The sequence below is a fragment of the Psychrobacter alimentarius genome (assembly GCF_001606025.1).
In the GTDB taxonomy this organism is placed as follows: Bacteria; Pseudomonadota; Gammaproteobacteria; order Pseudomonadales; family Moraxellaceae; genus Psychrobacter; species Psychrobacter alimentarius.
In genome coordinates this window covers 2,133,841-3,056,586 of sequence record NZ_CP014945.1, presented here as the reverse complement: position 1 = coordinate 3,056,586, position 922,746 = coordinate 2,133,841, and the positions used below count along the sequence as shown (strand labels likewise).

The 922,746-nt window shown below is 42.7% G+C and carries 773 protein-coding genes, 11 tRNA genes, 3 rRNA genes, 1 other RNA gene, 8 pseudogenes, 3 riboswitches and 2 other annotated features (2 of these 801 cut by a window edge); of the genes and pseudogenes, 469 read left to right on the top strand and 327 right to left on the bottom strand.

What is annotated here, in order from left to right; genetic code table 11:
- The 3 genes in view from tyrS to A3K91_RS12630 are tightly spaced (at most 59 nt apart) and all read left to right on the top strand, a layout consistent with a single transcriptional unit that may run on beyond the window.
- Positions 1 to 394, top strand: the final stretch of a protein-coding gene (gene tyrS / locus A3K91_RS12640) for a tyrosine--tRNA ligase (RefSeq protein ID WP_062845586.1). It extends 821 nt beyond the left edge of the window; only the last 394 of its 1,215 coding nucleotides appear in the window; its start codon lies off the left edge, out of view; it ends in the stop codon at positions 392 to 394.
- 59 nt (positions 395 to 453) lie between these two features.
- The gene (locus tag A3K91_RS12635; protein WP_062845585.1) at positions 454 to 1,032 is read left to right on the top strand and encodes a GNAT family N-acetyltransferase; all 579 of its coding nucleotides are present in this window, start codon (positions 454 to 456) and stop codon (positions 1,030 to 1,032) included.
- Between the two features lie 29 nt (positions 1,033 to 1,061).
- Positions 1,062 to 1,298: a DUF1653 domain-containing protein gene (locus A3K91_RS12630; RefSeq protein WP_062845584.1), complete on the top strand. Its 237-nt coding sequence runs from the start codon at positions 1,062 to 1,064 to the stop codon at positions 1,296 to 1,298.
- Between the two features lie 237 nt (positions 1,299 to 1,535).
- On the opposite strand, the gene A3K91_RS12625 is transcribed toward A3K91_RS12630, so the two are convergent.
- Positions 1,536 to 2,372 (bottom strand): alpha/beta fold hydrolase, encoded by an 837-nt coding sequence (locus tag A3K91_RS12625; RefSeq protein WP_062845583.1) that lies wholly within the window; start codon positions 2,370 to 2,372, stop codon positions 1,536 to 1,538.
- Positions 2,373 to 2,605: 233 nt separating this feature from the next.
- On the bottom strand, positions 2,606 to 3,559 hold the full coding sequence (locus tag A3K91_RS12620) for an alpha/beta fold hydrolase (RefSeq protein ID WP_062845582.1): 954 nt from the start codon (positions 3,557 to 3,559) through the stop codon (positions 2,606 to 2,608).
- Positions 3,560 to 3,895: 336 nt separating this feature from the next.
- Here A3K91_RS12620 and A3K91_RS12615 point away from each other — a divergent pair, with 336 nt between their 5' ends.
- Positions 3,896 to 4,564, top strand: a complete 669-nt coding sequence (locus A3K91_RS12615; protein WP_062845581.1) for a hypothetical protein — start codon at positions 3,896 to 3,898, stop codon at positions 4,562 to 4,564.
- Between the two features lie 24 nt (positions 4,565 to 4,588).
- On the opposite strand, the gene A3K91_RS12610 is transcribed toward A3K91_RS12615, so the two are convergent.
- Together A3K91_RS12610 and upp are read right to left on the bottom strand one after the other, a co-directional pair.
- Entirely contained in the window at positions 4,589 to 5,341 is a 753-nt protein-coding gene (locus A3K91_RS12610) for an SDR family NAD(P)-dependent oxidoreductase (protein ID WP_062845580.1), read from the bottom strand.
- A gap of 70 nt (positions 5,342 to 5,411) precedes the next feature.
- Entirely contained in the window at positions 5,412 to 6,071 is a 660-nt protein-coding gene (gene upp / locus A3K91_RS12605) for a uracil phosphoribosyltransferase (protein ID WP_062845579.1), read from the bottom strand.
- Between the two features lie 419 nt (positions 6,072 to 6,490).
- Here upp and A3K91_RS12600 point away from each other — a divergent pair, with 419 nt between their 5' ends.
- The 11 genes from A3K91_RS12600 to A3K91_RS12550 all read left to right on the top strand — a co-directional run bounded on the left by A3K91_RS12600 (position 6,491) and on the right by A3K91_RS12550 (position 18,489).
- Positions 6,491 to 7,054 carry a DNA glycosylase gene (locus A3K91_RS12600; protein ID WP_416231982.1) on the top strand — a complete coding sequence of 188 codons (564 nt, stop codon included), beginning with the start codon at positions 6,491 to 6,493 and terminating at the stop codon, positions 7,052 to 7,054.
- A gap of 694 nt (positions 7,055 to 7,748) precedes the next feature.
- Positions 7,749 to 9,287 (top strand): 16S ribosomal RNA (locus tag A3K91_RS12595).
- Positions 9,288 to 9,359: 72 nt separating this feature from the next.
- Positions 9,360 to 9,436: transfer RNA gene (locus A3K91_RS12590), tRNA-Ile, on the top strand.
- A 7-nt stretch (positions 9,437 to 9,443) separates the two neighbouring features.
- Positions 9,444 to 9,519 (top strand) — tRNA-Ala (locus tag A3K91_RS12585).
- A gap of 342 nt (positions 9,520 to 9,861) precedes the next feature.
- Positions 9,862 to 12,716 (top strand): 23S ribosomal RNA (locus tag A3K91_RS12580).
- A 160-nt stretch (positions 12,717 to 12,876) separates the two neighbouring features.
- Positions 12,877 to 12,990 (top strand): 5S ribosomal RNA (rrf, locus tag A3K91_RS12575).
- The 16S, 23S and 5S rRNA genes sit together here with 2 tRNA genes alongside, the layout of an rRNA operon.
- A gap of 567 nt (positions 12,991 to 13,557) precedes the next feature.
- On the top strand, positions 13,558 to 14,616 hold the full coding sequence (locus A3K91_RS12570) for a TRAP transporter substrate-binding protein (protein ID WP_062845577.1): 1,059 nt from the start codon (positions 13,558 to 13,560) through the stop codon (positions 14,614 to 14,616).
- 17 nt (positions 14,617 to 14,633) lie between these two features.
- On the top strand, positions 14,634 to 15,161 hold the full coding sequence (locus A3K91_RS12565; RefSeq protein ID WP_062845576.1) for a TRAP transporter small permease: 528 nt from the start codon (positions 14,634 to 14,636) through the stop codon (positions 15,159 to 15,161).
- The gene (locus A3K91_RS12560; protein ID WP_062845575.1) at positions 15,158 to 16,447 is read left to right on the top strand and encodes a TRAP transporter large permease; all 1,290 of its coding nucleotides are present in this window, start codon (positions 15,158 to 15,160) and stop codon (positions 16,445 to 16,447) included. Before A3K91_RS12565 ends, A3K91_RS12560 begins: the two co-directional genes overlap by 4 nt.
- 347 nt (positions 16,448 to 16,794) lie before the next feature.
- On the top strand, positions 16,795 to 17,847 hold the full coding sequence (locus tag A3K91_RS12555; RefSeq protein WP_062845574.1) for a 5'-nucleotidase: 1,053 nt from the start codon (positions 16,795 to 16,797) through the stop codon (positions 17,845 to 17,847).
- Positions 17,848 to 17,883: 36 nt separating this feature from the next.
- Positions 17,884 to 18,489, top strand: coding sequence for a rhomboid family intramembrane serine protease (locus A3K91_RS12550; RefSeq protein ID WP_062845573.1), 606 nt, complete (start codon positions 17,884 to 17,886; stop codon positions 18,487 to 18,489).
- A gap of 104 nt (positions 18,490 to 18,593) precedes the next feature.
- Here A3K91_RS12550 and A3K91_RS12545 read toward each other — a convergent pair whose 3' ends face one another.
- The 3 genes from A3K91_RS12545 to A3K91_RS12535 all read right to left on the bottom strand — a co-directional run bounded on the left by A3K91_RS12545 (position 18,594) and on the right by A3K91_RS12535 (position 21,426).
- Positions 18,594 to 19,133 carry a hypothetical protein gene (locus tag A3K91_RS12545; protein ID WP_062845572.1) on the bottom strand — a complete coding sequence of 180 codons (540 nt, stop codon included), beginning with the start codon at positions 19,131 to 19,133 and terminating at the stop codon, positions 18,594 to 18,596.
- Positions 19,134 to 19,292: 159 nt separating this feature from the next.
- Positions 19,293 to 21,161 (bottom strand): sodium:solute symporter family protein, encoded by a 1,869-nt coding sequence (locus A3K91_RS12540; protein WP_062845571.1) that lies wholly within the window; start codon positions 21,159 to 21,161, stop codon positions 19,293 to 19,295.
- A 4-nt stretch (positions 21,162 to 21,165) separates the two neighbouring features.
- Complete coding sequence (locus A3K91_RS12535; RefSeq protein WP_062845570.1) at positions 21,166 to 21,426, bottom strand: DUF4212 domain-containing protein; 261 nt, start codon at positions 21,424 to 21,426, stop codon at positions 21,166 to 21,168.
- Positions 21,427 to 22,306: 880 nt separating this feature from the next.
- On the opposite strand from A3K91_RS12535, the gene A3K91_RS12530 reads away from it, so the two are divergent.
- A complete protein-coding gene (locus A3K91_RS12530; RefSeq protein WP_062845569.1) occupies positions 22,307 to 23,803 on the top strand; it encodes an alanine/glycine:cation symporter family protein in 1,497 nt (498 codons plus the stop codon).
- A 180-nt stretch (positions 23,804 to 23,983) separates the two neighbouring features.
- On the opposite strand, the gene A3K91_RS12525 is transcribed toward A3K91_RS12530, so the two are convergent.
- Positions 23,984 to 25,834, bottom strand: coding sequence for an electron transfer flavoprotein-ubiquinone oxidoreductase (locus A3K91_RS12525; RefSeq protein ID WP_416231968.1), 1,851 nt, complete (start codon positions 25,832 to 25,834; stop codon positions 23,984 to 23,986).
- 405 nt (positions 25,835 to 26,239) lie between these two features.
- Here A3K91_RS12525 and A3K91_RS12520 point away from each other — a divergent pair, with 405 nt between their 5' ends.
- The 4 genes from A3K91_RS12520 (at position 26,240) to A3K91_RS12505 (ending at position 29,846) form a co-directional block, all read left to right on the top strand.
- Positions 26,240 to 26,953 carry a DUF1285 domain-containing protein gene (locus A3K91_RS12520; protein ID WP_062845568.1) on the top strand — a complete coding sequence of 238 codons (714 nt, stop codon included), beginning with the start codon at positions 26,240 to 26,242 and terminating at the stop codon, positions 26,951 to 26,953.
- Between the two features lie 326 nt (positions 26,954 to 27,279).
- Positions 27,280 to 28,149, top strand: coding sequence for a glutamate racemase (murI, locus tag A3K91_RS12515; RefSeq protein WP_416231983.1), 870 nt, complete (start codon positions 27,280 to 27,282; stop codon positions 28,147 to 28,149).
- Positions 28,150 to 28,314: 165 nt separating this feature from the next.
- On the top strand, positions 28,315 to 29,301 hold the full coding sequence (locus A3K91_RS12510) for a DUF4062 domain-containing protein (RefSeq protein WP_062845566.1): 987 nt from the start codon (positions 28,315 to 28,317) through the stop codon (positions 29,299 to 29,301).
- Between the two features lie 245 nt (positions 29,302 to 29,546).
- Complete coding sequence (locus A3K91_RS12505; protein ID WP_062845565.1) at positions 29,547 to 29,846, top strand: hypothetical protein; 300 nt, start codon at positions 29,547 to 29,549, stop codon at positions 29,844 to 29,846.
- A gap of 127 nt (positions 29,847 to 29,973) precedes the next feature.
- Here A3K91_RS12505 and A3K91_RS12500 read toward each other — a convergent pair whose 3' ends face one another.
- The 3 genes from A3K91_RS12500 to msrA form a co-directional block, all read right to left on the bottom strand.
- The gene (locus A3K91_RS12500) at positions 29,974 to 31,446 is read right to left on the bottom strand and encodes a lytic murein transglycosylase (RefSeq protein WP_062845564.1); all 1,473 of its coding nucleotides are present in this window, start codon (positions 31,444 to 31,446) and stop codon (positions 29,974 to 29,976) included.
- Between the two features lie 215 nt (positions 31,447 to 31,661).
- Positions 31,662 to 32,318 (bottom strand): thiopurine S-methyltransferase, encoded by a 657-nt coding sequence (gene tmpT / locus A3K91_RS12495; protein WP_062845563.1) that lies wholly within the window; start codon positions 32,316 to 32,318, stop codon positions 31,662 to 31,664.
- 137 nt (positions 32,319 to 32,455) lie between these two features.
- Complete coding sequence (gene msrA / locus A3K91_RS12490) at positions 32,456 to 32,977, bottom strand: peptide-methionine (S)-S-oxide reductase MsrA (RefSeq protein WP_062845562.1); 522 nt, start codon at positions 32,975 to 32,977, stop codon at positions 32,456 to 32,458.
- 224 nt (positions 32,978 to 33,201) lie between these two features.
- Here msrA and cmoA point away from each other — a divergent pair, with 224 nt between their 5' ends.
- The 4 genes from cmoA to A3K91_RS12470 all read left to right on the top strand — a co-directional run bounded on the left by cmoA (position 33,202) and on the right by A3K91_RS12470 (position 38,875).
- On the top strand, positions 33,202 to 33,972 hold the full coding sequence (gene cmoA / locus A3K91_RS12485; protein ID WP_062845561.1) for a carboxy-S-adenosyl-L-methionine synthase CmoA: 771 nt from the start codon (positions 33,202 to 33,204) through the stop codon (positions 33,970 to 33,972).
- Between the two features lie 117 nt (positions 33,973 to 34,089).
- The gene (locus tag A3K91_RS12480; RefSeq protein ID WP_062845560.1) at positions 34,090 to 36,477 is read left to right on the top strand and encodes a hypothetical protein; all 2,388 of its coding nucleotides are present in this window, start codon (positions 34,090 to 34,092) and stop codon (positions 36,475 to 36,477) included.
- A gap of 194 nt (positions 36,478 to 36,671) precedes the next feature.
- A complete protein-coding gene (cmoB, locus tag A3K91_RS12475; protein WP_062845559.1) occupies positions 36,672 to 37,706 on the top strand; it encodes a tRNA 5-methoxyuridine(34)/uridine 5-oxyacetic acid(34) synthase CmoB in 1,035 nt (344 codons plus the stop codon).
- Between the two features lie 32 nt (positions 37,707 to 37,738).
- Positions 37,739 to 38,875, top strand: a complete 1,137-nt coding sequence (locus tag A3K91_RS12470) for a DUF1176 domain-containing protein (RefSeq protein WP_062845558.1) — start codon at positions 37,739 to 37,741, stop codon at positions 38,873 to 38,875.
- Between the two features lie 57 nt (positions 38,876 to 38,932).
- On the opposite strand, the gene A3K91_RS12465 is transcribed toward A3K91_RS12470, so the two are convergent.
- Complete coding sequence (locus A3K91_RS12465; protein WP_062845557.1) at positions 38,933 to 39,151, bottom strand: DUF2788 domain-containing protein; 219 nt, start codon at positions 39,149 to 39,151, stop codon at positions 38,933 to 38,935.
- A 462-nt stretch (positions 39,152 to 39,613) separates the two neighbouring features.
- On the opposite strand from A3K91_RS12465, the gene argS reads away from it, so the two are divergent.
- The 3 genes from argS to A3K91_RS12450 all read left to right on the top strand — a co-directional run bounded on the left by argS (position 39,614) and on the right by A3K91_RS12450 (position 43,620).
- Positions 39,614 to 41,443, top strand: coding sequence for an arginine--tRNA ligase (gene argS / locus A3K91_RS12460; protein ID WP_062845556.1), 1,830 nt, complete (start codon positions 39,614 to 39,616; stop codon positions 41,441 to 41,443).
- 120 nt (positions 41,444 to 41,563) lie between these two features.
- Positions 41,564 to 42,367 carry an SPOR domain-containing protein gene (locus A3K91_RS12455; RefSeq protein WP_062845555.1) on the top strand — a complete coding sequence of 268 codons (804 nt, stop codon included), beginning with the start codon at positions 41,564 to 41,566 and terminating at the stop codon, positions 42,365 to 42,367.
- Positions 42,368 to 42,525: 158 nt separating this feature from the next.
- Positions 42,526 to 43,620 (top strand): PTS sugar transporter subunit IIC, encoded by a 1,095-nt coding sequence (locus A3K91_RS12450; protein ID WP_062845554.1) that lies wholly within the window; start codon positions 42,526 to 42,528, stop codon positions 43,618 to 43,620.
- A gap of 264 nt (positions 43,621 to 43,884) precedes the next feature.
- Here the strand turns inward: A3K91_RS12450 and A3K91_RS12445 are convergent, their stop codons facing one another.
- The 5 genes from A3K91_RS12445 to rdgB all read right to left on the bottom strand — a co-directional run bounded on the left by A3K91_RS12445 (position 43,885) and on the right by rdgB (position 50,255).
- Entirely contained in the window at positions 43,885 to 44,913 is a 1,029-nt protein-coding gene (locus A3K91_RS12445) for an SDR family NAD(P)-dependent oxidoreductase (RefSeq protein ID WP_084387355.1), read from the bottom strand.
- A gap of 353 nt (positions 44,914 to 45,266) precedes the next feature.
- Positions 45,267 to 46,541: an ATP-dependent protease ATP-binding subunit ClpX gene (gene clpX / locus A3K91_RS12440; RefSeq protein ID WP_062845553.1), complete on the bottom strand. Its 1,275-nt coding sequence runs from the start codon at positions 46,539 to 46,541 to the stop codon at positions 45,267 to 45,269.
- A 107-nt stretch (positions 46,542 to 46,648) separates the two neighbouring features.
- A complete protein-coding gene (clpP, locus tag A3K91_RS12435; RefSeq protein ID WP_062845552.1) occupies positions 46,649 to 47,323 on the bottom strand; it encodes an ATP-dependent Clp endopeptidase proteolytic subunit ClpP in 675 nt (224 codons plus the stop codon).
- Positions 47,324 to 47,739: 416 nt separating this feature from the next.
- Entirely contained in the window at positions 47,740 to 49,083 is a 1,344-nt protein-coding gene (gene tig, locus A3K91_RS12430; protein ID WP_062845551.1) for a trigger factor, read from the bottom strand.
- A gap of 515 nt (positions 49,084 to 49,598) precedes the next feature.
- Entirely contained in the window at positions 49,599 to 50,255 is a 657-nt protein-coding gene (gene rdgB, locus A3K91_RS12425; protein WP_084387354.1) for an RdgB/HAM1 family non-canonical purine NTP pyrophosphatase, read from the bottom strand.
- Between the two features lie 382 nt (positions 50,256 to 50,637).
- Here rdgB and A3K91_RS12420 point away from each other — a divergent pair, with 382 nt between their 5' ends.
- From A3K91_RS12420 to A3K91_RS14250, 4 genes and pseudogenes are all read left to right on the top strand, one after another.
- A complete protein-coding gene (locus tag A3K91_RS12420; RefSeq protein WP_062845550.1) occupies positions 50,638 to 51,267 on the top strand; it encodes a superoxide dismutase in 630 nt (209 codons plus the stop codon).
- 178 nt (positions 51,268 to 51,445) lie between these two features.
- Complete coding sequence (locus A3K91_RS12415) at positions 51,446 to 51,994, top strand: GNAT family N-acetyltransferase (protein ID WP_062845549.1); 549 nt, start codon at positions 51,446 to 51,448, stop codon at positions 51,992 to 51,994.
- Positions 51,995 to 52,070: 76 nt separating this feature from the next.
- Entirely contained in the window at positions 52,071 to 52,475 is a 405-nt protein-coding gene (locus A3K91_RS12410; protein ID WP_062845548.1) for a DUF8051 family protein, read from the top strand.
- A gap of 53 nt (positions 52,476 to 52,528) precedes the next feature.
- Positions 52,529 to 52,621: pseudogene (locus tag A3K91_RS14250) on the top strand (superoxide dismutase [Fe]); the annotation flags it as partial.
- 73 nt (positions 52,622 to 52,694) lie between these two features.
- Here A3K91_RS14250 and A3K91_RS12405 read toward each other — a convergent pair.
- The 3 genes from A3K91_RS12405 to A3K91_RS12395 form a co-directional block, all read right to left on the bottom strand.
- A complete protein-coding gene (locus tag A3K91_RS12405) occupies positions 52,695 to 53,336 on the bottom strand; it encodes a hypothetical protein (protein WP_136139150.1) in 642 nt (213 codons plus the stop codon).
- Positions 53,337 to 53,470: 134 nt separating this feature from the next.
- The gene (locus A3K91_RS12400; protein ID WP_062845546.1) at positions 53,471 to 54,289 is read right to left on the bottom strand and encodes a DUF72 domain-containing protein; all 819 of its coding nucleotides are present in this window, start codon (positions 54,287 to 54,289) and stop codon (positions 53,471 to 53,473) included.
- Positions 54,290 to 54,339: 50 nt separating this feature from the next.
- Positions 54,340 to 55,476, bottom strand: coding sequence for a polyprenyl synthetase family protein (locus A3K91_RS12395; RefSeq protein WP_062845545.1), 1,137 nt, complete (start codon positions 55,474 to 55,476; stop codon positions 54,340 to 54,342).
- A 777-nt stretch (positions 55,477 to 56,253) separates the two neighbouring features.
- Here A3K91_RS12395 and fadB point away from each other — a divergent pair.
- From fadB to A3K91_RS12370, 5 genes are all read left to right on the top strand, one after another.
- Positions 56,254 to 58,413, top strand: a complete 2,160-nt coding sequence (gene fadB / locus A3K91_RS12390; protein ID WP_062845544.1) for a fatty acid oxidation complex subunit alpha FadB — start codon at positions 56,254 to 56,256, stop codon at positions 58,411 to 58,413.
- Between the two features lie 230 nt (positions 58,414 to 58,643).
- Entirely contained in the window at positions 58,644 to 59,816 is a 1,173-nt protein-coding gene (gene fadA, locus A3K91_RS12385; RefSeq protein WP_062845543.1) for an acetyl-CoA C-acyltransferase FadA, read from the top strand.
- A gap of 276 nt (positions 59,817 to 60,092) precedes the next feature.
- Positions 60,093 to 60,668, top strand: a complete 576-nt coding sequence (locus A3K91_RS12380) for an isochorismatase family protein (RefSeq protein ID WP_062845542.1) — start codon at positions 60,093 to 60,095, stop codon at positions 60,666 to 60,668.
- A gap of 108 nt (positions 60,669 to 60,776) precedes the next feature.
- Positions 60,777 to 61,406, top strand: coding sequence for an HD domain-containing protein (locus A3K91_RS12375; protein WP_062845541.1), 630 nt, complete (start codon positions 60,777 to 60,779; stop codon positions 61,404 to 61,406).
- A 149-nt stretch (positions 61,407 to 61,555) separates the two neighbouring features.
- Complete coding sequence (locus A3K91_RS12370) at positions 61,556 to 62,107, top strand: DUF1287 domain-containing protein (RefSeq protein ID WP_062845540.1); 552 nt, start codon at positions 61,556 to 61,558, stop codon at positions 62,105 to 62,107.
- Between the two features lie 97 nt (positions 62,108 to 62,204).
- Here the strand turns inward: A3K91_RS12370 and asd are convergent, their stop codons facing one another.
- A complete protein-coding gene (asd, locus tag A3K91_RS12365) occupies positions 62,205 to 63,038 on the bottom strand; it encodes an archaetidylserine decarboxylase (RefSeq protein WP_062846014.1) in 834 nt (277 codons plus the stop codon).
- A gap of 112 nt (positions 63,039 to 63,150) precedes the next feature.
- Here asd and dtd point away from each other — a divergent pair, with 112 nt between their 5' ends.
- The 3 genes from dtd (at position 63,151) to phoR (ending at position 65,600) form a co-directional block, all read left to right on the top strand.
- Positions 63,151 to 63,606, top strand: coding sequence for a D-aminoacyl-tRNA deacylase (dtd, locus tag A3K91_RS12360; RefSeq protein WP_062845539.1), 456 nt, complete (start codon positions 63,151 to 63,153; stop codon positions 63,604 to 63,606).
- Positions 63,607 to 63,731: 125 nt separating this feature from the next.
- Positions 63,732 to 64,436 carry a phosphate regulon transcriptional regulator PhoB gene (gene phoB, locus A3K91_RS12355; protein WP_062845538.1) on the top strand — a complete coding sequence of 235 codons (705 nt, stop codon included), beginning with the start codon at positions 63,732 to 63,734 and terminating at the stop codon, positions 64,434 to 64,436.
- Positions 64,437 to 64,520: 84 nt separating this feature from the next.
- Entirely contained in the window at positions 64,521 to 65,600 is a 1,080-nt protein-coding gene (gene phoR, locus A3K91_RS12350; protein ID WP_062845537.1) for a phosphate regulon sensor histidine kinase PhoR, read from the top strand.
- Positions 65,601 to 65,649: 49 nt separating this feature from the next.
- Here the strand turns inward: phoR and A3K91_RS12345 are convergent, their stop codons facing one another.
- Positions 65,650 to 66,240 (bottom strand): M23 family metallopeptidase, encoded by a 591-nt coding sequence (locus A3K91_RS12345; protein ID WP_062845536.1) that lies wholly within the window; start codon positions 66,238 to 66,240, stop codon positions 65,650 to 65,652.
- Between the two features lie 203 nt (positions 66,241 to 66,443).
- On the opposite strand from A3K91_RS12345, the gene A3K91_RS12340 reads away from it, so the two are divergent.
- Positions 66,444 to 67,142: a putative quorum-sensing-regulated virulence factor gene (locus A3K91_RS12340; RefSeq protein ID WP_062845535.1), complete on the top strand. Its 699-nt coding sequence runs from the start codon at positions 66,444 to 66,446 to the stop codon at positions 67,140 to 67,142.
- Positions 67,143 to 67,155: 13 nt separating this feature from the next.
- On the opposite strand, the gene A3K91_RS12335 is transcribed toward A3K91_RS12340, so the two are convergent.
- Positions 67,156 to 68,118, bottom strand: coding sequence for an alpha/beta hydrolase family protein (locus A3K91_RS12335; RefSeq protein ID WP_084387352.1), 963 nt, complete (start codon positions 68,116 to 68,118; stop codon positions 67,156 to 67,158).
- A gap of 336 nt (positions 68,119 to 68,454) precedes the next feature.
- On the opposite strand from A3K91_RS12335, the gene A3K91_RS12330 reads away from it, so the two are divergent.
- Positions 68,455 to 69,138, top strand: coding sequence for an LOG family protein (locus A3K91_RS12330; protein ID WP_062845534.1), 684 nt, complete (start codon positions 68,455 to 68,457; stop codon positions 69,136 to 69,138).
- 128 nt (positions 69,139 to 69,266) lie between these two features.
- Here A3K91_RS12330 and A3K91_RS12325 read toward each other — a convergent pair whose 3' ends face one another.
- Positions 69,267 to 70,868, bottom strand: coding sequence for an FAD-dependent oxidoreductase (locus tag A3K91_RS12325; RefSeq protein ID WP_062845533.1), 1,602 nt, complete (start codon positions 70,866 to 70,868; stop codon positions 69,267 to 69,269).
- A gap of 572 nt (positions 70,869 to 71,440) precedes the next feature.
- Between A3K91_RS12325 and A3K91_RS12320 the strand changes: the two genes are divergently transcribed.
- A complete protein-coding gene (locus A3K91_RS12320; protein WP_062845532.1) occupies positions 71,441 to 71,875 on the top strand; it encodes a COG4315 family predicted lipoprotein in 435 nt (144 codons plus the stop codon).
- 93 nt (positions 71,876 to 71,968) lie between these two features.
- Here the strand turns inward: A3K91_RS12320 and A3K91_RS12315 are convergent, their stop codons facing one another.
- Positions 71,969 to 72,574 (bottom strand): YceI family protein, encoded by a 606-nt coding sequence (locus tag A3K91_RS12315; RefSeq protein WP_062845531.1) that lies wholly within the window; start codon positions 72,572 to 72,574, stop codon positions 71,969 to 71,971.
- Between the two features lie 523 nt (positions 72,575 to 73,097).
- Here A3K91_RS12315 and A3K91_RS12310 point away from each other — a divergent pair.
- Positions 73,098 to 73,367, top strand: a complete 270-nt coding sequence (locus tag A3K91_RS12310; RefSeq protein ID WP_062845530.1) for a type B 50S ribosomal protein L31 — start codon at positions 73,098 to 73,100, stop codon at positions 73,365 to 73,367.
- A gap of 119 nt (positions 73,368 to 73,486) precedes the next feature.
- Here the strand turns inward: A3K91_RS12310 and A3K91_RS12305 are convergent, their stop codons facing one another.
- From A3K91_RS12305 to A3K91_RS12290, 4 genes are all read right to left on the bottom strand, one after another.
- On the bottom strand, positions 73,487 to 74,317 hold the full coding sequence (locus tag A3K91_RS12305) for an SGNH/GDSL hydrolase family protein (protein ID WP_062845529.1): 831 nt from the start codon (positions 74,315 to 74,317) through the stop codon (positions 73,487 to 73,489).
- Positions 74,311 to 75,708 carry a nicotinate phosphoribosyltransferase gene (locus A3K91_RS12300; protein WP_062845528.1) on the bottom strand — a complete coding sequence of 466 codons (1,398 nt, stop codon included), beginning with the start codon at positions 75,706 to 75,708 and terminating at the stop codon, positions 74,311 to 74,313. Before A3K91_RS12300 ends, A3K91_RS12305 begins: the two co-directional genes overlap by 7 nt.
- Positions 75,709 to 75,877: 169 nt before the next feature.
- Positions 75,878 to 76,945, bottom strand: a complete 1,068-nt coding sequence (locus tag A3K91_RS12295; RefSeq protein ID WP_062845527.1) for a bifunctional nicotinamide-nucleotide adenylyltransferase/Nudix hydroxylase — start codon at positions 76,943 to 76,945, stop codon at positions 75,878 to 75,880.
- A gap of 216 nt (positions 76,946 to 77,161) precedes the next feature.
- Complete coding sequence (locus A3K91_RS12290; protein ID WP_062845526.1) at positions 77,162 to 77,791, bottom strand: glutathione S-transferase family protein; 630 nt, start codon at positions 77,789 to 77,791, stop codon at positions 77,162 to 77,164.
- A gap of 501 nt (positions 77,792 to 78,292) precedes the next feature.
- Here A3K91_RS12290 and nfuA point away from each other — a divergent pair.
- Both nfuA and A3K91_RS12280 read left to right on the top strand, forming a co-directional pair.
- The gene (nfuA, locus tag A3K91_RS12285) at positions 78,293 to 78,976 is read left to right on the top strand and encodes a Fe-S biogenesis protein NfuA (protein WP_062845525.1); all 684 of its coding nucleotides are present in this window, start codon (positions 78,293 to 78,295) and stop codon (positions 78,974 to 78,976) included.
- Between the two features lie 200 nt (positions 78,977 to 79,176).
- Positions 79,177 to 80,499 (top strand): O-acetylhomoserine aminocarboxypropyltransferase/cysteine synthase family protein, encoded by a 1,323-nt coding sequence (locus A3K91_RS12280; RefSeq protein ID WP_062845524.1) that lies wholly within the window; start codon positions 79,177 to 79,179, stop codon positions 80,497 to 80,499.
- A gap of 115 nt (positions 80,500 to 80,614) precedes the next feature.
- On the opposite strand, the gene A3K91_RS12275 is transcribed toward A3K91_RS12280, so the two are convergent.
- Entirely contained in the window at positions 80,615 to 81,634 is a 1,020-nt protein-coding gene (locus A3K91_RS12275; protein ID WP_062845523.1) for an adenosine kinase, read from the bottom strand.
- Positions 81,635 to 81,709: 75 nt separating this feature from the next.
- Positions 81,710 to 82,645: a 16S rRNA (cytidine(1402)-2'-O)-methyltransferase gene (gene rsmI, locus A3K91_RS12270; protein ID WP_062845522.1), complete on the bottom strand. Its 936-nt coding sequence runs from the start codon at positions 82,643 to 82,645 to the stop codon at positions 81,710 to 81,712.
- 160 nt (positions 82,646 to 82,805) lie between these two features.
- On the opposite strand from rsmI, the gene A3K91_RS12265 reads away from it, so the two are divergent.
- The 8 genes from A3K91_RS12265 (at position 82,806) to hisC (ending at position 90,971) form a co-directional block, all read left to right on the top strand.
- On the top strand, positions 82,806 to 83,303 hold the full coding sequence (locus tag A3K91_RS12265; protein ID WP_062845521.1) for a YraN family protein: 498 nt from the start codon (positions 82,806 to 82,808) through the stop codon (positions 83,301 to 83,303).
- Positions 83,304 to 83,485: 182 nt separating this feature from the next.
- Complete coding sequence (locus A3K91_RS12260) at positions 83,486 to 84,325, top strand: BON domain-containing protein (protein WP_062845520.1); 840 nt, start codon at positions 83,486 to 83,488, stop codon at positions 84,323 to 84,325.
- 344 nt (positions 84,326 to 84,669) lie between these two features.
- Positions 84,670 to 85,611 (top strand): alpha/beta hydrolase, encoded by a 942-nt coding sequence (locus tag A3K91_RS12255; RefSeq protein WP_062845519.1) that lies wholly within the window; start codon positions 84,670 to 84,672, stop codon positions 85,609 to 85,611.
- Between the two features lie 185 nt (positions 85,612 to 85,796).
- Entirely contained in the window at positions 85,797 to 86,042 is a 246-nt protein-coding gene (locus A3K91_RS12250; RefSeq protein WP_208855394.1) for a BolA family protein, read from the top strand.
- A gap of 105 nt (positions 86,043 to 86,147) precedes the next feature.
- Complete coding sequence (gene murA / locus A3K91_RS12245) at positions 86,148 to 87,416, top strand: UDP-N-acetylglucosamine 1-carboxyvinyltransferase (RefSeq protein WP_062845517.1); 1,269 nt, start codon at positions 86,148 to 86,150, stop codon at positions 87,414 to 87,416.
- A 115-nt stretch (positions 87,417 to 87,531) separates the two neighbouring features.
- Positions 87,532 to 88,227 carry an ATP phosphoribosyltransferase gene (gene hisG, locus A3K91_RS12240; RefSeq protein WP_062845516.1) on the top strand — a complete coding sequence of 232 codons (696 nt, stop codon included), beginning with the start codon at positions 87,532 to 87,534 and terminating at the stop codon, positions 88,225 to 88,227.
- A gap of 245 nt (positions 88,228 to 88,472) precedes the next feature.
- Positions 88,473 to 89,765, top strand: coding sequence for a histidinol dehydrogenase (hisD, locus tag A3K91_RS12235; protein ID WP_062845515.1), 1,293 nt, complete (start codon positions 88,473 to 88,475; stop codon positions 89,763 to 89,765).
- A 72-nt stretch (positions 89,766 to 89,837) separates the two neighbouring features.
- Entirely contained in the window at positions 89,838 to 90,971 is a 1,134-nt protein-coding gene (gene hisC / locus A3K91_RS12230) for a histidinol-phosphate transaminase (protein ID WP_062845514.1), read from the top strand.
- Between the two features lie 86 nt (positions 90,972 to 91,057).
- On the opposite strand, the gene A3K91_RS12225 is transcribed toward hisC, so the two are convergent.
- Both A3K91_RS12225 and A3K91_RS12220 read right to left on the bottom strand, forming a co-directional pair.
- Entirely contained in the window at positions 91,058 to 92,791 is a 1,734-nt protein-coding gene (locus A3K91_RS12225) for an anthranilate synthase component I family protein (protein ID WP_062845513.1), read from the bottom strand.
- A 3-nt stretch (positions 92,792 to 92,794) separates the two neighbouring features.
- Entirely contained in the window at positions 92,795 to 94,030 is a 1,236-nt protein-coding gene (locus A3K91_RS12220; RefSeq protein WP_062845512.1) for a beta-ketoacyl-ACP synthase II, read from the bottom strand.
- A gap of 610 nt (positions 94,031 to 94,640) precedes the next feature.
- Between A3K91_RS12220 and A3K91_RS12215 the strand changes: the two genes are divergently transcribed.
- From A3K91_RS12215 to A3K91_RS12145, 15 genes are all read left to right on the top strand, one after another.
- Positions 94,641 to 95,822: a DNA-directed RNA polymerase I subunit RPA34 gene (locus tag A3K91_RS12215; RefSeq protein WP_062845511.1), complete on the top strand. Its 1,182-nt coding sequence runs from the start codon at positions 94,641 to 94,643 to the stop codon at positions 95,820 to 95,822.
- Between the two features lie 428 nt (positions 95,823 to 96,250).
- On the top strand, positions 96,251 to 96,625 hold the full coding sequence (gene rpsL, locus A3K91_RS12210; protein WP_011281154.1) for a 30S ribosomal protein S12: 375 nt from the start codon (positions 96,251 to 96,253) through the stop codon (positions 96,623 to 96,625).
- A gap of 221 nt (positions 96,626 to 96,846) precedes the next feature.
- Positions 96,847 to 97,320 (top strand): 30S ribosomal protein S7, encoded by a 474-nt coding sequence (rpsG, locus tag A3K91_RS12205; protein ID WP_062845510.1) that lies wholly within the window; start codon positions 96,847 to 96,849, stop codon positions 97,318 to 97,320.
- 356 nt (positions 97,321 to 97,676) lie between these two features.
- Positions 97,677 to 99,803, top strand: a complete 2,127-nt coding sequence (fusA, locus tag A3K91_RS12200) for an elongation factor G (RefSeq protein ID WP_062845509.1) — start codon at positions 97,677 to 97,679, stop codon at positions 99,801 to 99,803.
- Positions 99,804 to 100,027: 224 nt separating this feature from the next.
- A complete protein-coding gene (gene tuf, locus A3K91_RS12195; protein WP_062843867.1) occupies positions 100,028 to 101,218 on the top strand; it encodes an elongation factor Tu in 1,191 nt (396 codons plus the stop codon).
- 373 nt (positions 101,219 to 101,591) lie between these two features.
- A tRNA-Trp gene (locus tag A3K91_RS12190) sits at positions 101,592 to 101,667 on the top strand.
- A gap of 51 nt (positions 101,668 to 101,718) precedes the next feature.
- On the top strand, positions 101,719 to 102,204 hold the full coding sequence (gene secE, locus A3K91_RS12185) for a preprotein translocase subunit SecE (RefSeq protein WP_062845508.1): 486 nt from the start codon (positions 101,719 to 101,721) through the stop codon (positions 102,202 to 102,204).
- Between the two features lie 70 nt (positions 102,205 to 102,274).
- Positions 102,275 to 102,805: a transcription termination/antitermination protein NusG gene (gene nusG, locus A3K91_RS12180; RefSeq protein ID WP_010201718.1), complete on the top strand. Its 531-nt coding sequence runs from the start codon at positions 102,275 to 102,277 to the stop codon at positions 102,803 to 102,805.
- Positions 102,806 to 102,895: 90 nt separating this feature from the next.
- Positions 102,896 to 103,327, top strand: a complete 432-nt coding sequence (rplK, locus tag A3K91_RS12175) for a 50S ribosomal protein L11 (RefSeq protein WP_058025423.1) — start codon at positions 102,896 to 102,898, stop codon at positions 103,325 to 103,327.
- On the top strand, positions 103,327 to 104,028 hold the full coding sequence (gene rplA, locus A3K91_RS12170; RefSeq protein ID WP_062845507.1) for a 50S ribosomal protein L1: 702 nt from the start codon (positions 103,327 to 103,329) through the stop codon (positions 104,026 to 104,028). Before rplK ends, rplA begins: the two co-directional genes overlap by 1 nt.
- A 474-nt stretch (positions 104,029 to 104,502) precedes the next feature.
- Positions 104,503 to 105,030 (top strand): 50S ribosomal protein L10, encoded by a 528-nt coding sequence (gene rplJ, locus A3K91_RS12165; RefSeq protein ID WP_025652244.1) that lies wholly within the window; start codon positions 104,503 to 104,505, stop codon positions 105,028 to 105,030.
- A 132-nt stretch (positions 105,031 to 105,162) separates the two neighbouring features.
- Positions 105,163 to 105,534, top strand: coding sequence for a 50S ribosomal protein L7/L12 (gene rplL / locus A3K91_RS12160; protein WP_062845506.1), 372 nt, complete (start codon positions 105,163 to 105,165; stop codon positions 105,532 to 105,534).
- Between the two features lie 737 nt (positions 105,535 to 106,271).
- On the top strand, positions 106,272 to 110,390 hold the full coding sequence (rpoB, locus tag A3K91_RS12155; protein WP_062845505.1) for a DNA-directed RNA polymerase subunit beta: 4,119 nt from the start codon (positions 106,272 to 106,274) through the stop codon (positions 110,388 to 110,390).
- Between the two features lie 152 nt (positions 110,391 to 110,542).
- Positions 110,543 to 114,760 carry a DNA-directed RNA polymerase subunit beta' gene (gene rpoC, locus A3K91_RS12150; RefSeq protein WP_062845504.1) on the top strand — a complete coding sequence of 1,406 codons (4,218 nt, stop codon included), beginning with the start codon at positions 110,543 to 110,545 and terminating at the stop codon, positions 114,758 to 114,760.
- A gap of 168 nt (positions 114,761 to 114,928) precedes the next feature.
- A complete protein-coding gene (locus A3K91_RS12145) occupies positions 114,929 to 115,456 on the top strand; it encodes a DUF6586 family protein (protein ID WP_062845503.1) in 528 nt (175 codons plus the stop codon).
- A gap of 86 nt (positions 115,457 to 115,542) precedes the next feature.
- Here the strand turns inward: A3K91_RS12145 and A3K91_RS12140 are convergent, their stop codons facing one another.
- Complete coding sequence (locus A3K91_RS12140; RefSeq protein ID WP_062845502.1) at positions 115,543 to 118,179, bottom strand: penicillin-binding protein 1A; 2,637 nt, start codon at positions 118,177 to 118,179, stop codon at positions 115,543 to 115,545.
- A 193-nt stretch (positions 118,180 to 118,372) separates the two neighbouring features.
- Between A3K91_RS12140 and pilM the strand changes: the two genes are divergently transcribed.
- From pilM to A3K91_RS12085, 11 genes are all read left to right on the top strand, one after another.
- Entirely contained in the window at positions 118,373 to 119,428 is a 1,056-nt protein-coding gene (pilM, locus tag A3K91_RS12135; RefSeq protein WP_062845501.1) for a type IV pilus assembly protein PilM, read from the top strand.
- Entirely contained in the window at positions 119,428 to 120,099 is a 672-nt protein-coding gene (locus A3K91_RS12130; RefSeq protein ID WP_062845500.1) for a PilN domain-containing protein, read from the top strand. Before pilM ends, A3K91_RS12130 begins: the two co-directional genes overlap by 1 nt.
- Positions 120,096 to 120,833 carry a type IV pilus inner membrane component PilO gene (locus A3K91_RS12125; protein WP_062845499.1) on the top strand — a complete coding sequence of 246 codons (738 nt, stop codon included), beginning with the start codon at positions 120,096 to 120,098 and terminating at the stop codon, positions 120,831 to 120,833. Before A3K91_RS12130 ends, A3K91_RS12125 begins: the two co-directional genes overlap by 4 nt.
- Complete coding sequence (locus tag A3K91_RS12120) at positions 120,833 to 121,366, top strand: pilus assembly protein PilP (RefSeq protein ID WP_062845498.1); 534 nt, start codon at positions 120,833 to 120,835, stop codon at positions 121,364 to 121,366. Before A3K91_RS12125 ends, A3K91_RS12120 begins: the two co-directional genes overlap by 1 nt.
- 28 nt (positions 121,367 to 121,394) lie before the next feature.
- The gene (gene pilQ, locus A3K91_RS12115; RefSeq protein WP_062845497.1) at positions 121,395 to 123,755 is read left to right on the top strand and encodes a type IV pilus secretin PilQ; all 2,361 of its coding nucleotides are present in this window, start codon (positions 121,395 to 121,397) and stop codon (positions 123,753 to 123,755) included.
- A gap of 154 nt (positions 123,756 to 123,909) precedes the next feature.
- On the top strand, positions 123,910 to 124,470 hold the full coding sequence (aroK, locus tag A3K91_RS12110) for a shikimate kinase AroK (protein ID WP_062845496.1): 561 nt from the start codon (positions 123,910 to 123,912) through the stop codon (positions 124,468 to 124,470).
- Positions 124,471 to 124,535: 65 nt separating this feature from the next.
- On the top strand, positions 124,536 to 125,639 hold the full coding sequence (gene aroB, locus A3K91_RS12105; protein ID WP_062845495.1) for a 3-dehydroquinate synthase: 1,104 nt from the start codon (positions 124,536 to 124,538) through the stop codon (positions 125,637 to 125,639).
- A 130-nt stretch (positions 125,640 to 125,769) separates the two neighbouring features.
- Positions 125,770 to 126,861, top strand: coding sequence for a hypothetical protein (locus A3K91_RS12100; RefSeq protein WP_062845494.1), 1,092 nt, complete (start codon positions 125,770 to 125,772; stop codon positions 126,859 to 126,861).
- A gap of 884 nt (positions 126,862 to 127,745) precedes the next feature.
- Complete coding sequence (gltB, locus tag A3K91_RS12095) at positions 127,746 to 132,209, top strand: glutamate synthase large subunit (protein WP_062845493.1); 4,464 nt, start codon at positions 127,746 to 127,748, stop codon at positions 132,207 to 132,209.
- A 164-nt stretch (positions 132,210 to 132,373) separates the two neighbouring features.
- Positions 132,374 to 133,795, top strand: coding sequence for an FAD-dependent oxidoreductase (locus A3K91_RS12090; RefSeq protein ID WP_062845492.1), 1,422 nt, complete (start codon positions 132,374 to 132,376; stop codon positions 133,793 to 133,795).
- A gap of 185 nt (positions 133,796 to 133,980) precedes the next feature.
- On the top strand, positions 133,981 to 135,192 hold the full coding sequence (locus tag A3K91_RS12085; protein WP_084387351.1) for an FUSC family protein: 1,212 nt from the start codon (positions 133,981 to 133,983) through the stop codon (positions 135,190 to 135,192).
- 68 nt (positions 135,193 to 135,260) lie between these two features.
- Here the strand turns inward: A3K91_RS12085 and A3K91_RS12080 are convergent, their stop codons facing one another.
- On the bottom strand, positions 135,261 to 136,397 hold the full coding sequence (locus tag A3K91_RS12080) for an ABC transporter substrate-binding protein (RefSeq protein ID WP_062845490.1): 1,137 nt from the start codon (positions 136,395 to 136,397) through the stop codon (positions 135,261 to 135,263).
- 576 nt (positions 136,398 to 136,973) lie between these two features.
- Here A3K91_RS12080 and A3K91_RS12075 point away from each other — a divergent pair.
- Entirely contained in the window at positions 136,974 to 137,237 is a 264-nt protein-coding gene (locus tag A3K91_RS12075) for a hypothetical protein (protein ID WP_062845489.1), read from the top strand.
- Between the two features lie 23 nt (positions 137,238 to 137,260).
- On the opposite strand, the gene A3K91_RS12070 is transcribed toward A3K91_RS12075, so the two are convergent.
- Positions 137,261 to 138,085: a Cof-type HAD-IIB family hydrolase gene (locus A3K91_RS12070; RefSeq protein WP_228139867.1), complete on the bottom strand. Its 825-nt coding sequence runs from the start codon at positions 138,083 to 138,085 to the stop codon at positions 137,261 to 137,263.
- 373 nt (positions 138,086 to 138,458) lie between these two features.
- Here A3K91_RS12070 and A3K91_RS12065 point away from each other — a divergent pair, with 373 nt between their 5' ends.
- The 3 genes from A3K91_RS12065 (at position 138,459) to A3K91_RS12055 (ending at position 140,537) form a co-directional block, all read left to right on the top strand.
- The gene (locus tag A3K91_RS12065) at positions 138,459 to 139,031 is read left to right on the top strand and encodes a hemerythrin domain-containing protein (protein WP_062845488.1); all 573 of its coding nucleotides are present in this window, start codon (positions 138,459 to 138,461) and stop codon (positions 139,029 to 139,031) included.
- Between the two features lie 196 nt (positions 139,032 to 139,227).
- Complete coding sequence (locus tag A3K91_RS12060; RefSeq protein WP_062845487.1) at positions 139,228 to 139,701, top strand: BLUF domain-containing protein; 474 nt, start codon at positions 139,228 to 139,230, stop codon at positions 139,699 to 139,701.
- Positions 139,702 to 140,054: 353 nt separating this feature from the next.
- Positions 140,055 to 140,537: a BLUF domain-containing protein gene (locus A3K91_RS12055; RefSeq protein ID WP_062845486.1), complete on the top strand. Its 483-nt coding sequence runs from the start codon at positions 140,055 to 140,057 to the stop codon at positions 140,535 to 140,537.
- 194 nt (positions 140,538 to 140,731) lie between these two features.
- On the opposite strand, the gene parC is transcribed toward A3K91_RS12055, so the two are convergent.
- Positions 140,732 to 143,047 (bottom strand): DNA topoisomerase IV subunit A, encoded by a 2,316-nt coding sequence (parC, locus tag A3K91_RS12050; RefSeq protein ID WP_062845485.1) that lies wholly within the window; start codon positions 143,045 to 143,047, stop codon positions 140,732 to 140,734.
- Positions 143,048 to 143,388: 341 nt separating this feature from the next.
- On the opposite strand from parC, the gene A3K91_RS12045 reads away from it, so the two are divergent.
- The 6 genes from A3K91_RS12045 to A3K91_RS12020 all read left to right on the top strand — a co-directional run bounded on the left by A3K91_RS12045 (position 143,389) and on the right by A3K91_RS12020 (position 151,666).
- Positions 143,389 to 144,594, top strand: coding sequence for a YfbK domain-containing protein (locus tag A3K91_RS12045; RefSeq protein ID WP_084387349.1), 1,206 nt, complete (start codon positions 143,389 to 143,391; stop codon positions 144,592 to 144,594).
- Positions 144,595 to 144,955: 361 nt separating this feature from the next.
- Positions 144,956 to 146,689 carry an AMP-binding protein gene (locus A3K91_RS12040; RefSeq protein ID WP_062845483.1) on the top strand — a complete coding sequence of 578 codons (1,734 nt, stop codon included), beginning with the start codon at positions 144,956 to 144,958 and terminating at the stop codon, positions 146,687 to 146,689.
- Between the two features lie 604 nt (positions 146,690 to 147,293).
- The gene (locus A3K91_RS12035) at positions 147,294 to 148,991 is read left to right on the top strand and encodes an AMP-binding protein (RefSeq protein ID WP_416231984.1); all 1,698 of its coding nucleotides are present in this window, start codon (positions 147,294 to 147,296) and stop codon (positions 148,989 to 148,991) included.
- 305 nt (positions 148,992 to 149,296) lie between these two features.
- Positions 149,297 to 150,013: a ribonuclease PH gene (rph, locus tag A3K91_RS12030; protein WP_062845481.1), complete on the top strand. Its 717-nt coding sequence runs from the start codon at positions 149,297 to 149,299 to the stop codon at positions 150,011 to 150,013.
- Positions 150,014 to 150,119: 106 nt separating this feature from the next.
- Entirely contained in the window at positions 150,120 to 150,626 is a 507-nt protein-coding gene (locus A3K91_RS12025) for a hypothetical protein (protein WP_062845480.1), read from the top strand.
- Positions 150,627 to 150,859: 233 nt separating this feature from the next.
- Positions 150,860 to 151,666, top strand: a complete 807-nt coding sequence (locus A3K91_RS12020) for a hypothetical protein (RefSeq protein WP_062845479.1) — start codon at positions 150,860 to 150,862, stop codon at positions 151,664 to 151,666.
- A 187-nt stretch (positions 151,667 to 151,853) separates the two neighbouring features.
- Here A3K91_RS12020 and hemJ read toward each other — a convergent pair whose 3' ends face one another.
- The 6 genes from hemJ to serB all read right to left on the bottom strand — a co-directional run bounded on the left by hemJ (position 151,854) and on the right by serB (position 157,634).
- Positions 151,854 to 152,288: a protoporphyrinogen oxidase HemJ gene (hemJ, locus tag A3K91_RS12015; protein WP_062845478.1), complete on the bottom strand. Its 435-nt coding sequence runs from the start codon at positions 152,286 to 152,288 to the stop codon at positions 151,854 to 151,856.
- Positions 152,289 to 152,383: 95 nt separating this feature from the next.
- Entirely contained in the window at positions 152,384 to 153,544 is a 1,161-nt protein-coding gene (gene bioB / locus A3K91_RS12010) for a biotin synthase BioB (RefSeq protein WP_062845477.1), read from the bottom strand.
- A 352-nt stretch (positions 153,545 to 153,896) separates the two neighbouring features.
- Entirely contained in the window at positions 153,897 to 154,403 is a 507-nt protein-coding gene (locus A3K91_RS12005; RefSeq protein WP_062845476.1) for an SCP2 sterol-binding domain-containing protein, read from the bottom strand.
- A gap of 170 nt (positions 154,404 to 154,573) precedes the next feature.
- Complete coding sequence (aciT, locus tag A3K91_RS12000) at positions 154,574 to 154,975, bottom strand: AciT family ciprofloxacin tolerance protein (protein WP_228139866.1); 402 nt, start codon at positions 154,973 to 154,975, stop codon at positions 154,574 to 154,576.
- 269 nt (positions 154,976 to 155,244) lie between these two features.
- The gene (locus tag A3K91_RS11995; protein ID WP_062845475.1) at positions 155,245 to 156,237 is read right to left on the bottom strand and encodes a DUF368 domain-containing protein; all 993 of its coding nucleotides are present in this window, start codon (positions 156,235 to 156,237) and stop codon (positions 155,245 to 155,247) included.
- A gap of 206 nt (positions 156,238 to 156,443) precedes the next feature.
- Positions 156,444 to 157,634: a phosphoserine phosphatase SerB gene (gene serB, locus A3K91_RS11990; protein ID WP_062845474.1), complete on the bottom strand. Its 1,191-nt coding sequence runs from the start codon at positions 157,632 to 157,634 to the stop codon at positions 156,444 to 156,446.
- A gap of 452 nt (positions 157,635 to 158,086) precedes the next feature.
- On the opposite strand from serB, the gene A3K91_RS11985 reads away from it, so the two are divergent.
- From A3K91_RS11985 to A3K91_RS11960, 6 genes are all read left to right on the top strand, one after another.
- Entirely contained in the window at positions 158,087 to 159,547 is a 1,461-nt protein-coding gene (locus A3K91_RS11985; RefSeq protein ID WP_062845473.1) for a hypothetical protein, read from the top strand.
- A gap of 167 nt (positions 159,548 to 159,714) precedes the next feature.
- Positions 159,715 to 159,948 (top strand): PA3496 family putative envelope integrity protein, encoded by a 234-nt coding sequence (locus A3K91_RS11980; RefSeq protein ID WP_062845472.1) that lies wholly within the window; start codon positions 159,715 to 159,717, stop codon positions 159,946 to 159,948.
- A 280-nt stretch (positions 159,949 to 160,228) separates the two neighbouring features.
- A complete protein-coding gene (locus A3K91_RS11975; RefSeq protein ID WP_062845471.1) occupies positions 160,229 to 160,786 on the top strand; it encodes a UPF0149 family protein in 558 nt (185 codons plus the stop codon).
- A gap of 107 nt (positions 160,787 to 160,893) precedes the next feature.
- Positions 160,894 to 161,328: a YbjQ family protein gene (locus tag A3K91_RS11970; RefSeq protein ID WP_062845470.1), complete on the top strand. Its 435-nt coding sequence runs from the start codon at positions 160,894 to 160,896 to the stop codon at positions 161,326 to 161,328.
- A 61-nt stretch (positions 161,329 to 161,389) separates the two neighbouring features.
- Positions 161,390 to 161,887 carry a YbjQ family protein gene (locus A3K91_RS11965; protein WP_062845469.1) on the top strand — a complete coding sequence of 166 codons (498 nt, stop codon included), beginning with the start codon at positions 161,390 to 161,392 and terminating at the stop codon, positions 161,885 to 161,887.
- Positions 161,888 to 162,357: 470 nt separating this feature from the next.
- A complete protein-coding gene (locus A3K91_RS11960) occupies positions 162,358 to 163,281 on the top strand; it encodes a bile acid:sodium symporter family protein (RefSeq protein ID WP_062845468.1) in 924 nt (307 codons plus the stop codon).
- A 154-nt stretch (positions 163,282 to 163,435) separates the two neighbouring features.
- Here the strand turns inward: A3K91_RS11960 and A3K91_RS11955 are convergent, their stop codons facing one another.
- On the bottom strand, positions 163,436 to 164,521 hold the full coding sequence (locus A3K91_RS11955) for a formate/nitrite transporter family protein (protein WP_062845467.1): 1,086 nt from the start codon (positions 164,519 to 164,521) through the stop codon (positions 163,436 to 163,438).
- Between the two features lie 292 nt (positions 164,522 to 164,813).
- Between A3K91_RS11955 and A3K91_RS11950 the strand changes: the two genes are divergently transcribed.
- The 4 genes from A3K91_RS11950 (at position 164,814) to A3K91_RS11935 (ending at position 173,093) form a co-directional block, all read left to right on the top strand.
- On the top strand, positions 164,814 to 167,783 hold the full coding sequence (locus A3K91_RS11950; protein WP_062845466.1) for a valine--tRNA ligase: 2,970 nt from the start codon (positions 164,814 to 164,816) through the stop codon (positions 167,781 to 167,783).
- 158 nt (positions 167,784 to 167,941) lie between these two features.
- Positions 167,942 to 169,405 carry a Na+/H+ antiporter NhaC family protein gene (locus A3K91_RS11945; RefSeq protein ID WP_084387348.1) on the top strand — a complete coding sequence of 488 codons (1,464 nt, stop codon included), beginning with the start codon at positions 167,942 to 167,944 and terminating at the stop codon, positions 169,403 to 169,405.
- A 299-nt stretch (positions 169,406 to 169,704) separates the two neighbouring features.
- Positions 169,705 to 171,660, top strand: a complete 1,956-nt coding sequence (locus A3K91_RS11940) for an AAA family ATPase (protein ID WP_062845465.1) — start codon at positions 169,705 to 169,707, stop codon at positions 171,658 to 171,660.
- 128 nt (positions 171,661 to 171,788) lie between these two features.
- Positions 171,789 to 173,093, top strand: coding sequence for a VWA domain-containing protein (locus A3K91_RS11935; RefSeq protein WP_062845464.1), 1,305 nt, complete (start codon positions 171,789 to 171,791; stop codon positions 173,091 to 173,093).
- Between the two features lie 91 nt (positions 173,094 to 173,184).
- Here the strand turns inward: A3K91_RS11935 and A3K91_RS11930 are convergent, their stop codons facing one another.
- Both A3K91_RS11930 and A3K91_RS11925 read right to left on the bottom strand, forming a co-directional pair.
- The gene (locus A3K91_RS11930; RefSeq protein ID WP_062845463.1) at positions 173,185 to 174,081 is read right to left on the bottom strand and encodes an ABC transporter substrate-binding protein; all 897 of its coding nucleotides are present in this window, start codon (positions 174,079 to 174,081) and stop codon (positions 173,185 to 173,187) included.
- A gap of 118 nt (positions 174,082 to 174,199) precedes the next feature.
- Positions 174,200 to 174,316: riboswitch (TPP riboswitch) on the bottom strand.
- 208 nt (positions 174,317 to 174,524) lie between these two features.
- Positions 174,525 to 175,364, bottom strand: coding sequence for a hypothetical protein (locus tag A3K91_RS11925; protein WP_062845462.1), 840 nt, complete (start codon positions 175,362 to 175,364; stop codon positions 174,525 to 174,527).
- A 407-nt stretch (positions 175,365 to 175,771) separates the two neighbouring features.
- On the opposite strand from A3K91_RS11925, the gene A3K91_RS11920 reads away from it, so the two are divergent.
- Positions 175,772 to 176,194, top strand: a complete 423-nt coding sequence (locus A3K91_RS11920; protein WP_062845461.1) for a YbaN family protein — start codon at positions 175,772 to 175,774, stop codon at positions 176,192 to 176,194.
- A gap of 244 nt (positions 176,195 to 176,438) precedes the next feature.
- Complete coding sequence (locus tag A3K91_RS11915) at positions 176,439 to 176,648, top strand: cold-shock protein (protein WP_010201661.1); 210 nt, start codon at positions 176,439 to 176,441, stop codon at positions 176,646 to 176,648.
- 300 nt (positions 176,649 to 176,948) lie between these two features.
- Here the strand turns inward: A3K91_RS11915 and A3K91_RS11910 are convergent, their stop codons facing one another.
- A complete protein-coding gene (locus A3K91_RS11910) occupies positions 176,949 to 178,052 on the bottom strand; it encodes a YeiH family protein (RefSeq protein ID WP_062845460.1) in 1,104 nt (367 codons plus the stop codon).
- Positions 178,053 to 178,308: 256 nt separating this feature from the next.
- Between A3K91_RS11910 and A3K91_RS11905 the strand changes: the two genes are divergently transcribed.
- Entirely contained in the window at positions 178,309 to 179,265 is a 957-nt protein-coding gene (locus A3K91_RS11905) for a LysR substrate-binding domain-containing protein (protein ID WP_062845459.1), read from the top strand.
- 61 nt (positions 179,266 to 179,326) lie between these two features.
- Here the strand turns inward: A3K91_RS11905 and A3K91_RS11900 are convergent, their stop codons facing one another.
- Both A3K91_RS11900 and A3K91_RS11895 read right to left on the bottom strand, forming a co-directional pair.
- Positions 179,327 to 179,788: a universal stress protein gene (locus A3K91_RS11900; RefSeq protein WP_062845458.1), complete on the bottom strand. Its 462-nt coding sequence runs from the start codon at positions 179,786 to 179,788 to the stop codon at positions 179,327 to 179,329.
- 137 nt (positions 179,789 to 179,925) lie between these two features.
- Entirely contained in the window at positions 179,926 to 180,387 is a 462-nt protein-coding gene (locus A3K91_RS11895) for a universal stress protein (protein ID WP_062845457.1), read from the bottom strand.
- A 440-nt stretch (positions 180,388 to 180,827) separates the two neighbouring features.
- Between A3K91_RS11895 and A3K91_RS11890 the strand changes: the two genes are divergently transcribed.
- Positions 180,828 to 183,869, top strand: coding sequence for an insulinase family protein (locus A3K91_RS11890; protein ID WP_062845456.1), 3,042 nt, complete (start codon positions 180,828 to 180,830; stop codon positions 183,867 to 183,869).
- A 117-nt stretch (positions 183,870 to 183,986) separates the two neighbouring features.
- Here A3K91_RS11890 and A3K91_RS11885 read toward each other — a convergent pair whose 3' ends face one another.
- From A3K91_RS11885 to A3K91_RS11875, 3 genes are all read right to left on the bottom strand, one after another.
- Positions 183,987 to 185,327: a serine hydrolase domain-containing protein gene (locus A3K91_RS11885; protein ID WP_062845455.1), complete on the bottom strand. Its 1,341-nt coding sequence runs from the start codon at positions 185,325 to 185,327 to the stop codon at positions 183,987 to 183,989.
- Positions 185,328 to 185,471: 144 nt separating this feature from the next.
- Positions 185,472 to 186,035 (bottom strand): NUDIX hydrolase, encoded by a 564-nt coding sequence (locus tag A3K91_RS11880; RefSeq protein ID WP_062845454.1) that lies wholly within the window; start codon positions 186,033 to 186,035, stop codon positions 185,472 to 185,474.
- Positions 186,036 to 186,456: 421 nt separating this feature from the next.
- The gene (locus A3K91_RS11875; RefSeq protein ID WP_062845453.1) at positions 186,457 to 187,272 is read right to left on the bottom strand and encodes an SDR family oxidoreductase; all 816 of its coding nucleotides are present in this window, start codon (positions 187,270 to 187,272) and stop codon (positions 186,457 to 186,459) included.
- Between the two features lie 621 nt (positions 187,273 to 187,893).
- Here A3K91_RS11875 and A3K91_RS11870 point away from each other — a divergent pair.
- Positions 187,894 to 188,631 (top strand): NUDIX hydrolase, encoded by a 738-nt coding sequence (locus tag A3K91_RS11870; protein ID WP_062845452.1) that lies wholly within the window; start codon positions 187,894 to 187,896, stop codon positions 188,629 to 188,631.
- A gap of 96 nt (positions 188,632 to 188,727) precedes the next feature.
- Here A3K91_RS11870 and A3K91_RS11865 read toward each other — a convergent pair whose 3' ends face one another.
- On the bottom strand, positions 188,728 to 190,080 hold the full coding sequence (locus A3K91_RS11865; RefSeq protein WP_062845451.1) for an oxygenase MpaB family protein: 1,353 nt from the start codon (positions 190,078 to 190,080) through the stop codon (positions 188,728 to 188,730).
- A 156-nt stretch (positions 190,081 to 190,236) separates the two neighbouring features.
- Positions 190,237 to 191,439 (bottom strand): Na+/H+ antiporter NhaA, encoded by a 1,203-nt coding sequence (gene nhaA, locus A3K91_RS11860; protein ID WP_062845450.1) that lies wholly within the window; start codon positions 191,437 to 191,439, stop codon positions 190,237 to 190,239.
- Positions 191,440 to 191,897: 458 nt separating this feature from the next.
- Here nhaA and A3K91_RS11855 point away from each other — a divergent pair, with 458 nt between their 5' ends.
- Entirely contained in the window at positions 191,898 to 192,653 is a 756-nt protein-coding gene (locus A3K91_RS11855) for a TSUP family transporter (protein WP_062845449.1), read from the top strand.
- Between the two features lie 133 nt (positions 192,654 to 192,786).
- On the opposite strand, the gene A3K91_RS11850 is transcribed toward A3K91_RS11855, so the two are convergent.
- The 3 genes from A3K91_RS11850 to radC form a co-directional block, all read right to left on the bottom strand.
- Positions 192,787 to 194,163 (bottom strand): dicarboxylate/amino acid:cation symporter, encoded by a 1,377-nt coding sequence (locus A3K91_RS11850; protein ID WP_062845448.1) that lies wholly within the window; start codon positions 194,161 to 194,163, stop codon positions 192,787 to 192,789.
- 392 nt (positions 194,164 to 194,555) lie between these two features.
- A complete protein-coding gene (locus A3K91_RS11845) occupies positions 194,556 to 197,540 on the bottom strand; it encodes an acyl-CoA dehydrogenase (protein ID WP_084387347.1) in 2,985 nt (994 codons plus the stop codon).
- A gap of 247 nt (positions 197,541 to 197,787) precedes the next feature.
- Positions 197,788 to 198,471, bottom strand: a complete 684-nt coding sequence (radC, locus tag A3K91_RS11840) for a RadC family protein (RefSeq protein ID WP_062845447.1) — start codon at positions 198,469 to 198,471, stop codon at positions 197,788 to 197,790.
- 139 nt (positions 198,472 to 198,610) lie between these two features.
- Between radC and coaBC the strand changes: the two genes are divergently transcribed.
- Together coaBC and A3K91_RS11830 are read left to right on the top strand one after the other, a co-directional pair.
- Complete coding sequence (gene coaBC, locus A3K91_RS11835) at positions 198,611 to 199,999, top strand: bifunctional phosphopantothenoylcysteine decarboxylase/phosphopantothenate--cysteine ligase CoaBC (protein ID WP_062845446.1); 1,389 nt, start codon at positions 198,611 to 198,613, stop codon at positions 199,997 to 199,999.
- 48 nt (positions 200,000 to 200,047) lie between these two features.
- Positions 200,048 to 200,830, top strand: a complete 783-nt coding sequence (locus A3K91_RS11830; protein WP_062845445.1) for a sulfite exporter TauE/SafE family protein — start codon at positions 200,048 to 200,050, stop codon at positions 200,828 to 200,830.
- A gap of 79 nt (positions 200,831 to 200,909) precedes the next feature.
- Here A3K91_RS11830 and A3K91_RS11825 read toward each other — a convergent pair whose 3' ends face one another.
- From A3K91_RS11825 to A3K91_RS11810, 4 genes are all read right to left on the bottom strand, one after another.
- A complete protein-coding gene (locus tag A3K91_RS11825) occupies positions 200,910 to 201,116 on the bottom strand; it encodes a DUF2905 domain-containing protein (protein WP_062845444.1) in 207 nt (68 codons plus the stop codon).
- 54 nt (positions 201,117 to 201,170) lie between these two features.
- The gene (locus tag A3K91_RS11820; protein ID WP_062845443.1) at positions 201,171 to 202,088 is read right to left on the bottom strand and encodes a histone deacetylase family protein; all 918 of its coding nucleotides are present in this window, start codon (positions 202,086 to 202,088) and stop codon (positions 201,171 to 201,173) included.
- A gap of 112 nt (positions 202,089 to 202,200) precedes the next feature.
- Positions 202,201 to 203,013, bottom strand: coding sequence for a YbjN domain-containing protein (locus tag A3K91_RS11815; protein WP_062846009.1), 813 nt, complete (start codon positions 203,011 to 203,013; stop codon positions 202,201 to 202,203).
- A gap of 58 nt (positions 203,014 to 203,071) precedes the next feature.
- Entirely contained in the window at positions 203,072 to 204,190 is a 1,119-nt protein-coding gene (locus A3K91_RS11810) for a hypothetical protein (RefSeq protein ID WP_084387400.1), read from the bottom strand.
- Positions 204,191 to 204,323: 133 nt separating this feature from the next.
- Here A3K91_RS11810 and ccmA point away from each other — a divergent pair, with 133 nt between their 5' ends.
- The 5 genes from ccmA to ccmE all read left to right on the top strand — a co-directional run bounded on the left by ccmA (position 204,324) and on the right by ccmE (position 207,761).
- Positions 204,324 to 204,953: a heme ABC exporter ATP-binding protein CcmA gene (gene ccmA, locus A3K91_RS11805; protein ID WP_062845442.1), complete on the top strand. Its 630-nt coding sequence runs from the start codon at positions 204,324 to 204,326 to the stop codon at positions 204,951 to 204,953.
- Between the two features lie 179 nt (positions 204,954 to 205,132).
- Positions 205,133 to 205,789, top strand: coding sequence for a heme exporter protein CcmB (locus tag A3K91_RS11800; RefSeq protein ID WP_167541811.1), 657 nt, complete (start codon positions 205,133 to 205,135; stop codon positions 205,787 to 205,789).
- 225 nt (positions 205,790 to 206,014) lie between these two features.
- Complete coding sequence (gene ccmC / locus A3K91_RS11795) at positions 206,015 to 206,803, top strand: heme ABC transporter permease CcmC (RefSeq protein WP_062845440.1); 789 nt, start codon at positions 206,015 to 206,017, stop codon at positions 206,801 to 206,803.
- Positions 206,804 to 206,819: 16 nt separating this feature from the next.
- Complete coding sequence (gene ccmD / locus A3K91_RS11790; RefSeq protein WP_062845439.1) at positions 206,820 to 207,053, top strand: heme exporter protein CcmD; 234 nt, start codon at positions 206,820 to 206,822, stop codon at positions 207,051 to 207,053.
- 207 nt (positions 207,054 to 207,260) lie between these two features.
- Positions 207,261 to 207,761, top strand: coding sequence for a cytochrome c maturation protein CcmE (ccmE, locus tag A3K91_RS11785; RefSeq protein ID WP_062845438.1), 501 nt, complete (start codon positions 207,261 to 207,263; stop codon positions 207,759 to 207,761).
- An 88-nt stretch (positions 207,762 to 207,849) separates the two neighbouring features.
- Here ccmE and A3K91_RS11780 read toward each other — a convergent pair whose 3' ends face one another.
- The 7 genes from A3K91_RS11780 to A3K91_RS11750 all read right to left on the bottom strand — a co-directional run bounded on the left by A3K91_RS11780 (position 207,850) and on the right by A3K91_RS11750 (position 216,418).
- Positions 207,850 to 208,698, bottom strand: a complete 849-nt coding sequence (locus A3K91_RS11780; RefSeq protein WP_062845437.1) for an aldo/keto reductase — start codon at positions 208,696 to 208,698, stop codon at positions 207,850 to 207,852.
- A 386-nt stretch (positions 208,699 to 209,084) separates the two neighbouring features.
- Positions 209,085 to 210,044 (bottom strand): MetQ/NlpA family ABC transporter substrate-binding protein, encoded by a 960-nt coding sequence (locus A3K91_RS11775; RefSeq protein WP_062845436.1) that lies wholly within the window; start codon positions 210,042 to 210,044, stop codon positions 209,085 to 209,087.
- Positions 210,045 to 210,264: 220 nt separating this feature from the next.
- Positions 210,265 to 210,951, bottom strand: coding sequence for a methionine ABC transporter permease (locus A3K91_RS11770; protein WP_062845435.1), 687 nt, complete (start codon positions 210,949 to 210,951; stop codon positions 210,265 to 210,267).
- Positions 210,952 to 210,970: 19 nt separating this feature from the next.
- The gene (locus A3K91_RS11765; protein WP_062845434.1) at positions 210,971 to 211,741 is read right to left on the bottom strand and encodes a methionine ABC transporter ATP-binding protein; all 771 of its coding nucleotides are present in this window, start codon (positions 211,739 to 211,741) and stop codon (positions 210,971 to 210,973) included.
- Between the two features lie 257 nt (positions 211,742 to 211,998).
- Entirely contained in the window at positions 211,999 to 214,122 is a 2,124-nt protein-coding gene (locus A3K91_RS11760; protein WP_062845433.1) for a sensor histidine kinase, read from the bottom strand.
- A gap of 24 nt (positions 214,123 to 214,146) precedes the next feature.
- The gene (locus A3K91_RS11755) at positions 214,147 to 214,869 is read right to left on the bottom strand and encodes a response regulator transcription factor (protein ID WP_062845432.1); all 723 of its coding nucleotides are present in this window, start codon (positions 214,867 to 214,869) and stop codon (positions 214,147 to 214,149) included.
- 298 nt (positions 214,870 to 215,167) lie between these two features.
- Positions 215,168 to 216,418, bottom strand: coding sequence for an efflux RND transporter periplasmic adaptor subunit (locus tag A3K91_RS11750; protein WP_062846007.1), 1,251 nt, complete (start codon positions 216,416 to 216,418; stop codon positions 215,168 to 215,170).
- A gap of 701 nt (positions 216,419 to 217,119) precedes the next feature.
- On the opposite strand from A3K91_RS11750, the gene pilG reads away from it, so the two are divergent.
- The 9 genes and pseudogenes from pilG (at position 217,120) to A3K91_RS11700 (ending at position 230,447) form a co-directional block, all read left to right on the top strand.
- Positions 217,120 to 217,497, top strand: coding sequence for a twitching motility response regulator PilG (gene pilG / locus A3K91_RS11740; RefSeq protein ID WP_021813722.1), 378 nt, complete (start codon positions 217,120 to 217,122; stop codon positions 217,495 to 217,497).
- Positions 217,498 to 217,748: 251 nt separating this feature from the next.
- Positions 217,749 to 218,111 carry a response regulator gene (locus A3K91_RS11735; protein ID WP_062845430.1) on the top strand — a complete coding sequence of 121 codons (363 nt, stop codon included), beginning with the start codon at positions 217,749 to 217,751 and terminating at the stop codon, positions 218,109 to 218,111.
- 3 nt (positions 218,112 to 218,114) lie between these two features.
- Positions 218,115 to 218,645 (top strand): chemotaxis protein CheW, encoded by a 531-nt coding sequence (locus A3K91_RS11730; RefSeq protein ID WP_062845429.1) that lies wholly within the window; start codon positions 218,115 to 218,117, stop codon positions 218,643 to 218,645.
- Positions 218,646 to 219,161: 516 nt separating this feature from the next.
- Positions 219,162 to 220,232, top strand: a pseudogene (locus tag A3K91_RS11725) (methyl-accepting chemotaxis protein); the annotation flags it as partial.
- Between the two features lie 113 nt (positions 220,233 to 220,345).
- Positions 220,346 to 221,299, top strand: coding sequence for a CheR family methyltransferase (locus tag A3K91_RS11720; RefSeq protein WP_228139865.1), 954 nt, complete (start codon positions 220,346 to 220,348; stop codon positions 221,297 to 221,299).
- A gap of 30 nt (positions 221,300 to 221,329) precedes the next feature.
- Positions 221,330 to 228,253: an Hpt domain-containing protein gene (locus A3K91_RS11715; protein WP_062845426.1), complete on the top strand. Its 6,924-nt coding sequence runs from the start codon at positions 221,330 to 221,332 to the stop codon at positions 228,251 to 228,253.
- Positions 228,243 to 229,247 carry a chemotaxis protein CheB gene (locus tag A3K91_RS11710; protein WP_062845425.1) on the top strand — a complete coding sequence of 335 codons (1,005 nt, stop codon included), beginning with the start codon at positions 228,243 to 228,245 and terminating at the stop codon, positions 229,245 to 229,247. The genes A3K91_RS11715 and A3K91_RS11710 overlap by 11 nt, the downstream gene beginning before the upstream one ends.
- 17 nt (positions 229,248 to 229,264) lie before the next feature.
- Positions 229,265 to 229,771, top strand: coding sequence for a hypothetical protein (locus A3K91_RS11705; protein WP_062845424.1), 507 nt, complete (start codon positions 229,265 to 229,267; stop codon positions 229,769 to 229,771).
- Positions 229,772 to 229,919: 148 nt separating this feature from the next.
- Entirely contained in the window at positions 229,920 to 230,447 is a 528-nt protein-coding gene (locus A3K91_RS11700; protein ID WP_062845423.1) for a cytochrome b, read from the top strand.
- Between the two features lie 123 nt (positions 230,448 to 230,570).
- On the opposite strand, the gene minE is transcribed toward A3K91_RS11700, so the two are convergent.
- The 5 genes from minE to A3K91_RS11675 form a co-directional block, all read right to left on the bottom strand.
- Entirely contained in the window at positions 230,571 to 230,861 is a 291-nt protein-coding gene (gene minE, locus A3K91_RS11695) for a cell division topological specificity factor MinE (RefSeq protein ID WP_062846006.1), read from the bottom strand.
- A 2-nt stretch (positions 230,862 to 230,863) separates the two neighbouring features.
- On the bottom strand, positions 230,864 to 231,676 hold the full coding sequence (gene minD, locus A3K91_RS11690; protein WP_062845422.1) for a septum site-determining protein MinD: 813 nt from the start codon (positions 231,674 to 231,676) through the stop codon (positions 230,864 to 230,866).
- Positions 231,677 to 232,091: 415 nt separating this feature from the next.
- Positions 232,092 to 232,919, bottom strand: a complete 828-nt coding sequence (gene minC, locus A3K91_RS11685; RefSeq protein WP_062845421.1) for a septum site-determining protein MinC — start codon at positions 232,917 to 232,919, stop codon at positions 232,092 to 232,094.
- A 104-nt stretch (positions 232,920 to 233,023) separates the two neighbouring features.
- Positions 233,024 to 234,115, bottom strand: a complete 1,092-nt coding sequence (locus A3K91_RS11680) for a hypothetical protein (protein ID WP_062845420.1) — start codon at positions 234,113 to 234,115, stop codon at positions 233,024 to 233,026.
- Between the two features lie 238 nt (positions 234,116 to 234,353).
- Positions 234,354 to 235,307, bottom strand: coding sequence for an acyltransferase (locus A3K91_RS11675; protein WP_062845419.1), 954 nt, complete (start codon positions 235,305 to 235,307; stop codon positions 234,354 to 234,356).
- A 426-nt stretch (positions 235,308 to 235,733) separates the two neighbouring features.
- Between A3K91_RS11675 and A3K91_RS11670 the strand changes: the two genes are divergently transcribed.
- The 7 genes from A3K91_RS11670 to A3K91_RS11640 all read left to right on the top strand — a co-directional run bounded on the left by A3K91_RS11670 (position 235,734) and on the right by A3K91_RS11640 (position 244,483).
- On the top strand, positions 235,734 to 236,390 hold the full coding sequence (locus A3K91_RS11670) for a YiaD family glycine zipper/OmpA-like lipoprotein (protein WP_062845418.1): 657 nt from the start codon (positions 235,734 to 235,736) through the stop codon (positions 236,388 to 236,390).
- Positions 236,391 to 236,845: 455 nt separating this feature from the next.
- On the top strand, positions 236,846 to 238,306 hold the full coding sequence (locus tag A3K91_RS11665; protein WP_062845417.1) for an imelysin family protein: 1,461 nt from the start codon (positions 236,846 to 236,848) through the stop codon (positions 238,304 to 238,306).
- Between the two features lie 189 nt (positions 238,307 to 238,495).
- Positions 238,496 to 240,166, top strand: a complete 1,671-nt coding sequence (locus A3K91_RS11660; RefSeq protein ID WP_062845416.1) for a di-heme oxidoreductase family protein — start codon at positions 238,496 to 238,498, stop codon at positions 240,164 to 240,166.
- 33 nt (positions 240,167 to 240,199) lie between these two features.
- Positions 240,200 to 241,351, top strand: coding sequence for an imelysin family protein (locus A3K91_RS11655; RefSeq protein ID WP_062845415.1), 1,152 nt, complete (start codon positions 240,200 to 240,202; stop codon positions 241,349 to 241,351).
- 3 nt (positions 241,352 to 241,354) lie between these two features.
- Complete coding sequence (locus tag A3K91_RS11650; protein WP_062845414.1) at positions 241,355 to 242,977, top strand: DUF1513 domain-containing protein; 1,623 nt, start codon at positions 241,355 to 241,357, stop codon at positions 242,975 to 242,977.
- A 210-nt stretch (positions 242,978 to 243,187) separates the two neighbouring features.
- Positions 243,188 to 243,859, top strand: coding sequence for a M48 family metallopeptidase (locus A3K91_RS11645; protein WP_084387346.1), 672 nt, complete (start codon positions 243,188 to 243,190; stop codon positions 243,857 to 243,859).
- 18 nt (positions 243,860 to 243,877) lie between these two features.
- Complete coding sequence (locus A3K91_RS11640) at positions 243,878 to 244,483, top strand: methyltransferase domain-containing protein (protein WP_062845412.1); 606 nt, start codon at positions 243,878 to 243,880, stop codon at positions 244,481 to 244,483.
- Here A3K91_RS11640 and A3K91_RS11635 read toward each other — a convergent pair.
- The gene (locus A3K91_RS11635; RefSeq protein WP_062845411.1) at positions 244,461 to 245,129 is read right to left on the bottom strand and encodes an HD domain-containing protein; all 669 of its coding nucleotides are present in this window, start codon (positions 245,127 to 245,129) and stop codon (positions 244,461 to 244,463) included. The genes A3K91_RS11640 and A3K91_RS11635 overlap by 23 nt on opposite strands.
- Before the next feature lie 164 nt (positions 245,130 to 245,293).
- On the bottom strand, positions 245,294 to 246,226 hold the full coding sequence (locus A3K91_RS11630; protein WP_062845410.1) for a hydrogen peroxide-inducible genes activator: 933 nt from the start codon (positions 246,224 to 246,226) through the stop codon (positions 245,294 to 245,296).
- A gap of 316 nt (positions 246,227 to 246,542) precedes the next feature.
- Between A3K91_RS11630 and ahpC the strand changes: the two genes are divergently transcribed.
- The gene (ahpC, locus tag A3K91_RS11625) at positions 246,543 to 247,109 is read left to right on the top strand and encodes an alkyl hydroperoxide reductase subunit C (RefSeq protein ID WP_062845409.1); all 567 of its coding nucleotides are present in this window, start codon (positions 246,543 to 246,545) and stop codon (positions 247,107 to 247,109) included.
- A gap of 167 nt (positions 247,110 to 247,276) precedes the next feature.
- On the opposite strand, the gene A3K91_RS11620 is transcribed toward ahpC, so the two are convergent.
- On the bottom strand, positions 247,277 to 247,528 hold the full coding sequence (locus A3K91_RS11620) for an HP1242/YdcH family protein (RefSeq protein WP_062845408.1): 252 nt from the start codon (positions 247,526 to 247,528) through the stop codon (positions 247,277 to 247,279).
- A 465-nt stretch (positions 247,529 to 247,993) separates the two neighbouring features.
- Between A3K91_RS11620 and ahpF the strand changes: the two genes are divergently transcribed.
- A complete protein-coding gene (gene ahpF / locus A3K91_RS11615) occupies positions 247,994 to 249,571 on the top strand; it encodes an alkyl hydroperoxide reductase subunit F (RefSeq protein ID WP_062845407.1) in 1,578 nt (525 codons plus the stop codon).
- A 56-nt stretch (positions 249,572 to 249,627) separates the two neighbouring features.
- Here the strand turns inward: ahpF and A3K91_RS11610 are convergent, their stop codons facing one another.
- Together A3K91_RS11610 and A3K91_RS11605 are read right to left on the bottom strand one after the other, a co-directional pair.
- Positions 249,628 to 250,491, bottom strand: a complete 864-nt coding sequence (locus tag A3K91_RS11610; RefSeq protein WP_062845406.1) for a bile acid:sodium symporter family protein — start codon at positions 250,489 to 250,491, stop codon at positions 249,628 to 249,630.
- A gap of 344 nt (positions 250,492 to 250,835) precedes the next feature.
- Positions 250,836 to 251,579 carry a glutathione S-transferase family protein gene (locus A3K91_RS11605; RefSeq protein ID WP_062845405.1) on the bottom strand — a complete coding sequence of 248 codons (744 nt, stop codon included), beginning with the start codon at positions 251,577 to 251,579 and terminating at the stop codon, positions 250,836 to 250,838.
- 222 nt (positions 251,580 to 251,801) lie between these two features.
- On the opposite strand from A3K91_RS11605, the gene A3K91_RS11600 reads away from it, so the two are divergent.
- Genes A3K91_RS11600 through A3K91_RS11590 form a run of 3 tightly spaced genes read left to right on the top strand, consistent with a single transcriptional unit; the run spans position 251,802 to position 254,420 of the window.
- Positions 251,802 to 252,671 carry a hypothetical protein gene (locus tag A3K91_RS11600; RefSeq protein ID WP_062845404.1) on the top strand — a complete coding sequence of 290 codons (870 nt, stop codon included), beginning with the start codon at positions 251,802 to 251,804 and terminating at the stop codon, positions 252,669 to 252,671.
- Between the two features lie 54 nt (positions 252,672 to 252,725).
- On the top strand, positions 252,726 to 253,571 hold the full coding sequence (locus A3K91_RS11595) for a hypothetical protein (protein ID WP_062845403.1): 846 nt from the start codon (positions 252,726 to 252,728) through the stop codon (positions 253,569 to 253,571).
- 21 nt (positions 253,572 to 253,592) lie between these two features.
- Positions 253,593 to 254,420, top strand: a complete 828-nt coding sequence (locus A3K91_RS11590; RefSeq protein WP_062845402.1) for a hypothetical protein — start codon at positions 253,593 to 253,595, stop codon at positions 254,418 to 254,420.
- A 93-nt stretch (positions 254,421 to 254,513) separates the two neighbouring features.
- Here the strand turns inward: A3K91_RS11590 and A3K91_RS11585 are convergent, their stop codons facing one another.
- The 4 genes from A3K91_RS11585 to A3K91_RS11570 all read right to left on the bottom strand — a co-directional run bounded on the left by A3K91_RS11585 (position 254,514) and on the right by A3K91_RS11570 (position 257,753).
- Positions 254,514 to 254,846 carry a protein tyrosine phosphatase family protein gene (locus A3K91_RS11585; protein WP_062845401.1) on the bottom strand — a complete coding sequence of 111 codons (333 nt, stop codon included), beginning with the start codon at positions 254,844 to 254,846 and terminating at the stop codon, positions 254,514 to 254,516.
- A gap of 300 nt (positions 254,847 to 255,146) precedes the next feature.
- Positions 255,147 to 255,473, bottom strand: a complete 327-nt coding sequence (locus A3K91_RS11580) for a protein tyrosine phosphatase family protein (protein ID WP_062845400.1) — start codon at positions 255,471 to 255,473, stop codon at positions 255,147 to 255,149.
- A 224-nt stretch (positions 255,474 to 255,697) separates the two neighbouring features.
- Complete coding sequence (locus A3K91_RS11575; RefSeq protein ID WP_062845399.1) at positions 255,698 to 257,407, bottom strand: SulP family inorganic anion transporter; 1,710 nt, start codon at positions 257,405 to 257,407, stop codon at positions 255,698 to 255,700.
- Positions 257,408 to 257,462: 55 nt separating this feature from the next.
- Positions 257,463 to 257,753 carry an ArsR/SmtB family transcription factor gene (locus A3K91_RS11570; RefSeq protein ID WP_062846005.1) on the bottom strand — a complete coding sequence of 97 codons (291 nt, stop codon included), beginning with the start codon at positions 257,751 to 257,753 and terminating at the stop codon, positions 257,463 to 257,465.
- Positions 257,754 to 258,150: 397 nt separating this feature from the next.
- Here A3K91_RS11570 and A3K91_RS11565 point away from each other — a divergent pair, with 397 nt between their 5' ends.
- Both A3K91_RS11565 and trxC read left to right on the top strand, forming a co-directional pair.
- Complete coding sequence (locus A3K91_RS11565; RefSeq protein WP_062845398.1) at positions 258,151 to 259,017, top strand: MBL fold metallo-hydrolase; 867 nt, start codon at positions 258,151 to 258,153, stop codon at positions 259,015 to 259,017.
- Positions 259,018 to 259,065: 48 nt separating this feature from the next.
- Positions 259,066 to 259,503 carry a thioredoxin TrxC gene (gene trxC, locus A3K91_RS11560; protein ID WP_062845397.1) on the top strand — a complete coding sequence of 146 codons (438 nt, stop codon included), beginning with the start codon at positions 259,066 to 259,068 and terminating at the stop codon, positions 259,501 to 259,503.
- A 183-nt stretch (positions 259,504 to 259,686) separates the two neighbouring features.
- On the opposite strand, the gene A3K91_RS11555 is transcribed toward trxC, so the two are convergent.
- From A3K91_RS11555 to A3K91_RS11540, 4 genes are all read right to left on the bottom strand, one after another.
- Positions 259,687 to 260,088: a hypothetical protein gene (locus A3K91_RS11555; RefSeq protein WP_062845396.1), complete on the bottom strand. Its 402-nt coding sequence runs from the start codon at positions 260,086 to 260,088 to the stop codon at positions 259,687 to 259,689.
- Positions 260,089 to 260,252: 164 nt separating this feature from the next.
- A complete protein-coding gene (locus tag A3K91_RS11550) occupies positions 260,253 to 260,612 on the bottom strand; it encodes a SirB2 family protein (protein WP_062845395.1) in 360 nt (119 codons plus the stop codon).
- A gap of 89 nt (positions 260,613 to 260,701) precedes the next feature.
- Positions 260,702 to 261,025 (bottom strand): BolA family protein, encoded by a 324-nt coding sequence (locus tag A3K91_RS11545; protein WP_062845394.1) that lies wholly within the window; start codon positions 261,023 to 261,025, stop codon positions 260,702 to 260,704.
- Positions 261,026 to 261,229: 204 nt separating this feature from the next.
- Complete coding sequence (locus A3K91_RS11540; RefSeq protein ID WP_062845393.1) at positions 261,230 to 262,042, bottom strand: M48 family metallopeptidase; 813 nt, start codon at positions 262,040 to 262,042, stop codon at positions 261,230 to 261,232.
- Positions 262,043 to 262,600: 558 nt separating this feature from the next.
- On the opposite strand from A3K91_RS11540, the gene A3K91_RS11535 reads away from it, so the two are divergent.
- The 5 genes from A3K91_RS11535 (at position 262,601) to A3K91_RS11515 (ending at position 265,751) form a co-directional block, all read left to right on the top strand.
- Positions 262,601 to 262,675: transfer RNA gene (locus A3K91_RS11535), tRNA-Gly, on the top strand.
- Between the two features lie 856 nt (positions 262,676 to 263,531).
- Positions 263,532 to 263,891 carry a hypothetical protein gene (locus tag A3K91_RS11530; RefSeq protein WP_062845392.1) on the top strand — a complete coding sequence of 120 codons (360 nt, stop codon included), beginning with the start codon at positions 263,532 to 263,534 and terminating at the stop codon, positions 263,889 to 263,891.
- Between the two features lie 180 nt (positions 263,892 to 264,071).
- On the top strand, positions 264,072 to 264,800 hold the full coding sequence (locus A3K91_RS11525; protein ID WP_062845391.1) for a BLUF domain-containing protein: 729 nt from the start codon (positions 264,072 to 264,074) through the stop codon (positions 264,798 to 264,800).
- Positions 264,801 to 264,804: 4 nt separating this feature from the next.
- On the top strand, positions 264,805 to 265,338 hold the full coding sequence (locus tag A3K91_RS11520; protein WP_062845390.1) for a GTP-binding protein: 534 nt from the start codon (positions 264,805 to 264,807) through the stop codon (positions 265,336 to 265,338).
- An 8-nt stretch (positions 265,339 to 265,346) separates the two neighbouring features.
- Entirely contained in the window at positions 265,347 to 265,751 is a 405-nt protein-coding gene (locus tag A3K91_RS11515; RefSeq protein WP_136139151.1) for a roadblock/LC7 domain-containing protein, read from the top strand.
- 40 nt (positions 265,752 to 265,791) lie between these two features.
- Here A3K91_RS11515 and A3K91_RS11510 read toward each other — a convergent pair whose 3' ends face one another.
- Positions 265,792 to 266,697, bottom strand: coding sequence for a LysR family transcriptional regulator (locus tag A3K91_RS11510; RefSeq protein WP_062845388.1), 906 nt, complete (start codon positions 266,695 to 266,697; stop codon positions 265,792 to 265,794).
- A 136-nt stretch (positions 266,698 to 266,833) separates the two neighbouring features.
- Here A3K91_RS11510 and A3K91_RS11505 point away from each other — a divergent pair, with 136 nt between their 5' ends.
- The 3 genes from A3K91_RS11505 (at position 266,834) to A3K91_RS11495 (ending at position 268,721) form a co-directional block, all read left to right on the top strand.
- Positions 266,834 to 267,232, top strand: coding sequence for a DoxX family protein (locus A3K91_RS11505; protein ID WP_062845387.1), 399 nt, complete (start codon positions 266,834 to 266,836; stop codon positions 267,230 to 267,232).
- 192 nt (positions 267,233 to 267,424) lie between these two features.
- Positions 267,425 to 267,979, top strand: coding sequence for an NADPH-dependent FMN reductase (locus tag A3K91_RS11500; RefSeq protein ID WP_062845386.1), 555 nt, complete (start codon positions 267,425 to 267,427; stop codon positions 267,977 to 267,979).
- Entirely contained in the window at positions 267,969 to 268,721 is a 753-nt protein-coding gene (locus tag A3K91_RS11495) for a YoaK family protein (protein ID WP_228139864.1), read from the top strand. The genes A3K91_RS11500 and A3K91_RS11495 overlap by 11 nt, the downstream gene beginning before the upstream one ends.
- Before the next feature lie 113 nt (positions 268,722 to 268,834).
- On the opposite strand, the gene A3K91_RS11490 is transcribed toward A3K91_RS11495, so the two are convergent.
- Positions 268,835 to 269,155: a GNAT family N-acetyltransferase gene (locus A3K91_RS11490; RefSeq protein ID WP_228139863.1), complete on the bottom strand. Its 321-nt coding sequence runs from the start codon at positions 269,153 to 269,155 to the stop codon at positions 268,835 to 268,837.
- A gap of 275 nt (positions 269,156 to 269,430) precedes the next feature.
- Here A3K91_RS11490 and A3K91_RS11485 point away from each other — a divergent pair, with 275 nt between their 5' ends.
- From A3K91_RS11485 to A3K91_RS11475, 3 genes are all read left to right on the top strand, one after another.
- Complete coding sequence (locus A3K91_RS11485; protein ID WP_062845384.1) at positions 269,431 to 270,144, top strand: pirin family protein; 714 nt, start codon at positions 269,431 to 269,433, stop codon at positions 270,142 to 270,144.
- Positions 270,145 to 270,249: 105 nt separating this feature from the next.
- Complete coding sequence (locus A3K91_RS11480) at positions 270,250 to 271,188, top strand: pirin family protein (protein ID WP_062845383.1); 939 nt, start codon at positions 270,250 to 270,252, stop codon at positions 271,186 to 271,188.
- A gap of 235 nt (positions 271,189 to 271,423) precedes the next feature.
- A complete protein-coding gene (locus A3K91_RS11475; protein ID WP_062845382.1) occupies positions 271,424 to 272,035 on the top strand; it encodes a nitroreductase family protein in 612 nt (203 codons plus the stop codon).
- Between the two features lie 75 nt (positions 272,036 to 272,110).
- Here the strand turns inward: A3K91_RS11475 and A3K91_RS11470 are convergent, their stop codons facing one another.
- The 3 genes from A3K91_RS11470 to nadR form a co-directional block, all read right to left on the bottom strand.
- Positions 272,111 to 272,554, bottom strand: a complete 444-nt coding sequence (locus tag A3K91_RS11470; protein WP_062845381.1) for an Mpo1 family 2-hydroxy fatty acid dioxygenase — start codon at positions 272,552 to 272,554, stop codon at positions 272,111 to 272,113.
- Positions 272,555 to 272,748: 194 nt separating this feature from the next.
- On the bottom strand, positions 272,749 to 273,480 hold the full coding sequence (gene pnuC, locus A3K91_RS11465) for a nicotinamide riboside transporter PnuC (protein ID WP_062845380.1): 732 nt from the start codon (positions 273,478 to 273,480) through the stop codon (positions 272,749 to 272,751).
- 133 nt (positions 273,481 to 273,613) lie between these two features.
- Complete coding sequence (nadR, locus tag A3K91_RS11460; RefSeq protein WP_062845379.1) at positions 273,614 to 274,666, bottom strand: multifunctional transcriptional regulator/nicotinamide-nucleotide adenylyltransferase/ribosylnicotinamide kinase NadR; 1,053 nt, start codon at positions 274,664 to 274,666, stop codon at positions 273,614 to 273,616.
- Positions 274,667 to 275,212: 546 nt separating this feature from the next.
- Between nadR and A3K91_RS11455 the strand changes: the two genes are divergently transcribed.
- The 4 genes from A3K91_RS11455 to A3K91_RS11440 all read left to right on the top strand — a co-directional run bounded on the left by A3K91_RS11455 (position 275,213) and on the right by A3K91_RS11440 (position 279,544).
- A complete protein-coding gene (locus A3K91_RS11455) occupies positions 275,213 to 275,425 on the top strand; it encodes a PspC domain-containing protein (protein WP_062845378.1) in 213 nt (70 codons plus the stop codon).
- Positions 275,426 to 275,906: 481 nt separating this feature from the next.
- Positions 275,907 to 276,881, top strand: a complete 975-nt coding sequence (gene glyQ, locus A3K91_RS11450) for a glycine--tRNA ligase subunit alpha (RefSeq protein WP_099046740.1) — start codon at positions 275,907 to 275,909, stop codon at positions 276,879 to 276,881.
- Between the two features lie 9 nt (positions 276,882 to 276,890).
- Positions 276,891 to 278,987, top strand: a complete 2,097-nt coding sequence (gene glyS / locus A3K91_RS11445; RefSeq protein ID WP_062845377.1) for a glycine--tRNA ligase subunit beta — start codon at positions 276,891 to 276,893, stop codon at positions 278,985 to 278,987.
- Positions 278,988 to 279,241: 254 nt separating this feature from the next.
- Positions 279,242 to 279,544, top strand: a complete 303-nt coding sequence (locus tag A3K91_RS11440; protein WP_228139862.1) for a hypothetical protein — start codon at positions 279,242 to 279,244, stop codon at positions 279,542 to 279,544.
- A 114-nt stretch (positions 279,545 to 279,658) separates the two neighbouring features.
- Here A3K91_RS11440 and A3K91_RS11435 read toward each other — a convergent pair whose 3' ends face one another.
- Positions 279,659 to 280,105, bottom strand: a complete 447-nt coding sequence (locus A3K91_RS11435) for a cell division protein ZapA (protein WP_062845376.1) — start codon at positions 280,103 to 280,105, stop codon at positions 279,659 to 279,661.
- 67 nt (positions 280,106 to 280,172) lie between these two features.
- The gene (locus tag A3K91_RS11430; RefSeq protein WP_062845375.1) at positions 280,173 to 280,613 is read right to left on the bottom strand and encodes a hypothetical protein; all 441 of its coding nucleotides are present in this window, start codon (positions 280,611 to 280,613) and stop codon (positions 280,173 to 280,175) included.
- Between the two features lie 213 nt (positions 280,614 to 280,826).
- On the opposite strand from A3K91_RS11430, the gene A3K91_RS11425 reads away from it, so the two are divergent.
- The 7 genes from A3K91_RS11425 (at position 280,827) to A3K91_RS11395 (ending at position 287,731) form a co-directional block, all read left to right on the top strand.
- Complete coding sequence (locus A3K91_RS11425) at positions 280,827 to 281,480, top strand: UPF0149 family protein (RefSeq protein ID WP_062845374.1); 654 nt, start codon at positions 280,827 to 280,829, stop codon at positions 281,478 to 281,480.
- Positions 281,481 to 281,670: 190 nt separating this feature from the next.
- The gene (locus A3K91_RS11420) at positions 281,671 to 282,153 is read left to right on the top strand and encodes a deaminase (RefSeq protein ID WP_062845373.1); all 483 of its coding nucleotides are present in this window, start codon (positions 281,671 to 281,673) and stop codon (positions 282,151 to 282,153) included.
- A gap of 33 nt (positions 282,154 to 282,186) precedes the next feature.
- Positions 282,187 to 283,419 (top strand): acetylornithine deacetylase, encoded by a 1,233-nt coding sequence (argE, locus tag A3K91_RS11415; protein ID WP_062845372.1) that lies wholly within the window; start codon positions 282,187 to 282,189, stop codon positions 283,417 to 283,419.
- Between the two features lie 136 nt (positions 283,420 to 283,555).
- Positions 283,556 to 284,284 carry a LysE family translocator gene (locus A3K91_RS11410; RefSeq protein WP_062845371.1) on the top strand — a complete coding sequence of 243 codons (729 nt, stop codon included), beginning with the start codon at positions 283,556 to 283,558 and terminating at the stop codon, positions 284,282 to 284,284.
- Positions 284,285 to 285,043: 759 nt separating this feature from the next.
- Entirely contained in the window at positions 285,044 to 286,258 is a 1,215-nt protein-coding gene (locus tag A3K91_RS11405; protein ID WP_062845370.1) for an RtcB family protein, read from the top strand.
- 133 nt (positions 286,259 to 286,391) lie between these two features.
- Positions 286,392 to 286,628, top strand: coding sequence for a hypothetical protein (locus tag A3K91_RS11400; protein ID WP_062845369.1), 237 nt, complete (start codon positions 286,392 to 286,394; stop codon positions 286,626 to 286,628).
- A gap of 263 nt (positions 286,629 to 286,891) precedes the next feature.
- Entirely contained in the window at positions 286,892 to 287,731 is an 840-nt protein-coding gene (locus tag A3K91_RS11395; RefSeq protein WP_062845368.1) for an SDR family oxidoreductase, read from the top strand.
- 68 nt (positions 287,732 to 287,799) lie between these two features.
- Here the strand turns inward: A3K91_RS11395 and miaB are convergent, their stop codons facing one another.
- Entirely contained in the window at positions 287,800 to 289,293 is a 1,494-nt protein-coding gene (miaB, locus tag A3K91_RS11390; RefSeq protein ID WP_062845367.1) for a tRNA (N6-isopentenyl adenosine(37)-C2)-methylthiotransferase MiaB, read from the bottom strand.
- A gap of 344 nt (positions 289,294 to 289,637) precedes the next feature.
- Here miaB and A3K91_RS11385 point away from each other — a divergent pair, with 344 nt between their 5' ends.
- The 4 genes from A3K91_RS11385 (at position 289,638) to A3K91_RS11370 (ending at position 294,812) form a co-directional block, all read left to right on the top strand.
- A complete protein-coding gene (locus tag A3K91_RS11385) occupies positions 289,638 to 291,791 on the top strand; it encodes a lytic transglycosylase domain-containing protein (protein ID WP_062845366.1) in 2,154 nt (717 codons plus the stop codon).
- A 488-nt stretch (positions 291,792 to 292,279) separates the two neighbouring features.
- The gene (locus A3K91_RS11380; protein ID WP_228139861.1) at positions 292,280 to 292,984 is read left to right on the top strand and encodes a T2 family ribonuclease; all 705 of its coding nucleotides are present in this window, start codon (positions 292,280 to 292,282) and stop codon (positions 292,982 to 292,984) included.
- Positions 292,985 to 293,351: 367 nt separating this feature from the next.
- Positions 293,352 to 294,341: a malate dehydrogenase gene (locus tag A3K91_RS11375; protein ID WP_208855349.1), complete on the top strand. Its 990-nt coding sequence runs from the start codon at positions 293,352 to 293,354 to the stop codon at positions 294,339 to 294,341.
- Between the two features lie 231 nt (positions 294,342 to 294,572).
- On the top strand, positions 294,573 to 294,812 hold the full coding sequence (locus A3K91_RS11370) for a DUF2789 domain-containing protein (RefSeq protein WP_062845365.1): 240 nt from the start codon (positions 294,573 to 294,575) through the stop codon (positions 294,810 to 294,812).
- Between the two features lie 117 nt (positions 294,813 to 294,929).
- On the opposite strand, the gene ribF is transcribed toward A3K91_RS11370, so the two are convergent.
- On the bottom strand, positions 294,930 to 295,964 hold the full coding sequence (gene ribF / locus A3K91_RS11365; protein WP_062845364.1) for a riboflavin biosynthesis protein RibF: 1,035 nt from the start codon (positions 295,962 to 295,964) through the stop codon (positions 294,930 to 294,932).
- A gap of 264 nt (positions 295,965 to 296,228) precedes the next feature.
- On the opposite strand from ribF, the gene A3K91_RS11360 reads away from it, so the two are divergent.
- Positions 296,229 to 296,951 (top strand): GNAT family N-acetyltransferase, encoded by a 723-nt coding sequence (locus tag A3K91_RS11360; protein WP_084387344.1) that lies wholly within the window; start codon positions 296,229 to 296,231, stop codon positions 296,949 to 296,951.
- On the opposite strand, the gene A3K91_RS11355 is transcribed toward A3K91_RS11360, so the two are convergent.
- The 3 genes from A3K91_RS11355 to ampD all read right to left on the bottom strand — a co-directional run bounded on the left by A3K91_RS11355 (position 296,948) and on the right by ampD (position 299,972).
- Positions 296,948 to 297,562, bottom strand: a complete 615-nt coding sequence (locus tag A3K91_RS11355) for a hypothetical protein (RefSeq protein WP_062845363.1) — start codon at positions 297,560 to 297,562, stop codon at positions 296,948 to 296,950. The two genes, A3K91_RS11360 and A3K91_RS11355, sit on opposite strands and share 4 nt — an antisense overlap.
- A 132-nt stretch (positions 297,563 to 297,694) precedes the next feature.
- Complete coding sequence (gene murJ, locus A3K91_RS11350) at positions 297,695 to 299,245, bottom strand: murein biosynthesis integral membrane protein MurJ (RefSeq protein ID WP_062845362.1); 1,551 nt, start codon at positions 299,243 to 299,245, stop codon at positions 297,695 to 297,697.
- Between the two features lie 136 nt (positions 299,246 to 299,381).
- Positions 299,382 to 299,972, bottom strand: a complete 591-nt coding sequence (gene ampD / locus A3K91_RS11345) for a 1,6-anhydro-N-acetylmuramyl-L-alanine amidase AmpD (protein ID WP_062845361.1) — start codon at positions 299,970 to 299,972, stop codon at positions 299,382 to 299,384.
- Between the two features lie 228 nt (positions 299,973 to 300,200).
- Between ampD and A3K91_RS11340 the strand changes: the two genes are divergently transcribed.
- From A3K91_RS11340 to lpxC, 12 genes are all read left to right on the top strand, one after another.
- Positions 300,201 to 302,354, top strand: a complete 2,154-nt coding sequence (locus A3K91_RS11340; RefSeq protein ID WP_062845360.1) for an Lnb N-terminal periplasmic domain-containing protein — start codon at positions 300,201 to 300,203, stop codon at positions 302,352 to 302,354.
- A 181-nt stretch (positions 302,355 to 302,535) separates the two neighbouring features.
- A complete protein-coding gene (locus A3K91_RS11335) occupies positions 302,536 to 303,375 on the top strand; it encodes an SDR family oxidoreductase (RefSeq protein ID WP_062845359.1) in 840 nt (279 codons plus the stop codon).
- Between the two features lie 84 nt (positions 303,376 to 303,459).
- On the top strand, positions 303,460 to 304,452 hold the full coding sequence (locus tag A3K91_RS11330; protein WP_062845358.1) for a hypothetical protein: 993 nt from the start codon (positions 303,460 to 303,462) through the stop codon (positions 304,450 to 304,452).
- Between the two features lie 61 nt (positions 304,453 to 304,513).
- On the top strand, positions 304,514 to 305,215 hold the full coding sequence (gene pyrE / locus A3K91_RS11325) for an orotate phosphoribosyltransferase (protein WP_062845357.1): 702 nt from the start codon (positions 304,514 to 304,516) through the stop codon (positions 305,213 to 305,215).
- Between the two features lie 109 nt (positions 305,216 to 305,324).
- Positions 305,325 to 306,296 (top strand): glutathione synthase, encoded by a 972-nt coding sequence (gene gshB, locus A3K91_RS11320; protein ID WP_062845356.1) that lies wholly within the window; start codon positions 305,325 to 305,327, stop codon positions 306,294 to 306,296.
- A gap of 354 nt (positions 306,297 to 306,650) precedes the next feature.
- Positions 306,651 to 307,736 carry an undecaprenyldiphospho-muramoylpentapeptide beta-N-acetylglucosaminyltransferase gene (gene murG / locus A3K91_RS11315; protein ID WP_062845355.1) on the top strand — a complete coding sequence of 362 codons (1,086 nt, stop codon included), beginning with the start codon at positions 306,651 to 306,653 and terminating at the stop codon, positions 307,734 to 307,736.
- A 99-nt stretch (positions 307,737 to 307,835) separates the two neighbouring features.
- Positions 307,836 to 309,275, top strand: a complete 1,440-nt coding sequence (gene murC, locus A3K91_RS14160) for a UDP-N-acetylmuramate--L-alanine ligase (RefSeq protein WP_062845354.1) — start codon at positions 307,836 to 307,838, stop codon at positions 309,273 to 309,275.
- A gap of 27 nt (positions 309,276 to 309,302) precedes the next feature.
- Entirely contained in the window at positions 309,303 to 310,325 is a 1,023-nt protein-coding gene (locus tag A3K91_RS14155; RefSeq protein WP_084387343.1) for a D-alanine--D-alanine ligase, read from the top strand.
- A 500-nt stretch (positions 310,326 to 310,825) separates the two neighbouring features.
- Positions 310,826 to 311,620, top strand: a complete 795-nt coding sequence (locus A3K91_RS11300) for a cell division protein FtsQ/DivIB (RefSeq protein ID WP_062845353.1) — start codon at positions 310,826 to 310,828, stop codon at positions 311,618 to 311,620.
- A gap of 171 nt (positions 311,621 to 311,791) precedes the next feature.
- Entirely contained in the window at positions 311,792 to 313,084 is a 1,293-nt protein-coding gene (ftsA, locus tag A3K91_RS11295; protein WP_201509084.1) for a cell division protein FtsA, read from the top strand.
- A 257-nt stretch (positions 313,085 to 313,341) separates the two neighbouring features.
- Positions 313,342 to 314,541, top strand: coding sequence for a cell division protein FtsZ (ftsZ, locus tag A3K91_RS11290; protein ID WP_062845998.1), 1,200 nt, complete (start codon positions 313,342 to 313,344; stop codon positions 314,539 to 314,541).
- A gap of 321 nt (positions 314,542 to 314,862) precedes the next feature.
- Entirely contained in the window at positions 314,863 to 315,780 is a 918-nt protein-coding gene (lpxC, locus tag A3K91_RS11285; protein ID WP_062845351.1) for a UDP-3-O-acyl-N-acetylglucosamine deacetylase, read from the top strand.
- A gap of 298 nt (positions 315,781 to 316,078) precedes the next feature.
- On the opposite strand, the gene A3K91_RS11280 is transcribed toward lpxC, so the two are convergent.
- Positions 316,079 to 316,594 carry a hypothetical protein gene (locus A3K91_RS11280; protein WP_062845350.1) on the bottom strand — a complete coding sequence of 172 codons (516 nt, stop codon included), beginning with the start codon at positions 316,592 to 316,594 and terminating at the stop codon, positions 316,079 to 316,081.
- Between the two features lie 238 nt (positions 316,595 to 316,832).
- On the opposite strand from A3K91_RS11280, the gene A3K91_RS11275 reads away from it, so the two are divergent.
- Positions 316,833 to 317,561 (top strand): CHAP domain-containing protein, encoded by a 729-nt coding sequence (locus A3K91_RS11275; protein ID WP_062845349.1) that lies wholly within the window; start codon positions 316,833 to 316,835, stop codon positions 317,559 to 317,561.
- A gap of 163 nt (positions 317,562 to 317,724) precedes the next feature.
- Here A3K91_RS11275 and A3K91_RS11270 read toward each other — a convergent pair whose 3' ends face one another.
- Both A3K91_RS11270 and A3K91_RS11265 read right to left on the bottom strand, forming a co-directional pair.
- Positions 317,725 to 318,450 (bottom strand): DOMON domain-containing protein, encoded by a 726-nt coding sequence (locus A3K91_RS11270; protein ID WP_062845348.1) that lies wholly within the window; start codon positions 318,448 to 318,450, stop codon positions 317,725 to 317,727.
- A gap of 204 nt (positions 318,451 to 318,654) precedes the next feature.
- Positions 318,655 to 318,966, bottom strand: coding sequence for a YhbY family RNA-binding protein (locus A3K91_RS11265; protein ID WP_062845347.1), 312 nt, complete (start codon positions 318,964 to 318,966; stop codon positions 318,655 to 318,657).
- 377 nt (positions 318,967 to 319,343) lie between these two features.
- Between A3K91_RS11265 and A3K91_RS11260 the strand changes: the two genes are divergently transcribed.
- The 7 genes from A3K91_RS11260 (at position 319,344) to A3K91_RS11230 (ending at position 327,042) form a co-directional block, all read left to right on the top strand.
- Positions 319,344 to 319,976 (top strand): RlmE family RNA methyltransferase, encoded by a 633-nt coding sequence (locus A3K91_RS11260; protein WP_062845346.1) that lies wholly within the window; start codon positions 319,344 to 319,346, stop codon positions 319,974 to 319,976.
- Between the two features lie 330 nt (positions 319,977 to 320,306).
- Positions 320,307 to 322,199 (top strand): ATP-dependent zinc metalloprotease FtsH, encoded by a 1,893-nt coding sequence (gene ftsH, locus A3K91_RS11255; RefSeq protein ID WP_062845345.1) that lies wholly within the window; start codon positions 320,307 to 320,309, stop codon positions 322,197 to 322,199.
- Between the two features lie 152 nt (positions 322,200 to 322,351).
- Positions 322,352 to 323,248 carry a dihydropteroate synthase gene (gene folP, locus A3K91_RS11250; RefSeq protein WP_062845344.1) on the top strand — a complete coding sequence of 299 codons (897 nt, stop codon included), beginning with the start codon at positions 322,352 to 322,354 and terminating at the stop codon, positions 323,246 to 323,248.
- Positions 323,249 to 323,412: 164 nt separating this feature from the next.
- Complete coding sequence (locus A3K91_RS11245; protein WP_062845343.1) at positions 323,413 to 323,694, top strand: FAD assembly factor SdhE; 282 nt, start codon at positions 323,413 to 323,415, stop codon at positions 323,692 to 323,694.
- A gap of 168 nt (positions 323,695 to 323,862) precedes the next feature.
- On the top strand, positions 323,863 to 324,318 hold the full coding sequence (locus A3K91_RS11240; protein WP_062845342.1) for a hypothetical protein: 456 nt from the start codon (positions 323,863 to 323,865) through the stop codon (positions 324,316 to 324,318).
- 244 nt (positions 324,319 to 324,562) lie between these two features.
- Positions 324,563 to 325,276, top strand: coding sequence for a YidB family protein (locus tag A3K91_RS11235; RefSeq protein WP_062845341.1), 714 nt, complete (start codon positions 324,563 to 324,565; stop codon positions 325,274 to 325,276).
- Between the two features lie 308 nt (positions 325,277 to 325,584).
- A complete protein-coding gene (locus A3K91_RS11230; protein WP_062845340.1) occupies positions 325,585 to 327,042 on the top strand; it encodes an anion permease in 1,458 nt (485 codons plus the stop codon).
- A gap of 16 nt (positions 327,043 to 327,058) precedes the next feature.
- Here A3K91_RS11230 and A3K91_RS11225 read toward each other — a convergent pair whose 3' ends face one another.
- From A3K91_RS11225 to trmB, 3 genes are all read right to left on the bottom strand, one after another.
- Positions 327,059 to 328,153: a regulatory protein RecX gene (locus A3K91_RS11225; RefSeq protein WP_062845339.1), complete on the bottom strand. Its 1,095-nt coding sequence runs from the start codon at positions 328,151 to 328,153 to the stop codon at positions 327,059 to 327,061.
- A gap of 40 nt (positions 328,154 to 328,193) precedes the next feature.
- Positions 328,194 to 329,252: a recombinase RecA gene (recA, locus tag A3K91_RS11220; RefSeq protein WP_062845338.1), complete on the bottom strand. Its 1,059-nt coding sequence runs from the start codon at positions 329,250 to 329,252 to the stop codon at positions 328,194 to 328,196.
- Between the two features lie 995 nt (positions 329,253 to 330,247).
- Positions 330,248 to 331,084 (bottom strand): tRNA (guanosine(46)-N7)-methyltransferase TrmB, encoded by an 837-nt coding sequence (gene trmB / locus A3K91_RS11215; RefSeq protein WP_062845337.1) that lies wholly within the window; start codon positions 331,082 to 331,084, stop codon positions 330,248 to 330,250.
- A gap of 197 nt (positions 331,085 to 331,281) precedes the next feature.
- On the opposite strand from trmB, the gene A3K91_RS11210 reads away from it, so the two are divergent.
- Positions 331,282 to 332,211, top strand: coding sequence for a DUF2628 domain-containing protein (locus A3K91_RS11210; protein ID WP_062845336.1), 930 nt, complete (start codon positions 331,282 to 331,284; stop codon positions 332,209 to 332,211).
- Positions 332,212 to 332,224: 13 nt separating this feature from the next.
- Here the strand turns inward: A3K91_RS11210 and A3K91_RS11205 are convergent, their stop codons facing one another.
- From A3K91_RS11205 to gmk, 8 genes are all read right to left on the bottom strand, one after another.
- Complete coding sequence (locus A3K91_RS11205) at positions 332,225 to 334,111, bottom strand: monovalent cation:proton antiporter-2 (CPA2) family protein (protein ID WP_062845335.1); 1,887 nt, start codon at positions 334,109 to 334,111, stop codon at positions 332,225 to 332,227.
- An 84-nt stretch (positions 334,112 to 334,195) separates the two neighbouring features.
- On the bottom strand, positions 334,196 to 334,900 hold the full coding sequence (locus A3K91_RS11200) for a hypothetical protein (protein WP_062845334.1): 705 nt from the start codon (positions 334,898 to 334,900) through the stop codon (positions 334,196 to 334,198).
- 181 nt (positions 334,901 to 335,081) lie between these two features.
- Positions 335,082 to 336,239 (bottom strand): cation diffusion facilitator family transporter, encoded by a 1,158-nt coding sequence (locus tag A3K91_RS11195; protein WP_062845333.1) that lies wholly within the window; start codon positions 336,237 to 336,239, stop codon positions 335,082 to 335,084.
- A 150-nt stretch (positions 336,240 to 336,389) separates the two neighbouring features.
- Entirely contained in the window at positions 336,390 to 338,666 is a 2,277-nt protein-coding gene (locus tag A3K91_RS11190) for a primosomal protein N' (RefSeq protein ID WP_062845332.1), read from the bottom strand.
- Positions 338,667 to 338,826: 160 nt separating this feature from the next.
- Positions 338,827 to 339,207: a RidA family protein gene (locus tag A3K91_RS11185; protein WP_062845331.1), complete on the bottom strand. Its 381-nt coding sequence runs from the start codon at positions 339,205 to 339,207 to the stop codon at positions 338,827 to 338,829.
- A gap of 231 nt (positions 339,208 to 339,438) precedes the next feature.
- Positions 339,439 to 341,637, bottom strand: coding sequence for a RelA/SpoT family protein (locus A3K91_RS11180; protein ID WP_062845330.1), 2,199 nt, complete (start codon positions 341,635 to 341,637; stop codon positions 339,439 to 339,441).
- A gap of 382 nt (positions 341,638 to 342,019) precedes the next feature.
- Positions 342,020 to 342,280, bottom strand: a complete 261-nt coding sequence (gene rpoZ, locus A3K91_RS11175; RefSeq protein WP_062845329.1) for a DNA-directed RNA polymerase subunit omega — start codon at positions 342,278 to 342,280, stop codon at positions 342,020 to 342,022.
- 175 nt (positions 342,281 to 342,455) lie between these two features.
- The gene (gmk, locus tag A3K91_RS11170) at positions 342,456 to 343,082 is read right to left on the bottom strand and encodes a guanylate kinase (RefSeq protein WP_062845328.1); all 627 of its coding nucleotides are present in this window, start codon (positions 343,080 to 343,082) and stop codon (positions 342,456 to 342,458) included.
- Between the two features lie 319 nt (positions 343,083 to 343,401).
- Here gmk and ispH point away from each other — a divergent pair, with 319 nt between their 5' ends.
- From ispH to A3K91_RS11115, 11 genes are all read left to right on the top strand, one after another.
- Positions 343,402 to 344,358: a 4-hydroxy-3-methylbut-2-enyl diphosphate reductase gene (gene ispH, locus A3K91_RS11165; RefSeq protein ID WP_062845327.1), complete on the top strand. Its 957-nt coding sequence runs from the start codon at positions 343,402 to 343,404 to the stop codon at positions 344,356 to 344,358.
- Positions 344,359 to 344,456: 98 nt separating this feature from the next.
- Positions 344,457 to 344,708: a hypothetical protein gene (locus A3K91_RS11160; RefSeq protein ID WP_062845326.1), complete on the top strand. Its 252-nt coding sequence runs from the start codon at positions 344,457 to 344,459 to the stop codon at positions 344,706 to 344,708.
- Positions 344,709 to 344,865: 157 nt separating this feature from the next.
- Positions 344,866 to 345,681, top strand: a complete 816-nt coding sequence (locus A3K91_RS11155) for a thioesterase family protein (RefSeq protein ID WP_062845325.1) — start codon at positions 344,866 to 344,868, stop codon at positions 345,679 to 345,681.
- Between the two features lie 485 nt (positions 345,682 to 346,166).
- Positions 346,167 to 348,128 (top strand): molecular chaperone HtpG, encoded by a 1,962-nt coding sequence (gene htpG / locus A3K91_RS11150; RefSeq protein ID WP_062845324.1) that lies wholly within the window; start codon positions 346,167 to 346,169, stop codon positions 348,126 to 348,128.
- A 317-nt stretch (positions 348,129 to 348,445) separates the two neighbouring features.
- Positions 348,446 to 349,924 carry a C13 family peptidase gene (locus A3K91_RS11145; RefSeq protein WP_062845323.1) on the top strand — a complete coding sequence of 493 codons (1,479 nt, stop codon included), beginning with the start codon at positions 348,446 to 348,448 and terminating at the stop codon, positions 349,922 to 349,924.
- A 101-nt stretch (positions 349,925 to 350,025) separates the two neighbouring features.
- Positions 350,026 to 350,934, top strand: a complete 909-nt coding sequence (fghA, locus tag A3K91_RS11140) for an S-formylglutathione hydrolase (protein ID WP_062845322.1) — start codon at positions 350,026 to 350,028, stop codon at positions 350,932 to 350,934.
- A gap of 250 nt (positions 350,935 to 351,184) precedes the next feature.
- Entirely contained in the window at positions 351,185 to 351,469 is a 285-nt protein-coding gene (locus A3K91_RS14245) for a TIGR03643 family protein (protein WP_228139957.1), read from the top strand.
- 123 nt (positions 351,470 to 351,592) lie between these two features.
- A complete protein-coding gene (rpe, locus tag A3K91_RS11130) occupies positions 351,593 to 352,285 on the top strand; it encodes a ribulose-phosphate 3-epimerase (RefSeq protein WP_062845320.1) in 693 nt (230 codons plus the stop codon).
- 68 nt (positions 352,286 to 352,353) lie between these two features.
- Positions 352,354 to 352,710 carry a hypothetical protein gene (locus A3K91_RS11125; protein WP_062845319.1) on the top strand — a complete coding sequence of 119 codons (357 nt, stop codon included), beginning with the start codon at positions 352,354 to 352,356 and terminating at the stop codon, positions 352,708 to 352,710.
- A 122-nt stretch (positions 352,711 to 352,832) separates the two neighbouring features.
- Complete coding sequence (locus A3K91_RS11120) at positions 352,833 to 353,144, top strand: hypothetical protein (RefSeq protein WP_062845318.1); 312 nt, start codon at positions 352,833 to 352,835, stop codon at positions 353,142 to 353,144.
- 226 nt (positions 353,145 to 353,370) lie between these two features.
- A complete protein-coding gene (locus tag A3K91_RS11115; protein WP_062845317.1) occupies positions 353,371 to 353,682 on the top strand; it encodes a hypothetical protein in 312 nt (103 codons plus the stop codon).
- A gap of 114 nt (positions 353,683 to 353,796) precedes the next feature.
- Here the strand turns inward: A3K91_RS11115 and rpmG are convergent, their stop codons facing one another.
- Positions 353,797 to 353,952 (bottom strand): 50S ribosomal protein L33, encoded by a 156-nt coding sequence (gene rpmG / locus A3K91_RS11110; protein WP_010201403.1) that lies wholly within the window; start codon positions 353,950 to 353,952, stop codon positions 353,797 to 353,799.
- Between the two features lie 134 nt (positions 353,953 to 354,086).
- Positions 354,087 to 354,323: a 50S ribosomal protein L28 gene (gene rpmB, locus A3K91_RS11105; protein ID WP_057761372.1), complete on the bottom strand. Its 237-nt coding sequence runs from the start codon at positions 354,321 to 354,323 to the stop codon at positions 354,087 to 354,089.
- A gap of 484 nt (positions 354,324 to 354,807) precedes the next feature.
- Here rpmB and A3K91_RS11100 point away from each other — a divergent pair, with 484 nt between their 5' ends.
- Together A3K91_RS11100 and purU are read left to right on the top strand one after the other, a co-directional pair.
- Positions 354,808 to 356,916 carry a hypothetical protein gene (locus A3K91_RS11100; protein ID WP_062845316.1) on the top strand — a complete coding sequence of 703 codons (2,109 nt, stop codon included), beginning with the start codon at positions 354,808 to 354,810 and terminating at the stop codon, positions 356,914 to 356,916.
- A 206-nt stretch (positions 356,917 to 357,122) separates the two neighbouring features.
- Complete coding sequence (purU, locus tag A3K91_RS11095) at positions 357,123 to 358,055, top strand: formyltetrahydrofolate deformylase (protein ID WP_084387341.1); 933 nt, start codon at positions 357,123 to 357,125, stop codon at positions 358,053 to 358,055.
- A gap of 106 nt (positions 358,056 to 358,161) precedes the next feature.
- On the opposite strand, the gene A3K91_RS11090 is transcribed toward purU, so the two are convergent.
- On the bottom strand, positions 358,162 to 358,965 hold the full coding sequence (locus tag A3K91_RS11090; RefSeq protein WP_062845315.1) for a cytochrome C assembly family protein: 804 nt from the start codon (positions 358,963 to 358,965) through the stop codon (positions 358,162 to 358,164).
- 400 nt (positions 358,966 to 359,365) lie between these two features.
- On the opposite strand from A3K91_RS11090, the gene ffh reads away from it, so the two are divergent.
- From ffh to A3K91_RS11055, 7 genes are all read left to right on the top strand, one after another.
- Positions 359,366 to 360,910, top strand: coding sequence for a signal recognition particle protein (gene ffh / locus A3K91_RS11085; protein WP_062845314.1), 1,545 nt, complete (start codon positions 359,366 to 359,368; stop codon positions 360,908 to 360,910).
- Positions 360,911 to 361,166: 256 nt separating this feature from the next.
- A complete protein-coding gene (gene tsaB, locus A3K91_RS11080) occupies positions 361,167 to 361,871 on the top strand; it encodes a tRNA (adenosine(37)-N6)-threonylcarbamoyltransferase complex dimerization subunit type 1 TsaB (protein WP_062845313.1) in 705 nt (234 codons plus the stop codon).
- A gap of 90 nt (positions 361,872 to 361,961) precedes the next feature.
- Positions 361,962 to 362,804, top strand: a complete 843-nt coding sequence (locus tag A3K91_RS11075; protein WP_062845312.1) for an undecaprenyl-diphosphate phosphatase — start codon at positions 361,962 to 361,964, stop codon at positions 362,802 to 362,804.
- A gap of 209 nt (positions 362,805 to 363,013) precedes the next feature.
- Positions 363,014 to 363,904: a class I SAM-dependent methyltransferase gene (locus A3K91_RS11070; protein ID WP_062845311.1), complete on the top strand. Its 891-nt coding sequence runs from the start codon at positions 363,014 to 363,016 to the stop codon at positions 363,902 to 363,904.
- 25 nt (positions 363,905 to 363,929) lie between these two features.
- Positions 363,930 to 364,169, top strand: a complete 240-nt coding sequence (locus tag A3K91_RS11065) for a hypothetical protein (protein ID WP_062845310.1) — start codon at positions 363,930 to 363,932, stop codon at positions 364,167 to 364,169.
- Positions 364,170 to 364,203: 34 nt separating this feature from the next.
- Entirely contained in the window at positions 364,204 to 365,121 is a 918-nt protein-coding gene (ubiA, locus tag A3K91_RS11060; protein WP_062845996.1) for a 4-hydroxybenzoate octaprenyltransferase, read from the top strand.
- Positions 365,122 to 365,199: 78 nt separating this feature from the next.
- The gene (locus A3K91_RS11055) at positions 365,200 to 365,811 is read left to right on the top strand and encodes a DUF4112 domain-containing protein (protein ID WP_228139860.1); all 612 of its coding nucleotides are present in this window, start codon (positions 365,200 to 365,202) and stop codon (positions 365,809 to 365,811) included.
- A 130-nt stretch (positions 365,812 to 365,941) separates the two neighbouring features.
- Here the strand turns inward: A3K91_RS11055 and A3K91_RS11050 are convergent, their stop codons facing one another.
- The 6 genes from A3K91_RS11050 to A3K91_RS11025 all read right to left on the bottom strand — a co-directional run bounded on the left by A3K91_RS11050 (position 365,942) and on the right by A3K91_RS11025 (position 370,803).
- Positions 365,942 to 366,568 (bottom strand): hypothetical protein, encoded by a 627-nt coding sequence (locus A3K91_RS11050; RefSeq protein WP_062845995.1) that lies wholly within the window; start codon positions 366,566 to 366,568, stop codon positions 365,942 to 365,944.
- 83 nt (positions 366,569 to 366,651) lie between these two features.
- Complete coding sequence (locus A3K91_RS11045; RefSeq protein WP_062845308.1) at positions 366,652 to 367,077, bottom strand: secondary thiamine-phosphate synthase enzyme YjbQ; 426 nt, start codon at positions 367,075 to 367,077, stop codon at positions 366,652 to 366,654.
- Positions 367,078 to 367,161: 84 nt separating this feature from the next.
- Entirely contained in the window at positions 367,162 to 369,225 is a 2,064-nt protein-coding gene (gene mnmC2, locus A3K91_RS11040; protein WP_062845307.1) for a tRNA (5-methylaminomethyl-2-thiouridine)(34)-methyltransferase MnmC2, read from the bottom strand.
- Positions 369,226 to 369,341: 116 nt separating this feature from the next.
- Positions 369,342 to 369,788 carry an SH3 domain-containing protein gene (locus A3K91_RS11035; RefSeq protein ID WP_062845306.1) on the bottom strand — a complete coding sequence of 149 codons (447 nt, stop codon included), beginning with the start codon at positions 369,786 to 369,788 and terminating at the stop codon, positions 369,342 to 369,344.
- Positions 369,785 to 370,126, bottom strand: a complete 342-nt coding sequence (locus A3K91_RS11030) for a YciI family protein (RefSeq protein ID WP_062845305.1) — start codon at positions 370,124 to 370,126, stop codon at positions 369,785 to 369,787. Before A3K91_RS11030 ends, A3K91_RS11035 begins: the two co-directional genes overlap by 4 nt.
- Before the next feature lie 125 nt (positions 370,127 to 370,251).
- Positions 370,252 to 370,803: an inner membrane-spanning protein YciB gene (locus tag A3K91_RS11025; protein WP_062845304.1), complete on the bottom strand. Its 552-nt coding sequence runs from the start codon at positions 370,801 to 370,803 to the stop codon at positions 370,252 to 370,254.
- Positions 370,804 to 370,992: 189 nt separating this feature from the next.
- On the opposite strand from A3K91_RS11025, the gene A3K91_RS11020 reads away from it, so the two are divergent.
- On the top strand, positions 370,993 to 371,874 hold the full coding sequence (locus tag A3K91_RS11020) for a PHP domain-containing protein (protein WP_062845303.1): 882 nt from the start codon (positions 370,993 to 370,995) through the stop codon (positions 371,872 to 371,874).
- A 200-nt stretch (positions 371,875 to 372,074) separates the two neighbouring features.
- Positions 372,075 to 373,550 carry a GGDEF domain-containing protein gene (locus A3K91_RS11015; RefSeq protein ID WP_084387340.1) on the top strand — a complete coding sequence of 492 codons (1,476 nt, stop codon included), beginning with the start codon at positions 372,075 to 372,077 and terminating at the stop codon, positions 373,548 to 373,550.
- Positions 373,551 to 373,572: 22 nt separating this feature from the next.
- On the opposite strand, the gene truD is transcribed toward A3K91_RS11015, so the two are convergent.
- Positions 373,573 to 374,772: a tRNA pseudouridine(13) synthase TruD gene (gene truD, locus A3K91_RS11010; protein WP_062845993.1), complete on the bottom strand. Its 1,200-nt coding sequence runs from the start codon at positions 374,770 to 374,772 to the stop codon at positions 373,573 to 373,575.
- Between the two features lie 258 nt (positions 374,773 to 375,030).
- Here truD and A3K91_RS11005 point away from each other — a divergent pair, with 258 nt between their 5' ends.
- Together A3K91_RS11005 and A3K91_RS11000 are read left to right on the top strand one after the other, a co-directional pair.
- Positions 375,031 to 376,638, top strand: a complete 1,608-nt coding sequence (locus tag A3K91_RS11005; RefSeq protein ID WP_062845302.1) for an FAD-dependent oxidoreductase — start codon at positions 375,031 to 375,033, stop codon at positions 376,636 to 376,638.
- An 88-nt stretch (positions 376,639 to 376,726) separates the two neighbouring features.
- Positions 376,727 to 377,323, top strand: a complete 597-nt coding sequence (locus tag A3K91_RS11000; RefSeq protein WP_062845301.1) for a GNAT family N-acetyltransferase — start codon at positions 376,727 to 376,729, stop codon at positions 377,321 to 377,323.
- Positions 377,324 to 377,467: 144 nt separating this feature from the next.
- Here the strand turns inward: A3K91_RS11000 and A3K91_RS10995 are convergent, their stop codons facing one another.
- Positions 377,468 to 377,677: a hypothetical protein gene (locus A3K91_RS10995; RefSeq protein ID WP_228139858.1), complete on the bottom strand. Its 210-nt coding sequence runs from the start codon at positions 377,675 to 377,677 to the stop codon at positions 377,468 to 377,470.
- Positions 377,678 to 377,980: 303 nt separating this feature from the next.
- Between A3K91_RS10995 and A3K91_RS10990 the strand changes: the two genes are divergently transcribed.
- Positions 377,981 to 378,349, top strand: a complete 369-nt coding sequence (locus tag A3K91_RS10990) for a hypothetical protein (protein ID WP_228139857.1) — start codon at positions 377,981 to 377,983, stop codon at positions 378,347 to 378,349.
- A gap of 56 nt (positions 378,350 to 378,405) precedes the next feature.
- Complete coding sequence (locus A3K91_RS10985) at positions 378,406 to 379,473, top strand: XAC2610-related protein (RefSeq protein WP_062845299.1); 1,068 nt, start codon at positions 378,406 to 378,408, stop codon at positions 379,471 to 379,473.
- 33 nt (positions 379,474 to 379,506) lie between these two features.
- Here A3K91_RS10985 and A3K91_RS10980 read toward each other — a convergent pair whose 3' ends face one another.
- Both A3K91_RS10980 and A3K91_RS10975 read right to left on the bottom strand, forming a co-directional pair.
- Positions 379,507 to 379,959, bottom strand: coding sequence for a threonine/serine exporter family protein (locus A3K91_RS10980; protein ID WP_062845298.1), 453 nt, complete (start codon positions 379,957 to 379,959; stop codon positions 379,507 to 379,509).
- 1 nt (position 379,960) lies between these two features.
- Positions 379,961 to 380,749 carry a threonine/serine exporter family protein gene (locus tag A3K91_RS10975; RefSeq protein ID WP_062845297.1) on the bottom strand — a complete coding sequence of 263 codons (789 nt, stop codon included), beginning with the start codon at positions 380,747 to 380,749 and terminating at the stop codon, positions 379,961 to 379,963.
- Between the two features lie 137 nt (positions 380,750 to 380,886).
- Between A3K91_RS10975 and A3K91_RS10970 the strand changes: the two genes are divergently transcribed.
- Complete coding sequence (locus A3K91_RS10970; RefSeq protein WP_062845296.1) at positions 380,887 to 381,168, top strand: DUF503 domain-containing protein; 282 nt, start codon at positions 380,887 to 380,889, stop codon at positions 381,166 to 381,168.
- Positions 381,169 to 381,251: 83 nt separating this feature from the next.
- On the opposite strand, the gene A3K91_RS10965 is transcribed toward A3K91_RS10970, so the two are convergent.
- Positions 381,252 to 382,946 (bottom strand): DUF262 domain-containing protein, encoded by a 1,695-nt coding sequence (locus tag A3K91_RS10965; protein ID WP_062845295.1) that lies wholly within the window; start codon positions 382,944 to 382,946, stop codon positions 381,252 to 381,254.
- Between the two features lie 255 nt (positions 382,947 to 383,201).
- A pseudogene (locus A3K91_RS14370) lies at positions 383,202 to 383,306 on the bottom strand (hypothetical protein); the annotation flags it as partial.
- 148 nt (positions 383,307 to 383,454) lie between these two features.
- Between A3K91_RS14370 and A3K91_RS10960 the strand changes: the two are divergent.
- On the top strand, positions 383,455 to 384,084 hold the full coding sequence (locus A3K91_RS10960; RefSeq protein WP_062845294.1) for a LysE family translocator: 630 nt from the start codon (positions 383,455 to 383,457) through the stop codon (positions 384,082 to 384,084).
- A 118-nt stretch (positions 384,085 to 384,202) separates the two neighbouring features.
- On the opposite strand, the gene uvrA is transcribed toward A3K91_RS10960, so the two are convergent.
- The gene (uvrA, locus tag A3K91_RS10955; RefSeq protein WP_062845293.1) at positions 384,203 to 387,109 is read right to left on the bottom strand and encodes an excinuclease ABC subunit UvrA; all 2,907 of its coding nucleotides are present in this window, start codon (positions 387,107 to 387,109) and stop codon (positions 384,203 to 384,205) included.
- 534 nt (positions 387,110 to 387,643) lie between these two features.
- Here uvrA and A3K91_RS10950 point away from each other — a divergent pair.
- The 12 genes from A3K91_RS10950 to A3K91_RS10900 all read left to right on the top strand — a co-directional run bounded on the left by A3K91_RS10950 (position 387,644) and on the right by A3K91_RS10900 (position 401,395).
- Positions 387,644 to 389,008, top strand: a complete 1,365-nt coding sequence (locus A3K91_RS10950; RefSeq protein WP_062845292.1) for an MFS transporter — start codon at positions 387,644 to 387,646, stop codon at positions 389,006 to 389,008.
- Positions 389,009 to 389,149: 141 nt separating this feature from the next.
- Positions 389,150 to 389,791 carry a DUF3833 domain-containing protein gene (locus A3K91_RS10945; protein WP_084387339.1) on the top strand — a complete coding sequence of 214 codons (642 nt, stop codon included), beginning with the start codon at positions 389,150 to 389,152 and terminating at the stop codon, positions 389,789 to 389,791.
- Between the two features lie 265 nt (positions 389,792 to 390,056).
- Positions 390,057 to 390,677: a single-stranded DNA-binding protein gene (gene ssb / locus A3K91_RS10940; RefSeq protein ID WP_062845291.1), complete on the top strand. Its 621-nt coding sequence runs from the start codon at positions 390,057 to 390,059 to the stop codon at positions 390,675 to 390,677.
- A 661-nt stretch (positions 390,678 to 391,338) separates the two neighbouring features.
- Positions 391,339 to 391,926: a hypothetical protein gene (locus tag A3K91_RS10935; protein ID WP_062845290.1), complete on the top strand. Its 588-nt coding sequence runs from the start codon at positions 391,339 to 391,341 to the stop codon at positions 391,924 to 391,926.
- 460 nt (positions 391,927 to 392,386) lie between these two features.
- Positions 392,387 to 392,710 (top strand): H-NS histone family protein, encoded by a 324-nt coding sequence (locus A3K91_RS10930; protein ID WP_062845289.1) that lies wholly within the window; start codon positions 392,387 to 392,389, stop codon positions 392,708 to 392,710.
- Between the two features lie 242 nt (positions 392,711 to 392,952).
- A complete protein-coding gene (gene gspN / locus A3K91_RS10925; RefSeq protein WP_062845288.1) occupies positions 392,953 to 393,777 on the top strand; it encodes a type II secretion system protein N in 825 nt (274 codons plus the stop codon).
- Positions 393,778 to 394,674 (top strand): type II secretion system protein N, encoded by an 897-nt coding sequence (locus A3K91_RS10920; RefSeq protein ID WP_062845287.1) that lies wholly within the window; start codon positions 393,778 to 393,780, stop codon positions 394,672 to 394,674.
- Positions 394,675 to 394,817: 143 nt separating this feature from the next.
- On the top strand, positions 394,818 to 397,067 hold the full coding sequence (gene gspD, locus A3K91_RS10915) for a type II secretion system secretin GspD (protein WP_062845990.1): 2,250 nt from the start codon (positions 394,818 to 394,820) through the stop codon (positions 397,065 to 397,067).
- 251 nt (positions 397,068 to 397,318) lie between these two features.
- Positions 397,319 to 397,474, top strand: a complete 156-nt coding sequence (locus A3K91_RS14085) for a hypothetical protein (RefSeq protein WP_157769656.1) — start codon at positions 397,319 to 397,321, stop codon at positions 397,472 to 397,474.
- A gap of 191 nt (positions 397,475 to 397,665) precedes the next feature.
- On the top strand, positions 397,666 to 398,658 hold the full coding sequence (locus A3K91_RS10910; protein ID WP_416231969.1) for a TatD family hydrolase: 993 nt from the start codon (positions 397,666 to 397,668) through the stop codon (positions 398,656 to 398,658).
- An 85-nt stretch (positions 398,659 to 398,743) separates the two neighbouring features.
- Positions 398,744 to 399,625, top strand: a complete 882-nt coding sequence (locus tag A3K91_RS10905; RefSeq protein WP_062845285.1) for a tRNA threonylcarbamoyladenosine dehydratase — start codon at positions 398,744 to 398,746, stop codon at positions 399,623 to 399,625.
- A 21-nt stretch (positions 399,626 to 399,646) separates the two neighbouring features.
- Entirely contained in the window at positions 399,647 to 401,395 is a 1,749-nt protein-coding gene (locus A3K91_RS10900) for a GAF domain-containing hybrid sensor histidine kinase/response regulator (protein WP_228139856.1), read from the top strand.
- Between the two features lie 291 nt (positions 401,396 to 401,686).
- Here A3K91_RS10900 and efp read toward each other — a convergent pair whose 3' ends face one another.
- A complete protein-coding gene (gene efp / locus A3K91_RS10895; RefSeq protein WP_062845283.1) occupies positions 401,687 to 402,259 on the bottom strand; it encodes an elongation factor P in 573 nt (190 codons plus the stop codon).
- A gap of 157 nt (positions 402,260 to 402,416) precedes the next feature.
- Here efp and epmB point away from each other — a divergent pair, with 157 nt between their 5' ends.
- The 8 genes from epmB to A3K91_RS10855 all read left to right on the top strand — a co-directional run bounded on the left by epmB (position 402,417) and on the right by A3K91_RS10855 (position 413,373).
- Positions 402,417 to 403,424 (top strand): EF-P beta-lysylation protein EpmB, encoded by a 1,008-nt coding sequence (epmB, locus tag A3K91_RS10890; RefSeq protein WP_062845282.1) that lies wholly within the window; start codon positions 402,417 to 402,419, stop codon positions 403,422 to 403,424.
- A 347-nt stretch (positions 403,425 to 403,771) separates the two neighbouring features.
- Entirely contained in the window at positions 403,772 to 405,610 is a 1,839-nt protein-coding gene (locus A3K91_RS10885; RefSeq protein WP_062845281.1) for a hypothetical protein, read from the top strand.
- Between the two features lie 332 nt (positions 405,611 to 405,942).
- Positions 405,943 to 408,030 carry an EAL domain-containing protein gene (locus A3K91_RS10880; RefSeq protein WP_062845280.1) on the top strand — a complete coding sequence of 696 codons (2,088 nt, stop codon included), beginning with the start codon at positions 405,943 to 405,945 and terminating at the stop codon, positions 408,028 to 408,030.
- A 191-nt stretch (positions 408,031 to 408,221) separates the two neighbouring features.
- Positions 408,222 to 408,686: a c-type cytochrome gene (locus tag A3K91_RS10875; RefSeq protein ID WP_062845279.1), complete on the top strand. Its 465-nt coding sequence runs from the start codon at positions 408,222 to 408,224 to the stop codon at positions 408,684 to 408,686.
- A 41-nt stretch (positions 408,687 to 408,727) separates the two neighbouring features.
- Entirely contained in the window at positions 408,728 to 409,690 is a 963-nt protein-coding gene (locus tag A3K91_RS10870; protein WP_228139855.1) for an AAA family ATPase, read from the top strand.
- Positions 409,691 to 409,774: 84 nt separating this feature from the next.
- Complete coding sequence (locus A3K91_RS10865; RefSeq protein ID WP_062845277.1) at positions 409,775 to 410,812, top strand: DUF58 domain-containing protein; 1,038 nt, start codon at positions 409,775 to 409,777, stop codon at positions 410,810 to 410,812.
- Positions 410,809 to 413,073 carry a transglutaminase TgpA family protein gene (locus A3K91_RS10860; protein WP_062845276.1) on the top strand — a complete coding sequence of 755 codons (2,265 nt, stop codon included), beginning with the start codon at positions 410,809 to 410,811 and terminating at the stop codon, positions 413,071 to 413,073. Before A3K91_RS10865 ends, A3K91_RS10860 begins: the two co-directional genes overlap by 4 nt.
- Before the next feature lie 27 nt (positions 413,074 to 413,100).
- Positions 413,101 to 413,373, top strand: a complete 273-nt coding sequence (locus A3K91_RS10855; RefSeq protein WP_062845275.1) for a DUF4031 domain-containing protein — start codon at positions 413,101 to 413,103, stop codon at positions 413,371 to 413,373.
- Positions 413,374 to 413,380: 7 nt separating this feature from the next.
- Here the strand turns inward: A3K91_RS10855 and A3K91_RS10850 are convergent, their stop codons facing one another.
- A complete protein-coding gene (locus A3K91_RS10850; RefSeq protein WP_062845274.1) occupies positions 413,381 to 414,247 on the bottom strand; it encodes a LysR family transcriptional regulator in 867 nt (288 codons plus the stop codon).
- Between the two features lie 80 nt (positions 414,248 to 414,327).
- Between A3K91_RS10850 and A3K91_RS14120 the strand changes: the two genes are divergently transcribed.
- Both A3K91_RS14120 and A3K91_RS10845 read left to right on the top strand, forming a co-directional pair.
- The gene (locus A3K91_RS14120) at positions 414,328 to 414,465 is read left to right on the top strand and encodes a hypothetical protein (protein ID WP_167541802.1); all 138 of its coding nucleotides are present in this window, start codon (positions 414,328 to 414,330) and stop codon (positions 414,463 to 414,465) included.
- 112 nt (positions 414,466 to 414,577) lie between these two features.
- Positions 414,578 to 415,708, top strand: a complete 1,131-nt coding sequence (locus tag A3K91_RS10845; RefSeq protein WP_062845273.1) for an S-(hydroxymethyl)glutathione dehydrogenase/class III alcohol dehydrogenase — start codon at positions 414,578 to 414,580, stop codon at positions 415,706 to 415,708.
- 303 nt (positions 415,709 to 416,011) lie between these two features.
- Here A3K91_RS10845 and A3K91_RS10840 read toward each other — a convergent pair whose 3' ends face one another.
- Complete coding sequence (locus tag A3K91_RS10840; protein ID WP_062845272.1) at positions 416,012 to 416,707, bottom strand: haloacid dehalogenase type II; 696 nt, start codon at positions 416,705 to 416,707, stop codon at positions 416,012 to 416,014.
- Between the two features lie 29 nt (positions 416,708 to 416,736).
- Positions 416,737 to 417,390 (bottom strand): DsbA family oxidoreductase, encoded by a 654-nt coding sequence (locus A3K91_RS10835; protein WP_062845271.1) that lies wholly within the window; start codon positions 417,388 to 417,390, stop codon positions 416,737 to 416,739.
- Between the two features lie 431 nt (positions 417,391 to 417,821).
- On the opposite strand from A3K91_RS10835, the gene A3K91_RS10830 reads away from it, so the two are divergent.
- The 6 genes from A3K91_RS10830 to A3K91_RS10805 all read left to right on the top strand — a co-directional run bounded on the left by A3K91_RS10830 (position 417,822) and on the right by A3K91_RS10805 (position 424,559).
- Positions 417,822 to 418,481 (top strand): 2Fe-2S iron-sulfur cluster-binding protein, encoded by a 660-nt coding sequence (locus A3K91_RS10830; RefSeq protein WP_062845989.1) that lies wholly within the window; start codon positions 417,822 to 417,824, stop codon positions 418,479 to 418,481.
- Positions 418,478 to 419,470: an FAD binding domain-containing protein gene (locus A3K91_RS10825; RefSeq protein WP_062845270.1), complete on the top strand. Its 993-nt coding sequence runs from the start codon at positions 418,478 to 418,480 to the stop codon at positions 419,468 to 419,470. The genes A3K91_RS10830 and A3K91_RS10825 overlap by 4 nt, the downstream gene beginning before the upstream one ends.
- 2 nt (positions 419,471 to 419,472) lie before the next feature.
- Positions 419,473 to 421,893, top strand: coding sequence for a xanthine dehydrogenase family protein molybdopterin-binding subunit (locus A3K91_RS10820; protein WP_062845269.1), 2,421 nt, complete (start codon positions 419,473 to 419,475; stop codon positions 421,891 to 421,893).
- A gap of 75 nt (positions 421,894 to 421,968) precedes the next feature.
- A complete protein-coding gene (locus A3K91_RS10815) occupies positions 421,969 to 423,270 on the top strand; it encodes an XdhC family protein (protein ID WP_062845268.1) in 1,302 nt (433 codons plus the stop codon).
- A complete protein-coding gene (locus A3K91_RS10810; protein ID WP_062845267.1) occupies positions 423,263 to 423,955 on the top strand; it encodes a nucleotidyltransferase family protein in 693 nt (230 codons plus the stop codon). The genes A3K91_RS10815 and A3K91_RS10810 overlap by 8 nt, the downstream gene beginning before the upstream one ends.
- 31 nt (positions 423,956 to 423,986) lie before the next feature.
- Entirely contained in the window at positions 423,987 to 424,559 is a 573-nt protein-coding gene (locus A3K91_RS10805; protein ID WP_062845266.1) for a GNAT family N-acetyltransferase, read from the top strand.
- A 28-nt stretch (positions 424,560 to 424,587) separates the two neighbouring features.
- On the opposite strand, the gene A3K91_RS10800 is transcribed toward A3K91_RS10805, so the two are convergent.
- From A3K91_RS10800 to hutU, 11 genes are all read right to left on the bottom strand, one after another.
- On the bottom strand, positions 424,588 to 425,259 hold the full coding sequence (locus A3K91_RS10800) for a class I SAM-dependent methyltransferase (protein WP_062845265.1): 672 nt from the start codon (positions 425,257 to 425,259) through the stop codon (positions 424,588 to 424,590).
- Positions 425,260 to 425,628: 369 nt separating this feature from the next.
- Positions 425,629 to 426,243 (bottom strand): hypothetical protein, encoded by a 615-nt coding sequence (locus A3K91_RS10795; protein ID WP_062845264.1) that lies wholly within the window; start codon positions 426,241 to 426,243, stop codon positions 425,629 to 425,631.
- Between the two features lie 41 nt (positions 426,244 to 426,284).
- On the bottom strand, positions 426,285 to 426,902 hold the full coding sequence (locus tag A3K91_RS10790) for a hypothetical protein (RefSeq protein WP_062845263.1): 618 nt from the start codon (positions 426,900 to 426,902) through the stop codon (positions 426,285 to 426,287).
- A 100-nt stretch (positions 426,903 to 427,002) separates the two neighbouring features.
- Positions 427,003 to 427,752, bottom strand: coding sequence for a PhnD/SsuA/transferrin family substrate-binding protein (locus A3K91_RS10785; protein ID WP_062845262.1), 750 nt, complete (start codon positions 427,750 to 427,752; stop codon positions 427,003 to 427,005).
- A 3-nt stretch (positions 427,753 to 427,755) separates the two neighbouring features.
- Positions 427,756 to 428,250, bottom strand: a complete 495-nt coding sequence (locus tag A3K91_RS10780) for a PAS domain-containing protein (protein WP_062845261.1) — start codon at positions 428,248 to 428,250, stop codon at positions 427,756 to 427,758.
- A gap of 87 nt (positions 428,251 to 428,337) precedes the next feature.
- Positions 428,338 to 428,700 (bottom strand): roadblock/LC7 domain-containing protein, encoded by a 363-nt coding sequence (locus tag A3K91_RS10775; RefSeq protein ID WP_062845260.1) that lies wholly within the window; start codon positions 428,698 to 428,700, stop codon positions 428,338 to 428,340.
- A gap of 604 nt (positions 428,701 to 429,304) precedes the next feature.
- Positions 429,305 to 430,609, bottom strand: a complete 1,305-nt coding sequence (gene hutI, locus A3K91_RS10770; protein ID WP_062845988.1) for an imidazolonepropionase — start codon at positions 430,607 to 430,609, stop codon at positions 429,305 to 429,307.
- Positions 430,610 to 430,771: 162 nt separating this feature from the next.
- On the bottom strand, positions 430,772 to 431,806 hold the full coding sequence (gene hutG / locus A3K91_RS10765) for a formimidoylglutamase (RefSeq protein WP_062845259.1): 1,035 nt from the start codon (positions 431,804 to 431,806) through the stop codon (positions 430,772 to 430,774).
- A gap of 38 nt (positions 431,807 to 431,844) precedes the next feature.
- Complete coding sequence (gene hutH / locus A3K91_RS10760; protein ID WP_062845258.1) at positions 431,845 to 433,407, bottom strand: histidine ammonia-lyase; 1,563 nt, start codon at positions 433,405 to 433,407, stop codon at positions 431,845 to 431,847.
- Between the two features lie 126 nt (positions 433,408 to 433,533).
- Entirely contained in the window at positions 433,534 to 434,895 is a 1,362-nt protein-coding gene (locus tag A3K91_RS10755; protein ID WP_062845257.1) for a YjiH family protein, read from the bottom strand.
- Positions 434,896 to 434,938: 43 nt separating this feature from the next.
- Positions 434,939 to 436,672 carry a urocanate hydratase gene (hutU, locus tag A3K91_RS10750; protein ID WP_062845256.1) on the bottom strand — a complete coding sequence of 578 codons (1,734 nt, stop codon included), beginning with the start codon at positions 436,670 to 436,672 and terminating at the stop codon, positions 434,939 to 434,941.
- 246 nt (positions 436,673 to 436,918) lie between these two features.
- On the opposite strand from hutU, the gene A3K91_RS10745 reads away from it, so the two are divergent.
- The 4 genes from A3K91_RS10745 to A3K91_RS10730 all read left to right on the top strand — a co-directional run bounded on the left by A3K91_RS10745 (position 436,919) and on the right by A3K91_RS10730 (position 440,398).
- Entirely contained in the window at positions 436,919 to 437,683 is a 765-nt protein-coding gene (locus A3K91_RS10745) for a UTRA domain-containing protein (protein ID WP_062845255.1), read from the top strand.
- Between the two features lie 309 nt (positions 437,684 to 437,992).
- Positions 437,993 to 438,829 carry an amino acid ABC transporter substrate-binding protein gene (locus tag A3K91_RS10740; protein ID WP_062845254.1) on the top strand — a complete coding sequence of 279 codons (837 nt, stop codon included), beginning with the start codon at positions 437,993 to 437,995 and terminating at the stop codon, positions 438,827 to 438,829.
- A gap of 14 nt (positions 438,830 to 438,843) precedes the next feature.
- Complete coding sequence (locus A3K91_RS10735; RefSeq protein WP_443505070.1) at positions 438,844 to 439,572, top strand: amino acid ABC transporter permease; 729 nt, start codon at positions 438,844 to 438,846, stop codon at positions 439,570 to 439,572.
- Positions 439,573 to 439,654: 82 nt separating this feature from the next.
- Positions 439,655 to 440,398 carry an amino acid ABC transporter ATP-binding protein gene (locus A3K91_RS10730; protein ID WP_062845252.1) on the top strand — a complete coding sequence of 248 codons (744 nt, stop codon included), beginning with the start codon at positions 439,655 to 439,657 and terminating at the stop codon, positions 440,396 to 440,398.
- A 284-nt stretch (positions 440,399 to 440,682) separates the two neighbouring features.
- On the opposite strand, the gene A3K91_RS10725 is transcribed toward A3K91_RS10730, so the two are convergent.
- Together A3K91_RS10725 and A3K91_RS10720 are read right to left on the bottom strand one after the other, a co-directional pair.
- Positions 440,683 to 442,011, bottom strand: coding sequence for an ATP-binding protein (locus A3K91_RS10725; protein ID WP_062845251.1), 1,329 nt, complete (start codon positions 442,009 to 442,011; stop codon positions 440,683 to 440,685).
- Between the two features lie 111 nt (positions 442,012 to 442,122).
- Positions 442,123 to 442,503, bottom strand: coding sequence for a hypothetical protein (locus A3K91_RS10720; protein ID WP_062845250.1), 381 nt, complete (start codon positions 442,501 to 442,503; stop codon positions 442,123 to 442,125).
- 298 nt (positions 442,504 to 442,801) lie between these two features.
- On the opposite strand from A3K91_RS10720, the gene A3K91_RS10715 reads away from it, so the two are divergent.
- From A3K91_RS10715 to A3K91_RS10705, 3 genes are all read left to right on the top strand, one after another.
- On the top strand, positions 442,802 to 443,305 hold the full coding sequence (locus A3K91_RS10715; RefSeq protein ID WP_208855348.1) for a GNAT family N-acetyltransferase: 504 nt from the start codon (positions 442,802 to 442,804) through the stop codon (positions 443,303 to 443,305).
- 105 nt (positions 443,306 to 443,410) lie between these two features.
- Positions 443,411 to 443,908, top strand: coding sequence for a GNAT family N-acetyltransferase (locus tag A3K91_RS10710; protein WP_062845249.1), 498 nt, complete (start codon positions 443,411 to 443,413; stop codon positions 443,906 to 443,908).
- 92 nt (positions 443,909 to 444,000) lie between these two features.
- Positions 444,001 to 444,558, top strand: a complete 558-nt coding sequence (locus A3K91_RS10705) for a MepB family protein (RefSeq protein ID WP_062845248.1) — start codon at positions 444,001 to 444,003, stop codon at positions 444,556 to 444,558.
- 231 nt (positions 444,559 to 444,789) lie between these two features.
- Here A3K91_RS10705 and A3K91_RS10700 read toward each other — a convergent pair whose 3' ends face one another.
- The 8 genes from A3K91_RS10700 to A3K91_RS10665 all read right to left on the bottom strand — a co-directional run bounded on the left by A3K91_RS10700 (position 444,790) and on the right by A3K91_RS10665 (position 452,499).
- Positions 444,790 to 445,536, bottom strand: coding sequence for a lysozyme inhibitor LprI family protein (locus A3K91_RS10700; protein WP_084387337.1), 747 nt, complete (start codon positions 445,534 to 445,536; stop codon positions 444,790 to 444,792).
- 4 nt (positions 445,537 to 445,540) lie between these two features.
- The gene (locus A3K91_RS10695) at positions 445,541 to 446,188 is read right to left on the bottom strand and encodes an anthranilate synthase component II (protein ID WP_062845246.1); all 648 of its coding nucleotides are present in this window, start codon (positions 446,186 to 446,188) and stop codon (positions 445,541 to 445,543) included.
- A gap of 32 nt (positions 446,189 to 446,220) precedes the next feature.
- On the bottom strand, positions 446,221 to 447,639 hold the full coding sequence (locus A3K91_RS10690; RefSeq protein WP_062845245.1) for an anthranilate synthase component I family protein: 1,419 nt from the start codon (positions 447,637 to 447,639) through the stop codon (positions 446,221 to 446,223).
- A gap of 71 nt (positions 447,640 to 447,710) precedes the next feature.
- On the bottom strand, positions 447,711 to 447,986 hold the full coding sequence (locus A3K91_RS10685; RefSeq protein WP_062845244.1) for a Trp family transcriptional regulator: 276 nt from the start codon (positions 447,984 to 447,986) through the stop codon (positions 447,711 to 447,713).
- A gap of 193 nt (positions 447,987 to 448,179) precedes the next feature.
- Positions 448,180 to 448,938, bottom strand: coding sequence for an iron ABC transporter ATP-binding protein (locus A3K91_RS10680; protein WP_062845243.1), 759 nt, complete (start codon positions 448,936 to 448,938; stop codon positions 448,180 to 448,182).
- A gap of 103 nt (positions 448,939 to 449,041) precedes the next feature.
- Positions 449,042 to 450,091 carry an iron chelate uptake ABC transporter family permease subunit gene (locus tag A3K91_RS10675; RefSeq protein WP_084387336.1) on the bottom strand — a complete coding sequence of 350 codons (1,050 nt, stop codon included), beginning with the start codon at positions 450,089 to 450,091 and terminating at the stop codon, positions 449,042 to 449,044.
- Between the two features lie 183 nt (positions 450,092 to 450,274).
- Positions 450,275 to 451,375 (bottom strand): ABC transporter permease, encoded by a 1,101-nt coding sequence (locus A3K91_RS10670; protein ID WP_099046708.1) that lies wholly within the window; start codon positions 451,373 to 451,375, stop codon positions 450,275 to 450,277.
- A 71-nt stretch (positions 451,376 to 451,446) separates the two neighbouring features.
- Positions 451,447 to 452,499, bottom strand: a complete 1,053-nt coding sequence (locus A3K91_RS10665) for a siderophore ABC transporter substrate-binding protein (protein ID WP_062845242.1) — start codon at positions 452,497 to 452,499, stop codon at positions 451,447 to 451,449.
- Positions 452,500 to 452,975: 476 nt separating this feature from the next.
- Here A3K91_RS10665 and A3K91_RS10660 point away from each other — a divergent pair, with 476 nt between their 5' ends.
- The 3 genes from A3K91_RS10660 (at position 452,976) to A3K91_RS10650 (ending at position 455,243) form a co-directional block, all read left to right on the top strand.
- Entirely contained in the window at positions 452,976 to 453,944 is a 969-nt protein-coding gene (locus tag A3K91_RS10660; protein ID WP_062845241.1) for an energy transducer TonB, read from the top strand.
- A 111-nt stretch (positions 453,945 to 454,055) separates the two neighbouring features.
- Positions 454,056 to 454,745, top strand: a complete 690-nt coding sequence (locus A3K91_RS10655; protein ID WP_062845240.1) for a MotA/TolQ/ExbB proton channel family protein — start codon at positions 454,056 to 454,058, stop codon at positions 454,743 to 454,745.
- Positions 454,746 to 454,841: 96 nt separating this feature from the next.
- Positions 454,842 to 455,243, top strand: coding sequence for an ExbD/TolR family protein (locus tag A3K91_RS10650; protein WP_062845239.1), 402 nt, complete (start codon positions 454,842 to 454,844; stop codon positions 455,241 to 455,243).
- 321 nt (positions 455,244 to 455,564) lie between these two features.
- Here the strand turns inward: A3K91_RS10650 and A3K91_RS10645 are convergent, their stop codons facing one another.
- Complete coding sequence (locus A3K91_RS10645) at positions 455,565 to 456,104, bottom strand: DUF2799 domain-containing protein (RefSeq protein ID WP_062845238.1); 540 nt, start codon at positions 456,102 to 456,104, stop codon at positions 455,565 to 455,567.
- Between the two features lie 322 nt (positions 456,105 to 456,426).
- On the opposite strand from A3K91_RS10645, the gene A3K91_RS10640 reads away from it, so the two are divergent.
- Together A3K91_RS10640 and topA are read left to right on the top strand one after the other, a co-directional pair.
- Positions 456,427 to 457,029, top strand: a complete 603-nt coding sequence (locus A3K91_RS10640; protein WP_062845237.1) for a hypothetical protein — start codon at positions 456,427 to 456,429, stop codon at positions 457,027 to 457,029.
- Between the two features lie 256 nt (positions 457,030 to 457,285).
- Positions 457,286 to 459,940, top strand: a complete 2,655-nt coding sequence (gene topA, locus A3K91_RS10635) for a type I DNA topoisomerase (RefSeq protein ID WP_062845236.1) — start codon at positions 457,286 to 457,288, stop codon at positions 459,938 to 459,940.
- Between the two features lie 71 nt (positions 459,941 to 460,011).
- Here topA and A3K91_RS10630 read toward each other — a convergent pair whose 3' ends face one another.
- Positions 460,012 to 460,569, bottom strand: a complete 558-nt coding sequence (locus tag A3K91_RS10630) for a superoxide dismutase family protein (RefSeq protein ID WP_062845235.1) — start codon at positions 460,567 to 460,569, stop codon at positions 460,012 to 460,014.
- A gap of 329 nt (positions 460,570 to 460,898) precedes the next feature.
- Entirely contained in the window at positions 460,899 to 463,481 is a 2,583-nt protein-coding gene (gene lon, locus A3K91_RS10625; RefSeq protein ID WP_062845234.1) for an endopeptidase La, read from the bottom strand.
- Positions 463,482 to 464,028: 547 nt separating this feature from the next.
- Here lon and A3K91_RS10620 point away from each other — a divergent pair.
- Positions 464,029 to 465,390 carry a Na+/H+ antiporter family protein gene (locus A3K91_RS10620; RefSeq protein WP_062845233.1) on the top strand — a complete coding sequence of 454 codons (1,362 nt, stop codon included), beginning with the start codon at positions 464,029 to 464,031 and terminating at the stop codon, positions 465,388 to 465,390.
- A gap of 126 nt (positions 465,391 to 465,516) precedes the next feature.
- Positions 465,517 to 465,732 carry a hypothetical protein gene (locus tag A3K91_RS10615; protein ID WP_062845232.1) on the top strand — a complete coding sequence of 72 codons (216 nt, stop codon included), beginning with the start codon at positions 465,517 to 465,519 and terminating at the stop codon, positions 465,730 to 465,732.
- Positions 465,733 to 465,767: 35 nt separating this feature from the next.
- Here A3K91_RS10615 and A3K91_RS10610 read toward each other — a convergent pair whose 3' ends face one another.
- Together A3K91_RS10610 and A3K91_RS10605 are read right to left on the bottom strand one after the other, a co-directional pair.
- A complete protein-coding gene (locus tag A3K91_RS10610; RefSeq protein WP_062845231.1) occupies positions 465,768 to 466,001 on the bottom strand; it encodes a hypothetical protein in 234 nt (77 codons plus the stop codon).
- On the bottom strand, positions 465,998 to 466,600 hold the full coding sequence (locus tag A3K91_RS10605; RefSeq protein WP_084387335.1) for a 5-formyltetrahydrofolate cyclo-ligase: 603 nt from the start codon (positions 466,598 to 466,600) through the stop codon (positions 465,998 to 466,000). Before A3K91_RS10605 ends, A3K91_RS10610 begins: the two co-directional genes overlap by 4 nt.
- Before the next feature lie 113 nt (positions 466,601 to 466,713).
- Between A3K91_RS10605 and A3K91_RS10600 the strand changes: the two genes are divergently transcribed.
- The 3 genes from A3K91_RS10600 to A3K91_RS10590 all read left to right on the top strand — a co-directional run bounded on the left by A3K91_RS10600 (position 466,714) and on the right by A3K91_RS10590 (position 469,775).
- A complete protein-coding gene (locus A3K91_RS10600) occupies positions 466,714 to 467,127 on the top strand; it encodes a hypothetical protein (protein ID WP_062845230.1) in 414 nt (137 codons plus the stop codon).
- Positions 467,128 to 467,299: 172 nt separating this feature from the next.
- Positions 467,300 to 468,703 carry a class II fumarate hydratase gene (fumC, locus tag A3K91_RS10595; RefSeq protein ID WP_062845229.1) on the top strand — a complete coding sequence of 468 codons (1,404 nt, stop codon included), beginning with the start codon at positions 467,300 to 467,302 and terminating at the stop codon, positions 468,701 to 468,703.
- 193 nt (positions 468,704 to 468,896) lie between these two features.
- Positions 468,897 to 469,775 (top strand): hypothetical protein, encoded by an 879-nt coding sequence (locus tag A3K91_RS10590; protein ID WP_062845228.1) that lies wholly within the window; start codon positions 468,897 to 468,899, stop codon positions 469,773 to 469,775.
- An 81-nt stretch (positions 469,776 to 469,856) separates the two neighbouring features.
- Here the strand turns inward: A3K91_RS10590 and A3K91_RS10585 are convergent, their stop codons facing one another.
- From A3K91_RS10585 to A3K91_RS10570, 4 genes are all read right to left on the bottom strand, one after another.
- The gene (locus tag A3K91_RS10585) at positions 469,857 to 470,672 is read right to left on the bottom strand and encodes a MipA/OmpV family protein (protein ID WP_062845227.1); all 816 of its coding nucleotides are present in this window, start codon (positions 470,670 to 470,672) and stop codon (positions 469,857 to 469,859) included.
- Positions 470,673 to 470,798: 126 nt separating this feature from the next.
- Complete coding sequence (locus A3K91_RS10580; protein WP_062845226.1) at positions 470,799 to 471,773, bottom strand: rhomboid family intramembrane serine protease; 975 nt, start codon at positions 471,771 to 471,773, stop codon at positions 470,799 to 470,801.
- A gap of 245 nt (positions 471,774 to 472,018) precedes the next feature.
- Positions 472,019 to 473,206: an alpha-hydroxy acid oxidase gene (locus tag A3K91_RS10575; RefSeq protein ID WP_062845225.1), complete on the bottom strand. Its 1,188-nt coding sequence runs from the start codon at positions 473,204 to 473,206 to the stop codon at positions 472,019 to 472,021.
- Positions 473,207 to 473,246: 40 nt separating this feature from the next.
- Entirely contained in the window at positions 473,247 to 473,573 is a 327-nt protein-coding gene (locus tag A3K91_RS10570) for a glutaredoxin family protein (RefSeq protein WP_062845224.1), read from the bottom strand.
- 310 nt (positions 473,574 to 473,883) lie between these two features.
- On the opposite strand from A3K91_RS10570, the gene mtgA reads away from it, so the two are divergent.
- From mtgA to A3K91_RS10545, 6 genes are all read left to right on the top strand, one after another.
- Entirely contained in the window at positions 473,884 to 474,570 is a 687-nt protein-coding gene (gene mtgA, locus A3K91_RS10565; RefSeq protein WP_062845223.1) for a monofunctional biosynthetic peptidoglycan transglycosylase, read from the top strand.
- Positions 474,571 to 474,807: 237 nt separating this feature from the next.
- Positions 474,808 to 477,000 (top strand): polyphosphate kinase 1, encoded by a 2,193-nt coding sequence (ppk1, locus tag A3K91_RS10560; protein WP_084387334.1) that lies wholly within the window; start codon positions 474,808 to 474,810, stop codon positions 476,998 to 477,000.
- Positions 477,001 to 477,377: 377 nt separating this feature from the next.
- Positions 477,378 to 477,548, top strand: coding sequence for a hypothetical protein (locus A3K91_RS14115; protein ID WP_167541801.1), 171 nt, complete (start codon positions 477,378 to 477,380; stop codon positions 477,546 to 477,548).
- Between the two features lie 92 nt (positions 477,549 to 477,640).
- Positions 477,641 to 477,895 (top strand): hypothetical protein, encoded by a 255-nt coding sequence (locus A3K91_RS10555; RefSeq protein ID WP_099046706.1) that lies wholly within the window; start codon positions 477,641 to 477,643, stop codon positions 477,893 to 477,895.
- Between the two features lie 102 nt (positions 477,896 to 477,997).
- Positions 477,998 to 478,378 carry a hypothetical protein gene (locus tag A3K91_RS10550; protein ID WP_062845221.1) on the top strand — a complete coding sequence of 127 codons (381 nt, stop codon included), beginning with the start codon at positions 477,998 to 478,000 and terminating at the stop codon, positions 478,376 to 478,378.
- 60 nt (positions 478,379 to 478,438) lie between these two features.
- Positions 478,439 to 478,645: a hypothetical protein gene (locus A3K91_RS10545; protein ID WP_062845220.1), complete on the top strand. Its 207-nt coding sequence runs from the start codon at positions 478,439 to 478,441 to the stop codon at positions 478,643 to 478,645.
- 153 nt (positions 478,646 to 478,798) lie between these two features.
- Here A3K91_RS10545 and A3K91_RS10540 read toward each other — a convergent pair whose 3' ends face one another.
- Positions 478,799 to 479,536 carry a MiaE family protein gene (locus A3K91_RS10540; protein WP_416231970.1) on the bottom strand — a complete coding sequence of 246 codons (738 nt, stop codon included), beginning with the start codon at positions 479,534 to 479,536 and terminating at the stop codon, positions 478,799 to 478,801.
- Between the two features lie 525 nt (positions 479,537 to 480,061).
- Here A3K91_RS10540 and A3K91_RS10535 point away from each other — a divergent pair.
- The 11 genes from A3K91_RS10535 to A3K91_RS10485 all read left to right on the top strand — a co-directional run bounded on the left by A3K91_RS10535 (position 480,062) and on the right by A3K91_RS10485 (position 494,016).
- The gene (locus A3K91_RS10535) at positions 480,062 to 482,260 is read left to right on the top strand and encodes a malate synthase G (RefSeq protein ID WP_062845219.1); all 2,199 of its coding nucleotides are present in this window, start codon (positions 480,062 to 480,064) and stop codon (positions 482,258 to 482,260) included.
- 543 nt (positions 482,261 to 482,803) lie between these two features.
- The gene (locus tag A3K91_RS10530; RefSeq protein WP_062845218.1) at positions 482,804 to 483,895 is read left to right on the top strand and encodes a porin; all 1,092 of its coding nucleotides are present in this window, start codon (positions 482,804 to 482,806) and stop codon (positions 483,893 to 483,895) included.
- A 192-nt stretch (positions 483,896 to 484,087) separates the two neighbouring features.
- Positions 484,088 to 485,722: a CTP synthase gene (locus tag A3K91_RS10525; RefSeq protein ID WP_062845217.1), complete on the top strand. Its 1,635-nt coding sequence runs from the start codon at positions 484,088 to 484,090 to the stop codon at positions 485,720 to 485,722.
- A gap of 240 nt (positions 485,723 to 485,962) precedes the next feature.
- A complete protein-coding gene (kdsA, locus tag A3K91_RS10520; protein ID WP_062845216.1) occupies positions 485,963 to 486,838 on the top strand; it encodes a 3-deoxy-8-phosphooctulonate synthase in 876 nt (291 codons plus the stop codon).
- Positions 486,839 to 486,857: 19 nt separating this feature from the next.
- A complete protein-coding gene (locus tag A3K91_RS10515; protein WP_062845215.1) occupies positions 486,858 to 487,112 on the top strand; it encodes a heavy-metal-associated domain-containing protein in 255 nt (84 codons plus the stop codon).
- Positions 487,113 to 487,210: 98 nt separating this feature from the next.
- Positions 487,211 to 487,435: a heavy-metal-associated domain-containing protein gene (locus A3K91_RS10510; RefSeq protein ID WP_062845214.1), complete on the top strand. Its 225-nt coding sequence runs from the start codon at positions 487,211 to 487,213 to the stop codon at positions 487,433 to 487,435.
- A 214-nt stretch (positions 487,436 to 487,649) separates the two neighbouring features.
- Positions 487,650 to 490,007, top strand: a complete 2,358-nt coding sequence (locus A3K91_RS10505) for a heavy metal translocating P-type ATPase (protein WP_062845213.1) — start codon at positions 487,650 to 487,652, stop codon at positions 490,005 to 490,007.
- Positions 490,008 to 490,341: 334 nt separating this feature from the next.
- The gene (gene eno, locus A3K91_RS10500; protein ID WP_062845212.1) at positions 490,342 to 491,658 is read left to right on the top strand and encodes a phosphopyruvate hydratase; all 1,317 of its coding nucleotides are present in this window, start codon (positions 490,342 to 490,344) and stop codon (positions 491,656 to 491,658) included.
- A gap of 130 nt (positions 491,659 to 491,788) precedes the next feature.
- On the top strand, positions 491,789 to 492,097 hold the full coding sequence (locus A3K91_RS10495) for an FtsB family cell division protein (RefSeq protein ID WP_062845982.1): 309 nt from the start codon (positions 491,789 to 491,791) through the stop codon (positions 492,095 to 492,097).
- A 138-nt stretch (positions 492,098 to 492,235) separates the two neighbouring features.
- Positions 492,236 to 492,985 (top strand): 2-C-methyl-D-erythritol 4-phosphate cytidylyltransferase, encoded by a 750-nt coding sequence (ispD, locus tag A3K91_RS10490; RefSeq protein ID WP_416231971.1) that lies wholly within the window; start codon positions 492,236 to 492,238, stop codon positions 492,983 to 492,985.
- Between the two features lie 422 nt (positions 492,986 to 493,407).
- Positions 493,408 to 494,016, top strand: a complete 609-nt coding sequence (locus tag A3K91_RS10485) for a BLUF domain-containing protein (RefSeq protein ID WP_062845210.1) — start codon at positions 493,408 to 493,410, stop codon at positions 494,014 to 494,016.
- Positions 494,017 to 494,340: 324 nt separating this feature from the next.
- On the opposite strand, the gene A3K91_RS10480 is transcribed toward A3K91_RS10485, so the two are convergent.
- The 3 genes from A3K91_RS10480 to pyrC all read right to left on the bottom strand — a co-directional run bounded on the left by A3K91_RS10480 (position 494,341) and on the right by pyrC (position 496,794).
- Positions 494,341 to 494,416 (bottom strand) — tRNA-Glu (locus tag A3K91_RS10480).
- 388 nt (positions 494,417 to 494,804) lie between these two features.
- A complete protein-coding gene (gene rnt / locus A3K91_RS10475; protein ID WP_084387333.1) occupies positions 494,805 to 495,584 on the bottom strand; it encodes a ribonuclease T in 780 nt (259 codons plus the stop codon).
- Positions 495,585 to 495,723: 139 nt separating this feature from the next.
- Positions 495,724 to 496,794, bottom strand: coding sequence for a dihydroorotase (pyrC, locus tag A3K91_RS10470; RefSeq protein ID WP_062845209.1), 1,071 nt, complete (start codon positions 496,792 to 496,794; stop codon positions 495,724 to 495,726).
- A gap of 326 nt (positions 496,795 to 497,120) precedes the next feature.
- Between pyrC and A3K91_RS10465 the strand changes: the two genes are divergently transcribed.
- A complete protein-coding gene (locus A3K91_RS10465; RefSeq protein WP_062845208.1) occupies positions 497,121 to 498,359 on the top strand; it encodes an argininosuccinate synthase in 1,239 nt (412 codons plus the stop codon).
- Positions 498,360 to 498,498: 139 nt separating this feature from the next.
- Here A3K91_RS10465 and A3K91_RS10460 read toward each other — a convergent pair whose 3' ends face one another.
- Positions 498,499 to 499,764: a hypothetical protein gene (locus tag A3K91_RS10460; protein ID WP_062845207.1), complete on the bottom strand. Its 1,266-nt coding sequence runs from the start codon at positions 499,762 to 499,764 to the stop codon at positions 498,499 to 498,501.
- Between the two features lie 137 nt (positions 499,765 to 499,901).
- Between A3K91_RS10460 and A3K91_RS10455 the strand changes: the two genes are divergently transcribed.
- Positions 499,902 to 500,417, top strand: coding sequence for a L,D-transpeptidase (locus tag A3K91_RS10455; protein ID WP_062845206.1), 516 nt, complete (start codon positions 499,902 to 499,904; stop codon positions 500,415 to 500,417).
- Between the two features lie 127 nt (positions 500,418 to 500,544).
- On the opposite strand, the gene A3K91_RS10450 is transcribed toward A3K91_RS10455, so the two are convergent.
- Both A3K91_RS10450 and A3K91_RS10445 read right to left on the bottom strand, forming a co-directional pair.
- Entirely contained in the window at positions 500,545 to 502,170 is a 1,626-nt protein-coding gene (locus A3K91_RS10450; protein WP_062845205.1) for a CYTH and CHAD domain-containing protein, read from the bottom strand.
- Positions 502,171 to 502,301: 131 nt separating this feature from the next.
- Positions 502,302 to 503,888, bottom strand: a complete 1,587-nt coding sequence (locus tag A3K91_RS10445; protein ID WP_062845204.1) for an isocitrate lyase — start codon at positions 503,886 to 503,888, stop codon at positions 502,302 to 502,304.
- A 771-nt stretch (positions 503,889 to 504,659) separates the two neighbouring features.
- Between A3K91_RS10445 and A3K91_RS10440 the strand changes: the two genes are divergently transcribed.
- The gene (locus tag A3K91_RS10440; RefSeq protein WP_062845203.1) at positions 504,660 to 505,649 is read left to right on the top strand and encodes a LysR family transcriptional regulator; all 990 of its coding nucleotides are present in this window, start codon (positions 504,660 to 504,662) and stop codon (positions 505,647 to 505,649) included.
- 376 nt (positions 505,650 to 506,025) lie between these two features.
- A complete protein-coding gene (locus tag A3K91_RS10435) occupies positions 506,026 to 507,408 on the top strand; it encodes an NAD-dependent succinate-semialdehyde dehydrogenase (RefSeq protein ID WP_062845202.1) in 1,383 nt (460 codons plus the stop codon).
- 132 nt (positions 507,409 to 507,540) lie between these two features.
- Here the strand turns inward: A3K91_RS10435 and purN are convergent, their stop codons facing one another.
- Complete coding sequence (gene purN / locus A3K91_RS10430; protein ID WP_062845980.1) at positions 507,541 to 508,248, bottom strand: phosphoribosylglycinamide formyltransferase; 708 nt, start codon at positions 508,246 to 508,248, stop codon at positions 507,541 to 507,543.
- Between the two features lie 29 nt (positions 508,249 to 508,277).
- The gene (gene purM, locus A3K91_RS10425) at positions 508,278 to 509,327 is read right to left on the bottom strand and encodes a phosphoribosylformylglycinamidine cyclo-ligase (protein WP_062845201.1); all 1,050 of its coding nucleotides are present in this window, start codon (positions 509,325 to 509,327) and stop codon (positions 508,278 to 508,280) included.
- Between the two features lie 340 nt (positions 509,328 to 509,667).
- On the opposite strand from purM, the gene A3K91_RS10420 reads away from it, so the two are divergent.
- From A3K91_RS10420 to A3K91_RS10410, 3 genes are all read left to right on the top strand, one after another.
- Positions 509,668 to 510,774 (top strand): AI-2E family transporter, encoded by a 1,107-nt coding sequence (locus A3K91_RS10420; protein WP_062845200.1) that lies wholly within the window; start codon positions 509,668 to 509,670, stop codon positions 510,772 to 510,774.
- Positions 510,775 to 511,138: 364 nt separating this feature from the next.
- Positions 511,139 to 511,942, top strand: coding sequence for a DnaA regulatory inactivator Hda (hda, locus tag A3K91_RS10415; protein ID WP_062845199.1), 804 nt, complete (start codon positions 511,139 to 511,141; stop codon positions 511,940 to 511,942).
- A gap of 56 nt (positions 511,943 to 511,998) precedes the next feature.
- Entirely contained in the window at positions 511,999 to 512,706 is a 708-nt protein-coding gene (locus A3K91_RS10410; protein WP_062845198.1) for a DUF2057 family protein, read from the top strand.
- Between the two features lie 128 nt (positions 512,707 to 512,834).
- Here the strand turns inward: A3K91_RS10410 and A3K91_RS10405 are convergent, their stop codons facing one another.
- Together A3K91_RS10405 and A3K91_RS10400 are read right to left on the bottom strand one after the other, a co-directional pair.
- Positions 512,835 to 513,320 carry a Dps family protein gene (locus A3K91_RS10405; RefSeq protein ID WP_062845197.1) on the bottom strand — a complete coding sequence of 162 codons (486 nt, stop codon included), beginning with the start codon at positions 513,318 to 513,320 and terminating at the stop codon, positions 512,835 to 512,837.
- Positions 513,321 to 513,694: 374 nt separating this feature from the next.
- Positions 513,695 to 514,354: a YcxB family protein gene (locus A3K91_RS10400; protein ID WP_062845196.1), complete on the bottom strand. Its 660-nt coding sequence runs from the start codon at positions 514,352 to 514,354 to the stop codon at positions 513,695 to 513,697.
- A gap of 487 nt (positions 514,355 to 514,841) precedes the next feature.
- Between A3K91_RS10400 and serS the strand changes: the two genes are divergently transcribed.
- From serS to A3K91_RS10375, 5 genes are all read left to right on the top strand, one after another.
- On the top strand, positions 514,842 to 516,128 hold the full coding sequence (gene serS / locus A3K91_RS10395) for a serine--tRNA ligase (protein ID WP_062845195.1): 1,287 nt from the start codon (positions 514,842 to 514,844) through the stop codon (positions 516,126 to 516,128).
- 13 nt (positions 516,129 to 516,141) lie between these two features.
- Positions 516,142 to 516,522 carry a hypothetical protein gene (locus A3K91_RS10390; RefSeq protein WP_062845194.1) on the top strand — a complete coding sequence of 127 codons (381 nt, stop codon included), beginning with the start codon at positions 516,142 to 516,144 and terminating at the stop codon, positions 516,520 to 516,522.
- A gap of 93 nt (positions 516,523 to 516,615) precedes the next feature.
- Positions 516,616 to 518,613: a transketolase gene (gene tkt / locus A3K91_RS10385; protein ID WP_062845193.1), complete on the top strand. Its 1,998-nt coding sequence runs from the start codon at positions 516,616 to 516,618 to the stop codon at positions 518,611 to 518,613.
- A 278-nt stretch (positions 518,614 to 518,891) separates the two neighbouring features.
- On the top strand, positions 518,892 to 519,434 hold the full coding sequence (locus A3K91_RS10380) for a hypothetical protein (RefSeq protein ID WP_062845192.1): 543 nt from the start codon (positions 518,892 to 518,894) through the stop codon (positions 519,432 to 519,434).
- 60 nt (positions 519,435 to 519,494) lie between these two features.
- On the top strand, positions 519,495 to 520,481 hold the full coding sequence (locus A3K91_RS10375) for a nuclease-related domain-containing protein (RefSeq protein WP_062845191.1): 987 nt from the start codon (positions 519,495 to 519,497) through the stop codon (positions 520,479 to 520,481).
- Positions 520,482 to 520,525: 44 nt separating this feature from the next.
- On the opposite strand, the gene A3K91_RS10370 is transcribed toward A3K91_RS10375, so the two are convergent.
- Positions 520,526 to 521,482 (bottom strand): LysR family transcriptional regulator, encoded by a 957-nt coding sequence (locus A3K91_RS10370; protein ID WP_062845190.1) that lies wholly within the window; start codon positions 521,480 to 521,482, stop codon positions 520,526 to 520,528.
- 319 nt (positions 521,483 to 521,801) lie between these two features.
- On the opposite strand from A3K91_RS10370, the gene A3K91_RS10365 reads away from it, so the two are divergent.
- Positions 521,802 to 522,221: a nuclear transport factor 2 family protein gene (locus A3K91_RS10365; protein ID WP_062845189.1), complete on the top strand. Its 420-nt coding sequence runs from the start codon at positions 521,802 to 521,804 to the stop codon at positions 522,219 to 522,221.
- A gap of 117 nt (positions 522,222 to 522,338) precedes the next feature.
- Here the strand turns inward: A3K91_RS10365 and A3K91_RS10360 are convergent, their stop codons facing one another.
- From A3K91_RS10360 to exaC, 7 genes are all read right to left on the bottom strand, one after another.
- On the bottom strand, positions 522,339 to 523,310 hold the full coding sequence (locus A3K91_RS10360; RefSeq protein ID WP_062845188.1) for a peptide ABC transporter ATP-binding protein: 972 nt from the start codon (positions 523,308 to 523,310) through the stop codon (positions 522,339 to 522,341).
- A complete protein-coding gene (locus A3K91_RS10355) occupies positions 523,307 to 524,380 on the bottom strand; it encodes an ABC transporter ATP-binding protein (RefSeq protein ID WP_084387332.1) in 1,074 nt (357 codons plus the stop codon). The genes A3K91_RS10360 and A3K91_RS10355 overlap by 4 nt, the downstream gene beginning before the upstream one ends.
- Position 524,381: 1 nt before the next feature.
- Positions 524,382 to 525,296, bottom strand: coding sequence for an ABC transporter permease (locus A3K91_RS10350; protein ID WP_062845187.1), 915 nt, complete (start codon positions 525,294 to 525,296; stop codon positions 524,382 to 524,384).
- A 141-nt stretch (positions 525,297 to 525,437) separates the two neighbouring features.
- A complete protein-coding gene (locus A3K91_RS10345; RefSeq protein ID WP_062845186.1) occupies positions 525,438 to 526,454 on the bottom strand; it encodes an ABC transporter permease in 1,017 nt (338 codons plus the stop codon).
- A gap of 161 nt (positions 526,455 to 526,615) precedes the next feature.
- Positions 526,616 to 528,256, bottom strand: coding sequence for an ABC transporter substrate-binding protein (locus A3K91_RS10340; protein ID WP_062845185.1), 1,641 nt, complete (start codon positions 528,254 to 528,256; stop codon positions 526,616 to 526,618).
- 535 nt (positions 528,257 to 528,791) lie between these two features.
- Positions 528,792 to 529,118, bottom strand: a complete 327-nt coding sequence (locus A3K91_RS10335; RefSeq protein ID WP_062845184.1) for a DUF779 domain-containing protein — start codon at positions 529,116 to 529,118, stop codon at positions 528,792 to 528,794.
- A gap of 276 nt (positions 529,119 to 529,394) precedes the next feature.
- Positions 529,395 to 530,921: an acetaldehyde dehydrogenase ExaC gene (gene exaC / locus A3K91_RS10330; RefSeq protein ID WP_062845183.1), complete on the bottom strand. Its 1,527-nt coding sequence runs from the start codon at positions 530,919 to 530,921 to the stop codon at positions 529,395 to 529,397.
- A gap of 418 nt (positions 530,922 to 531,339) precedes the next feature.
- Here exaC and A3K91_RS10320 point away from each other — a divergent pair, with 418 nt between their 5' ends.
- From A3K91_RS10320 to A3K91_RS10310, 3 genes are all read left to right on the top strand, one after another.
- Positions 531,340 to 533,307, top strand: coding sequence for an AAA family ATPase (locus tag A3K91_RS10320; protein ID WP_062845181.1), 1,968 nt, complete (start codon positions 531,340 to 531,342; stop codon positions 533,305 to 533,307).
- Positions 533,308 to 533,449: 142 nt separating this feature from the next.
- Positions 533,450 to 534,595 (top strand): type I glyceraldehyde-3-phosphate dehydrogenase, encoded by a 1,146-nt coding sequence (locus A3K91_RS10315; RefSeq protein WP_062845180.1) that lies wholly within the window; start codon positions 533,450 to 533,452, stop codon positions 534,593 to 534,595.
- A gap of 95 nt (positions 534,596 to 534,690) precedes the next feature.
- A tRNA-Ser gene (locus A3K91_RS10310) sits at positions 534,691 to 534,781 on the top strand.
- Positions 534,782 to 534,890: 109 nt separating this feature from the next.
- On the opposite strand, the gene A3K91_RS10305 is transcribed toward A3K91_RS10310, so the two are convergent.
- The 3 genes from A3K91_RS10305 to A3K91_RS10295 all read right to left on the bottom strand — a co-directional run bounded on the left by A3K91_RS10305 (position 534,891) and on the right by A3K91_RS10295 (position 536,441).
- Positions 534,891 to 535,619, bottom strand: coding sequence for a hypothetical protein (locus A3K91_RS10305; protein ID WP_062845179.1), 729 nt, complete (start codon positions 535,617 to 535,619; stop codon positions 534,891 to 534,893).
- Positions 535,620 to 535,846: 227 nt separating this feature from the next.
- Positions 535,847 to 536,176: a hypothetical protein gene (locus A3K91_RS10300; RefSeq protein ID WP_062845178.1), complete on the bottom strand. Its 330-nt coding sequence runs from the start codon at positions 536,174 to 536,176 to the stop codon at positions 535,847 to 535,849.
- A gap of 189 nt (positions 536,177 to 536,365) precedes the next feature.
- A tRNA-Asn gene (locus A3K91_RS10295) sits at positions 536,366 to 536,441 on the bottom strand.
- Between the two features lie 483 nt (positions 536,442 to 536,924).
- Here A3K91_RS10295 and A3K91_RS10290 point away from each other — a divergent pair.
- The 15 genes from A3K91_RS10290 to A3K91_RS10220 all read left to right on the top strand — a co-directional run bounded on the left by A3K91_RS10290 (position 536,925) and on the right by A3K91_RS10220 (position 561,651).
- Positions 536,925 to 537,269, top strand: a complete 345-nt coding sequence (locus tag A3K91_RS10290; RefSeq protein ID WP_062845978.1) for a DMT family transporter — start codon at positions 536,925 to 536,927, stop codon at positions 537,267 to 537,269.
- A gap of 1 nt (position 537,270) precedes the next feature.
- Positions 537,271 to 537,852: a TetR/AcrR family transcriptional regulator gene (locus A3K91_RS10285; RefSeq protein WP_228139854.1), complete on the top strand. Its 582-nt coding sequence runs from the start codon at positions 537,271 to 537,273 to the stop codon at positions 537,850 to 537,852.
- Positions 537,853 to 537,999: 147 nt separating this feature from the next.
- A complete protein-coding gene (gene betB, locus A3K91_RS10280) occupies positions 538,000 to 539,502 on the top strand; it encodes a betaine-aldehyde dehydrogenase (RefSeq protein ID WP_062845177.1) in 1,503 nt (500 codons plus the stop codon).
- A gap of 129 nt (positions 539,503 to 539,631) precedes the next feature.
- Positions 539,632 to 541,332 (top strand): choline dehydrogenase, encoded by a 1,701-nt coding sequence (betA, locus tag A3K91_RS10275; RefSeq protein ID WP_062845176.1) that lies wholly within the window; start codon positions 539,632 to 539,634, stop codon positions 541,330 to 541,332.
- A gap of 269 nt (positions 541,333 to 541,601) precedes the next feature.
- Complete coding sequence (gene betT, locus A3K91_RS10270) at positions 541,602 to 543,647, top strand: choline BCCT transporter BetT (protein WP_062845175.1); 2,046 nt, start codon at positions 541,602 to 541,604, stop codon at positions 543,645 to 543,647.
- 198 nt (positions 543,648 to 543,845) lie between these two features.
- Entirely contained in the window at positions 543,846 to 544,334 is a 489-nt protein-coding gene (locus A3K91_RS10265; RefSeq protein WP_062845174.1) for a M48 family metallopeptidase, read from the top strand.
- A 1,034-nt stretch (positions 544,335 to 545,368) separates the two neighbouring features.
- Entirely contained in the window at positions 545,369 to 554,545 is a 9,177-nt protein-coding gene (locus A3K91_RS10260) for a YadA-like family protein (RefSeq protein WP_062845173.1), read from the top strand.
- An 85-nt stretch (positions 554,546 to 554,630) separates the two neighbouring features.
- The gene (locus A3K91_RS10255) at positions 554,631 to 555,092 is read left to right on the top strand and encodes an outer membrane protein assembly factor BamE (protein WP_062845172.1); all 462 of its coding nucleotides are present in this window, start codon (positions 554,631 to 554,633) and stop codon (positions 555,090 to 555,092) included.
- A gap of 329 nt (positions 555,093 to 555,421) precedes the next feature.
- Positions 555,422 to 555,844 carry a hypothetical protein gene (locus tag A3K91_RS10250; protein ID WP_062845171.1) on the top strand — a complete coding sequence of 141 codons (423 nt, stop codon included), beginning with the start codon at positions 555,422 to 555,424 and terminating at the stop codon, positions 555,842 to 555,844.
- A 154-nt stretch (positions 555,845 to 555,998) separates the two neighbouring features.
- Positions 555,999 to 556,940: a DMT family transporter gene (locus A3K91_RS10245; protein ID WP_062845170.1), complete on the top strand. Its 942-nt coding sequence runs from the start codon at positions 555,999 to 556,001 to the stop codon at positions 556,938 to 556,940.
- Positions 556,941 to 557,121: 181 nt separating this feature from the next.
- Positions 557,122 to 558,882, top strand: a complete 1,761-nt coding sequence (locus A3K91_RS10240; RefSeq protein WP_062845169.1) for a TrkH family potassium uptake protein — start codon at positions 557,122 to 557,124, stop codon at positions 558,880 to 558,882.
- 123 nt (positions 558,883 to 559,005) lie between these two features.
- Positions 559,006 to 559,707: a potassium channel family protein gene (locus tag A3K91_RS10235; protein ID WP_062845168.1), complete on the top strand. Its 702-nt coding sequence runs from the start codon at positions 559,006 to 559,008 to the stop codon at positions 559,705 to 559,707.
- Between the two features lie 44 nt (positions 559,708 to 559,751).
- Complete coding sequence (locus A3K91_RS10230; protein WP_062845167.1) at positions 559,752 to 560,294, top strand: DUF3124 domain-containing protein; 543 nt, start codon at positions 559,752 to 559,754, stop codon at positions 560,292 to 560,294.
- A gap of 47 nt (positions 560,295 to 560,341) precedes the next feature.
- Positions 560,342 to 560,755 carry a PaaI family thioesterase gene (locus A3K91_RS10225; protein WP_062845166.1) on the top strand — a complete coding sequence of 138 codons (414 nt, stop codon included), beginning with the start codon at positions 560,342 to 560,344 and terminating at the stop codon, positions 560,753 to 560,755.
- Positions 560,756 to 560,832: 77 nt separating this feature from the next.
- The gene (locus A3K91_RS10220) at positions 560,833 to 561,651 is read left to right on the top strand and encodes a hypothetical protein (protein WP_062845165.1); all 819 of its coding nucleotides are present in this window, start codon (positions 560,833 to 560,835) and stop codon (positions 561,649 to 561,651) included.
- 52 nt (positions 561,652 to 561,703) lie between these two features.
- Here A3K91_RS10220 and A3K91_RS10215 read toward each other — a convergent pair whose 3' ends face one another.
- The 4 genes from A3K91_RS10215 to A3K91_RS10200 all read right to left on the bottom strand — a co-directional run bounded on the left by A3K91_RS10215 (position 561,704) and on the right by A3K91_RS10200 (position 567,122).
- A complete protein-coding gene (locus tag A3K91_RS10215; protein WP_062845164.1) occupies positions 561,704 to 562,732 on the bottom strand; it encodes a glycosyltransferase family 2 protein in 1,029 nt (342 codons plus the stop codon).
- A gap of 89 nt (positions 562,733 to 562,821) precedes the next feature.
- On the bottom strand, positions 562,822 to 564,030 hold the full coding sequence (locus A3K91_RS10210) for a hypothetical protein (protein ID WP_062845163.1): 1,209 nt from the start codon (positions 564,028 to 564,030) through the stop codon (positions 562,822 to 562,824).
- The gene (locus tag A3K91_RS10205) at positions 564,030 to 565,418 is read right to left on the bottom strand and encodes a glycosyltransferase (protein WP_167541800.1); all 1,389 of its coding nucleotides are present in this window, start codon (positions 565,416 to 565,418) and stop codon (positions 564,030 to 564,032) included. Before A3K91_RS10205 ends, A3K91_RS10210 begins: the two co-directional genes overlap by 1 nt.
- A gap of 120 nt (positions 565,419 to 565,538) precedes the next feature.
- Positions 565,539 to 567,122 (bottom strand): glycosyltransferase family 2 protein, encoded by a 1,584-nt coding sequence (locus A3K91_RS10200; RefSeq protein ID WP_062845161.1) that lies wholly within the window; start codon positions 567,120 to 567,122, stop codon positions 565,539 to 565,541.
- 671 nt (positions 567,123 to 567,793) lie between these two features.
- On the opposite strand from A3K91_RS10200, the gene A3K91_RS10195 reads away from it, so the two are divergent.
- Together A3K91_RS10195 and A3K91_RS10190 are read left to right on the top strand one after the other, a co-directional pair.
- On the top strand, positions 567,794 to 570,151 hold the full coding sequence (locus A3K91_RS10195) for an ATP-binding protein (RefSeq protein WP_062845160.1): 2,358 nt from the start codon (positions 567,794 to 567,796) through the stop codon (positions 570,149 to 570,151).
- A gap of 47 nt (positions 570,152 to 570,198) precedes the next feature.
- Positions 570,199 to 571,140 (top strand): response regulator, encoded by a 942-nt coding sequence (locus tag A3K91_RS10190; protein ID WP_062845159.1) that lies wholly within the window; start codon positions 570,199 to 570,201, stop codon positions 571,138 to 571,140.
- A gap of 322 nt (positions 571,141 to 571,462) precedes the next feature.
- On the opposite strand, the gene A3K91_RS10185 is transcribed toward A3K91_RS10190, so the two are convergent.
- A complete protein-coding gene (locus A3K91_RS10185) occupies positions 571,463 to 571,765 on the bottom strand; it encodes a hypothetical protein (RefSeq protein ID WP_157769655.1) in 303 nt (100 codons plus the stop codon).
- A 399-nt stretch (positions 571,766 to 572,164) separates the two neighbouring features.
- Between A3K91_RS10185 and A3K91_RS10180 the strand changes: the two genes are divergently transcribed.
- From A3K91_RS10180 to A3K91_RS10165, 4 genes are all read left to right on the top strand, one after another.
- Positions 572,165 to 573,028, top strand: a complete 864-nt coding sequence (locus A3K91_RS10180) for a LysR substrate-binding domain-containing protein (RefSeq protein WP_062845157.1) — start codon at positions 572,165 to 572,167, stop codon at positions 573,026 to 573,028.
- Between the two features lie 268 nt (positions 573,029 to 573,296).
- The gene (locus A3K91_RS10175) at positions 573,297 to 574,721 is read left to right on the top strand and encodes an aspartate ammonia-lyase (protein ID WP_062845156.1); all 1,425 of its coding nucleotides are present in this window, start codon (positions 573,297 to 573,299) and stop codon (positions 574,719 to 574,721) included.
- Between the two features lie 163 nt (positions 574,722 to 574,884).
- Positions 574,885 to 575,277 (top strand): (2Fe-2S)-binding protein, encoded by a 393-nt coding sequence (locus tag A3K91_RS10170; RefSeq protein WP_062845155.1) that lies wholly within the window; start codon positions 574,885 to 574,887, stop codon positions 575,275 to 575,277.
- Between the two features lie 161 nt (positions 575,278 to 575,438).
- The gene (locus A3K91_RS10165) at positions 575,439 to 576,200 is read left to right on the top strand and encodes a class I SAM-dependent methyltransferase (protein WP_062845154.1); all 762 of its coding nucleotides are present in this window, start codon (positions 575,439 to 575,441) and stop codon (positions 576,198 to 576,200) included.
- Between the two features lie 101 nt (positions 576,201 to 576,301).
- On the opposite strand, the gene A3K91_RS10160 is transcribed toward A3K91_RS10165, so the two are convergent.
- The 3 genes and pseudogenes from A3K91_RS10160 to A3K91_RS10150 all read right to left on the bottom strand — a co-directional run.
- Positions 576,302 to 577,156 (bottom strand): patatin-like phospholipase family protein, encoded by an 855-nt coding sequence (locus tag A3K91_RS10160; RefSeq protein ID WP_062845153.1) that lies wholly within the window; start codon positions 577,154 to 577,156, stop codon positions 576,302 to 576,304.
- A 45-nt stretch (positions 577,157 to 577,201) separates the two neighbouring features.
- Positions 577,202 to 577,594: a Cu(I)-responsive transcriptional regulator gene (gene cueR, locus A3K91_RS10155; protein WP_062845152.1), complete on the bottom strand. Its 393-nt coding sequence runs from the start codon at positions 577,592 to 577,594 to the stop codon at positions 577,202 to 577,204.
- 110 nt (positions 577,595 to 577,704) lie between these two features.
- Positions 577,705 to 579,936 (bottom strand): annotated as a pseudogene (locus A3K91_RS10150) (heavy metal translocating P-type ATPase); the annotation flags it as partial.
- Positions 579,937 to 580,358: 422 nt separating this feature from the next.
- On the opposite strand from A3K91_RS10150, the gene A3K91_RS10145 reads away from it, so the two are divergent.
- Positions 580,359 to 581,264 (top strand): LysR family transcriptional regulator, encoded by a 906-nt coding sequence (locus A3K91_RS10145; protein ID WP_062845150.1) that lies wholly within the window; start codon positions 580,359 to 580,361, stop codon positions 581,262 to 581,264.
- 225 nt (positions 581,265 to 581,489) lie between these two features.
- Here A3K91_RS10145 and A3K91_RS10140 read toward each other — a convergent pair whose 3' ends face one another.
- The 5 genes from A3K91_RS10140 to A3K91_RS10120 all read right to left on the bottom strand — a co-directional run bounded on the left by A3K91_RS10140 (position 581,490) and on the right by A3K91_RS10120 (position 587,339).
- The gene (locus A3K91_RS10140; protein ID WP_062845149.1) at positions 581,490 to 582,806 is read right to left on the bottom strand and encodes a DUF3100 domain-containing protein; all 1,317 of its coding nucleotides are present in this window, start codon (positions 582,804 to 582,806) and stop codon (positions 581,490 to 581,492) included.
- A 63-nt stretch (positions 582,807 to 582,869) separates the two neighbouring features.
- Complete coding sequence (locus A3K91_RS10135) at positions 582,870 to 584,033, bottom strand: M20 aminoacylase family protein (protein ID WP_062845148.1); 1,164 nt, start codon at positions 584,031 to 584,033, stop codon at positions 582,870 to 582,872.
- A gap of 18 nt (positions 584,034 to 584,051) precedes the next feature.
- Complete coding sequence (locus tag A3K91_RS10130) at positions 584,052 to 585,593, bottom strand: aldehyde dehydrogenase family protein (RefSeq protein ID WP_228139853.1); 1,542 nt, start codon at positions 585,591 to 585,593, stop codon at positions 584,052 to 584,054.
- Positions 585,594 to 586,523, bottom strand: coding sequence for an NAD(P)-dependent oxidoreductase (locus A3K91_RS10125; RefSeq protein WP_257722189.1), 930 nt, complete (start codon positions 586,521 to 586,523; stop codon positions 585,594 to 585,596).
- A gap of 384 nt (positions 586,524 to 586,907) precedes the next feature.
- Positions 586,908 to 587,339 (bottom strand): Lrp/AsnC family transcriptional regulator, encoded by a 432-nt coding sequence (locus A3K91_RS10120; RefSeq protein WP_062845146.1) that lies wholly within the window; start codon positions 587,337 to 587,339, stop codon positions 586,908 to 586,910.
- Between the two features lie 168 nt (positions 587,340 to 587,507).
- On the opposite strand from A3K91_RS10120, the gene A3K91_RS10115 reads away from it, so the two are divergent.
- From A3K91_RS10115 to A3K91_RS10095, 6 genes and pseudogenes are all read left to right on the top strand, one after another.
- A complete protein-coding gene (locus tag A3K91_RS10115) occupies positions 587,508 to 588,602 on the top strand; it encodes an ornithine cyclodeaminase (protein WP_062845145.1) in 1,095 nt (364 codons plus the stop codon).
- A gap of 241 nt (positions 588,603 to 588,843) precedes the next feature.
- Positions 588,844 to 589,803, top strand: coding sequence for an arginase (locus A3K91_RS10110; protein ID WP_062845144.1), 960 nt, complete (start codon positions 588,844 to 588,846; stop codon positions 589,801 to 589,803).
- A 95-nt stretch (positions 589,804 to 589,898) separates the two neighbouring features.
- Positions 589,899 to 591,308 (top strand): YjiH family protein, encoded by a 1,410-nt coding sequence (locus A3K91_RS10105; RefSeq protein WP_062845143.1) that lies wholly within the window; start codon positions 589,899 to 589,901, stop codon positions 591,306 to 591,308.
- Positions 591,309 to 591,822: 514 nt separating this feature from the next.
- Positions 591,823 to 592,422, top strand: coding sequence for a BLUF domain-containing protein (locus A3K91_RS10100; protein ID WP_157769654.1), 600 nt, complete (start codon positions 591,823 to 591,825; stop codon positions 592,420 to 592,422).
- Positions 592,423 to 593,327: 905 nt separating this feature from the next.
- A pseudogene (locus tag A3K91_RS14300) lies at positions 593,328 to 593,462 on the top strand (DUF4172 domain-containing protein); the annotation flags it as partial.
- A 66-nt stretch (positions 593,463 to 593,528) separates the two neighbouring features.
- Positions 593,529 to 594,335, top strand: coding sequence for a Fic family protein (locus tag A3K91_RS10095; protein WP_257722200.1), 807 nt, complete (start codon positions 593,529 to 593,531; stop codon positions 594,333 to 594,335).
- A gap of 193 nt (positions 594,336 to 594,528) precedes the next feature.
- Here the strand turns inward: A3K91_RS10095 and A3K91_RS10090 are convergent, their stop codons facing one another.
- The gene (locus A3K91_RS10090) at positions 594,529 to 596,166 is read right to left on the bottom strand and encodes a BCCT family transporter (RefSeq protein WP_084387330.1); all 1,638 of its coding nucleotides are present in this window, start codon (positions 596,164 to 596,166) and stop codon (positions 594,529 to 594,531) included.
- Positions 596,167 to 596,495: 329 nt separating this feature from the next.
- Here A3K91_RS10090 and A3K91_RS10085 point away from each other — a divergent pair, with 329 nt between their 5' ends.
- From A3K91_RS10085 to A3K91_RS10060, 6 genes are all read left to right on the top strand, one after another.
- On the top strand, positions 596,496 to 597,689 hold the full coding sequence (locus A3K91_RS10085; protein ID WP_062845141.1) for an aromatic ring-hydroxylating oxygenase subunit alpha: 1,194 nt from the start codon (positions 596,496 to 596,498) through the stop codon (positions 597,687 to 597,689).
- Positions 597,689 to 599,119 carry an aldehyde dehydrogenase family protein gene (locus A3K91_RS10080; RefSeq protein WP_062845140.1) on the top strand — a complete coding sequence of 477 codons (1,431 nt, stop codon included), beginning with the start codon at positions 597,689 to 597,691 and terminating at the stop codon, positions 599,117 to 599,119. The genes A3K91_RS10085 and A3K91_RS10080 overlap by 1 nt, the downstream gene beginning before the upstream one ends.
- 26 nt (positions 599,120 to 599,145) lie before the next feature.
- On the top strand, positions 599,146 to 600,501 hold the full coding sequence (locus tag A3K91_RS10075) for an FAD-dependent oxidoreductase (protein ID WP_062845139.1): 1,356 nt from the start codon (positions 599,146 to 599,148) through the stop codon (positions 600,499 to 600,501).
- 10 nt (positions 600,502 to 600,511) lie between these two features.
- The gene (locus tag A3K91_RS10070; protein WP_062845138.1) at positions 600,512 to 601,828 is read left to right on the top strand and encodes an NAD(P)/FAD-dependent oxidoreductase; all 1,317 of its coding nucleotides are present in this window, start codon (positions 600,512 to 600,514) and stop codon (positions 601,826 to 601,828) included.
- Positions 601,829 to 601,847: 19 nt separating this feature from the next.
- Entirely contained in the window at positions 601,848 to 602,198 is a 351-nt protein-coding gene (locus A3K91_RS10065) for a cupin domain-containing protein (protein WP_062845137.1), read from the top strand.
- Between the two features lie 200 nt (positions 602,199 to 602,398).
- Positions 602,399 to 603,322 carry a LysR substrate-binding domain-containing protein gene (locus tag A3K91_RS10060; protein ID WP_062845136.1) on the top strand — a complete coding sequence of 308 codons (924 nt, stop codon included), beginning with the start codon at positions 602,399 to 602,401 and terminating at the stop codon, positions 603,320 to 603,322.
- 76 nt (positions 603,323 to 603,398) lie between these two features.
- Here A3K91_RS10060 and A3K91_RS10055 read toward each other — a convergent pair whose 3' ends face one another.
- Together A3K91_RS10055 and A3K91_RS10050 are read right to left on the bottom strand one after the other, a co-directional pair.
- Positions 603,399 to 604,166, bottom strand: coding sequence for an IclR family transcriptional regulator (locus A3K91_RS10055; RefSeq protein WP_062845135.1), 768 nt, complete (start codon positions 604,164 to 604,166; stop codon positions 603,399 to 603,401).
- Between the two features lie 48 nt (positions 604,167 to 604,214).
- Positions 604,215 to 605,434, bottom strand: a protein-coding gene (locus A3K91_RS10050; RefSeq protein WP_416231972.1) for an IS3 family transposase whose coding sequence is annotated in 2 segments (ribosomal slippage) — positions 604,215 to 605,158 and positions 605,158 to 605,434 — 1,221 coding nt in all. Because the reading frame shifts where the segments join, the coding sequence is not laid out codon by codon here.
- Positions 605,043 to 605,159 (bottom strand) — a sequence feature (AL1L pseudoknot). Its footprint overlaps the gene before it by 117 nt.
- 494 nt (positions 605,435 to 605,928) lie before the next feature.
- Between A3K91_RS10050 and A3K91_RS10040 the strand changes: the two genes are divergently transcribed.
- The 6 genes from A3K91_RS10040 to A3K91_RS10015 all read left to right on the top strand — a co-directional run bounded on the left by A3K91_RS10040 (position 605,929) and on the right by A3K91_RS10015 (position 614,002).
- On the top strand, positions 605,929 to 607,248 hold the full coding sequence (locus A3K91_RS10040; protein WP_062845134.1) for an MFS transporter: 1,320 nt from the start codon (positions 605,929 to 605,931) through the stop codon (positions 607,246 to 607,248).
- A 56-nt stretch (positions 607,249 to 607,304) separates the two neighbouring features.
- Positions 607,305 to 608,291 (top strand): D-erythronate dehydrogenase, encoded by a 987-nt coding sequence (gene denD / locus A3K91_RS10035; RefSeq protein ID WP_062845133.1) that lies wholly within the window; start codon positions 607,305 to 607,307, stop codon positions 608,289 to 608,291.
- Positions 608,292 to 608,338: 47 nt separating this feature from the next.
- A complete protein-coding gene (locus tag A3K91_RS10030; protein ID WP_062845132.1) occupies positions 608,339 to 609,211 on the top strand; it encodes an NAD(P)-dependent oxidoreductase in 873 nt (290 codons plus the stop codon).
- Positions 609,212 to 609,246: 35 nt separating this feature from the next.
- On the top strand, positions 609,247 to 610,410 hold the full coding sequence (locus A3K91_RS10025; protein WP_062845131.1) for a fumarylacetoacetate hydrolase family protein: 1,164 nt from the start codon (positions 609,247 to 609,249) through the stop codon (positions 610,408 to 610,410).
- A gap of 45 nt (positions 610,411 to 610,455) precedes the next feature.
- Positions 610,456 to 612,243 carry an IlvD/Edd family dehydratase gene (locus A3K91_RS10020; protein WP_062845130.1) on the top strand — a complete coding sequence of 596 codons (1,788 nt, stop codon included), beginning with the start codon at positions 610,456 to 610,458 and terminating at the stop codon, positions 612,241 to 612,243.
- A 178-nt stretch (positions 612,244 to 612,421) separates the two neighbouring features.
- Positions 612,422 to 614,002: an aldehyde dehydrogenase (NADP(+)) gene (locus A3K91_RS10015; protein WP_062845129.1), complete on the top strand. Its 1,581-nt coding sequence runs from the start codon at positions 612,422 to 612,424 to the stop codon at positions 614,000 to 614,002.
- Between the two features lie 151 nt (positions 614,003 to 614,153).
- Here the strand turns inward: A3K91_RS10015 and A3K91_RS10010 are convergent, their stop codons facing one another.
- Positions 614,154 to 614,987, bottom strand: a complete 834-nt coding sequence (locus tag A3K91_RS10010; protein WP_237182772.1) for an IS3 family transposase — start codon at positions 614,985 to 614,987, stop codon at positions 614,154 to 614,156.
- 44 nt (positions 614,988 to 615,031) lie between these two features.
- Entirely contained in the window at positions 615,032 to 615,343 is a 312-nt protein-coding gene (locus A3K91_RS10005) for a transposase (protein ID WP_062845127.1), read from the bottom strand.
- Between the two features lie 233 nt (positions 615,344 to 615,576).
- Between A3K91_RS10005 and A3K91_RS09995 the strand changes: the two genes are divergently transcribed.
- The 3 genes from A3K91_RS09995 to A3K91_RS09980 all read left to right on the top strand — a co-directional run bounded on the left by A3K91_RS09995 (position 615,577) and on the right by A3K91_RS09980 (position 618,646).
- A complete protein-coding gene (locus A3K91_RS09995) occupies positions 615,577 to 616,476 on the top strand; it encodes an IS3 family transposase (protein ID WP_136139157.1) in 900 nt (299 codons plus the stop codon).
- Between the two features lie 71 nt (positions 616,477 to 616,547).
- Positions 616,548 to 617,767 (top strand): IS3 family transposase gene (locus tag A3K91_RS09985; protein ID WP_416231972.1). Its coding sequence is split into 2 segments (ribosomal slippage): positions 616,548 to 616,824 and positions 616,824 to 617,767, totalling 1,221 coding nucleotides; the frame shifts between segments, so codons are not numbered across the junction.
- Positions 616,823 to 616,939: a sequence feature (AL1L pseudoknot), on the top strand. It overlaps the preceding gene by 117 nt.
- Before the next feature lie 159 nt (positions 617,768 to 617,926).
- Positions 617,927 to 618,646, top strand: coding sequence for a FadR/GntR family transcriptional regulator (locus tag A3K91_RS09980; RefSeq protein WP_062845123.1), 720 nt, complete (start codon positions 617,927 to 617,929; stop codon positions 618,644 to 618,646).
- Positions 618,647 to 619,066: 420 nt separating this feature from the next.
- On the opposite strand, the gene A3K91_RS09975 is transcribed toward A3K91_RS09980, so the two are convergent.
- Positions 619,067 to 620,641 (bottom strand): aldehyde dehydrogenase (NADP(+)), encoded by a 1,575-nt coding sequence (locus A3K91_RS09975; protein WP_062845122.1) that lies wholly within the window; start codon positions 620,639 to 620,641, stop codon positions 619,067 to 619,069.
- A gap of 10 nt (positions 620,642 to 620,651) precedes the next feature.
- Positions 620,652 to 621,650 carry an AraD1 family protein gene (araD1, locus tag A3K91_RS09970; RefSeq protein WP_062845121.1) on the bottom strand — a complete coding sequence of 333 codons (999 nt, stop codon included), beginning with the start codon at positions 621,648 to 621,650 and terminating at the stop codon, positions 620,652 to 620,654.
- Positions 621,651 to 621,971: 321 nt separating this feature from the next.
- Here araD1 and A3K91_RS09965 point away from each other — a divergent pair, with 321 nt between their 5' ends.
- Positions 621,972 to 623,705, top strand: coding sequence for an IlvD/Edd family dehydratase (locus A3K91_RS09965; protein ID WP_062845120.1), 1,734 nt, complete (start codon positions 621,972 to 621,974; stop codon positions 623,703 to 623,705).
- Between the two features lie 24 nt (positions 623,706 to 623,729).
- On the opposite strand, the gene A3K91_RS09960 is transcribed toward A3K91_RS09965, so the two are convergent.
- Together A3K91_RS09960 and A3K91_RS14240 are read right to left on the bottom strand one after the other, a co-directional pair.
- Positions 623,730 to 624,242: an IS630 family transposase gene (locus tag A3K91_RS09960; protein WP_237182771.1), complete on the bottom strand. Its 513-nt coding sequence runs from the start codon at positions 624,240 to 624,242 to the stop codon at positions 623,730 to 623,732.
- Positions 624,229 to 624,363: pseudogene (locus A3K91_RS14240) on the bottom strand (IS630 transposase-related protein); the annotation flags it as partial. The pseudogene A3K91_RS14240 and the gene A3K91_RS09960, both read right to left, overlap by 14 nt.
- Positions 624,364 to 624,577: 214 nt before the next feature.
- On the opposite strand from A3K91_RS14240, the gene dld reads away from it, so the two are divergent.
- Positions 624,578 to 626,272 carry a D-lactate dehydrogenase gene (gene dld / locus A3K91_RS09955; RefSeq protein WP_062845119.1) on the top strand — a complete coding sequence of 565 codons (1,695 nt, stop codon included), beginning with the start codon at positions 624,578 to 624,580 and terminating at the stop codon, positions 626,270 to 626,272.
- A gap of 151 nt (positions 626,273 to 626,423) precedes the next feature.
- Here dld and A3K91_RS14000 read toward each other — a convergent pair.
- The 7 genes and pseudogenes from A3K91_RS14000 to A3K91_RS09925 form a co-directional block, all read right to left on the bottom strand.
- Positions 626,424 to 627,066 (bottom strand): annotated as a pseudogene (locus A3K91_RS14000) (IS3 family transposase); the annotation flags it as partial.
- Between the two features lie 28 nt (positions 627,067 to 627,094).
- Positions 627,095 to 629,122, bottom strand: a complete 2,028-nt coding sequence (locus A3K91_RS09950) for a tyrosine-type recombinase/integrase (RefSeq protein WP_157769652.1) — start codon at positions 629,120 to 629,122, stop codon at positions 627,095 to 627,097.
- 101 nt (positions 629,123 to 629,223) lie between these two features.
- On the bottom strand, positions 629,224 to 630,429 hold the full coding sequence (locus tag A3K91_RS09945) for a hypothetical protein (RefSeq protein WP_062845117.1): 1,206 nt from the start codon (positions 630,427 to 630,429) through the stop codon (positions 629,224 to 629,226).
- Positions 630,416 to 632,854 carry a site-specific integrase gene (locus A3K91_RS09940; protein ID WP_062845116.1) on the bottom strand — a complete coding sequence of 813 codons (2,439 nt, stop codon included), beginning with the start codon at positions 632,852 to 632,854 and terminating at the stop codon, positions 630,416 to 630,418. The genes A3K91_RS09945 and A3K91_RS09940 overlap by 14 nt, the downstream gene beginning before the upstream one ends.
- Entirely contained in the window at positions 632,851 to 633,360 is a 510-nt protein-coding gene (locus A3K91_RS09935; RefSeq protein WP_062845115.1) for a hypothetical protein, read from the bottom strand. The genes A3K91_RS09940 and A3K91_RS09935 overlap by 4 nt, the downstream gene beginning before the upstream one ends.
- A gap of 601 nt (positions 633,361 to 633,961) precedes the next feature.
- Positions 633,962 to 634,585 carry a hypothetical protein gene (locus A3K91_RS09930; protein WP_062845114.1) on the bottom strand — a complete coding sequence of 208 codons (624 nt, stop codon included), beginning with the start codon at positions 634,583 to 634,585 and terminating at the stop codon, positions 633,962 to 633,964.
- 14 nt (positions 634,586 to 634,599) lie between these two features.
- Complete coding sequence (locus A3K91_RS09925; RefSeq protein ID WP_167541799.1) at positions 634,600 to 635,697, bottom strand: tetratricopeptide repeat protein; 1,098 nt, start codon at positions 635,695 to 635,697, stop codon at positions 634,600 to 634,602.
- A gap of 159 nt (positions 635,698 to 635,856) precedes the next feature.
- Here A3K91_RS09925 and A3K91_RS09920 point away from each other — a divergent pair, with 159 nt between their 5' ends.
- The 5 genes from A3K91_RS09920 (at position 635,857) to A3K91_RS09900 (ending at position 642,434) form a co-directional block, all read left to right on the top strand.
- A complete protein-coding gene (locus A3K91_RS09920) occupies positions 635,857 to 637,389 on the top strand; it encodes a type I restriction-modification system subunit M (RefSeq protein WP_062845112.1) in 1,533 nt (510 codons plus the stop codon).
- Positions 637,379 to 638,578, top strand: a complete 1,200-nt coding sequence (locus A3K91_RS09915) for a restriction endonuclease subunit S (protein WP_062845111.1) — start codon at positions 637,379 to 637,381, stop codon at positions 638,576 to 638,578. The genes A3K91_RS09920 and A3K91_RS09915 overlap by 11 nt, the downstream gene beginning before the upstream one ends.
- A gap of 139 nt (positions 638,579 to 638,717) precedes the next feature.
- Entirely contained in the window at positions 638,718 to 639,869 is a 1,152-nt protein-coding gene (locus tag A3K91_RS09910) for a PD-(D/E)XK nuclease family protein (RefSeq protein ID WP_062845110.1), read from the top strand.
- A 275-nt stretch (positions 639,870 to 640,144) separates the two neighbouring features.
- On the top strand, positions 640,145 to 641,593 hold the full coding sequence (locus A3K91_RS09905) for an anti-phage deoxyguanosine triphosphatase (protein WP_084387327.1): 1,449 nt from the start codon (positions 640,145 to 640,147) through the stop codon (positions 641,591 to 641,593).
- Positions 641,594 to 641,771: 178 nt separating this feature from the next.
- Positions 641,772 to 642,434 (top strand): hypothetical protein, encoded by a 663-nt coding sequence (locus tag A3K91_RS09900; RefSeq protein ID WP_062845108.1) that lies wholly within the window; start codon positions 641,772 to 641,774, stop codon positions 642,432 to 642,434.
- A gap of 154 nt (positions 642,435 to 642,588) precedes the next feature.
- On the opposite strand, the gene A3K91_RS09895 is transcribed toward A3K91_RS09900, so the two are convergent.
- A complete protein-coding gene (locus A3K91_RS09895; RefSeq protein ID WP_062845107.1) occupies positions 642,589 to 643,182 on the bottom strand; it encodes a BLUF domain-containing protein in 594 nt (197 codons plus the stop codon).
- Positions 643,183 to 643,701: 519 nt separating this feature from the next.
- On the opposite strand from A3K91_RS09895, the gene A3K91_RS09890 reads away from it, so the two are divergent.
- The 6 genes from A3K91_RS09890 (at position 643,702) to A3K91_RS09865 (ending at position 651,418) form a co-directional block, all read left to right on the top strand.
- On the top strand, positions 643,702 to 644,136 hold the full coding sequence (locus A3K91_RS09890; RefSeq protein ID WP_062845106.1) for a hypothetical protein: 435 nt from the start codon (positions 643,702 to 643,704) through the stop codon (positions 644,134 to 644,136).
- 54 nt (positions 644,137 to 644,190) lie between these two features.
- Positions 644,191 to 644,928, top strand: a complete 738-nt coding sequence (locus tag A3K91_RS09885; RefSeq protein WP_062845105.1) for a hypothetical protein — start codon at positions 644,191 to 644,193, stop codon at positions 644,926 to 644,928.
- A 32-nt stretch (positions 644,929 to 644,960) separates the two neighbouring features.
- On the top strand, positions 644,961 to 648,302 hold the full coding sequence (locus A3K91_RS09880; protein WP_062845104.1) for a type I restriction endonuclease subunit R: 3,342 nt from the start codon (positions 644,961 to 644,963) through the stop codon (positions 648,300 to 648,302).
- A 10-nt stretch (positions 648,303 to 648,312) separates the two neighbouring features.
- Positions 648,313 to 649,137, top strand: a complete 825-nt coding sequence (locus tag A3K91_RS09875) for a M48 family metallopeptidase (RefSeq protein ID WP_062845103.1) — start codon at positions 648,313 to 648,315, stop codon at positions 649,135 to 649,137.
- 305 nt (positions 649,138 to 649,442) lie between these two features.
- Entirely contained in the window at positions 649,443 to 650,144 is a 702-nt protein-coding gene (locus tag A3K91_RS09870) for a M15 family metallopeptidase (protein WP_062845102.1), read from the top strand.
- Positions 650,145 to 650,194: 50 nt separating this feature from the next.
- On the top strand, positions 650,195 to 651,418 hold the full coding sequence (locus tag A3K91_RS09865) for a DUF819 family protein (protein ID WP_208855347.1): 1,224 nt from the start codon (positions 650,195 to 650,197) through the stop codon (positions 651,416 to 651,418).
- Positions 651,419 to 651,597: 179 nt separating this feature from the next.
- Here the strand turns inward: A3K91_RS09865 and A3K91_RS09860 are convergent, their stop codons facing one another.
- Both A3K91_RS09860 and A3K91_RS09855 read right to left on the bottom strand, forming a co-directional pair.
- Positions 651,598 to 652,497 carry an SMP-30/gluconolactonase/LRE family protein gene (locus A3K91_RS09860; protein ID WP_062845100.1) on the bottom strand — a complete coding sequence of 300 codons (900 nt, stop codon included), beginning with the start codon at positions 652,495 to 652,497 and terminating at the stop codon, positions 651,598 to 651,600.
- Positions 652,498 to 652,546: 49 nt separating this feature from the next.
- On the bottom strand, positions 652,547 to 653,710 hold the full coding sequence (locus tag A3K91_RS09855) for an iron-containing alcohol dehydrogenase (protein WP_062845099.1): 1,164 nt from the start codon (positions 653,708 to 653,710) through the stop codon (positions 652,547 to 652,549).
- A 427-nt stretch (positions 653,711 to 654,137) separates the two neighbouring features.
- On the opposite strand from A3K91_RS09855, the gene A3K91_RS09850 reads away from it, so the two are divergent.
- On the top strand, positions 654,138 to 655,184 hold the full coding sequence (locus A3K91_RS09850) for a TRAP transporter substrate-binding protein (RefSeq protein WP_062845098.1): 1,047 nt from the start codon (positions 654,138 to 654,140) through the stop codon (positions 655,182 to 655,184).
- A 105-nt stretch (positions 655,185 to 655,289) separates the two neighbouring features.
- Here the strand turns inward: A3K91_RS09850 and A3K91_RS09845 are convergent, their stop codons facing one another.
- The 4 genes from A3K91_RS09845 to A3K91_RS09830 are packed head-to-tail and all read right to left on the bottom strand — an operon-like array spanning position 655,290 to position 657,336.
- On the bottom strand, positions 655,290 to 655,610 hold the full coding sequence (locus tag A3K91_RS09845) for a hypothetical protein (protein ID WP_062845097.1): 321 nt from the start codon (positions 655,608 to 655,610) through the stop codon (positions 655,290 to 655,292).
- A 10-nt stretch (positions 655,611 to 655,620) separates the two neighbouring features.
- On the bottom strand, positions 655,621 to 655,911 hold the full coding sequence (locus tag A3K91_RS09840; protein WP_062845096.1) for a hypothetical protein: 291 nt from the start codon (positions 655,909 to 655,911) through the stop codon (positions 655,621 to 655,623).
- Complete coding sequence (locus A3K91_RS09835; protein WP_062845095.1) at positions 655,898 to 657,109, bottom strand: site-specific integrase; 1,212 nt, start codon at positions 657,107 to 657,109, stop codon at positions 655,898 to 655,900. The genes A3K91_RS09840 and A3K91_RS09835 overlap by 14 nt, the downstream gene beginning before the upstream one ends.
- Positions 657,110 to 657,120: 11 nt before the next feature.
- Positions 657,121 to 657,336 carry a hypothetical protein gene (locus tag A3K91_RS09830; RefSeq protein WP_045447035.1) on the bottom strand — a complete coding sequence of 72 codons (216 nt, stop codon included), beginning with the start codon at positions 657,334 to 657,336 and terminating at the stop codon, positions 657,121 to 657,123.
- Between the two features lie 150 nt (positions 657,337 to 657,486).
- Between A3K91_RS09830 and A3K91_RS09825 the strand changes: the two genes are divergently transcribed.
- Positions 657,487 to 657,711 carry a helix-turn-helix domain-containing protein gene (locus A3K91_RS09825; RefSeq protein WP_062845094.1) on the top strand — a complete coding sequence of 75 codons (225 nt, stop codon included), beginning with the start codon at positions 657,487 to 657,489 and terminating at the stop codon, positions 657,709 to 657,711.
- 241 nt (positions 657,712 to 657,952) lie between these two features.
- Here A3K91_RS09825 and A3K91_RS09820 read toward each other — a convergent pair.
- Positions 657,953 to 658,029 (bottom strand) — tRNA-Val (locus A3K91_RS09820).
- 264 nt (positions 658,030 to 658,293) lie between these two features.
- Here A3K91_RS09820 and A3K91_RS09815 point away from each other — a divergent pair.
- The gene (locus A3K91_RS09815; protein ID WP_062845093.1) at positions 658,294 to 659,271 is read left to right on the top strand and encodes a glutathione S-transferase family protein; all 978 of its coding nucleotides are present in this window, start codon (positions 658,294 to 658,296) and stop codon (positions 659,269 to 659,271) included.
- Positions 659,272 to 659,569: 298 nt separating this feature from the next.
- On the opposite strand, the gene hemB is transcribed toward A3K91_RS09815, so the two are convergent.
- The 5 genes from hemB to A3K91_RS09790 form a co-directional block, all read right to left on the bottom strand.
- A complete protein-coding gene (gene hemB / locus A3K91_RS09810) occupies positions 659,570 to 660,577 on the bottom strand; it encodes a porphobilinogen synthase (protein WP_062845092.1) in 1,008 nt (335 codons plus the stop codon).
- A gap of 249 nt (positions 660,578 to 660,826) precedes the next feature.
- Positions 660,827 to 662,629, bottom strand: a complete 1,803-nt coding sequence (locus A3K91_RS09805; protein ID WP_062845091.1) for an efflux transporter outer membrane subunit — start codon at positions 662,627 to 662,629, stop codon at positions 660,827 to 660,829.
- Entirely contained in the window at positions 662,626 to 665,856 is a 3,231-nt protein-coding gene (locus A3K91_RS09800) for an efflux RND transporter permease subunit (protein WP_062845090.1), read from the bottom strand. The genes A3K91_RS09805 and A3K91_RS09800 overlap by 4 nt, the downstream gene beginning before the upstream one ends.
- A gap of 35 nt (positions 665,857 to 665,891) precedes the next feature.
- The gene (locus A3K91_RS09795) at positions 665,892 to 667,292 is read right to left on the bottom strand and encodes an efflux RND transporter periplasmic adaptor subunit (RefSeq protein WP_062845089.1); all 1,401 of its coding nucleotides are present in this window, start codon (positions 667,290 to 667,292) and stop codon (positions 665,892 to 665,894) included.
- Positions 667,293 to 667,903: 611 nt separating this feature from the next.
- Positions 667,904 to 668,833: a polyprenyl synthetase family protein gene (locus A3K91_RS09790; protein WP_208855387.1), complete on the bottom strand. Its 930-nt coding sequence runs from the start codon at positions 668,831 to 668,833 to the stop codon at positions 667,904 to 667,906.
- Between the two features lie 676 nt (positions 668,834 to 669,509).
- Between A3K91_RS09790 and rplU the strand changes: the two genes are divergently transcribed.
- The 3 genes from rplU to lolA all read left to right on the top strand — a co-directional run bounded on the left by rplU (position 669,510) and on the right by lolA (position 671,239).
- The gene (gene rplU, locus A3K91_RS09785) at positions 669,510 to 669,821 is read left to right on the top strand and encodes a 50S ribosomal protein L21 (protein ID WP_062845087.1); all 312 of its coding nucleotides are present in this window, start codon (positions 669,510 to 669,512) and stop codon (positions 669,819 to 669,821) included.
- A 91-nt stretch (positions 669,822 to 669,912) separates the two neighbouring features.
- Complete coding sequence (gene rpmA, locus A3K91_RS09780) at positions 669,913 to 670,170, top strand: 50S ribosomal protein L27 (RefSeq protein ID WP_062845086.1); 258 nt, start codon at positions 669,913 to 669,915, stop codon at positions 670,168 to 670,170.
- A 370-nt stretch (positions 670,171 to 670,540) separates the two neighbouring features.
- Entirely contained in the window at positions 670,541 to 671,239 is a 699-nt protein-coding gene (gene lolA, locus A3K91_RS09775; protein WP_062845085.1) for an outer membrane lipoprotein periplasmic chaperone LolA, read from the top strand.
- Positions 671,240 to 671,406: 167 nt separating this feature from the next.
- On the opposite strand, the gene scpB is transcribed toward lolA, so the two are convergent.
- The 9 genes from scpB to mrdA all read right to left on the bottom strand — a co-directional run bounded on the left by scpB (position 671,407) and on the right by mrdA (position 679,960).
- Positions 671,407 to 671,970: an SMC-Scp complex subunit ScpB gene (scpB, locus tag A3K91_RS09770; RefSeq protein WP_062845973.1), complete on the bottom strand. Its 564-nt coding sequence runs from the start codon at positions 671,968 to 671,970 to the stop codon at positions 671,407 to 671,409.
- 132 nt (positions 671,971 to 672,102) lie between these two features.
- Positions 672,103 to 672,939 (bottom strand): segregation and condensation protein A, encoded by an 837-nt coding sequence (locus A3K91_RS09765; protein WP_062845084.1) that lies wholly within the window; start codon positions 672,937 to 672,939, stop codon positions 672,103 to 672,105.
- 5 nt (positions 672,940 to 672,944) lie between these two features.
- On the bottom strand, positions 672,945 to 673,556 hold the full coding sequence (locus A3K91_RS09760) for an O-methyltransferase (RefSeq protein ID WP_062845083.1): 612 nt from the start codon (positions 673,554 to 673,556) through the stop codon (positions 672,945 to 672,947).
- Between the two features lie 27 nt (positions 673,557 to 673,583).
- Positions 673,584 to 674,669 carry a tryptophan--tRNA ligase gene (locus A3K91_RS09755; RefSeq protein WP_062845082.1) on the bottom strand — a complete coding sequence of 362 codons (1,086 nt, stop codon included), beginning with the start codon at positions 674,667 to 674,669 and terminating at the stop codon, positions 673,584 to 673,586.
- A 126-nt stretch (positions 674,670 to 674,795) separates the two neighbouring features.
- Complete coding sequence (locus A3K91_RS09750; RefSeq protein WP_062845081.1) at positions 674,796 to 675,884, bottom strand: LpxL/LpxP family acyltransferase; 1,089 nt, start codon at positions 675,882 to 675,884, stop codon at positions 674,796 to 674,798.
- 363 nt (positions 675,885 to 676,247) lie between these two features.
- Positions 676,248 to 676,634, bottom strand: coding sequence for a 30S ribosomal protein S9 (gene rpsI / locus A3K91_RS09745; RefSeq protein ID WP_062845080.1), 387 nt, complete (start codon positions 676,632 to 676,634; stop codon positions 676,248 to 676,250).
- 10 nt (positions 676,635 to 676,644) lie between these two features.
- Positions 676,645 to 677,073, bottom strand: a complete 429-nt coding sequence (gene rplM, locus A3K91_RS09740) for a 50S ribosomal protein L13 (protein ID WP_062845079.1) — start codon at positions 677,071 to 677,073, stop codon at positions 676,645 to 676,647.
- 195 nt (positions 677,074 to 677,268) lie between these two features.
- Positions 677,269 to 677,958, bottom strand: a complete 690-nt coding sequence (rsmD, locus tag A3K91_RS09735) for a 16S rRNA (guanine(966)-N(2))-methyltransferase RsmD (protein ID WP_062845078.1) — start codon at positions 677,956 to 677,958, stop codon at positions 677,269 to 677,271.
- A gap of 22 nt (positions 677,959 to 677,980) precedes the next feature.
- Positions 677,981 to 679,960 carry a penicillin-binding protein 2 gene (gene mrdA, locus A3K91_RS09730; RefSeq protein ID WP_062845077.1) on the bottom strand — a complete coding sequence of 660 codons (1,980 nt, stop codon included), beginning with the start codon at positions 679,958 to 679,960 and terminating at the stop codon, positions 677,981 to 677,983.
- Between the two features lie 502 nt (positions 679,961 to 680,462).
- Here mrdA and A3K91_RS09725 point away from each other — a divergent pair.
- From A3K91_RS09725 to adk, 6 genes are all read left to right on the top strand, one after another.
- Positions 680,463 to 681,797: a DUF445 domain-containing protein gene (locus tag A3K91_RS09725; protein WP_062845076.1), complete on the top strand. Its 1,335-nt coding sequence runs from the start codon at positions 680,463 to 680,465 to the stop codon at positions 681,795 to 681,797.
- 208 nt (positions 681,798 to 682,005) lie between these two features.
- On the top strand, positions 682,006 to 684,036 hold the full coding sequence (locus A3K91_RS09720; protein WP_062845075.1) for a heme lyase CcmF/NrfE family subunit: 2,031 nt from the start codon (positions 682,006 to 682,008) through the stop codon (positions 684,034 to 684,036).
- 1 nt (position 684,037) lies between these two features.
- Positions 684,038 to 684,697, top strand: a complete 660-nt coding sequence (locus A3K91_RS09715) for a DsbE family thiol:disulfide interchange protein (protein WP_062845074.1) — start codon at positions 684,038 to 684,040, stop codon at positions 684,695 to 684,697.
- Positions 684,694 to 685,254, top strand: a complete 561-nt coding sequence (locus tag A3K91_RS09710) for a cytochrome c-type biogenesis protein (RefSeq protein WP_084387324.1) — start codon at positions 684,694 to 684,696, stop codon at positions 685,252 to 685,254. The genes A3K91_RS09715 and A3K91_RS09710 overlap by 4 nt, the downstream gene beginning before the upstream one ends.
- The gene (gene ccmI / locus A3K91_RS09705) at positions 685,251 to 686,531 is read left to right on the top strand and encodes a c-type cytochrome biogenesis protein CcmI (protein WP_062845073.1); all 1,281 of its coding nucleotides are present in this window, start codon (positions 685,251 to 685,253) and stop codon (positions 686,529 to 686,531) included. The genes A3K91_RS09710 and ccmI (A3K91_RS09705) overlap by 4 nt, the downstream gene beginning before the upstream one ends.
- A gap of 212 nt (positions 686,532 to 686,743) precedes the next feature.
- On the top strand, positions 686,744 to 687,400 hold the full coding sequence (adk, locus tag A3K91_RS09700) for an adenylate kinase (protein WP_062845072.1): 657 nt from the start codon (positions 686,744 to 686,746) through the stop codon (positions 687,398 to 687,400).
- 199 nt (positions 687,401 to 687,599) lie between these two features.
- On the opposite strand, the gene secB is transcribed toward adk, so the two are convergent.
- The 4 genes from secB to rsgA all read right to left on the bottom strand — a co-directional run bounded on the left by secB (position 687,600) and on the right by rsgA (position 690,503).
- Positions 687,600 to 688,046, bottom strand: coding sequence for a protein-export chaperone SecB (gene secB / locus A3K91_RS09695; RefSeq protein WP_062845071.1), 447 nt, complete (start codon positions 688,044 to 688,046; stop codon positions 687,600 to 687,602).
- Positions 688,047 to 688,213: 167 nt separating this feature from the next.
- On the bottom strand, positions 688,214 to 688,477 hold the full coding sequence (grxC, locus tag A3K91_RS09690; protein WP_062845070.1) for a glutaredoxin 3: 264 nt from the start codon (positions 688,475 to 688,477) through the stop codon (positions 688,214 to 688,216).
- A gap of 324 nt (positions 688,478 to 688,801) precedes the next feature.
- Positions 688,802 to 689,257, bottom strand: a complete 456-nt coding sequence (locus tag A3K91_RS09685) for a rhodanese-like domain-containing protein (RefSeq protein ID WP_062845069.1) — start codon at positions 689,255 to 689,257, stop codon at positions 688,802 to 688,804.
- A gap of 142 nt (positions 689,258 to 689,399) precedes the next feature.
- Positions 689,400 to 690,503 (bottom strand): ribosome small subunit-dependent GTPase A, encoded by a 1,104-nt coding sequence (gene rsgA / locus A3K91_RS09680; protein WP_062845068.1) that lies wholly within the window; start codon positions 690,501 to 690,503, stop codon positions 689,400 to 689,402.
- Between the two features lie 165 nt (positions 690,504 to 690,668).
- Between rsgA and orn the strand changes: the two genes are divergently transcribed.
- Positions 690,669 to 691,256, top strand: coding sequence for an oligoribonuclease (gene orn / locus A3K91_RS09675; RefSeq protein ID WP_062845067.1), 588 nt, complete (start codon positions 690,669 to 690,671; stop codon positions 691,254 to 691,256).
- 131 nt (positions 691,257 to 691,387) lie between these two features.
- Here the strand turns inward: orn and A3K91_RS09670 are convergent, their stop codons facing one another.
- Together A3K91_RS09670 and A3K91_RS09665 are read right to left on the bottom strand one after the other, a co-directional pair.
- Complete coding sequence (locus tag A3K91_RS09670) at positions 691,388 to 692,245, bottom strand: UDP-2,3-diacylglucosamine diphosphatase (RefSeq protein ID WP_062845066.1); 858 nt, start codon at positions 692,243 to 692,245, stop codon at positions 691,388 to 691,390.
- Positions 692,246 to 692,351: 106 nt separating this feature from the next.
- Positions 692,352 to 692,867: a peptidylprolyl isomerase gene (locus A3K91_RS09665; RefSeq protein WP_062845065.1), complete on the bottom strand. Its 516-nt coding sequence runs from the start codon at positions 692,865 to 692,867 to the stop codon at positions 692,352 to 692,354.
- A gap of 333 nt (positions 692,868 to 693,200) precedes the next feature.
- Between A3K91_RS09665 and A3K91_RS09660 the strand changes: the two genes are divergently transcribed.
- The 5 genes from A3K91_RS09660 to A3K91_RS09640 all read left to right on the top strand — a co-directional run bounded on the left by A3K91_RS09660 (position 693,201) and on the right by A3K91_RS09640 (position 698,881).
- Complete coding sequence (locus tag A3K91_RS09660; protein ID WP_062845064.1) at positions 693,201 to 694,940, top strand: glutamine--tRNA ligase/YqeY domain fusion protein; 1,740 nt, start codon at positions 693,201 to 693,203, stop codon at positions 694,938 to 694,940.
- A 141-nt stretch (positions 694,941 to 695,081) separates the two neighbouring features.
- Positions 695,082 to 695,834 (top strand): phospholipase D family protein, encoded by a 753-nt coding sequence (locus tag A3K91_RS09655; RefSeq protein ID WP_062845063.1) that lies wholly within the window; start codon positions 695,082 to 695,084, stop codon positions 695,832 to 695,834.
- A 228-nt stretch (positions 695,835 to 696,062) separates the two neighbouring features.
- On the top strand, positions 696,063 to 696,701 hold the full coding sequence (locus A3K91_RS09650) for a peroxiredoxin (protein WP_062845062.1): 639 nt from the start codon (positions 696,063 to 696,065) through the stop codon (positions 696,699 to 696,701).
- A gap of 294 nt (positions 696,702 to 696,995) precedes the next feature.
- A complete protein-coding gene (locus tag A3K91_RS09645; RefSeq protein WP_062845061.1) occupies positions 696,996 to 697,658 on the top strand; it encodes a glutathione S-transferase family protein in 663 nt (220 codons plus the stop codon).
- 278 nt (positions 697,659 to 697,936) lie between these two features.
- On the top strand, positions 697,937 to 698,881 hold the full coding sequence (locus tag A3K91_RS09640; RefSeq protein ID WP_062845060.1) for an META domain-containing protein: 945 nt from the start codon (positions 697,937 to 697,939) through the stop codon (positions 698,879 to 698,881).
- A gap of 92 nt (positions 698,882 to 698,973) precedes the next feature.
- Here the strand turns inward: A3K91_RS09640 and ruvC are convergent, their stop codons facing one another.
- On the bottom strand, positions 698,974 to 699,558 hold the full coding sequence (ruvC, locus tag A3K91_RS09635; protein WP_062845059.1) for a crossover junction endodeoxyribonuclease RuvC: 585 nt from the start codon (positions 699,556 to 699,558) through the stop codon (positions 698,974 to 698,976).
- Positions 699,559 to 699,711: 153 nt separating this feature from the next.
- Here ruvC and A3K91_RS09630 point away from each other — a divergent pair, with 153 nt between their 5' ends.
- Positions 699,712 to 700,320, top strand: coding sequence for an FxsA family protein (locus A3K91_RS09630; protein ID WP_062845058.1), 609 nt, complete (start codon positions 699,712 to 699,714; stop codon positions 700,318 to 700,320).
- Positions 700,321 to 700,460: 140 nt separating this feature from the next.
- On the opposite strand, the gene ssrS is transcribed toward A3K91_RS09630, so the two are convergent.
- Positions 700,461 to 700,656, bottom strand: a non-coding RNA gene (gene ssrS, locus A3K91_RS09625) — 6S RNA.
- A gap of 272 nt (positions 700,657 to 700,928) precedes the next feature.
- Here ssrS and gpmI point away from each other — a divergent pair.
- Together gpmI and A3K91_RS09615 are read left to right on the top strand one after the other, a co-directional pair.
- Positions 700,929 to 702,587, top strand: coding sequence for a 2,3-bisphosphoglycerate-independent phosphoglycerate mutase (gene gpmI, locus A3K91_RS09620; RefSeq protein WP_062845057.1), 1,659 nt, complete (start codon positions 700,929 to 700,931; stop codon positions 702,585 to 702,587).
- A gap of 322 nt (positions 702,588 to 702,909) precedes the next feature.
- Positions 702,910 to 704,409 carry a S41 family peptidase gene (locus tag A3K91_RS09615; protein WP_084387323.1) on the top strand — a complete coding sequence of 500 codons (1,500 nt, stop codon included), beginning with the start codon at positions 702,910 to 702,912 and terminating at the stop codon, positions 704,407 to 704,409.
- Positions 704,410 to 704,461: 52 nt separating this feature from the next.
- Here A3K91_RS09615 and A3K91_RS09610 read toward each other — a convergent pair whose 3' ends face one another.
- The 3 genes from A3K91_RS09610 to A3K91_RS09600 all read right to left on the bottom strand — a co-directional run bounded on the left by A3K91_RS09610 (position 704,462) and on the right by A3K91_RS09600 (position 708,723).
- The gene (locus A3K91_RS09610) at positions 704,462 to 706,168 is read right to left on the bottom strand and encodes a sigma-54-dependent transcriptional regulator (protein ID WP_062845056.1); all 1,707 of its coding nucleotides are present in this window, start codon (positions 706,166 to 706,168) and stop codon (positions 704,462 to 704,464) included.
- Positions 706,169 to 706,293: 125 nt separating this feature from the next.
- Entirely contained in the window at positions 706,294 to 708,042 is a 1,749-nt protein-coding gene (locus A3K91_RS09605; protein ID WP_062845055.1) for a sensor histidine kinase, read from the bottom strand.
- A 45-nt stretch (positions 708,043 to 708,087) separates the two neighbouring features.
- Entirely contained in the window at positions 708,088 to 708,723 is a 636-nt protein-coding gene (locus A3K91_RS09600; RefSeq protein WP_062845054.1) for a response regulator, read from the bottom strand.
- 416 nt (positions 708,724 to 709,139) lie between these two features.
- On the opposite strand from A3K91_RS09600, the gene A3K91_RS09595 reads away from it, so the two are divergent.
- Together A3K91_RS09595 and A3K91_RS09590 are read left to right on the top strand one after the other, a co-directional pair.
- Entirely contained in the window at positions 709,140 to 710,216 is a 1,077-nt protein-coding gene (locus A3K91_RS09595; RefSeq protein ID WP_062845053.1) for a serine hydrolase, read from the top strand.
- Positions 710,217 to 710,298: 82 nt separating this feature from the next.
- Positions 710,299 to 710,967 (top strand): thiamine phosphate synthase, encoded by a 669-nt coding sequence (locus A3K91_RS09590; RefSeq protein ID WP_062845052.1) that lies wholly within the window; start codon positions 710,299 to 710,301, stop codon positions 710,965 to 710,967.
- Positions 710,968 to 710,977: 10 nt separating this feature from the next.
- Here A3K91_RS09590 and A3K91_RS09585 read toward each other — a convergent pair whose 3' ends face one another.
- A complete protein-coding gene (locus A3K91_RS09585) occupies positions 710,978 to 711,307 on the bottom strand; it encodes a TraR/DksA family transcriptional regulator (protein ID WP_062845051.1) in 330 nt (109 codons plus the stop codon).
- A gap of 462 nt (positions 711,308 to 711,769) precedes the next feature.
- On the opposite strand from A3K91_RS09585, the gene A3K91_RS09580 reads away from it, so the two are divergent.
- The 5 genes from A3K91_RS09580 to ruvB all read left to right on the top strand — a co-directional run bounded on the left by A3K91_RS09580 (position 711,770) and on the right by ruvB (position 716,963).
- On the top strand, positions 711,770 to 712,984 hold the full coding sequence (locus tag A3K91_RS09580) for a phosphoglycerate kinase (RefSeq protein WP_062845050.1): 1,215 nt from the start codon (positions 711,770 to 711,772) through the stop codon (positions 712,982 to 712,984).
- Between the two features lie 259 nt (positions 712,985 to 713,243).
- Positions 713,244 to 713,630 (top strand): hypothetical protein, encoded by a 387-nt coding sequence (locus A3K91_RS09575; RefSeq protein WP_062845049.1) that lies wholly within the window; start codon positions 713,244 to 713,246, stop codon positions 713,628 to 713,630.
- Positions 713,631 to 714,072: 442 nt separating this feature from the next.
- On the top strand, positions 714,073 to 715,110 hold the full coding sequence (gene fba, locus A3K91_RS09570) for a class II fructose-bisphosphate aldolase (RefSeq protein WP_062845048.1): 1,038 nt from the start codon (positions 714,073 to 714,075) through the stop codon (positions 715,108 to 715,110).
- A 73-nt stretch (positions 715,111 to 715,183) separates the two neighbouring features.
- On the top strand, positions 715,184 to 715,804 hold the full coding sequence (gene ruvA / locus A3K91_RS09565; RefSeq protein WP_062845047.1) for a Holliday junction branch migration protein RuvA: 621 nt from the start codon (positions 715,184 to 715,186) through the stop codon (positions 715,802 to 715,804).
- 178 nt (positions 715,805 to 715,982) lie between these two features.
- Entirely contained in the window at positions 715,983 to 716,963 is a 981-nt protein-coding gene (gene ruvB, locus A3K91_RS09560) for a Holliday junction branch migration DNA helicase RuvB (RefSeq protein WP_062845046.1), read from the top strand.
- A gap of 127 nt (positions 716,964 to 717,090) precedes the next feature.
- Here the strand turns inward: ruvB and A3K91_RS09555 are convergent, their stop codons facing one another.
- The 5 genes from A3K91_RS09555 to A3K91_RS09535 all read right to left on the bottom strand — a co-directional run bounded on the left by A3K91_RS09555 (position 717,091) and on the right by A3K91_RS09535 (position 723,266).
- Positions 717,091 to 718,521, bottom strand: coding sequence for an FAD-binding oxidoreductase (locus tag A3K91_RS09555; RefSeq protein WP_084387322.1), 1,431 nt, complete (start codon positions 718,519 to 718,521; stop codon positions 717,091 to 717,093).
- A gap of 232 nt (positions 718,522 to 718,753) precedes the next feature.
- Positions 718,754 to 720,412 (bottom strand): ABC1 kinase family protein, encoded by a 1,659-nt coding sequence (locus A3K91_RS09550; protein WP_062845045.1) that lies wholly within the window; start codon positions 720,410 to 720,412, stop codon positions 718,754 to 718,756.
- 81 nt (positions 720,413 to 720,493) lie between these two features.
- Positions 720,494 to 721,189 carry a ubiquinone biosynthesis accessory factor UbiJ gene (locus tag A3K91_RS09545; RefSeq protein ID WP_062845044.1) on the bottom strand — a complete coding sequence of 232 codons (696 nt, stop codon included), beginning with the start codon at positions 721,187 to 721,189 and terminating at the stop codon, positions 720,494 to 720,496.
- 110 nt (positions 721,190 to 721,299) lie between these two features.
- Positions 721,300 to 722,187, bottom strand: coding sequence for a bifunctional demethylmenaquinone methyltransferase/2-methoxy-6-polyprenyl-1,4-benzoquinol methylase UbiE (ubiE, locus tag A3K91_RS09540; protein ID WP_084387396.1), 888 nt, complete (start codon positions 722,185 to 722,187; stop codon positions 721,300 to 721,302).
- 365 nt (positions 722,188 to 722,552) lie between these two features.
- On the bottom strand, positions 722,553 to 723,266 hold the full coding sequence (locus A3K91_RS09535; RefSeq protein WP_062845042.1) for an FFLEELY motif protein: 714 nt from the start codon (positions 723,264 to 723,266) through the stop codon (positions 722,553 to 722,555).
- 229 nt (positions 723,267 to 723,495) lie between these two features.
- On the opposite strand from A3K91_RS09535, the gene A3K91_RS09530 reads away from it, so the two are divergent.
- The 3 genes from A3K91_RS09530 to A3K91_RS09525 all read left to right on the top strand — a co-directional run bounded on the left by A3K91_RS09530 (position 723,496) and on the right by A3K91_RS09525 (position 727,337).
- On the top strand, positions 723,496 to 725,166 hold the full coding sequence (locus tag A3K91_RS09530; protein ID WP_062845041.1) for an ATPase: 1,671 nt from the start codon (positions 723,496 to 723,498) through the stop codon (positions 725,164 to 725,166).
- Positions 725,167 to 725,368: 202 nt separating this feature from the next.
- Entirely contained in the window at positions 725,369 to 725,497 is a 129-nt protein-coding gene (locus A3K91_RS14295; protein WP_257722186.1) for a hypothetical protein, read from the top strand.
- A 232-nt stretch (positions 725,498 to 725,729) separates the two neighbouring features.
- Positions 725,730 to 727,337 carry an inorganic phosphate transporter gene (locus tag A3K91_RS09525; RefSeq protein WP_062845040.1) on the top strand — a complete coding sequence of 536 codons (1,608 nt, stop codon included), beginning with the start codon at positions 725,730 to 725,732 and terminating at the stop codon, positions 727,335 to 727,337.
- 115 nt (positions 727,338 to 727,452) lie between these two features.
- Here A3K91_RS09525 and A3K91_RS09520 read toward each other — a convergent pair whose 3' ends face one another.
- Positions 727,453 to 729,102 (bottom strand): aminotransferase class I/II-fold pyridoxal phosphate-dependent enzyme, encoded by a 1,650-nt coding sequence (locus tag A3K91_RS09520; protein WP_062845039.1) that lies wholly within the window; start codon positions 729,100 to 729,102, stop codon positions 727,453 to 727,455.
- 453 nt (positions 729,103 to 729,555) lie between these two features.
- On the opposite strand from A3K91_RS09520, the gene msrB reads away from it, so the two are divergent.
- From msrB to copM, 7 genes are all read left to right on the top strand, one after another.
- Positions 729,556 to 729,981, top strand: a complete 426-nt coding sequence (gene msrB / locus A3K91_RS09515) for a peptide-methionine (R)-S-oxide reductase MsrB (protein ID WP_062845038.1) — start codon at positions 729,556 to 729,558, stop codon at positions 729,979 to 729,981.
- Positions 729,982 to 730,152: 171 nt separating this feature from the next.
- Positions 730,153 to 730,638, top strand: a complete 486-nt coding sequence (locus tag A3K91_RS09510) for a glutathione peroxidase (RefSeq protein ID WP_062845037.1) — start codon at positions 730,153 to 730,155, stop codon at positions 730,636 to 730,638.
- Positions 730,639 to 730,933: 295 nt separating this feature from the next.
- Positions 730,934 to 731,009, top strand: a tRNA-Val gene (locus A3K91_RS09505).
- 38 nt (positions 731,010 to 731,047) lie between these two features.
- Positions 731,048 to 731,124 (top strand) — tRNA-Asp (locus A3K91_RS09500).
- A gap of 349 nt (positions 731,125 to 731,473) precedes the next feature.
- On the top strand, positions 731,474 to 731,755 hold the full coding sequence (locus tag A3K91_RS09495) for a YrhK family protein (protein ID WP_062845036.1): 282 nt from the start codon (positions 731,474 to 731,476) through the stop codon (positions 731,753 to 731,755).
- 104 nt (positions 731,756 to 731,859) lie between these two features.
- On the top strand, positions 731,860 to 732,336 hold the full coding sequence (locus A3K91_RS09490; RefSeq protein WP_228139852.1) for a DUF305 domain-containing protein: 477 nt from the start codon (positions 731,860 to 731,862) through the stop codon (positions 732,334 to 732,336).
- Between the two features lie 126 nt (positions 732,337 to 732,462).
- The gene (gene copM / locus A3K91_RS09485; protein WP_228139851.1) at positions 732,463 to 733,197 is read left to right on the top strand and encodes a CopM family metallochaperone; all 735 of its coding nucleotides are present in this window, start codon (positions 732,463 to 732,465) and stop codon (positions 733,195 to 733,197) included.
- Positions 733,198 to 733,421: 224 nt separating this feature from the next.
- On the opposite strand, the gene A3K91_RS09480 is transcribed toward copM, so the two are convergent.
- Positions 733,422 to 733,497: transfer RNA gene (locus A3K91_RS09480), tRNA-Asn, on the bottom strand.
- 258 nt (positions 733,498 to 733,755) lie between these two features.
- Entirely contained in the window at positions 733,756 to 734,958 is a 1,203-nt protein-coding gene (locus tag A3K91_RS09475; protein ID WP_062845034.1) for a pyridoxal phosphate-dependent aminotransferase, read from the bottom strand.
- A 464-nt stretch (positions 734,959 to 735,422) separates the two neighbouring features.
- Here A3K91_RS09475 and A3K91_RS09470 point away from each other — a divergent pair, with 464 nt between their 5' ends.
- The 7 genes from A3K91_RS09470 to A3K91_RS09440 all read left to right on the top strand — a co-directional run bounded on the left by A3K91_RS09470 (position 735,423) and on the right by A3K91_RS09440 (position 742,995).
- A complete protein-coding gene (locus tag A3K91_RS09470; protein WP_062845033.1) occupies positions 735,423 to 736,160 on the top strand; it encodes an SDR family NAD(P)-dependent oxidoreductase in 738 nt (245 codons plus the stop codon).
- Between the two features lie 70 nt (positions 736,161 to 736,230).
- Positions 736,231 to 737,952, top strand: coding sequence for an NAD(P)/FAD-dependent oxidoreductase (locus A3K91_RS09465; protein WP_062845032.1), 1,722 nt, complete (start codon positions 736,231 to 736,233; stop codon positions 737,950 to 737,952).
- 60 nt (positions 737,953 to 738,012) lie between these two features.
- The gene (locus tag A3K91_RS09460) at positions 738,013 to 739,053 is read left to right on the top strand and encodes a DUF1365 domain-containing protein (RefSeq protein ID WP_062845031.1); all 1,041 of its coding nucleotides are present in this window, start codon (positions 738,013 to 738,015) and stop codon (positions 739,051 to 739,053) included.
- A 99-nt stretch (positions 739,054 to 739,152) separates the two neighbouring features.
- Positions 739,153 to 740,547 carry an SAM-dependent methyltransferase gene (locus A3K91_RS09455; protein ID WP_062845030.1) on the top strand — a complete coding sequence of 465 codons (1,395 nt, stop codon included), beginning with the start codon at positions 739,153 to 739,155 and terminating at the stop codon, positions 740,545 to 740,547.
- A 108-nt stretch (positions 740,548 to 740,655) separates the two neighbouring features.
- The gene (locus A3K91_RS09450) at positions 740,656 to 741,066 is read left to right on the top strand and encodes a DUF2177 family protein (RefSeq protein ID WP_062845029.1); all 411 of its coding nucleotides are present in this window, start codon (positions 740,656 to 740,658) and stop codon (positions 741,064 to 741,066) included.
- Between the two features lie 135 nt (positions 741,067 to 741,201).
- Positions 741,202 to 741,756, top strand: a complete 555-nt coding sequence (locus A3K91_RS09445) for an acyl-CoA thioesterase (protein WP_062845028.1) — start codon at positions 741,202 to 741,204, stop codon at positions 741,754 to 741,756.
- A gap of 174 nt (positions 741,757 to 741,930) precedes the next feature.
- Positions 741,931 to 742,995 carry a cation diffusion facilitator family transporter gene (locus tag A3K91_RS09440; protein WP_062845027.1) on the top strand — a complete coding sequence of 355 codons (1,065 nt, stop codon included), beginning with the start codon at positions 741,931 to 741,933 and terminating at the stop codon, positions 742,993 to 742,995.
- Between the two features lie 164 nt (positions 742,996 to 743,159).
- Here A3K91_RS09440 and dps read toward each other — a convergent pair whose 3' ends face one another.
- Complete coding sequence (dps, locus tag A3K91_RS09435) at positions 743,160 to 743,642, bottom strand: DNA starvation/stationary phase protection protein Dps (protein ID WP_062845026.1); 483 nt, start codon at positions 743,640 to 743,642, stop codon at positions 743,160 to 743,162.
- Between the two features lie 392 nt (positions 743,643 to 744,034).
- Between dps and uvrB the strand changes: the two genes are divergently transcribed.
- Together uvrB and A3K91_RS09425 are read left to right on the top strand one after the other, a co-directional pair.
- Positions 744,035 to 746,146 (top strand): excinuclease ABC subunit UvrB, encoded by a 2,112-nt coding sequence (gene uvrB, locus A3K91_RS09430; protein ID WP_062845025.1) that lies wholly within the window; start codon positions 744,035 to 744,037, stop codon positions 746,144 to 746,146.
- A 337-nt stretch (positions 746,147 to 746,483) separates the two neighbouring features.
- Positions 746,484 to 746,852, top strand: coding sequence for a hypothetical protein (locus tag A3K91_RS09425; RefSeq protein WP_062845024.1), 369 nt, complete (start codon positions 746,484 to 746,486; stop codon positions 746,850 to 746,852).
- A gap of 122 nt (positions 746,853 to 746,974) precedes the next feature.
- Here the strand turns inward: A3K91_RS09425 and A3K91_RS09420 are convergent, their stop codons facing one another.
- The gene (locus tag A3K91_RS09420; RefSeq protein ID WP_062845023.1) at positions 746,975 to 747,364 is read right to left on the bottom strand and encodes a YajG family lipoprotein; all 390 of its coding nucleotides are present in this window, start codon (positions 747,362 to 747,364) and stop codon (positions 746,975 to 746,977) included.
- A 246-nt stretch (positions 747,365 to 747,610) separates the two neighbouring features.
- On the bottom strand, positions 747,611 to 748,126 hold the full coding sequence (locus tag A3K91_RS09415; RefSeq protein WP_062845022.1) for a DUF697 domain-containing protein: 516 nt from the start codon (positions 748,124 to 748,126) through the stop codon (positions 747,611 to 747,613).
- Positions 748,127 to 748,430: 304 nt separating this feature from the next.
- On the opposite strand from A3K91_RS09415, the gene recJ reads away from it, so the two are divergent.
- Positions 748,431 to 750,254, top strand: coding sequence for a single-stranded-DNA-specific exonuclease RecJ (gene recJ, locus A3K91_RS09410; protein WP_062845021.1), 1,824 nt, complete (start codon positions 748,431 to 748,433; stop codon positions 750,252 to 750,254).
- A gap of 29 nt (positions 750,255 to 750,283) precedes the next feature.
- On the opposite strand, the gene A3K91_RS09405 is transcribed toward recJ, so the two are convergent.
- The 6 genes from A3K91_RS09405 to A3K91_RS09380 all read right to left on the bottom strand — a co-directional run bounded on the left by A3K91_RS09405 (position 750,284) and on the right by A3K91_RS09380 (position 756,008).
- Positions 750,284 to 750,949, bottom strand: coding sequence for a trimeric intracellular cation channel family protein (locus tag A3K91_RS09405; RefSeq protein WP_062845020.1), 666 nt, complete (start codon positions 750,947 to 750,949; stop codon positions 750,284 to 750,286).
- A gap of 129 nt (positions 750,950 to 751,078) precedes the next feature.
- The gene (locus A3K91_RS09400) at positions 751,079 to 751,714 is read right to left on the bottom strand and encodes a trimeric intracellular cation channel family protein (protein ID WP_062845019.1); all 636 of its coding nucleotides are present in this window, start codon (positions 751,712 to 751,714) and stop codon (positions 751,079 to 751,081) included.
- 100 nt (positions 751,715 to 751,814) lie between these two features.
- Positions 751,815 to 752,963: a multidrug resistance efflux transporter family protein gene (locus A3K91_RS09395; RefSeq protein ID WP_062845018.1), complete on the bottom strand. Its 1,149-nt coding sequence runs from the start codon at positions 752,961 to 752,963 to the stop codon at positions 751,815 to 751,817.
- A 54-nt stretch (positions 752,964 to 753,017) separates the two neighbouring features.
- Entirely contained in the window at positions 753,018 to 753,743 is a 726-nt protein-coding gene (queE, locus tag A3K91_RS09390; protein WP_062845017.1) for a 7-carboxy-7-deazaguanine synthase QueE, read from the bottom strand.
- Between the two features lie 325 nt (positions 753,744 to 754,068).
- Entirely contained in the window at positions 754,069 to 754,890 is an 822-nt protein-coding gene (gene dapD, locus A3K91_RS09385) for a 2,3,4,5-tetrahydropyridine-2,6-dicarboxylate N-succinyltransferase (RefSeq protein WP_062845016.1), read from the bottom strand.
- A 161-nt stretch (positions 754,891 to 755,051) separates the two neighbouring features.
- Complete coding sequence (locus A3K91_RS09380; protein WP_062845015.1) at positions 755,052 to 756,008, bottom strand: alpha/beta fold hydrolase; 957 nt, start codon at positions 756,006 to 756,008, stop codon at positions 755,052 to 755,054.
- A 658-nt stretch (positions 756,009 to 756,666) separates the two neighbouring features.
- Between A3K91_RS09380 and A3K91_RS09375 the strand changes: the two genes are divergently transcribed.
- From A3K91_RS09375 to A3K91_RS09365, 3 genes are read left to right on the top strand one after another with little or no spacing between them, the layout of a single operon-like run.
- A complete protein-coding gene (locus tag A3K91_RS09375) occupies positions 756,667 to 757,680 on the top strand; it encodes a TAXI family TRAP transporter solute-binding subunit (protein WP_062845014.1) in 1,014 nt (337 codons plus the stop codon).
- The gene (locus tag A3K91_RS09370; RefSeq protein ID WP_062845013.1) at positions 757,658 to 758,203 is read left to right on the top strand and encodes a DUF1850 domain-containing protein; all 546 of its coding nucleotides are present in this window, start codon (positions 757,658 to 757,660) and stop codon (positions 758,201 to 758,203) included. Before A3K91_RS09375 ends, A3K91_RS09370 begins: the two co-directional genes overlap by 23 nt.
- Positions 758,175 to 760,232 (top strand): TRAP transporter permease, encoded by a 2,058-nt coding sequence (locus tag A3K91_RS09365; protein WP_208855345.1) that lies wholly within the window; start codon positions 758,175 to 758,177, stop codon positions 760,230 to 760,232. The genes A3K91_RS09370 and A3K91_RS09365 overlap by 29 nt, the downstream gene beginning before the upstream one ends.
- 260 nt (positions 760,233 to 760,492) lie before the next feature.
- Here the strand turns inward: A3K91_RS09365 and lipA are convergent, their stop codons facing one another.
- Both lipA and A3K91_RS09355 read right to left on the bottom strand, forming a co-directional pair.
- Positions 760,493 to 761,536 carry a lipoyl synthase gene (lipA, locus tag A3K91_RS09360; protein WP_057760861.1) on the bottom strand — a complete coding sequence of 348 codons (1,044 nt, stop codon included), beginning with the start codon at positions 761,534 to 761,536 and terminating at the stop codon, positions 760,493 to 760,495.
- Positions 761,537 to 761,784: 248 nt separating this feature from the next.
- Positions 761,785 to 762,216: a carboxymuconolactone decarboxylase family protein gene (locus A3K91_RS09355; protein WP_062845012.1), complete on the bottom strand. Its 432-nt coding sequence runs from the start codon at positions 762,214 to 762,216 to the stop codon at positions 761,785 to 761,787.
- 393 nt (positions 762,217 to 762,609) lie between these two features.
- On the opposite strand from A3K91_RS09355, the gene acnB reads away from it, so the two are divergent.
- Complete coding sequence (gene acnB / locus A3K91_RS09350) at positions 762,610 to 765,213, top strand: bifunctional aconitate hydratase 2/2-methylisocitrate dehydratase (protein WP_062845011.1); 2,604 nt, start codon at positions 762,610 to 762,612, stop codon at positions 765,211 to 765,213.
- Positions 765,214 to 765,460: 247 nt separating this feature from the next.
- Positions 765,461 to 765,904, top strand: coding sequence for a PACE efflux transporter (locus tag A3K91_RS09345; RefSeq protein ID WP_062845010.1), 444 nt, complete (start codon positions 765,461 to 765,463; stop codon positions 765,902 to 765,904).
- Positions 765,905 to 766,001: 97 nt separating this feature from the next.
- On the opposite strand, the gene A3K91_RS09340 is transcribed toward A3K91_RS09345, so the two are convergent.
- The 6 genes from A3K91_RS09340 to A3K91_RS09315 form a co-directional block, all read right to left on the bottom strand.
- Positions 766,002 to 766,799 (bottom strand): enoyl-CoA hydratase/isomerase family protein, encoded by a 798-nt coding sequence (locus tag A3K91_RS09340; RefSeq protein WP_062845009.1) that lies wholly within the window; start codon positions 766,797 to 766,799, stop codon positions 766,002 to 766,004.
- A gap of 394 nt (positions 766,800 to 767,193) precedes the next feature.
- Positions 767,194 to 768,270: an HpcH/HpaI aldolase/citrate lyase family protein gene (locus A3K91_RS09335; protein WP_084387321.1), complete on the bottom strand. Its 1,077-nt coding sequence runs from the start codon at positions 768,268 to 768,270 to the stop codon at positions 767,194 to 767,196.
- Positions 768,271 to 768,369: 99 nt separating this feature from the next.
- The gene (locus tag A3K91_RS09330) at positions 768,370 to 769,551 is read right to left on the bottom strand and encodes a cysteine protease StiP domain-containing protein (RefSeq protein ID WP_062845008.1); all 1,182 of its coding nucleotides are present in this window, start codon (positions 769,549 to 769,551) and stop codon (positions 768,370 to 768,372) included.
- 61 nt (positions 769,552 to 769,612) lie between these two features.
- Positions 769,613 to 770,443: an HAD hydrolase family protein gene (locus tag A3K91_RS09325; protein WP_062845007.1), complete on the bottom strand. Its 831-nt coding sequence runs from the start codon at positions 770,441 to 770,443 to the stop codon at positions 769,613 to 769,615.
- Positions 770,444 to 770,531: 88 nt separating this feature from the next.
- Positions 770,532 to 771,848: a phosphoribosyltransferase domain-containing protein gene (locus A3K91_RS09320; protein WP_062845006.1), complete on the bottom strand. Its 1,317-nt coding sequence runs from the start codon at positions 771,846 to 771,848 to the stop codon at positions 770,532 to 770,534.
- Positions 771,849 to 771,931: 83 nt separating this feature from the next.
- Positions 771,932 to 773,074 carry an ATP-grasp domain-containing protein gene (locus A3K91_RS09315; protein WP_062845005.1) on the bottom strand — a complete coding sequence of 381 codons (1,143 nt, stop codon included), beginning with the start codon at positions 773,072 to 773,074 and terminating at the stop codon, positions 771,932 to 771,934.
- A 364-nt stretch (positions 773,075 to 773,438) separates the two neighbouring features.
- Here A3K91_RS09315 and A3K91_RS09310 point away from each other — a divergent pair, with 364 nt between their 5' ends.
- Positions 773,439 to 774,737: a TerD family protein gene (locus A3K91_RS09310; protein ID WP_062845004.1), complete on the top strand. Its 1,299-nt coding sequence runs from the start codon at positions 773,439 to 773,441 to the stop codon at positions 774,735 to 774,737.
- A gap of 93 nt (positions 774,738 to 774,830) precedes the next feature.
- Here A3K91_RS09310 and A3K91_RS09305 read toward each other — a convergent pair whose 3' ends face one another.
- The 12 genes from A3K91_RS09305 to queC form a co-directional block, all read right to left on the bottom strand.
- Positions 774,831 to 775,439, bottom strand: coding sequence for a TerD family protein (locus A3K91_RS09305; protein WP_062845003.1), 609 nt, complete (start codon positions 775,437 to 775,439; stop codon positions 774,831 to 774,833).
- Positions 775,440 to 775,537: 98 nt separating this feature from the next.
- Positions 775,538 to 776,290: a TIGR00266 family protein gene (locus A3K91_RS09300; RefSeq protein ID WP_062845002.1), complete on the bottom strand. Its 753-nt coding sequence runs from the start codon at positions 776,288 to 776,290 to the stop codon at positions 775,538 to 775,540.
- Between the two features lie 179 nt (positions 776,291 to 776,469).
- Positions 776,470 to 777,045: a TerD family protein gene (locus tag A3K91_RS09295; protein WP_062845001.1), complete on the bottom strand. Its 576-nt coding sequence runs from the start codon at positions 777,043 to 777,045 to the stop codon at positions 776,470 to 776,472.
- A gap of 309 nt (positions 777,046 to 777,354) precedes the next feature.
- A complete protein-coding gene (locus A3K91_RS09290; protein WP_062845000.1) occupies positions 777,355 to 778,275 on the bottom strand; it encodes a glutaminase in 921 nt (306 codons plus the stop codon).
- Between the two features lie 247 nt (positions 778,276 to 778,522).
- Positions 778,523 to 779,596 carry a DUF475 domain-containing protein gene (locus A3K91_RS09285; protein ID WP_062844999.1) on the bottom strand — a complete coding sequence of 358 codons (1,074 nt, stop codon included), beginning with the start codon at positions 779,594 to 779,596 and terminating at the stop codon, positions 778,523 to 778,525.
- Between the two features lie 191 nt (positions 779,597 to 779,787).
- On the bottom strand, positions 779,788 to 780,363 hold the full coding sequence (locus A3K91_RS09280; RefSeq protein ID WP_062844998.1) for a TerD family protein: 576 nt from the start codon (positions 780,361 to 780,363) through the stop codon (positions 779,788 to 779,790).
- A 275-nt stretch (positions 780,364 to 780,638) separates the two neighbouring features.
- Entirely contained in the window at positions 780,639 to 782,945 is a 2,307-nt protein-coding gene (rlmKL, locus tag A3K91_RS09275; RefSeq protein WP_062844997.1) for a bifunctional 23S rRNA (guanine(2069)-N(7))-methyltransferase RlmK/23S rRNA (guanine(2445)-N(2))-methyltransferase RlmL, read from the bottom strand.
- 168 nt (positions 782,946 to 783,113) lie between these two features.
- Positions 783,114 to 784,301, bottom strand: a complete 1,188-nt coding sequence (locus tag A3K91_RS09270) for a mechanosensitive ion channel family protein (RefSeq protein WP_062844996.1) — start codon at positions 784,299 to 784,301, stop codon at positions 783,114 to 783,116.
- 119 nt (positions 784,302 to 784,420) lie between these two features.
- Positions 784,421 to 785,914 carry a dihydrolipoyl dehydrogenase gene (locus A3K91_RS09265; protein ID WP_062844995.1) on the bottom strand — a complete coding sequence of 498 codons (1,494 nt, stop codon included), beginning with the start codon at positions 785,912 to 785,914 and terminating at the stop codon, positions 784,421 to 784,423.
- A gap of 112 nt (positions 785,915 to 786,026) precedes the next feature.
- Positions 786,027 to 786,536 carry a peroxiredoxin gene (locus tag A3K91_RS09260; RefSeq protein WP_062844994.1) on the bottom strand — a complete coding sequence of 170 codons (510 nt, stop codon included), beginning with the start codon at positions 786,534 to 786,536 and terminating at the stop codon, positions 786,027 to 786,029.
- A gap of 165 nt (positions 786,537 to 786,701) precedes the next feature.
- Positions 786,702 to 787,031 carry a hypothetical protein gene (locus A3K91_RS09255; protein WP_062844993.1) on the bottom strand — a complete coding sequence of 110 codons (330 nt, stop codon included), beginning with the start codon at positions 787,029 to 787,031 and terminating at the stop codon, positions 786,702 to 786,704.
- A gap of 234 nt (positions 787,032 to 787,265) precedes the next feature.
- Positions 787,266 to 788,045 (bottom strand): 7-cyano-7-deazaguanine synthase QueC, encoded by a 780-nt coding sequence (gene queC, locus A3K91_RS09250; RefSeq protein ID WP_062844992.1) that lies wholly within the window; start codon positions 788,043 to 788,045, stop codon positions 787,266 to 787,268.
- A gap of 384 nt (positions 788,046 to 788,429) precedes the next feature.
- On the opposite strand from queC, the gene ttcA reads away from it, so the two are divergent.
- On the top strand, positions 788,430 to 789,584 hold the full coding sequence (gene ttcA / locus A3K91_RS09245; protein ID WP_062844991.1) for a tRNA 2-thiocytidine(32) synthetase TtcA: 1,155 nt from the start codon (positions 788,430 to 788,432) through the stop codon (positions 789,582 to 789,584).
- Positions 789,585 to 789,684: 100 nt separating this feature from the next.
- Here ttcA and A3K91_RS09240 read toward each other — a convergent pair whose 3' ends face one another.
- From A3K91_RS09240 to ccoN, 6 genes are all read right to left on the bottom strand, one after another.
- On the bottom strand, positions 789,685 to 790,266 hold the full coding sequence (locus A3K91_RS09240) for a FixH family protein (RefSeq protein ID WP_062844990.1): 582 nt from the start codon (positions 790,264 to 790,266) through the stop codon (positions 789,685 to 789,687).
- 129 nt (positions 790,267 to 790,395) lie between these two features.
- Entirely contained in the window at positions 790,396 to 791,805 is a 1,410-nt protein-coding gene (ccoG, locus tag A3K91_RS09235) for a cytochrome c oxidase accessory protein CcoG (RefSeq protein ID WP_062844989.1), read from the bottom strand.
- Positions 791,806 to 792,239: 434 nt separating this feature from the next.
- Complete coding sequence (gene ccoP, locus A3K91_RS09230) at positions 792,240 to 793,409, bottom strand: cytochrome-c oxidase, cbb3-type subunit III (RefSeq protein ID WP_062844988.1); 1,170 nt, start codon at positions 793,407 to 793,409, stop codon at positions 792,240 to 792,242.
- The gene (locus A3K91_RS09225) at positions 793,406 to 793,588 is read right to left on the bottom strand and encodes a CcoQ/FixQ family Cbb3-type cytochrome c oxidase assembly chaperone (RefSeq protein ID WP_062844987.1); all 183 of its coding nucleotides are present in this window, start codon (positions 793,586 to 793,588) and stop codon (positions 793,406 to 793,408) included. Before A3K91_RS09225 ends, ccoP begins: the two co-directional genes overlap by 4 nt.
- Positions 793,588 to 794,226: a cytochrome-c oxidase, cbb3-type subunit II gene (gene ccoO / locus A3K91_RS09220; protein WP_062844986.1), complete on the bottom strand. Its 639-nt coding sequence runs from the start codon at positions 794,224 to 794,226 to the stop codon at positions 793,588 to 793,590. Before ccoO ends, A3K91_RS09225 begins: the two co-directional genes overlap by 1 nt.
- A 9-nt stretch (positions 794,227 to 794,235) precedes the next feature.
- Positions 794,236 to 795,720: a cytochrome-c oxidase, cbb3-type subunit I gene (gene ccoN, locus A3K91_RS09215; RefSeq protein ID WP_062844985.1), complete on the bottom strand. Its 1,485-nt coding sequence runs from the start codon at positions 795,718 to 795,720 to the stop codon at positions 794,236 to 794,238.
- 841 nt (positions 795,721 to 796,561) lie between these two features.
- Here ccoN and A3K91_RS09210 point away from each other — a divergent pair.
- Positions 796,562 to 796,951: an SCP2 sterol-binding domain-containing protein gene (locus A3K91_RS09210; RefSeq protein WP_062844984.1), complete on the top strand. Its 390-nt coding sequence runs from the start codon at positions 796,562 to 796,564 to the stop codon at positions 796,949 to 796,951.
- 102 nt (positions 796,952 to 797,053) lie between these two features.
- On the opposite strand, the gene A3K91_RS09205 is transcribed toward A3K91_RS09210, so the two are convergent.
- Positions 797,054 to 798,028 (bottom strand): hypothetical protein, encoded by a 975-nt coding sequence (locus A3K91_RS09205; protein ID WP_062844983.1) that lies wholly within the window; start codon positions 798,026 to 798,028, stop codon positions 797,054 to 797,056.
- 452 nt (positions 798,029 to 798,480) lie between these two features.
- Here A3K91_RS09205 and A3K91_RS09200 point away from each other — a divergent pair, with 452 nt between their 5' ends.
- From A3K91_RS09200 to A3K91_RS09190, 3 genes are all read left to right on the top strand, one after another.
- Positions 798,481 to 799,716, top strand: coding sequence for a lipoprotein-releasing ABC transporter permease subunit (locus A3K91_RS09200; protein WP_062844982.1), 1,236 nt, complete (start codon positions 798,481 to 798,483; stop codon positions 799,714 to 799,716).
- A gap of 137 nt (positions 799,717 to 799,853) precedes the next feature.
- The gene (gene lolD / locus A3K91_RS09195; RefSeq protein WP_062844981.1) at positions 799,854 to 800,534 is read left to right on the top strand and encodes a lipoprotein-releasing ABC transporter ATP-binding protein LolD; all 681 of its coding nucleotides are present in this window, start codon (positions 799,854 to 799,856) and stop codon (positions 800,532 to 800,534) included.
- Between the two features lie 102 nt (positions 800,535 to 800,636).
- Positions 800,637 to 800,945, top strand: coding sequence for a hypothetical protein (locus A3K91_RS09190; RefSeq protein WP_062844980.1), 309 nt, complete (start codon positions 800,637 to 800,639; stop codon positions 800,943 to 800,945).
- Between the two features lie 132 nt (positions 800,946 to 801,077).
- On the opposite strand, the gene A3K91_RS09185 is transcribed toward A3K91_RS09190, so the two are convergent.
- Positions 801,078 to 801,653: a DUF2062 domain-containing protein gene (locus A3K91_RS09185; RefSeq protein ID WP_228139850.1), complete on the bottom strand. Its 576-nt coding sequence runs from the start codon at positions 801,651 to 801,653 to the stop codon at positions 801,078 to 801,080.
- Positions 801,654 to 801,938: 285 nt separating this feature from the next.
- On the opposite strand from A3K91_RS09185, the gene A3K91_RS09180 reads away from it, so the two are divergent.
- The 5 genes from A3K91_RS09180 (at position 801,939) to A3K91_RS09155 (ending at position 810,334) form a co-directional block, all read left to right on the top strand.
- Entirely contained in the window at positions 801,939 to 803,603 is a 1,665-nt protein-coding gene (locus A3K91_RS09180; protein ID WP_062844978.1) for a ComEC/Rec2 family competence protein, read from the top strand.
- A 626-nt stretch (positions 803,604 to 804,229) separates the two neighbouring features.
- Positions 804,230 to 805,495, top strand: a complete 1,266-nt coding sequence (locus A3K91_RS09175) for a site-specific integrase (protein ID WP_062844977.1) — start codon at positions 804,230 to 804,232, stop codon at positions 805,493 to 805,495.
- Complete coding sequence (locus tag A3K91_RS09170; RefSeq protein WP_062844976.1) at positions 805,488 to 807,215, top strand: hypothetical protein; 1,728 nt, start codon at positions 805,488 to 805,490, stop codon at positions 807,213 to 807,215. Before A3K91_RS09175 ends, A3K91_RS09170 begins: the two co-directional genes overlap by 8 nt.
- Positions 807,212 to 809,116 carry a hypothetical protein gene (locus A3K91_RS09165; RefSeq protein WP_062844975.1) on the top strand — a complete coding sequence of 635 codons (1,905 nt, stop codon included), beginning with the start codon at positions 807,212 to 807,214 and terminating at the stop codon, positions 809,114 to 809,116. The genes A3K91_RS09170 and A3K91_RS09165 overlap by 4 nt, the downstream gene beginning before the upstream one ends.
- A gap of 52 nt (positions 809,117 to 809,168) precedes the next feature.
- Positions 809,169 to 810,334, top strand: a protein-coding gene (locus A3K91_RS09155) for an IS3 family transposase (RefSeq protein WP_099046703.1) whose coding sequence is annotated in 2 segments (ribosomal slippage) — positions 809,169 to 809,427 and positions 809,427 to 810,334 — 1,167 coding nt in all. Because the reading frame shifts where the segments join, the coding sequence is not laid out codon by codon here.
- Positions 810,335 to 810,544: 210 nt separating this feature from the next.
- Here the strand turns inward: A3K91_RS09155 and A3K91_RS09150 are convergent.
- On the bottom strand, positions 810,545 to 812,023 hold the full coding sequence (locus tag A3K91_RS09150) for an ATP-binding protein (protein ID WP_062844973.1): 1,479 nt from the start codon (positions 812,021 to 812,023) through the stop codon (positions 810,545 to 810,547).
- Complete coding sequence (locus A3K91_RS09145; RefSeq protein WP_045448100.1) at positions 812,013 to 812,759, bottom strand: heavy metal response regulator transcription factor; 747 nt, start codon at positions 812,757 to 812,759, stop codon at positions 812,013 to 812,015. Before A3K91_RS09145 ends, A3K91_RS09150 begins: the two co-directional genes overlap by 11 nt.
- A gap of 325 nt (positions 812,760 to 813,084) precedes the next feature.
- On the opposite strand from A3K91_RS09145, the gene A3K91_RS09140 reads away from it, so the two are divergent.
- The 18 genes and pseudogenes from A3K91_RS09140 to A3K91_RS09060 all read left to right on the top strand — a co-directional run.
- Positions 813,085 to 813,369 carry a hypothetical protein gene (locus tag A3K91_RS09140; protein ID WP_062844972.1) on the top strand — a complete coding sequence of 95 codons (285 nt, stop codon included), beginning with the start codon at positions 813,085 to 813,087 and terminating at the stop codon, positions 813,367 to 813,369.
- 159 nt (positions 813,370 to 813,528) lie between these two features.
- Complete coding sequence (locus A3K91_RS09135) at positions 813,529 to 813,801, top strand: hypothetical protein (RefSeq protein WP_011959985.1); 273 nt, start codon at positions 813,529 to 813,531, stop codon at positions 813,799 to 813,801.
- 61 nt (positions 813,802 to 813,862) lie between these two features.
- Positions 813,863 to 814,486 carry a c-type cytochrome gene (locus tag A3K91_RS09130; protein WP_045448094.1) on the top strand — a complete coding sequence of 208 codons (624 nt, stop codon included), beginning with the start codon at positions 813,863 to 813,865 and terminating at the stop codon, positions 814,484 to 814,486.
- A 165-nt stretch (positions 814,487 to 814,651) separates the two neighbouring features.
- Positions 814,652 to 815,290, top strand: a complete 639-nt coding sequence (locus tag A3K91_RS09125; protein ID WP_062844971.1) for a DUF411 domain-containing protein — start codon at positions 814,652 to 814,654, stop codon at positions 815,288 to 815,290.
- Positions 815,291 to 815,384: 94 nt separating this feature from the next.
- Positions 815,385 to 817,091 (top strand): copper resistance system multicopper oxidase, encoded by a 1,707-nt coding sequence (locus A3K91_RS09120; protein WP_062844970.1) that lies wholly within the window; start codon positions 815,385 to 815,387, stop codon positions 817,089 to 817,091.
- A gap of 25 nt (positions 817,092 to 817,116) precedes the next feature.
- Complete coding sequence (locus A3K91_RS09115) at positions 817,117 to 818,259, top strand: copper resistance protein B (protein ID WP_062844969.1); 1,143 nt, start codon at positions 817,117 to 817,119, stop codon at positions 818,257 to 818,259.
- 95 nt (positions 818,260 to 818,354) lie between these two features.
- Entirely contained in the window at positions 818,355 to 818,831 is a 477-nt protein-coding gene (locus A3K91_RS09110) for a DUF305 domain-containing protein (RefSeq protein WP_037059145.1), read from the top strand.
- A gap of 129 nt (positions 818,832 to 818,960) precedes the next feature.
- Entirely contained in the window at positions 818,961 to 819,137 is a 177-nt protein-coding gene (locus tag A3K91_RS14080; protein ID WP_157769651.1) for a hypothetical protein, read from the top strand.
- Between the two features lie 115 nt (positions 819,138 to 819,252).
- Positions 819,253 to 821,871 (top strand): copper-transporting P-type ATPase, encoded by a 2,619-nt coding sequence (locus A3K91_RS09105; RefSeq protein ID WP_062844968.1) that lies wholly within the window; start codon positions 819,253 to 819,255, stop codon positions 821,869 to 821,871.
- A gap of 80 nt (positions 821,872 to 821,951) precedes the next feature.
- Positions 821,952 to 822,236, top strand: coding sequence for a Sec-independent protein translocase subunit TatA (gene tatA, locus A3K91_RS09100; RefSeq protein WP_011959992.1), 285 nt, complete (start codon positions 821,952 to 821,954; stop codon positions 822,234 to 822,236).
- Between the two features lie 55 nt (positions 822,237 to 822,291).
- Positions 822,292 to 822,678, top strand: a complete 387-nt coding sequence (gene tatB, locus A3K91_RS09095) for a Sec-independent protein translocase protein TatB (protein WP_036599454.1) — start codon at positions 822,292 to 822,294, stop codon at positions 822,676 to 822,678.
- Entirely contained in the window at positions 822,675 to 823,544 is an 870-nt protein-coding gene (gene tatC / locus A3K91_RS09090) for a twin-arginine translocase subunit TatC (protein WP_062844967.1), read from the top strand. Before tatB ends, tatC begins: the two co-directional genes overlap by 4 nt.
- Before the next feature lie 97 nt (positions 823,545 to 823,641).
- Positions 823,642 to 824,931 (top strand): ATP-grasp domain-containing protein, encoded by a 1,290-nt coding sequence (locus A3K91_RS09085; RefSeq protein ID WP_036599449.1) that lies wholly within the window; start codon positions 823,642 to 823,644, stop codon positions 824,929 to 824,931.
- A 244-nt stretch (positions 824,932 to 825,175) separates the two neighbouring features.
- Positions 825,176 to 827,230 (top strand): heme lyase CcmF/NrfE family subunit, encoded by a 2,055-nt coding sequence (locus A3K91_RS09080; RefSeq protein ID WP_058025868.1) that lies wholly within the window; start codon positions 825,176 to 825,178, stop codon positions 827,228 to 827,230.
- The gene (locus A3K91_RS09075; protein ID WP_062844966.1) at positions 827,223 to 827,873 is read left to right on the top strand and encodes a DsbE family thiol:disulfide interchange protein; all 651 of its coding nucleotides are present in this window, start codon (positions 827,223 to 827,225) and stop codon (positions 827,871 to 827,873) included. Before A3K91_RS09080 ends, A3K91_RS09075 begins: the two co-directional genes overlap by 8 nt.
- Positions 827,870 to 828,433 (top strand): cytochrome c-type biogenesis protein, encoded by a 564-nt coding sequence (locus A3K91_RS09070; protein WP_062844965.1) that lies wholly within the window; start codon positions 827,870 to 827,872, stop codon positions 828,431 to 828,433. The genes A3K91_RS09075 and A3K91_RS09070 overlap by 4 nt, the downstream gene beginning before the upstream one ends.
- A complete protein-coding gene (gene ccmI / locus A3K91_RS09065) occupies positions 828,430 to 829,710 on the top strand; it encodes a c-type cytochrome biogenesis protein CcmI (protein WP_062844964.1) in 1,281 nt (426 codons plus the stop codon). Before A3K91_RS09070 ends, ccmI (A3K91_RS09065) begins: the two co-directional genes overlap by 4 nt.
- A 13-nt stretch (positions 829,711 to 829,723) precedes the next feature.
- Positions 829,724 to 830,744: pseudogene (locus A3K91_RS09060) on the top strand (IS3 family transposase); the annotation flags it as partial.
- A gap of 140 nt (positions 830,745 to 830,884) precedes the next feature.
- Here A3K91_RS09060 and lnt read toward each other — a convergent pair.
- Entirely contained in the window at positions 830,885 to 832,453 is a 1,569-nt protein-coding gene (lnt, locus tag A3K91_RS09055; RefSeq protein ID WP_062844963.1) for an apolipoprotein N-acyltransferase, read from the bottom strand.
- 239 nt (positions 832,454 to 832,692) lie between these two features.
- On the opposite strand from lnt, the gene A3K91_RS09050 reads away from it, so the two are divergent.
- Positions 832,693 to 833,343 carry a DUF411 domain-containing protein gene (locus A3K91_RS09050; protein WP_062844962.1) on the top strand — a complete coding sequence of 217 codons (651 nt, stop codon included), beginning with the start codon at positions 832,693 to 832,695 and terminating at the stop codon, positions 833,341 to 833,343.
- Between the two features lie 797 nt (positions 833,344 to 834,140).
- Positions 834,141 to 834,863 (top strand): CHAP domain-containing protein, encoded by a 723-nt coding sequence (locus A3K91_RS09045; protein WP_011513678.1) that lies wholly within the window; start codon positions 834,141 to 834,143, stop codon positions 834,861 to 834,863.
- A gap of 148 nt (positions 834,864 to 835,011) precedes the next feature.
- On the opposite strand, the gene cadR is transcribed toward A3K91_RS09045, so the two are convergent.
- Positions 835,012 to 835,422 carry a Cd(II)/Pb(II)-responsive transcriptional regulator gene (gene cadR / locus A3K91_RS09040; RefSeq protein ID WP_062844961.1) on the bottom strand — a complete coding sequence of 137 codons (411 nt, stop codon included), beginning with the start codon at positions 835,420 to 835,422 and terminating at the stop codon, positions 835,012 to 835,014.
- A 142-nt stretch (positions 835,423 to 835,564) separates the two neighbouring features.
- On the opposite strand from cadR, the gene A3K91_RS09035 reads away from it, so the two are divergent.
- The 5 genes from A3K91_RS09035 (at position 835,565) to ccmI (A3K91_RS09015) (ending at position 842,457) form a co-directional block, all read left to right on the top strand.
- Positions 835,565 to 837,781 (top strand): heavy metal translocating P-type ATPase, encoded by a 2,217-nt coding sequence (locus A3K91_RS09035; protein WP_062844960.1) that lies wholly within the window; start codon positions 835,565 to 835,567, stop codon positions 837,779 to 837,781.
- Between the two features lie 121 nt (positions 837,782 to 837,902).
- The gene (locus A3K91_RS09030; RefSeq protein WP_062844959.1) at positions 837,903 to 839,951 is read left to right on the top strand and encodes a heme lyase CcmF/NrfE family subunit; all 2,049 of its coding nucleotides are present in this window, start codon (positions 837,903 to 837,905) and stop codon (positions 839,949 to 839,951) included.
- On the top strand, positions 839,952 to 840,614 hold the full coding sequence (locus tag A3K91_RS09025) for a DsbE family thiol:disulfide interchange protein (protein WP_084387320.1): 663 nt from the start codon (positions 839,952 to 839,954) through the stop codon (positions 840,612 to 840,614).
- Positions 840,615 to 840,697: 83 nt separating this feature from the next.
- Positions 840,698 to 841,180 carry a cytochrome c-type biogenesis protein gene (locus tag A3K91_RS09020; protein WP_416231973.1) on the top strand — a complete coding sequence of 161 codons (483 nt, stop codon included), beginning with the start codon at positions 840,698 to 840,700 and terminating at the stop codon, positions 841,178 to 841,180.
- Positions 841,177 to 842,457 (top strand): c-type cytochrome biogenesis protein CcmI, encoded by a 1,281-nt coding sequence (gene ccmI, locus A3K91_RS09015; protein WP_062844957.1) that lies wholly within the window; start codon positions 841,177 to 841,179, stop codon positions 842,455 to 842,457. The genes A3K91_RS09020 and ccmI (A3K91_RS09015) overlap by 4 nt, the downstream gene beginning before the upstream one ends.
- A gap of 27 nt (positions 842,458 to 842,484) precedes the next feature.
- Here the strand turns inward: ccmI (A3K91_RS09015) and A3K91_RS09010 are convergent, their stop codons facing one another.
- Positions 842,485 to 843,135: an IS1595-like element ISPssp3 family transposase gene (locus tag A3K91_RS09010; RefSeq protein ID WP_007394843.1), complete on the bottom strand. Its 651-nt coding sequence runs from the start codon at positions 843,133 to 843,135 to the stop codon at positions 842,485 to 842,487.
- Between the two features lie 179 nt (positions 843,136 to 843,314).
- Here A3K91_RS09010 and lspA point away from each other — a divergent pair, with 179 nt between their 5' ends.
- From lspA to A3K91_RS14395, 3 genes are all read left to right on the top strand, one after another.
- A complete protein-coding gene (lspA, locus tag A3K91_RS09005) occupies positions 843,315 to 844,022 on the top strand; it encodes a signal peptidase II (protein ID WP_007394842.1) in 708 nt (235 codons plus the stop codon).
- A 245-nt stretch (positions 844,023 to 844,267) separates the two neighbouring features.
- Entirely contained in the window at positions 844,268 to 844,612 is a 345-nt protein-coding gene (locus A3K91_RS09000; RefSeq protein WP_084387319.1) for a DUF3817 domain-containing protein, read from the top strand.
- 564 nt (positions 844,613 to 845,176) lie between these two features.
- Positions 845,177 to 845,425, top strand: coding sequence for a recombinase family protein (locus A3K91_RS14395; RefSeq protein WP_228139849.1), 249 nt, complete (start codon positions 845,177 to 845,179; stop codon positions 845,423 to 845,425).
- Between the two features lie 486 nt (positions 845,426 to 845,911).
- Here A3K91_RS14395 and A3K91_RS08990 read toward each other — a convergent pair whose 3' ends face one another.
- The 5 genes from A3K91_RS08990 to A3K91_RS08960 form a co-directional block, all read right to left on the bottom strand.
- Positions 845,912 to 847,495 (bottom strand): Fic family protein, encoded by a 1,584-nt coding sequence (locus A3K91_RS08990; RefSeq protein WP_167541798.1) that lies wholly within the window; start codon positions 847,493 to 847,495, stop codon positions 845,912 to 845,914.
- A 309-nt stretch (positions 847,496 to 847,804) separates the two neighbouring features.
- Complete coding sequence (locus tag A3K91_RS08985; RefSeq protein ID WP_062844955.1) at positions 847,805 to 848,395, bottom strand: recombinase family protein; 591 nt, start codon at positions 848,393 to 848,395, stop codon at positions 847,805 to 847,807.
- 251 nt (positions 848,396 to 848,646) lie between these two features.
- On the bottom strand, positions 848,647 to 850,665 hold the full coding sequence (locus tag A3K91_RS08980; RefSeq protein WP_062844954.1) for an AAA family ATPase: 2,019 nt from the start codon (positions 850,663 to 850,665) through the stop codon (positions 848,647 to 848,649).
- Positions 850,666 to 851,718: 1,053 nt separating this feature from the next.
- Complete coding sequence (locus A3K91_RS08965; RefSeq protein WP_062844951.1) at positions 851,719 to 851,967, bottom strand: antitoxin VbhA family protein; 249 nt, start codon at positions 851,965 to 851,967, stop codon at positions 851,719 to 851,721.
- Between the two features lie 128 nt (positions 851,968 to 852,095).
- Positions 852,096 to 853,388, bottom strand: a complete 1,293-nt coding sequence (locus A3K91_RS08960; RefSeq protein ID WP_062844950.1) for a hypothetical protein — start codon at positions 853,386 to 853,388, stop codon at positions 852,096 to 852,098.
- Positions 853,389 to 853,472: 84 nt separating this feature from the next.
- Between A3K91_RS08960 and A3K91_RS08955 the strand changes: the two genes are divergently transcribed.
- From A3K91_RS08955 to A3K91_RS08935, 5 genes are all read left to right on the top strand, one after another.
- Complete coding sequence (locus A3K91_RS08955; RefSeq protein WP_062844949.1) at positions 853,473 to 853,682, top strand: helix-turn-helix domain-containing protein; 210 nt, start codon at positions 853,473 to 853,475, stop codon at positions 853,680 to 853,682.
- 584 nt (positions 853,683 to 854,266) lie between these two features.
- Positions 854,267 to 855,589 carry a hypothetical protein gene (locus tag A3K91_RS08950; RefSeq protein WP_062844948.1) on the top strand — a complete coding sequence of 441 codons (1,323 nt, stop codon included), beginning with the start codon at positions 854,267 to 854,269 and terminating at the stop codon, positions 855,587 to 855,589.
- Positions 855,590 to 855,795: 206 nt separating this feature from the next.
- A complete protein-coding gene (gene sppA / locus A3K91_RS08945) occupies positions 855,796 to 856,851 on the top strand; it encodes a signal peptide peptidase SppA (RefSeq protein ID WP_062844947.1) in 1,056 nt (351 codons plus the stop codon).
- Between the two features lie 187 nt (positions 856,852 to 857,038).
- Entirely contained in the window at positions 857,039 to 857,929 is an 891-nt protein-coding gene (locus A3K91_RS08940; RefSeq protein ID WP_062844946.1) for an alpha/beta hydrolase, read from the top strand.
- A gap of 73 nt (positions 857,930 to 858,002) precedes the next feature.
- A complete protein-coding gene (locus A3K91_RS08935) occupies positions 858,003 to 858,788 on the top strand; it encodes a CPBP family intramembrane glutamic endopeptidase (RefSeq protein ID WP_062844945.1) in 786 nt (261 codons plus the stop codon).
- 53 nt (positions 858,789 to 858,841) lie between these two features.
- Here A3K91_RS08935 and dusA read toward each other — a convergent pair whose 3' ends face one another.
- The 3 genes from dusA to A3K91_RS08920 form a co-directional block, all read right to left on the bottom strand.
- A complete protein-coding gene (dusA, locus tag A3K91_RS08930) occupies positions 858,842 to 859,813 on the bottom strand; it encodes a tRNA dihydrouridine(20/20a) synthase DusA (protein WP_062844944.1) in 972 nt (323 codons plus the stop codon).
- A gap of 159 nt (positions 859,814 to 859,972) precedes the next feature.
- Positions 859,973 to 861,274: an MFS transporter gene (locus tag A3K91_RS08925; RefSeq protein ID WP_062844943.1), complete on the bottom strand. Its 1,302-nt coding sequence runs from the start codon at positions 861,272 to 861,274 to the stop codon at positions 859,973 to 859,975.
- 249 nt (positions 861,275 to 861,523) lie between these two features.
- The gene (locus A3K91_RS08920) at positions 861,524 to 863,158 is read right to left on the bottom strand and encodes a phospholipase D family protein (protein ID WP_062844942.1); all 1,635 of its coding nucleotides are present in this window, start codon (positions 863,156 to 863,158) and stop codon (positions 861,524 to 861,526) included.
- 338 nt (positions 863,159 to 863,496) lie between these two features.
- On the opposite strand from A3K91_RS08920, the gene A3K91_RS08915 reads away from it, so the two are divergent.
- The 4 genes from A3K91_RS08915 (at position 863,497) to A3K91_RS08900 (ending at position 867,462) form a co-directional block, all read left to right on the top strand.
- Entirely contained in the window at positions 863,497 to 864,771 is a 1,275-nt protein-coding gene (locus A3K91_RS08915) for an O-succinylhomoserine sulfhydrylase (protein WP_062844941.1), read from the top strand.
- A 233-nt stretch (positions 864,772 to 865,004) separates the two neighbouring features.
- Positions 865,005 to 865,334: a YbaB/EbfC family nucleoid-associated protein gene (locus tag A3K91_RS08910; RefSeq protein WP_025651278.1), complete on the top strand. Its 330-nt coding sequence runs from the start codon at positions 865,005 to 865,007 to the stop codon at positions 865,332 to 865,334.
- Positions 865,335 to 865,430: 96 nt separating this feature from the next.
- A complete protein-coding gene (gene recR / locus A3K91_RS08905) occupies positions 865,431 to 866,024 on the top strand; it encodes a recombination mediator RecR (RefSeq protein ID WP_062844940.1) in 594 nt (197 codons plus the stop codon).
- A gap of 139 nt (positions 866,025 to 866,163) precedes the next feature.
- Complete coding sequence (locus tag A3K91_RS08900) at positions 866,164 to 867,462, top strand: ribonuclease D (RefSeq protein ID WP_084387318.1); 1,299 nt, start codon at positions 866,164 to 866,166, stop codon at positions 867,460 to 867,462.
- A 15-nt stretch (positions 867,463 to 867,477) separates the two neighbouring features.
- Here A3K91_RS08900 and A3K91_RS08895 read toward each other — a convergent pair whose 3' ends face one another.
- The 5 genes from A3K91_RS08895 to gcvT form a co-directional block, all read right to left on the bottom strand.
- Complete coding sequence (locus A3K91_RS08895; protein ID WP_062844939.1) at positions 867,478 to 868,167, bottom strand: lipase family alpha/beta hydrolase; 690 nt, start codon at positions 868,165 to 868,167, stop codon at positions 867,478 to 867,480.
- A 179-nt stretch (positions 868,168 to 868,346) separates the two neighbouring features.
- Entirely contained in the window at positions 868,347 to 871,244 is a 2,898-nt protein-coding gene (gcvP, locus tag A3K91_RS08890) for an aminomethyl-transferring glycine dehydrogenase (RefSeq protein WP_062844938.1), read from the bottom strand.
- Between the two features lie 58 nt (positions 871,245 to 871,302).
- Entirely contained in the window at positions 871,303 to 872,061 is a 759-nt protein-coding gene (locus A3K91_RS08885; protein ID WP_208855344.1) for a nitroreductase family protein, read from the bottom strand.
- Positions 872,062 to 872,349: 288 nt separating this feature from the next.
- On the bottom strand, positions 872,350 to 872,730 hold the full coding sequence (gene gcvH / locus A3K91_RS08880) for a glycine cleavage system protein GcvH (RefSeq protein ID WP_062844936.1): 381 nt from the start codon (positions 872,728 to 872,730) through the stop codon (positions 872,350 to 872,352).
- An 83-nt stretch (positions 872,731 to 872,813) separates the two neighbouring features.
- The gene (gene gcvT / locus A3K91_RS08875) at positions 872,814 to 874,001 is read right to left on the bottom strand and encodes a glycine cleavage system aminomethyltransferase GcvT (protein ID WP_062844935.1); all 1,188 of its coding nucleotides are present in this window, start codon (positions 873,999 to 874,001) and stop codon (positions 872,814 to 872,816) included.
- 172 nt (positions 874,002 to 874,173) lie between these two features.
- Positions 874,174 to 874,331, bottom strand: a riboswitch (glycine riboswitch).
- A 56-nt stretch (positions 874,332 to 874,387) separates the two neighbouring features.
- Positions 874,388 to 874,525: riboswitch (glycine riboswitch) on the bottom strand.
- Positions 874,526 to 874,775: 250 nt separating this feature from the next.
- Here gcvT and A3K91_RS08870 point away from each other — a divergent pair.
- The 4 genes from A3K91_RS08870 to A3K91_RS08855 all read left to right on the top strand — a co-directional run bounded on the left by A3K91_RS08870 (position 874,776) and on the right by A3K91_RS08855 (position 878,407).
- Positions 874,776 to 875,096: a YcgL domain-containing protein gene (locus A3K91_RS08870; protein ID WP_062844934.1), complete on the top strand. Its 321-nt coding sequence runs from the start codon at positions 874,776 to 874,778 to the stop codon at positions 875,094 to 875,096.
- A 259-nt stretch (positions 875,097 to 875,355) separates the two neighbouring features.
- A complete protein-coding gene (locus A3K91_RS08865) occupies positions 875,356 to 875,988 on the top strand; it encodes a hypothetical protein (RefSeq protein ID WP_228139848.1) in 633 nt (210 codons plus the stop codon).
- 289 nt (positions 875,989 to 876,277) lie between these two features.
- Complete coding sequence (locus A3K91_RS08860) at positions 876,278 to 877,126, top strand: AAA family ATPase (protein WP_084387317.1); 849 nt, start codon at positions 876,278 to 876,280, stop codon at positions 877,124 to 877,126.
- 57 nt (positions 877,127 to 877,183) lie between these two features.
- Positions 877,184 to 878,407, top strand: coding sequence for a vWA domain-containing protein (locus A3K91_RS08855; protein WP_062844932.1), 1,224 nt, complete (start codon positions 877,184 to 877,186; stop codon positions 878,405 to 878,407).
- 83 nt (positions 878,408 to 878,490) lie between these two features.
- On the opposite strand, the gene A3K91_RS08850 is transcribed toward A3K91_RS08855, so the two are convergent.
- The 6 genes from A3K91_RS08850 to A3K91_RS08825 form a co-directional block, all read right to left on the bottom strand.
- Positions 878,491 to 879,321: a phosphodiester glycosidase family protein gene (locus A3K91_RS08850; RefSeq protein ID WP_062844931.1), complete on the bottom strand. Its 831-nt coding sequence runs from the start codon at positions 879,319 to 879,321 to the stop codon at positions 878,491 to 878,493.
- A gap of 103 nt (positions 879,322 to 879,424) precedes the next feature.
- Complete coding sequence (locus A3K91_RS08845; RefSeq protein WP_062845962.1) at positions 879,425 to 881,233, bottom strand: FMN-binding glutamate synthase family protein; 1,809 nt, start codon at positions 881,231 to 881,233, stop codon at positions 879,425 to 879,427.
- Positions 881,234 to 881,442: 209 nt separating this feature from the next.
- On the bottom strand, positions 881,443 to 882,543 hold the full coding sequence (rtcA, locus tag A3K91_RS08840) for an RNA 3'-terminal phosphate cyclase (protein WP_099046702.1): 1,101 nt from the start codon (positions 882,541 to 882,543) through the stop codon (positions 881,443 to 881,445).
- A 343-nt stretch (positions 882,544 to 882,886) separates the two neighbouring features.
- Complete coding sequence (locus tag A3K91_RS08835) at positions 882,887 to 883,345, bottom strand: DIP1984 family protein (protein WP_062844929.1); 459 nt, start codon at positions 883,343 to 883,345, stop codon at positions 882,887 to 882,889.
- Between the two features lie 57 nt (positions 883,346 to 883,402).
- Positions 883,403 to 884,110, bottom strand: coding sequence for a DUF4145 domain-containing protein (locus A3K91_RS08830; protein WP_062844928.1), 708 nt, complete (start codon positions 884,108 to 884,110; stop codon positions 883,403 to 883,405).
- A gap of 208 nt (positions 884,111 to 884,318) precedes the next feature.
- A complete protein-coding gene (locus tag A3K91_RS08825; RefSeq protein WP_062844927.1) occupies positions 884,319 to 885,551 on the bottom strand; it encodes an RtcB family protein in 1,233 nt (410 codons plus the stop codon).
- Positions 885,552 to 885,795: 244 nt separating this feature from the next.
- Between A3K91_RS08825 and A3K91_RS08820 the strand changes: the two genes are divergently transcribed.
- The 4 genes from A3K91_RS08820 to A3K91_RS08805 all read left to right on the top strand — a co-directional run bounded on the left by A3K91_RS08820 (position 885,796) and on the right by A3K91_RS08805 (position 890,576).
- Entirely contained in the window at positions 885,796 to 886,797 is a 1,002-nt protein-coding gene (locus A3K91_RS08820) for a DUF4062 domain-containing protein (RefSeq protein WP_062844926.1), read from the top strand.
- A complete protein-coding gene (gene rtcR, locus A3K91_RS08815) occupies positions 886,787 to 888,451 on the top strand; it encodes an RNA repair transcriptional activator RtcR (RefSeq protein ID WP_062845961.1) in 1,665 nt (554 codons plus the stop codon). Before A3K91_RS08820 ends, rtcR begins: the two co-directional genes overlap by 11 nt.
- A 351-nt stretch (positions 888,452 to 888,802) precedes the next feature.
- Positions 888,803 to 889,567: a hypothetical protein gene (locus A3K91_RS08810; protein ID WP_062844925.1), complete on the top strand. Its 765-nt coding sequence runs from the start codon at positions 888,803 to 888,805 to the stop codon at positions 889,565 to 889,567.
- 139 nt (positions 889,568 to 889,706) lie between these two features.
- Positions 889,707 to 890,576, top strand: a complete 870-nt coding sequence (locus A3K91_RS08805; RefSeq protein WP_062844924.1) for a hypothetical protein — start codon at positions 889,707 to 889,709, stop codon at positions 890,574 to 890,576.
- A gap of 182 nt (positions 890,577 to 890,758) precedes the next feature.
- Here the strand turns inward: A3K91_RS08805 and A3K91_RS08800 are convergent, their stop codons facing one another.
- On the bottom strand, positions 890,759 to 891,586 hold the full coding sequence (locus A3K91_RS08800) for an IclR family transcriptional regulator (RefSeq protein ID WP_062844923.1): 828 nt from the start codon (positions 891,584 to 891,586) through the stop codon (positions 890,759 to 890,761).
- 176 nt (positions 891,587 to 891,762) lie between these two features.
- On the opposite strand from A3K91_RS08800, the gene A3K91_RS08795 reads away from it, so the two are divergent.
- Complete coding sequence (locus tag A3K91_RS08795) at positions 891,763 to 892,947, top strand: acyl-CoA dehydrogenase (RefSeq protein ID WP_062844922.1); 1,185 nt, start codon at positions 891,763 to 891,765, stop codon at positions 892,945 to 892,947.
- A 163-nt stretch (positions 892,948 to 893,110) separates the two neighbouring features.
- A complete protein-coding gene (locus A3K91_RS08790) occupies positions 893,111 to 894,412 on the top strand; it encodes a CaiB/BaiF CoA transferase family protein (protein WP_416231974.1) in 1,302 nt (433 codons plus the stop codon).
- Between the two features lie 79 nt (positions 894,413 to 894,491).
- Here A3K91_RS08790 and A3K91_RS08785 read toward each other — a convergent pair whose 3' ends face one another.
- Positions 894,492 to 895,262, bottom strand: coding sequence for an IclR family transcriptional regulator (locus A3K91_RS08785; protein WP_062844921.1), 771 nt, complete (start codon positions 895,260 to 895,262; stop codon positions 894,492 to 894,494).
- Between the two features lie 248 nt (positions 895,263 to 895,510).
- Between A3K91_RS08785 and A3K91_RS08780 the strand changes: the two genes are divergently transcribed.
- The 4 genes from A3K91_RS08780 to A3K91_RS08765 all read left to right on the top strand — a co-directional run bounded on the left by A3K91_RS08780 (position 895,511) and on the right by A3K91_RS08765 (position 900,691).
- Complete coding sequence (locus A3K91_RS08780) at positions 895,511 to 896,977, top strand: NAD-dependent succinate-semialdehyde dehydrogenase (protein ID WP_062844920.1); 1,467 nt, start codon at positions 895,511 to 895,513, stop codon at positions 896,975 to 896,977.
- A 111-nt stretch (positions 896,978 to 897,088) separates the two neighbouring features.
- On the top strand, positions 897,089 to 898,351 hold the full coding sequence (gene gabT, locus A3K91_RS08775; RefSeq protein WP_062844919.1) for a 4-aminobutyrate--2-oxoglutarate transaminase: 1,263 nt from the start codon (positions 897,089 to 897,091) through the stop codon (positions 898,349 to 898,351).
- Between the two features lie 327 nt (positions 898,352 to 898,678).
- Positions 898,679 to 900,121 carry an APC family permease gene (locus tag A3K91_RS08770; protein WP_062844918.1) on the top strand — a complete coding sequence of 481 codons (1,443 nt, stop codon included), beginning with the start codon at positions 898,679 to 898,681 and terminating at the stop codon, positions 900,119 to 900,121.
- 348 nt (positions 900,122 to 900,469) lie between these two features.
- A complete protein-coding gene (locus tag A3K91_RS08765; protein WP_062844917.1) occupies positions 900,470 to 900,691 on the top strand; it encodes a hypothetical protein in 222 nt (73 codons plus the stop codon).
- Between the two features lie 236 nt (positions 900,692 to 900,927).
- Here A3K91_RS08765 and A3K91_RS08760 read toward each other — a convergent pair whose 3' ends face one another.
- The 7 genes from A3K91_RS08760 to carA form a co-directional block, all read right to left on the bottom strand.
- Positions 900,928 to 902,289, bottom strand: coding sequence for a glycosyltransferase (locus A3K91_RS08760; RefSeq protein WP_062844916.1), 1,362 nt, complete (start codon positions 902,287 to 902,289; stop codon positions 900,928 to 900,930).
- Between the two features lie 144 nt (positions 902,290 to 902,433).
- Positions 902,434 to 903,306 carry a TIGR03915 family putative DNA repair protein gene (locus tag A3K91_RS08755; protein WP_062844915.1) on the bottom strand — a complete coding sequence of 291 codons (873 nt, stop codon included), beginning with the start codon at positions 903,304 to 903,306 and terminating at the stop codon, positions 902,434 to 902,436.
- Positions 903,307 to 903,508: 202 nt separating this feature from the next.
- Positions 903,509 to 904,777, bottom strand: coding sequence for a putative DNA modification/repair radical SAM protein (locus tag A3K91_RS08750; RefSeq protein ID WP_062844914.1), 1,269 nt, complete (start codon positions 904,775 to 904,777; stop codon positions 903,509 to 903,511).
- Between the two features lie 306 nt (positions 904,778 to 905,083).
- A complete protein-coding gene (locus A3K91_RS08745) occupies positions 905,084 to 905,941 on the bottom strand; it encodes a hypothetical protein (protein WP_062844913.1) in 858 nt (285 codons plus the stop codon).
- Positions 905,942 to 906,314: 373 nt separating this feature from the next.
- Positions 906,315 to 906,791, bottom strand: a complete 477-nt coding sequence (gene greA, locus A3K91_RS08740) for a transcription elongation factor GreA (RefSeq protein ID WP_057760725.1) — start codon at positions 906,789 to 906,791, stop codon at positions 906,315 to 906,317.
- A gap of 344 nt (positions 906,792 to 907,135) precedes the next feature.
- Complete coding sequence (carB, locus tag A3K91_RS08735) at positions 907,136 to 910,399, bottom strand: carbamoyl-phosphate synthase large subunit (RefSeq protein WP_062844912.1); 3,264 nt, start codon at positions 910,397 to 910,399, stop codon at positions 907,136 to 907,138.
- A gap of 152 nt (positions 910,400 to 910,551) precedes the next feature.
- Complete coding sequence (gene carA / locus A3K91_RS08730; protein WP_062844911.1) at positions 910,552 to 911,793, bottom strand: glutamine-hydrolyzing carbamoyl-phosphate synthase small subunit; 1,242 nt, start codon at positions 911,791 to 911,793, stop codon at positions 910,552 to 910,554.
- 697 nt (positions 911,794 to 912,490) lie between these two features.
- Between carA and A3K91_RS08725 the strand changes: the two genes are divergently transcribed.
- Positions 912,491 to 913,027 carry a gamma carbonic anhydrase family protein gene (locus A3K91_RS08725; protein ID WP_062844910.1) on the top strand — a complete coding sequence of 179 codons (537 nt, stop codon included), beginning with the start codon at positions 912,491 to 912,493 and terminating at the stop codon, positions 913,025 to 913,027.
- A gap of 27 nt (positions 913,028 to 913,054) precedes the next feature.
- Here the strand turns inward: A3K91_RS08725 and A3K91_RS08720 are convergent, their stop codons facing one another.
- Complete coding sequence (locus A3K91_RS08720) at positions 913,055 to 913,504, bottom strand: hypothetical protein (protein WP_062844909.1); 450 nt, start codon at positions 913,502 to 913,504, stop codon at positions 913,055 to 913,057.
- A gap of 179 nt (positions 913,505 to 913,683) precedes the next feature.
- Here A3K91_RS08720 and A3K91_RS08715 point away from each other — a divergent pair, with 179 nt between their 5' ends.
- The 3 genes from A3K91_RS08715 (at position 913,684) to ppnP (ending at position 915,983) form a co-directional block, all read left to right on the top strand.
- A complete protein-coding gene (locus A3K91_RS08715) occupies positions 913,684 to 914,430 on the top strand; it encodes an HAD family hydrolase (RefSeq protein WP_062844908.1) in 747 nt (248 codons plus the stop codon).
- 108 nt (positions 914,431 to 914,538) lie between these two features.
- Positions 914,539 to 915,634, top strand: a protein-coding gene (prfB, locus tag A3K91_RS08710) for a peptide chain release factor 2 (protein WP_099046701.1) whose coding sequence is annotated in 2 segments (ribosomal slippage) — positions 914,539 to 914,610 and positions 914,612 to 915,634 — 1,095 coding nt in all. Because the reading frame shifts where the segments join, the coding sequence is not laid out codon by codon here.
- Positions 915,635 to 915,698: 64 nt separating this feature from the next.
- Positions 915,699 to 915,983 carry a pyrimidine/purine nucleoside phosphorylase gene (gene ppnP, locus A3K91_RS08705; RefSeq protein WP_062844906.1) on the top strand — a complete coding sequence of 95 codons (285 nt, stop codon included), beginning with the start codon at positions 915,699 to 915,701 and terminating at the stop codon, positions 915,981 to 915,983.
- 91 nt (positions 915,984 to 916,074) lie between these two features.
- Here ppnP and A3K91_RS08700 read toward each other — a convergent pair whose 3' ends face one another.
- Positions 916,075 to 916,527 (bottom strand): GNAT family N-acetyltransferase, encoded by a 453-nt coding sequence (locus A3K91_RS08700; RefSeq protein ID WP_062844905.1) that lies wholly within the window; start codon positions 916,525 to 916,527, stop codon positions 916,075 to 916,077.
- Positions 916,528 to 916,706: 179 nt separating this feature from the next.
- Here A3K91_RS08700 and A3K91_RS08695 point away from each other — a divergent pair, with 179 nt between their 5' ends.
- From A3K91_RS08695 to clpB, 5 genes are all read left to right on the top strand, one after another.
- Positions 916,707 to 917,825 carry a DNA topoisomerase IB gene (locus A3K91_RS08695; protein ID WP_062844904.1) on the top strand — a complete coding sequence of 373 codons (1,119 nt, stop codon included), beginning with the start codon at positions 916,707 to 916,709 and terminating at the stop codon, positions 917,823 to 917,825.
- A 251-nt stretch (positions 917,826 to 918,076) separates the two neighbouring features.
- Positions 918,077 to 919,855, top strand: a complete 1,779-nt coding sequence (locus A3K91_RS08690; protein ID WP_084387316.1) for an AMP-binding protein — start codon at positions 918,077 to 918,079, stop codon at positions 919,853 to 919,855.
- 251 nt (positions 919,856 to 920,106) lie between these two features.
- Positions 920,107 to 920,907: an SDR family NAD(P)-dependent oxidoreductase gene (locus tag A3K91_RS08685; protein WP_062844903.1), complete on the top strand. Its 801-nt coding sequence runs from the start codon at positions 920,107 to 920,109 to the stop codon at positions 920,905 to 920,907.
- A gap of 134 nt (positions 920,908 to 921,041) precedes the next feature.
- Complete coding sequence (locus A3K91_RS08680) at positions 921,042 to 921,611, top strand: L,D-transpeptidase family protein (RefSeq protein ID WP_062844902.1); 570 nt, start codon at positions 921,042 to 921,044, stop codon at positions 921,609 to 921,611.
- 428 nt (positions 921,612 to 922,039) lie between these two features.
- Positions 922,040 to 922,746, top strand: the beginning of a protein-coding gene (gene clpB / locus A3K91_RS08675; protein WP_062844901.1) for an ATP-dependent chaperone ClpB. 1,891 nt of this gene lie beyond the right edge of the window; only the first 707 of its 2,598 coding nucleotides appear in the window; the start codon lies at positions 922,040 to 922,042; the stop codon falls past the right edge of the window.

Here is a 922,746-nt window from a genome sequence, read left to right as displayed (position 1 = left end):
TATCGAAGCACTGATGAGTGAGATGGAAGGTGGTCGTAATCCACAAGAAATCAAACGCATTTTGGCGGAAGAATTGATCGAGCGTTTCCATGATGCCGATGCTGCTGCCAACGCGCATAAATCAGCGGGTAACGTATTAGCAGATGGTGAGTTGCCAGTTGATTTGCCAGAAGTGACTTTAACGCTTGAGGATGGTCAAGATGCTTTGTTTATCACGCAGATACTAAACCAAGCAGGATTGACCAAGAACAGCGCGGCGGCAAAAGACATGCTAAAACGCAATGCAGTAAAAGTAGATGGCGAAGAGGTCAATGCTGGCTTTAGCTTAACCTCAGGTCAGACAGTCGTCATCCAAGCAGGCAAAAAAGCCTATGCCAAAGTGACGGTAGATTAATTTAGATAGCTAATTAGGCCAATTTTTTTTCGAAATAGCGATGGTTTAAGGAGAGAGATATGTTAGACCTTCCTACTTTATCAAGTAACGGGATTATCCTTAAGCCATTAACATTAACTCATGCAAGTGATTTGGTTGAAGCCTGCCAAGATGGTGAGCTATGGAAAATAAATGTGACGTCTGTACCTGAGCCAAATAAGGTCATCGACTATATCAATACCGCTGATTCAATGCCTGACAGACAAGCTTTTGTCGTCATTGATGAGCGTACTGGTAAAGCAATTGGTTCAACCAGTTTTCACGATATTTTACCGCTCACAAAGCGCTTAGAGATTGGCTACACATGGTACGCCAAGTCGTATTGGCAGACGCACGTCAATACGACCTGTAAGCTCATGCTACTTACCTATATATTTGAAAATTTAAAATATCAAACGGTAGGCTGGCGCACAGACATCGAAAACCATCGTTCACAAAAAGCGATTGAACGTCTAGGCGCAAAAAAAGATGGAATCATTCGAGGCAATCGAGTCCGCCGTGATGGCGTTATTTCAGATACCGTCATGTATAGTGTATTAAAATCTGAATGGCCACAAGTAAAGGTTGAGCTGACAAACAAGCTTAATAAAAGCTACTAACATTCGTAACCAAACTAAATAAGAATCTTATGCCACACCAAAACCAAACTGTCCCCCAAGGCATCTACCGCCATTACAAAGGCAGCCTCTATCAAGTGCTACATACGGCAACCCATTCAGAAACAGAAGAATCGTTAATCGTGTATCGCTGTTTATACGGCGAATATGGTGTTTGGGTACGTCCTTTGAGTATGTTTACCGAAACGGTTACTATCGAGGGCAAAGAAGTACCACGTTTTGAGCTGATTAAAGAGCTAGCGGATTAGTATTAGCTCAAAATAACAGCGACACGTGAATGGCTATGCGTGACTAGGATGAATTTTTCGTAGCCTCTGTGACAACAGCAAGCAAGGAAAACTTTATACCATTCGCAGAGCATCGATTTAAAATAAATTTACGATAGTTCTAAGTTATGCATAAATCATTAAGCAAATAAAAAAGCGACTTTTGGAGTCGCTTTTTTTGTGTCATCTTAAAAAACCATTAGCCAATTTAAAAAGCCATTAGCTATTCAAAAATGCAATCAACACATCGTTGAACTCGTCTTTATGCGTGACATTGATACCGTGCGGGCCACCTTGAACAATATGAAGCTGGCTGTCTGCAATCATATCATGTGAGCGTTCACCACTCGCTTCAAACGGTACGACTTGATCCGAATCACCATGTATCACTAAAGTTGGCACGTCAAACGCTTTTAGATCGTCACGTAAATCAGTGTAGCTAAAAGATTTTACACAATCGTAAGTGGCTTTGGGCGAGGCAAATGCTGCGATATCACGGTTATATAAACGCATGGGTTTGCTCACCAACAATGAGCCATCTTTTGGTGTGAAAAAATTCTTAGTAAAGTCGTTTAAGAAAGCGATTCGATCCTCGCGCACGCCGTCCAAAAATGCTTGTACGTCAGCATCTTCAAGACCACCATCGGGATTGTCATCGGCTTTGTACAAATACGGGGGAACGGCAGAGGCAAGCACCGCTTTGGCAACACGATCTGAGCCGTATCTACCAAGGTAGCGTGCGACTTCACCGCCGCCCATCGAAAATCCAACAAGGGTGGCATCATTTAGATCCAGCGTGTCCATCAGCGCTTTTAAATCCTGTGCCAATGTGTCGTAATCGTAGCCTTCCCAAGGTTTAGATGACTGACCAAAGCCGCGTCTGTCGTAGGTAATGACTTGGTAACCAGCTTCTACCAGTGCAGGAAGTTGTGCTTCCCAAGCACGTCCACTTAGCGGCCAGCCATGAATCAGCACAACAGGTTTACCGCTTCCTTGAATCTCATAGTAGATATCGACAGGTTCATTGTCTTGTGTTGCAACTGTAACGTAGGGCATGATTTTATCCTTTTGAAGTTATTTTATTTTTATTGCTTATGAGTGATACTTGCTGGTGTCTGTTAACTAGCCTAGTACTTGTTTGGTAAGTACTTATTTAACCAGTACTTGTTTAACCTATGACTGTTCAGCTCAGTACCGATTTTTAGTATAAAACCAGCCTAAGTTCATTGCTATGACAAGTCGTAAAGTTATAGTGGTAATTATGAAGTGATTGTGTAAAATCTTAGTTACTATTGTAGAAATTCTTTTAGTATTTTAAAAAACCGAATAGGTTCATCTATAGGCACGGCATGGCCTGAATGCGGTAGAATGATGTCAGTGGCATTGGGTAACATCTTTGTGATTTTTTGCTGCCATTTAGGATCGTATAATTCTGACTTGGCCCCGATAAGACTAACAACTGGAATAGTCACATCGGCTGTGACAGAGCGAAAGTCATAAGGTATCGCCAAATAGGCTTGTAGGCAGCGCATTTTATGTTGCCACGTACTATGGTCATAAAACGCCAGTTTATGATCGTTTTGATGAGTCAGTATCTTTACCAGGGCTTTTGAGCGCGGGCGACTTACCGATAGTAAAGAAAACAGGCGTTCAACGTCGGTCACGCAGCGTTTGAGAGAAAACGGCAAGTGCGTGAAGCGCTCAACATGCGCATAGGGCAGCGTCTTATCGATAATCTCTTGAAAAGTCTCAAACAGTGCTTGTTGTCGATCACCAAACAATCCTCCATCCCAATCTGATTGGTTGTGAATTACAGGGCTTTGATCGATGTTTAAATAACGACTGACGCGAGATACACCAAAATAGGTAAAGTAAGACCACATGACGAGTGCACCCATAGAAATCGCTGCGATGGGCAAGGACTCTACCTTGCGAGTCAGGCAAATGTGCTCAATCACAAGGTTGATATCGTCAGCATACTCACGTACGAAATCAAACTGAGTGAGTTTGATATCCTTTGCCGCGCCAAACCCTCTAAAGTGCGGAAGGTAAAATTGATATTGCCCTGTTAACGGTAAAATAAATGGCAAAAATTCACGCGCATCCATCCCATAAGCATGTAGCATCATGATAGGTTGACCGTTGCCAATAACAGAAACTGGTAATTGCGTGCCATCAGCCACCGCGATATATATGGTTTTGAATGGATAATGAGTCGGTAGAGAAAGTCGGTTTATTTTCATATCAAGTCACAGCAAGTCTAAAGTAAATGTAGCCGATTTTATGTCCACTTATTTAGCCAGCCATTTTAGGTAACCTGCACCAAGAAAAGACTGCTATAGTTAATTCTAAATAAAAAAGGTACGACAATGATAATCCACTGCCAACGGTATATTTTCGTCGCCTCTATCTGCTAAGGCACAGCAAGCAAATATGACGTTGGCATTGCTGTATTTATTTTAAATTGAATTGACTACATATTAGGATCATCAAAAGAACCATAGCATAAAAACCAGTGGTGGAAATTGCGACGATGGTTAGTAAGTCATCTGTTTGCCAATAAACAAGGAGGTTAGTGCATGAGTAAGTTGACCTTACCACTATTGGATAATAGTCTTTATCCGCAAGTTTGGCAGCAGCAAACCTTTATCAGTCCGCAAGATTTTTTGCTAGCGATGCTGATAGGACGTATCACATCAGATGCGCAGACATTCACCAAGCAGTTGCTTACAAACGATGTCTATATAGAGTGGGTCAACACCACTGTGTTTGGACGTTACTTGCATAGACAGTTTACAGCGTACTCTCAGCAAACAGAAGACAGTTTCAATACCGATATGCCGGCATTATTTCGTCAAGAGTTGACGCGTCACGCGCAGTATTTGCCACTAGATCAGATATTATTTTTTGCAGGGGATTTGCCAAAAAGCGTTCGACAAACCAAGCTATTTACCACCACAGTCAATCCAGCCACCGTCATAGCCAATGCAAAAAAAATGATGGAAAAAAAGACTACAAACGGCTCAGAGATGATTGTTAATGAAATAAAAATCACAGGTAAGCAAGTATTGGGATTCCCTATACGTCACAACAAACGCACCAGTGAGCGCCTGCGAAACGAAGTCCTGATTTTAGATTTTCAGGATTTACGCTTGGTCAATGAGAGAACCATCGAGGATATAAAAAAAAGCAACATAGAGTCTATGTTGATAGAGACTATGTTGCTTCGGTCTTACGAATTACGTTGATAGGCTTTATCGTAAGATAAAAGTCTATTTGTCTTGCTTGGCAATTGTCAAACCATTATAAGTTTGTGCCACTGGCATTACTTCCAAGCGATTGACGTTGATATGAGCAGGCGATTCAATCAGCCATAATAAAATATCGCCAATATCTTCACCCGTCATGGTTTTAAAGCCATCATATACTTTTGCAGCCTTATCGTCATCGCCATGATAGCGCACATTTGAAAACTCAGTACCTGCCACGACGCCCGGTTCAATATTGGTCACACGCACTTGCGTACCGACCAGATCAGCGCGCAAGTTTAAGCTGAATTGTTTGACAAACGCTTTGGTTGCGCCGTAGACATTGCCGCCAAAGTATGGCCAGTTGCCCGCAATCGAGCCGACATTGATGATGTAACCGCTGTCACGATCCACCATCGCTGGCAAGACAGCATGAGTCAGTGCGATTAAACCTTTAACATTGGTATCGGTCATGCGCATCCAGTCGTCAAGACTGGCTTTGTGTGCAGGCTCTGTACCGAGTGCGAGACCAGCATTGTTGACCAAGACATCGATTTGATTAAAGCCGTCAGGCAGATTGGCAATGATGTGCGGGATGGAGTCAGTGTCGCTCACATCCATAACCACAGGTAAAAAGTTTTCGCCCAAAGTCTCTGCCAAGGCATTAAGTTTCTCTAAACGCCTGGCACAACCAATGACACGGTGACCTTTTGCGACCAAACCCTCAGCCAGTGCTTTACCAAAACCCGCACTTGCTCCTGTAATCAATACGTTCATTACTGCTCCTTATCATTGATGCTGTGTGCTTTTTTATAATCTTGATGACGGTTTTTTATCTCAACATTACTTATCGATTTGATAATTGCTTACCAAAGATTTTATCACCCGCATCACCCAGACCAGGAATGATATAACCGTGCTCATCCAAATGGCTGTCAAGCGCAGCGGTATAAATGGTCACGTCAGGATGCGCTTCATTGACTAAGCGTACGCCTTCAGGAGCGGCAACCAAAACCAACGCTTTGATATTGGTACAGCCATTTTTCTTTAGCATCTCAATGGTCGCAACCATTGAGCCACCCGTTGCGAGCATCGGGTCAATGATAAGTGCAGGGCGTTTGTCCATGTGGCTCACAAACTTTTCAAAGAAAGGCACTGGCTGTAAGGTTTCTTCATCACGTTGTAGACCCACAACAGAAATCTTAGCAGTAGGAATCAAATCGAGCACCCCATCAAGCATGCCAATACCCGCACGCAAAATCGGTACAATCGTCGCTGTCTTACCGATGATTTGCTCACCAGTGATTTCGCCACACCAGCCTTGCATTGGGAAGGTTTCAATCTCAAAATCACGGCTTGCTTCATAAGCCATCAAGCGCGCAAGCTCTTTGGTCAATGTGCGAAATTTATAAGTACTACAATCTTTTTCGCGCATTAGGCTGAGCTTATGACGGACTAGTGGATGATCAATTACCGTAATGTTTAAATCGCTGTTTAAGTCACTCATAAGAACTCTCTTGGTTTTGGTCTGATGCTTGCGCAGTCACTGCGGTTGCTATTAGTATAAAAGATACAAACACTTACCGCACTTTAACGCTATAAATTATGGCCACATAGTAAGATCAAAGCCATAACAGCCAGATTGGCTCAGCGTTATTTTTTCAGCGCCTATAACCACTATAAAAGCCGGCCGTATTTCACTCATTATACTTGGCTATATAAAGCCACTCTAAGTGAGGCAGTGTTTAGGCCTGCTATGATACCAAAAAAACCACTTTTCTGATGAAGAATATCATGACTACACAACCTGCTAATGTTCAAAACCATAATAACTCAGATGCTGAGCAGACAATATTATCCGATACAAGAGCCGCTGCAATAGAAACGCATCCATTTCCTCCTGTGCTGCCAGCGCATGCCACTGTTATGATGATGGGAACGTTCCCGCCCACGGTTGACAAATGGGCAATGAGCTTTCATTATCCTAACTTTTATAATGATATGTGGCGGATTTATGGTCGTGTGTTCTTCGATGATGCTGACTATTTTCGGGTAGACGACGAAAAACGTTTCGATCCTGAACGTATTCGTGCCTTTATGTTTGAGCGCGGCATCGCTTCTTGTCCCACGGTCAAACAAGCCATTCGAGAGACGGGCAATGCTTCTGATAAAAACCTAACAGTCGTTACTCGCGTTGATTTGGACAATATTTTGCCGCAAGTGCCCCAAGTAAAGACTTTATTTACCACAGGCGGTAAGGCGACAGAAGTTTTGATGAGTTTGCTTGAGATCCCACCAGCCAAATCAAAATATCCTAAGACCAATCAAAGTATGGACTATCCTTACCAGTGGCAAACCGATGAGCAAACCAGTTCTGTTAATGACTTAACTTTATATAGGTTGCCATCTACCTCACGCGCTTATCCGCTAGCATTAGACAAAAAAGTCGCTGCTTATAGAGAATTTTTTGAAAAAATGGGGAAGTTATAAAGTAAAAGTATAGGGAGGATAGCTCCAATAGAAAAGAAGGTCTAAAAATAGTAAAAGCCATCTATCTACTGAAACCGACTATTTTTGCTAGGGCAAACTATAATAAAAAACATACCTAGAGCTGATCTTTCGATCTATCAAAAGTAGTCAAAACCTAAGCTATTGAAAAAATTAGCATTTCCATATTTTGGTAAAATAAATGAAGAAACTTGTATAAAATTGGTTGACACTTCGTTCAAACTCTCTATAATACGCCCTCATCAAGACGGACTGGCAGCAACTGATGTGTAGATTACACATTACTAACGCGGTTAACCTGATGAAACAAATTATAAAAAAGCTTGACAATTCAAATCATTATGATAAGATAGTCGGCTCGCTAGTTAGCTTAACCGGTAACGGTATGAGCGAATAGCGAAAGTAATACCCTATATATCGATGACTGGACGACAGTGATTGAGACTATTTAAAAGCATAACTAAAGAACAACTTGTGTGGATTTTTGCTGATTCAGGATGCTAAAAAATAAAGTTGACTATCTTTTCTTTTCGGGAAGATTATTAACTATAAAAATTATCATTTAAGACAGCAGAAAAACTCAAAGTTAATTCATTACGAACATAATTTTTAGCGATTTTGCCAGATTAGATGAGCCAAGTTTAGAAGCTTCTTTAAAGAGCTTCATAGCAAGATTAAACTGAAGAGTTTGATCATGGCTCAGATTGAACGCTGGCGGCAGGCTTAACACATGCAAGTCGAGCGGTAACATTTCTAGCTTGCTAGAAGATGACGAGCGGCGGACGGGTGAGTAATACTTAGGAATCTACCTAGTAGTGGGGGATAGCTCGGGGAAACTCGAATTAATACCGCATACGACCTACGGGAGAAAGGGGGCAACTTGTTGCTCTCGCTATTAGATGAGCCTAAGTCGGATTAGCTAGATGGTGGGGTAAAGGCCTACCATGGCGACGATCTGTAGCTGGTCTGAGAGGATGATCAGCCACACCGGGACTGAGACACGGCCCGGACTCCTACGGGAGGCAGCAGTGGGGAATATTGGACAATGGGGGAAACCCTGATCCAGCCATGCCGCGTGTGTGAAGAAGGCCTTTTGGTTGTAAAGCACTTTAAGCAGTGAAGAAGACTCTTCGGTTAATACCCGGAGACGATGACATTAGCTGCAGAATAAGCACCGGCTAACTCTGTGCCAGCAGCCGCGGTAATACAGAGGGTGCAAGCGTTAATCGGAATTACTGGGCGTAAAGCGAGCGTAGGTGGCTTGATAAGTCAGATGTGAAATCCCCGGGCTTAACCTGGGAACTGCATCTGATACTGTCAGGCTAGAGTAGGTGAGAGGAAGGTAGAATTCCAGGTGTAGCGGTGAAATGCGTAGAGATCTGGAGGAATACCGATGGCGAAGGCAGCCTTCTGGCATCATACTGACACTGAGGCTCGAAAGCGTGGGTAGCAAACAGGATTAGATACCCTGGTAGTCCACGCCGTAAACGATGTCTACTAGTCGTTGGGTCCCTTGAGGACTTAGTGACGCAGCTAACGCAATAAGTAGACCGCCTGGGGAGTACGGCCGCAAGGTTAAAACTCAAATGAATTGACGGGGGCCCGCACAAGCGGTGGAGCATGTGGTTTAATTCGATGCAACGCGAAGAACCTTACCTGGTCTTGACATATCTAGAATCCTGCAGAGATGCGGGAGTGCCTTCGGGAATTAGAATACAGGTGCTGCATGGCTGTCGTCAGCTCGTGTCGTGAGATGTTGGGTTAAGTCCCGCAACGAGCGCAACCCTTGTCCTTAGTTACCAGCGGGTTAAGCCGGGAACTCTAAGGATACTGCCAGTGACAAACTGGAGGAAGGCGGGGACGACGTCAAGTCATCATGGCCCTTACGACCAGGGCTACACACGTGCTACAATGGTAGGTACAGAGGGCAGCTACACAGCGATGTGATGCGAATCTCAAAAAGCCTATCGTAGTCCAGATTGGAGTCTGCAACTCGACTCCATGAAGTAGGAATCGCTAGTAATCGCGGATCAGAATGCCGCGGTGAATACGTTCCCGGGCCTTGTACACACCGCCCGTCACACCATGGGAGTTGATTGCACCAGAAGTGGTTAGCCTAACCGTAAGGAAGGCGATCACCACGGTGTGGTTGATGACTGGGGTGAAGTCGTAACAAGGTAGCCGTAGGGGAACCTGCGGCTGGATCACCTCCTTATAGACAGCATTCGGTCAGCAAGAATTCACAACAAGTTGTTCTTTAGTTTAAGCTTACGTTTTAGGACGTATTGGGTCTGTAGCTCAGCTGGTTAGAGCACCGTGTTGATAACGCGGGGGTCAGTGGTTCAAGTCCACTTAGACCCACCATTTATATGGGGCCATAGCTCAGTTGGTAGAGCGCCTGCCTTGCACGCAGGAGGTCAACGGTTCGACTCCGTTTGGCTCCACCACTACTTTAGTTAAGCTTAGGATGCGAATAAATAAAATAGGTATCAAATAGAAACAAGTGATTTTAATAAGATTACTTCTTTCTGTTTTATACGGAAATCTATGACTCGACGAGAGCATAGAGACTATTTAAAAACATAGATATGAGTCTGGGTTAGGATGAGCGTGTTCACGCGCACATCTTAACCTTAGTAATCAGCTCTTTAACGACATCAGTTGTTATCCCAGGGGTTGATTGCTAAAAAGAAATAAGAGAACTGAATCAAGCGTAAACATAGGTGATATCGTTATCATTAATTAGAGTGTATGACACTACTTAGTCGAAAGACTACTTGGGGTTGTATGGTCAAGTAATGAAGCGCACATGGTGGATGCCTTGGCAGTCAGAGGCGATGAAAGACGTGACAGCCTGCGATAAGCTTCGGGGAGGCGGCAATATCCTGTGATCCGGAGATTTCTGAATGGGGAAACCCACCTAGCATAAGCTAGGTATCCTAATTTATTAGGAAGCGAACGAGGGGAAGTGAAACATCTCAGTACCCTTAGGAATAGACATCAATTGAGATTCCCCTAGTAGCGGCGAGCGAACGGGGAGAAGCCGATTAGTACTAATGTAGAAGAACAGCGTGGGAAAGCTGACCGTAGTAGGTGATAGTCCTGTATTCGAAACATTAGCATTAACATATTAAGTAGAGCGGGGCACGAGAAATCCTGTTTGAAGATGGGGGGACCATCCTCCAAGGCTAAATACTCCTGACTGACCGATAGTGAACCAGTACCGTGAGGGAAAGGCGAAAAGAACCCCTGTGAGGGGAGTGAAATAGAACCTGAAACCGTGTGCGTACAAGCAGTGGGAGCCCACTTGTTGGGTGACCGCGTACCTTTTGTATAATGGGTCAGCGACTTATATTCTGTAGCAAGGTTAACCGTTTAGGGGAGCCGTAGGGAAACCGAGTCTTAATAGGGCGTCTAGTTGCAGGGTATAGACCCGAAACCGAGTGATCTATCCATGAGCAGGTTGAAAGTGCCGTAACAGGCACCGGAGGACCGAACCCACTGTCGTTGAAAAGCCAGGGGATGACTTGTGGATAGGGGTGAAAGGCTAATCAAACTCGGTGATAGCTGGTTCTCCCCGAAAGCTATTTAGGTAGCGCCTCGGACGAACACCATTGGGGGTAGAGCACTGTTTCGGCTAGGGGGTCATACCGACTTACCAAACCGATGCAAACTCCGAATACCGATGAGTGATATCCGGGAGACACACAGTGGGTGCTAACGTCCATTGTGGAGAGGGAAACAACCCAGACCGCCAGCTAAGGCCCCAAATTCCTAGTTAAGTGGGAAACGAGGTGGGAAGGCATAGACAGCTAGGAGGTTGGCTTAGAAGCAGCCATCCTTTAAAGAAAGCGTAATAGCTCACTAGTCGAGTCGGCCCGCGCGGAAGATGTAACGGGGCTCAAACTAGGAGCCGAAGCTGCGGATTTGAATTTGTTTTCAAGTGGTAGGGGAGCGTTGTGTAAGCCTGTGAAGGTGTGTTGTAAAGCATGCTGGAGGTATCACAAGAGCGAATGCTGACGTGAGTAACGATAATGCGAGTGAAAAGCTCGCACGCCGGAAGATCAAGGGTTCCAGTCCAACGTTAATCGGGGCTGGGTGAGTCGACCCCTAAGGCGAGGCCGAAAGGCGTAGTCGATGGGAAATCGGTTAATATTCCGATACTTGTTTATGATGCGATGGAGGGACGGAGAAGGTTATGCCAGCCTGGCGATGGTTGTCCAGGTGGAAGGATGTAGGTTTATAGCTTAGGTAAATCCGGGCTATTTTATACCGAGATCTGATAGCAAGCTGTACTTGTACAGCGAAGTGGCAAATACCATGCTTCCAGGAAAAGCTTCTAAGCGATAGTCATAAACGAATCGTACCCTAAACCGACACAGGTGATCAGGTAGAGAATACCAAGGCGCTTGAGAGAACTCTGCTGAAGGAACTAGGCAAAATGGTACCGTAACTTCGGGAGAAGGTACGCTGCTGATGGTGAAGGACTTGCTCCGTAAGCTATTGGCAGTCGCAGATACCAGGCTGCTGCAACTGTTTATTAAAAACACAGCACTCTGCAAACACGAAAGTGGACGTATAGGGTGTGATGTCTGCCCGGTGCTGGAAGGTTAATTGATGGGGTTAGCGTAAGCGAAGCTCTTGATCGAAGCCCCAGTAAACGGCGGCCGTAACTATAACGGTCCTAAGGTAGCGAAATTCCTTGTCGGGTAAGTTCCGACCTGCACGAATGACATAATGATGGCAGCGCTGTCTCCAGCAGAGACTCAGTGAAATCGAAATCGCAGTGAAGATGCTGTGTACCCGCGGCTAGACGGAAAGACCCCGTGAACCTTTACTACAGCTTTACATTGAACTTTGACCTGACTTGTGCAGGATAGGTGGGAGGCTTTGAAGCCGAGACGCTAGTCTTGGTGGAGCCAATCTTGAAATACCACCCTGGTCATGTTGGGGTTCTAACTCAGGTATAACAATACCGAGGACAATGTATGGTGGGTAGTTTGACTGGGGCGGTCTCCTCCTAAAGAGTAACGGAGGAGTACGAAGGTGCGCTCAGACCGGTCGGAAATCGGTCGTAGAGTATAAAGGCAAAAGCGCGCTTAACTGCGAGACCCACAAGTCGAGCAGGTACGAAAGTAGGTCTTAGTGATCCGGTGGTTCTGTATGGAAGGGCCATCGCTCAACGGATAAAAGGTACTCTGGGGATAACAGGCTGATACCGCCCAAGAGTTCATATCGACGGCGGTGTTTGGCACCTCGATGTCGGCTCATCTCATCCTAGGGCTGAAGCAGGTCCTAAGGGTATGGCTGTTCGCCATTTAAAGAGGTACGCGAGCTGGGTTTAGAACGTCGTGAGACAGTTCGGTCCCTATCTACCGTGGGCGTTGGAAATTTGAGAGGATCTGCTCCTAGTACGAGAGGACCAGAGTGGACGAACCTCTGGTGTTCGGGTTGTCACGCCAGTGGCATTGCCCGGTAGCTACGTTCGGATGGGATAACCGCTGAAAGCATCTAAGCGGGAAGCCCACCTCAAGATTAGATTTCCCTAAAGAGCCGTTCAAGACTAGGACGTTGATAGGCAGGGTGTGGAAGCGCAGCGATGCGTGTAGCTAACCTGTACTAATTGCTCGTTTGGCTTGACCATACAACACCCAAGTGGTTTGTATCAAGTCTAATTAATCTATCTTGCAAAGCGAAAGCTTTAGAATAAGAAAGTATATTTCGATATCACCGTTAACCTTGATTCAGTTAGGTTATGTGGTACTTATCAAAGTCACACAACAGACTCATATCTAACCCCCTTTGCTGACGACAATAGCACGATGGAACCACCTGATCCCTTCTCGAACTCAGAAGTGAAACATCGTAGCGCCAATGGTAGTGTGGTTCGCCCATGTGAGAGTAGGTCATCGTCAGCTCTCTATTCTGAAATATCCCCCGACTAGTTATCTAGGCGGGGGATTTTCTTTGTGTCTATCTTTTATTCCTAACGACCTACGTAGCAAATCCTATTTAAAGGATTTGCTCTTGCTCTTGCGCTGCCTAGCAAAGCAGTGCTTTGCCTTAACGGCGCTCAGGTCATCGTCAGCTCTCTATTCTGACTAGCCCCTTGATACTAACGTATCAAGGGGCTTTTCTTTGCCTGCTGTTTAATACAGGCTTGCCCTAACTCTTACCAGCTCATAATCTCAATTCGGCCATATCTTCTTTTCATTCAAATCATAAATATTTTAAAACCATCATTGTATCTGAAATAGTAGATATTGGGTTTTGTGACCATTATCTTTTCGCTAAGAAATATAGTGTTATATAGCCGTATTAAAATGATTTGACTTATATCGTTTTAACTGATAATTTTAAACAGTCTTTTTATTTAAGTTAATAACACGGAGGTGTTAACTGATTAAATAAAGTAATTTCTATCGAATCAAAGTATTAAATTCACGTGTTGTTCCTACCCCTACAATTATCAAAAGGAATTGATAATGAAGTTAGCTCCTCTTTTTTCGATTGGTGCTTTAGCCGCTATCAGCCTTTTTGGCTGTTCTAACCAGTCAGCTGACACAACTGATGGATCATCTGCAACCTCTCAAGATACGACCGTCTTACGCTTCTCTCATTTTTGGCCAGCAACTTCTTCCATTAGTACAGAAGTTTTTGAACCTTGGGCTAAGCAAATAGAAACAGATTCTAATGGTCGCTTAAAAGTAGAGTTATACCCATCAGCAGGTCTTGCGAAAGCTGACGTCACTTATGAGTCGGCTGCTAAAGGTACCATTGATATCGGTTCACAAGCCCATGGTTATACTAGTGGTCGCTTTCCGCTGACTCAGATTACTGAGCTTCCAGGTTTATCAAATTCAGCCACTCAGATGGGTTGTATGCTACAGACGCTTTATGAAGACGGAACGCTTGCCAGTGAATACAAAGACACGCATATGCTATTTATGTATGGCGCTGGACCAGGCTCTCTGCATACTACTGACAAACTGATTCGTACACCTGCGGATATGAAAGGTATGCGCATTCGTCGTCCTTCGGCAGTCGCTGGTGACATTATCGAAAGTGCGGGCGCATCACCTGTTGGTCTACCTGCAAATGACATGTACACCTCTTTACAGCGCGGTGTTGTTGATGGTCTCAGTTTCCCATGGGAAGCCGTAACGGCTTTTAAAATTGACGAAATTACTAAGTACCATACCAATATTCCTTTTTATAGCTCGGCACTCATGGTGACGATGAATAAAGACAAGTACGACAGTCTGCCTGATGATTTGAAACAAGTTTTGGATAAAAATTCAGGTATGGCCCTTGCTAATAAAGTGGGTGAGGTATTTGATAAGCATGATCAGATGGCCATACAAGCAGCTAAAGATAAAGGTGACGAAATTATCGAGATTCCTGACCCACTCAATGATCCAAATTGGAAAGGTCCGCTTGAAAAGGGTACTAAAAAATATTTGAGTGATGTCAAAGCATTAGGTCTGGATGCTGATAGTGTCTATGAAAAAGCCAAAGCTGCTAGCGCAGCCTGTAAGGTATAGCCTACTGGAGGTATTACATGATCTTTTTAATTAAAATCAGTACCTTCATCTCTAGGCTATGCCAGTTTTTTGGCGGTATCAGTCTTATCATCATCGTGTTAGCGACCATGCTAGATGTGACGGCTCGTTATATTTTTAAGCTCACGGGTGGCGAGTTTGGGTTTACGGTAAAGGGCAGTGTAGAGATTGTCTCTTACTTTATGTTATTTGCTTTACTTGCCGCTTTTGCCGCCTTTGTAGAGCGATCACAAATTATCGTCGATGTATTCACCCAAAAGATGCCTCAGACTATTAAAGGTTACATGATGGGCGTCTTTATGTTGGGCTTTTTCGTTATTGGGATCGTTTTCTCGTGGGGGCTCTATGAAAGTGCAATTGATGCTATAGAGTATGGCAAGGTCACTCAAGATCTTAGAGTTTCAATGATGCCCATTTATATGTTTAGTGCCTTTCTGAGCCTTTTGCTTGCCATTCGCTCGCTGATCGAATCCATCAATATCTTTAAAACGGGCGAGTTCTTTGACGCCGAGGAGACAGGCGCATGAGTCCAGAAATTATTGGTGCCATTGGCCTGCTGGTCATGATTGTATTGGTGGTGCTGCGAGTGCCAGTGGCATTGGCCATGTTGGGCGTGGGACTGGTCGGTTTTGGTGCTGTGACTGCGCCAAGTGGGGCACTGCAAATGCTCAAAGACATTCCAGTAGATGTTTTGGCAAAGTATGATTTTAGTGCCATTCCTTTATTTATTCTAATGGGTGTATTTGCGACTCATTCAGGTATGGCTGGCAAATTGTTTGACGCTACTAGAACTATATTTGGCGGGGTAAGAGGTAGCCTTGGTATTGCAGGTATTGGCTCATCTGGTATTTTTGCTTCTATTTCAGGCTCTTCTTTGGCGACTGCATCTACAATGACAAAGGTCGCGCTACCTCAAATGGAAAAGTATGGCTATCAGCCAGGTTTTGCCTGTGGCGTTTTGGCGGCTGGCGGTACGTTAGGGATTATGATTCCTCCCAGTATTGCATTACTGGTCTATGCTATTTTAACTCAGCAATCTGTCGGTGATATGTTTATCGCAGGTTTTTTGCCTGGCATCTTAGGTATGGTGATGTACTCTATCACTGTTATGATTATGGTACGCTGGAAACCGCATCTCGCACGTCGCGGTGAACCAACGTCTTGGAAAGCAAAGCTACTATCATTGACTGGTTTAATACCGTTCAGCTTTATTTTTATCATTATTATCGCTGGTATTTTCTTTGGGCTATTCACTCCAACAGAGGGCGCAGCAGTTGGCGCTTTTGTATCATGGGCCTATGCTTTTGCCAAAGGTATGCGCTTAAAAGGCCTGAAACAGTCACTCATTGAAACGCTTGCACTATCAGCAGTGGTCTTTTTTATGCTACTTGGTGCAGAGGCATTGGGTTACTTTATTTCGGTATCACGTCTGTCTTATACAATGGCCACTTGGATTGGGACTCTATCGGTCAGCCCGATGATTGTACTGATTTGTATTCTAGTCATGTACTTTTTACTGGGGCTATTTATGGACGCTTTAGCCATGTTGGTTATTACGATTCCAGTGGTTTATCCCATCATTGTGGCACTAGGGTTTGATCCTGTTTGGTTTGGTATTATTGCTGTATTGACGGTAGAACTGGGTTTGATTACACCGCCTATGGGGATGAATATTTTTGTCATTAAAGCGATGGCACCGCACATTAAGCTTAGTGACATGTTTCGAGGAGTTGCACCTTTTATTGTCTCAGATGTGATTCGATTGGGCATTTTGGTCGCTTTTCCAGCCATCTCTTTGGTGTTATTGACGTAAGTCTTATTCGTAGTAATAAACATATAAGCTAAAAATCCACAGTTTAATAAGTCGTTCTATTTTTTAAGCCATATTGTTGTCATAACGATGTGGCTTTTTTATGGCAAATCAAAAAGTTGGTAAACTGAGTTGATATAGCGATGAGCAATTAAAAGATGCCCTACACGACATCTAAAATAACTATAAATAGCAAAAATTGTTTGAGACAGTGTTTGGTTACCAAGGTGGTTTTTGATTACAGTGTATGGCAGGACGATAACTTTTCTTATCATTCTAAAATCTGATGGATGTAGTAAACTGATTGGTATTTTCGTATCCACCCTTTTATATGATAAGTAGAGACAGTCATGGCAGTCGATTTTAGTAACACGCTAATAGTCGCAATTTCTGCAACCGCACTTTTTGATTTAACAGAATCTGAAAACCATTTAGTACAATTATTGGAGCAAAAACCAGCAAGCGCTATCAAAGAATTTCGCGATTATATGACTGAACGTGAGAATGAGCCTTTAAATATTGGCGCCGGTTACCCATTGATCAAAGCTTTATTAAATTTGAACGAATATTGTGCAGATAAGAATGGACAGGATTCAGAAATAGAAGCGCCGTTAGTCGAAGTCGTTATCGTCTCAAAAAGTAGTCCAGACACAGGCATCCAAGTACTCAATGCCATTTTGGCGCATGGACTGAATATTTCACGATCTGCTTTTATTTCGGGTAGTCCAATTGCTCCCTATATCAAAGATTTCAATGTCGACTTGTTTTTGACCACAAACCGTGATGATGCACAGCAAGTTGCAGATGCCAATATCTGTGCTTGCGCAATCTTGGATGCGACCCCTGTCAATACTTATGAGTTGGACACCAATCAGCTACGCATTGCATTTGATGGCGACGCAGTGCTTTTTGATGATTCGGGGGAGCTGCTATATAAACAAAAAGGTCTGCGAGCTTTTCATGATCGCGAAACACAAATGCGTGATTTGCCAATTGAAAAAGGACCTTATGCTGAATTGCTGATTAAATTATCAAACTTACAAGAGCGTCTACCAGCTGGGCTTCAATATTCTCCAATCAAAATTGCTTTGGTCACCGCTCGTAATGCGCCTGCTGACTTGCGAGCGATTAAAACGCTGCGAGAGTGGGGCGTCAATGTGGACATGGCATTTTTCTTGGGCGGTTTAGAAAAAACAGCCGTGCTTAGAACGTTTGCGCCGCATATCTTTTTTGATGATTCGATCCAGCACATCGATGCGGCACGTGACTTCATTCCAACGGCGCTCGTTCCTTATCATTCGACCTCATTGCTACATGGGGACAGTTATTTAACCTCTAAGCAAGATGCGGCATTGTTGGCTTTTAAACCGGTAGAGCGTCCACTTTTTGCTGTGCGTCATTAATTATCTAAAAACTCAATCAAAAGGATAAAGTCGTCTATGAAGTGGCAGCAATTGCTCAACTTGATCATGGTACGTATCAAGCAGGTCATTGGCTTATATGCGTTTGTACTCATACCAATGTGGGGCATGTTTTTTTTAAATGATGTATTGCTATTTGGTATGTGGAACATCTTTGGGATTGTGCCGCGCGCCTTTGATGTAGGAAGTATGATAGGAGTGTTTGCATCATGGACGATGCATGGAAACTTCTCACATTTACTGGGTAATACGTTAACGTTATTACAAATTTTGTTTTTGTTCGGATTGTTTGAAAAAAATGCCTACCGTACTGTACTCAAGCTGATTGTTGCATCGGGACTGGTTACTTGGGTTATTGGCTCACCCTTGTCCATTCACATTGGAGCGTCAGGATTGTGTTTTGCAATGCTCGGTTATATGATCGGTGGGGCAGTATTTGCCCGACGCTGGGGTTACTTACTTGCTTGTATTATCATGGGAACAGGATACTGGTTAACGATCAAACAAGGGCTGATGCCGCAACAAGGCATCTCATTTGCGGCACATTTTGGTGGTTTGTGTGCAGGTCTGCTATTAGGTGCTAACTCAAAACATACGTATTCGGCGACCTCTCAGCGCTATTAAATGCTTAGCATTATGAAACCTGTATCGTATGAATGTCACTGAATCAGGTCATAAATATGCGGGTCACGATAACGTTGCTTCTAAGCAGTAGCGCAACGTTGGTTTTAACTCATGCAAACACTAGTAAATAAAGGATCATCTTTCGCCAACGCTCGCCATGCTGTGGTCTGCTTAACATGCTCATCGATAGTCAGCGTGCTGTCTTTTGCAGGCAATACATAATCTGCCCGAGCGGGGACGCTACAATCTATCACTTGCGAGACTTTTTGCACACCTCTACGTCTCTCGAACAGATACAAATTGACCAAATATACATCTGGGTTATCGACTTGCACAGTAGCATTGCCAATGTCAGCAGCGATAAAACGTAGTATTTGCGGCTTAACGTAAGTCCATGGGCGAAACCATGTACTCTCTTCAATTTTTTTAACGACAGTGACACCTTCAGGAAGTTGCGTAACCTGTTGATCAAACCAGCTATACTCTTGTTGAATTTGGAAGCCAAATATACCGATGGCAGCAAATAATGGGATAAGCCATTTTGGTGCTCTTTTACCTGCCAGTTTGCTGAGGTGAGTTATGATAAGTGCTATCCCAGCCAAACCAAATCCAGCAGCTATGGTAGCGATAAACTCGTAAAGCATAAAATCTTCCTTAATGCGATAAGCGCTTTTAATTAAGCGTCTGTAGTAGAGCAGAATTTAAGAGTTTTTGTAAAAAATAGAGGATAAAAAAATCACTCACAAGCAGCAACTGCCTGTGAGTGATATATATTAACGCAAAATATATCCTCAGTCGTGCGCTTAGTGGTCGACTGCACCGCCAGCGCCGCGTGGAGAGCGAACACTTTCAACCAGTTCTTGAATGTGTAATGGTGGTGCTGGTGTAGCATATGAGACGACAAATGCTACGATGAAGTTAAGCATAGCACCAACCGCACCAAATGATAACGGCGAGATACCAAACAGCCAATACTCTTCTGTATCAGGGAAACTTGCAGTACCACTGATGAAGAACCAACCTTTGAATAAAAAGATATACACTAGGATACTAATCAAACCCGTTAACATACCAGCGATAGCGCCAAGGCTGTTAATACGTTTAGAGAAAATACCCATCATCAGTACTGGGAATAGTGAAGCTCCCGCAATACCGAAGGCGAGTGCCACGACTTGTGCGGCAAATCCTGGTGGATTGATACCTAACCATGTTGCTACTACAATCGCAATACCCATAGTGATACGCGCTACTTTTAACTCGCCTTTATCACTAATATTTGGGTTGAGGTTTCTTTTGATCAAGTCATGACTGATCGCTGATGAGATAGCCAATAGTAGACCTGCGGCAGTTGATAGTGCTGCTGCTAGGCCACCTGCTGCAATAAGACCAATAACCCATGGTGGAAGATTTGCAATTTCTGGGTTAGCTAGTACTAGAATGTCATTGTTTACGTCAAGCTCGTTACCTGCCCAACCTGCGTTTGCAAAGCGACCATCGACTTCTAAATCGTGTGCAGTACGAGCCTGTTCGACAGCAGCAGTAGCAGCGGCAACATCGCCACCATCAGTTTCAGCAGTATTTAGCGCCAACTGAGCGGCACCAAGTCCACTGTCGTTGTACATCTGAATACGGCCATCATTATTGAGATCATTATACTTAATGAGGCCAGTCTCTTCCCATGTTTTCATCCAATCTGGACGTTGATCATAGGTGATAGACTCTGCTTCAACACCTTGTGGATAGATAGTATCAATCAGGTTCAAACGAGCCATCGCACCTACTGCAGGAGCAGTGAAGTAAAGTAACGCAATGAATACTAGTGCCCAACCTGCTGACCAACGCGCATCAGATACTTTAGGTACAGTGAAAAAACGAATAATAACGTGTGGTAGACCTGCTGTACCAATCATTAGCGACAAGGTAAATAGCACCATGTTTAACTTATTTGGTACATCAGCGGTATAAGCAGTAAATCCTAAGTCAGTCACTACCTGATCAAGCTTAGTCAATAAAGGTATACCTGATTCGGTATGGTTTGAGAACAAACCGAGACCTGGAATTGGGTTACCGGTCAGCTCAAGTGAGATAAAGACAGCAGGGATAGTATAAGCAATGATTAGAACGACATACTGTGCAACCTGCGTGTAGGTAATACCTTTCATACCACCTAGTACGGCATAAAAGAAAACAACCACAGCAGCAATAAGAAGGCCAGTCGTATTGTCGACTTCTAAGAAACGTGAGAATGCGACGCCAGCCCCTGTCATCTGACCAATAACGTAAGTAGTCGACGCAATAATCAAACACACGACTGCAATCATAGCGGCAGTCTTAGAGTAAAAACGGTCCCCAATAAAATCAGGAACCGTAAATTTACCAAATTTGCGCAAGTATGGTGCTAGCAGCATCGCTAGAAGTACATAACCCCCAGTCCAGCCCATTAGATACGTTGAGGCACCATAGCCACCAGCGGCAAGAATACCTGCCATTGAAATAAATGATGCAGCACTCATCCAGTCAGCGGCGGTTGCCATACCGTTGACGACGGGATGGACACCACCACCTGCGACATAAAATTCACTGGTTGAACCAGCTCGCGCCCAGATTGCAATACCGAAGTATAGAGCGAAGGATAGACCCACAAAAATAATATTAATTACAAATTGACTCATAGCATTATTCCTCGTCTACGCCATATTGTTTATCTAACTTATTCATACGCCAGGCGTAAAAGAAGATTAAGACCATAAATACTATAATCGCGCCTTGCTGAGCAAACCAAAAGCCCAGATCAGTACCACCGATTCTAATACCTGCTAAGAGAGGACGTAATAAGATCCCAAAACCATAAGAGCATAGTGCCCAAATGACTAGGCAACCTAAAATGAGACGGACATTGGCACGCCAATAACCGGATGAATCGTTGTGGTTTTCCATAGAGCAACTCCTTTTGTCTTACCTAAAATATTATTGTTGGTCTCATCCTAATAATTATGATGGTCTTGCATCTGTAGACGACAACGGCAGTATCTATAGGGTAGTGTTACTTAATAGACAGTCTGTGTTGAATTTTTCAAAACAAATAATGCGAAGAGCAACATAAGAGAGGCGGTGACTATTCCTTATCACTTAACCTGTCATAAAAAACAGAAACATGCGACTTTATAAAATGAGCATTATAAACAATGAGATTAACAGTACGTAATGGCACTACGATGACTAAAAATCATTTACTTTAAAATAATAGCTAAGTTATTAAATGTTGTTTTGGTCACTTTGATCAAAAATAACGTTTGAGATGCACAAAGTGTATCGAGGAAGAAAGAAGGGGCAGGACAATCCGCTGTCTTTTTCACAACTTGTCTTCCTGACAAGCGTTTGAAGTTCTAAATGTTCTAATCACTTATGGTAACATCTAGTCTGGATAAATGTTCAAAAATAAGTTTATCAATATCTGATAAAAGCAACTATAAATAATTATTTATAGATATCATCCACTATTATAAAAAATAGTATAAATTCTCTTAGACTAAATATTAATGTTACTAGAATATTGCTAAATTTGTCTAACTTATAATGTTAAATTGTTACTCAATAGATTCTATAGGATATCAAGTACATATAACATTTATTTTATAAATAGCGATTATAGACTGATAAGTAAATGTGATACCGCAGACGGCTGAATATCTATAAAATGCTTATGATATTTTTATGCCAAATTTTTTAAGTAGTCACACTTGTGGTTTAGATATTCTGAAAGTAATGTCTGCAAGACAAACACATAAGCTGTATCAAGTATAAATGAGGAGTCCGTATGACCGAAGGGATAGCTGGTTGGTTTAATAGCATCGTAAATTATGGTGTCAGTATTATTTGGGGAAACAATGAATGGTTGGTTGCTAGCAACCCTTGGTATGGATTATTAATGTTCGTATTGATTGGCGCTGGTCTTTACTTCACTATCGCCACACGCTTTATTCAGTTTCGCCATTTTGGCCATATGTGGAAATTATTACGTGTTTCGAACCAAGGTCGCAAAGATGGTGGTATCAGCTCATTTGAAGCTTTAATGACATCATTAGCCGCGCGCGTCGGTACAGGTAACTTAGCAGGGGTCGCAATCGCGATCTATCTTGGTGGTCCAGGTGCAGTGTTTTGGATGTGGATGACGGCTCTCGTCGGTATGTCGACCAGTTTCATAGAGTCAACGCTAGCACAGGCTTATAAAGTGCCTCATACAGACAATGTGTACCGCGGTGGACCAGCTTATTACATTGAGAAAGGCCTAGGAATGCGCTGGCTAGCGATATTTTTCTCGCTATGTTTGTTGGTTGCTTTTGGTCTGGCATTCAACGGTGTACAGTCAAATACGATTGCTCAAGCGACTAATGAGGCTTTTGGCGTTCCAACATGGATGACCGGATTGATATTGGTCGTATTGGTTGCGCCAGTGGTATTTGGTGGTCTGCGTTCAGTTGCTCGTATTGCTGGTAAGATTGTACCTGTGATGGCGATTTTATATATTTTATTGGCGCTATTCATCATTGTTACTAACTTTAGCCAGTTTCCAGCGGCGGTTGCCTTGATTGTCAAATCAGCCTTTGGCTTTGAGCAAGCAGCAGGTGGTGTGATTGGTTACGGCATCGCTCAGGCCATGATCAATGGTATCAAACGTGGTTTGTTTTCGAACGAAGCGGGTATGGGTTCAGCACCGAACGCGGCGGCAACGGCAAAGAGCCATCCTGATCATCCAGCGGTGCAGGGGTTTATGCAAATGCTGGGTGTTTTTCTAGATACTCTTGTTATCTGTACAGCAACGGCTTCAATCATCATATTGTCTGGTGTGGTCGATCCAAACGTTGAACAAGAAGGTATTCAATTAACTCAGTTAGCCTTATCGCAATATGTTGGTGATTTGGGTGTGACGTTCGTCGCCATTGCGATTTTCTTTTTCTCATTTACCTCTATCATTGCCAACTATAGTTATGGCGAGTCGAATCTTGAGTTCATCTCTGGTGCCAAAAATGCCAAAGTCATGATCATGATATTCCGCTTTATGGTACTCGGTATGGTATTTGTGGGTGCTGTCGCTAGCTTACCAGCAATATGGAACTTTGCTGATTTATCGATGGGTCTCATGGCATTGGTCAACTTGTTTGCTATTTTGATGCTGTCTCCAGTGGCACTAAGAGTCTTACGTGATTATGAACGTCAAGTTAAAGAAGGCAAAACGGGAGATCAAATAAAATTCGATCCCAATAATTTTGTGAAGCTAAGAGATGAAGCCAATCGCGATGCTTGGACGGATTGATAAAAGCTATTCATATTGTCATTTCAAGATAAGAGTACTGCCTAGAATAAGCATTATTCTTAGATTGAATTGACTATATATTGTTGTAAAAAGATAGATATAAAAAAACCGCCCTTTCGAGAGCGGTTTTTTATTGGCGTATGATTGAGTGATCAAAACTAAAATCAATGCAACTCTGGTCTACATGTTGGGATAATTAGGACCGCCGCCGCCTTCTGGTGTTACCCAAGTGATATTCTGTGATGGGTCTTTAATATCACAGGTTTTGCAATGCACACAGTTTTGGGCATTAATGACAAACTTAGCACCTTCGGCATCTTTTACCACTTCATACACACCCGCTGGGCAATACAAACGCGCAGGTTCGGCATACAAAGGCAAATTGATCGAGATAGGAACTGTAGGGTCTGTCAATTTCAAATGCGTCGGCTGATCTTCAGCATGGTTGGTATTGGAGATGAAAACGGACGATAATTTATCAAACACCAATTTACCATCAGGCTTCAAATAAGTCGGTTTATAGGCGTGATTGGCACGCTCTAGCTGGTCATAATCCGGGAGGTTGTCATGTATAGTGAATGGCATCTTACCTTTCAAGATGTTGTGCTCAAGGAAGATAAACGCGCCGCCCATGAATTGACCCATACGGTGCATCGCAGGCGAAAAGTTGCGTGATTCGTAGTTGTCTTGATAGAGCCATGACTCTTTATACATGGTGCTATAAGCAACCACTTCATCATGTTGACGCCCAGCCTGTGTGGCTTCAAAGATTGCTTCGGCAGCGAGCATACCTGACTTCATAGAGGTATGTGTGCCTTTAATTTTGGCAGGGTTTAGGAATCCAGCGTCATCACCTACCAATACACCACCTGGGAAGGTGAATTTTGGTAGGGAGTTCAGCCCACCTTTGGTCAAGGCACGGGCGCCATAAGAAATACGTTTACCACCTTCTAAGACATTTTTGATGACAGGGTGGGTTTTTAAACGCTGTAGCTCATCAAACGGTGACATGTATGGGTTATGGTAAGACAAATCAGCGACCAGTCCAAAGCTGACTTGATTGTTTTCATCAAAGTATAACCACCAGCCACCGGTAGAACCTGTTTCGGTCAACGGCCAACCAAGACCGTGCATGACGACGCCTTGCTCGTGTTTTTCTGGTGCAACTTCCCATAGCTCTTTCAAACCGATACCGTAATGCTGAGGATCTGAGTCTTTATCAAGACCAAAGCGGCTAATCAGGCGCTTGCCTAGATGACCACGGCTGCCTTCAGCAAAGACTGTGTATTTGGCGAGAAGTTCATAACCTGGCTCAAAACTTGGCTTGGCTTCGCCATTGGCGGCCACACCCAAATCACCCGTTAGAATACCTCGAACGGAACCGTCATCGTTGTATAAAATGTCGTCAGCGGCGAAACCTGGGAACATCATGACTTCAAGCTCTTCTGCTTGTACTGCCAGCCAGCGAACCACATTACCAAGTGAGACTATATAGTTGCCATTATTATGCATTGGCGCTGGAATCAAAGCATCTGGAACTTTGGTAGAGCGCGTGGCTGAGTTTAGGTAGTAAAAGCGATCTTCGGTTGCGGGCACGTTTAGCGGTGCGCCTTTTTCTTTCCAATCTGGTATCAATTCGTTCAAAGCACGTGGCTCAATAACTGCGCCCGATAGAGTATGGGCACCAAACTCAGAGCCTTTTTCAACCACACAAACCATAAACTCATCATTACCCGCTTCAATAGCAAGCTGACGCAGACGGATAGCAGTAGAAAGACCGGCTGGTCCACCGCCAACGATAATAACGTCAAACTCCATAGATTCACGTTCGACTTCAGGCTCAGCTACGACAGGTGCTACGTCGTCTATAGCGGCAGGTTGGGTCGTTTGTTCTTCTACAGCGACCTCAGCAACCGTCGCTTCTTCGGTCTGCTCTACTTTGTCTAGATTTGCCGTCTCTGTCGCTACTGTTGTGTCAGTATTCACAGTGTCACCATCAATGACTGGCTTTTGATTGTCTTGCTCTTGCATACCTACTCCTAAACTTTTAGTGGCTCATCTCAGGGCATCATTAGCTTAACACTTGAATAATCGACTTGCGGCGCTAACTTTACTCAGACATATGGCTGCCCAATAAAAACCGTGTTGACAAGATTAACCGACTTATTTCTGTCAAAAACAGTTCATCTAAGGATATCAATATATAACGTAAAATGTGCCATTGATACGACACTTACTTTATCAGGGCAATAAAAAACCGTTACTCATTATAAAAGAAAAATCCCACAAACACGACACGCATTTATGAGTAACGGTGTTAAGGTAAACGTGAAATAATACGGGTACTAAAATGATAAAAGCCAATCATACCCTAAACTAAAATTTATAGTAATAATAGATTTGCCAAACTTTGACTACTTAGTAAAGGAATACGTGATGAATGACAATATAAATAACACTATGGCAAATAGTAAAAAGACCACTGAGACCATAAACAATCAGCCCTCCCATTTAAATGATATCGACGCACTCAGTCAATATATAAAGGATACGGCAGGGGTACGTGAGGGGCGCGCCATACCACCTTTAGAAAATTGGCATCCTCAAAATGTAGCAGACATGGACTTAGTGATAAAATCAAATGGGGAGTGGTGGCATGAAGGTGAAAAAGTGACCAGAGAGTCATTGGTTAGCTTATTTGCTTCTATCTTATGGAAAGAAGACCATGACGGTATTGCTGAGTATTTCTTAAAGACGCCAGTACAAAAACTACGTATCCAAGTAGAAGATGCACCGTTATTCATTAATGATGTGGGTATTGTCAAGGAAGACGATGAAAGTTGGCTAGAATTTACGACCACGACAGGGGATGTGGTACGTTTAGATAATGAGCATCCCATCACATTACAAGCGTATAATCCTACTCTGACTCATAACGCAAATGTCAGAGCTGACAACAAGCAAGAGCAAACAAGCGAAGTATCCGTAAGACCTTATATGACCGTTAGGAATGGCTTGACTGCGCTTATTGCTCGTCATACTTTTTATCATTTGACTGAGATTGGTGAGTTAACAGAATGCAATGGCGAAACGGTACTTACTTTACAGAGTGGCGCTGAGTCTTATCAGATTTCGATGCCAGCCGATTAAATGTCATTGATATGAGTTTGGCAAAAGTAACCTTCTCACAGCAATTTACTCATTGCAATCCACTTATTAGCTATTATAATTTTACGAATTAAACACTGTATTTGGTAGCGCTCCTAATTGGACAAACATTATTTAGATACATACTACGAATTGGATAAATAGCATGAAGATGACATGTGTATAAAAATGATACGAAAGCGATAATGGATATTACGGCAAATCATTCTATAAATATCGTGAAAGTACGAACAGATACTTTCACAGGCAGTGCGTTTGTAAAAATGAACGAAGTAGATATAAAGGAAGTGGCCACCCAGACAGGGACAATGCCTAACGCCTGTAACTCTCCCATTGGAGTGTTTGACTCGGGTATTGGAGGCTTATCCGTTTATCTACATTTAGCGCGGCAATTACCTGCCGAGCGTTACGTATACTATGCTGATACGTTGAATGTCCCTTATGGCAATCGCGATAGCGAAGATATTGAAGCGTTGACCCTGACCGCAGTGGAGTGGTTATATCAACAAGGCTGTAAGCTCATTGTTATGGCATGCAACAGTGCCTCAGCTTATGCACTTGAAAAAGCCCGACGCTGTTATCCGCAATTATTGATCGTCGGCTTAGTACCAGCCTTAAAACCTGCCGTATTGGCAAGTAAAAGTGGTCTTGTGGCTGTATTGGCGACTAAAGCCACCTTAAATGGGTCACTGCTCAATGATGTCATTGATAATGTTGCAAAACCCAATCATACAGAAGTTGTAAAGTATTTTGATCCGCAACTGGTGCCGTGGGTAGAAGCAGGGATGCCAGAACAGGATGCGACCGCTGAACGCTTGCGTCAGCAATTACAAGCTTTTGCTAACGATGGCATTGATCAATTGGTGTTAGGCTGTACTCATTACCCATTTTTTAAACCATTTTTGTTGGATGAGATCGCAAGGCAACAGCTGTCTATGCAAGTCGTAGATTCTGGGCAGGCCATTGCTGAGCGAGTTAAGCAGCTGTTGGTTATGAACCAACTGTCTGCATGTACTAATAATGAAGCAGAAGATAACCATTCAGACATTAACGAAAAAACAAATGTCGACATTAAGTATCCATTAACTTTTTATGCCACAAGATATGATGATAAACTAAGTGTTTTGATACAGCGCCTGCTTGGTGAAGAGACAATATTGCAATACTATGTTAAATAGTTGCTATTATTCATGTTTAAATAGGTGCCTCACTTTTGGTATAGATTTAATCGAAATAAGTTGAGCTCACTTTTACTAGAATGTGCTAGCCTGTAAAAAACAAGATATTTGTGCTTTGTCTTACATCATATTCTATTGTGTCACGACCTAAGTCTAGAGGTAATTGTGCCAAACCGCCGCTACCATATCCATGTTATATGCGCTGACAACGATCAATTACTGGCCTTAGACAGACTAGCCATATTTTTTCAGACCCGCGCATTTTTGACTTATGATGTGTCCAGTAAACTGGCAAAAGCATCATTGTATGGGCGACAATGTATCGATTCTTGTGATTATGCATTGATGCTAATCGGGGACAACTACGGCACAGTACAAAAAACTGGTGTGAGCCAAATGCATTTGAGCTATTTGAATGCCAAAGCCAAAACCAAGCCTTTAATCATACTGATCAAAAACCATCGTCAGGATGCAAGTATCAGTCGTCAGTTGCAAGAGTTTATCAAGTTAGTTGTTAGACAAGACAATCAGCTTTATTATTACGATACAGAAGAAGACATCGACCAACTTATAGTGCAGGCTTACTACAGTACATTGAGCCATCACAAAGTGGTAGGAGGCTGGGCAAGAGGCAGTGAAGAACTCATTGAATTTAGCAAACAGACGGTATCTGAAAGGTTCTCCGATCTTCTGTCTAATAGTAAAGCCATCAAAAAAGATGAGTCTTTTGATAATGATGTCATGACCGACAGTGTTAGCAAACCAATAGCGTTGCAAGAATCTTTCAATATTTATTACAGTGCTCAGGCCTATGAGGGCGGTAATTTGACAGATGTTACTAGAAGCATGATATTAACTTGGCAGGAAGTCCTGACCGTGTTGATAAAAATACCGACGACTTTTTCCAGCTATGGACTGCAAAATTTCATTAATCGTTTGATAGCAACCAAAGCTGAACAAGATATCAAACAAGATATGCCAAACGTCCACGCGGTCTCGCGCTGTCAAATTTCTCAAGATGACTTTAATAAACTGCAGCGGCAATTGGTCAGTGCAAATTGGATACAACTCACCACTTATGGCAATCGAGTCTCACAAGAGCTTTGGAAATTGACATTTTATGCAAAAAGTTTGTTAAATACTGAAGAGTGAGATTATTATCGTCCCGTACTGACTGTTGACGGCATTAATATACTTTTATAAGAAGGATGTCTAGCATAGTATCAATGTATGTATAGCCAAGACTACGTTTTGTAATACAAAGCATACGCGCTAACGGTTGTGAAATAGGATGAGACTAACGATAATAAAGTTTATAAGGTAGGAGTTTTATTTTATTACTTGTACTAAAATTATAAATGCATCAAACAATACGGACTAGTTAAGGAGAGTGCACCATGAGTAACTCTAAAAATGATGAATTATTAAAAGAATTGGATGGTTTAGAAAAGTCCATGCATGATGCTGAGAAGTTTCATACTTTAGAAGAGCAAATAGCAGATATGAAGCGTCGCGGTATTGATCCAAGCCAAGTGTATAAAGAGCTAGATAGAAAAGAAGAAGATGCGGATTGGGGCGATGCCACTTGGAAAGAAAACGGCAAATGGGAGCCAAAAACGCCAGCCGATTTGGATGAGAAGGCGCGTGAGAATTGGAACGGTGACAATGGCAAACCGAATCCACCACCGATTGTCTAGGCTCTTTTCGGGCTAACTGCCATTCATTACTGATATTTAGAGCTCTGCATCATTAATGTTATAAACCATATAAAAGGCCACGCTTCTATCAGCGTGGCCTTTTTTGTACCCATTAGATCATTTAATACTACGACCCTTCATCCACACGAACCAACTTCACAGCACCACTAGCATCAGTGACACGGCGATAACGCACATTACCAGATTTTGCTGGTTGAGCCGATGGCTGTGTTGAGTAAGTGTTAGAAGGAGTCGTTTGCTGTTGGATCAGCTGTCCCATACGGTCAGCAGAAGCAGGTTGTAATGGCTGACTATTTGATGGTTGAGCATATTGATTGGTAGATTGAGCGCCACTAGGTGCAGTATTGCCAACAATGGCACGATAGAACTTTTGACCAGCGCGGCCATCGGCTGGGAATATGCCGCGACTAGACTGGTATTGTTGAATCGCTGTGCGCGTACCGTCTCCGATGATACCATCAACACCGCCAATATCGTAACCTGCATTGATTAATGCCTGCTGAATATCTTTGGCTTGCTGGCGGCTGATACCTGGATCGTCTGTCGGCCATGCAGTCACAAAGTCGGTTTTGCTGCTGTCTTCGCGCGTGATCAAATCTGATAAGTGAGCGATGGCCAATGCGTAGTTTTCTGATGCATTGTACGAGTAAAACGTATCAAAGTTTTTACCGACTAAAAACGCAGGACCTTCCATACCAGCTGGTAACAATAAGCCTGCGCTACTCAAGTCAGAAGGTAATGGGCTACCATTGGCAAGCGTGATGCCTTGGTTGCGCCAGTGGCTGATAGATTTTTTGTCTTTGCGATTAGAGGCTGCCCAAAATCCACTAGGTAACTTGACTTCATAACCCCAAGGCTCGCCCGTACGATAGCCACGTTTGTCTAAGAAGTTGGCGGTAGAAGCCAAGGCATCAGGCACGTTATTGACCAAATCACGACGACCATCGCCATCAAAATCGACTGCTAATTCTAAAAAAGTGCTCGGCATAAATTGCGTTTGACCAAAGGCACCTGCCCAAGAGCCTGTCATGTCATTCGGTGCAATATCACCGTTTTGTACGATTTTTAGGGCGTTGGCATACTCTCCTTGAAAATAGCTTTGACGACGATCAAAGCATGATAGGGTCGCTAAAGACTCAAATAAGGGTTTTTTGCCCAAAGTCTGACCAAAGTTAGATTCGACACCCCATACCCCTAAGACGTGCTCAGCTTTTACCCCATAACGCGATTCGATTTGACGGAGTGTATCGCGCCATTGACGCTTAGCTCGGATACCATCTTCGACACGCTCTTTATCTACAAGCACTGATAAATAATCCCAAACGTCTTTTTGAAATTCAGGTTGGTAGTTGAGCGATTGAATCACACTAGGATCGGGCTGGGTAGGGCGATAGTTATTAAAAGTAGAGCTGTTGACGCCGCTAAATTTACTAGAGCTTTGCAGTCTATCCAGACATTGTTGAAACTCACTGTTGGATAAGTCTGGTGCTGGTGGCCGCGCAGCTTGTGCTGTGCTGGCAAGACTGAGGCCAACTGCCATACTAAGCAGCGATAAAGTAGAGAAAGGAGTCAAACGCATGAAAATATCCTATAAGCATCGAAATCGTGAATGGAGATAAAAGCGACTAATGGCAGTATGGACTTAGAGTAACCAATCTCAATAATAAAGAAAAGGTATCGCAGCACTCAGTTACTATAAGCTGACGTTACCGTGATATTGTGAGAGGTTTTTGGAAATAGAAAATCTAATAACCACTGGTTTTTTACATTTTTTTTTGATGAATCACCTGTTTATTATTCACTCAATAGCCAAACCTGCTCGCTGACTGTTAGCTCAGGCATTGAGCCTATAGAAGCGGGTTCTGATGCCAGCTCAGCAATTTGATAATGGCTGCCATAATATTGCTGCACTTGCTCATGATTGATAGAGAAGGGCGGCCCATCCTTTTTACTTTGATCGTAATTGAGCGTTATTAGCAACTGTGGCGCATTGCCGCTAATTTTACGTAATTGTTCGCTATAGTTGGAACGCATATCAGCTGGAAGAGCAATCAGTGCCGCTTTATCATAAACTGCGTCAACAATTCCGATATTTTCAGCCGTTAATGCAAAGATATCAGCGACCCATAGTTCTACTTTTTGACCCAAAAGCTGGCCTTGATAGCAGGTAATAGCTGGGTTTTCTGCATGCTGAAATACGGTAGGCTTAATGTTTTGCTCATTGAAAAACGCTTGTACAGCGGATTCCACCAATTCAACACCGATCACGTCATAACCTTGTGATGCTAGCCAAACCATATCGATTGATTTGCCACACAAAGGCACAAAAATACGGCTACCAGCTGGCAGGTTTAGCTCTGACCAATGTTTTATTAACAACGGACTTGCTTCAGACTGATTAAAGCCGATACGCTTTTCTTGCCAACGATTTTGCCAAAATTCGGGATTCATAATTTACGCCTACCTATAGTTATCTGTTGATATCTTTATAATAACGTCTTATTTGAGAGTGCTGAACCCAATAAAAAGCCAAACACCTATTGTCTAAGCGTTTGGCTAGTATCGAACATGATTTTTTAATCACTCATTTAACTTGTCATATACTGACTAAACTCTTTACGCAGTTTGGCAAGCTTTGGCGGTATCGCAAAGTTGCAATACGCTTGGCCTGGATTCCTGTTAAAAAAGTCTTGATGTTCGTCTTCTGCTTCAAAAAACTCAATCGCAGGATGGACTTCTGTGACGATATTAAGACCCATATCGCGCAGTTTATTGATAGTACGGTCAACCGTTGGTTTCTGATCTTCGTCTGTGTAAAACACCACGCTACGATATTGGCTACCGACATCATTGCCTTGACGATCCATTGTGGTGGGATCATGGGTCGCAAAGAAAACATCAAGGATTACTTCTAATGGCACAACAGACTCATCAAATTCGACTTTGATGACTTCGACGTGTCCAGTATTGCCACTACAGACATCTTTATAGTTGGCAGAAACCGCATCGCCGCCCATATAGCCAGATATGACAGACTGTACGCCTTTTATAGATAAAAATACCGACTCGGTGCACCAAAAGCAGCCGCCGCCTAATACGATGGTTTGCATAATTTTTTCCTTATTTTTATAAGTATGAGCCAAGTGCCAGTCACTCATTAACTAATCACTCAGCAATACGCATTTAGCTTAGCAGGGCATCTAGTCGCGATAAGTAACAAACAGTAATGTTATAATGGGCTTTTGCTACGTTCGCCTACTCTTGATTGACGGATTTGGCAAAACACACAACTATATTCTAATGTAAGCTTTATTATCAAAAAACGAGTCGCCTCATGAGCCAACCTGATCCTACTAAACACGACATCCTATTCACCACGCCATTAGATAAAGCGGCGCGCTTTTCCTTCGATGAGCAAGTGGTGGCATGTTTTCCTGATATGATTCGCCGTAGTGTTCCTGGTTACGGTCAGGTATTGGCCATGCTGCCCATATTTGCCCGCCGTCACTGCAAGTATCGCCAACAAAGCGACAGTGGTCAGCGTGTCAGCCGTGTTTATGATTTGGGTTGTTCATTAGGCGCTGCCAGTATGACGCTATCTGGTGAGTTTGATCCGCAAGATTTGCAAATCAAAGCGATTGATATTTCGCCCGCAATGACGACCGAAGCCACGACGTTATTGAGTGACAATTATCCTGAGCATGATATCGAAGTCATCACCGCGGATATTCGTGACGTTGAGCTTGAGCCGTGCGACATGGTGATTTTAAATTTAACGCTACAGTTTTTGCCAGCAGCCGATAGAGTCGCGGTGTTAGAGAAGATACATACGGCGCTGAGCGAAGGCGGTATATTGGTGTTGACCGAAAAAACGCATGCCTTTGATGAGCAGTATGATGCATGGTTGGTTGAGCGTTATTATGATTTTAAACGCGCCAATGGCTATACCGAGATGGAAATCAGCGGTAAACGCAATGCGTTAGAAAATGTGCTGATTACGGATACGCTAGATGAGCATCATGCACGGTTAGATCAAGTTGGCTTTAAACGTCACCTAACGTGGTTTCAGTTTTTAAACTTTGTCTCAATTGTGGCGTTTAAGTAAGGTTGTTTGAATAAACAATAGAAGCTGATCTTACTTTTATTGTATTAATCTGAATAGATACTTATTTTATCGGTGCGCTTGGCTTGGCGCACTCTACTTGGTTACTGAGTTGAAATTATGGATGAGATTCGATTAGATATTAAACTTAGACCTATAAGATTCTTATTTCTTGTAAAACCTAACGATAAGAAAAATCTAGAAAAAGTGTTTCAGATAAATACGCTGTTATGGGGTGGAAAATATAATCCTATAGTTCCATATTTCAAAAGAGTACCTAAGTGGTGGGGAAGCGACCATAAGACATACAACGCAACGAAAATATTGAATGATTATCTTGACTTTTTTGAACCTGATTTTATTGTCGAAACAGAAGAAAGTATGACAAAAGACTTTGTTTTTGATAAAGAGAGGGTTTTACAAGTTGATGATTTGCTTAGTGTTGATGAACACGGATTAGATGATAAGTATGGGCTTACAGTATATGACTTATACGTAGATCTTTACGAAAAGAAGTATCAGTTCGAAAGACGTCATAAAGTAAATATTGTAAATGTCATTTCAGAGAATAAGAAGAATCAATTATTTACATCTTGTATTTTCGGTTCATTTAGTAAGTCACCTGAATTATGTTTTTTCGAAGAAGGTTTTATAGATGTTTTTGATCCGAAAAAAGTAGAGCTGAATGATATTTCATTAATAGAACTATATCAGGGCAGTAACCTTTCACCACTTGATGCCACTCATGCAGATATAGATATTCAATATCATCAATCATCGCCTGATGCAAGATTATTCATATTTGACTTAGAAGCTCCTAGAGATCTAATCGATTATTGGAACTTACGTATTATCTATAAGAATATTGTTGCTATACCTATGCAGTGGATAGCAAAGCTAGCAGACTTCTGTAATGAGTTCATATCTGATAACTATCGTGCGCGTCCGCATCAAGAAGAATACTTTTTCAGAACAACTATCATGTTCTCTCGTTCCATTTCCGAAGATAAAGGTAGTGAAATTTATAACAAATATCTCTCTGGTAACGAGAATAAGACCATACTACAGTTTTGGTATCCAGATATTAGAGTTGATAAATCTGACAATCCTATGGAGTTACAAAGGTCGATATTAATTTTCGAGCAAGTTAATAGAGATATTGCTTTAACATATGAGTATGAGAAGCCACAAATTCAATTTGATACGATAGCTCCTGATTTCATAAAGAAAAAATATCATCATAAGCCGCTTTGGGCAAACGTGATAAATATTAAAGACTGGGGAAATCAAAGTCGGACACTGACATGCTTTCCTACTAATTACAGAAACCCTGTTTTTCCAAAATTCAATTATCATAGAGATTTCTTACTTCCTACAACTGAAGGCTTAACTATATTTCCTGAAAGTATTAATCGACAATACTGGAATTTACATAATGGTACAGAAGCTATTAACCAATGGTTAAGTAAATATGAGATTAAAGCAACTGTATCCGATGCTGGAAAATCCGTTCAACAAATCATTGAAACAATTGGTGGTGTTCCTCAGTTATCTAGTTTGGCAAATAAAAATATTGTTGAACGACTCAATGATATGACCAATAAACCGTTAACGAGGAGCATGCATGCGGAAGAATTTAAAAATAGGATTAATACGAAAAATAATAAAAAGCCAGCAAGTCGACTGGTTTCGCAAAAAATTGTACAGCTTGGTTTAGAGTTAAAATGTTCTAAATGTGATAGTTGGAATTGGTACGAGATCAATAACTTAAATTATGAACTATCATGTAACAGATGCTTGAAGTTTTTCAATTTTCCTATTTTGGATCCTTCTAATTCAAGCTTATCAAGATGGTCATATAGAGTGGTTGGTGCTTTTGCTTTACCTGATTACGCCAGAGGTGGATATGCTGCTTCATTAGCGATTCATTTTTTCGTTAGAAAGGTTAGCTATTCTCATATGCTTAATATTACATGGTCTAGTGGACAGGAACTAACGCTTCAGTCTGGAGAAAAAGCAGAAGCCGATTTTATCTTGTGGGCACAAAGAGAAAAAATTGTAGGTTTAAATAAACCTACTAATATTGTTTTTGGAGAAGCAAAGAGCTTTGCAAAAGACGCCTTTAAAGATTCTGATATTCAAAAAATGAAACTTCTAGCAGAAACATTTCCTAAGTCAATTTTGGTTTTTGCAACGATGAAAAGTTTTGACGAGTTTTCGGTGGATGAAGTTCAGCGATTAAGGAAGTTAGCTGACTGGGGACGTGGTTATGATAATAAAAATAAAGAAGTTAGAGCCTACGTTATGATTTTAACTGGTTTAGAGTTATTTATGGGTGGTCTTGAGAGACTTACAAACGTATGGGAGGACGAAGGTGGAAAGTATGCAGAACTTGCCAAAAAAAGAAGAATACATTCCGATAATTTAGAAACTTTAGCATATGCTACTCAGGAGCTGTATTTAAATATGCCCTCTTACTATGAAGGGCTTTATAATATTAAGCTATAAATTAAGATCAGTTGCGCCATAGTTTATCTAACTAAGCAGGGGAAAAGGCGCCAATAAGGTTTTAAATAACATCGAGCAGCGCCACGCATATTTTCTCACCTTTAAAGCACTCCCACTTTGAGGCTCATCCTCTTTTGTTCTAACTCTTTTAATTTTATTCATTTAAATAACAATCAATACGGTAATCTGCTTTTATGCTCAACGACACGATCACGCACGCCGAACGCGAACTGTATTTAACCCTATTAGAACTGGCCCAGCAGCAGCCGAGCGCTTATGAATGGCTGACGCGATTACCCACATGGTTAAATGCTATCAAAGACAAAGCCAACTACGCGCATGCCCCTGCTTATCAAGCGTCAGTGGCACGTTTACCAAAGTTGACCGTCAATCACGTCGATCTCAATAGTGATACATTGACGATTGACGCAAGTCTTAATCAATCTCAGCATAAACAAACGATAGCGTTATTAAAGCAGCTGATGCCGTGGCGCAAAGGCCCTTTTCAGATTGGTAATGATGAATCGGCGATAAAGATTGATACCGAGTGGCATAGTGATTGGAAATGGCAACGAGTTGCGCCGCATTTTGGTAGGCTTGACGGTCGTCGTGTATTAGACGTGGGCGGCGGCTCTGGTTATCACGGCTGGCGCATGGCTGGTGCTGGGGCGGACATGGTCATCATTATCGATCCGTCTTGCTTGTTTTATCATCAGTTCATGGCGATTAGGCATTTTGTCGGTAGTGCTGATGCTCATGAGACTGGCCGCTACCGTACCCATTATATTCCTGTACCACTAGAAGCATTACCAGAGCACAGCCAGTTATTTGATACTGTATTTAGTATGGGTGTGCTCTATCATCGTCAGTCGCCCTTTGAGCATTTACAGCAGCTAAGAGGACAACTTGTCAAAGGGGGTGAGTTGGTACTTGAGACGTTGGTCATCGAAGGCGATGCCAATACCGTACTGGTGCCACATGATCGTTATGCTCAGATGAACAACGTGTATTTTTTACCCTCAGTCGCAGCGTTAATCGGTTGGTTAGAAAAGGTAGGGTTCTCAGACGTGCGCTGTGTTGATGTGGCGGTAACGTCTGTGGAAGAGCAGCGTCAAACCGAATGGATGACCTATCATTCGTTAGCAGATTTTTTAGATCCCAATGACTTCACAAAGACAATCGAAGGCTATCCTGCTCCGATGCGCGCAACCTTAATTGCCAAAAAATAGCACGTACTGACCTATCATAAGGAGAATGGACAGTGAAAAAATTAACGATTTTACTCAGCACTATGATGGGTGTTCTGCCATTAACGTCCATATCAGCTCATGCTGCCTATGGGACACCGTCTGAAGGCTGGGGCTTTGTACAGGACGATTGGCAAGTGGTTTGTGATAATACATTGACTTGCCGCGCAGCAGGGTATGCAGATGAGAGTCAATTAGATACGCCAGCCTCGATATTGCTTACAGTATTGCCAAAAGTAGCCCTGCCAACAGTGCAGGTTCAATTTATATTAGAATCTTCAGAGGATAGCTTTGATCATGCTGAGCTTTGGTTAAATGGTAAAAATTATGGGACTTTACAGCCAGCTGCAAAAGACTCTCCAATATATGATTTATCCACCAAGCAAACGCAGGCACTGATCAACCATGCTCGTGTCGCAACCAAGATAGAGATCAGAGCGGATGACAAGCAATGGTATATCAGTGACAAAGGGATGTCGGCAGTATTGCTTAAGCTCGATGACGTGCAGGGTCGAGTAGGAACACCAATAGCACTGGTCAGTAAAAATAATCGCAATCGACAAACCCCTAAAGCGGCTAAACCAAAACCCAACATCAAAAAAGCATTTGCGTATTCAGCAAAGGATAGCAATGCACTAGCCCCATCAAAACTTAAATACTTTCAGCAAAATATAAACAAGTGGGTCGATATTGATTCTGAGCAGCTCACAGGCGCTGGAAATGCGATGGGTGCTTGTGAGCTGGTTAATCCAAAAACCGAAGCGTATCAACGGATGTCAGAGTATGGCACTGATAGACTAGACTGGGAATTTACACCCGTAGACGCCACCCATACGTTAGCCAGCCATCTCTGTTGGTCCGGTCCTTATAACTCGAGCACTGGTTATTGGCTTATTAATAACGAAAAACCTAGCAATCCTATGCTTATCACGACAGCAGGCAATGAGTATGAGGCAGGTGAAATCTGGGCAGCTAATAAAGACCGCGGCATCGGTGATTGCTGGAATCATGCGACATGGATTTGGGATGGTAAAACATTTACCAAAAGCGAAGAGACGAGTACAGGAATGTGTCGCGGCTTTGCTGGTGGCGCGTGGGATTTGCCAACCTACGTAAGCGAGATTACAAACAAAGTGGATGACACTCAATAAAGTCGACTTTAATATAAACAGATACGACGCTGACAGAGTAAAATAAAAAAAGACAAGTTATATTAGCCATCTTTTGAAAGCCACTTCCATTATTATCTTAAGTATAAAACCGACAGAGCCTGCGCCCAATGCGACAAATATCCAAAAAGTACCAGCACGACCAGCTTCAGATGTTTTGGAGATGTCCCACATGATAAAGAATAAAAAAGCGATGAATATCGGCAATAAAACGTACAAGCCCCAACTGGTAATAGTACTGGCAGCAATAGCAAACATAGCGTAATCCTATAAAAAAGTAGTAACGCGTCTTCTAGGATTTATCTGGTTTAGAAGCGCAGTACAAACCACTATTATAACGCGGAAGCAGGTAGGTATAAACGACTGCTCAGTATCGAAAAACAGGAACGTTACAATTGGCCTAGCCAGTTATTTAGTATTTACTTGCAATACGAAGCGATAGATAGAATATAACTGAATTTAACATAGTCAAAAGTATAAACCCTCCTTGTTATTTGATAGGTTATTAAGGCTATTTGTCATAAGCGTAAGATTTTAGTGCTAATTTTGGTGCAAATGATGCAATGACGCGCAAAGATTGCTATATTTACAGGTTATTTATTTTTATATTTTTTGTCCCCTGCAATATCGGTCGCTATTATAATAAGCAGTTATCGATTGCTCGCATTCACCACATTTTTGCCCTGTTTTTGTTGTTTATTTAACTGAGTTCAAAACCCTATGTCACAAACCCAAATTGATACACTTGCATCCCTATTCAATGATGCCATTCAAACGTTACAAGCCGATGGTACGCTACCTAATGATTGGCAAAATAACAGCCAAATCACGCGTACCAAAGATCTGAGCCATGGTGATTTTGCCAGCAATATTGCGCTGACTGCGGCCAAAGCTGCCAAAGCCAATCCGCGTCAGCTTGCCGAAAAAATCGTCAACGCGCTACCAGAAAACCAAGACATTCGCCAAGTAGAAATCGCAGGTCCTGGTTTTATTAATGTATTTTTAAACTCGGAAGCCAAGTTTTCGGTATTAGATGATATCTTTACTTTACAGGAACGTTTTGGTCTGAGTAATCAGTTTGACGGTCAAAAGGTACAAGTTGAGTTTGTCTCTGCCAATCCAACGTCAAGTCTGCACGTCGGTCACGGTCGCGGTGCTGCGTTTGGTATGAGTGTCTCAAACCTCCTAGAAGCAATCGGCTACGATGTCACGCGCGAGTATTATGTCAATGACGCGGGTCGTCAAATGGATATCTTAGCGACCAGTACCTATTTGCGTTATTTAGAGTTAAATGGTCAGCAAATCACGTTCCCAGTCAATGGCTACCAAGGTGACTATGTCAGTGATATCGCCCAAACACTAAAAATGCAACATGGCGACAGCTACGTCCATAGTTTTGCAGACGTTGCCAAGGATGCGCCAGAAGATGCTCAGTTTGAGATCAGTGCTGATGGTGAAAAAACGGTCGTCTCAGGCGATAAAGAAGCACACATCGACGGTTTGATTGCGGGTAGCAAAGTCCTGCTTGGCGATGGCTACGAGCTATTTTTAAATGCGGCATTAAGCAGTATCTTGGCCGATATCAAAGATGATTTAAATGACTTTGGTGTGAGTTATGAGTGTTGGTTCAGCGAACGATCTATCGATAGCGAGATTGAGCCAGTACTACAAGTTCTAGATGAAAAAGGTTACCTATACGAAAAAGACGGCAATATCTGGTTTAAATCGACCGATTTTGGCGATGAAAAAGACCGTGTGGTACGCCGTGCCAATGGTCAGTCAACGTATTTTGCCTCTGATATCGCTTATCACAAAAACAAGTTCGATCGCGGTTTTGATAAGGTTATCAACGTTTGGGGCGCTGATCACCATGGTTATGTCCCACGTGTAAAAGCTGCTCTATTGGCTTTGGGGATCGATGCAGAGCGTTTAGACGTAGTACTGGTACAGTTTGTGGCGTTATGGCGTGGTAGTGAAAAAGTGCAAATGTCGTCGCGCTCGGGTCAATTTGTTACCCTACGCGATCTGCGTGCTGAAGTGGGCAACGATGCGGCACGTTTTTATTATGTCGCTCGTAAGCCTGAAGTACATATTGATTTTGATTTGGAACTTGCCAAATCACAAAGCAAAGACAACCAAGTCTATTATATCCAGTATGCACATGCGCGCGTCTGCCGAGTGTTAGAAAAACTACAAAGTCATGGTCTTGCGGTAGATGATACGCTTGGTTTGTCACATCAGGACTTGCTGACCGCGCCCAATGAAGACGAGCTGATTAAGTTGTTGGCAGGATATCCGGCGACGTTATTACGTGCCGCGACAGGCTACGAGCCACACGTTTTGACCAACTATCTAAAAGAGCTTGCTGCCTTATTCCACGGCTGGTACGACACCAATCGTATCTTGCCAGTGAGCGTCACCTCAGGTGAAACGCCAAGTGCTGATGAGCTAGACTTAATGCAGGCACGTTTGCGTTTGTCCAAGGCAGTCAGACAAGTATTGGCCAATGGCTTGGGGCTGTTAGGATTGTCTGCACCGTCTAGTATGTAGTAACTTTCTAACATGTGGTAGCTGTCTGATATATGATAGTTTTCTAGCATGTAGAATGAGTATAGACAGCTGATAGCAATAAATTGATGATAGATAGATTCTGTAGGGAGAACCAGATCCATGCTAGCCAAAAAACCTAAAGGCGCAACAGAAAAGCGCAAATCAAGTAGCGTATCAGGCTTATTATGGATGTTTGTCGGTGCGATTTTGACGTTAATGATCGGGGTATTTATCTACCTTTCACCGTTATTCGATTTTAGCCCTGCTAATAGTAGCGCTGAGAATGATCCTGACAGGCAGGTACAGCCACGCGTTGATACAGATACTGATAACAGCGATTATGAGTTCTATGATATCTTACCCAATCAAGAAATGGCTACCATTCCTGATGAAGAGATCACCGATACGAACACTGATCAATCAGATAATATGGGTGCCTTCGAGCCGGATGTTGTTGTGACTCAGCCTGATGATATGGGTAATTTTGGTATCGCTGAAAGTACGACAATTGAGCCAAATGGTGGTAATAACGCAACAACCAGCAATGGTAGCAACGATATTGTTATCGTTGAAGAAGATGCGACTTATGATGAGGCGCCAGCGACCAATAGCAACAGTAATAATAATACGAGCAATCGGGCAAACAATGCAGGTGCTGGTACGGCAAGTGTGCAACCAGCTAAGCCTGCTACCTACATTTTGCAAATTAACAGCTTCGGTGATGCAGATGAAGCAGATCGTCGCCGTGCGCAAGTACTGATGGCGGGTGTCGACGCAAGAGTGGTAAAAAACACCACAGGCAATGGCTTACCAATTTATCAGGTCATTTCACGTCCAATGAATAATCGTCAGGCAGTGACCACTGCTCAGCAGCGTCTACAAAACAATGGTATTGATTCTATTATTGTCGAACAGCGCCGTTAGAGTGAAGGATGTTTAGTAGCATTAAAAGTCTGTTTATCAAAAAAAGCGTCGCAATGACGCTTTTTTTGATTCTAATTCTCTATAAAAAACTCTGTCTTTAAAATCTTCTATCTTTTGGTTTATCCAATTTTATTTTACCCTTTATAAAGAGTAAGGCCATGACTGTATCTGACTCAGCAACACCGCCATCCAGCTCGATCAAAGCTTTTTTTCAAAAGTATTTTATCGATGCATTCACAGGTATGGCATTGGGACTATTTGTCACGTTGATTGCAGGTCTAATCATCTCGCAGATTGGTGGATGGTTGGGTTTGCCAGCATTGGTGGCAGTTGGCAAGCTGGCCTCAGTGTTGATGGGCGCTGGCATTGGCGTCGGAGTTGCTTATTATCTAAAAGCGCCAACGTTAGTGATGCTTAGCTGCTTGGTAGCTGGTATGCTGGGTGCGCATTCTGAAGCATTAATGGCAGGAGAGCTTTTTACCTCGCAAGTTGGTGGCCCTGCGACATTTGTAGCGGTGCCGGGTAATCCAATAGGGTCGTATTTGACGTCTGTATTTGCCTATCGCGCTGGTACTTGGATCGCTGGCAAGACAAAGCTTGATATTTTATTGGTGCCGTTGCTGGTTTGCGCAGTGGCTTTATTGGTCTGCGCACTGCTCAATCCGCCCATCGTGGCAGGGGTTTCTGCTATTGGGCAAGGTATTCAGGCGGCCACTGAATTACAGCCATTACTGATGGGCATTGTCATTGCCGTTGTGGTTGGTATTTTATTGACACTGCCGACCTCAAGCGCCGCTATTTGTATTGCGATTGGACTTGGTGGTTTGGCGGGCGGTGCCGCAGTTGTTGGTTGTGCAGCGCATATGATTGGCTTTGCGGTTGCCAGTTTTAAGGACAACGGTATTAGTGGCGTCGTCTCTCAAGGTCTTGGCACCAGTATGCTTCAAATCCCCAATGTATTTAGAAAACCTTTAATCCTGTTACCAGCGGTTATCGCCAGTGCGATTGTTGGGCCGATTGCCACCGTTGGTTTTGGCTTGGCGTGTACGGCGACAGGCGCGGGTATGGGTACGGCTGGCCTAGTTGGGGTCTTTGGTGTCATTGAAGCATCACAAGGTATTATGAGTACGACGCAGCTATGGGTTGCCATTGTCTTACTGATGTTTGTATTGCCTGGGATAATCGCAGGTTTGGTTGCTTATATCATGCGACGTGTGGGCTGGCTAGTTGATGGCGATATGAAACTGCCTTAATAGCTGTATGCTATGGTCAGTCCCAAATAAAATGATGACAAATGTGGCAACGCGCTACTAAGATAAATGTTCCTTGTTAGCTGTGTCTGCGCGGATAAAGGCGACATAGCAATTATCTTCGCAGCAAGATATGTGTTTTATAGTGGCTTGGCTATATTTGGTCTGATTTGAATGATCATTATCACTCACGTACTGAGTAAAAAACCCAGCTGTCTAGTTAGCTGAGCTTTTTGATTTTGAGTGACTACGATAGAACGTCTTTACTTATGACGTAACATCCGTTTTATGATTGTGCTTAGAAGTACGTCGCGGTTTTAGCTTTCGAGAAAATTTGGTGATGTCGTTTAGCACTTGACTATAATGTGACGGAAAGACCCGCTGAATCGCATCAACCATCTTGGCATCATTGCCAATCAAGCAGCGCTGCTGATTGGTCGCGGCGGCATGTAAAATAACCCAAGCAGCTTCGCTGGCATCAAATTTTAACAACTTGTTAAAACTCTTAATGGCTTTCTCACCCGTATGCATGCCTACGTCACTGACGCTATCATTACCACGCGCGCTATTGGCAATATTTGTCTTAATACCGCCAGGATGCACGCAAGTTGCTGACACACCACAGTGTTGAATGTTGAGCTCTTGACGCAGGCTTTCTGTAAAGCCGCGCACCGCAAATTTACTGGCATTGTAAGCAGAGTAAGAAGGCTGAGCGGTCAAACCAAATAAGCTTGAGATATTAATAACATGACCGTGTTCTTTAAACTGGCGGGGTTGATTGTCTTGATGATCACTCGTCAATTCGCTTTGTTTGACACTGTTTTTGATGAGTGGTAAAAATGCCTTGGTGCCATAAACCACGCCCCAAAAATTGATATCCATTACCCACTCAAGCTCCTCAATACTAGCGCCTTCTATCGTCGAGGAGAACGCCACGCCTGCATTGTTGAAGATAAAGTGCACTTTGCCATGATTACTCATTACACTATCCGCCCATGCTTGCATGGCCTGATTGTCTGAGACATCAAGCACAGTCGTTGTGACGAGGATATCGTAACCGGCCAGCATGTCTTTGGTTTGTGCTAGCTGCTCCGCATTGATATCTGACAAGGCAACATGGCAGCCCATTTTTGCTAGATGAAGCGCAAGCTCGCGCCCCATGCCAGAACCTGCACCAGTGATAGCAGCAACATGATTACGATAATAAGATGCAATATCATCGTTCTCATGGTTGGAGGGGAGAAAGGGTAGGTGTTGACGTAATGATGTTGCCAGAGTGGTTATATTATTCAGCATGATAAACAATCCTTTGTTTAATGAGCGATAAGTGAGCAATAGACCAGTAATAATATTAAAAGTTAAATAGGACTATTTAAATAGACTATATACCTTAGCATGATTTATGAGTAGCACGGTTTACGTTTCATAGACGTGGCTGTCATTTCAGTCGCTCAATAAATAACTGCTAAAACAGACATAAAAAAAGCGTCTTAGCATAGGATGCCAGACGCTTTTTTATATAAGCCAGTCGATACTAAGTAAGATCGATCCGTTACTAGTTACGTGCAATTGATCTAAATTTTCCTTGCTTACTGCTAAACAGAGGCTACGAAAAATTCATTCCAATCGCACTATGTCGGTAAACGACATTAAGCAATCTTAGGGATCTTACCTTCGTTAATGACATCAGCATCAACCATCACAGTTTTGGCATCTTTCATCGATGGCAGCTCATACATGGTTTCAAGTAGCGCGTTTTCTACGATAGAGCGCAAACCACGTGCACCTGTTTTACGCTCCATGGCTTTTTTGGCGATGGCATCAAGTGCTTCTTGTGTGAAAGTGATTTCAGCGCCTTCCATGTCGAACAAATATTTGTACTGTTTCACCAAAGCATTTTTTGGCTCAGTGAGAATTTGCACCAAGGCTTCTTCATCAAGCTCTTGTAGCGCAGCAAGCACAGGCAAACGACCAATCAGCTCAGGAATGAGACCAAATTTGATCAGATCTTCTGGCTCAACCTGTTGCAGCAAATCTGAGCTGCGACGGCTGTCATCTTTTGAGCTAACATCCGCGTTAAAGCCAATGCCGCCTTTTTCAGTACGCTGCTGAATCACTTTATCAAGACCAGCAAATGCACCACCAACGATGATAAGAATGTTGCTTGTATCAACTTGGATCAGCTCTTGCTGTGGATGCTTACGACCACCGTGTGGCGGAATAGCAGCAACCGTGCCTTCGATGAGCTTTAGCAAGGCTTGCTGTACGCCTTCGCCTGATACGTCGCGTGTGATAGAAGGGTTATCCCCTTTTTTACTGATTTTATCGATCTCATCAATATAGATGATGCCTTGCTCAGCCTTACTTACATCATAATCAGAGGCTTGCAATAGTTTTTGCACGATGTTTTCGACATCTTCACCGACATAGCCTGCTTCGGTTAAGGTCGTCGCGTCAGCCATAGCAAACGGTACATCAAGCAGGCGTGCTAGAGTTTGCGCCAGTAATGTCTTACCAGAACCTGTTGGGCCAATCAGCAATATGTTGCTTTTGGCAAGCTCTACCATCGCATCATCCGCGCCGATTTTGGCTTTTCTGCTGTCACGAGCCAGCGTCTGGCTGACTTTTAGACGTTTATAATGGTTATAAACGGCAACAGATAACGCTTTTTTGGCAGCGTCTTGGCCAATGACATATTCATCAAGCTTGGCGCGCAGCTCTTTTGGCGTTGGTAGCTTTTTATTGACCCAAGAGGTATCAATCTCGCTATCGTCGTCATTGTCTTCGGCACTGTCTGCGATTAGATCGGTACATAGCTCAATACATTCATTACAAATATTGGCATCGTCAGCGGCAATCAGCTGCTGTACATCGCTTTTGGCTTTGCCGCAAAACGAACAATGCGGGGTAGTATCTTCTGCCATAAAAGGCGCTCCTAAAATTTAACGCTTATAAATATTCTAATGATTCACACGAATGACAGCGCTTATACGCTGAGGCATTCGATGATTAACAAGGTTTTGTCTCAATATTATAAAGAGTCAGGGCGACGCTCTAATACTTCATCAACCAAACCGTATTCTTTGGCTTCTTGCGCATCTAACCAGAAATCACGCTCGACGTCTTTTTCGATTTTCTCTACTGGTTGGCCTGTACGCTCGGCCAAGATTTGGTTTAAGCGAGCACGAGTTTTTAGAATTTCACGCGCATTGATTTCGATATCGGTCGCTTGACCTTGTGCGCCGCCTGAAGGCTGGTGAATCATCACACGCGCATTGGCGAGTGAATAACGTTTGCCTTTTTGACCCGCTGCCAATAAGAATGAACCCATGCTATAAGCACCGCCCATACAGATGGTAGATACTTCAGGTTTGATGAAGTTCATGGTATCAAAAATCGCCAAACCTGCACTGACTGAACCACCTGGTGAATTGATATATAAATGGATATCTTTATCAGGGTTTTCTGCTTCTAAGAATAACAACTGGGCGACGATTAGATTGGCCATGTGGTCTTCAACTTGACCGGTCAAAAAGATCACACGCTCACGCAATAGGCGTGAAAAGATATCAAACGAGCGTTCACCGCGTGATGATTGCTCAACAACCATAGGGACTAATGCAGCTTGCGTATTTTGCACCTCATTGTGCGCACTCATCAGCATATCAAAATGTGGGTTGGCAGTAATGCGATCATAATCTGTCATAAAAATGTCCTGTTTATACGTACATAAGATAAGGGTAAGAAAACGAACGACCAAGCTGTTATCGGTGTTTATCATTATAAGTATTGCCGCTGAGGGATAACACTCACTAGATACAGTGGTACGCTCTAGATGCTGTTCAAAATAATTGCACTAATGGTAACTTTTTTATTGGAGCAATGGTAATTTTTTCATGTGCAAAATGTTTTTCTATCAATAATAGGAGTGACTTCCTATTAATAAGGCGTCGATGCGCGTTTATCAAGGGGATTGCCTATAAACTGTTTATAAAAAAGATATATAAGCCCCAATAAAAATGCCCTAACAAGTTTGTTAGGGCATTTTATTAGAGCATGTTTCGATAACACTTAGCACTGAATGCCAGTAACTAGCAAATTGCTAAGTAATATCCTACTAAATTACATGCCTTGCTGCTGTTGTTGCTGAGCCGCTAGCAAGTCTTGATAGCTGACTTCTTTGTCAGTTACTTTACCTTGGCTGATCAAATAATCTACCACTTGGTCTTCTAATACCACAGACTCAATGTTAGCGCGTTGCTGCTTGTCATTGGTGTAGTACTCGATGACTTCTGCTGGATCTTCGTAGTTTTCAGCGGCTTCTTTGATGAAGGTTTCAACACGCTCTTGATCTACTTCTAAGCCTTTGGTATCGATAACGCGGGCAACGATGATGCCAAGACGGGCAGCACGTAGCGCTTGCTCTTCAAATAGCTCATTTGGCAGCATGTCTTTGTCGAAGCTGTCAGCGTTCGCGCCGAACTGCTGAGAGAAACGTTGCATCATCATGTTGCGTTGACGCTCGATTTCTTGCTCTAACATGGCGTTTGGTACGTCAAATTCATTCTTTTCTAGCAACGCATCAAAAGTCGCTTGCTTCACTTGGCTACGCGCAGCGTTTTTGATTTCGCGTTCCATGTTTTTGCGGACGTCTTCTTTTAATTTCTCAACGCCGCCCTCGGTCACACCGAATAGCTCTAGGAACGCATCATCGATTTCAGGTAGCTTAGATTTTTCAACCAATTTCACATTGATTTTGAACTGAGCTTCTTTACCCGCTAGGTTCTCAGCTTGGTAATCTTCTGGGAAAGTCACGTCGATGACTTTTTCTTCGCCAGCTTTCATGCCTTTGATACCCGCTTCAAAGCCTGGGATCATCTGGTTGCTACCGATAACCAATTTGAAGTCTTCAGCAGAGCCGCCTTCAAATTTTTCGCCATCGATTGAGCCTTCAAAATCAAAAGTGACTTGGTTGTCTTTAGCAGCCATGCCTTTTTTCTCAACGAACTCTTCACGTTGCTTTTGTAGGTTTTCGATCATGGTATCAACGTCTTCTTCACTCACTTGTGCAGTGTGACGTTCAACTTCGATTTCATCAATACCTTGTACATCTACTTCTGGGAAGATTTCAACAGTGGCTTGATAGACCAAGAAATCGTCTTCAAGTTTCACGTCGTCGATGTTAGGCATGCCAACCGCGCGGATGTCTTCAGATTTGATCGCTTCAAATACAGTATCGCGGATTACATCGTTGATCACTTCTTGTTGAATGCCAGCACCGTACTGAGAGCGGATGTGTGACATAGGAACGTTACCTTTACGGAAACCGTCGATTTTGGCAGTTTTCGCAACTTGGCGAATACGGCCTTCAACTTTGTTTTGAATCTTTTCGACAGGTACTTTAACCGTTAGCTGAGTCTCTTTATTAGATAGCTTGTTGGTTGTGACTTGTAAATCTGTAGCCATGTTCATTACACCTTTAGGATTAAATAGTACGTTTGATTTAATAGTACTTGGAGTTAAATGGTAATAGACAACCGCGCCTCAAAATATGAGCGTGTACGACGGCTTGCCGTTGGAATAAATAGGGGATAATGATAGCGCACACACTCATTATCGGTGCCAGAAGCAATCACCACTGGTACTAATGGTTGAGAATGTCGAGGTTATAGACGCTATCAAATATCAATCATAAACCGTTAATAAGCCGCATAATAACGTTTTTTGGCGAATTATACAGCCAAATTAGGGCTTTCAACAAAATTTTAAAAGTAGAACAGTATAATCTATCTGCTTATTAAAGTAAAAATTATCTGTTTGCTATGGTCAGTTCAACATGAAAACGATATAGGTATTTTGAGTTCGACTGGTAAGTATTTCTCTTGCTTGCTGTTCGTATAGCGTGACAGAGGCTGCAAAAAATGCTGACCAGTCATTCTATATTGGCGCTAGACAGATTTTATTATTACTTATATAGAAATCTATAACGACAGCTGGGCTAGCAATTGCTGGATCGCTTGACCACGATGACTGATGCGGTTTTTATCCGTAGGGGTTAGGCTTGCTGCTGTCGCTTGTCGCTCTGGCAACCAAAACAATGGATCATAACCGAAGCCACCATCACCGTGCGGCGCTTCTAAAATTTCACCCTGCCATAGACCTTGTGCGATAATTGGTAGCGAATCATCCGCGTGGCGCACCATGGCTAAAACGCAAACGAACATGCCTTTAATAGGCTGCTCACCGCGCATCGCCTGCAAATCATTGACAAGCTTGGCATTGTTTTTGTCATCATTACCGTGTTCGCCTGCATAGCGTGCAGAGTAAATACCAGGCGCGTTGCCCAGTACGGGAACACACAAACCAGAGTCATCGGCAATCGCAGGTAGTCCACTGATACGGCTGGCATGTCGTGCCTTGATAATGGCGTTTTCTACAAAGCTTAGACCATCTTCGACGGCGTCTTCGATGCCCAGCTCACCTTGCGGTACAATCGTTACATTCAGATTTGCTTCAGCAAACAACCTTTGAAACTCAGCCAGTTTACCTTTATTATTACTGGCGAGTACCCATTGGTTATCGGGTGCTGATTGGGTAGAGAAAGTTTTAGAGAGTATCGGGGTGTCAATGGTACTCATGGTATCATTCCGTCATGTGGATAAGGATGGTTTTCTGTGCGCTTGTAAGCATGGTCTATAACATTTGGTAACTGATACTCTCGGTCACGTTTGCTATACTAGCCCGCAAGCTACAGTGAATTATATCTTATGGCTTATGAATATTAAGTTAACAAACATATATAAAGCCAGCCACTTGGCGTTGGGGCAAAAGCAATAGCCCAATCAGTTTTGGCTCCATCATAATACGTGATACTGTGTTAAGCAATAACGTGTATTAAGCGATAAAATTTAATTCAAACAATAAACTCAGCCACTTTAGACCGCTATTTTGTGAAGTAAGAACAGTGTAGAATTTAGCTTTTATAACGTAACGGTCAAAAACAGCAAGGATAAAATAACTATGTCAAATATTACTTTACCAGATCTACCATATGCAAAAGACGCATTAGAGCCACATATCAGTGCAGAGACACTAGAATACCATCATGACAAACATCATGCTGCTTATGTGAACAAGCTAAATGAGCTATTACCAGGTTCTGGTTTAGAAGACAAAACATTGCCAGAAATCATCGAAGCAACTGCTAAAGATGAGAGCAAGCAAGGTATGTTTAATCAAGCAGCCCAAGTATGGAACCACACGTTTTATTGGAACTGCATGACGCCAACCAACGGCGGCGGCGAACCTACTGGCGATCTAAAAGGCAAAATCGAAGAAGATTTCGGTAGCTATGACAAGTTCCGTGAAGAGTTCAAAAACGCAGCATTGACTCAATTTGGTTCAGGTTGGGCATGGCTAGTCGCTGACAAAGTTGGTGGCAAATTGTCTATTGCCAAAACAGCTAACGCTGATACCCCACTTGCACATAATCAAGTAGCCGTATTGACTTGTGATGTATGGGAACATGCGTACTATGTAGATTACCGTAACCGTCGTCCTGACTATGTTGACACGTTCCTAGACAAGCTTGTGAACTGGGACTACGCAAACGCAAAATATAAAGGTCAAGACGCTGGCGTTGAAGAGTAATCTTTAACCAAGCATTTGATACAAAAAAGGACACTGAGAAGTGTCCTTTTTTTTGGTTTGGAGTTTGATCATAAAAACCAATGAGACAGTAAACATATCGAAGTAAGATAGCTGTGCTTGATACTAAAACTACTGACTTTGATAAAGTATGACCCAGACAAATAATGAGATGACAATAATGACAACCATACACACACCGCGCCTCATTTTACGAGACTTTGCAGAACATGACGCTGCTGACTTATTGGCATATCTGTCCAACCCTATACCCAGCTGTTTTGCAGGCGATAAAATCACCTCGATTGATGAAGCACTGACAAAAATTGCCAAAAGACAAAAAGTTGGTGATTATATTGCCGTATGTCTCAAAGACTCTGATAAGCTGATTGGTGAGATTTTCTTTATCAAAGAAGAGCCTGATACCTACTCTGTAGGCTGGAACTTTAATGAGCATTTTCACGGCAAAGGATACGCTAGCGAAAGTGCGCGTGCGTTTATTGATTTTTTATTTACCGAACAGGACGCCAGACGCATTTATACGTATGTCGAGGTTGACAATACCGCCTCACAAAAGCTGTGCGAGCGTTTGGGCTTTCGTCAAGAAGGGCACTTTGTAGAGTTTATCTCGTTTATCAAAAATGCAGACGGCACGCCAAAGTACGAAGATACGTTGCAATATGCCATTTTAAAAAAGGAGTGGATAGCGAATAACGATGCTGCCAGCTAACCTTTATCAATAAAAACGGTATTGATAGCGCTATAATACAGGCGACACGAACCTAAAATGCAGACAGGAGGATAGGGTGAATAAAGCGCGCATTGCAGTACTGGCCACATTGACACTCTCGGTGCTGAACCTGTGCTTTATGATACTCAGTGTATTGACTAAGACGCGAGTATTCCCCGATTATCCACCGATAGTCATCACTCTATTCACAGTGTTTTTGATCACTCTTGTGGTGCTCAGCATCTGGCAACTGTTTGCGGGGCTGGACGGTCAGACGATGCGTGGCAAGATACTGCAACTACTCGCGGTAGAATATTTTGTGGTGTATGTGGCGGACATTGCTAATATCTTTCCGCGCTCGGTAGAACCGATGGGGCAGACGCTGTTTATTATGGAGATGCTTGGCACTGGACTGGCGGTATTGCTATTTATCAGTGCAAGCGGGTATATTAAGTCTGCGCCTACACATAAGTCTATGTAAGAAATTATGCAGTGATTGCGGCGACAAGATGATGGCGTGCTGTTGATTTAGCCCCTGACTATTTAGGTAAGTTCCTAGACAATCTTGTGAATTGGGACTATGCAAACGCAAAATACAAAGGTCAGAATGCTGGCATTGACGTGTAATTTTTGGCTAAGCATTTGATTGATGAAAAAGGACGCCGCGAGGTGTCCTTTTTTTGGCTTATGAATAGCTGAGTCACCAGTACTCAGCACCGTAAATCTTATTATCTTCTAGTGAGTCCATTGAGTTATCGGTTATGTCATTGGCTTTTTTTATCAATGTTTCAATTAATTTTTGTTCTTTAGATTTTAAATGATACTTAGTGATAAGGGTTTCATAGTGGGCAGGATAATGTAATGTTGCTGAATAATGCACATACCATCTATTTTCTATACATGAAAGTATGAGCTCTAAATGACTCTCGCATTCTATTCCACTTAAATACAAATAGTCGCCGAGATTATACTTTTGAAGATCGTCAGCGTCCTGCCATTGAATCCTTGAAGAACCATTACCTTGATCAACCGTAGATAAAGGCGATATTTTAGTTTCAGGAATTTCAGAGAAGTAATTGATTAGTCTTGTATATCTTTCGATTTGAAAGTCAAAAAAATACTCGCGTTTTTCATAATTTGAGACGGCATTAGATAAAATACCTTCTAATACGTAGGATTTGAGAATTTCAGATGGTCGTTTGTCCCACCACCCATTAAGCTCTGAGTGAGGCGGTGACCATAATATGTATGCTTTTCCTTCCTCTGCATATTCTTCATTCTCATCAAGTTTTATAGGGTATGTTTTACCTGCTTTTGGTAGTAAGCTTTCTAGCTCTATCACATCCTCCCAACTTTCATCCCAACACAACTTTGACTATTGCATCGTTTGTAACAGCTGAATAGATTTTTCGTGCTCATTTTCTGGTTCTTTACGAGACCGAAAAAAATCAAATAAGTTCGCTAAGTTTATCGACATTACAACACCTCAAACCCAAACTTACCCAGCGCTTCTCGTAGCATCGCAATATTATAATAGGCATGCGCATTGACGGTGTTTTGAAAGAAAATATAGAGCGTATCAAAGTGCTGACGCTGATTGGCAATCGCTTGTGCCCAGTCCTGCATTTCCGCCTCGCTATAGCGATAATCATGACGGTCACTTGCGCTCATCGCATCCCACCAGTTCAGATTGTTGCCATGCATACGCAGATATCCAGTGCGCTCAGTGAATATCAGCCGTGATGGTGGCAAGCCATTTACTTTTGGATAATCGACGCTGCACCAAATCAACCCTTGCTCGCGAAAACTATCGACCACTTGCGGCGTGTGCCAGCCGTTGTGGCGAAACTCAACGGCGAGCGGATAGTCTCTAAACCAGCTGACAAGATTGGCGAGATACAGACGATGATCGCGAGTACGATCAAAACCATGGGGAAATTGGAGTAACAATGGTGCTAAAGCATTCGCTTCAATAAGCGGGGTGAGCGCCGTTAAAAAGGCCTCGGCATGCTCGCTTGTGCCTTTACGTGCATGAGTAAAGTCTTGATGGAGTTTTACGGCGAATTTTAGCTGACTGTCAGTTTGCACATAGGCTTTATCAACCATACCCGCAAAGGCTTTTTGCCCGATGGGTGCGTAGAATGTGCTATTAATCTCGACGGCGCCGTATTGTTTGGCGTACTCGCGTAAAAAGTCCATTTTTTTGGTGCCAGTGGGATACAGCGTACCGAGCAAGTCAGTATCGCTATAGCCACCAGTGCCAAGATAGATACGCGGGGTAGGGTTCCTGTCCATGTTGACCACTCGTTATTTTTTATAATTTACTTTTTATGATTCAGTTTTGGCTATTTTTTACGTGCCCATAGCCAGTCTATCAACGCCAGGAGCGCATCATTGTCTTTATTGATGCTGTAATCATCACGGCTTACCCCATCACTATTTGGCTCACGACTGCCTAGCTCACGAATGATCGCGGTGCGTCCGTCATCAAACAGTGATTGTGCATAGGTTTTGGCATTCTCCACACCCATCAATTTTACATAGGTGGATTTGTCCAGCTTTTCATCGCTACCAGCAGGTTTGCCAAGCGTGTCGGTGCTGGTGGTCACATCCAAGATATCATCTTGGACCTGAAAGGCAAGACCAATGTGCTGAGCACAATCCTGCAATGCCATACGTTGTAAAGCGGTCGCGCCAGCACAGATACCGCCCATTAGCATGGCCGCTTCAATCAAGGCACCGGTTTTATCGCGGTGAATGGATTCTAACTCACTTTGCGAGACGTCCTCTTTTGCTTCAGCATTGAGATCCAGCATTTGACCAGATACCATGCGCCGCGCCCGTGGTGCAAATACCGCGAGCAGCTGGCTTGCGATATCAGCATCAAAATGCGCAAAGGTCGGCATCTCTGCGGTCAATACCTCAAAGGCCAGCGTCTGTAGCACATCCCCTGCCAATAAAGCAGTCGCTTCATCAAAGGCGATATGGCAGGTTGGCTGCCCACGGCGTAGCTCATCATCGTCCATGCAAGGCAAATCATCATGCACCAGTGAATAGGTGTGCAGTAGCTCCACTGCTAGGGCAGCACGGCGACACATATCATAATCTGAGTCGTTCTCTAACAAGGATGCCAAGTCTTCGCTTTGCATGTCATTGGTTATATTGGTAGGGGTAGAGTCAACAAGACCTGATGCATCATCGGATTTTAAACTTGCTTCAGCCTTGTCCGCATTACCACTTATATTGTTATTTTCAGTGAAGCTCGCAAACACACTTGCGACCAATAGGGGACGTACCGTTTTGCCTTGACCAGTCATCACATAACGACAGGCGTCCATCAGCGGACTTGGGAGCTTGGCATACGTAAATAAAACTTCAATGTCTTGCGCCAATTGTGCGCGTACTGCGCGATGGAACTGCTCGGTATTTTTAAAAGACGGAACGCTTGCTGGCATCAAGCTTAGTATAGAAGAAACAGTCATAACCCAACCATTTATCAGAGAAGAATAAAAATAGCCCTAGTGTAGCATGATAGGCGATATTCCTTGTATGGCACGTAGACGCGCTGAATTATTTTTTGCCATTCAACAGCAAAAGGAAAGAAGATAATCCCATAAGTCCCCGTTACGTATTGGTGATTTAACTTAGTGGTTGAATGTGCTTTGATAATGGAGGAAGCTGAAAGGTTGATAATGACGGTTTACGCACTTTGATAAGTTCATTTGTATGATGTTAACAGGCACTTAAAGGACGCCGGACACGAGGTAAAGGGCTGTTATCAATTTAAGAGTGACTTGTGAGTATGGTATTAGCTTGTGACAGTCAGGGGCATAATCCCCTACACTAATTGGCGTGAAAGTCATCGTCAGACCGACAACTGTAGCAACTAAAGCAGCCGTATTGAAAACAAGAGTATATAAATGAAGCGCCGTATGATGTTGTGCAACACACTTAAAATAAGTACAGAGCAGTAAAGACAAAAACACGCGCGCTGGATAATAAAGATATTTTGACTGATTGACTTGCCAGCTGGCTAATACAATGAATTGTTTGTCTTCATAACGATTTGTTGTCATAAAAGGGCAGGCTGACGGTGCTATTACCCATTTTTCTAACAATAACGAGTTATGTGATTTGTGCCAAAACGTCGCTTTTAAGACGAAAGGTTTGTCGCATGGCTTTTAAGAGCTAGTTTTTATTACATCGTTCTATTACATCGTTTTTATTAAATAGCCTTTATGAATAACAAGGAGTTCCAAATGGTATACCAAGGAAATCGCATCACGGTGACAATGCTAGAGGATGGCATCGCCAACATGCACTACAACGCCGAAAACGAGAGCGTGAATAAGTTTGATGCCGAGACCAACAAGCAGTTTGGCGAAGCCGTTAGCGCGTTAGAAAAAGCTGATGACGTAAAAGGCCTTATCGTCACTTCGGGCAAAGGCGTGTTTATCGCTGGTGCTGACATCACAGAATTTGTGGCTTCTTTCAAAAAATCAGAAAGCGAGATCAAAGATTGGGTGGTTCATGTCAATGACGCTTTCAATCGTTTTGAAGATTTGCCATTCCCAAAAGTGGCTGCTATCAATGGCGCGGCAATGGGCGGCGGTTGTGAGATGACCTTGGTGTGTGAATACCGCGTCATGAGTGATAAAGCAATCATCGGTCTACCAGAGACTCAACTGGGTATCTTCCCAGGGTTTGGTGGTACGGTTCGTAGTACCCGTATCATTGGTATCGACAATGCGCTTGAGCTGATCGCCACTGGCACACCAAAAAAACCGCTTGATGCGCTAAAGCTCGGCTTGGTCGATGCAACGGTACCAGCTGACGACTTGCAAGATGCCGCCATTGATTTGGTCAAAAAATGTATCTCAGGCGAGCTTGATTGGCAAGCAAAACGTGAAGAAAAACTGGTGCCAGTGAAGCTAAACCAGCTTGAGCAAGCCATGGCGTTCAACAGTGCCAAAGGCATGATCTTTGCCAAAGCCAATCCTAAACAGTACCCAGCACCAGCCCTCGCTATCGAAGCCATCGAAAAACACGTCAATCTACCGCGTGACAAAGCAATTGAAGTTGAAGCTGCTGGCTTTGCCAAAGCGGCTAAAACCCCACAAGCTGAAAGCTTGGTTGGTCTGTTCTTAAACGATCAATTGGTTAAAAAACTGGCCAAACAACACAGCAAGCAGGCGCATGACATCAACGAAGCCGCTGTATTAGGCGCTGGTATTATGGGCGGCGGTATCGCGTATCAGGCAGCCAGCAAAGGCTTGCCAATCATTATGAAAGACATCAAGTCTGAGCAATTAGATCTTGGTATGGGCGAAGCCAGCAAATTGCTTGGCAAGATGGTTGAGCGCGGCAAGATGACCCCAGCGAAAATGGGCGAAACCTTAAGCCGTATTCGTCCGACTCTAAACTATGGTGATTTTAGCGAAACAGATATCGTCATCGAAGCCGTGGTAGAAAATCCAAATGTGAAGCGTAGTGTCTTAAAAGAAGTAGAAGGCTTGGTAAAAGACGATTGTATCCTAGCTTCAAACACCTCAACCATTTCTATCACTTATTTGGCCGAAGCACTTGCGCGTCCAGAAAACTTCGTCGGTATGCATTTCTTTAACCCAGTACACCGTATGCCACTCGTCGAAGTGATTCGCGGTGAAAAATCCTCTGAAGAAGCCATCGCGACCACTGTTGCGCTCGCTTCAAAAATGGGTAAAGTCCCTGTTGTGGTCAATGACTGCCCAGGTTTCTTGGTAAACCGTGTGTTGTTCCCATATTTTGGCGCGTTTGATTTATTGCTCAAGCAAGGTGCTGACTTTGCTCATGTCGATAAAGTCATGGAAAAATTCGGCTGGCCGATGGGTCCTGCTTACTTGATCGACGTGGTTGGTTTGGATACGGGTGTCCACGGTGCAGAAGTCATGGCAGAAGGTTTTCCTGATCGCATGAAGCCTGATTATAAAGGGGCGATTCAGCATCTATACGAAAACAAGCGCTTGGGTCAAAAGAACGGCGTTGGTTTTTATAAATACGAAACAGATAGCCGCGGTAAGCCAAAAAAAGTGGCTGATGACGCCACTTATGAGCTGCTACAAGCGACGAGTGACAGTGACAAGCAAACCTTTGATGATCAAGCCATCATTGATCGCACCATGCTGGCTTTCTGTAATGAAACCGTTCGCTGCTTAGAAGACAACATCGTGAGCACGCCTGCCGAGGCCGACATGGCAATGATCATGGGCGTCGGTTTCCCGCCATTCCGCGGTGGCCCTTGCCGTTATATCGACCAGATGGGTCTAGATAACTACTTGGCACTGTGTGAAAAATACGCGCACCTTGGCAAAGCTTATGAAGCCCCGCAAAAGATTCGCGATATGGCAGCCGCAGGCGAGACCTTTTACGCCACCGCGTAATAGGCAGTCATTACTAGGATGAAGTGCAGTACGTTTGCCTTTGAGCAAAACAGCCATTGATAGAACCCTATTTTTCAATCGCAAACGTACAGTTATAGTCAGTTCCATTGAATGTTAATACCAGTGCATCAAACGCAGAAGTACCTATCGTACTTTGGGTAAGATTGGCAAGGTAAAAGCGTCAAAGTGAACGGATGACACTGACAATAAAAATTGAAAAGGAAGATAGTATGACAACTTTAAGTCCAAAAGATGTGGTCATCGTAGATGGCGTACGCTCAGCGATGGGCAAATCTAAAAACGGTATGTTCCGCCATGTTCGCGCGGATAGCATGTCTGCTGAATTGGTACGTGCCTTGGTTGAGCGTAACGACTTTGACCCACGTGATGTCGAAGATATCATCTGGGGCTGTGTGAACCAAACGCTAGAGCAAGGCCTAAACATCGGTCGTAACATTGGCCTATTGGCTGGTATTCCAAAAACGGCAGGCGGTCAGACCGTCAATCGTCTATGCGGCTCATCAATGCAGGCGCTACACACGGCTGCTGCCCAAATCATGACCAATCAAGGCGAGATTTTCATCATTGGTGGCGTTGAGCACATGGGCCACGTGGGTATGATGCATGGCGTGGATCTCAATCCTGAAGCCTCAAAGCACTATGCAAAAGCCTCGAACATGATGGGCTTGACCGCTGAGATGCTAGGTCGCATGAATGGCATTACGCGCGAAGAGCAAGACGCCTTTGGTCTTGAGTCACATCGCCGTGCATGGGCTGCGACTTCTGAAGGTCGTTTTGACAATGAAATCATCGGTATTGAAGGTCATGATGCCGCAGGTCGCTTGCAGCTATGTACCGTCGATGAAGTGATTCGTCCAGATGCCACGATGGAGCAAATGCAAAAACTACGTCCAGCCTTCGATCCAAAAGGTGGTACGGTGACGGCAGCGACGTCATCTGCCTTATCAGATGGTGCCGCAGCAATGCTGGTCATGAGCGCGCAAAAAGCCAAAGACTTGGGTCTCAAGCCACGCGCTCGTATTCGTAGTATGGCTGTTGCTGGTTGTGACGCTGCTATCATGGGTTATGGTCCTGTACCAGCTACCAACAAAGCCCTCAAACGTGCCGGCATGAGCATCGATGACATGCAAACCATCGAGTTAAACGAAGCATTTGCAGCGCAAGGTTTATCAGTTCTAAAAGCACTGAACCTAACGGACAAACAAGACATCGTCAATATCAACGGCGGCGCGATTGCCTTGGGTCACCCACTTGGCTGTTCAGGCGCTCGTATCACAGTGACACTACTCAATGCGATGGAGCAGTCAGATACTGAAATTGGTCTGGCAACGATGTGTATCGGTCTTGGTCAAGGTATCGCGACCGTGATTGAGCGCGTTTAAACACTCGAATCGGTAGTCGATTTGTAATATTTAACCATTGTAAATACTTAGATAATAGCCTCTAGTCTTCATGACTGGAGGTTTTTTTTATTAGAATTTAGACAGTTAAGTAAATCATAGGCAGCAATAAGAGCTACTCGTAAATAACAGAGCAAAATTATGTCCATTGACGCACTTACCAAACTGTGACTAAATAAGCATTAGTGGAGTCATTATGCTATTGGTCACCACGCCATAGTTTTTAATGATAAACGTCAGTCGTACAAGGAGTGTGCTATGTCTACCATGATTACCGATCGTACTTATCGAATTGCTCGTGAAAATACCCAAGCAATGGTCATTGATGTCCAAGAGCGCTTAACGCCGCATATTTATGACCATGAAAACATATTAAAAAAGACAGTCACACTGATAAAGGGTCTACAAGCGCTGAACGTGCCTATTATGCTCAATGAGCAGTACAAAAAGGGTCTAGGCGATACGTTGCCCGAGATCAAGGAAGCACTAGAAGGTAATAATACAAAAAGTTTTGAAAAGGTCACATTTAGTGCCTGTGACAATGATGAAGCATGGCATCATCTGGCCCAGCAGAATCGCAGTGTCGTCATTTTATTCGGTGTAGAAGTACACGTTTGTGTGATGCAGACGGCGCTTGATTTACTTGATAACGGCATGCAACCTGTCATTATTGGCGATGCCGTTGGCTCGCGCTACCCTTATGATAAAAAACAAGCGATTCGTCGTATTCGCCGCGCAGGTGGTGTTATCAGTACGGTTGAGTCTATTTTGTTTGAGCTGTGCCGCAGTAGCCAAGACCCTGCCTTTAAAACCATCAGCAATTTGATTAAATAGTTGATGCAACAAAGGGCTGTAGTAAGCGGCTGCTACCATTTTATTTAACCATCGTAAAAACAGCGCTTGATCAGACAGGCGCTGTTTTTTATCTAATCAGAGAGAAGTATGTCTTTAAGTATGCCTAGACCACTGACCAGCCAAATGCTTGTAGCAAGTATCGATGTCAATGATGTCACCCATTTTTTGTTGGAGTTGGATGCGCTCAAACGTGTCAATCGCCGCAGCTATGTGACCCATACCACACGCCGAGAAAACTCTGCCGAACACTCTTGGCACTTGGCAATGGCTTGCTGGTCAATTGCTGAATTGTTTGAGCTCGACGTCAATCATGAGAAACTACTAAAGATGGCGTTGGTGCATGATTTGGGCGAGATTGATGCAGGAGATACCTTTTTATTTGCCAGCAGTCGTAACGCCGCCCACATCGAAGAGCGTGCTGGTATCGCTCGATTGCAAGCAGAACGCGGCAATGGGATTACCAATCTCGCTGAGATTTGGGAAGAACAAGAGACAGGTAGCAGCAAAGAGACCCAGCTGCTCAGAGTCGTTGATCGTTTGTTACCGTTTTTACTTAATCTAAATACCGAGGGAAAAACGTGGATTGAATCTGACGTCACGCGTTCGCAAGTGGCAGCAGCATTGGCATTTATTGAGCACAGCTTCCCTGTGATTCATGATTGGCTCACAGAAAATATCGAGTATGCAACGCATCAAGGGTGGCTGATTGACTCATAAATAACACCCATTATCCTCTTCATATTATTCAACTTACCTATAATTTACCCTTGCTAACATATTGATCATTAGCGTCACAAAAGAGAAGTCAATAAATGAGTCTATCTGTAACTTATAGAAAACTATGCAAATCACTTGTCCTTGTAAGCATGCTGAGCCTTGCGCATATGGCGCAAGCTGCGACGCCTATTAGTGATGGCGATAAATTGGCCTACGATGCCAAAAAACAAATTGGCGTGACCACAAGCTATGATCCTGCTTATCGTAAGTTGGATTTTCCGCGAGGTGACGTACCCATAGAAACAGGAGTCTGCACCGATGTCATCATTCGCGCGTATCGTTTGCAAAATATCGATCTTCAACAGCTGGTCAACCATGATATGAAGTCCAACTGGTCAGCTTATCCAAAAAGATGGGGACTTAAATCGACCGACAAAAATATCGACCATCGCCGTGTACCCAATCTTGAAGTGTTTTTTGAGAGACAGGGACAAACGTTATCGATTACTGACAAAGACAGTTTTCAAGCAGGCGATATAGTGACGTGGCGGTTGCCGAAGGACAGTTTACCTCATATCGGTATCGTCTCCGACAAAAAGGCCGCTGATGGTACGCCATTGATTATTCATAATATCGGACGTGGTACTCAAGAAGAAAATATTTTGTACTCGTACCCAATTCTCAAGCATTTCCGCTACTAACTGTCATTGATATATACCAGTTATAAGTAAAAAGCCCAATGAAACGTCGTTATTGACGCCTCACTGGGCTTTTATTTTTTATTATGACAGAGATAAATTACGAATTGGTGACACCCAATAACTGTCCCATTTTTACAAAACTATCGGCTTGCATGGTGCTTTCCCAGTCAGCGTTTGCTGCTTTTGGTAGTATGACAATCGCCGTCGACCCTAGGTAAAAACGCCCAAGCTCATCGCCTTTTTCGAAGCGCATGTCATGATTGGCCTCTTGTACATCATCAGTACGGACAATTTTGCCAGTCGCTACGGTTTCGATACCAGCGACAATCATAGCACCTACCATCACCACTGCCGCTTTGCCGTACTGAGTATCAAACATGCAGACTAGACGCTCATTACGCGCAAACAAGTCAGGGACATTGGCCGCAGTGGTATTGTTCACCGAAAATAAGGTACCGGGCACGTAGCGAGTTTTGGTCAATGTACCAGCAAATGGCATATGGACACGGTGATAGTTGCTGGGCGCTAAATACACAGTGGCAAAACTACCATCAGCAAAATAACGACCATCTTCACTATCAGCAAGCAGTTGCCCAACGTCATAATGACGACCTTTTGCTTGCAGCATTTTATGGTCATTAATCTGTCCTAACTGCGAGATAACTCCATCAGCGGGACTGACAATACCGTCAGCTGTGGTGTCGATAGGACGAGCGTCTTCCTTTAGCTCACGCGTAAAAAAATCATTGAAGCTTTCATAGGCATTGAGGCTTTGGCGCTCATACTCATCTAAGCTGACATTATATGCTTTTGCAAAGCTACGAATAAAAGTGCGTTTGACATAAGGATGGCGACTGGCGGCCAAACGTCCAGCAACTTTACTTAGCTTCTGTTGTGGGACAAGCTGTTGTAAGGTGGTGAATAAATTCATAATAGGGCTACCAAAATAAAGTGTGGTGTAATAAATAATAGGCAAGTAAATAGCCATATTTTATCATGGACAGCGTATGATTGTATGGCCATAATCTGTAAGGAGTTAGGGAGTGAAAGCACTTATACAGCGAGTACGCAGCGCGAGTGTCGTGGTTGAGGGGTCTAATATCGGTGCCATCGAGCATGGACTATTGGCTTATATTGGTTTAGGACACGATGATAACCTACAAACCGCGCAGCGCATGATTGATAAAATCCTGACGTATCGTATTTTTGAGAATAACGACGATCCTGCCAAGGCCGGTAAACTGGATAAAAATGTCCAGCAAGTGAATGGCGGATTGTTATTGGTATCGCAGTTTACCTTAATGGCCACAACCGACAAAGGTCGCAGGCCTGATTTTGGTGGGGCGATGGCACCTGAGGCAGCACAAGTGCTGTTTGCTCAGTTGATTGAGTATGCAAAGAGTCAGCATCCTATCATTGCTACTGGGCAGTTTGGTGCTAACATGCAAGTTGAGAGCATCAATGATGGCCCATTAAACTTCATATTAGAAGTCCGGTAGTTTATGTCATACTGAATAATAACTGTCATCAAGCTGTCACAATTAATCCGTTTAATAGATAAAAGCTGGCGAATATGTATCGCCTTTTACGTGCTAAACTTTGTACTTAACACTGAGAATGCTGTATGTATAACGAGCAAATTTTGATTGTTGAAGATGAACCTGCGATTCGTGAAATGGTGGTCATGACGCTAGAGATGGCTGGGTTTGATAGTCTACAAGCCGCCGATGTGTCAGAAGCGCATCAACAAGTCGTGGATCATAGACCAGCGCTGATTCTACTAGACTGGATGTTGCCAGGCGATAAGAGTGGCGTGGATTTTTGTCGTATGTTAAAAAACGATGATCTGCTCTCTGAAATACCCGTCATTATGCTGACGGCAAAGAGCGAAGAAGACAGCAAAGTTCATGGTCTTGATGCTGGTGCTGACGATTATATGACCAAGCCTTTTTCGACGCGCGAACTTATCTCTAGAATCAAGGCGGTGCTGCGGCGTAGTAATGCGCTCAGCAGTGATAAATCTATCGAAGTCGGCAAGCTCAGTTTAGACCCAAGAAGTCAACGTGTGACAGTAGCGGGTAAAGTGGTTGAATTGGGCCCTACTGAATATCGGTTATTGGCATTTTTTATGAGTCATCCAGAGCGTGCTTATACGCGCACACAGCTACTAGATCAAGTATGGGGCGGCAACGTCTATATTGAGGACAGAACCATCGATGTCCATATTAAACGTCTGCGTACCATATTAAGACCTTACGGCTGTGATACGTTGATACAGACCGTTCGCGGTACAGGCTATCGATTTTCTAATATCATTACGCCGACATAATTAGCCATGCTTAGAAACCTCATGGCAGTCGCAACCTAAGATGACATGGCAAAAAAGTAGTAGGGATGATGAATGAGCACAATAATGACAAAAAATAATCAACAGAGTCCATCAGAATCAGTTTCTAATCAACACGCCTCGGATCAATTGACAAAAATCAGAAGCGCCTTACTGGCTTTACGAGATGCTGTGATTTTGCTCAACCAAGATGACAATGTGGAGTGGTGGAATCAGTCGGCACAAGATTTATTGTCACTACAAGTAGGCGATGCAGGCAAAAGCATTTTTGATTTCATTCGAGTACCTGAGTTTCGTCAGTACTATCAAGCGACCACTACGACTCTCAGTGAGGGTGTGCACATAGAATCTTGGCAAGATCCTAAACGCTACTTGAAATGTGAACTCACGCCTTTTGGTGACCAAAAATTACTGATTATCTATGATGTGACACGCTTGCAGCATTTAGAAGAGATGCGTCGCGACTTTGTAGCAAATGTCTCGCACGAATTACGTACTCCGTTGACTGTGATGATGGGCTATTTAGAGAATTTCTCAGATCAGCCAGACATGCCGCCGCATTGGCGACGCGGGTTTGAGCTTATGAGTCAGCAAACGGCGCGTATGAATAGAATTGTGAATGATCTATTGTTGTTGTCTCGAATTGAAATCGAAGAAACTCACGAGCTCAACTATATTGATATGACCAAACTACTGACCCATGTGTATGACGATGCGCAAGCATACAACCAAGCATACGGGCATATCATCCATTTGCAGATAGACACTTATGATGGGCTATATGGTTCTGAGATGTACCTAAACAGTGCCTTATCTAACCTTGTGATAAATGCCATTAAGTACACACCCAAGGGTGGTAATATAACCATTAGCTGGACAAAAACCTCAGAAGGCTGCCGATTTGCCGTGGAAGACAATGGTATTGGTATTGCAGCAGAGCACATCGCACGTCTAACGGAGCGCTTTTATCGCATCGACAAAGGGCGTAGCCGCGCCACCGGTGGTACAGGGTTGGGTCTCGCTATTGTAAAACACGTTTTGTATCAACACGAAGCCAGTTTGCAAATTGAATCCGTAGAAGGGGTGGGGTCGACATTTAGTGTGGTTTTTCCAGCAGCTTATGTCCGAACGGCTTCTACAGGCTGATGCTATCTGTTACTACCCATAATGTTTGTAGGAACGAACGCTACAGGCATCACTCTTTTTGCATGAGTGGATAGGGATTCACAGCACTACCATTAATATAAATTCCATAATGAAGGTGAGGTGGGGTGCCTTTTGCATTACCGCTATCACCAACATAACCGATGATATCTCCAGCATTTACCCAGTCATTGGGAGAGATATCGGCATAGTCTTCTAAATGCGCGTAGTAATGTCCTGCACCACCTGGTCCGACAACGACGACGACGCGACCGCCCAAATTATTATTCCCCACTTTGCTAACAATCCCTTGTGTCGTTGATTGTATTGGCGTGCCCCTCGGAGCAAAGATATCAATACCTTCATGTGTGCGACCTTGACTGCGAGCCGCGCCCCATGTATCAGCCAATCCTTGCTCTGGTAGCGGGTTGGGTAAACTGTTTTCAGTAGGAGGGTCTTGTTGCAAAAGGCTCAATTGCTGCCATTTTGCCATCACAAAAGATTGAGTTTGTTGGCTGATGGTTGGTAATAATCGATCGAATACAAATAATAGCGCCAACAGTACAACTGCTTTAATCAATACGCTGAGCATACGGCTTATCAATGTCGGGCGGGGTGGCTTGCTGTTGTCTGTCGGTTGCATCAATACCTCTTATCTTTCTTATATAGTGTTTATACTAGTATAGGGGCCTTAGCGATTTACGTATGTATTGCATTGTTATATCAGCGTTTTAACCCCATAACGGACGGGCGGGTCTCAAAACATGATGGTTAAATACAGTTATTAAGCATAGTCGTTAAATACAAGCGTTAAGTACAAGGGCAATTATTTATGGTTCATACTTTATGACAGAGGTTTTTAACATCGCGAACACAGCACTGGTGATCGATACTGAAACCGATCAAGGGCGTGATCCAAGACCAATCCAAATTGCGACCATCAATGTAATGACTGGTTTTGAGTGGATGAAGTACTTTAATAGCGGTCGCACTATATCGCCTATCGTCATCAAGGTACATGGCATTACCGATGACGATGTTGCAGGGCTTGAGCGCTTTAATTTGGCTGAGTTTGAATTGCCAGAGTATCTGATTGGTCATAACGTGCGCTTTGATTGGCGAGTAATCGGCAGTCCTTCTGCTAAGCTGATTTGTACGGTTAGGTTGGCACGCGTGGCTTTTCCAGAATGGCGTGCTTATGGGCAATCTAAATGTATTGAGCAACTACTCGGTAAAGAAGAGGCAAGCCGTATGACGATTGCCGCTCACGACGCGCTCGGTGATGCTCGTATGTGTTATCTGCTGTATCAAGCGTGCTGTGAGCGCTTAGAGATTGCACCGACAGATTTTGCCGCCGCTCATGCGATTGCTAACAAAGCCAATCCCGTCAGTAAAATGCCGTTTGGTAAACATAAAGGCACGCCAATTAAAGACGTACCTATTAGCTATGTAAAATGGATGCTCGGTAATATTCATAATATGCAGCCGTCGCTGTATTCTGCGTTGACCAAACGGGTTATGGCAGAAGAAGCAAAGGATAAATAGACGATTCAAAAAGTCATTGTCTGATAGTTGGCGCCTTGTCGTTCAACCAATCCACTGCCATTTGCCATAACTCGGGTGCTTTGGCATAAGTTTTACTACTAAAGTAACGCATGTGCCCGATGCTATCGACACCAAAATCTTTTGGGTCTAAAAAGCGTTTTTCGACAGGCATTGCCGTAAACACTCGTGTCATGTCATCTATGTTTCTGCTATTGGCGATATCGTCATCACTAAAGCCAAGCCACAATGCTGGCATGTCAAGCTCATCATAAAAATGCGTGTGTATGCTGTTACCAAACGCTGTCTTGATATAGCCTGCGCCATTGCACCATTCACGCCATTGTTTTGCCACGCCGCGCGGTAACGGCTCACCCATACCGACTTTGTCCGAAGGTGTATAGCCCAATGTCAGATTGGTCATTGGAATAAAGGCATCCATAAAGCCCATCGCTTTGAGTTTGTAAGGCATGGCCATGTTTTTGATACGACCTGAGGAGCAGGCCACGTTAAAGACGGACGTGATACCTTTATGGTTGGGCATCAATCCAATCAGTTGACCACCTGCGCTATGACCAACCAAATGATAAGTCGCCTCAGCAAACTCATCTTGCAACGCATCGAGTACGGCCGGCATGTCATGACGACCCCAGCTAATGAGTGAGGCGTCACATTTTGCCAAATCTATCGATAGTGACTCACCAATCCCCTCATTGTCAAAGGTCAACACGCCAAAGCCATGACTTGCTAAATACGTCGCAAAATTGTGATAAAACTGCCGTTTGATACCGGTTGCGGGGCCGATCATAACGGCTCTTTTTACCTCTGCATTAGGACGATATACTGTCGCTGCTAATGGCTGATTGCGCTCAGTCATGATAGTTAAAGCATAGGTGTCGATATCAGGATTCGTATTGAGAGCGCCATCGTTGATATGATTTTTTTGCTCGCTAAAAGATGTTGTGTGCTGGCTGTCCATGCTGTACCTCAATGGTTTTTTATCGTTTTTGGGTCTAAAGTAGGTGTGTTTATCAGAAATAATGTATTAACAGTTAATGTTAAGATGTCATAATTATGTCAGGATAAATCGTTGATACCATGTGATCATATTGCTTATGTTAAGATAAATGCTGGTCAGCGAAGCAATCAAATATGACTTCCAAGTTCTATAGGGTTTGTCTTTAAAAATAATCCATAAAACTTTAAATGAACACTTATTTTAGACAATAAAAATATGCTTATGCTCTAATAAATACGTAATAATAAGCACACGCACTCAATAAAAGACAATCGAGATAAACACTAAGGAAGCGGTATGCAAATGAACATTAACAATGATACTTACGAAGTAATCACGAGCCAAGACATTCATAATATTGAGCAAGCGGTGGATAAATCGGCATTGTCCATGCCATTGGTAGCGGTCTACTGTGGGTCACGTTTGGGTAATAGCGAAGTCTATGAGCAGGCCGCACGCGAGCTTGGTTTGGCTTTGGCAGAAAATGGCTTAGGTTTGGTTTATGGCGGCGCTAGCATCGGGCTGATGGGTGCCGTCGCGGATGAAGTTATCCAAAACGGTGCACAAGCGGTTGGGGTCATTCCAACGTTTATGCTTAAGCACGAAATCGCACATGAACAGCTGACCCGTCTGCATTTGACAGATACCATGCACACCCGTAAGACCGTCATGGCAGAGTACGCCGATGCTTTTATTACGTTGCCAGGTGGACTTGGCACGCTAGAAGAGATTATGGAGATTGCCACATGGCGTCAGTTGTACCAACACGAAAAGCCAATGATTATCCTAAATATCAACGGCTTCTATGATCGTATGATTGAGCATTTAAAACATACCACTGAACAAGGCTTTATGAAGCAAGAAGATCTTGACCGTTTGGTGGTTTGTAACACCATTGGTGACGCGATTGATTTACTCAAAACAGTTGTAAAGATACATGACGAAGTGGATACAGAAAAAATGGCAGGTAGCGAAAGCTGATATTTTTTAGCCAATGCCACAGACAATACTAAAAGTCATTGTCTGACTGTGAAATAAAAAATTATGAAATAAAAAAAGGAGTCACTAACCACTGGTTACTGACTCCTTTTTTATGATTCAAGCAAATACTAAGGAGTGCTTGTAGGCATCTCATCAAGAGAAGATGAGTCATCCGACGACAAGTTGTCTAAAGTTGCTTCGCGGATACCATGATTCACATGAGCCATCGCTTGCGGAAAACCACGCTCGCAAGCCAAGGTGCGGGCAACCTTATCAATCGCCAGACTGTCATTGTGTACCAAGTAAGACCATTCATGCGCATAACGCTCTCTGTTTACCTGCGTGTCATTATCAATCAAACCAAGATTTGTCAATTCATCAACGATTTGATCTGCTGCAATCAGGGTTGAGGACGCCTTAACGTTTTCGGCACGCGCATAGCGTATGTTTGAATAGAGGCTAACATCGGCCACTCGCAAAGTATCGTCTTCGCCGGGGATTTGTTGACCGCCATAAAGGGCATTGCCAATGGTGCGCGCGCTATTAAATGTCGGTACAAATTCAGCCACATAATCAATGGCTTGTTGGCTACGCGCTTGGAGTGGTGTTTTGTCCCAGCCATCGTCAATATAATGCACGTATTGCTCAGGTAACTTAGGCTGGGCGCTTTCTTCACTAGATGCGACCAATCCATCATCAAATAAAGTGATAAATTTACTCATACCATGGATTTGAAAGTAGCCATCTGGATAAGGGGTCAATTGAGCCATACCTTCTGGCGTACCGCGATTGCCGTAGATAATAATTTCTGGTATCTGACCGCCCGTTTCTTTCCAACGGGTAATATAAGAAGATTTGAACTCGACCATGCGTGTTACCTTCACACCGACCATGTCATCAATGACGCCAGTACGGAAGCCGCAAGCATTGATCAAATAATCCACTTCGATGGATTCTAATGCTTTTGGGTCGACCGCTTGTTGATCATGTGCTCGTTGATAGTCGATACGCCATTTGGTGACATGGTGGTCAGCGTTGGTGCAATTCTCACAATCAACGGGCAAGACTTGCTTGACTTGAGTATCCGTAAATACATGTGCATGCTCATAATCTTCTAGTGCCAATTGGGCGGAAGCTGCGAGACGGAAAATATTCCAGCCATATTCTTGTACGACAATCAGTGGGAATTTAACTTTGTCTAAGTCCAAATATTTTGCAACCGGTATCATCCATTCATCAACCGTACTGGGTATGGCAACTTGTTCGCGTTCAGACAGCGCAATCAGCTGTTCGTGGCTATACAGCTGATAATAGTTTTCAGGCTCGCCCAAGACTTTATTATTGCTATCTTGAGCAATCAGTTCGCGATATGCGTCTGTTAAAATATCAAGACGCGGTAGCAGATCTTCAGGGGACCCTTCATCACGAGTGGGAACAGCAAACACCGTCGGACGTACATCGATGGTATAAGGATAAAGGCGCAAAATGTCGATGCATTGTTTGAGTAGCGCAACGCAGTCTTCATCAGGGATTTCGCGGTATAAGTTGCCACCTGCATGCAAATGACACATCGGTGGACCATCAATCAGCGATTTGTTTTTTTCAAATAAATAGGTCTCAAGCCCTAATGCAGCCAAGCGAATGGCAATGGTGGCACCTGCCGTACCACCACCGAGAATGCCGACGCGTTTTGGAATTGATACAGAGTTTTCAGTCAAAGAATGAGTCATTATCGTTATTATGTCCTTAATAGCATCTACAGTGGATCATGCTGGATATAGTTATTAATCTGATTGTTAAGTCGTTCGATTTTTAAGTAGAAAGTTACTGCTGATATGTGTGCAAAGAGCGTTGACTTCAACAGGTATATTAGAAGTAATGAATATATTTTTATAGTGAAGCTACGCTAAATTTCTATAAGGATATTCTACAAAAAAATGTCGCCAAAAAGATGGCAAATACGTAAGTGGATACATGAGTTTTGTCAGTGGACTGCTGTAATCTAGAACAGGCTATAATAAGTGGCAAAAAGACTAAGTGGTGAAAAGATAATGAATGCAAAAAGGAATTACAGCGTCGCTATTTTCTAGCTGAAAAGTCTCTAGCCGAAAAGGTTGGTATTTAATTATTTTGTAAAATATATCCGTTTTTGTAAGTTTGTATCCTGAGAACCATCGTGGTGAAACGCCATATGCTATATTTGTATTGCTTAAGGAAATTCTGGCTTTATCTTTGATTGATGTTCACATCAAAAATAAAATTGCCCGATAAAATCCATTATTAAAATTACAAGGAAGTTGTTATGAAAAACATCATGGTATTATCTGCGTTAACAGGTGTATTAGCATTAACAGGTTGTACGACTCTGAAGAGTGCGGTTGGAAATGACATGTCAGGCACGCACGACGTGCAAGCGACCAACAATAATACAGCACCCGTCGCGAGTAAAAATGGCGTATTGGTCGATGCGACCAATCAAATGACGCTTTATACTTATGATAAAGACGCCAAGAACAAGTCAGATTGCGGCACAACTTGCCAAGTTTTATGGCCTATTTTTATGGCGCCAAGTAACGCTAAAGCATCGGGTCAATTCGCTGCATTCAAGCGTGAAGATGGTAAATATCAGTGGGCAATGAATGGTAAACCGTTATATTTCTACGCCAATGACACAAAAGTTGGTGATAAAGATGGCGATGACAAGTTTGATGTTTGGCATGTTATTCCAACGAAATAAAATGCCATAACATTGGTTTAACAAAAAAAGCAGCCTTATTTTGAAGGCTGCTTTTTTTGTTGCTAGTAAACGCTATCAACAGGTCAATAGAGCTTATTTCGATTTCTTTTCTACCAATTCGCCATCGATTTGGATAGGCACATTGGTGGTAATACCGTCTGCATAAGCAGTCATGCCGTAAGCGGCACGATCAATATTACCAGTAGCACGGAAACCGACGACTGGCTCTTTGGTAAGCGGGCTGTTGGCAACTTTATTCAATGTTACATCTAGGGTTAATGGCTTGGTTTGGCCAAGCATGGTGAAATTACCCATGACTTTTGCTTGTTGCGGATTGATAAAAGTGACCTTGGTGGATTTAAACGTCATCGTTGGATATTTGGCAACATTGAAAAACTCTTCTTTCTTCAAATGCTCATCACGCGCATCCCAATTGGTATCGATGCTATCAGTTGCGATAGTAAAGTTCATATTGGTTTTGTTTGGGGCTTTGATATCATAATTTACCATACCTTTGACATCGCTAAAATGTCCCATGGTGGTTGAAAAACCCATATGGTTGACAGAAAATCCAACACGAGTATGTGAGTCATCCAACTGCCATTGGCTTGGCATTGCTGCACTTGCTAGAGTAGTCACTGCCAGCGCTGAGCTGATTAATAATGTTTTTGCAGTGTTCTTCATTACCATATTGATCATTAGAATATCCTTAAGTTGGCTTGTTTGATTGGCGCGTGTATGTCTGATGCCTGTTTGTAAAATCTTTGTACTGATAAGTTTGTACTGATGAAACCGCCGAGTTCTAAACGGCTACATTTAAAATCGGCAGTTGAAAATAACGTAGGCGTATAAAAATACTTATCATTGTTAACTCAGGCTACAATAACAGATTTTATTGGTTATTTCAGCTAAATTGATATTATACTCATAAGGCAGATTTCTCTCAATGCTGTTAGCCAATTTTTGACAACTTAACACACATAACCCTAACAGCTGCGACTTGCATCAAACAACGAAAACCGTTAAAATCGCGGTTTGATTTTCCCGCTGGGGAAAGGCTAAGTGAGCAGAAGCGTGGTGTTGTGTGCTGGAATAAGCCAGTGACGCAGTTGCCATCCTTATCAATGTCCTTAGTGCCTCAGTTACGTATGTCATCGCTTGGTTGATACCTCAAAAAAGAGGTTAAACAGGCTATTCATACATCGGACATAGAGAGTTTATTATGCGTAAAGATATCCATCCTAATTACCAAGAAGTTTTGTTCCATGACACTAACGCTGACGTGTTCTTTTTGACTCGTTCAACGGTTAAGACTAAAGCCACTCGTGAATACGAAGGTACAGAATACCCATACTACCCACTTGATATCTCAAGTGCGTCGCATCCATTCTATACAGGTGAGCAACGTAAAACTTCTACTGAAGGCCGTGTTGCAAGCTTCAACAAACGCTTTGGTGCATTTGGTGGCCGTAGTAAGAAAGCTGCTGAATAATTCAGACAGATTTGCCACACCAACGCTTGACACAAAAAAACCGCTGATGATTCAGCGGTTTTTTTTGATTCTGAGTAAAGATTAATATCTGAGTAAATGTCGTTACCGATATCTAAAGGTTATTCGGCTTTAGACATGTCCAATAACGCTAACATTCGCTCTGATACTTGCTGTGCCCAATAACCATACATAAGACTACTTGGATGAAAACCATCACTGGCAAACATCACTGCGATATCGATTGGTGATCCATTAGAGTGCTCCTTTATCATTCGTGCAAAGTCAGTTGCCATATAATTGACACCAGCATGAGTCGCGCACACTTGTTGCAGTATTTGATCAAGCAGTAAGGCTTTAGCGCCCACAAAGTTATTCAAAGGCGCAGGAATCGCAGGCATGTCTGCCATCGGTGGTAGACTTAGAAAAATCAACTCTCTGACGCCAAATTTACGTTGTGCAATGGCAATAATATCTTCAATCTGCTGTTTCCATTTGTCTATTGCGACATTGGAAGTCGTATCATTGACACCCACGCTGAGCAGCATGACATCAACCGGTTGAGTGGGCGCTGGTAGAACATAAAGTCTGCGTAAGATATCAAAACTGGTATGACCAGTCGTGGCTTGCAATGACCAATCTAACATATTAAAGCTTGAATGAGCAGAAAGCTGCTGCGTCAATATGGGGATCAGCTTACCGACCAGCGCTTCTTGTTGCGTTTGACTGCCGACACCAGCGGCTGCCGAATCTCCTACGATCATCAGCTTCAAGGTTGACTTGTCAGAGGCTGGACCATCAGTAGCAGCATGTAATGAAACGAATCCGCACCTTTCGCCGTCCGGTTCGGGAAGACGAACGGTATCGCGTTTGATTCTGCGACCCTGATGGAAATAAACAGGGGCAAGCAGCACGTCTTTTGCGACAGACGCAATTTTATGAGTATCTACCATCCAGCACGCTCCCGAATCGTGGTCAGGCTGTCATCCATTAATAATTGACCGTCAATATAAACCTCTCGTAGCAGGTTGTCCGCCTCATTGGTCAAATCATCTGCCTTGATGGTTTGTATGGCACCACTATCGTCTTTTACCAATGCCAAACGACCTTTTTTGGAGCGTTTAGAACGACTGGTGACGGGATCTTTATAAATATCTTTCCAGACGCCAGCGATAGAGATTGCGCTGGCTTTCATCGCCCAGCTCATCGTATCGCGGTTGACTTGTTGTAATAGGCCACCACCCATACCGAACGTTACGTTTTCAGCGCTAAAGCCTGCTTTCATCACGACTTCAATAATCTTGCTCAAGCTTTGCGGACTGATCCCATCGCCTTGAATGATGCGCACGTAATCAGGTAATACTTTATAGCCTTTACTGTTGGTTGTTGTACCAAACTTCACTGCCAAACGTTCCAACGCTTCACGCACCACTTTGGTCGGCTCACCACTGTCTGGTCTAATGACCAAGGTGCCACCCATGTTTTTTACGTCCTCTTTTAGGCTGCCGCCCCAGATATTGTCGATCGCATTCCACAAATCATAGCTGTCTGATACGACTGAAAACGCCTTGTCTTCACCGCCAAACTGCTCAATCATATTGGCGAAGGCTGCAGTCTCACCGTCACGGCCCCATGCAGTCATAGTGCTGTGCTCAGCTGCAGGAATAGAAAACGCAGGCATGTCTTTACCCATCTGATACCAGCGGCTGGCCGCAACGAGCGCAGTCATTGAATCTGTACCAGCAAAGTTGACCAAATGCGCCAAGCTGCCAAGAGCGACGGTTTCCTGACTTGACGCGCCGCGTGCACCAAAGTCATGCAAACGAAAGGGCAGCGACGCTGTATTATCGGCGGACTTTTCTAACGCTTGACGAATGATGCCTTTACAATAATGAGAGACACTGGCCACTGTCGACGGATACCAAATCGCGCGTAATAGCGCTGTTTCAATATAACTTGGCAACCAATAAAACTCAGGGTCAGTATTGATGACTTGGCAGACGACATTGGAGACAGGGACAATGCTGCCTTCTGGTATGGCTTCGATGCGTAATGGTAAGTAGCCGCCATGTTTTGCGACCAAACGCTCCCAACCAGCACGATTGAAAGTCAAACCATGTGCCTGAATGACCATTTCGGCTTCATCGATGTCTTGGGTTGTGATAGGCGTGCTCAGATACTCTTTGATAAAAGCTTGCAGGCCAAAGAACACTACATCATAGTCACCTTTACGCGTTTCAATGTAGCTCGACAGATACTCACTACCATTTGGGTATTGCACCCAATGTGAAGTTTTATAGCTGTCACTGTTAAGAATCAAATTGTTTAAATTACTGGTGTACATCACAGAACTCCTCTGCTTTGAGATGCCACAACTGTTTTGATGAAAGAGCAGTTGCGGCGTTTGACCGTTGCCGTCTATCGGCATTGGTGTGAAAATTAAAATAAATTATATAGCGTAGACTTAAGAGATAATGGATAAACAATGCACCAAATAGTCAATCTATAACATCCTACAACCCGACCATCTTAGTAATAATCGCATAGTGGTCTTCAAACATCATCTTGGCATCAAGCTCTGCCAGCGGTAACCAAAAGGCCTTGATTGCATCATCGCCGCCTTTGACTTTTGGCAACCCTTTTGGATCGTTTTTAAGCTGAAAATAAAACGCTTGTGTGATGGTGCGACCACGGGCAGAGCGATAAGGATCATCAAAAGTGTGCTGACTGTGGCAAGAGCCGCGTAAGACAGGCTCAGGGACCTTGAGACGCGTTTCTTCGCGTAGCTCACGGATACAAGCGTCAAACAGTGTTTCTTTTGGATTCAAAAACCCGCCCGGCAATGCCCAAAGTCCGCGCCCCGGCAGACTACGGCGCTCAACCAATAAGATATGTCCTGATTGTACAATCAAAGCATCAGCCGTCATAAAAGTAGGGGGGTAAGGCGCAGATTCCCACTGTCTTTTGTATTTATCAATAAAATCTGCCTCTTCGTGCAACTGTTTGTAGTCATCTGTTTTTTTGAACTGATCTAACACATTGCGAGTAGATTCAGGCGTACGCTCAGGCGTTGGTGTGGCGCCCATCAGATAGCTGTCACGAATGGGCGTAGCGGATAAATTGTGATAATTGGGTACAGAAACCGAGTCCCAGTTGGGAAATAACGACAGATAATATGATGAGCTGTCTTTTGAGTGCCCAATCAAACCAATATCCGTTTGCAAATCACCTGTGACAGATTTGACGCCAGCTTGCACGTATTGTAACCAGCGCGTGTCGTTATAAAGCGCATCGTCTAATCCAACACAATGAATGCGCGCCGCTTCTTCATCAGAGTACGCGTTTTTAATCATCGCGGCACGTTCATCCACGCTAAACGGGTTGCGCAAACTGCGAGGTAGGTTGGCTGAACCGATGAGCATAATGACTTCATCTGAGCGCTTTAGGGCTTCATCGATGACTGCTTTGTGACCACAATGAAATGGCTGAAAACGCCCGATAAAAACCAAATAACGATAGCGTTTATGCTCTTGTTTATCTGAGTGGTGCTTATCTGGATGTTGCTCTGATGATGCGCTCATATATACCAGTTTCCTACTGCTTATGTTTTATGGGTTAAACACAATTTTTTAATAGTGCCAATACTGACATAGCTCATGACTTTCTGACAAGTGCAAAGATGTTCTATGAGTACTGATTATTGGCACGTGTTTTAAATACAATAAAAGCCACTCCAAATCATTAGAGAGGCTTTAAGATAAAGTTCATAAAAATAGTATAGGTCTGACAACTAAATGCTAAAGCGACTCAATTTTGCTAATACCTTCTTGGCGTATCACTTCAGTCACACCAGCGTCAGACTCAATACGACTTATAAAGGCATTGAAGTTCTTGTAGCTAGAGAGGTCAAGTTCCATTTTTTTCGCCCATGTCAGTATGACATATAAATAGATATCTGCTGTGGTCTTAGTGCCTGTCAGATAGTCCTGTGTGCCAAGCCTTTCATTAGGATACTCAAGCAGGCCAACGATTTTTTTCTTCGCATTGTCTTTTAATTCTGCTTGCGCAGCTGTATCTTTTACGAAACCATCAGGGCCGAACAGTGGTCCAAAGCTTTTATGGACATCTGAATTGATAAAGGCTAACCAGTGCATGATCTCGGCACGTTGAGCGGGCGAGCTAGTAGCACCGAATATGTTAGCGTCAGGATATTTAGCATCAATATAGGTTTGTACGGCGATATTCTGCGTGACTACGGTATCACCATCTACGATTGCAGGTACTGAACCCTGCGGGTTAATACGCAGATATTCTTCTGATTTTACAGAATCGTGATCTAGTATTTCTAGTTCATACTCTGCTTGTGCCCACTCAAGAGCGACGTGTGGAACCATTGAACAAGCGCCTGGCATGATATATAACTTCATAAAATATCCTTTTAAATTTATTCTTTTAAATTTATTCTTTTGAATTTATCATTTTGTCGAATTTAGTCTAAGCAACTGAGCCATATAACTCAGTTATATTATGTGAGTTTAGTTTTAAGAGATGTAGCATTACCTTATCCTTGATAATTTATCTGACAGTCTTAATATAAGCAGTAGTAAACACTGTGTGAGTAATTAAAGCGTTTTGCGTCTCGTTATTGTTTTTTTATATCACCATTAAAAAAACCAATAGTGACTATTAATGATGGTCACAGTTTAATTCGCAGTAGCGTGGTCGGAATTGTCGCGTAAGTGCGGTATAATAGTGATTATAAACTTATCAAAATGTTGTAAAAACAACAGTCAACGCCCTAACACGATAGACCATGTTCATTGACAATCCACACAGATTTTAGCAATCCAAATTAAAGACATAATCCCTTTCACGACACAGTAGCCATGATAAAAATAGCGCTTGTGTCATAACGCGTAGGACATATTATGAGTGAGCAAACCCAAGCTGATAGCCAATTAGACCAGTCTACCGACTATGAGTCAGCACTAGATACCGAGCAAGTTGAAGCAAAAAGCAATATTACGATCACCGAATCTGCTCAAGGGTATTTGGCAGATCTATTGTCTAAGCAAGATACTGATGGTATTGGTGTGCGTATTTTCGTTGAGCATCCTGGTACGCCGCGCGCAGAATGCTGCATGGCTTATAACCAGCCAGGTGAAGAAGACAGTGCTGATTTAAAATTCAGTTATGAGAATTTTTCTGCTTTTATTGAGGCGGCTTCAGTTCCTTACTTAGAAGATGCCGTGATCGATTATAATAAAGACCGTTTCGGTGGTCAGCTGACCTTCCGTGCACCAAACTCTAAAGTACCTAAAGTCGGTGCTGATGCCAGCATCGAAGAGCGTATCAACTACGTCTTGCAGTCAGAGATCAATCCTGGCTTAGCCGCGCATGGTGGCGACGTACAGTTGCTTGAGTTGATTGACGAAGAAGGCATTGGTCTGACTGCTGTGTTGAAATTTGGTGGTGGTTGCCAAGGGTGTTCAGCCGTGGATATGACATTGCGCCAAGGCGTTGAAGTGCAGCTAAAACAGCAAATACCAGAGTTGACGCAAGTGATTGATGACACCGATCACACGCGTACAGAAAATGCTTATTACAAATAAAAGCAAAGTGGCTGATATACAAACGCTTATGAGTATTCGTCATTAAGAGATGAATATTTTGCTGTTCTTTTAATAAAGAAGCTGAGTTATGATGAACTCAGCTTTTTTTATTGCTATGATTTGGCAGACAGTGTCTTGAAGATATTTTTAAATCATATGCTATTCACTAATAATGATTGATCAATACAAAGGAATGTACGATGAGTGATGAACAAGCAGCTGAGCAATCAACCCAAAACTTAGAGCAAACGCAGCGTCTCGAAACTCTAGCGATTCACGCCGGTTATAGTGTGGAGCCAACGACCAAAGCGGTGGCCGTACCTATTTATCATACCAGCTCGTATGCGTTTGATAATACTCAGCACGGCGCTGACTTATTTGATTTAAAAGTTGCGGGCAATATCTATACTCGTATCATGAACCCGACCAATGCTGTGTTAGAGGAGCGGGTTGCGGCACTTGAAGGCGGTATCGGCGCGCTTGCAGTGGCTTCAGGTATGGCTGCCATCACTTACGCGATCCAGACCATTTGTGAAGCAGGCGATAATATCGTTGCCGTATCAACATTATATGGTGGTACTTACAACTTATTTGCGCATGCATTGCCGCGCCAAGGCATCGAGGTGCGCTTTTTTGATCACAAAAACCCAGAAGCCATTCGTGATTTAATCGATGACAAAACCAAAATGGTGTTTGCAGAGAGTATTGGCAATCCATTAGGTAACATTGTTGATATTCAAGCACTTAGTCATATCGCTCATGAGTACGGTGTCCCTGTGGTCATTGACAATACGGTGGCGACGCCTGCGCTATGCCGTCCGTTTGAGTTCGGGGCGGATATTGTGGTGCACTCGTTGACTAAATATATGAGCGGCACGGGTACGTCGATTGGTGGTGCGATTGTCGATAGTGGTACGTTTGCTTGGGGCGATTATCCAGAGCGTTTCCCGCTATTGAACACGCCAGATGCCAGCTATCATGGGGTAAATTTTGTCAAAGATGTGGGTGCACCTGCCTTTATCGCCCGCGCACGTGTGGCACCATTGCGTAATACAGGTGCGGCGCTGAGTCCATTAAATGCTTTTAGTATTTTGCAAGGCATGCAGACGCTGAGCCTACGTATGGAGCGTCATGTACAAAACGCGCAAGCCGTCGCAGAGTATTTGCGCGACCATGACAAAGTTGCTTGGGTGAAATATGCAGGTTTGTCTGACCATCCTGAACATGCGCTTGCCAAAAAATATATGAAAGGCACGCCTTCTGCTATTTTAACCTTTGGGGTAAAAGGCGGTCTGGAAGCTGGTGCGCGCTTTATTGATGCTTTGCAGCTGATTACTCGTTTGGTGAATATCGGTGATGCCAAATCTCTAGCTTGTCATCCAGCGACGACCACGCATCGTCAGCTGAATGGACAGGAACTAGAGCAGGCAGGCGTGACTGAAGACATGGTACGACTGTCAATTGGTATCGAGCACATAGATGACATCAAAGCCGATCTTGAGCAAGCATTGTCTACCACTTAATACGAAAATATACGGATTTAGCCAGTTTATTTAAGTCATTCTAATTCACCAATAAAAAGCCCACCTCGATTTGATATGGGCTTTTTATTTAGGACGAGAAACACGTGTCTCGATTTTAAGCAGAAAGCACGCGTTGAGCAATGTCTTTATAATCTTGTGAGGCTAAGCGTGGCCCAAATTGCTGAATGATTTGTGCGGATACTTCGCTGGCAAGGCGTCCGCATTCTGGCAAGGTATAGTGTTGAGACAGTGCATACAAGAATGTGCCCGCATAATTGTCACCCGCGCCATTGGTATCAATCACATTGGCCACCACAGGAGTCGCAACCTCATAGACTTCGATATCTGACTCAGTATCAGGCTTATGGGCGATGATGGCACCATTGGCACCATCGGTCACCACCGCTGTTTGGCAATAGTCAAGTAGGGCGCGTGCCGCCGCTTTAAGTTGCTTTTTATCCGTGAATAATCTGGCTTCTTCGCTATTACAAAATATCACCGCTACTTTGTTGCCGAGTATATTGAGCAAACCGTCTTTGGCAAACTTTACCACAGCAGGATCTGCAAAGCTCACAGCGATCTTTGCGCCATGAATGCCTGCTTGTTGACGTAATTGTGTCATTGCAGGTTGGATGCTTTCAGACATGGCCAGATAGCCTTCTATATATAACCAGTCTGCTTGTGTCAGCGCATCAAAATCCACATTGTCAGCTGTGATATCGCTTGACGTGCCAAGGTAGGTTTGCATGGTACGCTCACCATCTTCGGTCACTGCGACCACACAAGAGCCCGTCACACCGCCGTCATGAATAGACTTATCTGAGGTGGCAACGCCAGCTTCATGTAAGTCTCTGAGGTAAAACGCGCCCTGGTCGTCATCACCGACACGGCAAGCATAAAAAGGTTTACCACCAAGGCTGGCAAAAGCATACATGGTATTGGCAGCTGAACCGCCACCTGCTTGTTTTGATGGATCAATCTCAGAAAGTTTGAAGTAAGCAAGCAATTGCTGCTGTTCTTCAAAACCTGCCAGCGTCATATTGCCCTTTGTTAAATCAATCTCTTCTAATGCCGCATCCGACACCAAGTATTCGTGGTCAACCAAAGCATTACCTATTGCCATTACATCGTACATTGCTTACCCCTTTTCAATGAATTTATATATCCCATTTTTTACATTTTATTGTGAGCAGTGTGGTGCATCACCGTACTAAGCTTGGATTTCAAGCAGACGCTGATACAGGGCATTTTTTTTGACACCTGTGATGTCAGCTGCCAATGCCGCCGCCTTTTTAACCGACAAGTCTTCTAACAGACGCTCTAATAACTTATCATGAACACTGATATCATCGGTATCTTGCGCGACATTCATGCCAGCCACTACCACCACGATTTCACCGCGCTGCTGATTGTCATCAGCTTTTACAAACTCAACCAAGTCGCCAAGTGTGCTTTTACGAACCGTTTCGAACGTCTTAGTCAACTCACGGCAAAAAGTCACCTCACGATCTGCACCAAATACAGCTTTCATGTCTTCCAAACTGGCAATGATACGGTGCGGTGCTTCATAAAATATCAAGGTTTCGGTACGGGTCTGCAACGCATTAAGCTGCTTTTGGCGACCATGTGTTTTTGCAGGTAAAAAACCAATGAAGCTAAAACGGTCAGACGGCAGCCCTGCCACTGACAATGCGGCAATGGCAGCAGAAGCACCAACAATCGGTGATACCATCACCTTTGCCGCGTGCGCTGCTTGTACCAGTTGATACCCTGGATCGCTCACCAAAGGCGTGCCTGCATCGCTGATCAAAGCAACTGAGTGACCTTGCTGGATCATCTCAATAATTTTAGGGGTTTGAATGGCGCTATTGTGTTCATGATAGGCCCAAAGCTTGTGATGTCCTTTTTGTTTTACGCCAGTATCAGCATCGGCATCAGGACTCACTGACTCGGTATCGTCCGCTTTACTGCCTCGGGTATCAATACCAAAATGTGACAAGAGCTTGCCTGAAGTGCGGGTGTCTTCGCAGGCAATAATAGCCACTTGTTTTAAAATATCGATTGCATGCGGTGTCATGTCAGTAAGATTACCAATCGGCGTGGCAACAATATAGAGACAAGCTGGCATCGCAGTAGGGGTAGACATGAAAACCTCGAATGATTAAAAAATATTAAAAATAGTAGGCACCGTTAAATCTATGGTTAGCATGGGTTTTTTGTCTCAATAAAATAATGAATGAGCAAATAATACAATAGTCATGGCTAACGTAAGTAGATACAGATGGCGCAAAAGTGGTTAGTTTAGCATGTTGTGCTATGATAATTCTGAAATGTTGATTAGACCCACAACCATTATGGCAAACCACAAGCCCTCCTGTAGCACCTTGATTTTAACGTCACCAAAACAACGTCAAGGTGGCCAGTTTGAACAGCAGGCGTGTGCGTTTTTGCAGGCGCAAGGACTGTGCTTGATTGCCCAAAATTGGCAACAGCCAAAAGTGGGCGAATTAGACTTGGTGATGCTTGAGACAGGCCCAGCATGGCCCACAGTGGTATTCATTGAAGTGCGCCAGCGTAAACGTTCAGGTTTTGGTGATGCCGCGCTCAGTATCACTGCCAGCAAACAGCGCAAAGTGATTAAAACGGCCAAATATTTTTTGCAGCAGCATCCCGAGTATGCGCAGTATGACTGCCGGTTTGATGTAATTGCTTATAATACGTCAACTAAAATGTCGTCCAAAGGACAATTGGTGGACAATCAACCTGAGTGGTTGCAAGGGGCTTTTGTCGCAAGCGCATGGTGATAGGGGAATACTATCACTTTTTTTAAAAGATAAAATCGGCCTGACCGTCAGTCACCGTTACTAAAAACCTAACCGCCATGAATAAAAATTCAGTAAAGTAGCTGAGTTAACGCGATAAGTGAATTCTTACTCGCTTAATTGATTCTCTACAATTCTCACAACCCTGCTCTAAGAGGTAAATCATGAGACGGATGCATTTGCGCCCTGCTATTTTTGGTTCATCACGTCGTACTGCGATAGGCGTTATGCTAGTGGCTACTGTGATTAGTACTGGCTGTACTACCAACTATCTAACCAACAGTACTGAAGGTACGTATGGTGTACCGATGACGGAGCGTACCATACCGCAGCGTCTGCTAGATCGTAGTATCGAACATACGGTCAAAATCAACGTGTACGGTCTAAAAGAAGATCTACAGCAAACCAGTCGCATGGGCATTGATAGCTTCAATAGTGAGGTATTATTAACAGGTGAAGTACCCACTCAGGCGATCAAAGAAGAAGTAGAAAAAGTCGTCAGCTCTATGCCAGATGTACGCCGTGTTTATAATGAGTTGGACGTTAGTGCCTCAAAAGGTTACAGCTCAACAGTCCACGATGGTTATATTACCTCAAAATTAATGGCAAAAGTGGCCTCCAGTGATGGTGTGAAAGCCTCCCAAGTTAAAGCGGTAACCAACGCTGGTGTGGTTTATATTATGGGGCGTGTGACACCCACTCAGCAAAGTCACTTGATTGATATTGCCAATAGCACGGTTGGTGTAACGGAGTTGGTACTATTGACAACGGTCGTGGATGATAGAGGAGTCAAGATAAGCGAAGACGATATTATGTATGAAGACAATTTGGCCAATCCTGCGCCAGTGGCAGAAAGATCGGCTGTATCGAATGTGGATAATAGTGCCGTGCCAGAAACCACGAGCACTGCAAGCACTGCAACGCCAATCATTGTTACAGAGGAAGGGGCGAGAGTCGATCAGTCGTCATCAAGCGAATATATCGACCTTTATCAGAATCAATAAAATCCAGTCACTGGCGAAAATGGGTCATTGATACAAAACTGTCATGATGTCAAAATCGGCCATGACGGTTTTTTGATTTATTGCCACCTCATTTGTTACCCTGTTGTTTGTTATCAGATCTAGAGCAATATTGTTTTTGAGAGGTTTTTTAATCAGTATTATCAATCTTTTACTGACAATAACACTAAACACGGATAACAGTAAAAACACGATAAAACGTCAGTCAGAACGTAAAATACGTATGGTAAAAGTAGATGACATGGTTCAAATCAAATAGAACAAAATAATACGTGACCATCGCTCTGCCAATCATTAGTTACATACATATAATGGAAACACTGGTTATGAATGGCGTAAATGAAATTACATCGAAGATTAAAACACGTACAATCACAAAGGCTGGTATTACAGCGGCGTTCGCGATAGGCGGCGTTGTTTTAGCAACGCAACAAGCCCAAGCTTTATCGGCACTTGCTGTTGTCAACGGTATCACGACCAATGGTGGTGTTGGGGTAAGTAAAGACATCTTGTATGGTGATGAACCCTTACAGGATTTGGATATCTATTATCCGAAACCGTTGGTGCAAGCAATGAAAGCGGAAAGTGCCATTACTCAGACTTATCCAATGGTGGTTTTCGTCCATGGTGGCTCGTGGGAAAATGGTAGCAAAGAAGAATATGCTTTTGTTGGACAGAGTTTGGCGCAAGCAGGTTATGTTACGGCTGTCATCAATTACCGTAAAGCGCCTAGCCATGTGTACCCTGATTATGTGAAAGACACCGCTCAAGCAATTGCATGGAGCCATAACAATGCCAATAGCTTTTACGCAGATCCTGATCGGTTGGCAGTAATAGGGCATTCAGCAGGCGCCTTCAATGCTGTCGCCGCCATTGCCAATGAGGATTTTTTAGCACCATACGGCATGAAGCCCACAGATATTAGCGCTGTGATTGGCATTGCTGGCCCTTATAGTTATGACTTCCGTAAATTTGATAGTGCAACCGCCTTTGGCCCTAACGCAACACCAGATCAGGTAATGCCAGATCGTCAAATTAAAGGTAAGCAGCCACCGTATTTGTTGCTAACGGCTGAAAAAGACAAAGTTGTTTATGATACCAATGCCATTAAAATGACGGAAGCACTAAAAGCAGCTGGCGTCACAGTCGATAATGGCGTAATCAAAGGAGCAAGTCATGCCACCAGTATCGGTGCGATGGCGCCGCCATTACGCTGGGTTAATGATGTGCGAGCGCAGGTGTTAGCGTATTTGGATAAGAGGCTGTAATAGTCAATTCCTATTAAGTGGCTTACCTAAATATCAGTAACGGAAATTTTGCTGGCCTTACACGCGACTGTTACTACCTATATCGCTGCACAAGACAGTACTGTAAGATATGCAAACTCTTGTTATAATGGCGACTATTTTAAATCTATACTCTATTCTAATTTAAGGCAGAATATTCTATGAGCATGAACGCTGACGATCTGATTGCATTTTTACAGATTCATTTCCCAGACGCTTTTATTCAGGCTGCCAACCAAGGTAATAAGTTTGATGTACGCGTCGTTGATGCCAGTTTTGAAGGCAAACGTACCGTACAGCGTCAGCAAGCGGTTTATGCGTTGGTCAACGACAAAATTGCGAGTGGCGATATTCACGCACTCAATATCCAAGCATTAACCCCTGCAGAGTGGGATGTTCAATCAAAAGGCTAAATCGCCACTTATCGTTTCAAACTTTTTAGATCAGCTATCTAAGTAGTTGGTCATAAAGGGTTTGTTTTTCATTATTGTTATACTCATCGCTAGGTTGTCATTTCTATGGATCAATTTTTAATCACTGGTAGTAGTCGTATCGCAGGGGAAGTTACTATTTCAGGCGCCAAAAATGCTGCATTGCCATTGCTTGCAGCCATGATATTGGCTGAGACCCCAACGACGTTACATAATGTACCATCGCTGCAAGATGTGCGAACATTGATTGAATTGATTGGTGGTATGGGTATTAACATCCAAAAGCAGGGCGATACGGTCACTTGTGATACCAAAAATATCGATAATTTCTATGCGCCATACGACTTAGTTAAGACCATGCGTGCCTCGATTTTAGTGTTAGGACCATTGCTGGCACGTTTTGGTGAAGCAGAAGTGTCACTACCAGGTGGCTGTGCAATTGGTTCACGTCCTGTCGATCAACATTTAAAAGCGTTTGAGGCGATGGGCGCTGAAATTAGTGTCGAGAACGGTTACGTCAAAGCGCAAGCGCCAAAAGGCGGCAAACTAATCGGCTGTCATTTCTCATTTGATATGGTGACGGTTGGTGGTACTGAAAACGTAATCATGGCGGCTACCCTTGCCAAAGGTACGACAGTGTTAGGTAACTGTGCCCTTGAGCCAGAAGTGGTTGATTTGGCCAATATGCTGGTTGCGATGGGTGCCAAAATAAGTGGTATTGGTACCGCTACCATGACTATCGAAGGGGTTGAGCGTCTTCATGGTTGTGAGTATTCAGTGGTGCCAGATCGTATCGAAACTGGGTCTTACCTTGCTGGCGCGTTGATGACTCGCGGTGATGTATTGACCAAAAAGACCACAGCGTCTTTATTGCATCCAGTACTTGAGAAGTTTGAAGCCATGGGTGCTGTGATTACGACAGGTGATGATTGGATTCGTGCGCAGATGACAGGACGTCCAAAACCTGTTGATATCCGTACTCGCCCGCATCCAGGTTTTCCAACGGATATGCAAGCGCAGCTGATGGCGATTTGCTGCTTGGCTGATGGCACTAGTACGATTATCGAAAATATCTTTGAAAATCGCTATATGCATGTTCCAGAGCTTAACCGTTTGGGTGCGTCTATCCAAGTTGATGGTCATACGGCAGTGATCAGAGGGGTTGAGAACTTTACCGCAGCACCTGTTATGGCAACCGATTTGCGTGCATCGATGTCATTGGTCATGGCAGCAGCGACGGCTGAAGGTGATAGCTTAATTGACCGTATCTATCACATTGATCGTGGTTATGAAGATGTTGAAAATAAATTACGTGGTCTTGGTGTGAACATCAAACGTATCAACACTAACGATTAATATTTATAAATCGATTAGGCATTTGATATTTATTGCCACTATATGTTTTTATCATTAAAAAATTAGCAGTCCTCGGTCAGCGGGGACAATCACTATATATGGACATGATGCCATTATGACTGAAGCAACAAAACCAATACCTGCCAGTGGTTTATTAAACGAAGTAAATGATACGTTTTCTGGGTTAACGTTGGCCTTATCTAAGGGCCGTATTTTAGAAGAGACGATGCCACTGCTACGTGCGGCTGGCGTTGATTTGCTAGAAGACCCTGAGGCCTCGCGCAAACTTATCTTTCCGACCTCCAATCCCAATGTGCGTGTATTGATTTTACGTGCAAGTGATGTACCCACTTATGTAGAGCATGGGGCGGCTGATTTTGGTGTGGCAGGTAAAGATGTATTGCTAGAGCATGGTGCCAATCATGTTTATGAGTTATTAGATTTGCAGATTGCTCAATGTAAGCTGATGACCGCTGGTGTCAAAGATGCGCCATTGCCCAATCGTCGTTTGCGTATTGCCACCAAATACGTCAATGTGGCGCGCGCGTATTTTGCGAGCCAAGGTCAGCAAGTGGACGTGATTAAGCTTTATGGCTCTATGGAACTTGCGCCATTAGTTGGATTAGGTGATTTAATTGTCGATGTGGTTGACACTGGCAATACGTTGCGCGCGAACGGTCTTGAAGCACGAGACCATATCTGCGATGTCTCTTCACGCCTGATCGTCAATCAAGTCAGTTATAAGCGTAAATTTGCGTTACTTGAACCAATTTTAGATAGCTTTAAAAACAGTATTGCTAACGCTTCATGAGTCAGTGGTAACCATTGATAATACAAAGCGTTGTTATACAAATTTTTAAACCAGTTTGGCGTTCTATGGTAGACATAGCGTGCTAAACTGGTTTTGTTGTATTTACTTGCCTGAAAATAAAAGCTCAGTATAATCAGAGTCAGATCATAATAAATACATGGGTAAATCGCCCTTATTACTTTCTATTTTTTCCTGAAATTTCATTTTTTATAGTCATATAATAGGCTCAAACACAGGATTTAGTCATGCGCCAACTCAGTACTCAAGACGCCGATTTCGACAGTCAATTGACACAGCTGCTTGCTTTTGAAACGGTCAATGATGCCAATTTATTAAAGACGGTTGATGATATCATTGCGCAAGTACGTCATGATGGAGACAGCGTATTATTGGCATTGACTCAGCAGTTCGATCAGCATCCAGCAACCACCATACAAGAGTTGGAGCTGTCCAAAGAGTCACTTGCCGACGCCTTTGCCAACCTTGATGATGAAGTCAAAACGGCACTGACGACGGCGGCCACGAGGGTACAGACCTTTCATGAACGTCAAGTACAAGAAACTTGGCAGTATGAGGATGAACTGGGCAATCGATTGGGTCAAAAAGTCACGCCGCTTGATCGCGTCGGTATTTATGTACCGGGTGGTCTAGCGTCTTATCCGTCATCAGTGCTTATGAATGCTATTCCTGCTAAGGTTGCTGGCGTCAGCGAGGTTATCATGGTGGTACCCGCGCCTAAAGGCATTTTAAATCCCTTGGTATTAGCAGCCGCTCATTTAGCGCAAGTTGATCGCGTCTTCACCATTGGCGGTGCCCAAGCCGTTGCCGCATTAGCTTATGGGACAGAGACGATTCCAGCCGTGGACAAAATTACAGGGCCTGGCAACAAGTATGTGGCGGCAGCCAAACGTGCTGTGTTCGGTCAAGTCGGTATCGATATGATTGCAGGGCCGTCTGAGGTATTGGTTTATGCAGAGGGCGAAACGCAAGATCGCGCTGATTGGCTGGCCATGGATTTATTGTCACAGGCTGAACATGACCGTATTGCACAAGCCATCTTTGTCACCACTAGCGAAGCGCAATTAAAAGCAGTTGCAACTGAGATAGAAAAAGCGTTGGCTGAATTGCCAAAAGCAGATATCGCCCGTGACTCTTTACAAAACCGTGGCGCACTTATTTTGGTCAAAGATCGGGCAGAGGGCATGGCAGTGATTAATCGCGTTGCGCCTGAGCACTTGGAATTGTCTGTGGACGAACCGGATGCGCTACTTCATGATATCCGCCATGCAGGCGCTATCTTTATGGGTCGTCACACGCCAGAAGCGATTGGCGATTACTGCGCAGGGCCGAACCATGTGTTACCCACATCAGGTACCGCGCGTTTTTCTTCTCCTTTAGGGGTTTATGATTTTCAGAAAAAATCTTCTCTTATTTATTGTAGTGAAGCGGGTAGTAAGCCGTTAGCGAAGACAGCAGATATTTTAGCCCAGCGCGAAGATTTGGAAGCCCATGCTCGCTCGGCGCGTTATCGTTCTTAATAATATAAGCTAAGCATGTTAAAAATTACTTTTGATATTTAATGGTTTTTGTGGCGAATAGTAGGATAACTTATGAGTGAGTTAAAGATAGACACCAGACTTTGGTCATCTAAAGCACGTAACTTGTCACCTTATGTTCCAGGTGAGCAGCCGCAACATGACAATTTATGCAAATTAAACACCAATGAAAACCCGTTTCCGCCTTCACCAAAAGTAGGGGAGGCAATCGCCAAAGTTTTGGAGCAGCAAGCAAGCGACTTGCGTTTATATCCAGCGCCAGAGTCTGATGATTTACGTAGCGCCTTGGCAGAAACATACCATCTTGATACCAATCAAGTATTCGTCGGCAATGGCTCTGACGAAGTCTTGGCATTAGTGTTTGCAAGCTTTTTCTTAAAAGAGCGACCTATATTGGCACCTGATATCAGCTATAGCTTTTATCCTGTGTATGCACAGACTTTTGGTGTGGATTTGGTGCAAATTGCCTTGGAAGAAGATTTCAGTATTGACCCAGATGCGTATCGCCAGCCGTGCAGTGGCATTATCATCGCTAATCCCAATGCACCCACGGGTCTACTGTTATCGCTCGCCGATATTCGCAAGCTTGCTAGCGAACACACAAATGCCGTAATCGTGATTGATGAGGCTTATATTGATTTTGCTCAGATAAAAGAAGGTGATGTCGACGCTCAGGTATCAGCTGTGAGTCTTATTAATGAGTATGACAATATTCTTGTCACCCAAACTTTTTCAAAGTCACGGTCACTTGCAGGCTTACGTGTAGGCATGGCCTTTGGTAATGCCTCATTAATCGAAGCATTGACGCGCATGAAAAATAGCTTTAACAGTTTTCCTTTAGATAAATTGGCACAAGCTGGTGCTACCGCCAGTGTCTTGGATGCCGACTATTTTGCACAAATGCGTGAGCAAGTCATCGATTTGCGCCAGTCGCTAACGGCTGAGTTGACGGCATTAGATTATAACGTGCTGCCATCCCATGCCAATTTTGTTTTTGCTCGTCCTAAAGGTGGCAATGCGAGTGCAGTGGCTAGTGCTTTACGTGAGCAGGGCATTATTGTCCGTCATTTCAATAAGCCACGTATCAATGAATATTTGCGTATTACGGTTGGTACGGCCGAGCAAAACCAGCGTTTGATCACTGCTTTAAAAGCATTAGAAGCGGATGCTGAGATCGCTACTATTTAATATTTGGTCTGATAATTAATAGCCCAAACGTACGTGATGTTGATGAGTACCAGTTGTAGAGCCTGCCAATATTAATTGTGCAGGCTTTATTTTTGAGCGAGTACTGACAGCAAGTTGCCCACTTTATCCAAGCACTCTTGATACTCCGCCTCACAATCAGAAGCAACCGTAATACCACCACCTGCCCACAAACTAACATGTCCTTGTTGCTCTATGCCATTAGCGAATGGATGATTGGCTTGAATGGTACGAATCAAGACATTCCATTGACCACTACCATCAAAATTCATATAACCCATAGTGCCGCAGTAAGCGCCGCGCGGAGCAGCCTCTAGCTCAGAGATAATTTCAACCGACCGTTTTTTGGGTGTGCCCGTGATGGAGCCTGCAGGCAGACTGCCAAATAATACTGCCAATGGATGAGTGTCCGCTTTAAGTTCAGCGGTGATGGTACTGACCATATGATGGACATTGCTAAAGCTTTCAATGGCAAATAGTTGTGGTACTTTTACGCTACCGATTTTGGCATATTTGCCCAAATCATTGCGCAGCAAGTCAACAATCATGACATTTTCAGCACGGTCTTTTTCACTATTGATCAGTTGCTGTTTATAAGCATTGTCTTGTTCAGGGGTGATGCCTCGAGGCATTGTCCCTTTGATAGGCTTGGTGCGTATATGATGTTTGCCCGTTTTGCGGTCTTTGATAAAAGTAAAAAATAACTCTGGCGAACAGCTCAATAATTCAAAAGTGTTTTTTTGCTCAATAACGTTGGCTGCTTGTTTAAGATGGTTGGGGTCGGCATACGTTTGATAACCGTACTGAACGTTTAAATATCCAGCAAACGGTGCGTGAGTATTCCGTTGGAGATTGGGTAAGTGGTCCATAAGACTTGATAGAGATTTGCCAGAATTACCCTGATAGGTAAGGCTGCCTTGCCATGCTTGAGTAAGATTGATTTGGTAGCAATCGCCTTGTTGTAGATAGTTTTGGGTTTGGTCAAACGCCATTTGATAATCGGGTTTATCCCATTGTGCCTTTAAGACCAAAGGCACAGGCTGTAAGGCTGTTTTAGGCGTTGCTTGATCCATATAATTATTGGAGTCAGACAATGTTTTATCAAAAGCGTCCAAATAAGAGGTAAGGGCTGTCATAAGCGTATTTTTATGCTGACGCTCATCACTTATATCAGAAGTATCGTCCGTTTGATGGACAGTTAATGTCCAAGCCGATGTGACATCTTGTGCGGCTGGCATTAGATAAATATCATAGTGTCCCAATACCGCAGAAGGTTGCGCGGCCAGTTGAATAGCAGCAACTCGGCTTAATGCATAAGCGGCAATGTCATAACCAATAAAACCTATCAGACCATGATGATAATTTGGCTTTCGATTGACGGTAACTGATTGTTTTATATCAGTGCTAAGGCTCTCATAGGTTTGACTGTAGGCAATCAATTCATCCTGCCACTTAGCATAACTCATTTGCGTAGTTTTGATCGCAGCGCTATCATCAATATTGATACAAACATCGCGGCAATGTTTCGTCACTTGATAAGTGACAGACAACTGATCAGATAGGGTTTCAAAATTGGGGGTGACCACCCAGCTTGTTTTCGGTAACAACCCAATGACTGGCTGACCATCATTGTCTAGCCAAACCAGTTGCCAAAGTGCCTCGTTATTTTGTGCCAACAAATGCTTTTGTAATTGCGGTATCAGTTCAGCAGCAGACAGATCACCAAAACGCCAGCTACGAATGGTAGCTGGCGATGGGGCAGAATCTGTCTGCTCAGTGGTATTGTGATTTTCTACAGGCATCTTTTAAGCATCAAACTTTTTAATGATCAAGGTTGCATTGGTGCCGCCAAAGCCAAAGCTATTACTCATTAGTGTTTCAAGATTGGTTTCACGCATTTGAGTAACAATATCAAAGCCTTCTGCTGCAGGATCCAATTGTTCAACGTTGATACTCGGGGCAATAAAGCCTTCTTGTAGCATCAATAAGCAATAGATCAATTCTTGCGCACCAACCGCACCCAAGCTGTGACCAGTCATCGATTTGGTTGAGCTGATAGGAGGCACTTTACTAGCATCGTCTCCAAACACTTTGGCAATCGCTTTAAGCTCAGTGATATCACCAAGAGGGGTACTGGTGCCATGACTATTGATATAGTCAACGCTCTCTAACCCTGCTTCAGCTAACGCTTGCTGCATACAACGAACCGCGCCTTCACCACTTGGGGCAACCATTTCTGCACCATCAGAGCTAGCACCATAACCAACGATTTCGGCCAAAATGTTGGCACCGCGAGCTTGAGCATGTTCAAGACTCTCTACAACAACCATGGCACCGCCAGCAGCAATCACAAAACCATCACGATCTTTGTCATAAGCTCTTGATGCGAGCGTTGGCGTGTCATTATATTGAGTGCTTACCGCACCCATGGCATCAAACATGCAAGACTGCGTCCAATGCTCAGACTCACTACCGCCCGCCAGCACCACATCGGCTTTGCCTAGCTGAATAAGCTCAGCAGCATGACCGATACAATGGGTCGATGTTGCGCAAGCAGAAGCGAGAGAGTAAGAAACCCCTTGGATTTTTAAACCAGTTGCCAGTGCTGCTGATACCGAGCTGCCCATTGTTTTTGGCACAGCCATGGCGCCGACACCGCGAAGGCCTTTTTCGCGCATGGCATCCACAGCATTAACGATATTTTCTGTCGATGCACCGCCCGAGCTCGCTACCAAACCCACACGTGGGTTACTATTAATAGTCTCAAGCGATAAACCTGAATGCTCAATCGCGTTCAAGGCGCTGACATAAGCATAGAGACTGGCATCACTAAAAAACCGTTTTAATTTACGATCAATACCGCTTGTATCAAGCATCGATTGATCGATACTACCGCTAACGTGTGATTTAAACTCATGCTCAGCATAAGATGGATTGAAAGTAATGCCAGACTGTCCTTGTTTCAGAGCAGCAGTAACAGTGGCCAAATCATGTCCGATACAAGAGACAATCCCTGCCCCAGTAATAACAACGCGGCGCATATTTTATTCCTTATGAGTAATGATTTTCTTCATCACTATTGATAATCGTTTTTAAAGATCTACTTTTCATTTAATACCACAAATGCGCCTCTCTTATATAAGATGTTAAAAGAGGCCGCTTGAGTGTTAAATGTTTCTTTCATAGCTTTAACTGCGTATAACTTTGACTGCTGTCATCATAAAACATGGCATTGACGATGGCTTCATACAAATGACGTTGCAATCAGGCTATAGCTGATGGCGTATGATAACGTATCAAGCATACAAAATCTTTGCGCAAGTGCAAAATAATGACAAAATAGCAGCTACTATCGCACGCTTTTGAAAAAGTAACTAATGACAGAGAGTGTCAGCCAGTTATTCATCTTGCCAGTATCATTATATCCTTAAAGCAAGTGTAGTTTTGCGCTAAGTAAATTGAAAAAAGTAATTCATCAATGGTGAAAGCCATAAAGTAAGTTATACTTTTAGATACAAAATTGGTGAGGGCAATAACATTGTTCGCACTGACATTGACCGCAATGATTCGCTAGAATGGCACACTTATCGTTTCCATAAACTCATTATTAAATAATAAAGTAAAAATAATCATCATATTAAGGACAACACGATGGCAAAGCAGACTTCTTTATCTAAAGGTATCAGTACCGTTGGCTCTTTCACACGCAACAATTTAGAGCGCGTGGGCGCGATGATTGATACCATGAACGCTAAAACCAGCAAACCGCGTCAATATAAAGCGGTCGATTTGGGCGATGAAGACTATCAACAAGATCTGTTTCGTGAACAGACACTAAAAGCGACTCAGCAATTACTTGGTACTCGTTTTGCGACTTATGGTAAATATGCCAAAAAAGTGGTACCGAATAGCTTTTTCCAGTCGACGGTCGATGGGGCATTTGCTCAAGTGGCGAAATTGGCCGCTCATTGGAGCCAAATTGATTTGCCTAATCAACATCGTTTTGCCAACATTGCCAATCTTGATGATGAAGAGCGTTATGCACTTGCCACTGATATTGCCAATCAGAACCGTGCTTTGGCAGCCATCGGTGGCTTGACTGGTTTGGCAGGACTTCCAGGCCTACTGGCTGATACATTGTGGTTGTTATTAGTATCGCTACGTACCGTATATCAACTAGCTGCCGTCTACAATAAGCCATTGACTGGTAAGCAAGGTGTGAAAATGGCTTATGAGCTACTTGCGAACGCCGACTTGAGCAAAATGCAAGAAAAGCAAGCATTGCTCGCTGGTATCGGTATCGGTAAAGGCTTGCTCGATAATGCCCAGAGCAGTGGTTTACACAATGAGCTTAAAAACTTAGGCATGAAGAACAACAATGTGAATTTTTATGCTCAACAAATAGACAGTATTGCTAGCCAAGTAGGCATTGATTTGGATCAAATCAATCTATCATGGATACGCCGTTTCCTACCAGCTACAGCAGTTGTGATAGGTGTACGTTATAACAGCCAGTTAATTGATGAGGTCATTGGGGTAGCGCAAGCGACGTTTGCACCAGATGCAAAGCTTGCCAACCGCGCTATTACTGATGATAGTAAGAGCGAAGCTGAAGTCAGTAAATTCTCTAGCAAAGAAGAAAAGCAAAATACTGAAGACAAGGCTGCTGAAAGCCAGAGCTCGGAAGACAAAAGTGCCGATGATACAGATAAGAAAGCGGACGAGAAGGGTAGTGAAAGTAAAAACAGTAAAAAAAAGGATGAGTCAGCTAACGCAGCGGATAGCAAAAAAGTAAGTAAGACAGATAAAACTGCCGATAAGCAAAAGAAGTAAACACGACACATCTATTTATTGGGCCTTATCTCTTAATCGCGCAACAGCATTAAAACTTATTTACTTTAATATGGGCGATGTTATCTTATAGCTCTTGAAAAACAAGGTAATGTCGCCATTTAGTCTTTGTGAACTACTCTAGTTACAATGCTGACTGCCGTATTCAAACCATTCATAACCTTACCATTTACTGAATCTCTATTGATATATCGTTTACTCAGAGCAAGTACAGTAAGGAAAAGGTAGATGGAATGCATATCTATCAAAAGTTGTAAAGGTCAATCACTCATAAGTGGTTGAATTAGCAACAACAACTCTTTATAATACACTGTCCTAAAAATGGGTGCTCTAAAGTCTGTCATTATTGTCAGATGGACGATGCATTAACCCATTTTTTTGTTTTATACCAAACGGGAGAAGGATGCCTTATGGCAACAACTAACCAATTGATTCGTAAAGGTCGCAAAACCATCAAGGAAAAGTCAAAAGTTCCTGCGTTGGAAGCGTGCCCACAGCGTCGCGGTGTATGTACTCGTGTATATACTACCACACCAAAAAAACCTAACTCAGCCATGCGTAAAGTATGTCGTGTACGTTTGACTTCAGGCTATGAAGTATCAAGCTACATCGGCGGCGAAGGTCATAACCTACAAGAGCACAGTGTTGTTCTTATCCGTGGTGGTCGTGTAAAAGATCTACCAGGTGTACGTTATCACACCGTTCGTGGTGCATTAGATTGCGCAGGCGTAAAAGACCGTAAGCAAGGTCGTTCTAAGTATGGTGCTAAGAAGCCTAAAGTTTAATAGCTAAACGTTATTAACTAAGCTTTTTTGTACTACCCAATAACTGTGCATGGGTTCGGTGTTAGCAGTAAAGCTACTTATATACCAACAATGTTATATCAGCTGTTTATGCTTAAAACATACCACCATGCAGTAAGGCTAACTGACAACTCTCTATTATGTCTAATAGATAAATATAAAGTTGTGAATGTTGGACACTCCTGAAGATAAGGAAATTTATTATGCCAAGACGTCGCGTCGTTGCTGCCCGTGAGATCCTACCGGATCCTAAGTTTGGTAGCCAAACTGTTGCAAAATTCATCAACCATGTAATGAGTGATGGTAAAAAATCTACTGCTGAGCGTATCGTTTATGGTGCACTTGAAACAGTAAGTGAAAAACGCAAAGTTGAAGATCCAGTATCTTTCTTTGAAGAAGTACTTGAAAATGTACGCCCAATGGTAGAAGTAAAAGCTCGCCGTGTTGGTGGTGCAACCTACCAAGTACCAATGGAAGTACGTCCCTCCCGTCGTACTGCCTTGGCTATGCGTTGGTTGGCAGAAGCTGCTGCTAAGCGTTCAGAAAAATCAATGGCTTTGCGTTTAGCAGGCGAATTGAATGATGCTGCCGAAGGTAAAGGCGCTGCTATGAAAAAGCGTGACGAAGTTCATCGCATGGCAGATGCTAACAAAGCATTCTCTCATTACCGTTTCTAAGCTACTCTTATACTCACTGTTTAATAGTAGCCTGAGATTATTGACTCATATCAATTGATCTTACATTGTTGTTTATTCTATTGATTACCGCCATCATTGAAAAAGTTGTGAGTAGGACTTATCTATTAGCAACTGAGATGGCGGATATCTATCAAGATGCCTCTCTAAAAATGTATTGTTTTAATTAGAAAGCGTCCCAAATTTGATACCGCACTATTCTTAGTATTTGCTCTTTTTTTGTCCATATTAGGCTCAATAATCAGTAAGTAATATTACGAAGCTGAACGCTTTGTCATAGAGTATGAGGTAGAGACACAATACATTATTATATACACGACTTTTCCTAGGAAAACACTATGGCTCGTAAAACTCCCCTAAAACGCTATCGCAATATTGGTATCTCAGCGCATATTGATGCTGGTAAGACGACCACTACTGAGCGTGTTTTATTTTATACCGGTGTTAGCCACAAAATTGGCGAAGTACATGATGGCGCAGCCACCATGGACTGGATGGAGCAAGAACAAGAGCGCGGTATTACTATTACCTCAGCGGCAACCACTTGTTTTTGGTCAGGTATGGCAAAACAGTTTGACGAACACCGCATCAACATCATTGACACACCAGGTCACGTTGACTTCACGATCGAAGTTGAACGTTCTATGCGTGTACTTGATGGCGCTTGCATGGTTTACTGTGCAGTAGGCGGCGTTCAGCCACAGTCTGAGACTGTATGGCGTCAAGCGAACAAATACAAAGTACCACGTCTTGCTTTCGTAAACAAAATGGATCGCGTTGGTGCTGATTTCTATCGTGTTATCGAACAGATCAAAACCCGTCTTGGTGGTAAGCCAGTACCATTGGTTATCCCAATTGGGAAAGAAGATGACTTCGAAGGCGTTGTTGACCTAGTTACCATGAAAGCTATCTATTGGGATGAAGCTTCTCAAGGTATGCAGTATGAAGAGCGTGAGATCCCAACTGAATTACAAGAAAAAGCGGAAGAGTATCGTGAATATCTTGTAGAAAGCGCTGCTGAAGCAAACGAAGATCTCATGAATGAGTATCTAGAAAACGGCGAATTGACTGTAGAGCAGATCCATGGCGCTATTCGTCAGTTGACAATTGATAACGAAATCATCCCGCTTCTTTGTGGTACTGCCTTTAAAAACAAGGGTGTACAAAAGATGCTAGATGCTGTTATTCAGTATCTTCCAGCACCAATGGATGTACCGGCTATTCGCGGTATCCTTGATGACAAAGATGAAACTGAAGGCACTCGTGAAGCGTCAGATGAGGCACCGTTCTCAGCACTAGCGTTCAAAATCATGAACGACAAGTTCGTTGGTAACTTAACCTTCGTCCGTGTTTATTCTGGTGTAATGACTCAGGGTAGCAGTGTTTATAACCCAGTTAAAATGAAGCGTGAGCGTGTTGGTCGTATCGTACAGATGATGGCAAACTCTCAAGAAGAGCTTGCAGAAATCCGTACTGGTGACATCGCAGCTTTGGTTGGTATGAAAGATGTGACCACTGGTGATACGTTATGTGATGAAAACAACGTTATTACTCTTGAGCGTATGGAATTCCCAGATCCAGTTATCAGTCTAGCGGTTGAACCTAAGACTAAAGCTGACCAAGAAAGAATGTCAATCGCTTTAGGTCGTTTGGCAAAAGAAGATCCATCGTTCCGTGTACATACTGACGAAGAATCTGGTCAGACAATCATCAGCGGTATGGGTGAGCTACATCTAGAGATTCTAGTTGACCGTATGAAGCGTGAGTTTAACGTTGAAGCCAACATCGGTGCGCCGCAGGTTGCTTATCGTGAAACGATTCGTAATACTGTTGAACAAGAAGGCAAATTCGTACGTCAAACAGGTGGTCGTGGTAAATTCGGTCACGTTTGGTTACGTCTTGAGCCACTTGATCCAGCGGGCGAAACTGAATACGAATTCGCTGAAGAAGTTGTTGGTGGTACTGTACCAAAAGAATTCCACGGTGCTGTTGACAAAGGTATTCAAGAGCGCATGAAAAACGGCGTACTTGCTGGTTACCCAGTGGTTGGCGTAAAAGCAACTTTGTATGATGGTTCTTACCATGACGTCGATTCTGATGAATTGTCGTTCAAAATGGCAGGTTCTATGGCATTCAGAAAAGGTTTCATGGCAGCGGATCCAGCGCTACTTGAGCCAGTAATGAAAGTAGAAGTTGAAACGCCTGAAGACTATATGGGCGATATCATGGGCGATCTTAACCGTCGTCGTGGTTTGGTACAGGGTATGGAAGATTTACCTGGCGGTACTAAACAGATTCGTGCTGAAGTACCATTAGCGGAAATGTTTGGTTATGCCACTCAAATGCGCTCTATGTCACAAGGCCGTGCAACTTACTCAATGGAATTCCAAAAGTACGCTGAAATTCCAAAATCAGTTGCTGCTGAAATCATCTCTAAGTTCAACTCTAAAGATGATGACGAGTAAATAAACGTCTATTGAATCTGACAATGTAGAGCCTGTTTTTAGGTTGTCAGTAGAGAATCCGCCAATAACTTGTTAAAAGACTTGTTATTGGTCGTGATTTTCTTATAATATCTGCACATTAGTATGTGCGACCTTTTAACAATTATCTTAAAGTGGTCAAGATTGTCTGAGTTATCGTATTGATACGAACCTAGCATTTGACCCCAAAAAAAGAGGAATTACCCATGGCAAAGGCCAAGTTTGAACGTAACAAGCCACACGTCAACGTCGGTACCATCGGACACGTTGACCATGGTAAAACAACCCTAACTGCTGCTATCGCAACAGTAGCTGCAAAAACTTCTGGTGGCGAAGCCAAAGACTACGCGTCTATTGACTCAGCACCTGAAGAAAAAGCACGTGGTATCACCATCAACACCTCACACGTAGAATATGACACTGAAGCACGTCACTACGCTCATGTTGATTGCCCAGGTCACGCCGATTATGTTAAAAACATGATCACCGGTGCTGCCCAGATGGACGGCGCAATCTTAGTAGTATCAGCAACTGACGGCCCAATGCCACAAACACGTGAGCACATCTTGCTATCACGTCAGGTTGGCGTACCATACATCATCGTATTCATGAACAAATGTGACATGGTTGATGACGAAGAACTACTAGAACTAGTAGAAATGGAAGTTCGTGAATTATTGAACGACTATGACTTCCCAGGTGATGACACCCCAATCATCAAAGGATCAGCCACTGAAGCCCTAAAAGGTTCAGAAGACAAGTATGGTGAGCCAGCAGTAGTAGAACTACTAGGCGTACTAGACACCTACATTCCAGAGCCAGAGCGTGACATCGACAAAGCATTCCTAATGCCAATCGAAGACGTATTCTCAATCTCAGGCCGTGGTACCGTAGTAACTGGTCGTGTTGAGTCTGGTATCGTTAAAGTTGGTGACGAGATCGAAATCGTTGGTATCCGTGACACTCAAAAAACCACCTGTACTGGTGTAGAGATGTTCCGTAAACTGCTTGACGAAGGTCGTGCAGGCGAAAACTGTGGCGTACTACTACGTGGTACTAAGCGTGAAGACGTACAACGTGGCCAAGTACTAGCGAAGCCAGGTTCAATCACGCCTCATACCAAGTTTGACGCAGAAGTATACGTACTGTCAAAAGAAGAGGGTGGTCGTCACACACCATTCCTAAACGGCTATCGTCCACAGTTCTACTTCCGTACCACTGACGTAACTGGCGCAATCCAATTACAAGACGGTACTGAAATGGTTATGCCTGGTGATAACGTTGAGATGGGCGTAGAGCTTATCCACCCAATCGCTATGGACAAAGGTCTTCGCTTCGCAATTCGTGAAGGCGGCCGTACTGTAGGCGCTGGTGTTGTTGCTAACGTATTGAACTAAGACTTAAGTCTCAGCAATGAGCGTTTGAGTTAGTTATAAAAAAGCCATCCTCTATTTGAGGGTGGCTTTTTCTTTGAGAGTGGTAAGCTGGTTTGAGGGTATAAGTCTGAATTAAACCATGCTGATTTTAATATTATTTTGTATAAAGGTTTTACAAGTAATAATAGTGAATTTATCTCTTCTTCTATTGTAATCTACGAAATACCTTGTTATATTAGCGCTCCCTCTTATCGTATATTCATATTATTAATCTTTTATAAGGCTAATTAATAAATATAACGACTCTTAATTCAGAGGAAAGCGAGATAAAAAATTATCTCTGAAGGCTTGCATTTTACGATAAATATTGTATAATGCTGTCCTTTACACCCATAGGCGATTGGCTCAATTGGTAGAGCATCGGTCTCCAAAACCGAGGGTTGTAGGTTCGAGTCCTACATCGCCTGCCATCTTCTTATCATATCTTTGTTGTACCCCACCATCTCCGAAGTGAGTTCTTTATGAGCAATAATCAAGATAACCTCGAGACTAAGTTATCTGATGCCAAGGCGGTTACTGGTGGAATGCTGTCTAAAGATAAGCATGTATCAGCGGTCAATACTTCTGCCGTTGAAGTCGCTAAGACTGGCTCAATAAAAGATGTGATTTTGTGGCTACTTGCCGCAGCAGTTTTGATAGGGGCGACTTTAGTCAACCAATATCTACCCGGTTATTGGCAACCAGCCAATGATGTCTGGATTCGTATTGGGATTATCGTTGCCCTTGTTGTATTTGCATTAGTCTGTTTGGCGCTGACGCATCAAGGTCGTGCTTTTAAAATTTTATTAAAAGATGCAGCTGTTGAACTTCGCCGAGTGACATGGCCGAGTAAAGATGAAACATTTCAATATACATGGCAAGTTATTGTCATGATTGCCATTGTTGGATTCTTTGTTTGGTTGTTGGATAACTTTTTTAACTGGTTCGTTGGTATTTTCATCGGTTAGTAGCACGTATTAGTGACTAGTAACAGAGATTTACCTATAACGACTTATTTATAATGATCAGGAGCGTGATATGCGTTGGTATATTGTTCAAGCGTTTTCAGGATATGAAAAGCAAGTACAACGTTCATTAACTGATCGTATTAACCGTAGTGACTTTGCTGAGTCATTCGGTGATGTATTGGTTCCTACTGAAGAAGTCGTCGAAATGAAAGACGGCAAGAAGCGTAAGAGTGAGCGTAAGTTTTTTCCAGGTTATGTATTGATCCAAATGGAAATGAACGACAACACTTGGCATATTGTCAAAGACTGTCCCCGTATCATGGGTTTCATTGGCGGTACGCCTGAAACACCTGCACCTATCACGCAAGTAGAAGCTGATCGTATTTTAAATCGTCTCAATCAAACTGAAACTGACCCACGTCCTAAAACGCTATTTGAGCCGGGCGAAGAGCTGTTGGTTATTGATGGTCCATTTACTGACTTTAAAGGGTTGGTTGAAAAGGTGGATTACGAGAAATCTAAATTACATTTGACCGTAAACGTATTTAATCGACCGACTCAGGTCGAACTTGAGTTTAGCAAAGTTGAAAAGCTAGACTAAACCAGCAAAAAGTTCATCAACCGGGGAGCTGTTAGTCAATTAGGTATATACCACGTTGATTTGGCGCTATTACCCATTTAGGAGAGTATCATGGCTAAGAAGATTGATGGTTACATCAAACTGCAAGTGCCTGCAGGCAAAGCAAATCCTTCACCACCAATTGGTCCAGCATTGGGTCAAAAAGGCGTGAACATCATGGCGTTCTGTAAAGAATTTAACGCTGCGACCTCAGGCCAAGAGCCAGGTCTACCGATCCCAACTGAGATCACTGTATACAGCGATAAGTCTTTTACCTTCATCATGAAGTCACCACCAGCTGCGTATTTACTACGTAAAGCTGCTGGTATTGCTAAAGGTTCAGGTACACCAAACACCGCTAAAGTCGGTAAAGTTGACCGTGCACAACTAGAAGAAATTGTTAAGACCAAGAATGCAGACTTAACTGCTGCTGATCTTGATGCTGCTGTCCGTACCATCGCTGGTACTGCACGTTCAATGGGTATTACCGTGGAGGGTGTATAATGTCTAAGCTAACCAAACGTCAAAAAGAAATTCAAAGCCGTATTGATAACGAAAAGCAATACACTCTTGAAGAAGCAGTTCAAATCCTAAACGATTTGCCAGCACTAAAATTCAAAGAGTCTATTGATATCGCAGTAAACTTGGGCGTTGACCCACGTAAATCTGATCAAGTGGTTCGTGGTGCAACTAACTTACCTGCTGGTACTGGTAAAACCAAACGCGTTGCTGTATTCGCTCAAGGTGCTGCTGCTGAAGCCGCCAAAGAAGCTGGTGCAGATATCGTTGGTTTTGAAGACCTAGCAGAAGAAATCAAAGCCGGTAACATGGACTTTGATGTTGTTATCGCCGCTCCAGATGCTATGCGTGTTGTTGGTCAATTGGGTACAATCCTAGGTCCTCGTGGCCTAATGCCTAACCCAAAAGTTGGTACGGTAACGCCAAACGTTGCTGAAGCTGTGACTAACGCGAAAGCGGGTCAAGCACAGTACCGTGTTGATAAAGCTGGTATCATCCATGCAACTATCGGCCAAATTGGTTTCACTGCTGAGCAAATCGAGCAAAACGCGCAAGCGATTATTTCTGATCTAAAGCGTGCTAAGCCTGCTACTTCTAAAGGTACTTTCATTAAGAAAATTACCTTGTCTAGCACGATGGGCCCTGGTCTAACGATCGATGCTGTTCCTTATCGTACTGCAAAATAATTAAAGTCTCTATCTTTAAGTATTTGAACATCAAATATTTTGAATGATGAGCACAAACCATATTTAAAAAATTAGGTCAGCGTAGTGTTTACTACGCTGTCTAAGACCGTAGGTAGAAGGTGGTTTAGCGTCATAAATAACAATTTTCGAATGGTTAAATATGATATTGAGTCACTTTTGTTAATCGACGACAGATGAAAATCTTAGTTGTCCTACGCAGACGGTGGCCCACACAGTTTAAGACACGAGCGAATAGGGCGATATGATTGTTTATACAGTCTTCAAACTATTACTCAACGTCATTCTGATAACGGTGCCGTAATCAGTCGTTACCAGTAGATGCTTTTTTATTAATTGAATCCGCTGGTAATGTGTCGTATCAAGTCAGTCCTAGCTTATAATTTGAGCGCATAAAAACTTCGGTTTTGAGCACTCTTATAATAAGCCGATTGATAAGATTAAAGGAGTCAACTTATGGCATTAACGCTAGAGCAAAAACAACAAGTTGTGGCTGAAGTGTCTGAAGTTGCTGCTAATGCTTACTCAGCAGTAGCTGCCGAGTATCACGGAATTGGTGTTGCTAAGCTTACTCAGCTTCGCGAACAAGCTCGTGATAAAGGTGTTGTTTTAAAAGTGGTGAAAAATACACTAGCAAAACGCGCTTTTGAAGGCACTAAGTTTGAGAGCATGTCAGACCGTATGACTGGTCCACTACTTTTGGCTTTCTCTATGGAAGACTTGGGATCTGCAGCGAGAGTCGTTTTCGACTTTAGCAAAGATAACAAAGCTTTAGAGACCAAATTAGTATCAGTCGGTGGTGAAGTTTATGGTCCAGAAGAGCTAGAGCGCGTATCGAAGCTACCAACTCGCGACGAAGCAATCTCTATCTTGATGGCTACTATGAATGCACCAGTGACCAAGCTTGTCCAGACTATGAACGCTGTTCCTGGCAAGTTCGTTCGCACTGTAGCGGCAATCAAAGACGCAAAAGAAGCTGCTTAATTGCTTGTTTTAACGTAACTTTAACATCGCTAATTTTGGTTGAATTTTATTGCCATACCTATTTGAAATTGTGGCAATCAATCAAAGCGATATTAGAATCAATTAATTTTTATCAGATAACGGAGAGTTCTCATGGCACTATCTAAAGATGATGTGTTAAACGCAATCGCTGAAATGTCAGTAATGGATATCGTTGAGTTAATCAGCGACATGGAAGAAAAGTTCGGCGTAACAGCTGCTGTTGCTGCTGCTGCACCTGCTGCTGCTGGTCCTGCTGCTGCTGTTGAAGAAAAAGACGAGTTTGACGTTGTTCTTGCTAGCTTTGGCGAGAAGAAAGTTGGCGTAATTAAAGCTGTACGTGAAGCTACTGGTCTTGGCCTAAAAGAAGCGAAAGATTTGGTTGAAAGCGCTCCAGCTCCAATCAAAGAAGGCGCATCTAAAGCTGAAGCTGAAGAGTTGAAAAAGAAACTTGAAGAAGCTGGTGCAACTGTTGAACTAAAATAAGTTTAACACTGTACAAAAAAAGCTGGTAATGCCTTGCATTGCCAGCTTTTTTTTACTATAATTTGTAGCTTGACCTTTTGTGTCTGCCAACATACGTATGCAACAACACGGTGGATACCCATCAAAAGGACAGACGATATACATGCAAGCACACATGCCAGTTTTTGAAATCAGTTAAATAAGCTAAACGTCCGTAGATGTTTGGCATTTTTTTGTGTCTGCATGCTTTCCCATTAACACTATAGTTTATACTGATTCTAAAAGTTATAGTTATCCCAATTATTATTAATTCTGAAAACTGTTGATATTAGATTATCTATTTAGCATGGTTTGCTGTCATTGCATAGGCTTAAAGACGGTTTATACCAGCGACGATATCAGTTTTGGTGATGAACTGGCTAATACGATCATGTCAGTTTTGATGACAAATTGTTCAAAATTTTAGTAAAAATTATTTTTTCATAAATATACTAGAAAGTTAAGCCCTAAAGGCAATAGTTTGTATTAGGTTGAATTCTTCGGTATGCGCATCTATATAGATGGGTTCATATACCGATTATAAGATTGAATGAGGTGTGCTAAATACACACTGGTTAGTGAAGTGATAAGTGACAAAAAATATGAGTTGAACACGAACACCTGTTTTGTATTATCGTTTACGTCGCTCAGTTTGCATCGTATTTATGCATGCTGGCCACGCTTTTAATTTGTTTCCACGTTTACTGTAAGGACTCTCGATGGCATATTCTTATACTGAAAAAAAGCGTATTCGCAAAAGTTTTGCTGAATTGCCCACTGTGATGGACATTCCCTATTTGCTGTCTATTCAAGTAGATTCTTACGAGCAATTTTTGCAAGAGCATAAAAAGCCAAAAGCTCGTGAGAATACTGGTTTGCAAGCTGCGTATTCCTCTATTTTCCCAATTGAGAGTCACTCTGGTAATGCTGAGTTACAATTTGTTGAGTACTATTTAGGCACGCCTGAATTTGATGAGCGTGAGTGTATCTTACGTGGTTCAACGTTTGCTGCGCCGATGCGTGTCAAAATTCGTTTGATCATCAAAGACAAAGACAGCAAAGACAAAGATAGCAAAGCCGCTATCAAAGACATCCGTGAGCAAAGCGTTTACATGGGCGAGATGCCTTTAATGACGGCTAACGGTACTTTCATCATCAATGGTACTGAGCGTGTAATCGTATCACAGCTACATCGTTCGCCAGGTGTCTTCTTTGACCATGATAAAGGCAAGTCACACTCAAGTGGTAAAGTGCTTTATAACGCACGTATTATCCCTTACCGTGGTTCTTGGTTAGATTTTGAATTCGATGCCAAAGACTTAGTATTTGCTCGTATTGACCGTCGCCGTAAGCTACTGGCTTCAATCATTCTACGTGCACTAGGTTTGACGACTTCTGAAATCTTAGATTTGTTCTTTGATAAAGTTGCTGTTTATAAAGGCGAAGAGCAGTTCGAAATTGATTTAGTCGCTGACCGCTTACGTGGTGAGATGGCTCAATTTGATATCGTGTCACCTGAAGGTGATGTATTGGTAGAGCAAGGTAAGCGTATCAACGCACGCCGTATTCGTCAGCTTGAAGAAGCGGGTATGACGAAAATTGCTGTGCCTGATGAGTATCTGTATGAGCGCATTTTGGCAGAAGATATCGTTGTTAATGACGAAGTGATTGCAAAAGCAAACACGTTAATTGATCACGAACTATTGGTTAAATTGAACTCGTTTGAAGCGAGTGGTGCTATTAAAGAATTTAGCATCCTATTCACCAATGATATCGATCAAGGTAGTTATATTGCCGATACGATTCGCGCTGATAGCACGTCAACTCGCGAAGAAGCATTGATTGAAATCTATAAAGTAATGCGTCCAGGTGAGCCACCAACGGTTGAGACTGCTGAAAAATTATTTGAAAGCATGTTCTTCAACGCAGACCGTTATGACTTGTCGAATGTCGGTCGTATGAAATTTAACCGTCGTCTTGGTTTAGAATTCGATAACACGGATGATCCTGATATTCAGCGCGAACGCAGCGTATTAACCAATGACGATATCGTCAATGTGTTAAAAGAGCTGATTGAGATTCGTAATGGTCGCGGTGATGTTGATGATATTGACCATCTAGGTAACCGCCGTATTCGTTCAGTTGGCGAGATGGCAGAAAACCAATTCCGTGTGGGTTTAGTACGTGTTGAGCGTGCAGTAAAAGAGCGTTTAAGCTCAGCGGAATCAGACAACTTGTCGCCACAAGATTTGATTAACTCTAAGCCGGTAGCGGCCGCGGTGAAAGAATTCTTTGGTTCAAGCCAGTTGTCACAGTTTATGGATCAGAACAACCCGTTGTCTGAAGTTACCCATAAACGCCGTGTATCAGCATTAGGACCAGGTGGTTTGACTCGTGAACGCGCAGGCTTTGAAGTACGTGACGTACATGATACGCATTATGGCCGTGTGTGCCCGATTGAGACGCCTGAAGGTCCAAACATTGGTCTGATCAACTCGCTAGCGACGTTTGCTAAAACCAACAGCTTTGGTTTCCTAGAAACCCCTTATCGCCGTGTGGTTGATGGTAAAGTGACTGACGTTATTGAATATTTATCAGCGATTGAAGAAGTCGGTACGGTCATTGCACAGGCTGATTCACCAGTAACCGCAGAAGGCGCGTTGTCTGATGAGATGGTCAGTGTGCGTAGCTATGGTGAATTCGTCCGTATGCCACCAGAAAAAGTGACGCATATGGATGTGTCACCAAGTCAGGTAGTATCGGTTGCAGCAGGTCTGATTCCGTTCCTAGAGCATGATGATGCTAACCGTGCCTTGATGGGTTCGAACATGCAGCGTCAGGCAGTTCCTACGCTACGTGCTGATAAGCCGTTAGTAGGTACTGGTATGGAGCGTCACGTTGCTCGTGACTCTGGTGTTTGTGTGATCGCTAAGCGTGGCGGTGTGATCGAAGATGTTGATGCCTCACGTATCGTGGTTCGTGTCAATGAAGACGAGATGATTGCTGGTGAAGCGGGTATCGATATCTATAACTTGATCAAATACACGCGCTCTAACCAGAACACTTGTATCAACCAACGTATCATCGTTAACCAAGGTGATGAAATCGCTTTGGGTGATATCTTGGCTGATGGTCCATCAACGGATCTTGGCGAGCTAGCTCTGGGTCAGAACATCCGCATCGCATTTATGCCGTGGAATGGTTACAACTTCGAAGATTCAATCTTGCTATCTGAAAAAGTGGTTAAAGAAGATCGTTTCACTACGATTCATATTCAAGAATTGACGTGTGTGGCTCGTGATACCAAGCTAGGTACAGAAGAGATCACTGCTGATATTCCAAACGTTGGTGAAGCGGCATTATCAAGTCTTGATGAAGCAGGTATTGTTTATATCGGTGCTGAAGTTGACGCAGGCGACATTCTAGTTGGTAAAGTGACGCCAAAAGGTGAAACGCAACTGACGCCAGAAGAGAAACTACTACGGGCTATCTTTGGTGAAAAAGCGGCTGATGTGAAAGACACGTCACTACGCGTACCGACTTCAAGTAAAGGTACGGTTATTGATGTACAGGTCTTCACCCGTGATGGCGTTGAAAAAGACGCACGCGCAAGAGCGATTGAAAAATCGCAGCTTGATAGCTATCGCAAAGATTTAAAAGAAGAGCTACGTATCTTTGAAGAAGCAGCACGTGGTCGTATTGGTAATCTATTAGATGGCCAAAAAGTCAGCGGCGGTGCTGGTCTAAAGGCTGGTACAGTAATGGCGTTAGCTGATATGAAAGATATGAGCCTTGAGACATTGCTTGATATCCAGCCAGTAGAAGAAGAAATCTCTGAGCGTCTAACGCAAATCGCTGATTACTTGGTTGATAAGCAAAAAGACATCGATGTGAAGTTTGCTGAGAAAAAACGCAAATTGACCGCTGGTGATGACTTACAACATGGCGTACAGAAAATCGTTAAAGTATATCTAGCGGTTAAGCGTCGTATTCAGCCTGGTGATAAGATGGCTGGTCGTCATGGTAACAAAGGTGTCGTGTCACGCATCATGCCAGTTGAAGACATGCCTTATGATGAAAATGGTAATACCGTTGACATCGTATTGAACCCACTTGGTGTACCTTCTCGTATGAACATTGGTCAGGTTCTAGAGACGCATTTAGGTATGGCAGCAAAAGGTTTGGGCGAGAAGATTGATGGTATGCTTAAATCTCAAGCAGCCATCAAAGAGCTACGTGACTTCTTGGACAAAATCTATAACCAAGTCGGCGGTGAGCAAGTTGATCTCGATAGCTTGAGTGATGATGACATCATGGCGCTAGCAGACAATTTACGTGGCGGTGTCCCGATGGGCACAGCAGTATTTGATGGCGCAAGAGAAAGCCAAGTCAAAGACCTGTTAGAGCTTGCTGGTATGGATCGCGATGGTCAGCAGACATTGTATGATGGTCGTACTGGTCAGAAATTTGACCGCAAAGTGACCGTTGGCTACATGTATATGCTCAAGTTGAACCATTTGGTTGATGACAAAATGCATGCGCGTTCAACAGGTTCTTACTCACTAGTAACGCAGCAGCCACTCGGCGGTAAAGCACAGTTCGGTGGTCAGCGTTTCGGTGAGATGGAAGTCTGGGCACTAGAAGCTTATGGCGCGACTTATACGTTGCAAGAGATGCTGACTGTGAAGTCGGATGACGTTGAAGGCCGTACACGTATGTACAAAAACATCGTTGATGGTGAGCAGTACATGGATCCAGGTATGCCTGAGTCGTTTAACGTACTGACCAAAGAAATCAAATCACTGGGTATTAATATTGAGTTAAAACAAAGCAACTAAACCCATTGTCTAACTTAGTTGTCCACTAAAGGCAGTACGCGTCATTGCTGCTGCTTTTAGTAATTTGTCTCAACCCTATTCATTGCCTTCATTCATCTTATCTGCGTCAACAGATTGCAGTCAGATGATTATAAAGATAACGGAGAAGCAACTTGAAAGATTTACTCGATATCATGCAGAGCCCTGCCGGCAACGGTAACCTAGAGTTTGATAGCATCCAAATTACTTTAGCCTCACCTGACGTGATTAAATCATGGTCACATGGCGAAGTAAAAAAGCCTGAAACCATTAATTATCGTACGTTTAAGCCTGAGCGTGATGGCTTATTTTGTGCCAAAATCTTTGGCCCAGTAAAAGACTTTGAGTGCTTATGTGGTAAATACAAGCGTCGTAAGTTCCAAGGCGTTATCTGTGAAAAATGTGGCGTTGAAGTCACTACCGCTAAAGTACGTCGTGATCGCATGGGTCATATCGACCTAGCCAGTCCAGTTGCACACATTTGGTTCTTAAAATCATTACCAAGCCGTATCGGTCTATTGCTAGACATGACATTGCGTGATATTGAGCGCGTATTGTATTTTGAAAGCTACATTGTCACTGAGCCTGGTTTGACTTCTTTAGAGAAGTACCAATTGCTTGATGATGAAGATTACTACAAAGCGCTTGAAGAATTTGGTGATGAATTCACTGCCAAGATGGGTGCTGAAGCGGTTCAAGACTTATTAAAAGATATCGATATGGATATCGAGATTGATGAGCTGCGTGAAGCGATCCCACAAACAGGTTCTGAGACTAAACTTAAGAAGATGTCTAAGCGTCTTAAATTGTTAGAAGCATTCCGTGATTCTAATAACAAGCCTGAGTGGATGGTAATGAATATCTTGCCAGTACTACCACCAGATTTGCGTCCGCTAGTCCCACTAGAGGGCGGTCGTTTTGCGACGTCTGATCTAAACGATCTTTATCGCCGCGTTATCAACCGTAACAACCGTCTAAAGCGTCTGCTTGAGCTAAGCGCACCTGACATCATCGTACGTAACGAAAAACGTATGTTGCAAGAGTCAGTGGATGCATTGCTTGATAACGGTCGTCGCGGTCGTGCGATTACGGGCAGTAACAAGCGTCCATTGAAATCTTTGGCTGATATGATCAAAGGTAAGCAAGGTCGTTTCCGTCAAAACTTACTTGGTAAGCGTGTTGACTATTCTGGTCGTTCGGTCATCGTTGTAGGTCCAACACTACGTCTACATCAGTGTGGTCTACCTAAGAAAATGGCACTTGAGCTATTCAAGCCATTTACTTATAACAAGCTATTGTCTCATGGGTTAGCGACAACGATCAAAGCTGCCAAAAAGATGGTAGAGCGTGAAGAGCCACAAGTATGGGATATGCTGGCCATGGTTATCCGTGAGCATCCAGTACTACTTAACCGTGCGCCAACGCTTCACCGTTTGGGTCTACAGGCATTTGAGCCAGTATTGATCGAAGGTAAAGCAATCCAGTTGCATCCGCTCGTTTGTACCGCGTTCAACGCTGACTTTGATGGTGACCAAATGGCCGTTCACGTGCCATTGACCCTAGAAGCACAGCTTGAATCACGTGCGCTAATGATGTCGACTAACAATATCTTGTCTCCTGCGAACGGTGATCCAATCATCGTACCATCACAGGATGTGGTATTGGGTTTGTATTACATTAGCCGTTCATCAATCAATGCTAAAGGCGAGGGCATGATTTTTGCCACCGTTAATGAAGCATTGCGTGCGATTGGTTCAAACGATTTGCATGTGAACGCTAAAATCAAAGTGCGTGTTACAGAGACGCATATTGATGAAGACGGTAACCAAACCAAAGAAGTTAGTATGAAAGAAACGGTTGCTGGCCGTTTGTTGATCTGGAACATCATGCCTAAAGGTATGTCGTTTGATGAATGTAACCAAGAGATGACGAAGAAAAATATTTCACGTCTGATCAACTCTTGCTACCGTAAAGTTGGCGTGAAAGAAAGCGTCATGTTTGCTGACCAATTGATGTATCTTGGTTTTGCACAAGCAACGCTATCAGGTGTGTCTATCGGTATCGATGACATGGTCATTCCGCCATTGAAAAAGCAAATCATCGAAGTGGCAGAAGGCGAAGTTCGCGAGATTGAAGATCAATTCGAGCAAGGCTTTGTAACGGCTGGTGAGCGCTATAACAAAGTAGTCGATATCTGGTCACGTACCAATGACAAAGTCGCTAAGGCGATGATGGACAACTTGGCAACAGACAAAGTCATTAACGCACAAGGTGAAGAAGACGAGCAGAAGTCATTCAACTCGATCTTCATCATGTCAGATTCTGGTGCTCGTGGTAGTGCAGCCCAGATTCGTCAGTTGGCAGGTATGCGTGGTTTGATGGCAAAACCTGATGGTTCAATCATCGAGACACCAATTAAAGCCAACTTCCGTGAAGGTTTGACTGTACTACAGTACTTCATCTCAACTCACGGTGCTCGTAAGGGTCTAGCGGATACAGCATTGAAAACCGCTAACTCAGGTTATTTGACGCGTCGTTTGGTTGATGTCGCACAAGATTTGGTTATCACTAGTGATGATTGTGGTACTGAAGAAGGCCTACTCATGAAACCACATATCCAAGGTGGTGAAATCATTGAGAAGCTAGGTGAATTGGTACTAGGTCGTGTCACTGCACGCGATGTGACTTACAATGATGACGAATCAAAAGTCTTGATTCCAGCTGGTACCTTGATTGATGAGCATTGGGTAAACGTGCTTGATAACAATGCAATCGATGATATCTGGGTACGTTCAGTTATTACTTGTGATGTTGAGCATGGCGTTTGTTCACAGTGTTATGGTCGTGACCTTGCTCGTGGTCATAAAGTGAACATCGGTGAGTCTGTCGGTGTTATGGCAGCCCAGTCTATCGGTGAGCCTGGTACTCAGTTAACCATGCGTACTTTCCACGTGGGCGGGGCTGCAAGCTCAGCATCTGTGGACAACAGCATCTCTGTACGTAATGCTGGTCAAGCGCATTTCGAAAACATGAAAACCGTTCAGCATACTGACGGTCATCTAGTTATCGTATCGCGTTCAGCTGAAATTGCTTTGACTGATGAGCTTGGTCGTGAGCGTGAGCGCTATAAAGTACCGTATGGTTCAAGCGTTCTTGTAAAAGACGAAGAGCAAGTTGAAGGTGGCCAAACCATCGCAAAATGGGATCCGCATACGCATCCAATTATCACAGAATTCGCTGGTACAGCACGCTTCAGTGACATCACTGATGGTATGACTGCTACTGTGAAAGTAGATGATGCGACTGGTATGAGCTCGTTTGAGATTCTAGCGACTCGCGATCGTTCAAGCTCAGCCAAAGACTTACGTCCTGCGATTATCTTGAATACGGACGAAGGTAAAGAAGTGGTTTACTTCTTACCAGCTGAAACCATCATTCGCGTCAGCGATGGTGAAAAAGTTGCAGCAGGTTCAATCTTGGGCCGTGTGCCACAAGCCTCTTCTGGTACGAAAGATATTACCGGTGGTCTACCACGTGTTGCTGACTTGTTCGAAGCACGTCGTCCAAAAGATCACGCTATCATGGCAGAAATGACTGGTGTGGTGAGCTTTGGTAAAGAGACTAAAGGTAAAAACCGCTTCATTATTACCAATGAAGATGGTGAGGTTCATGAGGAACTGATCCCGAAATGGCGTCAAATCAACGTCTTTGAAAACGAGACAGTAGCACGTGGTGAGATTATTGCTGATGGTCCACAGAATCCGCATGACATCTTACGTTTGAAAGGTCAGACGGCACTTGCTGATTATATCGTTAACGAAGTGCAAGACGTTTATCGCTTGCAGGGCGTAAAAATCAACGACAAGCACATCGAAGTTATTATTCGTCAGATGCTGCGTAAAGTTGAGATTACTGATGGCGGTGATTCAAGTCACTTTAAAGGTGATCAAGTCGAGTATGCTGATATCAAAGCATTGAACGCGAAGCTAGAAGCGGAAGATAAATTCCCAGTACAGTACGAGCGTCAGTTGCTTGGTATTACCAAAGCAAGCTTGGCAACAGAAAGCTTTATCTCAGCGGCTTCGTTCCAGGAAACCACACGTGTACTAACTGCTGCTGCCGTCACTGGTAAAGTAGATGAGCTACGTGGCCTAAAAGAGAACGTGGTTGTTGGACGCTTGATTCCTGCTGGTACAGGTCTTGCTTATCATAAGACACGTAAAGAAAAAGCAGATCAGAAGCTACAAGATAAAGATCTGAATGCCGCTTTCGATATGACTGCAAGCACAGATACTAAAGACTTTGCTAGCTTTGATGAAGCCTTTGCTCAAGAGTTAAATCAAGATAATTAATCGTATTAACTATTTTTGATTCTTTCTTAATTTGACAAAAAAGCCAGCCTAAGATGCTGGCTTTTTTATGGGTGTAAAAAATTAAGAAAGGCATGGTGCTATTATCCAAAAAAATAGTACACTGGAAAACATGCCTTAATTCACTATTCATAGAAGGATAAGTAGCAAATGGCAGGTAAAACTCGCGTTGCCAAATATCAAGCAGATCGAACCAATCAAAAGCTTTATTTTTGTCGCCTCTCTTGCCAAGCAGCAGGAAACACCAATGATAAGCAGTTATATCAAGCACATTGTGAAACAGCAATTTTTCATTTGTACGGCGCTTTTTTGGCATTCATACAAGAGCTGAGCCATTTTTACAGTTTGAACATGGCAATGCCAACTTTGGTAGATGTGGAAAAGGCATTGGCAGAACGTACTCAAGTCTCTCCTGAAATTCAGCGCTTGCATCAGCTGCGACAGCAAGGTTTTCTTGCGGATGTAGAACGAGCTTACCAGCGCTGTTTATATGCCGTACCATCAGATACGGTGGTAGAAGACAGTACAAACAATGGAAGGGTACAAGCATCCGATCTGATTGTGAATGTGGTCACGCTATCAAATCAGTGGTTGCCAGATGAAGCCACGATACGTGAATGGCGTCAGCAGCTTTTAGAGCTGATTGAGCAATTACGCGCTGGTATGGTTGAGTTTTAAAGAATATCAACAGATAGAAAAAAGCCTGTTCAGTGATTACTAAACAGGCTTTTTTGTGGTGATGCATTAAATCTTAATAGTATGATTTACTCTGGCATCGGAGGCATCTCATCGACTGGCGTCACCGATAAAGGATTCTGTGGCACGCTATCGCCATCACGGTTAGTAGACCGTGCTGGTGATGAAGTGTTTGTCTCGTCAGCAGAGGTATCAACTGGTACTCTACGCTGCTGGGCTTGGGTTTTGACAGGTTTTTCAACAGCGCTGTCCTCAGAGTCTTCATCCGTAATAATGCCATCGTCCGTCATTTCAATAATTCTTTGCTTTTGTTTTTGAGATTTAGAGCGATTGTTGATAGAGACCCATTGGCGAGGCGTGTCTTTAAGTTGAGCTTTCATAAAGTCCATCCATACGGGCAGGGCTGCCACGCCGCCGTATTCTCGGCGACCCATCGTAGAGGGTTGATCAAAACCCATCCACACAACAGTGGCATTGGTAGGATGAAAACCTGCAAACCATGCATCTTTCGCATCATTGGTGGTGCCCGTCTTCCCGCCGATATCATCACGGCCTAGAGCCTTTGCGCGTACCGCTGTACCGCGCTGTACCACATCACGTAAGATATCTGCCATCTCAAAAGCCACTCTCGGTTTTAGTATGCGCGGCGCTTGTTTTGCTATCGTATACTGTACGGCAGGTGCTTTTAAACGATCCGATTGCGGGCTGGCATCATAAACGCTTGTATTCATGACTTCAGATTTTTGCGACTCGTCATCATTAGATGCTGAATCTTGTTCTTTATCGGTGACTTGATCGCCAGTGGTGCTACTGGTAGTGGCCTGATCATGTTCTTCTACTAGTTTTTTATTCAGTGTGTCGAGCTGCTCATTGAAACACAAAGCGCAGGCGTGACGCGGATTAGCTTGAAATAATAGCTCATTATTATAGTTATAAATATGTTCAATAAAGTAAGGTTGTATACGATGACCACCATTGGCAAAGGTAGAATAGGCCGTTGCCATTTGTAATGGCGTCGCTTGCCCTGCACCTAATGCAAGCGATAAGGTGGTCGGTAGCTTTTCTTTATCAAGGCCAAACTCATCTAATAAGTTGCGTACATCAGAAATACCAATAGACTGTAGCAAACGAATAGAGACCAAGTTACGAGATAAGTAGAGACCACGACGTAAGGTAATATCACCTAGGAAACGTGCATCAGAGTTTTTTGGTTTCCAGTCACCTACTTGGATAGGACGATCTGAAACAATACTGTCTGGACGATAACCTTTTTCTAGTGCAGCGGTATATACAAGAGGTTTGATAGTAGAACCTGGTTGACGCCAACCTTGTAAGGCACGGTTAAATTTACTGTGATTAAAGTCAAAGCCACCAACCAATGCATTCACTGCACCCGTTTCTGGATTTAGCGAAACCAAACTGCCTTGTATTTTAGGAATTTGTCCCAGCTGCCAGTTGCCATTTGCAGTAGGTATCACGCGAACGATATCGTTTTTCTTAACAATTTGGCTGGCATTATCAGGAAGGTAACCAACACGGTCGGCTGAGATATACTTGCGCGCCCAGCTCATACCAGACCAGTTCACAGTCACATTCTCACCAGAAGGCATGGTCGCTTCAAAACTTCGATAGTTGACTTTGGTGACTTTAGCAGGAGACATATTGCTATAGCGACTGAAGTTTTCTAAAGGTTCATCATTCGCTTCTGCACCGCGCCAACCGTGACGATGCTCATAAGCGATTAGACCCGTTAGTATGGCTGCTTCTGCATCGGTCTGTGCTTTGCTATCAACGGTAAGACGGACACGCCAACCACTGTGCATTACTTGCTCACCATAACGCTCAACCAAAGCACCACGTGTCATTTCTGCCAAATAAGGCATATTGACATCAAGCTTTTCTTGGTACAGATTTATGCCTACTGGTGCATTAATCGCTTCATCACGCTGTGCTTTAGTAATATATCCCAGCTCATGCATACGTCCAATGATCCAGTTGCGGCGAGTCAGGGCTCGAGTAGGATTGGCGACTGGATTGTATTTAGAAGGGGCTTTTGGCAAACCTGCCAACATGGCCATCTCAGCAATAGTCAAGTTGTCTAATGATTTACTATAGTATTTTTTGGCAGCAGCCCTAATGCCATAAGCGCCTTCACCCAAATAAATTTTATTCACATAAAGGGTTAAAATCTCATTCTTACTCAGCTCGTCTTCCATTTTGCGTGCCAAAAAAAGCTCAGTCAGCTTACGATTTAGCGTGCGCTCAGGACTCAAGAAGTAGTTTTTGGCGACCTGCATGGTGATAGTAGAGCCACCTGTCTGCCCTTCGTCATCAGTAACCACTTCAGTAACTGCGCGACCAAGACCTTTAATACTGATACCACTATGTTGAAAAAAGGAGGAATCTTCTGCGGCTAAAAAAGCATGAGTCAAGTCTTCAGGGATTTCTTGAAAAGTGACTGGTAGGGATAGGCGATTGCCATATTGGCCAATGAGCTTGTCATCTCTGCTATAAATCTGCAATGGCATTTCAAGATTTGCCGTTTTTATTTCTTGAGTGCTAGGCAAAGTAGGCGATAGATACATGGCCATACCGTAAAAACCGATGGGCACCGCGAGGGCTAATATAACTGCTAACGCTAAGCAGGCAATAAAAAGTCCCACCAAAAAATGAATGAGACGAGCGGTAGCAGTTTTTTTAATCATAATAAGGCTTATTAAGTAAAATTTGCAACAGGTCAGCTATTATACCTTGAACAAAATACACAGGTCACACTAAATGTGTAAGTTATCCTTCATAGCCAATTTAAACGCTTGAATCTCTCTATTAAGTAAAGTATTGTGTTCAATTATTACAAATAACTATCAAAGTGTACACTTAATATAAGGTATAGAGTTTGTGAGGCTATTTACTTCCAAAAGTCGACATTTGATTGGCGTGGATATTTGTGCCACCTCAGTGAAGTTAGTTGACATACAGCGTCAACAGGGTGCTTTTCACTTAAAGTCTTATGGTATTGAGAGACTGCCGGAAGGTGTGGTCGTTGATAAACTTTTAGTAGATACAGAAGCGGTTGGTCATATTATTGCTACTGTCGCTAGGCGTTGTCAAGTTGGGGGTAGCAATGCTGCAACCGCCGTATCAGGCTCGGCTGTGATTACCAAGATTATTGATATGGATCTCGCGCTAAGCGATGTAGAGCGCGAAGCTCAAATACGTCTGGATGCCGATCAGTATGTTCCTTATCCATTGGAAGACGTCAATTTGGATTTCGAAGTTTTGGGTCCTTCTTTGATAAGCGATGACATGGTGCAAGTATTGCTTGCTGCATCTCGTTCAGAAAACGTCGACCAACGCGTTGATGCCCTAACTTTTGGCGGTATGCAAACCAAGGTGATGGACATCGAGTCTCATGCAATTGAGCGTGCTTTTGGATTAATGGCCGATAGTTTAACAAATTTTCCAGAGTTAGTAGCACTGGTAGATATTGGGCACAATCAAACGACCTTATATATCGCCAAAAATGGTGAGTTTATCTATAGTCGCGAACAGCTATTTGGTGGTGTTCAACTGACAGAAGCTATACAGAATCGTTATGGTCTGTCGGCTGAGGAAGCGGCGTTTAGTAAGCGTGAGCGTACTTTGCCTGATGACTACTATATCGAAGTATTGACACCTTTCATTGAAAATACCATTCAACAAATCACCCGTTCATTACAATTTTATTTCTCTTCAAGTCAATACAGTAGTATCGATCATATAGTGCTTGCTGGCGGCAGTAGCGCTATAGCAGGTCTTGCAGGTATGGCTCAACAGAGACTTGGTGTGCCTGTTAGTGTGGCCAATCCATTTACCAATATGACCATTGCACCACATATTGACAATGAGCAATTGGCCATTGATGCACCAAGTTTAATGGCCGCTTGCGGTCTTGCGTTAAGGAGCTTTGACTGATGGCTCGTATTAACCTTTTACCGTGGCGACAAGAAGAGCGCGAACGTCGCAATAAAGAGTTTATAACTCTGGTGGTTGCCATCACTTTATTGACTCTACTGGCTGCCTTTGCCACGTGGAGTTATTTTAATAATGAACTAGATGAACAGCTGGATGCCAATGCGCTGGTTGAGCAAGAAAACGCTCGCCTGGATGCGGTGTTGACTGAAATCGATGGTCTGGAGCAACGCCGAGAAGATATCATCTCACGTATGCAGGTCATTCAGGATTTACAAGGTCGACGTCCTGTGCCTGTCCGTTTGTGGGATGATCTTGCTAGAGCCGTACCGCCTGCGCTCTATTTGACCAACCTAAAACGTGAAGGCGATGTTCTGACTTTGACTGGTCTTGCTGATAATCCAAATATCGTATCAAGCTTGATTCGCAATCTTGATAATAGTAAATGGATGGGCAATTCAGCAGTCAGCAATATTCAGCAAAATATTAGTGCTTATGAAACACCGCCAGCTCTTAACGCTCCTGTGACCACTGGCGATGGCGAGCAGCCACGCCCTGTTTATCCTGAAGACAGTTATGTTCAGTTTGTGGTAACAACGAAAGTACAGTCAGAGTCGGCGGTGCCAGCTGAGGCTGATGCCAATACTAATGCTGGGCTTGGAGGTGCGTCATGAAGCTTGTCCGCAAAAAAAGCCTAGTCAAAACAAAAAAATCAGATCTGAAACCTAAGAAGCAGTTCGATTTACAAGAGTTCCGTCGAAGTTTTGAGTCGTTAGATTCAGAAAACTATGGTAGCTGGCCAACGCCAGTAAAAGTGACGGTCATCGGACTTATTATCGCTTTTATTGCCGCAATGGCATGGGCGTTACCGATTAGTAGTAAGATCGACGAGATCACGGCGGCTGAAAGTCAACAACAAACCTTGCGTGAAAGCTACCGTGAAAAAGAATCACGCGCGCGTCACCTGAAAGCCTATCAAGCCCAAGTGGTCCAAATGGAAACAGAGTTCAATACCTTACTGGATCAGCTACCCAAGGATACTCGTGTGTCAGAGCTTGTAGAAGGCATAAACATGACGGGCGTAGGTAGTAACATCCGTTTTCAAGATATTTCAGTAGAACCTGAAATTGAAAATGAATTCTTTATTGAGCAACCTATTCGCATTGCCGCTTTGGGTGAGTACCACCAATTTGGTAGCTTTATCAGTGGTCTTGCCGCTTTGCCACGAATCATCACCATGCACGATTTTGAGGTCAGCAACCCTCAACCGTCACTGGATGTGCTACCGGAGCTGACTTTGGTATTACAAACCAAGACGTACCGCTCAAAAGAGGCTGCTCCTGAGGGTGAAGAAACTGCTCCGGCAGGTGACGCTGCTGCCGCCCTTGATACTGCTGGAGGCAATTAATGACTATTCAAAAACTGCCCACGCTACTGGCTTTGAGCATTGCTGCTTTATCAATCACAGGATGTACAGATCGTATTGGTATGGCAGAACAAGCAATGGCCGATATACGTAATCAACCTGCACAGCCTATTGAGCCACCACCTAAGGCTGAATTGGTAGAAGACTTTGTTTATAGTGCCAGTGCACAGCGTAGCCCATTTCTGCCGCCGAGCTTGGTCAATGTAGACGGTCCTACCACTTCTATCGATGGCGTGCGCCCTGATATTACAAGGGTAAAACAACCTCTTGAACAGTATGAGCTATCACAACTGATCTTTCGCGGTGTGGTGATTTCACCTGAAGGTCAGCAATATGCGTTGATACAACGCCCTGATGGCTCAGTTGCCAGCGTAAAAGTAGGTGATTATCTTGGATTAAATGACGGCCGTATTGTTGAAATCACGCCGACTCAGATTAACTTGATTGAAATTGTGCCAGACAGCCGCGCTGGGTTTGTTGAAAAACCCCAGTCGCTGGTTTCCCCCATAAGCTAAGTCGGCAGATTTTTTGAGGAATACATACATGACAGTACGCAATAACAAGGTAATGATGATGAGCAACCGCGTGTCTTCTGCTTTTGCCATTTCAGCATTGGCAATTAGTATGGTAGCAGTGAGTAACAGTGCCCATGCTGCACAGCGTATTAATAACATCTCTGTGGTACAAACCGCGCCAGCAGTAACACAAATGCGCTTGGGTTTCGCAGGCGCTCCCGTATTACCTGCTGCTTACCAGCTTGATGATCCGAGTCGTTTGGTACTAGATTTTGAACAAGTACAAAACGGCTTGGTAAGCCGTTTTAATGAATACAATATTGGGATGGTCAATGAGGTTACTACTTTAAGTAGTGATAGCACCACGCGTCTTATCGTCGGTCTTAAACAGTCAGGCAATTATACGACAGAGATTGAAGGTAATGATCTATTACTAACCATCACAGATCCTGCTCGCCCCGCTATGACTAACGACCCAGTTCAAGACGTACTTAACAACAGTAATGGAATGACCACCACTGCAGTTGTTACGCCAATTGTCGAGACTAGCGTTGCCCCTGTTGCTGTGCGTACAACCAGCGCGACGGCAGTAAAAAATGAGGTACCAGCGGATACAATGGTAGTACGAGTTAATCCATTATTAAATCCACAACTTGCTTCTGCACAGGTCAGTAAACAATACAGTTATGATGGTCTGAGCGCAGTCAATTTTTCGGCAGGTAACGATGGCGGCGGTGATGTTAGCATGGTACTTGCTAACGAAGCCATTCCGGTTGATGTGCAACGTCAAGGCAATAAATTGGTCGTACGCTTAACTGGCAGCACTGTACCTAGAAATCTACTACGTCGTTTGAATGTTAATAGCGGTCTTGTGAGTAGCATTGATACACAAAATCAAGGTCAAAATGGTGTTATCACTATTAACATGGCGGACGATTATGAATATCAAGCTTATCAATCAGGTAATCAGTTAAATATTAGCATCAGTAAGCCTGAATTGCTACGTGAGCCAACGCTTGAAGAAAGAGTGTATAGCGGTGAGCCGCTGTCTATGGAATTCCAAGACGTCGAAATTCGCAGTGTTTTAGATATTTTAGCACAGTTCACAGAAATGAATATTGTAGCGAATGATTCGGTCACTGGTAATATTACTTTACGACTGATTAATGTGCCGTGGGATCAGGCACTTGATATTATCCTAAAAAGTAAAAATCTAGGCAAACGCGAAAATGGCAATGTTATTTTGGTGGCACCTGCTACTGAACTTGCTGAGCAAGAAGCGCGTGAACTTGAGGCGCAGCAAGCGGTTGAATCTTTTGCCCCACTGCGTACTGAATATATTCGTCTGAGCTATGCCAAAGCACAAGATGTATTGACCCTGATTTCTCAAGGGAGTGGATCGACGGGTGGCGCCAGTAGTAGCGGTATTGCAAACCGTGCCAATGACAACAATACATTGTTGTCCGATCGCGGAACAGTAACAGTTGACGAGCGTACCAATACGTTGATTATTAAAGATGTCGCGAATAGTATTGAGAATATCCGTACATTGATTGGGAAGATTGACATTCCCGTGCGTCAAGTCATGATTGAAGCGAGAATTGTGAGTGCCACTGACAGCTTTAGTAAAGAAATTGGTGTACGTTGGGGTATTTTATCCAATGGCGCTGCCAATAATCGCAGCTTATTGGTGGGCGGTAGCAACCAAACACTAGCGGATCTTAAAGACTTTGACATTGAAACAACGACAATCAACGGTCAAACGGTTTCTTATCCTTCTTACGATATTACCCGTCCTGATAATCTAAATGTTGATTTAGGAGTGGCTAATCCAGCGGGTAGCATTGCCTTTGGCTTACTTAGCCTGTCTGATGTCATGCTTGATCTTGAATTATCAGCATTGCAAGCGGATAACCGTGGTGAGGTCATTTCTACTCCGAAAGTTTTGACGGCTGACAAGCAAACAGCGAAAGTGTCTTCTGGTACTCAGATTCCTTATCAAGAAGCATCAGCAAGCGGTGCTACAACGACCAGCTTTAGAGAGGCGGCATTAAGTCTAGAGGCCACACCAAATATTACGCCAGATGGTAAGATTGGTTTGCAATTGCTTATTACCAACGGCACACCAATTAGGTCTCTTGATGGTCAAGTTGCTATTGCTGAAGATTCTATTTCAACCAATGTGACTATAGAAGACGGTCAAACCGTCGTGTTGGGTGGTGTCTTTAGAAACCGTACCAATAATGAGGTGAGTAAAGTACCTTTCTTAGGAGATTTGCCATACATTGGTCGTGCGTTCCGCAAGGACGTGCGCAACAACGATAAACAGGAGCTGTTGATATTTATCACACCAAAACTCATCAATGACGGGGTCAGCCGTTTGAATTAAACGGCTACTGATAGATTTTTACTTAAAAGAAGCAAGCACTGATGCTTGCTTTTTTTACGCATGACTTTTGAGCAGTACGCACAATAATCATGGCTGCTTACTAGCCAGAATATCAATGACGTTGTATCATACCTAATTTAGCTGAGTGAGTATTATGGTGGAGGAATTACCGTCGGTGTTTTTAGTAGGACCGATGGGAGCAGGGAAGACCACGATCGGTAAATTGCTTGCCAAGCAATTAGGGCGCTCTTTTGTAGACAGTGATTGGTATATTGAGTCTCAGACAGGGGCTGATATTGCTTGGATCTTTGCTAAAGAAGGCGAAGCTGGATTTCGGGAGCGTGAAACACGAGCCATTGATGAGTTGACTCAAAAAAACCAAATTGTCTTAGCGACTGGCGGCGGCGCAGTCATGTGTGCTGAAAACCGCGAGTTTCTAAGCCAACGTGGCATCGTGGTCTATTTGAATGCACCTGTTGACGTGCAAATGGCACGTACTGCCAAAGACAAAACAAGACCATTATTACAGCAGCCCAATCCTAGAAAAATCTTGCAAGAACTGTACAATAAACGCGATCCATTATATCGCCAAGTTGCCCATATCATTATGCCGACCGGTCATACTTATCCACGTCATATGGTGAACCAGCTCTTACAGCAGCTGGGCGCATTTATTCCTTCTACTTCTAAAGAGCCAGAACCAAAAGAAGAGTAAGCTTGATGGTAGAGCCATCCGAAGTCTTCTGCTTTTACTTTATTTAATACATCAGGGAGTATTCAATGTTATTGTTTCAGGATGGCTTAACTGTTCATACGCAAAGCCATGATTATCCCATTGTCATCACTGAAAAAACAGTGACAGAGAACAACAGTATGGCGAAGCAAGTCGCCCCTTATATTGGTGGCCGCCAAGTACTGATTGTCACAAATGATACGGTAGCGCCTTTATATTTAAAAGCATTAGAGGAAGAGCTGGCAGGACAGTTTACAGTCAAGGTATGCGTGCTGCCAGATGGTGAGCAGTATAAGAATCAGGACAGTATCAACCAAATTTACGATGCACTGATGGCTGAGCATTTTAATCGTGATGTCACACTTATTGCGCTTGGCGGCGGGGTAGTCGGTGATATGACGGGTTTTGCCGCGGCAAGTTTTATGCGCGGTGTGAATTTTATTCAGATTCCAACGACGCTATTGTCACAAGTCGATTCAAGCGTCGGTGGTAAGACAGGTATCAATCATGCCCAAGGCAAAAATATGATTGGTGCCTTTTGGCAGCCGCAGATGGTACTTGCTGACATGAGTACGCTTAAAACGTTGCCTACGCGTGAGCTGTCTGCAGGACTTGCTGAAGTGATTAAATATGCACTTATCATGGATGAGCGGTTTTTGACATGGCTTGAAGACAACCTACCTGCCATGATGGCACTAGATCTGGCTGTACTTGGTGAGGCAGTAAAACGCTGCTGTCAGTATAAGGCCGATATCGTGGCGCAGGACGAAAGAGAGTCAGGCGTACGCGCATTGTTGAACTTTGGACATACCTTTGGACATGTGATTGAAACCCATCAAGGCTACGGCAATTGGCTCCATGGTGAAGCAGTTGCAGCTGGCATGGTACAAGCAGCTGAACTATCACAGAAAATCGGCTGGTTAACCACTGAGGAAGTTGCTCGTATCAAGCGCCTTTTAACACTTGCCAATCTGCCTGTCACACCGCCACCTATTGATGTCAAAACAGCTTTGAATTTAATGGGTCATGATAAAAAAGTGAAACACGGACAAATCCGCCTTATTTTGTTAAAATCGTTAGGCAAGGCTGTCTTAACCAATGATTTTGATACCAACCTTTTGACTAACGTTTTGTCGCAACATAGCGAATGATCTATTAAGCGATTAACGAGCATAAATGTTCATTGCGCGTCCCCATTCAACATATATTGGTCGGCCATAACATCAGTTGGACACGCATTTACTTCATGCGGTTACCTATATTTTTACCAAGGATACTCTCATGGCTGCTTTCAGATCGACGCCTCGTACCGCTAGCCAATCATATCGTCGTCAAGCCTTGATATGGCTAGTCGTAACCTTACTACTGGGGGTGGTCACAGCATTAATTTGGATGTTGAGTCAGACGCCAGCGATGGGTGCTAAAATCGAAAATGCCCCGATATCAACACCGCAAACCCTAAGTACTGAGCTTAAACAGCCATTGAAGATTGAATCATTACATGAGCTGGACACAGATGTACAGCCTATCAGTTTTGATACGACGGTTCGGGATTTGCGTAACTATCCTAAAGAGTTTAAAGACAAACGTTATCTGCTGGCAAATAAGGGCAAGTGGACAGTGCAGGTCATGAATGTGGCTGAAAATGACGTGATTGTCAGTTATTTAGAAGGCCGTGACGACCGCGATAAATTTGCTTACTTCCGTTATCTCGATGATGAGAAGCAAGTACGCTATATGCTGACCTATGGCATTATGAGCAGTCCGCAAGAAGCGATTGGTGCAGCAAAACTCATCGACTTTAAACTGCCTAATAATGTGCGTGTATTACCAGAAGAGATCAACCGTTATGTTGGTATCATCGATAACTATGAGCGTCCTGATCCTGTCAAAGACTTAAGCACCAAGCGCACACGTTCTGTGAACCTAAAGCCTACCAAACGCGAAGTACCTGTGCGTCAGCAAACGCAAGAGGCTAGCGATGCGGATAACGATCAAAATACAGGAAGCAACAACGGTCAGGGCAATCAATCATCAACCAGTTATGGTGACGAAAGCATTCGTCAATCAGCCGATACTTCTGAGACGTTATCCGTTACAGAAGAGCGCATCGTTGGTTTTGAAGATCGCGCCACATCAGCACCGTCTAAAAGCGAAGAGGGCGCAACCAAGCCTTCGACCCAAGACAATAAAAAGCCGTCAGCATCTGAGACAGATAACGGTGCTGCTAAAAAACCGCCAGTCGTACCAACGCCTAAGCAGCCAACTACCAACGGTAACGCAAATTCAAACAGCACCAGCAGGAACGCCAATGCTGCTCCTAAGACTAACCCTGATAGTATGAAAGCGCTGATTGAAGATAAGAATAATTAGTATGTGATAATTGTTATTTAGTCATAATGAGAAGTACGAAGAACCCACTAGTAGACATACTGAGTGGGTTTTTTGTGGGGATTATTATTTAATCATTGCTGAGGTTGTCTTATTAAACCTGCGAATATGTAAGAATTACTCTATTTGAGGCCGAGAAATATTACTTTGATTTAGTGTCAGATTAGTATTTTCTTTTGTCTCATAACCAATAGGAATACGTAGTCTTACAAAATATGGCTAATGAATTGATAGAAAAGACTAGATTTTTTCCAAATCATTAACTAATATAACTGTGGGCGACGTTCTGTATAGTTATCGTAAAAACTGTATATTTAACAATTATTTAGTAAGCTTTCTGGCATTTATAGAGCATTTTACTAAGACTTGTTGTCTCAAGCGTGACTACTTGCTGTTTAAATTAAAACGCTCACAAGTAGTCCAACCTCTCTTATGGTCGCTCTGATTAGAGTGACTAAAGCGCTTGAATACAGAGCGTCAGATATTCAAAACCAATCGAATGCACTGTCATTCAAAGCCTTGCTTATCAGTTCTAAGCGCTAGGCATGATACAGTGACAAGCGTTACTCAAGATGCGATAGTACATCATTGATGAATGAATAACGGATATACAGGGTCGTATTTCCTCCCATTGTAAAGGGTTACTGCTGACTACCTGTTAATATGCCAATTATCTGTCAAAACATCATCTAATGACTGGAAAGGGCAAGTTTTAATTTTCCTCTCCAGATATGATGTGTATGTGCATCACGCCATTTATTAATGTTGATATACGAATATTAATTATCAGCCCGTTCTGCCTACGGGTGTCAGCTTATGTGCCGCATTGGATATATACGCTACCCGTTTACTTAAAAGGACCAGCTATGTCAATGATTTCCTCGCAAACCCACCTGGCCACGCCAGATGACTTTTCTGATAATTGCGGTTTTGGTTTGATTGCTCACATTGAGGGTGAAGCCAGCCATAATTTGGTAAAAACTGCTATTCATAGCTTGAGCTGTATGACCCACCGCGGCGGTGTTGCTGCTGACGGTAGAACGGGCGACGGTTGTGGCCTATTACTGGCGATGCCAACCAAGTTTTTTAAAAATATTGCCGCCGAGCAGCAATTGACCATTACGGATAATTTTGCCGTGGGCATGGTGTTCGTAAATACGGACGAGACAAAAGCCAAGCATAGCCAGCAAATGCTAAACGATGAGCTTGTGGCACAAGGACTAGACGTCGCTGGTTGGCGTGATGTACCGCTTGATTTGAGTATCGTCGGCGAGATTGGTCGTGAGACGCTACCAGATTTTAAGCAAGTATTTGTCAATGCTCCCGATGATTTGGCGGCAGATGATTTCAACCGTAAGCTGTTTGTTGCGCGTAAAAAGGCAGAGCAGCGTCTGACTGATGATGAGTTGTTTTATGTTTGCTCATTGAGTTGTCAGACGATTATTTATAAAGGTCTGGTGATGCCATCAGACTTGCCAGCCTTCTTTTTAGATTTACAAGATGAGCGTTTGGCCTCACACATTGTGGTCTTTCATCAGCGTTTTTCAACCAATACACTACCGCGCTGGCCGCTTGCTCAGCCATTCCGCTATCTTGCTCACAATGGCGAGCTAAATACCATTACAGGTAACCGTAATTGGTCTGAGGCGCGCACACCAAAGCTAAAATCTAAAAAATTGCCTGAGTTGAATCAACTAACTCCTCTAGTAAATAGCACAGGCTCAGACTCCTCAAGCTTAGACAACATGCTTGAAGTACTGATGTCAGGTGGCATGAATCTATTCCACGCGATGTCAATCCTAGTACCACCAGCGTGGCAGAATGTCGATAGCATGGATATGGACTTACGCGCGTTTTATGAGTTTTACTCGCAGCACATGGAAGCATGGGATGGCCCAGCAGGTTTGGTCATTCAAGACGGGCGTTATGCTGTTTGTATGCTAGATCGCAACGGTCTACGTCCATCGCGCTGGGTGACGACCAAAAATGGTTATATTACGGTCGCCTCCGAGGTTGGTGTTTGGGATTATTCACCGCAAGATGTATTGGCAAAAGGCCGAGTTGGCCCAGGTCAAATGCTGGTCATTGATACGTTGACAGGTCAAATTTTAGATACTAAAGCCATTGCAACTCTACTCAAAAAGGCACATCCATATCGCAAATGGCTACGTGAAGAGGCAACACGTATTCGTGATGATGAACGTTTAGAAGAAACCTTGGCAGCGCAGTCTTGCCGCGGTGATAAGCTAAAAGCCTTACAAAAAATGTATCACATCACCAATGAAGAGCGCACAGAAATCATTCGTCCCAATGCCGAAAATGGTCAAGAGCCAGTGGGGTCGATGGGTGATGATACGCCGATGGCGGTACTGTCGCAGCAAATCCGCCATGTCGGCGACTTTTTCCGTCAGCAGTTTGCCCAGGTAACCAATCCACCGATTGATCCATTACGTGAATCTATCGTAATGTCATTACAAACTTGCCTAGGCGCAGAAACCAATGTGTTTGCGCCCTCAGCAAGAGACGCACATCGTATTATTTTATCGTCGCCAGTATTGTCAGCCAGTAAAATGCAGCAGCTTGAAACGTTGAATGATCCAGCGTTCAAGACCGCTCGCATTGACTTGAACTATGATCGCACCCTGAGCTTGTCTGATGCCATTAAGAGTATTTGTGAGCAGGTTGAGAGCAGTATCCGTGCTGGTAATACGTTAGTCGTACTGTCTGATAAAGCCATTGACGCAGACAAAGTACCTGCCAACGCGATTATGGTGACTGGCGCTGTGCATCACTATCTGATTGCCCGCGGTATTCGTACCGATGCCAACCTGATTGTTGAGACAGGTCTTGCACGTGACTCGCATCAAGTGGCGGTATTGATTGGCTTTGGTGCGACCTGTATTTATCCATACTTAGCCTACGATGTCATTGATGATTTGGTCGCAACGGGTGAGCTGCTCGGCGATCCGATTCAAGCGCGAGTGAATTTCCGTAAAGGCTTGGATAAGGGGTTATTAAAAATCTTATCAAAAATGGGTATCTCTACCATTGTGTCTTATCGCGGTGCGCAGCTGTTTGAAGCGGTCGGACTGTCTGAAGAAGTCGTAAACTTGTGCTTTAAAGGGGTGCAAAGTCGTATCAAAGGCGCAACTTTTGAAGATTTGGCAGCCGATCAAGCGCAATTGGCAGCAAATGCCTTTAAACGTCGTGCGCCACTTGATCAAGGCGGTTTGCTCAAGTTTGTCTTTAACAAAGAGTATCATGCCTTTAATCCAGACGTGATCAACAGCTTACACACGGCTGTACGCACAGGCGATTATGAAAATTATCGTCAGTATGCCAATCTGGTCAATAGCCGCCCAGTCGCGACGTTGCGTGATCTATTGCAGCTAAAGACTGACAACAGTATTGATATTAATGATGTTGAAGATATCTCTGAGATTTTGACGCGCTTTGATTCAGCGGGCATGTCATTGGGCGCATTATCTCCTGAAGCGCATGAAGCCATTGCTATGGCGATGAACACTATTGGTGGACGCTCAAACTCTGGTGAAGGCGGGGAAGACCCAGCCCGTTATGGTACGTTGCGCAACTCTAAAATCAAGCAAGTTGCTTCGGGTCGTTTTGGGGTTACACCAGCATACCTGCGCTCAGCAGAAGTGATGCAAATCAAAGTCGCTCAAGGCGCAAAACCAGGTGAAGGTGGTCAGCTACCTGGTGGTAAGGTCAATGCGTTGATTGCGCGCTTGCGTTACTCTGTACCGGGTGTGACACTGATTTCACCACCGCCGCATCACGATATTTATTCTATCGAAGATTTGGCACAGCTGATTTTTGATTTAAAACAAGTCAATCCTGATGCTTTGGTATCGGTAAAACTGGTCTCACGCCCTGGGGTTGGTACCATCGCAACAGGGGTGGCAAAAGCCTACGCCGATTTAATCACCATCTCAGGTTATGATGGCGGTACAGCGGCGTCTCCACTGTCTTCTATTCATCATGCAGGCTCACCGTGGGAGTTAGGGCTTGCTGAGACTCATCAGTCGTTACGCGTCAATGGACTGCGTGATAAAGTCCGTGTACAAACGGATGGTGGCTTAAAGACGGGTCTTGATGTGGTAAAAGCAGCCATTCTTGGAGCGGAAAGTTTCGGTTTCGGTACCACACCGATGATTGCGGTTGGTTGTAAATACCTACGTATCTGTCATCTTAACAACTGTCCGACAGGCGTTGCCACACAAAAAGCCATGTTGCGCGATGATCATTTCATTGGCGAGGCTGAGATGTTAATCAACTTCTTCAAGTTCGTCGCAACTGAGACACGTGAGTGGCTTGCAGCGCTTGGCGTTAGTAGTATGGAAGCGTTGGTTGGACGTACAGATTTGCTTGAAGTATTAGAAGGAAATACTGATAAGCAACGTCATCTTGACTTAACACCATTGCTGTTTAGTCATCCAGCAGCAGAGGGTAAAGCACAAACGTGTCAAGTGACGCGAAATGAGCCGTTTGATAAAGGTTTACTTGCTGAGCAGATGATTAGTGATATGTTATTAAGTATTCGTCAAGGAACAGGCGGCGAATATAGCTATTATGTTGGTAACTGTGACCGATCTATCGGCGCCCGTATTTCTGGCGAGATTGCCCAACTATGGGGCAACCTTGGTATGAGCGATATGCCAATCAAGTTGCATCTGACAGGCACGGCAGGACAAAGTTTGGGTGTATGGAATGCTGGCGGTTTAAATATTGAGCTTGAAGGCGATGCCAACGATTATGTCGGTAAGGGCATGGCAGGTGGCGAGATTGTCATTTATCCACCGAAAGACTCAAGCTTTAATGCACAAGACACAGCAATCATTGGCAACACCTGTTTGTATGGTGCCACTGGTGGTAAATTGTATGCAGCGGGTACAGCAGGTGAGCGTTTTGCGGTTCGTAACTCAGGTACACATGCGGTTATTGAAGGCACTGGTGATCACTGCTGTGAATATATGACAGGCGGCATCGTTACCATACTGGGGCGCACTGGTCTTAACTTCGGCGCAGGCATGACAGGCGGTTTCGCCTATGTGCTCGACATGGATGGCGACTTCTTTGATCGCTGCAACCATGAGCTGATTGATTTGAACCGTATCTCAAGCGAGCAAACGGAAGAACATCGTATTTATTTGCAACGAGTGATCAGCACGCATGTAGACAAAACTGGCAGTGCATGGGGTCAGACAATACTGGCTGATTTTGAACATTACGTTCGTAAATTTTACTTAGTGAAGCCAAAAGCGGCGAACATTGCGAGCCTTCTTAAAACCACCATGGCTGATCCTCAATAAGGGATCTGTTATGACTTTTATTGGTCATTTGGCAATAGGTTTTAGAAATATTTTAACTCACAGGTTTTAAGCAGGTAAGTGACAGCAGCTGCCCATGGGCCTTAAATGGTCGTTTGACTGAGTATCGCTGGCTGTCACCGCCCACTATAAAAGAGATTTTTACCATGGCAAAACGCTTAGAAAATAGTTTCCAATTTTTAGATGTACCAAGGTTCGATCCGGCGAAAAAAGACATTGCCACGCGCTCAACGGAATTTGTTGAAATTTACAAACCGTTTGAGAGCGAAGCCGTATCACAGCAGTCGCATCGTTGTCTTGAGTGTGGAAACCCTTATTGTGAATGGAAATGTCCTGTACACAATTATATTCCCAACTGGCTTAAGCTTGCGACCGAAGGACAAATCTTTCAAGCAGCAGAGTTGTGTCATCGTACCAATACGTTGCCTGAGGTCTGTGGTCGCGTTTGTCCGCAAGACCGTCTGTGTGAAGGCGCTTGTACGCTCAATGATGGTTTTGGCGCTGTGACGATTGGTAATGTTGAAAAATATATCAATGACACAGCCTTTGCCTTAGGCTGGCGTCCAGATATGTCGGATGTGGTTTGGACGGACAAAAAGGTTGCCATCATTGGTGCAGGACCTGCAGGACTCGGTTGCGCAGATATTTTAGTCAGAAATGGCGTTAAGCCAGTCGTCTTTGATAAGCGTCCAGAGATTGGCGGCTTGCTGACGTTTGGCATTCCAGAGTTTAAAATGGAAAAAGACGTGATGCGCAATCGCCGTGTCATTTTTGAAGGCATGGGCATCGAATTCCGTCTTGAAACAGAAATCGGTACAGATATCAGTATTGATGAGCTATTGAGCGATTATGATGCAGTCTTTATGGGTATGGGAACCTATACTTATATGCGCGGCGGTTTTGCGGGTGAAGAGCTAGAAGGCGTTTATGATGCGCTAGACTATCTGATTGCCAATGTGAATCGCTGTAACGACTGGGAAAAAAATCCTGAAGAGTATATCGATTTCAAAGGCAAAAAAATTGTGGTATTGGGCGGTGGCGATACCGCCATGGACTGTAACCGCACTAGTATCCGTCAAGGCGCCGAAAAAGTGGTCTGCGCCTATCGCCGCGATGAAGAAAACATGCCAGGCTCGCGCCGTGAAGTGGTCAATGCTCGCGAGGAGGGCGTTGAGTTCTTATTCAACCGTCAGCCAACTGAAATCATTGGCTTGAATGGTAAAGTGAATGGGGTCAAAGTTGTCACAACCCAATTAGGCGCACCTGACAACCGTGGGCGTCAACGCCCTGAGCCAATTCCCAATTCAGAAGAAATCATTCCTTGTGATGCGGTGATTATGGCCTTTGGTTTTAGACCGAGTCCCGCTGACTGGTTTGAGTCGCAGCAAGTGTCGATGGACAGTTCTGGTCGGGTTTTGGCTCTTGAGTCACAGACCTTTAAGTTCCAAACCAATAACCCGAAAATATTTGCGGGTGGCGATATGGTACGTGGGTCTGACTTGGTGGTTACAGCGATCTGGGAAGGTCGTGAAGCGGCAGAAGGTATCCTTGATTTCTTAGAAGTATAAGTAAAGGCTTTTCACTTAAAGTAGTTATGAGTTTTGACCTCAAACGTCTTTTGTCTTTTAATAGGCAAAAGACGTTTTTTTTTGAGAATGGCTTTGTAAATACAGACGTGGCTGCTAGCATGTTCACTTGTAGCTTTTCATTTATCTTCCTGATTCTAACCATCAACTAACAAGAGTGGTTTTGTGTGAAATTACCTATGTGGCAACGATTTACCGCACCGTTTATTGAGCCTTATGTTCGCTATCAGTATGCGGATGTGTTGCATGCCATACGTTTGGGTGTGGCAATAATACTGGCGTTTTTAGCGAACAAACTTACCAATCTTCCTCATGGAGAATGGACAACCATTACGGTCTTTATCATATTGGGCTTGTTACAGTATCAAGGGGCGATCTATACCAAGGCAAAAGAGCGAGTACTTGGTACATTGTTCGGTATTGTTACCGCACTTGGTGTGCTTTGGTTTACTCACAATGTCGGCGCGTGGTTATGGGTAGATTATGCGCTCATTGGCTTGCTCAGTGGCATCATTGGCTATTTGGCAATCAGGCAACTTGGGTACACAGGGTTACTGACGGGTATCACTATGCTGATGATTGTCTCAGATTTGGGCCATAGCACTATCGCTCAAGATGGGATTTACCGTGTCCTTAATATTTTAATTGGAACCGGTGTTGCGGTAGCAGTGACGTTGATTTTGCCCCTAAAATCCACCTTGATGTGGCGCTTTTTATTGGCAAGTAACCTTGAGGCCTGTGGCAGTCTCTATGCAGGCGTGGGCAATCACATTGACGCCGCAGAAGGTATAACCGATAGCGCTGCCAAGCAACCAGATACAGTCGCTTTTCCCGCTAATGATGTGCCCGTTGATAAAGTGCTGGTCACCTCATTACAGCAGATCAATAAGCGATTACTGGCGGTACGTCCTCATATCGCAGCAACTGCGAGTGAATCAGGCATCAAAAAAGAGACCTTAGAGACCATTCAGCGTACGCATCGTAATATTATTGGAACCATCGATTTGTTGTTAAGTGCGGCACCGCGCTTGGCCAATATTGAGATCGATGACGAAAACCATACGCTGTTGATTCATTATCAGCATGAGCTAACTCAGGCTATGCAACATATGGCAGCCGTGCTGCGTAGTCCAAGTGATGAGATGTTTCGTCCCATTACGCGCATTACTGTATCAGAATACCCAAGCGTCCATCACTTAGCATTTGAGTGGCAGGGATACTTTTGGTTAACCAAGACTTTGCAAGCGCAGTTGCAACAGTTGAGTGACTTGTTGCAGACCACCAAGCCGCATTGGTATGCCGCTTCAGGTCTGGGCTATCAGCGTCGTGAGCAGCGAAAAATAAAGCAGCAAGGCGGTGAGACAGATTTACATTTATAAAAAAACGCTGACTTTTTAAGTCAGCGTTTTTATTTTTACCGGTATTATTAAGGGTGCAGCAGAAGGGATTAACGCCCCGTTTTTAGCTTGTCCCAATACTGCTGATACACTTGCAAGGCTTCATCACCCACATCTTCTTGGAATTCAGCTTTGGCCAATACTTCTTTACTTGGATAAATCGTTGCGTTGTTGCGCACACTTTCGTCCATAAGCTCACGCGCTGCTAGATTCGGTGAGGCATAGCCAATCTCTTCACTGACGATCTTGGCGACTTCAGGACGCAATAAGTAATCGATAAACTTGTGCGCCGCATCGACCTGTTTGGCATTTTTTGGAATAACGAAATTATCCATCCACAAGATTGCGCCTTCAGTGGGATATTTATAAACCAAACTGGTCAGACCTTCATCATTTGCCATGACCGCTTCGCCGTTCCAGCTCATACCAAGTGCCGTTTCACCTTCAATGTAGGGCATACGCGTTGCATCAGAATTAAAGGTTTTAACATTTGGCATCAAGGTCGTCAGCTTATCATAAGCGGCTTTGATCTCATCAGGGTTGCTGCTATTACCTGAATAACCCAGCGTCAATAATGTCATACCGAATACTTCGCGTACGTCATTGGTCAACATCACCTGACCCTTATACTCAGGACGCCATAGGTCGTTCCAGCTGTTTACCTTGCTAGCATCAACCGTATCACCATTGATTGCCAAACCGGTACTACCCCACATATAAGGAATCGAATATTTATTCTCAGGATCAACTTTGGTATTGGTAAATGAGGTATCTAGGTTTTTAAAATTGCTGAGTTTGGATTTATCCAGCTCTTGCAAGAGACCTTCTTTGGCCATCTTTTCGACATAATAGGTCGATGGAATAGCAAGGTCATATTGACTGGAGTCATCGAGCAACTTGAGCTTGGCGTACATGGCTTCATTTGAGTCAAACGTGGTGTAATTCACGTTGATACCAGTCTCTTCCTCAAAGCCATCCAAAACCTCTTGTGGCATATATTCTGACCAGTTATACAAGTTAAGCGTCACATCGCTCGCGGCAGCACTACCATCAGCCGATGCATTATCAGAGTTGCTACAGCTGGCAAGTGCCAAACCCACTGTCATAGCCAACAAGGCTTTTGGCAACGTGCGACTGAGAGAGGCAGTAGCGCTAAGGGATAGGTGGGACGAGGATAAATGGGTCAAAATTTCTCTCCTAAAGAAGGTAGTACAAATGGATAAAAGCTTATGAACAATAAATCAGTAAATACAAGCAAGTAACCCTACTATTATGGTCATTGTCCTTTGATTTTTAAAGGGGCAAGGTCAATAACGCCAGTATGCAATCGTGCTACCGTGCTACGATAAGTTCAGACTTAGCTTCAGCCAAATGCTTATCGTTGTACTGGATCCTGTCTTTAATTCAATCGATAGTCATATAAATGGACTAAATTCTGCCAATTTAGCACTGCTTATGGCCTTTGATTTGAGTGCAGCTATTACTGGGTATTCTATTGCGGTCGATGGTGGTTCGACGATGCCATAGCATTGATTTTGAACGCTTGATAAACCAATAAATGCTCGATATAGTTAGCTCAAAACAAAAAAGATATATTTGAAACGGTTTTCTATTGGCATGAATGTTTGGTACTTGCTTTATACTTTGTACTATAGGGTCTCATACTATTTATTCCAGCATTGCCGTACTTTTTAAAATGAATCAACGATAAGCCTTACACAACGAAGAAGACAGTTAATTGATTTTGATAAACGAGAGATGAAATGGACAATCGTAGACTTGCTGGCATGATCACTATTCTTATAGGTCTGTTCGGTATTATCGCCTACCTAAATGCGGGTAATGGAACGCCAGTAGAAAGCTGGCCATTAGAGGCTTATCTTAGTATGGCCGCTAGTATTGAGACACTAACGAGCGTATCGACAACGTTGGTTTATGTTCTCACAGTTGGGCTGTTGTTTTTGATTATTACAAGACTTTATAAAACTGGTATTTGGGCTTATGATCAGATGGCTCGGCGAGGATGAGTGCTAATGCGCGCCTAAAATTTCTACGCTATACAAAACTGACCTAGCACCGCCTGTATGCCAAACTCTTCAATCGTTCCTGTGACAAAATCTGCTCGCTCGATTAGGGCAGGTTTTGCGTCCCCCATTGCTACCGCAAATCCGACCAGATCAAACATCTCAAGATCATTCATACCGTCACCAAATGCCATGCACTCGCGCACATCCACACCATAATACGCACACATGTCTTTGATACCGCGCGCTTTGGACGCCTCAATTGGTAGAATATCAGCACCGATATGATGCCAATGTACCAACTTCAAGTCATATTTCTCAAAATCGACCTCTTGCATTTTGTCTTCTTGATCATTGAAAAATACGGAACACTGATAAACCGTATTTGACTTGTAGTACTCTGGGTCAACGATAGAGTTGGGCGTTCTGGCATTATAGTCACGCAAACGCTCGTTTTCATCTGACCATACAATATGCGTCGCTGAGTCAAACTTGTGAATAAGGTTGCTCTGTTGGCAAAGATAAGAAATCTTATCCGTCTGCTCAGCATTCAATGGATAATGGCTAATCATGCCACTGTGATCAAAGCTATATTGACCATTCATACAAATAATCGCATCCAAAATATCGGCATCCAGCAGTGCCAAAATATCATCAGGCAAAATGGCTTTCGAGCGTCCAGTTGAAATCACCAGCTTAATGTCCGTCTCTGCCAGCTGCTCAAGGGTCGCTTTATTATGTTCAGCGATAATTCCATTACGGCTCAAAGTATCATCGATATCAAAGAATATAATTTTAGGCGTGGTTATCTTATTCATCATCTCTCTTGCAATCTTATCTTTAATAAACATGATTATCCTTCGTGATTTCCACCCAGGTGCGAGGGTGATAAAAATTCAATTAGCCACATTTATGGCGTTTGGTTGCTTATCGGTATGGGTTTTATCGTACCGTTTCATCAATTGTAAGTGATAAAATTTTTGACTAGATTGTGTAACGCATCGACAATTGGTTGTATTCAGTCAAACAATCGCACAGGCTATGGTTGATTTTATCGCCGCTGGCTCTATATATATTCTACATATTTACCTATGATGTTTTAGTAAATCTAATTAATATTTTCAGATTATCAAACTTTAAGTTGTTTATAAAAGTATTGATGAATCATGTATGAGTGCTGATAAAGAGATCGAATAAGCAAAACCAATTTATAAGGATAATACCATGACGGCCTTTACTCAGAAATTGAATCCTCAAGAAGCCTTATCACCGCGGCATCCTAATAGTCGCCTTCAAGCAGATTGGCTATTTTTATATGACAAACTGCCACCGGCTCAATGGTTCAGCGCAGAGTATGTCTATAAAACGTCTGGCTGGTTAAATATTCATGCTGATATACGTAAACGTCAGCATATTTTGACGCAGATTAGTGATGCCTATCATTCTGGTAGTATTGAATGGTCAGAATATCGCGTGCAACTCTTACCACGAATCAATCAGTATATTATGAAATTACATCATCACCATAATATCGAGGACCAAGCGTATTTTCCATCGTTTATTCGTATGTACCCGCAGCTAAAATCAGGTTTTGAGATACTGGATCGAGACCATATACACTTGGATGCAATATTAAATGAGCTGCAAGTATTAAATGGAAAGCTTGCAATCAGTGAAGCCGAAGACAAAGCACTGGGCGAGCAATTGCACAAGACCTTGATTGACGTCAGCAATCTATTGTCTCAGCATCTAACAGATGAAGAGGATTTGGTGATTCCTATTTTGGGTTTGAATTGAATGTATGAGTAATCATAGAATAAACGTTCTAATTATTGATATAATATATTCACATATTTTAAAAAGCATTTAAGTGGAATGGTCGGGATGTTATAAAAATACAAAAACATGGCAAAAGACGAAAAAATGTTATTGCGTGTATTTAGTATTAAATAGTATCTTAATCTAAATGAATTTCTTATAAATAGGATTTCTGATGCAGACAGACACTCGCCATACTTCAGAAAAGCATAAGAGAAATGGAGAGCATATTCTCATTAGCCTGACATATATTGCTAAAAAGACTGACAAAAATTCAGGTGTGGAGTTGGCTCGTGCTCTTGAGCATTGGCGCAGATACTTTGAAAAAAGTAACATAACCTCAGCCTTGGTCGTTAACGATAATTATTTTATTCAAAATATTCAAGGTTCAAGACCTGCTATCAATCATGCTTTGGCAAAAATAATTAGTGAATATTTAGAAATCTCACCCAATGTGATCGAAGTTGAAGAAATAGAGGTACGCAAGTGGGATAAATTTTTAATTAAGCATCTGACCTCGAGCGTTGAAGATGAAGAATATGCGCTACAACATTTTTCAGCAGGTGCTGACTTTAATCCCTATTTGATGAAAAGTACTCAGATTAGACATTTTCTAAATGCCATTTTTGCAGAGGATAAAATTGTATAGTAGCTTAATTGAAGCTAGAGATCGGTTTTGATTAATTATTTTTAATAAGGAGCATTTGATAATTGCGCTGTCCTGTCGCCCAGCATTGTAGGAATACACTACTCATATCTTTTAATAATTAGCATAACGCTGCTGCCTTGACTGAGCCAGCTTTCTATCACCATTGCCCTATAATAAATGTCATCATATTATTTTTTAATATAGCCATGTTTCCTTTATAAAAACGCTAATGGCAGACTATAAGACGGTCATTAGAATACAAAAACATAGTAAAAGACAGACAAACGTTGTGGGCTATATTCCGCTTTAGACGTTATCTTGATTAAATGAATTTTTTATATACTGGACCCCTTATGCAGACAAACACTTGCCATACTTCAGAAAAGCATAAGAGAAATGGAGAGCATATTCTCATCAGCCTGACATACATTGGTAAAAATAGTGAAAAAAATAACGGCGTAGAGCTGACTCGCATACTTGAACAGTGGCGAAGGAACAATGAACAAAGCGATATAACGTCAGCGCTGGTTATCAATGATGATTATTTGCTTCAAAGTATAGAAGGGTCAAGACCTGTTATTAATGAAGTTTTAGCAAAACTGATTAATGAGTATTCGCACCTTTTACCTCATATCGTTGAAGTCAAAGAAATAGAAGCACGCAAGTGGGATGGTTTCTTAATAAAGTATTTAACCTCAAGCGCTGAAGACGAAGAATACGCCCTGAAAAGCTTCTCAGCAGGTGCTGACTTCAACCCTTATCTCATGAAAAGCACACAAATCACTAGCTTTATAGAAGCAATATTTGAAGATACTGAATCTAGGGCGTGTCCCTAATTCAAACATTTATCACCATTTTTAGAATAGGGACACGGCCTAGTAAATTTTAAATGGGTAGTATTTGCTCACTATTTTGTCAGCTGCTTTAGCTGATGTAAAGAAGCCGCCTATATGGTATCTATAGGCGGCTTTTTGATGGGTCATAGCTGGACTTTTAACTCAGCTTTGCAAAATTTAAGCACTGAAATTCACTATCCAACCTCAACACTCGTCACATTCTGAAAGCCTCTTGGCAACTGGCCGCCGCGATTACCACGCGTGCCTGTATAGTTGGCCAAGTCATTGGGCTTTAGCGTCACATGGCGTTTACCAGCGGTAATGACAAGGCTGTCTTGCTGATTCAGTGGAGTGATCGCAAGGACTTCTTCACCGTCTTTTAGTTTAATCAATTTGTTGCCTTTACCGCGTGCTTGTTCAGGCAAATCATCAAGAGCAAATATCAGTAAGTATCCTGCGTTGGTCACAACAGCGAGATGGTCTGGTGCCGCGTTTGCACGACTGCTGGTTGCTTCACTATTGTCACTACTATTAATCATATTTGCTAGCACATCGATACGCGCAACTGGTAGCAAGCGACTATCAGTTGTTAAAGTAATGATGTTTTTACCCGCTTTTTGATTGCTATCGAGATTACCAAGCGTATTGATAAATCCATAACCTGCTGAGCTGGCGAGAATGATACGTTGATCATTATCACCTGTTAATAACTGCTCAAAGCTGGCACCTGCGGGCGGCTTCAACACGCTGGTGAGCGGATCACCTTGACCGCGCGCAGAAGCAAGGTTGTGTGCATCAATGCTGTAACTGCGTCCGGTGCTATCGAGCACGTAGATTTTTTCATTAGATTTACCGCGTACATGTGCCTGATAAGCATCGCCTGAGCGATAGCTCATACCAGCCGCATCGACATCATGGCCTTTGGCGGCACGAATCCATCCTGCTTTTGATAGGATGGCGGTCACAGGCTCGCTTGGCACCAAGTCAGACTCTTTTAGTGCTTGCGCTTCTTCGCGTTCTGCCAATGGTGATACACGCTCGTTACCATGTTCTTTCATATCGGCAGTCAGCTCATCAATCATCAGATTGGTCAGACTGTCTGGATTGTCCAAGTACTCTTGAATGATGGCGCGTTCGGCGGCCAGCTCATCTTGCTCGCGGCGCAACTCAATCTCTTCTAATCTTGCCAACTGACGCAGACGAATATCTAAGATGGCATTGGCTTGAATGTCAGTCAGATCATAATCTTGCATCAACGTTGCTTTTGGATCGTCTTCTTCACGAATGATACGAATGACTTCATCAATATTAAGATACGCAATTAGTAAACCTGCAAGGATGTGCAAGCGCTTATCGATTTTGTCGAGGCGAAATTGCAAACGGCGCGTGACGACAGAGCGGCGGCAGATGAGCCATTCTTCTAAGATTTCTTTCAGGTTTTTGACTTGCGGCTTCCCGTTTAGCCCAATCATATTCATGTTGACGCGGTAATTGCTTTCTAGATCCGTGCTGGCAAATAGATGACTCATGACGCGCTCGACATCGACGCGCGCTGATCGCAGCTCAAGTACGATACGGCAAGCGTTTTCATGATCTGACTCATCATGAATGTCAGTAATCCAAGGCAATTTTTTGTCGGTCATGAGCTTGGCGATTTGCTCTTGAATCTTGTTGCCTGAGACTTGATAGGGAAGTGCATCAATGATGACGAGGTTTTTTTCTTTGCTATCGATATGGAACGTGGCCCGCATTTTGTAGCTGCCACGGCCACTCTCATACATGGCTTGCAAGTCTTTTTTACTGGTAATGATTTCGGCTGGCGTTGGCAAGTCAGGTGCTGGTATTGACTGAGTTAACTGCTTGACGGACAGCTCAGGGTTTTTGAGCAAACGAATGGCTGCGCGTACCACTTCATTTAAATTATGCGGCGGTATATCGGTCGCCATACCAACGGCGATACCTGTGGTACCGTTTAATAAAATATTGGGCAAGCGGGCGGGTAGAGTGGTTGGCTCTTGCATCGTACCGTCAAAATTATCTTGCCAGTTGACTGTTCCTTGTCCAAGCTCTGCGAGCAAGGTATTAGCATAGGCAGACATTTTGGCTTCGGTATAACGCATCGCCGCAAAGGATTTTGGATCATCAGGACTGCCCCAGTTGCCTTGACCAGTAATCAGCGGATAGCGGTAGCTAAACGGCTGTGCCATTAGCACCATCGCCTCATAACACGCACTGTCACCATGTGGATGGTATTTACCTAGTACATCACCAACCGTACGCGCTGATTTTTTTGCTTTGGCAGAAGACTTTAAGCCAAGCTCACTCATGGCATAGACGATACGGCGCTGTACTGGCTTGAGACCGTCAGCAATATTGGGCAACGCCCGATCCATGATGACATACATGGCATAGTTGAGATAGGCTTGCTCAGTGAATTCCGCCACCGAGCGCGTATCCATGGGTTCACTTGGAATGATTGGGTCAATCGTATGATCAATAACATCGGACATAAAATAGGATTCACTTTTGAGTTTTAATAGGTATTAATAAATGGGGCAAGTAGACAATAAGGATAGTGCTATCGTAAAGGATATTGCGGCAATTAAAAAGGTGCAAGTCAGAATAGACGACAATGCATGACGTGCTCATATCGTTTTAAACCATACTCTGAACCGCACTTTAATCAATAGCTTTTAGAAAATAACTTAAGTATAGTTAATCTAAATATTTTTTATCATGTTACTTATGAACGTAAAATCTAGCGATGTGATATAGCCATTTTCTCTACACACCTATTATCTGTTTTTTAAAAAATACGGTGTGACTGGGTGGCACAAATTATCATAAATAGATGAATACGGACAATTCATCATTGATCTATGTGACTTATGGAGTATTTGCTATGCCGCCTGTCTGTTTATCACAAAAATATCCTCATTACTTAACAAAAGGTGCGCTGTTGGCCAGTATGGTTATCGGTGCGGGGCTGAGTGCTTGTAGTTCATCTCAAATGACTCCGCCAGTATCAGAACCGAGTAGTAGCACGATTAATCAAGAGGCGGCTAATCAAAGTGCTGTTGACTCAATGAGCGTTGTGGCATCAGAGCCTGTCATGACTATGCAAAATGCTGTAAGCAGTAATATGCTGATACGCGCGGCGCCTCAAATGGGTATTCGTCCACTACCAAGTATCAACATAGCGCCCCAAGAGCGCGACAATTATCAAAAGAGTGAGGCCAATCCTGTACATCGTACTACAGAGATGGCGGTTTCTACTTTATCTATTGATACTGATACGGGCAGTTATGCCAATGTACGTCGCTATCTGAATGAAGGTCGACTACCGCCTGTCGATGCGGTGCGAGTGGAGGAGTTGATCAACTATTTTCAATATCAGTTTGATGATGGTAAACGCCTTAATAATGCGCCCTTTGTGGTGGCAACTGACGTGGTCGATTCGCCATGGGACAGGGCAGATCAGGATAACAAGATCGTCAAAGTTGGTATCAAAGCAGTTGATAGTAATTGGTCTAAAAATAGCAATGCGCAGTCGATGCCACCTGCCAACCTCGTATTTTTGGTCGATGTGTCGGGCTCTATGTCCTCTCTCGATAAGCTGCCATTGGCGCAATCCTCTCTCAAATTACTGACAGAGCAGATGCGCGCAGAAGACAGCATCAGTATCGTCACTTATTCTGGCAGTAACAACAGCAAGTCTAGCACCCAAAACACACAGAATGTAAATGAGTTGGCCTATCTAAAAATTCGCTATAAAGCACCAGCAGGCGGCGGCTCAAAGCTGCTCAGTCAACCGATTTATAAAACCAGTCGTGCGTTAAATAGTGCCAATATCGATACGCAGTTTGCGGTGGCAGTAGCAGGTTTTGGTCAGCGATTAACTCAAAATGAATACATCAATGATTGGCAGTATGCTGATAGTAAAAAACTGGCGAGTAGTGTGCTTGCTCGTCAACCAAGCAGTGATAAAGACGGCATACGTCGCAATTTTGTCACTTTGACAGAGCTTGCTACGGTACTTGATGGTAACAAGTCATAAACGGCAATAAGTCATCAATAAAGACATAAGTGTATGCATGAGATTTATAAATAGATTATCACTAAAAAGTATGAATATTTTTCTAACTATTAGGAGTGACTAAAGGCGCTATACATAAGATTATTCATCGTCAAATCTGTTTGCGAACGCAAGTAACAATCTTTTGTATTGAGTAGTCTGTATAAAGTGTGTATGTTAATTAGAAGAGGGTTTTTGACCATTATGTTGTTTGCTCATGCTCATACGATAACATGGCGACTTTGCTTACCAGCGTAAGCCTAAATGCTAAGTTTTTGTATGTATATCACACTGTGATTGTATGAGTAATCGATCGCGTACTATGACTAGGAGAAAAAAGATTATGGAAAATCAGGGCAACCCCATTCGTCGCAATGATAAAGTATGGCTCAAAACTTACGAAAAACTTGGTATTCAGTATGACATCACGATGCCAGCTGCCAATACCTCTTTAATCGATATACTCGAAAAAAACTTTGTTACCTATGCTGGCAAAACAGCATTTGTGTGTATGGATGTCAAACTGTCCTATGAAGAATTAGATCGCTATAGCAAACAAATGGCAGCTTATCTGCAATCGTTGGGGCTAAAAAAAGGCGATAAAGTGGCGGTGATGATGCCCAATATTTTACAGCTGCCAGTTGCCGTCCTAGGAGTACTGCGCGCGGGCATGACGTTGGTCAATGTTAACCCACTTTATACTACCAAGGAGCTGGCACATCAGTTAGAAGACTCTGATGCCAAAGTGCTTATTTTGCTAGAAAACTTTGCCAAAACCTACCAAGACATTGGTAAAGACTTGGTTGACCATGTTGTGATTACCTCCATGGGCGACCTTATGAGCCCACTAAAAGGCTTTATCGTGACTGCTGTGGTTCGTCATGTCAAAAAAATGGTGCCTGATTATAGTATCAAAGGCAGTGTTAAATTTAAAAAGGCTCTGAATCGCTTTTCTGCTGACCACTATAAGCGTCCTGATAATATCGGCCTTGAAGACGTGGCAGTTCTGCAATATACCGGTGGTACAACGGGTGTTGCCAAAGGCGCGATGCTCACACATGGCAACTTAGTGGCAAACCTTATCCAGTGTGATGTTTACTTGGGCGATGCTTTTGATAAATTTGAAAAGCTAGATGAGCAGCCAGTCATCATGACAGCGCTGCCCTTATATCATATTTTTTCTTTCACCGTTTGTGGCATGTTTGGCTTGTATCGTGGTTGTATCGGTCTACTTGTACCAAATCCACGCGACTTTGATAGCTTGCTTAAAGCCTATAAAGCATATCCGCCTGCATTCTTCCCAGCGGTCAATACGTTATTTAACGCCCTTGCAAATAGTGAAGAGTTCCAAGCCATAGACCATAGCAAGCTTGAGATGTCTATGGGCGGCGGTATGGCAGTATTAAAAGACACAGCGGCTAAATGGCAAAAAATAACGGGCAATATCATTGTTCAAGGCTATGGTCTATCAGAGACCTCTCCGGTTGCTTCAGCCAATCCAGAAGGCACGAACGAGTTCTCAGGTAATATTGGTCTGCCAATGCCTTCAACGGATATGGCCATTTTGGATGAAGATGGGAATGAAGTCGCCCTTGGTGAGCGCGGTGAGATTTGTGTTCGTGGTCCACAAGTCATGAAAGGTTACTGGAAGCGCGCGGATGCGACGGCAGAAGTTATGACGGATGATGGTTATTTCCGTACTGGTGATATTGGCGTGATGGATGAAGACGGTTACTTTAAAATTGTCGATCGTAAAAAAGACATGATTTTGGTCTCAGGGTTTAACGTCTATCCAAACGAAGTTGAAGATGCTATGTCGGGTCATCCAAAGATTCTGGAGTGCGGTGTCATTGGTATCGAAGACGAAAAAAGTGGTGAAGTACCAAAAATTTATGTCGTACGCAGTGATGATAGCTTGACGGTTGAAGAGGTTCTCGCCTATGGTAAAGAAAATCTGACCGGCTATAAACGCCCTCGTTATGTTGAATTTATCGATGAGCTACCAAAATCGAATGTGGGTAAAATTTTACGTAAAGACCTACGCGCGCTTGAAGAAAAGAATCACGGCCAATCGTGATTGCTCACACGGTAGAGAGTTATAACGACAGCATATATAAGAGACTGTAATAGTTATAGGGTCGCGTTAGCTACAAGTGATAAGGTTGCTCATAGGCAGCCTTATCGTTTTTTATTTTCAGCATTTTGAGAGTTTTAACAGTGCTAGTATAGATAGAGAAACTCTAGTAAAACTGCTATAGTGCTCAGCGACGTATTTTTATAAGTATCTAAAAAAGTCAGTGTTACTGTATAAACCATGATGGCAAAAATGATAGCCAATCTGGTTTTGCTAAATGATTGCGGCACCTATCACGGGCCTGATAATACGCTTTTATCGACCAGCTTATGAATGATAAACCAATTGGGTTATTGCCGTTTGTATTCATAAGGGTTTGCTGTCACTGATCAATCATAAAAAATGGTTTTTTCGTTAAAATATTCTACATTTTTCATAGTAACGTTTAGGGAAAGTTATGACCGATAATATCAATAAAGAGACAGCAAACGATAAAGCTGCAACCAACAATAAAGACAGTGCTCATAAGAGCAGCGCTGATAAAAACCGTATTCATAAAGACACCGTTTATCAAGACAATATTTATCAAGAAAATGCATTCCCTACCATGCCGACCATCCCTAGCGATAGACCTTGGTTAAGTGCTTATGAGCGCTATGGCATTGATGCTACTATCGATATGCCAGACGACAATACCTCTTTGTTGGAAGTGTTTGAGCGTAATTTTAGCCGCTATGGTAAAAAAACTGCTTATATTTGTATGGGCGCTGAAATCAGTTATAAGCAATTGGATTTATACAGTCGTCAAATTGCCAGCTATCTACAATCATTAGGATTGGTCAAGGGTGATAAAGTTGGGGTCATGATGCCCAATTTGTTGCAGTATCCAGTGGTTGCTTTGGGTATCATCCGCGCAGGCATGGTATTGGTCAACGTCAATCCTTTGTACACCAGCCGAGAGCTATCGCATCAACTGCATGACAGCAGTGCCAAAGCCTTATTTATTGTAGAAAATTTTGCAAAAACCTATCAAGAAGCAGAAGACAAAGGTCAAGTGGCGCATGTGATCGTCTGCAAAATTGGCGATATGTTAGGATCTGTCAAAGGCGCTGTGGTCAACCTTGTGGCACGTCACATCAAAAAAATGATTCCAGCTTACCATTTACCAAATAGTGTGAGCTTCAAGCAAGCCCTAAATGCAGTATCGGCCAGTCATTATAAGCGCCCTGATTTGAGCTTAAGTGACGTGGCATTATTGCAATATACAGGTGGTACGACGGGGGTGGCCAAAGGCGCAATGTTGTCTCACGGCAACTTAGTCGCCAACATGTTACAAATCAGTGCCCTTATGAACAGTGCGTTTGAAGATGACGTGGAGGCAGGTGATGTTATTTTGACCGCATTGCCACTGTACCATGTGTTCTCATTTATGGTTTGCGGTATGTATGGCATGTATCAGGGTTATGCAGGCTTACTAATCCCAAATCCACGCGATCTTGACGGTTTGATTAAAGAGATGGGCAAATACAAGCCGTCCTTTATCCCTGCAGTCAACACCTTGTTTAATGGCTTGGTGAATAAAGACAGTTTTGCAGAGCTAGATTTCTCCAATCTAAAAGCCTCTATTGGTGGCGGTATGTCAGTGTTGCCAAGTGTGGCCAAAAAATGGCACAACGTCACAGGTCTGCCTATTGTAGAAGGGTATGGTCTGTCTGAGACGTCGCCTGTGGTCGCCTTTAATCCCATGACCATCGCTGAATTCACTAACAAAATTGGTATTCCTGCCTCTAGCACGGACGTGATACTGATCGATGACGACGAAAATGAAGTAGTCATGGGCGATCGCGGTGAGATATGTGTCAAAGGGCCACAAGTAATGATTGGCTATCAAAACCGTCCTAAAGAAACCGCCGAAACCTTTACCGCTAATGGTTACCTAAAAACGGGTGATATCGGTATCATGGATGAAAAGGGCTTCATTAAAATTGTCGATCGCAAAAAAGACATGATTTTGGTCTCAGGTTTTAATGTCTACCCAAATGAGATCGAAGAGGCCATGAGTGAGCATCCAGCGGTGGCAGAGTGCGGTGCTATTGGAGTGCCAAATGAAGAGCGCGGTGAAGAACCAAAATTATTTGTGGTCAAAAAGGGCGAAGTCACAGAACAAGAATTGCTAGATTTTGGTAAAAAACAGCTGACTGGCTATAAGCGTCCCCGTCATATCCAGTTTGTGGATGAATTACCAAAGTCAAACGTTGGTAAGATCCTGCGTAAAGAATTGCGTAAGATGGAAGGCCTAGAATAAGAATATCACAATAAAGATAAGTAAAAATATGAGCATAAAGCCGTCAGAGTAATTAGTGCGCCATTTTATGATTGCATCAGCTTTTTAGCAAAACCGCGGCGTTATAGCTTGAGTGAATCTTGCTATTGCGCCGCTGTCACGTTAGGATGGCTGTCTTTTTGAGCCTACCAAAACGTCTGTTTATCATTTGCTCAGATATATACCAATAACTGATTACTTATCTATTGATATATATAAACAGCCAAACGGCACCAAATTTGTTATTTTTACGACACTGCTTTTAAAACATTGTACTAGGAATTTTTATGCGTATTGACAATCGTGAGCTTGACCAACTTCGCTCGATCAGCTTTGAGCGCCATTATACTAAGCATGCCGAAGGATCAGTATTGGTAAGCTTCGGCGATACTAAAGTACTGTGTACTGCCAGTGTCGAATCAGGTGTACCGCGCTGGCTAAAAGGTAAGGGTAAAGGTTGGATCACTGCCGAATACGGCATGTTGCCACGAGCGACCAACACTCGCAACCAGCGTGAAGCAGCACGTGGTAAGCAATCAGGTCGAACGCAAGAAATCCAGCGTTTGATTGGTCGTAGCTTACGCGCCATGATTGACTTGAGCAAGCTTGGCGAAAATACCATTTATCTTGATTGTGATGTGTTGCAAGCGGACGGTGGTACTCGTACTGCGAGTGTGACGGGTGCAGCGATTGCGCTTGTTGATGCGTTAGAAAGCCTTCAAAGAACCAAAAAACTCAAAGCAGATCCATTGATTGGCTTGGTTGCTGCTGTCTCTGTCGGTATGAAAGATGGCGAAGCCTATTTGGATTTAAACTATGAAGAAGACGCCAGTTGTGACACTGATTTGAATGTTGTCATGACACAAAAAGGTGAGTTCATTGAATTACAAGGTACGGCGGAAGAAAAACCATTCACCCGTGCTCAGGCTGATGATATGCTTGCAATGGCAGAAAAAGGCATCGCTGAATTGATCAAATTGCAACAAACCGCTTTAGGTTGGTAGTCCGCTTCTTGTATTGAGCATTTTAACAACCCTTTTAGACCTGCCATAAACTATTTATAGATACTTGGCTTTTTACTCATAAATATCTGACGATAGGTAATAATGCATGCTCAAGCTGACCGACGATGGCGCTAAAATTACGTTGCAGGGTCAGTCGCAAGCGACTGATAATGGTATGTTTTGGTTCGGGTCAGCGTTGCTGGTAGGCGCAGTAGCGGTGGCTTTGGCCATGAGTTTATTATCAGAGCGCCTCGCTATCGGTGCATTGGCCTTACTTATCGTTGGCAGTTTTATTTTTAATCGACAACGTCAACAACGCAAAAAAGCCATGGCAGGTGTGATTGCAAATGGTGTTTTGTGGGTGCGAGCTGGTGAGCTGGTGCATGACAATCAAGGCAAGCGTGAGCATATCCAGTTGACCGATGGTGATAAAATTATGCTTATTGGTGAGCAACTACAGATTGTCGATGATGAAGATAAGCAAAAGTATCATATTAGTGGTTTTGAAAGTCTTCAAGAGGCAACAGCGACCAAAGCTATCTTGCAAGGTCAAGCGCTGACCAAGCGCCATGTCAATATCAAAATGAATAGCGATTCAGATGATACTGAGTGAATGATCTATATGTAGATCTCTGTCTTTATCACTGAGCCAAGACTATTTTATCCTCTCTGTATTCTCATACATATCCTCTTTTTTAAACCATTGGTCTGGGTTTTTATACCTTTTATCTATTCTGAAAGTTGAATAGGACTTGCAGATTCCTATCCAAATAGTTTATAAGTAAGCTTGAAAAGTCTAATCATCATTCATGCTATTACTTATATTTTATTGGCAAGGAGTTAGCCATGTCGCGTTTGCCCATTCCGTTGGTTACAGCGTCGTGCAGTTTGTTGTTATTTGCTTTTGGTTCAATCAGTTCAGCTTATGCAGATAGCATGAGTGCACTCATCGCCCAAAAGTCTGTCCAATCTAATTACTCATCTCCATCATATTCTGCAGTCCCTTCTGCTAAAGTCAGTACTCGCTCTACCATTCAGCGCGCTGGCACCTATCGTAGCAATGCTACCAATACTCAACCCGCTATCAATGCCAATACCAGATATTCAACTGCCAATGTGGTAAACACACCCAGTTACGGCACTCAGCAATCGGCCTATCATTATCCGAACGTAAAAAATCAAGCACCAGTTGTGCTGCCTGCTTTTTTGTCTGGTAATTACGATAATGTTGATAATGAGTATTTACCGTTATTAAGTAGCGCAGAGACGCAAAGCAGTTTGGCAGCGCGTGAAGTGGTCAGTATGGCTCGCAAAATGGCGCTCAATGAGCGTACGATTATTAAAGGCGGCTGCTGGGACTATCTTAATGCGGTGTTTAATCGTGCAGGGGTGAGCCGCGATACCATTCATAAAGGCACCTATAGTCAGGGTCCTTACGCTCGTAGTGATGAGATTGAAGTAGGCGATTGGCTCTATTATATCAACCACGGTTACAACCGTGTCGAGCATAGTGGGTTGTTTGTGGGCTGGGTTGATGAAGCATCCAAACAAGCTTTGATACTTAGCTATGCGGGCGAAAACCGCCGCGAACCTGCACGCTATCGTGTATATGATTTGAGCAACGTCTATCAAATCATGCGTCCTAGCGTGTAGTGCCAAGGCTAAATATTCAAGTATCTGGCGGTATAATAGTGTTATCAAGCGCACTTAGTTAATGAAAAAATAGCAAATAAAAAAGCGTCCACCACTTCTATGTGCTGGACGCTTTTTTGTCAAATGGTGTGGCTACTTTACTTACTACTTACGTATCAGTTTCTCTTAAGGCTCACTAATATAACGCTCAAAAAGGTTTTACCACCACCAAAATCACAATAATGACTAACGCAAACACAGGCACTTCATTAAACCAGCGCCAAAACTTATGGGTTTTATAATGCGGATTGTCTATCAGTTTTTTGCGGTAAAAACCACATGCGCCATGATAGCCGGACAACAGTATGACTAATAGCAGCTTGACATGTAGCCAGCCTTGGGTTTTGTAAACCTCCCAGCCCATTCCTAACATCCACAGACCAAAGACCCATGTGGCGATCATCGACGGTGTCATGATACCGCGATACAACTTGCGCTCCATAATAACAAAGCGCTCTTGGCTGATGCTGTCGTCACTCATCGCATGGTACACAAACAGGCGCGGCAAATAAAATATGGCGGCAAACCAGCAAACCATAGAGATGATGTGTGCGGCTTTGATCCAATTAAAATAATCTGGCATGATGTCTCTCTTGTATACACCTAAGCTTAGTTGGGCAGTAAATCATGCGAGCAAGCTTAGCGCAGATTGTCTACTAATGGTAGCGTTAGACACGACTACTCGGCCAATACGACCCTTGATTGATGACCGCTCATGGCGTCCAAAACAGGAACTTGTTTTGGGGCGCGTGGCGCGGCAAACTGTTTGGTCAAACCCAGCTCTCGCATCAATCTATCATCGCCTGACTGACTGGCATTGCCTGTGGTCAGGAGTTTATCACCATAAAAGAACGAATTGGCACCTGCCATAAAGGCTAAGGCTTGCTCAGAATCAGACAAGCTTTCGCGTCCAGCAGACAAACGTACATAGCTGGTTGGACAGCAAATACGAGCCACCGCAATCGTACGTATCCATTCAAGTACAGATAGCTGTCCTTCAGCTAAGACTTTATCACCAATTGGTGTGCCAGCAATCGGCACCAACAAATTGACGGGGATAGATTCGGGTGCTTTAGGCATTTTGAGTAGCTCATGTACCCAATCAATGCGGTCATCACGACTTTCGCCCATGCCTACGATATTACCACTACAAACATTGATTCCTGAATTACGCACATTGGCAAGCGTGTCTAAGCGCTCATCATAACTGCGCGTACTGACCACTTGCTCATAATAACGTCGTGACGTATCGAGATTGTGATTGTAATAATCCAGTCCTGCGTCAGCCAATTGGGTGGCTTGGTCGGTATCTAGCATACCAAGAGTCATACAAGTCTCTAGTCCCAACGCTTTTACTTCTTTCACCAGCTCAACCACATAAGGCATGTCTTTGGCGCTAGGGTGTTTCCAAGCTGCGCCCATACAAAATCGTGATGAACCAGTGGCTTTGGCACGTTTGGCTGCGGCAATGACTTTATCAATCTCCAAGCGTTTTTCTGCTTGTAATTTGGTCGTATCGCGATGATGACCGGATTGTGAGCAATAGCCGCAATCTTCAGGGCAGTTACCCGTCTTGATAGACAATAAAGTGCTGATCTGTACTTCATTGGGGTTAAAGTTTTCTCGATGAATCGTTTGTGCTCGTAGCAATAAATCCATCAAAGGCAAATCGAATAGTTGCTCAATGTCTTCACGAGTGTATTGTTCAGTGACGTCTTTTGGTGCCTGAGTGGCATCATTCACTAGGCTTGCCAAGAAGTCATTATTGGTGTCGTTTTGATTATTCATATCAGTGGGGCTACCGGCATTAGGTTCTGAGATGCTAAGTAATCCTGCCATGGTATAAGTCCTTTTATCATACTATTAAGGTGTATCAGATAATTGCTGATACGCTTATCGTTTTTAAGGTCATAAAAAAGGTTGCGCTATAGTATAACGCAACCTTTTTAGAAAAACAGACCACTACCAAATAAGATTTATAATCGACACAATTATGAACATAAGTAGCAACTATTTATATAGCTAATCCTAAATAAAAAAGGTACAACAATGATGATGGATTGCCAACGATATATTTTCGTCGCCTCTATCTGCGAAGGCACAGTAAGCAAGAAAATATGACGTTGGCAGCACCGTATTTCTCTTATATTGGATTGACTATAGTGTGGCTATTCATTTGATAACTTGCGGGTTATTTGCCCATTTTATGCTTCGCCACACCGATCCAATGATTGGCAAAATTTTGTGCTTTATAAGCATACGGCTTGGCTTTTTGGAGATATGGTTTATATTCTTCTGGAATAGGTGGCACGATATGTTTGGCCAGCTTGTTAAACCACATCATTAGGCTGTAATCGCCCTCAATGCTTAGATTGCCTTCTTGGACCGCTGTCATAAAGGAAGGAAGATCGCCCTTAGTTAAGAGCTTAACGCCAGTCATAGAGTCTTTAAAATTGATCGTTAAATCTGCTTTTTCGGCATGGCCGCTATGTTGGCTAAATTGACCATCATCAAATCTAAAATAACGAGCAATATCAGACTCGTCGCTTGCGATTTCAATAGTTACTTTACGGTCAGCAAATAGCGCTTTGATGTCTTCATTGTCACTATCAGCAAGCATTGACAAACGATAACCCACGACCGCTAATAATACATCTAACGGATCAGACTTAATATTTAATACAGGCACAGTAAACATAAATAAACTCCTAAAGAATGAGACGCAAATAGTGCGTACTTTATACCAGTTTTATTGACAAATATATAAATAGATTATAAACGATGGACAGGTGGCAATTCTTTAGGAGTTACGTAGAGAGCGTTAAGTATCTTGTAACATTCAATGATGCCAACATGCTGGTGACATCCTTAGTGAAAGCGCGGTTGATAGTCGTCATCATAGACAGGCGTATGCTCTTTATAACGGGCTGCTTCCAAAGCACGCTGCTGCTGTACAGTGCGACTCACATCTTCGTAACGTAGTGCTCGGTACAATACCCAGCCGACTAAAGGCAGCCAGCTGATACCCATTGCAATTACGTAGCTGTGCCATTCTGACAGCTCCGACAGCATAGGGCGAGAGGCGAGTAAGCTCTGGAGCACTTCCACACTCAACCAATAAGCCATACCACCGAATAGGTACCATAGTAGCCAGCGCTGAGAGGACAAAGCAAGCGCCACGATTAAGCCGATTAGTCCGCCATAACCGAGCAATGCAGTGCCACTCAAAGTAGCGATACCAATAAAAGAAAAGACAGTTAATAACATCATTCATCTCGCTATTCATAAGGTGAATTTCAATGTCATCATTATGAAAGTTTGTTGAACAAAGCTAAAGAGGGTAGAGGCGACTTTGCGACAACCGTTGACGTTTAATTTTTTGATGAGTTTTAGGTGTTATTTATCACAGATTTGAAACTAAACGCCATAAAATGCGCGTTTAGTTTTTATGATAAAAAATTGTTTCAATGGTGTTTGCAGTAGCGATCAAAGAGAGCGATTAAAGGTTAACTTGGCATGAGTTTTGACTCAGTCAGCATTTATACGCGATTGCTACGATGGCCCCACCAAGATAATAGCGATACCAAAACCGCGCCTAATAGCATAAGCCCCAAGGTGGTCAACCACTGTGCACCAGTAGGGTATTGCCACGGCATAACATTGGTGACGGCGGTGCTGTTGAGCGTGCCCAGCGCATCAACTTTCCAAGGCCATACTTTCACTAAAGAGCCTGCGATAAATCCTGTGAGCAACGTTAGGGTCGCTTGATAGTAGCGGGATAACAACCATTTGAGCGCACGAGTAAACAATAAAAGCCCCGTTGCCATACCAGCGATAACCGTAAAAATAATAGTAAAATTCAGAGTGTGTACCGCTTCTAAAGCCGTGTCATAAGCACCGAGCAATAATAGGATAAAAGAGCCTGATATGCCTGGTAGTATCATGGCGCAAATAGCGATTGCCCCTGCAAAAAACAGATAAGGCAAGCTTGGTGTTGCGGTGAGTAAAGGCAAGCTACTGATAACGACTGCGGCGATAAGACCAACAAAAAATAGTACCACTCGCCCTATATTCCAACGTTTTATCTCAGTTAATAAGATAAGAACAGTTGCTACGACCAAGCCAAAAAAGAATGACCAAATGAGTAGTGGCTGATAATCCAATAAATATTTGATCATGCCAGCTAACGTAGCAAAGCTTGTGGCAATTCCTAATACTAAGAAAAGCAAAAAGGTAGCATCCACCGCGCGCCATACAGCAAACAATCCTTTGATACCGCCCTGCTGCCGAAATATCTGCCAAAGATTGGGTCCAATACTACTGAGAGCGTTAATCAATCGCTCATAAATGCCAGCAATCAGGGCAATCGTACCACCAGAGACGCCAGGTACGATATCTGCCGCGCCCATAGCCATACCTCTAATATAGATGCCCAATAATTGCTTTGGGCTGTCAGTAATAAGACGGGTATTTTCATCCGGTAATTGCGGCGTTGACGACTCGTTCGGTCGCGGTGATTGTGGTGCCGTCATGGACAAATCCTTTATTATTTAACGATAAGCGCTGAAAATGAATGCCAACAGTCATGCTAAAACAGCAATGCAGTAGATGGCCGTATTAAATCTGATAAGTGTGTCGTAATGTTGTGTCGCATAAAAGCCAGATCAACGATGCCGCCATTAATCTGACTTAAAGGTTCGTTAATCTGGCTCATAGTATAAACTTGAGTATGGAGCGATTATTTAGTAGGAGCAAATGCAGGATACCCAAGAGCATAAAGCGTGCCTTCAAGTCCTGTCGCATTAATAGCGGCGTCCGCACGCGCTTGAACAATAGGCTTGGCGCGATAAGCCACGCCCAAATCTGCGATAGCCATCATTGGTAAATCATTGGCACCGTCGCCAATACAGACCACTTGTGACATCTCAATCCCCAATCGCTCAGCCGTATGTTCGACGATAGCGGCTTTTTTGGCACCATTGACGATAGGCAACTGCACATGTCCAGTGACTTCCCCATCTTCGATGTCTAAGCGGTTGGCGTGTACTTCATCAATGCCAAGTTGCTCCGCGATATAACGAGCAAAATACGTAAAGCCACCTGATACCAGCACCGTATGATAGCCCAGTGCTTTTAGTGCGCTGATTGTGGTACGAGCGCCAGTTGATAGCGTCAAGCGCCCACATATCTCATCAAGCACATCTGTTGACAGACCTTTTAACAGTGCCACTCGCTGCGCGAAGGATTCATCAAAGTCGATTTCACCGCGCATTGCCGCCTCAGTAATGGCCTCAACCTTCTCACCTACGCCAGCCGCTTTTGCAAGCTCGACGATGACTTCTTGCTCAATTAAGGTTGAATCCATATCAAAGCAAGCAAGCTTATGGGTGCGTAGCATGTGACCGACAGATAAGATATGGCAATCGACGACGTCTAATGAGTCGGCACTGTTTGTACGATAAGTATTCTTGTACGATTCGGTTAAATCGTGGCGCAAGCGTGTTGTCAGCTGATCGTCAATGATATGAGCGGCGGCGGTTTTTTTGCCAGGATGCATTAGCGTGTCGGTTACTGGTACTAACAGATAGCGAAAAACTTGTGATTGTGTAAAGGGTAGACGCTGAGCGTTTCCTGCCATCGGTTCGGTATCAGACACGGTGATATTGACAAAACTTGCATCCGCATCTTCTGCAACTGTCACCAAATGCCAGTTTGGCTGCTCATCGACCCATGACTGTACATATTGATGAATATCAAGTGTTGATACTCTGGCAGGCAACACAACAATAAGGGCAAACACAGGGAGAGACTGTAGCGCATCAAAATCTTGCAAATTGGTATCGTTCGGTAATAACGACGCAACAGAATCGACGGCTTGTTGCCATGCTTTGCTGTCTTTTGGTAACGAATAAGATGTATTGTTTGGCATGCCTCAATTGTCCCTTGTATGCTCATATAAGATTAGGAATAATACCAGTTTTACTAAGCAGCGCCTATAGAGGGCACGCAAAGTATCATAGTGTCCTAAAAATGACTATTGTCACTCAAAAAGTAGAAGAAGTAACAGGCTCATGTTGTAATAAATTTCTCAAGCCGCTAACGCTATAAGACTTATTATGGTGATATAGTAGCGAATATTCGCTGAGTATGTGACGGCTCTTGTGACCAGTGTGAACGAGCCAAAATGGTATCAGTTTACGCGAAGTATGGATGCCTAAAACAGTGGTTTTCAGTAATGATGTCTTAGCAGGTTTAAAGGGTGTTACTTGATTCCAGTCACGAGTGATAGAGACACACGCAGTACCATTTTTTTAAATTAGCCAAAAAATGAGCGATAGCCTTGTTTTTTAATTTCTTTTATCCAAAAAAGTTTACCATATCATGACGTATTTAGCGCCGCGGCAAGGGTTGTTTGCCATAATTCTTCTGGTTAGTTTTTGTTTGCAGACTCTGTTATTGGTCATTAGTACTGACCAACAGCTGAGCAATAGTCGTGCGTTAAAAGGCGAGCAGATGGTCGCCCAGCTGATTGATGAAGCGAGGTTGTCTTTAGAAAATAAAGACCGTGTCAGCCTCAGCGTTATTGCCAATCGCTATACCAGCGAGCAAGATGTCACACGGATACTGATTAAAGACAATAAAGATGAGATTTTAGTACCCGTGGGCAATGCGCCCATGCAACAAGGCGATACCATTCGTCAAATTGCAACCAAAGGGGAGGCGGTCATTGGCAGCGTTGCCTTGACTTTGAAAGATGTGAGTAAAGGCGAAATTATCGCCATGCAATGGCCGTTTGTCATTGGGACTATGCTGCTGCATTTATTACTTTGGGTGATTTATGGCTATCTTGCGCGCCCAACCAAAGAACAAATCAATGCCCTTAGCCGCGAAATCCAAAATCTGCATCGTGAGCAATATATGCAAATGGATCCGAGGAACTATGATCGCAATTTTGAACGTCGTTCAGCGGATAGAGAAAACATGGGCACCGAGCGCTCAGATGAAACGGTGACGGATAGCGAGACCAGCACCGTAAAAAAACGTGACATCCATAATGAGGTCAATCAATACTTGAGAAAGCAACAGAGCCAAGGCACTGCAAGCGAAACGGTTGATATGGCCGCAAGTAAAATGGGTGAGACAACGGAAGCGAGTGATGATGCACAGGGCGACACCGGTAGCACCAGTCATACGTCAACCAAATTTGGTGGTGCTTCTAGGCTGTCTGCCACACGAGCGTTCGACAGTGTGCGTGTGCAGCTGGTCTTTCACGATGAGTTCAATATGCTCGAGCGTTTGGCACCGTCTCAACGCTTGCCTTATTTAGCATTGTGTACGCAGCTATTGAACCAAGCGATAACTGAATTGCTCAAACAGCCTTTATTGCTGGGTGTTAGCCTAATAAATGAGCCACGGTTTGAAGACAAAGGCGCTAGTGTGTTGTTAAAGGCAGATAACAGTCATGCAAAAGTGGCACTGGCAGGCGTGATGCTTGGTAAGCTCTACCTAATGCTCAATAAAATCATCCATGATAAGCATATTGAGCTATCACGGTTTGCGTTACCTGCAAAAGCAGGGGTGAGCGACGATGCTCAGTCAGAGGCAATGACACAGTTGTTACACAGCGTTGGTCGCAAAGAGCAAATGTTGATTTTGTTGCCAAACGCTGGTATCAAACAAATCAATCACCATGTTCAAGTGCATAGCATCATGCGCCCGACAACGGTCTATGAGCGCGAGTGTGCGATTTTCGATGGTGGTAATGATGCCATGATACAGCGACTAGCCGATGTTCGTAACGCTGTACTGATGATCGAAAATGACAGCGAATCAACGATATAATTGTCATTATATTTATATACAATTGTTTGTTTTACCGTTATCTTAGTATCGGCTATTAAATCTGTCATCATGATAAAAAGGATTGACAACATTCAATAGAGACTTTATAAGGCATATATATATTGATATGTTTTTAATACCCTTGCTAAAAACGATAGGAGCTTGTCATGAGTGACACAGATATTGACGACGATTTTGATGATGATTTTGTCGACGATGATGATGCAAAGATGGTGGAAGAGGCCGAGACGAGTGTACGTACACGCCTAAGCAGTCTTGAAAAGCGTCGACTAATCGACAATTTGTTAGAAGAGAAGCGTCTGGCCAAAGAACTCAAAGATGATCTAGATGATATCGACAACTTCGACGAAGATGGCGATGACTGGGATGATGATCTTTAGTTTTTAGGTTTATATGACGACCTAGAGTCAAAAAATAGCGTCATTTAAGCCGACTAAAGCCTTTTAATCGAGATTATGGATTCGGCTGTGTTAAGCTGATGGTATCTTGTTTGTGGTTTTTTTCGGCGCTTAATCCCTCGTTTTTATAAAGTTTTTAATTTTATTATGGTTGTTTGGCGACTTATCCAGACAACCTCTGTCTTCAGATTATCCGCTATCCTGCGCTTATTCCATCAGCCATTACAATTGACGCAACCCCTCTCTTAAGGATCATGACATCATGAGTAACCCACTAAGTTTCGATGAATTACTAGACTATTTGGACAATCAAGAGAGCCAGTTTGTGCTCGATAGCGTTGCCGCGCATGGTTTTTTGACAGCGACGGTGATAGGTCGTCCATTACCAAATTGGATAGACGCGTTGTTTGAAGGCCACACCAGTGAAGTGCCTGAAAACGTCATTGACGGTATCAAGCGCTGGCGCGATGCTATCATGGCTGAGTTAAAAAACGAGACACCCATTGAGTTACCGTTTGGAGAAGACGCTGGTAACGAAGAAGTGGCCGTTGATTTTTCAGATGAGTCGGACATCGTTGCTTGGTCGATTGGCTTTGTAGATGCCATGTATGCTGATGAAGCAAGCGACTGGTTTGAAGATGAAGAGACAGCAGAAGATGTGGCGGTATTAACCTTGCCGATGATCGTGTTAAGCGGTATCGATGATGAAGATCCAGAGCTTGCGGATATGCGCCGCGATGAGGATAAGCTGGTACAAATGGCCAATAGCATTGAAGGCAATTTGACTGAGTTGTTCTTGTTGTTCCATACCAACGATTAAGCGTATTATTAAAAATAGCCATAAGCAGTACGGTTGAATATCACTTATTATCAGTACTGCTTAGCGTTTTTTGATTCATCCTATTAAGTCACCGATAAGGTCGTCCTATGACTGTGCAACTCTCCAATCTTGAGCACTTACCCAATTACCAAATCACCGAGCGCCTAGATGTGGTGTACGGCAGTACGGTACGCTCAAAGCATGTCGGCAAAGACTTGTTTGCTGGGTTAAAAAACATCGTTGGTGGTGAATTAACCGCTTATACCGAGTTGCTAGAAGAGTCGCGTCAAGAGGCGATAGATCGGATGGTTGTCAAAGCCGAAGCCTTGGGTGCTGACGCAGTTGTGGGCTTACGTTTTTCGACGTCTAGTATTGCACAGGGCGCCTCTGAGCTATTCGTTTACGGCACTGCAGTCAAAGCCATTCCCATGCCGCAACAAGCCACTCAGCCGCCAAATGATGCTTACGGGCAATCTATGCCAGCCCAAAACCCTGCACCTGTACCGACAGATGATTTGCCACGTTTCAATCCTTTTGGTTGATTAGCCAACGCTCAAAGCATTCTGTCGAAGCATTGATGCTTTTTATATTAAGAGACGTGTCATGAATAACTCTCTCACTCAATTTCTCATCAACTACGCGCCGTTTATTTTATTATTCGCGGCTGGGTGGTTTTTTGGGTCGCGTCATGAGCGTCAGCATTTAGCGCAGCTGCGCGTGTCGGAGCAAGAGTTGGTTCATATTATTGTCTCAAGCGAGCGCTTTTATTGTCCCAAACTGGCGGCTGGTAGCGAGGGCGAGTTGGTACTGGGTAGCGTTGTCATTGCTCAAGATTACTTCAAAATGATCATAGCGCGTGTGTTAAGCCTATTTGGCAAAAACTTGACCACTTACGAGACATTATTGGATCGTGCACGCCGTGAAGCCATTGTACGCATGCGTACCGAAGCCAATGTAAAAGGCTATAACCATATCTATGGCTTACGGATGGAAGTGACTAACATCAATCAATTGGGCAGCATGGTAGAGGCTATTGCCTATGGTACAGCGGTCATCAGTATCGACAGTAACAATACAATTGCTGCTAAATCCTCTATATAAACTTGCTATAGCCAGTTCAACATAACATCGATACAGCAGGTGCTATCACTTTTTCTTGCGTGCTGCTAACACAGAGGTAGCAAAAAATCGTCCCACTCACACTATCTGTTTTTTAAAGTAAATCGACCGTATCTGCTACTTTTTACCCGCATGTTTTTATTTCCTCCTAAAACTATCCTTCCCAAAGATACTATTTCTTATTTGACTGATGAGTCGTTAGATAAAGTAAATACAGAGACTTTTAGCACGATATACTGAATTTTCTCGTTCTATCATCATGATAGGGCGTGTTAGTAAGTAGTGTGCAAAATAGTACGGTACAAAAAACACTGTCAGACAAAGAGCATCACAAGAAAACACTGATGCCGATGGTGGCTTTTACCCAAATAATCAGCAGGATTGGCTGATTGAGCATCACGGCATTGTCATAAACTGACCCAAAGAAGGGTCTTACCTACATGGATGTAGTTATGGAAAGTCTTGAGATAGTCACGCTAGTAAATTCCGTTGTCATTCCTATTTGCTTGTTTTTGATCATGATGGGCATGGGGTTGACCCTCGTCACCAATGATTTTAAACGCGTCTTAAAATACCCAAAAGCCGTCGGTATCGGCTTGACCAATCAGCTGATATTGCTGCCAGTCATTGGCTTTGCCTTGGCAAACATCATGCCACTTGAGCCTGAGTATGCGGTTGGCGTCATGCTACTGGTACTCTGCCCAGGCGGCACAACTTCAAACTTATTTACTTATCTTGCCAAAGGGGATGTGGCACTATCCGTGACGATGACGGCGATTGCCAGCATCATTACTGTGTTTAGTATTCCTGTCGTTCTAAGCTTTTCATTGATTCACTTTATGGGGGCGGGCAGCGAGTTTCAATTGCCTGTGTTAAAGACAGTATTGACTTTGGTATTGCTGACGATATTACCCATCAGTGTGGGCATGCTGATCAAACGCTTTGCGCCTAGGGTCGCGGATAGCTCACAGCGATATGTGTCTAGATTTGGCGTGACATTTTTGGCGTTTTTGGTGGCGTTTTTGAGCTATGTACAAAGAGACATTATCGTTGAAGCGTTTTTTGCCACGGGGCCAGTGTCTTTATTATTGAACTTGTCTACCATGGCGCTTGGTTATTACACGAGTAAATGGTTCGGACTGAATTTGGCACAAAGAGCGTCAGTGACATTAGAGGTTGGTTTACAAAACAGCACCTTGTCAATCTTTATGGCGCTGACACTATTGGCCAATTATAAAATGTCGCTGATGCCTGCCATTTATACCTTGATCATGTTTTTGACCGCTGGGATTTTGGTCAGAATCTTTAGTGCAAAGTATCATAAGCTTAAGAAGTCGGAAGTAAAGAGCGGTATTTTGGCGGCATCTAGAGCTTAGATAGAGGTCATAAAGCAAAGCGCATTACGTTGATGGATGAGGAATCAACTCCCATAAGCAGTTTAAGGTTGTTAAATTGCTTATGGGTAACCAGTGCATTGATTGCTGTGACTCTCATTATGCGCGTTTATCATTCAATATGATTTGCCAAGCACTAAGGCCGACGGATATTTATATGTCGGCTATCATTGGCTCTGTCATCAGCGGTTTGCTCTTTTACTTTTTCGATATCAAACAAGAACGTACGGTTTTTGAGTACCGCGACAAACACCACGCCACCGACCGTATTGCCTACCAATACCACCGCCAAAAATTCCAAATAGCGCCACAAGCTGACCGTATTGCCATATAGTAAAGCAGAGAATACCTCGATATTACCAACGATACTGTGATGCAAACCCAAAAATCCAATACTGCCTGTGATAATAGTGACTAACACAATCCGGCTAAGGGTATCGCGCGCTGAGGTCACAAGCCACGCTGTGACCCCCATCATCCATCCTGCCAAGATGGCGCTGCCAAATATGACCCACCACCTAAATCCCAAAATATGCTCGGCATAAGTATCGATACTACTTGCGCTAAACAGATGCATATTCAAGCCCAAACCAATCATTAAGGCTGCAAACAAACAGCCACCGACCACGTTGCCTGCGATTACAATGCCCCAAAGGCGCAATAGTTTGCTTACAGGTTCAAAACCATTCAATACAGGCAGGCTCAAAAGCGAGGTTTGTTCGGTAAATAACAATGACTGACCAATGACCACAATGATAAAACCAATGGGATAAAGTAGGGAAGCGAGGACGAGCGCATAATGACTTGGCAGCATTTCATTGAGAAGGGCAAAAGCGGATAAAATCATAAAGAAGCTGATGCCAATCTCAAGCCCAGCGGTAAAAGCACTGGTGAATAATGAGCCAAGCGAACGCTCAAAGGTTTTTCGGGCGTCCATGGACTGCTCAACCAAGATACTGGCATGGCTTTTTGCTTGACTGGCGTTGTCGTCATTGGCGACTTTTTTGATGGTTTCTTTGTCCTCCTTGCTGATGTCTTCAGAAAAATCTTCATCTTCTAACTGCTCAGTCGCTTCAAGCTCATCATCCAAAGCAGTATGGTCGCCCTCATCCTCTGGTTCATCTTTTGCCTCGTACGCAGGATGAGTGGCACCATCAATGATAGGCGCACCGTTGACCTTATTGGCATGAGCGTTATTGTTATACTCGGTATCTTGGGACACGGTTGGCTCGCTGTTATCCAGATTGATGTTAATAAAAAGACATGGCTATATTCTATAGCGTTGCTCTACCTTATAGCAGCGTTATATTTTAACGCATGCAATGATTGATTATGGTGAGCGTTCAGTTGATTAAGGTTGTTAATTGTTGAATGCCGCTGTTAAGCTCCGATAAATTGCCTTAGCATCTAACAAAATCTGCCTATCTGCGTTAAAATCACGGTATTCATTATATTATCTATTTTTTACATCCATTGTCTGACCACATCCATTATCAATAAAAGACCTTTTTACTATGAGCAATCCCGATACCGATACCAGTACTAATAGCAACGCGAAAACCAATCTGACCCAATCTATCCAAGCAGCTCTGAATCAACTAGAAAACGCCTACAATCCCAGTGAGGTGGAAGCAGGCATGTATCAAGGTTGGGAAGAAAGCGGTTATTTTAAACCAAGCTTTGATAAAGACGAGTCGTTTTCTATTGCGCTGCCACCACCGAACGTCACCGGCTCATTGCATATGGGTCATGGCTTTAACAATGCAATCATGGATGCGCTGACCCGTTATCATCGCATGGATGGTGATAATACGTTGTGGCAACCAGGTACGGATCATGCTGGTATCGCGACTCAAATGGTTGTTGAGCGTCGTTTGGAGGCGCAAGGTATCAAACGCCGTGATATGACGCGTGAAGACTTCATCGATAAAGTATGGGAATGGAAAGAAGAGTCGGGCGGTAACATCACCAGCCAAATTCGCCGTTTGGGTAGCTCGGTTGACTGGTCGCGTGAGCGTTTTACCATGGATGATGGTCTGTCCAATGCAGTAAAAGAAGTGTTCGTACGCCTGTTTGACGATGGTCTTATTTATCGCGGTAAGCGCCTAGTGAACTGGGACCCTAAGTTCCAAACGGCACTGTCTGATTTAGAAGTAGAAAACCATGATGAAAAAGGCAGCTTGTGGCATTTCCGCTATCATTTCACTGACAAAGACTTGATGACTCAAGATGGTAAAAACTATCTGGTCGTCGCCACCACACGTCCTGAGACTTTGCTTGGTGATACGGCGGTCGCAGTCAATCCGAGCGATGAGCGTTATGCACATTTGGTCGGCAAAACTATTACCTTGCCAATCACGGGTCGTGTCGTGCCTATCGTCGCTGATGATTACGTCGAAAAAGACTTTGGTACGGGCTGTGTCAAAATCACCCCAGCACATGATTTCAACGATTATGAATTGGGTCGTCGTCATAACTTGCCGCTGATTAACATCCTTGATGAGCGCGCCAATATCTTGCGAGCGATGGAAGTCTATCCTGACTTGCAGACACGTGAGCCAGAGCTAGAGACCACGCCGAGCGAGTACGCAGGACTTGAGCGTTTTGCCGCTCGTAAGTTCCTTGTAGAGCAAGCAGGCGAGCAGGGCTGGCTAGAAGAGGTAGAGGACTATGCGCTAAAAGCCCCACGTGCTGAGCGTGGCGGTACGATCGTTGAGCCGTGGTTGACCGATCAGTGGTACGTCGCGGTCAAAGAGCTTGCTAAGCCTGCGATTGATGCAGTAGAAGACGGCAGCATTGAGTTCGTCCCTGCGCAGTACAAAAACATGTATATGGCGTGGATGACCGATCTACAAGACTGGTGCATCAGCCGTCAGCTGTGGTGGGGTCATCGTATCCCCGCATGGTATGACGATGCGACAGGTGAAATCTATGTCGCCCGTGATGAAGCGGAAGTGCGCACTAAATACAACCTAAGCGACGATGTAAAACTGCGTCAAGATGATGACGTACTTGATACGTGGTTCAGCTCAGGTCTATGGACGTTCAGTACGCTTGACTGGGCAGATGTCAACGCCGATCCACGCGTGATGAAAACCTTTCACCCAACCAGCGTGCTCGTGACAGGTTTTGACATTATCTTCTTTTGGGTTGCGCGCATGATCATGATGACCATGCACTTTGTGAAAAACGAAGATGGCACGCCGCAAGTACCGTTCAAGACTGTCTATGTCCATGGTCTGGTGCGTGATGGTAATGGTCAAAAAATGTCAAAATCAAAAGGTAACGTCTTAGATCCGATTGACTTGATCGACGGTATCGAGCTAGAAGCGCTGGTCGAAAAGCGCACCAGCAACATGATGAATCCAAAAGACGCGGCCAAGATTGAGAAGCAAACGCGTAAAGAGTTCCCAGAAGGCATCCCAGCGTATGGTACCGATGCACTGCGCTTTACCTTTACCTCGCTTGCCAGTACCGGTCGCGATATCAACTTTGATCTCAAACGCGTTGAAGGCTATCGCAACTTCTGTAATAAAATCTGGAACGCCAGCCGTTTTGTCCTCATGAACTGTGTGGATGGTGACAGCAATGCCAAGCCTATCGACCAAGCGGCAAACCCTGACGTATGGGAATTACCAGAGAAGTGGATCATGAGTCGTCTGAACTCTAGCATCAAAGACATTCATCAGCATTTCGCTCAGTATCGTCTCGATATGGTCAGCCAAGATATCTATGAGTTCATCTGGAACGAGTACTGTGATTGGTACGTGGAGCTTGCTAAAGCCAGTCTCAATGATGACTCGGTGTCGGATGCGCGCAAAGCGCAAATCCGCTATGTGCTGCTGCATGTGCTAGAGACCGCGCTACGCTTCACGCATCCAATCATGCCGTATCTGACTGAGCAAATCTGGCAAACCATCGCGCCGCTACTCGGTCGTAAAAACACCGACAGCATCGTGATCGCGAGCTATCCACAGACCGATGACAGCCAAATCAGTGAACAAACTGAGGCGGATATGGCGTGGCTACAAGAGCTGATCGCGAGCGTCCGTAATATCCGCGGTGAGATGAAGCTTGGTAATGCCGTACGTCTGCCAGTACTGCTACAAAACGTCTCTAGTGAAGAAGAAGCGCGCCTATCGCGTATCAAAAACCAGTTCAAAGCGCTTGCCAAAGTCGAGAGCCTAGAGATCGTCAAAGAAGGCGATGACGTGCCATTATCGTCATCAAGTATGGTCGGTCAGCTACGTGTGCTCGTGCCGATGAAAGGGCTCATCGATCCAACGGCTGAGCTGGCTCGCTTGGGCAAGTCATATGATAAGTTGAAAGGTCAAGCTGAAGGTATCGCTCGTAAGCTTGGTAATGAAGGCTTTGTGAGTAAAGCGCCAGTCGAAGTCGTCGATGCTGAGAAAGCAAAACTGGCTGAGCTAGAAGGGCAGTTGACTGCAATGACGGCGCAGATGGAGCAGTTGAAAGCGTTGTAAATAAAACGTAAATATCTGTAGTAATAAAAAGCGCTGTCACAATTGTGATGGCGTTTTTTATTGTCTGTATGGCAATATATCTATCGCTCATAACTTCTTAAATTTTTAAGCTCGCTAAATTAAGCCCCTCTATTTGAAATAACATTTTAAGGAATGTCATGTTATCTGCTTATCGTCAGGATACTTTTTTTCTTAACCGCGCATTGCCTGTCCTAATCGGCTTGGCTGCTATCTATGGCGCGTTGTGGCTGTTTGCGATTCCAGTCAATGCTGTGGTGCTGGCTATTACGTTGATGGTGGTGTTTTGTCTGATCAAAATCCCTGTGGCCGTCTCCTTAGTATCGGCGGCTTTGCTTGGCGGTTTGCATGCAAGAATGACAATGCCAGACATCTTACAGGTGTTAAATGATAACTTGCTGAGCGGCGCACAAGTCGGGATGACATACATCATGGTTGGCGCGTTTGCCGTGGCGCTGGCGAGAAGTGGCATCCTGGATTGGGTCGCACAAAAGATGGCGAGTAGTCTTAATCGTGAAGGTGCTCATGTACGACAGCAGGTCAAATGGATGCTGTTTGCCCTATTTATTGTGGCCTCATTGCTCTCACAAAACTTAATACCCGTACACATTGCCTTTATCCCTGTGCTGATACCGCCGCTGCTTGGTCTCATGAACCGCTTACGACTCGATCGCCGTGCCGTTGCTTGTATTCTGGCTTGTGGTATTAGCGCGTCTTATCTGCTGCTGCCGTTTGGGTTTGGCGCAATTTATCTGAATGAAATCTTATTAGAGAATTTTAATAGCGTTGGCGCAGCGTCTGGGTATGCAGCGACTGCCAGCATGGCGCCCAAAGCGATGTTCTTCCCAGTAATGGGGCTACTCGCTGGTATGCTGTTTGCGGTATTCATCACGTATCGTAAACCGCGTGATTATATAAAAGTGACGAAAGCAGAAACAGAAAATACTGATATGATCGCTACTGACGAAAAAATCGAGATTGGTTTACAGCCGCTGCTATTTACAGCGCTGGCAGTGGTCACGGTGTTATTGTTCCAAATTTATTTTGATTCGCTGTTTATTGGCGCGATGATCGGTTTTATGATTCTTGGGTTTTCAGGTATTTATCGCTGGCAAGCGCAAGACGATGTGTTTACGCAAGGCGTGCGCTTAATGGCAGAAATCGCCGTCATCATTACCATTGCATCGAGCTTTGGCGCACTGCTGACCGCCACTGGCGACATCGACCCACTCGTGGCATCAGCGACGCAATTCTTTGGTGACAATAAACTGTTTGGTGCAGCGGTGATGCTGGTCGTTGGCTTGTTTATTACTATTGGGTTTGGCGATTCGTTTGCGTCTGTCCCCATCTTAGCGCCTATTTATATCCCACTTGCGTTTGCGCTTGGGTTCTCTCCACTCGCGGCTCTTGCCATGCTTGGTGCAGCGGCGGCGTTAGGCGATGCGGGTTCGCCAGCGTCTACGATCACGCTTGGCGCTACTGCTGGTCTAAATGCTGATGGACAGCATGACCATATTAAAGACAGTGTGATTCCAACGTTTTTTCACGCCAATATTGGGATGTTGCTGTTTACGTGGGTGGCGGTGGTGTGGTTGTTGGGGTGAGTTTATTAGTTGAGTTAGAAGGGCAGTTGACCGCGATGACGGCGCAGATGGAGCAGTTGAAAGCGTTGTAATTGGCATAGTAATGGTTGTAGTAATAAATAGCGCTGTCACAATTGTGATGGCGTTTTTTATTGTCTACTGGTTAGTTCTCTAGCTAATATTCGGTTTCATCATACAACTGAATATTTGTGTGCTATTATCTAAAAAATTTTGTGATACTATATTTATTTTTGATATCACAGAGGCAAGGTTATTAGAGAGCTGTATTGGTTTTACAAATCTATGTATAAGGACAGTTTATGATTATTGGCATAGTTTTAAGATATTATAAAACTTACCAAGGGAGAAACTATATACCATTAACTGACAGTGATCAGTTCTGCGGTTTGGTAGGTAATAACGGTATTGGTAAAAGCTCTATACTTGAAGCACTCGATGCCTGTTTTAACGATAAGTCCTGGAACTTCAATACAGCAACTAAAAAGAGTGGATTAAACTCGACTAATCCAGAAATCGTACCCATATTCCTTCTAAAGAAAACTGATATACCTGATGAGTATCAGGAAGTAGCTAGGTCGCTTGATAATACTGTCCGTAATATATCAACTGATAATCTAACTTCACAACCTCAAATAGACTTTTATAATCATTTACAATCTATAGTTAAAAATACTAATAATAATTTGAACGACTGTTATTTTCTACCTATCGGACTTGATTACAAAGGTGGCGTAAGTTTAAGTTTCTTCAATAATAGGAAGTTAGTTGAAGATTTCTATAATGAGAAACTTCATAAAGCCGATATTGTGCTTCCTCCTCATATACCATCTAAGAATAAGCTTGATGAAGAGTTAGAAACTTTTATGAAATTATGGAGCTTTATTAAGGATAAGTTTGATTACATTTACATTCCACGTGAAATTGATCCAGAGTCATTTACAAGACTTGAGACGACGGAAGTCCAAGTTTTAATGGGAGAGTCATTAGAAAAGATATTATCTCAAAGAGTTACTAAAAAGCAGATAACAGATATTAATAAAAGCCTAAATGACTTTTTGGATGAGATATCACAAGAGTTAGATGGTTATTCCTATCGAACAATTACTGATAGACAGCAAAACCTAAGAAGATCAGATGTGAATAATTTAATTATTCAAGCATTCTTCAGCATAAGAAAGCTACACAAAGAAAAAGGTGTTAACTGGTTAGATATTAATTCTTTAAGCTCAGGAGAAAAGCAAAAAGCTATAATTAATATAGCCTATAAGCTATTGATAAACCATAGAGCTAGTGGAGATAACTTAATTATAGGTATTGATGAGCCAGAGTCTTCATTACACATATCTGCGTGCTACGATCAGTTTAGTACACTATATGAAATGAGCAGAGAGTGTATGCAGGTGATTTTTTCAACACATTGGTATGGTTTTTTGCCTACAGTCGAAAGTGGTAGTGCAACTTTCATAAATAGAAGTGCGGAGACGCACCAGTTCGATCAAGTTAATTTGGCAAACTATCGAGAACAAGTTAAGCATATTAGCAAAGGTTCTAGAAAAGTTATGCCATTTGATGTAAGACTCAAAAGTTTAAATGACTTTGTGCAGTCAGTAATTTCTAGTACAACATCAGAGGAACCATATAATTGGCTGATATGTGAGGGCAGTTCGGAGAAGATATATTTATCTGAGTATTTTAAAGATTTAGTTGTTAATAATAAGCTACGTATCGTACCAGTGGGTGGTGCAGGTGAGATTAAAAGGCTTTATAAGTATCTATTTGCTTCATATGACGACTTTAAGAGAGAAATGGTAGGAAAAATATATCTATTATCTGATACTGACAGTCAGCTAGTCCAGTACGAAGTTACGAATGAGAGTAATCTCTTATGTAATAGGATAGTTAGCGGGAGTAACTATATCACCGATTTAGTTAATATTAATTCTAGTCATGTTTCGCCATCAACAACTATAGAAGATGTATTAAATGGAAAGGCGTTTGTTGAAACACTAGTAACTTTTAGAGATGATTATCCAGAACATTTAGGATTTTTAGATAGTCATAGTATGGAAGATGTGAAAGAAGTATGTTCACGGTCCGCGTTAGACCTTAAAACTAGCGAGACTGATAAACTACTCAACTTCTTCAAACAAGAAGGAGTGAAGTATGAGTTTTCAAAAAGGTATATAGATATTATAGATGATAGTTATGAAATACCTGATTGGATTACTAAGATCCGTCAGTATTTCGAGTCATGATTGGGATTAATATTTCTAATCATTAATAAAATAAGAAACCACCACTGCAAGTACTATGGCGGTATTTTTATGTCTACAACTACGCTATATTATTATTAAAAGAATAATACTCTAGAGTAAGGAATACTATGAACCATCTCACCGTCGGACAACGCACACCTTTAAACAACCTTGCTATTGACGATACCGCACCCATCACGCTCAAGTTTACGCGCCAAAGTCCGATAGAGATGGACATCAGCTGCTTTGCCTTAGACGCAGCGGGCAAACTGATCAACGATGATTACATGGTGTTTTATAATCAACCAACCTCACCTTGTGGGCAAATCAAGCTCACCCATTACGAGTCGCAGCCAACGGCGAATAAAGGCATTCAAGCCGAGTTTGAAGTTAATTTATCCAAACTGGGTGCGAATATAGACAGCTTGTTTTTTGTATTATCAGCCGATACTCCGCTCAACCAAATTCAATCGCTAGATATTGGTATTTGGCAGCAATCGCAAAAAGCGCAGGCAGAATATCAAGTAGCCGACTTTGCTCAGCAGCAAGCCAGTATGCTGATGCAGATTTATCGTAAGGGCGGTGTTTGGCGCTTAGCGAATGTCGCGCAAGGGTTTAATGGTGGACTTGCTGCAATCGTGCAGCACTTTGGCGGTGATGTAGCGGAAGATCACAGTGATACTGTGCCTGCACAAACCATTGCCCCAGCCAAAATTAATACCTCAAAAGTTCCTTTAGAAAAGGTGATGCTAGAGAAAGCGCCCAAGCTGGTTAACCTTGCCAAAAAAGCCACCATCTCGCTTGAAAAACGCCAGTTGCAGCAATTAACCGCAAAAGTGGCGCTTGTGCTCGATGCCTCAGGTTCAATGAACAGACAATATAAACAAGGTCGTGTACAAGAGGTAGTCAACCGCTTGTTGCCATTGGCTGTCAGCTTTGATGATGATCAAGCGCTAGACTGCTGGGCGTTTGCCCGTGACCCACAATATTTGGGTGAGATTGGGTTGAGCAACTACGAAGGGTTTATTGACAACGCTCATGGTGGCTGGCGTAAATGGGCACTTGGCCCGCGCATCAACAATGAAGCAGAAGTCATGAAAGCCGTGACTGAGTTTTATCAAAAGGACGGCCTAGATGTGCCCGTTTATATTTTATTTATCAGTGATGGCGGGGTGAGTGACAATCGGGGCATCACCAGAGTCATGACGGAAGCGGCAAACCTGCCAATGTTTTGGCAGTTTGTCGGACTGGGTGGTCGCGGTTATGGCATCCTGAAAAAACTAGACGACATGACAGGGCGCGTAATTGATAATTGCGACTTTTTTGAACTCGACGATTTAAATGACATTAGCGAAGAAGCCTTGTATGAAAACATGCTAGAAGAGTTCCCAAGCTGGCTAAAAGAAGCTAAGCAGCTTGGGATCGTGCAGTAATAACCTTGTCATTCTATTAACCATAAAAAACCGCCACAGCAAACACTATGGCGGTTTTTTATGGTTCAAAATATCTTAACTTATAAAATGTCTACAACGCCCACAGCGACTGATACTGCTCATCGGTCAAGGTCACAATATCAATCTCTGCCAGCATCTCGCGAAGTTCTTGCCACTTAGCTGCATCGGGATTGATGGGCGTGATCAATCTGCCCAGCGTATTATCGATAATGGCATCCATCAAGGCATCGGCCTCGGTTTTACTGTAGTCATAATAAATACGGTGAGCAGCATCTGGATCGTTTTTACACAGCTCAGTCATCTGGTTGGTCACTTGGATAAAGGTGTCTATCGCGTCTTTTTTCGCGCTATAAATCTCAGTAGTTGTGAGGATTTCTAACGCTGAAAAGTTAGGATAGGGTGAGAGGTGCTGATCGATAAATGTAAAATCCATACTCTCAGAAGTCGCTTCAACACCTTCAAAGTTATAAAAGCACAACCATGCACCATCAAGGCTTGGGTCTTGTTGTAAATTCTTTATATGATAAAAGTCTTTTTGCACAAAGGTGACATTATCACGGCTGATGCTAAAGCCGTTTTTCTTGGCATAGCGGGCTAATATCTCAAAGCCAATACGATTGGTTTTTTCCTCAGCAGCAGGGGTACAAATGCGAATCGGCTGATTGTTTTTTAGCTTATCCATGCTGGACTGCTGCATCAATATACCGCCATCAGTCTCAAAGAAGCAGCCCAGCGCACGAAGATTAGGCGCGTAATGTTCAAACAGATGGATAGGCTCATTGACGTGCAAATCGATTGTTTGATTCTGCAATTCAGCAAAGCCATCATAATGGTCATTTGGTTCGATAATGTTTATATCAAGCCCTGCTTGCTCGTACGCGCCCGTGGTCACACCAGCGATAAAGGGCAAGTGATCAGGGTTTAAGAACCATTCGAGGGTCAGGGTAAGGGAGGTGGTTGGCTGCATCGTTGTTTCCTTTTTAGGTGGGAAACAATCAGACTGATACTGTTTAGGTAAAACAAGAAAGGTAAAATCTCAAAATCAGATGCATAATCACATAACCGCATCATTTGGAGATTTATTAAAACGTGTCACGCTTGTTTCCTACGTCAGTGCTAACTGCTTCAGGTTCACGGGTCTATCTCAGCGATGACGTCGGCTGTGTTTACAGCGTCAAATCATTGCACCCCGACAAGATGGATTAGTGCTTTATCATCATAGATGACTTAAGAGAGGTAATGCAAGACTTTGAGTAAGTCAGTGAGTTGACAATAAATGATTAAAATAAGAATGCGAGCTAGCATTGATAAAAAATGAGAGCATTGACAGGTTAGCAATAAATAAAAACTGTTCATAGCCAAGACTATGAACGGTTTTTATCTTAAAAAGAGTCAGTCAATTGAAAATAATTATTCAGCATATAAAGGGGTAAGCATACCTTTATAAGCCAACCGCTCGTTTACAGGCATTTTGAACACTTGACCATTAAAAGCAGTCGATTTAGCCCAGTCAACGGTATTGGTCGTCAGATCGACCAAGTAAAGGTGATGAAACTGCCCTTGCTGCGGTGTTGCAAAGCCAGTGCCGCCAGTCGCGACTGCTGTAGTAACACCCATTGCCATAGAGTAGCCAAATGATGGTTTGCTGCCCGTAACCATGGATACGAACACTTTATCGGTGCCTTCGATTTCTTTGAGCGTCTCTAATGTGGTTTTATCCAAACCCAAATTGACGCTATTGCCTTTTGCTTTATCGATTTCTTTTCTTTTATCTTGGGCAAAAGCTTCTAGCAATGTCAGATATTTTTGATTGGTTGCCTGACTGAGGTTGTTCGTAGAGCTCAGTAATGGATAAGCCGTATTGAGTTCGTCTTTTGCATTGGCATTAGCTAATATATCCATCTTTGCTAACGCTTCTTTGGAGAGCGCACCACACACAAACGGTGCTGTAGTGCGAGACACTTTCAAAGATCTTTCACTCAACGCTTCTTCTACAGTTGCCATCATGGCAAGTGAGGTAAGGTTGGATTGTTCATACAAGACATCATTTTTACCCATTTCTACTCTAATTAGACAACCATCGCTGATGACACTAACGGATTGAGACTTTAGATTTTGCTGCGTTTTGTCATATGTTAAGCGTGCTTCTGGACTAGCAGTTGTCGCACAACCACTAAATATAGTGACAGCAGCGATTGCTAAAGGTAGCGTGAGCATTTTGAGGGATGATAGGTTAAACAATGTGGCCATATATGTCCTTGTAACGATACAAAGTAGAAGAAAACGGAGGATAAACAAAAACAGGGAGTAGCAATGAAATGCCAAGATTGACGAATCTAACCTTATACAAAAATAGAAAGTTACCTAATAACACAACCTTTAACATATTAACTATTGACTAGAACAATAGTTCGTTAGAAAGGCGATTATGCACCAGTTTTTATGATTCTTCTACTAAAATTTTACTGAAACTCTCAATATTTTTTTGCCAAATAAAAAATATCCGATTGATAAATAACAAACACAAAAAAGCAAAAATAACCTTGTACCATTTTCAGCGATATTGCATGCTGATTGACCTATATAGGTCGCTTCTTTATTAAAAATTTAAAGCCACTTAATTTCTACTATGTATATTGCCAAATGACACCAATATTATGAGTGCTAACAAAAAAGCTTTTTACTACCGTCCAAAAACCAATCAATCCAAAAGTCCAGCGGTGCGTTGGACATTTGTAATATTGGGCTGGGTATTTTTTGTATTGGGGATTGTTGGTGCGCTATTACCTGTGATGCCGACCGCTCCTTTTATATTGCTGGCAGCAGGCTGCTGGGCGCGTAGCTCTAGGCGCTTTCACTTTTGGCTCATCAATCACAAGTATTTTGGTAAGTTTGTCCGTGATTGGGAAAACAATCATGCCGTACCTTTATATGCCAAATGGCTGGCAACGATCATGATGACCATCTCAACGAGTATGTTGTTTTATCGTCTACCTGCCGATATGCTATGGGTCGCATGGCTGGTAGCCGCCGTTTGTAGTGGAGTAGCAGTCTATTTATTTCGTTTGCCAAACGCTTAAAATTGCTGCAATTAGAGGTAAAAACGGTGATAAATGGGCGTCAGTTACACGAAATATGAGATAAGGCTTGCGATGCAAGAATGTTCCCCTTATAATACGTCCAAGCTTAAGAGCAGTTCTGCACCAAATCATTACCTCGTAGTATTAGTTATAATCCTTCGTTTTAATATTTATCGTTCAGTAGCTATTTGCAAGCGTTATCGGTCACTAGACCATTAATAAATTTAAAAGTAGGATTATCAATATGTCAGATACTCAAAAAGGTACAGTTAAGTGGTTCAACGAAGCTAAAGGCTTTGGTTTTATCGCTCCAGAAACTGGCGCAGACGTTTTTGCTCATTACAGCGAAATCACTGGTTCAGGTTTCAAAACTTTGGCTGAAGGCCAAGAAGTTGAGTTCACTGTAACTCAAGGCCAAAAAGGCCCACAAGCACATAACATCGTTGCTATCTAATTTGTCTTTTATAGACAGGTAGATAAATAGATGTTTAAAAAACGAACCTTTGGGTTCGTTTTTTTTCGTCTGCACTTTAGCGTTAACAGCGCACAGAACCAAAAATGCCTACAACCATAGCGATGGTCGTAGGCATTTTAAATGTTGGATAATGATAAATAGATCAGACGCAGTGATTTAATGTAGTAAGTTCAATATCAAAATGAAACAGCGTGCTGGAATAAATTTTTCGCAGCCTCTGTCTGCGAAGGCACAGTAAGCAAGAAAAATTTATTCCAATTCAGCGTTAATCTATTTTATTTAGAATCGACTATACATTAAGCTGACCGCAACATTGATCAACCCACCACCAATAATGAGCCAAACAAACATAGTCGCACCCAAAATAAGAGGCTTGATGCCAGCTTGCTTGATAGCGCTTAAATGGGTGGTCAGACCAAGGGCAAACATCGCCATCGTGAGCAACACATCATCGAGTATGACCATACTACGCTCAAAACCTGTACTCATTGGCACCCATGTATGTAATAAGACAATGGCGATAAAGATAAACGCAAACCAAGGGACTTGAACTTCTTTTAGGCGTTTTACGATAGAAAGTCGTTCATTACGGTCAGTATCATCGTTCTTACTTTTGGTTAAAGCAAAAGACAAAATAAGCAAGAAAGGCGCTAGCATCATCACCCGTATCATCTTGGTGACGACCGCCGTATCGCCAACCTCAGTACTGATAGCATTACCTGCTACCACCACTTGTGCCACTTCATGAATGGTTGAGCCCGTATAGATCCCGTATTGCTCAGTACTGAGCCAAGGTTGCAGCCAGCCTATGTGATGCAAGAGTGGGTAGAGGAGCATAGCGACCGTACCAAAGACCACGACGGTAGCCACGGCGATAGTGACTTTATGTGCTTCGGCTTTGATGACGGGTTCTGCGGCAATGACTGCTGCTGCGCCGCAAATACTTGCCCCCGAGCCAATCAGTAATGTGGTCTGTCTATCTACCTTTAGCCATCTTGTACCGAGCCAATACGTGAGTAGAAAGGTGGATGTCAATACAAGAGCATCGATCATGATGGCAGGCATACCCACCCCTGAGACTTGCGTCAGAGTCAGCTTAAAACCATAAAACATAATGGCAAGGCGCAGTATCTGACCTTTGGCGAAGGCCACACCCACACTCAAGCGATCAGATACACTAGGGTAAACGGTATTGCCCAATACCATACCAAGCAAAATAGCCAAGGTTAAAGACGACAGTCCAACCACACGTCCTGCTGTCCAAGTATCGAGACTGGTATTGAGCCATAAACAAAACAAACTGCCAACCAATACCACCACCAGTCCTGCCAAATGGCGGTTGGTTGGGCAATAATGGTCAACGGTTTGTGCTAAAGCGTGCATGACTGACTGTCCTATCATCTATAATCAAAATAAGCATAAGCTTATGATTGGTCAGTATAAAACAGGACAATCTATAATAAAAACAGATTAATAAGATAGAAACTATCGGTTTTTTAGGTTAACGTATACAGTCATGGTGTTAATTTTGCTATAGTTGATTCAGCTCAAAAAATGAAATGACTCCATCTGCTTACACGTCTGAAGAATAAATAATGCACCGCTCCTGAGTATCATCCACTAATATAGTATTGAAATAATGAAGAAACCGCTTCAGACATTACCAAAAATCACGCTCAAACAGCTGTCTGTCTTTGTCAGTATTTATCAGACGGGCAGTACCAGCCGTGCTAGTGAGGAGTTACACTTATCACAGTCGGCGGTCAGTAGCGCTCTGAGTGAATTGGAGTCGAGGCTACAAATGCCATTGTTTGAGCGTGTTGGTCGCAGGCTCAATCATCATCCTAATGCCCATCCCATTTATGTACAGGCGCAAGCAATCTTAGGTCAAGCATTGACGCTAGAGCATTATCACAAGCACCAAGCAGGCCAGATTCGTATTGGTACAAGTACCACGATTGGGAATTATGTGTTGCCGTCGCTGCTTGCTACGCTCTATGAGACGCTACCAGATGCCAATGTGGACATGTATATTGCCAATACCCAAGAAGTAGTCAGCGAGATTGAACAGTTAAATATTGATATTGCGCTAGTGGAGGGCGTACCGCGTCCGACAGACATGAAAACCATTGAGCAACGTGCTTGGCGCACGGATACCTTAAAGGTTTTTGCCAAGCGTAATAGTCAATGGTTGATAGAGCTAGCGTCATATAATGATGATAATGGGTGTTATGAGCTGAGTCTGGAGCAATTGGCACAGCTGCCGTTATTGGTACGTGAGGCAGGGTCAGGCACTCGGCAAATTATCGATGAGCAGTTATTGAAGCATTTACCCAATGCTGAGATTGTCATGGCGATTCAACAATCAGAAGCGATCAAGCACATGGTGATGGCAGATATCGGTCTTGGCTGTTTGTCTCAGCATGTGATTGAGAGCGAGCTGGCCTCAGGAAAGTTGGTACAGGTAAAAGTGGCGGGCATTGATTTGTCGCGGACATGGTGGCTGGTCTGGCACAAAGCCCGCCATCAAAGTCCCATTTGGCAGACCTTCATTGATATTTTGACAGAGGCATCAATATCAAAGAAACCGCAATAAAAAACGTCCCATAAGCAAATGTGCTATGGGACGTTTTATAAAATAACCTATCTGATTTACGTTATTCGTTGACTGGTTTGTCCAATCTTACGACCAAGCTATCGCAAGGCACATTTGGCAGGATGTTGTCTGCGGTAGCGCCGCTGAGCCATGCGGCAATGCCATGTCGATTGTGACGACCGATGACCAATAGATCAACTTCATGTTTGTGGCAATAATTGACGATACCTTCACTGTTAGAGATGGCCGTGGTCACCTCAGAATTGACGTCGTGTAGCTCATTGCGATCCAAAAACTGTGCCAGCTTGGCACGCGCTTCTTGGCAACGTTCATCATCAATCTGATCGTATAAGCTTGAGGCTGGCACCAGTTCATAGCCGAAGCCAACCATGGTGTCTTTCACAATATGCAATACCGATAACTTGGCATTAGGACGATTCTCCACGATGCGTTTGGCTTTTTGGGCGACTATATCGGCATCAGAGAGCAAGTCAGTGACCAATAATATATGTTCGTAACTCATGTGCTTCTCCTTGTGACAGATGATTATAACTATAGCACTACGGCAAGGCGCTGTGAAGTAAAGCTTGACTGTCTTTAGTATGTCAAAGCGACAGCATCTATAAATGACAGACTCAATTACATAGTGAGCAGTACCAATTATTTTTCTACAGGCTTATTAAGCTTGACCACTAAGCTATCACAAGGGACATTTGGCAATATACTATCTGCCGTGGCAGTCACTAACCAAGCGGCGATACCATGGCGCTCATGACGTCCAATAATAAGTAAATCAACGTCTTTTTTATGACAGTAATTAACAATACCCTTACTGTTAGAGATGGCAGCGGTTACCTCAGAGTTAACGGCTTCTAGCTCATTGCGCTCAAGAAAGCGCGCAAGCTTAGCACGTGCTTCTTGCCACTTTTCGCCATCGACGTCGCCTGTGAGGCTGGACGAAGGGACAAGCTCATAACCGAAGCGCACCATGTCATCTTCAACGATATGCAGCACAGACAATTTGGCATTGGGAGCGCCAGCGAGGATACGTTTGGCCTTTTGCGCAACCAAATCAGCATCGGACATTAAGTCAGTGACCAATAAAACATGTTGGTAACTCATGAGCAGCTCCTTGTGACAGATGGTTTTCACTATAACACTACTAATGCCCGCTGTTAAGTAACATCATTAAATCAGGAACATTCACTAAACATATTTAGATTTTAAGGTCTAGCTACCTTTCCTATGGCTTTCTGGCCTATCTTTTAGAGCGTACCTTGACTTATTAAATGCTTAGCCCCATCTAATACCGTTAGGCAAATTCCTATTAATGGATGCAACAGTGCCATTACATATACCGCTATGACATACGAATATTACCCAAAATTTTTGTACTGATTGATATCAATGACAGATAAAACGATTTATCTTGTAGCCATTATCTTGTACTCGTAATTTTTATTCATTATTGGTTTTTACTCAAGTAAAGTAAGAGATGCATAATTTTTACTCGAACCTCACGCTGATACTTACTCAGGTAAAAACACTCTATAAGGAACACTATGACTGACACGCTATTCACTGCTGACCTGACCCTGCATCCAGCGTTTGAGCTGATTGAGCATCGCCATATTGAGGCGCTTTCGATGGATGTGTTGATCAGTCAACATGTCAAAACAGGTGCAATGCATTATCATTTGGCACACCCAAGTGATGAAAACGCTTTTTTGGTGGGCTTTCGTACCCAGCCCATGGACTCAAAAGGTGAGGCGCACATCCTAGAGCATGTCGCCTTATGTGGTTCTGAAAAATTCCCAGTCCGTGATCCGTTCTTTTCGATGATTAAGCGCTCGCTCAATACTTTTATGAATGCGATGACTGCCGCTGATTGGACGGCATATCCGTATGCCACGCAAAACAAAAACGACTATTTCAATTTGCTTGCGGTCTATCTTGACGCGTCATTTTTTCCCAATATTCATCCGCTTGATTTTGCTCAAGAAGGCATTCGTGTTGAGTTGGATAGCGAGGACAAACCGCATTTTAAGGGTATTGTATTTAATGAGATGAAAGGGGCGATGAGTGGTGAGATTGATCAGCTTTATCATGCTGTCGCTCATCACTTATTCCCAACGACGACGTATCATTACAATTCAGGCGGTGATCCTGCTGATATTCCTGATTTGACACATCCTGAGTTGGTGGCGTTTCATCAAAGCCATTATCATCCATCGAACAGCGTGATCATGAGCTTTGGTAATATTCCAGTGGCTGAGACACAGACCAAGATTCATGAAGATGCGTTGATTCAGTTTGAAGCTGGCAAAAAGCATGTCTCACGTCCAGAGCAGCGCTTGTCTGCGCCAATTAGCGCCACCGATACTTATACCGCTGATGAGGCAGGCCCAGACCAAACGCATCATGTCGTTGCTTGGCTGCTACCGTCTATTACCGATCCAAAGCAGCGTCTGGCGCTCCGTTTATTAGAAGGGGTGTTGGTTGAACATTCAGGCTCACCGCTGCGTGCGTATTTGGACAGCCATCCTCTAGGCAAAGCACCTAGTCCATTACTGGGACTCGATGACAGTCATTACGAAATGGTCTTTTATACCGGTCTACGTGGCTCAAACCCTGAGCATGCCGAAGCGGTCGAGCAGGGCATCATAGATTTGCTGACCAAAGTTGCAAGCGAACCAGTCGATGATGAAACCATCGAAACCATTTTGCATCAGATAGAGATTGATCAACGTCATATCGGTGGTGATAGCGTTCCTTATGGTCTAAACCTAATGCTAGAAGGCTTTAGTACCGCTATCCACGATGGCAACCCTATCGATGTTTGGGAAGTGGATGAGCATCTACAATGGTTACGTGAGCAGGTGAAAGATAAAGCGTGGTTGCCCAATTTAATCAAAACCCATTTGCTCGACAACAATCACCGTGTGCGTGTCACCTTGACGCCAGACAGTGAAAAAACGGCTCGTCTGGCTGCTGCAGAGCAGACCCGTTTAGACACTATCGCGATGGATTTGACGGCTGATGATAAAGACATTTTGCATAAGCAAGCGCTCGATTTGGCTGCGCGCCAAGCAGCGCCGGATGATTTGAGCTTATTGCCAAAAGTGGGTCTAGAAGATGTCCCAACGGACATCAGCTTTAAGCAAGGCACGCAAAAAACGGTACGTTTGAGTGGACAAGACAGCACTTTATTTGAATATGAAGCAGGTACCAATGGTATCTACTATTATCAAGTCATTGTGCCATTGACCGATGCCATTGGTGGCGTCAATAGTGACCAGTTGCCAGTAGATGAGGTGATTAATCATCCATTGCTGCCTATTTATCTAAGTTTATTGTCAGAGCTTGGCACCGACTCGATCAGTGCTCATGACATGCAAGCCAAGCAAGCGGCGCATTCTTCAGGAGTCACTGCCCGTATCAGTCAACGTACCGGCATTGCCGATAGCCAGTCTATCAGCAGCTATTTTGTGGTCGCGACGCGTGCGCTGAATCGTAAACCTGAAGCGATTGATCTGCTCAAAGAAGTCATGGAACATAGTGTCTTTAGTGAGCATGACCGTATCAAAGAGATTTTGCAGCAGCGTCAAGCGAGCTGGCAATCAAACCTTGCTGGTTCCGGACATTCGTATGCCATGCAGATAGCCAGTCGCGGTATGAGTCGTCAAGCGCAGCTAGAGTATGTGCGCAGCGGTCTTCCCGCCTTGAATGCACTGAAAGATTTCTTAACGCATGCGAGTACTGACGATGCGCAATGGGATAAGCTTGCGACCAGCTTGATGGACTTGCATCAGCGTTTGATTAGCTTACCTAAACATGCGGTGATCATTTGTGAAGCCGAGCAAACTGAGCGGTTGAGTAACTTAATTGTCGACAGTTGGAAAGACATCCAAGCACCAGCGCTTGCAGAAAAATTAACCAACTCTGATCGCGGTATTAATGACAATGTCCCAAGCGAGTTTGCAGACTTACATCTAAATGATGTTGAAGGTGAATCAGTAGCGGTTGAAGATTTGGCATGGTTGGTTCCGACCAACGTTTATCATAATGCCAGCGCTTATACGGTACCTGCGGCCGATCATCCTGATACTGCTGCGTTGATGGTACTAGCGCCTTACTTACGAAACGGCTATTTGCACAGTGCCATTCGTGAGCGCGGCGGGGCTTATGGCGGCGGTGCTGGCTATGATGCCAATGCCTGTGCCTTTAAGTTCTTCAGTTATCGTGATCCTCAGTGTGCTGAGACCTTTGCCCATTTTGATGCCAGTATCGAATGGTTGTTAAACGAGCCGCAAACGGATGAGCAGTTAGAAGAGGCCATCCTTGGTATTATCTCTGGTATGGATAAACCTGGCTCTCCTGCAGGGGAGGCAATCAAAGCCTGTTTTGCTGACTTGCATCGTCGCGGTGCAGACTGGCAGCGCAAAATGCGTGCGGCCATCTTGTCCGTGACCGTTGCTGATTTGCAGCGTGTTGCCAAACAATACTTGCAAGGACAAGAGCATGTACGTGCGGTTCTAGCGCCTTATGACAAAGAAAGTCAGGTAAAAGCATTGGGCTTTAATGTGTGTAAAATTAAAAGCTAATAGTACTGTGCTCCTATAAAGTAAATGACCTATATAAGAAAACCGCCGCTTTCGATGTATGATGAAAGCGGCGGTTTTTTATGGTACTCACTTTTTATGATGTTTACTTCTAAGTTGTTACTTCTTTATTAAGTAATTAGCGACTGCTTTAAAAGCAGGAATGGTAGTCGGGTCATTTTTGCTATTACTGGCATCAGGATGCGAGGCAAAACGGACGATGACCATGTCAGCCGCTGGATCAATATAAATCCTTTGACCATGGACACCGCGAGCCGAATAGACAGGTGTAGGATTGTCGTATGACCACCACATACTTTTATAGCTGCCATTTTTGAGTTGTTTATAATTTGCCTTGGCAAAAGCAGCCTTGTCGCCGCCAGCTTCGATATGCTCTACTACAGCTGCTGGAAACAGACGCTCACCGTTAATCTCGCCTTTATTCAGCATGAGGCTACCAATGCGTGCCATATCATGCAAGCCTGCACTGATACCACCGCCTGCAAATGGCGTACCTTTGGCATCAACCGTCATATAGGCACTCTGTTCAGCGCCGATTTTTTGCCAGATGCGCTCAGAGAGTAGGTTATTGACCGCTTTGCCAGTGGTACGCGCAATGATCCAACCCAGCGTATCGCTGTTAATGGTTTGATAGTTAAAGGCATTCCCATGCTCGCCTTTTTTCTTGACCGTTTGAAGGTATTCAAAATAGCCATTAGGCCCGTCATAATCTTTGGGTTTCGGTAGTGGGCTGGCCGCTTCTGAATATTTCCAAATATCCGCATTGGGGTCGGCATAGTCTTCGCTATAGTCCAGTGCGGTGGTCATATCCATGACTTGACGTACGGTTGCATCTCCAAAGCCGCTATCTGCTAACTCAGGAATAATAGAAGCAACCAATGCGTCATCGTCAAGCTTTCCTTCGGTCACGAGAATCTCTGCCAATAGCCCTGTCATCGATTTGGTCATCGACATCGCAGCATGTTGGCCAAGCTCATTGAGACAGCCATTTTGACGCTCATATACCACCTTACCGTGATGCAAGATCATAATGCCGTCCGTATAGTTGGCGTCCAATGATTCCTGCCATGTCATCGAGCGATTACTACCAGTGGGAGTAAAGGTAATGGCATCGATATTTTTATCCAGCTCATAGTTGAGTTTGGAGGGTGCACCGATACCGCGACTGACTTCGGTGGTCGGCATCAGCTCACGAATGTGACAAACTGTCCAACGTAGCTTTGGAAAACTAAAAAAATCAGAGGACGGCTGCGCTATCAGCTTGTCATTGGGCGGCGGAAAACCTTGCATCCAACCAAGCGCCTGTGGATCTGATTGTTTGGCAGTAAGTGGTGTGTCATTTGCATGACTAGTTGTACTGAGCAATGTCATGGCGATGGTCAGTGGCAATAAAGGAGTGAATGATAATAGCGATAAGGAACGTTGCAACAAAGTCAGCATGATATTCTCGCAAGTCAGATGAAGCGGTTAACGTCAGACAATAAAAAACCATTGATAAGGATCTATACTAATGACTTAGCATAATTCTTATCAATGGTTTTTACCAACAACTTTTGTATGGTCTTTTGTGCTTATCGTACGAGGTCAATAGCGTTTAATACTTTGATCTTTGCCTATATAGTCTTGATGAACCGGAAATTGAGCATATGTATCGAACGTTTTACGGTCTTCAAAGTAGCTGTTTAGCGTGCGACGTACTGCTTCAAAAGCAATCTCATCCCATGGAATGTCTTCTTCTTTAAACAACGCACAGTCAAGACTCTCAGAGCCGATACCATACGCGCCGTCTTTTAACTCTGTTAGATAGATACTATAGATTTGACCGATATCAGGGATGTCATACAGACAGTATAAGCGCGGGTTGATAACCACTGCTTCTGCCTCTTCATAGCTCTCACGTGCCGCTCCTTCAGCCATGGTTTCGCCATTTTCCATAAATCCGGCTGGCAAGGTCCAAAGTCCATATTGTGGTTCGATGGCACGGCGACACAGAAGCACTCGGTTTTCATGAATCACAAGTGAGCCACAGATTACTTTTGGGTTTTCATAATGAATATAGTGGCAATTGGGACATACCAAACGCGGTACATTATCTGTGGGTGGTATTTTGCGTTCTGCTTTATGACCGCATTGTAGACAATAGCCCATATTACCTGCCTTATTTTTTATAAATATCGTGTATCCACTTATCTTAAAAGGTTTTTGACCATTCTGATGTTTGCTTTTGTATATAAAGTTCTTCGCAATAAACAGTATTTCGTATAGTACCAAGCGTTTTATTCTTACCTATACTAAGCATCGTCAGGATTATATTAGGCTACTTTATCTAAAACCCCCTGATAGTGTTTGTCAATTTCTATCAAGGGTTTTTAAGTGAGGGATAGGAGCTTATCAATGACGATCAGAGCTCAGCATCTGCATGCTAATAATGCCTGCTACAGAAGCATAAACAGGCAATATTGGCCGTTTCAGCCCATGGTACAAAACATCAGCGAGCAACCAGTGACGATGTGTAAGGCTGTCCGTTCAATAGGTAGCAATACTCGGAGGATGTAGCACATCATTGATATCAGCCATTGGTAATCATGCCTCCATTGATATGGAGCGTTTGACCCGTCACAAAGCTACTGTCTTGGCAAGCAAGAAATACATAGGCAGGCCCCATCTCGCGTGGCTGACCCATACGGCCCATTGGTGAAGACATCGACTCTAAAATATCTTTATCAAAATCTTTAAATACCAGTTGAATCTCACTCACCACAGGGCCTGGTGCAACCTGATTGACACGAATGCCGCGATTAAGGAGTTGTTGCGATAGTGCGCGGGTATAGCCGACGATAGCGCCTTTGGTCGCGGTATAAGGTACCAAAACATCATTGCCGACATACGCATTAACGGACGTCGTATTAATGATACTGTCGCCTTCTTTCATGTGCTCAAGAGCGGCGCGGGTCGCATAAAACATTCCTGACATATTGACATCAAAGTGCTGCTGCCAATCCTCATCGCTGACTTCCGATAAATCATGATACGGCTTTTGCATACCAGCGTTATTTACTAATACATCAATGCCGCCCCATTGTGCCACGACCGCTTCTACCGCTTCTTTACAACTGTTACTGTCTGCCGTATCACCTTGCAACACTAGAGCGTCTGCGCCTTCCGCTTCGATGCCCTCACGCGTCTCATTTGCGCTTTCTTCGTCAGAATGATAAAGGATGGCGACTTTGGCACCTTCGCGTGCCATATGAAAAGCAACGGCACGTCCGATACCACTGTCTCCGCCAGTGATTAAAACACGTTTGTCAGCCAGTTTGCCTGAGCCTTTGTAACTATCATTGATATATTCAGCAGGTGGCATCATGCTGTCGATTTGGTCTGTCATAACTCGTATCCTTTATCTTATTTATAGTTAATTTATTGTTTGTATGACAAGGCTCTGTGAAGTCCTTTTTATATGGATATGTCAAAATTGATATCTCAAAGTAGATATTCTATATTTATCACAGTCTGTCGGAGCTCATCATAATGTCCAGACACCTATTTTGGAATATGGCTAAGTTGAGGTTTGGCAATTTAAAAATGTTGTCGTGTTAACCGATAAGTTAAATCAAGACTGAATAAGGCGGTGCAAAAATGGTATAGACATATAAAAACATGTCGATCAAAAACAGGTGATATATGGCATAGAGACATGAAAGAGCAGGCATAATGACAAAGAATTAACACTAAATTTTGGACATTACCGAGATATATAGGCACTCGATATAACAAAGGCTGTACACAATGAGAATAAGCATCGGCATTTATACTCACTGTTGCACTTATCAAAAGAGAGTATCTTATATAGGCATGGGTAGTATTTTGATAAACATGGCACAATCATTGTATATAGCGATAAGCTGATGAATAAGAAAAGCTGCCACACCATCGACAGGTTATACTGGCATGCTGAGATAGGCACCATCATAAATAATATGATGATGACCACCCATAGGATTTGATAATGACCATACCCAACAATCTTGATGTCTTTAATAAATTTAGCGTGGCTGTACCAACGTTTATTCGCTATCCCACACTCAGAAAGTTGGCCGAACGCGTACAGCAAGAAACCGTCACTGCCATCAATCATCCAATACGCCACAACGATCACAACACTTCTTATAGTGCGCGTGTCTTAGACAGTCTATATCAGACACCGATTGCAGATGCCTCGGTATTGGTGGCGATCACTCATGAGCGTCATCCAAAATTGCTACTCACGCGCCGCGCTGCCCATATGAATAGTCATGCTGGTGAAGTGTCTTGTGTAGGCGGTAAACACGATCAGGGTGATGGCAATAATGTCATCACGGCTTTGCGTGAAGCGTGCGAAGAAACCGCTCTACCACCAAGCAAGGTGCAATTGCTCGGTCAGCTGCCTATACAAACCTCCAAAAGTGGTCTGACAGTACGGCCAATTGTGGCATTGATTGCACCCGATTTGGTATTGGTGCCCGAACTTGGGGAAATCTCTCGCATATTTTGGGCAGATTTTGAGTCGCTACTCACTCAGCCGACTGTCGAGTATGCCGTTGAATACACCATGCAAGAGCAGACGTCGACCCTGCTTACGCCAAGCTGGCAAGTGGATGGAGAAACCGTTTGGGGTTTGACAGGGCGTGTCATCGCCAGCCTATTAGAAACTGGCTTTGATCGGCAGCTTGATTGGTATTATCATGTCCAGAATACACGCTTGTAAACGTATTAATGGATAGTCTGTCATAGTACGACGCTTGGAAAGACATTGAGTTTAAGTTGAAATAGTGACCTCATGAACGATGTTTTGCGTCAGTACTTATTTATAGTAGTCATCGTTTTTCTTTAGCCACCAATTCATGTTGTCTTGACGCTGGGCACGAAAAGCTTCTAATTTTTTATCAATGCTGCGATTGTGCTGGCGGGCGGTATCAAGCGCAAACAAGATAGGCACTGAGGACAGGACACCAAACCGTATTTTTGATTTTGGTAAATCCAGTCCGTCACCAATGTCATCGCCGACTAGAGTACGCGTCACGCTGGCATTGACCATCTCAACGAAGCGACCTCGGCGGTTGTCTTCCCCCATGAGCTGACGTGGTAAGTCGTGCAAGGCTTTTGCCAGTGGCTGTCCCATCTTAAAATCAAGCTGCTGAATCGACAGATACGTATACAACCACTCCCAGCAAGCCGCCTCATCTTTCGGTAAGCGCTGCAAATCAACGCCCATCCAATAGCTGGCCAAATTCCACAGATGCAAAATACCTGCCGCTTCCTCTTTACTAATGCGGGCACCAAGCAGCCGTAGTCCGCGCATAATTAATAGCGAAAACTGTAAATGGGTGGCAATCATATCAGTTTGATTAATCGGCACGCCCCAATATGCTGTATTCCAGCTGCCATCAGGATTGTGGTGCTGGTCGGCTTCAGTGATGATACCGTTGGCAGCATTGCGTTTACCTTTGAGTAAGTTTTGACGTACCAAGGTATGAATCTGTCGAACCGTGATAGATTGTCGCCAGCCTTCAGAACCAATGGCCAGTACTTGCTCAATCGGTGGACGATTGGGGTGCGCGCTCATGTTTGATTGAGGATGCTCAGAGACCGCTAAAATATAAGCGTAGGTACGCATCAGCCGCGGTAGCGCATCATGCATCAGTGCACCAGTCTGAATCAGAGGAAGGGAGAGGGCAGGAATGCTATAGCCTGCCATCAGGGCAACATTACGCAATAGCCAAATCAACATCAAGGGATAACGTCGGTAAGCAACTGCTCCAATGTGTGCAAGCTTGAGATCGAACCAATCAGGATGGCAGCTAAATTGCTCTGTCAATGCCCGAAAATTGGCATTGTTTTTGAGTACATCGTCGCTGTTGTTACTGATAATGTGCTGTTGTAATGGCTTAACAAAGCGAATGCCATCAGCGGCTAGTGCATCTGCGAGCGGATCACCAATATCGTAACCAGCCACCATCTCGTCTAATAAATCGTGCGAGATGACAAAGTTTTTCGGCAATAAATAGCGTTTCACGCGTTTTAGAACTTGTAGATCGCTATGGTCGTCAAGAGCCGTTGTACGTCCATGACGCTGATAAGGTTCTGCCGAGCTCTTTTGTTCTGAAGAGATGGCAGATGCACGATTTGCTTTATCACTGAAATCTGTAGAATCCATATTTATCTATTGCCTTTATGATGAAATCTCTCACAATGCCAACGATATCAATATCTATTCCTGTAATGGCACCAATTTGGTATGACATTTTTATATGATGATAATAAAAATGAGCCACCCATTTGCCAAACGGCATTTGAGTAGCTCATTCTGTCATCAATGTGGACGGGTTAAATCTACAGAGGTTCCACTCACATTCTCTTTTAAGCTAAATTTGAGCATGAGATAACCTGCGATACCAGAAACGATTGAACCCATGATAATTCCTAGGCGCTCATCGAACATCGTGGTGTCGCCTGCGAATGCCAGACCACCGATAAACAAACTCATCGTAAAGCCAACACCGCACAACAAAGCGGCGCCGTAGATTTGCTTAAAATTCATGCCTCTTGGCATGGTTGAGATACCAAGCTTAAAGATTAACCAGCACATGATCATAACGCCTAACTGTTTTCCGATGAACAGACCTGCGGCAATACCAAGTGGAACAGAATGGAACAATTCCTCAAGACCAGCACCTTGGAGGGATATGCCAGAGTTTGCAAAAGCAAAGATTGGCAAAATACCAAAGGCGACTGTGTTGTGTAAGTCGTGTTCTAACTCTTCAAGTGGAGAGTGCTCAGGATCGGTGCGGTCAAACATTGGAATAAAGAGTGCTAAAACCACCCCAGCCAAGGTTGCGTGAATGCCAGATTTGAGTACGGCAATCCACATAATCACACCAATAAGCAAATAAGGCGTGATTCTAGTGACGTTACGGCGATTCAAAAAGTATAAAGCAGGCAGACATAAACCAGCTACTGCTAACGATTGTAATGACAACTCACTGGTATAAAATAGCGCGATGATTAAGATGGCACCAATGTCATCAAAGATCGCAATAGACACCAAAAATACTTTTAAAGAGTTGGGTACGCGGCTGCCCAAAAGACTCAAAATACCAAGGGCAAAAGCAATATCAGTCGCCGCTGGAATGGCCCATCCTTTCCAAAACTCAGGCTCATGGTAGTTAAATAGCAAATAAACAATGGCTGGGAAAATCATACCGCCCAAAGCAGCACCAGCTGGCAGTATGATTTGTTTGACGTTAGACAGCTCGCCGATCAAAACTTCACGTTTAAGCTCAAGTCCAACTAAGAAAAAGAAAATCGCCATCAGACCATCGTTGATCCAGTGGTGTGCATCTTTGGCAATACCGAATTCGCCTATCTGGATGGCGACAGGTGCGTGTATAAATCCTTCGTACCAAACACTCAGAGGGGAGTTGGCAATGATCATTGCAGCAATGGCAGCCAATGCCAAAACAATCCCGCCTGCCGCTTCAAACTCAAAAAATGCCTTAATCCTTCGTATTGCCATATCATCCTCATTTACTAAGTACAAATGTATTAAATAACCTCAAATATCTATCCTGTCACGCGGTTCAACGTCACAGATAGAAAAGCGTAGTTTCTCATACTCTTATTCATATAAACAACAGAATACGCTAACCAAAAGTTATGAGTGCTTCCTGCTATATTCATAATAACGATATTATAAAGGGGATATGACAGACAAAGTAGTTGCAACTCGTTAAATCTTTTTAGGTTAAAGCCGTTTATTCCGAATATTTAATGAGTAATGAGACAAATTTAGCAGACTTTTTTATGTTTTTGGTTTTTTTTATGGTTTTATCCTTATAATGATTGACGTTGTATAAAGCGCAGTGAGCGCTCTAGTACCTATCAGTAATGCCATTGCTTATCTAATAGCAATTTTTTTTAGCCGAATTTTTTGGGCTGTCTCTGTTTTTATTATCTGTTTTGAAGGTCAGTGTCATGGACGTATCCCTCTCTTTAGAGATTATCTTAATGCTTACCGCTGTGGCGGTGCTAGCCGGTTTTATCGATGCGATTGCTGGTGGCGGCGGTCTATTAACCATACCTGCCATGTTACTCGCTAACATTCCACCCGTCTTGACGCTTGGTACCAATAAGTTACAAGCTGCCTCTGGCGCGCTAGCCGCCTCTATTACAATGATTAGAAAAGGGGTGGTTAAGCCTCAACGTATTAAAGTCGCTATCATTGCCGCTTTTATCGGTTCTGTGATTGGTACTATTGCCGTCCAAATGTCACCACCAGATTTGCTTGAAAAACTGATTCCATTTTTGATTGCTGCTATCGGGATTTATACGTTATTTGCCCCCAAGCTTGGAGAAGTAGAAGCAACACCGCGCATCTCAGAAGGGATGTGGCAAAAAGTGGCGGCACCTGTGATTGGTTTTTATGATGGTTATATTGGACCTGGGACCGGAATGTTCTTTGCGCTTGGTAATGTAGCATTACGTGGCCGTCAGATTATTGAGGCAACTGGTGCTGCTAAAGTGTTGAACCTATCTACCAATATTGGCTCATTAATATTTTTTATCTTGGGCGGCAACGTTCTGTGGAAGGTAGGATTGGCGATGATGGTTGGACAAGCGGTAGGCGCGTATTTTGGTTCTCATATGGTGGTCAAAGGTGGCAGTAAATTGATTCGACCTTTAATCGTACTCGTGTGCTTGGCGATGATCACCAAATACGTGATGGGATAATGCCGTTAATGACAAAGTGGTATTAAGCAATAGCAATGAGTGACGATACGTCTATTCTATCGCCCATAAAAAACCTCAGCCCATGAGATGATGTGCTGAGGTTTTTTTATGATAACTTATTCAATATAGATAATTAACGACGACGATCAACATCATCATACTCACTACCCATTACTCCATCATGGAAGACTTCAGAGAATTCGCGTTCATTGTTTTCATCAATGTGACCATCGAATACATCTTTGGTGCCAGCATCAGGGTCATTATAAATCGCTAAGTCCATCTTACCTTCTGATTTTGCCACGATAGCAGTCACCGCCGCATCACCGCCGACGTTTACAGCAGTACGTAACATATCAAGGATACGGTCCACACCTAGGATTAAGCCGATACCTTCGATAGGTAAGCCCACTTGTGCAAATACCATTGACAACATAATCAGACCAACACCAGGCACACCTGCAGTTCCGATAGAGGCCAGTACCGACATGAGAATCACGACCAGATAATCGGTCACGCCCAAATCAATGCCATAGATATTGGCAATGAAAATGGTCGCCGTCCCTTGCATGATAGCCGTACCATCCATGTTGATGGTCGCACCAAAAGGAACGGTAAAGGAAGCAACTGAGTTATCGACCCCCATTCGTTTGGTGACGGTACGTAAAGTAATAGGGATGGTCGCGTTTGAGCTTGACGTACTGAAGGCAAAAATTTGCACTTCGCGCATTTTTGTCAAAAACGTTTTGACAGACAAGCCTGAAAATAGCTTGAGCACAATCATCATGGTGATAAAGAAGTGGAAAGCCAATGAGCCAACAAGTACGGCAACGTAGCCAAGTAATGACCAAATAAGGTCCAAACCAAGCTCTGACATAGCCTTGGCCAATAAGGCAAAAACACCATATGGGGCAAGGTTCATAATGATGGTTACCATCTTTAAGATGACTTCATTAATCAGCTCTAAGCTTTGTACCAAGCCTTTGGCAGGCTTACCAACCATCAAAATACTGATACCGATTAAGATAGCAAAGAAAATAATCGATAGCATGTCACCATTCGCCATCGCACTGATGGGGTTTGATGGAATGATGTTAGAAAATACATCTAACAGAGGCGGTGCTGACTCAGCTTCAAATGCCGCTTCAGTTGCGATGTCCATGCCTTTACCGATACCAAATACAATACCAAGTCCAATCGCAGTGGCAATGGCTAGTGCCGTTGTCATCATATAGATGAAAAACGTTCTGCTACCGATACGACCAAGCAGTCGGATATCACCAATGCCGCAAACACCGCAAATCAGTGAGATCAATACTAATGGAACGACCAACATTTTTAGTGAGTTAACAAACAGCTTGCCAATAATAGCGAAAAAACCATTTGTGATATACGTATGAACAAAACTGCCTTCAGTGTTCAGTCCTGAATAGTTTATAAATAGACCCAGTATAATACCGAGCACCATGGCAACAATGATCTTGCCTGTCAGTCCCATATTTTTCCACATAAACTCTATCCTTTTATACACAGCACCCAGTATCAGGAAGCAAACAATATATTACTGATTTATATGCCTTTACCTGAATTCTCTAAGGTTGTAAATTTCACATCTGTGACTTCATGTCAATTTCCTGCACAATATAAATTAATTGTTAAGGTAACTGCAACTTTTTTTATAAATTAAGACGTACTTATTTTCTTAGCTAATAATTAAGGGGGTTGAGTGATGGGCCGAAGAGAGGGAAGGGTCACCAAGTCTATGGTTATCAAATATGGCGATATGCAGTAAAAACAAAAAAGACCGTCCAAGCTGAACGGTCTTTTTTTAATTCAAATCATAGTAGGCGGTGGTATATTATATTTGCAGTTGATGCTTATCTCTCCAAAAACGTACCATCTTTAAGTCTTGTCATTCTCGTCACGACGTAGACCATCTTGCCACTTGCTATCAATGTTATCGGTGGTGTCGGTAGTACTGGCGGTATCGGTGATAGCCGGCTCTTCTACGCGGTTTTTTACCATGTCTGATTTTTCAGGAGTATCGGTTTGCTCTATAGGTTCGATATCATCGATACTGTGTTTACGCATGCTATGATTATTACTCATGCGCTCATTTAAATGAGAGGCAGCATCACGGTGGCGATGATCCAGTGCTTCTGCATCGGGATTGGTGTCACCAAAGTCAGTTTGAGTGCGCACTTCTTCAACTGTGTTTTGTTCAGAAACCATCTCTACATCGCCATCGCTCTCATAACCATGGTTGGGATTGGCATCACCAGTCTTTTTATCAACACTGTCAGTGTCAGACACCGCCAGATTATCTGAGGCAACATCGCTGTCAGGGATGATACCATTTCTGGTCTGAGCGTCATTTTTTAATTGGGCATAATCAGTGAGTTGATGTACCGCATTATCAAGACTGTGGGGGTTACAACGTACTTGCGCTTTCAATAGATGCTTGTCGAACACATCCGTTAATAGCGAGTCAAAGCGCAAGGCATTGTATTGAATAAGCACTTCTGCTTCTTCTTCCGTGATATCTCCTTTTTGGCTGGCATAAACCACATGGTCTTCAAACGTAAGACCTTCAAAGCTGTCCTTATGCTCGGCTTTTTTGAATTTCTGCCATAAGGGTTCGATGCCAACAAGAGCTTGATAAGCATTTTCCATGCGGCCAGTCACATCATCTGCATCAGTATTGTAGTAGACCATGGTTTTGAGATAGTCACGGAAAGGGTTGGCCTCAAAATCGTCCATGAAAACATCCCCTAACTGACGTTTGAGCTCATCACTTGGCGGCGTAAAGATACGACCACTTGGGAAGGTCACAAAACTTACCACGCTTGCCGCCATACGATTTGGGAAGTTGTCAAAGAGCGATAAGAAAGCTTCTTGAATGGTATATAAGCTGTTTTGTAGCGCCACCTCAGCATGCAAACGTTCAGCTTCTGACTTAGTGCCATGCTGGTAAAACTGCAAGATAGCGGTGCTGATAAATAAGTGCCCATGAATATCAGCCAATCGACCAGACAGCATCTCTTTGCGTTTTAGATCGCCTGCGAGTAAACCCAATGCCATATCAGCAGTCAGAGCAAATCCTGCACTCAAGCGATTGATGTGCTTGTAATAAGGACGGGTAAAGTTATCAGCGAAACTTGGAGCATGATTGCTACCGCCGACATAGCCTGCGACAAAAGCTTTGGCGCCGCGATTGAAGGTATAACCCAAATGCTTAAAGAATAAATTGTCGAATTGCTTAAGCGCGCCTTCTTTATCTTCACTTTGCAGCAGTTGCAGCTCATCAAACAGATAAGGGTGGCAGCGCATGGCACCTTGACCAAAAATCATCAACGAGCGTGTCAAAATATTGGCGCCCTCAACCGTGATAGAGACAGGAATTGCTTGATAAGGCGTCGCCAAAAAGTTGCGCGGACCCATCTGTACCGCACGACCACCGACGACATCCATACCATCATTGACCACACCGCGCATGGTTTCAGTGGCATAGTATTTTGCCATGGCTGTCATAACAGATGGTGTACCACCTTGGTTCAGACCGCACGTGACCAAATGACGGAATGCCTCTAGCATATAAGTATTACTGGCCATACGGCTGGTCGCGTCTTGCACCCCTTCAAACTTACCAACCGAGATTTTAAACTGTTCGCGCACTTTGGCAAACGCACCGACAGACAAATACGTCATTTCACTGGCAGATGTGGATAGGGCAGGCAAGGAGATACCACGGCCAACGCCCAAGCACTCCATTAGCATACGCCAGCCGCGACCTGCATTTTCGACGCCGCCAATGATGTAATCCAATGGGATAAAGACATCTTTACCATCGACCGTACCGTTCATGAAAGGCGAGCCGATGGGATTATGACGCGGTCCTATCATGACACCTTTATGCTTGGCGGGTACCAGCGCACAAGTAATACCATAGTCGGTCTTTTTCGGGTTACCCAATAAACCTTCTGGGTCATGCATTTTGAATGCCAAGCCCACAACTGTCGCGATAGGGGCCAAGGTAATCCAGCGTTTTGAGAAATTCATACGCAGACCAAGCACTTGCTCGCCTTCATGCATGCCATAGCAGACCACACCCGTATCAGGAATAGCGCCCGCATCAGAACCTGCCTCAGGGCCCGTCAAGCCAAAACAAGGCACTTCATCCCCTTTTGCCAAACCTGGCAGCCAGCGCTGTTTTTGCTCATCCGTACCATAATGCATCAACAGCTCACCAGGACCGAGTGAGTTTGGCACCATACAGGTCACCGCAGCTGTTGGTGAGCGCGAGGCGATTTTACTCATCACACGGCTTTGAGCGTAAGAGCTAAATTCTAGACCACCGAACTCTTTTGGAATAATAAGACCTAAAAAGCCATTGCTCTTAATGAATTGCCAAGCTTCAGGTGACAGCTCTTTGTCCTCATGCTGAATTTTCCACTCGTCTAGCATGGCGCAAAGCGTTTCTACTTCATTATCAATAAAGCTTTGCTCTCTTTCTGATAGGGTCGGATACGGATATTGGGCAAATGTATCCCAATTGGGTGCGCCCATGAATAGCTCTTTTTCCCACCAGCTGGTACCTGCATCTAGGGCTTCACGCTCCGTGTCACTCATACTTGGCATGGCACCGCCCAAGGTTTTATAAACACGCTTGGTGATCAGAGACTGTCGCAGCGGCGTCACAAGAAGAACCAAGCAAAGCAGGGCGATCGGTATACCTAAAAGGAGCGACCAAGGACTGATTATTGCGGTCACAATAACCGTTACGAGCGCAGCAATGCTGCCAGTCACTCGAGACAAAGACAACAAAAAGATGGCCAGAACCACGGCTAATTGAATGATGATTGCCAAAATAAATAAGCCAATGGCCATGACTGTCTCCTTGATGACGCTGAACTAAAAGCGTGAAAAATATATGAATGAGGTTTTTAGATCACGATAGTTATTGTTTTATCTACTGCTTTTCTTCTTTTCAATAAGTAAAAGATACGATTGGTTAACAATATGAAACAGTTACTTATAACTATCAATAGGTGAAATGCTACGCTGTGTCGATAATATGTATCATATTTCGATGGCTCATAGGAGTAATTTATAAGAATAATTCGTTAGGACCTTATTAATTAAATGGTGCTAAGCCGCTTTCCGCATAAGATAAAGTATCGTTTCGTCCAACAATGATGTGATCGACAAGCGCTATATCCAATAAATCACACGCTTTTTTGAGCTCATAAGTCAATAAGTTATCAGCCGTTGAAGGTTTGGCATCGGTATTTGGATGATTATGAGCGACAATAAGCTGGCTGGTAGCATGGCTCAAAGCATGCCGTAATACATGTTTGATGCAGACAGAACACGATGAAATACCACCTGTAAACAATATTTCAAAATCTAAAAGCTTGAGCCCATTATCTAAACACAGAACGGCAAAGACTTCACGATGCTCACCGCGTAACTGCGTACTAATATAGTCTTTCACCACTTGAGAGCGTCCAAGCGCTTGACCAGTTTTAAGCTTACTGTCTAAGTAGCGTGTACCCATCTCAAGCGAAGCAAGTATCTGCGCATATTTGGCAGGCCCCATACCATGACAACCCAAAACGATGTCTTGAGGCGCTGCTAACAATTCAGCCAAGCTGCCAAACTTTTCGATCAAATGGCGGGCCAGCTCAATGGCGGACTGTGATTGTGTTCCTGTACGTAAAAATATGGCCAAAATCTCTGCATCGGTAAGGTGTGTTGCCCCAAATTTCAGTAGTTTTTCGCGTGGTCTGTCTTCTTCATGCCAGTCTTTAATTGCCATTATTTCTCCTTAAGTGAGTTGGTCACAAATAGCTTGATCAAATACTACCGTTAAATACGCAAAATCTTACCTAACTTATCTCATAATTGTTACTATAAGCGCAATTTTATCTTTCAACTTTTATATTGATGCCACGCTTATGTCCAATATTGTGCTTGCTATCACTGGCGGTATCGCCGCTTACAAATCTGCTATTTTTGCTCGCTTATTAGTTAAGTCGGGCTTTGATGTGCGTGTCATTATGACCACAGGCGCACAAGCTTTTATCACTCCTTTGACGCTGCAAGCGCTGACGGGCAATGAGGTACATGTCTCATTGCTTGACGAAAAAGCAGAAGCAGGCATGGGACATATTGAATTGGCGAAATGGGCCGACTTAGTCGTTATTGCTCCCGCTTCTGCCAATACGCTTGCTCGACTTTCGATGGGTATGGCCGATGATTTATTGACCACGGTGTGCCTTGCCACGACAGCACCTGTTCTCATTGCACCAGCCATGAACCAGCAGATGTGGGCGCATCCAGCAGTGAATCTGAACGTACAGACATTGCGCGATATGAATTATCAGATCATCCAACCAGCAAGTGGTGAGCAAGCGTGCGGAGATGTGGGTGCAGGGCGTTTGCCTGAGCCTGAACAATTACTGGCTGAAGTTCTTTTATTTACAGCCATGCAGACGACGCCGCAGCTATTGGCTGGCAAAAGAGTCGTGATTACAGCAGGTGCAACGGTAGAAGCCATTGACCCAGTACGTTACTTATCGAATCACTCTACTGGCAAGATGGGTTTTGCACTGGCACGTGCTTGCGTCGCTGCTGGTGCTGAAGTGATTTTAATTGCTGGCGGTAAAGTGGCTTTGCCGACGCCACTGAATGTTAAACGTATCGATGTGTTGTCTGCTAAAGAGATGTTACTTGCTGCACAGCAGTGCGTCGATGGCACCCATCACGAGCTTCAGTTTATGTTTGAAGAGGAACATGACCACGATCACGACCATCATCATGAGCACCACCACGAGCATGATCATCATGATGACTGCGACTGCGATGATGAGCACAGTGAACATAGCGAAGCACATGCAGTTACTAGCAATGAGAGTGTAAGAGACGCTGATGTCTTCATTGCGACTGCGGCTGTGGCGGACTATCGTACCGAGGAAGCCGCCCCACAAAAAATCAAAAAGACCCAAGAGGCAATGACGCTCAGTTTGGTCAAAAATCCTGATATTTTAGCCACTATCTCGCTTGCTCATCCTGAGCTGTTTGTCGTGGGTTTTGCGGCGGAGACACAGGATGTTGAGCGTTATGCACGTGGTAAGCTGATTTCTAAAGACTTAGATTTGATTGCTTGCAATGATGTGTCACGAGCCGATATTGGCTTTGCTAGTGATGACAACGCCATGCAAGTATTCTTTTCTGAGCATTACAAGCGCGAGTCAGTCACACTAGACAAGGCAAGCAAAGATCACATTGCTGAGCAATTAGTGACTATTATTGGTGAAGCAATCTGGCAACGCCATGATGATTAATCGTGTCGTTATAGATAGAGATAGTAAGCGTTGAGCAGGCTGTCAGAGATGACGGGACTGTTCGCTGACGATAGCACGCAGACGTTATTGCTGGTTGCTGTTTTTGCGTTGGCGTCCTTGTTACATGGTATCAGCGGGCTAGGTGCGACTTTGGTGACGACCACTGCGCTTGCTAGTATTTATCCGTTGCAACATGCCATTGTCTTGGTTATTTTCCCCTCTTTAGTGGTCAATGTGATGACTTGGCTGGCTGGCGGCGGACGTACGATTTGGCAAAACTTTATTTATTATGGCAGACGTTATTGGTTGCTTGCGTTAACCAGCTTGGTTGGCAGTATTTTGGGCGCAAAGCTGCTATTGTGGATAGACAGTGCTTATATTTTGCTAGCATTAGCCGCTGTTATTGGCTTTTATGTCATCAGTACCTTATTGGGTAAGCAGTTTCGTTTGCCCGATACTAAGCCCGTACTGATCATTGTTGGGTTTAGTGCAGGTGTCATTGGCGGGGCCACCAATGCCATGTCTACTGTGCTGATGATGTACTTGTTGTCTGCCAGCGACGATAAAAACACGATCGCCAAAGTGGGCAATATGTGCTATTTTTTGGGCAAAGTTGCTCAAGTTATCGTTCTACGTGAGCCTCTTATGGCACTAAGTAGTGGGGAATGGCAGCTAATTACAGTGCTAAGCATATTGTCTATCGTTGCGCTTTTGGTTGGTATTCGTCTGCGTCGTTATCTGCCGCAAGCTCGCTTTCGTCAGCTTATTTTGTTGATTTTGACAGTACTTGGTATACGCGTAGGCTGGCAAGGAATTGTCGCTTTTTTCTAAGCATATACTGTCTCAACAGATGCATTGTAATGATGCTAAAAAAGTGCGTACAATTAAAAAGTACGTGCAAACGGTTTATTTAGCGGTTAAAAATATTTAATAAGATAGTAGCGACAATACTGATAACGATCATGGTAACCACAGGAAAATACACCCGTGTGTTGCCTGAAGTGTGCTTAATATCGCCTGGCAGATTGCCTATCCACGAAAATGCATTGGGAAACAACAGCCAAATAACGCCGATAATCACCAGCAGTATGCCCAAACCTATCAGTATTTTTGCCATGTCATCTTGCCTTATGCCGTTATCAGTTAAGCACTTATCATTTATTTCCTAGCCCTAATCAGCCGTTTGCCCAAAGTAAATCTGCTGCGCCAAACGAAACGTATTACAGTGCGCTTCCACCACATCTTCGATGTCTTCTGAATAGCCGCCGCCCATCACAATGGCAATAGGAATGTCAGCGAGTTTTGCTTGATGTAGCACATACTCATCACGTGCCTTACATCCCTCTATCGTTAACCCCAGTTTTCCGAGTTTGTCGGTCGCGAGCACATCGACAGCAGATTGATAAAATATCAGGTCTGGCGCAAACTCAGTGATCAAGCGCGGTAGCGTGTCTTTTAAAATACGTAAATACTCTTCATCACCAGTGTCATTATCCAGTTCAATATCTAAGTCAGATACCTGCTTACGGAACGGATAGTTTTTGGCACCATGCATACTAAAGACAAAAACGCGTGACTCGTTTGCCATGATACTCGCGTTGCCATTACCTTGATGCACATCCAAATCCACCACCAAAATCTTTTGTACCTGTCCGTGATTGAGTAATAAATTGCTGGCAATACAGACGTCATTGAATACGCAAAATCCTTCACCATGATCAGCAAATGCATGATGTGTGCCGCCCGCCACATTCATCGCGACGCCATATTGCTGTGCATACAAGGCACATTCATAAGTTGCATGGGCGATATAGCGGCCGCGTTCTACCAGCGTTGGTGTCATCTCAAAACCAATGGCTCGAGCCTCTTTTCGTGGCAGTGTTTGGGTTTTGAGCTGCTGCCAGTAGCCTTGCGTGTGAGTGGTCAAAATCTCGTCTTCACTCAGCCGAGCAGGCGCAAAAAAATTATCGGCAGTGATGGTGCCCTCAGCCAACAGACGCTCAGGAATGAGCGTATATTTTTGCATCGGAAAACGGTGTTTGTCCGGAACGGAATAACGAAAAATGTCAGAATAAGCAATTTTTAGCATAATATTAAATGGGTTCTCATGGAATAAAGGTTGAGAAGTTTTGAGAGCAAAGCGCTGGTAAGAACACCTCTATACATGAGTCTAAATACCAATGATAGACAGTTATAGGGCTTTACTGCACGAACTGCGTGGGCAAAAAAAACGTGCGTGAATCTATGTCTTGGCGCAATGTCATCAGTAAAGTTTGCAGGTCTTCTTCTGGATCTTGATTATTGACCAAGTTACTGAACAATTCATGGGCGACTGTCGTCATAGCAACCACGCTTTGTAGTAAATGATCGATAATTTTCTCATCAATACCCGCTGCTTCAACATCGATGGCGTTTTTGTAGCGTATCTCACCATCATTGACATCTATTTCTAGATTGCCAATCAGCATGTCGTAATTGAGCTGAGTGATTAATAACATCGCAGCGCTCTGATGACTCTCTGGTATCAAGAACGGCAACACACCATAGACGGCCAGCAGTTTGCTCTCTTCTTGAGCGCGAAACAGGTAGCCACAGTTGAGGTCTTTATGACGCATTCGCAGTGACAAATGATGCGATTGCTGACCATCATTGGTTTTGGGTCGATAGTGCGTATAGTGCCATTGCTTTTCATTAAAATAGGTTTTTAAGAAATCAACAATCGGTGTATGGTGAGGCTTATGTTGGTCAGCAGAAGAATCAGAAGGCATCGTTTGCGAGTGTTTATGACCAGTGTTCATATCAGAGACAGCGTCAATTTCGCTAAGGTCATTTTTGTCTCCGTCATCACTATGCCTAGTACTGCGGAATACCTCATGGCTTTTTGAAGGTGCCACATCCTCTTTAACGGCAGATGTCGTTGGTTCGTTAGCACCATCAATGACAGATTGCGGTGCGGACGTCGTCAAAAATCGTTTGATTTTTTGCCACAAGCTGAGTTTATTACGTTGGCTCATAATAGGGTGATAAACAGTAGATAATGTGAAATATTGAAAAATACTTTCAAACAGCAAGTCAGCCGTTACTCAGTATTAATCCCTCTTTGATTTTTGGTTGATCATAAAACGCTTGTAGCATCTTGCGAGTGTGCGCTGTAAACCATGGGCTTTCTAGGGCATCGTATACCACAGGCAATAACGCTGTACTAAATTCTGTCATGGCTTGCTTATCAATATATAAGCTGGCAGCAACGGTAGCAATACTATCCGTTTGATGATTGGCGTACCATGTATCAATACTCGCTGCTACCAGACTATGCAAATAAGGCGACACACGCAAACGGTTGTAGCTTTGTTGAATACCAGCTTCGATATGATCGATACTACTGTTATTAGGCTCATCACGCAGGTAGGTTTGTAGATGACTGACAGGTTGCTCCTTGATACGCGCCCAACCCGTGATGAGTAAACGCGCCACTTCTTCGTTGGATAAATGCGCTTGCGCGTTGGCTTCTGCTCGGTGCGCCAAATCCTTAATGTTACGATGCAAATACGCCTGCAGTTTTTCATCAAGGTTTCTGTTGGTGGCTTTTTCAAAAGAGCTACGTCCAAGCTTCATCAGTTTTCCAACGCCGCCCGCTTTTTCTAGCGTGGTTTCCATAAAGTCATTGATGGCGTGATACAGCGTTTGCGTCAATAAGTCTGTGAAGGTCTCATTACCAACTAACGTATGAATTAAGATATTACGCTGCTGCTCGTGACTACCGACATAATTGGCAAGCGTTTCAACTTGCATATCATCTATCAATTCTGACAAAGGTACATTGTCATTGACGGGATGATAAATAACCGTATGCAAGATGTCGCGGATATCAGTACGCATTGCTTCACTCATTTGCTGATTAAGAAGCCAGTCGTTAATCAAATGCTGCAAATGGTCACGACTAATATATTTGTTTAAGGGCTGCGCACCGAACCATTGCCACGCCTCTATACTCAACGGTTGAGCTTGGTTGCGTAGCCACTGCTGCATAAAATCAACTTGCGCATCAATCAGGCTGTCTATGGTTAAGCTTGTCTCTGATAGGCTTTCCTGAGACTTATCAAGCTTGGTATCTGTCTTATGATCGATATCGGCCTGATGCTCAATGTCTGTTTGAGTCGTTTGGTTTTGGCTATCTTTTGAAGTCTGCATAGGTTTTGAGGTCATAGTAATCGACAATTTGTTATACTGTGTGTTTGTGGTAAGCATAAAGTATTATGCCATGAACATCGTACTTGTTTGTGATGAATATTGACTGCCGCTTGATAAATAACGAGAGGTTTTGATGACGGCTTTGGATACGCCCTTACTTGTGCTTGATGAGCTGACCGTTCAGCGTGGTGAAATTCCGCTATGCGAAGCCGTCACGCTTCAGCTGTCTACGGGTAGTATTTGTCATCTGATTGGTGCAAATGGGACAGGGAAAACGACGCTACTGATGCAGCTGGCAGGATTATTGCCAGTACTGACAGGCGAGGTCAGTTACCAAGGCGTGGCAAGCTTACCTATGCAGCCGTTATATGTATCGCATCAATTGGGTATTCATCCCAATCTCACTGTGGCACAAAACCTGACGTTTTTACTGAATCTATATGGTATCACGCCAAGCGCTGAAGACATTGATGCTGCCCTTACTTGGGTCGGATTACAAGGATTTGAAACGATCAGCTCAAGCCATTTATCCGCTGGTCAAACTCGCCGTATTACCCTTGCAAGGCTTTATCTTTTGACGCCTGATGTGACCCAGCTATGGCTGCTTGATGAGCCTTTTACCGCGCTCGATGTCGATATGGTAGCGCGGATGGAAGAGAAATTGTGCGACTTTGCTCATGCAGGCGGCGCGATTTTGATGACCAGCCATCAAACAGTCGGCGTTGCCAATCAAGTACTCGACCTGACAGAGTATATGGTTTAGATACCTTACTAAAAGTCTGTCATGCGATAGCATTCTCAGACTGACCTATCAATACGGTTTTATCCCACTATAATATAAGCGCGATTAGCAAAAGAGCCAATAATGCTACAGACAGGACGATACATGCGATGAAGAAAAGCGCCAATACTATCGAGAACACGTCGCGTGGTATCAGTTTTATGCAGCTATGGGCACGCGAGTGGCAAGTAAAGCAGCAAGGGGCAGTGCAGTGGTTATATCCTTTGGTACTGTTTTTGGTGATTATTACTTTGTTTCCGCTGGCGGTCGGTAGCGAGCCTGCGCTATTACAGCGACTTGGCGTATCCGCTGTATGGATTGCGGCTTTACTATCGCTGGTAATGGGTGTGGATGGTTTGTTTAAGCCGGCCTTTGATAATGGCACCTTGGCACAATTGGTTGTTGCCAAAGCGTCATTGCCATTATGGGTACTGATTCGCTTAGCGATTCACTGGGTATTTAGTAGTGGCATTGTGGCCATACTCAGTTTATTAGCGGTGCCTTTGTTTCAGCTGAGCTGGTTTGAGACCATGATATTAATGGCTTCTATCGTCGCTGGTAGCCCAATGCTGCTAATGCTGTCTGCAATCGCCAGTAGCTTGACGCTATCATTGAAGAATGGTGCAGTGCTAGTGCCATTGATTGCTTTACCTATGCAATTGCCTGTTCTTATTTTTGCAACGGGCGCTGTTGATCTATATGCCACAGGTCTGAATGGTCTACCCATATTGGCCTTGTTATTAGCAGGCAGCATCATTTCAATCTTAGTTATGCCATGGGTGATTGCAATGACTTTAAAAATGGCATGGCTGAACTAAATATGAAACTGTACTGTCAATATATTCTCAAAACTTCTTGTGTTGTCGCTTCATGTATTAACATCGTGGTGAAAACTGGCAATTTTGTTATAATAGTCAATTAAGTACGTAAGCCGTTCTTTGTAGATTCTATCCAGTGTTTAACGCCAGCAGGTTGGCAGATGATAGCGCTCATAATGTGTTATATCGGTCGTCACCAGTAAGCTGTGTAATAGGTTTATTCCCATGCCCAACCTGAATAATGTCTCATCTCCCAGCCTGTGGCAACGCATTTGGCAGGGCTTCTTAACCACTGTGGGTACCAAACAGTTTTTTCGTATTTTTGCGCCTTGGGTTAAGTGGCTTGCGATATTGGCTAGCATTTGCTTGCTAATCGGTAGCATCTGGGGACTTGCTTTTGCGCCCCCTGATTACTTGCAAGGCAATAGCTATCGTATTATCTTTATACATGTACCCGCAGCCAGTCTTGCTATTTCTATCTATTTTACCCTTGCGGTATTGGGTGTGATTTATCTGGTCTGGAAAATCAAGACGGCCAGTTTGGTCGCTCAAGCACTTGCTCCAATGGGGTTCTTGTTATGTGTGATTAGCTTATTGACGGGTTCTATTTGGGCAAAGCCCACGTGGGGCACCTACTGGGTTTGGGATGCACGTTTGACCTCTATGCTGATTTTGGCATTTTTATATGCAGGTGTCATGGCCCTATTTGCCGCTTTTGAACACACAGCCAATCGAGGCAAAGCCGCCGCCATTTTATCCATTGTTGGTGCGGTCAATTTGCCCATTATCAAGTACTCAGTTGAGTGGTGGAATACCTTGCATCAAGGCGCTACCTTTACCTTAACGGCTGCCCCAAAAATGTCGGCAGACATGTGGATGCCATTGCTATTGATGATTATTGGTAGTTATTTGCTGGTCGCAACATTGACTATTTATCGTACCAACACCTTAATCTTGTATCGCGATCAAGGTAAAGCGTGGGTGAAAGAATACATCCGTGGTCAACACAAATAACGGCTAGGAAACTATTATGCAGCCCTATTTTTATAGCGTGTCTGAATTTATTGCCATGGGTAAGCATGGGGTCTTTGTGTGGTCTTGTTGGGCAATCACGATTGGCGTAATACTGGTATTTATTATCTACAGCCGTCGCCAAAGACAAGCACTGATTAAGCAGTTGACCATTCAGCAAGCGCGTCAAGCACAGCGTACCGCCAAAGTACCAACAACTGTGACAAAGGCTTCACTCGAGTCTAACAAATAAGAAAATCTTCCTAATATCATAAAGATATGCTTTTTTAAGTCCTCATAAGGCTTATGGATTTGTGCGAAAAATGCTACCATATAGCCACCAGAAGAGTACGATTAGAAAGACATTTTTGGCACGTTTTTCTAATGGTAGTTTCTTCAATATTTTTTGTTTTATAGATTGGTAGTTTGTAAAACAATGAGTCATCAATGAGGTAGTGGTATGAACGCAGTTCGTCGCAAAAAACTGATGTGGGTTATGTTTACACTTGCAGGGGCGGCGATAGCCGTGGTGCTAGTGCTTTACGCCATTGGTCAGCAAACCGATTACTACTTTGACGCGACAGCCATTGCGCAAGGCGAAGCACCGCAAGATAAACGTATTCGCGCAGGGGGTATGGTGGTGGCAGGTAGCGTTCAGCGTGCGCCAAATGATCCACTGAGTATTGAGTTTGCGATTACAGATTTTAAATCGACTGTACCTGTGACTTATCAAGGTATCTTGCCTGATTTATTTGCTGAAAACTCAGGAGTTGTTGCCACTGGCAAAATGCAGGGCGATACGTTTGTTGCTGGAGAAGTATTGGCCAAGCATGATGAAAACTATATGCCACCTGAGGTTGCCAAATCAATGAAAGAAAACAACCGTAGTGGCGCTATTCCTTCTTCTGAACAGTACAATCCTGCTGAAAAAGTGCATGAGACTCAAACGCTCCAGCAATAAAGACAAAAAAATTGTCTCAATATAAAAAAGCCACCGATAGTATCGGTGGCTTTTTTAGGAATTATCATTTAATAGTAGCAATGCGCTATTAGTCATCCCAAACAGGGCTATAGTCAGGATGTTCAATTTTGCGGCCATCAGAACGCGCTAAGCTACCAAGCTTGTCTAGTTCGTCTGCACTCAGCTCTACCTTGATAGCGTCTAAGTTTCCTTGTAAGTGATCAGGGTTAGACGTTTTTGGAATAGCGACACGATGCTTGTCAGACAAGATCCAAGCGAGCGATATCTGTGCAGGTGTTACTTTATGCTTATCGGCAATCTCTTTAATAATGTCATTATCAAAGACGTCGCCACGGGCTAATGGAGAATAAGCTTCCAACAAAATATGATGATTATTCAGAAAAGTTTGCAAAGTATTTTGTTTGATAAACGGATGAAACTCAACTTGGTTTACGACAATAGGGACGTCAGCATGTTTTTCTGCTTCAATGATATCGGCAATATTAAAGTTAGAAACACCAATGTGTCGAGTCAGGCCTTGTTTTTGTAGCTCACATAAGGCAGGAATCGTTTCAGACAATGGGACGCGGTCATCTGGCCAATGCAGTAGTAATAAGTCCACATAATCTGTATCTAGGTTTTCTAGAGAACGCTTCGCCGCTTCTGCCAATTTTTCTGGCTGAAACTTCATATCATCAGGAAAAATCTTAGTGGTCAAAAAGAATTTATCGCGAGCCACACCTGACTGTTTAATGCCTTGTCCGACTTCTTTTTCATTGTCATACGCTTGAGCGGTATCAATGTGCTCATAGCCCATCTCTAATGCTTTTTTTACGACGGCAACGCAGTCTTGGCCCGTTGATTGCCAAGTACCTAAGCCAAGTACAGGGATGTTTGCTTTTCCAGCGGTACGCATATTATAAGTTTTAGCACTCATATTATTATCCTTATTTATTGTGGTTTTATCATTTCTTGTCTGCCTTAAAGAATTAACGGATCAAGTTGTTCAGCAATGGTTTAATATCATTAAGTCTTAATCTGACCAACGGTCAATATAGCTAAACTTAAGCACGATTAGATCGCTGTAAGCTTCATCCGTATATTCAGCTTGTCCACTATAAGAAAAACTCAGCCAAAGTGAAAGAGTAGGTGACGGTTTCCTACAAAGGACAAACAGGTTGTAACGTCATTTTTAGTATCGGGTTAGCTCTTTTATAAATACAATGTCAAAATCCGCGCCATAAAAAACGCCCATCGCGTTACACAATGGGCGTTCAGAATCTAAAAGCTATGCTAGCTTCTAGCAGGTTCTAACATAAAAACTTACTGTGCAGGGGCTTCTGCAGGCGCTGTACTTGCAGCAGTATCTGTATGGGCGCTATGATCCGTTCCCCACATTTTTGGATACTTATAACCTGGGAAAGTTTCGTGAGCATACTTTTTAAATGCTTCTGAGTTATAAGCGTTGGTCACGTCCTCAACCCATTTTTTGCCCACGTCAGCAGACTTGATAGCTGACCAGTTAACATAAGCAAAACTTGGCTCTTGGAATAGAGCGCTTGATAACTCGATACCAGAATCGGTTGCATAGTTACCATTGATAACAGCGAAGTCAACTTCATCACGAGCGCGCGGTAACTGAGCTGCTTCTAGCTCAACGATGTTGATCTCGTATTTACTGTTGTCAGCGATATCCGTTTTCGATGCCGTCAATGGATCGATATTGTCTTTTAGTTTGATCCAGCCAAGATCGTTCATCATAACAAGGGCGCGAGCAAAGTTACTTGGATCATTTGGTGCAGAAACACTCATGCCTTTATAGGCTTCATCAAGACTGGTTTTTTTACCAGAGTAGATACCAAGTGGCGCGGTTGGTACTTGGAATGCTTCGACCAGATCAAGATTGTTCTCTTTTTTGAAGTTATCAAGGTACGGTTTGTGCTGGAAAATATTGATGTCCAAGTCACCCTCTGCCAAGGCAAGGTTCGGGCGCACATAATCAGTAAAAGCGACTAACTCAACTTCATAACCTTGTGCTTCAAGTGAGCTCTTAACTTGGTTACGTACCATATCAGCAAAGTCGCCTTCGGTCGTACCGATAACGATTTTTGTATGCTCAGGATCGATATCGCTCGCAGCAGTTTCGGCGGTAGCGCCTTCTGTCACTGGCTCTTTGGTGGCTTCTGGTGCTGATGAATTGCTGCAACCAACCAATACTAGGCCTGATACGCCAACGGCAGCAAAAGCAGTCGCCAACTGACGGCTGATATCTGTTAATTTCATGGAACTTCCTTAATAATAGAGAGTAGAAAACAAAATCTGCCCATTAAAAAAGCAACATTATCATAATGCTGCTAAGTTAACGGATGTTAAATTAGTGACAAAATTAAAGGGTCTCAGTAACAAAGTCAAGCATTTTGCTTAGGACAAATGCGCATTAAACCCTCGTATTTATTCATAATAAGAGTATGTTATACCTTCTTATTACTTTTTATAAAGGAGGTTATCGTTTGTCCATGCGGTTAGCTAGCCAGTTGCCAGAGGCTTGAATCGAGATGACCATGATAGATAGCACCAGAACGATAAAAACCATTACTTCCGTTTGATAACGATAATAGCCATAACGAATTGCCAAGTCACCTAGACCGCCGCCACCAATCATACCTGCCGCTGCCGAATAAGATAGCAAGCTGATACAAAGAATCGTTACTGACAATATCAGACCAGAGCGCGCTTCATTCAATAAAACTTTGATGATAGTCAAAGGACGTGCGCCCATCGATTCGGTGGCCTCAATAATCCCGCGCGGTACTTCACGTAAGTTTTGTTCGACCAGACGGGCAAAATAAAACGAACCGGCGATGGCCAAGACTAAGGAGGCAGCGATTGGTCCGATACCAGTACCTACGATGGCTTTGGTGAAAGGACTCATGGCAATCATCAAGATGACAAAGGGGAAGGCACGCATAAAGTTGGTGATACCGCCAAGTACACCGTATAAGGTTTTGTTTTGCAAAAACTGACGATCGCTTGATAAAAACAGAAACACGCCAAACAAACCACCGATGACGATAGCGACTGTCGTTGAAATGCCGAGCATAATGAACGTATCAATAAAAGCATCCACAATCTCTTTGCGCAGCGCAAACAACTTGTCTATAGAGGCGGATAATTCAGTACCAGTTAACATATTTATTTCTCCTGCCTCATTAGTCCTCAACGACTAAGCCTTTGCCAATCTGGGTAGTTGCCTGTATCAAACCATCTCTTACTTCTGCCACTTCTAGCAATTTGCCTTGATGCAATAATGCAGCACGGTCACACAACCTACGAATAACACTCATCTCGTGGGTCACAATCACAATGGTCACGCCAAGTTGTTCATTGATATCGCGTAGACAGGTCAATAGACTGCGGGTCGTCGATGGATCGAGTGCGCTGGTTGGCTCGTCAGCCAATAAGACTTTTGGGCTTGGTGCAATGGCTCGGGCAATACCAACGCGCTGCTTTTGTCCACCCGATAGCTGTGCAGGATAATGACCAGCACGATCTATTAAATCGACAATTTCAAGACATTCCATGACGCGCTTATGAATATCACGGCTGGGATAACCTGACACTGTTAAATTAAAAGCCACGTTATCAAAAACGGTGCGATTAGACATGAGGTTAAACTGCTGAAAAATCATACCAATATTGTGCCGAGCAATGCGTAAGTCTTTGGCAGACAACGTCGTCAAATCAGTCCCATCAATGATGACTTGACCTGAATCTGGACGCTCAAGCATATTAATCAAGCGCAATAGGGTCGATTTACCTGCGCCCGAATAGCCCATTAGACCAAAGATTTCCCCTTGTTTTACAGCGAGAGACGTCGGCTCAACAGCAGTAAACCAATGCGGTTTGCCGTCTTCGTTTTTGATTGATCGGTCGCTTAAAAAACTTTTGGTCACATCGTTTAAGACAATCATGTCATTCATGGAGGGCTCAAAATTCAATAATTTTTTTAATAGTCATGAACGTATTGCCATGCCTCCTTAACAACGTAAAGAAGCCAATTCAATAACAATCGTCAATAACCCTATAATAAGGGGCGTTAATATAGCATATTATTCGGTGTTTTGGATATGCACATCCGTGACTGGCTTATGACTAATCGCTATTAGTGAGGGGTGTTTTGGAGAAGGTAAGTGACGATGATAGCGTTAAAGAATCATAGATTCGATAACGCCATCCGTTAGTTGTGCTGATGATAATGAGGGTCGTGTTTGACAGGTATGATAACCAAAAATCTAGTATGACCATTAACCGTATCGGTAAGAATGCGACCTTGATGGGCGGTCACAATTTGTGAAACCAATGATAAGCCTAAGCCTGAGCCTTTGTTTTTTTGCTGCAACCGTACAAACGGACTGAACACTTCTTCACGTTTATCCTCAGGAATGCCTGTGCCTTCATCAATAACAGCCAGCACGGCATACTTAGGTAACGGACGTTCTGGTTCAGCTTTGGATTTTTTCAAATGTTTAGAAAATAAGCCTTCTTTACGCGGTGCGCTAGACGCTTCTTCGCCATTCCTAGTCTCATTTTTAGTCACTGCTGAATCAGCGACTGGTTTGTTCGATTTGGGCGTAGTATCAATGTTTTGCATTTTATCGTTACTTCTGACAGTACCATTTTTAGATGTAGTAATCATTTCACCATTTGTGATAGTTGACATATGGTTGTTTTGAGAAGATATTTTTTCCTCAGGAACAGCTCTCCACATGACCTTCTTAATTTTACCCGTCAAATCGTTGGTGAAGCTATGATAGTCTGCAATCAGTGACGACGTACTATTGGATTTGAGTGAATTTTTCACTAAAGTTTTAGATAACTCTACATCAGATGCAGTGCCTTTAGTAGTAGCATCCGCTGAAACGGTACTGGCGTCAAGATTGTCAGCGCTGTTGTCTACATTCACATCAGTATTGCCATCCTCTTCTAACACAAGACTTTCACCATTTCTATAGAGAAGTGGCGCCGGTAACATCGCCTCTGCTGTTTCAGCCTTCATTTTCTCAGTCGGGCTAGACGCGTCATTTTGTTCTGCAGACTCATCGGTATGATTGGGTTGTTCATAAGTATCAAAATCAGAACTGTTATAATCCACAAAGCTGCTGCAAAGCACGGTTTGTAATAGATAGTCAGGAATAACATCCGCTTGATCGACGCTCTGAACGCCATACAGCAATACTGTGACTGGTGGTTTGCCATGAAGCATGGCATTGGTCAATAAGTTACGAATTAAGTGAGTCAGCATCGATGGTTGACCATCGATCATAATGTGCTCACCAATCAAAGTGGCTTCAGGATAATGTTGACGCTCTTGGTTCATAAGGTCATACAAATCCAAGCGCTCCACTTGTTGCAAAGCATGACCAGCATCTAAGCGGCTAACCAGCAAAATGCTTTCTACCAAATCATTAAGCCCTGATAAATCCCGATTAATTGCTTGAGCGCGTTTATCAAACTTTGCTTTGATATCGACGGGTAATGGATCCGTCAGCATATCCATCATCTCTATCTGCAAACGGATACGAGTGATGGGCGTACGCAATTCATGCGAAGCGTGCGCCAATAGTAAATTATTGGCATCGATAAGATGTTCAATCTTTTGAGCGGCTTGGTTGAAACCACGTGCTAGTGAAGCAATCTCATCATTACCTTGCGCGTTTACCCGCACGGTAAAATCACCATCACCCAATTGTGCCATCTGCTGACTCATCTGATTGATACGCCAAGTAATGGTACGTGCAATCACCCACAGGACGCCTGCCATAATGATGAGCAAGAGCAGCGTACCCGTAAATAAATTTAGGGCAGCAGAAAGTACAGGTTTTTTGGGTGGTAAACGTGATTCATACAGAAGCGTATAACCAGTGCTGCTATATACTTGAGCTTGCTTGGTAGGGGAGGTATCTGCAAACGAAGGAAACACACGGGACAATAAAGAAGGTGGTGCTGGCAATTCAAGTGGTAGGTCACTGTTGTCGGTTTGCATCAACAAACGACCTTCACTGTCATACAAGCCCATCTTTGCTTGCAATGACTCATCAAAAATATCAAAGCTTTTTTTGACCACAGCCAACATAAAGCGTGACTGTAACCTGTTGTCTTTGCTAACAGAGATATTCAGCTCATGCAAAAACGGATCGATTTGACCCAAAATTTGCGTGGCTAGGACTTCGGAGCGAATACCTGCATCTTTGTCATGGACAAGTTGTGTCAATAACACCATAGCAACGGCAAACAAGATAAGAGCCAGCATGACACTGGCAAATAGCTTGGCAAATACGGAACGAAATCCCAACTGCTGCATTAAACCATCTCTTTTATCAGATGCTTATACCTGATCTGTTGCAAATTGATAACCAACGCCGCGTACGGTAATGATTCGTTTTGGCTGACGTGGATTGTCTTCAATCAAAGCACGTAAGCGCGAAATATGTACGTCAATGGCACGATCAATATTGTCTGAGCTGTCGTCGTTTGGCATGGCTTGCCAAAGTTGCTCGCGATTCAGTACTTTACCAGAATGCGTGGCAAAGTAATGCAATAATTGAAACTGATGCGTCGTCAGACGAACAGGCTCATCATCGATGGTGACTTCATGGCTATCAGGGAATACACTCAAACGACCAAACGTTAAGCTATCTGATTGGCTGTCTGCTTGATTGGGCTGTTCGTGCCGACGAATAACCGCACGAATACGTGCCAATAGTTCACGTGGCTCAAATGGCTTAGCGATATAATCATCAGCACCCATCTCAAGACCTAAAACGCGATCTGTGGTATCACCTTTCGCTGTCAACATGATGATTGGCACTTTATTGGTCATGTTGTTTTTGTTACCGCGAATCTTTTGACACACTTGCATACCGTCCATATCAGGCAGCATTAGATCGAGTACAACCAAATCAATTTCACGTTCTTTGGCATCTAATAAGTCAAGTCCTTCCTGACCAAGTCCTGCATGATGGACATCGTAATAATTCATGGTGAGATAGTCGCTGATTAGCTCAGCCAAATCAGGATCGTCTTCAATCAATAAAATTTGCTTGCTCATGGGTTATCCTCTAGTTGTTATAGTTACCAAAAGTGTAATACATCTAAATGCTTTATATATCAAATATTTCATATATAGATAGCTTTAACCAATCAATTGTGAGACTTCAAAACATTTAATAGGTTAAGTCATCTGATAGGTATCAAAACCTTAAATAAGCATCAAGATAGACAAAATATAAAATCTAAATACTCGGTTAATGACATATATAATACCGTTATATTGCCTAATTAGGCTGTTACAAAACAAGAGCGGGTTTGTTAATGTTTCTGTGTAATGTAACTGTCGGTGCTGTTAATTAGGAAACGATGACTTTTTTACCATTAGAATCAATAGGTAAGTCTGCCAAACAAATCAGACTGTCATTACTAATGCCTGCAATTAAATATTGTTTTGTTGTAGGATTATATTCTACTACCTCAATAGGCCGACGCATCAAGCGCTGATCTTGTCCAATAATCCATACATTGGCCGTCAAAGGTCTTAGTGGCTTGTATGGTGGCTTTTGTAATTCTGTCAAGTCAACATCGTGAAGCGCACGCTTGGGTACAATTGTACCCACATCTATTTGACCATAGTCCACACGTCCTATGACTTTCATGTTTGGTAATAATGTGGCACGACTGGCTTTGTTTTCAATCACATCCACATGTACTAAAAGCTTTTTTGGTTGACTCGTTGTGGTCAGCTTGCTGATTTGACCGGTAAAATTGTCTGATTGTCCATTCACTGAAAAGTTGACAGTCTGACCAATCGAAAGCTGAGGCTTTGCCTGAATGGGTAATGATGAGACAAAGTACAACTGCGTCTCATCATTCAGCTGTAAAAGAGGCGTACGAGCTGCGAGCTGATCTTCTGCTTTGACCTGTAACCCTTCTACGCGCCCTGCAAAACTCGCACGTATCGTGACCAAGTTATACGGTGATTTTGAATGCGTTTCTTGATCGGCACTATCGGTTACGTCATCTTTAACAGAGACATTGTCATCGTTAGTGGATGAAGATCGTGAAGAGTCTTCTTCTTGTAGATCAGATATTTTGTCTTCAGCCATTATAGATTTGACCGATTGAGATTTATCGTGATTCTCTGGTGGTTTTGTACCACTGGACTCGCTTGTAAGCTCTTGCTCCTGAGTGCGTTTCGCTGGTGTTGAAGTATTGCTTTCTATAGTATCGGGTGAATTTGCTTCGCTGTTGTCTGAACGTACACGTCGAACGATGAGCAATGGCATATCTTTTTCTACCAGCTGACCTTCGGTGACCAATACCTCTTCGATAGTTACTGGGTGTGCAGTCATGAGCTTGACTTGCTTGACAGGTTCAAGATTGCCTTGTAGTCCAATACTAGGCTGATAACGTGATGGTTTTATACTTAATATATGGTCTGGAGCCATGGTGACGCTATCATCGGTAATAACAAGAGGTGTATCTACAGTACTACTATCATCGACCATCACAGATTCGTCGGTAGGTGCAGAGGGCTGACAGGCAGCTAGTATCAAAGCACTGATAAAGTAGGTGCTGGTCTTTAAAATTTGAGAAGCTGTCATCGCAGTCACCATCGTAGTCGTCATTGTATTATATAGTAAATGGCAATGAGGGAAAACGACTGCCAAACCCTTATGCCGCTTACGAAGATAGCGCTTTCAACACCGTGGCGCAATCAAAATAATTACGCTGATAGATAAGTTCTACTGCTTTTATTACTGAACAGTACGAATATTGGATCGTTAATATCTGGAAAAAAATTAATAACTGTGCTAAAACAAGCTTAATGAAATATTACGATACATTTGTATTACAAAATAAAATTATCCAGCAATGTATTTTTCGTTTCTATATAATGCAAAAATATCATAGAGTTGTCACTTTTCTGATGTAGGCTTGCAATCTTTGACAAAAGTGATAGCAAGAAATGATAGTGGCTGAATACAAAATGCGTTAATAGATCTGAAAAAAATACGGCATTTAGAGGCATCAATTGAAGCGTTATTACTCATTTAATAAGCGGATAATCTGCTTTAATTTAGTAAGATTCTTGAGAGAAAAGTGCGTATAGTAACCTATGTTGAAGCCGTATTTGAGAGGCAGATACTGACAGAAGGTAAGTTAGCTGTCGTAACTCATGGTAATGCAAATTTAGCTGTCCATCGTTGTCTAATAATAAGTAGTAGGGCAGATGGAAATAACCGTTAAAATTTTGTATTGATAGATAGCATTAAGAATAAACAGTCGTTTATAGGACAATATGATGGAAAATAATTTTGATGGCTTAAAAGTAATGGTGATTGATGATTCAAAAACCATTCGCCGTACCGCAGAAACCTTGTTACAAAAAGCAGGTTGTGAAGTAGTGACCGCAATTGATGGTTTTGATGCTTTAGCGAAAATCGTTGATAACAATCCAGATATTATTTTTGTCGACATCATGATGCCGCGTTTAGATGGCTATCAAACATGTGCATTAATAAAGAACAATCCAGATTATGCCAACAAACCAGTCATTATGTTGTCGTCTAAAGATGGTTTGTTTGACAAAGCAAGAGGCCGTATTGTTGGATCTGATGAGTATTTGACCAAGCCATTTAGTAAAGATGAGTTGTTTGAGGCAATTAACCAGTACCGCTAGTTTGAATACCTGCAAGTACTGGTTCGACTGGATATTTGCAGATAGGTATGTAGATACCTATTGATATTGATAAGGTTGTAGGGTCAAGTATTTGGTAGTACTTAACCTGACTCATGATTGCTTAGTATTTAGTCGCAACTGTAAAAAAATTACGTCGCCATTCATTTTTGGCCTGTTATTTCTATGCAGCTTGTCTCAATAAATCTATTAATATATCCCAAAGGATATCTTTGAAAACAAAGGAAATTCCCATGACTACTGTCTTAGTCATTGATGACTCACCATCTGAAATGGCAAAATTCCGCGACATGCTTGCCAGACATAATTTTAAAGTATTAGAAGCGATAAATGGCGAGCAGGGCTGTCAAATGGCGGCGGAACATTTACCAGATGTTATCTTAATGGATGTGGTCATGCCTGAGATGAATGGCTTTCAGGCAACTCGAAAAATAACTCGTGGTAAAACCACCGCTCATATTCCTGTGATTATGATTAGTACTAAAAACCAAGAGACCGATAGGGTTTGGGGTAAGCGTCAGGGTGCTAAAGAGTACATGGCGAAACCAATTGATGAGAATGGTTTGGTGAATATCATTCATAAAGTAATGGGGTAGCTTGTGGCTTCCAAAGGATTCATTGAGCTTCTGCGTCTAGCCGATCTGGCACGTGCTCGCAAAAGTGGCCGTCGCGGTGGACAAGAGTATGACTGGCAAGGTGTGGTCTTTGAGATTGGCGGGCAGCGTTTGGTCGCGCCAATGGGTCAAGTCTCAGAAGTTTTGGCCATGCCAGAGTATACAAGCTTGCCTTTAGTCAAGCCTTGGATGCTGGGTATCGCCAATATCCGTGGTCGTTTGTTACCCATAACAGATTTGTCTCAGTTTTTACAAGTGCCGAGCCGCTTAGCACAAATGAGCCAGCGTAAAGTGATGGTTATAGATCATGGTGATTTTTTCTCAGGGCTATTGGTAGATCAGGTTATTGGTATTGAGCAGTTTACTCAGGATCAATACCGCGCAGAAGCCATTGAATCAAGTTCGCCCTTTGCTCCTTATAATCATGGCAAATTTTTTAAAAATGAGCAGGACTGGTATGTCTTTATGCCAAGTCTGCTCGCGCAAGATCCGCAGTATGCTGATGCTGCAATATAGCCGTCGATGATAGCCTAATTGGCTATTATATTGATGACAAAATAATGGCGAATGACATGATACGCTTGGATGTCAGCATTCATACAGACTTTGTTGATCACTGTTTCTTTTATAACAGTAAGATTGTCAAAGTCACGATAAGACTTTGACAATTGTCTGAAAGGAATACGTACGATGAGTGATGTTATAAATAAATCTGCAACTGGTACGACCAAAACAGCAGTAGATAGCAAAGATGCGAATGGTATGTGGAGAGTGTTATTAGGCGTTTTTGTTCTAATAAGTGTGGCTTGTCTGATCTGGCTGGTCAATTCACTGTCGTCAGTGAGTCAGTATTTAGTAGATTTCAATCAAGCTGTGGTGTTACCTGTGGCGATATTTGTCGTAGGGGTGCTGGGAACCTTATTTGCTCTTTATAATTTGCTTAAGCAACGCGGTGGCTCGGAGCGGTTACTCATCGAAAAAGAAACCTTACGTCGTCGTCAAGAAGCAGAAGCAGAGTCTGAGCGTGCTCGTCAAATTCAAGAAGAGAACGAACGTAACCAGATAGCTATTCTACGTTTACTAGATGAGTTGGGAGATTTGGCAGAAGGGGATTTGACTGTCAATGCAACGGTATCAGAGGATTTTACAGGGGCGATTGCTGACTCTGTTAACTTCGCAATTGACCAGTTGCGTCAGTTGGTATTGGTTATCAACAATACGGCTGTTCGCGTCTCGCAATCTTCAGAGCAAACACAGATGAATGCAGTTGAACTTGCTGAAGCTTCTGAACACCAAGCTCAAGAAATCGCAGGTGTATCAGCAGCTATCAATGAGATGACAGTGTCGATTGACCAAGTTTCAAATAACGCGGCAGAATCTGCAACTGTTGCTCAGCGTTCAGTAGCTATCTCTCATAATGGCGCGGCGGTTGTACAGCGCTCTATTGAAGGTATGAATGTCATTCGAGATCAGATTCAAGAAACGTCTAAGCGTATCAAACGCCTTGGTGAGTCTTCACAAGAAATTGGCGATATCGTCGGCTTGATCAATGATATTGCTGATCAGACCAACGTTTTGGCATTGAACGCGGCTATTCAGGCCTCAATGGCTGGTGAAGCAGGTCGAGGCTTTGCCGTTGTTGCTGATGAAGTTCAACGTCTTGCTGAGCGTTCTGCCAATGCTACCAAGCAGATTGAAACACTGGTAAAAACGATTCAGGCTGATACCAATGAAGCGGTAATGTCGATGGAGTCAACCACGTCCGAAGTCGTACGTGGTGCGCGTTTGGCAAAAGATGCTGGTGAAGCACTAGAAGAAGTTCAGAGCGTTTCTAATACTCTAGCTGATTTGATTCAGAACATCTCAAATGCAGCAATGCAACAGGCCGAATCTGCTGGGCACATTTCACAAACCATGAATATCATTCAAGACATCACTTCACAAACCTCATCTGGTACGATGGCAACAGCACGTTCTATTGGTGAGTTAAGTGAAATGGCTGCTGCACTTCAAGAGTCAGTGACAGGCTTTAAGGTATCGAATGATGATGAGCTATTGGATACTGAATTACTCGAGAGAGAGATGTTTTCAGAAAATGTTTGAGAATAAGTCTTTACCTAATTATGTATAAGAGGGTAAGTGTTTTTCATACTAATGTATTCATGAGCAAGCTGTGCGAGTAAGAATAACGTGCAGCTACAAACATAGTAGGTGACGTGAATAATTTGACTCGACCAGACAGCTGTTTACCTGAAACATCAAAATCCGTATTGGCGAGAGCTTTAATGTCAGAAGACTATATTGATGTGCAGCAGTGGCAAAAATATATAGAACAAGAGATTGGCTTTGTTTTACCAGATGTCCAATTGCAGTGGCTGACCAATGCAATTAACCATACAGCGTCATTGCATGGGTTGAGCATTACAAAGCTTTGGGATCAAGTACCAAATAATAGCGCAATACGTCAGCGTTTATTGGACAAAGTATTGATTCACGAAAGCCGTTTTTTTCGCCATATGCCGTCTATAGAGTTTGTTATAAAGTGCGCTTTAGAGCATCAGCAGCAACTGCTTATTGATACCCATATTGATAGAGTTCCTAACGAATTGTTTCGAATTTGGAGTGTGGGGTGTGCTTGTGGGCAAGAAGCTTGGTCACTTGCAATGAGCTTGGCATCGGAGCAGCTGACGAACTACTCAATTTTGGGTACTGACGTCAGCCAGCAAGCAATTGCAAAAGCAAGATTGGGGCGGTATGACAGTCGACAGCAGTTGTTGATACCACAGCGATACCAGCAGTTTGTTCGGCCATCGAGTACTAAAATTACAACTGATACTCCAAATTCAACTGATTCTGCTACGATCAGAATAAACACCGAGTCCCAGTGGCAAGTTGCACCAGTTTTACAGCAGCATGTAGATTTTGCTTTACACAATGTTATTGAACAACAACCACCCACCTCACATCTTCAACATGTGATTATCTGTCAAAATATGCTGCTCTACTTTCGTAAATTTGATCAGCGAGATATTTTAACCAGGCTATCAGAGCAGTGTGTGTTAGGTGGATATATTATATTGGCTCCCGGTGAGGCGTTGTTTTGGCGTCCTTCAAATATGCGCCGCATTGCGCACCCGCAAGTGAATGTGTGGCAAAAAATCAGTGCCTAAATTAGCGCCTAAACGAGTTAGGATCAATCTATGAAAAACCAGCCCAATAACATAGTGACGCTTGAGTGGTTGTTACCACTGTTTAATCAACAATTATCACAGATATCTGATGGCTGGCAATCAGGGACTGATGACATTAATCAAGATCAAATAGTAGAGAGCTATCACCAAGTAAGTGGTGCCCTCACCATGGCTCGTCTTCCTTTACTTGCCAATCTTGCTAGTCATTTAGGTTTATTGGCACAATCCATCGGCCATGAAGGCCTCTCTACTTATCACAGCCGTATTGGTCAGTTCTCTCATAAATTGTTGCAGCGCGAGCTAAACCAATATTCGCATACAGGTAGTTATCATAGTGATTTAATTCAGAAAACAGTGGAAGGGCTCGCCCAAGCGCTGTCGAAATTGGGTATAACGACAAACTTGCCTCTGCACTTCATTGGTAGTCAGTATGAGAAAGCATACAGTCACCTTATCGAAGATACTATTTTTGATAGTATTGAGGCCATAATACCAGCAAATAGCGTGACCGCTGATCTGACTGACCATCATTATCAACAGTTACTTCTAGTCTGGCGAAAGCAAGTACAAACCTTATTGGTGACCAATACCAATCAACCCTCTTTGTTGGCAGTTTTAGAAAAGGTTAGTCAGTACTTGTGGCAGACCACACAGAACAGAGACGTAAAACACCTCTGGTATCTGACTGAGATATGGTTGAGAGATCTTGCACGCAATAATACGCCTCTACCTGAACACTATGCTGCATTATTAAATCAGCTTGAGCAAGCCATTGCGTCTTTCAATCAACACTCTGATGAGGTGTTGTCCAATTTTATCAAAAATTTGATCATAAACGTCTATATTGAGTTGAGTGGGCTGACAACAAGTAGCGAGCGTACTCAATCAGTATTGAGTCACTTGTCGCAGAATACATCGACAGCGTCCCGCTTTTTACCGCGAATCCTCAGCGCCCTTGAAACCCTCATTTTTAATCTCGATGAACCTCAAACGCTCTTAGTTCCTTTGCAAAAAATAAAGAACCAACTTGAAGGCCGAGGCTGGACGTATTATGGATTGCAAGTTGAGACACTCCTGATAGAGATAGAGCAGGCTTTGTCCTCAGAGACAGGATTTGTACAAGTACAGTGGCAAATTGAGCAAAAGCTGCAAGCGTTATATGACGCTATTTATAATACAGAACAGACGATATCTCTTAAGATAGGAGGTGCAACCTCTTTTGTTTCGTCATCTGAATTGCCTTATCGTATCGATATGCAAGCGCCAGATAGCTATGACGCCAACACTGCTGGTGAAAACTTACGTGAGCTGCGCATCGCGGTAGAAGAAGTAAAGCAAAGTTTTAATGATTACTTGCAACGTCAAGATATTCATTTATTGCCAAATGAGGCTGAATTTGCTCGCATTGGCGAATCTTTTGCTGATATGGGTTTGCCTATAGTGCGTCAAACCATCGAGGACGTGGCCGGTATATTTACGCAGTTGGTCATTCATAATATTGAGGTGCTTAGCTGGGATGTCACGCAGGCATTGGCGGAGGCATTGACTTCTATTGAGCTGTTGCTTGATTACCTTGCCCAACAAGTTTTTGACGAAACAGTATTAACACAAGCAAATGAATATGCCGCTCGAGCTGCACAGCTACTTGCGCTTTACATTGAGGCACCAGAGAAAATTGACGACATCTTTTTGACTCAAAAACCTGTCGCAACTGACGTCCTTCGTTATGATGATAATGGTGAGATTTCTCCGGTTAGTCATCCGCACTTAACTGCGCAGATTTTAACCGATACAGACGATCAGAGTGTAAAAGAGCAAGATACGTCTGATATCCGCAATAAGACAGAAAGTGCAGCTTTAGCACAAGTTCGCGCAGCCATTAAAGCGGATAGTTTTGAGATGGACGCAGAGATTCGCGACATCTTTATTGAAGAGGTGACGGATGTCATCACTGACCTCACAGACTTTCTACCTATCTGGCAGCAAGACAAACAAGATTTGACCCCACTTACTGAGGTGCGTCGAGGTTTCCATACCCTAAAAGGCTCAGGCCGTATGGTTGGTGCTTTTAGTATTAGTGAAATGGCTTGGTCAATTGAAAGTTTGCTCAACCGCTTGTTAGACCATACTTTGGCTGTCACAGATGACGTGGTTAATCTGGTTACAGAAACTGTAAGCATTCTGCCTGTATTACTCGCAGATTTTGAGGCACAGCGGGCGCCAAGCTTAGATCCAGCAGTCATCGTTTTAAAAAGTCAAAATCTAATGGCAAAGCAGCCTATCAATACGGGTCTCGCTATCTCTGATACCGTTCTAATAGACCAACAAGTAGAATCGGATGACGCTTCTTTTGGACTAGAAGACGGCTTAGAGTTTGAAGTACCGAATCCAACTGACCATGTAGAAACATCTGAAATACTTAGTGCAGTTAGTGAGTCTCACCTAACAAAGCATGATGAAAGAGATGTGTTAAAACCTTTATCGATTTCTGAGATTCCAGCAGTACTCATGCCTTTTATGCAAGAAGCTGAGCAGTTGCCAGCCGATGCAAGCGATGCAGATCCTGATATTAAAGAAATATTTATAGAAGAAGCCAAGGAAGTATTGGCTGAAATACTTCCTTTGTATGAGTATTGGCAACTGTCTCCTACAGATTTAAGTGGGCTGACAGATATCCGCCGAGGGTTCCATACCTTAAAGGGGTCAGGTCGCATGGTGGGTGCTCACTATACTGCTGAGCTGGCTTGGGCCATAGAAAATATGCTCAATCGTATCTTGGATCGTAGTATCGCTGTGACAGATGATATGTGTCAGCTGGTTACAGAGGTATTAGCTGCTTACCCGACCATGCTAAATGTATTTGAAAACAACAAGCAAAATTATCCTGCTATGATACCTCTATGGATTGCTTGTGCGAATGCCTACAGTAAACAGCAAGGTGATGCCTTTAGTTATGCTGAGTTATCTGCCAAGCAATGGGAACAAGCGACAAACGATCTTGAAGATAAAGACAGTAAAGATTCAATATTGTTGGATGAATTAGAAGAGGATAACGAAGAGATAGATATTGCACTGCAAAACATCAACTCTGTGAATGAAATGATCGCAGAAGCTCCCATTGTTCTAATCCCTCAAAGTGAGCAAGAAAAAGCATTTTTTGAGATTTTTATCGACGAGGCAGAAGGATTGTTACGCGATATCGATCGATTCGTTGATGTGCATCAAGATCAAACTCATATTGAAGTCACAGATGATATTGTACGGGCATTTCATACGTTGAGAGGAGCTTCTGGTTCTAGTGCACTGGCTGCTATTAGCGAAGTTAGTGCAACTATTGAGCAGAGCTTAGAGCAGTTGCAGCAACAAGATATAGCCATGAACACTCAGCATTTAGAGGCTTTGGCCAAATCGTCTACGTTGATGAATGGTTATTTGCATAGCTATGAACAAAACTTCCAGATACAAGACATGCAGATGCAAGACACGCAAAGTCAGCATGACATAGCATCATTGCAAGCCATGCTTGGTGAAAAAGACTATGTTAAAGAGACGGAATACATATCTGATAACAAACCGACGATAGCACAGCTATTAGACAACAATATTGACGAGTTGTTAGATGCTGAGTGGGAATTGGACAATGCGCTCAATCATTCTGAAATAGAGCAAGTTCAAGATTATATAGAGCAACAAATATCACAAATAAAGCATTTATCTGATAAGGCAAAAAACTTTCCAAAATTTACGGCCATCCTAACTGAGCTTGGTCATGCTTATGCCTATTTGCACGATCATCTTAATAAAGTAAAAGATACAGAGACTCAAGCCATACTACATGCTGGACATGCTCAGTTAGTGGGATTGTTCGATGCATTGGCTGGTAGTACCTCATTAAAAATAGACAAACAAGTACTCGAAGATTTGCAAAGTATTTACCAAACAGATGAGCACAACAATGAAGACGCTTTTATTGTTCGTACTGTGCCAGTACCAGATATACAACTTGAATCTATTGATACCGATGCTGAGCTACTAGAGATCTTTTTAGAAGAGGCGCAGGAGCTGGATACAGCCCTAGACGAAAGCTTTAATAAGTGGCGTGCAGATATTAGCAATATCAACGCATTAAAGGTCTTACAGCGACATTTGCACACCATCAAAGGTGGTGCACGAATGGCAGGTATCCGCAGTATTGGCGATCTGACGCATGAAGCGGAAAGTATCTATGAAGCCTTCGTAGAAAACAGAAAAGCGCCAACCGTGCAGTGGTTAGAGATTATGCAACGAGTGCAAGATACCATATCTTTGCAAGTAACGCATATGGTGAATCACAACAAATCATTCTTTACCTCAGAACTTATTGAGCAGCTCCAGCAGTTTGAAAAAGCAAAAGTATTGCCAGAGATAGTAGAACTCATCATACCAAACCCAAAAAACAATCTTGAAGCGGACACTTATAATACAGCTGCTAACCCCGTTCAAAGTATCGATGACGTGTCTGACACTATCAGCTTAGATAGAATGATTAAGCAGTCATGGGCGAATGGCTTGCCTGACCCTGACATTTTGGCGGTATTTTTAGAAGAAGCAGAAGAGTTAACCAACCGCAACAAATATCTGCCTATATTCTTAAAAGACACGAGCAATACCACTGTGATACAGGCACTCCAGCGTGACTTGCATACCATTAAGGGTGGTGCGCGAATGGTGACAGCGAGTGGTATTGCTGATTTGGCTCACGAAATGGAGGCGGTCTACAAGGATTTTGTAGATGGTCGCCGTCCTGCCACTAAAAAGGTGGTTGAATTGTTAGTGGCAAGCCATGATTGGCTTGCAGATGCAGTGTCTGTTCTTAGGCAAAATGTCAATCCGCCCGTTCCAGGCTTATTAATCGAAGCATTGCAGCTGTTTAGCAAAAATCCTGATGGGTTAAAGCATATTCCAAAAGAGTCATTACAAGCACAGCGAGAAGCGATTCTTATTGCTAAAGAAAAGCAAGATTCCCAGTATTTGGCAAAAGATATTAGCGAGATGCCCTCCATGCTCAGTAGTAGTGTTACTGAGGACGATCAGAGTGTGAGCAGTAATGAGATGATTCGTATCTCAGGCGGTCTGATTGAGCATATGATCAATCTATCTGGAGAGTCAGCGATTAACCGCGCTCGTATCGATATGGGTATCAGTAGCTTGACCAACAGTATTGAGGATATGGGCATCACTGTACAGCGACTGGCTGATCAATTACGCCGAATGGAGATTGAGCTAGAAGCACAAATACTATCGCAAATCGATGATGAGTTGATTAATAATGAAGATTTTGACCCGCTAGAAATGGATCAATATTCGTCTTTGAATCAGCTATCAAAATCTTTGACAGAATCTGCCTCAGATTTGATTGATATTAATCACACATTATTAGAAAAGACCCGTGATAGCGAAAGTTTGCTATTACAGCTATCGCGTACGCAAACTGAGCTGCAAGATGGTCTCATGAATTCGCGTATGGTGCCATTTACGCGTTTGACACCGCGCCTTGAGCGTATCGTGCGTCAGACTGCCAACGAGCTTAATAAGTCTGTCGAATTGACAATCATCAATGCTGATGATGAGATGGATAGAACCATTCTAGAACGTATTACCTCGCCACTTGAGCATATGCTACGTAATGCGGTTGACCATGGTATCGAAAACACTTCGACGCGTCTAAAAGCAGGGAAGGAGCGTAGCGGGCATATCACGCTTGAAGTACATCGCGAAGGTAGTGAGATTGTTATTCAGCTGATAGATGATGGTCGTGGAATCGATGTAGAAGCAGTACGTAGCAAGGCGATTGCTCAAGGTCTTATTGATGCAAATGATAATAGCCTTACTGATCTTGATGTCATGCAGTACATCTTCAATGCAGGATTAAGTACCAGCACACAAGTGACCCAGATTTCAGGTCGCGGCGTAGGTATGGATGTGGTCATTAGTGAAATTCGTCAACTGGGCGGCGTGGTATCGGTTGTCTCAGAACTTGGCAAAGGGTCGCATTTTACGATGCGTTTGCCACTAACAGTTGCGGTGTCTGATGCGTTGGTGGTTCGAGCAGCAGATCGTTACTATGCCATACCTTTGGTGCAAATTGAGCGTGTGGTGCGTGTCAATCCAGAGAAGCTTTATGATTATTATCAGTCAAATGAAGCCACATTAAGCTTTGAAGATGTTGACTATCGAGTGCGCTACTTAAATGAGATTTTATCCGGTAATAAACTCAATGAGCTGGTCGTCAACACCAATACCAGTCTACCGCTGATTCTTATTAAGAACCGTACTGGTCATAATATTGCACTACAAGTCGATCAAATCGCAGGCTCTCGTATCGAAGTGGTGGTAAAACCTTTAGGACAGCAGTTGTCTCATATACCAGGGATTTCTGCTGCAACTATTATGGGTGATGGCTCAGTCATGCTGATCTTAGACCTGATTGCATTAATGCGTAATGTACAACTAGGGAGAAACCTCTCAAACGCTGATGACTTTAAGCGCGGGCGTATAGAGTCTAAATCAACCATCTTAGTGGTTGATGACTCAGTGACTGTACGTAAAGTAACGTCGCGTTTCTTAGAGCGTCAAGGGTTCAATGTGGTGGTTGCAAAAGATGGTATCGATGCGATTGATATATTACAAGACACGACACCAGATATGATACTACTAGATATTGAAATGCCGCGTATGGATGGTTTTGAGGTGGCAACTCAGGTCAGACACAATAAGCATTTGAAACATATCCCAATTATCATGATCACATCACGTACGGGTGAGAAGCATCGTGAGCGTGCTTTGGAGATTGGTGTAAACGATTACATGGGTAAACCATTCCAAGAACAAGAGCTACTAAATAAAATCCAGAGAATACTGGGTAAAGAGGTCAGCTTGACTCATGAAGGATAATGCCAATAGGTTAGAACTAAAAGAAAAAAACAAAGAAAGTGTTAAGGTGATGGTCATTGCAGAAGACCATCACCAGCGCATGGCGTTTTCGGATACCGTGCGTAGTTTTGGCCTAATCCTTGTGGGCTGTATGTCACAAGAACAGTTACGAAGAAAAAGCGAGCTTATAGATCCAGCGATTGATATCTGGCTGATAGACAGTGACTATGATGACAATATAGTTGCTGCAACGACGGGCTCCAAAGCGGCGGCTATTTTGATAGGGTTTAGCCAAGCACCTTATCTGAATGAGGCATGGCAATATGCCAAATGGCAGCGTAAGCTCAAACGCAAACTGGCGCATACACTGGCGTTACCCACTTTAATCGATGTGCCAGTTCAAAAAAATGAGAATAAAGATAGAGAGTGGCAATACGTAGTATTTTTAGGTGCTTCTATGGGCGGACCTAGTGCGATCAAAGAATTCTTGGATAATTTGTCGCCCATGCTACCCGTTTGTCTGTTATTGGCCCATCATTTTAATAACGCCATGATTGGTACTTTACCACGCGTATTGAATCGCCATAACGATTGGCCTTGTCATATCATTACTTCTTCACAGCGCCTGCGGGCAGGTCAATGTCTTATCGCGCCGATTGATCGACAGATTGTCTGTGATTCGACAGGCCGAGTGATATTATTAGAACAAGAGTGGGTTGGCGAGTACAAACCAGCCATTGGACAGATCCTCAAAAACACCAGTGATGTGTATGGTAGTGAGCTTATCAATATTATATTTTCTGGTATGGGCAACGATGGTTCTCAATATTTAGATCTTATTCAAGACAATCATAGCCAATTATGGGTGCAAGATCCAAGTTTGAGTGCTTGTCCCAGTCAGCCTCAAGCTATTATTGACTCAGGATATTGCGATTTTATCGGTAGTCCAGCCGATTTAGCAAAAAAATTGACAGATTATATTAGTGAACGGGCAGTGACTGCCTCTTTGTCTTAACTTATGGTGAGCGACATATGAAAAAAATCTTGAAACATTCGTTTGAAGCAGTGAGCTTACTGACCACCAATAATGGGATGCTTGATGTCACAATTGTCCCAGCATTTAACCAACCTGATTGGCTGATTCCTAGTAGTTTGATCTTGAGTGTAGACGATTACGATGAGCGTATTTCGTTGTACGACTGGCAGCAACAGGACGTGGTTGTGTTTCATTTATTACCAGAAAATGAGACACCAGATAAGATAATTGTATTAGAAGGTAATACATCGAGTCATCGCTTAGCATTACAAACGGCAGGCGAGCTTCAACAATTACAAGCCCGTATTGCTGAAGTCAAAGATATTGAGCTGCCAGAATCGTTCAATGATACGAAGATTGCAGATAACTCAGAAGCGATGATACCGCTTGACGAAAACGTTGTGCTATCCTATCTTTTTCAAGCCGTTATGATTGATGATAAAGTGTACTTGGTGCCAGACCTAGATAATATTGCTTATCAATTGATTGATTTGGATAGCTAGTTTCTTATTTAGGTTTGGAATGGTCTTTGCGCCAGAGATCATAGCTCAATCCATTCAATTATTTTTAGCTGTTGAATGAATAATGAGTCGCTGTTTGGTCTATATCATTGATAATATATAACTAATGATAAGGGTAATAGGACAGCTCATGAGAAACACAGAGGTAAGTTTGTCAAAATGGTCAGTCAGTAGTCGTATTTTCCATTGGATCAGCGCGGTTTTATTACTGGTCACGTGGTCGATGATACTGTTATACGAAAATCTTGATAATGGTTTTTACATCGGATTACACAAAGCGTTTGGTATCAGTTTACTGTGTTGGATGATAGCACGGGTGATTAACCGCCTATTGACTAAAGCGCCACCATCTGTGCCAATGCCGAAATGGCAAGCTTTATTGGCCCACTTAACACATTTTGGACTGTATGCTCTATTGATTGCGATGCCAATTGCAGGGTTGTTGATGTCGGTTTATGGTGGACGACCAGTGGATATTTTTGGCTTATTTGAGATCCCCGTATTTGTTACGCCAGATCGAAGTTTGGCGCGCTTTTATAATGATTTGCACACGGGTATTATCTGGCCTGCTATTATTACGTTTACGCTTGCCCATATCGGTGCGGCTTTATACCATCAGTTTATCAAAAAAGACAATTTAATCGCACGCATGAAATAGTGAATGCTTCATTAGCGACTGATTGACACCTATACTAGACATGCAATAAAAAAGCCCTCAGTATCATACTGGGGGCTTTTTTAATACGTTATCAAAGCATCAATAACGGATACTTTGATAAGCTTATTTTTTGTGTTCAGGTAAGCTGATGTTCATCTCTAAGACATCTAAGCTGTCCTCAGAACGATGATTGATATTCACATCATCTATCTGAACGCCATTCACGTACTTATTGACCACTTCGAGTATTTCACGTTTCATCTTTTCGATACGATCAGCAGTGAGGCGATTGTTCAACCGATTTTCGCTAGCCACGATAACCTTGAGGCGTTCAGTAGCCAAATTAGCACTGCCTGCGCTATTGCTGTCATCAGTACCAAATAGGCTACTCCAAAATCCTTTTTTCTTAGTCATCATTAACCTCCAAACCAGCGCTGCAATAAACTCTTTTTCTTCACGTCAATGTGACGCAAAGGACGTTCTTCGCCTAAGAAACGGGCAACGATATCATCATAACACTGACCAGCGATAGAATCGGTATAATGAATGACTGGCTCACCATGGTTAGATGCTTCTAGAACTGAATGGCTTTCAGGAATCACACCAAGTAAAGGCACTTTCAAGATATCATTAGAAATGGTATCAATATCCATCATTTCATTGGCGGCGGCACGTTCGGCATTATAACGAGTGATGACCAGATGCTCACGGACTGAACCTTGGTTTTCTTCTACCTTTTTTGTCTGGCTTTGCAAAATACCAATGATGCGATCTGAGTCACGCACTGAAGAAATCTCAGGGTTGGTGACAATGATGGCCTCATCCGCATGATACATAGCCAACTGTGCACCGCGCTCGATACCAGCAGGCGAGTCACAGATGATATAGTCAAACTGTTTAGACAGCTCTGTCATAACTTCTGCCACACCTTCATCTGTCAGTGCGTCTTTGTCACGCGTTTGACTGGCAGGAAGGATGTATAAATTTTCTAGCTGTTTGTCTTTGACAAGCGCTTGCGACAAACGGGCACTACCAGTGATGACATCAACGAAGTCATAAACAATTCGGTTCTCACAACCCATGATCAAGTCTAGATTACGTAGACCTACATCAAAATCGATAACGACTGTTTTATAGCCACGCAACGCTAAACCGGCAGCAAAAGAGGCACTTGTTGTGGTTTTGCCCACACCGCCTTTACCTGAAGTGATTACAACTATCTTCGCCACAATGGCACACTCCTATGAATCAATGGGATATCTTTTATATGAATAACGCGATTTACTCTTGCTCATACACGAGGTGACGACACATACAATGTATGAGCTATCTGCGAAGCTAGCCTAGCATAAATAAACATAAAATTATAGCAAGTCTATACTAAAGCAAAAAACAACTTATAGATAATTTACAAGGCGTTACTACCCAAAATTGGTCTGACGATTGGGCATCTTGTAAACAGTAAAATAAACGCTCACGGACTCTGCAAATAGTGGCAGAGCTAGAGATTCATCATAGAACATTTTTGTTAAATAAACTTACTATAATATTGATATAACCATTCAAAAGTTTTTTATCGAAGATTTCTAGCGTATTTTACTGAAAAATAACTGAAGCATCTGTGATAAAGAACAATTTTTTGGTTTAAGCATTGTCCATAACAGTAAATACCAAACCTTCACCCTCAACAAATCTTACTTGTACTGACTTATCAATCACATGCTCAGGTAAGTTGTCTCGCAAGCAGTAAGTACCTGCCACTGAAACCAGGGTCGGGTTAAATACTTGACAGAAAATACGAGCATCTTTATCGCCTGTTGCGCCTGCTACCAATCGGCCTTGAGCACGGCCATAAACATGTAAGCTATTGTCAGTGATGGCTTCTGCACCACTATTGACACTATTGGTCAAGATTAAGTCGCCACCAACGTGATTTAGGCTCTGACCTGAGCGTAGCATTTGATCATAGAACAGACTGGTAATATGCTCAGCACTCACCAATGTTTCTGCTGTGACAGTCGATATAGTTGTTTCAGAGGCTGCGTCATTGGTTGCAGCAGTGTCATGACTTGTTGTATTGGTCTCGCCACTTTGAATATCTGGCGTTTCGCTGACTCTAGCAGGTGGTTTTTTGTTAGAGACAATACGTTCGATACGTTTGCCATCGGCGGGGAATATGGCCAAACGCTGTGCGCGTGCTTGCTCATCTAAGATACCTGTAACGACGCCAATGGGCTGTAGACCCCATGACCATAATAATTCTACCAACGCCGACAAATCCTGCTCAACGTCACTATCGATTAAAACGGGAATATTGCTCGATTTATTACTCAATGTTTTGGCAAGTTCGGCCTCAATAATACTCAGATCATCTGTACTGAACTGCACGCGAGAAAAGGTCAACATTTTGCCATAAAATGCCAACGCTGTTGCAGCGCTTGAAGTCTGATGGTCATTGGTTTGGATGGTCATATATAAATCCTCAAAGATAATCTTGTCGCTGTGTATTCGGTGGCATTTTTATTTTGAGTCGACGCTATTATTGGTTTTATTGTCGAGTCATATAATAGTCAGCATTATAAGTTGAGCATGTCTTGGTGCTTCCAATGCTGTACTTTTACTTGTGCTTCAAATTCGGTCAAACTGTCATCAATGATACTAGAGATCAACGTATTTAGGGCTGTGTTGTCTGTGTCTATTTTTGCGACGCCACTGGCAATAGCCACCATCAGTGAATCGAGGCGTTCAGGGTCAAGAAGGCGCTTATTCAAGGCGTAAACGACGTTTTCGCCTACATTGTGGCCGACATGCTGCAATTGCGATTCGATCAAGCTGCCAGCGATAGGTATCATGCGTAGATAGCGGCGCAGTTCTGGGGTGTTGGCTAAGCCTTCTTCAATAGCATTACCCACTTCAGTCGCCAAGACACCACTACCTGAAGAGGCGGTCAGTTCCTGAAGTTTTGGTGCAAGCTCTTGGCGCAGGACAGACAATAATGCCGCTTCTATCTCACTACGATTGCGAGCAATAGTAGATTCAATAAATGACTTATGCGTGTTAGGGTCGGTCAACTGCTGCCGAAAATTCTGAATGGTCGTTAATATGACGCGATCAGACAGCTCTTCTAACAAAAGGTTGATGTAGAATTTGATGCGGTTGATCCATAGTTGCGGCAGTACTTGGTAGCCGAGCTGATACAGTCGTCTCCCAATAATCACCGCTCGAAACAAGCGTAAGGCTCGCAGTTGCGGAAAGCAGCCCAATACCTCGTACCAATGTACGAAAGGAAAAAAGAACCAGCGATAATAGATTTTTTGTTTAATCGCAACGGCCCAGCGTAGTAGCAGCTCAACGATTAAAAACACGGTAAAAAACCCACCAGCCGTACGTAAAGGCTCATGCAACGTATTTTGGTACCAATCAAGCGCTGTGCCAATGGTCAGCCAAGCAGCAGCATTGTGGCTAAAATCACTCATCAAGATGGCATCAATACTAATCAATAAGAGATCAATACTGATAGCGATAATCATCACAATATCATAAGTGAGCCGTAACCGACTTGGCTTAGGGCGATTTGGTCGTGGCGGTTCATCATCTGACAGATAGGATGAGCGATTCGGCACGGTTGCTGAGTCTAGATGCGGGCTAGTAGTAGAGGAGGCGGGCACAGACAAACCTTATAGAGAATGAATAACACAAAAAATAGCGACGTAAATAGAAACATGGCTATTGAGTAATGAGTGAGCAAAAAATCATAGGTTTATGACTTCTCACATTATCAATGAATAGGGGCAAAAAACAACCTATCTTTTATGATAATTACACATTAGTCCTGACCATTTTAAGCGCCATCATTTAACCCAGCCATGTTTACTATTGTCTAAACCGCCTCGATACTCTCAACTATTAAGCAGTAGGCGCTGTTTCAAACTCAGCCAGCATGTCTGTAATCAATTGATCTTTTTCGCGCCATATTTGTTCAACCCATTCAAACATTTGCGCTTTGATTGCAGGATCATTTTCGTAGCCACCGTTTTGAATACCAGCAAATAAATCATCCGGTATCTTGATGTGTCTGACATCAACCCCCAAGCGCTTGATGTTCCCTTTCCATAGATCGCCATAAGTTGGCACGCCATCTGGATAAACAATGGTCATATCTAGCATGCCATCGATATCTGCTCCTAACGCGTTAATAGCCAGCGATAGACCGCCTGCTCTTGGCTTAAGCAAGTGCGTATAAGGAGACTTTTGTAGATCATGTTTGGTCTTAGTGAAGCGCGTACCCTCTAAATAGTTTAGCAAGGTAAATGGCTTGTCTTTTAATAATGCGCAAGCCCGCTTGGCTTCCTCAATGTCTTTGCCTTTTAGGGCAGGGTTTTTTGCGACGGCTTCTTTAGAGTAACGACGCATCATTGGGAAGTCTAAAAAGTAAAAAGCTTGACCCACTATCGGAATATAAATCAGCTCAAACTTGGTAAAAAACCGGGTCAATGGTAGGCGCTTTTCGCTAATGTACTGCACAATACTGGTATCGACCCAAGACTGATGGTTGCTGACGAGTAGGTATTTGCCATTAGTATTGACGTCATCGGGTAATTGAATGCGCCAGTCTTTTCTTGGCAACATATTATCGATTAAAGCATTATTGCTACTAATCCAATGATTGGTGATTTTAATCACAGTTTTATCGGCAATCGATGCGCCAGTCAGTATCTTACCAACACCCATGAACCATAAGGGAATACTACAGCTGATACTATTAGCGGCGATGACCCCTGTTGCTGTGGCAAGTGAGACGGCTTTTCCTAGCTTAGGATTACGTTTGTGTATGTTTTTGATAGTAGATGTCAGTCGCATGCTAGATCCTTTTCGGTCAATCTTATTAGTATATAAACTATCCGTTACGGGCGTTGTACATTACCGCTTTTTATCATATCTGATGCTATAGCGTAATTTTAGCAGAAACCTATCCTAGTGTACGAGTGTAAACGTGACTGATGATAATAAAGGTGTGAGGCGTTATAAATAGGATAAGCATGATGATGTTCTTCAAATTCTGATCAAATGTTTATATATAGATGTTATACATAGATGTGACAAAATATTACACATAATTAGAATGTAATTGCCATAATAATGACGAGTGCATATATGCACCTAGAAGGAATTAATACCAAATATTTATAAAAAGCACATTGTACTTATAACTTAGCAACTATTTAGTTAGTGCCTATCTGTCTATCTATTTAGTGTCTATAACTTTTAAGCTTAAGAGGAACGATTATGCGTAATACATTAATGATTGCAGCAGTAGCATCAGGCTTGGCTCTTAGTGGTTGTACTACTGATCCAAACACTGGACAACAACGTTTAAATAAAACAGCACTTGGTACTCTAGTAGGTGCTGCAGGTGGCGCAACGATCTCTAAAGCAACTGGTGGTGACAAAACTGGTCGTGATGCAGCTATCGGCGCAGCTCTAGGTGCAGGCGTTGGTTATTACATGGAGCGTCAAGCCAAGCAACTTGAGCAACAAATGGCTGGTACTGGTGTATCAGTTGAGCAAAACCCAACAACGGGTAACATCGACTTGGTTATGCCAGGTAGCATTACGTTTGCCTTTGATGATGCAACATTAAACTCATCATTCAAGCCTACGCTTAGCAAGCTTGCACAAACGATGAACCAATACAACAAAACCACGGTAAACATCGCTGGTCATACAGATAGCACGGGTTCTGCGTCTTATAACATGGGTCTGTCACGTGATCGTGCTTATTCAGTCGCTAACTACCTAACCGCTCAAGGTGTTGCTTCTAACCGTATCAATGTGATTGCTTACGGTCAAACCCGTCCAATCGCTAGTAACAACACTGAAAGTGGTCGTCAGCAAAACCGTCGTGTTGAGCTAACCATCAACTCACCACAAAGTGTTAACTAATTTATAGTTTTCTATAATTACAATTTATATAATACCTATCAGTTATATCCGAAAAAGATCAGCAACCAGCTGGTCTTTTTTTATGGGTAACGTTTGACCATCAAATATACTTACCACGCCTTTAGCGTGTTTTAGTTTCTAATGTGATGATGAAAAATCATCAATGATTACAGCAGTGGCTATTAAGAGTATCTATTCATATCTCATATCTAAGTGTTCTATTCTAAACAACAAAAAATTTTGAAGCCAATTAACTATATAAAATAATTTGTTGATAATGATTATCAATAAAACTATAATCTATACACATTTTTGTTGATGTAATATAAATTAGCTTATTAGATATGTTAACCAGTTAACAGCTTGCTAAGTGTTTATAGGGTCGCAATATTCGATATAGTGACTATTATTCAATCAAATCCAATTTGTTTTTGCTGTCTTTTTTGAGGATATGTATGACGATTACTACAGTAATGCGCCGTCAGATTTTACCAACGACTTTGGCGGCTACGCTCGCAGGGCTGTTGATGGTGTCAGGCTGCACTAAGCAGACCAATGAAGATACGAATGCTGATGCGACCACGCAATCAGAGGTACAAAGCACAGAGGCAACGGATGACACAACGCTATCAGCTGTCGACAAGGCACATACTGATAGACTGATGATCAGCTACGCTAATATGGCGCATGCTGCATTTAAAGACTCACTTGATACTGCCAAAGCATTACAAGCGGCAATTGACACTTACGTGGCAACGCCTACGCAAGCCAATTTGGACGCCGCGCAAGCTGCCTATAAAATTGCGCGTCAGCCATACTCGCAAACTGAGATTTTTCGTTTTGACGAAGGCTTTGTCACGCCCAATGATAAACGAGCGATTGCTAGTGTAGATAGCTGGGAGGGACAGATAAATGCATGGCCACTTGATGAAGCGTTGATTGATTATGTCAGTGACACCTACGAAGGTGAGTATAATAGCAAAGACAATATTATTAACAGCGAGAACATCACGGTTGGTAGTGTCAAGCAAGATACCAGCACAATCACGCCTGAGCTGTTGGCAGAGATGAATGAGATTGGGGGAAGTGAAGCCAATGTGACAACGGGCTACCACGCGATTGAGTTTATGCTGTGGGGACAAGATACCAATGGGGTTAATGAAGGCGCGGGGAATCGTCCAGTAAGCGATTATGTCACCGAAGCGGGTCAATGTACCAGTGGCGATACGGTCAATGAAGATGCCAGCATTTGTGAGCGCCGCGGTGCGTTCTTAAAAGCGGCTGCGCAGTTATTGGTAAATGATCTCACAGCGATGGAAGCTGAGTGGCAGCCTGAACGTGACAATACGTTACGCAGTGATCTTATGGCGCGTAAGTACGATAACGGTCTGCGCCAAGTGATGTACCAGATGGGCAGCTTGGCATTGGGTGAGCTTGCTTCTGAGCGTATGCAGGTTGCTTTTGTCACAGGGTCTACCGAAGATGAACACGAATGTTTCAGTGATTTGACGCATCTAAGCTATGCCAATAATGCTCGCGGTATTCAAAATGTCTTTAATGGCAGCTACAGGACAGTCGCTGGCAAAACAGTGGGTGGTTATGGCGTAAAAAACTATCTGGCTGATACTGGTAATCAAGAAGCGGCTGAAAAGTTGGCTGCCGATTTTATTAAAGTAGAAAATGCCTTTAACGTCATTGTAGAAAAAGGCGAAAAAGAAGGCATCAAGGTTGATCAAATGATTGCTACTGTGGGTCAAGCGAGCAAACAAGGCATTTCTGCCGAAGAACAAAATACCCGACGTGGCTGGATTGAAAACGCTATCACAAGCTTACAAGAGCTCACTGACGGTATCGAAAATGCAGCAAAAGCGGTCGGTATTGAAAACTTAGATGCTGATGCTGGTTCGCAGTTTTAAAACGATAAATACAAGATAGTGAAACCACCTGTGAATAAGTGACACGCGTTGCCAGCGGCGGTTGGCAACGTATTTTTTGCGTAGTATAAAAAACGATTTAGTCGGTGCGTCGTTCTGAATGATTCATCAAAAGCATCACACTTTATAGCACGTTTCTAATGGTTCTAAGCTAGGACTAAGGTACGCTCCATGAACGCCTCACATATTACAAAATCTAAATCGTCTTTCTCATTGTACCTGTCTGCTACCAAAAAAACACTGTCCGCAAAACTGACACTTGGTTTGGTATGTGCTTTAGCGATTGGTGGCTGTCAGCCTGCTGATAACGAATCTAATGAAGCTTCTGACAATAAAAAAGCGGCAACCAATAACGGTCCAAACCAAGCGCTTGCGCCTGAGCGTATTCAGGTTATAGAAACGCTCTCTGGCGTACCCATGCAGCAGCTGGTAAGCTTTGATCCGCAAGAGATTAAGCAGGGCGGCGACACGGGTATCAGTATCAGTAGTGCTGAGAGCTACTCCAAACCTTCATCGAACTTGACGGCATCGCGTAAAGGATCGTTTTTTATTGGTAATGCGTTTTTTCGACAGCCATGGGTGGTTGCGCCTGCCAGTACCGACAGTCGAGATGGACTTGGTACGCTATTCAATGTTGCCGCTTGTCAGTCTTGCCACATAAAAGATGGTCGAGGTCATGCACCAATGAATGCGGATGACGACGCTGACAGTTTACTCATTCGTCTTGCCATGCCAGCCACCACGAACGAACAACGACAACAGTTGCAAGATTCACTTATCGAAAAAATCGCGCATCCTATGTATGGCGGCCAGTTACAAGACCGCGGCATTCAAGGCGTACCTGCCGAAGCAAAAGTGGCAGTACAGTGGGTGGATAAACCCATCACGTTCGCTGACGGTCATGTCGAAACGTTGCGCGCCCCCACTTTTACCTTGGACAACCCAGGTTATGGGACGTTTGATGAAGAACTGATGTTATCACCGCGCATTGCTTTGCCGATGATTGGATTGGGATTGTTAGAGCAAATTCCAGACGAAGATATCAAAAAACAAGCAATCAATCCTAATAAAAATAGCCCAAATGAGGGTATCAGTGGTAAATTTAACTGGGTAATGGATCCGCAAACAGGCAAAAAGGCGCTTGGACGCTTTGGCTGGAAAGCAGGTCAAACCAAGCTCATTACGCAAAACCAAAGTGCTTTTAATGAAGACATGGGATTGACGTCGAACATTCGTCCTTATGAGTCTTGTATGCCGATGCAAACCGCTTGTGTCAATGCGGTGACTGGGGCAGATGAGCAAGGCAATGATAAACCGCCTGTGGAAGTGAATGATGAAGTGGCGAAATTTGTGGAATTTTATACCCGCAATTTGGCTGTACCTCATCGACGCCGTGCGGATGATAAACAGGTACTGGCGGGCAAAAAGCGTTTTTATGAGATGGGTTGCCAAAGTTGTCATACGCCACGATATCAGTTGCCAAAAACCGATGACGACCATTTTGAGCAGCATGGACAAGTGATTTATCCTTATACAGATTTATTGCTACATGATATGGGTGATGACCTTGCAGATCGTACAGTTGCGGGTAAGCTACCGCCAAGAGATGCCCAAGTTGAATTTTTAGCCAACTCTTACGAATGGCGGACGCCTGCGTTATGGGGCATCGGTCTTGCCAAAACCGTCGATCCACAAGCGACTTTTTTGCATGATGGTCGCGCTCGTACATTGATGGAGGCGGTGCTGTGGCATGGCGGAGAAGCCAAAAAACAACAGCAACAAGTCCTAAAGTTGGACAAGCAGGGGCGTGATGAATTGAATGCGTTCTTGAAATCATTGTAAAAACTATTATAAAAATCACTAAACGAGAACTGTATGAAAATAAACCATGCTTTAGCAATGGCCTTATCTGCCCTAAGCGCTGGACTCCTTATCAGCTGCGTAAAGCCTACTGACGAAAATAAAGCACCCGATAACAGTAGCCAAAAGGTTGCACAAGATAGTGCTGCTCCTGCCAGTGCAGAAGAAGAGGCGACTGAAAATGCCACTAAAATTACTGCTGTAAGTATCAGCGCTGATACTGAAAAAACCTACTTAATGCATGTGGCAAACGATATCGTCATTCCAGCGTATGCGGATGCAGCCAAGCAAAGCGATGTGCTGCATGATCTGGCGCAAAAGCATTGCCAACAAGCACCAGTAAGCGGCGAGAAGCTACAAGAATTGCGTGAGCAATGGTTGGTATTGGCGCAAGCTTGGGCACGGGCTGAGATGGTGAATTTTGGTCCGGCAACCGATAGCATGAGCAATCTGTATGTCAACTATTATCCGGATGAGCGTGGATTGGTACATAGTGGCGTCGCTGAGCTCATCGCTGCCAATCCAGAATTGACGGCTGAGCAGCTTGCTGATGAAAGTGCTATCGTTCAAGGCGTACCAGGGTTGGAAGAAGCCTTGTATGCCAATGAGCGTTTAGATGCCGGTCAATGCGCTTATGTGATAAGTGCCAGCAGTGCTTTGAGTACACGTCTAAAGGATATTGAGAAAAACTGGCAGCAAAACGCAACCCAATTATTGGCAATGGATAAAACCGCTGAAAGCGATCAAGGGTTGAACCAATGGTTTAATGCTTTGCTGTCCTTAGTTGAGACCATGAAATCAAATGCTATTGAGCAGCCATTAGGCTTGACAGGGAAAGCCAAAGGTCATCTGCCTGCTGCGACCGCTGGGCAAAGCCGTGCCATCATCAATGCCAAATTGGCGGCGTTGAATGACACCATAACAGATCCTGTATTAACGGCGATTTTGGGCGGTAACGATAAAAATAAAGTGGCGGATAATCTATCGACTGCGCTTGCTGACACAACGACACTATTGGCGCAGATGCCAGAAGATTTGGCCACTGCTGATAAGGCTACCCAGCAAGAGCTACTGAATCATATGACGACCATTACTCGCTTGATTAAGCGTCAATTGATTCCGGCGCTCGGTATCCGGGTTGGCTTCAACAGTACTGATGGCGATTAACCCATGCAGATTATCGACGCAAAGCCTGCGCCACCTCTGCTCGAAACGACCAATCAGTCATCTGAATTGGGCAATAGTCAAGTAAGAGAAGTCACGAAGCAGCTGGCGCATGAGCTACTGGTAACCTCAGCATTGACCCTAATAGGCACGGGCGCACTGGTCGGTATACATCATTGCTATCGTAAGCAGCGCCAACTGGACGCAAGCGTGCAAGATTATGTGACGGGGCTACGCTCACAGTTTGGTGTATTGCCGTCAGTATCTAGGTGGCAACTAAAGCGTTTGGGCAACGCTTGTCAGCAGGCAACGATAGCATGGCAACGTGCTTACTATCATGACTCGCTAGCGGATAATAGTGGCGACAATAGGGTGGTTAGCTCTGACATTAGCACAACACATATCACTACCATACTGTCGCGCCCTGTCTGCTGGGTCAGCGGTGTCGCTTCGATGCCAAAGAATAATACAGTGCTGCAAGACAAATACGATGCCCAAGCTAACGATGTCAACGATTTTGGCGTTGTTGGTATTGATGCAGATAGGCAAATCGTTTGGCAAACCACCATGCCTGAACGTGTCCATGATATTGTGGTGCAGCCAATAATTGATGCCCAAGACAGGCTTAGCAACACAGCTCAAAGCCGTGATGTCGTGGTAATGGGTCGTCGTCCTAGTGAGAAATTCTGGGTATTAGAGGCCGCGACAGGCCAAGTAAAAGCCACTATCAATGCTTTAGACAATCGCCATTTTTATGGTCACGCTTGCTATAGTCTCGATGGTAAGTGGCTCTATGTGACCGAGAATGACACGGTAAGTTTAAATGGTAAAATCGGTCTTTATGACGCCTATGAAAATTATAAGAAAATCGCAGAATTTGACTCGCATGGCATTGGGCCACACGAGTTAATCATGCATCCAGATGGCAAAACACTGGTCATTGCCAATGGCGGTATCAAAACTGAGCAAGCCTCACGTGAGGAGCTGAATCTAGATACCATGCGTCCATCGTTGGTGTATCTCGACCGTTATGATGGCTCGTTGCTTGAGCAAGTCGAGCCTGAACACAATCAAATGAGTATACGTCATTTGGCGATGCACGATAATGGTACGGTGATGATTGGCATTCAGTTCCAAGGCGATAAGCACATTAACGTGCCACTGGTACTGACGCATAAACGCGGCGATACTGACTTTTGTCCTTTACGTATGCCGCACAATCAGTGGCAACGCTTTCATCAATACATTGCCAGTGTTGCAGTGGACAGCGCGCGCAATCAATTATGTGTGACCACGCCGATTGGCGGATGTGCCGCACTCTTTGATTTAAACACTTATGCTTTGATCGACACCATCCGTTTGCCAGATTGTGCTGGCGCTGCCGTTATCGCGGATAGCGCAAACATAGCTGACAGGTCAAACAATCAGCATAAAAAGTCAGGCTTTATTGTCAGTGATGGACAAGGTCAATTAACCACATTGCGCGTGAATCACGGATCAACGGCTTTATCAAACTTAAATAACATTGATTTTAATCATGAAAGTTTGAGTGAGGATAAAGCGCATGTACAGGCAGATAGACTGCAACATAGCATGTCTTTTGATAACCATTTGCAAGCGTTACTATAGAGTCGATTCTAAATAAAACAGAACCATGATATTGCAACGCGGCACTGGTATAAATGTTTCTTGCGTGTTGTGCCTGCGCAGACAGAGGCTGCAAAAGCCGATTCCAGTCTCGCTATATGACTTTTATACTGAGCTCACTATAGCAGACGAGACTGTGATAAACGAGACTGTGACAAGTACGGCAAGAGCAGCTTAACTAAGGAAAAGATGATGTTACAGGACAAGACCTCGATATTAACAGATGCCAAAGCGCGTCTTGCCCAAGCAGGTATCGAGTTACACGTGACCAAAAAGCACGTCAAAAACATCAATTTTCGTCTTAAGCCACACACCTTGACGGTCTCTGTACCGAGAGTGATTAGCACTGCACAAATTGAACAAGCAATCGCTAAGCGTGTGCCCTGGGCGATTGCCAATCATGCGCAAGTATTAGAGCAATACAAACGCAAACAACACCGTTCACCAGATACGTTAAATGAAAATTCAAATAATGACAGTCCGCTGTTGTTGTGGGGTTGCACGCAACCTTTTGTACTAAACCACGATGAAAAAATGGCGTATTATCGGCAGCAGCTCGCTGATGTTATGCCAAGCTTGTTTGAAAAATGGCAGCCAGTCGTTGGCGCTACTGCCAATGAAATACGCCTAAAAAAAATGCACACACGCTGGGGCAGTTGTAACACAAGAGCGCGGCGAATTTGGCTGTCTACCTACTTGCCAGCTTATCCGCTTGAATGCACCGAGTACGTTATTGTCCATGAGTTATGCCATTTTCATCAGGCGAATCATAGCCCTACCTTTTGGCAAGCGGTGGCGACAGCGATGCCAGATTACCAGCGCTGGCATAATATATTGGCAGGTAAAACGGGACAGTTAGATTAAACAAGACAAGGAAGTCAAATGGAACAGGTCAGTGAAGCCAAATTTTGGCAGCAGCGTTATGAACAAGACAGTATCGGCTGGGACATGGGTGAGGTGTCACCGCCGCTCAAAGCTTATATCGACCAATTGCCTGAATCGGCTAAAGACCAAGCCATTTTAGTAGCGGGTGCAGGCAATGCTTATGAAGTTGGTTACTTGCATGAGCAAGGCTTTACTGACGTGACCTTGGTTGATTTTGCGCCAGCACCGATTGCGGCATTTGCTCAGCGCTATCCTAAGTTTCCCACCAAAAATCTGATTTGTGCCGATTTTTTTACTTTGTCAGCTGAGGACCATCAGTTTGATTGGGTACTTGAACAGACGTTTTTTTGTGCGATTGATCCGTCGCGCCGTGACGAGTATGTCAAGCAGATGGCAGCGCTACTCAAGCCTAATGGCAAACTAGTAGGTCTGTTATTTGATAAAGTGTTTGGGCGAGATGAGCCGCCGTTTGGCGGCACAAAAGCGGAGTATCAACAGCGTTTTGAGAGTCACTTTGAGATTGATATCATGGCGCCCAGTCATAACTCGCACTCAGCACGGCAGGGGAGTGAGTTGTTTATCAAGATGCGCGTAAAAGGTTGATTTCATGTTCTATGTTTGCGCGAGCCTGCGTCTCTAGCTGCTGATAATGCTCAGTGAGATACAAGCGCGAGTGTGCCAACAAGGTCTGTAATACCTGCGTGCGACCCGTTTTATAATCTGCCATAGGTACATGCGCATACTCTTGACGGATGGCTTGTGCATAGTGCTCATACTCAGGCCAAGGCATGCCTAATATGCTTAAATCCATGTCCAGAAAATAAGCGGCATCACTGCGGTTATCCTTATCTGCCAACTCAGTTAATTGGTGAGTCGCCGTCATCATAATCAAGTCGTAGATATGTTGGCATTGCTGGTCATTCAAATAATGGACCAGTTTATCTGACATATACTCAGCGCTTTTTAGCTCGTTGTCTGAGCGCATCGGATTGTATATCACATCATGATAATACAAAGCCAACGCAATGATATGAGGCTGGTGAAAATGCTGGCGAATGTGTTCAAATTGAAAAAACAGCTGCTGGATATGACGTAAGCTATGATAAGCACGCTGAATCTCATTGTAATGCGCAGCAATATCGAGCCACAGAGTGCGTGACTCTGCTGGCGTAATATCGCTATTGAGCGCAAATAGATGCTGCGAAAAACGATTGCCAAGCTCAGAATTCATCTGTGACAAATCTCTCATAATCACCTTGATTATTTATCTATCGTCGTTATGGTCAATCCAATATAAAATACATACAGGGCTGCCAGCGTCTATTTTCTTGCTTGCTGCGCCTCCGCAGACAGAGGCTACGAAAATATATTGCGGGCAATGCCTTATTATGGTTGTACCTTTTTTATTTAGGATCAACTATATTTATCAGCATCTTTCGATCCGCTCTGAGCCGCATCTTCAAACGCTTGTTTAAATAGCTTGCCAAGTAGATTGACATCATCGACACGGGCATAGTTTAGACGGGTCACAAAGGCAATGTGACGATGTGGTCCTTCTTCTGCCAGTGGTACTGCTACGGCGTTCTGATCTTGTAAATTGAGCTGATCCAGCGCCATCTCAGGCACCAATGTTGTTCCCATATTAGCAAGAGCCATCTGGATAAGAGTGTTGAGACTGGCATCCGAAAAACTGGACTTCATTTGTGTGCGGTCGAAGTGGCAGACGGACAGCGTTTGATCAGTTAGGCAATGCCCTTCACCCAATAGCATCAGATTGGCAGTGGCCAGCTCATCAGAATTAATAGTATCAAGCTTAGCATGCACGTCGTTTTTTGGAAAAACAGCAAAGAAATCTTCGCTCCAAAACTCAAAGCTGTGTAGTCCGTCTACTGCATACGGCAACGCAATGATAGCGGTATCAATATGACCATAACGCACCTGCTCGAGCAGGCGCTCTGTTTGCTGCTCAACGATACTCATGCGAAACTCTGGATAGTGTTTTCGTAGAGCAGGCAATACTTTGGGCAATAAATAAGGGGCAATGGTGGGGATAATACCAACTGTCATGGGGTAAGCAAGCGCAGACTGATGACTGTGTGCTCGTGTGGTCAAATCGTTCACTTCAGAAAATACCCGCTGAGCTCGCGCTAAAATATCTTCGCCGATTGGGGTAATCAATACTTGCTTGTTGTTACGCTCAAAAATCTGCGTATCCAGTTGTTTCTCTAACTCTGCAATACCTAAGCTCAGCGCAGACTGTGAGATATTGCAGTCCTCTGCGGCACGTTTGAAATGTCGGTGTTTGGCCACGGCTAGAGCGAATTCAAGTTGACGTAAAGTAATCATAAGACCTCTTCTATTAATGGGCTTTCGGTGTAGTTTATGATGTTGATCGACTCGGTACAGCGGTTCAAGACAATTATTCGACATCATCGGTTATTAATGTTCTTAATAAAATTGTCACTTACCTATAGTAAACTGAGAATAAAAGTAGAGAGAATAGTTTAACAAGTTTAATAAAACAAAACATCACATTAAAAAGTTTTAACTGGATTAACGATAGAATTCGCGTATAGTTTGTCAGGTAGCCCAGAACGTAGAAGGCTTAATAGAAAAACCAGATAAATATGTTCCACTTAACTTAACAATAAAGGAGCCAATCATGGCGTCTATTATCAATCAAGAAATCCCAGAATTTTCAGCAGATGCGTATGTAAATGGTGAATTCAAAACCATCACTTCAGAAGACGTAAAAGGCAACTGGGCAATTTTCCTATTTTACCCAGCTGATTTCACTTTTGTTTGCCCAACTGAGCTAGAAGATATGGCCGCTCATTACGACGAGCTAAAAGGTTTGGGCGTAGAAGTATACTCAGTATCGACTGACACGCATTTTACGCACAAAGCATGGCATGATTCTTCAGAAGCGATCGGCAAAGTAAATTACCCAATGATTGGCGATCCTACTGGTAAAATTACTCGTGGCTTCAACGTCATGATCGAAGAAGCAGGTTTGGCTGAGCGCGGTACGTTCTTAGTTGATCCTGATGGCCTGATCCAAGTAGCTGAAATCCATGCAGGCGGTATCGGCCGTAGTGCAAAAGACATGCTACGTAAAGTAAAAGCAGCACAATACGTTCGTGAGAACGATGGTGAAGTTTGTCCAGCAGCTTGGGAACAAGGTGGCGACACTTTGAAGCCAAGTCTTGATCTTGTTGGTAAAATCTAATATTCAAATAATTATCTTATAAAGAGCAGTTATTTTATAAAGATAATCACTGAATATAGTAAAGGCTCTATCAGCGATGATAGAGCCTTTTTTAATGGGCTAAATATGGTTTGTAACACTAGATTTATTATAACAATAGGCTAACGTCTTAAGAAAATAGACGTGGATCACTCGCTCAAAGCGTGTGGTTTGTTTTTCTCAATCACTCTGTAAATTTCATCTTTAAGATGCAATTTTCGTCGCTTCATATGTTCTATTTCTTCTTCGCGACTGGCATGCTGTACCACATCTTTTTCAAGCTGGTTGATTTGCTGATCAAGCTCAGTATGCTCATCAAAAATACTCGCAAAATGGCTGTCTTTTTGCTTAAGTTCAGCAATGATCTCTTTATTGTCTTGAAATGTTTCCGTCTTTCTCATCTGGTCATCCTTATTATGAGGCGCAAATTTGCGACAGGCGATCGCGCAGTATGGTTAAGATTCTAAGACTTAAATAGTATTGAAACAGAAAACTATCTGACTCAATGCCAGCAAAAAAACTTTTAAAGCACAAATACAAAAGCCAATTTGCCATAGGGGTAGTGAGAAGTTTTCTCACTACCCTCATTCGATTGTAGCGAAAAAACACCATTGATACTACGGTAATAAATCGTCTTTAGGTTTATATTTAATTATATAATTTGATTTATGATTGGTTTTATAAAACATAAGGTTTGGGTTTCTCAGCTTGCTCATACTGCCAGAACCTATGATAATAGGGACATCAAAGGGCATTACACCGTTGCCCAAACTGTTTTAAATACAATGACTCACAATAACTGATTAACATTTAAGTACGCAACAAGACAGTTGCCGTTACATATCCAGTAATAATAAGGAACAAACATGATAGATCAAGCATTATTAGATGCCGTAAAGAGCTATAGCGAAAACATGACTCGTCCTATTACCTTTGTATTGGGTAGTGGCGAACATAACAAGCGTGCTGAATTGATTGATTTTTTAACCAAAATTGCAGGTACGACTGACAAAATTAACTTCGATGCAGAAGCGACTGACGATAGTTTGTCGAGCGCAATTAGTTTCAAAGTAGTCAGTCACATTGATGGAGAATCGGCTGATACAGGTATCGTATTTAGCGGTATTCCTGGTGGGCATGAATTTACGTCATTGATTTTGGCAATCTTGCAAGCTGGCGGTCACACCTTAAAGTTGGATGAAGGTATCCAAAAATTAGTTAAGCGTTTTAATAAGCCATTGCAGTTTCAGACATATGTATCATTGTCTTGCCACAGCTGTCCTGAAGTGGTGCAAGCCTTGAATCAGTTTGCGTTACTCAATGACGACATCAGCAACGAGATGATTGATGGTGCATTGTTCCAAGAACAAGTAGAAGCGAACAAAATCCAAGGTGTACCAGCGGTATTTTTAAACGGAAAACCGTTTGCCAATGGTTTGATCGACACGGCTAAATTAATCGGAAAACTACAAGAACAGTTCCCAGATTTGTTGGCAGACGTCGAAGACGATGCTGAGCAATTGGAACAGCAAGATGTCACTATCATCGGTGCTGGTCCTGCAGGCGTTGCAGCAGCCATTTACACAGCACGTAAAGGTCTTAAAGTTACAATGGTCGCTGATCGTATCGGTGGGCAGGTTAAAGACACGCAAGATATCGAAAACCTGATCTCTGTGCCTTTGACCAATGGTACTGACTTATCGACCAATTTCGTCAAGCATTTATCTGAATACAACATCACGCTAAAAGAGCATGTGAGTGTCAAAGATATCGGCGAGACGGAAGAAGAAAACTACAGCATCAACCTAAATACTGGTGAGTCGTTTGAAACGCGTAGTATTATCTTAGCGACAGGTGCCCAGTGGCGCAAGCTTGGTGTACCGGGTGAAGAAGAAAACATCGGTAAAGGCGTGGCGTTTTGTGCTCACTGTGATGGTCCATTCTTTAAAGGCAAAGACATCTCAGTCATTGGCGGTGGTAACTCAGGTGTTGAGGCTGCATTAGATTTGGCTGGTATCGTCAAGCATGTCACCGTGCTAGAGTTTGCTGATGAGTTAAAAGCGGATCAAGTATTGATTAATAAAGCCAAAGAAAAATCTAATATCGAATTTATCACTGGTGCCGCGACCCAAGAGATCAAAGCGACTGACGGTAAAGTGTCTTCTATCGTTTATCAAGATCGCAGCACGGGTGAAACTCATGAGCGTGATTTATCAGGCGTGTTTGTACAGATTGGTTTAGTGCCAAACACTGGGTTTATCAAAGGTTTTGTCGATTTAAACCGTTTTGGTGAAATTGAGATTGATGAGCGCTGCCGCACCGATCGTAAAGGTATTTTTGCTTGTGGTGATGTGACAACCGTACCATTTAAGCAAATCAATATTGCAATGGGTGAAGGTAGTAAAGCGGCACTGTCAGCGTTTGAATATTTGGTTATGCAGTAAGTTATGTAGTTTCAGATGAAGAAGCCACCTCAAATTGAGGTGGTTTTTTTGTACGATTATCCGCTCTTGTTTCGAATTAAAGCAATAACGGGTAATGCTACCACGTACATCAAAACCCCATACACAGCGGCTGGTAGGGCAATGGCTGGTAGCCCCGCTGCTGTACCCATAATAATCGGCGCTAGAGTAATGGCTGTCGTGCTGTTCTGAATACTGGTTTCTATGGAGATGGTTTTGGTATCAAACCAGCTCAGCTTAAATAACTGAGAGGTCAAAATACTCAAGACGAACAACCCCATAATAATCAATATAAGCTCTACGCCAATATTGGTAAGCTGCGACTGTAGCAACGCCCAGTTAGAGGCAATAGCAGCAAAAACAATTAAAACAAAGAAGATACTGGCTAAGCCGTTTAGAATACCGCTTCTACGTATCATAAAGTTAGTGAACTTATAACGAGCGAGCATACCCAGCGTAACAGGTAATGTCGTCAACAAAAACATTACTAATCCAATTTTTACAGCGCTGATGGAGCCTGCTTGATCTTGCATAAAGTGGTCAAAGGCTAAGGTGATAAAGATGGGCAACGTCACGACTGATAACAAACTGACCACGCCTGTGAGTGCAACCGATAACGCCACATTACCTTTGGCATAATAGGTGAGAATATTGCTGGTGACACCGCCTGGGCAAAAACTGATTAACATAATGCCAAAAGCCATGGCAGGTGGTGGCACCATGACCAGCACTACCGCCAATGCCACCAGTGGCACGAATATCACTTGATTGACTAAACCCACAAAAAACGCTTTGGGATGACTAGCGATTACCTTGAAGTCACTGGGTTTTAATCCTGTACCTAAGGTAAACATAATGTAGGCAAGTGCCAGTGGAAGTAAAGCGAGGGCAGTGTTATCCATAAAACATTCCTTGTAAAATGACACTCAAGCTAGGACGATTTTTACATCACTCACATTCCTTGTGACGATATTTTTTAGCGGCTACCTATAGGTTCTTTAGGGGCTACAAAACACAATAACATACGACAAGAAGGGTCTTCTAATACTAAGACTGTCGCAGTAGTCCATTTTGCTATCTTTAATCCTAAATAAAAAAGGCACAACAATGATAATGGACTGCCAACGATATGTGTTCGTAGCCTCTGCCTAAAGGCACAGCAAGCAAGAAAATATGACGTTGGCAGCACTGTATTTATTTTATATTGGAGCGACTATATCTCATAATTTATGGTGTTTTTACAAGGTTAATTCGCTAATACGCCAGCCAGTGAAATGATCTTACCTGTCTCGTCTTCTGTAATAATCCGCGTCTCTTTTAAAGCAGTTTTGATCCAAGTGTCCATGTGCGGGTTGTTTATCATCATCTGACAATACTGCTGAGTCGTTGGTTGTAACGTTAATCCAGAAGCTTTGGCGTAGGTTTGTAAACGTAGAACCACAGGGGCAAAAAAAGCATCGGCAACCGTAAAACATCCAAATAGGTAGCTGTCTGATGAGCGGTTTTTTAAGCAATCAGCAAAGATGGCTTCAATACGGGCGATATCTGCTAAGCAAGCGCTGCTTGGTTGTATCTTAGCTGTCGCTCGGATATTCATTGGCATCTCATTACGAATACCTGTCATCCCTGAATGCATCTCTGCCACGATACTTTGGCAGTAAGCGCTATCTATTCTATGACGATTGTCGCCCTTATTTACCTCAGATTTAAGGTTTCCTGTCCAAATGTCTGTGTCTGTCAAAAAACTATTGGCATAAATGGCAATCGCTAACGTGTCCCAAACGGTGACTTTTTGATCGCCTTGACCGCAGACGAGTACGGGTACTTTACCCGTTGGCGCATGCTCGTTAAGTATGGGCGAGGCTGACGAATCAAACAGCTCGATGGGCTGCTCCTCAAACTCAATCTCAAAGACTTTTAAGAGTAGCCATGCTCGCAATGACCAAGAGGAGTAGTTTTTATTACCGATGATCAATAGTGGTTTTTGCACAGTCGCATCCTATATTTTTGAGAGAGTAGCATTGTAGTATGCCGTCAAACTTGTTTGGAGGCTACGATAAATGTGGTATTGATTTTAGGAAACAAGTGTTCTTCTTCGCAAAATGATTTACTACTTGTCAAACTATATTAGTTAACGTATGTTTAGTAAAATTTATTGTCTGAACTATAGATAAACTGATTAATGATAAAAGGATAGTGAAAGGAGCCTGTTTTGCCTTATCTGAAAAAATTGACTTTAAAGTACCTAACATTAGTAGCCACTATTGGTTATATGTTTTTTGGTAGCCACGCATTCGCGAACATACCTAAAACCAATACCCCTATATCGAACAAAAGCCTTATAGCTAATACCTTAAAACCTTATTATCCGCATGATAATAAGAAACTTCATTGCCAAAGTGTGATAGTTGATTCACATTCTTATGGTGTTTTCTCTAATAGTGATAACAAAGCTGGTTATTGTGTTGAGATAGATCGTCAAGTTATGGTCGATACCGATAGAGGCAAACGACTTTATATATTAGTCACTGGCGATATTAAGTTTGGTGAGCACGATGATGGACTGATAGACGTTAATGATGCCCTCTTTTATCCAGGCTTGGTAGGTATGTTTGTTTTAAAGCCAAATGGCAACGACTGGGAAGTAGAATCGGCAAGTCCTATTATGAGTGCGGGTCCACAAGGTATGGGACTACGTGATTGGAAGTTGATGCGCTTTGCTCCCAACACCTGGGGCTTTGTAAATGAGGATGGTTATGAGTATTTAGGTTATACAGAAACCCGTTTGGTTATATTAACGCCTAATGGGCAAAATATTATAAAAAGCACCATCAGTAACAGTAACTATAGTGCTTATACTGATCTTTGTAACGATGCGATAAAACAGGTCTGCGATGATATTAAAGCCAAACTCCAGCCGATTGATACGAGTAAGGTTGTTGATGGTTTTTATCCTTTAAGATTTACCGTTAACGGTCGAAAAGATAATAAGGTTTATAAAAATTCACGCTATCGCTTTTATTATAAAAAAGGTAAAGGTTATCAAATTCCTGCTAGCTATCCTATAGGCTCAGAAAGCTAGATGAGTTGGATTATTGATAGACGTGAAAGTTGACCCATTAAAATAAGAGAAAGCATGACAAATCCTACATTATTGAAAATAATCTTAAGTGCTATTGGTACGATAGCATTTGTAAGCTTATCAAATATTGCCTCAGCAAAGAGCGTTAATGAAATTCTAGATAAATACTATCCTATCTACAATGAGATTAAACAGTGCCGAGGTATTATTGCTAATAATGGCTCTACAATTGATGAAGGTGTCTACCTAAAAAGTGGATACTGCATTAAAGTGGATAGGCAATTGCAAGTACAAACGAAGCAAGGCAAACGTTTATATATATTAGTTATTGGAGATGTATCATTTCATGAAGAAGGCGGAAATGATTCTGGTTCTCATGCTGACACTGGACTGGTCGGCATGTTTGTTTTAAAGCCAAAAGGTGATAGCTGGGAAGTGGAATATGCCAAGCCTGCGATGAATGCAGGCAGCTCTGGTCAGGGCTTAAAAGATTGGAAGCTCATAAAGATCGCTCCTAATTTGTGGGGTTTTATCAATATTCATAGCGACTCCCATGGTAGTGCTTCGTTTTCTGAATATATATTGTTAGCACCAGACGCTGAGTCAAAAAAGGTGACAGACAGTCATATTACGGCAAAAGTGACCATGGAAAACAATCCATTCGCACCATCGGGTTGTAGTAAAGATAAGAATATAGATTACTGTGCATGGATTAAAGCGAAACTTGGCATCGATAAGACGATAGTTGTTAATGGTTTTTACCCATTGGAAATAACGGTTAATGGCTATGAATATAACCATAAAGGAACGGAAAAAAAGACCTATAAAAATCAGGTCTACAAAATAAACTACGAGCTAAAAAAGGGCTATCAAGCGCCTAAAAACTATCCATTACACTGATGTTATTCAATTGAGGTATGTATGGCGTACGCTAAATTATGTAGATCAACAATCAGTTTAAGATTGCTTTTTAGTTTTGGATCATTAGGCTTTGCCACTCATACAATTGCTGCTGATAGCGTGATGGATGTCTTAAAGCCTTACTATCCGCTTTATAACGAAGCGTTACAGTGTCATGGTGTGATTGCACCGTCAGGTTCAGTAAATGGCGTAACGAATGAGCCATATATGGCGGGTTATTGTATCGATATTGATAGGCAGAAAGTGATAGATACTGATGAGGGCAAGCGCTTATATATATTGATTACAGGTGATGTCAGCTTTGATGAGAATGGTGAAAAAGTTTTACACGGTCATGCTAGTAGTGGCTTAGTTGGTATGTTTGTTTTAAAGCCTAAAAATGAAGGTTGGCAAGTTGAGTCGGCCAATCCTTATATGAATGCAGGAAGTTCTGGTTATGGGTTAGGTGGCTGGGATTTAAAGCAGTTCGCCCCTAGTACGTGGGGCTTTATGAATGAGCATAGCGATACGCATCAAGGTTATACCAGCACAAGCTTTGTCATATTGACGCCAAAAGGTCGCGGTATAATGGAGAATTGGATTAGAGCAGGTTTTAATAGCGATGGCTCAGACAGTTGTGGCGGTCAAGGGCAGCGTCGTTGTAATGATAGAAGTGCTGACTTAGCAATTGATACTAGTAAAACAGTTAACGGGTTTTACCCTCTAAAATTAACGATTAATGGCTATAACAAAGGTAAAAATTATAAAGACAGTGTTTATTATCTCAAGTATCGAAAAGACAAAGGCTACATACAGCCTGATAATTATCCATTGAAAGATATCTATTAATAAAAGATCGTAATACTATTTTAAGTATAAAAAAGCGCCCATCCAAAATCTGGACGGGCGTTTTTTAGCGATGATATGTTTTTTAGTACTATATTAGTCGTCTAACAAATCCATTTGCTTAGCGGCTGCATAGATACCATTTGAGCGATTACCTGTGCGGCAAAAGATAAGCATGGGCTGCTCGGCTTGGTTAAAAAAGTCTGCAAATGCTTCAACGTGGGTTTGATTAAGCTCATTACCCGCAAAAGAAATCTCTTTATAAGCAAGGCCAGCTTCTTTAGCAGCCGCTTCAATCTCAGCGCTGGTCGGTTGATTTGGCTCTTCACCATCTGGACGGTTATTGATGATGGTTTTAAAACCATTTTCGGCGATCATCGGTACTTGGTCTGGGGTGATTTGTCCAGTAAAACTGACTTGATGACTCATAAGTGATCCTTATTATTTTCTATAGTAGGAAGAGATAGGTTGATATAAAAGCACAATGTCCAAGCATAAGTGAAATGGGTTATTTTCTAAAGGCAAAGAACGTAAACAACAGACAACATTGTCTCAGCCGTGACCGTAGCCTTTATACTCAACTTTTCTATATCCAATCCAAGATAAAAGCAGCACGTACGATTATCATATTCTATAGAGATAAATATCGTTGCTGGCTGCTTGCAAGAATGCCAGAGGCGACAAGGACAGTTGCCTCAGTAGAACCGTATGCTTTTTAAAATAGAGTGATTATAGTAACCCTTGCATCAATGCGCTTTGATACAGTAATTTGGCGCGAGCACCCGTGCCACAAAACATCAAGATGGGTTTTGGCATTGAACGATAAAACGCGGCAAACTGCTCAACAGTGGCCATACTCAGACGCTCATCATCGAAGGGCAGATAATGATAAGTCAAGTTGGCTTCTTTAGTGGCATGACTAAAGTCAACGCTATTTGGCTGAGTTTCTGTTTCGGCATCAGGGCGTATATTGAGCACGGAGCGATAGCCAAGTTCCGCAATTTTGAGACATTGGCTTGGGTAAATTTGCTTGTAAATCGTTAAATTGTCAGTCATAAGTAAGGTCATTCGCGTATATGAAGAGGCATTTGACTCAAGAACGAGGTAACTAATAGCGATTTTCTAAGGTTATTGGCTACTATCTTTCAGTACGATTTTCTTAAGTCCATTATGTCTAAAGCTTATAAGGATTTAGCATAACACAGCTGGCATGATATCGGTATTTTGTCACAGACAATAATAATTCTTAAGAATTTAACAACATGAGGTTTATAAAAATTTTAAATGTCTTTAAGCGCATCCACCGCATCCATAGTACTTAAATACACATGGCCTGACAGCTCTGTAATAATGGGGGTATTTTCAATAATATCCATCACAGGCCCTTTGATAAAACTAAAATTCAGGTGCTTATTTTGACTCAGTAGCTCTTTATTGAGGCTGATGAGCATCTCTTGTCCTGTCAGATCAATGTGATTGACCGCTGACATAATCAGAACAATCTCATGGGCGTCTGGATACTGGCGAGTGGCTTGGACGACGCGGTGATGGACAGACTCACTATTACCAAAAAATATACTCTCATCGATACGTAACATCAATAGGTTGCTAAAGGTCACCACGTTATGGCGGTTAATGTTGCGAAAATGACCAGTCCCTGCCAATTGACCAACAATGGCAACGTGCGGCTTGCTTGATTGCCAAATTAAGCTTGCAAAAGACACCATAAGACCGATGACCAAACCTGTATTGAGACCAAATATCAATACTCCCACGAATGCTGACATAAAGCTTGCGGCATCTAGGCGATCACGTTGCCATGCAGCCTGCAACGTTGCCACATCAATCAGACTAATAATAGAAGCCATGATGGTGGCGCCCAATAAAGCGTAGGGCAGGGGTGCCAATGCATTACCAAAAGCAATCAAAGCGGCGATCATGACTAGCACTGTCACTAGACTTGCCACTGGTGTTTTGGCACCTGAATCTGAATTGATGGCCGTTCGCGAAAATCCGCCAGCGACGGCAAAGCTTTGGAAAAATCCACCTGCCATATTGGCCAGCCCTAAGCCAGTCAGCTCGCGATTGGCATCAAAGGACTCACCGCGCAGACGCGCATAGTTGTTGGCAACCGAGCTGCTTGAAACAAAGATAATCAAGGCCATCAGCCCCGCACCAGGTAGCAAATCGAGCACTTCATCGAAGTTTGGTACATAAGGTAAAGTAAAGGTAGGGAGGCCTTGCGGAATACTACCAATAGTCGCCACGCCTTTTGTGGACCAATGCAGGCCGATGCTCAGGACGATGGCAATGACCAATAGGATAAGTGGAAATAAGCGCTCGGCCCATTTGGCATAGGATGATGATAGCCAAGATTGCCACACCCATTTACTACCGTAGCGATTGGCAACCAAGAGCATAAAAGCGATCACACCGATTAAGAGTGTCAGCGGATGCAGCTGGCGCGCATACATCTGCATACTTGATAAATAACCGATTAAGCCATTGCCTGCGATCGGAATAGCCGTCACGTATTTTAACTGACTGATAAAAATCAATACGGCAGCGCCACTAATAAAACCAGCAGATACCCCGCGACTGATGAATTGCATGATCCAGCCAAGCTTGAGCCGACCTGCCAACCACAATAGCGTACCGACCATCAATGATAGCAAACTTGCCATGAGTGCATATTGCTGAACACCTTGTGATGCATAAGGGTGCAAACTACTGGCAGTCATAATAGCAGTGATCGCAACAGGCCCGACTGCTTGAACGCTACTTGAGCCGATCCAAGCATAAACAATCACCGGTACGATTGCTGCATACAGCCCATAAACAGGTGGCAATCCTGCCAGTACTGCATAACCTAAGCTTTGGGGAATGACCAACACGCCAACCACCAAGCCTGCGATAATATCAGTTGGCAGGGTAGAGGGTTGGTACTGGCGCAACCAAGCAGGAATCAGACGAGCCAATATAGAAGGCATAATAATATGTCATCACAATAAAAAATGAATTACGTTCAAACCTTAAGTAAACAAGCTATTCAGCTGTTTTGGCACAAAAGCGTTCGTATAATAACTGTAGCACTGCAAACGCATCATCACTGGCGATGCTATAGTAAACCTGCTTACCATCGCGGCGAGTCTTGACCAGCTCATCTTTACGTAAGATACCCAGTTGCTGTGATAAGCTTGGTTGACCAACACCGACTAAGTTCTCAAGCTCACTGACACAAAATTCACCTTGCGTCAGCTGACATAAAAGCAATAAGCGATCAGGGTGCGATAGTGATTTTAGTAATTGGCTGGCTTGCATCGAGGCCTTTCGCATTTGTTCAGAGAGGTCTTTAGGGACGGTATCTGCTGCGTTGGTCAGTATGTTATCACTAGTGCCATTAGTGGATTTGCTCAATGCTGAAGTAGAAGTAGACAGAGTGAGCTCCTTATGTAGAGTATAAATGTCAGATTTGTGAATAAAATATATTGAATTATCAATGATATTCAGTGTGACAGCAAGTTATTGTTTTTTACATTATATAAATTGATAAAATGTTTATTGATGGTTATATTGGTCTGTGTAAAGAAAAGTTATATTGGTCTGTGTAAAGAAAAGTTATATTGGTCTGTGTAAAGAAAAAGAGTAGGGCAAATAATCTCGATTAAAACCCCATATCATACATAATACGCTCTTAAAAATTAATATATCGTTTAAAAGTAAAGAGGCTGCCATGCAAGTTCATTCTTTCTTACATAGTGACACAGAAACCTACACTCATATACTCGCGGATACTCAGCAGCAAGTTTGTGCGCTTATCGATCCTGTATTGGATTTCGATGCGAAGTCAGGCCATACCAGCTCCATAAGTGTGGATGAGGTTATCGATTTTGTGCGTGAACAAGGTTGGGAGCTGCTCTACATCATAGAGACCCATGCCCATGCTGATCATTTATCAGCGGCCATGCATGTCAAAGAGGCGCTCGGTGGGCAACTGGTCATCGGTCAGCATATCACTGAAGTGCAAAAAACATTCAAGAAAATTTTTAATTTTGATACCAGTTTTCGTACCGATGCGAGCCAATTTGATATTTTGACCAATGATGGTGATACATTGAAGGTTGGTGATATCCTCATCACAGTGATGCATGTGCCTGGGCATACACAGGCTGATACTGCTTATATAGCGGCTGATGAAGAAAAAACTGTGGTCTTCGTCGGAGACACTTTATTTGCTCCTGACGTAGGGACGGCTCGTTGTGATTTTCCAGGCGGTGATGCCAAAACCCTATATCAATCCATCCAAAAACTATTGGCACTGCCAGATGATACGATAATATATCTGTGTCATGACTATCCAAGTGCAGGTCGTAAGCACTGTCCGACGACCACAGTCGCTGCGCAAAAACTGGGAAATATTCATGTCAAAGACGGTATCAATGAAGCAGAGTTTGTGCAGATGCGTGAGCGCCGCGATGCGACTTTGGAGATGCCTCGCTTAATTATTCCAGCGGTACAAGTCAATATTGATGCAGGTCACTTACCAGATCCAGAAGCCAATGGTGTGCGTTATCTAAAAGTACCACTCAACGCCCTTTGATAGGACGTTCGGAGTCAATAGCCATTATATTTGTAGGAGAAACCCTCAATGAGTGAACAAAACGTGCATTTGGTATGTCCACATTGCCAAGCAACCAATCGTGTACCTATGGCAAGACTCAGTGCAACACCAAATTGTGGTAAATGTGGTCAACCCTTACTGACAGGTAATCCTCACGAGTTGAATGCACAAACGGTTAATAAGATTATTCAAAAAAATGAGGTACTGACCATCGTTGATTTTTGGGCAAGCTGGTGTCAACCTTGTCTTATGATGGCACCGCAGTTCAAAGCCGCTGCCAGCCAATTGCCGCAAGTGGTCTTTGCTAAAATACAAACCGATAAATATGAGCAAGCCGCCGCACCTTATAATATTCGTAGCTTGCCAACCATGGTTGCTTTTAAACATGGTAAAGAAGTCGCACGACAGTCAGGTGCCCTGCCTAGTGATCAAATCGTCCAATGGGTACGCAGTCTCAGGACTTAGCGCTACATTCATCCTTATAAGCCTGAATACTATAAGTACTATGAGCGTAGACAGTATCCATTAAAAAAGCCAATACACAATCACTGTATTGGCTTTTTATATATTGGTTCTGCGGTAATAATAGCTAATAGCGTTTGAAACCCTATGGAAAAACGACGCTAGAGGGCTACATGATTATAGCAATTATTCACCATAAATCTTAATGCCATTGGCAAAGCTACAACGTTGAATACGAGCAGATTGAACGATTGCATCGCGCTCACCATATAGTCTTGATAGTTTGACATCGCGAGCTTTGGTGTCGTTGCTTTTGCCAACGCCAAAGCTGATATTGGGTGAAATACCCCAACGTCCCGCCGATACCCCAACACCGACACCTGACGTCGATAGCGTTGAGCGCTCATTGTTTGCATCCGCTACATAGCGATTGACGCGAGTGTATTCTTGATTCAATGCTTGACAATCATAATTTTGATACGTACTAGGTGGTACATATTGGGGCGTGACATTGCCTGTAGACGCACAGCCTGAGAGACCGAAAACGCCAGCTATTGCCAGTAATGCCCCTGTAGTAAGAGTTTTCATAGCGCCTCCATTAGGCTTCATGTGTAGTTGCATTCAGTTAAGACAGCAAAAATGATGTGATTAAGACATTGAGAATATATCGATTACTCAGTGGTTTTCAATTCTATCAGTGTGACGATTTGTGCCGCTTTGTACTATCTCATTTTCAAAATACTGTTTGATTATCAAAATAAGTTTTCAGGCTTGATAAAGGCTAATATCACGATTCCGATATATGCCACAGCAGCAATGAGAATGCCTGTTTTTCTTTGACCAGAGGTAGCATGAGGGTTAAAGGCTTTTACACTAGCGCTAATCGCCGCAATAAGTAAAACGATTTTGGCAAACACCCACTGTATGGGTGCATTGACACTCATCAGCTGCATGAGCATGACTGCCCCTGAGACAATAACGAGCGCATAGACAATATGATTGGCAATCTTGATTGCTCGCGGCGCTTGTCTGTTGGCACCCAAGACCAAAGCGCTTTGATATAAAAACAACACAATGGCCAGTACTGCCATGAGCATGTGTAAATGTTTCATTGGATAGGACTTCCTCTAAAAATATGGTGTTCAAGCGTGGCTATAATGTCTTAGGACTATGTGATTAAAACACCGTTTTCAAGCTTTCTTTAAACTTTGTTTTGTCCGGCGCATAATGGACTAGTAGGGCTCTGACCTTGCCACTCTGTCGGTGTATAGGCATGGATAGCCAAGGCATGTACATTACCACCTTGTGATGTCAAAAGGGCATTCACTAATTCATATACTAACTGATGGCGGGCAACCAAACGTTTGCCTTCAAAAGCCTCACTAACCACAGTCAGCTTAAAGTGACTCTCTTTACCTTCAAAATAACCAGCATGACTCATAGATTCATTGACCAGCTCTAGATGTTGTGGTTGCAACGCTTGTAGCTCAGCGTCAAGGGCATCGGCAGTTGGAGTGTTACTCATAATGGTCCTTCAAGATAGTTTGCTAAATGAGGTTAGACAATCTGTGATTGATATATGTCAGTTATTATAGCAGACGTCATAAGTATTAGGAGTCGTTGTCACCTCCGTCAGATACCTAAGCGTGCATACAAGACATAAAAAAGCAGAGCACCCTCTATAAATGGCGCTCTGCTAGCATTATTTAACAATTTTTAAGGATGTCGATTAACGACGTGCCTTTTGGTATAACGGCATCACCTTAGGCATGAGTGACTGCAAGCTGGCGATACGGTTGCTGCTGGCAGGGTGAGTGCTTAAGAACTCTGGTGGCTCGCCTTGGCTGGCACGCTGCATTTTTTGCCATAAGGTTACAGCCGCTTGTGGGTTGTAGCCTGCACGTGCCATTAGCTCTAGACCGATTTGGTCTGCTTCCGCTTCTTGTGTACGGCTGTGAGGACGACTTAACCCTAAGTCACCGGCGACATTGGCCAGATCAGCTTGACCTTGCGACAAACCAAAGATACTGGCTGCGACACCGATACCTGTCTGTGTGGCGTATTGGCGTGACAGACGCTCACGTGAGTGCTCACGTAACGCGTGCGACATCTCATGGCCCATAATGGCTGCAATCTCATCATCAGTCAGATTCAAGCGATCAATGATGCCTGAATAGAACATGATCTTACCGCCTGGCAATACGAACGCGTTTAGCTCATTGGACTTAATGGTATGTACTTCCCATTGCCATTTTGCAGCATCTGGACGATAGACACCAACTTGACCGACCAAACGATTGGCGATGTTTTTCAAACGATTTAGCTGGGCGGTGTTGGTATCGAGTACACGCTTTGCTCTGGCTTCTTGTATCGTCTTGGCATAGCTTTGTGCTGATAGTTGCAATACTTGCTCACTTGAGACCAAAAGTAGCTGCTGGCGATCAACGCCCACAGCGCCAGTACTGGTTGTGCTTGAACAACCTGTCAATGTCAGTGCCGACAATGAAGCGGCCATCACAGTGGTGGTTAGTAATTTTTTCATGATAAGAATCCTCGCTATAAATAATAAAATAAGTTAGACAAAAGGGCGATACAGGCAGTAGATAAAAAGGCAGTCTTTTATTAATGTTTTACTTGCTCTTATCAATCTACCGATACGGTAAAATTTTACCTCAACCGCTATTGCCCATGAGTATAATAATGTTAACAAGCCAAATCCAAGGCAGGAATAGTAACAACGCACCATAGGATTGTAAGTGACGGATAAGAACTTAATCAAAATGCGGTCTTTTTTATGTTTATCGAAAGGGTTGATGAAACGGAAGCATCAAGTAATGTCTGAGAAAACCTTTAGGTTTAAATAATGAGATACAATTGAGCGTTAACCTTAGCGTTCGGATAAAATAATAATAGAATGCCTAGGTGATAATAGGTGTCATTAAATCAATGGGTTATGCTGGATACTCATATAAAGCGGCAATAAAAGCCAAAATATTTTAAATTAATTTTAAAAAAGGTGTTGACACCCTCAGAATATTTGATAGAATAGCCAGCCTATCGAGACGTAGTAGTTGTTAAAAACACTATGATTTGATAATAAGCGGGAATAGCTCAGTGGTAGAGCATAACCTTGCCAAGGTTGGGGTCGAGAGTTCGAATCTCTTTTCCCGCTCCAAATATGGCTTGAAAAAGCACTAAAATCCTCATTTCTTATATTAGAAATGAGGATTTTTTTTTGTGTAAAATTTAATTGAGTCTGCTGAATTATTATAAAACTAACGTCACAATATCTTGCTTAACCTCTCTAAGTTATTCTCACATTACCATGTTCATCAGCATTTTTTAAGTTTCGTTCCTCTATTCAGTGATCTTGTTTAATTCTATCTTTTCTCTAAAAACTCAACGTATCAGTTTTAGGTAAATATAAGCCTTATACACCTCATAGAAATAAAGTCATTTCTGTAGACCGCTACCTTTGTATTTTATCCTCAAAAATTATGAATCACACGACCAATTTGATCATCATTCAAACGGTTAATGAGTGCTTTTTTTACAAGCAGTGAATAATTATTCATAACCTTTTTTTGTGTTTCAGTACCTCATAATTTCCTATCACTGTTCATATGATATGGTTTGAAAAGCAGTCTTTTTTCAACCTCAAAAATTTGCTTTGTATGGGGTAAATCTAAGTCATTACTGAAGATACTCGTAAGTTTCCTACTCAATGGTTGTTATTTGTTCATGAGTGGTCATGACCCTTCCGCTTTTACTCTATTAAATACAATATAATGACCGCAGCTACAATGAATACGTTTTATTTACGTGTACGATATATTTTTTGTACCAAAAAAAACAATTGAATAAGATTATTTCACTATTATAACTTGCTTAAATTTGCAGTAATACTTTTAAGAATATCTAACAAATACTTGCAGGATTTATTTGTTCAGTGCCATGTAAAAATAGTGAAAAATGAGCGTATTCTTACAACAAAAATTTTATTCAAATACAAACCCACTAATAGGAAAGTTATGTCAAATATTAACGAAGCTTTAGAAGAATTGATGACTCTTGATGGCGCGATGGGCGGCTGCATTGTTGACTATATGTCAGGTATGGTATTAGGTATGACTGGCGGCGGTGTTGACTTAGAGTTGGCAGCAGCAGGTAACTCACAAGTGGTAAAAGCAAAAGTAGCTACTATGAAGTCGCTAGATATCAAAGGCGAAATTGAAGACATGTTGATTACACTAGAGTCTCAATTACACATCATTCGTCCAACAGCCAAGCACGAAGATTTGTTCATTTACTTGGTACTTGATAAAGCCAAAGCGAACTTAGCGCTAGCACGTCGTAAAGTACAAGCAGTAGAAAATAAACTAGAAGTATAATCTGCTGGACATTGTTTAAGCTCATGACGGGTCTGTCTAACGAGTACTCCTGATTATTCTCAAATAAAAGCAGCAATAAGGGTCTATTTGTCATGTATCTATCATGCATGACAATGACCTGACTGTGGACAGCTATCGCCGTTTGGTTACGCTTTAAATGTCTTATTAATTGGTGGCAAAATGAAATGTATTGCATATATCAGCAGAACACCTACAAGTGATCGTAGCGTTCGTATGCCTACTGGATTATCAGACATCATCAGCGTCTCTCGCAAGCATAATCCACAATCGCAAATTACTGGCATTATCTCGTATCGAGAAGGGCAGTATCTGCAAATAATTGAAGGGCCTTATGCTGAAGTTGACAAGTTGATGGCCAAAATAGCAGCCGATCCTAGACATGAAGATCTTTGGGTTTTTCTTGATGGGCCTGTGGAGAAACGTAGCTTTGACAGTTGGGCGGTTAATGTCTTTGATTTTGTCGATCAAAATGCTTTGCTCAATACTTTCGTTGAAAACCATATGTCGGTCTTGACAGGTTTTGATGACTATCAAAAAAGTCGTATTCAACCCTTTATCGACATAAAGCAATCTGACGCTGTGCTTGAAAAACATTATGAAGATAAAGATCTTAGATTGTTGGCTTGGCCTGATTTGAACACAGTCAGTCAGCCTCAATTGGTGATGAATCTGTGCATTAAATTGACCAAAAAACCTTATCCATTCAATGCATTGGCTAATAGTGGTGAATTTGGAGCGCCACATGAAGTCACACAAATGATCAGAGCATTTGACCAGTCGGGCTTATTGAGTATTACTGAATCAGAGCCAGTGAAAGAACAAATCGTTGTTGAAAAAAAGCCTAATAAATTTTATGGTGCCATCAAAAAATTCTTAGGGATGAGGTAAAAAATTGAATTATCAAAAGCTAGCTATCATTGGTGAGGTAGGTGCCGGAAAGACGCAGCTGGTCAAGACACTCAGTGAGATCAGTCCTATTGAAACAGAAGCGAAATCCAGTATCGATATTGGTAAAGAGTTCACCACAGTGGGTATTGATTACGGGCGAATCACTCTTTCTGAGGATATGGCTTTGGGTATTTATGGTGTGCCAGGTCAAGAGCGGTTTTCTTTTTTGTGGGAGTTTGTCAATCAATCGCTATGGGGATTGCTCATTTTGATCAAGCATGGTGAGACGCCTGACTATGCCAATTTAGACAAGTTACTGCATTTTTTTGCGCCAGAAAAAAACCAAACCACTTGTATTGTAGGTATCACCCATTGTGAAGGTGCGGACAAGCAAAGCGTCATCGCGCTGGGTCAAGAAATTAGAGTGATGCTGATGCAGCATAATGTGGTTGCGCCCGTGATCAATACAGATCCTAGAAGCAAAGAGTCCGCTGTGTCTCTTCTGTCTTTATTTAATACTCTTAACAACCAAGATTGATGTTCGATATGACTACACCAAACGAAAAATCACCTGCAAAAATCGCATTGTTACGTCACATGAAAGCGTTATGTGAAGCCAACAGAGAAATCATATTGGCAAGCCTTTGTACGACAGATGGGTTTCCTATCAGCTGCTTTTCTATCAGCGATCTGAGGAATCAAGCCGATAAGTTTGCAGCGATGAGTAGTACGCTGTCTGCTCTCAGTGATTCATCTGCAACGCAAATGAAGCAAGGCAAATGCGACATCACGATCGTTGAAGCGACTTCTGGCAACATTTTATTTGTCAAAACAGACTATATCGGCAAGCCATGTGTATTGACGGTGGTTGCACAAAACAGAATGACTTTGGCAGAAGCCAGATATAAAACCAAAAAACTGATGGGTGAAATCGCTGCTATTAGCGAGTAGCGTCCTCACTGAGGCTAGTGTGACATGCTCAACTCGCGCATCAAAAATCATCCCAGTATGGATTGTCACCGAAACGCTCAGCAATAGAGTCAATCAAATAACGGCAACGCTGCGATAAAAACCGGTTTTTTGGATAAACGGCATAGGCATTGAGTGTCGGCAGCTGGTACTGCTGGAGAATAGGCACCAGCTCGCCACGTGCCAATCTTTGATAAGCGATAAAGGTTGGTATAAATGTAATACCGTGCCCTTTTACTGCCAAATCAACCAAAAACTCACCATTGGTGGCTTTGATTTTGGCATGAATCGTATGGTTATGCTTTTTCCCTTGTGCATCCGTTAGCTCAAGATTGCTGGTCTTGCCCAGACCATATTGCAAAAACTCATGATTGTCTAACGCTTCTAGGGTCTCAGGTGTCCCCATCCTTTTTAAATAATCGGGGCTGGCGCAAAGCGCGTAACGAATCAATGCAAGACGCTTGGCTTGGTAGCTAGAATCTTGCAACTTTTTGATACGGATGGCCAATTCATACCCTTCTTCAATCAGGTCAACATGCCGATCCGAAAAATCCAGCTCAAAATCCAGATTAGGATGCTGGCTGGCGTATTCATCAATCACATCGTTCAGATGCATAAGGCCAAAGGTCAAAGGTGCGGTTATCTTCAGCGTGCCCTCAACACGTGTGGGTGCGCCACTGGTTTGCTCGTTCAGCGCATCAACGGCACTTAAGATATTGTTCACTTTTTGGTAATACTGCTCACCCGCTTGAGTCAGGTGAGATTGCCGCGTGGTTCTGCTAATAAGCTGACTGCCTAAACGCGTTTCTAACTCTTTGAGACGGCGACTGACGGCAGATTTGGCAATATTTAATTGTTCAGCCGCTTTAGTAATACTCCCTGCTTCCACGATGCGCACGAACATCGCCATATCTTCTAACTGCCCCATCTTGATCGCCTCACCATTGTTCTAAAATTGAGAACATACATTTATAATTATTGCTGTTTATCCATTTATAGTCAACGCTTATAATGCCATCATTCTTAACACAATATCTCATCAACACTATTTTTGGAGAATCATAATGGACAAATTACAATCATTGAGTGCCCCCATTGGTCGTCTGCTTTTATCAATGATTTTTATTTTTTCAGGTTTTAATAAGATAACAGGATATGCAGCAACTCAAGGCTATATGGAGTCAATGGGTGTACCGGGTATGCTATTACCATTAGTCATTGCGCTTGAGCTATTCGGTGGTATTGCGATTTTGCTTGGATTTAAAGCGCGTCTGATTGCGGTGTTGTTTGTTGGATTTAATATTGTCTCAGCGCTTTTGTTTCATCAGTTCTGGATTGATGCCTCACAGATGAATCCGTTTATGAAAAACATTGCCATAGCAGGTGGTTTTCTGATGATTTTTGCTCATGGCCCAGGTGCTTACTCGATAGATAATAGCCATGCTCGCAAAAGCTCAGTATAGTAATCCTAAATAAAAAAGATACGACAATCATAATCTATTGCCAACGATATATTTTCGTAGCCTCTGTCTGCGAAGGCGCAGCAAGCAAGAAAATATGATGCTGGCAGCGCTGTATTTATTTTATAGTGGATTGACTATAGTGATCCTCAAACAATGCAACAAGCGTTTTATCATCCTATATAAGGAGTCATCATGAGCACACCAATGAAGATTGCCCTAATAATCGGCAGCTTGCGCAAAGCGTCAATCAATCGCAAGTTTGCAGCATATATTGCATCGCAAATGCCAAAGAATGTCATGGTTGAAGAGGTGCATATTGCAGATTTGCCGCTTTATAATCAAGATTATGATGATACAACGATAGACAGCTATGAGCATGTTCGTCAGCAATTAAAAGCCGCTGATGCGGTATTGATTGTCACACCAGAGCACAATCGTACGATGCCCGCCGCACTCAAGAACGTGATTGATATTGCTTCTCGTCCGTATAAAGACAGTGTTTGGCGCGATAAAAAGGTAGCCGTCATGACAGCGTCGCCAAGCAATTATGGGGGTATCAATAGCGGGCTTGATGTACATAAAAGCATGCAAATGTTATCTGCAAAAATGATGATTCACCCAGAAGTGTATCTGAGCCGCGCGACTGAAAGCTTAAACGACGATGGTAGCGTCACTGAACGAACCCAACAATATCTGCAAAAATTCGTTAATGATTTGGTTGCATTCGTAGGAAGTAATGATGCCTAACTCAATATCTGACCAAAATAATAATAGTCCATATAGCAAAGGTAACGAGGCGTTGCCACCAAGTTTTTGGCAACGCTACCAAGCGCCTGTGCTATTGACCATCGTTGGCGGTGCGATTGATACCATTGGTTTTATCGCCTTATTTGGGTTTTTTACGGCACATGTCACAGGGAACTTGGTGATGGCAGGGAGTGGACTGGTCAAAGGTGAGGATGGCTTATGGATTAAGTTGGCGGCCTTGCCGTTATTTGTATTGACCGTAATGCTGACCAAGACTTTTATTGATAAGAGTAAAAAACGAAAACTGATATTAAGTCATCTGTTTCTTGCCGAAGCCTTTTTTTTGACCGCATTTATGATCGCAGGTTTGTATTATCAACCTTTTGTAGGGGCGGGTAGTCTTACAGTCGCACTCACAGGTGGGTTGGGTCTGATTGCCCTTGCCATACGCAATACGGCAAGTAAGACACTGATCAAACATATGAGTCCAACGGTGCTAATGACAGGTAATACCACGCAGCTTGGTATCAATTTGACCGATTATGTTAACAATCGCACACCTGAAAATGCCAAAAAGCTGGGTCATAGCTCAGCATTGGTATTTAGCTTTTTGATTGGCGCATTGGTCGGCGCGCTTTTGTATTTTGAGCTGAGCTTTTGGGCAGTGGGATTATTCGTATTACCAGTACTGTATTTGGCTGTCTTGGCACGTGATGAAGCATTTTTGAGCCATGTTGGCTAGGGCGTTCCATGATTCAATCAGTTAAAAGACAAAATTAAGGGTTAAATAGCATCCTTTTAAAAAAACGCCGTGTCGCAAAGATACGGCGTTTTTTTGTCTCTTAAATAGTTAGATTAAGGAGCGGCGTTATGAAAGACAGAATTGTCTTGATATTGTGGATGCTTGTCGATGTAGGCTCTGACATACGGACAAATAGGTCCCACCCTTAAATGTTTAGCTGCTGCTTCGTCTAAGATGGACTTAACCAGATAACCTGCGATGCCTTGCCCGCTAAGCTCCTTTGCAACCTCAGTATGAAGATAGGCAATGCCTTTTTCGCCCTGACTGGTGGTAAAAAAATCATAATCTTCGAAGGCGAGATATCCATCAACGTGAATCTCGAAACGCTTTTGTGCTGTATTGTCTATCAGCTCATGGTTCAATTCATTCGGCATAGTTATATTCCTTTATGTAGATTAGATTAAGTGTATAGATAAGAGCTAGCTAACCCTTTAGCGACCTAATTAGGCGTGATAACTGCGTATACTGATTGCTCATTATGATTATATGACGTTATGCATAGACACATTGTTCTAAAAATAAGAATAGTTATTTGCATTAATGCTTATTTATCTGCCTGTGCTCAACAATTATAATAGGTTCATTGTTTAGGCAAGGTCATTAATGAATTGTCATATAAGATTAAATTACTGATAAATAAGGATATATTATGAAAAATATCTATCATGCAGCAGATTCTCGTGGCGATGCTAATCATGGCTGGCTTAAAAGCAAGCACACCTTTAGCTTTGCCAATTATCACAATCCTGCACGTATGGGTTTTGGGGTTTTACGTGTCATTAATGATGATTTTGTCATCGGTGGTCAAGGCTTCGGTAAGCATTCACACCGCGACATGGAAATCATCAGTATTCCATTGTCTGGCAAGCTTGGTCATGGTGACAATATCGGCAATGAAGGCATTATTGAGACAGGCGAAATCCAAGTGATGTCAGCAGGTACAGGCATTACTCATAGTGAAATGAATGGCGATGCCAACGAACCTGTGAAGTTTTTACAGATTTGGGTCATCCCTAACAAAATGAACGTCAATCCTCGTTATCAGCAGATCCGTATGGATGACATCATGCAACCAAACGAGTTTAACCAAGTTTTGTCACCGAATGCGGATGATGCTGGTGTGTGGATTCATCAAAACGCTTGGTTCAGCATGGGTGATTTCGATAAAGGCGTGACGCGGACTTATCACATAAAGGATGCAAATAACGGTGCTTATATTTTTGTCATCAGTGGTAAGGTAGTGGTCAATGGTCAGACTTTGAACACCCGCGATGGTCTTGGTATTTCAGATACTGTCGACTTCACCATGGAAGTAGAAGAAGATGCCAAGGTCTTGGTCATGGATATGCCGATGTCGTTCTAGGTTGGTTGTATCAAAACGCTAGCGCCGTCGTTTATTAAAGGTCATTTGAGCACTATTAATTAAGCACTATGACGCAAATACTCATTGCATATTGAGAGGTGAATAATGACAATTAAAAACTTAGAGCCAAGGTTGGCAAGTGTTGGTGGTATCCCTATTGCTCGATTATTACCCAATAAAGGCAATCAACCAATTGGTGCTTGGTGCTTTTTGGATCATGCTGGTCCTGCTGAGTTTGGTGATGATGAGTTAGGTATGCAAGTGGGTCGTCACCCGCATATTAATTTGCAAACCTTTAGTTGGATGCTAAATGGCGAAGTACTGCACAAAGACAGTTTGGGAAATGAGCAAGTCATCACCAAAAACCAAGTCAATGTTATGACCGCAGGTACAGGATTGACGCAAGGCATCAGCCATACCGAGCAAAGCGTCTTTCCAGACACGGGTGGCTCACCAGATGCCGCGCGAGGTCTGAGTATGGTGCAGCTATGGATTGCGCTACCAACCGATCAAAAAATCAAGCGTAGCTTCCATCATTATCCCAAATTGCCTACGTGGCGTGAGGGTGGTGCCGAGATGATCCTCACCACAGGCAGTTATGTCAGTGTGACAGGGGAGCATTATCAAGCACCGACCATACAGTACTCAAAAATGATCGGCATTGATGTGAGGTTTTTGGAAGATAGTGACGTCACGCTCAATCTAGAACACGGCTTTGAGTATGGTATCTTGGTCACAGAAGGGCAGATCGAATCTGAAGGCAAAGTATGCGAAAAAGATCAATTGTTTCGCTTTCACGATTCGGATGTGGCTAATAATCGCAGTATCAGACTGTCGGCAAAAAAAGGCACCCGGTTGATGTTTATCGGTGGTGAGCCACTCAACAATAAAGTGCTTCTATGGTGGAACTTTGTAGCCGATAACAAGCAAGAGCTCGAACAGTCTATTATTGACTGGAATAATGGTCATGAGCGGTTCGGAGAGGTGGATTCTATGATGAAGCGTCTACCTTCACCAAAACTGCCTAAAGGCTTCAAAGGGTAGTATTACAAAGTAGTATCGTAAATTGCATTTGTTAATTTAACTTTCTCATATTCCTGTTTGGTTAAGTTTTTTTACAAAAAAGAAATATGGGTTTGGGTCAATTACTCCCATAATGAAGCAAATTACAAATGAAGAAAGTCGAATTACAAATGAAGAAAGTCGAAAGTACCGTTTTAAAGTAACGTGTTAGTCCTATTGATTAACCAGATTTATATCAACAATGTGGAGAAGTACTATGTCAGATTTAAAAACATTACAGCAATTGGCTGAAAAACGTCGCTCAATCTATGCGTTAAATGATCAACTACCAGTGTCTAATGAAGAGGTCGTTCAGGTGGTTGAGCACGCTATTTTGCACACACCATCATCGTTCAACTCACAATCAACGCGTATCATTGTTTTGTTTGGCGATGACCATAATAAACTATGGGACATGACAGAAGAGACGTTACGTGTCATCGTTGGTAATGAAGAGGCATTCAAATCAACCAAAGAAAAAATTGCTGGTTTTAGAAACGGCGCTGGTACGGTCTTGTTTTTTGAGGATCAAGCGGTTGTCAGAGGCATGCAAGAAGCGGCGCCGCTTTATGCAGAAAACTTCCCAATTTGGTCGACGCAAACCAATGCTATGCATCAGTATGTGATCTGGACAGCATTGGCCAGTATCGAAGTCGGCGCGAATTTACAGCATTACAATCCTGTCATCGATGAAAGAGTGGCTAATGCTTGGAACGTTGATGAAAACTGGGAATTGAAAGCACAAATGGTATTTGGCGGTATTGAGCAACCAGCAGGCGACAAATCATTCAAACCTGTTGAAGAACGTCTAAAAGTATTTGGTGCGTAATAAAACAGATTGATATAAAAAAAGCGTCGCTCAATGGTTGAGTGGCGCTTTTTTTTATCTAGCAACCAACAATAACTACGGTTTGGAGCGCATCAAGCTATTGGCGACCCATGCAGGACCAATCAATAAGAACTGTAAATCTTCAAAGAATGAAGGCTTCTTACCTTCAATTTTATGACCAATAAACTGTCCAATCCAAGCCACGATAAAAATACCTGCCCAGACTTTAAATCCCCAGGGTAGTAATGCCATCACTGATAGACAAATTAAGATAAACATACCCATCGCTAAAAAAAGCGGCGTGGATAAGCGCATATAAAACAAGAGTACTAAGGCACTTAGGACTAAGGTGAACCAAACCGAAAGCGACATACCCATACCCAACAAACTGACAAAGATGGTGGGAACACACAGCCAATGGATTTTTTTGTTGACTAAGTTTTGATGACTGACTGCGTACTCACTGAGCCACTGTTCAAGTGTGCGTTTAGACACTCGTTGTTGACGATTGCGAGACATACTAACCTCCTTGTTAGCCATTGATATGATGGACAGATATTGATTACCATGTCGGTAATCAAACAGTCCTTGGTATCAGTTGTAGCATTAATTGAGTATGTCTGCCATTTTATCTAGTAGACGGCACAGTCAAATCTAGCTGTACCGCTCAACTTGCTACTCAAATCCAAACGCGTTTTTCTCTAATTAAACCTTTAACTCTGTTCGCTGCGCTGCCATTCATAAAGACCGATGAAGGCGTTGATTTGATAAATCATAGTTTGAATGGCAAAAATATAATTGCCAGACATGAGGTTGACGATAAGCCAAACAAAATTCACGATGATCCATAACCACCAGTTAAACGAATAGCGCAAAATCATCGCGGCCTGTGCTGTGATTGAAAGCACAAACGCAATCACATTGATCCAGAAAAAAGAAATAAATCCTAAAAATTTACTGTTATCGTCCTCGACCACCGCATAGCCGTAGCTCGCCAATAAGCTATTTACGGTTGGGAAAAGCGCCAGACCAAGAATAATAAACACAGCGGTGATTAACCAAACTGCTTTGTTGGCAGATTTGGGTATCATGTCACCGTCAGGATCGGTGTGTTTGGACCAATAAAAAATCCCATAAACGTGGGTAAAAAAGTTAAACAAAGGGGCGAGCATTAAACCAACTGCGCCTGAGGTGGCTTGTACCACCACTTCGCCTGCCGTGGCTGCCATCCCAAGACCATTACCCATGACATTTTTGCGAAACGACAGCGAGACCACGCAGACCAACCCGACAAAAGAGACGCCCAAATAGAACATATCAAGTGTGGTGTGGTCGGTGGTGAGCCAAAATCCTGCGGACAAAGCAATAACACCGCAAATGAACCAAATAACAATCCATTGCATGGCCCATTTGCCAGTGATGTTGTCCAATAACTGAATAAGCATAGCGCTCTTCCCTAAAAATGAATGTCGATGATTGCCTAATACTGATGAAATCATATAAAAATGAGAGATATCAGTAGTAACCAATTATCTATGACCTGTTATATTTTTAATTGATTGTCTGGTCGAATATATTTTATGGTTTTTTACCATAGATATGCTGATCAATAAACAGCAACGCTTGCTGGTAGCGCGCATCATAATCGGGCTGGTCGATCATGTGCGGCGCGATATCATGACGCGCAAAGATGTCTACTAAGCGCTGCTCAAAGCGTCCTCGCGCCTCGGGTGTACCCAAAGAGCGCATGCCATCGTCAATCCATGGCGTATTGTTGTCAAGCATAATGGTATGGTCTAAACGGAACTCATCAATACAAGCGGCCACAAACGGATGAGTACGACCTTCATACTCTTCACAGAAAGCTTGTGTGGTCACAAAATCCGTGTCAACGATGGTAACAGGTGCCGTCGCACAGGATTTTGCTTCTCTAATGGCTTGGGCATGATTGAGCACAATAGGGGCATAGTCACTGTACTGCAATCCAACCTCACTACCACCCAAATCCGTACCGACATACAGGCGACCCATCTCAAGCGCAAAGCTGGCACCATAATGATTGGCCAGTTTATGTACCAATGTGGTTTTGCCGGAGCTTTCGCCGCCAACGATGGCGATGGTTTTTGTGTAGTCACCGCACACTTGTGGGTGCAGTGCTGACCAATGTGCAATAGGATTTTGGGCAATAGCGAGAGTGTCAAACTCAGGTTGTGCTGACGTAGCAACAATCTTCATTGCTAGTGGTGCTTGCTGCTGTGTTGGACTATGAACCAATGGATGGTTGTCCGCCAAAAACAATGCGGTCTCTATGGGTAAGGACAATGTGTCGAGTAAGTGTTGCAACTGAGTACTGCTAGTCGCTGTATCAAAGCTACTATTAGCAAAATGCTCATGACAGGGCAGTTCGATCTCATCTGTAGTGTGAATCTGAATAAATGGCAAATCTGCGCAAGCCATCTGTAGCCAGCGTGCTTTGTCCTGCAAGGTGATGTTAAAATCTGGATGAGGAGAGGGGGTTGTCGTAATGACAATATGCAAGGTTTTTGCCTGCCCTGATGCCTCTAGTATGCTGCGCATGTGTCCTAAATGCAGTGGCTCAAATTGTCCAATCATCAATCCAGTATCATACATAATTATCCTCACTCTAGGCTTATATAGCCTTATTATTATCGATATTATTAATAAATTATTTGGTTTACGCTGTTTAACAGCATGGTATAAAGGTTCGAGGGGATTTACAGGTAGGTTATTGTAAATATGACTTAAATTTTGTCTTTATCAGAGAAGTTTTTTTATAACCAAATAAGCAGTTAGGCTATGATGTTTTTATGGACTCATAGCGCATTAAAACGAGAGCCATGTGTTGGATTTGGCTTGTGAATAATAGAGAGTAATTTGTAAGATGGTAAGATTTGAGAAACAAACCTTTAGCTGAAACATTTTGAAATAATTATTTAAAATCAGGGGTTTATGAGGCTATATGATAGGTTGAAGCAAGTTTGAGTATCATAAACTCACAAAGGACTTCTATACTATCAACAGATAAATAAAAAATGATTGATATAATTATTCATAAGTTAAGCAGATTAACTATTTTTAAGATTCAACATAAATCCTAAATGGATAAAATTAAAAAAATATAAGTCACAAAATATAATTTATAGAGAGGTATTTGGTTTGGCTAAGTTAGCAAAATTACATCGTTCTCAGAACAATAAGATGATCGCTGGTGTTATGGGCGGTATAGCAGAATATGCAGGCTGGTCACCCACTTGGGTAAGATTGCTGTTTGTGGTTATATCTTCACTAAGTGCGGCAGTACCTGGGATTTTGATCTATATCATATTGTGGATCATTATGCCAAAGGCCAATAGTCAGTCTTACCAATAATAAGGCAAATTTATTATAAAAATAGATTTACTATAAGCACCTCAAAACCAGTTAGGTAAGACCAGTTAAATAGTACGACCAATTGATAAACAAAGTGATACCAAGGTTAGACTCCAAAAAACAAAAAGCCTGACTCATCAGGATACCAGCGATAGACTTTTCCTCCTGCCCAGATGCTCACGCATTTGGGTATTTTTTTGTTTGTGACTTTTGATGACCTCAACATCAGTTTATTACGGCAAATCGAGCTCATAAATAAACATTTATGGATACAATGCAAATTTAGTTGACGTAAATATGGATAAAACAGTCAATTTTTAGTAAGGTGAGCAGGCAAATAGAGTCGTTGCTAAATAGGCGATACGAATGCTATCAACGGTTTATTTAATCATACTCATTCCACAGTGGCTTTACTATGAAAACCCAAACTATGACATCCGAAGCGACAACCCCAATGATACAAGACAAAGACCCTCAACCGATGACCTTTCAAGATTTAATTCTAACGTTACAGAATTTTTGGGCTGATAAAGGCTGTGTGATTTTGCAGCCCTATGACATGGAAGTCGGTGCCGGTACTTTTCATACGGCGACGTTTTTGCGCTCATTAGGTCCTGAGCGCTGGAACGCCGCTTATGTGCAGCCATCACGTCGCCCAACCGATGGTCGCTATGGTGATAACCCAAACCGTCTACAGCATTATTATCAGTTTCAAGTGGTACTCAAGCCCAATCCGCCTAATATTCAAGAGCTGTATTTGGATTCATTGAGAGCCATTGGTATTGATCCATTGGTGCATGATGTCCGTTTCGTTGAAGACAACTGGGAGTCGCCAACGCTTGGGGCGTGGGGTCTTGGTTGGGAGATTTGGCTAAACGGTATGGAAGTGACTCAGTTTACGTATTTCCAGCAAGTCGGCGGCATTGAGTGTTTCCCTGTCACAGGCGAGATTACTTACGGTCTTGAGCGCCTAGCGATGTATGTACAAGGCGTCGATAGCGTTTATGATTTGGTATGGGCAGATGGCGAGTTTGGCCGTGTCACTTATGGCGATGTTTTTCATCAAAACGAAGTGGAGCAGTCGACCTATAACTTTGAGCACGCCGATGTGCCAATGATGGGTGAGATGTTTGACTTTTATGAGCAACAAGCGGATAAGTTGGTTGATGCAGGCTTGCCATTACCTGCTTATGAGATGGTACTAAAAGCGTCACATGCCTTTAACTTACTTGATGCCCGCGGTGCGATTTCAGTCACTGAGCGTCAGCGCTTTATCTTGCGCGTACGTACGCTCGCCCGTAAGGTCGCTTTTGGTTATGTTGAGGCTCGTGCCAAACTTGGTTTCCCATTAGCCGATGAAGCCCATCGTCAAGAAGCGATCGATAAGTATTTGCCAAAAGAAAAGACAGACACTGCAAATGCCAACAATACTCAAACGACTAACGACAATAAATAGGAGCATCCCATGAGTACTATTCTATTTGAACTGGGGTGTGAAGAGCTACCTCCAAAAAGCTTAAAGCCACTACGTGACGCGCTACAAGCGAGCGTCACTGAGCAATTACGCGAAGCAGAAATCAGCTTCGATAGCATCAAATCATTTGCCGCGCCGCGTCGTTTGGCGATTCAGATTCAAGGCATTAGTGACAAGCAGCCAGATCGCACGGAACAAAAACGCGGCCCTGCCATCAAAGCCGCGTTTGATAGTGATGGCAATCCAACCCGTGCTGCCATGGGTTTTGCCAAAGGCTTAGGCATTGAGGCTAGTGAGCTGATTACTATTAATACCGATAAAGGCGATTATGTGGGCTTTGAGCAAACCATCCATGGTCAAGCCATAACAGAGCTATTGCCTACTATTTTTCAGACGGCGCTTGATAATCTGCCGATTGCAAAACGCATGCGCTCGGGTGCCAGCCGTAATGAGTTCGTTCGTCCCGTCCAGTGGGCGGTGTTGATGCAAGATGATGCAGTTATTCATGCCATTATCCAAGGCCACCAAACAGGTGCGCAAACTCGTGGTCATCGCTTCCATAGTCCTGATTATCATGACATTGCCCAAGCCAATGATTATGAATCGTTGCTAGAGGGTTTAAAGGTTGTGGCAGACTTTGATAAGCGCCAAACGCTGATCAAAAACCAAGTCAAAACATTGGCAGATGAGGTTAATTCCGATGCTATCGTGCCGCAAGACTTGTTAGACGAAGTAACGGCCTTGGTTGATTTTCCAATTGCCCTACGAGCAAGCTTTGAGACACGTTTTTTACAAGTGCCCCAAGAAGCGCTGATCTCGACCATGCAAGCGGACCAAAAGTATTTTTGTTTGACCGATAAAGCAGGCAAGTTGCAACCGTACTTTATTTTTATTACCAATATCAGGTCTCAAGATCCGAACCAGATCATCGAAGGTAATGAAAAGGTCGTACGTCCGCGTTTGGCTGATGCCGAGTTTTTCTTCTTACAAGATCAAAAGCATCCACTGTTTGCACTCACAGAAAGCCTAAAAACCCGAGTATTCCAAGATAAGCTCGGTACAATTTGGGACAAGTCTGAGCGTATTGCTAAGTTATCTGCGTTTATTGCCACTTTGCTGCAGCAGCAAGGTCACGACATCAGTGTTGATGAAGCCGTACGTGCTGCTATGTTGTCCAAAGCCGATTTGGCAAGCTCATTGGTAGGCGAATATCCTGAGTTGCAGGGTATCGCTGGTACATACTATGCGCGTTTGGATGGTGAGACAGAAGCCGTTGCCGCCAGTTTGGAAGAACAATATTTGCCTAAGTTTAGTGGTGATGTCTTACCGCAAACGCCAATTGGTATTTGTTTAGCTCTAGCAGACCGTTTGGATACCTTGGTCGGTATTTTTGCGATTGATCAAGCGCCTACTGGGTCAAAAGATCCGTTTAGCTTACGTCGCTCAGCCATTGGTATTTTGCGTATTTTGATTGAAAAGCAACTACCCATCAATCTGGTGGCATTGGTTGAGCAAGCAATCAAAGGCTATAGTGACACTAACGGAGGCAGTAAAATTGCCAAAATGGGCGACACCTTCACTCAAGTTATGGCATTCTTAAACTCGCGCTATCGTGCGATGTATACAGAGCAAAGCGTTAGCGTTGATACTATTCAGGCAGTGCAAGCGATTAATCCGCATATGCCGCTTGATTTTGATCAACGTATTCGTGCGGTTCAAGCATTCAGCACGCTGTCACAAGCGTCGATGTTGGCGGATTCTAACAAACGCGTTGCTAATATATTGGCCAAATCAGAAGTAAGTGTTTCTGATACGGTTGATGATACGCTGTTGACCGAGCCTGCCGAACAAAAATTGTATGGCAGCGTACGCCAAGCACAGACAGCAGTTACGCCATTGCTTGAGCAAGCAGACTATACTCAGGTATTGCAAACGCTTGCCAGTTTGGATGAGCCACTGACCGAGTTTTTTGACAATGTCATGGTCAATAGCGAAGATGAGGCACTAAAAAACAATCGCTTGGCATTATTGAAGCAGGTTCGTGCGTTATTCTTAACGGTGGCGGATATTAGTGAGTTGCAGTTGTAATTCTTTAAAAACGCTGCATTAATCATCAAGTGGTATTTCAAAGAAACTGGTCCTCTGTGGCCAGTTTTTTTGTGTAAACTATGACAGTAAACGGCTCGTAAAGGTGATAAATCGCTAAACTCTCTACTGGTCTCATCATTATACTGTCATCCTTATTGATGGTTACGTTATACTATTAGGACGTTTTGCAGAAGGGTCAATCAAATGATTTCTGTTACTCATAAACGTTTATTCATCGTCAAAGGAGCACTGCCGTGTTTGCCGTTATTATCATCATTCTCGTTATCTGGGCTTCAATGTGGGCATTCTATAAATTTATGTATCCACGTCCTCCCAAGAGCATGATGCCAAAAGAAGGTGATGTGATCACACCGCGGCAGTGCAACTTCTGTGGTAACAGTTTGGCTGAATATCGCGGTGTCCTAGAAACTAAGCCGACAATAGCTGCCGCTAACGCTAGTGATAATCCTGTTGATGCCAATCAAGAATTATTCTTTTGCAATTATGAGCACCAAGCGGATTTTCATGCTGGTAAAGTCTACAATCCCCATGCGTAGATGATTCGCTTGTGCGCCAGACGATTGTATAAGTATAAAAAAAGCGCTTAGCTGTCGTGAGCTAGGCGCTTATCTGTTAGAGACTGACTATTTGCTTATAAACTGACTGTCCGCTTATAAGATGGATTGAGCGTCTTTTAGGATTTTATTAAGTAAAGCGTCAGATCGGCTGCTTTCTTGCAAACGATCTTCATCATCTCTTTGATTGGCGTGAATTTTTTCATACAAGTTTAAGCAGCATAATACCAAGAGGTTTTCTTGACTGAGACTGGGTGCGTCTTTTCTGAGCTCTTGCGCATAGTCATTAATATAAAAAACTGCTGAGCGCAGCTCTTCTTGCTCATGTACAGGACAATAGATAGGGTAAGTAACGCCCGCAATCGAAATATCGACTTTTTTGATTTGAGGCTCAGGGGTATTATTAGTATTGGGTTTAGACTGGGCTGAGACGGTTGCGGTGCCAGCTCCAGTTGCCGCGATCTTTTGTGATTTTGGGTCAGTAGAGCGTGTTTGGTTGGTGGCTAGCTTTTCTTCTGAAGATTTAGGGTGGTTATTGGTCATGATAAATCCTACAATGTCTGGTCAGTAAAATGAGTAATATAAGATATTACTAGGATGAATGGACTGGCTAACCTTCTGCTTGGTCAATACGGGTCAAGCGTTTCAAGACAACTTGCGTTCGCTCAGCGGCCAATTGATTTTTCTTTTGTAAGTCACTATTTTGCTGTTTAATATCGTGATACTGCTGTTTCAATTCTTTGTTATGCTGCTGCAGCTCATTGTTTTGTTGTTTTAATTCGCTGATCTGTTTTTGCAGCTTGTCTTGCTCTTCACCAATCATATGATGCGCTTCTGCAAGATTTTGATAGCGCTTGTCGAGATCATTCAATTGTTTTTTGGCACCGTCGCGTTCTGTATGGCTCGTATTGAGCTTATTTTGTAGTGCAGTCAGCTCTTGGGTATTGGTGACGGGATTTTGTTTGAGGCTGCTAAGTTCAGCACTGACAAGCTGATACTGCTTTTTTATGTCGAGTATCGTTTTTTCTAATAGTTTAAGTTGATCATACATAGTCAGTTTTTATCCTTAACAAGTAAGCGTGAATGAATTTTGTTCTCTGCGTTTAATAATGCCATAGGTGACCGCATAATATCTATATCAACAAAGTAATTACGCGTATTAGGCTTGGCCTTTTTATATTTATTAGGCGCGCTTTTGTTAGTGACAGGGTACAGCGTCTATTTTCTGTTTTTTAAGCAATAACCACTCATTAGGATATCTATTATGAATGACAATATTTCTGGCTGGAATACTTGGCTGACCGCTTTTGACGACTGGACTGATGTATCTATCAGTGAGGTACATGGCTTGATGACAGGGCTTATGACAGCTTGTAATGCCCCTGATGAAGCAACATGGGCGAAGGTGTTTGAGGAGCTGAGCTTTGCGTCACTACCAGAGGCTGCATTGACCTTGTTGACAGAAGAAGCAGAGGACACTGTATTCCAGCTTAAAGACAAAGATGATGCCTATTCTTATATGCCGCTCATACCGGATGATGAACACGATTTATACGAGCGTGTGATAGCGTTGAAACAGTGGGCGAACGGTTTTATGACTGGTTTTGGCATTACCGATTGTAGCCTCACGAGTGAGGAAAACGAGATGCTATCCGACTTGGCAAAAATTGGTGCCATTCGCCTTGAGGATGACGAAGATTTTGAAGGTGGTGAAGAGTCTTACTTGTACCTCTACGAATTTGCACGTATGGTACCTGTCAGCTTTGCAACTCGTAAGCGCAAAGCCGTCAAAGATATTGCACTTATCTCTGGGCTTGCCATCAATGCCAAAACGACCAAAGAGTTACAAGCAGAAGGCAAATTACCAAAACCAATGCCACCGGTTATTGATATCATGAATCAAAACAATCCATCGTAAATGATGTTATATATAGTCAAGCTAGAATAGAAAATAGACGTCAGATAGCTGTTTGCTGAGGCGAAGTTTGCGTGCTTTGTGCGCCAACGTGTTTATAAGTGTTATCTCGGCATCGCTATATTTTTTTTGACGTATATTGACGATAGAATAAAAATAGTAATTTGCGATAAAAGAATAAAGGGAGATGAGGATGATAACTGATCATGACATGCCACATCTGCGCCGCTGCGTAGCGCTGGCTGCCGACGCTCTAGAAGCAGGCGATGAGCCGTTTGGTAGTGTGTTGGTTGATGGCGACGGTCAGGTTTTATGTGAGGATCGTAACCGCGCTAACACGGTGGATCCAACTTATCATCCTGAAATCGCTGTAGCAAAATGGGCGGCGCAACACATGACAGTTGATGCGAGGGCAAAAGCGGTGGTGTATACCTCAGGCGAACACTGTGCAATGTGTGCAGCAGCTCATGCATGGGCAGGTCTTGGGCGTATTGCATACGTCAGTTCCTCAAAACAGCTGACCGAGTGGATGATGGAGATAAATGTAAAATCCACATCACCTATCAATACTTTTTCTATTCAAGACATTGCGCCAAATATACCTGTATCAGGCCCTGTCGCTGGCTTGGATAAAGAGATAAAAGCATTGCAACAGCGCGCGCTCCAAAGAAGTTAATTTTTTTATCTTATATCGTGATAAGGATATTTTATGACTACAAACAACAGTAATGATAACAGTCAAACCCCGTCCGATACTGCTTATCCCAATCAGAGTCTTGACTGGCTCACGCGTTTGATTGGTTTTGATACGGTCAGTCGCCATTCAAACTTGGCACTTATTGAAGACGTACAAGCCTACTGTAAGCAATTGGGCCTTGCGGTGGATTTGACTTTTAATGAGGCCAAAAACAAAGCCAATCTATTTGTGACCGTACCCGCTGGTAAAAACGCTGATCAATTGAATAATGGGCTGGTGCTCTCAGGGCATACGGATGTGGTGCCAATCGATGGTCAAGATTGGACGTCAGAGCCGTTTACTGCAACGATTCGTGGCGACAAGCTCTACGGACGCGGCGCTTGTGATATGAAAGGCTTTATCGCTTGTGCTTTAACGCTATTGCCGCAAGCCGTGCAATTATCAAACAGTGGAAAACTACGTCGTCCCTTGCATCTGGCATTGTCGTTTGATGAAGAAGTTGGCTGTTTGGGCGCGCCACTCATACTGGCAGACTTAAAAGTCCGCGGTATTACGCCTGATTATTGTATCGTTGGTGAGCCGACCAACATGGCGATGGTGGTGGCACATAAAGGCATTGCGGTTTATCGTTGCCGTGTGCATGGTAAGTCCGCGCATTCATCCTTGACGATGCAAGGGGTCAATGCCATCAGTTACGCCAGCCGCTTGATTGGCTACGTGGATACGTTGGCAGAAGAGATAAGCGGTCGCGATGACAATGATGCGCTGTTTGATGTGCCTTATTCGACCTTATCCGTTGGTACCATACGAGGCGGTACAGCAACCAATATTGTACCCAACTTGTGCGAGTTCACCTTTGACTATCGTAACCTGCCGCACATGACGCAAGACGATATTTTAGTACCCATTCAAGAAAAGGTTGCAGAGCTCAGCGCACAGATGCAAGCCCGTGCTCCAGAGACGGGCATCGAGCTGGTGCAAGAAGAAAGTGTGCCAGCCATGACCGACAATGATAGCGCTGAGCTGCAAGCGTTGATAGCGGCATTAACTGGAGATGACGAGCGTCATAAAGTGGCTTATGCAACTGAGGGCGGTCAATTTACCAATGCTGGTATTCCAACGATTATCTGCGGTCCTGGTAGTATTGAGCAGGCGCACAAAGCGGATGAATACGTAGAACTGATTGAAATCGAACGTTGTGACGGCTTTTTGCAAAAACTATTAGACAGTTGTACCGTCAAGTAGCCTGTAAAACTGCCAAACATATGTATATAATGCGAGTAAGCAAAAGAAATACCGTCCTAATGGCGGTATTTCTTTTTTTGGTAATGTGGCTATTCGTATAAGAACCATTTATATATAACAAAGTAGGGGTTAGCTGATGTCTTGGCATCTGTTTGCAGTATTTTTCGCAAGTACGTTTTTGATTTCCGCGACCCCAGGTCCCAATATGCTACTGGCATTTCAGTACGGCATGAACTATGGTGTGAAGCGAACGTTATGGACGCTGGCGGGTTTGAGCCTTGGACTGTTTGTTTTGTTACTGTCAACGCTGCTCGGATTGGATGTAATCAGTCGTCAATCGCCATGGCTGCTCACGATTATCAAAGCCGTGGGCGCGGCATACTTGATTTATTTGGGTATCAGTTCATGGCGTGATGCGGGCGATGGCAGCCTGATGAGCGATGCTAAAGAGCTAAGTGCGGAGGTAGAAGCCGACTATGCTGCCTCTGAGGGTACATCTACTAGACCGCAGCCACGTTCGCTCTCTAACGCTGCCGTGCAAGTAGGTCCCAGCAATCTTACTTTGTTTCGTACGGGTGTTTGGGTCTCTCTATCTAACCCAAAAGCGATTTTGTTCTTTGCAGCCTTTTTCCCTAAGTTTATTAATTTTAGTGCGCCACTATGGCCACAATATATTCTACTGACCATTGGGCTGTTCATGAGTGAGACCATTTGGCAGATCGTATATACCTTGGGTGGCAAAAAGCTGGCAAGTTGGCTCGATGTGGGTGGTCGCTTAGCATGGTTAAATCGTGGTTGTGGCGTCATTTTTGTATTGATTGCAGCCGCTTTGTTAGCTGACGTCATAAAAGATTTTACGATGTAAAAGATATGATTGTTATTTATTTTTTATATTAAAGAAACTTCCTAAAGTATTAATATAAAATTGATACTAAATTAATAGTTGACATTGATTTTTAAATCGTTATTATAATCGCATTGATTTATAGGTTTTTATATCGAATAAATCACATCAATCAATTTGCTTTTGTCGCCCTGACATTAGCCATAACCTATGGAGGAATCATCGTGTCCTATATAACTGTTAAAACGTTTTTAAAGATTGAATGTATGAAAAGCATGACAGCAATGATGACTTCTAAAAGGTTTGGCTAAGCCTATAGATCAGTTATTTATTGATACTTTATAATTTAGTGTCTCTAAACAACCTTCTATATCTACTCGCGTTATCCTTCTTTTAAGTTATCTGTGTTGTATGGTTATTTGACTATACTAGGCATTCTGCTGTTTATTGCTTGTCTAACATTTCTCTTTACCGTCTACCAAAAGATAAGCTATGTGAAAACTTAGCTAATGTCTGTCTGCGCGCTTGTTGTACACATAGCATGTATGCGGTCATTTTTGGTACGGTAATATCTTTCTTAAAACGTCCATTATAAATTAGCCATGAATTTTTATTGATTTTTAATTAATAAAAATACGGTTTTTTATTGCCTATCATTTCTTAATTGTCGATTTTTCTTATTAAATATTGAGTTTAATTGAGACAGATAAGTAATGTCTAAAAAATTAAATAGGTGAATTAAAAAATATATGGTCTTAAAAATAAAAAATGGAAAAAACAATGAGCATTCAATTAGTATTAAATAAAAATAGCAAACATGGCGTCCCTGTCAAAATATACACCACCGATGTTGAACAAGGTGCCATGCAGCAACTACGCAACTTGGCCCAGTTAGAATTTGTACATTCGCACATTGCTGTCATGCCTGATGTCCATGTTGGCAAAGGCGCGACCGTCGGTAGCGTGATTCCGACCAAATCTGCCATTATACCTGCGGCAGTCGGTGTAGATATTGGCTGTGGTATGAATGCGGTACGATTGTCGCTGACAGCAAGTGATTTGCCGGATAGTTTGAAGTTATTACGTTCGATAGTAGAACAGCAGGTGCCGGTAGGGTTTAACTTGCATAAACAAATCCAAGCCAAAAACTCGACGCTTGATCCGCTTGGCAAACGACTGAAACCTATTACCGATAAGCATCCGGGTTTACTCAAAATGCTAAAAGGCTTTGAGCGTACGTGGGCCAAGCAGCTCGGCACGCTTGGCGGTGGCAATCATTTCATTGAGCTGTGTTTGGATGAAAACAACGATGTTTGGGTCATGCTGCATTCTGGTAGTCGCGGTATTGGCAACTGTATCGGCCGCTATTTTATCAATCTGGCCAAAAAAGAGCGCCAATCACGCTTTGGTCATGTGCCTGATCGTGATTTGTCGTATTTTGCTGAGGGCTCTGACAGCTTTGCTGATTATGTTGAGGCGGTCGGCTGGGCGCAGGATTACGCGCTAGAGAACCGCCGCGAGATGATGCGGTTGGTGATTAAGGCGTTGCAATCGCCGCAAGCAGGACTGCCACGATTTCAGCTGACCAAAGAAGCCATCAATTGCCATCACAACTACGTCAATGAAGAGGTGCATTTTGGCGAGCAGGTTTATGTGACCCGTAAAGGCGCGATTAGTGCTTACGCAGGTGAGCTTGGCATCATCCCTGGCTCTATGGGCGCAAAATCTTTTATCGTCCGTGGTCTTGGCGCGGCAGAATCGTTTTGCTCATGTTCACACGGGGCAGGTCGGCAGATGAGCCGAGGTAAAGCGGTGCGCGCGTTCACCATTGATGAGCTAAAAGCGCAGACAGCTGGGGTTGAATGTCGCAAAGACAAAGGCGTCATCGATGAGATACCGGGCGCGTACAAAGACATTGATGAAGTGATGGCCAACCAACGAGACTTGGTTGAAGTGGTGCATACGCTCAAGCAAGTCATGTGTATTAAAGGCTAATACTAAGCCTGCAAATCATCTTAGCGTCGTCAAACTTGCTTCATGTGATGGACGTACAATTTGCGCTCGTTTTTCTTCGCTAATATGGTTTTTGGCATTTGCATTTAAAAAGAATTATAGAATAGGCAATCATATGAGCTTAAAACAAACGTTAAAAAAGGCCAAACAGATTGAGCGGCATTTAGAACAGCGAGCTGAGTCAGGTGCACAGCATTCGCTAGGCGCAGTGAAGGCACGCAATTATTTGGCGCTGAATCCGCTACTCAAAAAAGGCGGTATCCATGAAAAAGAAGACATTGACATCGTCCGCAAAAAGCGTCGTCGTGAGACCAAGCAGCAGCTACGGAAGACAGATTGGTTATCAGAATAGGAGCGAAAAAATTTTATGAGCCACGATTATGATGTTATTTATTCACTTTAAGAAGCGTACGGTTCTATCATATTAATATTATAAAAAAGAGTTAGCGCGGCTGGGGTAAATTTTTTGCCGCCTCTATCAGCGTAGACACAGTAAGCAAGGAAAATTTGTACCAGTCACGCGTTTAAACTCATATAACTGTTATTCGTATAACCGTTTTATTTTTAGCTGACGTTATTTACGATTAAGATTGAACAAATATAAAGGAGGGTTTTATGAGACTACTTAATAAGGTTGCATTGGTGACTGGTTCTGCCCAAGGCATTGGTAAAGCAATTGCTGAGCTTTTTGTCAAAGAAGGGGCAACCGTTATATTCAGTGATATCAATGATGATAAAGGGCAGCGCGCTTGCGATGATATTAATGTGACGCGTCAGCAATGGCACGAATCAAAACCAGCAGACTATATTCATTTGGATGTCTCAAATGAGAGCGATTGGCAAAAAGCTGAGCAGTACATTCAACAAAAATATCAAGGGTTAGATATTGTTGTAAACAATGCCGGTATTGCTGGGTTTTTGGAGGCGGCAGGTCCTCATGACCCTGAGCACTTAGATATGGCAAGTTGGCATAAGGTGCATCAAGTCAATCTAGATGGCGTCGCTTTAGGGTGCAGGGCTGCAATAGCGCTGATGAAAAACCGTCCAACTGATAAAAACAGCAAATCCAGTATCGTTAATATATCTTCTCGCTCAGGTATGGTCGGTATTCCTTTAGCAGCCGCTTACGCCTCAAGTAAAGCTGGCGTCAGAAATCATAGCAAATCAGTTGCCTTATATTGTGCGCAAAACGGCTATGATATTCGCTGTAACTCCATTCACCCAGCCGCTATTTATACGCCAATGTGGGATACGATGTTAGGAGAAGGGAGTGCGCGTGAAGAAGCGATCAAAGTAATTAGTAAAGACATTCCGCTTGGTTACATGGGCGATGTCATGGACGTGGCTTATGCCGCGCTTTATTTGGCGAGCGATGAGTCAAAGTACGTGACGGGTACTGAGCTGACGATTGATGGCGGGATTTTAGCGGGGAGCACGGCTACCCCTAATGCTTAAACAAAAAAAGGCCGTTCACTATCTTAGCGAACGGCCTTTTTTATTACGCAATATTATGATGTAAAAATTTAAGCCAATACCTCGATTAGCTCACCCTTCACCATATGCGGGCTGACAAAATCAGTGATACGCACGCTGACGATCTTACCGAGTAGCTCATTCATTTGCTCCTCATCGTATGGGAACATTACGGTACGTGTATTGTCCGCTGTACCGATTAAACAGTCAGGATGACGATTGGCGATTTGTTCGACTAATACGCGAGTTGTCGTACCGACCATTTCATGCGTTTTAGCCAGTGTCGAGTCGACAATGACCTTTTGAAATTCAGCCAAACGCGCTTTTTTGGTGGTGAAGCTTACATCATCTGGCAACTCAGCCGCTGGCGTACCTGGGCGCTTAGAGTAAATAAAGCTATAAGAGTGATCGAAGTTCAACTCTTTTGCCAAGTTCAAAGTGTCTTGGAAGTCTTGCTCAGTCTCACCAGGGAATCCAATGATAAAATCGCTCGACAAATGGATGTCAGGGCGAATGGCTTTTAGTTTGTTGATCTGGTCAATATAAACATCGATGGTATGGTTACGCTTCATGGCAGCAAGAATTGCATTGGAGCCGCTTTGTACGGGCAGATGTAAATGCGATACCAGCTCTGGCAACTGCGCATAAGCGTCAATGATGTCATCGGTGAACTCAAGCGGGTGGCTTGTGGTATAACGAATACGCTCAACACCATCTACATGCGACACATAATGCAGTAGCTCAGCGAAACGGCAAATGCTGCCATCGTCTTTTTCGCCGCGATAGCCATTGACGTTTTGTCCCAATAGGTTGATTTCTCGGATACCTTGAGCGGCAAGGCTGTCAATCTCAGCCAATACGTCATCAAGCGGACGCGACAATTCTTCACCGCGCGTATAAGGCACCACACAAAATGAGCAGTATTTCGAGCAGCCTTCCATGATGGAAACAAAGGCCTTATAACCTTCTACTCTTGGTTCTGGTAAGAAGTCGAATTTTTCAATACTTGGGAAAGATACGTCGATAGTACCGATACGGTTCTTTGGCGATATATTACGCTGCTCATTTGATTGATCATATAGCTCTGGCAGGCGGTGTAAGGTTTGTGGGCCAAATACCATATCGACATAAGGCGCCCGTTTTTGAATATTGTCGCCTTCTTGCGATGCCACACAGCCACCGACACCGATGACGAGATCAGGGCGTTTTTCTTTTAGTTTGCGCCAGCGACCCAATTCTGAAAAAACTTTTTCTTGTGCTTTTTCACGAATAGAGCAGGTATTCATCAACAGAACGTCTGCTTCATCAATATTGTGTGTCACTTCCATGCCGTGCGAGTCACCAAGCACATCAAGCATTTTACCAGAGTCATAAACATTCATCTGGCAGCCTTGAGTCGTCACAAATACCTTTTTGGTGGTTGTTTGCGTGACAGGCGATTGGGCTGAACTTGCTTCTTTGAGTGCAGTGGCAGCTGGCGCAGCAGCAGTTGTGTTAGCAACAGCGGCGTCATTAATGCGGGGATTAAATACAGTAACACTCATAAGGGAAAGTCCATAATTAACTAAAATATAGCGAGATAGCGGATTAACAAGTGGCGTATTTTATCACAACCCTCTACCAATGTGAAAAATTAGCGTGCGCAATTGGCCATCAATGTGATTGATTAATTATAACAGTATCAATTGTTTACTGAGCTTCATATCACTTTTGGTAAAAATCGTCTCTGCTATCACTTCTATGTTACACCGCGCTATCGTATTTATTAACAAAAGGTAAAGGTGATGGTTGCAAGTGCAACGAGTATAGTATGATGAGTATCATCACCATAGCGGTATCTGGCAAATCACCGTTTACACATTGTAGAGATATAATAAAGAGAGACAATATGACGAAGTTGCGCGTTGCTTATGGCATCAAGGATAGAGAGATTACCAATCAAAAGGATTGTTCAAAGCGTCTCAACGTAAGTACACTGCGTTTTAGCGCACTGAGCTTGGCAACGGCAATGAGCACACTTGGATTGTCACAAGTGGCTTGTGCAGAGCTGACATGGGGCGATGAAGAAACCTATCAGCCCGAAACCAGTTATCAATCAGAAAGCTATCAGCAAAATACTGGGTATCAACAAGATAATGGTGCAAGCTCATTTACGGCAGCTGCTATTGCAGCCGATCGTGGTGATGTGAACGCGCTTTATAATTATGAACAACAAATGAGTGGTGGATTGTTTGCCATGTATCCGACGTACTGGCGCATGAATCAAGACCTTAATTCACAAAGCTCAGCAGCTGTTTCGCAGTTCGTGCGTCAATATCCAGATACAGTGATGGCAGAAAAACTGGTGGCTGATTTTGCCGAGACCAAAGCGGGATCCAATGATTATGCTTCGGTGCGTCAAGTGGCTAATTTGATCACCAATGCTGACGCGAGCGAGCGCTGTGCAGTAGGACTTGGCTTTAATAATGGCGGTGATACCATGCGCGCTATGGCTGCAAAGTCTGAAGTGTGGCTTACCACCAAAAAGCAGCCAGCCCTATGCGATCAGTTGGCCATGGAGATGAATAATAACGCACTGATTAGCAATCAAGATAGAGCTGCTCGCCTTAAGCGTATGCTGCGTATAGGCAAGACAGGGGATATCATGGCATTGTCATCGCGCCTTGGTACGCCAATTGCCTATTCGGCATTAAGTGAGATTCAGCTGAACCCGTCGTCTTATTTTAGCCGTTTTGGTCGCGAACCTGCTAGCCAAGCCAACCAGTATTTATATCTCTATGCGCTAGGGCGTCTGGCTGATAAATCTTATCGCGAAGCAGCAATGCAATTGGATTTTGATGTTAAGCAAGACAATCAGCGTTCAGCTAGACTGTTGAATGATGACACGCGCCGTTATGCTTATCGCATCATTGGTGTTAAGCGTATGAATTATAATACTGATGATGGCTTTAATGTTGAGGCAGTTGATTGGTTCCGTAATAGCTTGGACGAAGACTTTAATTTTGAAGAAGCAGAAGACTACGCTCAGGCAGCGATTCGTTTTAGTCGCTGGGATGATGTGGTCGAAGCCATATCTAGAATGGATGCTGAGACGCAAAAACAAAGTCAATGGCAATATTGGCTTGCCCGTGCCTATGAGCAATCGAGCAATAATAACAAACGCAATACTGCCAAGAAAATGTATCAGAACATTGCAAAAGGCAATGATTACTATGGTCTGATGGCAAAAGATAAGATCGGTCAACGTTTTGATGCCAGTCGCTTTGGCGGTAATAATTTACCGAACGTTAGCCCTGCCGATCGTGCGCGTGTCATGCAAGACGCACATTTTGCCCGCGCTTTTGCCTTATATAATGCTGATGCTAGCCGTGCCTATGCCAACCGTGAATGGAACTGGGCGGTGAAGCAGGCGCGAGACAAGCGTGATGACAATTTATTGATTGCTGCTGCTCGTCAAGCTTATGATATGGGCTGGCTTGACCGTGCGATTTATGCCATTGATAACACGGATAGCGTTGATAGTTTGGCCTTGTCTCATCCAATGCCGCATCAAGATGCAGTCGTGCGTTATAGCCAGTCTGCGGGTATTGATCCAGCATGGGCTTATGGCATTATGCGCCAAGAGAGTCGTTTTGTGACCTCAGCGCGCTCAAACGTTGGTGCTAGTGGTCTGATGCAAGTAATGCCTGACACAGCAAAATATATTGCCCGAAACTTGGGTGAGACTTATAGTGCCAGTCGCGCTAATAGTGGTGATACCAACATCCGTTATGGTACTTGGTATATGGGCGATATCTTTGGCAAGTTGAGCCGTCAACCCGTATTGGCGACGGCAGGCTATAATGCAGGACCCAATAATGCCAAGCGCTGGCAGCCTGAGTATGGCTCATTGGCTTCGGATCAATACGTTGAGACGATTGCGTTCCCTGAAACCCGTAATTACGTAAAACATGTGATGGAGAATGCCACTATTTATAGTAGTCTCTTAGGCAATGGTCAACCAATCAGCCAGCGTATGGGTACAGTGCCTGCTTCGTATTAGGGCACTCATACCTTATTAAAATAGCTTTATTAAAGTAGGTTTGTATCAATCAAAAAAGTCATTAGCGAGTACTTGTTAATGGCTTTTTTATGTGCAAAGTTAACCTCTAATATGCATGCGTTTTGCTTTGACAAATAACAGATTGAATTTGATGGAATAGGTTAAATAACTTATACCTTTTGCAGTCTTTAGCGACTGTTTACGTTTCTGCTATAGAATAAAAAAAACGTTTTGTTACCATTGCATCAATCTATACCCATAAAAGGGTAGCCATATTTTTTGTTAGCTATAAGCTTGGTCTATACGCATTGATAGTGTGGATGCTACGACCTAAGCGATAGTCTTTGTCTTATCATTGCTAGATGCCTTCAGCCCTTATGATCAAAAAATATTTCAATCTGTGCACAGTATCAAAAATCGGTCTTCGTCCATCTACTCAGATGCAGATACGTTCGCCAGTAAATAAGGTAAAAAATCAAGGCCAACTGATGGCGCACTCTACCCTTGAGCGCGTCAGTCAATATCATAAGCGTGTGATAAAGATGAAAGCGCCTAGCACTATTCAGACGACGGTAAGTATTGGCGCATTTTTGATACTACAAAGTATAATGCTTCTGCCAGCACAAGCGGCTAGTGCTGTAAAAACAGGGCAGCGTGTGTTGATGATTGAAATGACGCCCGCGCTTTGTAGTATTCAGCCGACGCGTGCCCGTATGCGTCAGTGTCTTGAAGGTTATTCACTCAATGTATCTGGTCTAGATATGGGTTATGGAGAGCGTTGCGGACGGGGTAGTGAGCCTCGTCTGACACCATTACAACTAAAAGTCGTCAACCGTGTAATGCCTGATACCACCGTACGCAGCCAAGCGTGGCAACGTTATGGTGTTTGTAGTCCACTTAGCGCCAGTAGTTATTTTCGCCAGATAACCAACTATGCAGGTGCGTTAAAATTGCCTTCTGAGTTAAACACTGGTAATAGTTATACCGTCTCCAAATCGCGCTTTATTAGCCAAATGACTCGTCTCAATAGTGGTATGTCTGCTGCTAGCATTGATCTGATTTGTCAAGCAGGTAGTCGCCGCCAGCTGACCTTGACCGATATTCATGTCTGCTACGATGGCAATGACTTTGGTACGTGTCAAAATGTGGTGGACAACTGCGGTAGTAAATTTGTCATTTCAGGTGGCAAATAGTTTTATCCACATCTTTTAAACATAATTTTAATCCTGCTTCTTTCAATATTTTTTGACTGCCTTCTCTAATCGTGTTTCTAATGTTTTTTAGCGTATATTCAAATTTTAAATCAATGAACATTACCTCTATAAATAGATTTTTTCATTCTTCTTTATAGACGTCTAATGCCAACTCCTTGATTGGTATCATATTCTTCCCGTATAAAATGTAACAATATAATCAGTGGTAGGTGTCTGATTGTCTCTAGACGATTTGCTGAACGAAGTGCTACACTAGCTCTCGGTTTATGGCTGCCACTATGCAGCAAACAAGTCGATATCTAAAATGATAATCGCACATTCTATAATCATAATTAGGGAGTATTCCATGTCAATGAAACAGCCTTTACGTGTTGCCGTCACTGGTGCCGCTGGTAATATCAGCTACGCGATGCTATTTCGTATTGCATCTGGCGAGATGCTAGGTAAAGATCAGCCAGTTATTTTGCAATTGCTTGAAATCACACCAGCTCTTGACGCCCTAAAGGGTGTAGTTATGGAATTGGAAGATTGTGCTTTCCCATTGTTGGCAGGCGTTGTTCAAACGGATGATGCGACTGTTGCATTCAAAGATATCGATTATGCATTACTGGTTGGCGCACGTCCTCGTGGCCCAGGTATGGAACGTAAAGATTTGCTAGAAGCCAACGCTGCGATTTTCTCAGCACAAGGTAAAGCATTGAATGACGTTGCAAGCCGCGACGTAAAAGTATTGGTTGTGGGTAACCCTGCCAACACTAACGCACTGATCGCTCAGCGTAATGCACCAGATCTTGATCCACGTAACTTCACGGCAATGACGCGTTTGGATCATAATCGTGCGATGGCTCAGTTGGCTGAAAAAACTGAAAGCACTGTCAACGACGTTAAAAACATGACAATCTGGGGCAACCATTCCTCTACTCAGTATCCAGACCTAACAGCTTGTACTGTTAACGGTAAGCCAGCGCTAGATTTGGTTGATCGTGACTGGTACGAAAACACTTATATCCCAGACGTACAACAGCGTGGTGCAGCAATCATTAAAGCTCGTGGTGCTTCGTCTGCCGCTTCTGCTGCCAACGCTGCTATCGCACACATGCGTACGTGGGCACTAGGTACCGATGAAAACGATTGGGTGTCTATGGGTGTTTACTCAAACGGCGAATATGGTATTGCGGAAGGCCTCATTTACTCATTCCCTTGCACCTGTAGCAATGGCGATTGGTCTATCGTAGACGGCGTTGATGTGTCATCAGATTTCTCAAAAGAGAAAATGAAAGCCACTGAGCAAGAGCTTAGTGAAGAGCGTGATGCAGTAGCGCATCTACTTCCATAAGTAGACAAAACGCGACAAGTATAAAAAGCCCTCTGAAATATGAGGGCTTTTTTACGTCTGTTCGATACGCAGTAATTGATTGTTTTTTCATATGAAGATTTTTTTAGTTGAACACAATTGATAACCTTAAATGAACGTTGGTTAACAGCTTTTAAGACAAAGCTTGCTACAATCAATGAGGTAATTTTAATAATAAGCACTGTTAACCCTGTGCCATCTAAGGAGAAAAATATGTTGGGTGAACCTGAATATAGTATGAACGATTTATTTGCACAATTAGGATTAGAAAGCTCTGACGACGCTATTGATAGCTTTATTGAAAAAAACCAATTAGTAAAAGAAGAAGAGTTGATAGAGTCCACCATTTGGAATGACAATCAACGCGCTTTTTTAAAGGAAGAGTGGAATAAAGATGCAGCATGGGTAGAGACCATCGATGAGTTGAATGTACGTCTACATCCAGACGCCTAAAAACCAATCGATCAATCAGTTATTAAAAAACCCACACGCTATTTTAGCGGTGGGTTTTTTTATGGATGTAAGATAGATGCTTATTTATAAGTCGGTTCAAGAGTTATTTAAACAGCGTTATTGCTGTGAGCGCCACTCAAGCAAATCTACCACATCTTGCTGGATACCTGCTTTGAGCGCATCGAGGCCATCATAGTGGCGCTCGCCATGTAAATAATGCAGGAAGCGTACCTGCAAGGTCAAGCCATATAAATCTGCTTGTAGCTCTGGGAAGTGTACTTCAAGACGCCAGTTGAGGGCTTTATCGACAGAAGGTCTGGTACCAATATTGGCAGTACCAAATAAGCTGTTTGGGCGTAATCCGGCAACGCCTGTTTTACCAACATGCGCTGCTGTGATTAAGCCATCAGGAATCACTTGTCCCTTGTCATCAAGGCTGACAACATCGACAGCAAAAATACCATGCAAGGCAGGCTTTAGACGGTTAAGCTCAATATTGGCAGTGGGAAAGTTCATGGTACGACCTATTTTATCGCCACCAACGACCATTCCTGTAATACTATACTCGCGTCCCAATAAAGCGTTGGCTGCTTTTAAGTCACCTGCTAATAACAAATCACGAATACGGGTGGAGCTAATACGCGCCGCTTTGCCATCGACATCCGTAATCGTATGCAAATTAGTCACATGCAAGCCATAGTCGCGCAAAAACTGACTGTCGCCGGTTCGATCATGACCGAAGCGAAAGTCATCGCCCAATACCAGCGCTTTAACGTTTAAACGCAGTGCTAAAATATCGGCAAACGCCTGCGCTGATAGCGAGCGAAAGTCAGTATCAAAGCCAGCTACGATTAAGGTTTCCACCCCATACTCTGCTAGTAATGATTGCTTTTCTGCAAGGCTAGTAAGGCGGGCAGGTGCTGTATGCGGGGCAAAAAATTCGCGCGGTTGTGGCTCAAATATCATGACTGCTGCGCCAAGATTTTGCGCATCGGCAATGTCACGAACTTGAGTTAGCATCGCTTGGTGACCAAGATGAACACCATCGAAATTGCCGATAGTAAGTACGCAGGGCGCAAGGTCTACTGGGCTAGTATTTGCAGGTAAAACACTTGGCGACGCAATCAGTTGCTCAAGAAAATAGGTGTTCATAAATTTTCAGCTATGATAGATAAGACCGGATAAAAAACACAATCAGACCAAGTAATACAATCAGACTAAGTATTGATGTGTCTAAAGCCAGCCATTATAAAGTAAAATGACCATACTAACATCCTATAGTCTATTCACCAGATAAGTATAAGGGGATCAATCCCATTGTCTCAAAATAATGAGCCGCTCTTGTGATGACTATGAGGATAAATTAGCCGTATTTAGTAAGTAACGATAAATAATGCCATTCATTATGGAGATGTTATGTCCAATATTGCTTTGAACGTTAAACCTTCTAAATTATCGATAAATAAGCCTGATGACCCCTTTATCGTCCAACGCGCAAGTAAAGACGATTTACCAGAAATCTTAGCTATCTATAACCAAAGTATTGCTGGCAAACAGGCCACCGCCAATCTTGCTCCAGTGACGTGTGAAGAACGTATGGAGTGGTTTGAAGAGCATTTAAATAGTGCAACGCGTCCTATTTATATCGTTAGAGCTGAGACGAAAGGCAGTGATGATACAAGCTCTACAACACTATCGCCTATCGTTGCCTGGGGAAGTTTTAGCGATCTTTATGCCCGTACGGCTTATCATATCAGCACCGAAATCAGTATTTACTTAAATAAAGCAAATCATGGTCAAGGGCTAGGTAGTGCGTTGACAAGTTGGATGCTCACACAAGCGCCAAGCCTTGGTATTCACAATGTTGTTGCCTTGATATTTGCTCATAATCAACCAAGCTTAGGACTGTTTCGAAAGCTTGGTTTTGAGCAATGGGGATACATGCCAAAGGTTTGCGACATGCAAGGCTTCATCGCTGATGTGGTTATGCTTGGCAAGACCGTAACGTCAAGTACTGAAACCGCAAACACTATAATGCTAGATACGGCAATGCCAGACGATACGACTTCAGCTACTACAATTTTAGATACGGTAACAGTAGCTAAGGCAATGTCAGATACAAACGGCGAAACCATTTAGCCCAAAATCTTCCACTGACCATCAATTTTTTGTAACTCATAAGTTAAGGGGGCAGGCTCACTCTGCCCCCTTAACATCAACTCGCCTACAATGGTGGCACGAGTCTTATCTTCATTATAAGTGGCATCAGTGATGGTGACGCCCTCGACCGTTTGCTCAAAAGCCGATTGGGTCTTAGCAAGCTCTTTCTCAAAGTTTGCCATATCTACTTTGTAATATCCTGCAGATTTTTTTATGTCACCTTGATACAGGCTGTCTAGTGCTTGCTTGACTGTATCCTCTGGCGTACCCGCTTGAGTCGGATTGGTGACCAAGCTTTTCTGCTTATTGGTAGCGGTCAACGGCTGGGTGTCATCAGTCATAGTTTGCTTAGTCGCATCATCTGCGACTGTCCCATTGGCTGTCGTATCAGTATCGACCCCATCCGTTTGGGTAGAGCTTGCTTCTGAGGTACTAGCAGATGAGGCATCCTCGGTAGTACTGACTGCGTTTGCGCTGTCTGTCTCTGCGTTATCGTTATTGCTACAACCACTTAAAAGTAGTCCAGTGCTCAGAATGCCAGTCGCACATAGCATTGGTAGTCGCTGTAAGTTAAACAGTTTCATTGTCATATCGAACCTCAAATGTCAGTTATGCATCAATACTCGATTATGACAATTATTTGCCTGATAAGGTGTCAATTATCATACGAAGCTTGTTTTGGTTTCGTAAGCCAATCAATCTCTTAATCAGCTTACTTGCTGTTATCCGTGTTTGAGATGGCGCGGACGGAAACCGGTCGACAACAGAACTACTCCGTACACCAGTGCGCCCACCGCACACATTATAAGTAGTGCCGCTATACGTCGCCATTGGGCATCGTCAGTTGGGAAGAAGGGTAGCATGACATAAAGTACAGCGACCATGGCACTCGTTGAGATGGCAAACTGGGTAAACAGTTTTTTCCAATGAGGACCGAAGCGAAAGATTTCGCGCTTATGCAAGAAGTAATACAGCAAGCCTGCATTGACAAATGATGCCCCTGTGGTTGCCAATGCCAAACCGCCATGTAAAGGTATCTCTAAGAAGTAAAATATACCGATAAAGATGACACTAAAAATCATGTTGGCGAAGACAGATATAATGCCGATTTTGACAGGCGTTCTGGTATCTTGACGCGCAAAAAAAGCGGGCGCAAAGATTTTTATCAGCATAAACCCTAGGATGCCACCTGCCATACTGCGTAATGCCAATGAACTCATTTGTGCATCACGTAAAGTAAATTCACCCCGTAAGAATAGTGCTTGCATCAGCACATCTGACAGGATAAATAGCGCCGCCGAAGCAGGCACGCCCACCAATATGATTAAACGCGCTGCCCAATCAATGGTTTTCTTAAAGCTGACATCGTCTTTTTGAGCCTCACTTTTGGACAAACTTGGCAAAATAACGGTACCAATTGCCACACCAATCAGACCTAATGGTAACTCACTCATACGCTCGGCCGCATAGAGCCAAGAAACCGAACCGCCAATCATCAATGACGCAAAAATTGTATTTAGCATTAAATTGATTTGAGTGACAGAGACACCAAAGATAGCAGGCAGCATGAGCTTTAGAATACGGCGAACGCCTTCATGCTGAAAATCAACCTTTGGCGCAACCAGTAGCTTTTGTTGCCATAACTGTGGTAGTTGGATTAATAGCTGGAGCAAACCTGCGATGGCAACGGCATAGCCAAGCGCCATAATGGGAGTATCAAACATGGGGGCGAAAATTAGCGCGCCACCAATCATACATAAGTTCAATAGCACAGGCGCAAACGCTGGAGCGGCAAACCGTCCATAGCTTTGCAAGATACCACTTGCAAACGCGGTCATAGAAATAAATAGTAAGTAAGGAAAGGTCAAGCGTAGCAATTCAGCGGTAATGGCGAATTTATCAGGTTGGTCGGCAAAGCCTGGGGCAAACAAAGTCACCACCCAAGGCGCGATCAGAATGACCACCACGGTCAGCATAGAGAGAATCAGTAGCAGCGCACCTGACGTCCGACTGACTAAAATCTGTACCTGCTGTAAGTTGTATTTTTCTTTATATTCTGACAAGACAGGGACGAAAGCTTGGCTAAAGGCGCCTTCTGCAAACAGACGTCGCAAAAAATTGGGTATCTTGAAGGCAACCAAAAAGGCATCCATCAGACCACCCGCGCCAAAGACACCTAGCAATACGACATCGCGTACCAGGCCTAAAATACGAGACAGCATGGTCATACTGCTGACCACCATGGTTGAACGAAATAACCGACTTTTTGCCATGAGAACCTATTTTGCTAATTTGTTTGTCAATGGTTGTTTGCTGCGTGACTGCGACCGAAAAACTGACGAATTATAGCACTTTCATCATGGAGATAAATGGATTGGATGTGGAAATGATTAGCGCTCATTTTGGGGTTTATTGATTCAGGCTTTTGGCTATCAAATCACGCAACCTTGGCCATTCAAAATAGTCACCAGGATCTGTTTTGCGTCCTGGTGCAATATCGCTATGACCGGTTAGGTGTCGCCGTGTTTTAGGGTAGGCCTGATATATAGCCAAAATAATCTGGGCAAGCGTCTCGTATTGTGTATTGGTAAAGGACACAAAATCTGACCCTTCAAGTTCAATACCGATGCTATAATTATTACAGTCAGGTCGACCAAGATAGCTTGATCTACCTGCATGCCACGCGCGTTCTTCAAAGCTTACAAACTGAGTGATTGCCCCATCACGCTCAATAAATAGATGAGCCGATACTTCTGCGCCTCGAATGGTTTGAAAATAAGGATGAGCATTCCAGTCCAATTGATTGGTAAATAACGCTTTAACATAGTGCATGCCATTGGCATCGCATGCGCCAAACTCATTAGGTGGTAAGCTGATATTATGGATAACAATGGTGTCAATGCTCGTTTCTGTCGGTCTGTTATTCTGGTTCGGTGAGGCAAGCCAAGTGGCTGCTGATAATCGACCAGCGCTAATCGTCATTGGTGATGCTAAGGACATAACGTTCTCTTTTAATAAGTAGTAAACAAGTACCGTGTTGATGCTTTTATTTGATGGATTTGTATAAAAAAATCAGCATGATCTATCGGTTAAAATGGTCAAGGTTTAAGCGGTTTTCAAAATAGTTATATTAATGATTTATTCAATCCAGCCATTTAGCAAATACGATTACCCAAACTCCTAATTGCGCAAGCAGCGTGTGAATCATAACGTGCGAGGTTTTACCCCATGTCTATAAAACCTATCTCTTCGTCGGTAAATTGTACCTTAACCAAAATTGGTCAGCGAGCACGTTTGCCAGTTGCTATCGCAGGGATTTTGCTTTCTGCCCAATCACAAGCTTTTTTACCGACACCGTTATCAGTAGTGACTACAGGAGAGCTGGCGGACAACTCTACCCCAGAGTCAGTAACCGCGCCACAAAAGAATGTAGTCACTGCTAAGGCTGTTGTCCCGTTGTCTAGTAATGTTCAAACAGACGCTCAACAGCCACCCAATAGTGCAGCGGAATCATTGCTAACTGACTGGCGCACACAGGTGAAAACAGAAAATCTGGCACAGCATACAACATGGCGACGTTTATTGTATTTTTATGATGGTCAAAATCGCGCTCTTGCTAAGAAGAAAACAGAGAGCTTGATTGATGACCCAAGCTTCTTTTTAAGTGAGCGTGGTCAACAGGATTCAGGCGCAGAATTGGATGCCATGCTGGTTGTGCTTGCACAAGAATTGACACAGTCTTCTACTACTAATGACAAGCGAGTTAACACCCAAGCCAACCGCTCCATTTCATGTCGTTTTCCAGCACGAGTCGCTTGGTTAAAAAATGTATTAACCATTGATGATGCGAGCCTACCAGCTGAATGTCCAGAGCTGGACGAATGGACACAGAAGCTTGCTCCCGAACAGCTGTCGATTATGTTTGCGCAGGAGTATTTGGACAATCCCACCTCGGCTTTTGCTCATACGTTATTGCGTATTGACTCAAAAGCAAGTGTGGCTGATCCAAGTCAAATCCATCATGCTTATGCGCTCAATTATACAGTGGGTGGCAATCCAGCAGACAGTTTTCCAGTGTATGCAGTCAAATCTATGATAGGTGGCTATGACAGTATCATCGAAATAGACCCCTATCCTGAAAGATTTGCCAAATATATACAAGATGATGAGCGTGATGCTTGGACTTATCAATTGAATCTGACACCAAGCGAGGTGCAGCAAATCATAAGGCATGTTTGGGAAACCAAAGATTTAGAGTTGCCGTATTACTTCGCTACCGATAATTGTGCGTCTGAGATTCTACGTCTCATCGATGTGGTACGACCCCAGCAACATTTATTGAGTCAACTGCCTTATGTGGTCGTTCCATCAGATGTGGTGCAATTATTAAATAAGGAAAGTCTACTCGGTAGCACCAATTATACCCCTGCCGATAGCACGTTACGTCAAGCCCAGCTCAATAAGGTGAAGGAGCAGCGTGACCAACTGGGCTATCACAATAGTGCAAAACAAATGATCAATGAGATTAAATCGGCGCAGCTCAACCCAGTGTCAAGTATGTCAGATAATAAGCAGACATTGCTACCGCGTTCCATTGCGGTATCGGATAACAACCCAATAGACAGACACCCGTTGCAACTTGGTTATGTGGGTATGGGTCAACGCGGCGATAATAACTATATCGATATTGGTGTGCGGGCAGGCTACCATGATACCCTCGATCGTCCATCAGGATTTCCGCAGTTTTTTGACTTAGGAGGTGCTGCTGCCACCTTGCGCTTATATGATAAAGACGACCACTCCTCAAGTCATCGTGACTCTCAGCCAAAAAGCGTGGTCTTGCAAAATGTAACCTTGATTCGCGGCCGCTCTTTTAATCCAATCAATTCTGCCAAAAAAGGCAAGACATGGGGCGCAACAATAGAGGCGACACGTGTCAACGATGGCTCACAAGAAAATGGAACAGATCATTTGGTGGGCAGTGTGGGTTATGAGTCAGGGTGGTCTTGGGCGTTTGGCACACCAAAGGCAAATACAGGTGAGATGCCGCCACAGCTATGCTATACCTTTTTGTCAGGAACCGCACAAACAGGGCGAGGTCTCAATAAAGGCTTTCGCGTCGGCACAGGTGTCAATGCTGGATGCCGCTACCAGATTAACAATCAGTTACGTGCGCAGGCTGAATTGCAACTGCCATATTGGTATCATGGCAACAGTAACGAATCCGACGTTCGAGGGCATTACTGGCAGCCGGTATCGACGTTAGGGTTGCAGTACGATATCGATAAAAAACAAGCACTACGTCTGAACGCCAGCTATGACTGGCAAGATCGCGTCGCTGATCATGACGATGTACAACTCTCGTATAGACGATACTTTTAGACGTTTGGCTTTTATAGTCGATAATAAATGAAGTTGATACACGATATTATGACGCGAGACTGGTACAAACCTTGCTTACTGTGCCTGCGCAGACAGGGGCTGCAAAAAATTTATCCCAGTCTCGCTGATACTCTTCTATGTTGATTTGACTATAAATATTTGGCAAAGGTAAGGATGCAGGATGAGCACTCAAAAATTTCTGATTATTGGCCAAGGTGATATTGGCTTACCAGTGACCAATAAACTGGCGCAAAACAATAAAAGCGTCACTGGATTGGCACGTGGTGAGCGTCATCGTTATGATTTGAGCGATAAAGCGATGTTTATGCAAGCCGATGCATCAACGATTACTGCTGAGCAATTGCAGGGCTTTACTCATATTGCCGTTATTGTGACGCCTGATGAATACTCTACCAGTAGCTATCACAGGAGCTATTTGGCCATCAATCAGCACTTAGCACAACTTAGTGAGAAACTCACTGAGCTTGAGCGCATTGTTTTTATCTCGTCAACGGGCGTCTATGGTCAAGATAATGGTGAATGGATTGATGAACATACGGTGCCTCTGACACCTAAGCGTGACGCGTCAAAAGTTATCCTACAAGCAGAACAAGTATTGCAACAAGGTTTTGGGGATAAGGCGATTATCATTCGTCCCAGCGGCATTTATGGGCGCGCGCGCCTCATGCGTTTGCGTAAAGCCAAGGAGTCACAAAAAGAGCCAGTGGCAGCAGAGCATTGGAGCAATCGTATTATGGATCGTGATTTGGTTAATATTATTGCCAATGTATTAATGTGCGATGCACCAAGACCTATCTATCTAGCCACTGACTATCTGCCAGTCACGACTTTTGAGTTGACCACTTGGCTCAGCAAACAGGTGGATGAAATACCGCCTACTATCGATCAGACAAAAACAGCTGTGACAGGAAAACGCTTACACAGCAACATTCCATTAGCTTGGCTGGACTATCCTGATTGGCAAGTAGGCTACCGTGATATTTTGCACCATCAAGCTTAAACTAGGTCTAGAGTAAGCCTAAATTTGGCCTAGTATCAGCGTTCGGCTTGCCTTGTTTTAAATTTTATTTTTTAGAGAGATTTCATGACTCAGCCTTCTACTTCTGACAATCGCATGCCTCATGCTGACTTTTTTGCAGAAGGCAGTAAGCGCGCAGAAGATGAGCGGTCTTGTGTTTTATCCGATAACAGCTCACCTGCGATTGTGCACCCTAATTTTGATCCCGCTCAGTCACCCGTCGATCCTGCCAGACCGTTAACAGATATCCCTGAACCGTCAAGACGACTCAATGAGCAGTTGCGCAGGCTTTATGGGCACTCGGTACGATTTTATCAGCCTAGTAAAGATAGCCTATCAAAGTGGGGATTGATTGCGTCAGAGGCGTTGTCTGAGCATTTATCGCTGTTAAAAGCGGCTCAATTGATCGACTTACCAGCCAGTTTTTATCAAAATCACAGTGAGCAGCCACTATTATCGCCCCTACATGACATGACCTTGTTGGATATGTCGGACATACAGCAAGCGATTCGGGCGTATCCAAAACTGCATCGCTACGGTTTTACCTTGAATGATTTACCAACTGAGGTGGCTGAAATTACAGATAAGCATACTGGCGTTACATCTACCTCTTTACGGGTGCTGACCAAACGCTATAATCCAGATGAGCTGCTCAATAGTCTTTACGCGGATGATTGGCAAGTCGTTTTACAGCCACAAGTGTTTGAGACGGGTGAAGGCAGTTTGGCGACTGATATTATGGCTTGTAGCGCTGCCGTTCATGCTTTAAAGCAATGTGATACGCGTAAAAGTATCAATGACCGTTATAGTGCAGCACAACTGTGTCAACACATACGCAGTTATGTCCTTAGCCAAATCACTCTTGAACCTGCGCAGCGTCATGCGTACCGCCAAATACGAATTTTTGTAGGACATGTTATCGTTGCTGCCTATCATTTGGGCTGGGATATACAAGTCAGTGCGGATGGCCAATGCTATTTCAATGTGTCATCGCGCAATGGCTTGTTGACTCGTTATCCCAATATGCAAGATTATGACATCAATGGTTGGTCAAGCTGATGAGTAATGCGTACAATAACGCAAATTTTTTGCCCTTCTTTTTGCTAATAGGAATGCCATAATGCCAAACACTCAACATTCTCTAAACCCAGACTTTTCTTCTCATGCTTTTATTCAGCTGGCTTTAGACAATCAAGTTTTAAAATTTGGTGAATTTGTACTCAAATCTGGCCGCATCAGTCCTTATTTTTTTAATGCCGGTCTGCTTGCCACAGGTGAGATGTTGTCGTTATTAGCACGCGGTTATGCAGATGCCTTAGCTGAGCAAATAACTACGAATGAGGGTACTAATCAGCAAGAGCTGGTTATTTTTGGTGCAGCGTACAAAGGTATTCCCTTTGTGGCAGCAACTGCACAAGCACTATGGCTGCATCATGGTATCAATGCCAAGTGGGGTTATAACCGCAAAGAAGCCAAAACCCATGGTGAAGGGGGTAATTTGGTTGGTGCTGATGTCAGTGGCAAAGCCGTCTGGGTACTTGATGACGTGATTACCGCAGGTACAGCCATGCGCGAAGTGGTCGAGATTTTAGAGCAAGCAGGCGCAAGTGTTGCTGGTATTATCGTGGCGCTTGATCGTAAAGAAAAAGGCCAAGCTGAGCATTCGGCGATTCAAGAGCTTGCCACGACATTACAAGTGCCTGTGCGTGCTTTGGTCGATATCGATGACTTAATCAGTTATTTGGCAGACGAACATAGTCAGCATAAAGATGCGACACAACTTGCAAAAATGCAGCATTATCGTGAGCAGTACGGCGTATAGTTTGTTGTAGAACGTTTTTATAGGCGACGGCTAGAAGCTGGCAGAATGAGCGTGTTAACTGAGTCGCCTATATTTGTCTATTTATCATACAACGTAAGTGAGCCTTACCATGAGTCAAGAAAATCAAAAAAAATCCTTAAAAATACTTATTATCATGGATCCAATCGAGCGGGTTAATTATAAAAAAGACACCAGCTTAGCGATGATGTGGGCCGCTCAAGATCGTGGTCACAGTCTGGGCTACTGTCAGATTCATGATTTGTGGTTGAATCGTGGCGAGCTGATGGTGGATACGCAGCCTGTCACCGTCAAACGCGACCCGCAAGACTTTTATACACTGGGTGATAAGTCAACGGGTTTGGTTAGCGACTATGACGTGATTTTGATGCGTAAAGATCCACCGTTTGACATGCGCTTCATTTATGCCACGTATATGCTTGATCATGCCAAAGCGGCAGGTGTGCTAGTGGTCAATGACCCACAAGCGATTCGAGACTGTAATGAGAAATTGTTTGCCACGTGGTTTAGCGATTATATGAGCCCAACGATTGTGACCAGCAAGCAGGCGCATATTCGTCAGTTTATCACCGAGCAACAAGATGTCATCGTCAAGCCATTGGATGGTATGGGCGGTACGGGTATCTTCCGCTTGACCGCTGATAGCCCCAATATTGGCGTGACGCTTGAGATGCTAACGGAGCTTGAAACTCTACCAATCATGGCGCAGCGTTATTTGCCAGAAATTAAAGAAGGCGATAAGCGTGTATTAATCGTCGATGGTGTCGTGATAGATTATAGCTTGGCTCGTATTCCAACCAAAGGCGAGACGCGTGGTAATCTCGCTGCTGGTGGTAGCGGTGTTGCCATGCCTTTGACTGATATCGAGCGCCAAGTGGCAGAAGTGGTAGCCCCAATTGTAAAAGAAAAAGGTCTGATGTTCGTCGGTTTGGACTTAATCGGTGGCCGAATTACTGAAATCAATGTCACCAGTCCGACTTGTGTGCGCGAGATTGACGATCAGTGCGGTACTGACATTGCAACAGACTTCATTGTGGCAATCGAAAATAAAATGGCAATTTAAGCCAAATAGCAACGATAGAGTAATTTATCGCTAAGGTACGTGCACAATGGCTAAAAATGATTGTGCTAAGATATTTGGTTATGACGCTTTATTTCAAACGACCTCTTATTTCAAACATTGTCGGGGCAGGATTTCTGAGCGTCTTGGGGATTGTTAAGACTGATTAATCAAAGCCAAGTCGCGATTGTTCACGGCTTGGATTTTTGTTGTCAACCATGCATAAAGTGCTGTATATCAGCCGATGATTTACTCTATACTATGCGAGTTTTTGTAGGGCCCTTATTCGTCGAGATGTCAGAAGAGTAGGGGATAATAAGTTATTCATATTAATACAGAAAAGATAGGCAGGCGTTCATGAAGACACCGCATATATTAATGATGGCTGCTGGCACAGGCGGACACGTGTTTCCAGCGTTGGCCGTGAGTGAAGAGCTTGTCAAACGCGGTGCTGTCATTCATTGGCTCGGAACGCCGCATGGGATGGAAAACGGTCTGGTCGAACCGACAGGTTATCGCTTTCATGCCATCGATATGCAAGGGCTGCGCGGCAAAGGTGTTGGGCGCTTGTTGAAACTGCCAATGGCGTTGTTATCAGCCACGATGGCGACGGTCAGAATCATCCGTAGCAATCAGATTGATGTGGTGGTTGGCTTTGGCGGTTACGTGACAGCGCCTGGTGGTATCGCGGCGCGCCTCACAAAGACGCCATTGATTATCCATGAACAAAATGCCATTGCTGGCATGAGCAATCGTTACTTATCAAAAATCGCCACCAAAGTATTGCAAGCGTTTGAGCATACCTTTGCTCATAGTGAGCTGGATTCAAAAGTTGAAACAGTAGGCAATCCTGTGCGTAATACTATCACGGGTGTCGATGAGCCTAGCGTTCGTTATGATGTGAATGATACGTCGCCCCTGAAACTGCTGGTCGTTGGTGGCTCGCTTGGTGCTCAAGCATTGAATGATACTGTACCAAAGGCGCTAGCATTGATGGAGCGTCCTTTTGAAGTTCGCCATCAATGTGGACGTAATAATGAGGCCGCAACACAAGCGGCTTATGATGCGCAGGATTTGAGTCAGCATAAATGCGTGGTCCAGCCCTTTATCAATGACATGGCCGCTGCTTATAATTGGGCAGATATGATTGTTTGCAGAGCAGGGGCATTGACCGTTACTGAAATTCAAAACGTCGGTATGGCTGCTATCTTTGTGCCCCTGCCGCACGCCGTTGATGATCATCAAACGGCGAATGCGCGCACATTAACCATGCATGATGCCGCGATTTTATTACCGCAATCTGAGCTAACGCCGCAGCGTTTGAGCGACGAGCTGAGTCAACTGAATCGTCATACCTGTTTGGAGATGGCGAAAAAAGGTCATGCCCTTGCCAATCGTCATGCTAGTAAGCATGTTGCTGATATTATTTGGCAAACCCTATAGCTCGGATGTTTTGCTATTCATGGGGGTCATAACCCATTATTTTGATTTACTAAATTTTATTCGACTTTAACTTATTTGTCTTCAATAAAGAGAACCCTTATGTCTACCCCAGCAAAAGCTCTACCCAAGCGTTTGATTGAAATACCAGAGATGCGCCGCATTCAGCATTTGCATTTTATTGGTATTGGCGGTTCGGGTATGTGCGGGATTGCTGAGGTAATGAATAATCAGGGTTATCAAGTGAGCGGTTCTGATATCAGTGATAGCTTAGTGACCAGACGTCTCGCGCAAATCGGTATCAAGATATCCATCGGTCACGATTCTAAAAACATTGCCAATGCCGATGTCATCGTTGTGTCTTCAGCAATCGATCGTAGCAATCCTGAAGTAAAAGCAGCACTTGAAGCGCGTCTGCCAGTCGTACGCCGTGCAGATATGCTTGGTGAGTTGATGCGCTATCGCCATGGTATTGCGGTTGCCGGTGCGCATGGTAAAACTACCACAACCAGTTTGCTGACTACGATGATGGCAGAAGGACAGCTTGATCCGACGTATGTGATTGGCGGTAAATTGAATGCTTCTGGCAAAAATGCTGCGCTTGGTAGTAGCCGTTTTTTGGTGGCAGAAGCCGACGAATCCGATGCATCTTTCTTATCATTGCGTCCGATGGCAGCGATTGTGACCAACATCGACCAAGATCATATGGAAACCTATGGCAACAGCTTTGACAAATTAAAAGCGGCTTATATTCAGTTTTTACACAATATGCCATTTTATGGTTTGGCGGTGGTCTGTGGTGATGATCCTGATTTATATGCCATGATTGATGATATTGGTCGCCCTGTACTTACCTTTGGTCTAGAACCATTTAATGATGTACAGGCAGTCGACTTGGTAACTGAGGGAACCAAGACACACTTTACCGTATTGCGCCGTGATCGTGATCCTTTACGTTTGACGCTCAACATTCCTGGTACGCACAACGTTTACAATGCGCTTGCTGCGATTACCATGGCGACTGACGAAGGCGTAGATGATGAGGCTATCAAACGCGCTCTGCAAAAATTCCAAGGAGTTGGACGCCGCTTTGAGCAACATGCCTGTGTGGACATAGATGATGGCAATGTCTTATTGATTGACGATTATGGTCATCATCCAAAAGAGGTGGATGCGACCATCAAGGCGGCACGTCAAAGTTTCCCTGACCGCCGATTGGTCATGTTGTTTCAACCGCATCGTTACAGCCGTACACGTGACTGTTATGATGATTTTGTCGAGGTATTGTCAAGCGTTGATGAGCTACTATTATTAGAAGTATATGCGGCTGGTGAAAGTCCAATTACAGGGGCTGATACCAAGTCATTGGCACGTAGTATTCGATTACGCGGGGAAGTGGAGCCAACGATTATAGATAAAGATAATTTGGCGCCTGTGATGCAGCGTTTATTAAAATCCAATGACATGCTTATTACCCAAGGTGCTGGTAACATAGGGCAGATAGCCATCGATTTGGCTGCCAACAATCTCTATATTCAATAAGCTAAAAGACTTTTAGGAACTATCCCCATGACAACGAATAACGCGCAAAAAAACGTAAACCATGATAATCAATCTAATAGTAATACAGACACGCATATCACACAGGATGCCGCTCTAAACACTGCCAACCATAATAACAAGAATACGAGCCAGTTTGGTAAAGTGGCCGTGGTCTATGGCGGTAGTAGTAATGAACGTAGTGTGTCTTTAGATAGTGGTGCGGCAGTATTGCAGTCGCTACAAAATCAAGGAATTGACGCGACTCATTTTGATCCTAAGGATCAAGATATCACTGAATTACGTGCGTATGATCGCGTATTCAATGTATTGCATGGTCGTGGTGGTGAAGATGGTTTGCTACAAGGCGTGTTGCAATGGTTTGATATTCCACAAACAGGTTCAGGTATTTTAGCCTCTGCATTAGGTATGGATAAAGTACGTACCAAACAGCTATGGCAAGGATGCGGCCTATCAACTGCGCCATTTTCATTGTTGACAGCAGATACTGATTGGCAGCAAGTGGTCAACACGCTTGGGCTGCCCCTAATCATCAAGCCTGTACATGAAGGCTCTAGTATTGGTATGACAAAAGTCAATCATCTCGACGAGCTTCCTGCTGCCTATGCAACAGCGGTACAGTGCGGGGATGCCGTGATGGCAGAGCGCTGGATCACGGGACGAGAATTCACGATTGTCATTATCGATGACGAAGCTTACCCCGTCATTCGTCTTGAACCGGCTGATATCACAAACTTCTACGATTTTGATGCCAAGTATAACCGTAACGATACCAGTTACTATATTCCATGCGGATTGAATGAAGCAGATGAAAAGCATCTACAAGCTTTGAGTCTTGCAGCCTTTCGTGCAGTTGATGCAAAAGGGTGGGGGCGTATTGACGCCATGCAAGATGAAGCAGGCAACTTTTGGTTGCTTGAAATCAATACTGTACCAGGCATGACCAGTCACAGCTTGGTTCCGATGGCAGCCAAAGCTCGTGGTATGGATTTTGACTCTCTGTGCTGGCACATTTTGGCGCAAACACTGTAGTTAAGGTTTAAGGTAAATCGTTTGCTGTACTAAAAGGCGGTTCATTAAATAGGTTTTAATGAAAAAGACGCACGGTAGAACGGTTTAAAAGAGGCAGATACCATAAAGAACTCGATGGCGTCTTTTATGGTATTTCTAAATGCAGTGATTTATAGTGCATGAATGTGTCGCTAGAGCTGCTATAACACAGCGTCGTGTAAACTTGTGTAAATTCACCGTCACTACGCAGTGTTAGGCTATTGTTTAACCATAAAATACGTTAATATTGTAATTATTGGTCTGTTTTAGTGATATTTATGTTTTATATGAATACTGTTCATAAGTTATTCATACATTGAGAAAAATGTTACGTTTGAATCAGTATGGCGGTATCATTTATGCCGTTTTTATCAAAGATTTTGATAACATATTGAATCAATAGGCTGCTGCAAAAAAAGACTGCATACTTATATCAATAACCTGCATAACTGGTTTATGCAATTACAGAGGCAAAGGTCGTTATGGCTCAAACTGTCAACGAAATAACTGACTTGATGAGTGATAAAACCCGTCGCCCAAAATCTAAGTTTCAAGTACCAACCACACTTAAATACTTCTTTATGGTGTTAGTGTTAGGATTACTTGTATTGATACTGATGATGGGTGGGAAAGCATTACGTGATGCACCTCCTGCTGCTATTTATGTTAGTAATAAAGGTTTGACAAGTGCAGAGTACCAATCATTGCAGCAAGTCATGGATCAGCAAAAGGTCAGTAGTTTTTTTACCTCTGATTTACAGGCCTTAAGAGACATTGCGACAGGTTTGGCTTGGGTAGATCAAGTCAGTGTTTCTCGTGACTGGCAGCGTGGTATTGTAATTACTGCATTGCCTAAACAAGCGGTAGCCAATTTTGGTACAGAGCGTTTGGTCGATGCAAAAGGGGTTGTTTTTATCCCTGCAGATGATAAAGATCTGACGCAAGAGCAATTTGCCACTTTACAAGGCGAGCTGACACAAGCCCCTGTTATCATGCAGCAAATGCAACAAGTTAATGACTGGTATGCACCGCTTGGTATTCAAGTAGAAGATATTATCTTGTCACCAAGAATGACATGGTTAATTCGATTTGATAATGGATTGCGTGTCATCGTTGACAATGAAAATACCGCACAAAAACTACTGAATTTAAGTCAGCTGCTTGGCAATCAATTAAAAAATCGTCGCGATGACATACAGTCTGTAGATTTGCGTTATAAGAATGGCTTTACCATTGCTTGGAATATGAATCAGCCACAGACTGATGAATCACAGTAGTAGATAGCAAAAATCAGGTATGTGGCAAAGAAAAAGCGCATTTTGATTTGAGCAATTTTGATAGTAATTAGTATTGAACAAACAACATCATAGCGTGTTGATAGCGCTTTTTTTAATGATTTAATGGGAACGTCATTCGGTTTCCTGTTTAGCGATAATTTGTCTGGTAACATGAAAAATACTGAAAATCTAGTTGTTGTCCATTTAAGTGCCACGGCAGTTTATGTCGTTATCGGCAATGTTGTCTCTGCAAAAGACATTCGTATTTTAGGCGTAGGGCAGGTTAAAAACAGCGATTTTTATCAAGGTCAAATAAAGCATCGTGAACGACTGCAAGGCGCTATTAAGCAAGCAATACAAGAAGCAGAAGACACTGCTAACTGCCGTGTACATAGCGTGTGGTTGACACTTGCTGCGCCTGAATTGTCTAGTAAAAATAGCGCAGGTGAAGTCCGTGTAGAGGATGAAGTTGTCCGTGCCAAGGATATGGTACAAGCATTATCCAATGCCAAATCTCGTGATTTACCATCAGATTATTATCTCATGCATTGCTGTCAGCAAGGTATTTACGTCGATGATCAAGACTTTATGGTCGATGATGCAATCGAGATGATGGCACACAATATCACTGTCATGTATCACTTAATGATGATGCCAGTGTCTAGTCGTCAGAATATCCAAAAATTACTGCAAAGCTGCGATGTTGGTATCGATCATATCGTGTTTGATGCAGTGACAAGTGCTGAATACAGCTTGATGAGCGATGAGCGCTTGCAAGGAGTTTGTTTGGTTGATATCGGTGCCAGCACCACTAGCATTTGTGTGTACAAAGAAAATAAGCTGATTTTTACGCATTGTATCGCCACAGGCAGTCATGAAGTGACAATGGATATTTCAGCCGACTTCGGTATCTCAATGATTGAAGCAGAAAAGCTTAAAAAGACCCATGGTACAGTTGATGTCAATAGCGTCGATCCGAGCTCATTCTTTCTTTTTAAGCCGCAAGGCTCAAACGATGAGATCAATATTGGTGTCTATAACTTAGCACGCATCATTGAAGCACGTTATGTCCAGATATTTACTGAGGTGGCTCGTCAATTGCATGACGCCGACCTGATAGGATATATTGATAAAGGTATCGTATTATCTGGCGGCGGTAGCATGATTAAAGGTATGGTCCCTTTTGCCAAAAAGCTGCTCAAAATGCCAGTGGTATTGACCAATACTCATCCTGCAATTAGTGCTTACAATCATTTTGATAACGATGAATCCTTTAAACAGCTTAATATTCAAGTAAATGATCGCGCTTATCAGACAGCATTTGGTACACTACTCTATAGTCAGAGTGAGCAGTTCCGCCGCAGTGAAAAAAGTGAGCCTGAAGCGATTCAGAAAAACCGAGTGACAGGGGTTTTTCAAAGTGCAGGACAACGTTTTGCGAGCGTACTGAAAAAAATATTGTAGTCGTGTTTTATATATTTTTAAATGTTTAGAAGATTGACCCCTTGCAAAATGCATTGAAATAATCTGATCTAAAGATGATGTAATATTGAAAGTAATGCCTTGATCGGTGATGACATATTTTGTCTAAGCTGTATGGTTTAATCCATAGCCCTGTTTTATTTAAATACATTTATATATATAGTGTGTCGATAGCGCAACTCATGAGTGCGTTACCACGTATCGACCATTACGCTATTTGCAACTGGAGAATCTTTTTTATGTCAAAATACACCATGCCAGATGATAACCAGCTTCAAAATAACGGCCAAGCGAGCTTCACTGTATTCGGTGTGGGTGGTGGCGGCGGTAATGCGGTTGAGCATATGGTACAACAAGGAATTAGAGGTGTAACCTTTGTCTGTGCTAATACGGATAAACAAGCGCTTGATCGTTTAACTGCGCCGCACAAATTACAACTTGGTGCAAAAACAAATCGTGGTCTTGGTGCAGGGGCAAACCCAGAAGTAGGACGTGAAGCGGCAGAGAGCGAAGAAGAAGCCATCCGTGCCTTACTTGAGCATTCCGATATGGTATTTATCACCGCAGGTATGGGTGGTGGTACAGGTACAGGTGCTGCGCCAGTGGTTGCTCGTATTGCTAAAGAAATGGAAGTTTTGACCGTTGCAGTAGTGACCACACCTTTCAAATTTGAAGGCGGCAAACGTATCAAAGCTGCTAAAGCGGGTATTGAGCAGTTGACCAACTTTGTGGATTCTATCATTACGATTCCAAATGATAAGTTGATGAGTGTCTACGGTAATATCTCTATGCAAGACGCTTTCAAAAAAGCGGATGATGTTTTACTGCACGCCGTTCAGGGTATTGCCGAAACCATCGCTAGCGAAGGTATGATTAACATCGATTTTAATGATATTCGTACGGCAATGACGGCTAAAGGCCACGCAATGATGGGTATTGGTCGTGCAAGCGGTGATGACCGTGCGCGTCAAGCGACCGAAAAAGCCATCAGATCGCCACTACTTGATGATTTGCGTTTGGAAAATGCCAAAGGTCTATTGGTCAACGTGATTTCCTCTGAATCATTATCTTTGGATGAAATGAGTAAAATCAGTGCCATAGTCGAAGAAATTACCGATATCGATGACGCTCATATTTTCTATGGTTCTGTGATTGATGAAAAAATGGGAGATGACTTGCACGTGACCGTTATCGCTACAGGCCTAACGTTAGATGAAAACGCGGGTCAAGAACCAGAAGTGGTGGAGCAACCAGTTCCATCGGTTAATAGCACCCAACCTGTCGATCCTAACGTACATACTAGTGCGCTAAACAGTCAAAAACAAGCACAAGCCCAAATTTACCAAGATACCGCAGCACGTTCGAACGCACCTCAAGAGCAGCCTAAAACCAAAACCAACAGTATTCAAGATTATTTAAAGCGTCAACAAAATAAGTAATTCTTATAGAGACACCAAGTATTTAGAAGCATGAAAAAGCCAGCGCTGAGTCGCTGGCTTTTTCATGCTTCTAAATAGTAGATAGCATGAAAATTGTCATCAAATGGACATATCTGATGATTTTATTGCATAAAATGTTTCGAAAAGTTGGATGTTTATACAAAGAAACATAAATACTAAGCGCCATAAATCATGAATATATATGACGATAAGTGTTATCAATCAAGGAGATAAGCAAATTAAAGAGTATTAGCTATAGCGAAATGGGGGTAGGTAATGATACACTATGGCAATTGTAACAAAATATGTGAGAAGACAGCCATGAACCAAAGAACCCTAAAAACTGCGATTGCTGTTACAGGTACAGGTCTCCATAGTGGTCAGCCTGTTAACTTAGAGTTTTATCCGCAGCCAGTGGATACTGGTATTGTTTTCGAGCGCTCTGATATCGAAGGCAGTCAGCCAATCCCAGCCAGTGCCTTTTTAGTACAAGATACTATGATGTCGTCAAATCTCGTATTTGGTGGTACTCGTGTCGGCACCGTCGAGCACCTTTTGAGCGCGATTGCTGGACTTGGCATAGATAACCTCTTGATTCGTGTTTCTGCCTCAGAAATACCAATCATGGATGGTAGCGCTGCACCTTTTGTTGGATTGTTACTTGAAGCAGGGTTGTGTGAGCAAGAAGCTGCTAAAAAGTTCATTAGAATTGTTCGGCCTGTACGTGTAAAAGTGGATGATAAATGGGCAGAACTGCGTCCTTATGACGGTTTTGAGCTAAATTTTGAAATCGATTTTGATCATCCTGCTATTGATAAAAACTTTCAGCACGCTCAGCTGCAGTTTTCTACACAAAACTTCATTGAACAATTAAGCTCAGCACGTACTTTTGGTTTTTTGCGTGATATTGAGGCAATGCGCCAAAACAACTTGGCGTTAGGCGGTAGCATGGACAATGCAATCGTCATCGATGAAGCAAACGTATTGAATGAAGAAGGCTTACGCTTCAATGATGAGTTTGTCCGTCACAAAATTCTGGATGCTTTGGGAGATTTATATTTAATCGGTTATCCAATTTTGGGTCGCTTTAATGCTTATAAATCTGGTCATGCGCTAAACAATTTACTGGTGCGTGAAATACTATCTGACCATGATAATTTTGAAATTGTAACTTTTGATGACAATGTAACTTGTCCTATCAAGTATTTACCTTTAGAAGATTTAGCTGTTGAAGGATGAATACAGGAATATACACGAAGTATCGAAACATTTACGCAATATTACATGATCGGGCTATAATTACATTCCTATAATATTCTATTTTTTGAATATATTGTTCGAGTCATTTTAAAAATTCTACTTCAGAGTAGAGAATACAAAAGCTGTAGATGGTTTTTAAATCATCTATTGGTAGCATTCAAATTATGAATGATGCCAATAGATGATTTTTTTTGTTTGTAATATTACAAAACCCCAGCGTTACTCGTTAATTTTCACGATTTTATTTACATAACTTTACATTATGAAGTCATGATTTTTAATCATTTATTAAGCGTAAAAGGGCTTTTTTGAGATTTTCATCAGTGGTGACATGCTCTGCGGCCTGTGATATAGTCCGCTTTGTGTTTTGGCTAAGGGCCTGATTTTCATTGATTTCAAGAGTTTTTGATTTGGTCATTGATAATGACGATGATTGTTGAATTGAATGATTATGAGCGGAAGTTTTAGCAATTACGACGCGAATTTGTTTGAGTTGTTTAAATGTAATTGATTGCTCTGTTAACACTCGCAAATAAGCACTCTGTAAATAGCGGATATGATTAGCAGCTGTTACAGAGCCAACACTGAGTATGAGTTGCTCAGGAGTAAATCCTACAACCCAACAGGTACTAAGGATTTCTTCAGGTAGACAATCTACCAGTAGCTCTTTTATCTCAGCGGTCATTTTTGTATATAGCCGCATATTATCAGCAAGAGTTTGTGGTAGCGCACTACCAGCAAAAGCTTGATGATCGATAAGTTTAGCAAGCCGATTAGGCTGTTTTTTTGACATCGCAATGACTCATCTAATAGGTGACAACGTCGATAGACATGCTAAAAGCAATATATAACAAACGATTTACGAGATATTTGACTAGCCTGATGTAATCAATACTAGTCACTATAGAAAAAAGAGTGGGCTGTTGTAACAAGGATTTTATCATGTTTATTTTATGATTATATCCTCTAAATTAATTGATGCTTTGTCATGGATGACGAGCGGTCTTGTATTAACAATAGGTAGTAAATTTATGAAACAAGCTTTATTGCTTTTGTCAGTATTGGGAATGGGTATAGCACAGACGAGTGGTGCTGTCGAAACCACCTTTCAACCGAATAATACCTTGAGTCATACCATCACAAATATTTCTGCTTCTGCGAACTACGGTTCTAGTCGTAATATCTATAGCACTAACAGTGGCGCTCATGTATATAGCAACGATGAGATCAGCCAAGCTATTGATAATCTAAGTGCCCATGCTAAGCAAAAAGAATACCAGCTTGCCTCGCTAACCAGCCGTTTGTCTTATGAGCAGCGTCAGCAACAAGCCAGCCGCACCCCTGATAGTAACTCTGCCCCTGCTATTGCAGCAGCAAATGCCGCACGAGTTGCCCTATCTAGAAGTTCTGGTTACTGCGCACGCTACGTACGTAAAGCGCTACAATCAGCCGGTTACGAATTTACGCCTAATCCATCCGCTTATCAGTACGCCTCACGCGGCACTTTGGCCCAAGCAGGCTTCACTAAGATCAGTAACGATATGCAACCACAAGTTGGTGATGTCGTTGTCTTTAACCGCACCTCAAGCCGTCCTCATGGTCATATCCAAATTTTTGATGGCAATACATGGGTGTCTGACTTCCGTCAAAACAGCATCAATCCTTATAGTGGCTCTCATAGCTATACTACATGGCGTGATTCGCAGTACGTTGACGATGCGTCAGACCGTGGTATCTATCTTGCTATGGCGGACAAATAATCAGTTAAATAGCTCTTTAATTCGACCAGTTTCTCCAGGCCTAGTAATGTTTTCGACATTACTAGGCTTTTTTTATTTGAAGTAACGATGTGTGATAGAAGGGCAATTGAAAAAAGATTCTGTGCCTATTAATAAGTAAGGTAATCAAGCGGAAAAAATATGACTAACCTTCAAATTTAGACCAATAATGACGATTATGAAAATCAGGTGGTGAAGCATGGCGTGGGGCAAAATATAAAGCCGTTTCATTAAACTTTAAAATAACGCAGGGATGTATGTATTCAACCACCGTGTTATTAAATGCATATTGTTGCTTGGGCAATTGATTCAAAAGTATGCTAAAACGTCGTTCATAACTTGGAATGGTAGAGGCTAACGATGATTTGGTAGATAAAGAAGTATCAACTGGTGAGCGTTGCTGTAAAGACTTATCCTCCCAATAAATGCCTATACGTTCGTGTCTATCCATATGGTACAAAGGGGCAGGCGGCAGTGTTGAAGGGTTGCGATAACTTTCAAACCGATATAGCGCATAACGACCATCTGGACTGGCGTTGATTTCGATATAAGACTCTGCATTTTTTGCGTAGTCGACTTCATTTTTGGCTAAACTGCCTGTAATAAAACATTCAAGGCACGTTTCTTCCCAAAGATAATCAGAGAAGCCTATTTGCTTGGTCTGCCATGCCGGCCAGTTAAGTTTGGCGGCCAAAGAAGGTGTGGGTACGGTAATATAATACGTGAGTTGTAAATGCAATGTTGGTCGTTGCACAATTTCGGCAGTTACTTGAATGCCGATACGACGGAGTTCGTCCACGGCTACCCCGATTTGCTGGGCATCATTGACCAACGTATCAGTGGCCACACAAAGGGTAAAGGTTTGGCTCATAATCTGATAATACTCAAGAACATTAATGAGAAAAAACGGCTTATCTTATAATGAGAAACGCTAAGATAAGCTCGCTATAAAAAATACACATTATAAAAGCCGCGAGCATGATGCAGCGCGGCTTTTAGGTGCTATCGTAATGATTTGAATAATAACTTAGCAATCACAGTAGAAATTTATTCAAACCAAGCTTGTCGTTACAAATTACTGAGCGTGACGTGCCAAATTAGACAGTTTTGGGTTGGCATGCGGATTTTTACGCAGTAACAACGCCATACGACCGATTGAGTGAATCAAAGTTGCATTCGCAGCTGCGGCAAGCTCTGCACCAATGACATCACGCTCTTCTTTAGTACCGGCAGGCAGTTTTACTTTAATGAGTTCATGATCTGACAAAGCGCGATCAATCTCCTCTGCGATAGTCGGTGTGACACCTTTATTGCCAATCATGACAATAGGTTTAAGCTCGTGACCAATGCCTCGTAGGCGTTTGATGGTAGCGTTATCGAGTTCCATAGAATTTCCAAAGGTTGGTAAAAAATAAAAGATGATGCTATTGAGCGCAATTAGTGACTATTATAGATAATCTGAGGGCATCTTGCATGATATCAGCAGGATTTTGCACGATTTTACGTGATGAAAATGTTAAACTGAATATTTGGTCACATTATAAACGCTATGCTCTTATAAAGCAGTGTTTTCCCTAATAGAATTTGACCAATTTAAAGTCATCAGACAAATCAATCGCTCAATGAATGGCATATCTAAAATAGTTGAGCTGATATCCCATATATTTACTGTCAAAAGTCGTTTTTGACCAATGTACTACTGGACCACGATAGAGTGGTTAATTAACAAAGAGTAGTTTTGGTAAAGCAAGAGGAGCAGGTGTTTTGGCCACGCGTATTGAAAATAAAAAACTGTCAAAAAGTAGTAGTGCTTGGATGAAGGAGCATATTGACGATCATTATGTGCAAAAGGCTCAAAAAGATGGTTACCGTGCTCGTGCAGCCTACAAGTTGTTAGAAATTAATGAAAAAACCAATTTGATTAAAAAGGGCATGACAGTGGTAGATTTGGGGAGTGCACCTGGTAGTTGGTCACAAGTAGCCAGCCAGCTGGTGGGTGAAAAAGGTGTTTTGATTGCCTCTGATATTTTACCTATGGATGCGCTGGCTGATGTAACGTTTATCCAAGGAGACTTTCGTGAGGCTGACGTGTTTGACACGATTATGGCTGAGGTTGGTGATAGGCAAGTTGATGTGGTATTGTCAGATATGGCACCTAACACAGCAGGCAATAGTGCTATCGATCAGCCAAGAATGATGTACTTATGTGAGTTGGCTGTGGAATTTGCTTTGGCAACCTTACCACAAGGTGGCGCGCTTATTATGAAAGTGTTTCAAGGTGAAGGGATGCAAGAATTACGCAAGCAAATGCAGAATGATTTTAGTAAAATTCGTAGTATCAAACCTGGTGCTTCTCGCCCTCGTTCAAAAGAGATGTTTTGGATCGCTATCAAATAGGTTTAAATTCAATAGGTTGTCGTCAAAACAAGCCAAAAAATGAGTTGCCACAACATATACATTATCAATGTTTAAAACCGCTACAATCGTTAACTGAATAAAAGAAAAACTTGCTTGAATTATTCAGGCTAGCACCACATATCATGGTATATTAACTTTGTTTCAAACATATGTTTTAAGCAAAGTCGTCTGATAATAAGCGCTTAATACGTTTATCTGTGATAGATTTATATAACATGAGTTCTGATATTTTTATTAAAGATAAGTAATACGTTTATAGACGTCACGTGTTTAGTAAACACACCAATAAGTAAGGGATGGGAATAACTAGTGAGCGACATGGTAAAAAATACCTTATTGTGGCTGGTGGTAATCGGCGTTTTGGTGCTGGTGTTCAGTGGTTTTGATCAATCATCTGAGCCAGATAGCCTTAACTACTCTGAGTTTGTGACCGCTGTGTCAGAAAAACAAGTAGCCAGTGTGGAAATCGATGGCGAGCAGATCACCGGCGAGAAGAAAAATGGTTCCTCTTTTGAAACCATTAGACCAGCTGTGACTGATGACCAGTTGATGCCAATTCTACGTGAAAATCAAGTCGAGGTTCAAGGAACGGCACCGAAGCGTCAAAGCGTGTTAATGCAGTTACTGATAGCAAGTTTCCCAATTCTTTTGATTATTGGTTTGTTCTTATTCTTCATGCGTAACATGCAAGGCGGCGCTGGCGGTAAAGGCGGTGGCCCTATGAGCTTTGGTAAGTCAAAAGCCAAAATGTTGACTGAAGATCAAATTAAGGTCAATTTTGGAGACGTTGCTGGTTGTGAAGAAGCCAAAGAAGAAGTGGTTGAAGTAGTAGACTTCTTACGCGATCCTGACAAATTTACCAAGCTTGGCGCGACTATTCCGCGTGGTATTTTGATGGTAGGCCCACCAGGTACTGGTAAAACGCTATTGGCCAGAGCCATTGCTGGTGAAGCCAAAGTACCGTTCTTTTCGATTTCAGGTTCTGATTTCGTAGAAATGTTTGTTGGTGTGGGTGCTTCACGTGTACGTGATATGTTTGAACAGGCGAAGAAAAGTGCACCTTGTATTATCTTCATCGATGAGATTGATGCGGTTGGTCGTCATCGTGGTTCTGGAACAGGCGGTGGTAACGATGAGCGTGAGCAAACTCTAAACCAGTTATTGGTTGAGATGGACGGTTTTGAAGGTAACGAAGGCGTTATCATCATTGCTGCGACCAACCGTGCAGACGTACTTGATAAAGCGCTATTACGCCCAGGTCGTTTCGATCGTCAAGTGCAAGTGGGGCTGCCTGATATCAAAGGTCGTGAGCAAATTCTAAAAGTACATTTGAGAAAATTGCCAAATACGATTAGTGTAGATGCAAGCTCTCTTGCCCGTGGAACACCAGGATTTAGTGGCGCACAGCTTGCTAACCTTGTGAACGAAGCGGCACTGTTTGCAGCACGTCGTAATAAGACCAGCGTTGACATGAATGATTTTGAAGATGCAAAAGACAAGCTCTATATGGGTCCTGAACGCAAATCTATGGTGATTCGCGAAGAAGAACGCCGAGCGACTGCATATCATGAAGCAGGTCATGCATTGGTTGCAGAGTTATTACCAGGGACTGATCCTGTGCATAAAGTCACTATCATGCCGCGCGGTTTTGCTCTTGGTGTCACATGGCAGCTACCAGAGCACGATCAAACCAGTATGTATAAGTCAAAAATGCTGAGCGATATTGCTATTTTATTTGGTGGCCGTATTGCAGAAGAGGTCTTTATTCATCAGATGTCTACTGGTGCTTCTAATGATTTTGAACGAGCAACCAAGATGGCGCGTGCAATGGTCACTAAGTATGGTATGTCAGACGCGCTTGGTATCATGGTTTATGAAGACGATGACAGCTCGCAAGGTTACTTTGGTGGTAGCCGTACGATTTCAGAGGCTACTCAGCAAAAGGTAGATGATGAAGTACGCCGTATGCTAGAAGAGCAGTACGATATCGCGCGTGAATTGATTGAAGGTAATCAAGAAAAAATGCATGCGATGGTTGATGCCTTAATGAAATGGGAAACCATTGATCGCGATCAGCTTCAAGATATCTTGGCAGGTGAGGAGCCTCGTCCACCAAGAGTGTATCAACACAACGAAGTGAACTTGTCAAAAAACGATGTTAAAACGTCTGGTTCAACGCCACCACCATTGCCAGCGATGTAGCTTGTAATTGATGAATGACTCTTAAAAAAGCCCTTTTTAGTAAAGGGCTTTTTTATTGGCATCATTTTATGAAGGATTTAGGACAGAGTAAGATTTACTGGTATCATTAGCATAGAAATTACTTACTGAAATATATTTATAATGGATTGATGATGTCATTATTCGAGTCGCTACCAAAGTATGAAATATCTGATCGCAATAAAACGTTAGATTTGTCCCAGCCCCATGTTATGGGCATACTTAATGTCACGCCAGACTCATTTTCAGATGGCGGACAATTCACTGCTATTGATAGAGCAGTGGCTCATTGTCAGCAGATGATAGCAGACGGCGCGACTATCATTGATATTGGCGGTGAATCTACTCGTCCCAATGCTAGTATCGTGGCTACTAATGATGAAATACAACGTGTTGTGCCCGTGGTTCAAGCCATCAGACAACATTGTGGCGACGAGGTTTGGTTATCTGTCGATACCAGTAACCCAGCAGTAATGCAGGCAGCGTTCGATGCTGGTGCAGACATTTGGAATGATGTGAGAGCACTCAAGCGTGAAGGCGCTGTAGCATTAGCTGCTAAGCTAGACATACCTGTGATGCTCATGCACATGCGCGGTGAGCCAACAACCATGAATGATCTTGCGCAATATACAGATGTGGTTCAAGAAGTAACGGTAGAGCTGGCGGCACGCATTGAAAAAGTAACTAGTCTTGGTGTGAAACGCGAAAATATCATTATCGATCCAGGCTTTGGCTTTGCTAAGGATTACGAGCATCATTGTGCACTGTTAAAACACCTCGATGAATTAAAGTCATTAGGGTTGCCTATGATGTTTGGTATTTCACGTAAGCGCTTTTTAGCGGAAGTATTGACCAAAAGTGGTGCTGGTTCAGTGATAACAACACAAGCGGTAGAGCGCGATGCTATTGGAACGGCAGCAGGAATTTTTGCGATACAACAAGGTGCCTGTATCATTCGTACTCACAACGTGTCTATGATGCAGCAAGCAGTCGCGTTGTGGCATCAGTTGTCCGAGTATCATGAAAGCTGACCTTACTTTTGATGCTGAATACTATTAGTCGATATCGTAAGTGTTTACTTTGCCTACGTGATGGTCAAAGTTCCTAACCAGCCCTGAGTTTTAATATTCTGTAGATATCCAACATCTTATTATAATTAATACCAATCATAACCTAAACAAACGAGAGTGCTTTGATGACCATACCATCTCAACCAGAACCAACCAACGAACAACGCCGTATTATTTATCAGGCACGTCGTGGCTTAAAAGAATTGGATTTTTATATTGATCCTTATGTGAAAGAACTATACCTAACAGCAGAGCCAGCTGAGCAAGAAATATTTGCACAAATGCTAACGCATGAAGATCCTGATTTATTGGATTATTTTACCAACCAAAATCGTCCAGACGATGATGCCATGTGGGCATTGGTAAATAAAATTAAAACCTGGCGTCATACCAAAGACTTAACATAGTTATACGTCTTTTATGTATAAGTAAATCGTGATGTACTATTGCCAGATTGCCAGATTGCCAGATTGCCAGATTGCCAGATTGCCAGATTGCCAGATTGCCAGATTGCCAGATTGCCAGTGGTAAGTGCTACCTAGCTCATTGGCTTCACTTTTTATTAGCCCTTAATCATGACTTCAACACCTTTCTTACGCATTGATACAGCCATTCAGCCGACTAGCCCGTTGCGCTTTCTGCTATATGGTGGGTTAGGCAGTATAATGGGGCTGCTAGCATGGCTTGCTCCTTTAGTCTTATGGCAGTATGTATGTCTACTAATAGTCACTACAGCCGTGGCACTTTATCTGGCACTATCACGGCCTATACCACTGCATGTTAGCCAACCACCGCTTAGCCAACGTATTGATAAACACTGGCAATTGCTCATCAGGACAAGTCGTGGTGATGAGCTGTGGCAAGCACAATTGGTTACTGTCCATGGTTATCGATGGGCCGTGATTCTGGAGCTTATTATCGTAGAGCCTTATAGACGCCCGCTATCAATTACTATCTTTCGCGATCAAGTAAGCGCCAATCAATGGCGTGAGCTGGGTGTTTTAGCCGATATAAGTACTAATAAAATCTAACGCTCAACTCTTCTGTCTCTTTACAACTTCACTCCTTCTTGCGTGAGCTTACGAAGCCCTACATGTCATAACAAAATACCTATCTTGAAGTTAACAGAGATTTGTTATATTGCATGAGAAGAATACAGCAGATAAACCAGCGTTCTTAGTCGCTGAAGAGCTAGTTATTGACTAGAGATGAATGTTGTAAAGCACATTCATGGTTTGTCTGTAACAAATACTAGAATAAACGGAGGAGTAGAAAATGAGTTTATTAGGGAATTTAGTGAGCCAAGTTGCTCGCAGCGCGATGAACCCAGAAGACGCACAGCGTAACCCAGTCAACCAACATACCAACGCACGTCGTACTGGAGGTCTTGGTGATATATTGGGTAGTGTATTAGGAGGTGGCAGTCAAGCAGGTGGGTACAATCCTCGACAATACGACCGTCAACCTGATAATGGTTTTGGTTTGGACGATATTATAGGTAGTATTACTGGTAGTAATCAGCGTGGTGGCGTAAGCTCAGGTGCAGGTGGTCTGGGAGATATCTTAGGCAGTGTACTTGGTGGTCAACGCAATAGAGGCGGCTTTGGCGGCAAAGGGATGCTTATTGCTATGCTGATGCCGATGGTACTCACTTGGATTAAAAATAATGGCGGTGTGAGCGGTGCCTTATCAAAAATTACTGGTATGGGATACGATAATCAAGCGCGATCTTGGATGAGTAATCAAGAAGACAATGACAATCTTGATCCAAATGAGGTCAGTCGATTTTTCGATGAAGGTGAGATTCAACAAGTTGCTGCTAATACTGGTGCCAATGAGACAGAAGTGCGCCAAGGTCTTGCTGAGTTGCTTCCCGAGGTGATGAATCAGTTAACGCCTAATGGCAACTTGGATAACGAAACGGAAGCGAATGATGAAATTGATCAGATTATGAGCCAACTGTCTAATCGATTAGGTACTTTAAAATAGTTTCCTATTTTTCAATCTATCAATATCAGTCAAAAATGCAATGAGAAGAGTACATCTGATGATGTGCTCTTTTTTATTGCTTATCTGCTTGTAGCTTATCTAGAAAAAATATCACTATATATTTATATTATTCTAAATAAATATATTAAAATAGGTAAACAATAACACAAGAACTAGATAAATCTTATAATATGGTTAAGGAGAGTACTCATTTCTTGATTTGTGGTCGCAGTTATCTTGAGACCATGCTATTAATGGTAAAGGTGCGCTGATCTGATAATCCAATGATCTTATAAGGATACTTAATAATGCCATTCAAGCCCATCCAAGCCGCTATTGCTATCTTAGTTGGTCTGATCATTTGGTTTGTCATTCCAGTTCCGACTGGTGTTACACCAGAAGCATGGCATATGCTGGCACTATTTATTGCTACCATTGTGGCCATTATAGGCAAAGCATTACCCATTGGCGCAATTGCTATTATTGCTGTGACCCTAGTAGCACTGACAGGCGTAACGAGTGATAGTCCAAAACAAGCTATTAGCGATGCATTATCAAGCTATTCAAGTCCTTTAATTTGGCTAATTGGTATTGCCATCATGATATCGCGTGGCTTGATAAAAACTGGCTTGGGTCGGCGTATTGCTTATTATTTTATTTCTATTTTTGGTAAAAAAACCATCGGAGTGGCTTACTCTTTAACAGCCGCTGAACTGATAGTAGCGCCCATTACACCCTCTAATACAGCACGAGGCGGCGGTATTATTCATCCCATTATGAAATCCATCGCACAGAGCTTTCATTCAACTCCCGAGGACGGCACGCAAAACAAGATTGGTCGCTACTTGGCTATGGTTAATTATCACGCCAATCCTATTACTTCTGGTATGTTTATTACCGCTACTGCCCCTAACCCATTAGTTGTAGAACTAGTCAATAAAGCAACAGGTGGTGATATTCAGCTATCTTGGACAACATGGGCGCTCGCGATGTTTGTGCCTGGGATGCTCTGTTTGGTGGTGATGCCACTGGTTATCTATATTATCTATCCGCCCGATGTCAAAGTGACGCCTGATGCGAAAGACTTTGCAAAGGATAATTTAGCCGAAATGGGCCAAATAAGTACTCAAGAGAAAATCATGCTCGGGGTATTTGGTTTGATGCTGCTATTGTGGGCGAATATACCTGCGCTTATTTTGGGTGAGCAATATAGCGTCGATGCCACTACTACTGCTTTTATTGGATTAGTAGCATTAATCCTGACTGGTGTCCTGACTTGGGATGATATTCTAAAAGAAAAATCTGCATGGGATACCATCGTTTGGTTTGGCGCACTTATTATGATGGCGGCTTATCTTAATAAGCTTGGCTTGATAAGCTGGTTTTCAGGCAATATTGAGTCTCTAATTGGTACCACTGGAGTAGGTTGGGTAGGGGCAGTGACTATTTTGACCTTAGTTTACTTATATATTCATTACTTTTTTGCTAGTACCACGGCCCACATTACAGCGCTATTTGCCGCATTCTATGCAGTAGGACTGACATTAGGGGCGCCGCCGATGTTATATGCTCTAATATTAGCCGCAGCGGGTAATATTATGATGACACTTACTCATTATGCAACTGGTACCGCACCTGTTATTTTTAACTCTGGTTATGTGACATTAAAAGAATGGTGGGGTATTGGGGCAATTATGAGCGTGGTTAACTTAGTTATTTGGATAGGTGCTGGTCTCATTTGGTGGAAAGTACTCGGCTATTACTAACTTTGAAAGTTATTGGCTAAAACCGTTCATCTAATGTGTCTAATGTATAATTGAGCGCCTCAAAACAGACATCAGTATTGAATCCTCTGTATTGTAAAAACCGTAGCTGGCGTGCTTTGTCTTTTTGCTCAGTGGGTATGTCATTACCGTACTTCTTAGTACGTGCTATGACCGCCAATTTGAGCCAATCAATACCGTCAACCAAGCTATCTGCACTATCATCGACAAATTCACTGAATTCCTCAGATTCGCTATTTGCCATATCGATCAGCTCATCAATGTTGCCTGGCATAGTGATTTTTTTGCGATAAAACTCTTGTTTGATACGCCCACGCCCTCGGCCTTTGCGAATGTTCTCGCGTATCAGCATTAGCGTAGTGCGATAATCACTTTGGTAGCCTTTTTCTTCAAACTCATTGAGGAGCGCATCGATTTTTTCTGGGTTTTGCTCCTTATCAATCAGCTTTTGCTTGAGTTCAGCTTTGCCGTATTCACGGCGCGACAAATAATAAAATGCAAGCCAACGTAAGCGACTTTCCGCTTTAATAGCATCGATGTCTGCCTGACGTTGTTCCGGCGTACGCAAATAAGCCTTGAGGGCAGCTGGTAAATTGTCGGTTTGATGGCTTGTTTCATCGTCACAAGTTGTTTTTGACGCAGTAGCGTATGAGTCGTCTGCTATATGCGACTCTTCACTAGTATCGAGAAGGGAGGCGGTTTCATTGTCAGTATCATGGACGTTGTGCTTGACCTCTGCGAGCATCTCTTTGATACTTTGTGCTTCAGGTGGCTTATAAGCAGGTATATCGCTAGGCTCCGCGATGAATTTGGCAGCTGGATGAAAGCGTTTTTTACGTTTCTTAGAATTGGATGTTTTTTTGACATGATGAGAAAGGGCATCAACAGATTCTATCTCGACTGTAGACTTGCTAGTCAAGGAATTGTCTTTGTTTCTCTTATCTGTATGAGTAGGCCGCCTACCAACAGCACTTACTTTTTTATGTGTATCTTCATCAAAGCGCTTAGAAGGTCTTTTGCGTGTGGCATCGACAGAACTCGCTGAATCGGTATCCGACTCAGCGAGTATTTCGGCCAGTGTTTTAATTTTCATAATACGTCATGACTGTTGATAGTAAGGAGTTATCAAAAGTCTATTGTACAGGCTCAGAAGCCAATTCTTCATTGGTTTCAACAGCATCAGCGGCCTTACTGTCTTTTTTGGTGCCAAGCTTTTCGTCACGGATTTTATCTTCGATTTCTTTGGCAATGGCAGGGTTTTCTTTCAAAAACAGCACAGAGTTGGCTTTACCTTGGCCGATTTTTTCATCGCCATAGCTGTACCATGAGCCAGCTTTACCAACTGCACCAATCTCAACACCTAAGTCAATAACTTCGGCTAAGTGGTTGGTACCTTCGCCATAGGTAATTTCGAACTCAGCTTGGCGAAATGGTGGTGCCATTTTGTTTTTGATGACTTTAACGCGCGTTTGGTTACCAATGATTTCATCACCATTTTTAACTGCACCGATTCGGCGTATATCCATGCGTACTGACGCGTAGAACTTGAGGGCATTACCACCCGTTGTAGTCTCAGGGCTACCGAACATAACACCAATTTTCATACGAATCTGGTTGATAAACACGACCATGCAATTAGAGCGTTTAGCATTACCTGTAATTTTGCGTAGGGCTTGACTCATGAGACGCGCTTGTAGACCCATATGAGAATCACCCATCTCGCCTTCAATCTCTGCACGCGGCGTCAAAGCCGCAACGGAGTCAATGACAATCATGTCGATAGCACCTGAGCGAACCAACATATCGGTAATCTCAAGTGCTTGCTCACCATTATCAGGCTGTGAAAGTAGTAACTCATCCGTATTCACGCCTAGCTTGCGCGCATAAACAGGATCAAGTGCATGTTCAGCATCAATAAAGGCACAAGTACCACCTTGCTTTTGGCACTCTGCAATAGCCTGCAATGTCATGGTGGTTTTACCAGAGCTTTCAGGTCCATAAATCTCAACGATACGGCCTTTTGGTAGTCCACCGATACCAAGAGCAATATCCAAGCCAAGAGAGCCTGTGGAGACCACATCAGCATCAAGGATGGCTGAGTCATCACCAAGGTGCATAATGGTGTTTTTACCGAACTGTTTCTCAATTTGACCTAATGCCGCTTTAAGGGCTTTGGCTTTATTGTCGTCCATACTGGATTCCTTGTTTGCAATAATTGATTTGGAATTATCGATTTCTATGCTATGAATATAATATTCGTACTATTAAATATAATGCTTCAATAGAACAACAGCTAGTTGAGTTTTAGAGATAGCCAACACTTGGCTAAAGGAAGCGGATAATGATATCAATGGCATAGTTAACAATATCAGATATTTTGCTCTACTATACAGCAAAATCAAATTCTGATAAAAGTAAAACTAAGTTCATTAATGAGTGGAAACTCTCATTTATCATCCTATTGAATAGATGAGGTAATTATAACAAAATCCAAGGTAGTAGTAGGGTATCAAACCACGTTAAACGACATCAGCTGTCGTATAGTATGTGACTGAGATTTGGTATAAAATTACTATTGGATAATAAATGATTTTGGGCCTGATAATGGTGCGGTTTGTCAACAGTTTTATAAGTTGTCCACAATAAATATAATGCCTTTATTTGATTACTGTGAAACATCCTCTAATGTAAAATAATTTTTTAAAAATATTGAAAATAATTTTTTACGATTGGATATTTAGTGTAAGTTATTGATTTTAATTGATTTTTAAATTGTATAAAAAATGAACGATTTTACCTAGTCCTTTATGTTACCTAGGAGAAATCTTGTCAAGTAGCGACTTATACACAGGGTTATCCACAGCTTATGGGGAGAACTCACGAAGCCCTTATAGCGTCAATGTTTGCGCCGATGATGAATTATGAATGTCAGGTACAGAGCTTATATTGCGCGCTTGTAAAGGCATGTGTTCGTCAATAATTTGACGAATTTTTGCTATGTTTCACATATGACAGTTTGATGAATTTTTTTAGCTAAAAATATCTATGCCCCATAAATCAAAGGATAGAGCCGTCAAATACGTCAATATTCTGCCAGAGAATAATAACCAGATAGCCAATAAGACAAAAAAAGCGACTAAGTTACTTAGCCGCTCAATAAAACAAGGTCAAAAACACTTTATTAAGATCAGTCTTTGATATAGATCAAATCCCATACGCCATGTCCACGATCTAGACCACGACGCTCAAATTTTGTCATTGGACGAAAGTCAGGGCGCTCGGTGAAATTGCCTGTACCAGCTTGATTGGTCAAACCTTCAAAACCATCCAAAACTTCAACCATCCAAAAAGCATAGTGCTCCCAATCGGTGGCAGTATGAAACCATCCGCCTTGCTTTAAACTACGCGTCACGATAGACATACGTTCTGGGCTGACGAAACGACGCTTATAATGACGCTTTTTTTGCCATGGATCAGGAAAATAAAGCTGAATACGATCGATATGGTTTTCTGGTAATTGCTTTAGTAATTGGATGGCGTCACCGTTGATGATTTTGACATTGGTTAAGCCTTGAGTACCAGCCATATAGGCGCATTTACCAATACCTGGCTCATGCACTTCGACGCCAACAAAATTGCGCGTAGGTTCAGCTGCTGCCATTTCAATGAATGAATCACCTAAACCAAAACCAATCTCTAAGGTAAGCGGAGCGTCGCTGCCATTCGGGCTATCAGCAAATAATGAGCGTAAATCATCGATACCCTCTAAGTTACCATCACCAAAGCTATTGTTGACCAAATACTCTGCAAACTCTGGAGCAGTTAGTGCCAACTCAGCGTTTTTATTCATGTGCGTGCGTCGCTTCATGAATGTGTTGACAATACGCAGGTGCTTATCGGAAGTAGGTTCTGCGTCAATATCGGCACTGGTATCAATATTGGTAGGTTCGTTAGTGCTATTAAGGTTTTGCTCATCAGCTGGGTTGCTAATGGCGTTATCATTGATATCAGAATGTGGACTCATAGTATTAATAAGGCTTATTTAGGTGGGTAAGATACACTCATTATAAGTGAAATCCATACAAGTGTGAACGTACAATCCTATTGTAGCGTGTTTACAGTCAAACTGTCGCATTTCTCTATCCTATACATAGGTTGGAGCGTTATCATATAATAATCATTGTCAGAGCATTTTTTTAAAAGCTAATAGAGCATATTGCCATGCTATTTATTGAGACGGACTCGCCGCCCCCTTTTTATCAAGAACAATTGACGCCTAAAAAACGTCAGCAATTGGATCAATGGTTTATTGGCCATCGTAGCCAGCACTATTATCTCAAACGCTTTGAGCAATTTGATCGGCAAGGGTATCTATCGCCACAATGGCATTGGGCAGCATTTTTTGTGACTTTTCCTTGGCTGCTCTATCGTAAGCGTTATATGGATGCCATCGTATATAGCGTAGCAGGGTGGTCATTTATTCAGCTTAATATTGCCATTGTGTTGGTCATGTTCGAGTTTGTGGCCATGCCTTATGTTCCTGACATTTATCAGATGGCAGTACGTATAGGGATTGCTGCACTCATTTGGGTGTTTTGGTCGTTTATGGTGGCACGTTGGACGGATGCTTATTATTATCGAATGGCGCGACGTGAAATTGCTGATGCGCTCAATGACCATCCACGAGATGAAGCCATGCAGCAAGCACATTTGCGACGAGAAGGCGGGGTCAGTTTATTTGGTTTGGGATTGGGCTTTGGGCTTTTCGCCTTTGCTTTAATAGTGATTAAGGTGCAGTTTTTGCCTCTAGTTGCTAAGCCAAAAGCAAATGAAGTATTGTTCGACGCTTATGATACAGTCAAAACTGCACAAAATCGGGTGGCATTAATTTATCAGCAAACAGGTCAATGTCCGGTTGATTTGCCTTTGACAATGGGTAGTCAGCAAATACGTATTGATATAGACACCAAAGCTGCAGGTGTTGCCAAAACAGATTGCGCCGTTATTGCAACCATCCAAAACGTGACATTTCCAATACGTTACCTAAATGATCAAACGCTGGTCTTTTATCACCTATCCGATAGTGATGATTGGCGCTGCATGAGTTCACTGAGTAAAAAACAAGCTCCTGAAAGTTGCAGCGCTGATTAGAGGATTCTGGCGATTAATTTTTAGAATCGGTAGCGATGTCATTGCCGCTATCAGTAGGTGTCGCTTGACTCTTTAATGCATCATAAAACTCGCTTAAATCCATCTTACGAGCTTTATCAATGTCTTCATCAAACAAACTCTCAAGCTCTGCAATTGCTGATTGTGCTGATTCTATCATACTGGCCTCATCATCATAGATGGCTTGCTGGCGCTCAATCAAATCATCGTCATAATCACGGAAGGTTTTTACGGTTTCTCGCGCTTTTTCTGGTGAGATGCCAAGCAGCTGTAGTGACTCTCGCGACATGTCTAAAGATGATAAATAGGTCTCACGCCAAATGTGACGTACGCCAACCTCGCGTAAACGGTAATAATGCTGACGGTCACGAGCGCGTGCTAATACGATAATTTTGGGATAGTTTTTGCGTAGGTATTGAGCCGTTGTGATAGAACGCTCTAGATCATCAATAGCGAGAATAAAGAGGCGGGCTTTTTTGATACCAGCTGCGCGCAATATTTCTGGATTTTTTGGGTCACCGTAATAAACCTGATTACCGAATTTACGGACAAAATCTACGCGATTTGCCGAGCGTTCAATCGCGGTAAACTCGATGTTATGCATACGTAGTACACGACCAATAATCTGACCGACTCGTCCAAAACCAGCAATGATGACCTGATGTTCATGGTCTGGAATAGCATCATACTCCCGGCTAGGTTTACTCTTAGCAAATAAAGGCTCACCGATTTTTTCTAACAATAAAAATGCCAAGGGCGTTAGCGCCATAGAAATGGTGACGATGAGATTGAGCGTATTGGCAAGCTCTGGTCGCAAAACATTTTGAGCAGTTGCAACACTGAATAAGACAAAGGCAAATTCACCACCTTGAGCCAAAGTCACACCCAGTCTGATACTAGTCGGCCACCGATTGCCCAAAACCTTAGCAATTGCGGCAATGACACCAAACTTGATGACCATAAGTCCTACAGCACAGCCAATAATAAAGAGGGGCTCTGACAAAATGAGCTTGACGTCGGTTAACATACCAACCGACATAAAAAACAAGCCTAACAACAGTCCTTTGAAAGGTTCGATACTGGCTTCTAGCTCATGACGATACTCTGAATCCGCCAGCAACACCCCTGTCAAAAATGCGCCCAATGCCATCGATAGACCAATTTGCCCCATCAAAATAGACACACCCATCACGATAAATAATGCGACAGCTGTGAGTAATTCTGATGCACCGCTTGATGCGACAAACTTAAAAAACGGTCGAATAATATAACGACTAGCAAAGATGAGACCGGCAAAAACGGCAAAAACCTTACCAAAATAAATCAAATCATAGCTTTGTTCACGTACGCCTGATAAAAACGGAATGACAGCCAGTAGTGGAATGACAGCGATATCTTGGAATAATAAAATTGTAAATGCTTCACGGCCATGCGTGCTTGAGAGCTGCTGTTTTTCGGTCAATATCTGAAGTACAAAAGCGGTAGAAGAAAGGGCGAGGCCAAAACCGACGATAAAAGCGGTGTCCAGTTGTAAGCCAAAAAACTGATGTAAAAGCCCCATTAGTAATGTGCCGGTAAGACCGACCTGTAGACCACCCAACACAAATATAGAGCGCCTCAATGCCCAAAGCCGTGATGGCTGAAGTTCAAGACCAATGATGAACAATAGCATGACCACGCCAAACTCAGAAAAATGCAATAGGCTCTCAGCATCGCCCGCTACATCTAAAGCACTTGGTCCCAGTATCAACCCTGTGATGAGATAGCCTAATACAGTTGCAATACCGAAGCGTTTGCCAAGAGGTACAAAGAGCAGCGCTGCGCCCAAGAAAATCGTAGCTTGTAACATTAAATTTGGTGAGCCGGCGGCGGCAGCGAACATTTTGTATCCTTAAGGGTGACGATAAAACAAATAATATAGAATGGTAAAGCTTAAGCCGATGGTGCTATAAGCCATCGAATTGAGTTATTTTTTACGGTAAATTTTCCAAATACCATTATCCGCAAGTGGATTGCTATAAGCATCATTACGGCGCTTACGCGGCGTCTGCCGACTATCTACGATCTTAAAATCAGGTAGGGCATGTACGATAAGACCTGTACGATAAAAGCGAACGCGCTCTGGCTCTAACATCTCACCTTTGCTATCACGGCAAAAAACATACGCGCGCAAATCGATAAATTCACGGTGCGCAACCAAACGTGCTTCCTCATCATTATCAAACACGGCAGACATGCGCGCAATTTCATCAGGCGTATAATCACCGCATTTGTCAGTCAGTGCCCCTACCGAGCCGAAGCTTTTGGATTCTTTGGCGCGTGTCTTGGTCAGATGTAGGCGCTGAACATGATAAATAAACTGCGGTATCTCAAGGCTGGCAGGTAATGGCAGGTAATCAGGTGGCAGATTGGCAGCAGGATAAAAAGCCACTGCGCGTTCTAGTAGAGACTGCCAATCCTGTTGATAAGCCTGCACTTCGGCTAAATTGCCTTCATAAATAGGCATGTCACGAATTTGACGCAAAATATCAGGTGGAAATTGCTCATTACGAAAACGGGCGATGTCTTCTTGTAGCGTTGACAGCAAAACTTTGGCGTGTTTTTTGCCGTCCTTTGACGTAGGGTCTTCGATATGGTCTGGGGCAACAAAGGGCGCTGAGCGTTTAGACATAATAGAAGGTCACCGTAATGATGAATAAAGCGTGTAAGCCTCAAGTATACAGAATTTATATAAAAAATATGACAATAAGACCGATTTTTTCAGCGTTTTTCATGTGCAATTGCAATGACAAAAATGAATGTAACGTGTGCTCAACTCAGATGACGTCTCTTGCAAATTTACTCTGTTTATCTTAATGATGATGACCCATATGGCTATCCATAATTTCTGTACGTTCTGATATATCACAAACCAGCGCACTGCTATGCGCTTGAGTTTGCGGATGTGACGAGCTTTCAACCTGAATGGTGGCATGATGAATATCAAGGGTAAGCAGTCTTTGCTCAAGATTGGCAATCAAGATACTTGAGTCATGAATACTCATGTCTCCATCGACAGTCACATGACAGGATAAAGCGTTTAAACCGCTAGTAATACTCCAAACATGCAGATCATGGACTTCTTTTACTTGCGGGTGTTCTTGTAGTTCTTGCTCAATCTCGACTAAAGATATATGAGACGGCGTACCTTCCATGAGAATATGAACGGAGTTGCGTACAACACGATAACCACTGACTAATATCAGGACGGCGACGATCACTGAGGCGACTGCATCTGCCCAGACCCACCCAAATCCCATCATCAATAGAGCAGCAATGATGGCAGCAACTGAACCCATCAAATCACTCAATACATGCAAATAAGCACTATGCATATTGAGATTGACAGGTTGTTTTTTACTTGATGGTTGAGTGTCTTCTTTACCATGACTGTGTGTATGATCGCTGTTATTGTGTTGGCTTCGATGCATGAGCCACGCCACCAAGATATTGATCAACATGCCGACTATCGCCACAATCAGCATACCTTGAGTCGCAATTTCAGGAGGTGAGCTAAAGCGTTTGATGGCTTCATAGAAAATCATTAAAGCAATGACAATCAATGTTGCCCCATTTACCGTCGCAACTAAAATCTCAAAGCGCTTATAACCAAAGGTTTTTTGGTGCGTGGCAGATTTTTCGCCAATTTTAAAAGCCATCAAGGTGACACCAAGTGCTATGGAATCACTCAGCATGTGACCTGCATCAGACAATAACGCTAAGCTTCCTGTAAGCCAGCCACCAATCGCTTCGATGAACATATAACTGGTAATAATAATAAAGCTAAAAAGTAACGTTCGCTGATAGCCTTTCGTATCTCGTGCTGCGACAGACCGTGTAGAGTGTGGCTCATGCTCATGACTGTCATGTGTATCATATCCATCATGCGTATCATCAGAGTGCGGCTGATGTGTATGAGCATCACTTTGATGAGGATTGTTAGATGTAGAGTCTGACTTTTCTGGCGTCATAGCAATACTCAAATTCAGAAGGGTGGGAGGATCTAGTCTATACTGACTCTGCACAGTATAGCGATGCAGCTTTAAGTAGCAGCCTATATCGTGATTATAAATTTAACATAGCTAGGCATCAGAGGTTGTAGTGACGACGTAAAACTCACATCACCAGCCTATAGGGTCAATATCTAAAGTAAGTTTGAGGTATTTGGCGCTTGGAAGCGCGATTGCAGGTTGCCACCACTGGTTTAAGATGCGGTGTAATTGTTGTCGATCCTTAGCTAATAGTAGTACTTGCGCATGGTAGCGGCTGTTTTTTTTACTCATTGGTGCATCGATAGGGCCAAGCACAGCCAGATTATGAGCAGTTGGTAACAGCTCAATGGCATCTTTTAGGGCCTGCGTGGTAGCTGCCATTGTTTTGCCTTCACAGCGTATGAGCGCGGCATAGCTATAAGGAGGCAAACCCATTATTTTGCGTTCTTGTAGCAATTCACGGGCAAACGACAGATAACCGTCCTTGACTAGTTTTAATAATAGCTCATTGTCAGGTTGCAAGGTTTGAATCAGTACGCGTCCTGCTTTGTCACCACGTCCAGCGCGTCCAGCCACCTGAACCATCAATTGGGCAGTATGCTCAGGCGAGCGAAAATCTGCTGATAAAAACCCGCGATCGGCATTGGGCAAACAAACAAGGGTGACATTGGGGAAATGATGACCTTTGGCAACCATTTGTGTACCGACTAAGATAGCAGGCTTGCCTTCATTGATACGTTGATAAATATTTTCCCAGCTGTTCTTCAACCGTGTGGTGTCACGATCAATCTGAATAATAGGGTAGAGATCTTTACTGGTTTGTGGGTTGGCAAAGATGGCATGTAGGTTTTCGCTCAGTCTGGTGGTCCCCATGCCTTTAGCATCTAAGTTTTGACTGCCGCAATCAGGACAGGCAGCAGGGATGTAAGCTTGCCAATCGCAGTGATGACATTTTAAATAAGAATGGCTGTGCTGAGCTTGATTATTATAATGAACCGTTAAATGAGCATCGCAACGAGGACAGTCTGCCTGCCAGCCGCAGGCTTTGCAGAGCAAAACAGGCGCATAGCCACGACGGTTTAAAAAGATCAATACTTGATCGCCTGCCTCTAGCGTTTGACGTATTGCACCAATGAGTGCATCGGTCAGACCAGTGTCATAACGTGCGCCATCGTCAGTGGTTTGCTGATGAGTACTTTGTAGCCGAGCATCAATGAGCTGCATCGTCGCAGGGTTAGCATTACCAGGCCGAGTCAGCAGTTGATACTCTACTAGTTTACCTTCATCGACCAATTTTAGATGCTCAAGAGAAGGCGTGGCTGTACCAAGTACGACAGGTATGTTGTGCTGAAAGCCACGATATAGGGCAACGTCAGCGGCATGATAACGCAACGTGTCTTGCTGCTTATATGAGCCATCATGTGCTTCATCCACGACAATAAGTCCCAGATCTGCAAAAGAATATAAAAGAGCTGAGCGTGTACCAATGATGATTTGTGCATGACCAGTACGGCAGTCTTGCCATCCTTGTAAGCGGTGGGTGTTGTTCATTCCTGAATGTAGTAAGACGATGTGCGCTGCAAATCGACTGGCAAAGCGCGCACGTGTCTGCGGTGTCAAACCGATCTCTGGCACAAGAATCAAAACCTGCTTTCCTGCTTCTAATACCGCTTGCATCGCTTGCAAATAGACTTCCGTCTTACCACTACCTGTAATGCCATTTAACAAAATACCTGTGTAGCGCTTGGCTTCATGGGCTGCAATAATGGCATCAACGGCACGCTGTTGCTCCGCATTCAGATCCAACGGCATTTTTGCTAATTTGACAGGAGAAGGGGCTTGTTTTGACTCAATATAACGTTCGATGAGTCCTTTGTCTTCGAGTGTCTTCAAGAACTCTCTTTGCATTCCTTCTAGTAACAGAATGTCCTCACTGGCGCCGCGTTCGCCATGCAGCTTTAGCATATCAAATTGCTGTTTTTGCTTTTTGGCATTGGCACGGAAATCATCATCCGTCACATGAGGCAAAATTCGCCAATGCGTGATCAGAAGATCTAAAGGTTTACCTTGGCGAACCAAGCTTGGCAAAATGACGGCTAAGACATCCCCTAATGGATAATGGTAATAGCGCGCCAGCCAATAGGCCAGCTTTAGCATACTATCGTCTAAGATGGGGTCAGCATCCAAGCACTTATTAATAGGTTTTATCTTATTCAAAGGAACGCTACTGTCTGCCTCAGGAATATGGGCAATGACAATACCGATTAAGGTTTGGCGACCAAATGACACTTCGACACGAGTGCCAATTTTCGGTATCGATGCATTTGGCAACGCGCTCATCTCTGCTGGTAGACTATAGTCAAATACCCGATAAAGGGGGACGGGCAGAGCAACTTGTACCAACATAAAATACACCCATCGCCTTTAGGCAGTTAAATTTTAGACAATTGCATGATGATTGAGAAAAGATAATAGCAATAAGCCCAAATAGTGATATTTGGGCTTACGTTGAAAAAGGTTACGTAATCTTAAGTATTTGAGCATTTATACGGTAGTGATATCCGTATTAGTCAATGTATAGAATGGACTCAATCTCAACCACGCCACCTTTTGGCAATGCAGCTACTTGTACCGCAGCACGGGCTGGATATGGCTCGCTTAAATTGGCAACAAACACTTCATTTAAAACCGCAAAGTCGTTCAAATCGGTTAATGACACATTAAACTTAACCACATCATTCAAGCTACCGCCAGCAGCTTCGCAGATGGCTTTGATGTTTTCAAAAACTTGCTCAGCCTGCGCTTTAAAACCTTCTCTTAATTCCATAGTCTCAGGATCAAAACCGAGTTGTCCTGAGATATAGACGGTTTTGTCAACTTTTACGGCTTGTGAATAAGTGCCAACGGCGGCAGGGGCTTTGTCTGTCTGAATGGTTTGACGAGTCATATTATGTCCTTTTTACAGCTTTTGGGTTTATAGTTTTCGGGTCAATAGCTTTTTGGTTTGATTTACAAAGACGCATTGCGTGTCTAAAGACGACACTATAAATAAAAACACGCTTTTCGTCTATTTACTAGTAAGCAAAACAGTTTATCACTGTTTTACGTCTTTCTAAATGGGGCTTATTTTATATATCGATGCCATTGAATAGTTAATAAAGCCAATCTTATCATCTAATTACAATTGGTATAGACGTATGATATTTGGGAAGCCAAGTAAGGAGCGCAGTTCACGAATACCCTGTGCTAAGTGATTGCGGCTACGTACAATAATGTGAACAATAGTGTCACTACTACGCACATCAATGGTTTCAACACCAATATTCAACTGGCGTAAATGATAAATAACTTCTGTAATTTGTTCATCGCTTAAAGAAATAGACAATTTCAAATAAGCTGGAAAACGAATCTTTCCTGTATTTTTTATGTCATGTTCACCCGGATCACCTTGCTTGACAGCTTTATCACTGCGCCAGCGCAGCTGTATCACTTGATAAGGGTTGTCTTTGCGAATGTCATCAATGGAGAAACATTTATGTCGATGCACAACCAGACCGTGACGCGATAAATGACCAACAATAGGATCACCATAAATGGGATGACAACAATTGGCAAAATCAAGCTCAACGCCAGACGCGTTGACAATTAATTGCTGGGGCTGGGTCATATCTTCGTTATGTTCTTTTGCTTGCAGATCATTTACTTCATCACTAAACAAGCGCGTAACCACCAATTGCGGCAGCAAGGTACCAGAGCTGATTTGCTCAAACAAGGCGTCTTTTTCTGTCAATCCGCGCCATTCTGTAAGATTTTTCCAGTCATTCTCTGTTAAGTCGTCAAGGCTTTTTTGGTAGGTTCTAAGGGCACGATCCAGTGCTTGCTGACCATGATGGCGTTTATCATCAATAGATAAATCTTTAAACCACCGCAAAATCTCTTCACGAGCTTTGTTTGTCACGACAAAGCCAAGCCACTCTGCTTTTGGTTCTGAGTGACTGTTTACCTCAATCTCAATGAGCTGTCCGTTTTTGACCACCGTGCCCAATTTTGCCGCTTTGTCATCGATGTTAGCGCCGACTGCGACATTACCGACCATGGGTCCAACGGCATAAGCAAAATCTAGTGCGGTTGCGCCTTGTGGTAACTCATAAGCGCGACCTTGCGGACTGTAACAGATGATTTTACTAGAATGCAGGTAATCCATCAGCTCATTAATAGTAGAAACAGCTGCTGAAAAATCAGGACTATTTTCATTCAAATTGTCTTCGTCGACCAAGTCTTTCATATTACGTAATGAGGCTTGAATCACCGACTGACTGATATCGGATGCGTGCTCTGCACCAATAACACCAAGTCTGGCCGCGTTTTGCATTTGCTTGGTCAAAATGGTTACTTTTACAACATCATTGTCACGCTCATAAATTAATGTGAGCGACTGACTACCGCCTGGGAGCGGCCTGCGAATATTATCAGCGATATGACTGTCATCAATTTGATATTTTTTAATCAGATAATAAGCCAGCTTGTCACAAGATTCGATATTGTCGAGGACAATCTCAAACGCATAATGACGCAGTAAAGCATTGATCTCACCGCGATTGCGGAAAAACTGACGGTAGATGACCACGCGATTGTCTAAGACCTTGACCAGTCCATTCAATTCTAAATTGGTGAGAACAATATTTAAGTAGCGATGAATGGCTTCTTTTTGAAAGTTACGTCCAAGACCATGTTGCAAAAGCTTATCAGAGATCTTGTTATACATATCCGAGTTGAGATTGCGATAACAAAGCACCTCGATATAATCAGCAATATCATTGAGACCCATTAGACGCGCAAACGGTACATAAAAGTCCAAGGTTTCTTGGGCCGTTGTACGCTGCTTTTCAGGGCGCACAGCGTCAAGCGTGGACATATTGTGTAATCGGTCAGCAAGCTTAATAATCAAGACACGAGGATCGGCCAATGTGGCAGTCAAGATCTTATGAAAAGTCGCAGCTTTATTTTGTTGCTTGTTATGTGAAGAGGATTTGAGTTTGGTCACCCCATCAACCAACCTTGCCACGGCCTTGCCATAGCGCTCTCTAAGCTGCTCATCGCTCACATCAGTATCTTCGACGGTATCATGTAAAATTGCTGCGATAATCGTATCTCGATCTAAGCGAAAACCGGCCAATATTTCAGCCACCGCAATAGGGTGGGTGATATAAGGCTCTCCTGATTTGCGCTTGTCTTTAATATGCGCAACATCACCGAACTCGCACGCATCAACAATATCACGCCGTTCAGCAGCAGTGAGATAACCTACTGAGCGCAGTAAGTTATATTGAGCTTCATCTACCAGATGATGACTGAGTTTGGGTAAGGTTTGACTCATAAAGCAACAATCCTATTTCCATTATCTATTTGTCTAACTGCTTATCAAAGTAATAAACTATCAAGATAAACAGTGACTTAATTGAATGCTGACTACTACATAGAAGCCTAATGAAAAAGCTAAAGACAGTTAGACCATTCTCTAATTAATCGCAAATCGTATTCAAAGTCAACTGATAAGCGAGTAGGGATGATAAAAACTTAAAAATTCTGCCTCAAAGGTTTATTTTGAGGTATAAATGGCAATTACAACCATCAAAACGATGTCGTTACAACCAAAAAACCACAGCCTGTGCTGTGGTCTCTATCGTCACCATGTATATATCTATAAAACAATCAATTGCTTTATGATGCTATACAGTGGACGTTATCAAAGCGATTTATTAGAAGCTGTGATCGCCTGACAATGCCAAATCCAGTGAACTGGTTGCAAAGTGATGCTCTGGCTGATTTAAAATATCACGTGTGATTTTACCAGCAGCAATTTCACGCAATGCCAATACGGTAGGCTTGTCGTTATCGACGCTAACCAATGGCTCTGCGATACCTTTAGCCAATTGACGGGCACGTTTGCTTGCCACTAAAATCAGTTCAAAGCGATTATCAACATTATCTAAGCAATCTTCAATCGTCACTCGTGCCATAAATAGCTACCTCGGTTGTTTTTACCAGTCACGGACACGGGCCGCCACTCAATAAAAATAATATCAAAAATATAAAAAAGTAATAGCCAGACATTATAGCATTTTTTGCGCAGTCGCGTAGTTGCTTTTTATATTCACTTCTCAAATGACTTATGAATAGTAAGCCATACTTTGCTTATTCGTCTGCTTTATCGCTCAGTAGATTGGTAATGGTACGATGATAGCGTTGTTGTTGGCGTTTGAGGGTTTGTCTATCAGCCACGATAATGGCTTTTAGTTCAGCTAAGGCCACCTCAAAGTTGTCATTGATAACCACATAGTCCGCATTTACGTATTGTGCCATTTCAGTAACTGCGCCAGCAAGGCGCTGCTCAATCACTTCTACGCTATCTTGTGCACGGGTTGAGAGACGTTGACGCAGTGTCGTCAGACTGGGCGGTAAAATAAAAACCATAATGGCATCGGCAAACATATTTCTGATCTGCGTCGCTCCTTGCCAGTCAATCTCCAAAATCACGTCAATACCTGCCGCAAGCTGGGTGCGGACACTTTGCTCAGACGTGCCGTAATAATTGCCAAATACCTCAGCATGCTCCAAGAACTGGCCTGCAATGATACCGTTAGTAAAGCTGTCGACATCAGTGAAATGATAGTGCTGACCATCAATCTCGCCAGGACGTGGTGCGCGAGTGGTATGTGAAATACTGACGGTCAAATCATTGGTGGTGGCAAGCAGCTGTTTTACCAATGAGGTCTTGCCTGTACCCGAGGCGGCGGTGATAATAAATAATGAACCTGTCATACAATATGTCCTAGTAAAAGACCAAAAAATGTCCTAGCGAAGGGCAAAAGGCTGGTAAAAATAAAAATCGCCATCATGTATGGCGATAAGAGTTAAAATCGATGCGTTATTATAAACTGCTTTTGTGACTTTTATTTTAATAAAGCCGCCCTGATTAATTCACTATCCATATACTGGCGTTTAACGATAGAACATTGGTATTTTCAAGGGCAATAAAAGCAAATTATGATAAAGTAGAGCGTTGCTTTTGTTTCAACTTTTACATTGAAGCGGTGTAAAATACGCTTTAACTATAAATTATCTAATGATAGGCCTGTTTATGCAAATTTATCTTGCCAACCCTCGTGGATTTTGTGCTGGTGTGGATCGTGCGATTGCGATTGTGAATGAAGCATTGACGCGTTTTGAGCCACCCATTTATGTTCGCCATGAGGTAGTACATAATAAATTTGTTGTCTCTGATTTGGCAAATCGCGGTGCCGTATTTGTGGAAGAGCTTGACGAAGTACCAGATGGGTCGATTGTTATTTTTTCGGCACATGGTGTGTCAAAAGCCGTTGAAGATGAGGCTGAGCGTCGCGACTTGACAGTATTTGATGCCACTTGTCCGCTAGTTACTAAAGTGCATATTGAAGTGGCAAAGTTTGCGCAAGAAGGTATGGATGCAGTACTAATTGGCCATGCTGGGCATCCTGAAGTTGAAGGTACGATGGGCCGCTTTAATCGTCGTCACGGTGGTCAGATTCATCTGGTTGAGGACGAGAGTGATGTCGAAGCACTCAGCGTACAAAATCCTGAGCGCTTAGCGTTTGTTACCCAAACCACGTTGTCGATGGATGACACAGCACGCGTCATTGATGCCTTACGGGGCAAATTTCCTAGTATCCAAGGACCGCGCAAAGACGATATCTGTTATGCCACCCAAAACCGCCAAGATGCGGTAAAAGATTTGGCCAGTCGCTGTGAAGTGGTCTTGGTTGTGGGCTCACCCAATTCTTCAAACTCCAATCGTCTACGTGAGTTGGCTGAACGTATGAATTGCCGGGCTTATTTGATCGACAATGCTAGCGAGATGAATAGCAGCTGGTTGGAGGGTGTACAAAGTGTTGGCGTGACGGCTGGTGCTTCAGCGCCTGAGGTGCTCATTCAAGAAGTCCTACAGCAGTTGCAAGATTGGGGTGGCGATTTGCCTAGTGAGCTGTCAGGTATTGAAGAAAACGTAATATTTAGCTTACCAAAGGCCCTACGCATCCCTGTCACACAGGTAGGTAAGTAGGGCAAGAGCTTATGTATGTAGAGCTCTAAGCACCTATAATTTGATAAAAAATCTCTAATCAGCCTTCGTTAAAAGTCACCTACTATGGATAAGGTAGAATGAAAAAACAGAAAACCAAGTTTGTATTGGCAGAGGCCACCCTTGAAGAGGTGAACAAACAGTTAAAAATAAATATGTTTGTTATTGTCCTAGTTGCCTTGATACTTCTCCTAAATATCGCAAATTTTATGCAAAGTTATAGTCTTTTTTATGGCTTACTCGTTGTGGTTATGATTTTTTTCTTGTTCATTATTATCAAAAGCCGCCAAATTCTTGAGATGAGAAAAAAAGCGCTAACGAGAGTTGAGTAGACTGGTCTCTAAAAGAAAAATATTCCGTCAGGTAGAGCAAATAAATCCTCTGATTTTTACGGGTAAAGAATTACGATACATTTCCCAATAATAGATTTTCATGTCATTTAATAGCGAAGATACATGAGAACGCTTTGGTACAAGAACAAGGATGGTCATGCCAGCTTATTACACTTTTATTAAACGCGAACAGCAAGAAAACGGTATCAGTGTCGCACATTATCAGCCAACTAAGCATGCGCAGGGCGCTTGGAATGAGCACGAGCAACATATGGCGCCAGCAACGGGGGTGCTCACCGCTGAGCTAAATGGTTATGCGCCGCAACACAACATGCGTATTGCTCGCATTAGTCTTGATATTTTAGGCCTGATACCGCTTGATGACTTTACCATTACTACGCGCTGTATTCGACCCGGCAAAACCATAGAATTGATTGAAGCAGTCATGAGTAGTCGCGGCCGTGATGCGATCATCGCACGAGCATGGCGATTAATGACGCAAGATACCAGTGAGATTGCAGGGATTGAGGATCAGCAGTCTGCGCACAAGCCTGAGGATCTATCCGCTTGGGACGGTATGAAAGGCTGGCCAGGGGGATTTATTGAAAGTGTGCGCTTAGTAACCGATACGCAGCGTCGTCCTGGGCGCGGTATGATATGGATCACCAATGATTTCGAGATGGTCGAGGGTGTACCAACGGATGATTTAGTACATTTATTGGGTATGGTCGATACCGCCAATGGTGTTGTACCACGGGTTGGTCTTGGCTTATCAAAATTGGAATGGATGTTCCCAAACACCGATTTGCAAATCCACATGCACCGCAAACCTCAAGGTCGCTGGCTAGGCATTGAGGCTGTTCAGCAATATGGCGATGATGGTATCGGCTTGACCAGTGGCATACTACATGACACACAAGGCCCATTTGGTCGTAGTGAGCAAATTCTGACTATTCGACCGATGCCACGTTAAAAGATAAAGCATTATTTAGCTATTGGTTTTAAAAAATGAAACAAGAAGTTGTAATCAATTAATTATACAAATATTGGGAAAATGGTTTTAATAGTACCTAATAAGACGATGTTAATCGATATAGAGGTTGCTATGAAAACACACATTCATTTTTCAAAAAAATTGACTGCTATCTGGGAGTTATTGCTAGAAGCTTATTCAGAATAGTTTTTAGCGTTATCGTTTTTAGTATCTGCGCTTGGATGTTTATTTCTTAAACTTCTATAAGAAAAGTACTCACCTAAGAAAAACACTACCTTGACAAATATGGGTGGTGTTTTTTTATGGGATAAGGTTTTTGTGCTTGAATTTTTTCTCAATGCCCCTATTAGTATAGACAGTTTAACGGTATCGCATACGACAGGCTCTCTAATATTACGAGAGCGGCTTTAGTGAGTATATCGTTATCTGATAATAGGTCTTTCATAGAATTTAAAGGAGTTTTTATGAGTGAAGCAACTCAAGCTGAAGGTCTGAATCCAGAATTAAAAAAACACACGTTTGAAGCGGAAGTGGCGCAGTTGCTGCATTTGGTGACACATTCACTATATTCTAATGCTGATATTTTTGTGCGTGAGCTGGTTTCTAACGCTTCTGATGCCTGCGATAAATTGCGCTTTGAAGCCACCAATGACGACAGCCTATATGAAAATGACGGTGAGCTGCGCATACGTATTGCCGTTGATGAAGAAGCCAAAACCATCACCTTTACCGACAATGGTATTGGTATGAATGAAGCGGATGCGATTGATAACTTGGGTACAATCGCCAAATCCGGCACCAAAGCATTTTTGGACAAATTGTCTGAATCACAAAAACAAGATGGTCAGTTGATCGGACAGTTCGGTGTTGGTTTTTACTCAGGATTTATCGTGGCCGATACCATCAGTGTTGAATCACGTAAAGCGGGCGAGCCTGCTGATAAAGGCGTGCGCTGGGTATCAGATGGTACTGGTAGCTTTACGGTTGAGCCTATCAACAAAGCAGAGCGCGGTACCGCCATCACTTTACATTTAAAAGAAGAATATTCTGAGGGCGAAGACAGCTATCTTGATCGCGGTAAAATCAAGCGTTTAGTGAATAAATACTCAGACCATATCAGCTTGCCGATTCAGATGCGTAAAGAAGTTTGGCAAGAAGATGTGAAAGAAGACGAAAACGACGACACGCCAGCTGGTGGCGAGATGGTGCTGACAGATGAGTGGGAAACCATCAATAAAGCCAGCGCGCTATGGACACGTTCAGCATCTGAAATTGAAGATGACGAGTATGCCGATTTCTACAAAAACATCACTTATGATATGGATGCGCCGCTCGCTTGGACGCACAACCGTGTTGAAGGCCGCGTACAGTATACGCAGTTATTGTATATCCCGAAAAAAGCGCCTGTTGATCTTTATACCCGCGAGCAGCAGCATGGCTTAAAGCTGTACGTCAAACGTGTGTTTATCATGGACGAAGCTGAGCAGCTGCTTCCAATGTATCTGCGCTTTGTTAAAGGGGTGATTGATTCAGCAGATTTGCCATTGAACGTCAGTCGTGAGCTGCTACAAGAGTCACGTGATGTCAAATCAATCCGTGATGGTAATGCGCGCCGTATTTTGACCTTGCTATCAAGTTTGGCTAATAGCGAAGACAGCGACAAGCAAGAAAAATTCGCTCAGTTCTACGCAGAGTTTGGTGATGTGATCAAAGAAGGTCTTGGCGAAGACATGGGCAATCAAGAGCGTATTGCCAAACTGCTTCGTTATGCGACCAGCACGCAAGACGGTCTTGAGACCAGCTTTGAAGACTATAAAGCTCGTATGAAGGAAGGCCAAAAAGCCATCTATTATCTAACCGCAGATAACTTAGCAGCGGCAAAAAACAGTCCGCAACTTGAGCTGTTTAAGAAAAAAGGCATCGAAGTTATCTTGATGACCAGCCGTGTTGATGAATGGGCAATGAATTTCTTAACTCAGTTCGATGAGACACCGCTACAGAACATCGCCAAAGGCGCTGTAGATTTGGGTGACTTGCAAGACGAGGCTGAAAAAGCGGAAGCCGAAAAAGCCCAAGAGACATTGAAACCTGTGGTTGATAAGCTAAAAACGGCTTTAGGTGGCCGTGCTAAAGATGTGAAAGTATCAACACGTCTGGTCGATAGCCCAGCTTGTTTGGTGGTTGGAGAAGGTGAGTTGTCACCGCAAATGATCCAGATGCTTAAGCAAATGGGGCAGGATGTACCAGAAAGCAAACCAACGCTTGAAGTGAACCCTGATCATCCATTGATCAAAAAACTTGAAAGCAGTGAGCAGTTTGATGATCTTGCTCAAGTCATTTTTGATCAGGCTTTATTAGCAGACGGTGGTCAGTTAGAAGATCCAGCGGCTTATCTGAAGCGCGTCAATGAGTTGTTGATGAGATAATATATCGTCTTGAATTAAAAAGGAGGTCTTAGATATAAGACCTCCTTTTTTTGTCGGTTTCTATATTAATTTAAGCAAATTTTACAAATCAGCCTTATCCTCTTAACCGACAATCCGTTACAATCGCGATAGATTAGCGAGCTAAAATAAAAGCTTGTATTGTTCGCTATTTGTCACCATTTCCTAGTGAATTCAATATGAAATTAATGTCTACCAACCACGTAGAAGTTATTGATCAATAACGTTATACAGTGGCTGTATGGAGACACTTATACTTGACTCACTTTATCTTCTTGACTGGCTAGAGGTCTAAGTCTTTGTCACTTGCGTCGCTAAAAACCGTATCACTTCAGCGTTTTTCGCTCAATTTCGCTGCCAATATTATTGCAACGTTGTGGATGCTGGTCGGGTCAACACGGGCATTTTCTTGGGTAAAACCGACCTTTATTCAATTTGCTGTATTTGCCCTATTGGCACTTGGCAGCAATGTGCTTTTTTCGTGGCTTGCGGCTGAAAGCGGTAGCCTCTTTAATGAGCAAGGATTGGTCAGTTATCTGATTTGGCCGATGATTATTCTGTTAGGCGGCATCATTTTGGCACGCCGCGCAGGCAATCAATCGCTGGTTTTTGTGCCTGTGATTCTGTGGTTGGTTGCTGATACTTTATCAGCACTTCTACAGAGCCTAATGCAGCTTTTGGGCAGTTATGGCTGGTTACCTGATTGGAGTTACTCGTTTTTACCAATTTTATTTTTGGTGCTGTTTTTATGGCAAACGCTAGCCTTATTATGGATTTTTTCTCGTCGCTTACGTATACCGTGGTGGGAGCGGATTATTGTGTTGGTGGGTGCGGTTGCACTCCTAACTATCTGGCAGCGTAATGTCGCTGATCAGCCCATATTCAAACAGACGCCAGTAACGCCTGTCTTAGAAGAAGCGGCGTTTTATGAGCAGCCTCGACTGTTACAACAAGCCTTGAACAGTATTGATGCGGGTGTTTTGGGCAGAACAGATTGGTATTTTATGGGCGTTGCAGGTTTCTCTGAACAAGATGTCTTTCGTTCTGAGATCAACAAGGTGCGTGAATTGTTTGATGTGCGTTTTGGTACCAGCGGCCATTCTTTGGCGTTGGTCAATAATACCTATAGTTGGTTAGATGAGCCAATCGCGACCAAGACCAGTATTTTGCGAGGCTTAAAAAAAATTGGTCAACAAATGAATGCGGATGAAGATGTATTGTTTCTCACTTTATCTTCACATGGTAATCAAGACATCATTCAATTGGCCAATCCGCCACTTGTGATGGAAAATCTAGATGCTGCATGGTTGCGTGAGGCACTCGATGACTCTGGCATTCGTTGGCGTGTGATCGTCGTGTCTGCCTGTTATTCAGGTTCATTCATTGATGAGCTGGCGTCTCCAACCACTGTGGTAATTACGGCATCAGCCGCTGATAGACCGTCGTTTGGTTGTACCAACACCGCTGAAATGACGTATTTTGGGCAAGCGTTCTTTGCTGAGAGTCTGCGCAGCAATACCAGTTTTGAAGCTGCTTTTAAGGACGCAGGAGTACGTGTGCATGAGCGCGAGGAGTTGATGGGGTTTGAACCATCAGAGCCGCAGATGGCCGTTGGTAGTCTTATGGAAACAGCGCTTCCTGCATTCGAGCAAGTGCTGTTTGATAAAACAAGACCCCCTGTGGCAAGCGTGATTGATAATGAGGTAGCCACGATTAATGTATTGCCTGAAGGCGCTTCTTCTCAGTCAGCGGATACTACTGTAGCTACAACGGACTGATGATTCAACAGTATCTAAAATCTTAACATTGTCGGTATTATCTTATAAGTGCTTCTTATAAGTCATTGTGTATTTTACTTTGGATAAAAAGGATGTCACTCATGAAAAAGTCTTACAGTCATCGCTTGTCTGCCAATAGCCAACTCACACAAAAAAGTGTGAATCGCTGCTTTAATGGTGAACAGCACTATTATAGTCATCAATCAACCGCCACCAAAACACCGATGACGTTCAGTATTTACTTGCCTGATGAAGCACTCACAGGTCAGCGCTGTCCTGCTATCTTGTACTTGTCAGGTTTGACGTGTAATGCCGATAATGTCACTCATAAAGCGCATTTTCAACAGAGATGTAGCGAGCTTGGCATGATCTTCATTGCACCCGATACTTCCCCACGTAGCGTGCCAGCATCAGACGAAGCAGAAACCATAGAGGTTCCTAATGATGAGCGCTACTTTGTCGGTCAAGGGGCAGGGTATTATGTCGACGCGACAGAAGCACCTTGGGCAGACAACTTCAACATGGAGAGTTATATCGTTGAAGAGCTGTATGATTTGTTACGTTCAGAGTTTCCCATTGATACGATTGGCATCACAGGGCACTCGATGGGTGGTCATGGGGCACTATTACTAGGATTTAAGTTTCCTAGCAAATTTGTTAGCGTGTCGGCGCTATCGCCTGTCTGTGCCGCCAGTGAGTCAGCATGGGGACAAGCGGCTTATACTGAGTACTTTGGTGATGATAAGTCATTGTGGGCGCAAGCAGATGCTTCAAAGATGATTGAAAAAGTCGGTCGGCAGTATGCGAGTATCTTGGTCGATCAAGGGGCAGCCGATAACTTTTTAGCAGAAGGTCAATTGCAAACGTCTACATTACAAGACGCTTGTGAAAAAGCTAAGCAGCCCTTAACACTGCGTTATCAAGGTGGTCATGATCACAGTTATTATTTTATTCAAACCGTGATTAACGACCATATCGATCATCATTGGCGTATGGCGCAGCTTCGCTAGATTTTTAATTAAGTTTTAATATGATGTTTTTTTTGTTGTATCGTTTGATTCAAAAAAGGTAAGTCTTATGGCAAGTTATCAAGATTTGGCCGCAGTAGATTTAAAAGATCAATCATCGGATTCTAGTGATTCTGAATCTACGCTCGCTACCATGCAAGCGGACATGGACGCAGCTTTGAAAGATAAACAGCATGCTGATATTGGTACTAATTCCAACGAGAAGCTGACAAGTTCAGTGCAATCAAGTGATATGATTGAGCAGTCAACGAATGAGGCTGGGAATAGAGTGCTGGATGAGGCTCAGGTCTCACGAGTAATAGAGATGGCGTGGGAAGACAGAACACCATTTGGCGCCATTGAACATAGCTATGGTCTTAGTGAGCCTGACGTTATTAAGCTTATGCGTCAAGAGCTCAAGCCGTCGTCTTTTCGCTTATGGCGTCAACGAGTCAGTAACCGTGCGACCAAACACGAGGCGAAGCGCTCTTTTGAAGTTGGTCGCGCATATTGTAAGACACAATATAAGCCGCGCTAGTCATTTAAGCATAAAACGGTTCGTATCTTTGATATGATCTGAATATTGAAAGCGCTTACCTCCGTTATAACATCCTTTATATTTTGCTCGTCTTTTATTTAAACATGAATTAGGTAGATCCTTATGATCAGTTCTCCAAAACCTTATCTTATCGCACCTTCGATACTGTCAGCCGATTTTGCACGTTTGGGCGAAGAAGTTGAAAAAGTACTGGAATCGGGCGCTGATGTGATTCATTTCGATGTCATGGACAACCATTACGTGCCGAATTTGACATTTGGTAGTATGATTTGTAAAGCACTGCGTGACTATGGAGTTGATGCGCCTATCGACGTACATCTGATGGTCTCGCCTGTTGATAGCATGATTGAACAGTTTTTAGATGCAGGTGCGAGCATTATTACTTTTCATCCAGAAGCCAGCGCGCACGTTGATCGTTCTTTACAGCTGATTAAAGATGGTGGGGCAGAATGTGGCTTGGTATTAAATCCAGCAACGCCATTACATCATTTAGATTATGTTATGGACAAGGTCGATCAAATCCTACTCATGAGCGTCAATCCTGGATACGGTGGGCAGTCGTTTATTGAGAGCACTTTAGATAAAGTTCGCCAAGTCCGTCAACGCATTGTTACTAGCGGTCGAGACATCAGGTTAGAAGTCGATGGTGGTATCAAGGCCAGTAATATTCGTGCAATTGCTGAAGCAGGCGCGGATATGTTTGTCGCTGGTTCTGCAATTTTCAACCAAGAAGATTATAAAGCTGCTATCGATGCGATGCGTGAAGAGTTGGCACTCGTTAGGGCTGATCAGTAACATCGGTATCATTAAAATACGCGGTGTACTCGTCATTTATACGATGGTAGGTTATGTAAAGGTAAACTATGAACACAAACAAACCCGTTCCCTCGTCAGTGCGTTCTGAGCCAATCACAGATACTAGGCCGCATCGTAGCTTAGTACCAAAAGGGATTACAATTGGCTTGGCTATTTTTGCGCTTGTGCTAAGTTTAGCAGGCTATGGTTTTCGCTTAATGATTGGCGATGACGTTGGCGTCGTATTGCGTCATGCTGCTGTAGTCATACCTACCTTTGTGCTTGGCATCCCATTGTTTTTTTGGCTTGGCTCGCGAGTGCTTAATAAAGTTAAAGGTCTGCATATTGAAACCAGAAATGCGCTGACGCTTGGCTGGTTGACTGCTTGTGTGTCAATGTTGTGGTTGATGGGGAGTTATAGTTAACATCACGATCAGCAAAAATAATGTGCATTCATAAATATAGCGTTGTTATTTTTTTACGAGCTATCTTTTACACTTTTTTTTAATCATTGAGCCATACCTTATAAGTATGGCTGGAATTTTATATGCGAATCGTACCAGCTAGTATTGCCAAAATTATCTATCCAAAAGACTTACCAAATGGCTTGTTTACTAGTTTGATTATAGCTTGCTTATTCATGGGCTTAGCATCGCTGCGTCATGGTACAAGTTTTCAAGACTGGCTAAATGTGATTGAAAATTGGCTCATTATGCTACTGATATTCCCTACCGCTACTGCCACTGTGGCACTACCATTCAAATATCGTGATCCAACCTTTGAGTTAAAATTGACGTATTACCTTGGCATGTTTGTCGCATTTTTATTCACCTTAGCCAAACTGAGATACTGGCGTTGAGTTTGGATAGCCTCTCAAACGCTTACTTATATAGAAGACTTGTGTGACAAACCTTGAAATCCAAGGTCAAAGCGTCCATTGTATGAGTAAGACAGTTTTACCCGCGTTACTAAAAGACGAAAGATTTAAGACGAGAAATTTGCTGAATGGATTTTTGTAGTGAATAGATTTTTTGCCATTACCAATTCGTTTGCAAGTATCAGACGGGACAATAAGGAACAAATGAATGCCATACGATATCGATAATGATATAGAAGTAGATAGCGAGAGTACCGATCAATTTGCAGGATTTGCGAAAGAGACCACTCTTGAGCTGGTAGAGGCTGAAGATGGTAAATTGTTGTTGCGTGACGCTGAACAAGATGAAGCGCCGCTTATGACCATTGATTTCTCTGATAAGCTAAAAGAGCTATTGGGTAGCGATACCCAAGCGATTGGTCAACATATGATTCATGCGGCGATTCAGGTCATCATGCAAAAACAGATGAGTAAATGGCACGCTCACGTCTATGATAAAGAGCCAACACACTACAGCTGATCTTTAGTTTATTAGCGAGCTGAAGATAGCTAAATATACAAGCATAAAAAGAAGGGTTTATCGATTGATAAACCCTTCTTTTTGTTCAAATAGTACCATTTATAAAAATGGAGATTATTTGATTTTAGCTTCTTTAAAGATCACATGCTGGCGTACTTTTGGATCAAATTTTTTGATTTCCATTTTGCCAGGCATAGTGCGCTTGTTTTTAGTAGTGGTGTAGTAATACCCAGTACCCGCTGTTGATACTAATTTAATTTTATCTCTCATGATAGCTTTCCTGTAAATGAGGGGTCTTAAAACGATAGGTATGCGTCTTAAGTAATAAGTTGCTACTCATGTGGTAGCAGAAAAGCAGCTTTAATAACGAAAATTATCGTTATTTATAAGCTGCTAATATTCACTTAAACTTTTTGACCTTGTGCGCGTAGATCCGCTAACACTTTATCGATACCTAGTTTGTCAATGATGCGCATACCCTTGGTAGACACACGTAGACGTACAAAACGATTTTCAGACTCTACCCAAAAACGATGGTTGTGTAGGTTTGGTAGAAAGCGACGACGGGTTTTGTTGTTTGCGTGCGAAACATTATTACCCACCATAGGGCGCTTTCCAGTCACTTGGCAAACTCGAGACATGGCGAACTCCTAATCTATGAGGTATGAGTTTTTCTCATACCAGTCTGGGCAAGTTGCACGTTTTTGCGGCATGGACACAGCAAGCGGCAGCTTTGCACCAAACAAAACTATATGAAGGTTGAGCTGATATGACTGCTATCTAAAGGCAAATAACAGGCTAACCAATTCAGAAAATTTTAAAGCCGACATTTATACCATAAAACAGATGAATACTCAAATATTTTTATAATTACTGCCGATCTAAAGGATGGCTATTATACCCTGAAATAAGCGCTCTATGTTGTTGATTGTTTAATAGTAACCATTAATTTTTAGTTGTAAGTTATAACAAAAGTCAGTAAAGTTGCTGTTATATATTTAATACAATCTGTTAATACAACTAGCATCAATGTAAACCTATGTATCATTACCAATCTAATATGATTCTGTGTACTGATATTTACCTATTTGCTCAAATAAATTACTGCTTATGCGGAGTCTCAAAATGTCATATAGCTCATTACCTGCTTCCAAGCTATTTCAGCTGACTGCACTAACCTTATCACTGACTTTGGCTGGATGCGGCGGTGGCGATGGTACTGATACAATTGCCCCCGAGCCTGATACGGGTGTGACTCAGCCTGGGACGGGGGATGGTGGTTCTACTATTGATACTCTCAATATAGCTACTAGTAATCTGGTTGATATAAATAGCAATCCAGTTACTTCAATCGGTTTAGACGGTGCTTACTATGAGGTTTTAATAACTGACGAAAAAAATGAACCTGTCGCAGGGGCTAAAGTGAGCTTTGCTATCGATGCTACAGGGGTGATGTTGTCACAAACTACGTCAGGCTCAGTACTAACAGATAGTGAAGGCTTCGCTCGTATATTCTTAAAGCCAACGGGAACTGAAGTATCAGGAGCTTATACTATTTCTGCGACCGCAACCTTTGCAGGTAATACAGCGACTGTAGATAAAACTTTTTCAGTTCAATCGACCAAAGTTAGCCTAAGTGCTTTTTCTGTTGAGAGTGTCAATCTATCATCAGGTGCGCAGACTGCATTGTCTTTGATCGTCTCTGATGCAGAAGGAAATATATTGAATGGTGTGTCAGTTAATCTTAATGCGAGTTGTGGACAGATTCCAGCACAAATAACTTCTGATGCTAATGGTATGGTAGAGGTGGTTTATAAATCGATTAATGATGATGATACCCTTTGTAGTGGTCCTGTGACAATATCTGCAAACGTAGGTAATGCAGTACGATCTACCAATATTACTGTGCAGGCTCCTGAGGCAACCTCAATTGTATATACCTCTAATCCATTAACACTTGGCATTGCAAATAGTGGCTCTTCTGCGACAGGAGAGGTTGAGTTTACGGTTTATTCTAATAAAACGCCTCTTGCCAATGCCGATGTGGTTTTATCCTTAGAAAAATCACCACTGGGTCTATCCTTTGGCGTATTAGGTAATCGTTCTAACATTCCTGCTAGGACTGATGAAAATGGTAATGTATCTGTCAATATTTATCCTGGGTCTACACCAGGGCCTGTGGAGATTAAGGCTTCACTTTCTCGAGATGGTCGTATCAATGCATTATCTAAAGGTATATCGATCGCTAGCTCGCGCGTGACGCAAGATGGTTTAAGTATCTCACAAGAGAAAAACGTTTTAGATTGGAGTATGGATGGCGATAGCACTAACATCACTATTAGAATGGTAGATCGTAATGGGAACTCAGTACCAGATGGTACAGTGGTAAACTTAACGGCTGAAGGTGGTAAAGTCTCTCCTGCTAGCTGTACCACTACTGATGGCGTTTGTAATGTGACTTTCTCAACCCAAAACCCAAGACCAGGTGATGGACGTGTGAGTATTTTAGCTGTAGCAGAAGGCGAAAAAGCTTATATTGATAACAATGCCAATAACGCATGGGATGAGGGGGTAGATACCTTTGTTCATAATATTGGTGATACCTTCCGTGATGACAATGAAAACGGTACATTTGAAGCTGGTGAATTTACGTATCCATTGACTACACAAGCAAGCGGTATGTGTGAGAATAATTTGGATAGATTTATACAACTTAAATTCCCAACATACAGTCAATCAAAAAAAGACAGTTTTGAACAGAGTTTTATTTCAAACTTTGTATCGCCAAATAAAGCCAATACATGTAACTCAGGATTGGATGCTATTGTACGTTATCAAACTACTCAGTTATTGTCTGACGGTAGTAATGCGCGTTTTACCTTATTAAACAATCTAGGTAATATGCTGACGACACAAGTGATCAGTGGCTCAGCAACGATGGTTAATGTTCGTACGAATAGCGGTGGTTTCTACGACCTAAACCCAATGCCTTCTGGTACGACTATTGCTGCAACCGCTGTTGACAAAACAGACAGTAATGATAAAAGTTGTACAGTAGAGCAAGTTGGAGGTTTCAGTAAAGTCCCTGCTTTGGTGAACACAGGCGCTCTCGGTCAAAACTTAGGAACCATCAGCAACTATACGTTGGATGGTTGTGCAGCAGGGGACTACTTTAGAATCTCTGCTACTGCACCGAATAGTAATGTCACGACTAAGACTTATATTATTCAATAAGTTCACATAGTAACCAGTTAGTTATAAAACCCTCAACGCCACGTTGGGGGTTTTTGCATTACCCTTTTAAATAACTAAATCAATCTGAATAACCAAAAACAACCAACACGCTCAGCAAAACATTGCAAAAAAGATTAAAATAATCGGTTTACTACGCTGATAACAGTTTTTCAGCGATCAGTCATTATTTTTTAATTGGGCGTATTATGTCAGACACTATCAAGACGGTTCCCTCATCGGATATCGAGTCAAACACTACTTCTAGTGCTTTACCTACCACTGATGCTAGCGACACGGCGACACTGTTGATCAAATGCAAAGATCAAGCGGGTATCGTACAAGCGGTTTCTGAGTTTATCCATCGCTATGGTGCGAATATTATTACGCTTGATCAGTATTCAACGGCTCATGAAGGCGGTCAATACTTTATGCGTTTGGAGTTTGCTTTGGCAGGGTTAAGCGAAATTATTGACAATTTTGAGGTCAGCTTTGGACATACGGTTGCCAAACGCCACAACATGGATTGGCGTCTCCATAACAATGCAATTAAGACCAAAGTGGGTATTTTGGTATCCAAGTTCGATCACGCATTGTTAGATTTATTATGGCGTCATCAGCGCGGTTTGCTGGACTGCGAGATTACCTGTGTGGTCAGCAATCATCCTGACTTACGTCAAGCAGTCAAAAACTTCGGTATCAAATTTCACCATGTGGCTGTCAATAAAAACAATAAAGAGCAGGCAGAAGAGCAGATTCATAAACTGATGGAAGGTAATGATTTGCTTGTATTAGCGCGTTACATGCAAATACTGTCACCTGATTTTGTGAAACGCTGGCCGATGCAGGTAATCAATATTCACCATTCATTCTTGCCAGCTTTTGTGGGTGCCGATCCTTACCGTCAAGCGTATGATAAAGGGGTGAAACTGATTGGTGCCACCGCGCATTATGTCACCGCTGAGCTTGATCAAGGGCCTATTATCGAGCAAGATGTTCACCGCGTGACCCATCGTCAAGGCGTGACAGAATTACGAGCCATTGGTCGTGATATCGAGCGCAACGTCTTGGCGCGTGCTGTGAACTGGCATGTGCAAAATCGAGTGATTGTCGCAGGTAATAAGACCGTGGTTTTTAATTAAAACAGCGTTTGAGCATAATGCATTCTCTAAAATCTCATCTTATTTTTAAATAATACCAAAGCGGACAGTCAATACTCGTATGAGATACAATTGGCTGCCGCTTTTTTTACTGGCCAACACCTAGCAATAGCTCTAGCACAAACTTGCTACCGACAAAGCCAATTGCCAATAAGATAAAGGCATAAATAGTGATATTAGCCGCACGCTTGCCACGCCAGCCAGCACGCCAGTTGCCAACCAGTAGTGTACCGAATAATAACCAAGACAACAGGCTAAAGACGGTTTTGTGTACGATATGCTGTGCCATCAGATCATCTACATAGATAAAACCAATCCCCAACGCAATACTCAATAAAACAAACCCTACCAAGAGCATATCGAATAACAAACCCTCCATGCTTTGCAGGGATGGTAACTTATTGACCCAAAATCGATGAATGGTATGATGCTTGAGCTCGCGTATTTGTAAGCGCAAAAATAGTGCTTGTATCGCTGCCATTAGCAGGACACAGTAAGCCGCGAAAGACAGTAAGATATGTGCTTCTAGCCCTGCACTGATATTGATGATCGGCTGATAGGGCGCGCGTCCAATGTAGCCAATGGTCATACCTAGGAGTGCTGTTGGTGCCGCTAAGATGCCCAAGCTGATAATAGGCCGGTACAGAGAAAACAAGACGTAAAAGAATAAAAAAAACAAACTGATCAGGCTAATGACATTGAATAAATTAAAATTCAAACCATAAAGCGTAACAACGTAGGGGTAGAGCAGCAGCGCATGTGCGACCATACCGACCATCAGTAACCCCAAACCAATGCCTTTACGAACAGGTTTGTCCTGAGTCAGCGCCCAACCAAGGTAAACACTGACTAAGATATAAGCTAGACTAGCAAGTAAGAATGCAAAGTGCACAGATATAAAGCCTCATCTCATATTGAGCGCACAATGGCTGCTCAATGCAATGCGAAAGTGGTATTATCGGAATGATTAGAATAATTGTCCAATTTATCATAAAATGGGGATCAATTGAGTACCATCTTACGTATTCCCTATAAATGCTCAGCTCTGTCCATCTGAACTCAACCCAGTATGCGTCAGTGACAGCTCAAATATCCAAGCCTTTTGCAAAACGATGGTAATTTTTCGATCATCTTAATGCTATAGTGTTGATAATAGACTGTTTTTTATAATGTCGTATCTAAAAACCAAATCTAATATATTATTACGCATGCCCTTACATTATTGGTAAGCCATTTGACTGGTTTTACTAAAAAAGATTTTAACAAAGAATTATTTTAACTGAGAGTTATTTATGTTTGATACCTTAACAGAACGTTTATCGTCGAGCCTCCGTAATATTGTGGGGACTGGACAACTGACTGAAGACAATATCAAAGACACCTTGCGTGAAGTACGTATGGCATTGTTAGAAGCTGACGTGGCGTTACCTGTCACGCGCGACTTTGTTAAGCGTGTCAAAGAGCAAGCGCTGGGTGCTGAAGTCTTAAAAGAGTTGGCACCAGGACAAGCGTTTGTCAAAATCGTCCATGACGAGCTGACCGAAATGATGGGCAGTGCTAACCAACAACTAGAGATGACCGGTAAGCCACCAGTCGTTTATCTACTAGCGGGTTTGCAAGGTGCGGGTAAAACGACGACTGCTGGTAAATTGGCCAAATTTTTACAAGAGCGTCATAAGAAAAAAGTCATGCTGGTTTCAGCTGATGTCTATCGTCCAGCCGCCATCAAGCAGCTTGAGCAAGTAGCAGGTCAGGTTGATGCCAAGTTTGTGAACTCAAGCACTGACGAAAATCCGATTGATATCGCACTACGTGCCATTGAAGAAGCCAAAATTCAGTATCAAGATATTCTAATCATTGATACGGCAGGTCGCTTGCACATCGATGACAACATGATGGATGAGATTAAAGCGCTAACGGCGGCGGTCAATCCTTCTGAGACCTTGTTTGTCGTCGATGCCATGACGGGTCAAGATGCTGCCAATACAGCCAAAGCGTTCAATGATGCCTTGCCATTGACTGGTGTTATCTTAACCAAGACTGACGGCGATGCTCGCGGCGGTGCAGCACTTTCTGTACGTGCCATCACAGGTAAACCGATTAAATTCTTGGGGCGCGGCGAAAAGTTGGATGCCTTAGAGCTGTTCCATCCTGAGCGTATTGCCCAGCGTATTCTTGGTATGGGTGACGTACTGAGTTTGGTCGAAGAAGTTGAACAAAAAATTGACCGTGATAAAGCCGAAAAAATGGCGAAAAAGATGCAGAAGGGCGGCGATTTTGACCTTGAAGATCTATTGACCCAGTTCCAGCAAATGAAGAGTATGGGCGGTATGGCAGGCTTTTTAGATAAGATGCCAGGTATGGGTGGTTCTGACATGCAAAAAGCGGTCGAAGATGCCAAACCAGAAGAAAAAGTGCGTGAAATGGAAGCATTGATTAATTCTATGACGCCATTTGAGCGTAAGAACCCTGATAAGATCAATCCAAGCCGTAAGCGCCGTATTGCTGCGGGTTCTGGTCGTGAGATTCAAGACGTTAATCGTTTGCTCAAACAGCACAAGCAAATGGCAAAAATGATGAAGATGATCTCAAAGCCTGAAGGCATCAGTAAAATGATGAAGTCCATGCAAGGACTAATGGGCGGCGGCAGTGCTGGCGGTGGCGGCGGTCCTCTATTTGGTGGCGGTCAGCAAGGCGGCGCTAAAGACGTCAATCCAGAGCAAATGGCAAAACAAATGGGGCTTGATCCTAACAATATGCCAAGCACTGAAGAGATGCAAAAGCAAATACAGGACATGCAAAATCAAGCGCCTAAGAAGTTTAAAACCCGTTTTTAATACTTCCATAAGTAATATCTACATTTAAGTCTTTTGATCATTGTTTCTAATAAAAACCTCAAAGCGGAGATTGTTTTGAGGTTTTTTTTACGTTTGTCTGATTTGGAGAGATTCTCATGGATAAAGTATGAAAAAAGCAGAAAGTGATAAAAATAGCCTGCCCTAAATGCTATGATAGGCGCTGATTTATTTATGAAGCCAGTGCTTTTTTTATAATGCCGTGCTTTTTTTAATACCGATAGTATAGGCCGAGAGTATGAAGTTTTTAGCCATGGATACCGTGTTCGATCAGTGCTCGGTCGCAGTTTTAGATTCGAATGGTCACGTACTAGCGAGTCATACCGAAACAGGCAAACGCCAACAAACCCAGCAAATCCTTCCTATGATTGATGCTGCGCTGTCAGAGGCTCAGTTAAAACTTGCCGATATAACTGCCCTTATATTTAACAGAGGGCCTGGTGCCTTTAGTGGTATACGCATCAATACCGCAGTGGTGCAAGCGCTATCTGTAGCGCATGATATTCCTTGTGTGGGTGTCTCAAGTTTACAAGCGATAGCGCAGCGAGCTTATCAGCAATACGGCTTGAGCGAGGCATACAGCGCTCTTGATGCGCGTATGCAGCAGGTTTATTTTGGTCACTATAAAATAGGCGACAATAGCCAAACAGGTCAAGCTGTCATGCAATCTGTGTCCATAGACGGCAGCGACAGCAATGAGCAATTGCTCGATTATGACAGTCAAACAGCACTTAATCTGCCTATCGTTGGTAACGGCTCAATGCTGTTAAGCGCTCATAGCGAGCAGATATGTCATGAAGAGGTCTGGCCAGATGCAGTGGTTATAGGACAGCTGGGTATTGCTCAATTTATTACCTCGGGCGGTACGGATGCGGCCAATGCACTACCCAAGTATTTGCGCAATCAGGCATGGAAAACGTTAAAAGAGCAAGGTAAAGCTTAATCATTGTCATCGTCGTTGCCCCTCAAAAATATTAGAACATACTAAAAACTATACTGAACAATCGGTATATCTTTGTCTAGGAAAGCCATCGTGGATATTATTTTATTACTTCAAGCTGTCATCATGGGTATCGTTGAAGGTATCACTGAGTTTTTACCCATCTCAAGTACAGGCTATTTGATTCTATCGGCAGATGTGATGGGATTTTGGACCAAAGAAAAAGTGGATCTGTTTGTCGTTGTGGTGCAGCTTGGCGCTATATTGGCGGTTATCTATGATTACTGGGGTAGATTGTGGCAGGCGCTCATGGGTTTGTTGACTGGCAAAGCAGAAGGCATGGCCAATCCAAGACAGCTGGGGCTTAGCTTAATTGTAGCGACTATTCCCGTCATGATCGTAGGCTTCACCTTTGCTGATGAGATCAAAACCTATTTATTCAATCCGATTGTGGTCGCCATCATGCTCATTCTTGGTGGGCTATTGATATTTTATGTTGAGAAACGTCCTAAAAAAATCATTGCGCAAGAAGCGGAAGATGTCAGTTTAAAAACAGCGCTGCTTATCGGTTTGTTTCAATGTATTGCCTTAATACCAGGCACGTCGCGCTCAGGCTCCACTATTATTGGTGCTCTATGGCTTGGCGTATCACGCAAGGCGTCCGCAGAATTTTCTTTCTTTTTAGGTATACCTGTCATTGTCGGTGCCGCGCTACTAGACTTACTTAAGCATGGCGACGTGCTGAGCAGTAGTGAAGATTGGACAGTGTTAGCGATAGGAACGATAGTATCTTTTGTGGTCGCACTATTATGTATTCGCTTATTGGTTGCTTGGGTGAGTCGTCGTGATTTTACCGTTTTTGCGTGGTTACGCATTATCACGGGTGTGATCGTCTTAATCGCCGCTTGGGGATTTGGGTATCAAATGACAGGTTAGATTGTCAGCATTTTTATCATCTCATTTTTCTATGATTCATGTGAAATAAATTTGATGTGTGAATCGTAGCCATATGAATAACAACGTGCTACTGGTATGAATTTTCTTTGCTCATGGCGTGTTTTGCGCTTTAGATGCAATGAAGATTGACGCCAGTGGCACTGTTTTTTTGAGTGTTTTTATTGTCTGTCGCAAAAGAGGTGGCTATCATGACCCGTGTACAACCAGAATCACGCGCCTTTATGCGCTGCCAACTTGTCTACGTCAACGACTCGCAGCAAGTACAAATTGAAAGTCTCAAAGCCCTGATAGCAGAGCATAAATTACCCATCCTTCTAGAGACTGAGCAGTCTATAGAAAAACTGACTCAAAAACGCCGTCAGCAATTGAGTCAGATATCGACTCAGCCCATACTACTACTGGATGACAAAAACGCATTGTCATGGCTAAGTAATGGGCTAAGCGTGGCACCTGAATGGGATAAACTACAAAGGCGGGTGGTAAGCGCTGGTCGCAAATCAGAATTATTGTTGCAAGCCGTCAAAATCACCTCGGATAGCAGGGTCATTGATGCCACTGCTGGTTTTGGACACGACAGTTTGATATTGGCCAGTATGGGTGCGCAAGTGGTGATGCTTGAGCAGCAACCATTGATGGCGTTGCTACTGTTAGTAGAGCAGCAGCGCATGAGTAAAGTAGCAAACTGGCAAAAACTTATGTCACGTTTGCAGATTATAAATACCGATGCCCTCAGTTATTTTGCAAGTGTGAACAGCTCGCCCATCTCTGAGAGTAATCGGGCAGTCGATGTGGTATATTTAGATCCTATGTTTCCAGAAGACAGCTATCAAGATAGCAAGACAGGAAAGGGCGCTAAAGTTGGCAAACACATGCAAGCCTTGCATCAACTTGCTCTTCCACCGACCTCAGAGGAGGAGCAGCAGTTGCTACAAAATGCGCTCGCTGTAGTCGGTCATCATGAGCAAACATCGGGTCGAGTGGTCGTCAAGCGTCCCCAGTTTGCACCGCAACTTGCTCACCAGCCGCCAAGTGAGTGCTGGCATAACGAAGCGGTGCGTTTTGATGGCTATTTTGTCTAATAGCCGTTTCGTATAGGAGCAGGACATGTCAGCGCTGATTATTTGGGTGATGGGTGCCGTTTTATTAATCATCAATATTATGCTGCGTACTCGAATTCTTCGGTTAGAAGCGCGTTTAAAAGCGCTGAGTAATCCGCAAGAGCAACTGGCATTTTTGCGTCAACAAGCCGCCAAAAAAGAAAAAATTGCCGCCATCAAATCATTGCGCAAACAATATCCTGAAATATCACTGATAGAAGCAAATCGCTTATGGCAGAAAATATAGGGACCATCACACAATGATACAAGACCCTTCATCTATGACGCTTACCGACAAGCTCTATGCTTATATGCAACTGACACGTTTTGATAAACCTGTTGGTATTGAGCTATTGCTGTGGCCAACGCTATGGGGAGTCATGCTAGCGGCAATGGGTAAAGCGCAGCAGCAAGCGATGCCAGCAGGCCTGCCCACGCTTAAAATCTTTATATTATTTGCGCTAGGTGCAGTATTCATGCGAGCAGCAGGCTGTGCCATTAATGATTTTGCTGATCGCAAAGTTGATGGTCATGTGACGCGCACAAAAAATCGACCACTAGCCGATGGTCGTTTGTCTGCAAAAGAAGCCATTGCTGCCTTTTTGGTGTTGGTTATCCTAAGTGTCAGTCTGTTGTTGTTTTTGCCTATTGAAGTGTTTTATTGGTCCTTTGGTGCGATCATACTGGCTTTTATTTATCCCTTTATGAAACGCTATACGCAGTTGCCACAAGTGTTTTTGGCAGCGGCGTTTGGGTGGGCGATACCAATGGCATACGTGGCAGTACAAGGCGCGCCAGATATTTGGTGCTGGTTATTATTCTTTGCTTATATGTGCTGGACAGTGGCGTATGACACTCAATATGCAATGGCCGACCGCGATGATGATTTAAAAATCGGCATCAAATCGACGGCGATACTATTTGGTCGTTATGATGTGATTATCATCTCTATCTTACAGATGTTGTTTTTGCTCATCATGGGGGCAGTATTGTGGCATTACTTTGAGCCAACCAGCTTGAGCATGATTCCAATATTTGGCTTGGGATTGATAGCAATGATGTTTGCTAAGCAGAATAGTGCTTGTGCGAGTCGTCAACCGCTCCTATGTTTTAAGGCGTTCTTGGCCAATATTTGGATAGGCCGTTATGCTTTTGCAATCATCGCTATTGCCTGCATGTGGACCACCTTTAATGGATAGATTCTCAAATAATGGATAGATTCTCAAATAATGGATAGATTCTCAAAGCTAAAGAGGACAAGAGTGCCGAGCGCAGGCATGTCTACTGCTGATTATGAAGCAAAGTTAGCGGCGCAAGGATTGACACGTCAACAAGTCATCGAAACTGAACGTAAGCTGGCAAAGTTTGCCAATATCATGGATTCGCTAATACGTGTGCCTTTTACCAAGCAAGGGATTGGGGCTGATTCTGCGCTTTCAACCATTCCGCTGGCAGGTGATTTGGCAGGATTGGCGCTGACCAGTTATGCGTTTATACTGGGTCGTCAGTTAGGTGTGCCTGCCCACAAAATGACCCCTGCTGTTAAGTTGGCACTTATCGATATGGTCGTTGGCATTGTGCCTGGCATTGGCACGTTATTAGATATCTTCATTCGCCCTAGTCGTAAAACCTTGGACATCGTCCATCAGCATCTACAAGATGAGTATGGCATTACGGATGTGATGCATATGGATCGACCGTTTTTGCATCAGTCGTTAGAAGACAAACAGCAGCAAGCTGGCTTTTGGCGCAATCCATTCATTGCATGGCTGTACTTGCATATCCCAGATATTCTTGGACTCATATTTATTGTGACGATCGGCTGGGGTCTGTGGGCAGGTATCAGCTGGCTTGTTGGTCTATTTGGAACGACTACTGGATTTGGTTAATCGTAAATGAGGCTGTGTCAGCTCATCCCACACAAAACCATAGCAAAGGCAGCCACGTTATCGACGTGTGCTGCCTTTTTACATAGTAATTGGACTGCCTAAGAGTTGGCACCAAATCGTTTTATTCATATCATTCCGCAACAACTTCAGCATCAGCGCTGACAGCATCAAAACTTGTAATTTTATCGTTTCGAATGAGGTCAATCGTGCCACCACCTGCGTGACTGACCAGCTGAATATCGCCATCGCTTGAGCGATAGGTAGGATTGTTGCCTTGACCTTCAGGTGCTGTGAGTGTCATTTTTGGTTTGTTGGGTAGAGTAACAATGGCGTTGAGCAAGCCTGCCGCTGACGTCTCAAATACGACAGATAAAGACTCTCCTGCAGCACTTTTATAGCGCACATCAGTAATTTGTGCGCCTTTGATTGCTTGTTCAGGGCTTGGTGATGCGCTTGCATTCGTTGGTGAAGTATCCGTAGTCTCAAGATTGTCTTCTAATTGGGTTAGGCTGACATCGCGCTCTGAGTCTGCTGACGAAGTAGTATCCTCATTTACATTGTTATCGTTAGGATCAGCGACATTGATATTGGTCGTCACAGGTGTTGTTTGATCTTTTGTTTCTACTGGCGTCTCATCAACCGCTTCAGGCTCTGGTGTTTTTTGGCAGGCTGTGAGGATTAGTGCACTTAAAAAAACCGCAGGTACTATCTGATAGTAACGTTTGAGTTTTGAGGTATTGGAAGCATGAATAGTCATGATAATGTGTTGTCCATTGAGTGCTTTATGAGAATAATGAGATAAATGGCGTTTGGCCATCTATTGAATCTGGATATATCTTATTAGGTATTGATAGTAATGACCAGTCTTCGCTTGCCACCATCATTTCTATGCTCGCATAAATAAATGCCTTGCCACATGCCCAAACCCAATCTGCCATTGATAAGTGGCACTGTTAAACTGACGCCAAGCATCATGCTTTTGAAATGAGCTGGCAGGTCATCTGATCCCTCTAACGTGTGGCGATACTCTGGCTGATCAGCTGGCGCGATTTTGTGTAGCCAGTCCTCGGTATCTAGTCTGACATCAGGATCTGCATTTTCATTAATAGCAAGACTGGCTGAGGTGTGCTGTAAAAACAGATGCACCAAACCAGCGCTGGCAGTCTCAGGTATTAACGTGTCAATTGCTTGTTCAATCATTGGCGTAATGATATGAATACCGCGTGCATGGGCAGGCAAAGTAAGGGTGGTTTGATGGTAGGGCATGTAGTGTTTCTCATTATTAGCATCGGCTTTATAATGAATATTACAAGATAGTCACCATGGTTGAAAGCGATGACTCAAATCAATCTAAACGAGCGGCGTCTGCAAACGGACACGGGTTGGTAAAAGCCGCGCAAGCATGGCTTCTGATAAAGGGGCAAACGTGCCTGTCATCATATCTACCAGTGCATCGGCACAGATGGGTGCCAAGGCATAACCTTTTGCGCCCATCGCACTCATGACCCACATACGCTTACTATCACTCAATCGTCCGACAATCGGATGATAATCAGGCGTTTGCGTACGAACGCCCGCGCGCCCTTGCCATAAACGGGTATCTGTCGGAATGATAGTGCTCATCTCAGGTATAGCGGTAACGAGCTTGTCGCGGCTAATCTGGTGCTCTTCATGACGAATATGAGTATCGATATCATTACGTATAAAGCTGGCACCCAATAAAAACTGAGGCTGGTGAGCTGCCTCATTATCGAATGAATCGTCGTTCGTTTGCGCGGTAAATAACGTACAGTAACCACTGTATTTGAGCGGTATTTTGGGTAAGTGAGTGAGTTGTTCTCTCGTAGGTGTAAACCAAGAGAGCTGCCCACGAATCTTGCGGCAATCAAAAATACGCTTGTCGATGTCATGACTCTCAAAAGCGGCGCAAATCACGACGTTATCAGCGTCGATTGTAAGGGCAGCGTTGTCTTTATTGTGTCCTTGAATCGAGACCTGAGTTTCTGTTTCATTAACACTATCGACAGTCAGCTGCTGAAAGCGGATGAGCGGATGCAACAATATAATCTGCTTTAAGGTTTGTGGATTGACCAAACCTGCGTGTGGTAAATACAAGTTTGTCGCCAAATTCTGTTCTTTTAAGCCACTGAAATTTCGCGCTGCTTCAGGTGATAACGTCGTTGCCATATCGTCAGGATAATCGGCGATTTGCTCTGTGCCGATATTGGCTTTCATAAGCAAATCAAGAGCGCCCGTCGATTCAATTACGGACGATATGCTTTCTGATTGGGCCATGTCATTAAACTGTCGGTATACTCTACTGCTGTAGAGATAACCGATGGTGTGCAGATGCTCATCGACATGATGAATGGGTGTCATTTTGGGCGCAAGTAAGGCACGAGGGTTGCCTGATGCGCCTGCTAAAGGCGCAGACTTATCTACTAGCGTGACTTGAATGCCGCGATTGGCTAGAGACCAAGCGACGAATAATCCTGAGACACCAGCCCCAATGACAACGCTGTGAGACTCAGATAGAATGACGTTATCACTAATATCAACTTCTATGGCATCACACGCTATATCTGATTTGATGGCATTACTCTCTGAACATGCAGCGTTCGTCATGATTGCTGTGAGCATTTCACGCTTTCGACCAAACCCTTTTACCTTGCTAATTTCAAAACCAGACGCACGTAGGGCACGCTTGACCACGCCTGCGCAGCTATAAGTCGCAGCAGTTGTGCTTGGACGCGATAAACGTTGTACTTGCGCAAAGATGTTCTCAGCCCATAGCGTGCTGTTACAAGAAGGGGCAAACCCATCCAAAAACCAAGCATCCACAAAGGGCGTAGGCTCAATTGATTTATCAGAAGATAGCTTAGTTAAGCTGGTAGCTGCATCACCAAACCACATATCGACAGTCAGATTATCAGTAAAAAAATTCAAACGATGACAGCCTGCAACAAGGGGCGGATAAGCGTCTAGAAATGGCGTAATCAGTTCTGTTAGCTCGGGCGCGCGCTGTCCCCATAAAGCGAGTATTTTTGTCAGGTCTGTAATGGGTATGGGGTATTTTTCAGTCGTGATAAAGTGCAGGCGAGCAGTGGCTAACTGTGGGTGTGTATCGCGTAGATGACGCCAAAGCAGCCAAGTTGCCAACAGATTTAGCCCTGTCCCAAAACCCAGTTCGGCTATCGTAAAACTTTGCTGCGGCGCAAGTTTTGATAATCGTTCTGGTAATTGGTTGTGCGCCAAAAATACGTGACGCGTTTCTGCCAGACCATCTGCATGTGAGAAGTACACATCCCCAAACTCACCTGATACAGGCACCTTATTGCCCGTATCATCCGTTTGCCAGTCGATGTTGGCTGGCGTAATGACGCTCAATGTTTCATCAGTTTGAGTAGTAGACATGGCAAGTTTCTTAGCAGCATGAGGCGTTTGAAAAAGAAGAGTACGTTTTATAAAGTGGCAGGTTCTCGTGTGTCGGTTGTTCGATTAAAAGCGATCTATATCACAAGCAATCAGGACTACCAACGGTCACGGCGTACAAATACCAGCCAAGAGACGAAAATACCAACCAATAAGCTGATCAAGACGGTAAAGGCACCATATAAAAACAGTTGTCCTTTGCTCTCATAAACCAAAACATTGACTTGCGTCTGCAAGTCATTCACTTCGCGCTGAAGCTGGGCATTACGGCTCAAAAGCTCTTGATTGGCATCAGAAAGCGCTTGGGTAGACGGCTGTAGCTGCGCGGCTAACAACGTATTATTGGTGCTGGCGGGTGTGCTGGCAGTTATCGCTTGTTGATTAGTTGGCACTGGCGTCGTTGATGCTGAAACGGCCGCAGGATCATCAATAGCGTTCGTCGTCGGAGCAGCATTTACTGATACAGCCATAAATAGCATGACGCTTGTCACACCAGTTTTATAAACAGTAAGATAAGTGCGAGGGTTTAGTAGCCATTGACTCACGATGCAGTTACCTTTACTGATGATGTACTGTCAGTCGTATCATTAGGGGCTGGCAGAGTTTGAACAAACGGTTTGACATCGACATGACTGTAGACACCATCACGCAAGTAAGGCTCAGCGCCTGCCCATTTTTTTGCTGCATCGAGTGATTCAAAGTCAGCAATAATTAGGCTGCCTGACATCTCGCTTTTACCATGTTCAATGGGTGTTGGGCCAGCAATAATGAGGCGCTGTTCGCGACCCAGTGCTTGCAAACGCTCAACGTGTTCGGCGCGTGTTATTTGACGCTGCGCACTACTGTCTGCAACGTCATGACCAATAATGGCAAATAAGGACATAGTACTTCCTCAGTAGATAATAAAAATAAAGCACCATTTCTTTTAGTAATATTTGCAATCAATATTCGTGATTAATCATTGTCACTATTAGAATTTAGAAATGGCGTATTATTATAAGATAATAATTACTTGACGGTCTTGTCAGTCAATGCTGGGTTGAGATGTTTTTTCAATACCAAAAACTGGACAACGACAAACACTAGCATAATCGGAATCCAGCCATAGGTTTTGAAGTTAATCCACGCCTCATCTGACATCATAAATGCTGTGATATAATGTAATACGCCCATAAAGGCGAAAAATACAGCCCAAGCAACGGTCAGCTTTTTCCAGCCACTCAATGTGAGTGTAAACACTTCTTTCATTGCAAGCTGCATCAAAGGTTTGTTGATAGCGGCACTGACGAAGAGGGTAAAAGCGAAAATACCGTTAATGATGGGTGATTTCCAGCGCAGATAGATATCGTCGCGCAAGAGCAACGTACCACCGCAGAATAAAATGGTGAGTAACAAGACAACCCATTGCTGCTTATCGAATTTGCCTTTTTGGCGCACAAAATGGATAGCATAGATGACGATAGTGGCGATGAGTAATGCGCCAGCTGCCGCTAAAATACCGCTATGGCGAGCGGCAATGAAAAAAGCAATTAAAGGAATGAAGTCTAGTAAGGCTTTCATAACAGATAAGATGTCCGACAAAAACGTATGGGGTAGTTTACACGTCTACTGCGCCAAAAAAAAGCAATCAACACTATAATCATCTTATATGCTGTGCCTTAACCGCCTATCATGTACTTTAATGATAATATGTTCATTATTAACCTCTACTCAGATTGACACTATCTTCAAAATTTTAAGGTCAGCTTTATGAAAATCGATTTACATTGTCACAGTACTTGCTCTGATGGTACCTATGCACCAGCAGAAGTGGTACAGCGTGCCCACGCGGCTGGCGTCAATGTATTGGCATTGACTGACCATGATACGCTGGCAGGTATTGATGAGGCGAGCGAAACGGCGAAAGCCTGCAACATCCAACTCATCAATGGCGTTGAAATAAGCTGTGAGCATACACTGACTGGTGGTTATGGTAAAAATAAATCCACCAATAAAATCATACATGTGCTTGGGCTTGATTTTGCCGATCGCGAAAAAATGCATAAAACTTTGCAGCAGCTGCAAGACAGCCGAGCATCGCGTGGACAGCAGATGACAGAAAAGCTCAGTGCGTTATTAGAGGTCAGTTATGATGAGCTATGGCAAGCCATACTTGATAAAGCAGGTGGTAACCCACAAGCGGTAGGGCGCGCTCACATTGGTCAAGTACTCTTTGAACACGGTCATGTCAAAACGGTACAAAAAGCCTTTGATAAATATTTGGCTGATAATAAGCCTGCCTATGTCGCTATCGAAGCGCTAACTATGGAGCATGGTATTGAATTGATACATGCTTGTGGTGGAAAAGCTGTGCTGGCGCATCCAACGCGTTATCAACTTTCAGCGACAAGAGTGCGTAAGCTTATTGAAGAGTTCGCACAGCTTGGCGGTGATGGTTGTGAATTACCTGCCAGTAGTGAACCTGTTAGTACCCGTAAAATGGTTGACCGTAGTATCGCTGAACACAATCTGGTTGCCTCTATAGGTAGTGACTTTCATGGAAGTAACATGCCATGGCGACGTTTGGGTGATGTGCCAAAACTCAACCCAGAGCAGCAGGGTATATGGCAGTCTTTTGCCACTTTGTCTTAGACAAAATTACAGCGTCACAAACATACTGTCGTTCGCATGACAAGCCGCTTTCAATCCCAAACGCCGCACCCTTTAACGTAGGCTGTCATGCATTGGCGCACTCATCAATCAAATGAAGAGTTGGCTTAAATCTATATAAGTCTTATTCTTAATCTACATTATTAATCGTAGGTTGTTTCTCACTGTCCGCGGTATCCTTTATGGCTATATCAATATCTCATCTAGGCTACAAAAAACTCTCGCGAGTGATTTTTGAGTGGCAAGCTGCTGATAGGGCGTCGCTATTGGCACTGTTTGTCTTAATGGAAGTCTTTTCACATTGGCTTTGGTGTTTGTTTGTTTGGTGGCAGCGCGATGTTTATGTGTCTTCTGTCGACATGGATCTGCTTTATCCTTCATGGATCGGGGTGACCCTGACAGGTATCTTCTTTTTTTGGATGGCAAGCCGCTTGTCGCCCTTGAGAAAAGACGGCCATTCGCTACATAAGTGGCAAGCTGTTTTGGTAGCGGTCTACAGTATTTATATTGCTGTGGTTATTTTAGTCATGGGTCATAGTAGCTTGGTGTCAGGTGTGTCGTTGGTTGGTGGAGCGATGCTCGCGATGATGCTCATACGCCGGCGCTATGTATGGAAAGCGTTTTTGGGTCATATCGTCTTGATTGTGGTATTTACTGTTTTTCCTTATTTTGGATTTGTATTGCCCACTTTGCGTCAGACAGCCGTCACTAACGCTAATGCGTTTCCTGTCGTGACCTATACTTATATGGGCTATAGCGCAGTCACGTCAGTTGAAAGTAGTATCTATAATTCTATTTTGCAAAACAGTAAGTTAAGCTGGGAGACGTTGAGTCAATTGCGTTTTTCTTCTGCATTTTTTTGGCGTGCCACTCACCTTTATATGGCCTTGCCCAAAGCTATTTTTATTATTTATACCTTTCGTACCTTACTGCTTATATTGGATGCCAGTAAAAAAGAGATACTGCAGCATGCCAATCAAGATGAGCTGACACAGCTCCAAAGTCGCCGCTATGGTTTGATGCAAATGAAAGAAGCCTTGATCGCTATAAAAGATCAGCAAGACTTTAGCGTCATTTTATTGGATTTGGATTGGTTTAAAGAAATCAATGATAAGTATGGCCACGAAGTTGGTGATCGTGTTTTAGCGGAGGTGGCACAGACACTATTGCAGTCATTAGCTGAGGAAACGATTATTAGCCGTTATGGCGGTGAAGAGTTTTTGATTGTGTTGCCCGATACAAAACATGATAGCGCGATGCTCATTGCTGAACAAATACGTCTCAGCATCGCCAATCAGATCATCAATGTTGAGGATGACATCACTTTCAATGTCACCACCAGTTTGGGGCTGTATACGCTGACGCACGAGGAGCGTAACTGCATCAAGCAAACACAGGAAATACTGGCTCAACAAGAAGCGCCCCACACTACTATACAGACGAAGAAAGCTAAGTCACGTGCGATCAAGTTCACACGCGATCAAGTCAATCACCCAGCCTCTATCGATCAGCCTCCTCATGACATTTGCCAGCGTCTCATTCGTGCAGCAGACAAAGCGCTGTATGAAGCCAAAGGCCGTGGTCGCAATCAAGTGGTCAGTGCCAATGAGATGTGTGACTCAGAAGAAGGAGTGGCAACTTCTCTTTATGGTACGTAATCTAAATCCGCTATGATGAATTTTAGGTAGTTAATTGCTGTACCACGCTTGCTAAAACGCTGGTCGCAAAGCTACCGGTTGTCAACGTAAAGCTCAGTACCAATGTCTCCTCATCATCCCAATGCCAAGATAGTGCCTCGATAGGCAGACGTAGCGCGCGTCGTTGCGCTTTTATATCGCGTTTCTCTAAGCCTGTTGCCAGTTGTGATAGTAGCGGATTGTTTTGGACAGTGCTGTTTTCGATGGTGGCTGCTGTAGCACTGACCTTGTCATTATCCGTACCCCACAAGACGCCCGTTGGATGGATATCACCGCTGTTAAGACGCGCGCGTAACGTGTCATCTATCTCTTCGCTAGTAAATATCGATCCCGACCCATCTAAGTTAAATACTTCACCTGCTAGACCCTGGTTCCAACTGCCATCACGGACTCGCGCTGCCAATATCTCATTAAATATCAAGCTACGGGCTGCGGACAGCTCCATGGTGTTCTGCTCACGTGGTGCACGCTTGCGTTTGCTCTTCTTGGGTTGTGGTCTTGCCTCGCGCGGTGGGCGCGCAAACAGTGCCAATGCTTCTCTCACATTATTGCCTTCACGACCAAAGCGCTGTGGCCCAAAATAATTGGGCACACCAGTTGCACTGATGGTTTTTAAATGTTGTTCGAGGTGCTGCTTGGCAAGGCGTGTTTGCTCTGGCGTTTTAGTGGCTAATTCTTCACATTGAACATTACGCAAAGTAATAATAAATTCATTGGCTCTATGCGTGCCGCGGTTCAGTTTTTTATTGTGCCAATGCTGGGCAAGAATGATAACCGACTCATTGTCGCCGATATCCTCTGGAGCAAATTCAGTCGTGGGCAGTTGCTTTTTTGGTATTCGTAGGCTAAACCACTGCGTTGTCACTGCATGACGGTCTTTGAGTCCTGAATAACCCACATCACGTAATGGAATATCAGCCCACTCTGACAATAATTTGGCAAGATAAGCGGTATTCACGCCTGACTTTTGAATATGTAGCCATAAATGCTCACCATCATTAGTAAATTCCAACGGCAGTATCTCGTTGACGATAAAGTCCGTGGCGTGGGTTTTATAACTCGCTTGTGCTAGCGGTGGTTTGACTGGCTGTGGCAATTGCGAGGTATCTGTAGCAGCTGTGATATCTATATTTGAAATATTGGATGCAGCCTCTGTGAAAGCGGAGGGAGAGTTAGTCGTCATTTTTATATTTTCGTCTTGAGAAGTCATAACTGAGTCTTTTATTTTAAGAAGATGTTTTAAAGGGGCGCGATAAAGGTATTAGAGAACAGTAAAGAATTACGTTTTGCAACGTAGGGAACATACAAAAAAACATGGTGAACCAGCGGATATTGATATTATCAATAACAATGCAGTTATGGATTTAGCGTTACTTCATTTGAGACGACTGCCTTTAACATGCACTTATCAAACAATAACTATAACCGTTAAGGAAAACCTATGAGTAATGCAACTATTCCGACCGTCACTATCAGTAAGGCTGACATCCCAAATGGTGGGATGAAATCTTACAAACAAGATGACGATAGTATCATTTTAATCACTCATAACGAGGACGAGTTTAGCGCATTTGACGGTAAATGTCCGCATGCAGGTGCAGATTTAGGCGAAGGTCTACGCTGTGGTAACCGCGTGGTCTGTCCATGGCATCATGGGACTTTTGACAGTCGCGATGGCACGCTATTAGAACCAGTGGCAATGGAAGGCTTGACTCAGTATAAGCTGACAGAGGATGGCGACAGCCTGATAGTAGACACCTCATCAGCAATAAACAAGCAAATAAAAAATGACCAACTGACCGACACCCAGACCATCATTGTGGGCGGTGGCGGAGCAGGCTTTATGACGGCGGATCAACTGCGCAAAACTGGCTACGGTGGCAAAATCACACTCATCAGCGCCGATAACACCGCACCTTACAACCGTCCTTTATTGTCCAAAGCATTTTTGGCAGATCAGATGGGAGAAGACAAATTATTGCTGGGCGGAACTGAGTGGGCCAGTAATAACAACATTGAGCTACGTCTCAATCAAGTAGTGAGCGAAGTAATGCCAAACGAATGTACCATCGTCATGAAAGACAACAATGGCATTAGCAAGCGCCAAACGGCAGATTTCTTAGTAGTGGCAACAGGCGCTGAGCCAAAAAAACCGTCATTTGCAGGCGTTGATCTTGAAGGGGTGTATACGCTACGCAGTATGGATGACGCAAAAACCATCAAAGCTGACAGTGATGGCAAGCATGTGGTGATCGTAGGAACAGGCTTTATTGGAATGGAGGCGGCGTCGGCATTGATACAAGCAGGTAATGCAGCCTCTGTCACCATTGTGGGCCGCAGTCGCCGCGTTATGGGTAACATTGTCTCTGAAGCGGTCAGTAATGCCTTGATCAATCTGCATGAAGAAAAAGGCGTTAAATTCGCATTTGGTGCTGGGGTTGAGACGATTGATGATAAGGATGGTTCAGTCAGTGGTGTCACGTTATCAGATGGTAGTACGCTTGCAGCCGATATCGTTATTTTAGGTACTGGGGTAGCGCCACGTACTGATCTATTAAACGCGGTCAATGATCCCGATGGCGTACAAGTCGATGGTCATTTACAATTGCGTGATGGTGTCTATGCGTTAGGGGATATTGCTAAAGCCCCCACTCAAATGGGACGTATGCGTATTGAGCATTGGCGAGTGGCATTGCAGCATGGATTGGTAACGGCAGCTGCGATACTGAACGATGAGACTGTCGATTCACTTGAAGATCGCATTCCTTTCTTTTGGACGGCGCAATATGGCAAAAGCCTACGCTATAGTGGGCATGCGGCAACGCCAGACAAGGGTATCTTATTCGGCGCACCGAATGATCTTGATTACATCGAATACTATTTCGATGATGAAGGGGAAGACACGCGCGCTAGTGCAGCAAGCTCACTTGGGCGTGACAAAGAATTGGTTGCTTTCTCTGAGCTGCTTCGCCGTGGTCATGCGCCCACGCGCGCACAAATCAATGCTGGATTCGATATTATCGAGCAAGCGAATGCCTTGTTGTCCTAGTATTTGGCAGACAATACGTATTACTATTAAGGCTGGCCTGATAACTTAGGTCAGCTTTTTTAATAAGTAAAAAACAAAAGGATAAGAAATGAATCAAGCATCTGTATTTTTACGGCAGGCCAGTGCTGATGACAGTGAGGCATTAGAGCAGCTACTTAACCGCTGTTATCGGCAAACAGAAGGCTGGACCAATGAAGCTGACTTAATCGGTGGCATTCGAATTACTCCCAATGAGCTGGCAAACACCATTGCCAATCCCAAACATTATCTTTTTGTGTATCCAAAGACGACGATAGGCGATCGGGACGGAGAGGAAACAGGGGAATTGCTTGGTTGTATTGCGGTCGATATAAAAGTTGATGCTGACGCGAAAAAAAGCGCCTATATCGGTATGTTTGCGGTCCATCCTGAGTTACAAGGACAAGGCGTTGGTCATCAAATATTGCAAGCCGCAGAGACATTTGCAGAGCGCCATTTGCAGTCAGACATACAAGTGACGCATAAAAATCCTGCGCGTCTTACCATGTCTATTTTGAGTCATCGTCCTGAGCTACTGGCTTATTATCAGCGCCGTGGCTACAAGCTTAATGGTCGTAAGATGCCGTTTCCAAATGATGGTAATAATGGCGAGCCCAAACGTCAGGATTTAGAGTTATTAGAATTAGAAAAAATCGTTAGCGAGTAGCGCCTATCGTTGATGTTCTATAAAAGACACATATTACTGGGATATATTTTACGCAGCCTCTATCGCCGAAGATAAAGCAAGCAAGGAAAATGTATCCCAGTAGCACATTGTCATGTGTTTTTTTATATAAAACGGGTTATATCTTTATCGACCCCAAAAATGACCAAAAGTCATAAGCAACCCAATACTCAGTAAAATAAATGCCACGATGATTAAGCGCTTAAACCAGTTAAACGCTGGTAGGCGTGTGGCATTATCATCAGACATGAGGTAAGCAAAAAAGAATAACAAGCTTGCCGCCAGCGTCATGATGCCAAGACCAATCGGCAATATAAAAAGGTAGACCTGCCACACAATTATCTCTCAACAGTCATTGTTAGTCGTATCATAGCAGTAACAGGATTGCGCTGTCAGTATAGTCACGCCACTATAAAAGTGTTACGACATTAACCTTGTTTGAAGTATGACATATACCTCTGCACTCGGTTGTCTCATAACACTTTCAAATTGAATCGACGACATGAGTAGTTTTTAAACCTGTCCTCAAACTAAAAAATGGGCAAGGCTGCAATCCAAATAAATAGCATGAAATTAGATTGGGTTTTGAACGTTAATTATATATAGTTCAGGTAACTTTATAACTATAGTGAAAGTGACGTGAAGCAGGTAAAAAAACTGACCGTGATAGCGTTATTGATTCCACTATCTACGGCATGTTCGAGTCCGCCTTCCGAAAGCATCGTTGAGGGACTCATCATCGCTCAATATAAGCAAGGCGATCAGATAGTGAGTGAGGCTGTGGCAAATGCAGGCAATGATAAAACAGCAATAGCCATGAGCAATATGATGGAGCGCATGATGCCAAAGCTTGAACGTATCGAAAATATCAATTGTGATACGACAGAAGGCTGGAATACTTATATGTGTACAGCGGATATCACACAGACGATTGCTGGTACTAGCCGAATCGATAAGACGCGCTTTAAATTGTCTAAAGTAAATGGTGAGTGGGCCTTGAAGGATTAAAAATATATTCGTGTGATCTGTCGCTTTTTAATTTTCTTATGTTGTTAAGGATGTCTATGACTCTCTCTTTTATCCCTAAAAAATTATTCAAGGCATCCGCTTTACCAGTTACCTGTCTTTTTTTACCTTGTTTAATTTGTCCTGCCATTGCGCAAACGTATCAAATCCAAGGTTTTTCGGATGATTATGATGCCGTTATTAAACCTATAAACGATGAAGACAGCGAAGCAAATAGTGTCATCAATATTATCGATACCAAGACCAAAAAAATCTTGATTAGCCAACCTGCTGACATCGACATAGATTATGAGCTAGATAACGGCCAAGAGCGTCAGCTGGGTAAAAAAATCAGCGCCAATATTGTCAGTATCCCGTACGGGGAACACAGCGTATTGATTTATGAGGATTTTAACTTTGATGGGCAAAGAGACTTGGCACTGAAAGATGGACGCAATGGCTGCTACGGTGGGCCTTCTTATCAAGTGTATTTAAAAAAAGGCGCTGCATTCGCTCATAGCGAAGCCTTTACCGAATTGGCACAAGGATATTGCGGATTTTTTGACGTTGATGAAGATAGCCAAACCTTGAGTACCATGACCAAAAGTGGGGCGGCGTGGCATCAATATTCAGAGTATAAAGTGATCGATAATAAGCCCGTAGCCGTCCATATCCTTGAGGAAAAGTATAACGATAGAGGATTGGTTTCTATCACTGAAAAAACAAAAGTAAATGGCAAAATGGTGGTCGATAATTATGAAATGCTACCACCGACTGACCACTCAGAAGAAAATGAGATGTCTTCTTTTGTTTACAGGTTTGATTTGGAAAGCGGTAAAAAAATGGTGCTAGACAGCAGTTATAGTAATGATACTGACGGTAAGCAGCTGTTTTATGTGTTTGCAGACAAACGCGGTAGAGTTGAGCTGTTTTATGATGGTCGGTTCGACTATGATGCATCAACGCAAACGCTTAGTTTTATCAACAAGCCCGTGCGTTATCAAATCAACCAAAAAGGCATCACAGTAAAACAGTCTAATAAAACCACTTTGTTAAAATCGCAGCCTAGAAGTCAGCATGGTAGCTTGGACAATCTTGCTCAGTTTAAGAATGTTAGAATTAGATAAGTGTAATCGAATAGATGACAGCCATTCTGGCATCTATACAATCGCACGGCGTCTATAAAATAACAGTCCAGGAATAGACAAGCCAAGCACCAAACCAGAAGTCACAAACAATGCCTCAAACAAATACACCATCATCTGACTAAATAATTCGTCCGAAAAACCAAAATAGCCAATCTGCACCATACTGACCATCGCTTTATAAGCAGCAATACCGGGCATCATACAGATGACACTGGGTGAGATAAGTGCTTTGGGCGGTAAGGTATACTTCTTAGAAAAATACACGCCCAAGAAGCTGGCAAGCATCGCCCCAAAAAAGCTGGCGATCACAAGGTGGACATACTGATGGACAAGTGCCGTCTTGAGTCCAAATCCGAAAGCCGTCATGAGCAGACACGGCAAAATATAGCGTTTGGGTACGCTAAACATCAGCGTCCAGCCAAGCGTAATGATGCAGGCGAGCACCACCGTTTCAATGAACCACATCTCAAAACCCCCAGTGCTGTATGCGCATTAATACCAGCGCCATCACGATACCAACGCACGCTGATAAGGTTAGCATATAGGTAAACACGGCACGACCAATGCCAATATTGACATAGCCTTTTAAAATATCTGAGAAAGAGTTGATCAAAGGAAAGCTTGGTATCAATAACAACACGCTAGATGCAACTGCGATATCGGCATTGTTACCAATATCAAAATAATAGGTCGTCGCGCCAATGAGCGAGGCAATAAAAGCGGTCACAATGACGGTGATAAAAGGGTTAAAGTGATGCTTGGACAGATAGATACGGGTGAACATCGCCACCATACCTGCGATAAAGGTCACCGCCGTAATCGACCAACTACCGCCATTTAAATAAGCGAACGCGGCACAAGATGCGCCCACAAATATGCTCACTAACCATGTCGGATACACTGTTTTATCCAGCTCATCAAATGCAAGCGTGGTACGGTCAATCAAATTATCATTATCAACAGTGGCTTCTGTCTTATTGATGATTTGCTGGATTTGTACCAATAAATTGACATTGATGCTTTGGTTGATCGTGTCTCTGGTGGTGGTGATACAGCGCTCATCACAGATGGTCGTCAGGGTAATAGCGTTGAAGTTCAGCGAGCATTCGACGCTGTTCATCCCCAAGGCGAGCCCCAAGCGTTTGGATAAGTCCACCACCACGGCAGACTCAGCGCCATACTGCATAAGGAGTAAGCCGCAGCGCACGCATAATCGAGTGATACGCTGCTGCTTGACGTAGCTGATAGAAGTCATGGGTGAGATACGCAAGTTGGCGATTGATACGCTATTATAAAGGGTCTGAATATTGATGCGCAGATATTATCAGGCATTATCAAATATTATATTGGCTGCTATGATAACGCGTAAACCGTTTTGCCAAGGAGAATAAAATGCATATCGCCATTTTGACATTGACGTTTTCATTGCCCGGATGTGGCTCGCTAAAAGAAAAGCGCCAACGGATGGGTGGCTTGCATGAGCGCTTCGGTCGTAGTCCAAGCGTCGCGGTCTGTGAGAGTGGCGAGCGTGATCGGCATGATGCCAGTGAATGGACGTTTGTGATTGTCGGACTGTCAAAACGTGAGATCGAGTCGCAGTGTCGTGAGATCGAAGAGAAGATAGAGCGTATTGTGGATGCGCGGGTGGTGAATGTTGAGCGGGAGTTTTTTTAAAGTGTAACTATAGTTCGATCTATACATTTTTTTATACTGTGGAAAATGTTTAGTAGAACGAACTATCTAAATTGACTCTTCAATTATAATTCTGACATTATGAAATCAATGATTTTTTGTTTTCTTCGTTGGATTAATTGTCTTGTCCATACTTCATAGTCAGTTGTCATTCTTCGAATTTCTAACTGTTGTTCTAAGTAAGTATAACTATCTCGTTTTTCTTTAAACGGTTTATTTCCTATTGAGCGGTTATGGTGCATTGATAGGAGTATGTAGTTACCTAGACAGTCAAGATATTGTGTACGAAACTCTTCATCATATCTATCATAACCTGTTTCTGGATTTTCAATTTGGGGAGCAATGTGCTCTAGCTCAGGTTGTTCAATGTTATCAAAACGTTGAGCAAGATATCCTTTTTTACCATGAACCTTTAAGTAATGCTCATATTTCCAGAGAATGTATTTGGCAGTGGAGTGGTTAATTTTACCTTGGATTGAATTTAGTAGCTGTTCATTATTCCAGTAAGACCACCACCAATTACTAGAATCAATATTCTTCAAATATTCTATTCTTCCAATGATAGGCTCAACATTAGTATTTTCTAAGGTAAAGTTTTGGTAAACGCTACTTAGTCGAGAAGTAATATCTGCTCTAGTACCTATGAGTCTGTGACGTAATACTATAGATTCGAAGCTTTTGCATAGGGAGTTAATGTGCTCTATAGGTAAGCCAAAATTATAAGCTTTGATTATAAAGGGTGTGACAATGCCAATACGCCCAATAGTAACTAATGAATGAATTTCAGTATTATCCTTTTCATCTATCGATAAAAACCTTGTTAAAGCTTCAAAGCTTTTAGTAAGAGACTGGGTGAATAGTTTTATGAATTGAATAGGGTCTTTCTCTGACAATTCTTTATTAATTCTATCGATCGGGCTTGTCTCCCAAAGTGAATTAAAATACACACGCAAAGTATATATTAATACTTCGTCTTCCTTGATACAGTTCTCAATTAAAGAAATTGATTTATAGACTTTTTCAAATCTATTTTTAATTTCCTCCAATAAGCTATCTTTATTGCTGTTACCATATAGGTGAATGTTAAACATAAACTGTGCTTTTATAACCTCTAAGCTTGAAGGTTTTTTCCCCCTATTATTTTGAAAGATGAACATTTGGATTGCTTCTGCTTCATCTTTTACTGGATGAGTTGTACAAGATGCTTGTTGTATAACACCTAATAGTTCTAACAAATATGTTTCGTCTTTATTAGAGAAATAAGAAGTGAAGAATTCAAAAGCTTTAACTATACGTTTGGCTGATTCAGTTTCGAGTAGATATTTATTGGTTTTTTCTTGGTTTATAATACAGTCTATGAAGAGCTGTTTATCATAATCTACTGTTACAAACCTATATATAGATGATCCTCTAACAATCATGTCTTCTTTAATTATTATTTCTTGTTCAGTTAAATCTCTAATAGACTTTATCTTTTGAAATAAAGCGGATAAAAATATGACTATGGTTGTCAATCTTTGTTGTCCATCAATTACACCAAATTTGCTCTCTGTTCTTTCTTCAAAGAGGAAGTGTCCGAAATAGTATTTGGATTCTGTACTACTTCTTTGGTAGTCTTCTAAATCAGATAAGAAGGTGTTAACTTGCTTAAAGGGCTTAGATTGGTCTGTCTCTGTATCCCAAGAATATGCTCTTTGATAAGCTGGAACAAAGATATGATTACCTGCTAACATTTTCCTTACTGTGGTTGACGCTTCCATTCAGATTACCTTCTTATTAGAGTAAGTATTTTGTATTTATCTATGATTGACATTGATTAAGAGTTAAAAAAGCTATATCTGCTAACAGATTATACAAATTTGTGTTTTTAATATAGAGTTTATTTGAGTCAAAGGGCTTTTCCTCTGAAAGTGGTGTAGTCTCGACTGTGACGGATATATCGGCAGATAGTAGCGACACAAAAAAAAGGCCACTCCCGAAAGAGTAGCCTTTTATCAATAACTCATTAATTTGTCTTAGCTTACGTCTTTTAACCTTTGCTCAAGCATCGGCTTTAAGAATTCACCAGTATATGAGATTTTTACTTCCTCAGGCGTACCTTCAGCGATAATCATGCCGCCACTTAAGATCAACTATCTAATTAAAGATATATTGTGATATTTATAGTTATTTTGAACCTATAAATATTCTAAAACAATCATGCTTAACTAGAAATATGTTTGTTTAATCAATTATACTTAAGGATTAATAGATACATAAAGGACTGTCATGACAATTACCACTATCCAGCTATTTACCTTCATTATTGCTGTATTCATATTTATTATGACGCCGGGTCCTGGTGTCTTTGCCACTATTGCCAAAGCCATGACACAAGGCTCTTGGGCGGCGCTGCCTTTAATCATTGGCCTTGCCGCAGGGGACACTATTTATATGGTGTTCTCCGCTTATGGACTGAGTGCATTAGCAAGCAATTTCAATACACTGTTTACTATTGTTAAGTTTGTAGGTGCAGGTTATTTATTCTACTTGGCATACAAGATGTGGACGACGGTGCCAAGTGAAATTATCACTGGGGATATAGCGTTAAAGAATAAAAATGAGGGTTTAAAAAGTGTGATGTCAGGCTTTTTGGTTTCCATTAGCAATCCAAAAGTTATTTTATTCTACATAAGCTTATTACCCAGCTTTTTTCCAGTAACCAGTCTTACAGGAGTAGATATTACAATTCTATGTCTGGTTATTTTTAGCTGTGCCATTATTGCGATGATGATGTATGCCTTTATGGCGAGTTACGCGCAAAAACGTCTAAAAAGCCCTAAAGCCCGTCAGAAATTTAACCGAGTAGGGTCTTCATTTATGGGGTTGGCTGGCACATGGTTGATCGCGAAGGGTTAGATTTACCATATAGTATGAGATAAAGCGAGCGACGCTCAACAGATGCCTTTGATTCTCCGCAATAAAAAAAGGCCACTCCCGAAAGAGTAGCCTTTTATCAATAACTCATTAATCTGTCTTAGCTTACGTCTTTTAACCCTTGCTCAAGCATCGGTTTTAAAAACTCACCCGTATATGAACCTTTCACTTCCGCCACTTCCTCAGGCGTGCCTTCAGCGATGATGAGTCCGCCACCTTTACCGCCTTCAGGGCCAAGATCAATCACCCAGTCGGCCGTTTTGATGACATCGAGATTATGCTCGATGACCACGATGGTATTACCTTTGTCGCGTAGGGTATGCAGGATATGGAGCAGCTTATAAATATCATGGAAATGCAAGCCCGTGGTTGGCTCATCCAAGATATAGAGCGTCTGTCCGGTATCGCGTTTGGCAAGCTCACGTGCCAGTTTAACACGCTGCGCTTCACCGCCTGATAGAGTTGGGGCAGACTGACCCAAGCGAATATAACCAAGACCGACATCCATGAGCGCTTGCAGACGACGATAAATCGCTGGAATCGCTGAAAAGAACTCAGTCGCATCTTCCACCGTCATATCAAGTACATCGGCAATGCTTTTGCCTTTATAGTGAATCTCCAAGGTTTCGCGGTTATAACGCTTGCCTTCACAGGTATCACATGGCACATACATGTCTGGCAAGAAATGCATTTCAACCTTGATAAGACCATCACCTTGACACATCTCACAGCGTCCGCCTTTGACGTTGAAGCTAAAGCGACCTGGCTTGTAACCACGAGCGCGTGCTTCTTGCGTTTGGGCAAACATTTCACGCACAGGAGTAAACACGCCTGTATAGGTGGCTGGGTTTGAACGCGGTGTACGACCAATTGGGCTTTGATCGATATCGACCATTTTGTCCAAATGCTCAAGACCGCTGATGCTCTCATGCTTATCGGCGATCAGCGTTGACGCATTATTTAACTGCGTCGCTGCCAATGGCATCAAAGTACGGTTGATGAGCGTTGATTTGCCCGAACCTGATACGCCTGTCACACAGGTCATGATACCAACTGGTATGGACAGGTCGACATCGTGTAAGTTATTGCCGGATGCGCCTTTTAGTTCAATCATCATTGGTACTTTTTTGGCTTTGGCCTTACCTTTAACTTCCATATCCATGGTTTTGGCTTGATGACGAATAGCTGGAATCTCAATCTGTCTCTTACCAGACATGTATTGTCCAGTGAGCGATTCTTTATTCGCCATAATATCATCAATCGTACCTTGGGCGATGACATGACCACCATGAACGCCGGCACCGATACCGATATCGATGACGTGATCCGCTTGGCGAATGGCATCTTCATCATGCTCAACGACGAGTACGGTATTACCCAAGTCACGTAGACGCGTCAAGGTTTTTAGCAAACGATCATTGTCACGTTGATGCAAACCGATAGATGGCTCATCGAGCACGTACATCACACCCATGAGACCAGCACCGATTTGGCTAGCAAGTCTAATACGCTGGGCTTCACCGCCTGATAATGTCTCAGCAGAACGAGCAAGCGTCAGATAATCAAGACCAACGCTCACAAGGAAGTTTAAACGCTCATTAATTTCTTTAAAGATTTTCTCAGCGACTTCACCTTTATGGCCGCCAATCTTAAGCGTTTTATAATAATCCGCAGCGTCACCGATAGACAATTTAACGATTTCGGCGATGGTTTGGTCATCGACACGCACGTTGCGCGAGATTTCATTCAAACGCGCGCCATCACAGACATTACAGGTAGTATCTGCCAAGTATTTGGCCAGCTCATCACGCACCAGATTGCTCTGCGTTTTGGCGTAACGGCGTTCTAGATAAGGCAATACGCCTTCGAACGGCACGGTCTTATTGGTTTTGCGGCCTCGCTCATCGGTAAAGTTAAAGGTAAGTTTTTCTTTACCAGAGCCATGCATGAGGATGTCTTGCTGCACTTTTGGCAAGTCATGCCATGGCGCATCCATGTCAATCTTAAAATGATTGCAGACCGTAGACAGCAAGCCAAAGTAATAGGCATGACGCTTGTCCCAACCATTGATTGCACCTTGGTTAAGCGATTTTTCATGATGAGTAATGAGTTTTTCGGCAGCAAAATACTGACGTTTACCTAGACCATCACAGCTTGGACACGCTCCGTATGGGTTGTTAAAACTGAACATACGTGGCTCAAGCTCAGGCACTGCTCGGTCACAGATAGGGCATGAGTGCTTAGCTGACATGACTTGATTGTCATCACCACCTTCTTTTGGATTGCCATCCATAAAGTGCAGCGTGACCAGTCCTTGACCCAAACGTAGCGCTGTCTCTAAACTCTCTGCAACGCGGTTACCTAAGTCATCACGGACTTTAAAGCGATCTACCACCACTTCGATGGTATGTTTTTTCTTTTTATCGAGTGTTGGTAGCTCATCGGTATCATAAACGTCACCATCTACGCGTACACGGACGAAACCTTGACCAATCAATTGCTCAAGTAAAACAGTATGCTCGCCTTTACGCTCACGAATCACGGGTGCCAAGATCATGATCTTGGTGTCATCAGGCAATGCCATGACTTGATCGACCATCTCGGTGACCGACTGTGCGACCATGGGTTCACCATGTTCAGGACAATATGGCGTGCCGATACGCGCATAAAGCAGACGCAAATAGTCGTAAATTTCGGTGATGGTTCCCACCGTTGAGCGTGGGTTATGGTTGGTCGATTTTTGCTCAATCGCAATCGCAGGTGATAAACCTTCGATACTATCGACCTCAGGCTTTTCCATTTGCGAGAGAAACTGGCGCGCATACGCCGACAAGCTCTCGACATAACGGCGTTGTCCTTCAGCATAAAGCGTATCAAATGCTAGCGAAGACTTGCCTGATCCAGATAGGCCAGTGATTACCACAAATTTGTCTCGGGGAATGTCTAAGTCGATATTTTTTAGATTGTGGGTGCGTGCACCACGTATTGCAATATGGTCATGTGCCATCGTTTATGGGTTTCCTATTTGCTAAAATGGTATGTAAAAAGATGTCGAAAATATAAAAGGGTCAATGAAAATACATTCATTGATCAATCAAAAGTATGAATGGTTGTTTTTATTTTAATTTTACTGAACGAATTTAAATCAAATAAGGGTTAAGTAACAGGAGGTGTTTGTTATAGATTTAAACAAACAGTGTCATTTTATCGGGGTATTTGTCATAGGCAGTATGTGGCAATAATGCTTACGACGCCTTACTTTATGGTCATGATGGGTACATTATTCAAGGTGTGATGACGTACCAAAGGCACTTGGTAACAAAATTATTTTGTTACGTTTATGGTTTGGCATAGGTCTAAGCGTGGGCGTTGTATTGGGTATGGTACAAAGACAAAAGTCTCGGCAACATGGCGACGAATACCTTATACTAGGGAGCTTGATTTTTAGGGTGATGCCTTGATAAAGCAGCAGTGCCAGTGTTAAACCAGCAATTTAAAGCCAGTAGTGTTAAACCAGCGATGATCAATCAGTGAGGCAAGTATGAATAGCGTAGAAAAGCGAGCAATCCTCGGGGTCGGCGGTATTTTTGCCTTGCGGATGATTGGCTTGTTTATGATTGTACCCGTGTTTTCTGTCTACGGTAACAATTATGCGCATGCCACCCCGTTTTTGATTGGTTTGGCAGTTGGTATTTATGGTCTAGGACAGGCAATCTTTCAGATACCGATGAGTCTGGCAGCTGATAAGTTTCCACGTAAACCTATTATATTTTTGGGGTTAATCTTATTTGCTGTCGGAGGTATGATTGCGGCAAATGCGACAGATATCTATGAGGTTATCATTGGTCGTGCGCTGGCAGGTAGTGGTGCGGTCTCTGCTGTATTGATGGCATTATTGGCAGATGTGACCCGCGAGGAGATGCGTACCAAAGCAATGGCGACAATGGGTCTGACCATTGGTACCTCTATTATGCTTGCTTTTGCTTTTGGTCCCCTGTTAGTGGGTGCGCTTGGTATCTCAGGATTGTTTTGGCTGACCGCAGGTTTCGCTGTCTTAGCCATGCTGCTGTTGCTCATGGTTCCCACGCCTTTGCGTGTGCTCAAGCACAATCTAGACAACAAGTCGATTCGTGAGCAGTTAGCGACTGTCCTTAAGATAGGCGATTTAAACCGCTTACACATCGGTGTCTTTGCGCTACATCTAACCATGACCGCGATATTCGTCATACTACCGCACCAGCTCAAGGACGTCATGGGTTTGTCGGTGAGTCAGCAAGGAATGGTTTATTTGCCGCTCTTGTTTGTTGGTTTCGCAGTGGCGATTCCTTTTATCATCATTGCCGAAAAAAAACGTAAAATGCGCCAAGTATTTTTGAGCGCAATTGCAGTAATGACTGCAGCCTTGGCATTTCTTGCCTTTGGTAGTCAGATTGGTGTTGGTATTATTTTTGGATTGCTACTGTATTTTATGGGATTTAATTTGCTTGAGGCCACGATTCCCTCATGGATCTCTAAGCGTGCGCCCGTTGCCAATAAAGCGACGGCGATGGGGCTAAATTCATCGAGTCAGTTTTTAGGCGCGTTTGTTGGCGGTGCGATGGGTGGGTTGCTACTCAGTCAGCCCAACTTGGTGGCATGGGGCTTACTGGCACTTGTCATGGGCGCTGCGCTATTTTTGATTATACCAATTGCTCAACCACCTTATTTGTCCAGCACGACGGTGACGATTCCCAAAAACATCAATATACAAGAGTGGTCACGCCAGATATTGGCGGTAGAAGGGGTAGATGAGCTGGTGGTTATGGCAAAAGAGCAGGTCGCTTATTTAAAGCTTGATAAGGCGCAGTTGACCGATGATTCGCGACAAGCACTGTCGCATTTGGCACAAAGTCCACTAGATATCTAATATACCATATCTCTTTGCTGCACCATTTTAGGTTGATAAAAATCAGAATAAATAGGTAGAACTGAATAGACAATAACCGTACAGATAGCCATTATCAATCAGTAAACACTAAATACTTATCTTTATCTAAAAGGAATTAATATGAGTAAGTTTAAAAGGCTTTCTAGTGGCACGATGGTTGGTAGAAACATGGTTAATAAAAACGTGATTGGCAAAAAAAATGTCACTCGCACAATGACCAAGATTGTAGTAGGTTGTGGGCTATCAGCTACGTTATTGATTTCTGGCTGCGCCACGCAAAATATTCAAGCCTATCAGAACACTACGCCGACGCTCGATATGCATGAGTTTTTCTCAGGGAAAATTGATGGTTGGGGAATGTTTCAAGGTCGTAATGGTGAGGTCAAAAAACGGTTTTATGTCGATATCAATGCGACTCACGAAGGAGATAACGTCATCGTTTTGGATGAAAAATTCTCGTGGGCGGACGGGTCAAAATCGCAGCGTATATGGCGATTGACTGAGCAAAGTAATGGCGTCTGGGTTGGGACAGCAGGAGATGTCATCGGCGAAGCAACAGGAGAAGTAGTCGGTAATACCTTGCATTGGAATTACGTATTGGCTTTGCCTGTTGAGGACAAAACCTACCAAGTCGATTTTGACGATTGGATGTATCTTATCAATGACGGTGTCATGCTCAATCGCTCAGTGATGAAAAAATTTGGGGTAGAGTTGGGCAGTGTGACTCTAAGCATGCACCGCAAAGATCCTGACACAAAATAACGTAATAATTAGGATTTTACTTAGAAATGATAAAGGTTGATGGTGTTCATTAATCGCTTAAAATGGCAAAATAGTGGCACTCTCATTTTTTAGCCTTTAAATATAATGATATACATATCTAAGCGACATACATTGTCGTCTCCAGCTGATGGTCTGTAGATATTTGAACAAAAATTGGTTAAAGTAACGTCATATCATTGATAGAATTTACGGGTTCTATTAAATAATATTTGAGTAAATTATTCATAAATAAAAGGACGGTATCATGCGCGGAGTTAATAAAGTTATCATCATCGGTAACCTTGGAGCAGATCCTGAGGCACGTCAATTTAGTAATGGCGGTAGCGTAACCAATATTTCGGTTGCGACGTCAGAGCAATGGACAGACAAGCAAAGCGGCGAAAAAAGAGAAGCGACAGAATGGCATCGTATCTCACTATTTAATCGTCTGGGCGAAATCGCTGCACAGTATTTGCGTAAAGGTAGTAAAGTCTATATCGAAGGCAGTTTGCGTACTCGTAAATATCAAGATCCAAATGGTCAAGATCGTTATATTACAGAGATTCGTGCTGAGCAAATGCAAATGTTAGATGGTCAGAGTGGCGGTCAAGACAGCAGTAATTTTGGTGGTCAGAACCAAGGGCAAGGTGGTTATGGCAATCAAGGCGGCCAAAGTAATCAAAATAACTTTGGTCAACAAGCCAATAATCAGCAAGGCGGCTATAATCAAGCAGTTGGGGCGAGCCAAGGTGGCCAGAATAGCTTTAATAACCAAAATGCGCCTGCTCAGCAAAACCAGTTTAACCAACCGACTCAACAACGTCCCGCACAGTCGAAGCCTACTGCCATGCCGGATGGTCCTGTAGACGATGACATCCCCTTTTGATTTATACAATGACAAGATGTTGTATTTATAATTCTGTAGCTCATTGATAGTAATATCTTTGAGCTATTTTTTTTAATACGACTTGCTTAGAAAAAAAAGACTCTGCTATTGCAGAGTTTTTTAATGCCTAATGATAAATAATATGAAAATATTTGATTTTAAGTAATTAATAAAATTTATATAGGAATAATATAGAGAGAAATAAGTTTATATATTTCTTTAGAATTAATAATTTATAGAACATTTGTTTAATTTGATCTAGATAACCGTTTTCTCTTATAAGTATATGTTCATACATATTTACAGATTATTTAATATCACTAAAAGATAATAAGTATTTATATAAGAAAAATGACAAATATTGCATTGGTATTTTTTAATAAATTTTGTCTTGAAATTTATAAAAAGTACCTTTCATACGCTATATCAACCGTCTATTCCATTGGTTTCAATTAATGCTAGTAGTTTATTAAAAGTGGTTGATATAATCCTTGTAAATGAAGAGATTAGAAAATATAAAGATAAATATTTTTATAAAAGTGTTTTTTAGGGGTAATGAAAACCTACTGTTTTACCATTTAGTGCTAAAACGTAAAATTTATTGGGTGAGAGGTTTACGATAAAGCGATACTCTCTTTATCGTTATTGGCAGGGATAAAGCATGAATAGTAGTGATGTGTTTGTGAAAACGGATTTAGGAAGAGATGAAGTAAAGTCTCAAGGTCTGGGTATATTACCACGAGAAGCAAGAACATTACTCATCATGATTGATGGTAAAAGAGATTATCAAAGCTATCTTTATGCACTAAACCAGAGCAAGATGTTTGCAAGTTTTGGCGGCATAACATCGTTACTCGAATTGCTTTTAGAGCTTGAGTATATTGAGATCGTCAGTGCCAACAGTACCTCGATAAATACTCAAACCCAACCAATAAACCAGTCCTCTGATATCAGTATTGAGTCAGCTGTTGATCGTGCTTTCAATAATAAATCTCCCAAAAGAATGAAAGCAATTGGCAATATTTTTAAAACTAAGTTATCTGCGGCAAGATATGAAAACATAAAGTCAGATTTGGCAGTTTATATAGAAAGAAATGCATCTGCGGCAGAGGCTTGGGGCTATTTACTCTTGCTAGAGCAATGTGTCAATAACTCACAACTGTTGATTTTGGCACAAGAGATACAACGTAAAAGTCATGGCGATCTATCGCTTGGTATGACCAGTTTTATAAAGCGAATTGAGCAATAGTATTGGGGCTATTTCAATCTCAGCTCTATAGTACTTCTAATGGATCTAGTGATCGCCAAAAATAGATAAAAGTACTTTATAGTTAAATATAAGGATTAAATCTCTTAAGTCAGCTAGAGATTTTTTATAGATTTATGTTTATTTTATCATAAATAAACTATTTAAAATTAGAGAAAAATTATGCTTGCCAAACACTGATTTATAAAAATTATTTTATTTACTTATGTTTGCTTTTTAATTTTTTTGTTATGTGGTCATAATAGTGCGCTATTGATTTATGATAAGTTTTTGTTTATATTGACGACCATCATAAAAATGATAATTAATAATTTTATATATTTAATATTTTAGTGGTTTATTCATTCTTTTAGAGATGAATGAATAATTATTTATCAGTGCTTAATAGCGATTAATATATCTATTAAGTTGATCTTTATTTCATTTTACAGTTGGATTTATTATGAGCAAGAATAACGTAATCGACTTGGACAACCTAAATGTAGATGAGCTACGCGCCATCACAGAAAACGCTCAGCAACTTATTGCCAAAAAGCAACATCAGCGTTTGTATGATGCTTATATGCAGTTCGAGAAAATTTCAGAAGACAGCAATGCGACTATCGAAGAGATTTTGAAAGCGGGCGAAAAGCTAGAGAAAAAGCGCAGTATCAAATATCGTAACGCAGATAACAATGAAGAGACTTGGACAGGACGTGGTCGTAAGCCAACTTGGTTGGTTGAAGCATTAACGGCAGGTCGTGATCTTGAAGATTTTGCAGTGTAATAGATAATATTGATGCCATCACTTAGGTAGTCATAGGCTACCTTATCTATAAAATCAATGGACACAGCTTAGGTGTAACCAGTAAGTTTTATTGTACGCAGTGATAGCGTTTATAATAGACGAAGCCAGTATCTTTTTAGCCAGTATTTTGGCAAAAAAGATACTGGCTTTTTTTCTGTCATCTGTATGCCATTGTTTGTTATGATAATGACGTTTTCGTCTCATAGAAGAGTTATGCCACTGTGCCCCAAGTTTCTGCATCGTCTCATAAGCGTCCTCGCAAGTTATGGTGGCTGGTTGGGATTATATTGTTTGCACTATTTGCTATCTTGCAGATGCCAGCATCGTGGCTACTAGAGAAGTACGCGCCTGATACGCCTTATGTGCAGCACGTGTCTGGTAACTTATGGCAAGGCTCAGTTATTTGGCAAATACCTGTGTCAGCGATACCACTCACAGGGACGGCAAAATGGTCATGGCAGCCGTGGCATCTATTATTGGGCAAGTTAGGTGCTGAGGTTGATATTCAAGCAGACCAAACCCGCTTAAACGGACAAGTAAAAGTAGGGGTCAACTCGTGGCAAGTTGATAATATGAGCGGTAAAATTGCCCCTGAAACGCTAGCCAGTGTGGTTGATTGGCAGCTGCCCAATACACCCATTCAAGTCAACAACGTATCATTGCAACGTCAGTCTGGCTCAAGTGCAACAGACAATGAGTCTAATAAGGCGCCAGCTGGATTTACTCAAGCGGACGGTCAGTTGACGTGGGTTGGTGGTGAAGTTGGCTATCCGAGCGGCGGTAAGATTTTTTATATTACCATGCCAGTGATGCGAGCTGAGCTGAGTGCCGAGCAGAAAAACAATCAGAACCTGCTGCATATCAATTTGCTCAACAACCAAGATAAGCGTTTGGGTGACTTATATGTTGATGGCGATATGATGTTAGATGTCAGCTTGACCCAGCGTCTATTAGAAAATATGCCTGAGTATAAGGGACAAGCACCGCAAGATACACCAGTCGTCAGCGTACGTCAGCCACTATCGGCTGGACTGGGGATGCCATAAATGATGAATGTGTCTGCGAACTTCAAGCCTGTTATTAAAATGCTCAATCGCTTCTCAGGTTGGTTGCTATTATTGACCATCGCTTGGTTGTGCTGGACAGCCGCGCGATTATTGTGGTTATTATTAGCGCCACCATTAGCGCCTTCATTGCCGTTAGCGACTTTGCAAAACACGTCTAGTGCCAACACTGATTCTGGTAGTGTATTCGCTATTTTCGCTGAGCCTGATCCCATTGCTGCTGCCGTACAGCCACCACCCAATATTGGTCTGAAAGGCGTATTACTGGCCATACCGGAGAGCCTATCTTCAGCCATGCTGGATGTTAACGGTGAAGTAAAAAACTATCGCATTGGCGATCGCTTAAAAGACAGTGGCTATACTTTAATTGCAGTCGACTGGAATGAGATTGTCATTGCCGATGCAAATGAAAAACAAACCGTCATTCAGATGCCAGAAGCCATGCCATTAGACCAAAGCGATATGATAGCAGGCGGCATTAGCAATCAGCGTTTGCCAAATAATAACATGCTGCCTACCACGCCTCAGTCTACGGAAAATATGACGCCTGAAGCCCCCGAAACGGGTGAGACAACCAGTCCGCAATCTGCGATAGAAGAAGCCGTTACGGCATTACAGGATAATCCTGCCAGTTATCTGAGCAGAATGGGTGTCATGGCATCTGGTGAGAGCTATCAAGTGACGGCAGCGATGCCTGCTAAACTGCGTAATCGTCTAGGCCTTGAGCCGGGCGATCAGGTATTGACGGTCAATGGTCAGAGTGTGGGTAACAATCCTGCACAGGATGCTGGTGTGCTCCAACAGATACAGCAATCGGGCGAGGCGCAAATAGAAGTGCGCCGCGGTGAGCAAGTGATTACGATTCGTCAGCAGTTTTAGAGAAATGCTATGATATTAAGTATCCTATTTAAAAGAAACAAGACTTTGATTAGTGCTATTGTAAGCCACCTGCTAATGGATCACTTTTAGCACACAATAAGGTTAGTACATCCTAAGCGACATCATTTTGGGTAAACATGAATATGGTAAGTTCTCGTAATTTTTCAGTCACGCCTTTGCACCATGTATTACAGCGTTTGATGCGCCTGTGTCGTCCACTTTGCATTGCAGTGCCACTATGGGCTGCTAGTACTGGTCTTGCAAGTGCTGAAAGCTGGAAGGTCAACTTACAAGATGCTGATATCAAAGCTTTTATCAATGAAGTCGCGACCATCACTGACCAGAACTTTGTTCTTGATCCCCGTATCAATGGTAATGTGACAGTGATCTCTAACAAAGCCTTATCACGTGATGAGATTTATCAGCTGTTTTTGAGTGTGATGCAAGTCAATGGGGTAGCGGCAATTGATTCGGGTACGACCATCAAATTGGTGCCAGACAATGTTGCCAAACAATCTGGCGTGGCCGTGGATTTGCGTGGTAATAGTGTCGGCGAGACGCTAGCAACGCGCGTTATTTATTTGACCAACACCCAAGCAGCAGAAGTGCTGGGTGTTATTCGACCATTAATGCCACAATCTGCCCATGCGGCTGCTGTACCGGGAGTCAATGCTTTGGTCTTGTCTGATCGTGCTGACAGTCTCAACCAATTAACAGCGCTTATTCGCGATTTAGACAGCAACGTCAATGACAGTTTGCACGTGATACCGTTACGCCATGTCGATGCCGAACGCATGATGGACTTAATCAGCTCGCTAGTGATGACAACCGGCGGTGGGCAAGCACAAGGCAGTAGCAACCAGCTTAAGGTTATTGCTGATGCGTCGAGTGACCGACTGTTGGTTAAGGGCAGTCCTGAGATGATTGCCAAAGTACAAGAAATGGTCAATCAGTTGGATACCACGCCATCAAGGCGTTTGAGTGGTTTGCGTGTTTTTCGATTAAAGTATGCCAGTGCGTCTCATATTGCAGAAATGCTACGTGGGTTACTTGCTAATCAATCCATCAATAGCGCTGGGGCAACTTCTTCATTAGAATCAGCATCATTGAATGATACGCCTAGTACAGGCGCTGCATTAACTGGCGAGACGGGTGGTATCAATACCAGTGCCGCCAGTTCAATCGCTGCTAGCCCAAGTTCAAGTGGAGGCAGTGGTTCGGATGTGGGTGGTCGACCCTTTAGTATCATCGCGGATGAAACTCAAAATGCGGTCATCGTCAATGCCGCACCTGAGCTTATGTTTGAAATCGAAGACGCCGTTAATCAGCTAGACAATCGCCGTGCGCAAGTCTTAATTCAAGCCGCTATCGTAGAAGTGTCTGGTGATGATGCGACCCAGCTTGGGGTACAGTGGGCACTTGGCAACGCCAATAGTGGCTATGGTGTGGTTAACTTTAACAATGTGGGCGCAAGTGCCGCTTCGCTTGCCGCTGCCGCTTTATCTGGTGGTGGATCAGCCAGTATCAGTGCAGCAGCAGGTTCGATAGCAGGTGCTCTGATTGGTATTGGCGATAGTAGCAAAGACAGTCGAGGAAATACCCAGTTTTATGGGGCTATCTTGCAAGCGCTTGATTCCTCTACCAGTGCAAATCTGCTGTCTATGCCGTCTATTCTGACATTAGATAATGAAAAGGCCAGTATTCTAGTTGGTCAAAACGTGCCGTTTGTGACAGGTTCTTTCACTACCAGCGGCAATAACTCAAATAACCCCTTCCAGACCATCGATCGCCAAGACATTGGTATTAATCTGAACGTTATTCCCCATATTGGGGATAATGGCACGGTACGGTTGGAAGTCTCACAAGAAGTGTCATCAGTTGTACCAGGCAGCACAGGCAATGCTAGCGGCTTAATTACCAATAAAAGCCTTATCAATACGACCATCTTAGCCGATGATCAACAGACCATTGCGCTAGGGGGACTTATGCGCGATAACACCACCACGCGTCAACAAAAAGTACCGGGTTTGGGTAATGTACCAGTCATTGGTCGATTATTTCGCTCTGACAATGATTCCACTCAAAAAAGCAATTTGATCATATTTTTACAGCCAACCATCCTTCGTGATGGCGGCGCAGTCGCTAGCGTTACAGAACGCAAGTTCAATCAGATGCGTGTACTACAGCTAGTCATTGACAAGAACGGTACTATCAAACAATTACCGTTGAGTGGTACAGAAGGGTGGAATGGTGATGTCAGTGCAGATTACGAACTAATGCCACTGAACCCCCTTGTTCCTAAGCGAGATCAAACACCACGGGCAGCACCTCAGGGTTTTACCAAAGTAGATGCGCCAAGCACTGGTATAACAACCTATCCTCTAAATCGATAAGCATGCACCATACGGTTTTTCATAACGCGTATATAAAATGACAATGTCTTAATTTTATCTCTCAAATGTACGGCTTATTTAACTCATAATATTCCGTACATTAGCTTGCGTATTCATAACATAGAAAAACATAGCGATTCTTATATCTTAGTATACTAAATAGTATTTAAATACAATTTCATTTAAATACTTGGTGTAAATCGTTGTAGATAAAATTTACAGACTATTATGGGCATATAAAGGTCATGGTAATGAAAATCAAAAATGTCAAAAAATGGGTTGTGTTAGCGGGCGCTGCCACAGCATTATTAATTATCCCAAGACGTAGTAGTCAGAAAGCCAGTATAAAGCCTTCTATTGAACTTACCAAAAAGAAAAACGATAAAAAAACTGCCGAACACGATTAAATAATTGCGATATACTGCTAAAAATAGGTAGCCATTTGTTTTTGTTTGTAAAAATATATTTTATTGATAATAAAATAATTATTTATAGATAGTTTTCTATTTAATGTTTCTAAAAGATAATAAATAATGAAGTATTCGATTAAAAAATAAAAATTTGGAGTCTATGAATGACTCTTGTAGGTTTTTCTACTATGTCTAAAATGAATGAATCTAGTCTCTATCCACTAATTGATACTCATACACATTTTGATGCACCAGTGTTTGATGAGGATAGGGCGCTGCTCACACAAAAAGCTTATAAGAATGGCGTCCAGCATTTGATATTGGTCGGCTACTTGTATCAGCATTTTGAACGTATGTACAAGACCAGACAACGCTATAGTAATCAATCGAATAATAAAGAGCAGATCAAAACGCTATCACCGCACTCTATGCAACAAGACGTTAGTCAAGATGAGGCAAGTACCAATATTTATATTGCTTTGGGCTTGCATCCTTTTTATATTGAGCAGCATAGCGATGCCCACCTCGAAGATATGGCAAAAATGATTGCTAAAGATCGACCCATAGCGATTGGGGAGATTGGGTTAGATACGTTTACCGCGGCCATGAAGGTGCCAGAGGTGTTCGCCAAGCAGGAGCGGTTTTTTAAAGCGCAATTGGATATCGCAGTAGCACATCAGTTACCAGTGATGTTGCACATTCGTAAGGCACACGCAGAAGCATTGGCGATATTAAAAGCGCATGATTATAACGCCCATAAATTTGGTGGCATCGCCCATAGTTTTAGTGGCGGTGTACAAGAAGCAAAAGCATTTGTAAAACTGGGCTTTAAACTTGGTGTGACGGGACAGGTAACCAATCCTAACGCCAAAAAATTGCGCTCAGCAATTCAAGCTGCTGTTCAAGAGTATGGTATTGAGTGTTTGGTGATTGAGACAGATTGTCCAGATATGATACCTGTTATGTGCCGGACAACGATAAAAGACTCATCAACACTTGAGCAAGGCTTACAGCAAAAAGACAGTAGTGCACCTATTCAAGATAGAAATGTACCGAGTAACCTACCATGGGTACTAAAAAGCTTAAGTGAGTTACTCGATATTTCATCTGATGTGCTTGCTAAGCAGTTATGGTATAACAGTTGTGCAGCTTTACAAATGACATGGAATTATCCAAAATGAGTGATAGTACTATTAATGGTTGTCGTTAATCGTTAAAGTAATTGTAAAGAATAACTGCGTTAACATAAGAGAGTATATAATTGGTATGAGTGAAACACGACAATTTGAGCCATTACTGACAGTGCCTGTTGCCACTGAGAATGCCGTTATAGAAGAAGTTGGTGAAGCCAACAGTGATCAATATGAGCGTCGTTTTCAGGGCACAAAAACGCTTTATGGACAGTCGTCAGTTGATACATTTGCAGCCTCCCATGTTTATATTATTGGTGTAGGAGGGGTCGGTACTTGGGCAGCAGAAGCCTTGGCTCGAACGGCAGTAGGTACTATTACTCTAATTGATTTGGACGTATTGGTCGCCTCAAACGTTAATCGGCAGCTACCAGCATTGGACAGTACCTTTGGCCAAAGTAAAATTGCAGCGATGGCATCACGTATGCGCGAGATCAATCCTAAAGTGACCTTAAATTTAATAGATGACTTCTTGACAGTAGATAATGTAGAAACGCTATTGCCAAGCCGTCAAGACGCAAAAACAGCTGCTGCTCAGGGTAAGCCTATTGTGGTGTTAGACTGTGTAGACGATATGAATGCTAAATTGGCCATTGCCCTTCATTGCCGTTTTAATAAGCTCAAGCTGGTTTGTGCAGGTGGAGCAGGTGGTAAAATTGACCCAAGTCAAATTAGAGTCAGTGATCTACGCGAGAGTTATCAAGATCCATTACTGGCCAAACTACGTAACAAGCTACGTCACGAAAAAGGTATCAACAGTACGCTAAAAGAAAAATTCGGTATCAAATGTGTTTATTCTACAGAGCCCCCTCGCGTGGATAAGAGCTGTCAGACAGGTGGACTGCACTGCGGTGGTTATGGCTCAGCAGTGGTTGTCACATCGGTGGTAGCGATGATAATGGTAAGCGAAGCATTACAATTGCTGATAGCACAGGCAAACATAAAATCGGGTGTCTGATATTATTTAAGGGAGTCTATCTTGTCTATACTTAACTCACCTAGACACAGTTACCCAGTGGCGGTAGATGAGGCAGAGCGTATCAATAAGCTGAAAAAATACCAAGTGCTCAATGATAATGATGAGCCAGCATTTAGACGCCTTGTTGATCTTGCAGGGCTGTTTTTTGATATGCCTATCATTACTATTGCCTTCATGGATGAGGAGACGCAGTATCTAAAATCAGCTCATGGACTTGGGGGTATTTGCCGGACACCACGTGAGATATCTATTTGTAACTATACGATGCTGTCTGATGAAGTCTTTATTGTGCCAGATTTGGCTCAAGACAGTCGTTTTAGCCAAAATCCATTGGTGACAGAAACGCCTTATTTACGATTTTATGCTGGCGCGCCCATTATTTTGCATGAAGATAATATTACCTATCGTTTAGGTTCTTTATGCGTAATGGATACGAAGCCTAATTATAGCTTTGACGAACAACAGGCAAAGATATTGGCTCAATTTGCAATGATAGCTGCAGATGCCTTGCAACTACAGGACAAGCAGCGTGATGCCAAACGTGCCAATGAGATGAAATCAGACTTTTTGGCCAATATGAGCCATGAAATCCGTACACCGATGAACGGTATTATCGGTATGGTGGAAATGCTAGGGGACACGGATCTTAGCAGTGAACAGCAGGAATATATCAATAATATCAAAGTGTCTAATGAACACTTGATGTCCATTATTAATGGCATCCTAGACTTATCAAAGGTAGAGTCTGGAAAAATGACCATTGATTCTATTCCCATCAATTTATCAGCTTTATGCAATGAAGTTGTCAGTCTCTTTGCGATCAAAGCACGTCAACGCGGATTGGTGTTAGATTATCATTACACCGAGTCGTTATCGCCTTATATAAAGGGAGACCCTGTTCGTCTGAAACAAATCTTGGCGAATCTTGTCAATAACGCAATTAAGTTTACGCGTGAAGGTGGGCGCGTGAGTATCGATGTTAAGCATTTGTCAAACTGCAATGATGAAGACATAGATACAAACACGGACTCCGACGATGTCATGACACTGTGTATTGAAGTAAAAGATACGGGTGTTGGGATCAAAGCAGATTCGTTAGAAGCAATATTTGATGCCTATGATCAAGCAAATAAGTTCACACATCGTCTTTATGGTGGAACTGGTCTTGGACTCTCTGTCTGTAAGTCTTTAGTCGGCTTAATGGGTGGTTACATCGAGGTAGATAGTGAAGTTGGTGTGGGGACTACATTTAGTGTCTTGCTGCCTTTGACTATCATAAGTGCAAACCAGTACGAGACGTGGCAAGCGTCAAACGACTTTACCTTGATTGAGCCCAGTCATGAACGAGCTGGTCATATCTTATTGGTAGAGGATGATACAGTGAATGCCATTATCGCCAAAAAAGCCTTGACCAATAGTGGGCATATGGTCACACATGTCACGGATGGACAGCAAGCTATTGATATGTTTGCTTTATTCCCTAACCGTTATGATGTGATTTTGATGGATCATCATATGCCTATCTTGGATGGTGTACAGGCCACCATCAAACTGCATGAGCTGTATGATCCTAAGTCACTGCCGCCTATCATTGCTTTGACTGCCAATGCGATGGATGGTGAACGCGAAAAGTACTTAAAGGTTGGTATGCAAGATTACTGTACCAAACCTTTTAAACAAGAACAGCTCAATGCATTGGTCCAGTATTGGCTTATCCAAAAGCAGCTAGATGAAGACGAAGAAGAATAATGTTTTAACATTAGCTAATGATGAGAGCTGCAAACGTATATCATAAGATGATTCTGTTGGCTGCTATAGAGTATTTATAAACACTGCAGTGATGATCATTGCAAATACAAAAAAGCTGAACCACTTTATAAGGGGCTCAGCTTTTTTATGGAAAAATAAATAGTGACTGTCTTATAGAAATCAATGGTTTTGAGACAATGCTCTCAAAACGATGCTCTTGAAACAATGTTTTGACCGCTATCTATTCTTTTGTAGATATTAAGCTTGATAGACGCTGGGCTCTATAAATACTTAGTTGACACGAGTTTGGTAGTCACCAGTACGGGTATCAACACGTACCACTTCACCTTGCTGCACAAATAATGGTACACGTACCACAGCACCCGTCTCTAGCTTAGCAGGTTTACCGCCGCCGCCTGAGGTATCACCGCGTACACCAGGATCGGTTTCAGTGATTTGTAGCTCAACAAAGTTAGGCGGGGTGACTGACAAAGGCGCGCCATTGAACAAAGTAATGGTACATAATGCATTACTGTTCTCTTTTAGCCATTGTGGGGCATCACCAATGGCACTTTTATCCGCTTGGATTTGCTCAAAGCTTTCAGGGTGCATGAAGTGCCAAAACTCACCATCGTTATATAGATAGTTCATTTCCGTATCCATCACATCAGCGGCTTCTAAGCTGTCACCTGATTTGAACGTTTGCTCCAACACTTTACCACTACGAAGATTACGCAACTTGACGCGGTTAAAGGCTTGACCTTTACCAGGTTTGACAAACTCGTTTTCAAGAATGGCGCACGGATTGCCATCGAGCATAACTTTTAGACCAGCTTTAAATTCATTAGTAGAAAAACTTGCCACAAGAGACTCCTAGGGGTTGTAAATATGATAATAAGTAGCGCTTACTGTACAAAAAGCTGCTGTTACGCCAAGTGCTTAAAGGGTAACGGGTATACTTTGATAGGGTACACCTTAAGGGCGTATAATACCGCCTTTTAGGCACAGATAGTAGGCTGTCATGATAAACCATTTAATCACACAAAAAAACTGGCAAACGCAATTATCCGAAGCCATTACGTCCATCGACGAGCTATTACATCTCTTAAAGCTCGAATCATTACGTGCAGATGTCTATATGCCTAAGCATTTTGAGCTGCGCGTGCCGCGTGATTTTGTGGCAAAAATGAAAGTTGGTGATCGCAATGATCCTTTATTAAAACAAGTATTGCCAAATAAGCAGGAGCAAATAAACGTAACAGGCTATGTGGCTGACCCACTAAGTGAAAATACGCAAAACCCAGTCAAAGGTATGCTACATAAATACCAGTCAAGGGTGTTATTGACCATTACGGGTGCTTGTGCGATTCATTGTCGTTATTGCTTCCGCCAACATTTTGACTATAGTGCCAATATGCCCACAGCGGATGCAAAAGAAAACATCGTCAACTATATCACGGCACATCCTGACATTAATGAGGTAATTTTGAGTGGTGGGGATCCATTAAACGTCACAAACAGGCGTTTATTCGCTTGGTTAGATACGCTAGAGTCCATACCGCAATTGACCACCATTCGGCTACATACTCGCTTACCGTTGGTGATTCCAGCCCGCCTAGATGAAGCATTATTAGAAAGGTTGTCCCAAAGTCGCTGCCATATTGTGATGGTGATTCATTGTAACCATGCCAATGAAATTGATGCATTTACCTCGGAGCAGTTGCAACGCGCTCGTAGCGCAGGAATTACTTTATTAAACCAAGCGGTCTTATTAGCAGGAATTAATGATAGCATCGAGGTACAAAAAAAATTAAGTCAACGTTTGTTTTCCGCAGGTGTTTTGCCTTATTATCTGCATGTACTAGACAAAGTTGCTGGCGCGGCTCACTTTGATAGTGACGAGCAGACGGCAGTTGAGCTTTATTGGTCGCTGCTAGCAGTGCTACCAGGTTATCTTGTACCAAAGTTGGTCAGAGAGCTACCAAATAGACGCTTTAAGGTGCCAATCGATATTTACAATAGATCGTAATATAAACACGGTAGTTTATTAAAAAACGTATAAAAAAATAATGATTGTGGTAGCGTAGGAGAGTCATTGTTTTTGAATGCATTTTCTATTTTAATTATCAGTTTTATATGTGATTTATAAAGGTTGGCTGGCAGGTGTTTTTGATGGTTTTAACGTAGGATATTTAGGGGTGATCAGATATAGACGCTCATTTTATCCAGCCAAAACCAGCTCGGTTTGTGACAAGTAAAATAGTGTTAGGTATTGGATGATACGCAGATACTGTCTGCGATCCTATTGAGGTTCGATTAAAATCTGTCTTATTTTATGGAAAAAATGAGGCCATACCCTAGTTCTTAGGAATACCGATGATAACTTTATCAACGTTTCAAGAATATCTGTCTTCTAAAAAGTCCATTTCTCAAGCGCAGCCACCTTCTATGAGTCAATCGGCCAATGGTCAAGAGCACTATTTGCTCAAACTGTTGGCAACTTTGCCTTCTCAAACGCCTATACAGCAAGCAGAACAACTAGGAAAGATACTCACCGTATTACGTGAGGTCAATATCAAGGAGCAGCAACGTCTCAAACTATTAGCGCAAGTGATAGATGCTTCAGATCAACTCATTGCCACGCTAAGACAACACTATATTTATGAGATTGGCGCGCTAAATGACGTGCAGTTGTCTCATATGGCTCAGGTAAAGTCATTATATTATCTCATTATTATGGCTTATGACAGAGTGATACATGATAAGCAAGCATTGCTACAAAACCGGAAGAAGCCTCCTTCTAGCAGAGTCTGGAAACGCTATTTTAAGGTGAATAATGATTCATCGGTATTGCTTGCTATAGCTATTTATCAGACGTTGTTAATGTACCAAAAATTACTGGGCGAAGAGGTGATCTGTTATCAAAAACCATCACCTTATTTGTGGTACAAAATTAATCGGTTATATGCTCTTGCTCATCAACATCACGTGTTGACTGTCAATCATATTGAGACTACAGGCAGTTTGCGCACCAGTAATATACATCAATTGTATTGTCAAATTTGTCTGCACAGTTTGTTAAATATGCGTGCCATGCAACGCCAGACTGTTTTGCTTGTCCAACGCTTATTGCCTGAATGGGGCAAATATATTGTTGCAACGATAGAGCCAAAAACTGAGACACGGGTATTCGTTGATTTACATAGTGATAAGCCGCCTGCCTATTTAACGGCCAACTCTGATATCAATCCTTATGAAGATCACCATCATTGCTTGTTTATAGAGCTTGGACCATTGCTCGCGTATTTTGAAGCACGCGTGCAAGCTTTGATTGTAGAGGGTAGTGAAGGCGCTGAATGCTATTTGTTAAATAAACTATCGATGACAATGAGGTATCGATATTTGCAAACACCGCTCACACCAGCGACCAAATATGTTATCAAAAAAGAGGCTGTACTAATCACAGGCTTCAATAATATTCATTATCGCGTTAGTGGTTCACAAAGTTTTGCCAATCTGATTGCTGTGAATGATTTGCCAGAGGAGCAGCGCCCTCGCTATGAGACAGGCAAGCATAAGCGGGGTGGCGATGAAACCGTCATTCACGAGATTTTAAGTAATAGTGACACGTCTTTATTTCGCAGATTGCAATTGGTATCCCCAGCAGATCATTCGCAGGCGACGAATAAAGAAGCTATATCAAATAAAGACACCATATCAAACTATGGCGAGATAGTGACAGATAGTGGCATTGCCCAGCTTAAAAAGTTGCCCAATCGAGAAGGCGTTGATCTAGGCATTGTTGACCCTAAGTGGACGATGACAGCACCGCTATTAGTATCTACTATGAGTCTTTTTTTAATTTGTCGTTCTGATATAAGTGCGTCAACTGATTGGTCAATAGGCGTGGCACGCTGGTTGAATCCTGAGGACAAAAACCTAGAAGTTGAGTGGCAGGTGCTTGGACATGCAGTCGTTGCTTGCGGCATACGTTTGGAAGGCAGAGAAACACGCAGTCAACATTTTGTACCAGCATTTATCCTTGGTGGGGATGAGCAGCTGCAAACGGCAGGTACACTAATAGTGCCAACCGCTTATTTCCAGCCGAATGACAGAGTAACGATGCGTATCAACAATAAACAAACGCCTTTGCGTTTGGAAAAAAGAGTATTATTCACGGATGAATTTAGCCAGTATGAGATAGTAAAAATATAATTGGCTTGTTTTATCATAAAAATAGAGACGCAGACATGTGTAAAAATTATTACTTATATTTTTGTTTAAATAGTCTGACTAAACAATGAAGCGGGTAAGTTAACCTGCAACCCATTAGATTATTGTCTATAATGACGATGATGGTTACCCTAATCTATGTGATACCTTTGGCTCCTGAGCCTGACATTTTAAATCAAAAAGAATATCAGAATCATAAAAGCCGCTAAGCCCATTCTTGATAGTACGCTCTATATGATTGTATTTTTGGAAAAGGTGTATGGTATCTAACGTCCGATATGAAAATAACATCACAAGATTCAAAAGGCTTCTTTATGCGAACTCAATCCATCTTAAATCTATTAGTCATCGATGATGACCAGCTTTATGCTGAACGTCTCGTAAGTTTACTAGAGGGGTATTATGATACCGTAAATTTGGGATTTTTGGATGACAAAGAGGAGTTTTTGAAGGCGTTACGGCAGCCTTGGGACACTTTGGTATTCGGTAAAGCTTATGATATGAGCTTTACGGATGCGGTAGGCATCATCCAAGAGCAAGGCGTAGATCTGCCCATGATTTGCCTACTGACCGAAGAGGTGTCAGCGACAGCCAATAACGAGCAAGGTTTGCCTAGCGTTATCAGTGGCATCATGGTGAAAGCGCTGCGAGCTGATCAAGAAATGGCAGTGGTGATGTCTATTTGTTTGCAGCACGATAATTTGCGCAGTCGCCGCGAACTCAAAAATTTACGGCATGTCATCTCTGAAGCGGAGCAGCGCGCCAATGTATTGATCAAAAATTCTAAAAGTGCGGTTGCTTATATCGACCAAGGGGTTCATATTTTCGCTAACGACCCTTATCTTCAGCTTTTTGGCTTTAATTCAATGAGTGAGGCCATCGGTGTGCCCATTATTGATCTGATTGCAGGCGGCGATAACGTTAAAGGTTTTAAGCAATTTTTACGTCAATTTGATAAAGGCAGTCGGCAAGAAGTAGAGTTTAAGTTTGAAAGTGTACGTACAGATGGTAGCACCTTTGAAGCAAAGTTGCAGCTGGCGGCAGCGACTTTAGAAGGCGAGCCTGTGACTCAGGTTATTATCCAACAAAACCACAATAATAGTGCAGAAGTGGCTAAGCGTTTAGCAGCAGCTGAACGTCAGGACAGTTTGACTGGGATTGATAACCGCCGTGGTTTTGAAGAGCAAATAGAAATCGTATACCAGCAGGCACAGCAAGGGTTACTGACCGCAGCGTTATTGTATGTTCAGCTGGATAATGTCGGTAAAATTAGTAGCAGTTTGGGATTGCAAGGTATCGATGCGACCGTCAAACAGGTGGCTTATACATTGGATGAGATGGTATCAGATGGATATGTGAGTCGTTTTAGCGATACCGCTTTTACTATATTGGTAGAGAATAAAACAACGTCAGAGTTAGAAGCTCTGGCAGAAAATATCGGTTCTCGAATTGGCGATATGCTGATTGAAGTAGATAAGCGTACGATCAGTACCACCGTCAGTATTGGTATTACCAAGATAGAAAGAAATACTGCAGAGCCTACTATCTTACTAGAACGTGCGATACATGCAATTAGTCAAATCATGATAGAAACTTCCAATCATGGTGGTACGTATCATCTGTACGATCCAAGCGAGCATGCCAATAGTGACGATCATGCCCTAGCTGAGTCATTGATTGATGCCATTGCCAACAACCGCTTTGAGCTGTCGTTCCAGCCAATATATGACATCAATCATGATCGCAGTGACTTTTTTGAAGTATACCTACGTCTGCCATTAGCAGATGCAGACAATACAGTATTGACCCCTGACCAATTCATGGCCGTTGCCAAGTCACACAAATTGCTCGAAAAAATAGATCGCTGGGTATTGATCAATGCTTGCAAAAAAATCAATGATATTCGCAAAGTCAGTTCTCAAGCCAGATTGCTTATACAATTGACTAGTGCATCTTTAATCGATAAGAAGTTACCGGATATTGTGAGTCAACTTATAAAAGCAGTAGGAGGTGCTTCTGGTATGCTGACCATACAGTTTGGTGAAAACGATATCTCAGACCATTTGACCTTAGCAAAAAATCAGTTCATCGCTCTAAATCAAGTTGGTTGTCAGATTGGCATCAATAATTTTGGTTCTTCTGCTAAGTCGGTAGAAATTGTCAGCTTTGTGCAGCCTGATATGGTACGTTTGGCTCATAACTATGTAGAAGGTATTGAGTCGGCGGAAAACTTAGAAGCGGTCAAATCTCTTATTGGTCGTACCAATGAGGTCAAGGTTGATGTACTCATGCCTTATATTGAAGATGCAGCAACGATGTCCGTTGCATGGAGTGTGGGTGCGCGCTATCTACAAGGTTATTATTTAGAAGAGCCGAGCACCACGATTAAGCTTGCGAGTTAACGGTGTTTTTATGTGCTTATGGTCTAGATTATCGTGACGCTATGAGCATTTTCTATTGATATGAATGCCTATAGACAACGCTATGTGTTTATAGGCGACTATGATTGACTTGATACTATTTATATTTACTCCTACGTTGTAGCCGATAGTATTTATCGTAGCTGACACCCTTCAACCAAAGATTGTTAAAAATGCCTATCTCTAGTAAATGTTACATCAGTGGTCTTTTTTCTGCCATTTTATTACTGACTGCGTGCGACCATACACCACCTGACCACCGCGCCCCTGTCACATTACCTGTGTATACCAAAGGTGATGCACGTAAAGGGGCTACCATCTATAAAGAAGCTTGTGGCCAATGTCATCAGCTCAATGCAGGTCTCAACAAAAAAGGCCCGCAGTTGATGAATATATACGGTGCACCAGCTGCTCAGTTAAAAGATTATACTTACAGTGAAGGGTTGGCGCAGTCCGGTTGGGTATGGAATGCAGAAACGCTAGATCCCTATATTGCCGATGCCCAAAAAGTGATGCCAAATTCAAAAATGCTCTCAGATCCTATGCCAGATATCAAAGAGCGTACTGATTTGATCGCATATTTATCAACGCTTCGTGCCGCAGCACCAGTAGTAGAAAACAATAAAAACAACTCCTGATCTACCATACTATCCCCATAAAAATGAGCCAATACATTACTATGACCGATTCAGCGACCGACTATCTTCACAATCAGCAGAAAATTGCACAGATGATGATACAGTTAAACCAAATTGTGCTGGATAAGCCGCAAGCAGTCAAATTAGCGCTCAGTGGCATATTGGCAGGTGGGCACATATTACTGCAAGACTTGCCAGGTATGGGAAAGACGACTCTGGCACAAGGGTTGGCACAACTGCTGGGATTGAGTTTTAGTCGAGTTCAGTTCACCAACGATATGTTGCCAGCCGATATTTTAGGGATGAGTATCTACGATCAAAGCAAACTAAAATTTGAGTTTCGACCAGGGCCTATTTTTACGCAACTGTTACTTGCTGATGAAATCAATCGCTCTAGCCCTAAAACACAAAGCGCGCTGTTAGAAGCGATGGAAGAGCGACAAGTCACGCAAGACGGGCAAACTTATCGCTTACCGCAACCCTTTTTTGTGATTGCAACGCAAAACCCCTTACAGCAAGCGGGCGTGTACCCTTTGCCAGAGTCGCAGCTTGATCGGTTCTTATTGTGCTTATCACTAGGGTATCCTTCTCCTACAGCGGAGCGTGAGCTGTTAAAAGGTCAGGACCGCCGTGAGCTGTTAAAAGATTTGGATGCTATGCTTGATACAGAGACTGTGATATTGGCTCAGCAAGGGGTCAAACAAGTCTATGTTGCTGATGTGGTCTTGGACTATCTACAGCGTTTGGTGGCAAAAACCCGAGCAAGCCAAGAGTATCACGGTCTCTCACCACGTGGGGTATTGTCGTTACAGCGTGCGGCTCAAGCCCATGCATATGTCTCTGGTCATATGGAGATAACACCTGAAGACATCCAAGCGGTGTTTGCCGCAGTCACTGATCATCGTTTAGGTCAGCGTTTTATACCGGCACATGTAACAGGCGGGGGACAAGCACCGCTGACTATCGCTCAACGTATCTTGGCAGAAGTGCCTGTTATTGCCTAAAAAACTATTCAGAAAAAATGACTATTCAAAATGTTTGCTGAATGCTCGTAATTCTTTTAATTCTATGGTGAGGATAGGGCAACTATGCGCCTTTTGCCAAAAGCCTTAACGGCTCCTATCACGTCGATATTACGCCGTTGGTTTGACGCGCGGGCACCCAAAAGTGATAGCGCAACACTCAATTTACGTAATATCTATATTTTCTTTAGCCGTGAAGGGTTGTTGTTTGCGGTCTTATTAATCATCACTTTCATTGCTGGTATCAACTATGGCAACAATTTGGTACTAGGACTGTGTTTTTATCTTGTGAGCATTTGGTTGATTAGCTTTCATGTGACGTTTGCGCACATCTCAGGATTAAAAGTGGTTCTACTAGGAGTGACGATGACAGAAGCAGGTACGCCTGCTTGGGTCACATTGCAACTACGTAGTAATAGTAGGCAACCAAGGCGGCAGCTCTTATTTAGCTTTGAGCAATCCGATAAAAAAACCATAAAATCTACGGACAAAAAAAGCCAAAACAACCATGAGGGTCAGCGTTCTGTACTGGTCACTCAGCTTCAAGGCGAGCAAACAATTCGCCTGCCTGTTCAGACAAATTTTCGCGGCGTGCTTGAACTGCCACGATTAACCATCAAAACGGTATATCCTTTAGGTATCATGCGCGCATGGTCTTATGTGTATTTTGCCCGCACCGCTTGGGTGTATCCGAAGCCAGAAGTATTTGATTGGCAAACGTACTATTCAGAAGCAAGTCTAGAAGATTTGCCAACAGGTGGTCAATATCGACAAGGTCAAGATGAGTTTGAGCGTCTCGATAACTATCGAGAAGGGGAGTCGCTTGCGCGTGTGTCTTGGGGGCATGTTGCGCGCGGTCAAGGTATGTTTACTAAGCACTTTTCTGATCCTGTCGGTCATGAGCAAACCTTGAACTATATGGATATGCCGGCCGCACACCATGAACAAAAACTTTCACAGCTGGCCTATGGCGCGATGGCACTGGGTCAATTGGGCGTGCCATTTAGAATGCGCTTACCACATGATGCGCCCTCGGCAACCCCGCTTGGTGAAGGCGACAACTTTGCGCAAACGTGCTTACTCAGATTGGCGAAAGCACCATGACGGATTCTCAACGCTTAGCTAAGCGCTCCGTGGTTCACTCGTCTACCGATAGCGCAAACGCTGCCAGTTTTGAGTATTTGGCCGTAGGTCGGCACATTGATACTCAGGATAATCTTGTCAATAGTGATAGATGGTACCGCAAATTATTGGCGTTGCCAGCCTATTATTGGGTATTACTGGCTCAAGTCATCGTGGTGTTGCCTCATGCCGCTCACTTGCCATTGTGGTTGATAGGCTTTGCCGTCGTCAGTATTTGTGCTCAGTTGCCAAACATAAAGGCGCGATTTAAAGAGAGACGGCATCTAAAGCGGGTGTATCAAGGCATGCAAATGCTGGGTTTCTTGCTGGGATTGGCAGGGTTGTGGCTGACTTACAATACCGCATTTGGACTGGATATGGGGGTGGCGTTTTTGGTGCTGTGCCTCGTTAGTAAGCTGTGGGAGTTATATAAGCGCCGTGATGCGTATGTATTATTAAATCTATCCTTGTTTGTGCTTGCTGCGCTGTTTTTGATGGATCAAGGGTTGGTAACGACGCTAGAAGTGGTCATTGGCGTGATTGTCGTGTTATTGGCATTTATTGCGCTCAATGATGATGGCAATGCTCGCGGTGACGGTCGTCTGCGTACGCTCGGCGTTTTGGGTATTGGGGCATTGCCGCTATTGGTTGTGCTGTTTTTGTTTTTTCCTCGGCTGCCACCTTTATGGTCAGTGCAGCTATCAAGTGGACAGGCGACCACTGGCGTGTCCGACAGCATGTCGCCGGGTGATTTTGCCAATTTGGGACAATCCACTGAATTGGCTTTTCGAGTAGAATTTGCGGATAATCGTCCACCGCAGCAGGAGCTGTATTGGCGAGGATTGGTGTTTAGTGATTTTGATGGTATTACTTGGCGGCCAAGCTCGCAACAAAGACAATGGCGAGCGTCACCGCAGATGCCGACTTGGATTGAAAATGCCTTTGCCACGGTGCCTGATGCAGCAAAACAGTCACCTACAAATTATACGGTAGTTTTAGAGCCTACTCAGCAAAACTGGCTATTTGGGCTTGATTATCCCTTTACTCAGCGGCAAGACGTCAGTGTGACATCAAACTTTACCTTACGAAAAGATGAGCCCGTTACTCAGCAGCTGCGTTATGAGGCATTACAGTTCACGCCAATGCAGATCGATCCTATTTTGACTGATGAGCTGCGGCAACTCAATCTTGCATTGCCAGCTGAGGGTAACCCCAAAGCGCGGGCATTGGCCAAGGAGTTACTTGCACAGTCTGGGTCAGATCCTATTCGTTATATGAATGCTATCGAGCGCTGGATCAATCAAACCGAATTTCGCTATACGCTATCACCGCCGCGATTGAATGATGATCGCATTGATGAGTTTTTATTCGACACCAAAGCGGGGTTTTGTGAGCATTATTCCTCAAGCTTTACTTTTATGTTGCGAGCCGCAGGGATTCCAGCGCGGGTCGTGGCTGGATATCAAGGTGGCGAGCTGAGCCGCGGTGGTAATGTCTGGGAAGTAAGACAAAAAGATGCCCACGCTTGGACAGAGGTTTGGCTTGAAGGCCAAGGTTGGGTAAGGGTTGATCCAACAAGCTTTGTCGCGCCTGAACGCGTAGAGCAGGGGATGAATGCGATAACAGAGTCACGAGGCGCGGCAATGTTTGGTGATGGCGCTGGCGCTCAAATCAGTTATCAGCAGTATCAGATGCTACAAGCCTTGCGGCGCTTATCCGATCAGGCCAGTTACTACTGGCAGAAAGATGTGGTTGGTTATGACCAAGATAAGCAGGCCGATTCGCTATTGAAATGGTTTAATATTCGCTCAGTCATAGGGCAGATTGTTTGGTTGGCAACCAGTGCTGTTGTTGTGATGGCTGTCTTGGTATTGCTGATTTGGCAGCGCCGCCGTAAACGCTGGCATCCAGCAGACAAGCCACTGGCTCAGCTCTCAAAGCGTTTGAGTAAACGCGATAAGTTGCTGGCGCGAGCAGACGATGAAGCGCCGCTTTCTTGGCTTGATCGTGTGACAGCAACGATGGATGGTCAACAGCATCAGGTACATACGCAGACTGATACTGATCACCATCATCAGCCGATAAATAGAGCGGATTTAGACACGCTACAAGCAAAAATTACGTCTATCAAGCAAGATTATCGACAGCTGCGCTATGGACGATTGAGTACATTAGATCATAGTCATGCTGAATACAAACACATACTGGCGCAGTTAAAAAAGAACGTGCGAGAATTGCTTTAACGGTTTGAAAGATAAGAGGGGTAAGTCATGGCGATATATGTGGACTTTGTCTGTATAGAATTTAGGGGCCATAAATGGTGTCATATGTTGGCCGATACCTTACAAGAATTGCATGAGTTTGCGGCATTGATTGACGTGGACAAGCGCCTGTTTCATCGTAACGCCAGCTATCCTCACTATGATGTGACGGTACAAATGCGAGAAACTGCAATCGAGTACGGCGCACAACCTGCCGATAGAAGAAAAATTATTGAATGTGCGAAGAAGCTAAAAATAGAATTAAATAGTAATGCAACTTAATGGCATTTTAAGCCAAATGTGCTGCTAGATAATCCACGAGCAGCCTGATTTTTGGCGATAAGTGACGGTTGTGCGGATAAATGGCCCAAATACTTTCTTCAGGTTCTCTATAGCTGTCCAATATACTAACGAGCTCGCCTGATGCTAAGTATTTTTGTACATAATAATCAGGCAGTTGGACAATGCCTAAACTTTTTAACGCTGCATCAACCAAGCCATGACCGCTGTTGTATTGCACGGTTCCTGTTACCTGTAGATTTTTTTCTTGACCTTTTTGAACAAAATGCCAATGGTCGCGTGTACCCAAGAGACAATTATGCTGACCAAGATCCTTTAACGCACGCGGCATACCATGTTGGCTAAGATAAGCAGGGGTTGCACAGACAAAGTTGGTGCGACGACTGAGTTTTTTTGCCATCATCATCGAATCGCTTAATTTGCCAATCCGAATGGCCAGATCATAACCGCCCTCAACCAAGTCTATTTTTTGATTGCTCAAAAAAGCCGTCACTTCGATATCAGGATACTGCACCATAAAGTCATTGAGTAGCGGGACTATTTGTTGTTCGCCATAAGTCACAGGAGCCGTCAGTTTGATCCGACCTTGCGGCTTTGATTGCAAATTACTGACCGCTTGCTCCGCCGCATCTAAACCATCGAGTACACCGCGGCAATGCTGATAAAACACACGGCCTTCTTCTGAGAGAGAAACCTTACGCGTCGTGCGATACAGGAGTTTGATATTCAGTCGCTTCTCCAAAGCACTGATTTGTCGACTGACTTGTGCGGTGGATATGCCAAGCTCTTTTGCAGCGCGCGTAAAGCTTTCATACTCTGCAACATAAACAAATTCGCTAATACCATCCCAGCGCATGATTATTACCTGTGTGTAAAAGATATTTGCAAATATAGCATATTGTTATCGTTACAGAAAAAACTATAATGGTCTTTATCATGGCAAAGAGAACAAACCCATTGCCTCGCCGCTTGCCTACACTGGGTGAGCAAGATAAGCTAGCGGAATGGTCATTTAAACATAAAATCGATACATTGATAGTTAAAAGCGATGATAGTCACAGGCGACTGGTATAAATGTTACCTGCTTGCTGCTAATCTAGAGGCGGCGCAACATTCATTCCAGTCGCCCTTAAAGTGAATCGACTATTCCCCATAAAAACAATCCATTAAAAAAGAGAATATGTATATGTCAGATAAATTTATCAAATCTAAAGCCGCCATTGCGTGGGGCCCGAACGAACCACTGTCTATCGAAGAAGTGGATGTCATGCTACCCAAAAAAGGCGAAGTGTTGGTCAAAATCGTGGCAAGTGGCGTTTGCCATACGGATGCGTTCACCTTGTCTGGTGAAGATCCAGAAGGTGTTTTTCCAGCAATCTTAGGTCACGAAGGCGGCGGTATTGTTGAGCAAATCGGCGAAGGTGTGACCAGCGTTCAAGTTGGCGACCATGTCATTCCTTTGTACACGGCAGAATGCGGCGTTTGTAAAATGTGCCGATCAGGTAAGACCAATCTATGCTCTGCAGTGCGCGAAACCCAAGGTAAAGGCTTGATGCCAGACGGCACCACGCGTTTTTATAAAGATGGTGAACCAATTTATCATTATATGGGCTGCTCAACTTTTTCTGAATATACCGTTTTACCAGAGATTTCTTTGGCCAAAGTTAACAAAGAAGCCCCGTTAGAAGAGGTTTGCTTGCTTGGTTGCGGTGTGACTACCGGCATGGGCGCGGTCATGAATACGGCCAAAGTCGAAGAGGGCGCGACAGTAGCTATCTTCGGACTTGGCGGTATTGGATTGTCAGCCATCATTGGTGCTGAGATGGCAAAAGCCAGCCGTATCATTGCCATTGACATCAATGAAAGCAAGTTTGAGTTGGCCAAAAAATTGGGCGCAACGGACTGCATCAACCCAAAAGACTACGACAAGCCAATCCAAGAAGTCATTGTTGAGTTAACCGATGGCGGTGTTGATTATTCATTTGAGTGTATTGGCAACGTCGACGTCATGCGCTCAGCACTTGAGTGCTGCCATAAAGGGTGGGGCGAGTCCATCATCATCGGTGTGGCAGGTGCGGGGCAAGAAATCTCTACTCGTCCATTCCAACTGGTGACTGGTCGCGTTTGGAGAGGGTCAGCATTTGGCGGCGTAAAAGGCCGTTCAGAATTACCAGGCTATGTTGAGCGTTATTTGGCAGGTGAAATCCCACTTCAAGATTTTATTACGCACACTATGCCATTAGAGGGCATCAATGAAGCGTTTGACTTGATGCACAAAGGCGAAAGCATTCGTTCTGTGGTGCATTTTGCAGAGTAAAATGTAGCCGACGTATCAGACCATAAATTAAAAATGCTACCCTAATACTGGGGTAGCATTTTTTTTGAAAGAGATTTTTTTGAAAGATATTTTGAATGACTGTTTCTTAAAAGTTATAAAGTTGCTGAGCTAAGGTAAAGAGCCAGTCCTATATAATATAAATACGTTGGTTGGCACGCGCTACTGGAACAAATTTTCCTTGCTTACTGTGCCTTCGCAGACAGAGGCTGCGAAAAATTTATCTCAGTAGCGCTGTATTTACTTTATAGTGGATTGACTATAACAATCAAATAAGTAGACCAATTAATCATGCTTTGCATTAATAATTTTGTCAGTTAGCGTTATCAAGTCTGACGCCACAAAGTTAGGCTCTGGCACATTGGGCGCTGGAAGCATCGCATTATGTGGTCTTGTAACAAAAGCAGAATGACAACCTGCTGCTTGCGCGCCGATGGTATCCCAGAGATGACAGGCGACCAGACACAAATCGGATATGTCCACTGCCAGTGTATCGGCGACCAATTGATAGGTTTCAGGTGCAGGCTTGAACTTACTGACCGCCTCAACACTAAAATGATGCTCAAAAAAATCGCTCAACCCTGCTTTTTCTAGTGGCGTGGGTGACGCACTGCTCGGAGAGTTGGTCAAAGTAACCAATCGAAATCCAGCTTCCCGCAAGCGAGTGAGGGCTGGTATCGCATCAGCATGGGCAGGCATATTACCCATACGCTCTTTTAACTCAGCAATATCGTTTTCTGTCAGTGTTATCTGATAAATATCGGCAATCATGCGTAATGCGCCGACACCAATGTCACCAAAAGGTGTATACAGACCAGACAAGGTTATGGTTTGTGAATACAGCACCAGTTGTGCAAACCACTCTCTAAAAATAGCCTGATCATCAAAAAGACGAGTGAATAAAGGGGTCAGTGTAGTGATGTCAAGCAGTGTCTCATTAACATCGAATACAAGAACATTTGGACGGTGATTCGAAGACATAAACAATCCTTTTTATTTTAAACAATGTATCAGTCAGACATAGTGGCCAATTGCTCTAAAATACTTATGTAGTTATCGACGCCTTGGGCACCGCTAACCAGATGACGCTCATTAAAGATAATCGCTGGCACACTTTGAATACCTTGCTGTTGCCAATGCTGCTCCTCTGTTCGCACTTCTTTAGCAAAAAACTGACCTTCTAACACCGCCAGTGCCTCACTACGATCAAGCCCTGTCTCTGCTGCAATGTCAGCAAGCACGTTGATGTCGGAGATATTTCTATTGTTGGTAAAATGCGCCTCAAACAGTGCCTGTTTTAACTCGTGCATAGATCCTTGTTGATCAGCGAAATGTAAAAGCTGATGCAGATTAAAGGTATTGTGCATACGCGTGTCGTCATTGAAATTAAACTCAAATCCAACTTCTCTTCCAGCTTCTGTCATTCTCTCGCGGCTGGCATCAGACTCTTCTTTGGTAGAGCCATACTTTTCAATAATGTGCTCACGTAGGTTTTGTCCCTCGACTGGCATACTCGAATTTAACTCAAACGGATGCCAGTGAATGCTATGAGTGGTGTTCGTTTGTTTTAGGGCTTCTGCCAGCTGGCGATAGCCAATGACGCACCAAGGACATACAACATCAGAGACGATGTCTATGCGTAAGGGTTTTTCTGACGGTTTCATAGTGCCTCGCAGGATTCGTTTTTTATTTTGGATAGCTATTGTTTAATGCCTTAAATGATATAAAGCTTTAAGCCATGCTAGGAGAATATTAAAGCGATTGCAATGTAGGCTAAGTGACGACTTCAGTTACCTACTGTAACTTTGGTAACGAGCATAGCGGTATAGCGATAATGTAGGTGGTCATTGCATTGACCTGCTAAGAGTCAGCGCGTTTTTGGTGACTATATATCGTAAATTAAATGATGCACAGTAAGACGAAAAAAACGAAGATATTGGTATCTTAAGACGACTTTGGATTAAAAACTACACTCTAATGACTACAAAGTCAGAACAAAATAACTCGTTTGTTCAGTCATAATAAATTCATTAATACGGTTGTGAAACGCGTTTATAGCCATTCTTTTATGTTTACCTGCCAGCGAGAAGCCAGCATGACTACCTTAACACTAACAATAAATAAGCGGGATTATCAATTCGATAATCTCGACACACGAACGACATTGCTCGATGTCTGTCGTCAACATTTACAAATTACTGGACCAAAAAAAGGCTGTGACCACGGTCAGTGTGGTGCCTGCACAATGCTCATCAATGGGCAGCGAGTCAATTCTTGCCTGACCCTTGCAGTAATGCATGAAGGTGATGAGATTACAACGATTGAAGGTATCGGTATGCCTGAATCGTTGTCAGCATTGCAGCAAGCCTTTGCTGATAATGATGCCTTTCAGTGTGGCTACTGCACACCAGGACAGATTTGTTCGGCAACGGCCTTGATAGAAGAGGTCAAGCAAAATTGGCCAAGCTATGTGACAGCCGACTTAAAAGATCCTGATGGGCTGCTCGTACAAGAGATTGCAGAGCGTATGAGTGGCAATATTTGTCGCTGTTCTGCCTACCCCAATATTATTAAAGCCATCTCGCAAGTGCTTGAAAGCCAATTTTCAGAAAAGTCGGACACAGACGTTTCTATAGCCAATGCAAAGAATGGATCACAGGTTACAGGTATCTGGTCGCCGCCACCGAGCCAGACTCAGCTTGGTAATGCCTCAAACCGTCAGCAAGCAGCCAACACACAAGGAGGGCGCTCATGAGACGCTTTGAATATAGCCGTGCAGATGCACCCGAGCAAGCTGCTATGTCAGCGAGTCCCAAAGATGCCTCTTTTATCGCGGGCGGCACCAACTTATTAGACTTAATGAAGCTTGAGATTGAAACGCCTACCAAACTTGTAGATGTAACACGCCTAACGTTAAAGCAAGTAGAAACCACAGACGAAGGTGGATTGCGCATCGGTACGCTGGTTACCAATAGTGATTTGGCAGGTCATCCTGATGTGATTGCCAATTATCCTGTATTGTCACGAGCTATTTTGGCCGGAGCTACAGGGCAATTGCGTAATAAGGCAACCACAGGCGGTAACTTCTTGCAGCGCACGCGTTGCTATTATTTTTATCAGACAGACAGCCCATGCAATAAGCGTGAACCCGGCACAGGTTGTCCAGCTATCAACGGCGAGAACCGTGCCCTTGCTATCTTAGGTACTAGCGACGCTTGTATCGCTCAGCACCCATCTGACATGGCAGTTGCTATGCGTCTGCTCGATGCAAAGATTGAGACGGTCAAGGCAGATGGCAGCACGCGTATTATTCCTGTTAGCGAGTTTTACTGTCTACCAAAAGACACACCGCATATTGAAAATGTCTTAGAGAGTGGCGAGCTTATCACGCATGTCGTACTACCAGCGCCTATCAAAGGTATGCATACTTATGACAAAGTACGTGACCGTGCCTCCTATGCATTTGCGCTAGTATCATGTGCTGCTGTCATAGAGGTTGGTGATGATGTTCATTTAACCACTGTACGTTTGGCCTTTGGTGGCATTGGTACCGAACCATGGCGCAACGAAGCTGTTGAAGCCTTGTTAGTAGATACAGATGGTAATGATGAGGTGATCAAGCAGGCCGCCGACTTGCTATTGCAAGGCGCAAAAGGCAATGGGCAAAACGATTTTAAAATACCACTGACACGTCGTTTATTAAAGCAAGTCATTCAGCGTGCGTTAGCTGGCGAAGGAGCATAATCATGTCATTATTAGACTCAGTACTTCCATCAGAACCTACTAAAAAAATGACGATGAATGAGCCGGTTGACTCTTCGTTTACTAATACAACAAATAATCTGGTGGGCAAAGCGATCAACCGTGTTGATGGCCCATTAAAAGTGAGCGGTCAAGCGCCTTATTCGGCAGAAATTTATCGTGACAATCAAGCTTATGGTGTTTTGGTAGGTGCTAAAATCGCTAAAGGGCACGTCGAAAGTATCGATAGCAGTGCTTTAGATGATATCCCAGGTATTATTAAAGTGGTCACCGACCCTAAGCATTTTTTGCGTAATCCGCAGCAAGGGACAGCAACCAAAGCCCCCACTCAAGGCGCTAGCGAGATTTTTTATCATGGTCAGCCCATTGCCGTTGTGGTCGCTGAGACGTTTGAAGCCGCCACAGAAGGCGCTCAAGCAGTTCGTGTGACTTACAAAGATGAGACTGAACAAGCAGCTTTGGATTTTGCTAAAGAGTTATCCAATGCTCATGAAGTAAATGAAAAAGAAGGATCAGACAAGAATGCAGTGAACGGCGACCCAGAGCAAGGTTTGGCAGATTCGCCCGTGACCATTGAGCGTTTTTATCATACCCCCAACCAAACCAGTGCTGCGATGGAGCCGCACGCGACCTTGGCGTATTGGGAAGAGGACAAACTGATTCTTTATACGTCGAATCAGATGATTGCATCATGTAAGCAGCAAATCATGGATGCTTTAGATCTCAATAAAGATCAGGTACAAATGATTGCTCATTACGTTGGTGGCGGTTTTGGTAGCAAATTAGGCATTGCCCCTGAATCTATTGCTGCTGCTATTGCCGCTAAAGAGTTGGATCGTCCAGTATTGGTTTGTATGACTCGTCCGCAAGTCATGGAAGCAACGGTCAAGCGTTCAAACACCCGTCAGCGTATTGCCATTGGTTGTGATGAGCAAGGGGTGATTAACACGTTGATTCATGATTCTATCAGTAGCAACTTACCTGATGAAGGGTTCTTTGAGCCTTCTGCTTTATCGACCCATTATTTGTACCGCGGCGAAAACCGCCAAGTAAATTATCAACAAGTTGATATGAACCAACTGCTTTCTGGCTCTATGCGTGCGCCTGGTGAAGCCGTAGGTATGATTGCGCTTGAGTGCGCCATGGATGAGCTTGCTACGCAGTTGGATATTGACCCAATTGAGCTACGCCGCCGTAATGAGCCTGAAAAAGACCCCAGTCAAGATATTCCGTTTTCGACGCGTCAACTGATTGCCTGTATGGAACAAGGCGCTGAGAGATTTGGCTGGAGCGAGCGTAATGCTAAGCCTGCCAGTCAGTTGGAGGGTGATTGGTGGATAGGTACTGGTATGGCCGCATCCTCTCGCGGCAACTCGCTACAGCAATCAGAAGCGCGAGCAACGCTACAAGTAGATAAGTCAAAAGAGCTCGGCGTGAAGGCTGTGATTGAGACAGATATGACTGATATCGGTACGGGTTCTTATACCGTGTTTTCGCAAGTGGCAGCCGATTTACTAGGCTTGCCCATCGACCATATTGAGATGAAGCTGGGTGATAGTGAGCTGCCACCAGCGTCTGGTTCGGGTGGTAGCTTCGGTGCAGCAAGTTCTGGTAGTAGTATTTATCTTGCCTGTGAGCAGCTACGTGACATGATAGCCGCAAAAGTTGGCCTTTATGCAGATACGATTCAGCTTGGTAACGGTTATATCAAGCAAGTCGGTACGCATAATCCGAGCAAGACAGATACCGCGATTGAGACAGTCAAAGGACAAGCAGAAAGTCTCAAAGACAAAATCTCTGAAAAGACTGGGCTTGCGCTACCAAAGTCAGATACTAGCAAATACGATTTTGACGGCCCGAAATCTTATGCTTTAGCAGAAGTGATCGCTGACTATGATGAGCAAAAGCTGAGCGCAAAAGGCCAAATCAAACCGGGCAAAAATGGCAAAAGTCATCGCCAAGCTTCTTTTGGTGCTAACTTTGCAGAAGTTGCCGTACATAAGGTCACAGGTGAGATCCGGGTTAAGCGTATGACAGGAGCCTTTGCAGCAGGTCGTATCCTTAACCACAATACGGCCACGTCACAATGTTATGGCGGCATGGTGTTCGGTATTGGTTCAGCCTTGATGGAAGAGGTCATTCATGATAAGCGCGATGGTCGCCTGTGTAATCACGATCTCGCTGAGTATCACGTGCCAGTCAATGCGGATGTACCACAATTGGACGTCATCTTAGTGGAAGAAGATGATCCATATACCAATCCAATGCACATTAAGGGTATCGGTGAGACAGCCATTTCAGGTGCGGCTGCCGCGATTGCCAATGCTGTCTACAATGCAGTTGGCGTTAGGGTATATGAATTTCCGATTACGCTTGATAAGTTACTTTATGAGATGCCAGAGTAATTTTTTATACGTTTAAACAAAAACCCGCTTTATTGGCGGGTTTTTATAACTAAAATAGGTCAAAAAAGAGGCATTATGAATCAAATTGCTGACATTCTTAAGCTGGCAGGCGAGGCTCAGCAGCAAAATGTCGATGCTGTATTGGCGACGGTTGTCCACACCGAAGGATCGGCATATCGCCGTGCTGGTGCGATGATGCTGATCTGTGAGGATGGGCGTTCCGTTGGGATGATCAGTGGTGGTTGTTTGGAGCCACATATTATCAAACGGGCATTTTGGCTCACGCGTCATGGTGCCAACGTCCAAGTCTATCAAACAGGCGAAGACATTGAGTACACAGACAATGGAGAAGCAAAAGAAACAGAGCAAAGCGCTCACGTAGCGAACGATGAGTTTTTGGGCGATAACACATCTAATGATTGGGAAGATGACATCAACGAGCTGGATGAGATGAATTTTGGTCTAGGCTGTAATGGTCGGGTTCATGTGTTGTTCGAGCGTTTAGCAAGTGCAAAACCATTGTTAGAAACGATTACTCAAGTTCGCCGTACTCAAGAGCCTGTCACCATTGCTACTTTGATTCGTTCTGACAGTGGACAGCACATGCCTGATTTGCAAATTGGTATGCGCATTATCCTGAATGAAGTCAGTGAATCAGGACAGTTAGGCGTTATTATGCCTGAGCAAGCGTCATCTCTCACGGAACCTACTGTGTCAAGCACACTTGCCAACATGATTGACGCATTAGCGGAATATGAGATATCTAATAAAAACACTGAGTACGTCGTTTTGAAAGATGCAGACGTATCAACAGAGTGGCTCATACAGCGATTGCAGCCACAAATCCGTTTGCTCGTTTGCGGAGCAGGTAACGATGTGATACCACTAGTCACGATGGCAAAACTGCAAGATTGGCATGTGACAGTTGTAGACAGCCGCGCACAATACGCGACGCGTGCGCGATTTTCTCAGGCAGATGTTGTGATGCATTTGCCATTAGAAAATACGGATAAACTACTTAAATTGAGTCGTAATGCTGCCGTTGCTTTGATGTCGCACAGCCTGAGTCAAGACCGTGCACGTTTGGATGTGTTGTTAGAGCATCCTGAGCAGTATCAGTATTTAGGGCAGTTGGGGCCGAGCTATCGCACCGAGCGTCTAATTAACGAGATTAGCGCCACTAAGGCTGATCCTCAAACTTTGGTCAATGGTATTCGTAAGATACATTATCCGATCGGTTATAAATTAGGCGGTGATGGACCTGAAGCGTTGGCACTTGGGATTTTGGCACAGATCAATGCAGTGATGCATGAGCAATCGCCACCTGCCGAATTTTCAAAATCTGAAATTGCTTCTTCTGCGTTTGCAAATGCTTGATCATTCACTGACATCCAATCATGCCGTTATTATATTGGCAAGCGGGCTTAGTCAGCGTTTAGGTCAAGTAAAGCAACTGCTGAGTAAAGAGGGCGAAGCGCTTATTCGTGTTATGCTCAAACTGGTAGTGACCACGCAGCCGCAAGACATTATCGTGATTATTCCTGATCATCATCAAGCGATAACGGATGCTGTTGCTGACTTGGCTATACAATATCCTATTATTCGAATGGTTGTAAATCCACAGCCCGAGACGGGAATGGCACACAGTTTGTATTTGGGCATTGAGGCGTTAGGTGACGTAAACGTGCCGGTTGAGCGAGTATTAATCATGGGTATCGATCAGATACGACTTGATGAATTGCATCTAGCGGCACTGCTGGCTGGTAAACAGCCTGTGGTGGCGAGCGGTTATCATAGCTGGGCGCATACGGACAAAAGGTACTTAGATGATGATGCTTTAGTCAATTCATCAGCAAAAACTATCGCTGGATTGCCATTAGTTATTGATGAGGGTCTGCTTAAACAATGGCAATCAGCATTGACGGGTGACAAAGGGCTGCGCCAATTCATCAGAGCGCTGCCGGCGAGTCAAATCAGTACCGTAACCAATATCCAGCTCAGCTATGATATCGATACGCCCGAGCAGCTGGCTTATGCCCAGCAAAAAGGCTGGCTTGACTGAATCAAAATAGTATCAATCTTAAGAGACAAACATGCCACATGTGATAGAAACAGACCGTTTATGCCTTAGACAGTGGCAAGCAAGTGATTTTGCGATATTTGCGGAAATAAATGCCGATCCTGAGGTGATGAAATACTTTCCCAAGTTGTTATCAAGCACGGTGAGCGATACGATTGCCAAAAAATGCCAGCAACTGGTTGAAGACAAAGGTTGGGGGTTGTGGGCGGTTGGTTTAAAAAACGACGTAGAAAAACAGGATGCTTTTATCGGCTTTGTCGGTTTAAACGAGACACATGCAGATATGTCATTTGCGCCTGCTGTCGAAATCGCTTGGCGACTTCGCAAAGACTACTGGGGACAAGGCTATGCGACTGAAGCCGCGCGTGCAGCGTTAGATTTTGCTTTTACCGAGCTGGTACTTGATGAGGTTGTCTCGTTTACCGCTGTCATTAATAAACGTTCACAACTCATTATGCAGCGTATTGGTATGACAAAGATGCAGGACAATTTTTATCATCCTGCGCTGGCTGTGAATCATCGACTTGCTGAGCATGTACTGTACAAGATAACTCGGCAACAATGGCAAAACACGGTCAGCTCTTGATTCTGCTTGCTGACAGCTTGTACGCTATTTAACCTGCGTTATCGCGCAAAAACGTCAAAATATGCCCTTTAAACGGCATCTCAAGATAAGTTGTATTTTCTGGGCGGACGTGACGATTGCTAAAACCAAACTCGGTCATTTTATGAGTCAGTTTGTTTTTGCGGCCACGACCAGGGTCAACAACGATGACTTCACAAGTTGGCAGCGCATGACGCTCGATAAATTCGGCCAAAATATCGATATGTTGGTCTTCATACAGTAAATCGCTACCGATAATGATATCGAATTTCCCAAGATGACTATTGTCCTCTGCCCAATCTAAGCGCTCAAAATTGATTTCTTTATTATTATTCAGCGTGGTGTTGCGATCGAGGAAATATTCTACCGTTGGATGATAATCAGTCGCTGTGATATCGGCATGTCGGTGATTGAGCAGCAAGCTGGATAATGCCATGCCGCAGCCCACCTCCAATATTCGTTTGCCCGCAATGTCATAATTGAGCATATGATTGGCAAGTACCAAGCTAGATGGCCATATCACCCCAAACATCGGCCAAGAGGCAGAGCAGATACCTAAATTCAATGCTTCATCATCAGGATCGCTAAATTGTTGATTGTCACGCAACGTACAAATGTGAATGTCGGTGTTGCCAATTTCAATCGTTTGATAACGCACGCGCACAGTGGTCAGCGAAGTCATAAACTGTCCTAAAAAATAAGCAAGAATGCAAGGTTTGGCAAAAGTTGCCACTTTCGATGAGGGTAGTTGGTAAGGATGTAGTCGGTAAGGATATGGTTTGAGCGTTTGAAATTTTTGATAGAAGGAAAAATGGATTTAAATAGTGAATACAGTATGACTTAACCTTTGCTAAGTTTTTGTTAATTTTCAGCGCATTCTTATTACTACGGAAAATTTGGCCCAGAATGACTGTACTCTTTTTGAATAAAATCGACAATATTCTAAAGGAAAGAAATGCGTCTATTTAATGACTGGAGGCATTCATAAGGGATAAAAGAGAGAGCTAAACGATAGAATAGCCAGAGCCAACGCCTAAATCATATAACAGAGTTAGTTAATAAACCTTAAGCCAGATGTCTTTAGTGCCCATACCAATTCTACAAAAGCACGACTATTAGTCAAAGGCTCACCATCAATAATAAGTACGTAGCCTGCACCATCAATCCATAAAAACACAAAGCTGGTTTCAGGAATGAGTAAATCGACTTGCTGAAAAAACGAGATGGCTTGGCTTTCTACTGCCCATCCGCGCTGCTTTTGCCGGAGCATAAAGCCTGAAAAATCAGCGGCTGCCACACTTAGCATGTCCGCTTCTTCTTGACTATAACCAATGCGTGCCAAACAAAATCCTTCGTCAGAGCCAATGGCGGCACGACGTTTACCTGATAAGCTGGCAACCACATAAGGCAAAAATTGATCCAGTGGCAGATTAGGAGCAGGTAAGAGAAGGGATAGTTTTTCAATCAAACCTTGTTCTATAAAGCGCTGTAACCACGTATCTGAATAGCGCGCAAGCCAATCTGCGGCAAGCAAGGTCTGGGGAGAAGACAGCAGGTTTTGTAATGACAGCTGCTCATCAGTGGGTTCACTTTGTGAAAATGCCTCAAAAATACCCGCTGGTGTCAGAGTCAGATAGGTTTTATCAGCATTTAAATAAGAAGACATAGTGGCTACCATTGGGATAAAAGTGTGAGATAACAAATGAATTAGGGTTGAACGGTTTGATCAAGATGCTGCTGACAGTGGTTCCAGCGCTCATCAAATTGCCAGTCGCTTTTTCCCAAACGAAACCAAACCAAAGAGAAAGCAAGGCGGTCATGGCGCGCGATACAATGGGCAAAAAATTCATTTTCGATTTGTTCTATCGTGCCCCAGTCTTTGTTGTCTCGCGCTTGCATCAGCTCGCTTGTGATGTCTTTGGATATCTCTTTGGCATCATCACTACTGATACGCAATCGCTGTTTTTGGTCATTGAGCGAAGGCGAGACCAAAACACTCCAGCGGGTCGCTAGCATGCTATTGCGTTGAATATATCTTTTTTTATCAATACAATCGCGAAACCCTTGCTGTACGTGCGGATACAAACGATCTTTGATACGGGTAAAAAGGTTATTTACATCATAGGGAATGTCATACCAGCAACCATAAAAAAAATCAGCAACCGCCCCTTGTAGTGGTTCTTTTTCGGTCAGGAGTAGAGCAGCATTGATACGTTGTTCATGAAAATGACGGTTGTTGGGTGCCAAAAATACTTTACGCGAGTACAAACGAAATACTCGGTGTATTTCCTTCTCATTTTCTTTGATCAGATCGACATCAGACATAATTAATAGCATCCTCTCAATCATAGCCACTGTGACCGCTTTGGCTGGTATGAGTACAATAGACTATGATTCAACGTAGAAAAAATTTATCAATGAGTGGCTAGTCAAGCAAGGTTTGCATCAAGTCGATCATAAATTCGCCATCTTCTTCACTCATGGCCTCAAACCCTTCAGGCATACCAAGCTCAGCCAGGGCCTCTTTGCCATCATCATCGTTATGCAAATTGAGAATGGCCTCGATAAAAATCTGTGTATCAGGAAACCCTTCTTTGATGAGCAGCACATGGCTGATATCAGCCAGATCGCTTTCGATAAGGACGGACAATTGGGTTTTGGTTAAGCGTGAAAAGCTATGAAAAATCTCTGCCAAGAAAAAAGCGGCTTGTGCCTCTCCTTTGATAACCTTACGCGCGGCTGCTTGGTAGGTTTCGGTGATGTCCCAACTCAGATCAGCTTCCTCAAGATCCACCGCTTCTAATAATCGTAAGCCGATCAGTTTGACATCGCGGTTGTCTGCCATGGCGATAGTCGCGCCCGCCTGAATGTCTTCTAAGCGACTGATATCGCTATTTGCAGCTGACGCAATGACCATTTCATCAGACTTGCCGATGGGACGAGCGACGGCGCGATATCCTTGCTCACGGATCAAAGTGGCTGCGTCAAAAGGGTTGGCATAAATGATTTGAATGTCACCTGCATCGATGATTTGTGTTTGCTCAGCATGTGACGCTGGTATGTTCAGATGCATATTGAGATTGGCACGTTTTTGTATCAAGGTGTTGAACATGTGCCAGCCTGCAAAACGTTCAGGCGAAAAATCAGGGGCGATTAACATATTGTGTGTCGTCATGATTTAGCCTTCCTCGTTTTGTTTCATTTGGGCGTATTGAGTCATCGCCGCGTCAATTTTGCTGCGTGATGGCTTGCGGCGTACTGAGGTGTAGCCGACGGTTTCACCGCGACGAATGTTCGGCACGACCGTCGCATAGACCCAATAATGGCTGCCATCTTTGCATAAGTTTTTGACATAGCCATGCCATTTTTGTCCAGAAGCAGCAGTCTGCCATAGGTCTGTATACGCCGCTTTTGGCATGTCAGGATGACGTAAGATGTAATGCTGCTGACCGATTAATTCATCGATATCGTAGCCACTAATCTCAACAAAGGCATCGTTGACGTGCGTGATAACACCGTTTAAATCCGTGCGCGATACAATTAATTTGCCATCAGGATAGGCACGTTCGACGTCAGTATCATAGACCGTGCGCGAGTGGCCATCATAATAAGTCAAGGTAACCTGCTTGGCAGGCATATCAGGCTTGTGTGCATCAGGAGTGGGAGCGCCCATAGTATATCCTTCCGTTATCGTTATGTTCATCATGATCAAAAAACCAATCTGCTGAAGTGTTTATCGATAAAAACCTAAAAACACTTATCAGATAAGTTTTGCAAGGGCTTCTGAGGCGCGTTTGATGTCTAAAAAAATCAAACCGAGCTTCGCATTTGGTTTTGCCATAATGGTGAGTACCGCTTCTTCTCCCGATGACGTCATAATCACGTAACCCTTTTCCCCTTGAATCATAATACGGTCGATACTACCGCGTGCCAACTCTCGACCAGCGCGATCACCCAATGACAATAAAGCCGCTGACATCGCGCCAACGCGGTCTTCGTCAATGCCAGTTGGCAGTGCTGAGGCGATCATAAGACCATCGTTAGAAATTAGGGCAGATGCTTCAACATCCGCTGATGAGCTGTTTAAATCTTCCAAAATTTGCTGGAACGAATCTGTACGCATATCGCTTTCTCTGTACTGGTTGTCGGTTTGTATTTATAAAATAATAGCGTTAGCCAAAAATACCCTCATCATTAATAGGGTATTGTAATTCCTTACTAATAATATTGATATAGTAATTTTCGATTTAATTGAAAAATTTTGACATTTTTTACCTTTTATCTTTTATTCGTTACCTTTGAGTCTATTATTTATAAGAGAAAGCTGAGAGAAAATAAGGAGTTATATGAGTAGGGTGTAGATCATTGTGGGACTTGTATGCGCTCTCCTTACCACCTAATTTTTAGCAATATAGTTAGTTCAGAATATAATCGATGCGTGATGCGTTATGGGGCTAAATACGGTATTGGCTTTAAAGTAAATTCACTGTGGCCTAGCAAAAATGTACGGTTTTGTGTAAGTAAAAAGCCCCAATCATTTAGTGACTGGGGCTTTTTGAATGACTATGGTCAGTCCAATATAAAATACATACAGTGCTACCAACGTCATATTTTCTCGCTTGCTAAACCTTCGCAGACAGAGGCTACAAAAATATATCGTTAGCAGTCCATTATCATTGTTGTACCTTTTTTATTTAGGACTCACTATATACATAAAGCGCTATTGATCATACTGTTTTGCGCCATTGACCTTGAGACATTATGCCTGCACTAGGATTGAGTCCTATTTGATACGCCAGATCGGCAGGGCGAGTGATGTCCCATAGCGCCAAATCGGCATCGCAGCCAACTTCTATCCGACCTTTTTGAGTTAACCCTAAGGCTTGTGCCGCATGAATGGTTGCACCTGCCAATACTTCTTCAGGGGTGAGGTAAAACAAGGTGCAGCCCATGTTCATTGCTAATAACAGCGAGGTCAATGGTGACGTACCAGGATTGCAATCGGTTGAAATCGCCATCGGTACGTTGTGTTTTCGCAGGGCATCAATCGGTGGCAGCTTGGTGTCGCGCAAAGTATAAAATGCGCCGGGTAACAGCACCGCCACCGTATTGCTGGCCGCCATTTTTTTGATATCGTCCTCCGACAGGTGTTCTAAATGGTCACTGGATAATCCCTGATACTCCGCAACCAACGCGCTACCGCCTATGTCTGAGAGCTGCTCAGCATGCAGTTTAACTGGCAAATCTAATGAGCGCGCGACTTCAAAAACGCGTCTGATTTGTTCGCTACTGAACGCAATATTTTCACAGAACCCATCAACTGCATCGACCAATCCTTCTGCATGCAAGATTGGCAGCCATGTGCAGACTTGCTTGATATAATCGTCCGCACGGGCTTTGTACTCAGGCGGTAAGGCATGGGCGGCCAGATAAGTCGTACTTACATGAATGTTGTGTTTTTTACCAAGCTGGCGCGCAACGGTGAGCATTTTGCGTTCAGTGTCCAAATCCAAGCCATAGCCGGACTTGATTTCGATACTGGTGACGCCTTCTTTGATGAGTGCAAGCAGGCGTTTTTCACTTTGGATAAATAACGCTTCAATACTGGCCGCGCGGGTGGCGCTGACGGTTGCGACAATACCGCCACCTTGAGCGGCAATATCTTGATAACTGGAACCATGCAAACGGGCTTCAAACTCATTACTGCGGTTGCCGCCGTAAACGATGTGAGTGTGACAGTCGATCAACCCAGGGGTTATCCAATGACCATCTGCGTCTGTGACTTGGTTCTCTTGATAATGAAGCAGATGAGTAGCGATTTGCTCATGAGCCCCAACCCATGCAATCTTGCCGTCTTTAATACCGATGGCGGCGTTCTCTAACTGACCGTATGGGGTATTATCAGCATGCTCATTGGTATCGATACCAAAACCATACTGTGCTGAAAACGTGGCAATATTGGCATTGATAATAAGGTGATCAAACGAGGTTATAGTGTCATCACTGAGTTGCTGTGTGTGTGAGTTGGGCATAATAAGCTCCTGCTTCATACTGATCGTCAGGTGAAATATAAAAAATACTGAGCGGGACTAGAGTAAATTTTTATCGCTTCTGTTTGCGAAGGCACAGCAAACAAGAAAAATTTGTACCAGTCCTGCATTCTAATGTCGTGTATCAATATTATTGAGTATCGACTATAACGTGAGCAAATGTTGCTCGCTAATGGTCGCCAGCAGTCGAGCAGCGACCTTACAACTACGATTATCGACATCAAACGTAGGATTGATTTCAGCAAGGTCTGCTATTTTTACTTTGCCCGACGCCATGATACGTTTGACGGCGCGCTCAACAAAACTGAGCTCAATACCATAAGCGGCTGGCGCACTGACACCAGGGACAACGCTTGATGGTAGGCAGTCCATATCAATAGTCATATAGAGCACATCGACTTTACTAATAAACGTATCAATTTGCTCGGCAAGGCTATCCCATGTCTGCTGATGACAGTCTTCATCACTGATAATATGTACACCCAATTGCTCGGCACGATCAAAGAGGGCGGCCGTGTTCGAAAATCGGCTGACACCAATGCAGCAATAATGGAACGGTTGACCGTGAGCGTCAAGATGCTCTGCAATTTGGCGAAACGGTGTGCCAGAAGTCGCCACATCAGACTGACGAATATCAAGGTGCGCATCAAAGTTGATAATTCCAATAGTCGGCGCTGTGTGTGTGCTGACAGTCGTACCGTTTGTCTTTTCTAACGCTTGCCACAATCCCAAAAAACTGCCATAAGCAATGGCATGACCACCGCCAAGCCCAATCGGCAAGCCGCCTTGTTCAATAATGTGATTGACCTTATCGGCGTATTTGAGCTGAGCTTGCTCAAGTGTACTCTCGGCAAGGCCATCGTCGTCATGACAATGAATATCGCCAGCATCACCAAGTAATGAGGGCAGTTGAATCTCAAAACGTTGTTGCAAGGCAGAAATGACTGGCAGCGCAGCAAAGGCTTGACGAATCAAAGGCGGCGCTGCTTTGGCACCCACACGCCCCTGATTGCGTCTAACGCCCTGATCACAGGCAAAGCCAATCAGCCCAATGTGTTGCTGATCATAAGGTTCAGCAAGCTGATACCAATAGCGGGCGCGGTCGGTCTCAAATGGCTCTGCGCGCCCTGTCCATCGGTTCATATCGGCGACAGTGTGGCTAACTGCTGCTATGGTCATCAAAGACCTCCTTTTTCTAACATAAACTTAACGACTTTTTATTTTGATTCGTACCAGTCACTACGCAGTTCTTGCCAATGCTCAGCAAGCGTACCGTCTAAAACCAGCTGTTTTGCCGCTTCAATATCAGGTGCAAGGTAGCGGTCTTTATCATAAAAGGTAACTTGTTCGCGTAGCTTTTTATGTGCTACTGCTAAAGGCTCTGACGTCTCAAGCCCACGATGGAAGTCGATACCTTGACCTGCTGCTAGTAGCTCAATACCGATGATGGTGGCCGTGTTTTGTGCCATCTCATATAGGCGGCGTGCGCAATAGGTTGCCATCGAGACATGGTCTTCTTGATTAGCAGACGTTGGAATGCTATCAACACTGCCTGGATGAGCGATAGATTTATTCTCTGAGGCAAGCGCTGCTGCGGTGACGTGAGCAATCATAAAGCCTGAATTCACCCCAGCGTTATCAACCAAGAATGGCGGCAAGCCACCCGATAAAGTTGCATCAATTAGCAACGCAACTCGGCGCTCAGACATAGAACCAATCTCGGCGATTGCCAAGGCTAAAATATCAGCGGCAAAGGCGACAGGCTCAGCATGGAAATTACCGCCTGATATAGCGACCGGACCATCTTCGTTATTAAAAATAAGCGGATTGTCTGTCACCGCATTTGATTCGATGAGCAGGGTTTTCCCTGCTTGGTTGATGATGTCAAGACAAGCACCCATAACCTGCGGCTGACAGCGTAAGCAATAAGGATCTTGTACTCGATCATCTTGTTCGCCATCGTGCGAGGCACGAATAGCACTGCCTTTGATAAGCTCGCGGTGTGCTTTGGCGATTTCGATTTGACCATGATGACCACGTACGTCATGAATACGAGCATCAAACGGCGCATCTGAGCCTTTGGCGGCATCAATCGACAGTGAGCCGACGATGGTTGCCGTTTCGAGCAAATCACGCGCTAAGAAATAGCCACGTAGTGCCAGCGCGGTTGATACTTGTGTACCGTTGATGAGCGCAAGGCCTTCTTTAGCAGCCAATGTGATGGGCTCAAGTCCATGCTGAGCTAAGGCATCTGCGGCAAGAATCTTTTTGCCATCGACATAGACGTGACCTTCGCCCATCATTGCAAGCGTCATGTGTGACAAGGGAGCCAAATCACCAGACGCGCCAACGGAACCTTTGGCTGGGATATTCGGCGTAATCTGATTGTTGATTAAGCCAAGTAAGCTATCAACCACTTCACGACGTACGCCAGACACCCCTTGTGCTAGGCTAGCAACTTTCATTACCATGATGAGACGAACCACGTTGTCTGGCAACGCGTCACCTGTACCCACTGAGTGAGAGACAATCAAGTTACGCTGAAGCAGCTCAAGTTGATCGTCACTGATACGTGTCTTCGCTAGTAGACCAAAACCCGTGTTGATCCCATAAGCGCTTTTGTCACGGGCAATGATGGTACGTACATCTTCGTGTGACGCATCTATCGCCTCATAAGCGCTGTCAGGCAAGGTCAGAGCGACTGGATGATCGTAGATATCGCGTAGCATCTTAAAACTAAGCTGGCGAGGGTTTAGGGTTAGTTGTTTGATAGCAGTCATGAGGATAATCCTAATTTTATAAGGGATATTAATAATATTTTTTATTGATACAAGGTTTATAGCAAATACAATTTAGACAGAAGATAAGTGTTACTGGGATAAATTTTGCAAAGCTTCTGGCTTGTTTTAACCAATCCAGTTCATATACATGGCCAGCTGTCCAAAGGCGGCAGCCAACAAGATGCTCAGAACCACACGTTCAAACCAAATGATAACCATCTTGCCCACAGAAAGGGGAATCTCGGTCGCCAGTACACACGGAATCATAGCGGAAAAAAACAGCACACTACTAATGGAGATAACGCCAGCCACATAACGTGTCAACATATCAGCTTCACTCAGCAGTAGAGCAGGCAAGAACATTTCAGCCAATCCCGCTGACATACCTTTGGCAGCCACAAGTGGCTCTGGCAATCCGCCCAACCACGTAAATGGATAGAGCAGCAACCCTAAGGCGTCAAACACTGGCGTATACTTTGCCAACAACAGACCCGTCAGGCCGACCGCGATAATAGAAGGCACGATGGCTGCTGCCATGATCAATCCATCACGAAAGTTGGACCATAAAATATGCTTGAGGTCGGTGGCGCGACGAGACGTGGATAGACCCAAATCAAACGCTGCTGCTAAACGTTTGCCCCGTTCGTGATTGAGGTCTGGACGATCAACGTTATCATCAAAGAGGCTAATTGGTGGAATACGAGCGGTAATGGCAGTGACGATAAAGGTAATCACCAGCGTTGACCAAAAAAACAGATTCCAAAATTCCATCAGACCGAGTGTTTTTGCCACAATCACCATAAATGCGGCCGATACCGTAGAAAAGCCTGTCGCGATAATAATGGCTTCACGCGCAGAATACTGTTTTTGTAGATACACGCGATTGGTGATCAGTAGACCAATCGAGTAGCTACCCACAAAAGAAGCCACCGCATCGATGGCAGATGTGCCAGGCGTTTTCCAGATAGGTTTCATAATGGGTTGCATCAATACACCTACCATCTCAAGCAAACCAAAACCGACCAAGAATGCCAAAATTAAGGCGCCAAGTGGCACAATCATACCAACAGGTAAGGCCAGCTTTTCAAATAAAAACGGCAACATATCCGCTTCCATCATAAAGGCAGGCGCTGTACCTGTGATGTACATTACTGCCAAAATGAGACCTAAAATCTTAAATACAGTCAAAATTTTATGCGTGATATTTTTACGCCATGAGCCATCTATAAAAGGCTTGCTAACCCCAAAAATCATCAACAAAAATAACAAGGTGACAGATAAGGTGTGCTGCTGATTGACAAGATAGGTCGCGCCATGATCGAACAAGATCGTGCTTTTTTCGCCGATGGTAAAAGGCACAAAAAACATTACAAGTCCAATGGTACTAAATACAATAAGCTGTATCAGTGCTAAAGACTTGGATAACAGTTTCTCAGGTGGAGGCGTTGTCCCATCATTGAGGTGGGCAGCCGTATTTTGTTCAATCATGTTATCCTCCTTGATAAAATGTTTTGGATGCTTTATTTGATCATCATTTGATCATGGGTAAGTTGAGACCGTAATCTTTTGCTGTTTTGATGGCCAGCTCATAGCCTGCATCTGCATGACGCATGACACCTGAGCCGCAGTCATTGACCAGTACACGTGACAAGCGTTTGGCGGCTGCATCTGTACCATCAGCGACGATGACCATGCCTGAATGCTGCGAATAACCCATGCCAACACCGCCGCCATGATGCAATGATACCCACGTGGCGCCGCCCGCGACATTGAGCATACCGTTTAGAAGCGCCCAGTCAGAGACTGCGTCTGAGCCATCTTTCATGCTTTCAGTTTCGCGGTTTGGACTGGCAACAGAGCCGGTGTCCAAATGGTCACGACCAATGACGATAGGGCCTTTTAGTTCGCCGTTTTTGACCATCTCATTAAACGCCAGACCTGCTTTGTCACGTTCGCCAAGACCCAACCAGCAGATACGGGCAGGTAATCCTTGGAACTGAATGCGCTCTTTTGCCATATCAAGCCAGCGATGAATATGTTGGTTTTCAGGGAACAATTCTTTAATTTTTTGATCCGTTTTATAGATGTCTTCTGGATCACCAGAGAGCGCTACCCAGCGGAAAGGGCCTTTGCCTTGGCAGAAAAGTGGACGAATATAAGCAGGGACGAATCCTGGGAAATTAAAGGCGTCTTTGACCCCTTCATCAAATGCTACCTGACGGATATTGTTGCCATAATCAGTCGCTGGAATATCCATCGCTTGTAGATCTAAAATCGCCTGTACGTGTGTGGCGCAAGATGCTGCTGCCGCTTTGGTCAATGCTGCGTGTTGTTCTGGATCTTCTTGTGCGGCCTTCCATTCTTCAACCGTCCAGCCACTTGGCAGATAGCCATTGATCAAGTCATGGGCTGAAGTTTGATCGGTGACCAAATCAGGTTTCATGCCGCCAGCACGAGCGCGTTTGACCATCTCAGGCAAGATGTCTGCGGCATTACCAAGTAGAGCGATTGAGACGGCTTCACCCGCGTCAGTATGCTGCTTAATCAATTCATAAGCATGGTCAAGATCGTCCGCTTGTTTATCGACATAACCAGTACGCAGGCGGAAATCGATACTAGACTGCTGGCACTCGATGTTCAATGAGGTTGCGCCAGCAAAGGTTGCCGCTAGTGGCTGTGCGCCGCCCATACCGCCAAGTCCCGCAGTCAAAATCCAGCGTCCTTTCCAGCTGCCATCATAATGCTGACGACCTGCCTCAACGAAGGTTTCGTAAGTACCTTGCACGATGCCTTGCGTACCAATATAAATCCAGCTACCTGCTGTCATTTGACCGTACATAAACAAGTCTTTGCGATCAAGCTCATTGAAGTGCTCCCACGTTGCCCAGCGCGGTACAAGGTTGGAATTGGCAATCAAGACACGCGGTGCGTTTTCATGCGTTTGAAAAACGCCGACTGGCTTTCCTGACTGCACTAACAACGTCTCGTCATCTTCTAATTCTTTTAATGACGCTAGGATTTGATCATAGCTTTCCCAGTTACGAGCAGCGCGTCCAATACCACCATACACCACAAGACTTTTTGGGTTTTCAGCGACATCAGGATGCAGGTTGTTTTGTAGCATGCGATAAGGCGCTTCGGTCAGCCAGCTCTTGCAATGAAGGGTGCTGCCAGTGGGGGCGGCAATATCACGACTTTCATCACGGCGGGTAAATTCGTTGTTTTTCACTTCTGCGTTTTCGCTGATTCCATTATCGGTCGTCATGATCGTTCCTTGTGTTATCAATACAGTTTTATTAATGCAGGTTTTGAGTGCGATTATTTGAGGTCACTCATAAGTTGTATATACAAATTATCAAAGATACTTTTTTCATGCAAGGATTTTTTTATAAAAATTAGAGTTAATGAAAAAAGGAGCATAACTGATAGAGTGATATGAATAAGAGTTCGCATGATTGTCATGATATTATGGTGCTACTCTTATTAGCGGAACTGACGGTTTAAAACGAATATGACAAAAACAATCCCAGCGTATCAGCGGATTAAAAATGCGATATTAGACAACATCCATTCTGGTAAATGGCAAGCAGGCAAAGCGATCTCGACAGAAATGGCACTAGCAAAAGAGTTTGGTGTATCTCGGATGACGGTCAACCGTGCGCTAAAAGAGTTGAGCGAAGAGCGGGTATTGGAGCGGCGGCAAGGGTCGGGCACGTTTGTCGCGCAGCAACAGTTTAATCATACCTTTGTAGAAGTACGCAATATCGCACAAGATTTAAAATCCGCCAATCGCGATTACCAAGCGCAGGTGGTAAGCAAACGTGCCATTACCGCCAATATGCTGGATGATGAGCTGCGCCGTAAGTTTGGTATTGAGACAGCAGAGGCATTGTCCGCTCACAGTAAGAATGATGACGTGGCGAATAGCGCTGGCGCGACTGTATTGTATGAAGTAAAAATTATTCACTTTGCCGATGGTCAGCCGATTCAGTTTGAAGAGCGCTGGGTCGATGCCAAAAAAGTCCCTGAATTTATTGAGCAAGATTTTAGCGTGGTCAATACCAGTGATTACTTGATTGCCAAAAGCCCGCTAGAGCGCGGAAGCTACACCATTCGTGCATTGGCAGCACCAGAGGAGATTGCGACTTTTTTGAAAATCGCACCGCAGTCGCCAACGTTGGTACTGCGTCGCCAGACCTACTCAGCGGGTCAAGTCGTCACCTTTGTAAAAATGTGGCATGCTGGCGATCGTTATCAATTTTCAGGCGAGCTTTGATAAATTGACGCATACTCACTATTTTTGTACGTTTATTCTTTCTGAAGTACGCTACTATATGAACACGTTGCGGTCTAGGCGGTCGTTATAGGCTCAAAATTTGCTATAAAATCGTCTAAACGATTAAAATAATGTAGAAACAGTATTGAAAAATATACTGAGAACCCTTAAATCGGGCAACCAAAGCAAAATAATACGATTCAGATATGCATTGTGATATCTGTCTGCGTAAGGTTTAGATTATTTGCTGGCATTATGACATTGATATAACAGTCTCGACTCATCCATTCACTCTTATAAGGACGTCCTATGAAACGTCGTACTCTCTTAGCCCTTGCCGCTAGTACAGTCCTACTTGCCGCTTGTGGTCAGTCAACTACTACTGAAACTGATACCAAAGCGACGGACAGTACCGCGACAGGCGGTTCTGATTTGCTGCAACGTATCAATAACGGTGGCACTATCAACGTCGGTACAGAGGGCACTTACCCTCCATTCACGTATCATGACGAGAGTGGTAAGCTCACAGGTTACGATGTAGAAGTGACACGTGCCGTTGCTGAAAAATTGGGCGTCGATGTTGAGTTTAAAGAAACCCAATGGGATGCGATGCTGGCAGGTTTGGACTCAAAACGTTTCGATATGGTGGCTAACCAAGTTAGCTTGACCACGCCAGAGCGTCAAGCGAAGTATGACAAAACCACGGCTTATAGCTGGTCAGGCGCAGTTGTCTTGGCACCGACCGATGACAACCGTTATAGCTCTTGGGAAGGTCTAAAAGGCCTACGTACCGCTCAGTCGCTCAGCAGTAACTATGGCGAGTTGGCCCAGCGTTATGGTGCAGAAATCGTCCCTGTCGATGGTATGGCGCAAGCCGTTCAGTTGGTCAAACAAGACCGTGCTGACTTTACGATGAATGACAATCTGGCAGTATTGGATTATCTAAAAAAATTCCCAGATTCAGGTCTTGAGATTAAGCTGACTGCGCCTGCTAGTGAGCAAACTGGCTCAGGTTTGGTCCTTATCAAAGGCGATGATGCTGTAGTAGCAAAATTGGATGAAGCGATGGCAGAACTGCAGGCTGATGGCACGCTGACCAAATTGAGCGAAGAGTTCTTTGGTGCTGATATAAGTAAACAAAAATAATGCTAGGATCTATAATGTCAGTGTCGTGGTTAGCTGAATTATTGGCGTTGTTGCCATTTATGAGCCCTGATCGGGCGCAAATTGTCATCTCGTCTTTTTGGCCGATGCTCAAAGGTGGTATTTATTATTCGATACCACTGGCATTGATTTCATTTACGATTGGTATGATCATTGCGCTGACAGTGGCTTTGATTCGTATCGTGCCACGTGCTGGCTGGTTCCATCAGGTCATTTATCGGCTTGCTCGTATCTATGTGTCTGCCATTCGCGGGACACCAATGCTGGTGCAGCTATTTATTATTTTCTATGGACTGCCAAGCGTTGGGGTTAAGCTTGATCCTTTTCCCTCCGCCATTATTGCCTTTTCACTGAATATTGGTGCCTACGCATCAGAGACGGTACGTGCGTCGATTTTGTCGATTCCAAAAGGGCAGTGGGAAGCAGGTTCGACGGTTGGACTTACGTATCTGCAAACGTTTCGTCATGTCATTTTGCCGCAAGCGCTTCGGGTATCTGTACCGCCATTATCCAATACGTTTATCAGTTTGGTGAAAGACACGTCGTTGGCCTCATTGGTCTTGGTGACAGAGCTGTTCAAACAAGCGCAGATTATCACTGCCCGTAACTATGAATTTATGCTGGTTTATACAGAAGCGGCGATTATTTATTGGGGTATTTGTCTGTTCCTCACCTTTATCCAAGGTAAGCTTGAAACCAGACTGGATCGTTATGTGGCGAAGTAAACGCCTATAAGCGGTGCGAGTATATTTGTCATCACGTGTTATTGCGATTAGCAAAGCAGCTATCAGTACAACAGGAATTTTCATGATCAAAGTCACTAATATTCATAAAGCCTTTGGTAGCAATCAGGTGCTAAAAGGCATCGATTTGACCATTAATAAGGGCAAGGTGGTCGTCATATTAGGGCCTTCAGGATCAGGGAAGACCACTTTTTTACGCTGTCTTAATGCGCTTGAGATCCCTGATAAAGGAGTCATTGCGTTTGACGATGGTAGTCTGACCGTTGACTTTGCTACCAAGCCTAAGAAAAACACTTTGCTGGCGTTACAACGTAAGTCAGGTATGGTGTTTCAGTCTTATAACTTGTTTCCCCATAAGACGGCGCTTGAGAATCTAATGCTTGGGCCGACAGTGGTACAAGGACAAAGTAAAGCGCAAGCACGTGAACAGGCGCTGGTATTGCTCGATAAAGTCGGTCTGTCAGATAAAGCTGATCTTTATCCATTTCAGTTGTCTGGTGGTCAGCAGCAGCGTGTTGGTATTGCACGCGCACTGGCGATTGAACCTTCATTATTATTGTTTGATGAGCCAACCTCTGCGCTTGATCCAGAGCTGGTGCAGGATGTGCTTGAGAGTATGAAGCAGCTGGCCTCTGAAGGCTGGACGATGGTTGTGGTGACACACGAGATAAACTTTGCTCGTGATGTGGCGGATCATGTGGTCTTGATTGAAGATGGGGTGGTTGTCGAAGAGGGCAGTGCCAAGCAGCTATTCGAAGACTCGCGCCACCCACGTACGCAAGCATTCTTACAGCGTATTGAGCAGTAAACTGTTTATACTGTTATAGCGTACTTAGTTATAAAAAAATCATCAGTCGCTTGGCTGGTGATTTTTTTGTCTATCATTTGAGCTTAATGATTATAGTAGGAGGTAAATTGATATCTATAACAGGGCTATTCTTTTATTTTTTCCATAATTGAAAGGTTAATAATAATCGTTAGTGAGAACTTGAACATCAAGCAGTAGGCTGATGGTCTCCTAGTTTTGACTTGCTAAAATAGTCACAATGTACTGTATGGTTTACCTATCTAGTAGATTAATCACTTTCTATCTCAATGTCTAACATCCATAACAAGTCTTGTTTGAGCAAGCTCATCAAGATAGTGGTCTATGATTTGGGTATTTTCTTTATCCAAATGTGCATCCCATTCATCTAGCATGACAACTGTACTTTGGTCGTCCTCTCTAATTTCTTGAATTTGCTTGATGAGTTGTTGTCCTGTTGAGCCTTTATGGGCTTTATCTGTTTTGTAATTAAAATATAAATTGTGCTTGGCAGGCAAATAGTACGCTCGTTCTTGGTAGTGGTCTTTTAGCTTAAGCAACATACAAGACTTACCAACACCATTACTACCAATCAGCGTTATCCTCCCTTTCTTAGGCAACTGTGTTGAATCAAAAATCTCTCCTGTTTGATTCACACGTATTTGGTCTGCCTGAATGTAGGTATTTAAATCCACAGTGGTAGGTTGTAAAACCTCTAAAATACCATCTAGCATCGTTTTAATAACGCCGATACTGGTATGGTAGCCAATCAAGGCATAGCACATTTGCAATAGCTGAATTTGTCTTGGCAGCGTCGCAATTAGCACCGCCATCGTCGCGGCGTCACTCCAATTTTTATTAAAAATAAAGCCAGTTATTGCAAAAACAGGCAGCATGAGTATGATCATGCCTAAGCTTGAATTAATATGCTGAATGGATGTAGATTTGACGCTATTGTTCTTTGCGGTCGCAAAGCTTTTTTGAACGATATTATTATAGAGCGTGTAATTATGCTTGTTGAAAATAACGACGTTATCCCAACTGTCAAAGAGTTTAGCGGTTAGGTTCAACCGTGATTGCTGATCTGTTTTGTCAGCGGTTTTTAAAGTATGTCGTCTGAAATGCACAAACATAGAAGCAAAGACAATACCTACTGCATAACCAAGCATTAATGTACCATCTAAAAACCAAGCAATAACGAGCACATTAAATAAGACATTAAAAACCAACGCTGAAATATCAAAGATACTATCAATGACGGTTTCAAGCGTATAGTTGCTTTCCTGAGCAAGTGTTGTCGTTGCTGTACTCTGTAACTCATCGCTTGATAAAAAATAGGTCTTACCTAAAAAAACAGTATGGAAGGTATCGTTGTATAGCTTATGAGCGTCGTACTTAGCGCGCTCCGTATTGGTGATACAGAAATACGCAGGTACATAAACGACCACCAAAGAGGCGGCAAATAGCAGCATATAAGGAAATAAAGGCCCATTTTCAGCAAAACTTTGTGCCAATCGAGCAATAAAATACGTTGATGACGCTACAATAATTTGCTGAATTACTAAAAATGTTAATGCTATACGCAGATACTTGTTTGAGATAACTTTATAAATCAAGATTTTTCAATATTCCTTAAGACTGACACACATAAATCTAGCAAATAACAGCTTTTTGCTGATATATAATCTGTTCATTAACTTTCAGATTTTTTGTGACTGTATCCCTCTTCATGCACAGATTTTGCTAATAGTAATTTCATCTTCGTACTTGCCAGTAGGTCCGTAACCACCTTCAGATCCGATCACTCCGACCACGCAAGTTTCAAACGACTTATAATAGCCGTCTTGACCAATTTTATTTGAGTCTTTCATTAACAGCTGTTTGGGATCTGCCACATAGTAGACTTTACCGTTCGTATCCAACTCATGTATTTCAAAGCTTCTCTTAAAAATTCCACGCATTTCTACTTCTTCTGGAGTTTGCTTTGCGATGGCTTCTGATGGATTTTCTTTCACCTCATGAACGCTGTTAGACTCTTTATTGCTACAACCTATACTCATAAATATGAGGGTTGCAAATCCTGCTACTACCAATCTGAGGTTAGACATTTAGCTTTTCCTGTAGAAGATATCTATAAATAGACTTTTTATAGAGCGCAATCAAAAAATTTGGTTATAAATACAACTCTTCTTTAATAGACTATTGTCGACTAAAATAAGTAATTCTACAATATAATTAACACTTTGTAATAGTGAAGCTTTACTTGAGCATTAAGCATCTTAGTAAGGGCTTGGCTCTCTATGATAAATGGCTAACTGTCAGGCTAGATTCATGGTTAGATATTTGGAATGTTGATACTAGCCAACATACTAATCACACAATAATTCCTATATAAGGATGAATATAATGAAAATTGAAATACGTCATGCCGAGCCAGAAGATGCAGACGCGTTGCAAGCAATTCATGCCGATGAGGCTTTATATGCAAATACTTTGCAGCTACCTATGCCATCCAAGACCCTATGGCGCAAGCGACTGGCGGATATACCTGAAAATATGTATATGTTAGTGGCTGAAATTGAGGATGAAGTGGTGGGAAGTCTCGGGCTTCAGACTATGACATCAAAGCGTCAACGCCATGTCGCAAGCTTTGGGGTCAGTGTAAAAACGGCAGCACAAGGCAAAGGTGTCGGCAGAGCGCTTATAAACGCAGCACTGGATTTGGCTGATAATTGGTTGGATATAAGGCGTATTGAAATTACCACTTATACCGATAACACCGGAGCTATTGGTTTATATGAGAGCTTGGGCTTTGTGATAGAAGGTGAAATGGTGGATTATGCTTATCGCAACGGCGAGTATGTCAATGCTTATCAGATGGCAAGAATTCGAAAAGTTAAAAATGGATAACACTGATAAATATCGTTTCTAAAATAGCTTACTTCCGTATTATTGATAAATATAAAAAGCCACCGTAAAAAATATTTACCCTAATAGTTAACTATGGAGTGCCACATGTTTTTTACACGTAAGGCAACCCAGAGTGATGTATCAGATATTGCTCACATTCACTTTGAAAGTTGGAATGCTACGTATTCGAACCTTTTACCTAAAACGTATAGAGACAAAGAAAATAACTTATCTCAAAAAATGGAAATGTGGGAGAAGCTGCTACCTAGATCTGATGTGAATACATGGATAGCATATGATGCTGAGGATACAACTGTAGGGTTTATTTCTTACTTTAAGAAAGATCACAAATGTGAAATAACTACTTTGTATCTTTTACCGCAATACCAAAATTTAGGGATAGGTACTAAGTTAATGAACGCAGTCCTAATTGACGTTTCTCAATATAATAGCTGCTCTAGTTTGTCTTTATGGGTGTTAAAAACCAATCTATCTGCGATTAGTTTCTATGAGAAATTTGGTTTTGAGTCTGCCGGTCAATGTGATGAAGAGCTATACGAGGACGCCAAAATAATAGATATTAGAATGGTAAAGCCACTTTAGTATCTATTATTTTGTGTAAGACTGTATCTACAATAAAGTACTTATTATCAAGACTCTCTGAGAAACAGCCTAAATGACTACGGATAATTTCTATGAATACACTTAATCAGCCCAAAGAACTTTTCTCTTGTACTGAAAATCTTACTTCAGACATTATCCCAGCATCATTTAATCTTATATTGCGAAAGCTATTTGAACCAGCAGGATATGCAGTTGAAGACATTGAGCCTGAAATAGAAAGTATAGAGTATGGAGCACTTAAATTTACACTGAATGGCCAAAGGGTAATTTATCGACAAGCGAAAACTACACCAAAAAAAATTGGTCAATTTGTGACAATATGGAAGCGTGAAAAATCTGATAGTGAGATTTCACCAATTGACCTGAAGGATGGGGTAGACTGGGTGATTATAGCTGCCAACGAGGGTACTAATTTTGGAGTTTTCATTTTCAGCGCACAACTTCTAGCTAGAAAAGGTGTATTCTCAGAAGAAGCAAAGGCTGGTAAAAGAGCGATGAGAGTATATGCTCCTTGGACAAACCCAACCGCTGTTCAAGCTAAACGAACAAAAAATTGGCAGACGGAGTGCTTTCTTGACTTTAAGAGTAGCGATGCAGATTTAAAGTCTTTTACTAAAAAACTGGGGTGATAATAAAAAGTATTCCAACCCCTTGATCTATCGAAATATAACAAACTCCCAATACGTGATTATTTAGATTTTTGAAGTACACCCCAAGAGAACCAGCTATTTTACCCCTTAAGCTTATTAATAGACCACTATCATAGAGCCATTTATATCAGAGTATTACCAACACTAAAATTGCGTTACTCATCTTGCTAAGTAATCAATGTATGCAATAAGTCTATTTTAGGATGCGCTCTAATCAATCCATAAAAAGTAGTCTTTTTCTCGGCTGTCATTTTTTCGAATAAAGCAGACTTTTTCGGCCTGCGTTCTTGGTTGATGCTGAGCATTGGCACCGCATTCTTTTGAGCGCTGTTTGATCCATTGAATCTGTTCTTGCTTCAAGCCAGCCTCCATACGCTCGCCATATAACCGCCTGACCTCATTTCGTGCTATTTGATAGCTTTTATTTAACGCTTTATCGGATGCAGTATATTTACTATCAATAAGAGCCGCTTGCGAAACCAATGGTAGATAGGTCGAGTTTTCTTTATAAGTGACGGAACTACCATCTAGCGTCCACTCATTGCCTGCATGTATCTTTTTATCGATAGGGTTTATAAAGCCTTTAATACCGTTACCTTCAAACTGATAACCCTGAAAGCCACATGGCGTCACGCCATCGTTACATAAGCTATGCTTGGTCTTGGCAGGGTAAAGTTTGACGCTATAGGGCGACTTATCGATACTCTTATCGTATGGCTTTATATGCCACAAGCGCTGCAAATCAGGGGCAACCAGTAGCATGTTATCGCACGTCACGCTGCCTTCTTCGCAGTCTTCATAAAGGTTCAGGCGTTGCCCTTGTACATCCATTCCTAATACAAAGTTTGCTTCTACAGGTACTACGGCTGTACTAAAAGACGCGGCTAATAAAAGACTGACACTAACGCCAGCCTGTTTTGATAAGCGAAACCTACATCGGTGAAAGACACGCATCATGGGTTCATACCTGCTGTAAAAAGTTCGTGAGCAAACGTTTGGCCCCTTCAGTTGCAAAGGATTCAGGATGAAATTGCACTCCTTGAATGGGATAGTCTTTGTGCTGTAGTCCCATAATCTCGTCACCAGCCAATGCCGATTCACTCAAGCTTAGAGTGTTATGATCATCATTGGCGACGACGGCTGTGGCCGCCAAGCATTCAGGTAGCGTGTCCGCTTTCACCATTAGTGAGTGATAACGCATGATTTCAAGCTCTTGTGGCAAGCCTTGGTAGATACCAGTACCATCATGGCGAATCGATGAGACCTTGCCATGCATCGGTAGGCTGGCACGAACCACGTCGCCGCCAAACACATGAGCGATGCCCTGCATCCCTAAGCAAACGCCCAATAATGGCGTCGTCTTGCCCATGACTTCGATCACCTCACTACACACACCAAAATAAGCAGGATCGTCTGGCGCACCAGGGCCGGGCGAGATAATGATTCGATCCAAGTTCATCGCTTGCACATCGGCTAAGGTAATCTCGTTATTGCGTTTGACGATGACGTTTGCCGCTTGACTGTCGTCCATGGTTTGTAGAATCTCACCAATGTATTGATAAAGATTAAAAGTAAACGAGTCGTAGTTGTCGATAATTAAAACATTCATGGTTGATAAACTCTTTGTGAAATGTGGTCAATTTATGGGTTCATAAAGCTGTCTAAGACCACTTTCATCGCTGACAGTTTACGCTGAATTTCTAAATACTCATCGGCTGGATTGGAGTCGTAGACATTGCCGCCACACGTTTGCGCGTAGGCCGATTCGCCATTGATAAACAGACTGCGAATAGGAATGGCAAAAATGCAGTCACCGTTAAAATTGAACGAGCCTAATGCACCGCCGTAAGCACCGCGACCGTCTGGTTCCAGCTCGTTGATCACTTTGATGGCCTCAATTTTTGGCGCCCCTGATAGAGTGCCTGCAGGGAAATTGCTGGCAAGCGCACTGAACATATCTTCATTGGGATGTAAGATACCAACGATTTCAGAGGAGATATGTTGTACGTGAGAGAAGCGCTTGATGTCCATCAAACTGCGCACTTTTACTGTACCAAATTGTGCCACACGGCCAATATCATTGCGATGCAGATCGACCAGCATATTGTGCTCAGCAATTTCTTTAGCATCATTGAGTAGTGCGCGGGCAAGTTTGCGATCCTCGATCACATCGACGCCGCGTTTGGCTGTTCCTGCTAAAGGATAGGTTTCCATCTCGCCTTGACGCAAGCGGAACAATAACTCAGGAGAGGCGCCAATAATACATTGCTGGCTAAACTTCATAAAGTACATGTGCGGTGATGGATTAACAGCTCGGAGTTTTTCATAAATGGGCATCTTGTCGCCAGCGATACGGTATTTAGACTTAAACCCCACTTCGCACTGAAAAATACGCCCAGAGACGATGTCTTCTTTGACTTGCATGACCGCTTTTGCATGGTCTTCTTGACTCATGCCATCACCCAAGAATTCGACGCTGGGCGGCTCGTAGCTTGGTATAGGGGCATCCAGTAAGCTTTTGATTTGCTCAATACGATTGTCTTGTTGCGTGGTCGGATAATAAAAATAAAAAATCTCACCCGTCATTTTATCTAGCGTCAGACCATCCAAATAGACCCCAAACTTAAACGGCTCAAAGTCCTCGCTCGACTTAGCATTGAGACTGGGCTCAAAGAAATTCACACAGTCGTAGCCCAAATAGCCGACCAGACCGCCACTTTGATCGCGCGCAATCACATGCTGCGGGGTGATCTTACGCAGCAGCTCATAAGGATTATCAGTTTGATAATGCGTGGTTTCTGCCGTTTTATTGTCAGTAATGGCAAGCGTGGTGCGATCAATAGCCGCAATGGTCATAATAGGATCAAAACCAATAGCATGATGGCGTGAAATATGACTGTCTTCGCCCAGTGACTCAAGCAAATAACAGATATCAAACTCGCGCTCAATACGCTTGAATAACGCAAAAAAATCGATATCTTGCGTCAGTTTTATGCGTTGCGGCTTACTAGGGATATCAATCAGTGTTGGCTGTACAGGTGTAGCATGAAAAGAGCTCATAACGACTTCCGGAATAGTTCAAATGGGTAATAAATAAAATAAGAGAAACGAGGAGAGTGTGATTTAGCTCCTTACTGACCTTTTCTGTGTGTGGCTAATAAAGCACTAACATCATGGTGTTGAATGGCTTTGGCCCCTCGTGAGACGGTCGCAATACCAACGCCCAATTGCTCAGAAATATCACGCTGGGTGACACCGCGTTCAAGCAAGTCAAAAATACGGATACGATTCGCAATCTCGTGCTGCTCTTTCTCCGTCAGTAGCGCTGTCAATAATACTTCGATATCAGACTTGTCGTGACAAGTGGCTAAATGGGTCAGAAGGCTTTGATAGGGATCAGTATTCATAATATTGGGTCTTAATAAAAAAGAATAACTATCTTGTATCAGTATTCTAGTACAGTAGTACAAAAAGCGCAAGTGATAAGCAAACTGGAGTACGATGCCAATAGTGGCTGAAAAGGTGTTCTGGTAGTAATTAGATGAGCGAGAGCATCAATAAAAGGAAGGTGGTCGGTGTTTGGCTTTAAAACCCAGGCCTTTACACCGTATCGACAATCACTGGCCGACCTTGATGATTTAGGACGGTGACATCAACGTTATAGAGCGCTTTCATGGTCTCTTTGGTCAGAACATCGACGGGCTTGCCAACCGCCATCACTTGTCCTGCTTTCATCGTGACTACGGTATCAGCAAATTGTGCCGCTTGATTGATATCATGGAGAACAATCACCACGGTTTTTTGTTGACTATGACTGACCTCTCGTAGCTCACGCATCAAACGGCCCGCATGATACATGTCCAAGTTATTAAGCGGTTCATCTAGCAACAAATAAGGCGTATCTTGGCAAACGATCATCGCAATCAATACTCGTTGGCGCTGACCACCCGACAAGGTTGATAAAAACCGATCAGCCAAAGAAGTCAGCTCAAAGCGCTCGATGATTTCTTGTACCTTTTGCTGGTCGTTAGCAGTGGGCTGCCCCTGATGATAAGGATAGCGTCCGAACATCAGTAGCTCATGCACACGCAATCGCCCTTGTACCTGATTCTCTTGTCCAAGCATCGCAACCGTTTTAGATAATGTTTTCGCATGGCAAGTGGCAATATCGTGTTCACCGAAGCAGACCTGTCCTGACTGTATAGGTTGCAAGCGTGACATAACAGAAAATAAAGTAGATTTACCCGCACCATTGGGGCCAATCAATGCGATAACTTGCGCGCTTGGCAATGACAATGTCACGTCATTTAAGATTTGCTGTTTGCCAATATGGTACGAGATATTATCTATTTTAATCATAGGGATTCTTGTTTTAGCGAATAGTAAAAATTTTACGTTGATAAAGGGTTATTTAGTACCAATGACACGGTTCTTGTGGCGACTATTTTTAATGACGCTACCTTTAACGATGTTTGGTCATAAAAATCAATAATAAAAATACCAGACCGCCTGCTAATTCGATAACGACTGACAATACGCCTGCCATACCCAGTATTTGCTCAAATATGGTTTGACCAAGCACCAGACAAATCATCGCAACTAAGCTGACCAGTATTAACCGCTCACTATGATACATATTGCGAGCAAGACGATTGGTAAGAGCACAAACCAACAAACCAAAAAAGGTCACTGGTCCGACGAGTGCAGTAGCCGTAGCGACTAATACTGCGATGACAGTAAGCAGCCCAAAGGCCAGACGTTGATAGTTAATGCCAAGATTGGTGGCTTGCGCTTTGCCTAGCATTAATACATCGCATTGATAACGCCAACGCCAAACAAACAAGCCCGTGATGACGCAAATAATCACGCTGATGCCAAGCAGTTGTGGATTGACGGTATTAAATTGAGCGTAGCTGGCCGACTGTACCACGACGAAATCATCAGGATTAATCAGCCGTGCAATCAAGGCTGACAAACTACGAAACAACACCCCGAAGATAACACCTACCAATATCAGGCGCGTCAAATCTTGGCTGGTTTTTGAAAATAACAGTTGGAACAACAACATGGATGCGCCAAACATGAGAAAAATCTCAAGCATAAATTTGGCAATAGGATCGATAATGGTGAAGCTGATGGCACCCAAGAAAAAAACCAGCACGCTTTGCAGCAAGACATATAGGGAGTCGAAGCCCAATAGAGAAGGCGTCAAAATAGGATTGTGTGTCAAGGTTTGAAACAGTAAGGTTGACACGCCGATAGCGTATCCGACCACCATCAAAGCCAGCAGTTTTTTACCGCGTAGGGGTAGGGCAAAATCCCAATATCCATTAACGTTGAGTGTCAAAAATAACGTCATCGCAATCACTAATATGATAGAGGCGACGGACTTTGGATGATCAACTATGAACGCCCAAAATTGAGCAAGATGTTTTTGCCAAGTGGTAGAAGCGCCATGACCCTTATCTGTGTCGCTCTTTTGTGCAGCGCTAGGCGTAGACGATGAAAACATGGATAAATCCTATAGTGTCACGCTTATCTAATCAGACAGAAGGACAATGACAGTTATAAAATAAGTCATAAGACCTCAAATAATAAGGTCTATGCATAGAGTATTTGCTATGCGATGTCGAACGAATCAGGTATTACAATCACTGATAAACGATTCATTCGCTGAGTACCGCAAAAAACATAGTTATTGCTCAGCAGGGGCGCGCAGCAGCAACCATAAGAACAGCACCGTACCGACCACGCCAAACACAGTCGCGACAGGCACTTCAAATGGATAATGAATAGAGCGTCCGATAATATCGCACAGTAGGACGGCTGATGCCCCCAACAAGGCGACGGCTGGTAAACTGCGACGTAACTTATCCCCCATCAATCGGCTGACGATATTGGGCACCACCAACCCAATAAAGGGAATCATACCAACAGTCACCACGACCACCGCACTCATCATGGCCACCATACCAACACCAAGCCAAGTGACTTGGCGCTTGCTAATGCCTAGGTTCAACGCGATGTTGTCGCCCAGCCCGACGATGGTCAGTTTATCAGCGATAATATAAGCAAGAACGCACAACCCACCAGTCAGCCATAGCAACTCATAACGACCTGCCAAAACACCTGAAAAATCTCCAAACTGCCAAACGCTGAGCATCTGTAATGTCTCGGTTTGATATGCAATAAAGGTCGTCACAGCCTCAATGATACCGCCAAAAACGATGCCAATGAGTGGAATCATTAAAAAATCAGTGGGCGGGATACGGTGAATGAGCGCCATAAAAACCATCATGCCAATGACGGCCGAGAAGGTAGCCACGCCCATTTTTATGATGAGGGCGCTCGCTGGGAACAATAGGCTGACTACCAATAACCCAAGAGCTGCACTTTGGGTAGCACCGACCATAGAAGGCTCAACGAAGCGGTTTTTTAGTACCACTTGGATGATCATTCCAGCCACTGCCATTGCAACCCCTGTCAATATAATGGCAAGGGTACGTGGTATCCGGCTGACAAGAAGAAGCGAGCTATCAGAATTGGCGCTATGGTTGAGTAAGCTGTGAAAAATACCTGACCACGAAAAATCTGCCACACCGATAGATAAACTCAATAAAACCAAAAGCCCCATAAGAATGAGGCTACCTAGGTTGATTAACCAAGGTGGTATGGCGGCACGTCGAGGTTTGGTAATTAAGGCTTTATCAGCCTCTCTTTGCCAGTTGGATGAAGCTGCTGACAAAGATGAGCTGGGTTTCACGCTGGTATGAGCACGATGTGAGAATAACGACATAGTGGCTACTGGCTTAGAAAGTGAAAGATTATAACTAAAAATTAGAGCCATGGCTCAAACAGTAATCACGTTTATTTGGCAGCAGCAAACGCATCTTTAATCGTGGTCAAATCTTTAATCCACTGGTAATACCCACCAAAAGCAAGATAAGAGTCTGGGCTAAGGTAGACCACTTGATCCTTACTCCACGCATTGGTTTGCGCAACCAATGGATTGTCTAATACGGCTTTGGCACCTGCACCATCTTCACCAATGGCAGCACTACGATCAATGATAAATAACCAGTCTGGATTGGTCTTTTGTAAATACTCAAAAGAGACAGGCTGACCATGACTGGCATCTTTAATCTGATTATCTGCCATAGGTACACCCAGTACGGTATGTATGAATCCGAAACGTGATTTTTCACCATAAGCGGACATTTTATTGCCATTGACCATCACAACCAAGCCTGTCCCTTTATCCTTGGTCAAGACTTTAGTTTCATCAATAAGACTGTCAATGTCTCCTTGCAATTTTGCCGCTTGATCACTTTTGCCAAACAAAGCACCCAAGTCATGCAAACGCTGTTTACTGGATTCATAGATTTTTGTGGTATCAATGGTCATATCAAGTGTTGGAGCGATACTTGACAAGGCATCATATTTTTCGGCCATACGTGAGCCAACTAAAATAGCTTGTGGCTTCATCGCGTTCAACGCTTCAAGATCCGGCTCAAAAACAGTACCGACACTTTTGGGTTCAGGCTGTGTTTTTGCCTGTAAATTATCTAATCTCAGGTTGCTTGGCATACCATCAACGGCCACATCAAGTGCGGCCAAATCTTGTAACAGACTCATGTCATAAACAACAAAGGGTGAAGGGTTGATCGCCAAATCAACCTTTCCTTTTACCGTGTCTACTGAGACAGTTTGAGCAGAAACAGCGTCATTATTGGCAACATTCGAGGCGGCATCAGCAGTCGGGTTTTCAGTGTTGGCATCTGCAGGCTCAGAATCGTTAGACTCAGGTGAACTACAGCCTGTCACACTAACCGTCGCTATAAGTGCTGTTATAACCACAGTCAATAACGGACGCTTGAATAAAGGAAGCGGGGAGCGATTAGAAAACAAAGTAAGAGACATAGATAACTCGGCATATCGGATAGTTAGGCAATAGGTGAATAACGTATTTGCCAATAAAAATAAAAAAATCTGCTTGGTATGATGTAAAACGAAGCAAGATCAGAAATAGGGTGTTAAGAATTATTGGTTCTATTGTTAAAGTTTGCTGCCGCTCATATTTTTAGTAACTTAAAGACATTAACCTAACAATAGGGAAAACGAATCAGTGGCCATGATAGATTAATTGAGATTCATTATCAACGGTAATGATAATGATTTTTATTAGCACTACGGACGTTATTTTTTATGTTATTGTTAAATAGAAAGTTTTGATAAAATAACAGAATTTTAATGTATTGTTTTTCTTTGACACATTCAGACTGTATTCAACATTAATGATAGGTTTGAGTAAATTATCATAAATTATTATTGATAATAATTATCGTTTGCATTATTATCTACACCATTCTATTTTGGTTAATTAATATTAGGGTGTTATGAGTTCAACGGATTTAGAAGCGCCATCACGTAAACTGTTATTCGCAGCTATCATTATAGTTTTGGCGTTGCATGTGTTGACGGTGATCGCATTAGCGGCTATCAAAACTCCTGAATTAAAAGTTGAAAATAAAAATGACGCATCACCTATTGAGATAGAGCTTGTATCGTTACCAGCTGAAACGGCGACACCAGTGGCAGAAGTAAAGGCTGCTCCTAAGGAGGAACCGAGACCTCCAGTTGTAGAGCAGCCGCAGCCAGAACCTAAGCCTGTCGAACAACCTAAGCCAAAAAACCCAGCAAAGCCAGTAGTGAAAGAAACGAAGGTTCAGCCTAAAGCAACACCTAAAGAACCAGTAAAAAAACAAGAAACTAAAGAAAAGCCAAAAGAGCCATTGGTAGATCCCAAGATCGCTGAGGCTGCTGCGAATGAGCAACGCAAACTCATCGCGGCACGAGCAGAAAGGGCCGCTCAACAAGCGCAGGCGCAGGCTGCTCGCGAAGCCCAAGCAAATCGTGACGCGCAAGCGCAAGCTGCCCGTGAGGCTCAAGCTCAAGCTGCGAGAGATGCGCAGGCTGATAGAGCTGCGGCAGAGGCAAAAGCTGCAAAAGAAGCCGCCGCGCGTGCACAGGCTGATGCGGCCGCTAAAGCAGCAGCTGCGGCCAGTAATACACCAGTGAATTTTACCGCGACCAATGCCAACTGGGCATCTGCACCAAACTTTAGCTTCCCTGATCGTGCTGCTCGTAGAGCCAGCCCAGGTGATGTGTTAGAAGTGGTCTTGGTATTAAGAGTGAATAAGCAGGGTGGTATTGATAGTGTCAATGTTGCTAAGTCATCAGGTAACACGCTGCTAGACAAAGAAGCCCAACGCCAAGTACGTTCTGGTAAATTTAAACCATTTATGAAAAATGGTGTACCAGTTGTCGGCAACGTGACACTACCGATTGCTTATAAAGTACCGTAAATACAAAATCATAATAACAGCCACTATATGCGTGGCTGAAATATATGCAGTAAATCAAAAGCAAAAAATACTCAAGTCATAGCAATGAAATAACAAATCAAGGAGTCTGACATGGACTTTATGCAATACTGGCAATATAGCGACATGGTGACAAAAAGCCTGTTCTTTGTGCTCTTAGTCCTGTCCATCGTATCGTGGGTCACTGGTATCATTCGTGTGCTACAAAGCCGTAAACTGGCGACGAGTGTGGCAGATGATTTGAGTCAGCAAATCCAGCCAACACAAGCAAACCTAGCAGATTCAGATGCGGCTACACGTCGCTTGGTCACTGAACAGACCTTGCTCAAGCATATTGGTCGTTATCGTTTTTCCAGCGAGCGTGGGTTGCCTATTCTTGGAACCACAGCTGCTATTGCACCATTTATCGGTTTGTTCGGTACCGTATGGGGTATTTTCCACGCATTGCATAATATCGGTATGAGCGGACAAGCAGGGTTGGGTCAAGTAGCAGCGCCAGTCGGTGAGGCACTTATCATGACAGGTCTTGGTATCGCGGTTGCCATTCCAGCAGTGGTATTCTATAACCTTGCTGTACGTATTAATCGCCGTGTGATGTACCATGCTAATGATAGAGCACATGATCTATTGGCAAACTCTGCTCGAATGGTAGACAGCGCACAGGCCTCAATAACTACTAAACCTGCCATGACTCAAACGCCAATCGTAAAAGAGTCACATGCAAGTGCTGAAAATATCCAGCAGACCAGTCATTATCGTAACTCAGCCTCATCACAGCCTTGATAATGAGTAACCAGTAAGGTTGTCAGTTAAGAAAAAACAAAGCCGGCGCACAAGGGCTGGCTGTATTGAGAATAACCAAACGTATTGAGAATAATTATGGCATTTCAATTGGGTGATGATGACGTTCAAAGTATGAATGAGATGAACCTCATTCCACTTATCGATATCATGCTGGTATTGATGATTATATTTTTATTGACGGCTACTGTGCTAAATCCAACAGTACCATTAGACTTGCCAAAAACCAGTGCAGTGGTGAACGATACGCCACCAGAAGCCATTCAAATCAGCATCGATAAAGACGCAGGAATATTCTGGGATAGCGATCCGATCAGTATGGAAGAGCTTGAAACACGACTGCAACAGCAAAGCGTGGCTGGTAAAGACCCTTCTGTACAATTACGTGCTGATAAAGAAAGTAAATATGACACGGTCGCTCAAGTACTGGCTGCAACCAGTCAGGCTGGACTCACGAAGGTTGCCTTTGTTAACGAATAAAGTCTACTCAGGCCTATGATTGGCAAAGCACCATACATAATGGGATAGAGGCTGTCATAGTTCTTATACGACTAAAGTTTTTATACCAATAAGCTGACCAGCATTACCAGTAAGCTTATTAATAAAAAAATTACTAGAATAACAAGAAGAAAAATTAGAATAATAAATCTCTCCTTCCACCTCGCTTGGGTAACCTTGTGAGGTTTCCTTTATTGTAGCGTGTGCAATGACTTCGTCGCTTTATGATAAGAGCATTGTAGAAGTAGTAAGATATAATCTAAATCGACTGCGTCATCAAATAACAACCATAAAGACTTTACGTTACCAACCATAGCCAAATGGACGATAGCCATAACCAAAATGACCGGGCCCATAGCCAAATGGATAAGGCGAGCGCAGATAGTCAAGGTCACGCTGACGAATATAATAGTAGCGCCCTTGAGAATACGCTTCTTCTAGCTTCTCGATACCTTCAAGGGGACAAACAGGTTGCCAATCGTAACCTTCGCGTCCAAGCTTATAAGCATTAAGCTCGGTACAGTAATTTTTGAGACCCTTCTGACGTCCTTGTTCCCACTGTATACGATTGGGCGTTGCGCCGCCGACGCTTGCACAGCTATTGGCATAATGTCCAAAGTAAGCACCTGAGCGTCCTCGCAAACCATCTGCATAACCAACTTCTTGCCAGTTACTGTCTTGACACTGCTGCGGTGTCAGACTCTGGGTCGTCGCACAACCTGATAAAATCAATACGGCAGCGCCCATAAGAGATAAGGTAATGCCAGAGTGAACAGTGAGTTTATCAAGTAGTTTGCTAGCAAAACCAGCAGTCGATGAGTTTTGTTTAATAAGATAATTCATAATAAACCTGCGCGCGTTTAAAATTATGGTTTATCATAGCACTTTTTGCTAGCGACAACTTTTTATATCTGATTATTATATTTGTTTTTAATTGCTCTAAGTATTTGATATGACAATATAAATATCAGCTAAGGCACAGATAAGAGCGCGAGGTTTTCACTGATTATGCAGATAGGCTGCTTGATTTTTAATGGTTAGCGCTCATTATAAACCTCTACATACCAATCATTTATCTATTCACCGCTCTTTACATGTATAGCTGTGTCAGCTGGGTAGTTGTATTTTTAGCAGTAGTTTCATTTAGTTAAAAGGTCAGACCATCATGGGAATATTGATTGGCGTTATCATTGTACTATTCGTATTAGGGAGTATGATGGCGCTCAAACCTAACGGTATCGATCAGCGTTTGGATAATCTGCGCATGACAGCGCGTCACTTGCAGCTGAATCCAAAGCTGGTTACTTGTCCTGATTGGATAAAAGGCCGTGACAATGAATACGGGCGCGGCATGATGGGGCAGTACTGCTTAGTATTAGAAAACACGCAGTTGCCGCATACACGCTACCAAGTGATTGATGGACAGTGGCGCCCAGACAGCAGTTTTGTAGATACAACTAAAGATGATATCAAGCTCAATATTCCAAGTGCTATCCGTTCTACTCAAAGTAGTCCAGACATTGCTATTAAGAAGACCAATTTTAGCTTGGATAAAGTGCCGCTAGACTTACCAGTGAGTATCGAGCCTTCCGTCAAAGGACTATTAACCAAGGCAAATAGCATCATTATTTATTGGGAAGATATTGCTTACGTGCGTCCATCGACTAACCCAAAATATCAGCAAAAAGCGATTGAATCCGATTTATTGGTGCTAAAGGCAAACCTCGAAAAATGGGCATTACAGATGCAAAAAACAACAGCAAAGTAGTAAATGGTTTTCTAATCTCCATTTATAGACAATAAGCAAGTGCTTCTTGCAAACGCTGAGTTCATTTATTGTTGACAGCTGAACGTTTAGCAGTGTAACGTCTTTATAACTCTATTTTTACTCTATGGTTATTGTTTGTGTTATAACCATTTTCATAAGCAGCTGATTACTACAAAAATTAATGGGCGATTATAAATTGCCATGCTGCTGAATTTATTCTTACTTTTAATTTACTTATATTATGGTGTCGTCACATATGGCAAAAACCACAACCAAAAAAAGTTCAGCATCTGCTGCTGACAGCCCAAAGGGCAAGTCTTTGGTGATTGTAGAATCACCAGCCAAGGCAAAAACGATTAATAAATATCTTGGTGATGACTTTATTGTACGCTCAAGTATTGGCCACGTTCGCGATTTGCCAGTGGGTGCTAGCAAAAGCGCTAAAAAAGCGACGGTTTCTAAAAAAGATGAAAGCCTGAGCAAAGAAGAAAAGGCGCAACAGGCGTTGGTGCGCCGCATGGGTATTGATCCAGAGCATGATTGGGCAGCAGTCTACGAGGTGCTACCAAACAAGACCAAGGTGATTAAAGAGCTAAAAGCATTGGCCAAAGACGCTGACCAAATCTATCTTGCAACGGATATGGATAGAGAAGGAGAGGCGATCGCTTGGCATCTAAAAGAAGTCATTGGCGGCCCTGATAGTAAGTATCAGCGTGTTGTCTTTAATGAGATTACCAAATCTGCGATTCAAAATGCCTTTAAGCAGCCATCAAAGCTCGATATCGATCGTGTTAATGCACAGCAAGCGCGTCGGTTCTTAGATCGAGTGGTTGGCTTTATGGTATCGCCACTCTTATGGCAAAAAATTGCTCGAGGCCTGTCGGCAGGTCGCGTACAGTCAGTTGCTATGCGCTTGGTTGTTGAGCGTGAGCATGAAATTCGCGCTTTTATTCCAGAAGAGTATTGGCAGATTCATGCAGACACGCATGTCGCTAACAGCAAAAAAGATGCCGAGAAAATTGGCATTCGTTTAGAGGCGACCAAACAAGCTGGTAAGCCACTCAAACTGGTCAATAAAGAGCAGACAGATAAAGTATTAGACGTTCTAAAAGCCAGTGAGTTTATTGTCAAAGAGCGTGAAGAAAAACCCACGCAGTCACGTCCAAGCGCGCCATTTATTACCTCAACTTTGCAACAGGCAGCCAGTACACGATTGGGTTTTTCGGTTAAGAAAACAATGATATTGGCACAGCGTTTGTACGAAGCGGGTCACATCACTTACATGCGTACTGACTCGACCTTTTTATCGGGCGATGCATTGGCTGCCGTGCGTGGTTATATTGAAGACAGCTATGGCACAAAATACGTGCCAGAAAAGCCCAATTTTTATGGCAACAAACAAGGCGCTCAAGAGGCACATGAAGCCATTCGTCCTTCTAATGTCAATATGAAGTCAACCCAGCTAAAAGGAGTTGAGCGTGATGCCATTCGTTTGTATGAGTTGATTTGGCGTCAGTTTGTGGCTTGTCAGATGCTACCAGCAAAATACTTGTCAGTGAATCTGTTTGTTGGTGCAAATGACGTTGAGCTAAAAGCGCGCGGCCGTACTCTGGTGTTCGATGGTTATACCAAAGTTATGCCGCCGGCCAAAACAGACGATACGTTGTTGCCTGATGTCAAAAAAGGCGATCACTTAACGCTTGATAAGCTTGATCCAAGCCAACATTTCACCAAGCCACCACCGCGTTATACGGAAGCCAGCTTAGTAAAAGAGCTTGAGAAAAAAGGCATCGGTCGTCCATCGACTTATGCTTCTATTATTTCAACCATTCAAGATCGCGGTTATGTCAAACTTGAAAACAAGCGCTTATTTGCCGAAAAAATGGGTGATATTGTCACCGATAGATTGACCGCCAGCTTCCCAGACTTGATGGATTATACCTTTACGGCTGCGTTAGAAGACAAGCTCGATCATGTAGCAGAGGGCGAGCAAGATTGGAAAGACGTGCTGGATAACTTTTACGGGGAGTTTAAAACAACCCTTGAGCACGCCAAAGAAAAAGACGGCATGCGTCCGAATGATCCGACCGACGTACCAGATGTGCACTGTGATATTTGTGATCGTCCGATGCAATTGCGTACTGGCTCAACAGGGGTGTTTTTAGGATGTACGGGTTACAACTTACCGCCAAAAGAGCGTTGTAAAGGCACTAAGAATTTGATGCCAGTCGAGGCTTTTGCCAATCTTGATGAAAGCGACGCGGCTGATGAAACGGCTGAAGTTAAAGACTTGATGGAGAAAAAGCGTTGCCCGAAATGCGGTACGGCAATGAATGGTTATATTGTCGATGGTGGTCTCAAGCTGCACGTCTGCGGCAATAATCCTGATTGTGATGGCTACATCTTAGAAGAAGGCAAGTTTGAAGTACCAGGTTCTGACGCGCCAACGATCGATTGTAATAAGTGTGACGGACAGATGGAGCTAAAGACAGGGCGTTTCGGTCCTTATTTTGCTTGTCAAAAATGTGACAACACACGTAAAGTACTAAAAACAGGCGAAGCTGCACCGCCGCGTATGGATCCGATTCATCTGCCAGAGTTAAAATCGACCAAGCATGATGATTATTTTATCTTACGTGAAGGCGCTGCTGGTATGTTCTTGGCGGCGTCTAAGTTCCCAAAAGTTCGAGAAACACGTCCGCCAAAGCTTGCTGAGCTAAGAGAAATCAAAGATAAAATGGAAGATAAGTTTCAGTATTTGTTTGAAGGGCCAGATGAAGATCCTGAAGGCAATCCAACGATTTTGCGCTGGTCTCGTAAGAAAAAAGAGCAATATATTGGTTCTGAGAAAAACGGTAAAGCCACACGTTGGGGCGTTTACTGGCGCAAAGGTGAATGGGTAGAAGAATAGCTTTTCTATCGACAATAAAAAAACCTCTTAGCATACTAAGAGGTTTTTTTTGTCTAAAATATAAATAATGATTATGCTTTTTCGATAATACCACAAGCGACGCGGTCACCAGCATTACCAGCAGGCTGGCTCTTATAGTCATCAGCATTGGCATGAACAATAAATGCTAAACGATTGACGCTATATTTACCCGCTTCAGCCGCTGAGATTTTTTTATTCACGTAGTTGATAGTAGCAACACCATCTTCATTGGCTGTCAAATTTGGTAGATCACCAGCATGACCATTCATGTCATCTGGATTTGAATGCGGCTTATTGTCTGGATTGAAGTGACCACCTGCTGCTTTACCCATATCTGCACAGCTACCTGTTTCATGAATATGCAAAGCAACGGTTTTGCCTGGTTGCAAGTTCATGAGCTTACCATATACCTGAACACCGCCATCGACTGGACGCAAGAACATTTGTCCTACTTCTTTTTCTTTACCATCTACAGTCTTAATCGTTGACTTTAGAGCAGGTTGATTTAAAGGGTTACCCGTTTGCATTTGATTTTCGACAGTTTGGCAACCTGTCATTGCCAACGCTGAACCACATAGTAGCGCACTTGCAAGCATCGTCTTATTCATTGTTATCTCCATTTATATTTAATTTAATCGTTATGATGAGTATGTTTAGCGATAGTTTTATCTGAAATATTCAAGAATTACTTAACTTCCCGATCAGTATAGCTAAGGATAAGAAGTAGATATTCATCAAAAGCGCAACAATCAGTTAATAAATGTAAATAACGTATGGGTTTGAATAGTATATAAAATAATGTCGTACGAGAAGAAATGCTATTACGTATTACTATACTGATTCTATAAAAGATATTTTGATATGGTGCATAAAAAAAGCCGCCCATCATTGTGATGAGCGACTCTTATTTCTTGAGAACTTACTTTCGAATACTCGACTAGTTATGTAGCGCTTTACCTGAAGTTTTATCGACCGTCACTTTGGCAGGTTTCAATGGTTTTGGCATACTGACCAAAGCAACTTTTAATATCTCGTCAATCGTTGCCACAGGTTGAATGGTCAAACCCGCTTTTACATTGTCAGGGATATCGGCTAAGTCACGCTCGTTTTCTGCTGGAATCAGTACATGCTTGATACCGCCGCGATGGGCTGCAAGTAGCTTTTCTTTGAGACCGCCAATACGCAGGATTTTGCCACGCAAGGTAATCTCACCTGTCATCGCGATATCTGGACGAATGGCGATCCCCGTCAAGGCAGATACAAGTGCTGTCGTCAGTGCGCCACCAGCAGAAGGCCCGTCTTTTGGTGTGGCACCTTCTGGCATGTGGACATGGACATCTTTTGTTTTAAACGTCTCATAGTCAATACCAAGGAGATCACCGCGAGCACGAACCACGCTCATGGCAGCGCGAATAGACTCTTTCATCACGTCACCCAGTGAACCCGTAAAGCTAAGCTCACCTTTGCCTTGCATGGCAACCGCTTCGATGGTCAATAACTCTCCACCAACTTGTGTCCACGCCAGACCAGTAATACGACCAATCTCTGGCTCTTCTTCCGCCAGCCCATAGTCATACTGATGCACGCCTAGATAGTCATCGATGTTTTTGTCATCGACCACGACCAGCTGACGCTCTGCTTTCTTCGGCGCACGGGCGCCATGCGCTTCGACTGAACCGCGAACCACTTTACGGCAGATTTTATTGACTTCACGCTCAAGGTTACGTACACCTGCTTCACGCGTATAACTACGCACGATACTGTGCAGCGCTGCTTCAACAATCTCAATTTCACCCTCTTTGAGACCATTTTGCTTAATTGCCTTTGGCACCAGATACTTTTGGGCAATGTTGACCTTTTCTTCTTCGGTATAGCCCGGTAGACGAATGACTTCCATACGGTCAAGCAGTGCTGGCGGAATATCCATGCTGTTGGCAGTACAGATAAACATCACTTGCGACAGATCTAAGTCCATATCTAAATAATGGTCGTTAAACGTGTCGTTCTGTGAAGGATCTAATACTTCAAGCAATGCCGATGCTGGATCGCCGCGGAAGTCTTGCGCCATTTTGTCTACTTCATCAAGTAAAAACAGTGGGTTTTTGACTTCTACCTTCGCAAGTGATTGCACGATTTTACCTGGCATCGCGCCGATATAGGTACGGCGATGACCACGAATCTCAGCTTCATCACGCACGCCGCCAAGCGCCATACGGACAAACTTACGACCTGTGGCACGAGCGATCGATTCACCTAGTGAGGTTTTACCCACACCTGGAGGACCAACGAGACAAAGAATCGGACCACGGAGTTTTTTCACGCGTGACTGTACGGCGAGGTACTCTAAGATGCGGTCTTTTACATCTTGTAGTCCATAATGATCTTCATCTAAGACGGTTTTAGCCTTGTCTAAATTGATCGAAACTTTGGTCGTCGCATTCCACGGTGTATCCAAAATCCATTCAATATAGTTACGCACTACTGAAGATTCACTTGACGCAGGCGGCATCATTTTAAGCTTTTTAAGCTCTTGATCTGCTTTTTTGCGCACATCTTCTGGCAAATCAGCGTCTTCTAAGCGCTGCTCAAGCTCAGCCACGTCATCTTCGCCATCGAATGCACCGTCATTCATGTCTGACAGCTCATTTTTGATGGCTTTCATTTTTTCATTTAAGAAGTACTCACGCTGATTGTCTTCCATTTGCTGACGGACAGCGTCTTGGATATCTTGTTCGATGTTTTGTTCGGCACTTTGCTTAACCAAATATTCGGTCAAGGTATTGATGTGCGTTTTGATATCGTCTTCTTCTAAGAAAGACTGTTTGATATCAAGATCCATCGAGACACGGGTGGAGATGAAGTAGACCAATTCAAGCAAATCATCGATACGCTTCGCCACACGAGTCAGCTCACGGGCATTACGCAAGCGTGCATCTGCATAGCCTTCAAACAATGTGGTCAAAGCTTGTATGGTGTTTTGTTGTTGTCTCTCATCCATACTCACATCGAGATCAGCACGTGTAAATCTTGCCATCAATAGCTCATCGTGGTTTTCGATGTTATCGACCCGCGCACGATACTGACCTTCAATCAATACTTTGATGCAGTTTTCATCACTGTCATGTGGCATGGTGCTGACAATGCGGCAAACCGTACCATATTGATATAGGTTTTCTTGATCAATATCTTCAGTCAGTGAGTCTTTTTGGGCAACGACCAATACTTTATTGCCGTATTCGGCCTGTGCCAACTCGACCGCTTTGACTGATGGTGCGCGGCCTACAAATAAGGCGATTTGCATGTGCGGATAGACGACGACATCTCGCAGGGCGAGTAACGGTAAATAGTCTTCCGCCTTACTGTCTTTGTCACTGTCATCAAGATTATTATTTTTGACAGTAGCAGACGCTGACTCTGATGTAGTATCAGATGAAATGTCTTGCTCGTTGTCTTCTGCAACAGTAGATGAAACGTCGACATCGATGTCGATATTGTCTTGTGCTATTTTATGTTCACTCATAGATTCTTCCTCGTTCACCAGACTTGTAAAGTCAAGTTCGTGGTTCATGTTAGATAAATGGTGCTCGCAAAAAAAATTGCAAGTCTCATGAGCAAAGTGACTGGTTTATCTTATTAAAATAATCCTATTTAAGCGGCTATCGTCACGTGTATTGTCATCGATTTTATCGATGATAAATCAAAGCCAATGCGAGTAAATCATTAATATAGTTGAATTATCATAAAATCAATGTGCGGGACGCATTGGTAGCAATCTACTATTGCCACAAATGTTTTGATCTACTAATCGAATAGGAAATAAACGCTACAAAACATGTATGGCAGTAGTTCGATGCCTTTTTAGTATGTTGCACACAGCGTTGCCTAGCTGACAACTATTGGGTTCTATACATAGGTTTTGTAGGCAAAATAAGGTAAACTGACGCGCGTCTAAAACAGGGCTTTTAGCGCAAAATGTGTTTGAGCGCTTTTTGGACAACCAAACCCTATTTATAAATGCTACAACATTTGTAGGTTACAACCAGATCAGATAGAAAAAGGCACAACATATGGCAATCAATGCGGTACTGCTGGCAGTCATCATCATGCTAGGACTGTCACTTTCGCGAGTGCACGTGGTGCTCAGTTTATTAATTGGGGCATTGGCAGGTGGCCTGCTGGCAGGTCTTGGTATCACAGATACTTTGGCAGCTTTTCAAGAAGGTATCCGCAACGGGGCACAGATTGCACTTTCATACGCACTGTTAGGGGCGTTTGCGGTCGCTATTGCACATTCTGGATTACCGCAATCATTGGCGGGCGTTGTTATTAAGCGTATCGGTGCAGGCGGCACCAGTGGTGTGATTAAGTATATGCTGTTTGCAGGCTTAATCACCATGAGCTGTTTTAGCCAAAACTTAATCCCTATTCATATTGCTTTTATTCCACTGCTTGTACCACCGTTACTGCTTGCTTTTAATCGCATGCACATTGACAGACGTCTGATTGCTTGTTTGTTGACCTTTGGTCTTGTAACAACTTATATGTTTATTCCGTATGGTTTTGGCGATATTTATCTCAATCAGATCATGCTAAAAAACGTGGGTGAAGCAGGTATTGATATTGCCAATATTTCTGTCGTAAAGGCAATGGCCATTCCAGCATTGGGTATGTTGATTGGTTTGTTGACAGCGGTCTTTATTAGTTATCGCAAACCGCGTCAATACCAGCAAGTAGAAATAGATCAAAAAGCTCATGATGCGGTAGTAGAGGGCGATGCGCTTAGTAAAACGGCTGCTGATGCGCAAACACAAAGTAAATTAAAAACGCTCGTCGCACTGGCTGCGATTGTTACCGCGTTTGTGGTACAGCTCTATACTGATTCGCTACTCTTAGGCTCAATGTTTGGTTTTGGTGTGTTTATGGCGACAGGCGTGGTCAAGTGGCGTGATGCTGATGGTGTCTTTAATGACGGTATCAAGCTGATGGCGATGATTGGCTTTATCATGATTACGGCGCAGGGTTTTGCTGAAGTCATGAAAGCCACTGAGCAGATTCAGCCATTGGTTGATGGTGCCGCGTCACTGTTCGGTGGTAATAAAGCGATGGCGGCGTTTATCATGCTGCTGATTGGTCTGATTGTGACTATGGGCATTGGTTCGTCGTTCTCAACTATTCCTATTTTGGCTGCGATTTATGTGCCGTTATGCGTCTCTTTAGGGTTCTCACCATTGGCTACGGTTGCGATTATCGGTACGGCTGGCGCGCTGGGTGATGCAGGTTCGCCTGCGTCAGACTCGACATTGGGGCCAACTTCTGGTCTCAATATTGATGGTCAGCATGACCATATCAAAGATAGTGTAGTGCCGACTTTTTTGCATTACAATTTGCCGCTATTGGCGTTTGGTTGGATAGCAGCGATGGTGTTGTAGGTTTTAACATTTGTAAAATTCTCAGTAGTTTTGTAGGGTGTGCCGTACGCACCCTACAGCTTTCACTAATTTTTAATCAACGCTAACCTTTAGAAAATACAATCTATTAAATGCAGGGTAGCTATTATGAATATGCAAGATTTTAGTCAACGTGAAATAGAGGTGTTATTACAAGGGCTTAGAGTTCTATTATCTGAAAAATCAAAGAGCGATCCTGAATTAATACAATGGTCGTATGTGAGAAGTGATCCTTATATGGAAGTATTTGCTATTGATAAGGCTAAATACGAAGAAGAGCGTAATTATATAATAGATTTAATTCGTAAGTTAGAAATAGGCTAGCTTAGTAATAAAGTGATGTTAAATTAACTAATAAACTACTCATCAAAATCCTTAATCTCACTATTTAAACTACTTAAAAAATCATCACTTCTTGCCAATAACTCGTTCAAGTGCTCTTCATTAATGAGCCTTGTCAGCTCCTCAGAGCTAAAATCTTGCTCTTGACTGTAGTAGCGTTGCTCTCTAGCGTTCTCATTGCCTAATGTTTGTAGATATTCGTCCACATTATCGGCACTAGAGTCTTTTTCAGAATTTTTATCGTCTTTCATCGAAACCACCTTATGCCACTTGGCGTAATTAAGCCATCTAATGGCACATCCCAAGGTTGACGCGCTAATTGCTCAACCACTTGAAAATCATAACACCAGCCTACCTTTAACGGTTTCTTGACCCCTGAGCGATAGCTGTTACCAAGGGTCGTATCATAGAACCCGCCACCCATGCCCATACGGTTGCCGTGTTTATCGACCGCGACTAACGGACAAATAATCACGTCTATTTCTGTTGCCCACAGCAAGCGCCGATGATGATTCTGTTTCATTCCTAAGCGGTGAATTCGGGTAGGGATATTGACCAATTTTGAGTGATAAACAGGCACAAAGCGCAATCGTTTATCATCACTGCCGAGCGAACCAACTACAGGTAAGTAAGGAAAATAGCCTAAGCGTTTACACCAATCCAGCAGTGGCTGAGTGGGTAATTCACCAAAGCCATCGTAATATAAGCCAATACGGGCATGTGCTGGCAGGTGCTGTTGTAGTTTGCTCAAATGCAAGCTCGCTGCTTTAGCCAAATTTCTACGTTCACCATCATTTAACTGGCGACGCTGGCGAGTAAAGTATCGTCTGGGAGGATTGCTAACAGTCATATTTTACAAATTCCTAGATTCTTGATTGAAAGTGTAGAACATTTTTTGAGATTATAGTAAAACAGAAGTATATATTCCTTTCAACGTTAAAAGTCTCAACGCTAGGAGGCGGCATGAAAGTTAGGCTTAAATGTTATAGTGAGTGTGATGACTACTACAAAAAAGTCCTTGATAGAACCAGTTTAAGACAAGGCAGCACTTATCAAGTTATAGAAATTCAGAAAGAATATTATCGTATTGATGGAGAAGATGGCGTAGGGCCTTGTCTTTATGATAAACGTATTTTTGACATTATAGATCCAAGTATTCCTGAAGGGTATATCTATCAATTTTCTTATGAAGATGAGGAGCACAGTCATGAAGATGACGAAGGATTTATATGGCGAAACTCTGTAGAGGATTACAACATTACACCAAAGTGTTTTGCCCAGCGTGCATTTTTTGACTTTTATCACGATGGTAGAGAAGAACAAGTTGCCATTTATAATGAATATATTAGAGAATTGAAGGATACGAAGCTAGGATGAGAGTTTGGTTTGAATTGTTATAAGGTCTCTAAAATCGCGCATAAACCTAAATGCGTTTAGCATAAAGCCATGCTATCATAACGCCACTTTATATCGTATTCTCCTTTATGTGCAGCGGATGTTGCATTTTTTAGAGCAGTCATAAAACAACAAACCATCAAAGAGGGTAGTTATGTCGACACAGAATCAGGCAACTCGTACCGAAAAAGACACTATGGGCAACGTAGAAGTCCCAGCTGATGCTTATTGGGGTGCGCAAACTCAGCGTAGCCGCGAAAACTTCAAAATCGGTGGCGAGACATTGCCACGTCCAATGATTGAAGCGATGGCACTGGTCAAAAAAGCCGCTGCCATCACCAATGCAAGCCTAGAGCGTATCGACGGCGACAAGCGTGACTTAATCGTACAAGCTGCTGACGAAATCATCAATGGTGGTCTGGTCGATCAGTTCCCATTGGTCGTATGGCAGACAGGTTCTGGCACACAGTCAAACATGAACATGAACGAAGTACTTGCCAACCGTGCCAATGAAATCGCGGGTTCTGAGCGCGGCAGCTACACGCCAATTCACCCAAATGACCATGTAAACCACGCGCAATCTACCAATGACAGCTTCCCAACGGCGATTCGTGTGGCGGCTGCTCGTCAGATCAACAGCTTATTGATCCCAGCGGTACAAGCATTACGCGATACCTTAAATAAAAAAGCCAAAGAATTTGATAGCATCGTAAAAATCGGTCGTACGCATTTACAAGACGCGACGCCTTTGACATTAGGCCAAGAGTTTAGCGGCTATGTAAGCCAACTTGATCATTCATTGACTCGTATCGACAACGCGTTACAAGGTCTATATGAATTGCCACTAGGGGGCACCGCGGTTGGTACAGGTCTAAACGCCCATCCTGACTATGCAGTAAAAGCAGCGGAGCAACTAGCGACTTTGACTGGCTTGCCATTTGTCACCTCACCAAACAAATTTGAAGCACTAGCCGCTCGTGATGCCGAAGTATTTGCGTCAGGCGCACTAAAAACATTGGCAGCGAGCTTAAACAAAATTGCGAACGACGTTCGTTGGTTGGCATCAGGTCCTCGTTGTGGTTTAGGCGAGTTGACCATTCCTGAGAACGAGCCAGGCTCTTCTATCATGCCGGGTAAAGTAAACCCAACGCAATCAGAAGCAATGACGATGGTTGTCGCGCAAGTCATGGGTAATGACGTGACTATCAGCATGGCTGGCGCATCAGGTAACTTTGAGCTAAACGTATATAAGCCAGTGATCGCCTTTAACTTATTGCAATCCATCAAGCTACTTGGTGATGCGTGCAACAGCTTCAACGAAAACTGTGCCGTTGGTATCGAGCCAGTAAAAGACAAAATCGATGACTTCTTGCACAACTCATTGATGCTAGTGACTTCATTGAACCGTCATGTTGGTTATGAAAACGCTGCGAAAATCGCTAAGACTGCGTACAAAGAAAACAAAACCTTGAAGCAAGTTGCGGTTGAGCTAGAGCTATTAACTGAAGCGCAGTTCGATGAGTGGGTCATTCCTGCTGATATGGTACATCCTAAGTAAGCTATCTAATAGTTTTTTAGAATAGTAAAAAGACCTTGTCACGCTATGTGGCAAGGTCTTTTTTTTGGTTGTAATTAGCATATCAAATTAAGAGAGTAACACTATATACTGATTGCTAGAGAGAAACGCTATGACTGATTTTTAGATATATATTTTCATATTATTGTGTATGTTATAAAACTGGAGCTCATGAATGTTTTTAAGTTCTAAGTCGCTTGAGAAGTTACGTATTTTGATTAATGAAGATACTGAGTATAGGTCAGGTTCTCAGCTTGTTCGCCTATTTAATAATCTTGGATTCAATGATACTTACGAACAAGGTTTCCCATCACGCTGGGTATATACTGATAAAAAATTGGAAGGTATTAATGGAACTCCTCAGCTAGATTGCTGTATCAAAGAATTATTTAATCCTGCCAACTTTATAGACCGTTTAGAAGACTTAGATAACTATATCGCGGGATTTAATAAATATATTGCTTTTGATAAATGGAAGGTAGTTCGTAACGGTGCTAATATTGATTTTAAGCGGTTGGATAAGATTGAGGTGCAGGAGCCTTTAAAACCTAATCAGACTAATACTGAGAACCAATTTTTAAGTCAGGAATTTTCAAATGTTTCTGTACAAAAAATTGGTTTAGAAGGAATGGTGTCGGAAGTAATAGAAGGAAGAATAAAAGAAATAGAAAGGTGCTATTCTTCAGAAGCCTATTTGTCTGTGATTATCATAGCAGGCAGTACTCTCGAAGGAGTTTTGTTAGGTTTAGCGAATCAGTATCCTAGACATTTTAATACTGCAAAATCCTCTCCTAAGGATAAATCAGGTAAAGTTTACGAACTCTCTAAATGGTCGCTAAGCTCTTTTATTGATGTTGCTTATGAATTAGGTTTGGTACAACATGATATTCAGAGATTTAGCCATACGCTACGAGATTTTCGGAACTATATTCATCCGCATCAGCAAATGAGTGTTGGATTTAATCCAAGAGAAGATACCGCCAAAATATGTTTACATGTATTGAAGGCAGCTATTCAAGAAATTGGAGAAAATATCTCAAAGGTTAAAGTATAGTTTTTATCAAATGTTCTATAAAAAAAAGACCTTGCCACATCACTCGGCAAGGTTTTTTTCATATCAAAAATCTAAGCTGAATTAGAACTTATAAAGCAAACCAAGCGTCGTCGTTGCATCCGTACGTGAGTTGACCATTGGGCTATCGTATTGCTCATTTGGCAAATAACTCAAGCTTTGATTGGCAAATCCTGCCCAGTTTTCATTGAAGTCATAGTTGGCGCTAATATTGATATACGGGTTCAGGCTATTGTTAGACTTATAAGGTTCAACGCCTGATTTTGCTGATTCTGCTTCGGTCACGCCATAATAGTAGTCGTTGTAATCTTCATCGAAGTACTCAAAACCAAAGCTTGGATAGATGGTGAGTTTATCTGCGCTGATTCTACCAATATAAGTCAAGCGCGCCGTGTTACCACCACTTTTATCCAAAACGTCTGTCGCTATTTGGGCGCGGAAAGCACCGATAGGCGTACGGCGCTGATAGCTCACACCTGCCGACGCTGAGATTTTACGCTCGTCCAATTCTGCCAAATTGCCACTGGCATCATCAGGATCAAAACTGTTGCCAGACGGTTGCGCATAGACTGACAACTGATTGGTGCCGTCATTGATTAGATAGGCACCCGCTTGTGCCCCGCGCGCGTAGACTCTATTGTTATCATAAAATACGCCTGGCAATACACGGAACTCGGTATTGTCATCTAAATTGTAGGCAGACTTGACGGCCATGACATTGACACCCACGCTGAGGACAGCATCTTTGTCAGTTGGCAGGTTTTTATCAAGAAAAGGAATGGCACTAGAAACGCTAGCCACACTGAATAATGCAGTAGCGGTTAACACGCTGAGTGAGGCGCTCGTATAGATATTGGGTCGCGCTGCAAGTTTAAACATAATCAAGTCTCGTGATTGAGTGGGAATGGTCGAATAGTACCACTAAGCAGAAATAATGGGGTAGGGTAAGTTAAATGAGTATGCGGCTTTTATAACATTTCAGCAATGATAAATAAGTATGACCGTTTACTCAATGGTTTTTAGCACTTCTACGATCTGATAATGGATATCTTGCCACAACCAGACAAAGCCAACACTGATCAATAGCATCACAATCCATGGAAGTAGTATCCAAAATAATGACGGTTTTACTTGGGTTTTGTGGCTGATCGCTGTGTTATGCACCGTACTAAAATTCGTCTCTAAAGTACTGGTATCAAACTCAGCGTTGGGATCAGATGGGTAAGACGTATCAACATCAGAGGACTGATTAACCTCATAAGTTTGATAAGTGTTTTGGGCGTCAGTTTGATACGGGCTTGGTCCGTGTATTGGGTAAGGATGTTGAGGTATGGGCATATTTTGCTGTGTGATGACCCTGCGTCGACGATAGGCGATGGCAAATGCCGACGCAATTATTAAGCCTGTCACGGCACCACCGATATGGCCTGCATTATCAATACCTGGTACAGCAAAGCCATATACCAAGTTAATACCCATAATAAAGAGTAAGCTTCTTAGGTTGAGCATCAGACCATTGACCGATATCTTAAAAAATGCCGCCACCAATAAAGCGGCGCCAATACCCATAATACCGCCAGATGCCCCAGCCGATAGTCCCGCTTGCCCATTTCCGTCCAAAATACCTTGCCATGTCACATAACTGTTGAGTAGGTTGCCACCGATGGCTGCCAACAAAAACAATGCCAAAAACTTGGCTGAACCAAACATCGGCTCAGCGATTTGTCCAAAAAAATACATGGCAAAGCCATTAAATAATAAATGCATCAAACCAATATGCAAAAACGCACTGCTGACCAAGCGCCATGGCTCATCACCCATGGTAAAAGGCAGAGCATTAGCGCCCCATTTGATGAGCATTTCAGTCGATGGATTATTGGCATCCGCGCCGCTTAGGACTTGTACGACAAATAGCCCGATAAAGCTGATCAATAATAAAGTAGTGACAGGCGCTGTTTTTAATAATTGTTGGATGGTCATAAAAGCTAAAATTCAGTAAAGATTGTAGGATAAGTATAAAGGGTCTTGTCAGAAGATGTTATCTATTAGCTAGCAAGCATTGCAGTCAATTTAAAATAAAAGTGGTATATATAGTCATCGTGTTCTACGGGTAAAAATTTTTCTCGCTGGCTGCTTACAAGCGTGACAGAGGCTTAGAAAAATTTACCCCAGTAGAACCGTACTCTGTTTGAAAGTGATTGATTATATTTCAGAAAGATTTATTTTTAAAAATGGTTTGTTTTGAGATTCTCATAAGTACCCTTCACCAAGATATTGTCCGTGACGGTATTGATATCGGTATGACCACAAAACGCCATGGATATATCACACTCTTTGTAGATGATTTCAAGCGCACGGCGCACGCCATCTTCACCATAAGCGCCTAACCCATAAAGAAAAGCGCGACCGATCATGGTACCTTTAGCGCCTAGAGATATGGCTTTTAATACATCTTGACCGGAGCGAACGCCGCTATCGAGCCATACTTCGATATTGCTGTTTTCGGCATGAACCGCTTGTACGATGTCTGCAAGGGCAGAGATAGAGGAGAGTGCCCCATCTAATTGACGACCACCATGGTTTGACACCACCAATGCATCCGCGCCGCTGCGTGCTGCCATGATGGCATCTTCAGGTTCCATAATACCTTTGATAATCAGCTTGCCGCCCCACATATCTTTGATACGAGCCACGTCGTCCCAGCTAAGAGCAGGATCAAACTGCTCTGCTGTCCACGCCGACAGCGAAGACAGATCCTCAACGTCTTTTGCATGACCAACAATATTGCCGAACGTGCGCCTCTTAGTCCCAAGCATATTGAGACACCACTCAGGCTTGGTCATCAGATTCAGAATATTGGTCAGCGTTGGTTTGGGCGGCGCAGAGAGACCGTTTTTGATGTCTTTATGCCGTTGTCCAAGCACTTGTAAGTCAGCAGTTAAGATGAGCGCAGAGCAATTTGCTTCCTTAGCACGGCGAATCAAATTGGCCATAAACGCCTGATCTCGCATCACATACAGCTGAAACCAAAACGGCTTACTGGTATGGGTGGCAATGTCTTCAATAGAGCAGATACTCATGGTAGACAAAGAGAAAGGCACGCCAAATTTTTCTGCTGCCTGCGCGGCTTTGATTTCGCCATCCGCCCACATCATACCTGTAAACCCAGTAGGCGCAATGGCAACTGGCATTTTGACCCGCTCACCGATCATGGTCGTTTCCAGACTACGGTTTTCCATATTGACCAACACGCGTTGGCGCAGCTTAATCCGATCAAAGTCGCTTTCATTGTTACGATACGTAGTCTCAGTCCATGAGCCTGAATCCACATAATCATAAAACATACGCGGCACTTTGCGCTCAGCAATCTGACGTAAGTCTTCGATGTCTGTTACTTTTTCTAGATTCTTCATAGCTGTTTACCTCGGCGTTTTATCAATCAAGCGTCTTTTACTATGATGTTAGCAGTTGCTGTAAATCCATGACCGAAAAAGGATAGTCTAAGCGTTTTGATGACGTCAAAATAACAGGAATACTCGTGGCAAAGATCATCATCAGCGTCTCATCAAAGTCGGCAATATCGATTTTTTCATAGTCAATCGGTTGTACCGCTTGAAACCGATGGATAAGTTGCTCAGCAATGTCACACAAATGACAACCTGCAGTACCCAGTAGCCACCATTTATCGATTTTTTCAGGTGTGCCAAGATGAGGATTTTCGGCGATAATACGTGCTCGCAGTGCAGTCGTATGATTATCATGTGCGGTGTCAATGGGCATATTTATTCTCTTATCTTAAGACTCATTACAAAGTATTTGCGCTAAAAAAATCAATTAAAAAACCTAAATACTGTTTACCCTTTACGACATGATAAAGAAATGGGGTAAATAATGACAGCGATTGTGAGATTAGGTAAGATGATCTGCAGTTTTAGTTTACTGATTTATAATCATTGCCTTATCGCTTATTATTGATCGTGTTCTTTTATCGATAGTGCTCTTTTATCAAAAGTAACTTCTTATTGGTAATGGCTTACTTTATCTTATTGCGCTTTATCTTATTATTTTTTTAATCACTTGGGTATCTCACATGGCAAGTTTTAGCAAATTTATCAAACGACTATTATTGGCATTGATAATGATAGTCGTCGCATTCCATGTGTTGGTTGCTGGATTACTGTTGATTTGGAAGACCCAGCCTATTAATAATAGTATGTTTATGCTGACACATCGCCTAACCGGTGGCACGGTCACACAGACTTGGGCAGAGTATGACGCCATCGCAAAATCTGCCAAACAAGCCGCGATAGTGAGTGAAGATTCGACGTTTAGCCAGCATAATGGTTTTGATTTCAAAGGCATTGAAGCAGCACGTAAGAAAAATGAAGAGACAGGTAAAATGTCTGCTGGCGGTTCAACCATCACCCAGCAGTTGGCAAAAAACCTATTTTTGACCTCTCATCGCTCATACGTTCGTAAAGGTGAAGAGGCGGTTATTACGTTAATGCTCGAAACGTTTTGGGACAAACAGCGCATCCTAACCGCTTATCTCAATGTGGCAGAGTTTGGTAATGGCATCTATGGTATCGAAGCTGCCGCTCAGCACTATTTTGACAAATCTGCTGCCAAACTGAATCGCGATGAATCTGCTTTGCTTATTGCTATGCTGACCAATCCAAAATATTATCAAGACAATCAAGGTGATAGACGTCTACGTAACAAACAGCGTATTATCAAAAAACGTATGAAAAATGCAGTCTTACCGCAGTCGGATTGATTGTTTAGTTGTACTCATCTTGAACAACATAGATTGTGGACAGCAACGGTATGTTTTGTCATAAATAACTGCTATAAAAAAGGGTAATGCAACCACACCAAAAAGCAACAACGCATAAAAACAGTGCAAAAAATGATGGCGTATTGATAACGTAAAAGGAGTAGTGACGTGACAGATGTGTACGATCAGAAAAATAAGAATGAGGATGTGAATAGCGCTATCAGGACTAATGAGACAATGAACATAAATGATGTTACTGACGTAAATAATGATATTGATACAGAAAGTCGTGGTAAAGAGTTGGCTGAGGTCGAGTGGCAACGCTCAGAAGATGGCAGCTATTCACCCAGCAGCTATATCAATCGCGACTTGTCATTGTTACAGTTCCATTTGCGTGTCTTGGCACAGGCCGCCAGTCCACACCATCCGCTGCTTGAGCGTTTATTTTTCTTAATGATTTTTTCCTCAAATATCGATGAGTTTTTTGAGATTCGTGTGGCGGGTATCATGCAAAAGTTTAGCATGGGAGATGTGTCGACCAGCGCTCATGGTATGCGTCCTAGCGAGTTGCTCAATGAAATCTCTACCATTACCCATGATGCTATCGATGAGCAATATCGTATTCTTAACGAAGATATTTTGCCCGCCCTTGCCCTCGAGGATATCCGTTACCTAAAGCGTGATGAGCTCAATGCTGAGCAGTCCGCTTGGATGAAGCGTTACTTCATTGAGCAAGTATCGCCCGTATTGACACCGATTAGCATTGATCCTGCGCATCCGTTTCCGCGTCTGGTTAATAAAAGCTTAAACTTCATCGCAACCTTGGAAGGCAAAGACGCTTTTGGTCGTGATATTAATCTAGCCATTGTGCCAGCACCGCGCAGTCTGCCGCGAGTAATTCGTCTGCCGGACGAATTGACAGGTGGTAAAGAGCATCATGTAATGTTATCAGCCATTATTCATGAACATATTGGTGACTTATTCCCTGGCATGAGTGTAACAGGCTGCCATCAGTTCAGACTGACACGTAATGCTGACTTGGATTTGGCTGATGATGTTGAGGACATCGCCAAAGCGCTAGAAGGCGAACTAGAGAACCGTCGTTTTGGTGACAAAGTACGTTTGGAAGTCACCACTGATTGCCCCGTACACATCAGTGATTACTTACTTGATGAGTTCGAGTTGCATGACAATCAATTGTACCGAGTCAATGGCCCTGTCAATTTAACGCGCTTATTGTTTGATTTTAATATTCCTGCGCTGCGTTATCAGCCCTTTACTCATGTCGTGCCAAAAGAGTTCCGCCGTGAGATGGACAAGCTGGACAAGGCGACAAGCATGTTTGCGGCCATGCGTAAAAGTGATGTGCTGGTACATCATCCGTTCCATGCGTTTTCGCCCATTATTAATTTGCTATGGCAGGCGGCAAGCGATCCAAAAGTACTCGCCATCAAGCAAACGCTGTATCGCTCAGGCACCAATTCAGAAATTGTCAAAGCATTAGCAGCCGCGGCTCGTAACGGTAAAGAAGTGACTGCCGTTATCGAGCTGCGCGCGCGCTTCGATGAGGCCTCAAATATCGCTGTAGCAAACTATTTACAAGAAGCGGGCGCGATTGTTGTGTATGGAATCGTTGGCTACAAGACACATGCGAAGCTGATGCTTATTGTGCGCCGTGAAGATAACCGCATTCGCCGTTATGTTCATTTAGGCACAGGTAACTATCATGCCGCTAATGCTAAAGTGTATACCGATTATGGGCTGTTTAGCGCAGATCCTGACATCTCAGAAGATATACACAAAATCTTCCAAGAGCTGACAGGTATGGGTAAACCTGCCAACCTTAAAAAACTGCTGCATGCCCCTTTTACATTACACGAAAAACTCATGAGCTTTATCGACGATGAAATTGCTCATGCAAAGGCCGGCAAACGCACGCATATTATCATCAAAGCTAATGCTTTAACTGAGCGTCGATTGATTGGCAAGTTATATGATGCTTCACAAGCAGGGGTCAAGGTTGAGCTGATTTTGCGCTCGATGTGCTGCCTACGTCCGCAAGTCAAAGGCTTGTCCGAAAACATCACGGTGCGCTCTGTGATTGGTCGCTTTTTAGAGCATACACGTATTTATTACTTTTATAATAATGGAGCAGAGCGTTTATACTGCGGTAGTGCTGATTGGATGGATCGTAACTTATTCCACCGTGTGGAAGTGGCGTTTCCGATTGAAAATAAAAAGTTGTTTAAGCAAGTGTATGAAGACGGTTTACTCAATTACCTACACGACAACACACAAGCGTGGGCACTGAATGGCAATGGCGTCTGGCAACAGATACAGCCAGCAGCTGGAGAAGCCCCGCACACAGCGCAAGCGCATTTGCTCAAAACCATTAATAGTGTAGAAGAGCCGACCACTTATGTTCAATAATAATGATCTAATTTGAGGTGGTTATTAAAGGTCATAATTAAATAATTACCTTCAATATCAAAATTTTACTTCTCTAACCGAGCGTTGTGATTTTCAACGCTCGGTTTTTTATTTTTACAAAAACATTGGCTGTCAAAGTTACAAACTGTCTTGTAACCTCACATTTATTCACATATTGATACGGCACCACACTGGTAGCAACCATAATATTCTCCCTATACTACACAGAGTAAATAGTAGGACAGAGTAAACGGTAGATTTGTCGAAGCAGCATTCGTCTACGGACTATGTTTTAAAAAATTCGTAGATCTACCACTATAGTTCAAAAGTGATATATAAAATCATAAACTTAGCAATAATAACAATAGGAACAGATTATGAGTAATACTAATAATGATAGCTCAGATATTGATAAAGCAGCGGCGCAAGCAGACAGTCAGAAAATTGCAGAGAACCTTGAAGAAACCAAAGAAGTAAACAAGCCTGAATCGTTAAGCGAAGAAGAGCAAACACCATTTATTGAAGATGACTTGCGTACAGACAAATAGCTTTACTGGTTTTTTCTTAAGTAATTTTCTTTTAAATGTAATGTGAGATTTAACCATTTAATGAAAGTTTGCGCTATAAAACTGAGGAGCGAATGATGTCAATCAATAATCATCCAAACGGTGAAGAAGCCGTACCAGTTAGAGATCCAGCTGAGTCGCACATCGATAATTCTAAAGACAGTTATGAAGGTCGAAAATATCAGCCAAATATCGATGGACCTGAGCAAGACTCACAAGAAACAGATGAGATATATGTAGATCCTCGTAAAGAAGAAGACTTACCCGCAGGTGGCAAAAATGTTGCCGATTTAAACGCTTATGATTTAAGTCAAAAAGGCAATGAATAACAGAAGAATATGATGAGCCATACATGTGATAAGTCATAAAAGTGCGCGAGTATTTTAAACGTATGAACAACCAGATCTAATAATAATGATAAGGATATAATAATGGAAACCAAAGACCCTGCGCTAACCAAATCTCGAATTGCAGAAACCGAGGCGCATCAAACAGTTGATGAAAGCCATATTGGGAATACTCATCCTAGTAATCACGATGAGATTGATGAAAATCTCACTGAGAATAAAGGCACAGATACCTTTACAGAAGATGTAGTTGACTCAGAACATGTGAATGATAATGACAACCCAGCTCGCCAACCTGATCGCCGCGATCAAGACAGCAATGGCTTTGATGACAATATTAATGAAGATACTGTTGGGAGTGAAGCCCCTGATAGCTACAATGTTAATGACATGAATCGTTATGCCAATATCGATAATGCTCAGACACGCGTACTAAATCCTGATCAAAAGAATAGCAACAGATAACGAAGAATAGGATTTCGGTAAGAAGCCATATCAACATGGAATACATACTAAGGAATAAAGATGAGCTTACCCGATGATGATAAACAAGAAAAGAATACTGGCCATCAGTTAAAAGATGCGGATGACAATAATGGTATTGTTCCTGATGATGCATTGCAAAAAGTAAACCCAGCAGCGGCTGAGAGAGCTACTGAAGATCATGACCCGCACCGTATTGCCAAAGACCATAAGCAGTACGATAGTCCATTGATGGAAAGTGATAAGTAACCGTGCACTATCTAGCAGTCTCTCTATTTTGTAGTATAACCAATTCATTATGCACTGATATATAAAAGGTATAGTCACTATCTCGAACACGTCGTTCGAGATAGTGACTATACCTTTTTTAGTTACATTAATAATAAACTAGCTGAGTGTGAGCTAGACAGGTGCGCCACTATGAAAACGTAACTCAGTATCGGGGCTTGATATCAGTTCCGCCTCTACTTCTTTAAAGAAGGCCACGCGCTCATCGATACTATCTTCTGACAGCGATTGCGCCAATGCCAGATAATCCTCAAAATGACGACTCTCTGACTTTAGTAAGTAGCAATAGTATTTTGCCAAACGCTCGTCATTGATCACTTCAGCTAACGCTGCAAACCGTTCGCACGAACGCGCTTCGATAAATGCGCCAATAATGAGGACATCTATCATGGCTGCTGGCTCGTAAGTACGCTTATGTTTTAGCATTCCTTTGGCATAACGCCCAGCACTGAGATATTCCCAATCTTGTCCTCGATCATTCATGATACCGAGCACTTGCTCATAATGTAGCATCTCTTCTCTGATCAATTGTGCCAACTTACACTGCAAATCATAAGAAAACTCATAGCGGAACATCATATTCATTGCGGTACCAGCCGCCTTTTTTTCACAGTTGGCATGATCCTGTATGATCAAAGGCAAATTTGCAATCGCTGCATCGACCCAAGACTGTGTGGTTCTAGCGCCCAAAAAGTCATAAACAAAAGACAAATCTACTTTGATGGGCGTGCGCAGTTTTGCGATATCGACACTATCTTCTGCTATATCATTGCTGGTATCAACTGCGTTATTCATACCATTGTTAGTGACGTTAACAGGGTCATGCCTTACATTTTTGCTTTCTTTATTCATAGTATTGGTCATAGTTGAATGTATTTATGTCGTAATCGGGTGCAAATATTGAGCAAAGTATATTTCAGCAGGAATTGCGTTATCGATAATAATTCGCTTTATATCTATATATTAATTTTCGACCGAAGAGTATGGGTAAAACTCTTTAGGACAGATGATGCATAGAGTATCATTAATATACAACCCCAATATTTACTTGGTGAATGGTGTTTTCTTGTTTATTTCTTTATTTGATAGTAGGATGAGATTTTGCTCTATTGTACTTAATTTTATTAACGACGTACTTTAATTGCCAGTCATATAGACTGATTAATAGTCCTGCAATAAGGAATGGTACATATTATAGCAATTGCCACTGCGATATAAATAGCAGAAAGTAGGATGAGATCTGTTTATATCTATTTGAGTCAAAGAAATTTTGCGTCGTATGTCATCCAAGTTAGGAACCAATGCCAGATCGTCACTGTTTATCATTGTGGTAGCAATTCGTATTAACACACCTCACGTACAGATAAGGATAACAACATGAGTCAGTCTTCTAACGCCAATCGTATTCAAAAAGGCATTCTTGCCATCGACCAGCAGTTATATGACTTTATTGAAAACGAAGTACTGCCAAAAGTCGGTGTTGATTCAGAGAGTTATTGGTCGGGTTTTGAAAAGGTTATCAAAGAGTTTACGCCACGCAATAAGGCGCTACTAGAGACTCGTGACAAGATTCAAGCACAAATTGATCGGTGGCATCTACAACACCCTGCCAAGGATGGTCAAATCGATTATCCTGCCTATAAAACGTTCTTGCAAGATATTGGTTACTTACTGCCAGAAGGTGATGACTTTGCGGTTAGTACAGAAAATGTCGATGACGAAATTGCACATATTGCAGGACCTCAGTTGGTCGTACCAGTACGTAATGCTCGCTATGCTCTAAATGCTACCAATGCACGCTGGGGCAGCTTATATGATGCCCTATATGGTACAGACGTTATCAGCGATGATAATGGTCAAGAAGCGAAGGGCAGCTACAATCCAACTCGCGGTGCTGCTGTTGTTGCTTACGCCAAACAGTTTTTAGATGACAACTTTACTTTAGCATCAGGCTCATACGTTGATGTAACAGGCTTTAAAGTGGCTGATGGTCAACTTGAAGTGGTTCAAGGCGATAGTCGTACGTCATTAAAAGATTCTGCGCAGTTTGTTGGTTTTGTTGATGAAGCAGAAAATCCAACGGGTATTTTGCTAAAAAATAATGGCCTGCATGTAGAGATTCAGATTGATGCCAGCCATCCAGTCGGTAAAGACGATCCGGCTAATATCAATGATGTGCTCCTTGAGTCAGCGATTACCGCAATTCAAGATTGTGAAGACTCAGTTGCTGCGGTCGATGCAGAGGAAAAAGTAGAGGTATATCGCAACTGGTTTGGTTTGATGAATGGCGACTTACAAGAGACCTTCGAAAAAGGCGGCAAGACTCGTACACGTAAGCAAAACCCAGACCGTGAATATAATACACCAGACGGCGGCAAGCTTATCTTGCCAGGTCGCTCATTGCTATTGATCCGTAATGTCGGTCATTTAATGCAAAACCCTGCTATTTTAGTCGATTTGGGTGATGGCTTAGAGGAAATCTTCGAAGGTCTGATGGATGGCTTGGTTACTCCACTATTGTCGCTCAATGATCTTAACGGTAGAAACGAGTTATCGAATTCACGTAAGGGTTCCATGTATATCGTTAAACCAAAAATGCATGGTCCAGAAGAAGTCAAAATGGCCAATGATTTTTTTAATGCCTCAGAGGATTTATTAGGCTTAAAACGTTACAGTCTTAAAATTGGAATTATGGATGAAGAGCGTCGCATGACGGTCAATCTAAAAGAGGCCATTCGCCAAGCGAAAGAGCGTGTAATCTTTATTAATACAGGCTTTTTAGACCGTACTGGTGATGAGATGCATACCAGCATGAATGCAGGTCCATTTGTGCCAAAAGGGGAGATGAAATCACAAGCTTGGCAACCAGCCTACGAGCAATGGAACGTCGACATTGGTTTAGAGACAGGTCTACAGGGGCATGCTCAGATTGGCAAAGGAATGTGGGCAAAGCCTGACGAGATGAAAGAGATGATGGAGACCAAAATGGCGCATCCTCAATCAGGCGCTACGACGGCTTGGGTACCATCACCCACAGGGGCAACCTTGCATAGTATCCATTATCACCAAGTAAATGTTGCTGACGTACAGGATCGCTTAAAGTCGCGTGAGCGTGCAAGTTTGGATGATATCTTGACCATTCCATTGGCAAAAGACACCAATTGGACAGAAGAGCAAAAACAGCAAGAATTGGAAAATAATGCGCAAGGGATTTTGGGTTACGTTGTACGCTGGGTCAATCAAGGGGTTGGATGCTCTAAGGTGCCCGATGTCGATGATGTGGGGCTAATGGAAGACCGAGCGACTTTGCGCATCTCAAGTCAACATATTGCCAACTGGTTGCATCATGACGTGGTGAGCGAGCAGCAGGTGATAGAGACGATGAAGCGCATGGCCAAAGTCGTTGATGAGCAAAATGCAGCCGACAGCGAGTATCAACCGATGGCAGACAATTTTGATGGCTCTTATGCTTTTAAGGCCGCTTGTGATTTGATATTTAAAGGACGCGAGCAACCTAGCGGTTACACTGAGCCACTATTGCATCAAGCCCGTCTCGATTTGAAGGCAAACAGCTAAGCTTATTTCCTTTTATTGCACCTAATAATAAAATATATCGTTTTTGTTAGCGCTATTTATTCGTAGATAAATAGCGCGTTATTTACGATGGTAAGGGTATATTCGTTAAGGTGGTTTCAATTTATTAGTAATAATATTAATCAATAGAATCCTTATCTAGTTGACTGGATAGGGATTTTTTTTGGCGCTTTGATTATTGAGTGATAATTTTACGATGATAAATTGATAAGTTTAAAAAGCGAAAAAATATGTTGCAAATTATGTCAAAGTTGTTATGCTTGTACTCGAAGTATGAGTTTGGTAACGGATGTTACGCAACAGACCGATAAAGACCTAAGTTTACATGGCAGTTACTTTTTTAATCCCAGTTATGTAAGTCATGGTTTTTTTCATCTTACTGTAATAGAACTTCGCCACACTTGTTTCTGACTAATCTCGGTAGCCAGTTACACATTATATCTTTGAGGATTTGTGACGATACCATTGTGAGCACCAGCTAATAATAGCTCGCTTATTACTAAAATTGTAAAGTGGAGATACCCCATGAAAAAACTACTTTTAGCTACAGCAGTTGCTGCCCTATCTGTATCTGCAGCCAATGCAGCACCTACTGTCTATGGTAAAGCATTCTTAGCGGCTGATTATGTTAATACCGATTTTGATTCAAACACAGGTTTTCCTGCTTTCAACTATGATGAAGATACAGTAGAGATTAACTCTCATGCTTCACGTATCGGTATCAAAGGCTCTGAAGCCATGACTGCTAACACTGATGTTATCTATCAGTTAGAGTATGGCACGCGCATCGATGGTGATAACAATGGTTTCACTAACCGTGATACGTATCTTGGTGTTGTAAACAAGCAGTTTGGTGAGGTCCGTGTTGGTAAAAACCAATCAAGCTTAGCTAGTATTGACAATGTTGTTGTTGGTCAAGGTTACTGGGATAACCTAGGTACTACACAAAATGAAAACGAAGCTGTTGATGCATTGAACATGGCGGATAGTAACCGTATCCCAAGTTCAGTGATTTGGACTGCGCCTAAGTATGATGGCCTACCATTACAATTTACAGCAATGTATAGCTCTGACGATGCAAACAACAATGATAATGCTGGTTTCGGTGTTGCTGCTATGTTTGATCAAGGCACAGGCTTTACTGCTGGTATTGCATATGACAAAGATCAAAACATTGAGGGTGATATCATCCGTGCTACAACTAGTGTTGATCTAGGTAAATATATCGCAGCGCCTGTAACACTTGGTGTTTTATATCAAGTAGCTGATTATGATGGTGTTGATAACTCAAGCGATAGTAAGAAAGAAAAAGGTTTAATTGTTAGTGGTCAAATGGGCTTAACTAACTTTGCTCGTCCAGCTTCTATTTATGCTCAGTACAACAACACTAGCAACCTAAACGGTTTTAATAACTCTGATTCAGACCAAATCGTTGTTGGTGGTAAATACTTCTTTAAAGACAACATCATCATGCATGCTTATGCTGGTATGAATAAAGCTGATAATGCTGCTTATACATGGACTGATAGTTCACGTGAAGAGAATGATCAATTAGTTCGCACGTCTGGCGATGCTAAAGTAGTTGTAATTGGTACTGGTCTAGAATACAAATTCTAATCTAACCATTAGAATCTGATTATAAAACTCATCCTTCGGGGTGAGTTTTTTTGTTATGTCTGTTTCCAATAACGAATACGTTATAATAGAGACGGGTTGAAAACGAAGAGTTTTAAAGAGTTTTTGTTTTGCCCTATATTTTATGACGTATTTTTAGTAAAATCCTTCTTTACCAATTACCGACAGAATACTATGACCAAGTTTATATTTGTGACCGGTGGGGTAGTGTCCTCACTAGGAAAAGGTATCACCGCAGCCTCTCTTGCAGCGGTCTTAGAAGCACGTGGCGTGACCGTCACAATGACCAAGATGGATCCGTATATCAACGTTGATCCAGGTACGATGAGCCCGTTTCAGCATGGCGAAGTGTTTGTCACCGAAGATGGTGCAGAGACGGATTTAGATTTGGGTTATTACGAGCGCTTTTTACGTCATTCAAAAATGAGTAAGAGCAACAACTTCACCAGTGGTCGTATCTACCAAAATGTTCTCAATAAAGAGCGTCGTGGCGAATATCTTGGTGGCACGGTACAAGTTATCCCTCACATCACCGATGAGATTAAAAATAAAATCTTAGCCAGTGGTGAAGGTTACGACATTGCTATCATCGAGATTGGTGGTACTGTCGGTGACATCGAATCTTTACCTTTTATGGAAGCGGTACGTCAAATGCAAGTAGAGCTTGGTCGTAATAGAGCCATGCTCATGCATCTAACGCTGGTTCCTTATATTGCAAGTGCAGGCGAAACCAAAACCAAACCAACGCAGCATTCAGTAAAAGAGCTGCGTTCTATTGGCTTACAGCCAGACATCTTGATCTGTCGCTCTGATCACCATATCTCGCAAGACAACCGCCGTAAGATTGCTTTATTTACCAACGTTGAAGAGCGTGCAGTCATCATGTGTGAAGACGCACAGAGCATCTATCAAATACCGCGCACCCTTCATGAGCAAGATCTTGATGATCTAATCTGTGAGCGCTTTGGTCTTAATGTGCCAGAAGCAGATTTGAGCGATTGGGATAAAGTAGTCGAAGCTCAGCTCAATCCTGAAGAGACAGTGACCGTGGCAATGGTTGGTAAGTATGTCGAGCTGCCTGATGCTTATAAGTCTATTAACGAGGCGTTGTTACATGCAGGTATCACGCATAAGCTTGATGTAAAAATCGACTATATCGATGCTGAGCTTTTAGAAAGCGATGACAGTCTGTTTGCTCGTTTGAGCCACGCTGATGCAATCTTAGTGCCAGGTGGATTTGGTGAACGTGGTACCAATGGCAAAATAAAAGCCATTACTTATGCACGTGAAAACAAGGTTCCCTATCTAGGAATCTGCCTTGGTATGCAGTTGGCTGTGATCGAGTACGCTCGTAATGTGCTTAAGATTGATGCCAACTCTTCTGAGTTTGATCGCAAAACCGCAGAGCCTATTATCGGTCTTATCACTGAATGGTTAGATGAGCGCGGTGAGCTACAGATTCGCAGCGATGATTCTGATCTTGGTGGTACAATGCGTCTGGGCGCGCAGCAAGCCGAATTGGTTTCTGGTAGTAAGCTAAGCCAAATTTATGGTGCTAACAATATCACTGAGCGTCACCGTCATCGTTATGAGATGAACAACCGCTACATAGAGCCACTAGAGCAATCAGGTATGACGATTTCAGGGTACTCTGCTAAGCAGCATTTAGTAGAGTCTGTAGAGATCCCTGAGCATCCATGGTTTATCGCGGTACAGTTCCATCCAGAATTTACCAGCTCACCACGCGGTGGTCATCCACTGTTTAATAGCTTTGCAAAAGCAGCAAAAAACTTCAGCGACACTAAGTAATTGTAGAATGTAAACAACCCTTAGAATTGTATCGCTCTATGTATATTAAAAAAGACTGATCTTCGGATTGGTCTTTTTTTGTGGGTGTATTTTTGTATTTGTATCTGGGACAGAGATTTTGATTTTAAATCAGCAATAATGGCGAATATTGGGTAATTACGCTTGTACACTTTTTTTAACGACGCTATCGGTTACAATATGGGATAGAAATATTGATAACAATAAAGAGGAAACTTTTTAATGGAAAATTCATTAACGGCACAATCACATATTGACCTTAATACGCCTGATAACAAAACCATCCATATTGGTAACGATCAGCCATTTGTATTGTTTGGCGGCATGAACGTATTAGAGTCAAAAGAATTGGCGTTTGAGATTGCTGAGCAATACGTCGAGATATGTCAACGTTTGGGTATCGGCTATGTGTTTAAAGCCAGTTTTGATAAAGCCAATCGCTCAAGCTTACACTCTTATCGTGGTCCTGGACTCGCGCAAGGCATAGATTGGCTGGGTCAAATCAAAGAAAAATTTCAAGTACCCATCATCACAGATGTGCATGAACCACATCAAGCGGCACCAGTGGCTGAAGTGGCTGATATTATTCAGCTGCCTGCGTTTTTGTCACGTCAGACAGATCTGGTACATGCGATGGCAAAGACCGATGCCATTATTAATATCAAAAAAGCACAGTTTTTAGCGCCTCATGAGATGCGTCATATTGTTAATAAATGCCTTGAAGGCGGTAACAACAAGCTCATACTGTGTGAGCGCGGTAGTGCCTTTGGTTATAACAATCTGGTCGTGGATATGCTGGGCTTTGATACGATGAAGCAGATGGATATACCAGTATTCTTTGATGTGACGCATAGTTTGCAGCAGCCAGGCGCACGTAGTGACAGTGCGGGCGGTCGCCGAGAGCAAATCACAACATTGGCACGTGCAGGTATGGCCACAGGATTGGCAGGGCTATTTTTAGAGGCTCACCCAAACCCAGAAGACGCAAAATGCGATGGTCCTTGTGCGTTGAGAATGAACCAGTTAGAGCCATTTTTGTGTCAGCTTAAGCAAATTGATGACTTGGTCAAAGGTTTTGACATTCTCGATACGCATTAATGAAGTAGGAGATAACACCATGGCAATAAAGATTGCACAGGTAAGTATTGAAAACATCGATGATGCTAACGGGTTAGACAGTGTGATGACAGCCTTGAAGAATATCTCGGGCGTTATGGACATTGAGCTGGATACAGCGAGCCACACGGCGCATGTACGCTACGATGATACAGACACGAGCATTCATGCTTTGACTGCTGCCATTAGTATGGTGGATTATGTCACTCAGCCATTTCCCATCGATGCACCGCAAAATCCACACTATAATGATTGAGCCTTGTGTTACTACCAATACGACTGATACTGGTTTAGTAATAGTATTAATGAATACGTAAAAAAAGATTATTTACCAAGAAAAATAAGGAGCCTACTATGGCAGACCAAACGCGCATTATTAAAATCGAAGGGATGACTTGTGGTGGCTGCGTTGCAAGCGTTCACAATGCTACCGCAGATATTGATGGTTTAAATGATATGAGCATTGAGCTTGCTGACAATCAAGCCACAGTCACCTTTGATGATAGTAAGACAAGTGCAGAAGCAATCGCTGCGGCTATCGATGACGCAGGCTTTGATGCAACCGTCGCTAATTCATAAGTTTTGTCCTTTATTTAAAAACCAGCTGTCATGGCTGGTTTTTTAGTGATTAAAAATTGGCACTGCCTGTTTATTTTTTTAAGACGAATTGACTATAAACCGTTCAAATAAAACCGATAGTTTGAGAATGTAATAGTTGTTTGATTTAAATCTCTCCACCCATTGTTGTTTTTATGGCTTATACCTTGTGTAAACGCCATAACGAGTCCTATTTATGAATGATTCCCATACTGATAACCATCACACCTACGACGTCGATACCGATATTCAATCCAATACAAAAATCACGCCACAGCGTGCCCATCTACAACTTGCGATTGAAGGCATGACCTGTCAGGCATGCGCTTCACGCATTGAAAAGGTGCTGAACAAGAAGCCCTCAGTACATGAGGTCAATGTGAATTTTGCAGGCGAGACGGCAAATGTGGATTATGATCCTACGCAGACGACGCCAGAGCAAATCACAGAATGGGTGAACAAAACGGGTTTTGTTGCCAATCTGCAGGCAGCTGATAGTCTTTTTTCACAAACGGATGAAGATACAGCGACGCAGTATCCATGGCGTTTGATTGGGCTATGGATTTGCTTATTGCCCTTTTTAATTGGTATGGCTGGCATGCTGACAGGTCAGGGGATGGCATGGATGCCAGCTATTTGGCTTCAGTTTGTTTTAGCCACGATTGTACAGTTTGGTTTTGCCCTACCGTTCTATAAGAGTGCGTGGGCCTCAATTAAAGGCGGTCTTGCCAATATGGATGTGTTGGTGGTCATTGGTACAGTGACCATTTGGGCGTACTCAACTTACCTGTGGCTCACTCATGGTGATGGCAGCTTAAATAGCTTGCTGCAAACCAGTCATGCAGTTGGTCACGGCATTGACCACGGTCCTGCTGTTTATTTTGAAGCAGGTGTGATGGTTATTGCCTTTGTACGGACAGGTAAATATCTGGAAGAGCGCACCAAAAAGCACAGTTTAAACAGTATTGATTTATTATTGTCATTGACGCCAGATGAGGTCGAGCGCCAGCAGTCCAATGGTGAGTTTCATTCTGTTGCACTCAAAGACATTCAAATAGGCGATATCCTGCGCGTCAAGCAAGGTAGCCGCGTAGCCACTGATGGTACGGTTATCGATGGAAGCGGCTGGTGTGAGGAAAGTCATTTAACTGGTGAATCGGTGCCACTCAAAAAAGATGTGGGCGATGGGCTGCTGGCAGGGGCGTTGCTAGAAAATGGTAGCTTGCTGTATCGCGTCAGTGCCAAAGGCAGCGATACCAAGTTGGGGGACATGGTACAAGCATTGAGTGAAGCTCAAGGCTCAAAAGCCAATTTGGCACGTCTTGCGGACAAAGTAACCGCCATCTTTGTTCCTGTCGTGGTTGCCATTGCTTTGGTTACTTTTGGACTGACATGGTGGTTGACAGGAATGATGGAGACGGCCTTGATGCATGCCGTATCGGTCTTGGTCATTGCTTGTCCTTGTGCATTAGGGCTGGCAACACCAGCCGCGATTATGGCTGGTATGGGTGTCGCCGCGCGTCATGGCGTTTGGTTTAAAGATGCTCAAAGTTTGGAAGCCGCTGGTAATATCGATACGGTGGTACTTGATAAAACTGGCACCTTGACGATGGGTAAACCTACCATTGTCGATCAAGTGATGGTAGATAAATCATTAGCCGTCGACGATGTCTTACAAATTGCAGCCAGCGTTGAGGCTCATGCCAGTCATCCGTTAGCGACAGCACTAATCAACGCAGCTGCAAAACGTGATTTGCCATTACTACCTGTGACTGATATCAATGTCATCAAAGGGGCAGGCATTCAAGCACAGATTGATGGGCTTGGACTGGTTAAAGTCGGTACAGCAGAGTTTGCAAGTCTAACGCTACCCAAGTTTATGCCAAAAGCATGGCAAATTGCCAGTACAGTGGCAGTCAGTATCAACGATGAACCCCTTGGTGCATTTGCGTTGGCTGATGATTTAAAAGCCGATACGCCGCAAGCCATCACTGCATTACAAGAGTCTGGCCTTCATGTGATTTTGATGAGCGGTGATAAGCAATCTGTCGTTAACCATGTCGCAGGGCAGCTAGGTATCGAACAAGCATACGGTAAAATGAGTCCACGTGACAAAGCCAGCCAAATTGCGCGATTACAAACCGCCGGTCATAAAGTTGCGATGGCAGGAGATGGGGTAAACGATGCGCCCGCAATGGCAACTGCAGATGCCAGCTTTGCTATGTTTGAAGGGAGCGATGTGGCACAATATAGTGCCTCCGCTCGGTTGATGGGTGAGTCGCTCATGCATATTGATGCGGCTCAAAAAATTGCGCAAGCAACGCTGCGTAATATCAAACAGAACCTATTTTTTGCTTTCATTTATAATTGTCTGGGTATTCCGCTGGCTGCATTTGGTTTTTTGAATCCTATGATTGCAGCGGCTGCGATGGCACTTAGCTCCATCTCAGTACTAATGAATGCATTACGGTTGACACGGTTTAAAACCAAGGTAGTGCTCGACAATACTGTCTCTGCTACTCATACTAAGACAAATCATCCAAAAACAGTCTGATGACGATGCTTTTCTGAATAATAGGTTGTACTGAAGACAGACCATAACAGCAGACATTTCGGTTTGCCTAAGCTACTTATATTTAAAATTAGAGCTGCAAGTCAGTGTAAGATAAGGGAAGTTTGATAAAAAATATGCTATGATGCCAAGCAATATAGCTGGCTGTCATAGTACTAAACAGCGTTTAGATGCTGCTTAAACGGACCAATTTGACCAATACACAAATCGGTCTTAGATATAGGTGCTATAAGGCAGTTTGCTTTAACTTTTTTGTATTCTATTTGCCGTTATTTATCCCATAAACTTGGCATGACCAAAGGAATTAACAGACATTATGTACGCTGAAGAAACCAACAACGTCACCGCAATTAAAGACATTCGCGCTCGTGAGATTTTAGACTCGCGCGGTAACCCAACGATTGAAGCTGATGTTATTTTAGCTGACGGTACCATTGGTCGTGCTGCTGCTCCAAGTGGGGCATCTACAGGTTCACGTGAGGCACTAGAGCTGCGTGATGGCGATCAAACTCGTTACATGGGTAAGGGCGTCAAAAAAGCCGTGGCCAACGTCAATAGCCAGATTCGCAGTGCATTGATGGACAAAGACGTGACCGAGCAGCAGGGCATCGATGATGCCATGATTGCATTAGATGGCACAGAGAATAAAGACAGCCTTGGTGCTAACGCTATGTTGGCAGTTTCCTTAGCGACAGCCAAAGCCGCTGCAAAATCACAGAGTCTGCCGCTGCATCAATATATTGCCAATTTGCGCAATCAGACGTCGCTTACGATGCCTGTACCAATGATGAACATCCTAAACGGTGGCGAGCACGCAGACAACACTGTTGATATTCAAGAATTTATGATTGAGCCTGTAGGCTTCACGAACTTTTCAGAAGCGCTACGAGCGGGTACAGAGATTTTTCACAGCTTAAAGTCTGTTTTAAAATCTCAAGGCTTAAATACAGCGGTCGGCGATGAAGGCGGTTTTGCACCAAACTTACGTAGCAATGAAGAAGCCATTACGGTAATTTTGCAAGCGATTGAGCAAGTCGGTTATAAAGCAGGTGAAGATATCCATCTTGCTCTAGACTGTGCGGCCAGCGAGTTCTATAAGAATGGTCAGTATGTTTTGGCGGGCGAAGGCAACAAAGCGTTTGATAGCCAAGGTTTCTCAGACTATCTAGTAGGATTAGCACGTCAATATCCTATTATTTCTATCGAAGACGGTCTTGATGAGTCAGATTGGGATGGTTGGAAGTATTTGACCGAACAAATTGGTGATAAAGTCCAGTTAGTCGGTGATGATTTATTTGTGACCAATCCTACGATCTTGCAAGAAGGCATTGATAAGCACATTGCCAATGCGATTTTGATTAAGTTCAATCAGATTGGTACGTTATCAGAAACGCTAGATGCCATTTATCTGGCGAAGAAAAATGGCTATGCAACCATCATCTCGCACCGCTCAGGTGAAACGGAAGACAGCACCATCGCAGATTTAGCGGTTGGTACGGCTGCTGGTCAAATCAAAACAGGCTCACTGTGCCGTTCAGACCGCGTGGCAAAATACAATCAGTTGTTACGTATTGAGCAGCAAGTACGTGCAAGCTATCGCGGCCGTGAAGAGTTTATCGGTCTGCGTGGTTAGAAGCAAGTTTATAGCTAATGCTAGGCGATAAGGACTCATTGATATGAGGATATATCGCTTAGCAAATTCAGCTAATAATAAGCCTAGCTTATTTTTATTTTACAAATTTTCTGTTGTTTGGCGTGATCACATGAAATACTTTAGCCAATTTATGTTACTTGCTTTAGCGGTTGCAGTGCTGTTAGGACTGCAATATCAGTATTGGCTGGGTGAGAATGGACGATCTGGGCATAATAAATTATTAACTCAGATTGAAGAGCAGCAGCACCTAAATGATAATCAAGTCGCTGCTAATAATTTATTACGTACGGATGTCTATGACCTCAAAAATGGTCTGGAAGCAGTCGAAGAGCATGCCCGCTTGGATTTGGGCTTGATTAAACCAAATGAGACGTTTGTTCAGGTATCTACCGCGCCAACGACACATACTCGTTATTAATCTACCAAGATACGACAATACTATAAGGCACTCTATTTCTTACAGTAGCGGTGTATTTCGTATGTAATTCTATCCTAGCTTTTATTCACATTTCTTTTTAATCATACTGTCATGGGCCACAGCCTTAAGTATTATCTTATGAATCCTCTTCCTCGCACCTATGCCATGATTGTCGCTGCTGGCCGTGGTAGCCGTTTTGGTGCATCCGTTGCCAAACAATATACTCAGTTGCAAGACCAGACATTGCTACAGCTTAGTGTGGCAAGACTTGCGAGTAGCAAGTATATCAATCAATGTTTATTGGTGGTGGCCGAAGATGATATTACGGCACGAACACTCGACTTTGCCATACCTGTTTATTACGCTCTTGGCGGTGTTGAGCGTTGGCAATCGGTTCAAGCGGGAGTGTCAGCGATTGGGAGTACAGGGGCTGATGACTCAGACTTGGTACTGATTCACGATGCGGCGCGTCCAGCTGTACCTAGTCATGATATTGATCAAGTTATTAAAGCTGCATTGCTAGAGCCTTATGGTGCTATCTTAGCAACACCAGTAGCGGACACTCTCAAAACCTCGTATATCAAGTCTGTAACTACAGACAATCTATCAGATAAAAATAATCAGCGCTATTATGCCAAACGTACTATAGATAGAAGCAGCATGTGGCAAGCACAAACGCCACAAGTATTTCGATTAGGAGCGCTTAAAAAAGTATTGAATTATGTGGCTGAGCATCAGCTAACTATCACAGATGAAGCCAGTGCTTTTGAGTATTTAGACTTGCCCATCCGTCTGGTTACTGGCAGTCGCCAAAACATTAAGCTTACTTATCCTGACGATGCTTTATTGCTATCTGCCATCCTTACCGCTCAATCTGATCAGCCCTAACGTACTTTAAATAACGGTAGACTTCTCTTACCCTAAATCGCCTAAGTTGACGCGATATAGATACGATTTGAATCTGTGTCGGATTTTGTCTTATTCAATAATCGCGTTTCAAATAATTAATGTTTTGTCATCATTTTTAGAAAATAATGTTTGCTCAAGCAACTAATAGCTGTCAAAATCAATAATATGTTTTTTCTAAAAAAATGTTTACTTATAACACTTACCAATTTTATATAATCATAAGTTGCTTTGATGACGAAATTGGCCTATGATGTAACCAACTTAATACAATTAATATAAACATTTATAAAATCAATAATATACCAAACCGATTTGATACATTCAAAGGTTTAGTTTCTATGTTTTTTCTAAAGTTATTATAGTTGTCTTAGCTACATTTACCTGATTATAGGGGAAGCTGATTGTCAACATTCAATGATTCTACAAGTCCAGTAACGTCAGATCTCTGCCAGCTTGTATATCTGAGCCATATTACTTCGACTGGCCTGTCAAATGCCAGCACGCTTAATGACATTGCAGAAGTCGCTATTGAGCGTAATACAATAGAAAATATTACTGGTATCCTTTGCTACGGCAATGGCTACTTCTTACAGTGTGTAGAGGGCTCTGAAGCAGCCCTGACCAATCTTAAAAATCGCTTGATATTGGACGATCGCCATAAAGATTTAAAAATACTGGATTTTTCAGCAATTACTGAGCGTCGTTTTTCTGGTTGGTCACTACGTTCTATCACGCTCGAACGTTGGATGACAAATGAGCCTAGACTTAAATCGTTTATGCCATTTAAGCCTGACAGTTGGGACTCTAATGAACACAAGGAATTTTTAGATATTTTGAAAGACTATTACGATGAGCAGTTAGAAAGCGGTGATATCGACACCCAACCTATTAAATACAGTACGTTAGGTCTCACCTTGGGTAAAGTAGTAGGGCAGCACCAAGCATTCTTATTGATCCAAGCCATCTTAGGTGGATTGATTATACTAGCCCTCATTTGGCTGATGCTATAAAAGCGGGTGTGGTTGTTTTTACAAGAAAATAGTATCTACTCATAAGAGCCAGCATTTAATGCTGGCTTTTTTAATGAACGTTATAATAACATCAAAGGCGTCAATCTGAAGTTAGGCATAGCAAGCGTTTGAACACTGATAATAGCGACATTAATCGTTATATGCATGGAATCGCTTAAACTAAGTTTTGAAAATATAATTATAAAACTTACGAATATAAAAAAGCCCGCATCACAGTATATTGTGATGCGGGCTTTTGATGGTACGCTTATTAGTCTGATTTGATGCTTGGTAGCAGTTTTGCTAATAAGTGACGCCGAATAGTGGCGTCCCCAGGGGGATTCGAACCCCCGTTACCGCCGTGAAAGGGCGGTGTCCTAGGCCTCTAGACGATGGGGACTAGTAACAACACTTCAACTGCTTTCACCATTTATGCTGAAGTGGTGCGTATTCTAATAGCCTCTGCGTTTTCTGTCAAGACTTTTTTTCCGCCTTTTTGCAATTAAATATCTTTTTTTGAGTGCGCGACGAGGATGTAGGTCTTTACGCTTTAAATGATACCGAATCCATAAAGAAGTACAAGTACTGATAGTCAGCGCGAGCAACATATAACCGATGATGGTGCCCCATAACTTAAATTGTGGATCCATGATAACGTCCCTCCCATTAAGTCTGCATATTTTTCTTCGCTCAAACCAGTGCTGCCAACTTAGACCTCTATAAAGTTATTAAGTATTACAAATAGCATTATTATGCGTGGTTAGCAATATATGATGTGTGAGAGTGCCTCATTCCTCTTCATTATCTGCTGATGACTCTTTGGTAGGCTCAGCATGCATCATATTCGATAGCATGGGGTAATGATTGAGAATGTAGCAGAACAGCTCAGCTGTCTTTTGTGTGTCATATAGCGCCGAGTGCGCATCTTTACCATCAAAATCCAGTCCTGCTGCTTTACAAGCGCGTGCTAATACAGTTTGACCAAATGCCAGTGCTGATAATGTAACGGTATCAAACACTGAAAAATTATGAAAAGGGTTATGGCTTTTACTATTGGTACGTAGTACTGCGGCATTCAAAAAAGACAAATCAAAGTGCGCGTTGTGTCCGATTAAGACGCATTGACGGCAGTCTTCTGCGCGGCGTACTTCTTTTAGTCCCTTAAAAATACGGCGTAAGGCTGTTTTTTCATCTTCAGCAATTGCTTTACGCATCGGATTGGTCGGGTCGATACCTGTAAAGGCAAGAGCGCTTGGTTCTAAGTTTGCACCTTCAAACGGCTCGATATGAGCGTTAAACGCATCGCCTGGATAAAACACACCTTCTTCATCTAATAAGATAGGAATACAGGCAATTTCTAACAACGCATCCGTTTGTGCATTAAAACCTGCTGTCTCTACATCAACCACAACTGGCAAAAACTTACGAAAGCGGTCTTTTAAGCTCAGTGGCGCTCGTTCTTCTGTCACAGTATCTTCAGTAGGGATACTTGAGTCGTTATCAGGTGTGCTATTTAAGTGGTGTGTTGAATGGGTATCAGTTAAGGCGGCATCATTTTGAATGGTCATATCAGGTTAAATCGCTTTTATCAGTCGTACTGTTATATTAAATAAACAAAGAGATCTCCTACGATAAAAGCCATATTCCTTTATATAAGGAGATTACTCATATCGTAGGATAAAGTAAAAATGTTTTACTGAGTCTGCTCTATGCTTTGATAGACCAAGGCAACGTTTCACCAGCCATAAGCGGCGTTAGTGAACCGCCGTCAAAATAAGGATAACTTGCAGGTACTTGCATTGGCGTATTGACAAGCGTTATTTTACTTTCGTTTAGGGGTAGGCCATAAAACTGCGCCCCAAAACGACTGGCAAAGCCCTCTAGCTTATCTATCTTGCCCACACTATCAAAAGCGGTGGCATATAATGGTAAAGCCGTCTCAGCGCTGTAACAGCCAGCACAACCGCACGCCGCTTCTTTTTTGTCTGTTGCGTGCGGGGCGGAGTCAGTTCCTAAAAAGAACTTAGGATTGCCACTTGTTGCAACGTCTAACAAAACTTTCTGATGACTTTCACGCTTCAAAATAGGTAAGCAATAAAAGTGTGGTTTGATGCCACCGACCAACATATGGTTGCGGTTAAACATTAAGTGTTGCGGTGTGATAGTAGCAGCAATATGATTGCCTTGAGCCAATACAAAGTCTGCCGCATCACTTGTGGTAATGTGCTCCATGACGATTTTTAATGTAGGGAATTTGGCAATAATTTGTCCCAATACTTCGTCCAAAAAGCGCTTCTCGCGGTCAAAAATATCCACATGATCTTGGGTTACTTCACCATGAAGTAGTAAGGGCAGATTGTACTTTTCTAATGCTTCAAAGACATCAACACAGGCATTAATGTTAGTCACACCATCAGATGAGTTGGTCGTGGCTCCAGCAGGGTACAGTTTGACTGCCTGAACGATTCCTGACTTAGCCGCTGTTTCGATATCTAGTGCCGTCGTATTGTCTGTCAAATACAAAGTCATGCGTGGATCAAACGCTGTTTTTCGCTCAGCATTCAGATCACTGGCTTGTAAATGCGCCAAGATGCGAGTGCGATAGGCAAGCGCCTCATCAGCGTTTTTAACGGGTGGTACTAGGTTTGGCATACAAATCACGCGATTAAAGCTGTTGGCTGCATGCGGTACAGTAGTGCTCAAAGCTTTGCCATCACGCAGGTGAATATGCCAATCGTCTGGCTGGAGGAGGGTCAACTCTCTAATCGAATCAGTCATAATGTCGTCGCGCTCTATATCGTCATATATGGAAGTAAAAAGGAGGGAGTACTGTAGTGCTATCATAACAGATTTGCCTACTTGACTAAATATGCGACCAAATATAGGTAGATAATTCGTTTAGCTGTCTTTTGTGTATCTTTATGACATATGGTTTTGACAAAGCCGTCCAAAATGTAATGCTTGAATTTAAACCAAAAGCGAGCGCCTAATGGCAGTTAGACTTTTGCCTATAGTAAATATGATGTACACTGAGCAAGTAATTCATCTTTTGATTCAACCTTAGCGCTATCGCTAACGCTACATTCTCATAATAGGAGTTGTTCATGGCTCAGCTTGATCCAAAAAATATTAATAAAATCGTATTGGCATATTCAGGTGGCCTTGATACCTCAATCATCGCTAAATGGCTACAAGAAACTTATGATGCCGAAGTGATTACCTTTACCGCTGACATCGGTCAAGGTGAAGAAGTCGAGCCAGCCCGAGCTAAAGCCAAGGCCATGGGTATTAAAAATATTCACATCGAAGATTTGCGCGAAGAGTTTGCTCGTGACTATGTGTTCCCAATGTTCCGTGCCAATGCCATTTATGAAGGCGAATACTTACTAGGTACTTCTATCGCGCGCCCATTGATTGCTAAGCGCTTGGTTGAAATTGCTAAAGAACACAATGCCGATGCCATCAGTCATGGTGCGACGGGTAAAGGCAATGACCAAGTACGTTTTGAGCTGGGTGCAGTTGCTTTGTCACCAGATGTGGTAACGATTGCACCTTGGCGTGAGTGGGATTTGTCTAGCCGTGAAAGCTTGATGCAATATGCAAAAGAGCATGACATTGCGATTGATTATGCAGGTAGCACAAAAAAATCTCCTTACTCAATGGATGCCAACTTACTTCATATTTCATATGAAGGCGGTGTGCTAGAAGATCCGTATGCTGAAGCCGAAGATGACATGTGGCGCTGGTCAGTCAGTCCAGAAGAAGCACCTGACGAAGCACAATACTTAGAGCTTGAGTATAAAAAAGGCGATATCGTTGCAATCGATGGCGAAGCGCTTAAGCCTTTTGAGGTCATGATTAAATTAAACGAGATCGGTGGTAAGCACGGTATCGGTCGTTTAGATATCGTTGAAAACCGTTATGTTGGTATGAAGTCACGTGGTTGCTACGAAACACCAGCTGGCACGATTATGCTAAAAGCGCATCGCGGTATTGAGTCATTGACGCTAGATCGTGAAGCGGCTCACCTAAAAGATGAGTTGATGCCACGCTATGCAAAAATCATCTATAATGGTTATTGGTTCAGCCCTGAGCGTATGATGTTGCAAGCATTGATTGACAAGTCTCAAGAGTACGTAAACGGTACTGTGCGTGTCAAACTATACAAAGGTGCTGTGAGCGTAGTCGGCCGTAAGTCAGATGATTCATTGTTTGACGAAAAAATCGCGACTTTTGAAGACGATGCAGGTGCCTACGATCAAAAGGATGCAGAAGGTTTTATCCGTCTAAATGGTCTCCGTCTTGCTATCGAAGCCAGCCGTGGTCGTGACTTATCAAAATAAGCTTTTACACGACATTATAGTTGAGTAGACGTTAATCAATAAAAACAGAGGTGCTATTCATAGTGCCTCTGTTTTTTTATGGGTAATAGATCGTTAGCAAAATGAGTTTTCATTTTTTTTCTTTAGTCGCTATATGGCCTCATTTGTCTGTTGCTATTTCTTCAGTGCTAGATTCATCATCTACTCTGACAATGGCCACATCTTGCTGCTGACGTTCCTTAATGACTTCCTGCTCTAATACTTCTTCTGTCGCAAGAATGTGACCATTGGACTTTTGAGTCTGATATTTAAGAGTGGCAAGCGCACCCAGCGTACTGATGACGAGGATAATGATAAGAATGACCGGATTTTTCCAAAGCGGCGTTGCGGCATCGTATTCAATCGGTTTTTCACTGATCGTTGCAGGAATGTTGTCGTTGTTACCACCGATTAATCCCAAACTAACTAGTGGGGGTTTGGGTGGATTGACAGGCTCAGAATTCACGCGCAGTCGGTTGCGACTAAGGTAGATATCAGATATTTTTGCCAACTGTAATAACCAACGTTGATGCGGTAAGGCAATGGCTGGCATGTCTGCAAATACCAGCATGTCATTATGGCGTCCTTGCTGTAGATTATCAGGGGAGCGACCGATGGCTTTTAGATAATTGCCTGTTGCCATCTGCATGTCTTGTACAGGTTCCTGATTTTCAGGTTTGAATGAGGTAAGCTCATACCAATAAGTGTCAAAAGCGGGCGGGGTATCTAACAGCTGCTCAGCCTTTAGAAGAGGTAGATCAGAAGCGTTTTGTTCTGTGTCTGAACTACTCTCTAATAATGTGGATTGTTCTATGCTATCAGGGCTGACGGCTACCGATTCAGCTGATGCTAAATCTGGCTGACTCACATCAAAACGTTTCGCTGACAAAAACTGTGGCTGCAAGGCAAACCACTTATTAATCTCATCATGATCAAGTTGACTGTACTCTGTCAAAATAGCCAATTCACGCAGCACGACCACACACAAGGATGTCAATAAAATTTGAACTTGCGGTATTTTTGCATCAATGTTTGAGGCGATGTGTTCACTGGCTTTGATCACGCATTCATTGTCATGAAAGATAGCATCGGCGGCGTCCTGACGATGGTATAACGTCGCATTGATGGTCACAAAATTCATAGAATTGTATTGCCGCAGTTCTTTGACCGCTGCGCGACCAAATAGTTTTTTACTGACGGCTTGCCCTTTATGATGCTGTTGATAAACAAGTAAGGCGCTTACAATAGCCTGTAAACTGGCATCCATAGCTAGACGAGCTTGAGGGAGTGAAAGCTGCGCCGCATCTGCCAATAGTGACAGCATAGGCTTGGTATCTTGATATAGAAAATCATACATCGACACACGTGTCGGTGAAATAGTCGTCATAATCTGCTAGCATCAAAAAGTGTGCTTCTATCTTACGGTGCCAAAAGCCTGGTTACAATCCCTTGATAATAGAAATTTTCACAGATTTTTATCAAAAATGTCGTAAGTCATACTATCGATAACCACTGGACGTGTTTATGAATCATCATCAAAACTCTGATAAACAATTAATCATCAATATTGCTGAGCAAACATTGACGGTATATCAGCAACAAAAAAAAATACTAAAGTACCCAGTCTCTACGGCTAAAAACGGTATTGGTAGCCAAGAAGATAGTGGTTGTACGCCGCTAGGTCAGCATGTCATTGCAAAAAAAATAGGGGGTGACTCTCCTATAAGCTCTGTGTTCGTTGGACGTGTACCTACAGGTGAGAAATATGATGCAGCGCTTGGCGAGCTTCATCCTGAGCGCGATTGGATACTGAGCCGCATCTTATGGTTAAGTGGTCTTGAGGAGGGTGTGAATAAAGGCAGCAACATTCAAGGCGTGTGTGATACTTATCAGCGTTATATTTATATTCATGGAACCCCAGACACTGAGCCGATGGGTGTACCACTCTCACATGGCTGTGTACGTATGCGCAATGAAGACATCGTTGAGCTGTTTGAACAGGTAGAAGAGGGCGTGTCCGTGACTATCATGGCGGGTTAAACTGAGTTTAGACAATCAAATATTAAGCAGCAAATAACACTTAGCGACAAATAGTACTTAAAAAAAGACAGCTCCTATAAAAGAAGCTGTCTTTTTTATAGCATGGGTTATTTATCCATATCTATATTTACCAAAACTTTTTTCCATCTTTTAGTTTCATTAAACGTTTCTCAGCACGTTGGTGGTCTTTTTCTAAGGCAGCTATTATCCAACCTGCGCCATATAACGCGTTGCTGTCCGATGCGGATTTTAGCTGATAACGCTGCTGATATTGTGTATAAGCCTGATATTTATTCAAGGCTTTTTGCGCTTTTGTCAGATTCTTGAGCCAAAGCTTGGTTTTCTTTTTAGACGATTTTTTATGAAATACTGGTGCAGAAAATTCACTCATATAGCGTAGTGTTTTTAGTTGACGGTACAATTCATATTGAGGATGCTCTTCATCGCTACTTTTTGAATCATCGCTTTTCATTTCTGAAATTTCTGCTTCTAAGCTTTGTGTATCGTCAATCTCACTATTTTCTATATCATCACGTTTTTTATCAAGGTTGAGCAAGTCTTTGTATTGCTGAGACAGAATTTTAGCCAGCTTATCGATGGCCAGTTTGTCATTTTGAGGTTCCAGTTTTGGATCGCTCATGGTGAAGGCTATCAGCTCTAGCAATATCAGCTGAAAGTCATTGGCTTTTACCGCATCCATTGGCTTGATTTTGAGCGTATCAATGTCTGTTGTCCAGTCAGTTGCAGGCGCGCCGAGTTCTTGCAACTGGGGTTCAAGGTGTTCTGCTAGATATGTCAGCTCACGATAGTCATCAAGTAGGGTCAAGGTTTGCTTTAGAATAGGCTGCCAATCAGGATTGATCTCATCAGAGAAGCTTGCAAATGTTGTTATTGCCGTCAGCAAACGGTCGATACCAATGTAAAACTGCAAGATATGCTCATGGTCAGTACTACCGGCGACGATGGCACTGCTGTTGGGTAGAATTTGGATGAGGCAATTATGGACAGCTGCGCGCACAAAAGTAGGCAGGCTGGTTTTTCGACTGACGTTTAGCTCATTAAGGTTTGCGCCAATCGCTTGGCTATGAGATTGCCCTCTAATAAGTAGTCCACCGCGCTCAGCTTTGGTCACGGTAGAGAGGCTGAGCTTATAGCGTTTGCACCACGCTTTGGCTGTTGTAAATAAAAAGTCTAAATCACCTGATATCAATTCAAACTCAATTTCTTGAATGGCTTCTCGTTGGGTGTCGTCCTCACCATGGATGATTTCTCCTTGATCATAAGCGACCTCGATACAGTTATCTGTACTATCCTCAAGGGCGTCACTGGTCTTTTCTGTTAGAAACCGTGTGGTGCGCTCGACATCGGTGACATAGCGTTGTGTCAGTTTTTTGGCCAACTCTTTAAGCTTGAAGCCATCGAAAGCAGCGGCAGCGGGCGTATCTTTATAAATGCCTAAATCAGGCATGAGCGCATTGTTATCGAGCATTGCCTGTACCTGTTCGTTATCTAGTATGGCATTATGTTCTAGACGTGCTGCAATACCATCGCCGCCAGCTTTGAGGGTTTGTACCCAAGCATCCCCTTCTTTGCGAATACGCAAACCAATACCTGCTTTTGCTAGCTGCTGGTCAAGAGTGTCGTAATAATGCGCCGCCAGTTGCGTCAGCTTTGAAGATTTGACTTGTACTTGACGCATCAGCCCTTTTAGTCGTGATTCTGGCACCAAAAACTTCAGCTCTATCTCTTGCATAATGGCTCCTAGTAATTCTGAATAATGATTATTAGTCTACCACTCTATGAGTGTTTAAACCGCAACAAAAAAGCCGCTCTATCTTAAGTAGAGCGGCTTTTTTTGTAACGTAGGATTATAGATATTGGTGATTAGAACTGGTTCATCGTGTTTTTGCCGCCGCCTGCTTTTAGCGCGTTGTCACCTGAGAAAATCTCTTTGTGATCATCACCAAGGTCAGAACCTGCCATTGCTTGGTGCTTGACACAAGCGATGCCTTCACGGATTTCTTTACGTTGTACGCCAGCGGCATAAGCAAGCATACCTTCTTCACCAAAGTAGCCTTTAGCAAGCTCATGCACGCTTAGAGCGGTAGTGTGATAGGTCGGTAGCGTGATTAGATGATGGAATACACCTGCTTCACGTGATGCATCACGTTGGAAGTTCTTAGCGGCGATGTCAGCTGCTGCATCAAGCTCAGTACCGTCATAATCAGCACTCATCAAGTCCGCTTTATTGTACGCCGAGATGTCTTTGCCTTCTTCTTCCCACTGAGCGATGACTTGCTTACGGAAATTAAGCGTCCAGTTGAATGATGGGCTGTTGTTGTATACCAATTTCGCTTTTGGCTGCTGCTGTTTGATACGGTCAACCATCATTTTGATGTGTTCTACGTCTGGAGTTGGTGTTTCGATCCATAGTAAATCCGCACCGTTTTCTAGCGCAGTCACACAGTCAAGTACAACACGGTCAATGTTGGTCTCTTCACGGAACTGGTATAAGCCGTTTGGTAGACGAACGGGACGTACTAGTTTGCCGTTATGCTTAAGTAAGCTGTCATTTTCTTTTGCATCTTCAAGCGTGACTTCTTCCATTTCGATAAAATCGATGTATTTAGAAGCAAGATCGCCTGGCTCATTTGATACTGGGATTTTTTGCGTTAGTGATGCGCCTTCAGAGTCAGTACGAGCAACGATCACACCGTCTTCAACCCCAAGCTCTAAGAAAGCATAACGAATAGCGTTTAGCTTAGAGATGAAGTCTTCATGCGGTACGGTTACTTTACCCGCTTGGTGACCACACTGCTTAGCGTCAGAAACTTGGTTTTCAACCTGAATCGCACAAGCACCCGCTTCGATCATCTGCTTAGTCAATAGGTAAGTGGCTTCTTCATTACCAAAACCTGCATCGATATCAGCGATGATTGGCACTACATGCGAATCAAAGTTTTCGATTTTTTCTAAGATAGCTGAGGTGTCTTGACCTGCTTCTTCAGCAGCGTTTAGCTCACGGAAATAATCATTCAATACTTTGGCATCTGCTTGACGTAAAAACGTGTAAATCTCTTCAATCAGTTTGGGTACTGATGTTTTTTCATGCATAGATTGGTCAGGTAGAGGACCGAACTCAGAGCGTAGGGCCGCTACCATCCAACCTGATAGATAAATGTAGGTTTTGGCTGTAGTACCAAAATATTTTTTCTTAGCGTACATGGTTTGCTGTGCCACAAAGCCATGCCATGCCCCTAAAGACTGGGTATATTGAGACGTATCATTGTCATAATCTTCCATGTCTTGACGCATGATTTTTGCAGTATATTTGGCGATATCCAAACCTGTTTTAAAGCGGTTTTGGGACATCATACGTGCTGCATCAGTCTCGCTAATGTTCTGCCAGTTACCGTGCTTTTGCTTTAATTCACGTACTAAGTCGATCGCTGATTTATATGCAGTTGACATCTGTAGTCTCCTTGGTGGGGTATGAAAAACAAATAAATTAAGTGCTAAAATAGTGACAATTGGGTATGACTAAAAAATTCAGTTTTACTAAAAAGTATATATTTAGACTTGCTACGAACGGTATTGACATCTCATTTAGAGCCAGCGTAACCATAAATTATTGGTCAACGTCTTATTTACACTAAACAAACCCAGCAATGAATACAAGGCAATTACTGAACTCAGCAGTTAGAAATAATTAGCGATATATCGAAGAAGATGGGTTCTGTTCGCATATTCTGAGGCGTTTGCGCTATTTATCGCCCCATGAGGGCATAACTGACAGTAAGAGATGGTACAATAACAGACAGTTTTGACGATAAGTTGCTGGTCATAAACGCCTTAACTAATGATACTTCTAGTATGAAAGCCAACAATATTTTAGTTAAGGTAAATATCCTAATATATTGAATGGTTGTTTCAGTCTGTAAAATAGCATCGGCATGCTTACCTAATTTTTATTGTCTGTGTCACAAATCATCCATGAGACTCACTATAACTGTGTCACTAAGATTTATCTAATTTATGATTATTATCTTTAGTATTTTATTTAATTATAATGTATGTAAAACAGTATCTTACAGTAGGTAATTTGAGTTATAATTGACAAATACTGTATGAATTTGACCGAAAAACAGTAAAATTTCGCTGTGTTAAATTATAAACAACTGAAACAGCACCAAAAATACCAAGTTTTTTATGGTATTTATCCAAAGGCTAAGAGACATATATATGAATTTGCAGCGGGTAGATTTAAACCTATTGGTACATTTAGATGTGTTGCTACGAGAAAAAAACGTCACTCGGGCAGCTGAGCAGCTTGGAATTACCCAACCTGCGATGAGTAATATATTACGTCGTCTTCGAAAGTTATTTAATGACCCATTATTAGTGCGTTCCTCAGAAGGCATGACGCCAACGGAACGCGCCTTGGAATTGCAGCCTCGTATTCGTGAGATACTTGCTGACTTGACACAAGTATTAGAGCCACGCACAGAGTTTCGCCCTTATAGCACCTCGCGTGTCTTTCGTATTATGACGTCAGATTATGCAGAGGCGACATTAGTACCCAAATTGGTTAAGGCGCTGCGTTCTGAAGCGCCCAACGTTATTTTAGACTTTTTGACCCCATCTGACGTCTCTTATCGTGATATGGAGCAGGGTCGAGTGGATTTGGCAATCAATCGCTTTAATGAAATCCCCCAAAGTTTTCATCAAGTATTAGTATGGCGTGATACCTTTAGTTGTTTGCTGTCTTCTGAAAGCCCTTATGCCAATCGCTTTAATCTAAAAAACTATCTAAAAGCCCAGCATGTGTGGGTATCTAAAACGGGTATGGGCGTCGGTTTTGGTGTCAATCCAGAAAAGTCTGGTGGTCTTGGCTCTATTGATCAAGCCCTCCAGCGCTTGGGTCAAAAACGTCAAATCAGTGTCTTTACTCGCCATTATCAAATGCCTGCGATGCTTGCCGCCAATAAAGATTTGATTGCAACCTTGCCGACTCGTGTGGCAAGAATGCAGGCCAATAATGACAGTATTATGATGGAAGAGCCGCCATTTTTTATTCCTGAATTTGAGCTAACCATGGCATGGTCACCGTTATTACAGCACCATCCTGCTCATCGCTGGTTGCGTCAGCTCATCATGCATGTGGCTCGTCAGGTGGTCGCAGAAGAAGAGAATCCGCCACAAGATATTCCTGTGACCAATCACTTGTTTTAATACGAAAGGAATCTTTTAAGGCATGGCGCAGCTTTTTCGAATATTTCTGCTTTATCATTAAATAGAAAACCAGCGAACAAGCTGGTTTTTTGTTGTCCAAATTCTGTCAAAAAAAATATTTAAGGCGTAGTTAATAAGACAGTCACATTATTAACATCTTATGCACACTTCTTCATAACTTGTAAAACTACTGCTCATACAGTTTGTTATGATGATTGCACTTTAAGAAAAAAGATACGTACAAGGCTTATTATTAAGCCCAGCAACATTATCTATATTTGTAGAAAGATGCATAATTCATAACTCAATCCTATACATTTCTTAAATAACGAAGCAATTAAACCAATAAAAATTCCTAATAATAAGGACAAAAGTCATGGCAGATATTACTACGGTAAACCCAGCAACGGGCGAAAATATTAAAGAATACAATTACATGAGTAAAGATGAGGTCAATAAGATTGTTGATGCCTCGCACGAAGCGTTTTTAGAATGGCGTAAAACCAGTCATGAAGAGCGTGCGAAAGTGATCAACTCTATTGGCGATACTTTGATGAAATACAAAGAAGAGTTGTCTAAATTGATGACTGAAGAGCGTGGTAAGCTTTATAGCCAGAGCTTGCAAGAAGTAGATTTGTGTAAAGGCATTTGTGATTATACTGCCGAGAATGGTATTACTGCTCTTGCAGATGATGAGCGCGAAATCGAAAACATGAAAAAGGGTATCGTTACCTATCAGCCTATTGGTGTGATCTACGGTATGCAACCTTGGAACTTTCCAGCATATCAAGTATTCCGTTATACCATCGCCAATCTGATGGCTGGTAACAGTATTTTACTTAAGCATGCAGCAAATGTGACTGGCTCAGGCCTATTGATTGAAAAAATCTTCCACGAGTCTGATTTACCAAATGACTTATTCCGCACTATCTTAATCGATCACGATCAGTCAGAAGAATTGATTGGTCATGATAAAATACGCGGTGTGACTCTTACAGGTAGTGATGGTGCAGGCAGTATCGTTGGTCAGCAAGCTGCAAAAGCCATCAAAAAAGTGGTTCTAGAGTTGGGTTCAAACGATGCATTCATCGTCCTAGAAGATGCCGATTTAGATGTCGCAGTAGAAACTTGTGCTCAAGCGCGTCTGATTAATAATGGTGAAACTTGTGTGGCCGCGAAGCGCTTCATCGTTGTTGATAGCCTGTATGATGACTTCCGTCAGCGCATCGTTGAAAAGTTCGAGAACGTAAAAACAGGCGATCCAATGGATGATGGCTCAAACATTGGCCCATTAGCTCGCAAAGATCTGCAAGAGAAGTTGCATGAGCAAGTAGAAGAAAGTGTGAAAAAAGGCGCTACTATCGCAACAGGTGGTACCTTACCAGAAGGTAAAGGCAGCTTCTACCCAGCAACTATCTTAGAGAACGTTGAAAAAGGCCAACCAGCTTATGACGACGAATTGTTTGGACCGGTGGCATCACTAATACGTGCCAAAGATCAAGACGATGCTTTGCGTATTGCTAACGACAGCCGTTATGGCTTGGGTGGCGCAATTTTCTCTAAAGATGAAGAGAAAGCGATTCGCCTAGCTCGTGAAGAGTTTGATACAGGTATGGTCTACATCAATGGTTACGGTCTTGCAAACCCAGCACTTCCATTTGGCGGTGTTAAAGACTCAGGTCATGGCCGTGAACATGGTGGATTTGGTATCAAAGAATTTGTCAATATTAAGGCAGTACATGTATTTGATGGTAAATAATACTTGCAAAGGTAGTACCAATTTTTAATAAATACTGCTTATTAACTTATATATCAAAAAGCCCAGTCATAAGTGACTGGGCTTTTTTTGTTTAACTGTCTTTGAATAATAATTTTTTATCTTATTATCCCATCAACTGTCTAGATACAGTTTCAAAGGCAAAGCTGGTAAAAAAGTGCTGGCCTGACTATTTGACTCACCGTGATTCAATGATAATACGCCTTTTGCCAATAATAAAACGGTCCAAGGTAGCAATTGATGCTCAAGCTTCTGGACACGCTTCTGCAAATTCTCAGCCGTATCTTTTTGATCCAAAGATAGGACAGCTTGGGTCAGAACGGCTCCAGCATCAAGCTCAGCGGTCACCACATGAATGCTACAACCATGATGATACTCACCTGCTTGTATGACGCGTTTATGCGTATCAAGACCCTTATAGGCAGGCAGTAGAGAAGGGTGCAAATTGATCATCGGTGCTGGTGAGTTATTGATAAATGAGGCACTCAATACCCGCATAAAACCTGCCAGCACAATGAGATCTGGTTGCCATGCTTGAAGCTGCTCACTGGCATGGCGCTCAAAGGTTTTGATACCCATACGCTTGCCACTAGCAACGTGTGACAACACGGCCACTGGAATAGAGGCAGCATTGGCACGTGTGATGGCATAAGCGTCATCACGATTGCTAATCACCCCAACTATCTCGATGGGTAGCGCGCCGGCTTGCATGGCATCGATCAAGACTTGTAGATTGCTGCCGCTACCAGAGACCAAAACCGCCACTCGTAATGGTTTGAGCGTTTGGTTTGGATGATTAGTCGACACAGTATCTATGGGCATGGTGTCAACAGATTTGATATCAACAGGCATTAACGATATACCACCGCGTCGAAGTCACGATTGACCATTTCACCCAATTGCCATGCCTTCTCGCCTGCATCGTTTAACGTTTTGATTGCGCTCTCAGCTTTGTCTTTAGGAACAACGATGACAAAACCAACGCCGCAGTTAAAAGTGCGATACATCTCGCTTTGTTCGATATTACCCTGAGTCTGCAACCAAGTGAATAGCTCTGAGAACTGCCAGCTATTGGTGTCGATACTGGCGGCCAAATTCTCTGGTAAGACACGAGGTAAGTTATCGGTCAGACCACCACCTGTGATGTGAGACATCGCATGTAAAGCTGAACTGCCAAGAGTGTCTTGTAAGGCTTTGATGGCCTTTACATAGATACGAGTAGGGGCCATTAGTGCGTCTTGGATAGGTTGACCATCTAGCTGCTCATCGCTGCTAGTCACATCAACACCGCTTACTTCGATGACTTTTCGAACCAATGAGTAACCATTAGAGTGCGCGCCACTTGAAGCAAGTGCAATCAGTACGTCACCTTCAGCAACATTTTCACCCGTGATGACTTCGCTTTCTTCAACCACACCCACACAGAATCCGGCCAAGTCGTAATCTTCATCTTGATACATGCCTGGCATCTCAGCCGTTTCGCCGCCGATCAATGCACAGTTTGATAGCTTACAGCCTTCACCAATACCAGTAACCACAGTAGCAGCGGTATCGATATCAAGCTTGCCTGTTGCATAATAATCTAAAAAGAATAACGGCTCTGCACCGCATACCAATAAATCATTGACGCACATAGCGACCAAGTCGATACCGATTGTGTCGTGACGATTTAGCTGCAAGGCCAATTTGAGCTTAGTACCAACGCCGTCAGTACCCGATACTAATAAAGGCGACGTGTAACCAGTTGGAATGCGACAAAGCGCTCCAAAGCCGCCAAGTCCGCCCACAACCTCAGGACGAGAGGTGGCTTTTGCCACTGATTTAATACGTTGAACCAGCGCATCGCCAGCATCAATATCAACGCCAGCATCTTTGTAGCTTAAAGAAGGCTTGTTACTCATGGTCATCTCACAATTTTATAGGGGAATGAAGGTCAGTCAGTAGAAAAGCGAATCGGTCATGTTAATTTTGCTGATAGTGCGCGCATTATACCCAAAAATGCCCCTCACTCGCAAAGCAACTTGCCGATATTTGGCTGATTTTCACTAGGATTTGCTATAACTCATCAATCAGACGTCAAGAAACAAAAAAATGACGGATTTTTTTTTGGACTCTGCGATAATGGAACGCTAAATTTATTGTCAATAACGGCTCATTATTATACTGGTGTTACTCAATAGATATAAGATCTACTCAATCACGCCGATGTCTTAAATTAGCCCTGTCATAGGATTGCTTATCATGATAAACCAACCAATAGATCCCTTTTTTCGGCGTTTATTTATTGTCGTTGGTCTGGTTGTCGCTATTTATTTATTATATTTGATGCTACCGGTCATTATGCCTTTTGTCGTCGCTTTCGTACTTGCATACCTGTTCAATCCGCTGGTGAGACGTTTGTCAAAGTATCTCAAACGTTGGGTGGCGATTATCATTGTGTACTCCACCATTACTTTTGGGATGGCATTACTACTTTGGTGGTTAGTCCCGACATTGTGGTATCAGTTGCAAGCCGCGTGGGAGTACTTGCCTAAAGTGCTGAATTGGTACAATCAAGTGGTACGTGAATGGTTTGTGGCTAACACTCCCATGCGTCTGCCAAGGCTTGAGTCCAAAGAGTTTTCTGATACTTTGCTAGATTATATGCAAACGAATTATAAATTTTCAGATGCCAGTACCTTGATGAGTCAAGTCATTGCATCGAGTATGATCTTTATCAACAACGCAGGACTTATTGTACTTGTACCAATTCTGACCTTCTATTTCTTATTTAATTGGGACAAGCGCTTGCATACATGGAAGATGGCACTCCCTGCCTCTCATTGCGAAAGAATTATTCATATCGCTCAAGAATGTGATCGTGCGCTGATGGCTTTTATCAAAGGTCAGTTACTGGTGATGGTGCTACTAGGGGCTATTTACGCAGTACAGCTACAACTGATTGGGCTTGAGCTTGGACTTATCATTGGTATGGTTGCAGGTATTGCAAGCTTTGTTCCTTACTTGGGTTTTGGTATTGGTTTTATTGCCGCCATCATCGCCTGTCTATTTCAGTTTGGACTAGATTGGACATATTTGGCGTTGGTTGTTGGTGCGTTCTTGGTCGGGCAGGCAGCAGAAGGCTATATTCTACAGCCATTGCTCTTAGGGGATAAAATCGGTTTATCACCATTATGGGTTATTTTTGCTGTACTAGCAGGAGCCAGCCTGTTGGGCTTCGTTGGTATGTTGATTGCCTTGCCCGTTTCTGCTGTGCTTAATGTATTGTTCCGCCATTTATACGCTTACTATCGCTCAACGGATTTTTATAGAGGCCGTAAACAACTGGTTTTGTTTAAAAAAGAGTAGGTAGGTCATTAGTTAGTCAATTGGGCCATGGAGTCTTGATGACGAATGGCAAGGTAGGAAAGCAGCGCCTATTCAACCTTAATCTGTAAAAGACTTGTCAGTCATTTTGCAAATATGTTATATATAGGCGCAGTATTGATGGTATAAGTTGCTATCAAGCATGTCAGGCACAAGCGTCATTTTAGTAAATACGCCTGTGGTTTACATTTAAAAAAAGACAATTTATGAACGCTGTCAATCGGTAGCAAGTAATTCGCATTAGATAGTTCATACTAAATAGTATCAGAGCAGTTCGTACCTTTAAAAATATTGATACTCTATTCCTTTTTATTATATTGCATTACGCAAAACGAGTTGATGATTCATGGCAGAAGCACAGCTAAGTCTCAATCTGGACATTAAGCATGATGCAAGTTTAAGCGACTTTGCCGGTCCGGGTTGGATGTCGATTATTGACGCAGTACGGCAACTCCATGTCGGCCTGATTGGTCAGCTATATCTGTTTGGCAGTCCTGCCACGGGTAAGTCTCATCTGCTGTCTGCTATTTGTGAGTCGTTTATTGAGATGGACAAGTCGGCGATTTGTTTGTCACTCAATGAGCTGATTCATACGGATGTGCACGTACTGTCCTCTTTAGAGAACTTTGATCTGATTGCCATTGATGATTTAGAAGTGTTAGAGCAAAGCAGTCAGTGGCAAGAAGCCTTATTTCACCTGATTAATCGCAGCCGTGAAGGGCAACGTCAGTTGTTGTTTGCGGCCAATACGCCTGCTGGTGATTTGCCATTTCAGCTAAGAGATTTGATGACTCGTTTGGCACAAGCGCCTACGTTTAAAGTCCCTAACGGTCATGATCTTGCTGACCGTCAGGCATTGTTACAGTCTATTTTACGTCGTCGTGGCTGGCAGTTTGATGATCGAATTATTGATCATTTGCTAACAGAGGGGCCTCATCGTATTGGGGCCATGATGGAAGTACTTAACTATATTCAGCCGATGTTCTCTAACCTTGGGCGTAGTAATATATCCAAAGCAGTCATCAGCGACGCTCTACGTACTATTGATGAGCAGACGCTCGCAGCTGAGCTTGCTGATATTGCACAAGAAACACAAGTAGATAACGATGCGGCTGGTCAAGAGCAGCATACAATGCCCCTCGATTTTTAGTATTAAGAACACCCATTTTTTTATCCAAAACGCTTTTACTATTAATGGAACCCTTTATGAAATCCAACGCTTCTTTGCTAAAAAAAATGACTCTCAGCACGTTACTTGTTGCTGCTGCGTCCGTTCCTATGCTGTCACAAGCCGCGGTCACTTTGTCCGTTGATGATCATATAAAAGTAACTGCTATCAATGGACAGGAGTTGCAGCAAAGTATTTTTCAGCCACTAACCAAAGAGTTTACTCTTGAGCCGGGTCGTCACGCAATTACTGCAAAATACGATCGTCTATATGACTTGCGCCGTGATGAACATGACTACTTGCGCTCTGGTAACGTCAGTGTCGTCGCAGAATTGGCAGACAACCAAAACTATCGTCTTGTCATGCTAAATCAGCCAGAAGAGTATCAAGCTGCCAAAGAATATGCCAAACAACCGACGCTAGCGATACAGCAGAACGGCACAATAATCGCAAGTCAAAAGGCGATGGCGGGCAGTCAGGGTAGTTTGTTTGCAGGTTTAGGTAAAGCGCTAGGCGGTGTATTTGATGGCGCAGGTGATGCTGAAATGCAAAATCAGCGCGCTATTGCCGCGATCAGTCCAGCAACGACAAATACTCAAAATAACATGAGTGCTGGAGTAGTTACTTCTACCACTCAAACCACAAACATGAATGCATCTACGGATAAGCTGGATCAGTTTATGCAAATTTGGTTACAAGCAACGCCAGCTGAGCGTGAAAAAATGCGTCAGTGGGTACAAAAATAACGCGTTACTTCTATCAAGTTTGAGACCAAAAAAAGCACCTGTTAAGGTGCTTTTTTCTTATGCTACATATTTTTTAGTGCCATGAATTCTTTGATGTTATGAATACAAGGGACTATTTAAGCGGGTTATTAACCCAAAAAGGCATTATACATCCATACATGCTTTTCTTGTAGCTGCACATATTCATCGACTAAATCCGCTGTACCTTGATCTTCTGCTTCTTGCGCTGCGGCTGACACATCACGTTGTTCTTCAATCAGTGTTTGTAACCCAGTTACAATGCCTTTTACGCAGGTTTTGCCATCTTTGACATTTTTATCTTCTTTGATGGTTGTGTACTGAGCAAAGTCGCTATAAGCGTGAAGCGGTGTGCCGCCTAGCGTTAGGATACGTTCTGCGATCTCATCAATCTGTAATTGTAGTTCAGTATATAACTCTTCAAACTTAGGATGTAATGAAAAGAAATGCTCGCCTTTCACGTTCCAATGATAGCCACGCACGTTGATATAAAACGTATGATAGCTTGATAACAGACCGTTTAGCTTCGTGATGATACCGCTCATGTCGGCTGTTTCTAGACCAATTTGGTTTGTATCGTTATTAGTATGACTCATAATATTATCCTTATAGTGTGAGTGTTGATATAGCAGGCTTAAAGAAGATTAAAAGTGTAACAACTCGCTTGCTGTATTACCATACATACTTTATATATGGCGACTTATAATGTTAAAGTTTTTTGAACCAGAGTTAATAAAGTACGTTTGAATCAATAAAGCTTTTTACCCTTCTTTTGATGCTTATTATAATAACAAATAACTTTCTATAAGTTAAATTCAATGAATTTAATAATGCGATTGGTTTTACAAATTATTATGGTTTAATAAAATTGCAATCCAAACAAACATGTATCCAAGCGACTACTGGTACTTATTAACAACGATATCCCCTTTATCGCTTATTACATGAACGATAAAAGGGAGGTTTTGCTTTACACTGGCGGTTTTAAGTTTTCAGGATTTAACCCTTTAACGGCAACTACTTCTTGTAAGTGTTGACGTACGGTGTCAATGGGGAATTTCTGTGCTTGCAAGCGTTTTGGCAAGATTTGGCTACCTTGCTGACCTTTCATCTCAAACATCATAAAAATATAGTCGTCAGTCTCATCCCAGCTTTTAATAGCGCTCCAAGGTATAACGGCTTGCTGAGTAGAGCCAGCTCGCATCTGCATACCGCGCATCTGATTACTTTTCATCATTTCAGGTTGGTTGCTTGGCATTGCCATCACCAAACCATGTTTTTGCACACCCAATTTCATTTGGCGCATCTCATCAGGCATTTCTTGATCGGCCACTTGTTTCTCAAACTCCCGTTTGACATACCATTTAAAGCCAAGCGTACGAACCAATAGATAAATAACCACGGCAACCATCATCAACCAAAAAATAATGGTGGAATAGCCAGTGACAAAAACAAGCCCTGTAACTGCTAATATCACCACGATTGCCATGATGATCCATTCTTTTTTCTTAATGGTTTTTAAACCAAAAGAAGGGCTAGCACTGGCAAAAAGCTCGTACTGTGCTTGGTGAAATTCAGCCTCGGTGATGTTTAAGGCGACAGGTTGCAGCGTGTAGGGGTACAAGGCCATAAAGGTTTCTCAAATACTTGTATGAAAAGCGTTGGGTTTAAATCGTCAAATTAGAGCAGCAATGCCATATTTGACCAGATATCGAAAAATAGTATGCGCTTATCTTACCGAAAAGTGCCCCTAAATGAAACAGATAAGCCATCCTCTTCACCGATAGAGCGCACATTATTGCTATTAATTGAGCCAGACGGTGCAAATTGAGAATAATTGTAGGCTGAAGCGTGATTTATCGTCAGAACAGGTTTGCTAGAAATTAAATATGTGAAGCAAAACAGCGTATTTAGAAAACGCGCAAAGTTTGACCAAAACATGGTCAAATCTGCTGGGTCTTGGTATTATAGCGTCTGCCCTATGTTTTGATAAAAATAGGGCAGCATGACAAGATAATGATTGGTCTATCAAGCGTAGTGATATCTATGAGCTGACCGATGGTTATACCAATAATGTTTTAACTTCTTATTCACTCTCAGTGTGACAGGCAACTATTATGATTGATCCGAAACTCTTACGTGGCGATTTAAGCGATTTACAGCAACAACTGGCCACTCGTGGCTACGCGCTTGATATGGAGTTTTGGCAATCGATTGAGTCCGAGCGTAAATCCTTGCAAGTCAAGACTGAAGAGCTACAAGCGCAACGTAATGCTGGTGCTAAGCAAGTGGGCGCGCTAAAAAAATCAGGCGAAGATGCAACTGAGCTGCTTAATGAGATGCAGCAAGTCAGTGGAGAGATCAAGGCGGCTGAAGATGAGCTGCGCACTTTACAAGAACGTATCACGCAAGCGGCATTGCAGATTCCCAATATTCCAGCGGCAGATGCGCCAGTCGGTACGTCAGAAGACGATAATGTCGAAGTACGCAAGTGGGGTACACCGCGTACGTTTGATTTTGAGATAAAAGATCACACGCATATTGGCGAAACGCTTGGCATGCTGGATTTTGAAGCAGCGACTAAGCTAACGGGTAGCCGTTTTAACGTGCTACGAGGGCAGCTTGCGCAACTGCATCGCGCACTGATTCAGTTTATGCTAAACACCCACACCGTCAAGTATGGCTATACTGAAATGTACGTGCCTTATATTGTCAATTCAGAGAGCTTAAAAGGCACAGGTCAGCTGCCTAAGTTTGAAGATGATTTGTTTAAATTAACCAATCATACTAATAATGACGAGATGGACTTTTATCTGATTCCAACAGCAGAGGTACCAATGACCAACTTGGTACGCGGTGAGCGTTTGGATATCAAAGAGTTGCCGCTAAAATTCACTACGCATACGCCTTGTTTCCGTAGTGAAGCAGGCTCACATGGTCGTGATACGCGTGGTCTGATTCGTCAGCATCAGTTTGAAAAAGTGGAAATGGTCAATGTTGGCACCGCAGAGCAATCTAATGAGTTGCTAGAGGCGATGACAGGACAAGCTGAATATATTTTGCAGCAGCTTGATTTGCCATACCGCACCGTTCAGTTATGTACGGGTGATATGGGTTTTGCAGCGCAGAAAACTTATGACATCGAAGTGTGGTTGCCAAGCCAAGACACTTACCGTGAAATCTCTAGCTGCTCTAACTGTGGCGATTTCCAAGCGCGCCGTATGGGCACACGCGTCAAAGATGGCAAGCAAACCAGCCTCGCGCATACCCTAAACGGTTCGGGCTTAGCAGTCGGTCGTACACTGTTAGCAGTTATGGAAAACCATCAAAACGCTGATGGTAGTGTCAACATTCCAGAAGTACTGCGTCCATTTATGGGCGGTGCTGAGCGTATTGAAATTTGAAGTTAGTAACGTCATGAAGATCTTGAACATAGTTGATGAATTGAATTACTCACAATATCTCATCTATGGTCAAAGCAGCGGCGACAATTTGTTAGGTTTTGAAATAGATGCCAATGTATTTTTCTGTTGTAAGGAAAACAACGTTGGCTGCGATTTTCTTGATCAAGAACGCCATGATGATGCAAATTGTATGCTTACGTTGCGCTGCAAATTTGCAAATAATATAAGCTATCAGCAAATGGCAGATTATTTGGAAGAGAGATGGCTTCAGTATGTTTGTTATCGAGAATTTGAGAAACATTATATTGAAGTCATTAATAATCAATTGATTTTTTATTATGTGACCCGATCAAGTTGTGGACTAGGAGTAACAGGAAAAATTGTTGCTACTTAGTTTATAATGAGCCACCTATTTAGATATCCAAGCAAATTCAGTTCAAGAACCTTTTTTAATCAAATAAACTTTCCTTTAATATTAGGACATGCTATGCCTACCCCAATTAACGAACGTAAACTAGCCAATGCCATCCGTGTGCTGTCGTTTGACGCGGTTCAAAAAGCCAACTCTGGACATCCAGGTGCGCCAATGGGTATGGCCGACATTGCCGAAGTGTTGTGGCGTAAATTTTTAAAGCATAATCCTGCTGATCCGCAGTGGCATAACCGTGATCGCTTTGTACTGTCAAACGGTCATGGCTCAATGCTTATCTACTCATTGCTACATTTATCAGGCTATGACGTTAGTGTTGATGACCTAAAAGGCTTTCGCCAGTTACATTCAAAAACCCCAGGTCACCCTGAGCTTGGTTATACGCCAGGGGTTGAAACCACGACAGGTCCACTAGGACAAGGTATTGCTAATGCCGTTGGTTTTGCCATTGCTGAAAAAACATTAGCGGCGCAGTTCAATCGTGACGGGCATAATGTTGTTGACCATCATACCTATGCATTCTTAGGCGATGGTTGCTTGATGGAAGGTATTAGTCATGAAGTTTGCTCACTGGCTGGCACGTTAGGTCTTGGCAAGCTCGTATTCTTTTATGATGATAACGGTATCTCGATCGATGGCAATGTCGAAGGTTGGTTCACTGATGATACCGAAGCGCGCTTTGAATCGTATGGCTGGCAAGTCATCAAAGTTGACGGTCATGATACTGATGCTATCACGCAAGCAACTGAGCAAGCGATTGCAGAGACTAGCAAGCCAAGTCTAATCATTTGCAAGACCACGATCGGTGCAGGTAGCCCGAACAAACAAGGCCTAGCAGCAAGCCATGGTGCACCACTCGGTGATGACGAAATCATATTAACTCGTGATGCCTTAGCTTGGACGCATGCGCCATTTGAATTAGATGATGAAATCTATGAAGCATGGGATGCCAAACCAAAAGGCGATGTACAACAAAAGAATTGGGAAGCAGATTTTGCCGCTTATGAAAAAGCCTATCCAGAGCTTGCAGCAGAACTGTCACGTCGTCTAAATGGCGAGTTGCCAGCAGATTTTGCAAGCCAAGCGCAAGCGTATATTCAGCAAACGCAAGAAGCGGGTGGCGATGTTGCTAGCCGTAAAGCCAGTCAAAATGCTATCAATAGCTTGCAGCCATTATTGCCAGAACTATTAGGCGGTTCAGCGGATCTCGCTGGCTCAAACCTCACGCTATTTAAAGGCGCTAAAGGTATCGAAAAAGACGCTGATGGCAACTATATCTACTACGGTGTGCGTGAGTTCGGTATGACGGCGATTGCCAATGGTATCGCATTACACGGCGGCTTTATCCCGTACGTGGCGACGTTCCTTATGTTTATGGAATACGCGCGTAACGCAGTACGCATGGGCGCACTCATGAAGCAGCGCGTCATCCACGTCTATACGCATGACTCTATCGGTCTGGGCGAAGATGGCCCAACGCATCAGCCAGTTGAGCAATTGACGAGCCTACGTACTACGCCAAACCTACGTACATGGCGTCCTTGTGATGCGACTGAATCTGCCAGTGCTTGGGTAGAAGCGATCAAATCAGAAAGCAATCCATCTGCATTGATTTTTAGTCGTCAGAGCTTGCCACATCAAGCTCGTGATAGCGAGCAAGTAGCCAATATCACCAAAGGTGGTTATGTACTAGCGAAAGAGCAAGGCGAGATACAAGCCATCATTATCGCTACTGGCTCAGAAGTGGGCCTTGCGATGGAAGCGTACGAAACGTTGAGCGCAAATGGTGTTGGCGTACGCGTGGTATCTATGCCATGTGCAGAGATTTTTGTAGAGCAAGATGCTAGCTATCGTGAAGCGGTATTGCCTGCTAACATCCGTGCTCGCGTTGCAGTTGAAGCAGCGCATGTGGATTATTGGTACAAGTTCGTCGGTCTAGATGGCAAAGTCATTGGTATGACGACTTATGGTGAATCTGCGCCAGCAGACGAGCTATATAAAGAGTTTGGTATTACGACTTACGCTGTGGTTGAGGCGGTAAATAGTTTGGTTTAATTAAGACTAAGTTTTTAAGTTTATAAAAGCGTTGCTAGAGTAATCTGGCAACGCTTTTTTTATGGTTGAATTTTGGTTTTGGAGCTATTTTTTTGTTCCACTTTAATCAATGTGGTTATCGGTAAAATAACTGCTGCAACCAGTACTAAATTCTGTGCCTCAACATAATGATTTAGTGGTAAATTAGAATAGATTGATTGCTCACAAAGCTAAGTTTTACTTCTCGTGCAGCTCTCATATAAAAATAAATTATATGACTACAGAATTGGAAAAATTAGATGAATAGTATCGAACTGGCAAATGCTGTTACATGGCTAAAACAGATTGAACTAAGTGAAGGCTTGATAGCAGCCTGCATAATCGGAATATTTGGACTATGCGGTATTCTCATTACTCAGAGATCTGAACGCAAAAAAGAGTATGAAGCCTTTTTAATAATAAAGTTTGAGGAAGTAGTTTTTAGACTAGTTGATTTTGCAGCCATTATTCAGGAAGTTCAATCCAAAAGTTTTTCAAGCAATTGCTATGAAGCTTTAGATGTTGATGAATTTTACAGAGAAGGTGGCAAGATAGAAATATTGATAGCTTTATATTTTCCAGAGCTTGAGAAAAAATATGAGTTGTTTTTAAATGCAGGGGGAGGCCTGATAAATGCACAGTATGAACATGAAACTAATCCTAACGATAGTACTTTAGATGTACTTAAACAGCTTGATGAAGAGTATGATCGGGTTTATAAGAGTTTTTATAAACATATCAGATCATGTTCTTCTGCTTATGCCAAGCCTTTAAAGCATCGTAAGAGAGTGCTGATTAATTAAATTTAAAGAGTTTTGTTATTGCGCTTAGCACATTCTATAACCATTCTAAAGATCGCTATTATGTCCCTAAAATCCACCTTCAAAGGCTTCCTCGGCGAAACTGTCATCAACGTCGCCATGTGGTTAAAACTTGAAAAAGATATTTATCACCGATTAAACGGCATTACCTTACCGTTAGCCAATGGCGGTAGTACACAAATCGATCACGTCATCGTCTCTGTATACGGCATCTTTGTCATCGAAACCAAAAACTATAAAGGCTGGATATATGGTAGCGAGAACCAAAAGCAGTGGACGCAATCTTTTCCAAATGGCAGTAAATTTAAATTCCAAAATCCACTGCGTCAAAATTATTTGCATATTAAGACGCTCGCAGATTTGTTGGGATTGGAGCTAAGCTACTTTCATTCGATGGTTGCGTTCATCGGTGAGTGTGAGTTGAAAACCCGCGATGAGCTACCCGAACACGTATTGACGAGTGGTATGGTCTCTTATGTGAAGAGAAAACAAGATAAACTACTGACTGAAGACGAGGTCACATCCATTGTTGAGCAGATTGAGAGCAATAGATTTAGCAAATCGTGGCGCACCAATCGGCAGCACAAAGCCTATCTAAAAGATAAGCATAGTAACCCGAGCAAAAATACTGACAATCCTACACCTGAACCAACAGTAAAAGAAACCGTAAAAAGACCTATCCTAAAAAGTAGAGAAGTGCAGCGATGGTCTGGTCAAACTGAGATTGAATCTAACGATTTAACAATTGATGTTTTGAATATTCAGCAGACAATCAGCCCATATGATATGACCAATAAAGTATTTTTGACGCCGTTTGAAATTGTAGAGTCTGAGCCACAGGTCAAAGAACCTGAGATACTTAAGGCGGTAGAAGATGCAGCTAATCTTGTTCAAACACCAACCTGCCCAAGATGCAACGGTGAGATGATCAAACGTGTTGCCAAAACAGGCGCACGCCAAGGACAGTCCTTTTATGGGTGCGCGCAGTTTCCTAAGTGCCGCGGTGTGGTGAATATGAGTGCGCCGTGAACAGGTTACTATTTACAGATCTATCATCTAATCAATAAAAAATATCACGCAAACCCTTCTAATCGAGTAGAACAATCAATTAACCAATCTGCTACTGCTCTGACTCGTACCGAACGCCGAACATCTGGGTGCATGACCAAATAGAGTGGATACGATTGGGCTAGTGGAATAGGTGAGTGTGTATCTGACTGCTCAGGCTGTAATGTCTCAGTAGACGCGTAATTGTCCACTGAAGAAAGGGCTTCTAAGTCAGTTATCGTAACTTTATTAATAGGGTCAACCGCTACCAGTTCTGGATACTGACGGGCTAAAAAGTCAGGTAATAGCATAAACCCTATTTTTTGGCGAGTCGCATGACACGCCATGTATAAATCGTTGGTACTAAAAGCAATCGTATAGGCATGTCGCTTTATAAATGCCTGCGACCAAGCGAGCACTCTGGCATTGGCTTGAAACTCTATCAATTGCCATTGCTCATGCATTGTGTTGTTAAGATAATCTTTATGCGCATAAAATCGGTAGGTCGACGATCCTAGTGTACGGATAACCAAGTCTTCTTGGGTAGGACGACGCGTGCGTATAGCAATATCCGCTTCTCGTTGATGTAGATTGCTCATGCCCACATCACCGCTCAATGATACCACTATATCTGGGAATTGCTGACGGCAGTCGGTCAGCGCAGGTATGAGAACTTCGTTTGCCCATACAGGCGGGGCGGATACCGCCACTTTGCCTTGTAGAGCGTTTTGGTCGATTGCCATTCTTTGAAAAGTGACCATCTCTTTTTTGACTTCTACTGCTTGGTGGTAGAGCCGCTCGCCCTCGATAGTTAACACGTAGCGTTTGCCCAGCCGATCAAAAAGATTGACGCCCAATGTTTGCTCAAGATGTTCAATACGCCGAGCAACCGTGCTGTGCTGCACATTCATTGCTTCAGCGCATGCAGTCAATGTTTGTTTTTCTACTAAGCAAACAAAGTAAGCCAAATCGTCCCAGTACATAGTTATTCTCTTGTTTTAATCATCTCTTATCTTAGCAAATTCTGTTGTGCATATTTGCACAGTCAATGTGTGGGTGTCGTCTGTTTGTCTACTAAGCCTTTCATTAGACTATATATAATTCGTTGGCAGCCTTGAAAGTGCCACGATTTATGCAATCCATAATATAGTCAATCCTAAACAAAAGAGGATCACCTATTATTACGCACTACTGAAACAAATTTTTCTTGCTTGCTGTGCCTTCGCAGACAGAGGCGACGTAAAATTTATCTCAGTAGTGCTATATTGATTTTAGAGGGGATCAACTATAGCGAGAAAATATATGCAAAAAAAATCAAATACCCAAATCCTTGATGAGTTTGTCACTCATGTCTTCACAGGAGAGTATGAACAAGCCATGGCGCTGTGCGACACAGACGTAAAATTTGTGGTCTTTCGAGAAGAGAACGACAGCCAAGTGCCGATTTATGGCACTCACATTGGTCAAGATGCAGGCACCGTATTTTTTAAAAATCTGGCTCAGATGTTTGAATTTGGTACTTTTAAGATGGAAGATTCTATTGCAAGCGATGATTATATTGTTAGGTTTGGTGAACTGGCTCACACCGTCAAGAATACTGGCGACGTGTTTAACAGTCTTTGGACGATGATTGTACGCTTCAATGAGGCAGGCAAGATTTGTTTATATCGTATGCATGAAGACACCGCAGCGTTAGAAGCGGCGATGCACGTTTCGAGATAGACAGTTTGATAAAATAAAAAGAAGTCTATAAAGAGTAAACTTAAACGCTCATTGTTATAAAACATAAAAAAACCGCCATGACGGCGGTTTTTTTATCTATTAAACGATTAAAAACTTTTAACCATGTATCTCTTCTAAACGTAAACAGGCCACCAATCGCCCGTCCCATTCTCGAAGCTGTGGCTCTATTTCGCTGCATTGCGACTTAGCATAAGGGCAGCGCTTGTGTAGGGCGCAACCACTTGGCGGGTTGAGAGGACTTGGCAGCTCACCTTGCAGTGTTAGATCCTTTTTTTGACCATTCACTGTGGGTGCTGCTGCCAATAGGGCCATCGTATAAGGATGTTTTGGCGCGTTGTAAATGGCTTCTTTGGGACCGTGTTCGACCGCTTGACCTAAGTACATTACCATCACATCATCCGCGACATGGCGCACGACGGATAAGTTGTGTGAGATAAAGACATATGCCGTATGATACTCGTCTTGCAAGTCCATAAACAGGTTCAATACTTGCGCTTGAATGGACACATCAAGTGCAGAAGTCGGTTCATCAGCGACAACGATTTTTGGATTGAGCATCATGGCACGCGCGAGGGCAATACGTTGACGTTGACCACCCGAAAACATGTGCGGATAACGTCCTGCATGTTCAGGACGCAAACCGACATTTCTCATCATGTCGTTGATTTTGTCGCGCTTGTCTTCTTTTGACAGTTTGGTGTGGATGTCTAGCGGTTCTGTTAATTGATACCCAATCGTATGGCGCGGGTTTAAGCTGCCATAAGGGTTTTGAAAGACCATTTGAATCTCAGTACGCAAATCTTTTAATGCTTTTCTACTATAGCCTGTTGTACCTTCATCATTAATAAATAGCTCACCGTCACTCGGCTGTTCGATGAGCGTTAGCTGGCGGGCAAGCGTCGATTTGCCGCAGCCTGATTCACCAACGACCGCCAGTGTTTTGCCAGCGCGTAGCTCAAACGAGATACCATTTAAGGCTTTGACATATGCTTTTGCTTTACCCAAACCTTGAGATACAGGGTAGTGCTTGCGTAGATTGTCTGCTTTTAAGACCACTTTATCACTCATGCTTGGGACTCCAAAGTAGCAGGGTCAAAGGGAGAAGTACCAGCAGATATGCTTGGTAGATCGGTATGAATACAGCGCACCTTGCCATTAGGCGTATCTAAAATAGGCGGCGGCACGTCACACGCAGGTTCTTTGTAAGGGCAGCGCGGAGACAGTAAGCAACCAGTTGGGCGGTCGTATTGGCTGGGCACCACGCCTGGTAAGCTGTGTAATCTGTCTTGACCGATAGCCAGTTCAGGGATGGCTTGTAGCAATGCTTCGGTATAAGGATGCGCTGGGTTTTGGAAAATTTCTGGCACCGTATTGGTTTCAACTACTTGTCCAGCGTACATAACAGCGACGTCACGTGAGTTTTGAGAGACCAAACCCAAATCATGAGTGATCAGTACCATGGCCATTTGTTTTTCACGTTGTAAGCGCCCAAGTAGGTCCATGATTTGTGCTTGTACCGTGACATCAAGTGCTGTGGTGGGTTCATCGGCGATAAGGAGTTTTGGCTCGCATGCCAGCGCCATGGCAATCATCACTCGCTGGCTCATACCGCCTGAGAGTTGATGTGGATACACCTTGAGTCTGTTTTTGGCATCGGGCATCTCGACCAATTCTAATAGCTCTAATATGCGTGCCTGTACTGCCGAGCCGCGCAAACCGAGGTGTTTTCTAAGGACTTCGCCTAATTGCATCTCAACCGTAAAGCTTGGATTTAGGCACGACATGGCGTTTTGGAAGATCATAGAGATGTCTTTACCAATGATGCCGCGTCGCTCTTTGGGCGACATACCGAGCATGTCTTTGTTATCGAACATCACGCGTTTGGCACGTACGCTTGCGTAAGGTGGCAGGAGTCCCATCAATGCCATCATAGTAACGGACTTGCCTGAGCCTGACTCGCCTACTATCGCAATAACTTCGCCTTGAGTCACTGTCAAAGACACATCATCTACGGCGCGAAAAGCACGCGATCCTTCACCAAAAGTGACCGAGAGATTTTCGATATCTAGTAACAATGGTGACTCTTTTACTAATGAGCCATTCATCGAGGTATGGGTATGGTTTAAAGTATCAGTCATGTTAGGTCACCTGCTTTAATTTGGGATCTAGCGCATCGCGTAGGCCATCACCAGTCAGGTTGATTGATAAGGCAGCTAAGAAGATAGCGACACCTGGCCAAATGGCGAGCCAAACGTTACTTTGAATATATTGACGTGCTGTGCCCAGCATAGCACCCCATTCAGCATCGGGTGGTTGCACGCCAAATCCTAAGAAACCAATCGCACCTGCTTCTAAAATCGCCGATGAAAAAATCATCGTTGCTTGTACGATTAGTGGCGCCATACAGTTGGGCAAAATCGTCACAAACAAAAGTCTGAGCACACCAGCGCCCATCACTTGTGAGGCAATAAAATACTCGCGTTGCAGCTCTACCATCGCGGTAGCACGAGTAAGACGAATGAAAGGCGGCGTACAGACCAAAGCAATGGTAATAATCGTATTGGTCATTGAAGGGCCTAAGATTGCCGCAATGATAATGGCCAATAGCAAGCTGGGATAGGACATCAAAATATCATTGACCAACATGACAGCTTTGCCCCAAACTTTAGGCCAAAATGCCGCACTCAGTCCTAACGAGATGCCGACTAGCATAGCAAGCGTGGTCGCACTCAGACCGATGAATAAAGAATAACGCGCGCCATACATCACGCGAGACAGAGTATCGCGACCAGCATCGTCCGTACCCAGCCAAAACATAGTATCACCACCGCTTAAAAACGCAGGAGGCAATTGCTCTTGACCAGTAAACAATTCATAAGGATCGTGAGGGGCAAGGGCTGGCGCAAATATGGCAATAATAACCATCAATGCCAAGACAATAAATCCAATGACGGCGCCTTTGTTTCGGCAAAATGTCGATAAAAATAACTGCCAAGATGAAGGCGGCGTGGCTGCCACAAGGTTGGCATCAGAGGGAAGAGTAGAAGACTTCATGAGCAGTTCCTATAGTGGCGAACGCGTTGAAAGTGGCTAGAATCTTATTCCTAATAAGGAGGTAGATTTTGCTAAAAACTCTAAAGACCACTCAAGCGCTAATCGTCCCTATTTATAATATGAGTATTTATCAATGTTAGATTAAGAAGTATGGCGAATACGTGGATTGATTAAGCCATACAAAATATCAATAAATAAGCTAACCAAAATCAAGGCAGTGGCGACCAACAAGATACCGTTTTGCACGATTGGATAATCACGTGTGAAAAATCCATCAAGTAGCCAATTACCAACGCCTGGCCAGCTAAAGATGGTCTCAGTAATAATAGCGCCTGCAAGCAAAGTTGCCATCTGTAAGCCAACCACCGTCACAACAGTAATTAATGCATTACGCATCACGTGTATCAAAATCACTCGGCGCGGCGATAAGCCTTTGGCTCGAGCCGTACGTACATAATCTTCATCCAACACTTCTAACATCGCAGAGCGTGTCATCCGCGCAATCATCGCGAGGGGGATGGTCGATAAAGCAATAGAAGGCAAGATAAAGTGTTTGACCACGTCCCAAAACGCACCCGGTTCACCTGATGTAAGCGAGCCTAGTAACCATGAGCCATATAAGGGCTGCACATCTAAAAACTGAGCGACAGAGATCACACCAGCGACAGGCAGTAGGCCGAGATAATGGGCAAAGATACCAGTGAGGATAGGACCCAATAAATAAATGGGCATGGAGTAGCCAGCGAGAGCGCCTGACATTAGCGTGTAATCAATCCAAGTACCGCGGCGCAGTGCGGCAAAAATACCCAAACTGATACCAACGACACTAGCAATGATGATCGCACACAGCGCCAACTCTAACGTTGGTACAAAATGGGCAAAAAAGTCTTGTAAGACTGGGGCGCGCGTACGAAAGGACGCACCAAAGTCACCAGTTAAGATACCGCTCAAGTAGTCCCAATATTGGACGATGAGCGGTTTGTCCAATCCCAATCTTTCTAAGGCGCGAGCATGTAGCTCTGGATCAACCATGCGCTCACCCATCATAATCTCAACGGCATCGCCAGGGACGAGACGTATCAGGGTAAAGGTTGAGAGGGTTAAGCCTAGATAGACAGGAATGAGGATGGCAATTCGACGCAAAATATAAAGTAGCATAAGCCGCTCGACAGTTGTGGTTCGATGATTAGAGAGGTAGCAGTGATAAGAATGCCCGTGACAAGCTATTTAATGTATGTTGATGCGGTTGGAACAAAATTTGATCCAACCGGCTACCCATTAAATAATAAAGCCTGTCTTGCTGGGCTTAGCGGAGTTCGCTATTCGACCTTCACGCCATCGAAGCGTACGGCACCAAGCGGACTGATTTTGAAATCCACAACATTTGGTGCAGTGAATACGGTTACTACCGAATGCGCCATTGTCGTCCAAGGAAGTTGCTCTTTGAATATCTGTTGAGCTTGTACATAATCATCCACACGTTCATCTTGATTAGTGACCTGACGCGCTTTCATGACTAAGTTGTCAAAGTCTTTGTTACACCAGCGTGAGTAGTTATTACCACCGACAGCGTCACAAGACAGTAACGAGCCTAACCAGTTATCAGGGTCACCATTATCACCCGTCCAACCTGCCAAGATCACATCAGGCTCACCTTTCGCCGCGCGTTTTAGGTATTCGCCCCACTCGTAGGTGACCAGCTTGGCATCGACACCAATCTTCGCCCAGTCTGCTTGTAGCATTTCGGCCATTAGCTTGGCATTGGGGTTGTATGGTCGTTGAACGGGCATATACCATAGATTGATAGACATATTGTCCGCGCCAGCTTCTTTGATCAAAGCTTTTGCTTTTTCGACGTCATAAGGTGCATCTTTAAGCGATTTGTCGTAACCCCACTGCGTTGGCGGCATTGGGTTGGTGGCCTTGAGACCCTCGCTTTGATAGACGGCATTGATGATCGCATCTTTATTAATCGCCATATCTAATGCTTGACGGACTCTAAGATCACTCAGCTTTGGTTTTTCGACGTTGTAGCCCACATAGCCGACGTTAAAACCTGGTTGATCAAGAACGGTGGCTTTACCGGATTTTTTGACCGATTCAATTTCGGCAGGTTTTGGATAAGCCGATACATGACATTCACCCGCTTGAACTTTTTGCGCACGAACCGCTGAATCTTTGGTAATGACAAAGACTAAGTTGTCGATGTGGATATTATCTTTGTCCCAATAATCTGGGTTTTTGGTATAACGAATTTGGGCGTCTTTTTGATAAGAAGTAAAGACGAAAGGTCCAGTACCGACTGGCTTGTTATTGATATCAGGTTCATTACCAGACGCCATCAACTTGTCTGCATATTCAGCAGAATTGATATAAGCAAAAGGCATCGCTAAATTTTGTAAAAATGGTGCATTGGTTTCGCTGAGCGTGACTTTTACCGTGTAATCGTCAACTTTTTCTATGTTAGAGATGATATCAGGCAGTCCCATGCCAACCGAATATGGGAATTCAGCAGGGTAGGCTTTGTTAAATTTAAATTCTGGGTTGGTGAGACGTTCTAGGGTAAAAATGAGGTCATCTGCGTTGAAATCGCGGCTTGGCGTGAAGTAATCTGTTTTACCGAACTTGACGCCTTTTCGAAGGTTAAAGGTGTAAGTCTTACCGTCTTCGCTAATATCCCAGCTTTCCGCCAGTCCTGGCTGAATCTCAGTACCATCTCTTTTGAATTGCACCAAACCGTTATAGATAGGATAAGCGCTCGCATCAAAATCAGTGCCAGCAGTATACTGCGCTGGATCAAAACCAGCAGGGCTGCCTTCTGAGCAGTAAAGTAGGGTTTTGGCAGCTTTGGCATCTGAGCTGGCAGCAGAGTCATCAGTGGTTTTGTTATCGCCACTACAGGCACTGATGCCTAAGATAAGTGTCGCTAACATTGTCAGTTTGAAGAGTGATTTTTGCATTCTTACATCCTATGTAATGATAAGTAGTCGCCCATACATTGATATGTTTGTATTCAAGCCATGAATACAGCTGGCGTTTTTCTAATTCCTTTTAAAGCTTTTATTTATATAAGGTTTTTAGTGTACAAAGTAAGAAGCAACTCAGTTTTTAGCGGCTTCAATTTCGCTTTGCAACACCCATTAATATAAACAAGTGGTCTGAATATACTCCTTTAAATAGGAAAAGCGCAAGGGGTATATAAAAAAGTTTTGATACATATATGAAATAGTTTTGATAGAAAGCTGTGACTTTTTAAGGCTCCTAATCTTGCTGAAACAATTGTGATTAAAGCGTTTGCTTGGCTATATTTTGTACAACTGACTCACTCAATACGACCGGATTGTATTTCAAAAATATTTACTATTTTTTATGATTATAAATGGGGACAGGGATAATAAATGAGGGCTGGCACGCATATACGTTGGTGCCAATGAACGTTGTCATCACCAGTAAGGAAAAAGTACTCATATGAGCACAGTTTGATGGTTTTTGAAATTACACGGCACAAATCTCTGAGCGTACAACAAAGCGTTTGCCTTCAGGGATTTCTAACGAGAAGCTTGCTCCGCGTCCATTGACCACATCAATGGTCAAGTCCGTGTGTTGCCAAAGCTGATATTGGGCTTTACCCATATAAAACGGACAGCCCGATAGCTCACCGACCAAAACATCTTGTCCGCCTACTTTAAATTCACCCAGCGGATAACACATAGGCGAGCTACCATCACAGCAACCACCTGATTGATGGAACATCAGCTCACCGTGTTTGGATTTGAGTAAATCGATTAATTCTTTGCAGGCTTCTGTCGCTGTTACTTTCATGATGATTTCCTTATCGTTAAAAGCATGAACGTTAAGAGCATAGGGGCTGAATATAAAAAGCCGCATCATTTTCGCTCACGCTACATATAGCCTGTGATTGAAGAAGATGCGGCTTACTGCTTCACTTAAGTGTGAATAAAACCATAATTTAGATAACAATCTTGATTACTAACAACCACTAAGACAGTTATCACCTTATCAAGCCACGCTAAGTGCTCAATCACATTACGTGGTAATCTAAGGCTTATAAGCTCTTATCAATGGTCAAGCTTCGCTCTAAAAGAAGCCCATCTTTTTAGGACTATAAGAGACCAACATGTTTTTGGTTTGTTGGTAATGATCGAGCATCATCAGATGGTTTTCGCGACCAATACCAGATTGCTTATAACCACCAAAAGCAGCATGCGATGGGTAAATGTGATAACAGTTGGTCCATACACGGCCTGCTTGAATACCACGCCCGAAGCGATATGCCTTATGAACGCTACGTGTCCAAACGCCAGCACCGAGGCCATACAAGGTGTCATTGGCAATTTTCATCGCTTCTTCGTCATCTTTAAAGGTAGTGACAGCAAGCACAGGCCCAAAAATTTCTTCTTGGAACACGCGCATGTCGTTTGTGCCTTCAAAAATGGTTGGCTTAACATAATAACCATCTGATAAGTCGCCATCATGCTTGGCTTGCTCGCCACCGACCAAAACCTTCGCGCCTTCTTTTTTACCAATATCAAGATAAGAGAGGATTTTTTCTAACTGATCTGAGCTGGCTTGCGCCCCAATCATGGTATCTGTATCTAATGGGTTGCCCATTTTGATGGCTTCGACACGAGCGATACAACGTTTGATAAATTCATCGTAAATGCTTTCATGTACCAGTGCTCGAGACGGACACGTACAGACTTCGCCTTGGTTTAACGCAAACATAACCAAGCCTTCGACGGCTTTGTCTAAGAAGTCATCGTCTTCATCCATTATATCGGCAAAGAAGATATTGGGGCTTTTACCACCCAGCTCTAGGGTGACAGGAATGATGTTTTCGCTGGCATACTGCATAATGAGGCGACCAGTTGTGGTCTCGCCAGTAAAGGCAACTTTATTGATACGTGGGTTAGAGGCCAGTGGTTTACCTGCTTCAACCCCAAAACCATTGACGATATTGAGGACGCCTTTTGGCAAAAGATCAGCGATACCGATGGTTTCTAACATATATAAAATAGAAGCGGGCGTTTGTTCTGCTGGCTTCATCACGATACAGTTACCTGCCGCAAGCGCTGGGGCAATTTTCCAAACGGCCATTAAGATAGGAAAGTTCCATGGGATAATTTGACCAACGACGCCAAGTGGCTCATGGAAATGATAAGCAACCGTGTCTTCATCAATTTGGCTGATGCCGCCTTCTTGCGCGCGGATGGCACTGGCAAAATAACGGAATTGATCGATAGCCAAAGGAATGTCCGCCATTAAGGTCTCGCGTACGGGCTTACCATTTTCATAACATTCAGCGATGGCGATTGCTTCTAAGTTCGCCTCCATACGATCAGCAATTTTGAGCAACAGATTGGCACGATCCGTGACACTGGTTTTGCCCCAAGCGTCTTTGGCAGCATGGGCGGCATCTAACGCTTTTTCGATATCGGCTTCTTTTGAGCGGGCAACTTGGCAAATGATTTTACCGTCGATGGGGCTTGGGTTGTCAAAGTACTCGCCATCGATTGGTGCAACCCACTCACCACCGATGAAGTTGTCGTATTTTTCGCGGAATTGGACAGGACTGTTTTCAGTATTGGGATAGGCGTATAACATTAACGACTCCTTGTTGCGTGTTATGGTTATTGGATAACAAATATTTGGTTTTCCTAACCAAGTATGACTCTATCGTACTGAGCTTTTGTGTAGAGGAATAATGACTTTTTATAATGATATATTTCGTCTCACAAAACTTCTGGTTATGTGGTATATGATGGTGAAAGTGGTTCGCAAAACGGGTGTAGCTGTTATAATCATGGCAGCTGTTTTTGCTTATAGTGAATATTCAATAAAATGGGTACACGTCATTGCAACGCGTGACTGCTACAAATTTTTGTTGCTTGCTGTGCCTATGCCGCTCGATGCTACAAAAAATTTATACCAGCCGCGCTGACACTTTTTATATTGACCTGATCACATATTATTTTTCTCATGCTATTTTTATTATTACTACTCATTTAATTGGTTTGGATATATGCGTCAATCTTCTGCTCTTGATATCTTAAAAACAGGTCAAAATGTCTTTTTAACGGGCTCAGCAGGCTCAGGTAAGACCTATACCCTCAATCAATACATCGATTATTTGCGTGCACGCCGAGTACCAGTGGCTGTGACTGCTAGTACAGGTATCGCTGCCACCCATATGAGTGGTACGACTATTCATAGCTGGTCGGGGATCGGCATCAAAGATGAGTTGTCTGATCGTGATTTGAGCAATTTATCGCGCAAACAGTTTTTGGCTGATCGACTAAAAGACACGGCGGTATTGATTATCGATGAGATATCGATGCTGCATGCCAAGCAGCTCAACTTGGTGAGTCAAGTGCTCAAATACGTGCGTAAAAATGACAAGGCGTTTGGCGGTATTCAGGTTGTGGTTGCTGGCGACTTTTTTCAGTTACCACCCATTGGTAGTAAAGGTGAAACCAACCGCGAGAAATTTGCCTTTATGTCAGAGGCGTGGCTCGATGCCAAGTTCCATATTTGCTACTTGAGTGAGCAGCACAGACAGGTCAGTGAAGCGGCCAATGGTGGTCTGGATTTGGATGATATTTTGAACCAAATCCGCCGTCAGGAAGTCACTTTTGAGGCCATCGCTGCGCTAGAAGCCACCTTTGATCAAGATGTCGATATCAAGCGCACGCGCCTTTATACGCACAATCTGAATGTCAACAAAATCAATGATAAAGAGCTTGCCGCGCTAGAAGGTGACATGATGCGCTTTGAGGCGACGTCGACTGGCGATAGTAAGCTGGTTGAGACATTGAAAAAGACAGTACGGACTCAAGACGACCTGATTCTTAAGATTGGCGCTAAGGTCATGTTTATCAAAAACAATTCTGAGCTTGGTGTCTCGAATGGCACGATGGGCGAGCTGATAGGATTTGCTGCCGTCAAGATTGAGGATAATCAAGATAATAGTAGTGCGTTGATTGAAGACGATGAAAATGTGGACAATGGCACTGAAAGCGACACTGACAACGCTACTGAAAATGATGAAGCGTCGGCAAAGACTGCCAAAACAAAGCCAAAAAAAGACAGTGATAAAAAGCAGCCCAAGCCTAAAAAAACCATCACACAGAAAATGCCTGTGGTGAGACTCAATTCAGGACGTGAAGTAGTCGCGGAACCTGAAGAATGGATCATTGAAGATGAGACAGGTGAGGTGCTAGCAAGCTATGAGCAAGTACCGCTATGCTTGGCATGGGCAATCACCATTCATAAGTCGCAAGGGATGACGTTAGATGCTGCTGAGATTGATTTGTCTCGTACGTTTGAGCTTGGGCAAGGTTATGTGGCGTTGTCACGGTTGAAGTCGCTGGCAGGCTTGCAGCTGCTTGGTATGAATGATATGAGCTTGCAACTTGACCCATTGGCACGCGGTGCGGATAGACGCTTTTTGGTCTTGTCTGACGAAGCCGATGCCAATTATGCGATGCTTGATGAAGAAAGTATGACGCAGGCGCATGAAAAATTCATTCTTAAATCAGGCGGTACGCTGAGTAAGTCAATCATCGATGCCTATGCCAATTTGCAAAAAAAGCGCCGCGAGCAACTGCAAGCGCAACAAGATAAAAAACAAAAACTGGGCAATCAAGTCTCTGATAAGTCAGACAGCACGCTGTTAGCCACACGAATACTGTTAGAAGAGAGTTTGTCTATCGCTGAGATTTCACAAGCACGCCAGCTGTCTCAATCGACCATCATGCGCCATATTGCTGAGCTGAGGTCTCAAGACTCAAGCTTGTTGTGTGATCATTTGCGCCCAGACGATGAGGTGATGACAGCGGTTGGCAACGCGTATATCGCGATCAAGGTGGCCAATAATCCAAATGACTTTAATGATGACGGCAGCATCAAACTACGTCCGATCTTTGATCATCTTAAACAGGGTATTGATTACAATACCATTCGCTTGGCTCTCATCTTTATTACGCCATAACAGCTCACACGTCTTTCAATGCGTTCATTACCTATTAAAGACTCTTGGTGAAAACCCTATTGGTTGATGCATGAGGGCGCTTCGTCTGTCGCGCTCCGTGTTTATGCTTTTTTCTTATTCCCCTTTAAAGCGATCATTTGTTATGCCTGATTTTTCTCATGCCAATTATCAATTGACGTCCGATCCAGTCGCCGCCGTATTTCGTGCCACAGGCGAGCACACACAGCCACTAAGAGTCGCCATCAATGGTTTTGGGCGTATAGGGCGCAATGTATTACGCGCATTGTTAGAGCGTTTTGAAGTATTGGGTCGCGCCATCCATGTAGTCGCTATTAATGACTTAGGGCCAGCAGATATTTTATTGCATTTGCTAAAGTTTGACAGTACGCATGGGCGCTTAAGTCGATTGGGAGTCAGTGCTGAGATTGTAGAAACTCACATCAATGACGATAATAAGACGCAGCTTTGCCTGACTAAGAACAATCTGACCTATTGTATTACGATGCTCTCAGAGCCTAATCCCAAGCATCTACCGTGGCAGGCGCTTGGCGTCGATGTGGTATTAGAGTGTACAGGGCACTTTCGCTCTTATGAGCAAGCGCATCTACATATTGAGGCAGGGGCACACCAAGTCATTATCGGTGCCGCGCCTTTTGACGATGTAGATGCTTGCATTGTCATGGGCGTGAATGCAAATGAATTGACGCGCGCTCTACCGATTATCTCTAGCGTTTCTTGTACCACTCAGGCGCTAGTACCACTGATTGATACTTTGGATAAGGCGTTTGGGGTAAGGTCAGCAATGATGACGGAGATTCATGCAGTCACAGCCGATCAAACGGTTTTAGATCAAGCGCATCGTGATCCCAGACGCGCGCGTGCTTCTGGTTATAATATTATTCCCACCACATCTAGTAGTATTGCGGCCACCGAGCGTGTGCTACCAGCGATGACAGGTAAAATAAATGGTCATTCGATACGGGTGCCAACCATCGATGTTGCTGCCATCGATGTGACTTTTGTGTTTGAGCAAGCTGATGTCAGTATTGAAACAGTGGGCGAAGTGCTTAAGTCTGCTAGCCAAGCGCATTTGCTCGATATCATGGCGTATACCGATGAGCCATTGGTTTCCAGTGATTTTATCCATCAGACCGAATCGCTTATCATCGATGGACAGCAGCTGATGCGAGTGGGCGATCAATATAAGGTATTTGCTTGGTATGATAACGAATGGGGCTATGCCAATAGACTACTGGATATGTGCCTGCATCTCGCTTCAAACAAGTAAAATATGAGCAATTATGAAGTATCAGAAAATTATTTTCATTTTTTTAGAATATAGGCTTGCATTATAAAATGATCTGTATATAATGATGCACCAATGGAGACGTGGCAGAGCGGTTGAATGCACCGGTCTTGAAAACCGGCAAGGGTTCATAGCCCTTCGAGAGTTCGAATCTCTCCGTCTCCGCCAAATTCGAAAAGCCCCCAATCATCACTGATTGGGGGCTTTTTTTATGCGTATATAAAATGGCCGCACATTGAGGTTAGTTTTATTTATATTGGACTGACTATACTAACGGTTACTTCACAAGTGACTGAGCAAATTCGATTGTTTCGCCATCTTCTAATACAAGGGTGCCTTCACTAATCTCAATGGTCATGTCTTTCGAGTTTTTGATGGCTCGCATGACGTTGATGTCTTCAATACTACTTTCAATGACTATTTTTCCAGATTGCTCTGGCTGAATGGGTGGCTCGAACTCAATCAATGGAACGTTAAAGTGCTTGCCCTTCTTTAAATTGGCATCTTGCATGGTCAACGTACCCTTAAAGCTTCGGATAGCGACTTTACCGTGGTTTGATAGCATAAACTGTAGCTTTACTTGGTTCAAACTATCGCTATCGCTACTTTTGACGGGAAGTAGGGCAACAGGATAATTCAGAGTTGGGTTAGTGGCTTGCTGATGCGTCACAATAGGGCTTTTTTTACCCGTTGGGTTATTAGGATGCAAACGCTCATATTCACGCTGTTGTATGAGCGCTTTTTCAATAGTAGTACGCGGCATCGCGCCCGACTCATAAGCTTCGCTCAGCTTCATGCGCAGCATATATCGACTCAGCAATTGCTGGTCAGACTCAGGAAGTTGCTCTAAGGTTGCCCCCAACTTTTTTTGCCATTGATCTGAGTCAGTTGGTATGGTTTGTTTGTTCGGGTCTGTTTGTGGCTGCGAGCAGCCAGGAGCGATTGCTAGTATCGATAAAGTCATCGTTAATAACAAAGCTTTGTTGAAACGCTGATATGAATTCATTATCGTACACCTCCTAGTAAATGCTCATCAATAGTAACAACTGTTTTCTTAATATACCGTGTTTGATTGTCTGTTGTGTTTAATTATGGCTAAATACTGTAGGAAACTTAATATAGCGATAAAGAAATAGGTGTGGCGTAATTCATAGAGAAAAGAGGCACAAAAAAAAGACTGAGCGCCTGTCGGAGCACTCAGTCTTTTTTAATGATGGTCTGCTATATGTGCTTTTAGTCGTTGTCTTGCAGCTCAGATAAAGGATGAGTGATGTTATTATTGTGCGTGTCTACGATAGCCTGATCAATGATGTGCTGACTCACACCGCGCTTGCGTAGCGTTTCGATAAAGACTTCATCGTGTGCCAAGGTGTAATCCTGATGGTCACGATCAAGACCTTGGCGGATGTATAGGCGAATAAGCCCTTGAATACGTTTAAAGCCCAACTCTGTCGACGTTGATTCTAATAAGGCAATCATCTCTTCAGACAGGCGAATACTGATCGGGCGCATGATTTTTTGCGGATGATCAGAAAACTTATTTTTTACACGTACAGGTATCATAATAAACCATTACTTTTAGTGAGTAGGAGTAAAGCACTCAGACAAAAAACAAACCAATCAAAACTAACCTTACCATACAACAAAAATGCTTAAAAGAACACCACGGTTGCGCGAATATTATGATCAGTCATTACAAAATGGTGGCAATAAAAAAACCTTCATCATTAAGTGATGAAGGTTTTTAGTATATGGCTCTCCAACCTGGGCTCGAACCAGGGACACACGGATTAACAGTCCGTTGCTCTACCAACTGAGCTATTGGAGAATAAGCTGTCATAACAGTAAGCAGTTTAAGCTTTATAAAAGCCTAATCGCTTGGCTTGTTTGCGTTATGTGGGGCACATTTTAGCCAAGTCGTCATAGGCTGTCAACCTTATTATGCTATTAATTATGAATAATATCGAAATTTATCAAAAATAGTCTTTTAGCCTTTATTCCACATATTATCTGGGACGGGTTTTATCCCATGTATTTATCTAGGTATTCCTTTATTAGTGCGGGTTTGAGGCACGTAATCCATGCCAATTTTTTATAAAAAAGTCGCTCGGTAAGGTCTGATTTTTCCATACATATTTGAGTCGAAACCGGTAAATAGCTGATATTTTTGAGTTTTAAAGCGATTCAATATCAAGAAATACCATATTCACCCTTCACATTACAGGTTTCTTGCTATAGAATACCGACCGTATGGTTTCTTTTGATGGAAACTTTAATCACTGATGCTCAATTTGAGACGGGTACTTTTAACATGAGTCCAACGACTATTGCTTATGTCTATCTTGCCGCTGCCATCACTTGTGAAGTCATTGGTACGACTTTTCTTGCGAAATCAGAACAGTTCACACGTTTGGTACCAACGCTCATTATGTTTGTGCTTTATGCGCTCTCTTTTTATGCATTGACGCAAACGCTAAAAGTAATACCGCTCGGCATTGCTTATGCATTGTGGGGCGGGTTGGGAATTGTACTGACTTCGCTCGCGAGCGTGTTCATCTTTAAGCAAAGTCTTGATGCAGCAGCAGTGATCGGTATTGCTATGATTGTTGGTGGCGTCATAGTAATGAATTTATTGTCTAATTCTGTGGTGCATTGATATGAATATAGAAACGGAAAATGCTCATAAGCGTAAAAAACAACCAGAAGTGGTTCGACGAGCCTTACTAGATCAGGCAGCACGCATCACTCTAGAGCAAGGGTTGTCTAAGGTGACATTTCAAGCGGTCGCTGATGCAACTGGCGTGACTAAAGGTGGCGTCATGCATCACTTCGCCACCAAAAATGCACTGGTGCTTGAAGTATTCAATGATGCCATGGCTAAGTTTGAAGCAGAAGTAGATGCAGCGATGGCCAAAGATGCTGTGTCTTATGGCTCTTTTACTCGTGCCTATATCGATGCCACCATCAGCTTGGGCGAAAAGGGGCAAGCAGAGTTTGACAATCAAGCGACACTATATGTGTTGATGCTGGGTGATAGCGAGCTTCGTGCGCTATGGGCCAAATGGGCAAATGCGCAATTGAAAAAGTATGAAGCCACTGACAATACCGAAACGCTATGTATGGTGCGATTGGTTGTCGATGGTATTTGGCTATCGGATTTTTCAGGCATCAACATATCGGGAAAACAGTCATTAAGAGATCGCTTAATCAAAATGACGCAGCGTGATTTTGATCAATAACAGTGGCGCAATCAATCATCGTAAAACACGAACATTTTATTTTAATATATTCATAATGGCGAACCATTTGGTTTGAGTGATTAGTTAATTGATGAGTGCATTGATTAATAAATAACGCTCACCAGTGGTCGTAAGGAGAACATACTCATGACAGATTCAATCAACGTAACAGACATCATTGATTTACAGCAAACACAAACCGCTTATATCAACGGTCGCTATCTGCCGATCGACACATCGCTGACCACGTTTGAAGACATCAATCCAGCGACTGGTGAGGTCTTAGCAACCATTCAGCAAACCACCCTAGAGCAAATCAATGACGCGGTGCAAGCGGCCAAGCAAGGCCAAAAAATCTGGGCGGCGATGACACCCGTTGAGCGTAGCCGTATTTTGTTAAAGGCCGTCGAGATATTGCGTGAGCGTAATGATGTGCTGGCACTACTCGAAACAAAAGACACGGGTAAAGCGTACTCCGAAACCAAGTATGTAGATATCGTCACCGGTGCCGATGTGGTTGAGTATTATGCAGGCCTTGCACCGATGATAGAGGGTCGTCAGATTCCACTGCGTGATACGAGCTTTGTCTACACGCGCCGTGAGCCACTTGGCGTGGTCGCTGGTATTGGTGCATGGAACTATCCTATTCAAATCGCGATGTGGAAAGCTGCGCCAGCACTAGCTGCTGGTAATGCGATGATCTTTAAGCCATCAGAAGTCACGCCTTTGACGGCTTTAAAACTGGCAGAGATTTTTACAGAAGCAGGACTGCCCAATGGGGTGTTTAATGTCGTGCAAGGCAACTATGAAGTTGGCGAAGCACTCACTCAGCACCCTGATATTGCCAAAGTATCGTTTACAGGTGGCGTCCCAACGGGCAAAAAAGTCATGTCAAGCGCGGCCTCATCGTCTCTTAAAGAGGTAACGCTAGAGCTTGGTGGTAAATCACCATTGATTGTATTTGATGATGCCGATATTGATATGGCGGCCGACATTGCGATGATGGCGAACTTTTATAGCAGTGGTCAAGTATGTACCAATGGCACACGCGTATTTGTACCAACCGCGCTACAAACCAAGTTTGAGCAAGCTATTTTGACCCGTGTCGAGCGCATCAAGCTTGGCGATCCATTAGATGAAAACATCAATATGGGGCCATTGGTGAGCTTCCCGCATATGGAAAGAGTGCTGGATTATATCGAGCAAGGTAAAGCCAGCAGCGCACGTTTGCTCGTGGGTGGTGAGAGAGTCACGACTGGTTCGCTAGCTGACGGAGCGTTTGTCGCGCCGACGGTCTTTACTGACTGTCGTGATGATATGACTATCGTCCGTGAGGAGATCTTTGGCCCTGTCATGTCGATATTGACTTATGAGACTGAAGAAGAAGTCATTCGCCGTGCCAATGATACGGATTACGGTCTGGCAGCAGGGGTGGTGACCACTGATCTAAACCGCGCTCATCGTGTCATCGCTCAAATCGAAGCAGGCATTTGCTGGTTGAATACGTGGGGCGAGTCGGCAGCACAGATGCCAGTTGGTGGTTATAAGCACTCAGGTATTGGCCGCGAAAATGGTGTTGAAGCGCTTGAGCATTATACGCAGACCAAATCTATCCAAGTAGAATTGGGCGCGTTTGAGTCGGTATTTTAAGAGCTTTATTGAAAAGAACACGTAGACAGTCGGGTTTTATTGAGGGGCATGTTCCTTTTTATTTAATTCTACTAATAGTAAATGACGTATTTTTCAATACTGACTTTTTTTAAGATTATGGAGTATTTTATGACATCAACCACACCTGAGTATGACTACATTATCGTCGGGGCAGGTTCTGCAGGGAACGTCTTGGCTACACGGTTGACAGAAGATGCGGATATCAAGGTATTACTATTAGAGGCGGGTCGTCCAGATTATAGACTGGACTTTCGCACTCAGATGCCAGCCGCACTTGCCATGCCTTTGCAAGGAACCACTTACAACTGGGGTTATAAAACTGACCCTGAGCCTTATATGAACAATCGCGTGATGGACTGCGGCCGAGGCAAAGGTCTTGGCGGCTCGTCATTGATCAATGGCATGTGTTATATCCGCGGTAATGCGTTGGATTTTGATGATTGGGCGAAAATAGACGGTTTGTCCGATTGGACGTATCTGGACTGCTTGCCGTATTTTAAGAAGTCAGAAAATCGTGATGTTGGCGAAAATGACTACCATGGCGCAGGTGGCCCTGTTGAGATGACCACGTCAAAACCTGGGGTCAATCCGTTGTTTCAGGCGATGATTGAAGCGGGCGTGCAAGCTGGGTTTCCGGCTACTGATGACTTAAATGGCTATCAGCAAGAAGGTTTTGGTCCAATGGATCGCTTCGTGACGCCTAATGGTCGCCGTGCGTCGACCGCTCGCGGTTATTTGGATACTGCAAAAACGCGTAGCAATATCACGATTTTGACGGGTGCGCTGACAGATGTCATCTTATTTGATGGTAAGCGTGCTGTCGGTGTCAAAGTCGAGCACCAAGGTCAGACCAAAAACTTCTACGCTGCTCGTGAAGTCATTGTCTCATCAGGTGCGATTGCTTCACCGCAACTGTTGCAGCGTTCAGGCATTGGCCCTGGTCAATGGTTAAAAGACTTGGGCGTGACAGAAGTCTTAGATTTACCGGGTGTGGGTAATAACTTGCAGGATCATTTAGAGCTGTACATGCAGTATGAATGTAAGCTGCCAGTGTCGATTGCGCCTGCCAATAAGTGGTGGAACAAACCTGCCATTGGTGCGGAGTGGTTATTCAATGGCACAGGGCTTGGCGCTTCCAATCAGTTCGAAGGGGGCGGCTTTATCCGCACGGATGAAAAGTTTACGCATCCCAATATTCAGTATCATTTCTTGCCACTTGCGGTTCGTTATGATGGTCGAAGTGCCAGTGATTCGCACAGTTTTCAAGCACATGTGGGCTCATTGCGTTCACCCAGTCGTGGCCGTGTCAAGCTGACCTCAAAAGACCCAAGCGCGCATCCAAGTATTTTGTTTAACTACATGTCTCATGAGCAAGACTGGCAAGAGTTCCGCGCTGCCATGCGTATCACTCGTGAGATCATGCATCAGCCAGCGCTTGACCCTTACCGTGGTCGCGCGCTTTCACCAAGCGAAGACTTGGTGACCGATCAGCAGTTGGATGACTATGTACGCGAGCATGGTGAGACAGCCTACCATCCTTCTTGTACCTGTGCGATGGGTGAGGGTAATGATGCTGTCGTCAATGGTGAAGGTTTGGTACATGGTATCGATGGCTTACGTGTCGTCGATGCGTCTATTATGCCCAATATCATCAGTGGTAATCTGAATGCCACCACCATTATGTTGGCAGAAAAAATCGCTGATAAGATGAAAGGCGTGCAACTGCCACGTTCGACGGCAGATTATTATGTTGCCAATGGCGCACCACTACGAGCCGAGCCGATGCGTGACTATAGCTCTATCGTATAAGAAGCCTATTTTAATTGGCTGTAAAGATTATCAGCAAAATAGTGAGATAAGACAACTTCAACAAAAAGACCTTTTCAAACAAAGGTCTTTTTTATCAGCGCTGACGTAGCTCATGTATTAAATGAATTGCAATTAATATAGTTAGCGTTGTCTCGGTTATTTGTATAACCATTTCTTATTTATTGGTACTGCTTTGTGCGTCATGCATCCAGAAGGTTATAACGGACAAAGCACTATCACAGTGTCTAATTTACTTATTGAGGTCGTTTATGTACAGCTCGCCATCAGAAGATGCGACAAAACCCTTAACCCTAAATAAAGTCGTGTTTTTAGGCTCCGCTATTATTTCTATTTTATTAATAATTTGGACCATTGTTTTTCCAGATTATAGTCAAACACTACTTAGCTCAAGTATGGCGTTGGTATCAGCGAATTTTGGTTGGTACTATATGCTGGTCGTGGCCGCGTACAGTATATTTGCGTTGTTTGTTGGTTTTTCCAAGTATGGTGATATCAAACTGGGTCAAGACCATGAAAAGGCTCAGTTTCCCTTTTTAGCGTGGGCCGCCATGCTGTTCTCGGCGGGTATCGGTATTGACTTACTGTTTTTTGGTGCATCTGAACCCTTGATGCATTATTTGACGCCGCATGCCGGACTTGAGCCTGCTAGCTCTGAGGCTATGCGTCAGGCGCTTGCACAAACCTTTTTGCATTGGGGTTTGCATGGTTGGGGTATTTATGCCCTCATCGGTATGGCACTAGCGTATTTCGCTTATCGTAAGAATATGCCGCTTGCGCTGCGTTCACCCTTGACACCCATATTTGGCGAGCGCTTGATTAAAGGCTGGCTTGGTGATGGCATTGATACTTTTGGTGTTGTATGTACATTGATGGGGATTGCAACCAGTCTGGGTATTGGGGTTTTGCAGGCCAATGCTGGCTTGACCCATGTATTCGGTATCGAATCTAGCAAAACCGTTCAAGCTTTAATCATTGTAGGCGTCGTTGCTGCTGCTGCTATCTCTGCGATGACAGGGGTTGAAAAAGGCGTACGCCGCTTATCTGAATTTAACATGCTGTCTTCGATATTGTTACTACTTGCCATATTGATTATGGGCAATACCGTTTACTTGTTAAATGCGTTTACACAAAATATTGGCCAGTATTTTCAAACCATCGTTGCAAAAACGTTTGACGTTTATGCTTATGATGGTGCCGCTGGCGCTGAGTGGAAATCAGCGTGGACAATATTTTTCTGGGCATGGTGGGTGGCTTGGGCACCGTTTGTAGGCTTGTTTATTGCTCGTATCAGCCGTGGTCGCACCTTACGTGAATTCGTGTTTGGCGTGATGTTTATCCCGCTTGGTTTTATCTTTGCATGGTTCTCTATCTTTGGAAACTCAGCGATAGACTTGGTTGCCAATGGTGCCACTGAGCTTGGTGAAATCGCGGTCAATGATGCAGCCATGGGTATGTTTGCGCTGTTTGAGTATTTTCCGTACAGCAGCGTCTTATCATTTGCTGGTGTGATTATTGGTTTGATATTTTTTGTGACTTCAGCTGACTCAGGCGCTTTAGTCTTGGCAAATCTGAGCTCAAAAGGCATGACCAATGATACGGATGCGCCCGTCTGGTTGCGCTTGTTTTGGGCGGCAGCAACGGGTCTTATCACCTTGGGCTTATTGTTTGCTGGTGGCTTTGCCTCATTGCAGTCGGTCTCTGTGATTGCTGGTCTGCCATTCTCATTGATCCTTGTGCTTTATATGATGTCGATGTGGAAATCATTAAAAGAAGAGGGCAATAAACGCAAAGCCAGTACGATTGGCACAGCAAACGTCCTCGACAGTGGTAAAGGTTGGAAAGCTCGCCTGCAACGTATTGTGAGCTTCCCTGGACACAAACAAGTCGAAAGATTTTTGCAAACGGTAGTGATGCCAGCAATGACCGAAGTGGAAAAAGAGTTTGCAGCAGGCGGTCTTAAAACGGCTTTAGATATTCGTAATCTTGATAGTATCGGTCAAAATATCGATGCAGGCATAGGTCAGGACAGTGGTCAGATAGATGGCCTAAAATTGCGTGTTGGTCATGGTGATGAAGATGACTTTATTTATGAGGTCAATTTGATCAAAGCTGAACGCCCGAATTTTACACTGAATACGTCAAACAAGCAGGCAGAGTTTTATTATCGTGCTGAGGTGTTCTTAAGTGAGGGCTCGCAAGAGTATGACTTGGTTGGTTATACTAAAGAGCAAGTATTGGTTGATATCCTAAATCAGTATGAGCGTCACTTGCAGTACTTACATCTTGAGCGTTAACTCTCTGCTTCGGTGAGTTACCAATGTATGTACAGTAAGTTTAAGTAGTATTTATAAATAACAACCCCATAAGCTACTTTTGGCTTATGGGGTTTATTTTTGAGAACGGATGAAGGAGATATGAAGTAAAATAGAAAAAGGCAGTCAATACACGTCAAAGACATAAGCCAATCAAAGGTAAGCGCTAAGGACAAACCTGTGACAACATTAAAATATATCGCTCATTATTCTGAGCAAATACAGACGCAAGCGGCGCTGCTAATCAGCGATGGGAGGCTGGGTGAGTATTTAGAAAAAAAGTACCCAAATCAACATGAAATAAAAAGTGACAAAGCACTGTATCAGCATATCAATGAGATAAAAAATCAGTATATGCGTAACGTCGGCCCTTTATCCAATGTCAGTTATAGTAGTAAGTTAGCCGTGCTGAAAAATGCGCTAGGTATTCATACCACTCAGTCTCGAGTACAAGGCAGTAAATTCAAATCACACAATAGCATCATGGTGGCTAGCCTATTTAAGGAAGCGCCGCCTGAGTTTTTACGGATGATTATTGTCCATGAATTGGCGCACTTCAAAGAGCATGATCATAACAAATCCTTTTATCAATTATGCTGCCATATGGAACCGGACTATCATCAGTTTGAATTAGATACTCGCTTATGGTTGCACTGGCGAGAGCAATAAATTTTAATTTCAAAATCCTTACTTAAATATCTTTTGGTTTTTTCGTCACTTAGTATCTGCCTTTTTATATTATATTTCCCTTATGTTATTAATAACATAAGGGAAATATAATATGTCTGCGCTTTCTTCTCTTTTATTAAATAAGTCGATAGGAACCTAATAATAAGTTCTCTATTCACTTATTCATTCCGAATATCTTCTTTTTTGGTATAAATTCATAACAAAGTGCGTTAAATCCATTGCACCGATATTCACCCGCCTATAGAAAACGACATCATCTTTGATCATATGCTATGGGCATGTAGATGGGTACTTGATTGCCAAGCCTGAATACAAAAACAAGAATGAGAATAGGTTGAATTTTAGAGTATTAATAAATGAATAGCATTCTGCTCATCTTGGCACAATGCGCCCTTTCGGGTGCCATAGATAAAATATAACAAGTGAGCGTCTAATGAGGGGGAGAAATCGTAGTGTTCAAAGAGTATATAAGGGATATCTTATATTTATCAGAAAGTTATCTATATTTTCAGTTTTATACTTTCTTAATCTAAAAAAATACTCTTAAAATATTTTTTCTATTGAGTAAAGCGAAATAGATATGAAATGTTATTTGAAAGGGAGTCGTTAAATGAATATTTCTCATTTAAATTTGAAAATGATGAGTAAATTAAATTTAAGTAATTGTATCAAATTATTTTTTTAAAAAAGAAAAATTTTTAATCTTAACAAAATTTTTTTCAGTAAGAAACTCCCTATTTTCCATCTCGTGAATTTTTAGATGAAAGGTTAATATGAGGGTACGAGTGGTATTGATTGTATCTATGTAAATACATTATAGTCACAGCGTATTGAAAGTGTTAATTAAGCTTTTTTTATTGTTTCAATATTATTTTGTTGTATGAAACATAAAGTTTTTTTAATTTTTTCTAAATTAATGTTTTGTATAAAGCCTAAAGTTTCTTTTCCAAATTTATTAGCTATAGGTTTTTTACCACACCCCAGCGCCCTCAATTGTCATAGGATGAGAAAGTATGAATCGTAGCTATAAAGTTATTTGGAATCAATCACTAAACTGTTTTATGGCCGTTGCAGAATATGCAAAGAGCCGAGGTAAGTCATCTAGCAACGTTGTTAGCTCCAGTACAGTAACTGTATCTGATGGTAAAGCTGTAGGAGGTGTGAGATTACTACGCCTAAGTGCATTGAGTATGGGGCTGATTAGTGCTGGGTTAAGCATGCAAGTGATGGCAGCTCCCAGCGACTCAGATATGATTGCTCAAAACACGGCTGATATTACAATCAATAGAGATGCGATTGCTATCAATACTAGTGATATTACCACTAATAGAAATGCGATTGCTACTAACACAAATGATATTGCCACTAATAGAAATGCCATTGCTACTAATGCAGGCAATATCGATACTAATAAAACAAATATAGCTGCCAATACCAATGCGATTAGCACTAATACCACCAATATTGCCGAAGTCAGAAGAATCGCCAGTGCTGGTTGGAATATTAGTGCTGAAGGTGGAACACCAGCCAATGTACCTTCTGGCGGAACAGTTGATTTTAGCAGTGATCCCAACTTAGTGGTGAGCCGTAACGGCACTAACCTTACATTCGGCTTGGCCAATAATATTGCGGTTGAAAGTTTGACTATAACAAATGGACCTAGCATCACAAGTGCAGGTATCAATGCTGGTAATAAAAAAATAACCAACGTCGGTGATGGTGAAATTTCTGCTACCAGCATGGATGTGATTAATGGTCGTCAGATTAACAAACTGCTTTTTGAATCGGGTACCGCGGAAGGTATCAGATATTTCCGCGCAAATACCATTCTTCCTGACGCAATGGCAGATGGGCTTGATTCTGTTGCTATTGGTCCCGAAGCGAAGACCACTGAGTTTGGTGAAAGCGCTATTGCCCTTGGTCAAAGTGCTACAGCAGGTGGTGAAAGTGAAGGCGGAGAAGGTGCTATTGCTATTGGTCGTAATAGCAGTGCTCAAGGCAATAGTAGCCTAGCATTAGGAGATGCTGCACAGGTAACAGGAGCATCAGATGCCACAGCAATTGGTAAGAGCGCACGTGCGAGTGCTGGTAATGCCACGGCTGTGGGGGCTAACTCTGTCGCATCTGGTAGCGGTAGTTTCGCTGCAGGCTACAATGCTAGAGCAGAAGCAGCCAATACTTTAGCGGCAGGCACAGGCGCCTACGCAGGCACTGCGCGTAGTATTGCATTGGGTAGTGGCGCTGGTGTCGGTACAGTCGGCAACCTTGCTGGAGATCGTACTGATCATATTGCGCTTGGTACCAACGCTGGCACTGACGTAGTAGGTAACCGAACCACTGCAATTGGATACAATGCTGGACAGAATGTAATAGGTGATGACAACGTTGCATTCGGCACTGAAGCTGGGAGCCGCTTGACTGGGGATAATAACGTTTCTATCGGTGCTAACGCTAATAATGTAGCTGAAAGTCGGTCACAGTCTGTTGCAATTGGCAATAGCTCGCGTGCTGGTACGAACTCAGTAGCACTTGGTAGTAATGCTAGTGCTGCAGGTGATGAGACAGTAGCACTAGGTAAAGATGCTCAAGCGGGGGTTAATGGTGTTGCGCTTGGTGCGCTTGCAACGGCCGAGGGAAGCAATATTGCATTAGGCCGCAATTCGCAAGCGTTGAATACGGATGCGATGGGGAGCGGCTATTTGACTGGCAGTTCTAGGCCCGAATCAGTGATATCTGTAGGTAGTTCGGTAGTAGGCGGAGAGTTTCAACGCCGTATTGTGAATGTTGCAGATGGTTCGCAAAGATACGATGCTGTTAACGTAGGGCAGCTCAAACTTGCTCAAGACTCTATAACGCCGCTTATAGGAGGAGGCGTTGTTTTTGACGAAGCTACAGGCACGTACAGTGGTATCACTATCGATAATACACAATACAACAGTGTTGCAGATGCCATTGCAGGGGCAGTTAACGGGCAAATCAGCTCAGCTGCATTGCCAGAAGATGTGGTCCGCTATCAAGGAACCGGAAGTGATCGTCGAATCTCAAATGTAGCAAAAGGGCAGGCAGCAACTGATGTGGTTAACGTTGGTCAGTTGAATGAAGCTATTACAGAGAACGGTACGAAATACTTTAGTGTCAATACTGTTAATACAGCCAACAGACAAAATGATGGTGCTAGCGGGGCTGATGCTTTAGCTATTGGGCCTGCTGCCGTTGCTGGAGGAAACTCATCGCTTTCTGTAGGTCATACTGCTGTAGTGGACTCAGGTGCAAGAAGCGGTGTTGCGATCGGTAACAATGTTAATGCTAAAGCTGTGAACTCAACTGCAATAGGTAATAATGGTACAGCGGCTTATGGTCAAGGTGGGATCGCAGTAGGACAGCAAGCAGTCAGTCAAGGTCGAAATTCTATCGTCATGGGGACAGGTGCTGAGGCTGATTTTCAGTCTGGCAGTACAGTAGATAACGCTATTGTTATTGGTACACGTGCTGAGGTCACTGCCAATAATGGCATCGCTATTGGTGAGCAGTCATTATCAGCTGCCACAAGGGCAACAGCCCAAGGCTTTAACGCAAAAGCATTAGCGGTGGACTCACAAGCATTCGGTACTAATTCTGAAACTACTGGAATCAATTCTCAAGCAAGGGGTACCAGTGCAAGCGCCAGTGGTCGAAACGCACAGGCAAGCGGCACTAATGCCGCTGCTAGTGGCACCAGTGCTGTTGCCAATGGTACTGATGCAAAAGGCTTAGGTACAGATAGTATTGCTATAGGAACCAGTGCGGTATCTGGTTTTGCACCTTTGACATCAGAGGAGGCTGCTCGAAATCGTGGCAGTATTGCAATTGGAGATCGTTCAACTGCTAGTGAGCTTAATGCTTTGGCATTGGGTGTGTTGACCCGCGCTGAAGCTGAATCTGCGACTGCCATAGGTGATAGAGCAGTGGCTTCTGCTAATAAGTCGCTGGCAGTCGGTTTTGACTCAGACGCTACGGCACAAAACGCATCAGCTTTTGGTCAAAGTGCTCAGGCGCTAGCGATGGATTCATTAGCTTTAGGCTCTGGGGCTCGTGCTACCGCTACTAATGCTACTGCTATCGGCCGTGGGGCAGAAGCCGTCAATGCACGATCTGTTGCACTAGGTGATGGTGCAAGAACTCAGGCAGCTGTTGGTACATCAGATGCAACAATTGACCGTGTCACTTATACTTATGCAGGCACTACTCCCATAGCAACCGTGAGTGTGGGTACGTTAGAAGGTGAAAAACGCACAATTACCAATGTTGCTGCTGGACGTGTAAGTGATACGAGTACTGACGCTATAAATGGCAGTCAGCTATTCCGTACCAATCAAGCCGTTACTTCATTAGGCAATAATTTGGATACGGTGGGTCAGAGTGTCGCAAGCTCTCTAGGCGGTACTTCTTCTTACAATACTGATAACCATACGGTTTCTACAAGATTGCAAATAAATGGTAATAACTACACGACCGTTCAACAAGCAGTTCAATATGCTGCTTCGGGCTGGAATGTGAGCGCTAACGGTGCTGCATCGCAGAATATTGCGCCAAATGGCACAGTTGATTTTAGAAATACTGATAGCAACATTGCTATTACACGTACTGGATCCAACCTTACGTTCAACTTGTCGCCAAACCTCAATCTTGGTTCTACTGGTAGTGTGACTACAGGTAATACAGTTATAAATAATGAAGGTGTTAGAGTGGCAAATGGTGCTAACGTTGCTACCCTAACTACAGCAGGCACTAGTGTTACCAATGGCGCTAATACCAGCAGTTATGGTGCTAATGGTCTAACGATTACTAATGGACCAAGTGTAACCTCTACTGGTATCAATGCAGCTGGCAGTAGGGTTACCAATGTGGCTAACGGCACTGCTAATACTGATGCTGCAAACTTTGGCCAAGTCAAAGCAGCGAAGACGCAAGTAGCGGCAGGTACTAACGTTACTAATGTAGCAGAAACAACAGGCACTAATGGTGAAAGCATCTATACTGTCAACGCTGACAAATCGACCGTTTCTGGTGGATCAAATGCAGTTACAGTCACAGCTGGCACCAAAAACGCCAATAATGTGACTGACTATGCAGTAGATCTAAGTGTAGATACCAAAACCAGTCTAAGTAAAGCAGACACAGCGGTACAGACTGTCAGCTCTAATGACCTCAATCTAACAGCAACTAAGACAGGCAATAATGTTGTGTTTGACTTTGCTGATGCCCCAACCTTTACTGGTGTGGTTAAAGGCAATGGTTTCGATGCGAGTGGCGTTAAGATTGTTAATGTGGCTGATGGAAGCATTGCCGCGAACAGCAAAGAAGCTATCAACGGCGGTCAGCTGTTTACAACGGCAGATTCTGTTAAGACCGTTATCGGCGGTAATGCTGTGAACAGAGGCGGTGTGGTCACCACAACCAACATCGGTGGTACTGGTGCTGACACCATTGACGGTGCCATCACCAACGTAAGACAAACTGCTACCAGAGCGAAGACCACCGTGACTCAAGGCGAAAACATCGTCGTTACTGAAACCACGGATGCTCTAACAGGGGCTAGTAACTATGAAGTCAAAACTGCTCGTGATCTTGATATCGATAGCGTGACTGCAAAAGATGGTAACGGCAACGTGACCACGCTTACAGCAACTGGCACGAATGTGATGGACATTGATGGTAACAGCAATAACAGCACAGTATTGGGCAATACCATTACCAATGGTAGCAACGTTAGCACCTTAACGGCAGCAGGCACCAACGTCACTGATGGCACAAACACTAGCAACTATGGTGCCAATGGCTTTGTGGCAACAGATGGTAACGGTAACAGCACGCTTGTGAACCAAACAGGCCTAAGCTTTACTGATGCCAACGGTGCCACAGGTCCAAGCATCACAGCTGATGGTATCGATGCAGGCAGCCAAATTATGGCCAATGTGGCTGATGGAAGCATTGCCGCGAACAGCAAAGAAGCTATCAACGGCGGTCAGCTGTTTACAACGGCAGATTCTGTTAAGACCGTTATCGGCGGTAATGCTGTGAACAGAGGCGGTGTGGTCACCACAACCAACATCGGTGGTACTGGTGCTGACACCATTGACGGTGCCATCACCAACGTAAGACAAACTGCTACCAGAGCGAAGACCACCGTGACTCAAGGCGAAAACATCGTCGTTACTGAAACCACGGATGCTCTAACAGGGGCTAGTAACTATGAAGTCAAAACTGCTCGTGATCTTGATATCGATAGCGTGACTGCAAAAGATGGTAACGGCAACGTGACCACGCTTACAGCAACTGGCACGAATGTGATGGACATTGATGGTAACAGCAATAACAGCACAGTATTGGGCAATACCATTACCAATGGTAGCAACGTTAGCACCTTAACGGCAGCAGGCACCAACGTCACTGATGGCACAAACACTAGCAACTATGGTGCCAATGGCTTTGTGGCAACAGATGGTAACGGTAATACTGGCAGATATAATGCTGGCAGTACCATATTGACCGATGACTCAGGCAATACTAATGCAAGCGCTGCTATCGGTAACGCCATACTTGATGATTCGGGTAACGTTAACCTAAGTGGCGCCATCGGTAACGCTCTATTTGATCAAGCAGGCAATGCCAATCTGAGCGGCGCACAAGGTAATGTTGTCTTTGATAATGCAGGCAATAGAGCGGCTACCTCAGCCACAGGCACCAACGTCACTGATGGCACAAACACTAGCAACTATGGTGCCAATGGCTTTGTGGCAACAGATGGTAATGGTAACAGCACGCTTGTGAACCAAACAGGCCTAAGCTTCACTGATGCCAACGGTGCCACAGGTCCAAGCATCACAGCTGATGGTATCGATGCAGGCAGCCAAATTATGGCCAATGTGGCTGATGGAAGCATTGCCGCGAACAGCAAAGAAGCTATCAACGGCGGTCAGCTGTTTACAACGGCAGATTCTGTTAAGACCGTTATCGGCGGTAATGCTGTGAACAGAGGCGGTGTGGTCACCACAACCAACATCGGTGGTACTGGTGCTGACACCATTGACGGTGCCATCACCAACGTAAGACAAACTGCTACCAGAGCGAAGACCACCGTGACTCAAGGCGAAAACATCGTCGTTACTGAAACCACGGATGCTCTAACAGGGGCTAGTAACTATGAAGTCAAAACTGCTCGTGATCTTGATATCGATAGCGTGACTGCAAAAGATGGTAACGGCAACGTGACCACGCTTACAGCAACTGGCACGAATGTGATGGACATTGATGGTAACAGCAATAACAGCACAGTATTGGGCAATACCATTACCAATGGTAGCAACGTTAGCACCTTAACGGCAGCAGGCACCAACGTCACTGATGGCACAAACACTAGCAACTATGGTGCCAATGGCTTTGTGGCAACAGATGGTAACGGTAATACTGGCAGATACAATGCTGGCAGTACCATATTGACCGATGACTCAGGCAATACTAATGCAAGCGCTGCTATCGGTAACGCCATACTTGATGATTCGGGTAACGTTAACCTAAGTGGCGCCATCGGTAACGCTCTATTTGATCAAGCAGGCAATGCCAATCTGAGCGGCGCACAAGGTAATGTTGTCTTTGATAATGCAGGCAATAGAGCGGCTACCTCAGCCACAGGCACCAACGTCACTGATGGCACAAACACTAGCAACTATGGTGCCAATGGCTTTGTGGCAACAGATGGTAATGGTAACAGCACGCTTGTGAACCAAACAGGCCTAAGCTTCACTGATGCCAACGGTGCCACAGGTCCAAGCATCACAGCTGATGGTATCGATGCAGGCAGCCAAATTATGGCCAATGTGGCTGATGGAAGCATTGCCGTGAACAGCAAAGAAGCTATCAACGGCGGTCAGCTGTTTACAACGGCAGATTCTGTTAAGACCGTTATCGGCGGTAATGCTGTGAACAGAGGCGGTGTGGTCACCACAACCAACATCGGTGGTACTGGTGCTGACACCATTGACGGTGCCATCACCAACGTAAGACAAACTGCTACCAGAGCGAAGACCACCGTGACTCAAGGCGAAAACATCGTCGTTACTGAAACCACGGATGCTCTAACAGGGGCTAGTAACTATGAAGTCAAAACTGCTCGTGATCTTGATATCGATAGCGTGACTGCAAAAGATGGTAACGGCAACGTGACCACGCTTACAGCAACTGGCACGAATGTGATGGACATTGATGGTAACAGCAATAACAGCACAGTATTGGGCAATACCATTACCAATGGTAGCAACGTTAGCACCTTAACGGCAGCAGGCACCAACGTCACTGATGGCACAAACACTAGCAACTATGGTGCCAATGGCTTTGTGGCAACAGATGGTAACGGTAACAGCACGCTTGTGAACCAAACAGGCCTAAGCTTTACTGATGCCAACGGTGCTACAGGCCCAAGCATCACAGCTGCTGGTATCGATGCAGGCAATCGTACCATCTCTAACGTTGCCAATGGTGTAGCAGACAATGATGCGGCTACTTTCGGTCAGCTACAGGCGTCAAACAGTGCTGCTGATGCTAAAACAGATGCACTAGGAGTTAGCACAGCAGCCAACTTAGGCGGTGCAGCTAGTTACAATGCAGTGACTGGTACAGTCAGTGCACCAACCTACACACTGGATGATGGAAACAACACCGAAACAAACATTACCGTTAACAACGTGGGCGCTGCATTAGGTAATTTAGATAATCGTACTACAAGCAACACTGCAGCGATCAATCAAGGCTTTAATATTAGTGCTGGTGGTACAACTGACAATGTTCAATTGGGTGAAACTGTTGACTTTACTAATACCGACGGTAACTTAGTAGTCAGTAGTAATGGTGCTAATGGCATCAACTATAACCTAGCGCAAAACATTGACCTTGGTGTCACTGGAAGTATTAGAACAGGCAACACTGTGACCAATAATTCAGGCGTTAGAATTGACGATGGCAATGGTAATGTCACAGCTATGACGGCCACAGGCACCAACGTTACTGATGGTACAAATACCAGCAACTATGGCGCGAATGGTTTGATGATTGTTGGCGGACCAAGCGTCACATCTACTGGTATTAATGCAGGTAATCGCACTATTTCCAATGTCGCCGATGGCGTGGCAGCTAATGATGCTGCTACTAAAGGCCAGGTAGATGCTGTATCAAATGGTTTGACTGATTTAACAGCGGGTGCAGTTCAATATGACAAAAACGCTGATGGTACAGTCAATAAAGGTAGCATTACTTTAGGTGGCGGCGCTGCAGGTACAACGATCACCAATGTTAAAGCAGGTAACGTTAGTGCGGGTAGTACAGATGCTGTCAACGGCAGTCAGTTGCATAATCTTGGAAATGGTGTGGCGAGTATCATTGGTGGTGATGCGGCACTTGATGCGTCAGGCAACCTAACTGCTAGCAATATTGGCGGAACTGGCAAAGGCAATATCAGTGATGCTATTGCAGCAGTCAATCAAAGCAATGCTCAAGCCAATGAAAACATTCAAGCCAATACAGACAGACTGGATGCAGGGTTAAGCTTCGGTGCTGATAGTGGCGCTACTATCAGTAAGCCGATTGGCGATACGACAGCATTGAAGTTTGAAGGTGGTAACAACATCACGACAACCGCTACCAGCAGTGGCATCAAGTTTGATTTGAATGGCAATATCGATGTGGATAACATCACAGCTGATACAGTTACTACTGGTAATACAACGGTCAATAATACGGGCGTGACCATCAAAGATGGTCCGAGTATGACAACAGCAGGTATCAACGCAGGTGATAAAACCATTACTGGTGTTGCTGATGGTATCGAGGTTAATGATGCGGTCAATCTTGGTCAATTAACTGCACTTGATAATAAGCTGAGCAATAGTGTCAATGAGTTGGGTTATAAGATTAACGAAGTAGAAGATGACGCAAATGCAGGTATTTCAGCTGCCATGGCAATGTCTTCACTACCGCAAGCTTATATCCCTGGTAAGTCAATGGTTGGCGGTGGTATCGCCACTTACAACGGCCAGAGTGCAGTTGCAATTGGTGTGTCCAAAGTATCTGATAATGGCCGCTGGGTAATCAAGGTAAATGGTACAGCAGATACCCAAGGAAATGCAGGCGGCGCAGTTGGTGCAGGCTTCCATTTCTAATTGAACCACATGACTTTATGGCAGCGCTTTTAATTGATCAATAAGCGCTGTCAGCTTACTCATAAAATATATTAAGGGATAGATAATGAAAAAATCTGTATATCGTTATAGCTTGTTAGTCACGACCGCTTTACTATTCACAGCGGGTTGTACTCAAAAAAATATCATGCCAACTTGGCATTTGACGCCTGGTGCTCAGCATGGTTCAGTGGATGCCAACAATCTTGTGTTTCCTGATGCACAAAAGGCATGGCAAAAAGGTGGCACTATTGCCACTCAAGATGATATTGCTAAGATCAAAGTGGGCACGACCAAAGATGAGATTTATAAATTAATCGGTACACCGCACTTTAGCGAAGGTTTTAATGCTCGTGAATGGGATTATATTCTCAAGTTTTATGATGCCAATAACAACGTAGACACTTGCCAATATAAAATCATCTTTGATAATACCTATGAAGGTCGTATGCGTGATGATGAGTTTGGTGCTACTGAGTTTTATTGGCAGCCAGCTTCTTGTGCCAAATATAGTCAAATCATTCGCTAGTTTTAATAAATAACCGTAGTCAAAAAAGCAAGACAGCGCATGTCTTGCTTTTTTCGTTTTATTTTAGAGAAAACAAACGCCTGAGCTTCATGACATCTTGTGTTATTTTAATGAGGATTTCATCATACATCTCAGTAGCACTGTATCGGTTTTAAAGTAAATCGACTTATTTTTCACAAAACTGTTTTGGTGTGATTGCGTATAAATACGCGCCAAGCGTCCGTGTTTCGTCTATGATGGCAGATTCTGACGGTTCTTATTTTTCTCATGTCTAAAATCCACTGTCATCTAAAAACCCCCTAAAGAATAGTATACAAAGGTTATGAGTAATGATTAATACCAAAATATATAAAGCGATTTACACCTTGGCTGAAGACTTGCTAGAAGCGGATCGCAAAGGCAATCAAGCAGAATTCGATACACTATATGCAGAGCTAAAGGCCATTTGTATTGATAACGAAAACACCGGTAAAGACCATCCAGAGCAGTGGGAGACGCTTGCAGATTTTACTGAAGACTTGGATGAAGCGTTGGTTATCTATGAAAAAGCACTGACGAAAGCGGCAGCTATAAATTCAAAAGATCATATGTCATCGATTGCGTTTTCGATGGCGGTTCTACAGCTTGAGATGGGTGACACAGAGGCTGCCATCAAAAGCCTACAGAATGCCAAAATCAGTGCCAATAAAATTGAAGACAGAGAGTTCAAAGTTGAGATAGATGAGATGCTTACTAAATTGTTGCCTGAGTAGTCGAGTCGTAAATCATAAGCGATCAATGACGAGCTTACCAGCAAGAAGGCAGGTTGTGTGGCTAAGAGTGCTATCAGTCAGATGTGCGACCAAGTAAGTAACATCGCCATGCCATTTAAAAGGTCATCTAAACGCTCACCTGATAGGATAATTGATGAGTGATGTGTCAAAACAGCAGACAAGTCACAATAAGCACGCATGGCTTATCCCTTTTACGTGCTTGTTGGTTGGGGGCGCGCTAATAGGTATCTCTACCAATTTGGCAAAATATGCGAATGAGATAGGGGTCACGCCGCTGGCTTTTTTATTTTGGTCAATCACAGGCGCAGCCATTATTTTATTGGTAGTGGCGATCATCAAAAAAGAATTACCTCCTTTAACGGCGCGCAGCTTCGAGTATTATTTTGTCGCCGCTCTGGTCAGTGTTGCCGGTTCTAATTTATTGCTATTTTCTGCTATTCCGCATGTTGGTGCCAGCTTCGTTGCGTTAATTGTCTCGCTGCCTCCGTTGCTCACTTATCTGGGTGCACTAATGCTGCGTATGGAACGCTTTAATATTATCCGTGCGTTGGGTGTGGCAGCAGCACTGACTGGGGCAGGAGTACTGGCTGTGCGTAAGTTTTCAGCACCAGATGCCAGTATCGTTTGGATTTTGCTGGCACTTTGTGGGCCTGTTCTTTTGGCAGTTGGCAATATATACCGCACGTTACGCTGGCCTGACCAAGCATCGCCGAATGCCTTAGCTCCTGGTATGTTAATAGCGGCTGCGTTACTGCTGTTTATGTGTAGCGCGTTGCCTGATTTTTCAGTCCATGTGTCGTTGACAGGATGGCTGCCCTTCGGAGTGATAGTCGTGCAAGCAGGTTTGTTTGCCGGTCAGTTTTTACTGCTATTTGTGCTACAAAAGACAGGAGGCCCCGTTTTATTGAGTTTATTGGGTTCGGTTGGTGCAGTGGTTGGTGTTCCTGTGGCTATTTTTTTGCAAGGAGAGAATCCGCCGGCAGGTTTGTTTTTGGGTGCGTCATTGATCGCGCTTGGTGTGGCTTTGGTGACATGGGGCGGGGTAAAGATGTCGGCCAAGATTGTTAAAAAATAACGTATTAGCTGATAGCGCAGGTGCATATTTCACAGTGTGACGAGGGTTTTTATCTTGCTCTATTATTTCATATTAAGTATGAGTGTTTAATAATTGGTTACGATTATCTATAATCATTTTTTGTGCATAGTAAAAAAAAGGAGTATAAATACCGTGGTTATTTCCATCATGGATTAAGGCTATGAATGCAGCCACGCGTTATCGATTGTTAAACAATTTTATGATTTTCATTAGTATTATTGGTGTCGCAGTTGCTTTATTAGATAGCGGTTTTACCTTACCCACGTGGCTACAACAAGTTTTTCATATCTTTTATTTGGCCATTATCTTTCTAGGTTTTACGCTAACCGCAGGGCGCTATCTCTATACCAAAAAACCGCTGACCTTGAGCAAGGTAGCGGTTTTTGACTTTTTTACCAGTATTGCCATTATTATCCTGTTAGGTGCGCACTTTACGGATTTGGTACGCTTAGGACTATCCGGCCCTGTTGATGGGTTTGTTGCCATAAAAATTGCAGTATTTGTCACTTTTATTCGTGAAATGTCTGATCACGATTTTAATCTCAAACGTACTTTTTTAAACCCTGCCCAGTTTTTTATCTTAAGTTTCTTGTCTGTCGTATTGATTGGCGCATTATTATTGATGATGCCCAATGCCACGACGCAGCCATTGTCTTTTATTGATGCGCTCTTTACGGCAACGAGTGCGGTTTGTGTGACGGGTCTGATTGTGGTGGACACCGCAACCTATTTTACGACTTTTGGGCAAGTCATCATCATGGGACTGATACAAATCGGTGGACTCGGTATTTTGACGTTTGTGACGTACTTTAGTTACTTCTTTAAAGGTGGCGTCAGTTATGAGACGCAGGCGAGTATTAGTGAGATGTCGCACATGAGCGGTATGAGTGATGTGGTCTCGACACTCAAATCTATCTTATATGTTACCTTTGTCGTTGAGGCCGTAGCGGCCGCACTTATTTATGTCAGTATCTACAATATCGAAAGTATGGACTGGTCAGAGCAGCTGTTTTTTTCTGTTTTTCATGCCGTTTCGGCTTTTTGTAATGCGGGGTTCTCTACATTTAGTGCTGGACTGTACGATGATTCGCTACGCTTCAATTATCCATTACAACTGATCATTGTGACCACTTTTATCTTTGGTGGTATGGGTTTTACGATCGTGGTCAACGTACTGCGTTATTTGCGTTATCGTGCCCAGCGACTGCTATATCGTAATGATCAGCGCTGTGCCTATCAGCCTTGGTTGCTTAATATCAATAGCCGTATTACCTTGATTATGACAGGTGCGTTATTATTGATCGGGGTTATTGGGGTGATGATTTTTGAGTACAACAGTGTACTTGCTGAGCATACCAGCTTTTTTGGTAAGCTCGTCACAGCGTTTTTCACTGGTGCGACGCCACGAACCGCTGGATTTAATAGCGTTGATATGGGGACGCTTGCGTTTCCAACGATTATGCTGACGATATTTTTAATGTGGATTGGTGCATCGCCCAACTCAACGGGTGGTGGTATCAAGACCAGTACGTTTGCCATTGCGCTATTGAATACTTTAAGTCTGGCGCGTGGACAGAACAAGGTAGAAGTATTCAAACGACAAATCGCTGAGATATCTATTCGTCGCGCGTTTTCTATCATGTGGTTGTCATTACTTGTCATCGGTACGGGCGTGACGCTTATCAGTTACGATCAACCAGAACTTGATTTGATAAAAGTGGTCTTTGAGTGTTTTTCAGCGTATAGCACAGTTGGTCTTAGTTTGAACTTGACAACGGAGCTATCAGATTTTAGTAAAATCGTGGTTTCTGTCATTATGTTTGTTGGGCGGGTGAGTATGCTGACCATCTTTATCGCGCTACTCAAAAACAGACGTCCGCGTCATTATCATTATCCGACAGAAGAGATTACGATTAACTAACGGGCAGTAAATAGGCTGTCAGTTAGGGGTCAGGGTGGTGGTTTTAGATTTAACAGTTTATTTAACAGTCGCTAAATCAGACGGTTAAAGGGTTTAAAAAATAACGAAACAAGGCTTAAGGTCATGAAATATATCATCGTAGGATTAGGCAATTTTGGCTCATCGTTAGGAATAGCACTGACCCGTCAAGGTCATGAAGTGATCGCCATTGATAGTAGTATGCAAAAGGTTGAGGCCTATAAAGAAGTCATTTCTCATACCATTTGTATGGATGCAACAGATGAGTATACCGTGAAAGGTTTACCCATTAGCGATACCGATATTGTTATCGTGGCTATTGGCGAAGACCAAGGCGAGAATGTGATGGTGACGGCTTTATTTAAAACCTTAAAAGCCAAGCGTTTGATCAGTCGAAGTATCAATCCATTACACGAAAAAGTTCTGCAAGCCATCGGGGTGGATGATCTTATCCATCCCGAAAAAGAAGCGGCCAAGCGCTGGGCAAAAAGGCTGTCGCTGCGTTACTTTGTAGACTCGTTTGAGCTGAGTGATCACTTTAGCCTGGTAGAAATTAGCATTCCAAGAACGCTGATTGGTCAAAGTGTGGGTAAGCTAGAATTCGAGCAAAAGTTTAATATTCGATTGCTTAGTACCCTGCGCTATGAGTATTATGAAGACAGCTTTGGTCGTACGCAAAGCAAACCAAGCATTCGAGGATTGGCGATGCCTGAGCAAATATTGCAAGATAAGGACGTACTGGTCATCTACGGCGCAAACGATGACATCAACCAGTTTTTGCGTAGCGTTGGTGTCAAAATAAAATAGACGATTGCGATGGCAGTGACGTAAAACGGCAAAAGGGAAAACTTATGAATAAGTACAATATGTCCATCTTATTGATCGCGACCACGGCACTATTATCAGGCTGTGGTCAGTCTGCGCAAGATCCCAATGTTGTCTTATCAGAGAGCCATGAAGATCCGATTGAAGCATTGGAGATGATATCGGATGTGGATCACAGTCGGCTTAGCTACAAGCAAACCTTTTATGTGCCGATTTATTCAGACATTTATACCGACAGAGACAATCGCAAAGTCCTATTGTCGGCGACGCTAAGCGTCCGTAATACCACTTTAGATAAGTCTCTCTACGTCAATAAGATTGATTATTATGATACGGGTGGTACTTTAATTAAATCTTATTTGACCAAGCCTATAAAGCTTCCTGCGATGGCAACGCTGAATTACATTGTTGAAAAAGAAGAAGACAAAGGCGGTTCAGGTGCCAATTTTATCATCGAAGTTGAAGGCGTTGATGAGACAGTCAAACCTGTTATTGAAGCGGTTATGATTGGTAATTTTAGCAATAAAGGCTTTGCGTTTAGTACAGAGGGTACACCCGTTGTACATTGATGAATCAGGATAGCAGTCTCTAATAAAAAAATCGCTAAGGGAAGAGCATGTCTGCAACTAAAGAAGAAATCACGGCCTTTATGGCAGTAGAGTTCCCACAAACCAAATGCGTCGTTGAATCAGTGGATGAGATGGGGGCAACCTTATCGCATGATATCGGCATCAACGAGCTGCGTCCTGGCGGTACGGTATCGGGACCTGTGCTCATGAGCATTGCCGATGTGGCTATCTATGTGGCGATACTTGGTAAGATTGGCATTGTACCATTGACAGTGACAACAAGCCTCACCATCAATTTTTTGCGTAAACCTTCAGCAGAGGCGCGTATCATTGCAGAGTGTACGTTAATGAAAGTCGGACGCACGCTCATAGTGGGGGAGGTGTCGCTTTATTCAGAAGGAACAAGCGACTTGGTGGCTCATGTTGTGGGTACGTATTCTGTACCGCCTAAGCTCGCTTAACGGCTCTCAGAGAAAATCCAATGGCACACGATGCTTGATGGGTATGTAATAGAGTATTGATATCAAATAGGACAAAAATGGCGCACATAAAAACCTCGATACCTTCAAATGATCGTTCACTATCACAAGATAGCGAAGCCAATATAAATAATATCAGTACAGAACAGGCTGCTTTTACAAGTTTGCCCACCAATATTCAAACTGCCTTAGCGCAAAACAATCGCCTTGTATTTATCGCCAATAATCCATCGATTGGTACGGATCAACTTGAGGCATTATTGCAGCCTGACGATGTGTTGGTGTTATTCAATCACTTTATACATGCAGAGTTTTTTGCCAACCATCCGCTCGCCAGTACACTACCCAAGCTATTGTTTTTTCGTCAAATTGGTGACAGTAAATTGCATTTTGGCTTGCCGCCGCGCAGCAATAATGTGTCGGTCATCAAGCGCATGGCAAAGTCAGCACCTTTAGGCATCTTGCTGAGCAATCAGTCTTATCAATTTCCCTCGCTAGATGACGATCCAAGTCCGCATGATGATCCCATCACTGATGAGCGTATACTAACTGTCCCATCATCTGTGCAAGCGTTGCTACAAAACACGCAGCATCACGGTGTTTTATCAGAGCAGCATCCAGTCGTTGCTGATTATCCATGCTTTACCGATATTCACTCATCGGCACCTTCGTCAGGGTTTCTACTGTATCGATTGTTGCTTGCGGCTCGAACGCATTTGCAGCACATTCAAAACACAGAGTTGCCATTGAGACTGTTGATGCTTGGGTTTAATGATAACGATAAGACGGCTCATTTTTGGCAAGGGCATAATTGGGAGTTTGAACGCCAAGAGATGAGCGCACCGCCGCCAGAAGTAGAAATCATTCGCCAATACTAGCTATGTAAGATCGGTTATTCAGAACGAATCAGTCAATGATAGGCATCTTACATCAAACGTATGCTGCGTGAGGGCAATGAGCAGATTCTATTTCAGCATGACTGGGCTTACGTATCAGAGTAATTGGGGTTGACTGGTTGGCTTGCCAATTGATCAGTCCCATGTCTGCAAACGACAAAAGCCATCCATCCATCGGCCAGCATTGCCATTTATCATAGAAGCGATTGGCGTTAATGACAATACTGTCTAAATGATTGAGCGGCGGCCTATAGACACTATGCTGCTGGTGATAAACCACATCAGCCGTGAGATAAAAATCAATATTCAGCTGGCGTGCGGTAAACGCCAAGTCCGTGTCTTCTGCCCCATAACCTGTATATTGGGTGTCAAATCCGCCAAGTTGCTCAAATTGCTGGCGAGTAATAGCAAAGCATAAGCTCCAAAATGCGCCATAATCGTCAGTTTTTTTCATTGCTGTTTTTTTAGTCGCAGTTTGATTCAGGGCTAAAGGAATAGACTCATTATCATCAAAATTATCACGATAAGGGTTATATACAGAGAGCCTATTCAAACAATTCATAGAGAGCGTACCGCATTGTAATTTGCTGCTTTCTTCTTCTGATAATGGCCGCGTCAGATAGCGCGGTTGCCCCATCAATAGCCCATTCGGTTGCGCTTGCAGTTTAGCACTTAACTGCTCAATAAACGTCGGCGCGACGATACAATCCACGTCTAAAAATATTAGCAAATCATGAGTAGCGCGAGCAGCTCCCAGATTGCGATTGTGACCAATATCAAATCTTGTCTTGGTAGGTACGTCGGACATATTGTCAGTTGACGCATTGATGGTTGTGGGAATTTGTACGATGTTTAAAGGGAACTTAGCCAAGCACTGAGGATCAGCATCATCATTGACAATAATTACTTCATCAGGCTGTATGCTGCCATGCGTGAGGCTGGCCAATAAGTTGTAAAGGTGACGGTTTCGTCCATAACAAGTCGTGATAACAGTTACTGGTTTACGATTGAGACTCGTATCTGAATTGATCGTAGATATAGGAATGGTTGTTTTTATTGTCATCGCTCATTACCGTTATTTTATAATAGGTCTAAGATTCAAAGGATTAAAATTCAAAGGGTTAGTTATTAGAGTGGCAGACTAAAATGACGTTAAGCCTCAGGGCGCAACCCAAGTTGCGGCAACAGCCATTCGTTGAACCAAGATTTAGCGGTCGAGTAGGTGATAATGCTGTCCATCAATGCCTGAGCCGCAAACGAGTCTTCAGTAGGGAAAAATGACGGTCTATCATCATTCAAGTTATCTTGTGTTTGCGAAGCAGTGATTTTGGTAGGATAAGCGGAGGTAGATTCAGCACTCATCGAGTATACGAATTGCTCCCAGCTCAATGCACGCCCTTGGTCTATCAACGCCTGCGCCATGGTTGCTTGCTCTTGGTGTGGACGCTCATCAGGCAAGACCACAAGCGGCGTTGTACAATAATAGGCTTGCGCCACGGCATTGAGTCCACAGGCCATCAGCAAATAATCACTGTAATACATAAATGGTGTCACATCATTCACGTGAATAGCCACATCAACGTAAGCTCTCAAGTCATTATCTATCGGTCCAAGCGATATGATAAAAGCGTCAGGTAATAAACGGCGCAGCTCAGGCAGTTTTGCGTCAATGGCTTCATGTCCGCCGTAGCCTTTAATGACAGTGATGATGGGTTTGGTTGCAAATGAAGAGATAACGTTTGGATGGTCGGCAGTCAGTGTCGTCAGCGTTTTGATAAAGTCCTGATGGCTTGATATGTCGTTTTTGGTGAGATTGATAAAATCAAGGTACACTGTTTTTTGACGTACCCAACTGGGCGTCATTGCCGCTTCGATCGCTTGAGGATAAGGGGCTAGTAACGCAAGCGCGCCAGCAAAAGCCTCAAGGTGAGGTGTATCGTCCCGAAGGCCCGGTAGCCTCACGTAGAGATAGGGAATACTTACCGTTCGGCATAGCATGGCCACTTCAACGCTAACATCAATAATCATCAAGTCAATGTCGCGCTGCACAATCGTATTTAGTATTTGATGGCTACGCTTTTGAATATCAGCATTACCAATAGGAGAGTAATGTAGACTTGCTGGTTGCCAATACTTGCCTGCGCGTCCTTTTAAGACGTCATCTGTACGCTCATCCTCTGGATAAAGGCGGACAATCTGCTGCTCATCAATAGCGCTAAAAGCATACGCTTCTGGAGCCAAGCTGGTAAATACAGTTAATTGCTGCCTTTTTTGAATCGGTAGTAGAGCGGCAAGCTTGTCTATTTGTCGGCAGTGACCTGACCCATGATGATGTGCATAATAGCCAATACGCAGCATCATTATTCTCCATAGGCCATAGTAGTGAGGTCATTAGTTGAAGCAGTCAATTGCTGTCTTTCATCCCTTAAATGGTTAAAGGTATTTGGTATCTGCCTAACATCATTATTTTGAGCATTGCTTTGAATACTCTCTTGCGCATCGGCGTGAGTGCTGGCTTGAACGCTTTTTTGTCCATTAGACTCAAATATCTGCTGCTTGTTACTTACCGCTGTTTGATATAACGCAAGGTAGCCTTCCACCATCGCTGATACGGAACAAAACGCCACAGCGCGATTGCGACAAGCTTGACGTGATATGTGTTTAATTTCAGAAAAGCCTCTTATAAAAGCGGCTTTGTCCTCTTTTGGCACGATGATACCTGTATCTGGTGTGACGATTTCTGCACTGGCACCTACGTTAAAGCCAATGACAGGCGTACCGCAAGCCAGACTTTCTGCCAGTATCAACCCATAAGGTTCATCCCAAGTGCTTGTAAATAGCATGGCTGTCGCTTGGCACAAATACCGATTTACTTCATCTTTTGTGACATGACCCACATAGTCAAACAGTGGTGACTCGTTGTATTTGCAGTCTTCTGCCAATAAGGGTGCCACGTACTCGTTGAAGTACTCTTCGTTACTTTTCGGCCCAGCAATGATGAGTTTTTTACCTGCTTCCATACAGTATTGCATTGCCAAATGCGTGCCTTTTTCGGGACAAATGCGTCCGTACCAAAAGTAACTTTCATGCTCGCTATTGGCATCGCTAGCAGTATCAACGTCGATATTGGCTACAAAAGACGCCACATCGATTCCGTTATAAACCACCTGTGAGGGTACGAATTCAGAAAAAAGCTGCTGCTGATGTTGACTGATAGCCGTAAACTGAGTCTTGGTACCATGACGTAACGTCAGAAGCGCCAAGCGCAGCTGGGGAAATATAGGCGTGTGGAAAGTCGTAAAAAAGCGCTCACCAAACGCTTGACCGGTCATCATTGGGATATGGTGCAGACTGTGATTGTGAACAATATCAATCTCACCGCGCGCATCACGATCGATCAGATCACGTAATGCGCTTTGATAGACCAAATACTGATACAGCTCCTCGCGGCTCATCCCTAAGGATTCATGCTCATTATCATAGACTGTCGCATCGAATTCATCTCGCGTTAAGAAGGGGACTAATGTCGCCTGTGTTTGACTGTCTTCATGCGCATAAAGCAATACCTCATGACCTTGCGCTTCCATCTCATCACATAAAAGCTGGGTAATCATTTCAAGGCCACCCGCATATGGCTGGGCGATTGGGTATAGGCAATGAGCGATGATGGCTATACGCAGTGGTCGGTTTGGAAGAGTAGTAGGACGAATCTCAGCAAGATTAGCAGTCGTTAAAAAATCAGATGACATGTCACAAGACATAAGAACCTCAAAAGAAAAAATAGCAATGAATGTACGCTAAAAATGAATCAAAATAAGTACTAAACAATCAGTACCACGTTTAAAAAACAGATATAAAGGTTTGTACGTCTAGTAATTGATGGTTTTTTTATCTTCAAAAACTGCTGTGATATCAGCTGTTTTTATAGGTTTGATTTGCTTATGTAAAGTGGTGATAGCAGGTTTTGATTTGGTGCTGATACTGGGTGCTTTTTGCTCGGTAGCAACAAAATTATCCATCGCCACTCTTGCCGCTGCCAGCTTCAACAAACAGACAGTCATTGCACAGAAGAACAATATGGGTGAATAGAGCGGTGAAAAAGGCGCGACACAGATCGCTGTTATGAGGTTTAGGGTCAGCAGCAGTTTTGGTAAGGCGGCAATATTTGCCAGTTGCACAGAACGACTGGTCTGAATAAATTCTTGCTTTGGTGTACATATAAAGGGCTTGGTACGTCCCCACAGCACGGGTAACCACGATAGTGCGCCAAGCTCCCAAAAGTTGAGATGCATCAGCCATGCCCGCAATTTTGTATGCGTGCTGGTCTGGTGGTTTTTATCAATTTGCTTGTTAAGCGGTGATTCATCATGACAGTACGCCCACAAACGCCTGCCCAAAAAGATCGCGTAACTGGTATACACCAAATATAAAGGCGTGAGCACAGACATATCCAAGTGACGATTGAAAAGTGATATGCCAATTACTAACAAGGCGCATATTTGCAAAAAGATAAAAAACCCTGTGAAATTGATCCAAGCACTGAGCTGTGAGAGGTGAGCACGCGTATAAGCTAGGCGCTCACTCACACGTAATGGGCTGTCAGATTCTTTGGCTGACAAGAAAAACGGCTTCGCTGCATAATCTTGCAATACTTGCATGTTGCCATAGATCCAGCGTCGACGCTGAGACATCAAATCGTTCAACGTATTGGGCAATAAACCAGTGGCAATAACTTGTGGTATAAATTTACTGTGAAAGCCTTTTTGGTGCATGAGGACACCCATCTGCGCATCTTCGGTAATTGAAGCCCCCGACCAACCGCCCAAATTTAAAAGCGCTGAGCGGCGGATAACTGCATAAGTCCCTGTCGATAATGCACGATCTTGATTGAAAGGGCGATATAAATGATGGTTGAAGTAATGATTCAGTTCGCTCTGCGTATCCACTTGCCCACCATTGCGGTAAAACTGCGGGAACTGAAGTAAGGAGTGTTCAGGATGGCATTTGATCGCATCGGCAATGGATGATCTTGCCTGTGGTAACGCTTGATAGTCACTATCGACCACCACGAGATAGCTACAGTTTGGATTCATCAGTCCCAATGCCAAATTCAATGCACCTGCCTTAAAACCTGCGACAGCGTCGATATGATAAAAATGCACTTGCTGCGTGGGATCTAAGCTGGCACAAAACGCGGCCAATGGTCGATATAGTGAGGTTGCCGTATTATTATTATCGATAATAATGATTTCGTCTTGAGGTGCTTTAACAGCAAGTAGGGATTGAATGGTAGCAATAACCAGTGCTGGTGGTTCAGCGCGTGTCATGAGTTGAAAGCTTAAACTAGGCTCTTGGCTAGCTGGGGAATGCGTTTCTTGTAGCGATTGTTTTATAGAAGTGCTCGCTATATTTTTTAGTATTTTTTTACGAGGTACTCCATTGCTGACCAACATAATCTGTCCCTATATATCATCTAATATGTACTGCTTCATGAGCAATAATTACGAAATATAAATATGCAATTATCTGATTGATTATTATTGGCATATCCAATATGAAAAGTATCATAGCCTAGGGTTTGACAATACATTACTACTTAAGTGTTTAATAAACTTCAATAATGTAAGTCTGAGTAATTATTGTAAAATTAAAAATATTTACATAATCATTACTACTGCTCAAAATTTTTGGAAAATAAGAAAGAGATTAATATCGATAGATTAAATTTAAGACAAAGTAATTAAGAAATAAGAATATTAGAGAATATGAATATTTGGAAAGTGAATGGATCTAATATATAGGTAAGTTGCAGTCCTACTTTTATTTGCATAATCATAGTTAGTTGTATATTTATTATGTGATATGAATTTCAATCTTGTTGTCTTTTAAGTTGCCCTCACTTTTTCAACAAAAAGTATTTAGTATTAATACTCCTAAAACCCTCAATCCGCGCTAGGATTGCTGTCTTCTATCAATTTGTGTGTCTTTTGTCACTATATTGTCATAACCACATCGTATCCTTAAGCCCATTATAAATTGCTGTTTATCAACCTTTATCGCTCCTCCATTGCTGGATGCCGATCCTAGGAAGTACAGACGTAGCACATACAGATAGGGTGTTTTTATGAGTGGAGCTGGTCGGCTCGGTAGTATCACCACACGTATGCTGATTATCTTAGCATTGGCGTTTGCGCTCATTACTATGATGGTGTATTGGGTCATTGAAACCCAAGGAAAGCCACGCATATTGGCAATGACATCGGAAACTGTGGTTGAAACTGGTAATGAAGTGATCAACAGCATCATGACGAGTATCAATCACGTCGATGGCTTGGCAAAAGCGACCAGTGCCATAGCTGGCGGATTGCCCAAACAGGACGCTTTGTATAAAGAGGCTTTTAATAACCTCATGAGCCAAACCGATCAGAGAATCGTGGGCGGGGGTGTGTGGTTTGATCTCAACACATATACTGAGGGACGAGATCGCAAATCATTTGTGTGGATGCGTGATCAATCTGGTGTCATGCAGCAGACAGAGCGCTACAATCAGGTGCTGCAAACGCCCAATGCATATTATCGAGACTGGTGGTACATCCCTGCAATGTATGCGCGTCATGATCATTGTGTGTGGAGCCGAGCGTACTTTGATCCGGTGAGCAATCAGCCAATGATGACCTGTGCTAAAGCCTTGTATGACAGTCGCAATCAAGCCTTTGACGGGGTAGTGACGTTCAATCTGCTGCTCGATAACCTCGATACAGCCATGAAAAAATGGCAAGAAAAGCTTGGTGGTTACGTATTTTTAGTAGATTTGGACAATCGGTTTTTAACGTTTCCTGACCAATCTATTGTCACTCAAGTGACCGAAAACAACCCTCAAGGCGAGATGGTGACCGCGCATCAGTTGGCAGAAAAAACGCCTGGTTTTGCGCCCATTGCTGATAGTCTGGATAGTATCAATCAAACGCTTATTGATGAAGCCGTTGCCAAAGACGAGAACCGTTATACGTTGGCAGCACGCAGTATTTTGAGTACCACCAATGTGGGTAAAATCAGCGAGCAAGAGTCTAAGCTGCTCTCAGCGCTGCTCCTACTAAACATCGATCAGACCTTTAATTTGGTAGACAGTCATTTAGTGGACACCATCGATGTACCCAATGATTTTGTATTACAAGAGCCTGCCACCGCTTTCGTGTTTCGTATGCCATTCACTTATTGGAAAATGGTCATTGTCAAACCAAACAGCGACATGATGAGTGTTGCCAATGCGCTGTCTAATCAGCTCATTCAGGCAATGCTATTGGGTTTTCTGCCTATTTTGCTTCTGACCGCATGGGTGTTCCGTCGCTATTTTACTCGACCGTTAAAGCGTATGGCCTCGGCAGTAGCAGACATGGGCGCTTTGATTGAACAAAAACAATATCAAAAACTCAGCGATCACAAATTGCCCAATTCCAATGTGAGTGAGATTCAAATCATCAGCGATCAGACCAACCAGTTGATTGATCGGGTTGTCGAAAACGAAGGCGCGCTTGCCGAAATCAATGTCCATCTCGAAAAGCAAGTCGCCGCTCGTACTCAAGATTTGCAGCAGGCGATGGATGAGTTAAAAGCCTCGCAAGTACAGCTGGTACGCTCTGAAAAAATGGCCACGCTCGGACAAATGGTGGCAGGCGTGGCGCATGAGGTCAATACACCACTCGGTTATGTACGTAGTAACATGGAATTGGTTGGTGACAATCTGGTGCGCTTTGATGAACTGCTCAGCCATACCGATCAATTATTACAAGCGCTAAAAACACCTGATGCGAACCAAGAACAAGTAGCACAGCTTATCGATCAAACCTTGCAGTGCTGTGAAGAAATCAAAGCAGACGAGGTGAGTGAGGACTTGGCAGATCTCATCAAGGATGGATTATACGGTGTCGATCAGATTGCGGAGTTGGTACTTAGCTTGCGCGACTTTTCTCGAATCGATGAGTCCAAAGTAAAGGACGTCGATATCAATGACTGTATCAATACTTCGCTCGTCATGACACGCAACAACCTTAAGAGCATGGCGGTTACGACCGATTTAGCGCTGCTACCTTTGGTGCAATGCAATCCTTCTCAAATCAATCAGGTGTTGCTGAATTTATTCAACAATGCCGCTCAAGCCATCAAACCTGACCGTAAAGGTGAGTTGCACATTATCTCATCTGTCGATGAAGCACAGCAAAAAATAATGGTTCAAGTCGCCGACAATGGGCAAGGCATCAATGAAAGCACATTGGCGCGTATCTTTGAACCATTTTTCACCACCAAAAAAGCAGGTGATGGTACAGGCTTAGGACTTGCCATCAGCACTCAAATTATGGAGCAGCATGGCGGCAGTATCAACGCTCATTCGGCCGTGGGCGAGGGCACAACTTTTACCATTATGCTGCCGATACAGCCTAAATCTCGTGAAAATAAACCCTCACAAGCTTTGTTCGAAAGTTGAGATGTTTCTAACCATTTACTTAAAGAAATTTACTTAAAGAGGGTGTCATGCAAAAACCAAAGATCGCTTTTATCGACGATGAGCCGCGCATTTTACGCAGTCTAAAAATGCACTTTCGTCAGTCACATGACGTGTTTATCACCACGGATGCCAATGAATTGATGCAGTATGTCAATGAGCATGAAGTGCAAGTGGTCATCAGTGACCAGCGCATGCCAGATAAGCAAGGCACCGAAGTATTGCGCGAGGTTAAAGAAGCCTCACCCAATACCATTCGTATTTTGCTGACAGGTTACGCCGATCTTAATGCAGTGATTGATTCAGTCAATGAAGGTGAAATCTATCGTTATATTACCAAGCCGTGGCAAAATGACGAGCTCAAAAAGGTCGTCAACAAAGCCACCGAGATTGCCCAGCAAACGCAGGATATTTTACAAGAGCCTAGCCAAGCAGATGATATTCAGCACAGTGCAGCATACAGTAGCAATACCAAACGCAACATTTTGGTGTTAGACGATAATGAAGATATCTATCAACAAATGAAGCAGCATTTCAAGCATACCTATAGTGTCAGTTGGGCAAGCAACCTTGAGCAAGCAGCAAAGCTATTACAGAAAAAGAGTTTTGGCGTTACGATAACCGATGCCACACTGAATGGTGAAAACATCACGCCCATCGTTTATGCATTAAAAAACATTCAGCCTGATCTGATGGTGTTGATGCTGACGGAATTTAAAGACGCACATATGGTGATTGACCTGATCAATAAAGGTCAGGTATATCGTTGTCTGCCGCGCCCGACCAATTTCACGATGATGAGTATCAGCCTTGATCGCGCCTTTGACCATCATGAAAAATTGGTAAAACAGCCCATATTGGCTACCCGGCATCATGTTGAAGAGGTAACAGAGTCAGAAGCATTTAGCTTTTCTGACAGGCTTAAGGGTTTTTTTAACAAATTCAGAGGGTGGCGTATCAGTCGACAGTAATACGGTCGATTCTAAATAAAATAGAACCAGTTTGGTCGAAATAAAATAGCCACGTGCTACTGGTATGAATGCTTCTTGCGTGCTGCTAAACAGAGGCGGCGCAACATTCATACCAGTAGCACGGTATCGGTTTTAAAATAAATCAACTATAGTCAATCCAGTATAAAATACATACAGTGCTGCCAACGTCATATTTTCTTGCTTGCTGTGCCTTCGCAGACAGAGGCGACGAAAATATATCGTTGGCAGTCCAGCATCATTGTTGTACCTTTTTTATTTAGGATTAGCTATATAACAAACGGCGCAAAATAATCGCCCGTTCTTAAGCCATTTCTATCACCCCAATTTTTTTCTCCAGCTCTATGATTTGTAGCTTATAACTTTTATAGTCATCTTTTTGGTTCACCTCTTTTTTCTTCACCGCTTTTTGAGAGATAAGGCTGTATAGCGAGGTCAACCCTTTTTTAATGCTTTTGATTTCTTTTGAGGATAGACTCATATTCTTATCAAAATCAGGAGATTTGATTTTTGCGCATAATTCAAAAAGCGTCAGGTTAAAGTTTTGATAGTGCTGCTGTATGAAGTCTTCTGTTGACTGGTTGCTATATTGAATGTTTTTTTGCATCAAGATAAGTAAAGCGCTATCAATCAAATTCTTTTCATAATCTGTCAAACACAGGTAACTGCTCATTATATCGACTCGCTGTTATCGCAATAGAAATCTTCATAGATATCAGTAAAATACGATGACCGTATATACTGTTTTTATCGTGGATTAAAAGTGTGTCACATCACTGGTAATCCAAAAGAATCCACGCATTCTATAGAACAAAAATGAACGTATAATGACAATCGATGAGGTAAAAGCACGCTACTGGTATCAACTTCTCTTGCGTACTGCCAACATCATACTTTTGTAGTCCCTGTCGGCAAAGGCACAGCGAACAAAAAAATATAACATTGGCAGCAGGGTATCATTGTTGTACCTTATCTGACCGTGGTGATAATAAGTGTGGTGACATCAATGATAAGAGAGCTTAAAACCTTTGTAGCCGTTTGCGAATTGGACAGTTTTGCCGCGGCTGCTCGGCATATCAACCTGACCCAATCGGCGGTCAGTGCCCAGATTAAAACCTTAGAAGATAATTTGGGATTGTCATTATTTACCCGCTCTGCCAGAGCCATCACGCTCAACCCGCAAGGCACCCGTATTTTGCCTATTGCCAAAGAGATTTTGGCGCTTTATGCCACCATGCAGCTGCCTTCAGATACTGACATTGCGAGCTACTATGGACAGCTTAGAATTGGCGCTATCAATTCAGTACAAGTGGGTATTTTACCCGAAGCGCTAAAGGCGATTACTCTGCTCGCCCCATTAATGCAGACAGAGATTGTCCCTGGACGTGCTATAGAGTTATTTGAGAAACTCGAAGTCGGGGAGATAGATGCGGCCATTACCATACAACCCTCTTTTGCCTTGCCAAAAGACATCGTGGCCCAGTCTATTATGACCGAACCTTATGTACTTATCAGTCCCAAAAAATGGCCGTTTCATAGTGTTAAACAAACGCTTGAGCAGCATCCATTCATCCATTACAGCTTGCAATCCTCAGCAGGGGCAAAGCTCAGTAAGTTTTTTAAAAAACAAGACATCAAGGTCAATACCATCATGGAGATTAATGACTTAGATGCCATTGTTAGGATGGTGGAGTCAGGTTTGGGCGTGGCCTTGATACCTTATGCTGGACTCTGGATTCGCAGTGCAGCGCCCGTACAAATTCATTATTTGGGCGATAACAGCTTGGTTCGGGAGGTGGTGCTGGCGTATCGGTATGCGGATCGTCAGCAGCCACAGATCAATGCCTTACAGCAAGTGCTGGGACTGTGAGCTATCCCAAGACATGTATCTTACACATATCAATGCTCAGTAGAGCAAGCGTATCTGTAACATAATTTGCTAAGCACGAATATTTTTGGGGCTGAGAGCAGAATATTTACGTTTTTCTCGCGCTCTATTCTCAGTTACGATGACTCTGCTTTTTAGTAACGCCAAGACTTCTTAAGTACATAAAGCTTCAAGTACATAAATTTTTAAATACATAAGTATGGTGCGTTAACTGATTTAACTGACCTCATCTCCAAGAAGACCAAAAAATATGAAAAACATCGACAACCTGACTGATGACAACACCCCAACTCGTATTGAGAAAGATTTATTGGGCGAACAAGCCGTTCCTGCAGCGGCTTTGTATGGTATTCAAACACAGCGCGCGTATCAAAATTTTAATATCACTGGCACGCCAATCAGTCATTTTCCGGATTTGATTAAAGCGCTGGCCATGGTAAAAGCAGCTGCTGCCAAGGCCAACTATCAGCATGGATTACTCACTGAAGATAAACTTGGCGCCATTACCGAAGCGTGTACGGATCTGATCAATGGCGAGCATCATGATCAATTCATTGTCGATCTCATCCAAGGCGGGGCAGGCACGTCAACCAACATGAATGCTAACGAAGTCATTGCTAATATTGGCCTAAAAAAAATGGGCTTTGAGTATGGTCAATACCGTCATTTGCACCCCAATAATGATGTGAACCGCTCTCAATCGACCAATGATGTCTATCCTAGCGCGGCACGTTTAGCGATCGTGTTTGCAGCAAAACCACTGAAAGCAGCCATTCTTAACCTACAACAAAGCTTAGCGGCTAAAGGACAAGCATTTGGCGGTATCCTCAAGATGGGTCGCACCCAATTACAAGATGCGGTGCCGATGACGCTCGGTCAAGAGTTCAATGCTTTTGCCAGTGACGTGGGCAGTGAAATAGCGCAAATCGAACAAGCTTGCTTGCAATTGTGCGAATTGAATTTAGGCGGCACCGCTATCGGTACAGGTATCAATGCGCCTAAAGGCTATGCCAGTTTGGCAATTGAGGAGTTGGCTGATATCAGTGGTTTGCCAGTGACACTTGCTGATGATCTGATAGCAGCCAGCGCTGATATGGGTGCCTTTATTACGTTTTCTGGTGCGCTCAAGCGTCTATCCATCAAATTATCTAAGCTAAACAATGACTTGCGTCTATTATCGAGCGGGCCACGCACAGGGTTGGGCGAAATCAATCTACCTGCCATGCAGCCTGGCTCGTCTATTATGCCAGGTAAGGTCAATCCAGTGATTCCTGAAGCCATGAACCAAACGGCATTTCAGGTGATGGGTACGGACACGACGATTACTATGGCAGCAGAAGCAGGACAGTTACAGCTGAACGCAATGGAGCCGCTGATTGTCTATAACCTATTGAACAACGCGCGTCTGTTAGAAAAGTCGATTCGCATGTTGGATGATCTGTGCATCAAAGGGATTACGGCCAATGAAGCCCGCTGCGCACAGCATGTCGAAAATAGCATCGGTATCGTGACGGCACTGGTGCCACATATTGGCTATGAAAACGCAAGTCGTATCGCAGGACATGCATTACTAAGTGGGTCAGGCGTGGCGGAGCTGGTCAAACAAGAAAAACTACTTAGTGACGAAGAGCTAGCAGCGATTTTATCACCTGATACGATGGTCAGTAGTATATAAAGATCATTGATATAAACATATTTTGCCACGAGAATTAGCATCGACTGAGGTTAGTTAGGCTTTCATAAAAAAGGGACATTGATTGGTCCCTTTTTTATTTGTGAGTTGTTTTGTTAGAGTCGCATATCAACAATAAAAAAATGATAGGGGAAAATGGAGAGAAATGGTGGTCAAAAACCTTTTTGCCAATCATTTGGCTTTACTATGGCAGGTCATGGTTGATGTGACAAAAATTCATCCGCGCATTTTGTGGGAAAACACAGCAGTGCGGGTATATTCGCTATATGAGAAAAAAATTACCACCACATCTCCAATCATCCAAGAAAAAGTCAAACAAGATTATGCGTATTTGATAAAGGAAGCTGCGCCTGAGATATTTGGTATCGATCATAATCCATTAAAACGCTATGACGTTAAAAAAATAAAACTGACTGAGGATAGCGGCTTAATTCGATTAAGAAAAAGTTGCTGCTTTTATTATAAAGCCACTGATCCCATAGAGTATTGTAGTAACTGTCCATTGTTGGTCGTGAAGCCTAAGAAGAAAAAGAGGTAGAAGCTGTGACCTAGTGTTTTATAGGTATAACACTATGGATGTTAATGGTTTGATCTGCTTTGAGTGAGCTATAAACAGGCTTAGGATACACAAATAAGTGGTGTTTCTAAGCTATATCGCGAACTATGATATAAGTACAAAACCAAACAATGGATGAAAGCATGAAAGACTTAGCGTTTAAAGATCATTTCTCCAAAGGTTCTGAAGGGTATGCCACTTATCGCCCTTCATATCCTCTTGAACTAATAGATAAGCTTGCTGAACTATGTGCTGCTCAAAACCGTGTGCTAGACTGTGGGTGTGGTACAGGACAGCTTTCTGTATTGTTGGCCGAAAGGTTTGACGAAGTGATTGCCACTGATGCAAGCTCAGCCCAAATCGCCAAAGCCAAAAAGAAAGACAATGTGATCTATCGAACCGCGCTGGCTGAGCAAAGTGGATTGGCAGATGAATCAGTAGGTTTGATTACCGTTGCTCAAGCAGCGCATTGGCTAGACTTAGAGAAATTCTATAAAGAAGTGACGCGTATAGCTAGACCTAATGGTGTTTTAGCTCTAATTACCTATGGTGTTTTGCATGTAGAAGGGGCAGTTGATGCCCTTGTTCAGCAGTTTTATTATCAAACCATTGCACCGTATTGGCCAGCAGAACGACAGCATGTAGAAAATAGTTATCAAAGCTTGCCTTTTCCATTTGCAGAAATCAAAGTACCTACTGTCAATATGCAAGAGTTTTGGAATTTAGACGAACTCATTGGCTATTTTAATACGTGGTCAGCCGTCAAAGAAGCCAACAAGGTACTGGGCTTTAATCCAGTCGATCAGCTTAGAGTCGTTTTGCTACCTGAATGGGGACATCCTGAAACCAAGAAAAAAATCACTTGGCCATTATCCATTCGTGCTGGCAAAATAAAGAATCAATAAGTTTGGAGAAGGTAAGGTAGCGATAGATATTTTGTAGGCATCAAAAAGGCTCATTGGCTTGTCCTAATAATATGGCATCGGTTTTTGCCCCACTCTCTAGGTTAAAGCTTATGCCAATCTTCAAGCGCTTGGTATCCAGCTTCCAGTCCTATCTCATAGCTATAACGGATTTTGGCTTTATTTTTGGACAATCGACTCGCCATATTTTTTAAGTCAGGTGGACAAACCTCTAAAAGCTTCTGTGATGATGGAGTCTGTAAAAATTGTACCGCATCATTGTAGCGCTGGGTTCGTGTTAATAGACTTTGGGAAAAGCCAGATTGCTGCTTAGCAAAATATTTGGCCAATAGCTGATCGCCTTTGCGGCTTGATTTAGCGTAGTTTTGCGGGCGCGTACGTATGACCATGAGCTTGGCGACATGGTCTTGTTTAGCTGCCCAATGTACAGGCAAAGCATCCGCTACACCACCGTCAAAATAAGGTTCGCCGCATATCTCGACCGCTTGCCGAGTCAGTACTGGGATAGAACTTGAAGCTCTTAATCCATCCAAAATATTGTCTTTAGACGCTTTGATATAAGTGGCTTCTCCTGAGATAGCATGCGTCAATACCATGTAAAATTCCGCAGGATTGTCAAATAACTGTGCTTGATTCAGTGGATATTCCTGTTCGACTACGTTCCACATCCACTTTAAATCCAGTAAGTCACCACCTCTAAAAAAACGACCATAGTGGATAAATTCAGATCGGAGGGAGTGATCTAAGTAAATGTGTAGGGTACGACCTTGTTGTGCTGCCAAATAGTTAGCAACGTTGGTTGAACCTGAAGAAACTCCCACACAAAGATCAAAAGGATTGAATTGTTGTTCTAAAAAGGCGTCTAAAACACCACTGGTAAATGCGCCACGCATGCCGCCGCCTTCAACCACTAGGGCTTGTCGATGTTGTGCTAGCATTGAAAACCTCGAGTCAATGATGAGTATATTCTGGTGAATATTTTTCTATTTGCTTTGTTCTAGATCTTTTAGTATGGCACAATCTGCGTTTTCATCACCTGAGCAATGATCAGCAGAGAGCTGTAACGAACTTACGATATCTTGTAATTGAGCTATTTTTTGGTTTAAAGTTTCTATATGCGTCAGGGTCAATTGTTTCACATCCGCACTCTGCCGATCTGTGTTTTTCCACAAATAGAGCAGCTCTTTCATCTGTTTGGAGGAAAAACCCAAATCGCGAGCTTGTCTTACAAAGCACAAGTTTTTGATATCTTGCTTAGAGTATATGCGATAACCTGCATTCGAGCGTTTTGCGCTATCAAGCAATCCTATCTGTTCATAATAGCGAATCATTTTGGGGGAGATTCCTGATTGCTCTGATGCCTGACCGATATTCATATCTGTCCTCCTGATATAAAAAGAGTGAAAGCCAAACGACTATTTTGCACAGCGACTTTAAATAGCGGTTTTAACCCTATATAGCGACTTTAATCCTATATTAACAGTGTCTACGCTTTAATCGCTGGTATCTGAAAATACTTTAAGCGTAAGGCGTTACCTAATACAAAAACAGAGGACAGTGCCATTGCGCCTGCGGCAAAAATTGGTGACAACAAAATTCCAAAGGCTGGATATAAGACCCCTGCGGCAATTGGAATTAAAGCAACATTATAGAAAAATGCCCAAAATAGATTTTGTTGGATGTTTTTGATGGTGGCCTTACTTAAGGCAATTGCATTAAGAACCCCTTGTAGACTACCCGACATTAATACCACGTCCGCTGCTTCGATCGCCACATCTGTCCCTGTCCCAATCGCCAGACCAACATCCGCTTGAGCGAGAGCAGGGGCATCATTAATTCCATCGCCAACGAAAGCCACTTGTCCATACTGTTGTTGTAATTGGCGTAACGCATCCACTTTGCCATCAGGCAGCACTTCTGCGACCACTTGGTCAATATGTAATTTTGCTGCAATTGCTTGCGCAGTATGCCGATTGTCGCCTGTAATCATGGCTACTTTCAAGCCCAATTGATGCAAACCTGTAATAGCGGCATAAGTGGTGTCCTTGATGGGATCTGCAACGGCAATAATGGCTGCCAACTTTTGGTCAATCGCGACATAAAGTGGGGTTTTACCTTCTTGTCCTAAGCGTGCCGCTTCATTTTTGAAGGGTGTGATATCAACTGCCAACTGCTGCATATAACTATCAGCGCCGATGTAGATAGCCTGATCTGCAACTTCTGCTTTGATTCCTAATCCAGTCACCGACTCAAAGGCGGTAATGGATAATAAATGGAGATCTTTCTGTTCTGCGGCCTGAACAATGGCCACCGCAATTGGATGCTCAGACTTTGCTTCGACCGATGCCACAATGCGCAAGACTTGCTCATGATCGAACCCTTGCTGTACATAAAAATCTGTCAAGGTTGGTTTACCTTGAGTCAATGTGCCTGTCTTATCCACAGCAATGACTTCAACGTCCCGCAAAGCTTGTAATGCTTCTCCTTTACGGAACAACACCCCCATTTCTGCACCGCGACCTGTACCAACCATGATAGAGGTAGGGGTTGCCAATCCCATTGCACAGGGACAAGCAATAATTAGGACAGCAACTGCATTGACAAGAGCAAACGTCAATGTAGGCTCAGGACCAAAAACAAACCAGAGCATAAAAGTTAGAGCGGCTAAGAGTAATACGATGGGTACAAACCACATGGTGACTTTATCAACCAATGCTTGAATCGGTAATTTAGCGCCTTGAGCCTGTTCAACCATACGAATGATTTGCGCCAATACCGAAGAGTCGCCAATGTCAGTGGCTCGAAAATTCAATGTGCCATTTTGATTGACGGTTCCTCCTACCACTTGATCACCTATTTGCTTTTTGACAGGAACTGGTTCACCTGTGATCATGGATTCATCAATGTAGCTTTGACCTTCAACCACTTCACCATCGACAGGAACACGATCGCCAGGACGAATCTCAACGATCATTTCTTTGGTCACTTCTGCAATAGGTACTTCAATCACTTGTCCATTATCGTAAACACGCGCTGTTTTTGCTTGCATGCCTACTAGATATTGAATGGCTTGAGAGGTACGTCCTTTGGCTTTTGCCTCAAAATAACGCCCTAACAATATCAAACTCACAATCACAGCTGCCGCCTCGTAATAGACATTCACAGTGCCTTCGGGTAAGATTTTTGGAGCAAAGGTTGCTATTAGAGAGAAGCTATAAGCTGCCAATGTACCAACCGCTACCAATGTATTCATATCTGGGGCTAAGCGCCATAATGCTGGAATGCCTTTTTGATAAAAACGCCTCCCTGGAAAAACGAGTACCAGCGTCGTCAAAACACATTGAATCAGCCAGTTTGATTGCGTACCGATATTTTGCATGACCCAATTATGAAAAGCGGGAATCATATGGGAACCCATTTCTAGAACAAAAACAGGTACGGCCAAAATCAAAGAGATGATTAAATCTCGTTTGAGCTGCTGCTGTTCCGTGGCTTTCTTATCTTTTTGTTCACTCTTATTTTGCTCAACCTGCTTAGCATGGTATCCCGCTTTTTTGATCGCTTGAATCAGATCACCACTATTTATCTGAGTATTACCTTGCACCCATGCTTGTTCGGTAGCAAGGTTGACGTTAGCTTGTTGTACACCTTCAACCTTTTTTAATGCTCTTTCTACTCGTCCCACACAGGAAGCACAGGTCATGCCTTCAATCGAGACGATCTCGCTATAAAGATAAGGCTTAGTGTTTTTTGGATTCATAACAACCTCTATCATTTCAATCTGTTATCAATAGCATATAGGTTGACATGATGGTAAGGTCAAGCCTGCTTTTCAAAAAATATGTTTGACCTTGCCATCAATGATAAGACTTAAGCTTTGTCATGAAATAAACACTCATTTGGAGAGAGGGGATGAAACTACAAATTGGAAATATGAATTGTGGCAGTCTGTTTTAAGTGATCTATTAACTGAGTAAGAGATCTGTTTGGCTGACTTATTTGGGGTATACTTTTTGATATACCATTGGCACTTCTGCAAGGTAGACCAAATGGTATGCCGACACTGACTCTTATGGCTCAATACGTGAGTCAAAGTGCTGAACTTATTCAATAACACTGAGAAGATCGCAAGGACAAGCAATGACAGAGATTAATGGCAAGCGGTTATCTTATCTTTATGAAGCGGTCACGATGGGTACGATTAGAGCTGCTGCAGATAAGCTCAATATTGCGCCCTCGGCCATCAGCCGCCAAATATCTCTGTTAGAAGAAGAGTTGACATGTACTCTGATTGAACGGCACCGCAAAGGGGTAACGCCGACAGAAGCGGGTAGTGTTCTCTTACGATTTTATCGAGAATCACTTTCTGCTGAAGAGGCTTGTGTGTCCAAATTACAGGCGCTATTGGGATTACAGCGGGGGCATATAAAGTTAGCCGTGGGCGATGGTTTTATTGCGGATTTGATGCTTGGCCCATTGTCTGAGTTTTCCCGTCTATATCCTGAGTTAACACTGTCAATCAGTACGGGTGGATCAAACGAAGTGATTCGTCAGGTTGAAGAGGATGAAGCACATATTGGGCTAGTGTTCCATTCCAGCAGTCATCCGCGCATCCGCTCGCAGGTAGTCAGTGATCAGCCAATGTATGTGATCGTTTCGCCTGACCACCCATTGGCTGATCGAAATAAACCGATGCGGTTGGAAGCGCTTTTAGAATATCCAGTGGGACTGGCTGAGAGTCGTTTTGGCGTCCGTCAGTTATTAGCGATGGCTGAGTTTCAACAAAAGATTCGATTTAATCCTATCTTAACCACTGACTCATTTAATGTACTAAAGAATTTTGCTCGCTCCAATATGGGGTTTACCTTCTTACCATATTTTGTCGTGTCCAAAGAAGTCGAAGACGGACACCTGATTGCAATCCCTATAGACAATACGCTGCTGGCAAGCGGTGAAGCTCATCTTGTCACGCGGTTGGGTCGTCATCTATCCCAAGGTCCGCATGAATTGCTACAGCATCTGAAGTTATGGATGAAAGATTTATAAGCAGCCTATAGTCAGTGAAAAGTAATATCGATACATCATGCACTGCTCATATCAATGCTCCTATTAATATTCTGGCTTGCTGCGTGTGCGCAGACAGAGGCTGCAAAAGTTGATATGAGCCGTACCGTAGCGCTTTTATTGTTTTTCAACTATACCTTCCCATCAGGCCAAGCACAGACGATTCGTCAGTGCTGCGACCTATGAGACAATACAGACGGATACCTTTTACAATAAGGCTTGGGCCACTACGGCAGAACCTAAGAAAGTGCCAGTGAAGGTAAGTAAGGCAACCACGGCAATTTTAAATCCAGATTTTTTAAACAAATTTACTTCCATCTGAGAGATGGCAAACCCTGCATAGGCAAGTACCGGAGTAATAAGCTGTAACACGCCTAACTTATCTGTTTCTACTAAGACATACTCGCTCATTGGAAACTGTGGCAGAGATATCAAAATAGCCACAATAGATATCCAAGCGATAGCAGGGACGTTGACAGGAATGATTTCCTTTAATAAGACGCCAACGATACAACACGCGAACAGAATTAACATGGCAGGTAGGGCAGAGATTGGATCAACGCCTTGTCCCACCCAATTACTGAGTAATAGAATGATACAGATAACCGCTAATAGAGACAAAGACTGCGTGACTGATAAGATAGATTGCTCTGGTATCTTTAAACTAGGATCTGTTTGTATAGCAGCAGTACTATTATTCTTTTTCTTAAACTTGCTAGTGATTTTATATAAAAACTCTGTGAATGGTAGGGCAATAAACAAACTGACAAATAGCCCTGTCGCGTAAGTTAAAAGGTTAGAGGTCGCTGCAAAGGCAGTAATAGTCTCTGCTTGCTCAGGCACCGTTTCTGCGAGCGCTGCTGAACAAGCACCCATCATACTACCGCTACCAATACCACAAGCCATCGCCAACGCACGGATATCCATAATATCCATGGAGGCAATAATTCCCGCCATTAATGAGAAATAAATGGCGCCAAACAACGTGCCCATCACGTAGACACCCATGACGCCGATACCTTCGGGACTTTGGAGCCCATACTTATCGGCAATAAGCGCGATATTCGGTTCACGAGCAATTGAGTGAGTGGCACCAATAGCCTCTCTACCCATACCAAACACCAATACAGCCACAGGTAAGGCAATAAGGGCAGTCGTTATGTTGCCCAATTCTTGTAGTAAAAGGGCGGGACCTGCGGCTATTATTTCTTCTACTTTAGGCCCGACCCCAACACCAAATTTTGCAATAAAAGGCATGATACTTAAGAGAACCGCGTAACTTGCAAATTTTGCTCGGTCTTTAGAGATAACCGCTTTCATCGTTGGGATGACATTGGGGTTTAATAGTAGGGTAAATATGAAGGCGTAGAGTAAAGGCAGTAAGACCAGTACGCCAATACCAATGGGAATCTTAATAATCCCTATCCATTCTGCAAGTAGTGATGTGACAATCACTAGTAAATGCAGCTTCCAATCAAATAAGTACTTAGTCATCGTACTTGATAGCACACTGGTATTATTCATAGCAACTCCCTTTGCAATTTATGGTTTCTACATAATGACTTCTACGTATTGTTACTACTTAATTTATGCAAACATTTTTGGTAGTTGAGACTCCACTAAAGAAACCCATACTTTGATACCTGTCTCAATTGCATCGTCGTTAAAGTCATAAGCGGCATTGTGTAGGGGTTTAGACGGACTACTACCATCAACACCTAACCAAAAATAAGCGCCTTTAACTTCTTGACTCATGAATGAAAAATCCTCAGAAGCCATGGATGGCTCTACATCCGTATTGACCTTATCAGCACCGAGCGCGTTAGTAGCAGCTTCTTTGATTTCAAGATAGGCTTGACTGTCATTAGTGGTGACTGGATAGCGAATATGGTAATCCATCTCGCCTGTGACCCCGTATAAAGGCGGTAATACTGTCACCATTTCTGTGAGCATGTCTTGCATGGACTGGCGTACGTCCATATCAAAGCTACGAACCGTTCCTTTTAAAATAGCGTAATCAGGGATGACGTTGGTTGTGTCACCACTGTTCATCTGCGTGACGCTAATGACACCTGATTTGAGTGGAGAGATTCGACGAGAGACAATAGATTGAATATTAGTAATCAACGCCGCACCTGCTGCTATAGGATCTGCTCCTAAATGCGGCATCGCTGCATGAGTGCCTTTACCCGTTAACGTAATTTCAAAGGTATCAAAAGACGCCATCATAGGGCCGTTATTGACCGCAATCTCTCCCACAGGTAGGCCTGGCCAGTTATGTAACCCGTAGACGGCATCCATAGGGAACTTATCAAACAGCCCATCGTCAATCATGGCCTTGGCACCGCCTAAGACCTCTTCCGCAGGTTGAAAGATAAAATAAATGGTGCCGCTAAAGTTTTTATGTTGGCTCAGATACTTTGCCGTGCCAAGCAGAACGGACGTGTGACCATCATGACCGCAGGCATGCATACAGTTTTCATGAGTGGATTTATGCTCAATATCGTTTTGCTCTTTTATCGGTAGCGCATCGATATCCGCTCGTATGCCAATAGTCGGGCCTGAGCCGTTCTTTAGAATACCGACAACCCCTGTGCCGCCCAATCCTTGATGTACTTCAATTCCAAAGGATTTTAACTTATCGACAATAAATGATGAGGTCTTAAACTCTTTAAACCCAAGCTCTGGCTGACTATGAATATGCTGACGCCACTGTTTTACTTCACCTAGTAAGGTTTCGTTAATTAACATGTATCTTCTCCTTACGTACTATTGGATTGAATAACCAAATTGAATAGCAGCATCTTTTGCGGTTTCGACCCAGACACTTTTCGTCTGTGTATATTCGAGTAAACCTTCGTAGCCACTTGATCGACCATAGCCGCTCTCACCAAAACCACCGAACGGCGACATGACGTTGATTGACTTATAGCTATTTACCCAAAAGGTTCCAGCATTTACCTGCGCGGCCATCCGATGCGCGCGGCCGACATCAGCCGTCCAAACAGCGCCCGCTAAACCAAACCGACTGTCATTTGCTATCGCGACTGCTTCTCCTTCTTCTTCAAATGAAATAACAGAAACCACAGGTCCAAAAATCTCTTCTTGTGCGACTCGCATAGTATTTTTTACATTGGCCAAAACAGTTGGCTGATAAAAATAACCGTTTTCACCGCCACAAATTGTGCCTGCCTTTCCACCTGCGGCAACAACCGCACCTTCAGCAATACCGTCAGAAACCAACGAATGTACGTGATTAAACTGTTTTTGATTATTAATTGGCCCGACCATCGTGCCTTCATCCCATGGCAAACCCACAGGTAACTTACCGGCTGCTGAGGCAACACGTTCCACGACTTCTTGATAAACATCACGATGGACCAATAATCGAGCACCTGATACACAGCTCTGTCCAGCAGCAGAAAATACAGCAGCTTGTGCGCCTACGACCGCACGATCCAGATCAGCATCTGGATAAATGATATTGGCTGACTTTCCGCCCAGCTCCAACACGCAAGGGATGACACGTTGCGCAGATGCCGAAGCGATAAGCGCGCCAGTCTTTGGTGAGCCGACAAAAACCACTTTTTTAGTGGCCGGATGAGCAATGGCGGCAGAACCTGTGGTGTGTCCCAATCCATTAATGACATTGACTAAACCACGCGGGATACCTGCTTGCTCAAGAATGTTAACGAGTGCCGTTGTGCTTAATGGGGTTAACTCAGAGGGTTTTAGTAAGACGGCATTTCCTGCACAGATGGCAGGCGCGATCTGCCAGCCTCCGGTAAATATAGGTGCGTTCCAAGGTGTGATTTGAGTCACTACGCCATAAGGTTCATGACGAGTATAGTTCAAATGACTTGTTGGTACGGGAATCACTTGTCCCATAATTTTGTCACACCAACCAGCATAGTATTCAAACATCTCGGCAACTTTTGCCACCTCAACTCGGCAATCACGAATAGGTTTACCTGCAGAGATACACTCTAAGCGTGCCAACGATTCTGCGGCTTCGCGTATTTTCATGCCGCACTTCCACATTAACTGACCTCTGGCACTGGCAGTCATTGACCACCATGCTTTTTGGGCTTTTATGGCAGCATTGGCGGCATTAGCAACAATATCTTTTCCCGCATCACGATAGCTTAAAAATACCTGACCGGTTGCTGGGTTAATCAGATCGATGTTGTCTCCATTACCTGTCACCAATTCTCCATCAACCCAACTTCCAAATTCAGAAGTACCCAGTAGTTCATTAAGCAATATGCCAACTTGCTGCTCACCATTTCCTTCTACGATAAAGCTCATCATCTATTCTCCTAAGCCAGCATTCTTAATGATGCAGTTAAAATCATCCTGATCAGGTATGTTTGCTTCGCTTTGCGACCAAATTTCGGCTACCTGTTGCGCTAAAGGCAACTCTAATCCCATCTCACCAATCATATTTTTTGCCAGACGCACGTCTTTACGCATCAGCTCCATCGTGAAACCAGAATCAAAACTTTGATTGAGAATCCAACGAGGGAAGTTTACTTCGCTGATCGCACTACGGCCTGAGCCAGCATTCAAACCAGCAATGAGGTCTTCAGGATTAAGCCCTGCCTTGGTACCCAGAGCGATTGCTTCAGCGGTGGTCACAAGATGGGCAGCACACAAAAGATTATTGATGAGTTTGGCGGCATGCCCATTGCCAGACTTGCCCATGTAGACCACTTTTGAGCTTAGGGCATTTAGATACAACTGGGCGCGTTCAAGAGCACTGCGTTCACCGCCCACTACCATGACCATAGTACCGGCCTCAGCACCTGCTGGACCGCCACTGACAGGGCAGTCCAATAACTGATGGCCCAATTGATCTAGCTCTATAGAGAGCGCTCGCGTCACTTCGGGTTCTGAGGTAGAGGTGTCAATAATTAAGGTTTTGGGCTGAGCATGGTCGATGATGCCACCAGCGCCTTTAATTACTGCTTGTACATGCTTTGCCATTGGCAAAGATAGAATGATGACGCTAGATTCAGCACACAGCGCTTTGATATCTGCAACGACATTTACACCGATTTCCTTGGCAGCTTGGCGTTGGGTTTCTCCTATGTCCGTGCCGAACACATTAAAACCCTCACGAAGCAAAGACTGAGCCATACCATTCCCCATACGGCCCAATCCGACGATACCTATAGTGTTTTTACTCATACCCATTCCTTTGTTTTTGTATCTTCTTTCAGTTTTATTGTAACCAATCAAACATTAAGAAGAACTACAACGGATAACCTTTTGTGTTCTAAAAAAGGCAACACTAAGACAAGCAAGTTGATTTACTTTTCACGGCATCTTGTGGTTTCTATAAATTGGTGAAGCGCTTATAAAATAGGCATAGCGGTCACAACGGGCTGATGAATCATCTAAATGACCACAGTATGTAAACAGGATTTTTTCGCTACCGCCTTTATGTCATAGACATTAAAAAACCCCAATCGTTAAACTGAGGCTTTCTAAATTTGGTAGGCATAAATAGATAAGAGCTGCTAACAATGCCTTCTATTATATCAATGTAGAGGCACGAAAATATGTAGAGCGAAAAAACCGAATGTTTTTAATGTTCCAGTCCTCATTATAGATACAGCCACATCACAGACTCGACAGCAAAACACTGGTTTCGCTATTCAAAATGCCATCTATTTCTCTTACTTGACGCAGCACTTCATCAAATTCTCTCAAACTTGTCGTATGTATCTCTGCTACCAAGTCCCATGCCCCATTGGTCGTATGAAGCTTGATCAGTTGCGGGATCCCTCGTAATTTCCTAATCACTTGTGACGTAGATTTGCCTGTTACTTCAATCATCATCATTGCTTTGACGGTTTCTTTATCTAGTGCCTCATGCACTCGAATCGTAAATCCTAAAATAGCGCCGTTATGGATTAGTCTATCCAACCTGTTTTGGACAGTGGCACGTGAGACTTTGAGTTTTTTCGCAAGGTCTGAGATGGTTGCTCGACCATCTTGTCGAAGTTCAGATATCAGTTCGCTATCTAAAGAGTCATAAGTGTAGTACGCCATAAAAGTGCTTCCTTCATCAAGTTTTGACATTATGCTAAGTGGCACTTATCAAGATGTCAAAAATACATCAATATTTAATAAGTTATTGACATTTTAACTGACAATTATAGTTGATAGCATATTGATTGTCGGTTTAACAAACAATATTCATGGAATGGAGAAAAACTAATGTCTAAATTTATCGTATCACAGAAGCAGGGTGTGCCATTTGTTAGCGTACAGGCGATGGCTAAAATGATTAGCAATCATGGTATAGAACAGACCATAACAGAATTGGTAGATGCGTTAGAGCAAGACTTTTCTCGCTGGGATCAGTTTGAAAAATCCAGTCGTTTTGCCTCCCACTCAAAAGATGGTGTCATAGAGTTAATGCCTGTCAGCGATGGCGACATGTTTGCGTGCAAGTATGTTAACGGTCATCCTATTAATACCAAGCGTGATTTGCAGACGGTCGCCGCTTTTGGCGTGTTGTCTGATGTCGATACAGGCTATCCGATTTTATTGACAGAAATGTGTATTTTAACGGCACTACGTACAGCGGCGACCTCGGCACTGGTTGCCAAACACTGTGCGCCTAAAAACGCCCAAACGTTGGCGCTCATTGGTAATGGTGCTCAAGGTGAGTTTCAGGCGATGGGTATGAAGGCAGTGGTGGGTATCTCAAAAGTGCGTTTGTATGATGTTGACCCAGCCGCCTCTGAAAAGGTCGCGCATAATCTCGCCGATTCAGGCTTAGATATTACTATTTGCAAAACCGTAGAAGAAGCCGTTGAAGGCGCAGATATCATCACGACCTGTACCGCAGATAAGAAAAACGCCACCATTTTGCGTGATGACATGATCAAAAAAGGCGTCTATCTCAATGCCATCGGTGGCGACTGCCCTGGCAAAACAGAGCTGGATGCCAATATTTTACTAAGAGCCGATCATGTCATTGTAGAGTTTGAACCGCAAACCCGTATTGAAGGCGATATTCAACAGCTTTCCCAAGACTTTCCTGTGACCGAGTTTCACCGCATCGTAAACGGTGAGAAAGAAGTACGCACCAACGACAATAATTTAGTGGTATTTGATGGTGTTGGTTTTGCCTCAGAAGACTTTACGGCGCTAGTATTTTTGCGTGATTTGATCAAAAAACAGGACACATATGAGTTACTTGATTTGATTCCTCATCAACAAGATCCTAAAAACCTCTATTCGGTCGTGAAAGCGCATAGCAAAGATCGTAGCGTAGCAACGAATGAAGCTGAGTCTATGGCGTAAGTGGGAGCTGTATGTTTGAGCCGTTATAAAGTGTTTAATCCACTACAAAATAAATATAGCGCTGCTGAGATAAATTTTGCGCCGCCTCTGTCTGCGAAGGCACAGCAAGCCAGAAAAATTTGTTTCAGTCGCGCGTGATAGTGAGATATATCTTTTTTATGTAGGACTGACTATAGCCAAGTAGTTAGGAAAAATAGATTTAAATGATGAAAAAATTGTTTTATTTAATGGAGACAAAATTATGAATGATTTAATGAAAAACGTGCGGATAGTAGAAGTGTATTCAGATGTCGCAGGGCATAAAAAAGGCGCGTCACTAGGAATCGATGCATTGCGTGCGTCATCAAAAGAGATGAATGCAGACTACTACGAAAAACTACAACTTGACAGTATCAAAAATGAATATATTCATGAAGAAGAATCGCCATTTAAACATGCAAAATACGCTGATGTGATTGAGCCTGTTATTTCTAAATTGGCACATAAAATAAAAGAGATAAGAGAGGAGAATCAATTTCCTATCGTTATCGCAGGCGATCATTCTAGCTGTGCAGGTACGATGCATGGTCTCAAAATGGCGCACCCTGATGCTGAGATCGGTGTGGTGTATATAGACGCGCATGCTGATTTTCATTCACCATATACCAGTGGGTCAGGAAATATGCACGGCATGCCTTTGGCAATGGCGTGTGCAATCGATAACTTGGAATGTAAGCGCAATGAGCTTTCTGACGAAGAAAAAGCGTACTGGGAGCGATTGAAGTTTATGGCATCTGATGAGCCATCAATCAAGCCAGAAAATGTGGTGTTTTGTGCGGTTAGAGATTACCAAGAAGAAGAGATGGAATTAATCAAAAGACATAAGATTCCTTTATATAGTGTGGCTGAAATAACCAAAAAAGGCATTAGTGCCACAGTAGCAGAAATCTTTAAAAAACTAGAATACTGTGATCATATTTATGTGTCGTTTGATGTGGATAGTGTTGATCCTTTATATGTCCCAGGAACAGGCACGCCTGCTATGAATGGTCTGTCTTATGAGCAAGCCATGCAGCTCAATATAGAATTGATTAAGAATGAAAAAGTATGCTGTTGGGAAATGGCAGAAATCAATCCTTTATATAATAATTCAAAAGATGACTCAACCAGAATATTTAAGATTTTAGAAGAAGTTACGCATTCACTTTTAAATAATTACTAACCTAAATTTTTAAAATAAGTTAAAGAATCCAGTCTAAAAAATCATTATATAAGATTATTTAGGTTGGTTAAAAAGGGACGAAAGGTAACAATAATATGGATATTATTAAAGCCAGTGCTTCAGATCAGGATGTCAGCAGTAACAGTATCAACATCAAACAATTTTTAAAATTCTTCATACCCTCTATGATAGGGTTAATCGTCTTTGTATTTCCTATTCCCTATGTGGATGGTAAGTTTGTCAGCTACTCAGACGGATTTACCATTCCTATCGCTGTGCTAAAGGATTATATACAAGGTTATATGAGCGACTTTTTACCATTGCTCGTTGTCATCTCAATTATGATTACGGTGGTTGGCAGCTTGTATACCAAAATCGTGAAACCTTCATGGATTTTAAACAATCAATTTTTGAATAATTTACTGAACGTCAAAACATCTTGGCTAATTCTTAGAATGCTTGGTGCATTTTTTGTTGTTGTGACCTATTTTAAATTTGGATTTGAGGCAATATATTCAGACAGTATTGGCGGTCTATTATTGTATGAGCTCATGCCCATACTTTTTATCGTTTTTTTCTTAGCAGGATTATTGCTGCCGCTATTGCTAGATTTTGGCTTATTAGAATTTGTTGGCGTTTTATGCACCAAAGTCATGAGACCGTTATTTGGTTTACCAGGTAGGTCATCTGTCGATTGTTTGGCATCATGGTTAGGTGACGGCACGATTGGCGTGTTACTAACGGATAAACAATTACAAAGTGGATTTTATACCAAAAGAGAAGCAGCGGTGATTGCAACAAGCTTTTCAGCCGTTTCGGTTACCTTTTGTTTGGTGGTGATTTCTCAGGTCAAGCTAGAAAGTTACTTTATCAATATGATTGGCGTGGTTGCGTTGTGCGGCATCGTTTGTGCGCTCATCGTACCAAAGTTATTCCCTTTGTCTAAAATTGAAGATACGTACATAACAAAGAACGATGAAGTAGATTGTGAAGCCATTCCCGAAGGCAAAACGCTATTCAACTATGGCTTACATAAAGCTGTTCAAAAAGCGGACAAGAGCCCCAGTTTTTTTAAGTTCTTAAACGATGGGTTAAAAAACATCTTGGATATGTGGATAGGGATACTACCGATCGTCATGGCAATTGGAACGTTAGGGTTGATTGTGGCAGAAAAAACGCCCGTATTTGATTATTTGGGTATGCCATTTATTCCATTCTTAGAGTTATTGAATATCCCATTTGCAGCAGAGATGTCAAAAACGATCATGGTAGGTTTTGCAGATATGTTTTTACCCGCTATCATCGGCTCTTCCATAGAATCAGAATTAACGCGGTTTGTCATCGCTTGCTTGTCAGTCTCTCAATTGATCTATATGTCGGAAGTCGGCGGATTGATTTTAGGAACAAAAATCCCCGTTAGCTTTGTTCAGTTGTTAGTCATTTTTCTATTAAGAACCGTTATTTCATTACCGATTATTGCACTATGTGCTCATATGATTTTTTAAGGATATTCAGCTGTAAATTTGGCTTTGCAAGCAAGTTTTTTAAATAGAGCTTTCTGAAAACTGCCTGCACTATATCTAAACAAAAATCAGCAGCAAAAAACCACCTATCAAGGTGGTTTTTTGCTGCTGACATCGAGCTACTTACAAGATAGGTATTGGCTTTTAAGAGTATGTCAATCTGAGCTATGCTGAAGACAGCATAATAAATATGGTTTGATTTTTATCGTCAGACTATGTAATTAAAATCTCCCAAAGTTAATTGTACGGATTTGACGGCAGGAGTCAGTACTTGCTCGACGTTATCATTGATTTGTTTTTTACAACTCACTCGGATATACAATATTGGTATAACTGTAATTATGGACGTAAAGCGTTATTTTTCATACTCTCAGCCTGAACATATACTTAGAAAACATGTAAAATAACAAATATTATATTAATTAGAAACACAAGATCGTTTAGGAAAGTGAAAGTAAGAATGAACATAATAAATCATAAAATGCTAGAAGGTTGTATGAGCGATACTCCTTCAGACACTCTCATAAGGTTGATATATATCAGTAAGGTAAATACCAACAAGATGTCTGTCTTTAAGCATATACAGACTCACTCGGAGAGCTTTAATAGAGGCAATAATATTAGAGGCTTTTTGTGTAATAACGAAGAAAGCTTTTTACAATGCCTAGAAGGTTCAAAGGGCATTGTATTCTCTCTTATGCAAAGAATTTTCCAAGACGTTAATCATAAAGAGGTAGACGTCATTTTTGCTGAAAAAGTAGGTGGTTACAGCTTTTTAGATTGGCGCATGCATAGCCTTTATCTAAACGATAGTAACTGGGAAAAGATTTCAAATCATACTCAGTTGAGCGATATTTCGCCATTTAAACCAGAAACTTGGCCAAATTGGTTTGTAGAGCATTTTATAGAATGTGTCAAGATAGTAAATTACTCCAACATAGATGAGGATTTTGATCACATTACGTTTGATACTTTAGGATATTCGGAAGTTGAAAAAAAGTTGGCAAATGATGGCTTGTTCTTTTACATCTTTCTTGGTTTACTCATTTGCTCGATAGTGGCTATTTTATTATTTAAGTATGATGTCATTTCTTAGCACTATTAATCGACACAAATTTTAGTACTCTAGTAACGATCATGATCTGGTCGTAATGTATGACCTTGATTAATATAAAAATTTTAGTTGTAATGCGTTGCCAAGTTGATTAAAGAATAGTACCACATCAGGTATATTCATCGTAAATGTGGTGTGGAAGTTGCCATTATTTTTTATAAAGCCACAACAAATGCGATAGTTTCCCATTGATATATACGTTCTAAAATAGAGTTACCAAATGTATTTTTCAAATCAATAAAATACCTGTAGTTTACTATCTGTAATAGGTGGAATTTTGCAGTAGCGGTCAAAAAAGAGTTTTAATTTAGAGTGTTTTGAAGGGCTGGCCATCATCGCTTTTCTAAATGACTTAGAGCGGATTGAATAATCATTACTATGAGTTGATGAAAGCACTGCTTTTCTCCTACAGCCCATATTTTACGGACAAAAAAAAGCCCCAATCGTGAGATCGGGGCTTTCTAAATTTGGTAGGCATAAGCAGACTCGAACTGCTGACCTCTACCATGTCAAAGTCGCTCAACCAAAGTACATATTATGACAATATCTTACATACATTGATATTTATAGCCTATAGGCATTATAAGATTAAATAATCGCGATGTAAATTGTAATCGAATAAAATTTAACTCGTATTTGGGCACTATATTTTTATAGTGTTTTTACCTCCACTCAATCACTGCTTAGAGCAAAAAGCCGCGTAATTTTATTAAAAATTTATCTTTAATGTTTCGATTTTTAAGGCCGATTTTCTGGTTTTAAAATTTCTAGGTATTGTTTCTATTACTTATATCCATGAGCATTCAAGTTGGACTGAATGGCAATGGTCGGACAAAAAACTATTGCCACTCGTCAGTCGTGTGCGGATATTATAAGGCCGTTTATTAGGAAAACTTCTAACAATAGGGTTCGATCTGAATGTTGAGGCACAATTAGATGATGTAACTTTGGAGATTGTCAAAACCTCTGAGATAGAAAGGGAATCTCTAAATAACGAACGAGTGTGTTCCTCAGTTGCGCGGCATTTAGGGTTAGATAACGCCAGTATACTAACGACTACTCGTGAGATCGATGCAGTGGTAGAAACGATGCTAAATGCTACCTATCATTATCAACAGCCACTACAATTGGACGACTTACTCGGGTGGCATCGAGCATTATTTCCAGATGGGTATAGTGGTCTTTATCGTATTCAAGCAGGTAGTATCCGTGATGATAGTAAAGGGCCAATGCAAGTAGCGTCTGGTGGGTATGGTCGTGAGCAGGTTCACTTTGTTGCTCCAAGTGCAGAGAAGTTACCAGATGAGCTAGCGAAGTTTTTGTTATGGTTTAATACCTTAGCAAATGAGCAAGATGATATAGATTTAGTCATCAAAGTAGGTATTGCTCATTTATGGTTTGTGACGCTCCATCCATTTGATGATGGAAATGGACGGCTAACGCGAGCAATCACAGAACGAATGTTTGCAAAAAGCGATAACAGTGCCCAGCGCTTTTATAGTATGTTAGCGCAGATTCTTAAACAGCGTAATGACTACTACAAAATACTAGAGCGCACGCAAAAGGGTGATACTGATATCACTGATTGGCTGGTCTGGTTTTTACAAACGTTAGAGCAAGCACTAATTGCTGCTCAAATGACCACCGATAAAATCATTAATAAAGCAAGTTTTTGGCAGACGCATCGAACGCATGCTTTGAATAGTAGGCAAGTAAAAATGCTGAATATTTTGCTGACTGACTTTTACGGCAACCTAACCACTAAGAAATGGGCAGTTATGACCAAGTGCTCTATAGACACGGCACTACGCGATATTAATGATTTGATAGAGAAGGGTATGATGCAAAAATCTGAGGCATCGGGACGCAGTACGAGCTATGAGTTGGTTTTTTAGTAGAATTACGAGCTTCAGAGAGATTTTACAATGGGTTCAAGTCTATTGCGTTAAGACAAAATATATGAACAAGCTCTGTTAATACGTTTAGTTTATCAAGTATGGTTCTACATTTTTTCCAGCATAGTTCAATGCTAGTCAAAAAATAGAAACTCTTAAGAGTTTCTATTTTAATAAAGGAAAACAGATTCTATTATGATAACTTTGATAGATCTTGATCCACAGTCTTAACGTTTGAATTAAGAGTATTTATCCTATCGGCTTCCTTATTCAAGCTCTTATATAAAGTAATACACATAATGAAAAGAAAGATTGAAATCGGGAAGCCGGCGATAATAGAGGCAGTTTGCATGGCTTTTAGACCGCCAGCATACAGTAAACCGCCGGCAATAACTGCAATTAACACCCCCCAAACCACCCGCATTTTTTTAGGAGACGTCTGTGCCCCTTCTGCATCTAGAAAGCATAAAACGTATGTTCCACTATCTGCGGAGGTAATCAAAAACGTAGCAAGTAATATACAGGCTAGAATGCTTAATAACTGTCCTATGGCATCACCGCCCACACTATCAAACATAGTAAACAAAGCAAAAGTCGTGTCTAGTTGGACAGCTTCAACGACAGGACCACCAGCAAACGCTTCTTGAGCAGGCAGGCCAGCTTCAACTAATGCTGCCGCTTGTGTCTCATAGGCATGACGAGCATCTTGCTCAACTTTTAAGGTAGATCCACCGACAACTGACATCCAGATTGCTGTGATTAAAGTGGGAACCAACAGTACACCACCAACCAATTCACGGATAGTGCGTCCTTTTGAAATACGAGCGACAAACATACCAACAAAAGGTGCCCAAGTCATCCACCATGGCCAGTAATAAGCTGTCCACCAATTTTGCCACCCTGAATCTTTTTGTGCATCACTCCATAAACTCATGCCTACGATATTTTGAGTGTAGTTTCCAGTGGTTTCAAGGAGCGTATGTAGTATATAGCGAGTTGGACCGATGATGATAAGAATAACAATCAGAGAGAGTGCTAAAAGCATATTAAGGTTGGATAAGTATTTCATTCCCTTGTTGACACCCGTGACTGCAGAATAAGTCGCAATCGTACAAAGTACACCTAATAAAAGAAGCTGATTAGATAGGCCGTTCTCTATACCAAACACTTGGCTCAAACCAGTATTAATTTGGAGCGCACTCATACCGAGAGATTGGGCAATACCAAACGCTGTAATGACGATAGTAAAAATATCAATCGTGTGTCCAATGGGTCCGTAAATACGGTCTCCAATGACTGGATACAGGATAGAACGTAAGCTGAAAGGCAACCCTTTTCGATAGCTAAAATAAGCCAATGCTAAGGCTGTGATACAAAATATTGCCCATGGGTGTAAACCCCAGTGAAAGAAAGTGAGCTGCATGGCCATACTTGCAGACTCATCACTCAGGTTAGCAGCGAAAGGATTACTCATATAATGATAGATAGGTTCTGCAGCAGACCAAAAAACCAAACCGACTCCCATACCACCAGAAAACAACATAGAGATCCAACTGATAAAAGTGAACTCTGGTTCCTCATCGTCTTTACCTAAGCGTATATGTCCAAGGCGACTGAACATCACAAAAAACAGAAAGGCGACAACACCTGTCATCAGAAAAATATAAAACCACTTAAAGTTTTGTAACAGCATGGTTGAAAAGCTTTCAAAAGCCACACCTGCCTGCTCCGCTTGGAGCGCACAGAACAATACAAAAGCAATAACCAACACTTTTGAGACAACCGTTATGGTTGGATTTAATCCTTTAAAAATGCCTGATGTAGCTAGCATGATCACTCCTTGAATGCGTTACGACAGCTAGATTTCCATAGCCAGCTGTATACTTGGTTTATTCAGAGTAGTGCTATGTACCAGTCCCTTTCAAACTATTTATTATCATAGATAGATGAGTTTTATTAATAGAAAACAATAGTCTATATTTACTATAAAGAATGTTTGTAAAATGTATGACAAAAACTCATGGATATCTAGTAAAAAAGTCGTTTGTCAATTTCCGTAGTATCTAGCAGAATCTCTATTAAGCACCACTTAGTGCTCATGAGTGGCTAAAGCCAGCGCACGGAAGTCATGCGTCATTCAAATCTATGGAGAGAGTTAATATGAAAAATACCCGCCAAAATCTCATTTCAATACAGCAAGTAGACAACGTTCTCAATCCAATTACTGAAGCTCATGGTATGCCGAATTTGGCCTATGTCAGTGAGGATTATTTCAATTTTGAGCGCGATAATATTTTAAGTAAAACTTGGGTCTGTGTTGGATTTGCCTCTGATCTTGTCAAAAACGGCTATATTAAACCTGTTGAGTTTATGGGATTACCATTGCTTATGATGCGTAATCGTGAAGGCCAAGTACAGGTCTTTCACAACGTCTGTAGTCACCGTGGCATGAAATTGGTTCATGAAGAAGGGGTAGTTCAAGGTGTTATCCGTTGCCAGTATCATTCTTGGAGTTATGATCTAGATGGCAACCTTAAGGGTACGCCACATGTAGGTGGTATAGGTAAACATAAAGATGAGCGTTTTAAATGCGAAGACCATGGTTTACGCGCATTACGTTCTAGTGTTTGGATGGATATGGTCTTTGTAAACATATCAGGGGATGCAGCACCGTTTGAAGAGCATATCGAACCTTTATTGCAGCGCTGGAAACCTTTTTGGGGTGAGAATGGTTTAGATCAGATCCATCGCGTCAATATGAATGAAGGTTTAGAGATTGAAGTCGATAGCAACTGGAAGCTTACCGTTGAGAACTATTGTGAAGCCTATCATTTACCATGGGTACATCCTGCATTAAATACGTATTCCAAGTTGGAAGATCATTACAACATCATGTTTGAAGATCGTTTTGCAGGTCAAGGTAGTTATAAATACAATTTGTCTGACAGCCAAGGAACTCACTTACCTAAATTCCCAAGCTGGCCAGAAGATAAATTGAATCACGCTGAATATGTGGCTTTGTTTCCAAACGTATTATTGGGGATTCAAGCTGACCACGTATTTGCCATGATGATTGATCCAATCAGTGCTGAAAAGACGACTGAAAAACTACGTCTGTATTTTGTGAGTGAGGAATCCACTAAAGATGTTTATGCTGCTTGCCGTACGGCAACATTGGAATCTTGGCGTGTGGTGTTCGGTGAGGATATTACAGCGGTTGAGGGTTTACAAAAAGGTCGTCATTCTCCTGGGTTTGGTGGTGGTGTATTTTCACCTGAGATGGATCTGCCAACTCACTTCTTTCAAAAGTGGCTAGCTACTCAAGCCAAAAGTGCATTAGAAGGGGCGGCATAGTGCAACATTATCTTAATTATATTGATAATCAATGGCGGGATTCGTCCCGTCAGCTGACGATCATGAATCCTAGCACAGGTGAGGCATACGCCACCATTGCTCAAGCTGATATCGAAGATGCCAACCTAGCAATGACGTCTGCAAGGCGTTGTGTCAATCAAGGTCTATTAACTGATGTAAGACCTGCACAGCGTCTGACTTGGATGCTAAAAGCTGCCGAAGAGATTCGTAAAATTACTGAAGAGGCAGCGCTGGTGCTGTGCTTGGAGAATGGTAAAAACTTGAATACAGCTCGCGATGAGTTTATTGAAGCGGCTCGTTATTTTGAGTATTACGCTGGAATCGCAGACAAAATCGAAGGTATTTCTGTTCCTTTAGGCAAAGACTATATCAATTTTACTCAATACCAACCAATGGGTGTATCAGTACAGATCGTACCTTGGAATTTTCCAGTATCCATATGTGCCCGTTCTTTAGCGCCAGCTTTGGCAGCAGGAAATGCAGTGGTAGTCAAATCTCCTGAGATTTCTCCCATTGCTATGACTTTATTGTTTAAAGCGATTGATAAAGCTGGTTTTCCGCAAGGAGCCGTGCACTTGCTATGTGGTAAAGGATCGGAGATTGGTACGCACTTAGTCAAGCATTCAGAAACCGATCAAATTGTATTTACAGGCTCAGTTCCCACAGGTCAACGCATTCTCAAAGATGCGGCTGAGCGGGCAACACCTTCAGTTATGGAATTAGGCGGAAAATCTGCAGCAATTGCGTTGGCAGATGTGGATTTAGACACACTACTTAGCAGTGTGAAATCTGGCATCTTTTATAACGCTGGGCAGGTATGCTCAGCCATGTCACGCTTGTTAGTGCACCATAGTCGTTATGAGGAAGTAAAGAAAGCAGTTGTAGATTTGGCGCAAGGTTTAAGTATCGGAATAGGTGAATACAATCCAGATTTAACCCCCGTCGTTTCTAAAAATCAACAGCAACAAATTTTACAAATGATTGAATCAGCCCGTCAAGAAGGCGCTGCAATCTTGACAGGTGGAAATGCGCCCGATTTGGATGGCTATTTTGTATCACCAACGATTATCGAAGCCAGCCATGAGATGAGTATCGCGCAGCAAGAAGTCTTTGGTCCTGTCTTAGTAATTATGCCATTTAATGATGAAGAACAAGCGATTGAGATGGCTAACGGAACAGATTTTGGTTTGGTCGCTGGTGTGTTTGGTGAGGGTCTAAGTCAGACGTTACGTGTTGCAAATAAACTAATTGCAGGGCAGATATTTATTAATGAATGGTTCGCTGGTGGCATCGAAACACCGTTTGGCGGTGTTGGATTATCAGGTTTTGGTCGTGAAAAAGGGCAGGAAGCCATCTACAGTTATGTTCAGACACGTAACATTGGTATTCGTCTGAGACATAACACGTAGTAATAGTATAAAAAGGAGTAGACAAGATGAAAAAATGGTTATGTATTGTCTGTGGATGGGTCTATGACGAGGCTAAAGGATGGCCTGCTGATGGAATCGCGCCAGGTACGAAATGGGAAGACATCCCCGAAGATTGGTTATGTCCCGATTGTCAGGTGACAAAAGCTGATTTTGAAATGTTAGAAATTACAGACGAAGATGATGAAAATATCGAAGCTCCTGTCGTTGAAGACGATATTGAACCTGTAGTAATCATTGGAAGTGGACATGCAGGCTATCAGTTGGCGTCAGCATTGCGTAGCCAGTCTCCAGATTTGTCTATTACCTTGTTTACTGCTGATGATGGATCGGTTTATAGCAAGCCTGCTTTATCTAATGCGCTAGCTTTAGGCAAAAGCTCTGCGGACTTGGTGAGAGAGTCTGCCCTGAGTTGGGAGCGACGGTTAAACATTCGCGTGTATGCACATACTCGAATTGAACGAATCGACCGCCTCCATAAACGGCTTTACACGACTATAGGTGAGTATACCTATGGCCGTCTAGTGTTAGCGACTGGTGCTACACCCATTATCGTTCCAGTAGAAGGCGAGCAATCTGCTCTTTTTAGCGTGAATGATTTGGCAGATTACAAAAACTTCCGTTCTAGATTAACAGATAAAAAACATGTCACTATTTTAGGTGATGGTCTGATTGGTTGCGAGTTTGCTAATGATTTGGCGGCTCACGGCGTAAATGTCACTGTTGTCGGGTTAGGCGAATGGCCTATGAGTAGGCTAATCCCGCAACCGTTAGGGTCTGCGTTGCAACAAGCTTTGAGCGACATTGGTGTTGAATGGAAACTAGCAAACAGTATCCGCTCTGTTGAAACCCATAATGATCGTTATCAATTAAGTCTACAAGATGGGCAGTGTATTGAGACGGATTTAGTGCTTAGTGCAGTGGGTTTAAGGCCAAATATTGCTCTAGCTCAATCAGCAGGTTTAATAACGGGACGAGGTGTTCAGACTGATCTAAATCATCGTAGTAACGACCCTTCGATCTATGCATTAGGTGACTGTGCTGAAGTGGATGGGGATTGGGCACCGTATATCAATCCTATTAACCAAGCCATACCGTCTTTAGTGAACAGTCTATTAGGAAAGCCGACACCCGCCACACTCAAAGCAACCCCTGTCATAGTAAAAACACCTATCTTGCCGTTGAGCATATTACCGAGCGTTGGAGAGGGTGATTGGCGCATTGAGCAGCATGGGCAGGAGCTGGCAGCAGGTTTCTATGATACGACAGGCGCTTTGAGAGGGTTTGCATTACTTGGTGCTACCTTGCAAGGTCAACGTAATCAATGGCTTGAAAAATTAAGTCTCAATAAAGCAGCCGCTTAAAGGAATCACGATGATTAATTTACCCAACGATGATAAAAGCTGCGGCTGGTATTCAGTTCTACCTCCAGCAGAACCCGCAACAAAGTTAGCGGCTACCCAAAAAGCGGACTACGCAATTATTGGAGCTGGATTTGCTGGACTGGCGGCTGCAAGACGACTGGCTGAGCTGAAACCAAATGCTCGTATTATTTTAGTGGATGCCCAACGTGTAGCAGAAGGCGCCTCAGGACGCAACTCTGGCTTCGTTATAGATTTACCACATAAATTTTCACTAGAGCACCCTGATCCTGAACTTAAGCAAAAACTGTTAGGCTTGAATAGAACAGCAATAGCGCAGTTACAAGGATTGGTAGATAAGTACAACATTGATTGTCAATGGTCAGCTGCTGGTAAATATCAAGGTGCAGTCGGGTCGCGCGGGGAAGCACACCTCAATCATTTTGAACAGTTAATGAAGAACTTGGGTGAGACTTATCGCTGGGTAGAAAAAGAAGAGCTCACTAAGGTTCTTGGAACCAACTATTATAGTCGTGCTATTTTCACCCCTGGGTCCTACCTCATGCAGCCTGCTGCTTTGGTTCAGGGTATGGGTAAAAATCTACCAAAAAACATCGAACTGCTTGAAGAATCGCCTATTCGAGATTTACAGAAGTCAGATGGAAAATGGATACTTCACGGCGATCATGGCACGATTATCACTCCTAAAGTATTGTTAGCCACCAGTATTTTTACAAAAGAATTTGGCTATCTCAAAAATCGTTTATTACCTGTAATGACGTTTGCCAGTTGGACTCGTCCATTAACTGATGAGGAGATGAAAAGATATAAAGGTGAGCTAGACTGGGGGTTAACACCTGCCGATCATGCAGGAACAACATTACGCATGACTGCTGATCGCCGCATTCTCATTCGTAATACTTATAAGCATGTACCAAAATATGGAAAGAGTATAGGGAATGAGACACGGCAATGGGTTCAGACCGACCATCGAAGAGCCTTCTTAGCACGTTATCCTGATTTAGCAGATGTGCCTTTAACCCATACATGGGGAGGGATATATGCAATTTCACGCAACTTTACCAATTTCTTTGGACAGTTAGAAGATGGCATCTATGCAAGCGCTTGTGATAATGGCGTTGGTGCAGCATGGGGTACAATCTCTGGAACCTTAATGGCTGATCTTGTGGTTGGAGCGGACTCCCAAAACTTAGCTGACATTCAATATGTTACTGGTATGCCAAATCTAAATCCACCAGAGCCGCTTTTGGGATTAGGGGTAAAGTTTCGAATCAATCTCGCCAAGTGGCAAAGTCGCAGCGAGCTTTAGAAATTCTTAGGATAAAATGATGAGTGAAGTTAGACTAATCGATAGTAAGAACTTAGACTTTAGTGTACGCGGTGACTCTCCAGGCATGGCATATGTTGCAAGAGCATTGACACCTGAGATCTCTCCCAATATAGGAATAGGTTTTGCGCGTTGGGAAGGTGCAGAAGTGTCTTGGCAAGTTCTCTATGACGAAGTGATTTTTGTCATAGAAGGCTGCTTTGAATTAACGGCTAATGGTCAAAAATACGAGGTCCGTCCAGGACAGTTGCTTTGGATTCCTGAAGGAACAGAACTGATCTATGCTGGTCATGCCTTATTCGGTTACGTTGTCCATCCTGGTAACTGGAAGCAATTACATGGATTAGTATAAATCCTCAAAACGATAGTTTCGTTCTCACATTAGCCCTTTGAACTAAAAGTTTCATAGGGCTTTTTACGTACTTATAATCCTGCTTCTTACTATGCATTTATAGCCACTTATCTAAAAATGCGCCAGTTTTTTTGCTACTTACATTGGTTTTGTCTTACACTGCTAAATAGGTTAGCCACGTAAGACAACTAGGGAGCTCTATGAAAATCAAGCCATTACCACCTATGAATAGTATTGTAGTATTTGAGGTAGCAGCACGGCATCAAAGTTTTACACAGGCGGCAGAGGAATTAAATGTCACACAGGGTGCTGTTAGTCGTCAGATACGTCTTCTAGAAGAATATTTGGGTAAGGAGTTGTTTTTTCGAGCAAACCGAAAAATATCTTTAACACCGACAGGTTTACAATACTATCAAAGTATATATGGCGCGCTTCTTAATATTGCCCAAGCAACGGGAGACATTAAAAAATGGCGCGGCGATCGTCAGGTGACAGTAGCAACAACACATGCTATGGCAGCACTTTGGCTTTTACCTAAGGTTGCACCATTCCAGCAAGAAGAAGGAATAGATTTAAGGATATTGGCCACTGATAATATTGTGGATTTACATAGTATGGATTGTGACGTGGCATTGTTTTACTGTCGAGTGCCACCTGTAGAAATGAAAGTTACGCCATTATTTCCAGAAGAGGTTTTTCCAGTTTGTAGTCCAAGTTACTTAAAACAATTCAGTAACGACAGATCCCTAGAAAAAATATTTAGTGGAACACTATTAAATCTTGATGAAGCACATAAGGATTGGATGACTTGGCCAGAGTGGTTTAATGAGGTCGGGCATCCTACTATTACCCCCAAAAATAAAGTAAATATAAATAATTATACAATGCTGCTTCAAGCCGCTATTAACGGTCAAGGGATTGCGTTAGCCTGGGGTTCTCTTGTAGATGATTATTTAAAAAGTGGCGCTCTGGTTCGTCCAATAGATACCGTTTTACGCACTTCAGAAAACTTCTATATGTTAGAACCTTTAGGACAACATCGCACGTCCGCAAGCGTGACTAAATTTCGAGAATGGCTATTACAACAATTACCAGAATTAGTAGGAACACAAAGCTTAAATTAAAGCGCAACTGTCCTGTGCTATCAACAGTCACTATGGGATCCCCTCCGCCTTTCTTGTTTTATCCCGATTACCCTTATCAATCATCTTTATTGAAAATGATTGATAATTCTTGTGCGGCTTCTCGCATTATAGGCACATGGTTTAATAAACCTTCTAAAGTATTTTTCTTCACAGGACATTGAGTAAACAATGTGGCAAATCCTTTATCTTCATTGTTAGGAATGATAACCGCACAAGCCACCAAACCTGGAATAAATCCTTCATCATCCACACCAATTTTAGTATCTCGCGTTTTGATTATTGCCTCCATCAGCTGATTTTTATCAGTTTGGTTGTAACTAGCCGCAGTATCTAACGACATTTTATTGACAAGACGTTCGCACTTCTCATCTGATAGTTGTGACAGGAATAGTTTACCACTTGAACTGCCCCAAACTGGTATATGAGTACCTGTTGGCAAGTAAAGTTGGAGTGGCCAGTCAGATAATACTCGATCTATACAAACCACATTTAGGTCTTGTATGATCGAAATACCCACGGTTTCTCCTATTTTTGATGAGAGTTCCTGTAATATTGCCATTCTTTCTAATTTGTAATCAGTGTTTTGCCACAACTTCATAATCAGTTTGTGCGTCCGTTCTCCACATCTTACTTTTCCAAATAAATCTAATTGAACGAATCCAAGATTTTTTAGCTGATCTAGTAGGCGATACATACTAGGTATTGGCACATCTAACGTTTCTGCTAAATCGCTCACACTCATAGGTCTTGGCGAACTTGCCAAAACTTCTACTATCTGTAAAACGCGTTCAACACTTGAGCCTTTCTTTTTAATTTCATTCACGATTTGGTTTGAACCGCCCCGACTTTATCGGAGAGTGATTTGCTTGAGTCAGGCAGCGATGCCTGACAGGGTTAAATTATCATAATACCGCTTTTCAAAATCAAAAGGTGACACATAACCAATCGTACTATGCAGTCGTTTTTTGTTGAACCAATCTACCCACTCAAGGGTTGCTAGTTCAACATCGTTCACACCAGTCCAGTTCTGCTTTAAATAGTCAATTACCTCAGATTTATAGAGTCCATTGACCGTTTCAGCCAGTGCATTATCGTATGAATCGCCTGTTGTACCAACAGAAGCAATCACGCCAGAGTCCGTCATCTTATCGGTATAGCGAATAGATAAGTACTGAACCCCTCGATCACTATGATGAATCACGTCTTTGGGATTGTTTCTGTCTGCTATTGCTTGATTTAATGCTGCCATTACCATATCAGTGTTCATACGCTTTGATACTTTCCAGCCGACAATAGCGCGAGCAAATACATCGATGATAAAAGCGGTATAGACCCAGCCGCTCAATGTCTTGATATAAGTAAAATCTGCAACCCACAGCTGATTAGGACGATGGGCATTAAAGTTACGATTGACCAAGTCATCAGCACGCTTTTGGTCGTCACGGCTGTTGGTGGTTATCTTACCCTTACCGCGCCAGACACCTTGTAGGCCATGCTGGCTCATTAAACGCTCTACGGTACACCGAGCAACCTTTAACCCGTCAGCTTTCATCTGCTGCCAGACTTTGCGAGCGCCGTAGCGGCACTTGCTATTCTGCCAAATACGTCTAATCTCGCTGAGATAGTAGTCGTCATGCTGACTGCGCAGTGAACGCTTTTCAGGGCAGCACTCTAGGTCTTTAGCACGGTGATAGGTTGACGGGGCAATCGGTAGTACTCTACAAATCAGCTCGATCCCATAACTACATCTATAGTCATCAATAAACTGAACCATTACCAAGGTGTACGGTCGAGCTCCGCCTGGGCGAAAAAAGCAGCAGCCTTACGTATAATCTCATTGGCTTGCTTGAGTTCTCTATTCTCTCGTTCAAGTTCTTTGATACGCTCTTTGTCACTTTGAGCCTGCATTGAGGCGGGAATAGTTTGGTCTATGTGCTTTTTATGCCAGGATCGCAGTGTCTCAGGCGTACAGCCAATCTTTGACGCTATGGCTTGAATGGCTGACCATGTAGAAGGATAGTCGCTCGACGCTTCAATCAGCATGCGAACGGCGCGTTCTTTAATCTCAGAAGTGTAGGTTTGTCTTTTCATTGTCGTATTCTCTCAGAATGTTGAGTCTCCGACAATCCCGGGGCGGTTCACTACCTTGCAAATGCTCATACTTTGCTTAATCGATTGTGAGACCTCTTTACAAAGAATGCTCGGGCCAGCCATAAGCTCAAATAAGTTATTAATAGACTGGATAAATTTAGTCAGTCTATTAATAGGTTTACTATATAAAATAAAGACTTCCTTTGTGGTAAAGGAAAAGTCAGCATTATCGTGTCTATATTCATGTTTACACTACCATATATCCTTTTATTTTAATAACTTAAAGAGTTTTCTCTGCTTAGTGTGCTAGTCTGTCTCTGTTAAATGAATACTAAAATAATGTTCGGATTGTATTGACATAATTATTTAATAGTAATACTATTTATTTCCTCAAGATCATTTAGGTATATAGAAACTTTATATGTTTCTCTTCTTACTTAAATTTAACCACATGGAAAGTGGAACCTATCATCACATGGAAAGTGGAGTCTATTATGGATTTTGAAAAAGATACTATTAAGAAAATCACCTATAAATTAATTCCTGCACTAATAGTTCTTTATATTATTGCTTATATTGACCGTGGTGCAGTTGGATTCGCAAAACTGTATATGAATGCTGATGTAGGCCTTAGTGATGCAGCCTACGGGCTTGGGGCGGGTCTGTTCTTTATTGGTTATTTTATCTTTGAAGTCCCAAGTAACTTGATGTTAGCTAAGTTCGGTGCACGCAAATGGTTCACGCGTATTCTATTGACATGGGGTTTAATTACTATGGCAATGGCCCTTACTCAAGGACCAAAGAGTTTTTACGCACTTAGATTTTTACTTGGCGCTGCAGAAGCAGGATTTTTCCCAGGTGTTCTTTATTTAATCACCTTATGGTATCCCATACGCCATCGTTCAAAGGTCATGGGGTACTTTGTTCTTGCCCAGCCCCTAGCCTTAGTCATAGCGGGTCCACTTCTAGGAGCGTTACTAGGTATGGATGGCATTGCAAACTTACATGGTTGGCAATGGATATTTATCTTAGTTGGTTTACCTGCAGTGTTGCTTGCATTACCTACTTATCGCTATCTACCTGATGATATCAATACTGTTAAATGGCTATCAGATGAGCAGAAAAGCTGGTTAAAAAATCAGTTGCTTCAAGATCAAACTGAGTATAAGCAAACTACCCATGCCAATCCGTTACATGCTCTAAAAGACAAAAGAGTACTTATGCTTGCACTTTATTTCCTACCTTTGCCACTTTGTGTGTATGGTATAGGCCTTTGGCTACCAACTATCATCCAAAAATTTGGTGGTAATAGCGACTTTCAAATTGGACTTTTAACAAGCGTTCCTTATATTTTTGCAATCATTGGCTTATTAGTCATTCCTCGTAGTGTTGAACGCCTAAACGATCGCTATGGACATATGGCATTTCTTTATATAGTCGGTGCTATTGGCATGTTCTCAAGTGCTTGGTTTAATTCACCTGTATTACAACTAATTGGACTTTCTGCTGTAGCTTTCGCGTTATTTACAGGTATCGCTGTATTTTGGACAATACCAGGACGTTTTCTAACAGGTTTAAGTGCGGCTGCGGGTATTGCCATAATCAATGCTTTTGGCAACTTAGGTGGCTATGTTGGGCCATTTATGATCGGGTTGTTAAAGGAATCTACAGGGACTATGTCCTCAGGTCTCTATTTCCTCACGGGTATAATGATATTTGGGCTAATCATGACATACTTTATGTATATCAAGATGGAAAAAAACACTGCTACTAAATCATCAGGTTTATCAGAACTAAAAAAAATTGCTTCTTGATTATTTTGATTAATTATTTTTATTTTTTACATTAATTACAGACAAAGGATTCAGTTATGAATATTTTAATTACAGGTGGTACTGGTTTCGTTGGTAAAGAAATTGCTAAAACGTTATTAAAAAAGGGAAGTCTTACTTTAAAAAATGGTGAAACACATAAAATTAGTAAAATTACCTTGTTCGATTGCTTTGCAGGTGAAGGTGTTCCCACAGATGATAAAGTAGAAGTGGTACTGGGTGATATTAGTGATAAACCCCTACTTCAAAAGCTCATTCAAGACGTTGATATTATTTGGCATTTAGCGGCAGTAGTCAGTTCTGCTGCAGAAGAAGATTTTGAATTAGGTATGAGTATAAATTTATATGGCTTAATTAATTTGTTAGAAATATTGCGGTTAAACACTTCTAGTAAACCAGTTAAATTTATTTATGCAAGTGGCTGTGCTGTATTTGGCGGTAACCTACCCGATGTAGTAACCGACACTACAGCAGTTACCCCAAGCTCTTCTTATGGAATGCAAAAAGCCGTGGGCGAACTCTTAGTCTGTGATTATTCACGAAAAGGTTATATTGATGGACGAGTTCTGCGACTACCAACGATTGTTGTGCGACCTGGTAAACCAAATCGTGCTGCCTCGACATTCTTCAGTTCAATTATTAGAGAACCACTTAACAACGAAAAAGCGATATGCCCTGTCAATAGAGAGACCCAAGTTTTTATCATGTCCCCAAGACAATGTATCTCCTCAATGCTTCTGGCAGCCCAGATTTCTCACAAAGATTTGGGGAATGAGCGGATTATTTCTTTGCCTGGGTTAACTGTTAGTATCAATGAAATGCTGGAATCATTAGAGAAGATTGCAGGTAAAGAGTGTCTCAGTTTAATTGAGTGGCAGCATGATGCCAATATCGAAAAGATTGTTAAAAGTTGGCCTATTCAAATTGAAGCAGCCTATGCAAAATCTTTGGGATTTGAAGCAGACAAAAACTTTGAAGATATTATTCGAGCTCACATAGAAGATAATCCGACTGCTTTAGCATAAATATAATCAATTATGAAACTAACAAAACAGATTTAAAACGGCTAATTATGAAAAAAATAGGTTTTATCGGTACAGGGGTTATGGGACTTCCAATGGCATTGAATATACTCAATGCTGGATTTCCCCTCCAAGTTTGGAATCGTTCTAAAGACAAACTTGAATTGTTAGAGAAGCAAGGGGCTAACATCGTTGAGTCGCCACAAGAACTAGCAAGGCAGGTAGATGTGCTTATTCTTATGCTAAGTGATGGTCAAACTTGTGATGATATGCTATTTGGTGAATATGGATTAATTAATGACTTGAACCCATCTAGCAGCGTCATAGTCATGAGCTCAATTCCAGTCGAAACCGCTCAAGTTCAGTCTAGAAAATGTTATGAAAAAGGAATTGATTATTTGGATGCCCCTGTTTCAGGTGGTGAGCAGGGGGCAATTACTGGAAATTTAGCTATTATGGCTGGCGGTGAGGAAGTTGCATATCAGTCGGCTTTTGACGTATTAGCCGCTATGGGTAGACCCATACATGTTGGGCCATCTGGTACGGGACAATTAGCCAAACTTGTCAATCAGATCATTGTTGCTACTACTATTGCTGCCGTTAGTGAAGGTCTAGTGTTAGCAAAGCAAGGTGGAGCTAACCCTGAAAAAATGCTATCAGCATTAGCAGGGGGGTTCGCGGATTCATTAATTCTACAGCAGCATGGAAAACGTATGATTAACGAAGATTTTAAACCAGGAGGGTATGCAAAATGGCAACTAAAGGATACACACACTGCAGTCAATTATGCTAAAAGCCTTAATCTTAGTTTACCAGTCTTGGCGTTGGTAGATACGTTATTTGAACAGATGGTACAAGAAGGATGGGGAGAGCTAGACCATTCTGCCTTGATTAAACACATAAAAAAGATGAATCACTTATAAATTATATTTTTATTCATTTAAAGGGAATTTTTACTATGAATATGCAACTAAATACAATGAACACCTTGCCTACAGATGGACAACAAGGGTGTCTTATTGGACGGGTTTGGCGAGCTGACAAAAATAAACCTGTGCCTGTTTTGCTAAAAAATAATGAAGTTATGGACATATCGTCGCATTTTTCCACAATAGCCCAACTGTTGGAGAATACTTCACCTGCCAGAATTCTTACTAACCTAACGGGTGAAGTGTTAGGAACAATAGATGAGTTATTAGACAATACCCACTGTAATGCGATAGAAAACGATAAATTTTATTTCTTATCACCCATAGACTTACAAGTCATAAAAGCAGCAGGTGTAACTTTTGCTAGTAGTATGCTTGAACGCGTTATAGAAGAAAAAGCAGGAGGCGATGCTGCTAAAGCTAAAGATATTCGCAATATGGTAACCGAAGTCATAGGAAATAATTTAAAAGATATTGTTCCCGGCTCAGAACAAGCTCAAAAGTTAAAAGAACACCTTATTAATCATAACATGTGGTCACAGTATTTAGAGGTCGGTATTGGAGTGGATGCTGAGATCTTTACCAAAGCTGCCACCCTGTCATCGGTAGGGGTTGGGCAATATATTGGTATTAACACTAAATCTGAATGGAATAATCCGGAACCAGAAATTGTATTAGTAGTGAATAGTGTAGGGAAAATCCAAGGGGCGACCTTAGGTAATGATGTAAATTTACGAGATTTTGAAGGCAGAAGTGCTTTGCTGTTAAGTAAGGCCAAAGATAATAATGCTTCGTGTGCCTTAGGTCCGTTTATTCGCCTATTTGATGACAGTTTTTCACTAGATGACGTTAGAGAATCTAACGTTGAGCTAGAAATAGAAGGTAGTGAAGGTTACATACTGACAGGCGAAAGTTCGATGACTGAGATTAGTCGTGACCCTGAAGATTTAGTGCAGCAAACATTAAATGAAAATCATCAGTATCCAGATGGTTTTGTATTATTTCTAGGAACACTTTTTGCTCCTACACAAGATAGAGATAAAGTAGGTGCAGGATTCACGCACAAAATAAACGATATAGTAAAAATTCACACCCCAAAACTTGGCACACTACGAAACATTGTAACAACCAGCGATAAAGCTCCTAAGTGGAATTTTGGTTTGCTTTCATTAATAGATAGCCTGAAAAACTAATTCACAATAGTGTGTTAATAAGAATCTATCTCTTAAGGAATTTATATGACAAATAAAAAAGACAATGTTTTTTTGCGAAGTAAACAATGGTTCAACGAGCCTTCTCATCCAGATATGACCGCCTTATATGTGGAAAGATACATGAACTATGGGTTAACTAGAGAAGAGCTTCAGTCAGACCGCCCTATTATCGGGATTGCTCAAACAGGCAGCGACCTAACCCCTTGCAATCGCCATCATAAAGTTTTAGCAGAACGTATCAAAGATGGAATTCGTGATGCAGGTGGTATACCTATGGAGTTTCCTGTCCATCCCATAGCTGAACAAACCAGGCGACCCACAGCTGCATTGGACAGAAACCTTGCTTATTTAGGTCTAGTAGAGATTTTGCATGGCTATCCTTTAGATGGTGTAGTCTTAACCACAGGTTGTGATAAAACAACACCTGCTTGTTTAATGGCAGCAGGTACAACAGATTTGCCCTCGATTGTATTCTCGGGAGGGCCTATGCTTAATGGCTATTACAAAGGAGATTTAATCGGTTCAGGTACAGTACTGTGGCATGCTCGTAACCTATTAGCAGCCGGCGAAATTGATTATGAAGACTTTATGGAAATGACTACTTCGGCTTCTCCTTCAATTGGGCACTGTAACACTATGGGTACCGCTTTATCCATGAATGCCATAGCAGAAACATTGGGAATGTCCTTACCAAGCTGTGCCAGTATTCCTGCACCGTACCAAGAGCGGGCACAGATGGCTTATAAGACAGGTAAGCGCATCGTTGATATGGTCAAAGAGGATCTAAGACCTTCCAAGATTATGACCAAACAAGCATTTGAAAATGCTATTGTTGTGTCCTCAGCGCTTGGCGCATCTAGTAATTGTCCTCCACATTTAATTGCAATTGCACGGCATATTGGCATCGATTTAAAGTTAGAGGATTGGCAAAGTATAGGTGAGCATATTCCATTACTCGTTAACTGTATGCCTGCAGGAAAATATTTAGGCGAAGATTTCCACAGAGCAGGTGGTGTCCCTGCTGTTATGAATGAGTTATCCAAAGCAGGGAAAATCCATACAGACTGTCTTACCGTTACAGGCGAAACTATGGGGAAAAATCTCGTTAAATTTCCTAATACTAATCCCGATGTTATTTATTCTTATGATAATCCCCTTAAGTCAAGAGCAGGATTTATTGTTTTGAGTGGCAACTTTTTTGATAATGCCATTATTAAAATGTCAGTTGTAGGTGAGAAATTCCAAAAAACTTATCTATCTAAGCCTGGTGAAGAAAATTCATTTGAGGCACGGGCTATCGTTTTTGAGGGACCTGAAGATTATCATTCAAGGATCAATGATCCAAGCCTAGATATTGATGAAAACTGCATTCTAGTCATTCGAGGCAACGGTACAGTAGGTTATCCAGGCAGTGCTGAGGTCGTGAATATGGCGCCGCCTGCCAAATTAATCAAGCAAGGCATTGATGAACTCCCTTGCTTGGGTGATGGCAGACAAAGTGGTACTTCTGCTAGCCCTTCTATTTTAAATATGTCTCCTGAATCTGCGGTAGGTGGTGGTATTTCTCTACTACAAACTAACGATAAACTGCGAATAGACCTAAATCTGCGGAAAGTAGATGTGCTGATTTCTGAACAAGAATTGCAAGATAGACAAAAACAATCTAAGCCTAATTTTCCTAAATCCCAGACTCCATGGCAGGAAATCTATAGAAGCATGGTGGGTCAGCTTTCTACAGGTGGGTGTCTTGAGCCTGCAACATTATATTTTAATGTTACTCATAACAGTAATCTACCCCGTAACTCCCATTAGATTATATATAGTCAAAGCTGTATTAAAATTAATACATCCTTCATTGCGTGAAAAATTACTTGATATTGCAAAACGTTTAGATCTCCTAGTTTTAAGAAATTATAAGTAACTTATAGTTGCTTATAATTTCTTCATTCAATTTAATTTATGGTCAACTCAATATTATTTGGAGTACTTTATGAACAATGGAAAACAATTTATTAATGGCGAACGCATAGCAACTAACTCACCTGATTTACAAAGCATTAATGCAACCACTTATGAGCCGACGGGTTATTTGTTCAGTCAGGCCACCTTACAAGAAGTTGATAACGCTTGCACAGCTGCCGCTACTGCTTTTGAAGCTTACCACAAAACAAGTCATGAACAACGTGCACAATTCTTAGAAGAAATAGCGACCCAAGTCGAAGCACTAGGTGCAACCCTGCAAGAGGTTAGCTCAATTGAAACGGGTCTACCTATTGCACGCTTGAAAGGTGAGACAGGGCGAATTACCGGACAGTTACGATTATTCGCAGAACTCCTACGCCGTGGAGACGTGTATGGTGCACGCATTGACGTCGCACTACCTGACCGTAAGCCAATGCCGCGTGTCGATTTGCGCCAACAAAAAATAGGTGTTGGTCCTGTTGTAGTGTTCGGTGCAAGTAACTTTCCTTTAGCGTTCTCTACGGCTGGCGGCGACACTACTGCCGCATTGGCAGCAGGTTGCCCTGTTGTTTTTAAAGCTCACTCAGGACATATGGCGACGGCAGAACTGATTGGAGAGGCTATTCAAAAGGCTGTTGATGTCTGCGGTATGCCAAAAGGCACATTTAACATGCTCTTTGGTGGCAAAGTTGGTGCAGACATTGTTAAACATCCAGCAATTCAAGCTGCAGGATTTACTGGGTCACTTGAAGGCGGAATGGCATTATTTTCTCTTGCTCAAAACCGTCCTCAGCCCATACCTTTCTTTGCTGAAATGTCGAGTGTGAACCCTGTCATTGTTTTACCAAATGCTCTAAAAGCGCGTGGTAAAAAAATCGCACAGGAGTTAGTCGGGTCTTTTAATATGGGTTCTGGACAGTTCTGCACTAAACCAGGATTGATATTGGGTGTTAAAAGCCCAGAATTTGATCAATTGATTAGCGACTTAACTGAATACACTACTGAAGAAGCTCCCCAAGTCATGCTCAATCAGGGCACACTCAAAAGCTATAATGAAGGTGTAGAAAATCTTACTAAAGAAAAAGGCTTTAAACTACTGTCTTCAGGTAAAGCGGCTGAGCTAATATCCCAAGGACAAGCTAAATTATTCAAAGCAGATGAATCTCTATTGTTATCAGGGAATGCCCGTTTACAGCATGAAGTATTTGGAGCGTTATCCATTGTAATTGAAACAAGTAGCGAAGAAAATCTTGTTAAAGGAATTGCGGCTTTGGGTGGACAACTTACCGCGACCATCATCGCTGATGAGGAAGATTTGGTTGAAGCGGGCGAACTGCTAGATTTACTCAGTAAAAAAGCAGGGCGAGTATTGTTTAATGGTTACCCTACAGGAGTAGAGGTGTCGGATGCGATGGTACATGGTGGACCTTTTCCTGCAACCAGTGATGCCCGTGGTACTTCTGTGGGTACAGGATCGATCGAACGCTTCCTACGTCCCGTATGCTATCAAAATACGCCACATAGTCTCTTGCCCGATGCGTTAAAGAATGAAAACCCATTAAATATTAATCGCCTTGTAAATGGTAGTATAAGTAAAGATGCATTATAGTCCAAGCATTCGACCATTCCATTTAGCGTACACTTGAAAGTGCGAGATAGCGTCTAGTGTCCACGATAAAACAAGTGGACACGAAGATGGCACAAAGCATAGTTAGAAAACCTAAATGCGACACTTACAGCCCTATGTTTGTAGTGGTCAACTAATTTAGGACAGCTGATAAGAGGTTTTTATTAAAGTAGCGTTTCTCTTTTTCAGCTGGTGTTAAATAATTGTTGAAAGTATGCGGTCTCACGTTTTGATAATAGCCCCAAATATAATTACTGATGGCGATCTTAGCTTCAGTAATATCCTCATAACCGCCCTTTGGCATCCATTCTATTTTAAAGCTTCTAAAGAATCGTTCTGTTGGGGCATTATCCCAACAGTTTCCGCGACGGCTCATACTTTGCGTCATGCCATTACAACTGACCACGGATTCAGCGAATGTCTTACTGGTGTAATGGGTGCCTTGATCAGAGTGAAACAACACGCCACTTGGCTTTAAGCGCGTCTGATACGCCATCTGCAACGCCTTAGCGGTCAGTACGCTATCAGGGGAATCTGATACAGCAAAGCCAACAATACGACGGGTATACAAGTCTAAAACAACAGCTAAATAACACCAGCCGCCTTTGATGCGAATATAGGTCACACCACCTGTCCAGACTTGATTGGGCGCTGTTGGGCTAAAGTTACGGTTCAATAGGTTTCCATGGATTTTATGCGTGTTATCAGCGTGCTTATACTTATGCATTTTTATTTGACGACTTTGAAGTCCCATCTGCGACATGAGCTTACCTGTCATATAACGTGATAGCTTGATGCCGTGTTCATTCATTAATATGGCAGTAATGCTACGAGCGCCTGCTGAGTGCTTTGAATCGTTGAATATTTGGCGTATTAAGGCTTTGGTTTTGACGGCTTCAAAGCTAATTGGCTTGGGCTTTAGTCCATAGTAGTAACTACTCTTCATCACGCCAAACAGCTTGCACAGAAGGCTTTTATTGACCTGCTTGTCTTGCTCTGCAAGCTGACTGATTAACGATAGCCGTTCAGGCTGTCCAAGGCCAGCAGAGCAGAAGCCTTTTTTAGTATGTCGCGCGCCATAGTCAGCCGTTTAACCTGTTTACGCAGTTCTTGGAGCTCTCGCTGCTCATCTGTTAAGGCGTTGCCGACTTTAGGTGCTTCGCCATTTATTTCTTGACGGTACTGAGTCAGCCATTTCTGCAAGGTAGATTTGCCAACGCCCAGTGAGCTTGCCACATCGGGTATTTTACGTTTGTGTTCAACGACTAAGCTGATGGCTTCTAATTTGAATTCTCGGGTATATTGATTGCGTTTGTTGGTCATACTGTTTTCCTTCTTTGGGTTAGTATAAACCTCTTATGCGCTGTCCAATTTTATTATGCCACTACAACCCTAGATAACTGGTTACGCAAGTATAAAAAAGAGAAACAAGGTATTCGACCAACCGAAGGTCTAGCACTAACCGATGATCAGCGCCGCATTCAAGAGCTTGAACGAGAAATTAGACAGCTTAAGATGGAGAAAGATATCCTAAAAAAGGCTTCCGCTCTGCTGGCATCGGACAGCCTGAACGTCTATCGCTAATAAAGACGCTAGTAGAGCAAGATAAAAGCTTGAGCAAGCGCAAGCTATGCGACTTATTCGGTGTGGTTAGAAGCAGCTACTACTATGGCATACAGACTAAGCCGATAGATATAGAACGCGTGAAATTAAAAGCCTTAATACGCCTGATATTCAATGACGCCAAGCAATCAGCTGGGACTCGTACTATTGTTCCCATCTTATGGAACGAGCACAGAATTAGGTTGACGCGCTACTTAGCAGGTAACCTTATGAAAAGCATGGGACTTAAAAGCTGTCAGGAAAAGACGCACAAGTACAAGCATGCTGATCAGATGCATAAAACACATGACAACCTCTTAGACCGAAACTTTAGACCAACGGCACCTAATCAAGTCTGGACGGGTGATGTGACCTATGTCCGCATCAAAAGCGGCTGGTGTTACCTAGCGGTAGTATTAGATTTGTTTGCACGGTGGGTGATGGGCTTTAGTGTCTCAGACTCACCTGACAGTGCGCTGACTACTAAAGCACTACAGATGGCGTATCAGACGAGACTTAAACCCAGTGGCGTCTTGTTTCACTCAGATCAAGGAACGCATTACACTAGCAAGGCATACGCTGAATCTGTGTCTAGTTGTGAGGGCATGAAGCAAAGTATGAGCCGAAAAGGTAATTGCTGGGACAACGCACCCACTGAGCGCTTCTTTAGAAGCTTTAAGACAGAATGGATGCCTAAGGATGGCTATGAGGATATCTTTGAGGCTAAGAGTGCTATCACTGACTATATCTGGGGCTACTATCAATCCGTAAGACCACATAGTTTTAATGATTATTTGCCACCAGCTGAAAAAGAAAGACGTTACTTTAATCAAAACCTCTTATCAGGTGTCTAAAATTAGTTGACCACTACAATTTGAACCGCCCCGGGATTGTCGGAGACTCAACATTCTGAGAGAATACGACAATGAAAAGACAAACCTACACTTCTGAGATTAAAGAACGCGCCGTTCGCATGCTGATTGAAGCGTCGAGCGACTATCCTTCTACATGGTCAGCCATTCAAGCCATAGCGTCAAAGATTGGCTGTACGCCTGAGACACTGCGATCCTGGCATAAAAAGCACATAGACCAAACTATTCCCGCCTCAATGCAGGCTCAAAGTGACAAAGAGCGTATCAAAGAACTTGAACGAGAGAATAGAGAACTCAAGCAAGCCAATGAGATTATACGTAAGGCTGCTGCTTTTTTCGCCCAGGCGGAGCTCGACCGTACACCTTGGTAATGGTTCAGTTTATTGATGACTATAGATGTAGTTATGGGATCGAGCTGATTTGTAGAGTACTACCGATTGCCCCGTCAACCTATCACCGTGCTAAAGACCTAGAGTGCTGCCCTGAAAAGCGTTCACTGCGCAGTCAGCATGACGACTACTATCTCAGCGAGATTAGACGTATTTGGCAGAATAGCAAGTGCCGCTACGGCGCTCGCAAAGTCTGGCAGCAGATGAAAGCTGACGGGTTAAAGGTTGCTCGGTGTACCGTAGAGCGTTTAATGAGCCAGCATGGCCTACAAGGTGTCTGGCGCGGTAAGGGTAAGATAACCACCAACAGCCGTGACGACCAAAAGCGTGCTGATGACTTGGTCAATCGTAACTTTAATGCCCATCGTCCTAATCAGCTGTGGGTTGCAGATTTTACTTATATCAAGACATTGAGCGGCTGGGTCTATACCGCTTTTATCATCGATGTATTTGCTCGCGCTATTGTCGGCTGGAAAGTATCAAAGCGTATGAACACTGATATGGTAATGGCAGCATTAAATCAAGCAATAGCAGACAGAAACAATCCCAAAGACGTGATTCATCATAGTGATCGAGGGGTTCAGTACTTATCTATTCGCTATACCGATAAGATGACGGACTCTGGCGTGATTGCTTCTGTTGGTACAACAGGCGATTCATACGATAATGCACTGGCTGAAACGGTCAATGGACTCTATAAATCTGAGGTAATTGACTATTTAAAGCAGAACTGGACTGGTGTGAACGATGTTGAACTAGCAACCCTTGAGTGGGTAGATTGGTTCAACAAAAAACGACTGCATAGTACGATTGGTTATGTGTCACCTTTTGATTTTGAAAAGCGGTATTATGATAATTTAACCCTGTCAGGCATCGCTGCCTGACTCAAGCAAATCACTCTCCGATAAAGTCGGGGCGGTTCAATTTGGCTGTAGCATTGTTAGTTGGAAGGTGTCTAATCGTATGCACAAAAAGCGGTTCACCTTGTTAATTCGTAAGGTCTTCTATAACATATCAGCGTCAACTATGAATAAGTGCAAACTATGAGTTCAGCCAACTATAAAAATCCAATTCCGAGTAAAAGTCAGCACGCACTAATTGTTCAACAATTAGGTTTAAAAATTGTTTCTGGTGAATTTCCTGAAAATGAAAAATTACCAGCTGCTGCTGAATTATGCGATGAGTTTCAGGTTAGCCGTCCAGTTGCTCGTGAAGCAATACGTGTATTGAATTCAAAAGGCTTAACTTATTCACGCCCAAAAATTGGCACAGTCGTTCGCCCAAAAGAGGAATGGCATTTATTAGATCCAGACGTGCTTTTTTGGCTGATAGAAACAACACCAGAAACTGATTTTGTTAAAACTCTATCGACTGTTCGACGTGTTTTAGAGCCTGAATTAGCTTATATTGCCGCTAGTACGGCAACGGATGAAGATATAGAAAAAATTAGAGAAGCCTACGATGGAATGGAAAGGGCAGCTAATATAGAAGAATTTGTAGAACCTGACATAAATTTTCATCTTGCCATTGCAAAAGCTACGCATAATGACTTACTTGCATATATGTCGAAAATGTTGGTATTACCTTTACAACAATCCATTAAGGTCACTAGCCAACTAAGGCTTAATTCACAAACGCTCTCATTACCGAGGCATAAAGCTATTTTAACTGCGATTGAGAATAAAGACCCTTTATCAGCAAGACTTGCTTCTTTAGTACAATTAGATGACGCTAATATGGTATATGCATTAGTTAAGAAATAATACGGAGCTCGACTTTGAATATTAAACTTATAATAGCTGCCAATAATAATAAATTTTTTACAAAAGTCGCCTTATGAATTGGAATAACCGTATTGCGTACAATCAAATAATTGCTATGTCAGATATAAACAAACTAGTAGAGCAAATTGACGTAGGCTCCAAACGCTATACTGTATTTACAAAACGATCTTTAAAATATTGTCAGAAAGCAGGATAAGAGATCTGCTGTTTACTTTCTTACCGCTTAGAGTTTATGATAAATAAGGCTTGCCAGTATGTTACCTGTGCTATGTCTGTGAGTCGTTAATAATTACCCAAGGTTTGGGAAAGGCACGGATCTCAGCAAAGGTTGTTAATATAAGTATCTTCTGCTTAGTGAAATAAAAAAAGAGACCATCTAATGGTCTCTTTTTATTTGCATTAAATTTTATTTCGAGTCATCTCACCATTGATCAGTCTTAAAATATTAAATGGATTTTCATCCTTCAACGCTTCTGGCAATAAGCTTTGTGGATAGTTTTGATAACACACAGGGCGTAGATAACGGTCGATGGCCAGCGTTCCGACTGACGTGCCACGTGCATCAGACGTGGCAGGATAAGGTCCGCCATGAACCATTGCCTCACAAACTTCTACGCCTGTTGGATAACCATTTAATAGTAGGCGTCCAGCTTTCTCTTCTAATACAGGTACCACATCTGCGAATTCAGCAAAATCAGCTTCATCAGCAATTAAAGCGGCTGTCAGCTGGCCATTCATGCTACTGAGTGCTTGAATCAGCTGTGCCTTATCTTTGACTTCAATGACTATGGTCGCAGGACCAAAAATCTCTTCTTGTAACAACTGATTGCCTGCCAGTAGTAATTCTACGTCTGCCTTAAGCAGCTGCGGCTGCGCGTGATCTCCCTTTTGAGGCTGTCCTGCTAAATGCTGGAACCCTTCATGTGTCATCAAATCTTCCAAACCTGATGAGTAGCTTTCTAGCGTACCCGCATTCAACATGGTTTGTGCAGGTTTAGCCCCCATAATGTCAGTTAAGTTTTCAATGAATTGACTGTATTCAGGGGATTTAATTCCAATAATCAGACCAGGATTGGTACAAAACTGTCCACAGCCCATCACGACAGAGTCTGCTAAGTCCTGAGCAATGCTATCACCACGATTTTTTAAGGCAGCTGGCAGCATGAGCATCGGATTGATACTACTCATTTCTGCAAATACTGGAATAGGGTTAGGGCGATCGGCTGCCATCGCACTTAAGGCTTGACCACCTTTTAGTGAACCCGTAAAACCAACCGCTTGAATCAAGGGATGTTTTACTAGCGCTTCACCGACACCATTACCATAAACCATACTAAACACGCCTTTTGGCATATTGGTGCTCGCAACCGCTCTATCGATCGCTTGTGCTACTTGATCCGCCGTTACCATATGTCCGCTATGGGCTTTGACAATCACAGGACAGCCTGCCGCTAACGCAGAAGCCGTATCACCACCCGCTGTCGAAAATGCTAAGGGAAAGTTACTTGCCCCAAATACGGCAATCGGACCGACGCCTATCTTCACTTGACGCAAATCTACACGTGGCATAGGCTCACGTTCAGGTAGTGCCGTATCGATACGAGCACCTAAATAGTCACCGCGGCGAAGCACTTTAGCAAACAAACGCATTTGACCACTAGTACGACCACGCTCGCCTTGTAAGCGTGCAAGCGGTAGCGCGGTCTCTTTTGAAATATCGTCAATAAAGTCTTGTCCTAGCGCATCGAGTTCATCGGCAATCGCTTCTAAAAATAATGCACGCTGTTCAGGGGTCGTATTACGATAGCTTTTAAAGGCTTCACTGGCGGCTTTGCAGGCCTGATTGACTTCTTCTTCAGTCGCTTGATGAAACTCATAAGCCAACGCTTCTCCTGTGCTGGCATTAATACTTTTTAAGACTTTGCTACCGAGCGCACTGCGTTGACCTGCAATAAAATTATGTCCGATAATCATAGTATTCTCCTTAGAGTGTTTTAACTGAACCAGTGGGTAGTTCAGGTTGAGTATGTGCAATCTTATTTTTTAAAGAATGACCGAATTCTTTCATCTCAATCTCGAATTCGTCACCGACTTGGGTTTGCATACCGTCTGCAAATGACAGCGTCGCCGTACCAAAATAATGAATATGTACATCACCAGGTTTTAAGAATTGCTGATATTTAAAATGGTGGTATTCAAGATTGGTCAGGCTGTGACACATATTGTCTTCACCTGATAAAAATTCTTTTTCCCAAATCACGTCACCATCACGGCGCAGGCGACTGATACCGACCAAATGCTTTGGTAGCTCACCAGTGCGTAGCTCTGGGCCATAACTACAGAAACGTAATTTGGAATGGGCAAGATACAAATAGTTTCGACGTTCCATGATGTGATCAGAAAATTCATTGCCCATAGCAAAGCCAATTCGATAGGGTTTTGAGTCTGGACCGATCACATATAGACCTGCAATTTCAGGTTCCTCGCCACCATCTTCTGCAAAGTGAGGCATCGGTAGCTCTGCACCAGGACGAACCACAATAGAGCCGTCTCCTTTGTAAAACCATTCAGGTTGTGCGCCTACCTTACCGTCAGCAGGTTTACCTTCTTCAATACCTAACTGAAATATACGCATGGTATCGGTCACTGAGGCAGTATCAGCCGCGTTCTGCTGATGCATTTTGTCACGAGTAGCCGCTGATCCTAGATGGGTCAAACCTGTACCTGAAACAAAACAATGCGCGGTATCTGGATGATCTAAAGGCGCAAGTACCTGTAGATTATCTAGTAGTTGTGCGTAGTCATAGTTCTCAGAGGCAAACCCTAACTGGTCGATTTGTTGCTCTAGGCTTAACTTATTTTCGATTGCCATTAATGCTAAGTCTCGAACCGTCGTCACCTGATTGACTGGTTTGACAGTATTATTTTCGACAATGCCAATCGCGCGCTGCTGGTCTTGGGTTTCAAATTGGATTATGTTCATTACAAATTCCTTTTGTACTTGTTTGCCAAAATATAATTACTTAGATTTAAATTTTTCTAGTTTTAAATAGGTCAAAACTAAGCTAAATAGCATAACGACAGAGAGAAAATACAAGCCTGTACCAAATCTATATCCGACTCCACATTCCATATGGCCATTCTCAGGCATCAGACCCAAGAAAAAATTTCCATAGTCAAAGGGTTTATCTTAGATATCTAAAATATAGTAATACTATTTAAACATCAATTCTTTTAAAATATTTTTTTTAGTGTATTTTAGATGTGTTATATATAATTAGTAATACTATATAGGGAAATAGAGATGTCACAAAAGAAATCATTGCGCTCGACAGCTTGGTTTGGAGCGGCGGATAAAAATGGATTTATGTACCGTAGCTGGATGAAAAATCAAGGTATTCCAGACCATGAGTTTGATGGCAGACCCATCATCGGTATTTGTAATACGTGGTCAGAATTGACGCCTTGCAATGCCCATTTCCGCAAAATTGCTGAGCATGTAAAAAAAGGTATTTTAGAAGCGGGTGGTTATCCTGTTGAATTCCCTGTTTTCTCTAATGGAGAATCTAACCTACGCCCAACGGCGATGCTGACACGAAATTTAGCGAGTATGGATGTAGAAGAAGCGATTCGCGGCAACCCGATGGATGGGGTTGTACTGTTAACAGGCTGCGATAAAACTACCCCTGCGCTGCTAATGGGTGCGGCCAGCTGCGATGTCCCTGCCATTGTCGTCACCGGTGGGCCAATGCTAAATGGCAAACATAAAGGGAAAGATATCGGTGCGGGCACTATCGTCTGGCAAATGCATGAAGAGCTAAAAGCTGGCAAAATTGATCTCAACGAATTTTTATCTGCAGAGTCGGGGATGTCGCGCTCAGCGGGTACATGTAATACGATGGGTACTGCCTCGACGATGGCTTGTATGGCTGAAGCATTAGGGACTTCTTTACCACATAATGCCGCTATTCCAGCAGTGGATTCACGCCGTTATGTTTTGGCGCACTTATCAGGTATGCGTATTGTCGATATGGTTAAAGAAGATCTGACGTTATCCAAAATTTTAACCAAAGAAGCGTTTGAAAATGCGATTAAAGTCAACGCCGCCATTGGTGGATCAACCAACGCAGTGATTCATTTAAAAGCCATTGCTGGACGTATTGGTGTTGATTTAGAGCTAGAAGACTGGAATCGTATTGGTCGCGGTATGCCTACCATTGTGGATTTGCAGCCGTCAGGGCGATTTTTGATGGAAGAGTTTTATTATAGCGGCGGCCTACCTGCGGTACTGCGCCGTATGGGGGAGCACAATCTACTACCGCATCCGCAAGCACTGACTGCGAACGGACAAAGCATTTGGGAGAATTGTCAAAGCTCGCCTATCTATAATGATGAGGTTATCCGTCAAATAGATAATCCACTGAGTAAAGATGGCGGGATGTGTATCTTACATGGCAATCTAGCACCAAAAGGTGCCGTTCTCAAACCATCTGCCGCTTCAGCAGAATTGATGACACATCGTGGCCGCGCCGTGGTGTTTGAAGACCTTGATGACTACAAAGCACGTATTGTAGATCCAGATTTGGATGTCGATGAAACCTGCGTTCTGGTACTTAAAAACGCAGGACCTAAAGGGTATCCCGGTATGGCTGAAGTTGGCAATATGGGATTGCCGCCCAAGCTGTTAGAAAAAGGCATCACAGATATGCTACGAATTTCTGATGCGCGCATGAGTGGTACGGCGTATGGCAGCGTGGTATTACACGTGGCACCAGAAGCCCGAGCAGGGGGACCATTAGCTGCTGTGCAAAACGGTGACTTTATTGAGCTTGATGCTTACGCTGGAAAACTGCACTTAGATGTTAGCGATAAAGAGCTACAGCAGCGTCTGGCCAATTTACCAGCACCGCCGACACCTAATTTCATCGGCGGCTATCGTGAACTCTATGTCAAGCACGTGCTGCAAGCGGATGAAGGCTGTGATTTCGATTTTCTAGTCGGCTGTCGTGGTTCCGAGGTTCCTCGTCATTCACATTAATCTATTTAAATATTTGAACTATAGTCAGTTCAAAATAAAATTGTTATGGTTAGGACAAACATCGTAAAACAATTTGGATAAGTCGTTTTCCATCCAGCCTTGGCGTAGAAACTTCACTTGTGCCCATTTCTTTTCAATAGGGTTCAAGTCTGGGCTGTACGGCGGCAGCCATAATATACGATGACCATGCCGGTTGAGTAGTTTTTGGGTACGTCTACTTTTATGAAATCGAGCGTTATCCATGACAATCACACATTTGGTTTTAAGACTTGGGATGAGGGTTTTTTTGCACCAGCCGTAGAATATGCTGCTGTTGATGCTGTACTTAAAGTAATCAAGTGCAAACAGCATCTTCTCATAAAGAGCACCAATGACATTGGTTCGCTTTTTACCTTGCCAGTTGTAGCGATCAATACAAGGTTTGCCTATCGGTGCATAGCCATGAGAACGAATGGTTTCAGCCTCAAAGCCACTTTCATCCATGTAAACAATGGGGTAGCCTTGTTGCATGAAGCTATTAAGCTTACTGTGATATATCGCTCTTTTTATCGGACATGCCTTTGGATGCTCTAAGGTCTTTTTTTTGACTGATACCAAGGCGTTTTAAGGCATGATAAATGCCTGTTTTACTACAGTTTAAACGACGTGCTCGCTCATGGTATGTGCTGAAGAAACTGTAGAAATAAAATTGGTAAACTGACGACTCGATGAAGAGGTTACTATGACCAAGAAGATAAGAACTTATAGCACTGTAGTGGCATAATTAAATTGGTCAGAGCATAAGAGGCTTATACTAAAAATTCTAAGTAACTAACTTTAATTGAAATTATCACTGCAGATTTAACATAAATTCATCTAGAGTAAAACTTTTAATGACCATACAACATCAACTGATTAATGAATTGTCACGAACCTTAGGTTCAGATAAGGTCCTTTATAGAGCAAATGATAAAGCACATTATCTGAAGGGATTTCGGGTGGGTAAAGGGGACGCGATTGGGGTTGTTCTTCCCGATACCCTATTGGCACTATGGCGAACACTAGAAATCTGTGTAAAACATGATGTAATCGTGATTTTACAGGCATCCAATACAGGCTTAACAGGTGGGTCGACTCCCGATGCTAATGATTATGACCGCGATGTGATTGTAATTAGCACTCGTCGGTTGAAGGGTTTACAATTATTAGATAGTGCACAGCAGGTTTTAGCCTTTCCTGGCACGACTTTGACTGAGTTGGAAAATGCTTTAAAGCCTTATAAGCGTGAGCCACATTCGGTGATTGGTTCCTCATGCATTGGTGCTTCTGTTATTGGTGGAATTTGTAACAACTCAGGAGGTTCCTTAATTCGTCGTGGTCCTGCCTATACCGAAAAGTCTCTATTTGCCCAAATTGATGAGTATGGTAGCTTACAGCTTGTAAACCATCTAGGCATTGCGCTTGGTGAAACACCTGAACAAGTCTTTCAAAATTTGGAACAACAAAATTATGTGATTAATCAAGCGGAAGACTGGGATGGTCAAATCTGGGCTGAACAATATGCCGAGAACTTGCGTGATACTACATCACCGACGCCGACACGTTATAATGGAAATCCAGCATATTTACATGAAAGTTCAGGTTGCTCAGGTAAACTTGCTGTCTTTGCTGTGCGTTTACCGACCTTTGAAGCTGGATCAAACTCAACTTCTTATTTTATCAGTAGCAACGATGAAGTTGAACTGATTCAACTGCGTAAATACTTACTAGAAAATCTCACAGTTCTACCAAATCAGGCTGAATATATTCATCATCAGGCATTTGAACTGACTCAACGTTATGCCAAACATATGTATAAAATAATTGATATTTTCGGGGCAGAAAAAATTCCTACTTTATTTGCCCTAAAAGCCAAGCTAGATCGTTTTTTCAAATCTGTACCGTTATTGCCTAACAATATTTTTGATCGTTGTATTCAATTATTTAATAGTCTAACACCTACATGGATTGAACCTCGATTACAGAAATTTCAGAAAAAATACCAACATCATTTAGTGATTAAAATTGAACAAGTGCAGCAAGATGAACTTCAACAACTACTAACTGATTTCTTTAAAGGAGATATAGAACAGTTTTTTCAATGTACCCCAAAAGAAGAAAAGAATGCCTTTTTGATTCGTTTTGCAATTGGAGGTGGTCTCATTTACTACTGTGAGAGTGAAGGGATCGACCCTAACGAACGTCTAGTCTCATTTGATGTTGCCTTGCGTCGTAATGATCAACAGTGGTTAATTGATTTGCCTGAGCATCTTCAACAACAAGTAATGATGGAAAGCTGTTGTGGTCACTTTTTCTGTTTTGTTTGCCATCAAGATTATTTGTTAAATGAAGATGTAGATGCTCACCAGTTTAAAAATGAGGTTTTAGCTTATCTAGAGCAGCGAGGAGCAACATACCCTGCAGAACATAATGTCGGACATATATATCATGCTTCTACAGAGTATCAGGAACATTTAAAAATTCTCGATCCAACTAATAGCTTTAATCCTGGGATTGGAAAGACTAGTAAATGTAAACATTGGCATTAAATCTTGAATTTACAGATTTTTCTTGTTATTTCGTCATAAGGAAAAGGCTATAAACTGCTCCGAGATTGTCGGTGGCCCCTGCCATCAAATTCGTACGGTTAAAATTGGGAGATTTTAGTTATGCAGCCTGATGATGAAAGCCAAACCATACCTACCTGGGCTTGTTATAGCCCAAGCTCTTTTAAATTCTTGTTTGGTTGTAGTACAGATAGATATAGCCGATGATAGCTGTAAACCCTGTTTTATAGTCTTGGTGATATACCAGTTAATTCCTCAACACGACACAGAAGCTTGTTATGGGAGCGTTGTTGAAACAATTATCTGTGCCACTCATTGAGCTTGTAAACAGATGCTGCTTGCTTAATGATCTTATGATACGCATGGATACTGACTGCCTCTGTCTGAATGTACAATTAGCCCTCCTTTTTCTTGATAACAATGTTCAATGCGTGACAGACTAAATTTGCGGTCGGGTGCTTATTAATGGTGTAGCCAATCAGATCTTTGGTATATAAATCTTTTACTCTTGCTAAGTATAGCCAACCCTCAGCAGTCTAAATATAGATGATGTTACTGAGCTACGCCTTATTGGGACACTTAGCATCAAACTGCTGACCCAATACGTTTATATAGATAAGCTTGTTATGTTTGGAGTCAGTAATTACTTTAAAGCGCTTGTGGGGGCGATATTTTATACTATGCTCTTCTTTAATAAGTCGAACCATACGTAGGCTAAGATCGTGTCCTTGCTCAGTTAGCTGGGCATGCAAACGCTCATAACCATAACGGGTCTTATGACAAATGACTTTGGATACAAAAAACTTAACTCACAATAGATAGTTTCTCATCTGTGATTAGCATCATATGCACAAAAAACCGTAGTAGCGGCGAGTATTGCCATTTATTCGTTTGATCTCTAGGATCTCGGCTAGCAATACCGATATGAATAGCTTCTATCGAGTTTTTAGACTGCCGCTTAATATCTTGATAATCGGTAGGTGACATATTTTTCATCAACAAGGCTTCGTTGCTACTTGTCAGCCAATGTTTCAAAGGCAGCAGTTTTTCCGCAATATCAATGAAACGCTGCAGCTGTTTCTCATCTCCTTTCCCGAATGGTAGGTATGCTTTGCTATTAGATATTTTTTGACTACATATCTCAATGAACCATGCCCAGTCAGTCCCTGATTCTTCTCGTAAGCGATAGGCATTACTTAATAAAAGCGATAGCAATCTTAAGTCACTTTGGTATTGAATGTTCAGTGGACTCAGTACGGAATTCTTTGAATCTGATAGCTTAACAAAGCGAGGTTTGCCGCGTTTGGTAGTGATGTCGGCAACCTCGCTGGCACGTTCTATTAAAATGTTTGCATCGTGAATAGAAATATTTGCTAACTGGGCTGCTTTATTTAATGAAATCTCTTTATCATAAGCCTGTAGTAGCAGCTGTACTCGGTTTTGCCCATAACGACCAAACAACTCATTAGTGTCTAGTGAGTTGGTGCTCAAGAGAAGTTGCTTATCACAGCTTTCGATCGTAAATTTCGGTGACTTGCGTTTGCCTTCTATAATATTTTTAAATAAAAGTGTACGCATGCTAGGTATGCTGACGCTACTATTACTAACAGTCGCATTATTTTCCTTAAGCTTTTTATTAGTAAAACTTGTTATGTTATACAGCGTTCGCTCTGGCAATGTTATATTTGCTTTACTAAGCGCATAGGTTGCCATCAGCGTGGCAAAATGGTTGTAATACTCAAAGCTACGCTCAGGCGACAAGTGACCCATAATACCTGATAGGGCGTACCAGCGATCTTGTGCATCGATATGCTCTCCAAGTAGGCCATGCTTTATACGCAGTATGTCGTTTTTGTCATAGTCGGTTAGTGCCTCTATAAGATCCGGATGACCTAATAGCGCTAAAGATAGGTTACTCACAGCCGTATGCCTAAACCCATGAAAGGTATGCTCTGCCACATTATCATCTACTGATATGTCTTTTAAGACTCGTTTGAGTAACTGTAGAGGAACATGGTCATCAATAGGGCGCTGATTTGATGATAAGGTAAAGATAAATTTGTTTGAAGTGCCGCCGATATTACTTTGCACAAAGTTCATAAAGAAATTCAACTCATCATGCTTGAGGAGGGCAAATAAGGGAACGCGGCGAATACTACTTTGAGTCTTAGTTGGACGGTAGCTATTGGGTCTGATTATCACTGAGGGTGTGGCTGTTTTTAAACCTTCGATATCATTATACTTAAGTCCCAACAGCTCTTTTTTGCGCATCCCAGTACGATAGACTAAGATAAATAAAAGCGCGAACATTTCCCGCTCCAATATATCTACAGAACCCAGTATCTGCTTAATAATGGCTTGGTACGCTTGTGGTGATATCAGCTCTGCACGTACACGTCGACCATTTTTAGACTGTTGGAAGTTCACGGAGGGTAGGTTGTATTTGCTCTTAGCAAAGTTGTGCATACTCTTCAATAAATTGGCAGAGTATCCAACGTCAGTATTGTTCCGCACAACAGCTTTGTACTCTAAAATATCTTCATAAAGTTCCTCAAACTCTTCCTCTGACCAAATATCAAGCGGCTGCGCAGTTGTAAAATACAACCATTCATAGCCTATGGTTCTGATATATTTCAAAATAGACTCATTACTAAGCGATTTTGACTCCTTTCGATCTAATAAGCTTAATACCCAATCTAATAAAATCTTTTCACTTAAGTCATCATATTGCTCATAACGTTTTTCTACTCTTTCGATAAGGGTGTACGGAGTACTGTTGGGTTTTTTCTTCTTCCGTTTTTCATCCATTTTGAAGTCTTTAGTGAGATTCATAATTAAATCAGACTTTCTAGCCTCTATCTTTTTGGTAGAACTGTTAGGCGTCTCTTTTTGCATAATAGAGTTTTTGCTGATAGACAGCGTCAAAATATGTTCTAGATATACGGCTCCTCTTTGTACTGATATTTTTGGTTCAAAAACAGACCAAAGTCCTGCGTGCTCAGTCCAGTAGTGTTATGCATACCTCGCAGCACCCCAACTGAAGCATGATCAATATCAGCGCCATCGAGCATCTCCCAGTGATAACTGGCGTAATATAAAAACCTTGAAAAGGGAAGTGGCTTAATACCCAAAGGCTTGATCACGTCAGACAAAGCCACGGTCAAGTATCGTTTTATATTATCTTCTGACAGCTTGGCAATGATATGTTTGATTTCTGCTTGACTGCTGTTTTTATGATAACGCATCAGCCAACACTGACTGACCACATCTACAATGATTTGCTTGGTGTTATAAAGCTTGTCACTTCCTTCTTCGCGCTCGTTACCAAAACGCCTTTGCACAAAGCGCGGCGAGACTACTATCCTTTCTTTAATGAATGGCTGATACTCTTTGGCGAGCAATGAGGTAAGCCACCCTTGAAGCATTTGTACCTCATTGATACCGCCATATACAATCCCTGAGAATATCAGCCAGCCTATGATTTCCTCTTGGCTGTAATCGGTTGTTTGCTCCCAATTATGCTCTACTGCGCGAATAATTTTGACCAGTGATTTGCCGTTTTTGACCCAGTCGTTATTAATAATCAGCGGATTAAACTTTATGGGCTGCGGCGCGATTATCTTAGGATAATAGTGTTCTGCAAGCATGTAACGTTGATTTTGATAATCAATAAACTGACTGACAGTTTGCCATGCTTGTTTTAAGGTTTTGGTTGTTTTGTAGGCTTGAGAAATTTTATCCTGAACAATAGCTTGAAACTTATCGAACCCTTCGCCAGATAAAGGCTTTAGCTTATTAGTAAAATCACGCTGAAACTGACCTATCACTTGGCTTTGAGGCAACCATAGTTTATCAGCAAAACTTACAGGGCTCGATATAGCCAAGAAAGTACGATTATCTGGACAAAGCACTTGCCCGTAATATTTATTAAAAGATTGGGTGAACCTAACGTTGCCAGGATATTTTTTAAGCAGTAATTCCCACTGAGTCTGTAGATCGGCTAATAGCTGTAGTTCACGTTTTCTTGCAGGGTTACTATCATCAATTACCGAAGGATATGGCACGTAGCGTTTTTTCCTACCATCAAACTTTGCTAAGCCATCAATGATTTTTGGCAGATGGATATTATCTATTAGCATGATCTACCTCTACATGTCTTCTCTGTATATGACTGAGTTTAGAATAGTTTTTAATTTCTATAAGGTTTAATTCTAGCTGCTCAGCGATCTGCTCAAATACAGGTGCAGCACGTTTAATATCTGCTTTACTGCTTGAGGAAAAACGCCCCAATACTTCTTGACGGGCTTTTTCATGACCAATAATAGTATTGATTAGCGGAAGCTGAACACTATGCTTTTCAAGCTGAGTACGCACGAAGTGACGTGTCCAGTAAGGGTTGGCGTCAATGATGCTTTTGGTCATATGATAGGCGTCACCGCGCTTGATATCTTTTAGATTATTCACACTTGTAGATAAAAGCTTTAAGAGTGCTTCATCGTTACCTAAGCGGATACTATCAATAGTCTTACTAATGTCATGCTTTAATTGGTGCTTAGCCTGATAGTCGATTAGATAGTCTCTATAGTCTATCAAATGGCGTACAAGGGTAGGGCATAATGGAATTAGGCGATCACTTTTTACTCTTTTGACGGGCTTATCGTTGATCTCCAGCCAGCTCATATCAAGATCGATATCGTACATTTTGCCAAGGCCATTGTTTGGTCGCACACCCGTTAAAATGCAAAAGATAAACCATACAAAAATACTGGTTCGATTAAAGTGCTCTTCATCATTTAAACTTTGATTTAACCAGACTTTGAGTTTATCTATAATAATGCGAACGGTTTCGAGCTTAAGTGCAAACCCTGAGCCTACGGTATATTTATGCCAAGGGGTAATATAGGATAAGTCAAAATCACCTGTATTATTTAACAAGTTTAGCGCTGATTTATAGTGAGCAATAAGCGCTTCGCTGGTGTGGCTACTATAGTACATCGCAGGAGCATGTGGCGCAGGCGTACGACAGATAATATCGGCGATATGCCCATGGCAATCTGGCGTATAGCGAGAGAGTATGACATGTAGTGAGGTCTCTATACGATTGACAGATAGGTTCGGAAATCCAAGGCTGGTACGCAAGTTGGCAAGATAAGCCGTAAAATCTTCTTTCACCGGCAACTCGCAATCAAGTAAATTATCTATCAGCCACGATGGTAGTGGAATTTTGATGGTATCGGAATGATTTTCATAATCCTTTTTGGCCAGTGTTTGGCTTGTGGACCTTTTGGTAATACCTAAGCTGTGTTCAATGTAATATCTTTTACCTTCAACATTAAAAATACGAGGATGACCGATATAGCCGGATATTAATAAGGACTTAACTGGCAGTCCAGTAATCATAGATAATAGTAAAATACCCGCACAGGTTTTATCAGTCTCTGATTCTGGTAAGGTGCTTGCATCTTGGTTGAGCGTCACAAATAGCGCTTGGTAGCCGGAAAGGGAGAGTAAACGCGTGTTAGAGTTGAGCGCAAGATTGCGCTGGGACATGTAGTTTTGCTGTAGCGATAAATCTATAGTTTGTAGCGGTATAGAGTTTTTGATTAACGGGTTTGGATATTCGCCATAGCTGACATAGGGCGCCTCATAGTGGTCAATACGCTCTTCAAAGCTGGTAGTTAACCCTTCATAGCTTTCAGTATTAGCTTCTAAAAATGCAAGATCTATGGCGATAGCGCTGTGTTCTATATCATCACGTGTGTAACCCCATGCATCATTGCTGAGTGTAGTAGTATTCCAGTTGTGACTCGTTGCAGTAGAGTCTAAGGGTAGTCTTGATGTGTTATCTGCTAGGTTGATAGCTTTAATTTTGATATGTTTAGGTGGTTTCTTACGCTTGGGTCTAGGCTTGCGTAACGTATGCGCATTTTGATAGGCGGTCGTTATTTTACCTATTTGGTTTAGTTTGGCTTTTTCATCAGAGTCATCTTTTTTTACTTTCTTACTTTTTTTCTGCTCTAATAGATCATTGAGGATGGTGGATATATACTCTACACTTATGGTCATCTGAGGTAAATAGGGTAGTTCACGCCAAATCCATGTTCGTCTGGAAGATCCTGAAAACTGAGCCTGTTTGAATTGCATCAGTATATCTTTAGTATCAGTTTTTCTATTGTGAACGATAAGTAGAGCTGCTGTGTGCATCGCTATGGATAACCAAACTAGTTGTTGCACTGATTGACCTAACTGTCGTTTAATTACGATATCTTGCATTAGGATAAGCAGTTGCATCATCAATGGTTTTCGTGCCAAATCCTTACGATTGATTTTCATATACTTATCGGCAACCGGTCTTTTTTGTAGTGTTTGTACGACAATTTCTGATAAATACTCAATCGCATTGTCATCCCGCTCATAACTATCATCTACTGTAGTAATAATGGTAGAGATAGCCTTTAAGACAGATTCTGGGTAAACAAGTGCTTTATTACTCTTTAGGTGAGTAATGGTCTGTGCAGACAGCCAGTGTTCCTCATTGGGCGAGGTATCATCATTTTTCGTCATAAAACACCCTTACAAAGTCGCTTGTAATAAGTTTGCTCACTTATATTTATAAGCCGACAAAATGTAGCAATAGTAAAAATATTTTTACCAAATAATTTTTCATTCATCTCTCGATCTAAGACCTGGTTTAGCTGCGCATAAATGAGCTTGATATCTATCTTCTTGTTATGTTGAGCAATGAGCTTGGTAAGTTCGTAAAAACTGATGTCAAAATCAAACTGATTCTTTGATATATTTTTTACGGCTACTTCTTTTCTTAATACATCAAAATCAATATAAGGACTTTTTGCTATATGAAATAGCTCAAAGTTATTGAGCAAGAACCACTTTTCATCTTCTTTTATAAAGCCGGTAAGTTTTAAGCAAGTATTACTTTGCTCAAGTGCGATAGCTTTGCTGTCAAGAAGCGGCCTAATATGGCCGGTATAAATATCAAACAGACTCATGACTTGTGGATATACAAGCACATTGAGTATTTGTAGCTTAGCGATCGATAGTGGTTTCATATCTTTCCTACTAAGATATCGAGTTGATGACTTGGTCGTTATACCCTGTGTATTGACCTCCACTAATAATTTACGAGTATTAGCAAACAATTGAAAGCCAATTTGTGAGGTTTTGAGGCAAAAACTTAAATTAAGCGACAGTTAATGACGCCTTGCTACGCTTCTAAGCTTTTGTAGACAAAATTGATGACAATTCTATCTATAGTGACTCAGGAATTAGCTAGAGTTTGTAGGTGTATAAATAGATAAGATAACTAGAAAAATAGTTTAGGGTGATAGCTTGGATGTGGAAAGTGGAGCGAAAATGTTCTATTAATAGAAGAGTAAAGCTTAGATACCTGATACAGATTGACCTGTAATTCTAAGATGTCAAAATAGGGTTTAGTGTTATTTCAAATCACTTCTTAAAATTTATAATATTTTTCATTCTTAATTCATATAGCTCAAGCTACTTTTTGTTCAATGAACACATACATGACAGACTCGATTAATTATCGACATGAAAGAAATGTTGATCATAAACGCGAATATCTGTGTGTTTAAATCGTATAAATTTGGTGGCAAAGACAGGTGGTTTGTACTGAAAGTAGCTTTGACACCATTATTCACTCATATAGTTTATGATCTCAAAGCTATTTTCAGCGCAAATACTGCATGGTTCTGTATAGATATCAATATCTATACAGAACCATGCAGTATTTGCGCTGGCACGTGATAGGGACCAAGTTAAGTTATAAAAATTAACTGGTATATTTTTGCTACTATCTGAGTAGATACGTTCAGTGACAAACTGATTTGAATCGCCAACAGTCGCTACTTTAGGAATAGTTACGCTTTGAGTTGCTATAGAATATTCGCCTGAATCTTTGGTAAAACCGTGGAAAACCAACGGATTCAAAGTAAAATAGTTTACACCTACTGATTTATCAATGATCTGCCCTTCGACTTTGCTAAGCCTGACTACTTCAGCACTCTGTACCTGCTGATTATTGAATACAGTTGTACCTTTGGGCATGACTGTAAATTCTTTTGCCATTTTTAGACCATACATAACAGTAGACAGATCTTCACTACGCGTTTTTGTATATATGTTATTCATTGCAGTCTGAACGGGAAATTCAGTCACGGTTTGATTGCTGTTATTACTCGTTATCCCTGTATTCATTGCTGTTGTGCAAGCGCTTAAAGCTAGGGTAGCTAGTAGATAGAATGCAACTGTTTTCATATGGTTTATTTCTATTATTGGGTTAATTCTAAATATTGCTTACAGCTATAGCGATTGCCGTTTTGACAGGCTTTACCGTACCATTTGATTGCTTCAGCATTATTTTTAGCGACACCATCACCATTGAGGTATAACGACGCAAGCATTGCTTGAATTGAGTGGTCGTCCTTACCGCTCTCTACTATTTTGTTCAACCACTTAAAAGCTTGTGTATAATCCTGTTCGACATCATTACCATGGTAGTACATCCATGCTAGACCTGTTTGTGCCAAGACATTTTTTTGATTTGCTGCTTTTGTATACCATTTTAGGGCTTTTTCATGATTTTGCCCAACGCCTTCACCTCTAGAGTACATTCTTCCCAGTTCCAGTTGAGCAGTATCATGACCTTGTTCAGCAGCTTTTTGATACCAGTATGCCGATTTTTTATAGTCTTCTTCAGTACCATAACCATCATAGTACATAAAGCCTAGTGCATAGTACGAACGAACAGCATATTCACTATTTCGACTCTCTGTATTCGCCAGTTTTTTGAAAATCTCAAGCGCTTTTTTCTGGCTTTCGTCATCGCCATAATGGTTTTGATAGTCATACGCAAGGTGGAACAAAGCAGGGGCATAACCTTGTGCTGCTGCTTTCTCAAGCCAGTATTTTGATTTTTTTGGATCTTTAGGTGTTTCATTACCGTAAGCGTATATTAACGCTAAGCCAAACTGCGCTTCTGCCACATCTTCTTTAACTGCTTTTTGATACCATTTAAAAGCTTTGGTATGATCTAGCGGGACATATATACCATCATGATAAATACCGCCAACTTTCGCTTGGGCGATAGCGTTACCTTGGTTAGCTGCTTTTAAATACCAGCTAAACGCTTTTTCAGCATTGTCATCTACGTCTTTATCTTCATTATAGAAGTCGATAGGTTCATTATTAAAAATACGATAGTCTGGTCTTACGAGCGTCTGATAGTGCTTAGCAAGCCCAAGCTGAGACTGAGAATCGCCTGATTCAGCTAATGCTTTAAGAGACTCAAAATCCGCCGCTAATGCTGACCAGCTGATACTCAGCGCTATTATTGCTGTCGCCATTTTTTGGATAAAATGTCGTGTCAAAACCATTTTTTGCCTCAAAATAAAAATAAACAAATGTTACACCACTTTCGAAGAATCTCATAATTAAATGCTTGTCAGTTTAAGATATCCATATCAGACCCTGCTATCATTACCTCACTATAATTATTCACAATTTTCCAAAGTATTTAGGAATCATCAATGCCCGCCAGCCAAATCAATCAAGACGATATCAATAAAGCCGTCTGGAACGCCTGTGACACCTTTCGCGGGGTTATCAGCGCCGATACCTATAAAGACTTTATCTTAACCATGCTGTTTCTCAAGTACTTATCTGACGTCTATCGCGATGAGTACATCAAGTTAGTCGAGCAGTTTGGCGACAACCCTGAACTGATCCACGCGATGATGTCCAAGCAGCGTTTTGTCTTGCCTGAGGGCGCAAGCTTTTGGGATTTATACGAGCAGCGTCATCAGCCGGGCAATGGTCAGCGCATCGATGAGGCGCTACACGCGATTGAAGAAGCCAACGGTACGAAGCTCAAAAACGTCTTCCAAGACATAAGCTTTAACACCGACAAACTCGGTCAAGAAAAGCAAAAGAACGAGCTACTCCGCCACCTATTAGAAGACTTTGGCAAAGACATCCTTAATCTAAGTGCTGAGCGTGTCGGTAGCTTGGACGTGATCGGTAATGCTTACGAGTACTTAATCAAGCACTTTGCCGCCAGTAGTGGGGCGACGGCTGGTGAATTCTATACGCCGCCCGAAGTGTCCAATTTGCTAGCGACTATCCTTGAGCCTGTCGAGGGTGATGAAATCTGTGATCCGGCTTGTGGTTCGGGGTCGCTACTCATTAAGTGCGGGGCGATGGTACGCAAAAACTCAAATTCTAAGAAGTATGCGCTATACGGTCAAGAAGCCATCGGCTCAACATGGGCACTGGCCAAGATGAATATGTTCCTACACGGCGAGGACAACCACCGTATCGAGTGGGGCGATACCATTCGTAATCCGCTGCTATTAGGTAGTGACGGCAAGCACTTATTACAGTTTGATGTGGTGACCGCCAACCCGCCGTTTTCACTGGATAAATGGGGACATGACGATGCCAGCAGCGATCCCTACGGTCGCTTTCATCGCGGTGTACCGCCCAAGACCAAGGGCGATTATGCCTTTATCAGTCATATGATCGAAACGCTCAAACCTGCCTCTTCATCAAAACAAGGCGGCCGCATGGGTGTGGTCGTACCGCATGGCGTGCTATTCCGTGCGTCAAGCGAAGGCAAAATCCGTCAGCAACTGATCGAAGAAAACTTGCTCGATACGGTGATTGGTTTACCCGAAAAGCTATTCTTCGGGACAGGTATTCCAGCGGCTATTCTACTGTTTAAAAAGAACAAAACTGATGACACGGTACTGTTTATTGATGCCAGCAATGAGTTTAAATCAGGTAAAAACCAAAACCAGTTGACTGAAGACAATATTGCTAAAGTCATTGAGACCTATAAAGCGCGAGAAAGTGTCGATAAATACGCGTATTTATCGAGCTTTGATGAGATAGCGGATAACGATTTTAACCTAAATATTCCACGCTATGTCGATACGTTTGAGGAAGAGGCGGAGATTGATTTGGATGCAGTGCGGTCTGAGCGTCTTGAGTTAAAGGCTGAGTTAGATAGTTTAGAGACTGAGATGGCAGGGTTTTTAAAGGAGTTGGGTTATGGTGCCTAATTTACTGAAACCCTCACAACTAGGGGGAATCCCTAAAGATTGGAAACGCGTTAGACTTTCTGAGGTTATGAAAGTTAGGCAAGGTTTACAAATTGCTATCTCTGAACGACTAAAAGCTCCAACGAGTACGTCAAAAGAATATATAACTATCCAGTCGATTAAAAAGACGGATCAAGATCGTGAATATGTAGAAGCCCCTTCACAACGTGTTATTTGTAATAGAGATGATGTGTTGATGACACGTACTGGTAACACAGGCATTGTTGTCACGGATGTCGAAGGTGCGTTTCATAATAATTTTTTCTTGATGGACTTTGATAAAGATAAAATTGACAAAACTTTTTTAGTGAACTATCTACGTTCACCCAGAGTCCAACATTTAATTTTAACTAAAGCTGGTGCTAGCACTATTCCTGACTTAAATCATAAGGATTTTTATTCGGTAGAATTTCCTCTAGCTCCTGTATTGGAACAACAAAAAATCGCCAACATCCTATCCACTTGGGATAAAGCGATTAGCACCACCGAGCGTTTGATTAATAACAGCACCCAGCAGAAAAAAGCCTTAATGCAGCAATTACTAACGGGTAAAAAGCGTTTGCTAGATGACAAGGGAGAACGGTTTGAGGGTGAGTGGGAAACTGCTCCTTTGAAAGACTGTGTGACATTCTTAAATGGAATGCGCAAACCTATTAAGCAAGAAGATAGAGCTGATATTCAAGGTCAATATCCCTATTTTGGTGCAACAGGCATTATTGACTATGTAAACGACTATATTTTTGACGATGAATTAATTTTGTTAGGTGAGGACGGCGAAAACATTCTATCAAGAGTAGTTCCTCATGTGTTTATGGTTTCGGGAAAAATCTGGGTTAATAATCATGCACATGTCATGAAAGCAAATAAAGATAAAAACTCTGAGTTTTTGTGTATATATCTCGAAAGTCTCGATTATAGAAAGTTTAACTCAGGATCGGCTCAACCTAAAATCAATAAAGCTGTATGCGAAAAGATTCCAGTTCACTTCCCTTCATCAAATGAGCAAAACAAAATTGCCACCGTCTTAACCAATGCCGATAAAGAAATCGAGTTGCTTGAGCAGCAATTGGCTGATTTGCAGCAAGAGAAGAAGGCGCTGATGCAGGTGTTGTTGACGGGTAAGAAGCGGGTGGTTGTTGATGGATACTGATTTGAAACTCAGGCTCATAGCTAATAATAAGTTTTGATTATCGTGGTGCCCTTTAAATGGTGAGCTGTGCACCATTTAAAGGGCACCTCTAGAAAGCACTAATCCAACAACATAAAAACGATCGATAAAAGGAATTACAATGACATCAGTGCAAGCTCCCTATCATCTTAAAAGGTTTAAAGCCCTTATAGACAAATTTAGAGCATTAGACTTTACGGAGGAAGAGCTGAATTTATTTGATATTGGCACAAGAGGGCATTTTGAAAACCCAACGACTGAACTGCTCAGCTTCTTTTTAAATTCAGCCAACCATCATGGTTTGGGTCACAGCTTCTTTAGAGGTCTAGAGTCTGCTATCGCTAAAAAAAACATACTATCCTCTTTAGGTGCTTTTGAGAGTGTAGAGACAGAAGTGGTTACGCAAAATGGCAAGCGTATTGATTTACTCGTAGAAACTGACACTGCGTTAATAGTGATTGAATGTAAAATCTACCACCATCAAAATAATCCTTTTGATGAATATACAGCCTTTGGTAATGAACGTATTAGTAAGAAAACTCAACACTCAGCTCCAAAGACGCTCATTAAACTGGTGCTTTGCCTTGATGGTAATGTGAGCGTAGATCTTGTAGTAGGAGGTTGGCATGGCATCTCATATAACGAGCTGGTTCAACATATCGAAATAGAGTTATCACAAACTATGTTTAATAATCCTTATAACAAATGGACTTTGTTCGCCAGAGAGTTCTTACTACATTTAAAAGGCTTAAATACCATGACCGCAATTAATAAAGACGAAATTTCTTTTTTAACTGAAAACTTGAATGAGTTTGCTCAATTAAGCGACTATATCTATAACAATCTGATGCATAAAATTGGAACCAGAATTTCATCAGACTTAAATGCCAGTGACCTAGAAAATTTTGAATGTAAAGTGAAACACGCTAAGTGGTATGACTATGAGCCTGTCATTAAGTTCACTAATCTTAATTGGACAACAGGCTCTGATATCGTGTTATGGATGAAGGCAAGTGATAATGATGTTTCGCATAAGATTAATTTACATATTGGCAAGCAATCGGATGAGTTGACAGAGAAATTTAAAGATTTAATTGGTGATTCATGGTTAAACTTGGATAATAAAATTTGGTATGAAACAAACAATACTTTATGGGGCATATCTTGGGCATTTGAAACGTTTGATTTAGATGATCTGTCTGCCAAAATAATTGAGTTAATGCGCCATTTAAATGATTTAGAGTTAAAATACCGTCCAGCATCGGCTGAATAAATATTCCTTACATATTGTCGTCGACACTCTAAGCATTGTCTATATCTGCACGCCCTAAAAGAACAACAAAAAGTCGCGACTGTCTTAACCAATGCCGATAAAGAGATTGAATTGCTTGAGCAGCAATTGGCTGATTTGCGGCAAGAGAAGAAGGCGCTGATGCAGGTGTTGTTGATGGGGAAGAAGCGGGTGGTGGTTTGATATAGACGAAAGTTTGCTTAAATTGATGATTTAGCTGATACTTTAGTGAATTCTAATTAAAAGAAGTAATGTATATGATCGATATTAAGGCGATGGAAGAAAGAAGACAGGAGCCACCAAAGCGCTATGATGAAGTTCGTAGTGAATATGATAGAGATGAAGCCAGACTAATACATTCTGCTGCTTTTAGGCGTCTACAATCTAAAACACAAGTATTGGGGTTAGGAGAAAGTGATTTTTACCGCACTCGATTAACTCACTCTATGGAAGTGGCGCAAATTGGTAGAGGTATTGTTCAGTATATCAATGAATCTGAGAGGTTTTCAGAGTACAAAGAGTACTTACCTGATATGTCTTTGATTACAGCTATTTGTTTAGCACATGATATTGGACATCCTCCTTTTGGACATGGTGGTGAAGTAGCTCTTAATTACTGTATGAGAAAGTATGGGGGATTCGAAGGTAACGGTCAGACATTGAGAATACTTGGGAAGATAGAAAAATATACTGATGAGTATGGCCTGAACCCTACAAGACGAATGCTATTAGGCGTTTTGAAGTACCCTGTTTCATATCATGAATTAGTTGATGAGAGTTTTTATAAAGTTAAGGAAAACCCTGAATTACCATATTGGTTATTCAAAGCAGATACTCAAAAACCGCCTAAGTGCTATTACGATGTTGACAGAGATATTGTCAGCTTCATTTTTAAAGCTTTTAGCAAAGAAGATCAAAAGAATTTTTTCAAACTTAAAGAGAAAAAAGTCGGTGAACATAGAAAAACTAGATTTAAATCACTAGATTGTACAATTATGAATCTGGCAGATAATATTTCTTATAGCTTACACGACTTAGAAGATGCACTTTCCTTAGGAATGATTAATGAAAAGCAGTGGGAAAAGCGTTTCGAAAAAAAACATTACTTGTTGGACAATAAAGCAAATAAAATTGAGAGAAGCGAGTTAGAATTTGCCTCAATAACAAAGCAGCTTTTTAGTAGCAAGAGTCATGAGAGAAAAAATGCAATTGGCTCTTTAATTAATTTAATGATTACTAGCATTGTTATTGTAAATAATGGTTCAGGTTGTACTGACCCTTTGCTGTACCTTGAAGTTAAGCTTGAAGAAGAAATTGAAAAGCTTAGAGAACTTATCTGTAATCTTGTATATGATATTGTGATAAAAGATGAAAATGTTCAACAGCTTGAGTTCAAAGGTCAGAAATTAATTATTGAGTTATTTCAAGTGCTTTCAGAAGATCCTGAAAGGTTTTTGCCAAAGTCTACTAAAGAAAGATGGACGCAAGCCAGTCAAGATGCCGAGAAAAATCCAAAAAAATACTTATTACAATCTGTTATAGAGAAGTTAGAGCAAGAAGAAAAGAGTGTGGTAGATGAAGCTAGAGAACATGCACAAATGAGAGTTATTTGCGATTTCATTGCAGGTATGACTGATGACTACGCAACTAAGTTTTATGAGAAGTTTTTCACTCCTAACAAAGGTTCTATATTTGATAGACTATAAATAATAGTATTCTAATATAGGTATTTGTTGCTGTGATTATCTGATGATATTGAATTTATTATAAATAGTTACCGCGACATCGCAGCCAATTATACAGTGTTCTATACAACTGCCACGCTTAGTGCCTTTGGGCAACGCGCAACCTTGGCGGTTTTTCTTTGTTTAGGGGTAGTGCCGAATGAATAAAGTTGAGCTTCCACCGTCAGTGCTAAATTGCTTAAAGGATGAGATGCAGATTGAGATTGATCATTTCTTCGATAAATATAATAGTTTTGATGATAGTTTTAAAAGCATGGCAAATAACTTGCTCTTAAACATGCTAACTGATTCCAAAAAAGAGGGTTCATTTGACGGTGATACACATTACTACGAAGAAGGTAGTGATAAAGAAAATGAATTTATGCAGGTAATGTTTGATTGTTTTAATGTTTCTAATAAATATAAAGGATTAGAGCTACATCAGGAACTTTATGCACACCCTAGTCGCGGTGGTGATGCCTGGTTTCCAATAGTAATAATATCTTCGCCTATAGATAGTTATCCTGAACAACCAGCCAAGCTGACTGTATACAGAGGATGTTCTTTAGAGTCATTTGAGGACAAAAGTTATAGGGATAGGCAGTCTTGGACTACTGATTTCGATACGGCAAAAGCATTCGCTTTTAATCACTATGGGTTTGATAAAGAAGATCGAGTTGTTATCGAAACTACTGTAAGTAATTCTGATATTTTTTGGATGCGAGTTGGTGAAAGAGAAGTCGTTTTGAATCCAAGATTTACGCCCTTATCGGATGTAATAAAATTAGATTATGAGCAATGTAATCAGGGTGGGCAGATATGACCAACCCTAGTATCAACTTCACAGAAGAATTTAGTGTAAAGCTCCCTATCTTAATATTGCTCCATAACGTACCTATATCTAATTCTTTTAGGCGCTCTCGTTCAGATTGAGGACACGCCCTAATATCGGCACTGACTGATATTAAGCAATGGCATCAAGCAATGACATTATATCTAAACAGCAAGATCGCCACAGCAGAGCTGATCAGCACACTCAAAAAGATATAGAACAACACATTATTACTGGCCAACGTCTTTTGGACATCGGAATATCCTAGCTTATCAAAGGTAATCAGGTCTTTATCTAGGTTGGAGTAATCAATGGTTTTTACGGACTCGATAAAATGATCGACGAACCAATGAGGCCAATGCTGTGGTTTGAATGGGGAGATATCAGTTAGCTGAGTATGATTTGAGAATTTTTTCCAGTTACTATCATTTAGATTAATACTGTGCATACGCCAATCTGTAAAGCTATAACCGCTTATCTTTTTAGAAAAAACGACATCCACATCTTTATGGTTTTTGTCTTTGAATATTCTTTGCATCAGGGAGGAGACAACCTCCTTTGTGCCTTCTAGACATTGCAAAAAGCTCTCATTGTTATTGCACAAAAAACCCGCGATATGGTTCTCTTTATTAAAAGATTCTGAGTGATGTTGTATATGCGCAAACACCGAGCTATCAGCGGTATTGATATCACTAATATATATCAATCTGATGAGAGCATTTGTAGGCGTGTCTTGCATAGATTTTTCTAGTTTGTCGTGACTGTATATATTCATATCGGTATATATATTAAATATTATTTGTTGTTTTCATGGGTATTATGATTGCTATTATAAAATATTTGCAGATATTTATTTAACCCTAGCGTATGAGAAGTACTATCAAACGTCCAAATTTGGATATATTAGAATACGGTCGACTCAACAGCTCCTTAAAACCACTGATGAGTTAATGCAGTAGGTCACTAACCTAAAATGGCTATCAATAGGTAAGTGTGGGGCGCGTATAAAAATAGCAATGTTTTTATGCCTTTTTTCTGTTCGTATCAGCTAAAATCAAGATAACCAAACAAACGCTATGTAAAAGGCGGCAGGCATGACCGATTCCAATCCTAGTATCAACTTCCAAGAAGAATTCAGCTCAAAAATCCCTGCCTTAACCTTGCTCATTTTAACACTGTCAATAAATTTAAAAATTCTATGACATTATTCCGTTTATTATCTCTAAGCGTGCTAATAGTATCTGCTGGAAATACTTTAGTGCATGCCTCAGCTAGCGAATACGAGGATACCGAACAGTATGACCTCGCATTTCGTGTCTCCTATCCTTATTACGAGCTACCCTTAACTGACCAAGATTTCAGCGGTTATGCGGACTCATTTGGTATTGAGCAATTTGATACACTAATGCCACCTATCACCGATCCTAGCTTATTAGAACAGCTTGCAAGTCTACATTTAGGCGCATCTGACAGTGGGTTTTTTCAACTGCATGAAAGCGGAGATTACCAAGCATTTTTATCATATGGTTTATACGAAGATGAAGACGAAGCGTATGTCACCGAAGATAATCCTTACGGAGCGTATGTCGATCAAGAGAATATATTAGTCTTGATCAAAGATGGACAGCTACTAATTGTCGCGCTTTACGATGGCTTCAAAATTGATAAAAATTTGAATGTGAGTTATGACTGAGCTTTTAGTTGTCGGGTTGGAGTTCTTTAAGAAGTGGTTGATAGGGAGTAAACAGTGGAACCAGATATAACTAAAATTGTGACTACTTTATTAGGACTAGGAAAATTTGGCGTTATCTCGACCGCTTTTCTAATTTTTTTATATAAAATAAATGATATTACTAGCTTTCATCAGTACATAACTAGTCGTAAAAGTAAAGCGCTAAAGGAGGCGCTCGATGCGGGTATTGTAACGGGTAGAAGTGCTGATTATCTTAAAGAATCGCTAGAAAATAGTTTGTATAAGAGGTTCGAAGGTATAAGTTGGGACAAACCTTTTCGAGAAAAATTGTTAAAGCTCAGAGTTGATTCGAATGGTAAGCTTACGATGAAAATGTTCAAAAGAGCAGATATATTTATTATAACGATAGATGGTAATCCTGTTATTAGTATAAGCTGCATTGAAAAACTGTTTCTAAATTTTTTAAAGATAACGGGTTTTTTAATGCTCATGATATCTGCTGCACTGGTATTAATAATGTCTTTCTGGTTCAGTGGTATTACCGATTTAAACGATGTAATTTTTAAGTTAAAAGCATACGTAATACTGTTGTTGCTTATGATATTTTCTGCAATGTTTTCTTTGAGAGAAGCTCAGTCTTTAAAATTTGCTCTAGAAATAGACAAAGAGTTAGCTAGAAACAGCCAATATCAGAGTCAGATCGAAGTATGCAATTTCCCTGCTTTGTATAGCAGCTTAATTATGAATATTAAACAAATTTGGAAATCTACAAAAACATTTTTTACAGGGTAGCGACTCATTTTAATATTATCAAGTGGGCAAATATGACCGATATCAGCATCAACTTCGCCGAAGAATTCAGCTCAAAAATCCCTGCCTTAACCTTGCTCACCACGCTGGGCTACGAATTTATCCCACCAAGCCAATGCAGTGCCATGCGCTCAAAAGTGGCTTCAAATAAGGCCACCAACCAAGTAGTGTTATTGCCTATTATGCGTGCGTTTTTAGCCAAGCAAACTTTTACATTTGAAGGTCAGGCGCATCCTTTATCAGACAGCGCCATTGATAAAATCATGCACGAGCTAAACCCAGCGATGAACTTAGGGCTGCAGGCAGCAAACGAGGCGCTTTATAACGCCATGCTTTATGGCGTGACCGTGACTGAGTTTATCGACGGTAAAAAAACCTCACAAACTATTGCTTTGATAGACTGGAATCATATTAGCAATAATAGTTTTCACGTTACCGAAGAGCTGGTGGTACTCAATAGCGAGGGTACAAACAGCCGTAGACCCGATATCGTCTGCTTTGTGAATGGTCTGCCGTTAGCAGTGATCGAAGCCAAACGCCCTGACTCCAGTAGAGAGTGGCAATCGACCAATGCTCAAGCGGTGTCCCAGCATATTCGCAATCAAAAGCAAAAAGAAATTCCACATCTATTTGCCTATAGCCAGTTATTGCTAGCGGTCAATGGTAATGACGGTCTGTATGCCACCTGCGGTACGCCTGAGAAGTTTTGGGCAAAATGGGTTGAGGAAGAGATCTCTGAGCCTGAGTTTGCCCGTCTAAAAAACCAAGCGCTCAGTCCTGAGCAGATTGAGAATCTGTTCGCTCATCGTCCTGTCTCTATTACAGATGAATATAAATCACTGATTGCTGGCGGTGATCTGGTCGTTACCGATCAAGACCGCCTAATTGTTAGCTTATTACAGCCTGAGCGTTTGCTTGAAATGACACGCCTATTTACCTTATTTGATAAAAAGGCTGGCAAAATTGTTGCCCGTTATCAGCAAGTCTTTGGTATCAAAGCCTTGATTGAACGCATTAGCACCTTTGATGAAAAGGGCAGTCGTGAAGGCGGTGTCATTTGGCATACCACAGGCAGTGGTAAATCTTTCACTATGGTTTTCTTCTCTAAAGCTTTGATTTGGTTAGAGAAGCTTGCGAAGTGCCGAGTCATTGTGGTCACCGACCGTGTCGATCTGGAAACCCAGCTTAGTAAAACCTTTGCTTCTGGTGGTGTGCTTAGTGATCGTGATAAATCCGATGCGATGGCAACCTCTGGTCGTCGTCTAGCGCAGCAAATCGGTCACGGTAACGAGCGAGTTATTTTCTCAATTATTAATAAGTTTGGCTCAGCCGTGAAGTATGATGAATGCTATAACGACAGCCCAAATATTATCGTCATGGTCGATGAAGGTCACCGCAGCCAAAATGGTGAGAATAATATCCGCATGGCACAAGCCTTACCGAATGCTGCTTTTATTGCCTTTACGGGTACGCCTCTGCTAAAGGATGACAAGACCGAAAACAAATTCGGTAGCATCATTCACTCTTATACTATGCAGCAAGCGGTCAAAGATAAAACCGTCACCCCACTCTTATACGAAGAGCGTATCCCTGAGCTCAATACCAATGACCAAGCCATCGATGCATGGTTTGATCGTATTACCCAAAAGCTCACCAATGATCAAAAAACCGACCTAAAACGTAAGTTCTCCCAAAAAGGTCAAATCTATCAGGTTGAAGGACGTATTGAGCTGATCGCTCATGACATCTCTGATCACTTTCAAAACTTTAAACAGCAGCACCTAAAAGGTCAATTGGCTTGTGATTCTAAAGCCTCAGCTATCCGCTATAAGATCGCTTTGGATAAGATTGGCAAAGTGACCTCTGTGGTTGCCATGTCATCGCCTGACACTCGTGAGGGGCATGACACCGTCGATGGCGAATCAAAAGATATCGTACAAAACTGGTGGCAAGATAATGTCGCCAAAGAGTACGGCGGTGATGAAAAAGCATACACCAAAGCCATTATAGAAGCCTTCAGTCAGGACGATGGTCCTGACATTATGATCGTCGTCGATAAGCTATTAACGGGCTTTGATGAGCCCAAGAACACTGTGCTATATATAGATAAACCATTAAAGCAGCACAATCTTATTCAGGCGATTGCGCGGGTGAATCGTTTGCATGAGAAAAAACGCTTTGGTTATCTGATTGATTATCGCGGCATCTTAAAAGAGCTGGATATCACCATTGAGAAATATCAAGACTTAGCGGAACGTACGCAAGGTGGCTTTGATATCGAAGACCTCAAGGGTCTATATAACGCAATGGATACCGAGTATAAGCAGCTACCAAGACTGCATAGCGAGCTGTGGGCGATATTCTCATCGGTGAAAAACAAGCAAGATGGGCAAGCGTTAAGACAGGTGCTTGCGCCAAAAATGCAGGAAATAGATGGCAGGGTAGTCGATACCAAGCTTAAAGAGCGTGATGACTTTTATGCGGCTTTGACCGAGTTTTCTAACGCTATGAAAATTGCACTGCAATCAGCGTCTTTCTTTGAAGATAAATCATTTGATAGCAAGCGTGATCGCTACAAGACAGATCTAAAAGCCTTTGTTAATCTACGCAAGCAAGTACGCGAAGACGCTGATGAGACCATCGATTACGATGAGTACGAAGCGGATATTCGTAGCTTACTCGATAAGCATATTGCAGGGCTTGAGGTTAAAGAAGCAAAGGGCGTTTACCTAGTCGACAATTTAGGAAAAAATGCTAAGCCTGAGACGATGAGTGATGATGAAGCGCGTAACCAAACGGATAAAATTACTGGTCGTGTGACCAAGATGATTGAACAAGATCTGGCTGATGATCCTTATGCTCAAGAGTATTTTTCTAAATTACTTAAGCAAGCAATTGCTGATGCCAAAGCCATGTTTGATGCGCCAGTGAAGCAGTACATGATGTTTGCTGACTTTGAGCAAGCCGTCAAAGAGCGTGATGTCGCTGATATACCAAATAGCTTTATCGATGATAGTGGCAAATTAAACAAACATGCTCATGCATATTTTGGTTTGTTTAAGTATTTGTTTGATGCTGATTTCTTAACGGATAGAGAGCTAGATAACGATAAGCTCGTCGCTTACGCCTTTGAGATTGATAAAATCGTTAAGACAGCAGTGGCTGAGTATTCTATTAATCCAGCAGAAATTGAAAATGCGATTAATAGACGCTTATTGCCAATGTTATTTGCTGACCTAGGTATCGATAAAGCGCAGCAGCTCATTGAAGCAGTACTAAAAATTACCCGACTTGGGCTTTCAAGAGAAACGAAAAGCATGAGAGAGACAAGCAGTCCAAGAGCAGCCAGAGGGTAGGTAGTAGGCAATGACTGAGAATGGCATCTTTTATTATGGTCAAGATAAGATCTACTACGAAATCGTGCGTAAAGAAGGCACTTATAAAGCAACAGTAGGTAAGTCTAAAGCTGATACTCTGACCACTGAAAAAAGCAAACCTCGCAAAATTGTGATTAAAGTACATCCTGATCAGCGTGTGGTCGTTACTGCGCCTATTGATGCTACAGATGAGATGATACATGACGCGATAATGAAGCGTGCGCGCTGGATATGGCAAAACCTACAGGACTTTGCCAAGCAAAAAGACCATGTACTGCCTAAGCGTTATGTCAGCGGTGAGACCCAGTTTTATATGGGTCGTCGTTATGTGTTAAAAGTGATAACCGATGCAAAAACTAGCGATAAAATAAACAGTACGGTGAAGCTCAGTCGCGGTAAGTTACAGGTAGAATTGTCTCAAAGTGATTCTAAATTAGACGCTGAAAAACGAGCGGTTCTCGTGAAAAGCTTGATTGATAAATGGTATAAAGACAAATTTACATTGGTCTCTAGAGAGAGGCTTGAGGCCTTGATACATAAGGCTTCATGGGTAAAAAATAATCCTTCATTGAAGTTAATGACCATGAAAAAACAATGGGGAAGCTGCTCAAATAAAGGCAATTTAATCCTCAATCCGCACTTAGTCAAAGCACCAAAAGAATGCATTGATTATGTGATACTGCACGAGCTGTGTCATATCGCCGAGCACAATCATAGTGAGAATTTTTGGCGCTTGTTGACCCAAGTCATGCCGAACTGGAAAGAGGTAAAAGCGAGACTTGATGGTATGGCTGAGCTGTATTTAAATGATTAGCTTTATATAGTTGGAGTAGTAGTCATACATAGTCTTATCTATCAAGATACTCATCAAGACTGTTCTACATTTTGTGATACGTCTTTTTTAGTCTAAAAACATATATATGTTTCTAAGATATCTATGCTAGTATATTTTTTGGCTATGTAAATCAAGAAAAAATGTTTTTGGAAATTAATAGTTGATGGTACGTTAAGACTCGAACTAAGGTTAGTTTAGGTGTCAATATTATTCAGTCTTATCTAAGCATCAAAGATACGTTCAACATTATTTTCTAAAAAATATAGAACCATGTTGAGAGAAAAATGCTTTTATCTTCAATACCTACTCCTATCGAACACGACTGGAGACATATAGAAAATATATCTATATTCGAATCAAATGAATCATTATTAGCCGTTCCAAACACTCAAAACCTTAAGCAACTTCCTATTTATTTTGATAGTAACGTCAATCATGCCATTAATATTTGTGTGGCAAGGCAATCTGTTATTCAAAAATTACAACAAGCTGCTGATTTGCTTCCTAAACATTTAGGGATTTTGGTACTTGATGCTTGGCGTTCAAGCGCCGTACAAAAAGCCCTGCAAGAAAAAATTGGCGACAATATTAAAACCATATACCCACATCTTAGCGTTGATGAACAACAACAGCTCCTATCGGATTTTGTTGCACCAGTGCGAGCGGATTTTATTAGCCCTCACTTAACAGGAGGCTCTGTAGATATCACTTTGTTCAATCGTGAAACAAATGAATGGCTTGATATGGGTGCTGGTTTTGATGAGCCTACTGAGCGCTCACATACGCATTTTTATGAAGACCAACCTACACATCCTGCTTGCCAAAACCGACGCTTACTGTATTCGGTAATGAATCTTGTAGGTTTTAGCAACTTACCTACTGAGTGGTGGCATTTTGATTATGGCAACTCACTTTGGGCATATTATAACCAAAAAAGCCATGCTATTTATGGTGCCGCTCACTGGGATGTTGTAGATCATCAATGACTGTAATTTCAAAATTTTGACATTTATCAATATTAGGTTCAAGGAGGAACATGATGGAAACATTGATTCAGGCAGATGATCATTTAGCGCTATGGACATTTGTGATGGTTGCAGCCACTTCTGCTATTTTTATTGAACAACGTTATAAGTGGGCCAGTAAAATACCAGGTGCTATCATTGCATTGCTGATTGCAATTATTGCCTCCAATCTAAAAGTTATTCCAACGGACGCTCCTACCTATGACATCGTCTGGGGTTACATTGTTCCTTTAGCAATACCTTTGCTCCTATTTAAAACAAACATACAGTCTCTTGTCAAAGAAAGCTGGAAGTTACTACTGTTATTTTTGACATCGTCTATAGCGACTATGATTGGTACTGTCTTTGCGTTTATGGCACTACGGCACTACATTCCAGAACTAGACAAAGTAAGTGGCATGATTTCAGCTTCGTATAGTGGTGGAGGGGTAAACTACGCTGCTATGTCAGCTAAGTTAGCACCAAGTGAAAGTATTAATGCTGCGACTATTGTTGCTGACAATATGATGATGGCCGTATATTTCTTAATATTGATTGGATTGGCTGGAGTCCCTATCATACGTCGAGTATGGGGTTCACCGCATACAGACGCAATTGAGAAAAATCCAGAAATGTCGAATAGTCGGACATTGTCTGAAGCATACTGGAAACCCAACCTGATTTCCTTAAAAGATATAGCGATTTGTTTGGCTGCTTCTATGCTCATAGTTTTAATATCATTTAAGCTATCCGCATTTTTGCAAGCCTTATTAGGCACTAGTGATAATGTTGTGATTGGTCTGCTCATTAGTTTGATTACTGATAAGTACCTTTTGCTAACAACAATAACCTTTGTAATAGTTTCTATTTTTAAGAGCAGTTTCGAAAAATTAAATGGTAGCCAAGAGCTGGGAACTTATTGTATTTATCTGTTCTTTGTGGTCATTGGTATTCCAGCCTCTATTGGTCTAATTGTGACCAAAGCACCATTATTATTCGTATTTGTACTAATAATTGCGCTGATTAATCTAGCTATCACTATGGGTGTGGGAAAGCTATTCAAGTTTAGTATTGAGGAAGTCATACTGGCCTGTAATGCCAATATTGGTGGTCCAACAACTGCAGCCGCTTTAGCAATTAGTAAAGGCTGGACGAATTTAGTGGGCCCTATTTTAGTTATCGGTACGGTAGGTTATGTCATTGGTAACTACATAGGCACTATTATCTACTTTATAGTGACCCAGATTGGTATGTAATTACCAGAATATAAAGACGCTATTAATGTCGATCTTTTATTTTTCAAAGGCTAGACGAGAAAAAAAGTATATACGTTGTATACCTTTACATATTTTATGAAAAACTGACGACTCAGAGATAAAAGAAGCAAGCCACTTTAAGTGGCTTGCTTTTTATTTACGTTCTAAAAACTTTCTAATTATGGCGTACCTGCATGTCCTACCTTAACTTGCGCAGCTAACATACGTCCTTTAGTTTCTGCCTTGCGAGAGGCCTCATCCCAATCTGGTGCCGCGCACATGAACAGTGTCTTACCATCTTGTCCGCCAAGGGTAACAGCAAAAATACCATCAGGTGCAGTATCGATAGTTTCTAAAATCTCGCCACCCTCTGCTATACGTACAGCTCGCTGATTTAAGGTATCTGCGATCCAAACAGCACCTTCGACATCTAGCGTGAGACCATCAGGTAATATACTGGCATTTTCTATACGCAAACCAAGATTTGGCTCATCGCCTAATTCTCCAAAATTAGCAAAGTCACGCTTTTCTCCTAGGCTACCGTCTTCGTTAATATCAAATTGCGTAATTTTATTGCCAAAAAGCTCGTTAACGATCAATGTTTTTTGATCTGAAGAGATAACCATACCATTTGGAAAAGCTAACCCTTCGGCAACAATCTGTGAGCTTCCATTAGGTTTGATCAATACAAGCCCTGTATTTTTATGGTCAGCGCCACCCATCAAATCAAAGCCAAAGTTACCCACATAGGCATTGCCATTAGGGGCTACCACCATATCATTGGCATGACCACCACAATGCTCCCAGATATCCGCGTGGACGACCAAGTTCCCATCATTTTCTAACCGTAATACTTTGCGGTCTTTCATCGACACAACCAGCATACGTCCATCAGGCAACCATCCTAAACCGGAAGGTTGCTGTTCAACATGCACAATCTTTTCTGCCACTCCTTCATTATTAACTCGATAAACGCCTTGAGTATAGAAATCGACAAACCATAATGCATTTTGATACCAGCGAGGTCCTTCTAGATAGTGAAAGCCATCAACAGCAACTTCTAATTCATATTTCGACATGATCATCTTCCTTGATTGATAGACAAAATTATTTAAAAAACATCTCTTATCAGGCTATTTCTTCATATATTGCAGTGACTTCCTCTAAAGTCATATCTTTGGGATTGGTGGCGATTAGTCGTGCATAAGTATTGATAACTATGTCGGCTAGGGCGGGAATATCGTTCTTTGTAATGTCCAATTCACTTAAACGGTATTTAAGACCGCTGGTTCCTAAGAACATTTTTAATTGACTAATAAATGAAGTAGCGGCGTCCAAATCTGTCATTCCAGCAGTTTGAGCAGGTATAACAGCACGAGCCAGCTCTGCGTAGAGAGGTGCAGCTTCTGATAAGTTAAATGTGAAAACACCACACATAACGAGTGCATTAGCATGTCCATGTGGAATGTGGAAATTAATACTAAGCGGGTAGGACAGACCATGAACAGCAGCCACGGAGGCATTGACGAAAGCGATACCAGCCAGTGTAGAACCTAATAGCATCTCGGCACGAGCATCAATATCGTCGCCTTGGTTTAACACTTTTTCAAAATTATGCCAAAGCATTTGTAATCCCTTCAGGGCCAGTGCATCTGAAATATGATTCTTTTTAGTACGACTCGTATAGGCCTCAATACAATGCACCATTGCATCAAGCGCGGTTGCTGCAGTGATATGACGGGGTAGTTTTAGGGTTAGGGTTGCATCTAATATGGCAACGTCAGGTAGGATTTTAGGAGTATAAATAGCTTTTTTACTGCCATCTTTTGCTGTAATCACGGAGACAAAGGTAGACTCTGCGCCCGTACCAGCAGTAGTCGGTATGGCAAATAGTGGCAGTTTTTTGAAACCACTAATATCTTTATCCAAAATATCGTTAACGGACTGAAAGTCGTTTGGATATAAGGCGACAATCTTTGCTGTATCAATAGAGCTTCCGCCCCCTAAACCAATGATCAAGTTACATTGATTGTCTCTTGCGAGCTCAATAGCGCTTTCAACAACTGCAATCGGTGGGTCTGCAACGACACTATCGAACACAACTACATTGACGCCCACTTCTTGTAAAGATTGCTGTGCGGTATCGACATAGCCTAGTTCGGAGATACCAGCATCTGTAATAATGATGGCTGATGTTGCAGAATATTGTTTTGCTAAAACACCTAGCTTTTGGCGCATGCTGTCAGCTTCGCTGACAATATGGCCATTAGTATAAAATTCAATCCCTTTCATTCTGTTCTTCCTTGATATATGCACACTTAGATATTGTTTTCTTAAATTCAATCAATGCCACAGTAAGAATGCTTTTATATCGATTAGACTCTTATAAGAACATTGCTTGCAGTGGGTGACTAAAATAACGCGTTAAAAGAGTCTAGATATCAGAAAAATTATGCAACGTCTGAATTTCTTAGACTACCTAACTAGCCGATTTTTGTAATATATTACAGTAGCATAAACATGAGAGAATAGTCATTAAATGATTTGACAGCTATCACTTTAGTTGATAATTTCAGGTGAGTATTTAAGTACACGTTAAGTATATATTGACCTACCTATGTACAACCATTACTAATGGTGTATTTAACTTACTCGTCAAATACTGTAAAAACGTAAGTTAAATTAATAAACTTATGACTACTATCAAAAGGAATTGATAATGAAATTAGCACCCATTTTTTCGATAAGTGTGCTAGCCGCGATGGGCCTTTTAGGTTGTTCAAATCAATCTAGTAATGGTAGGACTTCCTCAGAAGAGCCAACTGTTTTACGTTTCTCGCATTTCTATCCTGCAACATCTGATATTAATGAGGAGGTTTTTGAACCTTGGGCAAGAAAAATCGAAGCTGATTCGGGCGGGCGTCTTAAAGTTGAAGTATATCCTTCGGCCACTATTAGCAAAGCAGATACAGCTTATGAGTCTGCTGTAAAAGGAACCATTGATATTGGCTCACAAGTACAAGGTTATACAAGTGGTCGATTCCCACTATCTCAGATTGCAGAGCTTCCAGGGTTATCTAACTCATCAACACAAACAGGCTGTATGCTGCAAACCTTATATGACAATGGTACGATTGCTGACGAGTATAAAGATTCACACTTGCTCTTTATGTTTGCCACAGGACCTGGAACCTTGCACAGTACTAACAAATTGATCAGAACTCCTGAGGATATGAGAGGTATGCGTATTCGTAGGCCTTCAGCAGTTGCAGGCGACATCATCGAAAGTATGGGGGCTTCTCCTGTGGGGCTACCTGCCAATGATATATATACTTCTTTACAGCGTGGTGTAGTTGATGGATTAAGCTTTCCATGGGAAGCTATGGAGACTTTCAAACTAAATGAGTTGACGAAGTATCATACTAATATGCCATTTTATAGTTCTGCTTTAATGGTAACTATGAATAAAGCTAAGTATGAAGGTCTGCCAGAGGACTTGAAACAAGTTATTGATGACAATTCAGGTATGGCGCTTAGCAAGAAAGTAGGGGACATGTGGGATAAGACTTATTCAACGCAGCTACAAGCAGCTATCGATCAAGGAGACGAAGTTGTCGATATCCTAGACCCACTCAATGACCCAGATTGGAAAGGCCCACTTGAAAAAGGCACAAAGAAATATCTTGATGATGTAGAGTCTTTAGGACTAGATGCTTACGGGGTCTATGATAAGGCTAAAGAAGCTAGTGTAGTCTGTAAAGTGTAATCTTATAAAAGTTTTAGCTAAAATATAGCTGAACTGACTAAATTGAAAAAGCCCCAACTTTAAGCTGAGGCTTTTTTGTTTTTTTGATTCTAACTATTTCAAGATTTACCTACCTAGGACAAACTGTCCACCAGAAAAGCTAATACACCCCTCACAAAACCAAGAGTTCAATCTCCTTGCATGAGGAATATCTGCTGGGACATCTAATGGATAGGGACGACCACAGTACTCACAGTGTACGTCATCTAAATAAACCTGACATTTTGCAAGTGTAGCAAATAAAACATCAGTCTCCGTGTTGTGGTCATAACAAAGCAGTTCTAAATGCGCTATATAATCACTGGGCGACACATAGGACCAATACTCATGGCACAAACGCTTTGTCGTATCATCAAGAGATGAATCAAATACAAAGTTTACACTCATAATATCCTCCTTAATAACCATAGCCAGTTTGTGGTAAAAGACCGTAAAGCTCACTCTCAAGCTGGCTACACATCTCATCACGTACATAATCAGGATTAGCGTCTAAGCGCCTCTGAACCCATATGCGCAGCGCCATATGATTATCAAAGCAACTATCCACATTTAAAAAACGAGCCAAACCACTACCTGACTGAATACAGAGCTCACAAATGAGGTAGTTAGCAATATTATCTGCGCCATTACTGACATAGCCACTAGGTTTAAACGTCGCATGCAATTTATCGTAATCAATCATTTTCATTGTGAGGCCCCTTGTCAGTAGATACTTGAGCAATCTGACTCCGATTGACCAATGCTTCAAATGCACTACCATCCTGCCTAGTCATATTCGGTACGTAACGGCTATAAGTATTAAACAGCATCTTGGTTGTAGAGTGTCCCATTTGACTGGCAATCCATTCAGGACTTTCGCCAGCAGCCAACCATAGCGTTGCTGCAGTATGACGAGTCTGATAGGCATTGCGCTTCTTCAGACCTAAAATCTTGAGAGTAGGGTGCCAAACACGCTTATTCACATTGTTATAATCAAGTGGCTCACCCGTATGCGCGCAAAATACATAGTCAGATCGCTTATGAGTGATGGCCTGCTGTTCCTTTAGAGCATCGTAGACCCAAGGTGACATTTGAATCGCACGATAAGACTCTTGAGTCTTAGGAGGAACAATTTTGCCTTTGACGTAAGCCTGTTTGATCACAATCTCACGTCGATTAAGGTCAATGTTCTCCCACGTTAACCCATCAATCTCACTCGTACGCATACCTGTAAAAAAACGTACCAGATAATAATTGCGATAGTCTGCTCTCACACCATCAATAAACGTCCAAACCTCATTCAGTGTGAATGGTTGAATATCTGTTTTGGGCTGTTTGAGCGCATTGATATCGTAGTAAGGATTATCAAATTTATAGCGTTTAGCTGCTTCTTTTAGTATCATACCTAAAGGTACCATTATCGAATTGATGCGTGCCGCTGACAGATGTTTGTTAGCTTTTCCGTAAGTCACTTTGGCGAGGGATGAACGGAAGGCTAATACATCTGTCTTTTTTATGAGATGAATGGGTTTAGTCCCAAACTTAACAATCAAGTACATATCAATAATCTCCTTTATTTTGCGCTTGTAAGTATCACGCCATTCAATTTCCTTTTCAGAAAACCATAATTTTGCAAACTGCTCAAAGGAAGGTGTATTGGTATTAATACATTCCTTGCGATCGTTCAACGCTACCATTTCTGCCGCTTTATCACTTTTTGGAAAGTACTTAGCGTAGTTGAACAGCCCTAGAATGATTTCTGCTTCCATTTTCTCAATCACTTTCTCAAGCTTCTTGCGATTCTCTGGCGTGTCTGTTAGGTTTGTCGTCTCCCGACAGCGTATACCCATGTAATAAAAATCGACAAATAGCATATTGCTCCCTCTGCGGGTTCTAATACTAGCCATCTTATTTCTCCTTATTGTAGTGCCATGGCGTTGATGCTACCGGCGATGCCAGTGCGCATATCTTTTTCAATCTCTTCCCAAATGTACAAAATCTTACGACCACCGAACGGGCGTATATAATGAATGCCCTCGATAAGTACACTATCTTTAAGCTCATTACGAATCGTACGAGGGTTGTATTTGATGAGCTCAGAAAGCTCTTGGGTAGTTAGGTAGGTATGTGACATAATAAATTCCTTGTAAGCCAATTAAATAACTAGGTTGTTTTATCGAAATAACAAATAATTCTATAAAAGTAATTTGTTGTTCGATAGAAGTACTTTACTAGCTATCGTTAGTCGATACAAGTACTTTTTTAGTCTATTAAGGAATTATTAATGATTTTATGTAATTTACCAGTGCTACTAGCTGAACGACGTATGAAGGTAGCAGATCTAATAAGAATGACAGGAATTAGTAAGTCGACAATGCACAAGATCTATAACGAACAGACTTCAAGAATAGATTTTGACACTATGGATAAAATTTGTGAGGCACTAGATATTGAAGTAGGTGATTTATTTACTTATGTACCTAACGAGTCGCTAGATAAAGAGAAGTAAATAAATTTTGAGAGTGTTTTAGATAATTTAGGGTAGAGGTCGAAAGTGCTAATCTGAAAGAAAGGCGAAATAGAGAGCAGGCACAACTTAGGCACAATTTGGGCACACACGTTTTTTGATGACGTTTGCTGAAAGTGAGAAAAGAGGAAATTTGAATCGACGTATAGTTTCCTTTTTCGCTACAGCCCATATTTCACGGACAAAAAAAAGCCCCAATCGTGAGATTGGGGCTTTCTAAATTTGGTAGGCATAAGCAGACTCGAACTGCTGACCTCTACCATGTCAAGGTAGCGCTCTAACCAACTGAGCTATACGCCTATTTAGGTTGAGCATTTTAGCAAGTTTTGAAGACTTTGCAAGTCTTTTTTATACCAATATCAAATTATAATCAAAATACTAAGAAAATAATCTCATTAGCACCCGCATACTTACTAAAACAATAGCCATGACCTGATTTTGATACAATGTTGCGAGCAATAACACACTTGAATGGCAGCACCAGATAGAAGTGTTACCATGGATATCAAAGAGTGATAAAGACGCACAGTCAATAAATAAGATTAAAATATATAGGAGAACAAAATGGGCTTATTAGTCGATGGTCAATGGCAGGACAAATGGTATGACACAGATGCCAATGGTGGACGCTTTAAACGTGAAGACTCAGGTTTTCGAAATTGGGTAACCGCCGATGGTAGCGCAGGGCCCTCAGGTAAAGGCGGTTTCAAGGCCGAAGCCAACCGTTATCACTTATATGTGTCTTTGGCTTGCCCTTGGGCACATCGAACCACCATTTACCGCAAACTAAAAGGGTTAGAGGACATGATTTCGATGTCTGTGGTGCACCCGTTTATGGGAGACAAAGGATGGACGTTTGCAGAAGGTGAGGGCGTCGTTGCTGATCCGTTATTTGACGCCGACTACTTATATGAGATTTATACGGCTGCCAAGTCAGATTATACAGGGCGCGTGACAGTTCCTGTTCTATGGGACAAGCAAACAAATACTATCGTAAGTAACGAGTCTGCTGAAATCATTCGTATGTTTAACTCAGCCTTTGACGAAGTAGGGGCAGCAGAAGGTAATTTTTTACCATCAGAGTTATTGGCAGAAATCGATGAGATCAATGCGTTTGTCTATTCTGCAGTAAACAATGGGGTGTATAAAGCAGGATTTGCAACCACTCAAGAAGCTTACGAAGAGCCAGTAAATGAACTGTTTGATGCGCTAGATACACTAGAAGCACGTTTAGCAGAGCGTCGTTATTTAATAGGTGATATTTTAACAGAAGCTGACTGGCGTTTATTTACCACATTGGTTCGTTTCGATGCCGTTTATGTTGGGCATTTTAAGTGCAATATACGCCGTATCGTTGACTATCCAAACCTTTGGGGGTATCTGCGTGAGTTGTATCAGGTATCAGGTGTGGCAGAGACAGTCAATATGACGCATATCAAGACGCACTATTACACCAGCCATGCCAATATCAATCCTACCCGTATCATACCAGTGGGCCCTGCTTTGAACTTCAATGAAAAGCATGATCGTGCGCGTTTGTAATATAGTTGCCTCGAAATAAAATAGATACGTGAATAGTCACATGCTACTGGTATAAACTTTCCTTGCGTGCTGCTAAAAAGAGGTTGCGCAAAATCCATCTCAGTAGCACTGCATTGGTTTTAGAGTAAATCGACTATATCTAAGCCAAAACCCATTGGGTGTCTAAAATTGGCCGAATAAGTGGATTGATTTTGTTTGGTTAAGTCAGCTTGTATCTCAATGATGAATAAAAAATGCGCCAGCTGATCTCAGTCAGCTGGCGCAATGCCTTCAAAACTCATAAAAGTACGTCTAAAAGCTAAGCGTTATTTAACTGTCTGGCCGCTTCTAAGGCAAAATACGTTAAGATGCCATCAGCGCCCGCACGGCGGAAACCAATCAAAGATTCTAAAATAACGGCGTCGCTTAGCCAACCATTTTGAATGGCGGCCATGTGCATGGCGTATTCACCAGAGACTTGATAAGCGAATGTCGGTATACCAAATGTGTTTTTTACTTCGCGGATCAAATCCAAATACGGCTGACCTGGTTTAATCATCACCATGTCAGCACCTTCATTGATATCCATTGCCACTTCATGCAAGGCTTCAGCACGATTACCAAAGTCCATTTGGTACTGTTTTTTATGTCCGCCTTTTAGATTGCCAGCACTACCAACGGCATCACGGAATGGACCATAGTAAGCGGATGCATATTTGGCTGAGTAGGCCATGATGGCGGTATTGGCAAAGCCTTCTGCTTCAAAAGCATGACGCATGGCTCTGATGCGACCATCCATCATATCGCTAGGAGAGATAATATCAGCACCAGCACGAGCGTGTACCAAAGCTTGCTTGACCAACACCTCAACAGTTGCATCATTGACGACATAACCGCTGTCATCAAGTAAGCCATCTTGACCATGTGACGTGTACGGATCTAATGCTACATCAGTCATGACGACCATTTCTGGCACGGCATCTTTGACGGCTTTGACCGCGCGTGCAGCAAGGCCGTCTTCATCATAAGCTGCCTTGCCATCAGGGGTTTTTAGTGAGTTATCAACGACAGGGAAGATATCAATTGTCGTCACGCCTTCAGCCAACAATTCCTTGGCATAGTCGATGAGCAAATCGATGGACAAGCGCTCAACTCCTGGCATGCTTGCAATGGCTTCGCGTTGATTGGTGCCTTCTAATACAAAAACAGGGGCAATAAAATGTTTAGGATGTAGCTCAACTTCACGAATCATCGCTCGAACGTTGTCGTTATAACGCAAGCGACGTAAGCGAGTTTCAGGAAATTGGCGATTAAAAGTATAAGTCATGATTTTTCCTTATTTAATTATCAGTCACTGCTATCGTAATATTAAAATGATGGTCTTAAATAAACGGCCTCATTTAAACAACTCAGTAAGCGGTACAGCATTTTATTGAGCATATATTATAGTGCCACTACTATACCCAATAGCGGGTGACAAAAGCAAAAAACCCCACCAAGTCGGTAGGGCTGATTGTACTTAGCAATGGTTAATGCGAAGATATGTTAACCTTGTAAGAGTAAGCGATTATGGACATTATTCAGCAATTTGTGTGACAGGTACTTGCTCAACATTGTCTTCATTCTGAATGGTTTGTCTAGTCACCACACCTACAGCTGTCTCTTTTTTACCATCATCATTGACATCGACAACCGCGGTAGGTTTAAAAGTAGTGACTTTTTCGCCTTGCGCTTGTTTGATGTTAGCCGCTTCTTGCGGTGATGCGACACGTGCTGAGCCAGCTGCATCAATAGCATTGACGGCTTTTGCTTTATTGGTATTGGTCGGCAACGTCAGCACCTGAGCCAAATTGGTATGCTGTGGTACTGGTATGATCGTTGGTACGTCTAGATTGGCACCGCCACCCAACACTTGATATAGCTCAATTTGGCTAACGATTTTTTGTAATTCCAAATCTAAAATACCTTGCTGCGTTGAGAACAACGAACGCTGCGCATCAAGCACGTCTAGATAGTTATCAATACCCGCTTTAAAGCGTGCATCAGCGATTTGATACGTCTGCTCAAAGTTATCTTGCAGACGATATTGTGACTCTAGCTGTTCGCCAAGTGTGGCACGTGTTGCCAATACATCTGACACTTCGCGGAAAGCCGTTTGAATAGAGCTCTCATAATTTGTCAGAGTTTGTTCACGTTCAATCTTAGCCACATCATAATTGGCATCTAAACGACCAGCGTCAAAGATAGGCACACTAATACTTGGGCCAAACGACCAACCAACTGAGCCGCTTTTGAATAAGTCATCTAGACTACCGCTACTGACACCGATACTGCTTGCCAAACTGATAGAAGGGAAGTAAGACGCTCGTGCGACTTCCAGATTGGCACCAGCTGCTTTTAAGTTATATTCCGCTTGTAATACATCAGGACGATAGCGTAGCAACTCACTTGGCAAGCCAGCATTGAATATTTGCTGACTGGTAATATTGCTAACGGCAGGCGTTGGAATCAAGTTGGTCGGAATGGGCCCACCAACCAAAAACTGTAGCGCGTTGCGTGACGTCAAGATACTGCTTTGCGCACGTAACACGGCAAGTTTGGCGGTCTCCAATGATGCACTGGCTTGCAAAGAAGGCAGTTTTGGATCAATACCTGCCTCAAAGCGTTTACCCGCAATAAACAGTGATTGCTCACGGCTTTCAACCGTCGCTTCTGCCAGTTTTAGCTGAGCCAAGCTGTAGCTTAGATTGGCATAACTTTGTGCAATATTACTAATAAGACTGATTTGAGTCGAATCTTTAGCGGCTGTTGTAGCCAAAAAGTTCTGCAATGCTTGATCTTTTAGGCTAGAGATTTTGCCCCAAAAATCAAGCTCATAGTTTGCCAAGCCAAGATTGACGCTATAGCCATCACTGGTGACGCTTCTTTGACGCTGGCGAGTATAGCCTGCTGAACCATCAATACTTGGTAAATCATTGATATCAGTAATCTGATATTGTGCTCGCGCTTTTTCGATGGCCAGACGCGCACTTTCAAAGTCTTTGTTATTTTCAAGACCTAACGCAATCAAGCCTTTTAGACGATCGTCACTATAAAAATTCTGCCAACGCTGACTGGCAATACTGGGTTGCTCAGCCGTACTTGCCGTTTCCTTGTCGAACGCACCATAAGTTTGTCCAATCGGAATATTCGGCTCTGCTAGGACAGGGCGCGTATCAGCTTTTGGGATAGTATTACAAGCAGCCATACTCATCGCTAAGGCGGTTAAACCTAATATACGACTGCTGTTTCTGCGGATCCGTGATAAAGCGGGTTGCGTCGCGGTAGTAACTTTTGTTACCGCGACTGAGTTGATGGTAAATGTTTTTTGGGCACTCATTGTGTATTATCTCCAAAACTTACAGGCTGATAACTCTCAGAAGGCGTTGGGTTATGTGGATCAGGCGTACCATTGCCTCCATCTCTATCGTTTGGCTTGTTGTTCTCATATTTGTGCGGGAACAGACTACGTACCCAAATATAGAACATAGGGATAAAGAATATACCTAGGAAGGTAGCGGTAACAACCCCACCAAGTACACTAGTACCAATGGCATTTTGACTGCCTGAACCAGGACCTGTGGCGATGAATAATGGCACAACACCCAGTCCAAAGGCAAGCGAGGTCATGATAATAGGACGCAAACGTTGACGCGCCGCTGTCATGACAGCCTCGGTAAGACTATACCCTTCCTCTTGGTGCTCTTTGGCAAACTCAATAATCAAAATAGCATTTTTCGCGGATAGACCAACCACGGTGAGTAGACCTACTTGCAAATAAATATCGTTACTAAACCCGCGTAGCAATGTAAATATTACAGCACCCAATACCCCAAGAGGAATAACCAATAGTACTGAGAACGGAATCGACCAGCTCTCATAAAGGGCAGCCAGACATAAGAATACCACTAAGATTGAAAGGGCATATAGCATTGGCGCTTGTGCACCTGATTTTTGCTCTTCAAGTGACATACCCGTCCATTCATAACCCACTCCTTCAGGCAAATCTTGGATCATAGTCTCCATCGCGCTCATTGCTTCACCAGTACTTAAGCCCGGCGCTGCGCTACCTTGAATGTTCATTGATGGCAGACTGTTATAACGAGTAAGACGTGGTGAGCCAGATTCCCATTCACTACTGGAGAATGCGTCAAATGAGATCATATCACCGCCATCATTACGTACATACCATTTGCCGATATCATCAGGATTAGTACGGCTACTTGGTTCACCTTGAACATAAACGCGTTTAATACGTCCACGATCAACGAAGTCATTGATGTAACTTGAACCCCAAGCAGTTGAGATAACGCTATTGATATTGGCTAGTGACAAGCCATAAGCGGCGGCTTGCTCTTGGTTGATATTCACTTTCAACTGCGGTGCATCTTCTTGACCGTTCGGACGTACACCCGCAACTTGATCATTTTGCGCTGCCATACCTAGCAGCATGTTACGTGCTTCTAGCAAGCCTTCATGTCCAAGGTTGCTTGTATCCTGAATCATCAAGTCAAAGCCACTGGCGTTACCAAGTTCAGTAATGGCCGGTGGTACAATGGCAAATACTTGTGCCTCATTTAACTGAGTAGTGAAGTAACCCATGGCGCGACCCGCAACACTTTGCGCGGTGTTTTCTGCACCAGAACGATTCTCCCAATCTGACAAGCGTACGAAAGCCAGACCCATGTTTTGCCCTTGACCCGCAAAACTAAATCCTGCAATCGTAAAGACGGATGCGATATTATCGGTCTCTTGCGTTTCATAGTAGTCGCTGACTTTATCCAATACGTCCTGCGTCTCATTTAGTGTAGAACCGGCAGGAAGCTGAACCAAGGTGAACATAATACCCTGATCTTCTTCTGGTAAAAACGAGCCTGGAATACGTAAAAAGACGACAGCCATGATACCGATGATGGCTGCATAGCCGATTAGATATAACCATTTAAAACGAATACTTTTACCAACAAAGTTTTCATATGAGCGACTAAGCTTAAAGAAGCCGCGGTTGAACCAACCAAAGAATCCTTTTTGCTCTTCACTATTGCCTTTTTCATGACTTTTGCTACGTTTGAGCAACGTCACACAGAGGGCAGGGGTAAAGATAAGCGCCACTAATGCTGACAACACCATACTGGTAATTAGAGTAATAGAGAACTGACGATAAATTACCCCGGTTGAACCACCAAAGAAGGCCATCGGCACAAATACCGCGGATAGAATCAACGCAATACCGATAACGATTTTACTGATCTCACCCATCGACTGTGTTGTGGCATCTATGACAGAGATATGGGGGTCTTCTTCCATGATACGCTCGACGTTTTCAACAACGACGATGGCATCATCGACCAGTAGACCAATGGACAGTACCATTGCAAACATGGTAAGTACGTTAATACTAAAGCCAGCTACATAGAGTACGGCAAAAGTACCAAGTAAAACTACAGGTACAGCGAGCGTTGGAATAATCGTTGCACGCCAGTTCTGTAGGAAAATGAACATGACGATAAAGACGAGCACAATGGCTTCAAGTAACGTCATCACAACTTGTTCGATAGATAAACGAACAAATGGCGTCGTGTCATATGGAACAACGGATACTAGACCAGCTGGGAAGTTTGATTCCAGCTCTGCCATACGCGCACCAACGGCTTCACGAGTTTCAAGTGCGTTTGCACCGCCCGCCAATGAAATACCAATACCCGCTGCTTCTTGACCGTTATACAGTGAGATAACGCTATAGTTCTCACTACCGATTTCAACATCGGCAACATCACCCAAACGCACTTGTGCGCCAGAAACATCGGTTTTTAGTAAGATGTCTCTGAATTCTTCAGGAGTTTGTAAGTAGCTTTGGACAGTAACGGTGGCATTGATAACTTGTTGGTCGGTATCAGCAGGTGCTTGACCTAGCTGACCTGCAGAGACTTGCGCGTTCTGCGCACGTACTGCTGTAACCACGTCAGATGGCACCATGTTATAGCTACGCAAGCGAGCAGGGTCTAACCAGATGCGCATGGCATAAGTTGAGCCAAACACCTGTACTTCACCCACACCTTCGACACGGCTGATCTGATCAACGACATTTGAGTTGACATAATCGGCGATATCACTGCGGTCCATGCTACCGTCTTCAGAGACGAAAGCCTGTACCATCAAAAAGCTGCTAGAAGATTTATTGACGTTAACGCCCTGACGCTGTACCGATTCAGGTAGCGAGCTCATAGCGGCCTGTAGCTTATTTTGTACTTGCACCTGTGCTGTATCAGAATCTGTACCGTTTTCAAAGGTCAGTGTGACAGAAGCACCACCATTCGATGAGCTTGATGACGACATATACATAAGCCCGTCGAGACCTTTCATACGTTGTTCAATAATCTGTACAACTGAGTTTTCGACGGTTTGTGCGTTAGCACCAGGATAGCTTGCACTGACTGAAATAGTCGGTGGCGCAATACGTGGATACTGTTCAATCGGTAGATTAATAACCGATATCACCCCGATGAGCATGACCAAGATAGCCAATACCCATGCAAAAATAGGGCGATTAATAAAAAAACGTGACATAGTATATCCCTAAGTCTTCCTATCTTTGAATGGAATTATTGAGCAGCGGCTTCTGTTTGTTTTTCGCTAGAATTATCATTGCCAGCTGGTTTCTTATCCACTGTCTTTGCAGCCTGTTGCGGCGTTTTGGCAGTCGAGGCGTTTTGTGCAGAAGGTGCTGGATTGGCATTTTCTAACGGTTTTACGACCACTTCTTGTTCAGGTTTGACCTTACTGCCACCAATGACAACAACCTTATCGCCTGCTTGCAAGCCATCCGTTACTACCCATTGTCCATTGTAAGTACCATCGATGGTCACTGGACGTACTTGAATTTTATTGTTTTGATCAGTGATATAAACTTGCGTTTCCCCTTTAGGTGTACGCATTACCGCACTTTGCTGAACCAATGCTGCATTACTGATCACGCTTTGTGTCAAGCGGGCAGTTACATACATACCTGGTAACAACAGATTATTACTATTCGGGAAGATAGCTCGTAAAGTAACAGCGCCTGTTGACTCATCAACTTTTGCTTCAGACAAAGCAAGCTTGCCGCGTACTGGATACACTGAGCCGTCTTCTAATACCAACTCAACTGAGTTCATACCTGGCTGTGCCTTGCCTTCAGATATTTGCTGACGTAGCTTTAATAGCTCAGATGAGGACTGACTGATATCAACATAAATAGGATCTAAGCGCGAAATAGTGACTAGCGGATCAGCCTGACCTGCGCTCACCAATGTACCAGCAGTCACGCTAGAGCGATCTGTACGACCAGTAAGTGGCGCACGTACAATAGTACGATTAAGATCTAAGTTACTTGCCGCTAAACCCGCCTGAGCCGTTTGAATACCAGCCCTTGCGCTTTCGATGCCCGCTTGTGTTTGTCCGACAGCCGCGGCAGCGCTTTGTACCGCTGCTTGCGCGGTACGTACTTGTGTTTGCGCTTGATCATACTGCTGCTTTGAGATGGCATCAATGCTTACTAAGCCCTCTAAGCGCTGTAGATCATTTTGCGCTTGCGCCAATGATGCCTGACGGCTGGCGAGCTCAGCCTTTGCATTGGCGTTATTTGCCTGTGCTGTCTGATAGTTGGCTTGTGCTTGTTGCACAGCTGCCTGACCACTGGTGACAGAAGACGCATAGTTATCGGTATTAATACGGTAAAGTGGTTGGCCTTCTTTAACGTTACTTCCTTCACGGAACAGTACTTCTTCAATGACACCGTTGACCTGTGGGCGAACGTCAGCCGTTTGGTAAGCTGCGGTACGTCCAGAAAAAGTTTGTACTTGAGGAACGGTTTCTAAGGTGACAGTCTGCACGTTGACAACCGCAGGCGGCATCTGCTGCTGTGCGGCTTGTTCACCAGCAGCGTCCTCGTTTTTGTCACAGCCGATAAGTACAGCTCCAGATAGTACAGATGCTATTACAAGCGCAAGAGTAGAGTGCTTCATCAATGTCCTCGGCAATATGTATGAAATAAAGAATGACAGTATAAAAAATTGTCAATAAATCTTAGCGTATCGAATATTAAAATTAGTATTTACCCCAAGCACTTATACTATCTTTGCTTAATTAATTCTCAATAACACGTAATAGGCGGAATTTCCTACTAAAGTGTCCAATAGATATATATGTTTAGTATTGGTGTAAGACTTTGTAATGCCGAAAGTGTAGCTAAGCTACAGATTCAACCGATAAATTTAATGAGTAATTATAAACTATAGGGGTAACCCCACAGTCAAGTAATTGAATATAAAATTTGAGACAAAAAATGACAACGGAGGGGTTTTAGGGCGAATAAAACATCGCTATCGCAAGCACTGGCTTTACTAACAGCTATTAAGGAGGCATACAATCTTCAATTGAAACCTATTGTAAAATTTTGTGAAAACAGCAAAACCGTACGAGCATTAAGGTCTTAAAACCTCTGTAAATCAGCTTTGTAAACAAAAAAATAATTTTGGCAACCATTAATTTTGATTAGAGCAATAATAGCGTAACCGCAGTACTTGAGAGACAACATTTATCATGCTACTACTGCTCACCGTCAAAGCAAACATGGCTACAATAAGCGGGCGCTCGCCAATTCAGTTAGCTGATAGAGACCTTTGCGATAACGATTGTCAGGCAAGGTTGCCAATGCTTGTTGTGCTAGTTTGGTTTCTTCGAGCGCTCGTTGTTTACAGTAATCCAGCGAGCCTGAATGACGTACCAGCTCGATAAGCTGTTCTGCATTTGGGGTTTTGCCTGTTTGTACGGCAACACGTAATTGATCGTAGCCTTTAACATTGCTGTTTTTTAGCAACTCGAGCGCCTTGATAGTGGGCAGGGTCGGTTTGCCTTCTGCCAAGTCATCACCCAAATTTTTACCCATTAAAGCACTGTCGCCGCTGTAATCAAGGACATCATCAATGATTTGGAACGCATTGCCAAAGTGCTGACCAAAGTCACCTAACGCTTGCAGATACTCTGTTTTGCCTTGCAAAATAGCAGCGCCTTGGGTGGCCATCATAAACAGACGTGATGTTTTTCCATCGATAATTCGTAAATAGTCTTCTTCCGTTGCAGCAGGATTGTGTTGATGTTGTAGCTGTAACACCTCACCCTCAGCAATATCACAAGTGCCATCTGAAAAAATCTGTAACAAAGGCAAGCTTTGAAAGCCGACCAGTAGATTAAAAGCGCGAGCAATCAAATAATCGCCGACCAATACAGCAGTGGCATTGTCCCATGTCGCATTGGCTGTTGGCTTACCACGGCGCTGTCCTGACTCGTCAATCACATCGTCATGAACCAAAGTAGCCGTGTGTAGCATCTCAGTAATCGCCGCTAAATGCATGGCTTTTTCTGACGGCACATCATCAAACATACGGGCGCATAGCAAAGTAATCAGCGGACGCATACGCTTGCCGCCAGCATCGATAACATGCTGAGAGACGCTCATCACTAGCTGAACTTTCGAATTTAGGCTACCAAATACTTGCTTGTCCATAATCTCAAAATCATCGGCCACAATATTTTGGATATCAGCATAGCTCAGTGTCGATTGAGGCTTAGAAGGGATATTATTTATAGGGTTGCTGGTTATAGAAGTGCTGGTCATAATAAATAGTCATATTAATAAGAATAAAGAAAGTGTTTATAGCCTTGGTTTTATGGTAGGTAAGGCAACGTTTTACCTATAATAACATAGCTCGGTATCCAAATTGTCGGTTAAAGCACGCTAATAATGGAGCAATAAATTTTTATCAAAATAAAACTGGTTATCTAAAAAAATTGGGTGTGAATTGCTAAAATAGACTCAGCTATTTAAGATGGATTTGTTGCGCATATTATAAATATTCGCTAACGCAATAAAAGAACAAAAGGCTATAAGTAACTGATTATATGAGTTATAATAGCCGTCTTTAGGCATGTGACACTATTGAATGCTATGGTATGACGTATTTTTATACTGGATATCAGGTTTGCTATACTTATAGACGGTATTTTATTCCTTAATATAAGATAGAATTTTTAGTGTCATTACATTATAAAGACAAGCTGCGCTACTTGCTTTTCTAAGCAAAAAGACGTAAAATCTTGCCTTTAATTTTTCCCTGTCGTGTTCGTCGTAAAAGCGTTGGTATGATATCAGCCACGGCACACGGGTTAAACGGAGTCATACAATGTACGCAGTAATCAAAACTGGTGGTAAACAGCACCGTGTAGTTGTCGATGAGCTTTTGAAAGTTGAACTACTAAAAGCAGAAAAAGGCGAAACAATCAAATTTGAAGACGTGTTGATGGTTGTTGACGGTGAAAACGTCAAAATCGGTCAGCCTGTTGTTGATGGCGCTAGCGTAGAAGTTGAAGTTGTTGAGCATGGTCGCGGCGAAAAAATCCGTATCATCAAGCACAACCGTCGTAAGCATTATCACAAAGAGCAAGGTCACCGCCAATGGTACACCTTGTTAAAAATCAAAGCCATTAATGCCTAATTACTTATTTAGCTATCATTGCTAAACAGCGCACTAAATGCTTAAGAGTTGTCGCATTAGCGATAAGTCACATTAACAAGGAGATTTTCTCATGGCACATAAAAAAGCTGCCGGTTCGACTCGTAACGGTCGTGATTCAAACCCAAAAATGCTAGGCGTAAAAATCTTTGGTGGCCAAGCCATCACTGCTGGCAACATCATCGTTCGTCAACGTGGTACTGAATTCCACGCAGGCGAAGGCGTTGGCATGGGTCGTGACCACACTTTATTTGCACTGAATGACGGTGTTGTAAAGTTTGCGACCAAAGGTAAATTTAACCGTCGTTATGTAACGGTTGAAAGCGTATAATCGCACATTTTATTTGATTCACTCGTAGAGTGAGTTACTGAAATGACCAAAAGCTCCTATTGCCATCTGGTAGTAGGGGCTTTTTGTATTTATCGAGTGGCCTATTCTTTGGCAAGAAAAGCGATAAAATAGCGCAAAGGTATGTCCTGTAGCCTTTAGCACAGTGTGACTATACTGGTTACAAGTGTGTATGGCAGCCGTAGTAATGATTGCAAATCATGACTAGGCGCGTAATAAAAAAACTGGCACACTGTCTACATCGTTTATGAATACCAGCGTTTTGTTGGTCATCTAAACCATTATAGAAAACAAAAATTTTATTAGAATATTTTATTTTTAAGTAATTACGTATTTTGAGAGAGGATTAATGATGACTTTATTAACCAAGCAATCAGTTAAACAGACAACTTTAAAACAAAAAATGATGAGTGGCGCTTTAACAGGTGTATTGATGACATCGCTTGGCGTGGCAGCACCTATGATGGCATTGACTCAATCTGCAACTGCTGCGCCTGCCGACAACTTAACAGCGGCCAAGCGTTTGAATAAATTGTTAACAAACACAAAGAGTATGACGGCAAATTTCAGTCAGACAACTAAAGGTGCCAGTAGTGGTACTTTTTCAGGTGCGATGAATGTACAACGTCCAAATAATTTCCGCTGGGAAACAAAATCGCCTTCAGAGCAATTGATTGTTGCTAACGGTAATTCTATGTGGATATATGACAAAGACTTGGAGCAAGCGACTAAGCAAAATGTCGATAGTCAAGTTGGTAATACACCAGCGCTCTTACTATCAGGTGATCCAAGTAAAATTGATAAAAACTTCAAAATCACTCAGCCGTATGACAACAAAAACTACTATGTACTGTATCCAAAATCAGATAGTGCTAGCTTCAAGAGCTTATCTATCAGCTTTAGTGGCGGTAAACCTGTCATGATGGTACTGAACGATACTCTGGGTCAGACGACCTCGATTAAATTTAGCAACATTAAATTGAACCCAAGCATCAGTAGCAGCCAGTTCAAATTTACGCCACCAAAAGGTGTTGACGTTATCAATCAATAATTACTAGATACTGAACGTGATCAATTTCAGTGTTTCTTATAATTTATTGATATAAGCATAATTAAAAAGGACAAGCCTTCTTAGGTCTGTCCTTTCTTTTGGAGTATAAGAATCGTTTAGAATAATTTTGCCAGAATGTAATTATGTATTTTCAAACAGTGCTGACACTATGACATCGATTGAATGGCTTCCATATCAGGCATCGGTGGTAGCTCGTTCAAATGAGTCAATCCAAAAGCATCTAAGAATTGAGCGGTGGTATGCAGTAGCGCTGGGCGACCTAACGTATCTTTGTGGCCTTTTTCGATGATCCAGCCTTTGTCAAATAGCTGCCTTAATATATTGCTGGATAAAGTAACCCCGCGTACATGCTCGATATCGCTGCGTGTCACTGGCTGCTTGTAAGCAATAACGCTTAACGTCTCGAGCAAGGCTTGGCTGAGGCGTTCTTGACGCTGAGGAAAAACGCGCTGTATAAGGGTGCTGTAATTGTCGGCGATTTGCAAGCGATACCCACTAGCCGTCTCATGCAGCTTTAATACACCGGTGTCTAGCCGTTCTTGTAATAGTCCTAAAGCGTCTGTTAATTCTTTTGTAGACACAGACAGATGTTTCTTCAACGCACCGGCAGTGAGCGGCGCTTCTGAAGCATGCAGTAGTACTTCAATATGTCTACTTATCTCTTCTAAGTTTTCGCGTTTCTCAGATGATACAGGCACAGAAATAGACATTAGTTTCTGTGCTTTATTCTCATACTTTGGGTTATCAACATCTGCCATTAGCTAGGTACTCTTTTTTCACAATTGTGTTATCAATCATAACAATCTCTACAATGCTGATTATTTTTATGATACTCGTTATTGTTACACCAGCCATTGAAAGGTTAAATTTTCAAATTTAGCATCTGCATCAGCTTGATGATTATTAACGACATTCATTGAACTGTTATCATCCGTATCACTACTCACCACACCAATGAGCTGCCGCTTCATCAATTCGAGTACAGCGACAAAACTGACAACAACTCCCACCTTGCCTTGTGACTTATCTAGTAGATCATAAAAGGAGCGAGCACTTCCAGTACTGAGCTGTCGACTGATACTGGCAATACGGTCAGCAAGCGGTACAGTATCAACTTTGATGGTATGCATCTGATAGTCGGGCTGTAACTGCATTTTGAAGAGGCTATCAATCAACAAGGTAGGAGAGTAATTGGGTAATTCAGTTTTCATCACGTCTTGACTTGGCATACTCACCATCGCCAAAAACACATCTCGCTCGAGACGCACCAAGTTATCCAAACGCTGACTGGCCGCTTTAATCTGCGCATACTCTTCTAGACGTTCAATAAGCTCTGCTTTGGGGTCGCGCTCATCAGTCGGCGTTTCTGGCTTGGGTAATAATAGCTCAGTTTTGATGGCAATGAGAGTGGAAGCCATCAGCAAATAATCACCTGCCAATTCAAAATGGGCTGTGTCCAGCTCGCTGATATAAGCCAGATATTGCTCAGTGATGGGTAATATTGGCAGCTGGGTCAAATCAACGTTGTTCTTTTTGACCAAGTATAATAAAAAATCCAGTGGCCCAGCAAATTGCTCTAACCAAATAGCAAATGCTTGTGGTGGTACATAGAGATCTTCTGGAAGGTGTTGTACGGGCGTCTGATAAATGCGCAGAGCAGTATTGTCACGTATATCCATAAGGCTTAAGGTTCCTGACGTACTGCCATAAATAATCCTGCACCAATATCTAATGTATGACAAATATAGCGTTTATCGTTCTTAAAAACTGCTAAGAACTGGTTAACCTCACCACTATGGGAAATGACATTATCTACGATAAGAACACTACCGATAGTTAATGCGCAGTGTAGATATTCAGTATAGTCGCTATAAAATTTGCGTTCTGCATCCAAAAATATGAAATCGAAAATTTCACGGTTTTGACTTAAATAATCAGATGCATCTTGTACTTTCAAATCCACCAAAGTCGATAAACCAACAGCTTGCAAGTGGCTTTTAGCAACGTCACTTCGGGTTTTATCTATGTCCAGCGAGATAAAACCTACATTGGGACAGTGACGTAAACCGTAAGCAAGCCACAAAGTCGAAAATCCAGTTGAGGTACCAATTTCTAGCACCTTGTTGGGTTTTCTTATCATGGCAATATTGGCTAAAAACTGGGCAGAATCTGGCTCTACATGACGATGACGATTTAGCCTATCTGTTTGTTCAACATCATACGCTCTGTCTTTGTTATATAAAGACTGACAGTAAGACAAAAAGTACGTACGCTCAAAATAATCATGCAGCGACATAAACCGTATCCAACAAGAATTTATATATTATTTAATTTTTGCTAATGGACGAATACCAATGGCTCTACGCGTTTTATCTAGCTGCTTACGGCTATGACGACGCGCTTTTTCTGCCCCCATCTGCAAGATTTCTTCTAGCTCTTTTGGATTGGCCATGAGTTCTTCATAACGCGCGCGGAATGGGGCAATCTCGGTATTAATTTTGTCGAACAAGGCTTGCTTGGCATCACCCCAGCCAATACCTGCCGCATACTGCGCACGCATATCGGCGATTTCTTCAGGCGTGGCAAACGCTTTATATATCTCAAACAGTGCTGAGTCGTCAGGATCTTTTGGCTCATCAGGCAACTGTGAGTTGGTCACGATTTTCATGATGGCTTTGTGCATTTGCTTTTCGGAGCTCACTTGCGAATTAGGCTCGCCAAATAAGGGAATGGTATTGCTATAGCTTTTGCTCATTTTACGACCATCAAGTCCTGTCAATAACGGAATGTCGTTATCAACGACAGCAGATGGTAAGGTAAATAGAGTCTTGTAGCGATGATTAAAGGTGCCTGCAATGTCACGCGCCATCTCAATATGCTGTATTTGATCGCGACCAACTGGAACGTGCGTGGCATTGAACATCAAAATGTCAGCGGCCATCAAAACAGGATAACCAAACAGACCCATGGTCACGCCTTGATCAGGATCGACATCGGCTTTCTCCATATTAATATCGACTGATGCTTTATAAGCGTGAGCGCGATTCATCAGACCTTTTGCGCACGAACAATTCAAAATCCAAGCCAGTTCTGGAATCTCAGGTACGTCTGACTGACGATAAAAGGTGACGCGTTCAGGATCTAGGCCACACGCAATCCATGTGGCTGCAATCACCTTTGTGGACTCATGAATAATAGCTGGATCATAACAACCAATAATTCCGTGATAATCAGCTAAAAAGAAAAACGCTTCATGATCGCTATTTTGGATCGATTCGATTGCTGGACGAATGGCACCGACATAATTACCCAAATGCGGGATACCAGTCGGTTTGATGCCAGTCAAGATACGCTTGGCTTCGGTTAAGCTGGCAGAAGTCTGCTCATTAGGAATGCTGTTATTACTCATGTGGAATCCATTACTTTATTTATCAAGTTATTATCAATGCATTGGTCATTGTGTGTTTTGAATGACGCAAAATATTAGGTACAAAGTATAGCAAATTTCCCTAGTATTTTTCTTGGGAATAAGGTCCTACTTATAGATATTGGTACGTCCATTGGGTCCGTGTTTAAAACGGCGATGAAACCACATCCACTGAGTAGGATCAATACGAATCAGTCCTTCTAACACTTCATTGACGCGAGTAGCATCAGCGACTTCGTTGTTGCTTGGATAGTTATCCAGCTCAGGCGTAATGGTTAGATGATAGTGGGGACGTTTGCCACGTGGCAGATTGTCTGGCGTTTGACGATAAGTGTGCAATGCCATAACAGCAGGTGGGTGATCTTTGCTGCCCAATTTGGCCATGCGACGTGACGCAGTAATCGTGGCAGCGGGCACGCCAAAAAATGGTGCCATGACCCCTTGTTTTAGGCCATAGTCTTGGTCAGGGGAGTACCAAATGACGTGCCCAGCCTTGATTGAACTGACCAAACTGCGCATATCGCGGCTAGAAATTTGCTTACCAAAAATGCTGGTACGACCATTATAAATAAACCAGTCGAGCAGAGGATTGTTCTGTGTGCGATACATACAATCGACAGGGAAAAACTGGGCACAAAATAAGCCACCCAAATCAAGCATCGTATAATGAGCCCCTAATAAGATAACCGGTCGATTGTCTTTTTGAGCGTTGACGATGTGTTGTAGTCCAGAGATAGAAACAGTACGAGTGAAAACATCTGGACGAAACCATGCGCATAAGGTCTCGAACACACCGATGCCTTGATTGACAAAGACTTGTTTTGCCATTAGTTCACGCTCAGCTTCAGGCTTTTCTGGAAAGGCAAGCTTGAGGTTGATTAACGTATCACGGCGACGCGAGCCTGCAATTTTATAACATAAGATGCCAAGCTTACGTCCCAACCAAAACTGCCAACGAAGGGGCAAATACATCATGGGTAGCATAATAAAAAACAGTAACCAAATACCCCAGTATTTCGGTAATAAAAACTGTTTTTGAAAGGGCTTTTTCTCAGCGTGTGCTGTACGCTTATGAGTTTGCTTAATCGTTGGCGTGCCAGTAGGTATGGCAGGCGATTTGATCGACTGCTGGATACTTGGTGATATATGATTTTTTGAAGAAGATTTGCTGGGGTCGTATTGTTCAGGCGCTTTCATAATATCCTTTTGCAGCACGGTTTATGGCATCGGGTTATAGCTATCTTATGGCATTGAGGCTAATGATAAAAATTTAGTATTATGATGGGGTAGCGTCAAGTGCTTTGCAAGTCAAAATCGCTAAGAGGCATCTGTCAGGCATAATTAATGTCGATGCCCTGGTGAGGAAAACAACAGCTTAAATTGTAAACCAACGCTATCTAAATAACCCATTGTCACTCCAAGAGCTATATATAGACATAAAAAAACCTTACAAGCTGTGACCAGCTTATAAGGTTTTGCAAATCTACACGCTTATCTAAGACTGATACTGTGGCTCCGAGAAAAAGCCAACAGAAACAAGAAAATAAGCGAGAGCTTTGATTAACGTTTTGAGAATTGTGGACGTTTACGTGCTTTACGTAGACCCAATTTCTTACGTTCAACTTGACGTGAATCACGAGTAACAAAACCAGCTGCTTTTAGGGCAGGCTTTAAAGTTTCGTCAGCTTCGATTAATGCACGTGTGATACCGTGGCGAATTGCACCCGCTTGACCACTGATACCACCGCCTGCAACAGTCACATACAAATCGTATGAGTTAGCAGAATCTAGTAGTTCTAGAGGCTGGCGAACAACCATGCGTGAAGTTTCGCGGCTGAAGTATTCGTCAAGTGGCTTACCGTTAACAACGATGCTGCCAGTACCTTTTGATAAAAATACACGAGCAGTAGACGTCTTGCGGCGACCAGTTCCGTAATTGCGTTCCATAAGTATATCCTTAGATGTCTAGTTCTTTAGGTTGCTGTGCAGTATGTGGATGTTCAGTACCCGCATATAGCTTTAGCTTCTTGATCATTGCATAGCCAAGAGGGCCTTTTGGAAGCATACCCTTAACTGCTTTGTGTAGAACATCTTCAGGCTTATGTGCAATCAGCTTCGTGAAGTTGGTTTCTTTAATACCGCCTGGGTAACCAGTGTGACGATAATACTTTTTGTCTTGTGCTTTTTTACCCGTTACCGCGATTTTTTCTGCATTGATGACAACAATGAAGTCACCAGTATCTACGTGTGGAGTATAAGACGTCTTATGCTTGCCACGTAAGCGACTAGCGATTTGAGTAGCCAAGCGACCAAGGGTTTTGCCGTCAGCATCTACGACATACCAGTCATGGGTCACTTCAGCTGGTTTTGCACTAAGTGTTTTCATGATAAAACCTTAAAATTAGAATTCGTTGAGAGTTTAGCTGGGAACGGGGCTCTCAAAAAACAGACTGCACATTATAAGCAGTAGCGCCTACGCTTGCAAGCTGCATTGGGGTTTATTTTTGCCTTATATACATTTAACTGCAGCGTTGGGCCAGTTTTTAAGCGGTTTTAGACATTTTTAACAAATACTACACAATTATGACGATGATAGTCGATAAAGTCCAGCGACAACTTGTCCAACTTTGGTTTGTTTTAAACAGTCAAAGCCAACTGCTTTTAGTGTTGCTTGGTGCGGTGCAGTCACATTTTTATTAAGGGTATTTGCCAGTTGTATCAATTGATCTTCTAATTCTTTATCAGCTTCGAGATAAATCAAGGTATCGGTATTGATGAGCGACTGGGTGATTAATGCCATCAAAATAGGTTGCCACAAATCCTGCGCATAAGGCGGGTCAATGAAAACCAAATCAAAATGACGTGGAACCAATTGATTTTGAGTCAAGACTTGCTCAGCTGTGCCCTGAATGACTTGATAAGTGGTTGCATCGAGTCTTAGTTGGTCAGCACTTTGACGTAGCATATGACTCTGCGCTGGATTGACTTCAATAAAAGTTGAGTGGGCAGCGCCTCGTGATAATGCTTCAAATCCTAGTACACCGCTACCAGCACAACTATCAAGTACATACGCACCATGAATATCAGCCAGCAGCCAATTAAACAACGTCTCACGCAAACGATCTGGTGTTGGACGTAGACCGTCAGCCTCGACGAAATGGACGATACGACGTTTAAACTGACCGCCAATGATACGTACATCGCCTGCTGCTGTATTTTTTTTGACTTTAGTGTTTCTCTTTGGCTCGCGGCCGTTTGAAGGTTTGGTCATAACAGGTCTCTTTCACCGTCTCTTACTCAGATGTTGATGCAGCAGCTGCTAGGGCTTCTTTTTCTTCTAATGCTTTTGCCTCTTTATCACGAATAGCATCACGCGCCGCCTTGTCTAATGCTTTTTGGTGTTTGATGGCACGAAGCTCATCTGCGGTTGGTGGCAAAATAGGATTGGTTTTACGTTGCAATACCCAATAATCAAAAAGCTCACGACCGATGGGGGCGGCCACGGCACCACCACCACCACCGTTTTCGACCAATACAGCAAGAGCAATCTGAGGATCATCTACAGGTGCAAAGCCATTGAACCAAGCGTGATCCCAGTGACGCGAATCTAGCGCGGCTTTATTATAACGTTTACCTTGGGCAATGGATTTGACCTGCGCGGTTCCAGATTTACCTGCTATACGATACTTTGGATTATAAGCGCGGCGTGCTGTACCACTTTTCACAGTTGCTTCCATTGCTTCATGCATGCGTACCCAGTCAGAGGGCTTACCATTATAATCAATTTTGCCATCAGGTTTGGTGATGACGTTGACTTTTGCTGCCCCGTCACTGCTTTTTAATAGGTGAGGGGTAATGTGATAGCCTTTGTTTGCCGTCATGGCAGTTGCATTGGCAATCTGTAGTGGCGTGGCTAAGAAATAACCTTGTCCAATACTGACTGAGATGGTTTCGCCAGGTAACCACCCTTTATCATAAGTGTCTTTTTTCCATTTGGGTGATGGCATGATTCCTGATTTTTCGTTGGGTAAGTCGATACCAGTCTGGTCACCAAAACCAAACCGCACCATCCAGTCATGAAGGCGCTGGATGCCCATCTCGTAGGCCAATTTATAATAATAAGTATCAACTGACATGACGATAGATTTTTTCAGATCCACCGTGCCATGACCGCCACGTTTCCAATCACGGAAACGATGTGAATCTCCTGGTAAGCTAAAATAGCCGGGATCGTAGATGGTGGTGTCCCAATTGCGTAAACCATAATGAATACCGCCTAAGCCTTCAAAAGGTTTAATGGTTGAGCCAGGTGGATACATACCTTGTAAGGCTCGGTTATATAATGGTTCGTCAGGATCTTCTTGTAGTGCGCCGTAGTCTTTAAAAGAGATGCCTGAAATAAAAGGATTGGGGTCATAGCTTGGGTTGCTGACAAATGCCAGTACATCGCCATTCTTTGGATCAATGGCGACAATCGCACCGCGACGTCCATCTAGCTGTTGTTGAGCCACAGTTTGTAAGCCGTAATCTAAACTCAAAGTGATGTCGTTACCAGATACAGGCGGCTTAGTATCTAATTGCCGTAAGATATTGCCGTGCGCATCAGTCTCTACAGATTGATAACCCGGCTGGCCCAATAGAATATCTTCATAATAGTCTTCGATACCAATTTTACCAATCAGGTCAGTACCCGCGTATTTGTCTTTATCAATGCGTTTGCTTTCTTTGTCATTGATGCGGCCCACATAACCAATGACGTGTGCAAACAACTCATCATAAGGATAAGAGCGTGTCAGCTTGCTTTGAATAGTGACGCCGCGAAAAAAAGGCTTACGCTCGCTAAACTGTGCCAACTGCGCTTCAGTTAAGTCGATTTTGATGGTGACAGGATCGTTCTTACTTTTGCTGATACGAGCCAAAATATCAGTAATGTCTTTGTCTGTCAGATCAAAAATAGGCGCAAGTAAATGTAGCGTGCGCTCTGGGTTTTCAACTTCGTCAGGGCTTAACATGGCTGTAAAGACAGGCTGATTGTCTGCCAATATGATACCGTTACGATCATAAATATAACCGCGGCTGGGCGGCGCAGATATCAGTTTAATGCGGTTGTTATCTGCCTGAGTGGTGTATTTATCGTGGGCGTAGACTTGTAAATAACCATAACGCATGATCAAGCCACCCAAACCTAAAAATATTAAAACCCCAAGGATAATAATACGAGAGGTAAAAACACTATTGGTCTGTTCAGTGTTGGGAGTTAGCGGTTTATTCATATAAAGTAAAAGCCCAAACAGTCGGTGAGTCAATAAAAGAGATACATGAGCGGGTTTATGAACCAAGGTGCGGTGAGCATAAAGGATAATGCGAAGGATTTCAATCACATAGACTGATCTTGTTTGCAATTATGATGCATTAATTAAGAAGCAGAAAAGTAGAGAAATAGGTATTGGCATTTACCCGCGGATTATAGCAGAACAAATAACAGGACGCAGTATTTGCCCACTTATTTTGTCACTGTCAATGGTTTCAGCAGGGATAGGCCATTTGAAAGCTTTATCAATACAGTTAAGCGGTAAAACTTGTCATCTCTAGTCACAACTTGGCTAGGGTCTACCTGTGCTAATAGGTAGCAAGTATGCTAAAATCAGGCGATTTATTTATAGTCATTTTTTTATCTTATAGACACCATTATGGGCGGAGCGTATTTCTTAATACGTTCTAATTTGCTAAAGATAGTTTATTAGCAATGACAATCAACCAGAGGCAAGATAAGTCATGGATGCAACTTCATTGTGGCAGACGATAGCTGAGCACCCAGAGTTTTTTGCCATGTTAACCATCCCACCAGTGACGGCATTTGTTACTTGGATACATGTATGGATGGCGCTTAAAATGCTGTTCTATCCCATCAAGTTTTGGGGTATCCGTATTCCAAATTTCCCGTTTTTTGGTTTACCGGGTATTGGCTGGCAAGGTATCGTCCCACGTAAGGCTGGTAAAATATCGGGCGTCATCGTTGATCAGACGCTATCGAAGCTTGGGTCGCTTGATGAGTTTTTTCAGGCAATGGAGCCTGAGCAAATGGCGGTATTCATTACCAATACGGTTGATGAAAATCTTGAGGTATTGATTGATGAGATCATGCTGGATCATTCACCAGCCTTGTGGGGCAATCTGCCTTACGCTCTAAAGCGTCGTGTCTACGCTCAAGCGCATCAAGAATTGCCCAATATTATGCAGTCCTTGGTGACTGACCTGACTTATCATGTCGAAGATTTGGTTGATATGCGTAAGATGATTGTCAATACGATGGAGAGTGATCGTCGTTTGATGGTGAATATGTTTTTAAAAGTGGGTCAAAAAGAGATCAATTTTATTTGGCATATCAGTGCTTTGATTGGTTTGGTTTTCGGTATTATTCAGATGTTTATCTTTCTGCTGGTGCCACAGCATTGGACGGTACCGTTTTTTGCTGCGATTTGGGGCTTTTTGACCAATTGGATCGCTATTTGGATGGTGTTTAATCCAGTCGAACCGCGTTTTATTCCTTATTTAAAGCTTTTTACTGTCCAACGCCATTTCCCATTTATTAAGCCACAGATACCGCATATCGCACAGTATCGCCTACAAGGCGGTTTTATGAAGCGACAAGAAGAAGTATCTGAGGTTTTTGCTGAGATCGTCGTCAAGGATTTGGTCACACTTGAAAATATCATGAATGAGATGATGTATGGTGAACGTGCTGCACAGACGCGAGATTTGATGAAATCGCATCTCTATAAGGTACTAGAGTCGCCAGTCATTAGTACTACATTGCGTGTGGGGCTGGGTCGCCGAGAATATGGTCAATTAAAAAATACCATTATTGATAAATCTATTATTGCAACCATGGTACCGCTGCGTGATCCTGAACTGAACGAAAGCCGTGCCAGTAAGATATTTGGTCTGTTCCGTGATCGAATACGTGCATTGACGCCCAATGAGTTTCAAAACTTATTGCGTCCCGCATTCCGAGAAGATGAGATGACTCTAATTATTTTAGGGGGCTTAACAGGATTCTTGGCGGGTTGGCTGCATCTTGTCTTGGTGTTTTTTCCATCCATGCAATAATCAATAAGTTTTTTATTTTTTACACACATCAAATACAGAGTGGATACAAAAACGTGACAAGTTAACGCTAATGTACCCTGCTGTAAGTCTCTGATATTGCTGTGGCCATCGTCAACAGCAATAGCGAATATCGGACAGTTTTACTACTCCAAATTACCAATCCCTAAAATAAACAATGACCGTACTAAGGTAAACAGGGTTAGACCGTATGTTAATCACAGAATTGGGTTATTTTGCCTTGCTAGCCGCCTTTATGTTGGCGATTTTGCAGGTGGTGTTACCGACTATTGGTGTCATGCGTGATCACGTTGCTTGGCAACGTCTTGCGCCAAGTCTTGCATGGGCACAATTTGCTGCCATGATTACTTCGTTTGCTGCGCTGATGGCAGGCTTTTATTATAATGACTTTAGCTTAGTCTATGTCACTCAACATTCTAATACCTTATTGCCTTGGTACTACAAATTATCGGCCACTTGGGGTGGGCACGAAGGCTCCCTACTGCTTTGGATGACCATTATGGCGACTTGGTGCGCCTTGGTGTCTTATTTTAGCCGTGGTCTACCATTATCCATGCGTGCACGAGTATTGGTTATTTTAGCTGGCGTGCAGGCGATGATGCTTGCGATGCTTATTTTTACGTCTTCGCCATTTGAGCGCACATTGCCCAATTTGCCTGTCGATGGCGCAGACTTAAATCCTGTATTACAAGATTTCGGTTTGATCATTCATCCGCCCATGCTTTATATGGGTTATGTGGGCTTAGTTGTGCCATTTGCTTTTTGTATGGCGGCATTATGGGAAGGGCGTTTGGATGCAGTCTGGACTCGCTGGTCGCGTCCATGGGCATTGGCTGCTTGGGGCTTTTTGACCGTTGGTATTGCGCTTGGTTCGTGGTGGGCTTATTATGAGCTTGGCTGGGGCGGTTGGTGGTTCTGGGATCCAGTAGAAAATGCTTCTTTGATGCCATGGCTGGCAGGTACGGCGTTGCTACATTCGCTGGCAGTCACTGAAAAGCGTGGTGTATTTAAAGCATGGACAATCATGCTAGCGATTTTTGCTTTTGCACTAAGTTTGCTTGGTACTTTCTTAGTACGCTCAGGAGTCATTACCTCCGTACACTCATTCGCTGCTGACCCAACGCGTGGTCTTGTCATCTTAGTGATCCTTGGTGTGATCATCGGGGGCGGCCTATTGATGTTTGCCATACGTGGCTGGCGTTTGACGGTTGAAAGTCAATATCAGCTGATTTCACGTGAGTCATTTTTAGTCATTAATAATGTCATTCTTCTGATTGCGACCTTGGTTGTTTTACTTGGTACGCTATATCCCATTATCGCTGACTCTTTTAATTTGGGTCAGGTATCAGTTGGTCCTCCTTACTTTAATGCACTATTTGTGCCTCTTACTTGGTTGCTATTGATAGCGATGGGCATGGGGTCTAATATTCGCTGGAAAAAAGACAGTCGCCCGCTTTTGGGTGCTGGCATGATCATCGCAGTAAGCAGTCTAGTATTAGCAGCGATTATTGCCTATTTTGTCAGTCCATCAGAGATGCTCAATATTGGCGTGACCTTAGCGATCAGTTTTTGGGTACTGCTATGGATGGTCGTCGATCTTAAAGACAAGACCAAAAATGCATCCAGTCGTTTGACAGGTTTGCGTCAACTACGTCTGAGCTATTGGGGTCAACAGATAGCGCATATCGGTGTGATTATTGCTGTTATTGGTGTGGCCTTTACAACTACGTTGAGCATTGAGCGTGATGTGGCATTGGCACCAAATGATAGTGTCCATGTTCAGGGCTATGATTTTGTCGTAAAAGGTTTCCGTGAAGTCAAAGGCAGTAACTTTGATGCCACACAAGCGGAGGTGGCCATTAGCAAAGATGGTCAAGAGGTGACTACCTTGTATCCTGAAAAACGTAACTTTATTATCAGTATGATGCCGATGACAGAAGCTGCGATTGACGCCACTCTTTTGCGTGATGTATATGTAGCGCTTGGTGAGCCTATCGCCGAAAACAGCAATGAATGGGCGTTCCGTATTTACGTCAAACCGCTGATTCGTTGGATATGGCTGGGTGCGCTGATTATGGCGTTCGGTGCCTTGCTAAGTATTATTGACAATCGTTATCGTATTAAGAAAACCAAGACACCGATGCAAATCATGCCTGAAAAGTCTGGCGCTCGTCCCGTCACTGAGTCTGAAATACCCGTGACAAAGATGGGAGGCAATTGAGATGAGCACGTCAAACAATTCTTCTGATCAAAAAGCTGGGCACCATAAGGTCAATAACCCTAAAACCATGAAAAAAAAGCAGCTTAGATTGTGGTTTTTGATTCCATTGATTGTCTTCATTGGTTTGATTGTCATGTTATATATGCGGCTAGGGCAACCGACTGATATTGTGACCAATACGGCGCTTGAGCGTCCAGTACCAGCGTTTGAGCTTCCTTTATTATCCGATACCAGCCGTATCATGACCAATGAGAACTTGCCTGACAAACCTTTCTTGATGAATATATGGGGCTCTTGGTGTCCCACTTGTGTGATTGAACATCCTTTTTTGATGCAGCTAGAAGAACGTGGTGTCAACCTGGTGGGCATCAACTATAAAGATGAGATTGGTGATGCCTTGGGATATCTAAACCGAGGTGGGGATCCGTTTTCAATGTCGATTCAGGATTTATCAGGGCAGTTTGCCTTAGATTTAGGCTTGACAGGTGCACCTGAAACGTTCGTTGTCGATGGTGAAGGGATTATTCGTCAACATATTATTGGTGAGATTAATGAGAGCAACTGGCAAAGTCGAATCGCGCCTTGCCTGATGATACTTAATGATGCCAATAATAATAACGTCAGCCCAGATACGAAGCAGATTGGGGAGGTGTGTAAGTGAAAGCCAATGTGAAGCCTATTATCTTACAGCTGGCAAGCTTAATTATAGCGTGCCTGCTGAGTGCCACAACTTATGCTGCAATTGATGTCTACGATTTTGACTCTGAACAACAAGAGGCTCAGTATCGTGGTCTTATCGAAGAGCTGCGCTGCCCAAAATGCCAAAATCAAAACCTTGCAGGTTCTGATGCACCAATTGCCCAAGACTTAAAGCAAAAGACCTACGATATGGTAAAAGATGGTCGTAGTGATGGTGAAATTCGTTCTTATATGCAGGAGCGTTATGGTGATTTTATCAGCTATAAGCCACCTGTACGCCCATCAACATGGGTCTTGTGGTTTTTCCCACCATTGTTGCTCATCGTTTTGTTGATAGGATGGTTTTGGCAAAGCAAACGGCGTCAGCTTGTTGCCAGTGGAGAGAACGGAGTAAAGGTAGAAAGTACCGCTGCTGCTCTGTCTGTTGCCGAAAGAGCTCAACTTGACCGCCTCTTATCACGTACTGATAGTGGTAAAGAAGATGATCACGATACCACAAGCCTTGAGGACAAAAAATGACCCTATTCTCTACTGTCGGCTTATTCATTGCTTTAAGCTTACTTATCGCTCTAGTATTTGCGGTAATTGCCATTATACCGTGGCTAAGAGCCTCACGTGCGCAACAAAATCCTGTGGACAATCAATTATTAGATATCAATGTTGCTGTGTTTCGCGAGCGTCTTGCAGAACTCAAAACAGATAAAGATAGTGGTGTCATTGATGACAACCACTATCAAAACCAAAAACTCGAGCTTGAGCGCCAGCTTTTGGACGCTCAGCGTGAAGTCACGCCCATGGTGGCACCTGGTATAAAAAGCCGGTTAATTATCATAGTTTGGGTGCCCGTATTGACAGCTATGGCCTATCTAATGGTCAGCGATCGTACGCCCGTATTTGAACTTTGGGCAAGCGAGGACAAAGTTGGTCAAGTTGCCGATGATTTATTGACGGGTAAAATTGATCAGCCACCAGCTTGGGCAATTGAAGATGGCACACAATTGATCAGTGCCATGCAGACTAATGTCTATCGCCATGCTGATGACCCCAATCGCTGGATGCGCTTGTCAGAGCTATTTCTGTCATTAGAAGCAACTGATTCAGCGATAGAGTCTTTATCGCGCGCGTATCGTTTATCGCCAGACAATGAAGAGATTGCCACTACTTATGCTCAGATCAGCTTCTTTGCCAATAAAGGCCAATTAGACGATAGTAGCCGCCGCGTGCTGCAAGATGTATTGGCTAAAAACCCAGACCATGAAGGGGCACAAATGCTAATGGCAATGGGAGAGGCACGTAGTAATAACTTTGAGCAAGCACAAGGCTGGATTAAGCGTCTGCGTGGTAATATTGCAGCCAAACCAGGCGACCATTCTCAAGCGCTACAAAGTTTAGATGAATTAAGCGCCAACGTGAGCGCGCAGCAACAGCAAGCCTCTGAAGGTGTTGAGGTGACAGTGAGAGTTAATGCAAGCTTGCTGCCACTGGTAAAAGGTGATGATGTATTGTTTGTTGCGATACGTGATGTAAAAGGTGGGCCACCATTTGCTGCTAAGCGTCTACCTATCAGTGTGATCAAACAAGGTGAAGCAGTTATTAGCTTAAGTGATCTTGATGCCATGATGCCAGAACGTACCTTGCAATCTGCCAGATCTGATAAAGTGCAGCTAGCCGTTATCGCTCGTATTAGTCATAGTGGTACAGCAAGCGCAGAATCAGGAGATCTATCGGGTAACCCGGTTGTGATTAGTGCTGATCAAGACCAAGTCAATGTGGAAATTAATCAGCAAATACCATAAGATGTCTGCTGTTAATGCACATTGCGAATGCCTTGTTGCACGTTAAACGAGCGTGCAACAACGTTATATGAACAGATAAGTCATAGCAACTTATCACAGCAATCGTGAAAATACTTGAGGTTTGTAGAGTCACAAGGTAAGGTGGTTCTGCAATCAACCAATCCCAAAGTTTTATCAATCCCAAAATCCTATCTATTAAGGAGAGTCGCATAATGATGCGTATTATTTTGCTAGGTCCACCAGGCGCTGGTAAAGGCACTCAAGCCCAGTTTATTTCTAAAGAATTTGATATCCCACAAATCTCAACTGGCGATATGCTGCGTGCAGCGATCAAAGAAGGCAGTGAGCTTGGCAAACAAGCCAAAGATATCATGAATGCTGGCGGTTTGGTTTCTGATGACCTTATTATTAACCTAGTGAAAGAACGTATCGCTAAGCCTGACTGTGTCAACGGTTGTATCTTTGATGGTTTCCCGCGTACTATTCCGCAAGCCCAAGCGCTTGCAGATGCAGATGTCGCGATTAACCATGTGGTTGAAATCAGTGTTCCTGATGATGAGATTGTGAACCGTTTGTCTGGTCGTCGCCAGCATCCAAATTCAGGTCGTGTTTATCATATTCATCACAATCCACCTAAGCAAGAAGGAATTGACGATGTGACTGGTGAAGCCTTGATTCAGCGTGAAGACGATAAAGAGTCGACGATTCGTGATCGCTTGGCTACTTATCATGAGCAAACGTCAGCCTTGGTTGGTTTTTATCAAGAAAAAGCTGAAGAGGGCGATGACGCGCCTAAATACAATAAGTTTGATGGTACACAAGGTATTGATGACGTTAAGCAGCAGATTTTGTATGCATTAAAAGGCTAATATCCTACGATATACCAGCTGTCATAAAAATGAGACCTCGACTTTATACAGTCGGGGTTTTTTTTATTGAAAGCTCATTGACAGTTTTTTTCAAATTTAATGTCAAAACATAACTAAAAAAAAGCCGCCTACCCAAATGGGTAGACGGCTTTTTGTCAAATGTATCACTGCTACAGTCAATACATTCTCACATCAATAATTAAGCATTGCCTTCAGCATCTACTTGAGCTTGCTGTTGGCTTTGTGCGTATGCTTGATCGAAGTTTACTGGTGCAAGCAATAGTTGCGGGAAACTACCACGTGTCACGATATCACTGATGACTTCACGAGCATATGGGAATAAAACGTTAGGGCAGTATGCACCCAAAATTTGACCAATTTGATCTTCAGGAATATCTTTTAATAAGAAAATCCCCGCTTGATGGACTTCGGCAATAAATGCAGCTTCATCAGCATTTTTAGCCGTAACGCTTACTGTCAAAATGATTTGATAATGATCGTCATCAAGTTTTTCAGCATTGCTTGAAAGGTTGATATCAAGCTCTGGGTTCCACTCTTTGGTGAATACTTCAGCGCCTGGTACTTCAAGTGACATATCTTTTACGTAAATGCGTTCTAATGCCAATTGTGGTTGTGCGTCAGCCATGATAATTCCTCTAAAGTTAAATCAAATAATGGATCAAACGGTCGTTTTATAAAATAACATTGTAATATAAATCGAGAGTGTATCTCGACATTTTTTAGCATTGCCTTCTATTCATAATCTGTCCATCTTTACCTAGATGAAGACAGACAGTCAAGAAGAATGATCAATTAACCCGCTAGTAGTTCGTCAAGCTTACCTTGCTGGTTCATTTGATTCAGCTCATCAAAGCCACCAACAAAAGTCTCACCAACAAAGATTTGAGGAACCGTACGATAGTTATTGGTTTTTTTCATCAAAGCTTGGCGCTCTTCACTGCTCATGTCGTGCATACCAATCTCTTCGTAGTTAACACCTTTAGATTGTAGCAATTGCTTAGCGTTTGAGCAGTATGGGCAGATAGGGGTCGTATAGACTTTAACAGATACAGTCATGATAAATCCTTATTTATAAGTTTATGAGGTAACCCTGTTGTTATAAACAATCATTGGATAAAAATTATTATAAGCCGTTACCGTCAGTTAGGTTTGTTGATACTCAGTATTAAAGTGGGGATAAGCCTTATAAATTCAAGTTAAGCGTATGTAAAAGGTTGAACAGTAGCATAAATGCCACATAAAAAAAGACACCTCTTAGTAAGGTGTCTTTTTTACGCGCCTATTAATTAACTCATTAACGATCAACTCTCAAATAGCCGCTAGACAAATAACTACCAGTTAATAAACCATCAAAAAGTACGTATTCGGTGCTTTGTCTAATCATTTATGCAAACTTGGTTTGGCTTTGCCTTTATTTTTAGACGATACATCCTTGGGACCAACCAATGGCATACCAGCACCTTGCCAGCCACCAACGCCACCGTCTAAGCGGTAAACATTTTCTTTACCAATCATCTGAATCGCAGCGCCTGCTTGCACACCCATATCACAAATAATAATCACAGGCTGCTCAATTGCGCGAATCTCACTGACACGATCTTTTAGCTCAGAAAAAGGTATGTTGCGGCTGCCTTGAATATATCCGGTGGCAAATTTCTTTTTGTCGCGAATATCAATGATCTGCGCGTTTTGAGAGTTAACCATCATACCAAGCGTGTTGGGCGATATTTTTCTGCCGCTACGTTTGTTCTCAATGGCAAAAAACAGTATAGCAAGCACGGCTAATATACCAAATAAAAACGGGTGGTTGCCCACAAATTCCAGCGCACGATCCAAACCATACCTCCAAAAAAATAAGTGTTCTATTAAGCTGAGAAGACAGCCTAACGAATTGAACAAGGCGCTATTATACCGATAAGGTCGTCTATAGTAAACGTGTGATGACCAACCTTGCGTTTAACCCTTAATAAAGCAATGCTTAGTAAGGCTTGGTATCCGCCTCTTCTCTGAGCGTAACCAAGTTTTCAACGCGGCGTTGCAAGACTGTACCATCAGCCACTGCTTGCCAAAGGGCGCAGCCTTTACTGTTATGAGTATGGCGACAGTCACGGAATTGGCAATCGCCAGCCAGTGGTGCAAGCTCAACGAAGCCTGAAATGATGTCATCAGGGGTTAAGTGCCAAATACCATATTCACGAATACCGGGCGTATCAACGATACCGCCTTGGGTTAAATCGTCTGGATTGAATGGTAGCAAGCGGCTAGTCGTCGTCGTATGTTGTCCAAGTTGAGAGTTTTCAGAGATGACATTGACGCTCTGACCAGAGTCGGGCAATAGCGCATTGATTAAACTGCTCTTTCCAACGCCAGATTGTCCAGCAAAGATGACCAGTTTTTTGTCTATATAACGCTTTAATTCATCAAGGCCTATTTGCTCATCATTATCAGCAATGTTTTCAGGACAATCAACAGAGGTAAGCACGCTCTCATAACCAAGGGCGGCATATTGCGCCAGTAGCTCATTGGTATTGACACCATTTTCTTGTGCTAGCAGATCTGCTTTGTTTAATACCAGTAATGGCTTGACGCCAGCATGATGGCAAACGACCAAGTAGCGATCTATGAGAGTAGGAGCGGCAGCTGGCAGCGGCGCAAATACGATGGCGAGAATATCGACATTGGCAGCAACCGGCTTGAGCTTATGATAACGATCTGGCCGTGAGACCAACGAGGTACGTGGTTTAACCGCTTCAATACGCCCAAAGCCCGTATTGGAATCTGCGCTCCAGCGTACGTGGTCGCCAGCAGCAAGCATGGGCAAGTTGGTGCGTACATGACAACGCCAGATATCGCCCAATTCGAGAGTCTGCCAGAACGGCTCTGGATCATCAGGCGCAATCTCCGGCTGCACGGGTATCACGGCTGGCAAGCTGGTCACTTGGACTTCTAGCTGCTTGCCATAATGCGCCATGACTACACCATCCATCAAACTGTCATCGATGCTGTCTTGACTTGCCAGCTGTTGCTTGTCGATACGACGAATCTGTTGCTTGGTGAGTTTGCGTTGCCGGATTAATGCCATGGGTTTTGACCTATTAGAAAAATATTGCTAAGTGTAGCGTGAAAATTTGCTAACATACAGCCTAAAGCGCCTATGACAGACAGTGGTTTTGTAATGTTTTACTTATTTTAAACCCACAGGCGCTCAGTAATTTTGTCTCAAACTTCATTGAACATAGGATATTTTATGACCACCGGCGACCATCCCAATAAGATTAAAATCAAAAATCAAGGCAAAAAAGGGTTGGTATGGATTGACCTAGAGATGACCGGACTCGATACCTTAAACGATGAGATTATCGAGATTGCTACCGTTGTTACTGATGAGGATTTGAATGTCCTTGCTGAAGGCCCTGTTTTTGCGATTAAGGTATCGGATCAAGTCTTAAATAAGATGGATGATTGGAATACCAAGCAGCATGGTCAGTCAGGATTGGTCGATCGTGTACGCCGCAGTACCGTGACACTAGCAGAAGCAGAAGCGGAAACGCTTAAGTTTTTAAACAAATGGGTCGATAGTGGTAAATCGCCCATGTGTGGTAACTCTATCTGTCAAGATCGCCGCTTTATGGCGCGTCAAATGCCAGAGCTTGAGAAGTTCTTTCACTATCGCAATCTTGATGTGTCTTCCATCAAAGAGCTTTGTTTCCGCTGGCGTCCTGATATTTTGAGAAGTTTTGAGAAAGGTGGCAGCCATTTGGCATTGGATGATATCCGTGACTCTATTCGTGAGCTAAAACATTATCGCCAACATTTCTTTAAATTGATGCCTTAATTCTAGTAATTGATTTTTATCTGAGTCACATAAAAACCATTTAAAAAAGGGTCTGTTGCATAAGCGACAGACCCTCTTTATTTTAGAGTAAATTGTGTTAGAGCAAATCATTTTGAAGTGAACGCACGTTACTAAACGATTTTAAAATTAAATTCAATTAGATCAAATTGAGCGTCATCGTTTGAGTTTTGTGGCGAAGTAATGACCCCAATAACGGCACTGACTGTTGGTTGACGTTTGTCTTTACCGAGCAGACGCCAATCACCAAGTACATAACGTTTTTTACCATTAGCGATTGGGTGAATAGCGGGTCTGTGGGTGTGCCCGTGTAGTAAGGCATCATTATTTGTCATGACGGTAGCGACTGCATCATCATTAACATCCATAATATAAGCCGCTTTATTGGCATTATTTTGCTGACTGTTTTTACGCATTTTATCCGCGATGGCCAAGCGTTTTTCTAAGGGTTTATTGAGCAAATACCACTGTGTCATACGATGACGCATCACTTTGCGGAACAGCTGATACTTTTTATCATCAGTACACAAGGCATCGCCATGTTCTAAGCGATAGTTTTGATGTCCGACTGTTAAGTTATAAGGCTCTTCAATCAACTCACCACCGAATAAATGACAAAACCCTCGACCCAATAGAAAATCACGATTGCCATGCATAACCAGTATCTCACAGCCCTGTATGCGCAATTGTTTTAACTTAATGATAAGGGGCGTCAACCAATGCCCTTGACGTGCCTCATCTGACCTTTTCTCTTTTAATAGGGACAGATACACATCATCACCCAGCCATACCTCAAACCAATCACCTAAAATGAATAAGCGTTTGAGCGCGGGCAGAGCAAGGCAGTCATCAAGCAGTGCCAAAAAAGCCTGCACTAAGGCAGGCTCATCTAACGATAAATGCAGGTCGCTAATCAAAACTTGCCGTACCTCATGAGGTCGGGTCGTGATTAAATGATTAAAACTTTGCATTTATCTGGGTCCTTATAACTTATCGGATAACGAGTATTACCCAACAAGCTTTATTGAGTAATACTCATGAATTCACAGTGGCTAAGCCGCTGCTACTAAATAACTATTACTGAGTAACGATAGTCGCTGAGTTAATAACGACTGGCTCTTTTGGCACATCAGCATGCATGCCAAAACGACCCGTTGGTACGCTTCTCATCTTTTCAATCACATCCATACCGCTTGTGACTTTACCAAATACAGTATAGCCCCAACCTTGCATATTTTTGCCAGAATGGTTTAGGAAGTCATTGTCTTTTACGTTGATAAAGAACTGGCTAGTGGCTGAATGCGGATCTTGCGTACGTGCCATTGCGATAGTGCCTTTATCGTTCTTTAGGCCATTGTCCGCTTCGTTTTCGATAGGCGCATTGGTTGGCTTTTCATTCATTTCAGCGTCCATTCCGCCGCCTTGAATCATGAAACCATCAATGATGCGATGGAAAATCGTACCGTCATATTGACCTGATTTTACATAGTTTAAAAAGTTTTCTACCGTCTTTGGCGCTTTTTCTTCATTGAGTTCGATAACGATTGCACCCATATTGGTGTCAAGTTCTACTACTGGTGGCATGTCTACCATGAGATATTCCTTTTTTAATTGCAGTACCTTAAATGGCACTGTCAAGTGGTGGTTAAAAAGTTGGTTGATAAAAAGTCATGGGTAGTCTAACGGCTTTTTTATCCTGTGTCATGTATCAGGCTGTTAATGCCTTTGCAAAAGCTGATAGAATAACGCAACTTTATACATTTCCGACCATCATGCGAGCAAATAGTGCGGTTTTATAACCCACTGTTTTTATGGCTCAACTTTTCATTACCATTTTATTTTTTAGCCAAAAGTTTGATTCGACTTTTCCATGATGCGTAATGGCACGTGTCATGAATTGACAATTTGCGTTAGGAGCAATACCCCATGAGTGAGCACTCAAGTAACCCCGTACAAAAAGATGAACAAAAAAACGACTTTATTCGTAATATCATTCGTGACGATGTCAATGCGCAAAAATACCAGCAAATCGTGACCCGCTTTCCGCCTGAGCCAAATGGCTACTTGCATCTTGGTCATGTAAAATCTATCTGTCTGAACTTCGGCGTGGCAGAAGAGTTCGGCGGTGTATGTAATTTGCGTTTTGATGACACCAATCCAACCGCAGAAAAGCAAGATTATATTGATAACATTGAAAGTGATGTTAAGTGGTTGGGTTTTGACTGGGTGGGAGAAGCGTATCATGCGTCAAGCTATTTTGATCAGTTATATGCATGGGCTGTGCAGCTGATTGAGCAAGGCGATGCGTATGTAGACTTGCAATCACCTGAGCAGATTAAAGAGAACCGTGGCTCGTTTAGTGAAGCCGGAACGCCTTCGCCCCAACGTGATGCCAGTGTTGCAGACAATTTAACACTCTTTAACGACATGAAAGAAGGCAAATATGCGGAAGGCAAAGCAGTTTTGCGTGCCAAAATTGATATGGCAAGCCCAAACATGAACTTGCGTGACCCTGTTATCTACCGTGTCATGCATCAATCGCATCATCAAACGGGTGATAAGTGGTGCATCTACCCCATGTATGATTTTGCTCATCCGCTGTCTGATGCCATTGAAGGTATTACCCATTCGTTATGCACGCTAGAGTTTGAAGATCACCGTCCTTTTTATGATTGGGTGATTGCAAAAATTGGCTTTGACGTGGCCCCGCATCAGTATGAGTTTAGCCGCTTAAATGTCGATCATACGATGACCAGTAAGCGCAAATTAAAACAATTGGTCGACGAAGGCATCGTCAGCGGCTGGGATGATCCACGTATGCCGACCATCGCTGGTATGCGCCGCCGAGGCTATACGGCAGAAGGTCTACGAGATTTTTGTGATCGCGTCGGTGTGACCAAATCTGATAGCGTCGTCGATTTTCGCTCGTTAGAATTTAGCGTTCGTCAGTCACTAGAAACCACGACAGCACGCGGGATGGCGGTGTTAAAGCCATTAAAAGTGACGATCACTAACTTTGCAGAAGCGGTCAGTGAGTGGGAGTCGCAAAAAGCTGAGAGCGTCAATGCACGCTTCGATGATGCTGCGCAAACTCTTTGGTTAACTCAGCCGAATCATCCTAACGTCGATATGGGCGAACGTGAAATACCTTTCACTGAAACTTTATATATTGACCAAGGCGATTACGAGATTGAACCACCCGCAGGTTATAAGCGCTTATCACCAGAGAAACCAGAAATTCGTTTGCGTAATACCTATGTATTGGCAGTGACCGAACATATTACAGATGACAATGGCAATATCGTTGAGTTAAAAGCAACGATTGATCCTGCGACGTTGGGTAACAATCCTGAAGGTCGTAAAGTCAAAGGCGTCATTCATTGGGTATCAGCGAGCCAAGGTGTGCCTGCAACCGTACGTATGTACGAGCAACTATTTAATGTGGAAGACCCAGGTAGTGTGAGCGATTTACATCAAGCGCTCAATCCGAACTCAATGACTGAGCTACAAGCAGTGGTTGAGCCATCATTAGCGAATGCTGAAGCTGGCACGCGTTTCCAGTTTGAGCGTGAAGGCTACTTTATCGCTGATAGCGAGGATCATACCAGTGATAAGCCCGTATTTAATCAAATCGTAAGCTTACGTGACACTTATAAGCCTGCTTAATGTAGCAGATGGCTCAGAGTATATTTTAAGAAAATACTGAACAATAGTAGTTTGCAAACCAGCCCGTTTCTAGTACGCTAGGAATGGGCTTTTTTGTGGACAATGATAAAATTATTGACAGTAATCTTTGAGGAAATAAGCATGGCAAAGTTTTTGAACAGCAGTGGGACGACTTACCATTTAGAAGAATTGATTAAAAATGCGTCTGACAGATTGATTATTATTAGTCCTTACCTTAAGCTGAATGAGCGTATCAAAGAGTTGCTTGAAGACCGCAATCGTTTGAAAATAGATATTCGCATCGTCTATGGCAAAAATGACTTACATCCTGAAGAAATAAACTGGCTAAAAAATCTAACGTTTATCCGTACCAGTTTTTGCAAAAACTTGCATGCTAAATGTTATTTGAATGAAAACGAATGCATCATTACCAGTTTGAACCTTTATGAATTCAGTCAGGTCAATAACAATGAAATGGGTGTACTGATTTATCGCAATGATGACGCCAAGCTCTATGCCGATACTTACGAAGAAGCCCAGCGTATTATTCGTATCAGTGATGAAGTCAGAATGTCGTTAGAAAAAGTGAGTGAGTCTGAAAGCAAACCTGACTCTAACACTAAGACAGCAAGCACGACGTCTCAGTCGCCAGTGATGTCAACTGCGCCCACAATCGAAACCACGCCTAACTATTCAAAACTGACGACAGCCAAGCTTGCTAAAGAACTCGGCTTTAAGACGCAAGAATTGAATGATAAACTGCTTGCAGCTGGTTATCTAGAAGCGCAGGAGGGTGAGTTGGTGTTAACGGATGCTGGACGTGCCGCTGGTGGTACGAGCAAAAAGGGTAAGTTTGGTGAGTTTTGTTTATGGGATTCGGGTATGGTGGTTTAAGGTTTGTACAGATTGGAATTGAACTTTTAACAATATTATTGCTTAGGTATAACGGGAATAACGGCATTACAATCCGTCACAAGACATTCATAACCAGTTTGTTAAGATAAAGTCAGTTTTTACGGATGTGCTCTGCACTTTTTATAGCTGAGCACATCGATGATAATAATAGAGCGCGAGGCCCAAGTGTCGATAGAAGCGTTCATCAACATAGCTAAGGAATAAAGCATGGCACATTTACGTTTAGGCGATACCGCACCAAATTTTGATGCTGCGACTACAGAAGGTAATATCAATTTCCACGAGTGGGCAGGTGACAACTGGGTGGTATTCTTCTCACATCCAGCCGATTTTACCCCAGTATGTACCACTGAGCTTGGTCGTGCAGCTGCATTAAATGGCGAGTTCCAAAAGCGCAATGTTAAGCCGATTTGTATCTCTGTCGATAGCCTAGAAGATCATAAGGCATGGGCAAGTGACATCGGTGAGACTCAAGGTACTGAGATGAACTTCCCAATTATCGCTGATCCTAACAAAGAAGTGGCTGAATTGTACGATATGATGCACCCAAATGCGGATAGCACACATACAGTGCGTAGTGTCTTTATTATTGATCCAAACAAAAAGGTTCGTTTGACCCTAACGTATCCTGCCAGCTGTGGTCGTAACTTTGATGAAATCATTCGCGTTATTGATGCGCTACAATTGTCTGATGAGTACAATATCGCAACGCCAGTAGATTGGAAAGATGGTGACGACGTGATCATTCCACCAAGCGTAAAAAACGAAGACATCGCAGCCAAGTATCCGAAAGGCCATAAAGAGATTAAGCCTTATCTACGTACAACGCCTGCGCCTAATAAATAATTCAAGTATGTATGGATATTTACTGAAGATATAGAGCCCTATAACGTAATGTTATGGGGCTTTTTACTATTCATATAACAAGTGGTAGTAAGGTTTTGCTATGATGACGAGAGCATTGGATTTTATCTGAACAGTATTTTTTGTTAGCTTGATTGTTTGTTAGCTCGTCTCTGAAAGCATTGAGTCGACACATAGATATCGTGGTTCTAATCAGAAACTATCCATTCTCTCTATAAACTATAAAATTTAACCGTGCTAAGTTGCTTTTTTATTCCATTTTACAAGGAGTTTTCCATGAAAAAATTATACATCACCCGTACAGCACCCAATCCACGTAAAGCGCTTATTTTATTGGCATCAAAAGGAATTGATGTTGATGACATGGATGATATCGATGTAGTGGACATTGATTTTGCTAATAATGAGCAGATGTCAGAGGCGTTTACTAAGATAAATCCTATGCAGACAGTGCCAGTGTTGAAGTTGGACGATAATACGATACTCAATGATTCTCAGGCAGTTTGCGAATACCTTGACCGCGTCTATGGTGAGCGTTCTGTGATGGGCAATGATGTAGTACAGCGCGCGCAAGTGTGCTCAATGCGCCGCATTGCTGAATTTGAAGTTCTATATAACTATATGCTCGCGTTTCAACACAGTCATCCTTCAAAAGCGCAGCGCGTTGAGCAAGTGCCAGAGTTTGTTGCGCCCTCTATTGCACGTTCAAACAAAGCGTTGGCTTATTTTGAAACGGTTTTGGAAGGTCGTGAGTACTTAGTCGGGGAGCAATTAAGTTTCGCTGATATCGTTTTATACCTTGGGTTGGATTTTGGCAAACTACTCAAAGTGGATCCTAATGCTCAAGGTGAAAATCTTGCGCGTTTTTATCAGAAAATGAACGACCGTTTTAGCATTGCAAACATGTCAAAAGCAAAATCCACAGATGAAAATAAATAAGACAAAATATTTACTTATTTGGAATTATTTATAAGTCACATCTTCACATAATGGTAATGACTCTTGATTTACTCAAGTTGACTGCACAGATAGTGGTGCCAATTAAAGTAAAGAGAATCATTACCATATGTTTATAAAATCAAACATTTTGTTACAATGACAAAAATCACTAACGATATAGTGAGTAGATTGTTTCGCCCCGAAAAGGTGTATATAACACTTTCTTGAACTATAAAGCGTTTAAATTGTAAAAAAGGCAATCGTAAGGCATGACTGTTATGAGATTATCTTTTAGGACACTGTCTTTTAAATTGGGAATATTACCAAGTATGTTGGTAGCAAGTTTGGCGTTAGGCGCTTGTCAAAATTCTACGTCGACTAACGAAAAAGAAAAGACAGAACATGCTAAAGCGGTCGATAATGAGGTCATGGCGTCTGATGCAGATGAAACGACTGATGAGCCTATAACAGACAATAAAAGTGCTGAACAAGCAATGATCTCTACTCTATCAGATCATCGATGGACGCTTGTATCTGTCATGGGTAATGAGTCCCAGCCACTGAATGAATTGGCAGTTGTTAAAGATGAAGTAAGACTGTCTTTCAATCAGTACCAAGGTCAGAACACTTTAAATTATAGCGTCGGTTGTAATACGATCAGTGCCAATTATCAATTACAAGGGTCGGTTTTAAGCGTTGATGACAGTATGAGTACTAAAATGCTATGTGCTGATCTGAATGCCGCTGAAAATAGCTTGATTGATCTGATGGAAGGCGATAGTCAAATAGTAGTGACAAAAAATGATGCTTCTCAAGAAGAACAGGCAGTATTGACTCAGCTCACGAATGAAGAAACCACATTGGTTTGGGAAGGTCAACTTACGGATCAAGCCAAATATAATAGTAAAGGTGAGACGGTATTTTGGGCCGTGAATGCCAAGAAAACGTCTTGTAATGACACTACTTCTGAGATGTGTTTGCAAGTCAAACCCATTACCTATGATAATCAGGGAATTAAGAGTAGTGAAGGGCAGTGGGCGCCATTTGCTGGCGTTATTGATGGTTATCAGCCGGATGGTAAGCATGACGAAGTGCTACGCATACAGCGTTATGCTTTAGATGCGGACACAAATACTGCTGCAAATGATAACCGTCTAGAGGCACCAAGTGAGGCGTATGCTTATGTATTGGACGCTGTGATTGAAAGTGCAGTCGCTGAGTAAAAATATTTGGCCAGTCTATTCTCTACTACACTTATCATATTTAGAATAAAAAAACGCGCCTAGTAGCGCGTTTTTTTTATGGTGACAGGCTTTTATCGCAGATTGCCGAGATCTTCTTCAGTCAAACGCCAGCGTCCTTTTTTCTTAGAAGCCCCGCGTCCACGCATCGCACTATTAAGTATCAACTTATTCATCGAATGACTGGAATGCGCATGACAGATTGCGCAGGCAAGTCCATCTGCGGCATCCGCTTGTGGCACTACGTCTAAAGACAGTATTCGACAAACCATCTCTTGTACCTGCTCTTTGGCGGCCGCGCCATAACCACAAACCGCTTGCTTGATTTGGCGCGCCGTATACTCTGAAACTTCTAAATCTAGGGCTACCATGGCTGCAATGGCAGCACCTCGTGCCTGACCAAGCTTAAGCGCAGAGTCAGGGTTCTCTGCCATAAATACTTGCTCAATAGCCGTATAAATTGGCTCATCCGCATATTTTAGATGATGCTGAGTAATACGCGTTAAACCATTAAAAATGCGTTTAAGGCGCTCGGGCATCTCTTTAGTGTCTGTGCGAATCGTACCTGCATCAATATAGGTTAGCTTATCGCCAGTTTGCTGAACAATGCCATAACCTGTCATACGTGAACCGGGATCAATACCGATAATAATTGCCATAGTCTTCCGTCTTACTTACATTTTGTTTTATGGCTTAAAAATAAGCCGTAAGTTTGATAGTATAGCAATCAATCCCCATATACATCATATGTTAGCCATTTTAATTTGTATGGCACTTAATTTATTGGTTTTTATTTTATAGGACGACACTTTATGGGTCAGATAGTTGGTATTGCCATCGTTTGGTTTATTATCGAAATGCTATTGTGGTATTTACTTGCACAATTTATAAGTGGCTGGTGGGTTTTCATATGGTTTATTATCGCTGCAGTCATCGGTATTTCACTCATTCGTAAAGGCATGGCATCCCTTAATCCAATGGCGCAGCAAATGAAAGCTGGCGGCATGATGAATCCTGCAATGCGTCCACAAGAATCTACCATGATGAAAAGTGTGGCCATGGCTGCGGCAGGTATTTTGTTACTGATTCCAGGTGTGCTTAGTGACCTTATTGCCTTATTGGTGGTCTTACCACCAGTACAAAAGAAACTAAAAGACGTGGCCAATAACTATGTGATGAACAATCAGCAAAAAATGATGGAGATGATGGCCAAGCAGATGGGCGGCGGTCAAAATCCATTCGGTAATATGGGTGGCCAAAACCCATTTGGCGGTGCAAGTGGTATGAACAAACAAAGTCCATTTGGTCAGCAGCAGAATCCATTTGGTGATGTGTTTAAACAAAATACAACCGTCGACGGTACAGCGAAAAATATACCCAAAGATGTGAAAAAAATCACAAAGTCTGCCAATGATGAATAGTATAGTAGCGGTCTGATAAGTTTTAAATAAAAAATTGGCATAAAAAAACCCCTTTCGTTTATAGCGAAAGGGGTTTTTGATTGGTGGCTATTAATTTTCTACAAATATGCATTTATAAACAAATCAATGACGAACCGAATAGAACAACCGAAGTGCCGCCGTAAGATGGTGACCCATGAACCGTGAAGTTCAGGGCGGATGCGTCATCACCTCGGCAGGTTTCCTGATACACTGCAAGCAGTGCAGGCATACACAATGAGGCGATAGGTACCACATCCTGGTAAAGCATTATCGGCTCAGGGAATAAACATCTACTAGCCAACACTTCAGAATATAATTATCTTAACCAATGGCCTGAATGATTGCAAGCTTGATTTACAGATTGATACGTGGCTTCAGTAGAGAGTAGGGTTAACCGTAAGTTTTACTACATTTTGCAGCCAATAAGAATACAAGAAATAGGACTGCCTATTGAGTGAACATAGGGGTTGATTTTTCAGCTATTTTGAGATGTGTGTTAAGATAGGAACTTTCAAATTTCCGATACAGCACTTTTCAATTCCCAATACAGTATTGTAAGCGTTCATTCACTTGAGGAGCGGTAGTCCATGACCAACAATCAGCAACAATCAGAATTTATCGACGACAATCAAACCAAGCTTGTTAATGGGCAAGATGGCGAGCCACACAAAAAAGTGCCGCGCGTTTTAATGATACTAGATGGTTTTGGACATCGTGAAGATGATAAAGATAATGCGATTGCCGCTGCCAGTATGCCCAATTTGGATAAAATTTATCAAAAATATCCACATGGGTTAATATCCGCGTCAGGTGAAGACGTGGGATTGCCAGATGGTCAGTTTGGTAATTCAGAAGTGGGACATATGAATCTGGGCGCTGGTCGTGTCCTTTATCAAGACTCTACTCGCATATCAAGCGAGGTTGCCAATCGTGACTTTTACAAAAATGAAGCGCTGGTGAATGCGGTAAAGGCAGCCAATGAGCTTGGCGGTAATGTACATATTATGGGATTATTATCGGATGGTGGAGTGCATTCACATCAAGATCACATTGAGGCCATGTGTCATTCAGCCTTAGTACATGGCGCCAAAAACGTTTTTGTTCATTGCTTCTTAGATGGACGCGATACGCCACCAAAATCTGCTGATAAATATGTTGATCGCCTACGTGCGCATATTGATAAACTAAATGCACATTACGAAGGCGGACGAGTGCAAATTGCGACTATTATTGGACGCTATTACGCGATGGATCGTGACAATCGCTGGGATCGAGTACAAAAAGCGTATGAGCTGCTCACAGAAGGCAAGGCAGATCGTCTAGCAACTAGAGCGGATGGTGCGGTACAAGCTGCCTATAAAGCCCGTGAAACGGACGAGTTTATCAGTCCGACCACGGTAATAGGGCGCGATGAGGTGCCTTATACCATCGATGACAACGACGCACTTATCTTTATGAATTTCCGTGCTGATCGTGCACGTGAGCTTGCGCAAGCCTTTGTATTACCAGATCATGAATTTTCTGGTTTTGCCCGTCAAAAGCAGCCCAAGCTTGCAGCGTTTGTGATGTTGACTAAATACTCTGATGTGTTGGCTGACAATTCAAAAACGAGCATTGCTTATTATCCAACGTCTTTGAACAATACACTTGGCGAATATCTACAAGATCAGGGTAAAACTCAATTGCGTATCGCTGAAACTGAAAAGTACGCTCACGTAACTTTCTTTTTTAGTGGCGGTCGAGAAGAAGAGTACGAAGGCGAGACACGCATTTTGGTGCCTTCTCCAGATGTGGCAACATATGATCTACAGCCTGAGATGAGTGCACCTGAAGTGACGGATAAATTAGTCGCTGCTATTGAGTCGGGCAAATACGATGTACTGGTTGTGAACTATGCCAACGGTGATATGGTAGGACATACAGGGGTTTTTGATGCAGCGGTTCAGGCTGTAGAAGCATTAGATGTTTGTGTCGGTCGCGTGGCAGCAGCAGTGCAAGCTGCTGATGGCGATATGCTTATCACTGCTGATCATGGCAACTGTGAGCAAATGCAAGATTACGAAAGTGGACAAGTGCATACTCAGCATACTACTGAACATGTACCACTGATTTATGTAGGTGAACAAAAATTACAAGTACGTAGCGGTGGTAAATTAAGTGATATTGCACCAACTATTTTGGCATTAATGAACATGGATACGCCAGCTGAAATGACAGGTGAAAGTCTGTTAGTGCCAATATCATAAGTCAGTTTTACATACTATAGTCAGCGTAAAAGAAGGAAAGGGTATGTATTATCCTTTCCTTTTTTCATAAACCTTGCTCGATTTTTAATATTTTTGATGATAAAAATTATGAAGAAGGTGAGCACTGTCATAATAACCAGTAAGCTTGGCAAGGTTAATATAGGTGACACTGGTTATTAGAATTGTGAGCACTTGCAATACTACTCTAGTTTAGAGCTGCCCTTGATGCTATCTTACAAGCAAATACTCACTGTTTTTACTCAATAGCAGTTCTCTACCTTATAACTGTTCTGTACATTTTACTATCTAAACGAGTTCTCTTATGCATCCTATCTATTTTATTCGCGCATCTAGGTCCAAGCGATTGAGTAAACCTGCGATAAAGGTATCTATAGCGACTACTGCTGTTAAGCGAGCATTAACAGTAGGTGTATTTGGACTAGGGGCTACTGTATGCGCACAAGCGGCAACCGTGCCTGTTAATCAGCCTAGCGATAACCCTACGGCAAGTTTACAACTCATCAGTTTAAACGCTGATGAGATAGCAGCCGAAGACAATGGGGATGATTTATCAAGTATTGCTGATATGTTAGATGCTGCAGACGATTATGACGATTCAATAGACAGCGTGCCAGATGAGACGGCATTAATAGATGACACAAATGACATTGATACGAATATTCCACCTGAGGTTGCCAAAGTCTCCTTAAATGCTATTTCTCCAGAGACGCTCAAAACCTTTGTGGCTGTCGTGGATTTGGTGCGCCGTGAGTATGTTGATGCGGTTAATGATGAAGAGCTATTCAACAACGCAATGAGTGGTATGCTTACAAAGCTTGACAGTCATGCTGAGTTTTTAGATGCTGAAGCTTACGAAAATCTTCGAGCATTTACAGAAGGTGATGTAGGTGATATTGGTATTAAGGTGGATTACCAGCAAGAAGTAGGGTACTGGGTCATCACAGAGGTGGTCGATGATTCACCCGCTGATAAGAAGGGGATTGCTGTTGGTGATTATCTGCATCAAGTCGGAGAGTTCAAGCTGGATGAAGATAAAGAGAGTAATGATATTGAGCAGCTTTTAACTGGAATCGCTGGTACACAAGTTGATATTGTCACCTCAAAAGCTGGTCGCCGCAAGCATACTACTACATTGCAGCGTAACCATAGCCACCCTCAAATCATTGAAACAGAGCTTGTCGATGGTATTGCGATGATTAAATTACCTGCCTTTCAGAACAACAGTCGCGAGAAGTTGTTGGAAGGTTTAATCAACCTAGATTCTCCTGTCACTGGTATTCTGCTCGATATGCGCGACAATCCAGGTGGCGTGTTGACCTCCGCGATAAATGTCGCCAGTTTGTTTATGGAAGATGCTGACGTGGTACAAGTACAAGCACGTCAAGATGGCTCCCGTGTATTGTCCACTAAGGGTGATGCGATACTCAAGCGCTTACCAATGGTTGTGTTGCAGAATCGCTATTCAGCATCTGCAGCAGAAGTACTGGCTAGCAGCTTACAGGCACAAAAGCGCGCCACGATTGTGGGAGAAGTCAGCTATGGAAAAGGCTCTGTACAGTCGGTCGTACCCCTCAATGATGAGCAAGCTGTCAAGCTCACCGTCGCCAACTATATGACCGCAGCAGGTGGTAAAATTGATGGGATTGGTGTCAAACCAGATGTGACTTTATCAGGCAATGAAAGCACTTGGGAGCAACAAGCGCTGGATTTGCTAAAAGCGCGTGTGCTTGAGACAGGCATTCGGTTTGTCCGAAAGCCTGCATCAGAAGTCAATGTGGCAGAAGGGAATATAACTAAGTAGAACATAGCAGCGTTATGGCTGCTTATTCTTATTAAACTATTGTCATAGCATACTATTCATCAGCTTCATCTTCGGCGATGTCCAGTTTTTTCATGCGATAGCGTAAAGATCGAAAAGTCGTTCCTAGTAATTTGGCTGCCTGAGTTTTATTCCAGCCAGCTTGTTTTAAGGCGGTAATAATCAGCTGTTTTTCTTGTTCTTGTAGGTAGTGCTCTAACCCTTGGAGGGGCAGTTGAACGTCAGCCAGTTCGCTCAAGTTTGCCTTTTCACCTACATCCGGTTGATTTGATGCTTGAGTAATTGTTTCTACATCATGACGGAGATTTGCATTGCTCAATGCTTCTGTTTGGCGACTGGCTTGACGTTGTACCATTGAAGGGTAATGTTGCATATTAGTACGGTACGGGTGTAGATTAGTCGTCGTTTGCTCAGGGTTTATGGTCTTATCTGTGGATCGGATAGTGTCTCTGTTATCTTCTATTGGTTGAGTGGTAATAGGCGCATTGGCTGTTTGATCAAGGCGCGTATCACTATCAGTATGATTGTGACGAGCTTGAGAAGCGGTTGGTTGATAACCCATACCGTCTTCTAGATCAGGAAGGCCCAAATGACTGATATCAATCAAGGATGTTTCTGCTAGAGTCACTGCACGCTCTAGTACATTACGCAGTTCACGGACGTTTCCAGCAAAATTATGCTGTTGCAATCGCGCGCGCGCCTCAGTTGTTAACGAGGGCGGTGTTTCCAATTGCCATTCATGAGCAATCATTCCTAAGAAATGCTCAGCCAAAACAGGTATGTCATCACGGCGAGTATTGAGTGTCGGCAACTTTAATTCAATCACGTTGATGCGATAATACAAATCCTGTCTAAACGCACCCTCTTGTACAAGTTGACTTAAATTTTTGTGAGTGGCAGAGAGTATGCGAATATCAACGGGTATCTCTTTTGTGTCACCAATGGCTCTCACGGTTTTTTCTTGAATAGCACGCAGCAACTTGACTTGCATTGCAAGTGGCAAATCCGCGACCTCATCTAAAAATAACGTGCCACCATTTGCTTGTTGAAATAAGCCTTGTTTGTCAGCCACGGCACCTGTAAAGCTGCCTTTTTTGTGACCGAAAAATTCTGACTCCATTAGCTCGGACGGTATCGCCCCACAATTCACTGGCACAAAACTGCCATCTCTACGCGGACTGATATCATGAATCAGTCGAGCAACCACTTCTTTACCTGTACCTGACTCGCCTGATAAGAATACAGGGGCTTGTGAGCGTGCCAGCTTTAATATGGTATTTTTCAAAGGAGTCATCACGGCAGAATTACCGATCAGTCGAGCGTCTAACAGTTTTTGTTCAGGTGAAGATTCTGGTGTGGCATTTGCCTCATTGTCTTGATGGATAACCTTTAAAGCGCTTTCTACCAGTTGACGTAGACGCGGTAACTCAAGCGGTTTGTTAACAAAATCAAATGCCCCAAGCTTCAATGCCTCTATGGCAAGATCCATACTGCCATGCGCTGTAATAACAGCGATGGGACTATTAGAGCTGTTACTGATTTCTTTTACCAATTCTAGCCCCGATCCATCAGGTAGCTTCAAATCAGTCAAACAAAAATCGTAATTGTTTTCTTGCCAATATGCTCTTGCTTGCGCCAACGTATAAGCCACATCGCTTTTGATACCCATTTTGGTCAACGTTATCTGCATTAATCGGCACAAATCCACTTCATCATCAACGACTAGTGCGGTAGTTGTCATACATCATCTCATTGTATTCAATAGCTATTAAATGTTAAAAATCGACATACCATTCGGATAAAATATCTGATAGGAAGAGAATTTCTTACTCACAAAAAACTTGTATTGATATTGCTTTTAACCATTTATACATAAATATCAGAGTTGACAGCAGGCGCTATTAAGCGGAAGCAGGTTTTCTCGTGCTCAGGAACGTAAAGCAGACGGGCTTGGTTGGCCTCACAAAATGCTTGTGATAAATACAGCCCCAATCCAGTGCCTTTTTGATCCGTGGTAAAAAATGGATTGAACAGATGCTGCAACTCTTCGGCTTTCACGCCTGTGCCACCGTCCAATGCATCAATTATAACATCGTTATCGACACAATAAACCTCAATCTCTACATAAGCATGGGGGTGAGCATAGCTACTGTGACGCAGACCATTATTGATTAGATTGATTAAAACTTGCTCTAACTGATGGGTATCGAACGAGATAATAAGCTGTGTCTTTACGTGTAAGAAAACATCATGACCTTTGAAGTAGTTTTCCAAAAATACTGGAAGCCACTCAGCCAATACAATGGATTGCTGATTCGCCTTTTGTTGACGAGACAGTTTTAGGACATCTTCGATAATACGGTTCACACGTTTCGTTTGCGAAAATATCATTTTATAAAGCTCATGATTGCCCGCCATGTCAAGGTAAGAGGAACTGCTCTCTTGATTATCACTTGCAGCATTTTTGGCATCGAGCTCAGCCATATCTTCCATTAGCAACTGACTGGCTTGCGATATAGCAGCCAACGGGTTTCTGATTTCATGAGCAATACTGGCAGTTAGCTGCCCCAAAGAGGCCAGTTTTAACTGTTGCGCGCTGGCGTGTTCTCGGCGCAAATCTTCTAAAATAACGAGTTTGCTGTCGTCTTTTAATGGCGTGATTTGCACACGTAGCTTGCCAAATACGGAAGCATTTGCTATGGCAGGCAAGTCATAGGTAAAGCTGCGTGATTGACCACTTGCTACTGATAAGCACGCTTTGAGCAGTTGTGTATGTTGCTTACTAAGCTTTTGCTGAAAGTTATGGAGTAGAGCCTGCCGTTTATCATTTTGTGTATTATTGATAGCTGTAGAGAGGTCTTGGGCGGCTGGGTCATGCGCCATACTCAGCAATTGATGTGCAGCAAGATTTGCTAAGACAATACGTTGTTTGTCAATGACAATGACGCCGTTTACCATTTGTGTGATGACTTCTTGATTGATGACATTGAGTCGTTCAACTTCTCTGGCATGACTTGCTGCTACTTTTTCAAGCTGTACTAAGCGCTGTGAGAGAGACCAACTCAAAATACCAACTGCCAAAAAGCTGGCTGACATGAGTAGGGCGTCGCTTAGATTGGCCAAACTCATACTATTGGCAATGGCATAAAAAAACTGTTGATAAATAACAAAGATAATAGCCAGTAATGTGATGATTAACGCTTGTGAGCTATGTAGTAGCATAAAGCTGGCTGCTACAACAACCATGTACAACATAGTTAACTGTAAATCAGGTGCGCCAGCGGTATAAAGAAGTAAACTTAAAATGACGACGTCTAACACCAAACCAAAGGCTAGCTGACGCCGCATTTTTTTGGACACAACGTAAAACAAACCCAGCAAAATTAGGCTCAATAATACATAAAAACTGAGTACTGTTTGCTGCAAGAAGCTTGGTAGCAATGAGCTATTATCAGTGCGCGCATTGATGTATACCATCAACATAAAAAACACGCTGACAATAAAGCGATAACTGCTATAGATCAGTCCCAATTTACGTAATTGCGGAAGAGGCAGCGTATCATCACGATGTAAGTACTTGATGACAGTCGAGACGATGTCAGTAACAGGTTTCATAATTGAACCGTTATAGAAAAGTTGCTAAGAGAATTATTGAGAAAGCTACGGTTGAATCAAACCATGGCGAATGGCCAAATGCGTCAACTTAACATCGCTATCAACGCCAACTTTTTCATAAATACGATAACGATAAGTGTTGATGGTTTTTACACTGACAAACAGCTGATCGGCGATTTGCTGAGGGCTTTGACAATTAACCACCATCATTGCGACCTGCTTTTCACGATCACTGAGCAAATCAAAAGGTGAGTTTGCATTATCTGATAATAAAACATCTGCCAATTGTTCAGCGACATCCTGACTAAAATAGCGTCCGCCTTTATAAACTTTTTTGACGGCTCTGATCATCTCATCTAGCGGTGTGCCTTTAGTGATGTAACCATTGACACCGGCTTTAATGAGCATAGAAGGGTAAGGCTGAGATGCCATACTACTCACTGCCAATATTTTAAGTCCTAAATCAAGTTGAATTAAACGTTTGGTTGCTTCAAGACCACCAATATTAGGCATATTGACATCCAGTAAAATCACGTCAGGAAGCAATTGCTTGGCAAGCTTGATGGCCATATCGCCACTATCTGCTTCGCCCACAACCTCGATATCGGCACTATCTGACAACATACGGCTAATACCCATTCGTACCAAATCATGATCATCTACTACCAATACTTTAATCATAACTGTGCCTTTTATTATTTGTCAGAGTGAGAGTTGTTACACATACTGAATGATAGATAAATTTATGTCATCTAAATGATTGTTTCAATTTTTGAAAACGTGAAGTAATGTTAATGAATTATAAAGATATCATTCTTTAACATAACAGAACGTGAATGATTATAGCGGTTAGAATGAGCATACATTGCTGAAATGTGAACCAATGTTTCTAAAATATAAAGTAGTTGTAGCAAAATTTGAATTAGTTCAAAATAAATTACTAAATTGGCTTTGAAGATTAGACTTCAATTCAAACCATGATACACTAAAAATACCAAAACTCTATACGAGTACTTACAAACACATCCATAAACGCTACGTACGTTCTAGGCGTCAGAAAGCATGTCACTGACGTGATAACGGAAGCAGGAGGCATAATGAAGCAACTACCATTAACCAAACAGCAGCTAATCGCCGCTATGATTTCATTGAGTTTGGGCAGTGTTGCACAAGCCGCACTTACTATTAATGGTAGCACTGATACTGGCTCTAGTGCTCGCATGAGTTGGGGTGGGGCGGATAGCTTATCAGAAGCACGCAACATCATGTACAAATCCAACGGTTCTGCCATTAAAAAAGTCGATAATGGCTATGGCACGACCAACCTCACTAACACCAATAGCAATAACTTTGCTAGCAACAGTAACCGCTATAACACCACGTACCGCGGTGCATTCGGAAATAGTGACATGATTCCGATCAGTACTGATTCGCGTAGTGTGGCTGTAATCGATGCTGAGACTGGTGAGTCTATTTATGAAAAAGATGCTGACATTGCGCGTCCTATGGCTAGTATCAGTAAATTAATGACCGCTATGGTGGTGCTGGATGCTGGTCTTGATATGCGTGAAGAGATCACGCTTGATCCTGAAGATTTCGTAGGTCCAAAACGCGCGAGCTCGAATCTTAAATCAGGTGATCGTCTAAACCGTGCCGAAATGCTATTGATGGCATTGATGAAATCAGAAAATCCTGCGGCAAAAAGTTTGGCGCGTAATTACCCAGGTGGCTATAGTGCCTTTATACGTGCAATGAACCGTAAAGCTCAAGATTTAGGGATGACCACGGCTTTCTTTGGTGATCCGACGGGTCTTGATAAGCGTAATGTTGCCTCATCAAATGATCTGGTCAAAATGGTACGGGCAGCTGGTAATTATGATGTGATTCGTCGTTTCTCTACGACCAAAAGCTATGATTTCTTTGTATCGAATTACTCTAATGGTAACCGTACTTATAAAGCCAATAATACTAGCATGCTGGTTCGTGCTGGCGATTATCCGATTGGTATCTCAAAAACAGGCTTTATCAATGAAGCCGGTCGTTGTGTCGTTATGGAAACACGTGTGAATAATCGTCCAGCGATTATCGTTATTTTAGGGGCGAACAGCTCAGCCACGCGTTGGGGCGATGCCAAAAATATCCTAAACAGTTTAGCAACTCGCCGCACCGTATAAGTTCACAGACTTAACGTTAATTAATAAGGCTGTTATATCATATAACGGCCTTTTTATTGCGCTGAGATTAAGGATAAATTATATGACCCAATCAATCATTTCTACTATACCAAAGCTGTATCTACTGACCAACGACGATGAATTTGAGCTTCTCTATCAGAAGTTAGAAGCAGCGCTGGCAACAGGCCTTATCGGATTATTACAGGTTCGGCGCAAACAGGTATTGCAATTGCCAAATGGCAAGTTGAGGCTCTATGAAGAAGCTTCTAAGATTGTTGATTTGGCTCGCGCCTATAACGTACCAGTTGTGATCAATGATGACATTGAATTAGCGGCAGCACTTGGCGTTGGGGTACATCTTGGTCAGCAAGATGGCAATATCGATGATGCCAAACGGCAATTGGCTCCAAACCAAGTCATTGGTCGTACTTGCCATGGTGATGTAGCTCTTGTTAAGGAAGCGCAAAACGATGGCGCAACTTATGCAGCAATGGGCGCAATATTCACTTCTACAACCAAACCAAACGCCAATATTATTTCTCGTCAGCATCTAACTGATGGCTGTCAAGAGGATATAAAGATATGCGTCATAGGCGGTCTAACGGCAGAAAATGTGTCAGAGCTAACAGGTCTGCCAATCACTTATGTAGCGGTCGTGGGAGATGTGATGGATTTGTCTGTGGCGCAAATTGCTAATCGTTGTCAGCAATGGCAGCAAGCATTTTCGAATTGGAAAACGCCTGCAGTATGATAGTTTGAGCTTAAGCGGCATGCTCCATGCATAGAGTCGCGTAAGGCAAGGCTTCCAAACGTTGTGCTTCGATTGGCTCTCCGCATACTTCACATTCACCATAAGTGCCGTTTTCAATACGGCTTAAGGCATTTTCGACATAGATTAGACTTTGGCGTGCCTCGCTCTTAAGGTTTTGACGCATATCGTTTTGGCGATAAGAAATTGCCTGATCTTCCCAATGTTCATTGAGATCATCTTGTGGGTTTTGAATGTGATCTTCAATTTTATCAATTCGAGTCTCATACTCTTCTTTTAAGGTTAGTAAACTTTCTTTAGCATGGTTTAAGTCAATACTCATAGTAATTTCCTAATAGGTTGTTTTTATTATTTACACGCCTAGCATAAAGGGCTTTATCGGCAACTACCACCACGAAATGTTACGGATGATTAAAGAGACGTTTAAACTTTTATGACTTTTTTGTCTACATAACTTGCATACAGGGCTGGTACAAAAACTAATGAGGTTTCAGTTTACTGCACGTTTTTTTATGGCTCTTGACAGAAAACTGGTAGAATACATCGCCGTCAATTCTTGCTGGTTTAGCCCCTTTAATAAAGGGATAAAATAAGCATAGATATGAGCGATAAAAAGTCTAAAAACAAATTGATAGAATCTACAGAATTTGCGAAATCAGCGGGTAATATGAATGTAAGAAATAAGCGCTGATAAGCACCTTTCACAAAAACACTTTAGTAATGATAGTCACCTTAGTTTTTCAATAGACAGATTAATCGATAGATTGATGTATAGGAGCAGGTAATGAATTTTTTGCGCATGAGTGAGCTGAGCTTAACGGATAAAGTAGTGTTGATTCGAGAAGACTTAAATGTACCCATTAAAGATGGTAAAGTCACGAGTGATGCACGCCTGCAAGCAAGTTTGCCTACCATCAAATTGGCATTAGAAAAAGGCGCTGCTGTTATTGTTTGTTCACACTTAGGGCGTCCAACCGAAGGCACGCCTGAAACGATCTATTCATTGGCACCCGTGGCAGATTATTTGACAGACAAACTTGGATCACAGTTATCGACGCCCGTTAGTCTCAATCGCGATTATCTAACGCAAGGCGTGTCTATTAAAGCTGGCGAAGTCGTACTACTCGAAAACGTGCGCTTTAATGCAGGTGAAAAGAAGAACGATGCCACTTTGGCCAAAAAATACGCCAATTTATGCGATGTATTCGTAATGGATGCATTTGGTACCGCGCACCGTGCGCAAGCATCAACAGAAGGTGTCACCCAAGCCATGCGCCAAGCCGACAAAACCGTGTGTGCAGGCCCACTATTGGCAGCTGAACTTGATGCGTTGAGCCTAGCGCTTGAAACGCCCGCGCAGCCGATGTTGGCTATCGTCGGTGGATCAAAAGTATCTACAAAGCTAGAGGTTTTGCACAGTTTGGCAGAAGTTTGCTCACAAATCATCGTCGGTGGTGGCATTGCCAATACTTTCTTAGCCGCTCAAGGTCATAGTGTTGGCGCTTCTCTCTACGAAGCGGATTTGGTTGATACTGCTCGTGAGATCATGACTAAAACTGACATTTTATTGCCAGAGTACGTGGTCGTCGCCGATAAAAATGAGATTGATTTCGATGATTTCACTGGCTCATTACAAAAGGCAACCGCCACTATTAAGTCGGTCGATATGATTGGCGATAACGATATGATATTGGATATTGCACCAGAAAGCGCCACTCAGCTTGCTGAAGCAGTTATCAATGCGAAAACCATTTTATGGAACGGGCCGGTAGGTGTTTTCGAAGTAGATGCTTTTGGCAATGGTACGCGAATTCTAGCCTCAGCGGTAAAAGACAGTGCCGCTTTCTCAATTGCAGGCGGCGGTGATACCTTAGCAGCCATTGATAAATATCAGATAGCCGATGGGGTAAGTTATATGTCTACAGGTGGTGGTGCTTTTCTAGAATTTGTAGAAGGCAAAGTACTCCCAGCCGTAGAAGCGTTGCAAATCGCAGTATAATCCTTTAACGGATTTCTTGATTTATTAACATTAGATGTACAGTTGGTGGTAAGTATCTAAGTTAGGCTATAAAAATAATGTGGTGACAAGCTGATTTTAAAATTTATTAGTAAGCGTTTTGGAAGTGGCTGGTCATTGATTATTATTAAGTAGTAATTATTTGTTTCTATAATGAAAATTATGATTGCATGTCTCATTTGTGCTCTATAAAATAGCGCAACCATGTATTTTGACATGCTTTATTGATGAGAGGTTTATTATGTTAAAACGTCATTTATTACTTGCTAGCGTATTGGCTGGTACTTTCGCAGTTACTGCTTGTAGCCAACAAACAGAAGACAATGCTGAAGCTGCTGTTGAGTCTGCTGGTGATGATACCGCTGCAAACGCTGACGCTGCTGCTGCTGAAACTCAAGAAACAGCTGCTGAAGCTGAAGTTGCTGCACAAGATGCAGGTGCTGAAGTTGCTGAAGGCGCTGAAACTGCTGGTGCTGATGCTACCGATGCACTAGCAAATACTGGTGAAGCGGTTGTGGTAGGCGCAAATGAAGCCGTTGCCAATACTGCTGAAGTGGTTGCCGATGGCGCATCTGCTGTTGAGAATAAAGCCAGTGAAAACGCAGTAGAAGCAGAGCAGCAGTACTAAGCATTTAATGAATGACCAAGCAAGTCGCAGATCTATGATTCGCTAAAGCACAATAAAGGTCGTTCATTTCTTTATAAGCCCTCAAAATACTAGAAAAGCCTTGGTAATTACCAAGGCTTTTTGCATTGCCAATTTTTAATTTCATTTATTGTCGTTAAGTGCAAGACTTGTGCACAACAAAAGCTAAATCTGCAAATAGATAGATAAACAAATAGTGTGGCAACGGCTACGAAGACCGCGCATTTTTTGCTATAATTGTCGCGCACTAATGCCCCTGTATTGCTTATTCTAAAGACGAAGGATAACTGTGCGTGACTTATCACGCGTTAATCGTTATCACGTCAAAGGTTTCGGGTTAGTGATTCTCACGTTTTATTCCAAAAGCGGTTGTTTGAAAAGTTGTTTTTAATTCATTATTCAAAATTTAATCAGAGAGCGTTTTATGGCTTTAATATCCTTGCGTCAACTTCTAGATCATGCTGCTGAACATAACTATGGTGTGCCTGCCTTTAATGTCAATAATTTAGAGCAGATGCGTGCAATCATGATGGCTGCGGATGCTTGTGACTCACCTGTCATTGTCCAAGCCAGTGCTGGTGCCCGTAACTATGCAGGATCCGCATTTTTGCGTCATCTGATTATCGCAGCTATCGAAGAATGGCCACATATACCAGTGGTCATGCATCAGGATCACGGTATGTCTCCTGCTATTTGCCAACGTTCAATTCAACTTGGTTTTTCATCCGTGATGATGGATGGCTCGCTTGGTGAAGACGGTAAAACGCCGATGGATTATGATTATAATGCCAGTGTTACCCGTGAAGTAGTTAAGATGGCACATGCTTGTGGCGTTTCCGTAGAAGGCGAGATTGGCTGTTTGGGAAGTCTTGAAACAGGTATGGCAGGCGAAGAAGACGGCTCTGGCGCAGAAGGCGTATTGGAGCACGATCAGCTATTGACCAGTGCTGACGAAGCGGAACAATTTGTTAAAGATACCAATGTCGACGCACTGGCCATTGCTATTGGTACCAGTCATGGCGCTTACAAGTTCACGCGCCCACCAACAGGCGATATTTTATCTATTGAGCGCGTAAAAGAAATCCATGTCCGTATTCCGAATACTCACCTTGTGATGCATGGCTCATCGTCAGTGCCACAAGAGTGGCTAAAAGTGATCAATGAAAATGGCGGTGATATCGGCGAAACTTATGGCGTACCTGTTGAACAAATCGTAGAAGCGATTAAGCATGGCGTACGTAAAGTGAATATCGACACCGATTTGCGTTTGGCGTCAACTGGTGCTATTCGTAAATTCCTTGCAGAAAATCCAAGTGAATTTGATCCACGCAAATACTTCAAAGCCTCTATGGTAGCCATGTCTGATATCTGTACCAATCGTTTTGAAGCATTTGGTTCAGCAGGTCAAGCCCATAAGATTCGCCCGATCAGCCTTGAAGGTATGGTTAATTTTTATCAGTAATTCAGACCAAGAAAAGCTGGTTATTGACGATAATATGGCATGCTCATGGCAGCCCCTATAAGAGGTAGTAGTGATGATTGGATTGATTACCGGACAGGTGCAGTATCTGATGGCACCCATGGTTTGTATCATGACGACCTCTGGTGTGGGTTATGATATCGAGCTGCCATTACCGTCATTCTGTCAATTGCATCTCAATGAGCAGGCCAGTATTTGGACGCATTTTCATGTGCGTGAAGATGCGCAACTGCTTTACGGTTTTATTGATCGTAAAGAGCGCGATGTCTTTCGTCAGTTGATTAAAATCAATGGCGTAGGAGCAAAAATGGCGTTAGCCATGTTGTCTGCGATGTCAGCTGCTGAACTGAAGATGCATGTGGAACAAGAGTCAGAGACAGCCTTGACTCGTATCCCAGGTATTGGTAAAAAAACAGCACAACGCCTACTGATCGAACTCAAAGACAAGCTTAAAAACATCGAAGTTGATAATACCTCTCTAGAGTTTACACATCAGCCTATAGTTGTGTCTCACGAAGGCAGTATCGTCGCTGAGGTAGAAGGCGCATTGATCAGCTTGGGTTATAAGGAAAGAGAAGCTCAGCAAGCCATCAAAGCGGCAAAAAGTAATGGCGATGTGTTCGCTGATACTCAAGGACTTCTAAAGGCCACGTTAAAACAGCTCTCCGGCTTTTGATGTTCCCAAATTTGATTTGACAAAAGCCATCATTAATAAGTATCAAAACAATAAGCGACATTAGATGTCGCTTATTTTCGTTCTGGTAAGGGTTTTATGAGGTTTAGCATGACTTATTCGTAGCGTTTGGTTATGCTATTTGGTACTCAATTTTTTTAATATAATGATAGAACTTATGATGCAAGATCGTTTAATTAATCCGCTAGAAGGAGCCAGCGATGCTCCAGACGCCAATATTCGCCCAGCATTACTGGCAGAGTATATTGGTCAGCCGGTTGTACGTGAGCAAATGGAAGTTTTTATTGGTGCTGCACGAGGTCGTGATGAGGCGCTGGATCATACGTTGATTTTTGGTCCACCAGGTTTGGGTAAAACGACGCTTGCCAATATCATCGCTCGTGAAATGGGTGGCAATCTGCGTTCGACTTCAGGCCCTGTCCTTGAGCGACCAGGTGATTTGGCAGCGATGTTGACCAATTTAGAAGCAGGTGATGTGTTATTTATCGATGAGATTCACCGCTTAAGTTCGGTGATTGAAGAGATACTTTATCCAGCCATGGAAGATTTTCAACTTGATATTATGATTGGTGAAGGGCCTGCTGCACGCTCTATTAAGCTTGATTTACCTCCTTTTACATTGGTTGCAGCGACGACAAGGGCAGGGTTATTGACATCGCCTTTACGTGATCGCTTTGGTATTGTTCAGCGTCTTGAGTTTTATAATATTGCTGATCTGACAACGATTGTCAGTCGGGCAGCTCGTCTCATGCGTGTACCAATGAGTGAAGACGGTGCGATTGAGATTGCTCGTCGTGCTCGTGGTACTCCTAGGATTGCCAATCGCCTGTTACGCCGTGTGCGTGATTATGCCGAAGTTAAAGGTGATGGTAGCATCAACGGGGCAATAGCGGGTAGTGCGCTGGATATGCTAGCGGTTGATAGACGTGGTCTTGATCATTTAGACAGACGTTATATTGAAATACTGCACGAGCGTTTTGATGGGGGACCTGCGGGCGTAGAAGCCGTCGCAGCAGCCATGGCGGAAGACCGCGGTACGCTTGAAGATGTGATTGAACCTTATCTCATTCAACAAGGATATGTACTGCGTACCGCTCGTGGACGTGTATTGACTCAAATGGCCATTGACCAGATGTTATAGTACTGCACTGTAAAAAATGACAAATGATGTGTTTATATACTGCAGTGGCAATAAGGTTAAAGTGTTGGTAAAAAATGCGCGTGCTTCTATCAATAGCACACGCATTTTTTATTGGGATAAGAGTTATTTAGGCAGAAGCAGATATAGGGTGGGGCCAAATCTTACCTGGATTTAAGATATTGTTGGGATCAAGGGCAGCCTTAATTGCTTGCATTAGCACCAAAGCGTTTCCATGCTCTTGCTGCATATATTTTTGTTTGCCTTGACCAATGCCGTGCTCACCTGTACAGGTGCCATCCATCTCAATAGCACGCTTGGCGAGTCGACCTATAATATCTTCAGCTGTTGCTATTTCTGTAGGATTATCCGTATCGACCAGTAACAGAACATGGAAATTACCATCACCGACGTGCCCCACGATAGGCCCAATCATACCAGATGCTTCGATATCCTTTGCCGTCTCACTGACGCACTCAGCTAGACGTGAGATAGGCACGCAAGCATCGGTAGATAAGGCACTGGCTTTAGGTCTCAGAGCAGAACTGGCATGATAAGCATTGTGCCGTGCTTGCCAAAGACGTTTGCGCTCGGCTTCATTGGTGTCCCAAGAAAAATCTTTACCACCAAACTCTTCGATGATCTCCGTAAATATTTGCGCTTGCTCTTGAACACTTGCTTCTGTGCCATGAAACTCTACAAATAACGTTGGAGTTTCGGTCAGACTCAGATTATCGTACTGATTACAGGCTTTGATTTGCAAGGCATCAAGCAGCTCAATACGAGCAATAGGCAAGCACATTTGAATGGTCAGCATCACGGCTTGGCAGGCGTCTTCAATGGTTGGAAAATGACAAATGCCGCTGCCAATACACTCACTGATGCCAAATAGTTTGAGCGTAATCTCTGTGACAATACCAAGCGTTCCTTCTGAACCTATCATCAATCGCGTTAAGTCATAACCGGCCGCTGATTTTTTGGCGCGTGTCCCTGTTCGCACAATGTCGCCATTTGCCGTGACCACCTCTAAAGCAAGTACCACGTCTTTCATGGTGCCATAACGTACAGCATTGGTACCTGACGCGCGAGTGGCAACCATGCCGCCAATACTGGCATTAGCACCAGGGTCTATCGGAAAAAATAATCCAGTATCACGTAAGTAATGATTCAATTGTTCACGTGTCACGCCTGGCTGTACAGTAACGGTCAAATCCTCATTGTTGACCTGCAAAATAGCATCCATGGCATGCATATCGATGCAAAGTCCACCAAAAGGTGCATTTAATTGACCTTCTAAAGAAGAGCCAATACCAAAGGCAATCACTGGCATATGGTGTTGATTGCAAATCTCTACCGCAGCAGCGACGTCATGTTTATCCTGTACAGTCAATACGGCATCGGGCGGCTGATTGGCAAGCCATGTCATGGTATGACCGTGTTGCTCACATACTGCTGTATTGGTACTGAGCTGTTGACCGAAGCGGATTTTTAAATCAGCAATCGCAGTACTATAATCTGGTTTCATACTGTCGTTCATAATAGAGTTTGGTAGAGAAGACATGACTGGCTCCTACATGTAAAAGGTATTTTCAGCCAAGCAAACAAAATATAAAGCTGCGTGATCACTTACTTTATATTTTGTTTGAAAGACAAGCAAACGAAGAGGTAGAAACCACACTCAAACGGAAGGAGCGTTTATTATAAAATATCGTGAAGTCATAACAATTCACGAATACCATTGTCATAAAGTACTATCGTCGTAAAATATTGTCGCCGTAAATAGTATCAATAAACTAAGCTAGAATACGCCAAACCACCATTAAGAGTGCCAACAAATAAAAGAGTGGTGCAAACCATCCAACTTGTGTTGCAATCGCAATAAACACCGCAAATCCTGCCAGTGTTATCCAGTCACGGCGGCGATCATTGAGCATATCAGCCCGTATTTGCTGTATTTCTCGCAGTTGACTGTCTTGACGTGAGCCTTGTGAGGCCAGACTTTGTAATCCTTGATCGAGTAATTTAGGAATATCAGTGGTGGATAACAAAAGCTCTGGCAACTGTGCTCTTAGCTGTTGCAAGTTACGCATAGGGTCTAGTTGTTCTTTAATCCAGCTGCTTAAAATAGGTTTGGCAAGTGACCAAATATCAAGATCAGGATAGAGATCGCGCCCAAGTCCTTCCACATGAACTAAGGTTTTAAGGAGCAGCATTAACTGTGGTGGAATACTCATATGATGGCGACGCGCAATGTCCAAAATCTGCATCAATACACCCGCAAAATCGATGTCATTAATGGATTTTTGTAGCATTGGACCGACTGTGCGTTTCATATCGCGCATCAATGCATGCTTATCGGTATTGGGCGGTATCCAGCCAGCACGGCTGACAATATCGACCATTGCCGTAAAGTTGTTATTCATGACTGCCAATAACATACGCGCTACGATCAGTTGATCGTCTTTTGACAAGGTGCCCATAATGGCGCAATCGAGTCCGATATAGCGCGGCTCATGACCTAAGTCTACTGCTGACATATCAGTACTGAGTGTTTTCACAGGGGGTGTTTCTACAAAAACATTGCCCGGATGCATATCGGCATGAAAAAAATTGTCACGAAAGACTTGAGTAAAAAATATGGTTAAGCCTTTTTCTGCCAGTGCGGCACGGTCATAACCAAGCTTATCAAAAACTTCTACTTGTGAGATAGGAACACCTTGAATACGTTCCATTACTATCACATTTTTGGCAGCATCGTAGACTTCAGGCACATACATCAATGCCGAGCCTAAGAAGTTGTTACGCATTTGCGTGGTATTGTCTGCTTCAAGCGTCAAATCTAGCTCGTTGAGCATGACTTGACGGTAATCTTCGACAATATCGATAATATGTATCGCCCGTGCTGCTTCAATACGCGCGGATGCCCAATTGGCAAGCTCACGTAATAGCTCAAAGTCATCAACGATGGTCGTACGAATATCGGGACGCACCACCTTGATAACTACTTCGCGCCCATCATGCAAAGCAGCGGTGTGCACCTGAGCGATTGAGGCGGCCGCTAAGGGTTTGACATCGAAACGGGCAAACAACGTCCCGATACTTTGGCCAAGACCATGTTTGGGATCTTGTATTTGCTCAATGGCGACATTGGAGTCAAATGGTTTAACCCTGTCTTGTAGTTGTACCAGCTGCGCAATGATTTCAGGCGGTACCAGATCACGACGGGTAGAGAGCAGTTGTCCCAGTTTTAAAAACAGGGTACCCATGTCTTCAAGCGCAAACTTAATGGCATTGGGTTGATGTTTTTTACCCCAAGCGGCTGGGTGCAAGCGAATTAACCGTGCAACAGGTTGCAGCTGCGGCGCTTCTTCTACAGAGAGGTGCGTGTCAATACGGTAAGTTGCGGCAATACGCCAAAGCTCTAGTAAGCGTGCGCGATGAGATAATAGCATGTGATATAGGTACTCTAAAGAAAGTCGAAAACAGAACGGGGCTGTACTTATTTATAGAAAATGCTTAGTCAGTAGTAATAATTATCGATTATTCATCCATTGAGCCTGCTCATTTTTGATAGCAGCCAATCTGGCTTCTTCACGCTCAATATCAGAACGCAGCTTTAGCAGTTGCTGCTTGAGGTCATTCGCTTCTGCCACCTCAGTGGGATCGGCTGCACGGTTACCTGCGACGTCATTGGCCCAATCACTCACATCATCAAAAGCGCGTTTGGCACTATGGCGCCAGCTGCCTTTGAGCTGCGATATCAGCAGATGCAACTGACTTGCCATCGGTTTACCAATAAAAGGCTCTAGCTGAGCTGCGACATCTGGATCAAAGCCTGCCACCAATTGTTTGAGTTGCATCAAGACCTTATAGTCACCAGCAATTGGTAAATTGCCTTCAGCACCGCGCATTAGATTCAGTAATTGCGCTGGGTTATCAACGCTGATGACACAGTCAGGGCGGCTATGACCCATCCGCGCACGCTCCATACTGGCTTTTTGGCGTTCATCCATCTGACCACTTGGTTCAAATACGCTCTCTGTTGTCACAGGCTCGAACCGCAGCCGATCATGAGTGAATAAGATATCTAAGTCAATGTCAGGCACAGCCATGTTTAGTCGTAGCACTTTTCCTGCGAGCGGTGCCAATCCAGCTTTGGTAATCTCGTCACTTGCAATAGCAAAGTTAATTAGCTTTTCGGCACCCGCCAAAAGTAGGACAGTTAGCATAAGGCTCTCGCATCTTTGGTTGAGCGCCTGTAAAAGACGCATCGTTTATAGAATCAGTGGTTACGACCAGTTGAGATTGACAGTTTTATTCTACTGTTAATTTTTTATCATTACGCTTTAAAACCACGATGCACAGCGACAATACCAGCGGTTAGATTATGATAATCACAGTTCTCAAATCCAGCCTGTTGCATCATTTGTTTTAACGTCTGCTGATCAGGATGCATACGGATGGATTCAGCCAGATATTGATAACTCTCAGAGTCATTGGCAATGATCTTACCCATCATTGGTAATGCGGTAAATGAGTACAAATCATATGCTTTCGACAGTGGCTCAAACACAGGTTTTGAGAATTCTAAGATTAGTAATCGACCGCCTGGTTTGAGTACACGATACATGGCTTTTAGAGCCGCATCTTTGTCGGTGACGTTGCGTAGACCAAAGCTGATGGTGACCAAATCAAAACTCTCATCATCAAAAGGCGCTAAGGTTTCAGCATTTGCTAGGACAAAATCTACGTTGTTGCAGCCAGCATTGATTAAGCGCTCACGACCTACTTCTAGCATGGCGGCATTGATATCTGATAATACAACGTGCCCGTTTCTACCCACCTCACGGCTAAAGACTTTGGCTAAGTCACCCGTACCGCCAGCGATATCAAGTACATGCTGACCAGAACGCACGCCTGATAAGCTGATCGCGTAGCGTTTCCATAGGCGATGAATACCAAAAGACATCAAGTCATTCATGATGTCGTATTTTTTGGCAACAGAGGTAAAGACATCAGCCACACGTGCTTGTTTTTCTGCCTTGTTGACTGTTTTATAGCCGAAATGCGTTTCCTCATTGCCATCAGTATCAGGTGTATGCGGGTTATTGATGTCATCACGCTGATTAAACAGTGTTTGCTTAGGAATTTGATTGTTGGCGCTGCTGCTGACGGTATTATTTATAGGTTTATTCAAACTATCATTATTTGTATTATTGTTTGGCATAGTGGTTTGTTGGCCTTGTGGCGCTCCAGTTGGTAGATCTTGTACTTTGGTAAAATCATTGGTATCGAATGGGTGAGAACTGTCTTTTTTCACCGTCTCAGAGGCCTTGGTAGGCGGAGGAGATTGTCGTGCTTGGGCTTGTGCACTGATGCTTTGATTATGAGCAATGCTGTCTTTGACCAGTTTGTCTTGGAGGTGACCATTGGTAGACGTCGTCTGGTCATGAGGTACGTTATTGTTATTGGTAGTATCGGTCATAGCATTGTCCTTTATTCAGTATTGTGACTGTATTTTATGCAGGTTGTTTTTATGCAGATTTCTTATAAAAGGTATAAAGTAATTGTCAAGTCAGCGAGTTATAAACTCTATGATACACCAAACGCTAATGGCTTACCGCCATTATCCGTATCATGAACTTGGTCAATGATTTCAAGCTCGCGCTCACAAAACGGTTCAATGAATCCGCCAACACTATCTAACGGGCGCATCGCAACAAACCCAGCATTGATGAAATCATATAAAGGATGATAGTTATAACGGTAGGCAGTACCTTTGGCTAGAGCAAAAGCTTTTTGCAACATAAAAGAGTTAATATACTTATCTGTGCGATAGCAAACTTCCTTTAAATGTCCAATTTGCACACGTCGAGTGTCTGCTTCATCGACAGCACGATAAGCGGCAAACATATTGTCTTCATTCACGGCTAAATCTTGACTCAAGAGCCACTCCGCTAAATGCAAATCCAATTCTATCGCTAAAATAGCGGCCTGTATCGCCATACTGCCTGTTTCTAAAGCAGCTGCTGGTGCAAAACGCTCCAATTTTTGAGCTTTAGGGACAATACGTTCTAGCTGCTTGGCCAATAATTTAAACTCATCGCCGCCATACAGTTGGGTTAAAAAATAATCTGCCATCAGTTGGTTCTGCGGCTGCTCAAACAGTGCTTGATGAGTGTGCTGAATACGAGCACGTTGCCAAGCTTGTACCTCATCAAGTTTGGTATTTAATGCCACGTCTTGATGATAAGGTAATGCCCAAAAACGGGCCAAATGCTGTTGTAAATCGGCTAAAGCTGCCATGACAAGTAAACCTACGTAAAATTAAAGAGAAATAAAAAATGGCAATCATATGATGGTTATTCTTATGCTTATCGTTGTCTATTAAAGCACGCATCTAAGATTGTGTTCACCTTAAAAGAAAACAATGCAGAATACAAATGCCAAACTGTTACATAGCATCGTTATTTACTGAATGAGTCGAGTGCTATGATTAAGCTGGCATGCTTTCAATTATAAAGGGATTGTAGTTATGAGCCAAAAGAATAATAAGACTGAAGCTGCGATACCGCAAGCGGTCAGTGCTCAGTTTAGTGAAGACGTTATTGAGCAGCGTTTAATACCAAACCCTTTGAGCCAGTTTTCTATGGACAAAGATACTCTTAGATTGGCTTTGGTTACTGCTCAATATGCTCTGCGAGCAACGCGGCAACGAGCCCCAGTCACCACCAATAAGCCAACAGGGATATTGGTACTGGTTAATGGGATGGAGCAGGCGGGCAAGGGGACAGCCGTCAAGCAACTTCGAGAGTGGGTAGATCCAAGGTTACTAAAGGTGGAAGCGACCGTTGGTGGCTGTCCTCTAGCGTATCAACCGATTTGGCAGGCACACACCAAGATGATGCCGCGTCATGGTGATGTGATGGTATATTTTGGTAACTGGTATGCAGATTTACTCTATAACACCATGCGTATGGCCATAGCAGAAAGTAAAGATACGGATGAAAGATCAGAAGATAACGAGTATAAAAAGGCAGGTTGGCAAGCCTATTTTCAGCAGCAACTTGTCAAATTGCAAACGTTTGAAAAAGACTTAGTGGCCAATCAAACCAAACTACTTAAGTGTTGGTTTCACGTCGACGTTGAAATGCTACAAGCTCGCCTGAACGATACAGAAGCAGACCCACAGTTTTTGTATCAAATTGATTGGCACAATGAAAAAGTGATTGAAACCTTTAACGAGGTAGCCGTAACGCTGCTACGACAGCAAGATGATTGGATTATCATAGATGGCAAAAATAAATCTCAAGCGGCCAATCATTTTTGTCATGAAGTACTACAAGCAATGCAAAATGCGCTAACGAGTAGTCAGCCAAGTACGACAAAAAGTCAGGTAAAGCAATCACTGTCCAATAAATCAACGCTTCATAAGTCAAAATCTGATAAAACACTTGAGTCAGCGTTTGAACCAGTCAAAATACCTGCGTATTTAAAAGATATCGAAAATTCAAAAATAGAGAAAGCTGACTATCAGAAAGCGTTAACAGCAAAGCAAGCACGTCTTGCCGAACTGCTTCGCGCTCGTAATGGTCATCACGTGATTTTTGCATTTGAAGGCATGGATGCGGCGGGTAAGGGTGGCGCCATCAAAAGATTGGTTGCGCCTTTGGATCCTCGTGAGTATCAAATTTATAATATTGGCGCGCCAATGCTATATGAAACAGAGCATCCTTATCTATGGCGTTTTTGGACAAAACTGCCAAATCAGCAAACCGATCGCATCAGTCGTATTGCCATTTTTGATCGTACTTGGTACGGGCGCGTATTGGTTGAACGTGTCGAAGGGTTCGCCGCTGATGAGGAGTGGCAGCGCGCTTATGATGAAATCAATCGTTTTGAGGCAGATCTTGCAGCAGTGGGCACAGTTGTTATCAAATATTGGCTTGCCATTGATAAAAAAGAGCAGCTAAAACGTTTTGAAGCCCGCGAAGAGACACCGCACAAACAATTTAAATTAACAGAGGATGATTGGCGCAATCGTGATAAATGGTCAGACTATGTTCAATCTGCCGCTGATATGCTGGCACGTACTGACACAGCCGATGCTCCATGGTGCGTGGTAGCAACCAATAACAAACGTCAAGCGCGTTTAGAGGTTCTAGATCACGCGATTAAGCAGCTATCAGTAGCCTACGGCCTATGATAGCTACTTAATGTCTATTCTATAACTGAGATTTTATCGCTACGTATACGTGACAGTCAGGCTTTTCATCTCGAAACAGCCCACGCAAAAAGGGTATAATTGAGCATTGAACAAAGAAATTATCCATACAACGCATGGATAGTTACAAATCTCGCAATATCATCATGCATTGTGCGCTTATATTTAATATAATAGGCGCGTTATGACTTCTGTTAGACATGAAACAATCTTATCGGACAGAATGTTCTTATCGCTGGATATGGTTGACCTAACTGTGTTGGTCAATATTGCAACAGACGCAATTACCGTATCATTAGCACCATTACAATAGTATCACTACGAAATATCTAAGCCGCAAGATGCTGTAATCAGATGATTTGGCAACGCTACTTGCGGCTTTGTGACATATTGGGTGATGTGTTTTTTGCTTTATCTCGTCTTTTTGATTTAAGTAAGAGAAATAAGTAGATCGAATGTTAACAGTAAACAAAATCGCTGGATATACAGCGTAATATCATCAACCGCATATAATTTCAATCAGCTTACGCAGGACGTATCAACGTATGGGTATTAGCAACAGTTCTACAGAACCAGCAAAATCAGTTGGCTCTATGAGAATAAATCTATTTTTTGCCATTTTACTGATTGCGATGACCGCCTACTTTTTGTGGTGGGGTCTAGATTACACAATGCGTCAACAGATGACGCTTTTTATTGTTGCGACCGCTTTTGGTGTCTTTATGGCATTCAATATTGGTGGTAATGATGTCGCTAACTCCTTTGGTACCTCTGTTGGTGCAGGAACACTGACGATTCCGCAAGCCTTAGGTATAGCAGCGATATTTGAGGTCTCTGGTGCAGTACTGGCAGGTGGTGAAGTGACCGACACCATTCGAAGTGGAATTGTCGATTTAGACGGGTTGTCAGTGTCACCCAACCAGTTTATTTACGTCATGTTATCAGCACTTATCGCTGCCGCATTTTGGTTGTTGTTTGCAACCAAAAAAGGATTACCTGTTTCAACCACTCACGCCATTATCGGCGGTGTCATTGGTAGCTCAATCGTATTAGGTATCACGTTAGGTGGTACTGATATGGCTCTATCTACAGTAGATTGGGGCACTGTTGGGACTATTGCTATTTCTTGGGTATTATCTCCTTTATTAGGTGGCGTTTTTTCTTACCTTTTATACGGACAAATCAAGAAAAATATCATTGAATACAATGATAGAACAGAGGCACACATTGCAGTGCTCAAAGGGGACAAAAAGACCTTAAAGCAAAACCATAAAGAGTTTTTGGACGGCCTCACTGAGTCAGAGCAACTGGCTTATACGTCAGCGATGCTGCGCGATCAGGAAATCTATAAAGATGATGATTGCGTTGTTGAAGATTTGGAAACCGACTATTATAAGCAGCTATATGAAATCGAAAACGAGCGTGGCAGCCTTGATACGCTAAAAGCACTCAAGCAATGGGTGCCTATCATTGCAGCGGCTGGCGGTGCAGTAATGACGTCTTTGGTCGTGTTCAAAGGTCTTAAAAACGTCAATAGTGGTATGACGACGCTGCAAGGTTTTTTAATCATGGGCATGATTGCGGCGCTCGTATGGTTAGCAACCTTTATTTATACCAAGAGCATTCGCGGTAAGCATAAAGAAGATTTGACCAAAGCGACGTTTATTATGTTTAGCTGGATGCAGGTCTTTACTGCTTCTGCTTTTGCCTTTAGTCATGGCTCTAATGATATCGCTAATGCCGTGGGTCCTTTTGCTGCTATCATGGATGTCATTCGTACCAATAGTATTTCTACAGAAGCCGCTGTACCACCTGCTGTAATGTTGACATTTGGTGTGGCGCTTATCGTGGGTCTTTGGTTCATCGGTAAAGAAGTCATTCAAACGGTGGGTACAAACTTGGCAAAAATGCATCCTGCTTCTGGGTTCTCTGCTGAGCTGGCGGCAGCGGCTGTTGTTATGGGCGCCTCTACCATGGGTCTACCTGTATCGAGCACGCATACGCTAGTTGGGGCTGTACTTGGTATTGGTATTGTCAATAAAGATACTAACTGGGCGCTTATGAAGCCAATTGGCTTGGCGTGGATTATTACGCTACCTGCTGCAGCTATCATGTCTGCCATCAGTTATCTGGTATTGAGAAGCATTTTCTAAAGCAGCGCTCAACAACGTAAGTCTCATGAATGTCAGCGATTAATAGCTGATTACTGACCAAAAAAAACGCCTAGCGCTATCTTATCGCTAGGCGTTTTTTATATCTGCTTAATGGTTAAGCTGTGCCAAACTGCTGGCGTTTTTTGGCAAAAAAGCGATCTAAGCGATCCATTGCATTTTCTAAATCATTCAAATTTGGCAAGAATACTAGGCGAAAATGATCAGGCTTGTCCCAATTAAATCCCGTACCTTGCACCATTAATACGTTTTCTTCTATAAGTAAATCCATCATAAATGCCATATCATCTTCGATAGGATAAACCTCAGGATCAATCTTTGGGAAACAATAAAATGCGCCTTGTGGCATGGTGCAAGAAATACCTTTAATTGCATTGAGTCGCGATACCGCAAGCTCACGCTGTTTGTATAAGCGACCAGTTTTTGAGGTCAAATCTTTCATGCTTTGATAGCCGCCCATCGCTGTTTGGATGGCATACTGCCCTTGGACATTAGAGCACAAACGCATAGATGCCAGCATATCCAAACCTTCGATGAAGTCAGCAGCATGTTGCTTGCGACCGGATACCATCATCCAGCCTGCACGAAACCCTGCAATACGGTGTGATTTTGACAAGCCGTTATATGACAGAACAAGTACATCGTCAGTCAAGGTGCTCATCGGTGTGTGTACGGTATCGTCATAGAGAATACGATCGTAAATCTCATCAGCCATGATGATCAAGTCATACGCTTTGGCGACTTCGATGATTTGCTTGAGTAAGTCGTCGCTATATAGCGCACCTGTTGGATTATTAGGGTTAATCACCACAATGCCTTTTGTTTTACTGGTGATTTTAGATTTTATGTCTTCGATGTCAGGTTGCCAGTTGTCTTCTTCATTGCAACGATAATGCACCGCTGTACCGCCAGATAGATTGGCCGCTGCAGTCCATAGAGGATAATCAGGCATTGGAATCAATACTTCGTCACCATCGTTCATCAAAGCCTGCATGGTCATGACAATCAACTCAGAGACGCCATTGCCAAGATAAACATCACGAACATCGACTGCTGATAACAACCCTTTTGATTGGTAATATTGCAGTACCGCTTTACGTGCTGAAAAAATACCTTGTGAATCTGAGTATCCTGTTGCTTCAGACAAATTCATAGCCACATCTTGCAAAATTTCATGAGGCGCTTGTAGGCCAAAAGGTGCAGGGTTGCCGACGTTAAGCTTTAAAATGCGTTTGCCTTCAGCTTCCATTCTATTAGCAGTTTGCAATAGGGGACCACGAATGTCATAGCAAACGTTTTGTAATTTATCAGATTTTTTTATTGTGTTCATAGAGTGACCATTCATTGCATTGTTTGGTGAATGTTGACGAGTATCAGAAAGTGATGCTGATGTATTTACTAAAATTTTATTCTTATTATCGGTTTGCAAACTTGCTGCCATAACGCTATTCAGATTTGCATGCTGTTGTGACTGATCATCGGTAGATGCTGCACTATTGGCAGCATGATTCTGATGTTCCCCGCGTAATAGGTAGCCTTCGCTGCACCCCAAAATACGTGCAAGGGTTGGTAATTTGGATGAGACAATACCGTTTGTTCCACGCTCCCAATTAGAGATGGCACCACGGCTGACTTTGGCACCTGCCGCTGTCATTGCTTGCGCCAATTGTTCAGCAGTAAAACCTTTATCGCGGCGCAACTGTACTAGACGCGCAGCCTGTGTACTATTGCTTTTGTCATCGACCATAATTACCTCAGTGCTTTTAATCCATTGATTTGTAATAAAGAACTTGTTACAGAAATAGAAAGTGTTAGTTTTAGCGCCATATCAATGCAAGATATTATTGCATAAATTATGATAACGCAAGCCTACATGCAAGTTATTTTAAAAATCATATCAATTGCAAGAATAACTTGCATTGTATACTTAAATATCTCATCTCAAGTCCTAAAATTCTTCAAAACGGTTTTCATTAAAGTTATATATCGAGATAGTTGTCCACCCTTTGGTACTCAATCTAGATTTGCTTCTTTCATCAGCCCTATTATTCGTTGTTATCAGTATCATTCTTGTACAGCACGACTTGAATATTGGATAGATAACCAAAAGATAGAGGTTATCGTTTAATAGAACGGTGATGCTTTGATAGCAGGTTAAACGTAGTAGAGCAGATAATAAATATTTAAATAAGGACACATTATGCAAGACAATCAATTAAGCAAAGAAGAAATCAGCCAACTGACCGATGCTGACTGGAAAGAGCGTTTAAGTGCTGATGAGTATCACGTCATGCGTGAAAAAGGCACAGAGCGTCCATTCACAGGTGTTTATAATGATGCGACTGATGATGGCGTCTACCGCTGTAAAGGTTGCGGTGCCAGTTTGTTTGATTCAAGCAGTAAGTTTGATGCGGGTTGTGGTTGGCCAAGTTTCGACCAAGGCGTCGATAACAGTGCTATAGATGAACATGTCGATAATTCATTGGGTATGACTCGTACAGAAGTGACTTGCAGCAACTGCGGCGCACATTTGGGTCATGTGTTTCCTGATGGACCACGTGAGACGACTGGTATGCGCTATTGCATTAACTCAGTGGCTATCGATTTGGACAAATCTGAAAAATAGTTTTGATACCAACTATGATTTAATAGTAGCTTTGAGATGACGCCCTAAAAGAGAAAATAAAGGAAGCACGTGTTGCTTCCTTTTTAATTATTGGCGCTGTATATTAATATTATTAAAGAATAGCGTTACCAATCAAATAGTATTACCTATCAATCAATTTAAGGATAAATGATGAGCACAATTTATGATTTCACCGCCGAGAATATGGATGGAACGTCGCAAGCATTTTCGGATTATAAGGGTAAGGTATTGCTAATTGTTAATACTGCAAGTAAGTGTGGCTTTACGCCGCAATTTGAAGGATTAGAGGCACTGTACCAACAATACAAAGAGCAGGGATTGGTAGTCGTGGGCTTTCCTTGTAACCAGTTCGGTAGCCAAGATCCAGGTAGTAATGAAGAAATTGGTGCTTTTTGTCAAAAGAATTATGGGGTCAGCTTTCCAATGATGGCAAAGGTCGATGTCAATGGGGCAGATGCGCATCCAATCTTTAAATGGCTCAAAGACCAAAAGGGTGGCTTGTTAACTGATGGCATTAAATGGAACTTTACTAAGTTTTTAGTGGACAGTAATGGTCAAGTCGTCGATCGTTATGCGCCAACCACCAAGCCTGATGCAATCAAAGCCGATATCGAACAAGTATTAACTGGCAAATAACATCATAAGATAAAAATAGTTGGTTTTGTATGAAAATATAAAACCAATAAAAACAGATGCTTGCTATAAATACTGATAAAAATATGCAAAATATTTAAAAAAGTAGGAAATAGCGTTTGACAGCCATGCGTAAATCTATATAATACACACCCACAGCAAGGGGACTTAAACAACCCTAGCTGATTAAGTTAACTTAAGTGTGACAGCTTATATTAACGAAGCAATACAGAAATTCTATTTAAAGAATTTCTCTTGCAGAGCTAAAAAAGCACTGCTTTTTTTTATACGCTCTTCAGGGTGATTAGCTCAGTTGGTAGAGCGTCTGCCTTACACGCAGAATGTCGGCGGTTCGAATCCGTCATCACCCACCATTTATTAGCAAGTGTTTAAAGAAGCTAAAACGACCTAAGCAGCGGTAGTTCAGTTGGTTAGAATACCGGCCTGTCACGCCGGGGGTCGCGGGTTCGAGTCCCGTCCGCTGCGCCATATTTAAAACGAATTTAAACTGTAAAGTTTAAGCAAGTTTCGCCTCAAACATAACTTTGTTTGGGGTTTTTTTGTGTCTGTAGTTTTTATCTCTTGTCTGAATAGCAAAAATTTCAAACATATCTCTTTAGTATTTTTCAATATCTTGTCTATATCAAGAAAACATTCCCAAAGTTTTCTACGGCTTTCAATTCTTCTTCTTGGTTTTAGTCATCAATATTACCTTTTATACCATAACTTATACGACTTTTTCTCAAGTCGGTTTTCTGTAACGTGACGTTGACAAGCATATTGCCTAGTTGATATATCTGTGCGACTCATAAAGTGATATATGGCTAAGGGACAAGTTGTGAGTAAAAATAGGAAGTGTGAGATGGATATCGGTCAACGACACATTATCATACAGCGCCGATATGAGGCTCTAGGTGCACTCAATGATTTATTAATCGCTATTTGGTTTTTAATTGGAAGCTTTTTCTTTTTAAATGAATCACTGACTCAAGATGGTACTTGGTTGTTTATCGTAGGAAGTGCGCAGCTGATAATTAAACCACTTATCAAGTTGATGAGTCTGGTACATGTCAAAAAGGCATTTAATAAGTTAAATCAGCACAATGATTATGATCAGTAGCGTTGTTTTAGCAAATGATATTAAATGGGTGCTTTCTCTATATTTCTTAAATCAAGACAGGCATCACCTTGTAGCAAGATGATCAGATGAATGGAGATAAAGTGATGAATCGTAATAATCAAAAACAGATGAATCCTTATGTGAAGTTTACCTTGATGATTCTGACATCAACCGTGGTGATGTATATCATGATGTACTTCAACACCTATGAATGGAATCATATTTATTTTAGTGAGACTAGAGCCTATATGGCGCTATATATGGGTGCAGGAATGGCAGTTATTATGCTGGCATTTATGGCTAATATGTATAAAAAGACCAAGCTTAATTTGATGATTTATGGTCTGAGTGTGATAATGTTTGCTGTGGGTATATGGGGCGTTAGATCTCAAGCCACTGTTAATCAAGTCGATTGGATGAAAGCTATGATACCGCATCATTCTATCGCCATCTTGACTAGCACGAGAGCAGATATAGAAGATCCGCGTGTACGACAACTCGCTGATGATATTATCGAAGCGCAAAAACGTGAAATTAAAGAGATGCAAGCACTAGTCGAAGAATTAGAATACACTATTTGAAATCAGTCATTTTTATAAGTGATACTTACTACTTTTTCAAACTGTTAAATCTCAATGGTTTGCTGATTTTTATAGGCATTACGATAATCAAATTGTAGTAATTACTATAGTGATTAAGGATACAACATGAAAAACATTATACATTCACGCCTTCCTGTTCTTATGGTAACCATCAGCACTGCATTGCTGTTCAGTGCTTGCCAGCCTGCTAATGAAGATACAAATGTGGCTGAGAAAGAAGCAGTCGCGTCTGACCAGAATACGGTAGCAGATACTCCTTCGATGGATGCTCATGCTGGACATGACATGTCAGATGATACGATGACAGATATGCACCAAGCATACAACGAATCCATGACTCATATGCATGATGAGATGATGGCTGGTATGAAATACAATGATCCAGATGCTGCATTTGCTCAGGGAATGCTTGGTCACCACATTGGCGCAGTTGACATGGCAGAGATTCAGCTCAAATATGGTGCCGATGAAGAAATGCTACAATTGGCACAAAACGTCATTGATACTCAAAAAGTAGAAATTGAGCAAATGCAGAGTTGGCTAGCTAGTAATCCTGATGCTACTGAACCAATGACTGACACGAAAGCTGTGCAAAAAGCATACGCTGATGGTATGGACGCGATGCATAGCGAAATGATGGCTGCTATCGCTGATACCAATCCTGATAGAGCTTTTGCTCGTGGTATGTTGTCACATCATATTGGGGCAGTTAATATGGCAACTGTAGAGCTTAAATATGGTAAAAATGAAGAGATGCGCAAACTGGCGCAAGCGATAATCGATGCTCAGCAGCCTGAAATTGAGCAAATGCAAGACTGGTTAGCCAAGAATAAAGCGTAGAAGGTAAACGTCTCTTTTGAAGAGTATTTTAAGCAAAGTTTTTTTGAAGTGCGTTAGCTATAGTGACTATTCTAAAATCATAGTTAATTATTAAGTGCTGATATATAGATGGTTTTCTTCCATTGATTAATAAAATCCATAAAAAAACCCTCAACAAAGTGATGAGGGTCTTGGCAAATGCCATAATCGAATCAAAGATGACTCAAAAATTTACTACTAGAATGTGGCTCTCCAACCTGGGCTCGAACCAGGGACACACGGATTAACAGTCCGTTGCTCTACCAACTGAGCTATTGGAGAATAGGCTATAGACATTTAATGTCTTACAACGAGCCTTAGAAGTCTCTAACGAGTTCTTGCTAAGTGGGGCGTATTCTAGCAAAGATAAAAAATACGTCAAGCGTTTTTTTGCATAATTGATTAAAATTGTCATTTTAATGACGTAATATTAGATTTTTATTTAAAAATCTTAAAACGCTTATAAAAAAGACGCCACATAGAGAGCATGTGGCGTCTTTACTTATCAAAATATTCTTGAGATCAGTGACTGTCTAAGATTTATTCAGCAACGTCTAAATCGGCAACCGCTTTTTCGATACGAGATAAAGCATCCTTTAATGTTGCCTCATCGGTTGCATAAGAAATACGCATGTAGCCGCCAAGACCAAAAGCATCACCAGGTACTACTGCTACCCCTACTTTCTCCAACAACCATGCTGAAAACTCAGTACATGACGATAGACCAGCAGCTTTTATCAGAGGTTTGATTTCTGGATAGACGTAGAATGCGCCGTCAGGACGTAGGCAAGTAATACCTTTGATATTATTTAAACCATCCACCACCAAATCACAACGCTTTTCAAACGCTGCAACCATTGGCTCTAATACACTCTGATCACCACTGATCGCAGCTTCTGCAGCCACTTGGCTGATAGAGGTTGGGCATGAGGTTGACTGTGATTGTACTTTTTTCATTGCACCAATCAGCTTGGCAGGGCCACCAGCATAACCAATACGCCAGCCTGTCATTGCATATGCTTTCGAAACACCATTTAAGATAATGGCGCGGTCTTTAAGATCAGGGGCTGCATTCAAGATGTTGTAAAACTTATCACCCGTCCAGCGAATGTGCTCATACATATCATCTGACGCCACATAAACGTGTGGATGTTTTTTCAATACTTCAGCGATGGCTTTTAGCTCATCTAGCGTATAAATCATACCAGTCGGATTAGATGGGCTATTTAGTACCAGCATTTTGGTTTTGTCAGTGATAGCGTCTTCTAATTGCTCAGCGGTAATTTTGAAGTCTTGTTCAGCAGGACATTTAACAATGACAGGCACGCCTTCTGCGATGATAACCATGTCAGGATAGCTGACCCAGTACGGTGCTGGGATGATAACTTCATCGCCTGGATTGATGAAAGCTTGTGCAAGGTTAAAAAATGATTGCTTACCACCAACTGACACAAGAATTTCGTTAGGTTCGTAGCTGATGTCATTGTCGCGCTTGAACTTCTCAATGATGGCTTTTTTGAGCTCTGGCGTTCCATCGACAGCAGTGTATTTGGTAAAACCATCGTTGATTGCATCAATTGCTGCTTTTTTGATATGTTCTGGTGTATCAAAATCTGGTTCACCAGCGCCTAAACCAATAATATCTTTACCAGCCGCTTTTAGTTCTTTGGCTTTATTCGTAATCGCTAGAGTCGGTGATGGTTTGATGCTATTAACGCGGTCAGACAGTTGTAACTCGCTCATGAGAGATCCTTTTTATATTGGAGTAGGTAAATCTATTATTAGGGATAGCGCTTTTTAAATTATTGTGCAGGTACTACGTGTTTAGTGACCATCGACAACGATAGGCGCTTTGAGTGTAGCAGTGGAGATTGTAGCATGCTGTTATTGCACTGTCTTATATTGGCGGTAACAGAAGATGACGACTATATGAGCGCAAACATATAAGTTAGAGGAATACTATGATGATAGATAGCGTACATAAGATTTGACATGACTATACGACACGATTTCGAAACCACAACAATAAATACGTCTCCTTACGCTATCATTATTTAGATATATTAAATAAGATGAATAAAACCTTAAAAATATTTGACCAATATCTTGAATATTGCAATCAATCATAAGTAGGTAAAAAATAACTACTCAACGATTGAGAGAATGGCAAATATCTGACTAAAATTATAATTAAAAGGACGCTTACTATGACAGCATCTACTGAAAAACAGTACATTCTCATCACCGGAGCAACCTCTGGTATCGGTAATCAACTGGCTAAAGATTATTTATCAGAAAACCATCATGTTTATGCGGTTGGTCGTGATGATAATGCACTGGCTGAGCTTAAGTCATTGGGCGCCGAAACCATTGAGTTGGATTTGATGAATCAAGAAGAGGTGATTGAAGCTTTTAGTAAAATTGGCAGGGTTGATTTGGCAATTTGCGGGGCAGGCATGTGCGAATATCTGGATATGCCAAACTTTGATAGTGCTAAGTTTATGAAAGTCATGTCAGTAAACCTAGGTACGTTATCGCATGCCATTGAAGGCGTCTTACCTAAGCTGATTGAGTCAAAAGGTCGCTTGGTTGGTATTGGTTCAGCCTCAGCCTATGTACCTTTTGCCCGTGCAGAAGCCTATGGAAGCTCAAAGGCAGCTGTTCATTATTTAATGAAAACTTTACAAATCAGTCTGGCACCGCATGATGTTGCGGTTAGCCTTGTGGTGCCAGGGTTTGTTGAAACCCCAATGACCAAACAAAACGATTTCCCAATGCCATTTATTCAAACCACGAAGCAGGCGAGTCAAGCCATTCGTGATGGTATTGATAGCGGTCATGAAGTGATCGAATTTCCCAAAAAGCTGACGTTACCACTAAAAGCGCTAGGAACATTACCAGATTTGGTCTGGCAGCAAGTCAGTGAAAAGATCAATAAAAAATAACGCATGATGACTGCCAAATAGGTAGTTTAATAAGTAAAAATAAGTCAACCATACGGATAGGAACGCCTCTATGTTGTTTCATCGCTTAAAGCAAGCACGTAACTTAAAGACAGCGAAGCAAAATACTAAAACGATAAAAAGCGATGATCAGCCTCAATCTAGAAAACGTATAGCCATCATTGGCTCAGGCGTGTCGGGACTGACCTGTGCGCATTATTTGATCAGCGAACACGATGTGACTGTGTTTGAAGCCAATGACTACATCGGTGGGCATGTAAATACCATTGATGTGGCGTTACAAGATGGTAAAAAGTCAAAAACCAGTAACACAGAAAGTAGTGCAATAGACACAGGGTTTATTGTCTTTAATGAGCGTACCTATCCGAATTTTTTTCGTCTGTTGTATGATTTAAAAGTGCCCTTTCAAGCGACGGATATGAGCTTTTCAGTAAAAAATACAGCGCGTCATTTTGAGTACAATGGCCATACGCTAAATACCTTATTGTCGCAGCGTAAGAATGTATTGAATCCAAAGTTTTGGCAGTTCATCAAAGATGTTTTACAGTTCAATAAGCACATCAAACAGCTTCGTCAAGACTATGAAGCAGCGCGTGTACAAGGACAAGACGTTAGTACCTTTACCGAGCAAACGCTTGGCGGTTATCTTGCTCAAAAACGCTACGGTAAGCTGTTTTTAGATAACTATCTATTGCCGATGGTTTCTGCCATTTGGTCAACCAGTCTGGATGAAGTGCAAGATTTCCCATTAGTGTTCTTTGCACAGTTCTTTGATAATCATGGTTTGCTAGATGTGGTCAATCGTCCGCAATGGTTTACGATCAAGGGTGGCTCAAAGCAATACATCAATAAACTGATTCCACGTTTTATCAAAGCAGGCGGGAAGGTGCGAGTAAACAGCCCAGTACAGTCTGTGTTACGTGAGCATGATCAAGTAATATTGACAGTCCAGACCACGAATAACTCAAAGAACCGCAGCGAAAATCTGGTATTCGATGAAGTCATCTTCGCTTGTCATGCTGATACTGCGCTCAAAATTCTCAAAGATGCCAGCATGGATGAAACGGACGTTCTGAGTCATTTTCGTTTTACTGGCAATACGGCAGTACTTCATACTGATACCAGCGTCTTGCCTAAAAAACCGTTAGCTTGGGCAAGTTGGAATTACCTGATAGACGAGAACGACTTGAGTACAGGAGTAAGTGCTAACGCTAACAAAGATACGAGCGACAGTAAAATACCAGTCAAACCTGTGCTCACGTACCACATGAATATTTTGCAGCGTCTTACCAAAAAGCATAATTATTTGGTGACTCTCAATTATGATATCGATGACAAGCAAGTGATTAAGCGTATCGATTACAGTCACCCTGTATTTGATAAAGCAGCTATTGCTGCTCAAAACAAATGGTCAAGTATCTCTGGCAATGGCTTGCATACGCATTTTTGCGGGGCTTATTGGTTCAATGGATTTCACGAAGATGGCGTACGCAGTGGTTTACAAGTATGCCAATCACTTGGCTATGATATCGACATAAGAGAGGAAGTTGATCCGACGCACCTGCCTGATGCAGATAGTGCAAATACGCCATTTCGTTATAAAGACTTACCGATAAAAGCGGATACAAGATTGCGTAAATTAAATAAGCGAGAAGTCGCTACGGCAACGACCAATCAAGAATTGGTTGAATATATAGATCATTTACAGAACTCAACTACTGATACCCATGCAACTAAGAAACGATGGTTATTTGGGCGCCGTAAATTTAAATGATGACAAAAACGACTGATAAGAAGCACTCGTAAAAATTGTCTGTGACAAAAGAGAATGTATATGACCATACCCTTTCAGTATTCTGATGTTCCAAAAAGCCACAAAGCTTTTGAGGGTGCTACGGCCCTGTCACATCAGTTGTTTGAAGGGACGACTTGGCACAGTCGACTATTGCCAAGTGCGCATAAGTTTGCCTATCCTTATCGCTATTGGGGTGTGAATATTAGTGCATTGGTTAGAGGAGAGGAGTTGCCTGAGATAGGTGTGCCCGTTTTTAACCAGAGTCAAGCTTTAAGAAAACAGCAGCCATCGGGTAAACTCTCTTTGAAGCAGCCACTGCTAAAGAATTTGCTATCAAAAAAGCTGCCATTGTTCTCAGCGCGCAAAAAAGCATTGCAGCAGTTTTATCCTAACGACTACTTAAAAGGGTTAAATAGCCTAAGCAATAATAGTGCTAATGATGATTTGAATCACGTACAAGCATTACATCAGCGTCTAAGCCACGCATTTACTATTCATGCTGGTAGCGCGCCAGTAGGTGATATGCTTGGACTAGTAGTTTGCCGTAATGCTGGTTTTTACTTTAGTCCCGTCAATTTTTATTTGGGTTTTGATGAGCAGCAAACGCCTACTCACTTATTGGCTGAGGTTTCTAATACACCATGGGACAAACGCCATTGTTATGGATTTTTATTGGAAGGTGAAGACACTGAGTTTTGTCATGATAAAGACTTTCACGTGTCACCTTTTAACCCTATCGATCAGCTATATCGCTGGCAGGTTACGGTGAAGCAAATTAAAAACGAGCGGGCACATTCACAATCGGATTTAGGTTTGCAGGTTCGCATTGCTATTGATATCAGTGACGAGCGCGGTGAGGTACTAAAAACGGGCATCAAAGTATTAGGTGTACCAATGACAGATGACACTGTCCGCACAAGCTTAAAACAGAATCCGCTGATGAATATAACATCTTTAATGCGTATTTACTGGCATGCGTTCAAACTTTATGCAATCAAAAAAGTGCCCTATATCAACTATGATGAAAAACTGGCAGATAGTAAACAAAGTAAGGCAAATGCTAAAAAACCGCGCTCTTAATGAGTGATATTAAAAAAACTAACAACTGTCTGAATATTTAGACAATATCTTAAACATAAGACTCATACACAAAATACCTTAAATAAGGATCCGCATACGATGCCAGCACGACCGACCGACCGCGCACCTATCTCAGCAGTAGAAAAGTTATCTGAACGGTTGAATAAAGTAGTAAAACAAAGTGTTATCTTGCAACCCGTCAATGATGGGGTCAATCAATTGGCAAGAAAGCTTATATTTCGAGCATTAACACATATTCAGTTCGGTAGTCTGACTTTAATCGAAGCCTTTGGTAAGAAAGCCCCCACCAAAAGTAGCTTTGGTAACGTAGCAACCAGTTTAGCAAGCAGTTCGGATGTCGGCCGTCATTCACTACACGTCACGCTAACGATTCACGACAGTGCTGTCTATCGTCAATTATTATTCGGTGGTTCTATCGCACTAGCAGATAGCTATATCAACGCTGAGTGGGATACGGATGATTTGACTGGCCTGATTCGATTAGCGGCTCGCAACTTAGCAATGCTAAATAAGTTAGAAAATCGCTTTGCTGGTGTGAGTAAGGCATTTGAAAAAGCCAAGCATCAGCTACGCAGCAACGATAAATCTGGTGCTAAATCAAACATTCTTGCACATTATGACTTAGGCAACGATATGTATCAGCGTTTTTTAGATGAAACGATGATGTATTCATCGGCTGTATATCGTACGCCTGACGTATCACTTGCTGATGCTCAGCAGCATAAATTGGCACTTATCTGCCAACGATTACAACTGACCGCTGATGATCATGTGATAGAAATTGGCACAGGGTGGGGTGGTTTCGCCATTTATGCAGCCAAACATTACGGCTGTCAAATCACAACCACTACTATTTCTGATGCACAGTATGATGAGGCGCAGCGTCGAGTAAAAGCGGCAGGACTATCAGATAAAATCACCTTACTTAAGCAAGATTATCGTGAGCTGACAGGGCAGTACGACAAGTTGGTTAGTATTGAGATGATCGAAGCCGTTGGACATGAGTACCTGCCGACTTTTTTTGCCAAGTGCAACAGTTTGCTTAAGCCGACAGGATTAATGGTATTACAAGCGATTACCTTTAATGACCAAAATTACGAAGAGTATCTAGAGTCAGTGGATTTTATACAGACTCATATTTTCCCAGGGGGGTGTTTACTCTCAAACCAAGAGCTCAACAATCAGTTTGCTGAGCAGACGGACATGGTCATCAAACAGCTGCACGACTACGGATTTGATTATGCATATACGCTACGCGATTGGCGCGCTGCTTTTATGGCTCAGCGTAAAGAAATCGAAGCACTGGGTTATGATGATGCCTTTATACGCTTGTGGAATTTTTATTTCTGTTATTGCGAAGGCGGGTTTTTAGAGCGCACAATTGGCGTGGTACAATTGACAGCAGTCAAGCCGAATAACATCGATACGATGCACTTTGTTGATTTGCCCGTCCTTGATAGCTCTAATAGTTAATAAGGTAGTTGTCATTATGGCCAATGATAATAACGACGGTGCATTTAAATAAGACGCTGGTTGCCTTGTGAGCAGCGATTAACATACTCTAAATAAAAGGACGTTGATATGGCTTATGTATTTATCTATCTTGCCGCTGTCGTCATATTCTTGGGCGTTGATGCAGTTTGGTTGACGACCATGAAAGGGGCTTTTTATGAGTCACGTATTGGTCATTTATTGGCTGATGAACCAAATATGATCGCCGCTGGCGTGTTTTATATGTTCTACATACTGGCACTTTGTATATTGATTTTATACCCACAAATCAAGGCAGGTGCTTCGATTGGTCATATTTTCTTACTTGGTGGATTGATTGGTCTTATGGCCTATGGGACATATGATTTCACCAATCTGGCACTGTATAAAGGTTTTACATTAGATACGGCAGTGGTTGATTTTATCTGGGGTGGTTTTTTGACAGGTTCGGTCAGTGCGATCGTTGCTTGGCTTGCCTACCGCTTTCACTGGTTAAGCTAATTGAAATTATTATAAAAATATGTGTTTATGTAGTTCAGACCTTTGGCCGATAGGTACCTATTTGCGCTAAGCTGTTTGCTACAGTACAAGTAATGTTTGAAATAAAATAAGTCTTAGACAATCGCAAGGAAAGTTATGCCGCAATATAATACCAGCTCGACTGCTAAAAAAGCGCCATTGAACCATGAACTATATATGTCAATACTTATGACACCTGATATGGCAAATTTTATTGGAAACGTACATGGTGGTGATTTGCTCAAAATGCTTGATCAAGTCGCCTATGCGTGTGCCAGCCGTTATAGTGGTAGTTACGTCGTGACATTGTCTGTTGACCAAGTCATGTTCCGTGAGCCTATCTATGTGGGTGAGCTTGTGACTTTTGCTGCCAGTGTCAATCATGTGGGCAATACCTCAATGGAGATTGGTATCCGTGTCGAAGCGGAAGATGTGCGCGCTCGTACGGTGCGCCATACGAATAGCTGCTATTTTACGATGGTTGCGATCGACGATAAAGGTAAGCCTACGACTGTACCTCCGCTTATCATTAAAGATAAGATGCAGCAGTGTCGCGCTGATGCAGCATTGGAGCGTAAAAGTTTGCGTATGGAAAGCTCGCATCGTCCAAGCTGTGACTTAGAGAATATGATAGGAGAGTTAACTTACGATAATGAGGAGCACTCAAAGTAACGCGTTAGCTCATCGTTTTTCATACAAGTTTAATCATGAGCCACCAACACTAAAAAACCACTGATACTATATGTGGGAATAGGTTATCCTCAACTTGGATTTTTCTAAGCATTACTAAAATAAAGATATTGTACAAAACCATGGTAAGCCATTGGTTACCTTATTGAGACTACTATGAGTGTAAGATCATCAAAAAACAATTCACGCCGTTCTGCGTCCGTTCAACCAATATCGCGCGGTGTACGCGGTCCTAATAAAATTAGCAACCACTCTAGTGACAATGAAGACACGCAACATTCTAGCTCGTTGATTACTGTATTAATTGCCGTCGGGGCAAACGTTATTATTGCGATTGCAAAAACAATAGCCGCATTTATGACAGGTTCTGCTTCTATGATTGCAGAATCTGCGCATTCTTGGGCAGATGCAGGCAATGGTACATTACTGATTGTTGCCGAAAAAAAGGCAGTAAAACCTGCTGATGTGAGTCATCCCTTGGGTTATGGTAAGGAGTCGTATGTCTGGTCGATGATTGCAGCTTTCGGTGTATTTATGGCAGGCTCTATCGTCTCCATTTATACGGGTATCACCGAGTGGAACGCAGCGGAGAGTGAGACTAACTATACTATCGGATTTATTGTATTGGCGGTCGCCTTTCTACTGGAAGGGTTTTCGCTTGTCCAAGCGTACCTACAAAGCAAGAAACATGGTCAGGCTATGAATATTAGCGCTATTGGTTACGTAGTTAGTACTTCAAACCCAACATTGCGTGGGGTGTTTTTTGAGGATTTGGCCGCAGTGACAGGTTTGGTCATTGCAGCAGCAGCAATGGGTATGCATGCTTATACAGGTGAGCCATTTTGGGATGCATTAGGCTCTATCATCGTCGGACTACTATTGGGTGCAGTGGCTATCTTTTTAATCAGCCGCAATAGAGATTTTTTGGTCGGGTATAAGGTGTCTAAAAAAATACATGATTATGCCTTGAATGAGTTACTTACTCATCCAGACATAGACAGTGTGTCGTATCTACATTTAGAATGGGTAGGGCCTAAAAAAATATTTATGGTGGCAGCAGTAGATATCGCTGGTAATCAAAAAGAAAAAGAGCTTGCACAAAAATTTGAAGACATAGAAAACCAGTTTCGTGCTAACCCCTTGTTTCAAGAGGCGATCTTAACGCTATCAGTGCCCAATGCAGACGTACTGGTTCTAGAAGAAAATCTGGTGACTCAATAGCTTTTGGTTATTGATAGCTCAGTAGTAGCCAGAAGAAGTGATGTTAAACAAGTTATATCTGTACTCTATAGTTATTATAAAAGTTCAATATAAAAAAAGGGTCGCTATAGTAAGCGACCCTTTCTTTTCTAGTTATATTGGTCATCAACCAACATTACCAAGTATTATTTCTTTGGAGCATTCGCACCAATGAACCATGCGTCTTTATCGATAATACGGCTGGCTTCTGTTAATAGATCAGCGGTATCTTCGTCACCTGCATCGCCTGCAGTGTCGATAGCTTTACGTAGAGTCTCAGCTACTTTTTTATAGCGGCTAGTGATTTCACGAACATGCTGATCCACTTCAGTGATATCAGTTGGATAATCGTCTAAAATAGAATCTTTAGCTACTCGACTGGCTAGACCGTTTGGCTGACCGCCCAGAATAACAATACGCTCAGCAATCATGTCCGATACTTCACGAATACGATCTGCTGTGTCGTCTAACAATTGATGCACACCGATAAATCCAGTGCCCTGTAGGTTCCAATGACATTGCTTACCATCTAAGGTTAAATCAATAACATTGGCTAAGTTTGCATTCAATAGATCAATCATTTTTTTGGCGGTATCGTCTGAAATTCCACTTGCGAAACGTTCTCTCATAATTTTCTCCGTTCTCTTAGTTTTATTAAATTTAAATTTTCTAATTAATATTTTGTTATTAATATAGTACTTAACGACTGCTTGTTAATTCATTGTCGATAATAGCAGCTTCTACAAAAGATAAAACCCTCAAGCGTTATGCTTTGTTAGGTGGTCGTGTAATGGGTTTGTTAATCGTGAAATTCTTTGTAAATTTAGCCCATGCTATGTGCGTTTTTTACAACGGTGAAAGGTTTATTTCTCAATAAATAGTATCTTTATACACTTATACTTTGAGTGGGGAAATAAGCGTACGCTTATAAGATAAGACTCATGACTATCCTCTACAAAGCCTTTAAAAACCGCTTCTCAGACCCCATATTGTTATAAACTTTAATAAGAAGAAAGCTATTATGAGAATGCCTGAACCGCGCTCATCGCGTCAGTTAAACCAATTGGCCACTCAGCTACAAGGCGAAGCTGAAATTAGTGGTGTCAATGCGTCAGGGACGCAAATATCAAGTCGTGCCTTTGAGATGGTGACAGATTTTGAGCCAGCAGGCGATCAGCCACAAGCGATTGAGAAGCTTGTGAATGGTATCAATTCTGGCATGGATGAGCAGTTGCTGCTTGGTGTGACTGGCTCTGGTAAAACCTATACGATGGCCAAGGTCATCTCTGAATGTCAGCGTCCAACCATTATCATGGCACACAACAAAACCCTTGCGGCGCAGTTGTATGGCGAGTTTAAATCGTTCTTTCCTAACAATGCAGTTGAGTATTTCGTCAGTTATTATGATTATTATCAACCTGAAGCGTATGTTGCGGCCAGTGATACCTTTATCGAAAAAGACAGTGCCATCAACGATCATATTGATCAGATGCGTCTGTCTGCCACGCGTGCGTTGTTAGAGCGTCGTGATGCGATTATTGTGGCTTCGGTGTCGTGTATCTATGGTTTGGGTGATCCAGAGAGCTATTTAAAAATGCTATTGCACGTTGTGGTTGGCGATCAGATAGATCGTACCGCGACGATTAAGCGTCTGGTTGAGATGCAATATACACGTAACGAGCTGGATTTTGGTCGTGGTACGTATCGTTTGCGCGGTGAGCTGCTTGATATCTATCCGGCTGAGTCGGAGCAGCTGGCGGTGCGTGTGCATTTATTTGACAATGAAGTCGAGAAAATCACTTGGTTTGATCCTTTAACAGGCAAGACGGTACGCAGTGTACCGCGTATTACGATTTATCCCAAATCACATTATGTGACGCCGCGCAATAAACTAGAAGCTGCTAGCCATACAATTCGTGAGGAATTAGAGCCACGATTAGAATATTTCCGTGATAACAATAAACTGATTGAAGCGCAGCGTCTCAAAGAACGTACACAATATGATCTTGAGATGATTCAGCAGCTTGGTTACTGTAACGGTATCGAAAACTACTCGCAGCACCTCTCTGGTCGTCCATCAGGAGAAGCGCCGCCCACCTTGTTTGACTATATTCCCGAAGATGCCTTATTGTTCCTTGATGAATCGCATGTCACTGTCTCACAGATTGGTGCGATGTATAAAGGGGATAGATCGCGTAAAGAGAACTTGGTCAATTATGGCTTTCGTTTGCCAAGTGCGATGAACAACCGCCCGATGAAGTTTGAAGAGTGGGAGCGTATCAAGCCCAAAACCATCTATGTGAGTGCGACACCAGCATTGTATGAGCTAGAACATAGCGAACAGGTGGTCGAGCAGGTAGTACGTCCAACCGGTTTGATTGACCCTGAGATTGAAATTCGTCCTGTTTTGACGCAAGTGGATGATGTACTGTCAGAGATTACCAAGCGCCGCGAAAAAGATGAGCGTGTATTGATTACGACACTCACCAAGCGTATGTCAGAGGATTTGACCAGTTATCTTAAAGAATATGATGTCAAAGTGGCTTATTTGCATTCGGACATTGATACGGTTGAGCGTATGCAGATTATCCACGAGCTACGTACTGGTGTGCACGATGTCTTGGTTGGTATCAACCTTTTACGTGAAGGTTTGGATATGCCTGAAGTGTCACTGGTTGCTATATTTGATGCTGATAAAGAAGGCTTTTTGCGCTCTGAGCGCTCACTTATTCAGACGATTGGTCGTGCAGCGCGTCACTTGAATGGTAAAGCCATTTTGTACGCCGATCGCATTACTCCAAGTATGCAAAAGGCCATAGACGAAACCGATCGTCGCCGTGATAAGCAGATTGCTTTCAACCTTGAGCATAACATCACGCCAAAAGGCGCACGCCGTAGTATTACGGATAAGATTGATACGGGCGAGAGCTTGGATGCCAATGATAATCAGGCCATTCCGGTTAAGAGTAATTTACCTGATGTGGATATCAGTATTTTACGTAGCCCAGATTTGCTTGCCAAAGAGATTAAACGTTTAGAGAAGCAAATGCAGCAAATGTCTCGTGACTTGAAGTTTGAGGAAGCGGCAAAAACTCGTGATAGAGTGCTTGAGCTTAAAGCGCATTTGATTTAACGGCTTAGTTTGGTTTGAGTACTATTAAGTTTTAAAAGTGAGTTGCATAGTCTGTGGCTCACTTTTTTATCAATCAAACAATGAAAGAGCTATCATTGTACTTAAGCGAGATGTATTTAAGCCAGATTTTGGTAAGTCTAAATACTGGTAATATGAATATTTTATTTTTACTAACATCAAACGCAGTTTTACATACCGCACCTTAAAATATATTCATATATCTTATATGATGTGTAGATAAGGCATGACCTAAAAAGCAGATGGATAAATGCTGGACGACGATAACAAAGTCAGGCGTGCTCACGTATTCTATAAATTTTAAGTGAAGGAAAGCTCTATGTTTGATATCAAATCATTTTTTAAAAGAGAAGTAGAAAAGAAGCTCATTGATGTAGATGATTATATTTTTATGCCTGAGCGTATACAGATGGAATTGTCAGATGGTTTGTTAAATTGTGTCCTCAACAGCGATGGTCGAGTGGATATTTTTTATACCAAACATGGGATTACTGAGGTAGGTTCAGCATCACGTAAGCACCCGTTTACTGCCTTTGAAACCGAACTATATCACGGTGTTTATGATGATGTGATTGCAGATTTAATAAAAGAAGTAGACAAAGTGATTGAGGGTTCTTCTAAATACTTCCGTCGCAATAAAGTACTGCCTTCCCCTGCATCTCTGCCGTCTAAGCCTTCTAACATTTAAGACTTTCAATATAAGCTCGTTTATTTTAAATATAAAATGTTGTCTGTATAACAGACTTGGAAATAAAAAGGAGCCCCTATATTAGGCTCCTTTTTATGGACTTATGTATTTATTCGATACGCTTATTTGGTGAAACTTGCATAACAGCTTTGTAGAGATTTTGCGACGACTTTTGCCACCAGTTGTGTGCGATATTGTGAATCTATGGCAGCGTTGCCGAGTTCAACCAGTGTGACTTGCTGCGGTGCCTGTTCGCTCACGCAGCCACAAACATTGCTTTTCACTGCTTCCTGTTGCGTATCAGTCATAGCAACGCTGGCAATACGCCAAGCGCTTTGTTTTTCAATTTGGCTACGGCATTGATTATCAATTGCTGATTTAAAAATGTTCATACCAATGTCGTTTGCTGTACCGATAGCATTGCCTGCACTGTTATTGGTGCCATCTGTCGTCGCACATCCAGCTAAAGCGAAGGTAGCAAGCAAAATGGTTGAAGCAAAGCGTTTTTTCATGGATAAATCCTCTAAAGTTTTGATTGATATGACAGCGAAAATACGTATATCTAACTATAAACAGCTGGGCTTAGCTTATAATTATTGCATATTTTTAAAATGGTTATTCGAAACTTATAAGATAAGAGATCTTACTGTCTGTAAATTTGCGTTTAACACCTGACATGATTATTGATCAGAATCTAAAAAACCAGCTAAGACAACACATCTTAGCTGGTTAAGTTTTATTCAAACAAACGCTATATTTTAGACATTCTTACTGTGTTGTTTTTGTTGAATGTCTTTGGCCAGTTTATAGCACTCATTGATATGATCGTTTGCGATTTTCTTGAAGATAGTATAACCCATTGTTGCTGCAACTAACTGTCCACCAAGAGGAACAAATTTGGTAACTTGCTTGGCTGCGATACGACCACCAAAGCCTTGGATGGTTTTCTTAACAATACCGCGAGTTGCCATAAGTCCAGCAAAATCTACCGTGCGGTCTTTTAATGCACTCCAATGTACAGCTCTAGATTGCAAATCGATTGCTGATTGGCGGCCTTCAATCAAACCAAAACGCTCACTGATTTCAGGCACCAACTGCGTAAGCATACCAGCATCAACTGCAACGTCAAAAAACGGAACAGGGACGATAGCTACACCGGCAGATATCTTAGCGCGCTTTTTTACCAGCTTCTGACATTCTTTTTTTACTTGTTCAAGATCTAAGTTTGGGTCAATAGTATCTGGTAGTTTTTCAGCAAGTGGTGTAGTTTTCATAGGATATCCTTATAAATATAAAATTAAAAAATAAATAACAAGTTGTGCAGATGGCTACCATTCTATGGATTTATAAGCCGTATACAATCATTGCTTTGTAGCAAAATGCAGAAAAATACAGCAACTATGCACCGTTTTTGTAAATAGTTAGATTTTTAAGTAGGGTAATAATGAGTTCTTTGACATATTCACCGAAATAAGCGCTTTATCATAGCTCTTATCTTCGTATTTTGAGGTAAAAAAATAAACAAGTATGACAAAAATTGTGATTGTGAGCCTCTGCTAAAGCCAGTAGAATAGGCAAATGCTAAATTTAACCCCTCGTTATACCCATACTCGCATCGACGAGTTACCGCTCGCATTGCAACCTCTTGCTGCTCAATCATCAACGCTTGCTCGTCTATATGCAGGTCGCGGTATCACCGATCCTTTAGAACTTGATACTGGACTATCTGGATTGTTACCTGCTGAGAAGTTGCACGGTGTTATAGAAGCAGTCCGCTTATTAGATGAAGCAATTGATGAAGGTCAACGCATCTTAATCGTTGGCGACTTTGATTGTGACGGCGCAACCAGTACCGCGCTTATGATGCGCGCACTCACCAAAATGGGTGCTGTGGTTGATTTTTTAGTGCCCGATCGTTTCAAGTATGGCTATGGTCTAACGCCAGAAATTGTTGAGCTGGGTATCAAGACTTATCAGCCAGATATGATAGTGACGGTAGATAACGGTATCTCCAGCCATGAAGGTGTAGCGCGCGCACAAGCGGATGGCATCACCGTTATTATTACTGATCATCATCTGACTACTAAAGAAACACCGCCAGCCCAAGCTGTGGTCAATCCAAATCAGCTTGGTTGTGGTTTTGCTAGTAAAGCACTGGTAGGGGTGGGCGTGGCTTTTTATGTACTTGGACGTCTGGCCAAGTTACGCCGTGCAGAGGGTAAATCTACTGTGCAAGTTAGCCAATATCTAGACTTAGTGGCGCTCGGCACGATCGCCGATGTTGGCGTGCTCGATAAAAATAATCGCATCTTAGTACATCACGGTCTGGCTGCTATTCGCCAAGGTCGCTGTTGCTTAGGTATCTTAGCTCTATTAGAACAAGCAGGTCGCGACCCTAAGAAATTACAGGCACAAGACTTCGGTTTTGTCTTAGGTCCGCGTATCAATGCTGCTGGACGTATGGATAATATGCGTATCGGTATCGAATGCTTATTAACCGAAGACTGGCGTACTGCGCAGCGTTTGGCGCAAGAGCTTGAGGAGTTAAATCGTACTCGTCGTCAGGTAGAAGGGGAGATGCGAGCACAAGCAGATAGTATTGTGCAGGCATTAACTGAAACTGATAGTAATGACGCTGCTGTAGAAAGTAACGAAGTCGATGACGTGATTGTGCAGCCTGAGCCTAAAACAGAAACTATCAACAATCACAAGCGCAGTATTGTTTTATATCAGGACGACTGGCATCAAGGCGTGATTGGTATCGTGGCTGGACGATTAAAAGAAAGTCATTATTTGCCTAGTATTGTCTTTGCTCCAGCGGATACGCAGCGGACGGGCGAAGATGATGCCATCAAAGGCTCAGCACGTTCTATCGCTGGTGTACATATTCGTGATGCGATTGAGCAGGTCGCTGAGCGTCATCCTGATCTTATCAGTCACTTCGGTGGACATGCAATGGCCGCAGGATTGACGCTTAAACGTCGTAACTTCGAAGCATTTGAGACAGCTTTTAATGATGTTATGGCGCAGATAGATGATGAGATTTTTGCAGAACAGAAATTCAGTGATGGGCCGTTGCAGGCAACTGATTTTAGCCTATGGTTTGCTGAGCATTTGGCCGATGCCAGTATTTGGGGTCATGGTTTTGCGCCACCAATATTTGACGGCGTTTTTGAGGTATTGAGTTTTAAGATATTAAAAGATAAGCATCTTAAATTATCACTGCGATATCCTGATGTACAGTATCCGATTGAAGCTATCTATTTTAATTTTGATAGTAGCATTTGGGATTATCGTACCGAACGTGTCCATTTGTTGTTTCAATTGGACATCAATGAATGGAACGGCAAACAAAGCTTACAATTGATGGTCAAAGACTTGGCAGTAGTAAAAACGACTTAAGAGACTAATTGTCTGAGAGGTAAAGTATTTTAATATTTCCATTCAAGTGTTGGAAACTGCCAGTCATAGCGTATCGCCAGCATACGTAAAGTAAAAATCGTACTCATTGTGGCGATATCTGTGACCCAATCTCTTACACCAAGATTATGCAGGGCAAAGTAGAGAATACCGCCAGTTAATGCTGCAGTGATATAAATCTCTTGCTGAAGCACGAGTGGAATCTCATTACAGATCATGTCACGAATGATGCCACCCACGATGATAGTAATCACACCCAGCAGCAAGGCGACAGGCACATTTGTTCCCATGCTGTCAGCGACCTTGATACCAATGAGTGTAAAAGCAGATAACCCGATGGTATCTGATAATCTAAGGAATTTATTGACACGTTTGGAATTGGGATGAAAAAATATTTGCATAACCAATGAAGAAATAGTGATGACCGTCAGATAACTCATGTCTACCATCCAAAATAATGGATGACGGTTTAAAATGACATCGCGGACAGTCCCACCACCGATAGCAGTCACAATGGAGACAAGTAGACAGCCAAATACATCGAATTTCTTATGCTTGGCCAATATTGTGCCTGAAATGCTACAAGCCACAATGCCTATCATGTCAAAGAGATATATCAAAGAACCGGGATCAAAAGTGGTGATTAGCGTTGCAGGATTCAATGCGATAGCCAGCATAAACAAGTCTCATTAAATTTAGAGGATAATCAATCGATACTGGATATGCTAAACCAAAACTAAGGTGCCAATACTACTATATTTGCATCAAATCACTCACATTAAAGATTTATACTAAGCACTAAGTACCTAGGCAACGAGGCGAATAGACGGTAAATGCCAATCGAACTTCAGTGCCAACATACGTATAGCAAAGATAACAAACAGCATAATAAATTCATTGATACCAGAGTCGATACCTAAACGTTGTAAAAGTAAATACGTCACAGAACCAGCAATACTGGCAGTAATGTAGATTTCACGCTGTAGCACGAGTGGAATCTCGTTACAGATGATATCACGTAGTAATCCACCAATAATGGCTGTCCAAACACCCATCATAATAGCAATGAGAGGAGCCATATCCTGCGTCAAGGCGATCTTAAAACCAATCACACTGAAGGCAGCCAGCCCAATCGCATCAAAAAGCTTAAGCGCGTTATCAATCTTATGATACAGATGAAAGAACATTTGTAAAATAAGAGAGGTCGCGGTAATTACAATCACATAATTGAGATCTGTCATCCAAAATAAGGGGTGACGGTCCAGCGCCATATCACGTAGCGTACCGCCGCCAATGGCATTGACCATTGATACCAATACACAGCCAGAAATGTCTAAGCCTTTATGCTGTGCCAGCAATGTCCCTGCGATGGCGCAAGCGATCACACCAACCATATCTAGTAAATATAATAAAATATCTGGAAAAATTAAAGCATTGCCCATGGTTGTAGTACCAAGTAGTGACCATAAAAATAGCTTAAGAACAGTTGCCTTAAGCCGAATTTAAACCAAAATTTTAAAAATGTTTTGTATTAGATGGCCATTAACCATCTTTGGCAAACAGGATTAGTCCAACGATAATCAATCCAATACCCAGTAAACCCATTGCTGGTGGTATAGAATTATTCAGCAACAACATCCCGCCAATCAAAGCAAATATGACTTCACTGGCTTGTGTCGCATCCACGCCAGCTACCTCACTAGACGTTTCTGCTTTTTCACGTGCATACAAGAAGATACTAGTAGCGCCAACACCTGCTAACAAAGCGACAAGCAACGTATTGAATAACTGCGAAGTGTCTGGCATATCAGGACGAATGATAAGACCTAAGAGTAGCCAAAATGGCAAACTTCCGAGTGTCATTAGCCATACTTTGTTAAAAGCATTCTGTAGTAAGTTGGTTTCGATAGCAGGTATGCGGGCAATAAGGGTTTGCAAAAATGAAGCAGAAGCGGGCGGGCTGGTATGATTGACGTTTAAACTATCGTCTGCCGTATAATTCGTATCCATTGATAAGACAGGCGCTTCTGTAATCAAAGCGTTTGTGTCCTCATGCATGTCATTTTGTGAAGTATGACCGTCTTGGCTCGATAATAAGTCAGCACGCTGCTTACGATTGTTATAAGACACCTGCCAAACCAGCTGATTACCAATAGGGTAACTAAAGGCGGCAATCAGCGCCGGTAAGGCACCATAAAGAAGCATATCTTTCATAGATGCGGCATTCGCATCTAAAGCAGAAGCAGCATGCATGCCTTCACTAACATTGACCATGGCCACACCAACGAATACCAGTAGCGCATACGCAATGAACTTTTTATCAAAGCGCTGTCCAAATGCTACTAATACTAGCAAACTCGTTACGACAGTAAACATAAAGGTAGCGGCAACGACCCACCCTGCAACATGATCGGCTGCATAGCAAATACCTGTATAAAATACCCCAAAGCCAATACTGCCCGTAATACACCAAAATACCCAGTGCTGACAAAAAATAGTCATGAGTTCTTTGATACGGTCAGCGCCGTGCTGCATAGCAATGATGGCAGTGACAATCAGCAACATAAACACATAGCGCATACTGGCTGACCAAAACCAATTCCCACCAGCCGCGCTCATTAGCTCGTTTAAAATAAATGTCGAGCTAAAAAATGCGCCCGCTAATAAGCCCAATAAAATTAGTTTGACCATGCCGATACCTTCATCCTTGACGTACTATGTACTAAGATCGTTTATATAAATTATTTATTTGCCCTTGGCGTCTGCCCAAATGATTTTGTGTAGTTGCAACTGAAAGCGTACGGGCAGAGCGTCAACCAATATCCATTCTGCTAGTTCGCGTGCCAATACGGGTACATCAGGACCGATGTCCTCATCAACATCCTCTCCAACATTGAACATGGGCGAAAACCAAACCGTACCAACCCGTTCATTGAGTTTATGTTCAGCCAGTTTTGCTTTTGCCCACTCATAGTCTTCGCGGTTCATAATGACGAATTTGATTTGATCATGCTGAGTCAAATAGTCGAGATTTGACCATAAGTTTTTATCAACTTCACCTGAGCTTGGCGTTTTGAGATCCATCACTTTACTGACAGCGGGTGGAACATTTTCTACTGTCAGAGCGCCGGCCGTTTCAAGCGATATCTCATAGTCTTCGCTCAGCAAACGCTTCATCAACTCAATCGCGTTTGGTTGAGCGAGAGGTTCACCGCCAGTCAAGCAGATGCGTTTACATGGATGGCTTTTTATCATCGATATAATTGTATCCAATGATTGACGTTCACCGCCAGTAAAGGCGTATTCGGTATCACAATAGACACAGCGTAATGGACAGCCAGTCAGGCGCACAAATATCGTTGGTAAGCCTGAGGTCAGCGCTTCACCTTGTAAGGAGTAAAATATTTCTGTCAAACGTAGACCCGCTTCAGGATCTGTGACAGGGATGGTGGCATTACGTAAGATTGACATAGAGAGGCACAGTATAGGAGTAAGAATTAAAAATTAAGGATGAAAAAATGAGGTTAGAGTCATCACTTTTGTCGCTGGTATTATACGCTGATATTGAGCAGTAAACCGTTGTTTGCGAAGAGTAACATATTTTGAATAGAGAATTCACAAATGTCTTAATTGGTATTGTGATACATCAAACAGTTTGGATTAGCATGCCTTATTAAGAGAATGTTTCTCTTATATAAAACGGTATTTTTCACTGGGTCACTGACAGTATAAAGGTGCTTAGAAAGCTCTAAGCACCTTTGACAAAAATTATTATGAAATGAATCGGTTATTAAGATTAGTCTAAACGCAATAACTCATTTACAGCGGTTTTTGCACGCGTTTGTGCATCAACTTTTTTCACGATAATCGCAGCATATAAGCTGTGTGTGCCATCTTCTGATGGCAAGCTACCTGGTACGACAACAGAACCAGCTGGTACACGACCACGATGAATTTCGCCAGTTTCACGATCATAAATACGCGTAGATTGACCGATATACACACCCATAGAGATGACAGCGCCTTCTTCTACGATCACGCCTTCAACGATTTCAGAGCGAGCACCGATAAAGCAGTTGTCTTCGATAATAGTCGGATTGGCTTGTAATGGCTCTAATACACCACCGATACCAACGCCACCTGATAAATGAACATTTTTACCGATTTGAGCACATGAACCCACAGTTGCCCAAGTGTCTACCATAGCGCCTTGATCGACGTAAGCGCCAATATTGACATACGATGGCATAAGTACAGCACCAGCTGCAATATATGAGCCTTTGCGTGCAACGGCTGGTGGTACAACACGTACGCCAGCTTCTTTAAACTGAGCTTCGGTCCAATCTGCAAACTTAGTCGGTACTTTGTCATAAAACTGTACATGTTCGCCAGCGGCTTGAACATAGTTGTCATTGAGACGGAAAGATAGTAAAACGGCCTTTTTCGCCCACTGGTTTACGACCCATTCGCCATCCTTTTTTTCTGCAACGCGTAATGTACCGTTATCTAATTGCTCAAGTACTTGCTCGACCGCTTCACGAACGTCTTGTGGCATGGTGCTTGGGCTGTATTCGTTGCGATTTTCAAAAGCTTGTTCGATGGTTTGTTGTAGTGACATATAGGTTCCTAATGTTGATGAAAAAGTAGTACAAGTGACTATTATTAAGTAACTATTATAATGAAATGAAGCTTGTGACTCAGACGAAAATTTGCTTGCCATATTGTCTCTAATTTAGCGACTTTTAGCAAACGCGTTGAGCGTAAACTTGCACATCTGGTTTAGCGATTAGGAATATTGCTCTCTAACCACTCCAAAATATCCTCATAGACACTCTGATTGTCTGTTTCATGCAATGGCTCATGACGCATGTTGGCATAGAGCTGAATATCTACGGTGCTAAAATTTTGCTTGTTTAAGCGCGTGACAATTTTACGAATGCCTTTACCCATATCACCGATTGGATCTTCTTCACCACTAATAAATAGCATTGGGAAGTTTTTGGCAATCGTGGTAGACCAGCGTTTGTTTAAACCTGTCTCCATGAGTGAAAACAACGTCATAAAGCCATTATTAGTAAAATCAAAACCGCTCATTGGATCGGCTTCATAAGCGGCAACATTGGCTGGGTTCTCGCTCAACCAAGCAAATGGCGAGGAAGACGTGTGATTATCGAGTCTGAAGTTCAGCACCTTGTTCATGACTGTCCCCAATACTTTATTTGGTTGTCTAGGAGCGACTCGTGCCAGTAATCGATTAATAGGCAGCAATACTTTGGTCAATGGGTTGGTATCAGCTGTTCCCATCAGAATGGCACCCGAAAAATTGTGTGCATGATGCTTGAGTACGTTGCGTACAATGAACGAGCCCATAGAATGACCCATCACAAAATGCGGTACGTTAGGGTGGCGAGACTTTAGGCTATCTGCCATAACAACGACGTCTTTTAACAACGACTGTACTGGGTGTTCTTCACCAAAAAAACCTAAGTCTTCTTCTGTTTTAACGGTCTGACCATGACCAAGCTGATCGTAAGTTGCTACAGCGATACCGTTATTTGCCAAAAACTGTGCAAAATCTGTATAGCGACCACTGTGTTCTGCCATGCCATGTACAATCAACAACGTGGCCTTTATCGCCATGTCTTGATTGCTTGGTTCAAAAAAACTGTGATGTAAGTAGTGGATGTTGTCAGAGGAAAGAATGTGATCGTTACTTGTATCAGGGTGGCTAATCATATCGAGCTCCTTAAATGATGTTACTGTTTTTTAATTTTAATCAAACGGTTTTGGATTTTATTCAATCACATAGAGAGTAATCTTAAAAAAGTGTGTCAAAAATATCGGCCTATTATACGTCGCATCTTCAATGATTGTACGTAACACTGATAATCATCTGACATTTTTAACCTTTTTTATTACTTCGGCTGCTTTTATTTCATGCATTCAAAACTCATACTTATACTACCAGATTGGTAGATCACAAAATCTAATAGTCTCACTGTGTTGATAAGTTGACGGATTGGCGATCAGAATTAAGCTCTGAGCTTATATTGATCAAACTTACTAAATACTTTTTAAATAGGGTCTCATCTCTCTTGAAACAATGATAAAGGTTTACAATGTTTCTTAATTTTGCTTAAATAGTTTAACAAATGAAACTTTGTTTCGCTTAGCAGAACGAAATATTCATAGAGTGCTGTATAGAATATTTGGATAGATTTGTTACGTGTCTTTGTTTTAGCGACATCAATAGCAATGATTGAGAGTAGCTGAGCATAGGGCACACGGTTTATTTATCAGAAGGATTACTATACTATTACAGCTCTGTAATGCGTTAATTGCAGTAGCAATGCAATTAGATTTATTAAACTGATTATTTTCAAGGATGAATTCAATGCTCAATTCTCTAAAATCCCCATTACTTTTATCAGCAATGCTAAGTGCCATTTTAGGTCTGACAGCGTGCTCATCTCCAAGCTCAGAGAACAGTGAAAGCGCAGCGGCAGATAGTAGTGCTACGGACGAAAATAAGCTTGATACTAAGTTTCTTACCATCGCGACAGGCGGTGCATCAGGCCCTTACAACATCATCGGTACTTCATTATCAGAAGTCTATGTAAAGACTTTTGGAGTCAACTCAAAAACGCAGACCACCGGTGCCTCAGTTGAAAACGTCAATCTATTGACTCAAGGTAAAGTTGATATGGTGCTGGCGCTCAGCGACGTGGTTACAGACGCGGTCGAAGGCAAAAACAACTTTGATAAGCCAATCACCAATATTCAACAGCTGGCTGTCTTGTATCCTAACGTGGTGCAAATCGTCACCACCAAAAAATCGGGTATTAAAAATATTGAAGACCTAAAAGGCAAGCGCATTGCAGTAGGGGATCAAGGCTCTGGAACAGAAGTAAATGCGCGAACGTTATTAGAAGGGTTTGGGATTACTTATGATGATGTGACAGTTGATTATCTTGGCTTCTCTGAAGCAGCCGATGGCATGAAAGCAGGTAAAATTGAAGCAGCGTTCTTTAGTAGTGGTCTTCCAAACTCATCGTTGATGGAATTAGAGCAGGGCTTAGACTTGCAATTGGTTACTATCGATCAAAACAAACTCAAAGAAATCATTCAGTCAAAACCTTACTTTAAAACCTTTGAGATTCCTGCTGGTACTTATGGCAATGACGCTGCGATTCCAACCGCCGCCATTATGAATGCCTTATTGGTTAGCTCTGATCTGTCAGAAGCAGATGGCTATAAGTTGACCAAAGCATTATTTGATAATTTGGATGGTCTAAAAACAGCGCACCAAGCCGCCAACGATATCAGTCTAGAAACGGCTAGTGAAGGTATGGTCGCTCCAATTCATCCTGGCGCGAAAAAGTACTATGACGAACAAGCAGCCAAATAAATTATTATGGTTAGTCAGTGGCGCAGCAGGCATTGCGGCACTGATGTTTTTTACTCTATGGATGGGCTTCGCTCAACAATCTGTTGTTGAAGTACGAGTCGCAGGACTAGAGGGTGATGACGACAAGGTTTGTTATTTTACCGACCCTGATTTTGAGCTGCGCTGGATACATTCTGTAGAAAAGCAATGGTGGGAAGAGCAATACCAACGCATGGACGATGAGTTGCTACTGACCACCACTTATTTTGAGGCTTTCGGGGCAGGCACGCCCTCTACCGAAAAACTCGCTCCCGTACAAAAACCTGGCTATCTGGGTTATCAAATCGATGAAAAGCTGCCTAACCTCAATTGGGTAGTATCTAGACTGACCAAAGGTGAGATTAATTACGGTGGCCATCGTTTTTTGATTCATCAATGGGTGCCAGACTATTCTGAAGTGGTGATCATGCCTAAGACGTATGGTTTAATTGATAGACTTGAAAAGGACTTGTGTCATGAACTCCCAAGTGACGGATCACAATAATGATTTGCCCATACATTCCAACACCGACTCTAAGACTAATGTCGACGCTGAACTTGAGGTGCAAGCCCACAATAAAGCCATATTAGAAAAATACGATCGAGAGTCAATCACGCGTCATATCACTCAAGGACCAGTAAAGTATTTCATCGCTGGTATTTGTATACTTTATTCACTTTTTCATTTGTATATTACCTTTAACCCGATGCCCGCATTATTACAGCGATCTGTGCATGTGGGCGTCGGTTTTGCGCTTATCTTCTTAATTTTCCCAGCCAGTAAAAAAAGCAGCCGCAAACGAGTGGCTTGGTATGACTGGATTTGGTTCGCTCTTTCCTTATCGGGGATGGCTTATTTGATCTATGAGTATCAAGACATTGTCACCTCACGTGGGGGCATGGCGAATATGACAGATGTCATATTTTCTTTGATTACCGTCATCTGCGTATTGGAGGGAAGTCGCCGTATCACAGGTTGGATTTTACCGATATTGGCTGCTATATTTTTGGCGTATCCGTTTGTAAGTCATTTGAATTTTATGCCAGACAGACTACTGACTCGCCCTTATGACATGGGCGATATTTTTGGTCAATTATTTCTAAAAACTGAAGGCTTGTATTCTGTTGCGATCGGCGCATCGGTTACTTTTATCTTCTTATTCATCCTCTTTGGTGCCTTCTTAGCACGATCAGGGATGGGACAGCTCTTCAATGATTTAGCATTGGCTATTGCTGGCCATAAAAAAGGCGGTCCTGCAAAAGTCGCAGTTATTTCCAGTGGCTTTATGGGAAGTATTAATGGGTCGGCGCTGTCGAACGTGGTGAGTACAGGCGCTTTTACCATCCCTTTGATGAAAAAAGTTGGTTATCACAAAGATTTTGCTGGCGCGGTTGAGGCGAGTGCGTCTGTCGGCGGGCAGATATTGCCACCAATTATGGGTGCCAGTGCATTCATTATGGCAGAGACTACAGGCCTGCCTTATAGCACAATTGCGTTGGCAGCATTATTACCAGCTATATTGTATTATTTGGGCGTAATTGCACAGGTGCATTTTCGGGCGGGGCGTCGCGATTTAAAAGGCATTGCAAAAGAGAGCTTGCCTGCGGTAAAAGAAGTGTTAAAAGCACGCGGTCATATGCTATTACCGATTGTCTTTTTGATTTTCTTATTAATCAGAAACGTACCTGTCGGCTATGCCGCAGCTTATACCATTGGGTTTACTATTTTGGTAAGTATGCTACGTGCTGAGACTCGTATGAGCTTTGCAGACATTTTGGGCGCACTAGAAGATGGTGCGCGCCAGTCGCTCGCGGTAATGGCTGCTTGTGCGGTCGTTGGTATTATTATTGGGGTTGTGAGTCTGACCAGCTTTGGTACAGTGATGACATCTTCTATCGTCACGCTTGGTGCAGGATCGCTGTTCTTCACGCTTATTTTAACGATGCTAGCATCTATGGTCTTGGGGATGGGGCTACCGTCTATTCCTGCTTATATTATCACCGCGACAATGGCTGCTCCAGCCTTGGCTGGTTTTGATATTCCGATCTTATCAGCGCACATGTTTGTATTTTACTTCGGTATCTTTGCTAATATTACACCGCCTGTGTGTTTGGCAGCCTTTGCTGGTGCTGGCATCTCGGGTGGTGATCCGATGAAAACTGGGTTCTTATCGCTCAAACTGGCGCTGGCAGGATTTATTGTGCCCTTCATGTTTATCTATAACCCAACGATGTTGTTGATAGATCCGACAGGTCTAGCGGTAACGGCCAAGGATTTCCCGCTACCACCGATTGTAGATATCATTACGGTTGTTGTGACGTCGGTCATGGGTGTCATCGCTTTAAGCTCAGCATTGGAAGGATACTTTAAAGGAGACATGAATCCGGTGACTCGTGTTATCTTAGCCATTGGTGCTCTATTACTGATTTATCCTGAAATTACCACAGGCATTGCAGGTGGTGTTATCGTTCTTGGTATTGCAGCATGGAATATGAAGACAAGTAAAGCACCTACACCAACGGTGAGTGTTTGATTTTGAATATGCAGTACCAATTCCAAAACTGTGATTAGCTGTGTCAAACTCGTTTAGTCTACAATACGTAGTACTTGCACTCGTTTTCCTTGCTACTCAAAATTTTGGTAATGGTATAAATTTGAAGTATTTAGACTTTAGTTACTGATATTTTAAGATAGAAACTGTTGATCAAATCATAAAAAAGGGTGAATAGCAGATATCTGCTATTCACCCTTTTTTCGTTTGTCTATAGTTTGGTATAAATCACTAAAGCATGATTAACAGCCAAGTTTGCCTTCAGCTTCTAACGCTTTTTTGCTGCGAATAGGGGCTGGGCAATCTTCACCATAGTATTGACGATCAGCGAAATAACTTGAGCGTACCATCGGGCCTGCCCAAATGCTAAAGAAACCAATCTTTTTGCCGTAGTCCATATAACGTTGAAATTCATCTGGATGAACGTAACGATCGACTGGTGCATGGTTTTTGCTTGGTTGTAAGTATTGACCAATCGTAATCATATCGACATCATGCGCTTTTAAATCGTCAAGCAACGCATAAATTTCTTCTTCAGTCTCACCAAGACCCACCATAAAGCCGCATTTGGTTGCGATATCAGGACGACGCTCTTTATAAATCTTGAGCAAGTCAAGCGAATGCTGATAGTCAGAACCTGGACGGAAAGCTTTGTATAGACGTGGTACCGTTTCGATATTGTGGTTAAACACATCTGGTGCGGTCTCTGTCAATAAGTCTAGAGCGATATCCATGCGGCCACGGAAATCTGGCACTAGGATTTCAATCAAACAGTTGGGGCTAAGCGCTCTTGATTCGTTTAATACTTCTACAAAATGTCCTGCACCACCATCTTTTAGATCGTCACGATCGACAGAGGTAATGACGGCATATTTAAGCTGTAGACCTTGAATGGTTTCGGCAGTATGACGTGGCTCATCCTTATCTAGCTCATTAGGGCGACCATGACCGACATCACAGAATGGACAGCGACGCGTACAGATATCACCCATGATCATAAAGGTTGCCGTACCGTCGGCAAAACACTGCGGCAAGTTAGGGCAGGCCGCTTCTTCACAAACGGTATAAAGCTTCTGCTCACGAAGAGTGGCTTTGATGCGCGCCACTTCAGCAGGCGACGACATTTTTACTCGGATCCAGTCAGGCTTCTTCTTTGCCTCAACCGTTGGGATTACTTTAATTGGGATACGCGCAACTTTATCATAGCCACGCAATTTTTCGCCTTGGATCGCCTTTTTGGGTTTGGCCTTGGCGGCAGGGACATGGGTTTGTACGGCAGTTGTCATAATAAGTTTATCTCTTAACCCTTTATAGAATAAGGGTTTATGGAATTATTAGCATGGTTTCTGAGTTGGGCCATTATAACAGAAATTTAAAGACTGATTTTTAATCAATGCGATTAAGATTATTCTATATTTCAAACTACTGTATTTTCGAAACAACTATATTTTCAAAACTACTGGTCATTAAAGTTATTGGCTATAAGAACCATTATGCGACTAAGAGTACTAGAGCGCTATTGTTAAGCATAGTTTTAAATATCAATATCGATATTCAACTCATTCAGTGCTTCTATGGCAGCGCGAAACGCTTCTTGAGTAGTAGGTGCACCGCAGTATGGCAAGCTATGCATTAGGATTTCTCGAATCTCAGCGACACTTGCACCATTATTAATCGCGCCTTCGATGTGTCCTTTTAATTCATTTGGACTTTTTTGCGCAATCAAAAAGGCAATCGTGATTAATGAGCGATATTTGCGCGGTAATACCGAATCATCTTGCCACGTACTACCCCAAGCATGTTCAATGATCCAATCTTGTAAAGGCTGAGTAAAACCAGTAGCAGTCTCTAATGACCGCTTTACATGATCTTCACCCATCACCTCGGTACGAACCTTTAAACCATTTTTGTAATGAGCAGTAATGCTTATACTCGTATCTTGATCGGTTTCCCTATTATCGTTCATATGGCATCCTTGCGGCTAATAAAATTGTTATGGCCGCGCTATTTTACCAAAATCATATTTTTATCAAAGCATTATGTTATAAAAAACGATACCTATCATATGGTATTCACTTTGGTATAAATCAAGCAATCGGTTATAAAAACTATCTGTCCAAAATTGAACCTCAAATATCAATTTTAGAAAGGCAGTCAATCATATTTTTGATACTACTATTTTTCTACTAAATGTCCAATATGGCCCCATTATGCGCCTTTTCAAAGCTCAGCCATTAACATTTAGAGCATTTTAAGCTATGATTGCACGACTTATTATTCCATATGGTGCATGGTCGCAGGCTGTCATGTTGACTACCCACGTCATGTACTAAATCCCCAACTGACGAGGACGATTATTGTGTTAGAAGCTTATCGTAAACATGTCGAAGAACGTGCTGAGCTAGGAACCGTACCACTACCATTGAATGAAAAACAAGTAGCAGAGTTGGTCGAACTATTAAAAAATCCTCCAGCAGGCGAAGATGCTTTTTTATTGAACTTATTAGAAAACCGTATTCCTGCTGGTGTTGACCAAGCAGCTTACGTTAAAGCAGCATTTTTAGCCGCTATCCTAAAAGGTGAAACATCTTCACCATTGATCAGCAAGCAAAAAGCAGTCCAAATCTTAGGTACAATGCAAGGTGGCTATAACGTGCAGCCATTGGTTGCGGCATTAGATGATAGCGAAGTCGCACAAGATGCTGCTGAAGCATTGAAAAAGACATTGCTCGTCTTTGATGCATTCAATGATGTCACTGAAAAAGCAGAAGCGGGCAACGACATTGCAAAAAGCGTTGTTCAGTCTTGGGCCGATGCTGAATGGTTCTTGAACCGTGACGCAGTACCAGAAAAAACCACATACACCACGTTCAAAGTGACTGGCGAAACCAATACGGATGACTTGTCACCTGCGCAAGACGCATGGAGCCGTCCGGACATTCCACTGCATTCATTAGCCATGCACAAAAACTCACGCGATGGCATCGATGCGGATCAAGAGGGCGTTGTTGGCCCAATGAAGCAGATCGAAGCGCTTAAAGAAAAAGGCCATCCGCTAGCCTACGTGGGTGATGTTGTTGGTACTGGTTCTAGCCGTAAGTCTGCTACCAACTCAGTACTGTGGCTCATGGGTGAAGACATTCCTAACGTGCCAAACAAACGCGGTGGCGGTCTTGTACTTGGTAACAATATCGCTCCTATCTTCTTTAATACCATGGAAGATTCAGGCGCATTGCCAATCGAAAAAGTCGCGGTTGATAACCTAAACATGGGTGATGTGTTTGATATCTATCCATACGAAGGCAAAATCACGAAGCATGACTCTGACGAAGTACTTTCTACTTTCAACTTGAGTTCGCCAACATTGCTTGATGAAGTACGTGCTGGTGGCCGTATTCCATTGATCGTTGGTCGTGGTTTGACTAACCGTGCTCGTGAATATATGGGTCTTGGTCATTCAGACGTATTTGCTAAGCCAGAAGAACCAGCTGATACTGGTAAAGGCTTCACCCTTGCACAAAAAATGGTTGGTAAAGCTTGCGGTCTAGAAGGCGTACGTCCTGGTATGTACTGTGAACCAAAAATGACCACCGTCGGTTCTCAAGATACAACAGGCCCAATGACGCGTGATGAGCTAAAAGATTTGGCATGTTTGGGCTTCCAAGCGGATCTCGTGATGCAGTCATTCTGTCACACAGCCGCTTATCCAAAGCCAGTTGACGTTGAGACTCAGCATACACTACCTGACTTTATCATGAACCGTGGTGGTGTCAGCTTGCGCCCAGGTGACGGTATCATCCACTCATGGTTGAACCGTATGCTACTTCCAGATACCGTTGGTACTGGTGGTGACTCGCACACTCGTTTCCCAATGGGTATTTCGTTCCCAGCCGGTTCTGGCTTGGTAGCATTTGCTGCAGCAACTGGTGTGATGCCACTTGATATGCCTGAATCTGTCCGTGTTCGTTTCGTGGGTGAGCGTCAGCCTGGTATCACGCTACGTGACCTAGTACATGCGATTCCTTATCAAGCGATCAAAGAAGGTTACTTAACCGTTGACAAGAAAGGTAAAATCAACGAGTTTAACGGCCGCATCCTTGAGATTGAAGGTCTAGAAGACTTGACCGCTGAGCAGGCGTTTGAGCTATCTGATGCCTCAGCTGAGCGTAGTGCTGCTGGTTGTACCATCACTTTGTCTGAAGCGTCAGTGACTGAGTACCTAAACTCAAACATCACGCTACTTAAGTGGATGATCTCTGAAGGCTATGGCGATGCGCGTACCATCAGTCGCCGTGTTGAGCAAATGCAAGAGTGGTTGGCTAATCCAAGCCTCATGCGTGCTGATGACGACGCGGAATACGCCATTGACATCACCATCGATATGTCTGACATCAAAGAACCAATCCTTTGCTGCCCGAATGATCCAGATGATGCCAAAACCTTGGCTGATGTGGCTGGCGATACCATTGATGAAGTATTCATTGGTTCATGTATGACCAATATCGGTCATTTCCGTGCCGCGGGTAAACTGCTACAAGACGTACCAGCAGGAAGCCTAAAAACTCGTCTATGGATTGCACCGCCGACCAAGATGGATGCACGACAGTTGATGGAAGAAGGATACTACAACATCTATGCTCAAGCTGGCGCTCGTACTGAGATGCCTGGTTGTTCACTATGTATGGGTAACCAAGCACGTATCGCACCGAAGTCTACTGCGGTATCGACGTCTACGCGTAACTTCCCTAACCGTTTGGGTCAAGGCGCTAACGTATATCTGGCTTCTGCAGAGCTTGCAGCAGTTGCCGCCGTACTTGGTAAATTACCAACGAATGAAGAATATCAGCAGTATGCTGGCATGCTAAACAGCATGGGCGATGAAGTCTATCAATATATGAACTTCGATCGTATGGAAGACTATACGGAAGAAGCTGATAAGATTAACGTTGCTCAGTTGAGTTAATTTTGGTTGACGTTTAAGTAAAACGTTTTAAGTTCTACCTTTCTTATTTAAATAAAAACCCCGTATCGTAATGATGCGGGGTTTTTGCATTGTAAATACATAGGCTGATTTTTTATGCCATTTTATGTATAATATACGGGCAGGCGGAAACCGTGGCTCTGCACTTCCTCTCTCTTTTCTAACTCGGGACGGACCGATACTTTGATATGCACTTCTTTGTTTAAGTACAGGTGCTTTGGAGTCTTGGTTGATTACTTTATCCCCACTCAAACGTCGCTTCATTTATGTGACATCTTTCGAAATTATCGCTATTATTTTATCTACTCTTATATTGATGAAGCTTAGTCATAGCGATGCAGCAGAATCCTTGCCTATCGCAGTAATGATGTCGATGGCAGCCGTTATTTGGAACTTTATATACAATACCGTTTTTGAAGCGTGGGAACGTCGCAGGCAAATTGTACGTCGTACGTTATGGATACGTAGTGCCCATGCTTTTGGTTTTGAAGGCGGTCTAGTATTGATCTGCTTGCCACTCTATATGATTTGGTACGATGTTGGTCTAGTAAAAGCCTTTATGATGGAGGTAGCGCTGTTGCTATTCTTCTTAGTCTATACTTTTACGTTTACTTTAATTTTTGACAAGATATTCTCATTACCTTATCAACATGAGTCAGCTTCCGCATCATAAATAACGACTATACTGTTAAGCAGTGACAATGACATTGCGTACAAGAAAGGCTGCTAATGAGCAGCCTTTTTAACGATATCACTAAATCGCCAATCAGTTATTTACCTTGATAAACGGGTTTGCGCTTCTCCATGAAAGCAGTAATCCCTTCTTTAAAGTCATCTGTCACGGCCATCATGTTTTGTTGTTCAACTTCCATATCTAGGGCTTCATTCAACCCGCCAAATGCATGTACATTGATCATATGTTTCATAGATGCCAATGCTTTGCCAGGTAGATTGCTCAAGCGAGTTGCTAGTGCTTGAACGCTTGCATCTATCTCATCAGCGCTGACGACAGTATTTACCACATTTAATCGTGCCATATCATCGGCTTTGAGCTTATCACCAAGCATAACCAGTTCAGTCGTCTTTGCAGCTCCAATCAATTGATTCAATAAGTAGATACCGCCTGCATCTGGAATGAGGCCAATATTGACAAACGCTTGAACAAACTTCGCATTCTCGCTGGCGATACGAAAATCACAAGTCAGTGCTAAGTTCATACCAGCACCTGCCACTGCGCCTTCTAGTTTTGCGATAATTGGTTTGTGGATATTGCGCAGCTTCAGGCTAATCTCTGCCACTTCTCTCAGCATAAAATCAAGCTTATCAACTAGAGCCTCAGATTCCATACCATTTTCAAGCATCTCACCAATGTGACCACCACTAGAGAAGTTATTGTTTGCGCCTTGTAGTACGATGACGCGTATCTCTGTGTCCTCATCAGCCCTATTGAGTGCTTCCATCATCGCGTTTTTTAATGGGGTGCTAAACGCATTTAGGGTTTTAGGGTCGTTCATGGTGATCGTCGCGATATGATTTTCGCTTTGATACTCAACGAGAGAATGTGGCATCTGATATTTCCTTATTTTTAATGACTGTTTACAATAATTATTTGAAGTTGATATACAAAAATTGACGACAACAAGACGCTCAATACTCATTACTATAGCAGCTCGCTATGATTATAAAAGTCGGTTTTGTGGGCGCTTAAGACACATTCAAGTCTCAGTCAAGCGCTATAAATGAGCGCAGGTATTTTGTACGAAAGGCTCAGTACGCATTGTTATTAAAAATATTAGTCATACGATGATGTTGAAAGGATCGAGCAAGTTGATTGGATGGTAAAGCACTTTTAGAGAATGACACTTAAGAGTATGAGTATTTGATATTTTATTGATAAAAAAGACCAGTATCATCAGGTGATAGTGGTCTTTTTATGTCATTAGATGGGTCAATATTTGATGTTTAGAGGCCTGAGATGTAGTCGATACTACCATCATCCACTTTGCCAAACACCTCAGCGCGATTCACGATCTCAGTGGCCCAAGCGCGATGGGTGGCAGGTTCGAGCATAGTATTGTTGTATTTAAACACTGCCTTGGCTTCGCTATGAAGTATCGCTTGCGCCTCATCTAAAACGCTCGATGGTACGCGATAGGCTTGTTGTACCAAAGCAATTTGGCTCGGATGAATAACGGTCTTACCGACCAATCCCAAACTGACATCATGAGTCAGCTCTTGCATAAACAACGTTGGCTGATCTAAATACTCAAACACGGGCGCTGTCAAATAAAAACCATGCGGCACAAAGCAGCCAAGTAACTGATAGGCAAGGGTGCCAATAGGAGTATCATAAACGATGCTATTTTTTGGTCGTCGTAAGCGCAGCGTGGCAAATAAATCATTGCCACCGATGCGCAGTGCAAAAACTGGTTGGTTGAATGCTTCTTTGAACGCAATAGCCAGCTCTTGGTTATGATGCGGATTAAAAAGTGCGGCGGTTTCAAGGGTTGGCATGAGCAATTGATCGGCGCTCAGATTCTGACAAGCCATGCGCCAATTGGACAAACTGCACATATCGACTTTTGGCATGACAAAGCCGTCAATCAAGTCAATATTGGCGTAGTCAGCCAGCTGTTGTAGCATTGCCGGATTACGCGGACGAATAAATACCAGTGGGCGAGTCGGATGTTGTGCTTGTTGCTTTGTTCGGAGATCATTCTGTTTTGATGGATTGTTAATACTGTCTATATGCGTGGCCCATGTCTGGAGCAATACTTGCAAGCGTTCGAGTGCCAATTCGACATCGTTATGACTGACCGCATCTTCTAAGCAAATAATAATGCTATTGATCGTTGGCAGTTTTTCACGCGTGATGACCTGCCAGATATCTTGACGCGTTGCAGGCATATAAAGACTGGCACCAAGCTGATAAGGATGATGGGTATGCGGTCTAACCATTGCATGACGCTCAGTCACCAAATGCGCATAAGACTGGGTGTAGCTATAAATGTGTGACTCATTGTTTAACGTATTTGGCATAATCGGCATCGTAAGTAGTAAATGGTTATAGAGATAGTATATAAGCTGACGGTTTAGCTCTGACTATCAGTTGTTTCATACACAGTTGTATTGCAGTCATTAATGATCTTTGCTACGCTGCTTAATAAGGGTGATGGCTTGATAAGGCAGTATTTTATCACCTAATACACTGACAATGATATTTCGTTGCTTGCATAAATGTCGCAGCAATGTGGTATCAGGGTGTTCGGCAGTTGCCAGTAATATACGCTCGGGGTCACGGCGCAATATCGCTCGTGTCGCCTCTGCGATCGTTGGCTTGATGCGGTTGCGATTGGTAATACCATAATCAGCGGCCAGTTTATCAATTAAATTGGCCGTCTGGTAGCGTGGCTGCTTGAACGTTGGTAAATACTGCGGTGCTATAGATAAGTTGTGGCGTGCGACGTTGATACAATCAATAAAAGCTAAGCTATGATCTGCTTCAACCAAATTGTCATAAAAAACACTGCGGTGAAGCCCTGATTGAGGCTCAGTGTATAAACTGCGCGATATAAGTCCCGATACAGTACTGTTTAACAGTCCTGAGGGGATCAACCAGTCTTCCTCACTGGCACTCAGCCAAGCAACGCCAGCAGGGTCAGCCAAGGTCAATAAAGGAATCACCTCAGCACCTTGATGGAAAATATTGGTAAAGTTAGGGTGACTAGAGTCGCTAAAGGTCTCAAGGCTACGAGTGAGCTCTTGATAAATCGCTCCTTTACCTGTCCAGCCATCCACAAATACGATAGGAGAGTCTGGATAAGCGTCCAATAGCATTTGTAGAGCAAGTGGATCAAGACCACGGTCACGTATGATACTAATGCCATAATGTACACTTGGTAATGCGTAGTTACTCTGCGTATCGGCAAGGGCTCTTTGCAATAGCACCCCAATCGGCAAACCCGCTCGTACTAAACTGACCAAAACCAATGGGTGCTCATCGCTGACGGTTGGCTGAAAAATACGATGTAAGGTATAAGCCAAATTCGCAATATCAGTCGCGGTTCTCGCAGTTCCTTGTTCTAGCGCCTGGATGTAGAGCTGTTCATGCATAGCACTTGGTGCGTCCTCCAGCGTCAGCATATCTGAGTAGTGCCGTTGCCCATTTTGGATAAGAGCTTCTTTTTGGCTGACGGGCACATCGGCAACGGCATCTTTAGCGACAATATCAAGCAGTACCGTCACATCGCTGGCAAGATAATTACCTGAGCCATAGTTTGCTAAATCGGCTCTTTTTGTGTTTTTATTATTTGAAATCATAAGAAGAATATTTACACTCGTGGTGATGACAATGAGGTTGCGCGGTTATGATTAAACACAACTACTGAGTAAGGCGTTGCTCATGTAGCTGACCATGATTGGGCATGCCGTACCAGTCAAGCAATTGTAGAAATGGCAAATCCGCTAGGCTGTCACCGAAGCCGAAGCTGGGACGATTTTTGTCTAAATGGTTATCTAATAGAAACTTTACGGCATGATGCTTATGAACCGCATGCGGCAATATCGCCAAATTGTTCGCATTCACATGTACATAAAAATGAGCGTCAAAATCTGGTATCAGCGCAGGCAGCTGCTGAGCCAACTCTGCTAGTACTTGATGGTCTTTTTGCGCATGTTTAATAGCCAAATAGACAGTCAAATTCGTATCATTATTGCTGTTAGAATCATGACTGAAGCTGTCAGTGTGCGGTGTCAATACTAAGCTATCAAAAAGAGTATTAGAAGGATGGTCAAGCAACTCAGTAAGCTGGTGCAGCTTGTCTTGTATGGGGGCAAGTGCTTTATACATCTGCTGCTGCCAATCGTTAAATAGTGCTCCATCAGAGGTTAAGATAATTGCGCCATGGGTCAATACTTGCCAGCTGTTAAAAGGAAGTTTTACACGCTTGATTTCGCTGCGGTCACGTGCCGTTACTACGATTAAATCAGTGCTCGCAAACAGCCAATTCACAAACGCAGCTTGGCGCTGACTCATGAAACTTAGCGGTTCGCCTTTTTTATTGACTGTCGCACACACCAAATGTTCAGGTTCAGCAGTAGGCACATTCCATGCGTCAATTTTACGCTGAGTTTGGAATAAAGTATCGTCCAAATCCATGAGAGCATAAGGCTTAGTAATGTTTGGATTGGCTTGAAAAAATGGGGTAGTCATGGATTATTTGTGCCTTGATTGTTTTTAAATAATTTGCTTTGATATAAAAAACTATCGATAACATCTTGCGTTCTGCGTTGCTGAAAACTCAGTCATGCCCACTATCGGCACCTACCACAAGCACGTTATCTAAGCCTTTCCACATGTCATCAACGCTATCTACTGAGGTCTCAACGCATAAGACAATCAAGTCCCAATCATTTGGCTCAACGTTATAGACAAAGTTGGTCATGCCAAGCCCATAATTATCGCTAAAGCTCAACATAGTGGTAATGGCACCGCCAAGCGCGATCGGTGAGCGTGTCAACGCACTAAAGTTAACCGTAGACTCGGTGTTAGCCTCTTGCCTTTGAGTGTGCATTTCAAGCCATTCTGCCAATAAAAAAGGCAACCAAACAAATTCATTACTTCCCAGCACCAAGATTTTTTTGGGCAATTGAGCAACTGCAAAATTGTCTTGACCGCTGAATTTGGTAAAAGAAGTCTGAAATCTCGACAGATAGTTATCAAAGCCGTCCGTGCTGTCTATCGTTGGAAAACGGCCCCAACCACCCGTATGACCTAATGCTTGACTGCCAGCCTCAGTTGTATCGACTGATGGCATAATAATTGGCTCAGGATTAGGTGCATCTGTCCACTGCCAAGCCCCAGAGAGCAAATGATGACGATGAAAATCAACACCTGCCAAGCGTGCCGCCATTTGCTCAGGTATCGCGCTATCGCCTGTCTCGTCTGTTTTGTTCTGATCCAATGACCAATCAACCAAGGTGGTGAGATGTACTTGTTCTAACTGCGTGAGTCCTGCATTACGTAAAGCCGTGACGACATTGACACACGTATTACCTGTTGAAGCTTCATCATCAACCATGATAAGGGTTTTGCTGGTGAGCAACTGATCTTGAGTGACTTTATCAGCACTTTGATAGATCAAGTGTTGGCTGGCATGGCTGTGGTCTTCACTAAATGTCGTTAGCAGTGACTCAGTACTGTCAGCAGTGTGCTGCGCATGACGGGTAGAATTTAACAGTAAAGCATTTGGATAACGCGTTTGTAGCGCTTGATGCACGCCAGCTGACAAACCAACGGCTGTTTCTGCCATGCCAATGACCAATATAGGTTCAGGCAGCTGGCTAGGAACTAGATTTGCAAGCTCGGTAAAAGCATAACGCATGGTGCTGGGAGCAACTGGAATATGACGACCCAATACTTTTGAGACAAACAAAAATGCCCGTTTTGGATTGATGCGCTGGGCAAAACCAAGCAAATCTTCTAACTGGTAATGATCAAAATTGTCCGAACCTTGCTTATTTGAGCTGTGGCTACTTGTTGCAGAATTGATCTGATAAGTTAAGTCAAGCGTGCCTCGCGGCAAAGTAATAGTCGTACTGTGTTGCTTATTTGACATTCATGTTCCTTGATACTTTTAATTTTATACAGCGACAAGCTTTTTAACTTTGACGCTTTGCCAGTTGTAGCGTAGCCAGTTATTTACTCAGTAGTGCTTTCTTCAATTTTTACACCTGTCATGACCGCGCGCACTTGGCAGGGTATTATTTGTTGTGCTATATCTGCAAGCTTTGGCTTTTCGGTCAAACCTAACCAATAGGCAAAACCAATTTTTGTCAAATCTACACCGCTATGTGTGGTATAACCAATACCACCAGACGGGCGGCTATTGATTTCAAGCACACGATGCTGACCATTCTCATCAGCTTTGGTTTGCACACTGACAATACCGTCACAGCCGAAAGCCTGGATCAATGGAATGACAACATCCATGACCGATTGTTCGTAACCGATGTGCTGAATTTTTCCTGTTTTATAACGCGTGACCGCAGCCAAGACTTCGCCATATTCGCACACTACATCGATTGAGTACTCTTGTCCTGGCAGATACGGCATCAGTAACATAGGAATAGGACGCTCTTCTAACATTAGACTGTGTGTGTAAGCATTGATAAACTGAGCCGTGCTGATCCTTTTTTCTTCAGTAAAATACAAGTGCTCAAAGCTATCATATTGCTTGCCTGTCTCTTGTCCTGAATCTAACTGCCAAAATCCTTGTGCAAAGATTCCAGTGACGGGTTTGATGCATAGTGGCTGATGATCATGTTCGGCAAGTAGGTCTTTAAGCTCTGCAATATTGTCAAAGCGCCAAGCGTGTGCGACAGGAATATCATGCTGATGACACTGTTGCATAAAGGCGAACTTATCATCGATTGTTTTTAAGGCATCGACGCTGGTCGCGCCCGTCAATAGACGGATACCCGCTGCGTCAAATTCTTCACGGTGTTCTTCATATGCGATATTATTGCGTCCAGTAAGCAATACTTTGGTATGGTTTTGACGCGCATGTTCTAAGACAAATTTCCAACGCGGTATGACTGGTTCGGCATCAGATTTTTTGTCAGTATTGGCAGTGGTGTCAAACGGCTCATAATACACTTTATCAGCAAATTCAAAAATCTCAGGTCTGTTGTGACGGTGTGAGGCAATGATAGAAAATGGCGTAGTAGACTGATCTTTCAATGCTTGTAGGCTGTCTAACATATCGCGCTGGCTAGATTGACCTTCAGCTAACCAAGCAGCTGTTGATGGGATATGGTGGCTATCGTGAATAGGGTTATCCATAATTCTCTCTTGTCATAAGTGTTAACTGTCATTGGATAACTCAGTGTCGTCATCGCAACACTACCAGCAATGTAAGTCAGACCAATCAGGGTTTGGTAACGTTATTTAAGTCACTTTGTCTAATGAGCCTGAAATGGGATAGGTGCCATATTGCCGATAGCAGCGTATATTATATACAAATGCTAGGCGTTATAAATACTCCTGACACGATAGTAGCGAGTATTTTTTAATAGCAATTTTTTGAGTATTTTTAATATGTTATGAAATGGGGTTACTGATCAAAACAAGGATATATCCATACTACTAAAGTCGGATAGCTGGCATAATAACCACAATGCATAATAAATTATTTAAAGGACACATAATGAGCCAAATTCACTCTCAAACACTGGTTGCAGGTGCCAATGCGCCTCTGCCAACTGAAAACATTAGTATTCGTATATTAAGCCAAAATGCGATTGATTGTGCTGCGTATCGCCTCACGAGTAGTGGTAAAGTGCGCGGTGATGGCGACATGATATTTTATGGACAGAAGCGTAGCGATGATGGCAGTGTTAGCTTTCGCGGTCATGACAGTGATGGATTTTTTGATATTAATTTGCCTGCTCAACCTGCAAGCATCGAAAAAATAGCCCTTGCATTCTCTAGTGAGCAAACCTTGTCCCAAGTCGGGGACGTAGACATTCAAGTGTTGCAAGGCAGTCAAGTGCTAATGACTTGCCAATTAAGCGCGGCTGGGCGTAACGAAAAAGCCATTATTTTGGCTGAATGTTATCGTAGGCAGGGCAGTTGGAAGTTTCGTTTTATTGCTCAAGGGTTTGAAGGTGGTCTAAAGCCTTTGTCTGAGCATTTTGGCGTTGAGATTGCGGATGAAGCACCAGCCCAATCCCAGAATCATTCTCAAAACCAGAACCAGTCTCAAAACCAGAACCAGTCACAACCTATCAATACACAACGTCCAATTAATACACAAAAAGCAAGTAGTGCTTCTCAAACAAGCACACCACCACCGATTCCATCCAATCCTTCAATCAATCTAAGCAAGATCACACTAACCAAAAACCAATCCAGCATCAATCTTAAAAAACGCGATGACTTTGGCAAAATTTCTGTCAATCTAAACTGGAACCAACGTCCAAACACTGATAAACAAGCACCCAAAAAAGGGTTGTTGGGCGATCTTTTCAAACAGCATAAGGCCGGCGGTATCGATCTTGATGTTGGTGCAATGATTCACCTAAAGAGCGGTGAGAAAACACTGATTCAAGCGTTAGGCAATCGCTTTGGTAGTTTGCAATCAGCGCCTTACGTTTGTTTGCGTGCCGATGATAGAACAGGTCAAATCAGTGGTGGAGAGTGGCTTGATATTAATGGCCAGCAATGGTCGCAAATTGAAGAAGTATTTATCTTTGCCTTTATTTACGAAGGCGCACCCAACTGGGAAAAAACCGATGGGGTAGTAACCATACATGTACCTGAACAGTCGCCGATCGAAACACGTTTAACAGAAGGTGCTGGTAATCTGCCGATGTGTGCCATTGCACGTTTGGTCAATCAGCAAGGCAGTATCAATGTTGAACGTATCAATCAGTACTTTAAAGGCCATCAAGAAATGGATAAAGCCTTTAATTGGGGATTTAGCTGGAAGCGTGGCAGTAAATAAAACAGCATAGTAAAACATAAAAAATCAGCCCCTTTATTACAAATAGAGGGGCTGATGACTTTTAGCATTATAAGATTTGTTCAGGATAAACAGTTAAGCGTGCGGTGTGATGGCAGGCATGAGGTCATGGAAGGTGCGACCAGAAGCGGTCTCACCAATTGCATGCATTTTCCACTCATTGTTATGACGATACACTTTTGCCATTATCATTGCCGTATGGCTGCCTTGCGCCGATAGATTATAACGGGCAACCTCGGCATTGTTGTTGGCATTGACAATACGGCAAAATGCATTCGATACTGTCTCAAAGGTCTGACCAGTAAAGCTATTAACAGTAAAAACAAGCGACACAACATTGGCAGGGATTTTTGATAGGTCAACATTGATGACTTCATCATCGCCTTCACCGTCACCCGTACGATTATCGCCAGTATGCACGATACTGCCGTCTTTTGAGGTCAGCTGACTGAACCAAATCGCATCAACGGCTTGTTTGTTCGCATCAAACATGATGCAAGAGGCGTCTAAGTCAATAGAATCACCACCGCTGCCGCCACCAAATAATTTTCCCAAAAACCCACTTTTTTTATCTTGTGGGCCTTGGGCGACATCCCAACCCAAACCCAACTTTACCTGTGTAAGGTCGCCGCCAGCTTCTTTGCTGAGAGAGATTTTTTGACCTTTTTGTAAACTAATCGCCATGAGATAATCCTTATAATAATTATGAATGAATCGTTAAATGACATCTGTTTTTAAGCAGTTTCGTCTTAGAGAGTGTTATTGTTCTATAGGATACATCGCTATAAAATATTGTTTAAAAACCCGCTATTACCACCGCGTCCACCCGAGCTTGTGCCCAAGATGCTTTGTAGCCAGCCTTGATAACTGTCGCGATTGCGCGAGCATATAATGACTTTACCCGTACCAGAGAAGTTCAATACCATGCCTTCGCCGCTGGTGACAGAATTGATAATATTGCTCATGATGCCTTTTTTCTTACTAGTGGACACAGACAGCTTATAATCCAGGTTTGAGTCCCAACACACCACGTGTCCATTGTCGATAATGACGTCTTTATCTGGTGTCACATCAATCTCAAACAACGAACCAAAACCCGATACGACCACTTGGCCTTGACCCTGTGTTTGCATGACCATAAAGCCACCAGTATCACCAAACACTGCACCACCCAAGTTACGCTGAATATTAGCTCTGATATCAACGCCTGTCTGTGCGGCAACAAAAGCACCATCACTCAAGGTATACTGCTGCGCACCGACATCAATAATCTGCATGTCGCCGTCGAGCGTTGGCGCAAGTAAACAATCCCCTTCGCCGTTGACCGCTTCGATCTGCTGCTGAAATAAGGACTCATCGTTTGCAAACCGGCGCATCAATGATTGCATAAACCCGCCTTGCAACTTGCCTTTAAGCTCAAGATTTGATTCCATCATTACCATTGCATTGGCTTCACAATAGATCGAGTCGCCTTTTTTGAGATTGCAATGCAAAAAAGGTTCAATGGTTCCAATTAAGCTGAATGTTGCGGCCATGATTTGCAAGTCCTTATTCTAATACTTTGAAAATGTATGCTTATGACACATGATTTTATATGTCGATATTCTAAAAAAGCCATCAAATGTATAAACGATTACACTTGATGGCCTATGTTTGATCCAATCAAAATTTGATTGTACCAATTAAATGAGCAAATAATGATGCTGGTAAAACGTTACACGTTCACACCGTAAGAAGCCGCTAATGGTCCAAGACCACCGCTAAAGCCCTGACCAACGGCACGGAACTTCCAATCGCCGTTATGACGATATAATTCACCAAATATCATCGCAGTTTCAGTGCTACCATCTTCTGACAAGTCGTAACGGGCAATTTCAGCATTGCCATTGTCATTTAAGACACGGATATAGGCATCGCCAACTTGACCAAAGTTCTGGTTACGGCCTTGACCTTCATAGATGATGGCACAGATTGCAACTTTGCTGACATCAGATGGGATACTAGCAAGGTTGATTTTGATTTTTTCGTCATCACCATCACCTTCACCAGTACGGTTGTCGCCAGTATGCTCAACAGCGCCATTATCTGATTTTAGGTTATTAAAGAAAATGAAATCTTGGTCGTTACGTACTTTGCCTGCTTCATTAACCAAAAAACCAATCGCATCTAAGTCAAATTCTTGCCCGTCAGTGGCACGTGGATCCCATCCAAGACCGACTGTGATATTGGTTAAACCTGGCGCTTCTTTTGATAAATTTACGTTGCCGCCTTTTGTTAAACTGATAGCCATACAAAGATCCTTTAGATTAATAATTAAGTGGATTAAGTGATAGAAAAAGTAAACTAAAAATGATGTGTTTATGAGCAAAAGTGGCAAATACATCTAGCTGTATGCCATGCTCTACATATCACTACGCTTTACTATACTAAGCGTTTGCTGACTAAGCAAGGCGTATTTTGTGCGCTTACTATATGTTTACCAAGAGACATAATTGATGTTTACTAAGAGAAATAATTGCTGGTTATCTCTGATACTTTTTAACACTCTCTTTATATTAGTTAAGGTTAAACGATCAGAAAATACTTGGCCCAAGCATGTTTAATCGGAAAAAACCGACCAGCCCGTTTTTTCTACGAACAGCTCTAATGCTTTTAATCCAAGCTTGGAGTTTCCGATATGATCAAGCCCTGGCGACCAGACAGCGATAGAGCCTTTACCGGGGGCTATGGTCAAAATACCGCCACCAACGCCACTTTTACCGGGTAAACCGACGCGATAGGCAAATTCACCAGAGCCATCATAATGCCCGCACAGCATCATTAGCGAGTTAATCCTTCTTGCCCGGTGCTCGTTGATCACGCGTACCCCTGAGTGCTTATCAACCCCGTTAGAGACTAAATAGAGACCGGCGCTGGCTAATTGCTGGCAATTCATCGCAATCGAACATTGATGAAAGTAAGTACCCAACACCTTATCCACATCGTGCTTGAGACGACCAAAGGATTTCATAAAGTGGGCAAGTGATGCGTTACGGTCTTTATGCTCCATCTCGGACGCTGCGACTTTGTGGTCAAAACGGATGGACTCATCGTCCGTAATAAAGTGCACAAACTGCAGAATCTCACCCAATACTTCTCTAGGTTCGTGACCCATCATGATCGCATCCACCACCGCAATCGCACCGGCATTAATAAATGGATTGCGCGGTCGACCAGTTTCATGTTCCAGCATGACGATTGAATTAAAGGGATCACCTGATGGTTCACGACCAACGTGTGTCCAAAGTCCATCGCCCAACTTGCCAAGACCAATGGTTAGGGTGAATATTTTAGAGATACTTTGGATCGAAAACAGAGTGCTTGCATCACCTGCTGTATACATTTGTCCGTCAGGTGTCGCTACTGCAATACCAAATTGATTTGGGTCTATGTGGGCCAGTTGCGGAATATAATCTGCTACTTTTCCACGATCAGTCTCAAGCGCCATCTGTGCGGCAATATCATCAAGAATTTGTTGCATATAAGTTGTATAGCCGTATTTCTGTTGGTGAAGGTTGTGTTATAAAGGATTGTACTGATAGAGCAGCGATTTTAACCGAATATAGAGTCACAAGGATGAAAAATTTGCATTTTGAGCGAAAATGGTTTTATGACATCGGTATCTTAAATATCAGCTCCATGAAGGAAGTAGAGTCATGCAAAAAAAAGCAGACCATATCTGATGATATAATCTGCTTATATAAGACGTATCATATTAATAATACGTTTTAATTCGAATGGGCTTCTTTAGCTTTTTCGAGCTTGCGGTGCTTTAGTGATGCCCATAGTGCAAAACCAATAAAGGCGATACCGATAAGACCAGTAATCAGCTCAGGTACGTGGAATTTTACAGAAAGCAACATGATAACGGCAAGTGCACCGATGGCGTAATGCGCACCATGCTCAAGATAGATAAATTCATCAAGTGTGCCTTTATCTACTAAGAAAATAGTCATTGAACGCACAAACATTGCACCAATTGCAAGACCAAGCATAATCACGATGACGTCGTTAGTAATAGCAAATGCACCGATCACACCATCAAAACTGAACGAAGCATCAAGGACTTCTAAATATAAGAAACCGATAATACCGCCCTTCATGATAGCGCTAGTGGCAGCACCAGTACTATTGCCTTGAGCGTCTAGTTCTTCTTCAAGATCGCCCTCAAGCATACCAGAGATTACTTGCACACCCAGATACACTAGGATACCCCAAACGCCTGCAATTAATACCGCACCAGCCTGCTCAGCGGTCGCCCAAGATACTGAAATCATCAGGACAATAAGGGCTACGAATACGCTCATGGCATCGACTTTACCCAGTTTTGCTAAGCGACTTTCAAGCCAATCGAACCAATGTACTTCTTTGTCATCAAAGATAAAGTTTAAGAATACCAAGAGTAAGAAAATACCACCAAAGGCTGAAATTTCAGCGTGATGTGCCATCAATCTGGCTGAATATTCTTCAGGATTATTCAATGCCAAATCAATCACTTGCATCATGCCAAGATCGGCAGTCACTGCGACGATGACAATAGGGAATACTAAGCGCATACCGAATACGGCGATCAAAATACCAACGGTTAAAAATATCTTTTTCCAAAATTCGTCCCAGCCCTTAAGGACTGAGGCATTGACCACCGCATTATCAAACGATAATGAAATCTCCATAACGGCCAAAATAGCGGTAATGGATAGGGTAGTTATCAGGCCACCCATACCGCCATGTGAATATCCCCACCACGCTGCTATTGCTAGAGCGATGGCTGTGAAGATAAAATCTAAATAAAAATGTCTCATGACACATCCTGTCTGGTTGCGTAAAGCTAAGGTCAGTCTAGTATAAACACGCCATAAAAAAGTGGTTATCACTAACCACTTTTTATGTATAAATTCAGATGAAACATAAAGTATTATTGACCATTTGGCTATCAATAATTGTGACTATTTTGCAACTAGACATGTTTTATATTTCAAGGCGAAACCCTTGTTTAGATATCAACACCATACTGCTGACACATGGCTTGCAAACCGCCTGAATATCCTTGACCGACGGCACGGAATTTCCACTCACCATTGTGACGATATACTTCACCAAATACCATGGCTGTCTCGACAGAGTAATCTTCTGCTAAGTCAAAACGTACGACTTCAGTGCCCGTTTCTTCATTAACAACACGGATAAAAGCATTGGCGACTTGCCCAAAGTTCTGATTACGAGTAGCGGCGTCATGGATGGTTACCGTCACTACAATTTTATCGATATCAGCGGGTACTTGAGTCAGGTTTACCTTGATGACTTCATCATCACCATCGCCTTCGCCAGTACGATTATCACCTGTATGCTCAACGGAGCCATTATCGGATTTTAACTGGTTATAAAAGATAAAGTCATGGTCGCCACGTACTTTGCCTGCATTATTTAGCAAAAAGACACTCGCATCGAGATCGAACTCAGCGCCAGAAGTTGCACGCTCATCCCAGCCAAGACCGATCAGCAGCTTGGTCAAATTTGGGTCAGTTTTTGTTAGCGATAAATTACCGCCTTTATTAAGTGATAAAGCCATGAAATTGTCCTTATTATTAGAGTCAGTGAAAAGTTCAAATACATTTATAATCATGAAAAAAGCAATGTTTGGCAAAAAATGACATGAAACCATTACTTGATGACGGTCTATCATAACAACAAAAAATGACCCAATCAAAGCTGATTGGGTCATTGTTATGTTTTATCTGAATTGAACACAAAAACAAAGCGTTAGGTGCTGTTTATACTTTAAAGACAATTTTAATGGTCACTATGCTTTGATTATTAAGTAATTACTTAAAGCTAAGTGGTCGCTTACAGACTTTGGCGATGACGAATCTCAAAACTTTGATGAATAGGTTTTTTGATATTAAAATCAAACCCGATCGTTTTTTGTGTGATATCGATAATATCGTAGCGCTGGGTCAACTGCTCATCTAACTCAAACCGAGTAAAGTTATTAGAGAAATACAAGACACCATCAGATGTTAGACGATTCATCGCACGGTTGATAAGAGCCGCATGATCACGCTGTACGTCAAATGTACCTTGGAACTTTTTAGAGTTCGAAAAAGTGGGTGGATCAATAAAGATAATGTCAAATTGCTCAGTATTGTCTTTGATCCATTCAAAGATATCAGCGGCAACAAACTGATATTTGTTACGACTGACATCCAGACCATTGAGTACAAAGTTTTGTTTGCCCCAGTCTAGGTAGTTTTGTGACAGATCAACACTGGTCACTTTTTTGGCGCCCGCCAAAGCAGCATGCACACTCGCTGTACACGTATAAGCAAATAGATTTAATACGGATTTGCCGCGACTGTTATCTTTGATACGTGCACGCATATTACGATGGTCAATGAACAAACCCGTATCGAGATAATCGGTAAAATTAACATAAAGATAAGCGCCGTCTTCACGCGCAACATAAAATTTACCACGCTTCTCAGTATTGCCTTGTTTGCTATACTGATCATTACCAGATTGGCGCGCCCGTGTTTTGATAAAGATTTGTTCACGGTTGATACCAAACACTTCACGAATACCCATCAATGCCAAATTAAAGCGTTTTTTTGCAGTTTCTGGTGGAATCGTTTTGGGCGGCGCATACTCTTGTACGTGAGCGTAATCACCGTATAAATCGATGGCCACTTTGAAATCAGGCAAATCAGCATCGTAGACGCGAATATTGCTGACGTTGTCTTTTTTGGCAAGTTTTTTAAGTTTGGTCAGGTTTTTTTGCAACCGATTGACGAAGTCTTGTCCATCTTCCACGTCAATCTCATGTTTCTCAAAGCGGCTCACAAGGTTGCCAGTTTGTCCGGCGATTAAAGTGCCGTAACGGAAGTAAACCGTGATCGCACCATTGTGACAGCGCAAGGTTTTCGGTTCTTTAATTGGCAGTATGTCGACTTGTTCGACGTTGGACGCCAATATGCCAACCATTGGATTGATATCACTCGCCGCAAAACTGTCTTGCAAAATCAAACCCAAGGCGTGATAAAGCGGCTTGATCATCTCTTCGTCACCCAAACGCTCTCCATAAGGCGGGTTGGTGATGACGAGAGGGTTGCTCATTCGACCATCATCAACTAAGGGTTTTAGGACACCACTAAGCTGATCCAATGCACGCGTTTCAATATCGAGTAGGGGTAATAAATCTTGCAAGCCTGCGGCGATGAGGTTTTTTTCGGTTGCCACAATCGCGCCGCTGTCTGCATCAAATCCCAAGATTAAAGGTAGGGTATCTGGTTGCTCATTCGCAATCTCTAACGCTTCACGAAAACGCATCTGCGCATCATCAATCATCTCTTGCCATAACGCATCGTCATGATGCTGCCACTCATAAAAACCAAATTGATTGGCCGCTTTATCAATGCCCACTGCATAATCGCAATGCATGAGTAGCGCTTCGATAATAAAGGTGCCAGAACCACACATCGGATCGACAAGCGCGTCATAAAAAGGCGCGTTGCCTGCCTCGTTTTTCTGATGCCAGCCTGCGCTATAGAGTAGAGCCGCTGCCAAGTTTTCCTTTAAAGGCGCTTCAGTCATTGCCACACGGTAGCCACGGCGATGCAAACTGGTTCCTGACAAATCCAAATACAACTCGGCTTGTTTGTCGTTTACCGTCGCAAAAATGGAAAAATCTGGATTTTTACTGTCGACATTAGGACGACTGTCATAAACTTCGTTAAAGGTATCGGCAACAGCATCTTTGATACGCAGCATCGCAAACTGCTGGCTGACAGCCACGCGTTTATCAACAGACAGACGAATCGCAAAAGTTTGTTCTAAGTTAAATTGCTCAGTCCAATTGACTGATTTTGCCAAACCATAGATTTGCTCAGCCACATCATATTCGGCATTAATGTTTCTACGTTTGATGAGCATCAATACTCGAGATGCGACACGTGACCAAAGACAAATAGTATATAAATCACGCAAGGTGCCAGTGACCGCCAGACGCCCTGTGCTTTTGATATCGCTTGCAATCCCAAAACTTGTCAGCTCGGTCTGTAGCGGCGTCTCAAGCCCATCGGCACAGGTGATGATAAGATCAAGCGACAACTCTGATGGAGAGGCAGCTGGAGTGGCGGTTGCGGTTGTTACGGTCATACGAATACCTGTGAGCTAAATTGACAAAAAATGCGAATAATGAAATGGGCGATTTAACCAGTAATTTTACCATAGTTCAGGGTAGGATGGTCTAAAGTGCTTATGTTTAAAAAGACGTTTCAATACGAGAATGATTGATTGTCAAAAATTTAAGATGAATTTATAGCATTAATGATCGTTTTTCGTCAGTGGTACACCGTCTGAAACCATTGATGTTGCAGCCGTAAAAGATTTGGTGGCGATAGGATGATCGGTCTCACTTGGCATCAGCAAACGCATATGGGGGTAGGGGGTAGAAACACCCGCATTATCAAAGGCACGTTTGATGTCTTCTCTTAAGTTCTCTTTAATAATGGGCATGCGAGCAACAGCAGCAGGTTTTACCCAAAAACGTACGATAAAGAACACGCCATATTCGCCAATTTCTGCCACGGTGGCTGAATGTTCAGGGCGACTGAGTATCACCTCAGTATCAGTAAGTACTTGTAAAATCTCTTTACGTGCTGTGGCGATATCATCTTCAAAAGCAATGCGGACACGAATGTCAAAACGTATAAAGTTTTTTGAGGTCAGATTAATGACTTCAGATGAAGCAACATTAGAATTTGGGATAATGACGGTGATGTTGTCGCGAGTCAAAATGTGGGTCGTGCGCAAAGCAATCAGTACCACGCGGCCTTCATTTTCATTGATATGGATCCAATCGCCAACCTGAAAGGATTGCTCAAGCAAAATAGTGATACCAGCAATAAAGTTGGCAAGCGTTGATTGCGCTGCAAAACCTACTGCCAATCCGACAATACCCAAACCTGCAACCAATGAGACGATATCAAAGCCAAACTGCGCCATGACGCTGGCAAGCCCAAGTACCAGTAGTAACACAGACAAAATATTTTTGAGCAGCTGCTCTATAGAAGCGTTGAGTCCATAATGCTGCAATACTCTATGAATAACTTGTCCTGACGTGGCCCAAAGCACGTAATAAATACCGGCCCAAGTGCTTGCTTTTGCTGTGGCTTCAATCGTTTCTGGTTTAAAATTCATTTGACTCATAATCGCGATAAAACTGGCGACGATCCAAATATAGCGAAGCACTGAGCGCACAATTTTGGTACGTCGCTCATTTAGCCGAATTTTTGTTCTACTTTGCTTAACCATATAAACCGTGAGCCAATAAAAAAATCCCAATATGGCAAGCAGTATTAGGATTTTTATACCAGTACTGGTCAGCTCAACCGCTTGGGATTTCCAATCAAACGTCTCCTCTTCTATAGAACCGCCAAGTCCAAGATAAAGGCTAGTATGGAGATCATTAACAATCTCTTCAAAAAAATCCTTAATACTAGCAATTTGCATTGTTCAGTCCATGCGGTGTGTGAATGGCATTAGGTCGTTAAGCAGGTAACCTGAGTGACGATTACTATTGAATACATCTAATACTAAATGTATCGTTTCTCTTATGGCTAACCTTATTATTAAAAGTTATTTTCTTGGGTGTCATGAAACTGATAGGGAATTTCCATTTTATGCTGGACATCTTGTAATGCGGTTCTTAGACCTTCTAGTATCGTAGGATGGTAAAAAGGCGTATTTAACAGGTCTTTGACACTCAAATCATTGGTAATCGCTGTTGCTAAAATATGTCCAATGTACTCGGCATCAGGCCCAACCATGCTCGCCCCTAATACTCTGTCGGTTTTTTTACAGCCGTAAATATGCAATAGACCACAGTTGACGCCCATGACACGACTACGACCTTGATTATCAAAACTGACGCTACCCACGACGTATTTTAGGTCTGGATCTTGTTGGATTTCTGGAAGCGATTTGCCAACGTTAACAATTTGTGGAGAGCAAAAAACGATAGAGAAAGGTATCGCAGGAGGGCGAATATAAGCGTCTTCATTATTTTTGCAGACCATACTGCCCGCACTATAGCCTTCATCACTAGCAACATGTAGCAATGGGATATGAGCATTGGCATCACCAACGATATAGACATTCAGATCACCAATCTGACCTGTTTTTTTGCTCAGATCTTTAGGACGGTTTTTGTCATCAAGCTCAACGCCCAGATGTTCAATGCCTAGCTGTTTTATGTTGTTGCGACGGCCTGTTGCGACCAGTACATATTCACCTTGCCATTGCTGTAACTCACCAGCACTGTCTTCATAATCAATAAATGCAGCAGTCCCTTCATTTTCAATAGTATTATGACCAACCTCGTTAATTTTACTGCCCAAATGCATGGTCAATTGACTACTTAAACAATCAATGGCTTTGTTATTAATGTCATCATCTTTAAGACCAGCAACGCGTTTTTCTCGATTGAATAAAGTGACGTCTACGCCCAAACGTTTGAATGCTTGTGCGAGTTCAAGTCCTATTGAGCCTGCGCCGATTACTGCCAGTGACTTTGGCAAATCTGCCAGCTCAAACACAGTATTAGAAGTTAGAAGTGTATCGCCAAGCTTATCGGCCCAACCCTCTGGAATAAAAGGCGAGCTGCCAGTGGCAACGATAATTTGACTGGCCTCAATCAATTCGTCGTTGACTTCAATCAAACCCTGCTCGTTGATATGAGCATGGCCGGCAATTTTTTTATCATCCGGCCAACTGTCTACTTGTTTTTTGATATAACTAGCAAAATGACTGCGCTCATCACGCACGCGCTGCATGACTTGCTTGCCATCTATCTGAGTGGTGGTATGAATACCAAATTCTGTAGAATGGTTGGCATCATGGGCACGATCAGCGGCTGCAATCAGTAGCTTACTAGGCATACAGCCGACAGCGATACAGGTGGTTGTCCAAAATCCTTCATTGATAATGACGACATCATCGAACATTTTACTGGCTTGGCGAAAGGCATTTTGACCAGCTGTACCAGCGCCAATAATAGCCACAGAGACCTTACGAGTGACTTTGGATGAGGCATTATCAGCAGAAACGCTAGACGGTTTATTCATATTATTCTCAAGTAATGTTTTATTAGTAAGGAATGTCTTTATTATTTGGTCCTAGATTTTTATCATAACGTTTGTTCACAGCCATTTCATAATTTTTTTATCAGGTATGGTTTTAGTTTTGTGATGAAGTGGTCAATGTTTCAAGCAAACGCTCGGTGTAGCCTTTAGCACGTAGGTTTCGTTGAGCATGAGTGAGCTTACCTTCGGTATTAAAAACAAAGGCCGAACGTACCAGCCCTAATGTGATATTGCCATACATGTTTTTCTCTTTGATCACATCAAAGTATTGGCATAACTTTTCATCAGTATCGCTGATAAGCGCGATTTGTAAATCTTGCTTTGCAATAAATTTTTCGTGTGATTCTACGCTGTCACGTGATACGCCAATAATATCGTAGCCTAAATCATCAAACTCGTTCAGCTGAGCTGTAAATTCTGTCGCTTGCGTGGTACAGCCTGGCGTATTGTCTTTGGGATAAAAATAAAGGATAAGGCCTTTATTGGTATTGGCGACCATCTCTTTTAAACTAATCTCATCATGAATAAAATGTCCATCCAATTCTCTTACCATGGTGACAGGAAAGGTTGGTAACGTGATGTCTTCTGTGGTTGGCTTTGCCATTGTAGATTCCTTATTGGTTTTGTTTATATGTGATTGGTATATTTATAGATATCTTATTATAGGCAGATTTGCAGCAATTAATGATGAGTTTTACACTTTGTTTCTGTATTGGCAACAAAAAAGACTGGCAATAGCCAGTCTTTTGTATATCAACCTCATGATGGGTTAAGCAGGTTTTTGTGGCTCTTTTAAATCCAAGCCTACTGTGCACTGCTGCAAGTCTTTTTGCATTTTTTTCACATAAGGCAAGTTTGAAGGGTCTTTTTTGTCTTGCGCGTAGCTTTCGATTTCCCACATTTGACCAATAGTCATATTGCTTCGAACGCCGATAGTACAGCTACACAATTTAGTCGCATTGCCTTTATCAGCGACTTTGTATTTGACCGCACCATTAACGCAAGTATTGATATTGTTTTGTTTAATATCAGCAGCGTTTGCTTGTGGAATCACAAACATCGCTGCTAGGGCTAGGGGTAACATCGGCAAAAACTTCATAAACGTCCTCTTAAAGGTGGTGTCAATTTCTTAAATCTTGTACTCAAGTTAGAGTCAGGTCACTCGTATGCGAATGCTTCATTGCATGATAAGTAAATATTGATACGTGCAAGCGCTCATACCATAGCAAGTATAGCGATTAAAATACAACGGCAGCTTGCTGTGTTAATGCAAGTAAATGTTTCGCTAGTGTTTACTATCACTGTTTAATCATAATCGCTATTCTAATGATTATTAAGCTTGATAGTGAGTGGGATCGGCAACGCCTGCTTGGGCGAATCCCTGACGGCGTAATGCACAGCTGTCACAGACACCGCACGCAAGACCGCTGGCATCTGCGCGGTAACAAGAAATCGTTTGACCATAATCAACACCTAACGACAAACCAAGCTCAATAGTTTGAGCTTTTGACAACTGCTGTAGAGGAGTTTGAATAGACAAGTGGTGACCAGTGACCCCAGCTTTGGTGGCAAGATTTGCCATGTGCTCGAAGGCTGCAATGTATTCTGGGCGGCAGTCAGGATATCCAGAGTAGTCGACTGAACTGACCCCGATAACAATGTGATTTGCATCCGTCACTTCGGCAACTGCCAATGCATAAGACAAAAAGATGGTATTACGCGCTGGCACATAAGTGTTGGGTATGGCGTCGTTATCAATCTCATCGTGCTTTTTATTGGGGAACTTATCGGCATCGCCATCAGGTACGATCATGCTGTGGTCGGTCAATGAAGAGCCACCCAGCTGAGCAATATCAATATCGATTATTCTATGATTGACCTCAGCTGCTTCTGCGATGGCCTTTGCTGCTACAAGCTCGCTATTGTGACGCTGACCGTAATTGAAGCTGACCGCAGTGACAGAGGCATAACGCGCCTTAGCCCAATACAAACAAGTGACTGAATCAAGTCCGCCTGACAGTAGGACAACAGCGTTCTGACGCTTATGAAGGTCAGATACGTTGGCATCAGAGATTGGATTGATAGAAGTGTCCTGCGTAGTAGCGTTTGTCATAGTGGTATCTATTATTGGTTTACGAAAACGGGTATTTTAGCAAAAATACCCTCATTACAGAACCATGAGGCTATGATAAAAACAGTATCAAATATAAAGCGCGTGGATTGTCTTGACCGTGTCAACTCTCTCAAAAGAAAACATAAAGCAATAAAACACTATATAGGCATAAAAATTTTGTATATAAAAAGGTCAAACGACCAAGGCAATTTGGTATTTAACTTCATAATTTAATGTCATATTTTCAAACTATTAACAATATTTGTTATAATCGCTGCTTTCAGAACCTCCATGCTAATCCCTTTTTGCTAATGGCACTATGACCCCGCTTTTTAGCAAATGGTCTAACAGCAAAACCATCATTGTAAAGATATTGAGTAATTTATGACCGCAGCGACCTTGTTTACGCCACAGATCACGCCTGAGCTTGATGATACCGGCTTAGATAATCATGCCACAATAATTGAGAATGAGGGCGTGGACTATGATGATGCCGCTGATGATATGAGTGAAGAAGCGCTTATAGAAGGGCAGACAACCTCTCCTGAATCTGCTCAGTTTCGTAAGTTACAGAAAAAGCTACGTAGACAAGTCTCTTGGGCAATTCGTGACTTCAATATGATTGAAGATGGCGATGTGGTGATGGTCTGTGTCTCAGGTGGAAAAGACAGTTATACGTTGCTCGATATTTTATTGTTGTTGAAGCGTATTGCACCAATAAGCTTTGATATCGTCGCTGTCAATCTTGACCAAAAACAACCTGGATATCCTGAAGATATCTTGCCTGCGTATTTAAATGAGCAAGGTATTGCCCACTATATCTTAGAAAAAGACACTTATAGCATCGTAAAAAGCGTGGTACCAGAAGGCAAAACTTATTGCTCAGCATGTTCGCGTCTGCGTCGCGGCTCTTTGTATGGTTTTGCCAAACAAATCGGTGCCACCAAAATTGCACTGGGTCATCACCGAGACGATATGCTCGCCACCTTCTTTTTGAATTTGTTTCATGGTGGAGCGCTCAAGTCGATGCCGCCTAAGCTACTCAGTGATGATAAGCAAAATCTGCTTATCCGTCCGTTGGCGTATGTTGAAGAAAAAGACATCATTGAGTATGCGCGTTTAAAAGCGTTTCCTATCATCCCTTGCAATCTCTGTGGTAGCCAGACCAATCTACAACGTGCCATCATCAATGACATGTTGAGAGAGTGGGACAATGCCCACCCACAGCGTTTGGCCTCTATTTTTAAAGCCATGCAAAACGTAGCACCGTCTCAGCTCGCGGACCGTGAGTTATTTGACTTCGAGCGATTAAGTCTTGAGCGTGATGACAACGAGCGCGTCTTTGAAGGTGATAACATTCAAGCAGGGCAGACCGATAGTTTGGCCGAGATTGGCTTGCCAGTGTCGCCAAAAACACAAACTTTTAACCCAAAGTTCGCGAGTGACAACAGTAACGACCAGCTTTCGACAGGTACAGAAAAAGTAGCAGAGCACAATCGTACTATGCAAAAAATACCTACAATCAATCCTGTTCTATAAGATTGCACTCTCATTGTAATAAAAGGTTCAAGAACAAAAAAACCAGCCATTGATAAGCAATGGCTGGTTTTTATGATGCTATTGGGCATGACAAATAAAATTAGCTTTCTGCAAAAACAGGTAGTGGGCTGAAACTAACCTCCGAGCGAGGCAGTTTGGCCACATCTTGCATACGCCAGTCTTCCTTACCATCATGACTGACTTGTAAGTAGTATTTGGCTTTGACAGGATCGATATCTACTTGTGCACTGTATTTATTACCATCCTCATGCTGTAACACCACATCGCGATCTTTTTTGATATCAGTGGCATGTGAGATAGACAACGCCAGCTCTTTTGGATACACGAGCGGTGTCCCATCTAACAATTTACCTGATTGTAAGCTTTGCTTAGGATAATCCAAATAAAAAACCACATTCCCATTGTCTGAAAACTGCATTTTACCATGCAGGTCTAAATCGTACGTAAGCTTATCACGTGATACATCCTGATAAAGAGTCTTTCCATCCATATACCAATCATCACGTACTACACTGTCACGAATCTGGTAAGAGTAATAAACAAACCAAATGCAAGCGACCACCACAAATGCAGGCATGCCAATGACAAAGATGACAACCATGTAGTTTTTATACCATGGCTGAGAATCTTGATGTTTAAAGTTCGATATTGGAGTAGACATAAAATACCTATTAACTGTATCAACGGATAATCTGACGGCAGTATGCTGCCAGTTAATGATAAATAAGTCCTCCATTCATTTTAGATTAATGGAGGACATATAAGAACCTAAGTAGCTAATATCTTAAAATTACTGGCCTTGAGTGGTGAAAACGTTTTGTTTGCTGACTTTGTACTGACCATCTTCGCTGGTCACATTTAGAGTAATGGGTGTTTGACCAAATTCAATAACATCAGGATCACCATAAATACTGACAGGCATATCAAAGCTTTCGCCTGCTTCTAATGGTACATCATTAAACCGTAACTCTAAACTCAAACCCTCTTGTGGGGCAAGCGTAATTTTATAATTATGAGCATCCTGCGTCTTATTAGTCAGTTTAACGATATAGCTATTTTCGATCATGCCTTGCGTGTTTACAGAGGACAGCTGATTGCGGTCACGACGAATATCAATCTCTAATGGAACACGATCGGTTAGCGCATAGATAATGCCACCACACAATATCCCCAATAGTGCCAGATAGGCAAACAATCGCGGACGCAACACTCGGCTGGGTTCTTTTTCCGCCAATTGACGCTCTGTAGTATAGCGAATCAGTCCACGGGGATAGCCAACTTTATCCATAATTTCATTACAGGCATCAATACAGGCTGCACATTGGATACACCCAACTTGTAGACCATCTCGAATATCAATACCTGTTGGACAGACCTGAACACACATCTGACATTCAATACAGTCGCCTAAATCTTCAGGATTTGTGCCTTTTTTGCGAGCACCTCGAGGCTCACCGCGCTCATAGTCATAAGATACAACTAAGGTGTCTTTATCGAACATCACACTTTGGAAGCGCCCATAAGGACAGATCTGAATACACATTTGCTCACGCATGTAGCCAGCGTTGGCATAGGTTGCAAACGTAAAGATAAACATCGAAACCCAGATCCATGTCGGCCAATCTGGGATTGGCACCACACCAATCATTTGCCAGCTTTGATACAGATAATCTGTTCCAGCAACGTAGCTGACAAAGGTTGCTGCTGTAATCACTGAAAACAGAAACCAGATAAAATATACCAAAGAGCGCTTAAAAACTTTTGTCGCACTCATTGGTGCTTTATCAAACTTAATTCTCTTATTGCGATCGCCAATCACCCACTTTTCAACATATTGATACAGATGTGTCCAAATCGTTTGCGGACACGCATAGCCACACCAAACACGGCCTGCATAAACGGTCACCACGAATAAAGTAAAGGCTGCAATAATTGCAAATATAGCGATGAAATAAAAGTCTTGAGTCAAAAAGGTCATGCCAAAGATATAGTAATGCTGTGAAGGCACATCAAACCATATTGCTTGCCGATCATTGTAACGTAGCCATGGCAAAAGCAAAAAAGCAGCCAAAAGCGCATACATGGTAATAACCCGAATATTCTGATAAAAACCTTTAACAAACCTAGGGTGAACACGATGCTTGGTTGCATCAAGATCTACTTGTTGCACAGGAATTTTATTAGAGTGTTGTGCTGACATAAACGTGCCTCTTTTAAAAAAGAATCAGTTTGCTGGCATGATGAACAAACACCTGTACTGATCAGATGTATGAATGTGTGATGTTATCCATGTCAGTAAGCGGCGGATAAAACAGAAATACAGTCCAAATCCACTACTAAAAATCAATTGCGAATGAATGGCTTAATAAAAATCAATAATGACGATGAAGATCAGTAACTTATAGGACAATTTAAAATACCGTTATTTTAACATTATCCCTACTTTAAATGGGGTAATGATCTTAAAAAGCAATCAATATGTAAGAATAACTGCCTATTGGACAGTCATTTTACGACTTCAATTTATAGAGAATAAATCTTCTAGTATAAAAAGATAAAAAAGGGAGAACTGTTATGACAGTTCTCCCTTTACTAAAGCTTGTCCATTTTAATTAAAAAGCTAACTCAGAAATATCAATTAGCAGTTGCTGTTTCAGTTGCTGCAGGTTGAGCGGCAGTATTAGCAACGGCTGATTGAGTAGCAGAAGTAGCAGTACTAGCAACAGCTGGTTGAGCGGTCTTATCTGATAAAGAATAGACATAGGCCGCAAGAAGCATAATACGCTCATTACCTAACTTAGTTTGCCACTCAGGCATGACACCCGCACGACCATAACGTAAGGTCTCACGAATAGTCTCACGGTCGCCACCATATAACCAAATTTTATCCGTTAAGTTTGGCGCGCCAGTTGAAATCATACCTTTGGCATCATTACCGTGACAAAGTACACAATTGGTAGGCTGATTAAATATTGCCTTACCTTGAGCAACCATTGTTTGATCTAGCTCATAATCTTGTTGATTACCAGAAATAGATAAAACATATTCAGCTGCCGCACGTACGCCATCTTCACCGATTTGATCACGCCACGCTGCCATACCACCGACGCGACCATTATGTAGTGTCGTCAAGATATTTTCAGGTGCGCCACCATACAACCAGTCGTTATCCGTCAAATTAGGATAGCCAACTGCGCCTTTAGCATTTGAGCCATGGCATACTGAGCAGTTCTGTAAGAACAAACGACTACCCACTTTTAAAGCATTTGGATTTTCAGACAACTTCTCAACGTAAGGAGCAAGTTCTGCTACTTTTCCATCAATCTTAGTCTGTAGATCGGCAGGTGGGTTTTCACTATGACTTCTTGCTGACTGTAGCTTAGCAAGTTCGGTCAAAGTAGACGTCGCACCGCTGGCATCCGCTTGCGCTAAAATGTTCTTTTCAAAGTTATCAGTAAATACTTTATTGTTACTTTCAAGGTCACTATATAGCTCGTTCTTAGAGGTCCATGGCACAGTTTCGCCATCAACTTCTACGGTGGCAAGTCCTTCCCATTTTCCTGGAACCATTGCTGGGAAAAATACCCAATATACAACTCCCCAAGCGATAGACCCAAAAAATATTACTAACCACCATTTTGGTAAGGGTTTGTCATATTCTTTAATGCCATCATAAGCATGACCTGTTGTACCGTCGTCTTCTAGCTTTGGCTTGTATTTCAATACCATTAGTAAGATGCCGAGGATAAATGCCCAACACGCGAAACTTAGTAAGGTAATCCAAGAACTCCAAAAAAATGTCATCGTTCATCCTTATTGCGCTGCTCTTCAGACAAAGCTTTTACATCTTTGTCATCAAGCGCAAGTTGTGCATCTTCTTCGAAACGTTTTTTGTTTTTTGGCGAATACGCCCACCATGCAATACCTACGAAAGCAATAAAGGCAGAAACGGTCGCAATTGTTTGTAATTCACCAATACCCATTAGCGCTGTCCTTCCATCGCGGTACCTAGCTGCTGTAGATAGGCAACCAAAGCATCAAGCTCAGTGGCGCCAAGAACAGCATCAGGAGCCCCTTCGATATCTTCTTCAGTATAAGGCACACCAAAGCGATCGCGGAATAGACGCATTTTAGTTTGAACGTTCGCACCATTTACTTCGTTGGTAGCAAGCCATGGAAAGCCTGGCATGACTGATTCAGGTACTAGCGAACGCGGATCAATCAAATGCTGTTTCTGCCAGTCTTCTGAGTAGCGGCCACCAACACGTGCTAGATCAGGTCCAGTACGTTTTGAACCCCATAAGAACGGGTGGTCCCATGTTGATTCAGCAGCACGCGAGTAGGGTCCATAACGTTCAACTTCAGCACGCAGTGGACGAACCATCTGTGTATGGCAAACGTGACAGCCTTCACGAATATAGATATCACGACCTTCAAATTCTAATGCAGTCCAAGGCTCCATAGAGGGAAGGGGAGCGTTCACACCACCTTCTTCAGGACCTTTATAGTCATAGATCAACGGCACGATTTCAACTAGCGTTGCAAAGCTAATAGCAATAACGATACCGATGACCAACAAGCCTGTATTTTTTTCAATAATTTCATGCGGTGTACCAGCCATGATCGCTCCTTATACGTTAGCAGCTGTCGAGGTTTCATCGACACTAGGTTCATGATCAGTTGGATCTGCAATGTCCACAGGTTTACCTTCTGGCATCTTGAGCGTTTTATAGCAGTTATATGCCATAACGAACATACCCGATACATATAAGAAGCCACCAAAAGCACGACCCATATATGGAAAATGTGAGAACTCAACGGTATCAACGAAACTATATACCAAAGTACCATCAGGATTCGTTGCAAGCCACATCATGCCTTGACCAATACCTGAAATCCACATAGATACGATATAGAAGATAGTACCTGCAGTTGCCAACCAAAAATGCGTGGTAATTAAGCTAATAGAGTACATCTTTGGTTTATTATAAATACGTGGTAACAAGACATATAATGAACCAATAGTAATCATACCAACCCAGCCAAGTGCACCTGAGTGAACATGACCAATCGTCCAATCCGTGTTATGTGATAATGCATTGACCGTTTTAATTGACATCATTGGGCCTTCAAACGTCGACATCGCGTAAAACGATAATGCCACGATCATAAAGCGAATGATGGGATCGGTACGCAGCTTATCCCAGCTACCTGAGAGGGTTAATACACCATTAATCATACCGCCCCAAGAAGGTGCGAATAGGATAATAGAAAACACCATTGCTAGTGATTGTGTCCAATCTGGCAAGGCTGAATAATGTAAATGGTGACCACCTGCCCACATGTACGAAGCAATCAATGCCCAAAAGTGAACAATAGACAAACGATAAGAGTAAATAGGACGACCAATCTGTACTGGGACAAAATAATACATCATCCCAAGGAAGGCAGCCGTTAAATAAAAGCCGACCGCATTATGTCCGTACCACCACTGTACCATTGCATCGGTCGCACCACTAAATAACGAATAAGACTTAAACGCACTAACAGGAATTGCCATGCTGTTCACGATATGCAGCAGTGCAATCGTAATAATAAAAGCGGCAAAAAACCAGTTAGCCACATAAATGTGTGAGGTTTTACGTTTGATGAGAGTCCCGAAAAAGACAATGGCATAAGATATCCATACCAAGGCAATCAAAATATCGATTGGCCACTCAAGCTCTGCATATTCTTTAGACGAAGTCAGACCTAAAGGAAGCGTAATAACGGCTGATACAATAACCGCTTGCCAGCCCCAAAAGGTAAACCAAGCCAGATAAGGAGCAAATAATCTTGTCTTACAAGTACGCTGAACAATATAGTAAGACGTTGCGAACAGGGCAGAACCACCGAACGCAAAAATGACTGCATTAGTATGTAGCGGTCTTAGACGACTAAAGGTCAGCCATGGAATATCAAAGTTAAGTGCTGGCCATACTAACTGCGAAGCAATGAACACCCCAATACTCATGCCGACGATGCCCCAAATCACGGCCATTGTCGTAAAAAATCTTATGACAGTAATTTCGTACTCACGGTCCACTGGGGCGACTGCTGTGTTTTGTAAACTCATTGGATGATTCCTTTACAGCCCGAATTATCAACAGAATTAACTAATGCACCGCATCATCTGCGTTATAAAAATTTATAAGCAAATAATGCTTGCGGGATATACTGCTTTTTGATTCACTTATTACCGTAACGCTATTAACTATCGCTTTAAGCGTTCTCTTATATTAGCCAGTACTAATAAATCAGAAGAGAAAACTGAAACACTCAGTGCTCATAGCTAATCGATAGTAGGATTGTTAATAGGTTAAATAAGAAGATGCGCCGTTTTTTAACATCAAACCTCTGATGAGGTTAAGTATTTATCTTCATTATTATCAAAAAATTTGCACCAATAAAGACAGATACTAATATTCATAGAAAACACATGGCAATAGACTTGTGCTAGCGGCGGCTGACAAAAAAACAGGTTTATGTAATATTTAGTTAAAACTCCCGACTCTGTTTAAGGGTATTGTAACGCAATCTTAATGAAATATCATTAGGACTATGCGCCAAAATACAAACTCTTTAGTAAAAATATTAGCGATCAACTTGTTACCACTGGGTTGTCTCTTCATTTTATACACAAACATATCACTATTCTAGGGATATGTTTGTGCTAAAAAATAGACAGAGTGCTTCAGTGAGCGCAAAAATACGAGCAATATTTTTGTAACAATTGCAGTCTAAGCGATATAAATAGGTTTTACTTATCATTAAGTCGCCCCTTATAATGAGGCAGAAAAAGAGTGATGCTAGCGCCTGTCTATGTCGATACTATCTGCTCTATTTTATAATTCAATATTTAATCGGACGAGAGCGAAACGACTCAGTCCTACATAATACCAATTAAGGAAAATAACATGGCTGTATTTTTGACAAATGAATGGTTTGAGCAAGTAGAGCAAATGGGGAATGAAGCAGGTGAGCTTAACTTGCCACCAGCACTTGCCAATATGATCGTCAATCTAAAGGTATCTGACGCTGAGCAAGATATTGAAGCCAACTTTACGAATGGCTTATTACATCGCGGTTTGAATGATTCGGCAACAACGACCTTATTGCTTGATCGCGATATTCTACAATCTATTATCACTGATTTTGATACCAATCAAATCATGGGTGCATTCATGAGTGGCAAGATTCGTGTCGAAGGCGATATGTCACAATTGATGGCAGTACAGACAGCGCGTCCAAGCGCGGAGCAAAAAGAGTTATATAGTCGTATTAAGTCAGCGACGACAATGGCTTAGTGATTTTTAGACAAGTCTAAAAATTATAACAAGAAAGCCCCTAATAGATATTAGGGGCTTTTTTATTGATTCAGCATATACTCAAATATTTTTCTTACTCAATCAACTGGCTTTTGATTGCTGGGTAGCATTTTGTTGATTTTCTTTATAGATAGCCGCTTGTAACCAGACGTTTGCTTGTACATAGTCATTAACTTTAATAGCCGCGGTCTCTGGTGTATTCAGTGCGCCAATCCGCATCACAAATGGATCTGCATCTTGTTCACGCAATACTACCACGTCAAATAAAATGATGGATTTGTCATTAAATACCGTGTTTTGCTTGCCCAGTACTTGACCTTGACACCATGCTTCGTCTTCTTGTCCTAGGGTGTCGCCAAATAGATAAGCGCACATATGACCCAAGTTGATTTCTACGGGTGCCATTTGTGCTTCGGTCTCAGGTTTCCATTCGCTGATCTGTGCTTGCAGATCGTCCGGAATTTGACCATCGTTGGCCGCCACGATGTCATTAAACGCACGGTGATAACGGATCGATTCTTGATCTTCTACCATAATCACCTCATTTTGTTCGCTTGGTTTGATTTCGTGTGCCCAAGCACTCAAGTTCACAAAATAAGACGTATCACGCTGATAAAGATGGCGATTGGTTGTATAAAGCTGGTCAAAGGCATAAATGATACTGCCATCAGCCGTACGCAAACGTAAAACGGCATCGTGCGAGCTGTCATTGGCAATGACGCGCTCAATTTTACAGTTCAGCCCATAAGGGCTGTCGACACAAGGGTAGGCATTGATAAAGCATTCAGGCTTACCATTTTTCATCGCCAGTACTTGGTTGATATGGCAAGGTTGGTTTTCAGATAGCAGCAAGCAGCTGTCTTGAGCGCTCACATTGCTATTGAGACCTTTAGGCATTGCCGCTTTTTCAATCATCTTTTGTAGCCATTCTGGCACGTCATGACTCATGTCATCGGTTAAGATACGCCAATGATCAGCGTGACCTGCAGATTGCTCATCGGTTAAGGTGATTTTGGTAGGGGTTTGGATATTTTTATATTGGTAATTAATAGTCATGAAAATACTCAAAATTAAGTCAGCGTGAAGTTTGAACCCAAAACTGCTGTTGCGTATGTACCATACAATACTTAACGATATTGGTTTATGATAGTCAGCAATGTGATCATCAGCATAGAGTCAACAAACAGCAATAAATGGTTAATGACAATTGTCCTTAGCATACAATATATAGGTATTGACGCAAGTAATAGCAAGTCCTTCATTAAAAATAGTAACAAAACCCAAATTTTTATCAGAAAATATACTCAATTTTCTCTAATGAGTGGCACATATCCAACAAATTGTGTCAAACTAGCTCCCTTTTGACAGCTGTCCTTGAGCTGCCTTAAACCCTGTTTTTGTGTTCGATTTATATGTGAGTATGACAAATGCAAGCGCATAGTGCATTTGATATAGCTCATTTTATAACATATATAAAGTCGCACGTAGATAAGATAAAGAGTTTGAATATGTTTCGTCCTTTAGCGTTATTTATTGGCTTACGATACACCCGAGCAGAACGCAGTAACCGTTTTATCTCCTTTATATCGCTCATCTCGATGATTGGTTTGACGCTGGGAGTGGCTGTATTAATAACGGTGCTGTCGGTCATGAATGGTTTTGATCGTGAACTCAAAACCCGTATCTTGGGTATGGTGCCGCAAGCAACTGTCGTTTCAACCGAAATCATCGGTGATTGGCAGCAATTGGCTGATAAAATCAAAGAAGATCCAGAAGTGGCAGCCGTAGCTCCCTTTATTCAGTTGCAAGGCATGCTGACCTCAAATGGGCAGGTTGCCGGAATCATGGTCACAGGTGTCGATCCTGAGTATGAAAAAAAGGTTTCAATCATCAATGATCATATGATTGAAGGCAGTATCGATACCCTACAAAGTGGCGATTTTAGCATTGTGCTGGGTGAAGAAATGGTACAGTCATTAGGGCTACGTCTTGGTGATAAAGTCACACTGGTACTGCCAGAAGCTTCGCCTTCGCCTGCAGGCGTTATACCGCGCTTCAAACGGTTTACCTTAACAGGTATTTATACGATCAGTCCTGAAGTTGATAGTTTGATGGCGTTCATTCCAATGAACGATGCTGCAAAACTACTACGCCTTCCTGATGGGGCACAGGGTGTGCGTATGAAGCTCAATGATATCTTCAATGCGCCAATGGCATCAGAAAAAGCAGCAGCGATCGCGCCTGAACGCTTATATCCTAATAATTGGACGCAAACTCACGGCAATCTATTTGGCGCCATTCAAATGGAAAAAGCCATGGTAGGCCTGCTGTTATTCTTAATTATTTTGGTTGCAGCCTTCAATATCGTGTCAAGTCTAGTCATGCTTGTCACTGATAAAAAAGCAGATATTGCGATTTTAAAAACTTTTGGCGCATCTCCTCGTTTGATTACGCAGGTCTTTATGGTGCAAGGGGTTGTTATTGGTGTTATTGGTACGATTGCCGGCACGATATTGGGCGTAATATTTGCGCTCACTGTTAGCGATATTTTAGGCTTCATTAATCAGACTTTTGGTCTGAATTTATTTGATGCTTATTTCGTTAACTATTTGCCATCGCAGTTACGTTTGTTAGATGTTGTATTGATCACAGGCGCTTCGTTCATCTTAAGCTTCTTAGCAACCATCTATCCAGCACGCCGAGCGGCTAGAATCCAGCCAGCACAAACCCTACGTTATGAATAATTAGAAACATTAGTAGCCCAAGATATGAATAATGTCCCTTAAAATATAAGCATGTTTTAAGGGAGGCTTGGGTTTCTAGAGGCTAATTAAACTTGATGAGGCATCAACCTCAGTATGAATAGAATAAAGGAAGCGTCATGTCTGCCATTTTAGAGGCAAAAGATATCAATAAGATATACGATGAAGGGGCAGTTAGTACGCAAGTATTGACTGGTCTTGATTTGACTGTTCACCCTGGCGAACGCATTGCTATCGTTGGTACCAGTGGTTCGGGTAAAAGTACTTTACTACACTTGCTTGGTGGTCTTGATACACCAACCAGCGGCGAAGTCTGGCTTCATGGGCAATTGCTAAATAGTATGAATGAAACTGAACGTGGTGCCATGCGTAACAAGTATTTAGGATTCATTTATCAGTTTCACCATCTTCTGGCGGAATTTACAGCCGTTGAAAACGTTGCTATGCCTTTACTGATGCGTCCAAAAGTATCGATAAATGAAGCGCGTCAACAGGCAATTGATATCCTAGAGAGTGTTGGCCTTGAGCATCGACTGGCACATCGACCAGGTGAGCTGTCGGGGGGCGAACGTCAGCGTGTTGCCATTGCCCGTGCGCTTGTGACCAAGCCCTCGCTTATTTTGGCGGATGAGCCGACAGGTAATTTAGATTATGATAACGCACAGAGTGTTTTTGGGCTGTTATCAGAATTGCAAAATACCATGCAAACGGCATTACTCATGGTGACCCATGACCGTAATCTGGCGGCATTGGCAGATCGCCAGCTTTTGCTACGTAATGGTCATTGGGAACAATATTAAACCTGTCACGCAGCAATGTGAAATCAGCAAGACAAGAAAAAGACATCATAAAAGAATGATTAGTCACTCGCCATTTCTGATAATGAGATAAGGATGAATACAATGAACGCAAACGACGATCCAATTGAAGCTTTCGGCAGCGCTGAAGAAGGAAACGAGCCATTAAAGCCTTATATGGATGCAACGCTATTTGATACGTTTGATAGACACGCACAGGTAGAGATTTTAACGCCTGTGTTTGATGCCATTACTTTGGCTGGTGCTGATTTTGATTTAAAAGCGCAAGACAGTGCAACGGGTAAACGCTACACACTCCTCAAGAATGACGAGGTGATTGACGTTTTTGTTATGAATGCAAATCTTGCCGATGAGATTCAAGTGGCAATGGAAAACAGCAAAGACGAAGAGTGATTGAAACAAAAAGCGGCTCTACTGTTTAGAGTGAGTGATACTTGATCACATATCAGTATCGCTCACAACAGATAGGCTTTAATTATCATTAGTTGTGTGGGCTTCTACTAATTTGATATTAATGAGATGCTATCAATCTTTGGGTGACTTATCCGTTGGTTCCTGCTGCCGTTTTTGCCAGCTAATGACGGTTTTATAACGCCAAATTGCTTTAAATGCCAATCCGCAAATAAGGCTTGTGATAATCGCTAAAACGATGACCCCGATACAAAAAGCCGCAAGTGAGACGGTGCCACGATAGGTCACAAAAGGATTGTCACCATTCGATAGTATCCATAAGCTAAAGTCAGCAATCATCCGCCCGATCAGTCGTAGACTAATCATCGGCACATCAAGAATCTTGGCCCCCACATAGTAACTTGCATAAAAAACGGGTAGGGTTGTGAGCGGATTGGTAATCCAAGTCAAGCCTAGCGCCATAGGTACATTGGCACGGAAAATCAATGAGCCAATCAGTGCCAATAGCATCTGTCCTGGCAATGGAAAAAAGGCACTGAGTACACCAATATAGACGGCCTTATTCAAACTATGGCGATTAAATTGCCACAATCTTGGGTCTGCCAAATGGGGTGCGAATAATTTTAGAGTGCGACTTTCTAGGATTTTCTCCGGTGTAGGCAGCAAGTCTTTTAGACGTTTTTGGGGCACGGGATCGCCTTTAATCGTTAAAGACAGTCCGATCAATCTTATTGATGGACTGATATAAAGTAATGTCATTAGTAAGAAGTGGGAACAAGAACATATTGGATGATAGTGTCAGATGGGTGTTATCGCAATATGTATAATCAGTATAGGGCAATATAAATAGAAATGCTATTACATGAGGTAGCAGTTGTGGCTGTTTGAGTCTAGATCGTATTGACACATTTTTTTGATAACACATTTCTATATGTGATTGCATCGTTTACCCTTATTATCAAGCAAGGAGCACGGGTGTATTGGTTAATTGTTGGTCTGATTCTTGTAGCGATGATAGGTGTGTTGGCAGTCGCAGACAGTATACCAATGTCGCTCGATTTATTTTTGTCAGGTCTTACTAATCCTTCTAGCTTATTTTTATTATTAACGACGTTATCCATCATTTTGGTGGTTGTTCTTCAATTTACGACACCGTCAGCAAGTAATCTAGAATCTTCTCAGACGTCTTCCAATATTCTACCTCATCGCTTTTTCCGTATTATTATTTACATCTTAGTCGCTGTTCTGGCAACCGGGCTGATAGTTGGCAGTGCCTTACAAGCGATAAGTAGTTATCAACAGGCAAGAACCACAGAAATTGTTGAACCTATACGTGTGCAAGCATTGGTAACGATTGAGGGGATAAGTGATAGTGTTTATGATGCCTCTATGGAGAGTGGTTATCGACAGGTTGCCATCGTTAGTCAAATCTCACCATTGGTTTCTGATTTAAGCATTCAAGATTTAAATAAAATAACAGACAAGTATGTAATTAATAATAAGAATAATAGCCTAAGCAATGATAATTCACTTAAAAATTTTGCTCACAAATTTGGTAGTGAAGGCGCTACACATCGAATATTGCTCAACGCGTATCCAAAGAACTCATCCAAGTCCTCACTTGGCAAACCCTCTAATGACAGTCAACTAAGAAGGTTGAACCATTTAAAGCCAGGTGATCAGCTATTTATGAGTCTGGCACTAGCACCCCTTGCGACTTCCGAGCAAACCATCAATAATCCCTCTGGCTTCGATAGTTATCGCTGGCTAAAAGCGCGACATGTTGATGGAGTAGCGAACGTATTAGCGACTAGCACTGTGACTGTGCCTGACGCTAACTCAACATCAGTATTTTCTGATCATTCCTATATCCACAACTTTCGCACTCGAATTGACCAAGGACGGTGGCCATTACGCCAGCATTTTTATGAGGATTGGTTAGAACTGACGGCGATTGATCAGCAAGCGAGAGCGGTTACTTTGAGTTTGTTAACTGGTGATCGTAGTTTAATCAGTCGAGATACCAAAGATCTGTATCAACTGGCTGGTATCTCGCATTTGCTGGCCATATCAGGCACACATATTTTGTTTTTGGCTATTATGTTGTCAGCAGGAGTGGTCTTTATCTTTGATCGACTATACCCGACGGTGTATCGCTCTGTCCCGCGCTGGCAATTGCGCTGGGGAGTGATGGTGGGTGCAGCTTTTGTGTATGCGTTATTTACAGGTTTTGACGTGCCAGCTGCGCGTACTGCTTGGATGATATTGGCATTGGGGTTGATACGTTTGACATTGCTACCTATCAGTACGATACGTGTCTTATTTGCGTTGGCCGTGCTGATTGCATGGCATGACCCTTATGTATTATGGCAAGCAGGCTATTGGTTATCTTTTATTGCTGTGGCACTACTACTCAAATACGATGATACCTCAAACAGAGATGCACAATCTGATACAGTCCATAACGTCGGTTTAGTGAATGCTTTTTCTAAGCGTATTTGGGAGACAAGTAAACGTCTATTTAAACTACAGTTTTGGTTATTTATTACTTTATTACCCATTACTTTGCTCTTATTTGGTAAAGCGTCGCTGTGGTACACGTTACATACTCATTTTATATCCCATACAATACATACTTAAATGATGACATTTAAATGAACCGATTTATTAGATAGTATAAAAATTTATATAATGAGCTATAAAACTATTAAGTGGACGAACAGCTTATATCAAAAGATATTACATGTGAGTTGATCGCAATAAAATATTTTTTAATTTTTAAGTTGATGACTACCAAGAATGGAATGGTAATGAGTAGACAGCGTAGACCAAATAGAAAAAATACCTACTTGAAAATATTCTATTAATTATATTTATATTTTACTTAAAAATTTAATATTAATTGTTTTTTAATATTAATACTCGAAGGCAGTAAATAGTGGTTTTGATTTATTAAATATAATATATATTATATTTAATAAAATTAGTGTTATTAATAATTAATATAAGAAAAGATATTTATTAATTAAAGAGTTTTGACAGATAAGTGTCTAATTTTATTGAAAATTAATTTTGATTAATAGCACTATATGATTTATAATAGTTATAGCCCAATATAGTATTGTACGGTATATTGGGAATAATTTTAGCGAAATAGCATTCTATTTATGTGTAAACATAATAGGATGTTTTTTCGCTATTTTTTTTGACTTTTTAAATCATCTCAGTTTATGTAAAGGCTAGCTATAATAGTATGGATATCATATATGGCAACTCTTGAGTTTATTCGTTATCAACATCAAAAGATAGAGTTAGGTGTAGATTCGATAGGTTGGAGTAAATCTAGAAAAAATCCTATTCCAAAGCTACCTCAGATCATATGGGAAAATAATTTGCCATGGTCTGAAGCAAACATATGGGCACTAGAACAATCTACGACATCAGCCAGAAATATAAAAACTGTTCGCTCAAGCATGTCACATATTTACGCATACGCAAAATGGCTAGAGAGTGAATCAATTTCATGGCGACACTTTCCAGAAAGAGAAAGTGAGAGATGCCTTACCCTTTTTAGAGGAGCACTGATAAATGCAAGAAATAATGGTTACATAGCTCCTAGCACTACATCTCAGAGAATGGCAACAGTTATCAGATTCTATAAGTGGATGGACAAAATGAACCTTATAGACTCTGAAAGACCTATGTGGAAAGAACGATTTTTTAAAGTGAAAATTAAAACGTCTTTTGGTTTAGAGCATACTTTGAGAATAGTAAGTACAGATTTAGCTATACCTAACCGAAAAATTATAAGCTCTTTACAGCTTGAAGATGGCCTTTTACCTGTTTCATTAGCCGCTATCAAGAAAATAATTAATCTTGCTAATACCTCCGCTTCACAAGAATTGGAGTTAATGTTGAAGATAGGTTTCTTTACAGGTCTACGTTTGGGCTCAATCACAGATTTAAAAGTAGGTACATTGGAGAATGCTACTCATATGGTTAACACTGGGTGGAAACAGTTATCTGTTGGTCCAGGAGCTAGGCCACCTGTAGCCACGAAATTTAGTGTTACAGGAAAAGTCTTAATACCTCAAGATTTGCTCAGCAGTTTGAAAAATTACTCTACAAGTACCAGACGCCTCAAAAGGCAAGCTCTAGCAAGCTTAGAAAATCAAAACCTACTTTTCTTAACTAGATATGGTAACTCTTACAATGGCGATGACAGTCGAGCTGTTAATGTAGAAATGTCGCGTCTACGTTCTAAAGGTAAAAAAGAAGGTCTAACAGTATTCAGAGGATTTCATTTTCATAGAACTCGCGCCACATTTGCTACTGAGTTAATGAAAGTAGCATTAAATTTTATGACAGTTGACGAATCTATTCAATTTGTAAGAGAAGCTTGCCTTCATAAAAATGAAAGTACCACTATGCAATATATTAAATTTATAGAGTCGAAAGAAGCAATGTCAGACACAGCAGACGCTTTTACTAATTTGTTCATGGGTTTAGGGGGGATTGATAAAGATGACTAAGCATGATCTCACATTTCCAAAATTACTAATAGGCACGCATGGAACTCCATGGGATTTAGGAATTTTTTTATACGTGGGTGCAGCTAAAAGTCCACGAAAGTATATCAGTGAGGGTATTGATAAAGGCGATTTTGGATTGATAGATATGGAGAGGTTACCATTGATTTATGATTTTCATGAGGCTTTGACAACGTTTATTGTACAAGGTAAGTCTCAAAAAACTATCATATCCTGTCTTGAGGATTTAAGAAAAATATATGTGTGGGCAGACAAAAATTCACAGCCAATGACACATGAAAATATTCTTAGTGCTTTCTATCTATGGACTGAGTACTTGCTGGAAAGAGCATATGTAAAAAAAGAAATTAAACCACTTAGTGCATATAAGCTTGCTACCAAGATTGCTAATTTAATTGCTAAGGCAACTAAAGTATGTGGTCCAAAGCCAGGAAAAAGTATTATGTGTTTGACACGTATGAAAAGACCAGATTCTAGAATAGAGTCTTTAGGCAAACCTACCGATAAGTTAAATACAAGTCAATTATTTGAATTTGGAAATATTTTAACATCAATATGTAATACTTTGGATGTCAAAACTATTAGAGGAGAATTACCGATAAGAATAGCTGTTGATGATGAAATAAAAATAAAAATAGTAGGTCATCTACATCAACCTGATTTAGATTTATCAACCATAAATAATAAGGGTCTTTTAAGGTCAGCGTTAAAGAATCGCCAAGCTATGCCCGACGAAGAACATTTACTAGATAAGTATAAACGATATTCTATTATAAAGTTACGGGTTGAATGTGAGTTACTAATATTTATTGCACAGACTGGAGTAAACCTATCTCAAGCTATACAGATGGAAAAAAGTAGTTATAGATGGCAAACGAATGGTGAAAATCTTGATGTTTTTCGAGTATATAAAAATCGTCGTCAAGGAGATATTGTTTTTCGATGCTTCAAAAGTTATCGCAAGCATTTTAATCGTTATTTAAAATGGCTTGATGAAGCTGGATTAAGCGATTTTAGTGATCAATTGTTCCCTTTTTTTAGTAAATCTATTGTTCCACCTAGAGGGTCAGGTACAACTTTTACTACAACAAAAGCGTTATTTAAAAAAATAAACAAACCTTTTTTCGGTCCTCAATTGTTACGTACTAATCGTATCAATTGGCTGTTAAGACGCTCTCAGAATGTAGAGCTTGTTGCGGCAGAGATGTCGCATAGTAAATATGTATTATCAAAACATTATGAAAAGCCACATTATGAGTCAATAACTCAAGAAATTATCAAATATCATACTCAAACTGAAGTGCTTCTCTCGTCACCTGGCCCTGGATTATGTACGAAAGGTCATCAACCAAAACCTATCAATGATTTTTTAGTGAACTCTCCTAAACCAGACTGTATTAGCTCTGATGGTTGCCTATTTTGCGATAAACATAGAGATGTTATGAGTTTTGACTATTGCTTAAAACTTACTTCTCATGCTTTTTTTAAAAAATTAGAAATTAGCTATTATCATGCTTCTGAAAAAGAAGAGGTTCACCCGAGTTATCGAGTACTTGATCGAATTATGGAAAAACTAAAATTTATATCTGAAGAAAATGAGATTCAACAAAAATGGGTGAAGGAAGCTGAAAGTTCTATACGTGCTGGAAGATATCACACTCTTTGGGATGGTCACATACAATTATTAGAAGTACTGATATGAATTTAGAGCAACTACCAGGTTTGCAAGTCAAATCTACTCTTGGACAGCAAAATGCTCCAAACTTTAAGCCGAATTGTTGGCCACCAAAGAAAGATTTTCCTGTAACTCTAGACTTAGAGGGTAACCCATTATCACTATACGGCGATGTCAGATGGAATCTCACAGTTTGGAATGGGCATACTGCAAGTATATATTTTGGTGATGGACCTGGAAGAGGTAAAGCTGTCAGTCCAGAAAATGCGGCTATTTTGCGTCAAATTACTGCATGGTGGCTATGGGGACCCGATGCTGTGAGTTCAGCAAAGTCTTTGATGAGAAGATTTCAGTTGATAAGAGCTATTTTTTACATTTGTACAGAACATGGGATTTTAGCTACAGAGCTCTATAATTTTCCAATAGTTATGGATGACGTAATAACGAAATATGCAGCGAGAAAAGAGACGTTAATACCATGCTTAGTAAAATTGCTTTTAGCGAGAGAGCATTTAGGATTTGTTTTAATTGATGAAAAAGGGATTAGTTTATTGGATGCAAGTATAAACAGTTCAGAAAAAACGCAGACAGCTTATATTCCTCCAAGAATATGGAGTTATCAAATTCTAAGGTTACAAGAATGTTTGCAAGATTTCTTAAAACATAAACAAGAAATCACAAGTTGCTATAATTTCTGCCTAGAACTATATGCACATAATGCTGGTGGAAATTTATCAGATGCGTTTCCTATACGTAGAAATCACCGTCCTTTTCATAAAGCCATGGTTTCAGTTAAAAATAGATCAGGTAGAATTTATTATGAAAGTTTCTCCGTGATAGCTAAACGTTACGGTATTCATGACTTAATAGAAAAATGGGTAAATGAAAAAGTTAACATGAGAAGTTTTTCAAGGTATTTTAGCTTAATGAATGTCGTTGGCTTAGCATATGTTTTAAATTTCTCATTAATGCGAATTCAGGAAGGTAGCAGACTACGGGCTAATTGTTATGAAACGGAAAAAGATGATTTTGGTAATGAAGTACATATTCTCAGAGGTGTAACGACAAAAACTATAAAGGATGACAATGCTAGATGGATAGTGCCACCAACTGTTAAAGTTGCTATTGAAGTGATGGAGTTAGTCGCACAGCTGAGGTTGAAATCAGCCAAGGAAAACCCTCATCTAAGCTTGAGTAAAGAAGATATTAATAACCCCGTTTTACAGTCTTTTTTACATGAACCTTGGAGTGATAACTCGCCTAGATCTCAACCTAATGGTAGGTATAAAAAAATGTTCTCATACAGTGAAGCCATAGCAATGTGGCCTAAGCTTTTTGAGACTTCTGAGTTACAAATAACTAAGAACGATTTAGAAATAGCTAATCGTTTAACACCTGGTCTCAATACCGAAAAGTTTGCCATTGGGAAGGTGTGGCCTTTAGCTTGGCATCAGCTGAGAAGAACTGGAGCTGTTAATATGCTTGCAAGTGGTCTTGTAACGGATACTTCGCTACAATATCAATTAAAGCATGCTAGTAGAGCAATGAGCCAGTACTATGGAAAAAATTATTATCGATTAAAAGAACCGCTTAACGAACATGCTCGTAATACATACCTTAGTGAGATGTATAAATTAATAGTAAGAGAGTTCGAAGAATTACAATCGGATGATCATATTTCACCTCATGGTGAAAAACGTAAAAACCAAATATTGCACAAAATAACGGAAAAAGACCACAAGCAGTTGCTCAACGCTGCCAAGAATGGGGATATAAAGTACCGGCAAACCCTCCTTGGAGGTTGTGTTAAGTCTGGTCCTTCATGCCCTTATGGAGGTATTAATAATATTAGTTCATGTATGGGACATGATAATAAACTTCCCTGTGAATCTATACTTTTAGACACAAGAAAATTTGAGCTATGCTGAAAAAACTATAGAACCAAACTTGGTAAACTAAGTGTATTCACAGGAGTTTATCATGACTAAGAAAGTCAGAACCTACAGTGCAGCTTTTAAAGCTGAAGCCGTCAAAAAGATAGCAGATAATAATGGCAATGTTTCAGCGACTGCAAAGCAGCTAGGTATAGCCATGCAGACCTTATCTAACTGGCAGAATAAAGCGAATGAAGGCAAGCTTGTCGGCACTAAGCAATATGATCCTGAACTCATGGCCATTATAGAAGAGAATAAACGTCTTAAACGTGATCTCAAGGTTGCTCAGGAGGAGCGAGACATTCTAAAAAAGGCGACGGCGTACTTCGCGAAGCACAGTTGATGAAGTACGTCTTTATCAAGGATAACCAGAAAATATTTAGCATCACCTGCATGTGTCACGTATTAGATATTAAGCCATCAAGCTATTACAACTGGATAAATCGTGGCATCAGTAATCAGCAGATCCATCGCAATCAGTGTGAGTTGCTAGTCAGAGTGGCTCATGATGAGACTAAGCAGCGCTATGGCTATGAGCGACTGTATGCTTACCTTACAGGGCAAGGATATGCCATAAGTAAATATATGGTTAGACGTATAAAGGAAGAATGCGGCATTAAATGCCGTCGTCACAAGCGCTTTAAAGTCACCACCAACTCTAATCACAACAAGCTGGTCTATCCAAACCGTCTAGAACAGAAATTTAATGCCAATCGTCCTAATGAGGCTTGGGTCAGTGACATCACTTATATTTGGACAAATGAAGGTTGGCTATACTTAGCAGGTGTTAAAGACCTATATACTAAAGAGCTCGTCGGCTATGTCATCAATAAGCGCATGACCGCTGATTTGGTATGCCGTGCACTTAATATGGCAATCAAAAACAAGCGACCTAGCCAAGGGTTGATTTTACATTCTGACAGAGGCAGTCAGTATTGTAGCAATGAGTATCATAAGATCATTAAGTGCCACCAATTTACAGGCTCGATGAGTGGTAAAGGCAACTGCTTTGATAACGCGCCCATAGAGAGCTTCTGGGGCATATTAAAGAATGAGCTGGTGTATCACCAAGACTATAAAACAAGATTCGAAGCCATCAACGATATTACTAAATATATTGAGCTTGAGTACAACCAAACTAGAATTCAAAAGGGCTTGGGCTATAAAACGCCAAGACAGGTGTGGTTTGACTATTATCGTCAGGCTGCGTAATTAAAATCTCCCAAGTTTAGTTGTACGGATTTGACGGCAGGGGTCAGTAATAGAATGTATGAAATAGGCTTATATAAGAAATTTTTTGTCCAACAATTGAAAAGTACAACTATCGCAAGTCAGAATCTCATCTTATGGATAGAGAGACCTTCCAAGTAAACTCGCCTTCGATCTAATCTGAGCGGTTCATAGACAGTATGAAGGTATTTACTACCTGGCAATCAACAACTTTACAGCAACCTCAAAAAGACACTCATCTTTGATAGTAATACTAACTTTGCCATTATGAGCATTGGCGATAGCTTGCACAATAGATAAGCCTAAGCCTAAGCCTGTTCCTGAATGCATCGTATTCGTTTTATCATGACGATAGAATCGCTCAAACAGTTTATCGGCTTCAATCTGATTTAATGGTTTGTCTAGACGGTTGGTCATAGTTATTCTTAACCAGAGCTGCTCTGGGGATTGAATATCGTCTTTTGGCGCATTAAGCGAGGTGCTTGAAGTGAGGACAGTAGCGGATATCATAATAGTGCTATTACTAGCCGCATAATAAATCGCATTTGACATCAGGTTGGCAAACAGCCGTTGCAATAAGCCTTTATCACCTAGTACTGTTTTAAAATCACCCGATTTTTCAAAGATTATCTCACGATCCTCAGCAATCATCTCATAATAATCTATAAGCTTTGTGATCAAGCTCTCTATATCGACATGACTGATTTGCGAATCACTCAGCTCTTTTTGAGTTTTTGCCAGTAATAACATATCGTTAATCATGGCGGATAACTGCTTTAACGTATCATGCTGATGATGCAATTGCTCAATGTATTCGTCGCTTTCTCTTGGCTTAGTTAACATGACTTGCGTTTGCGTACTCAGCGTCGCTATTGGCGTACGTAGCTCATGGGCGATATTGTCTGAAAACCGTGATAATGATTCAAAGTTACTTTCAAGCTTGACCATCATAGAATTATAAGACTCCGTTAGTGGACGTAATTCTAACGGCATATCGCCAACCACAATTCTTTCATCTAACCTTTGAAGATTAATGCCTTTCATCTTTTGTACGATAGTAGCTAGGGGAGCAAAACCCCAGTGTACACTTAGTGCTGCTACTGAAACCAATAATAAGGTAATGGCGATAAGTATCAAGCTCAGCTGGCGATTAAACTGGATAAGATATTGATTATGCACATCGATAGGTAGAGCAATAAATGCCAAAACCTCTTGATGTGTAATGATAATGGCTCGGTAATGCCTATTATTTATCTTGATCATAAACTGCTGATCGCGATAGTCCTGCAATAGTTGTAACAAGCTAAAATCTGCCGGTAGATCATTGATGAAATTACTGGGATCGCTGGATAATAATTTGCCATTTTTATCTGATACTAAGGTTTTTAAATCATAATCCAGCCAAGAAGAATGTAGATGATTGGCATCAATTAGCGCTTGCGACTTTGATACTGTGAATAGTTCTATGTGATCTTCCAAACTAACCATACGTTTGCGCAGGTTAAAAGCTGCATGAGTAAGGATTTCTGAGTCCATTTGCTCAAAGTGTCCACTCACAGAGCGCTGAACCCATGCGTAGATAATAACCTGAGAGATAATAACGAACAATGTCAGTAAAAAAATAGTTCGCCATAACAGTGACCAACGCCGATTCTTAGATTTATGTCTCATTTGATGTCAGACTGTCTTTATTAATACTATCGTCGCCCATGCCACTATCCACGTCGACAGCCAGTGGCTCTAACTTGTAGCCCATTCCGCGTACCGTATGAATCAGCTTTATATCAAATCCATCATCAATTTTTATCCGCAAGCGCCTTATAGCCACGTCAATGACATTCGTATCACTCTCAAAGTTTATATCCCATACTTGCGAGGCGATCACAGTGCGCGGCAGTACCTCACCTTGACGTTCTAAGAAAAGTTGTAATAAAGCAAACTCTTTAGCAGTCAATTTTATATTAGTGTTGCCTCTATGAACGGTGCGTTTGGCAATATCCATTTTCAGATCAGCTATGTGTATGACCGAGCTTTTATAATCAGATTGATTGGCACGGCGCAATAGGCTTTTTATTCTAACAATCAGTTCAGCAAAAGCAAAAGGCTTGGTCAGATAATCATCGCCACCAATTTCAATACCTTTGATCCGATCGCTTAAATCATCTTTAGCCGTTAAAAATAAAACTGGCGTATGCTTTCCAGCAGCTCGGTAGCGCTGTACCAACTCAAAGCCACTGACGTCAGGTAGCATGACATCCATCAAAACCACACTAAAATCTTCAGTCATTAACGCATGATAGCCATCTAAACCTGTCATGTGATGATCCACGATGAAACCGGCCTCAGTTAAGCCTTTCTTAATATATTCTCCAAGGTTTTTCTCATCTTCTACTAACAGTACTTTCATCGTTGCTTACCTTTATATCATTATAGTTGTCAACAGCGTATCACTAACATTGTTAGCTTATCAGCCATATATTTATCAGGAACCCTTGTTATAACAGTGTTCTTTGGATAGAGACAGATGCTGGTATTTGGTTTTAATGACAAGAAGATGACAATATTATGCTGTTCCTAACGAACATGTAATATCCGTGTCATCTAGCTGTCAGCCACCATTTAGTATTCTAAATCAACGCCGCATATTGGCTTGTCTCTGATACAGACTGCCTCTACGAGTAAAGCAATTATCCTACTTAAACAGTTTGTTATTTATCTTTAAAGGGTCTTATATGAAAAATTATAGTTCATTAAAAAAAGCAGCTTTGCTTTCAGTATCGATGTTAGTGGGCATGTCAGCGGCCAATGCGCATACCACAAACTTAGATGCTTCTGTTCTCGGTAATTGTGATGCGCTCACTAGTTTTGCAAAGAACGCAGATCATAACGATGCACAGATTTCTAGCGTGCAAATGAAAGGCTATGTTGATGCGAGAGTCGCGTGTCAGGTGCAGCATCAAGATCAACACTTGCAGTCTGAAAAGTATTTTGTGAAAAAATATGGTAGTGAGAAGTAATACTAAAAGATTATCTGCGATATTAAAATACAAAATTAGAAGTCTGACAACATTGTAATCTTAACGTCATCTACCAGTCAGAATGATTAATGTATCATTTAGGCTGGTTTAACAGCTATTGAACTCAATAGCCTTTAATCCAAACAATAGGAATTAATCATGTCACAATTTAAATTACTGTCTAAATCAATCGCAATGACGGCCATCGCTCTTGTCGTATCGACCTCAGCTATGGCGCATGACCCTAAAATGCATGCTGAAAAAGATCAAATGAACTGTGAAAAAATGCAAAAGCATATGGATATGATGGGAAAAATGGATCATAGCAAGATGGACATGAGCGATCCTGCCATGAAAGCGATGATGGCTAACATGGGTAAAATGAAGCAAATGTACCAAAAACACTGCGTTACTAACGACAGTAAATCTTAAAAATTTTAGCTCTGTTAAATAGCAGTCAACACTTAACGGAAATAAATTCTTAGGAAAACATATGAAATTTTTATTGGGTGCGCTCTTTACCGTATTTGTGGCAATCGTTAGCGTGTTTGCGGTTGTTACTAGTGGCGTTGTCAATGTGGGAGCTGACCAAGAGCATAGCCCAATGATGTTTAGCTTTTTAGAAACTGCTCGCAATCGTTCCATAGAAAATGCCAGTAAAGATATTGTGGTACCAGATTTAGAGAAGGTTGAGCTAATCAGTTCTGGTGGCGCGGACTATAAGGATATGTGTGCAGGCTGTCACTTGTCTCCGGGAGTGGCACAAACTGACTTTAGTGAGAGCTTATATCCAAAGCCGCCCAACTTTACCAAGGCTGATATTGTCAAACGTTATCAAACAGAAGACGGTGCAAAGCAAAGCTTTTGGGCAATTAAGCACGGTATTATGGCATCTGGAATGCCTGCGTGGGGCGCGTCCCATGATGACGGTAGAATGTGGGCAATGGTAGCCTTCATTAGATCGTTACCTGAATTAGATGAAAGCCAATACACGATGCTAACCACTAGGATAGATGGCGATATGATGGACATGTCATTTGACGGTGATATGAATATGTCAGATGGTGGTGATATGGGTATGAATATGTCGGATGATGGATCTGGAATGCAGCATTAATACTTTCTAGATATGAAAGCCTCCTAACTCACGGTTGTCGCTATTAATAATGCAGTACTGAACAGTGCTGCATTTAATGTTTTTAGTTAAGTACATAAGAATTCAAATATAGGGTGTAAGTTTTTAGAATATCGAGCATAACAATAGACGTTTAGGAGTAATTTAATGAGACATTACACACATGTGCTTTCTAATGGACATAGCTGGTTATCCGGTCGTGTCCTTTTATTGATGGTGACATCGTCACTCTCGTTAACGCTAGCCGCTTGCAGCCAATCTAATACCAGTGGCTCTGATTCTCAACCAGTAAAGGTTGAACAGTCTGCTACCCAGAATGCACAAGTACAAAATGAAAGTTCTGCTCCTACAAATGCTCCCGTTAACAGCTCGTCATCATTACTCAAAAACGTCTCAGCCACGGTTTATAAAGATGCCAACTGCGGCTGCTGTAAAGAATGGGTAGGCTATGCAAAAAACAATGGATTAAGTGCAACCACGCACGATGTGGAAGATCTATCCTTATTTAAGGAGCGTTATGGCGTACCACAGCAAATGCGCTCTTGTCATACCACCGTTACCACCGACGGTTTTGTCTTTGAAGGGCATGTCCCTGCTAAACACATGGCTGAATTCTTAGCAAATCCTCCTGCACAAGCTATTGGACTTGCCGTACCGAGTATGCCGGTTGGTAGCCCCGGTATGGAGTATGAAGGTAAATTCATGCCTTATAAGGTAATGCAGCTTAATAAAGACGGCACCACAGAAGTCTATGCTGCTATTGAGTCTCCTCAGCAGCAGCTGTAGTGTTGGCTTAGATGTGAATAGATTCTGTTAAATATCGAAAATGTTATAACTATAAGCTTAACCACCATCTCTCAAATTAAATCAGGTTATCATTATGAATAAAAAGAACATACTGAACCGCCGACGTTTTTTAACCGGATCCTCTGCTGTCCTTGGTGCCTCCTTGATGCCGACTATTGCTAGTAGCGCATTGGGACAATCGAGTCGCTCAGGCAGTCAGGGCGCTACTATTAACAGTGATAAACCCGATCATAAAGTACCCATACTGACAGGCAAAGAGTTTGATCTTTATGTCAGCAAAAAACCCATCATTGTTGATGGCAAGTCAAGCACGGCGACGCTCATTAATGACTCATTACCAGCGCCAACGCTAAAAATGCGCGAGGGCGATACGGTAGTGATACGCGTCCATAACCAAATGAATGAGTCGACCTCTATTCATTGGCATGGTCTACTAGTACCGTTTGAGATGGATGGCGTGCCCGGCATTAGTTTTGATGGTATACCAGCAAATAGCACCTTTACGTATAAATTTACGCTGAAACAATCTGGCACTTATTGGTATCACTCGCACACTGGATTCCAAGAACAAACCGGTATGCGCGGGGCCATCGTCATTGAGCCGAAAGGGCGCGAACGTCATCCTATCGACGAAGACCATGTGATCGTGCTTAGTGATTGGACCAGCCGCAACCCGCATAATCTCTTGAAGCTGCTCAAACAGCGCGCCGACTTTGACAACTACCATCTACCAGACTTCAAAAAACTGCTTGCTGATATTGCCGAAACGGATATGAAAACCGCGTTTGATAAGCGCAAAATGTGGAATCAGATGCGCATGATGCCGACAGACTTTACTGATCTGTCTGGTGAAAAAACCTTTACCTATCTGATGAATGGTAAAACCACAGCGGCTAACTGGACGCAACTTGTCAAGGCTGGACAGCCTGTCAAACTACGTTTTATTAATGGTTCAGCGCAGACGATATTTGATGTACGCATCCCCGGCCTAAAAATGAAAGTCGTCGCGACGGATGGGATTGATGTCAGTCCCGTCGATATCGATGATTTCCGTATTGGGGTGGCCGAGACTTATGATGTCATCGTGACGCCCACTAAAGACGCGCATACCATATTTGCTCAAAACATAGATCGGTCAGGCTATGTTGCGACAACGCTTGCTACCAAAAAAGGTGCTCGTCCTGCGATACCTGCTATGGACAAAATCGAATGGCTGACGATGGCCGACATGATGGGCGCCATGGGATCGAATGGCTATAACGCTAAACATGCCAAAACAGAATATGACTTTAAGTCCGATATGCGCGTTGATAGTCCGCGTATGAACCTTGATGACCCTGGTATTAATCTACGTAACATTGATAGAAAGGTTTTGAATTATAGTCAGTTGCGCTCTGTCGGCGATGAGATAATGGCAGAGCAGCGCAAACCCACCAGAGAGATTGAAATACATCTGACGGGAAACATGGAGCGCTATATTTGGGCTCTAGACGGGGTTATGTTCAAAGATGCCGCACCGGTCAATATTAAGCCCAACGAGCGCGTACGTATTACCTTAGTCAATGACACCATGATGAATCATCCCATGCATTTGCATGGTATGTGGAGCGATCTGCGGATGCCTTCAGGTGAGTTTCAAGTACGTAAGCATACGATAATGGTACAGCCTGCACAAAAGATAAGCTTTGATGTCACCGGAGAAGCTGGCAGATGGGCATGGCATTGCCACTTGCTCTATCACATGGAAGCAGGGATGTTTAGAGAAGTTGCCGTTGTTTAATAAACCTTCGAATATGAGCCTTATTATGAAAATATATAAAGTAGGTCTACCGTTTATTGGCATGTCATCTTTGATGCTACTAATGTCACCTTTAGCAAACGCTGCTGAGATGTCGAACATGGATCATGGCAGTATGGACATGTCTGGTATGGACATGTCTGGTATGGATATGTCAGATATGGATCACAGCAGCATGGATATGTCGGGCAATATGTCAGATATGGACCATAGTGGCATGGATATGTCAGGCGATATGTCGGATATGGATCACAGTGGTATGGATATGTCAGGTGACATGTCAGATATGGATCATAGTGGCATGGATATGTCGGGCGATATGTCAGGTATGGATCATAGTGGCATGGATATGTCGGGCGATATGTCAGGTATGGATCATAGTGGCATGGATATGTCGGGCATGGATCATGGCAGTATGGACATGTCAGGAATGCAAGGTGGCGAAGCACCAGCCGATGCTCGAAGCCCTGACTACTCGAACGGTGTTCCCTATGGTCGCTTTGGTAAGCCTGTGATGATGGGTAGCTTACCGTTATGGGGCGTATCAGTAGACGATTTGGGCTATCAATTTGACGATGATCAAATCAATTATGAGTTTGATACGTGGTACGGTACAGACAGCAACCGCGTAACGCTACGTAGCGAAGGTAGTATCCAAACTAAAGATGATAAAGAAATTGATAGCTTAACCTCACTATCTTACTGGAAGCCACTTAGTATTTTTTGGAATGGGGAAGCCGGTGTTGCTTATGATACCGAAAATGATAAATCTGCCGTGATGGCTGGTATTGCAGGCACTGCACCTTACTTCATCGAAACCGATGCTAGAGCTTATTTATATACTGATGGGCAAGTTCGTCTAGATCTAGGTGCGGAGTATGAGTGGCGCTTAGATCAACATTGGGTAGTGATTCCAGAAGTAGAGCTGACGGCGTTTAGCAAAGATGATACAGATAACCATATTACTAAAGGCTTTAATGAGTTTGGGGCTGACGTTAGGCTTACTTACGAGATGTTAAGTCGTCAGCTCGCGCCTTATGTGGGTATCAGCTATGAGACCGCTTTAGGCAACGCAAGAGATTTGCGACGTCAAGAAGACGAAGCTGTTGATTCTAGTAGCGTTACAGCTGGTGTGAAATTTTGGTTCTAGTGTTAACCATGTAAGTAACAACAGTTTATAACACTAGCTCTAAAAAAAGGCACCTCTTTATTTAGGTGCCTTTTTACTAAATTAAGGACAAGAATATGAATAACCATATGGATAATAAACAGAAGCAAATGAACCCTTATGTAAAGTTCACAATCATGATTTTAACATCGACAGTCGTGATGTTTATCATGATGTATTTTAATACTTATCAATGGGATCACGTTTATTTTAGCGAAACCAGAGCTTATATGGCGTTATATATGGGCGCTATGATGGCTATTATTATGCTCGCCTTTATGACCAATATGTATAAAAAGACTAAGGTCAATCTAATGGTTTATGGGATTAGTGTCGTGCTATTTGCCTTTGGTTTATGGGGCGTTAGATCACAACAAACGGTCGATCAAGTGGATTGGATGCAGGCGATGATACCGCATCACTCGATTGCTATTTTGACCAGTTCGCGTGCTGATATCGAAGATCCACGTGTACGCCAGCTTGCTGATGACATTATCGAAGCACAAAAGCGTGAAATCGGTGAGATGCAAGCGCTTATTGATGAGTTGGAATAGGCAGTCACAAATTTTGAGCACTTTGTATTAGGTGTTATTAAGTAAGCAGACTATTGAGAGGTGTACGTTCACACACTAGCACTATATCATTACTTATACTAAGGAAATAACAAATAAGGAGTCCTTGTAATGGTTATTATGATGCACGGTATGATGAACGGGACTATGCACGGCATGATGAATGGATCGATGCACGGTATGGGTTGGGGAGAATCTATTGTCTCCTTATTGTTTACAGTACTGGTTTTTGCGGTACTGATATTGACTATTATGGCCTTACTCAAATATTTGCGTAATAAAGATTAAGTTCCAATTGAAACTTAATTTTCGAGATATCTAGATTAGTAATTAGATGAATAGCAATTAAAGGTTGATGATTGTGCTTTAAAAGCTTTATTTATTGTCTTCAAGGAGTGATTTTATGAAACATATTGCCGATGAAAAATCTATCAAAGGTGGTCAGTACGATAAAGTGCCAGAAAACTATAGTGGTACGGTTTATATCTGCCCGATGCATCCTGAGGTTAGAGATACTGAGAAGAGCGATTGTCCGATATGCGGCATGTTTCTCAAACCTGAAGACGAGGTTGCTGAATCCAACAATAATGAGGGCAGTCATGCGCATTGTCATAAAGCGGATGCTAATAATAGTACTGAGTTAAAGTCTGTCGAAGGCAATAAGTACGACAAGATACCAGAAAATTATAACGGCACGATTTATATTTGTCCTATGCATCCAGAAGTAAGAGATGTTGAAAAAAGTGACTGCCCAATATGTGGCATGTTTCTTAAACCTGAAGACGAAGTTGCTAAAGATGATAGTCACGCCAGTTGTCATGGAAAGGATACTGATAGTAGCGGAGTAAAATCTGTTAAAGGCGGTAAATACGATAAAGTACCTGCTGATTACGATGGCACGGTATATACCTGTCCTATGCATCCTGAAGTGAGAGACGTTAGAAATAGCGGTTGTCCGATATGTGGTATGGCGCTTGAGCCCGAAACGCTTACTATCGGTGAAGAGGACACCTCAGAGCTTGACGATATGACTCGTCGTTTTTGGATATGTACCGTGTTGACTGTACCGCTATTAATATATGTGATGAGCGGTATGTTTGACTTAAACGTAGTTAATTTTAGTCAGTATGGTATCTCTTCAAAGATCTTACAATGGGCTGAGTTAGTGCTCGCGACCCCTGTAGTGCTTTGGGGCGCCGCCCCGTTTTTCGTCCGTGGCTGGCAGTCTATAAAAAGCCGCAATCTAAATATGTTTACCTTGATTGCGATAGGCGTAGGCGCTGCTTATATTTTTAGTATTGTCGCGACCTTTTTTCCCGATATTTTCCCAGACAGTTTCAGAGATGCCTCTGGTCAAGTCGGAGTCTACTATGAAGCGGCAGCGGTCATTGTGACCTTGGTGCTACTGGGTCAAGTATTAGAGCTCAAAGCTAGAAGTCAAACTTCAGGTGCGATTAGAGCTTTGCTTGAGCTCGCACCACCAACCGCAAGACGTGTCGATGAAAACGGTAAAGAAGTCGAAGTCTCGCTTGATGAGGTCGTCACTGGCGATAAGCTACGGGTTAAACCAGGTGAGAAACTACCCGTAGATGGTACAGTGATCGATGGTAATAGTAATGTTGATGAATCAATGGTGACGGGTGAGCCAATCCCTGTATCAAAAGTAGCAGGAGATACAGTGACTGGTGGTACGGTAAATGGCACCGGAACGCTATTAGTCGAAGCGGTCAATGTTGGAGCAGATTCAGTATTATCTAAAATTGTACAAATGGTTGCTGAAGCCCAGCGTAGCCGCGCACCTATACAGAAATTGGTAGATAAGGTAGCTGGGTGGTTCGTACCGATCGTGCTTATTTGCTCCGTCATTACCTTTATTGTCTGGGCAATATTCGGCCCTGAGCCCGCTATGACCTATGCTTTGGTTAACGCGATTGCGGTACTGATTATTGCTTGTCCTTGTGCCCTTGGTCTAGCGACGCCGATGTCCATTATGGTTGGTACCGGCAAAGGCGCGCAAAACGGCGTCCTCATCAAAAATGCTGAAGCGTTAGAGAGTATGGAAAAAGTCGATACCATTGTCGTCGACAAGACCGGAACACTGACCGCTGGTAAGCCCGAGCTTACCGCAATTGATGCGCAGGTAGGTCAAGATGAAGACGAGTTCCTCGCATTGGTAGCCTCAGTAGAAAGCGCTAGCGAGCATCCTTTAGCAGAAGCTATCGTTAGAGCAGCTCAAGAAAGATCACTCATTATTCCTAAAGCTACTGACTTTAATTCGACTACTGGCGAAGGCGTACAAGCCGTGGTCGATGGTAAGAAAGTCGCTATTGGTAACTCTAAGCTTATGGAAAGCCTAAATAGTTTTGATAATGAGCTGTCCACTAAAGCTGATGTCCGTAGAAAAGACGGAGAAACGGTAATGTTTGTGGCTATAGACGGTAAAGCTGCTGGTATTATTTCAGTTGCTGACCCTATTAAACCAAGCACTAAAGAGGCTATTTCACTGCTTCATGACGCAGGTTTAAAAGTTGTGATGCTAACCGGTGACAACGAAAAAACCGCGCAGGCAGTCGCCAATAAACTAGGTATTGATGAAGTTCATGCGGATGTCTCACCAGAGGATAAAAACCGTATCGTCAAAGAAATGCAAGACAGCGGTAAATTGGTCGCTATGGCGGGTGATGGTATCAACGACGCACCAGCGCTAGCGCAAGCTAATGTTGGTATCGCTATGGGAACTGGTACCGATGTGGCGATGGAGAGTGCGGGCATTACCCTGCTAAAAGGTGATTTAATGGGCATTGCCAAAGCTTATAAGCTTAGCCACGCCACCATGCGCAATATCAGACAGAATCTGTTTTTTGCCTTTATCTACAATGCACTTGGTGTTCCTATTGCCGCAGGTGTGCTCTATCCCATATTTGGGCTTCTGCTCAGTCCGATGATAGCAGCGGCAGCGATGAGCTTGTCGTCATTCTCGGTGATTGCTAACGCGCTGCGATTGCGCCGTTTGAAACTATAATTCTGGTACGGTAAAAAGTGTTCTAAAGCACACTGACACATACTGGTCTAAACAAGATCACAAAATATAAGGATACCGTTATGGGCAGCTTTTCTATTACACATTGGCTGATTTTATTGGTCGTAGTGGTGGTCGTATTTGGTACTGCCAAGCTTAAAAATGCAGGTAAAGATTTAGGCGGTGCGGTGAAGGGTTTTAAAGAAGCGGTCAAAGATGAAGAACCCGAGAATGCTCGCAAAAATCATGTGCTTAGCCATGAAAATAGTACGCCAGCTGCAAGTAATGATTTAAATACGCGTGTAGGTAATCAGGCTGATGATATGGAAATCAGCCCTATTTCCACTGATGACCAGCCTAAAGTATGAAGCGCGCCGCTTATAAATAGCGGCACTAAGTAGTCTATTAATATATGTGACTGTTATGTTTGATATTGGGTTTTCCGAATTACTCTTGTTTGGCGTCATTGCTTTAATCGTATTGGGGCCAGAAAAACTGCCGCAAGCCGCACGTACCGCTGGGCAATGGTATGCCAAACTGCGCCGTACAGTATCCACTCTACAATCTGAAATAGAAGCTGAGCTTGATCTAGCTGAAACACGTCAACAAATGCAAAATGAACTTGCGAAAATCCGTCAGACCGAGTCGGATATGAAGCGCGAATTAGCAGAAATGCGTGGCAGTATGCAAAAGTTTGAGCAGTCACAGAACCAAAGCCTAGACGCTTCACATCAGTCAATCACCCCTTATGATAAAGACCATCAACAGAATACTACCTCCTCGTTCATTAAACAGGAGGCGGATCAGTGAGCCTATTTAAACGGCAAAAAAGTCGACAAGAAAAAATAACAGATATAGAGTTTGAGGCGCCAACAGATACAACACAGAATAGTGAGTCTGGAGATACGTTAGGTACGCTTGGCGATATGCCTATTACCGGACATTTAATCGAGCTGCGTACGCACTTAATAAGAATATGCGTGGTCGTCTTAATTATATTCTTAGTATTGGTGGGATTTTCACGCGAGCTTTATAATCTTTTATCAGACCCATTAGTGGCGCAGTTACCCATCAATTCGACCATGATTGCCACTGATATAACGTCAAACTTTATGGCACCCATTCGCTTAACGATATTCGTCGCCGCATTTTTAGCAATGCCTTATATCCTGTATCAAATTTGGTCATTTGTAGCTTCCGGCTTATATAAAAAAGAGAAGAAAATTGCCATTCCTGTACTGCTATCTTCGATATTTCTATTTTATGCTGGTGTTGCTTTTTCCTACTTTGTCGTACTCAAAGGGGTATTGAAATTTTTTATTATGTTCGCTCCGCATAACGTTATACCAATGACCGATATTGACAGTTATCTGAGCTTTGCCCTCAAGCTATTTATGGTGTTTGGACTGACTTTTGAGATTCCAGTGGTTACCTTATTGCTGATAATGGCCGGAATCGTTTCTACTCAAATTTTAGAAGATAAGCGTCGTTATATCATAGTCGGCTGTTTTGGGATCGCCGCGGTAGTGACACCGCCTGATGGTGTATCAATGCTGTTGTTGGCGATTCCTATGTGGCTATTATTTGAGCTGGGTTTACTCTTAGCAAAGATATTAATTAAAAATGAACGAAATAATGATTTAGTCTCAGGGAATGAAACATTAGAAAGTAGCTAGCACTACTTAAATACGCCAAGAACCTTTTTTACTTTTTACTTTTTACTTTTTACTAGAGTATGTCAGCGTGAGTACTCTACTTAGCGACGGACTCTAAATGGAACACCCAACTAATAACAACGAAAAAAATGACGGTCTTGCAAATCGACTTAACCAAGAGTGCTACTGCATTACCCTTGATCGTAAAGCGCTTAATACAAGCCTTCAAGATCAATTGGTAGAAACTAGAAACAATCCAATAGGAGCGAACGAGCTTAATAAGCTTTTTTCAGCAACACCCGTGTTCGTTCCCAAAACAGAGATAGAGGCGATGGAGCGAATCGTCAGGGCTATCGAGTCAGCTGCCGAACTGCCATTGTATCAAGAGCAAGTGCTGTCGTGGGCACCAGAAATAGCTGCTTTCGACCCAGGCCCAATAGGGGCCCTCATGGGTTATGACTTTCACTTGGGTAGCGATGGACCTCAGCTCATCGAGGTCAATACTAATGCCGGTGGCGCATTTCTGAATGTGTTGCTCGCTCGCGCACAAAAACGCTGTTGCAACCCCTCAGAGCAAAGCGCTGCAACCAATCAAATGCTAGATAGGTTCGAGGAAGCAGTGTTTGACATGTTCAAACAGGAATGGCAGCGACAGTCCGCTGTTGCTATGCCCAATCGGATAGCCATTGTGGACAATGACCCCGAGAGTCAGTTCATGTTCTTAGAGTTTGAGTTAGCCTGTCAACTGCTCCAAGCTAGAGGTATTGATACTGTGATACTTGATCCCTCTGAACTCGAGTATATCGACGGTACGTTAACAGCCCATGGCCAGAAAATCGATATGATTTACAATCGGCTTGTCGACTTTGCATTTGAGGACCCTGACCATGTATTGCTTAAGCAGGCTTATTTAGAGGGTGCTGTGGTAGTGACACCCAATCCCCGCGTACATGCTATGTTGGCCAATAAGCAAAACCTGACATTGCTATCAGACTCCCAAATATTGCGCTCTTGGGGTCTGGATGAGGCTGCAGTGGAGTGCCTCGAAAGGTCTGTACCGAGGACTAAGATTGTATCAAGAGACGATGCAGCAGAGTTGTGGCTTACTCGGCGGCAACTGTTTTTTAAGCCAGTTGCTGGTCATGGAAGCAAAGGCGTTTATCGCGGTAGCAAACTGACTCGACGCGTCTTCGAAAACATTCTGGATGAAGATTATATCGCACAGACCTTTGTCCCTGCAGGAGAGAGATCACTCAAAATTGATGACATCGTAACAACAAGAAAGGTAGATATACGTCTTTATACGTATGGCGGAAAACTGTTACTACCTGCTGCGCGTGTGTATCAAGGTCAGGTGACTAACTTCCGTACGCCAGGCGGTGGATTCGCGCCTGTCTTTCAGGTGTGATCGTCTAGGTCTTATTTAGATAGCATTAGGCTGTTATAAGTCCGGTTAACTAATTCAATATTCTTCTTACCTAACAAAAGATGGTTGTATATTTATGATTGTCTATTACTTTCGGCACGCTTTTCAAAACACTTCGAAAACAATTGGAGCTAGAGATAGCAGTAAATTTCAATAGTTTCCAATAATAAAAATCCAACCGTTACAGTGAGCTTAAATCATATTAGAGTAAACAGGGTTAGACCGTATGTTAATCACAGAATTGGGTTATTTTGCCTTGCTAGCCGCCTTAATCTTGGCGATTTTGCAGGTGGTATTACCAACGATAGGCGTTATGCGTGACCATGTTGCTTGGCAGCGTTTGGCACCGAGTTTGGCATGGGCACAGTTTGCTGCCATGATTTTTTCATTTGTTGCATTGATGGCAGGCTTTTATTTCAATGACTTTAGTCTCGTCTATGTCACGCAGCACTCTAATACTTTGTTGCCTTGGTACTATAAACTCTCGGCGACATGGGGCGGACACGAAGGCTCGCTCTTGTTGTGGATGACCATCATGGCCACGTGGTGCGCGCTGGTCTCCTATTTTAGCCGTGGCTTACCGTTGTCGATGCGCGCGCGGGTACTCGTGATATTGGCCGGTGTGCAGGTCATGATGCTAGCGATGCTGATTTTTACCTCGTCGCCATTTGATCGTACCTTGCCCAATCTGCCCGTAGATGGGGTAGATCTCAACCCACTTTTGCAGGATTTTGGGCTGATCGTTCATCCACCGATGCTGTATATGGGTTATGTGGGCTTAGCGGTGCCATTTGCTTTTTGTATGGCGGCATTGTGGGAAGGGCGTTTGGATGCAGTATGGACACGTTGGTCGCGTCCATGGGCGCTAGCGGCTTGGGGGTTTTTGACCGTTGGTATCGCTCTTGGCTCTTGGTGGGCGTATTATGAGCTTGGCTGGGGCGGCTGGTGGTTTTGGGATCCTGTAGAAAACGCCTCACTGATGCCTTGGCTTGCCGGTTTAGCCTTGCTGCATTCGTTGGCAGTGACTGAGAAGCGCGGTGTCTTTAAAGCATGGACCATTATGCTGGCTATCTTTGCTTTTGCCTTAAGTCTCTTGGGTACTTTCCTTGTACGTTCAGGGGTTATTACCTCAGTGCATTCGTTTGCCGCTGACCCCACTCGTGGTCTGGTAATTTTAGTGATTCTTGGCATCATCGTCGGTGGTGGTTTGCTGATGTTTGCGCTGCGTGGCTGGCGTTTGACGATTGAAAGTCAGTATCAACTGGTTTCGCGTGAGTCATTTTTAGTCATTAACAACGTCATCATTTTGATTGCAACGTTAGTGGTATTGCTTGGTACCCTCTATCCTATCATTGCCGACGCCTTTAGCTTGGGTCAGGTATCGGTAGGTCCTCCGTACTTTAATGCGCTATTTGTGCCTTTAACATGGCTATTGCTGGTTGCCATGGGTATGGGCTCCAATATCCGCTGGAAACAAGATAAGCGTCCATTGTTAGGCGTTGGTATGGTCATTGCGGCGAGCAGTCTAGTATTAGCTGCAGTCATCACTTACTTTGTCAGTCCATCTGCCATGCTTAATATTGGTGTAACACTAGCAGTAAGTTTTTGGGTACTGTTCTGGATGGTGGTTGATTTCAAAGACAAAACCAAAAATGCACCAAGCTTTTTGCAAGGCTTAAATAAGCTGCGTTTAAGCTACTGGGGTCAGCAAACGGCACATATTGGTGTGATTGTAGCGGTCATCGGTGTTGCCTTTACCAGTACCTTGAGTATCGAGCGCGATGTGGCATTGAGTGTTGGCGAAACGGTCCATGTCCAAGGTTACGACTTCACCGTTAAAGGCTTCCGCGAAGTCAAAGGCAGTAACTATGATGCGACCCAAGCTGAGGTCGAAGTGAGTAAAGATAGCCGTGCTGTGACTACGTTATACCCTGAAAAACGCAATTACATTATTAGCATGATGCCAATGACCGAAGCAGCGATTGATGACAGTCTGATGCGTGATGTGTACGTCGCACTTGGTGAACCTATAGCTGAAGGCAGTAATAAATGGGCCGTACGTATTTATGTGAAGCCATTGATTCGTTGGATATGGCTCGGCGCTATTATTATGGCATTGGGTGGTCTGCTGAGTATGCTTGATAGGCGCTATCGTCTCAAAACATCCAAGACCCCTGCACAAATTGCAGCGAGTAAGTCAGGCTTTACGACGGTTACTGATTTAGATGTTAAAAGCACTACTAATAACACGACACTAATAGGGGAGAAGCAAAATGACTAAGTCTAATCATTTTTCCGAGCAACCCCCTGAAACAAAAGGTAATCGAACAATGAAAAAAAGCCAAATTAGAATATGGTTTTTGATCCCGCTGATCATCTTTGCTGCTGTTATGGTTATGCTTTATTTTCGTTTGGGGCAGCCGACTGAAATCGTAACCAATACCGCGCTTGAACGCCCAGTACCAGCGTTTGAGCTGCCATTGTTGTCCGATACCAGTCGGATCATGACCAATGACAACTTACCTGATGAGCCCTTTTTGATGAATATTTGGGGCTCTTGGTGCCCAACTTGCGTTATTGAGCATCCTTTTTTGATGCAACTAGAAGAGCGTGGTGTCAATCTGGTTGGCGTGAATTATAAAGACGATATTGGTGATGCTTTCGGTTATCTGAACCGAGGCGGTGATCCCTTTTCGATGTCTATTCAGGATTTGTCCGGCCAGTTTGCCTTGGACTTAGGGTTGACGGGTGCGCCTGAGACTTTCACTGTCGATGGTGAAGGCGTTATTCGCCAGCACATTGTTGGTGAGATTAACGAGAGTAACTGGCAAGATCGTATTGAGCCTTGCTTAACGGTACTCAATGATGCCAATGATAATAACGTCAGTCCAGATGCGATTCAGGTTGAAGAGGTGTGCAAATGATAGCCCTTTCAATAAAGGCCGTTACGATAAAAGTAGCGAGCTTAATACTTGCCTGTCTCCTAAGTGTGACCAGCTATGCGGCGATTGACGTCTATGATTTTGATTCTGTCCAACAAGAAGCACAATACCGAGGATTGATCGAAGAGCTACGTTGCCCGAAATGCCAAAACCAAAACTTGGCAGGTTCTGATGCGCCGATTGCCCAAGACTTAAAGCAAAAAGTCTATGATTTGATTAAAGACAGACGTAGTGATGCGGAAATCCGGGATTATATGCAAGAGCGCTACGGCGATTTTATCAGCTACAAGCCGCCTGTACGTCCATCGACATGGATTTTATGGTTTTTTCCGCCATTGCTACTGATCGTATTATTGATAGGGTGGTTTTGGCAAAGCCGTCGCCGCCAGCTGGTAGCGAGCGGTCAGAGTAGAGTGACGGTAGATAATACCGCCTCGGAGCTGACTGCCGCCGAAAAAGCCGAACTTGATCGTCTGCTATCGCGTGCCAATAGCACCGATAATGACGCTCATGACACCACAAGCCCCGAGGACAAAAAATGACCATATTCTCTACTGCTGGCTTATTTATTGCTCTAAGCTTACTGATTGCCTTACTCCTTGCTGTTATTACCATCATGCCATGGCTGCGCGCCACGCGTACATCAGGCACTTCTGTGGACAACCAGCTACTAGATATCAACGTGGCGGTGTTTCGCGAGCGTCTGGCAGAGCTAAAAACAGACAAAGACAGTGGCACCATCGATGATGCTCACTACCAAAACCAAAAGCTTGAGCTTGAGCGGCAACTATTGGATGCCCAGCGTGAAGTCACGCCGATGGTCACCCCTGGTATCAAAAGCCGCTTGATCCTCATGGTTTGGGTGCCTGTATTGGCTGCGCTGGCGTATCTGATGGTGGGTGACCGAACGCCTGTGTTTGATCTGTGGACGGCCGAAGACAAGGTCGGAAAAGTCGCTGATGACTTGTTGACTGGCAAAATCGATCAGCCACCTGTATGGGCAATCGAAAACGGCCAGCAGCTTATCAGCGCGATGCAGACCAACGTTTATCGTCATGCCGATGATCCTGATCGCTGGATGCGTTTGTCAGAGCTGTTTTTATCGCTTGAAGCTACCGACTCAGCGATTGAAGCTTTGTCACGCGCTTACCGTCTGTCACCAGACAATGAAGAGATTGCGACCACTTATGCGCAGATTAGCTTTTTTGCCAATAAAGGTCAGCTTGATGCCAGTAGCCGCCGTGTATTACAAGATGTCCTTGCCAAAAATCCACAGCATGAAGGTGCGCAGATGCTAATGGCAATGGGTGAGGCACGTGGTAGTAACTTTGCAGAAGCGCAAGGTTGGATTAAGCGTTTACGTGAGAGCATCGCTGCCAAACCAGGTGACCATAGTAAAGCGCTAGCGAGCCTTGATGAGCTAAGTGCTAATGTCATCGAGCAAGAGCAGCAAGCCGCGCAAGGTATCGAAGTTACCGTCTCTATTGATGCGAGTCTATTACCATTGGTTAAAGCCAATGATGTGTTGTTTGTAGCGATACGTGATGTGAAAGGGGGCCCTCCGTTTGCCGCCAAACGTTTACCTATTAGTATCATCAAGCAAGGTAAAGCCAGTATCCGTTTAAGCGATCTTGATGCGATGATGCCAGAACGCACGTTACAATCTGCCCGTAGCGACAAAACTCAGTTAGCAGTCGTTGCTCGTGTTAGCCATAGTGGGACTGCGTCCGCAGAGTCGGGTGATCTATCAGGTAACCCAGTAGTGATTAGCGCTGAACAGACTCAAGTTAATATTGAAATCAATCAACAGATCCCTTAACAAATGATTATTAGAGGTAAAACGCCTAAAGCGACAGCTTAAAGTTGCCGAAGAGGAACGCGAAATACTAAATGAGGAGGGATAAAGCGAAGCACTGCTTCGCCCCGACGCAAGGGGAGAGCTATGCTCGAGTTGGCGACGGCGTACTTCGCGAGAAACAGTTAGTCAGGTACGCCTTTATCAAAGACAACCAGTTCCTCTTTCGCATCACCACTATGTGCCGTGTGTTAAGGGTTAAGCCATCAAGCTATTACGACTGGCTAAGTCGTGATCTCAGCGACCAACAGATACATCGCAACCAGTCTGAATTACTGGTTAAAGCGGCTCACAATGAAACGAAAGAACGTTATGGCGCAGATCGACTGCATGCTCATCTAAGCGAGCAAGGCCATAACATTAGCCTGTATATGGTAAGAAGCATCAAAGAGCAACACGGCATTAAATGTCGTCGTCATAAGCGCTTTAAAGTCACCACCGACTCCAATCACAACAAGCTGGTCTATCCAAACGTACTGGATCAGAAGTTTGATGCTAAGCGCCCTAACGAGTCGTGGGTCAGCGACATCACCTATATCTGGACGAATGAGGGTTGGCTGTACTTAGCAGGGGTCAAAGACTTATACACCAAAGAGCTTGTCGGTTACGCTATTAACAAGCGTATGACCGCAGATTTAGTTTGCAAAGCACTAAATATGGCCATCAAGAATAAACGTCCAAGCAAAGGGCTAATCGTTCATTCAGACAGAGGCAGTCAGTATTGCAGTCACGCCTACCACAAGACCATTAAGCAGCATCAATTTATAGGCTCAATGAGCGGCAAAGGCAACTGTTTCGATAACGCTCCGATAGAAAGCTTCTGGGGCACATTAAAGAATGAGCTGGTATATCATCAAGACTATAAAACAAGGTTCACAGCCATCAATGATATTATCAGTTATATCGAGCTGTACTACAATCAGACGAGGATTCAAAAGGGTTTGGGCTATCAATCGCCAAGACAGGTGTGGTTTGATTATTATCGTCAAGCTGCGTAATTAAAATCTCCCAAGTTTATGTATACGGATTTGACGGCAGGGGTCAATAGTTTAAAACTTTTATATTTACGTGCGTTAGGACGTTACCTAGAAAAAATAAAAAACTTACACTGATTAAATTATTATGATTAAGTTTACTATTACCCTCGTCTTCTAAGTGTGGTTAGACCTTTGCCAAAATAGCTTAGTAGTAATAACAAGGTTATTATTATCAAGATAGGATAATTTCCCATAAGCATAAAGGGCGTGTTACCAACCCGTGCCTGTATCTCACCACGTAGTACAGTACGCTCAAACTGCGGTGCGCGTTTTACAATACGACCTTTATGGTTAATGATAGCGGTAACACCAGTATTGGTCGCTCGAATAAACCAGCGCCCGTTCTCAAGCGCGCGCATTTGTACCATTTGCAAATGTTGCAATGGTCCTGCTGAAGTGCCAAACCAGGCATCGTTAGAGACGGTCAACAAAAATTCAGTATCGATGGCATTTTTACGCGTGGTATCTGGATAAGCTACCTCATAACAGATAGCCGTCCCTATATTGTGTCCACGCACCTTTAGAGGTGACTGCTGATCACTACCACGACTATAGCTCTTAATATCCTGACTACCGGCCAAACTTGGGAAAATATCGAGCACGCCTTCAAATGGAATATACTCTCCAAAAGGCACTAGACGCTGCTTCTTGTATAGGCCTTCCGCTTCTACACCTCGAGCAATCACGCTATTGTAAAATGGGGGATACTTATCCGTACTGGCATTGAATGCCGCTTTATCCTTATAAGGGATACCAGTTATCCATGTCGTATTGGTCGCATTAGCCATTTCTATCATTTCACTAATAAAGCCCGCAGCCTCATCCTGAAACATAGGAATAGATGATTCAGGCCACACCACAACATCACGTCCCCACTCAGTGCGTGTTAACTTCGCATAAATCTTTAGCGTTTCTACTTGATACTTAGTCAGCCACTTTATATCTTGTGAAATATTACCTTGAATCAATGACACTGACAGATCAGGTGTGCCCTTAGGTTTTGTCCATTGCGGATTGACCAGCCATAATGATGTGCTAATGGCCAATAACAGTACAGAAACGACGGCATAACTACTGCGCCGAAGCAGTAGCTCTACTAAACTTGCAGCCAATAGTATGGCAACAAAAGAGACGGCAAAAACACCAGCAACGGGTGCTAAGGACGATAACCAATACTCTTCAGTAAACGCATAACCAACAAACAGCCACGGAAAGCCTGTGAATAACCAAGTTTTTAACCATTCTTGTAGCACCCAAAGAGCAGCAAATGAAAAGGGTTGTTTGCCTACCATACGGTTAAAGGCTAGTGCTAAAAATCCATGAAACAGTCCCATACCGAGACCCATCAATCCAATCATAATCAATGCGAGCCACGTTGGAGTATCGCTATAATCATGGATAGCTGTATAGAGCCAAAAGCCGCCGACGCACCATAGCCCCATACCGTAAGCTTCACCGATAATAAAAGCGCGACGACCACTCATATTTGGCACCAACAGCGCATATAAAATCGCTGGTGACACTATTGCTAGCGGCCAGAACCCATAAGGCGATAATGCAAATAAAAAAATAGCCCCTGCAAGCCATGCTGCTACTAGCGTAAGCCATAGCGGTAATTGATTTAAGTGAGTACTCAAACGCTTTTGTAGACTAATAGTAGACAGGTGCATCGCAAATTATCCAAAATTATGAGCCTTGAATTTTTAATCAAAATCCAAAACTCAGATAGACCCGTTAATACTACAGGCAGCATTTCAAAATAAAAACTGCTTATGATACCAGTCCGCACTGCTCAATGTATAAATTTACGTACCCCGTTTGATGGGTTATTATGCTACATTACCAAACGATATGAAGTGTTACTTGACCTTCTATAGCTCACAATATCTACAGTACATGAGAGAGCACTATGACCCCCTTAAAAATAAAATCCAGTCTTATATTCAATCGTCATCTGTCTAAGGGGTTGCGTGGTACGCTGGTGTTACTTGCCGCCTCATCACTATTTGCTTGTAGCCAACCGAGTAGTGGCGTATCTGATGCAAACACAACATCAGTAACAACCGAAAATGCAACAGCTATCACTTTAAAGGAAGATGAACCAAACGCTAAAAGTGCTCACATGATGATAAGGTCAGTAAGTAAACCAGACCTACTAAAAAACGTCTCAGCTACGGTCTATAAAGATGCCAATTGCGGCTGCTGTAAAGAATGGATAAGTCATGCAGAAGATAATGGTCTAAGTGCAACCGCGCAAGATGTTGCGGACTTAGCCGTATTTAAAGAGCGCTACAGCGTTCCAACTGAGATGCGTTCTTGCCATACTGTAGTCACTACTGATGATTACGTCTTTGAAGGTCATGTACCTGCTAAGTATATGGCGCAGTTCTTAGAAAATCCGCCAGTACAAGCTATGGGTCTTGCCGTACCTGGCATGCCTGTTGGTAGCCCAGGTATGGAGTATCAAAATAAATTCATGCCCTATCAGGTTATGCAGCTCAATAAAGACGGGACGACCCAAGTTTATGCTGATATTGAATCGGTAGAGCAGCAATTATAGTGTGTTAGCAGTTAAGAATACTTTGATTATAGTGTTAGCGTTAAAAGTAAATGAGGCAGGTATAAGACTGTTCTATTGCTTATAAAATGATTCTTCATCAAAAAAATCATTAGCTATTGCGACTTTAAAAGCAAAAATAACTTTGAATTTGTAACTTTTGATGACAATGTAAGCGGATTTATTGGTTATTAACCCTTAAAATAGATAAATAATTAAGGGTTAATACAAGAATATACAGGATGTATCGAAACAATTACGTAATATTACATAAGCCAGTAGGAAATTAACATCTATATTAATATTATAAATTATTATATTATCTTAATAATTAGTTAGACCCTATATAGGGTAATTACTTCATCCAATAAAAAAACGTCTGAGGGTTAAATCTATAATTTAGATTTAACCCTCAGACGTTTTTTTGCTTATAAAACAGTAGAAATTGTTGTCAATTTAGTCAGCTATATTCTGTATATGTTACACAAACTTACATTGTAAAATGTGGAATATTAGCAATTTTTTCGACATCAAAAAAGTATTTTTGGGGTTTTTAAGGGTGATGACAGGCTAAACAGCCTATGCTAAAGTCGGCTTTGTGTTTTGGCCAGCAGCTTGATTTGCAACAGCTTCGTAAGACTTCAATGATGCTGTGATCGCCAATAATCATTTTTTATATGAATAATATGCAGCAGAAGTATCAGTCACTATGACCTATATATACTTGAGTTGTTGAAATTTAATTGACTGCGCTGTTGTTGATAACAGACCATTTTGAATTAACCGTAGGTATTAGATTTATGAAACAGGCTTTATTGATTTTGTCAGTACTGGGTATGGGCATAGCACAAACGAGTGGTGCTGCTATCACAATCTCTCAAACAAATAATACCATCACCAATACTTCTGTGGCATCAAACTACGGTTCATCAAAAAACATCTATAGCACTAGCAGTGGTGCTTATGTTTCTAGTAATGACGAAATCAGTCAAGCTATTAGCAACCTAAGTGCGCAGGCTAAGCAAAAAGAGAGTCGGCTTTCATCATTAAACAGCCGCTTATACGCTGAAAAACAACAGCAGCAAGTCAATACAGTTCCTGATAGCAATTCAGCCCCCGCTATCGCTGCTGCTCGTGCTTCACGAGTGGCTCTATCTGGTAGCTCTGGATACTGTGCCCGTTACGTACGTAAAGCACTACAATCAGCAGGTTATGAGTTCACCCCCAATCCTTCAGCCTATCAGTACGCCACTCGTGGCACGCTTGATAAAGCAGGTTTTAGCAAAATCAGTAATGATATGCCAACCCAAGTAGGTGATGTTATTGTCTATGATCGCTCATCAAAGCGTCCACATGGCCATATCCAAATCTTTGATGGCGAAAACTGGATTTCTGATTTCCGTCAGAACAGCATCAGCCCATACAGTGGTGTCTATGCTTATACCACATGGCGTGATTCAAAATACGTGGATGACGCATCCGCATCAGATCGAAATATCTACCTTGCTATGAATGATAAATAAGACCTGATAAGTCAGCACAACATAGTTATTATTTCCTCCAACCCCAGTAGTGATCTTAATATCATTGCTGGGTTTTTTTGTGCTTAACATCAGGGTGTATTTAACCTTTCATGATTTGATCAGTCAGAAATGAACACTACTAATATCATTACTCATGACAAGAATTATCGGCAAGAGCCTTTAATATCCCACATGATACCGCTGGTGCACTACTTGCACATTTCTGGCGCAAAACAGTCAAGTGCTGCTTTAAGTGCATCAGTTCTTCCATTCGTATTTCTACAGCATAAATTTGCTTATCTAGTAAGGAGCTCACATCACCACAGTCTTTATCAGGTTCCTCCCAAAACTCAAGTAAGATTCGTACTTCGTCTAGAGCCATGTCAAGCGTACGGCAGTGTAGGATAAATTGTAGACGCTCAATGTGCTCTTCATTATATAAACGATAATTCCCTGCGTTGCGAGAAGGCTCAGGTAATAAGTGCTCCTTTTCGTAATAGCGAATGGTTTCCACTGTGGCACCTGTGCGTTTAGCGAGCTCACCAATTTTGATTGTCATAATAACCTCTATGATTTAAATAATTAAAGTGGCTGTAAAGACTGGCGCTAGAGAAATTAAATTTACAAAACTGTAGATAGACAACCTTGACTCTAAAGCCACTAGAGGGTTCATAATACCATTATTCAAAGGGTAAATTATTATGAAATATCATATTGAAGGTATGGACTGTGCCAGTTGCATCGGCAAGATTGAAACAGCTTTGAAACGTATGCCTGGGGTTTCTGATGTTGAGCTAAATTTTGCTACAGAAACGCTAGAGCTAAGCTTGGCCCCTGATGCGCCGACTCAGGCTAGTGATATTGAAAAAACCATCAAAAGCCTAGGGTTCGGTATATCTGCCAATACTGGTCAACAAACTGTATCGGCTATTGATATTGACAGCGACAATCAGATGGCTCCGCAGGATAAGCGGTGGTGGCAAACTCAAAAAGGCAAACAGGTTGTTGGTCTCGGTATTTTGATGGGCAGCGCTTATGCACTGTCACTACTGTTCCCCGCTTATGGGATATGGGTGTTTGCCATCGCTGTGATTGTAGGCGTTTTTCCATTTGCACGCAAAGCCTTAGCACTGGCTAAAACAGGTTCATTCTTTTCAATTGAAACGCTGATGTCCGTCGCCGTGCTTGGCGCACTTATCATTGGTGAAGCTGAAGAGGCCGCAGCGGTTGTCTTTTTGTTCTCAATCGGTGAACTGTTTGAGAGTATCGCTGCTGATCGCGCTCGCGCTGGCATCAGAGCCTTATCATCGCTGGTTCCGAAAAGTGCGATTTTACTTGATGCTCAAGGTGGGCAGCGTAACGTTCCAGCGACTTCACTACAAGTGAATGACCTTGTGCTGGTGCGTCCTGGAGATAGGGTATCTGCTGATGGTTCCATTGTTCAAGGTGCGTCCAGCCTTGATGATTCGCCCGTGACGGGAGAGTCTGTTCCTGTTGCCAAGACGATGGGTGACAATGTATTTGCAGGGTCAATTAACATCGATGGTGTGCTCCAAGTGCGCGTAGAAAAGACAGCCGCCGATAACACTATTTCGCGCATTATTGATTTGGTAGAGCAAGCGCAAGCTTCCAAAGCACCCACTGCCCGTTTTATTGAGAAATTCAGTCGTTACTATACACCGGCTGTGATGGCTATTGCCGCCCTAATTATCATCGTCCCACCGTTAACCATGGGCGGAGATTGGTCAACTTGGTTATATCGAGGTCTAGCCTTATTATTGATCGCTTGTCCTTGTGCTCTTGTGCTCTCAACACCAGCTGCTATCGCCTCTGGTCTAGCGGTCGGTGCGCGCCGCGGCTTGCTGATCAAGGGCGGTAGTGCTTTAGAAACCATCGGCCAAGTGAAGACAGTCGCTTTTGACAAGACAGGCACTTTAACTGAAGGCAAACCACGCGTGACCGATGTTGTTGACATTACACAAGAGTATTCAAGTGTTCAAGGTCAGGATTCTCAGGATCAGGGTTCTCAAGGTAAAGATAAGGTATTGGCGCTCTTTGCCAGTGTGGAGACAGGTTCTAGTCACCCGCTTGCTGAAGCCATTGTCAGTCATGCCAAAGCCGCCAAAGTTGTCATACCTGTGGCTTCTAAAGCTTCTGCTACTGCGGGTAAAGCGGTACACGCAACTATCGCTGGGCGCGCGCTAGCTATCGGTTCGCCTGTTTATGCCGCAGATGAGGCATCAATTTCAGCCGAGCAACAGGCACAAATCGAGGCGCTGCAAAATGAGGGCAAGACCGTCTCAGTTCTTTTCGATGAGCAAAGTCGAGAAGTGCTTGGATTGGTCGCACTAAGAGACGAGTTACGAGACGACGCTCATGAAGGTGTGACTCAACTTAAAGCGATGGGTGTGCGCTCCGTCATGCTAACAGGCGACAACCGCTTAACCGCTCAAGCACTTGCCAGTAATTTAGACGTGGAATGGGAAGCTGAGCTGTTGCCTGAGGACAAACTGCGCTTGCTTAACGAGATGAAGAATAACAGCAAAATAGCGATGGTGGGTGATGGTATTAACGATGCGCCAGCACTAGCAACCGCTGATGTTGGCATCGCGATGGGTGGTGGTACCGATGTGGCCATTGAGACGGCCGATATCGCATTATTAAAAAGTCGTGTTACAGACATGGCCCATCTGATTGCACTTTCGCGTGCCACCATGCGCAACATTCATCAGAACGTCATTTTCGCTTTAGGTCTCAAAGGCGTCTTTCTGATCACGACCGTATTCGGCATTACTGGACTATGGATTGCGGTTCTAGCTGATGCTGGAGCAACAGTGCTCGTTACTCTCAATGCGTTACGTTTACTGCGCTTTAAAGGCGCGCCTCCACTGATAACTCCGCCTAAAGTAGTTAAATAAAACCCTTCGAAATCAATTAAAAACTAGAGATAGCAGCAGATTTCGGGGGTGGGTTCTAATAATAAAAATTCCACCGCTACAGTAAACTGCAACCGCATTAGAGTAAATAAGGTTAGACCGTATGTTGATTACAGAATTGGGCTATTTTGCCTTGCTTACCGCTTTTGTATTGGCGTTATTGCAGGTAATTCTGCCAACTATTGGTGTTATTCGTAACCAAGTTGCTTGGCAACGACTAGCCCCTAGCTTAGCTTGGGCACAGTTTGCCGCCATGATAACGTCATTTGGCGCTTTGATAGCAGGTTTTTATTATAATGATTTTAGCCTCAGTTACGTCGCGCAGCATTCCAATACGCTGTTGCCTTGGTACTATAAGTTATCGGCGACATGGGGCGGACACGAGGGCTCTTTGCTGCTATGGATGACCATCATGGCCACATGGTGTGCACTGGTATCATACTTTAGTCGCGGCTTGCCGTTATCAATGCGTGCGCGGGTATTAGTTATTTTGGCCGGTGTACAGTTAATGATGCTAACAATGCTGATATTTACCTCGTCACCGTTTGAGCGTACCTTACCCAATCTAGCGGTCGATGGCGCTGATTTAAATCCTGTCCTACAAGATTTCGGTCTGATTATTCATCCGCCCATGTTATATATGGGCTATGTGGGTATGGTAGTGCCTTTTGCATTTTGTATGGCGGCATTGTGGGAAGGGCGTTTAGATGCTGCTTGGACACGCTGGTCACGTCCATGGGCGCTCGCGGCTTGGGGATTTTTGACCATTGGTATTGCACTGGGCTCGTGGTGGGCCTACTACGAGCTTGGCTGGGGCGGTTGGTGGTTTTGGGATCCGGTAGAGAATGCCTCGTTTATGCCTTGGCTTGTCGGCTTAGCATTGCTGCATTCATTAGCAGTCACTGAAAAGCGCGGGGTGTTTAAAGCATGGACCATCATGCTGGCTATTTTCGCCTTTGCCTTAAGCTTGCTTGGCACGTTCCTGGTACGCTCTGGAGTCCTTACCTCAGTGCATTCGTTTGCCGCTGATCCGACGCGTGGTTTGGTTATCTTAGCTATTCTTGGCATTATCATCGGTAGTGGTCTATTAATGTTTGCCGTTCGAGGTTGGCGTTTAACCGTTGAAAGTCAATATCAGCTGATTTCACGTGAGTCCTTTTTAGTGATCAACAACGCCATCATTTTGATTGCAACCTTAGTGGTGCTGCTCGGCACCCTTTACCCTATTATCGCTGATGCTTTTGGTTTAGGACAAGTGTCCGTTGGCCCTCCTTATTTTAATGCATTATTTGTACCTTTAACGTGGCTGTTATTAATAGCTATGGGTATGGGCTCAAATATTCGCTGGAAAAAAGACACCCGTCCACTACTGGGTATAGGCATGGTCATCGCCGTTAGTAGCTTAGTATTAGCCGCCATTATTACTTACTTTGTTAATCCATCGTCTATGCTTAATATTGGTGTGACTTTAGCCGTTAGCTTTTGGGCACTGCTATGGATGGCAGTTGATTTTAAAGATAAAACTAAGAATGCGCCTAATCTTTTTAACGGTTTGCGGCAGTTGCGTCTGAGCTATTGGGGTCAACAGACTGCTCATATTGGCGTATTGGTTGCTGTCATTGGCATAGCCTTTACTAGTAGCCTGAGTATTGAGCGTGACGTAGCAATGGGTATTGGCGATACAGTCAATGTTCAAGGTTACGATTTTGAAGTAACTGAATTTTTTGAAATAAAGGGTAGTAACTTTGATGCAACGCAAGCGCAAGTCGTGGTATCCAAAGACGGTCGTGAAGTGGCGAAACTGACTCCAGAAAAGCGTACTTATATTATCAGCACGATGCCAACAACTGAAGCTGCTATTGACCCCAGTCTTATGCGCGATGTTTATGTCGCACTGGGCGAACCTATTGCCGATGGTAGTAACCAATGGGCATTAAGGATTTATGTAAAACCATTAATTCGCTGGATTTGGTTAGGGGCAATTATCATGGCTCTAGGTGGATTAATTAGTATGCTTGATAAACGATACCGCATCAAAAAAATTAAAGCTCCGTTGCTAGTTACTGGTAGTTTGGCTACTTATGGAGTCAATGAGGTAGCTATTGAGCAGGCAATCTCAGTATCGACGATGTCGACACTAAAGGAGAAGTAAATGACTATGTCGAATAACACTCCTGAGCAAAAAGATAGCCAAAACAGTAAGCAGCGTAACCCAAAGGCAATGAAAAAAAAGCAGATGAAGCTATGGTTCTTAATTCCGCTTATCCTCTTTTTTGGTTTGGTAGTTATATTGTACATGCGCTTAGGTAAACCAACAGACATTGTGACCAATACCGCTCTTGAGCGTCCGGTTCCTGCCTTTGAGCTGCCGTTATTAGCAGATACTACCCGTACTATCACCAATAATAATTTGCCAGATAAGCCGTTTTTACTTAATGTTTGGGGCTCGTGGTGCCCAACTTGCATTATTGAGCATCCGTTTTTAATGCAACTAGAAGAGCGCGGCGTTGATATCGTTGGTGTGAATTATAAGGATGAGATTGGTAATGCGCTCAGTTACTTAAACCGAGGCGGTGATCCATTTTCTATGTCTATTCAGGATTCATTGGGTCAGTTTGCTCTAGACTTAGGCATAACTGGTGCGCCCGAAACCTTTGTTGTGGATGGAGATGGCATCATTCGTCAGCATATTGTTGGTGAGATTAATGAAGCCAATTGGCAACAGCGTGTTAAGCCGTGCCTGACCGTACTTAATGAGGCTAATAAGAACAACGATAGTCCTGATCTCATTCAGGTTGAGGAGATGTGCAAATGAACGTTACTCGAATAAGAGCTCCTCAACTAAAACTCAATATAATTTTAAAACTAGCAAGCTTAATACTAGCGTGTTTGCTTAACATGACGGCAAACGCAGCTATTGACGTATACGATTTTGATTCACCACAGCAAGAAGCTCAGTATCGTGGATTAATAGAAGAGTTTCGCTGCCCAAAATGCCAAAATCAAAACCTTGCAGCCTCTGATGCACCGATTGCACAGGATCTAAAGCAAAAAGTCTATGATTTAATTAAAGATAGACGTAGTGATGCTGAAATACGCGCCTATATGCAAGAGCGCTACGGTGACTTTATTAGCTACAAGCCGCCTATGCGACCATCGACATGGATCCTATGGTTTTTTCCACCATTATTATTGCTCGTCTTAATTGTTGGTTGGTTTTGGCAAAGTAAACGCCGCCAAGTTGTCGCCCGTGGCCAAAACGGCGTTACAGTGAACAGTACTGCTGCCTTGACCTCTACAGAAAAGGCTGAGCTTGATCGTCTATTATCGCAAGCTGAGAATGTCGACCACGATATTACTAGCATAGAGGACAAAAAATGACTCTATTTTCTACTTTTGGCTTATTTGTAGCTCTAAGCTTGCTGATTGCTCTTATATTTGCGCTAATTGCTATTATGCCATGGCTACGAGCACCGCGTTTGCAGTCCAAACCAATAGACAATCAACTGCTAGATATTAATGTTGCAGTATTTCGCGAACGTTTAGCTGAGCTACAAACAGATAAAGACAGCGGTACTATTAATAATAGCCATTATCAAAATCAAAAGCTGGAACTGGAGCGTCAGCTATTAGATGCGCAGCGTCAGATAACACCTATGGTCACCCCTGATGTCAAAAGCCGTTTAATTGTCGCAGCTTGGATCCCAATATTGGCTGCAATGGCGTACTTACTAATAGGCAATCGTACGCCCGTGTTTGATTCGTGGACAAGCGAGGACAAAGTAGGACAAGTGGCTGATGACCTATTGACGGCTAAGATTGATAAGCCACCAAAGTGGGCGACTGAAAACGGTCGTCAGTTGATTAGCGCTATGCAGACCAACGTCCATCGTAACGCTGATGATCCTAATCGCTGGATGCGCCTATCTGAGCTTTTCTTATCGATGGAGGCGACTGGCTCTGCTTTAGAAGCCTTATCGCGTGCCTATCGTTTAGCACCTGATAACGAGGAGATTGCTACTACTTATGCTCAGACTAGTTTTTTTGTTAATGAAGGTCAGTTAGACGCCAATATTCGCCGTGTATTACAAGCTATATTAGCTAAGAATCCGCAGCATGAACGGGCTCAAATGCTCATGGCAATGGGTGAGACTCGTAGTAGTAACTTTGCCCAAGCGCAAGGTTGGATTAAACGCTTACAAGGCAGCATTGTGGCCAAACCAGGTGATCATACTAAAGCTTTAGCAAGCTTAGATGAGTTAAGCAACTACGTTAGCACGCAAGAAAAGCAAGCGCTAGAAGGTATTGACGTGACAGTGAAAATTAACGCTAATTTATTACCGTTAGTGAAAGCTGATGATGTGTTGTTTGTTGCGATACGTGACGTTAAAGGAGGTCCACCGTTTGCCGCCAAACGTTTACCCATTAGTATTATCAAGCAAGGTGAGGCTAGTATCCGCTTAAGCAATCTTGATGCGATGATGCCAGATCGCACGTTAAATTCAGCTCGTAGTGACAAAACTCAGTTAGCAGTCGTTGCTCGTATTAGTCATAGCGGTAATGCCATAGCAGAATCAGGCGACTTATCGGGTAATCCTATAATGATTAGCGTTGAACAGACTCAGGTTAATGTTGAAATCAATCAACAGATTCCCTAATAAAAAATTAGGGGCTGTCCTAGATAACTAGTTCAAACCCTGTTTAACCCATTGTTTTAATTGTAGTAATTGCGACTTTGGGTCACTGTGATTAAAACGCCACTCACATTCCTTTAAATAGAGGTGAAAATGTTCTTTTGGAACTCCGTTAAACTTACGTAGATGCCGTTTAGCTTGGTTCCAAAAGTTCTCTATACCATTAATGTGATTCTTGTCATTAACAAAGGTTTTGGAGTGGTTGATACGATAATGAGTAAACTCACTGACATCTAATGCGTTATAGCTTTTAAATGAGTCAGTATAAACAATGCTATCAGGCTTCACTTTTTCTCTTATGATGGGGATCAAAGTATCTGCTTTAGCATTGGGTATAATACAAGCGTAGACCTTGCCATTACGCTTTAATAGACCAAACACGGGCACTTTGCTACCAGCACCTCGCCCTCGCTTGCCTTTACGAGTTCCACCAAAGTATGATTCGTCTACTTCGATTTCGCCTTCAAATAGACCAGGGTCTTGACTATTCTCGTAAATAAGCAGTCTTAGCCTATGAAAGTAATAACTGGCTGTCGTTTTATTAATACCAATTAGGCTTGCTGCTGTTCTCGCGGTAGAACCGGCAACAAATAACTCGATTAGTCTGCTTTGTTTATACCAACTTAGTTTACTCTTTCTCATAGTGCTATCCTAAATAATTTTACTTATCTAGGACAGCCCCAAAAATTATTACCGTAAGTTTCATAATACCAGAGCGGTAAGTGGAGCCGTTTATGAAAGTGGCGCGATTAATAATCGTATACCAAAAACATATACGTTTAACATTGTTCATTGTATAAATATAGATAAAGGAAACAACTATGACTGAATCTACCGACAGATTAGATAGTACTAAATTGAATAGCGTTGAATCGGCTAGTACTAATATTGCTGACAAGAAGGTACCTATAGCTGTGAGTAGTACTCATCAATCGATTGACTCTAAAACCATAAATCATACGCCTAAAGCTATGTACGTGACTTCAGGCAACTCAATAACACCTAAAGATAAGTTGGACAAAATGCCAAAAATGGTTGCCAATGGCAGTCGCGCTTTTATCTGGTATTTGTTGGCGATAATGGTATTAATACTTGATCAATGGACTAAGTGGTTGGCCCAAACCACATTAGCGTTCAATGACCCCGTACCGGTCATTGAACCATTTCTCAACTGGACACTCGCTTATAACTATGGGGCAGCATTTAGCTTTTTAGCCAACGCTGGCGGTTGGCAGAAATGGTTTTTCTCAGGCTTAGCTTTTGTAATGGCTATCTTTTTAACGGTTTATTTAATCAAAGCGCCACGTGCAGCCAAGCTATTATCTATGGGGTTGGCCTTAATGCTTGGTGGTGCGATTGGCAACTTAATCGATCGTTTAAGAATTGGTAAAGTGGTTGACTTTATCCATGTGCATTATGCTGATGTCTGGAATTATCCTATTTTCAATGTTGCAGATATAGGTGTCTGTGTCGGTGTCGCATTGATTATAATTGACATGATATTTTTAGAAAGTAAGCGTAATAAATAAGCACATTGATACCGATTATCACAAACAAAATGAACTAGCGTCGTATTCACTCTATACGGAAAAATACTTTTTATACTTGAGTATGTTTATAAAATGTGAACTGGAAGGTAATGTATGACTGGTATAGGTACTCACTCATTTTAGGTCTTAAAACTCAATACTTAAAAGCTCTGCGTAGAGCCATTATTATAGAGACATTGAATAATCCATAAATTCTTTATTGATAATAACAAAAGGAAAATACAGTGTCACAGACTCAGCCAACTATTGAAAAAATTCACAGCCTTAGAAAAAAACAAGAGACAGCGTTAAAAAGTCTTACCCTTATAGGCTATCTAGAAGGCACCTCTTTCTTATTATTGCTCTTCATCGCCATGCCACTAAAATATATGATGGACATTCCAGAAGGTGTGAAATACATCGGTATGGCACACGGTATGTTGTTTATTACCTATTCAGCTATCAAAATGAAAATGCCTCTTTGGGCAATACCTGCGGGCGTACTCGGCTCACTCTTACCTTTTGGCCCATTTATATTCGATCATTTACTAAAAAAGAACTTGCAGGAAAATGTAAGTAAAGAAGCCTAGAACAAGCTCTGCTATAAATGCCACAAACGTATCTTATTACTCAAGATTATTTTTCCTAACTAAATCACAAGCCGCCATCACTCATCGTGGCGACAAATGAATAACATTGAGCAGAAATTAATCACAATAAAACTTTAATTCAGACCCAGTATGAATAGTCTCACACTCCAGTTACTTTTCGAACTTATCTTACATACTATCGACAAACCCGTTTTGTTTAAAAGCTAAACAGGTTTTGTCATCCGCGATGGCTTTCCTGTTATCGTAGGGTATACCCCAGGGGCACTATCAAAACAGGTCTCTTAATCAATTAATAGTCTACTTATAATAGACTGCAATAATGGAACTACTTATAACAGACTATTTTAGGTGTTTATGTTTATCAGAGCATAGAGCGCCAATCAAAGATCAAGATGCCAAGCGTGCCAAAAGTGAGCTCATATAGCTTGCTGCTGATCATGGTCACAAAATTGCCGCCTTCTATGTTGAAAACGAGTCAGACGCAACTTTAATACGTCCACAGTTAATGTAACTGATAAATGATGCCCATGAAGGCGATATAATTTGGTTGAGCAGATTGACCGCTTAGCACGTTTAAACCAAGCTGATTGGGATACTCTCAAAAGAATGCTATTAGAAAAGAAGCTGGCGGTAGTATCAGAAGAGCTACCGACCTCTTATATAACGCCTCAATCTGATAGCAGCATTGTATTTATGAGCAGCGTATTACAGGCCATCAATTCGATGATGCTTTATATGCTCGCTGCTATTGCTAGAAAGGACTATGAAGATCGACGTAACCGTCAGATGTAAGGTATTTCTCGTACTAAGGTAGAAAGTAAATATTCAGGACGTAGGAAAGATACCGAGAAGCGTAAGATTATCGCTAGCCTTCTGAAATCTGGGCGTAGTTATTCTGAAATACAAGCTACAGCTAAGTGCTCGCGTCATTTGATAGCTGTATAGCTAAATAAATACTCAAATACTCAAATACTCAAATACTCAAATACTCAAATACTCAAATACTCAAATACTCAAATACTCAAATACTCAAATACTCAAATACTCAAATACTCAAAATTATTTTGAGGATCTGTAATAACCTTGTCAAATAAAAATTGTCTGTTATCAAAGTTCCTCTAATATATTCTGTTTAAGTAAGAAAAATATTGATTACGTTTCAAGTTACAGTATTTTAGCCGAATCTTTTATAAACGAATCATTATCGCAACGATGATACTGATACTAGCTTAAGCTTGATTATCAAGGCAGATTTTCTTGCGTATAGCAGGGTTTGTTCTAACTATTCAAACCATCTGCTTCATCTTTAAAGGTTTCTACAACCACAGAGAAAATATCGTCCCAAACCTCATCATTTGCCAAAAACGGATAATCCTTCAATAGCTTATTACTTTTAACACCCTTATTTTGTAGCATGCTACGAATAATTCTATCGGCATAGCTGTTGGGCATCTCAACAATCTCTTTTATCGCCAGTCGTGCATGGTCATGCTTTCTTAGGTACTGTGACTCGTTATGCATCTCTTTTTCAATAACATGAGCAATGAGTCCTGATAAGTACTGAACGTGAGGCGTTAGATCCATAAAGCGCCATGCAGGTTGAATTAGGTGAGTATTTCCAAAATTTAAGTTTGAGCGAATACCATCAGGGTAAGTAATCGCTTGTTTATCAAAGCTGTAATGATCACGGATTTGCTCCATAAGTGGCACGGATACACGGTCTAAAATTTTATCATAGGCATGACGGTCTGAGGGATGCTCAGCGATGGCTTGCGATATAGGTAAGATAATCGGCTCATGAATGATCTGGTCGCGTCTGAGTACATCGTTAATTAGGAAGCGATGTACTCGGCCATTGCCATCCGCTAGCGGATGAATATACACAAAAGCAAAGGAAGCAACCGCACTACGTATCAGTGCCGATTGTCCCTCGGTCTTTTCCATAAATGCCTGTAACCCTTTGAGCTTTTCAGCAATGTCATCAGCAGGTGGCGCAATATAGTGCACAATCTCTTTAAAGCCATTGACCTGAGTATGCGACACAAAAACTGGAGATTGACGGACGCCATACTGCTGGATGACCGTTTTGCTACCAAGTATCTCTTGTTGCAACTCTGCTAGCGACTCAGGATCAAGCGGAATATCGCCCTTGCCGGTACGCCGTGCCATCACATCGGCGAAACGTTCAATACGTTTTAACTCTTTCCCTTCACCTTCTATAGTAAAACTGGCTTTACTCTCTCGTAATGTCATCCATACGGAGGCACGCATCAGTAAGTCTTGCCCAAATTCATCGTTCAGCTTGTCAACCATTGTGGCAATATCGAGTGCAGCGGCTTGCGTAAACAACTCTGTTTTCACCAATTGAGGACAGAAATGACGGGTTCCTGCAAGATTGTCATTGATACGCCAACGAGCATTCTTTATGACATGCGCAGGGCTTGAAGTAACCTGCTTCTTAGCATCTAAAGCGTCCACATAGTTACCGCCTAAATTACTCGGTACTGCTAACTGCTGACCCATGAGCCACTCATACAAGAAAGCCATTCTACGGGCATAGCTGCCTGTCGGCTCAGCGTTTACCCATGCTTGTACGTCATCAGCACCTACCTGCTCAAATAGACGAACCAGTAACTCTAAATTCAGTACTTCATGACGCATGTGAAACTGTAAGTGCGCAATGATAGTGTCCAGTGGACGCGCGGTTTCCTGATAAGCGTTATGAATGACGTCACCGTCTTTATAGGTTTGTCTGCGCCCACCGATACTACTGATGACATATAAAGGGGACACCAGCTCGATGCTGGCATAACGGATAAGCCATGCTGCGCCAATAGGGTCTGAAGTAGGGGTATTCATCATGAGGGGCTCAAGCGATTATAGATAAGCTATTTTGCAGAAAAGCGATTATGAATGCAATATAATGATTATAATGAAGCCTCATTGCATTAAATCGATTTTTATATGACGCTGTGATGTCTTTAGATAAAGATCGAAGGGCGTTTTAAGTGGGCATAATTGAACGAAATTGAATGATGAAAATACACCGTTCTTAACACAGCTACGTAGTAATAGAGTACCTATTTCTGCAAATAAAGCCTTCTTGCCTCGCGTGTAAAGCCTTATATATCAGCTGTTTATGAACAAAAATAAAATAAAATACCTCAGCTATTAGCCCTGCTTTAACACCCGATAAACCGTAGCCACCCCAACACCAACCGCCTTAGCAATCTCCTCTTTTGTCATATTGTTTTGACTGGCTAATTCTTTAATACGATTGTGTTTCGTTGTATTAGGCTTCTTACCAGTGGGCTTATAACCACTGTTCGCCAATCCCTGCTTAATACGCTCTCTACGTTTGTCGTTATCAAGCTTTGCCATTGTGGCTAATAAGTCGATCAACATATCGTTGATCACCCTGAGAATATCCCCGGTCATACCCTCACTGACTGTATGCGTCGTTGGCAGATCAGCCACCACTAATCGTAAGCCCTTGTCTTTGATGCGCTGCTTTAGAATTGCAAAATCATCTTGAGATAATCGGCTTAATCTATCCACGCTTTCAACCAGTAGAATATCGCCTTGCTCAGCGTCCTTTAGCAGCTTGGCTAATAATGGTCTATCGAGCTTTGTACCACTGAAATGCTCGACGTACTCAACATGGTTATCATCATAACTTGTACTGAAAGCCACCAAATCAGCCAATGCTCTGGTAGCGTCTTGATCCTTAGTGCTGGCTCTCACATAAATACGAACAGTCATAACCCACCTCTATTATTTAGACTTAATAATTAGTGCTCATTGATAATAACAAGATATTACTATCATTTAATAATATAAAAAAGTCTAATGATAGATAGATTATCATTTAAAGGTTTTATGTTTTGGGTATATACTAATGATAATGGGTTGAAGTGGTTCCGTTGAGGTATAAGTTGATGAAATGGGTGGGCGCATTAAAAAAGATTTTGTTTTTTTAATGCACCCTATTCGTACATACCTAAATGATTAGCTCACTTTAGTACTTTGTTAATATTTTCAATGAGCATAGTCCAATTACTTATCTCGTCTTCTGTAAGATTTGAAGCGTCATTACTCCTAGTCCATTTAATAAAATGTTTGGCTAAGTCGTATTTTGAAAAACTAGAAACTTGTGATTGAAATATGCTTACAATATTTCTTTTTGGCTGCGAGTCTGCTATCGGCTTACAATCAATTGAATATTCTGTTTCTACAATCTTGATAAGTGTATCTCTCAACAAGTCTTCTATCTCTGGAGAAGTAACGTTTTGACAGTAGTCTTTAGTTCGAAGGATGTTTTTATTACCTAGTGTATATACCAAGCTATCTTGAGTAGCTGCTTGATCTCCAGCACTATCAGAATCAAGTAGAGCTGCAATTTTCAAATTTTGAGCATGTAATATGGTAGCGTAATAAACTACTTTTCCAGCTGTATTTGCGAAAACTAGAGAGATCTTATCGTTCAAGTCAACTATCTTGTTTACACGTAAAAGTGCTGACGCTGCCTCTATATACCAGTAATCTGTTAGACCCTCTAGAATTAGATTCTTCTTTTGCGTAAATAAGCTCTGAGCTAAATCGTATCCTAATGCTTCTTGGAGAGGGAGAAGAGCCGCTGGATCGCTTGAATTAATTGTATTATGTACTTTAGTACCATCACTACGATCTTTCATTTCCACAACTTTGACAATATTTAGTTCATCAGGCCCTACTAGAAATGGAGAGTGAGTGGTATAGATAGTTTGGTTTTGTTCCGCTAATCTTGATATTGTTGTTCTAAAATCTCGTTGCTTCAAAGCATGAAGGCTCATGCCTGGTTCATCTAGAAGCAGAATAGCATTTTTATGTTTATCCGCAGCTTCTGCAAAGAAAATTATAAAAAACGACACAAGCCATTGAAAACCCTCTGATCGTTGATCTAACTCAATATCGACACCCATATCGTCTTCTACAACAACTTTCAAGTACTGACCATCAGCTGTTACTCTTAGTTTATCGGCTTCTGGTCTGTTAGGGTTTGGTATCCATATTTTTCGAATTTCTCTCGTGAGGTGAATACTTGCCGCATTTAACAAATAACTCCTCTTATCTAGTTTGTCTTGGTAGTCCTTCAATGCTTTTGGATTATTAGCATTTGGGGCTGGAGTATTACCAAAGTCAGATAGTTCTTTTACATCGAATCCTAGAAACTTTAAAAGACATAAGTTCCCATAATCATAATATTCATCATCTAACAAACCACTTTCTGACCTTTTATATAAATGATCTAGGTTAATTAATGGTTTTACTTTTGAGTAATTATTGAAAAGAATAAAAACTGGCATTCTTGTGTCAAGAGTGTCGAGGACTAGATCGGACGATTCACCAATCTTTGCTTTGGCTCTTAATTCTTCATGTCTCTTTTCTTCTTTAATATTGTCTTCTTCAACAAGAGCATAATAATTATCTAAAAAGGTAACCAAAGAACGGGACCTATCTCCTGATATCTCAGTAGAATCTACCCATTCGTTAACGATTGCATTTAAAATATTACTTGGCTTCTGCATTTGTTCATCTGGGTCTTCAACAAAATATTGCTTATCTAGATGTGATGCTAACCTTAATAAGTCGCCTCTAATGTCTGAAAAATATATGGCTGACGGCCCATTTTCTATAGAGTGATAACTTTGATTATCAATAGCTCTCTCTACTTTATATATACAATCATGGAATGGCTTTGGAATAAGAGCTTTATCAGCTTCGTCTAGTTTGAACCAACCTGTTACTACAATGGTATCTTCAGCTAATACTCTTCCAGAACTAATATCATTGTACTTTGAGCGTGGATAATCTCTTAATATATCAAATCCAGCTACTTCATCAGGTTTATTTAACTGTTGTAAGGCTCTTAGTACAACTGTTTTCCCTGCTTCATTTGGGCCAACCATTATAGTTTTTAGGTCTTCAATTTCAAATTCACCAGTATCAATAATACTGCGATAGTTTTGAATTCGAGCTTTACTTAACTTCATATTTTTTCCTCACAATTTTATATAAATATATTCGCATTTTTCTTTTGCTATATTACCATTCAAACTGTTAATTCTACTGCTAAGATAAGTTTCTCTGATATCTGTCACCCCTGCGTAATGGGAAATTAACTATTCTATCTGTTTCTCTAAATATTGCTTATCATATAGGTTTAGCTTTAATCATATGACGTTTCTTATGGGAAGAAGAATGGTTTCCTAGTGAGGACTTGAACCCCTGACTGTAGGCAATTGGTATCAACGTTTTAACTCGATGAAGTAGCTCCAGTGTACTTCATGGTGTACCTAGCATACATATTCTATTCGTGATCGATGCGCTATACAGGTATCGAACTACTAGTGTTAGATATAGATTCAATGACTACAAAACCGTCAATGTGAATCACTATCATTAAGCTTTCTGCTTAAAATATCCCATGCTAGTTTTTACAGTTTTTTCAACGAAGTTCAGTATTGCTGGCCTTCATATTACAAAGAAAGAGTCATTAGCAGAAAATGTCCCGATATTCATAAATCTTAAGAAACTATCAAGCATTGTGATAAGAGGCTCGTGTTTCGTTGAACTGCACATGAAATCTGCTTCAAAGAGTATCAATGAAAGTGACTTAATTTGTTTGACTGAGGATACTGTGGCTAAAATCAAGTTAGAAGGCTGTCTTATCTTGAGTTAATAATGAGTGAGAGTGCTACTTTAGACTTAAGCAGTAACGTTGTAAGGGGTAGTGGATCTGGATTACTTGAAGATCAAAGCCGCTTAATAGCAGCCGACTGTAAACCGAATAGTAGTTTCAACTGTAATAGACTAGACGATAACTCAAGAACTTTTTTAATAGTGCGAATTTCTATATTGAAAGACAAATTAGTGAGGATAAAAGCATTTATGCTAGTAAAGTTGCAGAAAGATTGGATGAAGGCTATAAGACTTATCTCAGACACAAGCGCATGGAGGATTAGAAATCATACCCACCTGCATGAGAAAACCGTTAGCGAGTAATGAGTATTATACTGAGGTTTTAGTAAAGGAAGAGACGTTGATTAGTTATTTTCAAGTGCTACCTTGGTATAGTGAGCGTGTAGTAGCGCTGTTACTTCTTCGTTAGTTGCAATTTTACCTTCCACAAAGTCTTTAAAAATATGCTGAGTATCTGGATTAATAGGAATGTTATCTACTGCGAAACTGGCCAAAGTGGATGAAGTTATACGGCGGCGCTTTTCTATTTCTTCTTGACTAACGAGGATAGGACGATCATCAGTAATTGAGGCTTCGAATTTAGAATCTTCCATACTAGCTCCTATCAGTAATAATAAATTTGCTCAGTAAGTCAGATAGTCTTCTATCTAAATAACTTTTCTCTCACTGCTACGTCTTATTCGGCTAATTTAATTGTATTAACGATTTAGACATCGGTAAATCATGATTGTTTAATATCAAGAGATATTTTGACTGAATAATTAGGGCTTTTAGTACTTCCTAGGGTTGCATAACTGACTTGCCCTAAAGCTCTTTGAGACCTGTATGGACTGAATAGCTCATCAAGAGTGTGATAAAAACTACCGTCATTTACTCCAAATACATAATCAAAAAATATTTTGGCCATCGCAGACTGAGGGTGACTAGAGTCGCGATAAGAGCTATTGTGAGACCAACTACCACTATATATTTTACCGAAAACCCTTTCTATATTACCAGAAACAGAATTTGAAGCATGTCTTCGAGTAATGCCTGGTTTTTGCATGTATGCAGCAGCATTTTCAACAGACTTCCAAATTATATAATGCATGGTCGATACAGAACATTCGGCTAAACATGCTCTGAAAATACTAACTAGCTTGTCGCCAATAGGCGGTGCTAGATCATTCAGTCTTGATCTAGTAATTAAGTAGCTAAGACACTCTCCCAGCTGTACCTGTTCACACCAGCTCTTGAATTGATTATCTGCTACTAGAGCATTGACATCTTTCCTAGATTTAGCGTTTATCATGATGCTGGTAAGATTCTCAATACTATAAGTGAACTCAAATATGGCTTGATAGAAGTCTACTTCTAACTCCTGTGCTTCGTTGACGGTTACGTATTCGTAGCTATTTTCAGGAGCTAGTATGAGCAGATTTCGGTTAAAGAGATGATGTAATATCTCTTCATCTAATTTAGAGAATGGTGATAAAAGTAACGATAAATTGTCACGTAGAGAGACCGTAGTCTTTAGATTCTCTGCCCCTATACTCTCTATCGTCGCTGCAAGTAGAAGCTTATCCACATCGTTAAGTTCAGTGACTGAAGGAATACTGCTCAATTGAATGCTTCTGCATTGATTGATGTACTCTAGAGCGGTCTGTCTTCTCTCTTCTGCTAAGCAGTCTTGTTTAAAACGATACTCTAAGTACTCTTGATCTCTTCTTTTTTGAAGTGCTTCCCAGCAATCATCACACCGCCATCTAATAGGGTCCAATCGAATTAGCTGTGAACGAGTATAGCAAATCTTAGTTGTACCGCAGTCTATGCATTGACAGTCCAGTACGACAAGATGAGCATTTATTTTAACGATACTAGGTATATCTTGATGCTTAAAATCAAACTCTTGACCTATCTCTTTACAGGTATATATAAAACCACTTCGTTTATCGCCTTCTCTTAACCAGTACCTCTCACAGATAAGCTTATTAGTTTCTGTTATATCTGGCTGATACTCTAGTTTAGTTTTCACGCCCACCTCTTAATACCGACTATATCCCGTGGATATTGTAGCTTACCACTGTGAGTATTGCTATCTTTAGCAGCGGTTAATGAGATGACAACAGATGAGCGTATGATTGCCTTTGGAAAACGTGTCCGTGAGATGCGAAAAAGCAAAGGAATATCCCAAGAAAGATTGGCAGAGATGGCAGGTATTGATCGTAGCTACATGGGAAATATTGAGCGTGGAGAGAAGAATGTTACGCTCAAGAAAGCTTATGAGATATGTGATGCGTTAGAGATTGAGATCCAAGTTCTCATTTGAGCTGTAGACTAGACTTTATTGTATATCGCTAGAGTATATCCCGAGGGAACTTATTGTTACATCCCTTGGGCCTATTAATAAACTATTCGAAATATACCATTGTGATGGAGCCACTTAAAACAGACTATAAAAATGGCTATATTGATCAAAACACATTTAAAATATTCAACCAAACAGCTATTAACCTAACCCTAATGTCTCAGAGTATTTTGGAGCAAGTCAGTTATTCAGTATTAGGATAGATTCAAAAAATTAATTACGCTTTGGCCATTAATATAATGACTTAGAGATAAATCACGTAAAAATATGCATTGATTACTAATAACATAAAAAACAATCAAAATTATACATGGGTGTAACGTATAGTCGCATGTCAACAAATTCTAATTTATAAATGTAATTAGTGAGGGCTTCTAGAAAAACAAATACTTTATAATATTGATGAAAATATATGCTTGATATAGATCGAAGACTAGTGACATTTATGAATTTATGTCCATATAAATATTGATTTTCTATGGACATAAGTTAAATCTACTTATGGGTATATAAATAAAGGGTTAGAGCAATGTCACCAGAATTCTATGTTACGAGTAGGATGGGGGCTTATCATAAATTTATTTGCAATCGGACTGTTTGGATGGGTGATTGTACCGCTCAATTTATTGGCAGGGCTTTGTTATCTGTTATCACCTGCTATAGCAGACAGTATTTGGACGATCGTCAGTACCATCGTGGCTCATTTGCATGAGCTTATTATCTGGCTAACGTCACTACCATCGTTGTCAAAGGCGTGGTTATACACACCTATAAATACAGCGATAATGCTCATGGTGATATTAAGTATGGTGCCTTGGCTATTACCACGAGGGTTTGTCAGTCGCTGGCTGGCGCTTCCTCCTTTGACATTATTAATGATGACAGTGTATGCCAATCAGCAGTCACCAAAAACGATACCGACATTGTATATTTTGCCAACGGGTGACCGTTATGTGAGCGCTGTCTTGTTGCAGTATCCTAATGGAAATAATGAGCGTACAAGTAAGAATAAAAATATAAATTGGCTATTTTTAGCAGATCATAGGTCTGCTACCATACGAACGATGCCAAGCAAGTTAACAGCTGATAAGCTATTTACGGCATTGGAGCAGCAGTTAGGTAGTCTATCTGTCGATGCGCTAGAAGGGGTCATAGTGCAGAGTGGCTATGCTGGATTAACGACTACGCTCAATAATGATGACACGTTTGCTACGTCTGGTATCAGGCAATCTGAGATATTGCCCATGACAGTCGCACAGTTGGCTGCGCGTATTCCTATCGGCCAATATTGGCAAGCCGGTCGCTCTGAGCGCTGGGGCAATTTGCAGCAAGCGTATCAGACCATTAATCATCCTGAAGGTAGGTTAGGTGTGAGTACTCAACCCTGCGAACAAGGTAAGACATGGCAACTACCTAATGGAGCGTTAACCATTCAAGCACTAACGGGTTGGAGTAAGGTAGGGGATGCCAGTGTTTGGGATTGTACGATAGCGATTGATACCAGCTTGCCCATCCAAATATTAAAGTATGATGCAGCTCACCCCCTCAAATCATTGCCTTCTACTATTCAAACGCGCATATCGAGCGATCACTCAACTGTTCAGCAAGTAAATGACCCATTATCGCGCCTTATTTTAAATGCTGATACTCACCAACGGGTCTGGCAAATGTGGTCGTTACTGTGTTCCGCTGATGCTTCTAACAATCAAACCTCATCCCATACCACTTGGCTTGGACATAGCGAATCACAGATCACGACCGAGGTACTGAGACATCAAAAAATAGATGAAATTATGACTTATGATGATAAAGGGCTAGAGGCGGCATTATCGCTAGGTGAGATTGGCAACGTGTCACCTCAAAAATAGTACTTATATGACAGGCGTTACAATATCGTGATATTTCACAGTTATACTATTGAACCATAAATGAAATACCACCATACTTAGCAGCTTGTTAATACAGATGACCGTGACAAGTTAAAAGTATAGGGTGTGAGAATCCACTCTCGTTCTAGATTTTTTCTACGTTATCTTTTTTATTGTTTTAGATTGTTTCTGACTTAGGAAGTTATATGCCCAACTGGCCACCAGACCCTAACAAACGTCCTGATAATTCGGCAAACCAGCCCGTATCAATGCAGCAGCAAAGCCCGCCGAGTGGTCAAGAGTGGCGAGTGCTGGAAAACACCTTATTGGCTAGCGTGGTTGAGCAACGCCGTGCTCGTCGCTGGAGTATCTTTTTTAAACTATTGACCTTTGGTTATCTATTGCTGATATTTTTGATGCTGGGTCGTAGTTGTAGCACACCGACTACGGGTATAGATGGGGTCGATACGAGTCAGCCGCATTTAGCGGTGGTTGAGCTTCAAGGTGTGATCAGTAATGATGACGTGGCCAATGCCTACGATGTCAATGAGGCATTGAGAGACGCTTTTGAAAACAGTAACTCTAAAGCGGTGGCGTTAGACATTAACTCACCGGGCGGTTCACCAGTACAGTCTGATGAGATTTGGCAGACCATGATGGATCTGCGTAAAGAGTACCCAGACAAAAAGCTTTATGCCGTTATCGGTGATATTGGTGCTTCAGGTGCTTATTATATTGCCTCTGCCGCAGATGAGATCTATGTCAATCCATCGAGCTTGGTTGGTTCTATCGGTGTCATTATGCCAAGCTACAATGTCAAAGGTTTAATGGATAAGGTTGGCGTAGAAGATCGTACTATCACAGCGGGTGAGTACAAAGACATCTTGAGCTTGTCGCGTCCATTGACTGACTACGAAGAAAAACATGTCGAAGGTGTGCTTGCCAATACGCACAAGCATTTCATCAATGCCGTTAAAGAAGGCCGCGGTGATCGCTTGAAAAACCCTGAGCAGAACAAACTGTTTTCAGGGTTGTTCTGGACAGGTGAGCAGTCTATAGAGCTAGGTTTGGCAGACAAAACAGGTAGTATCACAAGTCTTAGCAAAAAATTGGATCTTGATACTATCATTAATTACAGTCCAACCGATCCGTTCCAAATGTTTATGGATCGTTTTGCCGTACAACTGGGCGCAGGTATTGGTTCTAGCATGAGTTTGGATGGTTTTTTGCCGCAAGAAGAAGGTAATGCGAAGATGCGTTAAGCGTTTAATATTTCAGATTTACTGTGTATGATTGTTAAGGCTGAGTATAGAACTATGCTCAGCCTTAATTGTAGGTAAAAACAAACACAAAAATTGATAACCTTGTCAGATTTTGGGCAAAGAATGAAAGAGGTCAATCATGATAAAAACGTTTAACCTATTCATAATGATCTAATGAGTGCCTATTATGAGTGATAAAATTGATGTGAATGCCTTTGAGGTGTTACCTGTATCTAAAATAACGAACAAGCCAGTTATCCATTTTGCTCATGCCAATGGCATGCCAAGTGCTGTCTACGCACCGTTTTTTGAAGCACTGACTGAGTTTTTTACGATTGAGTATATTGCGATGTTGGGCGCTACCCCTGATTATCCAGTCGATGACCATTGGCGTAGTCTGACGCAGCAGATTATCGATAGTGTGAAAAATACCTGTGAGAAGCATGGCGTTACGCAAGTCGTTGGAGTGGGTCACTCACTTGGTGCTATGTGTACTTTACAAGCATTATATAAATCGCCTGCGCGCTTTAGCCAAGCGGTACTTATGGATCCGCCTTGGATTTATGGCAAAGTCAGTTTGCTATGGCATTTGGCAAAGACGGCTGATAGATTGCCACTCATGAATAACCGTTTGATGGATAAACTGTCGCCAGCAGGCGTGTCCAAGCATCGCCGCGATGTGTGGGATAGTCGGCAAGACGCTTATGAAAAAATGCGCCACAAAGGATTTTTTAAAGATTTTGATGAGCGTAGTTTTCAAGGATACATCGATCACGGTTTGCATGAGCGCGCCGATGGCAAAGTGACCTTGGCCATCCCGAAAGCCAGTGAAGTAGCTGTATTTCGCACCAATCCCTCTTGGTATTGGCTTGCACCAAATCGTGCTCCCAAACCGCCGGTTATCTTAATCATTGGTGAGGACAGTCTTTTTTTAAAACGTCGCTTTCCACAGCAAGTCAAATCACGATTGGGCATTCCTTATGAAACCCATGCGGGTGGTCACATGTTCCCGCTTGAGCATCCAAGATCAGTAGCATTGCAGGTACTAGTGTTGATTCAGAAACAGCTGGCAGAGTAAAGATTAATTACCGACTACTATTCACTTCATTATAGATTTGGACTGATAGACTGTCCTTTTGAGTAACGACTTTATGCCAAAAAGTGCTATTGATTCAGACAATCCTACACCCCTATCTAAGCAGTCTCCTTTATTTTCTCGCTTAGGAGCTTGTCTGTTGACCATAGGTATGGTGCTCGCTTTTTTTATAAGCCAATTGCTGGGGGTGTACTTTGCAGGCAAGTTGGTATTGCCTTCTACTAAAAATACAACCGTCGCTGATATATTCTTTTTTGGTGGTAATGATGGCACAGTGATCAGTTATTCAATCATCATTGGCTGTGTATTATTAGTAGCGATTAGCGTCTTAATTATTCGCTTGCGGGGCGGTAACAGCCGCCAGTATTTGGCATTGAAGCCATTTGCTTTTTCGACAGGCATGAAGATGCTTGGGTTGTTGATACTCTTTATGATTGGTAGTCAAGTATTGACGTATTTTTTGGATGAAACACCATTGGTATTTGTCGACCCTTTATACCAATCAGTCAGCTCGGTCTGGTTATTGGTCTTTGCCATGGTGATCGTTGCGCCATTATATGAGGAATTGGTATTTCGCGGCATACTATGGTCTGCTATCTCAGAGCAATTCGTGACATCTCAATGGAGACATCATGGAGCAATTGTGGCAAGTTTAGTGACCAGCTTGATATTTGCGGTGATTCACGTGCAGTATGGTATCTACGAAATCAGTACCATCGTGGTGCTAGCACTTCTCTTTTGCTATGCTCGTGTCAAATCAGGCTCATTGCTGTTGCCTATGTTAATGCACATGATCAACAACGGCGTGGCAATTGGACAGTATATTGCTCAAACAGCATGAACAATATAGGTATTACAATCACTAGAAACGTAACTATTGAGCCATTCTTTTAATTAGGCGTCAGGATTCAACAGTAAAACCTCATCAGCTGCTCGTTTAACCTCATCAAGCGTTAGTTGCGGTTTACCACTTAGGGATTGTCGCCATTTACGAGCACCTGTTAACCCTTGAAACAGTCCCAGATAGTGCCGAGTCATCGTTGGTAGAGCCTCACCTTTGGCAATCTGTTGTTCTAAATAGGGGTAGAGCTGCTCTAAAATCTGTGAGCGTTTAGGAACAGCATGTCCCCACAAGCTATTGGCTTCTGCCAGTAAGTAAGGGTTATGATAAAAAGCGCGTCCAATCATAACGCCGTCTAGATGCTGTAAATGCATGTCAATATCGCTGATTGTCTCGATACCACCGTTGATTTCGATATCCAATTCAGCAAAATCTTGTTTGAGGCGATAGACGTCATCGTAACGCAGTGGCGGTATCTCGCGATTTTGTTTTGGGCTAAGACCTTGTAACCAAGCGGTTCTCGCATGCACGATAAAACGTGTACAGCCAGCATCAGCGACTTTTTGGACAAAATTTGCCATAAACTCATAACTATCAAAATCATCAATACCAATGCGATGCTTCACGGTCACAGGGATATCAACAGCGGCCTGCATGTGTTTGACCAAGTCTGCGACAGTATGAGGCTCCGCCATAAGACATGCCCCAATTTTGTTGTACTGTACACGGTCAGAGGGGCAACCAACGTTGATATTGACTTCATCATAACCATATTGCTGAGCAAACACTGCGCACTGAGTCATCTCAGTCGTATCTGCTCCACCAAGTTGTAGCACTAAAGGATGCTCAAGCGCATCAAAACGTAGGTGCCGCGCCCGATTGCCATGTATCAATGCACCTGTACTGATCATCTCGGTATACAGATACGTATGAGGGTTAAAAAGTCGTGCAAAGTACCGATAATCTGTCGTTGTCCAATCGATCATGGGTGCAACGGAGAGTCGCTTGTTGGTCATATCAACCATGGTTGTACAGCCTTTAATAATGAAATGTTTGAGTCTTACGGTTTACGTTTTTATCGCTAATAAATGAATAAGAGGTATGTAATAAACAACCCCTTATACTAAATCGATATATAAAATACTGTACGTTCACGAGCTAAGAGTATGTAACTCAGCTATTTATCAGATAACTTCATCGATTTTTTTGAATTCAGGTAAGTTATAAAAATAAATACCCATAATAATGCCAATAAAACCGACGAACGCAATATAAAGCGCTGGTGAGAAGCTCACATATAACGTTGCGTAGCCAAGTCCGAACGGAACCAGTACACCGACAATACCGTAAGCCATATTATAACAAAAAGCCATTCCAGTTAGTCGTACGTTGGTTGGAAACAAACGCACAAGAATTGCTGGAACCATACCGACAATACCAGCAGAAAAACCTAAGAGAGAATACATAATGAGAATGTAGTCACCACTTGCTTGCAAATGATAAAAGAATAAAAGCATCTGAATGATCAATAAAGTAGAACCAATGGCCAAAACTTTACCAAAGTTTTGTTGGTTCGATATCAGACCATAAAAGATACAACCAAGAACCATAAAGACAATTCCCAGGCTGTGTGAGAATCCAAACAAATCACTGTCTAAAGCAAAGCGTAATTCAATCAAATCAGGCAGTAAGAGTACAATGACCGTGGTTATACTAGAAAGAATAATCGTAAGAACCATGCCAATAAATATGGAGTGTTTACAATGTTTAAAAAGAAGACGGAATGGTTTAGCAATATAGTTATCAGGCTTTGATTTTTTCATTTCGACAAAGAATGGCGATTCATCTATCCAGCGCCATGCCAGCAGAGGTACAAGACTTAAAATAGCGCCAGTTAAGAAAGGCAAACGCCAACCGTAATCGGCCAATTGGTCAGGTGTCATACTATTGGTTAGCCAAAGAAAAAAAGCATTGGAAAATAAAACCCCCACATAAAAACTGGCGGTGACATAGCTACAGGCTACTGATGAGTACTGGCGAGGTACATGTTCTGCCACAAAAACCCAAGCAAGAGGGACATAAAGCCCAAAAGCAATACCTTGTATCAGTCGTAATATAATGAATAAGGCTGGTGCCACTAATCCCCATTGGGCGTAAGTTGGCAGCATTGCCATTGCAGCCAGACTGATTACCGTTACTAACATACTGATCAGTAGTACGGGCTTTCGACCCTTGATGTCACCATAACGCCCAAAAATAAGACCGCCAATAGGTCGAGCCAAATAACCAATGGCAAAGAGTCCAAGCCCTTGAATTTTTGTAATAGTAGGGTTGACACTGACAGGGAAAAAATTTGTCGCTACAACATCAGCGATATACAAATAAATCAAAAAATCGAAAAACGCGACTGCGCTGCTAAAACATACTAATAGGACAATGTTTTTGTCTTTAGCAGACATAAGGGCATATTGAGAACGAGAAGGCATAGTAAGTCGCGTATCCACATATAAAAGTGCTCATCAAGCCAGTTACTGTCAAAATAACTGACCATAATAAAAAACGGCAAATCAGTATAAAAAATAATGATTGGTCGAAAAGATGAAGTGTTGAGCAAAAAATAATTGAAAAGTAAGTAATCTGATTACACGTGTATGAGTCAAAAATGCCCAATTCCATGAGCTATTTCATTACTAAGAAGTAGGTTTTCCGATTACTTTTACTTTTTAGTATGACAGCTATAGCAGCCAATCAATAGGCAACCATGACATAATGGTCAGCCAAACATGGTCACTCACATCGACGCGTGGTTCTGAGTCGTAAACCACTTTTTTGTCATCTTCCATCGTATGCCATTGCAGTTTGCCGTTATCGAGTAATTTAACCTCATAAGCCTGGTTCAACAAATCATCACTTAGCGCACCATGCAATTGTTTTGCCAGTTGGTCGTCATTGATGATTACGCCCATTTCGGTATTGATATTGGCAGAGCGCGGATCAACATTGTAAGAACCAATGAAAACTTGGTAGTCGTCAACCGCAAACGTTTTTGCATGTAAGCTGGTTGAGGACTGGCTGCGCGCTTTCCACAATTTGTTTTCGCGCTTTTCTTCAGAAGCGGTTGATTTTAGCTCATAAATTCTAACGCCTGCCTTTAAAAGAACAGGGCGCCATTGTATGTAACCAGAATGAACCGCAGTCACATCAGTAGCATCAAATGAGTTGGTCAAAATTTTAATATCAATCCCAGACTCAGCCAGTTTTACCAATGTATTGACCCCATCTTTGGTTGGAACAAAGTAGGAAGAAATAATGGTTAATTGTTTGGTAGGGCTACCAAGCAAAGTGCGCAATTGATGCACCAAGTTGGTTTCAGATGAGACGGTTTTTGATAGTTTGCCTACATCATCACTCAAAAACTGCATGTCTGTCCAACGAAAGGGCACACGCTTATTAAGCAAGTCTTCATCGATGGTAGATTCTTCGATGGCCGTCTTATAGACAGTCACATCACTACGATTATCATCCTTATCTTCTGGCCCAAGCTTGTCTAGTGCTTCTAAGAAACCAGATGGGACATCATTATCAGGCGTGACTAACGTTTCGATATCGAACGACAGCGGTGAAGACCAGTAACTGGCAAAGCTATTGTCAATATCGCCAACTACCTTGCCAATCAGCAATACATCTAAGTCTGCAAACTGACTGTTTTGATCATTACTCAGATATTCATTGCCGATATTGCGTCCCCCAATAATAGTAATTTGCTTATCAAAGGTCATACTTTTATTATGCATGCGGCGATTGATACGTGGTAAACCCGTGACATAATTCAATGTCTGAAGCTTACGATGCACCAAAGGATTAATGATACGTACCGCAATATTGGGATGACTGGCAAAACGCAAAAGATGCTGATCAAATTCTGCATTGTTATTAAAATCATCCAATAGCAAGCGTACAATTACCCCACGCTCGGCAGCTCTCCACAGATCTTTTAACAATAACTGACCCGATTGATCGTTATGCCAAATATAATACTGTGCATCGATATTACGTGTGGCCATTTCAGTTAAGATACTGCGAGATGCAAAAGCGTTCGCACCTGTTACGATGGGATGATAGCCTGACAGCTCAGGATGGATATTGTTCTGCTCACTAATAGCCGCAACCAAATTGGTATTGTCAGCGGTATCTTGTGCACTAACTTGATCGCCTTCCTGCTGATATAAAGCGTCAACACGTGCTGATAGTGCAACGCTTTCGGGCAAATGCGGTTGCTTTGGCAAAACTTGGCATCCACTAAGGCTTAAGCTAAGTCCAAGTGTGAGACTCAGAGCTAGGTTGTTAGGTTCTATACTAAACATGGACATAAATGAATTACCTTAGTGAACCTTTATATAGTGAAGCATTTTTTAAGGAAATGGGCTTGCATTTGCTATGTGTTTTTATAGATGATAGCACTGAATATGAGGCGTATGATAATATCACCCAAGGCAAAATTCAAATCGCTGCTAAGCTTACCAGCTGTCGTTATCTCTGCCTATTATAAATACGTTATTTTTATAAGATTCATCCACTCATTTACGAGCTTGCTATTTAGAATAAGTCAACATGATATGATAATGCTGGTACGTTGGCCAATAATCAAAAAATAAACAGTCTTTTTAATATTAATCAAATCAATACCAATCAAAGCAATGGAATATTTATGAGTCAGTCGCAAACCTATGATGAGAGCAATGTGAACCCATTAGATCCAAACTGGCGCAATGATGCCTTAGATTTAGGGCTTGATTATGGCATGCAAACCATTGCTGTACGAGCAGGGCAACATCGCACGGATGAAGGCGAACACTCAGAACCTATTTTTACCACCAGCTCTTATGTCTATCAATCCGCGGCTGATGCAGCAGCACACTTTGATGGTACCAAAACGGGCAACGTCTATTCACGCCACACCAATCCAAGCGTTCGTACCTTTGAGCGGCGTTTGGCTGCGCTCGAAAATGGTGAGCGAGCCGTAGCGACCGCATCGGGCATGGGTGCAATTTTGACCATGTGCTTAGCCTACCTAAAAGCGGGCGATCATTTGTTGGCCGCCAATCAGCTCTTTGGCTCATCTATCGGGCTGTTTAACAACTATATGGTCAAATACGGGGTTGAGGTCAGCTATGTCGATTGTTTCGATAATGACGCGTGGGCAAAAGCACTCCAGCCAAATACCAAAGTGATCTATTGTGAAAGCCCAAGTAATCCGCTGGCGCAAATTTGTGATCTTGGTTATTTGAGCGAGCTATGCAAAGCCAATGACATATTATTGGTCGTGGATAACTGCTTTGCCACACCAGCATTGCAGCGTCCTCTAGATTTGGGTGCTGATGTGGTCATTCACTCTGCAACTAAATACTTAGATGGTCAGGGTCGAGTATTGGGTGGTGCTTTGGTCGGTAGCGACAAGCTAATGCAAGAAGCCTTTACAGTGGTACGCTCAGGCGGTATTAGCATGAGTCCATTTAATGCTTGGGTCTTTACCAAAGGTCTTGAGACACTAAAATTGCGTATGCAGGCACATTGTCACAATGCCAATCAAGTAGCAGCGTTTTTGGTCGATCATCCCAATGTCAGTAAAGTGCATTTTTCTGGCCTTAGCGATCATCCAGCACATGAGCTGGCAACCCATCAACATCATATGAAAGATGGCTATGGGGCTATCATGGGCTTTGAAGTTAAAGCGTCAGATGACCGCGATGCGAAAGCCGCTGCTTGGCATGTGATTGATTCCACACAAATGGTTTCTATCACCAATAACTTGGGCGATGCCAAAACTACAATCACACATCCGGCGACGACCACGCATTTTCGTCTCACGGCGCAAGAGCGTGCAGAGGCTGGCGTCAACGATGGCTTGATTCGTCTGTCAGTCGGTTTAGAAGATGTAGAAGATATTATCAAAGATTTGGCGCGCGGTTTAGACAGTTTATAAAGATAACGGTATAATCACTGTCAGCGCATGCACGTTACGTTATAGTCAATATTAAACAGAATACATACTAAGCATTATAGTGCGTGACTGCGACAATTTTTTGCTTGCTGTGTTTTTACTGACAGAGACGACAAATAAAGGCTACAAAAAATTTGCGCTAGTCTCACTGTATGTTTTTATATTGAACCGACTATATTAATCATTACTTATTACTATAAAAGAAAGAGGCAACTATGAATATTCAAGCATTAATGCAACAAGCGCAAACCATGCAAAAGAAAGTGGAAGCAAACGTTGAGAATGCCAAAAAAGAGCTGGCCAACAAAGAAGTACAAGCAGAAGCAGGCAGTGGTCTGGTAAAAGTGACCATGACCGGTCGTCATGTGGTCAAGCGCTTGACCATTGATCCAAGCTTGCTAGAAGATGAGCCAGACATGATCGAAGATTTGATCGCGGCTGCTATCAATGACGCAGTTCGTCAAGCGGATGAGCTATACGAAGAAACCATGGCAGGCGCGACCTCAGGTATGGGTCTACCACCAGGGATGCAAGGCATGTTTTAAGCGTTAAATACTTCATGCTAAAGACAAAATGGGGTTGTTATCGATACGATACGACCCCATTTTTATAGCTATGGTTTACAAATAAAGGAAGTAACTTTGCTGACAGCCAAATTTGATTTGCTGGTCAAACAGCTACGTGTGTTGCCGGGTGTGGGCCAAAAGAGTGCCCAACGTATGGCGCTGCATTTGCTCACCAAAAAACGCCCCCAAGGCATGGCACTGGCTCAGGCCTTAGACGAAGCAATGCGTGATATCGTTGAATGCCAGCGTTGTCATAGTTTTAGCGATGAAGCGGTGTGTCCACTCTGCCAAGACCCTAGGCGTGATGATGGTCTGCTGTGCGTGGTCGAAACGGCAGCCGATGTCATGGCAATTGAGCAAACCGCAGGCTATCGTGGTCGCTATTTTGTGTTGGGCGGTCATTTATCACCCATCGACGGTATCAGTGCGGATGACTTAAATATTGATCAACTGGTTTGGCGGGTTAAGCAAGAGCCAGTTGAAGAGCTGATTTTGGCCACAGGCACCACTGTTGAAGGACAAACCACGGCGCATTTCATCAGTGAAGCGGTCGGACGCCACGTCAATAAAATTACCCGCTTAGCACAAGGTGTACCGATGGGCGGGGAGCTTGAGTATCTTGATAGTATGACGCTTGGTCAAGCCATGCAGAACCGCTCCTTTTTATAAAATCTAAGTTTGCTATAAAATAAATCTGGCTTATTTTATAGCAAACTACAGTTATAATGACGTTATCCTTTATTCTATTTTCTTAAAATGCTATTAAGTTAAGTGTTTTATTTTCTTCTATTTATGCAGGTATCTGCCCGTGTCCAATCATGCTGTGAACGTTTCAAACCCTCAACAAAATGCTACCGATGATCTCGTGACTGAGGATGTCTTAGCGAACCATTCAGTATCTTCATCCTCAGGCATAGACATCGATGCATTGTTAGAGACTGCTAACGATGCTGCCGTAACTTGGGTACGTGAGCAGCATCAACTTGATGAGGTTATTAAAGCATTGGCGATTTGTGGTCGCGTAGCATTAGATACAGAGTTTATTAAGCGCGATACCTATTATCCACGTTTGGCACTGGTGCAATTAAATACGGGCGATCATATCTACTTATTGGATGCGCCGCAGCTGCAATTGGCTGAGCTTTGGCAAGCACTAAGTGACGTTGACGTTGCCATTTGGCATGCGTGCGGGGAAGACTTGGGTATTTTTTATCTCTTGTCTGGTTGTCCGCCATTGACCAACATTTTTGATACGCAGATTGCACTGTCTTATTTGACGGGTCAATTGCAAATGGGCTATCAGCAAGCGTTGGCGGATCAGTTAGAGATACACATTGATAAAGAACAAAGTCAATCGGATTGGTTGCAGCGTCCGTTATCCGATGAGCAAGAAAAGTATGCGATTGATGATGTGCGGTTTTTACCAGCCTTGTACTTGCAGATCGAGGACAAGCTAAAAGCGCAAGGTCTTTATGACTATGTGTGGGCTGACTGTCAGCTTTATGCCAGTGACCTATATGAGGCTCAGCATGTCGAAGATGATGCCATGTATCTATCGATGGCAGACTATCGCTATACCTCAGAGCAAATGGCCATCCTAAAAGCGATTGCCACTTGGCGAGAGGGGTTGGCACGTTCGACCAATCAGCCACGTACTTTTGTCATAAAAAAACAAGCAGTACGTGAGATCGTCACGGAAAAGCCGAATAGTATGCGAGAGCTTGCGCATAAAACCACGATGCACCGCAGTATGCTGCGACTATATGGCGAAGAGTTGCTCAAGATAGTAAGAGAGGCGAGAAGTCTACCACCTGCTGAGCATCCAGCTTGTTTATTGCCACCTTATCGCTCAAAGAACAAAGCCCTTTCAAAAGCCGTGCAACACGCCATTGATGAACATGCCAAATCCCTTAAAATTCCTGCGAATGTATTGATGCGTAAAAAGTGGCTCAGTCAGTTGTATGAAGTGATTGCTTTTGACCAAGACATAAGCGAGTTGCCGCAAGGGTTAAAGGGCTGGCGTCATGATTGGGTAGTGAATACGTTGATTCCGGTTATTGAAAAGCATAAGACTGAGTTGCAGCAAGGCATGGGTATTCGAGTTTAAAGAGTTGTATGATATTTATACATTAAGCAATTCATGGTTGAATTGGCCATGCTCTAAAAAACAGCAGGTCTGTTCAGCCACTTGCTGGTTAACCAGCATACCAGTATGTGACACTGGTAAGACGATATGATCGCTTGCGCCTTCAACTTTGGTTTCAGAGACATAGACGGTGCCGTCATGAGCGCAAGCATCAGATAGCAAGGATGTGCCTTGTTTACGTAGTTTACGATTGTGATAGTGTAAAAACACTTGCCCTAAACCGTAAGGGTGGTTGCCAGCAATCACACCAAGCGTGATATGATCAGGTAAAGGCGCTACAGTACCATCTAACGCGTCAGTGTATGAGCGTCCTACCATGAAAGGTGTTAATCGCCAAATATAATCGGCACAAACGCTACCCACATGCGGTGTCCCTAGCGTGACGCAATGTCCAATTTGCCACTTAGAGTAGTGTGCGACAAAATCCCTAATAATCAAACCGCCCAAACTATGCCCAACCAAATCTATCGCCTCGTCAGGATGATGATTTTGCTCTAACCATTCATTAAGTTGTGCACTGTTTACCTTGATACCATCACGCAGACTTCGGTAGCCGTATTGATAAGTATCAAACCCTTCAGACTGCAAACGTCTAGCAAGTTTTTTCATAATCCAAGGCGTTTGATGCAGTCCATGTATTAGAATAACGCGGTTTTTTTGTGGCATGGTGTTTTCCAGATTAACTGAAGGCGTATCGCTATTATATTGGACTCTGATACTATATTTAAATACTAAAGATATGGTTTCTTTAATAAATAGAAAAGACCTGCAAAACAAAACCGCCAAATCAGTAACTGACTTGGCGGTTTTTTAGACAAAAAATGTGCAAATAATGAAAACGATGATTACATATAGTTTTCGATACTTGGGCAAGAACACATAAGGTTTTTATCGCCATACGCATCATCAACACGTGCCACACTCGGCCAGAACTTGTTGGCACGGATGTAAGGCAGTGGGAAGGCAGCAGTCTCACGGCTGTACGGGTGCGTCCACTCTTCGCTAGTAATCATAGCGGCAGTATGCGGTGCATTGACCAATGGATTGTCTTCGAGCGTCCAATTGTCTTCGCCAGCTTTAGCTTTCATGGCTTCCGCTTTGATAGACTTTAGCGCGCTGATAAAGCGATCCAACTCTTCTTTAGACTCAGACTCGGTTGGCTCAATCATCAATGTGCCTGCGACTGGGAAACTCATCGTTGGTGAGTGGAAACCATAATCCATCAAGCGCTTGGCGATATCGCTTTCGGTAATGCCAGTTTCTTCTTTTAACGGACGAATATCGATGATACATTCGTGAGCCACGCGGCCGTTTTTACCGGTATATAGGACAGGGTAGTGACCTTTTAACTCAGCCGCCACGTAGTTGGCATTTAGCAAGGCAAGCTCAGTGGCTTTAAGTAAGCCATCACGTCCCATCATGGCAATATACATCCATGAGATAGGCAAAATGCTTGCTGAGCCATAAGGAGCAGCCGATACCGCTGAGCAGTCTTTTTGCGCGTTATGCACAGGGCTTAGCGTATGGTTGGCCATAAATGGCGCTAAGTGTGCTTTCATACCAATAGGTCCCATACCTGGACCACCGCCACCATGCGGGATACAGAAGGTTTTGTGCAAGTTCATGTGTAGGACGTCTGCACCGACATCCGCAGGTTGCATCATACCGACTTGAGCATTCATGTTGGCACCATCCATATAGACTTGGCCACCATGTTTATGAATAAGGTCGCAAATATGACGGATGCCTTCTTCAAATACGCCGTGCGTCGATGGATAAGTGATCATTAATGCACCCAAACGCTCGCTGTGCTCTTCACATTTGGCGGTTAAGTCTTCGATGTCAACGTTGCCATTATCATCGGTTTTGACCACGACCACTTGCATGCCCATCATCATCGCAGTAGCAGGGTTAGTGCCGTGCGCTGACATAGGAATCAAGCAAACATCACGGTTGATTTCGCCCAATGACTCATGATAACGGCGAATCGCGAGTAGACCGGCATACTCACCAGAGGCACCAGAGTTAGGTTGCATTGATACATCGTCAAACCCAGTAATGGCTTTTAGCTGGTCTTGTAAGCTATCAATCATTGCGATATAACCAGTCACTTGATCGCGCGGTGCAAAAGGATGCACATTGGCAAATTCAGGCCACGTGATCGGTAGCATCTCACTGGTCGCATTGAGCTTCATAGTACAGCTACCGAGTGAAATCATACTGCGATTCATCGCCAAATCTTTGTCTTCAAGCGATTTTAAGTAGCGCAGCATTTCATGCTCAGTATGATGCGAGTTAAAGACTGGATGAGTCAAGATATCGTCAGTGCGTAGGTGTTCGCTATCAAGAGACACGTTAGCTGTTTCAGGTAAATCGTGGGCTTTACTGACAAATAACTGCGTTAACACTGTAAAGTCTTGCTGATCACTGGTTTCACTGAAAGCGACAGCCAATTTTTGCTCGCCCAAACGCCATAAGTTGTAACCAAGGTTGTCCGCATTTTCAAAAATTTGTGTGGCTAGCTTTTCTGAACCGCAATCCACAACAACCGTGTCAAAGAACTGATCATGTACCACATTGAGGCCGCTATCATTCGTTTCTTTGATAACTGCCGCAAAAGCAGTGGCAAACGCATGAATACGAGTCGCAATACGCTTAACGCCTTCTGGGCCATGATACACAGCATACATGCCTGCTAAATTGGCAAGTAATACTTGCGAGGTACAGATGTTTGAGTTGGCTTTTTCGCGGCGGATGTGCTGCTCACGGGTTTGCAGTGCCATGCGTAGCGCCGTATTACCTTGCGCGTCTTTTGAGACACCAATGATACGACCAGGAGCAGAGCGCTTGGCTTTATCAGAGAAGGCAAAATAAGCGGCATGTGGACCACCAAAGCCCATTGGAATACCAAAACGCTGTGTGCTACCAAGTGCCACATCTGCGCCCATGTCTGCTGGCGATTTTAATAATACCAAGCTCATGATGTCACTGACCACACTGACATACGTCTTGTTTTCTTTTACCGCTGCGATGACCTCTGTTAGGTCTTTTACATCGCCTTCAGCGCCCACATACTGGAATAGCGCACCAAAATAATCACCTGATTTGGCAGTCTCAAAGTCACCAACGACCACGTCCCAACCGAAGTACTTGGCGCGAGTATTGATAACATCTAGCGTTTGCGGATACACACGCTCATCAACGAAAAACTGTGTTGATTTGCTTTTGCTCACACGCTTTGACATTGCCATGGCTTCTGCCGCTGCCGTGGCTTCGTCCAATAATGATGCACCAGCCATCTCAAGACCCGTCAAATCAATACATACTTGCTGGAAGTTGAGCAGCGCTTCTAAGCGACCTTGCGCGATTTCAGCTTGATAAGGGGTATAAGCGGTATACCAGCCTGGATTTTCAAGTACGTTGCGCTGAATGACCGCAGGCATACGTACAGGTGAGTAGCCTTGACCGATATAGCTCTTATTAACGGTAATGTCGTCCGCCATCGTCCGCAGTTTGGCAAGCGCTGCATGTTCACTCATTGCCACTGGCAAATCCAACGCTTTATGCAAACGCACTGGCTCAGGGACGGTATCGTTGATGAAGCTTTCCATATCCTTGTAGCCAACCGCGCTTAGCAAATCAGCTTGTTTGGTGTCATTTGAGCCTAAGTGGCGATAGACAAATTCAGCTTCGTTAAATAATCCTTGAAAGGTATCAAACGTAGGGTTTTGAGAGATAGTCATGACAGTCCTTGGTTAAGGGAGTAATAAATAAAGTAACTAAAAATCACGGTCTCATACACTATACATAGTGCACGAATTGGTCTTGATCAAAACGAAATTGGGTATTGTAGACACCATTGTCGGCACGCTCGCCGGCACCAATCATCATAATAATATGTTGATCGTCATTTAGACCCAATAGCTGCTTCATAGCTGGCTCATCAAAGCCGCCCATGGCACAGCTGTCAAATCCATATGCGCGCAGTGCTAACATAAGGTTTTGAGCCGCCAGTGCTGTATTGTTGGTTGCCCAGTTTTTGGTGTCTTCAAATGTATAATAAGGCGATTTGATGGGGCCTTTTACGCGTCTGACGACCTGAGTTGCACCCCATTTTGCGGCGGATACGACATTGGCTGGACCTCGTAAAAAATCCATCGCTACCACTTTGGTATAGTAGTCTTTTACCTTTTTTGGCACAGGTTTATCAGGATATTCACGCAATATTTGCTTGGCATGGTCGTGCCAAATATCGGTACGAGCCACGACAGCGATGAGGCGAGCTGAGGTTTTTGCCGCATTTTGATTCATGCAGTTTTTCACGGCCTGCTTACGGCTATCAGCACTATCAATAACATAGAATTCCCATGGCTGTAGGTTGCTAGAGTTTGGCGCTAACATAGCCAGACGTAGACAGTCTGCTAATACGTCATCCGGTATTGGCGTGCCCGTAAAACGACGTACTGAACGGCGCGACTCAACCACTTCACGAAACGCTTGTAATTGCGGCGTGTGGCTAGGGGTAGCAATACTGTCTTTATGGTCAGTGTTGGGGTTCATATTAGGATCCATGCTGGGGATTGGGTACTCAACTTGAGTCATCATCGATTGCAGCTATTTAATAATTTTGCAAATCTGCAATCATATAGTGTGGCAAGTGATTAATACGAATAAACGGGGTAGTTATTGAAAGTAATACGTTGAGCAATCATTTTTTAAATAAAACAGTACAGATACCAGCTGATGCTAGTACCCATAATTTTAAGAGATAGTGATAAAATCTATTTTTTGCTCGATAAAAGCGATACTTGATCAGTACCGCTTTTAGATGAGCGAACCAAGCGAATATTACAGCTCGTTTTCGTACTCATCTGCTGTCATTAGTGCTTCATAATCAGCGATGTTGTCAGGCTTGATTCTGAAGAACCAACCAGCACCATATGGATCAGAGTTGATGATTTCTGGATCATCTTCCAAGGCTTCGTTGATCTCAACCACTTCACCTGAAATGGGTGCATAAACGTCAGAAGCTGCTTTTACAGATTCGACCACTGAGATTTCATCATCAACAGCGATGATGTCACCCACGTCTGGTAATTCAACAAACACCACGTCACCTAACAAGTCTTGAGCATGGTCAGTGATACCAACGGTGATGGTGCCGTCGTCTTCTAAGCGTAGCCATTCGTGGCTGGCGATATACTTTAATTCTGCTGGGATATTGCTCATGGTCTCTCTCCTAAATGATAGAGGTTAATTAACAAAAATAGTGAACACTAGCTAATGCAGGCTAATAATAGAGTTTATGATGCTTATGAGTCAAATTGCTGTTTGCCATTACGAACAAATGGCAGCTTAAGAACGCGTACATCAACGAATTTGCCTTTGCCGCGTAGATCGACTTGCACGCTATCGTCATCTGATATGCTGGCAGGTACACGGGCAATAGCAATGGAGTTTTTTAGACTAGGAGAGAATGTACCGCTGGTGATGATACCGGTCTGTTCATTGTCTGTGCCTTGATTGATAGTCACTGTCATGCCTTCACGCAATACACCACGAGTCGTCAATAACAAGCCAACTTGTTTCATCGCCGTGTTGTCGTCTTTTGCTTGCTTGCGTTTGCTGACTAAGGCTGCGCGGCCGATAAAATCACGATCATCTTTTAGCGCAAGCGTCCAACCCATGTTGCATTCATAAGGACTGATGGTTTCGTCCATGTCATGACCATATAGGTTCATGCCCGCTTCCATACGTAGCGTGTCACGCGCACCAAGGCCAGCAGGTTTGATGCCATTGGTTTTTAATTGCTCAAAAAACGCTGGTGCATCATCGCCATGCATAATGACTTCGACGCCATCTTCGCCTGTATAGCCCGTACGTGCGACGAACCAATCAGTGCCTTCGATGTCTGTCAAGTCAGCACCAACAAAGGGTTTCAGTCCTGCCAAGGTATCTGCCCAGCTCGGTTTGGCTTGTGACAGCTTTTCAATAGCATTTGGTCCTTGCACAGCGAGCATGGCAAGCTCTGGACGCTCAGTAATGGTAATCTCAAAGCCTTCAGCGACTTTATGGAACTGCGCCATGTCTTTGTCACGTGTTGCCGCATTTGAGACAATACGATATTCAGTTGCATCATCATTCATCAGATAGACGATCAAATCATCGATGACACCGCCTTCTTCATTGAGCATGCCAGAATAAAGCGCTTTCCCCGTCGTTTTTAATTTATCGACGTCATTAGCCAGTAGTTTTTGTAACCATGCTTTGGTGTTCGCGCCTTTGATATCGGTGACAACCATATGGGAGACATCAAACATACCAGCATCGGTACGGACAGCGTCGTGCTCTTCAATCTGTGAACCGTAATGAATGGGCAATTCCCAACCAGAAAAATCCACCATCTTGCCTTCACTATTGACGTGAGACTGATAAAGAGGAGTGCGTTGTGGTGCTTGAGCTTGAACGTTTTGAGAATTGTCGTTTTGAATATCGGTCATAACAAATCCTTATGTGTACATCAGTCATACTCGATTATAAGTACAATGACTGATGCGCATTATCATAGTAGTGAGAGGCAATAGTGCAGGGTGCAAATATCACATCAAAGGGTGGTACAGAAAATATAGATGAAGCCGTGAGCCAAACAGACGCTGAACGTCGGTTTAAGCAAAAGCCCTATCTGTCCTGTGACCTGAGATTTTCAACACGAACCATCATCGCCGGTTTTGAAGCATGAGCTTCTTAAACCCAAATAAGCGGATGTCGCGTTTTCTCCCCTTCGGTGGGTAAGGCGTCGTCGGCTCTTACCACTCTCCAGATTTGTTATGTCTTTTGTTTGCAAGTGTGATGCGCGGTTGGCGACATTTCACAAAACAATAATGACATGTGTTTTTCAGTCCTTTTACCTGAGCGATTGGCAGGGTAGATGCGCCTTCGGTGGTTATACGGTAGTCGTCAGTTTGTATCACCAATAGGGTTTGATACAAAATCTGAGCCTATAACGCTCTCCTGAAAAACGCTTTTATTATGAAAGGTTCACAGCGCTTTTACAAGCCATCTGTAGCATTAAAATAGATAATTTTAAAAAATGCTGATGTTTATGCTGATTGTTTTTTAAAATGCATCCCTCAAGAAAAATATTTTTACCGTTGCAAGTTGTCAATTTTAAAGGGGTTTTGCGTGATGTATCGCTGCGCAAATACCGAAAGCAACTACTGATAACTGCCTAAAATATGCTAACCTATGACGATAGTTTCTGATAGGTCATTTTTATGCATTGCGATATTTATAAATTCTCTAAACACGATGACATGTACGTCTACATTGCGCGTCCTGATTATCCAGACGATACCGAAGAGCTAAAAGATTGGCTCGGTGTGTTGCCAAAAGATTTCCGTGCAAGCCTAGGGCGCAGCCAGTTTGTGATGCATTTGGATTTGGCGACTACGCCATCCCTTGCTCGTGTGAATAAAGAAGAAGTATTAGCAAAATTACAATCGCAAGGGTATTTTGTGCAGATGCCACCACAAGACGTGATGCGTCGCCAAGCAGAACTGCGGGCGCGTGAAGCACAAGATAATATTTACGATTAATGGCGTTTTCAGACGTTTACCGCGATAGCGTTTTGAACCTGGGCTTAAACTGATTATTCAAAAGCAGACTATCCAAAAGTAGATGCGAAAACGTCTATGAAACATACGGTCACATGCATTTGGGTCAAAAGTCGTGATAAACTAGCGCTCTATTAAGGGTGCAGGCTGGGGATATATTCGATCTTACTGATGGTATTTACTAATAGTATTTATCGATAGTACGGCAGAAGGTATCATAGACGGCTAAACGCAAAAACGTGTGGCACCATTTATAAATGCAGGTAATAAAACGCGCATGGACTGGTTAAAAAATATCGTACACAGCTTACCATTAGAAGCCATCAGTGATATTCTCGGCGAAATTACTATTTGGTGGGGACAGCTGGTAAAAGACGTACCGCCCGCTGATTTACCCATGTATGCGTATCTTGGCGGTGTCATTATCGTGTTGGTACTGTGGTTGTTAGTTGCTCGTATGCTGCCACGACCATTGGGTGGCATGAGTTGGATGATGCTGTTTGCGGTATTGTTAGCGCCCGGTACGGCGATCGGTGATCCTAGTGTGATTGCGCCAGCCAGTATTGGCGTGGTTTATGCCATTATGATGAAAGACACCACGGGCGCGATCACCAGTATGCTGCCGATATTGGTGGTGTTGGTGGTGGGCTTGTTTGTTGGTTTTATTTGGCAATTGATTCGCGGAGCATTTGAATCAAGCTTGGACAAAGCTCGTAGTCGTACGGCAGAAGACACGCAAGCGACGATGCAATTGACCACAGGTAATTATTTAACAGAAGGCGCTATCGTAACCGAACAGTCCGATACTAACGTAAACCTAGAAAAAGACAGTACATTAAATAAGAAGACTGATAGCGATATGTCTGATAAATAATAAAAGTAGACTAAGTATTAATATAAGATTATCGTCCTAAAAAGCTACTGAATACCTGAATTAAAAGACACCAATGCGTGTCTTTTTTTATGCCAGAATGGTTACCAATCATATAAGTAGTTAGAGGTATATAATCATTGTTCATAAAGGCGAACGCACGAGTATTTTGGCAATACGTCAGGCTGTGCTAATCTAATTTATCTTTTATTCATTATTAAATTTTTAGTTCTATTTATTGATAACCATACATTTATAATAATTCATCTATAACAACAATCGAGATCTGATTATGAGCAAGCAAACCTTTACTGGCACCCAAAATTATATTGCAACAGACGACTTACAATTGGCAGTCAATGCGGCCATGACGTTACAAAAACCTCTCCTCATCAAAGGTGAGCCGGGTACGGGCAAGACATTATTAGCAGAAGAGGTGGCTGAGAGCTTAGGTATGCCCCTGATTACTTGGCACATCAAGTCGACGACCAAAGCGGAGCAGGGTTTATACGAGTATGATGCAGTATCGCGCTTGCGTGATTCTCAGTTGGGTGATGATAAGGTTTATGAGATTGGCAATTATATCAAGCCCGGCAAGCTGTGGGATGCCTTCACTAGCACCGAGCGCAGTGTGCTACTCATTGATGAGATTGACAAAGCCGATATCGAGTTTCCAAATGACTTACTACATGAGCTTGATAAGATGTCATTTTATGTTTATGAGACGGGCGAAACCATTACTGCCGAGCAGCGCCCAGTGGTGATTATCACATCAAACAACGAAAAAGAGCTGCCCGATGCGTTTTTGCGCCGCTGTTTTTTCCATTATATTGATTTTCCAGAAGAGCAAACCATGCGCCAAATCGTTGAGGTGCATTTCCCCAATATACAAGAAAAACTGGTGAATGACGCATTGGATGTCTTTTATAAACTGCGTAATATTCAAGGTCTTAAAAAGCCGCCTTCAACCTCAGAATTGGTCGATTGGTTAACGTTATTACTCGCTGATGATATGGCACAAGAAGAGCTAGAAGAAAACCTACGCGGTGAAAAGTCCATTCCACCGCTGTATGGTGCGCTGCTCAAAAATGAAGCCGATGTGAGCTTGTTACAGCGTTTTGCCAATATGATGCGTCGTTAAGCGCGTCTAAGTGTTCAATGCTTTTTCTGTTTTACGTCAATCAGTGGTGCGTCGCTTATGTTCATAAAGTTATTTTATACCCTACGTACTTACGGCGTGCCTGTCAGTACGCGTGAGCTGCTAGATCTCAATGCCGCGCTCGATCAAGGGCTAATGATGCAGCCACATCCTGAAAATCCAGCATTGTCTACCTTTGCCAGCCGTGAGGACATGTATCGTTTGATTCGGCTGTGTATGGTCAAAGACGAGCGTCATTTTGATAAATTTGATCGGGCAATGGCGGATTATTTTGAAGGAGTGGATAGCCTTGATATGGATGCGCTGCTGGCCAAGCTGACGGACGTGCCAAAAGAGTGGCTGGATCTAAAGCTAGACCCAAAAAACCTAACCGAAGAGCAGCGCAGACTGCTAAAAAAATACGGCTCGCTTGAAGAATTGATGAAAGCCCTTGAGGAGCGTTTAAAAGAACAAAAAGCGCGGCATCAAGGTGGCAGTAAATGGGTGGGGACAGGCGGTACGTCACCATTTGGCGCTTATGGGGATCATCCAGAAGGTATACGGGTTGGCGGTGAATCTCGTAAACGCAGTGCAGCAAAGGTGTGGGAGCAGCGCAAATATCGTAATCTTGATGATGACAATCAGCTTGGTACGCGCCAGATTCAAATGGCACTGCGCAACCTGCGGCAATTTGCGCGGACAGGCAGCGCGGATGAATTGGATATTCATGAGACTATTAAGCGCACTGCCAAGAAAGGTGTGCTGGATATCCACATGCAGGCCGAGCGTCGTAATCGCGTTAAAGTGCTGATGTTGTTTGATGTGGGTGGTAGTATGGATATTCATGTTGAGGCGCTTGAGAAGCTGTTTTCTGCGGCAAAAAACGAATTTAAAACCCTAGAGTTTTTTTACTTTCACAACTGTCTGTATGATTATGTGTGGAAGGATAATAATCGTCGCCACAGCGCACCAATGCCGACCTTTGAGCTACTCAACAAATACGGCCGAGAGTATCGTGTTATTTTCGTTGGTGATGCTTCGATGTCACCCTATGAGCTGATGACGGTAGGCGGTAGCGTTGAGTATATGAATCGTGAAGCAGGTATCGTCTGGCTAAAGCGCGTACTTAATCATTTTGATAAAGTGGCATGGCTCAATCCTGAAACCCCGAGCTACTGGCAATATACCCAAACCATCGTTCAGATTAAAAAACTGTTCGATAATAAGATGTATCCCATGACATTACATGGCGTGGAAGAGATGACCAACTATTTGGCACGCTAACACCACTCAAACGTTTGCACCAGTCAACAAAAAGCACTTAACAGAAATCATGTTAAGTGCTTTTTTCTTGAATTTAAACGATATTAGTCTTTAGGCGCTACCACGCCGATCATTACACCCATCTCTTTTTTGTCCTCTTCATCAATACTAGGCGCGTACAATGCTGAGGCAATACCGCCATCCAAAAACAGGGCATTGGGGCAATGCAGCTCGTCTTTGAATAGCGTTGCAAACTGATAAAACGTGACAGGCGCTTTTGTATTAACGAATTGGATACTGCCATCGCTGCAAATGCCTACACCATTACGAATTTTAAGTGAGGTGCTATTAGGATCAAATTGTGGGTGTATTTTATCATTGATGACCAGCATTGGGCCAGATTGCGTTGCATACCACGGCTTTGCTTCGTCGTTTTTAAGCTGCTTATCAAAGGCTTGGCTTTCCGTAATGTGTACTTCACCAGACTGGTTCCACCACAGCACACCATTCGGCAATAAATGAAAATTGCCGCCGCCTTCTTTGAGGTTTAAGGCACGCTTTTCTTCGCCTTCGATGACAGTATAGCCAATTGGTGCAAATTTTTCGTTATACATACCCGCATTGGCAGCAAAGCTAAGCGTTTGATCGGCGGATAACGTCGTCAGTAATGTATCAAAAGTAAGCAAAGGCTCGTTACTATTTGGCTGCTGCCAAAACAACTGCAATGAGTAATCGCCGTTGGTCAAAGCATCAGCTTGGATATGACAGGCGTCATAGGCGAAAGGAGTATCTTGTGACTCACATGCCCAGTTTTTTGTATCACTGTTTGGGGCATCAGTACTTGTCTGCTGGCAAGCACTAATACTAAATGAGAGTAGAGCAATGACAGCTAAAGACAAAGTAGGACGAGATGAGGTAAGGGTGAAACTTGGCATCAATAAAAAATCTTTTGTAATAGGTAGAATAGAATGAACGATCAGTAATCACGTTTTATCATCGTTGAGTCATTACTTCTCGATCACTGTTTCGTCATCATTTTTAATCATTGTTAGGTGGAAACTCTCGAAAAGTATTGTTGACATTACCGATCAGTCTGCCACCATCGACGATATTTTCGAAGTTACCAGTAGCAATGCTTCGCTCTGTCGGTGCACTGGTTTCTTTTCCCTTGTCTCGTGAGTCTTTATTGTAAGCAATAAGCGCATCGTTATTGGCTAGGAAACTATCAGGACTTGCCATGACCCACATCTGGTTGAATACATCTGCACGCGCGCTATGATCGAGTAGGGCATCTTTGTCTGTAAAATAAAAATACTTTGATAATAGCTTGATCTGTCCATCATCCAAACGGCGGGCAATATGATAAGGCTGCAACTGACTTGGGTGCTGTAGACCGACTGCGCCGACGATACTGGCAAGCGATTTTAGCGTGTTTTTATGAAAACTTGCAACACGTTCGGCTTTACTTGGTACATCCAGCGCCTTTTGGCGATAGGGGTCTTGAGTGGCAACGCCTGTTGGACAGGTATTGGTGTGACAAGAGCGCGACTGAATACAGCCTACTGCGAACATAAAGCCGCGCGCTGAGTTACACCAGTCCGCACCCAGTGCAATCATACGAGCGATATCAAAGCCAGAGACGATTTTACCACTCACGCCAAGTTTGATTTTGTCACGAATGCCGGCACCAACTAACGTATTGTGTACCAACAAAAACCCTTCAACCATTGGCATGCCGACGTTATCCATAAACTCAACGGGGGCGGCGCCAGTACCGCCTTCTGCACCATCAATGACAATAAAGTCAGGGTAGTTGTCCGTCTCTATCATGGCTTTGACAATTGCCATAAACTGCCAAGGTTGACCCACGCACAGCTTAAAACCAACAGGCTTACCACCAGACAAGTCACGTAGCTGCTGCCAAAAGGCGACGAGCTCACGTGGGGTGCTAAAAGCGGTGTGCGAGGAGGGTGAGATACAATCTTGACCAGTCGGTACTTGACGAGTATCTGCAATCTCTTGAGTGATTTTTTCTGCAGGTAGTACGCCACCTTTGCCAGGTTTGGCACCTTGTGACATTTTGATTTCGATCATCTTGACTTGCGGATCAGCCGCTTTTTCAGCAAAGGATTTTGGATCAAAGTTACCATTGTCGTCACGGCAACCAAAATATCCTGTGCCTAGCTCCCAAATCAAATCACCGCCAAACTTGCGATGGTAAGGGCTAATGGCACCTTCACCAGTATCATGGGTAAATCCACCAATTTTTGCGCCTTGATTGAGCGCCATAATGGCGTTGGCTGATAAGCTCCCAAAACTCATCGCTGAGATATTAAAGACCGACATATCATGTGGCTGCTGACAACGCTCACCGCCAACCATGATACGAAAATCCTTATTTTCTAAAGGCTGACTGACGGTTGACTGTAAAAACCATTCTTTACCATGCGTGTATAAATTGTCTAGCGTACCAAAGGCATTGGTGTCGCTGACATTCTTAGCGCGTTGATAGACAAGTGCGCGTTGCTGGCGCGAAAACGGTACTTGTTCTTTATCGTCTTCTAGCAAATATTGGCGAATCTCAGGACGAAAATCCTCCAAAACGTAACGAATATGACCAGCGACAGGATAGTTGGTTAAAACAGAATGCTTGGATTGAACCAAGTCATAAATACCCAGTGCCACTCCAAACCCGCCAATCACAATTAGCCACCAATTGGTCAGTAAAAGACCAGCTAATAGAAGAAAAATTGCCGCACCAAAAGTGCTATAGCGCAGCAATAAACCAACCCAATAAGGAGAGCTGGTTTTGGGTTTAGGGTTCAGATTGGTACGAGACTCAGGCATGACAATACTCAACAGCAATACGTAAATGGTAAAAAACGGAGACAATATAAAGATAGACGTAAAGAAGCCCTATTTTTATCACTGAGCATACATAGGACACTTAAATATAGGGCACTTAAATTTATCGCTTATATCATACACACATGATATCACCGCATCGCAGTAATTGAGTAACAGTGTGCTAATGCCGACTTTAAGCCTTACATAGTTTAAGCGATGACTTTGACCAATGTCTTATCGTCGTTTAATACGTCAAACTGAATCTCAACAGGCAAAAATTGCTCAATCAGCCATGCTTGTGTCTCCGTATGGCCGCTAATCATACGCGAGCTAAACGCACCACCGCCTGATAACGTTAAAGGTAGGAGCAACTGATCGGTTAGATATTCATCAACCAGTGCATCGGTATTAAACAAATAGCGCTTAACCAATCCTGCCAAGCGATTGCCCATGTTTTCTGCTGAGCTGCGTTTTTCTCCGAGCAAGGTAAACATTTCTTGATGATACTGCTGAGTGGATGTCTTACCAAATTGATGAGTGACCTGCGCATAGCACGTATTGCCTTCGCCAATGCCCTGTAATTTACGACTATGAGTGGTTATCAGCGTCTTATCAATGCCTGATTCGACCAATGATGCTTGCGCGCTGGCAAGCTCACGTTTGCAAATGTCGTAATCCAAATTGAGCACGCTTGCGACCAAGGCGATGTTAACCAACTCGCCACGTTCAGTAAGTGTAAAGGGCAAGGTATTAGCACGACGCAAAAAAGGCGTAATGGTTGCTTTAACAGTTCCACCACCGATGGGTGCAAACCCTACTTGTTGTAATTCAAGATCAACGTGCATGCCGAGCTTAGCAAGGGCCGGAACAAATGCTCCGGTTAAGAAATCTGTGGTCGATGCGAGGGGATTGTGCGTACCACCTTTAATAGTCACGGTGGATTGTGCAGCTAAACCTGTATTGGCAAAAAGTAGGGCAGGTAATAGCGTTTGTAGCACGAGACTGGTACTGCCAGCCGAACCAATATCAAAAGTATAATCGCCCGATTGAATAGCATTAGGCTTGAAACTAAACGTCGTACTACCCAACTGTGCGCCTGTCACCGCCGCATTTGATAGTTCTTGTGAGGCTTGTACACAAACTAAATGCTGTCGCATCAATCCGGGTTTGGCGCGTCCAGCACGAATATTGATTATTTCAATTGGCGTACCAGTGAGCATCGATAACGACAGCGCCGTACGGATAATTTGTCCACCGCCTTCGCCTGTGCTGCCGTCAATTTTTAGAGCTTTTTTTGTTGATGCTGGCATGATAAATGTCTTTATGTTTTGGGGCTATTGTGCCGTGATGTTCTTAATAAGGAGACAACAAAATGCGACCCGAAAAGTATCAAGTCGCATGAATAATAAAATTGAAACCGACTGTCAGTGTCTGGTGGTAAGGTCTAAATGGTGCATTGTGCCAAGTGACGTGTACGGGGCATGAGTTGTAAAAAATGCGTTTGCCCGCAACGCGTAGCAGCCACTACAGTATGTTTTCAACCCCCTGCTGTGGCGGTTTGGGGTCTGACACTCGCCCAGTCGGTTCCAAAAGGGTAGTCTGCCAGCCTAATGTAAACTGGTAGAAAATTCTAAAATTGTGATTTAAAAATAGTTATTCAACAAGGTCAATCTGCCAGTTATTGGCTTGAATGACAAGGTTAATCTTGCGCAGTTTCATCGCGATATCATCGGCTTGTTTTTGTAATCCTGCAACTGAAACCATAACATGCCATTTAATCTCGCGAGGACTATACCGATCAACCTCGGTGTCGGTGGCTTCAATCGCCTCAATCAATAGCTTGTGACGCATCTCTAACGTATCACGTTCGATCAATAGCGTCAGCATCGACTGACCTTCATTAGTCTTGGCAATGGCATTGGTACGGTGGATACGCTCAATCAACACGCTCAGTTCGCTAATGATTTGGCTGGCATCGATCATTAAGGCATTTGGGTCTTCGTTTGGCGTATCGCCTTCTTGGACTTTGATATTGCTGCGAATACGTCCTTTGATTTGCGCCAGCTTTTTTTGCATGTCGCTACGGATAAGTAGGGCTTCTGCGAGTTTCATTTTTGTTCTCCTTCAAACATCAAATTTTTAATACCATTAATTTTTCTAAGTTATTTATCATTCCAAGGTCACGGGTTTAACTTTCATTCTTCGCTGGATATCTTTATCTTGCCCAAGTTGCTTCATGTTTTCTAAGCGTTGCTGACGGTTGTAACGACTGATGTACCATTCCTCAATAAGCATTTCTATCAAACCTATAAGTAAACCTGCTTCATTTTCGTCTACCTCAATAATCTGGTCGATATCCCTTTCCATGTGAGCACCAATATTACCTATTTTTCTAACTACGTCTATAGCTTCCCAAGTATCCGGTTCTACTTCATCTTTGATAGATTCAATTTCTTTAGCCAAGTTTTGAGGCTTAACTTCCCAAAAATCTCTAACCATTCCTTGCAAGCAGCGGCGAGCAAGTGTTGCGGAAGCCTTAGGACTTAAATTTAAAATTAAGCAGGCTTCTTCGTAATCTTCCTTTATAGCTGTAGGAATATAGCTAGGTAAAGGTTTAGCTGAAGATTGTGGGCGTAATTTCCAGCTACTTAATGTATTTCCAAAAACATAAGAAGGGTGAGTTTTTTTCAACTCACGTAGTTCGGATTCTATAGTAAACTCTCTACAGTTTGGATTTGGACAAGTAATGGTTTCTAACCTTAGGCATAACTTACCGTACTTATTACCGTCATCGAAACTTAGATTACCTGAGCTAATATTTCCTGTACCTATTATTGCGTGGTGACTGCAAAAAGGACACTGCCAAGATTTACTCATCTTATTTCCCTCAATTTTTTAGCTTGAAAAAGTATATATTATTTGTTTTGTTAGATTAATCTGTCTTCTAAATTATGTTTCTATCGTCAAATTTATTCATTTTTTATCTCAGTACTATACATACATTACTTCTAACAAGTAAATCAGCCAAGCACAGCCTGGCTCTTGCGAAGCTAAAAAGGTCTCCCAGACCTTCTATTAACGCTTCTCAACCCTTAACACAAACCACCTGCCGCAAGGTATGTACCACTTCCACCAAGTCACTCTGCGCGTTCATCACATCATCAATATTCTTATAAGCCGCTGGAATCTCATCAATCACATCGCTATCTTTACGGCATTCCACACCTTCGGTTTGCGCGATTTGATCGGCTACCGTAAATTCCTGTTTTGCCTGAGTACGTGACATCACGCGACCTGCACCATGAGAGCAAGAGCAAAAGGATTCTTCGTTGCCTTTACCGCGCACGATAAAGGATTTTGCGCCCATTGATCCTGGGATGATACCGTATTCACCAACGCGAGCACGTACCGCGCCTTTACGAGTAATAAATATTTCCTCACCGTAGTGCTCTTCCTTATCGACGTAATTATGATGACAGTTCACCGCTTTAACTGCCGCATCAAACGGTTTCGTCACAATTTGACGCAAAGCTTTGATTGCTTTTTCCATCATGATTTCACGGTTTTTGAAAGCGAAACGCTGCGCCCAGCCTACGGCAAACCAGTAGTCATCGAAGTGCTCAGTCCCTTCGGCGAAATAAGCCAAATCCTTATCGGGCAAGTTGATAAACCACTTACGCATGTCCTCACGCGCCAACTCAATAAAGTAGCGACCGATGGCATTGCCCACGCCGCGCGAACCTGAATGCAGCATGATCCACACCTGATTGGTCTCATCCAAGCACACTTCTACAAAATGGTTGCCCGTACCCAGCGTTCCCAAATGAGTCAGGTTATTGGTGTTTTTAAGCTTAGGGTGCTTTTGGGTCAGATAATTAAAATCATCGACCAATGTACCCCAGCTATCTTTGACGCTATTATCAGGATTTGTCCATGCACCGACATCACGACGAGAACCGCGTCCACGAGTTTTGCTACGGCCGTGTGGAATGGCTTTTTCAAGCTCAGTGCGCAGACCGCGCAAATTATCAGGCAAGTCATCAGCGGTCAGCGTCGTTTGTACTGCCATCATACCGCAGCCAATATCGACACCGACAGCCGCAGGGATAATCGCTTCTTTGGTTGGCAATACCGTACCGATAGTTGCGCCAATCCCGACATGCACGTCAGGCATCACCGCGAGCCACTTATAGACAAACGGCATTTGTGATGCTTTGATAAGCTGGTCATGTGCTTTTGGATCGACAGGAACGCCCTTTGTCCAAAGTCTGATTGGCGTTCCACCGTCCTGAATAACATTATGATTTATTGGTTGCATAAATAGGTTCCTTATTTAGAATATCGGCTTATAAAAATAATTTATTTTCTTATACTTTATATAGTGCGAAGAGTGTGCCAATAATTATCCACATAAGATATTTTTTATATAAGTGTCTGATATTATTGTAATAAATAAATTTAAAATATTTTTTGAATATCATATATAATTTAGAGATTTTATTATTAATAGAATAAAAAATATTTTTATAGAAAATATTATATTTTCTAAGGGAGAAGTGCAGATGGATAAGAGATATCAGGTATTTGTGAGTTCTACATTTGCAGACCTAAAAGATGAAAGAAGTAACGTTATTCAGACGCTCATGGAAATGGATTGTATTCCTGCTGGAATGGAACTTTTTCCCGCACTGGATGAAGAGCAATTTAAATTCATCAAAAAGGTAATTGATGACAGTGATTATTACTTACTAATCATAGGTGGTAGATACGGCAGTTTATCTGATGAGGGTATTAGTTATACAGAAATGGAGTACGATTACGCTATTAGTAAAGATATTAAGGTTATCGCATTGGTACATGGTAGTCCTGAAAAATTAGCTGTTGAAAAAGTGGAGATGGACTCTGAAGCTCAACAAAAACTACAAGTATTCAGGCAAAAAGTTACTACTAACCGTTTAGTTAAGTTTTGGGACGATGCAAAAGAGTTGTCAGGTCTAGTTGCGCTTAGCCTTCCTAAGACGATAAAAACTTATCCCGCAGTAGGATGGGTTAGAGGCAATCAAGCAACTGATAATACTGAACTATTAAAGCAACTGAATGACCTTAGACAAGAAAATAATAAGCTTGAAAAACAAATTCAGGGATTGCAAAAGAACAAAAGTGAGATGTTAGATTTAGCACAGGGTGATGATGAAATTTTAATATCTCTGAAGTGTGATGTGATAAACAATGGACAGATAGAAAAAAAGTCGTGGCAACAAAAGGTAACTTGGAATAATTTATTCAAATGTATTGCTCCAAAAATTCTTAATGAAAAGAACGAGGATTTTATTTTTAATATTTTAAGTGAATATATAGCTTCTGGAAAATATAGAAATTTCATTTATCCAGAAATAGCCCTTGCTGACTTTGAGCAAATAAAAGTTCAGTTTTTGTCTTTAGGTTATATTAGTTTTGATAGCATAGGCACTACTAGCTATTGGGAGATCACATCTAAAGGTGAAAAGTATCTATTAGAAACCATGTCAATCAAACGTGAAACTGATGACAAAGATGCTGAATAAAACCGCCGTAATCGGCTTCCTCGGCACGACCTTAGACAATGGTTTTAGTGAAAACCGTTGGCAACGCTGGCGTCCAACTGTCAGTCTGGGGTTGCACGATGAATTACTCGTCGATGAGCTGCATATCTTATACAGCAAACGCGATAAGCGCTTATTTAAGATCATCGTCGATGACGTGGCGCAAGTCAGTCCGCATACTAAAGTCATTGGTCATCACGTGGCGCTATCGAGTCCGTGGGATTTTGCCGAGGTTTATGCTGAGTTGTATGACTTTGTAACGGCGTTTGATTTTCAAGATAGTACGGACTATTTGCTGCATCTGACCACGGGCACGCACGTGGCGCAGATTTGTTGGTTCTTATTGGTAGAGGCAGGTTTTATTCCAGCAGATTTGATTCAGACGTCACCTTGTCCAAGACCCGACCAAACTGACCCACAAGGTCGTTATCAAGTGATTGACTTGGATGTGTCACGCTATGATGGTTTGCGTGAACGTTTTGAAGCAGAAAAACAGCAGCATTGGCAAACGTTGCAAGCGAATTTGGTCACGCAAAATGACGCTTATCAAAAATTAATATCTGATATCGAAAAAGTCGCCACGCGCTCGACTGCTCCAATATTGCTGATGGGTGCAACAGGAGCAGGCAAGTCGCAACTGGCAGGTCAAATCTACGCGCTCAAAAAAGCCAAAGCGAGTAGTACCACACAAAGCAAGTACACACTTGATAAATTTATCGAAGTCAACTGTGCGACCTTGCGTGGTGATACGGCCATGAGTGTGCTATTTGGTCATGTGAAGGGCGCTTTCACGGGCGCAGCATCGAATCGTGAGGGTCTGCTAAAATCTGCTGATGGCGGTTTATTATTTTTGGATGAAATCGGTGAGCTAGGACTCGATGAACAAGCCATGCTACTCACCGCGTTAGAAGAGCAGCGATTTTATCCGCTCGGTAGTGATATACCGATTAACGTATCGTTTCAATTGATGGCGGGGACGAATAAGGACTTGCGGCAAGCAGTCGTTGACGGGACATTTCGAGCAGACTTGTTTGCGCGGCTCAACACGTGGACATTCTTTTTGCCGTCATTAAAAGATCGCCTTGAGGATTTACCTGCCAATATCGACTATGAGCTGGCGCGTTTGGGCAGTGAGCAACAGCAGCAATATCGCTTTGAGCCTGAGGCGCGGGCGTATTTTGAAGCCTTTGCCATGAGTCACGCGGCGACGTGGCAGGGCAACTTTCGTGATTTAAGCGCCAGCATGACGCGCTTAACGACATTGTGCGAGGGCAAAGTGATTCGTATGCCCGATGTTAAGGCAGAAATCACCCGCCTTAAACATCTGTGGGTATTACCTAATAGCGCCCACCATCAGGCGGATAAGGCGTATGCGCCCAGCCTAACCGAGCAACAAGCGCACGCGGATACGGTGCTGAGCCGCCATCTATCAAGCTACGACAAAGACGCGCTCGACCCCTTTGATGCGGTGCAGCTGGCGTATGTGATTGAGGTCTGCTATCAGCACAGCAGCCAAGCGGCAGCAGGGCGTTATCTGTATGCCAACTCACGCGATAAGCTAAAAAGCCCGAATGATAGCGACAGATTGCGTAAGTATTTGATGAAATTTGGGCTGAGGTTTGATGGGTTGGATTAATAATCAAGTATTGATTAAAGCGTATTAAGAAAAAATCCCTGTCAATTTAGCAACTGAAACGATTAATCTTAAAGACCATAAACATCAAAAAATAGCTGGCATCACTACGACAAAAATTGGTAAAGATACAGGCTCTAAACCAAGTAATGTTGGTTTTCACTTGATTGGTAATCAGTTTAATGGATTTATCAATCTATTTTTGAAATTGAACTTTATGTAAGCTTTAGGACAAAGCTATCAACATCTAAAATTGGTGTGACAAATAATACAATGGGTATGTCAATTAAGCGAATTATAGAGCTACCAGAGATTTTGCCCTAAATTTAAATATATGACTAAAAAGGAAAAAGTATGTTTAGTTTTTTAAATAAAGTCGGGGTGAAGAAATTCTCTCATGACAATAGATTTAACGAATGGAAAAAAGAGTTAAAAGCTAGAGTAGTTCCCGAATCTGATTTTTACTATAAAAAGAGTAAAGATTTTAATAAAACATTTGTAGTTGAAGAGACATCATTAACGACTATGCCAAGCTTCTCTGTCAGGCATTATCTTGAAGAAGCTATATACTTGATATTTACTAAATTTGATGAACAAGTATCTACTGCTTATCTGCAAGTTTCTTTAGATATCGCCAATGCTATATTGGCTTTACCCCAAAGTGAGACTGAACGCTGGAATGGTGAGGATCTATACATAAAAGAAGATAGACCGAGTATATTAATTTATAAATTATTTATTGAGGCTTTATTAGCTGATGAAAATATCAATATGACTGAGTTGGCCTGTGTCAGCGATTCATTACTAAACCATTTAAAAGTATATAAAGGTAGCCTTTGGGAAGATGTGACTCAAAGTCAGTATTTATCTAGTATTTGGCATCTTATGATAGCAGGGCAATTAAAAGACGCAAAAGCGCACCTTAGCGTTAGAAAGTCATTTCGATATACTGAAAACTTATATAATTGGACAAAGCAGCTCAATAAACTATTGATTGAGCAGCAGTCTAGCGCAGAGGTAGGTGCTGAGATTGATGCAATGTTTGACGAGGTATTTGATGTTATTCGCTCTCCATATTGGAAAACTGATCGCCAGAAAGAAGAAATAAATTTCCTATAACGATGAATCCAAATTATGTACGCTTGCAACTGGCGATTATCAGATGGTTATATGTTGAAAAACAGCCGTTAAAAGGGAATTGGAATGAGGTTTTGGCGCAAGTTTCGAGATAATACTTTATAATTTTTTTGAGATTAAAATGAGCGATGACCCTATTGAAATAGTTGCTAAGCTTGATGATGATAAAGAATACAGCTTAGCCCCATTTATTGAATACTTTATTGATCGAGGGTTTAACATCCGTGCCAGTCAAATTGACAAAGAATCGTTGCCGAAATCTTTACAAGATAAACTTGTTATAGATGAGAATTTTACTTATATATCGGGGACGCTTAGGATGTTCTGTGAGGCATTTTTTTTGGGCAACAGCGGTCCAAGTTACCCATTCAATGAGTATAACTATCATAATATCTACTTACCCAATAAAGAGGACATTGAGCTTGATGTTTTTCCTGACGAAGGTGATATTTATGCCTATCAAGCGATAACCATCACTGATCCTAAAGATGAAGGCGTAGATAACGTTTTTAAGATTGGACTGTTAAACTCTTTTTTACAGGGTAGGCTGTTGGTTATCAGCGTCATGTATGAAAGCTCTAAAAGAATTATGAATGCTTTAGACTATGACGAAGAAGAAACAAGCGATATAGGTTTCCCGCTATACCCTATAATCTTTAGGCATTTTGATCCATTAAAAATACTCTATGTTAATCTTACCAGTCATAGAAAGGATTTTTATAGCTTTTTCAGTGAAGAAGATAAGGATGCGTACCGAGACAAATTTGCCAATCGAATGACTGAAGACCCAGTGTTTATGACGGACTATTACAATAAAGGATGGTGTTATCAAGACTATATAGACACAGGTATTTTATACCGATTTTTTGATTTTTCATATTATCAAATCCTACTTTATCAGAAATATGCCGACAACTTTAACTGTCCAAAAGAATTACTAGAACAATCTTGGCAATGGTATCGAGAGAATGACCAGCGCTTTTTGGAATGACAATAAACTATCAAACTACCGATATGCGCTGACTTTATTTTTACGATCAAGACTCAAGATCAAAACGGATTATTATTTTTTCTAGTGAAAACTTCTTCATTTAAGCTTATGTCAACAAAATATTAATCTGATCATAGGCTGAAACGTACATACTTTGACGTGTCAATCGACTTAGCCAACCGCTAAACCCCACTCCCAATCCGCTCCGCCAACGTTTGCAACTTGGGCACAATCATCGACGCATACTCGTCCATATCCCAGTTGGCACTTGGGACACTGGCATTAAGCGAGTACGTATACTGCCCAGTTGCGACATCATACACACCGACAGCGACGGCCAATATATCAGTAGAAAACTCACCATCAGAGACCGTATACCCATACTTACTATAGTGTTCTACAGCTTGATCCAAAGCGGCTTGTGCAGGGGCGTACTCTGTTGCAGACACGTTATCTCGTATATTTTTTAGAATAATGTCTTGTCTGACTGGTGAGCTTGCTGCATAAAAAGCGCGGCCAATCGCGGTGTACGCCACGGGTACTGCTGAGCCAACTTGTAAGTTGACTGAGAGGCGCGCCGGGCTACGACAGCATGCGTGATAGCGCATTTCTCCTCCAATCTCTGTGGCCAAATTCACGGATACTTCGTTTTCGCGCGCAAACTGCCGTAGCAATGGTTCTGCTGCGGCAACCATGTCATGACGACTCCATGCGGTAGCGCTGAGCCTCATCGCACTACTACCCAGCTGATAGTGTCCGTGCTCTGTGATGCTTAAAAACCCAAGTATGGTAAGGGTATGGATAAGTCGCGTGATGGTCGCTTTTGGCAGTTTGGTCATTTGACATAATTGTTGATGACTGAGTACCTCTTGATGCTCAAAAGCCGTTAATAGCATCAACCCACGACCCAGCGCTGTCACAAATTGTCGGTCATTGTCTTCTTTATTTTGATGAAGAGCGCTATCCATTCGATCGAGTAATGGTGGGATATTCGATAAAGAGTTTGTCATTTTATACTCATATTTCTTTGATAAAGGTTTACAGCACACTGAAACTTTGCTTAAATAGAATTATATTGTGAAACTAAGTTTCGCATAGCGGAATAGCGAAGTCAATGACTTGTTAAATCAAACGGCTTATTAATCATTACTCTTCAGTCAGGAAGACTGATATCAAGGAGAAACACATGGCAACATCGACCAGCCCACGTTTTGATTGGGAAGACCCTTTTTTATTGCGTGATCAGTTGACAGAAGAGGAGCGTATGGTCACTGACAGCGCTCATCAGTTTTTTCAAAAAGAGCTGATGCCAAATATCGTGGAGGCCAACCGTAACGAACACTTTGATCGCAACATCATGCGTCAAATGGGTGAAATGGGTCTACTTGGCGTGACGATTGAGGGCTATGGTTGTGCTGGACTGTCGAGCGTGGCTTATGGGTTGATTGCCAAAGAGGTGGAAGCGGTGGATTCAGGTTACCGCTCAGCGATGAGCGTACAGTCCAGCCTAGTGATGCATCCTATTTGGGCGTACGGCACAGAAGAGCAAAAAGAAAAATATCTACCCAAACTTGCTACGGGTGAATATGTCGGTTGCTTTGGTTTGACAGAGCCAGATTCAGGCTCAGACCCATCATCGATGTCGACACGCGCGCGTGCGGTTGATGGCGGCTATGAGCTGACAGGTAATAAAATGTGGATCACCAACAGCCCTATCGCGGATGTGTTTGTCGTGTGGGCAAAAGACGATGCAGGCGAGATTCGTGGTTTTGTCTTAGAAAAAGACATGAAAGGACTGTCCGCCCCAAAAATCGAAGGCAAATTTTCATTGCGTGCGTCCGTCACGGGTGAGATTGTCATGGACAAAGTATTCGTCCCTGAAGCCAATGCTTTCCCAGATATCCGTGGTCTAAAAGGACCGTTTGGCTGCTTGAATAAAGCCCGTTATGGTATCGCTTGGGGCAGTATGGGTGCGGCAGAATTCTGCTGGAAGGCTGCCCGTCAGTACACGCTAGACCGCAAGCAATTTGGTCGTCCGCTCGCCGCAACGCAGCTGGTACAGTTGAAGCTTGCCAATATGCAGACTGAGATTGCTTTGGGTCTACAAGCGGCGCTGCGTGTTGGTCGCTTGATGGATGAGCACAATGCGGCACCTGAGATGATTTCTATGATCAAACGCAACAACTGCGGTAAGGCATTAGAGATTGCTCGTGTGGCTCGTGATATGCATGGTGGCAATGGTATCTCTGATGAATTCCATATTATTCGCCATGTGATGAATCTAGAAGCCGTCAACACTTATGAAGGCACGCATGATATTCATGCACTTATCTTAGGCCGTGCACAGACAGGCATTCAAGCATTTTATTAATCTTGTCTAGGTAATAACTGTTAGTATAGTTTTATCTTATAGCGTACGTCACTGTCTGATTCACCAAATAGTATTTATGGACAGTAACGTACGTTTTTTAGTGGTTATCCATAATCACTGCATGTTAAAGCAACAAAGAATACGTTAAAAATAAGGGATTATTATGACTGTCGCCATGTCCACGCCATCCTCGTCTAAAAGCACTGATCATATTGTTAAACCCGATGGCAATATCAATGAAGATACTAATGACAGTATCAGTGAAAGCGGTGACGTACCCAAAGGCGCATTGCATGGTATCAAAGTGCTCGATTTATCAAGAGTGCTGGCAGGTCCTTCTTGTACCCAAATACTTGCTGATCTAGGCGCAGACGTCATCAAAGTTGAGCGTCCCAAGATAGGGGACGAAACACGGCACTGGGCACCACCAACATTCAGCGATAACACATCAGCTTATTACGCCACCATCAACCGCAATAAAAAATCACTGACCGTAGACATCACTGCGCCAGCAGGGCAAACCATCATCAAACAGCTCATTGCTGGCAGCGACATTGTGGTAGAGAATTTTAAGGTGGGTGGTCTTAAAAAATACGGCTTGGATTACGACAGTCTCAAGCAAGCCAACCCGCGCCTGATCTATGCTTCTTTAACAGGGTTTGGGCAGACAGGGCCAGATGCAGCGCGACCCGGCTATGATTATATTATTCAAGGTTTGTCAGGACTGATGAGTATCACAGGTCCTAGTGATGGCGAACCGCACAAAGTTGGTGTGGCAGTCGTTGATTTGTTTGCAGGCTTGCAGCTGACGATTGGTATTCAAGCGGCATTATTGGCGCGTCAAAACACTGGGCTTGGGCAGCAGGTAGATGTGGCGTTATTAGACAGTGCGTTGGCAATGCTAGCCAATGTGGGTATGAATCATCTTGCCTCGGACAAGATACCACCAAGACTTGGCAATCAGCATCCGAGTATCGTTCCTTATCAAGTTTTTGCAGCTGAAAACGAAACGCACTTTATCTTGGCTTGCGGCAATGACAGTCAGTTTACCAAGCTTTGCGAGGTGCTGGCAGTTGACTGGCACACGGATAGCCGTTTTATGACCAACCCTGATCGCGTTGCGCATCGAGATATATTATGCGACGCACTTGCTGAGCGGTTTGCCAAGCAACCAAGAGCACACTGGCTGGCAGTTTTGGATCAAGCAGGTGTTCCATGCGGTGCGATACACAATGTCGCTGAAGCGTTGGCGATGCCGCAAGCAAAAGCACGTGAGATGATTGTTGATTTTGCCGCATTTGACAGCCCGATAAAAGCGCTCGGTAGCCCCATTAAATTGTCCGCATCGCCAGTCTCTTATCGTATACCGCCGCCACGTCTCAGTGAGCATACTGATAGTACACTTGCAGATTTGGGTTATGATAGCGAGATGATAGCCAAGCTAAAAGCAGATGGCATTGTCTGATGGGTTCTTAAAACCGATTTACCTCTGATTTTATTATATGGGTCATGAACGACACGACCCATATAGCGACGCTATCACATCACTTCGCCTCATTAGAGCAAAATCCTAAACGCTGCTCCATTTGTTTCGCTAACTCAATCAATACCGCGCTGACTTCTGCCCGTTTGACCTCATATTCTCCTTGCAAAAAACTGACCGCCATACCGGCAATGACATTACCCGAAGCATTACGAATATACGTGCCTAAACAATACATTCCCTCGCGCAGCTGCCCATCATCAAGAGATATTCGGCTGTTTTGAATATCAGCTAACTCCGCTTCCAAATCAGTAAAGTTTTTCACACCGCGCGGTGTCATAGGCGCGGGAAAGCCTGTCGCATACATGGATTTTATGTTTTCCATAGACAGTGTTGAAAGCATCGCCTTACCTGTTGAAGAAAATACCGCAGGTACACGGACACCAGCGCGAAAGGTAAATCCAAGTGGAGCGGGCGCTTCATGGCACGCCAAAAATACCACTTCGCCCAAATCCAGCTTAGACAACGTAACTGTATGCTGTAGCAGAATAGGGTACTGCACGATAAGCTCTTTGAATAATTGTATGACGCCTTGCTGCTGTTCGTACTTGCCCGCCCAATACATCAAATAAGACCCTAAATGAAAACGGTTCTCCGCATCTTTATAGATCACATGCTTTGCCAGTAAGCTCTGCAGAATATTATGCGTTGAGCTACGGGGCAGATCCAATTCTTTAGAGATATGAGCAGCCGTTAAAGGTTGGAGGCTATCAGTAATCAAATCTAAAATTTGGAAAGTCTTGTCTAATGCAGGAACGGAAGTGACGCTCATAAATAACCCATAAAAGTGAGTAAAATTAATAAGATAGAAAAATAATGAAAGAAATATTCATAGAAATGATTTTAGGGGTTGCAAATAACCGACTATCATTCCTATAATAATGTCTCGTATATAGAATTAATGTTCAGTATATTGAACATACAAAGTGTTATCAACCCGTATTTTATACCTAAACATTTATTTATCGTTATGCTTTTATTTTGATAAATCTGCAATTCCCAATTACAAGGAGCGTTTATATGTCACAGCATACGCTACAGCTATCAAACCCAGAACTGCTGAAACAGCAGTGTTTCATTAAAGACAGTTGGCATGGCGCGAGCGACCAAGCCACCATCGACGTAACCAACCCCTTTAATGGTGAAGTCATTGGTACTGTGCCAAGCCTGACGACTGAAGACATTAATGAGTCGGTTGCCTATGCTCATGACGTGCAGAGTGTTTGGGCAGCCAAAACGGCGCAAGAGCGTGCAGAGCTACTCTTAAAATGGGCAGACCTTATTGATGCCAATAAAGAAGATCTGGCAATCATCATGACTGCCGAACAAGGCAAGCCTTTAACCGAATCACGTGGCGAAGTTGGCTATGCTAACAGCTTTATCCGCTGGTTTGCAGAAGAAGGTAAGCGCATTTATGGCGATGTCATTCCTGCCAATAAATCACAACTGCGCCATGTTATTTTAAAGCAGCCTATTGGTGTTTGCGCAGCGATTACGCCTTGGAACTTTCCAGCCGCGATGATCACTCGTAAAGTGGCGCCTGCATTAGCAGCAGGTTGTACCATTATAGTCAAACCTGCAACAGAAACGCCATTTTCTGCTTTAGCATTAGGTGCGTTGGCCGAGCAAGCAGGTATTCCAGCAGGCGTTATTCAAGTTGTGACTGGTAAATCTTCTACTATTGGCGATATCTTAACAGGTGACGCGCGCATTCATAAGCTGTCGTTTACAGGGTCTACTGAAGTCGGTCGTACGTTGATGGCTCAGTGCGCACCAACCATCAAAAAACTTTCATTAGAGCTTGGCGGTAATGCCCCATTTATCGTTTTTGATGATGCTGATCTCGAAAAAGCGGCTGAAGGTTTGATCGCTTCTAAATATCGCAATGCTGGTCAAACCTGTGTTTGTGCCAATCGTGTTTATGTACAAGACAGTATCAAAGACGCTTTCTTAGACATATTTGTCAAAAAAGTAACCGAGCTTAATGTTGGCAACGGCATGGAAGAAGGCGTAGATATTGGTCCACTAATCAGTAAAAAAGCGTTGGATAAGGTGCAGGCGTTGCTTAAAGACGCGCTAGATAAAGGCGCGACGTTGGTCACAGGCGGTAGCGTAAACGAAGCGTCAGAGCTGACTTACAATCCTACAGTCATCACTGACATTAAGAGCGAGATGGACATTGCGCACGAAGAAATCTTTGGCCCTATTGCCACTATCTTTACTTTTAAAGATGAAGAAGAAGTCATTCGTCAAGCCAATGACACTATCTATGGCTTGGCCGCTTACTTCTATAGCAACGGCTATGCTCGTGCATGGCGTGTGACTGAAGGTCTTGAGTATGGCATTGTTGGTCATAACACAGGTCTTATCTCTACAGAAGTTGCGCCGTTTGGTGGCGTGAAGCAGTCAGGCTTTGGACGTGAAGGTTCAAAGTATGGCATTGAAGACTATGTGGTTATCAAATACTGGTGTTCTGACGTCAGCTAATGATTTGCCCAAACGTTTTACCACTCATTTTATTATGCAATCTTGAATCCTCAGGTTTTAGTTTATCTAACTGAGATTGTTTATATCAAAGATAAAGAAAAGGATATTTTTATGACAACCACCAATCAATCATTACTTGAGCGTCGCAAAGCAGTTTTACCAACAGGACTTGGCGTTGCTTTTCCTATTTTTGCAGAAAAAGCAAAAAATTCAGAAATCTGGGATGTAGAAGGTAAGCGTTACATCGACTTCGTCGGTGGTATATCCGTTCTTAATACGGGTCATAGCCATCCAAAAATTACTCAGCGTGTGCATGAGCAATTGGATAAGTTCACTCACACTGCGGCACAAATGATCAACTATGAGTGCTATGTGGATTTGGCTGAAAAATTGTGCGAAAAAGCGCCGATTAGTGGCGATACTAAGGCATTCTTTTTGACGACGGGTGCAGAAGCCGTTGAAAACTGTATCAAGATTGCACGTGCAAAAACAGGTCGTCCAGGTGTCATCTCTTTTGTTGGTGGTTGGCATGGTCGTACGCTCATGTGCATGAGCCTAACAGGCAAAGTACTGCCATACAAAAAGAACTTTGGTCCGATGCCAGGACCTGTATTCCATGCGCTATTCCCTGCTGAAGAGTTAAATGTCACAGAGGCACAAGCATTACATAGCCTTGAGATGATTTTCCAAGCAGACATCGATCCTAGTGAAGTGGCAGCAATGATCGTTGAGCCAGTTCAAGGCGAAGGTGGTTTCCATCAAGTAACCCCATCATTTGCTAAGGCATTGCGCGCTATCTGTGATGAGCATGGCATCGTACTTATTTTTGATGAAGTGCAGTGTGGTTTTGCCAGAACCGGTACATTGTTTGCTAGCGAGCAATTGGGCGTTGAGCCTGATCTTATGACTTGTGCCAAGAGTTTGGCAGGTGGTTATCCTATCTCTGCCGTCATTGGTCGTGCAGATATTATGGATGCGCCTCAAGTAGGCGGCCTAGGTGGCACTTACTCTGGTAATCCACTTGCTTGTGTGGCAGCACTTGCCGTTATAGAAGTGATCGAAGAAGAGAACTTACTGGCGCGCAGTATTGAGATTGGCGACAAAATTGAGTCGTTCTTAAAAGGTCTCAATCTGAGCAGCATTGGTAATATTCGTCACAAAGGCGCTATGTTAGCGTTTGACTTAGTAGATAGTGAAGGCAAACCTGATACTGAGGCAACTGCCAACCTAAAAGCAAAATCATTTGAACAAGGTTTGCTATTGGCATCTTGTGGTATGTATGGCAACGCGATTCGTGTGATGGTTCCGTTAACTGTTGAAGATGACGTCCTACAAGAAGGTTTGGATATCATCAAAGGCATCTTAACGGCGTAATTAAGTACCTACTTTATAGGTATAGAGCATTTATAGTTATTTACTGTTTGATGGATCTCTTTTAGCCAACGATGAACAGGCGTTCAAGGCTATTGTTAATACAACAGCAAGGTTGCTCTCATGTCACTCATTTAGAGTGTGTTTTTGAACGGCGCCTTGCAAGTCAAGACGCCGTTTTTGCTGTCTGTTTAAAAATTAAATAAATAGCAAACGACGGTTTTTAGGCAAACGATCTATATGGTAAATAGGGTGGGTACTGTCCCACTAAACAGAAATAGTGTAACTGTAATAGGTTCACACGGATGACACACAGACAAGGAGTAGGTTATGTCTGAATTAAAGAAAACGTTGGGTGTGTTCGATATCATCGCATTGGCGTTCGGTGCCATGGTCGGTTGGGGCTGGGTTGTACTGGCGGGTGGTTGGATTATCTCGGCAGGTATATGGGGTGCGGTCAGTGCCTTTTTGATCGGTGGTCTTGTGGTTATCTTGATCGGCGTGGCGTATGCAGAACTGGCAGCATCTATGCCCATCACAGGGGGTGAGCACACATATACACATCGGGCACTGGGGGTGAATGTCTCCTTTATCTGTTCGTGGAGTATTTTGTTTGGTTATTTTTCCGTGGTGGCCTTTGAAGCGGTAGCACTGCCTACTGTTGTCGAATATATCGTTCCCAATTATAGTCAAGGTTATCTTTGGAATGTCGCTGGCTGGGATGTTTATGCCACGTGGGTCGCTGTCGGGATGATCGGTTCAGTGATTGTCACATGGCTCAACATACGCGGTATGGAAGTCAGTGCTTGGTTCCAAAAATTAGCAGTCGTAGGTATTTTCCTCGTGGGTATATTGCTGTTCATTGGTGCCCTGTTGTTCAATCCCGAAACATCCAACTCAGTACAAGCCCCAGCCTTTATTGGTGGTATGGGCGGCATCATGACCGTCATGGTAATGGTACCGTTTTTATTCGTTGGTTTTGACGTGATTCCGCAAGCGGCAGAAGAAATCAATCTGACCCGTCCAAATATCGGTAAATTTTTGATTGTGTCTATCATTATCGCTGTACTTTGGTACGTGGCGGTTGCTTGGAGTGTGGGTAAGACTTTACCATTATTACAAGCGCAAGACTCAACGTTGGCTACAGCTGATGCAATGACCAATGCTTGGAATGGTAAATGGGCAGGTACGTTGCTTGTTATCGGCGGTGTACTAGGTATTTTATCAAGCTGGAATGCATTCCTTATCGGTGGTAGTCGCTTATTGTACGCCATGGGTAAAACGCACATGTTGCCGCAGTTTTTATGCAAGCTACATCCTAAGTACAACACCCCAGTCAATGCGATTTTATTGATTGGTGGTTTGGCGACATTAGCACCATTGTTTGGTCGCAAAATGCTTGTGTGGATTGTTGATGCTGGCGGGTTTGGTATTGTTATCGCTTATACTTGCGTAGCATTATCGTTTTTGGTATTGCGCTACCGTGAGCCTAATATGGTACGTCCGTTTAGAGTACCAGCAGGTAAATTGGTTGGTATTATTACCATTCTGCTCAGTCTTGGTATGTTGGCGCTTTATCTACCAGGTATGCCATCCGCTCTTGTCGCTATTGAATGGTGGATTTTCCTTGGCTGGACAGTTCTAGGTGTTGCATTATATGGTTATGCTTCAATGAAAAACCCAGGTAAGAGCAAAGAAATTATGGATCATGAGTTACATGAGCTCAAAATTGCTAATCAGCAATGGTTAAAAGAAAATCCATATAAAAAATAGTTTTATTTGTCTGAATAAACTGGTTCAATCGTAAAAAAAGCCTAACGTCAAGCGTTAGGCTTTTTTGTTGCTTTTAAAAAGTATGTAAATAGATTGATAGCAGAAGAGCGTAAATCAGAGTCATGACATGAATTTTTAAAGGGTAGCGTTTTTTGTCCTAACTAAAAAACATGAAGTCACAACTCATTGAGCGATACATATCCTTTTCTGTCATCGCCAAAACAGTTTGTCAAAGTGCAAACCTATAAGAAATTACATAATTCAATTTTTTATTTATTGACATTTGTAAACTATAAAGTCAAATTATTCATCTTTATCTACTTTCTTATTGTCATGGAGGACAAATATATGATTAAAAGTGGAGATCAATTGAAATGTACCAGTGGTAACGATTTTTTTTCGGAAGGATCTATCTATACCGTAGGTAACATTATAAATGAGAAATTTTTCCAGATAAATATTGGTCTAGGTGATGAGCATTGGTACGCAACAAAAGACAGCGAAGGGATATATGTCCGCTTCGATTTAGAAAATCATCTAGTCAATGACGCTTGGTTTGCGCTACTGTAGCACCATTATCTACTGATCTATAAAGGTCGCTTAATGTTCGATTTCATCTGTTAAAAATATATCGAGGGAACGATGAGTTTTTGTAGATCGAAATTGTTTTTACCACACGTATTATGATAGATGACAAACGATGAATGCTATTTAAGCAGTCACTGGGTTTTTTGCTTTCTATCACTAAAGGGATGAGCAAGGTTTTTCAGCCTAAAGTGTATGTTTATTGACGATATGATACGGATTTACAAATTCTTATCCTCTTGTACGGTTTCTGCATCCGTAATCGCCTTTGTGGTCTCTGCTACCTTAGGCGTTTCTTGCAGCGGTTTCACATTGGCATTTTTGCGATTGAGATTCAGTGCTCGTTGATCGAACGAAACATCGCTAACCGTAGATTCTCGGGTAGCCTGAGAGGATTTTTTTAAACGTCTTTTGAGCTTTCGGTCGGCAGCAGCATCGATTTCGGCCTGTTCTTTGGCTATTGCTGCATCATGAAGCCCTTGATAGACGGCGAGCGTCTCTTCAATCATCTCACGCATGGTAAATTTATTTGTCATTTCAGGACGCGTCACGCTTTCTAGCTGGTTTCTCACCGCTTTACAAAGCGCATTGGCATTGTATTTTTTTACCAAGCCTTGCGGATACAGCGGTTGTAATATTTCACTGAAGGCTGCTTGATCCCAACCAATGACTGGCGTACCTAAATGAATGGCTTGTAGAGCATTGATGCCAATTGATTCAGGCTCATTGGCAAGTGCCATTACAATATTGGCGGCTGACAGCCATTCGCGCATGTCATTGCGTTTTCTACCCACGTATGTGATGCGCTCGGCCAAACCTAACGTATTGGTACGTTGACGAAAGTCTTGGTGGGAGACATCATTTTCTCTATAGTCATCATCCATGATAATAGCGTGGATGTTGGGAAATTGTTCTTGTAAATTACCTAAGATATCAATCAGCCACTCTTGACCGTATTCATGACCAATAATAGTAGGAAACACCAGCCATTTTTTATGCTCAAGCTCAGGATATTCAGCAAAGGTATGTCGGAGCCAGTATACAGAAGGATTGTGCCGATAAGGGTAGCGGCGCGTGTCGACGCCGCGGTAAATCCGCTTGATGGTTTTAGGGTCAGCGTCTTCAAGACGCAAACCTTTCTTTAAGTAATTGGTCACACTATCAGAGACCGTGATAATCGTGTCAACATTCAACAACGCTTGTGAATATTTATTGATAGGATAGAAGCCATACATGGTCGATACCAATTTTGGCATGCGCTTGACGCGAGCACGGCGCAGAGCCAAGTGCAATATCCATGCGGGGGTACGCGAATGTACATGAATGACATCAGGATTGTACTTTTCAATCAATCGTCGTAGCGGGGCAACTTGTAGTAATGATAACCAAGATTTTTTATTCATATGCAACTGATGGTAGAGGTTGCCATCACGTTTGAGACGTCTGACCAAATCATTGTCTTCCTCTGCGCTTGAGACAATGATGGAGGTGTGCCCATTTTTTACCAATGCGCGCCCAAGATGAAAGATACCGCGCTCGGATTCATCATGTTTGAGAGACGACAGTAAGCGCATAATCTTCATAATAGCGTGGGTCACTGGTTAATGATATGAAGCTGCTATTGTCAGTTAAAAATAGTCAAAACTCAACCATCAAGATAAAAGATAAGGTCAAATGGTGAATGGCTAAAAACGACTACAAAAATATAGTCAAAATCCTCAAAGCCCCTAACGGCGTTTTGTCAGATGCTCAGCGTTGGGTACGACCTGTTTTTCACTTAAGTATTTCCAATAGCGCTGCGGTAAATATTGCTTATGCAACCGTGGGTTCTTACGCTCCTTAATATTGACATTGGTAAAGTAGCCTTGCCAAAATTTTTGATAACGCTGCTCATCATCACTATGAATGCTAGCAGGATTGCGCAGCACCGCATCATCAAGGTCAGTGATGGTTTGCAGTTCTGCAGGCTGGGAGGGTGTGCTGTTACTTTTGTCATAATAAATGCCATAACCGCGTGTCAGATCGTAAATGGCCCAGTGCTGATCTTGGTAACGCTGACGAAAATGCTCACCAATCAGAGGCAAGACATTAAAATCAGGTGCGACACGCGCAAAGTAAATGTCATCAGTGGTGTGCTCAAACCGCACGAATGCTTCCATACGATGCTTTTCACGCCCTACAGATTTTACGGTCTGTACCAATTCAAGCACTTCTAAATTGCCTACATCTTGCATAATCTGACGAGTAGGGTAGTCAATCGCATATTTAATCACATGAAACAAAGTTGTACCGATATTGTTTTTTTCGGACAAAAACCCCCATAAGACATTGCGCATACCTGAGCGGCCCAAAAGCTTATTCAGCTTTATTAATACGCGCTCCGCTTTGTCTTCATCTTTGTGAACGCTCACTGCTTGAGCAATCAAGGAAGGCGCATAGTCATCTTGAGCGAACAGTTGCAATGCTGGCTCGTGCTGTAATCTGTGTTCGTAGACATAAAAAACAGCACTAAGCCACCCTTCAAAACTTGGCTCATAGAGCACGATACTGGGCGTTAACTGACCGATGGGATAAGAGGTATCGAGAGTAAGTTGCGACATTTTTTATCCTAAAATGACGGTAGGGATATTGTGGCTTATCTTAAAAGCGACATTTTGATAGCGTATTTAAAATACAGAGTATGGTCTCAGGTGCTACTGCAATATTTTTCTTGCTTGCTGTTCGCATAGCGTGACAGAGGCTACAAAAAATATTACCAGTAGCGCTGGCTATATATGGGGTTTTAGAGTGATCTTGTGATATTTAAAACAACACCAACTGACCGCTACGCTGATCTTTAAACTTGGTTTGCGTTTGCGCCAATACGTATTGACGAAAGTTATCTCGCGTCAAATGTGCTAAATGCTCGTTTTTACCTGTGGTGGCAATAAAGTATTTGGCACGATTGACCGCGGCGCCCATCTTTTTTAGATGATATAAAGTCAGTTGATTAAACTTACGTGCCTTGATGATTTTTTTGGCCGTTTTAGTACCAATACCGGGTATCCGCACGATCATCTCATAAGTCGCGGTTTGAATATTGACTGGGAAATGCTCACGATGGCGTATTGCCCAAGCCAGTTTTGGATCACAGTCCAAATCTAAGAATGGCGACTCGGGTTCTAGAATCTCATGCGCACCAAACCCATAGAAACGCATCAACCAATCTGCCTGATAGAGACGGTTCTCGCGTACCATTGGCACGGGCGTACCAATCGCTGGCAGACGATTATCAGACAGCATGGGTACGTAACCAGAATAGTAGACACGCTTTAGATCATACGTTTTGTAAAAGTGACTGGATAGTTGAATCACCTGCAAGTCTGTCTCATTACTTGCCCCAACGATCATCTGGCTGGTTTGACCTGCTGGCGTGAATTTCGGTGCTTTTTTATGCGTTTTACGGCTCTCACGAATAGTAATAATCTCTTCTTTTACTGTCTCCATCGGTGCTTTCAATTGCTCATGTGATTTTTCTGGTGCGAGCAGAGCCAGCCCTGACTTGGTTGGGATTTCAATATTCACGCTTAGACGATCGGCGTATAGTCCTGCCTCTAGCAACAACTCTTTTGACGCACCCGGAATGGTTTTTAAGTGAATATAACCGTTAAAACGCTCGCGGGTACGCAATATCTTGGCAACTTCAACCAATCGCTCCATCGTATAATCGCCGCTTTTAAAAATACCTGAGCTTAAAAATAACCCTTCGATGTAATTACGACGATAAAATTGCATGGTCAAATCAACCACTTCTTCCACACTAAAAGCGGCACGTGGCGTGTCATTGCTTTTTCTGGAAGTACAGTAAGCACAATCATAAATACAATGATTGGTCAAAAGAATCTTTAGCAAACTGACGCAGCGACCATCTTCGGTATAGCTGTGACAAATGCCAGTTGCTGAGGCATCACCAAGTCCGCCACCTTGGTTTTTTCGCGTACCAGCCGAGGAAGAGCAAGAAACATCATATTTAGCCGCGTCTGCTAAAATATTGAGCTTGCCCTGTAGTCTTTCATAATTGATAGCTGCCATAAGTGGGTATTTACCAATGTATTAATGAAAGACTATTTTAGCAAGATTGACGTTAAGTTATTGTATTTATAGGAAAAGATTAAAAACAACACGACATTTAGTGTCGTTTTTTAAAGTACAGTTTATAAACAGTAAAAGCAGCGCTTTACCAAATGATAAACAGTCGTTATTAAACATTGAAACTTATTGTCAGAGAACAAAAAAAGGCGTTGCCCGCTATTAGTTAATTTAGCGGACGAAGCCTTTTATACCGAGTATTACTGAGTCATTGCTTAATATTTCAAAGCTGGATTTATCTATTAGATCTTACTGAACTTTGGCGCGTATCACCACAGTTTGAGCAGCATTGGGATTCAGGTTCACTAAGTTCCACTTAAGACCTGAGTAATTTTCTTGAATAACGGTCGTGTTACCGACTTGTTGAATGGTTTGATAGCTACCGCCGCCTGTGGTTGCAAGCGTTGGTATCGAACTATTCAATGATACCAGTTGCACGCCGCTTGGTAGAGATACCATCGCATTGATATCGTTGACTGGTTGGGCTGTGGTATTGGTATAAGTGGTGTGGTATTCGATAATGTCGCCGGGCGCTATGTGATTGGCAGGGACTGCGACGTCACGTCCAGCACTGTTTTTTAGGATCTTCATGACTTTGGTTTGGGCATTGACGATATCAGGCGTACTAAATGTCGGGGTAAGTCGTAGAGCATCTAATGACGTTGTGGTTATCTGGCTGGTCACGGGTAGCTGCGTCGCTGTTGTGACAGGCGTTACTTGTGTCACGGTACTGACGGGCGTAGTGATAACGTCCACGTTGGAGACAGTATTGGTCACTTGGTTGCTGACAGGCACGCTGGTAACCGTGGTGCTACCTTGAGTCACAACCGTACTGTTATTGCCAGCTTGACGGACAACATATCGCGGAACCGTTGTCACTTGAGTGACGGCATAAGGCATACCATCCTGCATGGTAATACCATTTGGTGTCGCAGTGATGGTTGCCGTCTTACCGTCTGAGTATTGTTCAACGACAGTCGTACTACCACCAGCAGGCGAGCTAATGGCGATTTCAGGCGCAGCATGTGCCACTGATACCGTCAGTACGGCACCCGCCATAATGGCCGAGACCACTGTGGTTAATGATGTATCAAAATTTATGCTCATAAAAGGCTCCTTTAAAATAACGGTAAATGAAACAGCAATAAATAATGTATAGACAAGAAAAACCCTTGTTAAATGACACAACAGAGTATGCCAAATAACAAGGGTTTCGGTACTGACGACAGTCAATATTAACTATCAAACCATCATTATTTTCGATTAGAAGTTATACCAAATGGCATAAATATCCATACTCAAGCAATTATGCGCCAAAACAAATTGAGTAGAAAAGCAGCATTGTGTAACTGCTATTTTATATATAATGACGGTTTAAATGATGTTATTTGCCTATTAGCTAGATGAGCTGCTGTTTCGTCTGCTTTAATATAGAGCTTCTATCAAAGCATGTTTTTATAAAGGCACGATAAGCACAAAATCAATCGTAGATAACTTTCATTACTTCGTATTCAACCACACCTTTAGGGGTTTCGATACGTACTTCATCACCTTCAAACTTACCGATAAGGCCACGAGCAATTGGTGAGTTGACTGAGATTTTGCCAGCTTTGAAGTCGGCTTCATCGTCACCAACGATTTTGTACTGTTTTTCTTCTTCAGTGTCCATGTTTTCGATCACGACGCTGACGCCAAACACGATACGACCTTCTTTTGGTAACGTTGAAGGATCGATGACCTGAGCACCACCAAGTTTTGCTTCGATATCACGAATACGTGCTTCACAAAAGCCTTGTTGCTCACGAGCAGCATGATATTCAGCGTTTTCTTTTAAATCGCCGTGTTCACGGGCCTCAGCAATGGAAGCTGTGATGCGTGGACGGTCGACACTTTTTAACTGTTTTAATTCGGCTTCTAAAGCCGCATGTCCTTGCGGAGTCATGGGATAACGTTGCATGTTTTTTCCTTAAACCAATAACACCACACCACCTCATAAGGAGATGGTGTCAATGTTGTTGCAATGAGTATGAAATATAAAAAGAGTGGGGTTCAGATGGTGTCATCAGTAAACGGGCTATTATGTATTAGCACATTTACTCTTAGTACCAAGCAAACTGACAGTACCAAGCGCACTGAACCTTACGTAATAAAAAGCATAGTCGCAGTTCAGCCACTATGCTTTTGTAGGTTTGACTCTTTAAAGATATTGTTTTTTTAACGTACGATTGTCACAGAATAATCAATAACAAGTCTTGGCTAAGCTTTTGTATAAGCTTAGCGGTTATGCTTAATCTACTGAAATTATTCAGTCACGTCAATAGTCTTTGCTTGTTCATGTAAATCTTGCAACTTATAGACTTCAAATGGCAAGTCAATCGCATAAGATTTACAAACTGCATCTGCTGCACCTAACGTGGTGACATAAAAGACTTTACCTTGTAAGGCACTACGACGAATAGAGAATGAATCCTCTTGCGCCTGCTTACCTTCAGTCGTATTGATAATAAGGTCAATCTTACCGTTTTTCAAGGCATCAACGATATGAGGGCGGCCTTCAGTAACTTTGTTGATTTGCTTACACTCAATACCAGCATCGCTCAGTACCTTTTGCGTTCCTGTGGTCGATACGATATTGAAACCGAAGTCTACAAGTTGACGAGCGATAGGAGCGATTTGTGCTTTATCGCTATCACGAACTGAGATAAAGACGGTCTTATTCTCGCCCTCAGTAGGCAGACCTGGCAAGCGCTCATTACTACCGATGATGGCTTTGTAAAATGCTTCGCCAAAAGTCTTACCCACGCCCATTACTTCACCCGTTGATTTCATCTCAGGACTCAAGATTGGATCGACACCAGGGAACTTAGCAAATGGGAATACCGCTTCTTTAACCGCGTAAAATGAAGGAACGATTTCAGTGGTAAAGCCTTGGTCTTTCAGTGACGTACCAGCCATACAGCGAGCGGCGATTTGTGCCAATGACGTACCAATACACTTAGAGACAAACGGGACAGTACGGGCAGCACGGGGGTTCACTTCTAAGATATAAACCGTTTCACCTTTGACCGCGAACTGAACGTTCATGAGGCCAACCACGCCAAGCTCCTTTGCCATAGCCACGGTTTGTGCACGCATGACATCACACAGCTCATCTGATAGTGAGTATGGCGGTAGTGAGCAAGCTGAGTCACCAGAGTGGACACCTGCCTGTTCGATATGTTGCATGATACCACCGATGACGACATCTGTACCGTCACATACGCAGTCCACATCGACTTCGATGGCGTCATCTAGGAAGCGATCGAGTAGGACAGGCGCCTCATTCGAGGCTTGTACGGCGGTACGTAGATAATGTCTTAGTTCATCTTCGTTATAGACGATTTCCATCGCGCGACCACCAAGGACATACGATGGACGTACAACCAGTGGATAGCCCACATCTTTTGCTTTAACCAATCCATCTTCTAAGCTGGTGGCTAGAGCGTTTGATGGCTGAGTCAAATTAAGCTGCTGAATCATGTGCTGAAAGCGCTCACGGTCTTCAGCGCGATCAATCGCATCAGGGCTAGTACCGATGATTTTTACGCCAGCAGATTCTAAAGCGCGGGCAAGTTTCAAAGGCGTTTGACCACCGAACTGGACAATCACACCATCTGGATTTTCGATACGGACGATCTCTAGCACGTCCTCTAATGTGATTGGCTCAAAGTATAGACGGTCAGAAGTGTCATAATCGGTCGAAACCGTTTCAGGGTTACAGTTGACCATGATAGTCTCATAGCCGTCTTCACGCATGGCAAGCGCTGCATGGACACAGCAGTAATCAAACTCAATACCTTGACCGATACGGTTAGGGCCGCCACCGATAACCATGATTTTTTTCTTGTCAGTTGGGTTGGCTTCACATTCGCTATCGTAGGTTGAGTACATATAAGCGGTGCTGGTGGCAAACTCTGCGGCGCACGTATCAACAAGTTTATACACTGGATAGACGTTTAAATCCCAACGCTTTTTACGTAGTTGCTTTTGTGACACGCCAAGCAATTTAGCCAAACGCAAATCTGACAAACCTTTACGCTTAAAGCTGCGTAGATTTTTCTCGTTCAATCCACCAAAGCCTAAGGATTTCACGGTTGCTTCGGTTTTAACGATGTCTTCGATTTGTACCAAGAACCATGGGTCAATCTTAGTGAATTTAAACACCTCGTCGACGCTCATACCAACGCGGAAAGCGTCTGCAATGTAGTAGATACGATCAGGGGTTGGAATCGTCAAGCGATTGATAATTTCGCTACGAGCCTTCTCAGCACTGACTTTTGATAAGTCAACTTGCTCATCAAAACCATCCGCGCCTGTTTCCATACCGCGTAAGGCTTTTTGCATCGACTCTTGGAAGTTACGACCAATCGCCATCACTTCGCCGACCGATTTCATCTGAGTCGATAGGATGTTGTCCGCTTGTGGGAATTTTTCAAAGTTAAAACGAGGAATCTTGGTCACGACATAATCAAGCGCAGGCTCGAAGCTGGCTGGCGTTTTGCCGCCTGTGATGTCGTTTTGCAATTCATCTAGCGTATAGCCAATCGCCAGTTTTGCTGCGATTTTGGCAATTGGGAAGCCAGTGGCTTTTGAGGCGAGGGCAGACGAGCGTGATACACGTGGATTCATCTCGATGACGACCATACGGCCCGTATCAGGGTTGATACCGAACTGTACGTTTGAGCCGCCTGTTTCTACACCGATCTCACGCAGTACTGCCAAAGAGGCATTACGCATGATTTGATATTCCTTGTCGGTCAATGTCTGCGCTGGGGCAACGGTGATTGAGTCGCCTGTATGCACGCCCATAGGGTCAAAGTTCTCGATGGCACAAATGATGATGCAGTTGTCGTTTTTGTCACGGACCACTTCCATCTCGTACTCTTTCCAACCGATTAGTGATTCATCGATGAGCAGCTGATGGTTTGGTGATAAGTCAAAACCGCGCTCACAAATCTCAATAAACTCATCGCGGTTGTACGCGATACCGCCGCCTGAACCACCCATGGTGAATGACGGACGAATGATGCAGGGATAGCCCATCTTTTCTTGAGTGGCAAAAGCTTCTTCCATGGTCTCAGCGGTTTCAGCGCGTGGGCACTCAAGACCGATACGTTTCATCGCTTTGTCAAATAAGTCGCGATCTTCTGCCATCTCGATTGAGTCTTTGGTCGCGCCAATCAACTCACAGTTGTACTTGGTTAGTACGCCATGTTTGTCTAGGTCTAATGCACAGTTGAGCGCGGTTTGTCCGCCCATGGTTGGTAGGATTGCATCGGGGCGCTCTTTGGCAATGATTTGCTCAACCGTCTGCCATGTGATCGGCTCGATATAGGTGGCATCTGCCATGACAGGGTCAGTCATAATGGTCGCAGGGTTTGAGTTGACCAAGATGACGCGGTAACCTTCTTCTTTTAGTGCTTTACACGCCTGTGCGCCTGAGTAGTCAAACTCACACGCTTGGCCGATAACGATGGGGCCTGCGCCAATGATAAGAATGCTTTTTATGTCGGTACGTTTTGGCATAGTTAGAGCTACCTTCGTTTGATGATATTTTAAGTAATCTTTATTTTTAATAACGCTTGTGGCGTTTTGTACTTACAATGCTTCGCTACAGTGCTGCTCAAACCGCTTTTAGCGATTCAAGCATTGACTTATTATCAAGTTATAACGACCATTTAAGCTTGGGCAGTTTTAGCCGCTTCCATCATCTCAGCAAACTTATCAAATAATGGCGCGCAGTCATGTGGGCCAGGGCTGGCTTCTGGGTGACCTTGGAAGCTAAAGACAGGCTTATTGGTCAGCTCAATACCTTGGTTGGTACCGTCAAATAGTGAGCGATGGGTAGATTTGACATTGTCAGGTAGCGTGTCTTCATCAACCGCAAAACCATGGTTTTGACTGGTGATCATCACTGTGCCAGTTGCCAAGTCTTGTACGGGATGGTTGGCACCATGATGGCCTGTTTTCATCTTGATAGTATTAGCCCCGCTGGCAAGACCAATCAGCTGATGACCTAAGCAAATACCAAACGTTGGTACGTCAGTCTCTTCAATAATGTGACGCACGGCGTCGATCGCGTAATCACAAGCCGCAGGATCGCCTGGGCCATTTGATAAGAAAATACCATCTGGGTTCATCGCGAGCACGTCTGCGATAGGCGTTTGTGCTGGGACAACAGTCACGTGACAACCACGGTCTACGAGCATGCGTAGGATATTGGTTTTGCTACCAAAGTCATAAGCGACGACATTATATTTAGAGTCGATATGAGTACCAAGCTGTTTAAAAAAGCCGCCAGTACCGCTGTCATGGCTACCCTCTACATCACGGTTGAGTAGGGTGTCTGATAAATCCCACGTACCTGCAGTCCACTCAAAGCTGTCTTTGGTACAGCATTCTTTTGCCAAGTCCATACCTTCTAAACCAGCAAATTCTTGTGCCAGTTTGATGGCCTGTTGCTCGTCTTCTGATGTGATTGTCTCACCGTTTGAGGCAGTCATGATACAACCGTTCTGAGCACCTTTTTCGCGTAGTAGGCGAGTCAATTGGCGTGTGTCGATTTCAGCGATAGCGACCGTATCATTGCGCTTTAGATAATCAGCAAGCGATTCAGAATTACGGAAATTTGAGGTAACCATGGTCGCGTCACGAATGATAAGACCGTCAGCCCACACTTGATGACCATTACCAGATTCAGTGTCTTCGCTATTGGTACCAGTGTTGCCGATGTGCGGGTAGGTGAGAGTCACCAATTGACGTGCATAACTTGGGTCAGTCAGGATTTCTTGATACCCTGTCATGGCTGTATTAAATACCACCTCACCGACGCGATGACCAAGACTGCCGATACTCACACCGCGAAAAATTGTACCGTCTGCTAGTGCCAAAATTGCTTGTATTTCTGCCGATGAATTCAAGGGTTGCCTCCGCTATTATGTGTGAGTGCCATGATATTTTGCATCCAAAAATGGGATGAAAAAGCTTCTTAATTGTTTATTTATTATTGCCAAATAAGCGTAAAAAAAGCTTCAAACCCAAATTTTTTCCACAAAAAAGCGAGAAGACATTATTGATGAAAACTACAAATCTCACTAGATAGTGAATAGGTAACTTGCATCATGTCCGCTCGCTTAGGCACAGATTTTGCGCATTATATACAATATATGTACAAATAGCCAGTCGATTTTATAATCTACGCGATAAACATAAATCTTGTAACTATGTTAAATATAAGATAAAGCGTTATTTGTGAGGGAGTACTAGAGTAAAATGGCTTTGATGCCGACTTATCAGTCAGTCATTGCTTATAAAACCATTCATATAGAATAGACAAACAATTATCTGGGCTAAAATAGCCTAAGCATAGGAAATATACTCTTTATATAACTACTGTCTTTATAATAAGTGTTAAGTGTTAAGATTCTAGCGACATTAATAGGACTGGATTTTAATGAATGGCTTTGCCACAATAGGCAGCGTTGTTTGCCATATTATTATAGTCGCAATAGCTGATACTGACTATCAGTCGATTTTTTGAAATACAATCAACGATAACCACTAGTATTCGTTATTCGAGACAATTGTAAAAAACAATAAATATAACAAGGAGTCGTTATGATTTATCAATATTTAGATAAAGTGCCTGAATTTGCCGTACCATTCAACGGCTGGGTCGCAGACTCAGCACAAGTGATGGGTGATGTATATTTGGGACATCAAGCCAGTGTTTGGTTTGGTGCAGTGCTGCGCGGTGACAATGAACGTATTCATATCGGTGATTACAGCAATGTACAAGAAAATAGCGTGATTCATACTGATGCTGGTATTGAAGTAAAAATTGGCAATTATGTCACTATTGGTCATTTGGCCATGCTACATGGCTGTGAGGTTGGGGATAATAGCTTAATCGGTATAGGTGCAGTCGTATTGAATAAGGCCAAAATTGGTAAAAACTGTCTCATTGGTGCCAAGGCGTTGGTTACAGAAGGCCAAGAGATTCCAGACAATTCATTAGTTATGGGCGCACCTGCAAAAGTAGTAAAAACACTAACCGATGAGCAAGCGGCCATGCTCAAATTATCAGCAATGCACTATGCGGAGCGTTGTCAAAAATTTAAAACTGGTTTAAAAGAAATTGCTGTGCCAGATTAAATGGTCATGCTAAGTAAGCAGTAGCCTTTAAGTCATAAGCATCATAATCAGCCAGATGATGGCAAAAATGATAATACCAATGATAAGTCCGCGAAAAACATCATGGCGTACGGAATAATCGTTTAGGTAAGCGTTATTATTAGTAGACTCGTCGATATTTAGAGCATTGACGCTTTCAGCACCAGCAGATTTGCCAACGATGAGACCCATTATAGCCCCAAGTATCAGCATAAAAGGGGTAAATAACCAAAAAATCTCACCGTTACCAATACCGAATATTGAGCGGATGATTACAATAGCCAGATCGATCAGTAAGCCGCCAAATCCATACATCAAACCGTTCAAAAGTGCATGAGTTAGGCGTTCTGAGAATGATTGATGGCTAGTGCCTGATTGACGCTGTCTAATTTCTCTGATCGAGCGTGCAGGGCGCCGGGGTCTATTTGAGGTGTTGGTTTTAGGATTTGGCGATTTCATAGGGTTCCCAGTCTTTTTATTAAACATGCTAGATAAAATAAATTACCATGCTTTTATTTAGGGCATCGTAGTGTTATCGAAATTTTACTGACCAAATTTTCTATTTATAAAGTTCCATATTACAAATATTATTTATATTAAAAATTATGTTTTTTAACAAACCATCATAAGGCCATATCATGCAGGCAAATCAGGCAAATCAGGCAAATCAGGCAAATCAGGCAAATCAGGCAAATCAGGCAAAGAATCCTCAAAAAGAACTGGCATTATTTGATCTAGACCATACTTTACTCGATGTGGATAGCGACTATCTATGGGGCGAGTATATCGTCAAACATAATCTTGTTGACGAAGCTGAATATCGCACTGCCAATCAGAAATTTTATCAAGATTATATTGAAGGTACGCTGGATGCGACGGAATACAATGAGTTTGTCGCGCAGTTTTTGAGTAGCTTACCAATAGATAGGCTGCATGAGCTACGAGAAGACTATATCAAAAGTGAAATCGAGCCTCATATTCGCCCAAAAGCGATGGAAGTCTTATGTCAGCATATTGAGCAAGGTCATGATGTGGTGATTATCTCTGCGACCAATGACTTTGTCGTCTCTGCGATTGCCAAACGTTTTGGTATCGAAGACAGTCACGTGTTATCGACACCACTTGAGATAAAAGATGAGCGCTATACGGGCAAATTGACGGATAAGCCCAATTTCCAAGAAGGGAAGATTTATCATCTCAACAAATGGCTTGATAAGCAGCAAGTGGCTGGCATTGATTTCAAAAAAACGTATGCGTATTCAGATTCCAAAAACGACATTCCACTGCTTGAGTGGGCGGACGTGGCGATCTGCGTATCACCTGATGACACGCTACATGCGCATGCTCTAGCACATCGCTGGGCGGTAGAGGATTGGTCGCTTTAGTTGTGTGGTTCGACATCATAAAGAATTAACCAACTATTAAACGTTAATCTCTTTTAAAATAGCGCTGTATCCGTTATTTATTTTTATTAGAAAAGCATAGGAACCTTTATGGAAATCAATCCGTATCAAGAACAAATCAAAGATCTATCCGAGCGTGGACAGGACTTGCGGAGGTATCTTTGACTTCGATGGTAAGCAAGAACGCTTAGAAGAAGTCAATTTGGAGCTAGAGAACCCTGAGCTATGGAATGATCCTGAGCGTGCGACCAAGATTAACAAAGAGAAAAGTCATCTTGATGGTGTCATTGACGTGGTCGTTTCACTTGAAACCACGCTAGAAGATGCGTCCGCCATGCTAGAGTTGGCAGTCGAAGCAGAAGATGAGTCGCTGCTAGCCGATGTGCAAAGCGAGCTTGATAGTGCCGAAGCACGCGTGGCTGATCTCGAGTTTCGCCGGATGTTCAGCGGTGAGATGGATCCAAACAACTGCTACCTAGATATCCAATCGGGCAGTGGCGGTACAGAGGCACAAGATTGGGCAGAAATGCTGCTGCGTATGTATACGCGCTGGGCAGAAGCGCACGGTTTCAAGGTCGATGTGATCGAAGTCTCGGCAGGCAGCGTGGCTGGGATTAAATCGGCGACGATTGAGATCAAAGGCGATTATGCCTTTGGTTGGCTACGTACCGAGATTGGTGTACATCGCTTAGTACGTAAGTCACCCTTTGATAGCAATAATGGCCGTCATACATCGTTTGCTGCGGTATTCGTCTCACCTGAAATCGATGACAATGTCGAGATTGATATCAATCCAGCGGATCTACGTATTGATACTTATCGCTCATCAGGCGCTGGCGGTCAGCATGTCAACACGACTGATTCGGCCGTTCGTATCACCCATGAGCCAAGCGGCGTGGTAGTGACTTGTCAGAACGAACGTAGTCAGCACGGCAACAAAGCTACTGCCATGAAAATGCTACGCGCCAAGCTTTATGAGCTTGAAATGCAAAAGCGTATGGAAAAGCAACAAGCTGTCGAAGACAACAAATCCGACGTTGGATGGGGCAGTCAAATCCGCTCTTATGTACTGGATGACTCACGTATCAAAGACTTGCGTACGGGTGTAGAAACCTTTAATACAGGTGCTGTACTAGACGGAGATCTCGATCAATTCATTGAAGCGAGTCTAAAAGCGGGTCTGTAAAATTAAGTCCATGAAAGCAACGTTAAATCTAAAACATTACCTAAAATTTTATTAAGGATGAATGATGCCAAGCGTTAATAATTATTTTGATAATAAAGTCACTTCTATCGCCTTTCAAACCGAAACCAAGCCTGCTACCGTTGGTGTGATGGAAGCGGGTGAGTATGAGTTTGGGACCAGCGAGTTTGAAACCATGAGTGTGGTGAGCGGTGCATTGACCGTAAAGTTACCAGAGAGCGATGAATGGCAAAATTTCAACGCTGGTGAGCAATTCACGGTTGAAGCCAATCAAAAATTCAATGTCAAAATCGAAGTAGAAACAGCTTATTTATGCCTTTATGGTAAATAGCTTTATCTAAACGCCAGTCATATTGATAAAAAACGCTAAGTGTCATGCTTGGCGTTTTTTTTGTGTTAATGATTGGCTTAAAATAAAATTTTCATAAGTTTTTACGGTATTGCACCATGTCAGTTTGGGTAGCAATGACATCGTATAGTTTGCGAGCTGCGCTGTTTCCTTCTTGCGTCGTCCAATAGACCCGATTGCAGTTTTTTTGAGCTGCAAAGTTATAGACATACTCAATCAAAGCCCGTCCAGCCCCTTGCCCACGCGCATTGTCGCTTACGTATAAATCTTCTAAGTAACAGCAGTCAGAAGTGTTCCACGTGTTGGGATGTAATACGACATGAGTGATACCAACCAAGGTGTCGTTTATCCATGCCCCAAACCCATAAATAGCGATGTCTTGATTGAGCAAGTTGTCCCATGTTGCCTCTGTTGTATGAGTGGGCAGTGTGGTTTCATAGAAGCTCAGATAGCGTTCCCATAACACGAGCCACAAGCTGTAATCTGTTTGAGAAAGAGGCGCTATTTTTATAGAAGTGTTTTGCATTGTATTTTATTCAACTTAAGTTCTAATTTGCATCAAATTATGCCTTAAAACTCAATTTTATAAAACCCTTGCATCCATTTAGTTTTACACAGGATTACACTTTGTCCTTGGCAAATAAACAGCAAAAATCATCACAGTTCATTATGCTAAAACGATTCATTTATCAGACGAGTTTTCTTATGAACAAAGAAAATCAGCAAAACCCTACACAAGATGTGCGCCATGACTATGAGCATTTGGCTCAGTTGGCAAATTTACGCTATGTCAGTGACAATGAGCCTGGATATGGGCGCAGACGGTGGGGACGCGGTTTTACCTATCGCGACGCAACAGGAAAAACAGTCAAAGACAAAGCGCTACGTAAACGATTTGATGCGTTAGTGATTCCGCCTATGTGGTCAGAGGTCTGGATATGCCGAGATGAAAAAGGCCATCTACAATCCACAGGCCGCGACGAAAAAGCACGTAAACAATATCTGTATCATCCTGAGTGGGATCGCGTGCGCGACCAAGCCAAGTTTGATGCCATGATTGGTTTTGCAAAGGCTTTGCCAAACCTACGTGCCCAAGTCGAACAGGATTTGGAGGCAACACCATTATCACGAGCCAATGTCTTGGCAGCCGTGGTCAAGCTATTAGAAACCACGCTCATTCGTATCGGTAATAGTCGTTATGCTAAGCTCAATAAAAGCTATGGCTTAAGTACATTAAGAAGCAAGCACGTCAGTCAAACTGACACAGGTCTGGCGTTTGATTTTGTCGGTAAAAGTGCCAAGGAGCATCATATTGAGCTACAAGATGAGCGTTTGATTGAGATCATACAAGCGTGCTCTGAGCTACCGGGTTATCAGATCTTTAAGTATTTGGATGAAAATGGTCACAAGCAAATTGTCGATAGTAGTGATATCAATGAGTATCTGCGAACACACACTTGTACCGATGGTAGCAGTGGCAAGATGTATAGCGCAAAAGACTTTCGCACATGGATGGCAAGTGTGCTTGCAGCGAGTCATTTGTATGACGAATTACAAACCTCTGACGGTAAAGCCATATTAACCAGTGTGCCTGACAGCGCCGAGCGGCAGCAATTGGTCACTGATATGGTAAAAATGGTCGCAGAAGAGCTGGGTAATACGCCTGCTGTTTGCCGATCCTCTTACATCAACCCTATTATTATTGAGCGATTTTTAGCGGGGGAGTTTTTTGAGTCCTACAAGCAAGCACGCCGTGGACATACCAAAAAGTATCAAAGCTGTGAAGAAAAGGCGTTGCTAGGTTTTCTGAGTAATGAAACCTGATAAATAATTAAAAAATAAAGGCCACTGATATCTGTACTCTAACGCCTCCTGTCTGACCTATAAAAGGTTTATTGGTTCGTAAATAGGAATGTTAAATAAAAATGATACGGTATGTATTGAAATAAGTGTAAAAATGCGTTACTAATATAGTATATTAAACAACAAGGTTTGAAACGGTCATAGGATATAACCGTTTCAACGGTAGTCTTTATTGTTCTACCTGTCACTCGTTATTGCTAAAGGATTAGCTTATGAACACCCTTTCTTCAAATACTTCGTCTGTCAGTCGCTCATTTTCAGACGCATTGTCTTTAAACACCGAGTCTTCGAACACCGATACAAATACTAAAAACACATCAGCAAATTACAATGATTATTATCATAACTTTAGCATGGATACATTGCTGACAGAGATTTTTGGCGAGCATTTAGACGATCGTTTAAACGCTTATACGGCGTGCTGTGGCCGTCACGTGCGTGATGGCCGTGGCGATATGACAGCACTGGTGCATGAAGATACCGCAGGCAAGGTGACAAAAATGACGTTTGCTGAGCTTGATAAAGCCAGTGCGCAAGTCGCCAACCTATTGCAGTCTTATGGTGTAAAAGTAGGCGATCAAGTCGCAACCATGTTGCCTCGCACACCTGAGCTACTGACTATTGTATTAGCCACATGGCGAATTGGTGCCGTATACCAGCCGCTATTTACCGCTTTTGGTTATGATTCAATCAAATATCGAATGGATAAAGCAGGCACCAAAGTTGTCTTTACCAATGTCGATAACCGCAGCAAATTTGAAGACTTGGCTGACCAAACCAAAATGGTATTGGTCGGTGGTGACAATGATATACAAGTCGATGATCAGCACTGGAATGATGATCGTTATGCCAAGATGATGGCAATGCAACCAGAAACGCTAGAGCCTATATTATTGGATATTAATGCGCCATTTTTACAGATGTTTACCTCAGGCACAGTAGGTAAGTCTAAGGGTGTCAGCGTCTCATTGACAGCACTTCCTGCTTTTTATCTGTATATGCGCTATGCCATCGACTTACGTAACGATGACAGTTATTGGAATATGGCAGATCCAGGCTGGGCTTATGGACTGTACTATGCCATTACAGGTCCCTTGTTGTTGGGTGTGACCACTCATTTTAACGAAGCTGGTTTTGATGCCGCCAATACTCGTGATTTTATGATACGTCACAAGATTACCAATTTGGCTTCTTCACCGACGGCGTTTCGAATGATGAAGTCGAGTGGTGTGTTTGACAACGTTAATGACGACGCTCGTGACAATACTAATGTTAAATTATCATTGCGCTGTGCCAACTCAGCAGGCGAGACCCTCAACACGGAAGTGGTCAATTGGGTTGAGACTTATTTGAACTGTAAGGTTTGTGATCAGTATGGCCAAACAGAGACGGGAATGACGTGCTGTGCGCATCATGCATTGGAACATGAAGCTCCAGTTGGCTCGATGGGAATGGCACTGCCAGGGCATACGCTCGTCGTATTAGATGATGACATGAATATATTGCCTGATGGCGAGCAAGGGCAGTTAGCCGTCGTGGTGAGCCAATCACCCGCGTTTTATTTCCATGGTTATAGTTGGAATGAAAAACAAGCGTTCGCTGATGATTACTATCTGACGGGCGATGTGGTCGAACGTCATAGCGATGGCAGTTATTGGTTTTCAGGGCGTGATGATGACATCATTATCACCGCAGGTTATCGCGTAGGTCCAACGGATGTTGAAAACACTGTCTTAGAGCATGAAGCCGTTGCCGAGTCAGCAGCCGTTGGTATACCCGATGAGGTACGCGGTCATACCATCAAATCTTATGTGGTATTAAAAGACGGTATTGAGGGAACGGATGAGATTGCCAAAGAAATTCAAAACTTGGTACGCAAGCGCTTATCAACTCATGCTTACCCACGCGAGGTGGAATTTGTGTCGTCTTTACCAAAAACGCCAAGTGGCAAAATTCAGCGCTTTTTATTGCGTAGTCTATCTGCTGCATAAATACTCAATAGAGCGCTTTATTGATACATATAGTCAATTCAATACAAAGTAAATACAGTACTGCCAACATCATATTTTCTTGCTTGCTGTGTCTTCGCAGACAAAGGCTACAAACATATATCGTTGGCAGTCCATTATTATTGTTGTGCTTTTTTTATTTAGGATTAACCATAGTTCGTATAAAGCCAGCTTGTAAAAAATAGCGCATAGAAAAAATAGTTCATAACAATTAGAAAGTGAAAGGAGCAGTCATGCATATTGAAAAAAACAGCTTTTTGGTGACGGGCGGGGCATCAGGTTTAGGAGAAGCAGTGGTTCGCGCTATTGTTGCTCAAGGCGGTAATGTCGTGATTGCCGATCTCAACGAATCGGCAGGACAAGCTTTAATCAATGAGCTAGGTGATAAAGCACGGTTTATACGGTGTGACATAACCAGTGGCGATGATGTGCAAGCTGCTGTCGATATGGCCGAAAAAGCGTTTGGCAGTTTACAAGGCTCTGTTAACTGCGCTGGCATCGCTGTCGTACAAAAGCTGCTGGATCGTGATAATAATCCAGCGGATCTTGAGTCCTTTAGTCGCGGAGTCAATATTAACCTTGTAGGCTCATTTAATGTGGCGCGTTTGGTCGCTGCCAGTATCGCCAAGCGCGTCGCTAGTGATGCGACAACGGCGGTAGAAAACTATGCCGAAAAAAACAATGCTGACCAAGGCATTATTATCAATACTGCGTCTATCGCTGCCTTTGACGGTCAAGTGGGACAAGCCAGTTATTCCTCGTCAAAGGCAGGCGTGGTAGGTTTGACGTTACCGCTTGCGCGTGAGCTTGCGCGTCACGGTATTCGGGTGATGACCATTGCGCCTGGCGTTTTTGCCACGCCAATGATGCAGAGCATTCCTGAAAAAGCGCGTGAACAGTTGGAGGCAGGCGTGCCTTATCCAAAACGTTTGGGCAATCCGGCTGAGTTTGCCAAGCTGGTCACCCATATCATCGATAATGCGTACTTAAATGGCGAGGTTATTCGTTTGGACGGCGCGATTCGTATGATGTGATGCTACATCACGTCTTTAAATAGAGGACAGTATTTCTAGCTGTCTGATTCATCACTTTTGCATAAAACTTGGCATAGTGCTTTGATATATTATGACTCATTGCTATTTAGTATTTGTTATAAGGATTAAAGTCTATGTCATTTTTTCACACACATGCTAGTAAACATTCAAACTGGTTGTTTGTCGCGATAGGACTTGGCCTTGCTACCATTGTGAGCGCTGGCGCGGTCATCTATGTCAACAGTCACTCAAAACAACCATCACCCATTCCTGATACGACTATCATCGATAAAATCTTGGTGATTAAGTCGCAGCGAGTGCTTAAATTATTGAGCGGTGACACAGTGATTCAGTCGTACAAAATTTCATTGGGAGGGGACCCTGTTGGTCATAAGCAGCAAAAAGGGGACAATCGTACGCCTGCAGGCAGCTACACCTTGGATTATAAAAACGAAAATTCTATTGCCTATCGTTCTATTCATGTCAGCTATCCTAATGCTGCTGATAAGGCGAGAGCGCAGTTATTGGGCGTTGATGCGGGCGGCGATATTATGATTCATGGACAGATGAATGGCTTTGGCCATCTAGCTTGGTTCAATCAAAAACGTGACTGGACCGAAGGGTGTATTGCTGTGACCAATGAAGAAATAGATGAGATTATGGCTGCGGTAAACGTTGGAACACTTATCGAAATCGTCGAGTAATGACTTCTTGGTTCTAAAATATGAATAATAAGTAAGTATTCAAAAGATACTAATAAAATTTTGCTATAAAAACGATAACACCTATTCTTTGCTGACACCTTTTCGCCAAACAAACTTCTCTTTTCATGATTCTTTATTTATTCTCTTGAAATACATACTTCATGTACTTATTAAAGTCCTATGGTGATATCATCACAATTAGTAAGGTTTTTTTATAGTATTAGAATCGGACTTTTTTGCTATTACCAATAAGTCACTATTTGTGGTTGACAACTCATATATGTGAGTTGAAATCTGGCATGACGTACCCTATATAGATAATAACTGACAATGATTGATACCTGACAAAATTTGTGGTCACCACCACAGTTCCAGTATCTTATTTTTTGTCAATCAACTAAAAATACTAATTATAAAAGGACACAAATATGAGGTTCGAAAAATTTACCCAAAAACTGCAATCGGCGATTCAAGAAGCCCAAAGTCTAGCGTTAGGACGCGATCATACAGGCATTGATCCTGTCCATTTGCTGGCGGTGTTGCTGCAAGATGAATCCAATCTGTCGATTTGCCAACAAGCAGGCGCTTCTATTCCTGCGTTAAAAAATGGCGTGGCAAAGGCGTTAGATAAGCAAGCAACGATTTCAGAGCCGACAGGCGATGTCAATTTAAACCCAAATTCAGTCAAAATTCTAAATTTAGCAGATCGCCAAGCACAAAAAGAAGGCGATGATTTTATTGCGACAGAATGGGTCATGTTGGCACTTGCCGAACAAGGCGAAACTAAGAAAATATTTGAAAGTGCTGGCGTGACGGCAAGCAAGTTAAAGGTAGTCATTGAACAATTGCGCGGTGATGACACGGTAAACAATCAAAATGCCGAAGATCAGCGTGATGCACTCAATAAATATACGATCAACCTAACTGAACAGGCGGAGCTTGGTAAGCTTGATCCAGTGATTGGCCGTGATGAAGAGATTCGCCGTACCATTCAAGTGCTCTCGCGCCGTACTAAAAATAACCCAGTGTTAATCGGTGAGCCGGGTGTGGGTAAAACGGCAATCGTCGAAGGCTTAGCACAAAAAATTATCAATGGCGATGTGCCAGAAGGCCTACGTCGTAAAGAAGTGCTATC

Excerpts from the sequence above, each read along its gene's own strand:
- A3K91_RS12635 (WP_062845585.1), top strand. The coding sequence starts at position 454 with ATGTTAGACCTTCCTACTTTATCAAGTAACGGGATTATCCTTAAGCCA.
- A3K91_RS12630 (WP_062845584.1), top strand. The coding sequence starts at position 1,062 with ATGCCACACCAAAACCAAACTGTCCCCCAAGGCATCTACCGCCATTAC.
- A3K91_RS12625 (WP_062845583.1), bottom strand. The coding sequence starts at position 2,372 with ATGCCCTACGTTACAGTTGCAACACAAGACAATGAACCTGTCGATATC.
- A3K91_RS12620 (WP_062845582.1), bottom strand. The coding sequence starts at position 3,559 with ATGAAAATAAACCGACTTTCTCTACCGACTCATTATCCATTCAAAACC.
- A3K91_RS12615 (WP_062845581.1), top strand. The coding sequence starts at position 3,896 with ATGAGTAAGTTGACCTTACCACTATTGGATAATAGTCTTTATCCGCAA.
- A3K91_RS12610 (WP_062845580.1), bottom strand. The coding sequence starts at position 5,341 with ATGAACGTATTGATTACAGGAGCAAGTGCGGGTTTTGGTAAAGCACTG.
- upp (WP_062845579.1), bottom strand. The coding sequence starts at position 6,071 with ATGAGTGACTTAAACAGCGATTTAAACATTACGGTAATTGATCATCCA.
- A3K91_RS12600 (WP_416231982.1), top strand. The coding sequence starts at position 6,491 with ATGATGATGGGAACGTTCCCGCCCACGGTTGACAAATGGGCAATGAGC.
- A3K91_RS12570 (WP_062845577.1), top strand. The coding sequence starts at position 13,558 with ATGAAGTTAGCTCCTCTTTTTTCGATTGGTGCTTTAGCCGCTATCAGC.
- A3K91_RS12565 (WP_062845576.1), top strand. The coding sequence starts at position 14,634 with ATGATCTTTTTAATTAAAATCAGTACCTTCATCTCTAGGCTATGCCAG.
- A3K91_RS12560 (WP_062845575.1), top strand. The coding sequence starts at position 15,158 with ATGAGTCCAGAAATTATTGGTGCCATTGGCCTGCTGGTCATGATTGTA.
- A3K91_RS12555 (WP_062845574.1), top strand. The coding sequence starts at position 16,795 with ATGGCAGTCGATTTTAGTAACACGCTAATAGTCGCAATTTCTGCAACC.
- A3K91_RS12550 (WP_062845573.1), top strand. The coding sequence starts at position 17,884 with ATGAAGTGGCAGCAATTGCTCAACTTGATCATGGTACGTATCAAGCAG.
- A3K91_RS12545 (WP_062845572.1), bottom strand. The coding sequence starts at position 19,133 with ATGCTTTACGAGTTTATCGCTACCATAGCTGCTGGATTTGGTTTGGCT.
- A3K91_RS12540 (WP_062845571.1), bottom strand. The coding sequence starts at position 21,161 with ATGAGTCAATTTGTAATTAATATTATTTTTGTGGGTCTATCCTTCGCT.
- A3K91_RS12535 (WP_062845570.1), bottom strand. The coding sequence starts at position 21,426 with ATGGAAAACCACAACGATTCATCCGGTTATTGGCGTGCCAATGTCCGT.
- A3K91_RS12530 (WP_062845569.1), top strand. The coding sequence starts at position 22,307 with ATGACCGAAGGGATAGCTGGTTGGTTTAATAGCATCGTAAATTATGGT.
- A3K91_RS12525 (WP_416231968.1), bottom strand. The coding sequence starts at position 25,834 with ATGCAAGAGCAAGACAATCAAAAGCCAGTCATTGATGGTGACACTGTG.
- A3K91_RS12520 (WP_062845568.1), top strand. The coding sequence starts at position 26,240 with ATGAATGACAATATAAATAACACTATGGCAAATAGTAAAAAGACCACT.
- murI (WP_416231983.1), top strand. The coding sequence starts at position 27,280 with ATGCCTAACGCCTGTAACTCTCCCATTGGAGTGTTTGACTCGGGTATT.
- A3K91_RS12505 (WP_062845565.1), top strand. The coding sequence starts at position 29,547 with ATGAGTAACTCTAAAAATGATGAATTATTAAAAGAATTGGATGGTTTA.
- A3K91_RS12500 (WP_062845564.1), bottom strand. The coding sequence starts at position 31,446 with ATGCGTTTGACTCCTTTCTCTACTTTATCGCTGCTTAGTATGGCAGTT.
- tmpT (WP_062845563.1), bottom strand. The coding sequence starts at position 32,318 with ATGAATCCCGAATTTTGGCAAAATCGTTGGCAAGAAAAGCGTATCGGC.
- msrA (WP_062845562.1), bottom strand. The coding sequence starts at position 32,977 with ATGCAAACCATCGTATTAGGCGGCGGCTGCTTTTGGTGCACCGAGTCG.
- cmoA (WP_062845561.1), top strand. The coding sequence starts at position 33,202 with ATGAGCCAACCTGATCCTACTAAACACGACATCCTATTCACCACGCCA.
- A3K91_RS12480 (WP_062845560.1), top strand. The coding sequence starts at position 34,090 with ATGGATGAGATTCGATTAGATATTAAACTTAGACCTATAAGATTCTTA.
- cmoB (WP_062845559.1), top strand. The coding sequence starts at position 36,672 with ATGCTCAACGACACGATCACGCACGCCGAACGCGAACTGTATTTAACC.
- A3K91_RS12465 (WP_062845557.1), bottom strand. The coding sequence starts at position 39,151 with ATGTTTGCTATTGCTGCCAGTACTATTACCAGTTGGGGCTTGTACGTT.
- argS (WP_062845556.1), top strand. The coding sequence starts at position 39,614 with ATGTCACAAACCCAAATTGATACACTTGCATCCCTATTCAATGATGCC.
- A3K91_RS12455 (WP_062845555.1), top strand. The coding sequence starts at position 41,564 with ATGCTAGCCAAAAAACCTAAAGGCGCAACAGAAAAGCGCAAATCAAGT.
- A3K91_RS12450 (WP_062845554.1), top strand. The coding sequence starts at position 42,526 with ATGACTGTATCTGACTCAGCAACACCGCCATCCAGCTCGATCAAAGCT.
- A3K91_RS12445 (WP_084387355.1), bottom strand. The coding sequence starts at position 44,913 with ATGCTGAATAATATAACCACTCTGGCAACATCATTACGTCAACACCTA.
- clpX (WP_062845553.1), bottom strand. The coding sequence starts at position 46,541 with ATGGCAGAAGATACTACCCCGCATTGTTCGTTTTGCGGCAAAGCCAAA.
- clpP (WP_062845552.1), bottom strand. The coding sequence starts at position 47,323 with ATGACAGATTATGATCGCATTACTGCCAACCCACATTTTGATATGCTG.
- tig (WP_062845551.1), bottom strand. The coding sequence starts at position 49,083 with ATGGCTACAGATTTACAAGTCACAACCAACAAGCTATCTAATAAAGAG.
- rdgB (WP_084387354.1), bottom strand. The coding sequence starts at position 50,255 with ATGAGTACCATTGACACCCCGATACTCTCTAAAACTTTCTCTACCCAA.
- A3K91_RS12420 (WP_062845550.1), top strand. The coding sequence starts at position 50,638 with ATGTCAAATATTACTTTACCAGATCTACCATATGCAAAAGACGCATTA.
- A3K91_RS12415 (WP_062845549.1), top strand. The coding sequence starts at position 51,446 with ATGACAACCATACACACACCGCGCCTCATTTTACGAGACTTTGCAGAA.
- A3K91_RS12400 (WP_062845546.1), bottom strand. The coding sequence starts at position 54,289 with ATGGACAGGAACCCTACCCCGCGTATCTATCTTGGCACTGGTGGCTAT.
- A3K91_RS12395 (WP_062845545.1), bottom strand. The coding sequence starts at position 55,476 with ATGACTGTTTCTTCTATACTAAGCTTGATGCCAGCAAGCGTTCCGTCT.
- fadB (WP_062845544.1), top strand. The coding sequence starts at position 56,254 with ATGGTATACCAAGGAAATCGCATCACGGTGACAATGCTAGAGGATGGC.
- fadA (WP_062845543.1), top strand. The coding sequence starts at position 58,644 with ATGACAACTTTAAGTCCAAAAGATGTGGTCATCGTAGATGGCGTACGC.
- A3K91_RS12380 (WP_062845542.1), top strand. The coding sequence starts at position 60,093 with ATGTCTACCATGATTACCGATCGTACTTATCGAATTGCTCGTGAAAAT.
- A3K91_RS12375 (WP_062845541.1), top strand. The coding sequence starts at position 60,777 with ATGTCTTTAAGTATGCCTAGACCACTGACCAGCCAAATGCTTGTAGCA.
- A3K91_RS12370 (WP_062845540.1), top strand. The coding sequence starts at position 61,556 with ATGCTGAGCCTTGCGCATATGGCGCAAGCTGCGACGCCTATTAGTGAT.
- asd (WP_062846014.1), bottom strand. The coding sequence starts at position 63,038 with ATGAATTTATTCACCACCTTACAACAGCTTGTCCCACAACAGAAGCTA.
- phoB (WP_062845538.1), top strand. The coding sequence starts at position 63,732 with ATGTATAACGAGCAAATTTTGATTGTTGAAGATGAACCTGCGATTCGT.
- phoR (WP_062845537.1), top strand. The coding sequence starts at position 64,521 with ATGACAAAAAATAATCAACAGAGTCCATCAGAATCAGTTTCTAATCAA.
- A3K91_RS12345 (WP_062845536.1), bottom strand. The coding sequence starts at position 66,240 with ATGCAACCGACAGACAACAGCAAGCCACCCCGCCCGACATTGATAAGC.
- A3K91_RS12340 (WP_062845535.1), top strand. The coding sequence starts at position 66,444 with ATGACAGAGGTTTTTAACATCGCGAACACAGCACTGGTGATCGATACT.
- A3K91_RS12335 (WP_084387352.1), bottom strand. The coding sequence starts at position 68,118 with ATGGACAGCCAGCACACAACATCTTTTAGCGAGCAAAAAAATCATATC.
- A3K91_RS12330 (WP_062845534.1), top strand. The coding sequence starts at position 68,455 with ATGCAAATGAACATTAACAATGATACTTACGAAGTAATCACGAGCCAA.
- A3K91_RS12325 (WP_062845533.1), bottom strand. The coding sequence starts at position 70,868 with ATGACTCATTCTTTGACTGAAAACTCTGTATCAATTCCAAAACGCGTC.
- A3K91_RS12320 (WP_062845532.1), top strand. The coding sequence starts at position 71,441 with ATGAAAAACATCATGGTATTATCTGCGTTAACAGGTGTATTAGCATTA.
- A3K91_RS12315 (WP_062845531.1), bottom strand. The coding sequence starts at position 72,574 with ATGATCAATATGGTAATGAAGAACACTGCAAAAACATTATTAATCAGC.
- A3K91_RS12310 (WP_062845530.1), top strand. The coding sequence starts at position 73,098 with ATGCGTAAAGATATCCATCCTAATTACCAAGAAGTTTTGTTCCATGAC.
- A3K91_RS12305 (WP_062845529.1), bottom strand. The coding sequence starts at position 74,317 with ATGGTAGATACTCATAAAATTGCGTCTGTCGCAAAAGACGTGCTGCTT.
- A3K91_RS12300 (WP_062845528.1), bottom strand. The coding sequence starts at position 75,708 with ATGTACACCAGTAATTTAAACAATTTGATTCTTAACAGTGACAGCTAT.
- A3K91_RS12295 (WP_062845527.1), bottom strand. The coding sequence starts at position 76,945 with ATGAGCGCATCATCAGAGCAACATCCAGATAAGCACCACTCAGATAAA.
- A3K91_RS12290 (WP_062845526.1), bottom strand. The coding sequence starts at position 77,791 with ATGAAGTTATATATCATGCCAGGCGCTTGTTCAATGGTTCCACACGTC.
- nfuA (WP_062845525.1), top strand. The coding sequence starts at position 78,293 with ATGAGTGAGCAAACCCAAGCTGATAGCCAATTAGACCAGTCTACCGAC.
- A3K91_RS12280 (WP_062845524.1), top strand. The coding sequence starts at position 79,177 with ATGAGTGATGAACAAGCAGCTGAGCAATCAACCCAAAACTTAGAGCAA.
- A3K91_RS12275 (WP_062845523.1), bottom strand. The coding sequence starts at position 81,634 with ATGTACGATGTAATGGCAATAGGTAATGCTTTGGTTGACCACGAATAC.
- rsmI (WP_062845522.1), bottom strand. The coding sequence starts at position 82,645 with ATGTCTACCCCTACTGCGATGCCAGCTTGTCTCTATATTGTTGCCACG.
- A3K91_RS12265 (WP_062845521.1), top strand. The coding sequence starts at position 82,806 with ATGTTGTGCTATGATAATTCTGAAATGTTGATTAGACCCACAACCATT.
- A3K91_RS12260 (WP_062845520.1), top strand. The coding sequence starts at position 83,486 with ATGAGACGGATGCATTTGCGCCCTGCTATTTTTGGTTCATCACGTCGT.
- A3K91_RS12255 (WP_062845519.1), top strand. The coding sequence starts at position 84,670 with ATGAATGGCGTAAATGAAATTACATCGAAGATTAAAACACGTACAATC.
- A3K91_RS12250 (WP_208855394.1), top strand. The coding sequence starts at position 85,797 with ATGAACGCTGACGATCTGATTGCATTTTTACAGATTCATTTCCCAGAC.
- murA (WP_062845517.1), top strand. The coding sequence starts at position 86,148 with ATGGATCAATTTTTAATCACTGGTAGTAGTCGTATCGCAGGGGAAGTT.
- hisG (WP_062845516.1), top strand. The coding sequence starts at position 87,532 with ATGACTGAAGCAACAAAACCAATACCTGCCAGTGGTTTATTAAACGAA.
- hisD (WP_062845515.1), top strand. The coding sequence starts at position 88,473 with ATGCGCCAACTCAGTACTCAAGACGCCGATTTCGACAGTCAATTGACA.
- hisC (WP_062845514.1), top strand. The coding sequence starts at position 89,838 with ATGAGTGAGTTAAAGATAGACACCAGACTTTGGTCATCTAAAGCACGT.
- A3K91_RS12225 (WP_062845513.1), bottom strand. The coding sequence starts at position 92,791 with ATGCCTGTAGAAAATCACAATACCACTGAGCAGACAGATTCTGCCCCA.
- A3K91_RS12220 (WP_062845512.1), bottom strand. The coding sequence starts at position 94,030 with ATGCGCCGCGTTGTTATTACTGGGGCAGGGATTGTCTCTTGTATCGGA.
- A3K91_RS12215 (WP_062845511.1), top strand. The coding sequence starts at position 94,641 with ATGGCAAAGCAGACTTCTTTATCTAAAGGTATCAGTACCGTTGGCTCT.
- rpsL (WP_011281154.1), top strand. The coding sequence starts at position 96,251 with ATGGCAACAACTAACCAATTGATTCGTAAAGGTCGCAAAACCATCAAG.
- rpsG (WP_062845510.1), top strand. The coding sequence starts at position 96,847 with ATGCCAAGACGTCGCGTCGTTGCTGCCCGTGAGATCCTACCGGATCCT.
- fusA (WP_062845509.1), top strand. The coding sequence starts at position 97,677 with ATGGCTCGTAAAACTCCCCTAAAACGCTATCGCAATATTGGTATCTCA.
- tuf (WP_062843867.1), top strand. The coding sequence starts at position 100,028 with ATGGCAAAGGCCAAGTTTGAACGTAACAAGCCACACGTCAACGTCGGT.
- secE (WP_062845508.1), top strand. The coding sequence starts at position 101,719 with ATGAGCAATAATCAAGATAACCTCGAGACTAAGTTATCTGATGCCAAG.
- nusG (WP_010201718.1), top strand. The coding sequence starts at position 102,275 with ATGCGTTGGTATATTGTTCAAGCGTTTTCAGGATATGAAAAGCAAGTA.
- rplK (WP_058025423.1), top strand. The coding sequence starts at position 102,896 with ATGGCTAAGAAGATTGATGGTTACATCAAACTGCAAGTGCCTGCAGGC.
- rplA (WP_062845507.1), top strand. The coding sequence starts at position 103,327 with ATGTCTAAGCTAACCAAACGTCAAAAAGAAATTCAAAGCCGTATTGAT.
- rplJ (WP_025652244.1), top strand. The coding sequence starts at position 104,503 with ATGGCATTAACGCTAGAGCAAAAACAACAAGTTGTGGCTGAAGTGTCT.
- rplL (WP_062845506.1), top strand. The coding sequence starts at position 105,163 with ATGGCACTATCTAAAGATGATGTGTTAAACGCAATCGCTGAAATGTCA.
- rpoB (WP_062845505.1), top strand. The coding sequence starts at position 106,272 with ATGGCATATTCTTATACTGAAAAAAAGCGTATTCGCAAAAGTTTTGCT.
- A3K91_RS12145 (WP_062845503.1), top strand. The coding sequence starts at position 114,929 with ATGGCAGGTAAAACTCGCGTTGCCAAATATCAAGCAGATCGAACCAAT.
- A3K91_RS12140 (WP_062845502.1), bottom strand. The coding sequence starts at position 118,179 with ATGATTAAAAAAACTGCTACCGCTCGTCTCATTCATTTTTTGGTGGGA.
- A3K91_RS12130 (WP_062845500.1), top strand. The coding sequence starts at position 119,428 with ATGGCTCGTATTAACCTTTTACCGTGGCGACAAGAAGAGCGCGAACGT.
- A3K91_RS12125 (WP_062845499.1), top strand. The coding sequence starts at position 120,096 with ATGAAGCTTGTCCGCAAAAAAAGCCTAGTCAAAACAAAAAAATCAGAT.
- A3K91_RS12120 (WP_062845498.1), top strand. The coding sequence starts at position 120,833 with ATGACTATTCAAAAACTGCCCACGCTACTGGCTTTGAGCATTGCTGCT.
- pilQ (WP_062845497.1), top strand. The coding sequence starts at position 121,395 with ATGACAGTACGCAATAACAAGGTAATGATGATGAGCAACCGCGTGTCT.
- aroK (WP_062845496.1), top strand. The coding sequence starts at position 123,910 with ATGGTGGAGGAATTACCGTCGGTGTTTTTAGTAGGACCGATGGGAGCA.
- aroB (WP_062845495.1), top strand. The coding sequence starts at position 124,536 with ATGTTATTGTTTCAGGATGGCTTAACTGTTCATACGCAAAGCCATGAT.
- A3K91_RS12100 (WP_062845494.1), top strand. The coding sequence starts at position 125,770 with ATGGCTGCTTTCAGATCGACGCCTCGTACCGCTAGCCAATCATATCGT.
- gltB (WP_062845493.1), top strand. The coding sequence starts at position 127,746 with ATGTCAATGATTTCCTCGCAAACCCACCTGGCCACGCCAGATGACTTT.
- A3K91_RS12090 (WP_062845492.1), top strand. The coding sequence starts at position 132,374 with ATGGCAAAACGCTTAGAAAATAGTTTCCAATTTTTAGATGTACCAAGG.
- A3K91_RS12075 (WP_062845489.1), top strand. The coding sequence starts at position 136,974 with ATGGACAATCGTAGACTTGCTGGCATGATCACTATTCTTATAGGTCTG.
- A3K91_RS12070 (WP_228139867.1), bottom strand. The coding sequence starts at position 138,085 with ATGTTTATTAAAGATAAGATTGCAAGAGAGATGATGAATAAGATAACC.
- A3K91_RS12065 (WP_062845488.1), top strand. The coding sequence starts at position 138,459 with ATGACGGCCTTTACTCAGAAATTGAATCCTCAAGAAGCCTTATCACCG.
- A3K91_RS12060 (WP_062845487.1), top strand. The coding sequence starts at position 139,228 with ATGCAGACAGACACTCGCCATACTTCAGAAAAGCATAAGAGAAATGGA.
- A3K91_RS12055 (WP_062845486.1), top strand. The coding sequence starts at position 140,055 with ATGCAGACAAACACTTGCCATACTTCAGAAAAGCATAAGAGAAATGGA.
- parC (WP_062845485.1), bottom strand. The coding sequence starts at position 143,047 with ATGTCCGATGTTATTGATCATACGATTGACCCAATCATTCCAAGTGAA.
- A3K91_RS12045 (WP_084387349.1), top strand. The coding sequence starts at position 143,389 with ATGAATACGGACAATTCATCATTGATCTATGTGACTTATGGAGTATTT.
- A3K91_RS12040 (WP_062845483.1), top strand. The coding sequence starts at position 144,956 with ATGGAAAATCAGGGCAACCCCATTCGTCGCAATGATAAAGTATGGCTC.
- A3K91_RS12035 (WP_416231984.1), top strand. The coding sequence starts at position 147,294 with ATGCCGACCATCCCTAGCGATAGACCTTGGTTAAGTGCTTATGAGCGC.
- rph (WP_062845481.1), top strand. The coding sequence starts at position 149,297 with ATGCGTATTGACAATCGTGAGCTTGACCAACTTCGCTCGATCAGCTTT.
- A3K91_RS12025 (WP_062845480.1), top strand. The coding sequence starts at position 150,120 with ATGCTCAAGCTGACCGACGATGGCGCTAAAATTACGTTGCAGGGTCAG.
- A3K91_RS12020 (WP_062845479.1), top strand. The coding sequence starts at position 150,860 with ATGTCGCGTTTGCCCATTCCGTTGGTTACAGCGTCGTGCAGTTTGTTG.
- hemJ (WP_062845478.1), bottom strand. The coding sequence starts at position 152,288 with ATGCCAGATTATTTTAATTGGATCAAAGCCGCACACATCATCTCTATG.
- bioB (WP_062845477.1), bottom strand. The coding sequence starts at position 153,544 with ATGGCAGGATTACTTAGCATCTCAGAACCTAATGCCGGTAGCCCCACT.
- A3K91_RS12005 (WP_062845476.1), bottom strand. The coding sequence starts at position 154,403 with ATGTTTACTGTGCCTGTATTAAATATTAAGTCTGATCCGTTAGATGTA.
- aciT (WP_228139866.1), bottom strand. The coding sequence starts at position 154,975 with ATGATGTTATTAACTGTCTTTTCTTTTATTGGTATCGCTACTTTGAGT.
- A3K91_RS11995 (WP_062845475.1), bottom strand. The coding sequence starts at position 156,237 with ATGACGGCACCACAATCACCGCGACCGAACGAGTCGTCAACGCCGCAA.
- serB (WP_062845474.1), bottom strand. The coding sequence starts at position 157,634 with ATGCCAAACAATACATCTTATTCGTTACCAAAAGACAGCAAAGCATGG.
- A3K91_RS11985 (WP_062845473.1), top strand. The coding sequence starts at position 158,087 with ATGACGTATTTAGCGCCGCGGCAAGGGTTGTTTGCCATAATTCTTCTG.
- A3K91_RS11980 (WP_062845472.1), top strand. The coding sequence starts at position 159,715 with ATGAGTGACACAGATATTGACGACGATTTTGATGATGATTTTGTCGAC.
- A3K91_RS11975 (WP_062845471.1), top strand. The coding sequence starts at position 160,229 with ATGAGTAACCCACTAAGTTTCGATGAATTACTAGACTATTTGGACAAT.
- A3K91_RS11970 (WP_062845470.1), top strand. The coding sequence starts at position 160,894 with ATGACTGTGCAACTCTCCAATCTTGAGCACTTACCCAATTACCAAATC.
- A3K91_RS11965 (WP_062845469.1), top strand. The coding sequence starts at position 161,390 with ATGAATAACTCTCTCACTCAATTTCTCATCAACTACGCGCCGTTTATT.
- A3K91_RS11960 (WP_062845468.1), top strand. The coding sequence starts at position 162,358 with ATGGAAAGTCTTGAGATAGTCACGCTAGTAAATTCCGTTGTCATTCCT.
- A3K91_RS11950 (WP_062845466.1), top strand. The coding sequence starts at position 164,814 with ATGAGCAATCCCGATACCGATACCAGTACTAATAGCAACGCGAAAACC.
- A3K91_RS11945 (WP_084387348.1), top strand. The coding sequence starts at position 167,942 with ATGTTATCTGCTTATCGTCAGGATACTTTTTTTCTTAACCGCGCATTG.
- A3K91_RS11940 (WP_062845465.1), top strand. The coding sequence starts at position 169,705 with ATGATTATTGGCATAGTTTTAAGATATTATAAAACTTACCAAGGGAGA.
- A3K91_RS11935 (WP_062845464.1), top strand. The coding sequence starts at position 171,789 with ATGAACCATCTCACCGTCGGACAACGCACACCTTTAAACAACCTTGCT.
- A3K91_RS11930 (WP_062845463.1), bottom strand. The coding sequence starts at position 174,081 with ATGCAGCCAACCACCTCCCTTACCCTGACCCTCGAATGGTTCTTAAAC.
- A3K91_RS11925 (WP_062845462.1), bottom strand. The coding sequence starts at position 175,364 with ATGGCCACATTGTTTAACCTATCATCCCTCAAAATGCTCACGCTACCT.
- A3K91_RS11920 (WP_062845461.1), top strand. The coding sequence starts at position 175,772 with ATGAGTGCTAACAAAAAAGCTTTTTACTACCGTCCAAAAACCAATCAA.
- A3K91_RS11915 (WP_010201661.1), top strand. The coding sequence starts at position 176,439 with ATGTCAGATACTCAAAAAGGTACAGTTAAGTGGTTCAACGAAGCTAAA.
- A3K91_RS11910 (WP_062845460.1), bottom strand. The coding sequence starts at position 178,052 with ATGCACGCTTTAGCACAAACCGTTGACCATTATTGCCCAACCAACCGC.
- A3K91_RS11905 (WP_062845459.1), top strand. The coding sequence starts at position 178,309 with ATGAAGAAACCGCTTCAGACATTACCAAAAATCACGCTCAAACAGCTG.
- A3K91_RS11900 (WP_062845458.1), bottom strand. The coding sequence starts at position 179,788 with ATGAGTTACGAACATATATTATTGGTCACTGACTTGCTCTCTGATGCC.
- A3K91_RS11895 (WP_062845457.1), bottom strand. The coding sequence starts at position 180,387 with ATGAGTTACCAACATGTTTTATTGGTCACTGACTTAATGTCCGATGCT.
- A3K91_RS11890 (WP_062845456.1), top strand. The coding sequence starts at position 180,828 with ATGACTGACACGCTATTCACTGCTGACCTGACCCTGCATCCAGCGTTT.
- A3K91_RS11885 (WP_062845455.1), bottom strand. The coding sequence starts at position 185,327 with ATGCTGACTTTGTTGCAACGTTCCTTATCGCTATTATCATTCACTCCT.
- A3K91_RS11880 (WP_062845454.1), bottom strand. The coding sequence starts at position 186,035 with ATGGGCTATTGTCTACAATGCGGTCATAAAGCAGAACGCAAAATACCA.
- A3K91_RS11875 (WP_062845453.1), bottom strand. The coding sequence starts at position 187,272 with ATGACAGACCAAATCGACAGCATGATGCCACCTGCTGAATATATCAAT.
- A3K91_RS11870 (WP_062845452.1), top strand. The coding sequence starts at position 187,894 with ATGACCATACCCAACAATCTTGATGTCTTTAATAAATTTAGCGTGGCT.
- A3K91_RS11865 (WP_062845451.1), bottom strand. The coding sequence starts at position 190,080 with ATGGATTCTACAGATTTCAGTGATAAAGCAAATCGTGCATCTGCCATC.
- nhaA (WP_062845450.1), bottom strand. The coding sequence starts at position 191,439 with ATGGCAATACGAAGGATTAAGGCATTTTTTGAGTTTGAAGCGGCAGGC.
- A3K91_RS11855 (WP_062845449.1), top strand. The coding sequence starts at position 191,898 with ATGGACGTATCCCTCTCTTTAGAGATTATCTTAATGCTTACCGCTGTG.
- A3K91_RS11850 (WP_062845448.1), bottom strand. The coding sequence starts at position 194,163 with ATGTGGAAAAATATGGGACTGACAGGCAAGATCATTGTTGCCATGGTG.
- A3K91_RS11845 (WP_084387347.1), bottom strand. The coding sequence starts at position 197,540 with ATGGCCATTGGCTTATTTATTTTGGCAATCATCATTCAATTAGCCGTG.
- radC (WP_062845447.1), bottom strand. The coding sequence starts at position 198,471 with ATGGCAATTAAAGACTGGCATGAAGAAGACAGACCACGCGAAAAACTA.
- coaBC (WP_062845446.1), top strand. The coding sequence starts at position 198,611 with ATGTCCAATATTGTGCTTGCTATCACTGGCGGTATCGCCGCTTACAAA.
- A3K91_RS11830 (WP_062845445.1), top strand. The coding sequence starts at position 200,048 with ATGACGGGACTGTTCGCTGACGATAGCACGCAGACGTTATTGCTGGTT.
- A3K91_RS11825 (WP_062845444.1), bottom strand. The coding sequence starts at position 201,116 with ATGGCAAAAATACTGATAGGTTTGGGCATACTGCTGGTGATTATCGGC.
- A3K91_RS11820 (WP_062845443.1), bottom strand. The coding sequence starts at position 202,088 with ATGCTAAAAATTGCTTATTCTGACATTTTTCGTTATTCCGTTCCGGAC.
- A3K91_RS11815 (WP_062846009.1), bottom strand. The coding sequence starts at position 203,013 with ATGAGCCAACGTAATAAACTCAGCTTGTGGCAAAAAATCAAACGATTT.
- A3K91_RS11810 (WP_084387400.1), bottom strand. The coding sequence starts at position 204,190 with ATGCAGACTTCAAAAGATAGCCAAAACCAAACGACTCAAACAGACATT.
- ccmA (WP_062845442.1), top strand. The coding sequence starts at position 204,324 with ATGACGGCTTTGGATACGCCCTTACTTGTGCTTGATGAGCTGACCGTT.
- A3K91_RS11800 (WP_167541811.1), top strand. The coding sequence starts at position 205,133 with ATGCAGCTATGGGCACGCGAGTGGCAAGTAAAGCAGCAAGGGGCAGTG.
- ccmC (WP_062845440.1), top strand. The coding sequence starts at position 206,015 with ATGCCCAACCTGAATAATGTCTCATCTCCCAGCCTGTGGCAACGCATT.
- ccmD (WP_062845439.1), top strand. The coding sequence starts at position 206,820 with ATGCAGCCCTATTTTTATAGCGTGTCTGAATTTATTGCCATGGGTAAG.
- ccmE (WP_062845438.1), top strand. The coding sequence starts at position 207,261 with ATGAACGCAGTTCGTCGCAAAAAACTGATGTGGGTTATGTTTACACTT.
- A3K91_RS11780 (WP_062845437.1), bottom strand. The coding sequence starts at position 208,698 with ATGAGTGCTAAAACTTATAATATGCGTACCGCTGGAAAAGCAAACATC.
- A3K91_RS11775 (WP_062845436.1), bottom strand. The coding sequence starts at position 210,044 with ATGAAATTAACAGATATCAGCCGTCAGTTGGCGACTGCTTTTGCTGCC.
- A3K91_RS11770 (WP_062845435.1), bottom strand. The coding sequence starts at position 210,951 with ATGTTAACTGGTACTGAATTATCCGCCTCTATAGACAAGTTGTTTGCG.
- A3K91_RS11765 (WP_062845434.1), bottom strand. The coding sequence starts at position 211,741 with ATGAATGACATGATTGTCTTAAACGATGTGACCAAAAGTTTTTTAAGC.
- A3K91_RS11760 (WP_062845433.1), bottom strand. The coding sequence starts at position 214,122 with ATGCAGCAGTTGGGATTTCGTTCCGTATTTGCCAAGCTATTTGCCAGT.
- A3K91_RS11755 (WP_062845432.1), bottom strand. The coding sequence starts at position 214,869 with ATGAGCAAGCAAATTTTATTGATTGAAGACGATCCTGATTTGGCTGAG.
- A3K91_RS11750 (WP_062846007.1), bottom strand. The coding sequence starts at position 216,418 with ATGACAGCTTCTCAAATTTTAAAGACCAGCACCTACTTTATCAGTGCT.
- pilG (WP_021813722.1), top strand. The coding sequence starts at position 217,120 with ATGGAAAATAATTTTGATGGCTTAAAAGTAATGGTGATTGATGATTCA.
- A3K91_RS11735 (WP_062845430.1), top strand. The coding sequence starts at position 217,749 with ATGACTACTGTCTTAGTCATTGATGACTCACCATCTGAAATGGCAAAA.
- A3K91_RS11715 (WP_062845426.1), top strand. The coding sequence starts at position 221,330 with ATGAAAAACCAGCCCAATAACATAGTGACGCTTGAGTGGTTGTTACCA.
- A3K91_RS11710 (WP_062845425.1), top strand. The coding sequence starts at position 228,243 with ATGAAGGATAATGCCAATAGGTTAGAACTAAAAGAAAAAAACAAAGAA.
- A3K91_RS11705 (WP_062845424.1), top strand. The coding sequence starts at position 229,265 with ATGAAAAAAATCTTGAAACATTCGTTTGAAGCAGTGAGCTTACTGACC.
- A3K91_RS11700 (WP_062845423.1), top strand. The coding sequence starts at position 229,920 with ATGAGAAACACAGAGGTAAGTTTGTCAAAATGGTCAGTCAGTAGTCGT.
- minE (WP_062846006.1), bottom strand. The coding sequence starts at position 230,861 with ATGACTAAGAAAAAAGGATTTTGGAGTAGCCTATTTGGTACTGATGAC.
- minC (WP_062845421.1), bottom strand. The coding sequence starts at position 232,919 with ATGACCATCCAAACCAATGACCATCAGACTTCAAGCGCTGCAACAGCG.
- A3K91_RS11675 (WP_062845419.1), bottom strand. The coding sequence starts at position 235,307 with ATGCGACTGACATCTACTATCAAAAACATACACAAACGTAATCCTAAG.
- A3K91_RS11670 (WP_062845418.1), top strand. The coding sequence starts at position 235,734 with ATGCGTAATACATTAATGATTGCAGCAGTAGCATCAGGCTTGGCTCTT.
- A3K91_RS11665 (WP_062845417.1), top strand. The coding sequence starts at position 236,846 with ATGACGATTACTACAGTAATGCGCCGTCAGATTTTACCAACGACTTTG.
- A3K91_RS11660 (WP_062845416.1), top strand. The coding sequence starts at position 238,496 with ATGAACGCCTCACATATTACAAAATCTAAATCGTCTTTCTCATTGTAC.
- A3K91_RS11655 (WP_062845415.1), top strand. The coding sequence starts at position 240,200 with ATGAAAATAAACCATGCTTTAGCAATGGCCTTATCTGCCCTAAGCGCT.
- A3K91_RS11650 (WP_062845414.1), top strand. The coding sequence starts at position 241,355 with ATGCAGATTATCGACGCAAAGCCTGCGCCACCTCTGCTCGAAACGACC.
- A3K91_RS11645 (WP_084387346.1), top strand. The coding sequence starts at position 243,188 with ATGTTACAGGACAAGACCTCGATATTAACAGATGCCAAAGCGCGTCTT.
- A3K91_RS11640 (WP_062845412.1), top strand. The coding sequence starts at position 243,878 with ATGGAACAGGTCAGTGAAGCCAAATTTTGGCAGCAGCGTTATGAACAA.
- A3K91_RS11635 (WP_062845411.1), bottom strand. The coding sequence starts at position 245,129 with ATGAGAGATTTGTCACAGATGAATTCTGAGCTTGGCAATCGTTTTTCG.
- A3K91_RS11630 (WP_062845410.1), bottom strand. The coding sequence starts at position 246,226 with ATGATTACTTTACGTCAACTTGAATTCGCTCTAGCCGTGGCCAAACAC.
- ahpC (WP_062845409.1), top strand. The coding sequence starts at position 246,543 with ATGGCGTCTATTATCAATCAAGAAATCCCAGAATTTTCAGCAGATGCG.
- A3K91_RS11620 (WP_062845408.1), bottom strand. The coding sequence starts at position 247,528 with ATGAGAAAGACGGAAACATTTCAAGACAATAAAGAGATCATTGCTGAA.
- ahpF (WP_062845407.1), top strand. The coding sequence starts at position 247,994 with ATGATAGATCAAGCATTATTAGATGCCGTAAAGAGCTATAGCGAAAAC.
- A3K91_RS11610 (WP_062845406.1), bottom strand. The coding sequence starts at position 250,491 with ATGGATAACACTGCCCTCGCTTTACTTCCACTGGCACTTGCCTACATT.
- A3K91_RS11595 (WP_062845403.1), top strand. The coding sequence starts at position 252,726 with ATGACAAATCCTACATTATTGAAAATAATCTTAAGTGCTATTGGTACG.
- A3K91_RS11590 (WP_062845402.1), top strand. The coding sequence starts at position 253,593 with ATGGCGTACGCTAAATTATGTAGATCAACAATCAGTTTAAGATTGCTT.
- A3K91_RS11585 (WP_062845401.1), bottom strand. The coding sequence starts at position 254,846 with ATGAGTCATCAAGTCAGTTTTACTGGACAAATCACCCCAGACCAAGTA.
- A3K91_RS11580 (WP_062845400.1), bottom strand. The coding sequence starts at position 255,473 with ATGACTGACAATTTAACGATTTACAAGCAAATTTACCCAAGCCAATGT.
- A3K91_RS11575 (WP_062845399.1), bottom strand. The coding sequence starts at position 257,407 with ATGCCTTCTATATTGGCTCGTCTGATTCCTGCTTGGTTGCGCCAGTAC.
- A3K91_RS11570 (WP_062846005.1), bottom strand. The coding sequence starts at position 257,753 with ATGCGAAAGGCCTCGATGCAAGCCAGCCAATTACTAAAATCACTATCG.
- A3K91_RS11565 (WP_062845398.1), top strand. The coding sequence starts at position 258,151 with ATGCAAGTTCATTCTTTCTTACATAGTGACACAGAAACCTACACTCAT.
- trxC (WP_062845397.1), top strand. The coding sequence starts at position 259,066 with ATGAGTGAACAAAACGTGCATTTGGTATGTCCACATTGCCAAGCAACC.
- A3K91_RS11555 (WP_062845396.1), bottom strand. The coding sequence starts at position 260,088 with ATGAAAACTCTTACTACAGGGGCATTACTGGCAATAGCTGGCGTTTTC.
- A3K91_RS11550 (WP_062845395.1), bottom strand. The coding sequence starts at position 260,612 with ATGAAACATTTACACATGCTCATGGCAGTACTGGCCATTGTGTTGTTT.
- A3K91_RS11545 (WP_062845394.1), bottom strand. The coding sequence starts at position 261,025 with ATGAGTAACACTCCAACTGCCGATGCCCTTGACGCTGAGCTACAAGCG.
- A3K91_RS11540 (WP_062845393.1), bottom strand. The coding sequence starts at position 262,042 with ATGAAAAAATTACTAACCACCACTGTGATGGCCGCTTCATTGTCGGCA.
- A3K91_RS11530 (WP_062845392.1), top strand. The coding sequence starts at position 263,532 with ATGTCAAATATTAACGAAGCTTTAGAAGAATTGATGACTCTTGATGGC.
- A3K91_RS11525 (WP_062845391.1), top strand. The coding sequence starts at position 264,072 with ATGAAATGTATTGCATATATCAGCAGAACACCTACAAGTGATCGTAGC.
- A3K91_RS11515 (WP_136139151.1), top strand. The coding sequence starts at position 265,347 with ATGACTACACCAAACGAAAAATCACCTGCAAAAATCGCATTGTTACGT.
- A3K91_RS11510 (WP_062845388.1), bottom strand. The coding sequence starts at position 266,697 with ATGGGGCAGTTAGAAGATATGGCGATGTTCGTGCGCATCGTGGAAGCA.
- A3K91_RS11505 (WP_062845387.1), top strand. The coding sequence starts at position 266,834 with ATGGACAAATTACAATCATTGAGTGCCCCCATTGGTCGTCTGCTTTTA.
- A3K91_RS11500 (WP_062845386.1), top strand. The coding sequence starts at position 267,425 with ATGAGCACACCAATGAAGATTGCCCTAATAATCGGCAGCTTGCGCAAA.
- A3K91_RS11495 (WP_228139864.1), top strand. The coding sequence starts at position 267,969 with ATGATGCCTAACTCAATATCTGACCAAAATAATAATAGTCCATATAGC.
- A3K91_RS11490 (WP_228139863.1), bottom strand. The coding sequence starts at position 269,155 with ATGCCGAATGAATTGAACCATGAGCTGATAGACAATACAGCACAAAAG.
- A3K91_RS11485 (WP_062845384.1), top strand. The coding sequence starts at position 269,431 with ATGAAAAATATCTATCATGCAGCAGATTCTCGTGGCGATGCTAATCAT.
- A3K91_RS11480 (WP_062845383.1), top strand. The coding sequence starts at position 270,250 with ATGACAATTAAAAACTTAGAGCCAAGGTTGGCAAGTGTTGGTGGTATC.
- A3K91_RS11475 (WP_062845382.1), top strand. The coding sequence starts at position 271,424 with ATGTCAGATTTAAAAACATTACAGCAATTGGCTGAAAAACGTCGCTCA.
- A3K91_RS11470 (WP_062845381.1), bottom strand. The coding sequence starts at position 272,554 with ATGTCTCGCAATCGTCAACAACGAGTGTCTAAACGCACACTTGAACAG.
- pnuC (WP_062845380.1), bottom strand. The coding sequence starts at position 273,480 with ATGCTTATTCAGTTATTGGACAACATCACTGGCAAATGGGCCATGCAA.
- nadR (WP_062845379.1), bottom strand. The coding sequence starts at position 274,666 with ATGTATGATACTGGATTGATGATTGGACAATTTGAGCCACTGCATTTA.
- glyQ (WP_099046740.1), top strand. The coding sequence starts at position 275,907 with ATGACCTTTCAAGATTTAATTCTAACGTTACAGAATTTTTGGGCTGAT.
- glyS (WP_062845377.1), top strand. The coding sequence starts at position 276,891 with ATGAGTACTATTCTATTTGAACTGGGGTGTGAAGAGCTACCTCCAAAA.
- A3K91_RS11435 (WP_062845376.1), bottom strand. The coding sequence starts at position 280,105 with ATGACCAATAACCACCCTAAATCTTCAGAAGAAAAGCTAGCCACCAAC.
- A3K91_RS11430 (WP_062845375.1), bottom strand. The coding sequence starts at position 280,613 with ATGTATGATCAACTTAAACTATTAGAAAAAACGATACTCGACATAAAA.
- A3K91_RS11425 (WP_062845374.1), top strand. The coding sequence starts at position 280,827 with ATGAATGACAATATTTCTGGCTGGAATACTTGGCTGACCGCTTTTGAC.
- A3K91_RS11420 (WP_062845373.1), top strand. The coding sequence starts at position 281,671 with ATGATAACTGATCATGACATGCCACATCTGCGCCGCTGCGTAGCGCTG.
- argE (WP_062845372.1), top strand. The coding sequence starts at position 282,187 with ATGACTACAAACAACAGTAATGATAACAGTCAAACCCCGTCCGATACT.
- A3K91_RS11410 (WP_062845371.1), top strand. The coding sequence starts at position 283,556 with ATGTCTTGGCATCTGTTTGCAGTATTTTTCGCAAGTACGTTTTTGATT.
- A3K91_RS11405 (WP_062845370.1), top strand. The coding sequence starts at position 285,044 with ATGAGCATTCAATTAGTATTAAATAAAAATAGCAAACATGGCGTCCCT.
- A3K91_RS11400 (WP_062845369.1), top strand. The coding sequence starts at position 286,392 with ATGAGCTTAAAACAAACGTTAAAAAAGGCCAAACAGATTGAGCGGCAT.
- A3K91_RS11395 (WP_062845368.1), top strand. The coding sequence starts at position 286,892 with ATGAGACTACTTAATAAGGTTGCATTGGTGACTGGTTCTGCCCAAGGC.
- miaB (WP_062845367.1), bottom strand. The coding sequence starts at position 289,293 with ATGAGTGTTACTGTATTTAATCCCCGCATTAATGACGCCGCTGTTGCT.
- A3K91_RS11385 (WP_062845366.1), top strand. The coding sequence starts at position 289,638 with ATGACGAAGTTGCGCGTTGCTTATGGCATCAAGGATAGAGAGATTACC.
- A3K91_RS11380 (WP_228139861.1), top strand. The coding sequence starts at position 292,280 with ATGGCGCACTCTACCCTTGAGCGCGTCAGTCAATATCATAAGCGTGTG.
- A3K91_RS11375 (WP_208855349.1), top strand. The coding sequence starts at position 293,352 with ATGTCAATGAAACAGCCTTTACGTGTTGCCGTCACTGGTGCCGCTGGT.
- A3K91_RS11370 (WP_062845365.1), top strand. The coding sequence starts at position 294,573 with ATGTTGGGTGAACCTGAATATAGTATGAACGATTTATTTGCACAATTA.
- ribF (WP_062845364.1), bottom strand. The coding sequence starts at position 295,964 with ATGAACACCTATTTTCTTGAGCAACTGATTGCGTCGCCAAGTGTTTTA.
- A3K91_RS11360 (WP_084387344.1), top strand. The coding sequence starts at position 296,229 with ATGTCCAATATTGCTTTGAACGTTAAACCTTCTAAATTATCGATAAAT.
- A3K91_RS11355 (WP_062845363.1), bottom strand. The coding sequence starts at position 297,562 with ATGACAATGAAACTGTTTAACTTACAGCGACTACCAATGCTATGTGCG.
- murJ (WP_062845362.1), bottom strand. The coding sequence starts at position 299,245 with ATGGCAAAAAGTCGGTTATTTCGTTCAACCATGGTGGTCAGCAGTATG.
- ampD (WP_062845361.1), bottom strand. The coding sequence starts at position 299,972 with ATGTCCTTAGCATCACCAATGACGATTAGCGCTGGTCGATTATCAGCA.
- A3K91_RS11340 (WP_062845360.1), top strand. The coding sequence starts at position 300,201 with ATGTCTATAAAACCTATCTCTTCGTCGGTAAATTGTACCTTAACCAAA.
- A3K91_RS11335 (WP_062845359.1), top strand. The coding sequence starts at position 302,536 with ATGAGCACTCAAAAATTTCTGATTATTGGCCAAGGTGATATTGGCTTA.
- A3K91_RS11330 (WP_062845358.1), top strand. The coding sequence starts at position 303,460 with ATGACTCAGCCTTCTACTTCTGACAATCGCATGCCTCATGCTGACTTT.
- pyrE (WP_062845357.1), top strand. The coding sequence starts at position 304,514 with ATGCCAAACACTCAACATTCTCTAAACCCAGACTTTTCTTCTCATGCT.
- gshB (WP_062845356.1), top strand. The coding sequence starts at position 305,325 with ATGAGTCAAGAAAATCAAAAAAAATCCTTAAAAATACTTATTATCATG.
- murG (WP_062845355.1), top strand. The coding sequence starts at position 306,651 with ATGAAGACACCGCATATATTAATGATGGCTGCTGGCACAGGCGGACAC.
- murC (WP_062845354.1), top strand. The coding sequence starts at position 307,836 with ATGTCTACCCCAGCAAAAGCTCTACCCAAGCGTTTGATTGAAATACCA.
- A3K91_RS14155 (WP_084387343.1), top strand. The coding sequence starts at position 309,303 with ATGACAACGAATAACGCGCAAAAAAACGTAAACCATGATAATCAATCT.
- A3K91_RS11300 (WP_062845353.1), top strand. The coding sequence starts at position 310,826 with ATGGCTCAAACTGTCAACGAAATAACTGACTTGATGAGTGATAAAACC.
- ftsA (WP_201509084.1), top strand. The coding sequence starts at position 311,792 with ATGAAAAATACTGAAAATCTAGTTGTTGTCCATTTAAGTGCCACGGCA.
- ftsZ (WP_062845998.1), top strand. The coding sequence starts at position 313,342 with ATGTCAAAATACACCATGCCAGATGATAACCAGCTTCAAAATAACGGC.
- lpxC (WP_062845351.1), top strand. The coding sequence starts at position 314,863 with ATGAACCAAAGAACCCTAAAAACTGCGATTGCTGTTACAGGTACAGGT.
- A3K91_RS11280 (WP_062845350.1), bottom strand. The coding sequence starts at position 316,594 with ATGTCAAAAAAACAGCCTAATCGGCTTGCTAAACTTATCGATCATCAA.
- A3K91_RS11275 (WP_062845349.1), top strand. The coding sequence starts at position 316,833 with ATGAAACAAGCTTTATTGCTTTTGTCAGTATTGGGAATGGGTATAGCA.
- A3K91_RS11270 (WP_062845348.1), bottom strand. The coding sequence starts at position 318,450 with ATGAGCCAAACCTTTACCCTTTGTGTGGCCACTGATACGTTGGTCAAT.
- A3K91_RS11265 (WP_062845347.1), bottom strand. The coding sequence starts at position 318,966 with ATGGAACTCGATAACGCTACCATCAAACGCCTACGAGGCATTGGTCAC.
- folP (WP_062845344.1), top strand. The coding sequence starts at position 322,352 with ATGTCATTATTCGAGTCGCTACCAAAGTATGAAATATCTGATCGCAAT.
- A3K91_RS11245 (WP_062845343.1), top strand. The coding sequence starts at position 323,413 with ATGACCATACCATCTCAACCAGAACCAACCAACGAACAACGCCGTATT.
- A3K91_RS11240 (WP_062845342.1), top strand. The coding sequence starts at position 323,863 with ATGACTTCAACACCTTTCTTACGCATTGATACAGCCATTCAGCCGACT.
- A3K91_RS11235 (WP_062845341.1), top strand. The coding sequence starts at position 324,563 with ATGAGTTTATTAGGGAATTTAGTGAGCCAAGTTGCTCGCAGCGCGATG.
- A3K91_RS11230 (WP_062845340.1), top strand. The coding sequence starts at position 325,585 with ATGCCATTCAAGCCCATCCAAGCCGCTATTGCTATCTTAGTTGGTCTG.
- A3K91_RS11225 (WP_062845339.1), bottom strand. The coding sequence starts at position 328,153 with ATGAAAATTAAAACACTGGCCGAAATACTCGCTGAGTCGGATACCGAT.
- recA (WP_062845338.1), bottom strand. The coding sequence starts at position 329,252 with ATGGACGACAATAAAGCCAAAGCCCTTAAAGCGGCATTAGGTCAAATT.
- trmB (WP_062845337.1), bottom strand. The coding sequence starts at position 331,084 with ATGAGTCCACATTCTGATATCAATGATAACGCCATTAGCAACCCAGCT.
- A3K91_RS11210 (WP_062845336.1), top strand. The coding sequence starts at position 331,282 with ATGCTATTTATTGAGACGGACTCGCCGCCCCCTTTTTATCAAGAACAA.
- A3K91_RS11205 (WP_062845335.1), bottom strand. The coding sequence starts at position 334,111 with ATGTTCGCTGCCGCCGCCGGCTCACCAAATTTAATGTTACAAGCTACG.
- A3K91_RS11200 (WP_062845334.1), bottom strand. The coding sequence starts at position 334,900 with ATGTCTAAACGCTCAGCGCCCTTTGTTGCCCCAGACCATATCGAAGAC.
- A3K91_RS11195 (WP_062845333.1), bottom strand. The coding sequence starts at position 336,239 with ATGACGCCAGAAAAGTCAGACTCTACATCTAACAATCCTCATCAAAGT.
- A3K91_RS11190 (WP_062845332.1), bottom strand. The coding sequence starts at position 338,666 with ATGTTGGTACAAGTTGCTCTGCCCGTCCCCCTTTATCGGGTATTTGAC.
- A3K91_RS11185 (WP_062845331.1), bottom strand. The coding sequence starts at position 339,207 with ATGACTCGTCAAACCATTCAGACAGACAAAGCCCCTGCCGCCGTTGGC.
- A3K91_RS11180 (WP_062845330.1), bottom strand. The coding sequence starts at position 341,637 with ATGAGTCAAACCTTACCCAAACTCAGTCATCATCTGGTAGATGAAGCT.
- rpoZ (WP_062845329.1), bottom strand. The coding sequence starts at position 342,280 with ATGGCACGAGTGACGATTGAAGATTGCTTAGATAATGTTGATAATCGC.
- gmk (WP_062845328.1), bottom strand. The coding sequence starts at position 343,082 with ATGACAGGTTCATTATTTATTATCACCGCCGCCTCGGGTACAGGCAAG.
- ispH (WP_062845327.1), top strand. The coding sequence starts at position 343,402 with ATGCAAATTTATCTTGCCAACCCTCGTGGATTTTGTGCTGGTGTGGAT.
- A3K91_RS11160 (WP_062845326.1), top strand. The coding sequence starts at position 344,457 with ATGAAAAAACAGAAAACCAAGTTTGTATTGGCAGAGGCCACCCTTGAA.
- A3K91_RS11155 (WP_062845325.1), top strand. The coding sequence starts at position 344,866 with ATGCCAGCTTATTACACTTTTATTAAACGCGAACAGCAAGAAAACGGT.
- htpG (WP_062845324.1), top strand. The coding sequence starts at position 346,167 with ATGAGTGAAGCAACTCAAGCTGAAGGTCTGAATCCAGAATTAAAAAAA.
- fghA (WP_062845322.1), top strand. The coding sequence starts at position 350,026 with ATGAAAAAGTCTTACAGTCATCGCTTGTCTGCCAATAGCCAACTCACA.
- A3K91_RS14245 (WP_228139957.1), top strand. The coding sequence starts at position 351,185 with ATGATTGAGCAGTCAACGAATGAGGCTGGGAATAGAGTGCTGGATGAG.
- rpe (WP_062845320.1), top strand. The coding sequence starts at position 351,593 with ATGATCAGTTCTCCAAAACCTTATCTTATCGCACCTTCGATACTGTCA.
- A3K91_RS11125 (WP_062845319.1), top strand. The coding sequence starts at position 352,354 with ATGAACACAAACAAACCCGTTCCCTCGTCAGTGCGTTCTGAGCCAATC.
- A3K91_RS11120 (WP_062845318.1), top strand. The coding sequence starts at position 352,833 with ATGCGAATCGTACCAGCTAGTATTGCCAAAATTATCTATCCAAAAGAC.
- A3K91_RS11115 (WP_062845317.1), top strand. The coding sequence starts at position 353,371 with ATGCCATACGATATCGATAATGATATAGAAGTAGATAGCGAGAGTACC.
- rpmG (WP_010201403.1), bottom strand. The coding sequence starts at position 353,952 with ATGAGAGATAAAATTAAATTAGTATCAACAGCGGGTACTGGGTATTAC.
- rpmB (WP_057761372.1), bottom strand. The coding sequence starts at position 354,323 with ATGTCTCGAGTTTGCCAAGTGACTGGAAAGCGCCCTATGGTGGGTAAT.
- A3K91_RS11100 (WP_062845316.1), top strand. The coding sequence starts at position 354,808 with ATGTCATATAGCTCATTACCTGCTTCCAAGCTATTTCAGCTGACTGCA.
- purU (WP_084387341.1), top strand. The coding sequence starts at position 357,123 with ATGTCAGACACTATCAAGACGGTTCCCTCATCGGATATCGAGTCAAAC.
- ffh (WP_062845314.1), top strand. The coding sequence starts at position 359,366 with ATGTTTGATACCTTAACAGAACGTTTATCGTCGAGCCTCCGTAATATT.
- tsaB (WP_062845313.1), top strand. The coding sequence starts at position 361,167 with ATGAAGTTTTTAGCCATGGATACCGTGTTCGATCAGTGCTCGGTCGCA.
- A3K91_RS11070 (WP_062845311.1), top strand. The coding sequence starts at position 363,014 with ATGACCCGTGTACAACCAGAATCACGCGCCTTTATGCGCTGCCAACTT.
- A3K91_RS11065 (WP_062845310.1), top strand. The coding sequence starts at position 363,930 with ATGTCAGCGCTGATTATTTGGGTGATGGGTGCCGTTTTATTAATCATC.
- ubiA (WP_062845996.1), top strand. The coding sequence starts at position 364,204 with ATGACGCTTACCGACAAGCTCTATGCTTATATGCAACTGACACGTTTT.
- A3K91_RS11055 (WP_228139860.1), top strand. The coding sequence starts at position 365,200 with ATGTCTACTGCTGATTATGAAGCAAAGTTAGCGGCGCAAGGATTGACA.
- A3K91_RS11050 (WP_062845995.1), bottom strand. The coding sequence starts at position 366,568 with ATGACTATTCATGCTTCCAATACCTCAAAACTCAAACGTTACTATCAG.
- A3K91_RS11045 (WP_062845308.1), bottom strand. The coding sequence starts at position 367,077 with ATGCCCTACCATCAAACCACCCTTACTTTGCCTGCCCATGCACGCGGT.
- mnmC2 (WP_062845307.1), bottom strand. The coding sequence starts at position 369,225 with ATGTCTACTACTCAAACTGATGAAACATTGAGCGTCATTACGCCAGCC.
- A3K91_RS11030 (WP_062845305.1), bottom strand. The coding sequence starts at position 370,126 with ATGTCCTTATTTGCCATTATTGGTCATGACGTTGCAGACAGTAGTGCG.
- A3K91_RS11025 (WP_062845304.1), bottom strand. The coding sequence starts at position 370,803 with ATGAAAGCCTTACTAGACTTCATTCCTTTAATTGCTTTTTTCATTGCC.
- A3K91_RS11020 (WP_062845303.1), top strand. The coding sequence starts at position 370,993 with ATGAAAATCGATTTACATTGTCACAGTACTTGCTCTGATGGTACCTAT.
- A3K91_RS11015 (WP_084387340.1), top strand. The coding sequence starts at position 372,075 with ATGGCTATATCAATATCTCATCTAGGCTACAAAAAACTCTCGCGAGTG.
- truD (WP_062845993.1), bottom strand. The coding sequence starts at position 374,772 with ATGACGACTAACTCTCCCTCCGCTTTCACAGAGGCTGCATCCAATATT.
- A3K91_RS11005 (WP_062845302.1), top strand. The coding sequence starts at position 375,031 with ATGAGTAATGCAACTATTCCGACCGTCACTATCAGTAAGGCTGACATC.
- A3K91_RS11000 (WP_062845301.1), top strand. The coding sequence starts at position 376,727 with ATGAATCAAGCATCTGTATTTTTACGGCAGGCCAGTGCTGATGACAGT.
- A3K91_RS10985 (WP_062845299.1), top strand. The coding sequence starts at position 378,406 with ATGACTCTCTCTTTTATCCCTAAAAAATTATTCAAGGCATCCGCTTTA.
- A3K91_RS10980 (WP_062845298.1), bottom strand. The coding sequence starts at position 379,959 with ATGTGGTTCATTGAAACGGTGGTGCTCGCCTGCATCATTACGCTTGGC.
- A3K91_RS10975 (WP_062845297.1), bottom strand. The coding sequence starts at position 380,749 with ATGACTTCTATCAGCTACGTCAAGCAGCAGCGTATCACTCGATTATGC.
- A3K91_RS10970 (WP_062845296.1), top strand. The coding sequence starts at position 380,887 with ATGCATATCGCCATTTTGACATTGACGTTTTCATTGCCCGGATGTGGC.
- A3K91_RS10965 (WP_062845295.1), bottom strand. The coding sequence starts at position 382,946 with ATGGAAGCGTCAACCACAGTAAGGAAAATGTTAGCAGGTAATCATATC.
- A3K91_RS10960 (WP_062845294.1), top strand. The coding sequence starts at position 383,455 with ATGACAATTACCACTATCCAGCTATTTACCTTCATTATTGCTGTATTC.
- uvrA (WP_062845293.1), bottom strand. The coding sequence starts at position 387,109 with ATGGCACATGACCATATTGCAATACGTGGTGCACGCACCCACAATCTA.
- A3K91_RS10950 (WP_062845292.1), top strand. The coding sequence starts at position 387,644 with ATGAATAGCGTAGAAAAGCGAGCAATCCTCGGGGTCGGCGGTATTTTT.
- A3K91_RS10945 (WP_084387339.1), top strand. The coding sequence starts at position 389,150 with ATGAGTAAGTTTAAAAGGCTTTCTAGTGGCACGATGGTTGGTAGAAAC.
- ssb (WP_062845291.1), top strand. The coding sequence starts at position 390,057 with ATGCGCGGAGTTAATAAAGTTATCATCATCGGTAACCTTGGAGCAGAT.
- A3K91_RS10935 (WP_062845290.1), top strand. The coding sequence starts at position 391,339 with ATGAATAGTAGTGATGTGTTTGTGAAAACGGATTTAGGAAGAGATGAA.
- A3K91_RS10930 (WP_062845289.1), top strand. The coding sequence starts at position 392,387 with ATGAGCAAGAATAACGTAATCGACTTGGACAACCTAAATGTAGATGAG.
- A3K91_RS10920 (WP_062845287.1), top strand. The coding sequence starts at position 393,778 with ATGATGAATGTGTCTGCGAACTTCAAGCCTGTTATTAAAATGCTCAAT.
- gspD (WP_062845990.1), top strand. The coding sequence starts at position 394,818 with ATGGTAAGTTCTCGTAATTTTTCAGTCACGCCTTTGCACCATGTATTA.
- A3K91_RS14085 (WP_157769656.1), top strand. The coding sequence starts at position 397,319 with ATGAAAATCAAAAATGTCAAAAAATGGGTTGTGTTAGCGGGCGCTGCC.
- A3K91_RS10910 (WP_416231969.1), top strand. The coding sequence starts at position 397,666 with ATGTCTAAAATGAATGAATCTAGTCTCTATCCACTAATTGATACTCAT.
- A3K91_RS10905 (WP_062845285.1), top strand. The coding sequence starts at position 398,744 with ATGAGTGAAACACGACAATTTGAGCCATTACTGACAGTGCCTGTTGCC.
- epmB (WP_062845282.1), top strand. The coding sequence starts at position 402,417 with ATGATAAACCATTTAATCACACAAAAAAACTGGCAAACGCAATTATCC.
- A3K91_RS10885 (WP_062845281.1), top strand. The coding sequence starts at position 403,772 with ATGATAACTTTATCAACGTTTCAAGAATATCTGTCTTCTAAAAAGTCC.
- A3K91_RS10880 (WP_062845280.1), top strand. The coding sequence starts at position 405,943 with ATGCGAACTCAATCCATCTTAAATCTATTAGTCATCGATGATGACCAG.
- A3K91_RS10875 (WP_062845279.1), top strand. The coding sequence starts at position 408,222 with ATGCCTATCTCTAGTAAATGTTACATCAGTGGTCTTTTTTCTGCCATT.
- A3K91_RS10870 (WP_228139855.1), top strand. The coding sequence starts at position 408,728 with ATGACCGATTCAGCGACCGACTATCTTCACAATCAGCAGAAAATTGCA.
- A3K91_RS10865 (WP_062845277.1), top strand. The coding sequence starts at position 409,775 with ATGCGCCTTTTGCCAAAAGCCTTAACGGCTCCTATCACGTCGATATTA.
- A3K91_RS10860 (WP_062845276.1), top strand. The coding sequence starts at position 410,809 with ATGACGGATTCTCAACGCTTAGCTAAGCGCTCCGTGGTTCACTCGTCT.
- A3K91_RS10855 (WP_062845275.1), top strand. The coding sequence starts at position 413,101 with ATGGCGATATATGTGGACTTTGTCTGTATAGAATTTAGGGGCCATAAA.
- A3K91_RS10850 (WP_062845274.1), bottom strand. The coding sequence starts at position 414,247 with ATGCGCTGGGATGGTATTAGCGAATTTGTTTATGTTGCAGAGTATGAA.
- A3K91_RS14120 (WP_167541802.1), top strand. The coding sequence starts at position 414,328 with ATGGCAAAGAGAACAAACCCATTGCCTCGCCGCTTGCCTACACTGGGT.
- A3K91_RS10845 (WP_062845273.1), top strand. The coding sequence starts at position 414,578 with ATGTCAGATAAATTTATCAAATCTAAAGCCGCCATTGCGTGGGGCCCG.
- A3K91_RS10840 (WP_062845272.1), bottom strand. The coding sequence starts at position 416,707 with ATGTCTTCGAATCACCGTCCAAATGTTCTTGTATTCGATGTTAATGAG.
- A3K91_RS10835 (WP_062845271.1), bottom strand. The coding sequence starts at position 417,390 with ATGAAACCGTCAGAAAAACCCTTACGCATAGACATCGTCTCTGATGTT.
- A3K91_RS10830 (WP_062845989.1), top strand. The coding sequence starts at position 417,822 with ATGACTACCTTAACACTAACAATAAATAAGCGGGATTATCAATTCGAT.
- A3K91_RS10825 (WP_062845270.1), top strand. The coding sequence starts at position 418,478 with ATGAGACGCTTTGAATATAGCCGTGCAGATGCACCCGAGCAAGCTGCT.
- A3K91_RS10820 (WP_062845269.1), top strand. The coding sequence starts at position 419,473 with ATGTCATTATTAGACTCAGTACTTCCATCAGAACCTACTAAAAAAATG.
- A3K91_RS10815 (WP_062845268.1), top strand. The coding sequence starts at position 421,969 with ATGAATCAAATTGCTGACATTCTTAAGCTGGCAGGCGAGGCTCAGCAG.
- A3K91_RS10810 (WP_062845267.1), top strand. The coding sequence starts at position 423,263 with ATGCTTGATCATTCACTGACATCCAATCATGCCGTTATTATATTGGCA.
- A3K91_RS10805 (WP_062845266.1), top strand. The coding sequence starts at position 423,987 with ATGCCACATGTGATAGAAACAGACCGTTTATGCCTTAGACAGTGGCAA.
- A3K91_RS10800 (WP_062845265.1), bottom strand. The coding sequence starts at position 425,259 with ATGACTTCGCTGACCACTGTGCGCGTGCGTTATCAAACGATTGAAATT.
- A3K91_RS10795 (WP_062845264.1), bottom strand. The coding sequence starts at position 426,243 with ATGTCTTCTTATTTAAATGCTGATAAAACCTATCTGACTCTGACACCA.
- A3K91_RS10790 (WP_062845263.1), bottom strand. The coding sequence starts at position 426,902 with ATGTCTGATGTCGATCTGATCAAAGAAAATGAGAAGGAAATACACCGA.
- A3K91_RS10785 (WP_062845262.1), bottom strand. The coding sequence starts at position 427,752 with ATGACGACACACAATATGTTAATCGCCCCTGATTTTTCGCCTGAACGT.
- A3K91_RS10780 (WP_062845261.1), bottom strand. The coding sequence starts at position 428,250 with ATGGGCGCTCCCACTCCTGATGCACACAAGCCTGATATGCCTGCCAAG.
- A3K91_RS10775 (WP_062845260.1), bottom strand. The coding sequence starts at position 428,700 with ATGCGTACAGATTCGTTCCAGCAAATTTTGGAAGATTTAAACAGCTCA.
- hutI (WP_062845988.1), bottom strand. The coding sequence starts at position 430,609 with ATGCCCAACTCACACACACAGCAACTCAGTGATGACACTATAACCTCG.
- hutG (WP_062845259.1), bottom strand. The coding sequence starts at position 431,806 with ATGACCATAGCAGCAGTTAGCCACACTGTCGCCGATATGAACCGATGG.
- hutH (WP_062845258.1), bottom strand. The coding sequence starts at position 433,407 with ATGACTGCTATCAAACAACTAACCCTAAACCCTCGCCAGCTTAGTTTT.
- A3K91_RS10755 (WP_062845257.1), bottom strand. The coding sequence starts at position 434,895 with ATGATTGAACAAAATACGGCTGCCCACCTCAATGATGGGACAACGCCT.
- hutU (WP_062845256.1), bottom strand. The coding sequence starts at position 436,672 with ATGACGACCGATAATGGAATCAGCGAAAACGCAGAAGTGAAAAACAAC.
- A3K91_RS10745 (WP_062845255.1), top strand. The coding sequence starts at position 436,919 with ATGACAAAAACAATCCCAGCGTATCAGCGGATTAAAAATGCGATATTA.
- A3K91_RS10740 (WP_062845254.1), top strand. The coding sequence starts at position 437,993 with ATGAAACGTCGTACTCTCTTAGCCCTTGCCGCTAGTACAGTCCTACTT.
- A3K91_RS10735 (WP_443505070.1), top strand. The coding sequence starts at position 438,844 with ATGTCAGTGTCGTGGTTAGCTGAATTATTGGCGTTGTTGCCATTTATG.
- A3K91_RS10730 (WP_062845252.1), top strand. The coding sequence starts at position 439,655 with ATGATCAAAGTCACTAATATTCATAAAGCCTTTGGTAGCAATCAGGTG.
- A3K91_RS10720 (WP_062845250.1), bottom strand. The coding sequence starts at position 442,503 with ATGTCTAACCTCAGATTGGTAGTAGCAGGATTTGCAACCCTCATATTT.
- A3K91_RS10715 (WP_208855348.1), top strand. The coding sequence starts at position 442,802 with ATGAAAATTGAAATACGTCATGCCGAGCCAGAAGATGCAGACGCGTTG.
- A3K91_RS10710 (WP_062845249.1), top strand. The coding sequence starts at position 443,411 with ATGTTTTTTACACGTAAGGCAACCCAGAGTGATGTATCAGATATTGCT.
- A3K91_RS10705 (WP_062845248.1), top strand. The coding sequence starts at position 444,001 with ATGAATACACTTAATCAGCCCAAAGAACTTTTCTCTTGTACTGAAAAT.
- A3K91_RS10700 (WP_084387337.1), bottom strand. The coding sequence starts at position 445,536 with ATGATGCGTGTCTTTCACCGATGTAGGTTTCGCTTATCAAAACAGGCT.
- A3K91_RS10695 (WP_062845246.1), bottom strand. The coding sequence starts at position 446,188 with ATGAATGTTTTAATTATCGACAACTACGACTCGTTTACTTTTAATCTT.
- A3K91_RS10690 (WP_062845245.1), bottom strand. The coding sequence starts at position 447,639 with ATGAGCTCTTTTCATGCTACACCTGTACAGCCAACACTGATTGATATC.
- A3K91_RS10685 (WP_062845244.1), bottom strand. The coding sequence starts at position 447,986 with ATGAATACTGATCCCTATCAAAGCCTTCTGACCCATTTAGCCACTTGT.
- A3K91_RS10680 (WP_062845243.1), bottom strand. The coding sequence starts at position 448,938 with ATGATTAAAATAGATAATATCTCGTACCATATTGGCAAACAGCAAATC.
- A3K91_RS10675 (WP_084387336.1), bottom strand. The coding sequence starts at position 450,091 with ATGTTTTCATCGTCTACGCCTAGCGCTGCACAAAAGAGCGACACAGAT.
- A3K91_RS10670 (WP_099046708.1), bottom strand. The coding sequence starts at position 451,375 with ATGTCGTTATTCTCACATCGTGCTCATACCAGCGTGAAACCCAGCTCA.
- A3K91_RS10665 (WP_062845242.1), bottom strand. The coding sequence starts at position 452,499 with ATGTCTCTTACTTTGTTTTCTAATCGCTCCCCGCTTCCTTTATTCAAG.
- A3K91_RS10660 (WP_062845241.1), top strand. The coding sequence starts at position 452,976 with ATGAGTTCAACGGATTTAGAAGCGCCATCACGTAAACTGTTATTCGCA.
- A3K91_RS10655 (WP_062845240.1), top strand. The coding sequence starts at position 454,056 with ATGGACTTTATGCAATACTGGCAATATAGCGACATGGTGACAAAAAGC.
- A3K91_RS10650 (WP_062845239.1), top strand. The coding sequence starts at position 454,842 with ATGGCATTTCAATTGGGTGATGATGACGTTCAAAGTATGAATGAGATG.
- A3K91_RS10645 (WP_062845238.1), bottom strand. The coding sequence starts at position 456,104 with ATGAATTATCTTATTAAACAAAACTCATCGACTGCTGGTTTTGCTAGC.
- A3K91_RS10640 (WP_062845237.1), top strand. The coding sequence starts at position 456,427 with ATGGGAATATTGATTGGCGTTATCATTGTACTATTCGTATTAGGGAGT.
- topA (WP_062845236.1), top strand. The coding sequence starts at position 457,286 with ATGGCAAAAACCACAACCAAAAAAAGTTCAGCATCTGCTGCTGACAGC.
- A3K91_RS10630 (WP_062845235.1), bottom strand. The coding sequence starts at position 460,569 with ATGAATAAGACGATGCTTGCAAGTGCGCTACTATGTGGTTCAGCGTTG.
- lon (WP_062845234.1), bottom strand. The coding sequence starts at position 463,481 with ATGAGTGAACATAAAATAGCACAAGACAATATCGACATCGATGTCGAC.
- A3K91_RS10620 (WP_062845233.1), top strand. The coding sequence starts at position 464,029 with ATGGCAATCAATGCGGTACTGCTGGCAGTCATCATCATGCTAGGACTG.
- A3K91_RS10615 (WP_062845232.1), top strand. The coding sequence starts at position 465,517 with ATGAATATGCAAGATTTTAGTCAACGTGAAATAGAGGTGTTATTACAA.
- A3K91_RS10610 (WP_062845231.1), bottom strand. The coding sequence starts at position 466,001 with ATGAAAGACGATAAAAATTCTGAAAAAGACTCTAGTGCCGATAATGTG.
- A3K91_RS10605 (WP_084387335.1), bottom strand. The coding sequence starts at position 466,600 with ATGACTGTTAGCAATCCTCCCAGACGATACTTTACTCGCCAGCGTCGC.
- A3K91_RS10600 (WP_062845230.1), top strand. The coding sequence starts at position 466,714 with ATGAAAGTTAGGCTTAAATGTTATAGTGAGTGTGATGACTACTACAAA.
- fumC (WP_062845229.1), top strand. The coding sequence starts at position 467,300 with ATGTCGACACAGAATCAGGCAACTCGTACCGAAAAAGACACTATGGGC.
- A3K91_RS10590 (WP_062845228.1), top strand. The coding sequence starts at position 468,897 with ATGTTTTTAAGTTCTAAGTCGCTTGAGAAGTTACGTATTTTGATTAAT.
- A3K91_RS10585 (WP_062845227.1), bottom strand. The coding sequence starts at position 470,672 with ATGTTTAAACTTGCAGCGCGACCCAATATCTATACGAGCGCCTCACTC.
- A3K91_RS10580 (WP_062845226.1), bottom strand. The coding sequence starts at position 471,773 with ATGACCATCCAACAATTATTAAAAACAGCGCCTGTCACTACTTTATTA.
- A3K91_RS10575 (WP_062845225.1), bottom strand. The coding sequence starts at position 473,206 with ATGAAGAATCTAGAAAAAGTAACAGACATCGAAGACTTACGTCAGATT.
- A3K91_RS10570 (WP_062845224.1), bottom strand. The coding sequence starts at position 473,573 with ATGCCCATTGACACCGCACATGATAATCATACGACTGCACTGCGAGCA.
- mtgA (WP_062845223.1), top strand. The coding sequence starts at position 473,884 with ATGGCAAGTTTTAGCAAATTTATCAAACGACTATTATTGGCATTGATA.
- ppk1 (WP_084387334.1), top strand. The coding sequence starts at position 474,808 with ATGAACATAAATGATGTTACTGACGTAAATAATGATATTGATACAGAA.
- A3K91_RS14115 (WP_167541801.1), top strand. The coding sequence starts at position 477,378 with ATGAGTAATACTAATAATGATAGCTCAGATATTGATAAAGCAGCGGCG.
- A3K91_RS10555 (WP_099046706.1), top strand. The coding sequence starts at position 477,641 with ATGATGTCAATCAATAATCATCCAAACGGTGAAGAAGCCGTACCAGTT.
- A3K91_RS10550 (WP_062845221.1), top strand. The coding sequence starts at position 477,998 with ATGGAAACCAAAGACCCTGCGCTAACCAAATCTCGAATTGCAGAAACC.
- A3K91_RS10545 (WP_062845220.1), top strand. The coding sequence starts at position 478,439 with ATGAGCTTACCCGATGATGATAAACAAGAAAAGAATACTGGCCATCAG.
- A3K91_RS10540 (WP_416231970.1), bottom strand. The coding sequence starts at position 479,536 with ATGAATAAAGAAAGCAAAAATGTAAGGCATGACCCTGTTAACGTCACT.
- A3K91_RS10535 (WP_062845219.1), top strand. The coding sequence starts at position 480,062 with ATGAGTCAGTCTTCTAACGCCAATCGTATTCAAAAAGGCATTCTTGCC.
- A3K91_RS10530 (WP_062845218.1), top strand. The coding sequence starts at position 482,804 with ATGAAAAAACTACTTTTAGCTACAGCAGTTGCTGCCCTATCTGTATCT.
- A3K91_RS10525 (WP_062845217.1), top strand. The coding sequence starts at position 484,088 with ATGACCAAGTTTATATTTGTGACCGGTGGGGTAGTGTCCTCACTAGGA.
- kdsA (WP_062845216.1), top strand. The coding sequence starts at position 485,963 with ATGGAAAATTCATTAACGGCACAATCACATATTGACCTTAATACGCCT.
- A3K91_RS10515 (WP_062845215.1), top strand. The coding sequence starts at position 486,858 with ATGGCAATAAAGATTGCACAGGTAAGTATTGAAAACATCGATGATGCT.
- A3K91_RS10510 (WP_062845214.1), top strand. The coding sequence starts at position 487,211 with ATGGCAGACCAAACGCGCATTATTAAAATCGAAGGGATGACTTGTGGT.
- A3K91_RS10505 (WP_062845213.1), top strand. The coding sequence starts at position 487,650 with ATGAATGATTCCCATACTGATAACCATCACACCTACGACGTCGATACC.
- eno (WP_062845212.1), top strand. The coding sequence starts at position 490,342 with ATGTACGCTGAAGAAACCAACAACGTCACCGCAATTAAAGACATTCGC.
- A3K91_RS10495 (WP_062845982.1), top strand. The coding sequence starts at position 491,789 with ATGAAATACTTTAGCCAATTTATGTTACTTGCTTTAGCGGTTGCAGTG.
- ispD (WP_416231971.1), top strand. The coding sequence starts at position 492,236 with ATGAATCCTCTTCCTCGCACCTATGCCATGATTGTCGCTGCTGGCCGT.
- rnt (WP_084387333.1), bottom strand. The coding sequence starts at position 495,584 with ATGACCATTCAAAATGATGCCGCCTTAACTGATACCCATTCAACACAC.
- pyrC (WP_062845209.1), bottom strand. The coding sequence starts at position 496,794 with ATGACTGATTCGATTAGAGAGTTGACCCTCCTCCAGCCAGACGATTGG.
- A3K91_RS10465 (WP_062845208.1), top strand. The coding sequence starts at position 497,121 with ATGGCTCAGCTTGATCCAAAAAATATTAATAAAATCGTATTGGCATAT.
- A3K91_RS10460 (WP_062845207.1), bottom strand. The coding sequence starts at position 499,764 with ATGACGACTATTTCACCGACACGTGTGTCGATGTATGATTTTCTATAT.
- A3K91_RS10455 (WP_062845206.1), top strand. The coding sequence starts at position 499,902 with ATGAATCATCATCAAAACTCTGATAAACAATTAATCATCAATATTGCT.
- A3K91_RS10450 (WP_062845205.1), bottom strand. The coding sequence starts at position 502,170 with ATGCAAGAGATAGAGCTGAAGTTTTTGGTGCCAGAATCACGACTAAAA.
- A3K91_RS10445 (WP_062845204.1), bottom strand. The coding sequence starts at position 503,888 with ATGTCAACTGCATATAAATCAGCGATCGACTTAGTACGTGAATTAAAG.
- A3K91_RS10440 (WP_062845203.1), top strand. The coding sequence starts at position 504,660 with ATGAATTTGCAGCGGGTAGATTTAAACCTATTGGTACATTTAGATGTG.
- A3K91_RS10435 (WP_062845202.1), top strand. The coding sequence starts at position 506,026 with ATGGCAGATATTACTACGGTAAACCCAGCAACGGGCGAAAATATTAAA.
- purN (WP_062845980.1), bottom strand. The coding sequence starts at position 508,248 with ATGCCCATAGATACTGTGTCGACTAATCATCCAAACCAAACGCTCAAA.
- purM (WP_062845201.1), bottom strand. The coding sequence starts at position 509,327 with ATGAGTAACAAGCCTTCTTTAAGCTACAAAGATGCTGGCGTTGATATT.
- A3K91_RS10420 (WP_062845200.1), top strand. The coding sequence starts at position 509,668 with ATGATAAACCAACCAATAGATCCCTTTTTTCGGCGTTTATTTATTGTC.
- hda (WP_062845199.1), top strand. The coding sequence starts at position 511,139 with ATGGCAGAAGCACAGCTAAGTCTCAATCTGGACATTAAGCATGATGCA.
- A3K91_RS10410 (WP_062845198.1), top strand. The coding sequence starts at position 511,999 with ATGAAATCCAACGCTTCTTTGCTAAAAAAAATGACTCTCAGCACGTTA.
- A3K91_RS10405 (WP_062845197.1), bottom strand. The coding sequence starts at position 513,320 with ATGAGTCATACTAATAACGATACAAACCAAATTGGTCTAGAAACAGCC.
- A3K91_RS10400 (WP_062845196.1), bottom strand. The coding sequence starts at position 514,354 with ATGGCCTTGTACCCCTACACGCTGCAACCTGTCGCCTTAAACATCACC.
- serS (WP_062845195.1), top strand. The coding sequence starts at position 514,842 with ATGATTGATCCGAAACTCTTACGTGGCGATTTAAGCGATTTACAGCAA.
- A3K91_RS10390 (WP_062845194.1), top strand. The coding sequence starts at position 516,142 with ATGAAGATCTTGAACATAGTTGATGAATTGAATTACTCACAATATCTC.
- tkt (WP_062845193.1), top strand. The coding sequence starts at position 516,616 with ATGCCTACCCCAATTAACGAACGTAAACTAGCCAATGCCATCCGTGTG.
- A3K91_RS10380 (WP_062845192.1), top strand. The coding sequence starts at position 518,892 with ATGAATAGTATCGAACTGGCAAATGCTGTTACATGGCTAAAACAGATT.
- A3K91_RS10375 (WP_062845191.1), top strand. The coding sequence starts at position 519,495 with ATGTCCCTAAAATCCACCTTCAAAGGCTTCCTCGGCGAAACTGTCATC.
- A3K91_RS10370 (WP_062845190.1), bottom strand. The coding sequence starts at position 521,482 with ATGTACTGGGACGATTTGGCTTACTTTGTTTGCTTAGTAGAAAAACAA.
- A3K91_RS10365 (WP_062845189.1), top strand. The coding sequence starts at position 521,802 with ATGCAAAAAAAATCAAATACCCAAATCCTTGATGAGTTTGTCACTCAT.
- A3K91_RS10360 (WP_062845188.1), bottom strand. The coding sequence starts at position 523,310 with ATGAGTGATAAAGTGGTCTTAAAAGCAGACAATCTACGCAAGCACTAC.
- A3K91_RS10355 (WP_084387332.1), bottom strand. The coding sequence starts at position 524,380 with ATGACTGATACTTTAAACCATACCCATACCTCGATGAATGGCTCATTA.
- A3K91_RS10350 (WP_062845187.1), bottom strand. The coding sequence starts at position 525,296 with ATGAAGTCTTCTACTCTTCCCTCTGATGCCAACCTTGTGGCAGCCACG.
- A3K91_RS10345 (WP_062845186.1), bottom strand. The coding sequence starts at position 526,454 with ATGCTACTTTATATTTTGCGTCGAATTGCCATCCTCATTCCTGTCTAT.
- A3K91_RS10340 (WP_062845185.1), bottom strand. The coding sequence starts at position 528,256 with ATGCAAAAATCACTCTTCAAACTGACAATGTTAGCGACACTTATCTTA.
- A3K91_RS10335 (WP_062845184.1), bottom strand. The coding sequence starts at position 529,118 with ATGAAAGTAACAGCGACAGAAGCCTGCAAAGAATTAATCGATTTACTC.
- exaC (WP_062845183.1), bottom strand. The coding sequence starts at position 530,921 with ATGTTATACGCCTATCCCAATACTGAAAACAGTCCTGTCCAATTCCGC.
- A3K91_RS10320 (WP_062845181.1), top strand. The coding sequence starts at position 531,340 with ATGCGTCAATCTTCTGCTCTTGATATCTTAAAAACAGGTCAAAATGTC.
- A3K91_RS10315 (WP_062845180.1), top strand. The coding sequence starts at position 533,450 with ATGCCTGATTTTTCTCATGCCAATTATCAATTGACGTCCGATCCAGTC.
- A3K91_RS10305 (WP_062845179.1), bottom strand. The coding sequence starts at position 535,619 with ATGAATTCATATCAGCGTTTCAACAAAGCTTTGTTATTAACGATGACT.
- A3K91_RS10300 (WP_062845178.1), bottom strand. The coding sequence starts at position 536,176 with ATGATACCTGTACGTGTAAAAAATAAGTTTTCTGATCATCCGCAAAAA.
- A3K91_RS10290 (WP_062845978.1), top strand. The coding sequence starts at position 536,925 with ATGAGTCCAACGACTATTGCTTATGTCTATCTTGCCGCTGCCATCACT.
- A3K91_RS10285 (WP_228139854.1), top strand. The coding sequence starts at position 537,271 with ATGAATATAGAAACGGAAAATGCTCATAAGCGTAAAAAACAACCAGAA.
- betB (WP_062845177.1), top strand. The coding sequence starts at position 538,000 with ATGACAGATTCAATCAACGTAACAGACATCATTGATTTACAGCAAACA.
- betA (WP_062845176.1), top strand. The coding sequence starts at position 539,632 with ATGACATCAACCACACCTGAGTATGACTACATTATCGTCGGGGCAGGT.
- betT (WP_062845175.1), top strand. The coding sequence starts at position 541,602 with ATGTACAGCTCGCCATCAGAAGATGCGACAAAACCCTTAACCCTAAAT.
- A3K91_RS10260 (WP_062845173.1), top strand. The coding sequence starts at position 545,369 with ATGAATCGTAGCTATAAAGTTATTTGGAATCAATCACTAAACTGTTTT.
- A3K91_RS10255 (WP_062845172.1), top strand. The coding sequence starts at position 554,631 with ATGAAAAAATCTGTATATCGTTATAGCTTGTTAGTCACGACCGCTTTA.
- A3K91_RS10250 (WP_062845171.1), top strand. The coding sequence starts at position 555,422 with ATGATTAATACCAAAATATATAAAGCGATTTACACCTTGGCTGAAGAC.
- A3K91_RS10245 (WP_062845170.1), top strand. The coding sequence starts at position 555,999 with ATGAGTGATGTGTCAAAACAGCAGACAAGTCACAATAAGCACGCATGG.
- A3K91_RS10240 (WP_062845169.1), top strand. The coding sequence starts at position 557,122 with ATGAATGCAGCCACGCGTTATCGATTGTTAAACAATTTTATGATTTTC.
- A3K91_RS10235 (WP_062845168.1), top strand. The coding sequence starts at position 559,006 with ATGAAATATATCATCGTAGGATTAGGCAATTTTGGCTCATCGTTAGGA.
- A3K91_RS10230 (WP_062845167.1), top strand. The coding sequence starts at position 559,752 with ATGAATAAGTACAATATGTCCATCTTATTGATCGCGACCACGGCACTA.
- A3K91_RS10225 (WP_062845166.1), top strand. The coding sequence starts at position 560,342 with ATGTCTGCAACTAAAGAAGAAATCACGGCCTTTATGGCAGTAGAGTTC.
- A3K91_RS10220 (WP_062845165.1), top strand. The coding sequence starts at position 560,833 with ATGGCGCACATAAAAACCTCGATACCTTCAAATGATCGTTCACTATCA.
- A3K91_RS10215 (WP_062845164.1), bottom strand. The coding sequence starts at position 562,732 with ATGACAATAAAAACAACCATTCCTATATCTACGATCAATTCAGATACG.
- A3K91_RS10210 (WP_062845163.1), bottom strand. The coding sequence starts at position 564,030 with ATGATGCTGCGTATTGGCTATTATGCACATCATCATGGGTCAGGTCAC.
- A3K91_RS10205 (WP_167541800.1), bottom strand. The coding sequence starts at position 565,418 with ATGTCATCTGATTTTTTAACGACTGCTAATCTTGCTGAGATTCGTCCT.
- A3K91_RS10200 (WP_062845161.1), bottom strand. The coding sequence starts at position 567,122 with ATGTTGGTCAGCAATGGAGTACCTCGTAAAAAAATACTAAAAAATATA.
- A3K91_RS10195 (WP_062845160.1), top strand. The coding sequence starts at position 567,794 with ATGAGTGGAGCTGGTCGGCTCGGTAGTATCACCACACGTATGCTGATT.
- A3K91_RS10190 (WP_062845159.1), top strand. The coding sequence starts at position 570,199 with ATGCAAAAACCAAAGATCGCTTTTATCGACGATGAGCCGCGCATTTTA.
- A3K91_RS10185 (WP_157769655.1), bottom strand. The coding sequence starts at position 571,765 with ATGCAAAAAAACATTCAATATAGCAACCAGTCAACAGAAGACTTCATA.
- A3K91_RS10180 (WP_062845157.1), top strand. The coding sequence starts at position 572,165 with ATGATAAGAGAGCTTAAAACCTTTGTAGCCGTTTGCGAATTGGACAGT.
- A3K91_RS10175 (WP_062845156.1), top strand. The coding sequence starts at position 573,297 with ATGAAAAACATCGACAACCTGACTGATGACAACACCCCAACTCGTATT.
- A3K91_RS10170 (WP_062845155.1), top strand. The coding sequence starts at position 574,885 with ATGGTGGTCAAAAACCTTTTTGCCAATCATTTGGCTTTACTATGGCAG.
- A3K91_RS10165 (WP_062845154.1), top strand. The coding sequence starts at position 575,439 with ATGAAAGACTTAGCGTTTAAAGATCATTTCTCCAAAGGTTCTGAAGGG.
- A3K91_RS10160 (WP_062845153.1), bottom strand. The coding sequence starts at position 577,156 with ATGCTAGCACAACATCGACAAGCCCTAGTGGTTGAAGGCGGCGGCATG.
- cueR (WP_062845152.1), bottom strand. The coding sequence starts at position 577,594 with ATGAATATCGGTCAGGCATCAGAGCAATCAGGAATCTCCCCCAAAATG.
- A3K91_RS10145 (WP_062845150.1), top strand. The coding sequence starts at position 580,359 with ATGACAGAGATTAATGGCAAGCGGTTATCTTATCTTTATGAAGCGGTC.
- A3K91_RS10140 (WP_062845149.1), bottom strand. The coding sequence starts at position 582,806 with ATGAATAATACCAGTGTGCTATCAAGTACGATGACTAAGTACTTATTT.
- A3K91_RS10135 (WP_062845148.1), bottom strand. The coding sequence starts at position 584,033 with ATGTTAATTAACGAAACCTTACTAGGTGAAGTAAAACAGTGGCGTCAG.
- A3K91_RS10130 (WP_228139853.1), bottom strand. The coding sequence starts at position 585,593 with ATGATGAGCTTTATCGTAGAAGGAAATGGTGAGCAGCAAGTTGGCATA.
- A3K91_RS10120 (WP_062845146.1), bottom strand. The coding sequence starts at position 587,339 with ATGGCGTACTACACTTATGACTCTTTAGATAGCGAACTGATATCTGAA.
- A3K91_RS10115 (WP_062845145.1), top strand. The coding sequence starts at position 587,508 with ATGTCTAAATTTATCGTATCACAGAAGCAGGGTGTGCCATTTGTTAGC.
- A3K91_RS10110 (WP_062845144.1), top strand. The coding sequence starts at position 588,844 with ATGAATGATTTAATGAAAAACGTGCGGATAGTAGAAGTGTATTCAGAT.
- A3K91_RS10105 (WP_062845143.1), top strand. The coding sequence starts at position 589,899 with ATGGATATTATTAAAGCCAGTGCTTCAGATCAGGATGTCAGCAGTAAC.
- A3K91_RS10100 (WP_157769654.1), top strand. The coding sequence starts at position 591,823 with ATGAGCGATACTCCTTCAGACACTCTCATAAGGTTGATATATATCAGT.
- A3K91_RS10095 (WP_257722200.1), top strand. The coding sequence starts at position 593,529 with ATGCTAAATGCTACCTATCATTATCAACAGCCACTACAATTGGACGAC.
- A3K91_RS10090 (WP_084387330.1), bottom strand. The coding sequence starts at position 596,166 with ATGCTAGCTACATCAGGCATTTTTAAAGGATTAAATCCAACCATAACG.
- A3K91_RS10085 (WP_062845141.1), top strand. The coding sequence starts at position 596,496 with ATGAAAAATACCCGCCAAAATCTCATTTCAATACAGCAAGTAGACAAC.
- A3K91_RS10075 (WP_062845139.1), top strand. The coding sequence starts at position 599,146 with ATGAAAAAATGGTTATGTATTGTCTGTGGATGGGTCTATGACGAGGCT.
- A3K91_RS10070 (WP_062845138.1), top strand. The coding sequence starts at position 600,512 with ATGATTAATTTACCCAACGATGATAAAAGCTGCGGCTGGTATTCAGTT.
- A3K91_RS10065 (WP_062845137.1), top strand. The coding sequence starts at position 601,848 with ATGAGTGAAGTTAGACTAATCGATAGTAAGAACTTAGACTTTAGTGTA.
- A3K91_RS10060 (WP_062845136.1), top strand. The coding sequence starts at position 602,399 with ATGAAAATCAAGCCATTACCACCTATGAATAGTATTGTAGTATTTGAG.
- A3K91_RS10040 (WP_062845134.1), top strand. The coding sequence starts at position 605,929 with ATGGATTTTGAAAAAGATACTATTAAGAAAATCACCTATAAATTAATT.
- denD (WP_062845133.1), top strand. The coding sequence starts at position 607,305 with ATGAATATTTTAATTACAGGTGGTACTGGTTTCGTTGGTAAAGAAATT.
- A3K91_RS10030 (WP_062845132.1), top strand. The coding sequence starts at position 608,339 with ATGAAAAAAATAGGTTTTATCGGTACAGGGGTTATGGGACTTCCAATG.
- A3K91_RS10025 (WP_062845131.1), top strand. The coding sequence starts at position 609,247 with ATGAATATGCAACTAAATACAATGAACACCTTGCCTACAGATGGACAA.
- A3K91_RS10020 (WP_062845130.1), top strand. The coding sequence starts at position 610,456 with ATGACAAATAAAAAAGACAATGTTTTTTTGCGAAGTAAACAATGGTTC.
- A3K91_RS10015 (WP_062845129.1), top strand. The coding sequence starts at position 612,422 with ATGAACAATGGAAAACAATTTATTAATGGCGAACGCATAGCAACTAAC.
- A3K91_RS10005 (WP_062845127.1), bottom strand. The coding sequence starts at position 615,343 with ATGACCAACAAACGCAATCAATATACCCGAGAATTCAAATTAGAAGCC.
- A3K91_RS09980 (WP_062845123.1), top strand. The coding sequence starts at position 617,927 with ATGAGTTCAGCCAACTATAAAAATCCAATTCCGAGTAAAAGTCAGCAC.
- A3K91_RS09975 (WP_062845122.1), bottom strand. The coding sequence starts at position 620,641 with ATGATTATCGGACATAATTTTATTGCAGGTCAACGCAGTGCGCTCGGT.
- araD1 (WP_062845121.1), bottom strand. The coding sequence starts at position 621,650 with ATGAACATAATCCAATTTGAAACCCAAGACCAGCAGCGCGCGATTGGC.
- A3K91_RS09965 (WP_062845120.1), top strand. The coding sequence starts at position 621,972 with ATGTCACAAAAGAAATCATTGCGCTCGACAGCTTGGTTTGGAGCGGCG.
- dld (WP_062845119.1), top strand. The coding sequence starts at position 624,578 with ATGACCATACAACATCAACTGATTAATGAATTGTCACGAACCTTAGGT.
- A3K91_RS09950 (WP_157769652.1), bottom strand. The coding sequence starts at position 629,122 with ATGAATCTCACTAAAGACTTCAAAATGGATGAAAAACGGAAGAAGAAA.
- A3K91_RS09945 (WP_062845117.1), bottom strand. The coding sequence starts at position 630,429 with ATGCTAATAGATAATATCCATCTGCCAAAAATCATTGATGGCTTAGCA.
- A3K91_RS09940 (WP_062845116.1), bottom strand. The coding sequence starts at position 632,854 with ATGACGAAAAATGATGATACCTCGCCCAATGAGGAACACTGGCTGTCT.
- A3K91_RS09935 (WP_062845115.1), bottom strand. The coding sequence starts at position 633,360 with ATGAAACCACTATCGATCGCTAAGCTACAAATACTCAATGTGCTTGTA.
- A3K91_RS09930 (WP_062845114.1), bottom strand. The coding sequence starts at position 634,585 with ATGAAAACAGTTGCATTCTATCTACTAGCTACCCTAGCTTTAAGCGCT.
- A3K91_RS09920 (WP_062845112.1), top strand. The coding sequence starts at position 635,857 with ATGCCCGCCAGCCAAATCAATCAAGACGATATCAATAAAGCCGTCTGG.
- A3K91_RS09915 (WP_062845111.1), top strand. The coding sequence starts at position 637,379 with ATGGTGCCTAATTTACTGAAACCCTCACAACTAGGGGGAATCCCTAAA.
- A3K91_RS09910 (WP_062845110.1), top strand. The coding sequence starts at position 638,718 with ATGACATCAGTGCAAGCTCCCTATCATCTTAAAAGGTTTAAAGCCCTT.
- A3K91_RS09905 (WP_084387327.1), top strand. The coding sequence starts at position 640,145 with ATGATCGATATTAAGGCGATGGAAGAAAGAAGACAGGAGCCACCAAAG.
- A3K91_RS09900 (WP_062845108.1), top strand. The coding sequence starts at position 641,772 with ATGAATAAAGTTGAGCTTCCACCGTCAGTGCTAAATTGCTTAAAGGAT.
- A3K91_RS09895 (WP_062845107.1), bottom strand. The coding sequence starts at position 643,182 with ATGCAAGACACGCCTACAAATGCTCTCATCAGATTGATATATATTAGT.
- A3K91_RS09880 (WP_062845104.1), top strand. The coding sequence starts at position 644,961 with ATGACCGATATCAGCATCAACTTCGCCGAAGAATTCAGCTCAAAAATC.
- A3K91_RS09875 (WP_062845103.1), top strand. The coding sequence starts at position 648,313 with ATGACTGAGAATGGCATCTTTTATTATGGTCAAGATAAGATCTACTAC.
- A3K91_RS09870 (WP_062845102.1), top strand. The coding sequence starts at position 649,443 with ATGCTTTTATCTTCAATACCTACTCCTATCGAACACGACTGGAGACAT.
- A3K91_RS09865 (WP_208855347.1), top strand. The coding sequence starts at position 650,195 with ATGATGGAAACATTGATTCAGGCAGATGATCATTTAGCGCTATGGACA.
- A3K91_RS09860 (WP_062845100.1), bottom strand. The coding sequence starts at position 652,497 with ATGTCGAAATATGAATTAGAAGTTGCTGTTGATGGCTTTCACTATCTA.
- A3K91_RS09855 (WP_062845099.1), bottom strand. The coding sequence starts at position 653,710 with ATGAAAGGGATTGAATTTTATACTAATGGCCATATTGTCAGCGAAGCT.
- A3K91_RS09850 (WP_062845098.1), top strand. The coding sequence starts at position 654,138 with ATGAAATTAGCACCCATTTTTTCGATAAGTGTGCTAGCCGCGATGGGC.
- A3K91_RS09845 (WP_062845097.1), bottom strand. The coding sequence starts at position 655,610 with ATGAGTGTAAACTTTGTATTTGATTCATCTCTTGATGATACGACAAAG.
- A3K91_RS09840 (WP_062845096.1), bottom strand. The coding sequence starts at position 655,911 with ATGAAAATGATTGATTACGATAAATTGCATGCGACGTTTAAACCTAGT.
- A3K91_RS09835 (WP_062845095.1), bottom strand. The coding sequence starts at position 657,109 with ATGGCTAGTATTAGAACCCGCAGAGGGAGCAATATGCTATTTGTCGAT.
- A3K91_RS09830 (WP_045447035.1), bottom strand. The coding sequence starts at position 657,336 with ATGTCACATACCTACCTAACTACCCAAGAGCTTTCTGAGCTCATCAAA.
- A3K91_RS09825 (WP_062845094.1), top strand. The coding sequence starts at position 657,487 with ATGATTTTATGTAATTTACCAGTGCTACTAGCTGAACGACGTATGAAG.
- A3K91_RS09815 (WP_062845093.1), top strand. The coding sequence starts at position 658,294 with ATGGGCTTATTAGTCGATGGTCAATGGCAGGACAAATGGTATGACACA.
- hemB (WP_062845092.1), bottom strand. The coding sequence starts at position 660,577 with ATGACTTATACTTTTAATCGCCAATTTCCTGAAACTCGCTTACGTCGC.
- A3K91_RS09805 (WP_062845091.1), bottom strand. The coding sequence starts at position 662,629 with ATGAGTGCCCAAAAAACATTTACCATCAACTCAGTCGCGGTAACAAAA.
- A3K91_RS09800 (WP_062845090.1), bottom strand. The coding sequence starts at position 665,856 with ATGTCACGTTTTTTTATTAATCGCCCTATTTTTGCATGGGTATTGGCT.
- A3K91_RS09795 (WP_062845089.1), bottom strand. The coding sequence starts at position 667,292 with ATGAAGCACTCTACTCTTGCGCTTGTAATAGCATCTGTACTATCTGGA.
- A3K91_RS09790 (WP_208855387.1), bottom strand. The coding sequence starts at position 668,833 with ATGGACAAGCAAGTATTTGGTAGCCTAAATTCGAAAGTTCAGCTAGTG.
- rplU (WP_062845087.1), top strand. The coding sequence starts at position 669,510 with ATGTACGCAGTAATCAAAACTGGTGGTAAACAGCACCGTGTAGTTGTC.
- rpmA (WP_062845086.1), top strand. The coding sequence starts at position 669,913 with ATGGCACATAAAAAAGCTGCCGGTTCGACTCGTAACGGTCGTGATTCA.
- lolA (WP_062845085.1), top strand. The coding sequence starts at position 670,541 with ATGACTTTATTAACCAAGCAATCAGTTAAACAGACAACTTTAAAACAA.
- scpB (WP_062845973.1), bottom strand. The coding sequence starts at position 671,970 with ATGTCTATTTCTGTGCCTGTATCATCTGAGAAACGCGAAAACTTAGAA.
- A3K91_RS09765 (WP_062845084.1), bottom strand. The coding sequence starts at position 672,939 with ATGGATATACGTGACAATACTGCTCTGCGCATTTATCAGACGCCCGTA.
- A3K91_RS09760 (WP_062845083.1), bottom strand. The coding sequence starts at position 673,556 with ATGTCGCTGCATGATTATTTTGAGCGTACGTACTTTTTGTCTTACTGT.
- A3K91_RS09755 (WP_062845082.1), bottom strand. The coding sequence starts at position 674,669 with ATGAGTAATAACAGCATTCCTAATGAGCAGACTTCTGCCAGCTTAACC.
- A3K91_RS09750 (WP_062845081.1), bottom strand. The coding sequence starts at position 675,884 with ATGAAAGCGCCTGAACAATACGACCCCAGCAAATCTTCTTCAAAAAAT.
- rpsI (WP_062845080.1), bottom strand. The coding sequence starts at position 676,634 with ATGGAACGCAATTACGGAACTGGTCGCCGCAAGACGTCTACTGCTCGT.
- rplM (WP_062845079.1), bottom strand. The coding sequence starts at position 677,073 with ATGAAAACACTTAGTGCAAAACCAGCTGAAGTGACCCATGACTGGTAT.
- rsmD (WP_062845078.1), bottom strand. The coding sequence starts at position 677,958 with ATGACCAAACCTTCAAACGGCCGCGAGCCAAAGAGAAACACTAAAGTC.
- mrdA (WP_062845077.1), bottom strand. The coding sequence starts at position 679,960 with ATGAATAAACCGCTAACTCCCAACACTGAACAGACCAATAGTGTTTTT.
- A3K91_RS09725 (WP_062845076.1), top strand. The coding sequence starts at position 680,463 with ATGGATGCAACTTCATTGTGGCAGACGATAGCTGAGCACCCAGAGTTT.
- A3K91_RS09720 (WP_062845075.1), top strand. The coding sequence starts at position 682,006 with ATGTTAATCACAGAATTGGGTTATTTTGCCTTGCTAGCCGCCTTTATG.
- A3K91_RS09715 (WP_062845074.1), top strand. The coding sequence starts at position 684,038 with ATGAGCACGTCAAACAATTCTTCTGATCAAAAAGCTGGGCACCATAAG.
- ccmI (WP_062845073.1), top strand. The coding sequence starts at position 685,251 with ATGACCCTATTCTCTACTGTCGGCTTATTCATTGCTTTAAGCTTACTT.
- adk (WP_062845072.1), top strand. The coding sequence starts at position 686,744 with ATGATGCGTATTATTTTGCTAGGTCCACCAGGCGCTGGTAAAGGCACT.
- secB (WP_062845071.1), bottom strand. The coding sequence starts at position 688,046 with ATGGCTGACGCACAACCACAATTGGCATTAGAACGCATTTACGTAAAA.
- grxC (WP_062845070.1), bottom strand. The coding sequence starts at position 688,477 with ATGACTGTATCTGTTAAAGTCTATACGACCCCTATCTGCCCATACTGC.
- rsgA (WP_062845068.1), bottom strand. The coding sequence starts at position 690,503 with ATGGCATTAATCCGGCAACGCAAACTCACCAAGCAACAGATTCGTCGT.
- orn (WP_062845067.1), top strand. The coding sequence starts at position 690,669 with ATGACCACCGGCGACCATCCCAATAAGATTAAAATCAAAAATCAAGGC.
- A3K91_RS09670 (WP_062845066.1), bottom strand. The coding sequence starts at position 692,245 with ATGCAAAGTTTTAATCATTTAATCACGACCCGACCTCATGAGGTACGG.
- A3K91_RS09665 (WP_062845065.1), bottom strand. The coding sequence starts at position 692,867 with ATGGTAGACATGCCACCAGTAGTAGAACTTGACACCAATATGGGTGCA.
- A3K91_RS09660 (WP_062845064.1), top strand. The coding sequence starts at position 693,201 with ATGAGTGAGCACTCAAGTAACCCCGTACAAAAAGATGAACAAAAAAAC.
- A3K91_RS09655 (WP_062845063.1), top strand. The coding sequence starts at position 695,082 with ATGGCAAAGTTTTTGAACAGCAGTGGGACGACTTACCATTTAGAAGAA.
- A3K91_RS09650 (WP_062845062.1), top strand. The coding sequence starts at position 696,063 with ATGGCACATTTACGTTTAGGCGATACCGCACCAAATTTTGATGCTGCG.
- A3K91_RS09645 (WP_062845061.1), top strand. The coding sequence starts at position 696,996 with ATGAAAAAATTATACATCACCCGTACAGCACCCAATCCACGTAAAGCG.
- A3K91_RS09640 (WP_062845060.1), top strand. The coding sequence starts at position 697,937 with ATGAGATTATCTTTTAGGACACTGTCTTTTAAATTGGGAATATTACCA.
- ruvC (WP_062845059.1), bottom strand. The coding sequence starts at position 699,558 with ATGGCAATTATTATCGGTATTGATCCCGGTTCACGTATGACAGGTTAT.
- A3K91_RS09630 (WP_062845058.1), top strand. The coding sequence starts at position 699,712 with ATGGGTCAGATAGTTGGTATTGCCATCGTTTGGTTTATTATCGAAATG.
- gpmI (WP_062845057.1), top strand. The coding sequence starts at position 700,929 with ATGACCAACAATCAGCAACAATCAGAATTTATCGACGACAATCAAACC.
- A3K91_RS09615 (WP_084387323.1), top strand. The coding sequence starts at position 702,910 with ATGCATCCTATCTATTTTATTCGCGCATCTAGGTCCAAGCGATTGAGT.
- A3K91_RS09610 (WP_062845056.1), bottom strand. The coding sequence starts at position 706,168 with ATGACAACTACCGCACTAGTCGTTGATGATGAAGTGGATTTGTGCCGA.
- A3K91_RS09605 (WP_062845055.1), bottom strand. The coding sequence starts at position 708,042 with ATGAAACCTGTTACTGACATCGTCTCGACTGTCATCAAGTACTTACAT.
- A3K91_RS09600 (WP_062845054.1), bottom strand. The coding sequence starts at position 708,723 with ATGATTAAAGTATTGGTAGTAGATGATCATGATTTGGTACGAATGGGT.
- A3K91_RS09595 (WP_062845053.1), top strand. The coding sequence starts at position 709,140 with ATGAAGCAACTACCATTAACCAAACAGCAGCTAATCGCCGCTATGATT.
- A3K91_RS09590 (WP_062845052.1), top strand. The coding sequence starts at position 710,299 with ATGACCCAATCAATCATTTCTACTATACCAAAGCTGTATCTACTGACC.
- A3K91_RS09585 (WP_062845051.1), bottom strand. The coding sequence starts at position 711,307 with ATGAGTATTGACTTAAACCATGCTAAAGAAAGTTTACTAACCTTAAAA.
- A3K91_RS09580 (WP_062845050.1), top strand. The coding sequence starts at position 711,770 with ATGAATTTTTTGCGCATGAGTGAGCTGAGCTTAACGGATAAAGTAGTG.
- A3K91_RS09575 (WP_062845049.1), top strand. The coding sequence starts at position 713,244 with ATGTTAAAACGTCATTTATTACTTGCTAGCGTATTGGCTGGTACTTTC.
- fba (WP_062845048.1), top strand. The coding sequence starts at position 714,073 with ATGGCTTTAATATCCTTGCGTCAACTTCTAGATCATGCTGCTGAACAT.
- ruvA (WP_062845047.1), top strand. The coding sequence starts at position 715,184 with ATGATTGGATTGATTACCGGACAGGTGCAGTATCTGATGGCACCCATG.
- ruvB (WP_062845046.1), top strand. The coding sequence starts at position 715,983 with ATGCAAGATCGTTTAATTAATCCGCTAGAAGGAGCCAGCGATGCTCCA.
- A3K91_RS09555 (WP_084387322.1), bottom strand. The coding sequence starts at position 718,521 with ATGTCTTCTCTACCAAACTCTATTATGAACGACAGTATGAAACCAGAT.
- A3K91_RS09550 (WP_062845045.1), bottom strand. The coding sequence starts at position 720,412 with ATGCTATTATCTCATCGCGCACGCTTACTAGAGCTTTGGCGTATTGCC.
- A3K91_RS09545 (WP_062845044.1), bottom strand. The coding sequence starts at position 721,189 with ATGCTAACTGTCCTACTTTTGGCGGGTGCCGAAAAGCTAATTAACTTT.
- ubiE (WP_084387396.1), bottom strand. The coding sequence starts at position 722,187 with ATGCCAAACAATAATACAAATAATGATAGTTTGAATAAACCTATAAAT.
- A3K91_RS09535 (WP_062845042.1), bottom strand. The coding sequence starts at position 723,266 with ATGGCAGCTTTAGCCGATTTACAACAGCATTTGGCCCGTTTTTGGGCA.
- A3K91_RS09530 (WP_062845041.1), top strand. The coding sequence starts at position 723,496 with ATGAGCCAAAAGAATAATAAGACTGAAGCTGCGATACCGCAAGCGGTC.
- A3K91_RS14295 (WP_257722186.1), top strand. The coding sequence starts at position 725,369 with ATGACTTCTGTTAGACATGAAACAATCTTATCGGACAGAATGTTCTTA.
- A3K91_RS09525 (WP_062845040.1), top strand. The coding sequence starts at position 725,730 with ATGGGTATTAGCAACAGTTCTACAGAACCAGCAAAATCAGTTGGCTCT.
- A3K91_RS09520 (WP_062845039.1), bottom strand. The coding sequence starts at position 729,102 with ATGGTCGATGACAAAAGCAATAGTACACAGGCTGCGCGTCTAGTACAG.
- msrB (WP_062845038.1), top strand. The coding sequence starts at position 729,556 with ATGCAAGACAATCAATTAAGCAAAGAAGAAATCAGCCAACTGACCGAT.
- A3K91_RS09510 (WP_062845037.1), top strand. The coding sequence starts at position 730,153 with ATGAGCACAATTTATGATTTCACCGCCGAGAATATGGATGGAACGTCG.
- A3K91_RS09490 (WP_228139852.1), top strand. The coding sequence starts at position 731,860 with ATGAATCGTAATAATCAAAAACAGATGAATCCTTATGTGAAGTTTACC.
- copM (WP_228139851.1), top strand. The coding sequence starts at position 732,463 with ATGAAAAACATTATACATTCACGCCTTCCTGTTCTTATGGTAACCATC.
- A3K91_RS09475 (WP_062845034.1), bottom strand. The coding sequence starts at position 734,958 with ATGAGCGAGTTACAACTGTCTGACCGCGTTAATAGCATCAAACCATCA.
- A3K91_RS09470 (WP_062845033.1), top strand. The coding sequence starts at position 735,423 with ATGACAGCATCTACTGAAAAACAGTACATTCTCATCACCGGAGCAACC.
- A3K91_RS09465 (WP_062845032.1), top strand. The coding sequence starts at position 736,231 with ATGTTGTTTCATCGCTTAAAGCAAGCACGTAACTTAAAGACAGCGAAG.
- A3K91_RS09460 (WP_062845031.1), top strand. The coding sequence starts at position 738,013 with ATGACCATACCCTTTCAGTATTCTGATGTTCCAAAAAGCCACAAAGCT.
- A3K91_RS09455 (WP_062845030.1), top strand. The coding sequence starts at position 739,153 with ATGCCAGCACGACCGACCGACCGCGCACCTATCTCAGCAGTAGAAAAG.
- A3K91_RS09450 (WP_062845029.1), top strand. The coding sequence starts at position 740,656 with ATGGCTTATGTATTTATCTATCTTGCCGCTGTCGTCATATTCTTGGGC.
- A3K91_RS09445 (WP_062845028.1), top strand. The coding sequence starts at position 741,202 with ATGCCGCAATATAATACCAGCTCGACTGCTAAAAAAGCGCCATTGAAC.
- A3K91_RS09440 (WP_062845027.1), top strand. The coding sequence starts at position 741,931 with ATGAGTGTAAGATCATCAAAAAACAATTCACGCCGTTCTGCGTCCGTT.
- dps (WP_062845026.1), bottom strand. The coding sequence starts at position 743,642 with ATGAGAGAACGTTTCGCAAGTGGAATTTCAGACGATACCGCCAAAAAA.
- uvrB (WP_062845025.1), top strand. The coding sequence starts at position 744,035 with ATGAGAATGCCTGAACCGCGCTCATCGCGTCAGTTAAACCAATTGGCC.
- A3K91_RS09425 (WP_062845024.1), top strand. The coding sequence starts at position 746,484 with ATGTTTGATATCAAATCATTTTTTAAAAGAGAAGTAGAAAAGAAGCTC.
- A3K91_RS09420 (WP_062845023.1), bottom strand. The coding sequence starts at position 747,364 with ATGAAAAAACGCTTTGCTTCAACCATTTTGCTTGCTACCTTCGCTTTA.
- A3K91_RS09415 (WP_062845022.1), bottom strand. The coding sequence starts at position 748,126 with ATGAAAACTACACCACTTGCTGAAAAACTACCAGATACTATTGACCCA.
- recJ (WP_062845021.1), top strand. The coding sequence starts at position 748,431 with ATGCTAAATTTAACCCCTCGTTATACCCATACTCGCATCGACGAGTTA.
- A3K91_RS09405 (WP_062845020.1), bottom strand. The coding sequence starts at position 750,949 with ATGCTGGCTATCGCATTGAATCCTGCAACGCTAATCACCACTTTTGAT.
- A3K91_RS09400 (WP_062845019.1), bottom strand. The coding sequence starts at position 751,714 with ATGGGCAATGCTTTAATTTTTCCAGATATTTTATTATATTTACTAGAT.
- A3K91_RS09395 (WP_062845018.1), bottom strand. The coding sequence starts at position 752,963 with ATGGTCAAACTAATTTTATTGGGCTTATTAGCGGGCGCATTTTTTAGC.
- queE (WP_062845017.1), bottom strand. The coding sequence starts at position 753,743 with ATGTCAATCTTACGTAATGCCACCATCCCTGTCACAGATCCTGAAGCG.
- dapD (WP_062845016.1), bottom strand. The coding sequence starts at position 754,890 with ATGTCACTACAACAAACCATCGAACAAGCTTTTGAAAATCGCAACGAA.
- A3K91_RS09380 (WP_062845015.1), bottom strand. The coding sequence starts at position 756,008 with ATGATTAGCCACCCTGATACAAGTAACGATCACATTCTTTCCTCTGAC.
- A3K91_RS09375 (WP_062845014.1), top strand. The coding sequence starts at position 756,667 with ATGCTCAATTCTCTAAAATCCCCATTACTTTTATCAGCAATGCTAAGT.
- A3K91_RS09370 (WP_062845013.1), top strand. The coding sequence starts at position 757,658 with ATGACGAACAAGCAGCCAAATAAATTATTATGGTTAGTCAGTGGCGCA.
- A3K91_RS09365 (WP_208855345.1), top strand. The coding sequence starts at position 758,175 with ATGAACTCCCAAGTGACGGATCACAATAATGATTTGCCCATACATTCC.
- lipA (WP_057760861.1), bottom strand. The coding sequence starts at position 761,536 with ATGACAACTGCCGTACAAACCCATGTCCCTGCCGCCAAGGCCAAACCC.
- A3K91_RS09355 (WP_062845012.1), bottom strand. The coding sequence starts at position 762,216 with ATGAACGATAATAGGGAAACCGATCAAGATACGAGTATAAGCATTACT.
- A3K91_RS09340 (WP_062845009.1), bottom strand. The coding sequence starts at position 766,799 with ATGCCACATTCTCTCGTTGAGTATCAAAGCGAAAATCATATCGCGACG.
- A3K91_RS09335 (WP_084387321.1), bottom strand. The coding sequence starts at position 768,270 with ATGCCAAATACGTTAAACAATGAGTCACACATTTATAGCTACACCCAG.
- A3K91_RS09330 (WP_062845008.1), bottom strand. The coding sequence starts at position 769,551 with ATGATTTCAAATAATAAAAACACAAAAAGAGCCGATTTAGCAAACTAT.
- A3K91_RS09325 (WP_062845007.1), bottom strand. The coding sequence starts at position 770,443 with ATGACTACCCCATTTTTTCAAGCCAATCCAAACATTACTAAGCCTTAT.
- A3K91_RS09320 (WP_062845006.1), bottom strand. The coding sequence starts at position 771,848 with ATGTCAAATAAGCAACACAGTACGACTATTACTTTGCCGCGAGGCACG.
- A3K91_RS09315 (WP_062845005.1), bottom strand. The coding sequence starts at position 773,074 with ATGGATAACCCTATTCACGATAGCCACCATATCCCATCAACAGCTGCT.
- A3K91_RS09310 (WP_062845004.1), top strand. The coding sequence starts at position 773,439 with ATGAGCCAAATTCACTCTCAAACACTGGTTGCAGGTGCCAATGCGCCT.
- A3K91_RS09305 (WP_062845003.1), bottom strand. The coding sequence starts at position 775,439 with ATGGCGATTAGTTTACAAAAAGGTCAAAAAATCTCTCTCAGCAAAGAA.
- A3K91_RS09300 (WP_062845002.1), bottom strand. The coding sequence starts at position 776,290 with ATGGCCGCAACATTCAGCTTAATTGGAACCATTGAACCTTTTTTGCAT.
- A3K91_RS09295 (WP_062845001.1), bottom strand. The coding sequence starts at position 777,045 with ATGGCTATCAGTTTAACAAAAGGCGGCAACGTAAATTTATCAAAAGAA.
- A3K91_RS09290 (WP_062845000.1), bottom strand. The coding sequence starts at position 778,275 with ATGCAACAAATTCTTGATGATATTGCCGCACAGATGGCGCTTGAGACT.
- A3K91_RS09285 (WP_062844999.1), bottom strand. The coding sequence starts at position 779,596 with ATGAGACATTTTTATTTAGATTTTATCTTCACAGCCATCGCTCTAGCA.
- A3K91_RS09280 (WP_062844998.1), bottom strand. The coding sequence starts at position 780,363 with ATGGCTTTATCACTTAATAAAGGCGGTAATTTATCGCTAACAAAAACT.
- rlmKL (WP_062844997.1), bottom strand. The coding sequence starts at position 782,945 with ATGACCGTAACAACCGCAACCGCCACTCCAGCTGCCTCTCCATCAGAG.
- A3K91_RS09270 (WP_062844996.1), bottom strand. The coding sequence starts at position 784,301 with ATGCAAATTGCTAGTATTAAGGATTTTTTTGAAGAGATTGTTAATGAT.
- A3K91_RS09265 (WP_062844995.1), bottom strand. The coding sequence starts at position 785,914 with ATGAATAAACCGTCTAGCGTTTCTGCTGATAATGCCTCATCCAAAGTC.
- A3K91_RS09260 (WP_062844994.1), bottom strand. The coding sequence starts at position 786,536 with ATGGCAAAGCCAACCACAGAAGACATCACGTTACCAACCTTTCCTGTC.
- A3K91_RS09255 (WP_062844993.1), bottom strand. The coding sequence starts at position 787,031 with ATGAAGTTTTTGCCGATGTTACCCCTAGCCCTAGCAGCGATGTTTGTG.
- queC (WP_062844992.1), bottom strand. The coding sequence starts at position 788,045 with ATGACAAACGCTACTACGCAGGACACTTCTATCAATCCAATCTCTGAT.
- ttcA (WP_062844991.1), top strand. The coding sequence starts at position 788,430 with ATGACCGCAGCGACCTTGTTTACGCCACAGATCACGCCTGAGCTTGAT.
- A3K91_RS09240 (WP_062844990.1), bottom strand. The coding sequence starts at position 790,266 with ATGTCTACTCCAATATCGAACTTTAAACATCAAGATTCTCAGCCATGG.
- ccoG (WP_062844989.1), bottom strand. The coding sequence starts at position 791,805 with ATGTCAGCACAACACTCTAATAAAATTCCTGTGCAACAAGTAGATCTT.
- ccoP (WP_062844988.1), bottom strand. The coding sequence starts at position 793,409 with ATGACATTTTTTTGGAGTTCTTGGATTACCTTACTAAGTTTCGCGTGT.
- A3K91_RS09225 (WP_062844987.1), bottom strand. The coding sequence starts at position 793,588 with ATGGGTATTGGTGAATTACAAACAATTGCGACCGTTTCTGCCTTTATT.
- ccoO (WP_062844986.1), bottom strand. The coding sequence starts at position 794,226 with ATGGCTGGTACACCGCATGAAATTATTGAAAAAAATACAGGCTTGTTG.
- ccoN (WP_062844985.1), bottom strand. The coding sequence starts at position 795,720 with ATGAGTTTACAAAACACAGCAGTCGCCCCAGTGGACCGTGAGTACGAA.
- A3K91_RS09210 (WP_062844984.1), top strand. The coding sequence starts at position 796,562 with ATGGCTGTATTTTTGACAAATGAATGGTTTGAGCAAGTAGAGCAAATG.
- A3K91_RS09205 (WP_062844983.1), bottom strand. The coding sequence starts at position 798,028 with ATGACTATTAATTACCAATATAAAAATATCCAAACCCCTACCAAAATC.
- A3K91_RS09200 (WP_062844982.1), top strand. The coding sequence starts at position 798,481 with ATGTTTCGTCCTTTAGCGTTATTTATTGGCTTACGATACACCCGAGCA.
- lolD (WP_062844981.1), top strand. The coding sequence starts at position 799,854 with ATGTCTGCCATTTTAGAGGCAAAAGATATCAATAAGATATACGATGAA.
- A3K91_RS09190 (WP_062844980.1), top strand. The coding sequence starts at position 800,637 with ATGAACGCAAACGACGATCCAATTGAAGCTTTCGGCAGCGCTGAAGAA.
- A3K91_RS09175 (WP_062844977.1), top strand. The coding sequence starts at position 804,230 with ATGGCAACTCTTGAGTTTATTCGTTATCAACATCAAAAGATAGAGTTA.
- A3K91_RS09170 (WP_062844976.1), top strand. The coding sequence starts at position 805,488 with ATGACTAAGCATGATCTCACATTTCCAAAATTACTAATAGGCACGCAT.
- A3K91_RS09165 (WP_062844975.1), top strand. The coding sequence starts at position 807,212 with ATGAATTTAGAGCAACTACCAGGTTTGCAAGTCAAATCTACTCTTGGA.
- A3K91_RS09150 (WP_062844973.1), bottom strand. The coding sequence starts at position 812,023 with ATGAGACATAAATCTAAGAATCGGCGTTGGTCACTGTTATGGCGAACT.
- A3K91_RS09145 (WP_045448100.1), bottom strand. The coding sequence starts at position 812,759 with ATGAAAGTACTGTTAGTAGAAGATGAGAAAAACCTTGGAGAATATATT.
- A3K91_RS09140 (WP_062844972.1), top strand. The coding sequence starts at position 813,085 with ATGAAAAATTATAGTTCATTAAAAAAAGCAGCTTTGCTTTCAGTATCG.
- A3K91_RS09135 (WP_011959985.1), top strand. The coding sequence starts at position 813,529 with ATGTCACAATTTAAATTACTGTCTAAATCAATCGCAATGACGGCCATC.
- A3K91_RS09130 (WP_045448094.1), top strand. The coding sequence starts at position 813,863 with ATGAAATTTTTATTGGGTGCGCTCTTTACCGTATTTGTGGCAATCGTT.
- A3K91_RS09125 (WP_062844971.1), top strand. The coding sequence starts at position 814,652 with ATGAGACATTACACACATGTGCTTTCTAATGGACATAGCTGGTTATCC.
- A3K91_RS09120 (WP_062844970.1), top strand. The coding sequence starts at position 815,385 with ATGAATAAAAAGAACATACTGAACCGCCGACGTTTTTTAACCGGATCC.
- A3K91_RS09115 (WP_062844969.1), top strand. The coding sequence starts at position 817,117 with ATGAAAATATATAAAGTAGGTCTACCGTTTATTGGCATGTCATCTTTG.
- A3K91_RS09110 (WP_037059145.1), top strand. The coding sequence starts at position 818,355 with ATGAATAACCATATGGATAATAAACAGAAGCAAATGAACCCTTATGTA.
- A3K91_RS14080 (WP_157769651.1), top strand. The coding sequence starts at position 818,961 with ATGGTTATTATGATGCACGGTATGATGAACGGGACTATGCACGGCATG.
- A3K91_RS09105 (WP_062844968.1), top strand. The coding sequence starts at position 819,253 with ATGAAACATATTGCCGATGAAAAATCTATCAAAGGTGGTCAGTACGAT.
- tatA (WP_011959992.1), top strand. The coding sequence starts at position 821,952 with ATGGGCAGCTTTTCTATTACACATTGGCTGATTTTATTGGTCGTAGTG.
- tatB (WP_036599454.1), top strand. The coding sequence starts at position 822,292 with ATGTTTGATATTGGGTTTTCCGAATTACTCTTGTTTGGCGTCATTGCT.
- A3K91_RS09085 (WP_036599449.1), top strand. The coding sequence starts at position 823,642 with ATGGAACACCCAACTAATAACAACGAAAAAAATGACGGTCTTGCAAAT.
- A3K91_RS09080 (WP_058025868.1), top strand. The coding sequence starts at position 825,176 with ATGTTAATCACAGAATTGGGTTATTTTGCCTTGCTAGCCGCCTTAATC.
- A3K91_RS09075 (WP_062844966.1), top strand. The coding sequence starts at position 827,223 with ATGACTAAGTCTAATCATTTTTCCGAGCAACCCCCTGAAACAAAAGGT.
- A3K91_RS09070 (WP_062844965.1), top strand. The coding sequence starts at position 827,870 with ATGATAGCCCTTTCAATAAAGGCCGTTACGATAAAAGTAGCGAGCTTA.
- ccmI (WP_062844964.1), top strand. The coding sequence starts at position 828,430 with ATGACCATATTCTCTACTGCTGGCTTATTTATTGCTCTAAGCTTACTG.
- lnt (WP_062844963.1), bottom strand. The coding sequence starts at position 832,453 with ATGCACCTGTCTACTATTAGTCTACAAAAGCGTTTGAGTACTCACTTA.
- A3K91_RS09050 (WP_062844962.1), top strand. The coding sequence starts at position 832,693 with ATGACCCCCTTAAAAATAAAATCCAGTCTTATATTCAATCGTCATCTG.
- A3K91_RS09045 (WP_011513678.1), top strand. The coding sequence starts at position 834,141 with ATGAAACAGGCTTTATTGATTTTGTCAGTACTGGGTATGGGCATAGCA.
- cadR (WP_062844961.1), bottom strand. The coding sequence starts at position 835,422 with ATGACAATCAAAATTGGTGAGCTCGCTAAACGCACAGGTGCCACAGTG.
- A3K91_RS09035 (WP_062844960.1), top strand. The coding sequence starts at position 835,565 with ATGAAATATCATATTGAAGGTATGGACTGTGCCAGTTGCATCGGCAAG.
- A3K91_RS09030 (WP_062844959.1), top strand. The coding sequence starts at position 837,903 with ATGTTGATTACAGAATTGGGCTATTTTGCCTTGCTTACCGCTTTTGTA.
- A3K91_RS09025 (WP_084387320.1), top strand. The coding sequence starts at position 839,952 with ATGACTATGTCGAATAACACTCCTGAGCAAAAAGATAGCCAAAACAGT.
- A3K91_RS09020 (WP_416231973.1), top strand. The coding sequence starts at position 840,698 with ATGACGGCAAACGCAGCTATTGACGTATACGATTTTGATTCACCACAG.
- ccmI (WP_062844957.1), top strand. The coding sequence starts at position 841,177 with ATGACTCTATTTTCTACTTTTGGCTTATTTGTAGCTCTAAGCTTGCTG.
- A3K91_RS09010 (WP_007394843.1), bottom strand. The coding sequence starts at position 843,135 with ATGAGAAAGAGTAAACTAAGTTGGTATAAACAAAGCAGACTAATCGAG.
- lspA (WP_007394842.1), top strand. The coding sequence starts at position 843,315 with ATGACTGAATCTACCGACAGATTAGATAGTACTAAATTGAATAGCGTT.
- A3K91_RS08990 (WP_167541798.1), bottom strand. The coding sequence starts at position 847,495 with ATGATGAATACCCCTACTTCAGACCCTATTGGCGCAGCATGGCTTATC.
- A3K91_RS08985 (WP_062844955.1), bottom strand. The coding sequence starts at position 848,395 with ATGACTGTTCGTATTTATGTGAGAGCCAGCACTAAGGATCAAGACGCT.
- A3K91_RS08980 (WP_062844954.1), bottom strand. The coding sequence starts at position 850,665 with ATGAAGTTAAGTAAAGCTCGAATTCAAAACTATCGCAGTATTATTGAT.
- A3K91_RS08965 (WP_062844951.1), bottom strand. The coding sequence starts at position 851,967 with ATGGAAGATTCTAAATTCGAAGCCTCAATTACTGATGATCGTCCTATC.
- A3K91_RS08955 (WP_062844949.1), top strand. The coding sequence starts at position 853,473 with ATGACAACAGATGAGCGTATGATTGCCTTTGGAAAACGTGTCCGTGAG.
- A3K91_RS08950 (WP_062844948.1), top strand. The coding sequence starts at position 854,267 with ATGTTACGAGTAGGATGGGGGCTTATCATAAATTTATTTGCAATCGGA.
- sppA (WP_062844947.1), top strand. The coding sequence starts at position 855,796 with ATGCCCAACTGGCCACCAGACCCTAACAAACGTCCTGATAATTCGGCA.
- A3K91_RS08940 (WP_062844946.1), top strand. The coding sequence starts at position 857,039 with ATGAGTGATAAAATTGATGTGAATGCCTTTGAGGTGTTACCTGTATCT.
- A3K91_RS08935 (WP_062844945.1), top strand. The coding sequence starts at position 858,003 with ATGCCAAAAAGTGCTATTGATTCAGACAATCCTACACCCCTATCTAAG.
- dusA (WP_062844944.1), bottom strand. The coding sequence starts at position 859,813 with ATGGTTGATATGACCAACAAGCGACTCTCCGTTGCACCCATGATCGAT.
- A3K91_RS08925 (WP_062844943.1), bottom strand. The coding sequence starts at position 861,274 with ATGCCTTCTCGTTCTCAATATGCCCTTATGTCTGCTAAAGACAAAAAC.
- A3K91_RS08920 (WP_062844942.1), bottom strand. The coding sequence starts at position 863,158 with ATGTCCATGTTTAGTATAGAACCTAACAACCTAGCTCTGAGTCTCACA.
- A3K91_RS08915 (WP_062844941.1), top strand. The coding sequence starts at position 863,497 with ATGAGTCAGTCGCAAACCTATGATGAGAGCAATGTGAACCCATTAGAT.
- A3K91_RS08910 (WP_025651278.1), top strand. The coding sequence starts at position 865,005 with ATGAATATTCAAGCATTAATGCAACAAGCGCAAACCATGCAAAAGAAA.
- A3K91_RS08895 (WP_062844939.1), bottom strand. The coding sequence starts at position 868,167 with ATGCCACAAAAAAACCGCGTTATTCTAATACATGGACTGCATCAAACG.
- gcvP (WP_062844938.1), bottom strand. The coding sequence starts at position 871,244 with ATGACTATCTCTCAAAACCCTACGTTTGATACCTTTCAAGGATTATTT.
- A3K91_RS08885 (WP_208855344.1), bottom strand. The coding sequence starts at position 872,061 with ATGAACCCCAACACTGACCATAAAGACAGTATTGCTACCCCTAGCCAC.
- gcvH (WP_062844936.1), bottom strand. The coding sequence starts at position 872,730 with ATGAGCAATATCCCAGCAGAATTAAAGTATATCGCCAGCCACGAATGG.
- gcvT (WP_062844935.1), bottom strand. The coding sequence starts at position 874,001 with ATGACCGATATTCAAAACGACAATTCTCAAAACGTTCAAGCTCAAGCA.
- A3K91_RS08870 (WP_062844934.1), top strand. The coding sequence starts at position 874,776 with ATGCATTGCGATATTTATAAATTCTCTAAACACGATGACATGTACGTC.
- A3K91_RS08860 (WP_084387317.1), top strand. The coding sequence starts at position 876,278 with ATGAGCAAGCAAACCTTTACTGGCACCCAAAATTATATTGCAACAGAC.
- A3K91_RS08855 (WP_062844932.1), top strand. The coding sequence starts at position 877,184 with ATGTTCATAAAGTTATTTTATACCCTACGTACTTACGGCGTGCCTGTC.
- A3K91_RS08850 (WP_062844931.1), bottom strand. The coding sequence starts at position 879,321 with ATGCCAAGTTTCACCCTTACCTCATCTCGTCCTACTTTGTCTTTAGCT.
- A3K91_RS08845 (WP_062845962.1), bottom strand. The coding sequence starts at position 881,233 with ATGCCTGAGTCTCGTACCAATCTGAACCCTAAACCCAAAACCAGCTCT.
- rtcA (WP_099046702.1), bottom strand. The coding sequence starts at position 882,543 with ATGCCAGCATCAACAAAAAAAGCTCTAAAAATTGACGGCAGCACAGGC.
- A3K91_RS08835 (WP_062844929.1), bottom strand. The coding sequence starts at position 883,345 with ATGAAACTCGCAGAAGCCCTACTTATCCGTAGCGACATGCAAAAAAAG.
- A3K91_RS08830 (WP_062844928.1), bottom strand. The coding sequence starts at position 884,110 with ATGAGTAAATCTTGGCAGTGTCCTTTTTGCAGTCACCACGCAATAATA.
- A3K91_RS08825 (WP_062844927.1), bottom strand. The coding sequence starts at position 885,551 with ATGCAACCAATAAATCATAATGTTATTCAGGACGGTGGAACGCCAATC.
- A3K91_RS08820 (WP_062844926.1), top strand. The coding sequence starts at position 885,796 with ATGGATAAGAGATATCAGGTATTTGTGAGTTCTACATTTGCAGACCTA.
- rtcR (WP_062845961.1), top strand. The coding sequence starts at position 886,787 with ATGCTGAATAAAACCGCCGTAATCGGCTTCCTCGGCACGACCTTAGAC.
- A3K91_RS08810 (WP_062844925.1), top strand. The coding sequence starts at position 888,803 with ATGTTTAGTTTTTTAAATAAAGTCGGGGTGAAGAAATTCTCTCATGAC.
- A3K91_RS08805 (WP_062844924.1), top strand. The coding sequence starts at position 889,707 with ATGAGCGATGACCCTATTGAAATAGTTGCTAAGCTTGATGATGATAAA.
- A3K91_RS08800 (WP_062844923.1), bottom strand. The coding sequence starts at position 891,586 with ATGACAAACTCTTTATCGAATATCCCACCATTACTCGATCGAATGGAT.
- A3K91_RS08795 (WP_062844922.1), top strand. The coding sequence starts at position 891,763 with ATGGCAACATCGACCAGCCCACGTTTTGATTGGGAAGACCCTTTTTTA.
- A3K91_RS08790 (WP_416231974.1), top strand. The coding sequence starts at position 893,111 with ATGACTGTCGCCATGTCCACGCCATCCTCGTCTAAAAGCACTGATCAT.
- A3K91_RS08785 (WP_062844921.1), bottom strand. The coding sequence starts at position 895,262 with ATGAGCGTCACTTCCGTTCCTGCATTAGACAAGACTTTCCAAATTTTA.
- A3K91_RS08780 (WP_062844920.1), top strand. The coding sequence starts at position 895,511 with ATGTCACAGCATACGCTACAGCTATCAAACCCAGAACTGCTGAAACAG.
- gabT (WP_062844919.1), top strand. The coding sequence starts at position 897,089 with ATGACAACCACCAATCAATCATTACTTGAGCGTCGCAAAGCAGTTTTA.
- A3K91_RS08770 (WP_062844918.1), top strand. The coding sequence starts at position 898,679 with ATGTCTGAATTAAAGAAAACGTTGGGTGTGTTCGATATCATCGCATTG.
- A3K91_RS08765 (WP_062844917.1), top strand. The coding sequence starts at position 900,470 with ATGATTAAAAGTGGAGATCAATTGAAATGTACCAGTGGTAACGATTTT.
- A3K91_RS08760 (WP_062844916.1), bottom strand. The coding sequence starts at position 902,289 with ATGAAGATTATGCGCTTACTGTCGTCTCTCAAACATGATGAATCCGAG.
- A3K91_RS08755 (WP_062844915.1), bottom strand. The coding sequence starts at position 903,306 with ATGTCGCAACTTACTCTCGATACCTCTTATCCCATCGGTCAGTTAACG.
- A3K91_RS08750 (WP_062844914.1), bottom strand. The coding sequence starts at position 904,777 with ATGGCAGCTATCAATTATGAAAGACTACAGGGCAAGCTCAATATTTTA.
- A3K91_RS08745 (WP_062844913.1), bottom strand. The coding sequence starts at position 905,941 with ATGAGCATAAATTTTGATACATCATTAACCACAGTGGTCTCGGCCATT.
- greA (WP_057760725.1), bottom strand. The coding sequence starts at position 906,791 with ATGCAACGTTATCCCATGACTCCGCAAGGACATGCGGCTTTAGAAGCC.
- carB (WP_062844912.1), bottom strand. The coding sequence starts at position 910,399 with ATGCCAAAACGTACCGACATAAAAAGCATTCTTATCATTGGCGCAGGC.
- A3K91_RS08725 (WP_062844910.1), top strand. The coding sequence starts at position 912,491 with ATGATTTATCAATATTTAGATAAAGTGCCTGAATTTGCCGTACCATTC.
- A3K91_RS08720 (WP_062844909.1), bottom strand. The coding sequence starts at position 913,504 with ATGAAATCGCCAAATCCTAAAACCAACACCTCAAATAGACCCCGGCGC.
- A3K91_RS08715 (WP_062844908.1), top strand. The coding sequence starts at position 913,684 with ATGCAGGCAAATCAGGCAAATCAGGCAAATCAGGCAAATCAGGCAAAT.
- ppnP (WP_062844906.1), top strand. The coding sequence starts at position 915,699 with ATGCCAAGCGTTAATAATTATTTTGATAATAAAGTCACTTCTATCGCC.
- A3K91_RS08700 (WP_062844905.1), bottom strand. The coding sequence starts at position 916,527 with ATGCAAAACACTTCTATAAAAATAGCGCCTCTTTCTCAAACAGATTAC.
- A3K91_RS08695 (WP_062844904.1), top strand. The coding sequence starts at position 916,707 with ATGAACAAAGAAAATCAGCAAAACCCTACACAAGATGTGCGCCATGAC.
- A3K91_RS08690 (WP_084387316.1), top strand. The coding sequence starts at position 918,077 with ATGAACACCCTTTCTTCAAATACTTCGTCTGTCAGTCGCTCATTTTCA.
- A3K91_RS08685 (WP_062844903.1), top strand. The coding sequence starts at position 920,107 with ATGCATATTGAAAAAAACAGCTTTTTGGTGACGGGCGGGGCATCAGGT.
- A3K91_RS08680 (WP_062844902.1), top strand. The coding sequence starts at position 921,042 with ATGTCATTTTTTCACACACATGCTAGTAAACATTCAAACTGGTTGTTT.